General features: G+C 60.6%; 872 protein-coding genes, 20 tRNA genes, 6 pseudogenes and 1 other annotated feature (2 of these 899 cut by a window edge). Of the genes and pseudogenes, 377 read left to right on the top strand and 521 right to left on the bottom strand.

Features of this window, described 5'->3' with window-relative positions:
• The 5 genes from gcvP to IFT66_RS04730 form a co-directional block, all read left to right on the top strand.
• On the top strand, positions 1 to 1473 hold the 3' portion of the coding sequence (gene gcvP / locus IFT66_RS04750; RefSeq protein WP_192076875.1) for an aminomethyl-transferring glycine dehydrogenase. 1401 nt of this gene lie to the left of the window's left edge; 1473 of the gene's 2874 nt are visible here — the last part of the coding sequence; its start codon lies off the left edge, out of view; its stop codon occupies positions 1471 to 1473.
• A gap of 227 nt (positions 1474 to 1700) precedes the next feature.
• Complete coding sequence (locus tag IFT66_RS04745; RefSeq protein WP_062457081.1) at positions 1701 to 1910, top strand: cold-shock protein; 210 nt, start codon at positions 1701 to 1703, stop codon at positions 1908 to 1910.
• Between the two features lie 233 nt (positions 1911 to 2143).
• Positions 2144 to 2389, top strand: a complete 246-nt coding sequence (gene rpsU / locus IFT66_RS04740) for a 30S ribosomal protein S21 (protein WP_062457083.1) — start codon at positions 2144 to 2146, stop codon at positions 2387 to 2389.
• Positions 2390 to 2506: 117 nt separating this feature from the next.
• Positions 2507 to 2731: a hypothetical protein gene (locus IFT66_RS04735; RefSeq protein WP_062458069.1), complete on the top strand. Its 225-nt coding sequence runs from the start codon at positions 2507 to 2509 to the stop codon at positions 2729 to 2731.
• 196 nt (positions 2732 to 2927) lie between these two features.
• Positions 2928 to 3185 carry a hypothetical protein gene (locus IFT66_RS04730; protein WP_062457086.1) on the top strand — a complete coding sequence of 86 codons (258 nt, stop codon included), beginning with the start codon at positions 2928 to 2930 and terminating at the stop codon, positions 3183 to 3185.
• Between the two features lie 41 nt (positions 3186 to 3226).
• On the opposite strand, the gene IFT66_RS04725 is transcribed toward IFT66_RS04730, so the two are convergent.
• Complete coding sequence (locus IFT66_RS04725) at positions 3227 to 3616, bottom strand: RidA family protein (protein WP_192076874.1); 390 nt, start codon at positions 3614 to 3616, stop codon at positions 3227 to 3229.
• Between the two features lie 148 nt (positions 3617 to 3764).
• Here IFT66_RS04725 and IFT66_RS04720 point away from each other — a divergent pair, with 148 nt between their 5' ends.
• Positions 3765 to 4367 (top strand): TetR/AcrR family transcriptional regulator, encoded by a 603-nt coding sequence (locus tag IFT66_RS04720; protein ID WP_113112177.1) that lies wholly within the window; start codon positions 3765 to 3767, stop codon positions 4365 to 4367.
• Positions 4368 to 4376: 9 nt separating this feature from the next.
• Here the strand turns inward: IFT66_RS04720 and IFT66_RS04715 are convergent, their stop codons facing one another.
• Both IFT66_RS04715 and dusA read right to left on the bottom strand, forming a co-directional pair.
• Entirely contained in the window at positions 4377 to 6734 is a 2358-nt protein-coding gene (locus IFT66_RS04715; RefSeq protein WP_192076873.1) for a bifunctional diguanylate cyclase/phosphodiesterase, read from the bottom strand.
• Positions 6735 to 6884: 150 nt separating this feature from the next.
• Entirely contained in the window at positions 6885 to 7850 is a 966-nt protein-coding gene (gene dusA / locus IFT66_RS04710; protein ID WP_249406339.1) for a tRNA dihydrouridine(20/20a) synthase DusA, read from the bottom strand.
• Here dusA and IFT66_RS23815 point away from each other — a divergent pair.
• On the top strand, positions 7827 to 9035 hold the full coding sequence (locus IFT66_RS23815) for an AraC family transcriptional regulator (protein ID WP_342344746.1): 1209 nt from the start codon (positions 7827 to 7829) through the stop codon (positions 9033 to 9035). The genes dusA and IFT66_RS23815 overlap by 24 nt on opposite strands.
• A 21-nt stretch (positions 9036 to 9056) precedes the next feature.
• The gene (locus IFT66_RS04700) at positions 9057 to 11636 is read left to right on the top strand and encodes an HWE histidine kinase domain-containing protein (RefSeq protein ID WP_192076871.1); all 2580 of its coding nucleotides are present in this window, start codon (positions 9057 to 9059) and stop codon (positions 11634 to 11636) included.
• Between the two features lie 104 nt (positions 11637 to 11740).
• Here IFT66_RS04700 and IFT66_RS04695 read toward each other — a convergent pair whose 3' ends face one another.
• Entirely contained in the window at positions 11741 to 12004 is a 264-nt protein-coding gene (locus IFT66_RS04695; RefSeq protein ID WP_062457099.1) for a hypothetical protein, read from the bottom strand.
• 219 nt (positions 12005 to 12223) lie between these two features.
• Between IFT66_RS04695 and IFT66_RS04690 the strand changes: the two genes are divergently transcribed.
• Positions 12224 to 12910: a fumarylacetoacetate hydrolase family protein gene (locus IFT66_RS04690; RefSeq protein WP_192076870.1), complete on the top strand. Its 687-nt coding sequence runs from the start codon at positions 12224 to 12226 to the stop codon at positions 12908 to 12910.
• A gap of 22 nt (positions 12911 to 12932) precedes the next feature.
• Positions 12933 to 13460: a gamma carbonic anhydrase family protein gene (locus IFT66_RS04685; protein WP_062580633.1), complete on the top strand. Its 528-nt coding sequence runs from the start codon at positions 12933 to 12935 to the stop codon at positions 13458 to 13460.
• 9 nt (positions 13461 to 13469) lie between these two features.
• Here the strand turns inward: IFT66_RS04685 and IFT66_RS04680 are convergent, their stop codons facing one another.
• The 3 genes from IFT66_RS04680 to IFT66_RS04670 are packed head-to-tail and all read right to left on the bottom strand — an operon-like array spanning position 13470 to position 15659.
• A complete protein-coding gene (locus IFT66_RS04680; RefSeq protein WP_192076869.1) occupies positions 13470 to 13892 on the bottom strand; it encodes a Fur family transcriptional regulator in 423 nt (140 codons plus the stop codon).
• A complete protein-coding gene (znuB, locus tag IFT66_RS04675; RefSeq protein ID WP_113112170.1) occupies positions 13889 to 14716 on the bottom strand; it encodes a zinc ABC transporter permease subunit ZnuB in 828 nt (275 codons plus the stop codon). Before znuB ends, IFT66_RS04680 begins: the two co-directional genes overlap by 4 nt.
• Positions 14709 to 15659 (bottom strand): ATP-binding cassette domain-containing protein, encoded by a 951-nt coding sequence (locus IFT66_RS04670; protein ID WP_446737871.1) that lies wholly within the window; start codon positions 15657 to 15659, stop codon positions 14709 to 14711. The genes znuB and IFT66_RS04670 overlap by 8 nt, the downstream gene beginning before the upstream one ends.
• 115 nt (positions 15660 to 15774) lie before the next feature.
• On the opposite strand from IFT66_RS04670, the gene IFT66_RS04665 reads away from it, so the two are divergent.
• The gene (locus tag IFT66_RS04665; protein ID WP_192076867.1) at positions 15775 to 16758 is read left to right on the top strand and encodes a metal ABC transporter solute-binding protein, Zn/Mn family; all 984 of its coding nucleotides are present in this window, start codon (positions 15775 to 15777) and stop codon (positions 16756 to 16758) included.
• Positions 16759 to 16851: 93 nt separating this feature from the next.
• On the opposite strand, the gene IFT66_RS04660 is transcribed toward IFT66_RS04665, so the two are convergent.
• The 9 genes from IFT66_RS04660 to IFT66_RS04620 form a co-directional block, all read right to left on the bottom strand.
• The gene (locus IFT66_RS04660; RefSeq protein WP_062457117.1) at positions 16852 to 17193 is read right to left on the bottom strand and encodes an RcnB family protein; all 342 of its coding nucleotides are present in this window, start codon (positions 17191 to 17193) and stop codon (positions 16852 to 16854) included.
• 142 nt (positions 17194 to 17335) lie between these two features.
• Complete coding sequence (locus IFT66_RS04655; RefSeq protein ID WP_192076866.1) at positions 17336 to 18946, bottom strand: glycoside hydrolase family 43 protein; 1611 nt, start codon at positions 18944 to 18946, stop codon at positions 17336 to 17338.
• 84 nt (positions 18947 to 19030) lie between these two features.
• On the bottom strand, positions 19031 to 20077 hold the full coding sequence (gene mgrA, locus IFT66_RS04650; protein WP_192076865.1) for an L-glyceraldehyde 3-phosphate reductase: 1047 nt from the start codon (positions 20075 to 20077) through the stop codon (positions 19031 to 19033).
• A 68-nt stretch (positions 20078 to 20145) separates the two neighbouring features.
• On the bottom strand, positions 20146 to 21282 hold the full coding sequence (locus IFT66_RS04645) for a Gfo/Idh/MocA family protein (protein WP_192076864.1): 1137 nt from the start codon (positions 21280 to 21282) through the stop codon (positions 20146 to 20148).
• 26 nt (positions 21283 to 21308) lie between these two features.
• Positions 21309 to 22070 (bottom strand): sugar phosphate isomerase/epimerase family protein, encoded by a 762-nt coding sequence (locus tag IFT66_RS04640; protein WP_192076863.1) that lies wholly within the window; start codon positions 22068 to 22070, stop codon positions 21309 to 21311.
• 103 nt (positions 22071 to 22173) lie between these two features.
• A complete protein-coding gene (locus IFT66_RS04635; protein WP_192076862.1) occupies positions 22174 to 23346 on the bottom strand; it encodes an ABC transporter ATP-binding protein in 1173 nt (390 codons plus the stop codon).
• A 4-nt stretch (positions 23347 to 23350) separates the two neighbouring features.
• Positions 23351 to 24313, bottom strand: coding sequence for a carbohydrate ABC transporter permease (locus tag IFT66_RS04630; protein WP_062457132.1), 963 nt, complete (start codon positions 24311 to 24313; stop codon positions 23351 to 23353).
• On the bottom strand, positions 24306 to 25208 hold the full coding sequence (locus IFT66_RS04625) for a carbohydrate ABC transporter permease (protein ID WP_062457134.1): 903 nt from the start codon (positions 25206 to 25208) through the stop codon (positions 24306 to 24308). The genes IFT66_RS04630 and IFT66_RS04625 overlap by 8 nt, the downstream gene beginning before the upstream one ends.
• Positions 25209 to 25305: 97 nt before the next feature.
• Positions 25306 to 26535, bottom strand: a complete 1230-nt coding sequence (locus IFT66_RS04620; protein WP_192076861.1) for an ABC transporter substrate-binding protein — start codon at positions 26533 to 26535, stop codon at positions 25306 to 25308.
• Between the two features lie 353 nt (positions 26536 to 26888).
• On the opposite strand from IFT66_RS04620, the gene IFT66_RS04615 reads away from it, so the two are divergent.
• Positions 26889 to 27932 (top strand): LacI family transcriptional regulator, encoded by a 1044-nt coding sequence (locus IFT66_RS04615; RefSeq protein WP_062581404.1) that lies wholly within the window; start codon positions 26889 to 26891, stop codon positions 27930 to 27932.
• 54 nt (positions 27933 to 27986) lie between these two features.
• Here IFT66_RS04615 and gndA read toward each other — a convergent pair whose 3' ends face one another.
• Positions 27987 to 29420 carry an NADP-dependent phosphogluconate dehydrogenase gene (gene gndA / locus IFT66_RS04610; protein WP_192076860.1) on the bottom strand — a complete coding sequence of 478 codons (1434 nt, stop codon included), beginning with the start codon at positions 29418 to 29420 and terminating at the stop codon, positions 27987 to 27989.
• Between the two features lie 163 nt (positions 29421 to 29583).
• Between gndA and IFT66_RS04605 the strand changes: the two genes are divergently transcribed.
• Entirely contained in the window at positions 29584 to 29985 is a 402-nt protein-coding gene (locus tag IFT66_RS04605; RefSeq protein ID WP_192076859.1) for an SRPBCC family protein, read from the top strand.
• Between the two features lie 3 nt (positions 29986 to 29988).
• On the opposite strand, the gene IFT66_RS04600 is transcribed toward IFT66_RS04605, so the two are convergent.
• The 8 genes from IFT66_RS04600 to IFT66_RS04565 all read right to left on the bottom strand — a co-directional run bounded on the left by IFT66_RS04600 (position 29989) and on the right by IFT66_RS04565 (position 37409).
• The gene (locus IFT66_RS04600; protein ID WP_162237989.1) at positions 29989 to 30702 is read right to left on the bottom strand and encodes a PAS domain-containing protein; all 714 of its coding nucleotides are present in this window, start codon (positions 30700 to 30702) and stop codon (positions 29989 to 29991) included.
• A gap of 171 nt (positions 30703 to 30873) precedes the next feature.
• Positions 30874 to 31809 (bottom strand): lipid A biosynthesis lauroyl acyltransferase, encoded by a 936-nt coding sequence (locus IFT66_RS04595; protein ID WP_062457157.1) that lies wholly within the window; start codon positions 31807 to 31809, stop codon positions 30874 to 30876.
• Positions 31810 to 31815: 6 nt separating this feature from the next.
• Entirely contained in the window at positions 31816 to 32844 is a 1029-nt protein-coding gene (locus tag IFT66_RS04590; RefSeq protein ID WP_062457160.1) for a zinc-binding dehydrogenase, read from the bottom strand.
• 62 nt (positions 32845 to 32906) lie between these two features.
• Positions 32907 to 34193 (bottom strand): beta-ketoacyl-ACP synthase, encoded by a 1287-nt coding sequence (locus tag IFT66_RS04585; protein ID WP_062457163.1) that lies wholly within the window; start codon positions 34191 to 34193, stop codon positions 32907 to 32909.
• A gap of 11 nt (positions 34194 to 34204) precedes the next feature.
• The gene (locus IFT66_RS04580) at positions 34205 to 35401 is read right to left on the bottom strand and encodes a beta-ketoacyl-ACP synthase (protein ID WP_192076858.1); all 1197 of its coding nucleotides are present in this window, start codon (positions 35399 to 35401) and stop codon (positions 34205 to 34207) included.
• A gap of 102 nt (positions 35402 to 35503) precedes the next feature.
• Positions 35504 to 35977, bottom strand: coding sequence for a 3-hydroxyacyl-ACP dehydratase FabZ family protein (locus IFT66_RS04575; RefSeq protein WP_062457169.1), 474 nt, complete (start codon positions 35975 to 35977; stop codon positions 35504 to 35506).
• 22 nt (positions 35978 to 35999) lie between these two features.
• A complete protein-coding gene (locus IFT66_RS04570) occupies positions 36000 to 36284 on the bottom strand; it encodes an acyl carrier protein (RefSeq protein ID WP_092662234.1) in 285 nt (94 codons plus the stop codon).
• A 159-nt stretch (positions 36285 to 36443) separates the two neighbouring features.
• Positions 36444 to 37409 carry a nucleoside hydrolase gene (locus IFT66_RS04565; protein ID WP_113166483.1) on the bottom strand — a complete coding sequence of 322 codons (966 nt, stop codon included), beginning with the start codon at positions 37407 to 37409 and terminating at the stop codon, positions 36444 to 36446.
• A 199-nt stretch (positions 37410 to 37608) separates the two neighbouring features.
• Here IFT66_RS04565 and IFT66_RS04560 point away from each other — a divergent pair, with 199 nt between their 5' ends.
• The gene (locus tag IFT66_RS04560; protein WP_192076857.1) at positions 37609 to 38394 is read left to right on the top strand and encodes a TSUP family transporter; all 786 of its coding nucleotides are present in this window, start codon (positions 37609 to 37611) and stop codon (positions 38392 to 38394) included.
• A 31-nt stretch (positions 38395 to 38425) separates the two neighbouring features.
• Here IFT66_RS04560 and cobU read toward each other — a convergent pair whose 3' ends face one another.
• The gene (gene cobU, locus IFT66_RS04555; RefSeq protein WP_192076856.1) at positions 38426 to 38947 is read right to left on the bottom strand and encodes a bifunctional adenosylcobinamide kinase/adenosylcobinamide-phosphate guanylyltransferase; all 522 of its coding nucleotides are present in this window, start codon (positions 38945 to 38947) and stop codon (positions 38426 to 38428) included.
• 262 nt (positions 38948 to 39209) lie between these two features.
• On the opposite strand from cobU, the gene IFT66_RS04550 reads away from it, so the two are divergent.
• The 5 genes from IFT66_RS04550 (at position 39210) to IFT66_RS04530 (ending at position 43720) form a co-directional block, all read left to right on the top strand.
• Entirely contained in the window at positions 39210 to 39389 is a 180-nt protein-coding gene (locus tag IFT66_RS04550) for a hypothetical protein (protein ID WP_192077167.1), read from the top strand.
• A 661-nt stretch (positions 39390 to 40050) separates the two neighbouring features.
• Positions 40051 to 41046, top strand: a complete 996-nt coding sequence (locus IFT66_RS04545) for an ABC transporter substrate-binding protein (RefSeq protein ID WP_192076855.1) — start codon at positions 40051 to 40053, stop codon at positions 41044 to 41046.
• Positions 41047 to 41250: 204 nt separating this feature from the next.
• Positions 41251 to 42159 carry an ABC transporter permease gene (locus IFT66_RS04540; protein WP_062457186.1) on the top strand — a complete coding sequence of 303 codons (909 nt, stop codon included), beginning with the start codon at positions 41251 to 41253 and terminating at the stop codon, positions 42157 to 42159.
• Positions 42152 to 43204 carry a quaternary amine ABC transporter ATP-binding protein gene (locus IFT66_RS04535; RefSeq protein ID WP_192076854.1) on the top strand — a complete coding sequence of 351 codons (1053 nt, stop codon included), beginning with the start codon at positions 42152 to 42154 and terminating at the stop codon, positions 43202 to 43204. The genes IFT66_RS04540 and IFT66_RS04535 overlap by 8 nt, the downstream gene beginning before the upstream one ends.
• Before the next feature lie 165 nt (positions 43205 to 43369).
• Positions 43370 to 43720, top strand: coding sequence for a hypothetical protein (locus IFT66_RS04530; RefSeq protein WP_192077135.1), 351 nt, complete (start codon positions 43370 to 43372; stop codon positions 43718 to 43720).
• Between the two features lie 132 nt (positions 43721 to 43852).
• Here IFT66_RS04530 and IFT66_RS04525 read toward each other — a convergent pair whose 3' ends face one another.
• Positions 43853 to 44011: an entericidin domain-containing protein gene (locus tag IFT66_RS04525; RefSeq protein ID WP_062457192.1), complete on the bottom strand. Its 159-nt coding sequence runs from the start codon at positions 44009 to 44011 to the stop codon at positions 43853 to 43855.
• A 295-nt stretch (positions 44012 to 44306) separates the two neighbouring features.
• On the opposite strand from IFT66_RS04525, the gene IFT66_RS04520 reads away from it, so the two are divergent.
• Positions 44307 to 45083 (top strand): formyl transferase, encoded by a 777-nt coding sequence (locus IFT66_RS04520; protein ID WP_192076853.1) that lies wholly within the window; start codon positions 44307 to 44309, stop codon positions 45081 to 45083.
• Positions 45084 to 45104: 21 nt separating this feature from the next.
• On the opposite strand, the gene IFT66_RS04515 is transcribed toward IFT66_RS04520, so the two are convergent.
• Complete coding sequence (locus IFT66_RS04515) at positions 45105 to 45998, bottom strand: LysR family transcriptional regulator (protein ID WP_062458089.1); 894 nt, start codon at positions 45996 to 45998, stop codon at positions 45105 to 45107.
• 214 nt (positions 45999 to 46212) lie between these two features.
• On the opposite strand from IFT66_RS04515, the gene IFT66_RS04510 reads away from it, so the two are divergent.
• Both IFT66_RS04510 and IFT66_RS04505 read left to right on the top strand, forming a co-directional pair.
• Positions 46213 to 46422 carry a hypothetical protein gene (locus tag IFT66_RS04510; RefSeq protein ID WP_192076852.1) on the top strand — a complete coding sequence of 70 codons (210 nt, stop codon included), beginning with the start codon at positions 46213 to 46215 and terminating at the stop codon, positions 46420 to 46422.
• A gap of 219 nt (positions 46423 to 46641) precedes the next feature.
• Positions 46642 to 47670: a GlxA family transcriptional regulator gene (locus IFT66_RS04505; protein ID WP_062458093.1), complete on the top strand. Its 1029-nt coding sequence runs from the start codon at positions 46642 to 46644 to the stop codon at positions 47668 to 47670.
• A 71-nt stretch (positions 47671 to 47741) separates the two neighbouring features.
• On the opposite strand, the gene IFT66_RS04500 is transcribed toward IFT66_RS04505, so the two are convergent.
• A complete protein-coding gene (locus IFT66_RS04500) occupies positions 47742 to 48590 on the bottom strand; it encodes a response regulator (protein ID WP_174196706.1) in 849 nt (282 codons plus the stop codon).
• Positions 48591 to 48763: 173 nt separating this feature from the next.
• Complete coding sequence (locus tag IFT66_RS04495; RefSeq protein ID WP_342344745.1) at positions 48764 to 51412, bottom strand: mechanosensitive ion channel family protein; 2649 nt, start codon at positions 51410 to 51412, stop codon at positions 48764 to 48766.
• A 157-nt stretch (positions 51413 to 51569) separates the two neighbouring features.
• Between IFT66_RS04495 and IFT66_RS04490 the strand changes: the two genes are divergently transcribed.
• The gene (locus IFT66_RS04490; protein WP_062457205.1) at positions 51570 to 51821 is read left to right on the top strand and encodes a GlsB/YeaQ/YmgE family stress response membrane protein; all 252 of its coding nucleotides are present in this window, start codon (positions 51570 to 51572) and stop codon (positions 51819 to 51821) included.
• A gap of 22 nt (positions 51822 to 51843) precedes the next feature.
• Here the strand turns inward: IFT66_RS04490 and IFT66_RS04485 are convergent, their stop codons facing one another.
• Together IFT66_RS04485 and IFT66_RS04480 are read right to left on the bottom strand one after the other, a co-directional pair.
• Positions 51844 to 52401 carry a DUF924 family protein gene (locus IFT66_RS04485; RefSeq protein ID WP_062580598.1) on the bottom strand — a complete coding sequence of 186 codons (558 nt, stop codon included), beginning with the start codon at positions 52399 to 52401 and terminating at the stop codon, positions 51844 to 51846.
• On the bottom strand, positions 52401 to 52898 hold the full coding sequence (locus IFT66_RS04480) for a heme-degrading domain-containing protein (RefSeq protein WP_192076851.1): 498 nt from the start codon (positions 52896 to 52898) through the stop codon (positions 52401 to 52403). The genes IFT66_RS04485 and IFT66_RS04480 overlap by 1 nt, the downstream gene beginning before the upstream one ends.
• Before the next feature lie 202 nt (positions 52899 to 53100).
• On the opposite strand from IFT66_RS04480, the gene IFT66_RS04475 reads away from it, so the two are divergent.
• The 5 genes from IFT66_RS04475 to IFT66_RS04455 all read left to right on the top strand — a co-directional run bounded on the left by IFT66_RS04475 (position 53101) and on the right by IFT66_RS04455 (position 59036).
• A complete protein-coding gene (locus IFT66_RS04475) occupies positions 53101 to 53721 on the top strand; it encodes a TerC family protein (protein WP_192076850.1) in 621 nt (206 codons plus the stop codon).
• Positions 53722 to 54066: 345 nt separating this feature from the next.
• Positions 54067 to 54474 (top strand): hypothetical protein, encoded by a 408-nt coding sequence (locus IFT66_RS04470; protein ID WP_092662217.1) that lies wholly within the window; start codon positions 54067 to 54069, stop codon positions 54472 to 54474.
• 77 nt (positions 54475 to 54551) lie between these two features.
• A complete protein-coding gene (gene secD, locus IFT66_RS04465) occupies positions 54552 to 57086 on the top strand; it encodes a protein translocase subunit SecD (protein WP_192076849.1) in 2535 nt (844 codons plus the stop codon).
• A gap of 76 nt (positions 57087 to 57162) precedes the next feature.
• Positions 57163 to 57603 carry a YqaA family protein gene (locus IFT66_RS04460; RefSeq protein ID WP_062457227.1) on the top strand — a complete coding sequence of 147 codons (441 nt, stop codon included), beginning with the start codon at positions 57163 to 57165 and terminating at the stop codon, positions 57601 to 57603.
• A 74-nt stretch (positions 57604 to 57677) separates the two neighbouring features.
• A complete protein-coding gene (locus IFT66_RS04455; protein WP_192076848.1) occupies positions 57678 to 59036 on the top strand; it encodes an APC family permease in 1359 nt (452 codons plus the stop codon).
• Positions 59037 to 59064: 28 nt separating this feature from the next.
• On the opposite strand, the gene IFT66_RS04450 is transcribed toward IFT66_RS04455, so the two are convergent.
• On the bottom strand, positions 59065 to 59745 hold the full coding sequence (locus IFT66_RS04450; protein ID WP_192076847.1) for an HAD-IA family hydrolase: 681 nt from the start codon (positions 59743 to 59745) through the stop codon (positions 59065 to 59067).
• Positions 59746 to 59881: 136 nt separating this feature from the next.
• Between IFT66_RS04450 and IFT66_RS04445 the strand changes: the two genes are divergently transcribed.
• A complete protein-coding gene (locus tag IFT66_RS04445) occupies positions 59882 to 60652 on the top strand; it encodes an SDR family NAD(P)-dependent oxidoreductase (protein WP_192076846.1) in 771 nt (256 codons plus the stop codon).
• A gap of 13 nt (positions 60653 to 60665) precedes the next feature.
• On the opposite strand, the gene IFT66_RS04440 is transcribed toward IFT66_RS04445, so the two are convergent.
• The 4 genes from IFT66_RS04440 to IFT66_RS04425 all read right to left on the bottom strand — a co-directional run bounded on the left by IFT66_RS04440 (position 60666) and on the right by IFT66_RS04425 (position 66266).
• Positions 60666 to 60741, bottom strand: a tRNA-Thr gene (locus tag IFT66_RS04440).
• A 155-nt stretch (positions 60742 to 60896) separates the two neighbouring features.
• Positions 60897 to 64079 (bottom strand): efflux RND transporter permease subunit, encoded by a 3183-nt coding sequence (locus IFT66_RS04435; RefSeq protein WP_174196713.1) that lies wholly within the window; start codon positions 64077 to 64079, stop codon positions 60897 to 60899.
• A 147-nt stretch (positions 64080 to 64226) separates the two neighbouring features.
• Entirely contained in the window at positions 64227 to 65399 is a 1173-nt protein-coding gene (locus IFT66_RS04430; protein ID WP_192077133.1) for an efflux RND transporter periplasmic adaptor subunit, read from the bottom strand.
• A gap of 72 nt (positions 65400 to 65471) precedes the next feature.
• Positions 65472 to 66266: an alpha/beta hydrolase fold domain-containing protein gene (locus IFT66_RS04425; protein ID WP_192076845.1), complete on the bottom strand. Its 795-nt coding sequence runs from the start codon at positions 66264 to 66266 to the stop codon at positions 65472 to 65474.
• Positions 66267 to 66428: 162 nt separating this feature from the next.
• On the opposite strand from IFT66_RS04425, the gene IFT66_RS04420 reads away from it, so the two are divergent.
• On the top strand, positions 66429 to 67367 hold the full coding sequence (locus IFT66_RS04420) for a LysR family transcriptional regulator (RefSeq protein ID WP_192076844.1): 939 nt from the start codon (positions 66429 to 66431) through the stop codon (positions 67365 to 67367).
• An 8-nt stretch (positions 67368 to 67375) separates the two neighbouring features.
• Here the strand turns inward: IFT66_RS04420 and IFT66_RS23890 are convergent, their stop codons facing one another.
• A complete protein-coding gene (locus IFT66_RS23890; protein WP_446737870.1) occupies positions 67376 to 67495 on the bottom strand; it encodes a BA14K family protein in 120 nt (39 codons plus the stop codon).
• A 192-nt stretch (positions 67496 to 67687) separates the two neighbouring features.
• Positions 67688 to 67780 (bottom strand): annotated as a pseudogene (locus IFT66_RS23885) (BA14K family protein); the annotation flags it as partial.
• A 545-nt stretch (positions 67781 to 68325) separates the two neighbouring features.
• Between IFT66_RS23885 and IFT66_RS04410 the strand changes: the two are divergent.
• Positions 68326 to 68610 carry a hypothetical protein gene (locus tag IFT66_RS04410; RefSeq protein WP_192076842.1) on the top strand — a complete coding sequence of 95 codons (285 nt, stop codon included), beginning with the start codon at positions 68326 to 68328 and terminating at the stop codon, positions 68608 to 68610.
• Positions 68611 to 68647: 37 nt separating this feature from the next.
• Here IFT66_RS04410 and IFT66_RS04405 read toward each other — a convergent pair.
• From IFT66_RS04405 to IFT66_RS04380, 6 genes are all read right to left on the bottom strand, one after another.
• Positions 68648 to 68723: transfer RNA gene (locus tag IFT66_RS04405), tRNA-Lys, on the bottom strand.
• Between the two features lie 183 nt (positions 68724 to 68906).
• Positions 68907 to 69821, bottom strand: coding sequence for a PhzF family phenazine biosynthesis protein (locus tag IFT66_RS04400; protein ID WP_192076841.1), 915 nt, complete (start codon positions 69819 to 69821; stop codon positions 68907 to 68909).
• A gap of 252 nt (positions 69822 to 70073) precedes the next feature.
• Positions 70074 to 71318, bottom strand: a complete 1245-nt coding sequence (locus IFT66_RS04395) for an aminotransferase class I/II-fold pyridoxal phosphate-dependent enzyme (protein ID WP_113110926.1) — start codon at positions 71316 to 71318, stop codon at positions 70074 to 70076.
• Positions 71319 to 71488: 170 nt separating this feature from the next.
• A complete protein-coding gene (gene eno, locus IFT66_RS04390; protein ID WP_062457265.1) occupies positions 71489 to 72763 on the bottom strand; it encodes a phosphopyruvate hydratase in 1275 nt (424 codons plus the stop codon).
• A 128-nt stretch (positions 72764 to 72891) separates the two neighbouring features.
• Positions 72892 to 73737 (bottom strand): 3-deoxy-8-phosphooctulonate synthase, encoded by an 846-nt coding sequence (gene kdsA, locus IFT66_RS04385; protein ID WP_192076840.1) that lies wholly within the window; start codon positions 73735 to 73737, stop codon positions 72892 to 72894.
• A gap of 4 nt (positions 73738 to 73741) precedes the next feature.
• Positions 73742 to 74617 (bottom strand): VOC family protein, encoded by an 876-nt coding sequence (locus IFT66_RS04380; protein ID WP_192076839.1) that lies wholly within the window; start codon positions 74615 to 74617, stop codon positions 73742 to 73744.
• A gap of 192 nt (positions 74618 to 74809) precedes the next feature.
• Here IFT66_RS04380 and lexA point away from each other — a divergent pair, with 192 nt between their 5' ends.
• Positions 74810 to 75529, top strand: a complete 720-nt coding sequence (gene lexA, locus IFT66_RS04375) for a transcriptional repressor LexA (protein WP_062457274.1) — start codon at positions 74810 to 74812, stop codon at positions 75527 to 75529.
• On the opposite strand, the gene IFT66_RS04370 is transcribed toward lexA, so the two are convergent.
• Complete coding sequence (locus IFT66_RS04370; protein WP_192076838.1) at positions 75510 to 78059, bottom strand: ComEC/Rec2 family competence protein; 2550 nt, start codon at positions 78057 to 78059, stop codon at positions 75510 to 75512. The genes lexA and IFT66_RS04370 overlap by 20 nt on opposite strands.
• 293 nt (positions 78060 to 78352) lie before the next feature.
• On the opposite strand from IFT66_RS04370, the gene gltA reads away from it, so the two are divergent.
• Entirely contained in the window at positions 78353 to 79642 is a 1290-nt protein-coding gene (gene gltA / locus IFT66_RS04365) for a citrate synthase (protein ID WP_062457278.1), read from the top strand.
• Positions 79643 to 79677: 35 nt separating this feature from the next.
• Here the strand turns inward: gltA and lpxB are convergent, their stop codons facing one another.
• The 15 genes from lpxB to IFT66_RS04290 form a co-directional block, all read right to left on the bottom strand.
• The gene (gene lpxB, locus IFT66_RS04360) at positions 79678 to 80856 is read right to left on the bottom strand and encodes a lipid-A-disaccharide synthase (RefSeq protein WP_192076837.1); all 1179 of its coding nucleotides are present in this window, start codon (positions 80854 to 80856) and stop codon (positions 79678 to 79680) included.
• A complete protein-coding gene (locus IFT66_RS04355) occupies positions 80856 to 81743 on the bottom strand; it encodes an LpxI family protein (RefSeq protein ID WP_192076836.1) in 888 nt (295 codons plus the stop codon). The genes lpxB and IFT66_RS04355 overlap by 1 nt, the downstream gene beginning before the upstream one ends.
• Positions 81743 to 82558, bottom strand: coding sequence for an acyl-ACP--UDP-N-acetylglucosamine O-acyltransferase (lpxA, locus tag IFT66_RS04350; RefSeq protein ID WP_113110933.1), 816 nt, complete (start codon positions 82556 to 82558; stop codon positions 81743 to 81745). The genes IFT66_RS04355 and lpxA overlap by 1 nt, the downstream gene beginning before the upstream one ends.
• On the bottom strand, positions 82555 to 83019 hold the full coding sequence (fabZ, locus tag IFT66_RS04345) for a 3-hydroxyacyl-ACP dehydratase FabZ (protein ID WP_062457291.1): 465 nt from the start codon (positions 83017 to 83019) through the stop codon (positions 82555 to 82557). The genes lpxA and fabZ overlap by 4 nt, the downstream gene beginning before the upstream one ends.
• Positions 83009 to 84076 carry a UDP-3-O-(3-hydroxymyristoyl)glucosamine N-acyltransferase gene (gene lpxD, locus IFT66_RS04340; protein WP_092662185.1) on the bottom strand — a complete coding sequence of 356 codons (1068 nt, stop codon included), beginning with the start codon at positions 84074 to 84076 and terminating at the stop codon, positions 83009 to 83011. The genes fabZ and lpxD overlap by 11 nt, the downstream gene beginning before the upstream one ends.
• Before the next feature lie 51 nt (positions 84077 to 84127).
• Positions 84128 to 86491: an outer membrane protein assembly factor BamA gene (bamA, locus tag IFT66_RS04335; protein WP_062580420.1), complete on the bottom strand. Its 2364-nt coding sequence runs from the start codon at positions 86489 to 86491 to the stop codon at positions 84128 to 84130.
• Positions 86492 to 86687: 196 nt separating this feature from the next.
• Complete coding sequence (gene rseP / locus IFT66_RS04330) at positions 86688 to 87809, bottom strand: RIP metalloprotease RseP (protein WP_062457300.1); 1122 nt, start codon at positions 87807 to 87809, stop codon at positions 86688 to 86690.
• A gap of 41 nt (positions 87810 to 87850) precedes the next feature.
• Complete coding sequence (locus IFT66_RS04325) at positions 87851 to 88684, bottom strand: phosphatidate cytidylyltransferase (RefSeq protein ID WP_192076835.1); 834 nt, start codon at positions 88682 to 88684, stop codon at positions 87851 to 87853.
• Positions 88684 to 89427 carry an isoprenyl transferase gene (locus tag IFT66_RS04320; RefSeq protein ID WP_062457306.1) on the bottom strand — a complete coding sequence of 248 codons (744 nt, stop codon included), beginning with the start codon at positions 89425 to 89427 and terminating at the stop codon, positions 88684 to 88686. Before IFT66_RS04320 ends, IFT66_RS04325 begins: the two co-directional genes overlap by 1 nt.
• 51 nt (positions 89428 to 89478) lie before the next feature.
• Positions 89479 to 90036: a ribosome recycling factor gene (frr, locus tag IFT66_RS04315; protein ID WP_062457309.1), complete on the bottom strand. Its 558-nt coding sequence runs from the start codon at positions 90034 to 90036 to the stop codon at positions 89479 to 89481.
• 54 nt (positions 90037 to 90090) lie between these two features.
• Positions 90091 to 90810, bottom strand: a complete 720-nt coding sequence (gene pyrH / locus IFT66_RS04310; protein WP_062580417.1) for a UMP kinase — start codon at positions 90808 to 90810, stop codon at positions 90091 to 90093.
• 132 nt (positions 90811 to 90942) lie between these two features.
• Positions 90943 to 91869 carry a translation elongation factor Ts gene (gene tsf / locus IFT66_RS04305; RefSeq protein ID WP_062580415.1) on the bottom strand — a complete coding sequence of 309 codons (927 nt, stop codon included), beginning with the start codon at positions 91867 to 91869 and terminating at the stop codon, positions 90943 to 90945.
• Positions 91870 to 92115: 246 nt separating this feature from the next.
• Positions 92116 to 92901: a 30S ribosomal protein S2 gene (rpsB, locus tag IFT66_RS04300; protein WP_062457320.1), complete on the bottom strand. Its 786-nt coding sequence runs from the start codon at positions 92899 to 92901 to the stop codon at positions 92116 to 92118.
• A 204-nt stretch (positions 92902 to 93105) separates the two neighbouring features.
• Entirely contained in the window at positions 93106 to 93819 is a 714-nt protein-coding gene (locus IFT66_RS04295) for a pentapeptide repeat-containing protein (RefSeq protein ID WP_082476302.1), read from the bottom strand.
• A gap of 87 nt (positions 93820 to 93906) precedes the next feature.
• Positions 93907 to 94761 carry a cell envelope integrity EipB family protein gene (locus IFT66_RS04290; protein ID WP_113167532.1) on the bottom strand — a complete coding sequence of 285 codons (855 nt, stop codon included), beginning with the start codon at positions 94759 to 94761 and terminating at the stop codon, positions 93907 to 93909.
• Between the two features lie 110 nt (positions 94762 to 94871).
• Between IFT66_RS04290 and IFT66_RS04285 the strand changes: the two genes are divergently transcribed.
• The 4 genes from IFT66_RS04285 to IFT66_RS04270 are packed head-to-tail and all read left to right on the top strand — an operon-like array spanning position 94872 to position 97740.
• On the top strand, positions 94872 to 95342 hold the full coding sequence (locus IFT66_RS04285) for a RidA family protein (RefSeq protein WP_062457326.1): 471 nt from the start codon (positions 94872 to 94874) through the stop codon (positions 95340 to 95342).
• On the top strand, positions 95339 to 96067 hold the full coding sequence (locus tag IFT66_RS04280) for a glycerophosphodiester phosphodiesterase (protein ID WP_113110937.1): 729 nt from the start codon (positions 95339 to 95341) through the stop codon (positions 96065 to 96067). The genes IFT66_RS04285 and IFT66_RS04280 overlap by 4 nt, the downstream gene beginning before the upstream one ends.
• Positions 96068 to 96076: 9 nt before the next feature.
• Entirely contained in the window at positions 96077 to 97282 is a 1206-nt protein-coding gene (locus tag IFT66_RS04275; RefSeq protein ID WP_092662173.1) for a GNAT family N-acetyltransferase, read from the top strand.
• A gap of 26 nt (positions 97283 to 97308) precedes the next feature.
• A complete protein-coding gene (locus IFT66_RS04270) occupies positions 97309 to 97740 on the top strand; it encodes an HIT family protein (RefSeq protein ID WP_062580407.1) in 432 nt (143 codons plus the stop codon).
• Here IFT66_RS04270 and IFT66_RS04265 read toward each other — a convergent pair whose 3' ends face one another.
• From IFT66_RS04265 to IFT66_RS04235, 7 genes are all read right to left on the bottom strand, one after another.
• Positions 97741 to 98082 (bottom strand): AzlD domain-containing protein, encoded by a 342-nt coding sequence (locus tag IFT66_RS04265; RefSeq protein WP_062457341.1) that lies wholly within the window; start codon positions 98080 to 98082, stop codon positions 97741 to 97743.
• Entirely contained in the window at positions 98079 to 98822 is a 744-nt protein-coding gene (locus tag IFT66_RS04260; RefSeq protein WP_092662170.1) for an AzlC family ABC transporter permease, read from the bottom strand. The genes IFT66_RS04265 and IFT66_RS04260 overlap by 4 nt, the downstream gene beginning before the upstream one ends.
• Before the next feature lie 92 nt (positions 98823 to 98914).
• Complete coding sequence (clpA, locus tag IFT66_RS04255) at positions 98915 to 101452, bottom strand: ATP-dependent Clp protease ATP-binding subunit ClpA (RefSeq protein WP_062580404.1); 2538 nt, start codon at positions 101450 to 101452, stop codon at positions 98915 to 98917.
• Between the two features lie 10 nt (positions 101453 to 101462).
• Positions 101463 to 101816 (bottom strand): ATP-dependent Clp protease adapter ClpS, encoded by a 354-nt coding sequence (clpS, locus tag IFT66_RS04250; protein ID WP_062457349.1) that lies wholly within the window; start codon positions 101814 to 101816, stop codon positions 101463 to 101465.
• Between the two features lie 409 nt (positions 101817 to 102225).
• Positions 102226 to 102429 carry a DUF3126 family protein gene (locus tag IFT66_RS04245; RefSeq protein WP_062457352.1) on the bottom strand — a complete coding sequence of 68 codons (204 nt, stop codon included), beginning with the start codon at positions 102427 to 102429 and terminating at the stop codon, positions 102226 to 102228.
• Positions 102430 to 102563: 134 nt separating this feature from the next.
• Positions 102564 to 103406 (bottom strand): serine O-acetyltransferase, encoded by an 843-nt coding sequence (gene cysE, locus IFT66_RS04240; RefSeq protein ID WP_192076834.1) that lies wholly within the window; start codon positions 103404 to 103406, stop codon positions 102564 to 102566.
• Positions 103407 to 103540: 134 nt separating this feature from the next.
• Positions 103541 to 104320, bottom strand: a complete 780-nt coding sequence (locus tag IFT66_RS04235; RefSeq protein ID WP_192076833.1) for an alpha/beta fold hydrolase — start codon at positions 104318 to 104320, stop codon at positions 103541 to 103543.
• Between the two features lie 162 nt (positions 104321 to 104482).
• Here IFT66_RS04235 and IFT66_RS04230 point away from each other — a divergent pair, with 162 nt between their 5' ends.
• Both IFT66_RS04230 and IFT66_RS04225 read left to right on the top strand, forming a co-directional pair.
• Positions 104483 to 104728 carry a zinc-finger domain-containing protein gene (locus IFT66_RS04230; protein ID WP_192076832.1) on the top strand — a complete coding sequence of 82 codons (246 nt, stop codon included), beginning with the start codon at positions 104483 to 104485 and terminating at the stop codon, positions 104726 to 104728.
• A 13-nt stretch (positions 104729 to 104741) separates the two neighbouring features.
• Complete coding sequence (locus IFT66_RS04225) at positions 104742 to 105905, top strand: FAD-dependent monooxygenase (protein ID WP_062457365.1); 1164 nt, start codon at positions 104742 to 104744, stop codon at positions 105903 to 105905.
• 16 nt (positions 105906 to 105921) lie between these two features.
• On the opposite strand, the gene IFT66_RS04220 is transcribed toward IFT66_RS04225, so the two are convergent.
• Positions 105922 to 107115, bottom strand: a complete 1194-nt coding sequence (locus tag IFT66_RS04220; RefSeq protein WP_192076831.1) for a cystathionine beta-lyase — start codon at positions 107113 to 107115, stop codon at positions 105922 to 105924.
• 350 nt (positions 107116 to 107465) lie between these two features.
• Between IFT66_RS04220 and IFT66_RS04215 the strand changes: the two genes are divergently transcribed.
• The 4 genes from IFT66_RS04215 to IFT66_RS04200 all read left to right on the top strand — a co-directional run bounded on the left by IFT66_RS04215 (position 107466) and on the right by IFT66_RS04200 (position 111750).
• Positions 107466 to 108488: an amino acid ABC transporter substrate-binding protein gene (locus tag IFT66_RS04215; RefSeq protein WP_062457371.1), complete on the top strand. Its 1023-nt coding sequence runs from the start codon at positions 107466 to 107468 to the stop codon at positions 108486 to 108488.
• Positions 108489 to 108607: 119 nt separating this feature from the next.
• Positions 108608 to 109801, top strand: coding sequence for an amino acid ABC transporter permease (locus IFT66_RS04210; RefSeq protein WP_062457374.1), 1194 nt, complete (start codon positions 108608 to 108610; stop codon positions 109799 to 109801).
• 3 nt (positions 109802 to 109804) lie between these two features.
• Entirely contained in the window at positions 109805 to 110962 is a 1158-nt protein-coding gene (locus tag IFT66_RS04205; RefSeq protein WP_062580393.1) for an amino acid ABC transporter permease, read from the top strand.
• Positions 110963 to 110976: 14 nt separating this feature from the next.
• Positions 110977 to 111750, top strand: coding sequence for an amino acid ABC transporter ATP-binding protein (locus IFT66_RS04200; RefSeq protein ID WP_062457380.1), 774 nt, complete (start codon positions 110977 to 110979; stop codon positions 111748 to 111750).
• A 93-nt stretch (positions 111751 to 111843) separates the two neighbouring features.
• Here IFT66_RS04200 and IFT66_RS04195 read toward each other — a convergent pair whose 3' ends face one another.
• On the bottom strand, positions 111844 to 112512 hold the full coding sequence (locus IFT66_RS04195) for a hypothetical protein (protein WP_162728344.1): 669 nt from the start codon (positions 112510 to 112512) through the stop codon (positions 111844 to 111846).
• Positions 112513 to 113119: 607 nt separating this feature from the next.
• On the opposite strand from IFT66_RS04195, the gene IFT66_RS04190 reads away from it, so the two are divergent.
• Positions 113120 to 113305, top strand: a complete 186-nt coding sequence (locus IFT66_RS04190) for a Flp family type IVb pilin (protein WP_062457386.1) — start codon at positions 113120 to 113122, stop codon at positions 113303 to 113305.
• A gap of 681 nt (positions 113306 to 113986) precedes the next feature.
• Here the strand turns inward: IFT66_RS04190 and IFT66_RS04185 are convergent.
• The 5 genes from IFT66_RS04185 to IFT66_RS04165 form a co-directional block, all read right to left on the bottom strand.
• A tRNA-Arg gene (locus tag IFT66_RS04185) sits at positions 113987 to 114063 on the bottom strand.
• Positions 114064 to 114098: 35 nt separating this feature from the next.
• Entirely contained in the window at positions 114099 to 114404 is a 306-nt protein-coding gene (locus tag IFT66_RS04180) for an ETC complex I subunit (RefSeq protein WP_062458113.1), read from the bottom strand.
• A 72-nt stretch (positions 114405 to 114476) separates the two neighbouring features.
• Positions 114477 to 114553, bottom strand: a tRNA-Pro gene (locus tag IFT66_RS04175).
• Between the two features lie 115 nt (positions 114554 to 114668).
• A complete protein-coding gene (locus IFT66_RS04170; RefSeq protein ID WP_062457420.1) occupies positions 114669 to 115154 on the bottom strand; it encodes a DUF192 domain-containing protein in 486 nt (161 codons plus the stop codon).
• Between the two features lie 8 nt (positions 115155 to 115162).
• On the bottom strand, positions 115163 to 115741 hold the full coding sequence (locus IFT66_RS04165) for a cold-shock protein (RefSeq protein ID WP_062457423.1): 579 nt from the start codon (positions 115739 to 115741) through the stop codon (positions 115163 to 115165).
• 214 nt (positions 115742 to 115955) lie between these two features.
• On the opposite strand from IFT66_RS04165, the gene IFT66_RS04160 reads away from it, so the two are divergent.
• The 5 genes from IFT66_RS04160 (at position 115956) to IFT66_RS04140 (ending at position 117774) form a co-directional block, all read left to right on the top strand.
• Positions 115956 to 116396, top strand: a complete 441-nt coding sequence (locus IFT66_RS04160) for a VOC family protein (protein WP_092662156.1) — start codon at positions 115956 to 115958, stop codon at positions 116394 to 116396.
• Positions 116397 to 116607: 211 nt separating this feature from the next.
• A complete protein-coding gene (locus IFT66_RS04155; RefSeq protein ID WP_192076830.1) occupies positions 116608 to 117072 on the top strand; it encodes a hypothetical protein in 465 nt (154 codons plus the stop codon).
• Between the two features lie 177 nt (positions 117073 to 117249).
• Positions 117250 to 117324 (top strand) — tRNA-Glu (locus tag IFT66_RS04150).
• Between the two features lie 149 nt (positions 117325 to 117473).
• Positions 117474 to 117548: transfer RNA gene (locus tag IFT66_RS04145), tRNA-Glu, on the top strand.
• A 151-nt stretch (positions 117549 to 117699) separates the two neighbouring features.
• Positions 117700 to 117774: transfer RNA gene (locus IFT66_RS04140), tRNA-Glu, on the top strand.
• Positions 117775 to 117800: 26 nt separating this feature from the next.
• Here the strand turns inward: IFT66_RS04140 and recJ are convergent.
• From recJ to IFT66_RS04120, 4 genes are all read right to left on the bottom strand, one after another.
• Positions 117801 to 119606: a single-stranded-DNA-specific exonuclease RecJ gene (recJ, locus tag IFT66_RS04135; protein ID WP_192076829.1), complete on the bottom strand. Its 1806-nt coding sequence runs from the start codon at positions 119604 to 119606 to the stop codon at positions 117801 to 117803.
• 153 nt (positions 119607 to 119759) lie between these two features.
• The gene (locus tag IFT66_RS04130) at positions 119760 to 121079 is read right to left on the bottom strand and encodes a homoserine dehydrogenase (protein WP_062457437.1); all 1320 of its coding nucleotides are present in this window, start codon (positions 121077 to 121079) and stop codon (positions 119760 to 119762) included.
• Between the two features lie 81 nt (positions 121080 to 121160).
• Entirely contained in the window at positions 121161 to 122381 is a 1221-nt protein-coding gene (locus IFT66_RS04125) for an LL-diaminopimelate aminotransferase (protein ID WP_113110946.1), read from the bottom strand.
• A 129-nt stretch (positions 122382 to 122510) separates the two neighbouring features.
• Positions 122511 to 122915 (bottom strand): hypothetical protein, encoded by a 405-nt coding sequence (locus tag IFT66_RS04120; protein WP_092662150.1) that lies wholly within the window; start codon positions 122913 to 122915, stop codon positions 122511 to 122513.
• A 121-nt stretch (positions 122916 to 123036) separates the two neighbouring features.
• Between IFT66_RS04120 and IFT66_RS04115 the strand changes: the two genes are divergently transcribed.
• The 4 genes from IFT66_RS04115 to radC are packed head-to-tail and all read left to right on the top strand — an operon-like array spanning position 123037 to position 127324.
• On the top strand, positions 123037 to 124884 hold the full coding sequence (locus IFT66_RS04115; protein ID WP_342344744.1) for a PHA/PHB synthase family protein: 1848 nt from the start codon (positions 123037 to 123039) through the stop codon (positions 124882 to 124884).
• A gap of 27 nt (positions 124885 to 124911) precedes the next feature.
• Positions 124912 to 125631: a DNA/RNA nuclease SfsA gene (gene sfsA, locus IFT66_RS04110; protein ID WP_113110949.1), complete on the top strand. Its 720-nt coding sequence runs from the start codon at positions 124912 to 124914 to the stop codon at positions 125629 to 125631.
• A 26-nt stretch (positions 125632 to 125657) separates the two neighbouring features.
• On the top strand, positions 125658 to 126497 hold the full coding sequence (gene map, locus IFT66_RS04105; RefSeq protein ID WP_062457453.1) for a type I methionyl aminopeptidase: 840 nt from the start codon (positions 125658 to 125660) through the stop codon (positions 126495 to 126497).
• A 2-nt stretch (positions 126498 to 126499) separates the two neighbouring features.
• Positions 126500 to 127324, top strand: coding sequence for a RadC family protein (gene radC / locus IFT66_RS04100; protein WP_446737863.1), 825 nt, complete (start codon positions 126500 to 126502; stop codon positions 127322 to 127324).
• 17 nt (positions 127325 to 127341) lie between these two features.
• On the opposite strand, the gene IFT66_RS04095 is transcribed toward radC, so the two are convergent.
• From IFT66_RS04095 to IFT66_RS04065, 7 genes are all read right to left on the bottom strand, one after another.
• On the bottom strand, positions 127342 to 129168 hold the full coding sequence (locus tag IFT66_RS04095) for an ABC transporter ATP-binding protein (protein WP_192076827.1): 1827 nt from the start codon (positions 129166 to 129168) through the stop codon (positions 127342 to 127344).
• A 10-nt stretch (positions 129169 to 129178) separates the two neighbouring features.
• Positions 129179 to 129943 (bottom strand): DUF1028 domain-containing protein, encoded by a 765-nt coding sequence (locus IFT66_RS04090; RefSeq protein ID WP_192076826.1) that lies wholly within the window; start codon positions 129941 to 129943, stop codon positions 129179 to 129181.
• A gap of 3 nt (positions 129944 to 129946) precedes the next feature.
• Entirely contained in the window at positions 129947 to 131731 is a 1785-nt protein-coding gene (locus IFT66_RS04085) for a gamma-glutamyltransferase family protein (protein ID WP_192076825.1), read from the bottom strand.
• A gap of 39 nt (positions 131732 to 131770) precedes the next feature.
• Positions 131771 to 132643 (bottom strand): ABC transporter permease, encoded by an 873-nt coding sequence (locus IFT66_RS04080; protein WP_062580373.1) that lies wholly within the window; start codon positions 132641 to 132643, stop codon positions 131771 to 131773.
• Complete coding sequence (locus IFT66_RS04075) at positions 132640 to 133587, bottom strand: ABC transporter permease (protein WP_192076824.1); 948 nt, start codon at positions 133585 to 133587, stop codon at positions 132640 to 132642. The genes IFT66_RS04080 and IFT66_RS04075 overlap by 4 nt, the downstream gene beginning before the upstream one ends.
• Before the next feature lie 64 nt (positions 133588 to 133651).
• Positions 133652 to 135160 carry an ABC transporter substrate-binding protein gene (locus tag IFT66_RS04070; RefSeq protein WP_192077131.1) on the bottom strand — a complete coding sequence of 503 codons (1509 nt, stop codon included), beginning with the start codon at positions 135158 to 135160 and terminating at the stop codon, positions 133652 to 133654.
• A gap of 78 nt (positions 135161 to 135238) precedes the next feature.
• Positions 135239 to 136006 (bottom strand): FadR/GntR family transcriptional regulator, encoded by a 768-nt coding sequence (locus IFT66_RS04065; protein WP_113110955.1) that lies wholly within the window; start codon positions 136004 to 136006, stop codon positions 135239 to 135241.
• A gap of 235 nt (positions 136007 to 136241) precedes the next feature.
• Between IFT66_RS04065 and sthA the strand changes: the two genes are divergently transcribed.
• Complete coding sequence (gene sthA / locus IFT66_RS04060; protein WP_192076823.1) at positions 136242 to 137741, top strand: Si-specific NAD(P)(+) transhydrogenase; 1500 nt, start codon at positions 136242 to 136244, stop codon at positions 137739 to 137741.
• Positions 137742 to 137863: 122 nt separating this feature from the next.
• On the opposite strand, the gene rpsD is transcribed toward sthA, so the two are convergent.
• The 6 genes from rpsD to IFT66_RS04030 form a co-directional block, all read right to left on the bottom strand.
• Positions 137864 to 138481 (bottom strand): 30S ribosomal protein S4, encoded by a 618-nt coding sequence (gene rpsD, locus IFT66_RS04055; protein ID WP_062457482.1) that lies wholly within the window; start codon positions 138479 to 138481, stop codon positions 137864 to 137866.
• 223 nt (positions 138482 to 138704) lie between these two features.
• Positions 138705 to 140228 (bottom strand): ATP-binding protein, encoded by a 1524-nt coding sequence (locus IFT66_RS04050; protein ID WP_062457485.1) that lies wholly within the window; start codon positions 140226 to 140228, stop codon positions 138705 to 138707.
• Between the two features lie 111 nt (positions 140229 to 140339).
• Entirely contained in the window at positions 140340 to 140978 is a 639-nt protein-coding gene (locus tag IFT66_RS04045) for a LysE family translocator (RefSeq protein WP_113110956.1), read from the bottom strand.
• A gap of 61 nt (positions 140979 to 141039) precedes the next feature.
• Positions 141040 to 141837, bottom strand: coding sequence for a glutamate racemase (gene murI, locus IFT66_RS04040; RefSeq protein ID WP_192076822.1), 798 nt, complete (start codon positions 141835 to 141837; stop codon positions 141040 to 141042).
• The gene (locus IFT66_RS04035; RefSeq protein WP_062580361.1) at positions 141821 to 142660 is read right to left on the bottom strand and encodes an RNA methyltransferase; all 840 of its coding nucleotides are present in this window, start codon (positions 142658 to 142660) and stop codon (positions 141821 to 141823) included. The genes murI and IFT66_RS04035 overlap by 17 nt, the downstream gene beginning before the upstream one ends.
• Positions 142661 to 142741: 81 nt before the next feature.
• Positions 142742 to 143272 (bottom strand): hypothetical protein, encoded by a 531-nt coding sequence (locus tag IFT66_RS04030; RefSeq protein WP_062457497.1) that lies wholly within the window; start codon positions 143270 to 143272, stop codon positions 142742 to 142744.
• Between the two features lie 242 nt (positions 143273 to 143514).
• On the opposite strand from IFT66_RS04030, the gene IFT66_RS04025 reads away from it, so the two are divergent.
• The 3 genes from IFT66_RS04025 (at position 143515) to IFT66_RS04015 (ending at position 145815) form a co-directional block, all read left to right on the top strand.
• Positions 143515 to 144729, top strand: a complete 1215-nt coding sequence (locus IFT66_RS04025) for an NADP-dependent isocitrate dehydrogenase (protein WP_192076821.1) — start codon at positions 143515 to 143517, stop codon at positions 144727 to 144729.
• Positions 144730 to 144808: 79 nt separating this feature from the next.
• A complete protein-coding gene (locus tag IFT66_RS04020; protein ID WP_342344743.1) occupies positions 144809 to 145252 on the top strand; it encodes a GNAT family N-acetyltransferase in 444 nt (147 codons plus the stop codon).
• Between the two features lie 242 nt (positions 145253 to 145494).
• The gene (locus tag IFT66_RS04015) at positions 145495 to 145815 is read left to right on the top strand and encodes a hypothetical protein (RefSeq protein ID WP_430251944.1); all 321 of its coding nucleotides are present in this window, start codon (positions 145495 to 145497) and stop codon (positions 145813 to 145815) included.
• 76 nt (positions 145816 to 145891) lie between these two features.
• On the opposite strand, the gene IFT66_RS04010 is transcribed toward IFT66_RS04015, so the two are convergent.
• The 3 genes from IFT66_RS04010 to IFT66_RS04000 form a co-directional block, all read right to left on the bottom strand.
• Positions 145892 to 147514, bottom strand: a complete 1623-nt coding sequence (locus IFT66_RS04010; protein ID WP_192076819.1) for an ABC-F family ATP-binding cassette domain-containing protein — start codon at positions 147512 to 147514, stop codon at positions 145892 to 145894.
• A gap of 186 nt (positions 147515 to 147700) precedes the next feature.
• The gene (gene tig, locus IFT66_RS04005) at positions 147701 to 149185 is read right to left on the bottom strand and encodes a trigger factor (protein ID WP_062457509.1); all 1485 of its coding nucleotides are present in this window, start codon (positions 149183 to 149185) and stop codon (positions 147701 to 147703) included.
• 146 nt (positions 149186 to 149331) lie between these two features.
• A tRNA-Leu gene (locus tag IFT66_RS04000) sits at positions 149332 to 149416 on the bottom strand.
• 394 nt (positions 149417 to 149810) lie between these two features.
• Between IFT66_RS04000 and IFT66_RS03995 the strand changes: the two genes are divergently transcribed.
• The 3 genes from IFT66_RS03995 to trmFO all read left to right on the top strand — a co-directional run bounded on the left by IFT66_RS03995 (position 149811) and on the right by trmFO (position 151946).
• Complete coding sequence (locus tag IFT66_RS03995) at positions 149811 to 149957, top strand: DUF1127 domain-containing protein (RefSeq protein ID WP_082471897.1); 147 nt, start codon at positions 149811 to 149813, stop codon at positions 149955 to 149957.
• Positions 149958 to 150215: 258 nt separating this feature from the next.
• On the top strand, positions 150216 to 150359 hold the full coding sequence (locus IFT66_RS03990; protein ID WP_082471896.1) for a DUF1127 domain-containing protein: 144 nt from the start codon (positions 150216 to 150218) through the stop codon (positions 150357 to 150359).
• A gap of 165 nt (positions 150360 to 150524) precedes the next feature.
• Complete coding sequence (trmFO, locus tag IFT66_RS03985; protein WP_062457512.1) at positions 150525 to 151946, top strand: methylenetetrahydrofolate--tRNA-(uracil(54)-C(5))-methyltransferase (FADH(2)-oxidizing) TrmFO; 1422 nt, start codon at positions 150525 to 150527, stop codon at positions 151944 to 151946.
• A 4-nt stretch (positions 151947 to 151950) separates the two neighbouring features.
• Here trmFO and IFT66_RS03980 read toward each other — a convergent pair whose 3' ends face one another.
• The 4 genes from IFT66_RS03980 to yajC all read right to left on the bottom strand — a co-directional run bounded on the left by IFT66_RS03980 (position 151951) and on the right by yajC (position 154190).
• The gene (locus IFT66_RS03980; RefSeq protein WP_342344742.1) at positions 151951 to 152430 is read right to left on the bottom strand and encodes a hypothetical protein; all 480 of its coding nucleotides are present in this window, start codon (positions 152428 to 152430) and stop codon (positions 151951 to 151953) included.
• A gap of 90 nt (positions 152431 to 152520) precedes the next feature.
• Positions 152521 to 153387 carry a phytoene/squalene synthase family protein gene (locus IFT66_RS03975; protein ID WP_192076818.1) on the bottom strand — a complete coding sequence of 289 codons (867 nt, stop codon included), beginning with the start codon at positions 153385 to 153387 and terminating at the stop codon, positions 152521 to 152523.
• A 3-nt stretch (positions 153388 to 153390) separates the two neighbouring features.
• Positions 153391 to 153777: an Mth938-like domain-containing protein gene (locus IFT66_RS03970; RefSeq protein ID WP_062457520.1), complete on the bottom strand. Its 387-nt coding sequence runs from the start codon at positions 153775 to 153777 to the stop codon at positions 153391 to 153393.
• 59 nt (positions 153778 to 153836) lie between these two features.
• A complete protein-coding gene (gene yajC, locus IFT66_RS03965; protein WP_062457522.1) occupies positions 153837 to 154190 on the bottom strand; it encodes a preprotein translocase subunit YajC in 354 nt (117 codons plus the stop codon).
• A 212-nt stretch (positions 154191 to 154402) separates the two neighbouring features.
• Between yajC and IFT66_RS03960 the strand changes: the two genes are divergently transcribed.
• The gene (locus tag IFT66_RS03960) at positions 154403 to 155272 is read left to right on the top strand and encodes an ATP-binding protein (protein ID WP_113166275.1); all 870 of its coding nucleotides are present in this window, start codon (positions 154403 to 154405) and stop codon (positions 155270 to 155272) included.
• Between the two features lie 78 nt (positions 155273 to 155350).
• On the opposite strand, the gene IFT66_RS03955 is transcribed toward IFT66_RS03960, so the two are convergent.
• The 13 genes from IFT66_RS03955 to IFT66_RS03895 form a co-directional block, all read right to left on the bottom strand.
• Positions 155351 to 156940, bottom strand: coding sequence for a peptidoglycan DD-metalloendopeptidase family protein (locus tag IFT66_RS03955; protein ID WP_113166257.1), 1590 nt, complete (start codon positions 156938 to 156940; stop codon positions 155351 to 155353).
• Between the two features lie 156 nt (positions 156941 to 157096).
• Positions 157097 to 157750, bottom strand: a complete 654-nt coding sequence (locus IFT66_RS03950) for a protein-L-isoaspartate(D-aspartate) O-methyltransferase (protein WP_174196749.1) — start codon at positions 157748 to 157750, stop codon at positions 157097 to 157099.
• Between the two features lie 31 nt (positions 157751 to 157781).
• On the bottom strand, positions 157782 to 158537 hold the full coding sequence (gene surE / locus IFT66_RS03945) for a 5'/3'-nucleotidase SurE (protein WP_062457534.1): 756 nt from the start codon (positions 158535 to 158537) through the stop codon (positions 157782 to 157784).
• An 11-nt stretch (positions 158538 to 158548) separates the two neighbouring features.
• Positions 158549 to 159829: a serine--tRNA ligase gene (gene serS, locus IFT66_RS03940; protein ID WP_062580349.1), complete on the bottom strand. Its 1281-nt coding sequence runs from the start codon at positions 159827 to 159829 to the stop codon at positions 158549 to 158551.
• A gap of 54 nt (positions 159830 to 159883) precedes the next feature.
• Positions 159884 to 160708: a twin-arginine translocase subunit TatC gene (gene tatC / locus IFT66_RS03935; protein WP_062457539.1), complete on the bottom strand. Its 825-nt coding sequence runs from the start codon at positions 160706 to 160708 to the stop codon at positions 159884 to 159886.
• Positions 160708 to 161463, bottom strand: a complete 756-nt coding sequence (gene tatB / locus IFT66_RS03930) for a Sec-independent protein translocase protein TatB (protein ID WP_192076817.1) — start codon at positions 161461 to 161463, stop codon at positions 160708 to 160710. The genes tatC and tatB overlap by 1 nt, the downstream gene beginning before the upstream one ends.
• A 31-nt stretch (positions 161464 to 161494) precedes the next feature.
• Positions 161495 to 161725, bottom strand: a complete 231-nt coding sequence (locus IFT66_RS03925; protein WP_062457545.1) for a twin-arginine translocase TatA/TatE family subunit — start codon at positions 161723 to 161725, stop codon at positions 161495 to 161497.
• A 195-nt stretch (positions 161726 to 161920) separates the two neighbouring features.
• Positions 161921 to 162616 (bottom strand): SMC-Scp complex subunit ScpB, encoded by a 696-nt coding sequence (scpB, locus tag IFT66_RS03920; RefSeq protein WP_244631478.1) that lies wholly within the window; start codon positions 162614 to 162616, stop codon positions 161921 to 161923.
• Positions 162617 to 162633: 17 nt separating this feature from the next.
• Complete coding sequence (locus IFT66_RS03915) at positions 162634 to 163476, bottom strand: segregation and condensation protein A (protein WP_371816173.1); 843 nt, start codon at positions 163474 to 163476, stop codon at positions 162634 to 162636.
• A 31-nt stretch (positions 163477 to 163507) separates the two neighbouring features.
• Complete coding sequence (nagZ, locus tag IFT66_RS03910; RefSeq protein ID WP_192076816.1) at positions 163508 to 164524, bottom strand: beta-N-acetylhexosaminidase; 1017 nt, start codon at positions 164522 to 164524, stop codon at positions 163508 to 163510.
• 78 nt (positions 164525 to 164602) lie between these two features.
• Complete coding sequence (locus IFT66_RS03905) at positions 164603 to 167347, bottom strand: SPOR domain-containing protein (RefSeq protein ID WP_192076815.1); 2745 nt, start codon at positions 167345 to 167347, stop codon at positions 164603 to 164605.
• Positions 167348 to 167559: 212 nt separating this feature from the next.
• Positions 167560 to 169317 carry an arginine--tRNA ligase gene (gene argS, locus IFT66_RS03900; RefSeq protein ID WP_192076814.1) on the bottom strand — a complete coding sequence of 586 codons (1758 nt, stop codon included), beginning with the start codon at positions 169315 to 169317 and terminating at the stop codon, positions 167560 to 167562.
• Between the two features lie 64 nt (positions 169318 to 169381).
• Positions 169382 to 170602, bottom strand: a complete 1221-nt coding sequence (locus IFT66_RS03895) for a deoxyguanosinetriphosphate triphosphohydrolase (protein WP_192076813.1) — start codon at positions 170600 to 170602, stop codon at positions 169382 to 169384.
• Between the two features lie 186 nt (positions 170603 to 170788).
• On the opposite strand from IFT66_RS03895, the gene erpA reads away from it, so the two are divergent.
• Together erpA and xth are read left to right on the top strand one after the other, a co-directional pair.
• Positions 170789 to 171118, top strand: coding sequence for an iron-sulfur cluster insertion protein ErpA (erpA, locus tag IFT66_RS03890; protein ID WP_062457564.1), 330 nt, complete (start codon positions 170789 to 170791; stop codon positions 171116 to 171118).
• 95 nt (positions 171119 to 171213) lie between these two features.
• The gene (gene xth, locus IFT66_RS03885; protein WP_062457566.1) at positions 171214 to 172023 is read left to right on the top strand and encodes an exodeoxyribonuclease III; all 810 of its coding nucleotides are present in this window, start codon (positions 171214 to 171216) and stop codon (positions 172021 to 172023) included.
• 55 nt (positions 172024 to 172078) lie between these two features.
• Here the strand turns inward: xth and exoR are convergent, their stop codons facing one another.
• The 6 genes from exoR to IFT66_RS03855 form a co-directional block, all read right to left on the bottom strand.
• Complete coding sequence (exoR, locus tag IFT66_RS03880) at positions 172079 to 172873, bottom strand: exopolysaccharide production regulator ExoR (protein WP_062457569.1); 795 nt, start codon at positions 172871 to 172873, stop codon at positions 172079 to 172081.
• Between the two features lie 475 nt (positions 172874 to 173348).
• Positions 173349 to 174584 (bottom strand): OmpP1/FadL family transporter, encoded by a 1236-nt coding sequence (locus IFT66_RS03875; RefSeq protein WP_192076812.1) that lies wholly within the window; start codon positions 174582 to 174584, stop codon positions 173349 to 173351.
• Positions 174585 to 174960: 376 nt separating this feature from the next.
• Entirely contained in the window at positions 174961 to 177876 is a 2916-nt protein-coding gene (locus tag IFT66_RS03870) for a valine--tRNA ligase (protein WP_192076811.1), read from the bottom strand.
• A 120-nt stretch (positions 177877 to 177996) separates the two neighbouring features.
• The gene (locus tag IFT66_RS03865; protein ID WP_446737862.1) at positions 177997 to 178953 is read right to left on the bottom strand and encodes a DUF2497 domain-containing protein; all 957 of its coding nucleotides are present in this window, start codon (positions 178951 to 178953) and stop codon (positions 177997 to 177999) included.
• Positions 178954 to 179188: 235 nt separating this feature from the next.
• Positions 179189 to 179836 (bottom strand): protein-L-isoaspartate O-methyltransferase family protein, encoded by a 648-nt coding sequence (locus tag IFT66_RS03860; RefSeq protein WP_192076809.1) that lies wholly within the window; start codon positions 179834 to 179836, stop codon positions 179189 to 179191.
• A gap of 132 nt (positions 179837 to 179968) precedes the next feature.
• Positions 179969 to 180166 (bottom strand): hypothetical protein, encoded by a 198-nt coding sequence (locus tag IFT66_RS03855; RefSeq protein ID WP_062457584.1) that lies wholly within the window; start codon positions 180164 to 180166, stop codon positions 179969 to 179971.
• 308 nt (positions 180167 to 180474) lie between these two features.
• Between IFT66_RS03855 and IFT66_RS03850 the strand changes: the two genes are divergently transcribed.
• Positions 180475 to 180548 (top strand) — tRNA-Cys (locus tag IFT66_RS03850).
• A 194-nt stretch (positions 180549 to 180742) separates the two neighbouring features.
• On the opposite strand, the gene IFT66_RS03845 is transcribed toward IFT66_RS03850, so the two are convergent.
• Both IFT66_RS03845 and IFT66_RS03840 read right to left on the bottom strand, forming a co-directional pair.
• Complete coding sequence (locus tag IFT66_RS03845) at positions 180743 to 180931, bottom strand: hypothetical protein (RefSeq protein WP_062580327.1); 189 nt, start codon at positions 180929 to 180931, stop codon at positions 180743 to 180745.
• 139 nt (positions 180932 to 181070) lie between these two features.
• Positions 181071 to 181766: a hypothetical protein gene (locus tag IFT66_RS03840; RefSeq protein ID WP_192076808.1), complete on the bottom strand. Its 696-nt coding sequence runs from the start codon at positions 181764 to 181766 to the stop codon at positions 181071 to 181073.
• 308 nt (positions 181767 to 182074) lie between these two features.
• On the opposite strand from IFT66_RS03840, the gene IFT66_RS03835 reads away from it, so the two are divergent.
• Both IFT66_RS03835 and IFT66_RS03830 read left to right on the top strand, forming a co-directional pair.
• The gene (locus IFT66_RS03835) at positions 182075 to 182251 is read left to right on the top strand and encodes a hypothetical protein (RefSeq protein WP_162728347.1); all 177 of its coding nucleotides are present in this window, start codon (positions 182075 to 182077) and stop codon (positions 182249 to 182251) included.
• 788 nt (positions 182252 to 183039) lie between these two features.
• Entirely contained in the window at positions 183040 to 183681 is a 642-nt protein-coding gene (locus tag IFT66_RS03830) for an exopolysaccharide biosynthesis protein (RefSeq protein WP_062580325.1), read from the top strand.
• 63 nt (positions 183682 to 183744) lie between these two features.
• Here the strand turns inward: IFT66_RS03830 and IFT66_RS03825 are convergent, their stop codons facing one another.
• Positions 183745 to 184008: a PGPGW domain-containing protein gene (locus IFT66_RS03825; protein WP_062457597.1), complete on the bottom strand. Its 264-nt coding sequence runs from the start codon at positions 184006 to 184008 to the stop codon at positions 183745 to 183747.
• Between the two features lie 181 nt (positions 184009 to 184189).
• Here IFT66_RS03825 and IFT66_RS03820 point away from each other — a divergent pair.
• Positions 184190 to 184264 (top strand) — tRNA-Asn (locus IFT66_RS03820).
• A 230-nt stretch (positions 184265 to 184494) separates the two neighbouring features.
• Here the strand turns inward: IFT66_RS03820 and IFT66_RS03815 are convergent.
• On the bottom strand, positions 184495 to 184779 hold the full coding sequence (locus tag IFT66_RS03815; protein WP_156461830.1) for a hypothetical protein: 285 nt from the start codon (positions 184777 to 184779) through the stop codon (positions 184495 to 184497).
• A 325-nt stretch (positions 184780 to 185104) separates the two neighbouring features.
• Here IFT66_RS03815 and IFT66_RS03810 point away from each other — a divergent pair, with 325 nt between their 5' ends.
• Positions 185105 to 185347, top strand: a complete 243-nt coding sequence (locus tag IFT66_RS03810) for a DUF982 domain-containing protein (RefSeq protein ID WP_062457603.1) — start codon at positions 185105 to 185107, stop codon at positions 185345 to 185347.
• An 83-nt stretch (positions 185348 to 185430) separates the two neighbouring features.
• Here IFT66_RS03810 and IFT66_RS03805 read toward each other — a convergent pair whose 3' ends face one another.
• On the bottom strand, positions 185431 to 185982 hold the full coding sequence (locus tag IFT66_RS03805) for a cupin domain-containing protein (protein ID WP_249406335.1): 552 nt from the start codon (positions 185980 to 185982) through the stop codon (positions 185431 to 185433).
• Positions 185983 to 186383: 401 nt separating this feature from the next.
• Here IFT66_RS03805 and IFT66_RS03800 point away from each other — a divergent pair, with 401 nt between their 5' ends.
• From IFT66_RS03800 to IFT66_RS03780, 5 genes are all read left to right on the top strand, one after another.
• A complete protein-coding gene (locus tag IFT66_RS03800) occupies positions 186384 to 187421 on the top strand; it encodes a cysteine synthase A (protein ID WP_192076806.1) in 1038 nt (345 codons plus the stop codon).
• 24 nt (positions 187422 to 187445) lie between these two features.
• Positions 187446 to 188183, top strand: coding sequence for an alanyl-tRNA editing protein (locus IFT66_RS03795; RefSeq protein WP_192076805.1), 738 nt, complete (start codon positions 187446 to 187448; stop codon positions 188181 to 188183).
• Positions 188184 to 188249: 66 nt separating this feature from the next.
• Positions 188250 to 189131 carry a 3-mercaptopyruvate sulfurtransferase gene (gene sseA / locus IFT66_RS03790; protein ID WP_192076804.1) on the top strand — a complete coding sequence of 294 codons (882 nt, stop codon included), beginning with the start codon at positions 188250 to 188252 and terminating at the stop codon, positions 189129 to 189131.
• Positions 189132 to 189133: 2 nt separating this feature from the next.
• Positions 189134 to 189691 carry a GNAT family N-acetyltransferase gene (locus IFT66_RS03785; RefSeq protein ID WP_192076803.1) on the top strand — a complete coding sequence of 186 codons (558 nt, stop codon included), beginning with the start codon at positions 189134 to 189136 and terminating at the stop codon, positions 189689 to 189691.
• A 70-nt stretch (positions 189692 to 189761) separates the two neighbouring features.
• Positions 189762 to 190226 (top strand): DUF1203 domain-containing protein, encoded by a 465-nt coding sequence (locus IFT66_RS03780; protein ID WP_092662080.1) that lies wholly within the window; start codon positions 189762 to 189764, stop codon positions 190224 to 190226.
• A gap of 10 nt (positions 190227 to 190236) precedes the next feature.
• Here the strand turns inward: IFT66_RS03780 and IFT66_RS03775 are convergent, their stop codons facing one another.
• Positions 190237 to 190938, bottom strand: a complete 702-nt coding sequence (locus IFT66_RS03775; protein ID WP_192076802.1) for a PadR family transcriptional regulator — start codon at positions 190936 to 190938, stop codon at positions 190237 to 190239.
• A 272-nt stretch (positions 190939 to 191210) separates the two neighbouring features.
• On the opposite strand from IFT66_RS03775, the gene IFT66_RS03770 reads away from it, so the two are divergent.
• Positions 191211 to 193211: a bifunctional 2',3'-cyclic-nucleotide 2'-phosphodiesterase/3'-nucleotidase gene (locus IFT66_RS03770; RefSeq protein ID WP_192076801.1), complete on the top strand. Its 2001-nt coding sequence runs from the start codon at positions 191211 to 191213 to the stop codon at positions 193209 to 193211.
• A 35-nt stretch (positions 193212 to 193246) separates the two neighbouring features.
• Here IFT66_RS03770 and IFT66_RS03765 read toward each other — a convergent pair whose 3' ends face one another.
• A complete protein-coding gene (locus IFT66_RS03765) occupies positions 193247 to 194215 on the bottom strand; it encodes a LysR family transcriptional regulator (RefSeq protein WP_192076800.1) in 969 nt (322 codons plus the stop codon).
• A gap of 134 nt (positions 194216 to 194349) precedes the next feature.
• Here IFT66_RS03765 and IFT66_RS03760 point away from each other — a divergent pair, with 134 nt between their 5' ends.
• Complete coding sequence (locus tag IFT66_RS03760) at positions 194350 to 194967, top strand: FMN-dependent NADH-azoreductase (protein WP_062581389.1); 618 nt, start codon at positions 194350 to 194352, stop codon at positions 194965 to 194967.
• A 2-nt stretch (positions 194968 to 194969) separates the two neighbouring features.
• On the opposite strand, the gene IFT66_RS03755 is transcribed toward IFT66_RS03760, so the two are convergent.
• The 6 genes from IFT66_RS03755 to wrbA all read right to left on the bottom strand — a co-directional run bounded on the left by IFT66_RS03755 (position 194970) and on the right by wrbA (position 199965).
• Entirely contained in the window at positions 194970 to 196256 is a 1287-nt protein-coding gene (locus IFT66_RS03755; RefSeq protein ID WP_174196768.1) for a GGDEF domain-containing protein, read from the bottom strand.
• A 129-nt stretch (positions 196257 to 196385) separates the two neighbouring features.
• On the bottom strand, positions 196386 to 196706 hold the full coding sequence (locus IFT66_RS03750; RefSeq protein ID WP_192076799.1) for an HlyU family transcriptional regulator: 321 nt from the start codon (positions 196704 to 196706) through the stop codon (positions 196386 to 196388).
• A 68-nt stretch (positions 196707 to 196774) separates the two neighbouring features.
• A complete protein-coding gene (gene ilvA / locus IFT66_RS03745) occupies positions 196775 to 198034 on the bottom strand; it encodes a threonine ammonia-lyase (RefSeq protein WP_092662070.1) in 1260 nt (419 codons plus the stop codon).
• A 150-nt stretch (positions 198035 to 198184) separates the two neighbouring features.
• Entirely contained in the window at positions 198185 to 199084 is a 900-nt protein-coding gene (locus tag IFT66_RS03740) for an alpha/beta hydrolase (protein ID WP_192076798.1), read from the bottom strand.
• A gap of 74 nt (positions 199085 to 199158) precedes the next feature.
• Positions 199159 to 199244 (bottom strand) — tRNA-Leu (locus tag IFT66_RS03735).
• Between the two features lie 121 nt (positions 199245 to 199365).
• On the bottom strand, positions 199366 to 199965 hold the full coding sequence (wrbA, locus tag IFT66_RS03730) for an NAD(P)H:quinone oxidoreductase type IV (RefSeq protein WP_062581387.1): 600 nt from the start codon (positions 199963 to 199965) through the stop codon (positions 199366 to 199368).
• A 284-nt stretch (positions 199966 to 200249) separates the two neighbouring features.
• Here wrbA and IFT66_RS03725 point away from each other — a divergent pair, with 284 nt between their 5' ends.
• The 3 genes from IFT66_RS03725 to gpt all read left to right on the top strand — a co-directional run bounded on the left by IFT66_RS03725 (position 200250) and on the right by gpt (position 202590).
• Positions 200250 to 201038: a competence/damage-inducible protein A gene (locus IFT66_RS03725; RefSeq protein WP_192076797.1), complete on the top strand. Its 789-nt coding sequence runs from the start codon at positions 200250 to 200252 to the stop codon at positions 201036 to 201038.
• A gap of 120 nt (positions 201039 to 201158) precedes the next feature.
• On the top strand, positions 201159 to 201998 hold the full coding sequence (locus IFT66_RS03720) for a universal stress protein (protein WP_062457648.1): 840 nt from the start codon (positions 201159 to 201161) through the stop codon (positions 201996 to 201998).
• Between the two features lie 94 nt (positions 201999 to 202092).
• On the top strand, positions 202093 to 202590 hold the full coding sequence (gene gpt / locus IFT66_RS03715; protein WP_062457651.1) for a xanthine phosphoribosyltransferase: 498 nt from the start codon (positions 202093 to 202095) through the stop codon (positions 202588 to 202590).
• 59 nt (positions 202591 to 202649) lie between these two features.
• On the opposite strand, the gene IFT66_RS03710 is transcribed toward gpt, so the two are convergent.
• Both IFT66_RS03710 and IFT66_RS03705 read right to left on the bottom strand, forming a co-directional pair.
• Positions 202650 to 204290, bottom strand: coding sequence for a M10 family metallopeptidase C-terminal domain-containing protein (locus IFT66_RS03710; protein ID WP_192076796.1), 1641 nt, complete (start codon positions 204288 to 204290; stop codon positions 202650 to 202652).
• Between the two features lie 30 nt (positions 204291 to 204320).
• Positions 204321 to 204467 carry a hypothetical protein gene (locus IFT66_RS03705; RefSeq protein ID WP_162238148.1) on the bottom strand — a complete coding sequence of 49 codons (147 nt, stop codon included), beginning with the start codon at positions 204465 to 204467 and terminating at the stop codon, positions 204321 to 204323.
• Positions 204468 to 205538: 1071 nt separating this feature from the next.
• Between IFT66_RS03705 and IFT66_RS03700 the strand changes: the two genes are divergently transcribed.
• Together IFT66_RS03700 and IFT66_RS03695 are read left to right on the top strand one after the other, a co-directional pair.
• A complete protein-coding gene (locus IFT66_RS03700; RefSeq protein WP_192076795.1) occupies positions 205539 to 209363 on the top strand; it encodes a vitamin B12-dependent ribonucleotide reductase in 3825 nt (1274 codons plus the stop codon).
• A gap of 405 nt (positions 209364 to 209768) precedes the next feature.
• Entirely contained in the window at positions 209769 to 211169 is a 1401-nt protein-coding gene (locus tag IFT66_RS03695; RefSeq protein ID WP_342344741.1) for a DUF882 domain-containing protein, read from the top strand.
• A gap of 225 nt (positions 211170 to 211394) precedes the next feature.
• Here IFT66_RS03695 and IFT66_RS03690 read toward each other — a convergent pair whose 3' ends face one another.
• Positions 211395 to 212021 (bottom strand): outer membrane protein, encoded by a 627-nt coding sequence (locus IFT66_RS03690; protein ID WP_062457663.1) that lies wholly within the window; start codon positions 212019 to 212021, stop codon positions 211395 to 211397.
• Positions 212022 to 212323: 302 nt separating this feature from the next.
• Here IFT66_RS03690 and IFT66_RS03685 point away from each other — a divergent pair, with 302 nt between their 5' ends.
• From IFT66_RS03685 to IFT66_RS03675, 3 genes are all read left to right on the top strand, one after another.
• Positions 212324 to 212542, top strand: coding sequence for a hypothetical protein (locus IFT66_RS03685; RefSeq protein WP_062457666.1), 219 nt, complete (start codon positions 212324 to 212326; stop codon positions 212540 to 212542).
• Between the two features lie 82 nt (positions 212543 to 212624).
• Entirely contained in the window at positions 212625 to 213629 is a 1005-nt protein-coding gene (locus IFT66_RS03680) for a ketopantoate reductase family protein (RefSeq protein ID WP_192076794.1), read from the top strand.
• 314 nt (positions 213630 to 213943) lie between these two features.
• Complete coding sequence (locus tag IFT66_RS03675) at positions 213944 to 214264, top strand: DUF1883 domain-containing protein (protein WP_192076793.1); 321 nt, start codon at positions 213944 to 213946, stop codon at positions 214262 to 214264.
• A 3-nt stretch (positions 214265 to 214267) separates the two neighbouring features.
• On the opposite strand, the gene IFT66_RS03670 is transcribed toward IFT66_RS03675, so the two are convergent.
• Both IFT66_RS03670 and IFT66_RS03665 read right to left on the bottom strand, forming a co-directional pair.
• On the bottom strand, positions 214268 to 215584 hold the full coding sequence (locus tag IFT66_RS03670; protein WP_184655180.1) for a replication-associated recombination protein A: 1317 nt from the start codon (positions 215582 to 215584) through the stop codon (positions 214268 to 214270).
• A 13-nt stretch (positions 215585 to 215597) separates the two neighbouring features.
• Positions 215598 to 217025 (bottom strand): DegQ family serine endoprotease, encoded by a 1428-nt coding sequence (locus tag IFT66_RS03665; protein ID WP_092662054.1) that lies wholly within the window; start codon positions 217023 to 217025, stop codon positions 215598 to 215600.
• Between the two features lie 305 nt (positions 217026 to 217330).
• Between IFT66_RS03665 and IFT66_RS03660 the strand changes: the two genes are divergently transcribed.
• The gene (locus IFT66_RS03660; RefSeq protein ID WP_192076792.1) at positions 217331 to 217696 is read left to right on the top strand and encodes a lysozyme inhibitor LprI family protein; all 366 of its coding nucleotides are present in this window, start codon (positions 217331 to 217333) and stop codon (positions 217694 to 217696) included.
• A 110-nt stretch (positions 217697 to 217806) separates the two neighbouring features.
• Here IFT66_RS03660 and ilvD read toward each other — a convergent pair whose 3' ends face one another.
• Together ilvD and IFT66_RS03650 are read right to left on the bottom strand one after the other, a co-directional pair.
• Positions 217807 to 219642 carry a dihydroxy-acid dehydratase gene (gene ilvD, locus IFT66_RS03655; protein ID WP_192076791.1) on the bottom strand — a complete coding sequence of 612 codons (1836 nt, stop codon included), beginning with the start codon at positions 219640 to 219642 and terminating at the stop codon, positions 217807 to 217809.
• A gap of 269 nt (positions 219643 to 219911) precedes the next feature.
• Entirely contained in the window at positions 219912 to 220334 is a 423-nt protein-coding gene (locus tag IFT66_RS03650; RefSeq protein ID WP_192076790.1) for a DUF4112 domain-containing protein, read from the bottom strand.
• Positions 220335 to 220524: 190 nt separating this feature from the next.
• Between IFT66_RS03650 and msrP the strand changes: the two genes are divergently transcribed.
• On the top strand, positions 220525 to 221472 hold the full coding sequence (gene msrP / locus IFT66_RS03645; RefSeq protein ID WP_192076789.1) for a protein-methionine-sulfoxide reductase catalytic subunit MsrP: 948 nt from the start codon (positions 220525 to 220527) through the stop codon (positions 221470 to 221472).
• Between the two features lie 2 nt (positions 221473 to 221474).
• Positions 221475 to 222122: a protein-methionine-sulfoxide reductase heme-binding subunit MsrQ gene (gene msrQ / locus IFT66_RS03640; RefSeq protein WP_192076788.1), complete on the top strand. Its 648-nt coding sequence runs from the start codon at positions 221475 to 221477 to the stop codon at positions 222120 to 222122.
• 9 nt (positions 222123 to 222131) lie between these two features.
• On the opposite strand, the gene IFT66_RS03635 is transcribed toward msrQ, so the two are convergent.
• The 3 genes from IFT66_RS03635 to IFT66_RS03625 all read right to left on the bottom strand — a co-directional run bounded on the left by IFT66_RS03635 (position 222132) and on the right by IFT66_RS03625 (position 225187).
• Entirely contained in the window at positions 222132 to 222512 is a 381-nt protein-coding gene (locus tag IFT66_RS03635) for a DUF779 domain-containing protein (protein ID WP_192077128.1), read from the bottom strand.
• Positions 222513 to 222592: 80 nt separating this feature from the next.
• On the bottom strand, positions 222593 to 224101 hold the full coding sequence (gene adh, locus IFT66_RS03630) for an aldehyde dehydrogenase (protein WP_192076787.1): 1509 nt from the start codon (positions 224099 to 224101) through the stop codon (positions 222593 to 222595).
• 132 nt (positions 224102 to 224233) lie between these two features.
• Positions 224234 to 225187: a helix-turn-helix domain-containing protein gene (locus IFT66_RS03625; RefSeq protein WP_184655184.1), complete on the bottom strand. Its 954-nt coding sequence runs from the start codon at positions 225185 to 225187 to the stop codon at positions 224234 to 224236.
• A gap of 170 nt (positions 225188 to 225357) precedes the next feature.
• Here IFT66_RS03625 and IFT66_RS03620 point away from each other — a divergent pair, with 170 nt between their 5' ends.
• The gene (locus IFT66_RS03620) at positions 225358 to 226230 is read left to right on the top strand and encodes a DUF817 domain-containing protein (RefSeq protein WP_192076786.1); all 873 of its coding nucleotides are present in this window, start codon (positions 225358 to 225360) and stop codon (positions 226228 to 226230) included.
• Here the strand turns inward: IFT66_RS03620 and IFT66_RS03615 are convergent.
• The 31 genes from IFT66_RS03615 to IFT66_RS03465 form a co-directional block, all read right to left on the bottom strand.
• On the bottom strand, positions 226202 to 226615 hold the full coding sequence (locus IFT66_RS03615; protein ID WP_249406334.1) for a ribosomal maturation YjgA family protein: 414 nt from the start codon (positions 226613 to 226615) through the stop codon (positions 226202 to 226204). The genes IFT66_RS03620 and IFT66_RS03615 overlap by 29 nt on opposite strands.
• An 87-nt stretch (positions 226616 to 226702) precedes the next feature.
• Positions 226703 to 227128, bottom strand: a complete 426-nt coding sequence (gene rplQ, locus IFT66_RS03610; protein WP_062457711.1) for a 50S ribosomal protein L17 — start codon at positions 227126 to 227128, stop codon at positions 226703 to 226705.
• 46 nt (positions 227129 to 227174) lie between these two features.
• Complete coding sequence (locus tag IFT66_RS03605; protein ID WP_062457714.1) at positions 227175 to 228185, bottom strand: DNA-directed RNA polymerase subunit alpha; 1011 nt, start codon at positions 228183 to 228185, stop codon at positions 227175 to 227177.
• A 174-nt stretch (positions 228186 to 228359) separates the two neighbouring features.
• Positions 228360 to 228749 carry a 30S ribosomal protein S11 gene (rpsK, locus tag IFT66_RS03600; protein WP_007766864.1) on the bottom strand — a complete coding sequence of 130 codons (390 nt, stop codon included), beginning with the start codon at positions 228747 to 228749 and terminating at the stop codon, positions 228360 to 228362.
• 115 nt (positions 228750 to 228864) lie between these two features.
• Positions 228865 to 229233 carry a 30S ribosomal protein S13 gene (rpsM, locus tag IFT66_RS03595; protein WP_062457717.1) on the bottom strand — a complete coding sequence of 123 codons (369 nt, stop codon included), beginning with the start codon at positions 229231 to 229233 and terminating at the stop codon, positions 228865 to 228867.
• A gap of 243 nt (positions 229234 to 229476) precedes the next feature.
• The gene (locus IFT66_RS03590) at positions 229477 to 230127 is read right to left on the bottom strand and encodes an adenylate kinase (RefSeq protein ID WP_062580269.1); all 651 of its coding nucleotides are present in this window, start codon (positions 230125 to 230127) and stop codon (positions 229477 to 229479) included.
• Positions 230124 to 231464 carry a preprotein translocase subunit SecY gene (secY, locus tag IFT66_RS03585; RefSeq protein WP_062457722.1) on the bottom strand — a complete coding sequence of 447 codons (1341 nt, stop codon included), beginning with the start codon at positions 231462 to 231464 and terminating at the stop codon, positions 230124 to 230126. Before secY ends, IFT66_RS03590 begins: the two co-directional genes overlap by 4 nt.
• A 230-nt stretch (positions 231465 to 231694) precedes the next feature.
• Complete coding sequence (gene rplO / locus IFT66_RS03580) at positions 231695 to 232174, bottom strand: 50S ribosomal protein L15 (RefSeq protein ID WP_062457725.1); 480 nt, start codon at positions 232172 to 232174, stop codon at positions 231695 to 231697.
• 16 nt (positions 232175 to 232190) lie between these two features.
• A complete protein-coding gene (gene rpmD, locus IFT66_RS03575; protein WP_062457727.1) occupies positions 232191 to 232400 on the bottom strand; it encodes a 50S ribosomal protein L30 in 210 nt (69 codons plus the stop codon).
• A 14-nt stretch (positions 232401 to 232414) separates the two neighbouring features.
• Positions 232415 to 232984, bottom strand: coding sequence for a 30S ribosomal protein S5 (gene rpsE, locus IFT66_RS03570; protein ID WP_062457730.1), 570 nt, complete (start codon positions 232982 to 232984; stop codon positions 232415 to 232417).
• 125 nt (positions 232985 to 233109) lie between these two features.
• Positions 233110 to 233472: a 50S ribosomal protein L18 gene (gene rplR / locus IFT66_RS03565; RefSeq protein WP_062457734.1), complete on the bottom strand. Its 363-nt coding sequence runs from the start codon at positions 233470 to 233472 to the stop codon at positions 233110 to 233112.
• Between the two features lie 12 nt (positions 233473 to 233484).
• On the bottom strand, positions 233485 to 234018 hold the full coding sequence (gene rplF / locus IFT66_RS03560; protein ID WP_062457738.1) for a 50S ribosomal protein L6: 534 nt from the start codon (positions 234016 to 234018) through the stop codon (positions 233485 to 233487).
• Positions 234019 to 234060: 42 nt separating this feature from the next.
• The gene (gene rpsH / locus IFT66_RS03555) at positions 234061 to 234459 is read right to left on the bottom strand and encodes a 30S ribosomal protein S8 (RefSeq protein ID WP_062457741.1); all 399 of its coding nucleotides are present in this window, start codon (positions 234457 to 234459) and stop codon (positions 234061 to 234063) included.
• A 12-nt stretch (positions 234460 to 234471) separates the two neighbouring features.
• Positions 234472 to 234777, bottom strand: a complete 306-nt coding sequence (gene rpsN, locus IFT66_RS03550) for a 30S ribosomal protein S14 (RefSeq protein WP_062457744.1) — start codon at positions 234775 to 234777, stop codon at positions 234472 to 234474.
• Between the two features lie 33 nt (positions 234778 to 234810).
• Entirely contained in the window at positions 234811 to 235368 is a 558-nt protein-coding gene (rplE, locus tag IFT66_RS03545) for a 50S ribosomal protein L5 (protein WP_062457747.1), read from the bottom strand.
• On the bottom strand, positions 235361 to 235669 hold the full coding sequence (rplX, locus tag IFT66_RS03540) for a 50S ribosomal protein L24 (protein ID WP_062457750.1): 309 nt from the start codon (positions 235667 to 235669) through the stop codon (positions 235361 to 235363). Before rplX ends, rplE begins: the two co-directional genes overlap by 8 nt.
• Positions 235670 to 235681: 12 nt before the next feature.
• A complete protein-coding gene (gene rplN, locus IFT66_RS03535; protein WP_052638136.1) occupies positions 235682 to 236050 on the bottom strand; it encodes a 50S ribosomal protein L14 in 369 nt (122 codons plus the stop codon).
• Between the two features lie 236 nt (positions 236051 to 236286).
• Positions 236287 to 236523, bottom strand: coding sequence for a 30S ribosomal protein S17 (rpsQ, locus tag IFT66_RS03530; RefSeq protein WP_062457753.1), 237 nt, complete (start codon positions 236521 to 236523; stop codon positions 236287 to 236289).
• 12 nt (positions 236524 to 236535) lie between these two features.
• Positions 236536 to 236736, bottom strand: a complete 201-nt coding sequence (gene rpmC / locus IFT66_RS03525) for a 50S ribosomal protein L29 (protein ID WP_007770142.1) — start codon at positions 236734 to 236736, stop codon at positions 236536 to 236538.
• Between the two features lie 12 nt (positions 236737 to 236748).
• Positions 236749 to 237162, bottom strand: a complete 414-nt coding sequence (gene rplP, locus IFT66_RS03520) for a 50S ribosomal protein L16 (protein ID WP_062457756.1) — start codon at positions 237160 to 237162, stop codon at positions 236749 to 236751.
• A 38-nt stretch (positions 237163 to 237200) separates the two neighbouring features.
• On the bottom strand, positions 237201 to 237938 hold the full coding sequence (gene rpsC / locus IFT66_RS03515) for a 30S ribosomal protein S3 (protein WP_062457759.1): 738 nt from the start codon (positions 237936 to 237938) through the stop codon (positions 237201 to 237203).
• Positions 237938 to 238327 carry a 50S ribosomal protein L22 gene (rplV, locus tag IFT66_RS03510; RefSeq protein WP_062457763.1) on the bottom strand — a complete coding sequence of 130 codons (390 nt, stop codon included), beginning with the start codon at positions 238325 to 238327 and terminating at the stop codon, positions 237938 to 237940. The genes rpsC and rplV overlap by 1 nt, the downstream gene beginning before the upstream one ends.
• 2 nt (positions 238328 to 238329) lie before the next feature.
• A complete protein-coding gene (rpsS, locus tag IFT66_RS03505; RefSeq protein WP_062457765.1) occupies positions 238330 to 238608 on the bottom strand; it encodes a 30S ribosomal protein S19 in 279 nt (92 codons plus the stop codon).
• 16 nt (positions 238609 to 238624) lie between these two features.
• Entirely contained in the window at positions 238625 to 239458 is an 834-nt protein-coding gene (rplB, locus tag IFT66_RS03500; RefSeq protein WP_062457768.1) for a 50S ribosomal protein L2, read from the bottom strand.
• A gap of 11 nt (positions 239459 to 239469) precedes the next feature.
• Positions 239470 to 239763 (bottom strand): 50S ribosomal protein L23, encoded by a 294-nt coding sequence (locus IFT66_RS03495; RefSeq protein ID WP_192076784.1) that lies wholly within the window; start codon positions 239761 to 239763, stop codon positions 239470 to 239472.
• Positions 239760 to 240380 carry a 50S ribosomal protein L4 gene (gene rplD / locus IFT66_RS03490; RefSeq protein ID WP_062457774.1) on the bottom strand — a complete coding sequence of 207 codons (621 nt, stop codon included), beginning with the start codon at positions 240378 to 240380 and terminating at the stop codon, positions 239760 to 239762. The genes IFT66_RS03495 and rplD overlap by 4 nt, the downstream gene beginning before the upstream one ends.
• Before the next feature lie 14 nt (positions 240381 to 240394).
• On the bottom strand, positions 240395 to 241036 hold the full coding sequence (gene rplC / locus IFT66_RS03485; RefSeq protein ID WP_062457777.1) for a 50S ribosomal protein L3: 642 nt from the start codon (positions 241034 to 241036) through the stop codon (positions 240395 to 240397).
• A 37-nt stretch (positions 241037 to 241073) separates the two neighbouring features.
• Positions 241074 to 241382: a 30S ribosomal protein S10 gene (rpsJ, locus tag IFT66_RS03480; RefSeq protein ID WP_003547547.1), complete on the bottom strand. Its 309-nt coding sequence runs from the start codon at positions 241380 to 241382 to the stop codon at positions 241074 to 241076.
• Positions 241383 to 241694: 312 nt separating this feature from the next.
• Positions 241695 to 242870 carry an elongation factor Tu gene (gene tuf, locus IFT66_RS03475; protein ID WP_092662037.1) on the bottom strand — a complete coding sequence of 392 codons (1176 nt, stop codon included), beginning with the start codon at positions 242868 to 242870 and terminating at the stop codon, positions 241695 to 241697.
• A 342-nt stretch (positions 242871 to 243212) separates the two neighbouring features.
• Positions 243213 to 243286, bottom strand: a tRNA-Gly gene (locus tag IFT66_RS03470).
• A gap of 26 nt (positions 243287 to 243312) precedes the next feature.
• Positions 243313 to 243397 (bottom strand) — tRNA-Tyr (locus IFT66_RS03465).
• A 202-nt stretch (positions 243398 to 243599) separates the two neighbouring features.
• On the opposite strand from IFT66_RS03465, the gene IFT66_RS03460 reads away from it, so the two are divergent.
• From IFT66_RS03460 to cysQ, 3 genes are all read left to right on the top strand, one after another.
• Positions 243600 to 244487, top strand: coding sequence for a TrmH family RNA methyltransferase (locus IFT66_RS03460; protein ID WP_092662035.1), 888 nt, complete (start codon positions 243600 to 243602; stop codon positions 244485 to 244487).
• A gap of 102 nt (positions 244488 to 244589) precedes the next feature.
• Entirely contained in the window at positions 244590 to 245291 is a 702-nt protein-coding gene (locus IFT66_RS03455) for a DUF982 domain-containing protein (RefSeq protein WP_113167067.1), read from the top strand.
• Between the two features lie 62 nt (positions 245292 to 245353).
• A complete protein-coding gene (gene cysQ / locus IFT66_RS03450) occupies positions 245354 to 246151 on the top strand; it encodes a 3'(2'),5'-bisphosphate nucleotidase CysQ (protein WP_192076783.1) in 798 nt (265 codons plus the stop codon).
• A 72-nt stretch (positions 246152 to 246223) separates the two neighbouring features.
• Here cysQ and IFT66_RS03445 read toward each other — a convergent pair whose 3' ends face one another.
• Positions 246224 to 247261: a calcium-binding protein gene (locus IFT66_RS03445; RefSeq protein WP_062580084.1), complete on the bottom strand. Its 1038-nt coding sequence runs from the start codon at positions 247259 to 247261 to the stop codon at positions 246224 to 246226.
• Between the two features lie 249 nt (positions 247262 to 247510).
• On the opposite strand from IFT66_RS03445, the gene IFT66_RS03440 reads away from it, so the two are divergent.
• On the top strand, positions 247511 to 248038 hold the full coding sequence (locus tag IFT66_RS03440) for a DUF4142 domain-containing protein (RefSeq protein WP_062453178.1): 528 nt from the start codon (positions 247511 to 247513) through the stop codon (positions 248036 to 248038).
• A 192-nt stretch (positions 248039 to 248230) separates the two neighbouring features.
• On the opposite strand, the gene IFT66_RS03435 is transcribed toward IFT66_RS03440, so the two are convergent.
• Both IFT66_RS03435 and IFT66_RS03430 read right to left on the bottom strand, forming a co-directional pair.
• Complete coding sequence (locus IFT66_RS03435) at positions 248231 to 248515, bottom strand: hypothetical protein (protein ID WP_139283848.1); 285 nt, start codon at positions 248513 to 248515, stop codon at positions 248231 to 248233.
• Positions 248516 to 248683: 168 nt separating this feature from the next.
• Positions 248684 to 248759 (bottom strand) — tRNA-Thr (locus tag IFT66_RS03430).
• Between the two features lie 260 nt (positions 248760 to 249019).
• On the opposite strand from IFT66_RS03430, the gene IFT66_RS03425 reads away from it, so the two are divergent.
• Positions 249020 to 249793 (top strand): NAD kinase, encoded by a 774-nt coding sequence (locus tag IFT66_RS03425; protein WP_192076782.1) that lies wholly within the window; start codon positions 249020 to 249022, stop codon positions 249791 to 249793.
• A gap of 73 nt (positions 249794 to 249866) precedes the next feature.
• Here IFT66_RS03425 and prfB read toward each other — a convergent pair.
• From prfB to IFT66_RS03410, 3 genes are all read right to left on the bottom strand, one after another.
• Positions 249867 to 250995 (bottom strand): peptide chain release factor 2 gene (gene prfB, locus IFT66_RS03420; protein ID WP_192076781.1). Its coding sequence is split into 2 segments (ribosomal slippage): positions 249867 to 250925 and positions 250927 to 250995, totalling 1128 coding nucleotides; the frame shifts between segments, so codons are not numbered across the junction.
• Positions 250996 to 251116: 121 nt separating this feature from the next.
• Positions 251117 to 253594, bottom strand: a complete 2478-nt coding sequence (locus IFT66_RS03415) for a penicillin-binding protein 1A (RefSeq protein ID WP_062453182.1) — start codon at positions 253592 to 253594, stop codon at positions 251117 to 251119.
• Between the two features lie 266 nt (positions 253595 to 253860).
• Positions 253861 to 255024, bottom strand: a complete 1164-nt coding sequence (locus IFT66_RS03410; protein WP_192076780.1) for an N-acetylmuramoyl-L-alanine amidase — start codon at positions 255022 to 255024, stop codon at positions 253861 to 253863.
• A 760-nt stretch (positions 255025 to 255784) separates the two neighbouring features.
• Here IFT66_RS03410 and IFT66_RS03405 point away from each other — a divergent pair.
• The 6 genes from IFT66_RS03405 to aat all read left to right on the top strand — a co-directional run bounded on the left by IFT66_RS03405 (position 255785) and on the right by aat (position 263093).
• Positions 255785 to 258871 carry an Rne/Rng family ribonuclease gene (locus tag IFT66_RS03405; protein WP_192076779.1) on the top strand — a complete coding sequence of 1029 codons (3087 nt, stop codon included), beginning with the start codon at positions 255785 to 255787 and terminating at the stop codon, positions 258869 to 258871.
• Positions 258872 to 259176: 305 nt separating this feature from the next.
• A complete protein-coding gene (locus IFT66_RS03400; RefSeq protein ID WP_192076778.1) occupies positions 259177 to 259947 on the top strand; it encodes a DsbA family protein in 771 nt (256 codons plus the stop codon).
• 144 nt (positions 259948 to 260091) lie between these two features.
• Positions 260092 to 260529, top strand: a complete 438-nt coding sequence (gene aroQ, locus IFT66_RS03395) for a type II 3-dehydroquinate dehydratase (RefSeq protein ID WP_192077127.1) — start codon at positions 260092 to 260094, stop codon at positions 260527 to 260529.
• A 27-nt stretch (positions 260530 to 260556) separates the two neighbouring features.
• Positions 260557 to 261015, top strand: a complete 459-nt coding sequence (gene accB / locus IFT66_RS03390; RefSeq protein ID WP_113111008.1) for an acetyl-CoA carboxylase biotin carboxyl carrier protein — start codon at positions 260557 to 260559, stop codon at positions 261013 to 261015.
• Between the two features lie 9 nt (positions 261016 to 261024).
• Complete coding sequence (gene accC / locus IFT66_RS03385; RefSeq protein WP_062453188.1) at positions 261025 to 262371, top strand: acetyl-CoA carboxylase biotin carboxylase subunit; 1347 nt, start codon at positions 261025 to 261027, stop codon at positions 262369 to 262371.
• A 104-nt stretch (positions 262372 to 262475) separates the two neighbouring features.
• Positions 262476 to 263093 (top strand): leucyl/phenylalanyl-tRNA--protein transferase, encoded by a 618-nt coding sequence (gene aat, locus IFT66_RS03380; protein ID WP_062453189.1) that lies wholly within the window; start codon positions 262476 to 262478, stop codon positions 263091 to 263093.
• A gap of 21 nt (positions 263094 to 263114) precedes the next feature.
• Here aat and IFT66_RS03375 read toward each other — a convergent pair whose 3' ends face one another.
• From IFT66_RS03375 to gatB, 5 genes are all read right to left on the bottom strand, one after another.
• Positions 263115 to 263546 carry a DUF2155 domain-containing protein gene (locus IFT66_RS03375; protein ID WP_113111011.1) on the bottom strand — a complete coding sequence of 144 codons (432 nt, stop codon included), beginning with the start codon at positions 263544 to 263546 and terminating at the stop codon, positions 263115 to 263117.
• Positions 263547 to 263632: 86 nt separating this feature from the next.
• Positions 263633 to 264031, bottom strand: coding sequence for an NADH:ubiquinone oxidoreductase subunit NDUFA12 (locus IFT66_RS03370; protein WP_062454718.1), 399 nt, complete (start codon positions 264029 to 264031; stop codon positions 263633 to 263635).
• A gap of 102 nt (positions 264032 to 264133) precedes the next feature.
• The gene (locus IFT66_RS03365; protein WP_192076777.1) at positions 264134 to 264595 is read right to left on the bottom strand and encodes a GNAT family N-acetyltransferase; all 462 of its coding nucleotides are present in this window, start codon (positions 264593 to 264595) and stop codon (positions 264134 to 264136) included.
• 25 nt (positions 264596 to 264620) lie between these two features.
• Positions 264621 to 265127, bottom strand: coding sequence for a GNAT family N-acetyltransferase (locus tag IFT66_RS03360; RefSeq protein WP_062453192.1), 507 nt, complete (start codon positions 265125 to 265127; stop codon positions 264621 to 264623).
• A 4-nt stretch (positions 265128 to 265131) separates the two neighbouring features.
• Positions 265132 to 266634, bottom strand: a complete 1503-nt coding sequence (gene gatB / locus IFT66_RS03355) for an Asp-tRNA(Asn)/Glu-tRNA(Gln) amidotransferase subunit GatB (protein WP_062453193.1) — start codon at positions 266632 to 266634, stop codon at positions 265132 to 265134.
• 145 nt (positions 266635 to 266779) lie between these two features.
• Here gatB and IFT66_RS03350 point away from each other — a divergent pair, with 145 nt between their 5' ends.
• Positions 266780 to 267103 carry a DUF1294 domain-containing protein gene (locus IFT66_RS03350; protein WP_113111014.1) on the top strand — a complete coding sequence of 108 codons (324 nt, stop codon included), beginning with the start codon at positions 266780 to 266782 and terminating at the stop codon, positions 267101 to 267103.
• Here the strand turns inward: IFT66_RS03350 and IFT66_RS03345 are convergent.
• The 4 genes from IFT66_RS03345 to IFT66_RS03330 form a co-directional block, all read right to left on the bottom strand.
• Complete coding sequence (locus IFT66_RS03345; RefSeq protein ID WP_192076776.1) at positions 267100 to 267609, bottom strand: GNAT family N-acetyltransferase; 510 nt, start codon at positions 267607 to 267609, stop codon at positions 267100 to 267102. The genes IFT66_RS03350 and IFT66_RS03345 overlap by 4 nt on opposite strands.
• A gap of 93 nt (positions 267610 to 267702) precedes the next feature.
• Complete coding sequence (gene gatA, locus IFT66_RS03340) at positions 267703 to 269184, bottom strand: Asp-tRNA(Asn)/Glu-tRNA(Gln) amidotransferase subunit GatA (RefSeq protein ID WP_192076775.1); 1482 nt, start codon at positions 269182 to 269184, stop codon at positions 267703 to 267705.
• Between the two features lie 57 nt (positions 269185 to 269241).
• Positions 269242 to 269529, bottom strand: a complete 288-nt coding sequence (gene gatC / locus IFT66_RS03335) for an Asp-tRNA(Asn)/Glu-tRNA(Gln) amidotransferase subunit GatC (protein ID WP_062453197.1) — start codon at positions 269527 to 269529, stop codon at positions 269242 to 269244.
• Between the two features lie 105 nt (positions 269530 to 269634).
• Positions 269635 to 270339 (bottom strand): metal-dependent hydrolase, encoded by a 705-nt coding sequence (locus IFT66_RS03330; RefSeq protein ID WP_092662017.1) that lies wholly within the window; start codon positions 270337 to 270339, stop codon positions 269635 to 269637.
• Positions 270340 to 270669: 330 nt separating this feature from the next.
• Here IFT66_RS03330 and IFT66_RS03325 point away from each other — a divergent pair, with 330 nt between their 5' ends.
• Positions 270670 to 270969 (top strand): alkylphosphonate utilization protein, encoded by a 300-nt coding sequence (locus IFT66_RS03325; protein ID WP_062453199.1) that lies wholly within the window; start codon positions 270670 to 270672, stop codon positions 270967 to 270969.
• 9 nt (positions 270970 to 270978) lie between these two features.
• On the top strand, positions 270979 to 271473 hold the full coding sequence (gene ruvX / locus IFT66_RS03320; protein WP_174196000.1) for a Holliday junction resolvase RuvX: 495 nt from the start codon (positions 270979 to 270981) through the stop codon (positions 271471 to 271473).
• Here the strand turns inward: ruvX and IFT66_RS03315 are convergent.
• Complete coding sequence (locus IFT66_RS03315) at positions 271410 to 271742, bottom strand: DUF6105 family protein (protein WP_062453201.1); 333 nt, start codon at positions 271740 to 271742, stop codon at positions 271410 to 271412. The two genes, ruvX and IFT66_RS03315, sit on opposite strands and share 64 nt — an antisense overlap.
• Entirely contained in the window at positions 271739 to 271918 is a 180-nt protein-coding gene (locus IFT66_RS23690) for a hypothetical protein (protein ID WP_062453202.1), read from the bottom strand. The genes IFT66_RS03315 and IFT66_RS23690 overlap by 4 nt, the downstream gene beginning before the upstream one ends.
• Here IFT66_RS23690 and IFT66_RS03305 point away from each other — a divergent pair.
• Positions 271869 to 272006, top strand: a complete 138-nt coding sequence (locus IFT66_RS03305) for a hypothetical protein (protein WP_156461817.1) — start codon at positions 271869 to 271871, stop codon at positions 272004 to 272006. The two genes, IFT66_RS23690 and IFT66_RS03305, sit on opposite strands and share 50 nt — an antisense overlap.
• Before the next feature lie 34 nt (positions 272007 to 272040).
• Here IFT66_RS03305 and IFT66_RS03300 read toward each other — a convergent pair whose 3' ends face one another.
• Positions 272041 to 272697, bottom strand: a complete 657-nt coding sequence (locus IFT66_RS03300) for a TetR/AcrR family transcriptional regulator (RefSeq protein ID WP_192076774.1) — start codon at positions 272695 to 272697, stop codon at positions 272041 to 272043.
• 201 nt (positions 272698 to 272898) lie between these two features.
• The gene (locus IFT66_RS03295) at positions 272899 to 274551 is read right to left on the bottom strand and encodes an acyl-CoA dehydrogenase family protein (RefSeq protein WP_092662012.1); all 1653 of its coding nucleotides are present in this window, start codon (positions 274549 to 274551) and stop codon (positions 272899 to 272901) included.
• Between the two features lie 128 nt (positions 274552 to 274679).
• On the opposite strand from IFT66_RS03295, the gene IFT66_RS03290 reads away from it, so the two are divergent.
• The 6 genes from IFT66_RS03290 to dprA all read left to right on the top strand — a co-directional run bounded on the left by IFT66_RS03290 (position 274680) and on the right by dprA (position 279446).
• Positions 274680 to 274946, top strand: coding sequence for a ribbon-helix-helix domain-containing protein (locus tag IFT66_RS03290; RefSeq protein WP_062580039.1), 267 nt, complete (start codon positions 274680 to 274682; stop codon positions 274944 to 274946).
• Between the two features lie 5 nt (positions 274947 to 274951).
• Positions 274952 to 275266, top strand: coding sequence for a type II toxin-antitoxin system RelE/ParE family toxin (locus IFT66_RS03285; RefSeq protein WP_192076773.1), 315 nt, complete (start codon positions 274952 to 274954; stop codon positions 275264 to 275266).
• 74 nt (positions 275267 to 275340) lie between these two features.
• Entirely contained in the window at positions 275341 to 276279 is a 939-nt protein-coding gene (locus IFT66_RS03280; RefSeq protein ID WP_062453206.1) for an aspartate carbamoyltransferase catalytic subunit, read from the top strand.
• 8 nt (positions 276280 to 276287) lie between these two features.
• Positions 276288 to 277580 (top strand): dihydroorotase, encoded by a 1293-nt coding sequence (locus IFT66_RS03275; RefSeq protein WP_192077126.1) that lies wholly within the window; start codon positions 276288 to 276290, stop codon positions 277578 to 277580.
• A gap of 84 nt (positions 277581 to 277664) precedes the next feature.
• Entirely contained in the window at positions 277665 to 278285 is a 621-nt protein-coding gene (gene plsY, locus IFT66_RS03270; protein WP_192076772.1) for a glycerol-3-phosphate 1-O-acyltransferase PlsY, read from the top strand.
• An 18-nt stretch (positions 278286 to 278303) separates the two neighbouring features.
• Entirely contained in the window at positions 278304 to 279446 is a 1143-nt protein-coding gene (gene dprA / locus IFT66_RS03265; protein WP_062580034.1) for a DNA-processing protein DprA, read from the top strand.
• Here dprA and IFT66_RS03260 read toward each other — a convergent pair.
• Positions 279426 to 279629 carry a hypothetical protein gene (locus IFT66_RS03260; RefSeq protein WP_062453210.1) on the bottom strand — a complete coding sequence of 68 codons (204 nt, stop codon included), beginning with the start codon at positions 279627 to 279629 and terminating at the stop codon, positions 279426 to 279428. The genes dprA and IFT66_RS03260 overlap by 21 nt on opposite strands.
• Positions 279630 to 279874: 245 nt before the next feature.
• Between IFT66_RS03260 and topA the strand changes: the two genes are divergently transcribed.
• The 5 genes from topA to rpmG all read left to right on the top strand — a co-directional run bounded on the left by topA (position 279875) and on the right by rpmG (position 286950).
• A complete protein-coding gene (topA, locus tag IFT66_RS03255) occupies positions 279875 to 282604 on the top strand; it encodes a type I DNA topoisomerase (RefSeq protein ID WP_174195996.1) in 2730 nt (909 codons plus the stop codon).
• Positions 282601 to 284964, top strand: coding sequence for a ribonuclease R (gene rnr, locus IFT66_RS03250; protein WP_192076771.1), 2364 nt, complete (start codon positions 282601 to 282603; stop codon positions 284962 to 284964). The genes topA and rnr overlap by 4 nt, the downstream gene beginning before the upstream one ends.
• Before the next feature lie 2 nt (positions 284965 to 284966).
• The gene (locus IFT66_RS03245) at positions 284967 to 285422 is read left to right on the top strand and encodes a DUF983 domain-containing protein (RefSeq protein WP_192076770.1); all 456 of its coding nucleotides are present in this window, start codon (positions 284967 to 284969) and stop codon (positions 285420 to 285422) included.
• Between the two features lie 86 nt (positions 285423 to 285508).
• Positions 285509 to 286693, top strand: coding sequence for an MFS transporter (locus IFT66_RS03240; protein ID WP_062580028.1), 1185 nt, complete (start codon positions 285509 to 285511; stop codon positions 286691 to 286693).
• An 89-nt stretch (positions 286694 to 286782) separates the two neighbouring features.
• A complete protein-coding gene (gene rpmG / locus IFT66_RS03235; protein WP_007626161.1) occupies positions 286783 to 286950 on the top strand; it encodes a 50S ribosomal protein L33 in 168 nt (55 codons plus the stop codon).
• Positions 286951 to 287706: 756 nt separating this feature from the next.
• Here the strand turns inward: rpmG and IFT66_RS03230 are convergent.
• Positions 287707 to 289086, bottom strand: coding sequence for a PleD family two-component system response regulator (locus tag IFT66_RS03230; protein ID WP_062453214.1), 1380 nt, complete (start codon positions 289084 to 289086; stop codon positions 287707 to 287709).
• 14 nt (positions 289087 to 289100) lie between these two features.
• Complete coding sequence (locus tag IFT66_RS03225) at positions 289101 to 289472, bottom strand: response regulator (protein WP_062453215.1); 372 nt, start codon at positions 289470 to 289472, stop codon at positions 289101 to 289103.
• A 133-nt stretch (positions 289473 to 289605) separates the two neighbouring features.
• Here IFT66_RS03225 and IFT66_RS03220 point away from each other — a divergent pair, with 133 nt between their 5' ends.
• From IFT66_RS03220 to IFT66_RS03205, 4 genes are all read left to right on the top strand, one after another.
• A complete protein-coding gene (locus IFT66_RS03220; protein ID WP_062453216.1) occupies positions 289606 to 289914 on the top strand; it encodes a DUF3572 domain-containing protein in 309 nt (102 codons plus the stop codon).
• A 1-nt stretch (position 289915) separates the two neighbouring features.
• Complete coding sequence (locus IFT66_RS03215; protein ID WP_113111025.1) at positions 289916 to 290596, top strand: hypothetical protein; 681 nt, start codon at positions 289916 to 289918, stop codon at positions 290594 to 290596.
• An 80-nt stretch (positions 290597 to 290676) separates the two neighbouring features.
• Positions 290677 to 291969, top strand: a complete 1293-nt coding sequence (locus IFT66_RS03210) for a DNA polymerase IV (protein WP_192076769.1) — start codon at positions 290677 to 290679, stop codon at positions 291967 to 291969.
• Between the two features lie 118 nt (positions 291970 to 292087).
• Complete coding sequence (locus tag IFT66_RS03205; protein WP_192076768.1) at positions 292088 to 293452, top strand: L,D-transpeptidase family protein; 1365 nt, start codon at positions 292088 to 292090, stop codon at positions 293450 to 293452.
• A gap of 21 nt (positions 293453 to 293473) precedes the next feature.
• On the opposite strand, the gene dnaE is transcribed toward IFT66_RS03205, so the two are convergent.
• From dnaE to IFT66_RS03090, 23 genes are all read right to left on the bottom strand, one after another.
• The gene (dnaE, locus tag IFT66_RS03200) at positions 293474 to 296965 is read right to left on the bottom strand and encodes a DNA polymerase III subunit alpha (RefSeq protein ID WP_092661998.1); all 3492 of its coding nucleotides are present in this window, start codon (positions 296963 to 296965) and stop codon (positions 293474 to 293476) included.
• Positions 296966 to 297478: 513 nt separating this feature from the next.
• A complete protein-coding gene (locus tag IFT66_RS03195) occupies positions 297479 to 298168 on the bottom strand; it encodes an ABC transporter ATP-binding protein (RefSeq protein ID WP_062453220.1) in 690 nt (229 codons plus the stop codon).
• 6 nt (positions 298169 to 298174) lie between these two features.
• The gene (locus IFT66_RS03190; protein WP_062453221.1) at positions 298175 to 299482 is read right to left on the bottom strand and encodes a lipoprotein-releasing ABC transporter permease subunit; all 1308 of its coding nucleotides are present in this window, start codon (positions 299480 to 299482) and stop codon (positions 298175 to 298177) included.
• Positions 299483 to 299589: 107 nt separating this feature from the next.
• Positions 299590 to 300912 carry a proline--tRNA ligase gene (gene proS, locus IFT66_RS03185; RefSeq protein ID WP_192076767.1) on the bottom strand — a complete coding sequence of 441 codons (1323 nt, stop codon included), beginning with the start codon at positions 300910 to 300912 and terminating at the stop codon, positions 299590 to 299592.
• Between the two features lie 531 nt (positions 300913 to 301443).
• The gene (locus IFT66_RS03180) at positions 301444 to 301713 is read right to left on the bottom strand and encodes a DUF1467 family protein (RefSeq protein WP_062580018.1); all 270 of its coding nucleotides are present in this window, start codon (positions 301711 to 301713) and stop codon (positions 301444 to 301446) included.
• A 218-nt stretch (positions 301714 to 301931) separates the two neighbouring features.
• Positions 301932 to 303599: a ribonuclease J gene (locus IFT66_RS03175; protein ID WP_192076766.1), complete on the bottom strand. Its 1668-nt coding sequence runs from the start codon at positions 303597 to 303599 to the stop codon at positions 301932 to 301934.
• Positions 303600 to 303607: 8 nt separating this feature from the next.
• Positions 303608 to 304378, bottom strand: coding sequence for a biotin--[acetyl-CoA-carboxylase] ligase (locus IFT66_RS03170; protein WP_192076765.1), 771 nt, complete (start codon positions 304376 to 304378; stop codon positions 303608 to 303610).
• A 2-nt stretch (positions 304379 to 304380) separates the two neighbouring features.
• Complete coding sequence (gene nuoN / locus IFT66_RS03165; protein ID WP_192076764.1) at positions 304381 to 305823, bottom strand: NADH-quinone oxidoreductase subunit NuoN; 1443 nt, start codon at positions 305821 to 305823, stop codon at positions 304381 to 304383.
• An 18-nt stretch (positions 305824 to 305841) separates the two neighbouring features.
• Positions 305842 to 307353, bottom strand: a complete 1512-nt coding sequence (locus tag IFT66_RS03160; RefSeq protein WP_062580009.1) for an NADH-quinone oxidoreductase subunit M — start codon at positions 307351 to 307353, stop codon at positions 305842 to 305844.
• Positions 307353 to 309353 (bottom strand): NADH-quinone oxidoreductase subunit L, encoded by a 2001-nt coding sequence (gene nuoL / locus IFT66_RS03155; protein WP_192076763.1) that lies wholly within the window; start codon positions 309351 to 309353, stop codon positions 307353 to 307355. The genes IFT66_RS03160 and nuoL overlap by 1 nt, the downstream gene beginning before the upstream one ends.
• 7 nt (positions 309354 to 309360) lie before the next feature.
• On the bottom strand, positions 309361 to 309669 hold the full coding sequence (gene nuoK, locus IFT66_RS03150; protein ID WP_062453229.1) for an NADH-quinone oxidoreductase subunit NuoK: 309 nt from the start codon (positions 309667 to 309669) through the stop codon (positions 309361 to 309363).
• A 27-nt stretch (positions 309670 to 309696) separates the two neighbouring features.
• Positions 309697 to 310311: an NADH-quinone oxidoreductase subunit J gene (locus tag IFT66_RS03145; RefSeq protein WP_092661988.1), complete on the bottom strand. Its 615-nt coding sequence runs from the start codon at positions 310309 to 310311 to the stop codon at positions 309697 to 309699.
• Positions 310312 to 310450: 139 nt separating this feature from the next.
• The gene (nuoI, locus tag IFT66_RS03140) at positions 310451 to 310939 is read right to left on the bottom strand and encodes an NADH-quinone oxidoreductase subunit NuoI (protein WP_062580005.1); all 489 of its coding nucleotides are present in this window, start codon (positions 310937 to 310939) and stop codon (positions 310451 to 310453) included.
• 39 nt (positions 310940 to 310978) lie between these two features.
• Positions 310979 to 312022 (bottom strand): NADH-quinone oxidoreductase subunit NuoH, encoded by a 1044-nt coding sequence (nuoH, locus tag IFT66_RS03135; protein WP_062454722.1) that lies wholly within the window; start codon positions 312020 to 312022, stop codon positions 310979 to 310981.
• 7 nt (positions 312023 to 312029) lie between these two features.
• Positions 312030 to 314111, bottom strand: coding sequence for an NADH-quinone oxidoreductase subunit NuoG (gene nuoG / locus IFT66_RS03130; protein WP_192076762.1), 2082 nt, complete (start codon positions 314109 to 314111; stop codon positions 312030 to 312032).
• A 233-nt stretch (positions 314112 to 314344) separates the two neighbouring features.
• Positions 314345 to 315649 (bottom strand): NADH-quinone oxidoreductase subunit NuoF, encoded by a 1305-nt coding sequence (gene nuoF, locus IFT66_RS03125; protein WP_092661984.1) that lies wholly within the window; start codon positions 315647 to 315649, stop codon positions 314345 to 314347.
• A 91-nt stretch (positions 315650 to 315740) separates the two neighbouring features.
• Positions 315741 to 316673: an NADH-quinone oxidoreductase subunit NuoE gene (nuoE, locus tag IFT66_RS03120; protein ID WP_192076761.1), complete on the bottom strand. Its 933-nt coding sequence runs from the start codon at positions 316671 to 316673 to the stop codon at positions 315741 to 315743.
• Between the two features lie 15 nt (positions 316674 to 316688).
• Positions 316689 to 316937: a hypothetical protein gene (locus IFT66_RS03115; protein ID WP_192076760.1), complete on the bottom strand. Its 249-nt coding sequence runs from the start codon at positions 316935 to 316937 to the stop codon at positions 316689 to 316691.
• Positions 316937 to 318127, bottom strand: coding sequence for an NADH-quinone oxidoreductase subunit D (locus tag IFT66_RS03110; RefSeq protein ID WP_062453235.1), 1191 nt, complete (start codon positions 318125 to 318127; stop codon positions 316937 to 316939). Before IFT66_RS03110 ends, IFT66_RS03115 begins: the two co-directional genes overlap by 1 nt.
• 234 nt (positions 318128 to 318361) lie before the next feature.
• Complete coding sequence (locus IFT66_RS03105; RefSeq protein WP_062580253.1) at positions 318362 to 318964, bottom strand: NADH-quinone oxidoreductase subunit C; 603 nt, start codon at positions 318962 to 318964, stop codon at positions 318362 to 318364.
• An 18-nt stretch (positions 318965 to 318982) separates the two neighbouring features.
• On the bottom strand, positions 318983 to 319564 hold the full coding sequence (locus IFT66_RS03100) for a NuoB/complex I 20 kDa subunit family protein (protein WP_062453236.1): 582 nt from the start codon (positions 319562 to 319564) through the stop codon (positions 318983 to 318985).
• Positions 319555 to 319920, bottom strand: coding sequence for an NADH-quinone oxidoreductase subunit A (locus tag IFT66_RS03095; RefSeq protein WP_062453237.1), 366 nt, complete (start codon positions 319918 to 319920; stop codon positions 319555 to 319557). The genes IFT66_RS03100 and IFT66_RS03095 overlap by 10 nt, the downstream gene beginning before the upstream one ends.
• 375 nt (positions 319921 to 320295) lie before the next feature.
• Positions 320296 to 320372 (bottom strand) — tRNA-Asp (locus IFT66_RS03090).
• Positions 320373 to 320693: 321 nt separating this feature from the next.
• On the opposite strand from IFT66_RS03090, the gene IFT66_RS03085 reads away from it, so the two are divergent.
• Both IFT66_RS03085 and IFT66_RS03080 read left to right on the top strand, forming a co-directional pair.
• Positions 320694 to 320769 (top strand) — tRNA-Val (locus IFT66_RS03085).
• Between the two features lie 997 nt (positions 320770 to 321766).
• Positions 321767 to 322558, top strand: coding sequence for a metallophosphoesterase family protein (locus IFT66_RS03080; RefSeq protein WP_192076759.1), 792 nt, complete (start codon positions 321767 to 321769; stop codon positions 322556 to 322558).
• Here the strand turns inward: IFT66_RS03080 and IFT66_RS03075 are convergent.
• From IFT66_RS03075 to IFT66_RS03065, 3 genes are read right to left on the bottom strand one after another with little or no spacing between them, the layout of a single operon-like run.
• A complete protein-coding gene (locus tag IFT66_RS03075; protein ID WP_192076758.1) occupies positions 322555 to 323328 on the bottom strand; it encodes an SDR family oxidoreductase in 774 nt (257 codons plus the stop codon). The genes IFT66_RS03080 and IFT66_RS03075 overlap by 4 nt on opposite strands.
• A gap of 16 nt (positions 323329 to 323344) precedes the next feature.
• Positions 323345 to 324778 carry an aminotransferase class I/II-fold pyridoxal phosphate-dependent enzyme gene (locus IFT66_RS03070; RefSeq protein ID WP_062453239.1) on the bottom strand — a complete coding sequence of 478 codons (1434 nt, stop codon included), beginning with the start codon at positions 324776 to 324778 and terminating at the stop codon, positions 323345 to 323347.
• Complete coding sequence (locus IFT66_RS03065) at positions 324775 to 332211, bottom strand: type I polyketide synthase (protein ID WP_192076757.1); 7437 nt, start codon at positions 332209 to 332211, stop codon at positions 324775 to 324777. Before IFT66_RS03065 ends, IFT66_RS03070 begins: the two co-directional genes overlap by 4 nt.
• A gap of 441 nt (positions 332212 to 332652) precedes the next feature.
• Between IFT66_RS03065 and IFT66_RS03060 the strand changes: the two genes are divergently transcribed.
• Complete coding sequence (locus tag IFT66_RS03060; RefSeq protein WP_192076756.1) at positions 332653 to 333501, top strand: DUF6030 family protein; 849 nt, start codon at positions 332653 to 332655, stop codon at positions 333499 to 333501.
• Between the two features lie 26 nt (positions 333502 to 333527).
• Here IFT66_RS03060 and IFT66_RS03055 read toward each other — a convergent pair whose 3' ends face one another.
• The 7 genes from IFT66_RS03055 to clpP all read right to left on the bottom strand — a co-directional run bounded on the left by IFT66_RS03055 (position 333528) and on the right by clpP (position 346231).
• Positions 333528 to 336971, bottom strand: coding sequence for an ATP-binding protein (locus IFT66_RS03055; RefSeq protein WP_192076755.1), 3444 nt, complete (start codon positions 336969 to 336971; stop codon positions 333528 to 333530).
• Positions 336972 to 336975: 4 nt separating this feature from the next.
• Positions 336976 to 338211: a metallophosphoesterase family protein gene (locus tag IFT66_RS03050; protein WP_192076754.1), complete on the bottom strand. Its 1236-nt coding sequence runs from the start codon at positions 338209 to 338211 to the stop codon at positions 336976 to 336978.
• A gap of 106 nt (positions 338212 to 338317) precedes the next feature.
• Positions 338318 to 340507, bottom strand: coding sequence for an esterase-like activity of phytase family protein (locus tag IFT66_RS03045; RefSeq protein WP_192076753.1), 2190 nt, complete (start codon positions 340505 to 340507; stop codon positions 338318 to 338320).
• Between the two features lie 191 nt (positions 340508 to 340698).
• Entirely contained in the window at positions 340699 to 340974 is a 276-nt protein-coding gene (gene hupB / locus IFT66_RS03040; protein WP_062453245.1) for a DNA-binding protein HupB, read from the bottom strand.
• A 186-nt stretch (positions 340975 to 341160) separates the two neighbouring features.
• Positions 341161 to 343581, bottom strand: coding sequence for an endopeptidase La (gene lon / locus IFT66_RS03035; RefSeq protein ID WP_062453246.1), 2421 nt, complete (start codon positions 343579 to 343581; stop codon positions 341161 to 341163).
• A gap of 441 nt (positions 343582 to 344022) precedes the next feature.
• On the bottom strand, positions 344023 to 345300 hold the full coding sequence (gene clpX, locus IFT66_RS03030; RefSeq protein ID WP_192076752.1) for an ATP-dependent Clp protease ATP-binding subunit ClpX: 1278 nt from the start codon (positions 345298 to 345300) through the stop codon (positions 344023 to 344025).
• A gap of 298 nt (positions 345301 to 345598) precedes the next feature.
• Complete coding sequence (gene clpP, locus IFT66_RS03025) at positions 345599 to 346231, bottom strand: ATP-dependent Clp endopeptidase proteolytic subunit ClpP (protein ID WP_062453248.1); 633 nt, start codon at positions 346229 to 346231, stop codon at positions 345599 to 345601.
• Positions 346232 to 346577: 346 nt separating this feature from the next.
• Here clpP and IFT66_RS03020 point away from each other — a divergent pair, with 346 nt between their 5' ends.
• From IFT66_RS03020 to IFT66_RS03010, 3 genes are all read left to right on the top strand, one after another.
• Positions 346578 to 347837, top strand: coding sequence for a diguanylate cyclase (locus IFT66_RS03020; RefSeq protein ID WP_192076751.1), 1260 nt, complete (start codon positions 346578 to 346580; stop codon positions 347835 to 347837).
• 92 nt (positions 347838 to 347929) lie between these two features.
• Positions 347930 to 349684: a gamma-glutamyltransferase gene (gene ggt, locus IFT66_RS03015; protein ID WP_192076750.1), complete on the top strand. Its 1755-nt coding sequence runs from the start codon at positions 347930 to 347932 to the stop codon at positions 349682 to 349684.
• A gap of 40 nt (positions 349685 to 349724) precedes the next feature.
• Complete coding sequence (locus IFT66_RS03010; RefSeq protein ID WP_192077125.1) at positions 349725 to 350975, top strand: cytochrome P450; 1251 nt, start codon at positions 349725 to 349727, stop codon at positions 350973 to 350975.
• Between the two features lie 27 nt (positions 350976 to 351002).
• Here IFT66_RS03010 and IFT66_RS03005 read toward each other — a convergent pair whose 3' ends face one another.
• The 3 genes from IFT66_RS03005 to IFT66_RS02995 all read right to left on the bottom strand — a co-directional run bounded on the left by IFT66_RS03005 (position 351003) and on the right by IFT66_RS02995 (position 353221).
• Positions 351003 to 351347, bottom strand: a complete 345-nt coding sequence (locus IFT66_RS03005; RefSeq protein WP_062453252.1) for a cupin domain-containing protein — start codon at positions 351345 to 351347, stop codon at positions 351003 to 351005.
• A 7-nt stretch (positions 351348 to 351354) separates the two neighbouring features.
• A complete protein-coding gene (locus IFT66_RS03000) occupies positions 351355 to 352656 on the bottom strand; it encodes an O-acetylhomoserine aminocarboxypropyltransferase (protein ID WP_192076749.1) in 1302 nt (433 codons plus the stop codon).
• Positions 352657 to 352783: 127 nt separating this feature from the next.
• Complete coding sequence (locus IFT66_RS02995; protein ID WP_062453254.1) at positions 352784 to 353221, bottom strand: CoA-binding protein; 438 nt, start codon at positions 353219 to 353221, stop codon at positions 352784 to 352786.
• A gap of 406 nt (positions 353222 to 353627) precedes the next feature.
• Between IFT66_RS02995 and rplM the strand changes: the two genes are divergently transcribed.
• The 4 genes from rplM (at position 353628) to argC (ending at position 356664) form a co-directional block, all read left to right on the top strand.
• Positions 353628 to 354092 carry a 50S ribosomal protein L13 gene (gene rplM, locus IFT66_RS02990; protein ID WP_062453255.1) on the top strand — a complete coding sequence of 155 codons (465 nt, stop codon included), beginning with the start codon at positions 353628 to 353630 and terminating at the stop codon, positions 354090 to 354092.
• Between the two features lie 2 nt (positions 354093 to 354094).
• Complete coding sequence (gene rpsI / locus IFT66_RS02985; RefSeq protein WP_062453256.1) at positions 354095 to 354559, top strand: 30S ribosomal protein S9; 465 nt, start codon at positions 354095 to 354097, stop codon at positions 354557 to 354559.
• A gap of 129 nt (positions 354560 to 354688) precedes the next feature.
• Complete coding sequence (gene speB, locus IFT66_RS02980) at positions 354689 to 355657, top strand: agmatinase (protein WP_192076748.1); 969 nt, start codon at positions 354689 to 354691, stop codon at positions 355655 to 355657.
• Positions 355658 to 355731: 74 nt separating this feature from the next.
• Complete coding sequence (gene argC / locus IFT66_RS02975; RefSeq protein ID WP_192076747.1) at positions 355732 to 356664, top strand: N-acetyl-gamma-glutamyl-phosphate reductase; 933 nt, start codon at positions 355732 to 355734, stop codon at positions 356662 to 356664.
• Between the two features lie 35 nt (positions 356665 to 356699).
• On the opposite strand, the gene IFT66_RS02970 is transcribed toward argC, so the two are convergent.
• Positions 356700 to 357803: a COX15/CtaA family protein gene (locus IFT66_RS02970; protein ID WP_192076746.1), complete on the bottom strand. Its 1104-nt coding sequence runs from the start codon at positions 357801 to 357803 to the stop codon at positions 356700 to 356702.
• Between the two features lie 160 nt (positions 357804 to 357963).
• On the opposite strand from IFT66_RS02970, the gene IFT66_RS02965 reads away from it, so the two are divergent.
• Complete coding sequence (locus IFT66_RS02965; RefSeq protein WP_062453259.1) at positions 357964 to 358176, top strand: DUF2842 domain-containing protein; 213 nt, start codon at positions 357964 to 357966, stop codon at positions 358174 to 358176.
• A gap of 122 nt (positions 358177 to 358298) precedes the next feature.
• A complete protein-coding gene (locus IFT66_RS02960; protein WP_192076745.1) occupies positions 358299 to 359525 on the top strand; it encodes a GNAT family N-acetyltransferase in 1227 nt (408 codons plus the stop codon).
• Positions 359526 to 359561: 36 nt separating this feature from the next.
• On the opposite strand, the gene IFT66_RS02955 is transcribed toward IFT66_RS02960, so the two are convergent.
• The gene (locus IFT66_RS02955; RefSeq protein ID WP_192076744.1) at positions 359562 to 361889 is read right to left on the bottom strand and encodes an exopolysaccharide transport family protein; all 2328 of its coding nucleotides are present in this window, start codon (positions 361887 to 361889) and stop codon (positions 359562 to 359564) included.
• A 296-nt stretch (positions 361890 to 362185) separates the two neighbouring features.
• Here IFT66_RS02955 and IFT66_RS02950 point away from each other — a divergent pair, with 296 nt between their 5' ends.
• From IFT66_RS02950 to IFT66_RS02915, 8 genes are all read left to right on the top strand, one after another.
• Positions 362186 to 362707 carry a polysaccharide biosynthesis/export family protein gene (locus tag IFT66_RS02950; RefSeq protein WP_062454730.1) on the top strand — a complete coding sequence of 174 codons (522 nt, stop codon included), beginning with the start codon at positions 362186 to 362188 and terminating at the stop codon, positions 362705 to 362707.
• A gap of 7 nt (positions 362708 to 362714) precedes the next feature.
• Positions 362715 to 363878, top strand: coding sequence for a glycosyltransferase family 4 protein (locus IFT66_RS02945; protein WP_192076743.1), 1164 nt, complete (start codon positions 362715 to 362717; stop codon positions 363876 to 363878).
• 78 nt (positions 363879 to 363956) lie between these two features.
• Positions 363957 to 365495 (top strand): undecaprenyl-phosphate glucose phosphotransferase, encoded by a 1539-nt coding sequence (locus IFT66_RS02940; RefSeq protein ID WP_062453263.1) that lies wholly within the window; start codon positions 363957 to 363959, stop codon positions 365493 to 365495.
• Positions 365492 to 366745, top strand: coding sequence for an O-antigen ligase family protein (locus IFT66_RS02935; RefSeq protein ID WP_249406333.1), 1254 nt, complete (start codon positions 365492 to 365494; stop codon positions 366743 to 366745). The genes IFT66_RS02940 and IFT66_RS02935 overlap by 4 nt, the downstream gene beginning before the upstream one ends.
• Before the next feature lie 57 nt (positions 366746 to 366802).
• Complete coding sequence (locus IFT66_RS02930) at positions 366803 to 367096, top strand: hypothetical protein (RefSeq protein WP_062579963.1); 294 nt, start codon at positions 366803 to 366805, stop codon at positions 367094 to 367096.
• A gap of 76 nt (positions 367097 to 367172) precedes the next feature.
• On the top strand, positions 367173 to 367322 hold the full coding sequence (locus IFT66_RS02925; RefSeq protein WP_092661949.1) for a hypothetical protein: 150 nt from the start codon (positions 367173 to 367175) through the stop codon (positions 367320 to 367322).
• Between the two features lie 102 nt (positions 367323 to 367424).
• Positions 367425 to 367610, top strand: a complete 186-nt coding sequence (locus IFT66_RS02920; protein ID WP_062453266.1) for a hypothetical protein — start codon at positions 367425 to 367427, stop codon at positions 367608 to 367610.
• A gap of 138 nt (positions 367611 to 367748) precedes the next feature.
• Positions 367749 to 368084 (top strand): hypothetical protein, encoded by a 336-nt coding sequence (locus IFT66_RS02915; protein WP_062579960.1) that lies wholly within the window; start codon positions 367749 to 367751, stop codon positions 368082 to 368084.
• Positions 368085 to 368542: 458 nt separating this feature from the next.
• Here IFT66_RS02915 and IFT66_RS02910 read toward each other — a convergent pair.
• From IFT66_RS02910 to IFT66_RS02875, 8 genes are all read right to left on the bottom strand, one after another.
• Positions 368543 to 368619 (bottom strand) — tRNA-Pro (locus IFT66_RS02910).
• Between the two features lie 183 nt (positions 368620 to 368802).
• Positions 368803 to 369267, bottom strand: coding sequence for a BA14K family protein (locus IFT66_RS02905; protein WP_062579958.1), 465 nt, complete (start codon positions 369265 to 369267; stop codon positions 368803 to 368805).
• Between the two features lie 106 nt (positions 369268 to 369373).
• Positions 369374 to 369907: a MerR family transcriptional regulator gene (locus IFT66_RS02900; protein ID WP_192076742.1), complete on the bottom strand. Its 534-nt coding sequence runs from the start codon at positions 369905 to 369907 to the stop codon at positions 369374 to 369376.
• A 172-nt stretch (positions 369908 to 370079) separates the two neighbouring features.
• A complete protein-coding gene (locus IFT66_RS02895) occupies positions 370080 to 370418 on the bottom strand; it encodes an integration host factor subunit alpha (protein ID WP_192076741.1) in 339 nt (112 codons plus the stop codon).
• A gap of 139 nt (positions 370419 to 370557) precedes the next feature.
• On the bottom strand, positions 370558 to 371529 hold the full coding sequence (locus IFT66_RS02890) for a beta-ketoacyl-ACP synthase III (RefSeq protein ID WP_062453271.1): 972 nt from the start codon (positions 371527 to 371529) through the stop codon (positions 370558 to 370560).
• Between the two features lie 20 nt (positions 371530 to 371549).
• Positions 371550 to 372596 carry a phosphate acyltransferase PlsX gene (gene plsX, locus IFT66_RS02885; RefSeq protein WP_062453272.1) on the bottom strand — a complete coding sequence of 349 codons (1047 nt, stop codon included), beginning with the start codon at positions 372594 to 372596 and terminating at the stop codon, positions 371550 to 371552.
• A 148-nt stretch (positions 372597 to 372744) separates the two neighbouring features.
• Positions 372745 to 373323, bottom strand: a complete 579-nt coding sequence (locus IFT66_RS02880; protein WP_192076740.1) for a YceD family protein — start codon at positions 373321 to 373323, stop codon at positions 372745 to 372747.
• Positions 373320 to 373871, bottom strand: coding sequence for a ubiquinol-cytochrome C chaperone family protein (locus IFT66_RS02875; protein ID WP_113111265.1), 552 nt, complete (start codon positions 373869 to 373871; stop codon positions 373320 to 373322). The genes IFT66_RS02880 and IFT66_RS02875 overlap by 4 nt, the downstream gene beginning before the upstream one ends.
• 223 nt (positions 373872 to 374094) lie before the next feature.
• Between IFT66_RS02875 and IFT66_RS02870 the strand changes: the two genes are divergently transcribed.
• Positions 374095 to 374619, top strand: a complete 525-nt coding sequence (locus IFT66_RS02870; RefSeq protein WP_062454732.1) for an outer membrane protein assembly factor BamE — start codon at positions 374095 to 374097, stop codon at positions 374617 to 374619.
• A gap of 79 nt (positions 374620 to 374698) precedes the next feature.
• Here IFT66_RS02870 and IFT66_RS02865 read toward each other — a convergent pair whose 3' ends face one another.
• The 11 genes from IFT66_RS02865 to IFT66_RS02815 all read right to left on the bottom strand — a co-directional run bounded on the left by IFT66_RS02865 (position 374699) and on the right by IFT66_RS02815 (position 386115).
• Positions 374699 to 376840, bottom strand: a complete 2142-nt coding sequence (locus IFT66_RS02865) for a sodium-translocating pyrophosphatase (protein WP_062453275.1) — start codon at positions 376838 to 376840, stop codon at positions 374699 to 374701.
• Positions 376841 to 377004: 164 nt separating this feature from the next.
• The gene (locus IFT66_RS02860) at positions 377005 to 378234 is read right to left on the bottom strand and encodes an MFS transporter (RefSeq protein ID WP_192076739.1); all 1230 of its coding nucleotides are present in this window, start codon (positions 378232 to 378234) and stop codon (positions 377005 to 377007) included.
• A gap of 20 nt (positions 378235 to 378254) precedes the next feature.
• The gene (gene nusB, locus IFT66_RS02855) at positions 378255 to 378734 is read right to left on the bottom strand and encodes a transcription antitermination factor NusB (RefSeq protein ID WP_062453277.1); all 480 of its coding nucleotides are present in this window, start codon (positions 378732 to 378734) and stop codon (positions 378255 to 378257) included.
• Positions 378735 to 378738: 4 nt separating this feature from the next.
• Positions 378739 to 379197 (bottom strand): 6,7-dimethyl-8-ribityllumazine synthase, encoded by a 459-nt coding sequence (ribH, locus tag IFT66_RS02850; RefSeq protein ID WP_192076738.1) that lies wholly within the window; start codon positions 379195 to 379197, stop codon positions 378739 to 378741.
• A gap of 203 nt (positions 379198 to 379400) precedes the next feature.
• Positions 379401 to 380012, bottom strand: coding sequence for a riboflavin synthase (locus tag IFT66_RS02845; RefSeq protein WP_192076737.1), 612 nt, complete (start codon positions 380010 to 380012; stop codon positions 379401 to 379403).
• 9 nt (positions 380013 to 380021) lie between these two features.
• Positions 380022 to 381101, bottom strand: a complete 1080-nt coding sequence (gene ribD, locus IFT66_RS02840) for a bifunctional diaminohydroxyphosphoribosylaminopyrimidine deaminase/5-amino-6-(5-phosphoribosylamino)uracil reductase RibD (RefSeq protein ID WP_192076736.1) — start codon at positions 381099 to 381101, stop codon at positions 380022 to 380024.
• A gap of 4 nt (positions 381102 to 381105) precedes the next feature.
• Positions 381106 to 381585, bottom strand: a complete 480-nt coding sequence (gene nrdR / locus IFT66_RS02835; protein ID WP_062453281.1) for a transcriptional regulator NrdR — start codon at positions 381583 to 381585, stop codon at positions 381106 to 381108.
• Between the two features lie 9 nt (positions 381586 to 381594).
• Positions 381595 to 382884 carry a serine hydroxymethyltransferase gene (gene glyA, locus IFT66_RS02830; RefSeq protein WP_062579943.1) on the bottom strand — a complete coding sequence of 430 codons (1290 nt, stop codon included), beginning with the start codon at positions 382882 to 382884 and terminating at the stop codon, positions 381595 to 381597.
• A gap of 185 nt (positions 382885 to 383069) precedes the next feature.
• Positions 383070 to 384398 (bottom strand): L,D-transpeptidase family protein, encoded by a 1329-nt coding sequence (locus IFT66_RS02825; RefSeq protein ID WP_062454734.1) that lies wholly within the window; start codon positions 384396 to 384398, stop codon positions 383070 to 383072.
• Between the two features lie 533 nt (positions 384399 to 384931).
• A complete protein-coding gene (gene ldtR / locus IFT66_RS02820) occupies positions 384932 to 385444 on the bottom strand; it encodes a transcriptional regulator LdtR (protein WP_062454736.1) in 513 nt (170 codons plus the stop codon).
• A 233-nt stretch (positions 385445 to 385677) separates the two neighbouring features.
• Positions 385678 to 386115, bottom strand: coding sequence for a DUF6163 family protein (locus IFT66_RS02815; protein WP_062454738.1), 438 nt, complete (start codon positions 386113 to 386115; stop codon positions 385678 to 385680).
• A 194-nt stretch (positions 386116 to 386309) separates the two neighbouring features.
• Between IFT66_RS02815 and hemB the strand changes: the two genes are divergently transcribed.
• The 5 genes from hemB to IFT66_RS02790 all read left to right on the top strand — a co-directional run bounded on the left by hemB (position 386310) and on the right by IFT66_RS02790 (position 389421).
• Positions 386310 to 387320 carry a porphobilinogen synthase gene (hemB, locus tag IFT66_RS02810; RefSeq protein ID WP_244474015.1) on the top strand — a complete coding sequence of 337 codons (1011 nt, stop codon included), beginning with the start codon at positions 386310 to 386312 and terminating at the stop codon, positions 387318 to 387320.
• A 76-nt stretch (positions 387321 to 387396) separates the two neighbouring features.
• The gene (locus tag IFT66_RS02805) at positions 387397 to 387855 is read left to right on the top strand and encodes an RDD family protein (RefSeq protein ID WP_062453284.1); all 459 of its coding nucleotides are present in this window, start codon (positions 387397 to 387399) and stop codon (positions 387853 to 387855) included.
• Positions 387856 to 387976: 121 nt separating this feature from the next.
• A complete protein-coding gene (locus IFT66_RS02800; protein ID WP_192076734.1) occupies positions 387977 to 388738 on the top strand; it encodes an arginyltransferase in 762 nt (253 codons plus the stop codon).
• Positions 388739 to 388813: 75 nt separating this feature from the next.
• Entirely contained in the window at positions 388814 to 389035 is a 222-nt protein-coding gene (locus IFT66_RS02795; protein ID WP_062453286.1) for an AbrB/MazE/SpoVT family DNA-binding domain-containing protein, read from the top strand.
• On the top strand, positions 389035 to 389421 hold the full coding sequence (locus tag IFT66_RS02790; RefSeq protein ID WP_092661935.1) for a type II toxin-antitoxin system death-on-curing family toxin: 387 nt from the start codon (positions 389035 to 389037) through the stop codon (positions 389419 to 389421). The genes IFT66_RS02795 and IFT66_RS02790 overlap by 1 nt, the downstream gene beginning before the upstream one ends.
• 45 nt (positions 389422 to 389466) lie before the next feature.
• Here the strand turns inward: IFT66_RS02790 and parC are convergent, their stop codons facing one another.
• The gene (gene parC / locus IFT66_RS02785) at positions 389467 to 391734 is read right to left on the bottom strand and encodes a DNA topoisomerase IV subunit A (RefSeq protein WP_192076733.1); all 2268 of its coding nucleotides are present in this window, start codon (positions 391732 to 391734) and stop codon (positions 389467 to 389469) included.
• A gap of 232 nt (positions 391735 to 391966) precedes the next feature.
• On the opposite strand from parC, the gene IFT66_RS02780 reads away from it, so the two are divergent.
• Positions 391967 to 393157 carry a hypothetical protein gene (locus IFT66_RS02780; protein WP_062453289.1) on the top strand — a complete coding sequence of 397 codons (1191 nt, stop codon included), beginning with the start codon at positions 391967 to 391969 and terminating at the stop codon, positions 393155 to 393157.
• Positions 393158 to 393239: 82 nt separating this feature from the next.
• On the opposite strand, the gene IFT66_RS02775 is transcribed toward IFT66_RS02780, so the two are convergent.
• The 3 genes from IFT66_RS02775 to aspS all read right to left on the bottom strand — a co-directional run bounded on the left by IFT66_RS02775 (position 393240) and on the right by aspS (position 397325).
• The gene (locus tag IFT66_RS02775; protein ID WP_192076732.1) at positions 393240 to 394730 is read right to left on the bottom strand and encodes a SulP family inorganic anion transporter; all 1491 of its coding nucleotides are present in this window, start codon (positions 394728 to 394730) and stop codon (positions 393240 to 393242) included.
• Positions 394731 to 394805: 75 nt separating this feature from the next.
• Positions 394806 to 394863 (bottom strand) — a sequence feature (sul1 is cis-regulatory element that is thought to sense ions involved in sulfur or methionine metabolism; They are found in Alphaproteobacteria).
• Positions 394864 to 395038: 175 nt separating this feature from the next.
• Positions 395039 to 395359 carry a DUF1236 domain-containing protein gene (locus tag IFT66_RS02770; protein ID WP_062579936.1) on the bottom strand — a complete coding sequence of 107 codons (321 nt, stop codon included), beginning with the start codon at positions 395357 to 395359 and terminating at the stop codon, positions 395039 to 395041.
• Positions 395360 to 395534: 175 nt separating this feature from the next.
• A complete protein-coding gene (gene aspS / locus IFT66_RS02765) occupies positions 395535 to 397325 on the bottom strand; it encodes an aspartate--tRNA ligase (RefSeq protein WP_192076731.1) in 1791 nt (596 codons plus the stop codon).
• A gap of 260 nt (positions 397326 to 397585) precedes the next feature.
• On the opposite strand from aspS, the gene IFT66_RS02760 reads away from it, so the two are divergent.
• The 3 genes from IFT66_RS02760 (at position 397586) to IFT66_RS02750 (ending at position 401698) form a co-directional block, all read left to right on the top strand.
• Positions 397586 to 398854 (top strand): MFS transporter, encoded by a 1269-nt coding sequence (locus tag IFT66_RS02760; protein WP_062579933.1) that lies wholly within the window; start codon positions 397586 to 397588, stop codon positions 398852 to 398854.
• Positions 398855 to 398944: 90 nt separating this feature from the next.
• Entirely contained in the window at positions 398945 to 400090 is a 1146-nt protein-coding gene (gene rnd, locus IFT66_RS02755) for a ribonuclease D (RefSeq protein ID WP_062453294.1), read from the top strand.
• A gap of 249 nt (positions 400091 to 400339) precedes the next feature.
• On the top strand, positions 400340 to 401698 hold the full coding sequence (locus IFT66_RS02750) for an esterase-like activity of phytase family protein (protein ID WP_192076730.1): 1359 nt from the start codon (positions 400340 to 400342) through the stop codon (positions 401696 to 401698).
• Positions 401699 to 401841: 143 nt separating this feature from the next.
• On the opposite strand, the gene IFT66_RS02745 is transcribed toward IFT66_RS02750, so the two are convergent.
• The 5 genes from IFT66_RS02745 to IFT66_RS02725 form a co-directional block, all read right to left on the bottom strand.
• Positions 401842 to 403128 (bottom strand): HEAT repeat domain-containing protein, encoded by a 1287-nt coding sequence (locus IFT66_RS02745; protein WP_192076729.1) that lies wholly within the window; start codon positions 403126 to 403128, stop codon positions 401842 to 401844.
• Between the two features lie 118 nt (positions 403129 to 403246).
• Complete coding sequence (gene ppx, locus IFT66_RS02740) at positions 403247 to 404767, bottom strand: exopolyphosphatase (protein WP_113111068.1); 1521 nt, start codon at positions 404765 to 404767, stop codon at positions 403247 to 403249.
• 29 nt (positions 404768 to 404796) lie between these two features.
• Complete coding sequence (locus IFT66_RS02735) at positions 404797 to 407010, bottom strand: RNA degradosome polyphosphate kinase (protein ID WP_113111267.1); 2214 nt, start codon at positions 407008 to 407010, stop codon at positions 404797 to 404799.
• A gap of 100 nt (positions 407011 to 407110) precedes the next feature.
• Positions 407111 to 407818 carry a DnaA regulatory inactivator HdaA gene (gene hdaA / locus IFT66_RS02730; protein ID WP_192076728.1) on the bottom strand — a complete coding sequence of 236 codons (708 nt, stop codon included), beginning with the start codon at positions 407816 to 407818 and terminating at the stop codon, positions 407111 to 407113.
• Between the two features lie 7 nt (positions 407819 to 407825).
• Positions 407826 to 409004 (bottom strand): AI-2E family transporter, encoded by a 1179-nt coding sequence (locus IFT66_RS02725; protein WP_062453299.1) that lies wholly within the window; start codon positions 409002 to 409004, stop codon positions 407826 to 407828.
• A gap of 248 nt (positions 409005 to 409252) precedes the next feature.
• Here IFT66_RS02725 and purM point away from each other — a divergent pair, with 248 nt between their 5' ends.
• Together purM and purN are read left to right on the top strand one after the other, a co-directional pair.
• Positions 409253 to 410326 (top strand): phosphoribosylformylglycinamidine cyclo-ligase, encoded by a 1074-nt coding sequence (gene purM, locus IFT66_RS02720; protein WP_062453300.1) that lies wholly within the window; start codon positions 409253 to 409255, stop codon positions 410324 to 410326.
• Positions 410323 to 410961, top strand: coding sequence for a phosphoribosylglycinamide formyltransferase (gene purN / locus IFT66_RS02715; RefSeq protein ID WP_192076727.1), 639 nt, complete (start codon positions 410323 to 410325; stop codon positions 410959 to 410961). Before purM ends, purN begins: the two co-directional genes overlap by 4 nt.
• A gap of 54 nt (positions 410962 to 411015) precedes the next feature.
• On the opposite strand, the gene IFT66_RS02710 is transcribed toward purN, so the two are convergent.
• Complete coding sequence (locus IFT66_RS02710) at positions 411016 to 411843, bottom strand: alpha/beta fold hydrolase (protein WP_192076726.1); 828 nt, start codon at positions 411841 to 411843, stop codon at positions 411016 to 411018.
• Positions 411844 to 411994: 151 nt separating this feature from the next.
• On the opposite strand from IFT66_RS02710, the gene IFT66_RS02705 reads away from it, so the two are divergent.
• Positions 411995 to 412270, top strand: a complete 276-nt coding sequence (locus IFT66_RS02705) for a type II toxin-antitoxin system Phd/YefM family antitoxin (RefSeq protein WP_184654885.1) — start codon at positions 411995 to 411997, stop codon at positions 412268 to 412270.
• On the top strand, positions 412270 to 412677 hold the full coding sequence (locus tag IFT66_RS02700; RefSeq protein ID WP_192076725.1) for a PIN domain-containing protein: 408 nt from the start codon (positions 412270 to 412272) through the stop codon (positions 412675 to 412677). Before IFT66_RS02705 ends, IFT66_RS02700 begins: the two co-directional genes overlap by 1 nt.
• On the opposite strand, the gene IFT66_RS02695 is transcribed toward IFT66_RS02700, so the two are convergent.
• Both IFT66_RS02695 and IFT66_RS02690 read right to left on the bottom strand, forming a co-directional pair.
• Positions 412674 to 413261, bottom strand: coding sequence for an NUDIX domain-containing protein (locus tag IFT66_RS02695; protein ID WP_192076724.1), 588 nt, complete (start codon positions 413259 to 413261; stop codon positions 412674 to 412676). The two genes, IFT66_RS02700 and IFT66_RS02695, sit on opposite strands and share 4 nt — an antisense overlap.
• Positions 413258 to 415396: a molybdopterin-containing oxidoreductase family protein gene (locus tag IFT66_RS02690; protein ID WP_192076723.1), complete on the bottom strand. Its 2139-nt coding sequence runs from the start codon at positions 415394 to 415396 to the stop codon at positions 413258 to 413260. Before IFT66_RS02690 ends, IFT66_RS02695 begins: the two co-directional genes overlap by 4 nt.
• Before the next feature lie 83 nt (positions 415397 to 415479).
• On the opposite strand from IFT66_RS02690, the gene IFT66_RS02685 reads away from it, so the two are divergent.
• From IFT66_RS02685 to IFT66_RS02670, 4 genes are all read left to right on the top strand, one after another.
• The gene (locus IFT66_RS02685; protein WP_192076722.1) at positions 415480 to 416346 is read left to right on the top strand and encodes a 23S rRNA (adenine(2030)-N(6))-methyltransferase RlmJ; all 867 of its coding nucleotides are present in this window, start codon (positions 415480 to 415482) and stop codon (positions 416344 to 416346) included.
• 50 nt (positions 416347 to 416396) lie between these two features.
• Positions 416397 to 417083, top strand: a complete 687-nt coding sequence (locus IFT66_RS02680; protein WP_113111075.1) for a ribonuclease T2 family protein — start codon at positions 416397 to 416399, stop codon at positions 417081 to 417083.
• Positions 417084 to 417140: 57 nt separating this feature from the next.
• A complete protein-coding gene (locus IFT66_RS02675; RefSeq protein ID WP_113111076.1) occupies positions 417141 to 417737 on the top strand; it encodes a glutathione S-transferase family protein in 597 nt (198 codons plus the stop codon).
• Between the two features lie 181 nt (positions 417738 to 417918).
• A complete protein-coding gene (locus tag IFT66_RS02670; protein WP_062453310.1) occupies positions 417919 to 418929 on the top strand; it encodes a Bug family tripartite tricarboxylate transporter substrate binding protein in 1011 nt (336 codons plus the stop codon).
• Between the two features lie 101 nt (positions 418930 to 419030).
• Here IFT66_RS02670 and IFT66_RS02665 read toward each other — a convergent pair whose 3' ends face one another.
• Positions 419031 to 419669 carry an outer membrane protein gene (locus IFT66_RS02665; protein ID WP_062453311.1) on the bottom strand — a complete coding sequence of 213 codons (639 nt, stop codon included), beginning with the start codon at positions 419667 to 419669 and terminating at the stop codon, positions 419031 to 419033.
• Between the two features lie 741 nt (positions 419670 to 420410).
• Here IFT66_RS02665 and uvrC point away from each other — a divergent pair.
• From uvrC to IFT66_RS02645, 4 genes are all read left to right on the top strand, one after another.
• Positions 420411 to 422465, top strand: a complete 2055-nt coding sequence (uvrC, locus tag IFT66_RS02660) for an excinuclease ABC subunit UvrC (RefSeq protein ID WP_184654880.1) — start codon at positions 420411 to 420413, stop codon at positions 422463 to 422465.
• Positions 422466 to 422594: 129 nt separating this feature from the next.
• Positions 422595 to 423185 carry a CDP-diacylglycerol--glycerol-3-phosphate 3-phosphatidyltransferase gene (pgsA, locus tag IFT66_RS02655; RefSeq protein ID WP_062453313.1) on the top strand — a complete coding sequence of 197 codons (591 nt, stop codon included), beginning with the start codon at positions 422595 to 422597 and terminating at the stop codon, positions 423183 to 423185.
• On the top strand, positions 423182 to 423436 hold the full coding sequence (moaD, locus tag IFT66_RS02650; RefSeq protein ID WP_192076721.1) for a molybdopterin converting factor subunit 1: 255 nt from the start codon (positions 423182 to 423184) through the stop codon (positions 423434 to 423436). Before pgsA ends, moaD begins: the two co-directional genes overlap by 4 nt.
• Positions 423437 to 423451: 15 nt before the next feature.
• Positions 423452 to 423910 (top strand): molybdenum cofactor biosynthesis protein MoaE, encoded by a 459-nt coding sequence (locus IFT66_RS02645; RefSeq protein WP_192076720.1) that lies wholly within the window; start codon positions 423452 to 423454, stop codon positions 423908 to 423910.
• Between the two features lie 3 nt (positions 423911 to 423913).
• On the opposite strand, the gene IFT66_RS02640 is transcribed toward IFT66_RS02645, so the two are convergent.
• A complete protein-coding gene (locus IFT66_RS02640) occupies positions 423914 to 424810 on the bottom strand; it encodes a branched-chain amino acid ABC transporter permease (RefSeq protein WP_192076719.1) in 897 nt (298 codons plus the stop codon).
• Positions 424811 to 424876: 66 nt separating this feature from the next.
• On the opposite strand from IFT66_RS02640, the gene IFT66_RS02635 reads away from it, so the two are divergent.
• Both IFT66_RS02635 and IFT66_RS02630 read left to right on the top strand, forming a co-directional pair.
• Entirely contained in the window at positions 424877 to 425440 is a 564-nt protein-coding gene (locus tag IFT66_RS02635; protein ID WP_192076718.1) for a CGNR zinc finger domain-containing protein, read from the top strand.
• 35 nt (positions 425441 to 425475) lie between these two features.
• Entirely contained in the window at positions 425476 to 425955 is a 480-nt protein-coding gene (locus IFT66_RS02630) for a hypothetical protein (protein ID WP_249406373.1), read from the top strand.
• A gap of 74 nt (positions 425956 to 426029) precedes the next feature.
• On the opposite strand, the gene ndk is transcribed toward IFT66_RS02630, so the two are convergent.
• Both ndk and IFT66_RS02620 read right to left on the bottom strand, forming a co-directional pair.
• On the bottom strand, positions 426030 to 426452 hold the full coding sequence (ndk, locus tag IFT66_RS02625; protein ID WP_062453319.1) for a nucleoside-diphosphate kinase: 423 nt from the start codon (positions 426450 to 426452) through the stop codon (positions 426030 to 426032).
• A gap of 81 nt (positions 426453 to 426533) precedes the next feature.
• Positions 426534 to 427223: a glutathione S-transferase family protein gene (locus IFT66_RS02620; RefSeq protein WP_192076716.1), complete on the bottom strand. Its 690-nt coding sequence runs from the start codon at positions 427221 to 427223 to the stop codon at positions 426534 to 426536.
• A 153-nt stretch (positions 427224 to 427376) separates the two neighbouring features.
• On the opposite strand from IFT66_RS02620, the gene IFT66_RS02615 reads away from it, so the two are divergent.
• Both IFT66_RS02615 and IFT66_RS02610 read left to right on the top strand, forming a co-directional pair.
• On the top strand, positions 427377 to 427892 hold the full coding sequence (locus IFT66_RS02615) for a DinB family protein (protein ID WP_192076715.1): 516 nt from the start codon (positions 427377 to 427379) through the stop codon (positions 427890 to 427892).
• A 174-nt stretch (positions 427893 to 428066) separates the two neighbouring features.
• Positions 428067 to 429116 (top strand): GGDEF domain-containing protein, encoded by a 1050-nt coding sequence (locus IFT66_RS02610; RefSeq protein ID WP_192076714.1) that lies wholly within the window; start codon positions 428067 to 428069, stop codon positions 429114 to 429116.
• 91 nt (positions 429117 to 429207) lie between these two features.
• Here IFT66_RS02610 and IFT66_RS02605 read toward each other — a convergent pair whose 3' ends face one another.
• Positions 429208 to 429930: a hypothetical protein gene (locus IFT66_RS02605; protein WP_113111083.1), complete on the bottom strand. Its 723-nt coding sequence runs from the start codon at positions 429928 to 429930 to the stop codon at positions 429208 to 429210.
• A gap of 206 nt (positions 429931 to 430136) precedes the next feature.
• Here IFT66_RS02605 and IFT66_RS02600 point away from each other — a divergent pair, with 206 nt between their 5' ends.
• The gene (locus IFT66_RS02600; RefSeq protein WP_092661890.1) at positions 430137 to 430850 is read left to right on the top strand and encodes a Crp/Fnr family transcriptional regulator; all 714 of its coding nucleotides are present in this window, start codon (positions 430137 to 430139) and stop codon (positions 430848 to 430850) included.
• Between the two features lie 78 nt (positions 430851 to 430928).
• On the opposite strand, the gene IFT66_RS02595 is transcribed toward IFT66_RS02600, so the two are convergent.
• Positions 430929 to 431807 (bottom strand): trypsin-like serine peptidase, encoded by an 879-nt coding sequence (locus tag IFT66_RS02595; RefSeq protein WP_174195940.1) that lies wholly within the window; start codon positions 431805 to 431807, stop codon positions 430929 to 430931.
• Positions 431808 to 432013: 206 nt separating this feature from the next.
• Between IFT66_RS02595 and IFT66_RS02590 the strand changes: the two genes are divergently transcribed.
• The 4 genes from IFT66_RS02590 to IFT66_RS02575 all read left to right on the top strand — a co-directional run bounded on the left by IFT66_RS02590 (position 432014) and on the right by IFT66_RS02575 (position 436759).
• Positions 432014 to 433897: an ABC-F family ATP-binding cassette domain-containing protein gene (locus tag IFT66_RS02590; protein WP_192076713.1), complete on the top strand. Its 1884-nt coding sequence runs from the start codon at positions 432014 to 432016 to the stop codon at positions 433895 to 433897.
• Positions 433898 to 433967: 70 nt separating this feature from the next.
• Positions 433968 to 436010 carry a prolyl oligopeptidase family serine peptidase gene (locus IFT66_RS02585; protein WP_192076712.1) on the top strand — a complete coding sequence of 681 codons (2043 nt, stop codon included), beginning with the start codon at positions 433968 to 433970 and terminating at the stop codon, positions 436008 to 436010.
• Between the two features lie 64 nt (positions 436011 to 436074).
• Positions 436075 to 436383 (top strand): type II toxin-antitoxin system VapB family antitoxin, encoded by a 309-nt coding sequence (locus tag IFT66_RS02580; RefSeq protein WP_249406332.1) that lies wholly within the window; start codon positions 436075 to 436077, stop codon positions 436381 to 436383.
• The gene (locus tag IFT66_RS02575) at positions 436370 to 436759 is read left to right on the top strand and encodes a type II toxin-antitoxin system VapC family toxin (protein ID WP_192076711.1); all 390 of its coding nucleotides are present in this window, start codon (positions 436370 to 436372) and stop codon (positions 436757 to 436759) included. Before IFT66_RS02580 ends, IFT66_RS02575 begins: the two co-directional genes overlap by 14 nt.
• On the opposite strand, the gene IFT66_RS02570 is transcribed toward IFT66_RS02575, so the two are convergent.
• Both IFT66_RS02570 and IFT66_RS02565 read right to left on the bottom strand, forming a co-directional pair.
• Entirely contained in the window at positions 436760 to 437209 is a 450-nt protein-coding gene (locus tag IFT66_RS02570; protein WP_092661882.1) for a DNA polymerase III subunit chi, read from the bottom strand.
• Positions 437209 to 438702 carry a leucyl aminopeptidase gene (locus IFT66_RS02565; protein ID WP_192076710.1) on the bottom strand — a complete coding sequence of 498 codons (1494 nt, stop codon included), beginning with the start codon at positions 438700 to 438702 and terminating at the stop codon, positions 437209 to 437211. The genes IFT66_RS02570 and IFT66_RS02565 overlap by 1 nt, the downstream gene beginning before the upstream one ends.
• A 277-nt stretch (positions 438703 to 438979) precedes the next feature.
• Between IFT66_RS02565 and IFT66_RS02560 the strand changes: the two genes are divergently transcribed.
• The 7 genes from IFT66_RS02560 (at position 438980) to IFT66_RS02530 (ending at position 447579) form a co-directional block, all read left to right on the top strand.
• Positions 438980 to 440161: an LptF/LptG family permease gene (locus tag IFT66_RS02560; RefSeq protein ID WP_192076709.1), complete on the top strand. Its 1182-nt coding sequence runs from the start codon at positions 438980 to 438982 to the stop codon at positions 440159 to 440161.
• A complete protein-coding gene (gene lptG, locus IFT66_RS02555) occupies positions 440158 to 441246 on the top strand; it encodes an LPS export ABC transporter permease LptG (protein WP_192076708.1) in 1089 nt (362 codons plus the stop codon). Before IFT66_RS02560 ends, lptG begins: the two co-directional genes overlap by 4 nt.
• Positions 441246 to 443579 carry an LPS-assembly protein LptD gene (locus IFT66_RS02550; RefSeq protein ID WP_062453331.1) on the top strand — a complete coding sequence of 778 codons (2334 nt, stop codon included), beginning with the start codon at positions 441246 to 441248 and terminating at the stop codon, positions 443577 to 443579. The genes lptG and IFT66_RS02550 overlap by 1 nt, the downstream gene beginning before the upstream one ends.
• A 141-nt stretch (positions 443580 to 443720) precedes the next feature.
• A complete protein-coding gene (locus tag IFT66_RS02545) occupies positions 443721 to 444674 on the top strand; it encodes a SurA N-terminal domain-containing protein (RefSeq protein ID WP_062580243.1) in 954 nt (317 codons plus the stop codon).
• A gap of 27 nt (positions 444675 to 444701) precedes the next feature.
• Positions 444702 to 445733 carry a 4-hydroxythreonine-4-phosphate dehydrogenase PdxA gene (gene pdxA / locus IFT66_RS02540; protein ID WP_192076707.1) on the top strand — a complete coding sequence of 344 codons (1032 nt, stop codon included), beginning with the start codon at positions 444702 to 444704 and terminating at the stop codon, positions 445731 to 445733.
• Positions 445733 to 446578, top strand: coding sequence for a 16S rRNA (adenine(1518)-N(6)/adenine(1519)-N(6))-dimethyltransferase RsmA (rsmA, locus tag IFT66_RS02535; RefSeq protein ID WP_192076706.1), 846 nt, complete (start codon positions 445733 to 445735; stop codon positions 446576 to 446578). Before pdxA ends, rsmA begins: the two co-directional genes overlap by 1 nt.
• Before the next feature lie 227 nt (positions 446579 to 446805).
• Positions 446806 to 447579: a hypothetical protein gene (locus tag IFT66_RS02530; protein WP_192076705.1), complete on the top strand. Its 774-nt coding sequence runs from the start codon at positions 446806 to 446808 to the stop codon at positions 447577 to 447579.
• Positions 447580 to 447626: 47 nt separating this feature from the next.
• On the opposite strand, the gene gmk is transcribed toward IFT66_RS02530, so the two are convergent.
• The 8 genes from gmk to IFT66_RS02490 all read right to left on the bottom strand — a co-directional run bounded on the left by gmk (position 447627) and on the right by IFT66_RS02490 (position 455667).
• On the bottom strand, positions 447627 to 448316 hold the full coding sequence (gene gmk / locus IFT66_RS02525; RefSeq protein WP_249406331.1) for a guanylate kinase: 690 nt from the start codon (positions 448314 to 448316) through the stop codon (positions 447627 to 447629).
• 7 nt (positions 448317 to 448323) lie between these two features.
• The gene (locus IFT66_RS02520; protein WP_249406330.1) at positions 448324 to 449232 is read right to left on the bottom strand and encodes a YicC/YloC family endoribonuclease; all 909 of its coding nucleotides are present in this window, start codon (positions 449230 to 449232) and stop codon (positions 448324 to 448326) included.
• 36 nt (positions 449233 to 449268) lie between these two features.
• Positions 449269 to 450507, bottom strand: a complete 1239-nt coding sequence (gene mltG / locus IFT66_RS02515; protein ID WP_192076704.1) for an endolytic transglycosylase MltG — start codon at positions 450505 to 450507, stop codon at positions 449269 to 449271.
• 135 nt (positions 450508 to 450642) lie between these two features.
• Complete coding sequence (gene fabF / locus IFT66_RS02510) at positions 450643 to 451905, bottom strand: beta-ketoacyl-ACP synthase II (protein WP_062453337.1); 1263 nt, start codon at positions 451903 to 451905, stop codon at positions 450643 to 450645.
• A 118-nt stretch (positions 451906 to 452023) separates the two neighbouring features.
• Positions 452024 to 452260 carry an acyl carrier protein gene (locus tag IFT66_RS02505; protein ID WP_006727438.1) on the bottom strand — a complete coding sequence of 79 codons (237 nt, stop codon included), beginning with the start codon at positions 452258 to 452260 and terminating at the stop codon, positions 452024 to 452026.
• A 283-nt stretch (positions 452261 to 452543) separates the two neighbouring features.
• Positions 452544 to 453281: a 3-oxoacyl-[acyl-carrier-protein] reductase gene (fabG, locus tag IFT66_RS02500; protein ID WP_062453338.1), complete on the bottom strand. Its 738-nt coding sequence runs from the start codon at positions 453279 to 453281 to the stop codon at positions 452544 to 452546.
• 16 nt (positions 453282 to 453297) lie between these two features.
• Entirely contained in the window at positions 453298 to 454257 is a 960-nt protein-coding gene (gene fabD, locus IFT66_RS02495; RefSeq protein ID WP_192076703.1) for an ACP S-malonyltransferase, read from the bottom strand.
• Positions 454258 to 454365: 108 nt separating this feature from the next.
• Positions 454366 to 455667, bottom strand: a complete 1302-nt coding sequence (locus IFT66_RS02490) for an Nramp family divalent metal transporter (protein WP_192076702.1) — start codon at positions 455665 to 455667, stop codon at positions 454366 to 454368.
• Positions 455668 to 455879: 212 nt separating this feature from the next.
• Between IFT66_RS02490 and IFT66_RS02485 the strand changes: the two genes are divergently transcribed.
• Together IFT66_RS02485 and IFT66_RS02480 are read left to right on the top strand one after the other, a co-directional pair.
• Positions 455880 to 456923: an aldo/keto reductase gene (locus IFT66_RS02485; RefSeq protein ID WP_192076701.1), complete on the top strand. Its 1044-nt coding sequence runs from the start codon at positions 455880 to 455882 to the stop codon at positions 456921 to 456923.
• An 85-nt stretch (positions 456924 to 457008) separates the two neighbouring features.
• Positions 457009 to 457263: a hypothetical protein gene (locus IFT66_RS02480; RefSeq protein ID WP_062453342.1), complete on the top strand. Its 255-nt coding sequence runs from the start codon at positions 457009 to 457011 to the stop codon at positions 457261 to 457263.
• 77 nt (positions 457264 to 457340) lie between these two features.
• Here the strand turns inward: IFT66_RS02480 and IFT66_RS02475 are convergent, their stop codons facing one another.
• Positions 457341 to 458843, bottom strand: coding sequence for a Dyp-type peroxidase (locus IFT66_RS02475; protein WP_192076700.1), 1503 nt, complete (start codon positions 458841 to 458843; stop codon positions 457341 to 457343).
• A gap of 361 nt (positions 458844 to 459204) precedes the next feature.
• On the opposite strand from IFT66_RS02475, the gene rpsF reads away from it, so the two are divergent.
• From rpsF to IFT66_RS02450, 5 genes are all read left to right on the top strand, one after another.
• Positions 459205 to 459672, top strand: a complete 468-nt coding sequence (gene rpsF, locus IFT66_RS02470; RefSeq protein WP_062453344.1) for a 30S ribosomal protein S6 — start codon at positions 459205 to 459207, stop codon at positions 459670 to 459672.
• Between the two features lie 23 nt (positions 459673 to 459695).
• Positions 459696 to 459944 carry a 30S ribosomal protein S18 gene (rpsR, locus tag IFT66_RS02465; protein WP_062453345.1) on the top strand — a complete coding sequence of 83 codons (249 nt, stop codon included), beginning with the start codon at positions 459696 to 459698 and terminating at the stop codon, positions 459942 to 459944.
• 162 nt (positions 459945 to 460106) lie between these two features.
• Positions 460107 to 461084 (top strand): DUF2232 domain-containing protein, encoded by a 978-nt coding sequence (locus IFT66_RS02460; protein ID WP_192076699.1) that lies wholly within the window; start codon positions 460107 to 460109, stop codon positions 461082 to 461084.
• A 20-nt stretch (positions 461085 to 461104) separates the two neighbouring features.
• Positions 461105 to 461683, top strand: a complete 579-nt coding sequence (gene rplI, locus IFT66_RS02455; RefSeq protein ID WP_062579849.1) for a 50S ribosomal protein L9 — start codon at positions 461105 to 461107, stop codon at positions 461681 to 461683.
• A 268-nt stretch (positions 461684 to 461951) separates the two neighbouring features.
• Positions 461952 to 463454 (top strand): replicative DNA helicase, encoded by a 1503-nt coding sequence (locus tag IFT66_RS02450; RefSeq protein WP_062579847.1) that lies wholly within the window; start codon positions 461952 to 461954, stop codon positions 463452 to 463454.
• A 93-nt stretch (positions 463455 to 463547) separates the two neighbouring features.
• Here the strand turns inward: IFT66_RS02450 and IFT66_RS02445 are convergent, their stop codons facing one another.
• The gene (locus IFT66_RS02445; RefSeq protein ID WP_062579845.1) at positions 463548 to 463922 is read right to left on the bottom strand and encodes a tudor domain-containing protein; all 375 of its coding nucleotides are present in this window, start codon (positions 463920 to 463922) and stop codon (positions 463548 to 463550) included.
• 256 nt (positions 463923 to 464178) lie between these two features.
• Between IFT66_RS02445 and alr the strand changes: the two genes are divergently transcribed.
• From alr to IFT66_RS02405, 8 genes are all read left to right on the top strand, one after another.
• A complete protein-coding gene (alr, locus tag IFT66_RS02440; RefSeq protein ID WP_192076698.1) occupies positions 464179 to 465345 on the top strand; it encodes an alanine racemase in 1167 nt (388 codons plus the stop codon).
• Positions 465346 to 465422: 77 nt separating this feature from the next.
• Positions 465423 to 465680 carry a ribbon-helix-helix domain-containing protein gene (locus tag IFT66_RS02435; protein WP_192076697.1) on the top strand — a complete coding sequence of 86 codons (258 nt, stop codon included), beginning with the start codon at positions 465423 to 465425 and terminating at the stop codon, positions 465678 to 465680.
• Positions 465662 to 465973 (top strand): type II toxin-antitoxin system RelE/ParE family toxin, encoded by a 312-nt coding sequence (locus IFT66_RS02430; protein WP_342344754.1) that lies wholly within the window; start codon positions 465662 to 465664, stop codon positions 465971 to 465973. Before IFT66_RS02435 ends, IFT66_RS02430 begins: the two co-directional genes overlap by 19 nt.
• Positions 465974 to 465977: 4 nt before the next feature.
• Complete coding sequence (gene radA / locus IFT66_RS02425) at positions 465978 to 467381, top strand: DNA repair protein RadA (RefSeq protein WP_062453352.1); 1404 nt, start codon at positions 465978 to 465980, stop codon at positions 467379 to 467381.
• 154 nt (positions 467382 to 467535) lie between these two features.
• Positions 467536 to 468123 carry a CvpA family protein gene (locus tag IFT66_RS02420; RefSeq protein WP_062579839.1) on the top strand — a complete coding sequence of 196 codons (588 nt, stop codon included), beginning with the start codon at positions 467536 to 467538 and terminating at the stop codon, positions 468121 to 468123.
• A 135-nt stretch (positions 468124 to 468258) separates the two neighbouring features.
• Positions 468259 to 469761, top strand: coding sequence for an amidophosphoribosyltransferase (gene purF / locus IFT66_RS02415; RefSeq protein WP_192076696.1), 1503 nt, complete (start codon positions 468259 to 468261; stop codon positions 469759 to 469761).
• An 84-nt stretch (positions 469762 to 469845) separates the two neighbouring features.
• Positions 469846 to 470586 (top strand): SDR family NAD(P)-dependent oxidoreductase, encoded by a 741-nt coding sequence (locus IFT66_RS02410; RefSeq protein WP_192076695.1) that lies wholly within the window; start codon positions 469846 to 469848, stop codon positions 470584 to 470586.
• Positions 470587 to 470627: 41 nt separating this feature from the next.
• On the top strand, positions 470628 to 471209 hold the full coding sequence (locus tag IFT66_RS02405; RefSeq protein WP_192076694.1) for a DedA family protein: 582 nt from the start codon (positions 470628 to 470630) through the stop codon (positions 471207 to 471209).
• A 21-nt stretch (positions 471210 to 471230) separates the two neighbouring features.
• Here IFT66_RS02405 and IFT66_RS02400 read toward each other — a convergent pair whose 3' ends face one another.
• Positions 471231 to 471458 (bottom strand): hypothetical protein, encoded by a 228-nt coding sequence (locus IFT66_RS02400; RefSeq protein WP_062453357.1) that lies wholly within the window; start codon positions 471456 to 471458, stop codon positions 471231 to 471233.
• Between the two features lie 357 nt (positions 471459 to 471815).
• Between IFT66_RS02400 and cysS the strand changes: the two genes are divergently transcribed.
• The 7 genes from cysS to IFT66_RS02365 all read left to right on the top strand — a co-directional run bounded on the left by cysS (position 471816) and on the right by IFT66_RS02365 (position 478038).
• A complete protein-coding gene (gene cysS, locus IFT66_RS02395) occupies positions 471816 to 473213 on the top strand; it encodes a cysteine--tRNA ligase (RefSeq protein ID WP_192076693.1) in 1398 nt (465 codons plus the stop codon).
• A gap of 139 nt (positions 473214 to 473352) precedes the next feature.
• A complete protein-coding gene (locus IFT66_RS02390) occupies positions 473353 to 473865 on the top strand; it encodes a GFA family protein (protein WP_192076692.1) in 513 nt (170 codons plus the stop codon).
• Positions 473862 to 474365 carry a GFA family protein gene (locus IFT66_RS02385; RefSeq protein ID WP_113111107.1) on the top strand — a complete coding sequence of 168 codons (504 nt, stop codon included), beginning with the start codon at positions 473862 to 473864 and terminating at the stop codon, positions 474363 to 474365. Before IFT66_RS02390 ends, IFT66_RS02385 begins: the two co-directional genes overlap by 4 nt.
• Positions 474362 to 475321, top strand: coding sequence for a prolyl aminopeptidase (pip, locus tag IFT66_RS02380; RefSeq protein ID WP_192076691.1), 960 nt, complete (start codon positions 474362 to 474364; stop codon positions 475319 to 475321). The genes IFT66_RS02385 and pip overlap by 4 nt, the downstream gene beginning before the upstream one ends.
• Before the next feature lie 188 nt (positions 475322 to 475509).
• Complete coding sequence (locus IFT66_RS02375) at positions 475510 to 476625, top strand: metallophosphoesterase (RefSeq protein ID WP_192076690.1); 1116 nt, start codon at positions 475510 to 475512, stop codon at positions 476623 to 476625.
• A 133-nt stretch (positions 476626 to 476758) separates the two neighbouring features.
• The gene (rarD, locus tag IFT66_RS02370) at positions 476759 to 477685 is read left to right on the top strand and encodes an EamA family transporter RarD (protein WP_062453363.1); all 927 of its coding nucleotides are present in this window, start codon (positions 476759 to 476761) and stop codon (positions 477683 to 477685) included.
• A 23-nt stretch (positions 477686 to 477708) separates the two neighbouring features.
• Positions 477709 to 478038 (top strand): DHCW motif cupin fold protein, encoded by a 330-nt coding sequence (locus IFT66_RS02365; protein WP_062579824.1) that lies wholly within the window; start codon positions 477709 to 477711, stop codon positions 478036 to 478038.
• Between the two features lie 9 nt (positions 478039 to 478047).
• Here IFT66_RS02365 and IFT66_RS02360 read toward each other — a convergent pair whose 3' ends face one another.
• Entirely contained in the window at positions 478048 to 478680 is a 633-nt protein-coding gene (locus IFT66_RS02360; RefSeq protein WP_192076689.1) for a LysE family translocator, read from the bottom strand.
• 41 nt (positions 478681 to 478721) lie between these two features.
• Positions 478722 to 479339: an LOG family protein gene (locus IFT66_RS02355; protein WP_092661834.1), complete on the bottom strand. Its 618-nt coding sequence runs from the start codon at positions 479337 to 479339 to the stop codon at positions 478722 to 478724.
• A gap of 159 nt (positions 479340 to 479498) precedes the next feature.
• Between IFT66_RS02355 and IFT66_RS02350 the strand changes: the two genes are divergently transcribed.
• Positions 479499 to 481424: a LysM peptidoglycan-binding domain-containing protein gene (locus IFT66_RS02350; RefSeq protein ID WP_192076688.1), complete on the top strand. Its 1926-nt coding sequence runs from the start codon at positions 479499 to 479501 to the stop codon at positions 481422 to 481424.
• Positions 481425 to 481584: 160 nt separating this feature from the next.
• Here IFT66_RS02350 and IFT66_RS02345 read toward each other — a convergent pair whose 3' ends face one another.
• Positions 481585 to 481809, bottom strand: coding sequence for a hypothetical protein (locus IFT66_RS02345; RefSeq protein ID WP_192076687.1), 225 nt, complete (start codon positions 481807 to 481809; stop codon positions 481585 to 481587).
• 200 nt (positions 481810 to 482009) lie between these two features.
• On the opposite strand from IFT66_RS02345, the gene IFT66_RS02340 reads away from it, so the two are divergent.
• From IFT66_RS02340 to IFT66_RS02320, 5 genes are all read left to right on the top strand, one after another.
• On the top strand, positions 482010 to 483911 hold the full coding sequence (locus tag IFT66_RS02340; protein WP_192076686.1) for an ABCB family ABC transporter ATP-binding protein/permease: 1902 nt from the start codon (positions 482010 to 482012) through the stop codon (positions 483909 to 483911).
• Positions 483912 to 483937: 26 nt separating this feature from the next.
• Entirely contained in the window at positions 483938 to 484078 is a 141-nt protein-coding gene (locus tag IFT66_RS02335; protein ID WP_156461813.1) for a hypothetical protein, read from the top strand.
• 245 nt (positions 484079 to 484323) lie between these two features.
• Positions 484324 to 485025: a phosphatidylserine decarboxylase gene (locus IFT66_RS02330; protein ID WP_199864750.1), complete on the top strand. Its 702-nt coding sequence runs from the start codon at positions 484324 to 484326 to the stop codon at positions 485023 to 485025.
• 22 nt (positions 485026 to 485047) lie between these two features.
• Positions 485048 to 485866, top strand: coding sequence for a CDP-alcohol phosphatidyltransferase family protein (locus tag IFT66_RS02325; RefSeq protein WP_062453369.1), 819 nt, complete (start codon positions 485048 to 485050; stop codon positions 485864 to 485866).
• Between the two features lie 189 nt (positions 485867 to 486055).
• Entirely contained in the window at positions 486056 to 486193 is a 138-nt protein-coding gene (locus IFT66_RS02320) for a hypothetical protein (protein WP_192076685.1), read from the top strand.
• Between the two features lie 6 nt (positions 486194 to 486199).
• Here the strand turns inward: IFT66_RS02320 and IFT66_RS02315 are convergent, their stop codons facing one another.
• From IFT66_RS02315 to IFT66_RS02305, 3 genes are all read right to left on the bottom strand, one after another.
• Complete coding sequence (locus IFT66_RS02315) at positions 486200 to 486817, bottom strand: LysE/ArgO family amino acid transporter (RefSeq protein WP_430243880.1); 618 nt, start codon at positions 486815 to 486817, stop codon at positions 486200 to 486202.
• Positions 486818 to 486882: 65 nt separating this feature from the next.
• Positions 486883 to 487647, bottom strand: coding sequence for an SOS response-associated peptidase (locus IFT66_RS02310; protein ID WP_062579816.1), 765 nt, complete (start codon positions 487645 to 487647; stop codon positions 486883 to 486885).
• Between the two features lie 41 nt (positions 487648 to 487688).
• On the bottom strand, positions 487689 to 488015 hold the full coding sequence (locus IFT66_RS02305; protein WP_192076683.1) for a YnfA family protein: 327 nt from the start codon (positions 488013 to 488015) through the stop codon (positions 487689 to 487691).
• Positions 488016 to 488165: 150 nt separating this feature from the next.
• Here IFT66_RS02305 and IFT66_RS02300 point away from each other — a divergent pair, with 150 nt between their 5' ends.
• The 11 genes from IFT66_RS02300 to IFT66_RS02250 all read left to right on the top strand — a co-directional run bounded on the left by IFT66_RS02300 (position 488166) and on the right by IFT66_RS02250 (position 497639).
• Positions 488166 to 488591 (top strand): NUDIX hydrolase, encoded by a 426-nt coding sequence (locus tag IFT66_RS02300; RefSeq protein ID WP_062579812.1) that lies wholly within the window; start codon positions 488166 to 488168, stop codon positions 488589 to 488591.
• Positions 488592 to 488599: 8 nt separating this feature from the next.
• The gene (locus IFT66_RS02295; protein WP_249406329.1) at positions 488600 to 489070 is read left to right on the top strand and encodes a TIGR02301 family protein; all 471 of its coding nucleotides are present in this window, start codon (positions 488600 to 488602) and stop codon (positions 489068 to 489070) included.
• Between the two features lie 103 nt (positions 489071 to 489173).
• A complete protein-coding gene (locus tag IFT66_RS02290; protein WP_062453374.1) occupies positions 489174 to 489431 on the top strand; it encodes a hypothetical protein in 258 nt (85 codons plus the stop codon).
• 61 nt (positions 489432 to 489492) lie between these two features.
• The gene (locus IFT66_RS02285; protein WP_192076682.1) at positions 489493 to 490221 is read left to right on the top strand and encodes a hypothetical protein; all 729 of its coding nucleotides are present in this window, start codon (positions 489493 to 489495) and stop codon (positions 490219 to 490221) included.
• A gap of 104 nt (positions 490222 to 490325) precedes the next feature.
• Positions 490326 to 491177 (top strand): CAF17-like 4Fe-4S cluster assembly/insertion protein YgfZ, encoded by an 852-nt coding sequence (gene ygfZ, locus IFT66_RS02280; protein WP_192076681.1) that lies wholly within the window; start codon positions 490326 to 490328, stop codon positions 491175 to 491177.
• 14 nt (positions 491178 to 491191) lie between these two features.
• Positions 491192 to 491785 (top strand): YfbR-like 5'-deoxynucleotidase, encoded by a 594-nt coding sequence (locus IFT66_RS02275; RefSeq protein WP_199864772.1) that lies wholly within the window; start codon positions 491192 to 491194, stop codon positions 491783 to 491785.
• The gene (locus IFT66_RS02270; RefSeq protein WP_174195909.1) at positions 491782 to 492327 is read left to right on the top strand and encodes a tyrosine phosphatase family protein; all 546 of its coding nucleotides are present in this window, start codon (positions 491782 to 491784) and stop codon (positions 492325 to 492327) included. The genes IFT66_RS02275 and IFT66_RS02270 overlap by 4 nt, the downstream gene beginning before the upstream one ends.
• Positions 492328 to 492425: 98 nt before the next feature.
• On the top strand, positions 492426 to 493274 hold the full coding sequence (locus IFT66_RS02265; RefSeq protein WP_174195908.1) for a mechanosensitive ion channel family protein: 849 nt from the start codon (positions 492426 to 492428) through the stop codon (positions 493272 to 493274).
• An 82-nt stretch (positions 493275 to 493356) separates the two neighbouring features.
• Complete coding sequence (locus IFT66_RS02260) at positions 493357 to 496125, top strand: DUF2339 domain-containing protein (RefSeq protein ID WP_192076679.1); 2769 nt, start codon at positions 493357 to 493359, stop codon at positions 496123 to 496125.
• A gap of 8 nt (positions 496126 to 496133) precedes the next feature.
• Positions 496134 to 496784, top strand: coding sequence for an HD domain-containing protein (locus IFT66_RS02255; protein WP_184654835.1), 651 nt, complete (start codon positions 496134 to 496136; stop codon positions 496782 to 496784).
• 9 nt (positions 496785 to 496793) lie between these two features.
• On the top strand, positions 496794 to 497639 hold the full coding sequence (locus tag IFT66_RS02250; protein WP_192076678.1) for an MOSC domain-containing protein: 846 nt from the start codon (positions 496794 to 496796) through the stop codon (positions 497637 to 497639).
• Positions 497640 to 497702: 63 nt separating this feature from the next.
• Here the strand turns inward: IFT66_RS02250 and IFT66_RS02245 are convergent, their stop codons facing one another.
• Positions 497703 to 497954, bottom strand: a complete 252-nt coding sequence (locus IFT66_RS02245; RefSeq protein WP_139283842.1) for a hypothetical protein — start codon at positions 497952 to 497954, stop codon at positions 497703 to 497705.
• A 278-nt stretch (positions 497955 to 498232) separates the two neighbouring features.
• On the opposite strand from IFT66_RS02245, the gene IFT66_RS02240 reads away from it, so the two are divergent.
• Both IFT66_RS02240 and IFT66_RS02235 read left to right on the top strand, forming a co-directional pair.
• On the top strand, positions 498233 to 499132 hold the full coding sequence (locus IFT66_RS02240; protein ID WP_062453384.1) for a DMT family transporter: 900 nt from the start codon (positions 498233 to 498235) through the stop codon (positions 499130 to 499132).
• Positions 499133 to 499238: 106 nt separating this feature from the next.
• A complete protein-coding gene (locus IFT66_RS02235; protein ID WP_192076677.1) occupies positions 499239 to 500465 on the top strand; it encodes an MFS transporter in 1227 nt (408 codons plus the stop codon).
• Here the strand turns inward: IFT66_RS02235 and recO are convergent.
• The gene (gene recO, locus IFT66_RS02230) at positions 500446 to 501228 is read right to left on the bottom strand and encodes a DNA repair protein RecO (RefSeq protein WP_192076676.1); all 783 of its coding nucleotides are present in this window, start codon (positions 501226 to 501228) and stop codon (positions 500446 to 500448) included. The two genes, IFT66_RS02235 and recO, sit on opposite strands and share 20 nt — an antisense overlap.
• A 221-nt stretch (positions 501229 to 501449) precedes the next feature.
• On the opposite strand from recO, the gene IFT66_RS02225 reads away from it, so the two are divergent.
• Positions 501450 to 501842 carry a hypothetical protein gene (locus IFT66_RS02225; RefSeq protein ID WP_062453386.1) on the top strand — a complete coding sequence of 131 codons (393 nt, stop codon included), beginning with the start codon at positions 501450 to 501452 and terminating at the stop codon, positions 501840 to 501842.
• Positions 501843 to 501852: 10 nt separating this feature from the next.
• Here IFT66_RS02225 and IFT66_RS02220 read toward each other — a convergent pair whose 3' ends face one another.
• The 10 genes from IFT66_RS02220 to rpoZ form a co-directional block, all read right to left on the bottom strand.
• On the bottom strand, positions 501853 to 502368 hold the full coding sequence (locus tag IFT66_RS02220) for a PAS domain-containing protein (protein ID WP_192076675.1): 516 nt from the start codon (positions 502366 to 502368) through the stop codon (positions 501853 to 501855).
• A gap of 208 nt (positions 502369 to 502576) precedes the next feature.
• Positions 502577 to 503092: a hypothetical protein gene (locus IFT66_RS02215; RefSeq protein WP_062453388.1), complete on the bottom strand. Its 516-nt coding sequence runs from the start codon at positions 503090 to 503092 to the stop codon at positions 502577 to 502579.
• 196 nt (positions 503093 to 503288) lie between these two features.
• Positions 503289 to 504284 carry a GTPase Era gene (era, locus tag IFT66_RS02210; protein WP_199864771.1) on the bottom strand — a complete coding sequence of 332 codons (996 nt, stop codon included), beginning with the start codon at positions 504282 to 504284 and terminating at the stop codon, positions 503289 to 503291.
• 9 nt (positions 504285 to 504293) lie between these two features.
• The gene (gene rnc, locus IFT66_RS02205) at positions 504294 to 505010 is read right to left on the bottom strand and encodes a ribonuclease III (RefSeq protein ID WP_430240771.1); all 717 of its coding nucleotides are present in this window, start codon (positions 505008 to 505010) and stop codon (positions 504294 to 504296) included.
• Positions 505010 to 505765 (bottom strand): signal peptidase I, encoded by a 756-nt coding sequence (gene lepB, locus IFT66_RS02200; protein WP_062454754.1) that lies wholly within the window; start codon positions 505763 to 505765, stop codon positions 505010 to 505012. Before lepB ends, rnc begins: the two co-directional genes overlap by 1 nt.
• A gap of 200 nt (positions 505766 to 505965) precedes the next feature.
• Complete coding sequence (acpS, locus tag IFT66_RS02190) at positions 505966 to 506373, bottom strand: holo-ACP synthase (RefSeq protein WP_062453390.1); 408 nt, start codon at positions 506371 to 506373, stop codon at positions 505966 to 505968.
• A 15-nt stretch (positions 506374 to 506388) separates the two neighbouring features.
• The gene (locus IFT66_RS02185; protein ID WP_192076674.1) at positions 506389 to 507018 is read right to left on the bottom strand and encodes a DUF2062 domain-containing protein; all 630 of its coding nucleotides are present in this window, start codon (positions 507016 to 507018) and stop codon (positions 506389 to 506391) included.
• 189 nt (positions 507019 to 507207) lie between these two features.
• The gene (locus tag IFT66_RS02180; protein ID WP_082471869.1) at positions 507208 to 507360 is read right to left on the bottom strand and encodes a DUF3563 family protein; all 153 of its coding nucleotides are present in this window, start codon (positions 507358 to 507360) and stop codon (positions 507208 to 507210) included.
• 159 nt (positions 507361 to 507519) lie between these two features.
• Complete coding sequence (locus IFT66_RS02175) at positions 507520 to 509781, bottom strand: RelA/SpoT family protein (protein ID WP_062453392.1); 2262 nt, start codon at positions 509779 to 509781, stop codon at positions 507520 to 507522.
• Positions 509782 to 509917: 136 nt separating this feature from the next.
• Positions 509918 to 510325: a DNA-directed RNA polymerase subunit omega gene (gene rpoZ / locus IFT66_RS02170; protein WP_062454756.1), complete on the bottom strand. Its 408-nt coding sequence runs from the start codon at positions 510323 to 510325 to the stop codon at positions 509918 to 509920.
• 279 nt (positions 510326 to 510604) lie between these two features.
• On the opposite strand from rpoZ, the gene IFT66_RS02165 reads away from it, so the two are divergent.
• Positions 510605 to 511183, top strand: coding sequence for a LabA-like NYN domain-containing protein (locus IFT66_RS02165; protein WP_062453393.1), 579 nt, complete (start codon positions 510605 to 510607; stop codon positions 511181 to 511183).
• Between the two features lie 62 nt (positions 511184 to 511245).
• On the opposite strand, the gene IFT66_RS02160 is transcribed toward IFT66_RS02165, so the two are convergent.
• The 3 genes from IFT66_RS02160 to dapA form a co-directional block, all read right to left on the bottom strand.
• Complete coding sequence (locus IFT66_RS02160) at positions 511246 to 512214, bottom strand: lysylphosphatidylglycerol synthase transmembrane domain-containing protein (protein WP_092661804.1); 969 nt, start codon at positions 512212 to 512214, stop codon at positions 511246 to 511248.
• A 115-nt stretch (positions 512215 to 512329) separates the two neighbouring features.
• Positions 512330 to 512806: an SsrA-binding protein SmpB gene (smpB, locus tag IFT66_RS02155; RefSeq protein WP_062453395.1), complete on the bottom strand. Its 477-nt coding sequence runs from the start codon at positions 512804 to 512806 to the stop codon at positions 512330 to 512332.
• A 109-nt stretch (positions 512807 to 512915) separates the two neighbouring features.
• Positions 512916 to 513800 carry a 4-hydroxy-tetrahydrodipicolinate synthase gene (gene dapA / locus IFT66_RS02150; RefSeq protein WP_062453396.1) on the bottom strand — a complete coding sequence of 295 codons (885 nt, stop codon included), beginning with the start codon at positions 513798 to 513800 and terminating at the stop codon, positions 512916 to 512918.
• 233 nt (positions 513801 to 514033) lie between these two features.
• On the opposite strand from dapA, the gene IFT66_RS02145 reads away from it, so the two are divergent.
• On the top strand, positions 514034 to 516193 hold the full coding sequence (locus IFT66_RS02145) for a lytic transglycosylase domain-containing protein (protein WP_192076673.1): 2160 nt from the start codon (positions 514034 to 514036) through the stop codon (positions 516191 to 516193).
• Between the two features lie 90 nt (positions 516194 to 516283).
• Here the strand turns inward: IFT66_RS02145 and IFT66_RS02140 are convergent, their stop codons facing one another.
• From IFT66_RS02140 to IFT66_RS02115, 6 genes are all read right to left on the bottom strand, one after another.
• Positions 516284 to 517342, bottom strand: coding sequence for a porin (locus IFT66_RS02140; protein ID WP_192076672.1), 1059 nt, complete (start codon positions 517340 to 517342; stop codon positions 516284 to 516286).
• Positions 517343 to 517681: 339 nt separating this feature from the next.
• Positions 517682 to 518734, bottom strand: a complete 1053-nt coding sequence (locus IFT66_RS02135) for a porin (protein ID WP_092661800.1) — start codon at positions 518732 to 518734, stop codon at positions 517682 to 517684.
• Between the two features lie 419 nt (positions 518735 to 519153).
• Positions 519154 to 520221 (bottom strand): porin, encoded by a 1068-nt coding sequence (locus IFT66_RS02130; RefSeq protein WP_062453399.1) that lies wholly within the window; start codon positions 520219 to 520221, stop codon positions 519154 to 519156.
• A 359-nt stretch (positions 520222 to 520580) separates the two neighbouring features.
• Positions 520581 to 520671 (bottom strand) — tRNA-Ser (locus tag IFT66_RS02125).
• 85 nt (positions 520672 to 520756) lie between these two features.
• Entirely contained in the window at positions 520757 to 521554 is a 798-nt protein-coding gene (locus IFT66_RS02120) for an aldolase/citrate lyase family protein (RefSeq protein WP_192076671.1), read from the bottom strand.
• A gap of 30 nt (positions 521555 to 521584) precedes the next feature.
• On the bottom strand, positions 521585 to 522805 hold the full coding sequence (locus IFT66_RS02115) for an FAD-dependent oxidoreductase (RefSeq protein ID WP_192076670.1): 1221 nt from the start codon (positions 522803 to 522805) through the stop codon (positions 521585 to 521587).
• Between the two features lie 232 nt (positions 522806 to 523037).
• Here IFT66_RS02115 and IFT66_RS02110 point away from each other — a divergent pair, with 232 nt between their 5' ends.
• Together IFT66_RS02110 and IFT66_RS02105 are read left to right on the top strand one after the other, a co-directional pair.
• On the top strand, positions 523038 to 523385 hold the full coding sequence (locus tag IFT66_RS02110) for a hypothetical protein (RefSeq protein WP_062453402.1): 348 nt from the start codon (positions 523038 to 523040) through the stop codon (positions 523383 to 523385).
• Positions 523386 to 523506: 121 nt separating this feature from the next.
• Positions 523507 to 524616 (top strand): pyridoxal phosphate-dependent aminotransferase, encoded by a 1110-nt coding sequence (locus IFT66_RS02105; RefSeq protein ID WP_192076669.1) that lies wholly within the window; start codon positions 523507 to 523509, stop codon positions 524614 to 524616.
• Positions 524617 to 524806: 190 nt separating this feature from the next.
• On the opposite strand, the gene IFT66_RS02100 is transcribed toward IFT66_RS02105, so the two are convergent.
• Entirely contained in the window at positions 524807 to 525073 is a 267-nt protein-coding gene (locus tag IFT66_RS02100) for an SEL1-like repeat protein (RefSeq protein ID WP_062579770.1), read from the bottom strand.
• Between the two features lie 521 nt (positions 525074 to 525594).
• Between IFT66_RS02100 and IFT66_RS02095 the strand changes: the two genes are divergently transcribed.
• The 4 genes from IFT66_RS02095 to IFT66_RS02080 all read left to right on the top strand — a co-directional run bounded on the left by IFT66_RS02095 (position 525595) and on the right by IFT66_RS02080 (position 528365).
• Positions 525595 to 525945, top strand: a complete 351-nt coding sequence (locus IFT66_RS02095) for a DUF2147 domain-containing protein (RefSeq protein ID WP_192076668.1) — start codon at positions 525595 to 525597, stop codon at positions 525943 to 525945.
• 167 nt (positions 525946 to 526112) lie between these two features.
• Positions 526113 to 527615, top strand: a complete 1503-nt coding sequence (gene amn, locus IFT66_RS02090; protein ID WP_062453407.1) for an AMP nucleosidase — start codon at positions 526113 to 526115, stop codon at positions 527613 to 527615.
• Positions 527616 to 527661: 46 nt separating this feature from the next.
• The gene (locus IFT66_RS02085; RefSeq protein WP_192076667.1) at positions 527662 to 527940 is read left to right on the top strand and encodes a hypothetical protein; all 279 of its coding nucleotides are present in this window, start codon (positions 527662 to 527664) and stop codon (positions 527938 to 527940) included.
• Positions 527937 to 528365, top strand: a complete 429-nt coding sequence (locus IFT66_RS02080) for a type II toxin-antitoxin system VapC family toxin (protein ID WP_192076666.1) — start codon at positions 527937 to 527939, stop codon at positions 528363 to 528365. The genes IFT66_RS02085 and IFT66_RS02080 overlap by 4 nt, the downstream gene beginning before the upstream one ends.
• On the opposite strand, the gene IFT66_RS02075 is transcribed toward IFT66_RS02080, so the two are convergent.
• On the bottom strand, positions 528366 to 529340 hold the full coding sequence (locus IFT66_RS02075) for a lysylphosphatidylglycerol synthase transmembrane domain-containing protein (protein WP_192076665.1): 975 nt from the start codon (positions 529338 to 529340) through the stop codon (positions 528366 to 528368).
• 155 nt (positions 529341 to 529495) lie between these two features.
• Here IFT66_RS02075 and IFT66_RS02070 point away from each other — a divergent pair, with 155 nt between their 5' ends.
• Together IFT66_RS02070 and IFT66_RS02065 are read left to right on the top strand one after the other, a co-directional pair.
• Positions 529496 to 530521 carry a glycosyltransferase gene (locus tag IFT66_RS02070; RefSeq protein ID WP_192077119.1) on the top strand — a complete coding sequence of 342 codons (1026 nt, stop codon included), beginning with the start codon at positions 529496 to 529498 and terminating at the stop codon, positions 530519 to 530521.
• Between the two features lie 150 nt (positions 530522 to 530671).
• Complete coding sequence (locus IFT66_RS02065) at positions 530672 to 532225, top strand: ArnT family glycosyltransferase (protein WP_192076664.1); 1554 nt, start codon at positions 530672 to 530674, stop codon at positions 532223 to 532225.
• 2 nt (positions 532226 to 532227) lie between these two features.
• On the opposite strand, the gene IFT66_RS02060 is transcribed toward IFT66_RS02065, so the two are convergent.
• Positions 532228 to 533595 carry an aspartate aminotransferase family protein gene (locus IFT66_RS02060; RefSeq protein ID WP_192076663.1) on the bottom strand — a complete coding sequence of 456 codons (1368 nt, stop codon included), beginning with the start codon at positions 533593 to 533595 and terminating at the stop codon, positions 532228 to 532230.
• Between the two features lie 93 nt (positions 533596 to 533688).
• On the opposite strand from IFT66_RS02060, the gene IFT66_RS02055 reads away from it, so the two are divergent.
• On the top strand, positions 533689 to 535023 hold the full coding sequence (locus IFT66_RS02055) for a glutamine synthetase family protein (protein ID WP_192076662.1): 1335 nt from the start codon (positions 533689 to 533691) through the stop codon (positions 535021 to 535023).
• A 150-nt stretch (positions 535024 to 535173) separates the two neighbouring features.
• Positions 535174 to 537420 (top strand): mechanosensitive ion channel family protein, encoded by a 2247-nt coding sequence (locus tag IFT66_RS02050; protein WP_192076661.1) that lies wholly within the window; start codon positions 535174 to 535176, stop codon positions 537418 to 537420.
• A 29-nt stretch (positions 537421 to 537449) separates the two neighbouring features.
• Here the strand turns inward: IFT66_RS02050 and IFT66_RS02045 are convergent, their stop codons facing one another.
• On the bottom strand, positions 537450 to 538409 hold the full coding sequence (locus IFT66_RS02045) for a diacylglycerol/lipid kinase family protein (protein ID WP_192076660.1): 960 nt from the start codon (positions 538407 to 538409) through the stop codon (positions 537450 to 537452).
• Positions 538410 to 538660: 251 nt separating this feature from the next.
• Here IFT66_RS02045 and IFT66_RS02040 point away from each other — a divergent pair, with 251 nt between their 5' ends.
• From IFT66_RS02040 to IFT66_RS02030, 3 genes are all read left to right on the top strand, one after another.
• Positions 538661 to 539908: an MFS transporter gene (locus IFT66_RS02040; RefSeq protein WP_192076659.1), complete on the top strand. Its 1248-nt coding sequence runs from the start codon at positions 538661 to 538663 to the stop codon at positions 539906 to 539908.
• A 115-nt stretch (positions 539909 to 540023) separates the two neighbouring features.
• Entirely contained in the window at positions 540024 to 541040 is a 1017-nt protein-coding gene (locus IFT66_RS02035; RefSeq protein WP_192076658.1) for a zinc-binding alcohol dehydrogenase family protein, read from the top strand.
• A gap of 107 nt (positions 541041 to 541147) precedes the next feature.
• Positions 541148 to 541564, top strand: coding sequence for a DoxX family protein (locus IFT66_RS02030; protein WP_062453419.1), 417 nt, complete (start codon positions 541148 to 541150; stop codon positions 541562 to 541564).
• A 93-nt stretch (positions 541565 to 541657) separates the two neighbouring features.
• Here IFT66_RS02030 and IFT66_RS02025 read toward each other — a convergent pair whose 3' ends face one another.
• A complete protein-coding gene (locus tag IFT66_RS02025; protein ID WP_062453420.1) occupies positions 541658 to 542275 on the bottom strand; it encodes a L,D-transpeptidase in 618 nt (205 codons plus the stop codon).
• Between the two features lie 194 nt (positions 542276 to 542469).
• On the opposite strand from IFT66_RS02025, the gene IFT66_RS02020 reads away from it, so the two are divergent.
• A complete protein-coding gene (locus IFT66_RS02020; protein WP_192076657.1) occupies positions 542470 to 542667 on the top strand; it encodes a type II toxin-antitoxin system VapB family antitoxin in 198 nt (65 codons plus the stop codon).
• Positions 542668 to 543155: 488 nt separating this feature from the next.
• Here the strand turns inward: IFT66_RS02020 and IFT66_RS02015 are convergent, their stop codons facing one another.
• Positions 543156 to 544832 carry an electron transfer flavoprotein-ubiquinone oxidoreductase gene (locus tag IFT66_RS02015; RefSeq protein WP_192076656.1) on the bottom strand — a complete coding sequence of 559 codons (1677 nt, stop codon included), beginning with the start codon at positions 544830 to 544832 and terminating at the stop codon, positions 543156 to 543158.
• Positions 544833 to 545138: 306 nt separating this feature from the next.
• Here IFT66_RS02015 and IFT66_RS02010 point away from each other — a divergent pair, with 306 nt between their 5' ends.
• Both IFT66_RS02010 and IFT66_RS23880 read left to right on the top strand, forming a co-directional pair.
• Positions 545139 to 545927, top strand: a complete 789-nt coding sequence (locus IFT66_RS02010) for an SDR family oxidoreductase (RefSeq protein WP_062453424.1) — start codon at positions 545139 to 545141, stop codon at positions 545925 to 545927.
• A 182-nt stretch (positions 545928 to 546109) separates the two neighbouring features.
• Positions 546110 to 546821: pseudogene (locus tag IFT66_RS23880) on the top strand (DNA helicase).
• 5 nt (positions 546822 to 546826) lie between these two features.
• Here IFT66_RS23880 and blaOXA read toward each other — a convergent pair.
• Entirely contained in the window at positions 546827 to 547630 is an 804-nt protein-coding gene (gene blaOXA, locus IFT66_RS02000) for a class D beta-lactamase (RefSeq protein ID WP_192077118.1), read from the bottom strand.
• Between the two features lie 152 nt (positions 547631 to 547782).
• Between blaOXA and IFT66_RS01995 the strand changes: the two genes are divergently transcribed.
• The 5 genes from IFT66_RS01995 (at position 547783) to IFT66_RS23685 (ending at position 551594) form a co-directional block, all read left to right on the top strand.
• Positions 547783 to 548652 carry a hypothetical protein gene (locus IFT66_RS01995; protein ID WP_192076655.1) on the top strand — a complete coding sequence of 290 codons (870 nt, stop codon included), beginning with the start codon at positions 547783 to 547785 and terminating at the stop codon, positions 548650 to 548652.
• Positions 548653 to 548817: 165 nt separating this feature from the next.
• On the top strand, positions 548818 to 550110 hold the full coding sequence (locus IFT66_RS01990; RefSeq protein ID WP_192076654.1) for an Hsp70 family protein: 1293 nt from the start codon (positions 548818 to 548820) through the stop codon (positions 550108 to 550110).
• A gap of 76 nt (positions 550111 to 550186) precedes the next feature.
• The gene (locus IFT66_RS01985) at positions 550187 to 551083 is read left to right on the top strand and encodes a uracil-DNA glycosylase (protein ID WP_192076653.1); all 897 of its coding nucleotides are present in this window, start codon (positions 550187 to 550189) and stop codon (positions 551081 to 551083) included.
• Positions 551084 to 551254: 171 nt separating this feature from the next.
• On the top strand, positions 551255 to 551446 hold the full coding sequence (locus IFT66_RS01980) for a hypothetical protein (RefSeq protein WP_062453430.1): 192 nt from the start codon (positions 551255 to 551257) through the stop codon (positions 551444 to 551446).
• Between the two features lie 13 nt (positions 551447 to 551459).
• The gene (locus IFT66_RS23685) at positions 551460 to 551594 is read left to right on the top strand and encodes a hypothetical protein (protein ID WP_256413693.1); all 135 of its coding nucleotides are present in this window, start codon (positions 551460 to 551462) and stop codon (positions 551592 to 551594) included.
• A gap of 83 nt (positions 551595 to 551677) precedes the next feature.
• Here the strand turns inward: IFT66_RS23685 and IFT66_RS01975 are convergent, their stop codons facing one another.
• On the bottom strand, positions 551678 to 552616 hold the full coding sequence (locus IFT66_RS01975) for a DMT family transporter (protein ID WP_092662503.1): 939 nt from the start codon (positions 552614 to 552616) through the stop codon (positions 551678 to 551680).
• A 326-nt stretch (positions 552617 to 552942) separates the two neighbouring features.
• Here IFT66_RS01975 and pepN point away from each other — a divergent pair, with 326 nt between their 5' ends.
• A complete protein-coding gene (gene pepN / locus IFT66_RS01970) occupies positions 552943 to 555591 on the top strand; it encodes an aminopeptidase N (protein ID WP_192076652.1) in 2649 nt (882 codons plus the stop codon).
• A gap of 283 nt (positions 555592 to 555874) precedes the next feature.
• Positions 555875 to 558229, top strand: coding sequence for a PAS domain-containing sensor histidine kinase (locus IFT66_RS01965; protein ID WP_249406328.1), 2355 nt, complete (start codon positions 555875 to 555877; stop codon positions 558227 to 558229).
• Between the two features lie 311 nt (positions 558230 to 558540).
• Here the strand turns inward: IFT66_RS01965 and IFT66_RS01960 are convergent, their stop codons facing one another.
• The 20 genes and pseudogenes from IFT66_RS01960 to IFT66_RS01865 all read right to left on the bottom strand — a co-directional run bounded on the left by IFT66_RS01960 (position 558541) and on the right by IFT66_RS01865 (position 581207).
• Positions 558541 to 561501, bottom strand: coding sequence for a bifunctional [glutamine synthetase] adenylyltransferase/[glutamine synthetase]-adenylyl-L-tyrosine phosphorylase (locus tag IFT66_RS01960; RefSeq protein ID WP_192076651.1), 2961 nt, complete (start codon positions 561499 to 561501; stop codon positions 558541 to 558543).
• A gap of 25 nt (positions 561502 to 561526) precedes the next feature.
• Positions 561527 to 562918 (bottom strand): sensor histidine kinase, encoded by a 1392-nt coding sequence (locus IFT66_RS01955; protein WP_174196051.1) that lies wholly within the window; start codon positions 562916 to 562918, stop codon positions 561527 to 561529.
• Positions 562919 to 562957: 39 nt separating this feature from the next.
• Positions 562958 to 563716 carry a response regulator transcription factor gene (locus IFT66_RS01950; RefSeq protein WP_274604797.1) on the bottom strand — a complete coding sequence of 253 codons (759 nt, stop codon included), beginning with the start codon at positions 563714 to 563716 and terminating at the stop codon, positions 562958 to 562960.
• 100 nt (positions 563717 to 563816) lie between these two features.
• The gene (locus IFT66_RS01945) at positions 563817 to 565400 is read right to left on the bottom strand and encodes a Do family serine endopeptidase (protein WP_192076650.1); all 1584 of its coding nucleotides are present in this window, start codon (positions 565398 to 565400) and stop codon (positions 563817 to 563819) included.
• A gap of 158 nt (positions 565401 to 565558) precedes the next feature.
• Complete coding sequence (locus tag IFT66_RS01940; protein ID WP_446737861.1) at positions 565559 to 566038, bottom strand: cytochrome c-type biogenesis protein; 480 nt, start codon at positions 566036 to 566038, stop codon at positions 565559 to 565561.
• 143 nt (positions 566039 to 566181) lie between these two features.
• Positions 566182 to 568179, bottom strand: a complete 1998-nt coding sequence (locus IFT66_RS01935) for a heme lyase CcmF/NrfE family subunit (protein ID WP_192076648.1) — start codon at positions 568177 to 568179, stop codon at positions 566182 to 566184.
• Positions 568176 to 568727, bottom strand: coding sequence for a cytochrome c maturation protein CcmE (ccmE, locus tag IFT66_RS01930; RefSeq protein ID WP_062453435.1), 552 nt, complete (start codon positions 568725 to 568727; stop codon positions 568176 to 568178). The genes IFT66_RS01935 and ccmE overlap by 4 nt, the downstream gene beginning before the upstream one ends.
• Complete coding sequence (gene ccmI / locus IFT66_RS01925) at positions 568724 to 569920, bottom strand: c-type cytochrome biogenesis protein CcmI (protein WP_192077116.1); 1197 nt, start codon at positions 569918 to 569920, stop codon at positions 568724 to 568726. The genes ccmE and ccmI overlap by 4 nt, the downstream gene beginning before the upstream one ends.
• Positions 569921 to 570099: 179 nt before the next feature.
• Entirely contained in the window at positions 570100 to 570495 is a 396-nt protein-coding gene (locus IFT66_RS01920) for a hypothetical protein (RefSeq protein WP_425503213.1), read from the bottom strand.
• A gap of 317 nt (positions 570496 to 570812) precedes the next feature.
• Entirely contained in the window at positions 570813 to 572237 is a 1425-nt protein-coding gene (locus tag IFT66_RS01915) for a sensor histidine kinase (protein WP_192076647.1), read from the bottom strand.
• On the bottom strand, positions 572227 to 572898 hold the full coding sequence (locus tag IFT66_RS01910) for a response regulator transcription factor (RefSeq protein WP_062453438.1): 672 nt from the start codon (positions 572896 to 572898) through the stop codon (positions 572227 to 572229). Before IFT66_RS01910 ends, IFT66_RS01915 begins: the two co-directional genes overlap by 11 nt.
• A gap of 72 nt (positions 572899 to 572970) precedes the next feature.
• The gene (locus IFT66_RS01905; RefSeq protein WP_062579714.1) at positions 572971 to 573234 is read right to left on the bottom strand and encodes a hypothetical protein; all 264 of its coding nucleotides are present in this window, start codon (positions 573232 to 573234) and stop codon (positions 572971 to 572973) included.
• A 160-nt stretch (positions 573235 to 573394) separates the two neighbouring features.
• Positions 573395 to 573616, bottom strand: a complete 222-nt coding sequence (locus IFT66_RS01900; RefSeq protein ID WP_062453440.1) for a hypothetical protein — start codon at positions 573614 to 573616, stop codon at positions 573395 to 573397.
• Positions 573617 to 573680: 64 nt separating this feature from the next.
• Positions 573681 to 577478: a baseplate multidomain protein megatron gene (locus tag IFT66_RS01895; RefSeq protein WP_192076646.1), complete on the bottom strand. Its 3798-nt coding sequence runs from the start codon at positions 577476 to 577478 to the stop codon at positions 573681 to 573683.
• 337 nt (positions 577479 to 577815) lie between these two features.
• Positions 577816 to 578214 carry a hypothetical protein gene (locus tag IFT66_RS01890; protein ID WP_192076645.1) on the bottom strand — a complete coding sequence of 133 codons (399 nt, stop codon included), beginning with the start codon at positions 578212 to 578214 and terminating at the stop codon, positions 577816 to 577818.
• A gap of 103 nt (positions 578215 to 578317) precedes the next feature.
• Positions 578318 to 578515: pseudogene (locus IFT66_RS23875) on the bottom strand (DUF2750 domain-containing protein); the annotation flags it as partial.
• A gap of 264 nt (positions 578516 to 578779) precedes the next feature.
• Positions 578780 to 579217, bottom strand: coding sequence for an NlpC/P60 family protein (locus IFT66_RS01880; protein WP_192076644.1), 438 nt, complete (start codon positions 579215 to 579217; stop codon positions 578780 to 578782).
• Positions 579214 to 580089: a DUF2163 domain-containing protein gene (locus IFT66_RS01875; RefSeq protein WP_192076643.1), complete on the bottom strand. Its 876-nt coding sequence runs from the start codon at positions 580087 to 580089 to the stop codon at positions 579214 to 579216. The genes IFT66_RS01880 and IFT66_RS01875 overlap by 4 nt, the downstream gene beginning before the upstream one ends.
• Positions 580086 to 580724: a DUF2460 domain-containing protein gene (locus IFT66_RS01870; RefSeq protein ID WP_192076642.1), complete on the bottom strand. Its 639-nt coding sequence runs from the start codon at positions 580722 to 580724 to the stop codon at positions 580086 to 580088. Before IFT66_RS01870 ends, IFT66_RS01875 begins: the two co-directional genes overlap by 4 nt.
• A gap of 9 nt (positions 580725 to 580733) precedes the next feature.
• Complete coding sequence (locus IFT66_RS01865; protein ID WP_174196049.1) at positions 580734 to 581207, bottom strand: phage tail tape measure protein; 474 nt, start codon at positions 581205 to 581207, stop codon at positions 580734 to 580736.
• Positions 581208 to 581376: 169 nt separating this feature from the next.
• On the opposite strand from IFT66_RS01865, the gene IFT66_RS01860 reads away from it, so the two are divergent.
• On the top strand, positions 581377 to 582147 hold the full coding sequence (locus IFT66_RS01860) for a hypothetical protein (RefSeq protein ID WP_174195870.1): 771 nt from the start codon (positions 581377 to 581379) through the stop codon (positions 582145 to 582147).
• 13 nt (positions 582148 to 582160) lie between these two features.
• Here IFT66_RS01860 and IFT66_RS01855 read toward each other — a convergent pair whose 3' ends face one another.
• From IFT66_RS01855 to IFT66_RS01845, 3 genes are read right to left on the bottom strand one after another with little or no spacing between them, the layout of a single operon-like run.
• Positions 582161 to 582376, bottom strand: coding sequence for a rcc01693 family protein (locus tag IFT66_RS01855; RefSeq protein ID WP_192076641.1), 216 nt, complete (start codon positions 582374 to 582376; stop codon positions 582161 to 582163).
• Entirely contained in the window at positions 582376 to 582726 is a 351-nt protein-coding gene (locus IFT66_RS01850) for a gene transfer agent family protein (protein WP_062579697.1), read from the bottom strand. Before IFT66_RS01850 ends, IFT66_RS01855 begins: the two co-directional genes overlap by 1 nt.
• Positions 582727 to 582746: 20 nt before the next feature.
• Entirely contained in the window at positions 582747 to 583154 is a 408-nt protein-coding gene (locus tag IFT66_RS01845; RefSeq protein ID WP_192076640.1) for a phage major tail protein, TP901-1 family, read from the bottom strand.
• A gap of 107 nt (positions 583155 to 583261) precedes the next feature.
• On the opposite strand from IFT66_RS01845, the gene IFT66_RS01840 reads away from it, so the two are divergent.
• Positions 583262 to 584494 (top strand): MFS transporter, encoded by a 1233-nt coding sequence (locus tag IFT66_RS01840; RefSeq protein ID WP_446737869.1) that lies wholly within the window; start codon positions 583262 to 583264, stop codon positions 584492 to 584494.
• Here the strand turns inward: IFT66_RS01840 and IFT66_RS01835 are convergent.
• From IFT66_RS01835 to IFT66_RS01790, 10 genes are all read right to left on the bottom strand, one after another.
• Positions 584473 to 584874: a DUF3168 domain-containing protein gene (locus IFT66_RS01835; protein WP_174195867.1), complete on the bottom strand. Its 402-nt coding sequence runs from the start codon at positions 584872 to 584874 to the stop codon at positions 584473 to 584475. The two genes, IFT66_RS01840 and IFT66_RS01835, sit on opposite strands and share 22 nt — an antisense overlap.
• Positions 584871 to 585203, bottom strand: coding sequence for a phage head closure protein (locus IFT66_RS01830; RefSeq protein WP_199864748.1), 333 nt, complete (start codon positions 585201 to 585203; stop codon positions 584871 to 584873). The genes IFT66_RS01835 and IFT66_RS01830 overlap by 4 nt, the downstream gene beginning before the upstream one ends.
• Entirely contained in the window at positions 585203 to 585772 is a 570-nt protein-coding gene (locus tag IFT66_RS01825) for a head-tail connector protein (protein ID WP_192076637.1), read from the bottom strand. Before IFT66_RS01825 ends, IFT66_RS01830 begins: the two co-directional genes overlap by 1 nt.
• A 119-nt stretch (positions 585773 to 585891) precedes the next feature.
• Positions 585892 to 587175: a phage major capsid protein gene (locus tag IFT66_RS01820; protein WP_192076636.1), complete on the bottom strand. Its 1284-nt coding sequence runs from the start codon at positions 587173 to 587175 to the stop codon at positions 585892 to 585894.
• A gap of 16 nt (positions 587176 to 587191) precedes the next feature.
• Entirely contained in the window at positions 587192 to 587785 is a 594-nt protein-coding gene (locus IFT66_RS01815) for an HK97 family phage prohead protease (RefSeq protein WP_192076635.1), read from the bottom strand.
• A 77-nt stretch (positions 587786 to 587862) separates the two neighbouring features.
• Positions 587863 to 588189 (bottom strand): DUF6107 family protein, encoded by a 327-nt coding sequence (locus tag IFT66_RS01810; protein WP_062453454.1) that lies wholly within the window; start codon positions 588187 to 588189, stop codon positions 587863 to 587865.
• Between the two features lie 212 nt (positions 588190 to 588401).
• On the bottom strand, positions 588402 to 588707 hold the full coding sequence (locus IFT66_RS01805) for a type II toxin-antitoxin system RelE/ParE family toxin (RefSeq protein WP_192076634.1): 306 nt from the start codon (positions 588705 to 588707) through the stop codon (positions 588402 to 588404).
• Positions 588707 to 588982, bottom strand: coding sequence for a CopG family ribbon-helix-helix protein (locus IFT66_RS01800; RefSeq protein ID WP_192076633.1), 276 nt, complete (start codon positions 588980 to 588982; stop codon positions 588707 to 588709). Before IFT66_RS01800 ends, IFT66_RS01805 begins: the two co-directional genes overlap by 1 nt.
• Positions 588983 to 589042: 60 nt before the next feature.
• Positions 589043 to 590212, bottom strand: coding sequence for a phage portal protein (locus tag IFT66_RS01795; protein ID WP_192076632.1), 1170 nt, complete (start codon positions 590210 to 590212; stop codon positions 589043 to 589045).
• Positions 590213 to 590258: 46 nt separating this feature from the next.
• The gene (locus IFT66_RS01790) at positions 590259 to 590888 is read right to left on the bottom strand and encodes a hypothetical protein (RefSeq protein ID WP_180215423.1); all 630 of its coding nucleotides are present in this window, start codon (positions 590886 to 590888) and stop codon (positions 590259 to 590261) included.
• Between the two features lie 97 nt (positions 590889 to 590985).
• Here IFT66_RS01790 and IFT66_RS01785 point away from each other — a divergent pair, with 97 nt between their 5' ends.
• Positions 590986 to 591186 carry a hypothetical protein gene (locus IFT66_RS01785; protein ID WP_062453459.1) on the top strand — a complete coding sequence of 67 codons (201 nt, stop codon included), beginning with the start codon at positions 590986 to 590988 and terminating at the stop codon, positions 591184 to 591186.
• 109 nt (positions 591187 to 591295) lie between these two features.
• Here IFT66_RS01785 and IFT66_RS01780 read toward each other — a convergent pair whose 3' ends face one another.
• The 4 genes from IFT66_RS01780 to IFT66_RS01765 form a co-directional block, all read right to left on the bottom strand.
• Positions 591296 to 592633: a DNA-packaging protein gene (locus IFT66_RS01780; RefSeq protein ID WP_249406326.1), complete on the bottom strand. Its 1338-nt coding sequence runs from the start codon at positions 592631 to 592633 to the stop codon at positions 591296 to 591298.
• An 88-nt stretch (positions 592634 to 592721) separates the two neighbouring features.
• A complete protein-coding gene (locus tag IFT66_RS01775) occupies positions 592722 to 593360 on the bottom strand; it encodes a hypothetical protein (protein WP_192076631.1) in 639 nt (212 codons plus the stop codon).
• Positions 593361 to 593607: 247 nt separating this feature from the next.
• A complete protein-coding gene (locus IFT66_RS01770; protein WP_192076630.1) occupies positions 593608 to 595068 on the bottom strand; it encodes a protein adenylyltransferase SelO family protein in 1461 nt (486 codons plus the stop codon).
• 107 nt (positions 595069 to 595175) lie between these two features.
• Positions 595176 to 596573, bottom strand: coding sequence for an MFS transporter (locus IFT66_RS01765; protein WP_192076629.1), 1398 nt, complete (start codon positions 596571 to 596573; stop codon positions 595176 to 595178).
• A 181-nt stretch (positions 596574 to 596754) separates the two neighbouring features.
• On the opposite strand from IFT66_RS01765, the gene IFT66_RS01760 reads away from it, so the two are divergent.
• Both IFT66_RS01760 and IFT66_RS01755 read left to right on the top strand, forming a co-directional pair.
• On the top strand, positions 596755 to 597384 hold the full coding sequence (locus IFT66_RS01760) for an outer membrane protein (protein ID WP_062453463.1): 630 nt from the start codon (positions 596755 to 596757) through the stop codon (positions 597382 to 597384).
• A gap of 268 nt (positions 597385 to 597652) precedes the next feature.
• Entirely contained in the window at positions 597653 to 599572 is a 1920-nt protein-coding gene (locus tag IFT66_RS01755) for a diguanylate cyclase (RefSeq protein WP_192076628.1), read from the top strand.
• A 24-nt stretch (positions 599573 to 599596) separates the two neighbouring features.
• Here the strand turns inward: IFT66_RS01755 and IFT66_RS01750 are convergent, their stop codons facing one another.
• The 9 genes from IFT66_RS01750 to IFT66_RS01710 form a co-directional block, all read right to left on the bottom strand.
• On the bottom strand, positions 599597 to 600811 hold the full coding sequence (locus IFT66_RS01750; RefSeq protein WP_192076627.1) for a nickel/cobalt efflux transporter: 1215 nt from the start codon (positions 600809 to 600811) through the stop codon (positions 599597 to 599599).
• Positions 600812 to 600837: 26 nt separating this feature from the next.
• Positions 600838 to 601119: a metal-sensing transcriptional repressor gene (locus IFT66_RS01745; protein ID WP_062453466.1), complete on the bottom strand. Its 282-nt coding sequence runs from the start codon at positions 601117 to 601119 to the stop codon at positions 600838 to 600840.
• 113 nt (positions 601120 to 601232) lie between these two features.
• Positions 601233 to 601433: a hypothetical protein gene (locus tag IFT66_RS01740; protein ID WP_062453467.1), complete on the bottom strand. Its 201-nt coding sequence runs from the start codon at positions 601431 to 601433 to the stop codon at positions 601233 to 601235.
• A gap of 402 nt (positions 601434 to 601835) precedes the next feature.
• Positions 601836 to 602171, bottom strand: coding sequence for a hypothetical protein (locus IFT66_RS01735; protein WP_062453468.1), 336 nt, complete (start codon positions 602169 to 602171; stop codon positions 601836 to 601838).
• 88 nt (positions 602172 to 602259) lie between these two features.
• The gene (locus IFT66_RS01730; RefSeq protein ID WP_062453469.1) at positions 602260 to 602457 is read right to left on the bottom strand and encodes a hypothetical protein; all 198 of its coding nucleotides are present in this window, start codon (positions 602455 to 602457) and stop codon (positions 602260 to 602262) included.
• An 84-nt stretch (positions 602458 to 602541) separates the two neighbouring features.
• A complete protein-coding gene (locus IFT66_RS01725) occupies positions 602542 to 603507 on the bottom strand; it encodes a magnesium and cobalt transport protein CorA (protein ID WP_062453470.1) in 966 nt (321 codons plus the stop codon).
• Positions 603508 to 603551: 44 nt separating this feature from the next.
• Positions 603552 to 603752 carry a heavy-metal-associated domain-containing protein gene (locus IFT66_RS01720; RefSeq protein ID WP_062453471.1) on the bottom strand — a complete coding sequence of 67 codons (201 nt, stop codon included), beginning with the start codon at positions 603750 to 603752 and terminating at the stop codon, positions 603552 to 603554.
• Between the two features lie 15 nt (positions 603753 to 603767).
• Positions 603768 to 604178 (bottom strand): Cu(I)-responsive transcriptional regulator, encoded by a 411-nt coding sequence (cueR, locus tag IFT66_RS01715; protein WP_192076626.1) that lies wholly within the window; start codon positions 604176 to 604178, stop codon positions 603768 to 603770.
• Positions 604175 to 606649 carry a heavy metal translocating P-type ATPase gene (locus IFT66_RS01710; RefSeq protein ID WP_192076625.1) on the bottom strand — a complete coding sequence of 825 codons (2475 nt, stop codon included), beginning with the start codon at positions 606647 to 606649 and terminating at the stop codon, positions 604175 to 604177. Before IFT66_RS01710 ends, cueR begins: the two co-directional genes overlap by 4 nt.
• Before the next feature lie 135 nt (positions 606650 to 606784).
• Between IFT66_RS01710 and IFT66_RS01705 the strand changes: the two genes are divergently transcribed.
• Entirely contained in the window at positions 606785 to 607120 is a 336-nt protein-coding gene (locus IFT66_RS01705) for a hypothetical protein (protein ID WP_192076624.1), read from the top strand.
• A 1-nt stretch (position 607121) separates the two neighbouring features.
• Positions 607122 to 607928 carry a hypothetical protein gene (locus IFT66_RS01700; RefSeq protein ID WP_192076623.1) on the top strand — a complete coding sequence of 269 codons (807 nt, stop codon included), beginning with the start codon at positions 607122 to 607124 and terminating at the stop codon, positions 607926 to 607928.
• An 82-nt stretch (positions 607929 to 608010) separates the two neighbouring features.
• Here IFT66_RS01700 and IFT66_RS01695 read toward each other — a convergent pair whose 3' ends face one another.
• A complete protein-coding gene (locus IFT66_RS01695) occupies positions 608011 to 608478 on the bottom strand; it encodes a YcgN family cysteine cluster protein (RefSeq protein WP_092662467.1) in 468 nt (155 codons plus the stop codon).
• 162 nt (positions 608479 to 608640) lie between these two features.
• Between IFT66_RS01695 and IFT66_RS01690 the strand changes: the two are divergent.
• Positions 608641 to 610848 (top strand): annotated as a pseudogene (locus tag IFT66_RS01690) (transglycosylase domain-containing protein); the annotation flags it as partial.
• 163 nt (positions 610849 to 611011) lie between these two features.
• Here IFT66_RS01690 and IFT66_RS01685 read toward each other — a convergent pair.
• Both IFT66_RS01685 and IFT66_RS01680 read right to left on the bottom strand, forming a co-directional pair.
• The gene (locus IFT66_RS01685) at positions 611012 to 611365 is read right to left on the bottom strand and encodes a HigA family addiction module antitoxin (RefSeq protein WP_192076621.1); all 354 of its coding nucleotides are present in this window, start codon (positions 611363 to 611365) and stop codon (positions 611012 to 611014) included.
• The gene (locus tag IFT66_RS01680; RefSeq protein ID WP_113111216.1) at positions 611337 to 611621 is read right to left on the bottom strand and encodes a type II toxin-antitoxin system RelE/ParE family toxin; all 285 of its coding nucleotides are present in this window, start codon (positions 611619 to 611621) and stop codon (positions 611337 to 611339) included. Before IFT66_RS01680 ends, IFT66_RS01685 begins: the two co-directional genes overlap by 29 nt.
• Before the next feature lie 117 nt (positions 611622 to 611738).
• Here IFT66_RS01680 and IFT66_RS01675 point away from each other — a divergent pair, with 117 nt between their 5' ends.
• The gene (locus IFT66_RS01675; RefSeq protein WP_113111217.1) at positions 611739 to 612323 is read left to right on the top strand and encodes a DUF1214 domain-containing protein; all 585 of its coding nucleotides are present in this window, start codon (positions 611739 to 611741) and stop codon (positions 612321 to 612323) included.
• Positions 612320 to 612901, top strand: coding sequence for a DUF1254 domain-containing protein (locus IFT66_RS01670; RefSeq protein WP_092662465.1), 582 nt, complete (start codon positions 612320 to 612322; stop codon positions 612899 to 612901). The genes IFT66_RS01675 and IFT66_RS01670 overlap by 4 nt, the downstream gene beginning before the upstream one ends.
• 17 nt (positions 612902 to 612918) lie before the next feature.
• On the opposite strand, the gene IFT66_RS01665 is transcribed toward IFT66_RS01670, so the two are convergent.
• Positions 612919 to 613092 carry a hypothetical protein gene (locus IFT66_RS01665; RefSeq protein WP_156461810.1) on the bottom strand — a complete coding sequence of 58 codons (174 nt, stop codon included), beginning with the start codon at positions 613090 to 613092 and terminating at the stop codon, positions 612919 to 612921.
• A gap of 655 nt (positions 613093 to 613747) precedes the next feature.
• Between IFT66_RS01665 and IFT66_RS01660 the strand changes: the two genes are divergently transcribed.
• Positions 613748 to 614839, top strand: a complete 1092-nt coding sequence (locus tag IFT66_RS01660) for a DUF2336 domain-containing protein (protein ID WP_192076620.1) — start codon at positions 613748 to 613750, stop codon at positions 614837 to 614839.
• A 3-nt stretch (positions 614840 to 614842) separates the two neighbouring features.
• On the opposite strand, the gene IFT66_RS01655 is transcribed toward IFT66_RS01660, so the two are convergent.
• Complete coding sequence (locus tag IFT66_RS01655) at positions 614843 to 615193, bottom strand: DUF1491 family protein (RefSeq protein ID WP_092661659.1); 351 nt, start codon at positions 615191 to 615193, stop codon at positions 614843 to 614845.
• 146 nt (positions 615194 to 615339) lie between these two features.
• Between IFT66_RS01655 and IFT66_RS01650 the strand changes: the two genes are divergently transcribed.
• Positions 615340 to 615501, top strand: a complete 162-nt coding sequence (locus tag IFT66_RS01650) for a Thivi_2564 family membrane protein (protein WP_092662461.1) — start codon at positions 615340 to 615342, stop codon at positions 615499 to 615501.
• A gap of 31 nt (positions 615502 to 615532) precedes the next feature.
• Here the strand turns inward: IFT66_RS01650 and IFT66_RS01645 are convergent, their stop codons facing one another.
• Both IFT66_RS01645 and IFT66_RS01640 read right to left on the bottom strand, forming a co-directional pair.
• Positions 615533 to 616714, bottom strand: a complete 1182-nt coding sequence (locus IFT66_RS01645) for a peptidoglycan-binding domain-containing protein (RefSeq protein ID WP_192076619.1) — start codon at positions 616712 to 616714, stop codon at positions 615533 to 615535.
• Entirely contained in the window at positions 616686 to 618293 is a 1608-nt protein-coding gene (locus IFT66_RS01640; RefSeq protein ID WP_192076618.1) for a sensor histidine kinase, read from the bottom strand. Before IFT66_RS01640 ends, IFT66_RS01645 begins: the two co-directional genes overlap by 29 nt.
• 456 nt (positions 618294 to 618749) lie before the next feature.
• Between IFT66_RS01640 and IFT66_RS01635 the strand changes: the two genes are divergently transcribed.
• The 3 genes from IFT66_RS01635 (at position 618750) to IFT66_RS01625 (ending at position 620943) form a co-directional block, all read left to right on the top strand.
• Positions 618750 to 619187, top strand: coding sequence for a DUF5330 domain-containing protein (locus tag IFT66_RS01635; RefSeq protein WP_192076617.1), 438 nt, complete (start codon positions 618750 to 618752; stop codon positions 619185 to 619187).
• 182 nt (positions 619188 to 619369) lie between these two features.
• Complete coding sequence (locus tag IFT66_RS01630) at positions 619370 to 619792, top strand: SufE family protein (RefSeq protein ID WP_062453480.1); 423 nt, start codon at positions 619370 to 619372, stop codon at positions 619790 to 619792.
• A gap of 134 nt (positions 619793 to 619926) precedes the next feature.
• Positions 619927 to 620943, top strand: coding sequence for an acyltransferase family protein (locus IFT66_RS01625; protein ID WP_192076616.1), 1017 nt, complete (start codon positions 619927 to 619929; stop codon positions 620941 to 620943).
• Between the two features lie 5 nt (positions 620944 to 620948).
• On the opposite strand, the gene IFT66_RS01620 is transcribed toward IFT66_RS01625, so the two are convergent.
• The 10 genes and pseudogenes from IFT66_RS01620 to IFT66_RS01575 form a co-directional block, all read right to left on the bottom strand.
• Positions 620949 to 621716 carry a DUF6456 domain-containing protein gene (locus IFT66_RS01620; RefSeq protein WP_192076615.1) on the bottom strand — a complete coding sequence of 256 codons (768 nt, stop codon included), beginning with the start codon at positions 621714 to 621716 and terminating at the stop codon, positions 620949 to 620951.
• Positions 621717 to 621738: 22 nt separating this feature from the next.
• Positions 621739 to 622179 (bottom strand): helix-turn-helix domain-containing protein, encoded by a 441-nt coding sequence (locus IFT66_RS23445; protein ID WP_082476152.1) that lies wholly within the window; start codon positions 622177 to 622179, stop codon positions 621739 to 621741.
• A gap of 209 nt (positions 622180 to 622388) precedes the next feature.
• Positions 622389 to 622820, bottom strand: a complete 432-nt coding sequence (locus IFT66_RS01610; protein ID WP_062453483.1) for a MucR family transcriptional regulator — start codon at positions 622818 to 622820, stop codon at positions 622389 to 622391.
• Positions 622821 to 623234: 414 nt separating this feature from the next.
• Entirely contained in the window at positions 623235 to 623579 is a 345-nt protein-coding gene (gene mnhG, locus IFT66_RS01605; RefSeq protein WP_175487268.1) for a monovalent cation/H(+) antiporter subunit G, read from the bottom strand.
• On the bottom strand, positions 623576 to 623869 hold the full coding sequence (locus IFT66_RS01600; protein ID WP_425503217.1) for a cation:proton antiporter: 294 nt from the start codon (positions 623867 to 623869) through the stop codon (positions 623576 to 623578). The genes mnhG and IFT66_RS01600 overlap by 4 nt, the downstream gene beginning before the upstream one ends.
• 56 nt (positions 623870 to 623925) lie before the next feature.
• Positions 623926 to 624399, bottom strand: coding sequence for a Na+/H+ antiporter subunit E (locus IFT66_RS01595; RefSeq protein ID WP_062453485.1), 474 nt, complete (start codon positions 624397 to 624399; stop codon positions 623926 to 623928).
• Positions 624396 to 626012: a Na+/H+ antiporter subunit D gene (locus tag IFT66_RS01590; protein WP_192076614.1), complete on the bottom strand. Its 1617-nt coding sequence runs from the start codon at positions 626010 to 626012 to the stop codon at positions 624396 to 624398. Before IFT66_RS01590 ends, IFT66_RS01595 begins: the two co-directional genes overlap by 4 nt.
• Positions 626013 to 626021: 9 nt before the next feature.
• Positions 626022 to 626399: a Na+/H+ antiporter subunit C gene (locus tag IFT66_RS01585; protein WP_062453487.1), complete on the bottom strand. Its 378-nt coding sequence runs from the start codon at positions 626397 to 626399 to the stop codon at positions 626022 to 626024.
• A 134-nt stretch (positions 626400 to 626533) separates the two neighbouring features.
• Positions 626534 to 626941 (bottom strand): annotated as a pseudogene (locus tag IFT66_RS01580) (Na+/H+ antiporter subunit B); the annotation flags it as partial.
• A gap of 295 nt (positions 626942 to 627236) precedes the next feature.
• Entirely contained in the window at positions 627237 to 629684 is a 2448-nt protein-coding gene (locus IFT66_RS01575; RefSeq protein WP_192076613.1) for a putative monovalent cation/H+ antiporter subunit A, read from the bottom strand.
• A 173-nt stretch (positions 629685 to 629857) separates the two neighbouring features.
• Here IFT66_RS01575 and msrB point away from each other — a divergent pair, with 173 nt between their 5' ends.
• Entirely contained in the window at positions 629858 to 630268 is a 411-nt protein-coding gene (gene msrB / locus IFT66_RS01570; RefSeq protein ID WP_192076612.1) for a peptide-methionine (R)-S-oxide reductase MsrB, read from the top strand.
• 76 nt (positions 630269 to 630344) lie between these two features.
• Here the strand turns inward: msrB and IFT66_RS01565 are convergent, their stop codons facing one another.
• From IFT66_RS01565 to trhA, 4 genes are all read right to left on the bottom strand, one after another.
• On the bottom strand, positions 630345 to 631229 hold the full coding sequence (locus IFT66_RS01565) for an aldose 1-epimerase family protein (protein WP_192076611.1): 885 nt from the start codon (positions 631227 to 631229) through the stop codon (positions 630345 to 630347).
• A 69-nt stretch (positions 631230 to 631298) separates the two neighbouring features.
• Positions 631299 to 631709, bottom strand: a complete 411-nt coding sequence (locus IFT66_RS01560) for a (R)-mandelonitrile lyase (RefSeq protein WP_192076610.1) — start codon at positions 631707 to 631709, stop codon at positions 631299 to 631301.
• A gap of 96 nt (positions 631710 to 631805) precedes the next feature.
• Positions 631806 to 632306 carry a GNAT family N-acetyltransferase gene (locus IFT66_RS01555; protein ID WP_062453490.1) on the bottom strand — a complete coding sequence of 167 codons (501 nt, stop codon included), beginning with the start codon at positions 632304 to 632306 and terminating at the stop codon, positions 631806 to 631808.
• An 89-nt stretch (positions 632307 to 632395) separates the two neighbouring features.
• Positions 632396 to 633061 carry a PAQR family membrane homeostasis protein TrhA gene (gene trhA / locus IFT66_RS01550; RefSeq protein WP_062453491.1) on the bottom strand — a complete coding sequence of 222 codons (666 nt, stop codon included), beginning with the start codon at positions 633059 to 633061 and terminating at the stop codon, positions 632396 to 632398.
• Positions 633062 to 633383: 322 nt separating this feature from the next.
• On the opposite strand from trhA, the gene IFT66_RS01545 reads away from it, so the two are divergent.
• Together IFT66_RS01545 and IFT66_RS01540 are read left to right on the top strand one after the other, a co-directional pair.
• Positions 633384 to 634247 (top strand): VOC family protein, encoded by an 864-nt coding sequence (locus IFT66_RS01545; RefSeq protein WP_192076609.1) that lies wholly within the window; start codon positions 633384 to 633386, stop codon positions 634245 to 634247.
• A 104-nt stretch (positions 634248 to 634351) separates the two neighbouring features.
• Positions 634352 to 635524, top strand: coding sequence for an AI-2E family transporter (locus IFT66_RS01540; protein WP_174195839.1), 1173 nt, complete (start codon positions 634352 to 634354; stop codon positions 635522 to 635524).
• Between the two features lie 23 nt (positions 635525 to 635547).
• On the opposite strand, the gene IFT66_RS01535 is transcribed toward IFT66_RS01540, so the two are convergent.
• Positions 635548 to 635955, bottom strand: coding sequence for a DUF930 domain-containing protein (locus IFT66_RS01535; protein ID WP_082471859.1), 408 nt, complete (start codon positions 635953 to 635955; stop codon positions 635548 to 635550).
• Between the two features lie 145 nt (positions 635956 to 636100).
• On the opposite strand from IFT66_RS01535, the gene IFT66_RS23680 reads away from it, so the two are divergent.
• The 4 genes from IFT66_RS23680 to IFT66_RS01520 all read left to right on the top strand — a co-directional run bounded on the left by IFT66_RS23680 (position 636101) and on the right by IFT66_RS01520 (position 639568).
• Entirely contained in the window at positions 636101 to 636232 is a 132-nt protein-coding gene (locus IFT66_RS23680) for a hypothetical protein (RefSeq protein WP_274604795.1), read from the top strand.
• A 98-nt stretch (positions 636233 to 636330) separates the two neighbouring features.
• The gene (locus IFT66_RS01530; protein ID WP_192077114.1) at positions 636331 to 638421 is read left to right on the top strand and encodes a S9 family peptidase; all 2091 of its coding nucleotides are present in this window, start codon (positions 636331 to 636333) and stop codon (positions 638419 to 638421) included.
• Positions 638422 to 638719: 298 nt separating this feature from the next.
• The gene (locus IFT66_RS01525) at positions 638720 to 638995 is read left to right on the top strand and encodes a hypothetical protein (protein WP_192076608.1); all 276 of its coding nucleotides are present in this window, start codon (positions 638720 to 638722) and stop codon (positions 638993 to 638995) included.
• Positions 638996 to 639151: 156 nt separating this feature from the next.
• On the top strand, positions 639152 to 639568 hold the full coding sequence (locus tag IFT66_RS01520) for a MerR family transcriptional regulator (protein ID WP_062453496.1): 417 nt from the start codon (positions 639152 to 639154) through the stop codon (positions 639566 to 639568).
• Between the two features lie 4 nt (positions 639569 to 639572).
• On the opposite strand, the gene IFT66_RS01515 is transcribed toward IFT66_RS01520, so the two are convergent.
• Together IFT66_RS01515 and IFT66_RS01510 are read right to left on the bottom strand one after the other, a co-directional pair.
• The gene (locus tag IFT66_RS01515) at positions 639573 to 639890 is read right to left on the bottom strand and encodes a type II toxin-antitoxin system RelE/ParE family toxin (RefSeq protein WP_192076607.1); all 318 of its coding nucleotides are present in this window, start codon (positions 639888 to 639890) and stop codon (positions 639573 to 639575) included.
• Positions 639891 to 639895: 5 nt separating this feature from the next.
• Positions 639896 to 640183, bottom strand: a complete 288-nt coding sequence (locus IFT66_RS01510) for a type II toxin-antitoxin system ParD family antitoxin (RefSeq protein ID WP_192076606.1) — start codon at positions 640181 to 640183, stop codon at positions 639896 to 639898.
• A 182-nt stretch (positions 640184 to 640365) separates the two neighbouring features.
• Between IFT66_RS01510 and IFT66_RS01505 the strand changes: the two genes are divergently transcribed.
• A complete protein-coding gene (locus tag IFT66_RS01505) occupies positions 640366 to 640947 on the top strand; it encodes a GNAT family N-acetyltransferase (protein ID WP_192076605.1) in 582 nt (193 codons plus the stop codon).
• A 67-nt stretch (positions 640948 to 641014) separates the two neighbouring features.
• Here the strand turns inward: IFT66_RS01505 and IFT66_RS01500 are convergent, their stop codons facing one another.
• From IFT66_RS01500 to IFT66_RS01480, 5 genes are all read right to left on the bottom strand, one after another.
• Positions 641015 to 641383, bottom strand: a complete 369-nt coding sequence (locus tag IFT66_RS01500) for a type II toxin-antitoxin system PemK/MazF family toxin (RefSeq protein WP_249406324.1) — start codon at positions 641381 to 641383, stop codon at positions 641015 to 641017.
• Positions 641380 to 641646, bottom strand: a complete 267-nt coding sequence (locus tag IFT66_RS01495) for an AbrB/MazE/SpoVT family DNA-binding domain-containing protein (protein ID WP_092661629.1) — start codon at positions 641644 to 641646, stop codon at positions 641380 to 641382. Before IFT66_RS01495 ends, IFT66_RS01500 begins: the two co-directional genes overlap by 4 nt.
• 61 nt (positions 641647 to 641707) lie before the next feature.
• Positions 641708 to 642622: a cytochrome c gene (locus tag IFT66_RS01490; protein ID WP_192076604.1), complete on the bottom strand. Its 915-nt coding sequence runs from the start codon at positions 642620 to 642622 to the stop codon at positions 641708 to 641710.
• A gap of 77 nt (positions 642623 to 642699) precedes the next feature.
• Positions 642700 to 643137 (bottom strand): c-type cytochrome, encoded by a 438-nt coding sequence (locus IFT66_RS01485; RefSeq protein WP_062579617.1) that lies wholly within the window; start codon positions 643135 to 643137, stop codon positions 642700 to 642702.
• Between the two features lie 302 nt (positions 643138 to 643439).
• Complete coding sequence (locus tag IFT66_RS01480) at positions 643440 to 644042, bottom strand: superoxide dismutase (protein WP_192076603.1); 603 nt, start codon at positions 644040 to 644042, stop codon at positions 643440 to 643442.
• 190 nt (positions 644043 to 644232) lie between these two features.
• Between IFT66_RS01480 and IFT66_RS01475 the strand changes: the two genes are divergently transcribed.
• The 3 genes from IFT66_RS01475 (at position 644233) to IFT66_RS01465 (ending at position 646202) form a co-directional block, all read left to right on the top strand.
• Complete coding sequence (locus tag IFT66_RS01475; protein WP_092661625.1) at positions 644233 to 644556, top strand: hypothetical protein; 324 nt, start codon at positions 644233 to 644235, stop codon at positions 644554 to 644556.
• 115 nt (positions 644557 to 644671) lie between these two features.
• Entirely contained in the window at positions 644672 to 645403 is a 732-nt protein-coding gene (locus IFT66_RS01470) for a sulfite exporter TauE/SafE family protein (protein ID WP_062454788.1), read from the top strand.
• Positions 645404 to 645572: 169 nt separating this feature from the next.
• Entirely contained in the window at positions 645573 to 646202 is a 630-nt protein-coding gene (locus IFT66_RS01465) for an alpha/beta hydrolase (RefSeq protein WP_342344738.1), read from the top strand.
• Positions 646203 to 646257: 55 nt separating this feature from the next.
• Here IFT66_RS01465 and IFT66_RS01460 read toward each other — a convergent pair whose 3' ends face one another.
• Entirely contained in the window at positions 646258 to 647145 is an 888-nt protein-coding gene (locus IFT66_RS01460) for a branched-chain amino acid aminotransferase (protein ID WP_062453507.1), read from the bottom strand.
• Between the two features lie 146 nt (positions 647146 to 647291).
• Positions 647292 to 647474, bottom strand: a complete 183-nt coding sequence (locus tag IFT66_RS23400; RefSeq protein WP_062453508.1) for a hypothetical protein — start codon at positions 647472 to 647474, stop codon at positions 647292 to 647294.
• 211 nt (positions 647475 to 647685) lie between these two features.
• Here IFT66_RS23400 and IFT66_RS01455 point away from each other — a divergent pair, with 211 nt between their 5' ends.
• From IFT66_RS01455 to IFT66_RS01435, 5 genes are all read left to right on the top strand, one after another.
• A complete protein-coding gene (locus IFT66_RS01455; RefSeq protein WP_249406323.1) occupies positions 647686 to 648414 on the top strand; it encodes a gamma-glutamylcyclotransferase in 729 nt (242 codons plus the stop codon).
• A gap of 148 nt (positions 648415 to 648562) precedes the next feature.
• The gene (locus tag IFT66_RS01450) at positions 648563 to 648757 is read left to right on the top strand and encodes a hypothetical protein (RefSeq protein WP_192076601.1); all 195 of its coding nucleotides are present in this window, start codon (positions 648563 to 648565) and stop codon (positions 648755 to 648757) included.
• Positions 648758 to 648866: 109 nt separating this feature from the next.
• Positions 648867 to 650381 carry a phospholipase D-like domain-containing protein gene (locus tag IFT66_RS01445; protein WP_192076600.1) on the top strand — a complete coding sequence of 505 codons (1515 nt, stop codon included), beginning with the start codon at positions 648867 to 648869 and terminating at the stop codon, positions 650379 to 650381.
• Between the two features lie 168 nt (positions 650382 to 650549).
• The gene (locus tag IFT66_RS01440; protein ID WP_192077111.1) at positions 650550 to 651374 is read left to right on the top strand and encodes an aldo/keto reductase; all 825 of its coding nucleotides are present in this window, start codon (positions 650550 to 650552) and stop codon (positions 651372 to 651374) included.
• A gap of 193 nt (positions 651375 to 651567) precedes the next feature.
• Complete coding sequence (locus IFT66_RS01435) at positions 651568 to 652881, top strand: alpha/beta hydrolase family protein (RefSeq protein WP_192076599.1); 1314 nt, start codon at positions 651568 to 651570, stop codon at positions 652879 to 652881.
• A gap of 70 nt (positions 652882 to 652951) precedes the next feature.
• On the opposite strand, the gene IFT66_RS01430 is transcribed toward IFT66_RS01435, so the two are convergent.
• On the bottom strand, positions 652952 to 653968 hold the full coding sequence (locus IFT66_RS01430; RefSeq protein WP_062453512.1) for a magnesium transporter CorA family protein: 1017 nt from the start codon (positions 653966 to 653968) through the stop codon (positions 652952 to 652954).
• Between the two features lie 272 nt (positions 653969 to 654240).
• Here IFT66_RS01430 and IFT66_RS01425 point away from each other — a divergent pair, with 272 nt between their 5' ends.
• Entirely contained in the window at positions 654241 to 654924 is a 684-nt protein-coding gene (locus tag IFT66_RS01425; protein ID WP_192076598.1) for a spermidine synthase, read from the top strand.
• Positions 654925 to 654940: 16 nt separating this feature from the next.
• Here the strand turns inward: IFT66_RS01425 and IFT66_RS01420 are convergent, their stop codons facing one another.
• The 3 genes from IFT66_RS01420 to IFT66_RS01410 all read right to left on the bottom strand — a co-directional run bounded on the left by IFT66_RS01420 (position 654941) and on the right by IFT66_RS01410 (position 656715).
• A complete protein-coding gene (locus tag IFT66_RS01420; RefSeq protein WP_192076597.1) occupies positions 654941 to 655120 on the bottom strand; it encodes a hypothetical protein in 180 nt (59 codons plus the stop codon).
• Positions 655121 to 655198: 78 nt separating this feature from the next.
• Complete coding sequence (locus IFT66_RS01415) at positions 655199 to 655591, bottom strand: hypothetical protein (RefSeq protein WP_062454796.1); 393 nt, start codon at positions 655589 to 655591, stop codon at positions 655199 to 655201.
• 116 nt (positions 655592 to 655707) lie between these two features.
• Positions 655708 to 656715, bottom strand: a complete 1008-nt coding sequence (locus IFT66_RS01410; RefSeq protein WP_113167473.1) for a YihY/virulence factor BrkB family protein — start codon at positions 656713 to 656715, stop codon at positions 655708 to 655710.
• A gap of 132 nt (positions 656716 to 656847) precedes the next feature.
• Here IFT66_RS01410 and IFT66_RS01405 point away from each other — a divergent pair, with 132 nt between their 5' ends.
• Both IFT66_RS01405 and IFT66_RS01400 read left to right on the top strand, forming a co-directional pair.
• Positions 656848 to 658434 carry a helicase HerA-like C-terminal domain-containing protein gene (locus tag IFT66_RS01405; RefSeq protein ID WP_192076596.1) on the top strand — a complete coding sequence of 529 codons (1587 nt, stop codon included), beginning with the start codon at positions 656848 to 656850 and terminating at the stop codon, positions 658432 to 658434.
• A gap of 8 nt (positions 658435 to 658442) precedes the next feature.
• On the top strand, positions 658443 to 658832 hold the full coding sequence (locus IFT66_RS01400) for a c-type cytochrome (RefSeq protein ID WP_192076595.1): 390 nt from the start codon (positions 658443 to 658445) through the stop codon (positions 658830 to 658832).
• 16 nt (positions 658833 to 658848) lie between these two features.
• Here the strand turns inward: IFT66_RS01400 and IFT66_RS01395 are convergent, their stop codons facing one another.
• The 3 genes from IFT66_RS01395 to IFT66_RS01385 all read right to left on the bottom strand — a co-directional run bounded on the left by IFT66_RS01395 (position 658849) and on the right by IFT66_RS01385 (position 661343).
• A complete protein-coding gene (locus tag IFT66_RS01395) occupies positions 658849 to 659649 on the bottom strand; it encodes a hypothetical protein (protein WP_192076594.1) in 801 nt (266 codons plus the stop codon).
• A 71-nt stretch (positions 659650 to 659720) separates the two neighbouring features.
• A complete protein-coding gene (locus IFT66_RS01390; RefSeq protein ID WP_192076593.1) occupies positions 659721 to 660545 on the bottom strand; it encodes a VOC family protein in 825 nt (274 codons plus the stop codon).
• A gap of 45 nt (positions 660546 to 660590) precedes the next feature.
• The gene (locus IFT66_RS01385) at positions 660591 to 661343 is read right to left on the bottom strand and encodes a DUF899 domain-containing protein (protein ID WP_192076592.1); all 753 of its coding nucleotides are present in this window, start codon (positions 661341 to 661343) and stop codon (positions 660591 to 660593) included.
• Positions 661344 to 661397: 54 nt separating this feature from the next.
• Here IFT66_RS01385 and IFT66_RS01380 point away from each other — a divergent pair, with 54 nt between their 5' ends.
• Positions 661398 to 661844 carry a MarR family winged helix-turn-helix transcriptional regulator gene (locus IFT66_RS01380; RefSeq protein WP_192077110.1) on the top strand — a complete coding sequence of 149 codons (447 nt, stop codon included), beginning with the start codon at positions 661398 to 661400 and terminating at the stop codon, positions 661842 to 661844.
• A gap of 83 nt (positions 661845 to 661927) precedes the next feature.
• Here IFT66_RS01380 and IFT66_RS01375 read toward each other — a convergent pair whose 3' ends face one another.
• The gene (locus IFT66_RS01375; RefSeq protein ID WP_192076591.1) at positions 661928 to 662350 is read right to left on the bottom strand and encodes an organic hydroperoxide resistance protein; all 423 of its coding nucleotides are present in this window, start codon (positions 662348 to 662350) and stop codon (positions 661928 to 661930) included.
• Positions 662351 to 662362: 12 nt separating this feature from the next.
• On the opposite strand from IFT66_RS01375, the gene IFT66_RS01370 reads away from it, so the two are divergent.
• A complete protein-coding gene (locus IFT66_RS01370) occupies positions 662363 to 662641 on the top strand; it encodes a hypothetical protein (protein WP_192076590.1) in 279 nt (92 codons plus the stop codon).
• 265 nt (positions 662642 to 662906) lie between these two features.
• Here IFT66_RS01370 and IFT66_RS01365 read toward each other — a convergent pair whose 3' ends face one another.
• The 8 genes from IFT66_RS01365 to IFT66_RS01330 form a co-directional block, all read right to left on the bottom strand.
• A complete protein-coding gene (locus tag IFT66_RS01365; RefSeq protein ID WP_192076589.1) occupies positions 662907 to 663716 on the bottom strand; it encodes a hypothetical protein in 810 nt (269 codons plus the stop codon).
• On the bottom strand, positions 663713 to 664414 hold the full coding sequence (locus IFT66_RS01360) for a hypothetical protein (RefSeq protein WP_192076588.1): 702 nt from the start codon (positions 664412 to 664414) through the stop codon (positions 663713 to 663715). The genes IFT66_RS01365 and IFT66_RS01360 overlap by 4 nt, the downstream gene beginning before the upstream one ends.
• A 118-nt stretch (positions 664415 to 664532) precedes the next feature.
• Entirely contained in the window at positions 664533 to 665258 is a 726-nt protein-coding gene (locus IFT66_RS01355) for a L,D-transpeptidase (RefSeq protein ID WP_092661600.1), read from the bottom strand.
• Positions 665259 to 665543: 285 nt separating this feature from the next.
• Entirely contained in the window at positions 665544 to 666368 is an 825-nt protein-coding gene (locus IFT66_RS01350) for a L,D-transpeptidase (protein ID WP_113111249.1), read from the bottom strand.
• Between the two features lie 82 nt (positions 666369 to 666450).
• Positions 666451 to 667359, bottom strand: a complete 909-nt coding sequence (locus IFT66_RS01345; protein ID WP_192076587.1) for an alpha/beta hydrolase family protein — start codon at positions 667357 to 667359, stop codon at positions 666451 to 666453.
• Between the two features lie 87 nt (positions 667360 to 667446).
• Positions 667447 to 669084, bottom strand: coding sequence for a cisplatin damage response ATP-dependent DNA ligase (locus IFT66_RS01340; RefSeq protein WP_092661596.1), 1638 nt, complete (start codon positions 669082 to 669084; stop codon positions 667447 to 667449).
• Between the two features lie 500 nt (positions 669085 to 669584).
• On the bottom strand, positions 669585 to 670595 hold the full coding sequence (locus tag IFT66_RS01335; RefSeq protein ID WP_192076586.1) for a ligase-associated DNA damage response exonuclease: 1011 nt from the start codon (positions 670593 to 670595) through the stop codon (positions 669585 to 669587).
• Positions 670596 to 670635: 40 nt separating this feature from the next.
• Positions 670636 to 672174: an MDR family MFS transporter gene (locus IFT66_RS01330; RefSeq protein WP_192076585.1), complete on the bottom strand. Its 1539-nt coding sequence runs from the start codon at positions 672172 to 672174 to the stop codon at positions 670636 to 670638.
• A 122-nt stretch (positions 672175 to 672296) separates the two neighbouring features.
• Here IFT66_RS01330 and IFT66_RS01325 point away from each other — a divergent pair, with 122 nt between their 5' ends.
• Positions 672297 to 672827 (top strand): MarR family winged helix-turn-helix transcriptional regulator, encoded by a 531-nt coding sequence (locus IFT66_RS01325; protein WP_113167485.1) that lies wholly within the window; start codon positions 672297 to 672299, stop codon positions 672825 to 672827.
• 92 nt (positions 672828 to 672919) lie between these two features.
• Positions 672920 to 674299 carry a TIGR03808 family TAT-translocated repetitive protein gene (locus IFT66_RS01320; protein ID WP_192076584.1) on the top strand — a complete coding sequence of 460 codons (1380 nt, stop codon included), beginning with the start codon at positions 672920 to 672922 and terminating at the stop codon, positions 674297 to 674299.
• Here IFT66_RS01320 and IFT66_RS01315 read toward each other — a convergent pair.
• Together IFT66_RS01315 and IFT66_RS01310 are read right to left on the bottom strand one after the other, a co-directional pair.
• A complete protein-coding gene (locus IFT66_RS01315; protein WP_192076583.1) occupies positions 674296 to 674610 on the bottom strand; it encodes a type II toxin-antitoxin system RelE/ParE family toxin in 315 nt (104 codons plus the stop codon). The two genes, IFT66_RS01320 and IFT66_RS01315, sit on opposite strands and share 4 nt — an antisense overlap.
• Positions 674607 to 674888: a ribbon-helix-helix domain-containing protein gene (locus IFT66_RS01310; protein ID WP_062453529.1), complete on the bottom strand. Its 282-nt coding sequence runs from the start codon at positions 674886 to 674888 to the stop codon at positions 674607 to 674609. Before IFT66_RS01310 ends, IFT66_RS01315 begins: the two co-directional genes overlap by 4 nt.
• A gap of 146 nt (positions 674889 to 675034) precedes the next feature.
• Between IFT66_RS01310 and IFT66_RS01305 the strand changes: the two genes are divergently transcribed.
• A complete protein-coding gene (locus tag IFT66_RS01305) occupies positions 675035 to 675682 on the top strand; it encodes a glutathione S-transferase family protein (RefSeq protein ID WP_113112185.1) in 648 nt (215 codons plus the stop codon).
• A 285-nt stretch (positions 675683 to 675967) separates the two neighbouring features.
• Here IFT66_RS01305 and IFT66_RS01300 read toward each other — a convergent pair whose 3' ends face one another.
• On the bottom strand, positions 675968 to 676603 hold the full coding sequence (locus IFT66_RS01300; protein WP_192076582.1) for a glutathione S-transferase family protein: 636 nt from the start codon (positions 676601 to 676603) through the stop codon (positions 675968 to 675970).
• Positions 676604 to 676626: 23 nt separating this feature from the next.
• Positions 676627 to 677634, bottom strand: a complete 1008-nt coding sequence (locus IFT66_RS01295; RefSeq protein ID WP_192076581.1) for an asparaginase — start codon at positions 677632 to 677634, stop codon at positions 676627 to 676629.
• A 101-nt stretch (positions 677635 to 677735) separates the two neighbouring features.
• Here IFT66_RS01295 and IFT66_RS01290 point away from each other — a divergent pair, with 101 nt between their 5' ends.
• The gene (locus IFT66_RS01290) at positions 677736 to 678473 is read left to right on the top strand and encodes a DUF3750 domain-containing protein (RefSeq protein ID WP_113112188.1); all 738 of its coding nucleotides are present in this window, start codon (positions 677736 to 677738) and stop codon (positions 678471 to 678473) included.
• Positions 678474 to 678577: 104 nt separating this feature from the next.
• On the opposite strand, the gene IFT66_RS01285 is transcribed toward IFT66_RS01290, so the two are convergent.
• From IFT66_RS01285 to IFT66_RS01275, 3 genes are all read right to left on the bottom strand, one after another.
• Positions 678578 to 678724 (bottom strand): DUF1127 domain-containing protein, encoded by a 147-nt coding sequence (locus tag IFT66_RS01285; RefSeq protein ID WP_082471856.1) that lies wholly within the window; start codon positions 678722 to 678724, stop codon positions 678578 to 678580.
• Between the two features lie 583 nt (positions 678725 to 679307).
• The gene (locus IFT66_RS01280) at positions 679308 to 680309 is read right to left on the bottom strand and encodes an NAD(P)H-quinone oxidoreductase (RefSeq protein WP_174195809.1); all 1002 of its coding nucleotides are present in this window, start codon (positions 680307 to 680309) and stop codon (positions 679308 to 679310) included.
• 100 nt (positions 680310 to 680409) lie between these two features.
• A complete protein-coding gene (locus IFT66_RS01275; protein ID WP_062453535.1) occupies positions 680410 to 682218 on the bottom strand; it encodes a GGDEF domain-containing protein in 1809 nt (602 codons plus the stop codon).
• 359 nt (positions 682219 to 682577) lie between these two features.
• On the opposite strand from IFT66_RS01275, the gene betC reads away from it, so the two are divergent.
• The 3 genes from betC (at position 682578) to betA (ending at position 687376) form a co-directional block, all read left to right on the top strand.
• Positions 682578 to 684095, top strand: coding sequence for a choline-sulfatase (betC, locus tag IFT66_RS01270; RefSeq protein WP_192076580.1), 1518 nt, complete (start codon positions 682578 to 682580; stop codon positions 684093 to 684095).
• A gap of 23 nt (positions 684096 to 684118) precedes the next feature.
• Positions 684119 to 685582 (top strand): betaine-aldehyde dehydrogenase, encoded by a 1464-nt coding sequence (gene betB, locus IFT66_RS01265; protein ID WP_192076579.1) that lies wholly within the window; start codon positions 684119 to 684121, stop codon positions 685580 to 685582.
• A gap of 141 nt (positions 685583 to 685723) precedes the next feature.
• Positions 685724 to 687376 (top strand): choline dehydrogenase, encoded by a 1653-nt coding sequence (gene betA, locus IFT66_RS01260; protein ID WP_192076578.1) that lies wholly within the window; start codon positions 685724 to 685726, stop codon positions 687374 to 687376.
• 12 nt (positions 687377 to 687388) lie between these two features.
• Here the strand turns inward: betA and IFT66_RS01255 are convergent, their stop codons facing one another.
• From IFT66_RS01255 to IFT66_RS01220, 8 genes are all read right to left on the bottom strand, one after another.
• Positions 687389 to 687688 carry a type II toxin-antitoxin system RelE/ParE family toxin gene (locus tag IFT66_RS01255; protein WP_184654733.1) on the bottom strand — a complete coding sequence of 100 codons (300 nt, stop codon included), beginning with the start codon at positions 687686 to 687688 and terminating at the stop codon, positions 687389 to 687391.
• Entirely contained in the window at positions 687685 to 687960 is a 276-nt protein-coding gene (locus tag IFT66_RS01250; RefSeq protein ID WP_092661564.1) for a YlcI/YnfO family protein, read from the bottom strand. Before IFT66_RS01250 ends, IFT66_RS01255 begins: the two co-directional genes overlap by 4 nt.
• A gap of 72 nt (positions 687961 to 688032) precedes the next feature.
• Positions 688033 to 689403, bottom strand: a complete 1371-nt coding sequence (locus IFT66_RS01245; RefSeq protein WP_192076577.1) for a virulence factor family protein — start codon at positions 689401 to 689403, stop codon at positions 688033 to 688035.
• Complete coding sequence (locus IFT66_RS01240) at positions 689400 to 690719, bottom strand: phosphatidylglycerol lysyltransferase domain-containing protein (RefSeq protein ID WP_192076576.1); 1320 nt, start codon at positions 690717 to 690719, stop codon at positions 689400 to 689402. Before IFT66_RS01240 ends, IFT66_RS01245 begins: the two co-directional genes overlap by 4 nt.
• A 193-nt stretch (positions 690720 to 690912) precedes the next feature.
• Positions 690913 to 691962: a sulfate/molybdate ABC transporter ATP-binding protein gene (locus IFT66_RS01235; RefSeq protein WP_192076575.1), complete on the bottom strand. Its 1050-nt coding sequence runs from the start codon at positions 691960 to 691962 to the stop codon at positions 690913 to 690915.
• Positions 691963 to 691975: 13 nt separating this feature from the next.
• On the bottom strand, positions 691976 to 692839 hold the full coding sequence (cysW, locus tag IFT66_RS01230; protein ID WP_192076574.1) for a sulfate ABC transporter permease subunit CysW: 864 nt from the start codon (positions 692837 to 692839) through the stop codon (positions 691976 to 691978).
• Positions 692840 to 693036: 197 nt separating this feature from the next.
• A complete protein-coding gene (cysT, locus tag IFT66_RS01225) occupies positions 693037 to 693894 on the bottom strand; it encodes a sulfate ABC transporter permease subunit CysT (RefSeq protein WP_062453545.1) in 858 nt (285 codons plus the stop codon).
• Between the two features lie 12 nt (positions 693895 to 693906).
• Positions 693907 to 694941 (bottom strand): sulfate ABC transporter substrate-binding protein, encoded by a 1035-nt coding sequence (locus tag IFT66_RS01220; protein WP_192076573.1) that lies wholly within the window; start codon positions 694939 to 694941, stop codon positions 693907 to 693909.
• Between the two features lie 317 nt (positions 694942 to 695258).
• Between IFT66_RS01220 and IFT66_RS01215 the strand changes: the two genes are divergently transcribed.
• Positions 695259 to 695453: a hypothetical protein gene (locus tag IFT66_RS01215; protein ID WP_192076572.1), complete on the top strand. Its 195-nt coding sequence runs from the start codon at positions 695259 to 695261 to the stop codon at positions 695451 to 695453.
• 17 nt (positions 695454 to 695470) lie between these two features.
• Here the strand turns inward: IFT66_RS01215 and IFT66_RS01210 are convergent, their stop codons facing one another.
• Positions 695471 to 695956 (bottom strand): RrF2 family transcriptional regulator, encoded by a 486-nt coding sequence (locus IFT66_RS01210; RefSeq protein WP_062579533.1) that lies wholly within the window; start codon positions 695954 to 695956, stop codon positions 695471 to 695473.
• Positions 695957 to 696314: 358 nt separating this feature from the next.
• On the opposite strand from IFT66_RS01210, the gene IFT66_RS01205 reads away from it, so the two are divergent.
• The 5 genes from IFT66_RS01205 to IFT66_RS01185 all read left to right on the top strand — a co-directional run bounded on the left by IFT66_RS01205 (position 696315) and on the right by IFT66_RS01185 (position 703099).
• The gene (locus tag IFT66_RS01205) at positions 696315 to 697121 is read left to right on the top strand and encodes a phosphoadenylyl-sulfate reductase (RefSeq protein ID WP_062579526.1); all 807 of its coding nucleotides are present in this window, start codon (positions 696315 to 696317) and stop codon (positions 697119 to 697121) included.
• 69 nt (positions 697122 to 697190) lie between these two features.
• A complete protein-coding gene (gene cysD, locus IFT66_RS01200) occupies positions 697191 to 698144 on the top strand; it encodes a sulfate adenylyltransferase subunit CysD (RefSeq protein WP_192076571.1) in 954 nt (317 codons plus the stop codon).
• Position 698145: 1 nt separating this feature from the next.
• Entirely contained in the window at positions 698146 to 699654 is a 1509-nt protein-coding gene (gene cysN, locus IFT66_RS01195; protein WP_192076570.1) for a sulfate adenylyltransferase subunit CysN, read from the top strand.
• Between the two features lie 223 nt (positions 699655 to 699877).
• Positions 699878 to 702607, top strand: coding sequence for an ABC transporter transmembrane domain-containing protein (locus IFT66_RS01190; protein ID WP_062453552.1), 2730 nt, complete (start codon positions 699878 to 699880; stop codon positions 702605 to 702607).
• Positions 702608 to 702646: 39 nt separating this feature from the next.
• Entirely contained in the window at positions 702647 to 703099 is a 453-nt protein-coding gene (locus IFT66_RS01185; protein ID WP_062454806.1) for a cyclic nucleotide-binding domain-containing protein, read from the top strand.
• A 198-nt stretch (positions 703100 to 703297) separates the two neighbouring features.
• Here IFT66_RS01185 and IFT66_RS01180 read toward each other — a convergent pair whose 3' ends face one another.
• Both IFT66_RS01180 and IFT66_RS01175 read right to left on the bottom strand, forming a co-directional pair.
• A complete protein-coding gene (locus IFT66_RS01180) occupies positions 703298 to 703780 on the bottom strand; it encodes a class I SAM-dependent methyltransferase (protein WP_113109650.1) in 483 nt (160 codons plus the stop codon).
• 43 nt (positions 703781 to 703823) lie between these two features.
• Positions 703824 to 705101 (bottom strand): nucleotide sugar dehydrogenase, encoded by a 1278-nt coding sequence (locus IFT66_RS01175; protein ID WP_192077109.1) that lies wholly within the window; start codon positions 705099 to 705101, stop codon positions 703824 to 703826.
• A gap of 171 nt (positions 705102 to 705272) precedes the next feature.
• Here IFT66_RS01175 and IFT66_RS01170 point away from each other — a divergent pair, with 171 nt between their 5' ends.
• Entirely contained in the window at positions 705273 to 706385 is a 1113-nt protein-coding gene (locus IFT66_RS01170; RefSeq protein WP_192077108.1) for a glycosyltransferase family 4 protein, read from the top strand.
• Positions 706382 to 707113: a polysaccharide deacetylase family protein gene (locus IFT66_RS01165; protein ID WP_192076569.1), complete on the top strand. Its 732-nt coding sequence runs from the start codon at positions 706382 to 706384 to the stop codon at positions 707111 to 707113. The genes IFT66_RS01170 and IFT66_RS01165 overlap by 4 nt, the downstream gene beginning before the upstream one ends.
• A 15-nt stretch (positions 707114 to 707128) precedes the next feature.
• Here the strand turns inward: IFT66_RS01165 and IFT66_RS01160 are convergent, their stop codons facing one another.
• A complete protein-coding gene (locus IFT66_RS01160; protein WP_192076568.1) occupies positions 707129 to 708112 on the bottom strand; it encodes a glycosyltransferase in 984 nt (327 codons plus the stop codon).
• 247 nt (positions 708113 to 708359) lie between these two features.
• On the opposite strand from IFT66_RS01160, the gene IFT66_RS01155 reads away from it, so the two are divergent.
• The 12 genes from IFT66_RS01155 to IFT66_RS01100 all read left to right on the top strand — a co-directional run bounded on the left by IFT66_RS01155 (position 708360) and on the right by IFT66_RS01100 (position 723697).
• Positions 708360 to 710252 (top strand): ABC transporter ATP-binding protein, encoded by a 1893-nt coding sequence (locus tag IFT66_RS01155; RefSeq protein ID WP_192076567.1) that lies wholly within the window; start codon positions 708360 to 708362, stop codon positions 710250 to 710252.
• Positions 710249 to 712168: an ABC transporter substrate-binding protein gene (locus IFT66_RS01150; protein ID WP_249406322.1), complete on the top strand. Its 1920-nt coding sequence runs from the start codon at positions 710249 to 710251 to the stop codon at positions 712166 to 712168. Before IFT66_RS01155 ends, IFT66_RS01150 begins: the two co-directional genes overlap by 4 nt.
• Positions 712168 to 713166 carry an ABC transporter permease gene (locus tag IFT66_RS01145; RefSeq protein WP_062453560.1) on the top strand — a complete coding sequence of 333 codons (999 nt, stop codon included), beginning with the start codon at positions 712168 to 712170 and terminating at the stop codon, positions 713164 to 713166. The genes IFT66_RS01150 and IFT66_RS01145 overlap by 1 nt, the downstream gene beginning before the upstream one ends.
• Positions 713163 to 714341 (top strand): ABC transporter permease, encoded by a 1179-nt coding sequence (locus tag IFT66_RS01140; protein ID WP_192076566.1) that lies wholly within the window; start codon positions 713163 to 713165, stop codon positions 714339 to 714341. The genes IFT66_RS01145 and IFT66_RS01140 overlap by 4 nt, the downstream gene beginning before the upstream one ends.
• Positions 714342 to 714398: 57 nt before the next feature.
• Positions 714399 to 715604: a glycosyltransferase family protein gene (locus IFT66_RS01135; protein ID WP_192076565.1), complete on the top strand. Its 1206-nt coding sequence runs from the start codon at positions 714399 to 714401 to the stop codon at positions 715602 to 715604.
• Between the two features lie 86 nt (positions 715605 to 715690).
• On the top strand, positions 715691 to 716941 hold the full coding sequence (locus IFT66_RS01130) for a glycosyltransferase (RefSeq protein WP_192076564.1): 1251 nt from the start codon (positions 715691 to 715693) through the stop codon (positions 716939 to 716941).
• On the top strand, positions 716938 to 718134 hold the full coding sequence (locus IFT66_RS01125) for a glycosyltransferase family protein (RefSeq protein WP_192076563.1): 1197 nt from the start codon (positions 716938 to 716940) through the stop codon (positions 718132 to 718134). The genes IFT66_RS01130 and IFT66_RS01125 overlap by 4 nt, the downstream gene beginning before the upstream one ends.
• A 37-nt stretch (positions 718135 to 718171) precedes the next feature.
• Positions 718172 to 719029, top strand: a complete 858-nt coding sequence (locus IFT66_RS01120; RefSeq protein ID WP_062579504.1) for an ABC transporter permease — start codon at positions 718172 to 718174, stop codon at positions 719027 to 719029.
• 227 nt (positions 719030 to 719256) lie between these two features.
• Complete coding sequence (rfbF, locus tag IFT66_RS01115; RefSeq protein WP_062579502.1) at positions 719257 to 720030, top strand: glucose-1-phosphate cytidylyltransferase; 774 nt, start codon at positions 719257 to 719259, stop codon at positions 720028 to 720030.
• Complete coding sequence (rfbG, locus tag IFT66_RS01110; protein WP_156461809.1) at positions 720027 to 721115, top strand: CDP-glucose 4,6-dehydratase; 1089 nt, start codon at positions 720027 to 720029, stop codon at positions 721113 to 721115. The genes rfbF and rfbG overlap by 4 nt, the downstream gene beginning before the upstream one ends.
• A gap of 25 nt (positions 721116 to 721140) precedes the next feature.
• Positions 721141 to 722013, top strand: a complete 873-nt coding sequence (locus IFT66_RS01105) for an NAD-dependent epimerase/dehydratase family protein (protein WP_192076562.1) — start codon at positions 721141 to 721143, stop codon at positions 722011 to 722013.
• A gap of 247 nt (positions 722014 to 722260) precedes the next feature.
• Positions 722261 to 723697, top strand: coding sequence for a glycosyltransferase family 61 protein (locus IFT66_RS01100; RefSeq protein WP_162237971.1), 1437 nt, complete (start codon positions 722261 to 722263; stop codon positions 723695 to 723697).
• 53 nt (positions 723698 to 723750) lie between these two features.
• Here IFT66_RS01100 and IFT66_RS01095 read toward each other — a convergent pair whose 3' ends face one another.
• A complete protein-coding gene (locus tag IFT66_RS01095; RefSeq protein ID WP_192076561.1) occupies positions 723751 to 726012 on the bottom strand; it encodes a sulfatase-like hydrolase/transferase in 2262 nt (753 codons plus the stop codon).
• A 258-nt stretch (positions 726013 to 726270) separates the two neighbouring features.
• Positions 726271 to 726347, bottom strand: a tRNA-Pro gene (locus IFT66_RS01090).
• 251 nt (positions 726348 to 726598) lie between these two features.
• On the opposite strand from IFT66_RS01090, the gene IFT66_RS01085 reads away from it, so the two are divergent.
• The gene (locus IFT66_RS01085) at positions 726599 to 726961 is read left to right on the top strand and encodes a hypothetical protein (protein ID WP_062579496.1); all 363 of its coding nucleotides are present in this window, start codon (positions 726599 to 726601) and stop codon (positions 726959 to 726961) included.
• Positions 726962 to 727052: 91 nt separating this feature from the next.
• Here IFT66_RS01085 and IFT66_RS01080 read toward each other — a convergent pair whose 3' ends face one another.
• The 5 genes from IFT66_RS01080 to IFT66_RS01060 all read right to left on the bottom strand — a co-directional run bounded on the left by IFT66_RS01080 (position 727053) and on the right by IFT66_RS01060 (position 734455).
• Positions 727053 to 727898: a glycosyltransferase 61 family protein gene (locus IFT66_RS01080; RefSeq protein ID WP_192076560.1), complete on the bottom strand. Its 846-nt coding sequence runs from the start codon at positions 727896 to 727898 to the stop codon at positions 727053 to 727055.
• Positions 727899 to 728584: 686 nt separating this feature from the next.
• On the bottom strand, positions 728585 to 730681 hold the full coding sequence (locus IFT66_RS01075) for a polysaccharide pyruvyl transferase family protein (RefSeq protein WP_192076559.1): 2097 nt from the start codon (positions 730679 to 730681) through the stop codon (positions 728585 to 728587).
• Between the two features lie 14 nt (positions 730682 to 730695).
• Positions 730696 to 731772, bottom strand: coding sequence for a polysaccharide pyruvyl transferase family protein (locus IFT66_RS01070; RefSeq protein WP_192076558.1), 1077 nt, complete (start codon positions 731770 to 731772; stop codon positions 730696 to 730698).
• 54 nt (positions 731773 to 731826) lie between these two features.
• Positions 731827 to 733143: a glycosyltransferase family 4 protein gene (locus IFT66_RS01065; RefSeq protein WP_244474005.1), complete on the bottom strand. Its 1317-nt coding sequence runs from the start codon at positions 733141 to 733143 to the stop codon at positions 731827 to 731829.
• Positions 733144 to 733228: 85 nt separating this feature from the next.
• The gene (locus IFT66_RS01060; protein WP_192076557.1) at positions 733229 to 734455 is read right to left on the bottom strand and encodes a polysaccharide biosynthesis/export family protein; all 1227 of its coding nucleotides are present in this window, start codon (positions 734453 to 734455) and stop codon (positions 733229 to 733231) included.
• A 236-nt stretch (positions 734456 to 734691) separates the two neighbouring features.
• On the opposite strand from IFT66_RS01060, the gene IFT66_RS01055 reads away from it, so the two are divergent.
• On the top strand, positions 734692 to 735999 hold the full coding sequence (locus tag IFT66_RS01055; RefSeq protein ID WP_192076556.1) for a glycosyltransferase family 4 protein: 1308 nt from the start codon (positions 734692 to 734694) through the stop codon (positions 735997 to 735999).
• A 108-nt stretch (positions 736000 to 736107) separates the two neighbouring features.
• Here the strand turns inward: IFT66_RS01055 and IFT66_RS01050 are convergent, their stop codons facing one another.
• The 4 genes from IFT66_RS01050 to IFT66_RS01035 all read right to left on the bottom strand — a co-directional run bounded on the left by IFT66_RS01050 (position 736108) and on the right by IFT66_RS01035 (position 740047).
• Positions 736108 to 737415, bottom strand: a complete 1308-nt coding sequence (locus IFT66_RS01050) for a hypothetical protein (RefSeq protein WP_062579487.1) — start codon at positions 737413 to 737415, stop codon at positions 736108 to 736110.
• Positions 737416 to 737443: 28 nt separating this feature from the next.
• The gene (locus tag IFT66_RS01045) at positions 737444 to 738262 is read right to left on the bottom strand and encodes an ATP-binding cassette domain-containing protein (RefSeq protein ID WP_192076555.1); all 819 of its coding nucleotides are present in this window, start codon (positions 738260 to 738262) and stop codon (positions 737444 to 737446) included.
• 170 nt (positions 738263 to 738432) lie between these two features.
• Positions 738433 to 739674, bottom strand: coding sequence for a hypothetical protein (locus tag IFT66_RS01040; RefSeq protein ID WP_192076554.1), 1242 nt, complete (start codon positions 739672 to 739674; stop codon positions 738433 to 738435).
• A gap of 299 nt (positions 739675 to 739973) precedes the next feature.
• Positions 739974 to 740047 (bottom strand) — tRNA-Gln (locus IFT66_RS01035).
• A 193-nt stretch (positions 740048 to 740240) separates the two neighbouring features.
• On the opposite strand from IFT66_RS01035, the gene IFT66_RS01030 reads away from it, so the two are divergent.
• Positions 740241 to 741158: an MBL fold metallo-hydrolase gene (locus tag IFT66_RS01030; RefSeq protein WP_192076553.1), complete on the top strand. Its 918-nt coding sequence runs from the start codon at positions 740241 to 740243 to the stop codon at positions 741156 to 741158.
• A gap of 7 nt (positions 741159 to 741165) precedes the next feature.
• Here IFT66_RS01030 and IFT66_RS01025 read toward each other — a convergent pair whose 3' ends face one another.
• Positions 741166 to 742062 (bottom strand): DUF1499 domain-containing protein, encoded by an 897-nt coding sequence (locus IFT66_RS01025; protein ID WP_192076552.1) that lies wholly within the window; start codon positions 742060 to 742062, stop codon positions 741166 to 741168.
• A gap of 143 nt (positions 742063 to 742205) precedes the next feature.
• Here IFT66_RS01025 and IFT66_RS01020 point away from each other — a divergent pair, with 143 nt between their 5' ends.
• Positions 742206 to 742475, top strand: coding sequence for a hypothetical protein (locus IFT66_RS01020; RefSeq protein WP_192076551.1), 270 nt, complete (start codon positions 742206 to 742208; stop codon positions 742473 to 742475).
• A gap of 4 nt (positions 742476 to 742479) precedes the next feature.
• Here the strand turns inward: IFT66_RS01020 and ppdK are convergent, their stop codons facing one another.
• The gene (gene ppdK / locus IFT66_RS01015; protein ID WP_192076550.1) at positions 742480 to 745152 is read right to left on the bottom strand and encodes a pyruvate, phosphate dikinase; all 2673 of its coding nucleotides are present in this window, start codon (positions 745150 to 745152) and stop codon (positions 742480 to 742482) included.
• Positions 745153 to 745329: 177 nt separating this feature from the next.
• On the opposite strand from ppdK, the gene IFT66_RS01010 reads away from it, so the two are divergent.
• Entirely contained in the window at positions 745330 to 746310 is a 981-nt protein-coding gene (locus IFT66_RS01010) for a VOC family protein (protein WP_062579471.1), read from the top strand.
• 275 nt (positions 746311 to 746585) lie between these two features.
• On the opposite strand, the gene IFT66_RS01005 is transcribed toward IFT66_RS01010, so the two are convergent.
• The 3 genes from IFT66_RS01005 to IFT66_RS00995 form a co-directional block, all read right to left on the bottom strand.
• Positions 746586 to 750047: a chromosome segregation SMC family protein gene (locus IFT66_RS01005; protein WP_192076549.1), complete on the bottom strand. Its 3462-nt coding sequence runs from the start codon at positions 750045 to 750047 to the stop codon at positions 746586 to 746588.
• A 51-nt stretch (positions 750048 to 750098) separates the two neighbouring features.
• A complete protein-coding gene (locus IFT66_RS01000) occupies positions 750099 to 750803 on the bottom strand; it encodes a DsbA family protein (protein WP_113109616.1) in 705 nt (234 codons plus the stop codon).
• 289 nt (positions 750804 to 751092) lie between these two features.
• The gene (locus tag IFT66_RS00995) at positions 751093 to 751605 is read right to left on the bottom strand and encodes a DUF721 domain-containing protein (protein WP_174195767.1); all 513 of its coding nucleotides are present in this window, start codon (positions 751603 to 751605) and stop codon (positions 751093 to 751095) included.
• A 92-nt stretch (positions 751606 to 751697) separates the two neighbouring features.
• Here IFT66_RS00995 and mutY point away from each other — a divergent pair, with 92 nt between their 5' ends.
• The 3 genes from mutY to IFT66_RS00980 all read left to right on the top strand — a co-directional run bounded on the left by mutY (position 751698) and on the right by IFT66_RS00980 (position 753974).
• Positions 751698 to 752810: an A/G-specific adenine glycosylase gene (gene mutY, locus IFT66_RS00990; RefSeq protein WP_192076548.1), complete on the top strand. Its 1113-nt coding sequence runs from the start codon at positions 751698 to 751700 to the stop codon at positions 752808 to 752810.
• A gap of 21 nt (positions 752811 to 752831) precedes the next feature.
• A complete protein-coding gene (locus tag IFT66_RS00985) occupies positions 752832 to 753446 on the top strand; it encodes an HAD family hydrolase (protein WP_192076547.1) in 615 nt (204 codons plus the stop codon).
• A 93-nt stretch (positions 753447 to 753539) separates the two neighbouring features.
• On the top strand, positions 753540 to 753974 hold the full coding sequence (locus IFT66_RS00980) for a VOC family protein (protein WP_062579460.1): 435 nt from the start codon (positions 753540 to 753542) through the stop codon (positions 753972 to 753974).
• A gap of 232 nt (positions 753975 to 754206) precedes the next feature.
• On the opposite strand, the gene IFT66_RS00975 is transcribed toward IFT66_RS00980, so the two are convergent.
• Complete coding sequence (locus tag IFT66_RS00975; protein ID WP_113166743.1) at positions 754207 to 755337, bottom strand: site-specific DNA-methyltransferase; 1131 nt, start codon at positions 755335 to 755337, stop codon at positions 754207 to 754209.
• A gap of 146 nt (positions 755338 to 755483) precedes the next feature.
• Between IFT66_RS00975 and IFT66_RS00970 the strand changes: the two genes are divergently transcribed.
• The 3 genes from IFT66_RS00970 to IFT66_RS00960 all read left to right on the top strand — a co-directional run bounded on the left by IFT66_RS00970 (position 755484) and on the right by IFT66_RS00960 (position 758393).
• Positions 755484 to 755780, top strand: coding sequence for a nucleotidyltransferase family protein (locus tag IFT66_RS00970; protein ID WP_062453607.1), 297 nt, complete (start codon positions 755484 to 755486; stop codon positions 755778 to 755780).
• Positions 755781 to 755956: 176 nt separating this feature from the next.
• Positions 755957 to 757594 (top strand): Na+/H+ antiporter, encoded by a 1638-nt coding sequence (locus IFT66_RS00965; protein WP_192076546.1) that lies wholly within the window; start codon positions 755957 to 755959, stop codon positions 757592 to 757594.
• A 112-nt stretch (positions 757595 to 757706) separates the two neighbouring features.
• Positions 757707 to 758393 (top strand): HAD family hydrolase, encoded by a 687-nt coding sequence (locus tag IFT66_RS00960; RefSeq protein ID WP_192076545.1) that lies wholly within the window; start codon positions 757707 to 757709, stop codon positions 758391 to 758393.
• Between the two features lies 1 nt (position 758394).
• Here IFT66_RS00960 and IFT66_RS00955 read toward each other — a convergent pair whose 3' ends face one another.
• A complete protein-coding gene (locus IFT66_RS00955) occupies positions 758395 to 761187 on the bottom strand; it encodes an autotransporter outer membrane beta-barrel domain-containing protein (RefSeq protein WP_192076544.1) in 2793 nt (930 codons plus the stop codon).
• A 126-nt stretch (positions 761188 to 761313) separates the two neighbouring features.
• Positions 761314 to 761871, bottom strand: coding sequence for a hypothetical protein (locus tag IFT66_RS00950; RefSeq protein WP_062453611.1), 558 nt, complete (start codon positions 761869 to 761871; stop codon positions 761314 to 761316).
• Between the two features lie 149 nt (positions 761872 to 762020).
• Here IFT66_RS00950 and thrC point away from each other — a divergent pair, with 149 nt between their 5' ends.
• The 4 genes and pseudogenes from thrC to IFT66_RS00930 all read left to right on the top strand — a co-directional run.
• Positions 762021 to 763415, top strand: coding sequence for a threonine synthase (gene thrC, locus IFT66_RS00945; RefSeq protein ID WP_062453612.1), 1395 nt, complete (start codon positions 762021 to 762023; stop codon positions 763413 to 763415).
• 41 nt (positions 763416 to 763456) lie between these two features.
• Positions 763457 to 764755 (top strand): M16 family metallopeptidase, encoded by a 1299-nt coding sequence (locus tag IFT66_RS00940; RefSeq protein WP_192077106.1) that lies wholly within the window; start codon positions 763457 to 763459, stop codon positions 764753 to 764755.
• A 36-nt stretch (positions 764756 to 764791) separates the two neighbouring features.
• Positions 764792 to 765403: a GNAT family N-acetyltransferase gene (locus tag IFT66_RS00935; RefSeq protein ID WP_062453614.1), complete on the top strand. Its 612-nt coding sequence runs from the start codon at positions 764792 to 764794 to the stop codon at positions 765401 to 765403.
• Between the two features lie 95 nt (positions 765404 to 765498).
• Positions 765499 to 768312 (top strand): annotated as a pseudogene (locus IFT66_RS00930) (EAL domain-containing protein); the annotation flags it as partial.
• Between the two features lie 96 nt (positions 768313 to 768408).
• Here the strand turns inward: IFT66_RS00930 and IFT66_RS00925 are convergent.
• From IFT66_RS00925 to IFT66_RS00915, 3 genes are all read right to left on the bottom strand, one after another.
• The gene (locus IFT66_RS00925) at positions 768409 to 769560 is read right to left on the bottom strand and encodes a zinc-binding metallopeptidase family protein (protein ID WP_192076543.1); all 1152 of its coding nucleotides are present in this window, start codon (positions 769558 to 769560) and stop codon (positions 768409 to 768411) included.
• A gap of 111 nt (positions 769561 to 769671) precedes the next feature.
• Entirely contained in the window at positions 769672 to 769863 is a 192-nt protein-coding gene (locus IFT66_RS00920) for a CsbD family protein (RefSeq protein ID WP_062453615.1), read from the bottom strand.
• Between the two features lie 103 nt (positions 769864 to 769966).
• A complete protein-coding gene (locus tag IFT66_RS00915; RefSeq protein ID WP_062579450.1) occupies positions 769967 to 770596 on the bottom strand; it encodes a YqgE/AlgH family protein in 630 nt (209 codons plus the stop codon).
• A gap of 280 nt (positions 770597 to 770876) precedes the next feature.
• Here IFT66_RS00915 and IFT66_RS00910 point away from each other — a divergent pair, with 280 nt between their 5' ends.
• Together IFT66_RS00910 and IFT66_RS00905 are read left to right on the top strand one after the other, a co-directional pair.
• Positions 770877 to 771719: a protein-disulfide reductase DsbD domain-containing protein gene (locus IFT66_RS00910; RefSeq protein ID WP_249406321.1), complete on the top strand. Its 843-nt coding sequence runs from the start codon at positions 770877 to 770879 to the stop codon at positions 771717 to 771719.
• A gap of 84 nt (positions 771720 to 771803) precedes the next feature.
• Positions 771804 to 772289, top strand: coding sequence for a peroxiredoxin (locus IFT66_RS00905; RefSeq protein WP_062453618.1), 486 nt, complete (start codon positions 771804 to 771806; stop codon positions 772287 to 772289).
• Between the two features lie 96 nt (positions 772290 to 772385).
• On the opposite strand, the gene IFT66_RS00900 is transcribed toward IFT66_RS00905, so the two are convergent.
• The 13 genes from IFT66_RS00900 to coxB form a co-directional block, all read right to left on the bottom strand.
• Positions 772386 to 772694 (bottom strand): Dabb family protein, encoded by a 309-nt coding sequence (locus tag IFT66_RS00900; RefSeq protein ID WP_192076541.1) that lies wholly within the window; start codon positions 772692 to 772694, stop codon positions 772386 to 772388.
• A 121-nt stretch (positions 772695 to 772815) separates the two neighbouring features.
• Positions 772816 to 773259, bottom strand: a complete 444-nt coding sequence (gene rnhA, locus IFT66_RS00895) for a ribonuclease HI (RefSeq protein ID WP_244474026.1) — start codon at positions 773257 to 773259, stop codon at positions 772816 to 772818.
• Positions 773253 to 774218, bottom strand: a complete 966-nt coding sequence (locus IFT66_RS00890; protein WP_062579444.1) for a homoserine kinase — start codon at positions 774216 to 774218, stop codon at positions 773253 to 773255. Before IFT66_RS00890 ends, rnhA begins: the two co-directional genes overlap by 7 nt.
• Before the next feature lie 79 nt (positions 774219 to 774297).
• The gene (ispH, locus tag IFT66_RS00885) at positions 774298 to 775323 is read right to left on the bottom strand and encodes a 4-hydroxy-3-methylbut-2-enyl diphosphate reductase (protein WP_062453623.1); all 1026 of its coding nucleotides are present in this window, start codon (positions 775321 to 775323) and stop codon (positions 774298 to 774300) included.
• A gap of 71 nt (positions 775324 to 775394) precedes the next feature.
• Positions 775395 to 776162: an SURF1 family protein gene (locus IFT66_RS00880; RefSeq protein WP_249406360.1), complete on the bottom strand. Its 768-nt coding sequence runs from the start codon at positions 776160 to 776162 to the stop codon at positions 775395 to 775397.
• A 10-nt stretch (positions 776163 to 776172) separates the two neighbouring features.
• Positions 776173 to 776466: a helix-turn-helix domain-containing protein gene (locus tag IFT66_RS00875; RefSeq protein ID WP_062453624.1), complete on the bottom strand. Its 294-nt coding sequence runs from the start codon at positions 776464 to 776466 to the stop codon at positions 776173 to 776175.
• Positions 776463 to 776813: a type II toxin-antitoxin system RelE/ParE family toxin gene (locus IFT66_RS00870; protein ID WP_192076539.1), complete on the bottom strand. Its 351-nt coding sequence runs from the start codon at positions 776811 to 776813 to the stop codon at positions 776463 to 776465. The genes IFT66_RS00875 and IFT66_RS00870 overlap by 4 nt, the downstream gene beginning before the upstream one ends.
• 81 nt (positions 776814 to 776894) lie before the next feature.
• Complete coding sequence (locus IFT66_RS00865; protein WP_092661475.1) at positions 776895 to 777770, bottom strand: cytochrome c oxidase subunit 3; 876 nt, start codon at positions 777768 to 777770, stop codon at positions 776895 to 776897.
• A 62-nt stretch (positions 777771 to 777832) separates the two neighbouring features.
• Positions 777833 to 778477: a cytochrome c oxidase assembly protein gene (locus IFT66_RS00860; RefSeq protein ID WP_113109604.1), complete on the bottom strand. Its 645-nt coding sequence runs from the start codon at positions 778475 to 778477 to the stop codon at positions 777833 to 777835.
• 25 nt (positions 778478 to 778502) lie between these two features.
• Complete coding sequence (locus IFT66_RS00855) at positions 778503 to 778643, bottom strand: hypothetical protein (RefSeq protein WP_162734883.1); 141 nt, start codon at positions 778641 to 778643, stop codon at positions 778503 to 778505.
• A complete protein-coding gene (gene cyoE / locus IFT66_RS00850; protein ID WP_184653951.1) occupies positions 778640 to 779596 on the bottom strand; it encodes a heme o synthase in 957 nt (318 codons plus the stop codon). Before cyoE ends, IFT66_RS00855 begins: the two co-directional genes overlap by 4 nt.
• 73 nt (positions 779597 to 779669) lie before the next feature.
• On the bottom strand, positions 779670 to 781406 hold the full coding sequence (ctaD, locus tag IFT66_RS00845) for a cytochrome c oxidase subunit I (protein WP_192076538.1): 1737 nt from the start codon (positions 781404 to 781406) through the stop codon (positions 779670 to 779672).
• 17 nt (positions 781407 to 781423) lie between these two features.
• Positions 781424 to 782308 (bottom strand): cytochrome c oxidase subunit II, encoded by an 885-nt coding sequence (gene coxB / locus IFT66_RS00840; RefSeq protein WP_062453631.1) that lies wholly within the window; start codon positions 782306 to 782308, stop codon positions 781424 to 781426.
• A gap of 326 nt (positions 782309 to 782634) precedes the next feature.
• Between coxB and IFT66_RS23355 the strand changes: the two genes are divergently transcribed.
• The 5 genes from IFT66_RS23355 (at position 782635) to IFT66_RS00815 (ending at position 787282) form a co-directional block, all read left to right on the top strand.
• Entirely contained in the window at positions 782635 to 783306 is a 672-nt protein-coding gene (locus tag IFT66_RS23355) for an invasion associated locus B family protein (protein ID WP_180215419.1), read from the top strand.
• A gap of 122 nt (positions 783307 to 783428) precedes the next feature.
• A complete protein-coding gene (gene tldD, locus IFT66_RS00830; protein WP_192076537.1) occupies positions 783429 to 784844 on the top strand; it encodes a metalloprotease TldD in 1416 nt (471 codons plus the stop codon).
• A complete protein-coding gene (locus IFT66_RS00825; protein ID WP_062453634.1) occupies positions 784841 to 785281 on the top strand; it encodes a bleomycin resistance protein in 441 nt (146 codons plus the stop codon). Before tldD ends, IFT66_RS00825 begins: the two co-directional genes overlap by 4 nt.
• A 76-nt stretch (positions 785282 to 785357) precedes the next feature.
• The gene (locus tag IFT66_RS00820) at positions 785358 to 786149 is read left to right on the top strand and encodes a sulfite exporter TauE/SafE family protein (RefSeq protein WP_192076536.1); all 792 of its coding nucleotides are present in this window, start codon (positions 785358 to 785360) and stop codon (positions 786147 to 786149) included.
• A 92-nt stretch (positions 786150 to 786241) separates the two neighbouring features.
• Complete coding sequence (locus tag IFT66_RS00815; RefSeq protein WP_446737868.1) at positions 786242 to 787282, top strand: polysaccharide deacetylase family protein; 1041 nt, start codon at positions 786242 to 786244, stop codon at positions 787280 to 787282.
• Between the two features lie 21 nt (positions 787283 to 787303).
• Here the strand turns inward: IFT66_RS00815 and pdxH are convergent, their stop codons facing one another.
• Entirely contained in the window at positions 787304 to 787924 is a 621-nt protein-coding gene (gene pdxH, locus IFT66_RS00810; RefSeq protein ID WP_192076534.1) for a pyridoxamine 5'-phosphate oxidase, read from the bottom strand.
• A gap of 63 nt (positions 787925 to 787987) precedes the next feature.
• On the opposite strand from pdxH, the gene IFT66_RS00805 reads away from it, so the two are divergent.
• From IFT66_RS00805 to IFT66_RS00790, 4 genes are all read left to right on the top strand, one after another.
• Positions 787988 to 788440, top strand: coding sequence for an RT0821/Lpp0805 family surface protein (locus IFT66_RS00805; RefSeq protein ID WP_342344737.1), 453 nt, complete (start codon positions 787988 to 787990; stop codon positions 788438 to 788440).
• Positions 788441 to 788663: 223 nt separating this feature from the next.
• The gene (locus IFT66_RS00800; RefSeq protein ID WP_192076533.1) at positions 788664 to 789833 is read left to right on the top strand and encodes a DnaJ C-terminal domain-containing protein; all 1170 of its coding nucleotides are present in this window, start codon (positions 788664 to 788666) and stop codon (positions 789831 to 789833) included.
• Positions 789834 to 789983: 150 nt separating this feature from the next.
• Positions 789984 to 790802: an enoyl-ACP reductase FabI gene (fabI, locus tag IFT66_RS00795; RefSeq protein ID WP_062453638.1), complete on the top strand. Its 819-nt coding sequence runs from the start codon at positions 789984 to 789986 to the stop codon at positions 790800 to 790802.
• A gap of 7 nt (positions 790803 to 790809) precedes the next feature.
• The gene (locus IFT66_RS00790; protein WP_192076532.1) at positions 790810 to 791400 is read left to right on the top strand and encodes a histidine phosphatase family protein; all 591 of its coding nucleotides are present in this window, start codon (positions 790810 to 790812) and stop codon (positions 791398 to 791400) included.
• Positions 791401 to 791423: 23 nt separating this feature from the next.
• Here the strand turns inward: IFT66_RS00790 and IFT66_RS00785 are convergent, their stop codons facing one another.
• Positions 791424 to 791684: a DUF1344 domain-containing protein gene (locus IFT66_RS00785; RefSeq protein ID WP_062453640.1), complete on the bottom strand. Its 261-nt coding sequence runs from the start codon at positions 791682 to 791684 to the stop codon at positions 791424 to 791426.
• Positions 791685 to 791981: 297 nt separating this feature from the next.
• Here IFT66_RS00785 and IFT66_RS00780 point away from each other — a divergent pair, with 297 nt between their 5' ends.
• From IFT66_RS00780 to glgB, 7 genes are all read left to right on the top strand, one after another.
• Positions 791982 to 795125 (top strand): putative bifunctional diguanylate cyclase/phosphodiesterase, encoded by a 3144-nt coding sequence (locus tag IFT66_RS00780; RefSeq protein ID WP_249406320.1) that lies wholly within the window; start codon positions 791982 to 791984, stop codon positions 795123 to 795125.
• Positions 795126 to 795284: 159 nt separating this feature from the next.
• Positions 795285 to 796382, top strand: a complete 1098-nt coding sequence (aroC, locus tag IFT66_RS00775; protein ID WP_192076531.1) for a chorismate synthase — start codon at positions 795285 to 795287, stop codon at positions 796380 to 796382.
• Positions 796383 to 796392: 10 nt separating this feature from the next.
• Positions 796393 to 797493: a 3,4-dihydroxy-2-butanone-4-phosphate synthase gene (gene ribB, locus IFT66_RS00770; protein ID WP_062453643.1), complete on the top strand. Its 1101-nt coding sequence runs from the start codon at positions 796393 to 796395 to the stop codon at positions 797491 to 797493.
• A 225-nt stretch (positions 797494 to 797718) separates the two neighbouring features.
• Entirely contained in the window at positions 797719 to 798210 is a 492-nt protein-coding gene (locus IFT66_RS00765) for a cupin (RefSeq protein WP_062580184.1), read from the top strand.
• A 133-nt stretch (positions 798211 to 798343) separates the two neighbouring features.
• Complete coding sequence (locus tag IFT66_RS00760) at positions 798344 to 801598, top strand: maltotransferase domain-containing protein (RefSeq protein WP_192076530.1); 3255 nt, start codon at positions 798344 to 798346, stop codon at positions 801596 to 801598.
• A gap of 23 nt (positions 801599 to 801621) precedes the next feature.
• Positions 801622 to 804966, top strand: a complete 3345-nt coding sequence (treS, locus tag IFT66_RS00755) for a maltose alpha-D-glucosyltransferase (protein WP_192076529.1) — start codon at positions 801622 to 801624, stop codon at positions 804964 to 804966.
• Entirely contained in the window at positions 804966 to 807173 is a 2208-nt protein-coding gene (gene glgB, locus IFT66_RS00750) for a 1,4-alpha-glucan branching protein GlgB (protein WP_192077103.1), read from the top strand. Before treS ends, glgB begins: the two co-directional genes overlap by 1 nt.
• A 55-nt stretch (positions 807174 to 807228) precedes the next feature.
• On the opposite strand, the gene IFT66_RS00745 is transcribed toward glgB, so the two are convergent.
• Positions 807229 to 808419, bottom strand: a complete 1191-nt coding sequence (locus tag IFT66_RS00745) for a winged helix-turn-helix domain-containing protein (protein ID WP_192076528.1) — start codon at positions 808417 to 808419, stop codon at positions 807229 to 807231.
• A gap of 109 nt (positions 808420 to 808528) precedes the next feature.
• Between IFT66_RS00745 and IFT66_RS00740 the strand changes: the two genes are divergently transcribed.
• Genes IFT66_RS00740 through IFT66_RS00730 form a run of 3 tightly spaced genes read left to right on the top strand, consistent with a single transcriptional unit; the run spans position 808529 to position 810401 of the window.
• On the top strand, positions 808529 to 809206 hold the full coding sequence (locus tag IFT66_RS00740; protein WP_249406319.1) for an energy-coupling factor ABC transporter ATP-binding protein: 678 nt from the start codon (positions 808529 to 808531) through the stop codon (positions 809204 to 809206).
• Positions 809203 to 809808, top strand: a complete 606-nt coding sequence (locus IFT66_RS00735; RefSeq protein ID WP_192076526.1) for an energy-coupling factor transporter transmembrane component T family protein — start codon at positions 809203 to 809205, stop codon at positions 809806 to 809808. Before IFT66_RS00740 ends, IFT66_RS00735 begins: the two co-directional genes overlap by 4 nt.
• A 29-nt stretch (positions 809809 to 809837) precedes the next feature.
• Positions 809838 to 810401, top strand: coding sequence for a biotin transporter BioY (locus tag IFT66_RS00730; RefSeq protein WP_062453649.1), 564 nt, complete (start codon positions 809838 to 809840; stop codon positions 810399 to 810401).
• Positions 810402 to 810405: 4 nt separating this feature from the next.
• Here the strand turns inward: IFT66_RS00730 and IFT66_RS00725 are convergent, their stop codons facing one another.
• Complete coding sequence (locus IFT66_RS00725) at positions 810406 to 810804, bottom strand: acyl-CoA thioesterase (protein WP_062453650.1); 399 nt, start codon at positions 810802 to 810804, stop codon at positions 810406 to 810408.
• Positions 810805 to 810937: 133 nt separating this feature from the next.
• On the opposite strand from IFT66_RS00725, the gene IFT66_RS00720 reads away from it, so the two are divergent.
• The 5 genes from IFT66_RS00720 (at position 810938) to dxs (ending at position 814987) form a co-directional block, all read left to right on the top strand.
• The gene (locus IFT66_RS00720; RefSeq protein ID WP_192076525.1) at positions 810938 to 811870 is read left to right on the top strand and encodes a histone deacetylase family protein; all 933 of its coding nucleotides are present in this window, start codon (positions 810938 to 810940) and stop codon (positions 811868 to 811870) included.
• Positions 811871 to 811875: 5 nt separating this feature from the next.
• A complete protein-coding gene (locus IFT66_RS00715; RefSeq protein ID WP_192076524.1) occupies positions 811876 to 812142 on the top strand; it encodes an exodeoxyribonuclease VII small subunit in 267 nt (88 codons plus the stop codon).
• 68 nt (positions 812143 to 812210) lie between these two features.
• Positions 812211 to 812522 carry a nucleotidyltransferase family protein gene (locus IFT66_RS00710; RefSeq protein WP_192076523.1) on the top strand — a complete coding sequence of 104 codons (312 nt, stop codon included), beginning with the start codon at positions 812211 to 812213 and terminating at the stop codon, positions 812520 to 812522.
• The gene (locus IFT66_RS00705) at positions 812512 to 812874 is read left to right on the top strand and encodes a HepT-like ribonuclease domain-containing protein (RefSeq protein WP_249406318.1); all 363 of its coding nucleotides are present in this window, start codon (positions 812512 to 812514) and stop codon (positions 812872 to 812874) included. Before IFT66_RS00710 ends, IFT66_RS00705 begins: the two co-directional genes overlap by 11 nt.
• Before the next feature lie 193 nt (positions 812875 to 813067).
• Positions 813068 to 814987: a 1-deoxy-D-xylulose-5-phosphate synthase gene (gene dxs, locus IFT66_RS00700; RefSeq protein ID WP_092661447.1), complete on the top strand. Its 1920-nt coding sequence runs from the start codon at positions 813068 to 813070 to the stop codon at positions 814985 to 814987.
• 103 nt (positions 814988 to 815090) lie between these two features.
• On the opposite strand, the gene IFT66_RS00695 is transcribed toward dxs, so the two are convergent.
• Positions 815091 to 816101 carry a DUF4424 domain-containing protein gene (locus IFT66_RS00695; RefSeq protein WP_192076522.1) on the bottom strand — a complete coding sequence of 337 codons (1011 nt, stop codon included), beginning with the start codon at positions 816099 to 816101 and terminating at the stop codon, positions 815091 to 815093.
• Positions 816102 to 816233: 132 nt separating this feature from the next.
• Here IFT66_RS00695 and IFT66_RS00690 point away from each other — a divergent pair, with 132 nt between their 5' ends.
• From IFT66_RS00690 to IFT66_RS00680, 3 genes are all read left to right on the top strand, one after another.
• Positions 816234 to 816983: a TlyA family RNA methyltransferase gene (locus IFT66_RS00690; RefSeq protein ID WP_062453656.1), complete on the top strand. Its 750-nt coding sequence runs from the start codon at positions 816234 to 816236 to the stop codon at positions 816981 to 816983.
• Positions 816980 to 818227, top strand: a complete 1248-nt coding sequence (locus IFT66_RS00685; protein WP_092661441.1) for a class I SAM-dependent RNA methyltransferase — start codon at positions 816980 to 816982, stop codon at positions 818225 to 818227. The genes IFT66_RS00690 and IFT66_RS00685 overlap by 4 nt, the downstream gene beginning before the upstream one ends.
• Positions 818228 to 818360: 133 nt before the next feature.
• Positions 818361 to 819965, top strand: coding sequence for a peroxidase family protein (locus IFT66_RS00680; RefSeq protein ID WP_174195741.1), 1605 nt, complete (start codon positions 818361 to 818363; stop codon positions 819963 to 819965).
• Between the two features lie 17 nt (positions 819966 to 819982).
• On the opposite strand, the gene IFT66_RS00675 is transcribed toward IFT66_RS00680, so the two are convergent.
• From IFT66_RS00675 to IFT66_RS00665, 3 genes are all read right to left on the bottom strand, one after another.
• Positions 819983 to 820300: a hypothetical protein gene (locus tag IFT66_RS00675; RefSeq protein ID WP_062453659.1), complete on the bottom strand. Its 318-nt coding sequence runs from the start codon at positions 820298 to 820300 to the stop codon at positions 819983 to 819985.
• Between the two features lie 92 nt (positions 820301 to 820392).
• The gene (locus IFT66_RS00670; RefSeq protein WP_113166770.1) at positions 820393 to 821148 is read right to left on the bottom strand and encodes a crotonase/enoyl-CoA hydratase family protein; all 756 of its coding nucleotides are present in this window, start codon (positions 821146 to 821148) and stop codon (positions 820393 to 820395) included.
• A 31-nt stretch (positions 821149 to 821179) separates the two neighbouring features.
• Positions 821180 to 822961: an acyl-CoA dehydrogenase gene (locus IFT66_RS00665; protein ID WP_192076521.1), complete on the bottom strand. Its 1782-nt coding sequence runs from the start codon at positions 822959 to 822961 to the stop codon at positions 821180 to 821182.
• Between the two features lie 203 nt (positions 822962 to 823164).
• On the opposite strand from IFT66_RS00665, the gene IFT66_RS00660 reads away from it, so the two are divergent.
• On the top strand, positions 823165 to 824175 hold the full coding sequence (locus IFT66_RS00660) for a transporter (protein ID WP_192076520.1): 1011 nt from the start codon (positions 823165 to 823167) through the stop codon (positions 824173 to 824175).
• Between the two features lie 73 nt (positions 824176 to 824248).
• Here IFT66_RS00660 and IFT66_RS00655 read toward each other — a convergent pair whose 3' ends face one another.
• On the bottom strand, positions 824249 to 825493 hold the full coding sequence (locus IFT66_RS00655; RefSeq protein ID WP_192076519.1) for an aromatic ring-hydroxylating oxygenase subunit alpha: 1245 nt from the start codon (positions 825491 to 825493) through the stop codon (positions 824249 to 824251).
• A gap of 405 nt (positions 825494 to 825898) precedes the next feature.
• Here IFT66_RS00655 and IFT66_RS00650 point away from each other — a divergent pair, with 405 nt between their 5' ends.
• The 4 genes from IFT66_RS00650 to IFT66_RS00635 are packed head-to-tail and all read left to right on the top strand — an operon-like array spanning position 825899 to position 829387.
• Positions 825899 to 826519 (top strand): DUF6656 family protein, encoded by a 621-nt coding sequence (locus tag IFT66_RS00650; RefSeq protein WP_062453662.1) that lies wholly within the window; start codon positions 825899 to 825901, stop codon positions 826517 to 826519.
• Between the two features lie 33 nt (positions 826520 to 826552).
• Complete coding sequence (locus IFT66_RS00645) at positions 826553 to 827530, top strand: L-threonylcarbamoyladenylate synthase (RefSeq protein WP_192076518.1); 978 nt, start codon at positions 826553 to 826555, stop codon at positions 827528 to 827530.
• A gap of 22 nt (positions 827531 to 827552) precedes the next feature.
• Positions 827553 to 828998 carry an FAD-binding oxidoreductase gene (locus IFT66_RS00640; RefSeq protein ID WP_192076517.1) on the top strand — a complete coding sequence of 482 codons (1446 nt, stop codon included), beginning with the start codon at positions 827553 to 827555 and terminating at the stop codon, positions 828996 to 828998.
• Entirely contained in the window at positions 828995 to 829387 is a 393-nt protein-coding gene (locus tag IFT66_RS00635; protein WP_062453665.1) for a winged helix-turn-helix domain-containing protein, read from the top strand. Before IFT66_RS00640 ends, IFT66_RS00635 begins: the two co-directional genes overlap by 4 nt.
• Before the next feature lie 4 nt (positions 829388 to 829391).
• On the opposite strand, the gene IFT66_RS00630 is transcribed toward IFT66_RS00635, so the two are convergent.
• From IFT66_RS00630 to IFT66_RS00615, 4 genes are all read right to left on the bottom strand, one after another.
• Entirely contained in the window at positions 829392 to 831227 is a 1836-nt protein-coding gene (locus tag IFT66_RS00630) for a methyl-accepting chemotaxis protein (protein ID WP_192076516.1), read from the bottom strand.
• Between the two features lie 229 nt (positions 831228 to 831456).
• Positions 831457 to 831966 (bottom strand): plant virulence effector HPE1-like domain-containing protein, encoded by a 510-nt coding sequence (locus IFT66_RS00625; protein ID WP_192076515.1) that lies wholly within the window; start codon positions 831964 to 831966, stop codon positions 831457 to 831459.
• A 105-nt stretch (positions 831967 to 832071) separates the two neighbouring features.
• Positions 832072 to 833343: a phosphoribosylamine--glycine ligase gene (gene purD, locus IFT66_RS00620; RefSeq protein WP_192076514.1), complete on the bottom strand. Its 1272-nt coding sequence runs from the start codon at positions 833341 to 833343 to the stop codon at positions 832072 to 832074.
• Between the two features lie 81 nt (positions 833344 to 833424).
• Complete coding sequence (locus IFT66_RS00615) at positions 833425 to 833640, bottom strand: hypothetical protein (protein ID WP_062453668.1); 216 nt, start codon at positions 833638 to 833640, stop codon at positions 833425 to 833427.
• Between the two features lie 223 nt (positions 833641 to 833863).
• Between IFT66_RS00615 and IFT66_RS00610 the strand changes: the two genes are divergently transcribed.
• The 3 genes from IFT66_RS00610 (at position 833864) to ubiA (ending at position 838664) form a co-directional block, all read left to right on the top strand.
• Positions 833864 to 836164 (top strand): Tex family protein, encoded by a 2301-nt coding sequence (locus tag IFT66_RS00610; RefSeq protein WP_192076513.1) that lies wholly within the window; start codon positions 833864 to 833866, stop codon positions 836162 to 836164.
• Positions 836165 to 836318: 154 nt separating this feature from the next.
• A complete protein-coding gene (locus IFT66_RS00605; protein WP_192076512.1) occupies positions 836319 to 837575 on the top strand; it encodes an SAM-dependent methyltransferase in 1257 nt (418 codons plus the stop codon).
• A 129-nt stretch (positions 837576 to 837704) separates the two neighbouring features.
• Entirely contained in the window at positions 837705 to 838664 is a 960-nt protein-coding gene (gene ubiA, locus IFT66_RS00600; protein WP_192076511.1) for a 4-hydroxybenzoate octaprenyltransferase, read from the top strand.
• A gap of 70 nt (positions 838665 to 838734) precedes the next feature.
• Here ubiA and IFT66_RS00595 read toward each other — a convergent pair whose 3' ends face one another.
• From IFT66_RS00595 to IFT66_RS00560, 8 genes are all read right to left on the bottom strand, one after another.
• Complete coding sequence (locus tag IFT66_RS00595) at positions 838735 to 839301, bottom strand: DUF6101 family protein (protein ID WP_113166703.1); 567 nt, start codon at positions 839299 to 839301, stop codon at positions 838735 to 838737.
• A gap of 227 nt (positions 839302 to 839528) precedes the next feature.
• On the bottom strand, positions 839529 to 840014 hold the full coding sequence (locus IFT66_RS00590) for a DUF523 domain-containing protein (RefSeq protein WP_192076510.1): 486 nt from the start codon (positions 840012 to 840014) through the stop codon (positions 839529 to 839531).
• A 161-nt stretch (positions 840015 to 840175) separates the two neighbouring features.
• Positions 840176 to 842572 carry a glycine--tRNA ligase subunit beta gene (glyS, locus tag IFT66_RS00585; protein ID WP_192076509.1) on the bottom strand — a complete coding sequence of 799 codons (2397 nt, stop codon included), beginning with the start codon at positions 842570 to 842572 and terminating at the stop codon, positions 840176 to 840178.
• Between the two features lie 96 nt (positions 842573 to 842668).
• On the bottom strand, positions 842669 to 842965 hold the full coding sequence (locus IFT66_RS00580) for a HigA family addiction module antitoxin (RefSeq protein WP_062579372.1): 297 nt from the start codon (positions 842963 to 842965) through the stop codon (positions 842669 to 842671).
• Between the two features lie 30 nt (positions 842966 to 842995).
• Positions 842996 to 843259 carry a type II toxin-antitoxin system RelE/ParE family toxin gene (locus IFT66_RS00575; protein WP_192076508.1) on the bottom strand — a complete coding sequence of 88 codons (264 nt, stop codon included), beginning with the start codon at positions 843257 to 843259 and terminating at the stop codon, positions 842996 to 842998.
• A 51-nt stretch (positions 843260 to 843310) separates the two neighbouring features.
• The gene (locus IFT66_RS00570) at positions 843311 to 845224 is read right to left on the bottom strand and encodes a DUF2207 domain-containing protein (RefSeq protein WP_192076507.1); all 1914 of its coding nucleotides are present in this window, start codon (positions 845222 to 845224) and stop codon (positions 843311 to 843313) included.
• 15 nt (positions 845225 to 845239) lie between these two features.
• On the bottom strand, positions 845240 to 845791 hold the full coding sequence (locus IFT66_RS00565; RefSeq protein WP_062453675.1) for a LemA family protein: 552 nt from the start codon (positions 845789 to 845791) through the stop codon (positions 845240 to 845242).
• 94 nt (positions 845792 to 845885) lie between these two features.
• Positions 845886 to 846821, bottom strand: coding sequence for a glycine--tRNA ligase subunit alpha (locus tag IFT66_RS00560; protein ID WP_192077101.1), 936 nt, complete (start codon positions 846819 to 846821; stop codon positions 845886 to 845888).
• Positions 846822 to 847160: 339 nt separating this feature from the next.
• Here IFT66_RS00560 and IFT66_RS00555 point away from each other — a divergent pair, with 339 nt between their 5' ends.
• On the top strand, positions 847161 to 848981 hold the full coding sequence (locus IFT66_RS00555; RefSeq protein WP_192076506.1) for a methyl-accepting chemotaxis protein: 1821 nt from the start codon (positions 847161 to 847163) through the stop codon (positions 848979 to 848981).
• 253 nt (positions 848982 to 849234) lie between these two features.
• Here IFT66_RS00555 and IFT66_RS00550 read toward each other — a convergent pair whose 3' ends face one another.
• The 4 genes from IFT66_RS00550 to IFT66_RS00535 all read right to left on the bottom strand — a co-directional run bounded on the left by IFT66_RS00550 (position 849235) and on the right by IFT66_RS00535 (position 851434).
• Complete coding sequence (locus IFT66_RS00550) at positions 849235 to 849429, bottom strand: hypothetical protein (protein ID WP_184653991.1); 195 nt, start codon at positions 849427 to 849429, stop codon at positions 849235 to 849237.
• A 30-nt stretch (positions 849430 to 849459) separates the two neighbouring features.
• Positions 849460 to 850326: a S49 family peptidase gene (locus IFT66_RS00545; protein ID WP_446737860.1), complete on the bottom strand. Its 867-nt coding sequence runs from the start codon at positions 850324 to 850326 to the stop codon at positions 849460 to 849462.
• Between the two features lie 83 nt (positions 850327 to 850409).
• Complete coding sequence (locus IFT66_RS00540) at positions 850410 to 851216, bottom strand: tRNA1(Val) (adenine(37)-N6)-methyltransferase (protein ID WP_446737859.1); 807 nt, start codon at positions 851214 to 851216, stop codon at positions 850410 to 850412.
• On the bottom strand, positions 851213 to 851434 hold the full coding sequence (locus IFT66_RS00535; protein WP_062453679.1) for a putative signal transducing protein: 222 nt from the start codon (positions 851432 to 851434) through the stop codon (positions 851213 to 851215). Before IFT66_RS00535 ends, IFT66_RS00540 begins: the two co-directional genes overlap by 4 nt.
• Before the next feature lie 106 nt (positions 851435 to 851540).
• Between IFT66_RS00535 and IFT66_RS00530 the strand changes: the two genes are divergently transcribed.
• The 4 genes from IFT66_RS00530 (at position 851541) to moaB (ending at position 856069) form a co-directional block, all read left to right on the top strand.
• Positions 851541 to 852557, top strand: a complete 1017-nt coding sequence (locus IFT66_RS00530) for a polyprenyl synthetase family protein (RefSeq protein WP_062453680.1) — start codon at positions 851541 to 851543, stop codon at positions 852555 to 852557.
• Between the two features lie 192 nt (positions 852558 to 852749).
• A complete protein-coding gene (locus IFT66_RS00525; RefSeq protein ID WP_192076504.1) occupies positions 852750 to 854585 on the top strand; it encodes a tetratricopeptide repeat protein in 1836 nt (611 codons plus the stop codon).
• Between the two features lie 18 nt (positions 854586 to 854603).
• A complete protein-coding gene (locus IFT66_RS00520) occupies positions 854604 to 855521 on the top strand; it encodes a 4-(cytidine 5'-diphospho)-2-C-methyl-D-erythritol kinase (RefSeq protein ID WP_192076503.1) in 918 nt (305 codons plus the stop codon).
• Positions 855518 to 856069 (top strand): molybdenum cofactor biosynthesis protein B, encoded by a 552-nt coding sequence (gene moaB, locus IFT66_RS00515; protein ID WP_113165562.1) that lies wholly within the window; start codon positions 855518 to 855520, stop codon positions 856067 to 856069. The genes IFT66_RS00520 and moaB overlap by 4 nt, the downstream gene beginning before the upstream one ends.
• 9 nt (positions 856070 to 856078) lie before the next feature.
• Here moaB and IFT66_RS00510 read toward each other — a convergent pair whose 3' ends face one another.
• Positions 856079 to 856609, bottom strand: a complete 531-nt coding sequence (locus IFT66_RS00510; RefSeq protein ID WP_192076502.1) for a glycosyl transferase — start codon at positions 856607 to 856609, stop codon at positions 856079 to 856081.
• Positions 856610 to 856739: 130 nt separating this feature from the next.
• Here IFT66_RS00510 and IFT66_RS00505 point away from each other — a divergent pair, with 130 nt between their 5' ends.
• Positions 856740 to 857897, top strand: a complete 1158-nt coding sequence (locus tag IFT66_RS00505) for a PA0069 family radical SAM protein (protein ID WP_192076501.1) — start codon at positions 856740 to 856742, stop codon at positions 857895 to 857897.
• A 240-nt stretch (positions 857898 to 858137) separates the two neighbouring features.
• Complete coding sequence (locus IFT66_RS00500) at positions 858138 to 858848, top strand: ribonuclease HII (protein WP_192077099.1); 711 nt, start codon at positions 858138 to 858140, stop codon at positions 858846 to 858848.
• A gap of 52 nt (positions 858849 to 858900) precedes the next feature.
• Here IFT66_RS00500 and IFT66_RS00495 read toward each other — a convergent pair whose 3' ends face one another.
• From IFT66_RS00495 to IFT66_RS00455, 9 genes are all read right to left on the bottom strand, one after another.
• Positions 858901 to 859386, bottom strand: coding sequence for a F0F1 ATP synthase subunit B (locus tag IFT66_RS00495; protein WP_062453686.1), 486 nt, complete (start codon positions 859384 to 859386; stop codon positions 858901 to 858903).
• A 4-nt stretch (positions 859387 to 859390) separates the two neighbouring features.
• Positions 859391 to 860035, bottom strand: a complete 645-nt coding sequence (locus tag IFT66_RS00490) for a F0F1 ATP synthase subunit B (RefSeq protein ID WP_156466396.1) — start codon at positions 860033 to 860035, stop codon at positions 859391 to 859393.
• A gap of 80 nt (positions 860036 to 860115) precedes the next feature.
• Positions 860116 to 860343, bottom strand: a complete 228-nt coding sequence (locus IFT66_RS00485; RefSeq protein ID WP_037087706.1) for a F0F1 ATP synthase subunit C — start codon at positions 860341 to 860343, stop codon at positions 860116 to 860118.
• A gap of 67 nt (positions 860344 to 860410) precedes the next feature.
• The gene (locus tag IFT66_RS00480; RefSeq protein WP_192076500.1) at positions 860411 to 861163 is read right to left on the bottom strand and encodes a F0F1 ATP synthase subunit A; all 753 of its coding nucleotides are present in this window, start codon (positions 861161 to 861163) and stop codon (positions 860411 to 860413) included.
• Positions 861164 to 861226: 63 nt separating this feature from the next.
• Positions 861227 to 861580, bottom strand: coding sequence for an AtpZ/AtpI family protein (locus IFT66_RS00475; RefSeq protein ID WP_062579350.1), 354 nt, complete (start codon positions 861578 to 861580; stop codon positions 861227 to 861229).
• Between the two features lie 242 nt (positions 861581 to 861822).
• Positions 861823 to 862998, bottom strand: a complete 1176-nt coding sequence (locus tag IFT66_RS00470) for a cell wall hydrolase (protein ID WP_062453690.1) — start codon at positions 862996 to 862998, stop codon at positions 861823 to 861825.
• A 239-nt stretch (positions 862999 to 863237) separates the two neighbouring features.
• Positions 863238 to 865139: a potassium transporter Kup gene (locus IFT66_RS00465; RefSeq protein ID WP_174195716.1), complete on the bottom strand. Its 1902-nt coding sequence runs from the start codon at positions 865137 to 865139 to the stop codon at positions 863238 to 863240.
• A 272-nt stretch (positions 865140 to 865411) separates the two neighbouring features.
• Complete coding sequence (locus IFT66_RS00460) at positions 865412 to 866578, bottom strand: Mrp/NBP35 family ATP-binding protein (RefSeq protein ID WP_192076499.1); 1167 nt, start codon at positions 866576 to 866578, stop codon at positions 865412 to 865414.
• Between the two features lie 379 nt (positions 866579 to 866957).
• Entirely contained in the window at positions 866958 to 867692 is a 735-nt protein-coding gene (locus IFT66_RS00455; RefSeq protein WP_062453693.1) for a helix-turn-helix transcriptional regulator, read from the bottom strand.
• Positions 867693 to 867881: 189 nt separating this feature from the next.
• Here IFT66_RS00455 and IFT66_RS00450 point away from each other — a divergent pair, with 189 nt between their 5' ends.
• Entirely contained in the window at positions 867882 to 868775 is an 894-nt protein-coding gene (locus IFT66_RS00450) for an SMP-30/gluconolactonase/LRE family protein (RefSeq protein ID WP_342344736.1), read from the top strand.
• A gap of 227 nt (positions 868776 to 869002) precedes the next feature.
• Positions 869003 to 869611: a PRC-barrel domain-containing protein gene (locus tag IFT66_RS00445; protein WP_062453695.1), complete on the top strand. Its 609-nt coding sequence runs from the start codon at positions 869003 to 869005 to the stop codon at positions 869609 to 869611.
• A gap of 90 nt (positions 869612 to 869701) precedes the next feature.
• On the opposite strand, the gene IFT66_RS00440 is transcribed toward IFT66_RS00445, so the two are convergent.
• The 3 genes from IFT66_RS00440 to IFT66_RS00430 all read right to left on the bottom strand — a co-directional run bounded on the left by IFT66_RS00440 (position 869702) and on the right by IFT66_RS00430 (position 875021).
• Positions 869702 to 871747 (bottom strand): NADH:flavin oxidoreductase, encoded by a 2046-nt coding sequence (locus IFT66_RS00440; RefSeq protein WP_192076497.1) that lies wholly within the window; start codon positions 871745 to 871747, stop codon positions 869702 to 869704.
• A 124-nt stretch (positions 871748 to 871871) separates the two neighbouring features.
• Positions 871872 to 873227, bottom strand: coding sequence for a putative bifunctional diguanylate cyclase/phosphodiesterase (locus IFT66_RS00435; protein WP_062579341.1), 1356 nt, complete (start codon positions 873225 to 873227; stop codon positions 871872 to 871874).
• Positions 873228 to 873338: 111 nt separating this feature from the next.
• Entirely contained in the window at positions 873339 to 875021 is a 1683-nt protein-coding gene (locus tag IFT66_RS00430) for a response regulator (protein WP_192076496.1), read from the bottom strand.
• A gap of 326 nt (positions 875022 to 875347) precedes the next feature.
• Between IFT66_RS00430 and mutL the strand changes: the two genes are divergently transcribed.
• Positions 875348 to 877171: a DNA mismatch repair endonuclease MutL gene (mutL, locus tag IFT66_RS00425; RefSeq protein ID WP_192076495.1), complete on the top strand. Its 1824-nt coding sequence runs from the start codon at positions 875348 to 875350 to the stop codon at positions 877169 to 877171.
• A 79-nt stretch (positions 877172 to 877250) separates the two neighbouring features.
• Positions 877251 to 877484, top strand: a complete 234-nt coding sequence (locus IFT66_RS00420) for a DUF2093 domain-containing protein (protein ID WP_192076494.1) — start codon at positions 877251 to 877253, stop codon at positions 877482 to 877484.
• A gap of 26 nt (positions 877485 to 877510) precedes the next feature.
• Here IFT66_RS00420 and lpxK read toward each other — a convergent pair whose 3' ends face one another.
• The 6 genes from lpxK to IFT66_RS00390 form a co-directional block, all read right to left on the bottom strand.
• Positions 877511 to 878551, bottom strand: coding sequence for a tetraacyldisaccharide 4'-kinase (gene lpxK / locus IFT66_RS00415; protein WP_192076493.1), 1041 nt, complete (start codon positions 878549 to 878551; stop codon positions 877511 to 877513).
• A gap of 3 nt (positions 878552 to 878554) precedes the next feature.
• On the bottom strand, positions 878555 to 879313 hold the full coding sequence (locus IFT66_RS00410) for an HAD family hydrolase (RefSeq protein WP_249406316.1): 759 nt from the start codon (positions 879311 to 879313) through the stop codon (positions 878555 to 878557).
• Positions 879313 to 880641, bottom strand: coding sequence for a lipid IV(A) 3-deoxy-D-manno-octulosonic acid transferase (waaA, locus tag IFT66_RS00405; RefSeq protein ID WP_062453702.1), 1329 nt, complete (start codon positions 880639 to 880641; stop codon positions 879313 to 879315). The genes IFT66_RS00410 and waaA overlap by 1 nt, the downstream gene beginning before the upstream one ends.
• A gap of 167 nt (positions 880642 to 880808) precedes the next feature.
• The gene (locus IFT66_RS00400; RefSeq protein ID WP_062454846.1) at positions 880809 to 881045 is read right to left on the bottom strand and encodes a DUF4170 domain-containing protein; all 237 of its coding nucleotides are present in this window, start codon (positions 881043 to 881045) and stop codon (positions 880809 to 880811) included.
• 62 nt (positions 881046 to 881107) lie between these two features.
• On the bottom strand, positions 881108 to 881911 hold the full coding sequence (locus IFT66_RS00395; RefSeq protein ID WP_192076492.1) for a 3'(2'),5'-bisphosphate nucleotidase CysQ: 804 nt from the start codon (positions 881909 to 881911) through the stop codon (positions 881108 to 881110).
• Between the two features lie 3 nt (positions 881912 to 881914).
• Entirely contained in the window at positions 881915 to 883261 is a 1347-nt protein-coding gene (locus IFT66_RS00390; RefSeq protein WP_192076491.1) for a TldD/PmbA family protein, read from the bottom strand.
• 110 nt (positions 883262 to 883371) lie between these two features.
• Between IFT66_RS00390 and IFT66_RS00385 the strand changes: the two genes are divergently transcribed.
• Complete coding sequence (locus IFT66_RS00385) at positions 883372 to 885180, top strand: monovalent cation:proton antiporter-2 (CPA2) family protein (protein ID WP_062579326.1); 1809 nt, start codon at positions 883372 to 883374, stop codon at positions 885178 to 885180.
• On the opposite strand, the gene IFT66_RS00380 is transcribed toward IFT66_RS00385, so the two are convergent.
• Genes IFT66_RS00380 through IFT66_RS00370 form a run of 3 tightly spaced genes read right to left on the bottom strand, consistent with a single transcriptional unit; the run spans position 885181 to position 888896 of the window.
• The gene (locus tag IFT66_RS00380; protein ID WP_192076490.1) at positions 885181 to 886065 is read right to left on the bottom strand and encodes a patatin-like phospholipase family protein; all 885 of its coding nucleotides are present in this window, start codon (positions 886063 to 886065) and stop codon (positions 885181 to 885183) included.
• Between the two features lie 20 nt (positions 886066 to 886085).
• Positions 886086 to 886646 carry a 16S rRNA (guanine(966)-N(2))-methyltransferase RsmD gene (rsmD, locus tag IFT66_RS00375; RefSeq protein ID WP_062453705.1) on the bottom strand — a complete coding sequence of 187 codons (561 nt, stop codon included), beginning with the start codon at positions 886644 to 886646 and terminating at the stop codon, positions 886086 to 886088.
• 3 nt (positions 886647 to 886649) lie between these two features.
• Positions 886650 to 888896, bottom strand: coding sequence for a pseudouridine synthase (locus tag IFT66_RS00370; protein WP_192076489.1), 2247 nt, complete (start codon positions 888894 to 888896; stop codon positions 886650 to 886652).
• 144 nt (positions 888897 to 889040) lie between these two features.
• Here IFT66_RS00370 and IFT66_RS00365 point away from each other — a divergent pair, with 144 nt between their 5' ends.
• On the top strand, positions 889041 to 889493 hold the full coding sequence (locus IFT66_RS00365; RefSeq protein ID WP_113165577.1) for a nucleoside deaminase: 453 nt from the start codon (positions 889041 to 889043) through the stop codon (positions 889491 to 889493).
• Between the two features lie 13 nt (positions 889494 to 889506).
• On the opposite strand, the gene IFT66_RS00360 is transcribed toward IFT66_RS00365, so the two are convergent.
• Positions 889507 to 890145: a hypothetical protein gene (locus IFT66_RS00360; RefSeq protein WP_092662408.1), complete on the bottom strand. Its 639-nt coding sequence runs from the start codon at positions 890143 to 890145 to the stop codon at positions 889507 to 889509.
• Between the two features lie 135 nt (positions 890146 to 890280).
• A complete protein-coding gene (ileS, locus tag IFT66_RS00355) occupies positions 890281 to 893244 on the bottom strand; it encodes an isoleucine--tRNA ligase (RefSeq protein ID WP_192076488.1) in 2964 nt (987 codons plus the stop codon).
• A gap of 297 nt (positions 893245 to 893541) precedes the next feature.
• On the opposite strand from ileS, the gene IFT66_RS00350 reads away from it, so the two are divergent.
• Positions 893542 to 893808 carry a type II toxin-antitoxin system Phd/YefM family antitoxin gene (locus tag IFT66_RS00350; protein ID WP_062453709.1) on the top strand — a complete coding sequence of 89 codons (267 nt, stop codon included), beginning with the start codon at positions 893542 to 893544 and terminating at the stop codon, positions 893806 to 893808.
• Positions 893805 to 894263 (top strand): PIN domain-containing protein, encoded by a 459-nt coding sequence (locus IFT66_RS00345; RefSeq protein ID WP_192076487.1) that lies wholly within the window; start codon positions 893805 to 893807, stop codon positions 894261 to 894263. The genes IFT66_RS00350 and IFT66_RS00345 overlap by 4 nt, the downstream gene beginning before the upstream one ends.
• On the opposite strand, the gene IFT66_RS00340 is transcribed toward IFT66_RS00345, so the two are convergent.
• Complete coding sequence (locus tag IFT66_RS00340) at positions 894260 to 894499, bottom strand: BrnA antitoxin family protein (RefSeq protein WP_062453711.1); 240 nt, start codon at positions 894497 to 894499, stop codon at positions 894260 to 894262. The two genes, IFT66_RS00345 and IFT66_RS00340, sit on opposite strands and share 4 nt — an antisense overlap.
• A gap of 80 nt (positions 894500 to 894579) precedes the next feature.
• Here IFT66_RS00340 and IFT66_RS00335 point away from each other — a divergent pair, with 80 nt between their 5' ends.
• The gene (locus IFT66_RS00335; protein ID WP_207105877.1) at positions 894580 to 894831 is read left to right on the top strand and encodes a DUF1902 domain-containing protein; all 252 of its coding nucleotides are present in this window, start codon (positions 894580 to 894582) and stop codon (positions 894829 to 894831) included.
• A 16-nt stretch (positions 894832 to 894847) separates the two neighbouring features.
• Here the strand turns inward: IFT66_RS00335 and IFT66_RS00330 are convergent, their stop codons facing one another.
• From IFT66_RS00330 to chrA, 3 genes are all read right to left on the bottom strand, one after another.
• Positions 894848 to 895828, bottom strand: coding sequence for a bifunctional riboflavin kinase/FAD synthetase (locus IFT66_RS00330; protein WP_192076485.1), 981 nt, complete (start codon positions 895826 to 895828; stop codon positions 894848 to 894850).
• Between the two features lie 13 nt (positions 895829 to 895841).
• Positions 895842 to 896690, bottom strand: a complete 849-nt coding sequence (locus IFT66_RS00325; protein ID WP_192076484.1) for a TIGR01459 family HAD-type hydrolase — start codon at positions 896688 to 896690, stop codon at positions 895842 to 895844.
• Positions 896691 to 896835: 145 nt separating this feature from the next.
• A complete protein-coding gene (chrA, locus tag IFT66_RS00320) occupies positions 896836 to 898185 on the bottom strand; it encodes a chromate efflux transporter (protein WP_192076483.1) in 1350 nt (449 codons plus the stop codon).
• 158 nt (positions 898186 to 898343) lie between these two features.
• Here chrA and groES point away from each other — a divergent pair, with 158 nt between their 5' ends.
• The 3 genes from groES (at position 898344) to IFT66_RS00305 (ending at position 902520) form a co-directional block, all read left to right on the top strand.
• The gene (gene groES, locus IFT66_RS00315) at positions 898344 to 898640 is read left to right on the top strand and encodes a co-chaperone GroES (protein WP_062453716.1); all 297 of its coding nucleotides are present in this window, start codon (positions 898344 to 898346) and stop codon (positions 898638 to 898640) included.
• 59 nt (positions 898641 to 898699) lie between these two features.
• A complete protein-coding gene (gene groL / locus IFT66_RS00310; protein WP_192076482.1) occupies positions 898700 to 900346 on the top strand; it encodes a chaperonin GroEL in 1647 nt (548 codons plus the stop codon).
• A gap of 239 nt (positions 900347 to 900585) precedes the next feature.
• Positions 900586 to 902520 (top strand): methyl-accepting chemotaxis protein, encoded by a 1935-nt coding sequence (locus IFT66_RS00305; protein WP_062579302.1) that lies wholly within the window; start codon positions 900586 to 900588, stop codon positions 902518 to 902520.
• Between the two features lie 118 nt (positions 902521 to 902638).
• On the opposite strand, the gene IFT66_RS00300 is transcribed toward IFT66_RS00305, so the two are convergent.
• Positions 902639 to 902959, bottom strand: coding sequence for a hypothetical protein (locus IFT66_RS00300; protein ID WP_192076481.1), 321 nt, complete (start codon positions 902957 to 902959; stop codon positions 902639 to 902641).
• Between the two features lie 267 nt (positions 902960 to 903226).
• Here IFT66_RS00300 and IFT66_RS00295 point away from each other — a divergent pair, with 267 nt between their 5' ends.
• Positions 903227 to 903673, top strand: a complete 447-nt coding sequence (locus IFT66_RS00295; RefSeq protein WP_062453720.1) for a DoxX family protein — start codon at positions 903227 to 903229, stop codon at positions 903671 to 903673.
• 71 nt (positions 903674 to 903744) lie between these two features.
• On the opposite strand, the gene IFT66_RS00290 is transcribed toward IFT66_RS00295, so the two are convergent.
• The 3 genes in view from IFT66_RS00290 to IFT66_RS00280 are tightly spaced (each overlapping or abutting the next) and all read right to left on the bottom strand, a layout consistent with a single transcriptional unit that may run on beyond the window.
• Positions 903745 to 904362, bottom strand: coding sequence for a class I SAM-dependent DNA methyltransferase (locus tag IFT66_RS00290; RefSeq protein WP_062579301.1), 618 nt, complete (start codon positions 904360 to 904362; stop codon positions 903745 to 903747).
• Positions 904362 to 905057 carry an ATP phosphoribosyltransferase gene (gene hisG, locus IFT66_RS00285; RefSeq protein WP_192076480.1) on the bottom strand — a complete coding sequence of 232 codons (696 nt, stop codon included), beginning with the start codon at positions 905055 to 905057 and terminating at the stop codon, positions 904362 to 904364. The genes IFT66_RS00290 and hisG overlap by 1 nt, the downstream gene beginning before the upstream one ends.
• Positions 905057 to 906021: the 3' portion of an ATP phosphoribosyltransferase regulatory subunit gene (locus tag IFT66_RS00280; protein ID WP_192076479.1), read on the bottom strand. 151 nt of this gene lie beyond the right edge of the window; only the last 965 of its 1116 coding nucleotides appear in the window; its start codon lies beyond the right edge, outside the window; the stop codon is at positions 905057 to 905059. The genes hisG and IFT66_RS00280 overlap by 1 nt, the downstream gene beginning before the upstream one ends.

Raw genomic sequence — 906021 nt, 5'->3', positions numbered from 1 at the left:
GATTACATGACCCATCCGATCTTCCACATGAACCGCGCCGAAAGCGAGATGACCCGCTACATCCGCCGCCTGTCGGACCGCGACCTGGCGCTCGATCGTGCCATGATCCCGCTCGGCTCCTGCACGATGAAGCTGAACGCGACGGCTGAAATGCTTCCGATCACCTGGCCGGAGTTTTCCGACATCCATCCGTTCGTGCCCGTCGACCAGGCGCTCGGCTACAAGGAGATGATCGACGATCTCTCGGCAAAGCTCTGCCAGATCACCGGTTACGATGCTTTCTCGATGCAGCCGAATTCCGGTGCGCAGGGCGAGTATGCGGGCCTGCTGACGATCCGCAACTACCATATCGCCAATGGCGATACGCATCGCGACGTCTGCCTCATCCCCACTTCGGCCCATGGCACCAACCCTGCCTCGGCGCAGATGGTCGGCATGAAGGTCGTGGTGGTCAAAGTGCTCGAGAACGGCGATATCGATCTGGAAGACTTCCGCACCAAGGCGCAGCAGCATGCGGCAAATCTGTCCTGCTGCATGATCACCTATCCTTCGACACACGGCGTGTTCGAGGAGACGGTGAAGGAGATCTGCGAGATCACCCATGCCAATGGCGGCCAGGTCTATCTCGACGGTGCCAATATGAACGCCATGGTCGGATTGTCCCGCCCGGGTGACATTGGCTCCGACGTTTCGCATCTCAACCTGCACAAGACGTTCTGCATTCCGCATGGCGGCGGCGGTCCCGGCATGGGGCCGATCGGCGTCAAGGCGCACCTGGCAAGCCACCTGCCCGGTCACCCGCAATGGGCCGGAGAACTCGGCAGCGAAGGTGCGGTTTCGGCGGCGCCGTTCGGCTCTCCCTCGATCCTGCCGATCTCCTGGTCCTACTGCCTGATGATGGGCGGCGAAGGGCTCACGCAGGCGACGAAGGTTGCGATCCTCAACGCCAACTATATCGCAGCCCGGCTCAAGGGCGCCTACGATGTGCTCTACAAGTCCGCAAGCGGACGCGTCGCGCATGAGTGCATCATCGACACCCGCCCGCTCAACGCCTCGGCCGGCGTCTCTGTCGACGACGTTGCAAAACGCCTGATCGACTGCGGCTTCCACGCCCCGACCATGAGCTGGCCGGTTGCCGGTACGCTGATGATCGAACCGACGGAATCGGAAACGAAGGCCGAGATCGACCGGTTCTGCGATGCGATGCTGGCAGTCCGCGAAGAGGCTCGTGCGATCGAAGACGGTCGCATGGACAGGGTCAACAACCCGCTGAGGAACGCCCCGCACACGGTGGAAGACCTGGTCGGCGAATGGGATCGTCCTTATAGCCGCGAACAGGCCTGCTACCCGCCGGGCGCTTTCCGTGTCGACAAATACTGGTCGCCGGTCAACCGCGTCGACAATGTCTATGGCGACCGCAATCTGCTCTGCACCTGCCCGCCGCTTGAGGACTACGCGGAGGCCGCGGAGTAACACGAATAACGGAGAGGCCCGGGCTTTGGGCCTCTCCGGGATATATTTTCGCGCAGCCCTTGTTTAAGTGCAATTATTCTCTATTTTGAGTTTCATCGAACTTTGCTAGCGACTCGTCCGCAGCTCCCGGAAAACTTGGAGCTCTTTCTGATTTCCTCTCAACGTCGATCTACCCCCGACCCCGTATTTCAGGGTTGGCAACTTACTACGATTGAAAGGAAATCGTTATGGATACCGGCACTGTAAAGTGGTTTAACAGCACCAAGGGTTTTGGTTTCATTCAGCCTGACAACGGCAGCCAGGATGTGTTCGTTCACATTTCCGCTGTTGAGCGCGCTGGCATGAATGGCCTGAACGAAGGTCAGAAGATCAGCTACGAAATCGTCCAGGACAAGCGTTCTGGCAAGAGCTCCGCAGACAACCTGCGCGCTGCTTAAGGTTTTGTCATTGCCCCGCGTGACCACGGATGTACTGGCACGAAGGCGGCGATGATGGTGGAAGGTCGGGGTTCATCTCCCGGCCTTTTGTTTTTTCGTCCATTCTGAGGTTTTACTGTGCTAGACGGTTTAACTTCGAATGGGTGAAAAGAGAGCGGATGTGAGATCGCTTCCCGATCAACCCGCGTCCGACAAATTTCAAGAGATAGCGGTTCGCCGCGTAAGGAGATATTTTGCAGGTACTCGTCAGAGATAACAACGTTGATCAGGCTCTCCGCGTCCTGAAGAAGAAGATGCAGCGCGAAGGTATCTTCCGCGAAATGAAGGCTCGTAGCGCTTACGAAAAGCCTTCCGAGAAGCGTGCACGTGAAAAAGCAGATGCGATCCGTCGCGCGCGCAAGCTTGCTCGCAAGCAGATGCAGCGCGAAGGCCTGCTTCCGGCTCCGAAGAAAAAAGTCATCGTAGCTCGCGCCCGCTAGGCTCCGACATGAGCGTGGTTTTGAGCACAAGCCAGAGCCACGCAACCAATCGCAGGATGGCAGTCTATGCCATTCTCGCGGTCCACGGCAGACATCGGCCGTTTCCAGGAGGAAAGCATGACAGCGACCAAGGACCAGTTCTTCAAGCCCGCGAAAATGTCGGCACAAGCCAAATCGGAGCAGACCAACTCCGTGGTGCGTGACATCCTGGACGCCGAAGTTATTGCTCGTGAAAAGAAGACAGAAAAACTACGTGCTCTGCGGCTCCAGCAGACCGCTGATGCCCCCGCCCCTGTAAAAAAAGCGGCGACGAAGACCAAGCGCGCGGTCAAGACTTCCTAATCTTTCGTTTTACTCCCGACTGCTTTTCCCGAATTGAACCAATTCGTTGGTTCTGCGTTAACTTGCACTGCGGGACGCATGCACACTCTGGGATGCAGCGCTCAGGTGTCGCCTTTTCAAAGACGCCCCGCAGTCTTTTCTGATCATCCGGCTACGCCGATATCAGGAGAGTGCCTGTCAAGGATGCGAGGGTAGAATGTGTCAGGACAACGCCTCATCGGCGATCGTGCTAGGTTCGGATGATCTCGAACTTCTTCAGAGATTCCTGGAAGCCTGGTGCGAGGAGAGACATGTGGACGTGTCGAGCGAGGAGGCTCAGACTGTCGCATCGGGTCTTTTCAACTGGTACCAGTTTGAACTGAATGATCGCAACAACCTCAAGTCCGAACCGCCCGAGCCTTTGCCGGAATCGGTCGAACTGAAGCGATTGCTACGGCAACTCGCCGTAGCCTGATATCGGGCGCTGACCGTGCTGCAATCGCGGCCCGCTCGGGATTACGGGATACGAGCGATCACTTTGATCTCGAAGTCGAATCCCGCGAGCCAGTTTACCCCAACCGCTGTCCAATTCGGGTACGGCTTTTCCCCCATTATGCCCAAGCGAACTGCCTGAACCGTCCCGAACTGATTTTCAGGGTCGGTGTGAAACGTGGTGACGTCGATGATGTTGTCGAACCCGCAGCTTGCCGCTGCGAGAACCGCTCGCAGATTGTCGAACGCGAGTTGAACCTGTTTCTCAAAATTCGGTTCCGGCGTTCCGTCATCACGGCTGCCAACCTGTCCGGACACGAAGAGAAGATCCCCCGACCTTATCGCGGCTGAGTATTTGTTGATGTCGTAAAGGGCCTGTCGGCCTGCGGGGAAAATTGCTTCTCGTTCGATCATAGCTCGTCTCCAATCGGTTGTTGCGTCCACGGCGTTGCAGGAGCCTTCCCTGACCACGTCAATCTTGATATACGCTCCGTATGCAACTACGTATCTCAGATACGCTGCGTATGTCAACTGCTGTAAGAATCCGGTTTAGGGGTGAGCGATGGCGCCGAGCAAGCGTACAACGATGATGGAAGAAACGCGGGTCAAGCTGATCAGCGCGGCGCGCAAGTCCTTCGCCGAGAAAGGCTATGCCAGCTCGTCCATGGACGACTTCACGGCGTCCGCCGGCCTGACGCGGGGTGCGCTCTACCATAATTTCGGTGACAAGAAGGGTCTTTTACAAGCGGTGATCGATCAGATCGATTCCGAGATGCTGCGGCGGATGCGTGCTGCAGCAGACCACGCTGGCGGGACACTTTGGGACGGCTTTCTTGCCGAGGCGGTCGCCTATATCGAGATGTCGCTGGAGCCGGAAATTCAGCGCATCATGTTGCTGGATGGTCCTGCTGTCCTCGGCGACCCATCGCGTTGGCCCAATCAGAACGCCTGTCTGCGCACCACGGCGGATACGATCAGCGCTCTCATCGCCGAAGGGACGGTCAAGAGTATGGATGCGGAGGCCGCCGCACGTCTCATCAACGGTGCGGCACTCAACGCCGCACTGTGGATCGCTGCGGCCGACGATCCGCCGGCCGTGTTGGAAAAAGCCGTCGAAGCGTTCCGTCATCTTGCCAGCGGGTTGCTGACGAAACAGCCCGTATGATCGCCCACCTCAACCTCGACGGCGATAAGTCGGAAGATTGCGAATTCTTGAGAGGATCTCCACTTCGTCCTCGCTCTTCGGCTTGCCGAGGAGAAAACCCTGCAGCTGTTCGCAGCCGTCTTCGACCACCATCCGGTGCTGCCCGAAGGTCTCGATGCCTTCCGCGACGACGGGCAAGTCCAGGCTCTTTCCGAGACCGATGATGGCTTTGACGATGGCACGGGCGCTGTCGCTTTCCTCCATCTCGCTGATAAAACTGCGGTCGATCTTGATCTTGTCAAAGGGGAAGCTGTGCAGGTTGCTGAGCGACGAATAGCCGGTGCCGAAGTCATCCATCACCACATGGACTCCCAGCGCCTTCAACCGGAGCAAGGTCGCGAGCGTCGTGTCGCGATCCTTGAGCAGCGAGGTCTCTGTGATCTCGAGTTCAAGCCGGTGGGGCTCCAGGCCGCTCTCATCCAGTGCCGACGCAATCATGTCGACAAGGTTCGGGAAGCGAAACTGGATGGCCGAAACGTTGACCGCTACCGCCAGGCCGTCATCCCAGGTACTGGCGACCCTGCAGGCTTCGCGCATCGCCCATTCACCGATCGGCACGATGATGCCGGTTTCCTCGGCAACCGGAATGAAGACGCTCGGTGAGACATTGCCCCATTGCGGATGCTTCCACCGCATCAGGGCCTCATAGCCCGAGCAGAGGCCGCTTGTGGCATCAAAGAGTGGCTGGAATACCATGCTGAGTTGCGAGCGCAGTACGGCGTAGCGCAACTCGCTCTCGATCTCGCGCCGCTCGCGCAGCTCTGCGTCCATTGCCGCGGAATAGAATGCTGCCGTACCACGTCCCGAGAACTTCGCATTGTAGAGGGCCATGTCGGCCGCATTGCGCAAGTCATCAGGCGTTTCTCCGTCGTCCGGATAAACCGCGCAGCCGATGCTGACGCCCGCGGCGGTGGGATCGAGTGCAACATTCATTTCGGTGCGGAAGGTTTCGAGGATACGCTCGGCGAGCAGGTTTGCGCCCGCCGGCTGTTCGACGCCTGTCTGGAGAATGATGAACTCGTCGCCGCCGATGCGGGACGGCGTATCGGCCGGACCGACACAGCGCCGCAGGATATCGGCGACCCGGATCAGGACACGATCGCCTTCTGCATGGCCGAACACATCGTTGACGGCCTTGAAGCGGTCGAGATCAAGGGCAAGCACCGCCAGCACATCGCCGGAAAGTGCAGCCGTCCTCAAGGCACCGTCGAGCCGATCGTTGAAGAGCGTACGGTTGGGAAGGTCAGTCAAAGCGTCGTGGCGAGCCATGTGTTCGATGCGGCGCTCCGCAATGCGCTTCTCGGTCAGATCGCGGACAGCCAGAACCTGACAGGAGCGACCGCGATACTCGATCGTATGGACGGCAACCTCCAGAAAGACCTCACGGTCCGTCACTTTCGGCGTGGCAGCGACTGCGGAATTCCTTTGAGCCGTCAGCGGAAGACCGTCGGCTGCAGCCAGCAGATCGTCGGGATCGCGGCCGAGGATGTCGCGGTCGCGCAGCAACAGCAAGTCGGCAAAGCGAGCATTGGTCTCGATGACGCGGCCATCGCGAACCACCGCGAGGCCTTCGAGCGTCGCGTTGGCAAAGCCACGCAAATCCGTCAGGTACCGGTCGATGAAGCTCGCGGCAACAGTCGTCAGCACGATCACACTCATGACGATCGAAACCGCGCCAATGAGCCAGATCCGCCCGCCACCGTCGAGCGAGGCCTCTGGAAGCGTCGGATCGGGGATCAGCTCGGTCGCCGACATTGCAGTGAAATGCAGGATGCAAATGGCAGCAACACTGGCAGCGACTGCACAGATCAGGCGCAGGGTGCTTCTTCGAAGCGTCGTGGAGGCGAACGCCGCGGTGAAGAGAGAGAAAGAGACAACAGAGCCGATCAAGATGGGCGTCATTTCGTAGCGGGTCGTTGCCGCGGCACGGATCGCTTCGGTGCCGATCAAGTGCATGGCGGCGACCGTGACGGTGGCGACCATGCCGGCTGCGAGCGAAGAAACCGTCTTCGATCGATCGGCAATCTGCAGCGCCAACCAGAAGCCGGCGACGGCAGTCAGAGCCGAGACAAGGGTGAGGACGCGCTCGAATTCGATCGCTATCGTGCCCTGGTAGGCGAGCATTGCCACGAAATGCGTCGACCAGATGGAAAGCCCGCCCGTGGCGCTGGCGACAAGGAGCCAGATCCGCCGCCGACGTTCGTTGCACTCGATCGCCCGTCTATGGATCAGAAAAAATGCGAGCATGCCGACGACGCAGATGCCGGCCGCGAGAAGAACAGTGCTTCGATCATGCTGAACCACGACGCATTCGAGAACTCGAAACATGGATGCCACCACAAGAACGCACGACGAACAATTTCATCGACTTGTCAGCAAAACATTAGGTGTTAATATTTAAGGAAATAATAATATACAGTGCCGGCATGCACGTGTCCAGGAACGCGCCTTGGGTACGGGCTATCGATCCCAAAAGGCTTATCCGGCCGCCTTTTCAAGCCCGGAGCTCAAATCCACCGCCGCGAACGCAGCGGTCAGGATTTCGGTCCCAGCGCCAGGCTTCGTCGCCTCCGACGACAGGATCTGGCGGAACCGACGCGCACCGGGATAACCCTGAAACAGACCAACCATGTGACGCGTCACGTGATGCAATCTGCCACCGGAGGCGATAACCTGATCCGCATAGGCAATCATCGCGTCGCGCAGCGCCATCCAGTCAGGGTCTGGATACTCAAGTCTTCCATCCAGAAGCGCATCGACGCCCGCCAGCAAGCCGGTGTTGTGATAGGCAGCGCGGCCGAGCATGACGCCATCCATCACCTCAAGGTGTTCAGCAGCTTGCTTAAGATCGGCAATACCGCCGTTGATCCCGAGAAACACATCCGGGTTCTCACGCTTCATCCGAAGGACCAGATCGTAATCCAGTGGAGGAACCTCGCGATTTTGTTTTGGCGACAGTCCCTGCAGCCAGGCCTTGCGGGCATGGATCCAGATCGCGTCGGCACCGGCACCAATCATTCGCGCGAGAAAGTCCGGCAGGACGTCGGCCGGCACCTGATCATCAACGCCGATGCGGCATTTGACGGTCACAGGCGCCTGTGAAACCTTTTTCATGGCTGTGACGAGATCTGCAACATGCGCAGGGTCGCGCATCAGGCAGGCACCGAATGTCCCCGACTGCACCCGGTCCGAGGGGCATCCGACATTGAGGTTGATCTCGTCGTAACCGTAATCACCGGCGATCCGGATCGCCTCGGACAGCTTTTCCGCATTCGAGCCGCCGAGCTGCAAGGCAACAGGATGTTCTGCCGGCGAATAGGACAAGAGCCGCTCCCGCGGCCCATGGATGATCGCATCGGCGACGACCATCTCCGTATAAAGAAGCGCGCGCGACGACAGCTGCCGGTGCAGGAAACGGCAGTGACGATCGGTCCAGTCGATCATCGGGGCGACAGCGAAGACTTTTTTATGAGGATGCGTTGGCATTGGTTCCGAGCGACTATTCCGGTGCGTGGCGGCACGGATAACAAGATTTTGAGCCTGGCGAAAGACAAACGGCAAAAATGCGTTGTCGCCAGGTTGGTGCGGATTGGAACCGGCTGGAGCGTAGATGGGCTGTGTCTCGAGGTGAAAGCCTCTTCTACAGGGAATTCGACTTTGGACGGACGAGATGCCATCGAAGGTGAGCGGTCGCCAACCAAGGTGCAAACCCTACCCTTCAGTAGCAAATTTTGTTTAATCCGAGCAAAATGCGTGCTAGTCAGGCATATGAGTTCTTCTCGCGGTCTTGAGATAGATTTTGCAGAGCCGGCCATGGCGCATGTCACACGGGCGGCGTTCGACTTGAACGGATTTTCGGCCGAGTATGTCGAGCTGAGCGGTGCTGAACCGTATGACTTCAGAAGCCGTGGCGAGAACCACTATCTCGCGTTGCACGATATCACTCTCACTGATGGTGAGCTGCGCGTGGACGGTCTTCCGACGCTCCATAAAAAGGACTTGCGCGACACGATCACCTTCGTGCCCAAAGGCTGCGGCATCGAGGGCTGGTGCCAGCCTCAGCCACGAACCAACCGATTTGTCGCTATGTATTTCGATCCAAAGGCGATCCGCGACGATCTGGCTGGTAGATATTCCGAGTGGGATCCTGCGCCGTTCGCTTACTCGCGCGATCCACAGTTACGCGCCACACTTAAGAAGCTTGAAGCGGTTCTCAGGGCGCCTCATGTGGACGAGCTCCACGCGGAGAGCGTCTGCCTTCTGGCATCGCTTGAGGTTTTCGGGGTCATGGCCGACAGGCAGGGGCGTCTGTCGGACCGGCAGATCGCCGCGGTCACGGATTTCGTGGAGGGGCATCTGCAGGCAACAGTCGGCCTGGCGGAGCTGGCAGCTGTCGCCGGGCTCAGCCGTTTTCACTTTTCCCGCGCCTTCAAGGCAACGACCGGGGAAAATCCACACTCGTTTGTTCAACGGCGGCGCATCTCGCGAGCTGTCACGCTCCTTGCTCAGGTTGACCTGCCCATCGACGCGATTGCCGGGGCAGTCGGGTACAAGGGCACACCACAGTTTCGAAGGGCGTTTCATGAGGTGATGGGGACCTCGCCGCTGAAATATCGTCTGCAACGTTAGGCAAAATGGCGGGGGCCACCAATGGGCTATGAGTACACAGATGCCAGTCTGATCGTCTGCGATAGGGAGCCGATCACGCGACTCGAAGAGATCCAGAATTTCGCGTTCCTCGTTGCGATGTCGAACGACTGGACGATCGTTCGCGTATCCGAGAACTGCGAAACATTCTTCAACGTCAAACCGGAGAAACTCCTGGGCACGCGCTTCGACACGTGGATCAGTGAGACGGCGCTCCACGACATCCGGAACCGGATGGCGATTTTGGCGTCAACGACAGGAGAGAGAATCTTCGACGTGAAGCTGGTGCAGGGATTGCCCAACGTCGATCTGTCGATCCATTTTCAGGGCGATCTTCTGATTGTCGAAGGAGAACGGACACAGAAGACCGAACGGGTGGAGGCGGCTTCGATGGTTCGCGCAATGGCTGCGCGTCTGACCAAAGTTCCTTCAATCGAGAAATTCCACAGAGATGCGGTCCGACAGGTCCTGGCGATCACCGGCTTTGATCGAGTGATGATCTATCGGTTCGACACAGACGGTCATGGCGAAGTCATCGCGGAAGCAACACGCGCCGGGGTGGATAGCTTCCTCGGGCTTCATTATCCCGCGTCGGATATCCCACGCCAGGCGCGCGAATTGTACTTGCGCAACCCTTTCCGCATCATAGCCGACGTCGCGGCACCAACCGTGGCGTTATTGCCTCCCGCGGACGCGGTCACGCCACCGCTTGACCTGTCGATGTCGATCAGCCGCGCCGTGTCTCCCGTCCATATCGAATATCTGCGCAACATGGAGGTTGGTGCCTCCCTATCCATTTCGATCGTCGTCGAGGAAAAGCTGTGGGGGCTTATCGCATGCCATGCCAATGGACCGCGCCTGCCGAGCTTCATCATGCGGACGGCATCGGAACTGTTCGGCGCGATGTATTCGATGATGCTGGAGAGCCGTCTGCGGCGCGGCAGCGAGGAGCACGAGCATCGCGCACGTGCTTTGGCTGATCGCGTCATTACGATGATTGCTGGTGACGAATCGTTGATGGAAGATGCTCAGTGGCTGCAGGACATGACGCGCGACATGTTGGATTGCGATGGTGTCGCAATTTACCGTCGCGGCAAAGCTCATCTTCACGGGGCCACGCCGTCGGAACATAATGTCATCTCTCTGGCCCATCATCTGAACGCCGCCTCGCCGAGCCGGGTGTTCACGACCGACAACTTGGCTTCGGTCCATGCGCCGTGCAGCGAGACAGCGGACCGCGCCGCTGGCATGCTGTCGATCCCCATCTCGCGGGTTCCGCGCGACTATATCTTGCTGTTCCGCCGCGAGCGGCTGAGCGAGATCAGGTGGGGTGGCAATCCTGCAAAGCCAGCGGAAGCAGGCACCGAGAGCGAACGCATATCGCCCCGCAAAAGCTTCGCAGCATTCGCCGAACTTGTCCGCGGCAAGTCCAACCCTTTTTCCGACCGCGATCAGCGCATCGGCGAAGCGATCAGACAGGCACTGATCGAAGTCATCCTGCGCTATTCGGACGGCGCCAGCGACGAGAGACGACGTGCTTCCGAACGTCAGGAAGTGCTGATTGCCGAACTCAATCACCGCGTCCGCAACATCCTTGCGCTGATCCGCAGTCTCATGACGAAGACAAGCCACACGGCCGTTGATGTCGCGAGCTATGTCGAATCGCTCGGCGGACGGGTGCAGGCGCTCGCACGAGCCCATGACCGCGTCACGCGCCAAAGCTGGGGCCCCGCGCCGCTCGCCGGCATCTTTCAGGATGAGATCGCGGCACATGACGGCTTACGCGGTCGATTTACCTTGAAGGGACCGAACGTTCTGCTGCAGCCACAGGCGATGTCGACCATTGCGCTGGTTGTTCATGAACTCGTCACCAACAGCTGCAAGCATGGCGCGCTTTCGGCAAACGGCCGCATAGAGGTGACGGTCGACTCGGTCGACGGCGAAGGCGTTTACATCAAATGGAAGGAAATCGGCGGCCCGGCCGTGGTTGCGCCGACACGGCGAGGGTTTGGTTCTGTCATCGTCGAGAAAACGATTCCGTTCGATCTGAAGGGAACGGCAGAGGTCCGCTTCCTGCTGCCCGGGTTGGAAGCGGATTTCTTCATCCCGCTGAATTATGTGATCATTGCGCCTGAAGACCCGGCGCCGACGCAGACGATGATTGAGCCCGATACCCTGAAAGCTACCAGCGTCCCCCCAAAGCAACTACTGCACGATGCGCAGGTTCTGCTGGTCGAGGACAACATGCTCATCGCACTGGAGGCCGAGGACATGCTGTACGAGCTGGGCGCGGTTCAGGTTCACCTCGCCTCCACTATTGCCGAAGCCGAACAGTTGCTTGCCAAGCAGAGTTTCCAGTTCGCTATGCTGGACATCAATGTCGGTCGCGGCACAAGTTTCGATCTTGCGACCAAGCTCGGGCAAGCAGGAACGCCGTTTATCTTCGCGACCGGCTACGGCAACGAATTGGCGATCGCGCGCAGAAAGGAAAGTGAGGTCGTCATCCAGAAGCCCTATGAGCGTGATCATCTTGCGCGCGCCGTGCAACAGGTGCTGACGAAAGCGACTGTCGAAGATGGCTGACGAAAGCGCTCGCGCTCTCTTCATTCATCCGCTCTGAAACGACGTTCCCTGCCCCCACTGCGGTCAATGACCTCAACCTGCAGGTTGCCGGCATGACCGCCCGTTCAGTGGACCGACTGGCCGTCGTCTTCTTCAAGGAAGCTCTTGATGCCGTCGCGCTCGGCGGTGGCAAGGAATTCTTCCCAGGCGTCCTTGTCGGTCGCGAATGTCTCTTCCCAGCTGGTTACGACTTCCGTCTGGCTGATGACCTCGAGCGTCCAGTCGCCATTGGTATCGGCCGGGCGATAGATATCGACGAGCACGGTGACGCCATCGTCTTCGAACTCACCGGCGAATTCTGAATGTTCGAGTTTGGGCTGTTTCGTCATCGGTGAAGAACCTTCGTTTTCGTGCTGTCTTTAGAGAGACGCCAGCTCAACACGCCGGCCCTTGTTCGGTTGCATGGCCGGCATATTTGCCGAATGCGCTTTCCCTTATAGCAAAGCGAAAATTCACGCCAGCCGTACGGCTGTGCAGAAATCGGGCTAGGATTGTCGGCCGAATTGGTGGACAAAGGACGCATATTGATGACCGGAGGATTTTTTTCGATGCGCGCTACCGTGATCCCTGCCCCGCAGCCCGTGCTTCTTGATGTCGAGGGCGAGACCGAACAGTTTCCGGTGCGCCGGGTTTATTGCGTCGGCCGCAACTATGCCGACCACGCCATCGAAATGGGCCATGATCCGTCACGCGAGCCGCCCTTCTTCTTCCAGAAAAATGCCGACAATCTCTATCATGGCGACACCTTTCCCTACCCGCCGGTCTCTTCCGATGTTCATTTCGAAGTCGAGTTGGTGATGGCGCTTTCCGGTGGCGGCGCCGACATTCCGGTCGAGGAGGCCCTGTCCAAGGTCTATGGCTACGGGATCGGCATCGACTTCACGCGGCGCGATGTGCAGGACAAGGCGAAGAAGATGAGCCGGCCGTGGGAATCGGCAAAGGCGTTCGAACATTCAGCGCCCGTCTCCGCACTCGTCCCGGCCGCCAGGATCGGGCATCCGCAGGAAGGTGCGATCTGGCTTGAGGTCAACGGCGAACGCAAGCAGTCCGGCAACCTCAACCAGATGATCTGGAAGCTGCCGGAAATCATCGCCGAACTGTCGAAGCTCTTCGTGCTGGCACCGGGTGACGTGATCATGACCGGGACGCCGGCGGGCGTCGGCCCGGTCGTCAAGGGCGACACGATCACCTGCAGCGCCGAGGGTGTCGGCAAACTCTCTCTCACGGTGGTTTGAAGCACGAACCGGAGGTCAACAGATGCCGATCTACGCGCTTGGTGAATTCCAGCCCAAACTCCCCGCACCCGACCGCTTCTGGATCGCGCCGGATGCGAACGTAATCGGCAAGGTGGAACTGGGCGAGGATGTCGGCATCTGGTTCGGCGTGACGCTGCGCGGCGACAACGAGCCGATTACTGTCGGTGCGCGGTCGAACATTCAGGAGGGCGTGATGGTGCATACCGATCCCGCCTACCCCGTCGTGATCGGCTCGGACTGTACGATCGGCCACCATGCGATCGTGCATGGCTGCATCATTGGCGACAATTCGCTTGTTGGCATGGGTGCGACCATCCTGAACGGCGCAAGGATCGGCCGCAATTGCCTGGTGGGCGCCAATGCCCTTGTGACCGAGGGGAAGGACTTCCCCGACAATTCGCTGATCGTCGGCTCGCCCGCCAAGGCGATCCGTACGCTCGACGATGACGCCGTCGAGCGGCTGCGGCAATCTGCGGCGCGCTATGTAGAAAACTGGAAGCGGTTTTCCCGAGATCTTAGAGCGCTCTGACCAAACGGACTACGCGGCACATTTCTCGCAGATGCCGCGGATCTCGATCGTCGTCTTTGATGGCTTGAAGCCCTTGCTGGACGCCCAGTCGCTGAGGTGGTGATCGACCTCGTGATCGTGGAATTCCAGCACCTGGCTGCAGCTTTCGCAGATCGCGAAGGCAACCGTACCGTGGCCATGACCCTTGCCGCAGCACGCGCTTTCTCGGTGCGCGCAGGCCACGAATGCATTGAGGCTTTCCAGCCGGTGCACCATGCCGAATTCGGTCAGCTTGTCGAGCGCGCGGTAAACCTGAAGCGGTGCACGAAAGCCGTGGTCGCGCAGCTTGTCCAGGATCGTGTAGGCGCTGAGCGGTCCATCGGCACGGTCCAGCGCATCAAACACCAGCGACTGGTTCTTGGTCAGGGCCGGATTGACGATCGGGGCGTTCATCCGCGCACTCCTTTATTGGTTGCCCGCTCATTCGTTTTGCGGCCGAAGGCGGGAAGCAAACTCATGATGAAAAGTAGGAGTGCGGCCACCACGATGGAAGGGCCGGACGGCGTATCATAGGTCAAAGAGCCGAAAAGACCGCCGACGACAGCTGCAGCACCGATCAGCGAAGCGAATACCGCCATCCATTCCGGGCTTGCCGAAAAGCGTCTGGCGGTCGCTGCAGGTATGATCAGCAGCGAGGTGATCAGCATGATGCCGACGATCTTCATGGCGATCGCGATGACCAGGGCCATCAGAAGCATGAAGAACAGCTTTGCCTGCGCCGGCCGCATGCCTTCGGCTTCCGCCACGTCTTCGCTCACTGTCGATGCGATGAGCGGGCGCCAGAGGAATGCGAGCGCTGCGACAACGACGATACCGCCACCCCAGATGAGCGCGATATCGGATGGCGTGACCGCCAAGATATCGCCGAACAGGAAGGCGATCAGATCGATCCGAACCCAGGTCATGAAGGCAACGAGGACAAGGCCGATCGCCAGAGCCGAATGCGAGAGGATCCCCAGCAGAGCATCCGCTGAGAGCGACTGGCGACGCTGAAGGAGGAGCAGCAGGCCGGAGACGAGGACGGCGACGCCGAACACCGACAGAAGAAGATTGACCTCGAAAAACAGCGACAGCGCCACGCCGAGCAGCGCCGAATGCGCCATCGTATCGCCGAAATAGGCCATGCGGCGCCAGACGACGAAACAGCCGAGCGGTCCGGCTGTCAGCGCTACGCCGACGCCGGCGATTAGTGCGCGAGTGAAGAAGTCGTCAAGCATGAGGCTTGCCCTCGCCGTGATGGTGGTGGGCGTGGTCGCCATCGTGGCGATGGTCGTGAGCACCATCGTGATGGTGCTTGTGGTCACCATGCTCGTGGTCGTGCCCGGCGTGATGCTCGTGATGGTGGCCGTCCTCGGGGTGGCAATGATCCGTGATCGAGCCGTCGCGGTGCTGGACCCGACCATCCGGCAGATGGGTATGGTCGTGGTTGTGGCTATAGACGGCGAGCGCACGGCCATTGGCGCCAAACAGCTTGGCATAGTCAGAACTCTGGCTGACCACTTCCGGCGTGCCACGGCAGCAGATATGACCGTTGAGGCAGATCACCGTGTCGGTCCCCGCCATCACCATGTGCAGATCATGCGAAATCATCAGGATGCCGCAACCCGTCGTGGTGCGGATCTTGCGGATCAGATCGTAGAGCGCTGCCTCGCCAGCGAAATCGACGCCCTGCACCGGCTCGTCCAGCACCAGCAGGTCCGGCTTGCGTGCCAAGGCGCGGGCCAGCAGCGCGCGCTGGAATTCGCCGCCCGACAGGTGCCGGACTTCGGCGTCTGCCAGATGCGCGATGCCGGTCGCTTCGAGCGCTGCCATCGTATCCTGATCGGAAATCGAGCTTGTCAGCCGCATGAGGCGCCGCACCGAAAGCGGCATCGTCCAGTCGATCGAGAGCTTTTGCGGCACATAACCGATGCGCAGGTCGCTGCTGCGGGTAACGGTGCCTTCATCGGCCTTCAGGACGCCGATCGCCATCTTGGCGGTCGTCGACTTGCCGGCGCCGTTGGGTCCGATCAGCGTCACCACTTCGCCGCGGGCTATCGACAGATCGACGCCGCGCACCAGCCAGCGATTATCCCGGAAAATGCCGGCATTCGACAGCGATACGAGTTTCGCTGCGGCCTTTGCATGATCTCCAAGCGGCAGGTCGGCCCGGTTTCTCATCAGCATGGTCGTCTAAAAATCCTGTTGTCAGGCCTCTTGCAGACCCTCATGGCACACGTTATAGCATAACGCAATTGATGTAATAACATTACGTAATGTCACAAGGAGCTATCCGATGAAATTTGCCGCAACCCTCCTCCTCTCATGCTCGGCCCTGATGACCGCATCGAACGCATTTGCCGATGCACCCAGCGTCGTGGTCTCGATCAAGCCGATCCATTCGCTGGTCGCCTCGGTCATGAAAGGCGTGGCGGAGCCGAAGCTGATCGTCGAGGGCGCGGCCTCCCCGCATACCTACAACATGCGCCCATCCAAAGCGTCGGCCCTGCAGAAAGCCGACCTGATCTTCTGGGTCGGCCATGGAATGGAAGCGTTTCTGGAAAAGCCGCTGGAAGCGCTCGGCACCAAGGCTGCCGTGGTAAGCCTGGAAGACGCGCCGGGCCTGACCAAACTGAAGTTCCGCGAGGGCGGTGTGTTCGAGCCGGAAGCCGAAGAGGAAGGCCATGATCACGGTCATAGCCACGGCAGCGAGGATCACGCAGCCGGCGCGGAGGACGACGGCGACCACGACCATGACGGCAATGACGTGCATCTATGGCTCGACCCGATGAATGCCAAGGCGATGGTGGAGGATATTGAAAAGGCGCTTGTGCAGGCCGACCCGGAAAACGCCACGACCTACCAGGCGAACGGGGCTGATATGATGAAGCGGCTCGATGCGCTCGACACGGAACTGAAGACCACGCTCGAGCCGGTCAAGGACAAGCCTTTCATCGTATTCCACGACGCCTACCAGTATTTCGAGAACCGCTACGGCGTGAAGGTTGCGGGATCGATCACGGTGAGCCCGGAATCCATTCCCGGCGCCGAGCGCGTGAAGGAAATCCACCAGAAGGTGGAGGAGCTTGGCGCCACCTGCGTGTTCGCCGAGCCGCAGTTCGAGCCAAAGCTGGTGAAGGTGGTGACGGAAGGAAGCAAGGCGCGTTCCGGCGTTCTTGATCCGGAAGCAGGCGCACTGACCGAGGGGCCGGATCTCTACTTCGATCTGATGCGTGGTCTCGCAACGTCGTTGAAGACCTGCCTCTCGCAGGCTTCCTGATCTCCAGGACATTCGCGGTGCTGCGACCTGCAGTGCCGCGTGTTGAGAGAAACAGGTGGGGGACGTCGAACACTCGACGTCCCCCAACTCAATTTATCGGCCGGAAATGATGCTTGCGATCACGCCACTGGTGATGCCGACGAGCAGGAAGTCGTTATCCACCTTCACCCAACGCTGACCGCGCGGCGGGGCCGACAGGCGGTAGCGGCGATAATCGCGGACTTCCGCCATATGGCGGCGCTCAGCGGCCGACATGCGATGACCCCGCACCCAGCGCTTCTTGGTGACGACGACTTTCTTCTTTTCGATGACGACATGCTTGCCGGCCGGGCGGTGATGCTCCGGACCCTTGCGCCAATCCTGCGCCTGCGCTGTGGAGGCGATCGGCGCGACCAGAACGGTAGCGGCGAGCATGGCAATGATGAACTTCTTCATGGTTGTTTCCTCGTATTGAACACACGAGAGAATTAGAGCCCAACCGATGAACGCGATATGAATGCAAGATTAAACTTACGTAATGATCCTAGTGCCTTGGCGTCATATCTTATCGCAGGAAGTTAAGCGCTACGGGAGCTTCTCATACGATTGGCTCGTATACGAAGTCGTCGAAATCAGCGGCTTTCGCACGACCTGAGGTATCGAAGGCGAACACGCCCACGAATGCGCCGGTGAATGAGCCATGCTCGCCGCGACCGCCTTCGTCTGAGATGACAGAGGCATCCAGCTTCGGCCCGATCGGTTCCCAGTCATTCGCTCCACCGGCGCGCCAGAAGAACTGGAGATCATTGTCATGGACCTCGATCGCCAGATGCACCGGTCCATCCGGCACCGGCACGCCGCTTCCGGCTGGCCAGACGAGCTTTGCATGCGGGAAGTCACCGGGGCATGACAGCACCGTTACGACGCGGCCAAGCTTCTCGTGCAGCGTGACGGCAACGGCATGCAGCTTGTGGCGATTGTAGTAATGGGTAAGGCCTGCCACCTGCTGATAGGTATCGGGCGAGAAATCGACGACCGTCTCGGCGCGGAAGCGATGGTGCTCCTGCCTGCGGGCAACGAGCGCCTGCTCGAACCAGGAACCGATGCTTTCCCGGCCGATCAGGCGCAGATGTCCGGGGCGCTCCGTCAGGCTGAAGATCCGCTCCGGCTCCGGCGTGCGCAGCCACTGGAATTCGCTCGGCAGCACTGCCTTGTCGAACCCCTGCGCCACCCGACCAGCATCCTGAGCCACCTCGGTGCCGTTCGTCACGGGGACGTCGACAACGGGAACCACACCTCCATGTTCGAGATAGAGCCAGTCGTCCTTCCAGACGCATTTCTGCAGCGCCGTCTCGCGCCCGAGCGGTGAGCGGCGATGCGGTTCGATCGGTCGGCTGCAGAGGTGGGTGTGATAGACCTCGCCTTCCGGCGTCTCCACATATTGCCCGTGTCCGGACCGCTGCAGCAAAGCTTCCGGTGCATCCTTGGACGTGATGAGGTGGCTCGCGGGATGAAGCTCATAAGGGCCGCCGATCGACTTGGACCGGGCCATCGTTACGGCGTGGTTATAGCCTGTGCCGCCTTCTGCCGTCGTCAGATAGTACCAGCCATTGCGTTTGAAGAGATGCGGGCCCTCGACGAGCCCGAGCGGACTGCCCGGGAAGATGTTGATGATGGGACCCTTCAACGTCTTCGTCTCGGCGTCCCATTCCTGCATGAGGATGCCATCGAACGCGGGCGATTTCGGCGCGCCGCCAAAGCTCTCGGTCCGGTGGTTCCACTGCATGTTCAGGAACCACTTTCGCCCGTCGTCGTCGTGAAACAGCGACGGATCGAAGCCGGAGGAATTGACATAGATCGGGTCCGACCATTCACCTTCAATCGTCGGCGATGTGACAATGTAATTGTAAGCGTCCTTGAAGCTGCCGTCGAACCGTTTCACGTCGGTATAGACCAACCAAAACAATCCATCCGCATGGGAGAGGCACGGTGCCCAGACGCCGCAGCTGTCGGGATTGCCGCGCATGTCGAGCTGGCTTTTCCGCTCCAGAGGCCGCCGCACGAGCGTCCAGTTCACGAGGTCGCGGGAGTGGTGGATCTGAACGCCCGGATACCACTCGAATGTGGAGGTCGCGATATAATAGTCCTCGCCGACACGGCAGATCGATGGATCGGGATTGAAACCCGGCAGGATCGGATTGCGGATCATAGATTTCCTCCGGTGGTCGTAAAGTCTCAGGGCGCATACTGCTCTCTCCTCAGTCTGCACCCGTGTCTCCCGCTGTGGGGAGGTTCACTTGCGGGCGGGACCCTCGCGTTCGGCCGACGCTGCCCAGAGGTTGATATCGGCCTCCTTGGCGTAACCGTCGATCTCGGACAGTTCAGCTGCCGTGAATTCCGGGTTCTCAAGCGCCTTGACGCAATCCTCGACCTGTTCCGGACGGCTGGCGCCGATCAGCGCCGTGGTCACGCGGCCGCCGCGCAGAACCCACGCAAGCGCCATCTGCGCCAGCGTCTGACCTCGCCGTTCGGCGATCGCGTTCAGACCTTTGAGGTTCTCGACATTCTTGTCGTTGAGGAAGGCCGGGCGCAGCGACTTGCCCTGGGCGGCACGGCTGTCTTCTGGAATGCCGCCCAGATATTTCGATGTGAGCATGCCCTGAGCCAGCGGCGAAAACACGATCGAGCCGACGCCGAGATCATCCAGCGTGTCGAGCAGACCGTCTTCCTCGACCCAGCGATTGATCATTGAATAGCTCGGCTGGTGGATGAGAACAGGCGTGCCCAGAGCCTTCAGGATCGCCGTAGCTTCCCGCGTGCGCTGCGAATTGTAGGACGAGAGGCCGACGTAGAGCGCCCTGCCCGAGCGAACGATGTGATCCAGCGCGCCGCAGGTTTCCTCCAGCGGCGTATCCGGATCGAAGCGGTGCGAATAGAAGATATCGACATAGTCGAGACCCATGCGCTTCAGGCTCTGGTCGCAGGACGCGATCAGGTACTTGCGGCTGCCCCATTCGCCGTAAGGGCCGGGCCACATGTTGTAGCCGGCTTTCGACGAGATGATCAGTTCATCCCGCAGTCCATGAAACTCATCGCGCAGGATCTGGCCGAAGGCCGTTTCGGCGCTGCCAGCCTTCGGGCCGTAATTGTTGGCGAGATCGAAATGGGTGATGCCGAGATCGAAGGCTTTTCTGCAGATATCAACCTTGCGCTGGTGCGGCGTGTCGTCGCCGAAATTGTGCCACAGGCCGAGCGAGATCGCCGGAAGTTTGAGGCCGGACCGGCCGCAGCGATTATATTTCATTGTGTCGTAGCGGTTGTCCGCCGGGTGCCAAGCCATCTTTGAAAAATCCTCCGAATGAAAAACGGCGCCGACCTCTTCTTCGGCGCCGTGCACGTCATAGAGTATCAGACAAGAAGCGCCAGCGCTTCATCGATGCCGAGCGCGGCCGGTTGGGTGCAGGTCGTTGTGGTCGCGACGAAATTGCCCTCTTTCCCGGATTTCAGGATCGAGGTCATCACGTCGACGCCATGCAGCGCCCGGTCGATCGAGCAGCGGATGTCGCGCCCCTCGATCAGTGCCATTGCCATGTCGGCCAGACCTGCGGTGCGATAGTTTGCACGCGGACCGTTCGTCGGATGCTCCTGGTTGTTTTTGCTGAAAGGATGATCCCAGTCCTTGAGCGGCTGGATATCCTTGTCGCGGCCGCTTGCTTCCACCACGCCACCGAAGAAGTTCGGGTCGGGGACGTAGATCGAGCCTTCCGTGCCGTAGAGTTCCATATTGGCATGACGATGCGACCAGACATCCCAGCTGGCCGAGAGCGTGATCGTTGCGCCTGCCGCGAACTCGAGCAGAGCGTGGATATTGGTCGGGGTCTCGACAGGGATGCTCTGGCCCTTCAGAGGCTCGCTGGTGATCGTGCGCGTCGGATTGGCCATCGACGTCAATGCCGCGACCCGTTTGACGGGGCCGAGGAAGTTGACGAGGTTGGCGATGTAGTACGGCCCGAGATCAAGGATCGGACCTCCGCCGTTGAGAAAGAAGAAGCCGGGGTTCGGGTGCCACATTTCCATGCCCGGACTCATGACATGGCATGTACCCGACGTGATGCGTCCCACGCCGCCGTCATCGATGAATTTTCGGGCCAGCTGGTGTGCGCCGCCCAAAAAAGTGTCCGGCGCACAACCGATCGCCAGCCCCTTTTCCCGTCCAAGCGCCTGCAACTGCTTTCCCTCTTCCAGCGTGATGGTCAGTGGCTTTTCGGAATAGACGTGCTTGCCGGCATCGAGAATGGCCTTCGAGACCTCGAAATGCGCGGCCGGGATCGTCAGGTTGACGATCACGTCCAGCTCGTCATTAGCGAGCAGCTCCGGAATGGTCTGCGCCTTCACGCCGTATTCTGTTGCCCGCTGCCGCGCCGCCTCCGGATTGAGGTCGGCGCAGGCCAGAACCTTGATCCCCTTAAACAGCGGAGACAGCGCGAAATAGGTCATGGAAATGTTGCCGCATCCGATGATGCCGACGCCAAGTTCCTTGGTCATGGGAAACTCCGATCCAATATCTGAATTCAGTAGGTGTTGAAGGCGGCCATCGAACGGGATGCGAGCCGCTCGATATCCTTCGGGTTGTCGTGCTCCAGCACGAAGTGCTTGGCGGGTGTCTTCTTCAGTGCCGCCATCAGATCTTTCCACGGCACGGTGCCATGGCCGACATCGGCCCATCCGTCTTCATCCGTGTTCTCGCCCGCTGGCGCGATGTCCTTGACGTGAACCGCCGAGATCTTCTTGCCGTAGCTTTCGATCCAGGTGAACGGATCGGCGCCGCCACGGACGACCCAGGCGATATCCGCTTCCCAACTCAGATCAGGGCCGCCGGCAAAGATCTGTTCCTGGGGCGTGGAGCCATCCGGCAACTGCTTGAACTCGAAATCGTGGTTGTGCCAACCGAATGTATAGCCGGCATCCTGATAGCGTTTTCCGGCTTCCTGCAGGCGCTGACCGAAGGCGAACCAGCCTTCCGCATCCGTGGGTCTCTGATCGGCTGCGAGGTGGGGGCAATAGATGGCACTGATGCCGAGCGTCTTTGCGATCAGCAGTGCCTGGTCAGGCTCCTGTTCGAGGAGGTCGAGACCGAAATGGCCTGTGGGCATCGTGAGTTCGTTGGCATCGAGCTCTGCACGAAACTTCTGAAGACCGGCCTCGTCGAGCGTTCCGTAGAGACCGCCATAGCCCTCGACCTCACGGTAGCCGTGACTGGCCACGAGTTTCAGAACATCGGATAGCGGCGGGAAATTGCGGGCGCTGTAAAGCTGGAAACCGAGCGTCGTCATGTCATTCTCCTTGCAATGAAACTTTGGTCCGCGGAAAGCGAGAATACCGCTCCCACGGCTGGTCACCCTCCTGGGGAGAGGTGAACTGTTGAAAAGCTGCGGATCAGATCCGCTCCTCGGTCGCCGCATCGAACAGCGACGCCATGGTCATGTCGAAGCCCAGCCGGACCTTCGATCCGACAGCGTAACGACGGGCTCCGCCGACGCGAACGGACAGAGTGTGAGCGGCGAGTTTCAGCCAGATGAGATTGTCTGCACCCATCGGCTCCTCGATGTCGACGATCGCCTCATGGATTTCCTCTCCGGCGATATCGGCATCGACCTTGATATGTTCTGGACGGACGCCGAGGACGACCTTGCGCCCGGGCGTTAACGGTTCAGATGCGCTGTAACCGTCGAGCAGGAAGCTGACGCCGTTCGTCTTGAACACGGGACGGCCGCCCTCTTCCGCCAGCTCGCCATCCAGGAAATTCATCGAGGGTGAACCGATGAAGCCCGCGACGAACTTGTTCTTCGGTCGGTTGTAGATTGTGACCGGATCGGCGAGCTGCTGGATGACGCCGCTCTTCATGATGGCGATGCGGTCTGCCAGCGTCAGCGCCTCGATCTGGTCGTGGGTCACGTAGATCATCGTGTTCTTGAGCTGCTGATGCAGCCGCTTGATCTCGACGCGCAGCTCGGATCTGAGCTTTGCGTCCAGGTTGGAAAGCGGCTCATCGAACAGGAAGACGTCGACATCGCGCACCAGCGCACGGCCGATGGCGACACGCTGCCGCTGGCCGCCGGAAAGAGCTGCCGGCTTTCGCTGCAGAAGCGGTTCGATCTGCAGGATCGCCGAAGCACGCGCGACGCGTTTGGCGATGTCTTCCTTCGGCAGTCCGGCAACCCGCAGGCCGAAGGACAGGTTCTTTTCGACCGTCATCTGCGGGTAAAGCGCATAGGACTGGAACACCATGCCGATGCCGCGATCCTTGGGTTCCTCCCAGGTGACGTTGCGGCCCTTGATGAAGATCTGGCCATCGGTCGGCTCCAGCAAGCCGGCGATGCAGTTGAGGAGCGTCGATTTCCCGCAGCCGGAGGAACCGAGCAGAACAAGGAATTCACCATCGTGAATGTCGAGGTTCAGGTCTTCCAGAACCGTGACCGCCCCGAAGGACAGCGACAGGTCGCGGATCGAGACGCTGTGCTCGCCCGATTCGGCAGAGGCTTCGGGCAACGAGGTTGCCCCTGGGGGAAATGCGTTGGTGTGTGGTGTCTGGACGGAAAGAGTGGTCATGGGGTCATCCCTTCACTGCGCCAGCGGCGATGCCGCGGACGAAAAGGCGGCCGGATACGAAATAGACGATGAGAGGGACAGCACCCGTCAGAAGCGTCGCCGCCATGTTGACGTTGTATTCCTTCACCCCCTGCACGGAGTTGACGATGTTGTTGAGCTGCACCGTCATCGGGTAGCTGTCGGGCCTCGTGAAGACGACGCCGAACAGGAAGTCGTTCCAGATGCCGGTGACCTGCAGGATCATCGCCACCACGAAGATCGGGAGTGCCATGGGCAACATGATGCGCCCGTAGATCTGCCAGAAACCGGCCCCATCGATGCGCGCCGCCTTGAACAGTTCTTCCGGCAGCGAGGTGAAATAGTTGCGGAACAGAAGCGTCAGGATCGGCATGCCGAAGATGGTATGGACGATGATCAGCCCGGTCAGGGTTCCGTAGATCCCGATCTCACGCAGGATGATGACGATCGGATAGATCATGACCTGGTAGGGGATGAAGGCTCCGATGATCAGGATGGAGAAGAACAGCTCCGACCCTTTGAAGCGCCAGTTGGCGAGCGAGTAGCCGCTGACCGAGGCGATGAAGATCGAGACCACCACAGATGGCAAAAGGATGCGGACGGAGTTCCAGAAGCCGCGTGACAAGCCGTCGCAATTGAGGCCGGTGCAGGCTTCTGCCCATGCCTTTACCCAGGGCTCGAACGTGATCTCCATGGGCGGCGAGAAGACGTTGCCCATCCGTATCTCCGGCATGCCCTTTAGCGATGTCACGACCATCACGTAAAGCGGCAGAAGGTAGTAAAGCGCCGCAAGGCCGAGCGTGCCGTAGAGGATGATGTTGCGGCGTGAGAGCCTGCGCTTTGGTTTGCGACCACTCGGGCCCTCCAGTGCGCGTGACGGTGTTGTCGCCAGCACTGCGGCATCTGTGACGACGGTCGATGTGGTGTCGAAAGTGGAAACGTTAGCCACGCTTGCGCCCTCCGAATTCGAGATAAGCCCATGGGACAATGATGATGGCGACGGTCAGCAGCATCATGGTCGATGCGGCAAAGCCCTGGCCAAGGTTCTGCGCCTGAAACATGTAGTCGTAGACGTATTTCGCGGGCACTTCGGACGCGTTGCCGGGTCCGCCTGAGGTCTGCGCCACGACGAGATCGTAGAGCTTGACGATGCCGCTCGCGATGATGACCAGCGTGGTGATGAAGACCGGACGCATCATAGGGATGACGATGAAGAGGTAGGTCCGCCACATCGGAATGCCGTCGACGCGCGACGCTTTCCAGATATCCTCGTCGATGCCGCGAAGACCTGCGAGCATGAGGCACATGACGAGCCCCGTGCCCTGCCACAGCCCGGCAATCAGGATGCCGTAGATGACGATGTCGGGGTCATAGACCGGATTGAATTCGAAGGTCTCCCAACCGAGCGACCGGACGATGTGCTGGATGCCGAATTCGGGGTTCAAGATCCATTGCCAGACGAGGCCGGTGACGATGAAGGACAGCGCGAACGGATAGAGAAAGATCGTCCGGAAAACGTTTTCGAAGCGGATCTTCTGGTCCATCAGCGCGGCGAGCACAAAGCCGACAACGAGGCTGAAGATCAGCGACAGGATGCCGTAGATCGCGAGATTCTGGATGGAGATCAGCCAACGTGCCGAGCCCCACAAGCGCTCGTACTGATCAAACCCGACGAATGTTGCGCGCGGCAGAAGTCTCGAATTGGTAAATGAGTAGATGACCGTCCAGACGGAACCGCCGAGGAAAATTACCAGCGCGACGAAGATCATCGGGATGGAGGCAATTTTCGAGTTCAGGTTGCGAAAAAGCTGGTTTGGTCTGGCAGATTGATGGGTTTTCGCCATGTGTTGTCCTCGATCGGCTGCAGCGTGAAGGCCGCAGGTTTCCGGGCCGGCCCCGCGCTGATGCGGGGCCGGTCAAGGTCAGCGATTTGAAGCGGTGTCAGTCCGCAGAGCTGATGATATCGACGAAGCGCGCCTGAGCATCCTTCACGGAGATGGAGCTGCTAAAGAACTCCGACATCAGATCTTCCTTCTGTTTTTGCGTATCGGCAGAGACAAGCTGGTCGGTGCTGGTGGCGGTGTTACCCTTGGCGATGATCGCGATACCCTTTTTCATGCAGTCGTTGGCGGCTGCCATGTCGATATCGCCTCGGATCGGAACCGATCCCTTTTTCAGGTTGAACGCGACCTGTAGCTTGGGATCGACGATCGTTTCGGCGAGAACGTTCTGCGCCTCCGATTTTGCCTCGTCCTTCAGCAATGGGAAATAGATCGCATCGCCGTTGGTGGTGAGCACGTCATTGATGCCGAGCCCTGGCAGGCAGGTGTAGTCGGTGCCGGCAGTCTTTCCTGCCAGCGAGAACTCACCCTGTGCCCAGTCACCCATGACCTGGCCACCGGCCTTGCCGGTCAGCACCATGTTGGTTGCCTGGTTCCAGTCCTGTACGTTCGAACCCTTGGCGAGTTCGCGTGCCTTGTCGGCTGCTGCAAAGATCTTGGCCATTTCAGGCCCTGCAGCAACCTTTGCGTCCTTGTCCTTGTAGACCTTCTCGTAGAGGTCTTTGCCGCCCAGCGAGATCAGCAAGGTATCGAACAGGCCATTGGCCTGCCACGGCTGACCACCCAGTGCCAAAGGCTGGATACCGGCCTTCTTGAGCGCGGGCGCTGCTGCGACGAACTCGTTCCAGTCCTTCGGAACGGCAACGCCTGCCGTCTTGAAGGCTGCGTTCGAGAGCCACAGCCATTGCCACGAGTGGATGTTGATCGGAGCACAATAGATTTTGCCCTCGAACGTGCAGCTGTCGAGCAGGTTGGCTGGCTTGATAACCTCTTTCCACTTACCCTTCTCAGCCACATCGCTCAGGTCTCGCATGAGACCTGACTGAACCAGTTCTTCGGCCTGCCGGCCGTGGTTGAACTGCGTGGCACCCATCGGGTCACCACCGGTGATCCGGCTGATCATGATCGGCCGCGCGGTTCCTCCCGAACCTGCGATGGCACCATCAACCCATTTGTTGCCGGTAGCATTGAAAGCGCTTGCCAGTTCCTTGACAGCTGCAGCCTCTCCCCCCGACGTCCACCAATGGGTGACCTCAAGATCGGCTGCCTGAACAAAGCACGGCAATGCCACGGTGGCAGCCATAACGGCTGCAAAAGCACGGATGCGCATGAGTCTCCTCCCTCACTGAAACGTTGCAGTAAAAGGCTAGGACAAACATCGATGAAGGGCAACCGAAAATCGCGTGAAAGATTTGGAGCAGGTTCGCAGCGATGTCCGACAGCAGCCCGCGTGCTTCGTGTTGATGCACTTATCTCGTTACATAACAATACTTTATAGAATTATCGAATTGATCCTTCTTCGCAGCCGCAAAAGAATTGTGCGTCTGCGTTGTAACGGGTATATCGACGGCAAGTCGTTGGTTCTCAGCGAAAATAGGACTGTATCGTTGCAGTTTTTTCCCGTATGAACGGTGCTTGTGGAGAAGGTCGCAGTCGCCGGTGATCTCCAAGAAAGCTGCAGCCATGGATGAAGACAAACGTAGATCCTTCGGGACGATCGGCAATCAACGCCCGACCCTTAAGACAATTGCCTACATGACGGGGCTGGGTATCACGACGGTGTCGCGGGCCCTCAAGGATGCACCCGACATTGGGGCCGACACGAAGGAACGCGTTCGACTTGTGGCCGGCCAGCTCGGCTATCACCCGAACCGGGCGGGCGTCCGGTTGCGCACAGGCAAGACCAATGTGATCGCGCTCGTGCTCAGTATCGAACAGGAACTGATGGGCTTTTCCAGCCAGATGGTTCAGGGCATTTCCGAGGTTCTCGGGGGCACGCAATACCACCTCGTGTTGACGCCCCACTCGTTCGAGAAAGACCCGATGGTGCCGGTGCGCTATATCCTCGATACGGGATCGGCAGATGGCGTGATCATCTCGAGGATCGAGCCGGACGATCCGCGTGTGCGGCTGATGACGGAGCGCAACCTGCCTTTCGTCACCCACGGCCGAACCAGTATGGGGATCGAGCACCCCTACCACGACTTCGACAACACGGCGTTTGCCTATCAGGCGGTCGAGCGGCTCGCCAAGCGAGGCAGGCGGCATATCTGTCTGCTCGCCCCACAGAGCAGGTTTGCCTACTATACCCATAGCCGCATCGGCTTCGAACGGGCGCTAGCCGACTTTGGCCTGAGCGAGGTGCCGATGGGACGGATCACGACGGAGACGTCGCTGGAGGATATCAGAGCCTATTCGGAGAAGCTGTCGCGGCTTCCGCAACCGCCTGATGGAATCATTTCGATGAGCGGCTCTGCAACGATCGCGATCGCCTCAGGCCTTGAAGCTTCCGGTCGAAAACTCGGCCGCAATGTCGATATCGTGTCAAAGCAGTCGGCCGAATTTCTCAACTGGATCAGGCCGGAAATCCTTGCTGTAAACGAGGATATCCGTTGGGCGGGACGGGAACTTGCAAAGGCCTTGCTGGCCCGAATCGATGGGGCGGCCCCAGAGCTTTTGCAAAGCGTCAGCCAACCGGAATGGTCGATCAAGTCACCACAGGACTGATCGAATGCAAAAAGCCCGGCGCTTGGCCGGGCTTTCGGTGTTTGCAAAATAGTCTTAGGCGAAGTCGGCTAGTCCGCTGCCCCACGGGCCATGGTGCTTGTCGACGCCGTCGAGGCGATCGAAACCGTGGGCACCAAAGAAGTCGCGCTGCGCCTGGATGAGGTTCGCAGTGCCGCGTCCACGACGGTAGGCATCGAAGTAGGACAGCGCGGACGAGAGTGCCGGAACCGGCAGGCCGGACATGACGGCATAGGAGACAACGCGGCGAAGTGCGCCGTCGGTGTCTGCGACCATCTGGGCAAATGCCAGTGTCACGATCAGGTTTGCAACATCCGGGTCCTTCGAGAAGGCCGAGGTGATCTCATCGAGGAAGGCCGAACGGATGATGCAGCCATCGCGCCAGATCTTGGCGATCGTCGGCATCGGCAGGTTCCACCCGTACTCCTTGGAGGCGGCAGCCATCACTGCAAAGCCCTGCGCATAGGCGCCGATCTTGGCCGCAAGCAGCGCGTTTTCGAGATCGGCGAGGAACGCCGCGCTGTCTGCCGGCGCATCGATCGACTTCGGCAATCCGAACTGCTTTTCTGCGGCGAGGCGCTCGGTGCGCTGAGACGACAGAACACGCCCGGCGACGGCGGCCTCGATCGCGGTTGCCGCGACACCCATGTTCTGGGCTTCGATGACCGACCACTTGCCGGTGCCCTTCTGGCCGGCGGAATCAACGATCACGTCGACCATCGGCTTGCCGGAGATCGGGTCCTTTGCCTTCAGGACCTTTTCCGAAATCTCGATCAGGTACGAATTCAGGCGGCCGGTATTCCACTTGCCGAAGACGTCGCCGATTTCGGTGGCGCCCATGCCGAGACCATCGCGCAGGATGCCGTAGATTTCGGCAATCATCTGCATGTCAGCGTATTCGATGCCGTTATGGATCGTTTTCACGAAATGGCCGGCGCCGTTTTCACCGAGCCAGGCGACGCAGGGTTCATCGTGGAATTTCGCGGAGATCGAGGTCAGCACCTTTTCGACGCGCTTCCAGCTTTCCTCAGCACCGCCGACCATGATCGACGGTCCATGGCGTGCTCCTTCTTCCCCACCGGATACGCCCATGCCGATAAAGGTCAGGCCGGAACCTTCGAGGTTTTCGAAACGGCGCATCGTATCGCGGAAGTTGGCGTTGCCGGCATCGATCATGATGTCGCCCTGAGAAAGATAGGGCTTCAGGAGCTCCATCTGCTGATCGACCGGATCGCCGGCCTTGATCATGATGATGATCGGGCGTGGGGGCCGGATTGCAGCGATGAATTCTTCCAAGGTCTCGCAAGGAACGATCTGGCCTTGCAACGCGCCCGCCTCGGCGTAGAATTTCTTGGTAACTTCCGCTGTCCGGTTGAAGACGGCGATCTTGTTGCCTTTTTCCGCGATGTTGAGCGCGAGGTTTGCACCCATAACGCCAAGACCGATAAGACCGATTTCTGCCTGTTCCACGGATATGCCTCCAGTTTTAATTTGACGCTGTTTTGGCATCCTCGTTTCCAAACGGCAAGGCTAAGACGAAAGCGAGCCCGTTTATTCGCGGATGCGCCGGCTTGTGCGATCAAGAGGATTTCCGAGTGGCATGCCACTCGGCGTAGAACCCAAGGAGGCCTTCATGACGGTCATGCCCGCACGCGTAATCCACCTCTCGATCGAGCGGAACTGGAGGGATGTCTACGCATTTGCAAGGCGTCCGGAAAACATGGCAAGCTGGGCTTCAGGCCTTGCCGCAGACCTGCGCGCCGAAGGTGAAGACTGGATCGGCGATGGCGGTCCGGTTGGAACAATCCGTGTTCACTTCGCTCCCGACAACGACTTCGGCGTGATCGATCACAGGGTCACGTTGGAAAACGGGATGTCGATGGACAACGCGCTGCGTATCATACCGAACGGTGATGGAGCTGAAGTTCTGTTCACTCTTTTGCGCCAACCCGGTACCGACGATGCGGCGCACGAAGCGGATGCCGCGCATGTCCTCAAGGATCTGCAGTCGTTGAGGGCAATCATGGAACGCTGAGCGTCAGGCCGCAGGCCTCTTCCGCCGATCGGCGGTCTCTTGAATGACCAGGAGAACACCGATCATCGTTGAAGACCGCTGGAACGGCGACATGCGGCAGCGAAGCACAAGCGTCTCGCCTCCGACTTGATCTGCATAGGTGACCGACGTGCTTTCGCCTTCGAAGCAGCGGTCCAGGTTCGGCTTGAACTCGTTTCGAAATCGATGGAGACCGACAAATTCCCCGATATGCCGGCCGACGAGTTCCTCACGGGGAATGTTCAGCCGCTGCGCGTTCGTCTCGTTGGAATAGAGAATGCGATAACCGGGAGCGACGACAAGAATGCGGTCCGAAAGCTGGTTCAGGAGGGAATCGTCGAGAATGCCGCTGGAGACGGCTTGGTCGATCGGCGACGATTGGTCCTGCCCCTCACCGGGAGCTCCCGGCGCTTCCGCACAGGTCGTCTGCGGTGCAAGATACCGCTCGACCAGGGTCTGCAGGAGGTGAGCGTTGCGCCGAACGCAGCTGCGATCGTCCGCTTCCTCATTCAGGAGGTCGAGCGCAAAACGGAACTGGGCCTGAATGCTGCCGGCATCGGATTCGGCGCTGCCAAAGATCGCCAGGAGCAAAGGATCAAGTTCGCGGTCGAGACTGGCTGTCAAAGCCTCGTCTTCGCGGTCGATCGCCTGCTGTAGCTCTCCATATTTCGACCAGAAAAGATCGATCAATGCTTGCAAGACAATGCCCTCTCCACACGAGCCTCACGTCAGCCGTGGCCCTCTGAGACGACTGCGTCCAATCTCGTATAATACATCACACGTTAAATGTAGTCTCAAAAACGGCCCCTAAAAATGGCCGGTAAATACCCGTAGACGCTTGCAACCCACGAGAATTGTGGCCTCAGGAAATCAATCTGTGACCGTTTTCTTGATGTGCCAGCGGTCGTGATACCACAGCCACTGTTCAGGGTATTCCCGCACCCAGGATTCGACCTTGTCGTTCAGGACCTGAGACGTGCCCTGGATGTCGAGATTGCCGCGTTCGTCTCGCGGAAGTTCGATGCGAGGCTCTATCTCGAGGCGAAAACGATTGTTCGGGAGACGGATGCAGCGGGCCGGATAGACATCCGCATCAAACTGACGCACGAGCTTGGCAAGAAGCGGGTTCGTCTTAACAGGGCGTCCGAAGAAATTGGTCGACAAGCCTTTTCTGAACTTCTGGTCGACGAGGACACCGACCCCCCCGCCCGCGTCCAGGCGCCTTGCCAGCGAGAACGATGACCCCGCATGCGACGGCACGAGCTGCCCCATGCGGGCACTGCGGAACGAGAAGACCTTATCGGCGATGTAAGGGTTGTTCGGCGGACGGAACAACACCATGACCTCGAGACCAAAGGCCTTGCCGGCGACAGGCAGGAGCTCGAAATTGCCGGTGTGGGCGGTAAAGACGATAAACGGACGTGGGTTGTCGCGCAGGTCCAGGAAGATCGGGGTGCCCGAGACTTCCACCCTGCCCGGCTCTGCCTGTTCGGGGTCGAAATCGAACAGCCGGTCGAGGAAGACATATTCGGCGGCGAGCCTGCCCATGTGTCCCCAACTCGCGACAGCGATCTCCTGCAGCTCCGCCTCACCCTTTTCCGGAAAGGCGTTGCGCAGATTGGTCATCATCAGTTTATGACGCCAGAATTTCGGCCCGATGTAGCGTGCGAAGCGATCGGCAAACCGGATCGCCGGATCCGCCGGGAAGATCTTCAGGAAATTCAGCAGCCCGAACGTGAGCTGCGCCACCAGCCATTGGCGGAAGTGGATAAGCTTCAGAACAATCCGGGTAATGACCATCTTCATCCGTGGTCAGTCCATCCTCAGGACGATCTTGCCGAAGATCTGGCGGCTCTCCATGCGGGCAAGTGCCTTGTGGATTTCATCGAACGTGACTTCTGTGTCGATCACCGGATGAACGATGCCCTGGGCCATCTTCTGCATGGCATCGGCCATGTTCTCCATGCGGCAGCCAAACGAGCCGATGAGCTTCAGCTGCTGCTGGAACAGCATCATCAGGTTGAGGTCGGTGGAAACACCCGAGGTGGAGCCGCAAGTGACGAGGCGTCCGCCGCGCTTCATGCACAGCATGGAACCCGCCCAGGTATCCTTGCCGACATGTTCAAAGACGACATCAACGCCCTTCTTCTTGGTCAGCTTGCGCACGACGCCTTCAAACCGATCGACGCGGTAGTTGATGACATGATCGGCGCCGAGGGCCTTGGCCTTTTCGATCTTGTCGTCCGAACCGACCGTGGTAATAACCGTGCAGCCCATTTTCTTTGCCAGCTGGATGGCGGCAGATCCGATGCCCGAGCCACCGGCGTGAATGAGGATCGTCTCGCCGGGCTGGAGCTTGGCGTTGTCGAACAGCATATGCTCGACCGTGCCGAACGTGACAGGCGCGAGTGCTGCTGCAACGGCATCGACGCCCGGAGGTGCCGGAACGAGAAGACGGGCCGGAAGATTGGCCTTTTCCTGCGCGAAGCCATCGAGATGGAAGCCATGAACACCCGAGACATTTTCGCAAAGGTTGTCGCGCTTTTCGCGGCACGCCTTGCAGAGACCACAGGTACGGGCGCCGTAAATCGACACAAGCTGGCCGGGCAGAACATTCGAAACACCGGGACCGATGGCTTCCACGACGCCGGAGGCCTCGGCGCCGATCGTCAGCGGCATCTTGCGCTTGGCGAATGCCATACCGCGCCAGCCCCAGACGTCGATGTGATTGAGTGCTACGGCCTTGACACGCAACGTGACTTCGCCGGGACCCGGCGCCTCCGGCTCGGGAATGTCGACGGCTTCGAGCTTGCGGTCATCAATCAGTTGCAGCGCGCGCATAACAGGTCATCCTCCGCCCGTTTGGGCGTTCAAAAGTCTATAAAATCTCTTGGGGGCTCGCCTTACGCCGGTTCAAGCGTCATGACAAGGCTGGCGTTCTGGCCGCCGAAGCCGAAGGAATTGGACAGAACCGCCCTCGGCGCACCGTCCCGCTTCACATTCGGCACCACATCCAGCTCGATCGTCGGATCGGGATTGGTGTAGTTGATGGTCGGCGGCAGAGTGCCGGTCAGCATCGTCTGGATCGAGAACACGGCTTCGACAGCGCCGGCTGCCGTCAGCGTGTGACCGATCATCGACTTGTTCGACGACACCGGAATCCCCTTCAACCCCTCGCCGAACACCGCCAGCATGGAGCTATATTCCATCTTGTCGTTTTCCGGCGTCGATGTGCCGTGGGCGTTGATATAGCCGATGCCGCTTTCGTCCATGCCCGCATCTTCAAGCGCCGCCCGGATCGTGGCGATCGCCGGGCCGCCGTCCGGGGACGAGCGGGTGCGGTGGAAGTGATCGGCCTTTTCGCCAAGACCCTTGACGATGCCGAGCACCTTGGCGCCGCGCGCGATAGCCGACTGCAGGGACTCCAGAACGAGCGTTGCCGCGCCTTCAGCGATGACGAAGCCGTCACGATCCTTGCTGAACGGCTTGGACGCCTTTTCCGGCGGGTCGTTTTGCGTCGAAAGCGCAGACAGAAGCGAGAACCGCACGAGTGCCTCGACGCTGACAGAACCGTCGGTCGCAGCGACCAGCGCCTTGTCGGTACGACCCTGACGGATCGCTTCGACGCCGAGCTGGATCGCGGTTGCACCAGAGGCGCAGGCGGTGGAAAGCGTTACGGGCAGGCCACGGGTACCAAACTTGTCGGCCAGGCGCTCCGAAATCGAACCGAACTGGACGGCTTCGAGAAAGACAGGATCAGGACGCTCGCGCATGGCCGTCAGAAAGCGATCGTAGGCATCGCCCTGCTGCGTCGATGGCGGTGCACGGTCTGCAAGCGCGAAACGGTCGGACCATTCCGGCTCGACTGGCGGAGCGGCCAGAAACAGCGGTCCGTCGAAATCACCGGACAAGCCGGCTTGGGCCAACGCTTCCGCCGTTGTCTCGCGGGCGAAGGCAAACGAGCGCTCGACCGAGTTTTCGGCTGGAACCTTGATGAAGTCCACCGTGCCGCTGATGCGGGTCGAAAGGCCTTCGGTCGGAAAACGGGTGATCTTGTGGATGCCCGACGTGCCAGAGGTCAGCGCTGACCAGTTGTCATCAAGACCCTGTCCGAGCGAGGTGATGACGCCCATGCCGGTGACCGCGACGATGGGCCGGCCGAGATGATCCGTGAAGCGGTTGTCACTCATGACTGTCTCCTTCACGCTTCAGCAGAGAGGACAGCAATCCCCTCGCCGCGTGTATATCCAACTGTAGTGACAATCGCCTGCTTTGCCGGGGACGCCATCGGCGTCTCGTTTGCGGCGTCGAAGGCCGGGACCTTGGCAGTCGATTCGAGCGTCAGCGCTGCAAGGGCGATGCCGAGCGGGAACTGCGCTTCCATCGCGTGGCCCGTAACGCCGCCAAAGCCGCGGATCGCGGAACCCGGGAAAGCCTGCTCGAGCGCTGTCTTTTCGCGCTTCGCGAGATCGACCATGCCGCTCGCGCCGGAGAACACGACAGTTTCCGCCCCCTGCGTGCCGTGGGCGGTGAGCCGCGACATGCGCTTCTCGAGCCCGCCATCGTCGCGGTCGCCGCGATCGCCTTCGACGGCATCGATCGTTGCATAGATCCGTGCACCACGCGCCTGCGCGTAGCCGCGGGATTCGAGCACCAGGAAGGCGCCCACCGAACCGGTGATCATTCCGCCGCCATTGTCCGGCGAGCGAGACCACAATGGCTGCCAGCCGCCTGTCGCGTGGGCACGGATGCCCTCGACCAGCAGAAGAATATCAGCCCGTTCCGCCACGAAGGCGCCACCGACGAGACTGTGGCTCGACTGACCCGCCTTGATGCGGTGGAAGGCGGTTTCGATGGCCGAGATACCGGCCGATTCTTCGCCCATGAAGGTGCGGGACGAGCCGGTGACCTTGTGGACGATCGAGATATTGCCCGCCATCAGGTTCGAAAGCTGGGCAAGGAACAATGTCGGACGGAGCTCCGTCGTCAGCTTCTCGTTCAAGACCATGTCGCGATCGTTGCGCTTCAGGGCTTCGTCGACAATCAGCGAGTCGACCTTGATGTCGCGCTCACCGCCGCCGGCTGCAACGATCATGTCCATCGAGGCGCAGGCATCCGCATCCGTCTTCAGGCCGGCGTCGTCGAGAGCGAGCCCTGCGGCGAAAACGCCGAGACGCTGCCAGTTCTCCATCTGGCGCTGATCGCCGCGCTTGGCGATCTGGGCCGACCAGTCGATCTCAGGCATGGGATGGACAGGATAGGGTTTGAAACGCTCCGTTTCGACCTTGGGCTCGTCGATGGACGATCCCGTCAGAAACGCGACATGCGGCTCAATGCCGACGCCGAGCGAGGTCACGATGCCGACCCCGGTAATCACCACATCATTGTCAGACTTCATAACTGTCCTCTTTGCGCGGCCATTGACCAGCGACGACATCAGGCACGACGGCACACTTTAGAACCGGTCCGTCCGGGCCGCATTATTCCCGAAGGCTTTGCGTCAGGTGCCGGCTTGCATCGCCGCAATGAGGCCGATCTCTTCGGCGCGCTTGCGCACGATCGGCGCCAGCGGAACTTCACTGAAAGGCATGGTCCGCAGCTTGAGCTGCGCATCGCACACCTTCTTGCCGCCCGACGTAATCTTTGCCTTTGTCACCATGTAGCCGGAACCCTCATGCTCCAGAAACGCCTCGATGTCGAGCACGGCGTTCGGCTCGACAAACGCACGCATCTTGGCACTGTCCACCGACATCAGAAATGGCATCGCGGCGAAATCGGTCGCCGCAAGTACCAGCATTCCGGATGCCTGCGCCATGGTTTCGATCAAAAGCACGCCCGGCACGAGCGGCATTCCCGGAAAGTGCCCTTCGAAAACAGGGCTCTTTTCAGGAACGACCGAGCGTGCAGTCAGCGTCTTTCCCGCGAGATCAAGCGTTTCCACCCGATCAATCATCTGGAAATATTCAAGCAGCATGAACTTGCGTCGGCTTTGGGCTTTAGCCCTTTGCCGCCTTCAGTTCGTCGATCTTGGCGCAGAGGTTCTTCAGAACGAAGTATTCCTCCGTCGAGACCTTGCCCTCGTTCACTTCCTGGGTCCACTGCTCGAGCGGAATCTTGATCCCGAATTCCTTGTCGATCGCGAAAACGATGTCGAGGAAGTCCAGGCTGTCGATGCCAAGATCGTCGATCGTGTGGCTCTCCGGCGTGATCGTCTCGCGGTCGATCTCGCTGGTTTCAGCGATGATGTCGGCAACTTTGTCGAATGTAGCAGTCACGCCCATGTCCTTTTAAAAAGTCTGTATTCGGTGTTCCACATAAGGAAACCAATCGAAAATGCCAATGGGTTCCAACAAGACGGCGCCAATTTGCCGCTACATTGTTGCGTAAACATCGATTGCCGATCGGTCAGAATGCCAAACCACCCTCAAATTTGAAGAGGGCTAGGCCGGCCGACCTGCCGTCAGCGCGACACGGATAACGTCCAGGACCTTTTCGGGTTGGACACCGACCGCGACCTTCTGGCTTGGCTGATCATCCCAAGGACTATCGACGAACCGTCGGCCTGTGTCAGGCGCCTGGATCGTCTCGCCATCGGCAATGCCGCCGCAGACCACGCGGACAGGGCCGCTGCGGAGCTTGAACAGATCGGGCGCCACCAGATAGACGCAGGCACAGCTGTCGTGGATTGCCATTCCATCGAGACCCGCGCCCTGGCGGTAGAAATCGATATAGAACTGCGAAAGGTCGGACAGGAGTGTTAGCGCCTTATCGCCACCCTTGGCCAACTCAGCCATATCATCTGACGACATCATCGTCTTCATGGTGACGTCGAGGCCGAAAGCAATGACGTTCCACGGCGCGGTAAAGACGATATCGGCGGCATCCGGATCGCCGTGAATATTTGCTTCGGCTGCTGGTGTCACATTGCCATTGACGTCGAAAGCGCCGCCCATGATCACCACCTGCTTGGTCAGGCCTGCGATCTCCGGATCAGCCTGCAGCGCCAAAGCCAGGTTGGTCATGCGACCGACCGCGACAATGGTGATTTCGCCGGGATTGGCCCTGATCGTATCGATGATGAATTGCGATGCCTCGCGCGGATCGAGCGGCCAATCGATTTCGAGAGGCACGCCGATATTGCCGAGGCCGTCCTCGCCATGCACGATCGTCGGCGAGTGCTGCTCGACCCGCGACGGATCAAGCGTCTTGCCCGCCCCTTTGGCGATGGGCGCGTCGATGCCCCACTCCTTGTGCAGGAACTGCGCATTGCGCGTGGTCAGTTCGATCGAGGCATTTCCGAACACCGTCGTCACGCCGAGAAGATCGATATCCGGATGGCGATGCAGAAACAGCAGCGCCATGGCGTCGTCTACGCCGGGGTCAGTATCGAATATGACTTTTTGCATGCGAATACCTTGAAATGCTCGCCGCCTGCCAGCGGCCGTTCATCGCGCAACATAGCGCCGCAACGGTTTACTGCAATGCAGCCGCAATCTGCAACCGCTGCCAGCGCCCCTCCTATTGCCGGATCACCGATTCGGTGCCACAAGCCGGCGCGCATCCCTTCGCCATTTCCCCTCCTCTCCTTCACGCAGAGCGCCAGCCTTGAGCGACATTGCATTTCAGCTGCTTTTTCTTCTTTTCCTCGCAGCCATCTTCGCGGGGTTCGTTGATTCGATTGCGGGTGGCGGCGGGCTGATCACCATCCCCGTCTTGCTCATTGCCGGCATTCCGCCGCTGGAATCGATCGCGACGAACAAGCTGCAATCCCAGTTCGGCTCGGCATCGGCAACAATCGCCTATGCGCGCAAGGGCCATGTGAAGCTGAAAGAGCAGCTGCCGATGGCAGCCATGGCGGCGCTCGGCGGCGCCATCGGTGCGCTGCTTGCCTCCATCGTTCCAGCCGAATTCCTGACGACCGCGATCCCCTTTCTGCTCGTGGCAATCGCAATCTTCTTTGCGATCAAACCCAATCTCGGCGATCTGGAAAGTCACCGACGGGTGACGCCGTTCGTTTTCGGGCTGACCGCCGTGCCGATCGTCGGGCTCTACGATGGCGTGTTCGGGCCAGGCGCTGGATCATTCTACATGCTGGGCTTCGTTCTGCTCGCCGGCTTCGGACTGCTCAAGGCGACCGCCCACACGAAGCTCATCAATCTCGGCTCCAACTTCGGGTCGTTTCTGGTGTTTGCAGCGTCGGGATCGGTGCTCTGGAAGATCGGCCTGATGATGGGCGTTGGCCAGTTCGTCGGTGCGCAGATCGGGTCGCGACTGGCGATGCGGAACGGTGCGAAAATCATCAAGCCGCTGCTGGTGATCTCATGCATTGCGCTTGCGACCAAACTGATCGCCAATCCGGCTCATCCGGTTCGTATCTGGCTGGGGTTCTAGATTATCTCCCGACCGAAACCAGTATAGCCCGTCACCCCTTCATCTTCAGCGGTAAGCCGGCGGCCACGAAAAATACATCGTCTGCCACGGCTGCGATTGCCTGATGCAGGCGGCCGGCATGATCGCGGAAGTCTCGCGCCATGCGATTGTCCGGCACGATACCAAGACCGACTTCATTCGACACCAGGATGACGGTCGAAGCAGTATCCCTCAGATAAGACAGAAGTCCTTCAGAGGCTGAGGCAATGTCTGCCTCCGCCATCATCAGGTTCGTCACCCACAGCGTGAGGCAGTCGACGAGGATGACGACATCATCAGAGTCTACGCTGCGAAGGTTGGCTGTGAGGTTCAATGGTGTTTCGTGGGTGATCCAGCCCGTGCCACGCTCGTCTTGATGGCGCAGAATGCGTTCTTCCATCTCGGCGTCATAGGCGCGGCCTGTGGCAACATAGTGCCTGTTGAGACCGGTTTCGCCGCTAAGTTTTTCAGCGAAGGATGACTTGCCGGATCTGGCGCCGCCAAGGACAAGGACGACGCGCCCGGAGCGGGTCATGGCAGCAGTCCGATCGCAGAGAAAGGGACCGGACGATTCGTAGATGAGGAAGGCGTCCGGCCCTGCTGGTGTTTGCTCTGGATTTGCATTGCAGCGCCATGTTGACTCGTTGAAGGTCGCCCGTCAATCCCATGCGGGTTAGACATTTCGGGGCGCGATCTCACAACTTTCTCAATGGGCATTCTGTTTGCGACATCCGCTGCCGACTTGTTGCGTTGAAACGCGCTGGTTCGCCGCGTATCTGAGCGCATATGAAAACGACATGGCTTCGTTCTACGAAGCCTCTGAGGAAACACCGATGCTTTACATCTTCAAGAACAATGACGGCGTTCAGATTGCCTGGAATTCGAGCCTTCCGCGTCGTGACCGTCAGACCCGCGCCATGGAACTCGACACGCGCTTTTCGCTGCTCGGTTTTATCCGTACGTTCAGCGCTGGCTGATGTGAAATGACAACCCAAAAGTCGATATGAACGCAACCATAACGCGATCTTTCATTTCGAGATCACTTGCGTCACTGCAAAATGGTTATGGCGGCCGGTATGCACTACCTGATCCGGCGCCAAGTCGTTCGAGGACGACCATGGCGGCAACATCTACGCGTACATTCTTACCGTATGGTTATTAGCGCGTTACCAATGCCTGCAGTTTCAATTTTTTCCCCACACTGCGTGAATTTTTCTTTGCGACAGCGAGGGCGCTAATCAGCCACTAAACGTCAAATATCGGACGTGACAAAGTGCCGACTGCATGAACGGGCTGCTGCTGGTTGGAGAGTTTGCTTAGTTATTGCCGGCGATGGCGCTTTTGTCGTCACAAAAGACGCGAACACGATATCTTACAAGGGCTTGGTGATATGCCCGTTATTGTAGGGTTACTCGCGGACAGTTGATTTCTGCTTCGGAAAACGTAGGCTGATACTGCTGACACACAATTGCGCAACGCCTGTGACATCATTCGCTGGCGTATAAAAGACGCATGAGGCCAGCTGGCCGGTGCAATCACATCTACCGGTTGATCGCACAAAGCCGCAGTCATCGGGTGCCGGCTATCGGCGCCTCCAGAGTTGAACACTGTCACGAATAAGACTGGGAGGTCTTACACATGAAGAAACTCCTCACTTCCGCAGCCTTCGCCGCCGGTCTTTACGCTTTTGCCGGCACTGCCCATGCCGACTGCGGTTCGGTATCCATCGCAGAGATGAACTGGGCGTCCGCAGGGGTTGCCGCTCATATCGACAAGATCATTCTCGAAAACGGGTATGGCTGCTCGGTGGAAATGGTGACCGGCGACACGATGCCGACCTTTACATCGATGAATGAAAAAGGTCAGCCTGATCTAGCACCCGAATTCTGGGTCAACGCCGTGCGCACCCCGCTCGACGCAGCTGTCAAGGAAGGACGCCTCGTCATCGCTGCGGAAATCCTTGCCGACGGCGCTGTCGAAGGATGGTGGATCCCGAAATTCCTTGCGGACGCGCACCCGGATATCAAGACCGTTCAGCAGGCGCTTGCTCATCCCGAACTCTTCCCGGCACCGGAAGACAAATCCAAGGGCGCGGTCACCAACTGCCCGTCCGGCTGGAACTGCCAGACATCGACCGCCAACCTCTACAAGGCTCTCGGTGCAAGCGAAAAAGGCTTTGAACTGGTCGATACCGGCTCTGCTGCCGGGCTCGACGGCTCGATTGCCGGCGCATTCGAGAAGAAGACCGGCTGGCTCGGCTATTACTGGGCTCCGACCGCGATTCTCGGCAAGTACGAGATGGTGAAGCTGTCCTTCGATACGCCGCATGACAAGGCCAACTGGGATGCCTGCACGGCGGTTCCGGATTGCCCGAACCCAAAGGTCAACTCCTATCCGAGTTCGGAAGCCTTCACGGTCGTAACGAAGAAGTTCGCCGACAAGGCCGGCGTCGCGATGGATTACATCAAGGCCCGCACATGGGGCAACGCCACGATCAACAGCGTTCTCGCCTGGCAGACCGACAACCAGGGCACCAATGAAGACGCCGCCAAGCACTTCCTTACAACCAGCCCGGAAATCTGGAGCAAGTGGGTCAGTGCCGACGTCGCCGAAAAGGTAAAGGCCGCTCTCTGAGCCTAGCCTTGCCAATGAGGGAAGCCGATCTGCGGCTTCCCTCTCAAGGCGCGTGAGAAGTCGCGACAAGCCGTCCACCGCTGACGGTCGCGCGAACCCGACGCCTTATCCATTGCAGACGTGCATGAAGCTGATTTGGTCAGGAAGGCGCTCGGGCAGCCATGCCGGGTTACGCCAAAAATCCAACCTATAAAGGGGAACATCATGGCAACCTGCAACTTCCTGCCGAACGCTCTGTGTAGCTTTCCGGCGATCAGCGACGCTTCCATCCGTGAAGCACGCAAGGTCATCGATGAGGGGTTCAAGAGCCTTGTTCGCGAATATACCGGCTTTATCGATACGATCGTCCAGCCCCTGCAATGGTTCCTGAACTTCCTGGAAAGGCTGTTCACCAACTCGCCGTGGATCATCGTCCTCGCCGTCATCCTCACCATCGTCTATCTCGGCAGCCGCAGCATCCGCATCACCATCGGTACCGCGCTCGGAATGTCGTTCATCGGCTTTATCGGCCTTTGGAACGATGCGATGATCACGCTCGCGATCACCACGGTCGCAACTCTGATCTCCATCATCGTCGGCATCCCGATCGGCATCCTGATGGCGCGGTCCGACCGGGCGCAGGCAAGCGTCAACCCGGTTCTCGACGTGATGCAGACCCTGCCGAGCTTCGTCTACCTCATTCCCGTCGTGATGATTTTCGGTATCGGCAAAGTTCCGGGACTGATTGCAGTGGTCATCTATGCGGTCCCGCCAATGATCCGCCTGACCAATCTCGGCATCCGGCTTGTCGACAAGGAAGTGCTCGAAGCCGCGGATGCGTTCGGTTCGTCGCCAAGCCAGAAGCTGAAGAACGTGCAGATGCCGCTGGCCCTGCCGACAATCATGGCCGGGATCAACCAGACGATCATGATGTCGCTGGCGATGGTCGTGGTCGCATCCATGGTCGGCGTCGGCGGGCTTGGCCGCAACACGCTGCAGGCGATCAACAACCAGTTCTTTACGTTCGGCATCATGAACGGTTTCGCGCTTGTTGCGATCGCCATCATTTTCGACCGAACAAGCCAGGCATTCGGCAAGCGCCTGCAAAAACATTCGGAGGTGGTCCATGGCTAGTCACGGCATCGAGATCAAAGGTCTCTACAAAATCTTCGGCGCGAACGGTCGCCAGTATATCGACGCCATCAAGGCGGGCATGACGAAGACCGAGCTCAACAAGAACCACGGTCATGTGCTCGGCCTCAAAGACATCAACATATCCATGCCGGCGGGCGGCATCACGGTCGTCATGGGTCTGTCTGGTTCCGGCAAATCGACCCTGATCCGCCATATCAACCGGCTGATCGACCCGACCTACGGCGAAGTCGTCTATGACGGCGTCGACGTGTGCACGATGAGCGAAAACGATCTTCGGGAATTCCGTCGGCACAAGACGGCAATGGTGTTTCAGAAATTCGCGCTCCTGCCGCATCGGACCGTGATCGAGAACACGGTCTACGGACTGGATATCCAGGGCGTGCCTCGCGCGGAAAGCTTCAAGAAAGGTCAGTACTGGATCGAGCGGGTCGGCCTCTCCGGCTTCGAGAACCACTACCCGAACCAGCTTTCCGGCGGCATGCAGCAACGCGTCGGCCTCGCACGGGCGCTGACCAACGATGCCGACATCCTTTTGATGGACGAGGCCTATTCCGCGCTCGATCCGCTGATCCGCGTCGACATGCAGACCGTGCTTCTCGATCTCCAGGCGGAGCTCAAGAAGACCGTCGTATTCATCACCCATGATCTCGACGAGGCCCTGAGGCTGGGCGACAAGATCGCCATTCTGCGCGATGGTGAGGTAGTGCAGCAGGGAACCGGCCAAGATATCGTCCTGTCACCGGCTGATGACTACATCACCGCCTTCGTCAAGGAGGTGAACCGAGGGCGTGTGTTGCAGGCAAAAACCGTCATGAAACCGTTCGACGGTCTGACTGACGGCATCAGGCTTGCGGGCAACACGACGATCGAAGCCGCTGCGAGAGCGATCTGCGAGGCGAGCCTGACACGGGCAACGGTGACAGATCCGGGTGGAGCGCCTGTCGGGACGCTCGACCTGCACACCATCATTTCTGCCATGGTCAGCCCTGCATCATCCGAGGAGGCACGGATCGCTGCGGAATGACAGGGCTCGGCGTCGGACCGTTCTGACGCCAAGCCGCCATATGCCGACGTCCTTATCGACAAGGTCGACATGTTGGGCGATAAGATCGACAAAGGTCAGGACGGCGCTCCCCACGGTGTGGAGGCGTGGATCTGGCGTGAAACGATCACGGTAAAGGATGAAGACGTGAGCAACATTTCGCCAATTGGCAGCCGCGAGACCGTTGCCGAGAGTTTCGAGAACCGGTCGGCCGAACTGCAGTCCTGGCTTGTACTGTTGATGGAGAACCCGTCGAGCGATGACCTTCTACTGTCGGGTCTGCGTCTCTACCTGGATCAGGCGAGTGAAGGACGGTTTCTCAACTCTTTGAAACTGGAAAAATCTGGTGGATGGCTCGGCAATGCAGCGCCGGCGCGGCTTCAGATCCGCATTGCGGAAGCGGCGAAATCCAGCCAGCACCCGGCTTATCAGGCGTTCAAGAAGGGTCTTGATCAGTCAGGCGGCTTCGAGCGCGCCTATCCGAAGGCTCGAGTCTGATCAAGTCGAGCAAAGCGCATCGAAACTGGCGTTAGCTTGTAGGCCAAGACCGCCCTGCCCCTCGCTGCGGGGCACCTCAGCAGCCTCGCTGCCGGCACGTGATGGCCGACAGCGGAGCTGGGGAGTAACTAATTACTGTGCAGCCTTGCCAACGCGGTGGCCGGCGTCCTGGGTGGCGTTCACGGTGTTCGCCGTGTCCTGGCCTACGCCGCGGATCGTGTTGCCACACGAGCTGAGCGAAGCTGCCGTTACGAAAAGTGCGGCGATAACCGTGACTGTCTTTGCCGTCATGTTAGAAAACTCCCTGGATGAAGATCAAATCGTTCGGAAAATCAATTTCCGGCACAGGAACGTTCCAGCTCGGAAAAAGTTCACGTGATCAAATGTGATGTGTCTCTTAGCGAACGCTGTGATGCTTTTTGGCAACAGCGCAACCTCGCCCGATGACCCCACCGCCGGTCCCAGGACACTGATACAGGACAAATTGGTTGTCGCAGCGCGCGAACCGAGAGGTCGGTGTGAATTTGCCAATCTTTCCCCGTTACTGTGAGCGCGAACGCTACGCGGTCAATTACGGGGCAAGCCCATGACGGAACATTCATCTTCTCGGGTTTTGATCATGACTGCTGGCGGCATAAACCCGCAGGTGATGATCAATGCCATCCATCGGGAGTTTTCTGATCTCCACGTTATCCAGGAGGAAGCGGAACCGAAATCGGTGCTTCTGAAGCGGCGCGCGAAGCGGTTTGGATGGATGCATGCGCTTGGTCAGCTGGCTACGATGATTGCGTCACGGCTCGGCAAAGGCATCGCAGCGAGACGGTCTGAAGAGATCATTCACGAGCACGGGTTGATAGCGGCTCCCAACCCGGCAGTTCCTGTGACATCCGTATCGTCCCTGAATGACGCTTCGTGTCACGCTGCGGTAAGTGCAATCCGACCGGCAGTCGTCTTCACGATATCCTGCCGTATCCTGTCATCCAGAACGCTTGCCGCGATCCCCTGCCCCGTGATCAACTTCCACGCCGGCATCAACCCGATGTATCGTGGCCAGATGGGCGGGTACTGGGCTCTCGTGGAAGGCGATGCGCAGAATTTCGGGGCAACCGTCCATCTCGTTGACAACGGGGTCGATACCGGCGGAACGCTTTACGAGAAACGGATATCTCCGGCCCGTTCCGACACGATGGCAACCTATCCGCTCCTGATGACGGCATCCGCGACGGATATCGCAATCAAAGCAATCCAGGATGCGATCACGGGCAATCTGAAGCCGTATGAACCAGCCGGGCCATCAGCCCTGCGCTTTCCGCCGCCGATCTGGACATGGCTTTATCACGGCATCACCAAGAAGATCTGGTGATGCTAACGGAAATGCCCGAGTTCAGGCCGCCGTTGCCAGCGCGCCGAACGCTTCCCTCATGCTTTCCGCGACAGCCTTGGCCGGGGCCGAGAGATGGGGCGCGGTTAGAAGCCGAATGTCGAAGCTGATGAGTTCGGGCAGCCCTTCCTTGGCGCCCAGAACCTGCATGTCGCTCGTGACATAGGAAAGCGGGAATGGTGCGATCGCAAGGTCGGACACGACTGCTGCGCGCTGCGCCATCGTATGGGAGCTCGCATAGGCGATACGATAAGAGCGCTTGTGGCGATCGAGCTGAGAGATCGCATCCTGCCGCCACACGCACCCATCCTCCCAGACGGAGATCGGTAGCGGATCACGCAAGTAGGCATTGCCGCATTTAGCACCGGCCCAGACAAGCCGTTCGGAATGGATCACTTCACCGGTGGTCGGGAACGGCCTTGTCGCACAGTTGATCAGGGTGAGATCCAGCCGCTGCTCATCCATCCGCCGGCGTAACTGCAGGCTCTGGTCGACGGTGACATCGACCATGATCCCCGGAAAGCTCTCTCCGAAATCCTTCAGGAGCTTTGGAAGTAACCGCTCGGCGATATCATCGGGAGCGCCCAGCCTAACGACGCCCGCTAGATCGGGCATGACGAATCGCGAGACCGCTTCGTTCGATAGAGCGAGCATCCGGCGCGCATAGGACAAAAGCATTTCGCCGTTCTGCGTCAACGACACCGAGCGCGCGTCCCGCAGGAACAGCGTCGTCTTCAACTGTTCTTCGAGCTTCTTGATCTGCATGGACACGGCCGACGGTGTTCGCAGAACCGCTTCTGCGGCAGTCGAAAAATTGCCCGTCTCGGCAATGGCAACGAAGGTTCTGAGGATGTCGATATCGAGCAATGGAAGAGGCGGTCGAAACGGAACGGTCATCGTCATCACCATCAATTAAATTGAACCTAAGCACCATATCATTTCGTTTGATTGAAAGTCAAACAGGTCGCACCCTTGGAAACACGACACGCCATCTCAAAACAAAACGAATCTTGATGGGATGAATTATTTTAATTCTCTTTTTTGATGACTGACCGCAGTTCACATTGAATCGGCGTCCAGTGCTCGAACGAGAGCCCCAAGGAGAAAGTCGATGAGCAACATGACCTATCGTGAGAGTGTACAGCCACGAACATCGCAGTCGTCGTTTGCGACATACGTCGGGCTTGCCCTGAGCACCATTTCAAACCTGCGGGACGCATGGCGCCGCCGTCAAAATGAACAAGTCCTTGAGGGCCTGCCACCAGAAATCCGCAAGGATATCGGTTGGCCATCCACCGACAACGACCTCAAGCGCCATTGATGCCCAATACTCATGGCCTGCATGCGACATGCAGGCAGGTCTTGATGCTGCGTCTTTTTTGATCGCCTGTTAACGAGATTATAGTGTGTGCGACCTTTGGACGTCGCAAATTTGACATTTCGCCGTCGTCAAATGTCCTTCTCCGTCACCGCCTTCCGTGTCAATGTCGCTTTTAAAGAAACGACCGGATCAACGGCGGCCAGCGAAGGGAACAGCGACATGGATATAACAAACCGTGGGCACGCGAAGAAACGCGCGCTCGTTTTCTTTCTTGTGCCGCATTTTACGATGCTGCCCTTTGCAGCCGCCGTCGAAACCCTGCGGATCGCAAACCGCATGCTTGGCTACGCCGCCTATACCTGGCGCCTCTGTTCCGTCGATGGCGAGAAGGTCTACTCGTCCAGTGGTATCGGTCTCGAAGTCAATTCCTCTCTTGCAGACGAACGCCGTCACCTGAGCGGTGAGCATCGCCCCAGCATGGTGCTGATGTGTTCCGGCATCTATGTGGAGGAGTTCAACAACAAGTCTGTCAACGCCTGGCTGCGCGAGACCTATAACCGCGGCACGGCTGTCGGAAGTCTTTGCACCGGCGCGCATATTCTGGCGCAGGCGGGGCTCCTGAATGGCAAGCGCTGCGCGATCCACTGGGAGAACCTCCCGGGTTTCGCCGAAGCGTTTCCACAGGCGGAAGTCTATGCGGATCTCTACGAGGTCGACTCCAACCTCTATACCTGCGCTGGCGGCACCGCGTCACTCGACATGATGCTGAACCTGATCGGCCAGGATTTCGGCGACAATCTCGTCAACCGGGTCTGCGAACAGCAGCTGACAGATCGCGTCCGCAACCCGCATGACCGCCAGCGTCTTCCCTTGCGCGCGAGGCTCGGGGTCCAGAACTCCAAGGTTCTGCAGATCATTGAGCTGATGGAAAACAATCTGGCTGAGCCGCTGTCACTGGTTGAAATCGCCGACGATGTCGGCCTGTCCCGCCGCCAGATTGAGCGGCTGTTCCGGCAGGAGATGGGGCGATCCCCTGCCCGCTACTATCTCGAGATCCGCCTTGACCGCGCCCGGCATCTGCTGGTGCAGTCCTCGATGCCGGTCGTCGAGGTTGCGGTCGCCTGCGGGTTCGTGTCGGCGTCTCATTTTTCCAAGTGTTACCGCGAGGTCTACAACCGCTCACCCCAGCAGGAACGCGCAGAGCGCAAGCTTTCGCTCAACACCGCACGCACCGGGGTCGTGGTGTAAGTTTTTTAAAGAGCGGCACCCCATCGATATGAGGTGCTGCTCGCTTTGCACACTCAGCAGCTCTCAAGAAATCAGGCAACGTTCCTGACGTCGGCTGCTGGAGCCTTCGAGCGCATCGTGCGGATCTGGATCAGAGTATCCAGGTTCTGGTTGACGCGGCAGTAGAACTCCTCGTCGATGAAGGGCCGCAACATGAAGTCATTGCCGCCGGCCTTCAGGAATCGGGCGGAAAGCAGCCGGTCCGACGACGAAGACACGCCGATCACGCGCAGTTCGTGGGAACCGCGAACCGAGCGGATGCGGCGCGTCAGTTCGAAACCATCGATATCGGGCATGTTGTAGTCGGTGACGACGAGACCGATATCGGGGCTCTTCTTCAGGATCTCGAGGGCCTTGGCGCCGTTCTCGGCGACACTGACCCTAAAGTTATAGCGCTTCAGACGACTCGACAGCAATGCGCGGGCGGTCATGCTATCATCGACGATCAGGACGTGATGGCGGTGGTTGGTCAGGAACCGGCAAACCGATTCCGCCAGCATGTCGACCGCAAAGACGTTGTCCTTCAGGATATAATCCACGATATCCTTGGCCAGTAGCCTATCGCGTGTTTCCTGCTGGAAGGTGCCGGTAAAGACGATGGTCGGGATCGACAGATCGATCAGGTATTCCAGCGCCTCTCCGTTTTCAGCACCCGGGAGGTTGATGTTGGAGATCGCAAGCGTGACAGGCTCGGTGGAGCGATCGTAAGCAAGCTGCAGATCTTCGAAGTTACGGCAGATCTCAATCTCGATGCCGAACAGTTCTTTCAGTCGGGTCCCGACCATCGACGTAAATACGTTAGAATCTTCCGCAAGCAATATGCGCGCATTCGCCAAAGATTCGCCGGAATATTGCATGCCGGAAATGCCGAGAAATGTCATGGTACCCTTTTAACCCCGATCCTTGCCCCATTTGTTTAACTCTATGCGAAGCAATTTTCAGAAGCGTTAATTAGGCAGTACTTTCACATCTTGAGCGCAGCGGTCATCGAGTTACCGCTGCCTAAAGTGAATGATGTATTATTCCGGTACCTTACCATTCTCGGCGTGTGGCTTTACGCGCCACCCGCCGTATCTCCCTCATCCGGCAGGACCGGCTTTCCGCGGTGGAAGACGATCTCCTGCTGCGGGAACGGAATCTCGATGCCCTCCGCGCGGAAGCGCTGCAGAATGGCGATCCTGAGGTTGTTCCGGATGCGAAGACCATCGCCCATGTCAGCGAGATGGAAACGAAGCTCGAAATTCAGCGACGACGGCCCGAATGTCAGGAACTCGACGTGAGGCTCCGGATTCCGCAGCACTTCGGGGATCTGGTCGACGAGTTCCAGCAGAATGTCCATCACCCGTTGCGGGTCAGCGTTGTAGCTGACAGCGATCGGAATTTCCGAACGGCCGATCTTGTTGCGATGCGTCCAGTTGCCGACCGCCGCGTTGATCAGGTCGGAGTTCGGCACGATGATAGATTGTTTGCGGAAGGTCTCGATCTCGGTCGCACGTACAGAAATCCGCTTGACGATACCTTCGTTTGCACCCGTCACCACGTGGTCACCCACCTTGAACGGACGTTCCACAAGCAGAATCAGTCCCGAAACGAAGTTCGATACGATGTTCTGCAGGCCGAAACCGATACCGACCGACAGTGCAGACGCGACAAGAGCAAAGCTTGAGAGGTCAATGCCCGCAGCCGACACGCCGACGATGACGGCAAGTCCGACGCCGAGATAGCCGATGCCCGTCTTCACCGAGTTTCGGACACCGAGATCCACCTGGCTCCGGGCAAGAACGTTGTTGTCGATCCACTTCTGAACCCAGTGGGTGACGACAAAGCCCAATCCGAACAGAAGGATGCCGCCGAAAATGCCGACGATCGAGATGGAGACGTTACCAATCCGAATTTCGGTGAAGAAATTGTAGATCCATGCCTCGATATCGGTGGTCTGGAAGCCCCAGGTCAGAAGGATGAGCGGGATGCCGAGAAACAGGGCGAACGCATAGATGCCGAGGCCGGCAACAAGCCCTGTCTGGTCGAGCGCGACCTCGCCAAAATTGCGGCGCTCCGCCAGCTGCCGACCGGCGCCGGTGTTCTTGAACGCACCCTGCTTGGAGATCGCCTTGCCCGACAGGAAGCCCAGATAGACCAGGACGACAACCGCGCCGGTCAGCACGATCTGTGTCGCGACAAAACGGGCAAGACCAATATAGCCCGTCAGGACAGCAAGCAGAAGCAGCCCGCCCATGATCTTCAACAGACCGGAGAAAAACCGCGGCCACGGATGGCCGGTACTGCCGCCACGATCCTCGCCCTCGGCAACGCGCGGCCGTACAAAGGAAATGGCGATCAGGATGAGACCAACGATGACAGCGGCGAACAGGCTCTTGACGATCGTCAGAACCAGCGGCGAGTTCAATGCTTCGCTGATCGCGCCGAGAAGGTAATCCAGTCCGTTGACCACCGCCATGACGAGCACGGCCAATGTCAGCAGCCGCGCGCCCTTGTCGGTGATGCGCACCAGTCGCCATGCCGGCTCTCCCGGCGCCATTACGCCATAGGTGAGCTTCCAGACAAACGAGACGAACCAGATGAAGCCGAACAGCGAAGCAATGATCGGCGCCACATCGGGTCTGAGAACATTGAACCCATCGAGGAAGAGATAGGAGGTCACCAGAAAGGCCGCGATCGAGACCGTCTGGATCACGGTCGACCAGAAGGCGACCGAAAGACGCTTGATATAGGATGGATCTTCCTGACCGTTGCGACGAATGAAGCGGCCGAAAATGCGGTAGCCGCCCCAGAGGAATAGGGCCGCAGCACCGATGGACAGCGCGATGGCGCTCAGAAGCTGAAGCAGCTTGAAGCGGATGACAAAGCCGATCCAACTGCCAAGCGTCGCGTTGAAGTTGTGCACTTCAGTTACGAAGGCATTGCCCGCCTCGATGAATAGATCGGCGTTCAATTCCGTATGACGAAACAGCGTCTGCGCGAACAGGGCACGGCGCAGGTTGGTGATCGTGTTCGCGAGATTTGTCGCGCTGTTGGCCAGGTTGTTGGCATCATCGACGATGAGGTTCAGCTCGGAACGCTCATTGACCAGCTTGCCGCGCTCCTCGGCGACGGCCGGCGCTTCCTGCGGCTGCCCTTCGGCCGGTGGTTCTCCGAGGCTCGTCAACCTGGACTGGATCTGCGTGACACGTGCCTTCAGCGTGTCAGACGCGCTGCGCATCTGTTCGACGATCTCTTCCGCCTGCAGGCGAAGCTCGGCCAGTCGGCCGTCGTCGGTCGTATCCTGCCTGACCTGATCGTTGAACGTGGTCAGCCGGCCGCGAAGGCTGTCCAATGTCTCCTTCATCTCATGGTTTATCGAGTCGACCGTCACCATCGACTGTGGATTTTGCTGAGCAGATGCCTGCGGTTGCCCGGCCTGCCCGGGGGCTGCCTGGCCCGGCGCGGTCTGTGCTGGTGCTGCTTGGGTCGGTGCAGCCTGCGCCGGCGCAGCCGGGGTCGGTGCAGCCTGGGTCGGCGCAGCCGGGGTCGGTGCAGCCTGGGTCGGCGCAGCCGGGGTCGGTGCAGCCTGGGTTGACGTCGTACCGTTTTGCGGAGCCTGCGCATTGGCCGTGAACGCTGCTGCGGTCACAAGCAGGACGATCATGGATGCGCGGATCGTTCGCGTCATCAGTGACAAGGGATCGAAGGAGTTCACGCGCACCGGTCTCTACTCTTCTCAGGACAATCGGAATCGCAGGCACGAATAGAGGCACTTCAAGGCGAAGAAAAGGACGTCCTGCACAGCCTGAAAATTCCTTGGGAACTTTGGAACATTCTGCTGCGTTACCAATCGCAAATTCAAAACGTGAGGGTAAGACATGGAAGAAGCAGGCATCGGCTGGATCGCAGCCATCATCATCGGCGGCATTGCAGGCTGGCTGGCAGAACAGTTCATGAAGAGCAATATGGGCGTCTTCATGAACATCCTTCTCGGCATCGTCGGCGCGATCATCGCCAACGCCATTCTCGGCTTCTTCGGCGTTGTGCTGGGCGGCTGGATTGGCTACCTCATCGCCGGCTTTATCGGCGCCTGCATACTTATTGCAGTTGCGCGCGCCTTTAGACGCTAAGCGCTGATTAGATCAGATCTGATCAAAAACCCGACCCTGGCAGAGCAAGATACTCGAGCTCTTCCGGGGTCGAATTGCGTCCGAGCAAAGCATTTCGATGCGGGAAGCGGCCGAACTGACGGATCACCTCCCGGTGCTTGACCGCGTAGTCGTGATATCGTTCGTCGCCGAGGAGAGCAAAAAGCTCGACTGCGCGATCCTGGTCTTCAAGCGCTTCCGAATGTTCGAAGGGCAGATACAGGAAGCACCGCTCATGCAGACCAACGCCCGTATCGACACCTTCGTCGACTGCCAGCCTCGCCTCCCGCAACGCGATCCAATCTGTTGCGAACGCCAGCGGTGTGCCCCGATAGATATTGCGAGAAAACTGGTCGAGTACGATGATGGCCGCGAGCTGCCCCTCGCGTGAACCTCGCCACGTATCCAGATCTCCATGCGCCAGAAACAGGTGCGTCGCTGCGAAATGCTTCGAGATTGCGACGTCCAGCGCAGGGTTCTTTTCGAACCATTTCTCCGGTCCCAGTTCGACAAACCAGAAATTCAGCACGTCTTCAGGGGTACGAACCGCTTCAGAACTCATCAAGCTTGCTCCAGTTGAACACCGTCGGACGACTTGCCCATCATCACCAGCAGAGCCTCCACGACGAGCCTGTGATCGTCTCGCTGCGGGAGACCCGATACGGTGACTGCGCCGATACAGCCCGCGCCGTTCACCTTTATCGGAAAACTGCCGCCATGCGGTGCATAGTCGGCAATAGGAAGCGAGAACTTTGCCTTGAGTGTTGTCTCCTGCCTGGTCATTCTCAGACCCATCCCATAGCTCGACTGAAAGAAGCGCAGGACGACATTGCTCTTGCGCCGAACCCAGTCTTCGTTGTCAGGCATCGACCCCGGCAACGCCGTGTAAAAGAGTGGCATCGAGTGAAGCCGGATACCGATCGCGACTGGCAGCCCCTTCTCGATCGCCATGTCGCGCAGCAAAGAACCGAGTCGCCAGGCTTCATCCGGACCAAAGCGGTCGAAGATCAGGGCCGCTTCCTGCTCGGCGATCCTGGCGATATCCTGTTCAAGCGTCATGGTATTTCCCCGTTTGTAGCCTCATTGATGACGGTGGAATTGGGGAATGTAAATATCCTGCCCGCCAGCGCCGTTGCTGATCTTCCGGCAGACCATCCGTTCCACGGTTTGCGGAAAGACAATTGTAAATTGCTTGTGCGCAACCGCGAAGAAGCGGATAGAGGAAATTACCTCCAATCCTTCCCATTCAGGCCTCCCTATCATGGATCTATTTACCGCTGCTGGCTTGGCTGCCCTCGTCGAGGTCATTGCCATCAATCTCGTGCTGTCCGGCGACAACGCGATCGTTATCGGTCTTGCCGCTGCCGGCCTTCCGGCGGACATGCGCAAGAAGGCAATCCTGTTCGGCATCGCGGCCGCAACCGTGCTTCGTCTGATCTTTGCAGCGGTCACCTCATACCTTCTCGGCATCGTCGGGCTGCAGCTTGTCGGCGGCCTGTTGCTCGCCTGGGTGTGCTGGAAAATGTGGAGCGAACTGCGTGCCCACGATACGGCAGACGCCGACGCGCTCAACGCTGCGGCCGCCAACCAGCCGCAAAAGACGTTTTTTCAAGCGGCAATGCAGATCGTCGTCGCTGATGTGTCCATGTCACTGGACAACGTCCTTGCCGTTGCCGGAGCTGCTCAGGAGCATTCCGCAGTCCTGATCATCGGTCTCGTCGTGTCGATTGCGATGATGGGTATCGCTGCCAATTTTGTGGCGAACCTGCTCAACCGCTACCGCTGGATCGCCTATCTCGGCCTCGCCGTTATCGTCTATGTCGCAATCACCATGATCTATCACGGCATGATCGAAGTCTTGCCGCTGATCCAGTCTGCCTAGTCGTTTCGGCTCGTTTTGAAACAGCGGTTTAAACGCTCATTATCATACAATCGAGATTGACCGTTGAATCAGAGCGCTGCCATTGAAGCAGGCCGGCTAGCAACGTTAGGTGGTCGCAGCCGGCAATAACCGGTCAGGGGCTCGCGGACCCCCAGCTCGAAAGTGCTGGTGAGCCCCGTCCAATCGCTGACTGAGGTCAAGGCCGGTTCGCGCCCGACGCGAGGCGGGTCAAACTTCGGTTATCCCCCGCCGTGATGAGATTGACCGTACCAGCACTCTCCTTTAGAAGCGGCATTCTTCCGAAGCAGGCTCTTCGGTGTGACGAGTATTCCGGAGTTGGAACGGATGGCGGTGTTTCCGGCAGGAACACGAGAGACGGCCCGGTGCGCGCAGGACAAGCTCCCGTCGCAATGGGCAGTCTTTGTCGCGGCACTGCTGATCGCCTTCGTCGCTCTTCTGTCTGGTGGCCTTCGTGACAGCCAGGCAATTTTGCGCATTGCGCATTCCAGCGAGAAGAGCTCGGAGACACCACAAGCCAGCAAACGCGATCCTATTCGCACGCTGGCGACTGCCGACCGCAGGGAGGCTGGTCCCAGCCAGTGGAGCGGCGCAGACGGCGCTTTGGCTTTCACCGCCTCGACACTGACGATTCCGGAATTTGCTCAGGCGATTGCATCCGCGCTCACCGATGCCAATCCTATCGGCACGCATTGGCCGGTTCCGCTGCCGCGCGCACCGCCCGTCGTCTCCTGAGCGCGATAGTCGAACCTCACACGCATACGGCCCCTTGCTGCGAAACGCGCAACCGGGGCGAAGCAGGATCTTAAAACATGAGAAATTCACCCTGGCTGGTGGCGAGCTATATCCTTGTCATCGTGTTCGGCTTCCTGGTGGCGATGCCGAACATTCTGCCGCAATCGGTCCTCGACCGCGTGCCTTCCTTCCTGCCTCACAGCCGTGTGTCGCTCGGTCTCGACCTTCGCGGCGGTTCGCATCTGGTGCTGGAAGTGGACCGCGCTGATCTCATCAACGAGCGTGTCCAGGGCCTGATCCAGGATGCACGCCGCGTTCTGCGCGAAAAGAACCTCGCAACATCGGCTATCCGTCGCTCGGGCGAGGCTGTGCTTGTTACGCTTCGCGATCCAGCGCAGCGCGATCAGACCGTCACCGAGTTGCAGACGCTCGCGAACCCGATCGGGCTTGGCACGACGGTTGGTGGCAGCGACCTTTCCATCACCAGCCAGGGCGACAACACGATTTCCATCGCCCAGACGGATGCGGGGATCACCTCCCATATCAACGCTGCCGTTGAGCAAAGCCTTGAGATCATCCGCCAGCGCGTTGACCAGGTCGGCGTCGCCGAGCCGACGATCCAGCGTGTGGGTTCGGACCGCGTTCTCGTCCAGCTTCCAGGCGAACAGGACCCTTCGCGCCTGCGCCAGCTTCTCGGCTCGACCGCCAAGATGAGCTTCCACCTTCTCGGTGACCAGGGCCAGCCGGGCGTAACCATGATCGCAGACGAGAGCGGTCAGCAGTATCCGGTGCTCGACCGCGTCGAACTCTCCGGTGACCGCCTGACCGATGCCCGCGCTGCCTTCGACCAGCAGAGCCGCCAGCCGATCGTCACCTTCCGGTTCGACAGTGCCGGTGCAGCCCGCTTTGCCCAGATCACACAGGCCAATGTGGGCCGTCCGTTTGCGATCGTGCTCGACAACAAGGTGCTCAGTGCACCCGTCATCCAGACGCCGATCACCGGCGGTTCCGGTCAGATTTCGGGCAGCTTCACGCCTGAGGACGCGACCACCCTTTCCGCGCTGCTGCGCGCCGGCTCCCTGCCCGCCAAGCTCACTGTCATCGAAGAACGCACCGTCGGCGCCGACCTTGGCTCCGATGCGATCGAAATGGGCATCTTCACCGGCCTCATCGGCTTCGTCCTCGTCGTCTGCTTTATCTTCTTCCTTTACGGAAGCTGGGGCATTCTGGCCAACGCTGCGCTTCTCATCAACGTCGTCCTGACCTTTGCCGGCCTCACCTTGATCGGGTCGACGCTCACCCTGCCCGGCATCGCCGGCGTGGTGCTCGGCATTGGTCTTGCAGTCGATGCGAACGTTCTGATCAACGAGCGCATCAAGGAAGAAACCCGCAAGGGCAAGAGCGCGTTTGCGGCAATCGACTCGGGCTTTGCCCGCGCCTACTCGACCATCGTCGACAGTAACGTCACGGCGCTGATCGCGACCGTCCTTCTGTTCTGGTTCGGCTCCGGTCCTGTCCGCGGCTTCGCGGTCACCATGGGCCTCGGCATCATGATCTCGATGTTCACCGCCGTGTCGGTCGTTCGCGTCGCGATGATCTACATTGCCGCTCAGCGCAAGCTGAAGAAGATCGAGATCAAGCCGCTTCTACCGATCAATCTCGTTCCAGATGGTACGCGTATCCCGTTCATGAAGGGTCGCTTCATCGGTATCGGCGTGTCGGTTCTCCTGTCGATCGCCTCGCTCGTGCTGTTCGTAACGCCGGGCCTCAACTACGGCGTCGACTTCCGCGGCGGTATCCAGATGGAAGTCGTAACCGCCAACGAAGCGGATCTCGCGTCCTTCCGTTCGGGCCTCAACGAGCTCGGTCTCGGCGAAGTGGCACTGCAGGAATTCGGTGCCCACAACAGGCTCCTGGTCCGTGTCGAACGCCAGCCGGGCGGCGAGATTGCCCAGACGGAGGCTGTCGAGAAGCTCAAGGCCGAAGTCCTGAAGATCGACCAGACTGCCAAGGTCGAGCGTACTGAAGTCGTCGGTCCGAAGGTATCGGGCGAACTTGCAACGGCCGGCTTCCTGTCGGTCCTGCTCGCCTCGATTGCCATGATGATCTACATCTGGGTGCGGTTCGAATGGCCATTCGCCGTCGGTGCCATCGCGACCCTCGTGCTCGATGTGACAAAGACGATCGGCTTCTTCGCGATCACCGGTCTCGACTTCAACCTGACAGCGATTGCCGCGCTGCTGACGCTGGTCGGTTACTCTGTCAACGACAAGGTCGTGGTCTATGACCGCATGCGCGAGAACATGCGCCTCTACAAGAAGATGCCGTTGCGCGACGTGATCGACCTGTCGATCAACGAGACGCTGGCGCGAAGCCTCTACACCTCGGCGACAGCGTTCCTTTCGCTTCTGCCGATGGCGATCTGGGGTGGTAGCGCGGTTTCCAGCTTCGCGATCCCGATGGTGTTCGGCATTCTCGTCGCTGCCCTCTCGTCGGTGTTCATCGCGGCGCCGATCCTGCTGTTCCTTGGCGACTGGCGTACCCGCCACCAGGCTCAGAAGCCTGTTGCAGACGATACAGCCGTCGATTCCAAGCAGATCGGCAACGTCTGAGGCGTTCTACCATCCGGACAAAAGGGCGGGTCGTTTCCCGCCCTTTTTCATTTCCACGTTTTAAACCCGGTTTTCCATGGTCGATCTTGCCGCCTATGCGGGCCTGTTCTTTGCTGCATTCATCGCTGCCACGATCTTTCCGATGCAGTCGGAAGCGGTCCTTGTCGGCCTCATCCTGTCGGATCGCTATGCGCTTGCGGCCCTCGTGCTCACGGCCTCCGTCGGCAATACGCTCGGCTCGGTCGTCAACTGGCTGATGGGATTGGGCGTGGAGCGGTTCCGGGACCGACGCTGGTTCCCCGTCAAGCCTGACAAGCTCGAGAAGGCGAAGACGTGGTATCGCAAATACGGAAAGTGGTCGCTGCTCCTGAGCTGGCTACCGATCGGCGGCGATGCCATCACCGTTGTCGCGGGTGTTCTTAAAGAACCGCTGCCAACGTTTCTTGTTTTGGTCTTCATCGGCAAGACGCTTCGCTATGGCGTCGTCGCGGCTGTGACGCTTGGCGTGATTGGTTAAACCATACCAAACATGGAACAATCGTGTGATGTTCCCATTAGTGTTGCCATGTAGGACCATGTTGGGAGGCAGTCATGGCAGAGGCGTTCGGCGCGAAAGAAGAAACACCTGAACTCAAGCGCGTGATGGGCCCCGGCCTGCTGCTGCTGTTCATCGTTGGCGATATTCTCGGAACGGGGATCTACGCGCTGACCGGACAAGTGGCCGCCGAAGTTGGAGGCGTTGTCTGGCTTCCATTCCTCATCGCTTTTCTTGTCGCCCTGCTCACCGCCTGCTCCTATCTCGAACTCGTCACCAAATATCCGCAGGCAGCTGGTGCTGCGCTCTACACCCATAAAGCCTTCGGCGTCCATTTCGTCACGTTCCTCGTCGCCTTCGCCGTGATGTCATCAGGCATCACGTCTGCGGCGACGGCATCGCGGGCGTTTGCCGCTAACTTCTCGACGTCGCTCGGACTGGATCTTGGGGTCTGGGGCGTACCGCTGATCGCCGTCGGCTTCATTGCGCTGGTGGCGGCGGTCAATTTCCGCGGTGTCGGTGAAAGCGTAAAGCTCAACGTCGTACTGACCGTTGTGGAATTGACAGGCCTTCTCATCATCATCGGCATCGGCCTCTGGGCGATTGCTGGTGGCGAGGGCGATGTGTCGCGTGCCTGGACGTTCGCCACACCGGAAGGCAGCGGAACGTTCTGGCCAGTGGTCGCCGCAACCGGTCTTGCCTTCTTTGCGATGGTCGGGTTCGAGGACTCGGTCAACATGGCCGAAGAGTGCAAGGAGCCAAGCCGTCTCTTCCCGAGAGTGCTGCTGACCGGTCTCGCGATCACCGGCGTGATCTACATTCTCGTGGCAATCTCAGCGATTACTCTGGTGCCGGCGAACGAACTGGGCGAAGGGGAGACACCGCTTCTGAAAGTCATCCAGGCCGGAGCGCCCGCGTTCCCGATCAGCATCTTTGCGATCATCACGATGTTTGCCGTCGCCAATTCGGCGCTGATCAACATGATGATGGCAAGCCGGCTGATTTACGGCATGGCCCGCGAAAATGTCCTTCCCGCCATGCTCGGCAAGGTGCACGCAACACGCCGCACGCCGTATATCGCAATCGTTTTCACATCGCTTCTCGCCGTCTGTCTGATTCTCTTTGCCGGCGGCGTGCCCGCTCTTGGCGGGACGACTGCACTACTGTTGCTTTGCGTCTTTGCGATCGTCAATGTCGCCGTGCTGGTGCTGCGCAAGGACAAGGTAGATCACAAGCACTTCCGGACACCAACGATCTTGCCGGTTCTTGGTGTGATCTCCTGCGTGTTTCTTGCAGGCCCCTGGGCCGGTCGCGATCCGGTCCAGTATGCCATTGCCGCCGCCCTGCTTGGCCTCGGCGTCATACTGTGGATCGCCACCGTCCAGTTCATGAAAACATCCAGCAGGGCTGCCTGACCGGTACCAGACGACCGGCGTCAGCCTCTCACGCTCTGGACTGAAAGGTGATGACGCCGTCGTTGGCGACGCTTACGGAAACCCCGGTGTAATCCGGGATTCGGAAGTGCCCCCCTTCGACGTCGTGGGTATGGGTGGCGGTGATCACCATGACATCGGCACCCGCCGCCTCGCCTGCCTTGATGCCGGCAGGGACGTCCTCGAACACCATCACGTTGGAAGGGTCTGCGCCAAGCCGTTTCGCGCCGAGCCTGTAGCCCTGCGGGTCCGGTTTGCCGATCGTGACGTTCTCGGCAGTGACCAGCATGGACGGTATCGCAAGGCCAGCTGCGGCAAGTCTTGCCTTTGCGAGTTCCAGCGGCGACGACGTCACGACACCCCATTGGCCCGCGGGCAGGCTCGCCAGGAATTCAGCAGCGCCCGGTATCTGGACGATACCTTCGACGTCATCGATCTCGCCGCGCAGAACCTTCTCGGCTTCCGCTGCGGGATCAAGACCCGGAAGGTTGAGGCTGGTGATCGTGTCGATGCCGCGCTTGCCGTGCATGAAGGGGAGGAATTTCTCCACGTCGAGCCCCTGCTCTGCCGCCCAGCGTCCCCAGACACGTTCAGCGGAAGCAATCGAATTGAGGATCGTTCCGTCCATGTCGAAGAGAAAGCCGCGATAACCTCTGGTCGGCAGGACGATGACGTTTTGGGAGACTGACAATGCGGAATTCCTTTTGGAGAGACTGACGGGATTTGCAGGACCGGATAGGCATCCGGACTACAGATAGGAGGGAGCCGGCGCAATTGACGGCGAGGTTCGAAGCGTTAGAACTGAGAATGGGAATGGAGAAAACCCTATGAATGAGGATTTGATGGGGCACGCGGATCTGCGCGGCCGCGGCGTGCTGATTACGGGCGGCGGATCCGGCATTGGAGCGGCGCTGGTCGAGGGGTTCGCGGCCCATGGCGCGAAGGTCTCGTTTATCGACATTGCCGACGAACCCAGCACAGCACTGGCGGACCGGCTTTCCGCGATCAACGATCATCCAGTCCAGTATATAAGGGCGGACTTGCGCGATACCGACGCCATCAAACATGCGGTCGATCATGCGGCAGCAAGCCTTGGGTCACTCTCGGTGCTCGTGAACAATGCCGCCTGGGACGATCGCCGGGATCTCGACGATATCACCGAAGATTACTGGGACCTCAGCCAGGCGATCAATTTGAAGCAGGTGTTCTTCACATCGCAAGCCGCCGTGCCGCATATGCGGTTGGCGGGCGGTGGTGCGATCGTCAATTTCTCATCGATCGCCTGGATGCTCAACATGGGTGGCATGCCATCCTACACAACCGCCAAGGCCGGTATCGTCGGTCTGACCAAAAGCCTCGCCGGCAGGCTTGGGCCGGAAAATATCCGGGTCAATGCCATCCTGCCCGGCATGATCGTCACCGAGCGGCAAAAGGACCTGTGGCTGAAGGATGAGGACATCGCCGCGATGATTGGGCGCCAGTGCCTCAAACGCAGCCTGGTGGCGCAGGATGTCGTGGGCCCGTGTCTGTTTCTCGCGTCGAGCGCCGCGGCTGCCATGACCGCGCAGACCTTGGTGATCGATGGTGGCGCGATCTAGCGGGAAAGGAAGATGGTGCCCCTGCCGAGGAATCGAACCTGGATCGGCTGCAAACGAAGCAGCTGCTCTGGCTTTGAGCTACGAGGGGCGTGCGAACTGATTGCCACCGATTGGTAAGCAGCGCAATCACAGCCTTTACCAATGGTTACGGGGTAAGGTTAACCCTGGCCCATTATGGCTTGGCACAATTGAAAATGCCCTGCGGATCCTTCCAGAGGAAGAACCCGCAGGGCTTGGAGGCCAGCTACTCCGCTGGAGAGAGAGCGGGCGGCGCCTCCAAACCGTGCTGCCGCAGGGGCCGCATTCCGGTCATCAGGCGCGCCAGCATATAGAAGACCGGCGTCATGAAGATGCCGAAGAAGGTCACCCCGATCATGCCGGAGAATACCGCGATGCCCATGGCGACGCGCATTTCCGCACCGGCACCGGTGGACACGACCAGCGGCACCACGCCCATGATAAAGGCCATCGACGTCATCAGGATCGGGCGAAGGCGAAGGCGGCTGGATTCGACTGCAGCCTCGAACGGCGTTCGGCCTTCGAACTCCAGCTCGCGGGCGAATTCCACGATCAGGATCGCGTTCTTCGCCGACAGTCCGACCAGCACCACCAACCCGATCTGGGTGAAGATGTTGTTGTCGCCTCCCGTCAGCCAGACACCCGTCAGTGCCGCCAGCACGCCCATCGGCACGATCATGATGATCGCAATCGGCAGCGTCAGGCTTTCGTACTGCGCCGCCAGCACAAGATAGACCAGCAGCAGGGCGAGCGGAAACACGATGATGCTCGAATTGCCGGCCAGGATCTGCTGGTAGGTGAGATCGGTCCACTCGAAGGCAACGCCTGACGGCAGTGTTTCGTCGAGGATCTTGGTGATCGCCGCTTCCGCCTGACCGGAGGAAAAGCCAGGTGCCGGCGCTCCGTTGATATCGGCGGCGAGGAAGCCGTTGTAGCGCGTGGTGCGTTCCGGTCCCGTCTGGGCGTCCACCTTGAGGAGCGCCGATAGAGGGATCATCTGGCCCGATTGCGAGCGGACTTTCAATGCACCGATATCCTCGGGCTTTGCACGGAACTGCGCATCCGCCTGCACCCTTACGCTGTAGGTACGGCCGAAGGCGTTGAAGTCATTGACGTAGAGTGAGCCGAGATAGATCTGCAGCGTCTCGAACACGTCGGTGACGGATACGCCCAGCTGTTCGGCCTTGGCACGGTCGAGATCGGCAAACAGCTGCGGGACGTTGATCTGGAAGCTGGAGAAGATGCCCGCCAGTTCCGGAGCCTGCATGGCCTTGGCAATCACGGCCTTGGTTGCATCGTCCAGTGCCTGGTAACCGTAACCGGCACGGTCTTCGAGTTGCAGCTTGAAGCCGCCCGTGGTGCCGAGGCCGTTGACCGGCGGCGGCGGGAACATGGCGATGAAGGCATCCTGGATACCGGCAAACTTCTGGTTCAGTGCCATGGCGATGGCGCCGCCCGAAAGCTCCGGCGTCGTGCGGTTCTCGAAGTCGTCAAGCACCGCGAAGACGATGCCGGAATTCGATCCGATCGTGAAACCATTGATCGACAGGCCCGGGAATGCAATCGCATGCTCGACGCCCGGCTGCTTCAGGGCGATGTCGCTCATGCGCTTCACCACATCTTCGGTACGGTCGAGCGTTGCCCCATCCGGCAGCTGTGCAAAGCCGATCAGATACTGCTTGTCCTGCGCCGGCACAAAGCCGCCCGGCACCGCGTTGAACACGCTGTAGGTTGCACCGATCAGGGCGAGATAGATCACCATGACGATACTCTTGCGCGACAAAAGCCCGCCCACCGTGCGGCCATAACCGTTCGAAGCGGAACCGAAGACCCGGTTGAAGCCGCGGAAGAACCAGCCGAACAGCCAGTCCATGCCACGCGTCAGCCGGTCCTTCGGGGCATGATGCCCCTTGAGCAGAAGAGCTGCCAGTGCCGGCGACAGGGTCAGCGAGTTGATCGCCGAGATCACCGTCGAGATGGCGATGGTGAGCGCGAACTGGCGGTAGAACTGGCCGGACAAGCCCGAGATGAAGGCGAGCGGCACGAACACGGCGACGAGAACGAGCGCGATCGCGATGATCGGTCCGGAGACTTCGCGCATTGCCTTGTAGGTGGCGTCGCGCGGATTGAGACCGTTTTCGATATTGCGCTCGACATTCTCGACGACGACGATCGCGTCATCCACGACAATACCGATCGCCAGCACCAGGCCGAACAGCGTCAGCGCGTTGATCGAGAAGCCGAGTGCATACATCACGGCGAACGTGCCGATGATCGAGACCGGAACCGCGATCAGCGGAATGATCGAGGCACGCCAGGTCTGCAGGAAGACGATGACGACGATGACGACCAGCGCGATAGCTTCAAGCAGCGTATCGACGACCTTTTCGATCGACGAACGGACGAACTGCGTGGTGTCATATACGATCTCGTATTTCACACCTTCCGGCATCGCCAGTTGGAGCTGATCCATGGTCGCGCGGACCGTATCGGCGATCTCGATCGCATTCGAGCCCGGAGCCTGCAGGACCGGGATGGCGACTGCCGGACGTCCGTCGAGAAGCGAACGCAGCGTATAGTCGGCGGCCCCCATCTCGACCCTTGCGACGTCGCGAAGCCTGGTGATCTCGCCGTTGGAGCCGCTCTTGACGATGATGTTGGCGAACTCTTCAGGCGACTGCAGACGTCCCTGCGCGTTGACGTTGAGCTGCAGATCGGTGCCCGGCAGGTTCGGCGAGGCACCGATAATGCCGGCTGCGGCCTGGACGTTCTGCGCACGGATTGCGTCCGTCACATCGCTTGCCGCGAGATTGTGCTCGGCAGCCTTTTGCGGATCGATCCAGACACGCATGGAATAGTCGCCAGCGCCGAAGACTTGGACCTGACCGACGCCCTCGATCCGCGCCAGGCGATCCTTGACGTTCAGCGTCGCGTAGTTGCGAAGGTAGGTGAGGTCATAACGGTCGCTATCCGAGACAAGGTTGACGACCATGATGAAGTCGGGCGAACTTTTGATCGTGGTGATGCCGAGCGCCCTCACCTCGGATGGCAAGCGCGGTTCAGCCTGGCTGACGCGGTTTTGCACCAGCTGCTGCGCCTTGTCCGGATCTGTGCCGAGCTTGAAGGTCACGGTCAGCGTCATAACGCCGTCCGATGTGGCCTGGCTCGACATGTAGAGCATGTCTTCGACGCCGTTGATCTGCTCTTCTAGCGGAGTCGCAACCGTCTCGGCAATCACGACCGGATTGGCGCCGGGATAGGTCGCTTTCACCACGACCGAAGGCGGAACCACGTTCGGATATTCGGAAATCGGAAGTGCGCGCATGCCAAGCAGGCCGGCGACCACGATCAGGATCGACAGGACGCCGGCAAAAACCGGTCTGTCGATGAAAAATCTTGAAATATTCATTGTCTAAGCCCTCTCTCCAGGGTCGAACAGAAACAACAGGCTCCCCTCTCGCGGCCTGTGCAGGCCGCGAGTGCTTACCGTGTCTCGCAATTGTAGTTTTGGTTGCGGCCCGCCCCTTCCAGTTAGGAAAAAGCAGACCGCATCAAGTCACTTGGTGGCGACTTCGTCCTGCGGTGCCACGATCGCGCCCGGGCGGATGCGCTGTAGCCCGCTGACGACGACACGATCGCCGGCAGAAAGGCCCTTTTCGACGATCCGCTGACCATCGATCACCGATCCGAGCTGAACCTGCCGGTAGCCGACCTTGTCGCCCGCCTCGACAACCAGCACGAACTTCTTGTCCTGATCGGTGCCGATCGCCTTTTCGCTGACGAGAAGGCGATCTTCGGCCTTGGGTTCACCCATGCGGACCCGCACGAACTGACCGGGGATCAAGCGCCCGCCCGGATTGTCGAAGACAGCGCGGACGCGGATCGTGCCGCTCGCCGCGTTGACCTCGTTGTCGATCAGCTGCAGCTTGCCACGGACAGGCGTCGTTGACGCGAGCGTGCTGGCCTCAACCGGAACGTCGCCAATCGCCGGCACGCCGTCCTTGACGTCGACCTGGGCCAGTGTGCGGGCCACCAGTTCTTCGGCTGCATCAAAGCTTGCGTAGATCGGGCTGCTCGACACGAGCGTCGTCAGCACCGCCGAGGCAGAGCCTGCCGCCACGAGATTGCCGACGGTGACTTCAATGCGACCTGCACGCCCGGAGATCGGGGCACGGATCTGGGTATAATCCAGATTGATCTGCGCCGATTTCAGCGTTGCCCTCGCTGCCTGTACATTGGCGATCGCTTCGGCGCGGGCGCTCTGACGCTGCGAAAGATCGCTCTGCGATATGGTGTTGCGCGAGGCGAGCGTCCTGCCCCGTTCCAGCTCGGTGTCGGCATAATCAAGCCTTGCCTGGGCGGATGCCATCTGTCCCTCCGCCTGAGCGACGGCTGCCTTGTAGGGCTCGGGATCGATCGAGACCAGAAGATCGCCTTCCTTTACGAGACCGCCTTCACGGAAATGCACGGACAGGATTGCGCCGGCCACCCTTGGGCGAACCTCGACGCGATCAACAGCTTCCAGACGGCCGGAAAACTCTTGCCAGGTGGTGACGTTCTTCGGCTGCACGGCGGCAACCGTGACCGGCACCGCCGGCTGAGCCGCCGCTTCCGCGGGGGCCGCATGGGCGCCTGTCGGCGTATCGATAGAGAGCGAAGCGCCTGCAATGAGCGCAGCAACACTTATTCCGGCGCCCCACGGGGCCCAGTTTTTGATCTTCAACATAATCATGATCTCCTGACGGTCCTGCCCCAGGGAGGAGGAGAAAACCGTTGTCAAACGCTAGAAATCGACGTCTGCTTATTCACTCAACGTTTCGACGAAGCCTTTGAACTCGGCGGATAGACCCGCCATCCAGTTCCCCTGCCCGCCCTTGTAAACACCCGTCCAGCCTGCGCCTTTCGGGAATATTTTCTGCCTGACCGAGACGCCCGAGGCTTCGAGCCGGTCCGCATAGTTGACAACCTCGTCATGCAGCGGATCGTCTTCCGAGCTCACGACCAGAGCCGGCGCAAGACCGGATAGCCGCGAACACAGACAGGGCGCAGCATAGGGATGCTGGAAACCGCAGGCCGAACGCAAATAATGGCTCCAACCGTCGGACCATATTTCGCGCATGCCGATTTCGTCGGCCCGACGAAACGATTTCGAGGCCATCATCGGATCGATCATCGGCGACAGAAGGATCTGCCCCCGAAGTTCGCCCGGCAATTGATCTCGCGCCTTCAAAGCCACGCCCGCTGCCACATTTCCGCCTGCCTCGTCGCCTGCAATGAAAAGCGGAGAACGGGTGGACCCGAAGCGCTTGCGGTTGCTGCTGAGATAGGTCAACGCCGCGAAGGCGCATTCCATTGCCTGCGGAAACAAATTGCCGGAGGCGGCACCATAATCCGCCTCGACAACGATCGAACCCGCCTCCGAAAAGACTCTGCCGATCGGCGTTTCACGGTCCCGCACGCCATCTTGCTGGAATGCGGAGCCGCGCAGATAGAGTATAATCGGCGCGACCTTGGCTGCCGGCTGGCCTTCGTAACGGTGTATGCAAACGGGCAGGCCTGCCCATTCGATATCCGCGTTCTTGTTCCAGTCCGTCATCCAGTCCTCCTCGCTATGGAGCCAAAAAGCCACATTGGCGAAAGGCATCTTGCCGAATAACTTGACCCTGATATTATTGTTCCTGACAGAACTCGCAAGTCGCTGAAATCGGCAACACTGTTCCGGATAGGCGAATAATACAACTTTTCGAACGGGATAACGATGGACCAGCTTTCCTCTATGCGCGTCTTCGTGCGCGTCGTCGAAACGGGCAACTTCACGCGTGCTGCCGCGACCCTCAATATTCCCAAGACCACGGCCACCAACATGGTCCAGGGTCTGGAGGCGCATCTGCGCACGAAGCTCCTCAACCGCACGACACGTCGGGTGATGGTCACGACCGATGGAGCACTCTACTACGAGCGCGCCGTGCAGATCCTGTCGGAGCTTGAAGAACTCGACGGCACGATGTCGAAATCGCAGAACCAGCCCACCGGCCGACTGCGTGTCGAGATGGCAGGCGCGTTCGCCGACCTCGTGGTGATCCCCAACCTGTGCGAATTCTACCAGCGCTACCCGCAGATCCAGCTGGATATCGGGGTCGGCGACCGGCTGGTTGATTACATTGCTGAAAATGTCGACTGTGCTCTTCGAGGCGGCACGCCCAAGGACCAGTCGCTGATCGCGCGTAAAGTCGGCGAGCTTCGCATGCGCAATTACCTATCCCCGAAATATCTTGAGCGATTCGGTATGCCGACCCATCCGCGAGATCTGGAGACCGACCATTTCTCTGTCGGTTACCTGAACGCGACGGCCGGCCGGATCATGACCTTCGACTTTTGCAAAGAGGACGAGACGCTGGAGATCATACCGCGTTACGTTGTCTCGGTGAATGATGCGCGCTCCTACGTCAACGCGGCGGTCGCGGGGCTCGGGATCGCGCAGGCGGCGCGGTTCATGGTCCAGGACCACGTGCAAAAGGGCGAACTCATCGAGATCTTCGCCGAATGGGAGTGCGAACCGCTGCCGCTCTACATTGTCTACCCGCAAACCCGGCACCTTTCCAACAAGGTCCGGGTCTTCGTGGATTGGCTTGCCAAACTGGTTCAAGGCTTGAAGGAAGACGAACAGCCGACGGTCACATTGCTGAAAACGGGCTGAGTTAGGTCTCAGCCGTAGGGGGACTGACACGTGCGGCGCATGCCGCCGTAGGACGTGTAGCTGTTGTCATTGGGGCGGTATGAACGATAGCGCGACAGGCACCACTCTTCGTGCGCCGGGTTCCCCATGGATGTTGCGTCGTATGAGGCGTTTTGCGGCGAAGACGAGCGGTCAGTTTCACGCACAAGACGGCCGTCTTGACCACGCCCGATCATCGTGCTCGTGGCGCTGACCTGCTGAACCAGCCCCTGCTCTTCGATGCCGGTGTCTTCGTTGCCAGAAACAATGTTGTCCTGACCATGCGACATGGCGACCGGTGACTGGCAAGCCCGACGCTGGCCACCCCTGTAAGGCTGGTAGGTGTTGTCCTCGAGCCTGTAGGAACGGTAGCGCGCGAAGCACCAGTCGGCATGCGCCTGGTTAACCGATGCATCGGACACAGGATCTACCGACGCCTGGTCTGCCTCATCCAAGGAAGCCGTCTGGACGCCATCCACCGCATCCGTCGCCTGGTCCTGGGCAGCTACGGGCTGCCCCTGCGCATCCGACGCCGGCAGATCGATCTTTGCGGTCACGGCAGCAATCCGCTCGTAACGCTGATCGCCGCTGCTCACGACCACGGGTGTCGAGGTCCAGAGATCAGGATGGTCAACGTTGGAAAAGCGATGAGGCGCCGGCTCGGCAATGAGATAGGCCGTAGCCGCAACGCCACTCAAGAAGACCGTGACGGCCAAGACAAGCCCGCTCAGAAGTAGAAGGATCGCTTTCACGACGAGGATGCTCCGCAGATTTTCAACATGCGGACAAAATGCATGCGCGCGCAGAGGGTTCCGAACGAATTGCAACCTCGCCCGAGACAAATGCAGGGTGGTACAAAAAAGCCGACATTTGCTCGGCAGGAGGCCCCAGAGTTGCGCTATTCAGATTGTGATAGACTATCATACGGGAGGAGATTCCGATGAGAACCCTGATCGCTGCCTTTGCGGTCACGCTCGCCGCCTTGCCGGCTGAAGCACAGCAGTTTCGCAATACCGAAATTCAGCCGGATGGGACGGGCGGATATTACGGCACCTATGGAAACGAGAATTTTGAAGGACGGCCACAAGGCGATGGCGTCTCGGGACATATGGGTGGACGCAGACCCGGTGTCATCGAGGAACGGCCCTCACCACGCCCCGGAAGCGTCGGCGCGACGCAGCGAAACTGCGTCGTCAACGGTAACGGAAACGCCATCTGCCGGTGAAACCGGCATTTGAACATTTCGATGTAAAGGATTGATTTGGTGGGTGATGTAGGGCTCGAACCTACGACCCGCTGATTAAGAGTCAGCTGCTCTACCAACTGAGCTAATCACCCGTAACCGGTTTGGCGAAGCGTCGTTTCCGCCGGTGTGAGGGCCGTATAAAGAGGAAGTTTGGGCTTGTCCAGCACCTCCCGCGAAATTTGTTGGATCAGCGGCGTCTTTTTTGCGCCAGCGAACTGCCTTTGCGAGGACATCCGGACTTATGGTAACAAAATCAACGGGTTGAAAAATATCGCCTAGATTTCGATAATGCCTTCGGCAAGTCGGATCGCTTGTCCGCCGATCCGGGCTTTTGCAATGGCCCCTTCCTGCACATCGATATGGAGATGGATAAAGGACGGACGTCCCATCTCGACGCCTTGCTCGATCAGAAAAGGGTAATGCCCATCTGGCAGGCCGTCGAAATGATGGATCGCGCCGGACAATGCCGCTACCGCCCCACCCGTGGCTGGGTCTTCAGCGATGCCCATATCCGGCGAGAACATTCGGGCATGAAATTTCGCCTGATGATGAACGCCGCCGCGGCAATAGACATAGGCCGAAGCGAGCGCACCCTCGACGAAGGGAGCGACCTTCTCCCAAAGCGGCGCATCGAATTCCATGTCCTGGACAGTTGCAAGATTGTGCAGCGGGATCATCAGGAAGGGCACACCGGCGCTCCAGATCGACGCGACGTGGTTTTCGAACCCGATATCCGTCAGCTCGACGCCGAGCGCGTCCGCGATGCCCTGACGGTTCAAAGCTAGGTCGATCCGCTGCGACTTCTTCGGCAGATCGAACTCGGCGAACCCCACCTCCCCCTGGCGCAAACGCACGGCGCACCGAACCGGACCGACCGCCTCTTCAAGGACGCAGACCAGATCGAGATCGCTGTCGCGCCCGTTGGTGCGCTCGGCAAGGGCGATGGCCGTCCCGACCGTCGGATGTCCCGCGAACGGAAGCTCCCGGCCCGGTGTGAAGATTCGCAGCTTTGCCGAATGGGTGGTGTTTGTCGACGACTGGACGAACACCGTCTCCGAGAGGTTCATTTCCTTGGCAATGGCCTGCATCGCGCCATCGTCGAGACCATCTGCATCGAAGATGACCGCAAGCGGGTTGCCGGAAAGCTTAGCGTCGGTGAAAACGTCATAGATGCTGTAGGGACGCGCCAATGCAAACTCCTCCTCATATACCGGGCGCAAAACTGCCCGACGGCGTCCCGTGGCGCAACCCCTGATCAACGTCACCGCCTGGTGATTTGATTGGCGTCGTTTACGGTCGGACGTGCTGGGCGCCTCGGAGAAGGCCGCGTCGGCACGATAGGCGGCGCCCCAAGCCGAGCGTCACCTGCAGGTGAACAGGTCGCCAACAGTATGTGAGAAAGGCGAGCCATCGCTGGTTCGCCTTTCTCAGTACACCGATATTCAGATGATCGGGAGCGCTTCGTGCTCGCGGGTCTCGGCATTGCCGATCAGTCTTCCGAGCCGCTTGATACCCTCGTCGATCATCTCGTCGTTGGCGCAGGAGAAGCTGATGCGCAGCGTGTTGGCGTTGCTGCCGTCGGCGTAGAACGCCTTGCCGGGCACGAAGGCGACCTTTTCGGTTGCCAGCGACTTCGCCAGAAGCTCGGCACCGTCCATGCCCTCCGGCAGCGTCAGCCACACGAACATACCGCCTTCGGGCTTTGTCCATGTCGTTCCCTTCGGCATGTATTTCGCGAGTGCCGCCAGCATGGAATCGCGGCGGCCGCTATAGACCCGCTTGATCTTGGCAACCTGTTCATCGAAACCGCGCGAAGCGACATGCTCGACGGCGATCTGGTTGATCGTCGACGAATGCAGATCGGCCGCCTGCTTCAACAGCACCAGTTTGCGGATGACCGGCATCGCTCCGATGACGAAGCCGACGCGCAGACCGGGTGCAAGCGTCTTTGAGAAGCTGCCGCTGTAGATCGTGCGGGTCTTTTCGATGCCGCCGCTGCGGGCGATGTCGAGAGCGAGGATCGGCGAGACCGGTTCGCCATCGAAGCGCAGGTTCTGGTATGCGGCATCTTCGAGAATCGCGATATCGAGTTCGTCGGCCAGTGCCAGAAGCTTTTCGCGGCCTGCGAGATCGATCGTCTCGCCGGTCGGATTGGAGAAGTCGGCAGACAGATAGGCAAACTTCACCGAGCCACCGGCTTTCGACGCCGTCTCGCGATAGGCTTCCGGCGTGCGGTTGCCGTTGACCGAGAGCTGATCGTAGGTCGGCTCATAGGCGTTGAATGCGGAGAGCGCACCTAGATATGTCGGCCATGTCACCAGCGCCGTATCGTTCGGCGACAGAAACAGTTTGCCGAGGTAATCGAGCGCCTGCTGGGAGCCTGACGTGATGAAAACGTTGTCGGCGGTACAGTCGATGCCGATCTTGGCGACATCGGCGACGATCCAGTCGCGTAGCGGCTTGTAGCCTTCGCTGACCGAATACTGCAGCGCCGAGTTCACCTGAGCGCCTGAGAAGATATCCGCATAGGCCTTCTGGAATTCCTCGGCCGGAAACAGTGCCGGATCCGGAATGCCGCCGGCGAACGAAATGATGTCCGGCTGCTCCAGCAGCTTCAGCAATTCGCGGATCTCGGAGGCTTTCATGCGGCTGGAGCGCGTCGCGAAAATATGGTCCCAATCAAGCACGGGCGTTTCCTTTTATTTCAATATTCTTGGCTTCGGTTTACATAAGTTCCGACAGGTCAACAATACTGACCTATCGGTTTTTGGTACGGTGTGATCACGAATTGTAAAACGCAAAAGCCCGCGCAAGTGGCGCGGGCTCTCGAATATTTTGCCTCAGTCGACCGGAATGATCAGGCCTTGAGGATCGAGCGGCCCGCGTAGGCAGCCTGAGGACCCAGCATTTCCTCGATGCGGATGAGCTGGTTGTACTTGGCCAGACGATCCGAGCGCGACAGCGAACCGGTCTTGATCTGTCCGCAGTTGGTGGCAACTGCGAGATCGGCAATTGTCGAGTCTTCCGTCTCACCCGAACGGTGCGACATGACGGCCGTGTAGCTTGCCTTGTGCGCTGTTTCGACAGCATCGAGCGTTTCGGTGAGCGAGCCGATCTGGTTGACCTTGACGAGGATCGAGTTGGCTGTGCCCTGACGGATCCCATCGCGCAGACGGGCCGAGTTGGTCACGAACAGGTCGTCGCCGACGAGCTGAACCTTGGAACCGATCTTGTCGGTGAGATACTTCCAGCCGGCCCAGTCGTCTTCCGACATGCCGTCTTCGATCGAGATAATCGGGTACTTGCCGGCAAGTTCTGCCAGGTAATCAGCCATTGCTTCGGGCTCCAGCGAACGGCCTTCGCCTTCCAGCTCATACTTGCCGTTCTTGAAGAACTCGGTGGCTGCGCAATCGAGCGCCAGGTGGACGTCATCGCCCGGCCGGTAGCCGGCCTTTTCGACCGACTTCATGATGAAGTCGAGGGCTTCCGGCGCGCTCTTCAGGCCCGGTGCGAAACCGCCTTCGTCGCCGACATTGGTGTTGTGGCCCTGCGCTGCCAGTTCCTTCTTGAGGACGTGGAAGATTTCCGCACCCATGCGCACGGCATCCTTCAGCGTCTCGGCGCCGACAGGCATGATCATGAATTCCTGGAAATCGATCGGGTTGTCGGCGTGAGCGCCGCCGTTGATGATGTTCATCATCGGGACCGGCAGAAGATGGGCGGAGGCGCCGCCGATATAGCGATAGAGCGGCAGGCCGGACGATTCGGCTGCGGCCTTGGCAACGGCAAGCGAGACGCCGAGAATGGCGTTTGCACCCAGGCGCGACTTGTTCGGGGTGCCGTCGAGCGCGATCAGGGTCTTGTCGATGTGGATCTGGCTTTCGGCATCGAAGCCGCCGATCGCGTCGAAGATCTCGGTGTTGACGGCTTCGACAGCCTTTTCGACGCCCTTGCCACCATAGCGCTTGCCACCATCGCGAAGTTCGACGGCTTCATGCGCACCCGTGGAGGCACCGGACGGAACGGCGGCGCGGCCCATCGAGCCGTCTTCCAGATAAACATCCACCTCGACGGTCGGATTGCCACGGCTGTCCAGAATTTCGCGAGCGATGATGTCGGTAATGGCGGTCAAGGGTCTCTCCTCGGTTAATGTGCGAGCCTGAATTCGCAGGCTCAGCGAACAGGCGTGTCATCGACATTGTGCGATCGTCGATGACACGCGGATTACAGTCCAGTCAATTCGGCGGTTTTTCGACGCCGTCAGCCTTTTGCGATGGCGTCGAAGGCCAGCAGCTTTTCCAGAAGCCGCGGCATGTCCTTCAGGTAGACCATGTTCGGACCGTCAGACGGTGCGTTGTCAGGATCTTCGTGGGTTTCGATGAAGACGCCGGCAACACCGACTGCGACGGCTGCACGGGCAAGCGTTTCGACAAACTCGCGCTGGCCGCCGGAAGAGCCGCCCTGGCCGCCTGGCTGCTGGACGGAATGGGTTGCGTCAAAAATAACAGGGCTTCCGAGCGACGCCATGATCGGCAGCGAACGCATGTCGGAAACGAGAGTGTTGTAGCCGAACGACGCACCGCGCTCGCAGAGCATCACATTGGGATTGCCGCTTTCTAGGAACTTCGCCTGAACATTCTTCATGTCCCAGGGTGCCAGGAACTGCCCCTTCTTGACGTTGATCGCGCAACCCGTCTTTGCAGCCGCGACCAGCAAGTCGGTCTGGCGCGACAGGAAGGCGGGGATCTGCAGGATATCGATCGTGTCGGCCACGAGGCCGCACTGCTCTTCCGTGTGGATGTCGGTCAGAACCGGAAAGCCGTATTCCTTCTTGAGATCGGCAAAGATTGCCATCGCGTTGTCCAAGCCGATGCCGCGCTTGCCGGAGATCGACGTGCGGTTGGCTTTGTCGAAGGAGGATTTGTAGACGAGGCCGATGCCGAGCTTCTTGCAGAGTTCGACAAGCGTGCCGGCGATCATGAACGCATGATCGCGGCTTTCCATCTGACAGGGACCGGCAATCAGCGAGAGCTTTGCCGTGTTTGAGAAAACGACTTTCGAACTCCCCTCGCCCACGGACACTTCAGAATTGGCGGAGACTGTCATTTCACTATTCCTCGAAACCGAAAACCACACCTTGCCCCGGGGCTGCCGACACGATCACGCGGCCATCCCTGCGGATGAATGCGACGTCATTAGCAGCAAGGGTGATCTCTGTCACGGCGAGATCGGTGGTCTTGAAGATGATCCCGCGCGCAGCGAGGCGCGACGATAACAAGGGCTTCATCGAAGACCGGAACTCGTCGCTGAACGTGTCGTTGGATTGAATGCGGATGCTGGCATTGGCAGCTTCGATCCGCAGACCGTCTTTCCCTTGCTCGGGTTGCGTCTCGAACACGGTTTCGAGAAGCGGCAGAAACTCCAGCGGGTCATCTGCAGAAAAGACGATCTCTCGAAGGCCTGTAACGGCGTTTGCGTGCTCATCTAGACCACCGCGATCTGCCGGTAATGCGGCCATTCGCTGGCAGGAAAACAGCAAGATGTCATCGACCTCGGGGACTGCCGCGAACGCCAGACGGAATGAGACTTCGCTCTCCCCACCATCGGGCAACTGCATCGGGCGGGAGAACTGAAGCATCTCGCCCGCAGACATGTGCCCGTCCACAAAACGGCTATGATCGGCCGCTGCATCCTGCGTCCCGACGACCACCGCCGATAGACCTTCCCTTTTCCGCTGGCCGCGAAAGCGGATGTCGCGATCGGTGAACACGTTGCCTCGTTTTGCCGCAAGCGAGGCTTGCCGACGGTTCACAATGGCCAGTGGCTCGAGGTACGAGCCATCCGCGAAGAATATGCAGGCATTGGCTGTGCCGAAAGGGTGAACACCTTCAGGTGCCACAGTAAAGCCGAGAGCGGTCAACCTCCCCCGCGCTGACGCCAGATCTGCAACGGGCAGAACCAAATGATCGACTGACTTGTTACCCACTTACACCCCCAAAGTCTTATTCCGCAGAACATTGGCTATCGCGGGAAACTCGGCAAGTGCTGCGCACGAACTGAATACGTGATCGAACGCTGAAATGAGACTATTCTTGAGCAGAAATTTGGGGCTTGCGGAACACAGATAGAACATATAGCGTCCGTTCTGCATTTGTTTCCAATTCTGAGGGTCCCGTCCATGCTGACACGCAAGCAACAGGAGTTACTTCTGTTCATCCACGAGCGGATGAAAGAATCAGGCGTGCCGCCGTCGTTTGACGAAATGAAGGACGCTCTCGACCTTGCATCGAAGTCCGGCATCCATAGGCTGATCACCGCGCTCGAGGAGCGTGGCTTTATTCGCCGTCTGCCGAACAGAGCACGCGCGCTCGAAGTGATCAAGCTGCCTGACGCCTATGTGGCGAACCTTCATCCGCGACGGGGATTTTCTCCCAGTGTCATCGAGGGAAGCCTCGGCAAAACGCAACCGGTCGTCGCTCAGAAGCCGGCGCCGGTCATGGCGGACAATCCGTTCTCGACAAACATTCCGGTCATGGGTCGAATCGCTGCCGGCGTGCCGATCTCCGCGATCCAGAACAACACCCATGACATCGCCGTTCCGATCGAGATGCTGGGTTCCGGCGATCATTACGCGCTCGAAGTGAAGGGCGATTCGATGATCGATGCCGGCATCCTCGATGGCGATACCGTCATCATCAAGAATACCAGCACCGCAAGTCCAGGCGATATCATCGTTGCCCTTGTCGATGAGGAAGAAGCGACCCTGAAGCGGTTTCGCCGCAAGGGTGCCTCGATCGCACTGGAAGCTGCAAACCCGGCTTACGAGACCCGCATCTTCCCGCCCGACCGGGTGAAGGTCCAGGGCAAGCTTGTCGGCCTTATTCGCCGCTATCATTAAGAACGCTGTCATCCCGGAGATGCGCAGCAACAGCCTCCGGGATGCCAAAGTCGAGTTGTCGCGTTCGCCAGTCATAGAACCGGTGGACGGTCCACGGACGGCTTGAGGTCTGTGCGCTGTCTCGCATCGCCGCCGTAATCTTGATGTCTGGCGCTGTCGCGTTCGGAATAATGGTGATTTCCAGTGCGCCAGTCCGGCGCAACGTCCGCCCGCTGAGAAGCAAGGCGCCGGAGCGGCAAGTATCGAAGCGTGCGCCGGGCGAGACGATGATCCGACCGAAATCGCAGGCAAGACCGGTGTATCGGTTGTCTTCGATAGTGACGATCCGGATGTCCTGAGCAGTCTGCGCCGCGCACAGGATTTTCGGCAGACAGGCGAATCGTCCGGGCTTCAATGCTTGAAGAAAACCCCTGACATATTCGATTTCCCGGCGCGTCAAATCCGGTCGCGAATGTGGTCCAGATGGTCTGTCATCGCTTTTCGCAAGGCTGGCACCTCGCGCTGGTTCCGAAGAGGCAAGAACCGGCAAGGCGAGCGGTTGTTCTCCGGTCTCAAGCACCAGCGCTCGCCGCCATTGATCGTAGATAAATCCCGGCGGTCGGGTTCGATTGAGGGTGATCTTGTCATCCTGGATCACGCCGACCGATGCGCCGTCTTCGGATATGACGATATCAGGCCTCGGCGCCGAGCCTGAGCGGACCGCAAAGAGCAAAGCCACCGCCATGAACAGCGCGCCTGTCAACCTCAGCGGCGTGCGCAGCAGCGTCAGAAGCAGAAAGCCTGCCGTCGCCAGAGGCAGGAAAAGCGGGTTCTGCCGGCCGATGGCAATATCGCCGCCCCATGCGGCGACGATCTCGGCAATGCGAATGACGATCCGCAGCCCCTCGCCCATGATGAACAGAAAGGGAGCATCCAGCCCGAACGGCATCAGCAACATGCCAACAAGCCCTGCCGGCATCACCACGAAGGAAATGATCGGCATGGCCGCGAGATTGGCCGCGAGGCCGTAGGTGGTCAGATGGTGGAAATGCTCGATCGAATAGATCGACGTCGACGTACTGCCGATCAGCGACGTCACCACGATCCCGGCAATGAAATGGAACGTCGCCGCGACACCCGTTATCCAATGGTTGCTACCTTTTGTCTCCTCCTTTCCTTTCGCGAAATATCGCGTCCAGAGGGCGAACCCTGCCACCAGTGCCGCGGTTGCCGCAAACGACATCTGGAAACTCGGACCCAAAATCTCCGACGGCGAGATGGCGAGGATGATGATTGCCGAAAGGGCGACGTTGCGAAGGCTGATGGAGGGTCGATCGACGAGCACGGCGACCAGCATCACCGCCATCATGATATAGGCCCGCTCGGCGGAAACCCCGAACCCGGAAATCAGGTAATAGGCGGTCGCCATGACAAGCGCACCGAACGCGGCAAACTTCTTGATCGGATAGGCCTGCGCAAAGCCTGGAAACAGCGACAGGACGGAGCGGACGCCGACGAAGAAGATACCGGCTGCCAGCGCCATGTTCAGGCCTGAGATCGCGACGATATGGGCCAGCCCGGACAGACGAAGCGCCTCGGTCGTCTCACGGGAAATTGCACGGCGCTCGTCGGTCACGATTGCGGCAGCAAAAGCGCCCGCATCCCCCTTGACCGTATCGCGGATGCGACTGCCGATTGCGCTGCGAAGCGCAAAAAGCCCTCGCTGCATGTCCGACCATAACCCGGGTTGGTCATCGATCGCCGGTTGTACGCTAGGCGCGCCGTAAAAGAAGCCAACGGCCCCGATTTGATCGAAGTAGGAGGAGAAGGCGAAATCGTTCAATCCGGGAAGCGCCGGGCCAGAGGGTGGCGACAGACGGGCACGGCCGGAAACGCGCTCTCCGATGTCTGCAGGTTCGTGTTGGCTTCTGGCAAGAACCGAGACGCGCTGTGGCGGTCGTGAAAGCGAGGGCTCAGATGTCTGCTCGATCCTGAGGATATAGCGCCAGCGGCGCTGTGCATCGGCTTCGCGTCGTTCGACAATCCCGCTGATGGTCGTCGTGACGGGCGAATCGAGCACGACCGTCGAACACCGCCAGGTTTCGAGCGCCGCCAGTGCAGAACCGGAGAGAAGCAGGCAGATTACAAGGTTGGCACGAGACAGTGGATGCGCGCGATACCGTGTCAGCCCTGCGGTCACCATCGAGATCGCAAGCATGGTTGCGAGAATGAATGGCGATGGCGTCCAAGGAAGTGCGAACCAGAACGCAGCGCCGGCGCCCAGCAAGACAGGCAGGAAGAGGAACCCATGACCGTGGGAAACCTCCTCGCTCAACGACGTGCTCAGCCATTTGGAAACGGGCCGGTCTCTGACCACATATCCTAGGAAAACATCCTCGGAATGATGGTCGTTTCGACCATCATTCCGGACTTCCGCGGGCATTGTCTGCGATGCCGATTCGGGCGTCCAGAGTGCGATTGCGTGGGGTGTCGAAGCAAGCATCATCGGCTTGCTGCTGGCTGCCTCAAAAATCGCTCCGCCATTCGCCATGATGGTTTATCCCGCCGGCTCCGCTGCAGAGACGGTGATTGATAAACGCAACCTGCGCGTTTATATTCTCCTCGTCAACACATTCGCCAAGCTGCGGTTTTCCTTCACGTTACGGCCTCTTACACCATGAGGTTGGGCATCTTTTAAACGTGGCCTGCCTAAATTATTTTCGCGCTGCACAAAATGTCGCAGGAGCGCTTGGCATCACCTTTAGGATCATATAGCTAACTTGCGACGCTTAACTCTTATGGCGCTTTCTGGGCGCCATGCCGCCAACAGGTTGGAGGATCAGAATGACGGAACAAAGCGCAAATCTCGTACTTGGTGATAAGACAGTCGACCTCTCGGTGCGATCGGGCACCATTGGGCCGGATGTTATCGATATCGCAGCCCTGTACAAGCAAACCGGTGCCTTCACCTACGACCCCGGCTTCACGTCGACTGCATCCTGTGAATCCAAGATCACCTATATCGACGGCGACAAGGGTGTTCTCCTGCACCGCGGCTACCCGATCGAGCAGCTTGCTGAACAGGGTGACTTTCTGGAAACCTGCTATCTGCTTCTCTATGGAGAACTGCCGACGGCTGCCCAGAAGAAGGACTTCGATCATCGCGTAACCATGCACACCATGGTCCACGAGCAGATGAGCCGCTTCTTCACCGGCTTCCGCCGCGATGCGCATCCTATGGCCGTCATGTGCGGTTGCGTGGGCGCTCTCTCGGCCTTCTATCACGATTCCACCGACATCACCGATCCGCACCAGCGGATGGTTGCGTCGCTGCGCATGATCGCCAAGATGCCGACGCTCGCCGCCATGGCCTACAAGTACCATATCGGCCAGCCCTTCGTGTATCCGCAGAACGACCTGGATTACGCCTCCAACTTCCTGCGCATGTGCTTTGCTGTGCCGTGCGAAGAATACAAGGTCAACCCGGTCCTGTCGCGCGCCATGGATCGCATCTTCATCTTGCACGCGGATCACGAACAGAACGCGTCGACCTCGACGGTTCGCCTCGCAGGTTCCTCGGGTGCAAACCCGTTCGCCTGTATCGCTGCCGGCATTGCCTGCCTCTGGGGCCCCGCTCACGGCGGCGCCAACGAAGCAGCGCTCAACATGCTGACCGAGATCGGGACCGTCGACAAGATCCCGGAATACATCGCCCGTGCCAAGGACAAGAACGATCCGTTCCGTCTGATGGGCTTTGGTCACCGCGTCTACAAGAACTACGATCCGCGCGCCAAGATCATGCAGAAGACCACGCATGAAGTGCTGGCGGAACTCGGTCACAAGGACGATCCGCTTCTGCAGGTCGCCATGGAACTCGAGAAGATTGCTCTGACGGACCCCTACTTCATCGAAAAGAAGCTGTACCCGAACATCGACTTCTATTCGGGCATCACCTTGAAGGCGATGGGCTTCCCCACGACGATGTTCACCGTTCTGTTCGCGCTTGCGCGTACCGTCGGCTGGATCGCCCAGTGGGCCGAAATGATCGAAGATCCGCAGCAGCGTATCGGTCGTCCGCGCCAGCTCTATACCGGCGAAGCGCAGCGTGACTACACGCCCGTTTCGAAGCGCTAGGCGCTGAATTAGGCTTTGCGAAAAGAAAAACCCGTTCAGCGATGAACGGGTTTTTTGTTGTCTAACAGTTCGAGTACCGCACCTGCTGCGGCCTCTCCAGGCGGAACAGGGACGTCCAGTCTCTGCCAGGCAAGTGCGAACCCGTCGAGCATCGCACGGCGCTCCGGCGTGTCGGCGGACAGACGTTCCGCCCAGCGGCTGAGGCTTCCGGGTCGCACGACCTCGTTGACATACTCGGGAACGACCGGGTAGTCGGCGATCAGGTTCGGAAGCGCGCCGGTCCAGATCTTGATGCGGCCGGCCAGAAGCTTGATCAGCCAGTCCGTCTTGTAAGCCGAGACAACGGGAACCGTCGCAAGCCCCAGTTCCAGGATAACCGTCCCTGAAGCCGCCAGCGCCACGTCCGCCTCTGCGAAGGCAGCCCATTTTCCGGCTGTATCCGTGGTAATCTCGACATGAACCGGCAGATCTGCGGCCATCTCACGCACCAGTTCTTCCCGGCGCGGTACCGTCGGAAGCAGGAACCGGGTCTCACCATTGCGATCCGAAAACTCGCGCGCAGCCTCGCCGAACACGGGTAGGAGTGCCTTGATTTCGGCTGACCGGGAGCCCGGAAGCAAGAGGATCGTCTTCTTGTCGGCGGAGGTCTTGACCGGCCTCTCGGCGCGCGCAGCACGGACCCTCAGGAGATCCGCATCATTGGTCAGCCGGTGACCGACGAACACTGTCTGCGGACCCTGCAGCCGTCGCATCGCTTCCGGCTCGAAGGGAAGCACGGCAAGAACGAGGTCGACATAGGAGAGCATCGCCTTGGCACGATATTCCTTCCAAGCCCAGACACTCGGGCAGACATAATCAACGATCGGCAGATCCGGCAGGGCCGCCCTCACCTTTCTTGCCACTCGGTGGGTAAAGTCAGGGCTATCGACGATGACAAGCACATCGGGCTTTGCGGCGACGATCGCAGCCGCCGTCTGGTTGATGCGACGGATCAGGTTGGGAAGACGCGCGAGCACCTGGGTGATGCCCATGATCGATAGTTCGGAGAAATCGAACAGCGACAGAAGGCCTTGGGCCGACAGTGCATCACCGCCCACCCCGATCAGTTCGACGGGACCGCGGTAGGACGCCTTCAGTGCTGCGATGAGGTCCGCCCCTAAGAGATCGCCCGACACTTCGCCGGCGATGACGGCAACCTTCAAACCTTGGTTCATCACAATCCTCTCGACGGAAGGGCCTGATCGATTCCGCAGACGAAAATGCCGTGGGCGTCAGCAGCTTTGATTAGCTTTGCTTCTTCCAGCACCAGCGCCCTGCCCGCTTCCACGGCGATCCCCGCCAGCCCGGCCGCGACGGCATGTTCGACGGTGGATGGTCCGATGGTGGGAAGGTCCGCGCGCATATCCTGGTGGAGCTTGCAGAGCTTGACGAGCACGCCCTTGCGACGCGTGGAAATACGTCCCTCGGCGCGCAGTTCGGCAACGCGCTGCATCATCCGGTCAGTTCCCTCGACACCTTCGAGTGCCACAACGCGGCCGCCGACGCTGACAGCGCCCTGGCCGATATCGAGATTGCCGAGCGCACTCGCAGCCTCGACACCGCGTTCGATATCGCGCAGATCGTCACCGCCTGGAGACACTTGGCCAAGCGGACCGACCTTCGCCAGCAGGCCCGGCGCGATGTCGTGGGCACCCAGAACTTCGCAACCCATGGCCTCGATCAACTTGATCACCATCTGCAGCACTGCGTCATCGCCGGCTGATAGCAGTGTGCGCACGACGGAGGGCAATTTGATCAGGGTCTTGAAGGTTGGATGAATGTCGCGCCATTCAGGGCGCCTTGCGACGCCGCCCGACATCACGACGCGACAGATGCCTCTTTCGCGAAAACTCTTCTCGATCCCTGAGAGATCGCCGACGCCCAGCGACACATGGTCGAACCCGTCAAAGCGATGATCCGCCTCATCCTTCAGCTGGATGATGAACGGATCTTCGCCTGCAACACGTGCGGCATCCGCCAGGTAGGCTGGCAAAAAGCCTTTACCGGCGATAATCGCCAGCCGGCCCTCTCGCGCTTGGCCAGGGGCGCCGGCCGCGACCATCAGCCCTTCCTGCGGAAAGGCGATGAGATCGCGCGGTCACTATCGGCTGTGATGAAATCGATGATTTCCATGGCCTCCGGGCAATCGGCAAACTCGTCGCGGATCGCTGCGGCATTGGCGCGAACATTTGCCTCGCCTTCGAAGATCTTCTTGAATGCGCGACGAACGATATGGATCGTTGCGCGATCAATGCCGGCGCGGGTCATGCCGACGACGTTCAGGCCACCCAGAAGACCGGGATTGCCGTTCAGCATGCCAAACGGAATGACGTCGTAGTTGACGGCGGAAAGCCCACCGATGAAGGCTTGCCGACCAATGCGGGTAAACTGGTGAACGGCGCAGCCACCGCCCAGGATCGCACGATCGGCGACCTGCACGTGACCAGCCAGCATCACGTTGTTGGACATGATGATATGGCTGCCGAGCTGGCAATCATGCGCGACGTGCGAATTTGCAAGGAAGAGGCAATTGTCACCAACGACCGTCTTGCCACCACCGCCCGTCGTCCCGGTGTTCATCGTCACGCCTTCGCGCATCGTGCAGTTATCGCCAATGGTCAGGCTCGAATCCTCACCGGCTTCGTGAAGGCTCTGCGACACACCACCGATGACCGCCATCGGGAAGATCCGACATCCCTTGCCGATCTCGGTATTGCCACTGACGACCGCATGCGAAATGAGCTCGACATTGTCCTTCAGCACCACGCGCGGGCCGACATGGGAGAACGGTCCAACGACGACGTTCTCGCCAATCACGGCGCCATCCTCGACCACGGCCGAAGGGTGGATGCGCGCGCTGGCCGAGATCATGCTCATTCGCTTTCCTTGCGCATCATGGCGCCGATATCGGCTTCCGCAACCAGCTGACCATCGACCTTGGCGTCACAATGGAACTTCCAGATGTTGCCACGCTGCTTCTGCTTCACGACATGAAATTCCACGCGGTCACCCGGCACGACCGGCTTGCGGAAACGCGCGTTGTCGATCGTCATGAAGTAGACGAGATTGCCGGCCCCACCCTGCTTGCGCGCACAGATCGCGCCGGCAGTCTGTGCCATACCCTCGACGAGAAGAACGCCCGGCATAATCGGCTGCTCGGGAAAATGACCGGTGAAATGCGGCTCGTTTGCCGTCACGTTCTTGATGCCAACAGCCGAGCTGTCGCCATCGATCTCGATGATCTTGTCGACCAGGAGAAACGGGTAGCGATGCGGCAGAAGGCGCATGATTTCCTGAATGTCGGCCGCGCCGAGCTCCGGCTTGGTCTCATCCGTCATTTTTCTTATCTCCTCGGCGTTTCGCCCGGTCATCGGAACGCGACATGATCTCCGCCATGTCTCTCAAAAAGTCTTTTATCGGCCGCGCCGGAATTCCGCCATAGGTCTGCCCGGCCGGGATATCGGCGACCACGCCGCTCATCGCTGCGATCTGCACGCCATCACCGATCGAGATGTGACCGTTAACGCCGCTCGCACCACCGATCATTACGCCATTGCCGATACGGGTCGATCCGGCAATGCCGACGCCCGACACGATACCGCAATGGCGACCGATGCGGACGTTATGGCCGACCTGAACCTGATTGTCGATCTTGGTGCCCTCGCCGATCACAGTGTCATCCATCGTGCCGCGGTCGATCGTCGTATTGGCGCCAATCTCGACGTGATCCTGGATGATGACACGACCGACCTGCACGATCTTGAGCATGCCTTTCGGGCCGGGCGCATAGCCGAAGCCGTCCTGACCGATCCGGGCGCCATTGTGGATGATGACGTTGTTGCCGATCAATGCCGACAGCACGCTGGCGCCCGAGGCGATCGTGCAGTCGCGGCCGATCTTCACGTCAGCACCGATCACGGCGCCAGCAGCAATCCGTGTGCCGCTGCCGATTTCGACACGCGCACCGATCACCGCCATGGGCTCGATCTCGACACCAGGCTCGAGCCTCGCCGTCGGATCGACAAAGGCCGCCGGAGAAATGCCGGACTGCGATGTTACCGGAGATGGACGAAGCGCGATGGGATGCAGAAGCGCGCCGGCCTCTGCGAAAGCCGTATGCGGCTTCTTCGTCGCAAGCACCGGAATGTGATCTGGAATGATGGATTTCAGGCCCGGATCGCAAAGGATTGCCGACGCTTCGCAGGTCTCGAGATCGGCGCGGCTTTTCCTGGAGAGGATGTAGCAGATATCGCCTTTGCGCGCACGCGCAACGGGCGAGACAGACCGCACCAGTTCGTCACCGGCACGCTCGTCAAGCAGTTCAACCCCAAGATGGGCGGCCAGCTCACGCAGGCTCACGCCATCATGAGGCGGGAAAAATTCGTTATGGTCCATGAACCCTGAGCTCCAGAACAGGTTTCCGGCCGCTTTCGCGGCCGGAGACGATCAGAACTGGTTCGCCATGCTGAAGCGGAACTGCTGCTTCTCGTCGAAGTCTTCCTTGACGACCGGCTCGGCGTAATCGACGCGCAGGTTGCCGAACGGCGAAGCCCACATGACACCAACGCCGACCGAGGCGCGGATCGACATGTCGGTGCCGTTGACCTTGTCACCGAAAGTCTTGGTTTCATTGCCGAACAGCGAACCGGCGTCAGCAAAGACAGCGGCACGGAAACCGACATCTTCCGGGATGAGCGGCATCGGCATCGTCATTTCAGCCGAGGCATTGAAGTAGCTGGTGCCACCGAGAGCATCGCCGTGGTCGTCCGTGCGCGGACCGATACCGTCGTTCTTGAAGCCACGGATCTGACGACCGCCGATCGTGAACTGATCGAAGACGTTCAGATCATCACCGGTCTTGAACACATGACCACCACCGACGGCAATCGAACCAACCAGATCTGCTTCGGTCGAAAGAAGGTGGAAGTAACGGGCGCGGGCTGTGACCTTGTAGAAGTCGGAGTCGCCACCGAGGCCGGCATATTCATGCGTGAAGGATGCAAACAGACCTTCACGTGGAAGCGTCTGGCTGTCCAGCGAGTTGTAGACAAGCGACTGCGACACTGACGACTGCGTATACTTGCCTTCGTCGATCAGGTTCGCGTAGGTCTGCGACACCTTGTCATCAAGCGTAAACGGCAGGCCGTCACCACCAAAAGCACCGTCTTCTTCGTACTTGATCGTCTTGTAGGTGTAGCGGAACGTCGTCGCCAGCTCTTCAGTGATCGGCGCCGTTACGCGCAGGGTGATTCCCTGTTCGCTATAGTCGTAGTAATCGTTCGAAGAGGTCGTGCTCTTGAAGATGTCGAAGCCGGCAGCAAGACGGTAACCGAGGAAGTAAGGCTCGGTGAACGAGATGCTGTAGCTGCGCGCGTCGTCCGTACCGGCACCTGCCGCAACGCGGATGTACTGGCCACGACCGAGGAAGTTCTTTTCTTCGATGGATGCTTCGAGAAGGAAGCCGTCACCGCCAGCAGCGTAACCTGCACCGATACCGAACGAACCGGTTGGCTGATCTTCGACGTCCACGATCACGACGACACGGTCGGCAGAGCTGCCCTGCTGCGTCGTCACGTTGACGGTGGTGAAGTAGCCAAGCGCCTCAAGACGCTTCTTGGCGCGGGCAATCATCCCCTGATTGAACGCATCGCCTTCGGAGAAGTCGAACTCGCGGCGAATAACATAGTCGCGGGTGCGGGTGTTGCCGCGAACCTCGATACGCTCGACATAGGCGCGCTCGCCCTGGTCGACCATATAGGAGACGCCGATCGTGTGGTTTTCAAAGTTGCGATCGCCGCGTGGCGTGACACGCGCAAACGGATAGCCGGCAGACGAGACGCGCTTCGAAATCGCATCCATCGTCTTCTGGATTTCACGGGCATCGTAGGTGCTGCCGGAATTGGTCTCGACGAGACCCTCCAGGTCCTGACCGGAGATGCCTTCTACCGTCGATTCAACGGCAATGTTGCCGTACTGGTAGCGAGCACCTTCCTCAACCGTGAAGGTGATGTTGTACTGGTTAGTCGACTCATCAAGAACCGCCTGCGACGACACGACCCGGAAATCCGGATAGCCGTGATTGTAGTAGAACTGGCGGAGCGTGTCTTCGTCGGCGCGCAGCTTGTCTTCGCTGTAGACATCCTTGCGGGTCAGGAAAGACAGAGGACCGGATTCTTTGGTGATGATCGTCGACTTCAGACGACCGTCGCCATAGGCCTGGTTTCCAACAAAGGTGATGTTGGCAATCTTGGTGCGGTCACCTTCGTTGATGACGAAGGCAAGGTTGACGCGGCCTTGGCCGACATCGGCGGTCTGCGTCGTGACTTCAACGTCGCTACGACCAATCGCGCGATACGATTCGCGGATGCGCTCGATGTCGGCGTTGATCATGGACTGGTTGTAAGGGCCAAGTGGCTGCGTCTGAACGGCGCCAGCGAGCTTGTCGTCCTTGATCTTGCGGTTGCCGTTGAAGACGACCTGGTTGATCAGCTTGTTTTCGCTGACGGTAACGACAAGCGCGCTACCGGAAACGCTGATGCGGACATCGGAGAAAAATCCGGTCGCATAGAGACGCTTCACAGACTCGTCGATGTCGCTCGCGGCGAATGCAACGCCGGGACGGATTGTAAGGTTCGAACGGACAGCTTCTTCGCCGGCGCGCTGAGCGCCGCGGACCTGTACGCTACGAATGGTAGCTGCCTCGGCAGCGGGAGCAGAGGCAAGCACCAGCACACCGGCGCCCGACGCAACAACACTAGCAGACAGCGCAACCGCCGACACTGCGTTCAAGAACTTTGAACCAGCCTTCATTTTCACTTCTTACCTTTTCCCGTTGTCCCTTGGCGGGTGAACCCGACTCCGGCCACGTGTGTCGTTTTACCTGCTTTTGCCCTACAAGCAAGATATCGCGTTAATTTCTATTTACTTCCTTTCGATGCGTGGCCATATCGCCACGCACCACATGCAAACATGGTAAATAAAGGGTTATTTCAACGATCTCACGGGGTTAACCGATGAGATTACTAATGTCGTTGAATGTCGCAAACACCATCAGGCTGAGCACCATGGCCAGTCCGATCCGGAATGCGATCTCCTGAGCACCAGACCCCAGCGGCTTGCCTCTGATGGCCTCGATTGCATAAAATACCAGATGCCCTCCGTCCAGAACAGGAACCGGCATCAGGTTCAACAATCCAATGGAAACTGACAGTACGGCTGCCAGCTGAACAACGGCGGCAAAGCCGAGGCTCGCCATCTGGCCAGATGCCTGCGCGACCCTGACAGGACCGCCCAGCTGATCAGCCTTCATGCGACCCGTCACGAGGTTGCCGATGTAGCGGAATGTGCCGGTGACGATATTTCCGGTTTCCTTGACCCCTTCCGCCACTGCCTCGAGGGGCGAGAAGGTTTCGGTCCTGAAATTGCCCAGCTGTTCGTTGGTGACGATGCCGATCAGGCCGAGCTCGACCTTGTTGCCGAACTGGTCGGTGATCTCACTGCGCTTTGGCACCATAGGCAGGTCGATGTCCTGCCCGTTGCGTTCAACGGTGACGGTGATCGGGGTTTCCGGACGCACGCTGACATAGCGGCGGACGTCGTCGAACGTCTTGATGCGACTGCCATCGAGCGCGACCAGACGGTCCCCCGTCTGCACACCGGCTTCTGCAGCGGCGCTGTCAGGCCTCACTTCGGCGACGACGGGATCGGCGATGACCTTTCCGTAAACGCTGAACAGGACGGCGAAGATCGCGATCGCCAGAATGAAATTGGCAATCGGTCCGGCAGCCACGGTCGCCGCGCGTTTCCACAGCTTGGCCCCGGCCAGCGTGTGAGCCTTGTCCGCCTCGGTCATATGCGAGACGCTTTTGGCATCGGGCATGCTCGCGACATCGTCGTCGCCAAAGAATTTCACATACCCACCAAGCGGAATCGCAGAGATCTTCCAGCGTGTGCCGCGTTTGTCCGTAAACCCGATCAGTTCCGGTCCGAAGCCGACGGAAAACGCAGTCGAGCGGATGCCGCACCAGCGGCCGACAAGATAGTGGCCCATTTCGTGCACGAAGACGAGCAGCGACAGGACGAGGATGAAGGGGATGATGTAACCCGTAACGAAGGTCAGGATGGCCATTTCAGTTTCCGGTTTCCAGCGGTCGCAAGGACCGACATTTATCAGAGGCCGAAAAGATAGGCCGCGACGCTTGCGTCAACATGGCTTGTCCAGGCGGCGTGCGCAAGTGTGAGAAGAAACGCCGCGAAACAGGCAAAAACGAGACCGTCGACGCGATCCATCACACCACCGTGGCCGGGGATGAGATGACTGGAATCCTTCACGCCGAATCGGCGCTTGATGAAGGATTCGAAGAGATCGCCGATCTGGCTCGCGACAGACAGGATGAGCGCCATGAACGCCGTCCACAGCGAGAAGTCCGAGAACACAACACCACTCAGCGCAGATCCCGCGATGACGGCGGAAACGGTACCGCCGATCGCTCCGGACCATGTCTTGCCGGGCGAGATTCGTGGCGCGAGTTTCGGCCCCTTCAGTTTGCGGCCGATGAAATAGGCGAGAATGTCCGTGGACCAGACGACGGCGAACAGAAACAGCATCGCCATCAGGCCGATCTGGTTCTCACCCCGGATCGCGGCAATGGCGATCGTACTCAAGCCTGCGTAGAGGATGCCTGATGGCAGCCACCAGCTACGCTTTCGCAGAACGACAAACAGCATGGCTGTTATCACGCCGCCGCCAAGGAGCGGCATCGACATCTGGTCGTCACCGCCGAGAACATTCAACGCGATAAGGACGACAATCAGCCAACCGAAGGCGTTGCCCTGGAAATCCACGTCCTTCAATCGAGTGATCGTGGACCATTCGTAATAGACGAGTACGCCGATCACGGCTGCGACGGCCCGGAATGGGAGACCACCTGCCCAGGTCGCGGCCAGGACCACGATGGCAAGCACGATTGCCGACAGAAGACGCTTCTTCAATTCTCCCGACATCAGCCGACGACCGCGGTGGGAGTGGCCGACACGGCGCCGAACCGGCGGTCGCGAGAGGCGTAGACCTTGAGGGCCTGGAAGAAGAGCTGCTTGTCGAAATCCGGCCAGTATTCGGGAATGAACAGGAACTCCGAATAGGCTGCCTGCCAAAGCAGGAAGTTCGAAAGCCTTTCTTCGCCGCTGGTGCGGATGATCAGGTCCGGGTCTGGAATATCGGCGGTGTCCAGACGCCCGCAAATCATCGCCGCATCGATCGCCTCTGGATCGAGAAGGCCTGCGCGCACGTCCTTTGCCAGGCTCACCGTCGCACGGACGATCTCGTCACGCGAGCCATAATTGAACGCGATCACAAGTGTCAGCGCCGTGTTGTTGCGCGTCGTCTCCTCGGCCTCCAGAAGCAGAGGCAGAAGATCGCCGCGCAGCTTGACGCGGTCGCCAATGATGCGGATGCGAACATTGGAATGATGCAGTTCGGCGAGGTCGCGGCGGATGAAGCGGCGTAGAAGCCCCATCAGGTCGTTCACCTCGGCTTCCGGACGGCTCCAGTTCTCCGACGAAAAGGCGAACAGGGTGAGATACTCCACACCCGCCTCGCCTGCCGCCTTCACCGTTTCGCGAACGGCTTCCATCCCTTTGCTGTGGCCAACGGTACGGGGAAGCCCACGCTTGTTGGCCCACCGTCCGTTGCCATCCATGATGATGGCGACATGCCGAGGGATGATCGCAAGTTCGGGGGTCGCCATAATCGATGCCGTTCCTTTCGCAGCCGCAACGTTGCGGCGTCGCGGAGCAGGTTATACCTGCATGATTTCCTTTTCCTTGTCGGCAAGCAAGCGGTCGACTTCGGAAATCGTGTCATCCGTCATCTTCTGCACTTTTTCCGACTGGGCGCGACTTTCGTCCTGGCCGATGGAACCGTCCTTCTCAGCCTTCTTGAGCCCGTCCATGCCGTCACGACGGACATGTCGAGCCGCAACCTTGGCTTTTTCGCCGTATTCGTGGGCAAGCTTCACCAGCGACTTGCGGCGCTCTTCGTTGAGCTCCGGCAGAGGAATACGCAGGTTCTGGCCATCGACGATCGGGTTGAGGCCGAGATTCGATTCGCGGATTGCACGATCGACGGCACCCACCATTGACTTGTCCCAGATCGAGACGCCCAGCATGCGCGGCTCGGGAACCGTCACGTTTGCAACCTGGTTGAGCGGCACGCGCGAACCATAGGCTTCGACCGTGACAGGGTCGAGGATGTTTGCGGAAGCACGGCCCGTGCGCAGCGATGAGATGTCGCTCTTGAAGGCCGTGATCGCGCCGTCCATACGGCGCTTGATGTCGTTGAGATCTACTCCACTCATCAGCAGGAACTCCCTATTGTTCTTGGCGGTCGGTTCTTGGCAACGAACCGCGTGTCAGTTGTCGGATACGATGGTCTTGCGACCGCCGCCGGTCAAGATTTGTGCGAAACCGCCCTTCTCGTGGATCGAGAAGACGACGATCGGAATGGAATTTTCACGCGCCAGCGCAACGGCTGCGACGTCCATGACGGCAAGACCCTTGTCGAGCACTTCACTGTGGGTGAGCGTTTCGAACCGGGTCGCGGTCGGGTCCTTCTTCGGGTCTGCGGAATAGATGCCGTCGACCTGCGTGCCCTTGAATATCGCTTCTGCGCCGATCTCGGCAGCACGCAGCGCCGCAGCAGAATCGGTGGTGAAGAACGGGTTGCCGGTACCGCCGGCAAAGATCACCACACGGCCCTGCGCCATATGATGCAGCGTGCGACGCTGCGAGAAGCTTTCGCAGATCTCCGGCATGGCGACAGCCGACAGGACGACCGTCTCGATGTCGAGCTTGCGCAGCGAGGTTGCGAGCGCCAGTGCGTTGATGACGGTGCCGAGCATGCCCATGTGGTCGCCGGTCACCCGGTCGCCACCCTTGGAAGCTACGGCCACGCCACGAAAAATGTTGCCGCCGCCGACGACGACACCGACTTCGACGCCCATGGCGCAGGCATCCGCAATATCCGATGCGATCCGGTCTGCAACTTCAACGTCGATACCGAAGCCCTGACTTCCCATCAGTGCTTCACCGGAGGCCTTGAGCAGAACACGCTTGTAGATCGGTTGCGACATGGTGGCTCCTTGAAAGCGAAACGGACGGAGTGATCAAACGGGATGCGGATACACGAAGGGCACCGGCTTGTCACCGGTGCCCTTCAGGTTTTCAACGACTACAGCGCCTTGCGATGCGCGTGAAGGCAGCAATCAGCCCTTCGCGACTGCTGCAACTTCTGCTGCGAAATCGCTTTCTTCCTTTTCGACGCCTTCACCGAGGAGAAGACGCGCCATGCCGGTGACTTCGATCGGCGCGCCGACTTCCTTTTCGGCAGCCTTGACGGCGTCACCGACGGTGAGGTCAGGGTTGATGACGAAAGCCTGCGACAGAAGAGCAACTTCCTCGAAGAACTTGCGCATGCGGCCGTCGACCATCTTTTCGATGATGGCTTCCGGCTTGCCGGATTCGCGGGCCTGTTCGATGAAGACGTTGCGCTCGCGCTCGGCGACAGCGGCATCGACTTCTTCCGAACGGATGGCGAGCGGGTTGGTGGCTGCGATGTGCATGGCAACCTGGCGGCCAATGGCGTTCAGCGCTTCCTTGTTGCCGGTCGACTTCAGGGCAACGAGAACGCCGAGCTTGCCGAGACGGTCAGCCGCTGCGTTGTGGATGTAAGTCGCAACAACGCCGTCCTCGACGGACAGAAGCGCGGAGCGGCGCAGGTTCATGTTCTCGCCGATCGTGGCAATCGTATCCTTGATCGTGTCGGAGACCGTCTTGCCGGTAGCCGGATAGATTGCTGCGCTGACGCCGTCGACGGTACCGTCGGTGGTCAGGGCAACATCGGCAATGCCGCGAACCATGGTCTGGAACGCATCGTTGCGCGCTACGAAGTCGGTTTCGGAGTTCACTTCGACAACGACAGCGGACGTGCCGTTGGAGGCGACGCCGATCAGGCCTTCGGCTGCGGTGCGGCCGGACTTCTTGTCAGCCTTGGCGATACCCTTGGCGCGCAGCCAGTCGATCGCAGCTTCGATGTCGCCGTTGTTTTCGGCAAGCGCGCGCTTGCAATCCATCATGCCCGCGCCGGACTTTTCGCGCAGTTCCTTCACCAGTGCAGCGGTGATTTCAGCCATTTTCGTGCCTCTTGTCGGTTCAAGTTGCGTGTCGCCGGAAAACCGTCGGCGATACCAAAGATTGGGACGAATGTACCCGGAAATATGACATCGTGATGAAGCCATCACGGTTGCGACCGTCTCCACGTCCACCTGACGGTAGACGGCGACGTATCGTCTTAAACGACCAAGGCCAGGGATTGATATCTCTGGCCTTGGTCGAATTCGAAAAGACGGAGCGTCTCAGAACGCTCCAGACTCAGACAATTAAGCCTGAGCTTCCGTTTCGGCTGCGCCTTCAGCTTCGAGAGCAGGCTCTTCAGGAGCCTCCATCATCGCGCCGAGGTCACGGCCCGAAGCGCCCTGCTGACGGGCAATGCCGTCGATGGCAGCGCGTGCCATCAGGTCGCAGTAGAGAGCGATGGCGCGCGAAGCGTCGTCGTTGCCAGGGATCGGGAAGTCGATCAGGTCCGGATCGCAGTTCGAGTCGATGATGGCGACGACCGGGATGCCCAGGCGCTTTGCTTCATCGATCGCGATCTTTTCCTTGTTGGTGTCGATGATGAACATCAGGTCCGGAACGCCGCCCATGTCACGGATACCGCCAAGAGCCTTGTCCAGCTTTTCGCGTTCGCGCTCGAGGTTCAGACGCTCCTTCTTGGAGTAGCCGGAAGCTTCCGAGTTCAGGATCTCGTCGAGCTTGCGCAGACGGGCGATCGAGTTCGAAATGGTCTTCCAGTTGGTCATCATGCCGCCGAGCCAGCGGGAGTTGACGTAGTACTGCGCCGAACGCTTGGCGGAGTCAGCGATAAGCTCGGAAGCCTGACGCTTGGTGCCAACGAACAGAACGCGGCCGCCACGAGCAACGGTGTCGGACACGACCTGAAGGGCGCGCGACAGCATCGGAACGGTCTGAGCCAGATCGATGATGTGGATGTTGTTACGATCGCCGAAGATGTACGGCTTCATCTTCGGGTTCCAGCGGTGTGTCTGGTGGCCGAAGTGGGTGCCTGCTTCGAGAAGCTGGCGCATAGAGAAATCGGGCAATGCCATGCCTAGTTATCCTTTTCCGGTTGAACCTCCGCAAGACGAACAGCAACCTCGTCGAGGCTGCCACCGGGCGGAACGGACCGGATTTCTCCCGGACCATCCCATGCCTTGCGTGTGGAATGCCGGTGCCCATACTAGGCATCGGCCACAAAGGCAAGCGTTTTTCGACGCTGCCCGTCTTTGGGAAGAGCGGGACTGGCCGAAGCCCTAGTCCATTTCGCGGTCGCCGCAGGGCCAGCTTTCCGGCAGTGTCAGGCCGGCCGGCAGTTTCGTGCGCCGGTCGCCGCAGGCCACGTTCAGCTGGTGCTGATCGAGCCCGATCGAAGACGACAGGTCCACTCCTTCGATGCGCGTCAGAAAGAAGAAGGCGCTCTGGAAATTGAGGGGACCTTTGAATTCGGCCTTCGTCAGGTCGGCGCGTGCCAGGTTTGCGAAGGCGAAACTTGCGCCGGTCAGGACGGCCCCGTCGAAGTTCGACCTGCCGAGTTCGGCTTTCTCGAAGCGTGCGTTGTTCAACTCCGCTTTCGAGAAATTGGACCTCTCCAACTCCGCGCTCGTGAAATTCGCGTCGTTGGCGCGTACTTTCTGGAAGTCGGACCGATATGCTTCGACCTTTGAAAAATTCGCCCCCTCGGCGTTGCTGCCTGCCATCCAGGTGCGGATGAGCTTCGCCTTGGTGAGATTGGTACCGGCAAAATTCGAATCGCGCAGATCGGTAAAGCTTAAGTCCGCCTCCGCAAGACTACCCTTGGAGAAATCGGATCCGCTCAGCATCAGATTGCGCTTGGCGCAACTCGACCAGTTGATCCCGGGATAGGGATCGGTACGGCACTCCTGCGCCGAGACCGTCGTCGGCGCGAGTGTCAGCGCGGCGGCTCCTGTCAGGATCGCGACAGAAAGAATGGTACCAATCGAACTCATAGACACCGCTCCTCTCCACGCCTCGGTGGACGTGCATACTCAACTACCGCTTATATAGAGAAGGACGGCAGCAAATTCACCCCGTCGTCACTTGGTAACGGGTCGTTGATCTGCCTGGCAGTCGCTCTTTTGCAAAAGCTCAAGCTTGCTCAGGCTTCCGCTCAGCACGAAGTCGCCGTAGTCCATGGTCAGGTCGCGCGTGATGCCGTTCTCATAGAGCTTGAACGACATGTTGTAGACGGGCGTCGGATCGCCCGCGGCTGCCTCGTTGAAATAGGCAATGGTCACAGGCCAATACGCGGCCTTGGAGAACTCGCCGGCTTTGGCTGCATCAAGATCTTCCTTCTGCGGGTCCTGCTGCTTTCCAATGACTGTCGTGGTCAGAAGCGACTTGTCGCCATCCTCAGAACCGTCGAACACGCGTGCCTCGAAAAACCGGTTGCCATCCTTCGCATTCTTGATCACTTCAAGCATGTGATTGGTAGGGAACGCGCTGGCTGGAAGGTCGACTTCGCGCCCCTCGGGACCGGTCAGGTCCACTTTGACGCCGGTTTCGCCGGTCGTCGCGTCACCGGCGACCTCCTTGTCCAACTGTTCGTCGGTAAACGACTTGGTCTCGAAGTGAAACTGCTGCGCCGATACATCCTCGAACGTGTTGGTCTGTTGGTCGCTGACGCGGGTTTGCTCGCCAGTATCTATCTTTGTGACGAGACGGAAGTTGGTCGTGAACCCCGTGCAGGCCGAGCCGGTAAACTCGTAGACCATTCGTCCGACCATCCCTTCGATTCCGGACCGCTCGGACGCATCCTTGAGTTTCAGGTCGTAGACGGCGCGATGCGGAATGAGCAGGCGGGCCGCCGTATCGGCGCTCATCGGGGCAGCGGAGGCCGCTGGCACGCTCATCACGCCGGCAAGGAACATCCCAAGGCTCGTGCGCAGCATTCACATTCTCCTATTGGACTCAATGCATGATGTTGTAAGAACGCCATCAGCCGAGGTTATGACCTTGATGCAGGATTTTTGGGCAATTTACAATAAAACCGGAGACCGAAATGTCGAACCCGATCGAGACGCGCCTGCAGGAACTGGACATCGTTCTGCCTGAGGCAGCAGCGCCCGCCGCCAATTACGTGTCCTACGTGATCAGCGGCAACATGCTCTATATCTCCGGTCAGCTGCCCACCGAAAACGGCAAGATAGCCGTCAGCGGCCTGGTCGGTGCCGATGTCGACGTCCCGGCAGCGCAGCGTGCCGCGGAACTCTGCGCCATCAACATTCTGTCGCAGGCGAAGGCTGCTCTTGGCGGAGATCTCACCAGGATCAAGCGCGTCGTCAAGCTGTCGAGCTTCGTTGCGTCTGCACCGGGCTTCACGGAACAGCATATCGTCACCAATGGCGCTTCGAACCTCATTGCGAACGTGCTCGGGGAAGCCGGCAAGCACGCCCGCGCTGCCGTCGGCATGGCAGCACTTCCACTTAACGCCGCGGTCGAGATCGAGGCTATCATCGAGATCTCCGCATGACATCTGCAGACTGGATCAAGGACGTTCCGGTCGCGCATCGCGGCTATCACGACATGAACAAGACGGTTTGGGAAAATACGCTGTCAGCGTTTTCCCGGGCCATTGATGCGGGTTTCGCGATCGAGTGCGACATACAGCTGTCCGCAGACAGCGTCCCGGTCGTGTTCCACGACAACAAGCTGGAGCGCCTTTGCGGCATCAAGGGCGACGTTCGCGAACGGACCGCGGCAGAACTCGGAATGCTTTCGATTGGTGGCACCGCGGACAAGATACCGACGCTCAAGCAGATGCTCACGCTTGTCGCCGGTCGCGTTCCTCTTGTCATCGAGATCAAGGGTCGCCAAGCGGATGAGGACGACGGCTTCGTTGACGACGTTCTCGACGTATTGGAAGGGTATGAGGGCAAGGTTGCCCTGATGAGCTTCGACTACCACATCCTGCGTGCACTGAAGCAGGCCGAGGCGCCCTACCCGCTGGGCCTCACCGCCGAAGGCTCAAAGCCGGAGGAGTTCTTCAATCACGACGAAGCGATGCAGCTCGGCCTCGATTTCATCTCCTATCACTGGGCGCATCTGCCCAACTCATTCGTCACTGCGCAGGCTGATGCCGGAATTCCGATCATTACCTGGACGGTGAGGGATGCAAAGGCCGTCGAACATACCTATAAATATGCAAAGCAGATGACCTTCGAAGGGTTCGACCCACGGGAGAACCCTGCCGCATAATTGGATCCAATGACCGGCAACCTGACAATCCGCATCGAAAAATCCATTGCCGCGATCAGCCCACAAAGCTGGTCGCGGCTTTCCGGCGCCTCCAAGGAGGCCGATCCCTTAGGGACATCTTCCGTTCCCTACAATCCGTTCCTGTCACATGCCTTCCTGTCCGCACTGGAGGAATCCGGTTCGGCAACGGCAAAAACAGGCTGGCACGGCCAGCATCTCCTGCTGGAAGATGACAAGGGTCAACTGATCGGCGCCGTGCCGGGCTATCTCAAGAGCCATAGCCAGGGCGAATACGTGTTCGACCATGGCTGGGCCGACGCCTTCGAGCGCGCCGGCGGCCGTTACTACCCTAAACTGCAGTGTGCGGTCCCATTTACGCCCGCAACCGGTCCGCGCCTTCTCGTTGCGTCGGGCTATGATCGCGACATGGTGCAGACCACGCTCGCGGAAGGTCTCCAGGAGGTGACACGGCAGCTCGGCATATCGTCCGCGCATGTCACCTTCGTGCCGGATGATGAAGTCATCGCTTTCGAAGACGCTGAATATCTGCACCGAACCGACAAGCAGTTCCACTTCATCAACGACGGTTATGCCGATCACGATGCGTTTCTGGAAACGCTCGCGTCTCGCAAGCGCAAGGCGTTGAAGAAGGAACGGCGAGCCGCGCTCGAGAACGGTATCACGATCGACTGGCTGACAGGCAAGGACCTGACCGAGGACATCTGGGACCAGTTCTACACGTTCTACATGGATACGGGCGGGCGCAAATGGGGCCGGCCGTACCTTACCCGTGCCTTCTATTCGCTGATCGGCGAACGCATGGCGGACGACATTCTTCTGGTCATGGCGAAGCGCGAAGGGCGGTACGTCGCCGGTGCGATCAACTTCATCGGCGGTGACGCGCTTTACGGGCGCCACTGGGGCTGTATCGAAGACCATCCCTTCCTGCATTTCGAGGTGTGCTACCATCAGGCGATCGACTATGCGCTTGCGCATGGGCTGAAGCGGGTCGAGGCGGGTGCACAGGGCGAGCACAAGCTTGCGCGCGGTTACCTGCCCGTCACCACCCATTCGATGCATTACATCGCCCATCCCGGCCTTCGCAGCGCGATTGCTGACTACCTGAAGCGAGAGCGGGAGGATGTGGAATACATGAACGAGTACCTCTCCGAGCATAGCCCTTTCCGCAAGGGTGAACGGCAAGAACAAGACTGAGCAGCACCATCAGGGAGACGCCACCGATGACCGGTCACGACTACGATCCGAACAACATCTTCGCCAAGATCCTCAAAGGCGAAATTCCCTGCCACCGCGTCTACGAGGACGACGACACGCTCGCCTTCATGGATGTGATGCCGCAGACGCCGGGTCACGTTTTGGTGGTTCCGAAAGCGCCCTCACGCAATTTGCTCGATGCGGATGCGGCCGTGCTTTCGAAGGTCATTCCGGTGGTGCAGAAGCTGGCGCGGGCCGTCAAGGATGCGTTTGATGCTGATGGAATTACCATCACGCAGTTCAACGAAGCGCCGGCCGGCCAAACCGTCTTTCACCTGCATTTCCACGTCATTCCGCGCTACGAGAATCAGCCGTTGAAGCCGCATACGGGCAAGATGGAGGACAAGGAAGTCCTCGCTGCCAATGCCGAGAAGATCATCGGCGAACTTGGGTTCTGATCAGGGTTGAAGCAGGAGTAGTCCTGCGACGAGAATGGCGATCGGTGTCAGCACGCCGATCGCGACCCGCTTGCCGGTCAGGAGAAACACGGCAAAGCCGATACCAGCCGCCGCAAGCCTGAGCCAGAGGGGCGAGAGCGCCAGTGTTCCCGTCGGGAATACGATCAGCTTTGCCGTCACTGCCATGACCAATGCCGTGGCAACCGCCCTCACCCAGTAGAGCGTCTCGGAATCCTCTTTCAGCCGGTGGCCTGCGATCACACCGAGCCAGCGCCAGATATCGGTTGCGAGAAAACCCGCGACAGCGATGACGATATAGGTCCAGTACCCATCGAACATCATGCGGCACCCCGATCAGATCCGCGCTTGCGGCGATAGCGGTCGATCAGGTAGGCCACCGTGCCACCGCCGATCCCAGCCAGAAGCACGTCGAACTGCGGCGCTACCAGCGCCAGCGCCGGTCCTGAGACGATGCCGATCACGAAGGCAATCCGGACGACCGGCTGCGCTGCACTCGCCCAGATCGAGGATATGAAATAGACCGGGGTCAGCATGAACAAGGCACCCGCCACAACAGGCGGAAACTGAGACACGACACCAAAGCTGACGCCGACGATCAGCGCATTGGTGCAGGTCAGCGTGATGCCAAAACCTGCAAAGAAGGCAACCCGGCGCTCTCTCGGCACATGCCGGAGATTGAGGCTCGCAAAGACCCAGGACGTGATGGCGATGAAATGAGAGAGAAACAGGAGAACCGGCAGCGGTGTCTTCTTCGTGCGCATCTCCGGCATGATCGACGCCACCATCGGCATCATCCGGATCGACGACAGCGTCACGGCGAGGAAGGACGCGGCGATGTTGGCGCCGCCCAACATCGAACCCACCAGGATCATCTGGGCCGGCAGGGCCCAGATACCGAGCGTCATCGCGACAGCCTGCCCTCGTGTCAGGCCGGCTTCGACCGCAAAGGCGCTGAAACCGACATAGGACGTCATCAGGATCAGAGCCGGCAAGGAGAAGATGCCGCGCATGCCCTTAAGAAACCACGCAAGGCCGCTGCGCTCGGAGCTTTCGGTGGTCATTGGCATGCCCGTAAATGATTGACGTTACGGGACCTACAAAAACGACGATGCCGGGACAAGCCCGGCATCGATTTCTCGGATGGAAAAGAGCGCTACTTGCTCTTTGGGACGCGTGGCACGGTGCTACCCTTGCGGGGCGCGGACTTTGCCGGGGCTTCCTCGGCAATCACGTCGCCATCGTCGACGACATTTGCCTTCGCGGAACCGCCGTCCTTGTCCTTGGCCTTCGGCGCAGACTTCTTCGAAGGCTTTGACTTTGTCGTCTTGGCCTTGATCTCGTCGGCAGCCTCTTCCACTTCCGCTTCAGGCTTCGGCTTTACCCGGGCCGTTTCCGAAATGGACTCCAGAAGAAGACCGTCGGTGCCATCTTCCTTCTTGCCGGCCGTGACGCGGACGATGCCACCCTTGCGAAGCTTGCCAAAAAGGATCTCGTTGGCGAGCGGCTTCTTGATGTATTCCTGGATCACGCGAGACAATGGTCTTGCGCCCATCTTCTCGTCATAACCCTTTTCCGCCAGCCAGGCGATCGCGTCCTCATGCAGATCGAACGTCACGTTACGCTCCGACAGCTGGCTTTCCAGCTGCATCACGAACTTCTGGACGACCTGGTGGATAACCGTGGTCGGCAGCGGTGCGAACGGAATGATCGCATCGAGACGGTTGCGGAATTCCGGTGTGAACAGGCGATTGATCGCCTCCTCATCTTCGCCGGTGCGTCTTGATGATCCAAAGCCGATCGCAGACTTGGCCATCTCGGATGCACCCGCATTCGTCGTCATGATCAAGATGACGTTGCGGAAGTCGATTTTCTTGCCGTTGTGATCGGTCAGCGATCCATGGTCCATCACCTGCAACAGGATGTTGTAGATATCCGGATGCGCCTTCTCGATTTCGTCGAGCAGAACCACGCTGTGCGGGTGCTGATCAACGCCATCGGTCAGGAGGCCGCCTTGGTCGAAGCCGACATAGCCGGGAGGTGCGCCAAGCAGTCGCGAGACCGTGTGGCGTTCCATATATTCCGACATGTCGAAACGCAGCATCTCGACGCCGAGCGAGGCGGCAAGCTGCTTCGCGACTTCGGTCTTGCCGACGCCGGTTGGACCGGAGAAGACATAGGAGCCGATCGGCTTGTTCGGCTCGCGCAGACCTGCACGTGCCAGCTTGATCGCCGTCGACAGCGCGTCGATCGCGACGTCCTGGCCGTACACGACGGAACGCAGTTCCTTCTCGAGGTTGGCGAGAACCATCTCGTCATCCTTGGAAACCGTTTTCGCCGGGATGCGGGCCATCGTGGCGATTGTCGCCTCGATTTCCTTTTCCGTGATCAGCTTGCGACGCTTGGAAGCGGGCAGCAGCATCTGGGCTGCACCGGTCTCGTCGATCACGTCGATCGCCTTGTCCGGCAGCTTGCGGTCGGAGATATACCGTGCTGACAGTTCCACCGCCGACTTGATCGCGTCGTTGGTGTAGCGCAGCTTGTGATACTCTTCGAAATACGGCTTCAAGCCCTTCATGATTTCGATCGCATCATCGATCGACGGCTCATTGACGTCGATTTTCTGGAAGCGTCGAACCAGAGCCCGGTCCTTTTCGAAGAACTGGCGGTATTCCTTGTAGGTCGTCGAACCGATGCAGCGGATCTGGCCAGAGGACAGAGCCGGCTTCAGCAGGTTGGACGCATCCATGGCACCGCCCGACGTTGCACCCGCACCAATCACGGTGTGGATTTCGTCGATGAACAGGACAGCACCTGGAAAATCTTCCAGTTCCTTGACGACCTGCTTCAGACGTTCCTCGAAGTCGCCGCGATAGCGGGTGCCTGCAAGCAGGGTGCCCATATCGAGCGAGAAGATCGTGGCATCGGCCAGCGCTTCCGGCACCTTGCCCTCGACGATGCGCTTTGCCAGTCCCTCGGCGATCGCAGTTTTGCCAACGCCCGGATCGCCCACGTAAAGCGGGTTGTTCTTGGAGCGGCGGCACAGGACCTGGATCGTGCGGTTGACCTCGGAATGACGACCGATCAATGGATCGATACGGCCATTCTTGGCCTTTTCGTTCAGATTGACACAGTATGCCTTGAGGGCATCCTGCTGCTTCTTGCCGGGACCTTCCTCCTCGTTGCGCGAAACAGGCTTGGCGTCTGAATCGGGCTCATCAGCACCACGCGGGGTCCGGGCCTGGGAGGAACCGGGACGCTTGCCGATGCCGTGAGAGATATAGTTGACCGCGTCGTAGCGGGTCATTTCCTGCTCCTGCAGGAAGAAGGCTGCGTGGCTCTCACGTTCTGCGAAGATTGCGACGAGCACGTTTGCTCCGGTCACTTCTTCACGACCGGAGGATTGGACGTGGATCACAGCGCGCTGGATGACGCGTTGAAAGCCGGATGTCGGTTTGGAGTCCTCGTCATAGCCTGTCACCAGGTTTGCGAGTTCATTGTCGACATATTCAGACACGGTTTTGCGGAGCGTATCCAGGTTGACGCTGCATGCTCCCATGACCGCCGCCGCATCGGCGTCGTCGATCAACGCCAGAAGCAGATGTTCGAGTGTGGCATATTCGTGATGCCGCTCGTTCGCGAAGGTCAGTGCCTGGTGCAGAGCCTTTTCAAGACTAGGCGAAAATGTTGGCACGTCGGGTTCCTCACTTCTTTTCCATGACACATTGCAGCGGATGCTGGTGTTGCCGGGCGAAGTCCATGACCTGGGACACCTTGGTTTCCGCTACTTCATAGGTGAAAATTCCGCATTCTCCGACGCCATGGTTATGGACGTGGAGCATGATAATCGTTGCCGCATCGCGGTCCTTCTGGAAAAAACGCTCCAGAATATGGATGACGAACTCCATTGGCGTGTAGTCGTCATTCAGAAGGAGAACGCGGTACAGGTTAGGCCGTTTGGTTTTCGGTTTCGTTCGCGTGATGACGGAGGTTCCGCGGCCCGCGTTGTCTCCGTCGCCGTTCTTTTCATTTTCCATCAAGATCGGCAGTGCGATCATCGTCTTTCATTCCCTAGTCATCCAGCGGCGGTATAGCGAACAACCGGTCGACAGGACTTCAGTCTTGCTAAAGGTAGTTCTTTGGGAAAGGATTTTAAGCCCCCTTTCCCGCTGTGCAATCACTATTCCGCCGAGAGGGGCTCGCGACGAGCCAAAAGTACCACATTCGGCAACTCAAATTCTGCCGCCATACTGACCCAAAAGGCGGGCGGCATCATGGCCATAGCCTCAGACGCTGCAGCTTCATGCGTACGGATCCGACGCGCGAACGGCGATCGCCTGTCGCTCACAATTCCGTCGAAGAGTAGATGCTAATGAAACTTGCATGCTCGAGGCTTACGTCCAAAACAAAAGAGGCCCACGGAGGGCCTCTCGACAACTTTTCTTGAAAACCAGTCGGATCCTGCGATCAAAGATCGACGTCGAGGATCGCCATGGAGAAATTGTAGGAACGCTCTCCATCTTCGTCATCCAGATAGACGACGCCGAGAAATTCATCACCAAGATAGACTTCGGCAGAATCGTTCTTGCGGGGACGCGCCTTGACGACGATCTGGGGGTTCAGAAGGCGCTTGAAATAGTCGTCGATCTTCTTGATTTCGTCGGGGTTCACGATCTTCTCCGTCAGATTTTGCGATCAAATCGATGCGCTTTTGGCACGGGAGAAAGGCGAAAGTAAAGCCGCCGTTCTCTACACCGCACGACCCTGCCCCGAGTTTTCCTAGAACAAGTAGGTCCGGGCGCGGACTAGTCCTCGGCGCGCAGAAGCTGGTCCATCAGGCGTGCCGGCTCGGAGCAACCCGCGGTCCCGACGACCTTTGCCGGAACACCGGCGACGGTGGATTTCTCCGGAACAGCTTTGAGGACGACGGAGCCCGCCGCCACACGCGAGCAGGCACCAACCTCGATATTGCCGAGGATCTTTGCGCCTGCGCCGATCAGCACGCCGTTGCCGATCTTTGGGTGACGATCTGCGCCCTCCTTACCGGTGCCACCGAGAGTGACCCCATGCAGGATGGAGACATTGTCCCCGATGATCGCGGTTTCGCCGACGACAAGCCCGGTCGCGTGGTCGAGGAAGATCCCCTTACCGATCTGAGCCGCCGGATTGATGTCTGTCTGGAAGACACTTGAGGCGCGGCTTTGCAGATAGAGCGCGAAGTCGCGACGGCCGCGGTAAAACAGCCAGTGCGCCAAGCGATGCGTCTGGATGGCGTGAAATCCCTTGAAGTAGAGGACTGGCTCGACGAAACGCAGGCAGGCAGGGTCGCGGTCATAGACGGCCTGGATATCGACGCGCAGAATAGCACCCCAATCCGGCCATTCGTCCAGCATTTCCATGAATGTCTGCCGCAGCAGGACGGCCTGCAGATCGGGATGATCGAGCCGTTCGCAGATCCGATGAACGACGCATTCTTCCAGCGAACGGTGGTTCAGGACGGCTGAATAGAGGAAGGCGGCCAGCAACGGGTCCTGGTCGATTGCGACGCGTGCTTCCTGCCGCAGCGTGTCCCATATGGGGTCGACGCTAGCGACACTATCGGTCTGGCGAATGTCCTCGGTCTGGCGAACTTCGGTTCTCGCGGCCATGGCCGTCTCCTCTTTGGCGTAAGCCACGATATATAGATTAGATTTACGACAACACCAACGCCGGCGAAATCGCATTTCGTTGATCGTTAATTCAAGGAAACCTGAAGTCTTGCCAATCCGTGGCTGAGCCGGGCTCAGGCCTGCGCCGCGTAAAACTCCAGTACCGCTTTCTTGAAAACCCTGTCGCCGACCGCAAGCATGTGGTCACGACCGGGAATATCGAGCGCTGTCGCATTCGGCATCAGATCGGCCAGATCCTGCGGTGAGCCCGCGATATCGTCCTTCGTCCCAACGCCGATCAGCGTGGGAACGTCGATCTTGCCCATATCGCTGCGTTCGACCAGATCGCGCGAACCGCGGATACAGGCGGCGAGTGCCTGCTTGTCGCTTTTCGTCTGGTCGGCAAAGGCGCGGAACATACGGCCGCGATCATGGCTGACGCTCTCAAGCGAGGGCGCCAAGAGCGCATCCGCGATCGGATCCCAGTCACCGACCCCGTCCGTCATGCCGATTCCGAGACCGCCGAGCACCAGCGACCGGACCCTGTCCGGATCGTTGAGCGCTGCAAACACCGAGATACGCGCGCCCATCGAATAGCCGAACAGATGCGCTGCCGGGATGCGCAGGTGATCGAGCAGAGCAACCGAATCCGCTGCCATCACCCAAGGGCGATAGGCGTCCGGATCGGTCGGCTTGTCACTGCCGCCATGGCCGCGATTGTCCATGGCGATCACCCTGTAACCGGCATCGCCGAGCGTCTTTACCCATCCCGGGTGCACCCAGTTCACGGTCGCGCTGGAAGCGAAACCGTGGATGAGCAGGACAGGATCGCCCGCCGGATCCCCCTCATCCAGATAGGCGAGGCTCAGGCCGTCATGGCTGAAGGTGGAAAAGGCCGGGGCATTGAGGTTCATCTGGGATATCCTGTTTTGGCGGCGGACCATAAGATATCGGTGCTTGCGATTGAACCCTGAAAGACACCTCGCATCGCGGTTTTTGCACTACACTTTTGAATGCGGCGGCGGTAATGTCCGCGCCAAATCAGACGTGCCCTATTGTACGCATTGGAGACGACCATGGCCGGCCACAGCATTCCCCATTTCCAGAACGACGGCGGTTTCCCGTCGATCCAGATCGGCGTGAAGGAATTCATGTGCACTGGTGCATCCGTTCCTTACGATCATCCGCACATCTTTATCGACATGGGCGACGAAGTCGAAAAAGTCTGCTCCTACTGTTCCACTCTGTACAAATACAACCCTACCATGAAGGCCGAACAGACCGACCCTCCGGGCTGCGTCTTCAACGTCAAGGCCGCCTGATCGGCAGCCAGAAATGGCTGTCGAGACAGTAGCGATCGTGGGTGCGGGCATGGCGGGTCTCACCGCTGCGCTCGCGTTTGCCCGCCATGGCATCACCTGCGACATCTTCGAGCAGGCGCCTTCCCTTCAGGAAGTCGGCGCTGGGCTCCAGTTGTCGCCGAACGCTTCGCGCGTGCTGAGCAAGCTTGGCATTCTTAGCGATCTGGAACCGTTATGGACCGAGCCGGATGAAGTGCAGCTCGTGTCGGGTCGTTCGCTTCATCGGCTGGCCTATGTGCCATCCGGCCGGTTCGCCCGCGAGCGGTGGAGATCGCCCTATGGCGTCCTCCATAGGGCAACGCTGCAAGACGCGCTTCTCCACGCCGTTAACGCCAACCCGCTCTGCACGCTTCGGCTGGGCTCGAAGATTGGGAGCGCCGTTCGAGACGAACTTGCGGAGATCTCCGGACGCCACCATGACCTGATCGTCGCCGCAGATGGCGTCTGGTCTGGCATTCGCACCGCAATTCCCAAAAATCCGGAAGCCGTTTTTTCCAACAGTGTCGCCTGGCGCTTCATGGTTTCAAAGAGCGCGGCACCTTCCTGGCTGAAGCCGAATGCCGTCAGTGCATTTCTCGGACCTTCGGCACACATTGTGGCCTATCCGCTCAAGGAGAAGGATAGTTTCAACATCGTCGCCATCGCGTCCGGCGGCAACACCGGCAATTGCTGGAATACGGAAGCGAGCGCCGCCCAGAAAGACCTGCTGCTGCGTCATTTCAAGGGGTGGCATCCGAGCATAGCCGAAACACTGGCCGCATCCGACAAGCCGACCTTCTGGCCGCTCTATCAGGTGACACCGGGCCGTTGGCACAATGGCCGCGATCTTGTTCTGATCGGCGACGCCGCCCATGCGATGCTGCCCTTTGCGGCCCAAGGCGCGGCGATGGCGATCGAAGACGCGTTCATCCTGGCAAACCGCGTGGCCGCCCTGCCCTCGCTCACACAGGCGCTATCAGCCTACGAGACCGAACGGGCCGGTCGCGTCGCCAAGGTGCGAGCACGCGGGGAATTCAACCGCTTTGCCTATCATGCGCGCGGCCCGCTGAAGCTCGGTCGCAACTTTGTTCTCTCAATGCGTCCGCCGCAATCGCTCGCGGCGGATCTGGATTGGCTCTACGGTTTCGACGCCGAGTAGCGTCGAGGTTGAGCGATCAGACCGCGGCCGTCGCGGCAAACCCCGCTTCAAGATCTTTCTTGAGATCAGGCACGTCTTCGAGACCGATCTGAAGCCTGATGACTGCACCCTCGGTGGGCTGCTTGCGGATGGTGCGGTCGGAAAGATTTACGACCAGAGCAAGGCTTTCGTATCCTCCCCAGGAGTAACCGAGGCCGAAAAAGCTCAGGGCATCGAGGAAGGCGTGCGCCTTGGCCTTTGCCCTCTCAGGCTCGGCCTGCAGCACGAAGGAGAAGATCCCGCTCGATCCCTTGAAGTCACGCTTCCAGATCTCGTGGCCAGGAAAGCTTGGCAATGCTGGGTGCAGGACGCGCGCAACGCCGTCGCGGCCTTCCAGCCACTGGGCGATTTCAAGGGCGCTTTTTTGATGCTGGTCCAGCCGCAGACCCATCGTTCTCAAGCCACGCAGGATCAGGTAGGAATCTTCCGGCGCACCGCAGATGCCCATTGCAATCCGCGCCGCCTCAAGTGCCGGAAAGTGCTTCGCATTGGCCGACACCGAACCCATGACGATATCCGAATGCCCCGACGGGTACTTCGTGGTCGCATGGATCGAAACGTCGGCGCCGAAGTCGAGCGGACGAAAATAAAGCGGTGTCGCCCAGGTGTTGTCCAGCGTCACCACGACGTCTGCGGAATAGGCGTGCACAGCGTCCGTGATTGCGCGGATGTCCTGCATCTCGAACGTATTCGAGCCGGGCGCTTCCGTATGAACGAGTTTGGTGTTCGGCCTCATCAGCTTGGTGATGTCTGCCCCGATCTCCGGATCATAGTACTCGACGTCGATCCCCAGTCTCGTGAGCATCGTGTCACAGAAAGTCCGGCAGGGCGTGTAGACCGAGTCGACGATCAGCGCGTGATCGCCAGATGACAGGTAAGCCAGGAACGGGATTGAGATCGCAGCCAGTCCCGATGGAACGAGGATCGTACCCGCAGAACCCTCGAGTTGGTCGAACGCAGCGCATAGGGCGTCCGTCGTCGGGGTCGCGCGGGTTCCATAGGTGTATGGCTGGCTGCGCTTTTCCATCGCTTCGGCATTCGGGAAAAGGACCGTGGAACCTTTGACGACAGGCGGGTTGACGAAGCCATGATACGCGCGTGGATCGTTTCCGATATGCGCAAGGCGCGTGTTCTGACCCGCTTCTTCGATCAGTTTATCTTTCTGGGACATGTCCGGAATGCACTTTCGTTGACAATGGTGCCAGTTTTGCCGCCGCCCTCCAGGCTGGTCAACCCCGCTGCCCAATTCCAAGTACCGGTGCAATATTAGCATGCTCGTTCGGTATAAAAACCGCCACAACTCGCACACGACTTGAGCATTTGCCCAGCGCGTAGGCGGTAAAGTCTAATACACCGTAATTTGGACGCAATTTGAACGGGTGGCCCTTGACCCTGCCTTCGTTTCCGAATGAGATATAAACACCCGCGCCGGGAGGTCAGCGGGGGACCGGTCGTATTCATAAAATCAGGGGAACGGCCTGTGTCGAGAGATCACACAAAACAACAGATAAGGTTGGGAAAATGAAAAAGACGCTTTTGTCTGCCGCGTTTGGCGCAGCGGTCCTTGGCTTTGCCTCGGCAGCTTCCGCGGCCACGCTTGATGATGTCAAGGCGAAGGGCTTCGTTCAGTGCGGCGTCAACACCGGTCTGGCCGGCTTCGCGCAGCCGGATTCGGCCGGCGCTTGGAAAGGCTTCGACGTCGATTTCTGCAAGGCCGTCGCAGCTGCGGTTTTCGGTGATGCAACGAAGGTGAAGTACACGCCGACCACGGCCCAGAGCCGCTTCACGGCACTGCAGTCGGGTGAAGTCGACGTGCTCGCACGTAACACCACCTGGACCATCAGCCGCGATACCGCGCTCGGTTTCAACTTCCGCTACGTCAACTACTACGACGGCCAGGGCTTCATGGTTCCGAAGAGCCTGAACGTGAAGTCGGCGCTTGAACTGTCCGGCGCTGCCGTCTGCGTTCAGTCGGGCACGACAACCGAACTCAACCTCGCCGACTACTTCAAGTCCAACAACCTCCAGTACAACCCGGTCGTCTTCGAAAAGCTCGAAGAAGTAAACGCCGCCTACCAGGCCGGCCGTTGCGACGTCTACACGACGGACCAGTCGGGCCTTTATGCAACGCGTCTCGCGCTGTCGAACCCTGACGAACACGTCATTCTTCCGGAAATCATCTCCAAGGAGCCGCTTGGCCCAGCCGTTCGCCAGGGCGACGACAAGTGGTTCGATATCGTTTCGTGGACAGGCTACGCCCTGGTTCAGGCCGAAGAATTCGGCATCACCCAGGCCAATATCGACGAGATGAAGAACTCGACCAACCCGGATATCCGCCGCTTCCTCGGCACCGAGAAGGACACCAAGGTCGGTACCGATCTCGGCCTGACCAACGAATGGGCCTACAACATCGTCAAGGGCGTCGGTAACTACGGCGACGTCTTCGAGCGCAATATCGGTTCCGGCAGCCCGCTGAAGATCGCACGTGGCCTGAATGCTCTGTGGAGCAAGGGTGGCCTGCAGTTCGCACCGCCGATCCGTTAATCGACTGATAGACTGACGTCTCGCAGGGTGGCTCCGTCCGCCCTGCGAGACATTCTCCACGATCAATAAGAATCAAAAACAATAAGGGCCCACAACGGGCCACAGGGGATTGGCAAAGCATGACGGACAACTCGATCCGTGCGCCTGCGACTAAGCGCGCGTCCACGTCACTCATTTACGATCCAAAAGCGCGGAGCATCTTCTTCCAGGTGCTGACGCTGGTCATTCTCGTTGCGCTCGTCTGGTCGATCGCACACAATGTCAGTGTCAACCTTGCCCGCAGCAACACCGCCACCGGGTTTGGCTTCCTCGCCGGTCGCTCAGGCTTCGATATCGGGCAATCCCTGATCGCCTACACGAGCGATTCGACCTATGGCAGGGCGATCCTGGTCGGCTTCCTGAACACGATGATGGTCGCTGTCACCGGCATCATCACGGCAACCATCGTCGGCTTCATCATCGGTATCGGCCGTCTGTCGAAAAACTGGCTGATCGCCAAGCTCTGCACCGTCTATGTCGAGGTGTTCAGAAACATTCCGCCGCTGCTGGTCATTTTCTTCTGGTATTCTGGCGTTCTCGCCATTCTGCCGCAGCCGCGTGATGCTATCCAAGGCCCGCTCTCGACCTTCCTCAGCAACCGTGGCCTCACCTTTCCGGCGACGATTTGGGGCGAAGGCGCATGGATCCTTCCGGTTGCCATTCTCGTCGGCATCGTTGTCGCGTTCGTCTTCCGCACGTGGTCGGTCAAGCGCCAGATGGCAACCGGGCAGCAATTGCCCAACGGCTGGATCTCCGCCGCCATCATCATCGGTCTGCCGCTTCTCGGATTCATCGCCATGGGTTCGCCGCTGACCTTCGACTATCCCGTCGAAGGCCGTTTCAATCTTTCCGGCGGCGCCAATATCCGTCCGGAATTCGTGGCTCTATATCTGGCGCTTTCGCTCTACACGGCTGCGTTTATCGCGGAAATCATCCGAGCCGGCATCAAGGGCGTCGGCAAGGGACAGACGGAAGCCGCCGCTGCACTCGGCGTCCAGCCGGGCAAGATCACCAGACTGGTTGTCGTACCGCAGGCTTTCCGCATCATCATTCCGCCGCTGACAAGCCAGTATCTCAACCTGACCAAAAACTCGTCTCTCGGCGTTGCAATCGGTTTTCCCGAACTGTTTTCGACCGGGAGCACCTCGCTCAACCAGACCGGTCAGGCTGTCGAGATGATCACGATCATGCTCACCATCTATCTGAGCATCAGCATCGCGACATCGCTGTTCATGAACTGGTTCAACGCCAAGATGGCTCTGGTGGAGAGATAAGACATGTCTACACACAAGCTCTCTTACGTTCGCAATGACATGATTGCACCGGAACCGCCGCCGGTCAGCGCCAGTTCGGCAAGCGGCTGGATCCGGACCAATCTCCTGGCAACGCCAAAGGATGTGGTGCTGACCATCGTCGCCATCGCATTGCTGGCTTTCGCCCTGCCCGGCATCATCAACTGGCTGTTCATCAATGCGAGTTGGGTCGGTGCCGATCGCTCGGTCTGCGCCACCGTCGTCCAGGGCGGCACCCAGCCGGATGGCTGGAAAGGCGCATGCTGGGCGTTTGTCGGTGACCGGTTCCAGCAGTTCATGTTCGGCCGCTACCCGATCGAGGAGCGCTGGCGCGTCATGCTGGTCGGGTTCATGCTGATCGTGCTGCTCGTGCCTCTCCTCATTCCGAAACTGCCGTACAAGGCGCTGAACGCCGTTCTGCTGTTTCTCGTCTACCCGGTCGTCTCGTTCTTCCTCATGCATGGCAATGTTCTTGGCCTGCAGCGGGTCGAGACCCCGCTCTGGGGCGGCATGATGGTGACGCTGATCCTCTCCTTCGTCGGCATCGCGGTCTCCTTCCCCGTCGGCATCCTTTTGGCGCTCGGACGGCGTTCCAACATGCGCGTATTGAAGACGCTCTGCGTCGTCTTCATCGAGGTGATCCGCGGCGTACCGCTTGTCATGGTTCTCTTCATGGCAAACGTGATGCTGCCGCTGTTCCTGCCCACCGGCTGGAGCATCGACAACTTCCTGCGCGCCGTGATCGGTGTGTCGCTGTTTGCCTCCGCCTATATGGCAGAAGTCATTCGTGGCGGCCTGCAGGCTATTCCGAAAGGTCAGGGCGAAGGTGCCGATTCGCTCGGCCTCAGCTACTGGCAGAAAACCCGCCTGATCGTCCTTCCACAGGCGATCAAGCTCGTGATCCCTGGCATCGTCAACACCTTCATCGGCCTGTTCAAGGATACGTCGCTCGTTGCCATCATCGGCATGTTCGACCTCTTGAACATCATCCGGCTCAACTTTACGGATACGACCTGGATCACGCCCATGACGCCGCTTACCGGCCTCGTGTTCGCTGGTCTTATCTACTGGATTTTCTGCTTCGGCATGTCACGCTATTCCGCCTTTATGGAACGGCATCTCGATACCGGCCACAAGCGATAACAAGGGGAAAAACAATGGCTGACGCCCAACCCAAAAACCTCACCGTCTCCTCCACGGATGTCGCTGTCGAGATCATCGGCATGAACAAGTGGTATGGCGATTTTCACGTGCTGCGCGACATCAATCTCAAGGTGATGAAAGGCGAACGCATCGTCATCGCCGGGCCGTCAGGCTCCGGAAAATCGACGATGATCCGCTGTATCAACCGCCTCGAGGAACATCAGTCGGGCAGCATTGTCGTCGACAATATCGAACTTACCAACGATCTGAAAAAGATCGACGAAGTGCGGCGAGAAGTCGGCATGGTGTTCCAGCACTTCAACCTCTTCCCGCACCTGACGATTCTTGAAAACTGCACGCTTGCACCGATCTGGGTTCGCAAGATGCCGAAGAAGGAAGCCGAGGAAGTGGCGATGCACTACCTCAAGCGTGTCAAGATCCCGGAACAGGCCCATAAGTATCCGGGCCAGCTCTCCGGCGGTCAGCAGCAGCGCGTGGCGATTGCGCGCTCGCTGTGCATGAAGCCGAAGATCATGCTGTTCGACGAACCGACCTCGGCTCTCGATCCTGAAATGGTCAAGGAAGTGCTCGATACGATGGTTGGCCTTGCCGAAGAAGGCATGACCATGATGTGCGTCACCCATGAAATGGGCTTTGCCCGCCAGGTCGCCAACCGGGTGATCTTCATGGACCAGGGACAGATCGTCGAAGAGAATTCACCGGCGGAGTTCTTCGACAATCCGCAGCACGAGCGCACCAGACTGTTCCTTAGCCAGATCCTGCACTAGGCAGACTGCGCCAACGGGAATGACCTGCAAAAGAAAAGGGGCGCCACGAGCGCCCCTTTTTCGTTTCCCGTCGAAACAATCGTCAGGGCGCCATCACCATTGGAATGAATAGCGGGCATTGACGCTGGTTACTGCTGCGGTCGCGTCCGAATAGCGATCGACGGAGCCGCTGAGTGTCAGGCTGTCACCCAGTTTCTGCTCGAGTCCCAGCCCCGCGCCGCCGATACGAAACGTATCGATCGCCGTTGCGCGGACGACCACGGCTGTGCCGGTGTTTGCCCGGGACAGCCTGAGGGTCTGGTTGGCGTCGAGGCCACTCCAGTCCTGATTGAGCCCGTCGTAGCGCATGACATAGCTCGCGTTGCGCTCGACATCGATCGTCGACGTGACGATCTGCGTTTGGTGGTAGTTCATGCTGACGGCGGCCGTTTCGGCCAATCCGTCGTAATCGATCCCGATCTTGCGTTCGACCTCGTAAGCGGGCCTCTGGATCGACTTCATCTTCATGCTGCCCCACAGCCGGAGCGGCGTGTTCATCGACCCATCCTTCTTCGCATCGACACCGACGTTGAAGCCCGCCTCGGGCTCCAGCTCTGTCGGCAACCTGAAGCCGAGCTTGACGGAATAGCTTCTGTCCGAATTCTTGACGGGCTGCCAGATCAGCGGCCTGTCCGCCGCATGGGCGCTGGATGCCGAAAACGGGCCAACCGCAAAGATTGCCGCAAACAGCGCGGCGCCGCCGGCCAATAGACTTCTGTTCATTTGATCCCCACTCGAAGGCTCAAGACAATGTTGAGGCGCAAGCGACCGCGAGGTCACCTGGAAAACCCGTTTCAATGCGATGGAGGCGAGTTTGTCAGACCCAATGGTCCGTTTTCGCCACGTGCCTTCCCCTGCCGATGCAACGGAACTGACCGCCGCGAATATACGCTCGAATGAGGCAGCTTCGAATCGATTTTGCGGCTGAAATGCGATTGCGGGATCACGATCGGTTTCCCGAAGATGTGAACCCCCGCTGTTGCTGCATCGCAACATGACGTGGTTAGGCTGGGTACGCGGAGGAGTGAATGGTAGGTCCTACCCCACTGCAACGCTCTGGCACCACGAGTACCGGTGGCAGCATTCTAGGCCCGGTTTGGTCATGACCATGCGTTATCCTACAATGAAAGGATCCAATTCGACCGGGTCGCCGGCGGGCGATGAGCACAAGTCACGGAACCGCGAAAACAACTTCTTAACCATTCAGAACTCACATTAGCCAATAGGAACATATTAACCGATCCTGTTAACGCAACACTCTTTTGACGTTCGGTAAAAGAACAACACGTCGGGACGACTTGTCCCACGGCACGAATCAAGGAGGATTTGCATGTCGGTTTTTGCACGCTTTATGAAGGATGAGTCTGGCGCCACTGCCATCGAATACGGGCTTATCGCCGCTCTTATCTCTGTCGCGCTGATCGCTGGTGCACAGACGCTCGGCGGTGCACTAAGCACGCAATTCACGAACCTCAGCAAGAAGTTGAATTGCGGCGGCGCTGCTACCACTTGCTGATCGCTGGCATTGCGAGATGCAACCAAGTCGGGTCATGAGGTAACGTCGTTGCACGATTGGCCGGCAGGTAGTCTCACTCGAGTATTCGCCTGAGGTCTTCACCCCAGGTTAACATCCAGATCGTACCCAAAAGCTCGGACGCCATCTCTTGGTTCCAGCACTCAACTCGCCGAACAATGGGACCTCCATTGTTCGGTTTTTTGTTGCCGTCACGGTTGTTCGACCCGGTCGCGCGACGCAATCGAGCCGTTGACGCAGGTTGAGGATGACGTGCTCGCGAGGACCTACGCGGAATGCGAAATCCGAGTCGGACGTCTGTTGGCCTCATCGACCCTCGCGAAAGTCATACATTTGCATCATCGCATGTGCACACAACCGCGATGAAAGCCTCACGCGCCTCGATCAGTAGTTCATTCCCTCGAACACACAGGCGGGTCGCCAAGCCGATATCCGACCAACACACGACGAGTTAACTCAGGTCGTCGTCGGCTGCGGCCTTTGGAGGGTTGCGCTTTCTCTAGGGTCTGATTTCGAAAATGAAGCAATGGTTAGCCGACCTTGCCGGGCGGGGCGCAATACGCCAGCGATTCTTGATCTCTATATCCAGCTCCAAAGCAGCGCTTTGCTCAAGGCGATATCCCTTCGCTCAAGCGGCAGTCGCAATTTTTTGGGAGATGGTTTTGGCGACCCCTGCAGGATTCGAACCTGCGACCACCTGCTTAGAAGGCAGGTGCTCTATCCAGCTGAGCTAAGGGGCCTGCTAAGACGCTTCTAACAGAACGCAGACAGGATGTCAGTGCGTCCAGGGCTGCGAGCGATTGAAGCGGAAATTGTCGGTGTAGGAAGCAGCTTGACGCGCAGGTTCTTTCGGCTGAACGACGCGGTATTCGATGCCTTCGCGCTTTGCGTAGGCTTCGGCAAGTTCCTGACTTTCAAAGGTCAGGCGTACCTGCTGCTTCATGTCTCCGGAAGATGTATAGCCAAGGATCGGATCGATCCGGCGTGGCTCTTCCTGGTCGAATTCGAGGAGCCAGAGATGCGTCTTGGCTTTGCCAGATTGCATTGCAGTTTTTGCGGGACGATAGATCTTGGCCGTCATGAACTGAAACATCCGACTTTTGCTAGCGTGACGCTTCGGCAACTGCTGAGCGCGACGCTCTTTTGAAGGCAATGGTCGGAGTGGAGAGATTCGAACTCCCGACCCTCTGGTCCCAAACCAGATGCGCTACCAGACTGCGCTACACTCCGTTCCTTACAAGAATGCGAGATACACGGTTCCCTACCAGCCCGCAACTGCAAAAAGTGGATTTTCCCAATTGTTCGAACTGTCTAGCGAACTAACTGTGGGAAAGCGGCCAAACACCTATCCTGCGTTGCCGATCCGTTTGGAAACCACCTTGTCACCAACCTTGATTCCGAGCGCTTTCGTCCGACCGGCATTCAGTTCGAGGACAAATTTTACCGGTCCCCGCGAATCGATCACGTCACGAGAGTAAGGAACCGCATTTTCGCGGATATGAGAGACCGTCCCGTCGCCCTCGATAAACAGCATATCGAGCGGCAGGATGGTGTTTTCCATCCACATGGAAACACGGCGTGTCTCGCCGAAGTCGAACAGCATGCCGTGATCGTCAGGCATTTCCTTGCGGTACATCAGGCCCTGCGAGCGCTGCTGGTCCGTCAGAGCGAGCTCGATCACAAAGGCATGGGTCTTGCCCGCTGCCGTGCGGATCGACAGCTCATCTTTTGGAAAGATGACCTGCTGGGCTGCGGCAGCGTAGGCGACAAACAGAAAAAGCGCCGCAAGGGCGCCTTTTGCAAAGGGCGTGATCCGCCCGAATGACTGCATTCTCAACATCAATGTGACCGGCTTACAGGGTTGGGATTGTCGGGATGAATTTCGGCTGCCATCAAGCCCTTGTCGCCAGGTCCGAACCGGACCAGCACGGTCTGGCCGGGACGGAGCTCTGTCAGTCCGTAGCGGCGCAGCGTTTCCATGTGGACGAAGATATCTTCGGTCCCCTCACCGCGGCTCAGGAATCCGAAGCCCTTGGTGCGGTTGAACCATTTCACCAGTGCCCGTTCCAGGCCGCTCGTTGGCGTAACCTGAACATGGGTGCGAACCGGCGGCAACTGCGAGGGATGAACTGCGGTCGACTGATCCATGGAAAGAATGCGGAAGGCCTGATAGCCACGGTCGCGCTTCTGGATCATCGCGACGATACGGGTTCCTTCAAGGATGGTCTGGTATCCATCGCGCCTCAGGCAGGTCACATGCAGAAGCACATCCTGCATACCGTTGTCGGGCACAATGAAGCCGAACCCCTTCGCAACATCGAACCACTTGACCACACCCGTAATTTCGATGAGCTCGACCGGATCGCCCGCGAATTCCTCGTATTCGGCTACGCCTTTCAACGATATCCTGTCTGCCATATCCTATCGGCCCCTCGATTACGCGTTACGACATGACGGTGGAAGTGATTCTTCGCGCCTAGATTAACATCCCGTTAACCCTCCAGTGCAAGTCCCCGTCTGGACTTTATCAGCATCTTTCTACGGCTGACGGCTTGCCCCAAGCTTGCTGACCTCCTGCAATGCACCATATCCGCTCGACAGTTTGCCAACGACATCGCGGAGCTTGCGACACATGCGCTATCTACACACAATGGTTCGGGTCAAGGATCTCGACGCGTCTCTCCATTTCTACAAGACACTGATGGGTTTGGAGGAGATCCGCCGCATCGAAAATGACAAGGGCCGCTTCACGCTGGTCTTTCTGGCTGCACGCGACGACGTTTCGCAGGCTAAGGAAAATATGGCGCCGTGCATCGAGCTTACCTACAATTGGGACAGCGAGGATTACACGGGCGGACGCAATTTCGGCCACCTCGCCTATGAGGTCGACGACGTCTATGCATTCTGCCAGCACCTGCAGGACAATGGCATCGTGATCAACCGTCCGCCTCGCGAAGGTCGGATGGCCTTCGTACTTTCGCCGGACGGCATTTCTTTCGAGATCCTGCAGAAGGGCGACAACCTGCCGGTCGCCGAGCCGTGGGCATCGATGCCGAATACCGGCAGCTGGTAATTGAGGCTTGCGTCGGCCTGACCAAGGCCGACGCCCCTCTCTTGCCGAGTGAAACAGGACACGTGATGCTCATCTCCATGATTCGCGACAGAGTGTCCGCGACGCACATGAAGGGCATCACGTGCCGGTTTCGCCAGCAAGATCGATCTCAAGGCCGAGTTTTCCGCTCCTCGCAGTGGCGATAGCAGCTTTAATGATGAGCAGTTGCTCGATGACCCGCAAGGTTGCCGACGCCGAACCGGTGTCAGCAGAGGCGGTGGCCGCGGAGCAACCAGATGGCGCGGCAAAACCGCTTGCCAAAGGCGGCACGAGCGGCGCCAGCCTCTATGTCGATCCTCTCGTCTCCACACAGGCGCACCAAGCCAAATCCGCGCCAGCTGCGACGTCTGATGCGCCGGGCGCCAACGCCGCCCCCGGCGCCTTCCCTCCGGCGCCGGAGCAGCCGTCGAACTCCATCGCCGGGCTCGTCACGCAACCGACTGGCGTGCGCGCGAGCAGCTACAGCATCTTTTCGTCCAACACATCGCCATTCCCATCGGCGACGACGGCACCTGCTGCTGCCCCTGACGGGCAGACAGCCGTCGCCGCTCCGGCCGGCGGCATCAATGCAGCGCATGGCAGCGTCTTCACGCCCCGCCAGCCGCTGCCGGACCCGTCGCAGCAGGCGCAGCTCTAACCATCAGCCTCGTGCGGGAGCGAAAAGAGCGAGCTGGTCAAATCCGATAAGCTGCTGATTTCGCATGGCTTTACGCTTACTGAAGCCGCATTTTCCGCGCATCTAATTTTTCGCAAAAAACATCGTTTTTGCGCTTGCGGTAACGAAATCACGCCTCTATAAGGGCGCTCACTGTACGCGCCCTTCGTCTATCGGTTAGGACGTCAGATTTTCATTCTGAAAAGAGGGGTTCGACTCCCCTAGGGCGTACCAGTTCCTTCCTTCAAACTGTTGATTATGCACAAGAACCTCTAAGTTCTCTTGGAGCATCCAGCCGCGCAATTTTCTCTGTTTATCTTCCGAAAAATACCGTTTTTTGGCTTGTCTGTTTGAAAAAGCGTCCCTATAAGACGCTCCTGTACGCGCCCTTCGTCTATCGGTTAGGACGTCAGATTTTCATTCTGAAAAGAGGGGTTCGACTCCCCTAGGGCGTACCACTTCCCCCTTCTTCCATATCTTCAGGCTTGTTCGCTCGCGCGTTTTCCCGCTGCATGCCTTGGCTTGGATTATTTCATTTAAAAACAGAGAAATATCGATTTTCCTACTTGCCGGATCGGGCAAGCCTGACTATACGAGCGCTCACTGTACGCGCCCTTCGTCTATCGGTTAGGACGTCAGATTTTCATTCTGAAAAGAGGGGTTCGACTCCCCTAGGGCGTACCAGTTTCCCCTTTTGATTAAGCCGTAATTTATCGCGACTCGACCGCGTCGAGAAGCCTGAGCTGGATGCGCCGGTTTCCCTGCCACTGGTCGGCCGTGAGGCATCCCGCGGCATGGATCTGCTTTCCGCGGGAGTTGAGCAGCATCTGGCCGAGCGGCGTTTCGGCCGCCCTGAAGGCGATCCCCTCCAGACGCGTGCCATCGAGTGATTCCAGCGTGATCTTCACATGCGCCGTACCGACCAGCCGCACATCTCTCAGACGATGGGCGGGAATGGCAAAGACGGGCTGCGCATGGCCAGAGCCGTAGGGGCCCGCCTGTTCCAGCTGGTCGAATAGCGCGATCGTGGCTCCTGATGCCGAAAGCGCGCCATCGATCTTCAGCACATGGTTGGCAACGAGAGCCGGAACGCCCTCAGCCGCCACTTCCTCGAAATAGGCGCGCAGCTTGCCGAGGTTGGCGCGCTCGACGGTCAGTCCCGCCGCCATGGCGTGACCGCCACCTTTTAGCAGAAGCCCTGATTCGACTGCGCCGCGAACCATCCGGCCCATGTCGAAACCGTTGATCGAACGGCCGGAACCGGTGCCCTTGCCGGACGGGTCGAAAGCGATCGCGAAGGCAGGCCGCCGGAATTTCTCCTTCAGTCTTGCAGCGAGAAGACCGACGATGCCCGGATGCCATTTCTCATGCGCTGTGACGATGACGGACGCGCCCTCGGCGTCACCGTATTCGCCAAGAACTTCGGCTTCGGCTTCCGCCAGCATGGCGGCTTCCATGGCCTGCCGCTCGCGGTTCAGATCGTCCAACCGGCCGGCAATTTCCTCCGCCTTGATATCATCCTCCAATGTCAGCAAGCGGCTGCCGAGTGCTGCATCGCCGATTCGCCCGCCGGCATTGATACGTGGGCCGATCATGAAGCCGAAATGATAGGGCGTCACCGGTCCGCCAAGACCCGCCTTTCGAAACAACGCCGTGAGTCCCGGATTGACCATGTGACGGGCGGCGATCAGCCCCTTCACCACATAGGCACGGTTCAGCCCCTTTAGTGGCACGACATCGCAAACGGTTGCCAGCGCCACCAGATCCAGCAGACCGAGGAGATCGAGCGACTGGGCGCGGCTATCGCCACCTTCGCGCAGCTGCTTCAGGGTGGCGACCATGACCAGAAACACGACGCCTGCCGCGCAGAGATGCCCCTGCCCCGAGAGATCGTCCTGGCGGTTCGGATTGACGAGCGCCACACAGGGCGGCAGCACATGACCGACCTGGTGGTGGTCGATGACAACCACATCGCAGCCCTCGTCCCTGGCCGCCGTCAGCGCGTCCTGGCTCGTCGAGCCACAGTCGACCGTGACGATCAGCTGCGCGCCGTTCGCCACCAGTTGGCGGATCGCGTTCGGGTTAGGGCCGTAGCCTTCGAAGATCCGATCCGGAATATAGATCTCCGCCTCGACACCGAAATGCGTCAGGAAACGGTAGAGCAACGCGGAAGAGGCCGCGCCATCCACGTCGTAATCGCCGAAGATCGCAACCCGCTCGCGCCGGTTGATCGCCGCAACCAGTCTTGCTGCAGCCTTGCCGCAATCCGTCAGCGTCAACGGATCGGGCATCAGTGACCGGATGGTCGGATCAAGGAAGGCCGGGGCATCGTCGAGCGTCACGCCGCGGCCGGCAAGCACGCGAGCGACCAGTTCGGGAATGCCATGGATCTGGCTGATGGCAAGCGCGCGGTTCTGCGCCGCCTGGTCGAGCCGCGACACCCAGCGCTGGCCACTCACCGATTGCTCTACGTTCAGGAACGCGCGCGGTACCGGATCGACCGGTGACGTTGTCATGGAGAGGCTGCTGGCGATTGAGGTGGTCGATTGGGTGGTCATTCAGCCGTTTTAGCGCATCGGCGCATCAACAGTAATCTGTTTTCGGCAGCGGACGTGGCCTCGGCGAAAAAACACTGGGGCCAGTCTAGTGCGGCTCAACGGCTGCGTGGGTCACATGTCCTTAGGCCGTTCGATCCGGATGACCTGCGGCTCGCCAACCAGATAGCTTTCGGCCTTGATGGCGTCGACGGCCTTGCGGACCGAGTCCTCCATCGTCGCGTGCGTGACAAGGATGATCGTCTTCGACATCACGGACGAATCGGGCTTCGAGCGCTGGACGATCGATTCCAGCGAGATGGCGTTCTCGGCCATGCGGGCAGCGATCGAGGCGAAGACGCCGGTCCGGTCGGCAACGGTCAGCCGGATGAAATAACCACCTTCGTGGCTCTGCATCTGGGCGCGCTTGTAAGGTGCCAGCGAAGCCGCCGGTGTGCCGAGAACCGGAACCTGCTGCGCGCCCGGGCGGCTCTTGGCGATGTCGGCGATATCGCCGAGCACCGAGGATGCCGTTGCATTGCCACCGGCGCCTGGGCCGACCATCAGCAGTTCGCCGAGGATATCGGATTCGATCGCCACGGCATTCGTCACGCCATCGACCTGCGCGATAACCGAATCACGGGGCACCATGGTCGGGTGAACGCGCTGCTCGATCCCTGTTTCGGTGCGCTGCGCGACGCCGAGCAGCTTGATGCGGTAGCCGAGATCGGCGGCGGCGTGGATATCGTCGATCGAGATATTGGTGATCCCTTCGAGATAGATCTCGTCGGGGGCGATCTGGGTGCCGAAAGCAAGCGTCGTTAGGATTGCCAGCTTGTGTGCCGTGTCGTTGCCCTCGATATCGAAGGCCGGATCGGCTTCGGCATAGCCCAGCCGCTGCGCTTCCTTGAGGCAGTCGGCAAAGGACAGGCCCTCCTTCTCCATCCGGGTCAGGATGTAATTGCAGGTGCCGTTCATGATGCCGTAGACACGCGAAATCGTGTTGCCGGTCAGAGACTCGCGAAGGGCCTTGATGACGGGGATACCGCCGGCAACTGCTGCCTCGAAATTGAGGAGTGCGCCGTTTTCTTCGGCGATCCTTGCGAGTTCGACGCCGGATGCGGCGAGCAGCGCCTTGTTGGCTGTCACCACATGGAGACCGCGCCGCAAGGCTGCGCGCACAGAATCCGCAGCGGCGCCCTCGGCGCCGCCCATCAGCTCCACGAACACGTCGATCTCAGCGTTTGCTGCCAGTTCTTCGGCGCTGTCGAACCAGGTCACGGCAGAGAGATCGATCCCGCGGTCGCGGGTGCGGTCTCTCGCCGTCACGGCGGCAATCTCGATCGGGCGTCCGCAGGTGACCGCAAGTTCGTTGGCACGGGTCTGGATGATGCGAACGAGCGAGGCACCGACAGTGCCAAGACCCGCAATGCCGACTTTGAGGGCATCTGCCATGATAGTTTTCCTGGTATTTTGGGAGACTGGGGCGGTCAGAACGGCCGCCCCTCAAATCGTGATCGGCGGCCCGGTTCGCTGTCAGCGACGCGTGTTGAGCGTAATCACGTTGTGCATCGTATCGTCTGCCGTCGACAGAAACTTCTTGATGCTGCGGGCGGCCTGGCGAATGCGATGCTCGTTTTCGACCAGTGCGAGGCGAACGTAGTCGTCGCCCATCTCACCGAAACCGACACCGGGTGCGACGGCAACGTGCGCCTTCTCGACGAGAAGCTTGGAGAATTCCAGACTCCCGAGATGGCGGAACTTTTCCGGAATTTTCGCCCAGGCAAACATGGTCGCCGGTGGTGGCGGTACGTCGAAACCGGCCTTGCCGAAGCTCTCGACCATCACGTCACGGCGACGCTTGTAGACGCTGCGCACTTCCGCGATATCGGCACCGTCACCGTTCAGCGCGTGGGCTGCAGCCACCTGGATCGGCGTGAACGCGCCATAATCAAGGTAGGATTTGACGCGCGTCAGCGCTGCGATCAGCCGCTCGTTGCCAACGGCAAAGCCCATGCGCCAGCCGGGCATGGAGAAGGTTTTCGACATCGAGGTGAACTCGACGGCCACATCCATCGCACCGGGCACTTCGAGAACCGAAGGCGGCGGGTTGTTGTCGTCGAAATAAATCTCCGAATAGGCAAGGTCGGAGAGCACGATGATCTCGTGCTTCTTCGCGAACGCGATCACTTCCTTGTAGAAATCCAGCGAAGCGATATGCGCCGTCGGGTTGGACGGGTAATTGATGATGAGTGCCAGCGGCTTGGGGATCGAATGCTTCACCGCGCGTTCCAGCGGCGGAAAGAAGCTATCGTCCGGCTCGACAGACATGGAGCGGATCACGCCGCCCGCCATCAGGAAGCCGAAGGCGTGGATAGGGTATGTCGGATTGGGGCAGAGGATTACGTCACCGGGCGCGGTGATCGCCTGCGCCATGTTGGCGAAGCCTTCCTTGGAGCCGAGCGTTGCCACGACCTGCGTATCCGGGTTCAGCTTCACACCAAACCGGCGCGCATAGTAAGCAGCCTGCGCGCGGCGAAGACCCGGAATGCCCTTGGAGGAGGAGTAGCGGTGCGTGCGCGGATCCTGGACGACTTCGCAGAGCTTGTCGACGATCGCCTGCGGAGTGGGTAGATCGGGATTGCCCATGCCGAGATCGATAATGTCCGCGCCACCCGCTCGCGCGCTTGCTTTCAAACGGTTCACCTGTTCGAAAACGTAGGGCGGCAGACGCCGGACTTTATGAAACTCTTCCATGTTGTTCCTCAAGGATGAAATCGAAGCAGAGCTCGTCCCGCTGCTCGAGCCTCACTTTATGCCATTTTTGCTTTGCGGCCAAATGTCCTCAAACGCAATAGCAATATCCGGCCGGATCGGCTCGTCGCCCTATTGGCCGGAAATACCGGCCTGGGCATCCTTGCCGTGATCGGTGGCGAGCTTGCGGTACTCGACCACACGACGCTGATACTCCGCTTCGGAGATGGTGCCGGACTTGCGGGCTCGGGCAAGCGATGCCATGCGCGGCTCGGTCTTCTGATAGTCGGCGTCTTCGATCTGCTCGTTGGCAGCGCGAAGCGTATAGTCGAATGTGGGATATGTGCCGGTGTCGCGCTTGACGATCGGACCCGGAGGCGGTGCCGTCCTGGTCTGCGTGATGACGGCCGGTGGCGGCGTATTGGGAATACCATCATCCAGCGCAAAGCTGTTGCTGTTGCAGCCGGACACAAGAGGCATGGCGCCGATACCGATGAAAAGCGGTAACCAGCCGATGCGACGCCTCAGTTTTTCCATGTCCGTACCCATTTTCTGTCGCCGGGGCCATCTACCCGGCAGCCTAGCCGCTGGCACTTGTATTCGGTTTCAGCCACAATGTACAAATGAAATCAGACGACAGCTGACGAGGAGGGCTCGCGTGGCGCAAAACTCCGGGGATAAGGGGACAGGCAGTCCGGAATTTCCGGGCTTCGACCCCAAGGCGGTCGAGGCCTACATCGTCAAGGACCCGCACGAGATGGCGATGAATTTCGCGCGTGCCATGGAAAACCTCGGCAAGGCCGCATCGGAATGGCTCGCGCCAAGGGAGCGCGGCGATATTCCAGACCCCGCGCTCGATCCGCTCAGTGATCTCATCAAGACGCTTTCGCAGGTCACCGAGTACTGGATTTCAGAGCCGCAACGGACGCTGCAAGCACAAACCCTGCTCTTCTCAAGCTATATGGGGATCTGGACGAGATCGCTCTCGCAATTCGGAGGCGCGCCTCAAGAGAGCGAGCCAGTGCCGCTGCCGAGAGACAAGCGATTCGCCGACGAGGACTGGGTGAAGAATCCGTTCTTTGCGTTCATGCGGCAAGTCTTCACGGTTACCGCTACCTGGGCCGAGACGCTAGTTGCTGAGGCGCAGGGGCTGGACGAGCACACGCGGCACAAGGCGGCATTCTACGTGAAGCAGGTGACCGCTGCGTTGTCGCCTGCAAATTTTGCGATCACCAATCCCGAAGTCTATCGCGCGACGGTCGCCTCGCACGGAGCCAATCTCGTCACCGGTATGAAAATGCTGGCCGAGGACATCATGGCCGGCGGCGGCGAGCTGAGACTTCGCCAGACGGATGCCTCCAAGTTTGCGCTCGGCCTCAATATCGCGCTCACGCCCGGCAAGGTCGTCGCCCGCAACGACCTCTGCGAGGTTCTGCAATACGAACCGACGACGGAGACGGTCTTCAAACGGCCGCTGGTCATCGTGCCGCCCTGGATCAACAAGTTCTACATTCTCGACCTGACGCCGCAAAAGAGCTTCATCAAGTGGTGCGTTGACCGCGGGCACACCGTGTTCGTGATCTCCTGGGTCAATCCGGACAGGCGCCATGCGGCCAAGGGATGGGAAGCCTACATGCACGAGGGCATCGATTTTGCGCTCGACACGATCGAGACGTCGACCGGCGAACGCGAGGTCGATGCGATCGGCTACTGCGTCGGCGGAACGTTGCTGGCCGCCACCCTCGCCTACCACGCCAAGACAAACGTGAACAGGATCGCATCGGCGACGTTCCTCGCCACCCAGGTCGATTTCACCCATGCAGGCGACCTCAAGGTCTTCGTCGACGAGGCGCAGGTTTCGACGATCGAGACCTATATGAACGCGACCGGCTATTTCGACGGGTCGAAGATGGCGGCGGCATTCAACATGCTGCGTGCGTCCGAGCTGATCTGGCCTTACGTGGTCAACAACTACCTCAAGGGACAGGAGCCGCTTCCGTTCGACCTGCTGTATTGGAATTCGGACTCGACCCGGATGACACCTGCCAACCACGCCTACTACCTGCGCAACTGCTACCTCGATAACAAGCTCTCCAAAGGCCTGATGGAGCTTGGCGAGGAGCGCCTGTCGCTGAAGGACATCGTCATTCCCGTCTATAATCTTGCCACCAGCGAAGACCACATCGCGCCTGCGAAGTCCGTGTTTCTCGGCTCGTCGCTGTTCGGCGGCGAGGTCGATTTCGTGCTGGCGGGATCCGGCCATATCGCCGGTGTCGTCAATCCGCCGGATAGACGGAAGTACCGATACTGGACCGATGGCCAATCGAAGGACACGCTCGAGGACTGGGTTGCCGGCTCGCAGGAGCATGAAGGGTCGTGGTGGACGCATTGGCAGGATTGGATCGGCCCGAAAGCGGGCGAACAAGTGCCCGCCCGCAAGCCCGGCGGATCCGCGCTTAATGCGTTGGCCGACGCACCGGGAACCTACGTTCTCGTCCGCGACTGACACTTCCCAGCATTCCAGAAGAACCTCATGCGCTTTGATCCGCCGCTCGTCTCTGCAACGCTTGTCCAGCGCTACAAGCGCTTCCTGTTCGACGCTGTGCTGGAGGATGGCACGCCATTCACCGGGTCGTGCCCCAATACCGGTTCCATGCGGGGACTGACGGAGCCCGGATCGAAGATCTGGGTATCGGAGCATGACAGTCCGACCCGCAAATACCGTCACATGTTCGAAATGGTCGAGGCCGGCGGCGAGATGGTTGGCATCAATACCGGACTGCCCAACAGGCTGACGGAAGAAGCGATCCGTGCCGGCCTGATCCCCAGCCTTTCCGGCTACGGCACGATCCTGCGCGAGCAGAGATACGGCCGCAATTCCCGCATCGACTTTCTCCTCAAGCAGGAAAATCTGCCGGATGCCTATGTGGAAGTGAAGAACGTCCATTTCAGCCGTTCAGCGGGGCTCGCCGAATTTCCTGACACCGTGACGAAGCGTGGCGCCAAGCATCTCGAGGAGCTCGGCGATATGGTGGAGGCAGGTCACCGGGCGGTGATGATCTACCTGATCCAGCGTCACGACTGTACGCGGTTTTCGATCTGCGGCGATCTCGACCCGATGTATGCGATCGCATTCGATCGTGCCAAAGCGCGCGGCGTCGAGGCTTATGCGCTCCGCTGCCGCGTCACGCGAGAGGAAATCATAGCGTCGGGAATGGTTATGATGGACGAACCCCGCCCCTCTGTTTTATGAACTGTGGGAGTTGCGAGAGAAATATCATGGTCAATTACATCGAGGCGGTTTCCGCCCCCTCAAAAAACACGGGTGCTATCCGTCTCTACGATACGGCGCAGGATTTTGACGGCATGCGCAAGGCCTGCCAGCTGACGGCGCGCTGCCTCGACGAACTTGCGGCGATCGTTCAGCCGGGCATCACCACCAATGCGATCGACCGTTTCGTGTTCGAGTTCGGCATGGACAATGGCGCCCTTCCCGCAACGCTTGGCTATCGCGGCTACAAATACTCGGTCTGCACCTCGATCAACCATGTCGTCTGCCACGGGATGCCTGAGGACAAGCCGCTGCGCGAGGGCGATATCGTCAATATCGACGTCACCTATATCCTCGATGGCTGGCACGGCGATTCCAGCCGCATGTATCCGGTCGGACAGATCAAACGCGCTGCCGAACGGTTGATGGACGTGACCTACGAATGCCTTCTGCGGGGCATCGCAGCCGTGAAGCCCGGCGCCCGCACCGGCGCGATCGGCGAAGCGATCCAGTCCTATGCGGAGGCCGAGCGCTGCTCGGTCGTGCGCGATTTCTGCGGCCACGGCGTCGGTCGTCTGTTCCACGACTCTCCGAACATCCTCCATTACGGCCGCGCCGACGAAGGGCCGGAAATCCGGGAAGGCATGATCTTCACGATCGAGCCGATGATCAATCTCGGTAAGCCGCATGTGAAGGTTCTTTCCGATGGCTGGACCGCCGTCACCCGCGACCGGTCGCTGTCGGCACAATACGAGCATGCGGTCGGTGTCACCGCGACGGGATGCGAGGTGTTCACCCTGTCGCCCGGCGGTCTCGACCGGCCCGGCCTGCCTCCATTGCAGGCCTGACCATGACCAACCCGCCCGTCTCCTCGCATGACCCTATGGAAGCAAAAGAGGACGACGGGGCGGCCCTGTCTGTCGATGAACGACGGTTCTTTGCCGAGACGCAGTCCAAGAGGCCGACGGCCAAACTTCCGCAAATCGGATCCCCTGCCGTCACGCAAGAACATTACCACGGCCACCGTGAGCGGTTGCGGGAGAAGTACCGAGACCACGGCGACGCTTCGCTGGCAGACTACGAGATCCTCGAGCTCCTGCTTTTCCGCTCCATCCCGAGGCGCGATACCAAGCCGCTCGCGAAAGCATTGATTGCTCGCTTCGGAAACCTTGCCAGCGTGCTTGGCGCGCCGCTCGGATTGCTGCAGGAGGTCAAGGGTATCGGCGAGGCCGTCGCGCTCGACCTCAAGCTTGTCGCGACGACGGGTCAGCGGATGCTGCGAAGCGAGTTGCGGGGCAAGCAGGTGCTTTCGTCCTGGTCTTCGGTGATTGATTACTGCCATGCCGCCATGGCCTATGAGGCCCGAGAACAGTTCCGCGTGCTCTTTCTAGACAAGCGCAACGCCCTGATCTCGGATGAAATCCAGGGGCATGGAACGGTCGACCATACGCCAGTCTATCCGCGCGAAGTGGTGCGGCGAGCCCTGGAGCTTTCGGCGACTGCGCTCATCCTCGTCCACAACCATCCCAGTGGCGACCCTACCCCGTCACGCGCCGATATCGACATGACGCGGACGATCGTGGAGACGGCAAAGCCACTCGGCATCACCGTCCACGACCACATCATCATTGGCAAGGACGGTCATGCCAGCCTAAAGGGCCTGAAGCTGATCTGACCTTCAGCGACAGCCGATCACGCGACCTGCACGACATGGCCTTCTGAAACCTCGCGGTACTCGCGAACCGGTGGGCGGTAATCCATTCCCCGCACCGGGCTTTTCAGTTCGTCGTTGGAAATGCCGCGTCTGATCCCACGCCTTGCCGGATCCGGCACAGGCACGGCGGCCATGAGCTTCTTCGTATAGGGATGCTGCGGATTGTCGAACACGGCCGCCCGAGGACCGATCTCGACGATCTCTCCGAGATACATGACCGCCACCCGGTGGCTGACCCGTTCCACCACCGCCATGTCATGACTGATGAACAGGAAGGACAGGTTGAGGCTCTGCTGCAGATCGAGCAGGAGGTTGCAGACCTGCGCCTTGATCGACACGTCGAGCGCCGACACGCTTTCATCGGCAACGATCACCTTCGGATCGAGGGCAAGCGCTCTCGCGATCGCGATGCGCTGGCGCTGGCCGCCGGAAAATTCGTGCGGGTAGCGTTTTGCCATGTCGGGGGAAAGACCGACCTTTTCGAGAAGATCGGCGGTCTTGTCCCTCGCCTGTTTCACCGTACCCAACCGGTGCTTGATGAAGGGTTCGGATATGGCCGATCCTACCGTCATGCGCGGATTGAGCGATGAAAACGGATCCTGGAAGATCATCTGGACGGACTTGCGCATGTTGCGCAGGCTGACCTGGTCGAGCCGCAGGACATCGTAGCCATCTAGCGAGATATCGCCGCCGGTCGGATCGACGAGGCGCATGATCGAGCGGCCCGTGGTCGACTTGCCGCAGCCGGACTCACCGACCAGGGCCAGCGTTTCGCCCTGGAACAGATCGAAGGACACATTTTCCACCGCATGCACCGCGCCGGTCTGGCGCGACAGGAGGCCGGAGCGGATCGGGAAACGGGTCACCAGGTTCTTGACGCTAAGGACCGGTGTGCGGCCCTTTTCCACGGTGCCGGCCACTTCGATCGGCTCGACGGCCAACCCGGTTTTCATGTCGACCACGGGGAAGCGGGTGGGCCAGGCGTGGTTCTGCATCGAACCCAGCTTCGGCACCGCCGAGAGCAGTGCCCGCGTATACGGATGCTTGCCGCGATGGAAAATCTCCTCGGTCGGGCCGGTCTCGACCTCGTCGCCGCGGAACATGACGATGGTACGGTCGGCAATCTCGGCGACGACGCCCATGTCATGGGTAATGAAGAGCACTGACATGCCCTCCTCTTCCTGAAGCACCTTGATCAGGTCGAGGATCTGTCCCTGGATGGTGACGTCGAGCGCCGTGGTCGGTTCGTCTGCGATCAGAAGCTTGGGCTTCGAAGCAAGCGCCATGGCAATCATCACGCGCTGACGCATGCCGCCGGAGAACTGGTGCGGATATTCGTCGAAACGGGATTGCGCGTTGGGGATGCGCACCTTTTCGAGCAGCCTCACGGTTTCGGCGCGCGCCTCCTGCTTGGACATCCCCTTGTGACGGGTGAGAACCTCGGAAATCTGCCGGCCGATGGTGAAGATCGGATTGAGCGAGGTCATCGGCTCCTGGAAGATCATCGATGCTTCGTTGCCGCGCACCCCGCGCATGTCCTTTTCGGAAATGGACAGAAGGTCGCGTCCGTTCAGCATAACCTCCCCTTCAATGCGGCTCGTGTTGGACGCAAGCAGGCGCATGATCGACAGGGACGTCACGGATTTTCCCGAGCCGGATTCTCCGACGATGGCAACGGTTTCGCCAGGCATCACATCGAAGGAGACATTTCGGACGACGCTCTTCCAATCGCCATCGACGAGGAAAGAGGTGGTGAGGTTCTTGACGGAAAGGACAGGAACAGTCGGCGTGGAGGTCTGGCTCATCGGGTGACCCTTACTTGAGCGTCAAAGGAGTGGCGTAGGAGGCTGACGGACGTTTTTCGGCCAGCCGTTGCGCTTCGAGCGCGGCGATCTTTTCGTCGATAATGCTGCGGTCGATCATGCCGTGCGGGTTTTCCCGGGTCGGCATGGTCTCAGCGACGTGCAGGAAGCGCTCCTGCGCAACGGCATAGAGGCGGCGCAGTTCGAAAAGCGGCTCGGGGTGATCATCGGCGTTGATCCGCAGCCAGGGATAATCCTGGTCGCGGTAGATGACGAGCGCTGCCGACTGGCGGCCGCGCTTGTCGCCGCCTGCCGCCTCGCCCGCGTCCATGGCATCGAGCAGGCGTTCGGCAAGCGGTGCGCCGCGTGCAGCCGCTTCGTTGTAGACACGCATGGTCTCGGCGATCACCTGCGGTCCCGCCAGCATGTTGCCCGCAACCGAGACGTTGCGATCCACGAGATGACCGGCCCAATCGACGCAGTTTTCACCGGTGAAAGCGGCGTTGCGACCATGGGCGTCGATGAGGTGCATCTGCCGCTGGCGGTGGCCGTCGTCGCGCGCAGTTAGGCTTGCAATGACCTCATCCGGTGACCTGCCCTCCTCGAGAAGCTTCAGGCCATCGGTTCCATAAAGCGGGCTGACGAAGGCCTGGGTGGCGATAGCGCCCACCCTGCCCCTGATATGCGGCACGGCGCATCCAACCGCGAAGAAACGGCTGGCGACGGCTATGCCCAGATGTCCCGTGTCTCGATCACGCGCGACGATTGACCAGGTCATGGTTCACCGTCCAATCGCATAGGCTTGCATCAGGCGTGGCGTTGCAGCCGCCCTCAGCAGACCGTCTGCATCGCGACGCGCAGCCGTCAGGCGGCCGACCGTCCATGGATCGGCGACGGTGACCTTGTGGCCGCGACGGCGGAGGTCTTCGAGTGCGGCTTCACCGATATTGCTCTCGACCATGATCTCGCCCGGCGAGCTCGTGCGCGGATAGAACGAACCGGGGAAATGCGAGGTGTGGAACAGCGGCATGTCGATCGAGGCCTGCAGGTTCTTGCCGTGATGGGCGTAGCGCAGGAAGAACGGCAGCTGCCACTGGTCCTGCTGGTCGCCGCCGGGTGTGCCGAACACCATGGAGGGTTTGCCCTGATGAAGAGCAAGCGACGGTGTCAGCGTCGTGCGCGGGCGTTTTCCAGGCGAAAGCGAGGTCGGCAGGCCTTCCTTCAGCCAGAACATCTGGGCACGCGAGTTGAGTGCAAAACCGAGACCCGGAACGATCGGCGACGACTGCAGCCAGCCGCCCGACGGTGTGGTCGAGACCATGTTGCCCCAGCGATCGATGACGTCGATATGCACCGTGTCGCCGCGCTTTTCGGTGAGGTGCGACATGGTCGGCTCGTAAACCGTGCCGGTGCCGCTCATCTCCGCCAGCATCGCCATCGTCGCATCGACCTGGCGCTCATAGCCCGGAACCGTGCCGGGGCGCAGTTCCATCGAAGCGGTGCTGCCGATCAGCTTGCGGCGTTCGGCGTTGTAGCCTTCCGACAGCAGGTATTCGGTCGGGATCTGGCTGAATTCCGGATCGCCGTAATAGACCTCGCGGTCGGCGAATGCGAGCTTCATTGCCTCGACGACCGTATGGACGAAATCGGGACCGGTCGGGTCCATTGCCTCCAGATCGAAGCCCTTGAGGAGTGCCAGCGACTGCAGAAGCACCGGCCCCTGCCCCCAGGCCGGCGTCTTGGCGATCGTCCAGTCCTGGTAATCGAGCGTCTGGGGCGCTTCGATCGTGGCGCTCCAGTTGGCCATGTCTTCGGCGGTCAGCACGCCCTTGTGCTTGGAACCGCTCGCGTCCATCACCTCGGCAGTCTTCAGATAGGTGTCGATCGCTTCGGCCACGAAGCCGCGATAGAACGCGTCACGGGCCGCCTGGACCTGTTCCTCGCGGCCGGACTTCGCTTCCGATTCGGAGATGATCCGCTTGAGGGTTTCGGCGAGAACGGGGTTCCTGAAATTGGAGAGTGCTTCCGGCGCAACGCCACCCGGCAGCCATGTCTCATAGGATGTCGGCCATTCCTTCCGGAAGAATTCAGCCAGGCCCTTGATCGTGTTCGACACGCGCGGAAGCACCGGATGGCCATGCTCGGCGTAGTAGATCGCCGGCTCCAGAACCTCGCGAACGGTCATCGTTCCATAGTCGCGCAGCATCAGCATCCAGCCGTCGAATGCGCCTGGAATGACGGTCGAGAGAAGGCCGTCGCCGGGAATGAGCTTCAGACCTTCCGACGTATAGTGCTCGATGGTGGCACCGGCCGGCGCCGGCCCTTGAGCGCAGATGACTTCGACCTTGTCGGTCTTCTTCGAGTAGAAGACGGCCGGCATGTCGCCGCCCGGGCCGCACAGATGCGGTTCGACGATCTGCAGAACGAAGCCCGTCGCGACCGCTGCGTCGAAGGCATTGCCGCCCTTTTCGAGGATCGCCATGCCGACGGCGGAGGCAATCCAATGGGTGGAGGTGACGACACCGAAGGTTCCGAGGATTTCGGGGCGCGTGGTGAATTCGGTCATTCCAGGTATTCCTTATATAGTTCTCTTGTCCGCCGGGCGTTACGCCTCGCGCGGATCCAGTGCATCGCGCAGGCCGTCGCCCAAAAGGTTGAAGCCGATGACGACGAGGAAGATCGCAATCCCCGGCCACATCGCCATCCACGGCGCCTGGCTCAGGAAGTTCTTGGCCGTGTTCAGCATCGAACCCCAGCTTGGTGCCGGCGCCTGCTGACCGAGGCCGAGGAAGGACAGGCTGGCTTCGGCGATGATGGCGGTCGCCACCGTCAAGGTGGCCTGAACGATGATCGGGGCAAACACGTTCGGCAGGATGTAGCGGGTCATGATGTCGACGTGGTTGAGGCCAATCGACCGTGCGCCCTCGACATAATCCTCCGTCTTCACCGCAAGCACCTGGCCGCGGGTGAGACGCACGAAGACCGGCATGGCGGAGAGGCCGATGGCGATCATCGCGTTGGTGAGGCTCGGGCCGAGGAAGGCGGCAAGCGCGATCGCGGTGATCAGGAACGGCATCGCCAGCAACGCTTCCGTCACACGCTGGATGACCTGATCGACCCAGCCGCCGAAATAGCCGGACAGCAATCCAAACGGCACGCCAATGGCAACCGCGATGGCAACGGAGACGACGCCTGCCATCAGCGATGCACGCGCGCCCCAGATCATGCGCGACAGAATATCGCGGCCGAGATCGTCGGTGCCCAGCCAATGGGCGGCGGACGGCGCCTTGCGCAGTGCCGACCAGCTGGTCGCGATCGGGTCGGCGATCGGCAGGATCGGAGCGGCGATGGCAATGATCGCGAAAAAGGCGATGATCACCATTCCGACCATCGATCCGCGGTTGGCGCGCATCTTGCGCCATGCCCTGCTTTTCTGGCGCGGCTTTGCGATCGGTGCGGTCTGTTCGATAGCGGTCATAGCGTTGCCCTCAGGCGGGGGTTGAGGAGAACGTAGAGAATATCGGCAATCAGGTTCATGACGATGAAGCCGATGGCCGTGCACATGACGATGCCCTGGACGACGGCATAGTCGCGGGTGAAGACGGCATCGACGGTCAGTTTGCCAAAGCCCGGGATGGTGAAGATCTGCTCCGTGAGGACCGCACCGCCGAGCAGCTCGCCGAACAGCAGCGCCGACAGGGTGATGATCGGCAGCAGCGCATTGCGGAACGTATGGCTGAGAATGACTTCCCGCGGCGACAGACCCTTGGCGCGGGCGGTGCGGATATAATCCGAACTTAACACGCCGAGCATGGCCGAGCGGGTATGGCGCATCAGCTGCGCCGCAAGCGCCGTCGACAGGACGAAGGCCGGCATGATCATGGTTTTGAACGAGCGGACGGGATCGACGAAGATCGATTCGTAGCCGGATGCCGGCAGCCAGCCGAGATTGACCGACACCAGCAAAATCAGCATGATTCCCAGCCAGAAATTCGGGATCGAGAGGCCAGACAGCGCGACGACATTGGCGACGTAATCGAGCGTCCGGTTCTTGTAGACCGCTGCCAGAATGCCGGCCGGGATACCGATCAGCATGGCCAGGATCATGGCCATCACCGCGAGCTGGATCGTGACCGGCAGTTTCTGGCCGATCAGTTCCAGCACCGGCTGGTTGGTGCGCAGCGAGACGCCGAAGTCGCCGACCAGGATGCCGCCAACCCAGGAGAGATACTGGGTGATGATGGGATCGTTGAGGTGATACTTTTCGCGCAGGAATTCGATCGTCGCTGGATCCCGCTCTTCACCGGCCATGGCGAGGATGGGATCGCCCGGCAGAAGTTTCTGCAGCGAGAAGACGAAGATCGAGATGATCAGCAGGGTCGGGATCGCGACCAGCAGGCGCTTTCCGATATAGACAGGCATGGCATCGCCCTCGTGATTTCAGGTGACCGCGCGGAATGTCTTCCGCGCGGTATGCGATGGGAAATTACTTCTTGGAGACGCCAAGGAAGCGCATCATGCCATCCGGCGACGGCACGAAACCTTCGACCTTGTTGGAAATGGCATAGGCGTAGGGCTGATGGCCGAGGTAGATGATCGGCATGTCGTCGTTGAGGATGACGCCTGCGGCATCGTACTTTTCCTTGCGGACCGCTTCATCCGGCGATGTGCGGGCTTCATTCAGGAGCTTGTCGACTTCCGGATTGCAGTACTTCACGTCGTTGATGCCGCCCTTGCAGGTGACGAACTGGTGCAGGTTGCCATCGGGATCGATACGGCCCGACCAATCGGAGCGGCTGAGCTGGTAGTTGCCGGCCGTCTGTTCCGACAGAAGCGTCGCGAATTCGGTTGCCTTCAGCGTGACGTTGAAGCCCGCTTCCGCCACCATCGACTGGATGACCTGCATCATCTGGGTCTGGGTCGTGCTGTTGGCGTGCTGCAGCTCGATGTCGAGCGTCTCGTGGCCCGCTTCCCTCATCAGCTGCTTCGCCTTTTCGATATCACGCGCCGGCACCGGCAGGTTCTTGTTGAACCAGGGGCTGGACGACGGGAACGGCTGGTTGCCGGCAAGCGACGTGCCTTCGAAGACGATCTGGCCGATTGCTTCGCGGTCGATCGCCAGCGAGAAGGCCTGGCGAAGGCGCTTGTCCTTGCCGAGCGGGTTGTCCGCACGGGGACCGTTGGCGAGGTTGACATACATCGCCATGTAGCCCGGGCCGATGACGTCGGCATAGGTGAGGTTCGGGTCGCTTCTTACCGATTCGGCATCGGACGCCGAGATGCGCTCGGCGATATCGAGGTCACCCGACCGCAGGTTGGCGAGCTTTACGGTCGTGTCCGGGATTGGCAGATAGGTGATCTTGTCGACGAGGATCCGGTCCTTGTCCCAGTAGTCGGCGAACTTCTCGAGCACGATACGGTCCTGCTGGATGCGCTCGACAAATTTGAAAGGACCGGCGCAGACGGGCTTCGAGCCGAAATTGGCACCGAGTTCCTTGGCGGCCTTCGGCGCAACGATCATGCCGGCACGGTCGGAAAGCTGGGCAAGAAGCGTCACGTCCGGAGACTTCAGCGTGAACTTGACTTCAAGCGGGCCGCTGGCCTCGACCTTGGCGACCGAGGAAAGCTCGCTCTTGCGGCGCGACTCCGGCAGCGTCATGTTGCGCTCGATCGTTGCGACGACGGCTGCGGCATCCAGCGTTTCGCCGTCGTGGAACTTGACGCCGTCGCGGATCTTCATGGTGAGCACCGTGCCGCCTTCAGACCAGTTCCATTCGGTCGCAAGCTGCGGAATGATCTTCATATCCTGCGAGATGTCGACCAGCTTATCGCACATCGCGGTATAGACGATGCGGCCGACGAAGGTGCGCGACTGCGCCGGATCGAGAACGTCGGCATCGTCATTGAGACCGATGCGCAATTCGCTCGCCATGGCAGGCAGAGACATGATCGCGCTGGCGAGCAGTGCGGCAGTGAGCGTGGAAAATTTCTTCATCATTGTTCCTCTGGTCCATTCAGGTTTGTCGGTCATTGTTCTTGTTGGCCGGCCTTTGTGGCCGGCAGTCTGGGATGGCTAGGACGCAACGCTGAGCGTGTCGTCGTCGCGGATACCGATCTGCTCGCCTTCCGGCGAATGGTCATCGAGGGCCTCGAGCGAGGTGGCCCGGATCAGCCGCTCCTGGTGCATCAGAAGATGCTCGCGCATCGCCTCGCCTGCCCGGCCCGGATCGCGGGCGGCGATGGCGTCGACGATTGCGATATGCTGCTGGTACGACGTGCGGCCATTGGTTCCGGTCTTGCGCGCACGCTCACGAATGGATTGCCACGCGGCATCCTGACGGATGCGGTTGACCACGTCGAAGATCGACAGGAACAGCTTGTTGCCGGCGCTTTGCGCGATCTGGCGGTGCAGCGATCCATCCCAGAGTTCCTTGGAATCCGCATCCGAACTCTGGCCGGTCTTGTCTGCCAGGTAGCGCATGCGCTCGATTTCGGCGGGCTTTGCACGCATCGCTGCAAGCTGGGCGAGCTGTGGCTCCAGGCGAAGGCGAACCTCCATGATTTCCATGATGTCGGTACCGGCAACCAGCGCGTCGACGTGGTCGCTCCAGCCGTCAGGCTTTTCGCCGACAAAGGTTCCGGCACCCTGGCGGCGCCAGATCAGCCCCTCCGACTCGAGCACCTCAAGCGCCCGTCGAACAGCACGGCGCCCGACATTGAGCGTTTCAGCAAGCGCCCGCTCCGTCGGCAGCCGCCCTTCCGCTCCGAATTTCTCCGAGTGAATCAGATCGCGGAGCTTCTCCAACGCGTAGTAGGAATTGTCTTGGGGTTCGGTCTGCATTGAACGTACCATTGTCCGGACCAATTCATGATTGGTTCGAATGAAAGACATTTCCCGGCGAGGGTCAAGACGTTTTTTGTGCATCCTATTTTTCTGCACAAAACATACGCAACCCGAGACAGCCGTTCTACGCTTGCGGCCTTTCCTGCAATCAAACATTCAGAATAGATTGGTAGGAGACGACGCAGGTAGGCTATTGCAGCGTAACAGCCGGATTCGAGAAGCGGAGCAGTCCATGAACCAGTACGACCTCATTGTTGTCGGAAGCGGCCCTGCCGGTCGCCGCGCAGCCATTCAAGCCGCCAAGCTCGACCGGAAAGTGCTCGTCATCGAGCAGGGCCGACGGGTGGGCGGCGTTTCCGTGCATACCGGCACCATCCCATCAAAGACGCTGCGCGAAACCGCGCTGAACCTCTCCGGCTGGCGCGAGCGCGGGTTCTACGGCCGATCCTACCGGGTCAAGGAAGAGATCAGCGCCGAAGACCTTCGCCGCCGGTTACTGATCACGCTCGACCATGAAGTCGAGGTGCTCGAACACCAGTTCGCCCGCAACCGCGTCCAGCACCTTCGTGGCAAGGCGAGCTTTCTGTCGACCGATACGATGGAAGTGCTGAAGGACGACGGAGAGGCGGTTCAGGTCAAAGCCAAAAGCATCCTGCTTGCTGTCGGCACGCGCCCGTTCCGCCCAGACTACATGCCCTTCGACGGCAAGACGGTCATCGACAGCGACGAACTGCTCGAAATCGAAAAACTGCCGCGCTCGATGGTCGTCATCGGTGCCGGCGTTATCGGTATCGAATATGCGACGATCTTTTCCGCTCTCGACACCGCCGTCACCGTCATCGATCCAAAGGCGACGATGCTCGACTTCATCGACAAGGAGATCATCGAGGATTTCACCTACCAGCTGCGCGACCGCAACATGAAGCTGTTGCTGGGCCAGAAGGTCGAGAAGGTGGAGCACCTTGCCGACGGTAAGGTCTCGGTCACGATCGATACCGGACGCAAGATCATCACCGACATGGTGCTGTTTGCCGCCGGCCGCATGGGCGCGACCGACAGCCTCAACCTGGCAGCAGCCGGCCTCGACGCCGATAACCGCGGCCGTCTGAAGGTCAATCCGGAAACCTTCGAGACCTCCGTCCCCGGCATCTATGCCGCGGGCGATGTCATCGGCTTTCCGAGCCTTGCCTCGACATCGATGGAACAGGGCCGAATTGCCGCTCGCGTCGCCGTCGGCGCAATTGCCAAGGAGCCACCGAAGTATTTTCCTTACGGGATCTACGCCGTGCCGGAGATTTCGACCTGCGGCCTGACGGAAGAGGAAATGAAGGAGCGCGGCATTCCCTACGAATGCGGCATCGCCCGTTTCCGCGAGACTTCGCGCGGCCACATCATGGGCCTCGACCACGGCATGTTGAAGCTAATCTTCTCTCTGAAGACGCGACGTCTCCTCGGCGTGCACATCATCGGCGAGAACGCTACCGAACTCGTGCATATCGGCCAGGCGGTTCTCAACCTGAAGGGCACCGTCGAGTACTTCGTCGAGAATACCTTCAACTACCCGACGCTTGCGGAAGCCTACAAGATCGCCGGGCTTGATGCGTGGAACCGGATGGGCGAGCTGCCGAAGGGCGACGCACAACACGAGACGGTCCAGCTGACGGACACCAACACGTCGACTACCGTCGAGACGTCGGTTAAGTCGGAAAAGAAGAAAACCTCTTCCAGGTAAGAATGACCGGAAGAGACAAGCAAAAAGCCGCCCCGAAAGGAGCGGCTTTTTTGTGGGTCCGACATGACACCAGATACAAAAATGGCCCCTCTCGGGGCCATTTGTCTGAAATGGTGTCGCTATTAACGCGAGTAGAATTCGACGACCAGCGACGGTTCCATGATGACCGCGTAGGGTACATCGGCCAGGCTCGGGATGCGAGCGAAGGTGGCAACCATCTTGTTGTGATCGACTTCGATGTAGTCAGGAACGTCGCGTTCTGCGAGCGAAACGGCTTCCAGAACGGTGACCATCTGCTTCGACTTCTGGCGAACTTCGACAACGTCGCCAGCCTTGCAGCGGTACGAACCGATGTTGACCTTGACGCCATTGACCGTGACGTGGCCGTGGTTGACGAACTGACGAGCAGCGAAAACCGTCGGGACGAACTTTGCGCGGTAGACGATGGCGTCCAGACGCGATTCCAGCAGGCCGATCAAGTTTTCGCCGGTGTCGCCCTTGCGGCGGTTGGCTTCTTCATAGATCGCGCGGAACTGCTTCTCGCGGATGTCGCCGTAGTAGCCCTTCAGCTTCTGCTTGGCGCGCAGCTGCACACCGAAGTCGGAAAGCTTGCCCTTGCGGCGCTGACCGTGCTGGCCAGGACCGTATTCGCGGCGGTTAACCGGCGACTTCGGGCGGCCCCAGATGTTTTCGCCCATACGGCGATCGATTTTGTACTTAGACGATTCGCGCTTGCTCATCGTATTTCCTTTCAGAAAGTTACACCGGTTCGTTGCCGAACCGGATGAAGGAAACACGCCCTCCTCTGAACCTCGATTTAGAGGTTCTGACAGGCTTCTCACGAAAAGCGTTCGGAGAGTGCCACGGGACATGTCGTTGAAACACCCGGTGTTGCCACCCGGCGTTGGCGGGTCTTTAGGCGGCTGTCATCAAAATGTCAACAGCAGCCGGGTCGCTGCGGGCTTATTCCGCAGCAATCTTGAGATCGCCCTCGTCAGGCGCTTCGGCACTGCCGGGCGCCGTTTCCGCCTGCAGCTCCGGAAACGCGACGATGCGCTTGCCGGTGAAGTCGGAATGGACCACGACCAGCCCCTGCTCTTCGAAATAGCCCAGCAGACGGCGTGCGCGGCGCGCGGAGTGCGTGCCGTAGGCGCGGGCAATGCGTGCATCGGACGGGCATGGTTCGCCGCCGAGTGCCGCCTTTGCCATCATCAGAAACACGCCCTGAAGATCATCCGAAACACTGTTCGACATGGACAGCACCGTCGTCCAGGCTTCGCTCGATGCCATCGCAGCATCGACGCCGGAACGGGCAATCGCCGTGCGGCGACGGAAATCGCTGAGTGACAGCGGCGGGCCCGGCAGACGACGCATGCGGGCGCGAACGAGGAAGTCCTGATAGAGAACCGCATCCGTTCGATAGGCAGATTGCGGATCATCGAGGATCTCCGCCATGACCGCCATCAGCCGATCCTCACGCTCCTCGACCGTAAGCACGGGCAGCGGCGTCCGCGGCTCGGCGGCAGCCGGCTGAAGGGAAGCAGGCGTCGAGCGCGAGAGTTCCGCCAGAATATCGGTGGTCGGTCGTGGCGCCGGCGCCTGGCGGCGGTTCGCCGTCAAAGGCCGGGTGAACTCTTCTGGATCCGGCGTGAAGATGAGACCTTCGACATCCAGATGCGCGTCCGGCAGCGGCATCAGCTTCGGGCTGGACGAACGGGCCGATGTCTCGACATTGCCGATGATGATCGGCAGCGGCCGCCGCGACAGAGCTGGGCCGAGCGCGACGAAGTTGCCGCGCTTCAGATCGCGGAACATTTCCGCCTGACGCCGATCCATGCCGAGCAGGTCAGCGGCGCGGGCCATGTCAATATCGAGAAAGGTGCGGCCCATGAGGAAGTTGGAGGCCTCGGCTGCGACGTTCTTGGCAAGCTTTGCCAGGCGCTGCGTGGCAATGACGCCGGCCAGACCGCGCTTACGGCCACGGCACATCAGGTTGGTCATGGCCCCGAGCGACATCTTGCGGGCATCTTCGGAGACGTCGCCACCAACCGATGGCGCAAACATCTGGGCTTCGTCGACCACGACCAGAACCGGATACCAGTAGTCGCGATCGGCATCGAACAGGCCGTTCAAAAAGGCGGCGGCGGCGCGCATCTGCTCTTCGAGATCAAGGCCTTCGAGGGTCAGGACGCAGGACACGCGGTTCTTGCGGATACGGTTGGCAATGCCCGCGAGTTCGGCTTCGGTGCGCTCGCCATCGACGACGACATGACCGTACTTGTCGGCCAGCGTGACGAAATCACCTTCCGGATCGATCACGACCTGCTGGACCCACGGTGCGGACTGTTCCAGCAGCCGCCGCAGAAGATGCGACTTGCCCGAGCCCGAGTTGCCCTGGACGAGGAGACGCGTTGCCAGAAGCTCCTCGATATCGAGCTTGGCCGGATCACCCCCGGTCAGAGTTCCCATATCGATGCCGACCTGCAATGCCTTACCTCGTATGCCGTCTACACGCGGTCAATGACCGCCAAACATTCTCACTAACAGAGAAAGGGATTCGTTTCGCCGTGCAAGAGAGGAAATGCACAGGCTTTGCGGTCAGGCCGCTGCCCTCTTGAAGCCGAGCGACAAAAGCCCTGCCCCGATCATCAGCGAACCACCGGTCCGGTTGACGATTTTCTGTACCCGTGGCCTGCGGATCTGGTTGCGGGCCAGGGAGGCGAGAAGCCCGTAGAGCGTGGCGTTGATCGTCGCCAGAACCAGAAACGTCATCTCGAAGACAGCCATCTGAAAGAACAGCGGTTTTGACAGATCGAGAAACTGCGGCAGGAAGGCGACGAAGAACACGATGCCTTTCGGATTAAGCGCGGTGACCACGTAAGTGTGCAGCAGGATGCGCAACGGTCTGGCTTGCGGCAACTCCGCCTCGCCGGCTGCGACCTCTGGATCCATCACGGGTGCGCGCCACAGTTTGATGCCGAGATAGATGAGATAGGCGGCGCCCACCCATTTGAGGATCGTGAACAGCATCGCCGATGTGGCGAGCAAGGCGCCCAACCCCAGCATCGAGGCGGTCATTGCCGTGAAGTCCCCGAGTGCCACGCCAGCGACTGTCGCAGTCGCAACCTTTCGCCCGTGCGTCATCGCATAGGAGATCACGAGCAAAATCGTCGGTCCGGGAATGGCCAGAAGAATGGCGGATGCGGCGACGAAGGCCAGCCAGTTTTCAATCGACATCGTGTCTGCTCCTGATCCGATAGGCCGAGCAAGCCACCGAATTCAGCCGATGACAAGAGGGCTAGACCCGCAAACCAAACCCTTGCATCAGCCGCTGCGTGGCGAAATCCGGATTGCCTGAGGTGAACACCGCGAAGTCGAATTCGCCGGGGTGTTGTGCACCCTCCAGAAGCGGCACCTTGCGCCGGGCCTGTCGGGCGATCGCTTCCGCCGGATCGAGCCAGTCGACCGGCCAGGGTGCCAGGCGGCGGAACAGGTTCGCCATGAAGGGATAATGCGTACAGGCGAGAACGACGATATCGGTCTTGCGGCCGTCCTTCTCGACGAAGCAGGGCATGATTTCGGCTAGGACCGAGTCGTCCGACAGGGTCTCGCCGCGGATATAGGCTTCCGCCATGCGGGCGAGGTTTTCCGATCCGACAAGCCGGACGTGGCACTGGGTGGCGAAGGACTGGATCAGATCACGCGTATAGGCGCGCTTGACGGTGCCGGGCGTTGCGAGGACGGACACGAGGCCGGAGCGGGTTCGCTCGGCTGCAGGCTTGATCGCCGGCACGGTGCCGACGAATGTCATTTCGGGAAACCGTTCCCGAAGCGCCGCCCCTGCCAGCGTGAACGCTGTATTGCAGGCGATGATGGAGATTTCCGGCTGGTAGTCGTTCAGCAGGCGCTCGAACTGCGACAGGATCCGCGCCGTCAGCGCCTCCTCCTCCCATCCGCCGTATGGGAAGCCCGCGTCGTCGGCGACATAGATGAAACCGCGCTCTGGCATCAGCACGCGCGCCTCACGCAGCACAGTCAGTCCGCCGATGCCCGAATCGAACATCAGCACCGGCTTCAGGTCATTCGTCGCCGCCATTGCCTTCGGTCTCCTCGGTCACGTCGGCCTTCTTCTGCCTCGGCGTCGTTTTTCGTGGCCATTGACGAGGAAAGGCATCCAGCGATTTGATCACGCCGCGAAACACGCTGACTTCCTGCTCCGAAAAGCTCCGCCGCGAAAGGACCGCGCGCAGATTGTCGATCATCTTCGGCTTCTTCTCAGGCGGATGGAAGTAGCCTCGGGCATCGAGCGCTTCCTCGATCTGCTCGAACATGCCGAACACTTGGTCCTTCGTCGAGGGCCGCTGCTCGATCGGCTGGAAGCGGGTTTCCTCGATATCGTCCATGCCGGATTTCATCCAGTCATAGGACATCAGCAAAACCGCCTGGGCGATATTGAGCGAGGCGAAGGCCGGATTGACAGGGAAGGTGACGATCTCGTCGGCGAGCGCCACCTCTTCGTTGCTTAAACCCCAGCGTTCGCGGCCAAACAGAATGCCGGTCTTTTCACCCGCCTTGAATTTCTCACGCAATGTGGACGCCGCATAGACCGGTGACCGAACGGGCTTGAAGCCGTAGCGTTCGCGCGCCGTCGTGGCATAGACGAAGTTCAGGTCGCGGGTCGCGTCTTCCAGCGTCTCGAAGACGACGGCTCCATCGATGACGTGGTCGGCCTTCGACGCGGCAGACCTCGCCTTCTCGTTCGGCCAACCATCACGAGGACTGACGAGGCGCAGTTCCGCCAAGCCGAAATTGGCCATGGCGCGCGCCACCATGCCGATGTTTTCGCCCAGTTGCGGTTCCACCAGAATGATGGCCGGGCCCTCGGCAATGAGCTCGCGCTCGCTATTCGTACCTGACATCGCTTAATCCCAACAATTTCAGGCTGGGCAGATAGCCGCCGGATGGATGAAGAGCAAGGCTTTCAGAAGGTTTGCTTCCCTCTACTCGCCCTTGGCGATCGATTGCATCTCTTCGACGAGCGAATCGCTTTCATTCTCGACAACGCGGTGGATGTCCTTGATGACCGGCTTGCCGTCTTCCTCGATGACGTCGAAATGCACTTCCGAAACGCTGTCCTTCATTTCCGCATCATCGATGCAGGCCCACTGCTTGAACGTGACCTTCACATCCGACACGCCATTTGCCGCCGGTGCCGGCACGATGGTGACGTCTTTCAGCGGGCAGCCGTCCTGCGAACTCGTGACGACGTCGTAGCCGAACGGATCGCCGGGGGCATTGTTTTCGGTTTCGTAAGCGGGGTGCTTGGACGCTTCCGAGTAGGCAGTCTGGAACGACTTGCTAAAATTCTGCTGGATCGGCTCGGGATCGAACAGCGACTTCCAGTCGCTATCGACGGTATTCCAGTTGTCTTCGGTGATCTTCATCACCGCCTTTACCGGATCGGTCACATCCGCCGCCAGAACGCCGGTGGAAATTAGGGTGAAGAGAGAAAGAAGCGGGAGTATCCGCATATCATAGATCCAGTGCTGCGATGAGTTTTGGCGGACATTACGCCGCGCCCGATGTTTGGCAATGCTCAATCTTGAGGGCCAATTTCAGGCAGTATGATGATGGCGAGCGCATGTTCCAATTTTCTAACCGAATCGCGCCATATCAGACCGCACCATCTTTGCGTTCTCTTCCCCGCGATGCTATAGCGCCCCCGTTGATCATTTTTGAGGCCTAAACGGCCCATTACGGCAAGAGGAAGTCCATGCAGAAGATCAAGGTAGCGAACCCGGTCGTCGATCTCGACGGCGACGAGATGACCCGTATCATATGGCAGCTCATCAAGGACAAGCTGATCCTTCCCTATCTCGATCTCGACATCGAATATTACGACCTTTCCGTCGAGAACCGTGATGCGACGAACGACCAGGTCACGGTCGATGCTGCCCACGCGATCAAGAAGCACGGCGTCGGCATCAAGTGCGCGACGATCACGCCGGACGAAGACCGCGTGAAGGAATTCAATCTCAAGCAGATGTGGAAGAGCCCGAACGGCACGATCCGCAACATCCTCGGCGGCGTTATCTTCCGCGAGCCGATCATCTGCCAGAACGTACCGCGCCTCGTTCCCGGCTGGACCAAGCCGATCGTCGTCGGCCGTCATGCCTTCGGCGACCAGTACAAGGCGACCGATTTCAAGTTCCCCGGCAAGGGCAAGCTGACGATCAAGTTCGTCGGTGAAGACGGCCAGGTCATCGAGAAGGACGTGTTCGACGCCCCAGGCGCCGGCGTTGCCATGGCGATGTACAACCTCGACGAATCGATCCGCGAATTCGCGCGCGCTTCGATGATGTACGGCCTGATGCGCAAGTGGCCGGTCTACCTGTCGACCAAGAACACCATCCTCAAGGCCTATGACGGTCGCTTCAAGGATATCTTCGAAGAAGTCTACCAGACCGAATTCAAGGCGAAGTTCGCCGAAATCGGCATCACCTACGAACACCGCCTGATCGACGACATGGTCGCATCGGCTCTGAAGTGGTCCGGCGGTTACGTCTGGGCGTGCAAGAACTACGACGGTGACGTCCAGTCCGACACGGTTGCACAGGGCTTCGGCTCGCTCGGCCTGATGACCTCGGTTCTCTTGTCGCCGGATGGCCGCACGGTCGAAGCCGAAGCTGCGCATGGCACCGTGACGCGTCACTACCGCCAGCACCAGAAGGGCCAGGAAACCTCGACGAACTCGATCGCCTCGATTTTCGCATGGACCCGTGGCCTTGCGCACCGCGCGAAGCTGGATGACAACGCCGAATTGGCAACCTTTGCCACCACGCTCGAAACCGTCTGCGTCGACACGGTTGAACAGGGCTACATGACAAAGGATCTGGCGCTTCTGATCGGCCCGGAACAGCCTTGGCTGTCCACGACTGCCTTCCTCGACAAGATCGATGAAAACCTGAAGACGGCCATGGCTGCCTAAGCCTCATCTCTTCAGTAGAATTCAGCAAACGGCGGGGTATACTCCCCGCCGTTTCTGTTTTTTGCTCGAGGAGATGCCCGTGACGACAATCCGCCCGCTTGAGCCTGCCGACCGTGCCGCATGGGAACCCCTGTTCAGAGCCTATCTCGAGTTCTACGAGTCGGAACTGCCGAAAGAACAGTACGACATCACGTGGTCCCGCTTTCACCATGATGACGAGCCCCTGCAGGCACTTGGCGCTTTCGACGAGAACGGGAAGATGGTCGGCATCGTGCATGTCGTCTTCCACCGCTCGACCTGGTTACCCGACATGACCTGCTATCTGCAGGACCTCTACGTCGACAGCAGCCAGCGTGGACGCGGCGTGGGGGAAGCCCTGATCGAGAAGGTGGCGCTGCTCGCGCGCGACCAGAATGCCGGTCGGCTCTACTGGCTGACGCAGGAAGACAACACAGCCGCGAGGCGTCTCTATGACCGGGTCGCGGTTGCCCCTGGGTTTATCCAGTATCGCAAGCCGCTCTGAGCGGCGCTACAGCACAGCGGCTTAAACCGGACTTTCAGCAGTATTCCTGCCGGGTTTCACAGCGATACCTCGCGCTCCGCCGATGACACCGACAATGCTGCACGGCTTAATTAGTTGCGGTTTATCAATACTCTACAATTAATGATGAACCAACATGCTCGTTGTCTGCGGTTTTGGAAATGATAGATGTTCCCTACCCCAATTCTGGGTTGAGGGACACTACCGTGAGAAAAACTGTACTTATTGCGGCCGCTGCACTGGCGGCTCTTTTTGCATGCACCACTACATCCAACGCCTCGGATCTCGTCTTTACCTTGAAGAACAAGACCAGCGGCACGCTTGAGCGTTTCTATACGTCGCCCGTCGGTGTTGACGACTGGGAAGAAGATGTGTTCGGCAAGGATGTTCTGGAGCCCGGCGAAAGCATCGAGATCACCATCGCTGACGGACGCAAGGTCTGCAAATACGATCTGCGATTCGAATTCACCGAGGATTCCGGTCTCGAAGACCTCGAGGACTCGCAGGACCTCTGCAAGATGGGATCCTACACGATCCACGAATGACACCGTGCCTACATCACCACCCGGTGATGTAGGCTGCTCACTTTGACCTGGTCACGATGCGTCGGTCAGTCCAGGATCAGCTTGCGAGACCCGGCGCCTCGTAGCCGGTGCGCTCCACATACTCAGTGTAACCGCCATCGAAACGATGCACGCCGTCGGCGGTCACTTCCAACACCCGGTTGGACAGTTCGGCCAGGAAATGCCGGTCATGGCTGACGAACAGCATCGTGCCGTCATAGTCAGCCAAGGCTTTGATCAGCATCTCCTTGGTATCGAGATCCAGGTGGTTGGTGGGCTCGTCCAGCACCAGGAAATTCGGCGGATCAAACAGCATGGCCGCCATGACGAGACGGGCCTTTTCACCACCGGACAGAACCCGGCATCTCTTCTCCACATCATCGCCTGAAAAGCCGAAGCAACCGGCAAGGGTTCGAAGCGCGCCCTGCCCGGCCCGTGGGAACTCGGATTCCAGCCATTCGAACACTGTCTGCTCGCCATCCAGCACATCCATGGCATGCTGGGCGAAATAGCCCATCTTTACACTGGCGCCGATCGAGACGGATCCGACATCGGGTGCCGCCGAACCGGCGATCAGCTTTAGAAGCGTCGATTTGCCAGCGCCGTTGATGCCCATGATGCACCAGCGCTCCTTGCGGCGAATCATGAAATCCAGTCCGTCATAGATCACGCGGCTGCCATAGGCCTTGTGGACACCCTTCAGGTTTGCGACATCCTCACCGGAACGGGGTGCCTGCTGGAATTCGAAGGCGACCGTCTGGCGGCGACGCGGCGGTTCCACCCGCTCAATCTTGTCGAGCTTCTTCACACGGCTCTGCACCTGGGCTGCGTGCGACGCGCGCGCCTTGAAGCGTTCGATGAACTTGATCTCTTTCGCCAGCATCGCCTGCTGCCGCTCGAACTGCGCCAGCTGCTGCTTCTCGTTCTGCGCCCGCTGCTGTTCGTAGAAGCCGTAATCGCCGGCATAGGTGTTGAGCGATCCGGCATCGATCTCGATGATCTTGTTGACGATGCGGTTCATGAACTCGCGGTCATGCGAGGTCATCAGCAAGGCGCCGTCGTAGTTCTTGAGGAACTCCTCAAGCCAGATCAGGCTTTCGAGATCCAGGTGGTTGGACGGTTCGTCCAGCAGCATGACGTCCGGGCGCATCAAGAGGATGCGGGCAAGCGCCACGCGCATCTTCCAGCCGCCGGACAGTTTGCCCACGTCGCCGTCCATCATCTCTTCGCTGAAGGAGAGGCCTGCCAGAACCTCGCGAGCGCGGCTTTCCAGCCCATAGCCGTCCAGCTCCTCGTAACGCGCCTGTACCTCGCCATAGCGATCGATGATGGCATCCATCTCGTCCATCCGGTCGGGATCGACCATCGCGGCTTCGAGCGAGCGCAGTTCGGCGGCAACGCTGCTGACTGGCCCTGCCCCGTCCATCACCTCGGTGACGGCGCTGACGCCCGACATTTCTCCGACGTCCTGATTGAAATAGCCGATCGTCACATGCTTCTCGACCGTGACCTGTCCCTCATCGGGCAGTTCCTGGCCGGTGATCATCCGGAACAGTGTCGTCTTGCCCGCCCCGTTCGGACCAACGAGACCGATCTTTTCGCCGCGGTTGAGCGCCGCAGAGGTCTCGATGTAGAGAATGCGGGAACTGTTGGACTTGCTGATATTCTCGATGCGGATCATGGCTGCCGGAAAGTGAGGACGCGTTCGGCGAGCCTTATGTCACGGGATGGGCCGGATGTCTTGGGGTTTCAGGATGCCGCCAGCCGGATGCATTCATGTTGATTTCGCAAGCAGCGGGCTTGCAACACAACGCAAAAGGCCGAGCAGTTTCCTGCCCGGCCCTTCGTCAATTCGTATTTGAGAAGATTACTCGGCGCTGTCTTCAGCGGCCTTCTTCTTCGGTGCTGCCTTCTTCTTCGGAGCAGCGGCTTCTTCGCCTTCTGCAGCCTCTGAAGCTTCAGCCTTTGCCTTCTTCGGCGAGGCCTTCTTCTTGGCAGGCTTGTCGGCGTCTTCGCCTTCTTCTTCGGCGAGCAACTCTTCCTTCGTCACGGTCTTGTCGGTGACCTTGACCTCAGACAGGAGATGGTCGACGACCTTTTCTTCAAAGATCGGGGCACGCAGCGAAGCGGAAGCGCCTGGGGTGTTGCGGAAGAAATCAAGGATTTCCTTCTGCTGGCCCGGGAACTGCTGCAGCTGTGCGTAGAGTGCGCGCTGCATTTCTTCCTCGGTTACTTCGACGCCGGCCTTTTCGCCGATTTCGGAGAGAACCAGACCGAGACGGACGCGACGTTCGGCAAGCTTGCGATATTCTTCGCGTGCTTCTTCCTCAGTCGTTTCTTCGTCTTCGAACGTCTTGCCCGACTGCTGCAGATCGGTGTTGATCTGGCGCCAGATGTTGTCGAACTCGGCGTCAACGAGGCCCTGCGGCGCGTCGAACTTGTACATCTCGTCGAGCTGGTCGAGGATCTGACGCTTGACCTTCTGACGCGTGACGTTGCCGTACTGGCTTTCGATCTGGCCGCGGACGATTTCCTTCAGACGATCGACCGATTCGATGCCGAGCGTCGAAGCAAGTTCGTCGTTGATCTCGACGGCAGCCGGAGCAGCGATATCCTTGACGGTGATGTCGAAGGTCGCGTCCTTGCCAGCCAGGTTCGGAGCCGGATATTCGGACGGGAAGGTCACGGTGATCTGCTTTTCGTCGCCCGACTTGACGCCAACCAGCTGGTCTTCGAAGCCCGGGATGAAGCGACCGGAACCGATGACCAGTTCTGCGTCTTCAGCAGTGCCGCCATCGAAGGCTTCGCCATCGACCTTGCCGAGGTAGTTCATGGTGACGCGGTCGCCTTCAGCGGCAACGCCATCCTTTGTCTCGAACGTGCGAGCGCTTTCGGCGATCTTGAGGATCTGCTCGTTGACTTCGTCTTCAGACACTTCAACGACTTCGCGCTCAACGGTGATACCGTCAGTCGACTTCAGTTCGATCGGCGGGATCACTTCATAGGTCAGGGTGAATTCGAAATCAGCCTGTGCATTGAGGATCTTTTCGGCCTCCGCCTCGTCTTCGGTCATCGATACCGAAGGCTGCGTTGCCGACTTCTCGCCGCGCTCGGAGAGAATCTTGGTGGGGCGTTCGCGGACGATCTCGTTGACGAGATCAGCCATGATCGACTTGCCATAGGTCTTCTTGAGGTGTGAAAGCGGCACCTTGCCCGGACGGAATCCGTTGATGCGAACCTTGTCCTTGGCATCGGCCAGACGAACGTTGAGCTCGGCTTCCATATCCTGCTTAGGGATAACGACCTTGATTTCGCGCTTCAGCCCTTCAGCGAGCGTTTCGGTAACCTGCATTTTTATACCTTCTTATCGTGGCGGCGGCGCCCATACAGCCGTTCGTGTTTTTCGTGAGCACACCACCGGAACTAAAAAGTGACCAGCCGCGGCTTTCATAAGCAGCGCGTCCTGCCGTTACCGGCGAACAGCGCGTCCAGCGATCCTGGTGCGGGTAGAGAGACTTGAACTCCCACGCCTTGCGGCACCAGAACCTAAATCTGGCGTGTCTACCAATTTCACCATACCCGCGCCCCTAGGCATCGAAACTCTAGCGGCCAGAGGCCTTCCGGAGCGCGCGTCTCTATAACACCCGTTTTCCTACACGCAAAGGAAAAATGAAGGTTTGTGACGCCTGTTTGATGATGATCAGAAGCGAGACTGCGTTCGCCTCGGGTGGAGCTGGTGAGCAGGACAGAAACGGCCCGACGCACCTTCATTGTGGGTGTAATAGACGTAAAATTCAGCGCCTGATCAAATTATGGTCAGATACAGCTAGTTTCCGCACGATCCTTCTGCATGCAATGCAACAGATGCATAGGTGGCATACGAAATGCGCGCTTTTTCCTTCGCAGCGCAGCATTTAAAACGATTAGCAACGCAGCCGGAAGCAATTAGCCGGCATTGACCATCGAAGGAAACGACCATGAAAATCGCAAAGAAGCTGAACGACTGGCGCAAGTACCGCGAAACGGTTTCGGAACTCGGCCGCATGTCGGACCGCGAACTCTCTGACCTCGGTATTGGCCGCTCCGACATCCGTCGCGTTGCACGCACGGCAGTCGGCTTCTAAAATCTAAAGAACGACCAACGGTCTACCGTTTAAAAGCGCCTCCTTCGGGAGGCGTTTTTCGTTTGTGCATAGTGCTTCACGCAGCGAAACGGCTGCTGCTGCTTTTTCGTACGAAGCTGCAAAAAGCATCAACTCATTGCACAAACGCATGGCAGTCGCACATTTTTTGCACTGCACCTTTCCGCGCGTCTCACCTATATGAAGCTCATCGCCGGTGACGATAGATCACTGGGAAAAAGATGATTGAGGAAACACCAAATGAACCCGATCCGCATCGCTAAGAACTGGATCAGCTACCGCCGTACGATCAATGAACTCGGCAGCCTCTCCAACCAGGCGCTCAACGACATTGGTCTGACCCGCTACGACATCCGCGGCATCGCCGCTCGTTCCTTCCGTTAATCCATCCATTGAGATGGACCAGCGCGATATGATGTCGCGATGGCGAGAGAACGATAGTCGCAATGATCCGAAAAGATCAAAGAGACACCCAAGGAATGATCAGAGGCACCTTTTTAGGTGCCTTTTTGATTCCGGCCGTTCGAATGCCGTGATAATGAGCCGGACATGAGCACCATATCGAATTCGTCTACCCCTGCCCCAATCCACGTCGTCGGTGGCGGCCTAGCCGGCTCCGAAGCATCCTGGCAGATCGCTGAGGCCGGCATCCCCGTCATTCTCCACGAGATGCGCGGCGTGCGCGGCACCGATGCCCACCGCACGGACGGTCTCGCCGAGCTCGTCTGCTCGAACTCTTTCCGCTCCGATGATGCGACGGCCAATGCCGTCGGCGTCATCCACGCAGAAATGAGGCTGGCCGGCTCCTTGATCATGGCCTGCGCCGACAAAAATCAGGTCCCGGCCGGCGGCGCACTTGCGGTCGACCGCGACGGTTTCTCTCATGCAGTCACGCAGGCGATCGAAAACCATCCGCTGATCACCGTTGTGCGAGAGGAAATTCACGGTCTACCGCCGGCGGAATGGGACTTGGCCGTCGTCGCGACCGGTCCTCTGACGTCGCCCGATCTCGCAAAGTCGATCCAGGCCGAGACCGGCGAGGACCAGCTCGCCTTCTTCGACGCGATCGCGCCGATCGTCCACCGCGAATCGATCGATATGGATATCTGCTGGTACCAGTCGCGCTACGACAAGGTCGGGCCCGGCGGCACAGGCAAGGATTACATCAACTGCCCGCTCGACGAAGCGCAGTACAATGCCTTTCTCGATGCACTGATTGCGGGCGATACGGTCGGCTTCAAGGAATGGGAAGGCACGCCCTATTTCGATGGCTGCCTGCCGATCGAGGTCATGGCGGAGCGTGGGCGCGAAACGCTGCGCCACGGTCCGATGAAGCCGATGGGGCTTACCAATTCCCACAATCCGACCGTCAAGGCCTATGCCGTCGTCCAACTGCGGCAGGACAATGCACTTGGCACGCTCTACAATATGGTCGGGTTCCAGACCAAGCTGAAGTATGGCGCGCAGGCCGAGATCTTCCGGATGATCCCGGGGCTGCAGAACGCGGAATTCGCACGGCTCGGCGGCCTCCATCGCAACACCTATATCCAGTCACCGATGCTGCTCGATCACTCGCTGACCTTGAAGAGCCGGCCGGGCCTGCGATTCGCCGGTCAGATCACCGGCTGCGAGGGCTATGTGGAGAGTTCGGCAATCGGTCTTCTGGCTGGTCGTTTTGCGGCTGCCGAGCGCAAGGGCGAAGAAATCGTCCCGCCGCCGGCGACAACGGCCTTCGGTTCTCTGCTTGGGCATATCACCGGGGGGCATCTGGTCCACGACGAAGAGCCCGGCAAACGGTCCTTCCAGCCGATGAATGTCAATTTCGGCCTGTTCCCGGATCTTGCTCCCGGCTCGATCGTCAAACCCGAAGGCGTCAAACGCTTTCGCGGCAAGGACAAGACGATCATGAAACGGCAGTTGATGTCGGTTCGCGCGCTGAAGGACTGCCGTGAGTGGCTGGGTATCGCTTAAAGGCCTAATCGGAGCGGCCGGTGTTTGAAGCCGGCTGCGGTTCGGCCGGAAGCTGTCGATCGGCAACGCTCACGTAATTGTCGAGAAGCCAAAGCGACACTTCTGCCGCCTCGTTTTCATTCTTGAACACGAAAGTTCCGTTCTGTGTCGGGGAGTCCAGGAATTCGGCCGAAAAGCCTTTCGGTTCGGGCGTCGGCGTGACCCGCACGCGGCCGGGCCGGATTACGTGGCATGCGAAATGATTGCCACGGTTGCGCATGATGCCTGACTTATTGTCGTGCAGTCGCACAAAGATCGTGTTCGCATCGGCTGTGCTGTGCAGGCTCCTGATGGCTTCGGCAGGATAGGCGCGACCGAATTCGAGTATCGCCAGTCCCATATCGTGAAGGCTGTGCTCGTCACTGTGCTTGACCAGGCGGGTAACATAAAAGGCCAAGGCCAGCATCACGCCGATGGCGATCGACCAAACTACCAAAGGGCTCAAGACTGCTTCTCCACTGATGGCAGATGCGCACCTGCCGATAGAGGGCATTTATCCCTCAAGGCTTGCGTGAAGCGTGGCGACTGGTGATTGCTAGAAGCGTTTGAGGACGGCGGCCTTCAGCATCTGCAACTGACGACGCCATTGGGGAGACTGCATGTCTCCGTCGAGAGCATCGGCACCCCGGCGTGAAGCGCGCTTCAGAACCGGCTCGACAAGCGCTGCCGGCACGAAGGCCGGCACGAGCGCGGGCGGAAGAGCACCCGCACGTCGTGCCTTGTCGAGATGCTCGAGGCCAAGGCCGGCAAAGGCCTGAATTGCTGCGGAAATGCGAGGTTTGTCGCTGCCGGCCAGAAAGCTGTCGCGGTCAAGACCGGTGGCAGCCAGAAGATCGAGCGGGAGGTAAAGCTGGTTGCGGCGCCGATGGATCGGCAAAAGCAGGATGAAACCGGCGATCGCCTGCGCAACACCCGCATGGCCGGCCGCCTGCGTGGACCTTGCGGCATCTTCGGGCGAAAGGATGAGGCTTGCAAGCTGGATCAAAGCCGAGGCGGTTTCGCCAGCATAGCCTTCCAGCGCGTTGCGGTCAGTGAGCGGATCGTCGTAGAGATCGAAGATTCGCGCTTCCGTCATGGCGACAAGCGTCTGACGCGGCAGCCGATAGGTCTCGATCGCATCCTGCAGTCCCGCAGCGATCGGATTGCCGCCCGTGTCTCCCAGCCCGTCTGCCTGACTTCCACCCTCAAGGAAATCCCGCCACCATTGCAGGCGGATCTCTCCCGGGAGAGGATCGCGGACCATGTCCCGGACGCGCGCAATTTCGGCGTTGAAGCCGTAGAGCGCGGCCAATGCCGGGCGCTTGTCTTCCGGAGACAGGAGGCATGCGAGATAGCGATCGCGGTCCGTGTCTCGCAGCGTCGCGAGACAGAGTTCGCCATTCGTTGCACGATCGTCACTCATGGGTCAGACGGCAATCAGCGCGACGGCGACGGCACGGGATTCGGCGAGCATGATATTGTAGGTGCGCACGGCAGCACCGGTGCTCATCGGGTCGGAAGAGATGCCCTTCGCCTTCAATGCGGCTTTCACCTCTGCAGGTATCGGCTTCAGGTTCTGGCCCGTGCCGATCAGCAAGACCTCAATGCCTGAGGCTTCGTCGAGGACCTTGTAGAGGGAGGATACCGTCAGGGGCTCACCTTCGCTCAGATCCCAGCCGTGTATCCCTGAGGGAAGGCAGAGGATCGACCCGCGATGCGACATGTCGGCAAAACGGAAACCGCCATTGCCGTAGGCATCGATCTGGGCGCGACCGGGGAAATGGGCTTCGCGTATCTCGATCCCTTTTGCCATCACCGCGTCCTTGATTGATTAGAAAATGGAAAGGCCCGCCAGAGCGGGCCTGCCGGATGTCAGGACGCGGTGTCGGCCTTGACCGGCTCGCCCTTGACACGGACTTCGGCGATGTAGGCGCGCATTGCGCGGACCTTGACGCCGTCGGCGATTTCGACTTCGACTTCGTTGTCATCGACAACCTTCGAAACCCGGCCGACGAGGCCGCCGCCCAGCACAACCTGGTCGCCACGGCGAATGCTCGTCAGGGTCTCCTGGCGTTTCTTGGCCTGGGCGCGCTGCGGACGGATCAGGAAGAAATACCAGACCACCATCAGAGGTGCGAAGAGCAGCACCATCTGCAGAATCGAGTCTGTTGCGGAAGCCGCCGGCGCCGCTCCACCCGCCTGCGCGAATGCCTCAGTAATGAACATCAAGAACTCCTAAACGATAAGCGGAGGCGCCGAGCCCCCTGTCATAAGCCGCCGGAATATAGTTGTGACACGGGGGAATGCAACAGAAAGCGGTCCTCCCGCGTACTGAATCCACGGCTCTACGGCTTTTGATGCAATAACGAGCATGTTACCTGCTGAAAAAAGCGGCCGAGAGGGCGCGACCGATGACAAAAAGTCTTGAGGAATACCAGATGACCGACGAGCTCAACGCCCTGATCCTGTCTGAAGTGCGCCGGCTCGCCGACGCAGTCGAGCGGCTGGCGGGCCCTCCACCAGCGGTCAACGACTGGACTGTCGCGGATTGCTTTGTCTGGGTGCCGACAAACCAGCGCCTGCAGCCCGTGCCACGCCCCAACCGCGTCGCCCTCACCCTGATCCGTGGCGTTGACCACGTGCGCGACATCCTGCAGGAAAACACGTTGCGGTTTGCCGAAGGTTATCCGGCAAACAACGTCCTTCTCTGGGGCGCGCGCGGCATGGGCAAGTCGTCGCTGGTCAAGGCCGTGCACGAGGATATCCGCGCGTCGACCGGTGTCTCGCTGAAACTGGTCGAAGTCCACCGCGAGGATATCGCCTCGCTGCCGGCGCTACTCGACATCCTCAAGGCATCCGGCCATCGCATCATCGTGTTTTGCGACGATCTGTCCTTCGACCATGACGATACGGCCTACAAGTCTCTGAAGGCAGCGCTCGACGGTGGCATCGAAGGCCGGCCGGACAACGTCCTGTTCTACGCCACATCGAACCGGCGCCACCTTTTGCCGCGGCATATGCTGGAAAACGAGCAGTCGACGGCGATCAACCCGTCCGAAGCGGTCGAGGAGAAGGTTTCGCTCTCGGATCGTTTCGGGCTTTGGCTCGGGTTCCACAAGTGTAGTCAGGACGACTACCTGACCATGATCGACGGCTATGCCGACCATTTCGATCTCGGCCTCAACCGCGAAACCCTGCACCACGAGGCGCTCGCCTGGGCGACGACGCGCGGCGGGCGTTCCGGCCGCGTCGCGTGGCAGTATATCCAGGATCTCGCCGGGCGGATGCGCAAGACACTCACGCCGTGAGTTCTTGAAGCAGCCCCAAAACGAAAAAAGCGCAGCCGAAGCTGCGCTTTTCTCCCGTCCCCTTGAAACGCACTACAATTATTCAAGGAAAGTGATGGGGTTGACCGGTGTCGCATCCTTGCGCACCTCGAAGTGGACCTGCGGACGCTGAGCGTCGCCGCTCATGCCGGACGCCGCGACAGTCTGGCCGCGGGTGACCTTCTGGCCGCGCGTGACGTTGATGTTGCCGGCGTGGCCGTAAACGGTGACCTTGCCATCGTCGTGGCGAACCAGAACGGTGTTTCCGAGCTGCTTCAGGCCGTTGCCGGCATAGATGACGACGCCGTTTTCAGCGGCCTTGATCGGCGTGCCCTCGGGAACCGAGATGTCGATACCGTCATTGCGGCTGCCGTTGACGTTGGCCCCGTAGCCGGCGATGACCGCGCCACTGACTGGCCAGCGATATTTCGAAATGCCGGTCGACTGCGGTGCAGCGGCAGACACATCGGACTTCTTCTCGACGTCCGACAGCGATGCTGTTTCCTGTGGCGCAGGCTTTGCGGGTGCTGCTTCGGCGACAGGCGACGGTGCAGCAGGCTTCGGCTGGGCAGCCGGCTTTTCCGGGATGGATGCGGTTCTGACCGGATCGGTCGCAACCGAGCTACCACCGACCTTCAGGCTCTGGCCGACCCGCACACCGTCCGTCGTCAGACCGTTTGCGGCCTTCAGCTGATCAATCGGTGTGCCGGTTTCGCGAGCGATCTTTGCAAGGCTGTCGCCAGGCTTGACCGTGTAGGTGCCACCGAGAGGCTTGCCGCCCGGAGGTGTGATCTTGCCAGGCTCCGCCATCGCCTTGTCGCGGGTCGGCGTCGGCAGAACGGCAACCTTCTGCTCGGTCTGCTGGGTGGGCGCTGGGGCCTTGTTCTGCAGGTCGATATCGGATGCAGCCGTCTTGGCCGAATTGCGCGATGGACCGAAGGTCGGGATGACAATCGTCTGGCCCGGCTTCACAGCGCCGCCATTGGCCTTCAGGATTTCCTTTTCAGGAACGCCGTAGCGGGAAGACAGGGTCGATGCGGTCTCGCCTGCCCTGAGCGTTACCCGCGGAGCGTTGACCGAAGACCAGCCTGACATCGGCTTCGTCGAAGCCGTTGTCAGGTTGTCGCCTCGAGCGGTCGACGGTGTGGGAGCCGTCAGAGACTGCGAACCACCGCTACGACCCGGGTATGACTGGGCCATGGATTCTTGGCGAGTGCCCTGACCGCGGTCAGCCGCCATCGGTGCTCGGGACGCCATGGGAGCGGACGCCTGAGCCGAAGGCATGCCGGGAGCTGCCAACTCGTTGCGCTGGACGGCCATCGGCGCCGAAGCGGCGCGGGCCGGTGACGAATAGCCGCCGGACTGGGCCGGGTAAGGCTGGTTCATCGCGGTATTTCGCGAACCGTAATCCTGCTGGACCGGTGCCACCGCCTGGCCCGACCGCACATCGTCGCGCGGCATTGGCGCCTGGCCATAGGCCCCGCCGACCGGACGCTGGGGTATTGAAGCCGTTGTCAGCTCATCTTTGGAGAACAGCCCGGAGAAACGGCTCGAATCCGAGCTGCAGCCAGTGGCCGCACTCGCCAGCAAAGCCGCAACTGCGAGCTTAGCTACTGATTTTCCGACTTTTTGTGCACTGTTGACACGCATGGACTCGACCTACACTCACGCAACCATCGTGGGAGTCATTAAAGCGCGTTAGTCTTACTGTGGGGTTAAAGTGTCGGAAGAGATGCGATTTTTTTGATAATTCGCTAACCATGAGTTGGAAGCGCTTGGCAGGAGGGGAACCAAAGCCGAACCAGCTTAAAGCGCTGCCGCCATCTGCGGAATGATCGGCAGGAATGGCACGGTGAACAGGTCTTCCCGTTCGAATCGGCTCCCGGTCTTGGTGAGCCTAACCATCATGCAGGTCTCGTCGTCGCCGATCAGCGGCGCAACCATCGAACCGCCATGGGTCAGCTGCTCCGCATAGAATCGCGGCAGAATCGTAAATGCCGTGGTCACGAATATCCGATCGAACGTGCCCTCGCCCGGCATCCCGTTGCTGCCATCCGCCTGTCGTACGATGACGTTGCGCATTCCAAGCGCGTCAACGCGGGCCTGCGCCGCAACGGTGAGCGTCTTATAGCGATCTACGGTCAGCACCCGTTCTGCGATGCGGCCGATCACGGCGGCTGTAAAACCGCTGCCGGTACCGATTTCGAGAACACGATGACCGGGTTTCACCTGCAGAGCGGCCAGAAGGCGAACCGCAAGATCTGCTCCTTCCATAAAGGCACCGCAATCTATGGGGACCGTGCGGCTGGAATAGGCTTCCTGAGAAAGCGTGGGCGGCACGAACTGCGAACGAGGCGTCTGCTCGACGGCAGTCAGAAGGTCGATATTAGAAATGCCTGCGGACCGGAGCCGCAAGACAAGTGCAGCAAACCCTTCCTTCTCGACCATGCCCGATTTCAAGCTGTCACTCCGCCTGCCACGTTATCTGGGTTCAACCCAGCGCCTTCATCAAGCGATCCTGCACCGAATAGTCGGTCAGGTCCAGTTTCAGCGGTGTTACTGAAATGCGATTGGCCTTGATGGCGTTGATGTCGGTGCCCTCCGCCTGGCGGCCGACACGCGAGGCAAAGTACAGCCAATAGTATGGGAAGCCTCGACCATCCTGGCGTTCGTCGATCGCCACGTCGAAATCGGTCTTGCCCTGAGACGTGACTTCCGTCCCCTGGACATCGTCAGGCGCGCAGGCCGGGAAATTGACGTTGAGAAACGTGCCGGCCGGAAGGTCCGTATCCAGCAATTTGCGGATCAGGCCCGGGCCATGCGATTCGGCCGTATCCCAAGGCAGGACGCGGCCGTTCTCCTTGCGGTAGGCCTGGCTGAGCGCGATCGACCGGACGCCTTGCAGAGTGCCCTCGATGGCGCCTGCGACCGTGCCAGAATAGGTCACGTCGTCGGCAAGGTTGGCACCGACGTTGACACCCGACAGAACGAGATCCGGCTTGCCCCCCATGACGTGGCGCATCGCCATGATGACGCAGTCCGTCGGCGTGCCGCGCACGGCATAGTGCCGGTCGCTGATCTCGCGCAGGCGCAGCGGCTCCGACAGGGTCAGGGAATGCGCATAACCGCTCTGGTCGGTTTCTGGCGCAACAATCCAGACGTCATCGGAAAGCTGGCGGGCAATCCGTTCGAGAACCGCCAGGCCTTCCGCGTGGATACCGTCGTCGTTGGTGAGCAGGATGCGCATTCAGGGCTGCCTTATGCTTTTTCTATTTTGGTCAGGCCGCCCATATAGGGCAGAAGCGCGTCCGGGATCGTAACGGAGCCGTCTTCATTGAGATAATTTTCGAGGACTGCGATCAGGCAGCGGCCGACAGCGGTGCCCGAGCCGTTCAGCGTGTGAACAAATTTCAAAGCCTTGTCGTCCTTGCCGCGATAGCGCGCGTTCATCCGGCGGCCCTGGAAATCACCACAGACCGAGCAGGACGAGATTTCCCGAAACGCATCCTGTCCCGGCAACCAGACTTCGATGTCATAGGTCTTGCGGGCGCTGAAGCCCATGTCGCCGGTGCAGAGCGTCATCGTCCGGAAATGCAGGCCGAGACGCTTGAGGACGTTTTCGGCGCATTCTGTCATCCGCTCGTGCTCGGCGATCGATGATTCCTGATCCGTGATCGAGACGAGTTCGCATTTCCAGAACTGGTGCTGGCGCAACATGCCGCGCGTATCGCGACCCGCAGAACCGGCTTCCGATCGGAAGGACGGGGTAAGCGCTGTAAAGCGCAGCGGCAGCTTTTCGGCGTCCAGAACCTCGCCCGACACGAGGTTGGTCAGCGTCACCTCAGCCGTCGGGATGAGGTAGCGGCCATCCGTCGTCTTGAAGAGATCTTCCTCGAACTTCGGCAACTGGCCTGTGCCGTACATTGCCTCGGACTTTACCATCAGCGGCGACGACACTTCCGTGTACCCGTGCTCGCTGGTGTGCATGTCGATCATGAACTGACCGATTGCCCGCTCAAGACGGGCAAGCGGTCCGGTCAGCACCGTAAAGCGCGAGCCCGAGAGTTTTGCGGCTCGCTCGAAATCCATATAGCCGAGCGCTTCGCCGATCTCGAAATGCTCCTTGGCGGGATGATTCCAGCCGGGCTTCGTTCCGATCGTGCGCGTGACGACGTTCCCTGATTCGTCCGAGCCGACAGGGACATCGTCGAGAGGAATGTTTGGAAGGCGCGACAGCGCGTCATCGAGCGCTGCGACAGCTGCCCGTTCTTCCTGCTCGGCGGCCGGCATCGTGTCCTTGATGGTGGCGACTTCCGCCTTCAGCTTCTCGGCGAGTTCGGTATTCTTCTGCGCCATCGCATTGCCGATCTCCTTGGAGGCGGCGTTACGGCGCGACTGCATATCCTGAAGCGTCTGGATGACGCTGCGGCGGGTATCGTCCATCGCAAGCAGGGTGGCAGCCATCGGCTCGGCGCCGCGCTTGTTCAGCGCTGCGTCGAAAGCTTCCGGATTATCGCGGATCCACTTGATATCGAGCATGATTCTTGGCCTTCAAAGCATGAGGCCGCTGCGATATCGATCGAGAGAAAAACCTCAGGCCTTCTCCGTCTCTGCGACGTCAGACGAGGCCTCATCACTCGAAGCGTCCTCATCGCGTCTGCGCTCGACGAGTCGCGCGGCGTAGATGGAAATCTCGTAGAGAAGGATGGTCGGTATAGCAAGACCGATCTGGGACATCGGATCCGGCGGCGTCAGGACGGCGGCAACGACGAAGGCGATGACGATCGCGAACTTACGCTTCTCGCGCAGCCACTTGCTGGACAAGATGCCCACGCGAGCAAGCAGCGTCGTGACAACCGGAAGCTGGAAAACCAGTCCAAAGGACAGAACCAGCGTCATGATGAGGCTGAGATATTCCGAAACACGCGGAAGAAGCGAGATCCCCACTTCACCTTCGGTCGGCGCCTGCTGCATGGCCAGGAAGAACCACATCACCATCGGCGTGAAGAAGAAGTAGACGAGTGCCCCTCCAAGCAGGAACAGCACAGGCGAGGCAATCAGGAACGGCAGGAAGGCTGCCCGCTCGTTCTTATAGAGCCCGGGAGCCACGAACTTGTAGATCTGCGAGGCAATCACCGGAAAGGCAATGACCAGCGCGCCAAACATCGCAACCTTCACCTGGGTGAAGAAGAATTCCTGCGGCGCGGTGTAGATCAGTTCGGATTTCGCGATATCGAGCTTCGCCCAGATGACCGCCCACTTGTAGGGAATGACGAGAAGGTTGAAGAGCTGTTTTGCGAAGAAGAAGCACACGACGAAGGCGAGGAAGAAAGCGCCGATCGACCAGATGAGCCTTGTCCGCAACTCCATCAGATGCTCGATAAGCGGCTGCGGCTTATCTTCGTAATCACCGCTCATCAGGCATCGTCCTTCGGGGTATCGACAGGCTTCTTCGGGGTACGCTTGCGGGCGGCTGCAAGCTTGACGGCCGTCTCAGTCGTTTCAGGTGCGGACACCGGGACCTTGGCCACCCGAACACGTTTCGGCTGTTCGGCAGACGTCGCCACTGGGGCAGGCTTCTCCGCCCTCGTGGATCTGCGTGTCGTTGCAGGCTTATCCACAGCTGCCGGTTCACCCGTGGCCGCCAATTTCGGTGCGCGAGGCTTTCTAACGCGGCCGGGTTCGGCAGGCGTTGTCGCCTCCGCTGGTGCCGGCGTCACAGTTGAGGACGTCGGCGCAGCAACAGGAGATGCCGTGACGGGCGTCACCGGCACAGCCGCAACAACAGGCGCCGTATCGGCGACCGGAGCACCTTCGACAGCATGCTGCGCTTCGACATCCGTGCTGACCGGCGTCGGCGTCGACGGCATATGCGTCGCCTTCTGCAGATCGTTTCGGATGTCCTGCCCCATCTGGCGAAGCGGATTTATCGCGTCGCGCAGGCTGTTGGCGGGATTGAGGCTATTGGCGTCCGAAATCGTCTTCCGGACGTCATCCATGTCTGCCTCGCGAAGCGCCTCGTCGAACTGCGTCCGAAAGTCACCCGCCATCTTGCGCAGGTTTGATGTCATCTTCCCGAAAGCGCGCAGCATGGGCGGCAAGTCCTTGGGACCTACGACCACGATAAGCACAATGGCAATGACAAGTAGCTCGGTCCAACCGATATCCAACATTCAGCGAGGCTCCTGAAACCCTCCCGACCAATTAAGACCGGGTGGTTTCCTTGATCTCGTCGGGCTTGTGATCGACCGTCCTGCCGCCGTTCACAGTATCGGTAGGCTTTGCCTCAGGGGCATCCTCGTCCGCCATGCCTTTTTTGAAGCTCTTGATGCCTTTGGCAAAGTCGCCCATCAGCTCAGGAATCTTGCCGCGTCCGAACAGGACAAGCACGATGACTAGAACGATCAGCCAGTGCCACACACTAAAAGAACCCATAGTCTAACTCCATTGGAACGTGACCCCGATGTAAGCTTTTTAAGTTTGTTTTTCAAACACCAAATACGTTGCACGAAAAGCTATGAACGGATGACTTTCGCGATCTAGCGACGCTGCTGTCGGCAACGGACGATCACGCATGGTCCATATTCGGGAACACGGGAATAATAAGGGGAAAGCTGGCTGAAAGCCCTGCTAGCCATCACCGTCGCCGGTTGGCGGCAGCAAGCCAAGCTCCTCCAGATCAAGCTGGGTAATGGGGTCTTCCTCGTCCGAAAGCTCGTCCTCACCGCCCGGAACCGGCACCGAAAAGCCGGATGGAATGCGACCGGATAGAAGTCCCGCGCCCTTCAATTCTTCGAGACCAGGAAGATCGCGTAGCTCTTCCAACCCGAAATGATCGAGAAAATCTCCTGTCGTTCCGAGTGTCACCGGTCTGCCCGGCGACCGACGCCGACCGCGGAAACGAACCCAGCCGGCTTCCATCAGTACGTCAAGCGTACCTCTTGAGGTCTGGACGCCGCGAATATCCTCGATCTCGGCGCGGGTCACAGGCTGGTGGTAGGCGATGATGGCAAGCACTTCGAGGGCGGCCCTCGACAGCTTCTTCACGTCGCTGTCGTCTTTGCGAATGACGAAGGAAAGGTCTGCTGCCGTGCGGAAAGCCCAGCGATCGGCCACCTTGACCAGGTTCACTCCGCGTGAGGCATAGATGCCCGCCAGTCTCTGCATCACGGCCTGGATATCTTCTCCCCGTGGGAGACGCTCAGCCAGAAACGCTTCAGAGACAGGCTCGGCCGATGCAAACACGAGGGCTTCGGCGATCCGCTCGATCTCCTCCGACGAGTAGGGCACCGGCACAATAGTATCCACTGCCGCGTCGTCGTCCATCGCGTCCTCGATCTGGCTCATTCGGCTGTCCCTGCCTTTAGAGGCAACGTCTCGGCCTTCGGCCGTCCTGGTCCCTTTCTGAGATAGATCGTCTGGAAAGCGCCATCCTGGCGGATCTCGAGCTGTCCTTCGCGCACCAGTTCCAACGAGGCGGCAAAGGCGCTGGCAGTCGCAGTGACGCGATCCTGCGGCGGCAGATACGGCAGAAGGTACTGCTGCAGGGCCGTCCAATCGCCGATCTCGCCCAGCATGCGGTTGAGAAGGTCCCTCGCCTCGACCAGCGACCAGACCTTGCGGCGTTCGATCGTGACATGGGTGATGGCGTTGCGCTGTCTAAGATTTGCGTAGGCCGACAACAGGTCGTAGAGCGATGCGTCATAGGCCGACGGCCTGTGCTGCGGGATATGCTCCGGTGCCCCACGTGCAAAAATATCGCGACCGAGTCGGTTACGGTTGACGAGCTGGGCGGCTGCATCGCGGATTGCTTCCAGCCGTTTCAACCGGAAGGCAAGCGTTGCCGCCAGTTCCTCGCCGGTCGGGCCGTCGTCGATCTTGATCTGCTTGGGGATCAGCAACCGCGACTTCAGATAGGCGAGCCAAGCTGCCATCACGAGATAGTCGGCCGCCAGTTCGATCCGGACGCGCCGCGCGCTGTCGACGAATGTGAGATACTGCTCGGCGAGTGCCAGGACAGAGATCCGCGACAGATCCACTTTCTGGCTGCGAGCAAGATGCAGCAGAAGATCGAGCGGTCCCTCGAAGCCCGCGACGTCGATCACCAGTGAAGGATCATCGATCGCCCGCTCGGTCACGTCCTGCCACATCTTGTCCATCGGAATGGCATTTTCAGCTTTTGTCATCGCCATTCCGATCCGTCTTCACTGTCGGCGGTCAGGCGACCCCAATCAGTCCGTGGAATTCGTCGCGAAGCGTGTCTTCCTGTGCATCATCAGCAACCGGGAAACCCTGCTCCACCGCTTTGGCACGTCGAAGCGCCTCGCCGCCAAGCGGGATCGCCTCATTCACCACTGCCCTCATTTCGTCCATCAGGCCGTTGCAATGCAAGACGATATCACAACCGCCCCCAACGATTCTCGCCGCGCGCTCGCCGATCGTGCCCTTTAGGGCGTTCATCGAGCTGTCGTCGGACATCAGCAGGCCATCGAAGCCGATATGACCGCGAATGACATCCTCGATGACTTTCCGAGAAATCGTCGCCGGCTCTTCCGTGTCGATCGCGGTGAAGACGATATGCGCGCTCATCGCCATCAGCTCGTTCTTGAGCGCCACGAAGGGCAGGAAGTCATGCGCTTCGAGTTCCGCCCGCGATGCCGATACGACCGGCAGTTCGTGATGCGAGTCGGCCAAGCCGCGGCCGTGGCCCGGGATGTGCTTCATCACAGGAAGCATGCCGCCGGCCTTGAGGCCATCGGCCGCAGCCTGCCCCATCTCGGACACCGTCTTCGGATCAAAGCCATAGGCCCGGTCGCCAATGACGTTGCTGGCGCCTTCCACCGGTACGTCCAGGACCGGCAGGCAGTCGACGTTGATGCCGAGCTTCATGAGATCGAAGGCGTGCAGCCGCGACATCAGCCATGCGGCGCGCAAGCCCATTTCACGGTCATTCTTGTAGAGAGCCCCCAAGGCGGCGGCTGACGGATAACGCTCGATCATCGGCGGACGGATACGCTGAACGCGGCCACCCTCCTGGTCGATCAGGACAGGCGCATCCGGGCGGCCGACGGCGTCGCGCATGGCTGCAACCAGATCAGTGATCTGGGCCGGCTCGACACAGTTGCGGGCAAAGAGAATGAAACCCCAGGGACGCTCATCCCGGTAGAGCAGGATTTCGTCCTGGGTAAGCTGCGGGCCGCTGGAGCCCAGGATCATCGCTTTCGATTCGGTCATGTTCGATCCTAGAATGCTGGGAGCAGAATAGAAAACGGGGCGCTGTGCGCCCCGTTCGATGGTTTCTCGTCAAAGATCTCAGCGAGCGACGAGGCAGGTGCCGCCGACACCGCGATACTTTTCGCAGAGTGCTACGGCTTCCGTCTTGCTGCCGGCCGGGATCCGAACGCGATAGAAGGTACCCTTGCCGGCGATTTCAGCAGCCTTGATATCGACCCCACGCCCGCCGATCACGTTGCCGAACTTCGACGACAGGTTCTGGTAAGACCTCTGAGCGTCAGCCTGGGACGGCAGCGATGCGATCTGGATGACGTAGCCGCCCTCGCCGACCGACGCGACCTGTGCATTAGCAGCGGCAGGAGTTGCCGAAACCGGCTGAACCTGTGCTGCGGGAGCGCGAACGTTGCCCTGATCGCTGACGGATGCGACGACATTGACCGGCTGCTGCGAAGGACGAACCTTCGGGACCGGCGCCTTCGCGACAGCAGCAGGTGCCGAAGTGTCCAGTGGCGCCATAGTGGCTGCCGTCATCGGCGCAGACGCCGGGATGATTTCGGCAACCGTGCTGGCAGCAGGTGCAGATGCGGCGATCGCAGCGGCCGGAGTGACTGGCTGGGCCAGTTCCGGAGACTTCACCGAAGCCGCCGGCATCTTGCCTGTATGCGCCGCAGCAAGCGCCGGAGCCGGCACTTCCTGTTCGACGAGCTTGCCATCCGGACGCACGATCATCGTCTTTACCCGACGCGGTGTAACGGTGAGAGGATCCTGTCCGCCCGTCGAAGCAACCTGCTGGCCCTGATCGGGAAGCAGACGTGCATCCTGGGTCTCGCCGGTATCAGTCGGATCGATATCGTTTTCGCCTTCGAGCGGAAGGCTTTCCGGCATCAGCGTCTTTTGGACGACATCGACCGGCTGCTCTTCGCTGGAGATCAGCGCTTCCTGCTTCGGCGTTTCGGATGCAGCGCCGGCAACGCGGTCGTAAACAGCCTTGTCCTGATTCGGAACGGTCTTGCCACCCGGATTTTCCGGGACAACCTTTACCGGATCGGTATCGGCTGCGATGACGACCGGCTCGCCGCCCATCATCCGCGAAGGTCCGCTACCCAGCATCGTGTAGGCACCTGCGCCGGCAACGACCAGGACGCCGACAACGGCGATGGGAAGAAGCCACGTCCGGGACGCCGACCGGGGCGAACGCTGGTCGAGGTCGTTTTCGTATCCGTTGAGATCGCTGTCATGGTCGTTGGCCGGAAGCGGCGCGACAAGGCTGCGACGGAAGTCTTCTTCCAGGGCCCGCTCGAAATCGTCGAGGTCGGGGTAAGCGCTGCCCGATGTCTGCCGAGGCTGCTCTGGGAAATTGCCGGCAGCGACGGAAGCCGGGGCAGCCGCCTCCTGATGCCGCGGTGCCGGAGCAGTCTGCGACGTCGGGTTTACCAAGAGCGCCGCGAGTTCTGCATCGATATCGATATCGTACTCGGACGCGTAGGCAGGCTCTTCTTCCGGCTGCTCGACCGGCAGGTCCGGCACGTTGAGATCGGCGATAGCCTCGACATGCTCTTCCGATTCGGAAATCATCGCCGCATCGAACGGCATTTCCGCTTCGACGACGGCGACTTCTTCTTCCGGCTCAGGCGCTGCTGCAACGATGGGTGCTGCCGCAGCCGCGGGCGTCAAGACGGCGGCAGGGATTGCCGCGGCAGGCGCCACCGGCTGAACGGAGTTTTCCGCCACCACGATGTCGGCTAGATCGAGTTCGAGATCGTCAAGCGCCAGTTCAAAGTCTTCGTCGGCGAAAGGATCGAAGTCATCGGCCAGGTCGGCGACGGGTGCCGCCTCCTGAACAGTCGGCGTTGGAACCGGCGTCGGGATCACGGGCGCCGCCACAGCGGCAACGATCGGAGCGACGGCGATTGGCTGCGGCTTGGAGACCGGAGCCTGCGGCAGGTCGAGTTTCGGCTCGGCGCGAACAGTCGCAGGCGCTTCCTGGCTGACCGGGAAACGGGCAACGTCATAAACCAGCTCGTCAAGCGGCGAAAATTTCTGCGCCTCCAAAGTTGGCTGGACGACCTCTTTGACAGCGACCGGTTCAGCAGCGCGAGGCTGTTCAACCGGGGAAGCAACGGCCTTGGGCTGGACAACCGGCGGCTTTTCGACGGGGCGTTCCAGCGGCGTGACACCGGCGTTCAGACCGAAATTCGCAAGCGGCATGCGAAAGCCCGGCGTGTAACCGGTGCTCTTGCGGGGTTCAGCCCGAACAGGCTCCGGCGCCGAAACCATGGGAGCTGCAGCGACTGGCTCGGCTGCAACGGCGAACGAGCTCTCCAGCTCAGCGGCCAGATCAAAAGCGTCAACCGACGGTTCCTGCCTGGACTGAGTCGCAGGCTGATAGTCATCGGTGCCCTCTACCTCCGCACGGAGTGTCGGAAGGCCATGGAAATTTGACGGGTCAAAATTCGGCTCGGCCGGTGCACGGTGAGCATCGACGGCAGGGGAAACAGCTTCCGCCTCTGCAGGTGCTGCACCAAATGGATCGACGGAAAATTCCGGAGCATCGAAAGGGTTGAGATCTTCCTGCTTCTGCGACACCACCGGCTGGACCGGCTGTTCGAAAACCGGCTCGCGTTCGATGGGAGGCTCATAGGCAATAGAAGGCGCAGCCTGATAGCCGTGATCGACCGGCAAAGGCGCCTCCACGCGGGAAGGCTTGGCGTCGAGCGGGATATCGTTGACCGGATCGATCCGCGGAGTATCGTATTGCTCGAATTCCCGCAGCAACTCGTCTTCGAGATTGAAGGCCGGCTCGCGGCGGGCAGATGCCGCCATTGGCGCAGAACCCACGGAAGGGGCAGCCGGATTCGCGACTGTCCGTTCCTCGTAGCCTACGATGCGAGCGAGCTCTGCCAGAGGATCGCCGTCAGCAAAAAATTCCGGGGCGTCATTCCGGCTACGCGCTAGGTTGTTGTCCGCCATTCGCTCGTCCACTCACCACCATTACAACTCATCTGCCAGTGCAATGTGGGGAAATGAGGGCGTTTCTACCGCATTTCCTCAGGTGCCGCTGTACCTGTGATTGCAAGTCCCGACTTCAGGACACAGGCGACTGCGTGCACCAGTCCAAGCCTGGCAATGCTCAATTGTCGGTTTTTATCGTTAACAAACCGTAATTCCGGTTGGTCCTTGCCCTTATTCCAGTGAGCATGGAAGAAACTGGCCAGATCATAGAGGTAAAATGCGAGCCTGTGCGGCTCCTGGGCCAGAGCTGCAGCTTCGACGATTCGCGGATATTCCGCAAGCTTCGCGACCAGCTGAAGCTCGCTCTTGTCGGTGATTTCGCCAATGTTTTCAGCGAAATCCAGCGTCTCGGTATCCAGACCCGGAAACGCCTCCCTTGCCTGGCGGAAGATCGACATGCAGCGGGCGTGGGCATACTGGACATAAAAGACAGGGTTGTCTTTCGACTGCTCGGTCACCTTGGCAAAATCGAAATCGAGCGGCTCCGAGCTCTTCCGGTAGAGCATCATGAAGCGAACTGAGTCGCGACCGACCTCGTCCACGACGTCACGCAGCGTCACGAAGTCGCCGGAGCGCTTCGACATCTTGACCGGCTCGCCGTTGCGGTAAAGCTTGACGAGCTGGCAGAGAAGAACAGTGAGCTTTGCCTTGCCTTCGGAGACGGCTCGCGCCACGGCCTCGAGCCGCTTGACGTAGCCACCGTGGTCGGCACCGAGCACGTAGATCATCTCATCGTAGCCGCGGTCGAACTTGTCCTTGAAATAGGCAACGTCGGCGGCGAAATAGGTGTAGCTGCCGTCCGACTTGATCAGCGGGCGATCGATATCGTCGCCGACTTCGGTCGAGCGGAACAGCGTCTGGTCGCGGTCTTCCCAGTCTTCGGGAAGCTGGCCCTTCGGCGGCGGCAGCTTGCCCTTGTAGACATGGCCCTTGAACGTCAGATCGTTGATCGCCGCACGGATGCGCTGCGCGCCGTCCGCATGCAGCGTGCGCTCGGAATAGAACACGTCGTGATGCACGTTGAGGGCTTCGAGATCTTCGCGGATCATGGCCATCATCGCGTCGATGGCCTTCTCCTTGACGATCGGCATCCACTCGTCTTCGGGCATGGCATGCAGCCGGGGGCCGTATTCAGCGGCCAGAGCCTGCCCGACGGGGACGAGGTAGTCGCCCGGATAGAGGCCAGCCGGAATTTCGCCGACTGCTTCGCCCAACGCCTCGCGGTACCGGATGAAGACCGAGCGGGCCAAAACGTCGATCTGGCTGCCAGCGTCGTTGATGTAGTATTCCTTGGTGACGTCATAGCCGGCAAAGGCCATCAGATTGGCGAGCGCATCGCCCACGACAGCGCCGCGGCAATGACCGACATGCATCGGCCCCGTCGGATTGGCCGAGACATACTCGACGTTTGCCTTGCGACCGGCACCGACATCCGAGCGGCCGTAGTCCGTCCCTTGCGCAATCATCTTGGCGAGCATCTGCTGCCAGTATCCGGTGGAAAGCCTGATATTGATGAAGCCGGGACCGGCAACGGAGACTTCCGAAATATCCGCGTCGGCACGCAACGCTTCGGCGATGATCTCGGCGAGCGCGCGCGGGTTGGTGCCGAGAGGCTTGGCAAGCACCATCGCTGCATTGGTCGCGACGTCGCCATGGCTCTGATCGCGCGGAGGCTCGACCGTGAGGCGTCCGAAATCAACCGCACTTCGATTTTCTCGAATGATTTCGAGAGTTTCTAGCGCGTTCTTAATTCTATTGTCGAATTCGGCAAAAAGATTCATATGTCTACATCCGCTCAAAGTGTTTTTGGGCGGGCCCCTCGAAGCCATTGGTGTCGGGCAGGCCCTAGCGCAAATCAGGAGTCTGGTCAAACAACTCGGCATGGACGCGGGTTGCGTAGGTGTCAGTCATACCGGCAAGATAATCTGCAACGTGGCGCGCACGGGCCGCCTCCGGGACGCCGTTCATCTGCTTGACCCAGTAGTGGCCTTTCATCAGCGCCGGGTCGTCCATGTAGCGATGGAACAGGTCGACGACGATCTGCGAGGCACCGGCCCGGATGCGCATGATTTCGGGGTGCCGGTAGATCCGGGAGAACAGCACTCGTTTGATCTGCTTGTCGGTCTGCGCCATCTCGTTGGAGAAGGTCGAGATCACCCTTCCCGCCATGCGCACATCTTGTGCGCTCTCGGGTGCAAGCTCTCTAAGGTTCTTCTGGGAGACCGCGATAACGTCCTCGACCATGTGGGTGATCTGGCGGCGCGTCACTTCGTAGGCAAAGCGGGTCGGGTCCAGATTGGGGTATTTCGTCCTCACTTCCTGCATCAGTCCGGCGAGGAACGGCACCTCCTCCAGCATATCGAAAGTGAGCAGGCCAGAGCGAAGCCCGTCGTCGATATCGTGGGTGTTGTAGGCAATGTCGTCGGAGATCGCCGCGACCTGCGCCTCCAGGCTGGCATAGCTCGAAAGCTCGAGATCGTGCAGGAGGCAGTAGTCGCGGATCGGCTGCGGCAAAGGACCGTGGGAACCCTCGCTGCCGTCGGCCATCATCAAAGGGCCATTGTGCTTGACGAGACCCTCAAGCGTTTCCCATGTCAGGTTGAGACCGTCGAACTCCGCGTATCGCCGCTCAAGCTTGGTGACGATCCGCAGCGACTGTGCATTGTGGTCGAACCCGCCATAGGCCTTCATCAGCTCATCGAGCGCATCCTCACCCGTATGTCCGAAGGGGGTGTGGCCAAAATCGTGAACGAGCGCGACGCCTTCTGCCAGGTCTTCATCCAGCTTCAGGGCACGGGCCAACGCGCGGGCCACCTGCGCCACTTCGATCGTATGGGTCAGCCGCGTTCGGTAATGGTCGCCGTCAGGACTGATAAACACCTGTGTTTTATGCTTGAGCCTGCGAAACGCCGTCGTATGGACGATACGGTCACGATCGCGCTGAAACTCCGAGCGCGTCAGGCTGCTCGCTTCGGGAAACAGGCGGCCCCGCGAGGCCCAGGGATTGGATGCATATAACGCACGCTCGCCCCCACCGAAACCAAGTACCCCCGTATCGATCGCCATAACCGTCCTTAATGCCTCAAGCGTGCCTGCGTGTTGTCGTGTATGGGTACGCCCCATTGACGCGCCGTTCAGGTCTTCATACCTATAGTGTTGCCGTGTGCAACGGCAGTGACATCCATCTTCGAGTTATCAGGGTGCCTTTACCCAAGACTCACCGGGCCTTTACCCCGGCAGGAGACCATTGAAATGACGATGAACGTAACTCTCTCCGATGCTGCAGCCAAGCGGATCGCCCAAATCGTTGCGGCAGAATCCGAAAAGCAGTCTCTGCGTGTTTCTGTTGAAGGCGGCGGCTGCTCCGGTTTCTCCTACAAGTTCGACCTCGCGGGCGCGCCGGAAGCAGATGACGTGGTGATCGCCAACGGCGATGCCAAGGTGCTGATCGACAGCCTGTCCATCGTCTACATGGAAGGTTCAGAGATCGACTTCGTCGATAATCTGCTTGGCCAGTCATTCCAGATCAAGAATCCGAACGCGGTCGCAAGCTGCGGCTGCGGTACCAGCTTCGCCATCTAAGATCTTCCAATCGTCCCGATCAGATTGCCACTCGACCCTTCCCATCAGCTTGTCTTTCGATAAAAGGATAGGCTGAAGACGGAAGGACGACTGCAATGAAGATTGCCACCTGGAACATCAACGGCGTCAAGGCGCGGATCGATAATCTGCGTCAATGGCTCGCCGACTCGTCGCCGGACATCGCCTGCCTCCAGGAGATCAAATCCGTCGACGAAGGCTTTCCGCGGCTCGAGATCGAATCGCTCGGCTATCATGTCGAGACACACGGCCAGAAGGGCTTCAACGGGGTGGCGATCCTGTCGAAGATAAAACCCGACGAAGTGATGCGCGGTCTACCCGGTGCCGTCGGTCCCGACGGACAAATTGATGAGCAATCGCGCTACATCGAATGCGTCTTTTCCGTTCAGGGCGGCGTGATCCGCGTTGCGTCGATCTACCTGCCCAACGGCAACCCGTCCGATGACCCGGTCAAGTACCCGTACAAGCTTGCCTGGATGGAACGGCTGCGGCTGCATGCCCAGCAATGCTTGGCACTCGAAGAGCCACTGATACTCGCCGGCGACTACAACGTCATTCCCGAGCCGCATGATTGTTTCGATCCGGCCGCATGGGCGACAGATGCGCTCTTCCTGCCGAAAACGAGGGCGGCATTCCGTGCGCTCGAAAATCTCGGCCTGACGGACGCCGTTCGCGCAACCACGGATGCCACCAAGCTCTATACGTTCTGGGATTACCAGGCGGGCGCCTGGCAGAAGAACAACGGCATCCGCATCGATCATCTGATGCTGTCGCCGGAAGCTGCCGACCGGTTGAAGGCGACGGTCATCGAGAAGCATGTGCGCGGATGGGAAAAGCCGTCCGACCATGTCCCGGTCGCCGGGATTTTCGATTTCGCGCCAGTCTGAGCGATTCTTGTCCCTGATCGCCCGGATCTGACAGGAAGCAGCGAACGCCGCTTCCTCAGTCCATACCCTTGGCAAACTCATGCGAAAGCGCGATCGCACCGCGACGGTCTTCCTCGCTTGCCATGGAAAAAGCCTGCTCCTGCAAGGGCTCCATCCAGATACAGTCCTTCGTGCTGCACTTGTCGAGTGCAGCCGTCAGGAAGGCGAGACCGCGGACCGTCTGTCCCTCGTCGAACAGGATGTTGCCGAAAACGGCCATGGCGCCCGGATGGCCGCTCTTGCGGGCCTGGTTCAGCCACTTCTTCGCCTGCTGAAGGTTTGGCGATCCGCCCTCGCCTGCAAGAATCATCTTGGCAAGCTGGAACTGCGCCTCCGCGACACCGAAGGTCGAAGCGACCTGAAAATAGATCTGCCGCGCCTGGGCAAGATCGGGCTTCACCGGTGTATCGGGGATGCCGCGGCGATAGTAGGTCGCAAGCGACAGAAGCGCGTTGACAAAAAAACCGGTATCTTCCGAGCCGGGTTCGACGCCCTGCGTGGCGATCTCGTTATAGATCTTGAACGCCTCGAGATCGTTTTTCGTGACGCCATCGCCGAAGGCGTACATGTTCGCCAATGCCCAGCGGGAACCGGTATGTCCCTTCTCGGCGGCATAGCGATACGCTTCGACCGCGTCTTCCTTCTGGCCGTTCTTGTAGGCCTTGAAGCCGAACTTGAAGAGGTCGAAGGGACCCGATTCCTTGGTCACGCCGGATTGGATGTCGAACGCAGCTGCCGAGCCCACCACAGCCGAGGTGAGCGACACGCCAAGAAGCAATACTTTCATGGACACAATGCCAAACTTCGACATGTTTCAGTTTCTTCCCATACACCCGGAAGTCATAGAGCTTGCCATCTCCGACCGATTACACGGCCTGATCAGCCAACCGGCGATCAGCGAGACGCCAGCTATCGCTGCCGTTCTAGAATGGAAACTGTACGTCCCGTTTTCGGCAAGAGTAGGACCTGCCGGCAAAACGCGCCGAAGTTGTGCACGGCGATCCGATCCGCCTGCGACAACGCGGCCAAAGCCCCGTATTCTATTGAAAAACCCGCCCATGGTACTCCAATTCACACGCGCCGCCCCCGCGGTCCGTGTCCGTTATTCCTTTACCGCTGCTCCCTGTTTGTGGCGGGAAATGGACAAAATCTCCGTTGTTCGCCGACCCGCTCATCGTGGCACAAGACTGTTGCCAAATCGTCACAAATTCGGAGGGGTCGGCGAAAACGCGCCACAAACGAAAAAGCCCGGCTCGAACCGGGCTTTTGCTAATTAGTAACTGTTTTCAGAACTTTACCTTCAACGACGTAGAAAGTGCTGCAACCAGGTCGCTATCGTATTCGTAGCTCGCTTCGTCGCCGACGGGGATGCCGTCAATGGACGATGCGCTGGACTCGCCACCCGTCAGGATGCCGAGCACGCCGCCAAGGCGAATCTCGACGTGCTGGGTCGGGGCATAGGAAACGCCGGCGCTGAATAGCCAGGTATCTGTCTGCGTTCCGAATTCCTGCGATGTGCCGCGATCCCAGGTGAGGCTCAGGGCCCCACTCCACTGTTCGTTGAACTTGTGGCCGATGCCGCCGGTGATCGTCCAGCCGTCGCGATAGCCGAGATCGAGCGATGTGATCTCAACACCGTTGTTGTAGAAGGGAATGCGCTGCAACTGGCTCCAGTCGGTCCACTTGACCGAACCGAAAGCAAGCCAGTCCGGTGCGATACCCGACTGAAGCTTCAGCTCGAGAGCATCCGGCATAGCCGTCGAGCCCTCAACCGGCACGACGGTACCGGCGTAGACGCTGCCGACCGGGACCTGCGTCAGATCGACAGTACCGGTGACCTCGTCGAGCTTCACCTGGCTATAATACATCAGGCTCGCGCGGAATGCGTATTCCGGGATTTCGTAGGCCGCACCGGCGCGCCAGCCCCAACCGTCGCCTTCCAGGTCCAGACGACCAACACCGCTGAACGCGAAGCCAAGCGCTTCAGGGGCGATCAACAGCCGTTCCTTGAAGCCATCCATGCGCAGATAGTTCGCGCCGCCGATCAGGCGAAGCTGGCCTGGGCCGGCATCGAAGCGGTAGGAACAGGTGGCTGCGTAGTTGTCGCTGTCGACCTTCGTCTCGATGTTGTCGTTGGCACCCGCCCAGTTGGCGCCAGGATTGGTATGCGCACCATAGGGCTGAGAATAGTCGAACATGCAGTCGACGGAATCGCCGATACCCGCCTTGATGCCGATCCGCGGCGACCAGTAGCTCTCGCTGTCGTCAGCAGTGCTCGAATAGGAATAGCCGGGTGTTGTGCTGAGGTTGCCGTCCGGTCCGGTGATCGTGTCTTGCGCGTTCTTCAGCTTCCGCTGCGGCATGACGTAGGTTGCCGTCGCTTCGGCGGCATAGGGCGACCTGTCAAACAGAAGGTCGATATTGTATCCCCCACGTTCCAGTCCGCCCGCTAACGCCGGCGAATAAATGCTCCATCCAGCCATCAGAACAAAGGCGCCCTTGGCGATGTAATTGCTTTGCATCTCGTCTCCCACTCCCAGGCAAGTCATTGAGACAATTCTAAATACTCTGCCCAAAATAACAACTTTCGGCTGTCCCCGATCTTGCGCTGCAAAACGGTCGCTAATTTACGTAAGCGGAGGAACAATCGCCACCGAATCGGTGGTTGGGAACAAAATTACCTAATCTGGGGCCGTACCGTAGCTGGAATTAGAACACCATCCCGCATGGGCGCGGCGATGTGACAATGCGGCAACATTGCGGCTTTCTCCCGTTGTGCATGTGCACGCAAACGGAACTTCTGGATCGAAGCGCAGCAAAAAGCCGCGGTCACAGGACCGCGGCTTTCAGAGATTCGTTCGTTGGCGCCGGCCTAGAGCACGGCGGAGACCTTGGTCATCAGCCGGCTTCGATGACCCGCTGCAGAGCGATCTTGAGGCTTTCGAGCTGAACTTCCAGTTCGGCATGGCGCTCCCGGTCAGCCGCAACCACGTCCGGATCGGCATTGGCAATGAACTTCTCGTTGGAGAGCTTCTTGCCGAGACGGTCCTTTTCCTGCTCGTTCTTGACGATCGCCTTCTCGATTCGGGCCTTCTCCGTGCCGAGATCGATCAGGTTGCCGAGCGGCAGGCAGGCCGTCGCCTCGCCGACGATGATCTGTGCCGCACCCTTCGGGGCGACGTCAGCTGTCGAGATGCTCTCGACACGCGCGAGCCGGCAGATTGCCGCCTCGTGACGCGCGAGCCGCGACGAGGTGACCGCATTGGCACCAACCATGATAAGCGGTGCTGTCGCCGATGGCGGGACGTTCATTTCGGACCGCGCAGAGCGAAGACCGGATACGAGATCGACAAGCCAGTTGATCTCGTCAGCCGCGTCAGTGTCCGCAAAACCGGAGACCGGCCAGTCGCCATGAGCGAGCAATCCGTCACGCGCTGCCGTGTGAGCCCAGAGTTCCTCAGTCATGAACGGCATGAACGGGTGGAGAAGCGCGTAGCTCTGCTCCAGGACATAGGCCATGCAGGCCTGCGCCTCGGCCTTGGCGGCTTCATCCTCGCCCATGAAGATCGGCTTCAACAGCTCGACATACCAATCGCAAACCTGGTTCCAGACGAAGCGATAGAGCGAAGCGGCAGCCTCGTTGAAGCGCTGCGTCTCGATCGCGGTGGTGACGTCGGCCACGGTCTTCGAGAGTTCCGTGAGGATCCAGCGATTGACGGTCAGCTTCGCATTCTCAGGATCAAAGCCCGCATCACGCTTGACGCCGTTCATCTCCCCGAAGCGCGTTGCGTTCCAGACCTTGGTGCCAAAGTTGCGGTAGCCGGCGATACGGGCGGGGTCGAGTTTAACGTCGCGTCCCTGAGCTGCCATGATGGCGAGCGTGAAGCGCAGGGCATCGGCACCGTATTCGTCGATCAGGCCGAGCGGATCGATGACGTTGCCCTTCGACTTCGACATCTTCTGGCCGTTCTTGTCGCGGACCAGCGCGTGAACGTAGATGGTGTGGAACGGCTCGACAGGCTCGCCTTCCCCGTCCTTCATGAAATGCATGCCCATCATCATCATCCGGGCAACCCAGAAGAAGATGATGTCAAAACCGGTGACGAGAACGCTGGTCGGATAATAGCGCTCCAGTTCCGGTGTCTTGTCCGGCCAGCCCAGCGTCGAGAAGGGCCAGAGTGCCGACGAGAACCAGGTGTCGAGCACGTCCTCGTCGCGGATCAGGATCTCGCCAGGCTTGAAGTTCTCGAGCTTCTCCTGAACCCAGGCCTTCCATGGGCCTTCGTGTGCGAGATAATGCTGGATGGCCGCGTCGAGTGCTTCTTCCTCGGACTTTTCGACGAAGCACTGACCATCAGGACCGTACCACGCCGGGATCTGGTGTCCCCACCAGAGCTGGCGCGAAATGCACCAGGGCTCGATATTTTCCATCCAGTCGAAATAGGTCTTTTCCCAGTTCTTCGGGACGAAGTTGGTACGGCCTTCGCGAACCGAAGCAATCGCCGGTTCGGCCAGCGTCTTGGCGTCGGCGAACCACTGATCCGTCAGCATCGGCTCGATGACGACGCCGGAGCGGTCGCCGAACGGCTGCATGATCTTCTTTGCCTCGACATACGGAATGTCGTTGCCCTCGCTGTCCTTGACGGTAACGGCAAGGCCTTCGGCATTGATCGTCTCGATGATCTTCTTGCGGGCGACCATGCGGTCGAGGCCGCGATACTCTTCCGGAACCAGATTGATCTCGTCGATATCGGCTTCGCCCGGCAGTTCGCCGGACTTGGCTATCTCCAGTGCCTTCGCCGCATAGACAGAATAAGCGTCGCCATCGTCGCGCATCGAGGCGGTGGTATCCATCAGGCGATAGAGCGGGATCTTGTTGCGCTTGGCGACCTGATAGTCGTTGAAGTCGTGCGCGCCAGTGATCTTGACCGCGCCCGAGCCGAAATCCGGTTCCGGATATTCGTCCGCAATGATCGGGATCAGGCGGCGATGTTCCTTTGGCCCAACAGGGATTTCGCACAGCTTGCCGATGATCGGTGCATACCGCTCGTCCGACGGATGGACGGCAACGGCGCCATCGCCCAGCATGGTTTCCGGACGCGTCGTGGCGATCGAGATATAATTGCGCTCTTCGGAAAGGACGATATTCCCGTCCGCATCCTTCTCGACATAGGTATAGGTCTCGCCGCCGGCCAGCGGGTATTTGAAGTGCCACATATGGCCTTCGACTTCCCGCGACTCGACTTCAAGATCGGAGATCGCCGTTTCGAACTTCGGATCCCAGTTGACCAGCCGCTTGCCGCGGTAGATCAGGCCTTCCTTGTAGAGCGTGACGAAGACTTCGAGAACGGCCTTGGACAGACCCTCGTCCATCGTAAACCGTTCGCGTGACCAGTCGCAGGATGCGCCGAGGCGCTTCAACTGGTTGAAGATCAGGCCACCCGACTCTTCCTTCCATTCCCAGACGCGTTCGACAAAGGCCTCGCGGCCCATCTCGCGTCGGCCGGGAAGCTTCCGCTCTGCCAGCTGGCGCTCGACGACCATCTGCGTGGCAATGCCCGCATGGTCCATGCCCGGCTGCCACAGCACGTCCTTGCCGCGCATGCGCTCGAAGCGGACCATGATATCCTGCAGCGTGTTGTTGAGCGCGTGCCCCATGTGCAGCGACCCGGTCACATTCGGCGGCGGGATGACGATGGTGAAGCTTTCCGCACCAGCCTTTGCGTTGGCACCGGCACGGAAGGCGTCCGCATCGTCCCAGGCTTTGGCGATCTTCGGTTCGACGGCGGCGGAATCGTAGGTCTTTTCGAGCATTTCCTGACCCGTTTTTCTTTTTGAATGAGATGGTGCGGTGTTAAAGACGTGGAGGCCGTGAAGTCAATAAAAAAGCCGCCCCGTGTGGAGCGGCCCTTGATGACAGGCATTGGAGGCGATTTAGCGACGCGGGCCGCGGGCAACGCGCTCGATTTCCTCGCGCACGAGACGCTCCACCAGTGTCGGCAGGTTGTCGTCCAGCCATTCCTGCAGCATCGGACGCAGCATTTCCTGCGCCATATCCTCGACAGAGCGACGCTCGAGACCATCGAAGACGGCTGCAAGTTCGTTGAACGATTTTGTCACCTGCGCGCCCGCTTCGACCGAAAGGAGCGTTGCAGCGGCCTCCTCGATCATCGCAGGAAGATTTTCCTGTTGAGCCGGTTGCGCCTTCGGTGCCGGCTGTTCGACCGGCTCGGACATCTCCGGCTGCTGCGCGACTGCCGGTTGCGGCTTCAGCGCTGGAATGGGCGATGGTCCTGCAGGCTCGACGTCTTTCGCCATAGGGGTCTCGATCGGCTTGGATACCATTGCCGCAGGCCTGGTTTCGAGAGGGGCGATGGTGTCACGCAGCGCGACGCCGGCAAAGGCCGAGATTGCAGCGGATGCCTTCTCGGCTGCGGGCATCGACAGGCGCGGCGCCGGTGCCGGGCGGCTCATCGCATTTTCCTGCTGGCGGGCCGAAGCGGCGCGGACGCGGGCCGCAACGTCGGCAAGCGAGAGCGAGCGCTCACCCGATGATGAAATCTCAGGGTCGACTGTCGATGCGGAAACAGGCTTGGGTGCGTCGTTTGCGGATGCGGGGGCGTAGGGTTCCGACTGGAACGGCATCGGGGCCGGTGAATGGGCACGAAGAGGAAGGCCCGGGTCGTTTGCAGCGATGCCAGCGGCAAGATCGGACGCAAAGTCCGTATCGTCGATATCGTCGATCAGATCGTCATCCGCATAGGGCGAACGCGATGCCTGATCTGGTGAACCCTCGCCGACCGGCTCGTTGCTTTCGATGATCCGGCGGATCGAAGCCAGGATCTCTTCCATTGACGGTTCACGCGCTACACTTGGCTGAGCCATTTTCATCCCCGTTCTCGCCGACTGGGTGCCAGGTCGGCAGACGACCTCTTTTCAAAGGTCTGATTCGTTTTCACTTTACGAACCTCGTCTCGCGATACAACGACGGGCGCATCAACGACTCTAGCGATACACAGATTTGTTGCCGACGTGAATCCCCGCTGCCGATTTGTATCGCGCTGGAAAAACAAAAAGGAGGCCAAGGCCCCCTTTCTAAACTTCGCAAACCGTCAGCAAGCCGAATTTAGAATACGAAATCCTTCGCGCGGCGGAATCCCGGCAACGGTTTGATCGAAGCGTTGAAGTGGGCGCTTTTTGACAGTGCACCCTGCTCTTTGACGAAGAGCGTCGCCTGCGCGGCATTTCCGTATCCGAGAACAGCGACCAGACGCCCGCCATCCTTCAACTGCGCACTTAGTTCAGCCGGCACGTCTTCGATCGAGCCAGCAATGAAGATGACATCGTAAGGGCCCTGATCCGAAACGCCTCTTTCCATGTCGCCCGTGACGACAGTCACGTTATGGGCGCCCGCGAGGTTGGCGATTGCCTGCTCGGCGAGCGCTTCATCGGATTCGATCGACACGACCGATTTCGCAAGAAGCGACAAAAGCGCAGAAATGTATCCGCTGCCTGTGCCGACCTCGAGCACCGTATCCGACTTGGTAATTGCAGCCAGCTGCAAAAGTTTGGCCAGAGGCGAGGCTTCCATCAGGAAGCGACCGGGACAGATTTCAACATCGTTGTCGATATAGGCCAGTGACTTCGACTTGGCCGGAACAAAGTTTTCGCGCTGTACCGTGAGAAACGCCTGAAGCACGGAATGTGCCGTCACGTCTGTCGTGCGGATCTGGTTCTCGACCATCTTCACACGGGCTGCTTCGAAATCAATCATGTCATCTGCCTCACAGCGCCGGCGTACCGGCCAATCCTTCAGCCGTGTTACTTGCCTCTTGCTGCGCTTTCAAGATAGCGCGCGCATCGATTGGAAAAAACACGGTGATGCAGGCGCTCGTGCAACTCTTGCTTAGTGCAGGATAAGGGTCGGAAGCTCGCGCTTCTTGGCGAGGACGACATCGTGTCCGTAGGATTTGCGCAGGCTATGGCTGCGATCGAATGCCAGCTGCTCGGCAGCACTCAGATGAAAGGCTCCATCTGCAAACGTGCCAGTCGCATCATCTTCGGTGACGGGTCTGTAGAGTGCGGTGATCAATCGGTTCAGCATTTTTCACTCCCTGGGCTTCGCTCACTAAAGTCGGAAGAGCTCGGTTCCGTTCCCCTGACCGCGAGGAATATTCGTGAAATATTTACCATAGGATCAACACAGCCAGATGACGCGAACACGCTGCATACAGCCTCCCCCGCAGGGGTATCTTCCGAGGACGCCGCGTTTTGCAGGCGCCCTTCATCACCGGTACAGACAGGCGCCGCTGACGAAGTGGATAAAAACGTCGAGGATTGAACAGAAGGGTATTGCACCCATCGGAGATTCGTTCTAATTCGGCGCCACCACTCGCTTTTTTAGCATCGGATGGCCTCGTGGCGGAGTGGTGACGCAGAGGACTGCAAATCCTCGTACCCCGGTTCAATTCCGGGCGAGGCCTCCATCCCTTTCTTGATATATCGCAATAGGTTAGCATCGGCTTCAGCCGATAGACACGATATATCCGATCGCAACCGGTCGCGCACATTCCTCGATATTATTTAGGTATTGCGACTGGCGCACGAGAACGCCAGCGGATCGTCTTTCACGCCCGCCAGCTTTCCGCCAATTCGCGATTGGAGCTGTCGCCTGCCCGGATCAGCCCACCGGCCGCACCAGTTCTTCGACCAAGCCACGATACGCCTCTGCGGCCAGTTCCAACTCCGCGATGAGGGTCTCGTTCGATGTCGTCTGCGTCCTGAACCCGCTCGTGGTCAGCCACTCGATGTCCGCACGAAGGATTTGGATAGTGTCTTTATAGCGTTGGACGCGATTTTCCGGCTGCATGTTCGGCTCCTGTGAACCGGAACAACTACCGCGCTTTGCGTTCGAGGCAATAAGCGGGATGCCAGAGACCGGACGTTTATCGGCACCGGTCGCTGGTTTGTGTCAAGAATTCAAGGATTGGGCGCGAAGCGTGATGATGTCAGAGAGCAGACGCCGCGGCCGGCTTGCGTCCCCTGGCTGCCGCGGAAAGATCGATCGAGCTTATGGTCGCCACCAGGAACATGACCGGAATGCCGAATTCCAGCACTTCTTCGACGATACCCAACAGAAGATTGGTGTGATCGCTGACAATGACGCCAAAAGGCGCAAGCTTGCGATCCAGCCCATCGATCGACTTGGACACAATGGCAAGACCGATCGCCGCGATGATGTTCCAAGCCCAGGACGCGCGATACCTGACGCCGGAGAGAAGCTCAGGGCCGTTGCGAACGATCAGCCGGAACGCGACGGTCGCCACGAACAGGATCACCAGGACGCCAAAGACGCGCTCGACAGGTTGCGCCATGTTCGTCAGGTAAAGGTTGCTCTTGAGCATGCCGACACTGGTCAGCCGCTTGTCGAGGTCGAGTTCTCGCCCCATCATCAACAGCATGATGGCCGCAACCTGCCAGTCCCGCCGCCATATGTCGCCGGTGCGGGTCCACAGCCACACCATTGCGGTATAGGCGTAAAGAAGGGCCGTCGAAATCTCGAGCGCGCCGGTTTCCTTCGTCAGTGCTGTCGTAAAACCGTTACTCGAAAGGTCTATAGCGAACAGAACGGCAGCCCCGACCAATGCCAGTGTCAAAAGATACCAAGGACGGGAAGTAACAGCGTAGGCGTGGGGTGGGAGCATTTCGATTCTCAAAATTCATGTCGACGAGTGTGGATTGAGGGTGTGGACCGCTTAGCGGCCCGCTGACCGGTGCCGTGCGCGCCGATTCTGGATGAAAACGGTCTACTACTGGAGAAGCCGGTAGTCCATGTCTTTGACGGCGGACAGATTCTGCTCTGCCCCTGTTTCCAAGGAAACCGGCAAACCCGAAAAACTGTAGAGCAGTCCTTTACGCCGTTGATTTGTTGCTTCTATTAGCAAATTTCCTTTACATTTCTGCAGGCGCGACTATTTCCGGCCCCTCACGGAATGATCGCAGCGAGGCCGATTTGAAGGATGATCCCGCCACACAACTCGCAGATATTGCGCGGCAACTCGCACTGCTTGCGGAGGCAGCCAAGGCATTGTCGCAGACGCCGCTGGTGGAACTGTCCGGTCAGCTTCTGCCGGCCGGCCGCGAGAAGCCGGACGAGCCCAAAACCCCTCTCCCAAACAGCGTCAATTAGATTTGAACGGCTCGTATCGGACAAGCTTGCCGTGATCACGTGGTCGCGCAGCGATATGGGGTCTGCGGGGGTGCCCTGCCCATATCAGCGACACGAGCCGCAACATTTCACGATCGGTTCGTAACCAGATATTAACGTTCCTCCATAGGGCTGCGTTAAACTATTTGTCCTAGAAATAGGCAGACGGCGATGTTGCCGCCATACCCTTGTCAGAGGATCGCCATGACGGCGATGGTTCGATATGAAGCTCTCATCTTCCGACGCCGTCATGGCGTTCACGACTATTATATCCCTCGTCAGCATCATTTATGTGGGGCATCTTTTCGTTGCCCTGTTTTGACGGTCTCACCGAGACACGCTGACTGACGGCCTCTCCTCGTCCCCCACAAGCCGCACGCTCGCCCTGATCAACATTCTCGCTCACGGATCAAAATCGTGTTAGAGTGTCTGAAGTCAGGTGTGGGAGACATCTGGCGGCTTGGCTAACGGGAAGAGGAGACCGTTATGCAGTATCTCGATTTTGTAGCCGCATTGAATCCATTCGTCTTGTGCACTCTTGGTGTCGTGGTAGCCTGCGGCCTCTATGATCGCTGGGCGCAACCGAAATAGTGGATTGCATGCGCAGCCGGGAAACCGCGAGGCGTTGCTCGTGTTCGAAAACCGGTACATCTGGAGGCGGCTTGATGGTCGACTGACGCGCCGCGCGTCGCGCGAGTTCGTTTTGTTGCCTTTGAGTTGCTTGTTTCTGCTGTTATTCAGACTGCATTTCTCATGACAGAGGTGCAGCTTTGCAGGATAACGCGGAATTCGAAGATACATCGGCAGGTCTCAGCGAAACGCTGAGGAAATTGATCGGTCGGATTGACGGCGGCACCGTGACGCTGCGTCAGTTGATGGATGGCGTCGGTGAACAGGGTCTGCTGCTGATCTGCGCGGTCACTTCCCTCCCCTTTCTGCTGCCCGTTTCGATCCCGGGTGTTAGCACCGTGTTCGGCGCGGCCATCATAATGATCAGCATTGCTGTGGTGCTCAACCGGATGCCGTGGCTTCCTCGTGCGATTCTCGATCGGGAACTCGACAGCGCAAAGCTGGTGCCGACCCTTGAGAAAGGCGTGAAAATCGTCTCTAGGCTCGACAAATATCTGAAGCACCGCATGGCCGGCATCACGACCGGGCCCATTGCCAACAGGGTCAATGGCCTCGCAATCACGTTCGCCGGTGTGCTCCTGATGTTTCCGCTCGGCCTCATCCCCCTGTCCAACACGCTGCCCGGCATTGCTATTCTGCTTCTGTCGACAGGCATGGTTCAGCGGGATGGTCTCGTCGTTCTCGGCGGTTATTTCTTCAACCTTGCAACGATCGTCTATTTCGGGGCGCTTGCTTATGGCGCGTTCGCCGCCGGCCAGGGCCTGGCGTCACTCGCCGGATAAGCCTCATTCCGGAAGAAGCTCTCGCACCAGGCGACAGCTTCTCCCGGTATGGTTGACATCATGTCATTTCCGAAGCGAAGCCGCTTGTTTCTCGCGGCGCCTGCGACCCCACCAGACTTCCAGACGACGACGTCGTCGTCTGACGAAAGCGAGATCCTGCGACAGGATCAAGATACCCAGCGGCACCATCCAGAAGCCCAGAATCGGCAGGAATCCCAGAATGCCGCCGACGATAAGAACGGTTCCGATGCAGAGCCGCGCCACGCGCGAGCGCGGCATCGGAATGGACCGCCCTGCGATGAAGAGACGACCCTGCCCCGGATCCATTCCAAACCGCCTGCCTTGAGGTTTTTCCACCACGTATACGGCTCCAACTAAACGCTTTTTTGTAGGGGCGAGATGGGGATGCATGGGGATAAAACAAGCCGGACCTAATTTTTTTGAAAAAACCGCTTGGCAAATGCGTGAAGCATTTGTATTACCCCGCTCACACCGCAAGCGCGGTTGTTCCCTGGTAGCTCAGCGGTAGAGCATTCGACTGTTAATCGACAGGTCGCCGGTTCGAATCCGGCCCGGGGAGCCAAATTCTGCGATGAGCGCCTGTTTTTGTTGATCCGTATCCGAAGACAGGCGCTTTTCCACTTCCCGAATTTTGACAAAGCGAAAAAGCAACTTGATATCGCGAGCGGTTTCGCGTTCGGGAATGTGTAACGCTGTTGCGTGCAGTTCCACAGCTAAAGAAGCAAGCCGGTCGCGATCCGCCAAGTTGCAACGTGAGTCTTCTGTTTGCTCGCGCTCATCTCAAAGTCGTCTTCACTTCTGATCCGAGGGTGCGGGCGTGCCGGGAAGCGCGTTTTCGCGGGATGGGGCAGCCGGCGTATCGTAATGCGTGCCCTGCGGATCGGGCGGCACACTGTTGGCGGTCGGAGCCTGCGTGACGCCGATGCTAACCGCGACGCCGACGGCGATCGCAACGGCCAAGCCGGCCAACGGAATCAGAGAGCGATGTCGGCTCTCCTTGTAGGAACCGTACGCAAGTGCGAGCCCAAGCATTGCTGCTCCGCCTGCGACGACGATAAACCACATGTAATTAGCCATTATTTTTCCTCCTGAAACCAGAACATGCGTATCTGGCCGAAGTTCCGCGTCCAGCGGAGACGCCTGAACCGGCGCGACTGTTGCCGGCAGATGCCGCGGACGTCGCGAGTGGCGACAGTTGTTCTCGTGCCTTGAAATGAGCAGACAGGCTAATTCGATCGCGTTCCTTGAGGCGGTGTCACGACGACCCGTCCCTGGGCACAGTGCCCGGCGATGCCGGCCCTTAAATGCCCCCACACATCCGAACCCGGAAAATCCGCTTGTCCTAATGGAACATTGCGCTAGGCTGGAGGTAGAGGACAGTTGACTTAGGGAGGAGACAACTATGCCGCAGCCGAACTGGCAAAAACCGGTCAAAGTCGCGTTTGGGAATCTTGGGACCGAGGTAATCAATGGGCCATCCGAGGCCCTCATCCTGCTACTGGACCACTGGCCGGATCTTCGGGGTCCGCATTTCGTGCGGGCGCGCAGTGCCTGCCGGGCTGCCCTCGACGGCCGTCGTTCGCCGGAGGACGCGCGACAGTTTTTCGAGCAGGCCGTGAGCGAAGCGCAAATGCACGTAAACTGATTGGTCTGACTGCTGCGTCTTCAGTTCTGGCCGATTGACGAATGGTTGGCAGCGGACCAACCATTCGATGACAGTGTTCGGCTTTAAAGTCCGATCATATCGCCCATGAGCTGGATCGGCGATCCGCTGAGAGCGATCGGTGCAAACAGGACGGAAAAGCAGACGCACGGCCCCGAATCACCAACGATCGGCCGGTGATCGAGCGTCTCGTCAGCGACCGATATGTCGCCCTGCGTGAAGTTTCCGCGGTGATCGTGGAATTCGCCTTCGATCACCAGCGTGAGTTCAAGACCGTTGTGGCCATGGTTTGGAAGTGCCCTCCCAGGACGGGCCCAGAGGAGACTTGCTTCCACGTCGGGCGACCGTTCGATAACATGCTCGCGCAGTCCCGGCAGCTTGCGCCGCCACGGAATAGAGGTCAGGTCTTTCCCCGTATAATCCCGCAACAGGGCCGGCAACTGGGAACCTTGCTCCCGTGGCAACACGCTCCATTCCGGCGGGTCCGATCTGACAATATCGCTGATGGCCCTGTCTCGAAATTCACGGGACAACGTCTCATCGCAGGTCATGTCTTCCAACCCATCGCCGGCCAGTCGCTGAAGGGCATCGACAAGCTGGGCATTGGGTTTCTGCATCTGCAGATGGGAACCTAACAAGACGTGGGCTGCCTTTGGCAGAGAGCCGGCTACGTATTGCGAGATCAGAAAATCGACTCTCTCAATATTCAGATGCATAAACTAAGCCACAATCGTTGGCGTGAACGAAATTCAGTTCTCAAAATCAATGCCATCAGGTCGAATCGTCTGAAACCAAAACCGAGCGCTCCACTCTGCGTAGTGCAGGGCGAAGGATGTATTATACAGTTGCATCCGAGCCATGTCGATAAACCTGCCGGTATTGTCCGGTAGATGACAGTCCTCGGTATGCGGGGGCGATCACATCGCGCGCGATGCGCGGAAAGGATTTTCTTGGCGCGGATGCCTTGCCCGCCGAATGCAGCCTGATTACATGATCCTTGAAAAAGAAGGCATTTCCCATGGCAATACAATCTTCTGTTCTCGACCTCATCGGCAATACGCCGCTCATCAGGCTGGCGGCTGCATCCGTTGCAACCGGATGCGAGATTCTCGGCAAGGCCGAATTTCTCAATCCCGGTCAGTCGGTCAAGGATCGCGCAGCGCTCTATATCATTAGAGATGCCGAGAAGAAGGGGCTTCTGAAGCCGGGCGGAGTGATCGTCGAAGGGACCGCCGGCAATACCGGTATTGGTCTGACCCTGGTCGCAAAGGCATTGGGGTATCGAACCGTCATCGTCATTCCGGAGACCCAGAGCCAGGAGAAGAAGGACGCGCTGAGACTGATGGGCGCCGAGCTCGTGGAAGTACCAGCCGTTCCCTACAAGAACCCGAACAACTATGTGAAGGTTTCCGGTCGCCTTGCCGAGCAGCTTGCCAAGACGGAACCTGCGGGCGCGATCTGGGCAAACCAGTTCGACAATGTTGCCAACCGGCAGGCCCATATCGAGATGACGGGCCCCGAGATCTTCGAACAGACGGGCGGCAAGGTGGACGGCTTCGTCTGCGCAGTCGGCTCCGGCGGTACGCTGGTCGGTACAGCCATGGCGTTGCGGGCGCTTAAGCCCGGCGTCAAGATCGGCATAGCGGATCCGGAAGGCGCCGCACTCTACGAATTTTATGCGCACGGCGAGATGAAATCCGAGGGAAGTTCGATCACCGAGGGCATCGGTCAGGGACGTATCACCGCCAATCTCGAAGGGTTTGCGCCTGACTTTTCCTATCGCATTTCGGACGCTGAAGCGCTGCCGATCGTGTTCGATCTGATCGAGAACGAGGGGCTTTGCCTTGGCGGCTCTTCCGGCATCAACATCGCTGGCGCGATGCGCCTCGCGAAGGATCTCGGTCCCGGCCATACGATCGTGACGATCCTTTGCGACTACGGCAACCGCTATCAGTCCAAACTTTTCAACCCGGATTTTCTGCAGTCCAAGGGCCTGCCGGTTCCGGGCTGGCTCACGAAGAAGACCAAGATCGATATTCCGTTCGAAACCGTCTGAAACCGACCGCAGAGAACAGAACCGATGGCAACCGAACTCCTCTATCGCGACGACTTCTATCTCTCGACACTGGAGGCGGTTGTTACCGCGATCCATGAGGATGGCGGCATCGAATTCGACCGCACCTGCTTCTATGCGACATCTGGGGGGCAACCTGGTGATACCGGCAGTCTGGAGCGCGCCGACGGAACCAGGATCAAGCTTGGCCAGACACGGCACGGCGAGACGAAGGACATCGTCGTCCACGTTCCACTCGAAGGCGAGCCGCGGCCGACGGTCGGCGAAACTGTTGTCATGCATGTCGACTGGGACAGACGGCACAAGCTGATGCGAATGCATACGGCCTGCCATCTGCTGTCGGTCGTCTGCTCCTACCCGATCACCGGTGCCGCAGTCGGCGAAGACGAATCGCGTGTCGATTTCGACATGACGGCCGTGATCGACAAGGACGAGGTGACCGCCGGCTTGATGGATCTCGTCACGCAGAACCATCCGGTCTACCTGCAATGGATCACCGACGCGGAACTGGCGGCCAACCCTGGCATCGTCAAATCGAAGAACGTCCGGCCGCCGGTCGGGCTCGGGCGCGTCAGCCTTGTCTGCATCGGCGAGGATTCGAGCGTTGACAGCCAGCCGTGCGGCGGCACACATGTTGCAAACACCGGGGAAGTGGGCGCTATCCACATTTCCAAAATCGAGAAAAAGGGCAAGGAAAACCGTCGCTTCCGGATCCGGTTCGGCGATATCGCCGCGGATGCCTGAAGACACTCGTTTGTCCGAACCGGTTTCTCACCGAATACCGCGTTTTATCAAGGTAGGAGTTTTGACATGAGCGACACCAGCCGTTTCGTCGTTTCGTCCGAGTGGCTCGAAAACGAGCTCGGAAGCCCGGATTTGAGAATCGTCGACGCCTCCTTCTACTTGCCTGCCCACAACCGCGATGCAGATGCCGAATATGCGGCAGGGCATATTCCCGGTGCCGTGCGTTTCGATCACGACAAAGTCGCGGATCATTCCACCGGCCTCCCACATATGGTGCCCTCGCCCGATGTGTTTGCCGATGCTGTCGGCAAGCTCGGCATCAGCGAGAATGACCGCATCGTCATCTATGACGGTCCGGGCATCTTTTCTTCGCCGCGTGGCTGGTGGCTGTTCCGCATCATGGGTGCGAAACAGGTGTTTATCCTGGACGGTGGCCTCGATGGCTGGAAGGCGGAAGGGCGCGCGCTCGAAACCGAAATCCCCTCGCCGGTTGCGTCCAATTTCGATTCGGAGCTTCGCCTCGACAAGGTCATCGACTACCATCAGATGATGTCGTTCGTCAGCGATCGTACAAGCCAGATCGCCGATGCACGGCCGGCCGGACGCTTTACCGGCACAGAGCCGGAACCCCGCGCTGGCATGCGCTCCGGTCACATGCCGGGTGCCGTCAACGCTCCCTCCAGCAGCTTTTCGACAAACGGCAAGCTGAAGACGATACCCGAACTGCGCCAGGCTATTGAAGCCGCGGGAATCGATTTGGGGCGCCCGGTCGTGACGAGCTGCGGTTCGGGCATTACCGCTGCGATCATCACGCTTGCGCTGGAATCGCTCGGGCATGAGGACAACGCGCTTTATGACGGGTCTTGGACGGAATGGGGCGGACGCTCGGACACGCCGATCGAGACAGGACCGGCTAAGCCTACCCCTGCAATCTCGTCGCAGGCGTAACGATGGCGAAAAAGCCCGTACCGCTGAAGGCGCGCGTCACCGTTCTGGAAATGACGGCCGCGCCCAAGACAAGCATATCGATTCCGGCCAACATTCAAACCGCCATCATACGCGCTACCGAAGTGCCGTTGCATTTCTACCGGTACCTATACCGGCAAGTCGGCAAACGCTGGCACTGGTACGATAGGCTGCGGCTGTCCGACGCCGAGCTTGCGGCCGCGATCCACAACCCGCGCTGTTCGATCACGATCCTTCTAGTCGACGGATCGCCAGCCGGCTTCTACGAGCTGAACTCTACTGACGACAACGTCGTAGAGCTGTCCTATTTCGGCCTGTTCGAACGGGCCCTCGGGCTCGGCATCGGCAAGTGGTTCCTGACGCAGGCTCTTTATTCTGCGTGGCAGAACAACCCGGAGAAGGTCACCGTCACCACCAATTCGCTCGACCATCCCCGAGCGCTGCAGCTCTACCAGATGATGGGTTTTTCGCCCGTCTCGACATACGAGGCCGAGATCGTGCCGATGACCAGCGCGGAACTGGTAAAGGTGCTGGACAGCTAGCTCGCGCAAGGATCGGGTGGCGCTTCAAAGCCCGACGGGTCATCTCCTATATATAGAAAAGGAGACGACCATGCCAATCTTCAACGCGATCCCGGGTGACCACGCAGAGCATCTATGGAACGGAGGCAGCGATTCCTACGGACACCAGCCGGAGACCATGATCTCGGATGGTCCCGGATATCCCTGCCGCCATTGTCTCAGGAATATCGACGCGGGCGAAAGCCTGTTCGTTCTTGCCTATCGACCGTTTCCGACAACGCAGCCCTATGCCGAAACCGGTCCCATCTTCCTGCATAAGACGCCCTGCCCACGGTTTATCGCGGAAGAGGTTCTACCGCCAATTCTGGTCAGTCCCGATTACATCGTCCGGGGTTATGCAGAAGATAACAGGATCGTCTATGGCACGGGTGCGGTGACCCCGACGTCCGAAATCATGCGGCGCGCCGAAGACCTGCTTCAACGCGCCGATATCGCCTATGTCCACGTTCGTTCGGCCCGCAACAACTGTTTCCAGTGCCGGATTGACGCGGCTTAGCAGGAGCCCCTTATGCCTGCGGGTCTCCGCCGTCCCGCTCCAGCTTTTCGGCAAAATCGAGGAGCTGCCGCACGAGATCGCCCGCAGCCTTGTCGTTTTGTTCGATCCTGCGAGCCGACACTTCTCTCAGGTTGAGAAGCGCCGCTTCCACACTGCGCGGCAGAGCCGGGCCGCGGTCATGATGTGGCCCCCTGTCGTGATCGCGGTGGTGTTCGTGCCGTTCCTGCTTCTGCTTGATCTTTTCAGCCAGCTCGGACAAGCGCTCGAGGATGGTCGTTGCGAAACTGCGGTTCTCATCGAGGTGCGCACGGCCCTCGTCAGTGATGGTGTAACGCTTCTTGTTGCCATCCGCTTCAGCCGTCACGTAACCGGCTTCTTCAAGATAGGTCAGCGTCGGATAGATGACGCCGGGGCTGGGTGCGTAGAAACCATACGTCATATCTTCGATATGTTTTATGATCTCGTAGCCGTGGCGGGCTTCTTTCTCGATCAAGGCCAGGACGACCAGTCTGAGATCGCCCTGCATCAGAAAGCGACCGATACGACCCTCGCCATCATCGCCGAAGCCACGACCACCGCCCGGCCCGCCTTTTCCGCCAAAGCCCCTACCCGCAAAGCCTTTGCTGAACGGACCGCCCCGTATGGTGAACAGTCCCTCGAAGCCCGAGCGATCGGCGTTGCAGCTTCTGTGGGCTTCAAATCGTTGAAACATCTTACTCTCCTTTAGAGTATCTTTCGATATATCTAAAACTAGCACATTTTCGCAACGCTGCAAGCTGCCAGATATATCTAAGTCATATCCTTTTGGTTTTTGTGGCGGATTTTTTTCGAGCTATCTGCGGCGCGCGGTGCGGCCGATCCGGATTGACCGTCGCGTCATTACCCGGCAGTCACCGAACTTTCGCCGACCGTCATTTAAGGGATGCGTCCTTGGGCTATTGTGCCTAAGCTCGCCTCCATCAGTGATCCGGAGGGAGATATTAGATGTCGCTTTTTACCAAAGACCTTTTCGAAAATCATGCGGTCTCGCGCCGATCCCTTCTCGGTGGCATTGCGGCCACATCGGCGCTGGTCATGCTCCACCCGTTTGCGGCACGCGCGGCCGCCAACCAGGCGCATCTGCGGCTGATGGAGACGACAGACATCCACGTGCATGTCTTCCCTTATGATTATTATGCCGACAAGCCGAACGACACACTTGGACTGGCCCGTACCGCCTCGATCATCGATTCGATTCGAGCCGAAGCCGGAAATTCGATGCTGATCGACAACGGTGACTTCCTGCAGGGTAATCCGCTCGGGGACTACATCGCCTATGAGCGTGGCATGAAGGAGGGCGACAAGCATCCTGTGATCACTGCGATGAACGTGCTGGGATATGACGTCGGCACGCTTGGAAACCACGAATTCAACTACGGCCTCGATTTCCTGTTCAAGGTTCTTGCAGGATCCGGCTTTCCGCATGTCTGCGCCAACCTGACCAAGGGCCAGCTTGCCTCCAACGCCAAAGACGACGATCTCTTCTTCAAACCCTACGTGATCATCGAAAAGCAGATCCGCGACGGTTCCGGCCAGTCGACCCCGATCAAGGTCGGCTTCATCGGCTTCGTGCCGCCACAGATCATGACCTGGGATAGCAAGAATCTTGAGGGCAAGGCGCAGACGCGCGATATCGTCGATGCTGCCAAGGCCTGGGTGCCCGTCATGAAGGAGGAAGGCGCCGACATCGTCATCGCCCTCTCCCATTCCGGCATCGATGGTTCCGGCCAGAGCGATCGGATGGAAAACGCGTCTCTTTATCTCGCAGGGATCGAGGGTATCGATGCGATCTTCACCGGCCACCAGCATCTGGTCTTCCCGGGTCCAAAGGATTTCGAGGGCATTGCCGGCGCTGATGCCAAGAAAGGCACGCTGATGGGCAAGCCCGCCGTCATGGCCGGGTTCTGGGGCTCCCATATGGGTCTGATCGACCTGTTGATCGAAAAGGATGGCAGCGGCTGGAAGATCGTCGATTCCACCTCGGAAGTCAGACCGATCTATCACCGCGACGAAAATCGCAAGATCGTTGCCGACGTCAAGGACAAGCCTGAGGTCACCGCGGCCATCAAGCCGGAACACGAGGCGACGCTTGCCTATATTCGCCGTCCGGTCGGCAAGACATCCGCGCCGCTCTATTCCTACTTCGCGCTGGTCGCGGATGATCCATCGGTGCAGATCGTTTCGAATGCGCAGACCTGGTACATCAAGGACATGCTGAAGGATGGCGAGTACAAGGACCTCCCGGTGCTGTCCGCCGCTGCTCCCTTCAAGGCCGGCGGTCGCGGCGGTGCGGATTACTTCACCGACGTCCCGACCGGCGACATCGCCATCAAGAATGTCGCGGATCTCTATCTCTATCCCAACACGGTTCAGGCCGTGCTGATATCGGGCGCGCAGGTCAAGAACTGGCTGGAAATGTCGGCTGGCATGTTCAACCAGGTCAAGCCGGGATCAAAGGATGTTCCGCTGCTCAACGCCGGTTTCCCGTCCTACAATTTCGACGTGATCGATGGCGTGACCTACCAGATCGACCTGTCCCAGCCGTCGCGCTTCGACAAGGACGGAAAGGTACTGGACGAGAATGCTCACCGTATCGTCGACCTGATGTTTGACGGCAAGCCGATCGATCCTGCACAGAAGTTTGTCGTCGTCACCAATAACTACCGTGCCGGCGGTGGCGGCAAGTTTCCGGAGATCGCCAGCGACAAGGTCATTTTCGTCGCACCCGACACCAACCGCGACGTCGTTGTTCGCTACATCATCGATCAAGGGACGATCAATCCTTCGGCCGACGACAACTGGTCGTTCAAGGCGCAGCCCGGATCCACGGCCCTGTTCGAGACCGGACCCAAGGCGCGCCAGTTTGCCGGCAGTCTGAAGGGGACGAAGATCGAGGATGCAGGCGACGGCGAGAACGGTTTCGCGAAGTTCAGACTGGTTCTCTGAGGCGTCCCATCCAGTCGTCCGGCCGAGGACCCGCGTTATTCGGCAGCCTGCCAATACGTCCTTTCCGGCTCCTGCTTCAGGAGTTCGGGAAGGTCATCATGGTTTGGACATGAGGACAGCTTGGCTGCAAACGATTCGATCAACCACTGTCCCGCGGGTCCGGGCGGATTGGATGCCTTTCGCAAGGCGTAGATCGGATATTGCCCCTGCTCGTACGCGTCGATATCCAACGCGACCAGATCGCCGTTGCGGATGTCATCGAGCACCAGGGAGGCTGGAAGCCCACCCCAACCAAGCCCACCCTTGATCAGCTGATACTTGGTGGCGATGTCGCTGATGCGCCAGATCTTGTAGGACAAGACATTGAAGTTACGCCCTGCGGTAAGCCCTGACGCGTCGGTCACGACCAGTTGCGTCTCGTCGCGCACATCGGCAAGGGTGAGTGTGCGGTTGAGCTCCACCAATGGATGATCCGGCGCTGCGACCGGCAAGAGGTAGGAATGACCGATCCTTTCGGCAACCAGCGAATCGTCCTGCTTCAGGAGAGCGCCACCGATGCCGATACCGGCCCGCCCACTGATGACCTGGCCCATCACCATGCCGAGTTCCCCGACGCTGAGGTTGAGGGCGACACTTGGAAATTTCTCTCGGAATTCGCGTAGCTGGCTTACCACCGCGTCGGCCGGCACCATCACGCTGACGGCCAGCGTGATCTCGGCTTCCAATCCCTGAGTGATGCTCTTTGCCCGAGACCGCATGATCTGCAGGTCGGCAACAATTCGCCGCGCATCCATCAGCATCGCCCGTCCGGCCTCGGTCAGTTTTGGCTGACGCGCCCCGGCCCGGTCGAACAACTGAATTTCGAGCTGCGTCTCGAGGTTGGCAATCGTGTAGCTGACAACCGACTGAGCCCGGTTCAGCAGACGTGAGGCTGCCGAAAAACTGCCGCTTTCGGCAACTGCGATGAAGACCTGCAGCTGATCGAGGGTGGGATTCGCGTCCATGTGACCTATCCAGATTTTAGATGGAAAGCTTCGACATTATCCCCATTCCATCGATTGCCGTCTACTCCTATTTGTCTTCTCAGACAGGCGACCTCCAGTCTCCCACCGTCGAGAAATTCATAGGAAACAAAGCAATGCCATCCATCCTTCTCGTGACATCCAGCCCTCGCGGCAACGAATCGCTGTCGACAAAGATTGCTACGGAATTTGTCGACAAGCTGAAGGTCCAGCATCCAGGCGCGACCGTTGTGACCCGTGATTTGGGTCAGAACCCGATCGCCCATCTCGACACCGTGACCACATCTGCGATCCGCAAGCCCGCAGACGCTCGCAATTCCGAGGAAGCGGCAGCAGCGAAACTGTCCGACGAACTCGTCGCCGAGTTGCTCGCCGCCGATACGGTCGTGCTTGCCACGGGCCTGATCAATTTCAATATCTATTCGACGCTGAAAAGCTGGATCGACAACGTTGCCCGCGCCGGCATGACGTTCCGCTACACAGCCGAAGGTCCGCAGGGACTTGCGACCGGCAAGAAGGTCTATGTGGTTCTGTCGGCCGCCGGCATCTATTCGGAAGGCCCGGCCATGGCGATGAACCACGCCGTTCCTTACCTCAAGACGGTTCTTGGCTTCATGGGCATGACGGATGTCGAAGTGATCTACATTGAAGGTACCGCATTCGGTCCGGAAGCGTACGAGAAGGCGATTGCCGCCGCACAGGATCGCACGCAGCAGCTTGCACTGGCCGCCTGATCCTAGACGTCCACACCGGTTGGTGAGACGAGACGCCCCTGACGGCCGTGGACATTGTCCCGGCCGTCTTTCTTTGCGTGATAGAGGCGTTGGTCCGCAACGCCGAACAGCGTGGCGAATGTGTCGCCATCGTCAGACGTGGTCGCCACTCCGATCGATACGGTGATGCACTTGCCGTCCGGCCTGATGACAGACGCGCAGATATCCTGGCGAAGCCGTTCGGAGAGCGCCAAGGCTCCTTCGTGGTTCGTGTTCGGCAGGATCAGCACGAACTCCTCGCCGCCGAACCGCGAGAGATGATCGCGCGGCCGCGTTCGGGCCTTGAGCTGTGCTGCCACGTCCTTGAGCACCTCGTCCCCCTTCATGTGACCGAAGAGATCGTTCACGTCCTTGAACCGGTCTGCGTCGATGATCACGAGACTGAGCTGCTGCCGCATGTCGATACTTTGCTTGATCATCGCCGGCGCATCGGCTTCCAGCCGGTTGCGATCGAAAACGCCGGTCAACCGATCGACGCCGCTTGTGGCAAGCAGCGCCTGATACCGCTCGCGAAACGTCAGATCGTGAAAAATGTCGGCAATTTCGCGCCGCGACAAGGCAAGCCTCGGGATCTGTTCGACCTTGAGATAGGCGAGCAGCAGCACGGAATAGATGATCACCGCGAGCATTTTGGCGTACCAACCGCCGAACAGGACCGATAGCGGCGCGTCGAACAGCAATCGCAGTCCGGAATAGAAGGCAAGCTGGTCAAAGCTTAGAACGATCGCACCGCTGACGGCAAAGCGCAGGATGATATGGCGCCTGAAGATCCGGCCGAAACGCTCATAGAGAAGAATGATGGCGATGGCGTCGATATAGAGCAGCGCCGTGCCCCATACCATGAGTGAGCCCATCTCGTTGAGAAAGACCATGTCGGCAGGCCGTCCCGCAGGAAGGGTGACGACCGGATGCGCCTGCAGGATCTGCGCGATGAGAACCGTCAGGAGATTGCCGAGAAACAGTCCGTAGATGGGCTGGCGCACCGTCGAGGCATCCTCTTTCAAGTACAAGAGGAGGATCATCATCAGCTTGCCCGCGAAGAAGACGGACGATCCGGGCGATACCAGCCCGAACGGCAGCTCGACATAGAAGACCGCCGCGAGGTAGGTCTCCATGAAGTGCATCACACCGAGCGCAGCCAAGAACACGCCAAGGCCAAGCTGGCGCCTGAAATGCAGGAAGGCGGCCATGATCGTGAAATAGACGATCGCTTCTGCAACGAACAGAAAGAGGTTCAAAACCTGCATCATCACGCCTTTTAAGCCTGGCGGACCTCGCGTTCACATCCCAAAGCCATGACTTTGTTAGATAATCGCAACGCCAGTTATGCCGGTAAATTGCTGCGGCGCAATAGAGGATCTCACGGGACGGACGAACAATCAGGCAGAGCGCGAAACGGCGCCATCCGAGAACAGCGAGGCGCCGTTCTGATCAATGATCTGCTGTGCCTTGCGAACGGCATATTCGGATGCGTCCTCCGCAGAGGTGAACATGTCTGCCCGCACGAAAGTGCGGATGAGTGTTTCGCCAGCGACATCTTTTTCGATGCGGCCGGCAAGCCGGAACTGGCTGCCTTCCTTGATCGGTGCAGGATAGATGCGGCATTCGGCATGCATCTGCGGCTCGGCTTCCCGTGCGGGCGCGGTTTCGGATTTCGGGCCGGAAAACATCGAAAGAAGAGAGGAAAGAAACGAAGCCATGGATGAGTGCTACCCTTTGCTCGGCACCGGCGGAATCCGAAGACCATTCCGGTGCGATTTCGACAAAATCAGATGATCAGGTTGGCAAGGATCTCGTTTTCGGTGATGTCCTCGTAACCAAGCCCCGCCGCCTCGAAGCGCTCGTGCAGACCGGCAAAGTTTCCGGACTCGGTTGTTTCAATGCCGATGAGGATCGAGCCAAAGTTGCGGGCCGACTTCTTCAGGTATTCGAAACGAGCGATATCGTCTTCCGGACCGAGAAGATTGAGAAAGTCTCGCAGGGCGCCCGGACGCTGCGGAAGGCGCAGGATGAAGTATTTCTTCAACCCCGCATAGCGCATCGCCCGTTCCTTGACGTCCGGAAGGCGTTCGAAATCGAAGTTGCCGCCGGAAACGATGCAGACTACCCGCTTTCCGGCCAGCTTCTCGCGGCCGAGCATCTCGAGCGCGGTGATCGACAGAGCACCGGCGGGCTCCAGCACAAAGCCTTCGAGGTTGAGCATCTCCGTGAGCGTCACGCAGATCGCGTTTTCGGGAACGAGCAGAACCTGATCGGGAGAAAATCCCTTCAGCATCTCGAAATTCAGTTCGCCGATCCGCGCAACCGCAGCGCCATCCACGAAGTTGTCGACCTTCGGGAGTGTGACGAGCGACCCGGTCTGGAGGCTGGTTTTCAGGCTCGGGGCACCTGTCGGCTCGGTGAAAATAAAGTTTTCCTTCGCCACCACGTCGGAAAGATAGCCGCTCAGTCCTGACGCAAGCCCACCACCGCCGACCGGCATGATGACGAGATCAGGCGTTGCGCCTTCCGGCAGTTGCTCGAGGATTTCAGCAGCGACTGTCGCCTGCCCCTCGATGATATGAGCCGCATCGAACGGTGGCACCATCATGCCACCGGTCTCCTCCACATGGGCGCGTGCCGCGGCATAGCACTGGTCAAAGATGTCGCCGACGAGCTTGATGGTGATGTACTGGCCGCCGAAGATCCGCGTCTTGTCGATCTTCTGCTGCGGCGTCGTTACCGGCATGAAGACGACGCCCGGCACTTCGAAATGCCGGCACACGAAGGCAAATCCCTGCGCGTGATTGCCGGCTGAGGCACAGACGAAGGTGCGATCCTTTGCCCCGTCGGCGATCGCCTTGCGAAGAAAGTTGAAGGCGCCGCGGATTTTGTAGGAGCGGACCGGAGACAGGTCCTCGCGCTTCAGCCAGATCTCTGCGCCGTATTTACGGCTCAGATGTTCGTTGAGCTGAAGCGGCGTCTCCGGAAAGATCGTCCGCATTGCGGCTTTTGCTTCGTCGACACCGAGCTTCGTCACGCTAAACATCCCAATTCTTCACGATTTCATCCGCTATGCCACACGTGCCGTAACAAGACCAAGGCCGTTTTGCAGACTTTCCGTTCTGTGCGCGTTTTTGGGAACAAAAACATCGATGCCCCAGAATCTTCGTGCAATGGCGACGCGCTCTGCGCGGCACTATTGATGCAGGAGTTTGCCGATGAACCGGGTCGCTTCCGGCAGACCCGATCGCCAATAGGTCCAGTCGTGGCCACCTTCACGCGCCATGAAGCGGTGCGGCACGCCGAGCTTCTGCAGCTTGACCGTCAGTTCCGCATTGCCCACGAAGAAGCTGTCGGACGATCCGCAATCGATGAAGAGTTCCGTTTTGCGGATTGCGTCTGGAGGCGTCTTGTCGACGAGATCGAGAACGCTGTTGGCGTAGTAAGGCTGGTTCAGCCGATCCGTGCCACTCAACCCCTCACCCCATGCCTTGCCGTACCGACGGTCATAGCCTGCCTGATCCATCGTCACAATCTGCTGATCGGTTCTGAACGCAGCACTCAGCGCCGCAGCACCGGCAAACAGATCCGGATATTTCAGCGCGTAGGCCATGGCTGCATAACCACCCATGGAAAGGCCCAGAATGCCGCGCGACTTCTTGCCTGCGATCACCGGGAACGAGCCCTCAACGTGCGGAATGAATTCCTTCACGAACATATCCTGCCACAGATATTTTCCGTCGGCATCGTTCATATAATAGGTGTTGAACTTGTTTTCCTCGTCCCGCCGACCCTCAGGCGTCACGGCGATGAAGGGCGGTACTTCGCCGCTTTCGATCAGTTTGTCGAAGATCAGGTTGGCGTTCCCATACCGGTACCAGTCCTGATTCTTTCCATCGCCACCACCGTGCATCAGATAGATGACCGGGTATCGCCGTTCGTCGGATCCGTAGCCTGGAGGAAGATAGAGAGTAAACTCGACATTCTTGCCGAGGATCCGGCTCGCCATCACCTGGCCTTCCTTCACGACGCCAGCCGCGAATGCATTCGCGCTGACGAATAGACCGGCCACAACGATCAAAATTGCCCTGAGCATACGTTTTTCTCCTACCGCTCCTGATGGAAGTAGAGAGCAAGGAGATCAATTCAATTTGGAAAGGTTAAGAATGATGGTGCGGACGACGGGGGTCGAACCCGTAAGACCTGAGGTCGGCAGATTTTAAGTCTGCTGCGTCTACCAATTTCGCCACGTCCGCCTGGGTTCCTGTTTCGTGAAGTTCGCCTTCGACGTCAAGGACGGAAATTGCAGGCGGCGGCAGGCGCGCAACAAAAAAGCGCGGAGCCGAGGCCCCGCGCTTTTCACTTGAAGTGGGCAGATCAGGCGCAGAGCTTGGCTGCAGTCTTTGCAACATGGGCGCCCTGGAAGCGTGCGCCTTCGAGTTCAATCTCGGAAGGCTGGCGCGAGCCGTCGCCGTTGGTGATGGTCGTGGCGCCGTAAGGGGAGCCACCCATGACTTCTTCCGTGCCCATCTGGCCCTGGAAGGAGTAAGGCAAACCAACCACGGCCATGCCCTGGTGAAGGAAGGTCGGGATGAAGCCGAGAATCGTCGATTCCTGGCCGCCATGCTGGGTGGCCGACGAGGTGAACACAGAGCCGACCTTGCCGATCAGCTTGCCGGCGAACCACAGGCCACCGGTCTGATCCCAGAAATTGCGCATCTGCGAGGCAACCGAACCGTAGCGGGTGCCGGCACCGACGATGATCGCATCGTATTCAGCGAGCTCGTCCGGTGTGGCGATCGGAGCCTTCTGATCAAGCTTGAAGTGCGATGCCTTGGCAACCTCTTCAGGAACCAGTTCCGGAACGCGCTTGACGGTCACTTCGGCACCGGCCGAGCGCGCGCCTTCGGCGACAGCATACGCCATCGTCTCGATATGGCCGTACGAGGAATAGTAGAGAACCAGTACTTTTGTCATTGTTTTCAATTCCTTTGCAGGTGCTGGAATGATGATCGCAAGGCGGCGACGGACCACGTCACGATCATGGCAAGCAGGACGCTTTCCGTTAACAGGCCTCAAGGCTTAGCTAGCGCAGTGTCACGGCACCGGCCAGAGGGCGATCTCTGCACGGACTGTCCACAATTGCTGAACGCGATCGAATGTCTGTCGTTTCATTCGCACGTCAGTTTTTGGATTGAACGATTGCAATCGTTTCCCGGCGCGCGCTAACGTTCCCGTGCAATGAGAAAGCGAGCGCCTCCATGTCCGATACCCTGTCATCCTCACCTACCCTCGTCAGCGCGGCGATGCTCGCCATCGGCGACGAGCTTCTTTCCGGCCGGACCAAGGACAAGAATATCGGCCACCTCGCCGACCTGCTGACGCTTTCAGGCATCGACCTGAAGGAAGTGCGCATCGTTGCGGACGAAGAAGACGCGATCGTTGAGGCTCTGAACGCTTTGCGTGCCCGCTACGATTACGTCTTCACATCCGGCGGCATCGGCCCGACCCATGACGACATCACAGCGGATGCAGTCTCAAAAGCATTCGAAGTGCCCTGCATTCACGACCCGGAAGCGATGCGGTTGCTCGCCGAGATGTACGAGCGCCGCGAAATGGAATTCACCGAGGCCCGCCAGCGTATGGCGCGGATGCCGCAGGGTGCCACGCATATCGCCAATCCGGTTTCAACGGCACCCGGCTTCGTCATCGGCAATGTCCACGTGATGGCCGGTGTACCGCAGGTGTTCCAGGCGATGATGGACAATGTTCTGCCGACGCTCAAATCGGGCTCGAAAGTGCTGTCGCGGGCAATTGCCTGCCCTTATGGCGAGGGCGATATCGGAACCCCGCTTGCGGCTGTGCAGAAGGCGCATCCGGAGACCAGCATCGGCTCTTATCCAAAATACGACGGCAAGCGCTTTTCAACCGAGCTGGTGGTCCGCGCCCGCGATCCGCAGGTTCTGGACGGGGCCGCGCAGGCTGTCGCGGACATGATTGCCAATATCGACGGCACCCGGATTGCCGACAACCCGACGGCGGACGCCTGAGAGAGACCTGCGCGAGCTGGCCTTCCCCAAGTCGATCGACCAAGCCCGATCTGGGCATCACGTAACAATTAGAGACCGGATTTCGGCTCCCCGGCGCCGGTCAACAAGGGAGATGACGCCATGGCTTACAAAACCATTCTTGCTGTCCTCGACATTCCGCAGAACGCCCGGCAAATGGCGGATTTCGGCGCGGCCCTGGCTGAAACGTTCTCCGCCCACCTGATTGGCGTGCATGCCGAGACGCTTGCCGCCGTGCCGTTGATCGCGCCGATGGAGATCCCCGATCCCGCAGCGGTCCAGGTCCTGCAGGAGGTTGCCCAGAAGGAAACGGCCATGGTCGCCGACATCTTCAACACGGTGTCCACGCGTGAGGGACTGTCGCGCGAATGGCGCAGTTTCGTCTCCTCTGCCGGATATGGCGCGAGTTCGGTGATGGAGACTGCCCGGACCGCGGACCTCATCATTGCAAGCCAGAGCGACCCTTCGCATTCGGATCACCGGGCCGATCTCGAAACATTCCTGTTCGAGAGCGGTCGCCCGATGTTGCTCGTTCCCCACCGGATGACCGCCTTCAAGCCGATCGAGCGTGTTCTGATCGGTTGGAACGGTTCCAAGGAAGCGGCCCGCGCGACCTTCGACGCCCTGCCCTTCCTCAAGACCGCCGCAAGTGTGGAAGTGCTCGTCGTCGACCCGCCGGAGCGCGGCGACCAGACGGCCGAGTTTGCGGGAACCGAGATTGCCACAAGTCTTGCGCGACATGGCGTCAACGTCACTGTCACCACGCGGATCGGTAGCCGCGAGACGCCAGCCAAGGCCATCGAAAACCGGCTTTTGGACGACAGTATCGATCTGCTGGTCATGGGTGGCTACGGCCATTCCCGCTGGTGGGAAATGCTGTTCGGAGGGACGACACGCAGCGTTCTGGATTCAATGACCGCGCTGACGCTTCTGTCGCGATGAAGGGTCGGACCGAAGTCGTCCTACCCACCTTGCCAGAAACATCCGTTTCCCGCTATTAGCGAGAGCCAAAGCAGATCTAAGCCAAGGCTCTCCAATGTCTCTTCCCGAAAAAGCTTTCCCCGTCTCCTGGGACCAGTTCCACCGTGATGCGCGCGCGCTGGCGTGGCGTCTCGCCGGTTTGGGTCAGGATTTCAGAGCCATCGTCTGCATCACGCGCGGCGGCCTTGTGCCGGCGGCGATTATTTCGCGCGAGCTGAACATCCGCCTGATCGAGACCGTCTGCATCGCGTCCTACCACGACTACGTCAACCAGGGCGAGATGAACCTTCTGAAAGGGATTTCGCCCGAGCTCTGCGAAGACGGTGGGCTTGGCATCCTCGTGATCGACGACCTGACCGACACCGGCAAGACAGCCTCCGAGGTGCGTGCCATGCTGCCAAAGGCGCATTTCGGCTGCGTCTATGCAAAGCCGTCGGGCGTGCCGATGATCGATACGTTCGTGACCGAGGTCAGCCAGGATACGTGGATCTATTTCCCCTGGGATATGGGCTTCACCTACCAGGAGCCGATCGCCAAGGGCCACAAGGGCTGAACTGCCATACGACATCCAGACCGGCCCACCCGTGCCGGTCTGTCTTCGCGCAACCGGTTTCAGACGATCAGGAAATCCTGATAGCTCAGCGCCAGGCTCTTATCGAGATGCGCGATCATGATCGAGCCGCCGGACTTGCTGCCGTTGGCATCGTAGAACAGATTTCCGGTATCGGTTTCGTAGACCAGAAAATCGTTGCTGTCCTTCGCCGTTGGCGACGTGCTTTTCAGGAAATTGCCGCTGGAAATCGCTCCGTTCTTGGTGAAGGCGGTAAAGATCGCGTTCTCCAGATGGATCAGATCGTCCACGACCGAGAAGTCGGTGATCGTATCGACATTCGTTGAGCTGTTCAGCGCCGAACTGAAGACGAACGTGTCCTTGCCGCTGCCACCGGTCAGGGTATCGTTTCCGGTACCACCGATCAGCTTGTCGTTGCCGCCGTTGCCGATCAGCTTGTCTTGTCCAGCCCGACCTTCGAGGATGTTGGCGACCGCGTTGCCGACGATGACATCCACGCCCTTGCCGCCAATCGCGTTCTCGATCACCGTGCCCCGCGACAGCGAGAGATTGTTGATCCCGCCCGAGACGCTCGAGAATTTTTCGGCATTGAGATCGATCCGCTGGTTTCCCGACGCCCAGCTGAAATTCACCGTATCGCTGCCGCCGGTATCGACCAGATTCATCGCGACATCCTTGCCGAGGAAGTCGGACTTGAGGTCGTAGGTCGTGTTGCCCGGACTGATCGCCGTGGTCCCGTAGAGGTTGCGGATGGCGAGGACGTCCACCATCATCAGCGTGATGGAGGTGGTGCCGGAGCCACCGGCCCAGACACTGACCTGATCGTCGAAATAGGACATCACCGTCAGTTGTGAGGAATCGTTTTCGAACCGGTTGTCTATGCCCCAGGTGGCGTTGCCGTCATAGTTGCCCGCATGGCCGAGCCCCAGCGCATGACCGATCTCGTGCACATAGGTGGACATCGTGTAGCTGTCTGCGCCCGCACCGTAGTCGGTGATCCAGCTTGCCGAAACATTGACGAAAGACGCCGTGGTGAAACCGCCGATGATCGACGTCGATCCGCCGTAAGCGCCGCCCTCCTTGTCGTCGAAGGAGATCTGTGCCGAACCGGTCACGAACTTGAACTTGATGCCGGAGGCTTCCGTCCAGGCAGTGAGAGCCCACTTGGCCAGCTGCTGGCCCTGGGCGGTCAGCGCACCGACGTTGACGGTCAACGTGCCGCCGGCCGCGATATTGAACTTGAAGGGTGTGCCGCCGTCGCTGGTCCAGAAATCAGTGGTCAACTGCTTGGCGATCGTATCGTAGCTTGCGAATTTCGGGGCGGTAACAACCGTCGTCTTCAGCGCATAGTCGCCTGACCATTCGTCGTCGTGACTGCCGACGCGGATATAGTAGGTGCCACTCTTTTCGGCAAAGACGCTGAGCGTCGACTTCTCGAAGTCCGTGTCGAGACTGTTCTCGTCGATATCAATCGCGATGCCGTCCGCGTCCATGACCTGCAGACCGGCCCAGCCGACCGTCCCCGACATGTCGAACTGATAGGCTTTGCCTGCCGTAAGCGATACCTTGATCCAATCGGCTTCTCCGGTCGCCAGCGCGCCGGTGAACGTGTCGCCGGCAGCGATCTTGTAGGCCGTGGAACGGCTAGCCGCTGCGTCAGTCTCTTCCGTGTAAGTCGCCATTCAAGTCTCCCCCGGCCTTCCTGTGGCCATTCAAAATCCTGATGCCTCGACAAGCTGCCGGGCAAATGCCTTCAGAATATCGTCATTCAAAGCCGCGTCCGAGACGACGGTCGTCACGACCGGTCCGGAACGCCAGCCAGCAGCTCCGTCTGCCTTCCAGCGCAATCTCGCAGACACGCTGTTTGTGCGAGCGCGCGTCACCTCGAAGACGAACTGTCCATAACCAGGTCCTCGACCCGTCATCTGCTCGACTGTGGAGCGGACAGCATTACAGGCGGATCTCGAAACTGCAGTATCCATGGTATGCGCAAATTCGCAACGATACGAAGGTCGTTGCGTCGCATCGGCAAACGCGGGGAGCGAGCCGGAGGTACAGATCAGCGCGAGCCCGAGTGTGCGAAAGATTGCCTGACGACTATGCCGCGCAACGACGTCGCCGAACATCACGGGCTCCCTCTTTTGAACTCGCTTTTTGCGAAACCTACTTCCATCCCGGTTAGATATACGAAAACCGTTTACGGTACATTTGCGGAATACGAGGGATGAGAAATCGGAGCGATGGACTTACCCCTGCAAGACGTGCCGTTTGGAAACATTTCCGGCTGTCAACAGAGCGAACCGCATTTTCCCAACCTCGAAAATAATCCGAAATTGTCGCCAGTGTCACACAGATGCTTCAGAGCATAGGCAAAGTCCCTGCTTTACAGGCGTCGCACTGTCGAAGCAGTCCTGATCGCGAACGCCGTCCAATTGCGTGAACTTCGCGCAGTCCGGTACTTGACGTCGTAAATCACTGAGATTCCTCAACGTTTTTTCTTCCCCGTTATCCACAGCCAAACCTACAATATCTTGTGGTTACGAAACCACTAACAACTACGGCTTGACGAATCTCCCCTGGAGGTCGACATTGCCATCAGGTTGCGGCGGCGACTGGACCGGGAGTAACGAGGCCGGTTCTTTTTCGAGTCAAAATGGGTTTCCTGCAGGTCGTGGCGGTTCTTGAGGATCGCCTGGTGACGGATTTCCATGGCCGCTCGATGGTCTGCTGAAACGGTGCTGGCGCTGGCGGAAAGAAACTGTTAATACTATATTTAGTGTTTGCAGCCACCATCCATCACAAGATACAGACATGCCATCCATGATGTTTCACTGGGTGATAAAATTTTGACCGGCTGCCCATGATGGCGAGCAGCCGGCATGAACACGTGCGCCCCATCGAGTGGCGCCTCACTGACGAGGGATTAGGCAATGCGCATCGAACGTCGTTTCACCAAGCCGGAAACGGGCGCCTACGGAGAGATCGAATTCCGCAAGGCAACCAGCGAGATCCGTAATCCGGATGGCTCGATCGTCTTCCGGCTTGCGGATATCGACGTGCCCACGCAGTTCTCGCAGGTTGCGACGGACGTTCTGGCGCAGAAGTATTTCCGCAAGGCCGGCGTGCCTGCGCGCCTGAAGAAAGTCGAAGAAAACGACGTTCCGTCGTTCCTCTGGCGTTCGGTTGCCGATGAAAAGGCGCTGCGCGATCTTCCCGAAGGCGAGCGTTACGGTTCGGAAATCGATGCGCGCCAGGTATTTTCGCGTCTTGCCGGTACCTGGACCTACTGGGGCTGGAAGGGCGGCTATTTCACGTCGGAAGACGACGCGTCCGCGTTTATGGACGAGCTTGCCTATATGCTTGCCACCCAGCGCGTTGCGCCGAACAGCCCGCAGTGGTTCAACACCGGCCTGCATTGGGCCTATGGCATCGACGGTCCCGGCCAGGGCCATTTCTATATCGACCCGTTCACCGGCAAGCTGACCAAGTCGAAGTCGTCCTACGAGCATCCGCAGCCGCATGCCTGCTTCATCCAGTCGGTCGGCGATGATCTCGTCAACGAAGGTGGCATCATGGACCTGTGGGTTCGCGAAGCCCGCCTGTTCAAATACGGCTCCGGCACCGGCTCCAACTTCAGCCATCTGCGCGGCGAAGGCGAAAAGCTTTCGGGCGGCGGTCGCTCCAGCGGCCTGATGAGCTTCCTTAAGATCGGTGACCGTGCAGCCGGCGCCATCAAGTCGGGCGGCACGACGCGTCGCGCGGCCAAGATGGTCGTGGTCGATATCGACCATCCGGATATCGAGGAATACATCAACTGGAAGGTCAAGGAAGAGCAGAAGGTTGCGGCCCTCGTCACCGGCTCCAAGATCGTCAGCCGTCACCTTAAGGCGATCATGAAGGCTTGCGTCAACTGCGAGGCCGATGGCGACGAGTGCTATGACCCGCTGAAGAACCCTGCCCTGAAGCGCGAGATCAAGGCCGCCAAGAAGGACCAGGTTCCGGAAAACTACGTCAAGCGCGTCATCCAGTTCGCCCGTCAGGGCTACAAGGATCTCGAGTTCAAGACCTACGACACCGACTGGGATTCGGAAGCATACCTCACGGTCTCCGGCCAGAACTCCAACAATTCCGTTTCGCTGAAGGACGACTTCCTCAAGGCGGTCGAGAATGACGGCGACTGGAACCTGACCGCACGCAAGGACGGCAAGGTCATGAAGACGCTGAAGGCCAAGGACCTGTGGGAACAGATTTCCTATGCCGCATGGGCGTCTGCCGATCCGGGCATCCACTTCAACACGACGATGAACGACTGGCACACGTCGCCGGCCGGTGGACCGATCCGCGGCTCGAACCCGTGTTCGGAATACATGTTCCTCGACGACACGGCCTGCAACCTTGCCTCGCTGAACCTTCTGCAGTTCAAGAACCCGGCGACGAAGAACATCAACATTGCCGATTACGAGCATTCGGTCCGCCTGTGGACCGTCGTTCTCGAAGTCTCGGTCATGATGGCGCAGTTCCCGTCGAAGGAAATTGCCGAGCTCTCCTACCAGTACCGCACGCTCGGCCTCGGCTATGCGAACATTGGTGGCTTCCTGATGTCGTCGGGCATTCCGTATGACTCGAAGGAAGGCCGCGCCATTGCCGGCTCGCTGACCGCGATCATGACCGGCGTTGCCTATGCGACGTCTGCCGAAATGGCCGGCGAACTCGGACCGTTCGCGAATTTCGCACCGAACCGCGAAAGCATGCTGCGGGTCATCCGCAACCACCGCCGCGCAGCTTACGGCGAAACCTCCGGCTACGAGCAGCTGTCGGTCGATCCGGTTGCGCTGATCCACTCGGAAAACCCGGACCAGGATCTCGTCATCCATGCAAAGGCTGCCTGGGACAAGGCGCTGCAGCTGGGTGAAAAGCACGGCTATCGCAATGCCCAGACGACCGTGATTGCGCCGACAGGCACGATCGGTCTCGTCATGGACTGCGATACGACTGGCATCGAGCCCGACTTTGCGCTCGTCAAGTTCAAGAAGCTCGCCGGTGGCGGCTACTTCAAGATCATCAACGGTGCCGTTCCGGAAGCGCTTCGCAGCCTCGGCTATACCGAGAGCCAGCTTGCGGAAATCGAGGCCTATGCGGTTGGTCACGGCAACATCAACCAGGCTCCCGGCGTCAACCCCGGTTCGCTGAAGGCAAAGGGCTTCTCCGACGAGAAGATCGCTGCCATCAACGGCGCAACCAAGGCTGCCTTCGACATCAAGTTCGTGTTCAACCAGTGGACGCTCGGCACCGACTTCCTCAAGGAAACCCTCAAGGTTTCCGACGAGCAGCTGGCCGACATGAGCTTCAACCTGCTCGAGCATATCGGTTTCTCGAAGAAGGACATTGAAGCTGCCAACATCCACGTCTGCGGTGCGATGACGCTGGAAGGCGCACCGTTCCTCAAGGACGAGCATCTGCCGGTGTTCGATTGCGCCAACCCGTGCGGCAAGATCGGCAAGCGCTACCTGTCGGTTGAAAGCCACATCCGCATGATGGCGGCGGCCCAGCCGTTCATCTCCGGCGCGATCTCCAAGACGATCAACATGCCGAACGAGGCGACCGTCGAAGATTGCGGCGCAGCTTACATGCTGTCCTGGAAGCTGGCTCTGAAGGCCAACGCCCTCTACCGCGATGGTTCGAAGCTGTCGCAGCCGCTCAACGCCTCGCTGATCGACGAAGACGATGCAGAGGACGCGATTGAGGAGCTGATCGCAGCGCCGAGTGCCGCGCAGGCCGTGACGATCACCGAAAAGATAGTCGAGCGGATTGTCGAACGCGTCACCCGCGAACGGGAAAAGCTGCCGAACCGCCGCCAGGGTTACACCCAGAAGGCCAATGTCGGCGGACACAAGGTGTATCTGCGCACAGGTGAATTCGGTGACGGCCGCATCGGCGAAATCTTCATCGACATGCACAAGGAAGGCGCCGCCTTCCGCGCGATGATGAACAACTTCGCTATCGCCATCTCGCTCGGTCTCCAGTACGGCGTGCCGCTCGAGGAATATGTGGAGGCCTTCACCTTCACCAAGTTCGAGCCGGCCGGCATCGTGACAGGCAATGACGCGATCAAGAACGCCACGTCGATCCTCGACTACGTGTTCCGCGAACTGGCCGTGTCCTATCTCGGCCGTCACGATCTGGCGCATGTGGATACGTCGGACTTCTCGCAGACGGCACTTGGCAAGGGTATCGAGGAAGGCAAGACCAACCTTCTCTCCACCGGCTGGACGCGCGGCTACAAGCCGACCCTCGTCTCGGGTGGTTCCGACCGGTTGGCTGGCAACGAGCCGAAGGGTTCGGCAGGGGGCTCCGCGGCAAAGGCCTCGGTCGGCAGCGGCGGCGGCAACGTCACATCGTTTGCCGGCTCGGCTGCCCGCAAGCTCGAGACCACGCTTGCGATCTCCACATCGGAAGTCGTGTCCTTCAAACGCGACTACGAAGAGCGGCCTCGCGAAGTGGCAGATGACATCGCCGACGAGCAGCTTGCCGACGAAGGCCAGCAGGTCGCAACCGCCCTCTTCTCGGACAAGGCTGAGGCAGACGCTGCCGCTGCCAAGGCGGAAGCCAAGAAGAAGGAAGCCGATCGCCGCATGACGTCGATCATGCAGGGCTACACCGGCAACATGTGCACCGAGTGCCAGAACTTCACCATGGTCCGCAACGGAACATGCGAAAAGTGCGACACCTGCGGCGCAACGAGCGGCTGCAGCTGAGTTGAGACGGGATTGGTGAGTGAGCGGCTAGCCCTCAACTGAGCCAAATTAGTCTAACCTGATCCCCGCACTGATGATGTTCAGTGCGGGGATTTTTCTTGCGGCCTTTTCCTCAAACACTGAATAAACGCTGTTCGTAGCTGTTCCCTCGAAACAGTCTTTCCCGTGTATGCCAAAAGCGAGGAACCGAGCTTAGAGCGCTGGCGACCCACGGCCAGCAACGGCATGACCTGCAATCCGGTTTGGTGCGAGCGTGGCCCACCCCACTTCACAAAGCCGTGTCACCGCACTTCGCCTTGCGGCCATCAACCTCCCGTTAGCTTTTCGTTGACCATAATGGTCCCGTATTCGCCGGGCTGCGGTTTTCGCATCCCGCTGTCACAGTTTGCGTAAAGCGGGTTTGTCGTGTCCCAGTCTCTGTCGATTAAGTCTGTACCCGGTGCTGCACGCGCACTTGTGAACCTCGCCTCGGAAGCGGCCGGCAAGGCTGCACGGTCTGCGGGCGCAGCCGGGCTTGCGGTAGCGGCTCTGTTGGGATCGGCGTCGTTTGCCTTTGCCGAGGATCGGTCTCTCAAGCTCTATTTTACCCATACGGGCGAAAAGGCGACGATTACCTACAAGCGGGACGGCAGGCTGGATCAGAAGGGTCTTGCCCAGATGAACCGGTTCCTGCGCGACTGGCGCCGCAACGAGACGGCGCGAATGGATCCGAACCTGCTCGATCTCGTCTGGGAGATCTACGAGCGTTCCGGCACCAACAATTACATCCACGTCGTATCGGCCTATCGTTCGCCTGCCACCAACAACATGCTGCGCGGTCGCTCACGCTCCACCGGGGTTGCGCGCAAGAGCCAGCATATGCTTGGCAAGGCGATCGATCTCTACATTCCCGGCGTCAAGCTTTCGACGCTGCGGGCCATCGCTGTTCAGATACAGGGCGGCGGCGTCGGTTATTACCCGACATCCGGCTCGCCCTTCCTGCATGTGGATGTCGGCAATGTCCGAGCCTGGCCACGTCTGTCGCGGCAGGAGCTGGCGCGTATCTTCCCGAACGGCAGAACCATCCATGTTCCCGCCGACGGAAGACCGCTCCAGGGCTATAGCGTCGCGATGGCCGATCTCAAACGCCGTGGCAGCGGCAAGTCGATCGCTATTGCGCGTGCGACCATAGATATCGAGGCCGACGATGATGCAGGTGCCGGAAAACGGGTCGGCAGCGGCCTGATCACCGCGATGCTGCCAACACCACGCAGCCGCGCGCTTGCAGCACTCGACGAGCAGACGACGCCACGGCCATCGGCGCGTGCGACGGTTGCCGTGGCGCCGGTACCCGCCTTTGCCGATCTGGCATCTCTCGCAATCCCGGCCCCGGGCCTGCGTCCGGCGGCTGAAACCGCGTCATCGGCTCCTGCCGCCGTCATCGAAACCGCCTCGCTTGGTCCGGCACCGACGGCTGCATCGGCGTCCGCGCTCGGAAACAGCATGCCGATGCTGCCTCGCCCTGCACCGGGCTTCGTACCCGCCCTCGCCCTTGCTGCGCCGGCGAAAGGACTTCCAGAACCAAGACACTCGCTGGCATCGCTGCCGATCACCGGGCCGCAGATCGATCCGGAAGACGAGTTTGATGGCGAAGACGTTTTGATCTCCTGGGCGATCTCGCCCCCCGGCGCATCGACCGGAATGACCGCGCCGCTCGTCGTCGGCCGCACGCTGACGGATCTGACTGCCAAGCCGGACAGTGCCGAGCCTCTGCCGCTCGGTATTGCCGAAGAGTTCGATCACAGCCGGTTCTGGTCGGACGGCTGATCGGCCACCGGTTCAGACCCATCGTTTTCATAGCGATCATGAAAAAGGCCCGCGATTGCGGGCCTTTCGAGTTTATGTAGTGAGCGATGGGGCAGAAGTTGTGGCTCGCAGCGTTTCCCGACAGACATCGATAGGCAAACCGTTGAGGCGGCTCAGCCCAAGTCTCCAACGAAAAAAGGCCCGCGTGTGAGCGAGCCTTTTCCGTTCCGGGTGTGACCGGATTAATCAGAACCTGTAGTTCACGCCAGCGGTAACCGAGTGGTCATGAACGTCCTTACGGGTTTCGACGCCCTGGTAGGAGCTCTTGACGTTGTCGGTCATGACATAGTTGTACTCGACGCGGGCCGAGATGTTGCCGGTCAGCTTCTGCTCGATGCCGGCACCCAGCAGGAGGCCAGGCTTCCAGCCGTCCGGGCCGGTAACATTGTCGCCATCGCGATACTTCGTCATGGCAAGACCGGTCGTGCCGTAAAGCAGCGTCTGGTCGAGCGGAACACCAGCCTTGACCTTGGCGGCCATGCGATGACGCTCGGACAGCTTGCCGCCGCGGGCCTTCACATCGGCATCGCCGAGATAGGAGTAATCGAGTTCGCCACCAACGATAGCGCCGCCCAGGTCGTGGTTGTAGCCGCCGTGAACGCCGAGGTTGAGGCCCTTGCCGCTGGCAAACGGGTTGATCCTCGGCGACGTTACACCGCCGTGTCCACCGACATAAGCACCTGACCAACCGGCCGGTTCGCTCGCAGGTTCGCTGTAGGCGGGCGCCTCATAGGCGCTGGTGAGATCCGCAGCCATAACGGGGCTGGCGGCAAAGGCGGCGACGAGCGCCAGGGCAAGTGTCTTCTGGGTCATTGCGTTTACTCCATACAAAGCCTGCAAGTGGCGGATGCGCAGGCGATACAACCGGCTGAAAGCCGCGGGACGATCCAGGCAACCCAGCCCAGATAGCGAGGACAATCCCGCACCGTATTGCGATTTATTTTCACGAATTCATAAACGCATCGTTAACTGCGTCCGTCCGGAACGACCTTTGTGCGATATCTTCAGATCACGATATTGGGATGCCAGAAAGCCCGCAAAATCGACGTTTTTTGGGAACCTTTTCGGGGGTCGTTAAATTGGATAGATTCGACCATCACAGAGGAGAACCGCACATGCTGACGAATACCGCACGGCAGTCCGTCCCGTCGCCGGAGGAGAATGTCCTGACCGTCCAGGAAGCGCTCGAGCCGCTGTTTCTTGCGCTTGAGGAAGAGGCGGAAGTAAGGATGATTGCAGCGGCCCTGAAGGCCGGCTGGACCGCGGAAGAGGCTGTCACAGCAATCGACGAACTGCGAATGAACGAACTGCTGCCGAACAACCCCTCGCACTAGGACCGGCCGAAATTATCGGTCGCCTCGCTTCTACCGCTCCCCTACACTGCTTCCGACTTACGTCGGAATGCAGCGAGGACAGATGACGTTCAGAAGAATTTGCGTATATGGCGCGGGCGCGCTCGGAAGTGCATTTGCCGCAAAGATAGCGGCTGGATCAGGAGCCGACACGGAGCTGTCGGTTGTGGCGCGAGGCGCACAGCTTAAGGCAATCCGAGAGAACGGGTTAAATGTCGTCTATGAAGACACGGGCATCGATCCGGTCCGCGTACGGATTGCCGCGACGGATGATCCGTTCAGTCTGCCTCCACAGGATCTTATAATTACCGGTTTGAAGGGCCATCAGCTCGCAGCCGCAACAGATGGTCTGGCAGCACTGATTGGCGAAAGCACGCGCGTCGTGATGATCCTGAACGGGATTCCCTGGTGGTATTTCCATGGGGACATGGAGAGCGGCTTTGGAGGCCGGCAGATCCCCGAGCTCGACGCAGACAGTTGCATCTGGAACGCCATCGGTCCGGAACGCGTGATCGGTTGCGTCGCGTATCAGGGTGCGGAAATCATCGAGCCCGGCAAGACCCGCCTGAACGGCAAAGGCCACTTCTTTCTCGGAGAACCCAGCGGCGAGATGTCCGGCGAACTGTCGTCGATCGTGGACCTTTTCCAGCGCTGCGATCTCGATGCCAAGGCAACGCCGCGGATCAGAGACGAGATCTGGGCGAAGCTTCGTGGCAACGCCGCCTTCAATCCCATCAGCGCCCTCACCCGCGCCTTGATGATCGACATGATGTCAAACCCGGATATCGCCGAAATCGTTCGGAAAATCATCAACGAGGTTCAGGCCGTCGGCACCGCCTTTGGTGCGAGGTTCAGCCAGACCGCCGATGAAATGTTTGCGAGAGCGCAAGGTTTCGGGCCAGTAAAAACCTCGATGCTCCAGGATCTACTTGCGGGCAAGGCGCTGGAGATCGTGCCGTTGACGGGCATGGTCGTGTCGCTCGGAAAACTGGCCGGCGTGCCGACGCCCGTGTGCGAAACCATCTTTGCGCTGACCGCCCAACTGGACCGCCAGCACCTCACAAACTGAATCAAATCGCTCTCGACCTGAGTCCGGAAATTGCTTCAAGTCTTTGTAGAGACAGCTTTTTACGAAACCGAAAAAAGAAAAGTCCCGCTGCGGGGAACAGCGGGACCAGGTAGATTGGAGGTCAAATATTTTGTCGTTTTTGGGCGACGCGGGGGGAAACATCGCCTTGCTTTATCTGTCTTGCCAGCGGGCTGGTGGCTCAGCGCGTCGGCATCATGCTTAAATAACACCCAGGAACGCAGTAGGTTCCATAGATCTTTAACCGGGTGTCTGTAGGATTGTTGTACCCATATACTGGCATGAATGAGGCAAGCATGGCAGGTCCGAATTTTCGCTACACGCATTATGATCTCAAACCGCAGCGCGCCGGCACGATCATCGAAGTCACGCTCAATGGCGTGAACAACGTCCGCCTGATGACCGCTTCGAACTACCAGCGGTTTACGGAACAACTCGATTTCAAGTTCGTCGGCGGCGTTGCGAAGAAATCGCCGCTGCGGATCGCCGTTCCGGAAAACGGCCACTGGCATCTGGTGGTGGATATGGAAGGGCATCACGCTCTGGCCGAGTCTTCGGTGAGGCTCGTCGCGGCACCGGGTCAGGCGCAGAAACCAGGCATCGCCAGGGCTTCCTGAGGCTTAGCTGCCGCCGCGCTCCTTGCGCAGCTTCGACCACCAGTCGAGACGCTTTCTGATGTCACGCTCGAAGCCACGCTCCGGCGGATCGTAATAGGTCTGGCGGCCCATTTTTTCCGGGAAGTAGTTCTGGCCCGAAAACGCGTCGGGCTCGTCGTGGTCGTAACGATACCCGTCATTATAGCCCTCTGCCTTCATCAGCTTGGTCGGGGCATTGAGGATATGCTTGGGTGGCAGAAGCGAGCCGTTTTCCTTGGCAGCGCGGGTGGCCGCCTTGAAGGCCATATAGACCGCATTCGATTTCGGAGCGGTCGCCAGGTAGACGCAGGCCTGCGCCAGCGCCAGCTCCCCTTCAGGCGAGCCTAGATAGTCGTAGGCATCCTTGGCGGCGTTGCACACGACAAGCGCCTGCGGGTCGGCAAGGCCGATATCCTCCACGGCCATCCGGACCAGACGTCGGCCGAGATAGAGCGGGTCCTCGCCGGCATCGAACATCCGCGCGAGGTAATACAGTGCTGCATCGGGATCCGAGCCACGCACCGACTTGTGGAGCGCGGAGATGAGATTGTAGTGGCCGTCCTGCGCCTTGTCGTAGACGGGGGCACGACGCTGGACGATCTCGGTCAGACCAACCGTGTCGAAGACCTCGCCCGTCCTTGCCGCACGCCAGATTTCCTCGGCCAGCGTCAGAACCGCACGGCCGTCTCCGTCCGCCATCCGGATCAGGCTTGCGCGCGCGCCGTCGTCGAGCGGCAGCGGCTTTGCCTCCACTTGCTCAGCGCGTTCCAAAAGTTCGCTGAGGCTGTCCTCGTCGTGACTGCGGAAGGTCAGAACGCGCGCGCGAGAGAGAAGAGCGGCGTTGAGTTCGAAACTGGGGTTCTCGGTGGTAGCGCCCACGAGGATCACCGTTCCGTCTTCCATGACGGGCAGGAAACTGTCCTGCTGGGCACGGTTGAAGCGATGGATCTCGTCGACGAAGAGAAGCGTCTGGCGGCCCTGCATGCGTCTCAGCCGGGCCGATTCGAACACCTTCTTCAGATCCGCGACGCCGGAAAAGATCGCCGAAATCTGCTCAAAAGCGAGACCCGCCTCACCCGACAGCAGCCGGGCGACGGTCGTCTTGCCGGTACCGGGCGGACCCCAGAAGATCATCGATCCAAGTGAGCCAGAATCGATCATGCGACGAAGCACACCATCGTCACCCGTTAGGTGGGCCTGACCTGTCACCTCCGAAAGCGTCTTAGGCCGCAACCGGTCGGCAAGCGGCCGCCTGCTGGCGACCTCTTCTGGGACTTTCGGTGCAAACAGGTCGTCGCTCATCAGCCCTTACCGTTCATCGGAAGAACTGCCGGATACGCTGGCCCTTGCGTTCGATCTCGACCCGCCAGAACCCCGGATCGGTGCGGAGCATCTTTTCCATGACAGTCGTCGAAGCGACCGCCTCGCCGTTCAGCGAGACGACGATGTCCTGTGGCTGGAAGCCAAGACGACCGGCAGGCGAGCCGCGCGAGACGTCGGTGACGACGACGCCGCTCTTGTCTGTGGGCATGCGCAGTTCCGTGGCGAGTTTCGGTGACAGGTTGGCAATCCGAAGACCGGCGAAGGGATTGCGGCCTTCCAGCACCCGCTCGTCGCGCGGCGTGCTTTCCGGCGCGGAATTGAGTGCTAGCTGAAGGTCGCGCATGCCGTCGGGCGTCTGGACGCTCAATTTCGCTCCCTTGCCGAGGCCAGCCGTCGTCAGCCGGTAGCCGAGCGCATCGGGATGCTCGACTGGAATGCCATTGACGGCCGTCACGACCTCGCCGGGCTTCAATCCTGCCTTGTCGGCCGGACCGCCTTCGACGACACGCGAGACCAGAGCGCCGCGGGCGGCCTTCAAGCCGAGCGCTTCGGCGACGTCAGAGGTCACGGCATCGAAGGTCGCGCCGACATAGGGACGGTCGAAGACCGACTTGCCTTCGGAGGCAGCCGCCAGGAAGACCTTGACAAGATTTGCCGGAATGGCGAAGCCGATCCCGTTCGATCCGCCACCGCGCGAGAAGATCGCGGTGTTGATGCCGATCAGTTCGCCATTCATGTTCATCAGCGCGCCGCCGGAGTTACCGGGATTGATCGACGCGTCGGTCTGGATGAAGAAGCCGAAATCTCCCGACGACACCTGGTTGCGGGCAAGCGCCGACACGATGCCGCTGGTGACTGTCTGGCCGACACCAAACGGATTGCCGATCGCGAGCACCAGATCACCGACCTCTGTGCGGTCCGAATCGGCCAGCGGCAGGACCGGGAAATTTTCCTTTGCCTTAATCCGCAACACGGCCAGATCGACGCTCTCGTCCTTCAGGACGAGTTCGCAGGGAAACTCCCGGCCGTCCGCCAAGGCGATCTTGATATCATCAGCGCCTTCGATGACGTGATTGTTGGTAACGACAAGACCGTCGCCGGAGAGAATGACACCGGAACCGAGCGAAGACTGCTTTTCCGAACGGTTCGGCATGCGCTGGCCGAAGAACTGCTCGAAGAAGGGGTCGCCGGAAAACAGGTTCGGGCGCTGAACGACGCGCTCGGCATAGACGTTGACGACGGCACCGGAGGTTTGCTTGACCAGCGGCGAGAACGAAAGCTGCATTTCCTGCCGGCTTTGCGGCACCGTCTTCTGGTCCTGCGCATAGGCGCCAGCGGGGGCCAATGCCGCGAGCAGGACGACGCTGAGCAAGAGCTGCCTGAGATGCCGTTCGAACGGTCGCTTGAGCGTGCTGGACATGTGATTCCTCTTACAAATTGCTGGATGACGTTGTAGCGCCGCAAGCGGCAAAAGAAAGGTGCCCGGAACCCGATGACGCGTCCTTGCGACCGGGTATCTGGCACAGGCAGGGAAAGACGGTACCCGACAAAGCCCGCGGGCGGGTGTTGCTGCTTCCAGCTGATCCGCAAAAAGCATCGGCTTTTCAGCACGATCCTAGCCTCCATCATCCTTGCTATCTCGCGCATGTGCATCATGTTTGTCCTTGGGAGTTTACGATGCCGTTTGGGATCGGCTCCAGAGACTGCACACAGGAGCGTTCCAGCATGAAAACCTTATTCGCGGCCACCGGCGTGGCTGCACTTGTCCTGAGCGCCGGCCTTTCCCTTGCACCTCGCCCGGCAGCGGCGGCGAGCTTCGATTGCGAGAAGACCGATCTGGTCGCCGACGAGAAGGTGATCTGCGACACACGCACGCTGAACGATGCCGACGTGAAGATGGTCACCACATTCGACATCCTGACCAGCCTGCTCGCCATGGGCAATCGCGACCAGCTGCGCCAGGAACAAAGCGACTGGTTGAAGAAGCGTCGGGCTTGCGAGGCAGACGTCCAATGCCTGACGACGGCCTATGCGGAGCGGATGAAGCAGTTGCAGGAAGCGTTTAGCGGACTGAGCAAAGAGCCGCTTTAGTCCTTAATCGACGTTCACTGGAAACGATCAAAGACAAAGGCCTCGGTGTTGTGCACCGAGGCCTTTGAAGTTTTTAGATCTCTGTCTGCGGGGTTGGTTCGACCCGAGACTTACTCGGGCAGGATCCGGACCGCGCCCTTGTCAGCACTCGACGCAAATGCCGCATAGGCTTTGAGGGCCGTCGTGACGTTGCGCTTGCGGGGCGCTGACGGCTTCCAGCCGAGTGCATCCTGCTCGTGGCGACGCGCCGAGAGTTCAGCGTCCGACACCGCCAGATGGATTGTCCGGTTCGGAATATCGATCTCGATCATGTCACCCTGGCGGACCAGTCCGATCGCGCCACCCTGGGCTGCTTCCGGGGAAGCGTGACCGATGGAAAGGCCGGATGTACCGCCGGAGAAGCGGCCGTCGGTGATCAGCGCGCAGGCCTTGCCGAGGCCCTTCGACTTCAGATAGCTGGTCGGATAGAGCATTTCCTGCATGCCCGGGCCGCCCTTTGGACCTTCATAGCGGATAACGACGACATCGCCGGCCTTGACCTCGTTGCTGAGGATCGCCTTGACGGACGCATCCTGGCTTTCGAAGACGACAGCGGGACCGCTGAACTTCAGGATCGACTCATCGACGCCCGCGGTCTTCACGATGCAGCCGTCGGCCGCGATGTTGCCGTAGAGAACCGCCAGGCCGCCATCCTTGGAGAAGGGATTTTCAACCGAGCGGATGATGCCCGTGTCGCTATCCGTATCGAGCTCGTCCCAGCGCGAAGACTGGCTGAACGCGACCTGAGTAGGAACGCCGCCGGGTGCTGCCTTGAAGAAGTTGCGGACGCTCTCGGAATTGGTGCGGGTGATGTCCCACCGGTCGATCGCATCGCCGAGCGTTGCTTCGTGCACGGTGTAGCAGTCCCGGTTGATCAGACCGCCGCGCTCCAACTCGCCCAGGATACGCATGATGCCGCCGGCGCGGTGAACGTCTTCCATGTGGACATCGCTCTTGGCAGGCGCGACCTTGGACAGGCACGGCACCTTGCGCGACAGCTTATCGATATCCTCCATGCCGAAATCGACGCCGCCCTCGTAGGCAGCAGCCAGGATGTGGAGAACCGTATTGGTCGAGCCGCCCATCGCGATATCGAGCGACATGGCGTTTTCGAACGCCTGCTTGGTGGCGATATTGCGCGGCAGGACCCGTTCGTCATCCTGCTCGTAGTAACGGCGGGCGATATCAACGATCAGGTGACCGGCTTCGACGAACAGGCGACGGCGGTCCGAATGGGTGGCGAGCGTCGAGCCATTACCGGGCAGCGACAGGCCGAGCGCTTCGGTCAGGCAGTTCATCGAGTTGGCGGTGAACATGCCGGAGCACGAGCCGCAGGTCGGACAGGCAGCCTTTTCGATGGCGGTGACGTCCTCGTCCGACATCTTGTCGTCGGCGGCGGCAACCATGGCATCGACGAGGTCGAGCGCAACGGTCTTGCCGTGGAGGACGACCTTGCCGGCCTCCATTGGGCCACCGGAGACGAAGACGGCCGGGATGTTCAGGCGCATGGCGGCATTCAGCATGCCAGGCGTGATCTTGTCGCAGTTGGAGATGCAGACCATGGCGTCGGCGCAGTGGGCGTTGACCATATACTCGACCGAATCGGCGATGATCTCGCGCGATGGCAGCGAGTACAGCATGCCGTCGTGGCCCATGGCGATGCCGTCATCGACGGCGATCGTGTTGAACTCCTTGGCGACACCGCCGGCGGCCTCGATCTCGCGGGCAACCAGCTGGCCGAGATCCTTGAGGTGGACGTGGCCCGGCACGAACTGCGTGAAGGAATTGACCACCGCGATGATCGGCTTGCCGAAATCGCCGTCCTTCATGCCGGTGGCGCGCCAAAGGCCGCGCGCGCCAGCCATGTTGCGGCCGTGGGTCGTGGTTCTTGAACGATAGACTGGCATGATGTTTCCTCGATCGCGTTCAGCCATTGCTATTTACCGCGTCGGATCACGCGGCGCAAAGGACCTTGTTTTCTCCGTCCTACTGCAGGCTAAAGCCAGTGTCACTACCAATGGGGCGAAAAACAGTACGGTACGGTACGGTTCTCACCAGCGCACTAGAAATCGGCCCGGCGATGTAGGCGCGGTCGGAGTTTCATAGCGGTTCTGCTCCGGCGTGGCGTTTGGGGAGCGAGGCAACGTCACCGTCCCTCACCCTCTCCTCGTGTCCGCTATCGCTTCGCGCGGAGCTCGTCCGCCGTCACACCGAAATGGTCGAGAACGATGTTGAGGTTGCGGCGGTGCGACTTGAAGAAGACGTCGAACAGATCACCGGCCAGCGGCACGCTGCCGACGACAGAATCGACCGCAAGGTTGCCGATCATCTTTGCAAGCTTGTCGTTCGGCATACCCATGCGGCGGGCCTCGTTGACGATATAGAGGCCAATCAATGCGCCCCCGGCATCGCCCACGAGCGGAACAAGGCCCATGATGGAATCGGCACCAAACCGAAACCGGGTGCCGGGAATACCGATCGCCGTATCCATCATACGGGCGACGCCGTGGATACGCCGCAAACGCCGCAGTCGATCGATCCGGCCCGCATCGGTTTCCGTGAAGCGTTCGCTGGCAGCATCCCAGGTTTTCGTCGCCATACTCACTATCCTTGATTAATGTCAAAGCTGAAATGAGCATGCGATTTCCCGGTTCAAGGCTTAGCGTATGTTTCAACGCTAATTCTTTCACGCAAACGTGGTTTAATGCCTTTCCTCCGCCTCTGTGAAACCAAACCTGTCGGCGGTACGTATAAGCACAGGATAGGCTTTTGCCTGAAGGAGATCCGCCATGCCCGCATTTCGCCCACCCCGCATTTCGCCGACTGAGATCACGCCGCGCGACATCTATCTGTCGCGCCGGAATTTCGTGGGCACCGTCGCCGCGGGCGCCGGCCTTTCAGTCCTTGGAGGCTCAAGCGCATTCGCTGCGGCTCTCAGCGCATCGCCCGGCCCCTACAAGCTGGACGAAAAGCTGACGCCTAAAGAAGCCGTCACCACCTACAACAATTTCTACGAGTTCGGCGTCGGCAAGGAAGATCCCTCGCAGAATTCCAGCGCGTTCAAACCGACACCCTGGACCGTCAAGGTCGAGGGCATGGTGGGCAAGCCGAAGGAATTCGGTCTCGACGAGATCCTCAAGATGAAGCTCGAGGAGCGGACATACCGCATGCGCTGCGTCGAGGGATGGTCCATGGTGATCCCGTGGATCGGTTTTCCGCTGGCATCGATCCTTGACCAGGTCGAGCCGCTCGGCAGCGCCAAGTATGTGGCGTTCGAGACCGTCGTTCGTCCTGAGGAAATGCCCGGCCAAGGCGGCCTCTTTCAGGCCCTACCCTGGCCTTATGTCGAAGGCCTGCGCCTTGACGAAGCGCGCCATCCGCTGACCATTCTTGCCGTCGGTCTCTACGGCGAAACGCTGCCCAACCAGAACGGCGCGCCGATCCGGCTCGTGGTGCCGTGGAAATACGGTTTCAAAGGCATCAAATCGATCGTCAAGATCAAGCTGGTCGAAGAGCAGCCGCAGACCACCTGGAAGAATTCGAACGCCCGGGAATACGGTTTCTATTCCAACGTCAATCCGGCAGTGGACCATCCACGCTGGAGCCAGTCGACCGAACAGCGGATCGGCGAAGGCGGGTTCTTCGGAACCAAGCGCGTCGATACGCTGCCGTTCAACGGCTATGCTAACGAAGTGGCGAGCCTCTATAGCGGCATGGACCTGAAAGCGAACTACTGACCATGCTCTCGATCCCAGCCCTGCCCCGCCGATATCATGCCGCCAGCATCTGGGCACTTTACGTCGTGGGGCTTTGTCCCGCGGCGTGGTACTTCTATCAGGCCGCGACGGGCGGGCTGGGTTTCAATCCGGTCAAGACGTTCGAGCATCTGATCGGCATCTGGGCGTTGCGTTTCATCATCCTGACGCTCGCCGTCACGCCCCTACGCGATATTCTCGGGATCAACTGGATCCGCTATCGCCGTGCGCTAGGGCTGCTCGCCTTCTATTACGTCGTGTTCCATTTCAGCGTCTATCTTCTGCTCGATCTGCAGCTGAACTTTGGCGCTGTTGGCAGCGATATCGTGCGGCGCCCCTATATCACGATCGGCTTTGCCTGCCTGCTGCTGCTGATCCCGCTTGCGGTGACATCCAACAACTGGTCGATCCGCAAGCTCGGACAGACCTGGGTGAAAATGCACAAGCTGATCTATCTCGTGGCACTGGGCGGCGCGCTCCACTATGTGCTCGCGGTGAAGTCGGTGACGCTCGTTCCGTTTATCCATATCGCAGCGATCGGGCTGCTGCTCGCCTACCGGCCGCTCCGAAAGCCGTTCCTCAACTGGAAGCGCGGCAAGAGCCGTCCGGCACGTCCCGCCACCACGACATAGTGGGCGGCGTCAACGTATGGCAGGTATCGGGCAGGCCTCACCGCCGCCGAATAGTCGCGACCGGGTGAGGAAGCGCTTTTCACGCCCATTGTCGAGCGAGAACATGCCGCCCCTTCCGGGCACGACATCGATAATCAGCTGCGTGTGCTTCCAGGCCTCGAACTGGCTGCCGCTGATATAGACCGGCACGCCGCCGATTTCGCCAAGCTTCACGTCGTGGTCGGCGAGCATGAAATCGCCCTTTGGATAGCACATCGGAGACGACCCGTCGCAGCAGCCGCCGGATTGGTGGAACAGGATGTCTGGGTGGTCCGCCTGGATCTCGGCAATGAGGGTCAGCGCGGAATCCGTGGCCGTGACGCGCGGTTCGCCGTTGATTGTTGCATCCATCATGTCATTCCTGTTCGCATCGAGACATTGAAAAGGCTCCCGACCCTGCAGCCGGGAGCCCATGCTTCGGTTGAGATCGATCAGAAGAACCCGAGCTTCTTCGGGCTGTAGCTCACCAGCATGTTCTTGGTCTGCTGGTAGTGGTCGAGCATCATCTTGTGGTTTTCGCGACCAATCCCAGACTGCTTGTACCCGCCGAATGCCGCATGCGCGGGATAGGCGTGATAGCAATTTGTCCAGACGCGGCCGGCCTGGATCTCCCGGCCGAAGCGGTAGGCGCGGTTGCCGTCGCGCGTCCACACGCCGGCGCCGAGCCCGTACAGCGTATCGTTGGCGATCTCCAGCGCCTCTTTTTCGTCCTTGAAGGTCGTCACCGACACTACCGGTCCGAAGATCTCCTCCTGGAAGATCCGCATCTTGTTGTGGCCCTTGAAGATCGTCGGCTTGATGTAGTAGCCGTTCGCCAATTCCCCGCCGAGATCGTTCTTGACGCCGCCAGTCAGCACTTCCGCGCCTTCCTGCTTGCCGATGTCGAGATAGGACAGAATCTTCTCCATCTGCTCGGAGGATGCCTGCGCGCCAATCATGGTCGAGCTATCGAGCGGGTTGCCCTGCGTGATTGCTTCGACGCGTTTGACCGCCCGCTCCATGAAACGATCGTAAACCGATTCCTGGATCAGTGCGCGGCTGGGGCATGTGCAGACTTCGCCCTGGTTCAGCGCGAACATCGCAAAGCCTTCCAGCGCCTTGTCGAGGAAATCGTCGTCTTTACTCATCACATCGGCGAAGAAGATGTTCGGCGACTTGCCGCCAAGTTCGAGCGTGACAGGGATAAGGTTTTGGCTGGCATATTGCATAATCAGCCGGCCTGTTGTGGTCTCCCCGGTAAAGGCGATCTTGGCGATCCGGTTGCTGGTGGCAAGCGGTTTCCCGGCTTCGAGACCGAAACCATTGACGATATTCAGCACGCCGGGTGGCAGGAGGTCACCGACGAGTTCCGCCCAGACCAGAAGCGAGGCCGGCGTCTGCTCGGCCGGCTTGATGACAACGCAGTTGCCGGCGGCAAGCGCCGGTGCAAGCTTCCAGGCGGCCATCAGAATCGGGAAATTCCACGGAATGATCTGGCCGACAACGCCAAGCGGTTCGTGGAAGTGATAGGCGACCGTATCGTGGTCGATTTCACTGATCGAACCTTCCTGGGCACGGATGCAGGATGCGAAATAGCGGAAGTGATCGATGGCGAGCGGGATGTCGGCTGCCATTGTCTCGCGGATCGGCTTGCCGTTGTCCCAGGTTTCGGCCTGCGCCAGAACTTCCAGCTTGTCTTCCATCCGCTGGGCGATCTTCATCAGGATGTTCGAGCGGTCAGCCGGCGCCATGCGGCCCCATTTTTCCTTGGCGGCGTGGGCAGCGTCGAGCGCCGCATTGACATCCTTTTCGTCAGACCGCGGGATCTCGCAGATCTTGCCGCCGGTGATCGGCGTGACGTTGTCGAAATACTTGCCGCTGATCGGTTCTTTCCACTCACCGCCGATATAGTTGCCGTATTTCAGCTTGAACGGTGACTCAACGATTTTCTGATGCAGCATGTCATCCTCCCATGATGAACAGGTTCAAAGCGAACCCGATGGAACAGAATCTGCGCTTCTGGCGTGGTGAAAACAGGCCTCACCCGCGATACCGCGATGCACTCTGTCGCAAGTCTGCGACAAAACTCCCCGTCATTGAATGCCAAATCGCTTCATCTTGCGATGCAGAGTGGAACGGCTGACGCCGAGCACCTGCGCTGCCAGCGAGACGTTGCCGTGGACACGAGACAACGCCCGAAGAAGCGCCGAGCGCTCGGCATCGCCCAGGAGTTCTCGCGCATCCCGGCTCGATTCGTGAAGCAGATCGGAGGCCGGGATCCCTTCCGCAATCCGATCGTCGTCCAGACGCAGCGCCGATCGTGCAGCCCGCGTGGCACCGATCACAAGGTCGTCGCGATCTACAGCCAGGAGCGCCATTGGAGATCCCGTCTCACTCGGCACCATCACGAAGCGGGCACCTTGAAACGCGTTTCGGAACAGGTTCAGCTCGATCCGGGATGCCGCCTCACGCACCGTCTGCGACAGGATGGCGATCGTGCCTTCGTTTGCGTCACTTCGGCACGTCGAGACATCGAGCGCGCCGGCCAGAACTCCACGGTGATCACGAATGGGCGCAGTCGTGCAGCTCAGATCGATATTGGATGCAAAGAAGTGCTGGTCGCGGATGATCGATATCGGCCGGTCGTCGGCGATTGCGGTGCCGATCCCGTTGGTGCCGATACTCTCCTCGGTCCAGACCGAGCCGGTCCAGAGGCCCAGCGCACGAAAATCCTTGTCGTCGCCCGCTGCGCCGCGACGGTCAAGCGCGATACCTTTGCTGTCGGTCATCAGGATGCAGCAGCCGGCGCGACCGACGACCATGAACAGCCGGTCGAGCTCGTCCCTCGCTTGCCCGATAAGACGCTCCGACTGTTTTCGGGCGACGTCCAGTTCCTGCTCTGTCACCCGCTCCGGCATCCGCCGGTCCTCTGGCGCCAAGTGATGCATGGTCATGCAGCGGCGCCATGACGCGACTACAGCCGAACTCGCGACAGGGGAATTGGCCGACGCGTAGACTTGGTCGGCGTGGGAAACAGGGTCATGCATCGGGCTCCTCCCACCAAATGCGTCACGGCTCGATTGTCGCTAAAAAAACGGGATGTGGCAACAGCGATATAGGGAGCTTCAGTCATTCGGCAGGCCGGTCAGCCTGCCGGCCCCCGGACTTGACAGTCACAGTCCCCACGGGCTTCAGTCCGCGCAATGGAGATGTTTTGATGACACCAGAATCGACTGCGGACGGCGGACGACTATCCTTGCTGGATGTCTATCTTTGCAACCATCGGCCGTTCGGAGAGATCCACGGTATCACGCGTTTCGTCATCGAGTTTCTATACTTCGGCATCAAAGAAGCGCGGGCCTGCCTGTTCGCCGGCCTGTTTTTTGTGTCGATCTTCATCGTTCCGCGAACGGGCGTGTTCGGCATCCCGCGCTACGACGTTCTGCTAATCATCGCGCTGGCAATCCAGTCCCTGATGATCTGGAGCAAGCTAGAAACCTGGGATGAGGCAAAAGCGATCGGCCTTTTCCACGTGGTTGGCTTTGCGCTCGAAGTGTTCAAGACCTCCGGCAGCATCCAGTCATGGTCATACCCTGACTTCGCCTATACGAAAGTGCTGGGCGTGCCGCTGTTTTCCGGCTTCATGTATGCCGCCGTGGGGAGCTACATCATCCAGGCCTGGCGGCTTTTCGATCTGCGGATCCACCACCACCCCAGCTACTGGATGGCTGGCCTGGTCGCAATCGCGATCTACGCGAACTTCTTCACCCACCATTTCATCGGCGATTACCGCTGGTATATCGCCGCATGCGCGCTCGGCCTTTACGCCCGCACGACCGTCACCTACCGACCCTATGATCGTGACAGACGGATGCCGCTTCTGGTCGCCTTCGTGCTGATCGGCTTCTTCATCTGGCTGGCGGAGAACATCTCGACCTTTTTCGGGATCTGGCAATATCCGAACCAGATCGGGGCGTGGTCGGTCGTGCATCTTGGCAAATGGAGTTCGTGGTCTCTGCTGGTGGTGATGACATTCACGATCGTCGCCAACCTCAAGCATATCAAACAGAAGATCTACGTCCCCGTTTGAGGCCCCACGCCTCGACAAATGCGGCAGTCCCGATACCGAAAGCGTAAGCTGCGATATTCCACAGGGAAAACACCCGTCCGAGCAACAGTTTGCCGGCCGTCGTCAGTCGAAACGCATCCAACTCGGGCGGGTGATAGAGCCTTGAGAATTCGACGATAAGGGCGATGAGGAATGCCGCAAAGGCGAGCCTGCCGATGTTCACCGATGCGGTCAGCGTGGCCAACGCAAGAAACACCATCGCACCCCAGAGAACTGACCCACCGTATTTCACGACAAAGAAGGAAAGACCGAGATCGTAACCGAAGCGGCGCAGCAGAAGCCCCGCGGAGATCACAAGCAGCGTGGCGAGGCATCGCTGAACGCGTATGGATCGTGGTGCAGTCATGCTCGAGCCCGCCCCCCTCATTTCCCAAAAGAAAAAGGCCGGGCGTTTCCACCCGGCCTTTTCGAAAAGTGCGATCCTCGGATCGAATTATGCGGCTTCGGCAGTTTCTGCTTCAGCAGCAACGCGAGCCTTGTCGGCTGCGCCCTTGGCATCGACGTCGCGTTCGACGAATTCGATGACCGCCATCGGAGCGTTGTCGCCCTGACGATAGCCGGCCTTCATGATGCGCAGGTAGCCGCCGTTGCGGGTTGCGTAACGCGAAGCGATGGCATCGAACAGCTTGCGAACAGCGTCCTGATCCTGGATCTGCGAGATCGCCTGACGACGAGCGTGCAGGTCGCCGCGCTTGCCGAGGGTGACAAGCTTTTCGACGATCGGGCGAATTTCCTTCGCCTTCGGCAGGGTTGTTACAATCTGCTCATGGGTGATGAGCGAAGCCGCCATGTTGGCAAACATGGCCTTGCGGTGGCTTGCGGTGCGGTTGAGCTTACGGCCCGAATTTCCGTGACGCATGGTGTGTCTCCTTCACTTGCAGGCATTCGCCTGCAGTCTGATCCTGTTAGTATTGGTCTTCGTAACGCTTGGCGAGATCTTCAATGTTTTCCGGCGGCCATGCAGGAACTTCCATACCAAGATGGAGGCCCATGGATGCCAGAACTTCCTTGATCTCGTTCAGCGACTTGCGACCGAAATTCGGAGTGCGGAGCATCTCGGCTTCGGTCTTCTGGATGAGGTCGCCGATATAGACGATGTTGTCGTTCTTCAGGCAGTTGGCCGAACGGACGGAAAGTTCCAGTTCGTCGACCTTCTTGAGGAGTGCCGGGTTGAACGCGAGTTCAGTGACGGCTTCCTCTTCTGCTTCCTTCTGCGGCTCGTCGAAGTTGACGAAGACCGACAGCTGGTCCTGAAGGATACGAGCGGCGAAGGCTACGGCGTCTTCACCCGAGACCGAACCATCGGTTTCGATGGTCATGGTCAGCTTGTCATAGTCGAGAACCTGGCCTTCACGGGTGTTTTCCACCTTGTAGGACACTTTCTTGACCGGGGAATACAGGCTGTCGACCGGGATGAGACCGATCGGAGCGTCTTCCGCACGGTTACGATCAGCAGGGACGTAGCCCTTGCCGTTGTTGACCGTGAATTCCATACGGATCTCAGCACCCTCGTCGAGCGTGCAGATCACGTGGTCGGGGTTGAGGATCTCGATATCGCCAACCGTCTGGATGTCACCAGCGGTAACCGAACCCGGACCCTGCTTGCGCACGACCATGCGCTTGGAATCGTCACCATCCATCTTGATGGCGATTTCCTTGATGTTCAGCACGATGTCCGTCACATCTTCCCGAACGCCGGGGATGGAGGAGAATTCGTGCAGAACGCCGTCGATCTGCACTGCGGTAACAGCAGCACCGCGCAGCGACGACAAAAGTACGCGACGAAGCGCGTTGCCGAGCGTCAGGCCGAAGCCGCGCTCGAGAGGCTCAGCAACGAGCGTTGCCTTTGTACGGCCGGAAGAGGAAAACTCCACCTTGTTCGGCTTAATCAGTTCCTGCCAGTTCTTCTGGATCATGACCTACTACCTTCCGTTCGTTACCACCATCCAATCGTGGTAACCGAGCACGAGGAACACCGGAAATACCCTTCCGGCTATACGGTGAAAGCCGCCTCGACTCTTTCAGGAGACGGAGCGGCTATTACCGGGTTCAGATGAAGATCGCTGCGAAGCGAGCTCCAAAAACGTCCATTAGACGCGGCGCTTCTTGCGCGGGCGGCAACCGTTGTGCGGGATCGGGGTCACGTCGCGGATCGAGGTGATCATGAAGCCGGCAGCCTGGAGAGCGCGCAGAGCCGATTCACGACCGGAACCCGGACCGCAAACTTCGACTTCGAGCGACTTCATGCCGTGCTCCTGGGCCTTCTTGGCGCAGTCTTCGGCAGCGATCTGAGCGGCGAACGGGGTCGACTTGCGCGAACCCTTGAAGCCCTTGGCACCAGCAGACGACCAGGCAATTGCATTGCCCTGTGCATCGGTGATGGTGATCATCGTGTTGTTGAACGTCGAGTTGACGTGGGCAACGCCCGACGTAATATTTTTGCGTTCGCGGCGGCGTACGCGTGTGGCTTCCTTGGCCATGGTATTCCTTTCGTTGATCTCTGCACCGCCGTAATGCCAGCGGCTCCACCTCAGATCGGACAGTCACGAAAAAGCGGACAGGAGCCCTGCCCGCTTTGCGACTATCGATCCAAAATTACTTCTTCTTACCAGCAATCGCCTTTGCCGGACCCTTGCGGGTGCGGGCATTGGTGTGCGTGCGCTGACCGCGGACCGGAAGGCCACGACGGTGACGCAGGCCGCGATAGCAGCCGAGGTCCATGAGGCGCTTGATGTTCATCGCGGTTTCGCGACGAAGATCACCTTCGACGCGATAATCGCGGTCGATGGTTTCGCGGATCTGAAGGACTTCCGAGTCGGTCAGCTGATGGACGCGCTTTTCAGCGGCAAGACCAACCTTCTCCATGATTTCCTGTGCGAATTTCGGGCCGATCCCGTGAATGTAGGTCAGCGCGATGACAACGCGCTTCGCAGTCGGGATGTTGACGCCAGCGATACGTGCCACGTCTATTCTCCTTGCGTTCCGGTTGCCATCCGGCAAGCGGTACTTCTTCCATGAAAGCGACCTTTGGATACGGTCGCCAGTTCAAACTTCATACGAGACAGGCAAAATGATCGCCCCGGATGTCCTTGCGGGAATCCGCGCCGATCGCTGTAAAACTGTCGCGAGTTGGCGCGGTGTGTAGCGGAATCAGTGCTTGAATGCAACTGCTCCACCCCAAGATTCTTTAACCCATCCAAGACAGTCTCAGAGACTGGCGAGGATCTTTTCGATATCGGCCGTGACAGTATCCATCTCGGCCATGCCATCGACAACCTTGAGCTTGCCTTTGGCATAGTAGTAACCAATGAGCGGCGAGGTTTCCTTGTAGTAAACCTCGAGACGCTTGGTCATGGTCTCAGCGTTGTCGTCCGGCCGACGCTTGAAGTGGGTCGAGCCACACTTGTCGCACGTGCCCTCCGACGAAGGCTTCTTATCCGAGTCGTGGTAGACCGTCCCGCACTGGGCGCAGGAATAGCGACCGGAGACGCGACGGACAAGCTCCTTATCGTCGACGCGAAGTTCAATCACGACGGAAAGATCGAGCCCCTTGGCAGACAGCATCGCCTCAGTGGCGTCCGCCTGCACGAGCGTGCGGGGAAAACCGTCAAGGATGAAACCGTTCGCGCAGTCAGGCGCGTCTATGCGCTCTGAGACGATCGCGTTGACGATCTCGTCAGAGACGAGATTGCCCGCATCCATGACTGCCTTGGCGCGCTTGCCGACTTCGGTCTCAGCTGCCACGGCTGCCCGCAGCATATCACCAGTGGAGAGCTGCGGAATGCCATGCTTCTCCACGATCCGCTGGGCTTGGGTCCCCTTGCCCGCGCCCGGCGGTCCTAAAAGAATCAGTCTCATCGTCCCCTCTTTCCACCGCGTAGTTTCGACTTCTTGATCAATCCCTCATACTGCTGCGCGATGAGGTGTCCCTGGATCTGCGCAACCGTATCAAGGGTTACACTGACCACGATCAAAAGCGAAGTACCACCAAGGGCTAACGGAACGCCCGTTCTGGCCACCAGGAATTCGGGAAGAATGCAGACCACGACGAGATAGATAGCGCCGACGACCGTGATTCGGGTCAGGACGTAATCGATATATTCCGCGGTACGCTCGCCGGGACGGATGCCGGGAATGAAGCCGCCGTGCTTCTTCAGGTTATCAGCCGTATCCTTCGGGTTGAAGACGATGGCCGTGTAGAAGAAGGCGAAGAACGCGATCAGCATGGCGTAGAACAGCATAAACAGCGGCTGGCCGTGGCCAAGAGCTGCAATGATCCCCGTCGCCCAGTCTGGCAGCTGTGAATTGCCGGCAAAGCCTGCAGCCGTTGCCGGCAGAAGCAGAAGCGAGGATGCAAAGATTGCCGGAATAACGCCCGCTGTATTGAGCTTCAGCGGAAGGTGCGAGGTATCGCCCTGGAACATGCGGTTGCCGACCTGACGCTTCGGATACTGGATCAGGAGCCGGCGCTGGGCGCGTTCAACAAACACGATCAGCGCAATGACGGCGATCGCGACGATGATAACGGTGAGAATCAGAGCCGTCGGCAGAGCGCCGGTACGACCGAGTTCCATTGTGTTGGCGAGCGCGCCAGGAAGACCTGCGGCAATACCGGCAAAGATGATCAGCGAAATACCGTTGCCGATACCGCGCGAGGTGATCTGCTCACCAAGCCACATCAGGAACATCGTGCCGCCAAGCAGCGTGACGACCGTTGAGAGCGTGAAGAACCAGCCCGGGTTGGACACGATGCCCTGACCGCTCGAAAGGCCGGCAGCGATGCCGTAGGCCTGAAGCGCGCCGAGAATCACAGTGCCGTAGCGAGTGTACTGGTTGATGATCTTGCGACCCGCCTCGCCTTCCTTCTTCAGGTTCTCGAGCGACGGGACGACCGAAGTCATCAGCTGCACGATAATCGAAGCGGAAATGTAAGGCATGATGCCGAGGGCGAAGATCGCCATGCGCTCGACAGCACCGCCGGAGAACATGTTGAAGAGGCCGAGAATGCCACCCGACTGACCGCTAAAGGCCTGCGCATAGGCTTCAGGGTTGAGGCCTGGCAGCGGAATATGCGTGCCCAAGCGATAGACAAGAAGCGCTGCCAGCGTGAACCACAGGCGTTTCTTGAGATCTTCCGCCTTGGCGAAAGTTTTGAAATTCAGATTTGAGGCCAGTTGTTCAGCTGCAGAAGCCATGCAATTCTCCGCCCGACCCATCCCCCGGCGGCATGTGCCTTCCGGAACGCAGTCTTGATTCTGTTTTCAGAAAGCTGGGGGCGCGAGATGCTGTCGCAATCGCCTGCCTCACCCATTTTTCCGTCTGATCCCGGTAGCTGACCGGCCGGACTGCCTTGGGGATCGTGAGGCTCACATATGGACATAAAATCACCCGGTGTGAAGCTCACACCGGGTGATTTTCAAACGATTTATTCAGCGGCTGTTTCAGCAACCACGAGCAGCTTGATCGAGCCGCCCGACTTTTCGATCTTTTCGACGGCAGCCTTGGAGGCACCGGCGACTTCGATCGAAACCTTGGTTGTCAGTTCGCCGCCGGACAGGACGCGAACGCCGTCCTTGAGGCGACGGATGACGCCGGCAGCCTTGAGAGCTGCTGCGTCGACAGTCGCGTTTGCGTCGAGTTTGCCAGCATCGATCGCAGTCTGGATACGGCCGAGCGATACGGTTGCGTATTCAGATGCGAAGATGTTGTTGAAGCCGCGCTTCGGAAGACGACGGTAGATTGGCATCTGACCGCCTTCGAAGCCGTTGATCGAGACGCCTGAACGGGCCTTCTGACCCTTGACGCCACGTCCACCGGTCTTGCCCTTGCCGGAACCGATACCGCGACCAACGCGGATACGGTCCTTCGAAGAGCCTTCGTTGTCCTTGATCTCATTCAGTTTCATGGTCAATTCCTCCGTCTCACTTCTCTTCGACGACGCGAACGAGATGCTGGACAGCACGGATCATGCCACGAACGGAAGGAGTATCTTCCAGAGTGCTGGTCCGATGCATCTTGTTGAGGCCAAGACCGATCAGCGTCGCGCGCTGTTCGGCCGGGCGGCGGATTGGGCTGCCGATCTGCTGAACGGTAACCGTCTTTGCTTCAGTCTTCTGCGTAGCCTTAGCCATGGTTCAGACTCCTCTTATTCTTCCGACGCATTGCCGGAAGCGGCGCGGCGCGACTGCAGGGTGGCATACTTGAGGCCACGCTGAGCTGCTACGTCCTTCGGATGCACCTGGTGCTTCAGAGCGTCGAACGTTGCGCGAACCATGTTGTATGGGTTCGACGAACCAGTCGACTTCGCAACAACGTCATGGACGCCGAGCGTTTCGAATACAGCGCGCATCGGGCCGCCGGCGATGATACCGGTACCAGCCTTGGCCGAGCGCAGCAGAACCTTGCCGGCGCCGTGACGACCATTGACGTCGTGATGCAGCGTACGGCCGTCACGCAGCGGTACGAAGATCAGATCGCGCTTTGCAGATTCGGTTGCCTTGCGGATGGCTTCCGGCACTTCGCGTGCCTTGCCATGACCGAAGCCAACGCGACCCTTCTGGTCGCCGACGACGACGAGAGCAGCAAAACCGAAACGACGGCCGCCCTTGACGACCTTGGCGACGCGGTTGATCGCGACCAGCTTGTCGACGAATTCGCTATCGCGTTCTTCGCGGTTCTGGCGATCGTTGCCCGAACCTCTTCTTTCCTGTGCCATTGTCCTTTTCCTTTTTCTTTTGCGGGTGGAACGGCAGGTTGAGATTGTCCGGCGTACCGGACGTGATGCGGTAAAACCGCAAATCGCCCGGCCTCCCCTTCTTCAGGCAGACCGGGCGAAATTTCTTAGAAGCTCAGGCCGCCTTCGCGGGCAGCTTCAGCAAGAGCCTTGATGCGGCCGTGGTAGATGAAGGCGCCGCGGTCGAACACGACTTCCGTCACGCCAGCCTTGGCAGCGCGCTCTGCAACCAACTTGCCGACGGCAGCAGCTGCTGCAACGTCCGCACCGGTCTTCAGCGACTTGCGCAGATCGACGTCGAGCGTGGAAGCGGCTGCAAGCGTGCGGCCGGCCACGTCGTCGATGACCTGAACGTAGATGTTTTTCGAGGAGCGGTGAACCGACAGACGCGGACGGCCATTTGCGACCTTCTTGATCTGACGGCGAACACGGCTCGCACGCTTTGTGAGTGCTTCTTTTCTGGTAGCCATGATCCCGCGTCCTTACTTCTTCTTGCCTTCCTTGCGGACGATCCGTTCCTCAGCGTACTTGACGCCTTTGCCCTTGTAGGGCTCTGGACCGCGGTATTCGCGGATTTCCGCTGCTACCTGACCGACCTGCTGTTTATTAATGCCGGAGACGATGATTTCCGTCGGCTTCGGCACGGCAATGGTGATGCCTTCCGGGGTCTGATAGACCACGTCGTGGCTGAAACCGAGAGCCAGCTGCAGGTTCTTGCCCTGCAGCGACGCGCGGTAACCAACGCCGTTGATTTCAAGCTTGCGCTCGAAACCGTCCTTCACACCCTTCAGGATGTTTTCGATCATCGTGCGGGACATGCCCCACTTCGAACGAGCATCCTTGGAATCGTTGACCGGAGTCACCGAAATGGCATTGTCTTTGATTTCAAGCTTGATTTCGTCGTTAGCGACGAAGAAAAGCTCGCCCTTCGGGCCCTTGGCAGTGACTTTCTGGCCATCAACCGAGGCCGTGATCCCTGCAGGAACCTGAACGGGCTTTTTACCGATACGAGACATTATTCAATCCTGTCTGTTCGCTAGGGAGATCCTTGCGCAGTCTTAGAAGACCGAGCAAAGAACCTCGCCGCCTACGTTCTGTTCGCGAGCCTGGTGATCGGCCATCACGCCCTTCGGAGTCGAAAGGATGGTGATGCCGAGGCCGTTCGCGACCTGAGGGATGGACTTGACCGAGACATAAACTCGGCGGCCCGGCTTGGACACGCGGCCGATCTCACGGATCACCGACGCGCCTTCGTAGTACTTCAGTTCGATTTCGATCTCGGCCTTGCCGTTGCCGAAATCGGTTTCAGTGTAACCGCGGATGTAGCCTTCAGCCTGCAGCACGTCGAGAACGCGAACGCGCAGCCTGGAGGCTGGCGTCGAAACGGTCGACTTGCGGCGGGAAGCGCCGTTGCGGATACGTGTGAGCATATCGCCCAAGGGATCAGTCATGGTCATCTAACGATCTCCTTACCAGCTCGACTTGACGATGCCCGGCACTTTGCCGAGGCTGCCGAGTTCGCGAAGTGCAATACGCGACATCTTAAGCTTGCGATAGAAAGCGCGTGGGCGACCGGTGACTTCGCAACGGTTGCGGATACGCGTCTTCGAGCCATCGCGCGGCAGAGAAGCGAGCTTGATAGTTGCCTTGAACCGCTCTTCGATCGGAAGTTCCTGGTTCATGATGGTCGCCTTCAATACAGCACGCTTGGCTGCATGGTCCGCGACGGTCTTGCGGCGGCGCTTGTTCTTTTCAACTGCGCTGGTTTTCGCCATATCGGAGTTCCTTTTAAACGCTCGTCGTTACGGTTACTGGCGGAACGGGAAGTTGAACTCTTTCAGGAGAGCCCGTGCTTCGTCGTCGTTGGTAGCCGTCGTGCAAACGATGATGTCCATGCCCCACATCTGATCAACCTTGTCGTAGTTGATCTCCGGGAACACAATGTGTTCCTTGATGCCCATGGCGAAGTTGCCACGGCCGTCAAAGGACTTCGGGTTCAGGCCGCGAAAGTCGCGAACGCGCGGAAGCGCGATGTTGACCAGTCGATCCATGAATTCGTACATGCGGGCGCCGCGAAGCGTAACCTTGGCACCGATCGGCATGAATTCGCGAACCTTGAAGCCCGCGATGGAATTCCGTGCCTTTGTGATGACCGGCTTCTGGCCGGCGATCGCTGCGAGGTCGGCTGCTGCAACCGTTGGCTTCTTGCTGTCGGCAGTTGCTTCGCCCACACCCATGTTGATGACGATCTTGTCCAGCTTGGGGATCATCATGTCGTTGGAGTAGGAAAACTGCTCCTTTAGCGCGGCGCGGATGCGGGAAACGTATTCCGCCTTGAGCCGCGGCTCATACTTGGACTCAGCCATCGATCACATCTCCCGTACGCTTGGCGACACGCACCTTCTTACCGTCGACGACCGAGAAACCAACGCGAGTTGGCTTACCGTCTTTCGCGGCAACCGCGATGTTCGACAGATGGATGGACGCTTCCTTGTTGATGATGCCAGCTTCCTGCGTCTGCGACTGACGCTGGTGGCGCTTCACCATGTTGATGCCGCGAACGACCGCACGGTCTTCCTTCGGCATAACCTGGATTACTTCACCGGTGCGGCCCTTGTCCTTGCCGGTCAGTACGACGACGTTGTCGCCCTTCTTGATCTTCTGCATATCTCTCGCTCCTTACAGAACTTCAGGAGCCAGCGAGATGATCTTCATATGGTTCTTAGCGCGAAGTTCGCGCGGAACCGGTCCGAAGATACGGGTGCCGATCGGCTCTTTCTTGTTGTCGATGAGGACCGCTGCGTTGTTGTCGAAGCGGATGACGCTGCCGTCGGCGCGACGGATGTCCTTGGCGGTACGCACAACCACCGCCTTCATCACGTCACCCTTCTTCACGCGGCCGCGCGGAATAGCTTCCTTGATCGAAACGACGATAACGTCGCCGATCGAAGCGTACTTGCGCTTGGAGCCGCCCAGCACCTTGATGCACATGACACGACGTGCGCCGGAATTATCCGCCACGTCGAGGTTTGTTTGCATCTGAATCATGTCAGGTCGCCTTTTTCTAATGACCAACTATCCGCGCGCATGAATACGAACGGAGCTGGCTATGAACACATTTTCAGTATGCGCGGGATCGGTCTTGCCAAGGTGGTTTCCCTAAGTGGGACCTTCCGTGCGCTGAAAGCAAAAGAACGCTCGTTTCCGAGCGTTCTACGCCAGTGGCGTGCTTCTTACAGGATTCTGTGTCCGACGCAAGGGCCTGACGCAAAATCCTGAAGTCTTTAAGCCTGGGCGTTGATAACCGTCCAGGTCTTGTCTTTGGAGATCGGGGCGCATTCCTGAATGGAAACTACGTCACCAACCTTGAACTGGTTGTTTTCGTCATGGGCCTTGTACTTCTTGGACCGGCGAACGGTCTTCTGAAGCAAAGGGTGAGCGAAGCGGCGCTCGACGCGGACAACAACGGTCTTCTCGTTCTTGTCGGAAACGACTACGCCCTGCAGAATGCGTTTCGGCATATTATTCTTCCTTTAGGCCTTGGCTTCTGCCGCCTTCTGGCGGGCAATGGTTTTCACGCGAGCGATATCCTTGCGGACCTCGGTGATGCGCGAGGATTTCTCGAGCTGGCCGGTGGCCTTCTGGAAGCGCAGGTTGAACTGCTCCTTCTTCAGGTCAGCAAGCTTGTCCTTGAGCTGGTCGGCGGTCAGGCCGCGTACGTCTTCGGCTTTCATCGTGCCTTCTCCTTAATCTGCGATGCGCTGTACGAAGCGCGTCGTGACCGAGAGCTTGGCAGACCCGAGGCGAAGTGCCTCGCGCGCGATCTCTTCCGAAACGCCGTCGATCTCGAACATGATACGACCAGGCTTGACCTTGCAAGCCCAGTATTCGACAGAACCCTTACCCTTACCCATGCGCACTTCGGTCGGCTTTGCCGTGACCGGTACGTCTGGGAATACGCGGATCCATACACGACCCGCACGCTTCATGTAACGTGTGATCGCGCGGCGAGCCGCTTCGATCTCACGTGCGTTGACGCGGTTAGGTTCCTGAGCCTTCAGACCGAATTCGCCGAATGCGAGGTCGAAGCCACCCTTGGCAACGCCCTTGATGCGGCCCTTGAACTGCTTGCGGAACTTGGTACGCTTTGGCTGCAACATTTTATTACTTCTCCGAGCTTATCTTTCGCCAGCGCTAATCAAGCGTTTTCACGTTCGCGGCGACGGTCGCCACGATCGCCACGCTCACGGCTTGCCGGACCCTGCGCATCGCCTTCCAGCGCGCGACGTTCCGACGCCATCGGATCGTGCTCAAGGATTTCACCCTTGAAGATCCAGACCTTGATGCCGCAGATACCGAATGCGGTTTCGGCTTCAGCCGTACCGTAGTCGATGTCGGCGCGCAGTGTGTGCAACGGCACGCGGCCTTCGCGGTACCATTCGGTACGAGCGATTTCCGCGCCACCGAGACGGCCGGCGCAAGTGATCTTGATGCCTTCGGCGCCAAGACGCATAGCGGACTGAACAGCACGCTTCATCGCACGGCGGAAAGCCACGCGGCGTTCGAGCTGCTGGGCGATCGACTGGGCAACGAGCGTTGCGTCGACTTCCGGCTTGCGCACTTCAACGATGTTGAGGTGCGTTTCGGAGTTGGTCATCGTGGAGATCTTCTTGCGAAGCTTCTCGATGTCCGCACCCTTCTTGCCGATGATCAGACCCGGGCGAGCCGAGTGGATCGTGACGCGGCACTTCTTGTGCGGACGCTCGATAACCACCTTGGCGATGCCGGCCTGCTTCAGCTCGGACATCAGGTATGCGCGGATCTTCAGGTCTTCATGAAGCAGCTGGCCGTATTCGGCGTTGTCGGCGAACCAACGGCTGTCCCATGTACGGTTGATGCCGAGGCGAAAACCGATAGGATTGATTTTCTGACCCATTATGCGGCCTCCCCTTTTTCCTCGACTTCGCGAACGACGATCGTCAGATGCGCGAACGGCTTTTCGATCCGCGATGCACGGCCACGGCCGCGAGCGTGGAAACGCTTCATCGTGATCGACTTGCCGACGTAGGCTTCCGCTACGATCAGCGTGTCGACGTCGAGGTCATGGTTGTTTTCGGCGTTGGCGATAGCAGACTCGAGAGTCTTCTTCACCGTGCCTGCGATGCGCTTGCGGGAGAACTCGAGTTCTGCCAGAGCGCGTTCAACCTTCTTGCCGCGGATCATGGCGGCAACGAGGTTTAGCTTCTGCGGGCTGACGCGAAGCGTACGGGCGACTGCCTGTGCTTCGTTGTCCTTCAGCCGGCGTTCGGTCTTTGCCTTCGCCATGATTACTTCCTCTTCGCCTTCTTGTCCGCGCCGTGACCGTAATAGGTCCGGGTGGGAGCGAATTCACCGAACTTGTGTCCGACCATGTCTTCGTTGACGCTGACGGGCACGTGCTTGTTGCCGTTGTAGACGCCGAACGTCAAACCGACGAACTGCGGCAAGATCGTGGACCGACGGGTCCACATCTTGATTACTTCACTGCGTCCGCCTTCGCGCACCTTCTCAGCCTTCTTGAGAAGATAGCCGTCAACAAACGGACCTTTCCAAACTGAACGAGCCATTTAACGACTTCCTCTCTTACTTCTTGACGTGGCGCGAGCGCATGATGAACTTGTCCGTGGACTTGTTCGAACGCGTGCGCTTGCCCTTGGTGGGCTTGCCCCACGGGGACACCGGATGGCGTCCACCAGAGGTACGGCCTTCACCACCGCCGTGCGGGTGGTCGACCGGGTTCATGACAACGCCGCGGTTATGCGGACGCTTGCCACGCCATACGGTACGACCGGCCTTGCCGTCGTTGATGTTGCCGTGATCGGGGTTGGAGACAGCACCGATCGACGCCAGGCAGGAGCCCGGGACGAGACGCTGTTCACCAGAGTTGAGGCGCAGGATCGCCATGCCGGCATCGCGGCCGACGAGCTGCACGTAGGTGCCGGCGGAGCGAGCAATCTGACCGCCCTTGCCTGGCTTCATTTCGACGTTGTGAACGATCGAACCAACCGGGATGAACTGCAGCGGCATGGTGTTGCCGGGCTTCACGTCGACAGCCTTCGAGGAAGCGATGACCTTGTCGCCTGCAGCAAGACGCTGCGGAGCGATGATGTAGGCCTGTTCGCCGTCCGTGTAGGTGACGAGCGCGATGAACGCGGTACGGTTAGGGTCGTATTCCAGACGCTCAACCGTGCCTTCAATGTCGAACTTGCGACGCTTGAAGTCGACCAGGCGATAGGTACGCTTGTGACCGCCGCCGATGAAGCGGGCAGTGATACGACCGTTGTTGTTGCGACCACCGCTCTTGGACAGACCTTCAGTCAGCGACTTGAGGGGCTTGCCCTTCCAGAGGCCCGAACGGTCGACGATAACCAGCTGACGCTGGCTCGGGGTCGTCGGATTATAGCTTTTCAGTGCCATTTTTCTTTACCTCAGAGACCGGTGGTGATGTCGATCGTCTGACCTTCGGCCAGGGTTACGACAGCCTTCTTGACGTCCTTCTGCTTGCCGATGAAGCCCTTGAAGCGCTTCACCTTGCCCTTGCGGACCAGCGTATTGACGGCAGTGACCTTCACACCGAAGAGAGCTTCTACGGCAGCCTTGATTTCCGGCTTCGAAGCAGTCTTGGCAACGTTGAAGACGATCTGGTTATACTCGGAAACCAGTGTCGACTTTTCGGTGATCGAAGGAGATACGATCACATCATAGTGGCGAATGTCGGTCACTTGAAACGCTCCTCGAGGGCTTCAACCGCAGCCTTGGAAAGCACGAGCTTACCGCGACGCAGGATGTCGTAAACATTGATGCCCTGGACCGGCAGAACGTCCACATTCGGGATGTTCTGGGCTGCGAGCTTGAAGTTGCTGTCGAGCTCAGCACCGCCGATGAACAGCACGTTGGTGAGGCCGAGCGATGCGAACGTACCGACGAGAGCCTTGGTCTTTGCTTCAGAAGCAACCAGGTTGTCGATGACGATCAGATCTTCAGACTTCAGCTTTGCAGACAGAGCGTGACGCAGAGCAAGAGCGCGAACCTTCTTAGGAAGATCATGCTCGTGGCTGCGAACGACCGGGCCGTGTGCACGACCACCACCACGGAACTGCGGAGCGCGAGCCGAATGGTGACGAGCGCGGCCCGTACCCTTCTGCTTGAACATCTTCGCACCGGTGCGAGCAATCTCGGAACGGCTCTTGGTCTTGTGCGTGCCCTGCTGCTTCTTAGCGAGCTGGTAACGCACCATGCGTGCGAGGATATCCTCGCGTGGGTCGAGGCCGAAAATCGCGTCCGACAGGGAAACCTGGCCGGCGTCTTTTCCCTCGAGGGTCTTGACGTTGAATTCCATAATAGCTGGCTCCCTTACTTCGCGGCCGACTTGACGGCGTCGCGAACTTCAATCCAGGCGCCCTTGGAGCCGGGAACGGCACCCTTGACGAGGATCAGTCCGCGGTCTTCATCCGTCGAGACGATTTCGAGGTTTTGCGTGGTGATACGCGTCTGGCCCATGTGACCAGCCATGCGCTTGCCCTTCCAGACCTTGCCCGGATCCTGGTTGTTACCAGTCGAACCGTGCGAACGGTGCGACACGGAAACACCGTGGGTCGCCCGCAGACCACCGAAGTTATGGCGCTTCATAGCACCGGCAAAACCCTTACCGATCGAAGTGCCGGTGACATCCACCAGCTGACCAGCAGCAAAATGACCAGCCTTCAGCTCAGTGCCGACGTCGATCAAATTTTCTTCGGAAACGCGAAACTCAACGAGCTTCGACTTCGGCTCGACATTAGCGATGGCGAAGTTGCCACGCATAGCCTTGGAGGTGTTCTTTACCTTGGCGACGCCAGCACCGAGCTGAACGGCAACATAGCCATTCTTCTCAACAGTGCGCTGTGCGACAACCTGGCAGCTCTCCAGCCGCAAAACGGTAACCGGGATGTGCTCACCAGCGTCGTTATAGACGCGGGTCATTCCCACTTTCTGTGCAATTACACCCGAACGCATCGGTTCAATCCTTCTCACTCAGCTCGAGACATAAGCCTCAGAGCTTGATCTCAACATCGACACCTGCGGCGAGGTCGAGCTTCATCAGCGCGTCCACGGTCTGTGGTGTCGGGTCTACGATATCGAGAAGGCGCTTGTGTGTGCGCATCTCGAACTGCTCGCGGCTTTTCTTGTCGATGTGGGGGGACCGGTTAACCGTAAACTTCTCGATGCGAGTCGGAAGCGGAACGGGGCCCCGGACGCTTGCGCCGGTGCGCTTCGCCGTCGACACGATCTCACGCGTCGAAGCGTCGAGAATGCGGTGATCGAACGCCTTCAGGCGAATGCGGATATTTTGGCCGTTCATTCGACGTTATCCTTGTTTCTTGTTTCCACGTGCCAACGTTACAGCACGAGTTGTTCGTTATCCTAAGGCGGGACCACCAGTGTCAAAGATCGAACGGGTGCGCCAACAGCGGCAGTCCGTTCTCGTCTCCAGGCCGAAGGCCCACCTTAATGTCTTTGGCAATTGCCTGCCTCGATAAAACGAAGCAAGGCGCAAATAGCGCTCGCGCGCCATTTGCTACATTTTCATGTCATAAGCAAGTCAGCAGGGCCAACTTGCTTAAAAAAAGTGAACCGGGCGGGCCCCGAAGAACCCGCCCTGCCCTCTGATTTGTTACTCGATGATCGAGGCAACGATGCCGGCGCCGACAGTACGACCGCCTTCGCGGATCGCGAAGCGCAGCTTTTCTTCCATCGCGATCGGAACGATCAGCTCGACTTCAACGGTGACGTTGTCGCCTGGCATAACCATTTCCGTGCCTTCTGGAAGCGAAACGATACCGGTCACGTCCGTTGTACGGAAGTAGAACTGAGGACGGTAGTTCGTGAAGAACGGCGTATGACGGCCGCCTTCTTCCTTCGTCAGGATGTAGGCTTCTGCCATGAACTTCTTGTGCGGCTTGACCGAACCCGGCTTGCACAGGATCTGGCCACGCTCGACGCCGTCACGCTGTACGCCACGGATCAGAGCGCCGATGTTGTCGCCGGCCTGGCCCTGGTCGAGCAGCTTGCGGAACATTTCGACGCCGGTAACCGTCGTCTTGGTCGTGGCGCGGATGCCGACGATTTCGACTTCTTCACCAACCTTGACGATGCCACGCTCGACGCGACCGGTCACGACCGTACCACGGCCCGAGATCGAGAAAACGTCTTCGATCGGCAGCAGGAACGGCTGGTCGATCGGACGCTCAGGCGTCGGGATGTAGGCGTCGACAGCTGCCATCAGTTCGCGAACGGCGTCTTCGCCGATCTTCTTGTTCGAATCTTCGAGAGCGGCCAGAGCCGAACCCTTGACGATCGGAATGTCGTCGCCCGGGAAGTCGTAGGACGACAGAAGTTCGCGGACTTCCAGTTCGACGAGCTCGAGGAGCTCTTCGTCGTCGACCTGGTCAACCTTGTTGAGGAACACGACGATCGCGGGAACGCCAACCTGACGAGCAAGCAGGATGTGCTCGCGGGTCTGTGGCATCGGGCCGTCGGCAGCCGAGCAAACCAGGATCGCGCCGTCCATCTGCGCTGCACCGGTGATCATGTTCTTAACGTAGTCGGCGTGGCCGGGGCAGTCGACGTGTGCGTAGTGGCGGTTTGGCGTTTCGTATTCGACGTGTGCCGTCGAAATGGTGATGCCGCGGGCCTTCTCTTCAGGAGCAGCGTCGATCTGGTCGTAGGCCTTGAATTCGCCGAAGTACTTCGTGATCGCCGCAGTCAGCGACGTCTTGCCGTGGTCGACGTGACCGATCGTGCCAATGTTGACGTGAGGCTTATTGCGCTCAAACTTGCTCTTTGCCATTGAATGCTTCCTGTGAACATATGAGGTTGACCCGGCGACCGGGTTTGGTGTCGCCGTTTAAGGCTTTCCCAAGGATTGCGCAAGACATAATTACGCCGCCGCCCCGTACAAGGGGCAGGCCGAAAGATGGCGCTCTATCTGCCTGTATTTCAAGGCCTCGGCGTGTCGCCCTCCCCGTCTGCCGGAAGTATGGTCGCCGCAGAGATGGTGATGGCCTGATACGTAATCCTGACGTCCGATCCGGTTTTTGCGCGTGCCGCACGTGATCGACAAGAGCACAAATCGACGCGATGTTTGAATGGATCAAACCGGTCGAAAATAGAAATCATTTGTCCGGGATATTGGAGCGGGTAGCGGGAATCGAACCCGCGTATTCAGCTTGGAAGGCTGCTGCTCTACCATTGAGCTATACCCGCGGGGGTGGTCCGATCTCGAAGACGAATGGTGGAGAGAGTTGGATTTGAACCAACGTAGGCGTAGCCAACGGATTTACAGTCCGTCCCCTTTAACCACTCGGGCATCTCTCCATTCGTCTGGATCGTTAGACCAAGTCTGCTGACCGTCAGGCTTGCCGCCCCTCGGTCTGCGCCGCGTATATGACGGCCTCATGTCCGTCTGTCAACACGACCTCTTTGAAAAAAGGAGGAAAAAATTGGATATCGTCATGCCATCCGACGAAGGCTCGAGCGGAGGGCTTTGCCGAAACCGCGCTCCTCGATATAAGGCAGCATGAGCACAAAAGATCCTAAAGACAAAACCGCCCGCGACACCCATTACGCGACGCTTCGCCGGAATGTTCGCGATACCAAGCGCGAACGCGGCGAGATCCCGACGCCGCAGCAGGGCCGCGTCAAATCCAACAAGGGCGCCAAGGATTGGACGCCACCACAGCTGCAGCCGGAACAGGTGCTGCTCTATGGTCTCCATACGGTTCGGGCTGCGATCCAGAACCCGGAGCGCAAGCTGATCAAGCTTTCGGTGACACAGAACGCCTTTATGCGACTGGAGATCGGCGAATCGAGCGAGCTGTCTTTTCCTGTCGAGTTCGTCTCGCCGCAGGATATCGACAAGGTGCTGGGTCCCGAGGCGATCCACCAGGGCGTGATGCTGGAAACGCGGCCCCTGCCCGTACGCCGGCTTGAAGCCCTTAAAGAGAGCCCGCTTCTCCTGGTACTCGACCAGGTAACGGATCCCCATAACGTCGGTGCCGTCATGCGATCGGCCGTAGCGTTCGGTGCAGGCGCTCTCATCACCACCCAGAGACATAGCCCGACCGAGTCAGGCGTGCTGGCAAAATCCGCGTCCGGTGCACTGGAACTCATTCCCTATATCCAGATCACCAACCTCGCCGACGCGCTGGAATCGATCCACAAGCTTGGTTTCCAGACGATCGGGCTTGATTCGGAAGGTCCTGCCCCGCTGGAAGGCACGTTCTCCGGTGAGCGGATTGCTTTGGTCCTCGGATCCGAGGGCAAGGGCCTTCGCCAGAAGACCCGCGAAACGGTGAATGCGTTGGCCCGGCTCGACATGCCCGGCGAGATCAAGTCGCTCAACGTCTCGAATGCCGCAGCGATTGCGCTTTACGCGACAAGGCAGCATCTCCTGAAGATCTCCTGAACTCACATCAGCGGCTTGACGAAAACCGTCGGGCCGCCGCACTCCATCCTGGCGCAAGCTTTATATGAGTATTTCCTAATTATCTTAAATGGGAGAGCTTGGATGGATCGCGGGACCTGGAAGCAACCTGTCATCCTGGAAATCTTCGGCCAACCGGGGCCGATCATCGTGCAAGGCACGCTGGATGCAGCTCTTATGCTGCTCAGCGGATGGCCGGCCGCACGAACAGAAGCGCATATGGCGGCGGTGATGGCGTGCCGCGACGTGCTGACGGGCCGAAGCGTAGCGGCCCTTGCCCGCGCCGATTTCATTGAGGCCGCACTAGAGGCCGGCTTTCATGTTCAACCGCAAACCTTTCTTGCCGATATCGATGCCGAACCAATCAAAGACGTCCCGGCCTCACTTGCGACCCTGCCGATCTCGCCGGACCGCCTCGCCCCCCTCGCACCGTTCCGGCGTCGCCTCAGTAAGTCGCCCCGCTTACGCGGGCTTACCCTTGCTTATACCGAGCCCGATGCTGGCGGATCCGATTCACTCCCGTCATATCACCACCCGGTGATTAGCTGGAGCGAGCCGCATTCCGCGGCATCGGGGGCTGGGCCGGCCAGCCCACACACACCCTGCATGCGCGAATTATTGGCAGAGCTCTCGCGGACGATCGGCATGATTGCACGGCTCGGCGCCCGACGCGCCGCGGGCGTGCTGCGGCCCCAGCTTCGCCACGGAGCATCGGATCTTCCGGCCGCGGCGGATGCGCACCTTGGCAATTCCTGGGCCGTCGGTCGTCAGCAACCAATGGCATAGGCACGGTGATGTAGAGGCGAGACGAGCTTGCGCTGCTGAAGGCAAGGCAGTAGATCGTCTTCATGATGAGTATGCTTTCCATATTCGAGACGATCGCGCTCGATGCAGGCCGCACGATTCTTGAGATCCGTGGCCGTGGCGCTCATACCCACTACAAGCCGGACTACTCGCCGGTGACGGAGGCCGACGAAGCCGCGGAAGCGATCATTCTCGAAGCGCTTGCGCAGCATTGGCCGGCGATCCCCGCGGTTGCAGAAGAAGCCGTCGCCGCCGGGCAGATCCCGGATATTTCCGGTGGTCGTTTCTTCCTGATCGACCCGCTCGACGGCACACGTGAATTCATCAACGGCCGCGATGACTTCACCGTCAATATTGCGCTGATCGAAAACGCCCTTCCGACTGTCGGTATCGTGTATGCTCCGGCGCTCAACGTCGGCTATGGCGGCGCACAGAACCAAGCGTCCAAGCTTTCGATCGCCCCCGATTTCATCATCGAAAACCGTCAGGCGATCCGCGCCCGCGTCATGCCACGGCGACCCATCGCCTGTGCCAGCCGGTCCCACCGAACTGTCGAAACGGATGATTTCCTGGCGCAATACGGCGACCTCGAAACCCTTTCCGTCGGTTCATCGCTGAAATTCGGTCTGCTGGCGGAAGGTGCCGCCGACATCTATCCGCGGTTCGGCCGGACGATGGAATGGGACACGGCAGCAGGAGATGCGGTCTTGCGCGCCGCCGGTGGCAAGACCTGCGCTATCGACGGACAGCCGCTCCGGTACGGCAAGGTCGGTCGATCGGATGAGACTGATTTCGCCAATTGCGACTTCATCGCGACCGGCGCATCGGTTGAAGTCCTGTAGTTTTCCGAATTCTCTCGACCACGAAAAAAGGCGCCTCCTTTCAGAAGCGCCTTCCTAAGACAGCTCGATATCTCAGAGGAAGAAATCGCTGTCGTACATTTTGGTCTGGCCCGCGATCTTGATCTGGAAGTCGGCATAACCGTCGCCGTTCACATCGCCTGAGACGATGCCGCCGCTAAAGCGCAACTCGCCCGCCTCGCCCGAAAAGCCTTTCGAACCGATGAAATCGAAAGACTGATTGCCGCCGAAGGTCGTATCCGCATCGATCGACCGGAGATCGATATAATCGTCTTCGGCGCGACTGAAGTCCTGGATGATGTCGCGGCTGCTGTTTGCCTTGGAGTCTGCGATCGAGGTGAACACGAACGTATCGGCGCCGGATCCACCATAGAGATGGTCGTTGCCGGATCCGCCGTACAGCTTGTCGTTGCCGCTTCCACCGTAGAGGTCGTCGTTACCGGCGCCGCCGTAGAGCGTGTCATTACCGCCCTTGCCGTCGATCAAGTCGTTTCCATCATCGCCCCAAAGCTTGTTTGCGCCTGATGAGCCGTAGATCTTGTCGCTCGCACCGGTCCCGATGGCATTCTCGATGCTGACGAGCGTCTCTTTGTAACTGGTTCCGAGCGTCTGCGCCGAGCCCTTGCCGAGATCGATGGCGACGCCGAGACCGGCCAGATCATCATCCTCGTCCTGCGTCTCATAGCTGATCGTATCGGTCCCCGAGCCACCGTTGAAATAGTTGCGATAGCCGACCGAGAAGAAGGCGTCATTGCCCGTCTCGCCGTAATAGTCGCTGTGATAGGTGGAGACTTCGAAAGAGTCATTGCCGCTGCCGGCATAGACGACATCATAGAGCTTGCTCGACGTCGAGAACCCTGTTGCGACGTAGCTGTCGTTGCCGGAGCCGAGATCGATCTTGTTGCCGCCTTCGAAGGAATTTTGCACCAAATCGTCGTCAGCGCCTGCATAGACCGTGTTGAAACCACCGTATTTGCCGACGAGGTTGAGGAAGATCCGGTCGTCGCCACCATAGGTGTAGACGGTGAGATCAGAATCGTAATCATCCTGGTAGACGGTGTTGTCGTAATCGTTGCCGTAGAATGTGGGCATCCGTTTCCTCCGGTCCGCTCCTGGCATGAGAATCGCCGCGGATTGCTGTGCTTATGCTAGACTACGAATCCTGACGGAATCCGTAATATCCCGTTGTCTGCCATTCAGGTTCGTTAACGCGCAATGGCCGCCTTCGTCATCCCCTCGCTTCGACGCTTTATCTCAATCAGATGAAGTACCACGTTGAAAAATCTTTGCGGAACCTCTTTGATTTCCATGGGTTGGTAGGGCTCACAGGAGATACCGACCATGAAAAAAACAATTCTCACCGCAGCATTTCTCATGACCGCAACGGCAGCTTTCGCGCAGTCGGCTGCAGAAAGCACCGGCGCAAACTCGGTTCTGGGTCGCGCTCCGACCACCGCAGACTTTATCATGCAGGCGTCTGCGAGCGGTATGTACGAGATCGAGTCGAGCAAGCTCGCGCTGACCAAGGGCGACGACGCCACCAAGAAATTTGCGCAGCAGATGATTACAGACCATGAAAAGGCTTCTGCCGAACTCAAGGCGCTGATCGACAGCGGCAAGGTCCAGGGCAATCCTGTCACGGCATTGACCGAGGATGACAAGGAAGATGTCGACGAGCTGGCAAAGCTTGAAGGCGCCGATTTCATCGAGGAATATTTCGACGATCAGGTCGAAGCACATGAAGACGCGGTAGACCTCTTCAAGCGCTACGCTGAAGAAGGTGAAAATGCCGATCTGAAGGCCTTTGCCGCGAAGACACTTCCGGCCCTCGAGCATCACTACAAGATGGCACAGGACATGGATAAGTAAGAACTACCCTTCCACAACTGCCATACTCTAAAGAGACAGCCGCCCGATTCGTCGAGGCGGCTTTTTCTGTTGCTTCGCCCTCATACCCGACGCCCCGGAGGTTCGTTGGAAGCTTACTGAGCAGCGAACCGTCAAACGGATGGTTTTGAAAACGCGAGATAGCGACGCACGAAGGATGCATTGACGTTTCCGTCAGGCCTCAACCGCTGCGTCACGCTTCTTCTTGCCGTCCAATAACTGAGCGAAGAGTTCGGCCTGTCTCTCGGTTGCTGCTCGGATCGCATTGAGCTGCAAAAGCATGCTGCCAAACGCTGCGACGAGCACAGAGCCGATGAAGGCGGGTGCCGCCCAAGGCAGTGCTGCCAAGAGCGCGAGCAGGGCATAGGACCCCTGCCCGGCGCTGGCCATCAGCGCCACGAGGGCGCAGACCACCAGAACGATCCCGATCCAGCCAATCCACATCAAGACTTTTCCCATCAGTCTCCCCTTAAATTTAAGAGATCCTGACAGAGCGCATTCCATGTTGCAAGGATTGGCCGGCACGAGAAGAGATGCCGGAAAGACAACGGAGCGACGTGCGTCACACCCTGCTCTCCTCAGCCCGAGAAAAGCATGATCAACCGATCGAAAAGATTGAGATAGAAGTGGTGCCCCCGACAAGGTTCGAACTCGTGACCCCCTGATTACAAATCAGGTGCTCTACCAACTGAGCTACAAGGGCACTTCTGGGGGTGGAATTACCAGATTCTGATTTCGTGTAAAGCGAAAATTCCGTTGATCGCGATAAACACTTTCGAGAAACGAGATACTCGTGGTCTATCCGCAGCCGGAATGGCTAACGAAGTACCGACGCTCCACGGAAGCGGCTTGTTCGTCCTGTCGTTTCTCCTATAGCTACCTGCTGGAAGCCGTATGTTGACGATGCGGTGTTTCAGACCTGTATCCCTGGGCGCATGTCCGCGTCACACCAAAGGCCTTCCCATGTCGATCGCGACCGAAAAGCTCGCATTCATCGCCTCAACGGCACCCGATGCCGAGGCAGCGTTTGACGAGCTGACCCGGCTTTACGGAAACGTTCCCCTGGTGGAGGCCGACGTGGTCGTGGCCTTGGGTGGTGACGGGCTCATGCTGCAAACGCTGCACGAGACCATGCATATCGGGAAAAGGGTCTACGGCATGAACCGTGGCTCGGTCGGCTTTCTGATGAACGATTTCGAAACGGTCGATCTTCCCGACCGAATCGCGCGTGCCGTCGAAAACGAGTTTCACCCGCTAAAGATGACGGCGACCGGTGCTTGGGGTGCGATATCCCACTCGCTCGCGATCAACGAGGTCTACCTGTTCCGCCAATCCTATCAGGCCGCGAAGCTGAAGGTGGTGGTCGATGGGCACACAAGGCTGGAGGAACTGATCTGCGACGGCCTGATGGTCGCGACGCCCGCCGGCTCCACCGCCTACAATCTGTCGGCGCACGGGCCGATCCTGCCGCTGGAGGCGCCGCTTCTGGCGATGACTCCCGTCAGCGCGTTTCGTCCGCGGCGCTGGCGCGGGGCGCTTCTGCCGAACCGGGTCTGCGTCGATATCGAAATTCTTGAGCCGGAAAAGCGGCCGGTCAACGCGGTCGCCGACAATACCGAGGTGAAATCCGTCATCCATATCCGCATCGCGCAATCGACTGAACTGACGGCACGGCTTCTATCGGATCCCGACCATTCCTGGTCTGACCGGATCTTGGCCGAGCAGTTCAACGACTGACAACGACCCCCAAGAAACGAAAACGGCCGGATCGCGAGATCCGGCCGTTTGTGATTCGTGATGCGTCCAAACCTTACTCGGCGTCGGCGCCAAGATCGGGCTTGCCGCTGATGCGGTGTGCAAGGGCTGCTTCCATGAACTCGTTGAGTTCGCCGTCGAGAACGTCGCTGGGTGCCGTGCTTTCGACACCGGTACGCAGGTCCTTCACCAGCTGGTATGGCTGCAGAACGTAGGAGCGGATCTGGTGGCCCCAGCCGATGTCGCTCTTCGAAGCGGCTTCCGCATTGGCGGCCGCTTCGCGCTTCATCAGTTCCGCTTCATACATACGGGCGCGCAGCATGTCCCACGCCTTGGCGCGGTTCTTGTGCTGCGAGCGTTCCTGCTGGCAGGCGACGACGATACCGGACGGAATGTGCGTGATACGCACGGCCGAGTCGGTGGTGTTGACGTGCTGCCCGCCGGCACCCGACGAACGATAGGTGTCGATGCGGCAATCGCTCTCGTTGATCTCGATGTTGATCGAGTCGTCGACCACAGGATAGACCCAGATCGACGAGAACGACGTGTGGCGGCGTGCCGCGCTGTCGTAGGGCGAAATGCGCACCAGGCGATGGACGCCCGACTCGGTCTTCAACCAGCCGAACGCATTGTGTCCCTTGACGAGTATAGTCGCGGACTTGATGCCGGCCTCTTCGCCATCGTGCACTTCCAAGAGCTCGACCTTGTAGCCCTGGCGCTCGGCCCAGCGGGTGTACATGCGCAGAAGAATGTTCGCCCAGTCCTGGCTTTCCGTGCCACCGGCACCGGAATGCACTTCGACATAGGTATCGTTGCTGTCTGCCTCGCCCGAAAGCATCGCCTCCACCTGCCGGCGGTTGGCTTCGGTGCGCAACGTCTTCAGCGCTTCCTCGGCCTCCTTGACGATCGATTCGTCGCCCTCGTCTTCACCCATCGCGATGAGCTCGATATTGTCGTTGAGCTGCTGATCGAGTGCTTTCACGCCGCTGATGCTGTCATCCAGATGCTGGCGCTCGCGCATCAGCTTCTGCGCTTCGGAGGCGTCGTTCCAGAGGTTTGGATCCTCTGCCTTGTTGTTCAACCAGTCCAGTCGTCTTACCGCCTGGTCCCAGTCAAAGATGCCTCCTCAGCAGGCTTATGGCCTGCTTGATTTCGTCGGTTACGTTGATGATTTCCGCGCGCATGGCGTAATGCTTCTCTCGTCTTTTCGTTGTTGACCGAAGTTGCGGTGGACATAGTTGCGCCGGCCCCGGAAGTAAACCCCGGGCCGGCGCGACGATGTCCCAGAGGACGGCAGTATGAGGATCAAAACAGGCCGGAGGCACCGGACGTGATGGCCTGCTGTGCCTGTGGCGAGGAGTCCAGGATCTGGTCCTGCGTCATGTATTCGCCGCCACCGATGACCTGGAAGACATCGGCCGGGCCGGTGCCGGGCTTGAAGGCTTCGGTGATCGTATCCGGCTCGCCTTCCATGGCCATCATGCCCGTCTTGCGGTTGACAGCGACGAACTGCATGCCTTCCGGCACCAGGAATTTTTCAGCCGGCATATGCTTTGCCGCCGCTTCGATGAACTGACCGAAGATGGGCGCTGCAAGTCCGCCCCCCGTGCTGCCGCGTCCGAGCGGAGCCGGTGTGTCGAAGCCGATATAAAGGCCGGCCACGATGTTCGGCGTGAAGCCGACGAACCAGGCGTCCTTCTCGTCATTGGTCGTTCCGGTCTTTCCGGCGACCGGGCGGTCGGTCAGATGGATCTTGCCGGCCGCGCTGCCGCGCTGCACGACGCCTTCCATCATCGAGGTGATCTGGTAGGCGGTCATCGGATCGAGAACCTGCTCGCGGTTGTCGGCCAGAACCGGCTCTTCCTGGTTCGCCCAACTGTTGGCATTGCAGCCTTCGCAGGTGCGCTCTTCATGGCGGAAAATGGTCTTGCCGTAACGATCCTGGATGCGGTCGATCACGGTCGGCTTGATCTGCTTGCCGCCGTTGGCGATGACCGCATAGGCGGATACCATCCGCATCACGGTCGTTTCGCCGGAACCGAGCGACATGGCCAGAACAGGCAGCATCTTGTCGTAGATGCCGAAGCGTTCGGCATATTCGGCGACCAGTTCCATGCCCATGTCCTGCGCCAGACGGACAGTCATCTGGTTGCGCGACTTTTCGATGCCGGTGCGCAGCGTTGCCGGGCCGTTGCCGTCCTTGTCGCCGTAGTTCGACGGGCGCCAGACCTGGCCTCCGGTGACGATCTCGATCGGCGCGTCAAGCACAACCGATGCCGGGGTGTAGCCGTTGTCGAGCGCTGCAGAATAGACGAAGGGCTTGAATGACGAACCTGGCTGACGCATCGCCTGGGTGGCGCGGTTGAACTCAGACTGTGCGTAGGAGAAGCCGCCGACCATGGCGAGAACGCGGCCGGTATTCGGGTCCATCGCGACAAAGCCGCCCTGGACCTTCGGAGGCTGACGCAGCCGGAAGGTCTTGGCTTCTTCATTGATCGGCTCGACATAGACGACGTCGCCCGGGCTCAGCACGCCATCGGGACCTTTCGCCGTCCTGCGAGAACCCTTTGCGTCGCGATAGGCCCATTTCATGGCGTCCGCGGGGATTGTTCCCGTCACGCGCTCTTCGGTCACCTTGCCGCCACCATCGGCAGCGGGGCGCAAACCGATCTCGGCGGACTTGGCGGACGCGCTGATCACGACGGCAAGCTGCCATTCCGGGACATCGCGCAGGTCAGGCGCCTTGCCGTCGGTGATCGCCTTGGCAAGCGAGACACCCCAATCGGGTGAAATGTCGACCGTGGTCACCGGGCCCTGAAAACCGCGGCGTTCGTCGTAATCAAGAAGCCCGTTCTGCAGCGCGGCGCGCGCAGCAAGCTGAAGCTCGGGATTGATCGAGGTGCGGACGGACAGGCCACCTTCATAGAGCGACTTGTCGCCATAACGGCCAATGATCTGGCGACGCACCTCTTCGGAGAAATAGTCGGACGCGAACAGGTGCGTACCACTCCGGCGCTGCTTGACACCAAGCGGCTGGGTCTTGGCATCGTCGGCGTCCATCTGGGTAATGTAGCCGTTTTCGGCCATGCGATCGACAACCCAGTTGCGGCGATCAAGCGCTGCCTGCTGATGGCGGAACGGATGATAGTTGTTGGGGCCCTTCGGCAGCGCCGCGAGATAGGCTGCTTCCGCCGTCGTCAGTTCCGTCACCGACTTGTCGAAATAGGTCAGCGCCGCACCGGCGATGCCATAGGAGTTAAGGCCGAAGAAGATCTCGTTGAGGTAGAGCTCGAGGATCTTGTCCTTCGAGTAGGCCTGTTCGATGCGGAACGACAGGATCGCTTCCTTGACCTTGCGGTCCATCGTCTGGTCTGCCGACAGAAGGAAGTTCTTTGCCACCTGCTGGGTGATCGTAGACGCACCTTCCGGACGACGGCCTGAACCGAAGTTCTGGAGATTGTTCACAACCGCGCGGCCAAGGCCGAAGATATCGACGCCGGGGTGGTTGTAGAAATTCTTGTCTTCAGCAGACAGGAAGGCCGCCTTGACCCGGTCGGGGATAGCCTGGATGGGGAGGAACAAGCGACGCTCGCGCGCATATTCCGTGACCAGTGCACCGTTGCCGGCGTGGACACGCGTGGCAACCGGAGGCTCATAGGCAGCAAGGACCGCATAATCGGGCAAATCCTTGGATACACCATTCAAATAGATGGCAACCGCTGCAGCAACGCCCAGAAAAAGGACGCAGGCCATTCCAAAGAAGTATCCAATCAATCTGATCATGTCGAAGCTACCGTTCGGCTTTCGGGTTGCTGCGCAAGGCGCAACATCGCATGGTTCTCGGCGTTTTGCACGGTGATTACGCCAGCGCAAGGCGTCGAGGATAAAAGGCGCGTTATCCGCCCTGCCTCGTGCAGCAGGGTGTAACCGTCTGAATGTGCGTAAAATAGGGCTTCAACCAAGGTATTTCCGCAACTTAGCTTGTATACGGGGATATTCCCGGGCCGTTGTTGCACGTCAGCCACGCCGCATGCGACGCAGCACTCCCCTCACCCGCCGTTGGCGACAGAGTGACCGCGATACCGATCGACGGCTGCGGCAATGAGGTCTGCAATCCGGTGGCGCCAGTTCTGATCGAGCAGAAGTTTTTCGTCTTCCTGATTGGACAGAAAACCCAGCTCGAGCAGGACGGAGGGAATATCCGGCGCCCGCAGCACCTGGAAGCTTGCCTGCCGATGCGGGTTGTTGATGAGCCCGATCTGGCCCTCGAACGACTTGACGACATTGTCCGCCATGGCGATCGAGAAGGCCTGGGTCTCGCGCCTCGTCAGGTCGAGAAGGATATCCGCCACGTCCGACGGTCCGTTCTGAATGCTGTAGCCGGCGAGCTGGTCAGAAAAGTTTTCGCGCGCCGCAAGGTTTTCCGCCATCCGGTCGGATGCCTTGTCGGAGAGGGTATAGACGGTGGCACCGCGGATATCCTTTTGCGTCAGCGTATCGGCGTGAAGGGATATGAAAAGGTCGGCGCGATGTTCACGGGCGGTCGCCACCCGCTCGGACAGCGAAAGAAACGTGTCGTCGTCACGCGTCAGAAATGCCTTCACGCCGGATAGCCGGTTCAGGCGCTCGGCAAGCGTCTTTGCGAAATCGAGGGTGATGACCTTTTCCTGCGTCTTCGTCGTCAGCGCAGTCGCACCGGCATCAATCCCGCCATGACCTGCATCAACCGCAACGGTGAAAACGCCGTCGTCGGCCATCAGTGGCGTCGGCTCCGAGTCAGTTTGCGTCGTGGCGCGCCAGTCCTGGCCTTTCAGGAGAACGGCAAATTCTTCCTTCGAGACGACCTCGGCATCGAGGACGAGGCGCCAGACGCCGTTCTCCCCCGGCCGAACATCCGCCGTCGAGAGCTTCACTGGCCGGTTGGTGGTCAGCACGATCCGGGCGCTCTGTTCATCCATGGTGCCGAAGCGGATATCCTTGAACAGACCGCGCGGCGATAGATCTTCGGGTGGAAAACCGAAGGCGGTCGCCGAGAGGTCGACAATCACGCGTTCGGGGCCGCCGACATAGTGCACTGAAAACTCAGGCTTCGATTCGAAGTCGATGACAATGCGGCTGCGTGCCGCGTCGCCGGCAATGCGGGCTCCGAATGCGAGGATCGGCTTCGTGGTTGCCGCCATCGCAGGCGCCAACGCTGCCCCAGCCAACAACATGACCAAACCAAAAGCGATTCGCCTTACGACACCGGTTGCACCGGTCGCGAAATCGTATCTGGACGTCTCATGTGATACACGCAACGCACCCGTCGGTTTGCCCACCCTCACATAAGTCCCCTAACCTGACTTCGCACATTCGGAATGCAGCAACGGCAGCCGCTGCAGCCGCATGTTTTTAACATAGCAATTTCATGCAGATCGGATGCGAATCATCTCGTCCGCCCGTTGTTTTTGCATAGAATGGCAATTCGATCGACAATATGGCAAAGGCGGCTTTTCCCTTGCTATTGTGACAGATAAACCATACAACGCGAGCGAAGGTTGAAGTGTTGACGGGATAGTCTGCCGATAGGCTGCCAGCTGATAATGATCTGGCGCCATGGACCGACAGACATCCGCCGTCGCTACGCTTCATCCTGATACACGATCCGCCCGGCGGTGGCCGGAAACATATCGGGTGGCATGCCACCCACCGCTCCATCGAGCAAATCTCATTGGAGCAAATTCATCGGGCCCCGTTTGGGGCCTATGGTAAAGTCATTCTCGTTTGGTTTTTGATGGCGCGGCACAATTTTCAGAACCGGGAGAGATCAGGGACGCCTTTGGCTCCGTCTTCTTTCCGGTTGCCCGCACAATCCCACCCGACGGGATCCTTTTTATCCGGCGGAACGACCATTTCGCATGACAAGCCTGTTGTCGGGGAAATCCTCGCGGCAGGCTTTTGTGCATTTGCTCGGCGCCGAGGAGCAGAATTTACATGGCAGACAAAATGCTTATCGACGCGTCTCACGAAGAGGAGACGCGGGTAGTCGTTGTACGCGGCAACCGTATCGAAGAATTCGATTTTGAATCGGAACACAAGAAACAGATCCGGGGCAATATCTATCTGGCCAAAGTGACGCGCGTTGAGCCGTCGCTGCAGGCCGCGTTCGTCGATTACGGTGGCAACCGCCACGGCTTCCTGGCTTTTGCGGAAATCCACCCCGACTACTACCAGATCCCGCTGGCCGACCGGCAGGCGCTGATGCAGCAGGAAGCTGAAGACCAGCGCCGCATTGCGGAAGCCGATTCGGCGGATCCTGGCGATCCGGTGGTCGATCTCTCCCAGCAGGACCAGCCGGATGTCGGCATCGTCCCTGTCAACGCCGTAGAAGAACCGGTTGAAGCTGCAGTTGAAGACGCCCCGGCTGCCGAGGACGCACCGGTTGCAGACGTGGTCGAGAAGAAGGCCAAGCCGAAGCGCACCCGCTCGCGCAAGAAGGTTGTCGAGCCGACTGCCGAAGATGCGCCAGCTACTGAAACTGTCTCCGAAGAAGAAGCGCCCTCCTCCGACGAAAACCCGTCTTCCGACGACGAGGGTTCAAAGCCCGGCGAGATGGCCGCAATGGTCGACACCGATTCGATTTCCGAGGATGCCGGTGGGCGTGGCGGTAACGAAGATGACGATGATGGTGACGACGACGATCACCACGAGAAGGAAGAGATCGAATCCGTTGGCGCCGAAGACGCCATGGAAGAGGTTCCGGATCGCATCCAGCGCAAGCCGCGCAAGCAGTATCGCATCCAGGAAGTCATCAAGCGTCGCCAGATCCTGCTCGTGCAGGTCGCCAAGGAAGAGCGCGGCAACAAGGGCGCAGCTCTCACGACCTATCTGTCGCTCGCAGGCCGCTACTCGGTTCTGATGCCGAACACGGCACGTGGCGGCGGCATTTCCCGCAAGATCACCCAGCCGACGGACCGCAAGCGTCTGAAGGAAGTCGCTCGCGAGCTCGACGTGCCGCAGGGCATGGGCGTGATCCTGCGCACCGCCGGTGCCAACCGCACCCGCGTCGAAATCAAGCGCGACTTCGAGTATCTGATGCGCCTCTGGGAGAACGTCCGTACGCTGACGCTCGCCTCGACCGCACCTTGCCTCGTTTACGAGGAAGGTTCGCTGATCAAGCGCTCGATCCGCGACCTCTATAATAAAGACATCAACGAGGTCATCGTCTCCGGCGAAGAAGGCTATCGTGAAGCGAAAGACTTCATGAAGATGCTGATGCCGAGCCATGCCAAGGTGGTTCAGCCCTACCGCGACCTTCACCCGATCTTTTCCCGTTCGGGCATCGAGGCACAGCTCGACCGCATGCTGCAGCCGCAGGTGACGCTGAAGTCCGGTGGCTATCTCATCATCAACCAGACCGAAGCTTTGGTTGCAGTCGACGTGAACTCCGGTCGTTCGACACGCGAACATTCGATCGAAGACACAGCACTCCAGACGAACCTTGAAGCTGCCGAAGAAGTTGCCCGCCAGCTCCGCCTGCGCGACCTTGCCGGTCTGATCGTCATCGACTTCATCGACATGGAAGAAAAGCGCAACAACCGCGCTGTCGAGAAGAAGCTGAAGGATTGCCTCAAGAACGACCGCGCCCGCATCCAGGTCGGCCGTATCTCGCATTTCGGCCTGCTCGAAATGTCGCGCCAGCGTATCCGCGCATCGGTTCTCGAATCGACCACGCAGATCTGCTCGCATTGCGGCGGCACAGGTCATGTGCGCTCGCAGTCGTCGGTTGCGCTTCATGTTCTGCGCGGCGTCGAGGAATACCTGCTTAAGAACACCACGCATGACATCACCGTGCGGACCACGCCTGACATCGCGCTGTTCCTGCTGAACCACAAGCGCGGCAGCGTGGTGGATTACGAGAACCGCTTCGGTGTGTCGATCTTCATCGAATCCGACGTCACCATCGGTTCGAACCACTTTGCAATCGATCGCGGCGAAGCCGTCGAGAACCCGGTCAAGATCGAAAGCCTGATGCAGTTTGCCGCGATCCCCGTTGAGGACGAGGACGACGACATCATCATCGAGGTTGATGAAGAGGAAGAAGACGAGGAGATCGTCGCTGCCGCGCCTGCCGCCAAGCAGGACCGCGAGCGGACCGAAGGCGATGATCAGAACGGCCGCAAGCGCAAGCGTCGCCGGCGTCGTCGCAACCGCAACGGCGAGAAGAATGGCGAAGGCCAGACGCTCGACGCGGCAAGCGATGCCGAATCGGGTGCCGATGACGAAGAAGATGAAGACGGCGACGAGAACGAAGCAGTTGCTGCCGACGGAACTGCGCCTGTCGCAGACGGCGACGACTCGGATGAGAACTCGCGCCGCAAGCGCCGTCGTCGCGGCAAGCGTGGCGGACGTCGCAACCGGACCGAAGACGGTCAGGAGCTGAACGCGTCCGACGACGAGACCGAAACCGCAGACGCTGGTGACGGTTCCGAAGCCGGTCCGGCCGAGACGGTCGCTGCTGACGCGGGTGCTGATGTCGGTTCTGAAACCGAAGCTGCGCCAGTTGACGTTGCTGCAGCGCCGGTCGAGCCTGCGCCCAAGCCACGCCGTTCGCGCCGTGGCAAGGCGTCTTCCAAGACGGAAGAGGTTTCGTCCGAAGTTGAGGCTGTTGCCGAACCTGATGCCGTCGTCGAGACTGCTGCAGAAGCTCCGGCTCCTGCCCCGGTCGAACTTCCGGTGGAAGCTCCGGTCGCAGCGATCGTGGAACAGGTCGATGCAGCCCTTGGTGAACAGACACCTGCCGAGGCCCCTGAAGCTACGCCGGCCGCTGAAGCCTCACCTGTCGCAGAAGCCCCGCAGGCCGAAGAAGCCGCGCCGGTCGCAGAGCCTGCTCCACAGGCTGTCGCTGCCGACGATTCGGACGACTCGAAGCCTGCCCGCGCGAACCGCGCCTCCAACATCTCTTCGTCCAGCGAAGCGGTGGTGAAGAGCTCCGATCCTGCCAAGGCAGCGACCGAGAGCGACGGCGATTCGGCCAAGCCCAAAAAGGGCGGCTGGTGGCAGAAGCGCGGCTTCTTTTGAGCCGTAACCCATCCTAGAAATCGAAACGGCCGCGTTTAACGCGGCCGTTTTTTTGTCTGCGGCATGTCCTCAGAAAATGATTCAAGTCGCTTGCTGATTGATTCCGGAAACGGATCTAAGGCTTTGATTGCAAGTGCTTTTTGTACCGCCTGCCCTGCGGAGTCGGCCACTGTTGCGCAGTCCCGGGCACCCCTGCCGTTTTTACTCTATCGCCTCGCGCCACGCTGGCTTAGTTTTGGCGCAAACAGACATGATGGTGCGGCGTTTCGCGCGAAGCCACGCCCAACAGACCGACGAGGAAACGAATGACCCGCCTTCTCAACCCGATACTGAAGACGCTTGCTGCCGGTTCGATGCTGGCCGCAACGGCGTTTGCCGTTCCGGCCTTTGCCATGGATGACCAGCAGAAGAAGGAGATGGGCGAATTCATCCGGGAATATCTTATCCAGAACCCGGAAGTGATGATCGAGGTCCAGAACGCGCTGGAGGCCAAGCAGCAGAACCAGCGCGTCGACCAGTCCACCAAGGCGGTCGCGGCCAACAAGGAGGCGATCTTTGCCTCCCCCACCGACATCACGCTTGGCAATCCGAAGGGCGACGTCACGGTCGTTGAATTCTTCGATTACAATTGCGGCTACTGCAAGCATGCGCTGGCCGACATGGACACCATTCTCAAGAAGGACAAGAACGTCCGCTTCGTGCTGAAGGAATTCCCGATCCTCGGCCCGGACTCGATTGCCGCGCACAAGGTTGCCAATGCGGTGCGTCTGGTCGCCCCGACAAAGTATGCCGAGTTCCACCGCACGCTGCTCGGCAGCCGCGAGCACGCGTCCGAAGAGACCGCGCTCTCTGTCGCCACCGCGCTTGGGATCGACGGAGCAGCACTGCGGAAGTCGATGAAGGACAATCCCAACGACGATCTCGTACGACAGGCCTATCAGTTGGCCACCGCGATCGGCATCACCGGCACGCCGACCTATGTCGTCGGAGACGAGGCCGTGTTCGGTGCTGTTGGCCTCGATACGATTGAGGAAAAGGTCGCCAATGTGCGCGCTTGCGGAAAGGCCAGCTGCTGACGGCCGAGATTTCGAGCAGGATGCTGCATTCTTGCCCGTTCGCCGGTGGATGCATGGCGTTTAGGTGCGTCAGGGGCTTTCCCTTGCCGTCCCAGCGGTTTATACGTGGCCGCTGAATTCTGGGTGGAACAAATAGTTATCTCGATGAGCAAACCGATTTTCGTCCTCAACGGTCCCAACCTCAACATGTTGGGAAAACGCGAACCTGGCATCTATGGCGGCAAAACCTTGGCCGATGTGGAGCAGGAATGTGCGGCCGTTGCTGCCGAACTCGGACTGACTGTCGAGTTTCGCCAGAGCAATCACGAGGGCGTCCTCATTGATTGGATACATGAAGCCGGCGAGCGGGCTTCTGGTGTCGCCATCAATGCCGGCGCCTTCACCCATACCTCGATCGCCCTTCATGATGCGATCAAGGCCATTTCCGTACCGGTGGTGGAACTTCATATCTCGAATGTGCATGCGCGGGAGGAATTCCGCCACCATTCCATGATTGCACCGGCCTGCAAGGGCATCATCTGCGGGTTCGGCACGCAGAGTTACGCGCTCGCGCTGCACGCCTTGAAGTCCACCATCGCCTGACAACATAACAAAACAGTAGGGTTTGCCATGTCTGAGAAGAAAGCCGGTATCGACAAGGGACTGATCCGCGATCTCGCGAACATCCTCAACGACACCGATCTCACCGAGATCGAAGTCGAACAGGACGACCTGCGCATCCGTGTTTCGCGCGCAGGCACCCCCCAGTACGTTCAGGCTCCGATTGCAGCCGCTCCGGCGCTTGCCGCCGCTCCTGCCGCAGCAGCACCCGTTGCCGCCGCCGGCCCGGACCTCAAGAACGCGCTCACCGCTCCGATGGTTGGCACCGTCTACCTTGCACCTGCTCCCGGTTCGCGCAATTTCGTCGAAGTCGGCGCGACCGTGAAGGAAGGCCAGACCCTCGTCATCATCGAAGCCATGAAGACGATGAACCAGATCCCCTCGCCGAAGTCCGGCAAGGTTACGGAAATCCTGGTCACAGACGGGCAGCCTGTCGAATATGGCCAGCCGCTCGTCATCATCGAGTAAGGCGATCTCATGATCTCGAAAATCCTCATAGCCAACCGCGGCGAGATTGCACTTCGCGTCCTGCGCGCCTGCAAGGAACTCGGCATCGCGACCGTCGCCGTTCACTCGACGGCCGATTCGGATGCGATGCATGTTCGCCTCGCCGACGAGAGCGTCTGCATCGGGCCGCCGCCTTCGCGTGACAGCTATCTGAACATCCACCAGATTGTTGCCGCCTGCGAGATCACCGGTGCCGACGCCGTTCATCCCGGTTACGGCTTCCTGTCCGAGAACGCGAAGTTCGCAGACATTCTGGAAGCACACGGCATCACCTTCATCGGACCGACCGCCGAGCATATCCGGCTGATGGGCGACAAGATCACTGCCAAGAAGACAGCAGTTGAGCTTGGCATTCCTGTCGTTCCGGGTTCGCCCGGCGAAGTTCTGCCTGAGAACGCGCTCGAAATTGCCCGCGAAATCGGTTTCCCGGTTCTGATCAAGGCGACCGCCGGCGGCGGTGGCCGCGGCATGAAGGTGGCAAAAACCGAGGCCGAGCTCGAGGAGGCCGTGTCCACGGCCCGTTCCGAAGCGCTCGCAGCTTTCGGCAACGATGCCGTCTACATGGAAAAGTATCTCGGCAAGCCGCGGCATATCGAGATCCAGGTCGTCGGTGATGGCGAAGGCAATGCCATTCATCTGGGTGAACGCGACTGCTCGCTGCAGCGCCGCCACCAGAAGGTCTGGGAAGAAGCCAATTCGCCGGCCCTCGATGTCGAACAGCGCATGAAGATCGGCCAGATCTGCGCCGACGCCATGAAGAAGATGAAGTATCGCGGCGCCGGTACGGTCGAGTTCCTCTACGAAAACGGCGAGTTCTATTTCATCGAAATGAACACCCGTCTTCAGGTCGAGCATCCGATCACCGAAGCGATCACCAATATCGACCTGGTGCACGAGCAGATCCGTGTTGCCTCCGGAAACGGCCTGTCCGTGACCCAGGACGAGATCCAGTTCCAGGGCCATGCGATCGAGTGCCGCATCAATGCCGAGGATCCAAGGACCTTCGTTCCGTCGCCTGGCACGATCACGCATTTCCATGCTCCCGGCGGTCTCGGCGTTCGCGTCGATTCGGGTGCCTATGCCGGCTACAAGATCCCGCCTTACTATGACAGCCTTATCGGCAAGCTCATCGTGCATGGACGCACCCGCGCCGAATGCATGATGCGCCTTCGCCGCGTGCTGGACGAGTTCGTCGTGGATGGTATCAAGACCACGCTTCCCCTCTTCCAGGAACTGGTGGACAATCCGGATATCTTGAGCGGCAACTACGATATTCACTGGCTGGAGAACCATCTGGCCGGCGACAAGTCTCACTAGATGCACCTACCGGATCCACACGATCCGTTAGCGGTTCATAAGATGCTGTCGACCATTCCGCGCCAGATGAGGCGCGGAATGCGATGGCCGGATCAAGGAGACCGATGGCAGGGCGTCGTGGCAAATATTACCCGGCAATAACCCCGGAAATTCTGTTGCGAGCCTATTCCATCGGGCTTTTCCCGATGGCGGAAGCCGCCGATGATCCGGAGATATTCTGGGTCGATCCCGAGATGCGGGGTATCCTGCCGCTCGACGCTTTTCACGTCTCCAAGAGCCTGCAGAAAACGGTCCGCAAAAAACCCTTCGACATCCGTTTCGACACCGACTTTGAGGGCGTCATCGCGCTTTGCGCGCAACCGGCCGATGACCGGCCGAGCACCTGGATCAACGAGACGATCCGCAAGCTCTATCGCGAACTCCACCACATGGGCCATGCCCATAGCGTCGAGGCTTATGACGGCGATGAACTCGTCGGCGGGCTTTACGGCGTTTCGCTTGGCGCTGCTTTCTTCGGCGAGAGCATGTTTTCGCGCCGAACCGACGCGTCCAAGATCTGCCTCGTGCATCTGGTGGAACGGATGAAGGCCAAGGGGTTCGAGCTGCTCGATACGCAGTTCACGACAGAACACCTGAAGACCTTCGGGGCGATCGACGTTCCGAAGGATGACTATCTCAAGCTGCTGCACGCGGCAGTCAACTCGCCGCATCTCGAATTTTGATCTGTCCGGAAATCGTTGATTTCAATTGGTCGCGCGGGCGGGTGCCGGCACGTCGGAAGTCTGCTTGCAGCCTGTCAGCCAGACGTCATAGATTGGGTGCTCGACGGCGTTGAGGCCGGGGCTGTCCGCAAACATCCAACCGGTGAAGATGCGGCGGATCTTGCGGTCGAGTGTGATCTCGTCGACTTCGATAAACCCGTCGATCTTTTGGGCTTCCGTTTCGTCTCGGGAATAGCAGACCTTCGGCGTCACCTGAAGCGCGCCATACTGCACCGTCTCGTTGAGATAGACGTCGAATGTGGTGATGCGGCCGGTGATCTTGTCGATGCCGTTGAATACGGCGACGGGATTTTCGATCCGTGCAGCCGAGGCACTTCCCCCTGCCAGAACCGAGACGACGGCAAGAACGGCGCCAATCGATCGTGTGCGGGGAGAAAGCTTCGTACGTGTCATTATTGGTCCCGTCTCGAAAAGGCGTCCTGGGAATGCCCGATCGAGGACTAGTTGTGGAATATGGCTAAAACAGGTGCCAGTCAGGCTCAGTTGCCGGGCGTCCAGGCGTCATAGTCGCCGGTGACGCGAGGACGTTCACCATTGGCCGACAGAGAACCCTGAGGCCGGTATGCAAGCGGCGATCCGGTGAGGTTCGGCTTGTGCGACTTCTGCCATTCGCGCGCCTTGTAATCCTCCTGCGACGGAGGCGTATCGGTGCGGTAATGCATCCAGCCGTGCCAGCCTGGCGGGATAGCAGAGGCTTCGGCGTAATCCTTGTAGATCACCCAGCGCTTCGGCTTACCCCAGGAGGTCATCGGACCTTCGAAATAGACGTTGCCCAATTCATCGTCGCCCACCTTCTTGCCATGGCGCCAGGTAAAGAAACGCGTGCCCATGGTTTGGCCGTTCCACCAGGTGAAGATCTGCAGCAGGAGATTTTTCATGGGCTTGTCCATAGGATTGGCAAACAGGTGACCAGTCGAACTGGCTCCACCGCTTATGCCGCCAGACAGCGATGATGTCCAGCATTTCCGAGATTTCGAGGTCTATTTGAACTTCATCTTGAAGCCCGCGTGGCTCTTTGCAAAACCCAGCCGCTCGTAGAAGCGATGGGCATCCGTGCGAGCTGCGTTGGACGTCAGTTGCACGAGGCGGCAGTCGCGCCGCTTTGCCTCTTCGATCGCGTAACCGATCATCTGCGCGCCGATGCCCTGCCCGCGCATGTCGGGTCTTGTCTGCACGGCTTCGATGATCATCGACAGCGAGCCGCGGCCGGTCAGCGTTCGGTTGAAGAGAATCTGGAACGTGCCGACCACGTATCCGTCCCGCTCGGCGACGAAGAGCTGCTCGTTCTGGGAAGCGTCGATCATGTTGAAAGCACGCAGGTAATCGTCGTAGGCGTCCGCATCGGTCGTATCGCCGTGACCACCGACATCGTCAGCGGCAAACATTGCGATCAGTTGGGAGAGGTCCGATTCGCGAGCCCTGCGAATGATGATGCCGTCCATGTCACCCTCCCCTGATCTGAGCCGTCTAAAGTGACTGGAGCCGCTTTTCCATGATGATCGCCGGCAGGCCGGAGTTCGGCGCGCCCCATTCCTCCATGCGGTCGACTTCGGCAAAGCCAAGCCGTTGGTAGAAGGAGGCGGCACGCACATTCGGCAGCGACACCTCGACCCGCATGATTTCCGCATCCGGGAAGCAGGTCTCGATTTCGGCAAACAGATCCCGACCGATGCCGTCATTCTGGCAGGCCGGCGCGACATAGAGCTGGTGCAGCATCACCGTCTTTGCCATCTTGGGGTAGACGGCGGCGTAGGCGATGCCGCCGATCTTGCTTCCATCGTCGGCGACGAGAAACTCGCCATCCTTTTTGATCAGCCTAGTGCGGATCGCGACCGGCGAATGCCAGTTGCGCACCATCTTCTCGACGGCGTCTGCACCGTAGAACGGGTCGTAGGACTGATGAAACGTCTCGGCGAGAAGGACCCGGATCTTCTCCACGTCCTCGTCGCCTGCTGTGCGAATGAAGTAGACCAACAGGTTAGTCCTCGATGCCCAGCTTGGCCTTGACCAGAGCCTGTACGGCCTGCGGGTTTGCCTTGCCGCCGGTCGACTTCATGACCTGTCCCACGAACCAGCCGGCAAGCGTCGGCTTGGCCAGCACCTTGGCGACCTGATCGGGATTGGCGGCGATGATGTCGTCCACCGCTTTTTCAATGGCGCCGGTATCGGTGACCTGCTTCATACCGCGGCTCTCGACGATGTCCGCTGGGTCACCGCCTTCGGAAAAGACGATCTCGAACAGATCCTTGGCGATCTTGCCGGAGATGACTTCCGACTTGATCAGATCGATGATGCCACCAAGCTGGGCGGGAGAAACCGGAGTCTCTTCAATGCCTTTGCCCGCTTTGTTCAAGGCGCCCAGCAAGTCGTTGATGACCCAGTTGGCCGCCATCTTGCCGTCGCGGCCTTCAGCCACGGCTTCGTAATAGTCGGCGATGGCCTTCTCGGAAACCAGAACCGAGGCGTCATAGATCGAAAGGCCAAGTTCAGCCACGAAGCGGGCCTTCTTGTCGTCAGGCAGTTCCGGCAGGTCCTTGGCGAGCTCTGCGACGAACGCGTCGTCGAAGACGAGCGGCAGCAGGTCCGGATCCGGGAAATAGCGATAGTCGTGCGCGTCTTCCTTGGAGCGCATCGACCGCGTTTCGCCCTTGCCCGGATCAAACAGGCGGGTCTCCTGATCGATCGAGCCGCCGTCCTCAAGGATGGCGATCTGGCGACGGGCTTCGTATTCGATCGACTGGCCGATGAAGCGGATCGAGTTGACGTTCTTGATTTCGCAGCGCGTGCCGAAACCTTCGCCCGGACGACGCACGGAGACATTGACGTCGGCGCGCATCGAGCCCTCGTCCATGTTGCCGTCGCACGTGCCGAGATAGCGCACGATCGAGCGCAGCTTGGTCATGTAGGCCTTCGCCTCGTCGGACGAGCGCATGTCCGGCTTCGAGACGATTTCCATCAGAGCGACGCCGGACCGGTTGAGGTCGACATAGGACATGGTCGGATGCTGGTCATGCATCGACTTGCCGGCATCCTGTTCCAGATGCAGGCGTTCGATGCCGATCTCGATATCCTCAAACTGACCCTGACGGTCGGGGCCGAGCGAGATGACGATCTGGCCTTCGCCGACGATCGGATCCTTGAACTGCGAGATCTGGTAGCCTTGCGGAAGATCCGGATAGAAATAGTTCTTTCGGTCGAAGATCGAACGGTTGTTGATCTGCGCCTTCAGGCCAAGCCCGGTGCGGACAGCCTGGCGGACGCATTCCTCGTTGATCACGGGCAGCATGCCGGGCATGGCCGCATCGACCAGCGAGACGTTGGCATTGGCAGGCTTGCCGAACTCGGTCGAAGCGCCGGAGAACAGTTTTGAATTGGAGAGAACCTGGGCGTGCACCTCCATGCCGATGATCACTTCCCAATCGCCAGTGGCGCCGGGAATGAAGCGTTTCGGATCGGGCGTGCGGACGTCAACTAGGGTCATCTTATGCTCGTTCGGGCTTAGTTTCGAAGTGATTTGTGGGTAGAGCAAATGTTGGCGAGGTGCAAGCGTAGGCCAAGGCTTGCCGGGTGAAACATCTGATACCGCCGAGGATGAATCTTAACCGGAGCGCGGTTAGCTGGGGTTCATGACCCTCAACCTTGCGCTGACACTTCTCGTTCTCTGCATCCTCTTCAACGCAGTCGTCTTTTCCATCTACTGGATCGACAAGCGGGCCGCCAGGAATGGACGCTGGCGGGTCAGCGAAACCACGCTCCTCCTGCTTGCATTTGCCGGCGGAAGTCTGGGCGCCGTGGCGGCTCAGCGCATGTTGCGTCACAAGACGCACAAGGAGCCGTTCAGGACCATCCTTGCCGCCATCGTCACGCTACATGTCTGCGTGAGTATCGTGCTGATCCTTGCGGTGTCCGGAATGCTCGCATCGATCTGGACGCTGCTCGTCGGCGTTTAAAAATTCGGCCCGTAGGTGCCCGGATCGTCGGATACGAGTTGCTTGGACAGTCCCATGGACTGGATGTCGCGATCGATCTTCGGCTGGTAGGCGCTCGAAAGCCAATGGACGCTGTATCCCTGCTTTTCGAAGAAACCGACTGCCCCGTCGTTCTGCGCATGGGTCTCGACCCGCGCCTTATCGAACCCGCGACGAACGATATCGGCCTCGATATCGGCGAGCAGCGCCTTTCCGAGCCCCTGCCCCTCAAACTGCGGATCGATCCAGAAGTCGGTGATCAGGTCGTCGCGATTCTCACAGGCCGCCCAACCCGCAACCGTGCCGTGGGCCTCGATTACGAAAATCGTCAGCCAGGACGAGGAAACGAAGTCGCGGAATGCGGCAAGCGCACTTTCGCGCATGCTTGTCGGATCGCCAACGGCGCCCATCGCTTTTTCCCAGCTGAGCAAGCCGATCTGAACTAGCGCGGCTTCGTCGTCCTGGCGTGCGTTGCGAATGACTGCCATGGCGTCCCCTGTCTCAGGAACAGTAGATCATCGGCGTGCGATTCGGGCTAGAACCCCATTTGGTGGGGCAGAGGCCGGACAGCCGACCTGCCACTACCACCATTTCGAAGGCGTGAACTTGCCTGCCGCCTGTTCGATCACATGCGCCGTGCGGAACAGGGTTTCCTCATCGAACGGCTTGCCGATCAGCTGCAGGCCAAGCGGCAGGCCCTTCTTGTCGAGACCGGCCGGTACGGCGATGCCTGGAAGGCCGGCCATGTTGACCGTCACAGTGAAGATGTCGTTCAGGTACATCGCGACTGGATCGGCAGCGAGGGCCTCATCGGCAATGCCGAACGCAGACGACGGTGTCGCTGGTGTCAGGATCGCATCGACACCCGCATGGAAGCAGAGTTCGAAATCGCGCTTGATCAGCGTGCGGACCTTTTGCGCCTGCAGGTAATAGGCGTCGTAGTAACCGGCCGAAAGAACGTAGGTGCCGATCATGATACGGCGCTTGACCTCCGTGCCGAAGCCGGCAGCACGGGTCTTCTCGTACATGTCGGAAATGTCCTTGCCATCGACGCGCAGGCCGTAGCGAACGCCGTCATAGCGGGCAAGGTTGGACGAGGCTTCAGCAGGCGCCACGATGTAATAGGCAGGCAGCGCGTATTTCGTGTGCGGCAGCGAGATATCGACGATCTCGGCACCGGCATCCTTCAGGAAGGCAATGCCCTTCTGCCACAGGGCCTCGATGTCTTCAGGCATGCCGTCGACGCGGTATTCCTTCGGAATGCCGATCTTCATGCCCTTGACCGACTGGCCGAGCGCCTTCTCGTAATCCGGAATGGGCAGATCGACTGATGTCGTGTCCTTGCGGTCGACGCTTGCCATCGACTTCAGCATGATCGCGGCATCACGCACGTCGCGTGCAATGGGGCCGGCCTGATCGAGCGAGGATGCAAACGCGACAGTGCCCCAGCGCGAGCAGCGGCCATAGGTGGGCTTGATGCCGACGGTGCCGGTAAAGGCGGCCGGCTGGCGGATCGAGCCGCCGGTATCGGTCGCGGTCGCACCGGCGCAGAGATGCGCGGCGACGGCAGCGGCTGAACCGCCCGAGGAGCCGCCCGGAACCAGCTGAGTGTTCGAGCCTTCGGCTTTCCAGGGATTGACCACCGGTCCGTAATGCGAGGTCTCGTTGGAGGAGCCCATGGCGAACTCGTCCATGTTGAGCTTGCCGAGCATGACGGCGCCGTCATCCCACAGGTTCTGAGTGACGGTCGATTCGTATTCGGGCTTGAACCCGTCGAGTATATGGCTGCAGGCCTGGGTGTGGACGCCCTTGGTGGCAAACAGATCCTTGATGCCGAGCGGAATACCTTCGAGCGCCCCAACTTGACCCGAAGCGCGACGGGCATCGGAGGCCTTCGCCATCTCCAGCGCCATCTCGGGCGTAACGGTGATGTAGGCGTTAAGGACGGAATTTGCAGCGTCGATGGCGCCGAGATAGGCGTTCGTCAGATCGACGGAAGTGAATTCCTTCGATGCCAGTTTGTCGCGGGCTTCGGCAATGGTCAGGCTGGTCAGGTCGGTCATGATTTTTCGTGCTCTCGAAAGGCTAAAACGGGTCGGCGGCGCTTGGGCTAAAGCGGCTTATTCGACGACCTTCGGCACCATGAAGAAATTGCGGTCGGTTGCGGGCGCATTGGCGACGATATCGTCTGCCTTGTTGCCGTCGGTGACGACGTCGGCGCGCAACCGCATTTCCATCGGCATCACCGAGGTCATAGGCTCGACGCCTGTAACGTCGACTTCCGAGAGTTGTTCGACGAAATCGATGATCCCGTTCAATTCGCCAACCATGCGATTGGCCTCATCCTCCGTAACCGCAATACGGGCGAGGCGCGCGACGCGCTTGACGGTGGCGAGATCGACGGACATGGCAGGGCTCCGGTGGTAAAATTCACCTTCGCTATAATGGCCATGTCCGTCCATCGCAACAGGCAGGGCGCCGGTTTCCTGGCGCGCTGCAACTGAAATGCCCGTTCAGCAGGTCAGCGTTACACCGACGCCCGGCACCTCGACGGCGGTGCGGCTGCCTTCCATGCCCTTGACGAACTTGTCGGGTGTCTGCTCGATGATCGGGAACGTGCCGTAGTGGCAGGGAATGGCGTGCTTGAAATCGAAGAAGCGCTGGCAGGCAACGGCTGCGACAGCACCGCCCATGGTGAAGCGGTCGCCGATCGGCACGATGCCGATATCCGGCTGGTGCAACTCGTTGATCAGTCCCATGTCGGTAAAGATATCCGTATCACCCATGTGCAGAACCGACATCTCGTCGTCGAAATGCAGCATCAGTCCGTTCGCGGAACCGAGCGAGTGGGACACGCCGAGCTCGTCGATCTGGCCGGACGAATGGAGCGCCTGTGTGAAGGTCGCGGTGAAGCCCTCGAAGCCGACTGTGCCGCCGGTATTGCCCATCTCGAGCTTCTCGACGCCTTTTCCACCCAGCCAGGAAGCAAGATCGGCGTTGGCCAGAACGATGGCGCCCTTTTCCTTGGCGATCGCGACCGTATCACCGACATGATCACCATGACCGTGGGTGAGAAGGATATGCGTGACACCTTCGGTCACGTCTTTCAGATCCTGGCCGGCAAAGGTCGGGCTATGAGTCAGGAACGGGTCGATCAGGATCTTTGCCTTTGCCGTTTCGATGCGGAAGGCGGCATGGCCGAGCCAGGTAATTTTCATGGGGAAGTGTCCTTGAGGATGGCAAAAAGAGAGGTGATGACACCAAATCAAAATTCATAGATGGAACTTCGAAAGGGAGGTTTCGAAGCACCGAAAGCGGATGAGACTCTGAACTCAGTTGTCTCACCTCACACCTCATCAAATAACGCGGCGCTTTCACATTTCAAAGGTCTAGGACGATGATTGCGCGAGCAGCGCCCGTATCGGAATTGACACACAGGCGGCGCCACGTTGCCACGGACTTGCCACTGGGTTAAGCGGTCGCATCCCGATATGATCGTTGCATGCTCGCTGCGATTGCGTCACATCCGAACCTCTGAGGAAACCGACATGGCCGACGACGATTATATCTACGACGAGGCTACAGGCGAATGGCTGTCTGCAGCCGATGCGGCTGCGAAGGCTTCCGCTGCATCCGAGGTGCGTGACTCAGCCGGCAATATTCTTGCCGATGGCGATGCAGTCACTCTCATCAAGGATCTCAAGGTGAAGGGAGCCGGTCAGACGCTGAAACAGGGCACCGTCATCCGCTCGATCCGGCTCACCGACAATCCGGAAGAGATCGATTGCCGCCACGATGCGATCAAGGGCCTGGTGCTGCGCACCGAATTCGTGCGCAAGAAAACCTAAGGCCGGCATATGGCAATCCTCACCATCGCAGAACTCGCCGCGACACTTGCGCCCGGCAAGGCTGTTGCAGGGCTCGATCTCGGTACCAAAACCATCGGGCTTGCGATGTCCGATCTCGGCCGGCGGTTTGCCACGCCCCGCACCGTCATCAAGCGCGTCAAATTCACCAAGGATGCCGAGGTTCTGCTGGCGTTTGCGGAGAAGGAGAAGGTCTCGGCCTTCATTCTGGGCATGCCTATGAACATGGATGGTTCGGCCGGGCCACGCGCCCAGGCAACCCGCGCCTTTGTGCGGGCGATGTCGGACAAGACTGCCATTCCTTTCGTCTTCTGGGACGAGAGACTATCGACGGTCGCGGCCGAACGGGCACTTCTGGAGATGGACGTGTCGCGGGCCAAGCGCGCCGAACGCATCGATTCGGCGGCCGCGAGCTTTATTCTTCAGGGTGCCTTGGACAGGCTTTCGTCCCTTGCCAGAGAAACCGGCAACGACGTCCCCACCTGACGGCTACGCCACCAGGCTGCAATCTGCTTGCGCTTGCGGAAGGCGATGATGGCGAAAACGACAAGACTGTCGAATGCGATTGCGCGGGCAACCAGGGGCGGGATGGTTTCGGGCGGAATTCCGAGGACGTCGCCATAGACCTGAAAGACCAGATCATGGGTCTGACGGGTCAGCATGAAGAAGCCGAAGCTCATGTCGTAATAGGAAAGCCCGTACCAGCTGCCCAGCAAAAGCACGGGCCCTGCCCACAAGATCAAGAGCAACTTCATGCGGTTTCGCCTTCTGGTTCCGCTGGAGACAGGTCCAGCGTTACGACCCATCTCGACAGCGCCATCAGGCTGAGGACCAGAGCAGGAATGGCAATGTCGAGCGCCAGCACTGCAAAGATCGTCGTCATGACGATCAGCAATGCGATGCTCGTTGTGGAAGTTGCATTCTTGCCCATGGACGGCCGCGATTTGGTTAAGAAATCATTAACCAGAGATTTAGGCCGCATGGCGAAAGCTGCAATTCAAAACGCCAAACATGGTTAATTTCCAGAGCGTCGCTGTGGAGAACGTCTGCTGCTCAGCCGTAGATGGCGCGAACCAGGCGGCGGACGGAAGACGCTACCTTTTCCCAGTCTTTCTCGGACTTTAACGGTATGCCGGCGAACTGGCCGCTGACGGCAGACGAGACGACCAGATGCTGGATGGCGGCAAACAGGATGGCGTTCGTGGTCGCGACATCGACACCCTTCGGGGGTGTGAGCGAGCCGCGCATCTTGTCCAGCCACTTTGCGAGAGCCTTGGTGCGTGATTCGGTCAGACGCCGGACCTGCGGCGTATCCTGCGACACTTCCCAGGCGACGATCTTGCAGACGAGCGGGTCCTCGCGCAGCGCATCCATGAAATAGATGGCGAGCTTTTCCATCAGGTCGCCGTAGGTCAGAAGAAACATGCCGCCGGTATCTTCGGGAATGCGATCCTTGACCCAGTTGCCGAGATCGGCGCCGATCGCGTCGATGAGGCCGTTCAGCCCGCCGTAATAGCGATAGATCAGTTGCTTGTCGCAGCCGGCGCGCCGCGCTACCGCATTGACGCCGAAGCCTTGGAAACCTTCCTCGGCCAGCAGCGTGCGGGCAGCAATGAAGATCGCGCGCTCCGTGCCGGCGCGGTTGCGGGGTCGCACGACTTGAGCGGATGCAGAACCGGTCTCGGTATTCGTCTCGGCTATCTGAAGCATCGCCCGCCTGTCTCGCAACTCTTTGTTAACTGTTGCGATACCCCGTCGTTTCCCATCATCGCAAGCGCCACACGGACGCCGTGCACAGGATAGAAGACCGAAACTGGCGCATGCTGCGTTACACAAGAGATAAGTGGGGACGCGGCTGTGCACGCCCTGGCCCCACAGGCAGTCTTCGTCTCGCCTGGCGGTGACTTCCTCTTACGCCGCCGGCGGGTAGAGAAGATCGACGATGTAGCGGGCGTCGAAGCGGGCATCGAGCATGCCATAGGTCGAGCGCCAGCCGCCGGCGAGACGGGTTTCGAGGAAGGCATCGGCGATCTTGCCGGCACCGAGGCGCGCAAGCTCTGCTGCACCGGCCGCCAGCGCCAGCTGTTCGATCAGAAGCCTCGCAGCACCCTCGTCGCGCTCGCACAGCGCCATCGCGGCACGCAGAACTTCCACGGTCTTCTTGCCCGATGCGCCGAGATCCCGCTCAAAACCGGCCAGAACCGTATCGAACAGATCGCGGCCTCGCGACAGCACGCGCAGAACGTCGAGCGCCATGACACTGCCCGAGCCTTCCCAGATCGCATTCACCGGCGCCTCGCGGTAATGCCGGGCAATCGGACGCTCCTCGACATAGCCATTGCCGCCCAGGCATTCCATTGCCTCGGCGATAAGCGATGGCGCGATCTTGCAGTTCCAGTATTTGATGACTGGCGTCATGACGCGCGCATAGGCCGCATCGCCGGGGTTGCCGCGGGCGCGATCGAACGCGTCGGCCAGCCGGAACGACAGCGCCGTTGCAGCCGCGACATCCAGCGCCATATCGGCGAGCACGCGCGTCATCAGCGGCTGATCGATCAGGTTCTTGCCGAACACGGCACGACCGCGGGTATGATGGACCGCTTCGGCCAGCGACGCGCGCATCATGCCGGCAGACGCGACAGCACAATCGAGACGGGTCAGCGTCACCATATCGAGAATGGTGCGGATGCCGCCGCCAGACTCTCCGAGCAGATAGCCGAAGGCGTCGGTGAACTCGACTTCGGACGATGCATTGGAGCGGTTGCCGAGCTTGTCCTTCAGCCGCTGGAAGTTCAAGCCATTGGCCGAACCGTCCTCAAGAAGTCGCGGCACGAGGAAACAGCCGATTCCCTCATTTGTCTTTGCCAGCATGATAAAGCCGTCGCTCATCGGCGCCGACATGAACCACTTGTGACCGGAGAGACGATAGATCCCCTCGCCCACACGCTCGGCGGTCGACCGGTTGGCGCGCACGTCGGTGCCGCCCTGCTTTTCGGTCATGCCCATGCCGACCGTGATGGCGGACTTCTGCATGGCCGGCCGATTTGTCGAATCGTATTTGCGCGACAGAACTTTCGGCGCCCATTCCTTGTGGACGCGTGGGGAAGCCATCATCGCCGCAATCGAAGCGCTCGTCATCGTCAGCGGGCAGAGATGGCCGCATTCCAGCTGGGCGGACAGATAGAAGCGGGTGGCGCGAACCTTGTGTTCGTGTGCACGCTGCTCCGGAATCGTCTCCCAGATCGACGAATGCAGGCCGCTTTGCATCGAGCGGCGCATCAGGGCATGCCAGGCAGGATGGAACTCGACCGTGTCCTGCCGCTCGCCGCGCGGACCGTGGGTGCGCAGTTTGGGCGGATTTTCGTTCGCCATCCGCGCCAGTTCCTGGGCTTCCGGAGAGGTCACGTAATTGCCGAGCTGGTCGTATTCGTCGCGGATCGCGCGGTTCAGATCGCCGGTCAGGTCGACCACAAGGGGATCGGAGCGGTAGGCATTGATTCCCGACCAGGGCTTCGGCTGGTTCAGTTCGCCAAATTTTTCTTCATCGCGCGACATGTCGTTCATGGGCCGGTTCTAGCGGAAGTTAAAGGGCGTGGGAACGGTAGCGCAGAAGGAATTCGACGGTTCTTCACAAAAGCTGACAACCGGCGCATAGTCCATACTGGCACAGAGCGAAGACGAAGGTTGCAATCATGAGTTTGCGAAAATTCAGCGTCACGCTACCGCAAGATCTGGCAGATGCAATCGTGAGCCGTGTCGAAACCGGCCAGTACGCCTCGACCGATGAGGCAATGCAGGCCGCGGTCGATGCACTCCTGCGGGAAGACGCCGAACAGGACGAGCGTCTCGTGGCGATCCGCAACCGCGTCAAAAGATCGCTGGACGATCCGAGACCCAGTATCAGCGGTGCTGAGGCGCGAGCGCACATGGACAGGCTTTACGCGTCACAGAAGGGATGACGTCGATGAAGCGTTTGCCGGTTCAATACAGACCGGACGCTCTCGACGATATCGATGCAATCTTTTTCTACATCCTTGAGGCAAGCCAGAGTTTTCAGACCGCTCGACAATTTACCGAACGGCTCATCGCGCGCTGCGATCGAATCGGCAACGCACCTTCGGGCGGCGCGGCTAGGCCAGACCTCGGTCCCGGCATTCGCATGGTCCCCTTCGAGCATCATGCCGTCATCCTCTACCGCGAGGTAGAAACAGCCGTCGACATCGTCAATGTCTTCTATCGCGGCCGGGATTACCGGGCGATCATGACGAACAAGCCGTAGATAACCTCCCATCCCGCTTGCGGCCTTTCCCCCCAGACCTTATAGACCGCCGAACGCAAGCGGAGACGCCCCCTATGGTCTTCTTTCCCCACCGCCATCTCCTTGGCATCAAGGGTCTCACCCGGCAGGACATTACGACGCTTCTCGACAAGGCCGACGAGGCCGTGCAGATTTCCCGGCAGCGGGAAAAGAAGACGTCCACGCTTCGGGGCCTCACCCAGATCAATCTCTTCTTCGAAGCCTCGACACGCACGCAGTCCTCGTTCGAGCTCGCCGGCAAACGGCTCGGCGCCGACGTGATGAACATGTCCGTCAGCAATTCTTCCGTGAAGAAGGGCGAAACGCTGATCGATACGGCGATGACGCTGAACGCCATGCACCCGGACGTGCTGGTTCTGCGTCATTCGTCGGCCGGTGCCGCGGCCCTGCTTGCCCAGAAGGTGACCTGCTCGGTGGTCAATGCCGGCGATGGTCAGCATGAACATCCGACACAGGCGCTGCTCGACGCTTTGACCATCCGCCGCGCCAAGGGCAAGCTGTCGGGCATCATCGTCGCCATCTGCGGCGACGTTTTGCATTCGCGGGTCGCCCGCTCCAACATCATCCTCTTGAATGCCATGGGCGCCCGCGTCCGGGTCGTCGCGCCATCGACGCTTCTTCCCTCAGGCATCCGCGACATGAGCGTCGAGGTCTTCCACTCGATGGAAGAAGGTTTGCGGGATGCGGATGTGGTGATGATGCTGCGCCTGCAGCGCGAGCGCATGGCCGGCTCCTTCGTGCCGTCGGTGCGCGAATACTTCCACTTCTACGGTCTCGATGCGGAAAAGCTCAAAGTCGCCAAGGGTGATGCGCTGGTCATGCATCCGGGTCCGATGAACCGCGGCGTCGAGATCGCTTCCGATGTCGCCGACGGTCCGCAGAGCGTCATCGAGCAGCAGGTCGAAATGGGCGTCGCCGTCCGCATGGCGGTCATGGAAACGCTCCTGACCTCCAATCAGGGAGAGCGCGCATGAGCACGACCATGTCCAACGGCACCGTTCTCAGGAACCTGCGCATCATCGATCCATCGCGCAATCTCGATGAAACCGGCACGATCATCATCGGCGCAGACGGCCGCATCCTCGCGGCCGGAAAGGATGCCCAGAACCAGGGCACACCCGACGGCGCCACGGTGCGCGATTGCCAGGGTCTTGTCGCCACGCCAGGACTTGTCGATGCGCGCGTCTATGTCGGCGAGCCGGGTGCGGAACATCGCGAGACGATCTCATCGGCCAGCCGCGCCGCTGCTGCCGGTGGCGTCACCTCGTTCATCATGATGCCGGATACCGATCCTGTTCTCGACGATATTGCGCTCGTTGAATTCGTGCAGAAGACGGCGCGTGACAAGGCGATCGTCAATGTCCACACTGCCGCAGCGCTCACCAAAGGGCTTGCCGGCAAGGAGATGACCGAGTTCGGCCTGCTGCAGCAAGCCGGTGCCGTGGCCTTTACCAATGGCCGTCACGGCCTGTCCGATTCGCTGCTGCTGCGCCGCGCGATGACCTATGCGCGCGAGTTCGATGCGGTCATCTCGCTCGAACTGCGCGAGAAATATCTTGGCAACGGCGTCATGAACGAGGGCTTGTTCGCCTCCTGGCTCGGCCTGTCGGGCGTGCCGAAGGAAGCGGAGATCATTCCGCTTGAACGCGATCTGCGCATCGCCGGCCTCACCCGCGCCAAATATCACGCGGCAAAAATCTCGGTGGCGGAATCGGCCGAAGCCATGCGGGCTGCCCGCGCACGCGGTGCCAACGTCACCTGCGGCGTGTCGATCAACCATCTGTCGCTCAATGAAAACGACATCGGCGAATATCGTAGCTTCTTCAAGCTGTCGCCGCCGCTGCGGTCCGAAGACGACCGGATCGCCATGGTTGAGGCGCTCGCCGACGGCAGCATCGATATCATCGTCTCCTCGCATGATCCGCAGGACGTCGACACCAAACGTCTTCCCTTCGCCGATGCCGCCGATGGTGCAATCGGGCTCGAAACCATGCTGTCGGCTGCGCTTCGCCTGCATCATGACGGGCGCGTGCCGCTGATGCGGCTGGTCTCTGCAATGTCGACCCGCCCGGCCGAAATCTTCGGTCTCGATGCGGGCACACTGAGACCCGGCGCAAAGGCCGATATCACGCTGATCGATCTCGACGAGCCTTGGATCGTCGCCAAGGATATGCTTCTGTCGCGCTCGAAAAACACGCCGTTCGAGGACGCGCGCTTTTCCGGCCGGGCCGTCGCGACCTATGTCGGCGGGAAATGCGTCTATAAACTGGGATAGAGATGGGGCGGGCCGACCCATCGCGCGCTTGCGCGAAAGGGTTGGAACGGGGGCAAACCCGACTAGGGGCTTTGGGGGAAACACATGATAACCGACCTTCTTACCTGGCAGATCTCGCTGCCGATCGCAGCCGGCGCGCTTGTTCTCGGCTATCTCCTGGGCTCGATCCCGTTCGGCCTGCTTCTCACCCGCGCCGCCGGTCTCGGCGACATCCGCTCGATCGGTTCCGGCAATATCGGGGCGACCAACGTTCTTCGCACCGGAAATAAGAAGCTCGCCGCCGGCACGCTTCTGCTCGACGCATTGAAGGCGACGGTCGCAGCTCTGATCGGTTGGTACGCCTTCGGTCCGGAAGCGGGGTTGCTTGCGGGATTTACCGCCTTCATGGGTCACCTCTATCCGGTCTGGCTCGGCTTCAAGGGTGGCAAGGGTGTCGCGACCTATATCGGCACGCTGCTGGGGGTCGCACCGCTCATGGTTCTGGTGTTTGCCGCGGTCTGGCTTTCGGTTGCCAAGCTCAGCAAGTACTCATCGCTGTCCGCCCTGGTTGCAACCCTTGTCATTCCGGTTGTGCTGTGGTTCATACAGGAACCAAAGATTGCTGCCGTCATGGCTCTCATGACGATCATCTCCTTTATCAAGCACAAGACCAATATCGAGCGGTTGATTGCCGGCACCGAAAGCAAGATCGGCCAAAAGGGCTAGTCCCTTAAAGGACGGATCATGCCGGATAGCAGCGCAAGACGGATAGGAATTGCGCTCACCGAACGGCAGAAGATCGCCTGGCTGCGGTTGATCCGCTCCGACAATGTCGGCCCGGCGACATTCCGGGATCTCATCAATCATTGCGGCTCGGCGGAAAATGCGCTGGCCATGTTGCCGGAACTGTCAGCGCGCGGCGGATCGACACGGGCAATCCGCATCGCCAGTGCCAGTGAGGCCGAACGCGAGCTGGAGATCGCACGCCGCCAGGGCGCACAGTTCATCGGCATCGGTGAACCCGACTACCCTCCCGCGTTGCGACAGATCGAGGCAGCGCCGCCGCTCGTTGCGGCAAAGGGCGATCTCTCCACCGCCACCCGCCCCTCGGTCGGCATTGTCGGCTCGCGCAACGCCTCAATCGCCGGGGCGAAGTTTGCGGCGGTGATTGCCAGGGATTGCGGCCGCGCCGGTTATGCGATCACTTCAGGACTTGCTCGCGGCATCGATGCGGCGGCGCACCGCGCCAGTCTCGATACCGGCACGATCGCGGTTCTGGCCGGCGGCATCGACCGTCCCTATCCGCCGGAAAACTTCTCCCTGCTCGATGAGATCACGGCCGGCAGCGGCCTTGCCGTCTCCGAAATGCCATTCGGCTGGGAGCCACGCGCTCGGGATTTTCCCCGTCGCAACCGGCTGATTTCAGGCATTTCGCTCGGGCTGGTTGTCGTTGAAGCGGCTGAGCGGTCAGGCTCGCTGATCACCGCAAGGCTTGCCGCCGATTTCGGACGGCTGGTGTTTGCCGTCCCCGGCTCGCCACTCGATCCGCGCTGCCACGGTACAAACGGACTTCTCAAGCAGGGCGCCATCGTCACGACCGGCGCTTCGGATGTGCTGGATGCGTTGGCGCCGCTGTCCGATCTCGATAGATTTCAAAATACCGTCATCGAAGAGCCCGGCAGAGGCAGCACACTCCTGCCGCCCGATGACGACGACAGGACGCGCATCATTTCGGCGCTTAGTCCGACACCGGTCGATATCGACGATATCATCCGGCATACGGGTGTTGCCGCGGCCAGTGTCTATCTTATTCTGCTGGAACTCGATCTTGCCGGTCGGCTGCACCGGCACCCGGGCGGCATGGTCTCACTTGCTATGGAAGACTGATCGCGGTCGTCGCCCGGCCTGCACGTCGCCAGCCTCGACATAGGCCATCTCGATGAGGTAGCACAGCATATCAGCCCCCTCGCTGAGCGCGACCTGCCGCAACTCTGCCAGCATCTGCCGGATGTAGGCGATGTTGCGTGAATTCTCGTCGCCCCGTCCGTCCTTGTCACCGTGAGAGACCATTTCACATCCTGTCAAATAGGGCGCGACACCGCCTAATATAACTATTCGTCACCTTATCAGCGCAGCTTAGAGATGTTTATTTAAGATTGCAACTAATTGCACATCACTCTCAGGTTGCACTTCGTTGTATCCTACTAATTAACGATGACCTCTTGACCCCGGGACAAACGCCCGCCATGTCGGGAGACCAGATTTCCGCCTGGATCGTTACGAGACCGGGCAAAGCTCTATTGCAGAGAAACAAGATGAATGTAGTCATTGTAGAATCTCCAGCCAAAGCCAAGACCATCAACAAGTATCTTGGCTCGGGTTACAAGGTTCTCGCGTCTTTCGGCCACGTCCGCGACCTTCCTGCCAAGGACGGGTCGGTTTTGCCTGACCAGGACTTCGAGATGCTCTGGGAAGTCGACAGCGCATCCCAGAAGCGGATGAAGGATATTGCCGACGCCGTGAAGGGTTCGGACGCCGTTTATCTCGCGACCGACCCGGATCGCGAGGGTGAAGCGATTTCCTGGCATGTCCTCGACCTTTTGAAGAAGAAGAAGGTGATCGGCGATAAGCTGGTGAAGCGCGTCGTATTCAACGCCATCACCAAGAAGGCGGTTCTCGATGCGATGGCCAACCCGCGCGATATCGACGTGCCGCTGGTCGACGCGTATCTCGCCCGCCGCGCTCTCGACTATCTCGTCGGCTTCAACCTGTCTCCGGTCCTGTGGCGCAAGCTGCCGGGCGCCCGTTCTGCCGGCCGTGTGCAGTCGGTTGCGCTTCGCCTGGTCTGCGACCGCGAAACCGAGATCGAGCGCTTCGTCTCGGAAGAATACTGGAACATTTCCGCGCTCCTGAAGACACCGCGTGGCGACGAGTTCCTGGCCAAGCTGGTGCAGGCCGACGGCAAGCGTCTGCAGAGCAAATCCATCACTAACGGCGAAGAAGCCGGCCGCCTGAAGACGCTGCTCGATGGTGCCGCCTATAGCGTCGAGACCGTCGAAGCAAAGCCGGTCAAGCGCAATCCCGGCCCGCCGTTCACCACCTCGAGCCTGCAGCAGGCCGCGTCCTCGAACATCGGCTTCGGCGCGTCGCGCACGATGCAGGTCGCGCAAAAGCTCTATGAAGGTATCGATATCGGTGGCGAGACTGTCGGTCTCATTACCTACATGCGTACCGATGGCGTTCAGATGGCACCCGAAGCGATCGACCAGGCGCGCCGTGCCATCGTCGACCAGTTCGGCGAACGTTACATGCCGGAAAAGCCGCGCTTCTACTCCACCAAGGCGAAGAATGCGCAGGAAGCCCACGAAGCGATCCGCCCGACCGATTTCAACCGCACGCCAGACAAGGTTCGCCAGTATCTCGATGCAGATCAGGCGCGGCTTTACGAGCTGATCTGGAAGCGCGGCATTGCCAGCCAGATGGCATCTGCCGAGATGGAACGCACAACCGTGGAGATCTCGGCGACAAACGGCGCCGAGAAGGCTGGCCTTCGGGCCGTCGGTTCGGTCGTGCGCTTCGACGGCTTCCTCGGCGCCTATGTGGACCGCCGCGAAGAGGATGACAAAAGCGAGGACGACGACGAAGACGGTCGTCTGCCCGAGATCAACGCTCGCGAAAAGCTCGACAAGAACAAGGTCAACTCGAGCCAGCATTTCACCGAGCCACCGCCGCGCTATTCGGAAGCATCGCTGATCAAGAAGATGGAAGAACTCGGCATCGGCCGTCCTTCCACCTATGCCGCGACGCTGAAGACGCTGTCCGATCGCGAATACGTGATCATGGATAAGCGCAAGCTGATCCCGCATTCCAAGGGACGGCTGGTGACGGCGTTCCTCGAGAACTTCTTCACGAAATACGTCGAATACGATTTCACGGCGGATCTCGAAGAGAAGCTCGACAGGATCTCGGCTGGCGAACTGGACTGGAAGCAGGTTCTGCGGGAGTTCTGGCAGGACTTCTTCGGCCAGATCGAAGACACCAAGGAACTGCGCGTCACCAACGTGCTCGATGCCTTGAACGAAGCGCTTGCACCGCTGGTCTTCCCGAAGCGGGAAGACGGTTCGGATCCGCGCATCTGTCAGGTCTGCGGCACCGGCAACCTGTCGCTGAAGCTCGGCAAATACGGCGCATTCGTCGGCTGCTCGAACTATCCGGAGTGCAACTTCACCCGTCAGTTGTCGTCCGAAGGCGGCGCGGATGCGGAAGCTTCCGGCCTCAACGAACCGAAGGAACTTGGGACCGATCCGATGACCGGCGAGCAGCTGACGCTGCGGTCGGGTCGTTTCGGACCTTATATCCAGCGCGGCGACGGCAAGGAAGCCAAGCGTTCCTCGCTGCCCAAGGGCTGGCTGCCTGACGATATCGACCACGAAAAGGCGCTGGCACTGATCAACCTGCCGCGCGACGTGGGCAAGCATCCGGAATCGGGCAAGATGATTTCGGCAGGTCTTGGCCGTTACGGGCCGTTCCTGCTGCATGACGGTGGCTATGCGAACCTGGAAACGATCGAGGACGTGTTCTCGATCGGTCTCAACCGCGCCGTCACCGTGATTGCCGAGAAAAAGGAAAAAGGCCCCGGCGGACGCGGTCGTGGCACACCGGCAGCGCTCAAGGACCTTGGCGCGCATCCGGACGGCGGCGCGATCACCGTGCGCGACGGCAAATACGGGCCTTACGTCAACTGGGCCAAGGTCAATGCCACGCTGCCGAAGGGCATGGACCCGCAGTCGGTAACGATGGAACAGGCGATGGCGCTGATCATCGAAAAGGGCGGCAAGGCATCGTCGGGCAAGGCCAAGGCGAAAGCGCCTGCCAAGAAGGCCACAGCAAAAAAGGCTGCTGCCAAGACAGAGGCGGACGCAACGACCGAGACCGCCACAAAGAAGTCGCCTGCCAAGGCTAAGACCGCAGCCAAGAAGGCGCCTGCCAAGAAGGCACCGGCCAAAAAGACAACCGCATCGAAGGCGAAGAAGACGGACACGTGAGAGAACCGAACGAGCGATCCAATCGCCAGCAGAAACGCGCCGCGAAGGCTGACCGTGGCGACAGCCAGTCGGCGAGCAGACCGGTTATTGTCCAGGGTGCAGTTCCTCCGCGCGATGTGCTGCTCCAGTTCATCGCTGATAATCCGGACAAGGGCTCCAAACGCGAGATCGCCAAGGCTTTCGGGCTGAAAGGCGATACGCGGATCGAGCTCAAGGATCTGCTGCATTCGCTCGAGGAAGACGGTCTTCTCACCAAGAACCGCAAGTCGCTCTCGCGTCCGGGTGCCCTGCCCCCGGTCACCGTTCTCGACATCACCACCCGCGACAAGGATGGCGAACTGATCGGCCGGCCGACGGAGTGGCCGGACGATATGGGCGCGGCCCCTGCCGTGCTTATTCGCCAGTCGCATGACAGCCGCGGGAAGGGCAAGGCGCCGGCCGCCGGCCTCAACGACCGCATCCTTGCAAAGATCTTCCCGAACAAGGACCGCTCAGGCCCGGCCTATACGGCCCGCGTCATCAAGGTCATCGACAAGCGCCGCGGCGCAGCACTCGGCGTCGTCCAGAGATTGGCCGACGGCGAGATGCGTCTTCTGCCGACCGACCGGCGCGGCGAGGAAATGGTGATCGAACCCGAGGACATCGGAGACGCCAAGGACGGCGATCTGGTCGAGTCGGAAGTCGTTCGCAACGGCCGTTTCGGCCTGCCGCGCGCCCGCGTCCTCAACATTGTCGGCTCCGTCGGTTCGGAAAAGGCGATCTCGATGATCGCCATCTATTCGCACGGCATTCCGCACATCTTCCCGAACGAGGTGATGGAAGAAGCGCAGGCTGCAAAGCCGGCCAGCATGTCGAAGCGCGAAGACTGGCGCGACGTGCCGCTCCTGACAATCGATCCCGCCGACGCCAAGGATCACGACGACGCTGTTTATGCCGAGCCGGACACCTCGCCCGACAATCCGGGCGGCGTCATCGTCACCGTCGCGATCGCCGATGTCTCCTGGTATGTCCGCACCGGCAAGCCATTGGACCGCGAGGCGCAGAAGCGCGGCAATTCCGTCTACTTCCCCGACCGCGTCGTACCGATGCTGCCGGAACGCATTTCCAACGATCTCTGCTCGCTGCGCGAGGGCGAAGACCGGCCGGCGCTTGCCGTGCGAATGGTCTTTTCCAAGGAAGGCCGCAAGGCCGGCCATACGTTCCACCGCATCATGATGAAAAGCGCGGCCAAGCTCTCCTACCAGCAGGCTCAGGCCGCCATCAACGGCGAGACCGACGACAAGACCGGTCCGTTGCTGGAGCCTGTCCTGAAGCCGCTGTGGGACGCCTACCGGATCATGACGATCGGCCGCGACCGTCGACAGCCGCTCGAACTCGATATGCCCGAGCGCAAGATCATGCTGAAGCCGGATGGCACGGTGGATCGTGTGATCGTGCCAGAGAGGCTCGACGCGCATCGGCTCATCGAAGAGATGATGATCCAGGCAAACGTCTGCGCCGCCGAAACGCTCGAGAAGAAGAAGCAGTCGCTGATCTACCGTATCCATGATGGCCCCTCGCTTGCCAAGCAGGAGACGCTGCGCGAGTTCCTGAACACGCTCGGCATTTCGATGGCTCGCGGCGGCCAGATGCGCTCCAACTCGTTCAACGGCATCCTGTCGCAGGCACAGGGCACGCCGCACCAGATCATGGTCAACGAGATGGTGCTGCGCTCGCAGAGCCAGGCGGTCTACAGCCCTGACAATATAGGCCATTTCGGCCTCAACCTGATGAAATACGCGCATTTCACCTCGCCGATCCGGCGCTATGCGGATTTGATCGTGCATCGCGCGCTGGTTGGGTCGCTCGGCCTCGGCGAAGGTGGAATCACGCCGGGCGAAGAAGCCCAGCTCGAAGACATCGCGGCAGAGATCTCCACCTTCGAGCGCCGCGCCATGGCGGCCGAACGCGACACGGTAAACCGTCTTGTGGCGCACCACCTTTCGACGAAGATCGGCGAGGAGTTCCAGGGCCGCGTGTCCGGCGTGACCAAGGCAGGCCTGTTCGTGGCCCTGCCGACCTATGGCGCCGATGGTTTCGTGCCGGTGTCAACGATCGGCGACGATTACTATATCTATGACGAGGCGCATCAGGCGCTAACAGGCGAACGTTCCGGGCTCGGCTACCAGATCGGCGATACCGTCGATGTGAAGCTGAAGGCGGCAGTTCCGCTTGCCGGTGCGCTTCAGTTTGAAATGCTGAGCGAAGGCAAGAAGCTGCCGGGCGGCGCCCGCTCGTTCCACAAGTCTGCGCGACGAGACAAATCTGGCGGACGGCCCAAAAAGCCAGGTACGCGCCCCTTCCGTGGCGGCAGGAGATAGCAATGCAGTCAGATGGCGAACAGACGGTCCGCTTCGGCGGGTCGGACCCGGTCGATCGACCTCTTGGCCGCTCCATCAAACGGGGCCTCGCCTGTCGCTGTCCTGCCTGTGGAGAGGGCCGGCTTTTCCGTGCCTTCCTGAAGCCAGTCGATCATTGTTCCGTCTGCGGTGAAGATATCTCCCACCATCGTGCAGACGACCTTCCGGCCTATCTCGTCATCGTCGTGGTTGGTCACGTGCTGATGACCGGCTACATGCTGACCGATATGATCCTGCGGGTCTCTCCTTGGGTCCACCTCGCCATCTGGGCACCGCTTGCGGTGCTTGCCGCCATCGCGACGATCCAGCCCATCAAGGGCGGTGTCATCGGCCTGCAATGGGCAAACCGCATGCATGGGTTCGGCGGCGGCGAGGACGGGGCCGATTCGACCAGCGGTCCGAGCAACAGACCGAACTGATCATGGACCACCGTTCGTTACCACCTTCCCGTCCTATTTCATGCGTACGGACGTCCAGTCCGAAGCCGACTTGTAAGGAAGTCTGAATGCCTCAGCCGACGACCGACGAAAACGGCCATGTCGCGGAGATCCACTGGCCATCCCTGATCGCAGCTACCGCCGCCGTCAGCGCCGTGGGAATAGCCATGGGGCTCGGCCTGCCGCTGCTGAGCATCATCCTTGAAAAACGTGGCATCTCATCGACGCTGATCGGGCTAAACGCTGCCATGGCAGGCGTTGCAGCCATGGTTGCCGCCCCGATCACGACGAAATGTGCTCATGACTTTGGTGTGGCGCGCAGCATGATGATCGCCGTGGTGATCGCCGCCGTCAGCGCCATCTGTTTCTACTACGCCGACCAATTCTGGATGTGGTTTCCGCTACGCTTTACCTTCCATGGCGCGACCACGGCCCTGTTCATCCTGTCCGAATTCTGGATCAATGAAGCCGCGCCACCCAGACGACGCGGATTGGTCCTCGGCATATACGCAACGGTGCTGGCGGTCGGGTTTGCGATCGGGCCGATGCTGTTTTCGCTTCTCGGCAGCGATGGCGTGCTTCCGTTCATCGTTGGCGCACTCATCATCATGACGGCCATCATACCGATCTTTCTCGCCCGTCACGAAAGTCCGAAGCTAGACAGCAAGCCCGAGCGGCACTTCTTCCACTATATATTCCTCGTTCCCAGTGCGACGGCAGCCGTCTTCGCCTTTGGTGCCGTCTCGGTCGGCGGACTGTCGCTGTTTCCGATCTATGCGTTGCGCGAACAGATGACCGAATCGCATGCGGCCATCCTCTTGACGGTGATGGGACTGGGCAACATGGCCTTCCAGATCCCGCTGGGGATGATTTCGGACCGCATGCGTGACCGCAGGCCGCTTCTGACCGGCCTCGCCGTGCTGGGCGTTCTCGGCTCGCTGACGATCCCCTTCCTGATCGGCAACTGGATGATGACCGCGGTTCTCCTATTCATGTGGGGCGGCTGTATCTCCGGCCTCTATACCGTTGGCCTCGCGCATCTGGGAGCTCGCCTTCGAGGTGCCGATCTGGTCGCTGCCAATGCCGCCTTCATCTTCTGCTATGCCGTCGGCACGGTTGCAGGACCGCAGGGCATCGGCGCTGCCATGGATGTCGCGGGCAATGACGGCTTTGCCTGGGCGCTGGCCGGTTTCTTCGGCTTTTACGTGGTTGTTTCGGGGGCTCGATGGTTTTTACCAACGAAACAAGGTTGACATTCTGACCGCGATTTGTAATTTCGCCCCAGATTTCGCCGTCGACCGTCTGCGTCCGCGGCTCCACTTTTCTTAAAGGCGCTAAGACCATGGCAAAAGCTACGACCATCAAGATCAAGCTGCTGTCGACGGCTGATACCGGTTTCTTCTACGTAACCACGAAGAACAGCCGTACGATGACAGACAAGATGACCAAGACGAAGTACGATCCGGTTGCCCGGAAGCACGTCGAATTCAAGGAAACCAAGATCAAGTAAGATCTGGTCACTTAAAGGCATGAAAGAAGGCGCAGGCTGATCAGCCGGGCGCCTTTTTCTTTGCCTGCTGTTTTCACGCGTGAGTACCAAAACGCAAAAAGCGCCACCGTCATTTCTGACAGCGGCGCTTTGATTGGGGGTCGACCGGCTTGCAATCGCGGCACGAGGAGCCGTTGAAATTGCTTGCCAGTCGACCGACCCCACGACCCAGGAGATGCGGCGGACCTGAGCATCATGGGGTATCTCGACGTAAGCTGAAGGAACCCTTCGCCCCGTTGAAACCAAAATTGCGCAAAATCAATGGAAAATCAACACATACTTAGATCAGTACGAAACTGTTTGGATATGATGGTTAAAATCCACACGCGTCTTTGTAGAAAGACGCTATTCCGGCTCTTCAATTGTTAGGTTTATTCTGAGCCAAAGCGTTTTTAGCTTTATCCACCCTACGGTGTTTGGTGCGAGCTCGAAGATTAGCCCGGCCTCGAGACGGAAGTAAAAGGCGATTATAAATCGTCAGCGAGAGGCAGGACTTTCTCGCTTCTGTGTAGATGCTACCGTATCGTTCGGCAATGCTCAAACAAAGCACCGGTCTTCCATTCCCGTATGCGTTTTATTTGGCTCGAAGCCGCGTACGAATCGTCAAATTTAATTGAGGAAACTGGGGGACGAGCGCTTCTTTATCAAAAAGCCTCGCTGCAAGACGAAAGATATTATATTAGCGTATTTTAATATACGACGATTCTCGTGCAAATCTTAAGCGGCGGCTGCAACGACTCGGTTGCGCCCGCTGTTCTTGGCGTCGTAAAGCGCACGGTCGGCTTGTTTCAACAACTGCTCCGGCGTTTCCGCTCCACTGCGGCTGCAGGCAATCCCAAGCGAAGCTGTGATGTTCAGGCTGGCGCCAGTGCTTTTCAGCACGAACGGCGTCTGCTCGATGATGTTGCGCAATCGTTCGGCAATCAAAGCCGCGGCGGCGCTATCCGTATCGGGCATAACCACCACGAATTCCTCGCCACCGAACCGGCAGGCGAGATCCGCGCCGCGTACCGTGGACCGGATACGGGCCGCAACTTCCTTCAGCACCTCGTCACCGGCGTCGTGGCCGTGCGTGTCGTTGACCGATTTGAATCGATCGATGTCGGTGATGCAGACGGACAGCGGCCGCCCACGGGCTGTTGCGCGGGCAAACAGCACCTTCATGTGATTGTCGAGATAACGGCGATTGTGCAGACCGGTCAGGGCATCTGTCACAGCCAGTTCGATCGTATGGCGCACGCTCAGCCGCAGGCGGTCGTTGTAACGCTTACGCTTGATCTGCGTCAGGGTCCGGGCCACGAGTTCATTCGGATCGATCGGCCGGATGATGTAGTCGTTGACGCCGAGATCGAGCGCCCGGACGATGACCTGGTCGTCGCCGTGTTCCGTCACCAGCAGCAGCGGCAGGAATCGGGTCCGCTCCAGCGATCGCAGTTGTGAACAGAGCCTCAGCGGATCGTAGTCATCGAAATTCGTATTGACGATCACCAGATCGAACGGGTTTTCAGCCGCTTCGAAAAGGGCTGCCTGCGGATCGGAGATGGCAGTGATATCCGCGACCGGTTTCAGCGCCCTGACGATGCGTTCCTGCGAGCTTCCGCGGCCATCAACCAGTAGGACCTGCGCGACGTCGTCCTGAGCGTCCTGCCCCGCTGCACTCTTCATCATGTCCTGCAGCGTGAGATCCTGCGCGGTGTCGGACCGGATGCGCAGCTCGTCACTCAGCGTCTTCAGCCGCACGAGGCTTTTGACACGGGAAATCAGCTGCAGGTCGTTGACCGGCTTGGTCAGAAAATCGTCGGCACCGGCTTTCAGGCCGCGCACGCGGTCGGAGGGCTGGTCCAGCGCGGTGACCATGACAACAGGGATATGGGATGTCCGCGGATTGGCTTTCAGCCGCTCGCAGACTTCGAACCCGTCAATGCCCGGCATCATGATGTCGAGCAGGATGACATCGACATGGGCCTGTTCACAGATCGCCAGCGCCTTGTAGCCGTCGTCGGCAGTCAACACATCGAAATATTCCGCAAGCAGTCGTGCCTCGAGCAGCTTTACGTTTGCGGGAATGTCGTCGACTACCAGGATCCGTGCCGTCATGTCATTCTCCGACCTTACGCGTCGCCAAGATACGTCTTGATGGTCTCGATGAACTTCGGCACCGAGATGGGCTTCGAAACATAGGCTTCGCACCCGCCCTGTCGGATTCGTTCCTCGTCGCCCTTCATCGCGAATGCGGTGACGGCGATGACCGGTATGACGTGCAGTTCGTCGTCTTCCTTCAGCCACTTGGTCACTTCCAGACCCGATACTTCGGGCAGCTGGATATCCATCAGGATCAGATCCGGACGGTGACGGCGGGCAAGATCCAACGCCTCCATGCCATTGCGCGTCTGGATCGTCTCGTAGCCGGACGCTTCGATCAAATCGCGGAAGAGCTTCATGTTCAGCTCGTTGTCTTCGACAATCATGACCCGTTTGGGCATGTCGATCCGTTCCTTAAATCGCGCCTTGCAAGCGTGCTTTCAGTCTATAAGCTTTCCGAACACGAGATTCTTTAAGCCACTAGCGGCACACGTTAAGGGCATTTGGTTGAGAAATAGGTAACTTGAGCAGGCGATGAGGTTCGATCCGTTGAATAACAAGGCACCCGCCGCAGCCCCCGAAGAGACGGCCGGCGCAATCCTCAGCTGGCTTGCGGACGAGCCTGACATGTTCTCCCGGTTTCTGGCGCTTTCCGGTCTCCAGCCCGGCCAACTTCGTTCTGTGATCGACGATCCGGGCTTTCTCGGCGGCATGATCGATTTTCTGATGAGCCACGAGCCAACGCTGATGGCATTTTGCGAAGCGACGAACACGAGACCGGAAACGGTTGCCGCAGCGTCACACTATTATTCCAAGCCTGCACTCGATTCGGGCGACTATTGAGATGGAGAACTCTTCCGGCGTTGCCCTCGATTTCTCCCATGTCCAACTGGGCGACCGCCCGCTGGTCGTATGCGACGTCGATGACGTCGTTCTGGACTTCGCGGCACCTTTCACCGAGTTCATCAAGGCAGAGGGGCTGGAGCTGCTGCCGCGCTCCTTCCGCCTCACCGGGAATATCGTTTCGGTCGAAACGCAGGTCCCTATCGAGGAAGCGGACGTCAAACGCCTGATCGGCGCGTTCTTCGACCGCCAAGAAGACTGGCAGACGCCCTCTGCGCTTTCGATCGAGACCCTTAAGGCGATCGGTAAGGCTGCAGACGTCATCTTCCTCACTGCCATGCCGCCACGCTATCAGGAACAGCGTCGCCGGCTTCTCGACCGGCTCGACCTCACCTTCCCTCTCGTCGCGACGGAGGAGAAGAAAGGCCCTGTCATGCAGATGATCCATGCCGCGCGCCCCCTTCCCTCGGTCTTTATCGATGACATGGCCCACAACCTGCATTCGGTCCGCGACCACGTCGAGAACTGCCTGCTGATTCACATGATGCCGGACAGTCCTCTGCACCAGCTTGCTCCGAAGCCTGATCAACCGATCATCCGGGCCACAGACTGGCCGCATGCCGCAGAGATGATCGACGCCTACATCCTGTCCCACATCCCGCATCATCGAACCGCAAAATAGTGGTTGAAGGATGTGCGTTCTACTCTTGAGAGGTTGCAGCTTACGGCCTATTGTCGGAATGTTCAACCTTTGTTCCGCCGATGACAGTCGTACCAAATCACAAGCCCGGCTTCTGTCGAGACTGCTTTACCGAGCAGAAGGCAGAGGTGCGACGGTGTCGCGCCTGCGGCAGTCCACGGCTGGTGTATCACCGCGAACTTCATGACCTGACGCTTGCGCATATCGACTGCGATGCCTTTTACGCCACCATCGAGAAACGCGACGACCCGAGCCTTGTGGACAAGCCGGTGATCATTGGCGGCGGCAAGCGCGGCGTGGTGTCGACCGCCTGCTACATCGCCCGCATCAGCGGCGTCCGGTCGGCAATGCCGATGTTCAAGGCGCTCGAACTCTGCCCGGATGCGGTCGTCATCAAGCCGAACATGGGAAAATACGTCACTGCCGGCCGACAGGTGCGGCAGATGATGATGGATCTGACGCCGCTGGTGCAGCCGATCTCGATCGACGAGGCGTTTCTGGAACTGGCAGGCACCCAGCGTCTGCACCACGATCAGCCCAGCCGCATTCTCGCAAAGCTCGCAAAACGCGTCGAATCCGAGATTGGCATCAGTATTTCCGTCGGGCTCTCCTACTGCAAGTTCCTCGCCAAGGTCGCTTCCGACTTCGAAAAGCCGCGGGGTTTTTCGGTGATCGGTCGCGCTGAGGCCGTGGAGTTTCTGGCGATCCGACCGGTCACGACGATCTGGGGCGTCGGCCGGGCTTTTGATGCGACGCTGGAGGCGGACGGCATCCGCACCATCGGGCAGTTGCAAGCCATGAACGAGGCCGACCTGATGCGCCGCTACGGCACGATGGGCCAGCGCCTCTATCGTTTGTCTCGCGGTATCGACGACCGAGAGGTGCATCTCAACGACCCGGCGAAAAGCGTGTCGGCCGAGACCACGTTCTTCGACGACATCTCCCGCCACGACGACCTGGTCCCGATCATGCGCCGGCTTTCGGAGAAGGTGTCTAAACGACTGAAGAGCGAGGACCTTGCAGGCCAGACGGTGGTGTTGAAATTGAAGACCGCGGATTTCAAGAGCCGTACCCGCAACAAGCGGCTGGAAGATCCGACCCAGCTTGCCGACCGGATCTTCCGCACCGGTATCTCAATGCTGGAGCGGGAGACGGACGGTACAAAATTTCGCCTGCTCGGGATCGGCGTCACCGATCTGACCGACCCTGCCCGTGCAGATCCGCCCGATCTCGTGGATGTGCAGGCCGGACGCCGGGCTGCGGCGGAAGCGGCCATGGACAAGCTGCGTGAGAAGTTCGGAGCTGCGGCCGTCGAGACCGGCTATACGTTTGGCGACAAGCGCCGCGACCGATAGTTTCAATCAAACGTGATTAAATTTTTCCTGCTAAACGTGACGAGATCAGCGCGGATGCAAACCTTCGTTAAACCTCGCTCGGTAAAATGCAGCTCAAGTTTTGCGTATGAGGTTTAGCATGATGCGTCGCCTGGTTTTGGGGTTCTGTCTGATGTCCGCGACGATGCTGTCGCCTCCAGCGTTTGCAGCGGACAGTGTTCCCCTGCAGATCATCGTTTCCAAGGACAGGCAGTCGCTGACCGTCTACGAGGGCGAGACCGTGGTCGCCAGGTCGCGGATATCGAGCGGCAAGGCCGGGCACGATACGCCGACCGGCATCTTCTCCATCCTTGAGAAGCGGAAATACCACGAGTCGAACATCTATTCGAATGCACCGATGCCGTTCATGCAGCGAATCACCTGGTCAGGTATCGCGCTGCACGAGGGCAACGTTCCGAACTATCCGGCGTCGCACGGCTGCGTGCGCCTGCCGAGCGGTTTTGCGACCAAGCTTTACGGCCTGACCGAGCGCGGTGCGCATGTGATCGTGACCGACGCGGACGTGGTGCCGCAGCGCATCGAGGATGTCGTGCTGTTTTCGCCGCGCAAGCCTTTGCCTGCCGGCGCGCTGATGACCGATGTCGATCTTCGCACCGCATCGATCAAGGCCTCGCCGAAGAAGCCGGTGGAAGTGGCGATGAATGTCGCGCCGGCCAATCCGAACCGCGCCACGGATGCTCTTCCGACGCAGCCTGATGATCTCGAGGAAGCGCAGACGCACGCGCTGCGCATCCTGATCACGCGGCGTACCGACCGCGAGACGCTGATGGACGCCCAGAAGTTGCTGGAAGAAATGGGTTTTGAGACCGGCGGCTCCGACGGTTATGTCGGACCGCTGACCCGCAGCGCCGTTGCCGGCTTCAAGCGCTGGAAAGGCCTGAAGCAGACGGGCCCGATGATAAGCGGCGAGTTCATCGACGCGCTTTACGCCTCTGCCGGCCAGCCGAAGCCACCTGCCGGCCAGATCATGGTGCGGCAGAATTTCGAACCGCTGTTTGAGGCCCCTGTCGGCATCAAGGCGCCGGAAGTGGCCCTCGGCACGCATCTCTTCACTGTCGACAAGATCGATCGCTCGATCGAATCAGCCGATTGGCACGCGGTGACGCTGCCGAACGTGCTGTCCGATGCGACGATGAAGCGGCTGGGGATCACCGTGGCGGCCGATGCGAAACTGCCGGGTGCCGCAAAAGCCGCACTCGACCGGATCGAGATTTCGCAGGACGTTCGCGACCGGATCGAGACGCTAATGGCGGATGGGACGTCGGTCACGATCAACGACGAATCGCTTGGACCGGAGACCGGCAAGGGCACCGATTTCGTCACGCTGACCAAGTCGTCGAAAAGCGAGATGGTGGCAGTTCAGGATATCGGCTCAACGCCTGCCGCCGAGCCGCGCGCCAAGCGCAGTGTCATCCGTTACCAAGGCGGCGTCGGCCTCTACTGAGGCCAACGCCACCGCGGTCGGTTAGACCAGTTCCACATCCAGCACACCGGGCGCCGCCTTCAGAGCTGCGGCGATTTCCGGCGAGATACGATACCGTTCCGTCAGTTCCACCTCGATCTCGCGCTTGCCATCATCCTTGATGACGATAAACGAGACGAGGCCATCGCCGCGGGCATTAAGATGCCGGGCGACCGTCTTCAGCGGCCCTGAGTCGCGCACGAAGACCCGCAGCGCCTTCTGCATGCGGACCGACTGTTCCTCCAACGACTGCACCGTCTGGATCCGCAGGCCAATGCCTTCCGGACGCTCGTCGGCCTGAACGGTGATGACAAGCGATTTTCCGGGCTCAAGCAGATCGCGGTACTGAGCAAGCGCTTCGGAAAACAGCACCGCCTCGAACTGACCGGTGGAATCGGAAAACATGACGATGCCCATCTTGTTGCCGGTGCGCGTCTTGCGTTCCTGCCGACCGGTGACGGTCCCGGCAAGACGGCCGGCGGTGGCGCCTGCCCTCACCGCCGTCGAGAAGTCGGCGAAGGTCTGGACGCGCATCTTGTCGAGCACCGCACCGTAGGTATCGAGCGGATGGGCCGACAGGTAGAAGCCGAGCACCTGATACTCGCGCATCAGCATTTCCGACGGCATCCACGGATTGAAGGTTGGAAGCACGAGTTTTTCCGGACCGCTGGCCGCGCCCGAGCCGAAGAAATCGGACTGGCCGGAGACCTTCTCCTCCTGGGCGCGCTGGGCATAGCCGATGACGCGGTCCATGCCGGCGCTGAGTTGGGCGCGGTCGAAGCCGAAGCAATCGAAGGCACCCGCAGCATTCAGGCTTTCAAAGACGCGGCGGTTGATCTGCTTCGGGTCGATGCGCAGGCAGAAATCCTCGATCGACGCAAAGGGCGTGTCGCCTCGGACCTCGACGATGTGATCGACGGCGTTTTCGCCGACGCCCTTGATGGCAGCGAGCGCGTAATAGATGCGGTTGTCGCCCGTCTCGAAGCGGCGGAACGAGGTCTGGACCGATGGCGGAATGACCTTGATGCCGAGCCGTCCCGCGTCTTCGCGGAAATCGTTCAGCTTTTCGGTGTTCGCCATATCGTAGGTCATCGACGCGGCGAGGAACTCGACCGGGTAATGCGCCTTCATATAGGCCGTCTGGTAGGAGACGATGGCGTAGGCGGCGGCATGCGACTTGTTGAAGCCGTAGTTGGCGAACTTCGCCAGCAGTTCGAAGATGTTCTTCGCCTGTGGCTTCGACACGCCGTTCTTGATGGCGCCACTGACAAAGCGCTCGCTCTGCTGGTCCATCTCGGCCTTGATCTTCTTGCCCATGGCGCGCCGCAGAAGGTCGGCTTCGCCGAGCGAATAGCCCGACAGGACCTGGGCGATCTGCATCACCTGTTCCTGGTAAACGATAACGCCCTGGGTTTCCTTGAGCAGATAATCGATCGACGGATGGACCGATTCGATTTCTTCCTCGCCGTGCTTGCGGGCATTGTAGGTCGGGATGTTTTCCATCGGACCCGGGCGATAGAGCGCCACCAGCGCAATAATGTCCTCGATACAGTCCGGTTTCATGCCGATCAGCGCCTTGCGCATGCCGGCGCTTTCTACCTGGAACACGCCGACGGTCTCGCCGCGCGACAGCATCTGGTAGGTCAGTTCGTCATCGAGCGGGATCTTGGCGAGATCCACGACGATATCGCGCTTCTTGCAGAATTCGACCGCGGTCTTCAGAACCGTCAGCGTCTTCAGGCCGAGAAAGTCGAACTTGACCAGACCGGCCTGCTCGACCCATTTCATGTTGAACTGGGTGACCGGCATGTCGGAGCGCGGGTCGCGGTACATCGGCACCAGCTTCGACAGCGGGCGATCGCCGATGACGATACCGGCGGCGTGGGTCGAGGCGTGGCGGTAGAGACCTTCGATCTTCTGGGCGATATCGAGAAGACGGCCGACGACCGGCTCCTTGTCGACCTCTTCCTGGAACTTCGGCTCTTCCTCGATCGCCTTTGCCAGGGTGGTCGGATTGGCCGGGTTGTTGGGCACCAGTTTGCAGATGCGATCGACCTGGCCATAGGGCATTTCGAGAACGCGGCCGACGTCGCGCAGTGCTGCGCGGGCCTGCAGCGAACCGAAGGTGATGATCTGCGCCACCTGCTCGCGGCCATATTTGCGCTGCACGTAGCGGATCACCTCTTCGCGGCGATCCTGGCAGAAGTCGATGTCGAAGTCGGGCATCGAGACGCGGTCGGGATTGAGGAAGCGTTCGAACAGCAGCGAGAAGCGCAGCGGATCGACGTCGGTGATCGTGAGCGCATAGGCGACCAGCGAGCCTGCACCGGAACCACGGCCCGGACCAACCGGGATGTTTTGCAGCTTTGCCCATTTGATGAAGTCGGCAACGATCAGGAAGTAGCCCGGGAACTTCATCTTCTCGATGACGCCGAGCTCGAAATCGAGCCGTTCGCGATAATCCTGCTCGGTGAAGCCGGCCGTGATACCGAGTTCGGCCATCCGGTTCTCGAGGCCTTCGACCGACTGACGGCGCAGCTCCGCCGTTTCGGCGCGCTCCGCTTCTGCCGGATCATCGGTGGCGCCGGTGAAGCGCGGCAGGATCGGGCTGCGGGTCTTCAGGATGAACGAGCAGCGTTTGGCGATCTCGACCGTGTTTTCGAGCGCTTCCGGCAGATCGGCGAACAGCTTTGCCATTTCGGCACGGCTCTTCAGGTAATGGTCGGGCGTCAAACGGAAACGGGTATCGTCGGATACGATCGCATTGTGCGCGACGGCCATCAGGGCATCATGAGCGTCGTAATCGGACTTGCCCGGGAAGAAGGCCTCATTGGTCGCGACCAGCGGCACATCCTGGTCGTAGGCAAGATCGATCATCCGCTGCTCATGACGGCGGTCGTAAGTGCCGTGACGCTGCAGTTCAATATACAGACGATCGCCAAAGGCCTGCTTCAATGACAGGAGGCGCGCCTTTGCGAGTACGGTGTTGCCATCCTTCATTGCCATGTCGACAGGGCCACCGGCAGCACCTGTCAGCGCGATCAGTCCTTCGGTGCCGCCATCTTCGAGCCAGGCGCGGCAGATATGCGTTGCCGCCTGCCCTTCTCCATCGAGATAGGCACGGCTGACGAGATCCACCAGCCGCTCGTATCCCTTGGCATTGGCGGCAAGCACAACGATTGCCGGCAGCTTCGCCAAATGGCCGTTGCGGCGCTCGTCTGGCTGATCCTCCATGTCAATCGACAGCTGGCAACCGATGATCGGCTGAATGCCATCACCGATGGATTTCTGGGCGAATTCCAGCGCGACGAAGAGATTGTTGGTATCGGTGACGGCGATCGCGGGCTGATTGTCCGCGATGGCCTTGGAGAGGATTTTCTTAAGCGGCAGCGCACCTTCCAGAAGCGAATAGGCGGAATGGACGCGCAGATGCACGAACTGTGGCGTCGCTCCCAAATCCTCCGATTCCGATTGTAAAGTCGCTGCGTCCGCCATCTGATACCCATTCCTTGAATCGGGTCATTGTCCGGCGCGGGGGCTTCAGAGTCGAGTCAAGAATGGTCTTCTCAACCTCTTTCCGCTTGCGCCCTCCGGCTGGGCGAGCACGGACCGGTTCACATCACCAGCATGATCATCGACAAGCTGGCAACGAAAGTTGCAATGGAGGCGAATGCGGCAATATCACGAAGAAGGTCAGTCATCGTCGTCTCCCGTGTTCGTTTATGTTGGCACTTTGTTCTCTTTTCGTGCCAACGTCAATAGTAGAACAAAACGGGAATAGAAGATTCTGAACGATGTTAATGCTGCTGCTGGCTGGAGGTAACCAGCGCTCCATAGGACCAAGCCGTTGCCGGGGAACGCAAGCGGTCGGCAACCAAACGCCAGCCATCGCTGCGGATCGCTGACGTGACGTCATTCCATGGCAGCAGTGTCCATCGCACGCCCCTTCGAGGATGTGACGATGGACACTATCGGATCAGGGGCACGCTATGGGGATCAGTGCGTTCGCTAGAACTCGACGACTTTGCCGCCTTCGATCGTGACGCGACGATCCATGCGGGCAGCAAGATCATGATTGTGAGTGGCAATCAGTGCAGCAAGCCCTGACTGGCGCACCAGCGCCTCCAGCGCTTCGAACACGTAGGATGCCGTCTTCGGGTCGAGATTGCCGGTCGGTTCGTCGGCCAGCAAAAGGCGGGGCGCGTTGGCCACCGCACGGGCAATCGCCACGCGCTGCTGTTCACCACCCGACAGTTCCGACGGGCGGTGTTCGCCGCGATGACCGATTCGCATGTAATCGAGAAGCTGGCCCGCGCGTTCGCGCGCTTCCCCCTTCGAAAGGCCGCCAATCAACTGCGGCATCATGATGTTTTCGATCGCCGTGAATTCCGGCAGGAGATGGTGAAACTGGTAGACGAAGCCGATGTCGGAGCGACGGATCGAGGTGCGCTCTTCATCCGACAAACCGTTGCAGGCCCGACCGCCGATCGTCACATCGCCAGCGTCCGGATGTTCAAGCAGGCCTGCCAGATGCAAGAGCGTCGATTTGCCGGTACCGGACGGGGCGACGAGCGCCACGATCTCGCCGCTCACGAGCGAGAAGTCTGCCCCGTTGAGGATCGACAGGCTCGTCTCCCCCTGGCCGTAGTGACGTTCGACGCCTGAGAGATTGAGGACGGTTTTACGCGGGACAGCCATGGAGACCTATTCGTATCGGAGGGCCTGGACAGGATCGAGCTTCGAGGCTCTCCATGCCGGGAAAATGGTGGCGAAGAAGGACAGGACCAGCGCCATGATGACGACCGAGAAGGTCTCGCCAAAACTCATTTCGGCCGGAAGCTGGCTGAGGAAATAGAGCTCCGGATCAAAGAGGATGGTGCCCGAGACCCAGGAGAAGAACTGTCGGATCGATTCGATGTTGAGGCAGACGATAACGCCGAGCGCGACGCCGGCAAACGTGCCAACGATGCCGATAGCAGCACCCGTCATGAAGAAGATCCGCATGATGGCGCCGGAACTCGCGCCCATCGTGCGCAGGATTGCGATATCGGAGCCCTTGTCCTTCACCAGCATGATCAGGCCCGAGATGATGTTGAGTGCCGCGACCAGCACGATCAGGGTCAGGATCATGAACATCACGTTGCGTTCAACCTGAAGCGCCGAGAAGAACGTCTGGTTGCGTTGGCGCCAGTCGGTAATGAAAATCTGGCGACCAGCAGCCTGCTCCACCAGCGGACGCATGTCCTCGACATTGTCGGGGTGATCGATGAACAGTTCGATCGACTGCACCAGCCCTTCGGCATTGAAATAGAGCTGCGATTCCTCAAGCGGCATGTAGATGATCGTCGCGTCGTATTCCGACATGCCGATCTCGAAAACGCCGGACACGGGATAGGATTTAACGCGCGGATTGACACCCATCGGTGTCACGTCGCCTTCGGGCGAAATCAGCGTGATCTGGTCGCCGGCCGAAATGCCGAGCTGCGAGGCAAGCCTGGAGCCGACAAGAACGCCCTGCCCCGACGCGAAGCCGACGATATCGCCCTGCTTGATATTACCAGCAACTTCCGTGACCTTCTCAAGGTCTTCCGGCCGTACGCCGCGCACAAGAGCGCCGGAACCGGCGCCACCCTTGCCGGATGCCAGCGTCTGCCCCTCGACAAGCGGCAGGGCCATCTTGACGCCGGGAACGGCAGCGAATTTCTTGGTCAGTTCGGCGTAATCGGTGAACGGCTGGTCGATCGGCTGGATCACCATGTGGCCGTTGATGCCGAGAATGCGGGAAATGAGCTCGGTGCGAAAGCCGTTCATGACCGCCATCACGATGATCAGTGTCGCGACGCCAAGCATGATGCCGACGAAAGAGAAGCCCGCGATGACCGAGATGAAGGCTTCCTTGCGGCGCGAGCGCAGGTAGCGCCAGGCGACCATTCGCTCGAACGACGAGAAAGCGCCAGCCCGCGGAGACTTGTCGACCTTCTCTGGTTCACCACTCGTCGCGATGCTCGCCATTCACGCTTCCTTACACATGGAGCGCGCGGGAGGCTTCCCGCGCTGCTGTATCAGATATGCCTGCCTAGCCTGTCGTCAGACTGGCCCGGCAAGACGTCGGTGTCCGATCATCCGGCGACGCGGTTGAGCGCCGCTTCGAGCGTCATGACGTCACGGGCTGCGGACTTGCGGTCCTTGACCTCGACCTCGCCGTTGGCGGCGGAGCGCGGACCGACGATTATCTGTACCGGAACACCGATCAGATCCGCTGTCGCGAACTTGGTGCCGGCGCGTTCGTCGGTATCGTCAAGCAGCACGTCCTTGCCGGCCTTGTTGAGCTTTGCGTAGAGATCTTCCGACAGACGATCGCATGCCTCGTCACCGGGCTTCATGTTGATCACCACGACATCGAACGGCGCAACGGATGCCGGCCAGATGATTCCGTTATCGTCATGCGATGCTTCGATGATGGCGGGAACAAGGCGTGTCGGCCCGATGCCGTAGGATCCCATGTGGACAAGATGTTCCTTGCCATCAGGGCCCTGCACCTTTGCGCCCATCGGCTCGGAATATTTCGTGCCGAAATAGAAGATATGGCCGACTTCGATGCCGCGGGCCGACAGGCGATCGCTATCCGGGATCTGATCGAAGGCCTGCTCGTCGTGCATTTCGGACGTGGCGGCATAGACCGATGTCCACTTGTCGAAGATTGCCTGCATGCCGGCGACATCGTCGAAATCCGTGTCTTCGCCTGGAATGTCGAAATTGACGAAATCGCGGTGCGAGAACACTTCCGACTCACCGGTGTCGGCGAGAATGATGAATTCGTGGCTGTGGTTGCCGCCGATCGGGCCGGTATCGGCGCGCATAGGGATAGCGCGCAGGCCCAGCCGATGGAAGGTGCGCAGATAGGCTGCGAACATCTTGTTGTAGGAATGGACGGCGTCTTCCTTGTTCAAATCGAAGGAATAGGCATCCTTCATCAGGAATTCGCGCGAACGCATGGTGCCGAAACGCGGACGGATCTCGTCGCGGAACTTCAGCTGGATATGGTAGAGGTTGAGCGGCAAGCTCTTGTAGGACTTGACGTAGGACCGGAAGATATCCGTGATCATTTCCTCGTTGGTCGGTCCGTAGAGCATCGGCCGCTCCTGGCGGTCCTTGATGCGCAGCATTTCCTTGCCGTAGGCGTCGTAGCGACCGCTTTCCTGCCACAGCTCGGCCGACTGCAGCGTCGGCATCATCAGTTCGACGGCGCCAGCCCGGTTCTGTTCCTCGCGGACGATCTTGTTGACCTTGTCCAGAACGCGCTTGCCGAGCGGCAGCCAGGAATAGATGCCCTGGCTCTGCTGACGGATCATGCCCGCACGCAGCATCAGCCGGTGCGAGACGATTTCCGCTTCCTTGGGGTTTTCCTTCAGGATGGGCATAAAATAGCGGGACAGACGCATGGACGTTTCCGGTTTCCGAGGCGTTCCCCAGATAACAAGGGAATCGGCCGTTTCTTGGTTTAAACTTTGACGGCGTACATAGCCGTTCGAGGGCGCAAATGGAACCCATAGCGCACGCTGCGGAACAGCAGATTGCGCTTGCAAGGGCTGGAGCTCAACGGTTTGATGACAAGCCCTGCGACAAATTCGTCCACGGGAAATTTTTGCCAAACTGTGTCAAAAATGCAAAAAAATCGAGTGACAAAGCACATTCGTTGGGCTAGGTTCAGCTCACAAAAGAGGCAAGGAGTTCAAATTCTTGCCAGTTCGCGGTCAAGTCTTGGGAGGATCAGATCTCTGGCGCGCTCGTCGCAGCCCCGGCAACGGAATGAGTATCACGCGAAACTGAAAAACAAGGCTTAACCGCCTTGTTTTTTTTTGGCCTGCTCACAGGCCGGGCCGCTTCTGCAGAAATCCAGAACGAAAGCTGCAGTTCGTCGCTGCTATGCCTGAAGAAAATGACAGCCGGATGACACGTCCGCCAGCAGCGCCCTACTCAAATGTCGGCATCAAGTTGGGAATGCTGTCGATCCCGAAGCCAAAATAGGTGGAGGCGAGATGGTAGGTGAGGTAGAGCGCCGCCGAGATCACGGTCGTCAACAAGATGACCCTGCCTCCGCGGAATCGAACGGGCGCACTTTCAACCGTCCCGATCATCACTTCCCCATCATCCTGCTGACTGCGATAGCCAAGCGGCAGGACGGCGAACAGAACCGTCCACCAGAGAATGAAATAGATCGCAGCGACGGTCAGCAATGGCATGATGTGTCTCCTCCGCACTACCTATAGAACAGGGGATGCCGGGCGCAAAGGACGAGGTTCGATATTTCCCGTCCGGCCAAGCTCTGCGAGATTGATTCCGCAGACGCAGCCAACATGCTGAAATGCTAACACATCTGCCCGGCCCCGAACCCTCTTGACGCTTACAGCGAGGAGAAGGTGTCGGAGGCCGTGAGCAGACTTGGTTTGGCGACGGCGCCTTAGACTTTGGAGACGAACACCGTCACGACCGGCTTCTTGCCCCAGGCCAGGTTGGCCGCGGAGCGGACGGAGCGACGCACGGCTTCGCGCAGCATGTCGAGATCCTTGCGGCGGGCGCGCGGGATGCTTTCGATCGCATTGAGAACCGCGTCATAAAGCGTGTCCTCCATGTCCTCGCCCTCATAGTCGACCTCCGGCATGCCGAAGGCAACGACGTCGGGATCGCTCAGGAAGTCGAAGCGGCTGTCGAGCAGCACGTTGACCGAGACGTGACCGGCAAAGGAGAGCTTGCGGCGGTCGCCGATGCCCATTTCCTCGAAGTCGCCGATCAGCTTGCCGTCCTTGAAGACGCGGCCATGCGGCGCATCGTCGATGACCTGAGCCGGGCCCGGTGCGAGACGAAGGATATTGCCGTTGCGAACACGCGGTATGTTTTTGATGCCGGCGGAGGCGCCAAGCGCTGCCTGGGCGGTAAGATGGGCTGCCTCGCCGTGAACAGGCACGAGGATCTCCGGTCTCGTCCACTCGTACATCTTCAGAAGTTCATTGCGGCGCGGGTGGCCCGATACGTGCACCAGCGCATCCGAGTCGGTGATGATCTTGATGCCCTGTTCGATCAGCGCGTTCTTGATCTCGATGATCGGCTTTTCGTTGCCCGGAATGGTGCGCGAGGAGAATACGACCGTATCGCCCGCCGCAAACGCGACGTTGCGCATCTCGTCGCGGGAGATCTTGGCAAGCGCTGCGCGCGATTCGCCCTGGCTTCCCGTCAGGATCACGACGACCTTGTCGCGCGGGATATAACCGAACTCGTCTTCGGAGATGAAGGGCTTGATGCCTTCCATGATGCCGAGGTCGCGGGCCACGGCGACGACTCGCTTCAGCGACGAACCGAGCAGCAGAACTTCGCGGCCGGCGGCGTCGGCTGCTTCGGCGATCGAGCGGATGCGGCCGACATTCGACGAGAAGGTGGTGATTGCCACCCTGCCCGCAGCATTTTGGATGACCTGCCGCAGGCCTTCCGACACTTCTTCTTCGGAGGGGGAAACGCCTTCGCGCAGCGCATTGGTGCTGTCGCACATCAGTGCGAGAACGCCCTCGTCGCCGATCACGCGGAAACGGTTCTCGTCGGTCAGTGGCCCGAGCGACGGCGCATGGTCGATCTTCCAGTCGCCGGTATGGACGACATTTCCGAGCGGCGTGCGGATGACCAGCGACATCGGCTCTGGGATCGAGTGGTTGACGCCGACGGCTTCGATCTCGAACGGGCCGACATTGATGCGGTCGCCAGCCTTGAAGATGGTGATCGGGATTTCGGCGCGCGTGCCTTCGTAATTCCGCTTTGCTTCCAGCATGCCCGCGGTAAACGGCGAGGCGTAGACCGGCACGTTGAGGCCGGGCCACAGATCATTCATGGCGCCGTAATGATCCTCATGCGCGTGCGTGATGATCATCGCCTTGATGTTTTTCTTCTGGGCCGTCAGAAACCGGATATCGGGTAGGACAAGATCCACGCCCGGCAGGTCCGGACCTGGAAAAGTGACGCCGCAATCGACCATGATCCACTGCCGCTTGTCCGGCGTTCCGTAGCCGTAGAGAGCGAGGTTCATGCCGATCTCACCCACGCCGCCAAGCGGCAGGAACACCAGTTCGTCCTGTTTAGCCATTTTTATTGTTATTCCGTTCTTGCAAAAAATACATCGCCTGCTGCGATCGGCATCAAAGAGCCATGGCCGGTATCAAGCAGCAGAAATCCAGTGTCATCGATACCTGCGAATGTGCCGTTTAGCGAGCGCTCAGGTAGATTTACCGTAATTTTCTCACCAATTCCGCATGCGACGCGGCGCCATCGGTCGACGACTGTAGTAATACCCCGACCCTCGTCCCATTCCTCCAGAACTGTCGCCATCTCCCTGAAAAGATGTGCGAATACATCCTCTGGCGACGCAGAAGACCCTTGGTCGTGGAGACGTGTGACACCGTAGGGTGCGCTATCGGGCATGTGGCGAATATTGATGCCGATGCCAATCACGAGCGCACGGTGGCCGCCCGGAAGCGCTTCGCTTTCAATGAGGATACCGCAGGTTTTCTTGCGGCCGATCAGGATATCGTTCGGCCATTTGACCTCGAGCGGCTCTCCACCGGTGGGAAGAACGGCCCGCAGGGCGGCGTGAACAGCGACAGCGACAGCAAGCGGGAGCGACGAGAGGCGCTCTGGTGGCGCCGGATCGATCAGCAGCAGCGAGGCATAGAGATTGCCGGGCTCTGACGTCCAGGCGCGGCCGCGGCGGCCACGGCCGTCTGTCTGGCGGGTAGCTGTCAACCACAACAAACCGGCTTCGCCCGCACGGGCGCGGGCGAGGCATTCTGTGTTGGTGGAGCCGACCTCGTTCAGCGCTTCATGACGAAACGCATTGAGCGATAGGCTTCGGCTCCTCAACGTCATCCTCAGAAGAACGACTTCGCAGCAGCGCTGGCGGCTGAGCCGATCGGTCCACCGATCAGCACATAGGCGACGACGAACAGGCCGGACAGGCCGAAGATCAGACGCAGTTCGCCGGAGACACGGGCGAACTGACCCTTCGGCTCATCAAACCACATCAGCTTGACGATGCGCAGGTAGTAGTAGGCGCCGACGACGGAAGAGAGCACGCCGATGATTGCCAGCGCATAGAGCTTAGCCTCGATCGCCGCCACGAACACGAAGTATTTGGCGAAGAAGCCTGCGAGCGGCGGAATGCCGGCCATCGAGAACATCAGCGCCGTCAGCACCAGCGCCATGAAGGGCTTGGTCGAGGAAAGACCTGCGAGATCTTCCACGGTTTCGACATAGGTACCGTCTTCGCGGCGCATCGCCATGATGCAGGCAAAGGTGCCGAGCGTCATCACCATGTAGATGGTCATGTAGAGCACGACGCCGGAGACGCCGGTCTCTGTGCCGGCAGAAAGGCCGACCAGTGCGTAGCCCATATGGCCGATCGAGGAATAGGCCATCAGGCGCTTGATGTTCTTCTGACCGATAGCCGCGAAGGAACCGAGCAGCATCGACGCGATCGCCACGAAGACGACGATCTGGCGCCAGTCGGAAAGGATCGGCAGAAAGGCTTCCGAGACGACACGAACCAGGATTGCCATGGCCGCAACCTTAGGCGCCGACGCGAAGAAGGCCGTCACCGGTGTCGGTGCACCTTCGTAAACGTCCGGCGTCCACATGTGGAACGGCACGGCGGAGATCTTGAAGCAGGCGCCGGCGAGGATGAAGACCATGCCGAAGATGAGGCCGAGGCCGCGCTCTTCAGACGACAGAACGGTCGCGATTTCGTCGAAGCCGGTATTGCCGGTGAAGCCGTAGACCAGCGACATGCCGTACAGCATCATGCCCGACGAAAGCGCGCCGAGGACGAAGTACTTGAGGCCGGCTTCGGTCGAGCGAAGGTTGTCGCGGCTGAAGGCGGCGACGACATAGAGCGCCAGCGACATCAGCTCGAGGCCGAGATAGAAGGCGAGCAGATCGTTGGCCGAGATCAGCACCATCATGCCGAGCGTCGCCAGAACCAGAAGGACCGGGAATTCGAACTTGTCGAGTTCCAGCGCCTTGGCCTGTCCCATCGACATAACCATGGCGGTGATCGATCCGATCAGTGCCAGGATCTTCATGAAGCGGGCGAACGTATCCGATACGAAGGCGCCGCCGAAGGCCTGACCGTCGCCGGTCATGAAGATCAGCATGGCGCCTACGACCGCCAGAAGGGCGATCGCAAGACCGGTGACCAGCGGAGCGGATTTCTCGCCGGAGAAGACGCCAATCATCAGAAGGGCGAGCGCGCCTACGGCCAGGATGACTTCCGGCAGGGCCAGACGCAGGCTTTGGCTCAAGAGTTCAGCGGTCATGTCCAGTTTCGTCCCGTCTCAGTGCACGTTGAGTGCAAGGTTCTTTGCTGCGGCCAAGGCTGCGGAGTAATTGTTCACCACGAGATCCACCGAGGCTGCGGTCGCGTTAAGGACCGGCATTGGATAGAAACCGTAGAAAATCGTGAGCGCGACCAGTGGGTAGAGCAGGAACTTCTCTCGCGTCGAAAGGTCGAGAAGTGCCTTCAGCTTTTCCTTTTCCAGTGCCCCGAAAATGACCCGGCGATAAAGCCAGAGCGCATAGGACGCGGAAAGGATGACGCCGGTGGCGGCAAACAGTGCCACCCAGGTGTTGACCCGGAAGACGCCCATGATCGTCAGGAATTCGCCGACAAAGCCGGATGTGCCCGGCAGGCCGACATTCGCCATGGTGAGGATCATGAAGGCGACGGCATATTTCGGCATGTTGTTGACGAGACCACCGTAAGCCGAGATCTCGCGGGTATGGAGGCGGTCATAGACAACGCCGACGCAGAGGAAGAGCGCGCCGGAGACGATACCATGCGACAGCATCTGGAAGATCGCACCCTGCACGCCCTGCTGGTTTGCCGCAAAGATGCCCATCGTAACGTAGCCCATGTGGGCAACCGACGAGTAAGCGATCAGCTTCTTGATGTCGTCCTGCATCATCGCCACCAGCGAGGTGTAGATGATGGCAATGACGGACAGCGCAAACACCATCGGCGCGAAGTACTCGGATGCCAGCGGGAACATCTGCAAGAGGATGCGGATCATGCCGTAGCCGCCGAGCTTCAGCATGACGCCAGCCAGGATGACCGAACCTGCGGTCGGGGCCTGAACGTGCGCATCCGGAAGCCAGGTGTGGACCGGCCACATCGGCATTTTCACCGCGAAGGCTGCAAAGCAGGCGAGCCAGAGCCAGGTCTGGACGCCGGCCGGGAAGCCGAACTTCAGAAGCTCGGTCATATCGGTCGTGCCGGCCTGCCAGTACATGGCCATCACGGCCAGCATCATCAGAACCGAACCAAGCAGCGTATAGAGGAACAGCTTGTAGGATGCGTAGACGCGATCCTTGCCGCCCCAGACGCCGATGATGATGAACATCGGGATCAGCGTCGCTTCGAAGAAGATGTAGAAAAGCACGATATCGAGGCCGACGAAGACGCCGGTCATGGCCACCTGCAGGAGCAGGAAGGAAATCATGTATTCCTTGACGCGCTTCTCGATCGCTTCCCAGCTGGCAAGCACGCAGAACGGCATCAGGAATGTCGTCAGGATGACGAACAACATGGAAATGCCGTCGACGCCGAGATGATAGGAAATCCCCGTGCTCAGCCACTCATGCTTTTCGACCATCTGGAAGCCCGGGTTCGAATTGTCGAAACCGATCCAGATGAACAGAGAGACGATAAAGGTGACGACCGTCGTCAGGAGCGCGATGTTGAGCACGTTGCGGCGACCGTTCGCCCCCTCGCCGTTTGTCAGCAAGAGGAGGAGAACGCCGACCAGCGGCAGGAAGGTGACCGTCGAGAGAATTGGCCAGTCGGTCATTACATTGAGCTCCCGAGCATCATCCATGTGACGAGGGCGGCGACGCCGATCAGCATCGCGAACGCGTAGTGATAAAGGTAACCGGACTGCAGCTTGACCACCCGGTCGGTGATATCGACCACGCGGGCGGCGACGCCGTTGGGGCCGTAGTTATCGATAACGGCGACGTCACCCTTCTTCCACAGGAAGCGGCCGAGAGCCTTGGCCGAGCGGACGAAGAGGAAGTCGTAGAGTTCGTCGAAATACCACTTGTTCAGCAGGAACTGGTAGAGGCCCTGCTGCGAAGCGGCGAGACGCTTCGGGGTTTCCGGCGACTTGATGTAGAAGTACCAGGCGGTGACAAGTCCGATCAGCATGGCCATGAATGGCGACAGCGCCACCAGTGCCGGCACGTGGTGGAACTCGTGCAGCAGTTCGTTCTGCTCCGACGTGAACAGCGCGCCCTTCCAGAAGGCGTCGTAGTCGTGGCCGTAGAAGAATTCCTTGAACACGACACCAGCGAGCACTGCGCCGGCTGCCAGGATGTAGAGCGGCACCAGCATGACGTTGGGGCTCTCATGGACGTGATGCATCACTTCATGGCTCGCACGCGGCTTGCCGAAGAAGGTGAGGAAGATCAGGCGCCACGAATAGAAGCTCGTGAACATCGCGGCAATGACCAGCAGAGTGAAGGCAAAGCCTGCAACTGGCGAGGACGAGGCATAGGTTGCCTCGATGATGAAGTCCTTCGAGAAGAAGCCTGCAAAACCGATCGGCGTGAACGGAATGCCGACGCCGGTGATGGCAAGCGTGCCGATCAGCATCATGGCGAAGGTCAGCTTGATGTGGCTGCGCAGGCCGCCCATGTGTCGCATGTCCTGTTCGCCATCGACGGCATGGATGACCGAGCCGGCGCATAGAAACAGGAGTGCCTTGAAGAAGGCGTGCGTGAACAGGTGGAATACGGCGGCACCATAGGCGCCGACGCCGAGTGCCACGAACATGTAGCCGAGCTGCGAACAGGTCGAATAGGCGATGACGCGCTTGATGTCGTTCTGCACGAGGCCGACGGTTGCCGCGAAGAAGGCCGTGATCGCACCGATAATGGTGACAATGGTCAGCGCATCCGGCGACAGCTCGAACACCGGCGACATGCGGGCGACGAGGAACACACCGGCGGTGACCATGGTCGCGGCGTGAATGAGGGCCGAGACCGGGGTCGGGCCTTCCATCGCGTCCGGCAGCCAGGTGTGCAGCAGGAACTGCGCCGACTTGCCCATGGCGCCCATGAACAGAAGCAGGCAGACGACGGTGAGTGCGGTTGCCCGTGTCAGTTCCATGCCGAAGATGTTGGCAACGACCTGCGTCGCTTCCGGAGCACCTTCAGCCGGCAGGTAGTTGGCCGCAGCGGCAAAAATGGTTTCAAAGCTGATCGAGCCGAACAGCACGAACAGGCCGGCAATGCCGAGGATGAAGCCGAAGTCGCCGACGCGGTTGACAATGAATGCCTTCATGGCCGCAGCCGAAGCGGACGGCTTCTTGTACCAGAAGCCGATCAGCAGATAGGACGCGAGACCCACGCCCTCCCAGCCGAAGAACATCTGCGCCAGGTTGTCGGACGTGATCAGCATCAACATCGCGAAGGTGAACAGCGACAGGTAGGCGAAGAACCGCGGGCGATGCGGATCGTGGTGCATGTAGCCGATCGAGTAGATATGCACGAGCGTCGACACGGAGTTGACGACGACGAACATGATCGCGCTCAGCGTATCGATGCGGAACGACCACTCGACGTCGATGCCGCCCGACTGCATCCACTGCATCACCGGAACCTTGATAACTTCGCCGGCTTCGCCGTGGTGAAGGGCCACGTTGAAGAAGACGATCCAGGACAGGATCGCCGCGATGATCATCAGACCACTGGTGACGTATTCGGATGCCTTGGCACCGATCTGGCGGCCGAACAGGCCGGCGATCAGAAAGCCGATCAGGGGAAGAAAGACGATTGCCTTGTAGATCATGACCCGATCAGCCCTTCATCATATTGACGTCTTCGACCGCGATCGAGCCGCGGTTGCGGTAGAAGACGACGAGAATTGCAAGACCGATGGCAGCTTCCGCAGCAGCGACGGTCAGAATGAACAGTGCGAAGACCTGGCCGACGATGTCGTTCAGGAAGGACGAGAAGGCCACCATGTTGAGGTTGACCGCGAGCAGGATAAGCTCGACCGACATCAGGATGATGATGACGTTCTTGCGGTTCAGGAAGATGCCGAACACGCCAAGCGTGAACAGGATGGCGCTGACCGTGAGATAGTGGGAAAGACCGATTTCCATAATTGTTGTTCCTTGTTCCCGCTACCTTCAGAGACCCTGACCGGACTTGACCTTGACCACCTCGACGGCGGTTTCCGGCGTGCGTGCGACCTGCCTCGAAATATCCTGACGCTTGACGTTGGTGCGATGGCGCAGCGTCAGCACGATGGCGCCGATCATTGCGACCAGAAGCACCATGCCGGCGAGCTGGAAGAAATAGACGTAATTCGTATAGAGCACATCGCCGAGAGCGGCCGTGTTGGTGCGCACGGCAGGGTTCGGGATCGGCATGGTGATGGAACTCGCCGCCTCAGGCGCCAGAACCGAGCCGCCGATCACGACGATCAGTTCAGCCGCGAGGATCAGCCCGATGACGATGCCGATCGGCGCGTACTGGAGAATACCGGAGCGCAGTTCCGCAAAGTCGATGTCGAGCATCATCACGACGAACAGGAAGAGAACCGCGACCGCGCCGATATAGACGACGAGCAGGATCATCGCCAGGAACTCGGCCCCGGTCAGCAGGAACAGGCCCGCCGAATTGAAGAAGGTGAGGATGAGGAAGAGCACCGAATGGACCGGGTTCTTGGCCGAGATGACCATGAACGCCGACGCCACCGCGATGAACGCGAAGATGTAGAAAAAGATAGCCTGCAGACCCATCGTGGTGCCTTTTCGTTCCTCATCGGGCGGCGCTTCCAAAAAGCCCCCTGCCCGTCAGAACCCGGCGCTTCGAACGCACCGAGATTAAATGACCAATGCTTGCCCGGCGCCCGATCAGAGCGACGGCATGCTCGCCCCGTTACCGGTAGGGCGAGTCGATCCCGATGTTGCGCGCGATTTCACGCTCCCAACGATCGCCGTTTTCGAGAAGACGTGCCTTGTCGAAATACAGTTCTTCGCGGGTTTCCGTCGAGAATTCGAAATTAGGACCTTCAACGATCGCATCGACCGGGCAGGCTTCCTGGCAGAAGCCGCAGTAGATGCACTTCACCATGTCGATATCGTAACGCACCGTGCGGCGGGTGCCGTCGTTACGGCGCGGGCCGGCTTCGATCGTGATCGCTTGGGCGGGACAGATCGCCTCGCACAGCTTGCAGGCGATGCAACGCTCTTCGCCGTTCGGATAGCGGCGCAGTGCATGTTCGCCACGGAAGCGCGGCGAGACCGGGCCCTTTTCGAACGGGTAGTTGATCGTCGCCTTCTGCTTGAAGAAATACCTCATCGACAGGAAGAAGGCGCCGACGAATTCCTTCAGGAACAGCGAGTTGATAGCCTGGGCAATAGCCATCTTATTCTCCAATTATGCCGAGTGACGAACGGGCCATGATCATGCCCATCCCATCAGTTTCAGCACGAATGCAACGATCACGACCATGGCGAGCGACAGAGGCAGAAACACCTTCCAGCCGAGACGCATGAGTTGGTCGTAGCGATAGCGCGGTACGAAGGCCTTCACCATAGCGAACATGAAGAAGACCATGGAGCCTTTCAGCATGAACCAGATGATGCCGGGAACCCAGTTGAGGAACCAGACGTCTACCGGCGGCAGCCAGCCTCCGAGGAAAAGAATAGTGGTCAGCGAGCACATCATCAGGATGGCGGCATATTCGCCAAGCATCAGCATCATGTATGGCGCTGACGAATACTCGACCATGTAACCGGCGACAAGTTCGGATTCCGCTTCCGGCAAATCGAACGGGGGACGGTTGGTTTCTGCGAGCGCCGAGATGAAGAAGATCACGAACATCGGGAACAGCGCCAGCCAGTGCCAGTCGAGGAACGAAGCCGGCAGACCCATCATCGTGCCGAGACCGTCATGCTGTGCATTGACAATGTCGGTCAGGTTGAGCGAGCCGACGCAGAGCAGGACCGAGACGATGACGAAGCCGATCGAGACTTCATAAGACACCATCTGCGCCGCCGAGCGAAGTGCACCGAGGAACGGGTATTTCGAGTTCGATGCCCAGCCGGCCATGATGATGCCGTAGACTTCGAGCGACGAGATCGCGAAGACGTAGAGGATACCGACATTGATGTTGGCGATAACCCAGTTCTGGCTGAACGGAATGACCGCCCAGGTGGCGAGTGCCAGCGTCACCGAAATCAGTGGAGCCAGAAGGAAGACGCCTTTGTTGGCGCCAGCCGGAATGATCGGCTCCTTCAGGATGAACTTCAAAAGGTCGGCGAAGGACTGGAACAGACCGAACGGGCCAACGACGTTGGGACCCCGGCGCAGCTGAACGGCCGCCCAGATCTTGCGGTCGGCGAGAAGGATATAGGCAATGAAGACCAGAAGGCAGACCAGGAGCAGAAGAGACTGCCCAACCATGATCAGTGCCGGCCAAACGTAGGTCCAGAAGAACGAATCCATGTTCATATTACTCCGCCGCAACCTGGAAATTGTTGCGGGCCAGTGCCGAGCATTCCGCCATGACGGCAGATGCGCGGGCGATCGGGTTGGTCAGATAGAAATCCTTGATCGGCGTCGTGAAGCCGCCCTTGGAAAGCTCACCGGATTTCAGGCCGAGGGTGGCGATGTCGTTGACCGAGCCGGTCGCGATCTCATCGAGATCCGCAAAATGCGGGTGATCCGCATAGAGCTTCGCACGCAGAGCATAAAGCGAATCGAACGGCAGCTTCTTGCCGAGCACGTCTGACAGGGCGCGGATGATTGCCCAATCCTCGCGGGCTTCGCCCGGCGCGAAGCCGGCACGGTTGCCCATCTGGACGCGGCCTTCGGTGTTGACCCAGGTTCCGGACTTTTCCGTGTAGGTTGCGGCCGGCAGGATGACGTCGGCGGTATGCGCGCCGTTATCGCCGTGGCTGCCGATATAGACGGTGAACTTGGCGTATTTCGTCGAGAACTCCATCTCGTCGGCGCCAAGCAGGAAGAGAACGTCCATCGACTTCAGCATGGTTGCGGCATTGGCACCCTTGGCACCCGGCACGAAGCCGAGATCGAGGCCACCTACGCGCGATGCTGCGGTGTGCAGGACGCCGAGACCGTTCCACTCGTCGGTCAGCGCGCCAACGGAACCGGCAAGCTTTGCCGCTGCCTGGAGAATCGCGAGACCATCCGGACGCGAGAGAGCCCCCTGCCCTACGATGATCATCGGGTTCTTCACGCCGCGCAGCTTTTCGGCAAAGCTGTTGCTGCCCGACGAAAGCTCGGCAAGCGAGTCCGGGCCGGCGCCGAGATAATCATAGGCGTAGCGGAGTTCGCTTACTTCGCCGATCACGCCGATCGGGAAGTTGCCGCGACGGAAACGCTTGCGAATGCGGGCGTTTAGAACCGAAGCTTCATAGCGCGGGTTGGCGCCGATCAGGAGCAAGCCACCGGCCTGTTCGATGCCTTCGATGGTCGGGTTGAAGATGTAGCTGCCGCGACCAAGCGACGGATCGAGCGCCGTCCCGTCCTGGCGACAATCGAGGTTTTCCGAACCGAGCGAGTTCATCAGCGACTTCAGCGCGTACATTTCCTCGACCGAAGCCAGATCGCCGGCAATTGCGCCGATCTTGTCCCCTGATGTCGCGGAAACAGCGGTCTTGATCGCTGCGAAGGCTTCGGCCCAGCTTGCAGCCTGCAGACGGCCGTCCTTGCGGACATAAGGGCGATCGAGGCGCTGGGTTTTCAGACCGTCCCAGATGAAGCGGGTCTTGTCCGAGATCCACTCTTCGTTCACCTGCTCGTTGACGCGCGGCATGATGCGCATCACTTCGCGGCCGCGGGTGTCGACGCGGATTGCGGAGCCGACGGCATCCATGACGTCGATCGATTCGGTCTTGTTCAGTTCCCAAGGACGGGCCGTGAAGGCGAACGGCTTGGAGGTGAGCGCACCGACGGGGCAGAGATCGACAACGTTGCCCTGAAGCTCCGAGGTCATCGCGTGCTCGAGATAGGTCGTGATTTCGGCATCTTCACCGCGGCCGATAAGACCAAGCTCAGAAATGCCGCCGACTTCGGTCGTGAAGCGGACGCAGCGCGTGCAGTGAATGCAGCGGTTCATCACGGTCTTGACGAGCGGGCCGATATACTTGTCTTCGACGGCGCGCTTGTTTTCGGTGTAGCGCGAGCTATCGATGCCGAAGGCCATCGCCTGATCCTGCAGGTCGCATTCGCCACCCTGGTCGCAGATCGGGCAATCCAGCGGATGGTTGATCAGCAGGAATTCCATCACGCCTTCGCGGGCCTTCTTGACCATCGGCGTGTTGGTGAAGACTTCCGGCAGTTCGCCATTCGGGCCGCCGCGAATATCGCGCACGCCCATCGCGCAGGATGCCGCCGGCTTTGGCGGGCCACCCTTTACCTCGATCAGGCACATGCGACAGTTGCCTGCCACGGACAGACGCTCGTGGAAACAAAAGCGCGGGATTTCGGCGCCGGCTTCCTCACACGCTTGAAGCAGCGTGAAATGATCCGGGACTTCGATTTCCTTGCCGTCTACCTTCAGCTTCGTCATCGTCTTAACTACGTCCTCAGTTCATCCATCAGCCGTCTCGCCGAGGGACACATTCCTTACTTCAACAGCGCCCTCGCCTGGCCGACCCAGTCGCCCCGCGAAATGCGCCCATCGAAACCCAAGTCGTCTTCGAACCGGGCAATATCTGTTTCGGACCAAGCGGCGATCGCGGCAAGCCCGCCAACACCTTTGTCCTTCGAATTCTTTCCAACCTTCGGGCTGATGCCGTCCGGTTACTCCGCTGCTTCCAGAACTGCGCCGTGCGAGGTCGAGTCCTTCGTGTACTGGTCGATACGCGCCTCGATTTCAGGGCGGAAATTGCGGATCAGGCCTTGGACCGGCCAAGCGGCCGCATCACCCAGCGCACAGATCGTGTGACCCTCGATCTGCTTCGAGACCTGAAATAGCATGTCGATTTCGCGCTTCTGCGCGTTGCCGCGCACCATGCGCTCGAGAACGCGCATCATCCAGCCCGTGCCTTCGCGGCAAGGTGTACACTGGCCGCAGCTCTCGTGCTTGAAGAAGGCTGCGATGCGCCAGATCGCCTTGATGACGTCGGTCGACTTGTCCATGACGATCATGCCGCCCGTGCCGAACGACGATTTCACGTCGCGCATGCCGTCAAAGTCCATGATGGCATCGGCCATGTCTTCGCCGCGAACGATCGGGCAGGACGCGCCGCCGGGAATGACGCCGAGAAGGTTATCCCAACCGCCGCGGATACCGCCGCAATGATGCTCGATGATCTCGCGGAACGACAGACCCATCGCCTCTTCAAAGGTGCAGGGCTTGTTGACGTGACCAGACACCATGAACAGCTTGGTGCCGACATTGTTCGGACGACCGATCGACGAGAACCACGAGGCTCCGCGGCGCAGAATGGTCGGCGCAACAGCGATCGATTCGACGTTGTTGACGGTCGTCGGGCAGCCGTAGAGACCCATATTGGCCGGAAACGGAGGCTTCAGGCGCGGCTGGCCCTTCTTGCCTTCGAGGCTTTCGAGGAGCGCCGTCTCTTCGCCGCAGATATAGGCACCGGCGCCGTGATGGACGTAGATATCGAAATCCCAGCCGTTCTTGTTGTTCACGCCAAGCAGACCGGCAGCATAGCATTCATCGATCGCCGCCTGCAGGTCTTCACGCTCGCGCATGTATTCGCCGCGGACATAGATGTAGGCGGTATGCGCGTTCATGGCGAAACCGGCGATCACGCAGCCTTCGATCAGCGTATGCGGATCGTTGCGCATGATTTCACGGTCCTTGCAGGTGCCAGGCTCCGATTCGTCGGCGTTGACGACGAGATAGTGCGGGCGACCATCCGATTCCTTCGGCATGAAGGACCACTTGAGACCGGTCGGGAAGCCTGCGCCACCACGACCGCGAAGACCGGAAGCCTTCATCTCGTTGATGATCCAGTCGCGGCCCTTTTCGATGATGATCTTCGTACCATCCCAGTGGCCACGGCTCATCGCGCCCTTCAAGGACTTGTCCTTGAGACCGTAGATATTGGTGAAAATGCGATCCTGGTCTTGCAACATGATCTATCTACCTACTCGACCGACTTTATCACATCGGATGTCATCATCAGCATGCCCGTCGTGACGGACCGAAACTTTGCCGCGCCCTTCATCAGGAGCTTTCCCCTTCAGGCTTCGGCTTGCGGCTGCGCTTCGGCTTCGTCTCGCCCGAGGGAACACCGAGCTCTGCCGGAGCGCCTTCGGCCTTGCTGCCGGTCGCTGCTGGCGCCGTCTCGGTTGTCGTCGGCGAACCTTCGCCCTTTTCAGCAACCTTGACGTTCTCGGCAGCAGCCTTCGGTGCCGTGACCGGCGTCTTCAGCGACTTGTCTGTCTCAGGCGCCGTATCCTTCGGACGACCGGCATTTGCTGGCGGCACGGATGCGCCTTCGGTCACAGCCTGTGGCTGCGGCTCGAGATTGGTGCGAACAGGCTTGATATCGTCGACCAGCGTGATCGGAGCACCGATCGGTGCCGACTCATGACGGTCGATCTGCGGACCGGTCTTGACCTCTGAGCCCTTGCCTGCCTCGAACGTGTCGATGATTTCTTCAAGACGCTCGGGGGTCAGGTCCTCGTAGGCATCCTTGAAGATGATCACCATCGGCGCGTTGACGCAGGCGCCCTGACACTCGACCTCTTCCCAGGACAACGTGCCGGTTGCATTGAGATGCAGCGGATCGTGGTGGATCTTCTTCTGACAGACCTTGATCAGGTCTTCCGAACCGCGAAGCATACAAGGCGTCGTGCCGCAGACCTGGATATGGGCGCGCGTGCCGATCGGCTTCAGCTGGAACTGGGTGTAGAAGGTCGCGACTTCGAGGACGCGGATGTAAGCCATGTCAAGCTTGGCGGCGATATGCTCGATCGCCGAGCGGGTGACCCAGCCATCCTGCTCCTGCGCACGCATCAACAACGGAATGACGGCCGACTGCTGCCGGCCTTCCGGGTATTTCCTGATCGTTGCCTCTGCCCAGACCGCATTCTCCTCGTTGAAGGAGAAGTTTGCCGGCTGGAACTGTTCTTCGGCTAGTCGACGAACGGACATGCTTTCAACGCCTTATCAGTTTATGACCCCGCACCGCGATCTCGTGAGTGTCACGAATTCGCAGGCATAGGCCGTCTTGTCTTTCTGCATGAACACGATCAGCTTCGTGCCGTTGAGTACGGATGTCTTGATCTCGTAGCCATCGGACAGGAGCGTAGCCATCGACGCCGAACCGCCGCTGACACTCGACAGCGCCTCCTGCGCCTGCGAGACCGCAGGAGCAGAGAGCACGAGAGCAGCGGCTGCGACGGCGCGAAGCTTCATCAGCGGTCAACCTCACCGAACACGATGTCCAGAGAACCCAACACCGCAGACACGTCCGCCAGCTGGTGTCCGCGACAGATGAAGTCCATCGCCTGGAGATGTGCATAACCCGGAGCGCGGATCTTGCAGCGGTAGGGCTTGTTGGTGCCATCGGCGACCAGGAACACGCCGAACTCGCCCTTGGGCGCTTCGACGGCCGCGTAAACTTCGCCGGCCGGAACGTGGTAGCCTTCGGTGTAGAGCTTGAAGTGGTGGATCAGCGCTTCCATCGACCGCTTCATCTCGCCACGCTTCGGCGGCACGACCTTGCCGTCGGTCGAAGACACCGGGCCGGTCTTTGCGTCGCTGAGCAGACGATTGACGCACTGCTTCATGATCTTGCAGGATTCGCGCATCTCGATCATGCGGATCAGGTAGCGGTCGTAGCAATCGCCGTTCTTGCCGATCGGAATATCGAAGTCGAGGTCGGCGTAGCATTCGTAAGGCTGCGACTTGCGCAGATCCCAAGCCGCGCCCGAACCGCGGACCATGACGCCGGAGAAGCCCCAGGCCCATGCATCGTCGAGGCTCACGACGCCGATATCGACGTTGCGCTGCTTGAAAATGCGGTTGCCTGTCAGAAGGTCGTCGATATCGTCGAGCTTTGCCGGGAATTCGTCGCACCACTGGCCGATGTCTTCGACCAGTTCCACCGGCAGGTCCTGATGAACGCCACCCGGACGGAAATAGGCGGCATGCATGCGGGCGCCGCAGGCGCGCTCATAGAACACCATCAGCTTTTCGCGTTCTTCGAAGCCCCAAAGCGGCGGGGTCAGAGCGCCGACGTCCATGGCCTGCGTCGTGACGTTCAGAAGATGCGAGAGGATACGGCCGATTTCCGAATAGAGAACGCGGATCAGCTGACCGCGGATCGGGATCTCGAGGCCGAGCAGCTTTTCGACCGCGAGCGAGTAGGCATGCTCCTGGTTCATCGGCGCGACGTAATCGAGCCGGTCGAAATAGGGCAAGGCCTGCAGATAGGTCTTGGTCTCGATCAGCTTTTCGGTGCCGCGATGCAGGAGACCGATATGCGGATCGACACGCTCGACGATCTCGCCATCCAGTTCCAGCACCAGACGCAGAACGCCATGAGCAGCCGGATGCTGCGGACCGAAGTTGATATTGAAGTTCCGGACGTTGTGTTCCGTCATTTCAGCGCTCCGCGCTTTGGAAAATGGGCAACCGCCCGAAATTCTGCTTCATCGTCATGTCAATCAATTCAGACGAACGCCGACCCAGTAGGAACCGATCTTTCAGGGAGTGCAACCATGTTGCTGTCCTCTCCTGATATTTTCGACCGATATCACATTACCACGTCTAATCGACCCGCCTGCCCGCTCCCTCAACCAAGTCCACCCAACCCGGCAATCACCAAATCAACCGCGTCAGGTCTTCGCCTTCTCGTCACCGGGAAGAACGTAATCCGTCCCCTCCCAAGGTGAAAGGAAATCGAAGTTGCGGAATTCCTGCCGAAGTTCGACCGGTTCGTAGACGACGCGCTTGACGCTGTCGTCGTAACGAACCTCGACGAAGCCGGTCGTCGGGAAGTCCTTGCGGAGCGGATGCCCCTCGAAACCGTAATCGGTGAGAATCCGGCGAAGATCCGGGTGACCGGTAAACAGGATGCCGTAGAGATCCCAGGCCTCACGTTCGAACCAGTCGGCGCCCGGGTAGACCGAGAATGCCGAAGGAACCGGTTCGTCCTCGCCCGTTGCAACCTTGATCCGGATACGCAGGTTCCGGTGCGGCGACAGCAGGTGATAGACCACATCAAAACGCTTCGCACGGGCCGGATAATCGACGCCGCAGATATCGATGAAGCTGATGAAACGGCATTTCGGATCATCGCGGAGGAAGGTCAGAAGCTCGATGATGTTGTCGCTGGTGGCGATCAGGTTCAGTTCGCCATAGGACATCACCGCGTCTTCGACCAGCGTCGAGCGCGATTCGCGAATGTAGGTCGAAAGCTCGCTCAGGGTCTCGGTCATCATATCCTCCTCAAGCCCTCAACGCTCGATCGTTCCGGTGCGCCGGATCTTCTTCTGCAGCAGGAGCACGCCGTAAAGCAGCGCCTCTGCCGTGGGGGGACAGCCCGGCACGTAGATGTCGATCGGCACGATGCGGTCGCAACCGCGAACGACGGAGTAGGAATAGTGATAATACCCACCGCCGTTTGCACATGATCCCATCGAGATGACGTAACGTGGCTCCGGCATCTGGTCATAGACCTTGCGAAGCGCAGGCGCCATCTTGTTGGTCAGCGTTCCCGCCACGATCATCACGTCCGACTGGCGCGGCGAAGCGCGTGGCGCAAAGCCGAAACGCTCGACGTCATAACGCGGCATGGAAAGCTGCATCATTTCGACGGCGCAGCAGGCCAGACCGAACGTCATCCACATCAGCGAGCCGGTACGGGCCCAGTTGATCAGTTCGTCGGTCGACGTGACAAGAAAGCCCTTGTCGGCGAGCTCATTGTTGATCTCGCCAAAGAACGCGTCGTCGCTGCCAATCGGCTTGCCGGTATTCGGGTCGATAATACCCTTGGACTTCGGCGCGACGAGAGTTGTGCCGCTATCGACTACTCCCATTCCAGCGCTCCTTTTTTCCATTCGTAGATAAAGCCGATCGTGAGGACACCCAGGAACACCATCATGGACCAGAAGCCGAACCAGCCGATTTCACCGAAGGACACAGCCCAAGGGAACAGGAAGGCAACTTCGAGGTCAAAAATGATGAACAGAATCGACACGAGATAGAAGCGGATGTCGAACTTCATGCGGGCATCGTCGAAGGCATTGAAGCCGCATTCGTAGGCGGAAAGCTTTTCCGAATCAGGCGCCTTGTAGGCAACGGCGAAAGGCGCGATGAGAAGCGCCAGACCGATCACCAAGGATATACCGATGAAGATCGCGATCGGGACGTAGGAAGTGAGGAGTTCACTCATGATATTCGATCCCTGCTTGCCTTTAGCGCCGGGCGACGCTCGAACATGAATTCGACAAGCGTACGTGCATTGCAACAAGGCGTGACTAGCGCAGCGTGAGGAAAGGCGCAAGCCCTTTGAGTCCCCCTCACCTACCAATAATACTCCACTGGAAAACACCAGTTCGTTCGCCAACAAATCAGTACCCGACATGTTCCCGGCCAAGGGTCTGCCGACGGTCTTCTAACGATCGAGTTTCATTCAGGAGTAGCGATTCGAGAGGCGTGGCGGAGGGACGTTGCAACTCTCAGCGCGACAGGTGGGTTCGACGACCCGATCATTCCCCATCCCGGTGAGGATAGAGACGCTTGATCAGTTGGGAGGAAAGAAAGTAAATGGCGCGAGTGACGGGGCTCGAACCCGCGACCTCCGGCGTGACAGGCCGGCACTCTAACCAACTGAGCTACACCCGCGCATATNCAGGCCGGCACTCTAACCAACTGAGCTACACCCGCACATTTCTTCAGAAACTTTCGTCTCTCACCAGGCAGCCTCGACTGCTCGGTTGGCCGCTTCCTAAGAGGTTCGACGGGAGGTGTCAAGCAAGTTTGAAGACAAAATAATGACGCCACTCACTTTCCCACATCGAGGCCCGTGGTTTGTCGTTAAGAACCCTTATCTGCCACGGATTTTGTCGAAAATTCAAAAAAATGTCGTCAAAGCTCTTGCGGTTTTCGCGCGATCCGCATAGATCACGGCCACCGAAGCGGCAGACGAAACGGTCTGCAGTTTAGGGGCGATTAGCTCAGTTGGTAGAGCGCCTCGTTTACACCGAGGATGTCGGCGGTTCGAGTCCGTCATCGCCCACCATTCTTCGGCCTTCCCTACCAGATAATTTCCGTAGAATGCTCTCTCGCTGATAATGGCACATGTTTGCCCATCACTGCCTTTTGGACGATTGCGTTGACCCGAAGTAGTCGGCGGCTCTAAGCGGCTCATCCGCTCCGACAGAATACTGCGCGACATCAACGCCAGGTTCCAACCGATTCGTTATCCAGTCTCAATCATTCGATCACGGGCAAATGACGTTGGCGAGCTACACAATTGTGGTTTGCATCGCTGAGGGGCTACGTTGCAAAAGACTGTCGGCCTGCACGACTATACGCGTTGTAGCATTTGGACGGCCGGCGAACACTCTCCGGTCTCCTGTTTTGTAACCCTGTCCGGCAGCACTTCAACCGTCACTGGCGCAGAGGCGAGCGGCATGCCATTGTCCCGCCATGAAAGCTGCCGCTGTCGCCTTTATTCTGCTCTCCTGCTGCGCCGTCTTCGTCGGCGGCATAGAGCTGCTCAAATATCGCCAAGGGGTCAAGCAACTCGCGGCGACCTACGCGCAGAGGCAGCCTTAGCGACAGCGCAGAAGCTCTCGTGCACTCGAAGCGCTTACCCGTTCAATCAAAGATGCTGAGTCGTTTGCTGATGTTCAGGTTCGGCATCACGCCGTAAGCCTGGCCCGTCCTGTAGGTGGTCTGCAGACAATAGTATGCGAAAATCCACAGGAAAAGGCTTGCCATAATCGAGATGGCAACGATCTGTATCCGCATTTATTTCCCTCCCCCAGCTCCTCCCCTCGATAGTGTTTCAAAATAAAACAACTGTCTATAGCAGCACGAGGACTTGGTGCAGTGCAGCATTATATTTTGCGGAGCGCCGGTTTATACTTTCTCATACTGCAGCGGAGGTGCAGCAGCATAGGGATCGTTGAACGGTTTGCAACGAGATCCGAAAGGGCTTGTTAAACGTCCATTAGGGGCACATTTCCCATTGTGTCCTCACGTTCTCTCTCATTCTCGAAACGAACTGTATCATGCGCAAGGTCATCGGGTGGCTCACCCAGAAACGTTCCAGCCAGGGGAGCGTCCCGCGTCCCCGTCGGCGTATCGACCTTGGCGTAGACGCGCCGACCTATCCGATCTACGCGATCGGCGACGTGCATGGCTGCCTGGAGCTCCTCAAGGAAGCCGAGGCGAAGATCGCCCGGGACATCGAAGAAACGCGCCGTGCGGGCGTGGTGGTTCTTCTTGGCGATTATGTGGACCGCGGCCCGGCATCCTCGGGTGTTCTCGACTATCTGATCAAGCCGAGCGAATACGGTCTGCGCCGAATGCCGCTATGCGGAAACCATGACGATGTGTTCCGCCTCTTCCTCGATGATCCGGAGACGCATGGCGAATGGCTGAGCCTCGGCGGAGAGCAGACGCTGGCGTCCTACGGGCTCGACGTGCATGACCAGAACTTTCGCCAGCGCAGCCGCAATGGCACGCTGAAGCAGCTGCTGGCTGAAGTCGTGCCCGACGCGCATCGCCAGTTCCTCACCGATTTGCCGATCAGCATGAAGGTCGGACAACTCCTGTTCGTCCACGCCGGCATTCGGCCGGGTGTCGCGTTGAAAGACCAGGAGGAGGCCGACCTGATGTGGATCCGCGATCCATTCCTTGCAAAAGGACCAAACCTGCCATGTACCTTCGTGATCCACGGCCACACGCCGCAGACTGAGCCCTCGCTCGGACCGAACAGAATCGGCATCGATACCGGGGCATTCTATTCGGGCAAGCTGACAATCTTGAGGATTGCGGGCGAAGAGACGCGGTTTATCTAGCGACGTCTGGAAAACCAGGCCGCCACAAACGGCTTTACCAGCGGACCGAACAGGCCAAGGCCAGTGATGGAAAAGCCGAAATAGACTTTCTTCGACCGCCGATCGATGCCGCGAACGATCTTTTCGGCAACGGCATTCGCCTTCCACGGCGGCGCGGCACCCATCAGAGCCCGTGCCTGCGCCGGGCGTTTGGCGAGTTCCCTCTCGAACTGCGGCGTTTCGGTATCCGGCGGGAAGCACAGCGCTATGGTGACGCCATATCCAACCGACTCAGCCTGGAGGGCCTCGGCGAAACCCGTGAGCGCCGACTTGGAGGCACAATAAGCTGTGTAGCCGGGTATGCCGATCAGTGCCGCACCCGAGGACACGATCATGATTGCGCCCTGCCCGCGGCTTTTCATGCCCGCGTAGACTGCGCGTACGGCATTCGCCGTACCGAGCAGGTTGACGTCTATCTGGCGGGAAAAGTCGCCCTGCGATTGCTGGTCGAAAAATGCCGGCTCTACCATCCCGGCCGAGGCTACAAGAACGTCGCACGGTCCGAATGCGGCCTCGCAGGCATCAACAGCACGCGAGATCTCGCTATCGTTTGCGACATCCGCGTTTTCGCATCTGATGTCAGCCTTGCCGGTACTGCGGAGGTCGACGACAGCGCTTTCAAGCATTGCCGCCGTGCGCGCGATGATCGATACGCGCGCACCCCGGCATGCGTAGATCCGCGCCACTTCCAGTCCGATGCCGCTCGATCCACCTGTTACGATCACGTGCATCGTCGTCGCCACAGCCTCAGGTGTTGTCAGGCGACTGGAGAAGCGGCGCAAGCTGCATCAGTTTTTCCGGGCTGAGAGAGGCAAGACCGAAATTCCTGTCCTGCAGGTCCTTCAGGCGTCTTGCTGTCGATTCCACCGCATGGCGAATCTGCTCTTCCGTATGGTCGCTGGTGATAAAGAATCGCAACCGGGCCATGCCTTCCGGGACGGCGGGATGAATGATCGGCAAAGCGTTGACGCCATCTTCCAGCAATTCGTTCGACAGCTGGATGGAGCGAAGCGAATCACCGACGAGGATCGGCACGACGGAGAAGCCGAGGCTCAATCCTGTGTCGAGACCGGCTTCCCGGGCGAGCTTCAAAAACAGCGAACCGTTCCGGTGCAACTGCTCGGCCCGATCCGGTTCCTCGCGCAGAATATCGAGGGCCGTGGCTGCAGCCGTTGCCAGAACAGGCGCAAGCCCGACGCTGTAGACGAAACCGCCCGCTTCTGCCTTGAGGATGTCAGCCAGCGCCCGGCTACCGGCGATATATCCGCCGCAGCTCGATGTCGTCTTTGACAGGGTGCCCATCCAGATATCGACGCTCTTCGGGTCGATATCAAAATGTTCAAACGAGCCGCGACCGGTCTTGCCGAGAACGCCGAGCGAATGGGCCTCGTCGACCATCAGCCAGAAGCCGTACCGATTGCGCAGCTCGATCAGGCGCGGCAGGTCGGCGATGTCGCCATCCATCGAATAGACGCCCTCGACAATCACGAGCACGCGCCGGAAATCGCCGGCGAGCGTGTTGAGCACCGTCTCGAGATTATCGACGTCATTGTGCTTGAACAGGCGCCGCGTGGCGCCGGAAAGCTTGATGCCGGCCAGCGCGCTGTTGTGGATGAATTCGTCGTGGATGACGAGGTCCTTGGGGCCGACGACACAGCTGATTGCCGCAACGTTGGTAAGGTAGCCGCTGACGAAACAGACTGCAGCATCAACGCCGTAGACGCTGGCAAGCTTTTCTTCGAGTTCCGCATGCACCGGGCGCTCGCCTGCGACCAGACGGCTGGCGGAGGCGGAAATGCCGAAACGATCGATCGCAGCCTTGGCGGCTTCGGTCACCCTCGGGTCCGTGTTGGTACCGAGATAGTCGTAGGAAGCAAAATTCGCATAGACTTCCCCGTCCATGGTCGTCGTCGCGCCGGCGGCTTCGTCGTGCGAGCGATAGAACGGGTTGTCGACGCCGATGATTTCGCTCGCCTTGCGCTGCACCATGACCCGTTGATATTCGGGCAAGGCGTCAAAACCGACCGGAGGGCGGGCCGGCTGCTGCGGCTGAGCATTGAGCCGCGTCGTGCGATTGCGCCCGACGTTTTCATTCGCCTTGCGCATCTGGTCGATAAAATTGCCCTTCCCTCCAAGGCTCAGCTTGGAGGGCCGGGTTTCATCCGAACTGCTGTCTGTCACTGCGTTGCGGCTTTCTGCTGCGTCGAATGGCTCTTGACCAGCCGGTCGATCACTTCGTTCTGGACGGTGTCGTCCTCGCCGTTGCGCTTGGCGACACGCTCTCTCAGACGGCTTACCACGTCGCTGACGGACGTGTCTTCCCCTACTCCGCTCAGCGGAATATCAAAGCCCGTCTTCTGCTGGAAGCTCATACCGAGCTCCATCGCCATCAGACTGTCGAGACCGATATCCTTCAAGACCTTTTCCGGCGTGATACTGTCTTCCGTGACACGCAGGATCGTGGCGATTTCAGACGCGACGAGGTTGTGAAGAAGCTGCTGCGCTTCATCCGCCGACTTGCCACGGATCAGATCCTCAAGATCGATCCGGTCGCCATCGGAGGCCGATTGCTGATTGCCAGCCGAACGGATCGCCGTCTCGAAGATCGAGGCGTTGGAAATCGGCAGCATCCGCACTGCCTGCCAGTCGACTTCGGCAATCATCACGGCTGCCGCATCAGTGGTGCCGGTGTCTGACGCCATGTAGCGTTCGACCTGCTCCAGCGCATCGCGCGCCTTCATCGCCGTCTTGCCGATTCGCTTGGACAGGATTTCGTTGACCTCGGCATTGCGTGCAAGGAAACCGGTATCGGCAATGGCGCCAAAGCCGACGGCGAGACCCGGCTTGCCGGCCGCGCGGCGTGCACGGGCAAGACCTTCGAGATAGCCGTTGGCAATGACGTAGTTTGCCTGGCCCGGGTTGCCGAGCATGGTCGTGGCCGAGGAGAAGACGAGGAAGAGATCGAGATCGTCGCCCGCCGTCAGCTTGTCGAGGAGAGCCGCACCGCGAACCTTGACCTCGACAACCGGTCGGTTGCGCTCGGGCGTCAGGTTGGACAGAAGCGCGTCGTCGAGCACCATGGCCGCGTGAACGATGCCCTTGATCGGAGCCTGCTTGCGCAGGCTGTCGAGGAGTCCGGAAAGAGCCGGCTCGCTGGTGATATCGCAGGCATGGACAGATGCTTTGACGCCCTTCGCCTTCCATTTGGCGATCGCCGCCTCGGTTTCAGTGTCGGCGACACCCTTGCGCGAGCAAAGTGCAATCTGCTTGGCACCGCGTGCGGCAAGCCAGTCTGCCGCAACGAGGCCGAAGCCGCCAATGCCGCCGGCAACCAAATAGATGCCATCCGGATCGAAGGCGACCGGCTTTTCGTTTGAAATCACCACCTTGTCCTTGCCGGCAACCGGAGGACGGATGACGATCTTGCCGATCTGGCCGGCATTCTGCATCAGACGGAAGGCACTGCCGATCTCGTCATAGCCGAAGGCGCGATAGGGCAGCGGAGACAGGTCGCCCCGTTCGAACAGGACACCGATCTCGGTAAAGATCTTCTTCGTGATCGCCGGCAGCTTCACCAGCAACTGGTCGGCGTCGATGCCGAAGTAGCTGATGTTGCGACGGAACGGACGAAGGCCGATCTTGCGGTCGGAATAGTAGTCGCGCTTGCCGAGTTCGAGGAAGCGACCGAATGGCTTCACCAGTTCCAGGCTGCGTTCCATCGCTTCCGAGAACAGCGAGTTGAGCACCAGGTCGACACCTTCGCCGCCAGTGACGCCGCGCACGCGGGCCACGAAATCCAGCGAGCGGCTGTCGAACACATGGTCTGCACCAAGCGCTTCCAGGAAGCGGCGTTTTTCCACCGTACCGGCCGTCGCGATGACAACTGCACCCTTCAGCTTGGCGATCTGCAAGGCTGCAAGACCCACACCACCGGCCGCCCCATGGATGAGGATGGTTTCACCAGGTTCGATATGGCCGAGCTGGACCATGGCGTAATAGGCCGTGAGGAATGCCACCGGAACGGTTGCAGCAGCCTCAAAGTCGAGGCGGGCCGGGAACTTCGTAACGCCGTCGCGTCGAACCTTGACGTGGGTGGAGAAGGCGGCCGGGCCGATGCCCATGACACGGTCTCCGGCAACGAGATCCGTCACCGACGCACCGACCGAGATGACGCGGCCGGACATTTCCATGCCGATGGTTGCGCCGGCAAAGCCGTCTTCGAGCGCTTCTTCCGGAAGCAGGCCCATGGCCCACATGACGTCACGGAAGTTGAGGCCGGCCGCTTCCACGGCGAGAACGATCTCGTCGGCATCCGGCACCGGCTCGGAAGCGCTTTCCCAGATGATGCTGTCGACGCGTCCATTCACGGTTTGCCGGATCGTGGCTGCAGTGAAATCGGTGCTTTCTGTATCCTTCGGCCCGAACGGACCGCTCGATGCGCGGATTTCCGACAGCGAACCATCGCGCAGAATCCACTCACGGTTGGCACTGGCGGATGCAAGGATCTCGCCGACATACAGGCCGAGTTCCGCACTGTCCGTCTCGAGATCGAGAAGGTGCGTGGCGACCGCATCGTATTCGTTCTGAAGAACGCGGGCGAAGGTCCAGAGACCGGCGTTGACGTCATCAGTCGCCTCACCGGCAAGCGGCGAGCCGCCGGGTGCGACGATCACGAGACGGGACTGGTCGCCCGACGCGAGGCTGGCGCTATGGCGGGTGAACGCTTCAACGATACGCTTCAGGTTTTCGAGACGTGCCAGAGCGACATCGGAGGCTTCGCGATCACCCAGACGTTCGGCTAAGAAGATGGCTTGCACGGGTTTGCCATCGAATCCGGCAAGCGACTGCGAAATCGCAGTCTCGTCCGCATCCGCGCTGAGCAGGACGACGGTGTCGCCGTCACCAAACGCTGCAGCACGGGCAACATCTTCAGCGAAGACGAGCGCCGACGGGATCGACGGCAGTGCCTGCAGCTGGTCGGCCGCGGCCGAGGAGGCGCCTGCAACGATCAGCAGCCCTTCGGCCACATCTTTCTCTTCGACAAGCGGGGCGGCAAAGCCGAGACCTGTCAGAAGGTCGGTTACCTGTTCGGTTGTCGCGAGACGCCCGACCGGAAATTCCAGCGACTGACTTGCGGCAAACCAGTCATCCGATAGGCCGAAGGCAAAGTCGTTGAACGCTGACGGTGCACGGTCGACGAACAGGAATGCAGCGCCTCTCGCGGCGGCGCCTCGTACAGCGGAACGAAGGCTATCGTCGGTGACCAGAACCGCCTGGCTTTCAAGTCCGGCGGCAATGATCACATCGATGCCGCGGAGATCGGCCAGCGCCTTCGGCTCGATCACCGAGACATGTGCATGCTGTTCGAAGGCAAGTTCGAGTGTACGGCGAACGCTTTCGCGCGGCTCGACGATCGCGAGCGTCGCCGAGTGATCGACGGCAAGCGACGCAAGCTTGCTGCTGACGGATACGGATGTGGAGCCGAGCTCGACAATGACCCGGGTCCGGCCGCCATTGGCCCGACAGGCTTGCTCGACAAGATGCAGCGCCAGATCGGAGCGCTTGCGCCCAAGTGGCGAGTGAACAAGCACGTGTTCGAGCGTTGCTTCGCTGGTGTGGCGCGCTTCGGAGAAGTCTTCGCCGCTATGGAGGCCGGCAAGCGACAGGTGCTCCAGAGCATCGCGATAGGCATTGTGCAGCAGCACGGCCTCGGCGATACGCCCGGAATCCTCACGGTAGATTTCCTGCAGAAGGTCCGCCACAGGCGGCACGGTAAATTCGGATGGCACGCGCCAGCCGGATTCCTCGGACGAGGCTATCCCCACATCCTCCAGAATAAACAGACAGCTTGACAGAAATGCCCGGAAATTGGCTTCACCAGGGAATTCGGTGACAGAGACAAACCCATCTTGCGACGCGAGCGTGAGCGCGATTTCGTGGCATGCACGGTAGATCATCGCGTCCAGCATCAGCGAAGCAGTGTCCTTGGCTTCTGCATCGGTCGGTGCGGCAAGCAGGCTGTCGGCAAACTGGATCCGAGCAAAATCGCCAGACATCGTCGAGGGAACGACTTCGTAATGGAACGCCACCGAGGCCAGGGTGTGATGACGGCGCAACGAGGTGCGGCGGAACCGGCAGTCGTCGAAAGAGGCGACGATTTCGCCATCTTCCCCGAACATGCGGAAGTTGACCTTGATCGAGAAGCCGCTGAACCGTTCGATCTCAATCACTGCACGGGTAATAGGCTTGGCACGTGCCCCGACCCGAACCGAACCGAACCGAACGGGAATATAGGGAGAGCCGGCATCGCTGCCCGACAACTGATCGAACATTGCAACAAGGCCATGGAAGACGGCATCAACCGAGAAAGGGTTAAGGTTATAGGTGAGATAGGGGTGCGCCGGAGCCTTGGCAGACTTCAGATCGACCTCGACCGTGTTACGACCAAAGACGCGCGCTTCGCGCAGCAGCTGAAAGTGCGGGCCGTATTGGAGGCCGAACCGTTCGGCAGTGCTATAGACGTCCAGCGTGGAGAGCTTTGCGCTCTCGCCTTCGCTGGCACGCCAGATCTGGCGGTCAGATGCATGCTCTACCGGCTTGCGGCAGCGGGCTACTGCATGCACGGTCCAGTCGTCGCTGCTCAGTCGTTCGCGCGAACGGATTTCGATATCACCTGTCTCGGGCGACAGGATCGTCGATAGCTCAAGCAGCCGGTCGGTGCGAAGTTCGAGCGGACGCACGATCTCCATATTGGTCAGTTCGACGTCGTCGGACCCAAAATGCACCTGAGCGGCGGTGATGGCGATCTCGACAAATCCGCTCCCCGGAAGGATCGCACGCGAATCGACGACGTGCTCAGCCAAATCCGGGAAGAGCTGCGCGTCGACATGGTTCTTCCAGTGGGCGCTGTTGGGATCCGTGCGCCATCCGAGCAGCGAGTAGCTGCCGTGGTGTTGGCGGCCGAAGATATCGACCTCATCGGTCGTATTCGCCATCTTCAGCACAGACGGCTCAAGCGGCAAGACCGGAAGGCCGGCAAACGCATCACGCTTGCCGCTTTGACGCGACACGCTCGGTGCGATGCCGTGGGCGATGGCGCGGGCAAACGACTGCGCGACCGGGTCACGTCCCTCGATCGGGGTCTCTCGCTGCAGGGTGCCGATCACGACAGCCGAATGCGACGCATGCTTGGCGATTTCACTGACATAGTTCGACAGAATCGAACGTGGCGAAATCTCGATGAAGAGGTTGCAGCCGAGGTCCAGTGCTGTTTCGGCCGCGGACTTGAAGAGAACCGGATCGCGGACATTCCGCCACCAGTAATCGGCATCCAGGCCGCGGCAGTCGTAGATGCCGCCGGTGACCGTCGAAACATAGGTGCAAGCGCCACTCTTCGGCTCGATCGTCGGCAGGTCCGCGAGAAAAAGATCGCGCGCGCTGTCGATGATCGGGTGATGGAACGGGTAGTTGATGTCGAGAACATGGACGACGGTCTGCGCCTTGCGTGCCGCATCGCGAAACGCCTGGATCTCGTCAGTCGGACCGGAAATCGTGACCGAGTTCGGTGCATTGATGGCGGCGACGCCGATCTCGTTCAGACCATGGGTCTTTGCGAAGGCAAGCGCCGTCTCCTCGTTCATCACAGCGGCAGCCATCTTGCCCTTGCCGGCAAACAGATCCTGCGACTTGGAGCGCTTGGCAACGATCGCAACGGCTTCCGCAGCGGTCAGGGCCTTGGCGCCATAGGCAGCTGCAATTTCGCCCACGGAGTGACCGAACACGACATCCGGGCGGACGCCGAGATTGGCGAGGCAATCCGAGATGGAAGCCTGGATCGCAAACAGCATCGGCTGGGCGATCTTGGTATCGGCAAGCCTAGTGCCGATATCCTCGGCAAACAGGAGATCCGACAGCTTTTCGCCCAGGTGATACTCGAACAGCGCGCTGAAGGACTGGAAGCACTGGCGGAAATGGCGGCTTTCACGATAGGCCTCAACACCCATTCCAGCCCACTGCGCACCATTGCCGGAAAACACGAAAGCTGTCTTGCCGGCATGGGACGGCGCTTCTCCGCGCTCCCCCTGCGAAGCCGTTCCGGCCAAATGCGTTTCGATCGCCCTGAGAACCCTGCCCTCGTCCTTGGCTTCGACGGCGAAGCGATAGCGCATCGGGTCGCGATTGGCGCTGGAGGCGGCGATCATCCGACGTGCCTTGACAGCATCGGAGCGTTCGAGGGCCGAATGGTAGTTTTCCAGAAGCGACTTCAGGGCGGTGGCGCTATGGGCGCTGGCAAAGAAGAACTGGCTGTCGGCCTTGGTGGGCAGCGCCGGCGTGTCGACCGGATCGGGATCGCCGATCACGACGTGGGCGTTGGTGCCGCCGAAGCCGAACGAGTTGATGCCGGCGAGCCGAGCGCCCTTGGCAGGCATCAGCTTCATCGCGGACATGTTGACCCGCACGTTGAGCGAGGCGAAGTCGATATCCTCGTTGGCTTTTTCGATATGAAGCGTCGCGGGCAGGAAATCGTTTTCCAGCGCAATCATCGCCTTGATCAGGCCGAACAGACCAGACACCGGTTCGGTATGACCGATATTCGACTTGATCGAACCGATCGGTAGCGGGGCCGGACGGTTCTGGCCGATTACAGTGCCAATGGCCCAGACTTCCGCCGGGTCGCCCACACGCGTTCCCGTGCCGTGGCCTTCGATAAAGGCGACGCGGTTCACGTCGATGCCGTTACCCTGGTAGATGGAGCGCAGAAGATCGGCCTGCGCCTCACGCGATGGCAGACTGATGCCGTTGGTGCGGCCCGAAGAATTCACGCCTGTTGCGTGGATCTTGGCGTAGCTGCGGTCATTTTCCCGCTTCGCGCGATCGCTGCGACGAAGGACGATCGCCACCCCGCCTTCGGCGCGGACATAGCCATGGCCGTTGGTGTCATAAGCACGGCAAAGCCCTTCGGGCGACAGCATGCGCGCCTGCGCGAAGCCGACGAAGGAGAGCGGGTTGACCAGGATATTGACGCCGCCGACGATTGCGGTGTCGATATCACCGCGCTCGAGCGAGCGCACCGCCTGATCCAGCGCCACCAACGACGACGAGCAGGCGGTGTCGATGGTCATGCTCGGCCCATTGAGGCCGAAGACGTGCGAAATGCGGTTCGAGACGATCGAGAGCGTGTTGCCCGTCATGAAATACGGGCTACCGGATGCCGGATCCTCCGACGACAGCGTACTGTTTTCGAGACTGGACGCGCCGATATAAACGCCGACCTTTTCCTTGGCGAGCGTGCTTGCCGGAAGATTGGCGTCTTCCAGCGCCTGCCAGACCAGTGTCAGAAGTACGCGCTGCTGCGGGTCCATCTGCATGGCCTCGCGCTGCGAAATGCCGAAAACGGCAGGATCGAAGTCATACAGCCTGTCGATAACGCCTGCGGCAAACGTATAGGTCTTTCCAGCGACACCCTGTGCCGGATGCCAGAAACGTGCCAAGTCCCATCGATCTCCAGGGATCTCCGAAACGGTGCAACGGCCGCCGCTCAGGATCGTCTTGAGTTCCTTGACGGAGCTTGCACCCGGCGCCACACAGGCTCTACCAATAATTTCGATCGTCATTGTCACTCTGTTTTCACAGCTAAAATGGCGGATGCGGAATGCCCGCATCGGACAACTTTAACAACATACTTATTAGCGGATGTCACGAGAAAAGCTAATACACATATGGCCCAAGGCGGGTTCAGGGGTTCGCAAAAAGCACAAAGTTATTGCATAAACAAGCCATTACATAACCTGCCTCCTGTTTATACTAGCATGGGTTGGATCGCCAGATACCTTACAGCAACAATCAACCATACAGTGAACAGAAAGCGGCACCACGCCTGCAAATGGAGTTGAGAAGGCGAGACAGCTTACAGCTCCGACCAGCGTAAACTCGTCCGCCAAGCGCTGATGACCGCCGGTCGAATCGAAAATATGGCGAAGCTCTAGATTTGAAGCCTGTTAGTAATGTGGTAAGCGCAGGCATCATCGCAGGCATTCCTCGATCGGAACAAGACTATGCCGCAAGAGGAGAGGCCCGCAATTTCGACCCCTGCCGAACAGCGTCGCCGACGCGGCGGCCGGTTGTTCGTTCTTGCGGTATTCCTTCTCGTTGTCTTCAGCGGGCTTGCGGCGACCGTCCTTTTCGTCAACGAAGGGCGCAACTATAAGCGTCTGGTGCGCCAGTTCGGCCTGCAAACCTATCTGCTTCCTCCTCCTCCCGCACCGGCTGTTCGCATCGGGCGCCAGCGACGGCTTGCGGCGAGTAGCAAGCAGCTGCCCAGACTGGTCCGGCCGCTGGCGCACGACACGTCGCGTCTCATCCCACCCGTTACGACATCAACCGAGGAACGCTGCCAGGCACTGGCGGGCATAGGCAGCGAACCGCCGAACTTCTTGGCGGGCGCCAATGTCTGGGAGTGCACGTTCTTCCTGCCGCTGGGCCCGGGTGAAGATCCCGCGTCTCTGTTCATCCAGGCGAAAGGGGTTGGAGAGGATGACCTGCGCACCTTCCGGATCAAGCTCAGTTTCACGGATGAGCGCCACGACGGTGCGCTGTTGCAGACTGCACTGACCACGCTCGACGGTTACGGCCTGTCGCTGACACCGCAGAGCCGGTCATATCTCGAGGCAAGGCTTTCCGCCCGCAAGGCGTTTAAATCCGATCTCGAAAACTACCGCGCCACCTTTGTCCCCGAAATGATGGACCAGAGACGGTTCAACCTGCTCCTCGTTGCCCATCCCGTTACCACGGCATGCCCGGTACCGACGCCGGAACCTGCCAGGGCGTCACAGCGAGCGATCGTCAGCACGCGGATCGGCTGCCTGACGCTCCCAGTGGGGCAAGTTTTTTCGCCGCAAGGCTAGCCACGCTACGCAACCGTCAGATTGCGTTAAAGCCTGATCAAGTCCAGCCGCTCTCCGAGTTCGCGCTGCGCCGTTTCCACCAGGCTCAGCTGGTGGGTGAACAGCACCGTCTGGAACTTGTCGCCGGCAGCAGCCAGTGTGCGGATGCCAGCGGCGGTGCGTTCGTCGTCGAATGTCTGGAAGATGTCGTCGAGGATCAGCGGTGCCGGTTCGTTGCGGCTGCAGTAATCCTCGAGGAACGCCAGACGCAGTGCCAGATAGAGCTGGTCGCCGGTCCCTTCGCTGAGGCCCGATAGCGGAACCTGCTCACCGGTGTTTCGCTCGACGGCAAGCTGGAGCTCGTCCTTCTCGTCATAGAGCTGCACCAGCTTCGCAAACCGTTCGCCGGTGAGATCAGCAAAAACCTTTCCCGCCCGCTGCATGACAGGATCGGCCTGTTGCTCGCGATAGGTTTCCATCGACGACGACAGGAGGCTGGCGGCAAGCTTCAGGACCACCCACCGACGCGCAAGGTCCCTCGCCTCGGTTTCGGCCGCATGCTTCTGGAACACAGCGCGCTCGGCGCCGATGCCGCTTTCCAGTTCGCGGCGGCGGCGGGCATTGTCTGCCTCAGCGGTCCGCAGGGAAGAAATCCGGTCGATCTGCCTGCTATCGGCGCTTTCCAGCTGCTCGATCTCAAGACCTGCGGTCACCTTGTCGAAATCTACCAGCGCTGAGCGCACTGCCGCTTCGTCGTCACCATCGGCGTGTTCGTTGAAGCGGGAGCGGCACTGCAGCAGCTGTCCGTTCAGCCGGCTTCGCTGGCGCAGTTCCTCCAGAACCTGTTCGAGGTCGGCGACGTCTCGCGAGGCGGAAGTGGCAAGGGAAGCCAGCTCGTCCTGCAGGTTTTTTTCGCGAGTGGCATAGCGCTCCAGGGCGAGCGTCGCGCGTTCGAGGTCAGCCGACATCGCGGCCTTGTGCTTGGCGGCGGCATTGGCATCCATCGCCCGATCGTTAAGGAGACCGGCCGCGACATCTGCCGGCACCGAGATCAGGTCTGGCGCGACCTTGGTGCAGAGGCTGCGGATCTCTTCGTCGAAGGTTTCCATGTCGCGCTGCATGCCGCGCACCCGGCGCCTGCGGTTCTCGCGCTCGGCCAGAAGATCCGGCACGCTGCGCCAGACATCGAGCGCTGCGGCTGCCATTTCGACCGTCGCCTCATCCGGCAGGCCGGCCATGGTCGCAGTGTTGGAGAATGCGGCTCGCCACGTGTCGACTTCACGGCGCAGAACGGTCTCGCGCTCTTCGAGACGTTGCAGCGCATCGACGGCGGAATGGCGCTTGCCCTCCAGCGAGCGGCTTTCCGTCCAGCGTTCCGCGATCTCCGCCAGTCTGCGATCGAGAGCGCGCGCCAGGGCCGCCGGCGGCAAGGCGGTTGCGGCAAGACCAATCGCGTCGGCAAGGCCGACCAGCACCGGCTTCAACCGCTCTTCCTTCAGCCGCGCGGTCTGCAGCGCGTCACGTGCATCCTTTAGCGCATCGACCTGATGCGACAGGGCTTCGACGCCGCGGCGCCATTCGAGCATGCGTTCGGGCGACAGCGGGGAGACGGGCACCGAGCGGAACAGGTCCTCGAATTCGGTGATCGCATCCGACAGCGCGATATCGCTTTCGCGCGCTTCGGCGCGGGCGTTTGTCAACTGATGCTCGATCTCGTGCTGACGCAAGCTGAGTTGTGCGTGCCGGGACACGCGCTCGGCGTCGGTCAGGGCGGCGTCGGCCAGTTCGTCGGCATTCTGAACGGCCTTGTGCACATCGGCGAGCTTATCCGCTGATGGCTTTGCTCCGAATGCGGCAAGACCCGCATCGCGCAGCTGGCGGGCTTCCATGATGTCAGCACGCGAAACGATGCGGCCCTGCCCTTCCAGCGCCGCCATCTGATCGGCCACGGTCTTGGCGTCGGCCTTCACCGTCGTCAGCGTCTGGGTGATCCTCGCATGCACCGCGCGTGCGTCGTCGATCAGCTTGCGGTGGCTGCTGAGCGCTGCGAGATCCGGCAGCGGGCTTGCAAGCAGGGCGTCGATGTCCTTGACCGGCGGATCGAGCCTTGCAACGGCGGCGGCGAGATCGCTTTCTGCCCGTGTGGCGCGGACCTGCAGGTTTTCGATCCCGGAAAGATCGCTGAGTTCGGGGCGCAGCGCCGTGAGCTGCTCGGCCCATGGTTTCGGATCGATCAGTCGGCTGTCCGGATTGGCCTCATCCAGACGCCGCAGCGCCTCGCGCTCTTCTTCCAGACGGAGATGCAGCTGTTTGAGGCTGCGGTCGAGTTCGCTGCCTTCGTCGAGCAGTGTTTTCAGCCGCACCAGATCGGCATCGGCAGGCTGGTGGCGTTCCAGGTCGTCGGTCCTGACGAGACCCAACCTGCGCCCCAGCTGCACCAGCCGGGTGTCGAAATCCTCGACCTCGCCGCGAACCCTTGCGATATCCTCGCGCGCTTTCAGATAGACGCCCTTGTCCGCGTGGCGGGCGAGGATGCTTCCTGCAGCGGCGATCAGCGCGTCGTCGACATGGAGAGCCGCGATCTCATCGCCGAGGCGCGAGACTTCGGTTTCCGCCCCCCGATGAGCGTCGTCATTGCGCCGCGCCTCGTCCAGAGCCCGCGCCAACGCATCCTCGAAGCCCGCCGGCAGAGAGCCCAGCGACTGATACTGCGCCAGCTGGTCCTGCTCGCGATCGATTTCGCGCAGCACCGGCTCCAGCCGCATCAGCTTTCGCAGCCGTTCCAGCGTCTGCTTGGTGGTTTCGCGTTCGGTCTTGATGGTGGCGAGTTCCGCTTCCAGCTCGGCCTGTTCGGCGAGCAGCTTCTTCCAGTCACCGGACTTCAACTCGTTGTCGCGCTCTGCCTTGCGCGCCTCGTCATGGCTATCGAGGACCTGGTAGAACAACCGGTCCTTGGAGCGGCGCGACGCGTAGATGGTGTCGGCCTCGCTATCGAAGCTTTTGCGCAGGTCGGAGAGGCCGGTAAGGCCCGAGGCTGCGGAAAACAGCAGACTGCCGATCTCGCCGCCGCTTTTCAGCATGCTCTGGCCGCCGGCACGCAGCGACGCCGAATCAAGACCGAAGGCGCGTTGAAACACGTCGCGGTTCAGCGTGCCGAGAAAGGGTGCCAGCGCATCCTCGGGCAGCGCCTCTTCCGCTTCGCTTGCCGCGAGCAGTGTGTTCTTGCGGCCGCGACGACGGCGAAAGCCGAGCCTATTGCCATCGCGCGTCTCGATCTCGGCGCCAACCCTAAGGGCAGTCGCATCGTGGCGAAAACTGTATTCGGCAGCCGTCGGAAAGCCGAACAGCAGATCCGAGATTGCCGACAGTGCCGAAGACTTTCCGGCTTCGTTCGGACCATAGATGACATGCAGCTGCGCATCCGGGCGAAACGAAAGCGCGCGGTCGGTAAGCGCGCCGTAGCGCAGGATGTCGAGACGGGTGAAACGCATGTAACTACCCTACCCTTGCCGCGCGCGACAGAAGCAGCTCGCGCGCCTCCGCCAACAGCGCTGCCGCATCATCGCCAAGCGCCAGGTCGCCGGCACCGATACCGCCCGGCAGACGTGCGGCGATCTCGGCAATCCGGGCCTCGGCCTCGCTGACCAGCAATGATGAAAACTCCGCCGTCGGCAGGAGGGCTTCGAGCCCGAGGAGATCGGTCGATTTCCCCGTCGAGGCGACCTCGGCTTCGAGTTTAACCTCAAGCTTTTCCAGCCAGATATCCTCATGGCCGCGATGGCAGGCGGCCTGTACCTCATCCCGGAAATCGGCCGCTCTCGCCAGGATCTCGTTGCGGAAGCGACTGCGCCCGCTTATGCGGATGCGCAGCGCCAGCGGGCGGCTTTCCATCGCATCGATCACAGAACCAAGCAGTTCTTCCAGCCGCCGCAGGATCGCCGCCGGTGTTTCATCCGGCTCAACGAGAACGGCGAGTTCGGCAAACCTTGCGCTGTCGGTCACGATGCGCTCATAGGCGATGCGCCCGTCCTCGACGGTCACGAGCACGGCGCCCTTTGCGCCCTGCTCGCGGATCGATCGTCCCTGAAGGTTGCCGGGGAAAACCACCAGCGGGTCTTCGGCGACGATTTCGAAATCGTGGACATGGCCGAGCGCCCAGTAATCGTAGCCACGCGACCGCAGATCTTCGACGGAACAGGGCGCATAGGCTGCGTGCGGCTCGCGGCCGGTCAGCGAGGTGTGCAGCACGCCGATGTTGAACCAGCCGGCCTCCGGCTTCGGATAGGCAAGCGCCAGGTTTTCATTGGCCGAGCGCTCGGCAAAACCCTGGCCATGCAGCGCGACCCTCAGGTGATCCAGCTTGAACGTGCCGGGCTTTGCAGTCGGGAATTCGCTGACATTCTTCGGCAGTGTGATTGTCTTGGTGATGACGCTTTCGGCGTCGTGATTGCCCTTCAGCAGAAAGACCGGAATGCCGGCGCGCTCCAGCCGGGCGATCTCGCGGTTGAAGAACAGGCCGATCTTGTTGTCCTTCCAGTCGCCGTCATAGACATCGCCGGCGACGATAAAGAAGTCGACCTTGCGCTCCACCGCCTCGTCCACCAAGCCCGAGAACGCCTTGCGGCTTGCCTCGATGAAGATATCGGCGAGTTCGGCATCCTTCAGCGCCAGGCCCTGAAAGGGACTGCCTAGATGCAGATCGGCGGCATGGATGAAGCGGAATGAGGTCATCGACTCGGCTGCTGGAACACATCGGGAACGACAGACTTAAGTCACGCATCGACAATAAAAAAGGCCGGGTGCGAAAACACCCGGCCTTTTCCTGTTGATGAACGGTTTAGTTGGTCGCCTTGATCTCAACCGGGAAGAACAGCGTCTCACCAGAACTGTCATCGACGCCGTCATTGTCGGTGATGGCGAAGGCCTTGCCGGACTTGTCGAAGGCGAAACCTTCGAGCTTGTCGACCACGTATCCGTTGGTGGCGTTCTTCAGGTCGGGCAGGAAGTCGTGAACCTCCTGCTTGGTGACGAGCGGCAGCTCTCCTCCAAGCTTTGCCGGCTTCAGATCGGCGATTGCCACACGGTAGAGCTTCTTGAGCTTTGCCTTGTCGCCGATCAGGTTGTCGCGCTCGATGATGTAGAGGTAGTCACCGCGGGCCGTAATTTCCGACAGGCCGACCCAGCCTTTTTCGGTCTTTTCGAGCGGGTAGCGAACGGCGGCCCATTCCTTGGACTTCGGCTTGTAGGACAGAAGCTTCACCTGGCCCTTCGGATCGTCCTTCCATTCGCGCTGGATTGCCATCCAAAGTGTCAGGTCGTCGCCGGAACCGGTTGTGGTGATGCCTTCGAGGCCGAAGCGGGTTTCGCCTGCCAGAAGTTCTGCAGGCAGCGCGATCTCGGACTTGATCTCGCCCTTTGCGCTGACGTTGTAGATGCCGTGACCAACGAACTTGGCACTGTCGCCTTCGGAAGCCAGCCAGAAGCCACCCTTGCCGTCGAGTGCGATACCTTCGATATCGAGCTTCTGGGCCGGCTGACCGTTGCGGGTCACACGTACCACGCTGGTGATTTCGGCCGGCTTCTTCGTAGCGTCGATGGTGAAGATCGAGGGCTGCATGGCATAGACGCTATCGCTGACTGCATAGAGAATGCCGTCCTTTTCCGCATCACCGACGAGGCCCGACATGGCACCCCAGCCGAGCGGCTTGCCGTCGACATCCTTGGAGACGAGCATCGGATAGGCCTTTGCGCCTTCGCCAAGCTCGTAGATCATGACATGCGAGCGGGCACCGCCGTCTTCGCCGAGATCGGCTTCGTTGGCGGAGGCGAGCAGGTTGCGGCCGGGAATGGCGACAGCGCCTTCAGGCGAGATGCCTGAGGGCAGAAGCTGCACCAGTTCCGGTTCCGCACCGGTATCCTTGTAGACCGCGATCATCGAACCGCGTTCCGACAGGACGAAGAAATATTTCTGACCGTTGAAAGTCGCAGCTTCCAGGCCTTCCGGCTCGATGCCCTTGTTCTTGGCACGCTTTTCCGGGAAGTGTCCGACGCGGGCGACAGCATATTCGAGCGACGTGCCGGCGTCATAGAGAACCTTGCCGGTACGATCGAAAATGGTGAAACCGCGCGAGCCGCCCTTGTAATCACCTTCGTTGGCGACAACGAAACGATCGGTACCGAGCCACTTTACCGCATCCGGTTCGCGCGGAATGGCCGTGAGCTTGCCGGAGAAGGTCAGTGCGCCGTCGGTCTTGATGTCAACGCCATCGAGATCAACCGTGCCGGCCGGGAAATGGGCGGTAACCTTTGCGGTCTTGCTGTCGACGATGACGATGTGGTTATTTTCCTGCAGCGTCACGACGATTTCGCCGTTGGCGTTGATATTGACGAATTCAGGCTCGGGATCCTCAGGAGCGACGGTGGACAGTCCCGTCAGATCGACGTGACGGATGCTGTCGCAGACCGGCACGCCATTGTTCAGGGTGACAATCTGCAATTCACCGGCCGGCAGCTGCGGAAGAGCGCCGTCGTTGAGCTTTTCGTCGCGCTGGTTCTCGATGGCAATGGCCGCAAACGTGCCATCCGGCGAGATGACGACCGAGTCCGGCTGGCCGCCGAGATCACAGGTGTTCTCGAGTTTCCGGGAGGCGATATCGACCACACCGAGCTGGCCTGCGGGCTTGGTGAGGTCCTTGGTCCGATCGATGGTGACGAGAACCTTCGCACCGACTGCGGCGACCGAGTTCGGCTCGCCGTCGATCTTGACCGAGCCGCCTGCCTTCGGCGCTTTTGCGTCGGTGATGTCGATAAAGCCAATCGTGCCGCCCGGCGCATCGGAATAGATGAGCGTGTTGCCGTCGGCGGTGGCCGTGATGATTTCCGACGAGGTCGCCTTGTCCTCGCCCTTGGGCAGGTTCTGGGCGACCGGGAAGGATGCAATGCGGTTGAAGACTTGCTCGGCGCCGGCAGGAGCTGCAACGGAGCCGAGGAGGAGCGCGGTCAAAGCGGCGCGTGTCGAGAATGTCATGGGAAGCCTCCGTGAAACTACACTCGGCTTGTGCTGCACTGTCATGACAGGCGGATGACAGTTTTGGACGCAGAAAGAACGGACCTGCGGATAAGGCTCGAACACGCTTTCCGTTCAACGAAAAAGGCCCGGTTCTCACCGGGCCTTCTCAACGCTTTGCATCACGGCGGCAGGCCGCCAGATGCTTTCGATCAGCTGTTAACAGCTTCCTTGAGACCCTTGCCGGCCGAGAACTTCGGAACGTTGCGAGCCGGGATATCGACTTCAGCGCCCGTGGACGGGTTGCGGCCCTTGGATGCTTCGCGACGCGAAACGGAGAAGCTGCCGAAGCCAGCGAGGCGAATGTCGCCACCATTCTTCAGTTCGGCCTGGACAGTCTCGAAAACGGCATCGACTGCAGAGGCGGCATCAGCCTTGGAGAGGCCGGCTTTTTCGGCCACTGCGGACACCAGTTCGGTCTTGTTCATATTTCCACCCTTTCAACGGTTTTGGAACGACTCATTTGGTCGGCGCCGACAATAGTTTTGCGTCGGCACTTGGCAACCCAAAGGCTCCGAAAAAGCCTGAAAAACAAGGGGTCTTGGGCATTTTTCACAAAAAAAGCCGGCTTTCGCCGGCTTTTTTATCAGTTCGTGGCGGCTTCAAGGCACCGCTTAGTGAGCGATCGTTGTCGACGAGTCGTCGGCACCGTCAACTGTCGCAATGACCGGAGTCTCCACCGTGCCATCCCACTCGATCGGTTCGGGAAGGCGAACCAACGCGTGCTTGATCACCTCGCCCATACGCGACACCGGGATGATCTCCATGCCGTTTTTCACGTTGTCCGGAATGTCCGCGAGGTCCTTCGCGTTCTCTTCCGGGATCAGCACAACCTTGATGTTGCCTCGCAGAGCCGCAAGGAGTTTTTCCTTGAGACCACCGATCGGCAGCACCCGGCCGCGCAACGTGATTTCGCCGGTCATGGCGACATCCTTGCGAACAGGAATGCCCGTCATGATCGAAACGATCGCGGTTGCCATGCCGACACCGGCCGACGGACCGTCCTTCGGCGTCGCACCTTCCGGCACGTGCACGTGGATGTCCGACTTGTCAAAGCGCGGCGGCTCGATGCCGAAATCGACGGCACGGGAGCGGACATAGGATGCCGCAGCCGAAATCGATTCCTTCATCACGTCCTTGAGGTTGCCGGTGACGGTCATGCGACCCTTGCCCGGCATCATGACGCCTTCGATGGTGAGGAGCTCACCGCCGACTTCTGTCCAGGCAAGACCCGTAACGACGCCGACCTGATCCTCACCTTCGGCTTCGCCGTGACGGAAACGCGGAACGCCAAGGTAATCCGAAATGTTGGCAGCGGTAACCGCAACCGACTTCGTCTTGCCCTTGATGATCTCGGTCACGGCCTTGCGGGCGAGCTTCATCAGCTCGCGCTCGAAGGAGCGAACGCCGGCTTCGCGCGTGTACTGCTGGCTGATCGCCATCAGGGCATCGTCCGACACCGAGAATTCCTTCGGCTGCAGCGCATGGTCCCGGATCGCCTTCGGCAGAAGGTGACGCTTGGCAATCTCGCGCTTCTCATCCTCGGTGTACCCGGCGATGCGGATCACTTCCATGCGGTCCATCAGGGGACCTGGGATGTTCAGCGTGTTCGCCGTGGTGATGAACATCACGTCGGACAGATCGTATTCGACCTCGAGGTAGTGGTCCATGAAGGTCGAGTTCTGCGCTGGATCGAGCACTTCGAGCAGGGCCGACGACGGATCGCCGCGGAAATCCGAACCCATCTTGTCGATTTCATCGAGCAGGAAGAGCGGGTTGGATTTCTTCGCCTTCTTCATCGACTGGATGACCTTGCCGGGCATCGAACCGATATAGGTGCGGCGGTGACCACGGATTTCAGCTTCGTCACGAACGCCACCGAGGGCCATGCGCACATACTCGCGGCCGGTCGCCTTGGCGATCGACTGGGCAAGAGACGTCTTGCCGACGCCCGGAGGACCGACGAGGCAAAGGATCGGGCCCTTGAGCTTGGTGGCGCGGGCCTGCACGGCGAGATACTCAACGATGCGTTCCTTGACCTTGTCGAGACCGAAGTGATCCAGTTCGAGGACCTTTTCAGCCGCGTTAAGATCGGTCTTGATCTTCGACTTCTTGGACCACGGAATACCGAGCAGCCAGTCGAGATAGTTGCGCACGACGGTGGCTTCCGCCGACATCGGGCTCATCTGCTTCAGCTTCTTCAGCTCGGCGTCGGCCTTTTCCTTGGCTTCCTTCGAAAGCTTGGTCTTGCCGATACGCTCTTCCAGTTCGGCCATCTCGTCACGGCCTTCGTCGCCGTCACCGAGTTCCTTCTGGATCGCCTTCATCTGCTCGTTGAGGTAATACTCGCGCTGGGTCTTTTCCATCTGGCGCTTGACGCGCGAGCGGATGCGCTTCTCGACCTGGAGGACGGAGATTTCGCCTTCCATGAAGCCGAGGGCCTTTTCAAGCCGCAGCTTGATCGAGACCGTTTCGAGCATTTCCTGCTTTTCGGTGATCTTGATCGACAGGTGCGAGGCAACCGTGTCTGCCAGTTTCGAGTAATCCTCGATCTGGCTCGCGGCACCAACGACTTCCGGCGAGATCTTCTTGTTGAGCTTCACGTAGTTTTCGAATTCGGAAACCACGGAGCGCGAAAGCGCTTCCACCTCGACGGCGTCCTCATCGGGCTCGGCCAGAATCTCGGCCTTGGCTTCGTAGAACTCTTCGCGGTCACTGTATTCGGAGATCTGGGCGCGTGCCTTGCCTTCGACCAGAACCTTGACGGTTCCGTCCGGGAGTTTCAGGAGCTGCAGCACATTGGCCACCGTGCCGACCTTGTAGATCTGCTCGGGCTCAGGATCGTCGTCGCTGGCATTGATCTGGGTGACGAGCATGATCTGCTTGTCGGAACCCATGACCTCTTCAAGCGCCCGGATGGACTTTTCCCGTCCGACGAACAGCGGCACGATCATGTGCGGGAAGACCACAATGTCGCGCAGTGGCAGGACCGGATAGGTCTCAGCGCCGGATGCCGCAGACGTTGAATTCGTCATGTCATTTCCTTTCCATCGTCCCGTTGCCGGGATGGCTTGAGAAATTACCCAAGCACTTCACTCCCGCTAAAAGTGGAGTTTTCACAGATCGTTTTCAAGCCTTGCAAGGTCGCTGCACTGCACCTTGTGCAACCAGCCGTCAGACAAAGCGCCCACGCATAACGCCTTACGCAAAATGTCAGCTCTTCAGCACGGACGCGCCACCGTCCTTGCCGACAAACCTTTTCGAGACGAGGTCCGAAATCAACGGCACACGCACAAAAGGTGCGAAGCAGCCGGAACGGAAAGGTTCATCCCTGACCCTGTCTAAATCAAGCGGATTATCTTGCAACTCTTTGCAGTGCAAAAATCGTGTAATACGGCCTAAAACAATAGCCGAGGCTAAAACGAAAAAGAGGCCCCAATGGGGCCCCTTCTCAATGTTGCTATGACCGCTGAGGATCAGGCCGAAACGTTGGCCTTTTCTTCCTGCCTGTCGGCGTAGATGTAGAGCGGACGTGCATTGCCCCGCACCACATCGTCGGAAATGACCACTTCGCGAACGCCTTCCAGCGCCGGCAGCTCGAACATCGTGTCGAGCAGGATCTTTTCCATGATCGAGCGAAGACCACGAGCACCGGTCTTGCGGATGATGGCGCGCTTGGCGATCTCGCGCAGCGCGTCCTCGTGGAACGTCAGTTCGACGTCTTCCATCTCGAACAGGCGCTGGTACTGCTTGATCAGCGCGTTCTTCGGCTCCGACAGGATCTGGATCAGCGCATCCTCATCGAGATCCTCGAGCGTTGCCAGAACCGGCAGACGACCGATGAATTCCGGAATGAGACCGAACTTGACCAGATCTTCCGGCTCCAGTTCGCGCAGCACTTCGCCAACGCGACGATCGTCCGGAGACTGGACGGATGCACCGAAACCGATCGAGGTCTTCTCGCCACGGGCAGAGATGATCTTGTCGAGACCGGCAAAGGCGCCGCCGCAGATGAACAGGATGTTCGTCGTGTCGACCTGCAGGAATTCCTGCTGCGGATGCTTGCGGCCTCCCTGTGGGGGTACGGATGCGACCGTGCCTTCCATGATCTTCAGAAGCGCCTGCTGGACGCCCTCGCCCGACACGTCGCGGGTGATCGAAGGGTTGTCCGACTTGCGGGAGATCTTGTCGACTTCGTCGATGTAGACGATGCCGCGCTGGGCGCGCTCGACATTGTAATCCGCAGACTGAAGCAGCTTCAGAATGATGTTTTCCACGTCTTCACCGACATAGCCGGCTTCCGTGAGTGTCGTCGCGTCGGCCATCGTGAAGGGCACGTCGATGATGCGCGCGAGCGTCTGGGCAAGATAGGTCTTGCCGCAACCCGTCGGACCGACGAGCATGATGTTCGACTTCGCAAGCTCGACATCGCCGCCCTTTGAGGCATGCGCGAGACGCTTGTAATGATTGTGGACTGCGACCGACAGAATACGCTTGGCCTGCTTCTGGCCGATGACGTACTCGTCGAGGACCTTGATGATGTCCTGCGGCGTGGGAACGCCTTCACGGGACTTCACCATCGAAGACTTGTTCTCTTCGCGAATGATGTCCATGCACAATTCGACGCATTCATCGCAGATGAATACGGTCGGGCCGGCAATCAGCTTGCGGACCTCGTGCTGGCTCTTTCCGCAGAAGGAGCAATACAGGGTATTCTTAGAGTCGCTGCCGTTGCCGCCGCTGACTTTGCTCATATCACTTTCCTTCCAGCACTCCGCCTATCCGCCTGTCCAGACGGTCGCGGTCAACTTTGTCGCTGTCGACACGCGCGGACGCCATGCCGCGCCTGTCTTCGCTCAAGGGGTACTCTACCGGCCTTAAACTCGCTTTCGCAGGTCCAGAATGACCGGCTGCAACGAAACCCCTAAGACGCCAATGCTATGTCATAAACACTCAACACAGCCTTAATAGGTACTAATAGCGCGTTCCGTGCGACTTGAAACCCCCGAAATCACTCAAATCCGGGTGAGCAGCACGGATGCCACTATTGCCTCAAGACGCCGAAACGCCTTCCATTTCCTGACGCGTGGTCAGGATCTTGTCGACGACGCCCCAGTCCTGAGCTTCGTCGGCGGTCATGAAGTGGTCACGATCGAGGGTTTTTTCAACTTCTTCAAGCGTACGGCCGGTGTGCTTCACGTAAACGTCGTTCAAACGGCGCTTCATCTTCAGAATGTCGCGAGCGTGACGTTCGATGTCCGAGGCCTGACCGGTAAAGCCGCCGGAGGGCTGGTGAACCATGATACGCGAGTTCGGCATTGCAAAACGCATGCCCTTCTCGCCGGCGCACAGCAGCAGCGAGCCCATCGACGCGGCCTGACCGATGCAAAGCGTCGATACGGCCGGCTTGATGAACTGCATCGTGTCGTAGATCGACATGCCGGCGGTGACGACACCACCTGGCGAATTGATGTAGAGCGCGATTTCCTTCTTCGGATTTTCAGCCTCGAGGAAAAGCAGCTGGGCGCAAACGAGCGACGCCATGTAATCTTCCACCGGACCGGTGACGAAGATGATGCGCTCCTTCAGGAGGCGCGAGTAGATATCGTAGGAGCGTTCACCGCGATTGGTCTGCTCAACGACCATCGGCACCAAGGCCATTGCGGTATCAACTGGATTTCTCATGTCCGTCCTTTGTCAAATGCATCGCCGAAGGCGGCGATGCGCTCCGGAATCATTGGAATGGGTTATCTCCTACATAGAGTGTCACCGCCGGGTACTTCAAGACGGAGAGCCCGATATCCTTAATCGGCTTGGGATGCGCGAGGCTGACCGATAATGCAACAACTCTCATATACCAGAGGCAAAAGAGAAGTATCGACAGCCATCCAAGCATTTTTGATCGAGCAGGGTAAAGCAGATATGAATAAATGACAGCATTCTAATCAAAATAACCGACGCAAAACAGCAACGCAGCCTTAAAGACTTGGCTGCATACTGAAGCGGCCGGGAATGAATGACGGAGCTGGACGTGGATATCTTGACGGGTCTGTTGATCTGGGCCGCTGAAGCGGTGACGCTCGCCGTCCTGCTCTTTTCACGCTGGTACTATGAGCGCGAACCACTTTATCTCAGCTGGGGCAGCGGCTTCGCTGTGCACGGGATTGGCGCAGCTCTGGTCGCAATGCGCGGCGACATTCCGGACTTCGTTTCGATCGAGATCGCCAATACCATGGTTCTTGCGGGTATCGGCCTGTGGGCTGCGGGCCTGATGCAGCTCGACCGCCGGCCAGTGGAACCCTACGTTGGCATTCCGGCCCTGATCTGGATTGCCGGGATGTTTCTAGACCCCGTCCGCGGCGACTTCGCCAGTCGCGCCATCCTTCACCACGTCGCGGCCATGGTCGGTCACGCCATGATCATCGGCATTCTGCTTTACCATCGCGGTCCGCCCAGTATCACCCGCCGCGTGTTTGCCAGCGTCATCGGGATACAGTTCTTCTCCTGTGCGCTGATTGTCCTGATGGTGTTCATCGGTAGACCGGATGCGCTTGTCGCTGCGTCGCATTCGCCGTGGCTCTATCTCCCGACGGCTTTCGTCTTTGTCGGCAGCATCGTCTGCGGGGCGCGACTCCTGACCGAGCGGTCGGAGCTCAGCCTGAAGGAGCTGGCGCGGACCGACCCGCTGACCGGCGTGCTCAACCGCCGCGGTCTGCTGGAAGAGTTTTACCGGTCGAAGGGCGTTGATGCGTTGGATGGCAGCATGATTGCTTTCATCCAGTTCGATCTCGACGGGTTCAAGCAGATCAACGACGTCTACGGTCATCAGGCCGGCGATGACGTGCTCTCCGCCTTTGCACGGATTGGTGCGGCGGCTCAGCGCGGCCGCGGCTCGTTCGGACGCATGGGCGGCGAGGAATTCGCGTCTATCATCCGCGTCTCCGATATGGTCGAAGCAGCCAGTATCGCAGAGGCAATCCGCTCGACGCTCAGACGCCATCCAATCAGTGTCGGCGAACACAGGATAGCCGTGACGGTCAGCGCCGGCATCTCGCTGTGCTCCACGAAGGACGCTGATATCGACGCGTTGCTAACCGCTGCCGACAAGGCTCTTTACGTGTCGAAGACCAGCGGCCGCGACCGCACCGCCGTTCATACGGATCAGGAAATCATGATCGTACCGTCAACGGATTTTGCGTCCCCAACCCCATTTGCCGCAGATCCTTTCGAAGACATCAGCGTGTCCCAACAGGTGGCGTCGCTGAAACGCATCGTCGTCCTCAGCCAATAGTGCCGTTGCCCACGACCGCCTAAAGTCTTGCAATGGCGCGACAATGCTCCACACTCTCTCCGAGCAAAATCAAAAATGCGGAGAGACATGCCATGCTGAAGCAAATTTCCGGAACTGTTCTCGCCGGTTTCCTGACGATCTCGGTTTCCTCGGCGCAGCAGGCATCGGACACGACCGCGCCGGAAAAGGCATCGGCAGTCACGTCGGCCAAGCGGGTCGAGACGAAGCGCTACATGGTCGCCGCCGCCAATCCGCTCGCCGCGGAAGCGGGTCGTGCAGTGATCGAGAAAGGCGGCAGTGCTGCCGATGCGCTGGTTGCCGTGCAGACCGTGCTCGGCCTCGTGGAACCGCAGAGTTCCGGCCTCGGCGGCGGCTCCTTCCTGGTCTATTACGACGCAGCCTCGCAGAAACTGACAACGTTCGACGGCCGCGAGACGGCGCCGATGGAAGCCACGCCGAAGCTCTTTCTCGACGATCAGGGTCAGCCGTTGAAGTTCATGGCAGCCGTGGTCGGCGGCCGGTCGGTCGGCACGCCGGGCACGGTGCGGCTTCTCGAAACCGTCCACCGCAAATACGGTAAGGCGAACTGGGCGGGATTGTTTACTGCCGCCGAGCGCCTCGCCACTGACGGCTTTGAGGTATCACCCCGGCTCGGCACTCTGCTTGCGGCCGAAGGTGACAAGCTGAAGACCGATGACGCTACGATCCGCTATTTCTTCGACGATGGCGGCGCACCGCTGAAAATCGGCACTCTCCTCAAGAACCCCGCCTATGCAGAAACGCTGCGAACGATCGCATCTGGCGGCGCCGATGCCTTCTATTCCGGCCCGATTGCGCAGGCGATCGTCAAGGCCGTGCGCGAGGCAAAGGGCAATCCCGGCGTTCTCTCGCTATCCGATTTCGCCAATTACAGGGTCAAGGAGCGGGAACCGGTCTGCCTTGCCTATCGCGCTCTCGATATATGCGGCATGGGCCCACCCTCCTCCGGTGGCGTTGCCGTCGGCCAGATGCTGGGCATTCTCGAAAACTTCGATCTGAAGGGGCTCGGGCCGGACAATGTTGAAAGCTGGAGGCTGATCGGCGATGCGCAGCGCCTGGCGTTTGCGGACCGCGAAAGATATCTGGCCGATCCAGATTTCGTGCCGGCACCGATCAAGGGTCTCCTCAAAAAGGAATATCTCGGCGAACGGGCAAGACTGCTCGACACGGACAAGGCACTTGCCAAGGATGCCGTGACGGCTGGCGAGCCGACCTGGGATCACGCGCTCCTGTTTGGCCGCGGCGAGGCGATCGAACTTCCCTCCACCAGCCATATCTCCATCGTCGACAGGGACGGCAACGTCGCCAGCATGACGACGACGATCGAGAACGGCTTCGGCTCGCGGCTGATGGTCAACGGCTTTCTGCTCAACAACGAACTGACCGACTTTTCCTTCAAGACGCATGATGGAAGCCTGCCGGTCGCCAACCGCGTCGAGCCGGGCAAACGTCCCCGCTCCTCGATGGCGCCGACGATCGTGATGAAGGACGGCAAGCCGCTGATGGCCATCGGGTCGCCCGGCGGCAGCCAGATCATCGGATATGTGGCGCAGGCTTTGGTCGCCTATATCGACTGGGGCATGCCGGTGGAGCAGATCGTCGCCCAGCCGCATCTGATCAACCGTTTCGGGACATACGATATCGAAGCCGGAACGCGGGCCGAGACGCTGATGGAGCCGCTGAAGTCACTCGGCTACGAGGTGAAGGCCGGTGAAATGACGTCTGGCCTGCAGGCAATCGAGATCACCGACCGAGGACTTGCGGGAAGTGCCGATCCGCGGCGCGAGGGTATCGCGATAGGCGAATGACGGGCTTTCGTGGGACCGCGGATTGAGTTACCCATTCGGCATGACCGCGATCCCCGATTTTCTCCGCATCGATCCAGAAACCCGCCGCGTCTCGCTGGATGGCCGCAACCCGGCCTTCTACAGCGATCCGAACCGTGTTTACGGGCTTTTGCATCAGCACTGTCCGACGTTCTTCTGGGAGGAGCAGCGGCAGTGGTTCTTCACCGGCTACGACCATGTGAACCTTCTCCTGCGCGACCGCCGATTCGGCCGGCAGATCCTGCATGTCGCCAGCCGCGAGGAGCTGGGCCTCCCCGAGCCGGAAGCGCATCTTGCGAATTTCGACCTCGCCGAACGATACTCGCTGCTGGAGATCGAACCGCCGGAACATACGCGGCTCCGGACGATGGTAAACCGCGCCTTCGTCTCCCGCCATATCGAGAAGCTGAGGCCGGAGATTACCGAGCTTGCGGAGCGTCTGATCGACGCGTTTGACGGCGAAGGCCGGGTGGAGCTGCTCTCGGCCTTTGCCGACATCATTCCCGTGACGATGATCGCACGGATGATCGGCATTCCGGACGACATGGGGCCGCAGTTGCTGAAATGGAGCCATGCCTATGTCGGCATGTACATGTTCAAGCGCTCGCGGGAAGACGAACATGCGGCGGACCGCGCCGCTGCGGAATTCGCAGCCTATGTGAAGATGCTGATCTCCGAGCGCCGGCGTGAACCGCGCGAAGACCTGCTCACCCACATGATCCATACGGAGCACAAGGGCCAGTATCTGACCGACGACGAACTCGTCTCGACCACGATCGTTCTCTTGAACGCCGGTCACGAGGCGACCGTGCACCAGATCGGCAATTCGGTTCGCGTGATCCTCGAAAGCGGTCTCTCGCCGGCCGAGCTCTTCCGCGGCGAGGCCGCGACGGAGCGGACGGTGGAAGAGACGCTGCGGCTGTGCGCGCCCGTCCATATCTTCCAGCGCTGGGCGCTCGAGGACGCGGAAATCGACGGCGTTTCCCTGAAGCGTGGCGACAAGGTGAGCCTGATCCTCGCCGCCGCCAATCTCGACCACAAGAAATTTTCAGATCCTCTGGTGTTCAAGCCGGATCGTCAGGAAGGCCAAAACCTGTCCTTCGGCGCCGGTATTCACTTCTGCATCGGCGCACCGCTGGCGCGGCTGGAACTGAATACCGTTCTGCCCATCCTGTTTCGCCGCCTGCCCGGCCTCAAACTGGCCGGGGTGCCGACGGTGAAGGATGTCTACCATTTCCACGGGCTGGAGCGGCTCAATCTCACCTGGGGGTAGGAGCAGCCGGAGGACCCGCCGTCAGGCTTACAGCCTGATGACGTAATCCTTGCGGGTCGTCTCCACCACTTCCCAGGTGGCAACCAGACCTGGCCGCAGAACCATGCTGTCGCCGGCCTTCAGATGCAGCGGTTCTGCGCCTTCTTCGGTGATGATCGAGTAGCCGAACTGGATGTGGAAATATTCCCACTCGTCATAGACGATCTTCCACTTGCCCGGTGTCGCTTCCCAGACGCCGGCATAGATCCCGCCTTCGGCCTCCTCGAAATTCCAGGTCAGGAATTTCGGATCGCCGAAGATGACGCGGTCGGGAGCCGGAGCGCCCTCCTCCGGTTCGATTGCGGTCAGATCGAATGTCAGCCAGTTCTTCATGAGTGTCTCAAGTCCTTGCTAATGCTTGGTCGAGGTCGGAGATCAGGTCTGCCACATCCTCGATGCCAACAGAGAGGCGAACCACGTCCGGTCCGGCACCGGCGGCGATCTGCTGGTCCTCGGTGAGTTGCCGGTGGGTGGTCGATGCCGGGTGGATGACCAGCGAGCGGGTATCGCCGATATTGGCAAGGTGCGAAAAGAGCTTGAGGCTCTCCACGAAGATCTTGCCGGCCTCGTAGCCGTTCTTCAGGCCAAAGGTGAAGACAGCGCCGGCACCATTCGGCGAATAGCGCTGCTGCAGAGCATTGTTCGGGTCGTCAGGAAGGCCGGCGTAGTTCACCCATCCAACCTTCGGATGGCGGCTCAGCCACTCGGCAACCGCAAGCGCATTATCGCAATGCCGCTGCATGCGCAGCGAGAGCGTCTCGATCCCCGTCTGGATCTGGAAGGCGTTGAAGGGCGAGATGGCCGGCCCGAGGTCGCGAAGGCCGAGCACGCGCGCGGCGATCGCAAAGGCGATGTTCCCGAAGGTTTCATGCAGGACCATGCCCGAATATTCCGGCCGCGGTTCGGACAGGACCGGGTAGTTGCCGGAGCGCGACCAGTCGAACGTGCCGCCGTCGACGATGATGCCGCCCATGGAATTGCCGTGGCCGCCGAGAAATTTGGTGAGCGAGTGTACGACGATATCGGCGCCGTGTTCGAGTGGCCGGACGAGATAGGGGCTCGCCATCGTGTTGTCGACGATCAGCGGGATTCCGAAACGCTGGGCCACCTCCGAAATCGCCGCGATATCGACGAAGGTGCCGCCGGGGTTTGCCAGGCTTTCGACGAAAATCGCCTTGGTGCGATCGTCGATCTCGTTTTCAAAACTTTCCGGAACGACGCTATCGGCCCAGCGCACCTGCCAGCCGAAATTCTGAAACGCGTTGCCGAACTGATTGATCGAACCGCCATAAAGCTTGCGCGCCGCGACAAAGTTGTCACCGGGCTGCATGATCGTGTGAAAGACCAGCAGCTGCGCCGCATGGCCGGAGGCGACGGCAAGGGCTGCCGTGCCGCCTTCGAGCGCCGCCACCTTCTCCTCAAGCGCCGCCTGCGTCGGGTTCATGATGCGGGTGTAGATATTGCCGAATTCCTTCAGCCCGAACAGAGCGGCTGCATGTTCGGTATCCTTGAAGACGAAGGACGTGGTCTGGTAGATCGGCACCGCCCGGGCGCCGGTCGTCGGATCGGGCTCGGCGCCGGCATGAACAGCGAGCGTTGAAAATCCGGGATTGCCGGAACTGCGTGAATTCGGGTTGGCCATGCCGGTCTCCTCTAGGGTCGTTTCATCACAGCAGAGCCTGCGGGCCGACGGCGATCAAGAAATATCGTTGCAGCATTCGCAGCGTTTGCGAAAAGAGTCCGCGAATTACCTGCCCCGCTCCCTTACCCTATCCGAGAAGACGGGCAAGCCTTGGGTACTCGATCGCCGGGCAGCGATCCATGATTACCTGGATACCGGCAGCCTCCGCCTTGACTGCGGCCTGATCGTCGCGGACGCCAAGCTGCGCCCATATGACCTTGGGCAGCTGATCGAGCGCCAGCGCTTCGTCCACCACACTATCCAGATATTCCGAAGCGCGGAACACATCGACCATATCGACGGGTTCGGGCACATCCGCGAGGCTCGCATAGACCTCCTGACCTAGGATCTGCTTGCCGGCCTGGCCGGGATTGACCGGAAACACCCGGTAGCCGCGCTGCAACAGAAATCCCATGACGCGGTTGCTGGGCCGGTCGGGATTGGGCGATGCGCCGACCAGCGCAATCGTCTTCGTGCTTTTCAAGACGCCAGCGATGACGTCGTCGTCATACCGATCGTGAGCCATGGTTCTAACCTCCTCATGCAGTCACCTGGACATAGGAAAGCAATGGAAATCTTCCAACTCGGTTCCGGAATCACATTTTCCCACCAGCCAGGCGTCCGGCCTGCTGCGGCTCAAACCAAGGTATCCCTTCTCGATAAGTCGTGTAAGAGACGAAACACCGGCCGAATATTTGTGAGGTATTATTTTACCTCATCAGTAAGTCATTCTAAACGTTGAGCTATTTTTCCGACCGTTCCGGGCCGGCTGCTTGACGCTTTTTAGGCTCCGTCGTATAAGCCGCGCAGATCGCGGACCTCTCGAAGGCCCGCTTTCTTTTTTGTCGGCATAGCCGAGCAAATCAAGCAACAAAAAACGCCCTTACGGCCGGTCTTCCGGTGGTCTTGGGTTCAGATGAGAGAGAAAAACAATGTCAACCTTCGTTCAGAAGCCTGCAGAGGTGGAGAAGAAGTGGATCATCATCGATGCCGAAGGCCTCGTTGTCGGTCGCCTCGCCACCCTCGTTGCCAATCGCCTTCGCGGCAAGCACAAGGTCACCTACACACCTCACGTCGACGACGGTGACAATGTCATCATCATCAACGCTGAAAAGGTTGTCCTGACCGGCAAGAAATACACAGACAAGAAGTACTACTGGCACACCGGTTACCCGGGTGGCATCAAGGAGCGTACTGCACGCGCCATCATCGAAGGCCGCTTTCCTGAGCGCGTCGTCGAAAAGGCGATCGAGCGTATGATCCCGCGCGGCCCGCTCGGCCGTCGCCAGTTGAAGAACCTGCGTGTATACGCCGGCTCCAACCATCCCCATGAAGCACAGCAGCCGGTCGCTCTCGACGTGGCATCGCTGAACAGCAAGAACGTAAGGAGCGCCTGATCATGGCCGATCTTTCCTCTTTGAAGGACCTCGCTCCGGCTGAAAGCCAGGCACCGGTTCACGTCCGCAAGGTCGATGCACAGGGCCGTTCCTATGCAACCGGCAAGCGCAAGAACGCGATTGCCCGCGTTTGGGTCAAGCCGGGCTCCGGCAAGATCATCATCAACGGTCGCGACTTCTCGGCGTACTTCGCCCGTCCGGTTCTGCAGATGATCCTTCAGCAGCCGCTGGTTGCCGCTGCCCGCACAGGTCAGTTCGACATCATTGCCACCGTCACCGGTGGTGGTCTTTCCGGTCAGGCCGGTGCCGTTCGTCACGGCGTCTCCAAGGCCCTCACCTACTTCGAACCAGGCCTGCGCCCGGTTCTGAAGAAGGGTGGCTTCCTGACCCGCGACAGCCGCGTCGTCGAGCGTAAGAAGTACGGTAAGGCGAAGGCCCGCCGGTCCTTCCAGTTCTCGAAGCGCTAATCGCTTCAAGACTTTGCATTTCGAAAGGCGGGGCTTCGGCTCCGCCTTTTTCGTTTCGGGCTTTCTTAGGTCCGGGTCTTGTCTTCCAGACACTCCCACTGCACTTTCTCTGCGATCCGGGAGAATGCAATGGCTTCAAAATCCATCGACAACGCCTTTACCGCCAAGTCCCTGCGCGATGCCGCCACCGACCCGACCTATGCGGGCGCGCTGTCCTTCATGCGGCGGCGCTATAGCAAGGACCTGATCGGCGCCGATGCGGTCGTCCTCGGCATACCCTTCGACGCTGCGGTCTCCAACCGGCCGGGCGCGCGGTTCGGGCCACAGGCCATTCGCCGGGCCTCGGCGATCTTCGACAACGACCCGCAATATCCGTTCTCGCGTGATCTCTTCGAGGCCATGTCTGTCATCGACTATGGTGACGTCATGCTCGACTACGGTCATCACTGGAAGACGCCGCGCCTGATCGAGGCGGAAGCGACGAAGATCATCGAGTCGGGCGCGTTTCTGCTGTCGCTCGGCGGCGATCACTTCGTCACCTGGCCATTGCTGAAGGCACATGCGGCCCGCCACGGCCCGCTTGCCCTCGTGCATTTCGATGCCCATCAGGATACCTGGAGCGACGATGTGGACGAGGCCGGCGAGATCGAGCGGATCGACCACGGCTCGTTCGTGGCGCGCGCCGTGCGACAGGGCGTGATCGAACCTGAGCATTCGATCCAGATCGGCATCCGCACCCATGCGCCCGATGATTTCGGTATCCGGATCATGCCGGGCCATGAGGTGGAGGACCTGAGCGCCCAGGCGATTGCCGAGGCGATCCTTGCCCATGTCGGCGACCGCCCGTGTTACCTCACCTTCGACATCGACTGCCTGGACCCCGCCTACGCGCCCGGTACAGGAACGCCCGTTGCCGGTGGTCCGTCGAGTGCGAAAATCCTGTCGGTGCTGCGCAAACTCGGCGCCCTCGATATCTGCGGCGCCGATGTGGTGGAGGTGGCGCCTGCCTATGACCACGCCGATATCACCGCCATTGCCGGGGCAACGGTTGCAATGTATATGCTTGGCCTGCGCGCGGAGCGACTTTTCGCCCGTTGACACTTTGAATCAAGCAGCTGGCAAACTGATTCCGGCTCTCACCCCAAGGCACTGACATTTCAGGGATAAAGACCATGACGGCAAAGATCTTCATCGACGGCGAACACGGCACGACAGGGCTGCAGATCCGCACCCGCATGGCCGACCGCCGCGACGTCGAGCTCTTGTCGATCCCGGAAGCCGAGCGGCGCAATGCCGCGATGCGCGAGGACCTGCTCAACAGCGCCGATATCGCGATCCTCTGCCTGCCGGACGAGGCTTCGAAAGAGGCCGTGACCATGCTTGCCGGCAACAACAACGTGCGGGTGATCGACACCTCGACCGCCTACCGCGTCGATCCGAACTGGGCCTATGGTTTCGCCGAGCTGGACAAGGCACAGGCCGACAAGATCAAGGCTGCCCGCAACGTCGCCAATCCCGGCTGCTATCCGACCGGCGCAATCGCGCTTCTGCGTCCGCTTCGCGCTGCCGGTCTGCTGCCCGATGGCTACCCGGTCTCGGTCAATGCGGTCTCAGGTTATACCGGCGGCGGCAAGCAGCTGATCGGCCAGATGGAAGACGCGTCACGGGATGACGCCATCTCGTCCAACAATTTTCTCTACGGCCTGACGCTGAAGCACAAGCACGTGCCCGAGATGAAGGAACACGGCCTGCTCGATCGCTCGCCGCTGTTTTCGCCATCCGTCGGACGTTTCGCTCAGGGCATGATCGTACAGGTGCCGCTGTTTCTTGAGGACCTCAAGGACGGCGCAACGATCGAGAGCATTCACAGCGCCCTCGTCGCACATTACGCGGATCAGGATATCGTCACCGTGGTTCCGCTCGAGGAAAGCGCGACGCTTGCGCGCGTCGATGCAGAGGAACTGGTCAACACCGATAGAATGAAGCTGTTCGTGTTCGGCGCTGCCGGTAGCCCGCATGTCAATCTGGTCGCGCTGCTCGACAATCTCGGCAAGGGTGCCTCCGGTGCCGCCGTCCAGAACATGGACCTGATGCTGTCAGCCTAAAGCCATCCGGATTTGAAATCAGAGCCGCGGTGAACTCAGTTCGCCGCGGCTTTTCTGTCTTCAAGCGGGTATTCGCCGATGTAGCCGCGCCAGTGGGTAATGGTATAGCCGAGGACAACAAGGGCGCCGCCCTGATGCGCGAGTGCCAGATCCAGCGGCACCTGATAGACCAGCGTCAGGATGCCGATCACCGCCTGCAGACAGACCAGCAGGAACAGGATGACGGCGCGGCCCGTATGGACCGAGCCCGGTGCCTTGGTCAGTGACACGATCATATGGACCAGCGCTGCCGCCAGAAGCACATAGGCGCCACAGCGGTGGACGAACTGCACGGTCTTCGGGTTCTCGAACAGATTGATCCACCAGGGATCGCGCAGGAAGAGGTCGGCCGGAACGAAGGCGCCATCCATCATCGGCCAGGTATTGTAGCTGAGGCCGGCATCGAGGCCTGCAACGAGTGCGCCGAGATAGATCTGGAACAGCGCTAGAAACGCGAGGCCTCCAGCCGCGATATAGGAGTGACGCGTCGGGGCCGCCCCCTGCTTCTGGGGCGTGAGGCCGCGCATGATCCAGACGCAGGCGGAAAAGATCAGACAGGCGATGACCAGATGTGTGGCGAGGCGGTATTGCGACACGCTGACGAGCTTAGTGAGGCCCGACGACACCATCCACCAGCCGACGAAGCCCTGAAATCCGCCAAGTGCCAGCGTGCCGACCAGCGGCCAGCGCAGACGTTTCTCAATGCGACCGGTCACCCAGAAGAAGATCAGCGGCACAGCGAAGACCAGGCCGATCGAGCGCGCCAGGAACCGGTGCGCCCATTCCCACCAGAAGATCGTCTTGAATTCGTCCACCGTCATGCCGGCATTGACCAGCTGGTATTGCGGAATGCGCTGATAGAGCTCGAACTCCTCCTGCCATTCGGCCGCATTGAGAGGCGGAATGACGCCGTGGATCGGTTTCCACTCGGTGATCGAAAGGCCCGAATCGGTCAACCGGGTCGCGCCGCCCACAAGGACGAGACAGAAGAGCACGAAGACGACGAAGCCGAGCCAGATGCGCACCGATTTGCGGTCGCGCTCGCGGCGTTTTACTGCGGGGTGGATGACATCGATGATGAGGCTATCAGTCGCCGACATGCGGAAACTCCTGTCGCTCGAAGAAAGATCAGCCTCGCATGAGCTCGAGAGCGCCCTGCACGCGGTGATCTTTCCGCTTCTTGCCGTTGATTTGCCCCAAGGACACGTGCAAAACAAGCCCCGATGCTTTGCGGCATCGCGTCGCGGGAGGAGAAACGCGTTGGTCCCACGCCTGAGAAGTTTCATCGGCACGATCATGATCATCGTGCTCGTCATCGTTTACGCGCTGGCGGCAACCACGGTCGCGACGCTGTTGCTCGCGACATCGCCGTGGTGGGTGCATTTCCTCTACTTCCTGCTGTCGGGGCTTTTGTGGATCCTGCCGGCCATGCTGATCATCAAGTGGATGGCGGGCGCACGGCCCAAGGTCTAGGTTTCCCTCGGGTTCACCCGGCATTAACCAGCCGCGATAGTATTGGCAGCCGGCAGCCGAGCGATAACCGATTGTTTGTGCGGACTGCCTATCGTCCGCGCTGAAAGACAGCGGAGCGCGTCATGCAAACCTCGAGACTGATTGAAGAGCTTGCGCCGACAGAGACGTCGGGGTCGCCTCCGCGTGCCCATGCCCCGTTGCAGTTCGCGCAGATCAAGATGTCAGTCGCGACGGACATGGCGGAAGTAAAGTCCGACTGGCACCGTCTACAGGCAATCAAGCTCAATTCGCTGCATCAGGGTTTCGACTGGTGCGAGGCCTGGGCGAAATCCCACGGCCGCGCGATTGCGGTCGTCGTCGGTCGTATCGACGGTCGCGCCGTGTTCATTCTTCCGCTGGATATCGTCCGTGAAAAAGGCATTCGCGTCGCCCGCCTCCCGGGCAATCACTACAACAACCTCAATACCGGCCTGTTCGACCCGGCACTCGAGGTCGCTTCCGCTGCCGAGCTGAAACGGTTCCTGCGCATGCTGCGAACGGCTCTTGCCGTCCATGCGGATCTCGTGGTGCTCGACTGCGTGCCGCTCTCGTGGCGAGGTAGCCGGCATCCGCTGAGTGCTCTCGCAACGACCGAGAACCAGAATCATTCGTTCCAGCTACCCCTATTCCCGAACTTCGAGACGACGCTCGCACAGCTCAATGCCAAGACCCGGCGCAAGAAATTCCGCTCACAGAGCCGCAAGATCGAAGTCGCCGGCGGCTATGACCATATGATTGCGCTGGACGCGGACGAAAAGCACGCGCTGCTCGATACGTTCTTTCGCCAGAAGGCGGCGCGGCTGAAGATGTTCGGCCTGCCCGATGTCTTCCACGCGTCCGAGATCCGCGAGTTCTTCCATCGTCTGGTGGACGCGCCGACTGATGGGACAGACACGTCTCTCACCCTCCACGCGATCCGGATGCATGGCGAGCACGAGGGCCATGTCGTGGCCATCGCTGGCGTTTCGCGCAAGGGCGACCATGTGATCTGCCAGTTCAGCTCCATCGACGACAGCATCTGCCCGGAGGCAAGCCCCGGCGAATTGCTGTTCTGGCTGATGATCGAGAAGAGCTGCCGCGAAGGCGCGGCGCTGTTCGACTTCGGCGTTGGCGACCAGCCCTACAAGCGCAGCTGGTGCAGCCAGGAAACCGTGCTGCACGATATTCTCATCGCCATCACGCCGAAGGGTTCCGTCTTCAAACCGCTGATGGTTCTGGCGACGAGGGCGAAGGCTGCGGTCAAGCACAACCCGCGCCTCTATGCGCTGCTTCAGAAACTGCGGGCCGCCAAAACGAACAAGGCGGCCTGAAAGCCGCCTTGTAGATCGTGGTTCATGCGGAGTGGCTCACGCCACCTGTCGTCCAGCCTTGCGCGACGAACTGCGGTCATTGGCGTCAGACATTACCAGCAGGTTGCGAATTCCCTCGCCTTGGAAGTCCTGGACGATCTTTGCGACATCCTCTTCCTTGAACTCAGGCACGGAGAGAATGACCTCCGCCTTTTCGTTGCGGGTCAGTCGCGACAACATCGGCGCTTCCGCCGGGCCGCATTCGATCAGCACTAGATCATAGGCGTCTGCGAGTGCGTCGACGACCATCGGCAGCCGGTCTGCGCCCCGCATGGCGCGAACCGGATCGGCAGAACCGAACGGGATGATATGCGCATCCGAGAGACGGTCCGGATGGATGGCTTCCCCGAACGCAACCTCGCCGCACAGCAGATCGGTGATGCCGGCAAGCTTGACGTCCTGCGCCATCAGCCGTGTCGGGCAAGCCGAGCCGGTCATGTCGATCAGGGCGACGGTGCGACCGCGCTCCGAAATTTCACGGGCCAACATCACGGTCGCCGTCGAGCCTGCATCGCCACCGGGCGACACGACCAGGCCGATCGGCACCGCACGGCGCTGGAGGTAGCGGGCAACGGACGCGATCGTGAAGGATTCCTCCTCCCCGTCGTTCGCCGGCGGCGCCACGGCAATTTCTTCGACCGGTGGCTCGGCAGCGATCGAAGCCTCCTGCTTCTGATCAACTTCCGCGCCCTTCGCGGCAGCGGCATCCTTGCGGGAGGCAGCCAGCATTTCCTTTGCCGCCGCGAACAGTCTGTGTTCGCGCTTTGGCCGATCTGCAACAGTTTCTGCCGCAACCGGAGCTGCGGCGGGTGTTGTTGCAACCAAAGCGCCGGCAGGGGTCGGTTCGGGCTCGGCCGGGGCCGGTTCGACTGCAGGCGTTGCGACCTCATGTGGTGTCAGCAGGAAATCGTCCTCGCGACGGCGATTGAGAGGGCGGAGCGCCCGGCCGCTGAACAGTTCGGCGATGATGACGACCAGGCAGCTGACGATCAGTGTCGCAAGCGTCGACACGATGACGATCGGAATGACCTTCGGAAAGAAGGGTTCCGACGGTTCGACCGCGCTCGATACGATGCGGGCATCCGCAGGGCTTGAATTGGCGTCGCGGCGCGACGTCGCCTCGCGGTAGCGCACGAGATAGGTTTCGAGCAGCTGGCGCTGGGCGGACGCTTCGCGTTCCAGGGCCCGCAGCCCGACTTCCTCTTCACCGGCCTTGGCCGAATCAGCCTTCAAGCCGTTCATCTGCTGCGTCAGCTGACGCTCGCGGAGCCTTGCAATCTCTCTCTCGTTGTCGAGGCTTGCCAGGATCTTCTGGGTTTCACGCTCGATCTGCTGATTGATGCCGCTGAGCTGCGCGCGAAGTCCCCGAAGACGCGGATGGTTGTCGAGCAGGGATGTCGAGAGATCATTGATCTGCGCCTGCAAATTGGTCTGGGTTTCCTTCAGACGCTGGATGACCTGCGATCCCGCGACGTCCGCCAGGGTGTCCGAAGCGCGGCCGGCTCTCAAACCAGCGCGGACATTTTCCGAACGGGCCTCGGCATTGGCGAGATCGGCGCGAACGCGGGCAAGTTCGGTCGAGATATCGTTCAACTGCTTGCTGGAAAAGCTGTTGGCTTCGCTGGTCTGGAAAAGTCCGTTCGAGGAGCGGTAGTCCGCCACCTTCTTTTCGGCATCGTTGACGCGGGTCGTCAGGTTGGCGATTTCCGGCTCCAGCCAGCGGGCGGTTTCGGCATGGGTGTCCACCTTCGAGCCACTCTGGATCTGAAGATAGGCTTCGGCCATCCGGTTCGGGACATCCGCCGCGAGCTTCGGATCATGCGATGCAAATTCGACGGCGATGACGCGCGAGCCCTCGACCGGATAGACCGACAGCTTTTCGCGGAACTTCTGGATGACCCGGTCTTCCGGATCTATCGCCATCGGATCCTGCTTCAGGCCGACCATCGCCAGAAGGTCCGGCAGTGCCGACTGTCCAGCCGGGTCGAATTCCGGGCGATCGGAAAGCTTCAGATCGTGCGCAACCCGCTTGATGAGGTCGCTCGATTGCAGCAGCTGGGCCTGGCTGGTGATGTTGAGCGTGTCCAGAACCGGATCGTTGGAACTGCCTGCCCCTTCCCCGCCGGAGAGGTTCGGCGATCGCGATTCGATCAGCAGCCTGGTTTCGGCCTTGTAGCTGGGTTTAATCAGCGAGGCGCCGACCAGCGCCAGCGCGCCCGCCGCGATCGTGACGGCGAGGATCTTCGCCTTGCGTTCCCAGACGGCCGCGATGACCTGCCTGAGGTCGATATCCACATCCTGATGGCCGCCGTTTACGCCAGACATTGCCCGCTCCAAACTGGTCTATTTGGGCGGACAGTAAATTATCATGGTAACGCTACAGTTAATGAGCCGCGGCTTCGAAGAAAAACCGGACTCTGATCTTGCAGGCATTATTTCCGGTGGTCGTCGCGCCTCTCTTTACCGGGCATTAACCCTAATGGATCGATAACAGGCTCGAAATCGTCGAACCACCACCCCGAGCCTGGGACGCGAACATGCTATTCGCCCAAGACAAGAAAAATCCGACGCGCAACCAGCGCGCCAAAACCGTTCTGGCTCTTGCGGCGGCAGCCGTTGCGATGACGCTGTCGGGCTGCGCCTCCTACAAACCGGCTCCCAAAAGCTTTCAGGAAGCGACGATCCAGCCTTACCGGCTGGACAGCGGCGATCGGCTACGTGTCAGCGTCTTCGAACAGCCGAGCCTTTCCAACACCTATACCGTCGATCAGGCCGGTTATATCGCCTTCCCGCTGATCGGTCAGATCACGGCCCGGGGCCAGACCATGCCGACGCTTGAGGGTGCAATCGCCGCCAAGCTCAAGCAGGGCTATCTGCGCGATCCCGACGTGACGATCGAAATGGATCGCTACCGCCCGGTTTTCGTCATGGGCGAAGTCGGACGACCCGGACAGTATTCCTATGTGCCCGGCATGACGGCACAGAACGCCATCGCAATCGCCGGAGGCTTTACCTCTCGCGGAAACCAGCGCGATGTCGACGTCACACGCAAGATCAACGGCGAGGTCATCACGGGCCGTACGACGATTTCCTCACAGGTCCTCGCTGGCGACACGGTCTACGTCCGCGAGCGGCTGTTCTGACATCATCATGTCGGCTGAGGCCCCTCCCTTGCGCATCCTCCATTGTTTCAGGTCGCCCGTCGGCGGGATCTTCCGCCATGTGCGCGACCTGGTGGAAGAACATCGGGCTGCCGGCCACGAGGTCGGCATCCTCTGCGACAGCTCGACCGGTGGCGAGCACGAGGACAGGTTGTTCGACACGATCCGGCCGCAGCTTTCGCTTGGCCTGACACGAATTCCGATGCGCCGTTCGATCGCTCCTTCCGATCTTGCGGCACTCTACAGAAGCTACAAGCATATCAAGAGCTTGCGGCCGGACATATTGCACGGACACGGCGCCAAGGGCGGCGTTCTGGCGCGATTGATCGGCTCAGCCTTGCGGGTTAACAGGTATTGCGTGGCCCGCCTCTATTCGCCGCACGGCGGCAGTCTGCATTTCGACCGGTCCAGTCTTTCGGGCAAGGTCGTGCTGCAGCTCGAACGGTTCCAGGAACGCTTCGGCGATGCCCTGGTCTTTGTCTGCGATTACGAGCGCCGCACCTACGAGGAAAAGGTCGGAAAACCGCTCAAGACTGCGCGCGTGATCTATAACGGCATTGGCGAGGCCGAGTTCGAGCCGGTCCCGGCGGTCATTTCCGCGGTCGACTTTCTCTATATCGGCATGCTGCGCGACCTGAAGGGGCCGGATGTCTTCATCGACGCCTTTGCCCGAACGGAACGCGCGGTCGGTCGGCCGCTCTCGGCGCTGATGGTCGGCGACGGTCCGGACCGTGAGCGCTATGAAGCCATGATTTCCGAACGTGGCCTTGGCCGCCGGCTGACGATGATGCCGGCCATGCCCGCCCGCAAGGCGTTTGCCCTTACAAATTTCGTCGTCGTTCCGTCGCGGGCGGAAGCGATGCCCTATATCGTGCTGGAAGCGCTCGCCGCCGGGAAGCCTGTCATCGCATCGCGTGTCGGCGGCATTCCCGAAGTGCTGGGTGTGAAAAGTGCGGCCCTTGCCGTCCCCGGCGACGCCACAAGCCTTTCCGACGTGATGACGCAGGCACTGCAGACACCGGAGTGGCATGACCGCGTCATGCCGAAGCCGTCCGATTTCAAGGCGGTGTTTTCCGCCTCCGTTATGGCGGACGACACGCTTCACTTGTACCAAGATCTACTCGGCCAAATCCCGGACCGCAGGTACAGCTAAAGGCTTCTTTAGCTTCTTTTTGCTACTGGACTGAGACTACTTCTGCGCCTTCGCGGCAGCTGAGTCGAGGATCCTGGCATGAGCCCGCTGAACAAGCCCGATGAATTCGACGTCGAAAGCCTTCGCCGCAAGGTCTCCGAGATGCGTGCGAGCGAGGAGAAGGAAGCGGGCGCGGTCCTCAATCCCTTCGCACGCCAGATCGCCCAGCAGTTCCGCGAAACCAGCTATTCGCCATCCCTGCTGGTCGGACTGATCCGGCTTACCGAATTTGCCGCGATCCTGATTGTCGGCCTCATCGTCGACCTGATCTACGGCGCGACCGAGATGTCGCTTTCCCGCCTGGTCATCATCACCTTCGGTTCTGCCATCACGCTTCTGCTTCTGCAGATTGCCGACACCTATCAGATCCCCTCCCTGAGGTCCGCCAACAGGACCTTGAAGCGGGTCCTCATCACATGGGCCTTCGGTTTTGTCCTGACCAATCTCGCGCTCAGCTTTGCCGCGGGCGGTTGGGTGCCCGTGACCGGTCTCATCGTCTGGTTCTCCGTCAGCTGCGTCGTCCTTGCCGCCGAGCGGCAGGCGATCGCGCTTGGCATCCGCCACTGGGCGCGCAACGGCGTGATGGAACGCCGCGCCGTAATTGTCGGCGGCGGCGAACCTGCCAAGCAACTGGTGCGCGCTTTGGAACGCCAGTCGGATAACGACATCCGCATCTGCGGCATCTTCGACGACCGCAACAGCGACCGCTCGCCGACCGTCGTTGCCGGCTACCCGAAGCTCGGTACCTTTGCCGAGCTTGTGGAATTCTCGCGCCTTGCCCGTATCGACATGCTCATCATCGCGCTTCCTGCCAGCGCCGAGCAGCGTATCCTGCAGCTTCTGCGCAAACTCTGGGTTCTGCCGGTCGATATCCGGCTCGCGGCGCATGCGAACCGCCTGCGCTTCCGCCCACGGGCCTATAGTCACGTCGGCACCGTTCCGATGTTCGATATTTTCGACAAGCCGATCCGCGACTGGGATTCGGTCGCAAAGCGCATCTTCGATATCGTCTTTGCCGTGTTCGCGATCGCCTGCCTCTGGCCCGTCATGCTGGCTGCCGGCATTGCCGTGAAGCTCAGCTCGAAAGGGCCGATGCTGTTTCGCCAAAAGCGCCACGGCTTCAACAATGAGATCATCAACGTTCTCAAATTCCGCTCGATGTACACGAGCATGAGCGACCAGACCGCGATCAGGGCCGTGACCAAGGGCGATCCGCGGGTCACGCCCGTCGGCCGGTTTCTGCGCAAGTCCTCGATCGACGAGCTACCGCAGCTGTTCAACGTGCTGAAAGGAGAGCTGTCTCTCGTTGGTCCCCGTCCGCATGCGGTCAGTGCCCAGACTGGCGAACGCAGATATGTGGACGTCGTCGAAGGCTACTTCGCCCGCCACCGCGTGAAACCCGGCGTGACTGGCTGGGCGCAGATCAACGGACTGCGCGGCGAGTTGGACAGCGACGAGAAGATCCGTGCCCGCACCGCCCACGATCTCGACTATATCGAGAACTGGTCGATCCTGTTCGATCTCAAGATCCTGTTCCTGACGCCGATCCGGCTTCTCAACACGGACAATGCATATTGACGACGCTGGGCGCACATGAGACCCGGCCGTTCAACGTCCAGCTGGCCGTGTTCGCTCTCGTGGCAAACGGCATGCTGGCCTTTGGCGTCTTTCTGTCCGGCTTCGTCATGTCGGAGCCTGCCCCTTACGAACTGATGATGGTGGCCCAGATCGGCCTCTGGTTCCTGTTTGGGCTCAGGATCTCCCGGACGGTCGCGATGCTCATGGCGATGCTGCTGATCTTCAACATCAGCGGCTTGTTTTCCATCTTCGTAATGAAGGATTCGTCCGGCGCCGGTATGTATTATGCGGTCTCGATCTTTCTCGCGCTCACCGCCGTGTTCTTTGCAGCGGTCATAGAGAACGACCATCGGCGGCTGAAGATCATCTTTCATGCCTGGGTGGCGGCCGCCATCATCACGGCCACTCTCGGCATCCTCGGCTATTTCGACGCGTTTCCCGGGGCCCATGTCTTTACCCGCTATAACCGCGCCATGGGCGCCTTTCAGGACCCCAACGTGTTCGGCCCCTATCTGGTCGGCCCGCTCCTCTATCTGCTTTACCGCATGCTGACCGGCCCGGTCATCCGTACCCCCCTTCTCATCCTCGGCATGCTGGTGCTGGCGATCGGCATCTTCCTGTCGTTTTCACGCGCGGCCTGGGGCCTCCTGCTGTTCGGTGCCATCGCGCTGATCGTCCTCATGCTCCTCAAGGAGCGCACGACGGCATTCCGCCTGAAGATCCTGGTCATCTCGATTTGTGCCGGCGTGGCTCTCGTGCTCGCCCTTGCGATCGCTTTGCAGATCCCGCAGATCGCCGACCTGTTTTCCAACCGTGCGAAACTGGTGCAGGATTACGACGGCGCGCGGCTTGGTCGCTTCGAGCGGCATAAGATCGGCTTTCTGATGGCAATGGAGCGACCGCTCGGCATGGGACCGATGGCGCTTGGAAAAATCTTCGGCGAAGACGAGCACAATATTTGGCTGAAGACGCTCACGACCTATGGCTGGGTGGGTGCGGTGACGTATCAGATCATGATCTGGTCCAGCCTGTGGATGGGTTTCCGCTATATGCTGCGCGAACGGCCGTGGCAGCCTTTTCTGATGATCGCATGGGTCCTGATCCTGGGACATGCGATGATCGGAAACGTCATCGACACGGACCACTGGCGGCACTTCTATCTCTCGCTCGGCATTCTCTGGGCGTGCGTCGCCCTGGAAAACCGCTATCAGCGAAACACCACTGCCGCGATGCCGCCGTTACAGGCCTGAGTTGTTGCCTCAAGCGCAAGTCCTTGACATTGGGTCCCCTTGCGCCAGATTTCTCGTATGTTGACCTCATCACAAATTCGCGCAGCGCGCGCACTCACCGGCATCTCGAAAGAGGCGCTTTGCGCCGCTTCGGGCCTGTCCGCCGTCGAATTCGACAACGCGGAGGCCCATGACGCCCTGCCCGACCCAACCATCAGTGAGAGACTGAGGGCATTCTTCGAGACAAGGGGCGTTATATTCCTGGCAGCCGGCGACGGCGGATCCGGAATGGGACCGGGTGTGAGACTGAAGCAAGACGGTCAGGAAGAGGGCATGCGCCCCGAAGATCTCAACGCCGCAAACGACGATTGAAAAAAACCTGAAACTCGCTGGAACATATTGAGCTCATAGGCGTTTCCCGGCCAGAATTGCATAGTCGGGGAAATTCATGACGCGTTCCAATAATCTGTACTTCATCATCGGCGCTCTCGTTGTTCTGGTCGTCGGTCTGGGGTTCTATGTCTACCGCGAAGAAACCAAGCCAAAGGGCGTAGAATTCAGCATCGGCCAGGATGGCGTCAAGGTCGAGGAAAAGTAGTTTCTCCGCGCAAACCGAGCTTAAGAAGTTTCTCTATTTAACGTCGTTTTTATGCACTGGATATTGGAGGATACCATCCTCCAATATCTGTGAGGGGGCACAATGTCGCATATTACACCCGTCGATCTTCAGCAGTCCGGAATGAAGAAGGTGTGGAGCGTAACTGACTTTGCGCGCCGTTACCGTCTCGACAAGGACGAGGAAAACCGTCTTCTGCAGCTCCTGGGGTCGTTTGCTTCCGAGCAGGAGCTTCTGATGAATGCGAGCCGGACAGCGCGTTTTCGCTAACGCGAACTACTATCACGTCTGCTACGCCTATACTTGCTGATTGATCGCAGGCGGAACTTTACCACTCACAAATCAGTTACATCCCCGTGAATATCTTGCGCCGCAGGCCCTGCCACGGCTCCATACACGGAGGATACAATGATCAATGTTTTCGCAAAGGCAGGCCTGGCCTTGGCCTTGTCCGTCTGCACCCTTGGTGCGGCCACTGCCCCGGCATCGGCCCAGGACGTACAGCTGCGCATCGGACCTGACGGCGTGCGCCCGGTGATCCGCGACAGGGATCGCGATTACGACAGACGCGATCGCCGCATGGGCTGCAGCCCTGGCGAAGCACGCGCCGCCGCTCGCGACGAAGGCTTCCGTCAGACGGAGATCGTCCGCGCAACTCGCCGCAGCATCACCGTCCAGGGCATGACCCGTCGGGGCCCCGACCGGATCACCTTCGCCAATCGCCCTGGTTGCCCGGAAATCTGAGACTCACCGAAAAGGCCCCGCGAGTGCGGGGCCTTTTTTTGCCTAGAGCTATATCTCGACAACAGCCGCCAAAATGAAAAAGGGTCAGCTCGTGTCTCGGAGCTGACCCTTTTAGATCGAAATGCGCTGGCCGTTACCGCCAGAGATCCAGAACTTTAGAATACGAATGCGTAGAGCAGCACGATTACAAGGATCGGAACGCCCATCGCCCAAAGTACAACACCCTTCAACATCACATTCTCCTTTGTTTTCCTATCTGACAACGCGTCGGGAACACTGACGTTCCAGCCAAATGCAAATTGTAGTCAGATAAGTCGAACGCGGTTCGGGATGATCCATCATTCGTTCACAGGTTCTGGTGAGTGACGTCGCAACAGGTTGGCGTGACGAGAGACGAGTTCGCCCATGGCGAGCTCAGGTCAAAGCGGCTCTGGGGGAGCCTGTCGCCGAAGGAAGAATGGTCGGAATGGCCGGATTCGAACCGACGACCCCTTGACCCCCAGTCAAGTGCGCTACCGGGCTGCGCTACATTCCGCCACATCGCTTCGAGCCGGCGGACCGGCGTCGCGTGAAGCATGCATTCCATACTGACATGATCTTCACCACGCAAGGAAAAAATCGGCTTTCAATGGATCTCGGATCGACGGTCTTGCTTCAACGAGAAAGCCGGCCCCATTGTCTGGAGCCGGCCTATCAGGACGCCTTGGCGACTGCCCTATCAGTAGGGCGAGTAGCACAACTGGCGCGGGCCGTTATAGGGCTGGAACGTATTGTCATAAGCCCTGTAGGACCGGTAGCGGTTGGCGCACCAGTTGACGTGCGCGCTATTGGCGTTCACGTAACGACGTGGCTGCACGTAACGCGGTTCGGCGTAGCGCGGCTGGGATGCAATGGCACCGCCAATCAGAGCGCCGGCAGCAAGACCGCCGATGATCGCACCTGAATTGTGGCCACGGTAGTGGCGACCGCGGTAATAGTCGCCGCGGCGGTAGTCGCGATGGTGACGATAGTAGCGACGACCTTCCCAACGATCACGATGCCGCCACTGAACCTGCTGGACCTGATCAACGCTCTGCGGCGCTTCGATGGTCTTCGGTGCGTTTACGACAGGGAAGGCGTGTGCCGGTACCATGCTCGTCAGTGCCGTCATGGCCGAGACGACAATGATTGCGAGTTTTTTCACGTTTGCATCTCCTCTAGTGTTTCCTCGTAGGTAAATGTTGTACCTTCGCGTTTGAACCAGAGGTGAACGGTAAATTTACAGTGAGTTCATGTAAGCAGGTATCGGATCAACGAACCTGGTCCAGCAGGCGCTTGCATTCCAGAAGGTCAAACAGTGCCTCCTGTAGCAGGGCACGGTCTTCCTTCCCGACACTCGATCTTCCAACCGAGACTTCCAACTGGTCCTCCCCGGCCCCGCCGAAACCGAAGAACCGGCCGCTCGGCTTTACCTTCGGGCGCCCGACGACCTGATCTTCTTCCTGGGTGGAAATCTTCGGCTCGGCATTCTTCTCGCTGTTGGCCGCCATGATGGCTTCCATTGTGGCGATATCACCCGATGCGATTGCTGAGACGAACTTGTTGCCATTCGTCTTCAGGAGCTTCTGAACGCCCTTGATCGTGTATCCGTGGTCGTAGAGAAGGTGACGTATCCCCTTCAACAGATCCACGTCCTCCGGGCGGTAGTAGCGACGGCCGCCTCCCCGCTTCATCGGCTTGATTTGCGGAAACCGCGTTTCCCAGAAGCGCAGCACGTGTTGCGGCAGGTCGAGATCGTCAGCGACTTCGCTGATGGTGCGGAATGCGTCCGGGCTCTTGTCCAAGTGTCAATCTCCAGGGATCGAACGGCCGTGCGGCGCGAAAGGGGTCAGCACGAAAGGCTGGACGAGGATTATGCGTCGAATCGCACATTTCTCAACGGCTTGCACCGAAAGATTCAAGTGTGTTCACAAGATTGGTGTTTTGGCAGGGGTGCCAGCGTGCAAAACGGGCGTGTCAGCTCGCAGGGCTTGCCGGCCTCTGCTTGACCTTGCGCAATGTGTGCGCCTTGAGGATGCGTTGCTTCAAAACATTGGATGCCTTGAAGGTCATCACCCGGCGGGGTGAGATCGGTACTTCCTCGCCTGTCTTCGGATTGCGACCGATGCGCTCGTTCTTGGCGCGCACCTGAAATGTCGCAAACGACGAAAGCTTGACCATTTCGCCGCGAACGATGGCGTTGCAGATTTCGTCGATTACCGTTTCGACGAGTTCCGCCGATTCCGTGCGAGAGAGGCCAACCTTGCGAAAAACCGATTCCGCCAGATCCGCGCGTGTGACTGTCTTGCCGGCCATGGTCCCCCGCCTGATTTAATGTGATATTATCAAAGCCCGCAAACAGTATTTTGGTTGCGCCCCACGGTCAAGCGCCCCCGGGCCAAGCATCTGTTCGGCATTGATTATTTCATAATATGGCTCAGGTTCTCAGCCGGCATCACCAGCGGATCAGGACGGCCCCCCAGGTGAAGCCGCCACCCATGGCTTCCAGCATCACAAGATCGCCCTTCTTGATGCGACCGTCGGCACAGGCAACTGAAAGCGCAAGCGGGATCGATGCCGCAGACGTGTTGCCGTGAATGTCGACGGTGACGACGACTTTCTCGGTGGGAATGTTGAGCTTCTTGGCAGATCCATCAATGATACGACGGTTGGCCTGGTGCGGTACCAGCCAGTCGATATCCTCGGCAGTCGTGCCGGTCGCCTCGAATGCGTCCTCGATCACGTCGGTGATCATAGCCACCGCATGCTTGAAGACCTCACGGCCTTCCATCTTCAGGTGCCCGACCGTGCCGGTCGTCGATGGGCCGCCATCGACGTAGAGCTTGTCCTTGTGGGATCCGTCCGAGCGCAGATGCGCCGTCAGGATACCGCGGTCGGCAATCGTGCCCTCGCCTTCCTGAGCCTCCAGCACAACGGCGCCGGCCCCATCGCCGAACAGCACGCAGGTGGTGCGGTCGTTCCAGTCCAGAATGCGGGAAAAGGTTTCGGCGCCGATCACCAGCGCGCGCTTCGCAAGCCCGCCACGCAGGTGGAGGTCTGCCGTCGTCATCGCGTAAACGAAGCCGCTGCAGACCGCCTGCATGTCGAAAGCGTAGCCATGCTTCATGCCGAGCCGGTTCTGGATCTCGACGGCGGTCGCGGGAAAGGTGTTGTTCGGCGTCGAAGTCGCCAGAAGGACCAGATCGATGTCATCAGGTGTCAGGCCGGCATTATCGAGCGCTGCCCGCGCTGCCTTCTCACCGAGCGATGCCGTCGTTTCGTCGTCGCCGGCGATGTAGCGCTGGGTGATGCCGGTGCGCTGGACGATCCACTCGTCCGACGTGTCGACCATCGTCTCCAGCTCGCGATTGGTGACGACCCGTTTCGGGAGCGCTGCCCCGTAACCGCGAACAACTGATCGAATCATAGTCAAATCACATCCTAACGTCATGCGGCTTCAGGGCCGGCCGGCGGCAGGCGTCTGGCATGATAAATCTTCAAATCCTGCGAAATTTTGGCGTTGAGGTCGTTTCGCGCCATGTCGTAGCCGACTGCGATCGCGGCTGCGATGCCTTCGGCGTTGGCGCTACCGTGGCTCTTGATCACAATACCGTTGAGGCCGAGAAAGACGCCACCATTGACCTTGTTCGGGTCCATCTTCTCGCGCAGTCGATCGAATGCAGGCTTGGCCAGCAGATAGCCGATCCGGGCAAGCAGCGTGCGCGACATGGATTCGCGCAAAAGCGTGGCGATCTGGCGCGCAGTTCCCTCAGCGGTCTTCAGAGCGATATTGCCGGTAAAGCCTTCGGTCACCACAACGTCGACAGTGCCCCTGCCGATGTCGTCGCCCTCGACGAAGCCGTGATAGGAGAGATGCGGCAGGTTGGCTTCGCGGATAAGCCGACCGGCTTCCTTCACCTCTTCCTGCCCCTTGACCTCTTCGACACCCACATTGAGAAGCCCGACGGTGGGGCAATCCACTTCAAACAGGGCCCGCGCCATGGCACCACCCATCAGCGCGAAATCGAGCAGCTGCTGGCTGTCAGCGCCGATCGTCGCGCCGATATCGAGAACGATGCTTTCGCCCTTCAGCGTCGGCCAGATGCCTGCAATTGCGGGGCGTTCGATACTCGCCAACGTGCGAAGACAGAATTTCGACATTGCCATCAGCGCACCGGTATTGCCGGCGGACACAACGACATCAGCTTCGCCAAGCTTCACGGCTTCGATGGAACGCCACATGGTCGACACATAGCGACCACGGCGTAGCGCCGCACTCGGCTTCTCGTCCATGGCAACGGCCAGTTCACACGCATGGAACACGGACCGCTCGCGCAATTTCGGATAGCGCGCAAGCCACGGCTCGCATTCGGCTTTCAGTCCGTAGAGGAGGAAACTGACGTCGGGATGGCGTTCGAGCGCCTTCGCGGCGCCCGCCATGACAACCTCGGGGCCAAAGTCGCCACCCATGGCGTCAATCGAAATTCTGATCACGCGTCCCTGATCCTTGTTTTAACCGGCCGCACGCGCCTGCAACGAATGCCTGCGCCGACTTTTGCTTCTTCAGTGGGCACGCTCATGCGCCGCCCTGCCGGCGAAATCGTGGCCAAAATATAGGTTTTGTTTCTGCTTACAACCGGTCTCAGTCTTTTTTCCAATCCTTGAGCGCTGCAAAAGGATTGGGTTTGGTCGCCGGATCGTTCGGGTCGCTCTCGATATGGTCCTTGAAATCGATGCCCTGCCTGCGCGGATAAGGGTCTATCGCCAGTGCCACGAACTCGGCAACGACCTCGCCCGCATCGATCGTATCGCCGACAAACATTTCCGGCAGGTCCGGACCATCAGGATCGACCACCATCTCGGCGCTTTCGGCAGTGACGACGCGCGCAAGCTTGGATCCCTCAGGCACGAAGACCTGATCGAAATCTTCTGAAATGGTCGACGACACAGGATCAAGCGTCACCACGCAAGCCTGGGTGACAGCGGCCTTGACGTGGCCCTTGAGGCGCACGCCGTCCTTCTTCCAGCGGGCAATGTAGATTTCCGCCTTCAACGAATTGACCGATACGACGTCCCAGAGAACGGCCAAGCCCTTCAGCTCGTTTTGATCGGCTTCAACAGTGACAGTGACGGGATTGGCCGAAATGTTTCCGACCTTCACAGGATAGGAGAACGGAGGCTTGCCGCCTTTGGCCTTGCTGGGTTCTTGATCGCGTTTCATTGTTCCTCGCCTTCCCGGACCGGCTCCGGCACGACCAGCAGCCCACGGGAAATCGTATCTTCCGAGACCGCTGACATAGCGGTTTCGGTGGTTGTCATCCAGTGCGCAAGTGCGCTCATGTCTTGTATATCGGTGGCTTTAGGATGGATATTACGGTGCAGCGCTGCGGCAAGCGCGGTTTCATCGCCGCTGTCGAGAGCTGCGGCATAGGTTTCTAGCCGACCGTAGAACATGCCCGCGAGCTTCTTCATCCGCTTCGGAACCCCCTGGTCGCCGATGCCGAGCTCGCGAATCGAATGGTCGATATCCTGAAAGAAGGCATCGACGATCTCCTGCGCCAGTTCCTGCCCGCTCGGCCCCGACTTCGCGGTCCGGCGAAAAAACAGGATCATCACGATGGACAGCATTTCAAACCGGCCCATCACGGTGTCGGGTACGCCGAAATCCTCGTAGAACACGGGGATGCGCGCTGCCGACGTCAGGGCGTAGTATTGCCGGTTGACGATGGTCTGATTGCTGTTTTTCTTTTTGAACAGGCCGAATATCATCGTGTTTCCTGCATTTGCCTTCATGTTTGCGTCATGGTCGAAGCTGGCGATGTTGCATGCAAACGAAAGCTGGTTTACCGAAGCAGGCACGAATTGCAATGCATTCGCCATCGGCGGGCTTCGGTTCGGCTATCCGGAAGCGGCAGTCAGCTGTCCCCGGAATAGCCACAATGGTATGAGCAGCAGAGTAACCGGCTTCCGCCGGCACATCGACATGTGGGGGATACCGTTGAAGAAGCGGGTTTTCGGATACGAAATGAAAGCGTTGAGCAAAACGGCGGCGGCCCTTGTCGTTGCATCGATTGCAGTTTCCGGCTGCACATCCATGGAAATCGGCGACACGATGTACAACGGCTATGTCGTTGACCAGCAGTCGCTGAACCTGATCCCTGTCGGTTCAAGCCGCGAGCAGGTGATCCTGACCATGGGTACACCGTCGACGACCGCGACCTTCGATACGGAAGTGTTCTATTACATTTCCCAGAAGCGCCACCGTCGGGCAGCCTTCATGAAGCCGCAGATCGTCGAGCAGAGCGTGCTTGCCATCTATTTCGACAAGAACGGCGTGGTCGCACAGCGCGCCAACTACGCACTTCAGGACGGCAAGGTGTTCGACACGATCTCGCGCACGACGCCAACCGGCGGCCGCGACCTTACCTTCCTGCAGCAGCTTCTGTCGGGTGGTTCCGGAGCAGCAAGCGGCGGTGCCGGCCAGATCCGCAACATGCTGCAGAGCATGGGCAACTAACAAGCGCATTTCCGAATATCAAAAAGCCCGCGATACCAATGGTACCGCGGGCTTTCTTTTGTCTGTGTGAGACCTGGTTCTAGTGGGCGAGAACCGCCAGCAGCAGAAGGGCGACGATGTTGGTGATCTTGATCGCCGGATTGACGGCAGGGCCTGCCGTATCCTTGTAGGGATCGCCGACCGTATCGCCTGTCACCGAAGCCTTGTGGGCATCGGATCCCTTCATGTGGCGGGTGCCGTCCTTATCGACGAAACCGTCCTCGAAGCTTTTCTTGGCATTGTCCCAGGCGCCGCCGCCCGAGGTCATCGAGATCGCGACGAACAGGCCGTTGATGATGACGCCGAGAAGCGAGGCACCGAGCGCTGCAAAGGCGGACGCCTTGTCACCGCCGGAGACGAGAAGCACACCGAAATAGACGAAGATCGGTGCCAGCACCGGTAGCAGCGAGGGCACGATCATTTCGCGAATCGCGGCCTTGGTCAGGATATCGACCGCGCGGCCGTAGTCGGGCTTTTCCGTTCCCTGCATGATGCCGGGCTTTTCGCGGAACTGCCGGCGAACTTCCTCGACGATCGAGCTTGCCGCCTTGCCGACCGCCGTCATGGCGATGCCGCCGAACAGATACGGGATGAGACCGCCAAACAGCAGGCCCGCCACCACATACGGATTGGACAGGCTGAACGAGATCTGGCCTACCCCCTGGAAGTACGGATATTTATCGGCGTTTGCCACGAAGTACTGGAGATCGTTGGCATAGGCCGCAAACAGCACCAGTGCGCCGAGACCGGCCGAGCCGATCGCGTAGCCCTTGGTGACGGCCTTGGTCGTATTGCCGACGGCATCCAGAGCATCCGTGGCTTTGCGAACATCCGGCGGCAGATGCGCCATTTCGGCAATGCCGCCGGCATTGTCGGTGACAGGGCCGAAGGCATCGAGTGCCACGATCATTCCGGCAAGGCCGAGCATGGCGGTGACGGCGATGCCTGTGCCGAACAGTCCGGCGAGCTGATAGGTGGAGATGATGCCACCAACGATGACGAGTGCCGGCAGTGCGGTCGATTCCAGCGAGACGGCCAGTCCCTGGATGACGTTGGTGCCGTGGCCCGTGACGGAAGCCTGGGCGATGGAATTGACCGGCCGCTTGTTGGTGCCGGTATAGTATTCGGTGATGACAACGATCAGTGCCGTCACCACGAGCCCGACAAGGCCACAGGCAAACAGTCTGGCGCCGGTGATGTCCATGCCGGCAACCGTGCCGATCGTTCCCCAGCCGATGGTGATCGAGGTCGCGATCGCAAGTCCGACAATGGACAGCAGCCCCGTCACGATCAGGCCCTTGTAGAGGGCGCCCATGATCGAGCCGTTGGTGCCGAGCTTGACGAAGAACGTGCCGACGATCGAGGTGATGATGCAGGTGCCGCAGATCGCCAGCGGATAGAGCATCGCCTGGTCGATGACGGCGCTGCCGGCAAAGAAGATTGCCGCGAGCACCATGGTCGCAACGACCGAGACTGCGTAGGTCTCGAACAGGTCGGCCGCCATGCCGGCGCAGTCACCGACATTGTCGCCCACATTGTCGGCGATCGTTGCCGGGTTGCGTGGATCGTCTTCCGGAATACCGGCTTCCACCTTGCCGACGAGATCGCCGCCGACATCGGCGCCTTTGGTGAAGATGCCGCCGCCGAGGCGCGCGAAGATCGAGATCAGCGAGGCGCCGAAGCCGAGTGCCACAAGGGCATCGATCACTTCGCGTGAACCGACCGCATGGCCAAGCACGGTTGTCAGGATGAAAAAGTAGATGGACACGCCGAGCAGTGCGAGGCCCGCGACCAGCATGCCGGTGATGGCGCCAGACTTGAAGGCAATGTCGAGACCTGCCGCCAGACTATGGGATGCCGCCTGCGCCGTGCGCACATTGGCCCGCACCGATACGTGCATGCCGATGAAGCCGGCAGCGCCCGAGAGAACGGCGCCGATGATGAAGCCGATGGCTGCCGTGCCAGACAGAAGAAACCATGTGAGACCCGCAACCAGCACCCCGACGATGGCAATCGTCATATACTGGCGCGACAGGTACGCCTGTGCGCCTTCCCGGATATAACCGGCGATCTCCTGCATCCGCTGATTGCCTTGATCGGCGGCAAGTACGGAACGCGTGGCCCATGCAGCATAAATGATCGACAGCAGACCGCAGACGATCACACCTAGAATTACAGTCATGCGAATTTTCCTCTCCCTGACCGGCTGCGGCCGATGCCGCCCCGGCATTCTGCACCCTCCAGCAACGGCTTTCCCCTCCCAAGGAACGCAGCTGTTGCCATGCGCGGGTGAGATTGCGGTGAGGAACAACCGCCGTCAAGCGCTACGACGGTAATAGAACCGGGTCAGTTGGCTTTTGCGACGGGCCTGCGCAGCATCAGCGCCAGAATGAGAAGAAGGCAGAAGATCGCGACCGGCCAGATCACCAGGTTGATGAATGACCAGCCCCAGGTGACGAACACCTTGCCCGAGGAGAAGGAGGACAGTGCCACCGTGCCGAAGAGGGCGATGTCGTGAAACCCCTGCACCTTGTCGGCCTCCTGCGGTCGATAGCTGGAGGCGACGATCGTGGTCGAGCCGATGAAACCGAAATTCCAACCTATCCCGAGCAGGACCAGCGCCAGCCAGAAATTCCACAATTCCACGCCCATATGGGCAACGATCGCGCAGCCCATCAGCGTGACGAGGCCGGCGGCGACCACTTTTTCCGCGCCGAAGCGGGTGATCAGCATGCCGGTGAAAAAGCTCGGTCCGAACATGGCGAGCACATGCCACTGGATGCCGAGCGCCGCCAGTTCCGTCGGAAAGCCGCAGCCGATCACCATGGCGAGCGGCGCACCAGTCATCACGAAGGTCATCAGCGCGTAGGTGCAGATACCGCAGACCATGCCGGTCATGAACCGCTGCGTCACGACGATTTCCCGCAGTGACCTTGCGGGCGGCTGCTGGGTTGAGAACGACGCATCCACCTTCGTCGGTAGACGCAGGAAGGTCATGATGCAGATACCTGCAAGACAAAGCGGGATCAGCATCAGGAACGCACCGGCAAAGGTCACCGGCGCCAGCCAATCCTTTGCGGCGATGGAGAGCTGCGGTCCGACGATCGCCGAGACGATACCGGCCCCGAGGATCCAGGAGATGGCTCGCGGCTTATAGGCTTTGGGAGAAATATCGGCAGCGGCGAAGCGGATCTTCTGGGTGAAACCGGCGCAGGACCCGACCAGCAGCAGCGCGAAGGCAAACAGCCAGAAATCACCGCGAAACAGCGCAATTGCCGCAAGCCCGCCGCCGATCGCGCCGAGCATGCCGCCCGACATGAAGGCCGCCTTGCGACCGAGAAATTTTGACGCGATGGCAATCAGCACCGCACCGACGGCCGTGCCGAGGTTGAACGCGGTGATCGGCGCTGTCGCAAGCGACTTGTCGTCGCCAAGAAGCTGATAGCCGGCAAGAGCGCCGATCGACACGGTGAGAGGTGTGGCAGACCCCAGGATGGCCTGGGTGCCTGCGAGCAGAAAGACGCTGCGGCGGGCGGTGCTCAAGTCAATTCTTTGACGCTCGACCGCTTCGTCCATCTGATGCTCTTTCCGGGATGTTACTTCTTCGCGTCGCCGCGGATTTGCTTGGCAATCCGGTCGAGAACCGCATTGACGACCTTCGGCTCGTCTTCCTCGAAGAACGCGCGAGCAATTTCGACATACTCGGTGACGATGACGGCCACCGGGACATCCTTGCGCTCGACGATCTCGAACGTTCCGGCACGCAGGATGGCGCGCAGGGTCGAATCGATCCGCGACAGCAGCCAGTCCTCCTGGAGCGCCGAGCGGATCAGCGGGTCGATCTTGTCCTGATCGCGCACGACGCCGGCAACGATAGAGCGGAACCAGGAGGCGTCCGCCTTGAGATAGGTATCGCCATCGAGTTCCTGGCCGAGGCGATGGGCCTCATATTCGGCCACGACCTCGAGAACGCCGGTGCCGCCGACATCCATCTGATACAGAGCCTGGACGGCTGCCAAACGCGCCGCGCCACGCTGATTTGCCGGCTTGACCGGATGCTCGCCTTCTTTGGACATTCTATCAACCACCATTCAGCTTTTCGCGCAGCGCGATCATGGTGAGGCAGGCACGGGCCGCAAAGCCGCCCTTGTCCTTTTCGGACCGCTTGATGCGCACCCAGGCCTGCTCGTCGTTCTCGACGGTCATGATGCCGTTGCCGATCGCCAGCGATTCGGAGACCGCGAGATCCATCAGCGCGCGCGAGGATTCGTTCGAGACGATGTCGAAATGATATGTTTCGCCGCGGATGACCATGCCGAGCGCGACAAAACCGTCATAGGTCGTGCCGTCCTGATCGCCGGCGTCGAGCGCCATGGCGATCGCCGGCGGAATTTCGAGCGCGCCGGGAACCGTCACCACGTCGTAGGTCGCACCCGCATCCTTGAGAGCGGTCGTTGCGCCATCGAGCAGCGCGTCCGCCATGTCGTCATAAAACCGTGCTTCCACGATCAGGATGTGAGGTGCGTTTTCTTGCGGCATGATTTCACCTTGGTTACATCGGCGCGTTGGGCGACAAGCCGAATAGTCGGCGGTCAAAACATGCCCGGCCGGGATTGGCAAGTGGTTTTCGCTGAACGCTGCGTTGCAGGGCGCGAATACCTATTCTGCAACGTCATCGGGGCGGAACAGGAGGAGCGCAGCTTGCACGCTGCCGCCTGTTTCCGCATGTCGTCGGGTCAGCCTCAGCCTGTCGGGAACTGGGCCAGCCTTGCTGCGTAACGAGCCATCGTGTCCACTTCGAAATTGACGAAATCGCCGGCCTGGCGATCGCCCCATGTGGTCACGCCCAGCGTATGCCTGATCAGCAGCACATCGAAATCGGTGCCATCGACCGAGTTGACGGTCAGCGATGTGCCATCGAGCGCAACCGATCCCTTCGGCGCGACGAAGCGGGCGAGGCTTTCCGGCGCCCGAAGGCGAATGCGGACTGCTTCGCCTTCGGAGGTCACGGACAGGATCTCCGCCTTGCCGTCGACATGGCCGGAGACGATATGGCCGCCCAGTTCGTCGCCGATCTTCAGCGCCCGCTCCAGATTGACGCGGGTACCGGATGTCCAGCCAGCGATCGTTGTCAGCCGCAGCGCTTCTTCCCAGGCTTCCACCTCGAACCAGCGCTCATTGCTGCCGTCCTCAGGCAAGTTGGTCACGGTCAGGCAAACGCCGCCATGGGCGATCGAGGCACCCATCGCGATCGTCTTCGGATCGTAGCTGGTGGCGATACGGAGCTTGACGCCCTCGTCCATCGGGGTAGTCGCCGCTACGGTTCCGACATCGGTGACAATTCCGGTAAACATCGACGACCTCTATGACTGCTCGATTTTCTGGAAATCGTAGGAACGGTCGGGACCGAACGTATCCTCACGAACCAGCTGGAAACCCTCCGGCATATCGGATGGCGACAGAGGCGATTCAAGACCGCCCTCGCCCACCATCGTCGGCCCCTGCGACAGCACGATCCGATCGACGAGGCCGACATCCAGAAAGGCCTTGCCAACCGTCGCGCCGCCTTCAACGAATAGAAGGGAAATTCCGCGTGTCGCCAACTGGTCGAGAAGTGCTGCGAGATCGCCTGCCTCGATCACATCGACACCTGCGGCCAGAAGTTTCTCGCGCTTTTCGGACTCTTGCGAGACCGGCACGCAGGCGACGATCACAGGCACGTCGCGGGCAGACTTCACCAGAAGGCTGTCGAGCGGCAGTTCGAGACGGCGGTCTAGAATAACGCGGACGGGCGATCTGTCGCTCATCTCGGGAAGCCGGACCGTTAGTTGCGGATCGTCGGAACGGACGGTTCCCATACCAACCAGGATCGCATCGCTTTCGGCGCGCATGACATGCACCTGGGCACGGGCGAGCGGCCCGGTGATCAGCACTTCCTCGCCACGGCGTCCCAGCATTCCATCGGCCGAGACGGCAAGCTTGAGCGTGACGTAAGGGCGGTGGCGGATCTGGCGGGAGAGATAACCGGCGAGCGCGCGCTTGCCGTCATCTTCCATGAGGCCAAGCTCGGTCGCGATGCCCGCATCGTGCAGGATCTTCAATCCCTGACCGGAGACGCGCGGATCGGGATCGGCGACGCTGACGACAACGCGGGAAACACCGGCCGCCACGAGCGCATTGGCGCAGGGCGGGGTCTTGCCGTGATGGGCGCAAGGTTCGAGCGTCACATAGGCGGTCGCCCCCCTCGCCTTCTCGCCGGCAACGGCGAGCGCGCGGGCTTCCGCATGTGGTCGGCCATCGCGGGCCGTAACCGCTGCACCAACAATGGCACCATCCCTGACGAGCACGCAGCCGACCGATGGATTGGTCATGGTCTGGCCTTCATGCCAGCGCGACAGCCTCAGCGCTGCGGCCATGAACCGCTGGTCGTCGGCCTCCGACATGGCGTCAGGACTCCAGCCCGGGATCGCGGGCAATCTTGGCGTTGATCTCGGAAATCACTTTCTCGAAGTCCTCCGCATGGGAGAAGTCGCGATAAACGGATGCGTAGCGCACGAAGGCGACGTCATCGAGGCTTTTCAGCGATTCGAGCACCTGCAGGCCGATCTCTTCGGAGGAGATTTCGCTCTCGCCCGAGCTTTCGAGGCGCCGGACGATGCCGGAGACGGCGCGCTCGATGCGGTCGGGATCGACGGGCCGCTTGCGCAGCGCGATCTGGAACGACCGCACCAGCTTGTTGCGGTCGAAAGGTACCTTGCGGCCGGTCTTCTTCGACACCAGCAGCTCGCGCAACTGCACGCGCTCGAATGTCGTGAAGCGACCGCCGCAGTCAGGGCAAATGCGCCGCCGCCTTATGGAGGTGAAATCCTCGGCCGGACGCGAGTCCTTGACCTGGGTATCTTCCGAACCGCAATAGGGGCAGCGCATCATGTTTCCTTAGAGGTACGGGTACATCGGGAAGCGATTGGTGAGCGTCATCACCTTTTCGCGGACACCCGCTTCCACCACCGCATTGCCCTCGTCCGAATTGGCCGTCTTCAGGCCGTCAAGCAGTTCGACGATCAGATTACCGATTTCGGTGAACTCGGCTTCCTTGAAGCCGCGCGTCGTTCCGGCCGGCGTGCCGAGACGGATACCGGACGTGACGAAGGGCTTTTCAGGGTCGAACGGAATGCCGTTCTTGTTGCAGGTGATATAGCCGCGGCCAAGCGCTGCTTCGGCCCGCTTTCCGGTCGCGTTCTTCTTGCGCAGATCGACCAGCATCAGGTGGTTGTCGGTACCGCCGGAGACGATGTCGAGACCGCCTGCCACCAGTGTTTCCGACAGGGCCTTGGCGTTCTTGACGATCTGAGCTGCATAATCCTGGAATTCAGGCTGCAGCGCTTCGCCGAAGGCCACCGCCTTGGCGGCGATGACATGCATCAGCGGGCCGCCCTGCAGGCCGGGGAAGACAGCCGAGTTGAATTTCTTCGCCAGATCCTCGTCATTGGTGAGGATCATGCCGCCGCGCGGTCCGCGCAGCGACTTGTGGGTCGTGGTGGTCGCGACATGGCAGTGCGGGAACGGCGACGGATGCTGGTTGCCGGCAACAAGACCGGCGATATGCGCCATGTCGACCATGAGCCAGGCACCGACTTCGTCGGCGATCTCGCGGAAACGTTTCCAGTCCCAGGTGCGGGAATAGGCCGTGCCGCCGGCGATGATCAGCTTCGGCTTGGTCGTGCGGGCCTTCTCGGCCACGGCATCCATATCGAGAAGGTTGTCGCCTTCACGAACGCCGTAGGACACAACGTTGAACCACTTGCCGGACATGTTGACCGGCGAACCATGGGTCAGGTGACCGCCCGAGTTGAGATCGAGGCCCATGAACGTGTCGCCCGGCTGCAGCAGCGCCAGGAACACGGCCTGGTTCATCTGCGAACCGGAATTGGGCTGGACGTTGGCGAAGTTCACACCGAACAGCTTCTTAGCGCGTTCGATGGCAAGTTCTTCGGCGATGTCGACGAACTGGCAGCCGCCGTAGTAGCGCTTGCCCGGATAGCCCTCGGCATACTTGTTGGTCATGATCGAGCCCTGGGCTTCGAGCACGGCACGCGACACGATGTTTTCCGAGGCGATCAGTTCGATCTCATGGCGTTGACGGCCAAGTTCCTTCTCGATCGCGCCAAAAATATCCGGATCGGATTCGGCCAGCGGGCGGGAGAAGAATGCTTCGGTATTGGACATGTGCGAGGCTCCTCGAAGGGTGGCAGGCGATGTGACGCGTCTTAGCCTTCCCTTCCGATCAGGGCAATACACGGAGCGACATTTGCGCGTCCAACTCCGTTTCGAGACAACGGCAAAAGGCCGCACCACCCTTTTGGGCGATGCGGCCTTTCAATCGAATTGGTCGTTCGTCAGCGACGTCCTGCTTATTGCGGCAGGAGATCCTGTTCGGTGATCGCACCGGAGGCACGCTCCACGCCGGTCGTGGTCTGCAGAGCCAGTTCCTGGTTGCCGTCGCGCTGGTAGATGTCGTCGCGGAACTGGACGACCTGGTCCTTTGCCGACCATGCCGTGACATAGACGATATAGACCGGAACTTCCTGGCTGAGCTTGATCGGGTTGTTCTGGCGAGCAGCGATAACCCGTTCGATTTCCTGACGCGACCAGCCGGGCGTGTCACGCAGCAGCCAGGTCACGAGATCGCGCACGTTCTGGATACGCATGCAGCCCGAGGACTCAAAGCGCATCAGCTTGTTGAACAGGCCCTGCTGGGGCGTGTCGTGCATGTATTCGTTGTTCGGGTTGTGGAAGTTGATCTTCGTCGAGGACATCGCGTTGATCTTGCCCGGATCCTGGCGGAACATGAAGTTCGGCGCCTTGGGGGCATTCCAATCCACGGTTTCCGGCGACACTTCCTGGCCACGACCGTCGATCAGACGGATGTTGTTGCGTGTTAGGTAAGTCGGGTCCTTGCGCATCAACGGCACGATGTCTTTTTCGACGATCGAGCGCGGTGCGGTCCAGTAAGGATTGAGGATGACTTCGTAGATTTTCGAATTGATCGCATGGGTCGGGCGGTCGATACGGCCGACGACCGCATTGGTGCGCAGCGCCACGCGATCGTTCTCGACCGCTTCAACATAGGCCGCCGGGATGTTGACCATGACGTAACGCGAACCGAGATCACCCGACATCGACTGCAGGCGAACCCGGTTGGTTTCGAGCTGCATCAGACGTGTCTGGGCCGGAACGTTCATCGCCTTGACGCTGAATTCGCCAAGCACGCCATCTGCCGGCAGGCCGTGACGGGCCTGGAAGCGCTTGACCGCACCGTCGACATTGCTGTCGAACGAGCTGGACATGCCTGCGGACTGATCGAGATCGCCGGCGATCATCAGGCGACGGCGCAGGTTCTGCACCGACGGATCAACGACGCCGAGCTGCAGGCGCACGGACGAATTGACATCTGGCCAGCCACCTGCAGAAACGATCTGCTGATAGAAGGCAATTGCCTGCTGGATGTTTGCCGGGCCTTCGGAACCAAGGATCGGATTGTTGGAGACGACACCGACGGCCGAGCGCGAACCACGCGCATCGAACTGGTCATCCCAGTTGCCACGACGAGGCGCGGTCATGATGCCATCGAGCGTCGACTGCGCCAAAGCCGGCGCGGCCAGAACGGCGGCACCCACGGAGACGGCCGAACGCAACATGGCGCGGCGGGAAAGCAATTCCGATCCGATCTTTTTCGACATCATCCTGTCCATCTGGTCCCAGAGGCTTCAAAACAAAAGCGCTACAGGGATATGGTTAATAAACGCGCAAAATTCCGCGGCTGGGCTGCTGGAAATGCTCGGGGGGCCATCTGGAGTAGCACGAGTTTCCCGAACCTGTTCAAGCATGGCGGTCCCATAGCAATATGGCCAATTCGTGTCAGTTGCTGCAGCGTCACAAAGCCGTGTGAAAGCGTGACTTTTCGGCCTCCTTCGAGATACTCAACGGGAAATGTGGCAGGCGCGAACTCGAAGGCATTTCGGGAGGTTGGGAGTGCGCTGTGGAGCGAGAGAACGCTGCGTTCCGGTGTTCTTAAAGAGCCTGCATCAGGCGACCATGACAGAGGACATCTGGAGCTCTGAAACGGGATCGGCGGAGCGTATTGCGACGCTCCGCCCGATATGTGTGTCGTGCCACTGCATGACTGGAGGAAATGCAGGCGCCGACAGTTGTCTTTGCCGTGCCGCCGTCGCGCCTCCGGTGGTTCAGGAGCGCGGCGCGGCGATGGCAGATATTACATGCGGTAAGCGATGCTGTCGTTCCAGAAACGGTCGAGGCGCTGCAGCAGCTTGTTCATCTGCGAGAACTCGCCCTCGCCGATGCCGCCGACCTTTTCGATCGAGCCGACGTGGCGATCATAGAGCTTGGCGACGGTTTCTGCGACTTCCTGGCCTTCCTTGGTCAGGCTGATGCGGACCGAGCGGCGGTCGATGCGCGAACGCTGGTGGTTGATGAAACCGAGGTCGACCAGCTTCTTGACGTTGTAGGAAACGTTGGAGCCGAGATAGTAACCGCGCGAGCGCAGTTCACCGGCAGTGAGTTCCGAGTTGCCGATGTTGAAGAGGAGAAGTGCCTGGATGGCGTTGACGTCGTCGCGACCCTGGCGGTCGAACTCGTCCTTGATGACGTCGAGCAGGCGGCGGTGAAGACGCTCGACCAGGTGGAGCGATTCCATATAAAGCGAACGGATCGGATCTTCGTTGATGTCTGCTGCGACCGGTGCCTGCGGCTTCATTTTCGTGTTCATCATGACTGCCTCACTGTTTTGCTTGGCGGTGTGTTTGTTTATTCCCGCCTTGAGACAGACACTAACGAAAGCGCATAAAATTCGACTTAAAACAAAGGGTTAACAAAATCTTGCAGAAGTTTTTCCAATCGTCGGCAGTCTAGCTGCCTCCCCCTCACCCTTATTTCCGCCCTATTGAAATCAATGGGTTAGGTCGAAATTTCAGGCCAAATAAAGGCGCCAAAGCTTTAGGGTCAAGGTGAATCAATCCTTACCCGCTCCGCCTTGCGCCGCTCTTCCAGCCATAAAGAGAGCCGAAACACGCCGTAAATGGCGGCCACGAGGCCGTGCAGGATGGGCACAAGAGTGTTCCGTCCGAAGATTTCTGGCCAGACGAGATACATCAGCACCTGCGAGAACGCTGCGATAGTCCAGAGCACCGCGCCCCAGGACACGGTGAGCCACAAACCGAGCGAGGCAACCGGAAACAGAACGGCAAGCGAGGCCGCCGCCACTTTCCATGGCGGCGCCAGAAGATCGAAGCGCGCCATGCCGTGCAGCGAATAGCCGACCAGCATCGCCCAGTACTGGATGCCGAACCATAGGCAGGCAACCGCGATAATCCTGAGGAAGACGACGAAAAGGATTTCCGTCAGCGTGCGCTTGGGTACCGTGGGTGAATCAGATTCCATGCCTTCGATCATATCGGGAGACGTCGCGAGCCGCCAGCATGCCGCATGGCAGCAATGCGCAGTAAGCCCCATTCATAAACAGTTTCTCGCGTGTTAGAGCGTTTGACCTGACACAAGCCCGCTCCGGCAGAATGTTTCAATCCAGCCAGGAAACGCTCTCGTCAGCAGCGAGCATTAAGAACGGAGTATCCGTCATGGACAAGACCCACCTCGTCGACCACGTCACCGGTCATCGCCGCATGCGGCGCAACCGCAAGGCCGACTGGACGCGACGAATGGTGCAGGAGAACCGGCTGACCGTGGACGACCTGATCTGGCCGATCTTCATCGTGCCCGGCACCGGCATCGTCGATCCGATCAAGTCGATGCCCGGGGTCAACCGGATGAGCGTCGACAAGGCGGTGGAAGCCATACGGGAAGCGGCCGATCTCGGCATTCCAGCTGTTGCGCCCTTCCCCGACATCGAGATGAACCTGCGCGATGAGACGGGATCAGCGATCCTCGATCCGAACAACCTCATCAACCAGTTCACCATCGCCGCGAAGAAAGCGGTGCCCAATATCGGCGTCATCACCGACGTGGCGCTCGATCCATTCACCAGCCATGGCCATGACGGCATCCTGCGTGAGGGCATCATCGTCAACGACGAGACGGTTGATCAGGTGATCAAGGCGGCGGTCCTGCAGGCGGATGCAGGTGCCGACATCATCGCGCCGTCCGAGATGATGGACGGTCGCATCGGCGCCATCCGCCGCGGGCTCGACGCTGCCGGTCACCAGGATGTCGGCATCATGTCCTATGCGACAAAGTTCTCCTCGGGATTTTACGGTCCGTACCGTGAGGCGATCAATACGAGCGGGCTCCTGAAGGGCGACAAGAACGCCTATTACATCTCGCCCGCCAACGGCACCGAAGCGATGCGCGACGCGGCACTCGACGTGGAAGAAGGCGCCGACATGCTGATGGTCAAGCCGGGTATCGCCTATCTCGATATCTGTTGGCGCGTGAAGGAAGCTTTCGGCCTGCCGACCTACGCCTATCAGGTCTCCGGCGAATATTCGCAGATCAAGGCGGCGGCGATGAACGGCTGGATCGACGGCGACCGGATCATGATGGAGACGCTGCTCTGCTTCAAGCGCGCCGGCTGCGACGGCATCTTGACCTACTTTGCGATCGAGGCCGCGAAGAAACTCGGCCGGGTTTAAAGCCTATGGTGGCAAACCTTGCTGTTGGGCTTGCCACCTCTTATATCGGGTTTGGTACAACTGGAGAACCACGCGAATGAGCTTCGAACCGAACCCGACCTATGCCGCACCGGACAATTGGCGCGCCTATAGCGGCGTTCTGTCACGCCGGATCTTCGCCTTTGTCATCGATTACCTGTTCGTTCTTCTGCTGTGCATCCCTGCAGCGGTGATCGTGTTCTTCTTGGGAATTCTGACGCTCGGGCTTGGCTTCATGCTCTATCCCGCGTTGTTCTTCATCGTCGCCCTCCTCTATTTCGGCCTGACGCTCGGTGGCGCCAGCCAGGGATCTCCGGGCATGCGCGCCATGGGGCTTGCCATGACACGGGTCGACGGGCGCCGGATGGATTTCCTGACTGCCATGGTTCACACGGTACTGTTCTGGGTGATCAATTCGGTACTGACGCCGCTGGTGCTCCTGGCCGGGCTGTTTATCGAGCGCTCGCGGCTGGTTCACGATCTCCTCCTCGGCACCGTCGTCGTCCGCAGGTCGTAAGACCGCAACAGTGATCCAGGGATGCGTCAACCGGCAAATGCGCCAGTTGACGTTTCCGCGTTATGCGCCATGCTAGGATCAGTAGCGCCACGAGCAAGACGACGGACCGGGCTGCACCTCCATGAACACACAGACAACGCCATCACCTCAGTTCTACCTGACGGCACCGGCGATTTGTCCGTATCTATCGGGTGAAATGGAACGCAAGGTGTTCACGCATCTCGTCGGTCCTCGCGCGGCGGAGATGAACGACCTATTGACCCAAGGCGGGTTTCGACGGTCCCAGAACATCGCCTACCGGCCAGCCTGCGAAGCGTGCCGTGCCTGCGTTTCTGTTCGAATCCTTGCAGGCGACTTCCAGCCGGCGAAGTCCATGAGGCGCGTTCTCGCGACCAACAGCGACATCGTTGCGACCCTTGGTCCAGCGCAGCCGTCCACCGAACAGTTCTCCCTGTTCCGACGGTATCTCGACAGCCGTCACCAGCGCGGCGGGATGTCGGACATGTCCGCCCTCGACTACGCGATCATGGTCGAGGATTCGCACGTCAACACCCGCGTCATCGAATACCGCCGCCGCGAGCCGGGAGACGGTATCGCCGGCACGCCGAGGGGCGAATTGATCGCCGTGGCGCTGACCGACATGATGAGCGACGGGCTGTCGATGGTCTATTCCTTCTTCAATCCCGATCTCGAAAAGCGCTCTCTCGGCACCTTCATGATCCTCGACCATATCAACCGCACGAAGACGCTCGGCCTGCCGCATGTCTATCTCGGCTACTGGGTGAAGGGGTCGCCCAAGATGGGCTACAAGACCCGCTACCAGCCTCAGGAACACCTGACGGCCCGCGGATGGGAACTTGCCGATCCGGCGCGCGACGTCTGACGCCCCCTCTCCCGACGGCATTGCAAATCGGCCATCCTCATGTTGTAACTCGCGTTGCAACACGAGGATACGCGCATGAAGACCACCATCCGCAAGATCGGCAATTCCGAAGGCATCATCATCCCGAAGGAGATTCTGGAGCGGATGGGGTTGCGCGCGGGAGATAATATCGATCTTAGCGAAGAAGCAGGGAAGCTGGTCTTGAAGCCGCTCGATGACGATTTCAACCGTCAGCTAGAGCATGCGGAGCGCTTCATGGACAGATACAAGGTTGCCCTCAAGAAGCTGGCCGAGTGATGGCCATCCAATTTCTTTCACGAGCGCTGGTTGAACGCCTCCACCTGCGCCAGATCGAAAGATTCGGTGGGGCTTATGGTTTGCGCGATGAGGGCGCGCTGGAATCTGCGCTGATGCTTGCCGTCAACAAGGTTGCATATGGATCGACAGACCTCATCGAGCTGGCGGTAGCGTATCTTTACGTTCTTGCAATGAACAATGCTTTTATCGACGGAAACAAGCGGATCGCGATCGTCTCAGCCGGTGTCTTCCTGATGGACAACGGGTATGCCATCGATACCGATGACGCCACGCTCTACCAATTCATCCTCTCCGTCGCAGCCGGCGAGATCGACGAGGATGGTGCAGCGCGGTTCCTTCGCGATCACACGGTCCCCTACCCCTGAACCGGTCCGCCCATCAGGGCGAACCGTCTCAATCCAAAGGCCTGATCAGCCGGCGAATTTGCCGCTGCGCGGAAAGCCCTTCGGAACGGTGCGGCCGGCGGAGGCGCGGTCACCCATCCATTCGAGAAGCTCATCCTTGCTGCGGTTGAAGGCGCGTCCGGCACTGTCTTCCCAGGCAAGCCCGGTATCGATTGCGAAACACCTGATGTCGGAGATGCCGCCGTCCTTGTAGCGCTGCAGGCGCACGCCCTTGCCGCGTGTCATTTCCGGCAACTGGTCGAGCGGAAAGACCAGCATCTTGCGGTTCTCGCCGACAATCGCGACGTGATCGCCCTTGACCTGAACGACCAGCTTTGCCTCGTCCGGCATCGAGACGTTCATGACTTGCTTGCCCTTGCGGGTGTTGGCCACCATCTCGCTTTCGGCAATGACAAAGCCATAGCCGGCTGTCGAGGCGATCACCATCTTGCGGCTGGCGTCGTGGACGAAGGCGGTCAGGATGTCCTGGTCGTTCTCCATGTCGACGATGATGCGGATCGGCTCGCCATGGCCGCGGCCGCCCGGCAGCTTGTCGGCGCCGAGCGTGTAGGCCTTGCCGCCGGTCGTTACCAGCAGCAGCTTGTCGGTCGTCTGCGCCGTGAACGCGATCTTCGGTCCGTCTCCTTCCTTGAAGACGAGACCCGACGTATCGGTCACGTGCCCCTTCAAGGCGCGGATCCAGCCCTTCTGCGAGATCACGACGGTGATCGGTTCCTTTTCGATCATCGCCTGCTGGATTGCTTCCAGATTGGCTTCCGGCGCATTGGCGAATTGGGTGCGGCGGCGGCCAAGTTCGGTCGCCTTGGCATACTGTTTCTTGACCTCCTGGATCTCCCAGGCAACGGTCTTCCACTGCTGTTCGTCGGAGGCGAGAAGCGCTTCGATCTCGCCCTTTTCCTTGGTCAGATTATCGTGCTCGGTGCGGATCTCGAACTCTTCGAGCTTGCGCAAATTGCGCAGCCGCATGTTGAGGATCGATTCCACCTGCAGGTCGGTCAGAGACCAGCGCGCCACCATGACAGGCTTCGGCTCGTCCTCCTCGCGGATGATGCGGATCACCTCGTCGATGTTGAGGTAGGCGATCAGCAGGCCGCCGAGGATTTCCAGCCGCCGGTCGATTGCTGCCAGACGGTAGCGGGAGCGGCGAACCAGCACGTCCTTGCGATGCGCCAGCCATTCGAGCAGCACCTCGTTCAGCGCCATCACCCGCGGCACGCGCCCCATCGAGAGCAAGTTCATGTTGAGCGGAATGCGGTTTTCAAGCTCGGTCAGCTTGAACATCGATTCCATCAGCAGCGTCGCATCGACCGTGCGGTTCTTCGGCACGATGATGATGCGGACGTCTTCGGCGGATTCGTCGCGGATGTCGTCGAGCAGCGGCAGCCTGCGGGCAATCAGCAGTTCGGCGATCTTTTCGATCAGGCGCGACTTCTGCACCTGGTAGGGAATTTCCGTGACGACGATCTGATAGCCGCCGCGGCCGAGATCCTCGATCTCCCACTTGGCGCGGACGCGGAAGCCGCCGCGACCTGTCTTGTAGCTCTCGAGGATCGACTCGCGGTTATCGATGATGATGCCGCCGGTCGGAAGATCCGGACCCGGCATGAACTCGAGCAGCTTTTCGACGCTGGCATCCGGATGGGCGATGAGATGCAGCGCCGCGTCGCAGACTTCATGGGCATTGTGCGACGGGATCGACGTCGCCATGCCGACCGCGATCCCGGAGGCGCCGTTGGCCAGCAGGTTCGGGAAGGCACCGGGCAGAACCGTCGGTTCGGAGTTGCTCTCGTCATAGGTATCGCGAAAGTCGACCGCATCCTCGCCGATTCCCTGCAGCAGCAGTTCGGCAACGGCAGTCATCTTCGATTCGGTGTAACGCATCGCGGCGGGGCTATCGCCGTCGATATTGCCGAAATTGCCCTGGCCGTTGACCAGCGGATAGCGCTGCGAGAAATCCTGCGCGAGACGGGCAAGCGCATCGTAGATCGATTGGTCGCCGTGCGGATGGTAGTTACCCATCACTTCACCGACGATCTTTGCGCATTTGCGGAAGGCCGAGTTGGGACGAAGGCCCATCTCGTTCATCGCGTAGACGATACGGCGATGGACGGGTTTCAGACCGTCGCGCACATCAGGCAGAGCACGGTGCATGATCGTGGAAAGAGCGTAGGCAAGATAGCGCTCTTCGAGCGCTGCCTTCAGGTCAACCGCCTGAATGTGGTCGCCGCCGCCGTCTCCCGAGCCGTCGCCAGGTGGAGTTACAATTTTTCCCATGGCACTTGACTATAGAAATCCCTGATTCCCGGCAAGAAACCTATCCAAACGCCCTGTGGATGATCGGGCCGATGACACAAGTTTTCACTGTTTGGCGACAAACATTTACGCTGCCGCAATTATGCCGAAGCGAATGGACACTACGGCATGGACGTTTTGCACCGTCCGCCTTAACTCTTGCCTCAGCCAGACTGTAATTGATCCCGGGCCGTGCCGCCCGCCAGGAGGACCTATGACCCACTTTTCCACCACGGCGCGCCTGCTTGCCGCCGCCACAGCGCTGTCGGTGTTTGCCGGGCCGGCCTTGGCTCTCGATGGCAACGATCTTCTGAAGAAGATCAACGCCGCGCTCGTCATCCAGGGCGGCGCGCTCGAAGCCCAGTCGGTTGCCGTCGACGGGTCGAAGGTGACGCTGACAGGCGCAACCTACAATCCCTCAGGGGCTCCGCAGAAGATGCCGATCGGCACTGTGACGATGGATGGCGTCGAAGAAGCCGAGGGCGGCTACACGATCGACAAGGTGACCTTCCCCAACATCAACGTTTCGCATGAAGCCACCACGATCAGCGCGTCCGACATCACGATGAGCGGCGTCACGGTACCGGCGGACGCCACGAAGAACACAATCGAGTCGCTCCTGCTCTACGAGGAAGCCAAGACCGGCGCCACGACCGTCGCAGTCGGCGGCAAGACCGTTCTCACAGTCGGCCCGAGCAGCGTCACGACGGAGGTTGCGGACGACAATTCCGGTATCGACTTCGATATGGCGCTGAACGAAATCAAGGCGGATCTCAGCATCATCGACGACCCGCAGTCGCGCGAGGCAATCCAGGCGCTTGGCGTCAACACTCTGGATGGCAGCATCAACCTCAACGGCACATGGACGCAGAACGACGGTACTGTCGCCGTCGAGGAATATGCCATCGACTTCGACAAGGTCGGCCGTCTCGATTTGTCCTTCAGCTTTTCCGGCTATACGATCGACTTCCTGAAGTCCGCGCAGGAAACCGCAAAGGCGCTGGAAGCCAACCCGAACAAGCAGGAAGCGCAGCAGGCGGCAAACCTTGCCATGCTCGGCCTGATGCAGCGGCTCACGTTCAACGCCGCCCAGATCCGCTTCGAGGATGACGGCGTGACGGCGAAGGCGCTGGATTATGCCGGCAAGAAGCAGGGTTCGAACGGCCCGCAGATGGCACAGATGATCAAGGCGATGACGCCGATCGTGCTTTCGCAGTACAACATTCCGGAACTGCAGAACATGCTGAGCCAGGCCGTCAACACCTATCTCGACAAGCCCGAGAACCTGACGATCACGGCAGAGCCGGCAAACCCTGTTCCGTTCCCGATGATCATGGGCGCGGCAATGGGCGCACCGAACACGCTGCCGAACGTGCTGGGCGTCAAGGTCTCCGCGAACGACTGATCGCTTCCCTCTAGGGGATGAATGAAAAAGCCCCGGCAAGCGATTGCCGGGGCTTTGTTTTGTTCAGTATAGGTGCGCCGCTTCAGTGTCCGGGGGTTGCCGAAAGGGCTGCGTGTTCCTTGTCGTGCAGCGCGAACCGGTCGATCATCGAGGCGCTTGCCTCGTTGGCACCGATCACCTCGACGGCGATGCCGCGGCTACGGAATTTCATCACTGCACGGTCGAGTGCGCCGACGGCCGAGATATCCCAGAGGTGCGCACGGCGAACGTCGATCGTGACGCGTTCCAGGCTTTCGGCGAAATCGAAGGCGTCAACGAGAGCGTCTGCCGAGGCGAAGAAGACCTGTCCTTCAACCGCATAGGTTCTTGCCTTGCCGTCTTCGGAAAAGCTGGAGGACACGCGCACCATCTTGGCCACCTTGCCCGCAAAGAACACACCCGACAGAAGCACGCCGACGATGACGCCCTTCGAAAGATCGTGCGTTGCCAGAACAACCGCGACGGTCGAGAGCATGACGATCGAGGATGTACCGGGATGCCGCTTGAGATCGATGACCGACTTCCAAGAGAACGTGCCGATCGCCACCATGATCATGACGGCCACGAGTGCTGCAACCGGCACAATGCGCAGGATATCATCCAGCACCAGAAGCAGGATCAGCAGGTATATGCCGGAGGCAAAGGTCGAAAGCCGGCCTCGCCCGCCTGACGTGACGTTGATCACCGATTGGCCGATCATGGCGCAGCCGCCCATGCCGCCGAACAGGGCTGCAACGATGTTGCCGCTGCCCTGACCGAAACATTCTTTTGTCTTGCTGCTGGTCGTGTCTGTCATTTCGTCGACGATCTGTGCGGTCAGCAGCGATTCCAGAAGACCGACGGCTGCGAGTGCCAGCGAATACGGAAAGATGATCCGCAGCGTCTCGAAGGTCAGTGGTACGTCCGGCAACAGGAAGTCCGGAAGCGCCGTCGGCATCGCGCCGAGATCGGCAACGGTCGGAACCTCGATGCCGAAGGAGAGCGCCAGAATGGTAACGGCAGCGATCGCCACAAGGGGTGACGGAATGGCTTTTGTTACATAGGGAAACAGATAGATGATGCCGAGCGCCAATGCGATGAGCAGGTAGGTTACTTCGGGAACGTTGATGAGCTGCGGAAGCTGAGCCAAAAAAATCAGGATCGCCAGTGAGTTGACGAAGCCGGTCATGACCGATTTCGACACGAACCGCATCAGGCGACCGAGTTTCAGCATGCCGGCGAAGATCTGCAGGATGCCCATCAGGATGGTTGCGGCAAACAGGTACTGGATGCCGTGATCGCGTACAAGGGGCCCCATCAGCACCGCAGTGGCAGCTGTGGCGGCCGAAATCATGGCCGGGCGGCCACCGGTGATCGCGGTGGTGCAGGCAATGGCGACCGAGGCGAACAGGCCGACCTTTGGATCAACGCCGGCAATGATGGAAAAACCGACAGCTTCGGGGATGAGCGCGAGCGCAACGACGATGCCGGCAAGGAGATCGCCGCGAATGTTCGAAAACCATTCGCGCCGATAGGCGGAAATTGACTGTGTCATGTATTGGAAACTTCGCAAATAAAGCGCATCCGCCGGGAGGTATCCTCCAGGGTGAGAAAGAAGGCTGATGCTTTGCGTTGTCCGGCGGATCGGCGGCCGGAAGAGCCACTCGGGAGTTTCACCTGAGTCCTTGTGATGGGCGACCTATAGCGGAGAGAATTGCAGATGCCAAGCGTGGTACGGTAATATCTGCGAGACGGCGACGGTAGCGGCTCCGAAGCGATACGGACTAAAAGCTCCGACGCAAAAAGACCGGAGCTGCGGTGGCAGCCCCGGTCTCTCAAATACTATCCGAAATCGGACAGGTCCTATTCCAGGACCTGAATAACCGTGCGCGTCTGCGGGTCGACGATGACGCGGCGATCGTTCACGACCGTGTAACCGTAGGAGTCATATCCCTGCACAGGACGAACCTGGACAGCTTCCGGCAGCACGCGGCCGACCAGAACGTCGCCTTCGTACGGCACGGATTCAACCGGCTGCTCCATCACGTAGGTGCGGACTTCGCCTGGCATGACAACCGTTGCGGGTGCCATTGCTGGTTCCTGCGTGATGATCGTCGTCTGGGCGAAGGCTGCACTCGAAAGCGCCATGAATGCCGCCGAAGCGGTCAGTACGATCTTGCGCATAGTCTTACTCCATTTGTTTATTCTGCCTCTACAACTCGAAGTACGCGGCGATGGTTCCGTCCGACCAAGGTCTGATCGCTGCACTGCCACCAAGCCCTGCCCTGCTGAAACGGGAAAGCCCGGCGTCTTTCGAGCGCCGGGCTTTCCAATCTCGTCACAGAAATAGAACCGAAGATCAGTCCTTCTTGACCGCCGGGATCGGGCGGATCGCCAGTTCGCGCAGCTGCGCGGGGCTCGCTTCCGAAGGCGCTCCCATCAGAAGGTCCTGAGCCTGCTGGTTCATCGGGAACAGCGTGATCTCGCGCAGGTTCTTGGCACCGGTCAGAAGCATGACGACGCGGTCGACGCCGGCTGCCATGCCGCCATGCGGCGGTGCGCCGTACTGGAATGCGCGGTAGAGGCCGCCGAAGCGGTCTTCCACGTCCTGCTGCGAAAGGCCGACCATTTCGAAGGCCTTGACCATCACTTCCGGCAGCTGGTTACGGATCGAGCCAGACGCGATTTCGAAACCGTTGCAGACCATGTCGTACTGGTAGGCCTTGATCGTCAGCGGATCCTGGTTTTCCAGCGCGTCTAGGCCGCCCTGCGGCATCGAGAACGGGTTGTGGGCGAAGTCGATCTTCTTGTCTTCCTCGTTGTATTCGAAGAACGGGAAGTCGACGATCCAGCACAGAGCGAACTGGTTCTTGTCGGAAAGGTTCAGTTCGTCGGCAGCGCGGTTACGGGCTTCGCCGGCAAACTTGTAGAACTTGTCCGGATCGCCAGCGACGAAGAAGCAGGCATCGCCCGCCTCGAGGCCAAGCTGGGTGCGAACGGCTTCGGTGCGCTCCTCGCCGATGTTCTTGGCGAGCGGACCGGAGCCCGCGATCTTGCCGTCTTCTTCCTTCCAGAAGATGTAGCCGAGACCCGGCTGGCCCTGGCCCTGCGCCCAGGCGTTCATACGGTCGCAGAACGCTCTCGAACCACCAGTCTTCGCCGGGATCGCCCAGACTTCGACCTTCGGGTTCGACGCGATCATGTTTGCGAACACTTTGAAGCCGGAGCCGGCGAAATGCTCGGTGACGGCTTCCATCTCGATCGGGTTGCGCAGGTCCGGCTTGTCGGAGCCGTATTTGCGCAGCGCGACGTCGTAAGGGATCCGCGGAAACTCCTTGGTAACCGGCTTGCCTTCGGCAAACTCTTCGAAGATGCCGCGCATGACCGGCTCCATCGTCTCCCAGACTTCTTCCTGGGTAACGAAGCTCATTTCCAGGTCGAGCTGGTAGAATTCGCCTGGCAGGCGGTCGGCACGCGGGTCTTCGTCGCGGAAACACGGTGCGATCTGGAAGTAGCGGTCAAAGCCCGCCACCATCATCAGCTGCTTGTACTGCTGCGGCGCCTGCGGCAGCGCGAAGAACTTGCCGGGATGGATACGGCTTGGAACCAGGAAGTCGCGCGCGCCTTCGGGCGACGATGCGGTCAGGATCGGCGTCGAATATTCGGTAAAGCCACAGGTAGCCATTTCGCGGCGCATGGCAGCGATGATCTGCGTGCGCTTGACGATGTTCTTGTGCAGCGTTTCGCGGCGAAGATCGAGAAAGCGGTACTTGAGGCGCACGTCTTCCGGATATTCCGGCTCGCCGAACACCGGCAGCGGCAGTTCCTTGGCAGCGGACAGGACTTCGATCTCCTGTGCGTAGAGTTCGATCTCGCCGGTCGCCATCGTCTTGTTGACGGTCTCGTCGGAACGCGCCTTGACGGTGCCGTCGATGCGGATGACCCACTCGCCACGCACGACTTCGGCCGACTTGAAGGCCGGGCTGTCCGGGTCGGCAACGACCTGGGTCATGCCATAATGGTCGCGAAGGTCGATGAACAGAACGCCGCCATGGTCACGGACGCGATGAACCCAGCCGGAGATACGGACATTGGAGCCGACATCCGACTTGCGGAGGGCTGCACAGGTGTGGCTGCGGTAACGATGCATTGTCTTTTATCCTGGACTGATGCTGAAAGCGGCTTCATCGGCGCGCGAAGCACAGCCGTACGAACCCATGAAAATCGGCCGGAAAAGCGCATGGTGGGCCTGCTTTGTCAAGACTTGTCACAGTCTCCCGCGGCGCTCGAGCCCTTTCCCCCGCTTTTACGGCTAGAGTTGCATAGGAGGATGTCATAACCAGAATGGGTCGATACGGCCAGCGCGCTGGCTGAGTCTCTGCGCCTGCCGACCATGCCCGAAAGCATCCGATGAACCAGATCCGCCCGCTGATACCGCTTCTGATCACCGCAGGGATCCTGATCGGCGGCAACGGGCTCCAGGGCACTTATATCGCGCTGCGCGGTTCGGCCGAGGGTTTTTCGCCGTCGGTCATCGGCCTGATCGGTGCCGGCTACAGTGTCGGCTTTGCGATCGGCTGCATCTATGTGGCAAGGCTGCTGCGCTCGATCGGCCATATCCGCACCTTTGCGGCCATGGCGGCAATCGCTGCGTCCGCCTCGATCGCCCTATCAATGGTCATCGACCCCGTCTTCTGGTTCGCCATGCGTTTCCTGATCGGCATCACTATCGCCAGCCTGTTTGCCACCGTCGAGAGCTGGATTAACTCGCAGGTGACCAACGAGAACCGCGCGCGGACGCTGTCGATCTACCGTTTCGTCGATCTCGGCTCGGTCACGATCGCGCAATACCTGATCCCGACCTTCGGCATCGACGGACCTGTCATCTTCAACATCATCGCCATTGCGCTGACGCTTTCGCTTGTGCCGATATCCATCGCCGACAAGTCGGGGCCGACGCCACCGGCCTCCATCTCATTCGATCTGAGAACCGTGTGGCGCATTTCGCCGCTCGCTGTGGTCGGCGTCGTGGCGGTCGGTCTGTCGATGGCGGCCTTTCGCAATATCGGGCCGATCTACGCCAAGGAGATCGGCATGAGTATCACGTCGATCGCGACCTTCATGAGTGCCGGCATCATCGGCGGCGTGGTACTGCAATATCCGCTCGGCGTCTATTCGGACAAGCTCGACCGGCGGCGCGTCATCCTGTGGACGACGATCGGGTCCGTCATCACCGGCGCCTATCTGTCGTTCGGCGCGGGCAGCAACGAGACGGCCAATATCATCAGCGTCTTCCTGTTCGGCGCCTTTTCGATGCCGCTCTATTCGCTCTGCTCGGCGCATGGCAACGACCACGCGAAACCAGGCGAGCACGCGGTGATCGCGGCAGGCTTGCTGTTCTTCTGGTCGGTCGGCGCCACGTTCGGACCGCTGCTTGCCGCGGCGCTTCTCGAATTCTACGGCCCGCGCGCATTCTTCCTCTACACGTCCTTCATCTTCGCCGGGTTCGCGATCTACACGCTGCGCCGGATGCAGGTGCGGGCACCGGTGCCGCCGCAGCAGCGGAGTTCGCGCTTCCGGGCCCTCCTGCGCACGTCGGCCTATTTCAACCGGCTTGCAGACCCTGCGGACCGTGGTGGCGACAAGGACAGGGACGCTGACGGCAACAACAGGAAATAGCCGCCCGCTTCCGGGAAAGGCTGGCCGTTTGTCTTGACATCTGCGGCGGGAAGGGAAAGGAAGGTTGACCACCTGCACGTGAATGAGACGATGATCGAAACAACAATTGCCCTTCAGGAAGCCTGCGAAAAGCTGGCTCAGTCAGACTTCATCACCATCGATACGGAGTTCTTGAGAGAGACGACCTTCTGGCCGGAACTCTGCCTGATCCAGATGGCGAGCCCGACAGTCGAAGTTCTCGTCGATCCGCTGGCAAAAGGGCTCGACCTCAAGCCCTTCTTCGAGCTGATGGCGAACACGGCGGTCACCAAGGTGTTTCATGCCGCGCGCCAGGATATCGAGATCATCCACCATCTCGGCAATCTCGTGCCGCACCCGATCTTCGATACGCAGGTCGCCGCCATGGTGTGCGGCTTCGGCGACAGCGTCTCCTACGACCAGCTGGTCAACCGCATCAAGGGCGTGCAGATCGACAAGTCGTCGCGCTTTACCGATTGGAGCCGCCGGCCGCTTTCCGAAAAGCAGCTCGACTATGCGCTGGCTGACGTCACCCATCTGCGCGACGTCTATCTGTCTCTGAAAGAACAACTGGAACGTGAAGGCCGTGCCCTCTGGCTGACGGAGGAAATGGCGGTTCTCGAGAGCGCGTCGACCTATGATCTGCATCCCGACGATGCCTGGCTTCGTCTGAAGTCGCGGCTGAGGAAGCCAAGCGAACTGGCGATCCTGAAATTCGTCGCCGCATGGCGCGAACGTGAGGCGCGCAGCCGCAACGTGCCGCGCTCGCGCGTGTTGAAGGACGATGCGATCTACGAGATTGCCCAGCAGCAGCCGAAGGATACCGAAGCTCTCGGACGTCTTCGCACCGTGCCGAAGGGCTGGGAACGCTCATCCTCAGGCGCCGCGATCGTCGAGGCTGTCAATACGGCGCTGGCGCTGCCGAAGACCGAGATGCCGCATGCGCCGAAGCATGTTCACCTGCCGGAAGGCACGGGCGCTGCCGTCGAACTCTTGAAGGTTCTGCTGAAGCTCATTTCCGACAAGCAGGGCGTTGCCGCCAAGGTGCTTGCCAATACCGACGATCTGGAAAAGATTGCTGCCGAAGGCGAGTTGGCCGAAGTGGCCGCCCTTTCCGGCTGGCGTCGCGAACTGTTCGGCGACACGGCGCTCAAGCTGATCCAAGGCGGCGTGGCGTTGCGCTTCGTCAACAAGAAGGTCGAGGCGGTCGAGCTGTAAGGCTCGTCCTCACCGTCTTTCATAATACAAGGGATCGGCAACCGGAGCTCCGGAGCGCGATCCCTTTTCGTTTAAATCCCAGTTATTTGCAGCGTTCCAGGCCGGCTCCGCGACGCTTGAACTACCTGCTCTGGCACCGTCAAGAAACCGACGTAAAACCTTCATCCAAGCGTCAACCGATCATCACCCTACCGTCATGCGTCCCGCCTATCGACGTCGCGTGTTCTTCTCATTCGAACAGGTGATTTGATGACCAAAACCTTTTTAGCCTCCGTTTTCGTAAGTACCCTCCTCGCCGGCACGGCATTGGCCGACGACAAGGAGTTTCCCGCAAAGCTCGCGGGCCAGGCAATCCTGCCGGCCAATACGGTGACTGCTGCTCCAACCGATGCGCCTGAATTTCTCAAGACATCGGGCAAGTTCACCACGCCGGACCGCAAGCGCACGGAAAAGCTCGGATCGATCGACGGCAAGGACGGTGTTCGCGTCACCGACGTCAAGCTGCCATTCAACGGTCAGCCGATCCAGGGCTTTTCCGGGATCAAGGCGATGGCTGACGGCACGTTCTGGACGCTCTCCGACAACGGTTTCGGCTCCAAGGCCAATTCCTCCGACGCGATGCTGTTCCTGCACCAGGTGAAGTTCGACTGGGCGACCAACAAGGTCGATGTCGTCAAGAACATCTTCCTGTCGGACCCGAACAAGATCGCCCCCTTCCCGATCGCCATGGAAGGCAGCGACAAGCGCTACCTGACCGGCGCCGATTTCGATATCGAATCGATCCAGCCCGTCGCGGACGGTTTTTGGCTCGGCGAGGAATTCGGGCCTTACCTCATCAAGGTCGACATGCTCGGCCAGCTGACTGACGTCGTTGCCACCACCGTCGACGGCAAGAAGGTCACCTCGCCTGACAACCCGACCCTTTCGATGCCGGCCAACCCCGCCGCCAAGATGCCGGTCTTCAACCTGAAGCGTTCGGGTGGCTATGAAGGCATGGCACTATCGAAGGATGGGCAGAAGCTTTACGGCCTGCTGGAAGGCCCGATCTTCCTCGACGACGGCAAGGTCGAACAGGCCGATGGGCGCACCGCGCTGCGCGTCATCGAATTCGACATCGCTTCGAAAAGCTGGACCGGTCGTTCCTGGCTCTATCCGCTGTCTGAAAAGGGTGTCGCGATCGGCGATTTCAACATGCTGGATGCCACCACCGCGCTCGTCATCGAACGCGACAACGGCGCCGGCACCAAGGACAAGGCCTGCGCCGATCCGAAGCAGCCGAAACCGGATTGCTTTGATGCGCCGGCCGAACTGAAGCGCGTCTACAAGATCGAGATGACCGACGCCAATGTCGGCGCGGCCGTCCGCAAGATCGGCTATATCGACCTTCTGAACATCAAGGACCCCGACAGCAAGAAGATGGCTGGCTCGAAGGACGGCATCTACGACATGCCGTTCGTGACGATCGAGAATGTCGACCAGATCGACGCGACACACCTGATCATCGGCAATGACAACAACCTGCCCTTCTCGGCCGGTCGCGCCGTCAACAAGGCTGATGACAACGAGTTCAGCCTGATCGAAGCCGCCGAGTTCCTCAACGCGAAGTAAAGCAGTGAGGCGGTGATCGGCAGGCCTCTAGAGCCCGGACATCACCACGACGAAACAGAAAAGGGCATCTGCATCAGCAGGTACCCTTTTCGACTCCATGACACCTCGAACCTGGACGTATTAAAGCTCAGGTATCGCCAGGATTACCATTTCAGGACGTCGTTAAGCGATGATGGCGCTTTCAAGCTTCTGTTCAAGTTCGTCGAAGGATCATTGAGCTGACGGACGATGTCGCTCTTTTGCGACGAGGAAAGATTGCTCCCCGACTGCCGCAGGATCAGGATCTGGTTATTGGCCACACCCTGATCTGTCGTATCCTTGGCAGCGTTTACGCTCAGCTCCACGGCCCGCGGATCCTGCAGGCGGTACAGAAAATCTGCTGCCTGGTAGCGAATGGTCTTGTCCGGATCTGCGGCCGCCTGAATCAGCAACGGAAAATCCTCAGCGGCCAGCTTTTGCGACAGAGACGACGCCAGGTTGGGGTCGGAGCGGATCATTTCTGCCAGGGCATAGACCACGCCGAGCTTGACGCGGTAATCGTCCGGCGATGCGTGCAGCGCAGACAGCATCATGGGCACTGCGACAACTCCGGCAGAGACCAGAAGGTCGCGGGAATTGCGCCTCAGGAACGTATCCTCGTTCCGCAGGCCGGCAAGCGCCTTCTGAATTTGGTCGACCGATGCCTCCGGCCGAACCGCCGCCTGAGCGAACGCGCTCAGATCCCACCATGCACCCGTCGTGCTGCCGCTAACCTCCGCTGTCGGCCCAGGTGAAAGCGTATCCAGTTCGGACAGGAGAACCAGCGAGCCGTTCTTGACCTGCCGCGCATTGTAGTCGAAGCGCCACTGAACCGGCCGTCCTTCGGCGAAAATTGCCCGGATTTTCTGGGCATCGCCGATAAGCTCGAAATACTCTTTGCCAGCTTCCTTTTCGATTGTATCGACCTGCATCCGCATCTGCGTGCTCTGCAGCGATGTACCGAGGCCAAGAAACTTGATCCGTCGGACCATGGCATCCTTGTAGATGTAGAGCGGCTCGTCATCGATTATGCGGATATCGGCGACATGCGAGAAGTCGCCGCTGATCTCGCCTTTAAACAGCGCCGGCGTGCCAGGCGGCGTAAATTGCTGGAGCATCAGAAACAGAACGACTGCCATGGCGCCGGCCCCGGTCACCGACCAGCCGGCCCAGTTACCTGCAACCTTTGCGCCGAATGCCGCAAGCACCAGCCCGAAGCCGACGCAGATGGTCAGCGAGGAGGCGGTCTGGCTGCGTCCCAAGAGAAGGATCGCAGTACCCAGCAGCACGAGAAAGAGCCCGACGGCGACGCCGGCAACAAAGTATCTTTCCGGAAAATTGTTCTCGGGCGCCAGCGCGTTATTGGCCCCACGGTCCGCATGATTGTTCGCGCCTTGATCTGCCACTGCCATGTTCGAGCCCCCCTCGAAGCCAACACCAACATAAGGCATGCCTGTTCAACCGAAGATAAGCCGAAGCCCGCTCGGTTGCAACCGTCTAGATCTGATGCGTCTGTTCTTGCGACAGCTGCTATTCGAACACGAAGGCGAGCTTCTTGCCGGTCAGCTTGGCAAGCTGCTGCAGCCGACCTTCCAGCCGCTCGCCAGCGAAGTTGCGGTAAGCGTGCGGCACGACGAATTCCATGTCGAGATCGGGCGAACTCGACTGGCGGAAAGTCAGGTTATTGACGATGCCGGGCATCGAGGCCGAGAACAGATAGACGACCCGCAAAAGCCCGCCGAGCAGTTTGGCGAGCTCCAGCAGCCGCGGTGTCGCAATCGTCGAGAGCGGGCCGGTGGCACCGTCGTCGCTCAAACCCTCGAACCGGTAGTAGTTGGCGAGCGCCAGGTAGGCGCGGCCCGCATGGGTAATGCCGACGAAGGACGAGTGGGCGATGACGTTAAGTGCCTGGGCGCCGCGGTAATCGGGATGCGCACGCCAGCTGATATCGGCCAGCAGGCAGGCAGCCCTGCGATAGCGGCTTTCTTCCTCGGTCTCGGTAATGCCGAAGAACGGCACCATGCGGCCGGTCCAATCGGCAAGCTCGCGCGCATGTTCCGGCGAACGCGCGCGCAGGATGGCGAGTTGATCGGCAGCCACGACCAGCGGATCGGCCTGCTTTTCCTCATCCGGCATCAGATGATAGAGATAGCCTTCCCGCACGCCCTGCGCCGAAAAGCTGACGACCGACGGCTTCATGACGGAGAGCACTTCCTGCAGGGCCACGGCGCCGAAGGGCAGAAGCGAACGACGGCTTTTCGAGACGGCCTGCCAGGCAGGATCCTTGGAATCCTTGGCATCAATCACGTCCTCGAGGAATTTCTGGATTTCCTCGAAGGTCAGTTCATACCCCTGCATCATGTGCAGCGGATATTTGGTGATTTCCATGTGCAGCTTGGCGATGTTGCGCCAGGTACCGCCAACGGCGTAGAAGGTGCGGCCCTCGCCCTTTTCCAGGAAGCGGGCGGTATTGACCTGCTTGCGGGCAAAGGTGCGCGCCTTGGAAATGGAGCCACCTGATGATTCCGACAGGCGCAGGCCGCCGAGAGGCAGGGTGATCCCCTTGCCGAACTCATGTCCCTTGATGTCGATCAGTTCAAGCGAACCGCCGCCAAGATCGCCGGCAACTCCGTCGACCTCGTGGAAGCCGCTGATCACGCCGAGAGCCGAATACTTGGCTTCTTCCTCGCCGGACAGGAGCTGGATTTCCTGGCCGAGGATTTCCTCCGCCTTGGCAATGAAATCAGGGCCGTTGGAGGCTTCGCGGGCGGCGGCCGTTGCAAGGACGTAGATTTGCGTCGCCTGCGCCTGGTCGGACAGCGCCTTGAACCGTCTGAGAGCGGCGAGCGCGCGCAACACGCCCTCGTCGTCCATCCGGCCGTTCGAGCCGAGACCCTTGCCAAGACCGCACAGAACCTTCTCGTTGAAGAGAACGGTCGGTGCCCTGGTCAGGCCTTCGTAAATCACCACGCGAACCGAGTTCGAGCCAATGTCGATGACGGAAACAGGGGCGATGCCAGGCAGGCGCCCTTGAGCTTCAGATCGTACCATGCTGCCTATTTCTTGACTGTTCTTGCCGGCTACTTTTTGCGTCCGGACATGACGCCGGCAATCAGTTTCGGAGCGCTGGATTTCAGGGCTTCACCACGCCCCGAGAGGCTAGGATTGGTCATGAAATAATGCTGCGCGTTGAACGGTTCTTCACCCTTGCGCACTTCCATGCGCCTTGACGTACCGTCCGCCAATATCTCGTAGCTCTGTTGATTGTCAATGAGATTGCCCAGCATGATCTGTGAAAGAACCTGCTCGTGCACGGTCGGATTGAGCAGCGGTACCAGCGTTTCGACGCGGCGGTCGAGGTTTCGGGGCATCATGTCGGCGGACCCGATGTAGAGCAGAGCCTTGTCCGAAGGCAGGCCGTAACCGTTGCCGAAGCAGAAGATGCGGCTGTGTTCGAGGAAGCGCCCGACGATCGATTTGACGCGGATGTTGTCGGAAAGACCGGATACCTGCGGGCGCAGGCAGCAGATGCCGCGGATGACCAGATCGATTTCGACACCGGCGCGGCTGGCGCGATAGAGCGCGTCGATAATCTCGGGATCGACCAGTGAATTCATCTTCATCCAGATCGCGGCCGGAGCTCCCGCCTTCGCGTGCGCGATCTCTTCCTCGATGTGTTTGAGAATGCGCGGTCGCAGCGTGTAGGGCGACATGGCGATCTTGGTGCTTTCCTTCGGCTCGCCGTAACCGGTGATAAAGTTGAAGATATTCGCCATGTCGTGGGCGATCTTCGGGTTGCAGGTGAAGAAGGAAAGGTCCGTGTAGATCTTTGCGGTGATGGGATGGTAGTTGCCGGTACCAAGGTGGCAGTAGGTTCTCAGCTTGCCGTCCTCACGGCGCACCACCATCGACATTTTCGAATGTGTCTTGAGCTCGATAAAGCCGAACACGACCTGCACGCCAGCGCGCTCCAGGTCTCGCGCCCAGCGGATGTTGGCCTCTTCGTCGAAGCGTGCCTTCAACTCGACCAGCGCCGTCACCGACTTGCCGGCCTCTGCCGCATCGATCAGGGCTCGGACGATGGGGCTGTCGTTGGAGGTTCTGTAGAGGGTCTGCTTGATGGCGAGGACGTCGGGGTCACGGGCTGCCTGAAGAAGAAACTGCACCACAACGTCGAAACTCTCGTACGGGTGGTGGACCACCATGTCCTTTTCGCGGATGGCGGCGAGGCAGTCTCCGGCGTGTTCGCGGACGCGTTCGGGAAATCGGGCGTTGTAGCTTTCGAACCGCAGATCGTCGCGCGGCGCCTTGGTGATTTCCGACAGCGTGTTAAGTGCCAGAAGACCCGGCAAGACCGCGACGCGGTTGTCCGGAACCCCGAGTTCCTGCACCACGAACTGGCGCAGTTCCGCCGGCATTTCCGAATCGGTCTCGATGCGGATGACCTTGCCGCGACGGCGGCGCTTGAGCGCCGTCTCGAAGAAGCGGACCAAATCCTCGGCTTCTTCCTCGACTTCGAGATCGCTGTCGCGGATGATGCGGAACGTACCGCCGCCCTTGACCTCGTAACCGGGGAAAAGCCGGTCGGTAAACATGGCGACCGCATCTTCGAGCGTGATGTAGCGGATCGTGTTTGCGTCGTCGGGCAGACGGATGAAGCGGTCAAGCGTCGTCGGCAGGCGCAGAAGCCCCGTCATCGGCTCCTTGCCGTTCAGGCTGTGCAATTGCAGCCCCATCGAGAAGCCAAGATTGGGGATGAACGGGAACGGATGCGCCGGATCGATCGAAAGCGGTGTCAGGATCGGGAACAGTTCGTCATCGAACGTCCCGGACAGCCAGTTACGGTCTTCGTCCGAAAGTGCTGCCGGACGGACGATCAGAATCTCTTCCTGCGCCAGATACTGCTGTAACACGGCGAGCGAGGCCTGCTGCTCCATCTGCAGATTGTCGATTTCCTGCAGGATCGCATCCAGCTGTTCTGCCGGCGTCTTGCCATCGGGGCTCTTGATGACGATGCCCTGGCGGACCTGCCCCTCGAGACCGGCAACGCGCACCATGAAGAATTCGTCGAGGTTTGCAGCCGAGATCGACAGGAAGCGGATGCGCTCCAGAAGCGGATGCGACGCGTTCAGCGTTTCCTCGAGAACGCGGCGGTTGAACTGCAGCCAGGAAAACTCGCGGTTGATGAACCGCTCGGGGCTGGAAAGCAGCGCCTCACCCATATCCACCGCTTCGTCCCTGCTGGCTGCCTCGCCCTTTTTGGGCTGCTCAATCTCGGTCGTCATCGATTCCATCTTCATCCATCCCAGAGCCAGCCCCATAACCGGTATGCGTGGGGCCGTGCGATACGTTTGACGACGCGACCGTCATAGTCAATTGCCGGCGCAGACGTTGCTAATCATTCGGTCCGGCACTGCCGAAATCCTTGAGGACTTCGGTTGCCAGAGGACGGGTGATCCGGGTCCCGCGCGCCAATGCCAACCGGTCAAGCCGGTCGACGATGGTCTGCGCAGCGCCCAGGGATCGCTCCATCCTGGTGACGATGTAACTGAGAAGTTTGTCATCAATATAAAGCTGACGATCGGCAAACAGTTTTACCATCACCTGGGCCAGCAATTCCTCATCGGGCTCGCCGATTTCCACCACGGTCGCAGCCTTCAGCCGTGATTTGAGGTCGGGCAGCGTCACGGACCAGGACATGGGCCACAGCCGCGATGTCATCAACAAAGTGCGGCCATGCTGGCGCACGGCATTGATGACGTGGAAAAGCGTGGTCTCGTCGAAGTCGCGCCGATCGGCGTCCTCAAACAGCACCGGCCCATCCGCTGCGACAGTTGCTGCATTCGAACCCGAGATCGGATGGATCTCGGCAGCCCCTGCCCGCTCCCGCCAGATCTGGGCGAGATGCGATTTTCCCGAACCGACGGGACCCGCAAGGATCACGACCGGCGATGGCCAGGCCGGCCACTCGTCGACGATAGAGACGGCGGCTGCCAGCCGTTCGGAGACCAGGAGATCATCCCGGCTCTGCGCGGAATCATGGGTGAATTGCAGCGGAAGCTGTTCGCTTCTGCGCTGGTCGCGTTCGCTCGATCCGGTCATTCGCTTTTCAGATGTCTTTCTGGTCGCTCTTGGGAGCATCGAGACGCTGCATGCCGGTATTTTCATTGACCACGGCCTGTGGCGCCCCTTCCCACGGCAGATCTACCGATCGGCCGTAATAGAGATCGCTGTCAAGATACCGTGAGATCGCGAAGCGGACAAGCACGCCGACGACTGCCGCCGCCGGCACGGCCAGAAGAAGACCGACAAAGCCGAACATGGCACCGAAGGCAAACAGCGCAAACATCAGCCAGACCGGATGCAGACCGACGCTTTCGCCGACCAGCTTCGGCTGCAGGATATTGCCTTCCAGGAACTGGCCGGAGAAGAACACGGCAGCGACTGCCATGATCCACAGATAGTCCGGCCAGAACTGTACGAGCGCCACACCGATCGCCATGATCAGCCCGATCATCGAACCGATATAGGGAATAAACGAGATCATGCCGGCGACGAAGCCGATCAGCAGGCCGAAATTCAGGCCCACCAGCGACAGACCGACGGCATAGTAGATGCCGAGGATGAGGCAGAGCGATCCCTGCCCGCGAATAAAGCCGGCGACGGATCCATCCATGTCGCGGGCGATATCGCGCACGGTCTGGACCTGATCGCGCGGGATCCAGCTATCGACTTTCGACACCATGCGGTCCCAGTCCAGCAGCAGATAGAAGGCGACGACCGGGGTAACGATCAGGAGCGACACGACGTCGACGATCGCCTTGCCGGAGTTCCAGATCTGCGCAAACAGGGTACCGATGAAGCCGGCGCCCTGGCTCAGCACTTCGGAGAAATTCTGTTTGACGGTCTCGATCTGGCTGGAGACCCAGCTCGGCAGGAACGAGTTCTCCGGGTTGGAAATGATCTGCTGCAACTGGGTGATGTAACCGGGCAAAGCGGCGGCGAACTGGGTGAACTGGGTGACGATGATCGGGATGACCAGCATCAGCGACAGCGCGAACACCGTGACGAACGAGACCAGGATTAGCACGGAAGCCATCATCCGGCTTAGTCCGCGGCGCTGCAGCCAGTCTGCGACAGGATCGAGGAAATAGGCGAGCGCCATGCCTGCGACGAAGGGAAGAAGGATGGAGCTGAAAAACCACAGAAACAGCGCGAAGATGAAAAGAACGGCTGCCCAGAAGAAGACATGGCGGCGAAGGCTCGCTCCGCTGATATGATAGGGCATCTTTACGTCCTTTTTTGCACTGCATTCCCGGTATCACGCATATGAGCCCGGACCGGGTAAGGTCAAGATCGGCATCGACTTCGCCGCGTCGCCAGAGGCCGGGCCTGTGAAAAGCCTTGAAAGCCCACGCTTCTGCTTGCATCCTCCGCCTTGTCATGCAATGGCGGGCCGGAGATTTTTGCGCAGCCGCACCACGCCGAAAGGTCTCGATCTTCGGTTCGCGCGGCATGTCCCAACGGAGAATTACGATGAGCGAGACGGGCAAGAACGGTCTCACCTATAGCGATGCCGGCGTCGATATCGACGCGGGCAACCTGATGGTCGAGAAGATCAAGCCGGCGGTACGCTCAACCCGCCGTCCCGGCGCAGACGGCGAAATCGGTGGCTTCGGCGGCCTGTTCGACCTGAAAGCTGCAGGCTTTACCGATCCGATCCTGGTGGCTGCCAATGACGGCGTCGGCACCAAGCTGAAAATCGCGATCGATGCCAATTTCCACGACACTGTCGGCATCGATCTCGTCGCCATGTGCGTCAACGACCTCGTCGTGCAGGGCGCAGAGCCGCTGCTGTTTCTTGACTACTTTGCCACCGGCAAGCTTGATCCGGACCAGGGCGCTGCCATCGTCAAGGGCATCGCTGCGGGCTGCGTGGATGCAGGCTGCGCGCTGATCGGCGGCGAGACGGCGGAAATGCCGGGCATGTATTCCGATGGCGACTACGACCTTGCCGGCTTTGCCGTGGGTGCAGCCGAACGTGGCCAGCTTCTACCGGTCGGCGACCTGGCCGCCGGCGACGTCATTCTCGGCCTGACCTCCTCGGGCGTGCATTCCAACGGTTTCTCGCTGGTGCGCAAGATCGTCTCGATCTCCGGCCTCGGCTGGGACGCGCCTGCGCCGTTCTTCGACGGCAAGTCGCTCGGCGAAGCGCTTTTGACGCCGACCCGCATCTATGTGAAGCCGCTGCTGAAGGCGATCCGCGAAACCGGGGCCCTGAAGGCACTTGCCCACATTACCGGCGGCGGCTTTCCGGAAAACATTCCGCGCGTGCTGCCGAAGAACCTGGCGGCCGAAGTCGATCTCGACTCGATCCCTGTTCCGCCCGTGTTCTCGTGGCTGGCAAAGACCGGCGGTGTCGAGCCGAAGGAAATGCTGCGCACGTTCAACTGCGGCATCGGGATGATCGTCGTCGTTTCGGCTGAGAATGCGCAGACGGTGACGGATGTGCTCACCCGCGAAGGCGAAATCGTCGTCCCGCTCGGCCGCATGATCGACCGTGCGGAAGGCGAAGCAGGTGTCGTCTACAAGGGCACGCTCGGTCTATGAGCGGAGCACTCGCCAGCGTGCAGAAGAAGCGCGTCGTCGTGTTTATTTCCGGCGGCGGCTCCAACATGCTGTCGCTGGCGGACGCTTGCGAAAGCCCCGACTTCCCAGCCGAGATCGTTGCCGTCATCTCCGACAAACCGCAAGCCGGCGGGCTTGCGAAGGCTGAGGCGCGCGGCATCCAGACACTCGCCTTCGAGCGCAAGTCCTATGCCGGCAAGGCTGAGCACGAGGCGGCGATCCTGGCGGCTCTATCGGGTATTCAGCCGGATATTATCTGTCTTGCGGGTTATATGCGGCTGATTTCGGGAGAGTTCATTTCCCGCTACGAGGGCCGGATGCTTAACATCCACCCGTCGATCCTGCCGTTGTTTCCGGGTCTGCACACGCATCAGCGCGCGCTCGCTGCCGGGATGAGGGTCGCCGGTTGTACGGTGCATTTCGTGACCGAAGGCATGGACGAAGGCCCGATTGTCGCGCAGGACTGCGTGCCCGTTCATATCGACGACACGCCTGATACGCTCGCCGCACGGGTACTGACCGTAGAACACCGGCTTTACCCGGAAGCGCTTGCGCTTCTGGCAACGGGAGGCGTCAGCCTCAAGGCCGGTAGGGCAAAATTCGACCCAGAGGGTTAGTACACTTCCGCGCCGCACGCCGGCGATAACCATCCGGCGTGCAGCGTTCATCACTTAGCTGCGCAGGAACGCCATCAGGTCGTCCGTCAGCTGCTGCTTGTTCGAGGCAAACAGCCCGTGGGGCGCGCCGTCGTATTCGATCAGCGTCGCGCCAGGGATCGCGGCAGCGGCGGCACGGCCGGACGTCTCGATCGGCACGGTCTGGTCACCTGTTCCGTGGATGATCAGCGTCGGCACCTTGAAGCTCGGCAGGTCCGGACGGAAATCCGTCGAGGAGAAGGCCTTGGCGCAAGCAAGCGTTGGCCGAAGACCCGCCATCATCGTCTGCTGGAACGACCAGTCGAGCACGGCTTCGCTCACCGAACCGGTGAACACGCCGACGCCGTAGAAGCTTTTCAAAAAGCCGTGGAAGAAATGAGCCCGGTCTTCCTTCATGCCGGCCGTCATCTCGTCGAACACCGACTGCGGCACACCATCAGGGTTGTCGGGCGTCTGCGCCATATAGGGAACGACCGACGCAATCAGCGCGGCCTTGGAAACGCCCTTGCCGCCGTGGCGCGACATATAGCGGGCAACCTCGCCACCGCCCATGGAAAAGCCGAACAGTGCTGCATCCTGCGCGCCGGTCGCCTCGATGACATCGGCAAGATCGTCGGCCAGCGTATCGTACTCATAACCGTCCCACGGCTGCTCGGAGCGGCCGAACCCGCGTCGGTCATAGGAAATGGCGCGGAACCCGGCGTCTGCTGCCACCACCGCGAAGTCGTCCCAGGTGTCCGACGTCAGCGGCCAACCGTGCATCATGATAACGGGACGGCCGGTCTTCGGACCCCAGTCCTTGACATAAAGCTGCGTTCCGTCGCGGGTGGTGATCATGGTCATCTTTGCATCCCTTCTTCTGGCAATGGAACCAGTCTAACGGGAGGTCTCTGGCAATTGTTCCCCGACATGGAAGCGATGCATCCCTCCCAACGACCAGCCATTTGACGACCGGCTTGGCGCGGACTACCTTGGATTGAACCGGAGGTGTGAGATGACGATCACGGTCAAGCTGGGTGATGCGAAAACCGAACTTTCCGAGCTCCTGCCCCTCGTCGAAGCCGGCCAGGAGGTGGTGATTGCGCGTGGCGAAACACCGGTCGCGCGGCTCAGCCCGATCGCGGCCACGCCCGGTATGAATGCTGAGTTCACCGAAGAACAACTCGCGCGCCGGCGGGCAGTGATCGAAGACATCATCGCTTTCCGCGACAGGATGCCGTCGGCAACTGCCGAGGAAATCGATGAGTGGAAAAAGGAAGGTCGCCGATAGTGACGGCATTCGTTGCAGACGCATCCGTGGTTTGCAGCTGGATCCTTCCAGACGAACGTCATCCAATCGCAGATGCAGCCTTTGCTCGCCTGCAGACTTCCGAGGCAATCGCGCCACAACTGCTCTGGTACGAAGTGCGGAACGTGCTGATGGTCGCATACAGGCGTAAGCGCATCTCGTTCGACCTTGTCCTCGAAGGCTTGGCGAAGCTGCGCAAGCTCAACATATCGACGGTCGCTGTCGAGGATGACGGCGTTATTCTCGACCTTGCGACACGTTACCAGCTATCCGCCTACGACGCCGCCTATCTTGCGCTGTCGCTCGAGGAAAACCTCGAACTCGCAACGCTCGACAAGCAGTTGATCGCGGCAGCCCCGTCGGCCGGGTGCAGCCTCGTGCGGGCCTAAAGCGCCGCCCGGTTAAGCACGGCCCACTGCAGCAGCATGATTGTCTTGGCATCGATGATCTCGCCGTCGGCGATCATCGTGACGGCCTTGTCGAGCGGAAGCTCCAGCACTTCTATATCCTCGTGCTCGTCGGCGAGCCCGCCACCCTCGTTGATCCGGTCGGAAAGATCGATCGAGGCGTGGAAGAAGTGGATGACCTCGGTCACGGAGCCCGGCGACGTCAGTGCCTTGAAGACGAAACGCACGTCGCGGATCCGGTAGCCGGTCTCCTCCATCGCCTCGCGGCGGATCGCGTCTTCGGCGTCTTCGCCATCAAGAAGGCCGGCCGGGACCTCGATCATGAAGGACGGCTCGCCGATGAGATGCGCGGGCAGCCGGAACTGTTTGACGAGGACGACGATATCGCGTTCGCGGTCATGTAGCAGGATGCAGGCGGCCGGCGTGCGATGGAAAACCTCGCGCTTGATCCGCTTCGTCTCGCCGTTGCGATCGGTATAGTCGAGTTGATAATCGGAAAGCCGCGTCCAGCCCTGCGACAGCGTCGTATCGCTGACGATCTTCACCCGGTCATTCACGTCGCTCATGCGATTTCCCTGCGTAGCCACACCTTGTTGTCGTGCACGGCAGCACCTCCGAAAGGCGCCACCGGATCGGCGCCGGTGAGGACGTTGATGCCCTCGCCGTCGAGATGCGCGTCGTTGGGCCACAGTCCTTCGGCGATCAGCACGCCCGGTTTCGCGCCGGCCACGAGTCTCGCATGCAGACGGATCTTGCCCCGACTGTTGCCGAGCGTGACTATATCGCCGTCAACGATGCCGAGACGTGCGGCGTCCGTCGGATCGATCATCACGTCCGGCCGCCCTTCCTTCTCCACCGAGCTTTTGGTCTCGGCAAAGGATGAATTGAGGAAGCTGCGCGATGGCGAGGTCGCGAGCCGGAACGGATGCTCGGCGTCCGCCGTCTCGATTACGTCCACCTGGTCCGGAAAACGTGGCAACTGCCCATGCGGCCCGAGCGGACCGACGCTGTCGGGCGTCCGGTCCGGCGATGGGCCGTTGATCCAGTCGGGACTGAAGCGGAATTTGCCGTCCGGATAGCCGAAGCCGTTGATGTAATGCGCAGTGTCGAAATCCGGTTGCGCATCGATCCACTTGTCGGCCTTCAGCGCGTCATAGGAGCCCCAGCCGCTGGCACTCAGGATGCGGTCGATATGGGTGCGCTCATCCATGCCGAAGCCGGCAAACCCGTCAACGCCCAGCCGCTTTGCCAGTTCCTCGATGACGAAGAGGTTGGTGCGCACCGTTGCCGGCGGTTCGACCAGTTTCGGGCCGAGCAGAATATGCTGATGCCCGCCGCCGCGATAAAGGTCGTCATGCTCGAGGAACATCGTCGCGGGCAGAACGATATCGGCGACCTTGGCCGTATCGGTCATGAACTGCTCGTGGACGGCGGTGAAAAGATCGTCGCGCAGAAAGCCTTCGCGCACGAGGCGCTGTTCCGGCGCAACGTTCATCGGGTTGGTGTTCTGGATCAGCAGCGCCGTTACCGGTCCGCGATGACGCAGCGCTTCCGCGTCCCCGGTCAGAACGCGGCCGATCTGCGACTGGTCGAGCATGCGGATGTCCGGATCCTTGTAGGCCGTGCCCATCAGCTCGGCTTTGTTGAACCGGTAGATCTCGCCGTTGTTGTGGAAGGCGCCGCCGCCTTCGTGTCGCCAAGAGCCGAGCACGGTCGAGATCGACAGCGCCGCGTGCATCGCCGCCGTACCGTTGCGCTGACGGGAAAACCCATAGCCCAAACGGAAGAAACTCTTCGCAGTGGTGCCGACAAGCCTGGCGAATCCTTCGATTTCCTCGACGGTGAGGCCCGTGATCGCCGACGCCCATTCCGGCGTGCGGCTTCTCAGATGCGCTTCGAGGCCTGCCGGATCATCGGCATATTTCGCCATATAGGCGCGGTCGGCATAGCCGTCGCGGAAGGCGACATGCATCACGGCGCAGGCGAGTGCTGCATCGGTGCCGGGGCGCAGCACCAGCTTGACGTCGGCCTGTTTCATTGTCGGATTGTCGTAGATGTCGATGACGACGATCTTGGCGCCGCGCTGTTTGCGGGCCTTGATCGCATGGGTCATCACATTGACCTGGGTGGAGACCGCATTGGTTCCCCAGATCACGACGCAATCGGATTTTGCGATCTCGCGCGGATCGGGGCCGCGCAGGGCGCCGGTGCCCATCACATAACCGGTCCAGGCCATGTTGGTGCAGATCGTCCCCATGAAGCCGGAATATTTCTTGGCATGGCGAAGGCGCTCGATCGAATCGCGCTGCACCTGCCCCATCGTTCCAGCGTAGAAATAGGGCCACACCGCTTCGGACCCGTGCTTCGCTTCGGCCTTGACGAAAGCGTCGGCGATCTCGTCGAGCGCGGCTTCCCAGGAGATCTCCTGCCAGAGCCCTTCGCCCTTGGCACCCATGCGGCGCTGTGGCACCATCAAGCGGCCGGGATGATAGATGCGCTCGGTATAGCGCGCGACCTTGGCGCAGATGACGCCGGCCGTGTAGCTGTTGTCGGACGAGCCGCGGACACGACCGATCCTGCCATCCGCAGTCAGATCGACATCCAGCGCACAGGCGCTCGGACAGTCATGCGGACATACGGTATGGCCGACGGAATTGTGACCGACGACGGGGCTTTCGGGAATGGGGGTCGCAACGTTCATGGCTTTTCTATATGGCATGGCGACGGATGCAAAAAGCGCCATTTGCAGTGCATCAATTTTATTCAAGCGAGACACAAGCTGAGATGAACTATCGGCACATCTACCACGCAGGCAATTTCGCCGACGTCCTCAAGCACGTCGTTCTTTCGCGGCTTGTTCTCTATGCGCAGAACAAGGACAAGGCGTTCCGCTTCCTCGATACGCATGCGGGCATCGGGCTTTACGACTTATCCTCCGAAGAAGCGCAGAAGACCGGCGAATGGCTCGACGGCATCGGCAAGCTGGTCGATGCGGAGTTTTCTCCCGAAGTGGCCGAAATCCTTGCGCCCTATCTGGGCGCCGTGAAGGAACTGAACCCGAAGGGTGGCGTCAAGTTCTATCCCGGCTCGCCGAAACTTGCGCGCATGCTGTTTCGCCCGCAGGACCGTCTCTCGGCAATGGAGCTGCATCCGGAAGACTTTGCCCGCCTGTCGCGCCTTTTCGAAGGCGACTACCAGGCACGCGTGACCGAACTCGACGGCTGGCTGGCGCTCGGTGCGCATCTGCCGCCGAAGGAAAAGCGCGGCATCGTGCTGATCGATCCGCCCTTCGAGGAAGAAGGCGAGTACGACCGGATGGTCAGGGGTCTCGCCAATGCCTATCGCAAGTTTTCAGGCGGTACCTATTGCCTCTGGTACCCGATGAAGAAGGGCGCGCCGATCAAGGACTTCCACGAGCAGCTGAACGCGCTGGATATCCCCAAAATGCTCTGCGTCGAGCTGACCGTGAAAAGCGACCGCGATCTTGTCGGCCTGAACGGCTCGGGCCTCGTCATCGTCAACCCGCCTTTCACGCTCAAGGATGAGCTGCATACGATCCTGCCCCCGATAAAGACGGCGCTGGCACAGGATCGTTACGCCTCGCAGCGATGCTTCTGGATAAGAGGTGAACACACCGACGCCGAGGCTTGACCCGTCGGCGCATCCCTTTCATGGTGCGGCGCGACTGGAGGCCGCTCACCATGAAACGCTTGTTCGCCGCCCTTGCAGGCCTCGTCGTCCTTCTCGCCTTCACTACTGCGTCGACGGCGCAGGAGCGGCAGCGCAACCGGAGCCAGCAAGGCTCCGAGGACCGTGCGGGCGCTTTCGATTTCTACGTCCTCTCCCTGTCCTGGTCGCCGACCTTCTGCGCGTCCGATGACGGAGGCCGCAACCGGCAGCAATGCGGCACCGACAAACGTTTCCGCTTCGTCGTACACGGGCTCTGGCCGCAATACGAAGCCGGCTTCCCGGATTTCTGCCGCTCGTCGGAACCCGATCGCGTACCGCGCCAGCTTGGTGAAAAGCTGTTCGACATCATGCCGTCGATGGGCCTGATCGGTCACCAGTGGCGCAAGCATGGAAGCTGCACCGGGCTCGACCAGGCAACCTATTTCGACACTGTCCGCAAGGCTTTTGAGCACGTCAAACTTCCGGCGGACCTTGCTGGCGGGCAAAGCTCGCTCAAGCTTTCCCCTGATGCCATCGAGCAGGCCTTCATGTCCGCCAACCCGGGTCTTTCCCGCCGGGGTATCGCTGCGAGCTGCGAAGGTGAAAAGCTCGATGAAATTCGTATCTGCCTTAGCAAGGATCTACAGTTTCGCGATTGCGCGGAGGTCGACCGCCGCGGCTGCCGGATTGGCCAGGTTACGCTTCCTCCGGCCCGCTGACATCCGCTTGCTCAAGATGACACCAGCGGCCCTCGATATCAGAACAAGGACATACCGATGAAGATCCTCCACTCCCCGGCCTCGCCCTACTCCGTCAAGGTTCGCATGGCCGCCCGCCATCTCGGTCTCGACGTGACCGAAGAAAAGACCGACACGAATGCGGCGCCTCCCGAACTCATCGACAACAATCCGCTCGGGAAGATCCCGGTTCTGATCCGCAAGAACGAGCCGCCGGTCTATGACAGCGTCGCGATCATGCACTTCCTCGATCGTCACTCCGGCGGCAAGCTTTACCCGAAGAAGGACGTGAAGCGGACCGAGGCGGAAGTGCTCGAAGCGCTCTGCGACGGCATTACCGATAGCCTTCTCGCGATCGTCTACGAGCGTCGCTCGCGCGAGGAGGAAAAGGTCCACCAGCCCTGGATCGACAAGCAGTGGGGCAAGGTCGTGCGCGGCCTGGACTATCTGGAAAAGAACCTGCCGAAGACCGGCAAGAAGCTGCATGGTGGCCATTTCGCGCTTGCCGCTATGATCGGTTATCTCGACCTGCGCTTTAACGGCCAGTGGGCCGAAGGTCGTCCGGAACTCGCCTCCTGGCCTGACACGTTCTCCAAGCGCTTTCCGGCCTATATGGAAATGAAGCCCTACGCCTGAACCGAATGAGATCCGCGGCCGCCCTAGAACTCTTGGGTTGCCGCGGATCCTGGCACAACCTGCCGGTCGTTCGAGACCTTCTCCCATTTGCACAAGCAATTGAAACGCTTGCCCTCCGGTTTTCCTCCGCTACTATGACGAGAACGGCGGGAGGCCGTTTGAAGCAATTCGGAGGAATTTCATGAAGCGATCAGCGTTGACGCGGCGAACCGCCCTGCGCCTTTCCGTAGCCCTTGCAGGCTCGGCTCTGTCCCTGATGTCACTAGCACTTTCAGCCACCGGGGCTGCGGCCCAGTCGTTTCCCGACCAGACGATCACCCTCGTCGTGCCGTTTGCAGCCGGCGGATCGACGGATGTTGTCGGTCGAGTCGTGGCGCAGAAGATGGGCGATATCCTCGGCCAGCAGATCGTGGTTGAAAACGTCGCCGGAGCCGGCGGCAATCTCGGCGCCGACCGCGTCGCGCGTGCGGAGCCGGACGGTTACACGATCCTGATGGGCACGGTTGCGACCCACGCGCTCAACCCGCTGATCCTCAAGCAGAAGCCCTACGACCCCGAGAAGGATTTTGCGCCTGTCTCGCTACTGGTCATCGTGCCGAACGTTCTGGTCATCAATCCGAAACTGCCGGTCAACACGGTGGCGGAACTGGTGGAGCTCCTCAAGAAGGAGCCGGAGAAGTATTCTTACGCGTCGTCGGGCAACGGCACGCCCCTGCATCTCTCGGGCGAATTGTTCAAGGCGATGACCGGCGTCAAGATGGAGCATGTTCCTTACAAGGGCGCGGGTCCTGCCCTCAACGACCTGATCGGCAACCAGATCTCGATCATGTTCGACAACCTGCCCTCCTCGTCTCCGCATATCAAGGCGGGAACTCTGAAGGCACTGGGCGTCACCACTGCCGAGCGGGCAGCTTCGTTCCCGGACGTGCCGACGATTGCCGAGACGGTACCGGGTTACGAGACCTACACCTGGAACGCCCTGTTCGCACCGGCCGGCACGCCGCCTGAAGTGGTCGCAAAACTGAACGACGCCGCCAACAAGGCGCTACAGGACCCGGCAGTTGTCGCGAGGATGAAGGATTTCAGCGCCAAGATCGTCGGTTCCACCCCGGAGGAACTCGGCAAACACGTGACAGCCGAACTCGCAAAATGGACCCCGGTCGTCAAGAACGCCAATATCCAGATGGACTGACCGTTATACCGACCGAAAACCACGCATGAAAAAAGCCCGTTGGTGACAACGGGCTTTTAGATGAGAAGCCGGGAAACGCTCCCGGCTTTTTATTGTTCTTATTAGAACTTTACGCCGATACCGACCTTAACGCTGTGGTCGTCGAAGCCCTTGGAGACGTTGCCGCTGTCGAGGCTGTAGTCCTTGGCTGCGAAGTCCGTGTAGCGATATTCGATACGGGTCGTGATGTTGCTGGTGACGAATGCTTCAGCACCGACGCCGACCGTGTAACCAACGGATGTCTTGTCGTCAGACGACGTTGCATCCTTGAGTTCGTTGTTCTGCAGCGCGACACCAGCCGTACCGTAGATCAGGAAGGGGTTGAGGTCGTAACCGACGCGGCCGCGGACCGAACCGTCCCAGCCAGCTTCGCCACGATAACCGCCGGACGTTCTGCCGTCCTGGCCGTTGTAGCCGACGTCAGCTTCGATACCGTACACAACCTGGCCGCTCTGCCAGTTGTAACCGGTGTAAGCACCGCCGCCTGCACCCTTGGCATTGTAGTCGCCACCGCCGAAACGGCCCCAGTCGTAGGAACCGGTGGCGCCGAGGTAGAAGCCCTGCCACGTAGCGGCCGGTGCGACTTCTTCAACAGCCATAGGAGCTGCAGGGATCTGGTCGACGGCGTCAGCAGCGCTGGCCGAGGAAATTGCAATAAAGCTGGCAGCCGAGGCCATCAGAGTCGCGACGAGAATACGCATACCTTTTTCTCCGTTTGGCGCATCGGCTCAAAAACCACTTCAGGTTTCGGAAGGTCCGACACGAGTATTCCTAATTGCTACAACGTCCCTGCGCACCCTTTCGGGTATCGGCGCTGTAGGCTGCCGGGCAAGTGTCACATCAACAGAGTTGACGACAGCTTTGTTCCCTGCTGGCTGAGGACGAATTTGGGGGGCAATTGAGGAATTGAAAGAGCCGAAATGTGAATTGTTTGTGGCAGCTAGACGGCTAAATTTCGATGTTGCTTCATCGCCACAGGTATATCGTTAAGGATAATGAGACGTTAATCGCACTATAGAGCATTTTACATTTCTTGATCGTTTCTTAACATTGCGAACAAACGCTGTCAAACAGCCTCGATACATATCACGACTCCGAGAGGCGCGAGATTTAGCCTCCTGTATTCGAGTTTAACTCAAATTTAGCCGAGCAACGCATCAACGCCATCACAGCATCCTGCAGAACTCCTACTTGCAAATCGTCATTTCCGGTCGAAACGAGGCCGAATTCCTGCCGTATTCGCTTCCAGGACCCCGCGAGCACGTTTGCTGAGAGAGAAATGCAGGCGTGGTGGCACGCTTCCAAAGCTGCCGGCAAAACACTATCTGTTGGCGAACAGCTTCAGCCCCGAGTCGCCGATTTCTTCGGGTTGGATGATCACAAAGACGAGATGAGCCCGCAGAAATAGTCGTCTGAACTGATTCTGCCGGCGGAGACATGCGATGAACGCGAAGAATGTGCCCGATGGCGGCGTTCTTTATGACGGAAACGAAGAAGACGACGACGATGCCCTGGCACCGGAAGCGGTCGCTGCGGCTATCACCACGTCCATCGACTGGAACGAGGCTGTCCGCCACGACACGGGCCTCAAGGGCGCCGACCTGATCGCCGAGTTCGTCAAGCACCTTCCGAACGCGCCGGGCGTCTACCGGATGTTCAACGAGGCCGGCGACGTGATGTATGTCGGCAAGGCGAAGAGCCTCAAGAAACGCGTCAGCAATTATGCGCAGGGCCGACTGCATTCCAACCGCCTCACCCGCATGGTGCGCGAAACCACGCATATGGAATTCGTCACGACGCGGACGGAGACCGAGGCGCTGCTGCTTGAAGCGAACCTCATCAAGCGGTTACGTCCGCGGTTCAACGTTCTGCTGCGCGACGACAAGTCGTTTCCGTATATTCTCATCAGCGGCGATCACCGTGCCCCTGCCCTGATGAAACACAGAGGCGCCCGCGCCCGCAAAGGCCAGTATTTCGGACCGTTCGCATCGGCCTCTGCCGTCGGCCGAACGATCAACTCGCTACAGCGTGCGTTCCTGCTGCGCACCTGCACAGACAGCGTGTTCGAGAGCCGCACGCGTCCCTGTCTTCTTTATCAGATCAAACGCTGTTCCGGCCCCTGCACCCATGAAGTCAGCGACGAGGGCTATGCCGAGCTCGTCAAGGAAGCCTCGGACTTTCTTTCGGGCCAGAGCCAGAACGTGAAGACCGTCATCGCCAGGCAGATGTCGGAAGCCTCCGAAGACATGGATTTCGAGCGCGCCGCGATCTATCGCGATCGGCTTGCAGCGCTCAGCCACGTCCAGAGCCACCAGGGCATCAATCCGGCCGGCGTCGAGGAAGCCGATATCTTCGCCATCCAACACGAAGGCGGGCTTACCTGCATCCAGGTGTTCTTCTTCCGCACCGGCCAGAACTGGGGCAACCGCGCCTATTTCCCGAAGGCCGATCCTCAGATGGCAGGAGCCGAGGTCCTCAACGCGTTTCTCGCGCAGTTCTATGACGACAAGCCCGTGCCGAAGCAGATCCTGCTGTCGGAAACGGTTGAGGAGCAGGAACTGCTGGCGCTCGCGTTTTCCGAAAAGGCGGGACACAAGGTCTCGATCCTGGTGCCGCAGCGTGGAGAAAAGCGCGATCTCGTCGATCACGTCGCTGCCAATGCGCGCGAAGCACATGGCCGCAAGCTGGCCGAAACATCGTCGCAGGCGCGCCTTCTCAAGGGTCTCGCCGAAACTTTCAGCCTGCCCTACCAGCCCCGGCGCATCGAGATCTACGATAACTCGCATATGATGGGCACCAATGCCGTCGGCGGCATGGTCGTCGCGGGTCCGGAAGGATTCGTGAAGGGCCAATACCGCAAGTTCAACATCAAATCGACCGACATTACCCCCGGCGACGACTTCGGCATGATGCGCGAGGTCATGACCCGGCGCTTCTCGCGACTGATCAAGGAAGAAGGCATTCCTGATCGCAGCATCTCGGCGCCGAAACCCGTCGAGGCGACCAGCGATGACATCAACGATGCCGCGTTTCCGGCCTGGCCCGATGTCATCCTGATCGATGGCGGCCAGGGCCAGATGACGGCTGTGCGCACCATCCTCGACGAACTTGGTATCCGAGACGTGGTGACGGCGATCGGGGTGGCCAAAGGTGTCGACCGCGATGCCGGCCGCGAACGCTTCTTTGCCGATGGCCGCAGCGATTTTTCTCTGCCGCCACGCGATCCCGTCCTCTACTTCGTCCAGCGCATGCGCGACGAAGCGCACCGGTTCGCGATCGGCTCGCACCGGGCCCGGCGCAAAAAGGAGATGATCAAGAACCCGCTCGACGAAATCGCCGGCATCGGGCCGGGCCGAAAGCGCAAGCTGCTGCAGCATTTCGGCACCGCAAAGGCCGTGTCCCGCGCAGGTCTCAACGATCTGATGGCGGTCGAAGGAATTTCCGAAGCGGTGGCCAAACAGGTCTATAATCACTTCCACGAGAGCCGAAGTGGATGACGATGATCGACATGCATGGGTCATCAAAACAGCGTATGCATCTCAACCAACTGTAAAAAAGCCGCGAAAACTGTTGACGCTGGCGTCTCGAAACCTCAACTAGAGGCAACCCTCAAGCACAGGTCCATCATGGCTTCCCGCGCGTACAACATTCCCAATCTTCTGACCTATGCGCGCATCCTTGCCGTACCGGTGATCGTTCTGTGCTTCTTCATCGAAGGAAAGCTGGAAAGCTCGGATTTTGCCCGCTGGGCCGGATTCTGGATCTTCGTCGTGGCGTCGCTGACCGACTATCTGGATGGCTATCTGGCCCGTATCTGGAACCAGACGTCAAATATCGGCCGCATGCTGGATCCGATCGCCGACAAGCTTCTGGTCGCCGCCGTGCTGCTGCTGCTTGCCGCCGATCAGACGATTGCCGGCTGGTCGCTGTGGGCTGCAATCACGATTCTCTGCCGCGAAATTCTCGTCTCGGGCCTGCGTGAATATCTGGCGGCGCTCAAGGTATCGGTGCCGGTGACCCGCATCGCCAAGTGGAAGACGACGATCCAGATGGTGTCGATCGCCTTCCTGCTGGCCGGACCTGCCGGCGACAAGTTCCTGCCGTTCACGACGCAGATCGGCATCGGCCTTCTCTGGGTCGCCGCGGCCCTCACCTTCTACAGCGGCTACGACTATTTCCGCGCCGGTCTCAAGCATCTCGTGGATGACGAGGGATGACGAAACTCGTCTATTTCGCCTGGGTGCGCGAGAGAATCGGCAAAGCCGAGGAAGATCTCGACCTGCCGCCTGAGGTCGTTACCGCGCGTGATCTCCTCAATCACCTGAAGACGCTCGGCGAGGAATACGAGAACGCGCTGCAATATCCCGAGGTCATTCGCGTCGCGATCGACCAGGAGCATGTGGAGCATTTTGAAAAGATCGCCGGAGCACGCGAGATCGGCATTTTCCCCCCGATGACAGGCGGGTAAACGGAAGACAATCTGATGACGATGCCCACGATCCGCGTCCAGACCGACGATTTCGATCTGCAATCGGAGATCGATCTCCTCACTGCCGGCCGCATGGATATCGGCGCGGTGGTCAGCTTTAGCGGTCTTTGCCGCGACGAGCAGGGAGCGCTCTCGGCGCTGGAGCTCGAGCATTATCCGGGCATGGCAGAAGCCGAGATGAACCGCATCGCCCTCCTTGCCATCGACCGCTTTTCGCTTCTCGGACTGACCGCCATCCACCGCCACGGCAAGATTTCCCCGGGCGCCAACATCGTTCTCGTCATCGCCGCAGCCTCGCACCGCCAGGCCGCCTTCGACGGCGCCAATTTCATGATGGATTTTCTGAAGACATCCGCGCCGTTCTGGAAGAAGGAACACGCGGCTGACGGTTCGCCCCGGTCCTGGGTCGATGCGAAAGACGCCGACGATACCGCCCGCGATAGGTGGCGCTGAGGTTTACGGGACCGCCCTTTCCCGCCGGCTCATGACGAGAACCGCAACCAGCACAAGGCCGATGGCGAAGTCCCGCCACAGAATCGGACCGTAACCGCTCCACAGTGTTTCGGCGAAACCGACAGCGGCGGCACCGGCTGCCGACCGCAGCGGATGCGAATGTCCGCCGGCTGCGGCAATCAGGACGATCTTGATGCTGATGAGCAACCCGGCGCCGAAGTCCATCGTTCCGTAATACGAGGTCGCCAAGACGCCTGCGACGGAGGCGTAAAGCGACGCTGCCACGTAGGCGAGGACGAATACCAGACGGGAACTGACGCCGCAGAGTTCGGCCGCAATCTTGTCATCGGCAACCGCCCGCCAGAAGCGCCCGAGGCTTGTATGGTCGATCACCAGCCAGCCGGCGGCGATCATTGTCAGCATCAGGCCTGAATTGAGCACCTGGATCAGCGTCAGGGTTACTGCGAAGCCATCACCCGCCCAGAGCGGGACGGGACGGTTCAGAAACGGCGACAGCCAGATCTCCCGGGAACCGGAGGCAAGCCGAGCGCCCTCCATCAGCACCAGCAGCACGCCCAGCGCGGCGACGATCGGCGCGTTGCGTGCATGCCTTTCGATCAGCCGCAGGGTCAGTCCGCCGACCACGATCCCGGTCGCGACGCCGCCGACGATCGCGGCGCCCGCCCCCATCGCCAGTGCCGCCGGCACAACGAGCCAGAACTCGTCCCAGCCGAGCCGCGCGAACAACACGTAGAGATGGCCGGAAAAAGCAAAGATGGCGCCGTAGGCGATGTCGGCGCGCTTCGTCACCGCAAAGCCGATCACGTATCCGAAGGCAAGCGTTGCGTAGAGCACCGACAGCGGCACAGCATTCGCCAATTGCTGGAGCAGATAGGCCATCGGCAACCCCAAACGGATGACGTGAATATAACTGGTAAACCGCATTACACCAGTTATAATTATCGGATGGATTTCACTTCGACCCCGCATCGTTTCGTCGGTGGCGCGTTGGCGCTCGATGTCGCCAATAGCGTCATCCTGCGCATCGATCCGTCACGCCGCGTTGATCGCTTCGCCTCTCCGCAGCAGATGGATGCCTTTCCCCAGGCGGCCGCAGAATTTTCGGCGGACAGGGCGCTTTTCGGAGAAGTGACGCCAGTCGCCGTGGAAAGACGCGGCGATTTTCTCGTCCTCAGGGAAGCCATCGACGGGTATTTCCGTGCTCGCGCGGATGGCGAGGATGACCCGCACAAACTGGCGGATCTGCTTGGCGCGGCGGCTTTGGCGTTGCGCGGAACCGGCACCGGCTCGCTCGAGGCTGCCACCGCGCGCTCGGCGCTGCGGCTTCTTGGCGACGATCAGATTTCCCGCCTGAAGAGCTGCGGCAATTGCGGCTGGCTGTTTATCGACCGAAGCCGCAACCGTAGCAGAAGCTGGTGCGACATGACGGTCTGCGGCAACCGCGTGAAGGCGAACCGCCACTATCGCCGCAGCCGCGATGGAGGACCTTCGGCTGGAGACGCACCATGAGGTGGAGGGCGGCAGTATCAGCCGGACTCTGCGTGATGGGCCTGATTGTGACGGGCTGCCAGAGACCGTCGGAAGGCGTGTATTTCGAACTGTCCGGGCGGATTTTCGTGTTCAATTACCGGGTGGCTACCGCCAACTACTTGGTCACGCTGCGAAAGGTCTCCGCCACGCCTAAGGAAAGCCGCGCCAGAGCGGAATTCGAAAACCCGCGAGGCGGACCGCCGCTCGTCACTGAAGAGAGAGTGCTTGATGTCGACGATGCGCTTACGCTTGCCAGCCCGTTCGTCCAATGCGTCCGGAAGGACAGGCCCTACCGCGTGACCATCACGCTGACAGGGACGTCCGGCGAGGTGCTGCAGGTGATCGAAACCACCGTCACGTCGGATGTCGATCAGTCTGTAATACCCGCGGCACCACTGGTCGTCGGCCCGGTCTACAGCCCAAACCCCGACGTCTTCAAGGCCGATGGCTCGTCCGACTTCTCAGGGCGAACCGGCTGCCCGGTGACACCATGACCTTGCCGCAGACAGCAAAAAAGGCCGGAGCGAATGCCCCGGCCTTTTGAAGATCGAACCGATCCGTGCAGCAATTAGCCGACGATTTCGGTTTCGGCGAACCAGTAAGCGATTTCCTGGGCAGCGGTTTCCGGAGCGTCCGAACCGTGAACCGAATTTTCGCCGATCGACAGGGCGAACTGCTTGCGGATCGTGCCTTCGTCGGCGTTGGCCGGGTTGGTCGCGCCCATGATTTCGCGGTTCTTCAGGATGGCGCCTTCGCCTTCGAGAACCTGAACGATGGTCGGGCCAGACGTCATGCCGTCGACGAGTTCGCCGAAGAAAGGACGTTCCTTGTGAACGGCGTAGAAGCCTTCAGCTTCGCGCTTGCTCATCCAGACGCGCTTGGATGCGATGATGCGCAGGCCGTTGTCTTCAAATACCTTGGTGATGGCGCCGGTCAGGTTGCGCTTCGTTGCGTCCGGCTTGATCATCGAAAACGTGCGTTCAATCGCCATTGGTCTCATCCTTTGTTTCCACGGAAAGTGGGCGGTGTTTAACCGCCCCTTTCGCCGGAAACAAGGGGGATGGGCCTAATTTCACGCAGCCGTCACAACGCGTCCTGCGCTGTCATGAAGGTCGAGCAGACGCTCGAACCACGAAGCCAGCAAGCCGTCCTTGCCCAGCACGTCGGCACCATCCGTCACCCGCAGCCACTGCAGCGCGCCGAACAGAATGTAGTCGGCAAACAGCGGCGCCTCGCCGCCAAGGAAAGGCTGGAATTTCAGCGTGTGCGTAACCGGCTTCAGTTTCTCGGCGAAGGTGTCGATTTCCCTCTGCCGGTCGGCGGCGACCTCTTCCAGCGACCGGCCGAATATGGCCTCGCGGCTGCTGCGGAAATAGGCCTGGTCGGCCGGCCCCAGCGTATCGTGTACGCTCTTGATCGCGATCCGCGCGATTGCCCCATGTACCACCGTCTGCGAAAAACCCTCGACGAACCGGGAGAGTGCCTTGCCGCCCTCGCCGCCGAACAGGGTCGGACGGTCGGGATAGCGCTCTTCCAGATAGACCGCGATATCGAAACTGTCGCGGATCAGTTCGTTACCGTCCCGCAGGATCGGAACTGTCTTCGAAAACCCGTTCTCGATGCTCGGTATCTGCGTGAACGGCATCGGCTGCTCGGTATATTCGAGCCCCTTGTGCTTCAGTGCCATCACCACTTTCCACGCATGCGGCGAAAACGGCCGCCCGGCGTCGGCACCGCAGAGGGAATAAAGAATGCGTGTCATGATGGGCTCCTGATCTGTCCTTGGCTGCGCAAGATGGGATGGGAAGCCCGACAAATCCAGTCAGGAAATTTCATCGATGGCATCAACGCCTGCCCCTCGGTTTGGCCGGCAAATCCGGTATCATCTCTTCTTGAACAACCGGAGACGTTTTCGATGCTGCGCCACTTTCAGATGCTTGCCGATTACAATAGCTGGGCCAATGCAGAGGTCTACGCTGCCTGCGCGACGCTGACGGACGCCGAATACCGGGCCGATCGTGGGGCCTTCTTCGGTTCGGTCCATCGCACGCTGAACCACATTCTCGTTGCCGACTGCATCTGGATGCGCCGCCTGACCGGAGAAGGCACGGCGCCGACGGATCTGGGGGCCGTTCTGTTCGAGGATTTCTCTGACCTGCGCACGGCGCGTGACGCTGAAGATGTCCGCATCACGAACTATCTCGGGTCTCTGACCGATAACGCGCTCAGCACCACCGTCACCTATACGCCGGTGACCGTTCCGACGGAGGTCACCGAACCAGTGGCGCCTGTTCTCGCCCATCTCTTCAACCACCAGACCCACCACCGGGGGCAGGTGCACGCCATCCTCACCTCGCTCGGCAAGCCCTCCGTAGTGCTCGATATGATCGCCTTCCTACGCGGGCATGGAAAACAGTGGATGCAGGTTTAACGTAATACGGCTTTAGGACAAACAGGGGTTGTGAACTCAGCCTTAACCGTATTCGCAACGAGACTTCTTCAAACGCCTGACAAAAGCCAACGTTTCAGGCGTTCTTAACCCTCGATCTCGCGTAGTGTCTTCCTGAAACGAGACAGTAACGAGACCCTGAGGAATAGGTGGATCATGTCGGCGGACAATGCACGGCAATCGCGTGACAGGAGCCTGGCTGTCGTAGCGCAGCAGATGGCAAAGCAGGACGTTGCCGGTCTTCCTCGCAATTACACGCTGTTCCACGAAGCGCTGTCGGGGTCCGATCCGGCGCTTACCCGCGACGTCGCCACGCTTCCGGCCGGCGCTACCCAGGCCCAGATCGACGAGATCGGCCTGCGCTACCAGCTTCCCGGCTTCGTGGTTCTATCGATCGCCAACCGGGACGAGGAAACGAGACGCGTTCTCGATCTCGTCGGCACGATTGCCCAGGCCACGCTGAAGAAGCAGAATTTCGTGCGTGCGCTAGAGACGGCGGCCGAAAGCCTTCGGAGCGGAAGTGCCAGCGGTCTCGCCGACATCCAGGCCGAGCTCGATCATCTTCAGGCGAACCTAAGCGAAACGCTCTCCGCCGAGATCGGTCTCACCAAATCTTTGGAGCTTGCCGCCGACCGGCTGCTGATGTCGAGCAATCTGGCGGAAGCGGCCCGAACCAATTCTCTGTCCGACCGGCTGACCGGGCTTCCCAACCATGTGGCGCTGGCGGAAAAGCTGGGTCTCCTCTACGCCCCTTCCGCCGAGCACCGCCCGGCCGCGCTGTTTGTCGTCCGCCTCGTCGATCTCGGCGAGATGGCGCAGACATATGGCCAGGTAACTGCCGGCCGGATCGTCAAGCGCGCCGCCGCGATTTTCCGCAAGGCGATCAAGAAGAACGACTTTCTGGCCCGGACCGCGACCGACAGCTTTGCGTTTCTGTTCGAGGATGTCGATCGGAGCGGTGCAAAAGCGATCGCCGATCGGCTCGTGGCTTCAATCGCCGACAGCCTCGTGTTTGCAGGTTCCGGTGAAGGGCATTACCCCCACATGCGGCTGTCGATCGGCGTGGCGCTGTCAACCGAGGCTTTCTCGCCGCAGCAGATCAAGCTGCATGCGGCAACGGCACTCGAAAGTCTTCGTGCCCAGGGTTCAGGCGCCGGAACCGACACCGTGGCGATCTTCGGCGATCCAAGCCGTCGCGTTTCCTGAGCACGCTCTCCGATCACCCATTCGACAGTGACGCGGCGGCCCGTCCGGGCGCCGCGTCCTGCATTTCAGCAAAAAGTCGATCGGGTCGGCGTCAGGCGGGAACGAACTGGTTTTCCTGCGTGAAGCGGATCGTCTTTCTGGTCACGCCCTGCGCGAACTGGACCGGAAACGCTGCAGACGAGATGGCAGTATCGATCACCTGCCCCTCGATGAACGAGCCGGCGATGATGAAATAGCTTGGCTTCGGTGTGAACGTGTAGTCGAGGTTTGGCTCGAGCTGTACGGCGACGGCCGGTTTGCCGCCCATCGCAAGACCCACATTCAGCGACATCCGGACACTGGCCTGCTGCAGAACCGACGGGATCAGGTTGTTCGCCCGCACGAGAAAGACACCTGCGGGGCCGCTGGTCGGATTTGTCGGGAACGCCGGAGCACCGTTCGGGAACGCGCCCTGATAGGTTACGGCGACGTTGTTCAGGCCATCGAGAACCACGTCACATTTGCTGGCGGTAGCAAATGCCCGCGGGTTGAGTGTCGAACCCAGTTCCTGGATGTAACCGGCGCTGATCGAGTAGTCGATCGTCCAGCTGAATACCGACGTGCTCGGGTTTTCCGGGCTGCCCGAGGCCGCGTTGCCGATCATCCATGCCAGAGACAACGGGCTCTGAGACGCGCCGACCACGTCCGGTATCGTCTGGAACAACGCATAACTCTGGAACTTCGGGTTCTCGTTCATGACCGTAAGCGTGTAGGGCGTCCCCAGATCCTGTTTCTCGAAGATCTCGATCGCTTCCCTTCCCATCATAACACGCATGCTGACCTCTCCTCTTTCACATTCTTGCCGCCGCGACATGCGGACCGGACCGAGCGGTCCGTTCGGCTACCAACGGCAACTCCTGCCGTGAGCACAACCTAGAATGATTTATTGCTGGAGAATGTCACGCATGTAACAACTTTTGATTGCATTTATTCGTATCACGGCTCAGACGGCAAGCGACACCTCAGCGTCCGAGTGGGTTTATGACATCGAACCTTATCTCCAAGATCAACAACGATATCCGACATTCCGCGTGGTTCGACGATCTCGACGACGACACGTACTCGCGTCTCGTGTCGGGGTCGGCGAGCCGGCTCTATAGGGACGGCCAGACGCTGTTTTTCAGCGGTCAGGCCTGCGACGCGCTGTCGATCATCGTGTCCGGTTGCGTGCACCTCTACTTCATCTCGGAGGATGGGCATGAGGTGATCTTCGCCGAGCTCGGAGCCGGCGACGTTCTGGGAGATGTCGAACTCACCCTCGGCTGCACCCACTTCGCGAACGCGGTCGCCGCCGGCGAGACCCGCGTGATGGTGGTCCGGCGCAGCGCTTTCAGCGAAATCACCCGCATGCCCCAGATGTCGGCTTTTCTGATGAAGACGTTCGCACGCAAGCTCAGAAAGACGATGGCCTTTGCCGAAGGCATGGCACTGCATACGCTGCAGACCAGGCTCGCGCGTCTTCTGGTGGATCTCGCCCGCCTGCACGGCCGCAGCACAGCGGAGGGTCTGCTGATCGACAGAGCGATATCGCAGGAGAAAATGGGGCAACTGATCAATGCCAGCCGCCCACGAGTGAACGCGCAGCTTCAGGCTTGGAAGGGCGACGGCGTGCTCGGCATGCGGCGCGGCCGCCTGATCATCCTCGACTACCGATCGCTGAAGATCATGTCGCGCGAGGGGGCGACCGACAATTGACAGGGTGGTCCAAGCCGCGACGCCGAGCGCGACGGATTTTAAGGTCCGTCGCGCAGGTCGCCTGCCCTTTTGCGATCGCTACTTGCAGCCACCCTTGACGTACTCGATCATTTCCTCGGTCTCATGCGTGAAATGTGGCCCCTTGACGTTACTAGGGCTGCCATTCGACACGACGCTGAAGATTTCGAACGCCTTATTCTCAGCCGGCAGGAACCACGCTCCGCCACTGGCACCGCCGCCGTACATCGGATGCGGCTTTGCCTCGTAAGCCGTCGCATCGCTGACGCTGATCGACGGGTCCTCCATGAACATGTACTCGCCACCATCCAGCCGTCCGGGATATCCCATCAGGGTGAGTTCGGTTTTCTCAGGCACCTTAGCGAGACGCAGCTGGAATTTTCCAGACGTCGATGCCTTGGTACTGCGCATGACCGCGTAATCGACTGCGGCCGCGGCAAGGCCCGGGACTTGCGGTATCTTCGTCCACGCCGTCAGGACGGACGCCATTTCGATAGGATAAGCCTCGCCCGGCGCTCCGTCATAACCCGGATAGAACACCACGTTGCTGGCCTGGTCTCCATTCAGCCACATGGCGTGTGCCGCCCCGATAATGATCTTGTCGTCGGAGACGAACTGGGCGCTGGCCGCTTGATCGATTCCGCCCAGGCTAAAGAACAGCTTGCCACCGAACTTGAACGGAGCCTCTTTGATCGGTGCCAGCTTGACCTCGGTCCCTTCGAGGGAATGTACGTCGCCACCTGGCATGCCGCTCTCCGGCAGTAGGCCGGGAGCGGGGATTGCATTGCGACGGCGCTCGTCCGTCCAGTAGTCTGCGGTAAAGGCCGCCTGCGCCGCGGTCGGCGCCCAGCAGGTGAACCGGTCATCGGCGAATGCGCCTGTCGGTGCAAAGGAAACCGACACCAAAAGTGTCAGGCATGACGCTTTCCAGAACTTCATCTCTCAACCCTCCTTGTTCGAACATCCGTCAGGGATGCTTCGGCCGAGTGGCCAGGGACGAACCTAGATGGGCGCGGTCTGGAGGGCTGTTCCCGGAGGAACAGGGGGAGATCCCTGAAAGATTGTCCCTTCGCAGCGCACAATGCCCGCAAATCGCGACGGCCGCCGTCTTGCCTTCACGCCCGGTTTCGGCCAAAACCGCGGCCATGATTACCATTACCGACCTTTCCGCCCGTATTGCCGGGCGCCTTCTCCTCGACCATGCCAGCGTGACGCTGCCCGCCGGCACCAAAGCCGGGCTTGTGGGCCGCAACGGTGCGGGCAAATCGACGCTGTTCAAGCTGATTACCGGCGAGCTCAGCTCGGAGACCGGCTCGGTCTCCTATCCGAAGAGCGCCAAGCTCGGACAGGTGGCTCAGGAAGCGCCCGGCACCGAGGATTCGCTGCTGGAAATCGTGCTCGCCGCCGACAAGGAACGCGCAGCGCTGATGGCCGAGTCGGAGACGGCCACCGATCCGGACAGGATTGCCGACATCCAGATGCGCCTCGTCGACATCGACGCCCATTCGGCGGAAGCGCGCGCCGCCAGCATTCTCGCGGGCCTTGGCTTTTCGCAGGAAGCTCAGCTTCGGCCTGCCTCGTCATTTTCCGGCGGCTGGCGAATGCGTGTGGCGCTTGCTTCGGTTCTGTTTGCCGAGCCGGACCTGCTTCTTCTCGACGAGCCGACCAACTATCTCGATCTTGAAGGCACGCTCTGGCTGGAAGATTACGTGCGCCGCTATCCGCACACCGTCATCGTCATCAGCCATGACCGCGACATGCTCAACAATGCGGTCACGTCGATTGTCCATCTCGACCAGAAGAAGCTTACCTTCTATCGCGGCGGCTATGACCAGTTCGAACGCCAGAAGGCGGAAAACGACGAGCTGCAGACCAAGGCCAAGGTGAAGAACGATGCGGCCCGCAAGCATTTGCAGACCTTCATCGACCGCTTCAAGGCCAAGGCCTCCAAGGCCAAGCAGGCGCAGAGCCGCGTCAAGGCGCTGGAGCGGATGGGAACGGTCGCCTCTGTTATCGAGGATCATGTCCAGCCGATCACCTTCCCCGAGCCCGAAAAGCAACCCGCCTCGCCGATCATCTCTGTGCAGAACGGTGCCGTCGGGTACGAGCCGGGCAAGCCGATCCTCAAGAACATCACGCTCCGGATCGACCATGACGACCGCATCGCCCTGCTTGGCTCGAACGGCAACGGCAAGTCGACCTTCGCCAAGTTCATCGCCGGCCGGCTTGCCGCCGAAAGCGGCGAACTGAAGCTCGCGCCAAGCCTGAAGATCGGCTTCTTCGCACAGCACCAGCTCGACGACCTCGTCCCGGGTGATTCTCCCGTGGAGCACGTGCGCCGCCTGATGCCGTCAGTCCCGGAAGGCAAGGTACGCGCCCGCGTCGCCCAGATGGGGCTTGCGACGGAAAAGATGTCGACGCCCGCCAAGGATCTGTCGGGCGGCGAAAAGGCGCGCCTGCTGATGGGGCTTGCCGCCTTCCACGCGCCCAACCTCCTCATCCTCGACGAGCCTACCAACCATCTGGACATCGACAGCCGAAGAGCCCTGATCGAGGCACTCAACGACTATCAGGGCGCGGTCATTCTTATCTCCCATGATCGGCATCTGATCGAGGCGACGGTCGATCGTCTCTGGCTCGTCAACAACGGCACGGTGCAAACCTTCGAGGGAGATCTCGAAGAATACCGCGACCTGATTGTCAGTTCCGGTAAAAAAAAAGAAGAAAAACCGCAGCTGATTGACGATTCGGCATCGAAGGTCGAACAGCGTAAGGCGAGTGCGGAAAGGCGTGCCTCGCTCGCCCCCTTGCGCAAAAAGATCAACGATGCCGAGGCCTTGACGGCCAAGCTTGAGAAGCTGATTCAGGCGCTTGATAAAGAGCTTGCGGACCCGGCACTCTATGAAAAGACGCCGGCAAAGGCCGCGACCAAGGCCAAGGAACGGGGCGAAGCCGCGGCCAAGCTCTCGGCCGCCGAAGAGCAATGGCTGATGCTGTCTTCCGAATACGAGGAGGCGATGGCCGGCTGAGTTTCGAAATCCGGTTGCCCCTACCCCGCTGCATGCCTAGCTAAGTGGCTGCAGACACAGGAGGCCTTCGATGGATCTTTATCTCGAAACCGACGACGACGCCCGCACGCTCGCGTTTATCGCCGAGCAGAACGCAATCTCGGCCGAGGCGCTCGAAACACCCCAATTCGAAGCGGACCGCGACACGCTGAAGGCGATGTTTGAGCGCGAGGACCGGCTGATCGTGCCGGCGCGGCGCGGACGCTGGCAGTTCGACTTTCATCGCACCAAGGACAATCCCCTCGGTCTCTGGCGCCGACTACCGGCAGCAGACGAGCCGCGCCACGACGCGGCCTGGGAAACTATTTTCGATTTCGACGCCTTTTGCGTTACCGAAGGCAAGCGCTGGATCTATAGTGGCGCCGTCACCTCCCCTTACGAGCCGACCCGTGTTCTCGTCATCCTGTCCGACGGCGGATCCGACCAGATGCGGCTGCTGGAGTTCGACACGGAGGCGAAGGCGGTCGTCGAGGGCGGTTTCGACACGCCGGTGGCGCGGGCCCATGCGAGCTGGATCGGCCCGGACGAGATCGCCTATTTCGGATCGATCGACGACTTTTCCGCCACCCGCTCTGGCTGGCCCCGCGTCGGCCGCCGGCTGAAGCGCGGCATGGATCCGAAAGATGCACCGATCCTGTTCGAGGCGGGCCCCGACGACGTTCAGGCGACCGGCGGGATCATCGATCCACTGTTTTGGAACGGCGGTTCGGACAAGCAGCCGATCGAGTTCTTTACCGTCATCCACGAGATCGACCGGATGAGCGTCCATGTCCGCGATGGACAAGGTGCGCTCCGGCGTCTCGATCTGCCCGACAGGATCGATGTCACCGCCAACCATCGCCATCTGCTCTGGCGCGCCAAGAGTGACGAGCGCTATCCGACCGGCAGCCTGATCCTGCAGGATTTTATCTCGTATTCGGATGAGCCGCTGGGTGCTGCCCGTGTTCTCTTTAGCCCTGAACACGGGCAGACCGTCACTCAGTTCACGCTGTTCAAGACCTGGGGCGCATTCATCGTCAGCGACGTGATGGTGCCGCGGTTATTCCTGATCGACCTCACGAAACCGGATGCGCAGCCGCAAGAACTGCCGCTGCCTTCGGCGCTGCAGACGGTTGGCTTCCGCACGCTCGATGCCGACCTCACGCGCGGCGAGGAAATCCTGACCGTCATCGGCCAGGGGTTCCTGCAGCCTTACGGGACATGGCGTCTCGACCTGACGGATCGCGCCCACACGCCCGAACTGGTTCCAACCGGCGTCTCTCCCGCCTATTTCGATGCGCAAGGGATGCAGTCCGAGCTTCTGCAGGCGACATCGGAAGACGGGACGAAAATCCCCTATCACATCGTCTATCCGAAGACGTGGGAGAAGGGCGAACTGCCGGTCCTGATGTATGGCTATGGTGGTTTCGGCTGGCCGCTTGCTCCCTACTACTCGGGCAATACCGGCGTCTGGCTCGAGCATGGCGGCGCCTATGTACAGGCCTATATCCGCGGCGGCGCGGAATTCGGCCCCGACTGGCACACGGTCGCCAAGGGCAAGGGCCGTCACAAGGCGTTCGAGGATTTCGTCGCAGTCTCCCGCGATCTTGTCGCACGTGGCATCACAAAACCGTCGCGCATCGCCTGCCATGGCGGCAGCAATGGCGGTCTTCTGACCGCTGTCATGGCAACGCGCTATCCACAAGATTTCGGCGCAATCTGGACCTCGGTCCCCGTCATCGACATGTCGCGTTTCCACGTCTTCCCAGCCGGCAAGGCCTGGATGGACGAATACGGCAACCCTGACGTCGCGGAAGAGCTTGCCGCGATGCTGACCTATTCGCCGCTCCACAATATAGACCCCGCGGCTGAGGTGACCTATCCGCCGATCTACATCGAAAGCTCGACCAACGACGACCGCGTGCATCCATCGCATGCCCGCCGTTTCGCCAAGCGACTGATCGACGCCGGGCATCGTCCTCTGTTTCACGAATACGGCTCGGGCGGTCACGGCGGCGCCGGCGATACGCTTGAACAGGCCGCGCGATTGGCGATGGGCTACAGTTTCCTGCGCGAAACGATCGTGAAGGCGTGAGCGGAAGCCATCGGTTGTGCCAAATCCGCGGATACACTACCGTCCGTTCGCAACCCTGTGAGGCATGACCATGACGCTTCATATCACCGACCCGGTTCTCGATGCGCTTGCCGAACAGGCGCAGAAAATCCTTAATGCTCCGAGCAAGGAGGATGCGGTTCGCCAGGCGCTGGAGCGCGTGGTGGGAGAGGTTCATCAACGAACTGAACCTGTCTCCGACAACACGACACGAAGCGAACGACTCCAGGCTTTGCGAGACCGGTTGGAGTTGCTGAGGCGAGATTTCAACATGCCGCCCAATGAGTCACTGCCCGCGTTTGATGAAAAGGCTTATCTCGACGACATGTGGGGCGAGAACGATGTTCATCGATAGCTCTGTCATCGTCGAGATCCTGATCGACGGCGACAAGGCGAACGAGCTTCTGAGCCGCATGGCAGATAGCCGGTCGATTTGCACGGGTCCAACCGTGATCTACGAATCGGCGACTGTCTTGGCGACCCGGCTTGGGAGGCACCCCGACGAAACGAAGCTGCTGATACAGTGCTTCGTCGAACGTTTCGAGATTTCTGTCCTGCCAGCATCCTACGAAGTCGCGTCTGCCGCCATAGACGCCTTCGCCCGCTACGGCAAGGGCCGCCATCCGGCAAAGCTCAATTTCGGGGATTGCTTTTCCTATGCCGGTGCGCGCCAGTCCGGACTGCCGCTTCTCTACGTCGGCGGAGATTTTGCGCGGACCGACCTTGCCTGATCAGGCCTTCTTCACCCAACGTCCCTCGGGTGATTGCTGCCAGTAGGTCAGCGCATGTCCATCGCCCTTCAGCTTCTTCCACTGAGCGCGCGCGCCTTCCAGCTGGAGCTGGTCGTAGCCGTCGAACATGAAGACGACGCGCTCATAGGGGTCGAGCGGCGGCGGCTCGGCGCCGTCGACGACGAAGCGCACGGTTGCGGAATTCTGGTTCTCCGGGGTCGCCGTCAGCAGGACCGGTTGTTCCTGCGGCATCGGCGCTGCATCGGTGCCGTGCGGCAAAAAACTGTCATCGCGAAACGTCCACAAATGTGCGTCGAGAAAATCCCGACGCACGTCTTCGGCTGTCTGAACGACCACCTTCCAGCCGCGCTCGACGCTCTTTTCGAGAAGCGCCGGCAGCGCATCCTCAAGCTTCGATTCGGTCAGGTGATAGAACAGAACTTCGGTCATCAGTTCTCGTAGTTCTTGCGGACGAGTTCGTCCAGCAGGCGCACGCCGTAGCCGGATGCCCAGGACTGGTTGATCTCGTTCTGCGGCGAGTTGAGCGCCGTTGCCGCGATGTCGAGATGCGCCCAGGGCGTATCGCCGACGAAACGCTTGAGGAACTGCGCCGCGGTGATCGAGCCGGCCTGCCTGCCGCCGCTGTTCTTCATGTCGGCAAAGCGGCTGTCGATCATCTTGTCGTAGTCCTTGGAAAGCGGCATGCGCCAAAGCTTCTCGCCGCTTGTCTCGCCCGCCTGTGTCAGTTCGTCCGCCAGCGCGTCATCGTTGGAAAACAGTCCGGCATGGAGGTTGCCGAGTGCGACAACGATGGCGCCGGTCAGCGTCGCGAGATCGATCATGAAGCGCGGCTTGAAGCGTTCCTTGCAGTACCAGAGCGCATCGCCCAGCACGAGACGGCCTTCCGCATCGGTATTGACGATCTCGATCGTCTGGCCGGACATCGAGGTGACGATATCGCCGGGTCTCTGGGCGTTGCCGTCAGGCATGTTTTCGACCAGGCCGATAATGCCGATGACGTTCGCCTTGGCCTTGCGGGCGGCGAGCGTGTGCATCAGGCCGGTCACGGCGGCAGCTCCGCCCATGTCGCCCTTCATGTCTTCCATGCCGAGGCTCGGCTTGATCGAGATGCCGCCCGTATCGAACACGACGCCCTTGCCGACAAATGCGACCGGCTGATCTCCCGGCGTGCCGCCGTTCCAGGTCATGATCGCCAGCCGCGGCGGCCGGGAAGAGCCCTGGGCGACGCCGAGCAGAGCGCCCATGCCAAGTTCCGTCATCTCGGTTTCGGTCAGGATCTCCACGTCAACGCCGAGCGATTCCAGATCCTTCGCCTTCTGCGCAAACTCGATCGGTCCGAGCACGTTGGGCGGCAGATTGACGAGGTCGCGGGCGAGAATCACACCCTCGGCAATGGCCTTCGCCGAGACGAATTGCTCAGTCGCCGCATCCGCTTTTGCGGTGACGATGGTGACGGTCACCGTCTTCGGCGACTTGTCCTCGTCGTCGTCCTTCTTCTTCGTCTTGTAGGTATCGAACTTGTAGGCGCGCAGCAGCATGCCGGTTGCGAAATCCGCAGCTTCGGCCGCGCCGACGTCGGCACCGGGTGCATCGAGGAACACCGTCACCTTCTCCATCGTCTTGACCGCAGCGGCCGCGACGCCACCCGCCTTCAGCCAGTCGTAGGCTGTCAGCTTGTCGGCCTTGCCGAGACCCAGCACGATAAGCCGATCGGCCTTCGATCCGGCCGGGGCCAGAATATCAAGCGTCGACAACGCCTTGCCTTTGAACTTGGCGATGCCCGCCGCCCTTACCGCAACAGCCTGCGGATCGACTTCGGCGACACTGGCGGCTACGGCATCTCCCGAAAGCTTGAGCTGAATCGCAAGTCCTCCATCGATGACGGCGGAGGCGGAAAAGGCGATATCGAATTTCATGGACATTACAGCTCCAGGCATTGTGGTGCGGAAGAAAGGCCCGATCTTCACCCTTTCGGTCGCGAACGCAAGCGCGCAGGATCGAACTTCGTGCCTTCCTAAAGCCCGTATTGATGTCCAATCCACTGTTTCGAAATGTCACAACGCCGAAGAAAACCGGGGTTGCCAACATTTTGTGACAGGGGCCCTGTCGCAATGCCGTTCCCAATCGCTTAGATAGGCGCGGCGACCATCGATCGAATGCGGGACGAAAGCCCCTTAGGACCTGAGGCATAATGCGGGAATGAAGCTTCTCGAACTCTACATATTGCGCCGAATCCTGCAGATGTTCCTGGTGGCACTCGTTCCGGTGCTCACGATCATCTGGACGATCCAGGTGCTCGGCCGCATCAACCTGGTCACCGACACCGGCCAGTCGATGGGCTCGTTCATGCAGCTCGCAAGCTATATCCTGCCGACCATCATTCCGGTTGTCCTGCCCTTCGCCTTTGTCATCGGCATCACCCAGACGCTGACGGCGATGAACAACGATTCGGAACTGCCTGTGATCGACGCGGCCGGTGCGGCCCGCAGCATCATCTACAAGCCGGTGATCCTGCTCGCGGTCGCGCTCAGCCTCGTCTCCTTCACCATCACCAATTTCATCGAACCCAAATCACGGCTCGGCGCGCGCGAGATGGTCGCAGCTGCCTATGCTGACCTTCTATCTTCCGTGATTGAGGAAAAGACCTTTCGCAGCATCGAGGACGGGCTTTACGTCCAGATCTCCGAGCGCCATTCAGGCCGGGTGCTGAAAGGCCTGTTCATCGTCGATTACCGCGATCCGAATTTCGGCCTGATCTATTATGCCCGCGAAGGATCGGTCGATCTTGGCGGCACATCGCTTACCATGCGCGACGGCGAAGTGCATCGCAAAGGCCCGGACGGCCGGATCTCGATCGTCAAGTTCGCGTCCTATGCGTTCGATCTGTCAGCGATGACCCAATCGGATGAGGGCGGCCTGCCGCTTTACTCCGGTGACCGGCCGCTAAGCTTCCTGCTCAACCCCGACAAGACCGATCCCGCCTATCAGAAAAAGCCCGAGAGCTTCCGCAGCGAGCTGCATCGCCGCCTGTCCGACTGGCTGTTCCCGATCACCTTCGCGCTGGTGTCTCTGCTTGTGGCCGGCAACACGCGGTCGCACCGGTCGGCGCGGCTGCATCCAATGATCTATGTGCTGCTTTTCGCCTTCCTGCTGCGCTGGCTGGGCTTCTCGGCCACCAATCTGACGGAACGCAACGCCGCCTACGTGCCGCTGGTTTACGCGATTCCGCTGGTGACCTGCCTGGTGACGGGCTTCATGCTGGCCACCAACCGGCAGATCCAGATGCCGCGCCTGTTCAGCCGCAGCATCACGAATGCGACAACCGTCGTGCAGAAGCGCCTTTCGCCGACGGGACGGGGAACCACGGGAGAGGCGAAATGATCTTCTCCACACTCGGCCGCTATTTCTTCAAGCGCTATATCAGCACCGCATTCTGGTTCCTGCTCGGTGTCAGCGCCATTATCTTTCTCGCCGATTTCAGCGAGACGAGCCGTCGCCTCTCGGGCCTCAACGGCTACAGCCTCTACGGCGCGCTGGCGATGACGGCATTGCGCGTGCCGCAGATCCTGCAGCAGGCCATCCCGACGCTGAGCCTGTTTATCGGCATGACGGTGCTGATCGCGCTCAACCGTCGCTACGAACTGGTCGTCACCCGTGCAGCCGGAATTTCCGTCTGGCAGTTCGTCGCACCTTTCATTGTCGGATCGTTTCTGCTCGGTCTGTTCACGCTGTTCGTCGTCAACCCGATCGGCGCCTGGGGCCAGCGCGAATCAATCTCGCTCGAGACCACGTGGCGGCAGGCCAGCAACAAGTCCAAGTCGTCCAAGTTCGTGCCGTGGATCCGCCAGCTGTCCGGCGACGAAGACGTGATCATCGGCGCCAAGACCTATCGCGAGAGCGGTACCGAGCTCCTCGACGTGGTGGTTTTCCACTTCGACAAGGACGACGTCATCACCATGCGGCAGGACGCCAAGACCGCTAAGTTGGAAGATGGTTACTGGCTTCTTAACGACGTTCTGGAGAATCGGCCGGGCGAAATTCCGACCCGTCTCGAGACGGCACAGGTCAAAACCAATTTGAGACGCGAGTATCTCCAGGAGAGCCTTGCTCAGCCGGAAACCGTTGCGTTTCTTGGTCTTTCCCGAAAGATCGAGATCGGCAAATCCTTTGGAATCTCGACGAAGGCGCTGGAAACCCAGTTTCACTCCCTGCTTTCACTGCCGCTGCTGCTCGTCGCCATGACGATGATTGCGGCAACAGTGTCGTTAAAATTCAGTCGCTTCGCACAGTCCAAGTCGATGATTCTGGGTGGAATAGTTTCGGGCTTCGTGCTTTATGTCGTCTCGGTGCTTGTGAAGGCATTCGGGAGCAGCGGGGCGATTCCTCCTTTCGTGGCGGTCTGGATTCCAGTCGTCGTCGCGACTGCCCTGGGCGCTACGATCTTGCTTCATCAGGAGGATGGCTAGTGGCGGTAAGTAACCGCGGAAATATCAGTCGGCTCGCCGCCGCCCTGCTGACCGGTGTGTCTGTATGTGTCTCTGGCGTCGCTGCATTGACGGGCGGCGCGTATGCGCAGGGCCTCGTGCCGGCTGCTGAAGACGGTGCGAAGATGCTTCTGCGCGCCAACGAACTGACCTACAATCAGGACAACAAGCGCGTCACCGCGACCGGTGGCGTCCAGATCTATTACAACCGTTACCGCATGGTCGCGCAGCGCGTTGAATATGATCAGAACACCGGCCGCGTCATGGCGACCGGCAATATCGAGTTCATCGAACCGTCGGGCAGCCGCGTCTACGCGGAAGAGCTCGACGTGACCGACGATTTCGGCCAGGGCTTCATCAATGCCCTGCGCGTGGAAACCACTGACAATACCCGCCTTGCGGCTGAAAGCGCCGAGCGCCAGACCGGCGATATCATGGTGCTCAACAACACCGTGTACACCGCCTGCCTTCCATGCGCCGCCACACCCGGCAAGGCGCCTCTCTGGCAAGTCAAGGCGCAGCGCGTCATTCGCAACGGACAGAAGCATACGATTCGCCTCGAGAATGCACAGTTCGAGTTGTTCGGCTTTTCGCTTGGAAAACTGCCCTTCCCGATCGAGGTTCCCGACGAGACTGTCGAGCGCAAGTCCGGCGTGCTGTTTCCGAAGTTCATCGTCAGCGACAACCTCGGGTTCGGCGTCACCGTCCCCTATTACCATGTCTTCTCGCCAAGCATGGATGCGACGATCAGCCCGACCTACTATTCGAGCCAGGGACTTCTGGTCGAAGGCGAAGTGCGCAACCGGTTCGACAACGGCGACCACACGTTCCGTTTTGCCGGCATCGATCAGCGCGATCCCGGCTCGTTCGACGCTGGCACAAGCGACCGCGAGCAGAACAGCCGCTTCATGGCCGCCTCCAAGGGCGAGTTCCAGATCAACCCGCGCTGGGCCTTCGGCTGGAACGTCATGGCCCAGACGGACGCGAACTTCTCGCGGACCTACAGCCTGACCGATGTCAGCCAGGATACGTTCACCAACGACGTCTACCTGACCGGCCTTGGCAAGCGTAACTATTTCGACCTGCACGCCTACTATTTCGACGTCCAGGACAATGGCACGTCGAACACGCTCGAGCGCCAGCAGGCGATCGCCTATCCGTCGTTGGACTACCAGTATATCGCGCCCGAATCGGTGTACGGCGGTGAGCTTTCGTTCAACGCCAACCTGACCAACCTGTCGCGTCGCGAAGAGGATTCCTACTTCGAGGGCACCACATACCGCTTCCCTGGTCTCGAAGGCGATTACGCCCGCGTGACGACCGAAGCCGAATGGAAGCGCACCTACACGACATCGGGCGGCCTGCTGCTGACGCCGCTGTTTGCAGCACGCGCCGATGGCATCCGCCACGATGTGTCCAATCCGAACTTTGCCTATGACGGCAATCTGGAGCCGAACGGTACGAACGGCCGATACATGCTGACGGCTGGCCTCGAGGCCCGCTATCCGTTCCTGATCACCAGCGAAAACAGCAGCCACATCATCGAGCCGATCGCGCAGATCTATGCGCGTCCGGACGAACAGATGTCCGGCGGCCTTCCCAACGAAGATGCGCAGAGCTTCGTGTTCGATGCCACTTCGCTGTTCGAACGGGACAAGTTCTCCGGCTACGACCGTGTCGAAGGCGGCACCCGTGCCAATGTCGGCTTCCGCTATACCGGCTCGTTCAACAACGGCATCGGCGTGCGCGGCATCTTCGGCCAATCCTACCAGATTGCCGGCGAGAATTCCTTCGCCAGCGACGATTTGGTTCAGGCCGGCGCCAATTCGGGCCTCGAGACATCGCGATCCGATTACGTCGCCATGGCGGCGATCGACCTGCCGCAGGGCTTCTCGCTTTCCAACAACGTGCGGCTCGATGAAAAGTCGCTCGATATCCGTCGCACCGATACGGCGTTCAGCTATTCCACACCGCGGGTCAGCGGCAAGCTGATCTACACCAAGGTCGATGCGCAGGACGAGTACGGCGACAGCGACGCGACGGACGTGCTGAAGAACAGCATGTCGCTCCGGGTCAACGAAAACTGGTCGCTGGCCGGTTCCGCCACGTGGGACCTGACCGACAGTTCGCTCATCCGGCGTGGCGTCGGTATCAGCTACGCCGACGAGTGCACGATCTTCACGCTCGCCTATACCGACAAGCCTTCGGAAGCCGATGCGAACGACTGGACGATCAGTGCGCGCCTGAGTTTCCGCACGCTTGGCGACGTCAATATCGGCACGACCAAGGATTACGATCAAACCTTCCGTTACTGAGACCGGTAACGGAAGAATCGTCATGGTTTTGCCGCAACGATTGTGCAATCGGACGCCAATCGGCTAGTATGGCGGCCGAAAGCGCGCAAAGTCGCGCGACAAGTGCCCGGGCGGAAAAAAGGGATTGGTTTCATGTTTGCAATGACCGCGACACGCAAGATCGTGCTGGCAGTCTCCGTGCTCGCCGCGACCACGGTCGCCACGCCGGTGATGACACCAATCGTGGCAATGGCACAGTCGACGAGCGGCGTCGCAGCCGTCGTCAACCGGTCGGCGATCACCACCGCCGACGTTGCTCGCCGTTCGGCCTTCATGCGCCTTCAGCGTCAGAAGCCGAGCAACAAGGTAGCTCTCGATCAGCTGATCGACGAAACGCTGAAGCGCCAGGAAATCTCGCGCGTCAAGATGTCCGTCAGCACCGAGGACGTCGATCGTTCGTTTGCCCGCTTCGCGCAGGGCAACAAGATGACGCCCGAGCAGTTGAGCAGCGTGCTCAATCAGGCCGGCGTCACACCGGACCATTTCAAGGCCTATATCGCTGTGCAGATGAGCTGGCCGCGCCTGGTCAACGCCCGTTACGGCGGCGGTCGTCAGCGCATGTCGACCGACCAGCTTGTCACCCGCATGATGGAAAACAAGCAAAAGCCCGTCACCACCGAATATTTCCTGAAACAGGTAATCTTCGTTGTTCCCGCGGCAAAGCGGAACGCCATCCTCAACAAGCGCAAGGCGGAAGCCGACGCGTCGCGGTCGCGGTTCCCAGGCTGCGCCGAAGCTAAAACCTTTGCAGCGACGATGCTGGACGTTTCCATCCGTGATCTGGGCCGCGTGCTTGCGCCGGATTTGCCGGAAGACTGGAAGCCTCTGATCGAGAAGTCCTCCGGCAACACGACCGGCACCCGCGTTACCGAGCGTGGCGTCGAGTTCCTGGCGATCTGCGAGCAGCGTCAGGTTTCGGACGACGTGGCGGCCGAAGCCGTGTTCCGCGCCGAGGATCTCGGCAAGGCTGAAAAGTCCGGTGAAGACCCGAACAGCAAGAAGTACATGGACGATCTGCGCGCCAAGGCCCAGATCGATTACATCCAGAAGTCGTAAAGCCCAAAGGGCCTGAACGGAGACCGCATGCCTTTTGATCGTCCGCTCGCGCTGACCCAGGGCGATCCTGCCGGCATTGGTCCAGACATCACGCTCGCCGCATGGACGGCGAGACGGAAGCACGGCATTGCGCCGTTTCTCTTCCTCGGCGACCCGGCGGTGCTTGCATCGCGCGCGGCCCTGCTTGGCCTCGACGTTGCGATCCGTGAAACCGACGCGGACGGCGCCGTTTCGATCTTCGAAAACTCGCTTCCCGTTCTGCCGATCCCGGCCGGAGCCGAAGTCGCTGCCGGCGAGCCGCATGTCGCCACCGCCCGTGGGACGATCGAGGCGATCGAGACCGCCGTGTCGCTGTCGTTTGCGGGCAAGACGCTCGGCGTCGTCACCAATCCGATTGCCAAGTCCGTTCTATACCAGGCAGGCTTCGGCTTTCCCGGCCATACGGAATTCCTGGCGGACCTTGCGCACAAGCATACGGGCACCCCCGTGCGCCCCGTCATGCTGCTGGCCGGACCGAAGCTGCGGGCCATCCCCGTCACGATCCACATTCCGCTCAAGGACATTCCAGCGGCGCTCACCGAAACGCTGATCCTTGAAACCTGCCGCGTGACCCATCACGACCTGAAAGTCCGGTTCGGCATCGACCAGCCGCGCATCGCGATTGCCGGTCTCAATCCGCATGCGGGCGAAGACGGCACGATGGGCACCGAAGAACGCGACATCATCCATCCGGCCATCGTCAAGCTGCGCGCAGAGGGCATCAACGCCTTCGGGCCACTCCCGGCCGATACGATGTTTCATGACGAAGCCCGCAGCCGTTACGACGTGGCAATCTGCATGTATCACGATCAGGCGCTGATCCCGGCCAAGGCGCTGGGTTTTGACACATCCGTCAACGTCACGCTCGGCTTGCCCTTCATCCGGACGTCTCCCGACCACGGCACCGCCTTCGGCATCGCCGGCAAGGGTGTCGCCCGCGAGACGAGCCTGGTCGAGGCAATCCGGCTTGCAGGCGCCATGGCCGGAACAATGACACCGAGCCTTGCGGGGCGCATCTGATGGCGACGCTCGATGGGCTGCCGCCGCTGCGTGACGTCGTCCAGCGTCATGGACTGGACGCCAAGAAATCGCTTGGCCAGAACTTTCTGTTCGATCTCAACCTCACCCAGAAGATCGCCCGCGCGGCCGGACCGCTGGAAGACGTGACCGTATTCGAGGTTGGGCCGGGTCCCGGCGGCCTTACCCGTGCCATCCTGTCGCTCGGCGCCAAGAAGGTGATCGCCATCGAGCGCGACGCCCGCGCGCTTCCTGTGCTTGCAGAAATCGCGGACCACTATCCGGGACGGCTTGAGGTCATCGAGGGCGACGCGCTGCAGATCGATTTTGCCGCGCTCGCGGCCGAGAAGGCTGCCGGTGGACCGGTCAAGATCATCGCCAACCTGCCCTACAATATCGGCACGCAACTGCTGCTGAACTGGCTTCTGCCTGAGGACAAGACCTGGCCGCCATTCTGGCAGAGCCTGACGCTGATGTTCCAGAGGGAAGTGGGTCTGCGCATCGTTGCCGACCAGGAAGACGACCACTACGGCCGCCTCGGTGTCCTCGCGGGCTGGCGCACCGATCCCCACATGATGTTCGACGTGCCGCCTCAGGCCTTTTCGCCACCACCCAAGGTGACATCGACCGTCGTACATATGATCCCGCGGGCCAATCCCCTGCCCTGCGATGTCTCCAAGCTCGAACGCATCACCCACGCCGCCTTCGGTCAACGCCGCAAGATGCTGCGCCAGAGCCTGAAACCTGTCGGTGGGGAAGTCCTGCTCGCCAAAGCCGGCATCGACCCGCAACGCCGCGCGGAAACGCTATCGGTGGAAGAGTTCGTGAGACTCGCGAACTTGCTTTAAGGGGTCACGGCCTCGTCCCAGTCGGGTAGGCCGCGTCAAATTCAGAATACCGCACGATTGAGTTCGGATCCCCACAACGGTCTCCGGCCCGCATGATGCCGCCTTCGGCGTGATCGTGCGGCTTTCAGGGAAACTCTGCTTCTCCGCTTTGATTTTCATTGGACACGTGCCCTGCTCATGAGACGCTGCGTCCGCACTCCAAGCAATCGAACAGGAACACAACCTCGGTGCGCAACACCCTCTTCGTCCTCATCTGCCTATTCTATCTTGGTGTGAGTGCCCACGCATGGTCCGCTCCTTCGAAGGAGGTCTTGCCCGATTCGCTTGTGCACCTTTTCTTGCCGCTTCAGGAATTCAGATTTGGCATGAGTGCTAAGGATCTGGAGCAGGTTGCCCAAGAACGCTTGCCGGGCTGGCCTCTGGTCCGAAGAGAAACGCTTATCAATGTTCGGCGAGACGTGGCATTGCCGTCGGGCTCGAAAATCCCCTATCTCCAAAGCGTGCTGATTGCCGATAGAACAGCAAAGCGCGCCTTCAACCGCACCTATTCTCTCTTTCTCACTTCACCTCTCACTAGTTCCGAACTCTATGCGATTAGGTTCGACATCAAGCCAAAAGAAGAAAACGCACGCCTTCCTTCACTGCAGGAGTGGCTGGGAGAGCTTGCTTCGGTATGGGGCACGCCACATGCAGTGGGTCGGGGCGAGAATCTGATTGGGGTGATCTACTATCTCAATGACGCTCTTCAGCCGATGCCAAAGGATGGCGGCACGGCTTGCGTGCCAGATCGTACCAATCTGGAAATGCTTCTCCTCACATCTCCCGAGACGGTCGCCGAGGTGGCAGGCCAGATCGAAAGATCAGGTTGCCGCTATAAATTTGACAGCCTGATATATCTCGGCCCGGACGGGAACCCCGTGCGATCGGTCACATCCATCGTCGACACCATCCAGCAGGCACGCGATGCAGTAAAGCGCGTCACATATGGCTTGGAAAGGTAGAGCAATTCCGGGGAGCACCTAACCGCAGCGCCCCGTACCACTAAAACCTACAGCGCGGGCTCTTCGGTCAGCAAGTTGCTCACGAACTCGAACAGGCCGTGTCTGCGGTCGCGGCGGACGCGTTCGGCGTTGACGATGCAGCTGACGTTGTGGAAGGCTTCGTCGAGATCGTCGTTGACGATGACGTAGTCGTATTCGCGCCAGCGCTCGATTTCCGAGCGGGAATTGGCAAGCCGGGTGCGGATCACGTCTTCGCTGTCTTCGGCGCGGCGGTGCAGGCGTGACTGCAGCTCGGTCATGGTTGGCGGCAGCACGAAGATCGAGACGACGTCCGCCTTCATCTTTTCCTGCAGCTGAAGTGCGCCTTGCCAGTCGATGTCGAACAGCATGTCGCGTCCCTCGGCCATCGCCTTTTCGACCGGCTCGCGCGGCGTGCCGTAGAAATTGCCATGCACCTCGGCCCATTCCAGGAGGTCGTCGGCATCGCGCATGCGCTCGAACTGCGGCACGGTGATAAAGTGGTAATGGGTGTCGGCGATCTCGCTCGGGCGCTTGGCGCGGGTGGTGACACTGACCGAAATCTCGAGGCTGTGGTCGCCGCGCAAGAGATTGCCGGCGATGGTGGACTTGCCGGCGCCTGACGGCGACGACAGGACCAGCATCAATCCCCGGCGCGCGATCGTCGTCTTCATCTTCGAGGGCGACGAGGTTTTCGGTGTCGAGGGGGCCGGGCTCATGGTCGTGTCACTCCAGATTCTGAACCTGTTCGCGGAACTGGTCGATCACGACTTTCAGTTCCAGTCCTGCTGCCGTTACAGCAGCGGCGTTGGATTTGGAACAGATCGTATTCGATTCCCGGTTAAATTCCTGTGCAAGGAAGTCGAGACGGCGCCCGGCAGGCCCGCCCGTCTGCAGAAGCTCGCGGGCTGCGACGACATGGGCCTTCAGCCGGTCGATCTCTTCGCGCAGATCGGCGCGGGTCGCAAGCAGTGCTGCCTCGCCATAAAGCCTGTCGCGGTCGAGGGTCGGCGCCTCCGCCATCAAGGCGGCGAGCTGCGTGGAAAGCTTCTTGGCAATCTCTTCCGGCGAGCGGGACGGGTCCTTCTCCACCAGCGTCGTCAGTTCGGCGATGCGGTCCACATGGCGGGTGAGAATGTCCCGCAGTGCCGACCCTTCGTGCTCGCGCATCTCTTCAAGTTTGAAAAGCGCGTCGCCGAGACAGTTCAGGATGGCGGCGTCGCGCGCCGTCACCGCCTGTTCGTCATCCTCGGCCTCGCGGATCTCGACGAGACCACGGATGCCAAGCAACGTGTCGAGACGCAGCGGTGCCGAATCGACCAGATCGCCCAGTTCAGCACGGAGCGCCATCACGGCGGCCAGTGCATCGCGGTTCAGCACCGCTTCCACCTTTGCGTCGTCGGTCGAGAGCGACAGCGCCACCTGCAGATTGCCGCGCGAAAACTGTTCGGAAATCCGCTTGCGGACATCCTGCTCAAGACGATCAACGCCGGAGGGCAGCCGCAATCGCATGTCGAGCCCCTTGCCGTTGACCGAGCGCAGTTCCCAGGCAAAGCGATTGCGGCCGCTTGTTCCTTCGCTGCGGGCAAAGCCGGTCATCGACTGCAGGGATTTCGGGTTAGACGGCAGGCTCATACGCTTCTCCGGACTGCCTTCCCCAGAGGCAAGGCGTCAGTTGCTTTTCGGTGGCTTTTCGGCGTCGTCGCCATCCGGCTGGCCATCGACCACTTCTTCACCGCGGGCTGCCGCATTGCCGGTTGACCGTTCGGCCTCGATCCGGCGCCAGCGACGTACGTTGGCATTGTGCTCTTCCAGTGTGGCTGCAAACACGTGCCCGCCGGTACCGTCTGCCACGAAATAGAGATCGTTGGTGCGCCACGGATTGGCAACCGCCTCGAGTGCGGCGCGGCCGGGGTTGGAGATCGGCGTCGGCGGCAGGCCCTTGATCTGATAGGTATTGTAGGGCGTCTGCTTGGTCAGATCGGACTTGTAGATCGGCCGATCGGACGGTTTGCCCTCACCGCCGAAGATGCCGTAGACAATGGTCGGGTCAGACTGCAGCCGCATCCCCTTGTTCAGCCGGTTGATGAAGACCGAGGCGACATGGGCGCGCTCGTCGTCCTTGCCGGTTTCCTTCTCGACGATCGAGGCCAGCACCACGAACTCTGCCTTGGTCTTGACCGGCAGGTCGGGGTCGCGCTTTTCCCAGATCTGGTCGATCGTCTTCTGCTGAGCGGCATGCATCTGCGAGAGGATTTCCGACCTCTTGGTGCCGCGCGAGAACTTGTAGGTATCGGGCCGCAGGCTGCCTTCGGCGGGAAGCTCAGCCGGCATGTCGCCTTCCAAAACCGCATCCTCGTTCAGACGCAGCATCATCTGGCGCACGGTCAGGCCTTCCGGGAAGACGACGGAATAGAGGATGGACTTGCCGGAGATCAGCGTCTCCATCACGTCCTTCATCGAAGCCTTCGCCTTGATGTCGTATTCGCCGGCCTTCAGCGTCTCGCCGCCGCGCAGATAGGTCGCGGTCACGTAGCGGAACACGCGCGCGTCGGACACGACGCCGTTGCGCTCGAGATTGTTGGCAATCTCCGCCAGGCCGTTGCCGGGACGGACCATGAAGTGGGCGTTCGTCTCCAGCGGGCCCGGATCCTGAAACGTTCGGATCATGTAATACAGGCCGCCGATCACCACGATGCAGACGAGCACGACCATCGTCATAACGAAGTTCAGGAAGATCACCAGCTGGCTGCGCGCCTTCTTGGAGCGACGCGGCGGTTCCGGCACCCGTTCGGGCTTCAGGGCCTCGTTCGGCGATTTCGGAATGATCGGACCACGGCTCGTACCGTTGCCATTGCCGCCATGGCCGTTTCCACTGCCATAACCCGGCTGATCATTCGATGAATTCATGTCGCTCAACCGTTTCCCCTCGACTCTGGACTTTCAACCGGCTGTTTGGCCAAGCAATACGGCAAAAAGCAGGTTCGGAAAATGATATCGGCCGGACTGTCGAAGTCCAGCCGAGAAGCGAAGGCCGAATGCGCGTCAGGCTTCGTAGCGCTTGAGCACCAGAGACGCGTTGGTACCGCCGAAACCAAAGGAGTTCGACAGAGCCACGTTGATTTCGCGCTTGCGCGCGGTATGCGGAACAAGATCGATCACAGTGTCGACATCAGGGTTGTCGAGGTTCAGCGTCGGCGGCGCGATATTGTCACGGATCGCCAGTGCGGAGAAGATGGCTTCGACAGCGCCGGCTGCACCGAGAAGGTGACCGATTGCCGACTTGGTCGACGACATGGAGACCTTGGAGGCCGCATCGCCAACCAGGCGTTCGACAGCACCGAGTTCGATCGTGTCGGCCATGGTCGATGTGCCATGCGCGTTGATGTAGTCGATGTCGGATGCGCCAAGACCAGCGCGCTTCAGGGCCGACGTCATGCAACGGAAAGCACCATCGCCGTCTTCGGAAGGAGCGGTGATGTGGAAGGCATCGCCGGACATGCCGTAACCGACGACTTCGGCGTAAATCTTGGCACCGCGCGCCTTGGCGTGTTCGAGCTCTTCCAGCACGACGATTCCGGCGCCCTCGCCCATCACGAAACCGTCACGGTCGCGGTCGTAGGGGCGCGAGGCGCTTTGCGGGTCGTCGTTGCGAAGGGTCGACAGCGCCTTGCAGGCAGCAAAGCCGGCCAGCGCGATCCGGCAGATGGGTGATTCGGCACCACCGGCCACCATGACCTCCGCGTCGCCCAGCATGATCAGCCGGGCGGCATCGCCAATCGCGTGTGCGCCGGTGGAACAGGCGGTGACGACCGAATGGTTCGGGCCGCGCAGCTTGTGCTTGATCGAGACCTGTCCGGAGACAAGGTTGATCAGGCGGCCGGGAATGAAGAACGGCGAGATGCGGCGTGGGCCTTTGTCTCGCAAAGTGTAGCCAGCCTCGACGATACCCTCGAGACCACCGATGCCGGAGCCGATCAGGACACCGGTCTCGATCTGGTCCTGGTCGGTCTGCGGGTGCCAGCCGGCGTCGGCCAGCGCCATGTCGGCGGCGGCAACACCATAAAGAATAAATGGATCGATCTTGCGCTGTTCTTTCGGCTCCATCCAGTTGTCGGCATTGAATGTGCCGTTGGAACCGTCGCCGACCGGAATGCGGCAGGCGATTTTGGCCGGAAGATCTTCGACTTCAAATTCGGTCACGACCCGGGCGGCGTTGTCGCCGGCCAGCAGACGTTGCCAGCTGACTTCCGTTCCGCATCCCAGAGGAGATACCATGCCGGTACCGGTGATAACGACACGCCTCATCGCCAGTGCCCCACCCTGTAGTAGTATTGTCAGTTAGTTGCTGAAACGGCCCGAACAAGCGGGCCGTCATGAGAGATCGCGGCCTCGCAACGAGGCGCGCGTCCCGAATATGGTTCGATCAGGCCTGAGCCTTTTCGATGAACTTTACAGCGTCGCCGACCGTCAGGATCGAGTCAGCTGCATCGTCCGGAATTTCCACGCCGAATTCTTCTTCGAACGCCATGACCAGTTCGACCGTATCGAGCGAGTCCGCGCCGAGGTCGTCGATGAAGCTAGCGCCTTCGACAACCTTTTCGGCGTCGACGCCGAGATGATCAACAACAATTTTCTTAACGCGTTCTGCGATATCGCTCATGTCGGTTTCCTCGACCTTTTGTCTTCTCGAATGCCTGAATGGCATCCGTATCCTGTTAATACCTGCCGCCGGCACTTCATGGTGCCGATGCGGGCAAACCCCTTCGCCCCTCTTCAGGTTCCAGTCACATGCTCACGCATTATGACGCCCTGAATTTCGGGGTGACTTCGTGTAGTCAAGGCCCGCTTAACACGGTTTCCGTGCTACGCAAAGCCAGAATCTGTTCCGCCGCACAGCCGCCAACAGCCGATTTTACTCGGATTTGCTGCGCCCGTGCCCCGGATCAGATCATCGCCATACCGCCATTGATATGCAAGGTCTGTCCAGTCACATATCCCGCTTCATTCGAAGCGAGGTAAAGAACAGCGGCGGCAATGTCGGATCCGGCGCCCATCCGCTTCATCGGAATGGCACCCATGATGGCGTCTTTCTGCTTGTCGTTCAGCTTGCCGGTCATGGCGCTCTCGATAAAGCCTGGCGCGACGCAGTTGACCGTCACGTTGCGCGTGGCGATTTCCTGCGCCAGCGACTTCGAGAAGCCGATCATGCCGGCCTTGGAGGCGCAATAGTTGGCCTGGCCCGGATTGCCGGTGACGCCGACGATCGAGGTGATGTTGATAATGCGGCCGAAGCGACGGCGCATCATCGGATGGGTCAGCTCGCGGGTCAGGCGGAACACGGAGGTCAGGTTGACTTCAAGGACTGCGTCCCAGTCCTCGTCGCTCATGCGCACGAACAGTCCGTCCTTGGTGATGCCCGCATTGTTGACGAGAATGTCAACGCCGCCGAGTTCCGCTTCCGCCTTTTCACCGAGCGCCTTGACCGCGGCGCGGTCGGAAAGATTGGCCGGAAAGATGTGGACGCGATCGCCGAGTTCGGCAGCGAGTGCTTCCAGCTTCTCGACGCGAGTGCCGTGCAGGCCGACGGTTGCGCCCTGCGCATGCAGCATGCGGGCGATTTCTTCGCCGAGGCCGCCGGTGGCGCCGGTGACGAGGGCCTTGCGGCCGGTCAGGTCAAACATGTTGAATTCCTTCTCTTCAGCCGAGGATGGCAGCCAGCGCCGCGTCAATATCGGCCGGGGTGTTGAGGGCTATGCCAGAGATATTCTTGTCGATGCGGCGGGCAAGACCCGTGAGCACCTTGCCGGAACCAATTTCGTAGAGCGTCGTCACGCCACTGGCGCCGAACCACTCGACGGTTTCGCGCCAGCGCACCTGTCCGGTCACCTGCGCCACCAGCAGTGTTGCGATTTCATTCGCATCGGTGACCGGCGCTGCGCGCACATTGGCGATGACAGGCACGACCGGATCAATTTTCTGCACCGCGTCCAGCGCGTGGCGCATGGCGTCAGCCGCCGGCGCCATCAGGTCGCTATGGAAGGGCGCAGAGACCGGCAGCATGATCGCGCGCTTGGCACCCTTTTCGGTTGCCAGAGCCGCTGCCTTTTCGACAGCAAGCTTGGAGCCGGAAATCACCAGCTGGCCGCCGCCATTGTCGTTGGCGATCTGACACACGCCTTCCGACTTCGCCTCCACGCAGATCGCTTCGACATCGGCGTGGTCGAGGCCGATGATCGCAGCCATCGCGCCCTGACCGACCGGAACGGCGGACTGCATCGCGTCACCGCGAATGCGCAGGAGCCTTGCCGTATCGGACAGAGAGAACGTGCCGGCTGCACAGAGAGCCGAATATTCGCCGAGCGAATGGCCGGCGACGAAACCGACCTTGTCGGCGAGAACGAGTCCGCGAGCTTCGAGAACGCGCATCGTCGCGATGGAAACGGCCATGAGGGCCGGCTGCGCGTTGGCGGTCAGCGTCAACGTTTCTTCCGGCCCGTTCCACATTGTTTCGGACAGTTTCTGGCCGAGCGCCTCGTCGACTTCATCGAACACGGCACGGGCTTCGGGAAAGGCCTCGGCCAGTTCCTTGCCCATGCCGACGGCCTGGCTTCCCTGACCCGGGAATGTGAATGCGATACTGCTCGCCGGACTACTCATAAGGTCGTTTCCTTTCCCTATTTTTGCCCTTTCCATTCACATTCCCGCCTTGCAAGTCAAGGGTTTCGGGCATTTACCCCGATTTTGGCCGGTGCTTACCCCCTGTTATCAGCCCGAAATCAGGCTGATGATCTCGTTGACGCAAAGGACGACGAACAGGAGTGCTGCTGAGCCGAGCAGACCGTTGGACAGCCAGCCATTGCGCCATTCCTTCGGGACGCGGGCTGAGTTCAGCAGCCAGATCAACGTGACCGCCAGGAAAGGCATGAAGAAGGCTCCGAGCGCGCCATAGATGATGACGAGCGTGAACGGGCGGCCGAACCACAACAGCGTCATCGGCGGGATCGTCAGCCAGAACAGGTAGAACTTGAAGGCCGGCGTCTTTTCCAGTCCCTGCCGCGAGCCACTGGTTTCGCCACGCACGGTGCGGACAAAATCCGCAAACAGCAGCGACACGCCATGCCAGACGCCGAGGATAGAGGAGATCGTGGTGGCAAAGAAACCCACCAGGAAGGCCTTTGCGACAAACGGACCAAACCGTTCCTGGAGCACCGCATCGAGATCGAGCAGCCCGCGGTCGCCGGTCGAGAGCGCGATCTGCGCGGTGTAGAGAAGCTCGGCACCGACGATCAGCATGGCGATCACGAAAATGCCGGTCATGATGTAGGCAACACGGTTGTCGAGACGCATGACGCCCATCCAGGACGGTGTGCGCCATCCCTTGGCGTTCACCCAGTAGCCGTAGGACGCCATAGTGATGGTTCCGCCGACGCCACCGATCAGGCCGAGCGTATAGATGGCCGAGCCCTCGGGGATGGTCGGGATCAGACCGGTCAGCGCATTGCCGACATCAGGCACAACAAGAATCGCGATACCGACGACGATGGTGAACATGATGGCGATGAAGACCTTCATCACGGTCTCGAAGACTTCGTAGTTGTTGAAGGCAACGAAGGCCGCGCAGACGAGGCCTGAGATCATGGCCCAGGCCCAGAGCGGCAGGAACGGGAAGAGAGCCGCCAGCGGCAGTGCCGTCGCGCTCATGGCGGTAGCGCCGTACACGAAGCCCCAGATCATGATGTAGATGCCAAAGTACCAGCTCGTCCATTTGCCGAGCGACCGCCAGCCGTCGAGCATGGTCGAACCGGTAGCGAGGTGATAGCGGGCCGATCCCTCGGCAAGCGCAATCTTGACGATACAGCCAATGACCGCTGCCCAGAGTAGCGCATAGCCGAAACGCGAGCCGGCAATCAGCGTGGCGATCAGATCGCCTGCGCCGACGCCGGTAACGGCAACCACGATACCGGGACCGATCAGTTTCCATCGACCCGTCTTCGGCGGTTCGCCGGCGTCAGGAAACCCCTTGTCGTCGTATTGTGTCGTCTTATGCTGCGTCGCGTTATCGACCATTCAACATGCCCTCCAAAAATTTGTTCTGCGCCAGACGCAAATCCGGCCGCAAAATTGCCGTATCGGGAACAAGTTGGAAAAAATTCTCTCCCGTCCAGCAAACTCTTGATAAATTTTACGCTACCGACGCGCGAAACCGGCACCGATCTGCTCTTGCACTGCGTCAAATCCGATCTAAAGTCCGGCCACTTTTTCAGACGGGATCGATCTTTATGAAATACAATAAACTGGGCCGCACCGACCTCTCCGTTTCGGAGATTTGCCTGGGCACGATGACCTGGGGAACGCAGAATTCCGAGGCCGAAGCCCATGAACAGATGGACTATGCCTTCGACAACGGCATCAACTTCTTTGATACGGCCGAACTCTACCCGACGACGCCTCCGGGTGCCGAAACCTACGGTGACACGGAAACGATCATCGGCACCTGGCTGCAAAAGAGCGGCAAGAGACAGGACCTGATCCTCGCCTCCAAGATCGCCGGCAGCGGTCGCTCCTACATTCGCGACGGCCGCCCGATTACACGCGAGACGATCCGTGAAGCACTCGACGCAAGCCTCTTGCGCCTCAAGACGGATTACCTCGACCTCTACCAGATCCACTGGCCGAACCGCGGCACGTTCCACTTCCGCAATTCCTGGAAGTTCGATGCGTCGAAACAGGATCGCGAACAGGCACGCACGAGTTTTCTGGAAAAACTCGAAACGCTCGGCGAACTGGTGAAGGAGGGCAAGATCCGCGCGATCGGGCTTTCGAACGAAAGCACCTGGGGCACGATGCGCTATCTCGATGTGGCGGAGGAGAAGGGCCTGCCCCGCGTCGCGACGCTGCAGAACGAATACAATCTTCTCTACCGCCAGTTCGATCTGGATCTTGCAGAAATGTCCCATCACGAGGATGTCGGCCTGCTCGCCTATTCACCGCTCGCAGCCGGGCTGCTTTCCGGCAAATATCAGGGCGGTGCACGACCTGAAGGCTCGCGCGGCTCGATCAACCAGGATCTCGGCGGTCGCCTTCAGCCGCGGCAGGAGCCGGCGGTCAAGGCCTATCTCGACATCGCCAAGAAACACGGCCTCGACCCGTCTCAGATGGCGCTCGCCTTCTGCCTGACGCGCCCCTTTATGGCCTCCGTCATCATCGGTGCAACGACGATGGACCAATTGAAAACGGACATTGCAGCTGCTGACGTGACGCTGTCGGATGAGGTTCTGAGAGAGATCGCCGCGGTCTATCGCGACTATCCGATGCCGATCTGAGGTCGCTAACGATTGCGGATGACCGGCTGAAACACGCTGTCGTCATCCGCAAACTTGCGCTATTTCTTCCGGCGGAGGACAAGCCATGATCGACATTCCAAGGCCCGGAAGCCCGTTCCACGAGGCCTATCTGGTCGCAGCCGCGCAATGCGGTCAGCTGCCGATTACCGAGATATCCGACACGAACGAGAACTGCATCGTCAGCTCGATCGCCTGGATCGCCATGCGCGACCAGGTCAGGGCGGACCGGACCTTCGTGGCGGAGGCTGGATTTCCGCTCGCCGTTCTGCTCGCCGTGATTGCAGTGGTGCGATACTGGAAAAGCCGGGCGGCGCGGTAGGTCAGCATAAAGGTGGCCGGAACGATAAGTCCCGGCCGCCGGATATATCTCTGTCGCCGCTCAATCGCTCGGCTATTTTACGACAACTCAGCCGGCGGGTTTGCGATCAAGGATGGTGCCGACTGAAGGAAGCTGATCGATGGAGCGAAGAAGTACTCGCCGCCCATCAAGGTCACCGTCTGCACGAAATCCATCACGCCGACCTTTTGTGGCTGACTATGGCCATCGATCCATTCCTTTTCGGACGGATCGCCACTGTTTGCGACCTGGCTGATGATGAAATCGACACCTTTCTTCGCCGGAACCGCCGGCTGGAATGGAAACGACGTATTGTTCGCCCAGGCACTCTGGGTGAACTCGAACTGCTGATTGACGTCGGCCATGTAAGCCATGAAAATAAGACCGACTCCCTTGTCTGGCTCATCTGAAAAATCGGGTGCCCGATCGCCATAGGTTATGCCTCGGCGCGCCATGATATGCGAGCGCTCGAATTCGTCGCCCGGCGTGCGCGGATTGGTCTTCCTGACATGCGCTCGAACGGGACATTTCAGCCCGACCGGGTCGAGTGTGTAGTCGAAGTCATTGGTTGGCGCGCCCGCCACTGGACCGCTCTGCAGTGCCGGTGTTCCGTCCTCGAAGCGACCGACAACCATCGCACCCGCGCGGTCCTCATCGGGGTTCTGTGGATCCACCGACTGCGCAAGCAGACGTTCCCTCTGCTTGGACAGCTTCACGTTCTGCTCGAGCTTGCGGTAGACGAAATAGCTGCCGCATGAGAATGTCGTGGGATTGCCCGGATCCGATACGACAAACTGGGAGGCCTTGAACTCCTCGTCCCATTTGCCACGAGGTTTGGGCATTCCATTGTTGTCGAGGAAGTCTTCGGTCAGAAACAATGGCTGGCTGATGCCATCGACATAGCCGAAATGCTCGATGCCTTCGCCTCGAACATCGCCGCCCGCCTGCTTGCGCCTCTGCGCCAGGCCGATGTCCGAACCCAGAACCGTTGCGCCGTGCTTTGCGAAAACCTTCTGCAACGCGCTGTAGGAATTGCCCACAAGTGAGGCCTGTTCGTCTGCAATCAGAACCATGGCGTCGGGGTCGTCCTTGGCGCTGTCCCAAGCCTCACCCTTTTCCCAGTGCTCCTTTTCCGGATCATTGATTGGAGGACCGGCAAACGGAAGCGGCATCGGATTGAGCCGTCCGCGGTTCCGCATCCCGGCCCTGAATGAGGCATCGGCGGGAATGTTGGCATCCGGCAAGCCAAGGGCTGCATACCCTTTTGCGCTGAGGAAGACGCTGACGACTGTTCCGCCGCCGAGTTTCGTTGCCTTGAATGCTTCTGCCTCGCGCAGTTGCGTCAGCGCGGATGTCGTCACGAACGAAAGATCCCGCAGCAGGCCCGCGACCGCATCAGACTTCATGCCAGCGAAACTGAGAAAGACATTCTTGGTATGATCTCTGCCGTGCCCCTTCAGGATGTTGGCCTGCAGGTCCGACAAAAGCGAAAGAAGATCCGCATCCGACGTCCAATTTTTCCAGGTGATGGTAGTATTCAAAATAGTATCGAGCTTAGCCATGCCTCCTGCTCCTCTTGGCAAAGGGTCGAATTGACCCGAACCCAAATTACAACCCAAGGTGACATGAAGTCCATTTAACTATTTTTGCGAGCGTCGAACCCCTCCCCCTTGCCTTATCGTCAAAAATCCGTATAAGCCGCCTTGTTCGAAACACCCGGTCTTCTGGCTGGTGGCTGAACGGAGGGTAGGTCGCGTGAGCGGCCGTAGGAACGAAAAGCGTTCCGGCCTCCCGTGTCTCCGCTCTCGACCGTCTCGATACAACAGCTTTTCTTGCCTGGGCTCGTCCCATTCCAAGAGCAGTCGTTGAGGCTTAGCCGCCGAACCCGGGTGACAAAACAACCGCAAGAAAGGCAAAGCTTACATGGCTCTTTATGAACACGTATTCCTTGCTCGACAGGATATGTCCGCACAGCAGGTTGATGCCCTCGTAGAACAGTACAAGGGTGTCCTCGAAGCAAATGGCGGCAAAGTCGGGCGCGTAGAAAACTGGGGCCTCAAGTCCCTCACATACCGCATCAAGAAGAACCGCAAGGCGCATTACGCCCTTATGGACATCGACGCACCGGCAGCTGCCGTGCACGAGATGGAACGCCAGATGCGCATCAACGAAGACGTTCTTCGCTACATGACGCTTGCCGTCGAGAAGCACGAAGAAGGTGCGTCTGCAATGATGCAGAAGCGCGATCGTGACGACCGTCCGCGCCGTGATGGTGACGACCGTGGTCCTCGCCGCGACTTCGGCGATCGTGGCCCGCGCCGCGATTTCGGCGATCGTCCCCCGCGTGAAGGTGGTTTCGAGCGCGCACCGCGCCCGCCACGTGACGCTTAATCGGTTCGAAGGAGAAAACACCAATGGCTGACTCATCCTCCTCCGCGGCACGCCGTCCGTTCCACCGCCGTCGCAAGACCTGCCCGTTCTCGGGCGCGAATGCACCGCGGATCGACTACAAGGACGTTCGTCTTCTGCAGCGCTACATTTCCGAGCGCGGCAAGATCGTACCTTCGCGTATCACGGCCGTTTCCCAGAAGAAGCAGCGCGAACTGGCCCAGGCCATCAAGCGCGCCCGCTTCCTCGGCCTGCTGCCTTACGTTCTGTCGTAATCTGATATCGGACCTGCCGGCTCTAATGCCGGCGGGTCCAGCTCCCCTTCCGCGTTGGGCGCGGATCGGCAAAACCAAAACCCATGTTGGGGATCAAGGCCATTGCGACATCCGTCCCGGCCTATCCCCTAACTGCTTGATGTGGCAGGACAGCGAGACAAAGTGACGAACAAGTTCCAGACAGTGCTGCCGACCGGTATCCTTGCCGGTGTTATCGCCACCGTGCTTGTCATGGGTGCGAGCGCACAGTCGTCGTTTGCCTCCATTCTCTATGCCGCCTCCGCTCTTCCCATCCTGATTGCCGGCCTTGGCTGGGGCAATCGCGCCGCCATCGTCGGTGTCGTCACCGCAGGCGTACTTGGTGCACTTCTCGTGTCGCCGATGTTTGCGCTTGCCATGGCAGTGTTCACGCTGATCCCCGCCGGCTGGTTGTCGCATCTTGCCAATCTTGCCCGTCCCGCCTCCGAACTCGGCGGCCCGGACAATCTGATGGCCTGGTACCCGATTTCCGACATTCTGCTGCATCTCTGCGGCCTCGTCACGATCGCCGTGATCGCGCTCGGCTTTGCGATCGGCTACGGTCCTGAACTGATCGATCAGATGGTCGATGCGATGACGACAGCGCTTCAGGCGCAGGAGCCCACCCTCGCCCCCGATGTCGCGAGCCTTTCCCAGACCAAGTCGCTGCTGGTGCTGATGCTGCCGATGTTTCAGGGCGGCATCTGGGTGACGCTGCTGTTTGCGGCCTTCTATATCGCGGTACGCGTCGTGTCCCGCTCCGGCCGTGCGGTTCGCCCGCGTGAGGACATGCCGTCGGCGCTGCGCATGAACCGCAATGCCATCTTCATCTTTCTCGCTGGCACCGTGATGACTTTCTTCGGCGGCGCTCCGGCGATGATCGGCGCGGTCGTCTGCGGCACATTCGGCGCCGGCTTTCTCATGGCGGGCTATGCCTCGCTTCACTTTCGGACACGCGACAAGGACTGGCGCCTGCCGGTTCTCGTCCTCTGCTACCTGTCGTCGATGCTTATCCTGCCGGCGATCGCCATTGTCGTGCTGGGTCTTTCCGACACACGGCGCACCATTGCCCTGACGCCTGCAAAATCCGCAGACGGCAGTGACGAACCACCTACGAATTGAAACTTGAAAGGAACCACAACATGCAAGTCATTCTGCTTGAACGCGTGGCCAAGCTTGGCCAGATGGGCGAAACGGTAAAGGTCAAGGACGGCTTTGCCCGTAACTTCCTTCTGCCGCAGGGCAAGGCGCTGCGCGCCAACGAAGCCAACAAGAAGCGCTTCGAATCCGAGCGTGCAACGCTCGAAGCCCGTAACCTGGAGCGCAAGGGCGAAGCCCAGACCGTTGCCGACGCGCTCGACGGCAAGACCTTCGTGATCGTCCGCTCGGCTGGCGAAACCGGCCAGCTCTACGGTTCGGTTGCTGCCCGCGACATCCTTGAGGCACTGGCTGCCGAAGGCTTCAACGTCGGCCGCAACCAGGTCGATCTCAACACCCCGATCAAGGCAATCGGCCTCCACAAGGTCGTTCTGCACCTGCATTCGGAAGTTGAAACCGAAATCGCTGTCAACGTTGCCCGTTCCGCTGAAGAAGCCGAGCGCCAGGCCAAGGGCGAAAGCCTCACCTCGGCTGACGCCATCTACGGCGTCGACGAAGACGCGCTTCGTCCGGAAGACTTCTTCGATCCGGACGCAGACGGCAACGCCGAAGACGACGAATAGGCCGTCATCGTCTAACCAGTTCGAGAAACGCCCGGGTCATCAGCCTGGGCGTTTTTTTTGTCTCCTTGGGGCTATACTGATGCGACCAGTGACTGAGTCGCAGCGAAACACAGTCAACCGGATTCATCGTTTCACTGCGTTCTTTCTGGCACCGGCAAAATGGCGCTGTGGATAGCTGTGGAAAAGCCGCTGGGGCAAAAGGCCGGTTTCAGCACGGCGCATTTACCAGTAGAACCGGCAGCTTCGACGGACAGGACGGACAGAGATCATGAACGAAGTCGCGCGCAACATCGCATCGCTGAGCAACAAGGATGCAGCGCCGCACTACCGTGAGGCTCCCAACAACATCGAAGCCGAGCAGGCGCTGCTGGGTGCGATCCTCGTCAACAACGACGCCTATTACCGCGTCTCCGACTTCCTAAAGCCGACCCATCTCTACGAGCCGCTGCACCGCAAGATCTTCGAAGTGGCGGGCGACATCATCCGCATGGGCAAGACCGCCAACCCGGTCACCATCAAGAATTTCGTGCCCGCGGACGAGAAGGTCGGCGACATGACGGTGGCGCAGTATCTCGCCCGTCTCGCTGCCGAAGCCGTGTCAATCATCAATGCCGAGGACTACGGCCGGGCGATCTACGATCTGGCGCTGCGCCGGGCGCTAATCACCATCGGCGAGGACGTCGTCAACATCGCCTATGACGCGCCGCTCGACATGCCGCCGCAGAGCCAGATCGAAGATACCGAGCGTCGCCTGTTCGAGCTTGCCGAAAACGGCCGCTACGACGGTGGCTTCCAGTCGTTCAACGACGCGGTGGCGCTGGCGATCGACATGGCCGGCCAGGCCTTCGAGCGCGACGGCCATCTGTCGGGCATTTCCACCGGCATCATGTCGCTGGACGGCAAGATGGGCGGGTTGCAGCGGTCCGACTTGATCGTGCTTGCCGGTCGTCCCGGCATGGGCAAGACCTCTCTTGCCACCAACATCGCCTACAATATCGCCGCATCGTACGAGCCGGAGGTCCAGCCGGACGGATCGATGAAAGCCAAGAATGGCGGCGTCGTCGGTTTCTATTCGCTCGAAATGTCGTCCGAGCAGCTGGCGACCCGTATCATCTCCGAACAGACCGAAGTGTCCTCGTCAAAAATTCGCCGCGGCGATATCACCGAGGCCGATTTCGAAAAGCTCGTCGCCTGCTCACAGATGATGCAGAAAGTGCCGCTGTTCATCGACCAGACCGGTGGTATCTCGATTGCGCAGCTGTCTGCCCGCGCCCGCCGCCTCAAGCGCCAACGTGGCCTCGACTGCCTCGTGGTCGACTATATCCAGCTGATGACGGGTTCAGGTAAATCCGGCGAGAACCGCGTTCAGGAAATCACCCAGATCACCACGGGCCTGAAGGCGCTCGGCAAGGAGCTCAACGTTCCCATCATCGCGCTGTCGCAGCTTTCGCGCCAGGTGGAAAGCCGCGAGGACAAGCGCCCGCAGCTTTCCGACCTTCGCGAATCGGGCTCGATCGAGCAGGACGCCGACGTGGTTCTTTTCGTGTTCCGCGAGGAATATTACGTCAAGAACTCAGAGCCGCGCGATATGGCCGATCCGAAATACCCGGAATGGGAACAGCTGATGGACAAGGTGAAGGGGACGGCCGACGTCATCATCGCCAAGCAGCGCCACGGACCAACCGGCACCGTCAAGCTCGCCTTCCAGGCGGAATTCACGCGGTTTGCAGATCTGGCCGAACCAAGCTTCACGCAATACGAAGAGCATTGATGAGCTCATTGCGGCACAAGTCTCTGTGATAAGATGGTCAATGCCCGCCGCCGCAAAGCGGCCGGCATTGACCAGTTTAGGGTCGCTGATCGACTACTGGGTCCGGCAGCGTCCGGTCCGGGTGCTTTCCTTGTCGCCGTCATCATAGGCGATCCCGATTTTCTCGCCTGCCAGCGCGGTGATCTTGCCCGGGTACCAGTCGCCGGCGCCCTTGTAGTTGCATTCGACCTTCATGCCGATCATCCAGTCGTACGGCCGCACCGCGCTTGAAGCCACCGTTTCCCGGTCACCGTCATCGTAGCGGATGGTAACGCTGCCGCCGCCGATCTTTTCGATGACACCCGGAAACCAGTAACCAGCGCCCTTATAGTTGCCTAGAACCCAGTCGCCCTTCGTCTGCGCCAAGGCTGCAGACGCGCCGGAAGCAAGAAAGCTTGCTGCCAATATGATTGAAAGTACATTTTTCACATTAGTCTCCCGAAATATATTTCCACCCTCCCCCTGCCCAATGACGCGGGGAAATTCAATTAATTGAACAGTAAATCTGATACACAATACAATCTGAACACTGAATTAATACGTTGTGGATGTGTCTTTTTTTATCGGATTGCTTGGAATGTTTGAAAAAAAGCGTGCAGCGCGCAAAATCTCGCCCGTACGTCTTTTTCCGGCCGTGGAAACGGGTAAGGATTGGCGTCGATCCGATCCATTCTGCTGAGCGCTCATGACAGATTTCGACGACGACGCCCTGCCTTTCGACGAATTCGATATCGCCCCTGCCCGGCTGACCATCGATCTCGTAGCGCTTGCCGACAACTGGCGGGAGATGGCTGATCTCTCCGGCAATGCCTCGACTGCGGCCGTGGTCAAGGCGGATGCCTATGGGCTGGGTCTCGAGGATTGCGGTACGGCGCTTTACGAGGCCGGCGCGCGCGATTTTTTCGTGGCCGTGGTTCAGGAAGGTGTGACGCTTCGAACCTATGCGCCCGATGCCCGGATCTATGTGCTGTCAGGCGTCTGGCCCGGCCAGGAAGCGACGTTCTACGAACATGGACTGGTTCCGGTTCTCGTCTCCGAAGAACAGCTCAGCTTCTGGATGGCGGTGACCGCAGAACACGGCGATCATCCTTGCGCGCTGCATATCGATACCGGCTTCAACCGGCTCGGCATTCCGCTCGAGGACGCGCTCGCTTTTGCCGACGACGTGTCGCGGCCTGCGAGTTTCTCGCCCGTCCTCGTGCTGTCGCATCTGCACAGCGCCGATACGCCCTCCTCGTCCTTCAACCGCCAGCAGCTTGAATCATTCCAGAAGGTTGCGGCGGCTTATGAAGGCATTCCTGCAAGTCTTGCGGCGTCTTCCGGTATCATGCTCGGCTCCGAATACCATTTCGACCTCACGCGCCCAGGAATTGCCGTCTATGGCGGCGAGGCTGTCGGTGGCGTCAGCAATCCGATGCGGCCGGTCGCCAAGGCCGAGGCGCGCATCATCCAGATCCGCAGCGCCAAGACCGGCGAAACCGTCAGCTATGGCGGCACACACCGCCTGACCCGCAACAGCCGGCTGGCGATCGTCGCGGCGGGCTATGCGGATGGCTACAAGCGGTCGCTGTCCGGCTCCGGCGTTCCGATCCGCGACAGCATTCACGAAGGCGGTTTGGGCTTCATCGCCGGCCACCGCGTGCCGGTCGTCGGCCGCGTCACCATGGACCTGACGATCTTCGACATTACCGATGTGCCGGAACGCGATATCCGCACTGGCGACTATATCGAGCTGTTCGGTCCCAACATGCCGCTCGACGACGTCGCGCGCGCGGCCGGCACGATCGGCTACGAACTCCTCACCAGCCTTGGCCTGCGATACGAGCGGCGGTATCTTTACGCCGACGAGTGAGAGCGGAAGCGCATGCGGAGATCCCCCTCTTTCGCGGGCGATATCTTCGTGCTAAATGAGAACAAAAGGAGATCGAAATGACCGAGATCCATCTCAATGACGAGGCTCTGGCGTTTATCGAAGAGCAGGTGAAGACGGGCGCTTATGAAAGCGCTGAGGATGTCGTCGCGGCGGGACTAAGCCGTCTTGGAAGCGAAGACGAGCTCTTGAGGACGATGATCGCCGAGGCGGATGCCCAGCTGGAGAGAGGCGAGTTCGTGCGTTTCGACAATGCCGACACACACGCGGATTCGATCATCGAACGGGGGACGCGGATATTGAACCGAAAGAGCTGATTTACTTCCCGCTGGCCGATCATGATCTCCTCGACATATTCCTGTACATCGCCATCGACGATCCGGTCGCGGCCGGCCACTTCGTCCGAGATCTTACTCGAAAAGCTGCGTGGATTGCCTTCACCGGTTTTCCAGGTTCGCCGCGCGATAATCTCTCACCCGGTCTCAAAGCACTCCCATACCGCAAGCGCTGGATCTACTTCCGCCGAACGGAAACGGCTGTCCGCATCGTCCGGGTCCTGCACGGCCACCAAAACCTTCATCCCGACCTCTTCAAGACTGACGAAACCTGATCTCATGGCAAAACCTAAAACTCAATTCGTGTGCCAGAACTGCGGCACGGTGCATAGCCGCTGGGCGGGCAAGTGCGAAGGCTGCGGCGAGTGGAATACGATCGTCGAGGAAGATCCGATGGGCGGCATCGGCTCCGGGCCTGGCAAGGTGCCGAAAAAGGGCCGCGCCGTGACGCTGACGGCTCTTTCCGGTGAAACCGAGGAAGCACCGCGCATCCATACCGGCATTTCCGAACTCGACCGTGCCACCGGCGGCGGCTTTGTGCGCGGGTCGGCGGTGCTGATCGGCGGCGATCCGGGCATCGGCAAGTCGACGCTTCTGATGCAGGCGGCAGCCGCCCTTTCGCGTCGCGGTCATCGCATCATCTATGTATCCGGCGAAGAAGCCGTCGCTCAGGTTCGCCTTCGGGCCCAGCGGCTGGGTGCTGCCGATACGGAAGTGCTTCTGGCGGCCGAAACCAATGTCGAGGACATTCTCGCCACGGTGTCGGAAGGCAAGCGGCCGGATCTCGTGATCATCGATTCGATCCAGACGCTGTGGAGCGATACGGCCGATTCGGCGCCAGGAACCGTCACCCAGGTGCGCACCGGCGTGCAGGCGATGATCCGCTTTGCCAAGCAGACGGGTGCCGCCATGGTTCTGGTCGGCCACGTCACCAAGGAAGGCCAGATTGCCGGTCCGCGGGTGGTCGAGCACATGGTCGATGCCGTGCTTTATTTCGAGGGTGACCGGGGCCATCATTACCGCATCCTGCGCACGGTGAAAAACCGCTTTGGCCCGACCGACGAGATCGGCGTGTTCGAAATGTCCGACAAGGGTCTGCGCGAGGTCACCAACCCGTCGGAACTGTTTCTCGGCGAACGCAATGCCAAATCTCCGGGGGCCGCGGTCTTTGCCGGTATGGAAGGCACACGGCCGGTTCTGGTCGAGGTTCAGGCGCTGGTGGCTGCCACCTCGCTCGGCACGCCGCGCCGCGCGGTGGTCGGCTGGGATTCTTCGCGTCTCGCGATGATCCTTGCGGTTCTCGAAGCCCATTGCGGCGTGCGGCTCGGACAGCACGACGTCTATTTGAACGTTGCCGGCGGCTACCGCATTTCGGAGCCGGCCGCCGATATGGCGATTGCCTCCGCGCTCGTTTCTTCACTTGCCGGCATCGCTCTTCCGGCCGACCATGTGTTCTTCGGAGAGATCAGTCTTTCCGGCGCGGTGCGTCCCGTCTCGCAGACGGCGCAGCGCCTGAAGGAAGCGGAAAAGCTCGGCTTTTCCGGTGCCATGCTGCCCGCCACATCCGCCGAGCTGCCGAAGGGTTCCAGCGCCCGCTGGACGATGATCGAGGACCTGCCGGATTTGGTGTCGCGCATCGCCGGTTCGGTCAAAAAACTGGGGAAGCAGGAGGAAGATGATTGATCTTCCGTTAACGCCACGGCTGATGTAAGACACGCGCTCGACGCTCTGGATCAGGCTGGAAACTCCGCCCTCATCTAGGCACGAAAACGGCTGGCCCACATTGGCTTCACCAAGACGGCAGGCATGCAACGGCAGGTTCTGGAGTAGAGTTTACATGCCCATCACCATCTTTGACGGTATTGTCATCGGCGTCACCCTGTTTTCGGCCGTGCTTGCTATGGTTCGCGGTTTCTCCCGCGAAGTCCTGTCGATCGCAAGCTGGGCCGGCGCCATTGCCGCCGCCTACTATCTCTACCCGCTGCTTGTCCCTTACGCGGAAAAGTACACATCCGATCACCGCATCGCCATTGCCGGTTCGGCGGGCGTCATCTTCCTCGTGGCGCTGATCATCATCTCCTTCATCACATCCAGAATTGCCGACTTCATCATCGACAGCCGCATCGGTGCGCTCGACCGCACGCTCGGCTTCCTGTTCGGAGCTGCCCGCGGCATCCTGCTTCTCGTCGTGGCCGTTGCCTTCTGGAACTGGCTGGTCGCTGAAAGTGCCCAGCCGACCTGGGTCACCAACGCCAAGTCGAAGCCGTTCCTCGATACGCTGGTCGGACGCCTCGAAGCCGTGCTGCCAGCCGATATCGAGCCGCAGATCCGGGCCCGTATCCTCGGCAAGGAAGAAGCACCTGTGGATGGCGCTGTTGGTACCGACCAGACGCCGGCCGAAGATGCACCGGTTACAAATAATTGACGCTGTGTTGCGCTTGATGCAGCGCACACCATCACCATTTGTGGTAACATTCGAAATCTGATGATAGACGGGCTGGTCTCCGGGGGAAATCTCCCCCGGCCAGCCTTTCCATTTTTCCTGAAAGGGTACGGCCAGATGCAGCAGCCGGGATCGCAAACATTCGATGTCAACCGCTCCAACGTATGGGACGAAGACACCCTTCATGAAGAATGCGGCGTCTTTGGCGTCCTCGGCCACCCGGATGCGGCAACGCTGACGGCGCTCGGCCTGCATGCCCTGCAGCATCGCGGTCAGGAAGCCGCCGGTATCGTCTCGTTCGACGGTTTGCGCTTCCATTCGGAGCGCCGGATGGGCCTGGTCGGCGATCACTATACCGACCCGGTCACGCTCGCGAAGCTTCCCGGCAATATCTCGATCGGCCACAACCGCTATTCAACAACCGGCGAAGTCGCTCTTCGCAACGTCCAGCCGCTGTTTGCGGAACTGGAAGTCGGCGGTATCGCGATTGCCCACAACGGCAATTTCACCAACGGTCTCACGCTGCGCCGGCAATTGATCGCCGGCGGCGCCATCTGTCAGTCGACATCCGACACGGAAGTCGTCCTTCACCTCATCGCGCGCTCGCGCTACTCCTCCACCGCAGACCGCTTCATCGATGCCATCAGGCAGATGGAAGGCGGTTATTCGATGCTTGCCATCACCCGCACCAAGCTGATCGCGGCGCGTGATCCGACCGGCATTCGTCCCCTCGTGATGGGCGAACTCGACGGCAAGCCTGTGTTTGCCTCTGAAACCTGCGCGCTCGACATCATCGGTGCAAAATTCATCCGCGACGTCGAAAACGGCGAAGTGATCATCTGCGAGATCCAGTCAGACGGCTCGATCTCGATCGATGCCCGCAAGGCCGGCAATGGCCAGCCGGAACGGCTCTGCCTGTTCGAATACGTCTATTTCGCTCGTCCCGATTCCGTTGTCGGCGGTCGCTCGGTCTATGTGGCGCGCAAGAACATGGGCATCAACCTCGCCAAGGAAGCGCCTGTCGAAGCTGATGTCGTCGTGCCGGTTCCCGATGGCGGCACGCCGGCAGCTCTTGGGTACGCCCAGGAGAGCGGCATTCCGTTCGAATACGGCATCATCCGCAACCATTATGTCGGTCGCACCTTCATCGAGCCCACTCAGCAGATCCGCGCTTTCGGTGTGAAGCTGAAGCATTCGGCCAACCGGGCGATGATCGAGGGCAAGCGCGTCGTGCTGGTCGACGATTCGGTCGTGCGCGGCACCACGTCTCTGAAGATCGTCCAGATGATCCGCGATGCCGGCGCCAAGGAAGTTCACCTGCGCGTCGCAAGCCCGATGATCTACTATCCCGATTTCTACGGCATCGACACGCCGGACCGTGAAAAGCTGCTGGCCAACCAGTACGACAGCCTCGAAGCGATGTGCAAATATATCGGCGCGGACTCGCTCGAATTCCTGTCGATCAACGGGCTTTACCGCGCTGTCGGCGGCGAAGACCGCAACGGTGCACGGCCGCAGTTCACCGACCATTATTTCACCGGCGACTACCCGACGCGTCTACTCGACAAGGACGGTGAAGCGGTCGGCCGCAAGGTGTCGCTTCTGGCCAGCAACGGCTGAATGGTTTTCAATCGATCATGAACGTTTTAGAAGGCTGCGGGAACGCGGCCTTCTTTTTTGGTCGCGACTGGCAGGGATGGAACAATGACGATCGACTTGAAGGGTAGGATTGCGCTGGTGACCGGCGCCTCGCGCGGCATCGGTTACTTCACGGCACTGGAGCTGGCAAAGGCCGGCGCGCATGTGATTGCCACCGCTCGCACCGTCGGCGGGCTGGAAGAGCTGGACGACGCGATCAAGGCCGTCGGTGGTTCGGCAACGCTCGTGCCGTTTGATCTGACCGACATGGAGGCGATCGACCGCCTCGGTGCCTCGATCTTCGAACGGTGGGGCAAGCTCGACATCCTTGTCGCCAATGCCGGCATCCTTGGTACAATTTCGCCGCTCGGGCATATCGAGGCGAAAGTGTTCGAAAAGGTGATGCTGACCAATGTCACCTCGATGTGGCGGCTGATCCGATCGGTGGAGCCGCTGCTTGTGCGCTCCGATGCCGGTCGTGCCCTGCTCTTCTCGTCGGGCGCTGCTGCCAAGGCGCCGGCCTTCTGGGGTGCCTACGCGATCTCGAAATCGGCTGTGGAAACCATGGGCCGCATCTGGGCTGCGGAAAACACCCACACGACGCTCAAGGTCAACATGGTCAACCCGGGCGCCACGAGGACCGCGATGCGGGCGCAGGCCGTGCCTGGCGAAGATCCGGAGACACTGCCGCATCCTTCAGAGGTGGCGCAGAAGATCCTCTTCCTCGCCTCGCCAGAGCTTACCGACAGCGGCCGCATGTTCGTGGTGCGCGAAAACCGGTTCGTCGATTTCAGATTGCCGGAATAACCGAATAGACCGACAGCCCGGATGTTTGGGGGAATCTAGTCATGAGCCTGGAACAGTTGATCGGTGAGTATGGACCGGTGGCCGTCTTTCTGGGAGCGGCTGTCGAGGGCGAGACGGCAGCGTTTCTCGGCGGCGTGATTTCCCACCGCGGCCTCATGCCCTACTGGCAGGCCGCGGCGGGTGCGTTCTTGGGATCGCTGATCGCTGACCAGGCGCTGTTTTTTGCGGGCCGCCACGCCAACCGCTTGGCAATCGTCCAGCGGATGATGCGGGTAAAGGCTGCAGAACGCGTCCGCACCCTGCTTGCTGCGCATCCGACGGGCTTCATCCTCTCGTTCCGTTTCATCTACGGCATCCGCACCGTCAGTCCCTTGATGATCGGACTTTCCGGCATCTCGCCTCTTCGCTTTTTCTTTCTCAATCTCATCGCCGCATTCGTCTGGGGCGTCGGGATAACGGCGATCGGGTACCTGTTCGGCAACGCGGTCGAAGCGCTGTTTGGACGTTTGAGACTGCATGTCCACATGCTCGCAGCCCTCGGCGTAATCCTTGTTGCGGTTGCCGTCACCGCATTCCTGGCGCGCAAGACGTTGTCACGCGTGTGGGCGGGAACCCGAAATTAGGGCGCACGCCGTTCGGACATCTCAGTTGCTCGTGAGAGCCGAATGGGTGCTCAGCACCTTTTCGAGAAGAACATCGTCGTCGCGCACGCCGAGCTGGTAGAAGCGGATTGCCATGGCCGCCAGCCTTGCGGCGGACGGATCGTGCCTGGAGCGACCGGTCATCCAGCGCGCGACGTTGTATATTCGCGCCAGCCGTTCCAGCTCACCCGGATCAAGCGGCTTTCCCACGAAGGTCGTTCTTACGTCCATGACCCTGCCTCCCACTCTTCATCAGTGATTTCTAATATTAGGCAGAATGGACAAAACGCAAAACACAGGTTTTGGTTAAGATTAACCGGTAACTAAACGCGGGCGGTGAAAACCTCTTTTCAACAGCTTTTTCGATGGGATTTCGGACCGGGAACGCACCAGCAAATCTCTTGACCAAACAGTGGCCTCGCGCCATAAACGACGGATGAACACGGCGATTTCCATCTGCGGGATCATTATTCGCTCAGCGTAAAGCGCTGGCCTGGCCGTTTTCGTCTCTCGAAAAGCTTTGAAGACAAACGCTCTGGTCCGCTCGCCATAGATGCATGCGACGTCAGGATGTTGGGAGATTTTTTGATGAGCGTCACGCTCAAACTATACAATACCTTGATCCGCCAGAAGACGGCGTTCGAGCCCATCGATGCCGACAACGTCCGCATGTATGTCTGCGGCCCGACGGTCTATGATTTCGCCCATATCGGTAACGCCCGGCCGGTGATCGTGTTCGATGTGCTATTCCGGCTGCTGCGGCACGTGTATGGCGACGCCCACGTGACCTATGCGCGCAACATTACCGACGTGGATGACAAGATCAACGCCCGGGCGCTGCGCGATTTTCCGCATCTTGCGCTCAACGATGCAATCCATGCGGTGACCGAAAAGACGGCGAAGCAGTTTCACGACGACGTCGCGGCCCTTGGCTGCCTTGAACCCACCGTCGAGCCGCGCGCCACCGACAATATTGCGCAGATGATCGCCATCATCGAAAAGCTCGTCGGCAACGGCAACGCCTATGTCGCTGAGGGCGAAGTGCTGTTCGACACCAAGTCGATGGCCGATTACGGCCAGCTTTCCAAGCGTCCGCTGGATGAGCAGCAGGCGGGTGCGCGCGTCGCTGTTGATGCGCACAAGAAGAACCCGGGCGATTTCGTGCTGTGGAAGCTTTCCTCCCACAACGAACCCGGCTGGGACAGCCCCTGGGGACGCGGTCGCCCCGGCTGGCATATCGAATGCTCGGCGATGAGCGGCCGCTATCTCGGCGAAGTCTTCGACATCCATGGCGGCGGGCTGGACCTGATCTTTCCGCACCATGAGAATGAGATTGCCCAGTCGCGCTGCGCCCACGGCACCGACGTGATGGCAAATGTCTGGATGCATAACGGCTTCGTGCAGGTCGAAGGCCGAAAGATGTCGAAGTCCGACGGCAATTTCATTACCATCAACCAGTTGCTGGATACCGATACTTTCGGCGGCCGCAAGTGGCCGGGCCAGGTGCTGCGTCTCGCCATGCTCATGACGCATTACCGCGAACCGATCGACTTCTCGATCAAGCGCATCGAGGAGGCCGAGCGGCTTCTTGCCAAATGGCCGGCCGTCGACGTCGCCGACATTCCTTCGAGCACGCAGCCCTGCCCGATCGTCCTCGACGCGCTCGCCGACGACCTCAACACGGTTGCCGCGATCCAGCGCATCCACGCACTGGCGCAGGAAGCCAATGCCGACAGCACGCTGCTGCCGATGTTTGCCGCCAGTGCCGCCCTTCTCGGCGTCGCGCCGGAAAAGACGGAAGTGGACGGGGCGCTTGCCGAAGCGGTGGATGCGCTCGTCGCGCTGCGGCTCGAAATGCTCAAAGCGAAGAACTTCGCCGAAGCCGACCGCATCCGTGACGAATTGTCAACCAAGGGTATCCAGCTGAAGGATGGCAAGAACGCCGAGACCGGCGAACGGGTGACCACCTGGGAGGTAAAGCGCTAACGCTTGCCGCGTGGGCGGGGTGGTCCTATGCTTTTCGCACGGGACCACCCAAAGGATGAGGGGAGGATGACATGAGTGCAGAGCGCCAACCAAACCCTGTGGGCAGTCGCGGCCGTCAGACCTCGCTACGGGGCAATGCATGACGAGCCATGACATTTACACCGGCGGCTGTCAGTGCGGCGCCCTGCGTTTTCGCCTCGACGGCAAGCCCGACCATGTCTCGATCTGCCATTGCCGCATGTGTCAGAAGGCGTTCGGTGCCTATTATGCGCCCCTCGTCTCCACCCGCGGCACCGGCTTTTCATGGACGCGCGGACAGCCGAAATATTTTCACTCTTCGAACCATGTGCGGCGCGGCTTCTGCGACAATTGCGGCACGCCGCTGACCTATGAGGCGGCGGACGGTATCGCGGTTTCGGCCGGTGCTTTCGACGATCCGTCGGTGCTGCCGCCGTCGGTCCAGTATGGCACCGAAGGCAAGGTGGCGTTCGTGGATCATCTGCACACCCTGCCCGGGCACGATACGATGGATGATATCGACGAGGCGCCATTCCTTTCCGATATCGTTTCCAACCAGCACCCGGATCACGATACACAGACGTGGCAACCAGTTCCCGCCGATCGCGGAATGACGAAGGAGGACGACGCATGAGTGAAACGGAAAAAGCCGGTCAGCCGAGAACCGGCGGGTGCCAGTGCGGCGCCGTGCGTTTCAGGATCAACGGACAGCTCGGTCGTGCCTCCATCTGCCATTGCCGGATGTGCCAGAAGGCGTTCGGCGGTTTCTTCGGGCCGCTTGTCGCAGCGCCGCAGGACGGTGCTGAGAGTGGGGTCGAGTGGACCCGCGGGGAGCCGAAATACTTCCAGTCCTCGATTAATATCGACCGCGGCTTTTGCGCGGAATGCGGCACGCCGCTCACCTATCGTACGCCGACCAGCCTCGATATCGCCATCGGTGCCTTCGACGAGCGCGACGACCTGATGCCGCAGGTGCAGGTCAACCACGCTTTCCGGCTGCCCTGGGTGGAAACGATCTTCGACGCTCCCGTGCATGGCGATACAGACTACTATTCGAAGCAGGAGCAGATCATCTCCTTCCAGCACCCCGATCACGATACGGAAAACTGGCCCGCGAAAGGTCTGCATCTATGACGGAAGTGCTGCGCACGCTCTACCCGGCAACGACTGCCTTTGAGACCGGTACGCTCGATGTTGGCGACGGTCACTCGATCTATTTCGAACGGCATGGCACGAAGGGGGCAAAACCCATCGTCTTCCTGCATGGCGGCCCGGGCGGCGGCATCACGCCGATCCAGTCGCGGCTGTTTGATCCTGAACTCTACGACATCCTTCTGTTCGACCAGCGCGGCTGCGGCAAGTCGACGCCGCATGCGAGCCTTGAGGCCAACACGACCTGGCATCTGGTCGCCGATATCGAGCGGCTGCGCGAGATGGTCGGCGTCGACAAGTGGCAGGTGTTTGGTGGATCCTGGGGTTCGACGCTCGGCCTCGCCTATGCAGAGACACATCCCGAGCGGGTAAGCGAGCTGCTGCTGCGCGGCATCTATACGCTCACCAGAGCCGAACTCGACTGGTACTACCAGTTCGGCGTCTCGGAGATGTTTCCCGACAAATACGAGGCGTTTGTCGCACCGATCCCCGAGGATGAGCGCCACGAGATGATGGCCGCCTATCATCGTCGTCTGACAGGATCAGACACGGCGGCGCAGCTTGAGGCGGCCAAGGCCTGGAGCATCTGGGAGGGATCGACGATCACGCTTCTCCCCGATCCGGCGCTGACCGAAGGCTTTGGCGAGGACCAATTTGCCATCGCCTTTGCCCGCATCGAAAACCACTTCTTCATGAATGCCGGCTGGCTTGAGGAAGGCCAGCTCTTGCGCGATGCGACGAAGCTCAAGGGCATTCCGGGCATCATCGTGCATGGCCGTTACGACATGCCCTGCCCGCTCAAATACGCCTACCAGTTGTCGAAAGTCTGGACCGACGCAGATTTCCACATCATCGAAGGCGCTGGACATGCCGTATCGGAACCGGGGATTACGGATCAGTTGATCCGCGCGACGGATCGGTTTGCGGGGAAGGCATAAATGCGAAAGCTTGCGGGGCGTCTCGCCCCGCATTCGGCTCCCGCCAACTTCTCCCTACGGGCGGGGAGAAGCGATATGCCTCACCCCTCCCGATCAACATCCCGTTATGCCGGTTGAGATTAACCGCCGGCCGGCACAGTTAGGGCTCCCTGCCTTATCGCATCCTCCTGAAGCCGAGCCTCATCGACGTGTTTCATCTCGCCAAAGCCCTTCTGTGCCTCTACGTCGTCCTCCGCTTCCTTCTGCCGCTGCCTTGGCCCCGCTGGGTAAAGGGAATGATCGCGGTCGTGCTGATGGTGGTGTTCCAGCACAGTCTGATCAGCCGGATCGTGTTCGGCACGATGTTTTCGCCTGAAGTGCCGCGGATGACGATGATCGTCGTCAACTGGATGGCGGGCACGATCCTGCTGCTTAGCATATTTCAGCTTGTGCTCGATCTGGTCTCCCTCGCCACGGCAGCACTTCGCCGTCGCCGGATCCGGATACCGGTCGGGCTGCGCTACGGGATCGGTGCACTCGCCATGTCGCTTGCGGCTTTTGCCGTCAATCAGGCAATCCGGGTGCCGCCGGTCAAGGAAGTCGAGATCCGGATCCCCGACCTGCCGACGCAGTTTGATGGCTACCGGTTGATCCAGCTGACGGATCTTCACATCAGCCGGCTGTTTCAGGCGCCATGGGTGGAAGAGACCGTTGCCAAGGCCAATGCCCAGAATGCCGACCTCATCGTCATCACCGGCGATCTGATCGATGGCGATCTGCAGGCGCGCAATCTGGATGTTGCCCCGCTTGCCAAGCTGCGCGCTCCGGACGGCGTCTTCACCATTCCGGGCAATCACGAATATTACTTCGGCCATGACGACTGGATGCGGCAATACGAGACGCTTGGCCTTCGCACCATTTCCAACGGCCACGTGGTGCTGTCGCGCGGCGGTGCGCAGATGGTGCTGGCCGGCGTCAACGATCTCAACGCCACCCGGTTCGGCCTGGAAGGCCCTGACGTCGGCAAGGCGCTATCAGGTGCGCCGGCCGACGTGCCGGTCATCCTCCTCAACCACCAGCCACGCGATGCGAAGCTTTCGGCAGAGGCCGGGGCCGATCTGCAGCTGTCCGGCCATACCCATGGCGGCATGATCTGGGGGTTCGATCGCCTTATCGCCCGCTTCAACAACGGCTTCGTGTCAGGTCTCTACGACGTCGATCAGATGTCGCTCTATGTCAATAACGGTACAGCCCTGTGGATCGGTTTTGCGCTGAGGCTCGGTGTGCCCTCGGAACTGACCGTGATCACGCTGAGGCCGAAGTGAGTTGCGGCATCCGGTGAGCGGGTCGGTCGGAGCGGTCGCGCCGCTGATCCATGCTTCACAGAAATGAATTGGCCGGGGGCTCTGCCTTGGTGTATCCCCCAGCCAACGATAACAAATTGCCGGAAACGCCCTGATGGCCACCGATACCGTTCCCGTCGCCGCACAACCCGCGGGAGCGAAGAACGAGGACACGCCGCGCGGCTTTGCCTTCGGCATCACCGCCTATCTCCTGTGGGGCGTCCTTCCCTTCTACCTGAAAGCGGTCGCGCATCTTCCGGCGCTGGAAGTGCTGGCGCACCGCGCCATCTGGTCGGTGCCGATCGCCGGCCTCGTGCTGATCATTCTCGGACGCACCGGGGATGTGAAGACAGCGATCCGGACGCCGCGCATGCTCGGCATGGCCTGCGTCACCGCCGCCTTCATCACCGCCAACTGGGGTATCTATGTCTGGGCGGTCTCGAACGGTCATGCGATCGATGCCGCGCTCGGCTATTTCATCAATCCGCTGTTCAGTATCCTGATGGCAGCGCTGGTGCTGAAGGAAAAGCTTTTGCCGATGCAGAAAGCAGCGATCGGGCTTGCCGTGGTCGGCGTCGCAATCCTCACCTGGGGTTCGGGCGGTCTACCGTGGGTGTCGCTGGCGCTGACATTTACCTGGGGCTTCTATGCCCTGTTCCGCAAGACGCTGCCGATCGGTCCGAACCAGGGGTTTTTCCTCGAAGTGCTTCTGATCAGCATTCCGATGCTGCCCTACCTCATCTGGCTGGAAGCGACGGGCCAGGGCCACTTCCTGAACGGGGTCGGCTATGATGCGGCCCTGCTTGCCTTTGCCGGTATAGCGACAGCCGTGCCGCTGATGATCTATGCCAATGCCACCAAGCTGCTGAAGCTTTCGACCATCGGCATCATGCAGTATATCGCACCAACAATGATCTTTCTGACCGCCGTGTTTATCTTCAAAGAGCCGTTGAGCGGCATCAAGCTCACAGCCTTCGTGTTCATCTGGTCGGCACTTGCCGTCTATACGCTGGCGATGCTGCGGGACCTTCGCAGCCGCTGACCGCCCATCAGGAGATTTCGTTCATGCAGATGTCAGATATCCCCTTCGGCACGACCGACTGGTCGCAGATCGAGCCGACCGTCCACAAGGGTGACACCGGACACTCGACCTGGCGCACCCGCCATTTCGGACCAATCCGGGTGCGGATGGTGGAGCATTCGCCGGGCTATCTCGCCGACCACTGGTGCGAGAAGGGCCATATCCTGCTGTGCCTCGAAGGCGAGATGACGACCGAACTTGCCGACGGACGCGTCTTTGTGCTGAAACCCGGCATGAGCTATCAGGTGGCCGACAGCGCCGAACCGCACCGGTCCTCGACGACACTGGGCGCCAAGCTCTTCATCGTCGACTGACGCTCGTCTCTAGCTCCTCTGCAGCGCGAGATGCGCGCCGAGACCGACCAGGATGGTCCCGCCTGCCCGCTGGGCAAGCTTCTGCGCCGTGCTCGATCGGTTGAGCCGTGCCATCACCAACCCGGCAAGAGCAACGGCGAAAACATCGGCGATCGTGAAGATCACGCTGACGGCCAGTCCCAGAACCACGAATTGAACCCAGACCGGAAAGCTGGCTGCGCTGTCGATGAACTGCGGCAGGAAGGCGAGGAAGAAGATCGCCGTCTTCGGGTTGAGAACCTCGACGACGATGCTTTCGGCAAATGCCTTTCGGGCAGATCTCGGTGTCTCCGCCTGCAGATCGCCGGCACCCGCAGCCTTCGCGCGAAACAGGGAAATGCCAAGCCAGATCAGGTAGATCGCGCCTGCAAGCTTCACCAGCGCATAAACTACTGGGACGGCGTGAAAGAGAACCGAGAGCCCGGCAGCTGCCGCAACGATATGGGCGTAGGATCCGAGATGGACGCCGAGCACCGCCATCATGCCGGCGGTGCGGCCGGCCGCGATCGTGCGGGCTGCCACGTAAAGCATCGCGGGTCCCGGAATGAAGGCGAAGACCGACGTCGTCACGAGGAAGGCGAACAGGATATTCCAGTCTGGCATGCGGTGCTCCTGTTCCCTACCCTTGGCGTGAGCCTGAAACCCTAGAGTTTCGAGATGACGGCGGCTTCGCCCTTTGACGCGGCCTGCTGTTCGTCTCGGTCGAGAATTGCCGGCACGATGTCATCAACTTCAGCGATGACTAGCGGCTGTACCAGATGCGCCCGGTGGATAAAGCCTTCCTCGCGCATGTGGGTGACGAGCGACAGCATCGGATCCCAGAACCCGCCGATATTGGCAAACACCATCGGCTTCTCGTGGCGGCCGAGCTGGCCCCAGGTCATGATCTCGACGATCTCTTCCAGAGTGCCGATGCCGCCAGGCAGGGTGACGAAGGCATCGGAGCGTTCGAACATCTTGTGCTTGCGCTCATGCATGTCCTTGGTGACGATCAGTTCATCGAGCTGGCCGAGCGAATGGCGGGTTGCCTCCATATCGACAAGAAAGTCCGGAATGATGCCCGTGACCTTGCCGCCATGCGCCAGAACGCCTGCGGCAACCGCACCCATGATGCCCTTGGTGCCGCCGCCATAGACCAGCCTGAGATCGTGGGCTGCAATGGATTTTCCGAGCGCACGGCCGGCCTGGATATAGGCGGGATCGCGCCCCGGCTGCGAGCCGCAGTAAACGCATATGGATCGTATTGGCACAGTTTTCTCCATCAGGCACTTCAAAGGGTTGGCACGCGACGCACCAACCACGAGATTTGGCTGGAAATACTGCGCAGAGCAAGGCTGAAACACTGGAAAAGCTTGTTATGACTAGAGGAAACGGATAATCCGGAAAGACGATGGAGGGTCCATCGGGAAAAGGCTTTGCTCATGAAAAACCGCGCCGGTTGGCTCGCTCTGGTCGTACTCGCCATCGCATCGCTGCTGATGGTCTTTTTCGTGCTGCCGCGGATCAATCATGATGCCAAACCGCTCGGCGATGCGATCAACGCTGCCGGCGATGCGGTCAAGGACGCGGTCGAGAGCACGAAGCAGGCGGTGAAGCCGACAGACGCACCGAATTCTCCGGACGCGCCGAAGCCGCAGGAGCAGGCATCCGTGCCCGCGACGACGCCGGCCGCTCCCGTATCTCCCCCGGCAACCCCTTCCGCTCCGGCAGCGCCCTCCGCTCCGGCAGCGCCCTCCGCTCCGGCCGCACCCGCAGTAACAGCTGCACCGAGCGCGACAAGCCCGGTCACCGCCCAGCCGAACGCTGCCCAAACGCCAGCCAAGCCCGCCTTTGACGTGCTGCGCGTCGAGCCCGACGGTTCGGCCGTGATTGCCGGCCGCGCGCTGCCCAATTCGACACTCGAAATCTCCAGTGGCAACTCGGTCGTCGCCAAGATCGACGTCGGCCCGAGCGGCGATTTTGCAGCCGTTCTCGACAAGCCTTTGCCGCCGGGCGATCACCAGCTGGTTCTCAAAGCCACCGGCAAGGACGGCAAGACGGTCGTCTCGGACGAGACCGCGACGGTCTCCGTACCCAGCGATCCGAAGACCGGCAAGCTGCTTGCCATGGTGACGACGCCGGGCAAAGCGAGCCGGGTCATCGCGACGCCGAACGCGTCTGCGCCTGCCGCACCGAATGTCGCGACATCACCAACACCCCCTGCCCCTGCTCCTGACGCTGCGCCGTCCCCTCCAGGCCAGACGGCTGCGGGTCAGTCTCAGACGCCAGCCGTCACTCCGGCCTTGCCGCAGGCATCGTCGCAGATCGCATCCAGCGCGCCAAACGTCTCTGCTCCGTCCTCGACCGCGGCTCCCGACGCGACGCCTGCTCCGGCTGGAACACCGGATCTGCAGATCACCGCCGTCGAGCTTGAAGGCTCGAAAATCTTTATCGCCGGCATCGCCCGCTCGGGTGTCACGGTGCGCGGTCTTGTCGACGGCGAGCCCGTCGGCCAGTCGCGCGCAGGCGGCAACGGCCATTTCGTCATCGAGGGCAACACGCAGCTTTCGGTCGGCGATCACCGGATCAGCGTCGAGGCACTGAACGGTGCCGGCCAGCGCACCGTCATGGTCGAGGTTCCGTTCAACCGTCCGGCCGGCGAACAGGTGGCGGCAGTCGCAGCCCCCGCAGTTTCAAGCCCGATGTCGACGATCGATGGCGGCGCCTTCGAGAAGCTTCGCAACGAAGTGGTACGCGCCTTCAACCTGCTCCAGAACCTCTACGCCGACGGCAAGATGCCGAGCGGCGAACAGATGGCGGCGGCACGTTCGTCCACATCGATTACGCTCAAGTCTTTGACCGAATACCGCCTGCCGGCCGACGCTTCCGTTTCCGCCCGCTCCGTTGCCGACAATGCCGCCAAGGATGCAGCGTCAGCACTTGCCGCACTCGACAAGGTTCCAAACGACGTTGCGGCCGTTGGCGCAGCCCTCAAGGACCTCGGTGCCATGATCGCCCGCGCCGTCGGGCCCGCCATGGCACGGCAGATGGATGGTGGCAACGAACAGGAGATGGCCGGCACGCCGGCTGCTCCCGCCACAGGCGTCGACGGCACAAAGACGTTCCAGCAGGCGCCACTGACGCAAAGCGAACGCAACTCGGTGATCATCCGACGTGGCGATACGCTGTGGCAGATTTCGCGCCGGATGTATGGCCAGGGCGTCCGCTACACGACGATCTACCTCGCCAACGAGGATCAGATCCGCAACCCCGACATCATCCAGCCCGGCCAGATCTTCGGCGTGCCGGAGGAGTTCCGGCCGGATTCGGAAGAGCTGCACCGCGAACGGATCCAGCATCGCAAATGATGACGCGGCTCCAAGGCATCTGAAAAACGACTTAAAGCCGCAGGGCCAATGCTTCGGGTTCCCCAATCTCCACATTCCTGTGCTCGTCACGGGAATGCGGGAGGTTGAGCCTCACGTCGCGGCGGCGGCTATCGGTGCAACACTCTGCAGGAAAACAGACTTACGACCGATCGCCGATCATCAGTTGCGACGGCGTGACTGCCAGTGAATGGGCGGCAACGTGCAGTGATAGACTGTTGCGCTCGACAAGTGCTGTGACCGTTTCCAGTATATCCAGATGCGGTACATGCTTGACCACCGTATAGGCAGTGAAAGCCGCGCCGGCCGAAGCTCCCCACAGAAGAGTGCTCAGGGCAGTCGCAACGGCAATCGTCTTGAAGCGCATGATATTCCTCCCAATGCGAGCTTCCCTCGAATAGCCAGACCTCCTCCGCCTCGCAATTCGGACTTATACACTCCGTAGTCATACCTACTTTCGACCGATGAGGCCAGATGAGGTTTCATGCGAGTTTCATTTGCAACATGGCCCTGCGCAGCCTATTTGCCGGGAAGGCGTTTCTTCGCCCTCAGATTCAGGTAAAATCCATGGCAGCAAAAAAGAAGACCGTATCTGCGGATAGCGGCAATCCCTTCAGCACACTCGTCAACCTGTGGCCCTATATGTGGCCGGTCGGACGCGCGGATCTGAAAGCGCGCGTCATCTGGGCGACGGTGTTTCTGCTGCTGGCAAAGCTGGTGCTGATCTCTGTCCCCTATTTCTTCAAGTGGGCGACGGATGCGCTAAACGGCAAGCTCGACATGGCGGGCATCCTGCCGGTCTTTCTGCTGGGCGCCGTCGTGCTGGTCGTCGCCTACAACTTTACCCGTATCCTGCAGGTGGGTCTGAACCAGCTGCGTGACGCGCTGTTTGCCTCGGTCGGCCAGCACGCGGTGCGCCAGCTTGCCTACAAGACCTTCGTGCACATGCATCAGCTTTCGCTGCGCTTCCACCTGGAACGCAAGACCGGCGGCCTGTCGCGCATCATCGAACGCGGCACGAAGGGCATCGAAACGATCGTTCGTTTCACCATCCTCAATTCGGTGCCGACGGTGATCGAATTCCTGCTGACGGCGATCATATTCTGGGCCGCCTACGGGTTCGCCTACCTCGCCGTCACGGCTGTTACGGTTGCCGCCTATATCTGGTTCACGATCAAGGCCAGCGACTGGCGCATCTCCATCCGCCGGACGATGAACGACAACGATACCGAGGCGAACACAAAAGCCATCGATTCGCTTCTGAACTTCGAGACCGTGAAATATTTCGGCAACGAGGACATGGAAGCAAAGCGCTTCGATTCCTCCATGGAGCGCTATGAAAAGGCGGCGACCGACGTCTGGACCTCGCTCGGATGGCTGAACTTCGGCCAGGGCGTGGTCTTCGGGCTGGGACAGGCCGTGATCATGATCATGTCGGCGCTTGCAGTGCAGCGCGGCGACCAGACGATTGGCGATTTCGTGTTCGTCAACGCGCTGCTGATGCAGCTCGCGGTTCCGCTTAACTTCATCGGCTTCGTCTACCGCGAAATCCGCCAGGGGCTGACCGATATCGAGCAGATGTTCGACCTTCTTGAAGTCGAAGCAGAAGTCGTGGACCGGCCAGACGCGAAGGATCTTGTCATAGGACAGGGACCTGAAAAAGGCGCCATCGCCTTTCGCGACGTGCAGTTCTCCTATGATCCGGCACGACCGATCCTCAAAGGCATCTCCTTCGACGTGCCAGCTGGAAAGACGGTGGCGATCGTCGGCCCATCGGGTGCCGGCAAATCCACCATCTCGCGCCTGCTCTATCGCTTCTACGATATCCAGGGCGGATCGATCACCATCGACGGCCAGGATGTGCGCAACGTGACGCAGAAGTCGCTTCGCTCGGCCATCGGCATGGTGCCGCAGGATACGGTGCTGTTCAACGACACGGTCGTCTACAACATCCGCTACGGCCGGCCGGGTGCCTCGGATACCGAAGTCCAGGCGGCTGCCGAGATCGCTCAGATCGACCGGTTCATCAAGGCTCTGCCGGATGGCTACGAGACAAAGGTCGGCGAACGCGGGCTGAAACTCTCGGGCGGCGAAAAGCAGCGCGTGGCGATTGCCCGCACGGTTTTGAAGAGCCCGCCGATCCTCATTCTCGACGAGGCGACCTCGGCGCTCGATACGACGACCGAGCACGAGATCCAGTCCGCACTCGATCTCGTTTCGAAGAACCGGACGACGCTTGTCATCGCCCACCGCCTCTCGACGGTTATCAATGCCGACGAGATCATCGTTCTGCGCGACGGCCAGATTGCCGAGCGCGGCACCCATTCGGGGCTGCTGCAGCAGGAAGGCCTCTACGCCTCGATGTGGAACCGTCAGCGCGAGGCGACGGAAGCGGAAGAGCAGTTGAAGAAGGTGCGCGAGAACGACGATCTCGGCATCGTCCGTCGCGGCGCACCTGCTGCAGAGTAACGGCAGCAGAATAACAGGAGAACAGCATGAGACGATATACGAACAGGCGGATGCTGGTACTCGGCGGTATCGCCATCATCTATATGCTGGTGCTGGTCTTCTACGGCTCGCCTCTGCTCGCCTTCTCGACCTGGATGGGCTGGGTAGACCCTGAGGCGGTTCGCTGAGGCGAAGACATCTGCGGCAATGCACCGCGTCGGCGAGTGTCAGAAGACGAGGCTCGGCCTTTGGGAAACTGACGCGTCAGGGATAAACCGCGTTCAAGCAGAGGTCGCTGGGCGCTTCAAACGGTGTATTCCGTCAATTATACCGGGAAGTTGTATGACGTCACGGGCGCATCGACGGAACCGGATTGCCGCAAATAGGGTTTTTCTATAGGCAGGCAGCACAGACCATTGAGGAGAACCAAGGGTTGATCAATCTTTTCGACACCATCCGCAACACGCTCGTGCCGATCCACAAGGAAGGCTACGTTTTCGTCGTCATCTTTTTCGTCGTCTCGCTGATCCTCGGCTACTTCGCCGAGCCGCTGTTCTGGATCGGACTGGTACTGACGCTCTGGTGCGCCTACTTCTTCCGCGATCCGGAACGGGTCGTACCGCAGGATGACGATCTCGTCATCAGCCCTGCCGACGGCCGCGTCAGCCATGTTGCTCTGGTCGTGCCGCCGGCCGAACTGGATCTCGGCATCGAGCCGATGCTGCGCATCTCGGTCTTCATGAACGTGTTCGACTGCCACATCAACCGCGCCCCTGTTCGGGGCCAGGTGACACGCATCGAGTACCGCGAAGGGCAGTTCGTCAACGCGGAACTCGACAAGGCGTCCAGCGACAACGAGCGCAACGGGCTTGTCATCGACACCCCACACGGCCGCGTCGGCGTTGTACAGATCGCCGGTCTTGTGGCACGCCGCATCGTCTGCTGGGTCAAGCCCAACGAGCCGGTCAGCGCCGGTGAGCGCTTCGGCCTGATCCGCTTCGGTTCGCGCCTTGACGTCTTCGTTCCGGCCGGTGGCCAGGCGCGCGTCGTGGTTGGCCAGAGAGCGGTCGGCGGCGAAACCGTATTGGCCGAATTCGGCTCCACCAAGGGACCGACCATCGGCCGTCGTGCCTAACTAAACGCAAGGAGATCATCTGATGGAGACGCCCGTCTCGCCGCCGGAACAGAACCATACGACCGACGAGGCCCGTGGTCCGCGCCTGCGCGAGATCCCGGTCCGCCTGATGATCCCCAACCTGATCACGGTACTGGCGATCTGCGCCGGCCTCACCGGGATCAGACTTGCCTTCGAGGGACGGTTCGAGCTAGCTGTCGCGATGGTGCTGCTGGCAGCCTTCCTCGACGGGATCGATGGTCGGATCGCACGGCTTCTGAAGGCAACGTCGAAATTCGGCGTGCAGATGGATTCGCTCGCCGACATCATCAATTTCGGCGTTGCGCCCGTCCTCGTCTCCTATGCGTTTCTGCTGGACGGAGCGAAATCCTTTGGCTGGATAGCTGCACTTCTCTATGCAATCGCGGCTGGCCTGCGGCTTGCCCGGTTCAACGTGATGGAAGACCGCGGCATCAAGGCGCCCTGGCAGTCTGAGTTCTTTGTAGGCGTTCCGGCGCCCATGGGTGCGCTTCTGGTGCTTCTGCCGGTCTATCTCGGTTTTCTCGGCGTCGAACAGACGAAGTTCTTCGTGTATGCCAGCGTTCTCTACACGCTGTTGATCGGCTTCTTGTTGGTCTCGCGTCTGCCGGTCTGGTCCGGCAAGTCGGGCCGCATCCGCCGTGACCTGATGCTGCCGATCATGCTTGTGGCCGTTCTCTATGTCGGCCTCTTGATGAGCTACACCTGGGAAATCCTGGCAATCACCGCGATTGCCTATCTCTGTGTTCTGCCGTTTTCTGCCCGTGCGTGGAAAAAGCGTTATGGCACGATCACCATCGAGGACGAGCGCACGCACGTCTGATCGTCCTGCCCTTGCGACTGATGCTGCGGCGCACACGAATTGTTGCGTCGCAGCCCCAGCTTGCGGCAAGTTGGCGCGTCCATTCTTTCTCTATCGCATCGTCAAGCCGCAGCCATGATTCCGCCCGGATTGGCGGCGAAATGCGCCGGCCCGCCCTTGAGCGGAACAGAGATTCGTGAGGAGACAGACGTGAGCAGCGAAACCAACAAAACCAACATCGAGACCAAACCGGACCTCTCCAGCCACTACCGTCCGCTCGGCCTCAAAGCCGTTGCTGCTGCGGCGATGATGCTGAAGCGCAAGCCAGCGCTCAGCCCGGCTCGCTGATCCGTCTCAGGCGCCGCGCAGGAAGCTTATGAGAAGCCCGAGCGCGAGCAAGCCCATGACAACGCCGATCAGGCCATCCAGCACCCGCCACGCGGCGGGTCTGGCAAATAGCGGCGCCAAATAGCGGGCGCCGTAGCCGAGGCCGAAGAACCAGGCGAAGGATGCGAGCACCGCGCCCGCGCCATAGGCTACCCTTTCCGGGCCCTGATAGGCCGCAGACAGGCTGCCGAGCAGCACGACCGTATCGAGATAGACATGCGGGTTTAGAAATGTGAAGGCGAGACAGGTCATCACCGCCGCCTTGAGTGCCATGCCCTCAGGCGCGCCGGCGACCATCGCACCGGGCTTTACCGCCCGCCGGAATGCCATGGCCGAATAGGTGGCAAGGAACAGCGCGCCGCCGAGCGTCACCACCGAGATCAGCAGAGGCGACTGCGACACGATCGTTCCCAGCCCGCCGACGCCCGCGGCAATCAGCAAGGCGTCGGATGCCGCACAGATCAGGCACAGCACGAAGACATGGCTGCGGATCAGCCCCTGGCGCAGGATAAACGCATTCTGAGCGCCGATCGCCACGATCAGCGAGCCGCCCAGCGCAAAGCCGGAAAAACCGGCGGATATCAGGTTCATAGGGAGATCCGTTCAGGACGTGATTCGAAGGCTGGATGGTGTGACGCGGTCGGAACGGATCAAAACAGCGACATCTGGCCGCTGCTGCCGGATGCCTTTGGCGGCTTCTCCTGCGGCTGTGCCACCGCGACCGGTTTCTGCAGATCCTTGCCCATGTTGGACACCTTGTTGACCAGATCTGATACCGGAAACGCCTCGAAGAAATCGTCCTGTACCGGCCGCATGAGATCCGCCACGTGGCGTGGCTCACCGTTCTTGCAATCCAGCCAGCGCTCGAAATCCTCCGGCGCGATGACGACGGGCATGCGGTCGTGGATCGGCCGCAGGGCGTGGTTGGCAGCCGTCGTCAGGATCGCCGCGGTATCGACTTCCGAGCCATCGGCAGATGCGTAGGTTTCCATCAACCCGGCAAAGGCGATGACGCCCCCATTCTTCGGGCGGATCCAGAAGGGCTGTGAGGGCAGTCCCGTCTCCTTCGGGGGCCGGCGCCATTCGTAGAAACCGGAGGCCGGAATGAGAACGCGGCGGTGACGCATGGCGGCCCGGAACGACGCCTTTTCGGCCGCCGTCTCGGAGCGGGCGTTGATCATCAGGGGAAAGTCCTTGATATCCTTGACCCAGCCCGGAATCAGGCCCCACCGGGCAAGTACGGCGCGACGCGGCGGAAGATTGCTGCCGGGCTTCACATGCTCGTTCTGCATGACGATCAGGATCGGCTGCGTCGGGGCAATATTGTAGCGGGCCGGGAAACCTTCCTCCCCCAGCGCCTGCATGACCTCCAGAATTTCCTCAGAAGTCGCCGTCAGGGCGTAGCGTCCGCACATGCGAGATTAGATGGCACCGGGGTAGGCAGACGTCAAGCGGATCAGGCGCTGCGGGGACCGAAGAGGATGATCGCGCCGCCGAGGAGGCACACGGTCGTGCCGATCAAGTCCCAGCGGTCGGGCATCCGGTTCTCGACACCAGCAAGCCAGAGGATGGAAGCCAGAATGTAGATCGATCCATAGGCGGCGTAGGTCCGCCCGGCCGCGTCGCTTGGCACGAAGCTCAGCACCCAGGCAAACAGCGCGAGCGACACCATACCCGGCACCAGCCACAGAGCCGGCTTTTCCAGCCGCCACCAGGCCCAGAAGGCAAAGCAGCCGGCAATCTCGAAAAAGGCGGCGAGGCAATAGAGGAGATAGGTTTTCATGCTGTCCAGCCGTTGAGGTTCACCGGCATGGTTCGGGCCGTGTCATGCCGTGAGAGAGGGTTTTTGCGCGCGACATGATATGTCCTTGATGGGCGGCTATTCCCGCCTACACTATCCTGACCTTATCGCTCTTCAAAGCTTCAGCAGTCCATGACAACAGCCACGCCCTCCCCGCAAGCCGCGTCGTCGGCCATTCTCGAACGTGACGGCAAATTTCTGCTGATCCGGCGATTGAACCCGCCCTCGGCCAATCTGTTTGCCTTTCCAGGGGGTCGGGCCGAGCCCGGCGAGACGCCATCGGAGACGGCGGTGCGGGAATTCTTCGAAGAGACCGGCATCGCTGTGCGCAATCCGACCCTGTTTGCCACCTACGACCTTAAGAAGGACAAGGACGACAACCGCCATTTCTCGCTCTCGGTGTTCCGTGTCGAAGCGGACCCCGAAGGAGAAGCGATTGCCGCCGACGATGCGGCCGATCCGGGATGGTATTCGGTTGAGGAGATCCGCAATCTTCCCGTGCCTGCGAGCGTGCTGGAGTGCGCCGAAAGGCTGGCGGCGGAACTGAAACGCGGTTAGGAGTTCGTATGCACCGCCTGATGTCTTTCCTCACGTCTTCCCACCGATTCGCGATCGTTGCTGCGATCGCGCTGAGTTGTGCCGCCGCGCCGGCTGGCGCCCAGTCGCAGAAAGCATCGTCGAAGCAGGCGACGTCTGCGACAACGGCCGCGCCACAGGCGGAAACCGAATCAAAACCGGCTCCGTATGATTCGCAGATGATGCGGCTTGCGGAAGTGCTGGGATCGGTCACTTATTTGCGGTCGCTTTGCGGTGCAACCAGTGACGATTGGCGCGGATCCATGCAGAAATTGCTGGATTCTGACACCGCCAGCGAGCCTAAACGGCGGGAACGCTTGACCGCCGCCTACAACCGCGGCTACCGCTCGTTTGCCGCGGTTCACACATCCTGCAATGAACCCGCACGCATGGCTGAGGAACTCTACCGTGCCGAAGGCGCAACACTTGCCGCCGAAATAGCCAGTCGCTACGGAAATTAGCGGTTTATTTACCTCTTTTGACCTCAAGCCGTGTCGTTTTGATAAAAGGCTGATAAAGTTCTTAATGGGTCAGTAATTAATACGGGTACCGAGGATCAAGAGTATGCAGACAGGCCGCAACGAAATCGATGACATGATCGTCCACGAGAAGATGCAGGCTGCGTTGGAATATCAGAATGAAGCCTGGGCCGATGGCCGTGCCGATGGCATCGAGGCTGAAATCATTGCTGATGTCGCGATGGCCTGCGCCATTCGCGAGACGATCCGCCTGCTGGGCGAAACCGGCGCCGAAGCGCTGCTGGATTCGCTGAAGAACCGCATGCTGGCCGGAGAGTTTTCGCCGGAACGGATCGTTCAGTAATCTCGCACATCCTTATCAGGCACAAGAAAAGCCGAGAATTCCCCTTCGGAAGGCGGCCGGAATGCATATCATGACAAACTTCAACGGTCTGCGTCTGGCGCTTGCCGCAACATGTTTTTGCGGCTTGCAGGTTATGGCACCGGCTTCCGCGCTGGCGCTGAGCACCACAGCGCAGAGTGAAACAGGCGGCAGCAAGCCATCGTCCGGCGTCATACAGGCTTTCGAGGGCCCGCAAGTGCCGGCGACCGGGTCAGCCCAGGCGCCCGTAGCAGCGCCCGCTGCACCCGCCGCCGGCCAGCCAACGGCTGCGGCGACCGACACGATCCAAGCCGACATCATCCGCGACATGACCACGCTGCCTGAGCCTGTCAAGAAAATGCGCGCCGCCTTGATCGAGGCCGCAGCCTCCGGCGATATCGAACGGCTGAAGCCGCTGACCAATCCCGGCCCGAACCAGACCCAGGTTATGGATTATCAGGGCGACGATCCGGTCGGCGCGCTGAAGAACTTTTCCGGCGATCCAGACGGCCAGGAAATTCTGGCGATTGTCATGGACCTTCTCTCCGCCAGCGCCGTGAGGCTTGAGGCGGGGCAGCCGGAAGAGGTTTACGTCTGGCCGTATTTCGCCGGCAAGTCGATCTCTGCCCTCACCCCACCCGAGCGCGTCGAGCTGCTGCGGATCGTCACGGCCGGCGATATGATCGGCATGGAAGAAAACGACGCCTATAATTTCTACCGCATCGGCCTGTCGCCCGACGGCCAGTGGAAGTTCTTCACCGGCGGCGACTGACTCCTGCCGATCCGCTTGCGGCACCGCGACTGCACTTGTTCGCGCGGTCGGGAGGGCTTACCTGTCGGGTTCGACCTTCCGGCTCAACAATCGGACCTTCCGCCATGCCCGCCGTCCATCTTTCCTCGCGCCAGCTGATCCGGGTTTCCGGTGTCGATGCACGCGATTTTCTCCACAGCCTGATCACGACAGATATCGAATCCCTGCCTGAACGGACGGCCCGTCCCGGCGCGCTTTTGACGCCGCAGGGTAAGATCCTGTTCGACTTCATGATCTCCCGTGACGGCGACGATTTCCTGATCGAGACCGATGCCGCCCAGCGTGACGCGCTGATGCGCCGTCTCACCATGTACAAGCTGCGGGCGGCCGTGACGATTGCAGCCGACGATGCCGATGGCGTGACGGTAACCTGGGGCGACGGTTCGGTTACTGGTGCTGCGGATGCGGCGTTTGCCAAAGCCGGCGTGACTTTGTCGCGATATCCGGGAAAGCCCGAGGGCATCGCGATCGACGCGTCGGAAGCCGAGTACGAGACGCTGCGGGTCGCGTCCGGCATTCCGGCCTCCGGATTCGACTATGCCCTGCAGGATGCCTTTCCGCACGACGTTCTCCTCGACAAGACCGACGGGCTGTCGTTCCGCAAGGGTTGCTATGTCGGGCAGGAAGTCGTCTCTCGCATGCAGCACCGTGGCACCGCACGGCGGCGTGTCGCGCTCGTCACAAGCGAGACTGCCCTGCCCGTCTCAGGCACGGACATCATGGCCGGTGGCAAGCCGGTCGGCACGCTCGGATCCGTCTTGGGTAACAAGGGGCTTGCAATCGTGCGGATCGACCGGGTCGGCGATGCGATCGCCAATGGTATTCCCCTGACGGCGGGCGATGTGACCGTCCTTCTCTCGCTGCCGGAATGGACCGACCTGTCGTTCCCGACAGCGACGCAAGAGGCCGAGCCGTGAGCGGATCGAAATCCATGCGGGCCTGGCAGCGGATGCTTTCCGGCCGCCGGCTCGACCTGCTGGACCCCTCTCCGCTCGATGTCGAGATTGCTGATATCGCCCACGGGCTTGCCCGCGTTGCGCGCTGGAACGGCCAGACCAAAGGCGACCACGCGTTTTCGGTGGCGCAGCACAGCCTGATCGTTGAGCAGATCTTTTGTCGCACCAATCCCGATGCCTCCAGCGAGGCGATGGCGCTGGCGCTGTTGCATGACGCACCCGAATACGTCATCGGCGACATGATCTCGCCCTTTAAGTCGGTAGTCGGCGGCGGTTACAAGGCGGTCGAATTGCGGCTCGAGGCTGCGATCCATATCCGCTTCGGTCTGCCGCCGCATCCGACCAAGGAGCTGAAGGTGATGATCAAGAAGGCCGACACCGTTGCCGCGTTTTTCGAAGCGACCGAGCTTGCCGGGTTTTCCGTCGCCGAAGCCCAGAAATTCTTCGGCGTGCCGCGTGGCATAACCCGAGACATGCTGGAACTGAAGCCGATGCCGGCGCTCGATGCTCAGGCGCGCTTTCTCGAGCGCTTTCATGCGCTTGAAGCCGATCGCGGTGTGACGGCATGAGCCGGATCATCGTCTGTCCGCTCGACAAGATCGCCGAACTCTCGGTCCGCCACGGCGCCCGTGAAATGGTGAGCCTGATTGCCGAAAAGCAGGATTTCCACCGGCCTGCCGTGATTGCCGCCGCGCGCCACCTGAAGCTCAAGATGAACGATATCGGCTTTGCCGGCACCGGCACTCTGATTGCGCCGAGCGAGGCACATGTGGAGCAGCTGATCGCCTTCGCCAAAGACTGGGATCAGTCCGCGCCGCTCGTCGTGCATTGCTGGATGGGCGTGTCGCGGTCTCCGGCAGCGGCCGTCATTGCGTCGCTTTCACTTTATCCCGATCAGGACGAGGTCGAGCTCGCGACAAGGCTGCGCAAGGTCGCGCCGCATGCGACGCCGAATACAAGGCTGATTGAGATCGGCGACCGTCTTTTGCAGCGTGACGGACGGCTTGTGCAGGCGATCAAGCGGATCGGGCGCGGCGCTGAAACGGATGGTCGGGCCTCGTTCGTGCTGCCTGTTACGGCACAGGCCGAAATCGAAAACCGCGCGTCCTGATCCCCTGCGGCGGGTGAGAAACGTTGCTCCGTTTGCCTTGACCTGACAGTCACCCGCGCCAATTAGCCTCCTCTTTACAGCAAAGGATCAGGCCCCGAATGGAACAGGCATCGGCTTTCGTCGTCGCAACTCGTACGGCACTCTCACAGCTCACAGCCCTCGGCATCCAGTATTCATTCTCGGTCATCGGCGCCATTCTTCTTCTGATCGTCGGATGGGCCGCCGCCCGCCTGCTCAGTCGCTGGGCGCACAACGGTCTGTCGCGGGTGAACGGCATCGACGCAACGCTGGCGCAGTTCTTCTCCAACATCATCCGTTACGCGGTGCTGATCATCGTCGTGGTGATGGTGCTCGGCCAGTTCGGCGTCCAGACGGCATCGGTCCTTGCGGCACTGGGCGCGATCGGCCTCGCGGTCGGTCTTGCCCTGCAGGGCACGCTGCAGAATATCGCAGCCGGCATCATGCTTCTGGTTCTGCGCCCGTTCCGCGTCGGCGAATCGATCGAGACTGGCAATGTCAGCGGCACGATCGTCGATGTCGGCCTGTTTGCAACCGAGCTTCGCACCGCCGAAGGCGTTTATCGCCTGGCGCCGAATTCGACGCTTTGGAACGTGCCGATCACCAACTATTCGCGCCTGCACACGCGCCGGCACGAGATCTCGGTGACGCTGTCGGCCGACCAGAGCCTCGACGAGGCCGAAGCCAAGCTCAAGTCGATCGCCAAGTCGGAAACGCGGGTGGAGAGCAACCCGGCACCGACCACCTATCTTGCGGATTTCGATGCCGGCAGCGCCAAGCTGACACTGCGCTACTGGATCAAGAGCGCCCAGTGGTGGGCGGTCAGCCGCGACATGACCAAGGCCGTCAAGCTTGCCTTCGACAAGGTGGTCGAGGAAGAGGTGCCGGCCGATGCGCAGGACGACGGTCCGGCTTCATACACCCCATAACGGTATCGACGGGGAGATCGGCTTTTCTTTGCGGACCAATGGTATAACGTCCGCTGACCTTCTCAACCGAGCCCGCTAGCATATGATCCTCCAGCTTCTGCTGATCGTTCTCATTCTCTCCCTCGTCGTCTCGCAGCGAAAGCTGACGGGCCGGGTCGCTTCGCTGGAGAAAGAACTTTCGGATGTCCGGGCGCGCCTGCTGACCGGCGTTCCCATCACTTCCGAGGTGGTCGTGTCGCCCGAGACGGCGCTTGCCGAGATCCGCACCGAAGCCGCGGCTGACATGGTCGAAGACACGGGCTTTGCAAAGGCTGCAGCAGAACCATCGAAGACCGAAGTTCTGGCAGAGATCACGGCGCCCGAGGAGAGGACGTCCGATCAGGCAGCCGAAACACCACCGCTCCCCGCGCCCGCTCCGCGCTTCCGCCGTGAAAATCTGGAAAGCTATCTTGGTGCTCGCTGGCCGGTCTGGGTGGGTGGCGTGGCACTCGCCTTTGGCGGCATCTTCCTTGTCCGCTATTCGATCGAAGCCGGCCTGCTCGGCCCCGGTGCTCGTCTGTCGCTGGCAGCGATATTCGGCTTGGTGCTGATCGCCGCCGGCGAGCTGGTGCGCCGCCGGGCAATGCCCAAGATGTCGGAGCTCTACGCCAATGCGATGATCCCCGGTGCGCTGACGGCCGCCGGTAGCATCACGCTGCTGGGCGCGTCCTTCGCGGCCTACGCCTTTTACGATTTCATCGGCTCCGGCACCGCCTTCATGCTGATGGCCCTGATTTCGTTTGCAACAATCGGGCTGTCGCTGCTGCACGGGCAGACGCTGGCCGGGCTTGGCCTGCTCGGCTCGCTGATCACACCGCTTCTGGTGACGACCGACGACCCGGACGTCAACGCGTTGTTCCTATTTCTCGGCGTGAGCTGGCTGGCGTTGAACGCCGCCTCGCGCATCCGCCGCTGGACCGTGGTGCCGATGATCGCCAATTTCGGGATCGGCCTCTGGGTTCTCGCCTACACGTCACAATCGCTGCCGATCGACATGATGCCGCCTTCGCTGGTGCTGCTGATGATGATTGCCGGAACGATCCTCATCTGGCCCGGCCGCGTTTATACGCGCGGCTTGACAGGGAGCGGCGGCTGGCGGGCGCTGCTGAAGAGGCCACCGCTGCGGATCACCCTCTCGTTATCAGTCACGGTCGCGATTTCGGCACTTGCCATGCTGGTCGCCACGCCTGGGGGCTCTCTTCATCCGCTGTTTGTCTTCGTCGCCCTGATCGGCGCGCTGGCCGCCGTCGGCAGCAGTCGCAGCTACGGGGTGTGGACGGTCGTGGTTGCAGCGCTCGCCGCGCTTGCAGGTTTCGCGACCGTTGCGTCCACATTGCTCGCCTATGTGATGCCCGAACCGGTGACCGGCACAACCGCGCCTGTCGTTGCCGCTTTCGGCCACGAGATTGCAGGCTTCCTGCTCCTCGGCGGCATATTCACGCTGCTCGGGGCCGGGTTCCTCAGGCGCTTCCGGCATGAGGAACCAAAGTTTTCGGTACTCTGGTCCTTTATGATGGGGGCAATGCCGGTCACGATCGGGTTCATCTCGTTTCTGAACTTCGGCAATTTTTTCCGCGACTGGACGCACGGCCTCTATGGCATCGGCATCGGACTTGTGATGCTCGCGGTGGCGGAGTGGCTGTTTCGCGGACGTGACGAAAGCGATGGCGACGGCATCGATTGGCCGGCGAATATCGCAGTGCTCGGCTCCTTCGCGGGCTTCACGCTGGCGCTGCATGCACTCACCAACGGCATCGTCACGACGATCCATCTCTCCGTCCTCGGCTTTGCCTACCTGTTGGCGATGCGAGTGCGGACATGGGCTGCCCTGCCCTGGATGATGGCGGCGGCAATCGCGATCGTGTTCGGTCGCATCGCCTGGCAGCCGACGCTGGTCGGGCCGGACAGTCTCGGCACGACGCCGTTCTTCAATGCGCTGCTGCCGGGCTACGGTATTCCGACCCTGCTCGCGATTGTAGCAGCCTGGATGCTGCGAAATTCACCCGATGTCCGTGTCCGCAACGTTTTGCAGGGACTGGCATCGCTTGCAGCCCTGCTGACACTTGCCGTGCTGATACGCCACGCGATGAATGGCGGCGTGCTCGATGCCAGTACGCCGACGCTTGGCGAGCAGTCGATCTACACGCTCTTGACGATCGGCTTCTCCGGCATTCTGATGACGCTCGACCTGAAAAGCCCGAGCCCGGTCTTCCGCTACGGCTCGATGATCGCCGGCGCGATCGCGACGGTGAACGTGCTCTCGGCGCATGTGTTTGCGCTCAATCCGTTCTTCTCCGGCGAAAGCACCGGCTCCTGGCCCGTCCTCAACCTTCTGCTGCTCGGTTATCTTCTCCCGGCGCTCGCCTATGGACTGACCTCGTACTTGGCGCGCGGCCGGCGGCCAGCGCCCTATGTGGCGATGCTCGCCGTCTCGGGCGCCCTGCTCGGCTTTCTCTGGGCGACGCTTTCGGTTCGACGCTTTTTCCAGGGCCAGAATATTGCCCAGTGGAAGGGATTTCTCGCTTCCGAAACCTATGCCTATTCTGTGGTCTGGCTCCTGATCGGCATCGGCCTTCTGGTAGCGGGCTCGAAATGGAACGCCAAGAGCCTGCGGCTTGCTTCTGCAGTGCTGGTGCTGGTGTCCGTGGCGAAGGTCTTCCTGATCGACATGGCCAATCTCGAAGGCATTATGCGGGCCCTGTCCTTCATCGGGCTGGGGGCAGTTCTGATCGGAATCGGGCTTTTCTATCAACGGATTCTGGTCAACAAGAGCGAAACATCTAATACAGACGATTCTCACGAACCTTCGTAGAAACCAGCATGACCGCGTCACTCGCAGAATCCTTTTCGCCCCACCAGGATCTGGCCAGAAGCCTCATTCCGCATGCCAGTGCTGGCGACGATGGAAGCCACGATCTGGCTCACATCGCCCGCGTCTTCAAGAATGCGATGCGCATTCATCAACACGAAGGCGGCGACGGGCGGGTGCTGGCAGCCGCGGTGCTGCTGCATGACTGCGTTGCGGTGGAAAAGAACTCCCCGCTGCGCAACCAGGCGTCTCGTCTTGCTGCGGAGAAGGCGGCGGGCATTCTGGGCGAGATGGGCTGGAGCGATACAGAGATCGATGCGGTCTCCCATGCGATACTCACCCACAGTTTTTCGGCAAATCTCGAGCCGCAGACGATCGAGGCGAAGATCCTGCAGGATGCGGACCGGCTCGATGCAATCGGCATGATCGGTGCGGCACGCTGTTTCTACATTGCCGGGCGGATGGGTTCGGCGCTTTACGATCCGGCCGATCCGCTCGCCAAGCATCGACCGCTGGACGACAGGACGTTTGCAATTGATCATTTCGAGACGAAGCTGTTCAAGCTCGCCGACGGCTTCAAGACGCAGGCCGGCCGGCAGGCGGCAAACGAACGACACCAGCGTCTGAAAAGTGTTCTCGACCTCTTTCTCGATGAAATTTGAGGAAAACCCATGCATGTCAGCGAGATCAACTACTACCCCTTGAAGAGCGGCCGCGGCATTTCGCTCACTGAGACGCAGATGACGTCCACGGGCATACCCGGCGATCGCAGCTTGATGCTGGTCGATACCAGGGGGCATTTCGTCAACCAGCGCGATCTTCCAGAAATGGCGCAGCTGCAGGTCCTGCCCGACACGGACGGGTTCAGGTTTTCGATGGAGAGCAAGGGCGGGATCACCGTCACCCGGCCGCCGGGCTACCGGCGTACCGATGTGGTCGTTTGGAATTCGATCGTCAGCGCCGCGCTGGCCGACAAGGATATCAACTCGACCCTTTGCGACTGGCTGGGCTGCGACGTGCGGCTTGTTTTCTTCGATGAACGTTCGAAGCGGATCGCAAGCGACGACTGGGCAGGACCCGATACGCCGGTCACATTTGCCGACGGATACCAGGTCCTGGTCACGACCACCGGCTCGCTCGAGGCGATCAATGCCGACATGGAGAAGCATGGAGAAGGCGCCGTCGGGATGGACCGGTTCCGCGCCAACATCGTCATCGACGACGGGGACGCCTTTGGCGATGACCATTGGGAGGCTATCGATATCGGTGGCGTTCGTCTCGATCTCGTCAAACCCTGCGCCCGCTGCATCATGATCACCCAGGATCAGGTGACCGGTTCACGGGATGTCGCCAACCCGATGCCGGCACTCGGTCGCCTGCGCATGTCGGCCGACCGGCGTGTTCCCGGCCCGCTGTTCGGATGGAACGCCGTGCCGCGCGGCAGCGGCATGATCGCAATTGGTGACGACGTGAAAGTGGTCTCAACACGCGGCGCGTGGGCCATCAAGCAGCGGTAAAGAACAGCGGCCATGTTGTTGTCTGGCCGCGTCCCCTTACCGGACTTGAGAACTGTCGTGAGCTTACCGCGCCAGGCGCATTGCCTGGCCCTGGCAATCCAGCACCTCGTCGATGGCGTGACCAATCTTTTCGATCAGTTCCTGCAGGTTCGGGTTTTCCGGATCGAGAAAATCGCCAACGAAGGCGACAACATTATCCGCCGTCAAAGGAAAACCGCTGATGCTACACTTCAGGATTGCCTGGTTTGCAATCGTGGTCGCGGTGATGCGCTCCAGAAATTCGTTTCGCTGGTCTTCCGTCATCCCAGTGAGCATCGTTTCTCCTGATTTGCTTGCCCAAGTCTAACTCAACCTTGAGAACATATGTTCCAGTCGCCAGTACGGGGAAGACCTCAAGTGGAGGTCTCCAGAACTATTTGCAGTTTCTCATATACCTTTTTCGGGTCTGAAGGTTCCCTCTGACGGCACCGCATGGCAGACATATCCAATCGGCGTTTGTTGACAAAGGTCAAAACCGGTCAAGAACACCAATCTCACAAACGTAGGGCGTCACGGCGGCGCTTGCGCGCTCCGCACTGGAATCGATCACCATCATGACATCTCGGTCTACGGGACTTCTCTTCGCGTTGACTGCTGTCATTATCTTCGCGGTTCAGGACGGCATCTCGAAACACCTGGGCGGCGCCTATCCTCCCATTTTCGTGGCGATGATCCGCTACTGGGCCTTCGCAGGTTTCGTGCTCATCGTGGCCGGTCGCTCGTCCGGCGGTGTCAAAGGTGCAGCGTCCGCGAACAGGTTGTGGCTGCAGATTGCCCGCGGCGTAATTCTGGTTTTCCAGATCGCGCTGTCGATCTTCTCGTTTGCCGAGGTCGGTCTTGCGGCCACCCATACGATCTTTGCTGCGACGCCGCTGCTTGTTGCCTGCCTTTCGGTGCCCCTGCTCGGCGAGAAGGTCGGCTGGCGGCGGTGGACCGCGATCGGCGTCGGCTTTGCCGGCATCCTGATGATCATCAATCCGCTGCATGCGACATTCGATTTCCGGATCGTCATCCCGCTGATCGGCACCACGATGTTTGCGCTCTACTCGGTGCTGACCCGGCTCGCGAGCCGCACCGACACGGCCGATACCGCGTTTTTCTACACGGGTATTGCCGGTGCTGCGGCGATCACGCTGGTCGGTCCGTTCTACTGGTCGCACATCACGCTTTCCGACTGGTTCTGGATGTTGACGCTTTGCGTTACCGGCATGACCGGGCACTATCTGCTGATCCGCGCCTACTCGCTCGTCGATGCCGTCGCGGTACAGCCGATGTTCTACGTACAGTCGGTGCTCGTCTGCCTGATCGGTGTGATGCTGTTCGGCGAGATGATGACCATCAACATGGTGGCCGGGTGTGCGATCGTCATCAGCGCCGGAGCCTTCACGCTCTGGCGCGAATCGCGGCTTGGCAAAGTCCCACCGCCCCCGATCGAGCCGCCCGGCGCGCTGTAGAGAAGGCTTTGTCGCATCAGCTGTTGTGATGCATCGCGTCAGGAAAAGTCGTTTCCCATTTCACACCTGCGCGGCTATGGATAATGCCTGATTTCAGGAGGCAAGCATGTCCAACCCCGCGCGCTCATCGATGCCCTGGCTGATCATCACGGCCGGTGCCTTGGTTGCGATGCTGACCTTCGGCCCGCGTTCGGCAATGGGCTTCTTCCAGTTGCCGATGTTGTCCGATCGTGGCTGGGATCGCACCACGTTCGGGCTCGCGATGGCGATCCAGAACCTCGCCTGGGGCCTTGGCCAGCCGATCTTCGGAGCGATAGCGGACAAATACGGTACAGGCCGCGTGCTCGCCCTGTCCGGTCTCCTCTATGCGGGCGGACTGTTCCTGATGTCGTCCGCGCAATCAATTCCGATGCTGCACCTGTCCGGCGGTCTGATGGTGGGGCTTGCCGTCGGCGCCGGTTCGTTCGGCACGATCCTGTCAGCCTTTGCCCGCAACGTAACGCCCGAACAGCGCTCCTTAGCGTTCGGGATCGGCACTGCCGCCGGATCCGCCGGGATGTTTCTGTTTGCGCCGCTCAGCCAGGCGCTGATCACGGCCTACGGCTGGTCGGACAGTCTGATGATCATGTCGGCGATGATGCTTGCTGTTCCGCTGCTTGCCATCCCGCTCCGTGGCAACGCGAGCTCCGGCACGCAGAACCAGACGGAGTTCAAGCAGACCGCGGCGCAGGCACTGCGGGAAGCCTTCGGGCACAAGTCGTACCTGTTGCTGACCTCGGGCTTTTTCGTCTGCGGTTTTCAGGTAGCTTTCATCACCGCGCATTTTCCGGCCTATCTTCGCGATATCGGCATCGAGGCTCGGTATGCGGTGATCGCCATGGCCCTGATCGGTTTCTTCAACATCATCGGCTCGCTTGGCGCCGGCGTGATCGGGCAGCGCTACTCGAAACCCTATCTGCTCGCCTATATCTATATCGGCCGCTCGATCGCCGTCACGGCCTTCCTGCTTCTGCCGCAGTCTCCGACCTCGGTCATCATCTTTGCCGCCGTGATGGGTCTCTTGTGGCTGTCCACGGTGCCGCCGACCAACGGACTGGTGGCGATCATGTTCGGCACGCGGCATCTGGGCCTGCTCGGCGGTTTCGTGTTCCTGTCGCACCAAGTAGGGTCGTTCCTCGGCGTCTGGATGGGCGGCGCGCTTTACGACAGGCTCGGTTCCTATGACATGGTCTGGTGGTTCGGCGTTGTGTTCGGCCTGTTTGCCGCGGCCGTACACTGGCCCATTCGCGAAAAGACGGTGAACCGCCAACCGGTCATGCAGCCGGCGGAATGATACCTGATCCTTGCGGCGTCTGATCGTCAGGGGCTTTCGACAGCGCCTTCAGCGCCGCCTGAACGAACCCGTCGCGGGCGGTACTCTGGGTCATTCCGCGCGGTTCATAGACATGCCGGGATAGGAAATGGCCGGTCAGACGGAAGGCCGCGGCCATGCCGTCGCGGTCAGCAGTCCTGGATGCCCCCTCTCCCAGAAAATCCGGCAGGGCCAGCATGCGGTCCGCATAGGGAGCGCCGGCATCGCGGCTCACGGCGCGACCGGACTTCGGCGACACATAGACAAGATCGCTGCGTGTGCCGGTCGCCGCACATTCCGAAAGATCCAGTCCGAAACCAAGATCGTTCAGCACCGCGAGTTCGAACCGGACGAAGAGTTCGCCCGCATCGCACGGATCATCCATCGCATCGAGAATGATATCGAGGGCCTCGAACAGGTGCGGATGCGGATCACGCTCGGGAAGCAGCCGAAGCAAAGCCCCCATCGCCTGGACACCGTAGACCGCCGTTGCGGTTTCCATCAGCTTTGCTGCACGCAGTTGCAGCGGTTCGAGCTTGAATTCGCCGAGATGCTCGTCGAGACGCGCGCGCCAGACCACCTCCACGCGGTTTCCCGGCTGCAGCACCGGTTGCATCGCGCGCGAGCGGCCGGAACGGACGATGCCGAGATGGCGGCCGCGTTCGCGCGTCATCAGTTCGGCGATGACACTCGTCTCGCCGTGGCGTTTCACGCCGATGATGATTGCCTCGTCCTGCCACTGCATCGATAGGTGAACTTCCTGTCTGCGTTGATCAGTTCTACCGTATAACCTCTTGGGACTGAATCGGTTTCTGCGTCTTTCCGGCACCGTTTGCGGGCTCTGTCGGTGTCTAGGTGTGGCTGTCGCGCCTCCCTTGATTTATCTCTCGATCGGGCTGGAACAAATTGCCTTCGCCGCGGATTTCTCCGCCGAACAGCCAAGAGCAATACGCTGCCGGAGATCACATGAAAAACGCCCTGCTCGCTACCGCTATCATTGCCGCGATGCCCTTTGGCCTCGCCTTGCCAACGCCTGCGGCCGCACAGTCGCCGCAGCTTGAACAGGCCTGCGTCGCGGTTGCCAAGAACTTCCTGCTCATTCCAGACGTCAAGACCGGCATTGTGCAGTCCTTCCCGGAACTCGATCCGCCGGGCGCACGTCTGACCTATTCGACCCGCCAGGACGCCAAGCCGACCGATTTCACCAACGAGATCGATTGCGAGTTCGGCAAGGGTGGACCTCCATTCACGCTGCTGCGCTTCTGCATCTCGAAGACATGCTACGGCCCGGGTGAGCAGGAACCCGAAAATCGTCGTCGCTTCGAAGAGGTCAAGGCGCTGATGGAGCGCAAGAAGTAAGATCTCCGTCTCAGCCGAGATCCGGCGTCAGCATGTTCAGTGCTGAAGACAGATATCGCGCGGCCAGAGCATGGCCGCGCGCTGAAGCGAGATCCAGCGCTGCCCGGCAGTGGCTCTCGAGCGGATCACTGATCTGGATCGGTTCGGCGAGCGCTGGCTGCACGATGACAGTGCCGCTGTAGATCGAAGGCAGCCCATCGACATCGCGCAGACAGCGCCCGTTCGCGCGAACGCTAACCTTATGGCCATCCGGATGGGTCAGGCTGTATTCGGCATTGTAGGCTGCACCATCGACGATCGCCATGTGGATAGCCCTGGCCACACGCTGCTTGTCGCCTTCGTCGATGTAGCGCACCAGGACGTCGATCGGCATTCCGATCGACAGGTCCTCGATCGAGAGACCAAACACATGGGCGATGACGTCGTCACCATAGACGCGGTTTTCTGCAACATTCCAGCTGTAGAACCCCACCGCGTTGATGAAATCCTGATCCGCTTCGTCAGAAGCGATCGTTCCGCGTGCCATGTACGCTCCCTATGCCAATACGACGCGTAGTTGTACCATCACCATCGCGTTAGCAATCGCGTACATTGATAGATGACAAGTTGCTACGGGACTCTACGTAACGAATCACGAGCGACCTTTGGCTGACAGGAATGTCCAAGGGAGCGATTCTGCAGCCATCGTGCACGACCGGAGGATGCAGACGCAATTTGCCCGAACCATGGATGCTTTACGCTTTTTTGCCGCCATCCAGCACGTTGAGTGCGGAGGACAGGTAGCGGGCCGCAAGCGCGTGGCGGCGGCTGTTGGCGATTTTCAAAGCCTCGAGACAATGGGTCTTGAGTGGATCGCCAGAATGAGCACCACTGCCCACTTCGACAGCGGTAACGGAACCTGTGTAGATCGACGGCAGGCCGAGCTTGTCGCGAAGGCATCGTCCCTGCCCTGTCACCGTGACGCGGCGACCGTCCACATGGGTGATCCCATAACTCTGGTGGCACTTTTTGCCAGAAATGATGGACTCGTGCAGGGCTTTTGCGACGCGCTGCTTGTCGCCATCGTCGACGTTGACGATGACCTGTTCGATCGGCGCGCCGCTCTCGAGGTCCCTGTAGGGGACCCCGTAGATGAATGCGAAGACCTGATCGCCGTAGACCTTGTTCTCCTGAACGTTCCAGCTGAAGAACCCAACCGCATCGCTGAGATCCATACCACTGAAGGCATCAAAACGTCTTATATCGCTCATGCCTGGCACCACCTCCACGATTTGCCGAGATCGCCTCAGTCCTTCAATACAACCAGCGTAACCCGTCGGCGTATTTTAGGAAATAACAATTAAGCATTTCCGAATTTACTAACATTCGAAATTACACAGCAGTTCCTTCTCCCGATATCAAGCTAACGCATCGGAAGGAGTCGGCAAGCCAAAAACGGTCAATCATTCAGTTTTTCGGGAATTCCAGGCCCATTTCGCGGAAACGTTGTGGATCGTCTCCCCAATTTTCCCTGACCTTCACAAAAAGGAACAGGTGAACGGGCTGTTCAAGGATCTCGGTCAGTTCCTTGCGCGACGCTGTCGAAATTGCCTTGATGGCGTCGCCGTTCTTGCCGAGAGCGATCTTCTTCTGGCTTTCGCGCTCGACATAGATGACCTGTTCGATCCTGACGGAGCCATCCTTGCGCTCTTCCCACTTCTCCGTCTCGACATGCGAGGCGTAGGGAAGCTCTTGGTGGAGCCTTAGAAAGAGCTTCTCGCGGGTGATTTCGGCCGCAAGCTGGCGCATCGGCAGGTCGGAAATCTGGTCCTCCGGGTAGTACCAGGGACCTTCCGGCAGGGTCGTGGAGAAATAGTCCATCAGATCGTCGCAACCGGAACCGGTCGTCGCCGAGATCATGAAGGTGCGCACGAAGTCGATCTTTTCGTTGGCCGCGGCAGCAAGCGCCAGAAGATCCTCTCGCTTGACCTGATCGATCTTGTTCAGAAGCAGCAGTTTCGGCTGATGCACATCCTTCAGACCCTCGAGGATCGCGTCGGCATCGCCGCGCAGGCCGCGTTCGCTGTCGATCAGGAGCGCGATCATGTCGGCATCCTTGGCGCCGCCCCAGGCGGTGGTCACCATGGCGCGGTCCAGCCTGCGGCGCGGCTTGAAGATGCCGGGCGTATCCATGAAGACGATCTGGGCGTTGTTGTGGATTGCGATGCCACGAACGATGGCGCGGGTCGTCTGCACCTTGTGGCTGACGATCGACACCTTGGCGCCGACGAGACGGTTGACCAACGTCGACTTGCCGGCATTGGTCGCGCCGATCAGCGCCACGAAACCGGAATGGGTCGGACCGGCTTCAGCCTGTTCCGCCGCCGCCTTGTCGGACGAGGTTTCCGGCTGAACGGCGTTTACGTCTTCGTCTCTGCCTTCGGTGGTGTTGTCTTCGATCATGATGTCCAATCAGTCTTCAGCAGAGGTCTTCTGCCAGACGCCTTCGCGTTCGAGTATCCTGGTGGCAGCCACCTGTTCGGCTGCACGTTTCGACCGGTCGGCGCCCGTTTCGGGCGAAACACCGGGAATCTCGACCGTCACGGTAAAGCGCGGGTCGTGATCCGGGCCGGAGCGGTCGTCAATGCGATAGGAAGGCGTCACGCCGAATTTGGCATGCGCCCATTCCTGCAATTCGGTCTTGGCGTCGCGGCGGGCGCCATCAGCGCGGGTCGCACGCGCCTTCCAATGACGCAGAATGAAACCGCGGGCAGCTTCCAGTCCGCCATCCAGATAAAGGGCGGCAATCAAGCTCTCCACCACATCGGCGCGGACGTTCATCATCCGCTTCCCGGTGATCTTCTTCACGTCGGCGCCGGTCCGGATGAAACGGTGCAGTTCCATCTCGTCTGCAACAATGGCACAGCTTTCGGCGCTGACCAACTGATTAAGGCGCACAGACAGCTCTCCTTCCGGTGCGGACCGGAAGGTGGTGAACAGAAGTTCGGCAACGCAGAGCCCGAGCACACGGTCGCCCAGAAACTCCAGACGCTCGTAATTGGCATCCTTGGCAAGACCGACGCTGGCATGGGTCAGCGCCCGGTCAAGCCACTGCTTCTCGGAAAAGACATGGCCGATTATCGTCTCGAGACGGCCGCGTTCTTCTTCCGAGAGTGAGAGCGGTTTCATCAATGAACGCCCTTGAAGAGACGGTCCCAACGCATGTTGGACGGCCATTTCCAGATCTCGCGGAAGGACGTGTCGTTGCCGAGCGAGAAGAAGATGACGCTGGCGCGACCGACGAGGTTTTCGGCCGGAACCATGCCCGGACCTTCGTCAAAGCGGCTGTCGAGCGAGTTGTCGCGGTTGTCGCCCATGAAGAAATAGTGTTCCGCCGGCACGACGAACTCGCGGGTGTTGTCGCCGCGCGAGCTTGGGGACTGGTCGAGCGTGTCAAAGGTCACGCCGTTGTCGAGCGTCTCGCGGAAGACTGGAACGTTGGTGCCTGGATCGGAGCGGTAGTCGGATGTGAAAGCGCCGTCGCCCTGCTTGGGTACAGCGGTTCCGTTGACGAAGAGCACGCCGTCGCGAACCTGGATGCGGTCACCGGGAAGGCCGATCAGGCGCTTGATGTAATCGATCTCGGGCTGCTGCGGCAGGCGGAACACGATCACGTCGCCGCGCTTCGGCTCGCTGAACTGAAGGACACGGCCTTCAAACAGGTCCGGCGAAAACGGCATCGAATACTTCGAGAACCCGTAGGCGAACTTGTTGACGAATATATAGTCGCCGACCAGGAGCGTCGGCATCATCGAGCCGGACGGAATCGTGAAGGGCTGGAACAGGACGGTGCGGATCACCATAGCCAGCAGCAAGGCCTGGATGATGACCTTGATGTTTTCCCAAAGGGCATTCTGCGGCTTCGTCTCGGCGTTATCGGACACGTATTTCAATCTCTCTCTTCACGGCGGATGGCTACCTGTGTGAAACGTGCCGCAATCTTCGAGAGATCACGCCCGCCGTTCAGGTCATTCCTGCGTGGCACCTTGTAGCTACAAAACCGCTGCGCGCTTTTGCGGGACATGCTTTAGCGTCTTCACAGAGCGGCGGCAATGGGCCACCGCTTCGCCAAATTCGGGTACGCTCACGGAGCGGCCACCGGTCGCGCCTCAATGATCACGAAGGCCTGCGCATAGGGATACTCGTCGGTGATCGTGACGTGGATGAAAGGCTCCTGACCGGCGGGCATCAGTTCCGCCAGCCGCTCGCCCGCGCCACCCGTCAACACCATGGTCGGCTTGCCGCCCGGCAGGTTGACAACGCCCATGTCTTTCCAGAACACGCCGTTTGCAAGGCCGGTGCCGAGAGCCTTGGAGCAGGCTTCCTTGGCGGCGAACCGCTTAGCATAGGATTCGGCGCGGTTCTTCCGACGATCGGACTTTGCGCGCTCGATATCGGTGAAACAACGATGGGTGAACCGTTCCCCGAAACGTTCGATGGATTTTTCAACTCGACGGATGTCGATGAGGTCACTGCCCATGCCGATAATCATCAAAGTCCCTCTTTCTCAAGCATCGACTGACTTGCGGTCTGCCGGCTGCGCCGTCAAGTTCCCCGGCTGATATTCCCGCTCATAGGCCTGCTGATATTCGCTGCGGCGGGCAAGGCGACGCTCCGTCTGGCTGTTGCGAAAACTGCGGATTCCGAAATAGGTCGCGACATAGACAAGCAGTCCGCAGAACAGTCCGGGAGGCAGCGAGCCGATCAGCATCGGCTCCAGGATCGGGTCCCAGAGTTCCGATAGCTTGAGCTGGGAAAACAGCGCCGCTAGATCGACCGGCCGCGCTTCGCCGCCGCCAGCGCGGCCAAGGATGAACTGGCCGATTTCCCACGTAAGCGGCCAGATGATGGGACAAGTAACGGGATTGGCGAAGGCCGTGCCAAGCGCCGCAGCGACCATGCTGCCGCCCAGCACCCAGGCAAAAGGAATCGCAAAAAGGATGTGGAAGCCGAGAAAGGGTGTCCAGGCGCTGACCATGCCGATGGCAAGACCGGCAGCAACCGCATGCGGCGAACCGCCGATGCGCAAGATCTTGAGCCGGTAATATCCGAGCACACGGCGGAACCCCTTCGGGGGGAATATTGCGCGATACAGCTTTTCTCGGAAGGTCGGGGCTTTGCGGCGCCGAAAGGGCATGAAGCAGCTTCTTTCTGGTTCGGTCCGGTCAAGGATCCGAGAACCATCATCTCAGTTCGGAAACGGTCTTCGTAGCGGAAGCCCAAGATGATGGCGAAAATTGGCCGCTGGCATCGGGCCGCTTCGCGCACGGCCCCCGGATAGATCTACTGCACGACAGACGGCCGAGCCGCTGTCATGTCATTGAATTCAGATGGACTTGCGGAACATGCCACGGTCGATCTGTCGAACGCGGTGCTCGAGATCGAAGCGATCGCAGGCTTCGTTGAGGTATGCCATTTCGCGTTCCTGGACGGAAGGGCCGCGCAGGACGCGGGCGAACTTGCGGACGGAGGTAAACATCTGACGTCTCTTTCGGTAAATGTTGCGGTGCAGCAGATATAGGCTGAACCAGCGGGCTTTACCAACGCAAGGGTTACCTCCCAGCCCTGCATTGAATGCATACCCTCCCAAATGGAGCGCACTCAAAACAGGCAGTCCGCGTCGACGGTCGGCTGGGGTCTAGTCGTAGACACGCTTCAGGTTGGAAACGCAGTCCAGTTCCTTCAGCTGCGTCAGGAGCTGATTGAGCTGGCGCACGTCCCAGACTTCGACTTCCATAGCGATCTCGGAGAAATCGGCGGCGCGATTGCTGGCCATCGACAAGGATCGGATGTTGATGTCGAGACCGCCGATTGTCTTCGCGACCGTCGCAAGGGTGCCTGGCTCGTTGATCGTGTTGACGTCGATACGGGCCAGAAAACGCGACTTGTTGGCCTCGTCGAGATCCCAGCGCACATCGATCCAGCGCTCCGGTTCCTCATCGAAGTGCTGCAGGATCGGGGCCTGGATCGGATAGATGGTGATCGCCTCGCCCTTGTCCATGATCCCGACGATACGGTCTCCGGGCACGGCGCCGCTCGGTGCGAAACGCACCTGCATATTGCCGGCAAGACCGCGGATCGGAACCGGTTCCGGGCTCAACGCCACGACATCGCCGGCATTGACGGCCGCCTGGGAGTCCTCCAGCGGTGCCTTTGGCTGGTTCGGCAGCTTGAACATCATGCCGGACGCGCTGCGCATGTTGAACCAGCCGTCATCGGCCGATGGCTTCACGGTAACGCGTTCGTCCTTGAAATCAGGGAAGACGGCGCGCAGCACGTCGAGCGACGACAGCTCCCCTCGCCCGACGGCAGCGATCGCATCCTCGACATCCTTGTGGGCAAGCCGATGCAGAGCAGGCTTCAGCGCCTCGCGGGTAAAGGTCTTTGCGGCGCGATCGAAGGTGCGCTCCAGAATGCGATAGCCGAGGCCGGCATACTGTTTGCGGATCGCCATGCGGGTAGCGCGGCGGATGGCCGAGCGGGCCTTGCCGGTGACGACGATTTCTTCCCAGGCGGCCGGCGGAACCTGCACGCCCGAGCGGATGATCTCCACCTCGTCACCGTTGTTCAGCCGGGTGACAAGCGGCATGATACGGCCGTTGATCTTGGCGCCAACCGTGGTGTCGCCGATATTGGTATGAACCGCGTAGGCAAAGTCGATCGGCGTGGCACCGCGCGGCAGCGCGATCAGCTTGCCCTTGGGCGTGAAGCAGAAGACCTGATCCTGGAACAGTTCGAGCTTGGTATGCTCCAGAAATTCTTCCGGATTGTCGCCTTCGGCAAGCGACTCGATCGTATGGCGCAGCCAGGAATAGGCGCTCGATTCCTTGGGCAGAAGATCGTCGCCCTTGGCACCACCCGACTGGCCGTCCTTATAGAGCGCATGCGCGGCGATCCCGTATTCGGCAATCTCCTGCATCATCTCGGTACGGATCTGCAATTCGATACGCTGCCTGGACGGGCCGACGATCGTCGAGTGGATCGAGCGATAGTCGTTCTGCTTCGGGTTGGAGATGTAGTCCTTGAAGCGGCCCGGCACGACGCGCCAGCGGGTATGAACGATGCCGAGCGCCTTGTAGCAGCAGGCGACGTCGTCGACGACGATGCGGAATCCGTAGAGGTCGGAAAGCTGCTCGAAGGACAGCGACTTCGACTGCATCTTGCGGAAGATGGAATAGGGCTTCTTCTGGCGCCCCTTGACGGCGGCGTCCGGCAGGCCGTTGGCGACGAGAAGATCGCGCAACTCGTCCTCGATCTTCTTGATCAGCCCTTCGTTGCGGGCCGAAAGATCGGCCAGCCGCTGGGTGACCGTCGCATAGGCTTCCGGGTTGATGTAGCGGAAAGACAGGTCCTCGAGTTCGTCGCGCATGTCCTGCATGCCCATGCGGCCGGCAAGCGGCGCATAGATATCCATCGTCTCTTCGGAAATGCGGGCCTTCTGCTCGGCCTTCATATGGTCGAGCGTGCGCATGTTGTGCAGCCGGTCGGCAAGCTTGACCAGCAGGACGCGCACGTCGTCGGAGATCGCCAGCAGCAGCTTGCGCAGGTTCTCGGCCTGCTTGGCCTTTTTCGAGACGAGATCGAGACGCTTGAGCTTGGTCAGACCTTCGACGAGACGACCGATATCCTCGCCGAACAGTTCATCGATCTCGGCGCGGGTCGCTGTCGTATCCTCAATCGTATCGTGCAGCAACGCGACGGCGATCGTCGACTCGTCGAGATGCATGTCGGTGAGGATGGCAGCCACTTCGAGCGGATGCGAGATATAGGGATCGCCAGAGGCGCGTTTTTGCTGGCCATGCTTTTGCATGGCGTAGACATAGGCCTTGTTGAGAAGAGCTTCGTTGGCCTCGGGCTTGTACTTCTGTACCCGCTCAACAAGCTCGTACTGCCTCATCATCCCGTGAAATGCCCTCGATACCGGGTCCAACAAAATAAAAATGGCGCGCCAACCATCAGATCAGCGCGGCCATCATAGATATCAAGCCAGATTAGGGCGAGAGAATGAACGGTCCCTTGCCCAAACAATGCATCAATCAGTAATCGTCGCTCTTTTCTGGCGGCACGAGGCCTTCGATACCGGCGAGAAGGTCTTCTTCCGACATCTGGTCGAAATTGACGGTTTCCGCAGCGCCGTCTTCCTCGTCGTTGCCAGAGGCTGTCGACGTGCTGCCGGCAGCAATCAGGGTTGCCGGATCGGGCTCGGGCTCGTCGATCTCGACATGCTTCTGCAGCGAATGGATCAGGTCTTCCTTCAGGTCGTCGGGAGACAGCGTTTCGTCGGCGATTTCTCGTAGTGCGACGACCGGGTTCTTGTCATTGTCGCGATCGATGGTGATCGCTGCGCCCTGCGAGATCTGGCGGGCACGGTGGCTGGCGAGAAGCACCAGCTCAAAACGATTATCGACTTTGTCAATGCAATCTTCTACTGTGACACGGGCCATTGCCTGTCCTTTGCGGTCGTTATTTTCGGAATTGCTACGCCCGATACAGCCATTGCCGGCGAAATTCAAGTTTATTCATGCCGACTGCCGCATGCCGCCGACCGTGGTGGCGATGACTCTGGCCAGATTCAACGAAAGGTTGCTTGGATAAAAGCGAATCCTACCATAAATGACATTTATATGATTAGCTGGTAATTTAACCGATAAATACCTAAGCGATCGGCTCAACTTTTCATTTGACGGGTCCTTGGTCAAGCAGCTTGAAGGGGATGGAGACATATGTTTGACCCAAGAGAGAAGATAGCTCTCTTTATCGACGGTGCTAATCTTTACGCGGCCTCGAAAAGCCTTGGTTTCGATATTGATTACCGTAAGCTTCTGAAGGCTTTTCAGAAGCGCGGCTATCTGTTGCGTGCCTATTACTATACGGCGCTGATCGAGGATCAGGAATATTCGTCGATCAGGCCGCTGATCGACTGGCTGGATTACAACGGCTACAAGGTTGTGACAAAGCCCGCCAAGGAGTTCACGGATTCGCTTGGCCGCCGCAAAATCAAGGGCAACATGGATATCGAGCTCGCGATCGATGCGATGGAACAGGCCGAGACCGTTGATCATCTCGTGCTGTTTTCGGGCGATGGCGACTTCACCAATCTTGTCGAAGCGCTGCAGCGCCGCGGTCGCAAGGTCTCGGTCGTTTCGACGATGCAGACGCAGCCGCCGATGATCGCCGACGACCTGCGCCGGCAGGCCGATCATTTCATCGATCTGATGACACTGAAAGCCGAAGTGGGCCGCGATCCATCGGAACGCGCACCACGGCCGACGGAGCCTGCTCCCGAACCGGCCGAAGGCTGAGATCATCCCCGGAAAGAAAAAAGGCGCCGTTCGACGGCGCCTTTTTTTGTTGGGGAAAACGACTAGGCCGAATGCGGCTCCGGCGTCACCGAAGATGACGCCCCCTGCCCGGCGCTGCGCTTTCGTGCACGAAACACGCCCTCGACGATCAGGGCCAGGGGAAGCCCGATAAAGAACGGAATGAAGAAGTAGATCACTCGGAACGCGACAAGCGAACCGATCGACGCCTGATCGCCCATCACGTGGCGAACGGTTGCCTCGAGGACTCCAAGGCCACCCGGCGCATGGGTAATGAGGATTGCCAGATTGGCGAGCACGAACGCGGTCGCGGCCTTCAGGTAGCTGACATCGGCGCTCGCTGCCATGACTTCGCGCAGACAGGCGGATACGAGCGCGAAATTAATCGTGCCGATCACCACCTGTGCGATGGCGATCCTGAGCGTCGGCATCTCAAAGCTCCAGGAGCGGATCTTCAAAGGCGCGCGCACCGTTGCCGCGAGGATGAGATATACACCCGTCACGGCGAGGCAGGCAAAACCGATCCCCATGACCATCGCCTCCGACAGCCGCAGGACTGTTGCGGCATCCTTCGGATTGATGATCATCACGATACCCGACAGAACGGCCATGCCGATGCCGACAGTGACACCGGAAAACAGGACGATCTTGGCAACGTCCTCGGTGCTCATGCCCCAGTGATGATAGTAGCGATAGCGCAGCGCGCCACTGCTGAGACCCGACAGGCCGACACTCTGACCGATCGACAGCGCGATGAAGGAGGCAAGGCCGATCTTGGGATAGGAGAGGTCGTTCTTCACGTAGCGCACGCCGGCCCAATCGAAGCCAGACAGGCAGACATAGGACCCGGCGGCAAACAGGCCCGCCATGACGAGATTATAGGTCGGGATATCCCGGACGGACTGGACAATGTCGCTGAGCGAGTATTCGCGGAACGTATGGTACAGAAGGTAGCCGGCGGCGCCGAAGCCGATGACAATCGTGATGTAGGTAAAGATCTGCTTTTTCGTCATCGCCCACTTGCCCCAAAATAACGAGCTGAAACGGGCGATGTGTGGTTTTGTTCCGCCGTGAGGGTTCTCCAGCTCGCTCGAGCACGCGCTTAACGCGACGCCCGACGGGTCAGCCTCAACCGGCCTTGAAAAGCCGCGACTTCTCGCGGTTCCAGTCGCGTTCCTTCTCGGTCTCGCGCTTGTCGTGCAGCTTCTTGCCCTTGGCGAGCGCCAGTTCGAGTTTCGCGCGACCCTTTTCATTGAAGTAGATCTTCAACGGCACCAGCGTCATGCCTTCGCGGTTGATACCGACACGCAGGCGGGAAATCTCGCGCTTCGACAAAAGCAGCTTCCGGCGACGGCGCGGCTCATGGTTGAAGCGGTTGGCCTGCAGATATTCCGGAAGATGGCTGTTGATCAGCCAGATTTCATTGCCTTCGTCGGAGGCGTAGGACTCGGCGATATTTGCCTTGCCGTCACGCAGCGACTTGACCTCGGTGCCGGTCAGCATGATGCCGGCTTCGTAGGTATCGAGGATCTCGTAATTGAAGCGGGCCTTGCGGTTTTCCGCGACAATCTTGTTCACCGTGCGCTGGCTGCCTTTGGGGGCCATTGAAATCTTCCGTCGCCCTTCATCTGAAACACAATCCCCGCCCATGGGCGATGAGCGGGGTTCGATTTCTATGTAATGCGCCAGGCAGCAAAAGTGAAGCGCTGCGGCTTCAGTTCAGGATACCCGCATGACGCAGTGCTGCATCAATGGCAGCTTCCGTCGCCGGTTCCAGCGTCGACATCAGCGGAGAGCGGACAGCGCGGTTCAGGCCGCGGACCTTGTAAAGTCCGTATTTCGAACCGCAGACGCCGGGCTCCATGAAGATCGCCTTGTGGAGCGGCATCAGGCGATCCTGATACTCGAGTGCCTTGGCATAATCGCCGGCAAGCGTGGCGGCCTGGAACTCGGCACAAAGCCGCGGCGCGACATTGGCCGTCACCGAGATGCAGCCAACGCCACCATGGGCGTTGAAGCCAAGTGCCGTCGCATCCTCGCCGGACAGCTGCACAAATTCCGACCCGCAGGTGATGCGCTGTTCGGAGACGCGCTCGATCTTGCCGGTCGCATCCTTGACGCCGACGATGTTCTTGTAGGCCTTGGTAAGGAAACCCATCGTTTCCGGGGTCATGTCGATGACCGACCGGCCGGGAATGTTGTAGATGATGATCGGCAGATCGGTTGCTTCGGCGACCGCGGAAAAATGCGCGATCAGGCCCTTCTGGGTCGGCTTGTTGTAATAGGGTGTGACCACCAGAAGCGCATCGGCACCCGCGGTCTGCGCATGCTGGGCAAGCTCGATCGCTTCGCGGGTGTTGTTGGACCCGGCGCCGGCGATGACAGGGACGCGGCCGCGGGCGGCCTCGACGCACAGTTCAACGACCCGCTTGTGTTCGTCGTGCGAGAGCGTCGGAGATTCGCCGGTCGTACCGACCGGGACCAGACCGGAACTGCCTTCCGAGATCGTCCACTCCACATGCGCGGCGAAAGCATCCTCGTCCACCGCGCCGTCGGTGGTGAAGGGGGTGACGAGAGCGGGGATCGATCCCTTGAACATGCAAAACTCCCAAAGGCCGAAGGGCATGGTACAATCCATGCTTCGGCCGTAATCCGCGACTATAAGGCTGGGCACCATAAATCGGCGACCGGGCGGCGACAAGCGGAAGTACATGGGTTTTCAGCGTAAATCCCACTTAAGAATTCGCGCGATCGTGACCGCTGTGGTAAGGTTTTGTTAAGCTTGTCAGCAGCTAATAAGGGGTCTGAAACATCGTCGTCGCGAGTTGCCGGATGAGCAAACCCGTTGTAATCCTCAAGACGCTCTGGGCAGCGCTGTCAATCAGCGTCGCGGTCCTGCCGGCTTACGCTGCACCTCCAGGTTCCAATGCAGGCGTCGCACCGCTCCCATTCGTGAGGCCGGACGCTCCCGCTGCAATCCAGGGCTTCACCACCGTTCCGACGCCCGTCCCTGCGCCACCGACAACACCACCGGCCACTCCGGCGCTGGTTCCCGTGCCTGACATTACCGGCGCAATCCCCAGGATGAACCGGCCGCTTGCGACGCCCGCTCCCGCCCCTGCTCTCAAGGCCGGTCTCGATGCACTCTCCGACAACGATGCCTCACAGGCGATCGCCATGCGCGACAGCCTGCCGGAAGGCTCGCTCGACGAAAAGATCCTGACCTGGGCGATTGCCACCTCGGGCGCCCGCGGTATTCCTTCGAGCGAAATTGCCGCTGCGCAGCGCAGGCTCGTCGGATGGCCGGGGCTTTCCACCCTGCGGGCGCAGTCCGAACGCGCGCTCTACCGCGAAAACCCGACGCCGGCCCAGGTGCTTGCCGCTTTCGGCACGACGAAACCGGAAACGCCGGAAGGTGCCGTCATTCTATCGAGGGCGTTGGTGGCAAGCGGCAAACATGCCGATGCCGGGCGCATCCTGAAAAACATCTGGGCATCCGAGCCGCTGGACAAGCCGATGGAAGACCGGATCCTTGCCGAGTTTTCTGCGCTTCTTTCGCCTGCGGATCACCGGGCGCGGATGGATTACCTGATGTACCGCAGCCGCGGCGCGCAGGCGAAGCGCTTTGCCGAGCTCGGCGGTTCGCAATCGCTCTACAAGGCGTGGAACGCCGTCATCGTCAACGCAAAGACGGCAGGACCGGCGATCGAGGCAATTGACCGTTCGCTGGCAAGCGATCCGGCTACCCTGTTCGTGCGGATCGAATATCTGCGCCGCCAGGACAAGTACCAGGAGGCCGCAGCGCTTCTTGCAAAGGCTCCGCGCGAAGCGGGCCGTCTGATCAACACCAGCGAATGGTGGAACGAGCAGCGAATCGTTGCCCGCGGGCTCGCCGATCTCGGCGATGTCAGGCTGGCCTACCGGACGGTGTCCGACCCAATGGCGGCTCTCTCCACCGACAAGGTGGATGCGGAATTCCATGCGGGCTGGTACGCGCTGCGGGCGCTCAACGATCCGGCCACAGCCGAAAAGCATTTCTCGAGGATTCTTGCCGCCTCGAGCCGTCCGCTCTCGGCATCGCGCGCGCTCTACTGGCTCGGACGCGCCGCGGAAGCTGGCGGACCGGGTTCCTCATCGGAATTCTACAGCCGCGCTGCCCGGTTCCCCGGCACATTCTATGGCCAGCTCGCCGCCGCAAGGCTGGGCACGCGGACGCTCGATGTCAGTTATCCGACGCCATCGGCAGCCGACCGGCAGATGTTCGAAAACCGCGAGGCCGTTCGGGCTATAGCAAGACTGGACGCCGCCGGCCACGATCGCCGGTCGGCAGCGCTTTACAAGGCACTTGGCGAAGAGCTGACAAGCCCCGGTGAACTCGCGCTGCTTTCGTCACGCGCCGAAGCGCAGGGCGACCATGCGCTGTCGCTCTCGATCGGCAAGAGTGCCTTTTCGCGGGGCATCGACGTTGCAGCGCTTGCCTATCCGCTCGGCGTCATTCCGACGGCTGCCAATATCGAGGGGTCCGGCAAGGCGCTTGCCTACGCGATCGCCCGTCAGGAAAGCGCGTTCAATCCGACAGCCGTGTCACCGGCCAACGCCCGCGGGCTGCTGCAAATCCTGCCGACGACCGCCCAGGGCGTGGCGAGGCGCCACGGGCTGGCCTTCAAGGCCGACCGATTGACCAGCGATGCCGGCTATAACGCGACGCTCGGCGCCCATTATCTGGGAGAGCAGATCGAGACGTTCGGCGGCTCCTACATCATGACATTCATCGCCTACAATGCGGGGCCGAAACGGGTGAACGAGTGGATTGCCCGCTACGGCGACCCTCGCGGCAAGCCGATCGACGAAGTCGTCGACTGGATCGAGCGCATCCCCTTCCCCGAAACGCGCAACTATGTGCAGCGGGTAATGGAGAACTACCAGGTATACAAAGTCAGGCTCGGACAGACGTCGGATATCGTGACAGACCTGCGGTTGGGGCGCCGATAATCTTATCTTCCAACGCCCGGTTCGTCTGATCACACCCCAAAATGCAAAAAGGCCCGGCAATGCCGGGCCTTTCGCGTTTGATCGCAGAAATCAGAATGTGCGCTGGAAGCGCAAGAGACCCGACCATGCTTCGTCGTCGAGCGTGGCGTTGTTCCACTTGGTGTAGGCAATTTCCGGCTGGATCAGGAAGCCCTGGATCGGCGTCCACTGCAGGTTGGCGACAGCCGAAAGGACGTCGCTATCAGAGTAGGAAACCTGCATGTTGGCAGCAAGGTCTTCGTTGAACTCGTAACCGGCACCACCCCAGACGGCCCAGTCACCCCAGCCGAAGCCATCAATGATTTCGGGTGCATAGGAGTTGAAGCTGTCGCCGTCGCTGTTCCAGCCACCCATGAGGAAGGCGGTGAAAGCGCCGAACTTGCCGCCGACACGTGCCTTGACGGCACCTTCTTCAGCCGATTCGTCGTAACCACCGGTTACGCCAACCATGAAATTGCCTGTGTCGTATTTCAGACCAGCGGCAACATTCGGCCAGTCGCTGGCGCCACCGGCGGTGTCGTTGTCGTTCTGGCCGTCGTCTTCGAGAGCGGCGAATGCCGAGAAGCCGTTGCCACCCTTGTAGGTGTAGGCAACCATGTTGACTTCGCTCGGGCCGTAATTGATGACGTCGTCGCTGTCGACGTTACCGGCGTAATCGATGAAGGATTCATAGAGCGAATCCTGCAGGCCGACCGCAAAGCCGCCGAGTTCGATCGTCGCAACCATCAGGCGCGTACGGGTATTTTCTTCGTAGCCGTAAGACGGGTTATGCGGATCGTAGTCGAAGCGCGCCGTGAGGTTGGTCTTCAGCGTGCCCATTTCGGTGTCCGAAGCGGTGCTGAGATAGAGCTCTGCGCGGCTGTTGGTGTAGAGACCATCGGCTTCCGGGCTGTAAGCGCTGCCATAAGCGGCATCAAAACGGACGCGACCGCCGACCTTGAGGCAGGTTTCGGTGCCTGGAATGTAGAAGTAGCCGGTGCCGAACGCGTCGCAGACGCGGACGTATTCCATGGGTTCCGGTTCGGCGGCGACGATGGCGTCGGCGGCCTGAGCGCCGGAGACTGCTGCGAGGGCAGCAGCGGAGCCAAGAAGAAGGCTCTTGATGTTCATTTTGTAATCTCCAAACAAACGCAGATGAAACAATGCATGTCGTAAAACAAGGTCGTCCATGGAAGCAGGAATCACCCCGAGTCGCGTGGTCGGCTGCCGAGACGCTAGTCGTCGATCAACTTTGCGGCAACGAAATCGGCACTGTTGTGTCCATTAGCGCCTCAATCGAACCGGTCGGTGTTGCAAGCATTCATCAGTTTGTTCGTGTGTTCTAAATCGCTGAAGAGCGGACGATGCTGCGTTGCAGCGAATCATCAAGCGACCGCCCGAATCAAACGCCGAAACGCAAAAGGCCCGGCAGAAGCCGGGCCTTTCGTAAAACCAAATCCTTTTAAAGGATCAGAACGTGCGCTGAAGGCGAACCATACCAGCGAACTGGTCTTCGTCGATTGCATCCCAGCTGGTGTAGGAGATTTCTGGCTGGATCAGGAGGCCGGAAACCGGGGTCCACTGAACGTTACCAGTTGCTGCGAAGGTTTCGTTGTCCGTGTAGGAAAGCTGTACGTTTGCAGCAACCTTGTCGGTGAACTTGTAGCCTGCGCCACCCCAAACAGCCCAGTCACCCCAGCTCGTGCCGACGCTGTCGCCAGGCGCGTACTTGTTGGTGGTGTCGCCGTCTGTGTTCCAGCCACCGAGAAGGAAGGCCGAGAATGCGCCGAAGGTGCCGGAGATGCGCGCCTTGATTGCGCCTTCTTCCTGCGACTCGTCGTAACCACCGACGAGCGAAGCAGCGAACGTGCCGCTGTCGTACTTGATACCGGCAACTGCATCCGGCCAATCGCTTGCGCCGCCTGGGATGTCGTTGTCGTTGGTGCCGTCGTCTTCGAGCGAGACTACAGCCTTGAAGCCGTTGCCACCGTCAAAGGTGTAGGTAACCTGGTTCAGTTCGAACGGGCCGTAGGAGATCACGTCATCGTTGATGACGTCGCCAGCGTAGCCAGAGAACGACGAATACTGCGAGTCAGCAAGACCAACCAGGAAGCCACCCCAAGTGATGTTGGCTTCGATCAGACGCGTGCGCGTGTTTTCTTCGAAACCAGCGGCCGAGTTGTGCGGGTTGTAGTCGAAACGAGCGACGATACGGGTCTTCAGTGCACCCCATTCGGTGTCGGAAGCTGTGTCGAGCGAGATGTGCGCGCGGCTGTTGGTGTACAGGCCATCGCTGTTTGGCGTGTAGGCATCAGCATAGCCTGCGTCGAAACGAACGTAACCACCGATCTTGAGGCAGGTTTCCGTGCCTGGGATGTAGAAGTAACCCGTGCCGAAAGCGTCGCAAACGCGAACGTATTCCATTGGCTCCGGCTCAGCAGCGACGATAGCGTCAGCGGCCTGGGCACCGGAAACTGCTGCGAGAGCTGCAGCGGAGCCGAGAAGAAGGCTCTTGATGTTCATATTTGACCTCCAGTCAAAGTTTCAAAAGGGGTGAGTAGCTTGCTGGAGCCAGCACATCTGCCCCTCCCCGCGACTCAAGAAACGGCGACGAACCGACGCGCTTCATGTCCCGAAGCTACGAGACCTTCCCAATTGTGACAAGTAAATCACAAGCTTCGATGCGCGTTTTTGGTGTTTATTTGCAAAAGTGTTGCAACGTTTCATCGCATTGGTTTCGAGCGTTAACCAACACTTAATAAACGGGCCGGGAATCAGCGTTCCGCGACGCGTCGAGGAACTGGTGACCACCTCAGTTGCGGGAGAGAATCACCAGACGGCCGCGACCGATGGCGACAGAAACAGCCGGCAGTTTCGTCGCCCCAAACGACAAAAGGCCCGGCGTGAGCCGGGCCTTCCGTCAAACAATCCTTGGGTAAGGATTAGAACGTGCGCTGAAGGCGAACCATACCGGTCCACTGATCGTCGTCCATCTGCGCGTTGTCGACGCTCGTGTACGAAACTTCTGGCTGGATCAGGAGGCCCGAAACTGGGGTCCACTTGACGTTTGCCGTAGCAGCAAGAACTTCGGAGTCGGTGTAGCCAACCTGTACGTTAGCAGCAACCTTGTCGGTGAACTTGTAGCCAGCGCCACCCCAAACAGCCCAGTCACCCCAACCAACGACTGCGTCGCCGTAGTTCGTGCCTGGTGCGTACTTGTTGGTGCCGTCGCCGTCCGAGTTCCAGCCGCCCATGAGGAAGGCCGAGAATGCGCCGAACTTGCCGGAGATACGGCCCTTTACAGCGCCTTCTTCCTGCGATTCGTCGTAACCGCCGACGAGCGAAGCAGCGAACGTGCCGTTGTCGTACTTAGCGCCGAGAACTGCATCCGGCCAGTCGCTTGCGCCGCCTGGGATGTCGTTGTCGTTGGTGCCGTCGTCTTCAAGCGAAGCAACAACCTTGAAGCCGTTGCCAGCGTCGAAGGTGTAGGAAACCTGGTTGAGTTCGAAAGGACCGTAGGAGATCACGTCATCGTTGATGACGTCGCCAGCGTAACCCGAGAACTGCGAGTACTGCGAGTCAGCGAGACCGACCAGGAAGCCGCCCCAGGTGATGTAAGCCTGGTTCAGACGTGTACGAGTGTTTTCTTCGTAGCCGAACTGCGGATGATGCGGGTTGTAGTCGAAACGAGCTACGATCTTGGTCTTCAGAGCGCCCCATTCGGTGTCCGAAGCGGTGTCGAGCGAGATGTGAGCGCGAGTGTTGGTGTACGAACCTTCGCGGTCGAGGCGGTATGCGTCGTTGTACTTAGCGTCGAAACGAACGTAACCACCAACCTTGAGGCAGGTTTCCGTGCCCGGGATGTAGAAGTAACCTGTGCCGAAAGCGTCGCAAACGCGAACGTATTCCATTGGCTCCGGCTCAGCAGCGACGATCGCGTCAGCAGCCTGGGCGCCGGAAACTGCTGCGAGAGCTGCAGCGGAGCCGAGAAGAAGGCTCTTGATGTTCATATTTGACCTCCAGTCAAAGTTTCATATGGGGATGGGTCTTTTGCTAAAGGCCAGCGTTCCCTGCCCGTCCCCGGGACTTTGAAAACGGACGAACCACCGCCGCGCTTCCGTGGTTCAAATTACAAATGCAGGCCGCGCATGCAATCGCGAACTGGCCATCCGCACCTTCTACCCACCTGCTTCACAAACCCGTGTTGCCGAAAGAGCACAAAAGCACCTCGGGCGACCGTTAAAAGTTTACACATCGTTAAGAAACACATTGGAAAGCAGCCACTTAGGCTTCGCGCAAGGTTCAGCGAACTACGCGCGCAACAGCGATTCTAGGATCGCAAATCGATTTGGATTTTGAAGTTTGGGAATGGCGGAGAGGATGGGATTCGAACCCACGATACGGTTTTGCCGTATACTCCCTTAGCAGGGGAGCGCCTTCGACCACTCGGCCACCTCTCCGGTCCGGCCTGATTATTTCGGAACGTTGCCGATTGCAAGGTCTTTCGCGGTCCTATCCCGATTCGAGACCGGAATAGGCGTGGAATCAGTAGCTGGCAGGCCCTGCTCCGCCCGAACCGCGTCCATAGCGACCGGCGAGCGTCTTCAGCGCAGAGGTATAGAGAGCGACATCGGCACCGACGGCCACGAACGTAGCGCCGAGATCGAGATAGCGGCGGTTGAGTTCTTCGTCGAAGGTCAAGATGCCGGCCGGTTTGCCGGCGGCGACGATTCGGCGAATCGCGTTCTCGATCACGTCCTGCACTTGCGGTGCACCGATCTGGCCACGAAACCCCATGTCGGCAGAGAGATCGGCCGGACCGATGAAGATGCCGTCGACGCCTTCGACGTCCGCGATTCGCTCGATATCATCGATCGCCGCCATGGTTTCGGCCTGCACCAGAAGGCAGATCTCGTCTGCAGCCGTGTCTGTATAGTCTGCGATCGCGTTGAAGGCGGAGGCGCGGGCAACGGCTGCACCGACGCCGCGCTTTCCCTCCGGCGGATAGCGGACGGCATCAACCAGTGCTTTCGCCTGTTCGGCGGAATCGACCATCGGCACCAGAAGCGTGCGGGCGCCGATGTCGAGCAGTTGCTTGATCATCCAGGTCTCGCCCATCGGCGGGCGAACGACGGCTTCCGATGAGGAGAAGGACAGGGCCTGCAGCTGCGCCATGATGCTGCGGAGATCGTTGGGGCCGTGTTCGCCGTCGATGACCAGCCAGTCGAAACCCGCATGGCCGGCAATTTCCGCTGGCAGCGGCTCGGCCATGTTGAGCCAGAGGCCGATCTGCGGCAGGCCGGCTTGCAAACGAGCCTTGAAGGCGTTTTTCGGTGCCTGCATGGTATCTCCTTTTAAAACATGCTGTCTTTATTACGCGAGCAACTGCTTGAGGTCGGTCGCCGGATCGGCGATCAGCGCCTTGTCGGCCGTCAGGCCGTTGTCCAGCAGCTTCTTGCCGGTCACATAGGCCTTGGCGTCGTTGATCGCATCCACCGCGATCAGGCGGCCCTCGCGGAAATACCAGATCGAGACGCTGCCTTCCCGGCTGCCCGGCCGCATCACTGTCTCGTCGTAGCCGAGGTTGAACCCGGCGATCTGCAGCTTCACGTCATACTGGTCGGACCAGAACCACGGCTTTGCCTCGTAGGGCTCGGCTGACCCGGTCAGGGTCGCGGCAACCGATTCGGCCTGGTCGACTGCGTTCTGCACCGACTCGAGACGGATATTGGTGCCCTTCCAGGGCAGCATGGCGCAATCGCCCATGGCAAAGATTGCCGGATCGGACGTGCGAGCATAGTCGTCGACGAGGATGCCATTGCCAACGTCGAGGCCGCATTGCTGCGCCAGCCGGTCGTTCGGCGTGACGCCGATACCGACGATGACGAAATCGATATCGATGACCGTGCCATCGGACAACTCGGCCCCGCGAACCCGGCCGTCCTCGCCGATCAGGCGGGTGAGGCCTGTCTTTTCCCGGATGACGACACCATGCTCGGCGTGAATGGCCCGCATCACGTCGGCGGTTTCCTTCGACGCGACTCGCTGGAGAATGCGGTCAGCCATCTCGATGAGCGTCACTTCAAGCCCTAGATGGCGGGCGACAGCTGCGGCTTCGAGGCCGATATAGCCACCGCCGATGATCAGAAGCCGGCGACCTGCCTTCATCTCGTCGGCGAGGAGATCGGCGTTGCGCTTGTCACGGACGGTAAAGACACCCGTGAGATCACCGCCGATGCTGGCTGGAAGGGTGCGCGGCGTCGAGCCGGTAGTCAGCGCCAGATGTTCATATTCAAGGACAGACCCGTCCTGCATCCTCACCGTCTTCGCGTCCCGGTCGATCTCTTCGACAAAGGTGGAGAGACGAATCTCGACATCGTGTTCCGCAAACCAGGTTTCCGGGCGAAACGTCAGGCGGTCGAAACTCATCTCGCCCATCAGGTACTTCTTGGACAGTGGCGGCCGCTGATAGGGAATGACATCTTCGGAGCCAATCATCGTGATCGGCCGCTCATCCTTCAGCGCTCTCAGCTTGGCGGCGAGCGCGAACCCGGCCTGCCCTGCCCCGACGATCACCAATCTACCTGCTGCCACGCCCTGCTCCCATCGCGAAAAACTCGCGGCTGAAGGGGTAGCGCCGCCCCGGCGACCCGTCAACAGCCCGATTTCGGCACACTAACGGTGCAACTTGCGCAACGCGTGATCATGACGCGACGAAAACGCGCAGATCAGCGGCATTTTACCCATCTGTTTCAGAATGATTCATAAAAAGAGGAATAAAGTCATAGTCGAGGACGAGAACAAGGGAGGCGATCTGCCGGGTACGATGATGAAGGATACCGCACACGACCATGCTCATACGGGCGATCGGGCATTTGAAAAGTTTACGATAGACCGGCCTGGCCGGATCATCTTTGTCGGACACCATCTCTCGACCAATACCGCCTTCCGATGCCTGATCCGGACAATCTCTCTTTATGGCGCCGAACTGGACGTCAGTCCCAGCCTGCCGGTACCGGCCAACTTCTTCCTGGAAATCCTCGGCATTCACGACGAAATCGGCTGCACCGTGATGCGTCGCGAAGAGGAGAAGGTCACGGTCGCCTTCAACATGCTGATCGATGCGGAATTCCTGCATCACGTCATCCGGCTTTCGTTCGAAACGAGCCACTAAGCCGGGTCGTCGTCAGGGGCATAGTTTTGCTTCATGCGCGCCATCAGCGGCCTTGTCCGCCCTTGCACGCCGTTCAAAGCCCCCTATTGTGTGCGGACTTTTTGAACCGGATCCTGATATCATGTCTTCATTCTCGCGCTTCACGCCTCTCGTCGGCGCTCTTCCCGCGACCGTTCCCTTTGTCGGCCCCGAGGCCATTGAGCGCGCCAGAGGGCGTGCCGTGCAAGCCCGAATTGGCGCCAACGAGAACGGGTTCGGCCCTGCCCCGTCAGTCATCGAAGCCATGAAGTCCGCAGCCGCAGACAGCTGGAAATATTCGGACCCGGAGAATTACCAGCTGAAGCAGGCGCTTGCCGCGCATCTTGGCTGCAACGCCGAAAACCTTGCGATCGGCGAAGGCGTGGACGGTCTGCTCGGCCAGATCGTGCGGATGGTGATCGAGCCCGGAATGCCTGTCGTCTCCTCCTACGGCGCCTACCCGACCTTCAACTTTCATGTGGCCGGCCATGGCGGTAAGCTGGTAACAGTGCCCTACCGCGACGATCGTGAAGATCTCGACGCCCTGATGGACGCCGTCATCCGCGAAAACGCGCCGCTCGTCTATTTCGCCAATCCCGACAATCCGATGGGCAGCTGGAATGACGCGGAAAAGATCGTGTCCTTCGCGCGGGGCCTGCCGGAAAGCTGCCTGATGGTGCTGGACGAGGCCTATTGCGAAACGGCGCCCGATGGAGCGACACCGGAACTCGCAGCGATGATCGACCTGCCGAACATCATCCGCACCCGGACCTTCTCCAAGGCATATGGTCTGGCGGGTGCTCGCGTTGGCTACACCATCTCGACGCCCGACAACGCCACCGCGTTCGACAAGATCCGCAACCATTTCGGCATGAACCGGGTCGGCGTGGCAGCAGCACTGGCGGCACTGAAAGACCAGGATTATCTGGCTGAGGTGATCGACAAGATCAAAGCCTCTCGCGACCGGATCTCGGCGATCGCCCGGGCCAACGGGCTCGAGCCGCTGCCATCGGCAACCAATTTCGTGGCGATCGACTGCGGCCGCGATGGTACCCATGCGCGGGCGATCGTCGACGGTCTGATGGAGCACGGCGTCTTCATTCGTATGCCGGGCGTGGCACCTCTCAACCGCTGCATCCGCATCAGCGCAGGACCGGAGCAGGATATGGCATTGCTGGAAGAGGTGCTGCCGAAAGTTCTGAAGGGTCTCTAGAACAGAAAAAGACCGCGCCGGCCTTGTTTCTGCCGGTCGCGGTCTTTTGATCTTCAGCGGCTGCGGTTTGTTGCCGGGAACAGCTCCGGTTCGCGCCGCGTCTCCATCCCGTCTTCTCTCTGGTAGGCCCGTGTTCTTGATCGCCGGCCTTCTTCTGGGCCGGTCGCATGACTGAATATGCGCTTGCGCGTTAGTGGATGGTCATCCATTCGCGGGCTGCGCGCAGCGCTTCTGCAAGCTGCATCTTGGTCATCGTCGCGGCGAGATCGGCGCGCAATTCGGCGGCGCGGTCGCAGCCCTTGATCGCGGCGATGTTCAACCACTTGTGGGCAGAGACCAGATCGACCGGGCAACCCCGTCCGGTCGCATACATCAGACCCATGTCGCAGAGAACGTCTGCGCGAGCCTCGCCACCCATGGTGGCCATTTCGGAAGCATTCATTTCAAAGCGTGCCATCGGTTCGTATCCCTGTTTCGAGAACGTTGTTCTTGTCGTCTGCCCTGTTTTCCGTCGGGACCGTCGCTGTCTTGTGCAGCTTGTTATCGGCCCTTCCGGGGTGGCGGTTTGTGCCGCTCTTTGATGATTTGAGTATCGGCCAAAGCTTGCAAAAAGCGCCTAAAAAGCATGATTAATTTGCTGAAAACAAAGTGCAAACACTTGGTAAACTTGGTTTTTTGTTAAACATCGCGCCCCTTGGCTATTAAGGGTTTTGCGGACATTTTTACGAAAAATTCAGATCTGGATTTCAACCCTTTCTTCACCACGAATTCGGGTCGCGTTTTCATCGCGTCGAAATAAACGCGCGTCGCTCGGCGAAAACGGCGGGAGATTCGGCTGATATTCCGCCCCATGCGCAGGCTCAGGATATTTACCTTTACGTGTGCGTAAGCTAGATTTTCCGCTGTTCGCGCGAGGAGGTGCGAACGCTCAGACATATGACCGGTGCGGAAGCGCCGGCTCCGGGAGGGAAAACCATCATGAAGCGCATTTCAATACTCGCAGCTGCTTTCTCATTCTTCGCCTTCGGCATAGCCGGCACCGGCCATGCGGCAGAAGCGATCGAGGGCAACTGGAAGACCGCAAGCGGCGAGACGGCAGAGATCGACAAATGCGGCGGCGCCTTCTGCGTGACGCTGAAAACCGGCAAGCATGCGGGACGGCAGATCGGCAAGCTTTCGCGCAAGGGCAGTGACTATACCGGCGAGATCACCGATCCCGAGGCGGACAAGACCTATAGCGGCTCCGGCTCGGTCAGCGGCAATTCGCTCAAGATGAAGGGCTGCGTGATGAAGATCCTGTGCAAGTCGCAGACCTGGACGCGTCTCTGACGCTATCGTCGCGAAAGCCGCAGCAGCGTCTGCGATCCCGGCAGTCACCTCTGTAACGGGTGGGCCTGGATAGCAGTGCAGGTCTCGCCGGCGATTGGGGATGAGATCAGGCTATTATCCCCGTCAGGTGTCGTTTGATTGTCGAAAACTTCCCATTATAATAGCGCATGAACACACGAATCTCTTCACTCCCCGCCCTTGCTTTCATCAGCCCGAGCCCTGTCGCGGCGCAGGCTTTCGACAATGCGGAAGCAGCCGTCGATGCGCTGACAGCGCTTTACGAGCGCAACACGTCCTTCCTGATCGATGCCTTCGGCGCACTTGCGAAGGGTGCGGCCGTGACTGGTCGATACCGCGCCTGCTATCCGCAGGTGATGATCGAGACCACGTCGTTCGGCCATGCGGATTCGCGTCTCTCCTATGGCCACGTGACGTCCCCCGGCGTCTACACGACAACGGTGACCCGGCCGAAACTGTTTCGCCATTACCTGATCGAGCAGCTCGATCTGCTCATTCGCAACCACGGCGTTCCCGTGATCGTGTCAGAATCGACGACGCCGATCCCGCTGCATTTCGCATTCGGCGAAGGCGCGCATATCGAGTCGTCCGTCAGCAACGCGATGGCCGACATCCCGATGCGCGACCTGTTCGACACGCCGGATCTCAACAATACCGACGATCTCATCGCCAATGGCGAATACGAGGCCCCGTTCGGCGAGCCTGCGCCGCTCGCGCCGTTTACCGCGCAGCGCATCGATTATTCGCTGGCAAGGCTCAGCCATTATACCGCGACCGGGGCAGAGCACTTCCAGAATTACGTGCTGTTCACGAACTACCAGTTCTACATCGACGAATTCGCCGCCTGGGCGCGCAAGCTGATGGCGGAAGGTGGCGACGGGTATACGGAGTTCGTGGAGCCGGGCAACATCCTCACCACCGCCGGCAACGACCGGCCGGAGAACCCGGGCACGATCCGGATGCCGCAGATGCCGGCCTATCACCTCAAGAAGGGCGATCATTCCGGCATTACTCTCGTGAATATCGGCGTCGGGCCTTCCAACGCCAAGACGATCACCGACCACGTCGCCGTGCTGCGTCCGCATGCGTGGCTGATGGTGGGACATTGCGCGGGCCTGCGCAACAGCCAGCGGCTGGGTGATTACGTGCTGGCCCACGCCTATGTTCGCGAAGACCATGTGCTCGATGACGACCTGCCCGTCTGGATCCCGATCCCGGCGCTTGCCGAAGTGCAGCAGGCGCTGGAAAGCGCCGTCGAGGAAGTGACCGGTTACGAGGGTTTCGAGCTGAAGCGGATCATGCGCACCGGCACAGTGGCGACGATCGACAACCGCAACTGGGAACTGCGCGACCAGCGCGGGCCGGTAAAGCGGCTTTCGCAGTCGAGAGCGATCGCGCTCGACATGGAATCGGCAACGATTGCCGCAAACGGCTTCCGGTTCCGTGTGCCCTATGGAACGCTGCTCTGCGTCTCCGACCGGCCGCTGCATGGCGAACTGAAGCTGCCCGGCATGGCGACGGCGTTCTACCGGACCCAGGTCAGCCAGCATCTGCAGATCGGCATCCGTGCCGTGCAGAAACTGGCGGCGATGCCCACTGAGACGCTGCATTCGCGCAAGCTTCGAAGCTTTTACGAGACGGCTTTCCAGTGACAGCGGGTCAAATCGCGTATACACTTGTGCGTGCATGGAGGCTGCAATGCGCGCGACATCGACAGTCAACGATGACCTACTGATTGAGGCGAAGGAGATCAGCGGGCTGCCGGAAACGGCAACAGTCGAGGACGTGCTTCGCCACTTCGTGGAAGGTGAGCGGAGGCGGCGTGCCCTGAACGCGCTGGAGGGCACGGGATGGGACGGGCCCCGCCACAGCCGTCCAACATTCGAGACGCTGGCGGAAGAATTCCGCAGGCTGACGGCAGACCGTGACCACACACTATCGGAAGTGCTGCAGCGCGAGGGGCGCAACGAGCGATGACCCTTTACGTGGTCGATGCGAGCGTTGTAGTCAAATGGGTCGTCGAAGAACCCGGCACACCGCAGGCGATGACCCTTTTGAACCGACACGAGTTGGCGGCGCCCGATCTCATCCTGGCGGAGTGCGCCAACATTTTCTGGAAAAAGGTGCGGCGCCGGGAGTTGTCACTGCCGGAGGCAAGGTTTGCCGCTCTGATGATCGAGGGATCGGATCTCCAGCTTCGGGAGATGCTGCCGATCTGGCTGGCGGCCATAGAGCTCGCCGCGCGGATAGACCATCCTGCCTACGATTGCCTGTATCTGGCCATTGCCCAACGTGAAGGGCTGCAATTCGTGACGGCCGATGAAAGCCTTGTGCGCAAGCTGGGTCAGAGTGCGCATCCCGCGGTCCGGAACCTCGCGGTTCCGCTTTCGTCATTCGCCTGATCAATCCACCCGCTTCGGCCGTGCCGCCAGCAGCGACAATGCGGTGCCGATCAGTGACGAGACGATGACGAGGATGTGGGTGTTGACTGCCGCCTGGCCGAGTTCCTCCAGTGCCATGCCACCCGCATCCGCTCCGAAGGCAAGCGCGCCGGCGGTGATGCCGGCTGGATAGGTGCCGACGCCGGCCGGTGCGTGGACCGGTAGCACCGATGACAGCTCGCCGCCGAGCGCGCCACCGAAGCCAGGCCCGATGGAGAGCCCGCCGAGCAAGCCGAGAACCCAGGCGAGAACCGCGATCTTGGTGAACCAGTTGACGAGCGTTGCGCCCCAGGCCCGCGCAAAGGCGTTTGCATCGAGCGGCAGTCCAGCCTTGATTTCGTCGAGCAGCTTCTTCCCCTTCGCGCGCAGCAGCTTTTCCGCGAGCTTGAAGGCATGGCCGCGCAGTGTGAAGGTGATCGCCGGCAGGACGAGAAACGCTGCCCACAGCGCCCAGGCCCAGATTGCACCCGTCGTCCCGCCCGTCTCGAGCACGAGCCCGACGCCGGCGGCGGCCAGCAGGGCGTGCAGATCGAACAGCCGCATGACGAGAAGCGCTGCCGTTGCGCGGGTGAGAGAGACGCCGAACTCGCGCCGCATCAGAAGCGGGAAGCTTGCTTCGCCCGAGCGGAAGGGCAGCATGATGTTGAGAAGGTTGTGGACCTGCACGAGCCGCAGCAACGTGCCGAAACGACCGCCGGTTTCGTGCGGGAAATAATCGTAGATCCGCCAGGTGCGCAGCACATAGGTCGCAAGCAATAACACGAGCGCTAAAGCAGCCGTTCCCCACCCGGCCGCGCTCCATAACGAAACGACCCTGCCCCAGCCCCAGACATAGTGGATGAAGGCGGCGTAGAGGGCCACGATCGCAACTGTGCCAAGCGTCATGGCGTGGCGAATTATCCACGGTCTGCGGCTGGAAACCGGAGAATTCTTCATATATCAGGGGGCCCAATACGAGGTTTCGGGTCAAGCATTAAGACCAAGGCGCAGAGACTGCGGCCGCCATGACGGCGGATCGTCACGCCCGAGGTTTCCCGAGTTTCTAGGAGAAACACAAGGTGCGTACAACAGCAAGTTCGGCGGCCGGCACGATCGATGGCACGCTTGAAGGTACGATCGGCACCGTTTCACCGGTCGAACTCTCCCTCGTCGTGCCGCTCTTCAACGAAGAGGAAAGCGTCGGCCCGCTGATCGAGCGGATCTGCGCCGCCATGGCCACCTACCCCTCGGCCTGGGAACTGATCCTGGTCGACGACGGAAGCACCGACGCGACCATCGCCAATGCGAAGCTTTCGCTGTCGCGTTCGGGTCTCATCCTGCGGATCATCGAGCTGCAGCGCAATTTCGGCCAGACGGCGGCCATGCAGGCCGGCATTACGGAAGCGCGCGGCAGGCTGATCGCGACGCTCGACGGCGACCTGCAGAACGACCCCAAAGACATTCCTTCGATGGTCGCCGAACTCGAGCGACGCGAACTCGACCTCCTGGTCGGCTGGCGCAAGAACCGCCAGGATGGGCTGTTCCTGCGCAAGGTGCCTTCCTTTATCGCCAACCGGCTGATCGGGCGCATCACCGGCGTCCGCCTGCATGACTACGGCTGCTCGCTGAAGATCTATCGCTCGGCTGTCATCAAGCAGGTCCAGTTGATGGGCGAGATGCACCGCTTTATCCCGGCCTGGGTTGCGGGCGTCGTGCCGAGCTCGCGGATCGGCGAAATGCCTGTCACCCATCACGCCCGCCAGCACGGCGTTTCGAAATACGGGATCTCGCGCACCTTCCGCGTCATTCTCGATCTTCTGTCGGTGATGTTCTTCATGCGCTTCAAGGCGCGGCCGGGGCATTTCTTTGGATCGCTCGGCCTTGGCCTCGGTGCGCTTTCGGCGCTGATCCTGTTTTACCTGTTCATCGACAAGTTCATTCTGGGCAACGATATCGGTACGCGTCCGCTCTTCATGATCGGCGTGATGCTGTTCCTGTCCTCGGTGCAGATGATCACCACCGGCATCCTCGCCGAAATGATCGCCCGCATCTACTACCGTGACGGTGCGTCCCTCTCCTATATCGTCAGGGCAGTGCATGAGGGTGGCGATTCGAGTGACGCTACGCCGCAGCCGTGACAGACTCAGCGATATTCTGAGAAAACACGTCGAAAGGGCCGCCGGCACGCTGGCTTGCCGCTTGATCTGCGGGCACGGCATGATACGCCTGACAGATAATCGCGCCTGAATTATTCAGTCTTCGTCACCGGCGGACCTGGAGAAAACCTTTTGCATAGCCTTGAGGGTTCACATTTCTCCACTGTCAGGGTCTCCGCGGACCGGCTTTCCCGCGGCCGCACGTTTTTCACGGTCCTGGCGGTCTATTTTCTGGTGAATATTGGGTTGCGTCTGGTTCTGCCGCATGCGCTGGAGCTTGACGAAGGCGAACAGGCCTATCTGTCGCAATGGCTGCTGGCCGGATACGGCACCCAGCCGCCGATCTACAACTGGCTGCAATACCTCGCGGTTCATCTCTTTGGCATGTCGATGCCGACCTTGTCGGGACTGAAGAACCTGCTTCTGTTCGGCGCTTACGGCTTCTATTTCCTCGCTGCCCGACAGGTCTTGAAGGACAGGCGCCTCGCAGTGGTGGCGGTGCTCGGTCTTTTGACCATCCCGCAGGTCTCGTTCGAGGCGCAACGGGACCTCAGCCACACCGTGGCGGCGATCTTCGGCAGTTCGCTCTTCCTGTTTGCGCTGTTCAGGCTTTTATCCGTTCCGACGCTTGCCTCGTTCCTTCTGTTCGGGCTCGCCACGGGAATTGGGGGAATGACCAAGTACAACTTTGTCCTTCTTCCGCTCTGCGCGATGCTTGCAGTGCTGATGGAAAGCCGGTTTCGAGACCGGGTGCTGGACTGGCGCATCCTTTTGAGCGGCCTGGTGGCGCTGCTTGTCGTTGCCCCGCACGCCGTCTGGCTGCTCGACAATTTCGAGGCGGCCAGCAGCCGGTCGGTGGACAAACTCATCAGCGCTGACGCCGGTACGCTCGCAGCGATCTCCCGCGGACTGCGATCTCTGCTCCTGTCATCGACCGGGTTCATGGCCCTCACCGCAGCGGTGTTCGCCATCTCGCTGCGTGAAAAGCTTTCGACGGTCTTCAAGGCCGAGGACGACTGGAGCCGGCTTGCCGGTCGCATCCTGGCATTCGTGATGGCCGTCCTTTTGGGCATGGTCCTGTTCGGCGGCGTGGATGACGTGCGCGACCGCTGGCTCACGCCGCTGCTATTGATTCTGCCGCTTTACCTGACGCTGAAGATCGACGCAGCCGGGATCGACATATCGATGCCGCTCAAGCGCCTCTGGGTGACTGCTGCGGCGATCATGGTGATTGTTCCCCTGATCCTGTTTGGGAGAGTGGCGATCGACCCCTTCACGCGCAACTACGGTTACGTCAACATTCCCTTCGACAAGTTGGCGAAGCAGATCGAGCCGGAACTCGCAAGCGACGGTTCCGACCCGCGCCCGGTGCTGATCATTGCCGCCGATGGGCATCTGGCCGGAAATATGCGTTTCAACCTGCCCGATACGACCGTTGTCGTCTCGCACCAGCCGGCCGGCATGGTGACCACGGCAATCTCAGCCTATCGCAAGGCAGTGTTTGTCTGGCGCCGCTCGGATGGCACAATGCCGGACGGGTTTCAGGCCGTCTTTAGCCGCTATTTGAAGACGCAGGGGCTCGAAGGGCTTTCGGCTAACCCGGTCATCCTGCGCTTTCCCTACTCCTGGGGACACGAAGGCGACCAGTACCCATTCGCCATGGCAGTTGTCGATCTGCCGGACTGACCCTATTCCGTCACGGTTTCTGCGAGGTGATCCAGAGCCTTTGACAACGTCACTACCATTTCGTCGACTTCCCCCCGGGTGATGGTGAAGGCCGGCGATGCCAGCATGCGGTCTGCCGTGGCGCGCATGATCAGCCCGTTTTCGAGGCAGTGGTTGCGCACGAGCGAGCCGATATCGTCGGGTTTGGCATAGCGCCGCCGGGTCGCCTTGTCGGCTGCAAGCTGAAGGCCGCCGATCAAGCCTACGCAATCGGCCTGTCCGACGACCGGATGCGCCTCAAGGCTTTTCCAGCCTTTCGCAAAATAGGGTCCGATATCGTCGCGGATCCGTTCGACCAGACCTTCGTCTTCGATGATTCGCAGGTTTTCGAGCGCGGCTGCTGCGGCCACTGGGTGGCCCGAATAGGTATAGCCGTGGAAGAAGTCGCCGACCTCGTTGACCATCACATCCGCGACCCGGTCGGAGACCAGCACGCCGCCGATCGGTAGATAGCCGGAGGACAGGCCTTTCGCGATCGGCGCGAGATCGGGCTCAAAGCCGTAATGCTGGTAGCCGAACCAGGAGCCGAGCCGGCCGAAGCCGCAGATGACTTCATCGGACACGAGCAGAATGTTGCGGGACTTGCAGATGCGCGAGATCTCCGGCCAGTAGGTATCCGGCGGAATGATCACGCCGCCGGCGCCCTGGATCGGCTCGGCAACGAAGGCGGCAACCTTGTCTTCGCCCAGTTCATCAATCTTGGCTTCAAGCTCGCGCGCTGCTTGCAGGCCGAATTCCTCCGGCGAAAGATCGCCACCCTCAGCATACCAGTAGGGCTGGCCGATATGGTCGATGCCGTCGATCGGCAGGTTGCCCTGTTCATGCATCAGCTTCATGCCACCCAGCGAGGCGCCGGCGACCGTCGAGCCGTGGTAGCCGTTTCGCCGCGCGATCACGAGCGTCTTTTCCGGCATGCCGAGCGCTTTCCAGTAGACGCGAGCCATGCGGAACCAGGTGTCGGTGGCCTCTGATCCGGAATTGGTGAAGAACACGCGGTTCATGTGCGGCCCCGCATGCGACGCGATCTTCTGGGCAAGCAGAATGGCGGGCGGCGTCGTGGTGCCGAAGAAGCTGTTGTAATAGGGCAATTCCTGCATCTGACGGTAGGCAGCGTCCGCGATGGACTTTCGGCCATAGCCGACATTGACGCACCAGAGGCCCGCAAAGCCGTCCAGATACTTCTTGCCGGTCGAATCCCAGATATGGCGCCCCTCGGCCCGTTCGATGATGCGGGTGCCCTTGGCGTTCAGCTCTTTCATGTCCGAAAACGGATGAATGTGGTGGGCGGCATCGATCGCGGCGAGATTGGAGATCGTCGGCTTCTCGTTCATGCGGTTTCCCTCGGGGCTTGGACGCGGCTCAGATTGTGCGACCAATTCTTATCGGCTACCAACGAGGCAGCGCAACCATCGAGATGATGCTTCATGACCGAGACCGCAGCCGAGCCCCATATCGAAATCATGCTGGTCGGCATGAACGGCGACCTGCGCGGCAAACGCATTCCGATGACGGCCGAAAAGAAGATCTGGGACGGAACGGTACGGCTGCCCTCCTCCACCCAGTCGCTCGATATCTGGGGCTGCGACAATGACGAGCTGACCGGGCTTTCGATCTCGATCGGCGATCCCGATGGGCTCTGCATTCCCGACCGCCGCACCCTTGCGCCGATGCCCTGGGGCCCGTCGGGCTCGAAGCAGGTGCTTGCGACCATGCACGAGATGGACGGGCAGCCGAGCTTCATGGATCCGCGCGCGATTCTGGCCGGTGTGCTTGAGCGCTTTTCGAAGCTTGGGCTTACGCCGGTCGTGGCGACCGAGCTCGAATTCTATGTGGTCGAAGATGACTGGCGCGAAACCGGACGTCCGCGGCCGCCGGCAAAACTTGCCTATCGCGGCGAGCCGAACGGTTTCCAGCTCTACGACATGGGCGCAGTCGATGCGCTCGACGGTTTCCTGCAGACAGTGCGCACATGGGCGCATGCTCAGGACCTGCCGGCGGATGCGACAACGGCCGAATTCGGGCCCGGCCAGTTCGAGATCAATCTTCTGCACCGCGCGGATGCGCTGGCGGCGGCCGACGACTGCATCTGCCTGAAACGCATCGTCGAACAGGCAGCTAGAAAGCACGGATTGAAATCCACCTGCATGGCAAAGCCCTATTCGGATCATGCCGGTTCCGGCCTGCATGTGCATGCCAGCATCATCGATGCCGACGGCAACAACATTCTCGACGCCAAGGGCGGCGACCCTGCGAAACTGCGATCCGTCACCGCCGGCCTGCTCAACACAATGCGTGATGCGCAGCTCGTGTTTGCGCCCTTTGCAAACTCCTACAGGCGTTTTCAGCCCGATTCGTTTGCGCCCGTCGATATCGACTGGGGCTTCGGCCATCGCGGAACGGCAGTCCGCATTCCGGACGCGAACGGTCCCGCCGCCCGCATCGAGCACCGCGTCGCCGGTGCCGACGCCAATCCATACCTGCTGCTGACCGCCATTCTCGGCGGTATGCTCCTAGGGCTCGAAGCGGATCTCGATCCCGGTCCGGCAACGGAGCCCGGCCAAAAAACCCCAGCTGACGTGAAACGCCTCACCCATGATTTCCTCACCGCGGTCGAGGATTTTGCTGCCTCGCCTTTCATCCGGGACGTGTTCGGAAAGCGATACCAGACGCTCTTCGGCGACACGAAGCGCAAGGAGGCGATCACCTTCCTGCGGACCGTCAGCGACTTCGACTACCAGACCTATCTGCCTCGAATCTAGGATCCAGCATCCATCGGCGGGCGGCTGGCGGAACGACGATCTTCGCCATATGATGGGAACCTGCCTGCGAGCCTGCAGGGGTTGCAAAAGGACGTCAGGCGCCACGCGCGGCGCGGACGGGCAAGGGCCGCTTGGCCGATGGAGACGCTGATGCCGTTCTGCCGAGCTGCCGCAGCAGCCTTTCTCGGCCTTTTCCTGACCGCATCTCCGATGTGGTCGCAAGACGCGCCGCTGACCGTCGTCCTGAAGCCCGGTCAGACCGCCGCCGACGTGCAGCAGGTGCTGGATCTTGCGGCCCGCACGGGCCGACCGCTGACGGTGCAGGTGGAGACCGCGACCACAACCACCGGCGCCGCTGCACACCCCGCGACCTCCGCATCGGACACGACCTCTGGCACTGCCACCGCAACCAGCGCCGACACGATGCAGATGACGCCGGAAATGGAAGCGGCCAACATGGGCATGGCCAGCTGGGAACGGTTCTCGGATGCCTCGTCCCACGGTTTCACGACGGCGATTGCGGGGCTGCAGGCCCTGTCCACCATGGTGGGCATGACGACCACGCATCTGGATGCCGAGGGCATTGCGAACGGCCGGATCGCGATGGTGGCGCTGCTTTCGCTTTTGGCGGGCGGCGCCGCGGCGCTCAGCGTGCGGCTCCTGTTTGCGCAGTTGCTGCGACACAGCCATTTGCGGGCCCGTCACATCGCCGGCAAGTTCCGCCGCTTCTTCAAGCGCCTGGTCGGCGATCTGCTGTCGATCGCGATTTTTCTCGGTGTCGCCCGGTGGGTCCTGCTGACGATGCTCGCGGATACCACGGCTGCCTTCCAGGTCTGCCAGGCCGCCATTGCCTTCGCCCTGATCCTGCTTGTCTACATGGCGGTGGGACGGTTTCTGTTTCGGCCCGATGAGAGCGGCGAAACACTGTTCGCGATCAGCAATCCGCAATGGCATTTCCATATGCTCACCGCCTATGGCGTGATCACCGCCCTGTTTGGTGAGACCATGCGGCTGTGGAACTGGCTGGGCCTGGACCGGGCCTCGCTCGACGGGTGGTTCCTGATCGGCGGCACCCTGCTGACGCTGCTCAAGCTAACCTGGTTCTGGGGCGGCCGCGCCGGCATCCGCGCTGCGTTCAAGGGCTCAAGCCCGGGCACTGTCCGGCGCGTCATCGGCAACCTGCTTCCGGATTTCTATGTCGTTTCGGCCATCTTCATCTGGTTCTTCGGGTCGGTCATCATCGGCTCGCCGGACAGTGCCCGCTGGAGTTTCGCGGCCGGCTCGACTCAGGTCATCCTGCTGCTCCTCCCGGTGTTCGCACTCGGTGCCCACCACGTGGTGGACGAGTTCGCGCGGCACTGGGAAACCACCCATGGGGCGGGCCTTTGGTCATCCGTGCTCGCCAGCCTTCGCGTGGTGTGCTCGGGCGCTGTGTGGATCGGCGGCCTGCACCTGATCACCGCGCTCTGGTGGCCGCTGATGACCAGCGGCGGCGACATTGCGACCGGCTGGATCCTCTGGCTGGAGCGGCTGAGCTTTGCCGTGGTCGCAAGCTGGGCCGTCTACACGCTGGTGTGGAAATACGCCGAGACGATCGCCCCACCGCAGACCGTGATGCTGCCCGGCCAGGAAGACGAGCAAGCGGACAAGAAGCAGACAAGCCGTCTGACGACGGCGCTGCCGGTGATCCGCAACCTGGTTCTCGGTGCGGTTCTCGCGGTCGGCTCGCTGATCGTCCTCAGTTCGCTTGGCATCAACGTGGCGCCGCTGCTGGCCGGGTTCGGAGTGCTCGGGCTTGCGCTTTCGTTCGGGTCTCAGGCGTTGGTGAAGGACGTCGTTTCCGGCATCTTCTTTATTGTCGACGATGCCTTCCGGATTGGCGAGTACATCGATACGGGCAAGCTGCAGGGGACCGTGGAGCAGATCACCGTGCGCTCCGTGCGGCTGCGCCATCACAACGGACCCATCCACACCATCCCCTTCGGGCAGATCAGCTCCGTCACCAATTTCAGCCGCGACTGGGGAACGATCAAGTTCCAGCTTCGCTTCGAGCGCGACAGCGATGCCGAGATCATCCGCCGTGCCGCCAAGAAGGTGGGGCTGGGCATGCTGGAGGATCCGGAATTCGGGCCGCAGTTCCTCATTCCGCTGAAGATGCAGGGTATCCAGGACATCACCGAAACGGCGATGATCGTGCGCTTCAAGTTTACCTGCCTGCCCGGCAATCCGGGCATCCTGAAGCGCGAAGCGATGACGCGGCTGCTGGCCGCCTGCAAGGCCGCCGGCGTGCAGCTCGCATCCAATGCGGTGACGGTGCGCTCGAACGGAGCCAATTCCGTCGATATCGAAGCCGCCGCCGCCGGCACGCCGCCACCGCTGACGTCGATCGCTGTCTGAGCGTTCGACATTGCCGCGTTCAGCGCCGATCAGACCGTAGACGGTTCCGGCGACATATTCGCAGCGGCATTTTCGCGTCCTGCAGCCGTATTCTGTCCGGGAACCAGAACCTTCAGTTCGCCGGCATGGATCCTCAGCGTCACGTCCCGCTTCATCGGCAGGAGTTCGCCATCGATGACACAGCTGACGTCGCGGCGGTGGCGAGGAAAGTGCAGTTCGAGTTCTGTTGCCGTCATCGCCGTGACCGCGGCGTTTTCCTTGAGCTTGCCGCGCAGGATGTCGAAGGTGAGTTTTGCGACCCCGGACGGCTTCATCGGTTCGGCGAGGTAGAACCCAAGATGGCCGCTGGTCAGGTCATCGGCAAACATCAGAGGATCGGTGCCAAACTCGTTGTTTGAGACCGAGATGGCCGACACCTTGCGCGAAGTGCGCTTGCCATCGACGACATATTCCATCTCGAATTCCGGCGGGTTGAACATGACGCCGATTGCAGCCCTTGCGCTTGCCCGCATCTTGCCGAGCCTCGAGGCAAAATTCATCGAGTTGCGGTAGCGCACCATCCGGGCATGCAGGCCTGCGGAAAACTGGTGCACGAAGCTTTTTCCGTTGGCGCTGGCGATATCGATCGCTTCGGGCGTACCCTCTGCCAACGTGTCGAGGACTTCCCAGATGTCGAGCGGCAGTTTCAGCGAACGGGCAAACAGGTTCATCGTGCCGGCCGGCACCACGCCGAGAACGATACCGCTTTTCCAGGCAATGCCCGCCGCCGCGGAAATCGTGCCGTCGCCACCGCCGGCGATCAGTCCTTCGACGCCGGGCATCGAGGCTGCCTTTTCCATCGTCTCGACGACCTTGTCGCCGGCAACAACTTCGCACTCGATCTCGTGGCCGGCATCCCGGAAGGTCTTCAGGGCGTGGTCGCAGTAAGCGTCCATATCCGTGGTTCGGAAAGTCCCGCCATCGCGGTTGAAAACGGCATGTAGTTTCATCGACAAGGGACCAGGTGCTCGAGGGCGGCGGATAACGACACGGTGGAAAATGGTGAGGCCGCGGCAGATATCAACGGCACCGAATGGCGATTGCACGATTGTGGTACAGTTGGTTTTTGTCAAAAGCCTACCGCGCTGCACAATCACGTGCTAATCTGCCGTCAATTCAACTGCCTCAAAGCCCCATCATTTGCTCCCGGACGCGCTCGCTTCGAGCCGTACCCGTCCGCTTTTTCAACAGATGCGATACCATGACAGACACCGCAGTCCGACACGTGCCCGATGCCAAGGCCAACACCAGACCTGACGACAGCATCCCGAAAACCAGCCTTTCCCCCCTCGCCGTCCTTCCGATCGAATTCGCGCTTGCCGTCGGCGGCTTCGGGATCGGTACCGGCGAGTTCGTCATCATGGGCCTGCTGCCGAATGTGGCGGAGACGTATCAGGTCAGCATCCCAACGGCGGGCTATGTGATCAGCGCCTATGCGCTGGGTGTGGTGATCGGCGCGCCGATCATCGCAATTCTATCGGCCCGGCTGCCGCGCCGCACGCTGCTTCTGGCTCTGATGGGTGTCTTTGCGGTCGGCAACATCCTGTCGGCGATGGCGCCAAGCTTCTGGAGCTTTACCGCGCTGCGCTTCGTCACCGGCCTGCCGCACGGGGCCTATTTCGGGGTCGCCTCGCTGGTGGCCGCCTCCATGGTGCCGCCCAACAAGCGCGCCCGCGCCGTCGGCCGCGTCATGCTGGGTCTGACGATCGCGACGCTGCTCGGCACGCCGCTTGCCACCTTCATGGGCCAGATGCTGTCCTGGCGCTCCGCCTTCTACCTTGTCGGCTTCATCGGTCTCCTGACCGTGGCACTCGTCTGGTTTTTCCAGCCGAGGGACAAGGTGCAAGAAGGCGCCAGCATTCGCCGCGAACTCAGCGCATTCGGCAAGACACAGGTCTGGCTGACGCTCGGCATTGCCTCGGTCGGTTTCGGCGGCATGTTTTCGGTGTTCAGCTACATCGCCTCCACCACGACGCAAACGGCCGGGCTTCCGGTCACCATGGTGTCGATCGTCATCGCCCTGTTCGGCATCGGCATGAATGTCGGCAATATTGTCGGCTCGAGGCTTGCCGACATTTCGCTGAAGGGCACGATCGGCGGAACGATGGTGTTCTACGTGGCCGTGATGCTGGCCTTTGCGACCTTCGCCCATATCCCTGTTATGCTCTATATCACCGTCTTCCTGGTCGGCTGCGGCTTCGCCTGCGGCCCGGCGCTGCAGACGCGGCTGATGGATGTGGCCGCCGACGCCCAGACGCTGGCGGCCGCTTCCAACCATTCGGCCTTCAACATCGCCAACGCACTCGGTGCCTGGCTCGGCGGGCTCGTCATCGCCTGGGGCTGGGGTTTTCAGGCAACCGGTTATGTCGGTGCGGTGCTTTCGCTGATCGGGCTCTGCGTCTTCGGCGTGTCGGTCGCTCTGCAACGTGAGGCAAAGCCCTCAGCCTGAGCCAGAAAGCGCCGTCTCGGTAAAGCGTACCGGCGCTCGCCTGCGCCGCCTTGCCGTTGCCGTCGTTACGCGCGATGTATCGTCCTCACTGCCCTGAGCTTGACGAGGAGATTCCATGCGCGCTGTCGGTTTTAGCGAAAACCTGCCGATCACATCCGAAAACGCCCTTCTCGACATCGAGCTGCCGGAGCCCGAGGCCAAGGGGCGCGACCTGCTGGTCGAGATCAAGGCCGTGTCGGTCAATCCTGTCGATACCAAGCAGCGCCGGTTGCAGCCTGTCGAAGCTGGCCAGTACCGGATCCTCGGCTTCGATGCGGCGGGCGTGGTCAGAGCGGTCGGGCCGGATGTGAAACTCTTCAAGCCGGGTGACGAGGTGTTTTACGCGGGCGCGGTCAACCGTCCCGGCACCAATGCGGAACTGCATCTGGTCGACGAGCGGATCGTCGGCAAGAAGCCTTCCAGCCTCTCCTTTGAGGAGGCCGCCGCCCTTCCGTTGACCGCCATCACTGCCTACGAGACGCTGTTTCACCGGATGAAGGTGCAGGACAAGGTGGCGAGCGCCTGGAATGCGGTTCTGGTCATCGGCGGCGCCGGTGGTGTCGGCTCGATCGCCATCCAGTTGCTGCGAGAACTGACCGACGCGACGGTGATCGGCACCGGCTCGCGGCCGGAAACACAGGACTGGATCCGCACGCTCGGCGCTCACCATGTTCTCGACCATTCCAAGCCGCTGGCAAAACAGATCGCCGGGATGGCGATCGGCAACCCCGCCTTCGTGTTCTCGACGACGGAAACCTCCGATCACATCAACGACATCCTCGAGATGATCGCGCCGCAGGGACGACTGGGGCTGATCGACGACCCGAAGGAGCCGATCGATATCCGCCAGTTCAAGCGCAAGGCTTTGTCGATCCATTGGGAGACGATGTTCGTTCGGCCGGTGTTCCAGACCGCCGACATGATCGAACAGTACAAGCTGCTCAATCATGTGTCCGAACTGGTTGATGCCGGCAAGATCCGCACGACGCTGTCCGACGTGATCGGCCCGATCAATGCTGCAAACCTCAAGAAGGCCCACGCCAGGATCGAAAGCGGCACGACGCGAGGCAAGCTGGTTCTGTCCGGCTTCTGACCACGCAGCAACACACACCCCATAAGGTGTATCGATAAAAACTTACATCTTATCACGTTTGCCGTTTGGAGCTATGGTCCAGGCGGGTACGCGCAAAGGGGGTTCTTATGGCGACATCGCAGTCCAATACATTCGGAAATCCGCTGGATATCGTGACCGGGTCCACATGGTTCGGGTATCTGGCCCGAGCCGTCCTGACGTTCATGTTCTGGGGAAGCGGGCTTTCCAAGCTCATCGATTTTCCGGCCGGCGTCGCGGAGATGACGCAGTTCGGGCTGGAACCGGCATTCGCCTTCAACGTGGCCGTCATCATCACCCAGCTGGTGGGTTCGGCGCTTATCATCCTCAACCGCTGGACCTGGCTCGGTGCCGGCGCGCTCGGCGTGTTCACGGCGCTGACGATTCCGATCGTCCACCATTTCTGGACGATGGAAGAGCCGTTCAAGACGCTCGAGTTCTACGTGGTGATGGAGCATATCACCGTGATCGGCGGCCTGATGGTCGTCGCCTGGAAATCACGCTGAAGGGTGTTCAAGTCCACCCATAACATCCACATGCGAAAAGGCCCGCCGCCACGACAGTGACGGCAGGCTTCTTACGGATGGCTGCGGCTTGGATCAGGCACTCGCCTGGATGACGACGACCTTTGCGCCGACCTGGACGCGCTGGAAAAGATCGATGACGTCGTGGTTCATCATGCGGATGCAACCGCTCGACATCGCGTGACCGATCGAATCCGGCTGGTTGGTGCCGTGGATGCGGAAATGCGTATCGTTGCCGCCGCGGTAAAGATACATCGCACGGGCGCCGAGCGGGTTGTTGGGTCCACCAGGCATGCCGCCTGCGAGCGCCCGGTAGCGCGGTTCGCGGCGCTGCATGTTGGCCGTCGGCGTCCAGGTCGGCCATTCGGCCTTGCGGCCCACATAGGCGTTTCCGGAGAGTGCAAGACCGGCGCGGCCGACACCGACGCCGTAACGGATCGCCCGGCCGCCGCCGAGGATGTAGTAGGCCCGGCGCGCAGGCGTATCAACGACGACGGTACCTGCCTCGTAGGAGCTGACATAGTCGACTTCGGTCCGGCGCAGTTCAGGCCTGATCCGATCGATTGGCACCGGCGACAAGGGGAAAGCCTCGCCTGGGAGCGCTGCATAATTGCGCTGTTCTGGATACGTGGATGCGCAGCCGGCCAGCAGAAGCGGCAAACCGACCAGCAGGCCGCGACGGGAAATCGACATGAATGTGTCCTTGGCGAGTCGAGAAGATGACCAAGAATTACGGATATTATGGTTAATGAAGTGATAAGGCGGGTGCGGATCGAGCGAGTTCCATGGCGTATTTGCACCGACAACACCGTGCACGCCCACAGGCGCACGCGACGTTGTTAAGCGCATCATCTGGATGTTATTTTTCATGCGAAGGGAGACTGACCATGCGAACGACGATCACCATCGATGATGAACTGATTATCGATGCAAAGGAAATGACCGGTCTTCAGGAGACATCGGCGATCGTCAAGAAGGCGCTTACGCTTCTCGTTCAAAATGAAGCTGCACGGCGCCTTGCTCTTCTGGGCGGAACGGAACCAGACTTCAGATCAGCGCCCCGCTGGCGGCCGGACGAGCAGTGATTCTGGTCGATACAGTCATCTGGGCCGACCATCTCGGCAAACCAGACCCGAGGCTGATTGCTCTGCTGGAGAATGGACAGGTCTGCACTCATCCGCATGTGATCGGGGAACTGGCGCTGGGGAACATGCGCTAATACGATGTAATCATCGGCTATCTGCATCGGCTGCCGAAATCCGTAACAGCGTCAGATGCGGAGGTTCTGGCAATGATACGGACACAGAAACTGTCCGGCTCAGGCATCGGCTATTGTGACTCGCATCTCGTGGCGTCTATGTTGTTGACGCCGGATCTGTTGCTTTGGACACGGGACAAGCGGCTGAACGCTGTCGCCCACCGGTTCGGCCGTGGCTGGACCTCAGTCTGAAGCGCTCCCAGCAAACCAGTGCAGCGATTTGCATCCGGGACTGTGCGGAGGCGCCTCTCTAGATCGCTGTGCGTCCAATCGAACGCACAGCGGTTGCTCTGGTCTCCCTCGGCACCTCAAGGATCACATATTCTGATACACCGGCCCCTCGCCGCCCTGTGGCGGGACCCACACGATGTTCTGGTTGGGGTCCTTGATGTCGCAGGTCTTGCAGTGGACGCAGTTCTGGGCGTTGATGACGAAGACTTCTTCGCCGTCCTTCTCCACCCATTCATAGACCCCGGCGGGACAGTAGCGGGTCGAGGGGCCCGCATAGACTTTGAGCTCGGAGCGCTTCTGCAGGTCCATGTCCTTGACCTTGAGATGGACCGGCTGGTCTTCCTCGTGGTTGGTGTTGGAGAGAAACACCGAGGACAAACGGTCGAAGGTCAGCACGCCATCGGGCTTGGGATAGTCGATCTTTTTGTGCTGTGCCGCCGGCTCCAGGCTTTGCGCATCGGTCTTGCCGTGCTTCAGCGTGCCGAAGAACGAGAAGCCGAACAGCTGGTTGGTCCACATGTCGAGACCGCCGAGCGCGACGCCGAGACCGGTTCCGAGCTTCGACCAGAGCGGCTTGACGTTGCGCACGCGCCTGAGATCGGTGCCGATCGCCGTCTGGCGCCATTCGTTCTCGATCTCGACCGGCTCGTCATTGGCGCGGCCGGCAGCGATCGCGGCGGCCAGCTTGTCGGCGGCGAGCATGCCGGAGATGACCGCGTTGTGCGATCCCTTGATGCGGGGCACGTTGACGAAGCCGGCGGAACAGCCGATCAGCGCGCCACCCGGGAAGGACAGTTTCGGCACCGACTGGTAGCCACCCTCGGTGATCGCGCGCGCGCCGTAGGACAGGCGCTTGCCGCCTTCGAACGTGCCCCGGATGGCCGGATGCGTCTTGAAGCGCTGGAATTCCTCGAACGGATAGAGATAGGGGTTCTTGTAGTTGAGGTGGACGACGAAGCCGACTGCGACCGTGTTATCCTCCAGGTGGTAGAGGAAGGAACCGCCGCCGGTCTTCATGCCGAGCGGCCAGCCGAACGAGTGCTGCACGAGGCCCTGTCTGTGGTTCTCCGGCTTGACCTGCCACAGTTCCTTGATGCCGATGCCGTATTTCTGCGGCTCGCGATCCTTGGCGAGATCGAATTTCGCGATCAGCTGCTTGGCGAGCGAGCCCCGAACACCTTCGCCGATCAGCGTGTACTTGCCGAGCAGTTCCATGCCGCGGGTATAGGCAGGACCCGGTTCGCCGTTCTTCTCAATCCCCATGTCGCCGGTTGCGACACCGATTACGGCACCCTGGTCATTGTAGAGCACTTCGGCGGCAGCAAAGCCGGGATAGATCTCGACGCCCAGCGCTTCGGCCTTTTCGGCGAGCCAGCGACAGACGTTGCCGAGCGAGACGATGTAATTTCCGTGATTGTTCATCAGCGGCGGCATGGCGAAGTTCGGCAGGCGGATCGAGCCGGCAGGACCGAGCAGCAGGAACTGGTCGTCGGTCACTTCGGTCTTGAAGGGATGGCCCTCTTCCTCACGCCAGCCAGGCAGGAGCGCATCAATGCCCGAGGGATCGACCACGGCGCCTGAAAGAATATGCGCACCGACTTCGGCGCCTTTTTCCAGAACGACCACCGTCAGATCCGGATTGACCTGCTTCAACCGGATCGCAGCCGACAGGCCGGCCGGGCCAGCGCCAACGATCACGACGTCGAACTCCATGCTTTCACGTTCGGGAAGCGGGTTGGCGGAAAGGTCTTGGGCGTCCATTGCAAACTCCGATGCCGGCCCCTCGCCGGCGCAGTAGGTCTGTTTCTGTCTTGTCAAAAGCGATCCCGCTTGTCGAGGCGCGAAAGCGTCTTCCGGCTTGTCATTCGCGCAAAGCACGCTTCCGTTTTCTCAACTTACGTTGACGTACACGTAAATAACGGTTCTGGCGCCAAAGGCAAGTTCTGGCTTTCGCCATGGGTGGACCAAAGCTATAAAGCCCCGGCATTCAAATGACCGGTCCCGCGTCGCAACCTGTCGTCGCGCCCGAAGACCCGTCATGAACCTCGTGCAGAGAAGGAAAGCTTCATGGATCTCGGTATTGCCGGCAAACGCGCTCTCGTACTCGCCTCCTCCCGCGGCCTTGGGCTGGGGATAGCCAAGGCTCTGGCGGCGGAAGGCGCAAACGTCCTTCTCGTCGGTCGGTCGGGCGATCAGCTGGCGGAAAACTGCAAGGCGATCAATGCGCTCGGCAAAGGCAAGGCTGACTGGGTCCGCGGCGATCTCGGCGAAGAGAATTTCGTCGCTTCGATGGTGACGGCCGTTGAGGAAAAGCTCGGCGGCATCGACATTCTCGTCAACAATACCGGCGGCCCGACGCCCGGCACGACTGAGGACATGAGCGCCGACAAGCTCGACACGTTCTTCCAGTCCATGGTGCTGCGCGTCATCACGCTCACCAACACGTTGCTGCCGCAGATGAAGGCGCAAGGTTGGGGTCGCGTGCTGACGGTTGCCTCCTCCGGCGTGGTTGAGCCCATCGCCAACCTCGCGCTGTCGAATACGCTGCGTGGCGCGCTGGTCGGCTGGAACAAGACACTTGCGACCGAAGTAGCAGGCTCCGGCATCACCGCGAACATGCTGCTGCCTGGCCGCATCCTCACCGACCGGATCGAGGAGCTTGATACGGCCAATGCGAAGAAGCAGGGCAAGACGATGGACGAAGTCCGTGCCGCATCGGTCAAGACGATCCCCGCCGGCCGGCTCGGCACGGTCGAGGAATTCGGCGCTGCCGGTGCCTTCCTCTGCTCGGAGGCCGCAAGCTACATCACCGGATCGATGCTGCGCGTCGATGGCGGCGCCGCCCGCTCGTTCTAACCTGACGAGACCACTTTGAAGACGACACGGATCGCGCTAGACTTTGATTCTGGCGCGGTCCACGCCTCCCCCCTCCGACCGGGAAAGTAAACCTCATACCGGACCTCTGATCATCGAACCGACTGTTCGAGCATCCGCACAAGGAGGGATTGCGAAACACGCTCGCAATAGGAGGTTTGACCATGAAAACGACAGTTCCGATCTATCAGCTTAAACGCAAGGCGAAGCTTCTCGCCCGGCAGACATCCACTCCCCTTCACGCCGCGCTCGACCGCATCGCCATCGAGCAAGGGTACCGGAGCTGGAGCCTGCTATCGGCCAAACATGCCGAAACATCGCCCGCCGAAATCTTGTACCGAAGCCTGAAACAGGGCGACATGCTGCTGGTCGGTGCACGACCGCGACAGGGCAAGACGCTGATGGCGCTCAGCCTTGCCATCGAGGCCATGAAAGCCGGCAACAGCGCCTTTTTCTTCAGCCTCGATTATACGCCTGCCGACATTCTCGGGCGCTTTCGCGCGCTTGAGGTCGAGCCTCAGCTTTGGAGACCAGTTTTCGTTCGACTGCTCCGATGCGATCAATGCCGGTTACATGATCGAGGCGCTGGAAACCGCTGCAGCCGGTACGCTGGTCGTGGTGGACTATCTTCAACTGCTCGACCAGAGGCGCGAAAACCCGCCGCTGGCCGACCAGGTTTCCACACTCGAGTCTTTCGCCCGTAAGCGCGGTCTGATCATCGTCTTCGTGTCGCAGATCGACCGCGCTTACGACGCGGCCGCGAAGCCCCTCCCCGACATCGCGGATGTCAGGCTTCCCAACCCGCTCGACCTGTCCAAGTTCAGCCGGACCTGCTTCCTTCAGGGCGGCAGCGTAGCGTTCCGGCCGAACGGGTAAGCCGGTCAAAGATCGGCGGCGAGCTTGGGCAGGTCGGCGATCAGGCTGTCGCGCACAACATAGCTTATCGGCGTGCCGGGATAGCGCTTCACGTCGACCAGCAACCTTGCAAAGATCACGCGGCGGTCGTTCTGCTCGGCCCAGCCGACGAACCAGCCGATCGGGCGGGCATAGTCGGGCTTGCCGTCCTTGCCGCGCAGCCAGCCGGCGCCGGTCTTGCCCTGCACGTCCCAGCCGTCGCCGGCTGCAAAATGGGGCAGGATCGCCTGCGTCATGTCGGAAGCCTTTTCCGAGATCGGCAGCTTGCCGGTGAGGAAGCGGCGAATGAACGCCACCTGCTGGTCCGGCGAAATCTTCAGCGACGACATCAGCCAAGCTTCCGTCAGCCCGTCCGTGCCGGCGGGTCCGCCGGAGACATCGCGGTTGCCGTAACCGAAGGCCTTCACATAGGCCGCGAACCGTTCTTTGCCGAGCTTGCGCGCGATCTCCTGCGAATACCAGACGATCGAATCGCGTTCCCAGATGGTCGGATCGACATCCTTTTGCTCACGCTTGGAGCGGTTGAATTTCGGCTGGTATTTCCACAGCGGTGTCGTCTCGTCGGTTAGGATGCCGGCGTCGTAGCCCATCATCGCGAGCGGCAGCTTGAAGGTGGATTGCGGATAGAAAGCCTGATCGCAGGCGCCTTCCCGGTAAATCGGCTCGCCAGTCTTTTCCTCGATTACGACGGTGCAGGCGATGGGTTCGGCAGCATGGGAGGCCACGCCGGAAAACACGCACGCAACCGCGATCAACGACAGAAACTTCATTTTCTTCAACACTCTAGCAGTCCTCCTGTGCGACGCCGGGAAGATCCTCCATGAATGTGTAAACATTGAGTTAACTTGTCGTGCCGGTTTTGACCCCTCGTCAAGGCGGCACTGTTAAAGGCCTCGCTTGATTAGAATCCAAGGGGCATACCGTGTTAATTGACAGAATTTTCAAAGGCGGATCGAGTTCATCCTCGCCGAGCCAGACGTCCAGCCCAAGCACTCAACCGGCAAGCACCACATCCGGCAGTTCGTCCACAGCCAAGCCTGCCAGCAACGAGCCGGTTTCCGCCGAACCGGTGAAAAGCGACGAGCCCGACACGCAGGTCGACAACAGCGATGACGGGATCTACGGCCCGACACCGGTCGCTTCTAACGACGATCCCGCGACGTCCGAGCCGACAGCGGCCGACAACGACGAAGCGGACGGTCGCGTAGAAAAGGAAGACGCGGCCGGGACACCGGTATGGACTGCGCCGGAGACAGCGGAAACCGATCAGGCCGAACCAAGCGACGTTGAGGCTGGAGAAGCAGGAAGCACCGACAGCACCTCCACAGTAACGGACGACGATGCGGCGGCTGAGACGGGTTCGACCGACATGGCTGGCGCTTCGCCATCGGGCAGCGCAAGTTCCGCCACCGCGCCTGGCCCCTCGTCGGCGGGCCCCGTCCAGGCTGGCACGGCATCCACGGCACCGGCGACTGGCGCAAGTGTGGGAACGACCGCGTCGGCTTCCAACGCTCCTACAACGGCGTCGACCTCTGTCTCGAAAACAGCCTCTGCCGATCACGTCGCCAACTTCCTTGACCAGATCGCAAGGATTCAGACGCGTTTCGGAACGACCGGCTCCGACGAGGAACAGCAGGTCCGCGAACGGGCTTCGGAAGTCGTCCAGAGCCTGATGGTCAGCCAGTTGCTGGACAATATCGTCTCCAAGCAGAGCCAGACGATTGGCACCCTGTTCGGCTCCCGAGACGAGGCCGACACGCTGGAAACGGAGAAAATCTACAGCGCGGCATAAACGCTATCGGCATGGGGTTCAGTCCCTTTCCGCTCTTGCCTTCGCCTGCACCTTGTGCCATCACGCGCCCTCTTGAAAAACGGGGCGCGTTTTCGCGTTCTGTTGCCCTCGGAAGCGGCGCTTCCGGTTCATCATTTTCGACGTAGATCTTTAAGGAGCACGGCCATGGCACGGGCGCTCGGGCTTGATTTCGGCACGACCAATACGGTTCTGGCATTGGCGGACAGTGGCGCCACCACGCATTCGCTGGAGTTCTCCAGCAGCGCCGGCACCACGGATTCGATGCGCACGGCGCTGTCCTTCATGAAGGATGCGAAGCTTGGCGCGCAGGCGCTGAAGATCGAGGCCGGTCAGGCCGCGATCCGGCAGTTCATCGACAATCCCGGTGATGTTCGCTTCCTGCAGTCGATCAAGACCTTTGCCGCGAGCCCACTGTTTCAGGGTACGCTGGTGTTTGCCCGCCGGCACATGTTCGAAGACCTGATGGAAATCTTTCTGAAGCGGCTGCAGGCCTATGCGGAAGGCAACTGGCCGGGCGAAGTCTCGCGTCTTGTTGCGGGACGTCCGGTGCATTTTGCCGGCGCCAGCCCGGACGAGAAGCTCGCCACCGATCGCTACAACGAAGCGCTGACGCGGCTGGGCTTTCCGGAAATCCACTATGTCTACGAGCCTGTCGCAGCCGCCTATTACTTCGCGCAGAGCCTGAAGAGCGATGCCACCGTTCTGGTGGCCGACTTTGGCGGCGGCACGACGGACTACTCGCTCATCCGCTTCGAGCGTGTCGCCGGCAAGCTCGTCGCAACTCCGATCGGCCATTCCGGCGTCGGCATCGCCGGCGATCACTTCGATGCGCGGATGGTGGAGCATCTGGTGGCGCCAGAGATCGGCAAGGGCACGCATTTCAAGAGCTTCGACAAGCTCCTCGAAGTGCCGTCGAGCTATTACGCCAATTTCTCGCGCTGGAACCAGTTGTCTATCTTCAAGACGACCCGCGAGTTCACCGATCTGAAATCGCTGGTGCGCTCGGCGACCGATCCCGACAAGCTGGAACTCTTCATCGATCTCGTCGATCACGACGAAGGCTATCCGCTCTATCAGTCGATCTCGGCCACCAAGATGGCGCTGTCTGCGTCCGACGAGGCGGAGTTCAATTTCTCGCCGCTCGGCCGGGGTGGCAAGAAGATGGTGAAGCGGACCGATTTCGAAACCTGGATCGCCGACGACCTTGGCCGCATCGAAGGTGCGCTGGACGACGTGCTGACCAAGACCAACACGGCACCTGATGAGGTCGACAAGGTGTTCTTGACCGGCGGCACGTCCTTCGTGCCGGCGGTGCGGCAGATCTTCAACCGGCGCTTCGATGCCGGCAAGATCGAGAGCGGCGGCGAACTGTTGTCGATCGCCCACGGTCTGGCCCTGATCGGCGAAAGCGGCGATGTGGAGCAATGGGCGGCGTAAGCACTCCACGAGGTTCTCCACAGCCGCGGACGGAATCCCATTCCAACCCGAGCCCGACATGCTATAGGGTGCGCATATGAGCCCCACCGCCTCCGAACTCGATCCTGCCGAACTTGCAGCGCTGCTGCATTTCTATGCGGATTCGGGTGTCGACTGGCTGGTCGAGGACGCACCGGTTGATCGCTTCGCGCAGTTTGCCGAGCAGAAGGCAGCGAAGTCGCAAGGGCGAGCGGCACCGAACGTGTCGTCACCGCCGCAGGGCGAGCGTGAGGCCTATGCTGTCGGTGGCGATACACCACAGCCGCAGCGTCCCGCGCCACCAGCTCCGCGTCTTACCCCCTCCTCCATGCAGCAGGTCGCCATTCCCGATGGCGGCGCGGTCAATGCCGCGCGTCTTGCGGCAGACGGTGCCGGCACGCTTTCCGAACTGAAGACGGCGCTGGAAACCTTCGGCGGCTGCAACCTGAAACACGGCGCCCGCTCAACGGTGTTCATGACCGGCGATCCGCAATCGCGCATCATGGTAATCGGTCCGATGCCAAATGCCGAAGACGATCGCGACGGCATACCCTTTTCCGGGCGGCAGGGCCAATTGCTCGACCGAATGCTGGCGGCGATCGGCCTGTCGCGCGAAACGGTGCTGCTCACCAACATCATTCCCTGGCGCCCGCCGGGAAGCCGGATGCCGTCAGACGCCGAACTTGAAATCTGCAGACCGTTCCTCGACCGTCAGATCGCGCTTGCCGAGCCACGGCATCTGCTGCTGCTCGGCAACTTCCCCGCGCGTCTGTTCCTCGGCGATACCGGGACAATCCATTCGATGCGTGGCGAGTGGCGTGAGGTCACGGCGGCAGGTCTCGCAGTATCCGCTCTCGCGACGCTTCACCCGCAGGATCTGCTTGCGGCACCGGCCAACAAGGCTCTCGCTTGGCAGGATATGTTGCTGTTCAAAAGCCGCATTTCCGGCACCTGATTGCCCACCTTTCGGGCATTCTCCGACCGATTCGCGTTAATATTACCAAAATATGAATATCGCTATGCGTGCGCTGCATGTCAGCGCCGCGTTTGTCGGTATTGATGAATCAATGCTGCGCTGCAATATATCATCCTGTCTTGGGAGGACACGGTTTAAGGAACCAAGGCAATGACCACACGCTTTCGTCCGATCCATTCGGGCTTTGAAACCCTCCGCGTTGCCGGCCTCGCGCCGCGCTCCTCGAACGGGTACCACCACTTCGGATCTGCCACGCACGAGCAGATCACGTCGCGCTCGATGAGCCGTCCGGTCGGGATAACCCGTCCGTCCGCCGTCTTCGCAGACTTCCGTGAACGCTGAGGGTATGACGACAATGAAAACCGTTCTGCACCCGATCCGTACGATCCGCGACAGCATTCTCCAGATCAGCTGCGCGGTATCTGCATCCGTCGAGTTTTCTCGCTCAGCGGTGAAGCGCTCCGACGCGGAAACTGCAATTCCGCTGTAAAGCGTCATCCATGTTGGATTGAACTGTCGAGGGCTGCGTCATGCGGCCCTTTTGCGTTTGGGGCATGTTCCTGCAGCACAGGTTCAGTTGGCGGTGCTTGACGCCCGGCGTGCCGCCTTGCGCTCGAGACCCAACCGATGCTCGCGGTAGATGATGAAGATACCGGCGGAAACCGTAATCGCGGTACCGATCAGCGTCGTTGCCGTCGGCACGTCCGCAAACAGCAGATATGACACGGCAATGCCCAGAATGATCGACGTATAGTCGAAGGGTGCGACTGTCGAGACATCGGCAAATCGATAGCTTTCGGTCAGGAAGATCTGCGCTACGCCACCGCACAGCCCGGCCGCGATCAGAAGCAGAAAACTGCTCCAGGGCAGCGACACCCAGCCGAACGGCAGGCTGGCCAGCGACAGAAGCGCGCCGGTCAGCGAAAAATACAGCACGATCGTCGCCGTCTTTTCGGTCTGCACCAGCTGGCGCACCTGCACCATGGCAAGACCGGCCAGCACGGCGGCACAGAGAACCGCGATCGCCCCGAGCGCCTGTTCGGAGGCAAACCCGCCGTCGCGGAGCAGTGTCAGCTTTGGCCAGGAGACGACGAGAACGCCAACGATTCCGATCAACACCGCCGTCCAGCGATAGACGCGCACTGTTTCCTTGAGGATGAGCGCTGCAAACACGACGGCCATCAGCGGTCCCGCGTAGCCGATGGCGATCGCTTCTGGCAGCGGCAGGTGGATCAGGCCGTAAAAGCCGAAGGCCATCGACATGATGCCCAGCACACCGCGCTTGAAATGTCCAAAAATGCTCGACGTGTGGAATGCCGGCCATAACTGTCCAAGAACCGACAGGTAGAGCACGATCGGCACGATCCCGAAAGCGGAGCGGTAAAAGGTGATCTGCCCTGCAGGGATCCCCGTTCCGGCGGACTTGATGCAGACCTGCATGGCCACGAAGATGACGACGGAGATGACCTTGAAAAGAATGCCCCGCAAGGGGTTCTGCGCGTCGGCCACCATCATGCACTCTGCAAAAATCACGGTGACGGGACCGTAATCGCAGCACCACCAAAGAAAAGGATTCGAATACAAATCACAATAACCACATTTCCCGGGGCCGCGACAGGAAATTGACAAAGCACAATCACGAAGCATGATGGCAAGTCAGCTTCCGCGAGGCTGCTCAAGACTGGAACAAAATCGCGTTATCTTAAAGGTGGCTTCAACAATCATTTAGTATTGCGTGCAATGATCCGCGGCGGCGATGGGGATTGTCGAAAGCTCAATGCGCGCAACCGCGCAGATCCTCGACGCGTTCAATTTGAAGAGCCGGTTCAGGAAAAGTCATGCGAACAGATACGGGCCAGATCGTACATCTGGCAGATTACCGCCCCACTGATTTCGTTCTGGAACGTGTCGACCTCACCTTCGAGCTCGACCCGACGAACACGAAAGTGGATGCCCGGCTGATCTTCCATCGCCGCGAAGGCGTGGATCCGTCCGCTCCTCTGGTGCTCGATGGCGACGAGCTTGCTCTCTCCGGCCTGCTGTTTGACCAAAAGGACGTGCCGGCCAGTCAGTACGATGCCACGCCGGAAAGCCTCATCATCCGTGATCTGCCGGCCGAGGCGCCGTTTGAGATCACCATCACGACCCATATCAATCCGGAAGCCAATACGCAGCTGATGGGGCTTTACCGCACCAACGGCATCTATTGCACGCAGTGCGAGGCCGAAGGCTTCCGCCGGATCACATACTTCCCTGACCGTCCCGACGTTCTGGCGCCCTACACGATCACCATCATCGGTGACAAGGCCGCCAACCCGGTCATGCTGTCGAACGGCAATTTCCTGGGCGGTGCCGGATATGACGAAGGCCGCGCCTTTGCCGCCTGGTTCGATCCGCATCCGAAGCCATCCTACCTGTTTGCTCTCGTCGCCGGCGATCTTGCGGTCGTCGAAGACACGTTCGTGACGATGTCCGAGCGTGAAGTGACGCTGAAGATCTATGTCGAGCACGGCAACGAGTCGCGCACCGCCTATGCCATGGACGCTCTGAAGCGTTCGATGAAGTGGGACGAGGAGCGGTTCGGCCGCGAATACGATCTCGACATCTTCATGATCGTCGCCGTCTCAGACTTCAACATGGGCGCCATGGAGAACAAGGGGCTCAACGTCTTCAACGACAAGTACGTGCTGGCCGATCCAGAGACTGCAACGGATCAGGACTACGCCAATATCGAGGCGATCATCGCCCACGAATACTTCCACAACTGGACCGGAAACCGCATCACCTGCCGCGACTGGTTCCAGCTGTGCCTGAAGGAAGGCCTCACGGTCTATCGCGACCACAAATTCTCGGCCGACCAGCGCTCGCGCCCGGTCAAGCGCATCGCCGAAGTGCGCCATCTGCGCTCGGACCAGTTCCCGGAGGATGGCGGCCCGCTCGCCCACCCGGTGCGCCCGACGACCTATCGCGAGATCAACAATTTCTACACGACGACGGTCTACCAGAAGGGGTCCGAAGTCACCGGCATGATCGCCACGCTGCTCGGCATGGACGATTTCAAGGCCGGCATGGATCTCTATTTCGAACGGCATGACGGCCAGGCCGTCACCGTCGAGGACTATGTGAAATGCTTCGAGGACGTGAGCGGCCGCGATCTCGCCCAGTTCTCGCTCTGGTATTCGCAGGCCGGCACGCCGCTCGTCAACGTCTCGACCGAATACGACCAGGCATCCGCCACGTTCAAGCTGTCGCTCGAACAGATGGTGCCAGCAACGCCGGGCCAGCCGGACAAGCAGCCGATGCACATTCCGTTGTCCTTCGCGCTGATCCTCGACAATGGCACCATTGCCGACGCGACATCCGTCAAGGGCGGTGAAGTGACCGGTGACGTGCTGCATCTGACCGATCGCCGCCAGACCTTCACCTTCACCGGAATCGCGTCGCGGCCGGTCCTGTCGCTCAACCGTTCGTTCTCGGCGCCGGTCAACATCGCCTTTACCCAGACGCCGGCCGATCTTGCGCATATCGCGCGTCACGACACGGATCTGTTTTCACGCTGGCAGTCCCTGACGGATCTCGCCATCCCCAACCTCACCAAGGCGGCCCGCGACGCGCGGGAAGGTCATGAGGTCACCTGCGACCCGGCGCTGATTGCGGCACTTCTGGAAGCGGCCGGCGACGACACGCTGGAGCCGGCCTTCCGCGCGCAGGTTCTGGCACTTCCGAGCGAAGCCGACATCGGTCGCGAGCTTGGTGGCAACAACGATCCGGAAGCCATTCACACGGGCCGCAATGCGGTCTTGAAGCTCATTGCAGATGCTGGCGAAGACCTGTTCAAGCGTCTGTTCAGTGACATGAAGGCAGATAGTGCCTATTCGCCGGATGCCGAAAGCGCCGGCAAGCGGGCTCTCAAGGCTGCGGCACTGACCTACCTCGCCTATGCCGAGAACAGCCCGCAGCGCGCGGCCGAAGCCTTCGGTGCAGCCGACAACATGACGGAACTGTCGCAGGCGCTCACCCTGCTTGCCCATCGCTTCCCGGAAGCGTCGGAAACAACAGGTGCGCTCGCAAGCTTCCTGACACGGTTCGGCGAAAACCCGCTCGTCATCGACAAGTGGTTCTCGCTGCAGGCGACCATGCCCGGCGAAGATGCACTGGCGCGGGTCAAAGCGTTGATCGACCATCCGCGCTACAATGCCGGCAATCCGAACCGTGTTCGCGCACTGGTCGGCATGTATGCCTTCTCGAACCCGACCGGCTTCAACCGCCGCGACGGCGAAGGCTACCGGTTCCTCGCCGGACAAATCCTCGAGATCGATCCGAAGAACCCGCAACTGGCCGCCCGCATCCTCACCTCGATGCGCTCATGGCGCTCGCTGGAGCCGACCCGCGCCGACCAGGCCCGCGACGCTTTGATGACGATCGAACGCAGCCCGTCCCTTTCGACTGACGTGCGCGACATCGTTGAGCGTATGCTGAAGGGCTGAGACAATCTTCGTGCAAAATGACATCCGCGTCGGCTGCCTGCCGACGCGGATATTTTTTGCGCCGATTTGGCACATTTTGGTACATCTTGCTTGACGAGGCTTGATAACTCGCATCCTGAAAAGCGTTACCCAGACACCTGATTTGCGGTTCCTCTCAGGCGTAAATGCGTCGACTATCATATGGTTAACGAAATGTTACCAACCCTCTGGACACAGAGAATCACTCTGTGATTCATTAGGTCAGATTCGAGCGGCGGCGCAGCGAATCACGACGAGGGATCGGATGACGATGATATCGGGCGTGCAGCGGGAAACCGAGGCCGGGGGATGGTTGCGCTTCAAGTTTCCAGGCTTCAGCAGCCTTGGACGGACGGCTCCGGAGGAAGCTCAGCTTTCCGTCCGGCCGATCGCACAGCAGACGCCGCGCGTCGAGCTGGTGCTGAAGCGTTCCATTCCAATTCTGATCCTTATCTTTCTTGCCGTCGTTGCCGCATCGCGCATTATGGGGATCGTGGGCGAGCATGGCCGGATGGAAGATGCCGCGCGCCAGTCCGCGTCGCTGATGTCCGCGACCGCATTCGCCGCTTTCTCCGGACAGGAATCGCTGTTTGCTGCAGCCGACCGCCAGACTGCCCAAGCGCGTCTCTCGACATTCCTCGGCCAGGACAAGCTGGAGCGCGGCGCTGTCGTGCTCTTTACCGATACGACCGGCCGGATCTTCGGCGGCATCGGCGATGCCGGCAGCTATCTCGGCAAGCGTCTTTCCTCGGTTCTTCCCGAAACCGCAGCCATGCGCCGCGTCGGCGGGTCGGGCACGGTCATCGAGACCTTTTTCGGTGATGTCCCCTACTATGCGTCGATCAAGCCAATCGGCAACGACGGTGCGCTGATCGTAGCGGCCCATTCGCTGGAGACGACGAACGAATTCGTACGTGGCGAAGTCTCGCTCAGCGTCACGATCTTTGCCGGCATTTCGGCCATCCTGCTCGTCATCCTCTATGCCTATTACGCTCAGGTGAAGCGCGCCCGCGATGCCGACGAGACGTTCGTGCAATCGAACCTGCGCATCGAGACGGCGCTGTCGCGCGGTCGCTGCGGCCTGTGGGATTTCGACGTTACTAACCGGCGCCTGTTCTGGTCGGGCTCGATGTACGAGATGCTCGGCTTCCCCCCGGTCGGCAACGTCGTGTCCTTTACCGATGCGGCGCGGATGATGCACCCGACCGACGGCAACCTCTACGCACTCGCCCGCGCCATCAGCCGCGGCAATGCCAAGCAGGTGGACCAGGTCTTCCGCATGCGCCACGCCGCCGGCCACTATGTGTGGATGCGCGCCCGCGCCCAGGTCGTGCGGATGGCAAACGGTCGCACCCATGTGATCGGCATCGCCATGGATGTGACCGAGCAGCACCGGCTTGCCGAACGCTATGCAGAAGCCGACCAGCGCCTTGCAGACGCCATCGAGTGCACGTCGGAAGCCTTCGTTCTCTGGGACAAGAACGACCGCCTGGTAATGTGCAATACCCATTTCCAGCAGGCCCACGGTCTTCCGGACTCAGTCCTCGTCCCTGGCACCGAACGCAGCACCGTGCTTGGCGCCTCTGCCCGTCCGGTGATCGAACGCCGCGTCGCCGATCCCGATCGCAGCGGCCTGTCGCGCACCACCGAAGTGCAGCTTGCCGATGAACGCTGGTTGCAGATCAACGAACGCCGCACGCGCGATGGCGGCACGGTGTCCGTCGGCACCGACATCACCCTGCTCAAGCGTCACCAGGAACGCCTGCGCGATTCGGAACGCCGCCTGATGGCGACGATCGGCGATCTCTCCGCCTCGCAGAGGAAGCTCGAGCGCCAGAAGGAAGAGCTTTCGACCGCCAACGCCAATTACCAGGCGGAAAAGGAACGCGCCGAGGCCGCCAACAAGGCGAAATCGGAATTCCTCGCAAACATGTCCCACGAACTCAGAACGCCGCTCAACGCCATTCTCGGCTTTTCCGAGATCCTCGTGAACGGCATGTTCGGCCCGCTCGGTTCCGCCAAATACAGCGAATACTCCCGCGATATCCACGACAGCGGCAAGCATCTCCTCAACGTCATCAACGATATCCTCGACATGTCGAAGATCGAGGCGGGCCACATGCTGATCCAGTCGGAGCCCGTCAACCTGACGCCGCTGATCGAGGAAAGCCTGAGGCTGACGGCGGTGGTCGCGCAGGAAAAGCAGATCGCCATCCGCCAATGCCTGTCGCCTTCCCTCGACATGATCGGCGATCGCCGGGCGCTGAAACAGGTGATGCTGAACCTCCTCTCCAACGCCGTGAAATTCACCGACGAAGGCGGCCGCATCGAACTGCGCGCAAAGCCGATCAGCGGCGGCATCGTGCTCACCATCGCCGACACCGGCATCGGCATCCCCAAGGCATCGCTGTCGAAGATCGGCCAGCCCTTCGAACAGGTGCAGAGCCAGTATGCCAAGAGCAAAGGCGGCTCCGGCCTCGGCCTCGCCATCTCCCGCTCGCTGATCACCCTGCACGGCGGCACGATGCGGATCCGGTCCGTCATGGGCAAGGGAACCGTGGTGTCGATCCACATCCCTCAAAGCGATGTGGTCCAGTTTACGGCAAAGAAGGTGGCTTGAGGAACACCACACGATCAATCCCAGATTGCAATTGGCTCGCCCATACACATTTGCCGCCTTCTCATCTGTTGAAGGAGATCACCTGTAAGCAGCGCTGCAGACGCCCGTATTCCCAAGCTCTGCGAAATTGCTGACGACACGCGAGCAGCGCTTGCGATGATCAACGTCAAACTGGATTCGAAGCCGGATCAGGGTTGGATCATCAATATTATCTGTGTGATCTTCGGGCTGGTGCTTGCAGCAATCGCTGGGACAGCCGGGATATTCACTCTGATCAGATGATCATCTCGGTCAGAACCGGAAGACGGGGCTCAGGCTCTCACCACCTTCTCGAAAACCTTCCGCACCGCCTTGGATAGCCGCTTTACCTCGCCCTCGAGCGTTGACAGATCCGGGCAGTCTCCAGCCCGACAGATGCGCTCAACGAGACCGGATGGCGCATCCTTCGGCTCGAACGGGCCGTCGACACAGAGCCTGATGATCTGCGACAGTTCGCTGAACAACCTGATTGCCTCAAGGCAGGTATCGAGGTCACCGGGCGTCATCAGGTCGTGGCCTAACAGTTCCAGCAACTCGCCGGTCGTCGAGCCGTAGGTGGGGACGGTGATGTCCTTCACGGGTGCGACAAGCCGCAGGTACTGGGCCAGAAACTCGATATCGATCAATCCACCCGGGATCAGCTTCAAGTCCCAGCTATCGCGCGGCGGCTTTTCCTTGCCGATCAGGACCCGCATCTCTGAGACGTCCTTGGCGATCTGGCCGACATCACGGCTTGCCGACAGAACGTCGTCGATCACGTCCCTCACCTCGTCCTGAAGGCTTGTGTCACCGCAGACAAGCCGCGCCCGCGTCAGCGCCATATGCTCCCAGGTCCAGGCTTCCTCGCGCTGGTATTTGCCAAAGGCACCGATGCGGGTGGCGACCGGTCCCTTGTTGCCGGAGGGACGCAACCGCAGATCCACCTCGAAGATGACACCTTCCGCCATCGGCGCCGAAAGCGCTGCGACCAGCCGCTGGGTCAGGCGCGTGAAATAGCGTTGCGCATCAAGCGGCCGCGGGCCATCGCTTTCCGCGACCGCGCTGTCATAGTCGTAGAGAAGGATGAGATCGACATCAGAGCCGGCGGTCAGTTCGAATGAGCCGAGCTTGCCCATGCCGAGCACGGCCAGCCGACCGCCCGGATAGGCGCCATGCGCCGCCTTGATTTCGGCTGTCACGGCAATCAGCGCCGCCTCGATCAGGAGATCGGCGAGATGGGTAAAGGCGCGACCCGCCTCCTCTCCGGAAATCGACCCGGTCAGCAACCGGATCCCGATCAGGAACCGGTGCTCGGCGGCAAAGATCCGCAGCCGGTCCAGCCGGTCCTCGTAGTGCCGCGAGCTTGCCAGAAACGCCGTCAGCCGCGAGGCGAGAAAGTCGCGGGTGGGGATCTCCGCCATCAGCCCGGGGTCGAGCATGCCGTCGAACACATGCGGCTTGGAGGCGACGATATCGGCGAGCCGCGGCGCAGAGGCCATGATCGTCACGATCAGCGACAGAAGCAGTGGATTGTTGCCGATCAGCGAAAACAGCTGGATGCCGGCCGGCAGGCCTTTGAGAAAGCTGTCGAACCGCAGCAGGGCCTCGTCGGCGCGGCGGCTCTCGCCGATCGCCTTCAAGAGCGCCGGCATCATCTCCGTCAGCCGCTCGCGGGCTTCCGATGACTGCGTTGCCCGGTAGCGACCGGAATGCCAGGTCCGGATCACCCGGCTCATGTCGGCCGGACGCTCGAAACCGAGCCGGCCGAGCGTCTCCAACGTATCGGGATCGTCCTTCTGGCCGGTGAAGACGAGATTGCCTTCGTAGTTTCCGCCCTGCGAAGAAAGCTTTTCCTCTTGCTCGAACAACCGCGAATATCGCTTCTCGACCGTCCTTAGAATGGCTTCAAGCTTGGTCGAAAAGGCCGCAACGCTGTCGAAACCGAGCATGAAGGCAATGCGCTTCAGTTCCGCCTCGGTGGTCGGCAGCCTGTGCGTCTGCTCGTCATGCACCATCTGGATGCGGTGCTCCACATCGCGCAGAAACCAGTAGGCATCGGTCAGCGCGGCTGCGATTTCAGGCCTGATCCATTTCGCCTCGGCCAGCGCCTTCAGCGCCGCTTCGGTCTCCCTCGTGCGCAAGGCCGGCATACGGCCGCCGGCGATCAGTTGCTGGGTCTGCGCAAAGAACTCGATCTCGCGAATGCCGCCCCGGCCGAGCTTGATGTCATGGCCTTTGACGGCGATCGCACCGTGGCCCTTGTGCACATGGATCTGCCGCTTTATCGAATGGATATCGGCAATCGCCGCATAGTCGAGATATTTGCGAAACACGAACGGCGTCAGCAGCTTCAGAAAGCCCTCGCCCGCCACGATATCGCCAGCCACGGGTCTGGCCTTGATGAAAGCTGCCCGTTCCCAGTTCTGGCCCCTGCCTTCGTAATATATCAGTGCCGCATCCATCGACACGGCAAGCGGCGTCGAGCCCGGATCGGGCCTCAGCCGCAGATCGGTGCGGAACACATAGCCGTCTGCCGTGCGCTCCTGCAGAATTCGGATCAGCCGCCGCATCATCCGCCCGTAGGTCTCCGATGCATCGAGCGGGTCGGAGAGAATGCCGGCGTCGGGATCATAGAAGACGACGATGTCGATATCGGAAGAGTAGTTCAGCTCGCGGCCACCCAGCTTGCCCATCCCGAGCACGATCAGGCCCGATCCGCGGCTCGGCTCCGCTGGATCGACGAGCCGGAGCTTGCCACTCTCATGGGCTGCCAGAAGCAGATGATCGATCGCCGCCGCCGTAGAAGCCTGCGCAAACTCGCTCAGCCAGCGCGTCGTATCCCGTGCCGAGAAGATGCGGGCAAGATCTGCGAGCGCCAGCAGAAACCCGAATGCCCGCTTGGCGTTGCGCAGCGCCGTCATCACCTCGTTCTCGGACGGGACCCTTGCATCCACCGGTCGCCACGCCTCTCGGGCTGCGTCAACCAGCGCGGCCAGCGCATCCTCAACCGTCCCGTCGATCGCATCGGCCAGAAGCTTCGGCCTGATCGAGGCCACATCGCGCAGAAACGGAGACAGCGAAAAGGCGGCGATAAGAAAGGCCTTAAGCGGCCCATCGGCCTTGACCAGTTCAGCCACGGAAGGCTCGGTCTTGCCGATCTCCTTCAACAGGGAAAGCGAAAGCTTGGCCTCCGCCTGGTTCAGCGGCCGGATCACACCAGCCGCTACGTCGTCGAGCCGGTTTCCGGTCTCCATTCTTTTCCTCCCGCGCTCCGCCAGCCTAGCCCTTCACCACCGGAAACACCATGGTCACCGTCAAGCCGGGAGCCTCAGTGCTCGCCTCGTCGGTCGCGGAGAGCTCCAGCCTTCCGCCATGCAGCCCCATCACTGCCTCGACCAGAGACAGGCCGAGACCGGTTCCGGGCTTGGAACGGCTTGCATCCAGCCGGAAGAACCGCTTCGTCACCTCTTCGCGTTTGTCCGCTGGCACGCCTGGACCGTTGTCGCACACGGACAGCCGGATCAGCCCGCCCACCGAGGACAGTTTCACCTTGATCTCGGGAACACCGCCGGCTTCAGCGGCATATTTGATCGCGTTGTCCAGCAGGTTGAAGATCGCCTGGCCGATCAATTCGCGGTTGCCGTTCACGGAAAGGCCGGGCTCGATCTCCGTGACCAGCGCCAGTCCCACCTCGTCGGCCACCGGTTCGTAAAGCTCGGCACAGTCGGCAGAGGCGGCAGAGAGATCGACATCAGACATTTCCGCCGCCATCGAACCCGCCTCGACCCGCGAGATCATCAACAGCGCGTTGAAGGTCCGGATCAGCTGGTCGCTTTCGCCGATGATCCCTTCCAGCGCGTGACGACGCACATCCTCGCGGTCTTCGGAAAGCGCATCGGCCGCCTTGTTGCGCAGCCGTGTCAGCGGCGTCTTCAGATCGTGGGCGATGTTATCGGAAACCTGCCGCAGTCCCTCGTTGAGTTTCTCGATGCGGCCGAGCATGGCGTTGAGCGATTCCGACAGCCTGTCGAACTCGTCGCCGGAGCGGCCAACCGGCAGCCGCTGCGACAGGTCGCCCGCCATGATCTTCTGGCTTGCGGCCGACATCCGGTCGATCCGTTTCAGCGCATTGCGGCCGATGCCGAACCAGATCACGAGAGCACCGAGCCCCATGATCGCCAGCGCCACCATCAGCGCCTGGCGCACGATATAGCGGAAACGGCTGGGATCTCCGAGATCGCGGCCGATCATGATCCGAAGACCGTTGTCGAAGCGCAGCACGTTGGCGATCGCAAGATGCCGCCGCGCGCCCTGGTTCTCGGAGTATGGGGTGTAGCCGAACGGCATGTCCGTCCAGCCTTCCTTGTCGAGAACGCCAGGCTGCACGGAGGCGACATTGCCGGCCAAAATATCGCCGCTTGGGCCTGCAATCACATAGAGATTGGCACCCGGCTGGCGGGCGCGACGCTCCATGATGCGCAGCAGAAGGTTAATCCCGCCGCGATCATAGGCGCGCTGAATGTCCTGGATTTCCTCCTGAATCGTCTGGCGCGTCTGCTGCACCAGCGTCTTTTCGGAAAGTGCCGTAACGTAGAACACAAGAAAAGCGGCGCAGAGCGCAAACAGCAGGATGTAGAGCGCCGAAAGCCTCACCGCCGTGGAGCGGAACATCAGCCTTGCGCGGTTTACGATACGGGCAAACACGAAGGCTTACCCCTCGTCCTTGATCATGTAGCCTGCGCCGCGAATGGTCTTCAGCAACGGCTTGTCGAAATCCTTCTCGATCTTCGAGCGCAGCCGCGACACATGCACGTCGATCACATTGGTCTGCGGGTCGAAATGGTAGTCCCAGACGTTTTCGAGAAGCATCGTGCGGGTCACCACCTGGCCGGCATTCTTCATCAGGTATTCGAGAAGACGGAATTCGCGCGGCTGCAACAGGATCTCCTTGCCGGCGCGCTTCACCTCGTGGGACAGCCGGTCGAGTTCCAGATCACCGACACGGTAGGCCATGTCCTGTTCAGGCGTACCCTTTCGCCGGCCGAGAACCTCGACACGCGCCAGAAGCTCGGAGAATGCATAGGGTTTCGGCAGATAGTCGTCGCCGCCGGCGCGCAACCCGGTCACCCGGTCGTCCACCTGGCCGAGCGCCGAGAGGATCAACACCGGCGCATTCACACCGCGCTTGCGCAGTTCCGAAATCACCGACAAGCCGTCGCGCCGCGGCAGCATGCGGTCGATCACCATCACGTCGTAGGAATTCTCGGTGCCCATAAACAAGCCGCTTTCGCCGTCGCTTGCATGGTCGGCAACAATCCCTGCCTCGCGAAAGGCCTTCGTCATATAGGCCGCAGCCTCGAGATCGTCTTCAATCACCAGAATCTTCATGTGCGGGACAATAGCGTCGCTTGCGATTTTTGCACCAGCGGAATCATCGGCACTGCCGGAATGTGGGATTATCGTCTGCATCTTGAAACTCCATGAACGGTGAAGGGCGCCGACCGTTGCCGGTGGCGCCCTTCATGAGGTCGTCTGGGAGGACCAACCTATTGGGAACCGGAGGCTTAAATCAGCCTTCGTCGATCGGCAGCGCCACGAAGCGGCTCGTGCCACCGGCTTCGACCTGGAACAGCGCACGGGTGCGGCCGTCCTTGCGGGCCTGCTCGATCACCTTGCCGATGTCATCGGCGGTAGCGACCTTGCGGTTGTTGACCGACAAGATCTTCTCGCCGTTCTTCAGACCACGGGCCGCTGCTTCGCTGTCCGGATCGACTTCGGTCACGGCAAGGCCGGAACCGTCTTCGGCGGGAGCAACGGTGATGCCGAGTGCGGCAAGCGCCTTGCTGGTCGACGGAACCGGTGCATCCGGCTGCTTCGGTTCGGCAGATGCCGCCTCGTCGCTTGCCATGTTGCCGAGCGTCACGGTGACGTCTTGCATCTTGCCTTCACGCCACAGATCGATCTTCACCTTGGCATCAGGGCCAAAGCCTGCGATGCGGCGCGACAGTTCGCGGGCATCCTTGATGGCCTGGCCGTTGACGGCGGTGATGATGTCACCTTCCTTGATGCCGGCCTTCTGGCCTGGAGAACCTTCCTGCGGAGCAACGACAAGCGCGCCGGCCGCTTCCTTGAGGCCAAGCGAGTCGGCGATATCCTGCGTCACCGGCTGGATCTGCACGCCAAGCCAGCCGCGGGCAACCTTGCCGTCCTTCATCAGGTCGTTGATCACGTCCTTGGCGGTCGAGGCCGGGATCGCGAAGGCAATGCCGACATTGCCGCCCGACGGCGAGAAGATCGCCGTGTTGATGCCGACAACCTGGCCGGAAAGGTCAAAGGTCGGGCCGCCGGAATTGCCGCGGTTCACGGCCGCATCCACCTGGATGTAGTCGTCGTAAGGACCGGAGCCGATGTCGCGGCCACGGGCCGAAACGATGCCGGCAGTCACGGTGCCGCCAAGGCCGAACGGGTTGCCGACCGCCACGACCCAGTCGCCGACGCGGGTCTTGGTGTCGTCGGCAAAGGACACGTAGGTGAACTTGCGGCTGGTGGCATCGACCTTCAGCAGCGCCAGATCGGTGCGGCTGTCGCGGCCGACCAGCTTGGCTTCGAGCTCGGTGCCGTCGTTGAGGACGACCGTGTAGGCCTGACCGTCCGAAACGACGTGGTTGTTGGTGACGACATAGCCGTCTTCGGAGATGAAGAAGCCGGAGCCCTGTGCGGTCGGACGCAGGTGATGCGGACGGTTCGCGCCCGGGCCACCACGCTCGGCGCGGTCACGCGGACCGGCACCGGGGCCGCCGGGAGCATCGGGGCCGCCCTGACCGCCGAATTCCTTGAAGAAGCGCTTCAGAGGATGGTCGTCGGGCAGCTGGTCAAAGCCGCGGCCGCCGAAGTTGAAGGAAAAGTTGTTGCCGCCTTCATCGGCAGTCTCCTGCGGCTCGTCCGACTGAACGCGAACGGACACGACGGCGGGCGATACGGCGGAGACCACGTCGGCAAAGCTCGGCGCCTGGGGCGCGGTCACGCTGACGGGGGCCGCGAAGGATGCGGTCACCTGGGCCGGAATGCCGGTCGACAGCATGACGGCCGCAAGGCCGGCTACGGTGGAAGTCTTGAGAACCGTCTTCAGGGAGGGACGTTTAATGGTGCGCATCTGAGCTACCTTCTTCTTCTCGTCAGTCTTGGTGTTGCCGGAGGTCCGGCGGCGGTGGTTGAGAAGAGATATAGGAGCCTGCACCTTAACTGCACGTGTCGGCGGCATGAATTGTTGGTAATGTTCGAGATTCTTGCAGCCTTGAGAAACGGCAGGCCTTACCGCTTCAACAGCTCGTCGATCCGCTTCTTTTCGGCATCTGTCAGAGCCGCGATGGAGCGTGTGTTTGGCCGGGTGCGGATAAAGACGAACAGCGCGACGATGCCGATCACCAGCGCTCCGATCGGCAGCGCCCAGAGAATGATTGTCCTTGCGCTCACACGCGGATTGAGCAGAACGAACTCGCCGTAGCGGGAGACGACATAATCAATCACCTGCCCGTCTGTATCCCCATCCGTCAGCCGCTCGCGCACCAGCACGCGAAGATCGCGAGCCAGCTCGGCATTGCTGTCGTCGATCGACTGGTTCTGGCAGACCATGCAGCGCAACTGCGTCGAAATCTGCCGCGCCCGCTGTTCGAGGCCCGGATCCTTGAGGATCTCATCCGGATTGACGGCAAATGCAGGAAGTGGCGCGAGTAGAAGGAAGAGCGCAAGCAGAGCCTGGCATGATCTGCGCAAACCCCATCCTCCCCTCATTCCTGTGCTCGACACTGGAATCCAGCCACGGCGCGTCCGCGCCGTGAAAGAACCTGCTGTTTCAATTGCGTCTTCCGCGCCCAAAGACTTGGGCGCACTGGATTCCTGTGACAAGCACAGGAATGAGGGAAGCCGTGAATGTATCATTCCGCCGGCTCCAAACCACCCTTGGGCGCCACCACAACCTTCGGCCGCTTGGCCGGCGCGCCGACCCTCAGCCTGCGATCGGACAGCGACACAAACCCACCCACCATCATGATCAGACATCCGCCCCAGATGCACAGGATGAACGGCTTCCACCAGATGCGCACGACGATCCCGCCGCTATCCATGGGGTCGCCGAGCGACACATAGAGCTGGCTGAGACCGAAGGTGAGGATCCCGGCCTCCGTCGTCGGCATGCGCCGCGCCGTGTAGAGCCGCTTCGAGGACCAGACGTCGGCGACTGCAGCCCCGCCCTTGCGGGCCGTGAAATGCCCGCGGCTTTCGGTGAAGTTCGGGCCGACGGCATCGCGGAACCCGTCAAAGGTCAGCGAATAGCCACCAGCCTCTGCCGTCTGCCCCTGCTTCATCTCGACCACCGTCTCGGTGCCGAATGTCGTTGCCGCAAAAATCCCGAGCACGGTGACGCCCATCCCGAAATGCGCGAGTGCCGTTCCGAACGCCGAACGCGGCAGGCCCCTCACGCGTCGAAGGCCTGTCGCGAAGCCGACCTTGCCGAAATTGCCGCGATACCAGAGATCGGCGATCGCGCCGAACATGCCCCAGAAACCGAGCGCCAGCCCGAAGATCGACAGGACCGGCCCTCCGCCCTGGAAATAAGCGAATGCGAGACCGGCAGCCAGCGACAGTCCGGCAAACACGTAGAGCCGCTGCAGAGCGCCCAGCAGATCGCCGCGCTTCCACGCGAGAACAGGGCCGAACGGTACCGCGATCAGAAGCGGCAGCATCAGCAAGCCGAAGGTCATGTTGAAGAACGGCGCGCCGACGGAGATCTTTTCGCCGGTCAGCGTCTCCAGCACCAGCGGGTAGAGCGTGCCGGTCAGAACAGTGGCAGTTGCCACGGTCAGGATCAGGTTGTTCAGCACCAGCGCGCCCTCGCGCGAGATCGGCGCAAACAGTCCGCCCGCCTTCAGGCTCGGCGCCCGCCAGGCAAACAGCGAAAACGCACCACCGATGAAGACGGCAAGGATGCAGAGAATGAAGATGCCGCGGGTCGGGTCGGACGCAAACGAATGCACCGAGGTCAGCACGCCCGACCGCACCAGGAAGGTTCCAAGCAGCGACAGCGAAAAGGTCATGATCGCCAGAAGCACCGTCCAGATCTTCAGCGCCTCACGCTTTTCCATCACCAGTGCCGAATGCAGCATTGCGGTGCCCGCAAGCCACGGCATGAAGGAAGCGTTCTCGACCGGATCCCAGAACCACCAGCCGCCCCAGCCGAGTTCGTAATAAGCCCAGTAGGAGCCCATCGCGATGCCGGCGGTGAGGAATGTCCAGGCCGCCAGCGTCCACGGCCGCACCCAGCGCGCCCAGGCGGCATCGATACGCCCCTCGATCAGCGCCGCGACGGCAAACGAAAAGCAGACGGAAAAGCCGACATAGCCGAGGTAAAGCAGCGGCGGATGGATGGCGAGGCCGAGATCCTGCAAAACCGGGTTGAGGTCCTGCCCTTCCGCAGGTGCGGGGTCGAGCCTCAGAAACGGGTTGGACGAGAGCAGGATGAACAATAGGAAGGCCGAAGAGATCCAGGCCTGCACGGCCAGAACATTGGCCTTCAGCGTATCCGGCAGATTGCCGCCGAACCCTGCCACCAGCGCCGAAAACAAGGCGAGGATCAGCAGCCAGAGCAGCATCGATCCTTCGTGATTGCCCCAGACGCCGGAGAATTTGTAGAGCATCGGCATCATCGAATGGGAGTTTTCCCAGACGTTCTTGACCGAAAAATCCGACACCATGTAGGCCCAGGTCAGTGCCGCAAACGAGATGACCACCAGAGCGAACAGCGTCAGCGACCCGGTCGTTGCCAGCGCCATCATCGCGGGGTCGCGACGCCTGGCACCGATCATCGGCAGGGTGGACACGATCAGCGCGGTGGCAAGCGCCAGAACCAGCGCGTAATGGCCGATCTCGACGATCATTGTCTGGTCACTCCCTCGCCGGACGTTCCCGGCATCTGCAGCATCACCTGCGGCTTGCCGTCGATTTTGGCTTCAGGCTGAGCCGCATCCTTTTTCGGCGCCATGCCCTTGCCGGTCCCGTCTTCCCAGACACCGTCCTTCTTCAGACGGTCGGCCACTTCCTTCGGCATGTAGTTCTCGTCATGCTTGGCCAGCACGCTGTCGGCGGTAAACCGGGTGCCGCCGTCGAACACGCCTTCGGTCACCACGCCCTGCCCCTCGCGAAACAGGTCGGGCAGAATGCCGGTATAGCTGACATCGACCTTGCCATTACCATCAGTCACGGTAAAGCTCACCGTCGATCCCTGGCCGCGCTTGACCGATCCCTCTTCCACCAGCCCGCCGAGCCGGATGCGCGTTCCCGGCTGGATATCGGTCTTGGCCAGATCGCCCGGCATGAAGAAATACGCGACCGACTGCGAGAAGGCGAACATGACCAGCAGCACTGCGATCGTGACGAAGCTCATGCCGCCCAGAATCACCGCCATGCGTTTCTGCTTGCGAGTCATGGTCTTGCTCCTCCCGGCGCCGGCGATGCATCCGCATCGAGCCCGATATCCTTGCCAAGCGCCAGCAGACGCTTGCCATCATTGCCGTCAGGCGGAAACTGCGCCAGTCCGGTCGAAAGTGCGTCGCGGGCCTTCGCCTCGTCGCCCAGCACCGCATAGGAGCGCACCAGCCGCAGCCAGCCCTCGATATTGTCGGGCTCGTCCTTGAGCTTTGCGGCGAGACTGTCGACCATGCCGGCAATCATCACTTTACGATCACCCTGCGACAAGTCCTGCGCTGCCGCAACATCTTCCTGTGTCGGTCCTCCGAGCGAAGGGGCCGCAGGCTTTGCCGCCAAAGGCGTCCCGCCGTTCTTGACGATATGTTCGTCGAGCAGATCCTTCCACGGCGCATCGGCAGGCGTTGCGCTTGCAAGCTCCTCGAAGGCCGCGCGTGCCTCGTCCTTCCTCCCGCCCTGCTCAAACCCCAGCGCCGCATAAAAGCGAGAGCGCGGATCGGCCGGATCGAGTTTCACCGCCTGCTCGAACGCCTGGCGCGCCGCTTCCGTGACGATCCCGTCATTGGCAACAACAAGCGTTTCGCCGAGGCCCGAATAGCGGGCATTGCTCGGACCGATGAACCGGATCGCATTGCGATAGGCCAGTTCGGCATCGCCCGCACGGTTCAGCCGCAGATAGATCGGCGCCAGAATATCCCATCCCGAACCATCGGTCGGATTCTCCGCCAGATGCCGCTCCACCTTGGTGACGAGCAGCGCGATATTGTTGCCGGGGTTTTCAAGACGGGCCTGTAGCGGCTGGTCCGGGATGCCGGGATTTCCGAGGCTCAAGTAAAGACAGAGCCCCAATGCCGGCGGCACGACGGTGACAAGTGCCGTGGCGATCCGGTGCTTGCCCGCACCGGCCCCGCCGTTCTTGTCCTGATCGTTTTCGGCCGCAGCGGCAATCAGCCGGCGTCCAACCTCGGCACGGGCGTTCTCCGCCTCCTCAGTGCTGATCAACCCGCCTTCGCGGTCGCGGTCGATTTCCCGCAGCTGGTCGCGATAGACTTCGACCTCTCCGGCCCTCGTGGAATTGCCCCGAAGAGCATTCGATACGCCGGAAGCAGCCGCCGAAGCGCTGCGCGCAAACGGCAGGAGAAGGGCGGCTGCGACGGCAGCCGTCAGCAGCGCGAGAACGATCCACAAATACATCATCGCCCATTACCGCAATCGGTGACGCTTTCCAATGGCCGGCCAGTGGTCTAGCGCGCGTTGACGCGAATTTGACGGGTATTGGCGCAGCCGGCAAGCGTTCCCTTAGCAGCAAAGATCGAGACCGCCCCCGACAGCATCGGCAACGTTTTTTTATTTTCCGCGTCTTATCGGGATTGTCAGGTCAACGGCGTCCATGTGCCGCTGGCGTTGCGGCAGGCTGCCCCCCGCGACATCAGTTCCTTGCCGGCGGCCGTGACGGTGTGGCGATACTGGCGGCAGTTCTGCGAGCCGACCTGGAACGGCGCGTTGGCGATCACTTCGCCGCTCGCATCGTCACCCTTCCACTTGATCGTCTGGCCGACGGCACTGCCTTCAAGCGCGCGGTATTCCGCCTCAAGCGCCCGCGTCCGATCGCTGCTGGAGAGCTCGGCGCCGGTCCGCCCGACGATCCCGCCCTGCAGCGCCGTGATATAGGCAGCCGAACTTGACGGCCGTTGCGACAGCAGGCCTTTCGGGGCACCCGCCGCGGTGGAACTGGTGTTGCACCCTGCCAGCAGGCCGGCAATCGTCATGAATGTTGCTGCAGTGAGGAGATGTGACAACCGCATCGTGTCGGGAACCGCGCTCGTTTCGTTTTCGGGATCGGAACCGGCATCATTCGGTTTCCGGCTTGGCGCCATTATGACGCTATTGGGTCGGAACTGAAATGCTGCGATTGTCGCCTCTCCTTTTTGTGCGCAGTTCTTGTTGTCGCCGTATCGTCACGGCATGATGTTGCATTGGCTGTAGACAAGATATAGCAGGCGATCCGTCCGTCCAGAACCGTCGGAAGCAAGTGCGGCGTCGTTGCCCATCGGCCACAGTTTTCTTCCCTCAACCGGCCTTGTGCTCAGCCGGCGACTTCCTTGATCATGCCCGGCAGCAGCAACTGGGTCCGAAGGCCACCGCGCACCCCGCGCGTCATCTTCAGCTCGCCCTGATATTCGCTGACGATCTCGCTTACAATCGACAGTCCCAGCCCGGCCCCCGGCTTGCTCTCGTCCAGCCGCCTGCCGCGCTTGACCGCTTCGGTGATCTGGTCGGGATTGAGACCCGGCCCGTCGTCTTCGACGGCCATCTCGATCCAGGGACGCTTGGCCGCCTCTCCTTCTGCCTTTTCCGGTGGCGCTGTTGCAAGCGCTGCCGTCACCCAAACGCCGGTGCGACAGAACCGTGCGGAGTTTTCCAACAGGTTTCCGATCGTCTCCTCGACATCCTGCTGCTCCAGCGCAAGCGCTGCGCCCGGCGGATAGACGGAAAGGTGGAATTCCTTGTCGGGGTTGAGGCGGCGCATCACGCGCACCAGCCGCTCCAGCACCGGCTCGATATCCGTGCGCGCCAGAAGCGAGTTGCGCTGTGCCGCGATCCGGGCCCGGTTCAGATAGGATTGCACCTGCGCCTGCATCGTCTCGGCCTGCGAGCGGACGAGATCGGACTGGACCTTGTCGAGCATGCGCGATTCGTTGAGCAGAACCGCGATCGGCGTCTTCAGCGAATGCGCGAGATTGCCGACCTGCATGCGGGCCCGCTCGACGATGCGGCGGTTGCTTTCGATCAAAGCATTGATGTCGTTTGCCAAGGGCATGATTTCACGCGGAAATTCTCCCTCCAGATGCTCCGCCTCACTGCGCCTCACCCGCTCCAGCGAGCGGCGCGCCGCATCAAGCGGCTGCAATCCGTAGAGGATGGCGAGGCCGTTGACGATCAGGCTGCCGATCCCGAACACGCCGAGCGCGATATAGAGGCTGCGCGAAAAGCTGCGGATATCGTCTTCCACGGCATCGAGATTGCCCGAGACGCGAAACCGCGCCGCGCGTCCCTCGCCGTCCAGAACCACCTCGGTTTCCGCGACCAGGACATGGTTCCCGAAGGCGTCGCGGGTCGGATAGAAGCGTTCGTAGCGATTGTTGAACGGCGCCTGCAGGATCGACGGCACCGTGATGTTGGAGGTCCCGAGCGACGAGGACGAGATCGCCGTCGCGGCAAACGTGCCGAGCGGTTCGATGATCCAGTACCATCCGGTCTCCGGCTGCGAGAAACGCAGGTCGCCCAGTTGGGGGTTGCCGATCAGCTTGTTGTCCTCGCCGATCGTCACGGAATTGATGACGTTATAGAGCTGCGCTCGCAAAAGGTCGGTAAACGAGCGTTCGGCGGACTGGCGGTAGAGCTGCGAAATGACGATCGAGATCACCACCAGCGCCACGGCAGACCAGGTGGTCGCGAGAAGCAGAACGCGAGCGGTGAGCGAGCGAGGCCCTATCCGCTTAATGCGCATCGTTGGGCGCTTGCATGCGGTAGCCGAGGCCCCGCACGGTTTCGATCAGGTCGACACCGATCTTCTTGCGCAGGCGCCCGACAAACACTTCGATCGTGTTGGAATCGCGATCGAAATCCTGGTCGTACATGTGTTCCACAAGCTCGGTGCGCGACACGACCTGGCCCATGTGATGCATCAGGTAGGAGAGAAGCCGGAACTCGTGCGAGGTCAGCTTCAGCTGGATACCATCGACGCTGGCCTTCGATGCCTTGGTATCGAGACGAACCGGACCGCAGATGATCTCGGACGACGAATGCCCCGCAGCACGCCGGATAAGCGCACGCACGCGCGCAAGCACTTCTTCGACATGGAAGGGTTTTGCCACATAATCGTCGGCGCCGGCATCGATACCCGACACCTTGTCGCTCCACCGGTCACGCGCCGTCAGCATCAGCACCGGCATGCCCTTGCCCGCCTCACGCCACTTCTCGACAACGGTGATGCCGTCCATCTGCGGCAGTCCGATGTCGAGGATCACGGCGTCGTAGGGCTCGGTCTCGCCGAGATAGTGCCCTTCTTCGCCGTCGAAGGCCTGATCGACCACATAGCCGGATTCCTTCAACGCGTCGGAAAGCTGGCGGTTGAGGTTGACGTCGTCTTCGACCACGAGAATACGCATGAAACTGTCCTGAAAATCGCTGCGGCCACCGCCGCGGTATGAAGCTTGTCAGCCGGTTTACAGGCAACCGGCCTACATGGGAACCCGGACCGTCACCTTGCGCGGACGTTCGCCATTGCCCTGCACCAGCACGGTGACAATGCAGGTCTGTCCGTCCGAGGATGGCTGGGCGGACAAAAGCTGACCTCCCGTGTCGCGCAATACCTTGTTTGCCGCCGTGCCGCAGTCGCCTGCAACCAGGATCAGATAGTCGCGCGCCGGCGCGTTTGCCGGCACAAAGGCCGCCAATCCCGCTATTGTCGCGGCGATGATCGCAATGATCGGCAGTCGCGCCATGGCTTTCGGTTTCCACTCATAAGACGACAGGTGTCACGCCCCGGGATCACGGTCTTGAATCACGTCCCCGAAATCATGTCCAAAGCATTCGATGGAGTATGTATCCAATACCAACTGAATGGCAAATGAATGGTCTGTAATGCTGACCCTCGTGGCGCCGTCATCCCTTGCCCGTCGGATGGATCGGCGCGCTCGCGACGATCCGCCCGTAGAGCGCCAGCAACCCGCCGAAAGCACCGGCAAAGGTGACCAGAATGTCGGCAAGCTCCCCTTGCGCATCAGCGTTAATCTCCACTCCCGCCACATGCGCAAGCGGGGCGGCAACGGCAATCAGCGCGCCCCAGATCGTCTTCGATTGATACCAGGCTTTTGTCCCGTCCATAGCTGTCTCCCATCACGATATTGTCAGAAATCGGCACACAAAAATCGGCACTCAAACTCGGCTGTCAGAACGCGATCGTCGCAAGCGCCGCAATGCCCAGCGGCACGGCTTGCCCGATCTGGCGGATGCGCAGGGTGAGGCTCGGCTGCTGAGAGCCGAAATCGGCAAGCTCGTCGCTCGCCGGATAAAGGAACAGCGGAGCCTCGACATCCACCCGCCGCACCACGACGTCACTGGTCCCGAGGATCTCGACGCGGTAGCCTTCGTCCGGCTCGTCTCGCGGAATATCGCGCCCGTCCCAGCCGTCGGCATCGACGCGCCCGCGCCGGATCCAGTGGAACTGGGCAGCGCCATCGGCCAACCGGACGCCGCGGATATGCACCGGCGAAAGCGGCGTCTGCGCCCTTTCTCCACCGGCAAACACATGCGGTCCGGATCGGCCTCCGACGGCGCCCAGGCTTTCGGCCAGGAAATTCAGCCTCCGTCCCTGCTCGTCACCGGTCAGCCCGAGCGGCTTCACGGCATCGTCCAGCACCACGCAGGCCCCACCGACAGCGCTCCCGGCCGCCATCGCATCCTCGGTTCCCGCCAGTCCCCGCAGCAATCCGGACAGCCGCCATCGCCCCGCCGCGATTTCCTGCGCCTCGGCAAACCCGACGATCTCCCAGATGCCGTTTGACGCGCGGATGGCTAGCCGGTTGTCGCCGCTCAACACCGCCAGCGTCTGCGCCGACGAGAGACCGCCGAAATAAAGGTCGAGATCGAGCACCTTTGAGCGGTCGAACCGTCCCGTTACACCGGGATCGAGCGCCGAAACCAGCAAGCCGAGCCTTGCTGGGCGATCGACCATCACCCGCCTGCGATATCCATCGGTCGTTGCCGAGGACGAAACGGCGATCCGCCGCCAGGGCCTGCAATAGGCCGCGACCACCGCAAACCCTTCATCATCGGACGAGGTCAGCCGCGGCAGGTCGAGAAAATGGAGGACCGGCGCAAAGGCGTCGCTCGCCGAACGCCCGCTGTCGCGCCGCGTCGTCACTGCGTCATAGCGACCAGGGGGAAGCGGCGCATGGTTCTGTGCCTCGATCCGCCGCACCGTCCCGTCCTCGACCCGCTGGACGACGAAGATACCGTCGGGGCCATCGGTGAGGTGCACCGCATCGCCGGGCTCGAGCGCCAGATCCTGCGGCGGCAGTGTGAAGGAGATCGACCGCCGTGCCACGCGCTGCGCCCGCAGCACCGATTCCACTGCAGAGAGCGCCGCCTCCTCGCACAGCGTCGCCGGCAGGTCGTAGCTTGCCACCCGCTCGCTTTCGGCCTTCGCGCGGCGCGACCGTGCGCTCGCCTGCTCGTAGTCCAGAACCGGATTGTAGAAGCCGAGCACCGCTTCTGCCGGAAAATCGCTGTCGTGCCCGCGGCTTTCCGACCACAGCGGTTCGCCCTCGGCCTCCGCCACAACCCGGACCTCGCGCGAGGCAAGGCTCGCACCCTGCCTTGAGCGGAACCGCAACAGCCCCGCATCCTCGCTCACGTCGATCTGAAACACGCTGAACAGGGGCTCCAGCAGCGCGCGCGCCGAGGTCACGTCGGCCTGCACATAGCCGGTCAGATCGCCGGTCACGCCGGACACGTCGAAATCGTCAAAACCGTGATCGGAGAGGATCGCCGCGATCGCGTCGGCAAGTGTCGTTCCTCCCAGCCTGCCGTTCAGCCAATGCCCCGTGCGCCAGTTCTCGCCGTCGCTCCAGATCGTCAGGTCGTCGGGAAACGCCGGAGACGGCCGCGCATCCCACGTCCAGACGAACACATGATCCGGATCGACCATGCCGGCGGGTGCCGCCTCGCCCTGCCACCAGCCATGATGCGCTTCGAGAAACCGTCGCTGCTGGCTGTCGGACCGCCCGCCGGACGAGAAATACGGCAGGCTGCTTTCCACCGATTTCGGATCGACAAACACATTCGGCTGGTTGGCCCCCTTGTCGACAGCCGGGCAACCCAGTTCGGTAAACCAGATCGGCTTCATCCCGGGCAACCAGGCCGTCGCGGTGCCAGCCTCCGCGCCGCCCACCCGGTTATAGTGACGGTTGCCCCACCATCCCTGGAGATCCTTGGCCCGAAACACCCAGGGCTTGCCCGCCAGCCCGTCGGTGATCGGCGAGCGCAACCGGTTCGCCCGGTCGGCCTCGCTTGCGTAATACCAGTCGAACCCCTCGCCCGCCGCAATCTGCGCCGCCATCGCCGCACGGTCGTCGCAGGACCGGAACCCATCCGGATTTGCCGCTGCCAGATCCTCGTCGCGCCAGTCGGAGAGCGGCATGTAATTGTCGATCCCGACCGCATCGATATGAGGCGACGCCCAGAGCGGATCGAGATGAAACAGCACGTCGCCGGAACCGTCCTGCGGATGGTAGCCGAAATATTCGCTCCAGTCGGCGCCATAGGTCAGCGCCGTCGCCGGTCCGACAAGCGCCCGCACATCCGATGCCAGCGTCACCAGCGCCTCGACGAACGGAAACGCACCGGTCTGATCGCGGATCTGCGTCAGCCCCCTAAGTTCCGATCCGATCACCAGCCCCTCGACGCCACCGGCCGTATTGGCGAGACCCGCATAATGCAGCACCATCCGCCGATAGCCGTCCGCCCCGCCGGCAAAGGCCTCGACCTGCGTGCGCGCAACCGCCGTCCTGTCAGCACTCCCCGCCAGTCCCGCTCCCGGATGACAGGTAATCCGCCCGCGCCACGGGTTGCTTGCCTGTTCCGCCTGACCATAGGGATCGGCCAGACCATTGCCCGGCGCGATGTCCATCATCACGAACGGATAGAGAAACACCTTCAGCCCGCGCGCCTTGAGATCCGCGATCGCCGCGAGCACGCTCGCATCCCCAGGCGTGCCGCCATAGGCCGGACCGCCTCCCGACGAACTGACGCGGTGCGCCGCGCTCCTGACCACCCCGGCAACCGACCATACGGTGCTTTCGTCGCGCCGTGTCTCGACCTCGACACCCGGCAGAATGCGGCATTGCCCCGCGCGCAGATCCGTCCCGAACCAGGCGACGACCAGCGCCACACTCTCGATATTGGGGCAAAGCGCCTGCAATTCGTCGAGCGAAGCCTGCCAGTCCGTCTCAGCCACCATCGTGTTGCGGTTGAGAATGCGGGCGCTGCCCTCCGCCGTCTTCTCGGTCACCTGGACCGTGTGATAGCCATGCTCGGTCGCGCCGGGAATGATCGTCACCGCCCGGATCTGCCTCTCCAGCGTCCCGACCGGCCGCACCACCTCGAACTGCAGCAGCGGAATGCGGTTGCCAAACGCTTCGAGCGGCAACCGGTCGAACACGACATAGGCAAGCCCGCGATAGGCCGGCGCCTTCCCTTCGCCCTGCTTTGCCTCGATCAGCGGATCCGGCAACTGTGTCTCGTCGCCGGCATGAACGCGCATCTCGATCGCCGTCAGGTCCAATTCCTGGCCATCGGCCCAGACGCGCCGCACGCAGGCGATCGGACCCTCGCAGAGCCCGACGGCAAAGTTGGCGAAATACTGAAACGTTTCCGTCTGAGACCCGCCCGTCGCCTTGGCGCCGCTCCGCTCCCGCGTCGCCTCCTCCTCGAACCGCGTCGCCCAGATCAGCGTGCCCCCGATCCTCGCGGTCCCATAAACCCGGCTGACCGCCGCCCCTTCGTCCGCCCCAGGAATACGCGCCGTCGCGAGCCTCGCACCCGAGACGGTCGAGGAGCCGCCGAGCAGTGCCCGATCAACAACGCTCCCCGCCAACGCCCCCGCCGCCCGCCCAAGGATCGCCCCGACAGGACCGAACACACCGCCAAGTGCCGCACCCGCCGCCTGAAACAGGATCGTCGCCATGGAATCCCCTCACGCCGACCCAGTCGTGAACTGGATGCGCGCTAAAATAGTGAAACTATCGGATTGTCGGATGGAGGTGGCTGCCCTCACTACTCCTAGGTGGCTGCCCCTCACTTGCTCGTTGGAGGCTGCCCCTCACCCTAACCCCGCCTGCGGGGAGAGAGGACGTGCCTCGATTGGGGCAGGAGCAAGCTGCTACCCTTCATAAGGCGGCGTCGAGAGTTTTCCCGGCCCGTGGATAAGCTAGGAGCCAGCGATGTTTTGATCGCACTAAGCTCAATCGTCTCGGCCGCGATGCGATCAATGTCATCACGCCGGTGAACGAATGATCCCCACTTTAAGACGACCGAGAAAATTGACCTGGAACGTATAAAAGAAAAAAAATAAACGTATAAATCGCCAAGAACACCATTATACCATCCAATGCAGTTCCTTTTTCGACTACCAACATCCCGGGGCGGATGCCTGTAGCGTATATAAACAGAGATAATATTACTGCCTCACTGATTATACCTGCTGCAATCGCATTGCAGGCCCCTCGTATGTCGTCGAGAAACCGAGGAATAAAAGCTAGCGAAACAACAATAGCGCCTAAAATAGTGCCCAGAGGAAAAAGATGGGTTTTAAAAAGATCCTCACTGAGGAAAAACAACAGAAAGAGAGAGAACAGCATCGTGGATGCATTCGTGGCGAATATTCCAATATAATTTATCTTCGAACGCTGATTTTCGATCATTAAATCCTATCCGTCCCAACTATTCCGCTTTGGGTATGATCATCAGGTGTCAGGCGCAAATAGCGACGGCGACCCAGCTTTCCCGATCCTCATTTTATGGAGTTCACGACCTAGTAAGCAATCGAACGAGGACATCGGAAGGTGCAAAGTCGTACCCCGTCGCATCTCGTCGTGACCAGTTCAGTCCGCATGTCACTCCGTCTGCAGTGAGGCTTGGCAACCAGCGCTTAATAACCTCTACCAACGGAATTGGCACTGGCTTGAAGCCTCGGTACGCCGAGACCCTCTCGACGACTGCTCGGGCTCTGGTTTCAGCTGACTAAAATGGCATAGCGGTTTCGCCATACGCGTTAGTCGAGTTTGGGTAAACGCTGGCGCCCCGTATAGACAACCATGGAGGTGATGTCATGAGGCTTTGGCCAATTGGCATGACGCTTATCTTGAGGGTGACCCGGACGGGCTGGTCATTGTCCGACCGGATCTCATCCGTAATATAAGCATACCGATGGATGGGGTTCCAGCCCCATCCATTACTCCATGACTATACGCCGGTCCTTGCCAACTTTCAACTATCCCTTGCCCGCGGAAACCTATGCACCGCAGCGATTTTGCGGCGCCAGGAGGGCACCAGAACCGAGCGCGTCACCGCCATCTGCTCGTAGGCATGAATGAAATGAGACGGCCCGACGAATATACCGGCATGCTTTACCATCGTGTCCGGTCGCCAGCGAAACAGCAGCAGATCGCTCGGCTGCATCTGCCCGAGGCCAAGTGCCGGGCCAAACAGCCGGATGCCGGCCTCCAGCAGCCTGTCCTCGCCGCCCCGTTCCGCCCAGTCGGGCGCATAGGGACCCACCGGTTCCGGCTCCTCGCCATAAAGATCCCGCCAGATGCCGCGGATCAGGCCGATGCAATCGCAGCCGATGCCGCGCGTTGCGCCCTGATGCCGATAGGGCGTGCCGATCCAGCTTTGCGCAATCGCAACGATCTGCTCGGCGCTCATTCGAACAGCGCTCCGCCATCATGCAGCCGCTCGCCATCCACATAGGAATAGGCAAAATCGGAGCCCGGCACATGCGGAAAGCCGCGGAAATTGAGAAGGTTCGCAAACCGCCCGCCGCACGTCGAAACTGTCTTGTCGCAACCGGCCGTCAGCGTCACTGCCTGCCCGGGAACGACCGCCTGCTCCAGCGGCAACCAGAATGTCAGCGCAGCCTTGCCGTCGGCGCGTCGCTCGTGAACCTCGATATCCACCTGCGCCCCTCCCGCAAATTGTGCGACGCCACGGCCGAAAAATCCCTCCGCAAAACCGGACAGACCCGACACGACGATGCGGCTTTTATCGATCACCGCATCCACCAAGCCATTCCCGCGCCAGGCCGAGAGGTCGACCCGGCAGCGCGCATCACCAAGGCTCGCGTCGCAGCGCCTGCCATAGACCCGCCCCTGTGGCTGGCCCAGCCGATGCGCAAGGCTGCGCAGCTCTGCCTTGAAGGCGCCGCCCGATCGCGAAACCTCGCCGATCTCGCGGATATTGAGCAGCATGTGCTGAGCCGGATCCGCCCAGTTGACCACGAACAGCTCGACCCGCGCACCGTCATAGCGCCCGCTTGCAAGATCCGCCTCGTCGATCGCAGCGCTGGCGAGCCCGCCTTCCACCTCTTCCACGCTGGCAGCCATGCCGAGCGCCTGTTCCGCCTCGCTCGCCGCAAAACCGCTCGCCGCCAGAAATGTCGTGCCGTCGAATACCAGATCGCGGTCATGCTCGGTAAACCCAAGCACCACCGCGTCGCGTCGCGTCACGCGCCAGCAATAGCAGATCGTCGTTGCCTCGCCGCTCAGATGGCCCGCCAGACCCGCCGGGATCGCCCTCATGCCAGCACCTCCGTCAATGGAATGGCCGGGATCCGCCCGGCGTCGAAATGCGCCAGATTGATCTCGATCCGGTCCGTATCGAAGCGCACGGCCACGTCGAATTCGAACCCGGCCCGCACGATCTGGCCGGCCGTAGGCACCTGCCCTGCCGCAAAGGTCACGATGCCGGTCGTCGTATCGACAGCGAACGAGGTGGCTGCCTTCGCAACGCCGCCAACCGACAGGACCACCATTCCCGCCACCGGCTTGGTGATCCGTCGCTCCCAGCCGCCGGCCGCATCCGCATAGGTCTTCGTCAGGAAGAACGCAGATGTCGCCCCATCGCCGACCCCGATCTGCTGGTCACTTGCCGAGATCGCCTGGCCCGGACCGCAGGATTTCCAGTCGACCGGATCGCGAAACCGAAAACCGTAGAGCTGGCCGCCGCGTGCCTCGAAGAACTCCAGAACCGCATAGAGATCGGCAACCGATTTCACCCCGGATCCAGCCTCATAGCTTCGCCGCGAATCGCGCCAGCGCTGGTTGCGGGCCTCCCGTCCATTGGACAGATTGACGATATCGGTCCGCCGCATAGGCCCGCCGGAGGCGCCAAGCGCCACCCGCAGGGGAAAGCGCACTTCATGAAATCCGCTCATCGCTGCTCCTCACAATCCTCTGTTTCCGCGCGAAACGCTGCGTGCCAGCATGGCCGAAATCTGGCCCTCGCTTTTGCGGAAGCTTGCCGCATCGGTCGCCGTCACGTTGAACACCACCTGCGCTCCCCCGCCACCGCCAGCTGACGCCACACCGAGCGCCCCGTCCGCGCCGCGCCGAAGCGGCAGGATCGCCTCGGCACCCGCCTCGCCCATCAGCCCGGTGCCGCCGCCCATCGAAAAGAAAGTCGGCGCCCGCACGACACCGCCATCGGCAAACGGCGTCACCGAACCGATCAGCCCGCTCACTGCATTGCCGAGCAGGCTTTCGAGCGGCTTCAGCCCTGCCGATAGCGAAATATCCGCCAGCCGGTTGCCGAGCCCTTTCAGCACATCGTCCAGCCCCTTGCCCCCGGTCGTCGCCGTGCTCAGCGCACTGGTCAAAGCCCGGCCGAACCGGTCCGAACGCGCCTCAAGATCCGCCATCACGCCGGACAAGGCTTCAGCCCCCGTCACGGCCGCACCAAACGTCTCGTCATCTGGATCCACAGCCTCAGCTCCCGTTCAAATTTCGCCGACCAGCCACCTTGCGGCGGGCAGGAACAATGCTAGATTGCAATTAATACTATTTGCACCTTAAGATGGAGGAGGCCGAATGCTGATCGATCGAACATGGTTCCGCAAAAATCTCGGATGGATCATTCTGTTTCTAGCTGTCTTACCGGCTGCAGCCTGGGTCATGGTTTACGGCAGCATCCACCTTCCGGTACTCACTTTCGCCCTGTGCGAGCAGACCAGATGCACCGCTCAGGACTGGGCAAGCGCGACCAGCGGTTGGGCAGCTCTGGTGGCTGCCATCATCGGAACCTTTCTGGCACATGGCCAGCTTTCGCAACAGCGCCGGCAGACTGCCTTTATGCTGGGCGATGCGCCTCCGACGATCGAGCGCGTCGTCATGCGTGACGACCAACAGTATGACTGGATCAGAGTCATCAACTGGAACAGACGAAACTTCAACATCGTCGAGGTGCAGGCGACGGTCGGGTTTCGCAACATGCCGATGGGCAGCGTGAAATTCGTTCGCAAGAACGGGGATGGCTCAATCAGGGAGCTCACACCCAGCGTCGAAGCGGGCAAACTGCAGTATTTCGTTGCCATCCCTGGCTGGATAGATCGTCAGACAACGCCCGGCGCGGTCGAGTTCCGATGCGCCTTCGATCTCAAGTCGGCTCCGCGCGCCCTGGCGAGAAAGCGCGGAAACTACATCACCTTCAAGGTAGCGATCTTCTCCGGCGAGGATCTGACCGAAAGAACCCTGAAGATCAGGCTACCTGCCGGGACGGTCGTGAACTACGTCGATCAAAGTATTGATCCAGTCAACGATCAAGGACTGCACCCGGTCGCCTCGGTTGGTCACATGTCATGAGGCGCGGGGCGAACTAGCCATCCGGAAAAGCCAGCATCAGCGTCTCCAGCCCGGCTCGCTCGATCGACGTTGTGCGTTTGATCAGACCACCGGTCGCAGCAAACAGCTCTCTTGGCGTCAGCGCCCAGAATTGCGGTGCGGAAAGCCGCAGCAGGCAGAGACCGGCATGCATCGCCGCGTCCCATGGAAAAGGCTCAAACTCCTGCGCCTTCCCGCCCGCTGCGGCCATCAGGGGTTTGCCGGTGACGGTCCCTCATCCGTGCCGAAGGCAGCACTCAGCAACTCGCCGACGATCCGCGCGCAGGAGAGGATCCCGCCATCGACGCTCATCGCCGCCGCCTCGTCGTCGGTAATCAGGTTGCCGCCGCCGCGCAGGCCGGCCCCGATGATGCGGATCATGTCGGCTGCCTTCATCCGCCCGGAGGAAAACCGCCCCGCGAGCTCCGTCAGATCGCTCGCCGCAAAAGCCGTTTCCAGTTCCGCCAGCGCGCCGAGCGTCAGGCACAGGATCCGCCGCTCGCCGTCCATTTCAGCCTCCACCTCGCCGCGGCGGCGGTTGGCCCGTCCATGCATGCCCATGAAATCCCCCTTTCATGCTCCTACAATGCTGTGAAACTCACGACGCCGGCGGATTCGAGTGCAATCTCGAACCGCACCTCGCCATTGTGCTCGCCGGAATATTCGAGCGCCGTCACCTGGAACGCCCCCGCGAGCGTCGCGAAACTGGGGATGATGATCTGCCAGGAGAGGATCGTGCCGCCAAAGAATATGCTGCGCACCAGCGCGTCGCTTGTGCCGTCCTTGAAGATGCCCGAACCGCTCAGCGATGCCCGCTGCACCCCCGCCCCGCCCATAAGCTCGCGCCAGCGCCCGGTACTTTCGGCATCGGTAATGTCGACCGTTTCGGCGTTGAAGGCGATCCGCCTGGAGCGCAGCCCCGCCACGGTCAGAAACGTCCCGCTATTGTCCACCTTCAGGAGAAGGTCCTTGCCCTTCTGTGCCACCATGTCCCGATCCTTTTTTTCCAACCGCTTTGAAGTATTGATGCTTTCGGGTTGCGTGCCGACCTGCTAAAGCCGCGGGGCACATCCCCTTGCCCGCTTCCCATCGCGATATCGCATTGACCAAGTCCCCCCTCCGGTCCGCCCGGACCATTGGCGTTCTCGCCATCACGCAACTCATCGGCTGGGGCACCACGTTCGAAAGCCTCGGCGTTCTCGGTCGCTCCATCGCGCCCGATCTCGGCCTTGCCAACGAAATGGTGTTTGCCGGACTGTCGGTGATGATGCTCGCCAGCGCCTTTTGCGGTCCGCTCGTGGGACGGCTGCTCGGCCGCCACGGGGCGGCCAAGGTTCTCGCCGCCGGTTCCGTATTCTTCTGCGTCGGGTTGCTCGTGCTGTCGCTTGCGAACGGCCTGCCGCTTTATGCGGTCGCCTGGATCCTGCTCGGTGCCGGCGGCGCCTTCTGCCTGTCAGCGCCGGCCTATGCCGCGGTGGTCGAGCGTGAAGGCACGAAGGGCCGTCGCAGCATCACCATCCTGATGCTGTTTACCGGCCTCTCCGCCACCATCTTCTGGCCGCTGCTCAGTCTCGGCAACGATCTCATCGGCTGGCGCACCACGCTGATGGTCTGCGCTTTCCTGCATCTGTTCGTCTGCGTTCCGCTCTATCTCTTCGCCCTGCCGAAGCCGATCGCCTGGGACACCGCCGATGCCGGCGTCGATGCGCCCCCGGTTGCCTTTACCGCCCGGCAAGGCAAGCTCGCCTTCCTGCTGGTCGCCACCGCCACCACCATTGCCTCCTTCGCATCCTACGGCGTGTCGCCGTCGCTGCTGGAACTGTTGCGGCAATCCGGTGCGACGCCTGAATTTGCCCTGCAGCTTGCCGCTGCCCGTGGCGTCATCGGCATTTCGGCGCGTGCCTTCGATATGCTGCTCGGCAAGCGCGGCAATCCGTTCATCACGGCAGTGACCGGCAATAGCTTCATGATCCTCGGCTTTCTCAGCCTCATCGTCCTGCCGTCGTCGACCGCAACGCTCTGGATCTTCATCGGGCTTTACGGCATCGGCTCGGCAGTCCTGCAGGTCGCAAAGGCGCTGCTGCCGCTCGCCCTGTTTTCACCGCGCGACTATGGCCGCCAGGCCGCACGGCTGTCCATGCCGCAAAACCTTGCCAATGCGCTCGCCCCCGTCGTGTTCACAGCACTTCTCGATCGTTCGGGCGCGCTGACGGTTCTCGTCGTCACCGTGCTTCTCGCCGGCTCCGCGCTTACCGGCATCCTCTTCCTCATGCATCTCGTCCGGCAAAGTAACCGCATGGCGGCCTCTCACTCGGTCACCGCGCGATAACGCAGCTCGACCTGAAGATATCGCGTGTTCGGCTCGCGCCTGGTGCGCGATCCCGTTCGCAACAGGCTCACCAGCACAAACCCTTCCAGCGTCAGCGCCGCATCGTGCAGCAGCGTATCCACCCGGCTTGCGATCTCCTGCGCCTGCCGACGTCCCTCGGCCTGCGACCAAACGGTGATGGTCAGGCTATGCGCCTCGCCCGGTTCCGTGCCGGTCGAATAGTCGCGCGTCTCCCACTCTCCGAAGGCGATCGCCGGCAGTTTCGGCTTCGGCATCAGCCGGTCGTGAACACCGCCTTGACCGACCAGCGCCGTCAGCGCCGCATCGCCCGTCAGCCGCGCATGGACCGCCTTCATCAGCGCGTTGGAAGCTGAGGTCATGGTGCCTGCTCCTCGCATTGGCAGACCAGATAGCGACCGGTCTCGTCAGGGTCGCGCACCAGTTTCAGCAGGAAGATCCGTGCGCCCTTGGTCAACCTCTGCCCGGCCGCGACATCGGCTCGAAACCTTATCCAGATCCGGTGACTGACCGTGCCCACCTCGGCACTTGCCGCCTCCGTCACCACAAAGGAAACCGGCTCGATCTTTGCCCAAACGGCCGCCACCGATTGCCAGGTCACGGTCGCGCCGCCCTGACCGTCGGACACGGAAACTGGTGCCTCCAGCTCCAGCCGGGCAGTCATCTGGCCCGGATCGAGAAACACCACCATCACAGCCTCCGCATGCGGAAGGGCGCGATCAGCCGCTCGTAGCCATCGGGAATTCCGGCCGGCTGCTGGTCGGGCGACAGCACGCCGCGGAAGGCGAACATGTGGCCGATATGGATCAGCATCGCCCGCTTCAGCGTATCCGGCACATCGGTCCCGGCCTCGCCATAGCCGGCGGAAAAGTCGATCTCGATCCCGTTCAACGCCTGGCCGGGAGCGATCGTCTTGCGCAGCCAAAGCCGCGCCGGTCGTCCCCTGCCGTCGAGCAGATGGTCTTCAAGCGACACATTAACCGCAGTGCCTGCAGAATCGTAAATCGTAACGCTCTGAATCGCTTGCACTTGAGACTTCAGGATGCGGATCACGCCATCGACTGGCCAGAAGTCGAGATACAGTCGCCAGGACTGCGCCATCAGGCAGAGGCCCGTCTCGCGCTCCAGATGCTCGCGGGCGGTCGCAATCAGCGATCCGATCAGCGCGTCCTCATCGGCACCGTCAAGGCGCAGATGCGCCTTCGCCTCGGCAAGCGTCAGCGGTTCCGCGAGAGGCGGAGTGGTCTGGGCATAGGTCATGGGGATCCTCGTCGAAGATGATATCCGCCTATGCCCCACCCTCTCCCCGTTGACGCGGGAAGACGGTGGGAATGGCCGGATGACGGGTAGTTCCGGCAAACGTCAGTCCGCCTGGCCGATCAGCTCACGGCGAACCGCACCAGCTTGATCGCCTCGAAATTCTGCACCCCGCCGCCGACCCGCTTGGTGGTGTAGAACAGCACATAGGGCTTGGCGGAATACGGATCGCGCAGGATGCGCACCCCGGCCCGGTCGACCACGAGATAGCCAGAGCGGAAGTCACCGAAGGCAAGCGAGGTCGAGCTTGCGGCGATGTCGGGCATCTCCTCGGCTTCTGCGATCGGAAAGCCCATCAGCGAGGCGGCCTGGCCTGCACTTGCCGGCGGCCGCCACAGGTAGTTGCCGTCGACATCCTTGAACTTGCGGATATCGGCCTGCACCTTGCGGTTCATCATGAACGTGCCGTTCTGACGATGGCCGGCCTTGAGCGCGTAGATCACCTCGATCAGCGTGTCGGAGGGATTGGTCGCCTTCCAGCCGCCGGCAACACCGGTTGCGATATAGCCGAGACTGCCCCAGGCCCAGCTCGCATCGGCGACAGCCGTATAGGCGAGAAAACCCTTCGGCTTGTTTGTCCCGTCACCGCGCACGAAGGCATCGCCCTCCTGCTCGGCAAAGACGATATCCACCTCGCCGGCAATCCAGGCCTCCATGTCGACAGCCGCGTCGTCGAGCAGCGCCTGCGTGGCGGCCGGCATGGCGTAGAGTTCCATCGTCGGGAAGGCGAGTTCGGCCAGAAGCGGAGTGTTGGTCTGCGGCCGCGCCGCCGTTTCCGCCACCCAGCCGGTGGTCAGCCCCGTCGTCGAGAACGGTTTCTTCAGAACCGAGGTCGAGACGGTGCGCACGGTCGACAGCGCCCGCATTGGCGATACGACGGACACGCGGCGGCCGATTTCCGTGTCGGTCTCCGGCGGCACGAGATAGCCGCCATCGGCGCCGACTCCGACGGAGAACGCCTTCGCCTCCAGCTCGCGCAGTCCATTGTCCTCGCCGCGACGGATATAGGCGTCGAACCCCGCCTTGTGCTCCATCGCCTCAGGCGAAAGATCGGCACTCTGGCCATACCCACCCCGGCCACCGAGCGGCAGCCGCGCCTTCTTCAGCGCCAGCTGGTCCAGCACCCGTTTCTGGTCGTCCATGGCGCGGTTGATGCGATCCACCTTGTCGCGGGTCACCACGTCGGCAGTCAGCTTCTGCTCGATCTCGCCGAGCCTTCGGTCGTTGACGTCCTTGAAGGCCTCGAACGCCTCCATGAATTCGTCGAGCGCGGCCGTCACCGTTTCCGGCACGGCTTTCACTTCCGGCGCCACGGCGCCACTTCCCTGCACATGTCCCGTCATCATGTCCTGTCCTTCTCCATTAAACCTTGTTCTGCCTGAACGACGATCTCCACATCATCTTCGCCGCCCGCCGCATCTGGCGAACCAGCTCCGTGTCGCGGTCGCGAAAGAACCGCTGATGCTTGACGTCGGACACCCGTGCCGATGGCAGCATCGGAAAGGTCACGACGGAGATTTCCCAAAGATCCGCCTCGAGAATGCGCCGCACCCCCGTCTTTGCGTCGGTGCGCGCCCGCACCGTTCGAAAGCCGATCGAAAGCCCGTCCAGCGCACCGGATTTCATCAGCGCCAGCACTTCCCGCGATCGTGCGACGCCGGGCGAAAGCACGCCCTCGACGTAAAGCCCGCGACCATCCTCGCGGATCGTCTTCCAGGCGCCGATCGGCTCATTCGGGTCGTGCTGGTAAAGCATGCGCACCCCCGGCGCGCCGCGTTCGACAAGCGAGGAGAGAAACGCCCCCCGTTCGATTCGGTCACGACCGAGATCGACCTCGCCGAACACGCTGGCATAACCGGAAAACGTGCCGTCACCGGCAATGCCGGCCAGTTCCAGATTGGCGAATTTGCGCACATTCGGGCGCATGGGCGGGCATTGCCCGCGGTCAGCGTGCATCGGGATCTCCTGCAATGTCATTGAACCTGTCGAACCCCATCCGCCCGCGGCGGCGGGAGTTCGTCGTCGGGAGCGCCTTACTCCCTGCGGCGCCCGTATCGCTCGGCTAAGCGCGACAGCGCGCCCAGCACCCACCAGGCCGAAAGGCTGGCGGCAGCCGATCCCGCCAGCAAAGTCTCCGGCTCGGGAAGCTCACCGCTGATCCCCAGCCTCGCCATCAGCCAAAGCCCGGCCGGCCCGCCGAAGATCAGCCCGCAGGCCACCCCGGTCAGAAACCGGCTCGCCGCCTCGTGCCCGCTTTTCGGCAGGAGATAGACCAGCGAAACGCCCGCACCCGCCACCGCACCTGCGGTCCGCGCAGCCCACACGCCAAGCGTTCCCGGATCGTGCCCAAGGTCAGCCATCGTTAAACTTTCTGGGTTATGTTGAGAGTGTCAGCCGGAAAGCGGATCTCCATCCGCAACCGCCCAGGCCTCGCGCGCATCTTCACGCGCCACATGAGGCCTTCAGGTTTTCATCAATCCCCTGAATCGCTTGAGAGACAGCGTTGACGAGTTGAGTCAGGGGTTTGAGAAGTTGAGTCGAGCAGGCTCAAGCGCCGACAACTCGGAAAAGCTCAGTCGAAACCGTCATCGTCATCATGGTCAAGCGCGGACGAGGCCTGTCTCGCATGCATGACAGAGACGACCAGGACCCGGTCGGATTGGATGACATAGTCGAAGTGGTAGGGCGTTGCGACGAACCGCCTGATGCCCTCGACCGGAGCAACCATCGTGCCGACACGCGGCTGCTCTGAAATGAGCCGGATCGTTCGCTTGATCTGATCCGAAAACGCGACGGCTGTCCGCCGCCCGAACTGGGCCAAGTAAGCCCGTTCCCTCTGGACGTAGCGTATCGCCTCTTCCGAGAGGGTGACCTTCATCAGGCAGCATCCTCGCGGTTGAGACGGTCGAGCTCTTCGAAGAACTCCTCCGCATCCACGGTCCGCCCTGCCTCGATATCCGCCAGTCCGCGACGGATGCTGAGTATTTCATTCCCCTCCGCCATCAGATAATATTTCAGCGCCCGGACGATCACCCAGCTTCTGCTGCGATCGGATGTCTCGGCAATCTTCTCGATATCGTCGAGAATGTCCTGCGGCACACGCAGCGTGATCGGGTCCGAGAGAGCGGGCTTTTCGGATTTGGCGTCTATCATGACGATCTCCATCTGTAATACACCGTATTACAAATTACACCTTGGGCCGCGATCGCGCAATCACGCCGAATAACCCACCGCCTCGCGCTTCTCGTCCTCCGTCAGGAAGCCTGCAGCGCCGATCCGCGCCCACAGCGCCTCGCGCTCGGCCGAGAGACCTGCCACCCGGTCGAGATCCGGCTCCAGCCGCAACCCCTCGCCGAAAGCGTCCGAAAGCCAGGCGGAAAAGCTTGCGGCGGTGCGGGCAATCAGCGGCAACACCGTCAGGCGGTAGAAGGCGCGGTTCGCCTCCTGATAGTTGGCATAGGTATTGTCACCGGGAATGCCGATCAGCATCGGCGGCACGCCGAGCGCCAGCGCGATGTCGCGGGCAGCACCGTTCTTTGCCTCGATGAAATCCATGTCCTTCGGCGAAAGCCCCATCGCCTTCCAGTCCAGCCCGCCTTCCAGAAGCAGCGGCCGCCCGGCATTGACCGCGCCCGAATAGCCAGCCTCCAGTTCGTCCTTCAGCCGCTGATACTGATCCGCGGAAAGATTGCCGCCGTCCTTCGGCTGGTAGACCAGCGCGCCCGAAGGCCGGGCGGAATTGTCGAGCAGCGCCTTGTTCCAGCCCGCCGCCGCATTGGAAAGATCGAGCGCCGCCCCTGCTGCGACCAGCGGCGACATGCCACAATGGTCGTCGAGCGGGTGAAACAGCTTCAGGTGCAGCAGCCCCGGCCCGTCACGATCGACGGCAAGCCGCCGTGTCACCTGCCCGGCGCGATAATCATAGGCCGCAATCCAGCCGTCGCGCCCCTCGACGACGCTCACCCGGTCCGGCCGCAGCAAATGCAGTTCCCGCAGGTCGCCGCCAAGCGCCAGCGGCTCCACATAGGCATTGCCGGACAAAAGCAGATGCCCGTACAGCGCCTCGAAGAAATCCGGCCCGCTCTGGCGGCCGTTCGGACGTGCCAGAAGCGCCAGCGCCGGATGATCGGCTGCCTCCCTCGAACCCCGATAGGCGAGCCACGGCACGGCGGCGGCAGCTTCGGCCACCATCCGCATGGCCCGATAGGCGATCGGGTTCTTCATGAACCCGGCCTTTGCCAGAGCCGCATAGGACCGCCCGGACCAGTGCGCCGCGCCATCGCCAGATACGATCGCAAAGCCCGACGATAGCCCCGACGTCGCCTTGGTTTCCTGAGGCGGCGCGATGCGGGAAAGCCCAGGAAGCCGGAATGGAAATCTCATCGTTTCATCCTTCACTCGATCCGGGATCAATTCTCTCTGAAGACGTTCAGGCCGCCATCGCCGCATCGTCCCGCAGCGCTGCCGCGAACGCTTTCGCGTACCCCGCCACCTGCGCCGCCCGGTCATTGCCATTGATGATTTTTCGCGCCCCGACCCAGTCCGATTTCCCAGGGCCGAAATAATCGCCGAGCTTGCGGCCGGTGAAACTGCCGGCCCGCATGCCCTCGATCAGGATTTTTACTGCCACATCCATCTCCATGGCGCGATGAGGTGCCGTGACCAGATCGATCCCTGTCAGCGCCGACATTTTCTGGTAGTTGCGCCTGTGGGTCAGTTGCACGAGCCCGCGCCCCAGCCACGTGCGGCCATCGGCATCGTAACGCCAGTACGGCGTCTTCACCGTCCGCAGCCGGCCGGCGCTGTAAGCGCTTTCCAGCCGCACCACCGCAAGCTGATCGGTCTTGGCCAGCGTTTCGCGCACCGGCTGCATCGTCGCTGCCGTCTCGTGAAACGCGGTCGCCAGCGCATAGGCAAGCGCCGCGGGGCCTTCGATGGGGTTGCGCGCCTCCCATGCCTCCAAAACAGCAGCCAACCCGGCCACCTGACCACTTGCCAACCGCCCGCTGAACGGGTTCCTGCGCACGTGATCGAAGAAAAAACTGCGCTCGTATCCCATGTTAATCCTACCCCTTTACCGCGTTCGAAGGTTTCAATCGGTTTAGAAAAAACTAAATCGTTTTAGTCTGTTAGTGACGATTTACTTCGGAGTAAGGATGTGGAACCAATCCAACCATGCGACGTTCATAGGGGCGCACCACCATGATGGTGCAGCGCACAATCCGGAGATCATGATGATGCAGCAGACCGCCCAGACAGCCGCCACGAAATCGGTGCCGCAGCACGTCCTCGAGCGCATGGAATCCGAATGGAAGCAGATGCGCGACAGCGCTCCGGCTGTGCCGGCTAAAAGCTGAATTGCAACTGTTGGCAGTAGCCAACTGTCAGATATAGAACGCTTGAGCGGCCCTGTCCGGGCCGCTTTTCGTTGCGCGGTTCACCAGAAGCGCCACACCGGGCCTAGGCTCAAATCCCCCTGACGCGCGGCTCGCCCAAGCCGTCCAAAACAAGCGCCGTCAGCGCCCAGACCAGCGCATCCAGCCGGTCCGGCGAGCGTCCCGATGACAGTCCGTTGGGACCGAAATCGCACATCTGGTCCTCCAGCTCCGCAAACCGTCCCGCATGCACCACCCGTCCCTGCTCGTAGAGGGCTGCGACCGGTTCTGCGCGGGCAAACTTTCCGCGGGATGCATGCACCACCGTTACCGGCAGGTTGGCGTCGATGCTTTTGAGCATCGCCGGCACCATGTCGCCGCCCTGGTTGCCCTCGGCCACGACGCGGTCGGCCGAAAACCGCGCATAGGCCTTCACCACGGCCTTCGCCCAGCCGCCCGGCGTATGGCCGGTCACCGAACAGTCGGCCAGCACCACCGCCCGGCCAGGCGAACCTTCGCTTGCCTCGACACCTGCCACGACGATGCCGCAGCAGGAGTTCTCGCCGGATCCCGAGGGCGGATCCACCGCCACCACGATGCGCCGCAGAACCCCGGTAAAGCGCGTCACGCAGGCCTCGAGGTCGGTGCGCTTCCACAGCGCGTCGTCGCGATCCTCGATCAGCTCGCCGCCAAGTTCCTGGCGCCCGAGCCGCGTCCCGCCATAGCGTCGCTCCAGCGCCGCGATAAAGCCCGGTGCCAGATTGCCGGCGTTACCGGCTGTGGAGATCTTGATCAGCCGCGTGCCGGGGTCGGCAATCAGTTGCTTCAGCACCGGCACCGGTCGCGGCGTGGTCGTCACCAGTTGGCGCGGATCGAGTCCCAGCCGCAGGCCGAACTGCAGCATGTCGAACGTTTCCTGCGCATGCTTCCATTTGCCGATCTCGTCGCACCAGGCGTAATGAAACTGCGGCCCTCGCAGGGCTTCCGGATCCTCGGAGGAAAAGATCTGCGCCACCGTGCCGTTCGGCCAGACCAGCCGTTTGCGTGAAATCTCGAATTCGGGCCAGTGCCGTGCCGCAATCCGGCAGATGCCGGACACACCGTCCACCATCACCTCGCGGGCATCGCCCAGCGTTTCCGCCACGAGCGCGATGCGAAGATCGGACCGCTCTCCAGCCGCACACGCCAGCGCATGCACCCATTCGGCGCCCGCCCGCGTCTTGCCGGATCCGCGCCCGCCCATGATCAGCCACGTCCGCCAGTCGCCCTCTGGCGGCCTCTGTCCGGGAAGCGCCGTAAACGCCCAATCCCGGTCGAGACCGGCCACAAACCCGTCAAACGCGCTCTCTCCCGGACCAGGCTCGTCACAGCTCTCCGCCGGCACCGAGTCCGGAGCGCGGGGCACGCCCATCGCACCGGCCAAAACCATTCCGGCCTCCAGATCCCGTGCACTCTTCTCCCTGACATCAGCGATGCCAGACATGCCCGCCCTGAATGACCCGGATGCCTTTACCGCCTCACCCGTGATCTTCTCTTCGGCCCGCCGCATCTTGCGCTGGCTGGGTTCCTCTCGTTGGAAGCCTTTGCGCCACCCATCCCGGTGGGCCATCGCGTTTCCAGGCTTCGAAATACCCAAAGGCTGTTTCATTGGCGCGATCCTCGATCATCCGGACGAAGCGGGCCTTCGCCTCTTCGTATCCGCCGGCATCGGCCAGCCTGTCGGCCTCCACCTGCCGGTCGCGGGACAGCTGACGCTGCAGCGCATCGACCTTTTCCAGCGTGCGCACGATCAGGCTCATCGCATCGGTCGCCGCCTTCACATCGGCCCGCGCCAGTTTTTGCGCCGCCTCGTTGCCGTCAGCTGACACCGCGTCGTCGGCCTCGCCGGACAACAGCCCGGACGCCGCTTCCCGCATCGTCCGGAACGTGGCGAACTGCTGGCGCATCTCCGCCGTCATCTCGTTCAAAAGCTGCCGCAGTTCATCTGCGGGCTTCAGCTCGGTTTCCGCAGACTTGAGCTCCAGCAGAACGTTTCGAACCGTCTCTCCCAGTTCGGCATCCTGCGTCACGTCGTCATCCGCGTCGTAAAGCGGTTCGTCCGTCCACAGGCCGAACAGGTCTGGATCAAAACCGGCGAGAGCATCGGAACGGTTCATGGCAGATCTCCACAGCCGAAAACCCGCCGCGCCGGCTTGCCGTCGCACGTTCGGTTTCGATATCGATGTCCTGGAAAAAAAAGGGCCCGGAGGTCAATCCGAGCCCTGACTGGAAGCCTTGCAGCGGTCGGGGCGTGAAGCCTCTCCCGACGCAACTCTTCGACTATGCCTAAACACTACCCGACAACCGTCACGCCGTCAAGGATTAAATTCCTATCTCGAAAATTTTACCGGAGCCGCTTCTCCCTCACGTCCCGCAGAAGGTGCGCGCAACCTTCTGTTCCGCCGTCGGCGCAATCGCGTAGTCGGCAAATTCCGGCCGCTCTTCGAACGGTTTTTCGAGCGCCTCCACCAGCTTTTCAAAGAAGCTGAAATCACCGTAATTGGCAGCCGCGATTGCTTCCTCGATCCGGTGGTTGCGGGCGATCAGCCACGGATTGACGCCGCGCATCTCTGTTGCCACGTCCGCCGGGCTGCGGCCTTCCTCGGCCAGGCGCTCGTTCCATTTCGGCAACCATTCCCGCAGCTTGGATGGATCTGTGAATCCGGCAACCAGCGCGTCATCGCGGCCTTCCGCAGCGTTGCACAGCGCCCGGAATGTCTGCGTGAAGTCCGCTTCGTTCTCCTGCATCGCAGTGAGAAGTCCCTGCACCAGATCGCCGTCGCCTTCGCGCGCGGTGACCAGACCGAGCTTTGCGCGGAACACCTCGATCCAGTGCGCCTGGAACGTCTCGCCGAACGAGGTCAGCACAGAATTGGCCGCTTCCACCGCCTTCTCCTCGTCGGCATCGATCAGCGGCACCAGCGCCTCGGCAAGCCGTGCGATGTTCCACTGGCCGATGCCCGGCTGGTTGCGATAGGCGTAGCGTCCCTGCCGATCAATCGAGGAAAACACCTTCATCGGGTTGTATTCGTCGAGAAAGGCGCAAGGACCGAAATCGATCGTCTCGCCCGAAATCGTCATGTTGTCGGTGTTCATCACGCCATGGATAAAGCCGACGCCGAGCCAGCGGGCAATCAGCTCCGCCTGCCGGTCCGCCACCGCCTGCAACAGCGCCAGATACGGGTTCTGCGCCCCCATCAGGTCAGGGTAATGCCGCTCGATCACGTAGTTCGCCAGCGTCCGCACACCCTCGGTATCGCCGCGGGCGGCAAAGAACTGGAACGTCCCCACCCGCACATGGCTTGCCGCGACCCGCACGAACACTGCGCCCTGCTGCTCCTGCTCGCGCTGGACAAGCTCGCCGGTCGAAACCGCCGCCAGGGCCCGCGTCGCCGGGATGCCAAGCGCATGCATGGCCTCGGACACGACATATTCGCGGATGACAGGCCCAAGCGCTGCCCGCCCGTCGCCACGGCGCGAAAACGGCGTCGGCCCCGCGCCCTTCCACTGGATGTCGCGGCGCTGTCCGGCACGGTCCATGACTTCGCCGATCAGGATCGCCCGCCCGTCGCCAAGCTGCGGCACGAAATTGCCGAACTGGTGCCCGGCATAGGCCATGGCGAGAGGCGATGCCCCCTGCGGCACGACATTGCCGGAAAGCACCGCTGCCAGCCGGTCGGGATCCGAAAGATCCGCCTCGACGCCCAGTTCCGCTGCCAGCTTCTGGTTGAACCTCAGAAGCTTCGGCCCCTCCACCGGCTCCGGGTAGACGGAAGCGAAGAACCGATCCGGCAGGCGGGCATAGGAATTGTCGAACTGGAACACGGGATCTCTCCTTCGGCCCTTTCAAGGGCTTGGTCTCGGGTATGTGCTTGAGTCTGGTCTGTGGCGTATCCCCAATATGGGGTCTCGCGCCTGCGGAACAAGCAAGATCAGCCCTTATTGCCCGCCGTCAAACGCACCCCGAACCCGAGCAGAAACGTCACCAGGGCCGCGGCTGCGGACGTCCCGTAAAGCCAGTAGGCGACCTGCCCGGGATCGCCTTGCGACAACTGCCGTGTCAGCCCGGTCGCTGCCGCGATCATGCCGGCCAGCGCCGATCCGACGGCGTAGCCGGCCGTCGACATGGTCGGCAAAAGAGCGCTCGCCCGGTCGCGCTCCTCGTCGCCGGCGGCCTCCATCGAGGCCTGGTTGATCGCCGCCCACGACAGACCGAAACCGGTGCCGATCGCCATCTGGCTCAGGACCACGAGCAGGATCTCCCGGACGTCGATCGATACCGCGATCATCAGGAAGCCCGCGAGCTGGAACAGCGGCCCGGCCCGCATCGCAAAGTGTCGTCCTTTTAGAGACTTGATCCGGCTGGAGGCCATCGCGACCGCGCTCCAGGTCAGCGCCATCGCCACCACGATATAGCCGACCGCCGCCGGTCCGATGCCCCACACGTCGCGGATGATCAGAGCCAGATAGGTGGCACCAGAGGCATGGCCCGCCGACATCAGGAACAGCATCCAGAACCCGTGGCCAAGCACCGATCCCAGCCTGAAAGCGCCAGCCGGAAACAACCGCGGCCCGAGCTTTCCATCCGTCGTCACGGTCAGCGCCAGCGCCAGTGATCCCAGCACCAGACAGGCGACCTGCCAGCCGATCACCCCCGTTGCGGACGACAGTGCGAAAATGAAGGACGCAGTCACGCAGAGCGCCACGGCCAGAGGCGCAAACGCGGCCTTTGCCGCGCTGCCGGTCTCGGGCGTCGTCAACAGCGTGAAAAGACCAAGCAGGATGAGAAACGGCGTCACCGCCAGAAACGCGGCATGCCACGAAAACGCCTCTGCGAGCAGCCCCCCGATCAGCGGCCCGAGCAGAGCCGCGACCGCCCAGACGGTTGCCTCCACCGCAAATACCTTCGCCGTCACCGCGGACGAGAAATTGGCCGGGATGAGGCTGTAGCAGATTGCCACGATCAGACCGTCGGCAATCCCCTGCAACAGTCTGCCCGCAACGATGAAGAAAAAGCTCGGCGCCAGAACCGCCATCAGACCGCCCAGCGAAAACAGCGCCATGGACCAGAACAGGCTGGATTTCACACCCAACCGATCGCGGAGATAGGCAGCACTGGTGCCGCCGGCGATCGAACCTATGAAATAGAGGCTGTAGACCCAGCTGAACCAGTCGCGCCCGCCAAGTTCGGCGGCGGCCAGCGGCATGGCGGCAACAATCGCGAACTGGTTGAAGGCATGCAACCCGATCCCGGCGGAGATCAGCCCCAGCATCAGGCCGTTCCGGCCGGACAAAAGCGTTTTCCATCCGGTGTCTGTTCTTGTCAGCACGGCATGCTCCCCGGTTCATCCGCAAGGCTTTCCCGCCCGCAGCAGTGGCGGCGCAAAGTCCCCCGGTCAACGGTCAAGGATCGATTTTGGCGCGCGTGACATTTTAGCTACAGCTTTCCAAGCCGAACGCACTACATTGATCCTCATAACAAGCAGTCGTTGAAAACACGGAGAAATCATCATGAGGAACACACTCGTTCTCGCCGCAGCTCTTGCAGCCGGCCTCTCGTCCGCAGCTCTCGCCGCCGATGCGGTTGAGACCATTCCGAGCGCGCCAGTCGCCTACGAAACAGCTCCGGCATTTTCCTGGTCCGGTCCTTACCTCGGTATCCACGGCGGATACGGCTGGGGCGATGCTGATATCGAAGGCGCTGGTTCCCAGAACTTCGACGGCGCCCGCATGGGTGGCTTCGTCGGCTACAACTGGCAGTTCTCCAACGGTTTCGTTGCCGGTGTTGAAGGCGACGTCAACTACGACTGGAACAACGACGATGTCGCCGCTGGCGTCGATGCCGAAAGCGGCTTCTCCGGTTCGGCCCGTGCGCGTCTCGGTTACGCCATGGACCGCACCCTGATCTACGCAGCAGGCGGCTGGACAGCCACCAATGTTGAAGTCGACACGCCGGTTGGCGACGACGACGACACGCTGCACGGCTGGACCATCGGCGCTGGCGTCGATCACGCCTTCACCGACAACCTGTTCGGCCGCGTCGAGTATCGCTACAACGACTACGGCAACGGCAACCTCGCCGGCGCTGATGTCGACTTCAACCAGCACGTCGTGCAGGTTGGCCTCGGCGTGAAGTTCTGATCGCGTCAAGCATCTGATTGTATGAGGAGAAGGCTGCCGCTCGCGCGGTGGCCTTTTTCTTTGGAACTTGCTCTTCAGGGATTTCGACCACTGTCCCGGCCATCATCACGGCAGGATCAGGCTCCCGTTGCGAGAGGTTCGCTTAACTTTCCTGTATTAGACGGGACTTGTCGGCTCTTTGCCCGTCGTCATGCCGATGACGTCGGGCTCGACGTGAATCAGCCGGGTTGCAGTTTCGTGTTTTGACTATTTTCGGAAGTTTCTGCGCATGCCGTTTTCCCCATCGTCTCGCGGGGCAGACCCCGAGAACCGCAAAGGGCTAGGCCGCCGCACCAGACACGGCCTTGGCCCAGCTCTGGCGACACCTGCGGCGGTATTGGGCTTCGGTGCGTTTCTGGCACTTTTCGGCTGGGCGGAATATTCCAACTGGAAGACACAGGTCGCACGGGTCGAAGCGGCACTGGAACAGACGGCCGAAGCAATTACCCAGCATGCCGACGACGTGGTGGAAATGTCGCGGCTGCCGCTCGCAAGCCTGATCTCCAAGATCGAGGAGAAAGACGGCGAGGCCGATCTCGCCCAGGCGATCGACGCGCTGATGAAGCGCCAGCTCAGTGCGTCGCCCACACTCGATACGCTCTCCTATCTCAATGCCGATGGCCAGATGGTTGCGACCTCGTCGGCAACACGCCCCGCCGGGGTCTCCTACCAGGACCGCGACTATTTCAAATTCCACAAGGCCAGCCCCTTCCCGCTCCCGGTCCTTGGCAAGCCCATCCTCAGCCGGCTGACCCAGACCTGGGTCCTGCCGATCTCGCAGAAGGTGATTTTGCCGGACGGCACGTTCGGCGGGGTTGTGGTCTCCACCATCAAGGTCAACCATTTCGTCAATTTCTTCAGCCGCTACGATATCGGGTCCGATGCCTCCTTCCTGCTCGTTCGCGGAGATGGCGTGGTTCTCGCCCGCGCGCCGATGGCCGACAGCATTCTCGGTCAGGACATGTCCAAGAGCGATCTGTTTGCCCATGTCCGCCAGACCCGCGTCGGCGCCTTTCATTACCAGTCACCGATCGACCAGACGGCGCGGGCGGGTGGCTTTCACCAGAGCCAGCTGACCGGCCTGGTGGCGCTCGCGGCCGCATCGGAATGGCAGGTGCTGATCTCCTGGGCGTCGACCGCGAGGACGCGCTGGATCTATGCGGCGATCCTTCTCATCGCGGCCGGGTTCGCCACGGTCTACTGGCGCCGCCAGATGCAGTTGCGCCAGGAGCGCGAAGCGCTGGTCGCCGCGCGCGAGGCGGAGTTCCGCCTGCTCGCAGAATCCTCCAGCGACCTCATCACCCGGTTCGATGAACACGGCATCCGCGAATATGTCTCGCCCTCCTCGATCGGCATCCTCGGGCTCGAGCCAGAGGACCTGATCGGTCGCAGCATCTTTGCCGGCATGGCCGAAGATACCGAAGTCCTGGTCCGCCAGGCAACGGAGCGGCTCGGCAGCGGGCCTGGTCATGAGAAATTCCTGATCCGCCACGTCAAGCCCGACGGCGAGGAAGTATGGCTGGAAACGGCGATGAGCCGTCTGCCGGCTTCGCATCCGGCCCAGGCGCCGCGGGTGGTTGCGATCACCCGCGATGTCAGCCGCCACAAGCGCGCACAGGACGAGCTCGATCTTCTCGCCAATACCGACGACCTGACAAGGCTTGCCAACCGGCGCTTCTTCAACGCGCGGTTCGAAGCGATGGTCACTGCGGCGAACCGTTCGATGACGCCGCTGTCGCTGCTGATGATCGACGCCGACCGTTTCAAGCTTTTCAACGACACCTATGGCCACGCGGCCGGCGACGAATGCCTGCGCGCGATCGCACAGGTGGTACGGTCAACCGTCATCCGCCCCGGCGATGTCTGCGCCCGCTATGGCGGCGAGGAAGTGGCGGTGCTGCTCGCCGCAACCGACGCGAAGGCCGCGCATGCCATCGCCGAAAGCATCCGCGTGGGCGTCGAAGAGATCGGTCTGGAACACGGCAGAAACCCACCCTCCAACCGCGCCACGATCAGCGTCGGCCTCGCCACGCTCACCCCCGGCCAGGACCTCGTGACGACCTCGCAAGCCCTCTTCAAGCGCGCCGACGAAGCCCTCTACAACGCCAAGGCCGCAGGCCGAAACCGGGTGGAGACGGCGGGGAGCTAAGCCCCGCCCAATCCGCGACGCCCCTTACGCCGGCAGTCCCTGCCAGCCGTGGATGCCGACATAGAGGCCGACGGTGATGATGAGGAGGCTGGAGACGTAGGGAGCGCGACGGGCAACCGTCGAAAACCAGCTCCAGCGCGACGTGGCGTGACGCACGCTCAGCGCAGCAACGGCCCCGACGGTCACCAGCGTGATTGCAAGGCCGATGGAAAAGCACATGACCAGAACGAAGCCGAGCGTGAACTCCTTGAGCTGCAGGCAGAGAAGCAGAACCGTGATGGCGGCCGGGCACGGGATGAGACCTCCGGTCAGACCGAACAGAACGATCTGCCATGTGGTCACCTTGCGGTCGGCGAACCGGCGACGAATGTCGTTGGCATGCGCCATTTCATGGGCATCCTGATACCCGTCCGTCGCCACGTCTAGCCCCTGCATCTCGGCGTGGTCATGGTCGTGGCCTTCCGTGAAGGACAGGTCGTAATCATGGGTATGGTTGCCGTGGCCAAGGCTCAGGCTTGCGACGAACGCATGCGGCTCGGGAATGTCCGTGGTCGACTGCAGATATCCGCCCTGATCGGCAAAGACGAAGGCCTGCCGCGATCCATCCGGGCGCTGCGTCGTGACGACGACATCGGACGCCGTCCAGCCGTGGCCGCGCTCGGTGCGAAAACGCCAGACAGGCGCAACGCCCTCTTCGAAAATTTCAAGCGTGACGATGCCGTGCCCGGTATCGACCCGCCTGATGTCACCGTGGCCTGCGGCATGCCCCTGTGCTGAACCGTGGTCATGGGCGCCGTGATGGCCGTCGTGGCCATGGCCACCGTGGTGGCCGTGATGACCGTCATGCCCATGCGAGCCATCATGCCCGTGGGCGGCAGCGGCCTTTCCCATCTGCTGATCCTGCCATGTTCGCCACAGCATCCAGAGTGCGATCGCAATGATGACCGCCGCGGAAACAAGCTGGAAATAGGGTTCGGAAGCTTCGGCATCCATGCCCTGCCAGAGATACATGCCCGCAAAGGCGATGCCCCAGACGACGATCGTGTGCGAGATCGTCGCGGCAAGACCCAGCAGCACGGCCTGCGTGACCGTCCCCCTCACCGCAACGATCAAGGCTGCCATCATCGTCTTCGAATGGCCCGGCTCCAAGCCGTGCAAGGCCCCAAGCAGGATGGCGCTTGGAACAAACAGCCAGGCATGGGCAGATCCCTGCTGCAGGAGGTCGGCAAAATCAGGCATGGAAATATCTCACGGGTATTTAGGTCTCAAAGGTATTTGGTGATCGACTTGAACTCGTCGATGGAGTGGCGCTTCTCCCGATCGAGCGCGCCGATCGTGTCTTCGAGACAGTGGTCCAGATGGTCCTGGATCAGGGTGCGCTTGGCATTGGTGATCGCCTTTTCCACCGCATGCAGCTGCTGGGCGATGTCGAGACACGGCCTGCCGCCCTCGATCATGGCGATCACACTTTTGAGATGTCCCTCAGCCCTTTTCAGCCGCTTGACGATTTCGGGATGACTTTCGTGGACGTGATCGTGTTCTGTCATGCGATAATCCTATCCCCCTGGAGGGGATAAGGCAAATATCTTCAGAACTGCTTTCATACGAGTTCCTCCAGCTCTCTGGGTGGAGGCTGCGAACGTTGTGCCGTTAGCCTGGCTTACGACCGCCGGGCTTCCAGACGTCTTTTGTCACGCTGGATATATTCGAAACCCATCTCTGTCAGTCGGAACTGGCGTTTCTGGAACTCGCCGCGGATGGTGATGAAGCCCTGCTCTTCGGCTTCGCTCAGCGTCTTCAAGCTGGTGCCCTTGGGCGGAGACTGCCATTCGAGGCCGTTGGCGCTGTGAAGCAATACCATGATCTTGATGATTGTCGTGTCTCCCGGCCAATGCGTTCAGGCCAGACGAATAGCTTTTCGCACGATCCCCTGCAATGACCGATGTTCATGCAGGAATGTCGGGCCCGTGTTGCCAAATTTGCAATGGACTTGACGGCTGCGGTCTGCCAAAAGCGCGAAAGGACGCGACTGCCGTTATCTTTAGAACGGGGTCGGGTGGCCGATTGACGTCACGTCGCTGCCGCGAGATCACGCTGGCCGTCCTTTTGATTTCCCAGTTTTCCCAGCATTCAATCTACGACCTTGGTTGTGACTGCGAACCTTTTGTCATGAAAAAAGGTCCTGCGGCTTTCACCGAGGACCTCTGATCAGGCTCGATCAGATGGGGGTAAGACCCGTCCAACCGCTACCGTTACTGTGTGATCAGCAACCGGTACCCTGGGCAGTTTCGCCCGTCAGGTTCGGCAGGTTGCCGGAGTTTGCAGCATCGCCTGGCTCACCGCCCGGTGCGCAGCCTGCACGGCTACCATAGGCGCCGGTCGAACCGACTGCCGAGCCCGGGGTAACGCTGCCTGTCGAATAGGGGTCTACAGTACCCGATGCGGCTGGCTTCGGCGGGATGTTGCCGCCGGCACCGCTCATGTTCTGCTGGACGTCCGCGCGGTTGGCCGAACCGTTCATGTCATAGCTCGTCTGCGCAAATGCTGCAGAGGATAGGCCAAACGAAAGCGCGGCAACAACTGTCAATGTCTTGATCATTTTTGAATTCCTTTTCGTATCCCTACAGGGTGTTAACCGGCCGGGCACAAATTGGTTTCATCTCAAATTCCCGTGAGGAACCGCGCTTTTATGGAACCCGTTTGTCGATGAGCGACTGCGCATTGCGCGCTTCGCGTCGCAGCCAGCGCCGGTTGGCGACCTCGGGCAGATCGTGCGCTTTGGGGATGCGCTTGGTCTTCCAGCGGCGCAGGATCAAAAATCCGAGCGTGCCAATACCGGCAAGCAAGACAACGGCCAGCAGGATCATCGGGGTCTGGTCGACCATGGCGGGGTTCTCCGTAGCAAGGGTTTCATCTTTCTGACCGAACCAACTCGACGCCGGCTCGAGAGTTCCCTTGCTTGGTTGCAACTACAACCAGCCGGACTTCCGGAACCGGTAGAAAAGGATGCTGCAGAGAAGGACGATCGCAACCAGCACGGCGGGATAGCCGTATTCGGTCTTCAGTTCCGGCATGTTCTCGAAATTCATGCCGTAGATGCCGGCGATGGCCGTCGGTACCGCAAGAATGGCGGCCCAGGCGGCCAGCTGCCTGGTGATGACGCCTTGGCGCTGCTGTTCCAGAAGGTTCGAGGCTTCAAAGACCGAAGTGATGACTTCGCGAAGCCCGCCCACCATGCCTTCGACCCTTCGGATATGATCGAGCACGTCGCGGAAGAACGGCTTGGCGTCCCGGTCGAGGCAGGGAAGGTCGAGATTGACGAGCTTGCCCGCCACTTCCGACATCGGGCCCAGGATACGACCGAACAGGATCAGCTGACGGCGCAGGCGGAAGAGACGGCGGATCTGTTCGCGTTCGAGAAAGTTCGCGAGCATCTTCTGCTCCATTTCCAGAACCTTGTCCTCGATCGTCTGCACCAGCGGCAGATAGCCGTCGGCGATGAAATCGATGATCCCGTGCAGGACGTAGTCCGGCCCCTTGGAGAGAAGCTGCGGCGAGGCTTCGAGCTGTGCCCGGATGGCGGCATGGTTGCGGGCCGAGCCGTGCCGGACGGTGATGATGTGGCGCCTTCCGACGAAGATCGCCGTCTCGCCATACTTGAATTTCTCGCCTTCCAGATGGGCGGTCTTTGCCACCACGAACAGCTGTTCGCCATAGGCTTCCACCTTGGGCACCTGATGGGCGTTGATGGCGTCTTCGACCGCAAGAGGGTGCAGCTCATAGGTTTCGGCCAGCGCATGCAGCTCGTCCGGTGACGGCTCGTGCAGGCCGATCCAGACGAAATCCTGACCGGACAGTCTCGGCGCCGGCCCATCGACAGGCACCGCCTCGGCACGTTTTCCGTTGCGGTACACATAGGAGGCGACAACTGTCATGGTATGCTCTGCGATGGAGTATGGTCTGCGATGCCGATAACGTACTAGGCCTTGGCCCGTTCCGGCGAATAACCCGCGTCACGGATCGCTTGCGCGGCCTTTGCCTCGTCGCCACCCACCATCACCGTATGCGTGACAAGATCGATCGACACGGGTGCATCCGGCAGCGCTTCGGCGAGAGCGTTTCGCAGGGTCTTTTCGCAGTGGCCGCATGTCATGTCTGGCACGGTGAAGATCACGGTCATCTCAGGTCTCCTTCTTCAATCTGTATGCGCCGGTGACGCGGAACCGGCAAGGTCGTCGAGGATCGGGCAGTCGGGACGGTCGTTTCCGCCGCAGCAATGGGCAAGGTGCTTCAATGTCTTGACCATGCCCTGCATCTCCGCGATGCGCCGCTCCAGATCGTCGATATGGGTGGTGGCGATGTCCTTGACGGCGGCGCTCTCGCGGCTGCGGTCCTGCCACAGTTTCAAGAGCGCCTGCGTTTCCTCCAGCGAAAAACCCAGCGAGCGGGCGCGCTTGATGAAGCGCAGCACATGCACCTGATCGCCGCCATAGGTCCGGTAATTGTTGCCGGTGCGGGCGGCCGGCGTAATCAGGCCGATCTCCTCGTAATATCGGATCATCTTGGCCGAAACGCCGGATGCCAATGCGGCCTCGCCGATATTCACGCTTTCTCTCCCAGTGCGACGGTTTTCAATCGCAGCGCATTGCCGAGAACGAACGTGCTCGACAGCGCCATGGCGGCAGCGCCCAGCATCGGCGAAAGCGTCAATCCGAGCAAGGGATAGAACAGACCGGCGGCGAGCGGGATCAGCGCCACGTTATAGCCGAACGCCCAGAACAGGTTCTGCCTGATATTGCGCATCGTTTCCCGGCTGATGGCAATCGCCGACACCACGCCGGTCAGATCGCCGCCGACCAGCACCACATCGGCGCTCTCGATCGCCACATCCGTACCGGTGCCGATGGCAATGCCGACATCCGCATGCGCCAGCGCCGGCGCATCGTTGATGCCGTCGCCGACAAAGGCGATCCGGCGTGCCAGGGGTGAAGTCGCCTGTGGCGAGGACACGGCGGCGGAACCGCTCCCCTTCCGCAGGTCATCCAGCGCCTTCACCTTGCCCTCGGGCAGAACCTCGGCAACGACCGTCTCGATCCCCACCTGGGCTGCAATCGCTTGTGCCGTGCGACGGTTGTCGCCGGTCACCATGGCAACCTCGATGCCCATCGCCCGCAGCGCCTTGATGGCCTGAACGCTCGACGGCTTCAGCGGATCGGCAACGGCAATCACCGCCGCCAGACGACCGTCGATCGCCGTATAGAGCGGCGACTTGCCCTCGCCGGCCAACCGGGCGGCCGTCTGTTCCAGGGGTGCGACCGAAACGCCGAGCTTGTCCATGAACCTGTCGGCGCCGACCGAAACGTCCCGGCCATCGACGCGGGCACTGATGCCGTAGCCGGTGACGGAGCGGAAATCCTCGGTCTCGGCCAAGACCAGACCCTTCGCCTCCGCCGCCTTGACGATCGCATCCGCAATCGGGTGTTCGGAGCGACGCTCGACGGCTGCGGTGAGGCGCAGAACCTCGTCTTGCGATAACCCGTCCACGACATCCAGATCCGTCAGCTGCGGCCGTCCCATCGTGACCGTGCCGGTCTTGTCGAACACGACGAGATCCACATCCGACAGCGCCTGCAGCGCATCGCCCTTGCGGAAGAGCACGCCGATGCCCGCCGCCCTGCCCGCCCCGACGACGATCGAGACCGGGACGGCGAGACCCATGGCGCAGGGGCAGGCAATGATCAGCACCGCCACCGCCGCCGCCAGCGCATGCGACAGCCGCGGCTCCGGTCCCACCAGGAACCAGACGACGAATGTAACGACCGCCAGAAGCATCACGGCCGGCACGAACCACGCAGTCACCTTGTCCACCAGCGTCTGGATCGGCAGTTTGGCGCCCTGCGCCTGTTCCACCAGCCGGATGATGCCGGCAAGCGCCGTATCGCGGCCGACCTTTTCGGCGCGGAAACGGAAGGAGCCGGTGCGGTTGACCGTTCCGGCGGTGACGGACGCGCCCGCCATCTTCTCGACCGGCAGCGGCTCACCTGTGATCATCGATTCATCAACATTCGATTGCCCGTCGATCACGGTGCCATCGACCGGCAGACGTTCGCCGGGACGGATCCCGACGATATCGCCGACCACGACCTCGGACGAGGGAATATCGACGACCGCCCCGCTCCTTTCGACCCGCGCGGTTTTCGCCTGCAGACCGGCCAGTTTCTCGATTGCCTCGCCGGTGCGGCCTGTGGCACGCGCCTCCAGCAGGCGGCCGAACAGGATCAGCGTCACGATGACGGCGGCGGCTTCATAATAGACAAAGCGCGCGCTTTCCGGCAGCAGGCCGGGTGCGAAGGTCGCAAACACCGAATAACCGTAGGCGGCAAGAACGCCCACTGCAACCAGCGAATTCATCTCCGGATGACCCCGCAACAGGGCCGGCAGACCAAGCTTCAGGAACCGAAGACCCGGTCCGAAAATCACCACCGTTGCCAGCACGAAGTAGAGGTAGTGGAGGTTCTGCGTGTCGATGACTCCCATCAGCCAGTGATGGAACGGCGCGTAGACGTGGCCCGTCATCTCCAGCACGAACAGCGGCAACGTCAGCACTGCCGCAATGGCGAGATCACGCTTCAGGACACCCGCTTCTCCGCGATGCATGTGGGCATGGTCGTGAGCGGCGTTTTCATGCGTCGGATGCGGATCCTCGGCTTGGGAATGGGCGGCCCCGGTATGATCAGCATGGGTATGATCAGCCTGCGCGCTCGTCTCCGCATGCTTCAACGCCGGGTGACGATCAGAGCCCGCGTCAAAACCCGCTTCCCGCAGCGCAAGAGCCATCGCGCCGTCGGGGATCTCGTAGCCCATCTTGCGGACAGCCGCCTCCAGCGTCTCCGGATCAAACCCCACACCCGTCTCGACCGTGAGCTTCTTCGTTGCAAAGTTGACAGCGCTTTTCTCGACGCCCGCCACTTTGGCCGCCGCGGTTTCCACCCGGCGCACGCAGGAGGCACAGGTCATGCCCTCGACGGGCACGGTGATCGGTTCGGAGCGATGGATGGGGCGAATAATCTGGTTCATGGGTCGCGATCCTCTTCGCATCACCATGTAGGGCTTCCCATCATGGGAAGGTCAAGGGCCAGCCGGGTATTTAGCTCTGGCGGATGCTTGTACCGTATCCGGGATACGCCTATTCTACGATGAAGGGAGTTCGCTATGCCGGTGCGCGACAGAATGAAGCGATATCGCGAAAGCGGAGGTGCAGCGCATCTTGTCCGGGTCGAAGTGCTGGTCCCAGCGTCGCAACGGCAGGATATACTCGCAAGCGCTGCAGCGATGCGTGATGCGCACCGAGATAAAAGAGGCAGGATACAGGCGCTCTGCGATCAGGCCGTCACGCTTTACCGGTTGCGCATCCTCGACAACATCGACCTCGACCGGCTGCACACCCTCACGGACCGAGCCCGTGTCATTGCCAACGCCTTGATGGAACGCGGCGACGCCCGCGCCTTTGCCCTCGGGCGAAAGCTAATTGCTGAACTGGACGAGTGACGTGGCTCCCACCGACCTGCAGAAAGCCATCCTCGCGGTCATTGCCGGCAATCGATCCGAAACCAGCTATCTGGCCGGTGGCCTGCTGCTTAACCGCAACTGGCCGCGTCAGTCGGACGACATCGACATCTTCAACGATACGGACGAGGAAATCGGCGAAATCGCCACGCGCGACATCGAGGCGCTGCGGTGCCATGGCTTCCATGTGGCAATCGACGTGTTCATCTATGGCTGCGTCGAGGCAACCGTCAGCCGTGCCGGCGAGGCAACCCTGATCCAGTGGATGAGCGAGACGCGACAGCGCTTTTTCCCCCTTGTGGACGACCCCGAATGGGGGATGCGACTGCATCAGGCCGATCTTGCCGTTAACAAGGTTCTAGCGGCCTCCACCCGACGCAAGGCCCGCGACTACGTGGATCTCATTCTGATCGCTGAACGCTTCTGCGCGCTCGGTCCGCTCGTCATGGCAGCAGCGGGAAAACCGCCACACTATTCGCCGGTTCGCATCACGGACGAGATCCGCCACAAGGGATTGTCGGTTGCTTCGACCGACTACCAGTCCGTCAAGGGAATCTCCGGCGCTCTTGGCGCTGACGTTATTCGCGAACTCCTGCAACAGGCCATTGATAGAGCCGAGATCTATGTCCGCAGCGCACCGGCCGATCTCGTCGGGCTGCTGGCGGTCGATGCGGCCGGGACTCCGGTGGAAGTGGGTGGGGATCGCCCCTACACGATCCGAAAGGCAACGACGGAACCCGAAATTCCGCTAGGTTTTCCGGGCGAGGACTTTCCCTGGCGAAAGACCTGATCAACGCATCTGCCGCCCGGTGCATTCTGTCCCGACCACAAAAGAACCAGTTGCGCTTGGGGAGATCCCGAGGCTCTCCTACCTAGCCCCGCTGTGCCTCTCCGACATGCAGTGGCCAGTCGATCAGATAGTCCTCGAAATCCTCGACATCGACCTCTTCTTCGCTGATCGTGCGGCCGCGGGCCGAGATGCCGGCCTGGTGAACCGTTTCCGGATCGCCTGAGATCAGCGGGTGCCACCAGTAAAGATCATGGCCGTCGCGCACCAGCCGGTAGCCGCAGGTCGGCGGCAGCCAGGGGATTTCGTCCACCTGGGCCGGCGTCAGCTGGATGCATTCCGGAACGGTCGCCTGGCGGTTGGGATAGTCCTTGCACTGGCAGCTCGTGCCGTCGAGAAGCCGGCAGGCAACCGAGGTGAAAGCCACCTCGCCCGTGTCGTAATCCTCGAGCTTGTTGAGACAGCAGAGCCCGCAGCCATCGCACAGGCTTTCCCACTCCTGCTGGGACAGATCCTCAAGCGTCTTGGTTTTCCAGAATGCGTCTTCCATCATCATATCTGTCGCGGATGGGGACCAATTTTCCCCTGCCGCCTTTACCCTGTTGCGGATTCTCTATCGCGCATAAACCTTTTGTCAGCTAATGCTGAATAACGGTGAGACGCTCATGCCTTTGATCCCTCCGGGGGGTCGGCGTCAAGCGTTTCTCATCGGGCGATGGGGGAAATGGGGCAGGAACTTCCAGTGCAGGACCATCCGAAATCACCGGTTAAGCAAGAGCGCTCCGGCTCCTCGCGCAAGAAGCGCCACATCCTCCTGCGGATCGACAGCTGGATCGATTCCACTGTCTGGAACCTCGGTTTCCGGGCCGGCGAAGTCTGGGAAGAGATCACCATCTTCTTCCGGCGGTTCCGCGTTACAGGCTTGAAAAAGCTTGGTTTCGAGCTTGCCGGCGAGGCTATGACGCTCGGCACGGTCGGTTGCGTTGCGCTTCTGGCGCTGGCCCAGCCAGCCTTTGAAGAAACCAAGGAAGACTGGCGCAACCGGGGCGATTTCGCCGTTACCTTTCTCGACCGCTACGGCAACGTCATCGGCCATCGCGGCATCATCCATGAAGGCTCGGTTCCGATCGAGCAACTGCCCGACCACCTGATCAAGGCGGTGCTGGCGACCGAGGACCGCCGCTTCTTCGATCACTACGGGATCGACTTCATCGGCCTCGGCCGCGCGCTTTCCGAAAACGCCAAGGCCGGCGGCGTCGTCCAGGGCGGATCGACGCTGACCCAGCAGCTGGCGAAGAACCTGTTCCTCACCAACGAACGGTCGATCGAGCGCAAAATCAAGGAAGCGTTTCTGGCCATGTGGCTGGAGGCGAACCTTTCGAAGAAAGAGATCCTGTCGCTCTATCTCGACCGCGCCTATATGGGCGGCGGCACGTTCGGGGCAGCCGCGGCAAGCCAGTTCTATTTCGGCAAGAACATCACCGAAGTCAGCCTTGCGGAAAGCGCGATGCTGGCCGGCCTGTTCAAGGCACCGGCGAAATATGCGCCGCATGTGAACCTGCCGGCTGCGCGTGCCCGCGCCAATGACGTTCTGTCCAACCTTGTACAGTCAGGCCTGATGTCGGAGGGCCAGGTGATCGCGGCCCGCCGCACGCCGGCAACCGCGATCGACCGCGCCGAGGTCAAGTCGCCAGACTATTTCCTCGACTGGGCCTTCGACGAGGTGCAGCGGCTGGCCAAGGCCGGCAAGATCCGCGAGCATTCGATGGTGGTCAGGACCACGATCGACATGGGCCTGCAGCAGGCAGCCGATGCCGCGATGGAAACCAGCCTTCGCGAATACGGCGACAGCTTCAAGGTGAAGCAGGGCGCCATGGTGATGATCGAAAACGGCGGCGGCGTGCGCGCCATGGTCGGCGGCCGCGACTATGGCGAGAGCCAGTTCAACCGTGCCACCAAGGCGCTGAGACAACCGGGCTCGTCGTTCAAGCTCTATACCTACTCCGCCGCGATGGAGCACGGATACAAGCCGGAGTCGGTGATCTCCGACGCTCCGATCACCTGGCGGGGCTGGTCGCCGCAGAATTACGGTCGCTCCTACAAGGGCAAGGTGACCCTGATGAGCGCCATGCAGCAATCGCTCAATACGGTGCCTGTCCGGCTTGCCAAGGATGTGCTCGGCACCGACGTCATCGTCAACACCGCAAAGGCTTTTGGTGTCGAGACGCCGCTCAGAAGCGACAAGACGATCCCGCTCGGCACGTCCGAGGTAACGGTACTCGACCAGGCCACCGCCTATGCGGTGATGCCGGCCGGCGGCGTGCAATCGCATCGCCACGGGATCGAGCAGGTTCTGGGCTACGGCGGCAACATTCTCTACGATTTCGGCCGCGACGAGGCGCCGGCAAAGCGGGTTCTGTCCGAACAGGCGACCTCATCGATGAACCGCATCCTGACGACGATCCCCTATCAGGGCACGGCGCGGCGCGCGGCACTCGATGGCGGCATCGTCACCGGCGGCAAGACCGGCACGTCGCAGAGCTATCGCGACGCCTGGTTTATCGGCTTTACCGGCAATTACACGACGGCGGTGTGGTTCGGAAACGACGACTTCACCTCGATGAACAACATGACCGGCGGCTCGCTTCCGGCGATGACCTTCAAGGTGCTGATGGACTACGCCCATCAGGGGATCGAGCTGAAACCCATTCCCGGCATCGAAAACCCGCTGCCGAGCGGCGACCACAAGAGCGACAAGAAGAGCCAGGAAATTGCGAAAGCGAAGGAAGGCGACAATGCCCTGCCGCCGCTGCAAAGGCCGCGCTCGCTCTCGGCTGAAGCTACCCGAACGCTCAAGCAGATCGGCAAGGCGCTGTCCGAGGCTCCACCGCTTACAGCGGGCGGCCCCAAGGTCGCCGATGCCGGCAAGCCAGCTGTCGACGGACAGGCAACCTCTATTCAGGGTGACAAGGTCCAGGGCGCCGCTACCCAAAGCGACAAGGCGTCGGTGCCGGAAGCCGGTCCCGTGACGGGCTCGATATCGACCCGGCATCAGCCGAAACAGTCGACGGCGAAGGTGACGCCGATCAATCTGGAAGTGCGGCGCTAGGTGGGTTGAGCGTCAGGCAGCGCGGGGTGATCCGCTCGAGCTCATCTCCGAGTTCGCGGCGGCGGCGAAGAAGCTCGTAATCAGCCTGCAGGCCGAGAAAGACGCCTTCCGACATGCCGAAATAGCGTGCCAGACGGAGATCCGTATCGGCTGTGATCGAGCGCTTGCCAAGCACGATCTCGTTGATGCGCCGGGGTGGAACGCCGACGGCACGGGCAAGCCCGTTCTGGCTAAGCTGCATCGGCTTCAAGAAATCCTCCAGAAGAATCTCGCCGGGATGCGGGTTCGGCAGCCATTCAGCATCAGCTGTGGTAGTCGACGATTTCAACATGTTCGGGGCCTCCGTCAGTCCAAATGAAACATATGCGCCACTGATCGTTGATGCGTATCGAATGTTGCCCTGCTCGGTTCCCGCGCAGCGCCTCGAGACGATTTCCAGGCGGCACGTTGAGATCCAACAGCACACGCGCCTGGTTGAGCAGACGCAGTTTCCGCAATGCGGGTGACTGAATATCTCCCGGTAGCCTGCGGCTTCGCAGGCCGTCCCAGATCCGTTCGGTCTCACGATCTGCAAAATCTTTGATCATGCGGAACCATAACGTATGCCGTCATAGCAATCAATATGCCGCGCGAGGCCCTTCCCCCTTCCCGCCAAACAATGCTAACCCTTCGCGAACGCTCCAAAAAGACACAAAGCCAATCCCGTGTTCCGTATTCCCTTCCTCATCGCCGTTGCACTTGCCATCGCATTCGGCGGCGGGATCTGGTCGACCCGGCTGGCGCTTGATGCGACGACCGGGTTCGGGGCGCTCCGGATCGGGCCTTGGGAGGCGTTTCCGCAGGCGCAGACGGCCGATGCAGACCCTTATGCCAAATCGCACCGGGCCAATGCCGGCAAGCTTCTCTATGCCAGCGCCGAAGGCCTGACCTTTACCGCGACGACCGACATGACAGGCGAGCGGCTTGTGGCAAGTTGCTCCTACAGGATCCGGGGTCATACGCCGCAGGCACGGTTCTGGACGCTGTTTGCGCAGGCGCCCGGGGCTGCTGCACCCTCGCTGTCGTCGGATTTGCCGCAGGCGCTCAATTCGCGCATCACGCTGCGCCAGCCGAATGGCGAGTTCGAAATCACCGCATCGCCGACGGCCAAGTCCGGCAACTGGCTGGCTCTCACACAAAGCGGGGACTTCAGGCTCGTCCTCACCCTGTTCGACACGCCGACCGCGGGCAGTTCCGGACTGATCGACCTTGCCATGCCGCTCATTGAAAAGATCGGATGCGGCCCATGATCCGGCGGTTTTTCACAGGTCTGGCGTTTGCTGTCGCGGCAGGACTGGTCGGGGCAGCACTGCTGCATTTGATCATCGTGCTGGCACTGCCGCATTTTTCGGAAAACGATGCCTATACGCGGGTGCTGAAGGAAGGCGAAACGCAACGGTTCTACCGACTGACCGAAACGGCGGACCGGGCCGGTCTTTCCAAGGACGATCCCTTCGTGGAGACCGCGGTCTGCGGTTTTGACGTATCGGAAGGCCCGGTCAGGCTGACGGCTGAAAATACCGGCCTGCCGTTCTGGTCGCTCGGGATCTATGACGGGGCGTCCAACGAGGTGTTCAGCATCAACGACCGAACGTCGCCGGGCGGCATGCTGGATGTGGTGATCGCGACGCCGACGCAGATGACGATGCTGCGCAAAAGCCTGCCCACCGGGATCAGCCAGTCGATCCTTGTCGAGAGCCAGTCGGGCGAAGGCTATGCAGTGCTGCGGGCGCTGACGCCGCAGGCGAGTTTTTCTGAGGCAGCCACACAGTTTCTGAAGGACGCGGATTGTGGCGCGTTCCAGTGGCGCGGCAGAAGCCGCTTCTAGGTCCGTTTCGTACCGGCCTACTCGGCGCGGACGGCGTGGTTTTCGGCCTTGCGGTCCATCCGGTCGTCGAAACGCTCGTAGCGCACGCCGGTAAACAGCACCACTTCGCCGGGATCGGCTTCGCCGATGCGGATCTGCGGCTTGCGGCCATGCTGGTCACGCCATTTGTTCAGTATCACGATCTCTGCCATGCTCGTCTCCGTGACTTTACGAATTCGAGACGGATGAAGACGAAGATATCTCACCCTGCCCTTTCGGGGCTGACGCGACCTGCCTGATACGGCAGGAACATCCGCGTCCTTCTCGTCAGAGCGCCCAATCGCGGCGCAGCGACATTACCTTAGAAAAGCGACCTCACGGTCGTTATGCGAGCCTTCGGGCCATCTACCCAGTCTTACGGGCTTTCAGGGTGCCCCGACGCTTATAAAACCGGATGCTACGGCCCGGTTACAGACCAATACAGCCAGACGTGGATTAACAGTGAGTTAATTCTAATATGGCAGTTGATATCGACGTATGCTGGTATCAGGCTGATGAACGCCAAAACGGCATCTTTGTTCACCGCGTCATTCAAACTTCACAGTCTTCGAACGGCACGATTTTGTCGTTTTCGAGCGGTCATCGGTGCGCCAAAACGAGCCGCTTTCACTGACCGTTAACCCTCAAAGCGTTAGCATCTGGTAAACCAAGGCGAAACCGACGGGCGCGGCGCGAGAGACAGCTGCATCCGGCGGAATATGCTCCGGGGAGTTCCCCAGGCACAGGTAGATGAGATGCACCGGGGCGCGTGTTTACCCCGGCGGCATCACGCGTTTCGGACATGTATTGCGTAGATGAGAGTTGCCCGTGACCAACGAGTTTCGAGACCTTGAGAGGCCACAAGCCATGCGAAAAAAGGATGTGGTGTTGATGGCCACCGTCACGAGCTTCGAAAGCCTGTCGCGTCCTTCCCGCTCCGAACTGAGACAGTTCGCCGAGCTGTTCGCACCGCTGTTTGCCGCCTCTTCGGAAGAAGCCCGCCGCGATGCGGTGGCAGCCCTTTCGCAATCACCCGCCATTCCGCCGGCCGTCGCCTTTTTCATCGGAAGCCAGCCGATCGCGGTCGCCGCACCCTTCCTGATTGCCTCGCCCTGCCTTTCCAACGATGCGCTGATCACCATCGCCCGCAGCCAGGGCGTCAACCACGCCCGCGCGATCGCCAAGCGCGAAAGCCTGTCGCCGATCGTCATCGATGCGCTGGTCGGCATGCGCTATGATACGATCGCAAGGCCGATCACCGAACGGCGCGAGCTTGCCGCTGCGGCAATCGACGCGATGTCGGCCGTGGTCGAGAAGCCGTCGGACACACCGATCGAAACTGCAAAGAGCGACGACGACTTTCTGCTGCCCGAGGAAGCCCGGGCTGCCCGCGAGGAGGAGCTGCGCCGCCGCATCAAGCTTCTTGCCGGCCATATGGAACGCCAGAGCGACGACCGGCAGGGTCTGCGGCAGCTCAGCGAAACGCATGCCGCCCTTCTCGTCCGATTTGCCCGTGCCCGCGAGGCGACGTTGTTTGCCGGCGTTCTGGCAGACGCGCTGTCGGCCAGCCGCTGGCTCGCACAACGGATCATGCTCGATATCTCCGGCCAGCAACTGGCGACGACGCTCAAGGGTCTGTTCATGGACGAAGCGGAAGCCGTCTTCGTGCTGGAAAGGTTCTACGGTCACCTCGCACACGAACAGCTTGACGGTGCAAGCCGGGCGACGGCCATGTGGCTGGTTCTCGATATCGACGAATGCGGACGAAGGCTCGAAGCCTGGCGCCGCGCCGACGGCTATACCTATGCGGAGCGACCGGTTGCGCAACCCGTCGAGGCCCCTGCCCCCCACGCGACCGAAGAGGCCGAGCGGCCATTCCGTACATCGGCCAGCATGAGACGCGCCGGCCGCGGCCGGTAAGGCCTATCGAGCATCGGCGCTGACGACCTCGATCAGGTCGCCGATCTCGTCAACCTCGATCTCGACCACCCAGAGATCCGGATCGAAGCGCTTTTCGCGATCGATCGTCTCGCGCACCGTATCGGGCTCTGCCCGCACCAGACGCCGTTCGAACTTGCGCCCGCCATCGTCCTCGTCGTCAAAGAAGTTTTGCGGTGCCGGCGCATAAAGCGTTTCGGTGCCATCGCGAAAGCGTTGGCGGATGAAGATGGCACCAGCCTCCTCGGCACCCTTTTTCTCAACCGCTGCGTAGTCGCCCATGGCAAAGACGCGGCGGGTCAGGGCGGAGACAAATATGTGGGTTTTAAGGCGCATTGCAGCGTCATAGCGGCTGCGGACGGTATCGTTAAGCGAAAATAATCAAAAGAAAGTGAGGGTAAAGGCTTGGCAACCCTTTCCTTTTGGCACCGCTGTCATATTTCCCACCCCACTACCGCATTTTTGCCAAAAAGGAGTGGGCCTTGAGCGTTCTTATCAGCATTCTGATCACCTTCCTCGTGATCGTCCTCGTACTTTATCTTGTCGCGCGCCTGCCGCTCGAAGCACGGATCAAGCAGATCATCCAGGTTATCGTTCTGATCATCGGCATCATCGCGCTGCTGAAGTATCTGGCCGTATTCTAACAACCGACCCGGCGCGCTTGCGGCTTCAGGCTTAGAGCGCGCCGATCGCCTTCAGTTTCTTCAAGACCGCTTCGCTTGGTTCACCGGTCTCCGGCAAGCGGTAATGCTTTTCGAAACGGCGTATCGCCGCCTTCGTCTGTGCACCGGCAACCCCATCCACTTCGACATCCGAATAGGCAATGTTCTGCAGCCCGCGCTGGATCTGCAGCACGAGCTTCGGCGCCGGGATATCCGCCGTCATGACGGCGTTCGACTTCGCGACCGCGGGCGACGGACGCAATCCGCCAGTCGGAATATCCGCGGGCGGGATGCGGATCTGGCCCGACCGCGAACCTGCGGTTTCGGACGAGCGGATCGCCGCCGCCACCGGGTCTTCACTCTTCAGACTGATATTTTCGGCCGGCCGGTTCGCAGGCACCGTCTTCGGCTGCGCCATCGGCTTTGGCTGCACGCGGGCCGTCTCGTCAGCCGCGGGTTTTGCAACGACCGATGGCTGGGGTACGGGGACATGCACGGCAGCGCTCGAGGGCGAGCCGGTCGAGGGCTTGCGTTCCGCCTTCAGCGCCGCCAGCAGATCGCTGCCGGCCTCGCCGGATTGCGGCAGCCCCATGCGCTGCTGATACAGCACGATGGCCGACTGGGTGCGCGGACCCGTAACGCCGTCATCGGCCCCGTCATAGAGACCGCGCTTCGTCAGCTCACGCTGGATTTCGGCAACCAGCTCACGATCCTCGTCGGAACCGGGGACCGGCGGTGCTGCGGTGATGAGCGTCGTGATCGGATCGACAGCGGGAGCCTGCATGGGTGCCGGCATTGGTGCCGCTTGGACAGCGGTCTGCTCGGCAGGCTGTTCGACCGGTTCGATAACGGGCTTGGCATCGCCGGACCGTTCGATGCGGAACGTGGTGACGTCTTCTGCTGGCATGCGCTTGTAGGGCCGGTAGCCGGCGATGGCATTTGGGTCTTTCGGATCGCGTGTGGCAAGCAAGGGCGACGGATGTCCGCCCGGCTGATACCAGAGCGCATTGGCGGCGACGAAACTGAACAGAACGACAAAGCCTGCCGCGCCCAACACAGGACGCGGATGGCGTGTCAGGACGCCGCCCACGACGCCACGAACAAGCCCCCCCGTCGCGCTCACCGCGCGAAGGGCAAGCGCCGGCCGTTTTGCCGGTTTGCGCCTCTCAGGCGATTTTCGCTTTCGCGGGGCCATCGGTAAAATCCTCTTCGTCCATCATGGTCGTAAGTATTTCGGGGGCGATGTGGGCTTGCTGCTTATTCGTGCCTGGCTTGTTGGATATCATGAGGCGCGGCGGAAATTCCACCCTCTCCTCACCGTCATCCACGGCTGCGCCTTCGATGCCGGACCCATCGGCTGGCAGGGCGATCGTGACGACGGTACCCTCGCCGAGACGGCTTTCGATCGTGAAGCGGCCGCCGTGCAGGGCGATCAGGCCCTTGACCAGCGACAGGCCGAGGCCTGTGCCTTCATACTGGCGGCTCAAATCGTTTTCGATCTGCGTAAACGGCTGGCCAATCGTCGCAAGCTTGTCTGCGGCGATGCCGATACCGGTATCGCTGACCGTGATCACCAGCTTGCCGGCCACAACGGTGGCATCGATCGAGACGACGCCGCCAGCCGGCGTGAACTTGATGGCGTTGCCGGCAAGGTTGATCAGGACCTGCTGCAGCGCGCGACGGTCGGCCACCACTTCGGCAAGGTTGCGGTTGGTGCGCGCCGTCAGCGTGACGCCCTTTTCGCGAGCCGAGTGATCGAGCATCGCACGGCAGGCTTCGACCGCTTCGCTGATATGGAAGGGTTCGGCGAGCAGCTCGTAACGGCCGGCCTCGATCTTCGACATGTCGAGCATGGTGGTGACGACCGACAGGAGGTGGCCGCCCGACTGGCGGATGAGGCCGACATATTCACGCTGGCGGTCATTGGCGAGCTTGCCGAAATATTCGCCGGCCAGAACATCGGAAAAGCCGAGGATCGCATTGAGCGGGGTTCGCAGCTCGTGGCTGACGGCGGCGAGGAAGCGCGACTTCGCCTCATGGGCCGACTGCGCCTCGATCGTGCGATTTTCGGCTTCGACCCGCAGGCGCTCTTCGGCACTGCGATCGAGCGCCTGGACGAAGATCTGGACCAGATCGCCTTCGCCGTCGCGGATGGCCGACATGTCGAACGACATATGCAGGAACTGCCGGCCGCCGACGGCGCTGAAGGGACGTTCGACACGGATGTCGACGATTGCGTTGCGGCCACCCTGGCGCAGCGTATCGACGGCCTGAAGAAGCGCCAGACGATCGGACACATGGACGATTTCGGCCAGCATTTCGCCAAGGCCGGCTTTCAGCTTGTCCGGGAATGCGGCGTGGTCGCGACCGCCGAGCTTGACCACCCGTCCCTGCGGATCGACGACGAGGGCGAGGCCGGGGCAGGCATGAAAGGCGATATCATCGACGGCTGGCGCGTTGGCGACCGGCCGGACGACATTGCGGGGCCATGCAAAGGCAAGCGCTGCGAGAATCAGGAAGAGCGCCGAAACGACGGTTGCGCCAAGCGGCAGAGCCAGTGCCGGCTTCATAAAGAAGGAGAGAAGAGCCGGCACGGCAACGAAGGCGACGCCACCGCAAAAGGCAAGCCGGCGCAGCGACGCGACGGCCGCGGCAGAGACGGTTTCGCCCTCGCCGATGCGTCGCAGCCAACGGGATGCAGCCCCGTCAACCAGCAGAACCGCCCTCTCGGCAATGTCACTCAATACGCGCACGCAAAACCTACTCAGTCTCATATTCGAGGCTTCACAATAGGGCTCGTGCGCTTAAGGAAACTATAAAGACAGGCTTCCGCAGCCCCGTCCAGGGCCCCGTTTTCCGGCTTTGGCACACATCCACGGCTTGTTTTCTGATTGTGGTTAACAGGGCGTAAGCGTCGGAATTGGTTTGATTTTTCCTGATACATTAACCATTGGGGCATATCGGCGGACCGACAACCCTTGGCGCGTGGGCGGGCCGCCCCATTTATGCTTAATCCGGTTTGTTAAAATTGTCCGGAAGCATCCGTCCACCCCGCCGCCCGAGCAAGGAAAGGTCGCATTTTAATCGAATTTGCCGAAAACCCGAGCGAACCCGTCAAAGCGATGTTCGCTCCCCGCGGCTAGATTGACGCCAAGACCGGAACAGGCAAGCCAGACGACTGGAGCTTAGCCGGCACGCCCGAAAACGGGCAAAACAGGTGGACCAAGACGATGTGGTTTCTGATCAAGGGAAGTGTGTTCTTCGCAGCCGTGCTGGTGGTGCTGTCCTATTTAAGTGCCGAACCGGCCTCCGATGACGCCAACATTTCGCCGCTCCAGGTGGCCGATGCGGTGTCTGCCGCAAGCGGCGCCTATCAGTATATCAGTGCGATCTGCAGCGAACGTCCCGAAGTCTGCGAAAAGGGCGCCGACACGCTTGCCGTGCTTGGTGTCCGCGCCAAGGAAGGTGCCCGTGTCGCCTACGAGCTTCTCGACAAGCAGTTCGGCGACGGCCAGCCGAAGCTTGCCATGAAGGCCGACCCAGAAGCCACCCCGATGCCATCAGGTTCGCTTTCCGACATCAGCATCGAGCCCCCCCGCGGCGAGCAGGTTGCGACCGGCACGATCCCCCGCAACATTCCGGTGCCGCTCAAGCGCCCGACGCTCTGAGCGCTTCTCCAACGAAATTCAAAGCTTGCACCGGGTCTCGTGCCACGGTTCCCGGTGCCGGACTGCCTTAACTCTCATCAGCCTGTTGCTGACGCCGTGAGGACCAACATCCTCACGGCGATTTTTTTGCTTTAATCGAGGCTGTGACCGCCTATATGAAGGCGCAAACGGGACCGCACGCCATGGCCAGCATCGAACAGATCATCGACGATTTTGCCTATCTCGAAGAGTGGGAGGACCGCTATCGCTATGTGATCGAACTCGGCAAGGCCATGCCCGACCTTTCCGACGACAAGAAGACTGCGGAAAACAAGGTACAGGGCTGCGCCAGCCAGGTCTGGGTCGTCAGCCACGGCAGCGATGACAGCGCCGACCCCGTGATGACGTTCGAGGGCGACAGCGATGCGCATATCGTGCGCGGGCTCGTCGCAATCGTGCTGTCGGTCTATTCCGGCAAGCATGCGTCTGAAATCGCCTCCACGGATGCGATCGAGGTGTTCGACAAGATTGGCCTTGTGGAGCATCTTTCGGCACAGCGCGCGAATGGCCTGCGCTCGATGGTCAAGCGCATCCGTCAGGAAGCGGTGATCATGCAGGCCGCCTGATCAAGACACGGATTTCCGGTATTAACCCTGTCGCACGATAGTAGTCCCGCTCACCCGGACGTGAAGGACTGCCGATCCTCGTTGTTATACTGATGCTCTACTCGCTTGTTTAAAAGCAACCACAGGGCAGCAGGATGCAGGACCAGGCAAACCGTATCGCATACCTGGACGGATGGCGCGGCATCGCGATCCTGTTCGTGATCGCCGACCATTTCTCAGGCGGGCTTCTGCCCTTCGGTTCACTCGGCGTCGAACTCTTCTTCGTCTTGAGCGGACGGCTGATGGCCGATATTCTGCTCGTCCGCAAGATCGACATTCCGACCTTCTTCCAGCGTCGGTTCTCCCGCATCTATCCGGCGCTCCTGGTGTTTGCCACGGCGATGCTCGCCGTGTCCGTCGTCGGCGGGCTTGCTGGCGCGCCGCTGCATCTCCTGCTGGAGCCTTCCGCCTATCTTGCGGCGATCACCTTCACCACGAACTATTACGAGGCCTGGACCCACACGTCGTCGGTGCTGGGGCATGTCTGGTCGCTGTCGGTCGAGGAACACAGTTATGTTCTGCTCGCCCTTCTCGTCGTCATCGTCATCCGCAATGCGAGGGCTGCGGCTTTCGTCAGCCTGGCAATTGCCATCGCCGCAATGGCAAACGGTGCGATCCGCACCAGTCTTGCCGAACCGGGCGCCATGAGCGTGTACTGGCTGAGCGATGTGCGGATGGCCTCGATCTTTGCGTCGGTGGCGCTGTTTGTGCTAATCGACAAGGTTCGCGTCCCGGCTGCAGCTCCCATTGTCGCCGCCATCCTGGGTCTGTCGCTGTGGATCCTGCCGGCGCCGGATATGGCCCGCTATACGGTCGGGACGCTGCTTCTCGCCTTTGCCATCAACACGATCGATTTGGCGCCAAAGGCAGCGCTCGGCGCCCTGTCGTTCCAGCCGCTCGCCATGATCGGCATCTGGTCCTATTCGCTCTATCTGTGGAAGCAGCCCTTTTACAAGGTGGCAGAGATCGCTCCCTGGTGGGCGACGCCTATCCTCGTCGCCGCGATGTTTGTGGCAACGCTTGTGAGCTTCTACGGGGTGGAGCAGCCGGCCCGGAAATACATCAACGGCCTCAACCTGTTTCGCAGGCGCCAGGCCATAGCTGCGGTCTGACGTTGTCAGAGGATCGGCCGGTAATCGTCTGCTCCCCAACTGTGGCTGCGGCGGCGGGGATCCGGCCGCGGCGGATCGTAGTGCCGGCCGAGTGCGAGAAGCGCGGTGCGCAGCATCAGCTTGGCGGAGCGTGCCGGCCATTGCCGCTCCCGTTCGACCAGTTCGAGCCCTTTCGAAAAGCAGCAGACGTCGACTGCGACGCCCGACAGTTCCGGTCCCATCGCCTCCACGGCCGCACCAAACCGGCGTCGTGCGTCAAGGGCGCTGCCGGCCACATCCGCCTGTCCGCCGCGGCCGCCATCGGCACGGCTGGACAGGCGCGGCTCCCACGAGGCGGTGATCTTCGGCTGCAGCTGGCCGCGGGTGAAATCGGCAAGCAGCCGCTCGCCCGCCTCGACGGCGGCTGATGGCAGGAAGGCCGACCCGTCCCTGTCCTTCAGCCTTGCGACAGTGCCGAGCGGCGATTCGGCGAGATTGCGGCGGACCGTCTGGCGTGTGCCCTCCACCACCAGCCCGACCCGTTCGATCTCGCCATGCTGAGCGGCAAACCCCTCCTCCTCCCGTTCCACCATCGCCCGGCGCAGATAGGACATGGCCTCAGCCGACGCCGAAAGCCGGCCATCCTGCTGGACAGCAAGGCCGAGCGACACGGCCTGGTGCACGAGGTCGCGACCATGCGCCGTCTCGACATCCGAGATCGCGCCGTCGTTTTTCAAAAGCTGGCGCAGCAAGCGCACAAGACGCAGACGCTCTTTGCTCTTTTCATCCTTCATCGACCCGTCTCCTCTTTCAGCCTCAGCCCTCATCCGCTTCACCGAAGACGGAGGTGACCATCCGTTCGACGGCGGAAACGAAATCGTCAAAGGCCGGGTTGTCGCGACGGTCCTCGACCAGATGGCAGGCATGGGCGACGGTCGAGCGCTCCCGGCCGAAGCTTGCGGCGATGTCATCGACCGAGATCGACAGCGCCACGTGGCAGACATACATGGCGATCTGGCGGGAATGGGCGGCAAGCCTTCGGCGGTCGCGCCGGACCATGACCCGGTCTCCGAAGAGGAACACCATTTCCGAGACGAGCTGAAACACGATCAGGCATGTGGGTTTCGGCTTTCGACCGATTCGAAGCGTTACCCCGGAAGGCGTGGATGCGCCGGCGGCCATCCGTGCGGTGGAACGGCCGGAAACGCTGAGGCTGGGCGAAACGGGTATTGCCCCGGCGGACGGTTCGGCAGGCATGACAGCTCCTCCACTTCTAGGAATTAATTCACATACGGTAGCGGAGGAAGAGACGGATGGAAATACGAAATGCACCCTAGCGGTCGCCATCCGAGCTAAGCATCAGGAATCTAATTATGATTTTTTTCCTATCTCTAGACAACAAAAACCGGGCATGCGCCCGGTTCTCTTGATTGGAAGTGTTACTGCTGCCGTCTGTTAAAGGCTGATCAAGCCTTGGCGCGCTTGCGGCGCTGGCCGAGGCCCATTTCCTTTGCAAGACGCGAGCGGGCTTCCGCATAGGCGGGAGCGACCATCGGATAGTCGGACGGCAGGCCCCACTTTTCGCGGTATTCTTCCGGCGTCATGTTGTAATGGGTCATGAGGTGTCGCTTCAGCGACTTGAACTTCATGCCGTCTTCCAGGCAGATCAGGTAATCGTCCTCGATGGACTTCTTGATCGGGACCGGAGGCTTCGGCTTTTCAACCACGGCCACGACGGGCGTCGGCGATGCCGTGCCACTCAGTGCCGTATGAACGTCGGCAATCAGTCCTGAAAGGTCGCCGACCGGAACGACGTGGTTGCTCACATAGGCAGCCACGATATCTGCTGTCAGTTCCACCAGCAGGTCCGGGCCTTTGCCCAATGCGATTTCTGTCATTTTCGTCTCCTGTTCGTAATTCGCGGACGGTTGCGAGAGCCGACCAACACCCGCATCCTGCAGAACCACGATGGCATCCCACTGCCCGCACACTGTCCGAAGACTGAAACCTACCCCTAAGTTTCGCGTGCGAAGCCGATCATAAATACCACCGGACATTGTTTACTTCGGACAATTCCCGCATAGGCACACAATTCTGAGACATATTGTGCGTTTTACACGAGAAATAATCCGCAAGAGAACAATTTCAGGGTTCTACTGCACCTGAATTAGCATCCGGACCCCCAAAATCCAACTGCGAAATCTAGTAATGCCGATCGAATTCTGATGGTAAAGCCGGGGGAAGACCTGATAACTGATAGTGTATCGAAAAAAGACGCCTTTATGACGGGCTTATAGCTCGAATTGCGGCCTCTATATTGATTCTTCGTGCGCTTTCATCTCATCGTGGAGCGAATGTTCGCTCATCGGATAGCCGGCGCGGCGGGCAGCGACGGCCAGAAGATGCGCCGAAACCGGGGCCGTCAGGACGAAGAACAGAAAGCCTGCAATTGCGCGGGCAAGGACCGGCAGATCCCCGGCATAGACCCCGACAGCGAGCAGCAGCAGACCCGAACCGACCGTGCCGGCCTTCGAGGCTGCGTGCATGCGGGTATAGAGATCCGGCAGCCGGTTGATGCCGATTGCGGCAATCAGCGAAAAGCAGGCGCCGGCGAGGACGAGGACGGAGACGACAAGCGCGACGACGAGATCCATCAGCGTTTCCTCCTTTGCACGCGTGTCTTGCCGGATGTCGCTGGATCTTTCGCGGCATCGGTGACGCGCGGCATGATGAAGCGGGCAAAGGCGACGGTCGACAGGAAGCCGACGAGGCCGAGCGCGATGGCAATATCGATATAGAGGTTGAAGCCGGTTCGGATGGCAATCAGCGCGATAAAGCCGATGACGATGCCGACCAGCATGTCGAGCGCAAGCACACGGTCCGGCAGCGTCGGTCCCGCCACCACCCGCCGGATGGTCAACAGGAACGCGACCGACAGGACCGCCATGGCAATCCAGGTGGAGACAGACAGGATCGTCGCGGCCAGCGACGGATCGGACACGGTCATTCGAATGCCTCCAGGATCTTGCGCTCGAAGCCATCCGCGATTTCCCGCTTGGTCGCGTCGATATCGGAGGCGTCAAGCGCGTGCACGAAGAGGAACTTGCGGTCGGCCGAGACATCCACCGACAGCGTGCCCGGCGTGAGCGTGATGAGGTTGGCAAGCAGCGTGATCTCGAAATCGCGGCTGACCGTCAACGGAAAGGCGAAAATTCCGGGTTTGACGTCGAGCCTCGGTCTCGTGACAAGGACCGCAACCTTCCAGGCCGACATCGCCAGTTCCCTGATAAACAGGACGAGGAGCGAGAGCATCCGGCCTATCCGCATCTTACGGCTGGCGCGGTCGATCTCGCCACGCACGACCCAGAGCGCGAGCGCTGCGACGGCAAAGCCGAACACAAGGTTGAGGATGGTGGCGCTGCCCGTGATCGCCACCCAGATGACGGCAAAGACGCAAGCGCGGATGAATGACGTCATCTTATGCCTCCCGACGGCAGGGCGTCCGGAAAGACCGAACGGATATAGGCGGACGGGCCGGCAAGTCCCTCGGCGGCCGATTGCGTCAGCGACAGAAGATGTTCCGGAAACAGACCGAAACCGGCGAGCAGCAGAACAAGCGCGCCAAGCGGTAGCGAAAGACGCCAGTCGCCGCGAACTGCGGTCTGTCGCTCAAGGCCGGCTTCCGGACCGAGCCCCTGCCGCCAGTAGGCGAGAAGCACGATCCGGCCAAGCGTGAGGGTGACGAGAAAGGAAGAGACGAGAATGGCGGCGGCAAGCCACCATGCGTTGATGTCCATCGCGGCTTTCAGAAGCATGATCTTCGGCCACAGACCCGACAGCGGCGGCAGGCCGGCGACGGCGAGGAACACGAGAAGCGACACCGCCGTGAAACCCGGCGACGACCGGTAGAGCCCGCCGAGCGTATGCAGCGACCAGCGGTTTGCTTGGTTTTCGTCCCCGGAAAGCAGGCTTGCGCGGCGGGCCGCCTCGCCGACCACGAGATAGAGCGCCGTCATCGCCACCATCGAATGCAGCGCATAAAAGATAGCGCCGGAAATGGCGGCCGGAGACCCGATCGCCACGCCCGCCAGCATGTTGCCGATGCCGGCGATGACAAGGTAGCCGGCAAGTTTGCGGATATCGCTCTGCGCCAGCGCACCCAGGGCACCCGTTATCAGTGTCAGAATGGCGAGTGTGGCGATGGCGGGGCTCAGCACCTCTCGCTCCACCGGCAGAAGCATGACCGTGACGCGGATCAGCGCGTAGATGCCAACCTTGGTGAGGAGCGCGCCGAACAGCGCCGACACGACGATGCGCGGCGTGTGATAGGAGGCGGGCAGCCAGAAGTTGAGCGGAAAGGCTGCCGCCTTCATGGCAAAGGCAAAGGTAAACAGCGCCGTCAGCGTGACGAGCGGTGCCGTGCCCGAGAGGTCGCCGGCCTTCAGCGCAATATCGGCCATGTTGAGCGTGCCGAACAGCGAATAAAGATACCCGACCGAGATCAGGAACAGCGTCGTGGCGATCAGGTTCAGAACCGCGTATTTGAGCGCGCCATCGATCTGTCCGGGTCGTGATCCCAGGATCAGAAGGCCGAACGAGGAAATCAGCAGGACCTCGAACCAGACATAGAGGTTGAAGATGTCGCCGGTGAGGAAGGCACCCGAGACGCCCGCCATCAGCAGCATCAGGAAGGGATAAAAACCGTAGCGCCGTCCGGAGCCATCGATATCCCTGAGCGCGAAGATGCCGGCGGCGAGTGCCACGAGCGAGGCCGTCAGTGCCATCGTGGCACCGAACAGATCGGCCGTGAAGGCGATGCCGAACGGTGGCAGCCAGCGGCCCATGACCATCGTCACCGGGCCGTTCTCGATCACCCGCAAAAGAAGGCTTCCATCGACGAGGACGAGCAGAAGCAGCGCTGCAATGGCGATCGCGCCGTGGAGGCGGACGGACTTGCGCACCATCAGGAGAATTGCGCCGGCGCCGATCATCAGCACGACGGGCAGGATCACCAGCCAGTCGCCGAGCGGCGGCGGGGTGAGGACCAGGGCGGCTGCGAGATCAACGGGGGATGTTGCGGGGGATGCCATCAAACGTCCTCAATATCCCATCGGCGGCGATGGTTCGTCGCGGGGTTCCGCCAGTCGCATCTCGTCGGAATTGTCGCTGCCGAGATCCTGAAAAGCGCGGTAGGTGAGCACGAGGAGAAAAGCGAAGAACGAAAACGAAATCACGATAGCCGTCAGGATCAGCGCCTGCGGCAGCGGGTTGGCGGCGGTATGGGACAGCGTGTCTGCGCCCGCCGGAATGATCGCCGGGACCGAACGCGTCAGGCCGCCGGCGGTAAACAGCAGCAGGTTGACGCCATTGCCGAGCAGCACGACGCCAAGGAGAATACGGACGGTGAATTTCGACAGCATGAGATAGATCGCGGCCGAAAAGAACAGGCCGATCAGGATCGCGAGCGGCGTTTCCATCAGCGTTTTCCTCCCGATTTGCGGCGCTTCTTCTTCGTTACCGGATCTGGCGCGCCCTCTCTTGCGGAGGCAGCCGTTTCGGCGCGCCGCGACGTCGTGCCGCGCAATGCCGGAGCGGGAAACTCAGGACCGGGTTCCTGTTCCAGCGCCAGCACGATCGAGGTGATGGCGCCGAGCACGACGAGGTAAACGCCGAGATCGAAGGATATGACCGTCGACAGCGGAATGTCCGTGCCGAACAGGCTCGGCGTGATCCACAGCCCGGTCATGAAGGGCACGCCGGCAAAGATCGACACGAGGCCCGACAGCATGGCGATCAGTAGTCCTGCCCCGGCGATTGCCATCGGATGAAAGCGCAAGGCCCGGCGCACCGCACCGGTGCCGAACGCAATCCCGTAGATCGCCAGACCCGACACCGCGATCAGACCGCCGATAAATCCGCCGCCCGGCTCGTTATGGCCGCGCAACAGAACAAAGACCGAAAAGAGCAGCGTCAGTGCAGTGACGACCGGGGCGACGGTGCGAAGAATGATGGTGTTCATGGCAGGGCCACCTGTTCGAAGCTTTCTGTCACCCGCCGCTCGTTCCTGTGGTTCAGCCTTGCCGTATTCCCGTGGCCCAGCCGTCCAGCACGACTGCGCTCCGCCCTGCCAGCGCGACGTTGCTCCACACTCCCCTCATTCCTGTGCCTGTCACAGAAATCCAGCGCACCCAAGTCCTTGGGTGCGGGAGAGGTGGTCGCGCGAGACGCGTCATTCACGGCGCAGACGCGCCGGGGCTGGGTTCCTGTGACAAGCACAGGAATGAGGGACGTTGGGGGAAGTGTCCGGGCTTTGATCATCGGCCTGGTCTCCCGGTCGATGGTTTGGCCTGCGGGGCTTTGGTGGTCGGGGCTTTGGCCGCTGTCTTTCCGTTCGGGATAGCGGTCGCCGTCCGTTTCGCGCCCCCTGCCCCAAGTTCCGTCTTCGTCCCGGCCCGGACCCGGACGAGCGCCAGAACCGCGAGGCCGGTGATCATGACGACGGCGATTTCGCCCAGCGTGTCGACGCCGCGGAAGTCGACGATGATGACGTTCACGACGTTGGCGCCGTGGGCGATGACCTTGGAATAGGCGTTGAAGAAATCCGTCAGCGCGTTGTCGAACGGCGTCTCCACGGATTTGAGCAGCAGCAGCGTAAAGCCGGTGCCGCAGGCGAGCGCTATCGTGCCGTCGAACAGGCGCTGGAGGAGCGGCCGGTGATCGGACGGCGTCAGACGGAGGCGCGTCATGACCAGCGCCAGGATGACGACCGAGAGCGTTTCGACCATGAACTGGGTGAACGACAGATCCGGCGCGCCAAACAGGAGGAAGAGAACGGCGATGGCAAAGCCCTGGATGCCGAGCGCGACGATTGCCGTCAGCCGGTCGGCCGCGCGCAGGACCGCCGCAACACCGATCACGGCAATGCCGAGAAACACCCATTCGTGCAGGGCAACGGTCTGCGGGAACGCCGGCATGGCCGGGAATTCATTGAACAGGAAGGGTGGTACCAGCAGGGTAAGCGCCAAAAGGATGAAGGTGGCGGTGACATAGATTTCCAGCCGGCCGGGCTGGAGAATGCGGGTCAAGACGACTGACAGGCGTATCAGGCCTTGAACCGCATGGTCGAAACCGCGATCGGGCCCGGGACCGAGCGCATCGAACAGTCTTCGCATCAACCCGCGTGCCGTCTCCAACTGCCACAGGACCAGACCCGCAAGAATCAGGGTGAGGACCGAGAGGAGAAGCGGCAGACCGAGATGCGGCACGGTGGAGATGTCGATGACCGTGTTTTCATGCAGCACGGCGCTTGCCATGGGTGTTGAAAAATACTGGTGCGCGGTGCCCGAGAAAACGCCCGCGAAAAGTCCGAGCAGCGCGAGAACGACGGGGCCGAGCCACAGGCCCCATGGCCCTTCATGGACGGGCCCAAGATCCGGGCGGTTTGGACCGAGAAAAGGTTTGAAACCGATCGCCAGCGCCAGCGCTCCCATCAGCGCGTTGCCGATGACGGCGAGGCAGAGAAAGAAGATCGCTCGCGGATTGCCGTCGACGAGCGCCAGATAGATCTCTTCCTTGGCGAGAAATCCGAAGAACAGCGGCAGGCCGGCCATGGAGAGGGCCGCAAGCGCTGCCGCTGCAAAGGTAACGGGCATCGCCTTGCGCAGGCCGCCGAGTTTCGAGATCTCGCGCGTGCCCGTCTCGTGGTCGATGGCGCCGGCCACCATGAACAGCGCGCCTTTGAACAGCGAATGGGCGATGAGATAAAGCACCGCAGCCTCGATCGCATGGTCGGAGCCGAACCCGGTCAGCATCACCATGAGGCCGAGCGAGGCCATCGTCGTGTAGGCGAGCATCATCTTGAGGTCGGTCTGCCTCAACCCGAGAAGCGCGCCGGAGATCAGCGTGATGCCGCCGAAGAAGGGAAGCAGGATTTCCCAGGCGGGCGTATCGCCGAGAACCGGCTGCAGCCGCATCAGGAGATAGACGCCGGCCTTCACCATGGTTGCGGAATGCAGGTAGGCCGAGACGGGCGTCGGCGCCTGCATGGCGTTGGGCAGCCAGAAATGGAACGGAAACTGAGCCGATTTGGTAAAGCAGCCGGCGAGAACCAGAAGAAGAATGGCGAAATACTGGGGGCTGGCGCTGAGCGGTAGACCCGAATGCAGAAGAAGCGACAGCTGGGTGATGCCGGTGACGTTCCAGAGGAGAACAAGGCCGGCCAGAAGCGCCAACCCGCCGCCGCCGGTGACGACCAGCGCCTGCAGCGCAGCCCTTCGTGCCTCTGCCCGGTCGTGATCGAAGCCGATCAGCAGAAAGGAGGCGATCGAGGTCAGTTCCCAATAGACGAACAGCATGAGAAAACTGTCGGAGACGACCAATCCCAGCATGGCACCCATGAAGAACAGGATGAAGGCGAGGAAGCGGCCCTGCTGTTGGTGGCCCTTCATGTAGGCGCCGGAATACAGCACGATCAGCGTGCCGATGCCGGTGATCAGCAGCGCGAAGGTGAGCGACAGGCCGTCGAGAAACCAGGAGAAGGACAGGTTGAAACTCGGCACCCAGACATAGCCGCCCGTGGCAGATTCTCCGGCGGCAATTTCCGGAAGGAAGCTCAGGAAATGCAGGCATGCCAAGGCGGGTGCGAGTGCGAGAACAAGCGCTGCGCGATGGCCCATCAGGCGCGAGAGCATGGGGGCAAGAAGTGCTGCAAGAAACGGCAGCATGAGTGCCGCGAAGGTCAATGCCGGCGTGGTGGCGGCCATGGTCCCCTCCCGTTGAGTATCCTCGCAAATCCCTGCCGAGCGGCAGCGCCCCACGGTTTCTAAGGGAAACCCGTCTGTCCCTCAAGCATTGACGGGCAAGAAACACGCCACCGTGACCTTTATCGACAGGCTGAACGCACCTATCTAAGTCTTACAATGAAAGGATGGATCCGATGTCCGACGTGATCACCAACAAAGTTCAGAAGACAGATGCAGAATGGCGCGAAGAGCTGACGCCCGAGCAGTATCAGATCCTGCGCCAGGCGGGCACGGAGCGTCCCTTTACCGGGCCGTACTGGAACGCCAAGGATAAAGGCATATACAGCTGCGCCGGTTGCGGCACGGATCTGTTCGTGTCGGATACGAAGTTCGACGCCGGCTGCGGCTGGCCGAGCTATTTCGAGGCCGTCAGCCCGGATGCGGTCACCGAACTGCGCGACACCACGCATGGCATGGTGCGCACCGAAGTCCGCTGCGCCACCTGCAACGGCCATCTCGGCCACGTCTTCCCCGACGGCCCGCCACCGACCGGCCTGCGCTACTGCATCAACGGCCACTCCATGAATTTCCGCCCGGCGGATTAGTCAGCGGGACGGATGTCACCAAAGTACCGACTTGAAATTGACAGCGGCCCCATCCGGGCCGCTGTTTTCGTTTGGCTTACCCCGGCAACTCGACCGTAAACGCAAATTGCGCGGTTTGCCCGGCGGGCAGCGTGACGGTGTAGGGACGCGATTCGAGATCGGCACTGGTCCCGTTCTGGGCAGCCGTTCCGTGCCAGGGCTCGATGCAGAGGAAAGGGCCGTTGAGCTTTTGCCAGAGCGCGAGGTTTGGCAGGTTGTCGAACGAAAATTTCAGCTCCGGGCCGCCTTCCGCCGCATAGGTCAGGCCCGTTCCGGCGCCCTCTGCAAAGATCATCGCGTCTTCATCGAACATGTCGTGCGACAGCGTCAGCTTGCCGGACGTGAACGGCGAGGCAAGTGGTGTGGGGTCGATCAGCCCCCCGGACAGGCGCGTCATCGCCGGTTCGCCACCGTTGTCGAGCGTGATCGTATGGGCGTGGCCTTCTCCACCCGGCAGCGGCCAGATGAACGCGGTGTGGAAACCGAGGCCGAAGGGCATGGGCCGGTCGCTGCGATTTTCCACCTCCGCCGAAATCGTGAGTTTCGAACCGTCGACCGAATGGGTGACGGCGAGGCGGAAATCGAACGGGTAGACGCTGCGGGTAATATCGGATGATGCAAGCTCGAAGCGGCAGCTCGTATCGTCGGAGGCGGCGAGCGTGAAGGTCGAGCGGCGGGCAAAACCGTGCTGCGCCATCGGATAGGGTTTGCCTTCGATCATCACGGTATCGGAGGGCGCCTTGCCGACGATCGGGAAGAGGATCGGCGAGCGGCCGGCCCAGAAGGCGGGATCGCCGTTCCAGAGAAAGTTGCGGCCATCCGCCGTCTTCAGCGACTGCATTTCCGCACCGAGGGGGGAGATTTCAACGGAGATACGATCGTTGGCGATGCGGGTCACGGTATCATCTGATGCAGCGGACATGCGGCTCTCCTGGCAAATTTTAGGCTTGAGGCGCAGGATTGCCTGCCCTGCGCGTCGGTTAGATGACGATCAGACCGTTTCCGGGGGAATCGCATATTGATCGTCGCTAACAGCCTCCATCCAGTCGGCGGTCTTGCCGTCGAGCGCTTCCCCGATGGCAATATGGGTCATGGCCGTCTGCGACGATGCGCCGTGCCAGTGCTTTTCGCCCGGCGGAAACCAGACGACGTCACCGGCGCGCATTACCCGGACCGGGCCGCCCCAGGTCTGGGTGAGGCCGGAACCCGAGGTAACAACCAGCGTCTGGCCGAGCGGATGGGTGTGCCAGTTGGTGCGGGCGCCGGGTTCGAACGTGACCGATGCTGCAACGACGCGGGCCGGCGCTGGCGCCGTATTCAGCGGATCGAGGCGGACTGTGCCGGTGAAATACTCTGCCGGCTGCTTCTTGGAGGCCTGCGAGCCAACACGCTTGATATCCATGGAAAAGATCCTTCGTCGTCATGCGATTGATGCGAATGCGATGTCAGCCAGCATATAGGCCGTTCGGACGGAAGTGCCATGAGAAAGCGAAGGACGTCAGCCCGCGACCCTGAGCTCCATGCAGGCAAGATCGAGCCAGCGGCCGAACTTGATGCCGACTTCGGAAAACGTGCCGGTCAGGCGGAAACCGAGCCTTTCATGCAGACGGATGGAGGCGGCGTTGCCCGCTTCGACGCAGGCGATCATCACATGAATGCCATTCGACGCGGCGCGGGTTATCAGCTCGCGCATCAGAAGACGGCCGATGCCCTCGCCGCGGGCCTCGCGGTGCACATAGACGGAATGTTCCACCGTATGCCTGAATCCCTCGAAGGCGCGCCAGTCGCCGTAGGATGCGTAGCCTTTGACGACCCCGTCCTCGTCGGCGACCAGAACAGGAAAGCCCCTTGCCCGGCGTGCAGCAAACCAGTCGCGACGGTTGGCGAGATCGACCAGCGTCTCGTTCCAGATCGCCGTCGTATTGGCGACGGCGTCGTTATAGATCTCGAGGATCGCCGGCAGGTCGGCTTCGGTGGCATCGCGGATCAAAGGGGGCACTGGCTATCGTCCATTATAGTGATTGCCCGTCCACTTTATCAGACGGCCGCAGTGTGTAAAGCGGGCTGGCGTCTTGTGGACACGATCGGTCAGGCGCTGGCCGACAGGCTGAAGCAGGTCATGACTGCACTGTAGTGGACGGCAGCCGCCGCGACGACGAAAGAGTGCCAGATGGCATTCTGGAAGCGCAGTCTTTCCCACACGTGGAAGATGACGCCGAGCGAATAGATCAGGCCGCCGATAACAATCAGCAATGCGGAGATCGGCGGCAGATAGGCCGAGACAGGTTCGGCAACCATCAACCCGCTCCAGCCCATGGCCAGATAGAGAAGGATGGTCAGCCGGTCGAACCGGCCGGGGAAAAAGCATTTGATCAGGATACCGAAAATCGCTGTGGCCCAGATCGCGATCAGCATCCCGAAGATCCACGGGTCGGAGGCGCCGCGCTGGAGGAATGGCGTATAGGTGGCGGCGATCAGGATGAAGATCGCCGAGTGATCAAACCGCCTCAGCAGCCACTTGGTTGGCGAGTGCGGCCATATGTTGTAGGTAAACGAGATCGACAGGCAAAGGATCAGCCCGATCCCGTAAATCCAGGCGGCAACGATCTCGCCATGGCTCGACCACATGGTAGCGTAAAAGATCAGGGCCGTGGCACCGATCAGGGCGAAGACCAGTCCGATGCCATGGACAATCCCATCCGCGACGATCTCGTGAAAATCGTAGTTTCTGCCAAATTTGAAGAGATCGCTCATTACCCACCTTCCATACCGGTCCCAAGAATGGGGCCGAGCGGAAAGCTTGGCAAGACTGCGCGATTCACAATAAATTTCCGATGGTTTCAACTCTTGGTCATGAGCCTAAAACTGTGGCCGCACGAGCCGGTTCCGGATGGTGCGGGAACGGCGGCAATCAAGCCTGTACGGCTAGAGGCCGCCGCCCGAGCGTCAATAAATCGAGAACAATCTATCGCCGAACCACTCACTAGCGTGAACGATCGACGGCGCGCATAACATGTGGAAAGATTGCGCATGGCGCGTCGTCATTTCGATCCCGTTGAAAGCTGGAGGACAGATCATGACAGAACAGCAGCAGCCGTTTGCACTCAGCCGCCCGCTGCATGTCGGGCGGGCGCATCTGGTGGTCAACGATCTTGCTCGCGTCTCCGGTTTCTACCAGACAATCATCGGGCTTTCGGTGCTTGAAAAGACGCCGAGCGGTGAGGTTCTGGGCGTCGCCGGCGTGCCGCTTCTGACGCTGACGACGGGCGGCAACGTGGCCCGCGCGCCGCGCAATGCGGCCGGCCTCTTCCACACGGCCTTTCTGGTGCCGGGCCGCCTTGAGCTTGCCCAATGGCTGGCCCATGCAGCGCATAACAATATCCAGCTCGAAGGCGCATCGGATCATCTGGTTAGCGAGGCGCTCTATCTTTCCGATCCCGAAGGCAACGGCATCGAGATCTACCGCGACCGCACGCCCACGGAATGGACCTACCATCAGGACGGCACCGTGGCGATGGCGACCGACCGGCTGAACCTTCAGGAGCTTTATAACAGCGCGCCCCAGGCGGCATTTGCCGGAATGGCTGAGGGAACAGCGCTCGGTCATATCCATCTTCAGGTCGGCGACATTCCGCAGGCGGACGCCTTTTACCGCGACGTGCTGGGCCTGAAGATCATGGCGCGGTATCCCGGTGCGAGCTTTTTCGCGACCGGCGACTACCATCACCATATCGCTGCCAACGTTTGGAACAGCCGCGGCGCGACGACCCGGCTTGAAAACATGACCGGGCTTTCCGATTACACCGTGAAGTTCAACGATCAGTCGGCCTTGGCGAACGCGCTTTCCGCACTGGAAAAGCACGAAATCGCGACAACCAAAACCGTCGAGGGCTGGGCTCTCAGAGACCCGTGGGGCATCGGCCTGACGCTTGCTGCGTAACGCGCGCTGAATTCCTGATCGTTGCTATCGTAAACCTGAGCAGTATTCCGGAACCGGAACACTGTTTTTGCGTTGATCGCGACAACGAGGACATCAGACAATTCATGGCCATGACGAGCACGCGCGCAGCCAATCCTAAAAAACGGCTGATCGACTTTGCCGCCAACCGGTCTGCGCATCGCAAGGATGCCGTCATTTCCGGCCTGGAGAGCGAAGACGCCGATGAGAGCCTCGTGCTGGGGCGCGAGGCGCTGGAAGTCGCCAAGGCCTGGGCCGTGATCGGCATCTTTGCGATCGTGTTCTTCGCCATCGTCCACATGATGTCGCTGGTGCTTATCCCTGTTACGCTTGCCGTCGTCGTCGGACTGATTCTCGGTCTGGTCGCGGATAAGCTTGGCCGCCTGGGCGTACCCAAATTCGGCATTGCGATCATCCTCTCCAGCGCTGTGTTCGCCGCGGTCTTTCTGGTCGTCAACGCGCTGGCCGAACCGTTTGCGATGATGATCCAGGAAGGTCCGAGCTTTCTGCAACGCATGATCGACCGGATGATGCCATTTCTGCAGCGCCAGGAATGGCTGAACATCTCGCCGGCCACGTTCGAAACCGGGCCGATGTCGATGCAGGCGCTGTTGGAGAATTCCGGCAACATCCTCAGCGTCGTTACCGCCAATCTGACGCCGGCCGTCGTGCAGGGCATGATCTTCTTTGCGGCGCTGCTTCTGTTTCTCTACGGCAGGCTCCGACTTCGCCGTACCCTCATCCTCGCCTTCCCGCGGCGTCACCAGAGGCTGATTGCGATCCGTGTGCTGAACGCAATCGATCAGGTTCTCGGCTATTATTTTGCGACTGCGAGCGTGCTCTATCTCGGTCTCGGCGTCGTGATGATCGCAATCGCCTATTTCGGCGGCCTCAGCATGCCGCTTCTCTGGGGTCTATTCGCATTCCTGTCGAGCTTCATCCCGTTTCTCGGGATCACGATCATGACCCTCGCGGTTGCAGCAGGTGGCATCATCACGCATGACACCCTTCTCCTTGGACTGCTGCCCGCGATCGTGTTCTTCTCGGTGCACTTGCTGATGGAAAACCTGATCTTCCCCGCGATCATGGGCCGGCAGTGGGAGATCAATCCCTTTGTCGTGTTCGTCGCCATCCTGTTCTGGACATGGATGTGGGGTGCCGTCGGCGCCATGCTGGCGCTGCCCCTGTCGCTGATCATGATGACCGTACTGTCGGAACTGTTTCCAGAAAAGAAGACCGTTCCGCATCTGCCGGGCTAAAGCCCGGCGATGTCAGCGACCCGTCAGTCGTAAAGGTAGTACTTGTCCCATTCCTCGCGCGGGATCTTGGACCCGACCTTGTAGTCGAATGCGGTGACGCTGAGCCCTTCAGCGTTGGTCTCGCACTTGAATTTCAGCTTGAACCAGTCACCGCCGCTGCGGAACGCTGCGCCGGTTGCCTTGAGGCCGTTGTCGTTCCCGACCGGGTCTGAAAACGTGTAGGCGATCACCTTGTCGGGGCGGAAATCGCCTTCCTTGCGCAGGCGATCCATCGCCTCGAGATCGCAACGCTGTTCGACTCTTTCTTCCGGTGCAAGGGCGTTCAGCTGGCGAACAATGCGGCCGTCAAGCGCGTGGGCAGGCAGGGTGGAGGCGGCGCAAATCAAGAGAGCGCCTGTCATGGATGCCCGGGCGGGCAGCAGTATCGTCATGGAATCCTATCCAAAGTGACTCGGACGGGGCGGAAACTAAAAGACGGATTCGTCGTTGACCACCTACCAGAGCGGGAATTATCCTGGCGCGTATTCTTTAGGTGGTCGGGACCGGAATCGGCATCATGCAAAGCGGACTGAACAGATGACAGCCGAACTGGCGATGGTATTCCTGATGAGTGGCATTGGGCTATCATTGGTCGTCGCCTTCATATTCTGGCAGCAGCACCGTGACCTCACACCTCTCGCCAAGTCCCGCGAGCGCGAGAAGAAGTAGGCTCACGCGGCTCGCCCGCTTGCCTCACGGTCCGGCCGCCACTATCTCTGGCACTCCTTTCATGACTTCGGAGTGCTTCCTTGGCCCCCTCCCCGAAAATGCCGTTCGAAAATCTGCCCACGCCTCCGGTCGCGGCGAAGAAGCCGGTGACGGATACCCGTCACGGCATTACACGCACCGACGACTATGCCTGGTTCCGGGCCGACAACTGGCAGCAGATGTTCAAGGATCCGTCGATCCTCGATCCAGAGATCCGCACCCATCTGGAGGGTGAGAACGCCTATATGGAAGCGGCGATGGGCGACACGGCCGCGTTGCAGAAGACGCTGTTTGCCGAAATGCGCGGTCGCATCAAGGAAGACGATTCCTCCGTGCCGATGAAGGACGGACCGTTTGCCTACGGATCGCTGTTCGTGACCGGCGGCGAGCAGCCAAAGTATTTCCGCACCCCGCGCGACGGCGGCGATCAGACGATCCTGCTCGACGGCGACAAGGAAGCGACGGGCAAGGATTATTTCCGTCTGGCCGGCATCGACCATGCGACGGACCATTCCAAGGGCATCTGGGGTTACGACGACAAGGGTTCGGAATATTTTACCCTGCGCGTGCGCGATCTTTCGACCGGCGAAGACATGTCGGACGTGCTGGAAAACACTGCCGGCGGCGGCGTCTGGGCGCCTGATGGCAAGAGCTTCTTCTATACGCTGCAGGACGAGAACCACCGTCCGTCAAAGGTCTTCCACCACATTCTCGGCACGCCGCAGTCGGACGACCGGCTGGTGTTTGAGGAAAAGGATCCGGGCTTCTTCATGGGGGTCGGCGGATCGCTGCTGGACGACGTGATCTATCTCGATATCCACGACCACGAAACCTCGGAATACCGCCTCATCCCGACCTCCGACCTCACCGCGGAACCAAAGCTGGTGGCGGCGCGCGAAGAGGGCATCGAGTATTCGATGACCGAAGGCGGCGATGTCTTTTATATCCTCACCAATGACGGCGATGCCAAGGACTTCAAGATCGTCGAGGCGCCGTTTGCGGCACCGGGCAAGGAGAACTGGAAAGAGATCGTACCGCACGAGCCCGGCCGGCTGATCATTTCGCACATGGCCTATGAGCAGCACCTGATCTGGCTGCAGCGCAACCAGGGTCTGCCGGAGATCATCATCCGCGACCGCCGGACCGGCGAGGAACATTCGATCGCCTTTGCCGAGGAAGCCTATTCGCTGGGGCTTTCCGGCGCTGCCGAATATGACAGCACCGTCATCCGCTTTTCCTATTCGTCGATGACGACGCCGACCCAGCTCTACGACTACGATATGGTGAGCCGGACGCGCACGCTTTTGAAGACGCAGGAGATCCCCTCCGGCCACAATGCCGCAGATTACGTGACCCGCCGCGTGATGGCTCCGTCCCATGACGGCGAGCTGGTGCCGGTGTCGCTGCTTTACCGCAAGGACACGCCGCTTGATGGCACGGCGCCTTGCCTGCTCTACGGCTACGGCGCCTATGGGATGACCATCCCCGCATCGTTCTCCACCAACAACCTGTCTCTCGCAGATCGCGGCTTCATCTATGCCATCGCCCATATCCGCGGCGGCAAGGACAAGGGGTTTGCCTGGTACGAAGACGGCAAGATGGAAGCCAAGGAAAACACGTTCAAGGATTTCATCGCCGCTGCCGACCACCTCGTGGCCGAGGGCTTCACGTCCTATGAGAACATCATTGCCGAAGGCGGCTCGGCCGGCGGTATGCTGATGGGCGCGATCGCCAACATGGCGCCGGAAAAGTTCGCGGGCATTATCGCGGCCGTTCCGTTCGTCGACGTGCTCAACACGATGCTCGACGATACGCTGCCGCTGACGCCGCCGGAATGGCCGGAATGGGGCAACCCGATCGAGAGCCTGGAAGAGTACCAGTGGATTGCCGCCTATTCGCCTTATGACAACGTGGGTGCAAAACCCTACCCGCCGATCCTTGCCATTTCGGGCCTTACCGATCCGCGCGTGACCTATTGGGAACCGACCAAGTGGGTGGCGAAGCTTCGCGAATTCTCGACCGGCTCGGCGCCGATCCTGCTCAAGACCAACATGGCTGCCGGCCATGGCGGAAAGTCGGGGCGTTTCCAGCGTCTGGAAGAGATCGCCTTCGAATATGCATTCGCGATCAAGGTGGCCGGGAAAGCCTGACCGGGCGGATCGCCGCAGAATCGGTCACCTCGAATGACAATCGCCGCAGTGCCTCGATCGGGTGCTGCGGCTTTTTTTGTGGGAAAAATCGTTTTGGATATGCGGAAACGCGCATATGCCCTGGCGGCGTTCGGTTTTCCCGTCAGATCGCTGATTTTCCGACAGAAATGGCGGCGGCGCGAATAAGTCCAAGGCGCGCTGTCAAGCCCCAAAACCGGCCGGATATCTCCCGGCGCAAGCTTCGCGCAAGCTTCAGGCGTTAACTCTTACTTAACCCAAGCGAGATCGAGGCGGTGCCATGAAGATCGATAGTGGCCTCAGCGGCTACAACTACCCCCAGCGGGCGGTCGACATCGATCGCAAGCAGGACGAAACCCAGCAGCGCGACACACCTGCGTCTACCCGTTCCAGCGGTTCGCTGACCGGCAGCAGCACACTGTTTGCAAGCTCGCTGGTGAGCGCCCTGTGGGCCCTCGATGCCGGCGACGACAGCGCTTCGACCTTTGCCACAAGCGGCGCGACCGCTCCCGTGCAGCAGGACTGGGTTCAGGACATCTACCAGGAATTCTCCTGATCAACGTCTGATCGATCATGGCCCGTCACCGCGGTGACAATCCCCGTTCAGGGTTAACATTCCCTGAAGCCGCCCTTCAAGCCAACACGCTGATCCTTGTCCCTGTGGTGAATGCGTCCTATCTCAACCTCCAGACATTAGAGGTTTGAGCCTGCCATGCTATCGATCGGCGATCTTTCCAAACGAACCGGCGTCAAGGTGCCGACCATCCGCTATTACGAGCAGATGGGCCTGCTTGCCGCCGCCACGCGATCTGAAGGGAACCAGCGGCGCTACGAGCGCAGCGATCTGGACCGGCTGGCCTTCATCCGCCACGCCCGCGATCTCGGCCTCGACATTTCCGCGATCCGCGAGCTGATCGCGCTCGGTTCGCATCCGCAACAGCCCTGCGGCGATATCGACCGGATCGCAGCGGAGCATCTTTCCGGCGTGCGCGAGAAGATCGCCAAGCTGAAGAAGCTCGAAGAGGAACTCGAGCGCATCGTGTCCCACTGCGACGGCAACCACGCGATCAAGGACTGTTACGTGATCCGCTCACTCTCGGATCACGGGCTTTGCGAGGGGGAGCATTGAGGGGTTAGAGGCGGTTGCGCAGTATGTCATCGCTCACCAGACGGCCACTGAAGAAGAGGCCAAGGATGATCACCTCGGGAGAGCGGACCACAAAGGCGATGCTGACACTGCGCCGATAGCCGATAATGCGAATGCCCGAGACCTCGCTTTCGCGCACCGTTCCCCTCTCAGGGAAATCAGCGAGCCCACTGAGAAAGACACGAAGCTTCGTTATGTAGTTCCAGGCGACGGCCGAACCGGCGCGGTCGGCGACGTATTCATAGAATTCTGTGAGTTCACGCTCGGCTTCCGGATGCAAGACGACCGCATACCGGTTCTGCATGGACCTTATCGGCCTTCATCGGCGGATTTTGCTTCGCCGGCAAGGCGGGCGCGGTGCCTTGTTTCCAGACGCGAGAACGCATCATCGATCGAAACGGCTTCGGTCCTGCCGCCGATCAGTTCATCATACCGGCTTGGAATTTCGTTCCGAAGCCAATCCTCCAAGGGCTGCTCGTTGCTTTCAAGCATCTGGAGGCCGGCATCGATGACCTCACCGGCATTCTGGTAGCGGCCGGACTCGATCTGTTTTCTGATGAAACGCTCTGCGTCCTTGCTCAACGCGATGTTCTTCATCACGGCCCTCGCTTTCAAGACAGCACTGACTGTAGCACTCCTCACGCCACCCAGACAGTCATCAACACCCGCTTGACAAGCAATTTATTCCGGCGCAAAAAGTTGTCATGATGATTACGTGCACCACCACCGCCGCAACGTATTTTTGGGCCTACCTGTAAAGGGCGGCTCGACATTTCATCATGTCAACAAGCCGCCGTCAGGCGGCTTGGTTGTTTCTAACGGCACCTGACGGCACGACGAGACCGAAAAGGAATGCCGGAATGCCCCCGATTTCGATCGAAGACAGCGAGATCTCACTGCCGCGCCCGGCCGTGGTGACGATCCGCGCTGCCAAACGCCATGATCTGCCGCAGCTGAAAGAGATGATCGCAGCCCTTGCCGCGCATCACAACGATCTGGCCGACATTACCCCGGAAATGCTGGAACGCGACCTGTTCGGCGACCTGCCCTGGATCACCGCGCTGGTTGCGGATGCGGGCGACGCCCTGATCGGCTACGCCATTCTGGTGCCGCTCTACCGCGCCCAGGAGGGGAGCCGCGGCATGGACCTGCACCACCTGTTCGTGCGCGACGGTCACCGTGGCCACGGCATCGGCCAGTATCTCGTCTCGCGCGCCCGCGACATGGCCCGCAATGCAGGCTGCGGCTATCTCTCGGTCAGCGCCGCCACCGGCAACTTCGCCGCCCACAAATTCTACGAACAGATGGATTTCAAGCCACGCCCGGTGACGGGCATGCGGTATATGCAGACGTTGGTGTGAGGCTGGGACACGGCAATACCGTCCGAATGAGCGGGACAGACCATACTGTCAGTGCAGCGCAACCACGTTATTCCGACGCGGGATCGATCGCGCTGACCACACGAGCGACGATGTCATCCATCGCCGCCTCGTCCAATGTCTCGATGTATTTCGCGGTCTTGGCCAGTATTCTGGCCGGTATATCGAAGCTGCGAACCTGATTACAGACGGCGATCCCCGTCGTATCGTGGCCGGTGACAACGACGGCCAGACCGACGTCCCGGGTCAAGGCGCCACCGGTGGTGATCGGCACCGTCATGCTGACTCCCAATGCGTTGATCGCCCGCGGGGTGATCACGACGAACCGATGCCTGTTCTTCATCTCCCGGCCCGCGACAGGGTTGGGATCGATCCAGAAAACATCGCCGCGATTGGGGACGTTGCTGCGGACCATCATGAAATTTCGTGCCCGACGGGGTCTCCCTCCATCACCCAAGCCATGTCCGCATTCAGGCTGGAGACGACCTCGCCGCCTTCGAGCAACTCGCTAAGCTTATAGCGCCGCTGGGTCTTTCTGATCGGCTTGACGACGAGTTCACCGTCGTGCATTTCCAGCGACAGCTGATCGCCGACCTGCAGTTCCATCGTCTTGAGAATGGCAGGCGGAATTGTCACGACGGCTGCCCCGCCCTGCCGCCTGATCTTGGTAATGATGGTCATGTCTCACCTCGTATGTGCTATAAATATAGCACAACAACGTCGTGCGGCAAGCACGCCAGCCTCACCTTGCCGGCACCGCCTTGAGATAGGCGGCGATGGCCTGCAGGTCGCCTTTCGGCAGATGCGCGATGTTCTTCTGAACCTCGACCATGGATCCGCCGACGCTGTCGAAATCGGGGGTGAAGCCGGTCGAGAGGTACTCGGTTATTTCCTCCTCGCTCCAGGCGCCGATGTCCTTGGAGCCGGGGGTGATGTTGGGAATGCTGCCCTGCCCTTCCGGGTTGGGACCGCCGGCCAGCCACTGGCCTTTTTCGAAGCCGCCGAGCGCGTTGCGGGGCGTGTGGCACTCGCCGCAGTGGCCGGGGCCTTCGACGAGGAACTGGCCGCGTTTGACCTTATCGTCGGCGGAAGCGAGTTCGACGCGTGGGCCGTCGTCGAAATAGAGGAGTTTCCAGCCGCCGACCGCGAGCCGCTGGTTGAACGGAAAGCCCAATTCGTGCGGCGGCGCGACATTGCTGCTGGGCGGCAGGGTCTTCATGTAGCCGTAGAGGTCGTTGACGTCGGCTGCCGACAGGCGCGCGTAGGAGCCGTAGGGAAAGGACGGGTAGAGATGCTCGCCGTTCGGGCCGACGCCTCTCGTCATCGCATCGCCGAATTGGGCAAGCGTCCAGGAACCGATGCCGGCTTTGGGATCCGGCGAGATGTTGGGGACGTGGAAGGTGCCGAACGGGCTTTTGAGCGCCAGTCCGCCGGACAGGATCTTTGCGGCGTCGCCTTCTGCACCTTCTGCGGCGTGACAGCCAGCGCAGCCGCCCGCCCAGAACAATTGTTCGCCCTTGGCAAGATCGGGCTGACCGACGCTCGACCAGTAGCCTGCCTCATGCGGCTGCGGCTTTGTCAGTGCCCAGCCGGCAACGGCACCGGCGGCGATAATGACCACGCCGATGCCCAACACTTTTGCCCATCTTGCGGCCATCGCCCGATCCTTCTCCGACATCAACGCGGAACGGAACGGCTGCCTTTGCGACAGCCGTTCAAGCATGCAGGCATGCGCTACTTCTTCAGGCGGTAGGTCTCGTGGCAGGAGCCGCAATTGGCGCCGAGCGTCCCAACGGCCTTCTGGACGCCTGCGGCATCCGTCGGCATCGAAGCGAGGATCATGTCGGCATCGGAGGCGAGCTTGTTCGCTTTGGCGCGGAAATCGGCTTCGTTCTTCCAGATCGCCGGCGATGCTTCCGAATTGGCTTCGGATCCGACAGGGAACTGGTCCGGGAAGGCCTTCATATTGGTGCTGATCGTGGTCAGCGCTGTCTTGATGGCATCGGCGTCGTAGGGTTTGTCGCCTTTGGCGATGTTGCGCATGGCTGCCGTGGAGGCGGCCACCTGCTTCATCATCTGTTCGCGCTTCTCGACCACCGCATCCTGCGCAAGGACAGCGGTGAAGCCGAGACAGAGTGCCGCGGTCGTCATGGCGATAGTTCTGAATTTCATTTCCGGCTCCGATCCCTAAAACGATGTGATGTCTGCGTCTCACATCATCAACGCATTCGCGTGATGATGATGGCAAGCTTACATGACCGAAAGAAGTCACGATTTCGTAATTTAGCGCTCGATTCTAGAAGCCGTCAAACCCAATGCAAAGTCATGTTTTTCAAGCGCTTCAGATCGACCGCGCGTGGGCGGACAGCGGCGCCTGACGATAGCCAGGCTTGATCAGACATCGGGTGATCAGAAACGCAAACACCCGGCGCCTTGCGGCACCGGGTGTCTGGCAAATCAGCAATTGATTGCGCTTACTTGGAAGCCGCCTCGTAGCGTTCCAGCACGTAATCCCAGTTGATCAGGCTATCGACGAACGCCTCGAGATACTTCGGGCGGGCGTTGCGATAGTCGATGTAATAGGAATGTTCCCAGACGTCGACGCCGAGGATCGGCTCTGCGCCGTGAACCAGCGGGTTTTCGCCGTTCGGGGTCTTGGAGATGACGAGCTTGCCATCCTTGACCGAAAGCCAGGCCCAGCCGGAGCCGAACTGCGTGGTGCCGGCTGCAATGAAATCAGCCTTGAACTTGTCGTAGCCGCCGAGATCGGATGCGATCGCGGTTTCGAGCTTGCCCGGCAGCTTGTTTCCGCCGCCGTCCTTCTTCATCCACTTCCAGAAATGGACGTGGTTGTAATGCTGGGCAGCATTGTTAAAGAGGCCCTGATTGGTGCCAAAGGACTTCTTGACGACATCCTCGACCGTCAGGTCAGCCATGCCGGCTTCTGCCGCCAGCTTGTTGCCGTTGTCGACATAGGCCTTGTGGTGCTTGTCGTGGTGGTATTCCAGTGTTTCCTTCGACATGAAGGGTGCAAGGGCTTCGTAATCGTATGGAAGTTCGGGAAGTTCGAAAGCCATTGGTATACTCCTTTTGGCAAACACCGTGGGTGAACGTCGTGCTGGAACATAGGAGCGCGATGGGGAAGAGGCAACGGTGAACCTTCCAAAAACAACCGCTCAATCGACAAGAAATTGCTGAATTTTCCAAGCATTAGCGAGAGGAATCAATCGCTTTCGCACCGAATGCAGAAACCGGAGAAAATTGACGATGAAAAACTTTGTGGCACTGATCCTCCTCGTTTGCGCAACCAGCGCCGTGACGGCCCAGGCCGCTTCCGACGATGCGTGGACGACGTTTCAGGCTGACGTCGGCAAGGCTTGCGTGGCGGCTTCGAAAGACCTGATCGAGAACGGAAGGGCCGTGGTCGATCCGTTCGGAAGCCAGTCCTATGGGCTTGCGGTCGTCACCGGCAAAGCCAAAGGCGCCAAGGTCAGGATCAGCACGATCTGCGCCTACGACAAGAAGACCAAAAAGGCCGAAGTGGGTGGCGAGATCTCCGCCGACATGCTGAGGGCAAAACCTGGCAAGTAACATCCGCGACCGCGCGGGCGGCAGCGTTTGGGAACTTTTCCACCACGGCAGACTTTTCCGGGCATGAAACACTGCCGGGAGGGCTGCCGTGTTTGATTTCTTGACCTTCGACTTTCTGACGTCCGATTTCGTGATCTTCGTGGCAATCGGCTTTTTCGCGCAGATCATCGATGGCGCGCTCGGCATGGCTTTCGGCGTTCTCACCACCACTAGTCTGCTTGCTTTCGGCGTGCCGCCGGCAGTCGCCAGCGCCATGACGCATGTGACCGAGTGTTTCACGACGGCTGCATCCGGCGCCTCGCATCTCTACCATCGCAATGTAGACTGGCGGCTGGTCAAGCGGCTGGCGCCGGCCGGCATGATCGGCGGCGCGATCGGCGCCTATCTCCTGTCCAGTATCGACGGCAAGGCGATCGAGCCGTTCGTCTCGGTCTATCTGATGCTGGTCGGATGTTACATTCTTTACAAGGCCTTCCGCCCGGCCTTCAGGCGCGACATCCATGACCGGATCGTGCCCTATGTGGGCGGTGCGGGCGGCGTGCTCGATGCGATGGGCGGCGGCGGATGGGGGCCGATCGTCACCAGCTCGCTTCTCGGCCGCGGCCATGAACCAAAGAAGGTGATCGGCTCCACGAACCTCACCGAATTTGCGGTAACGACGGTGATCTCGGCGACCTTCATCGCCACGCTCGGCTGGTCAGAACTGTCGTCGGCGCTCGGCCTCATCCTCGGCGGCGTGCTGGCGGCCCCGTTCGGAGCGCTGATCGTCAAGCGACTGCCGACCAAACCGCTGATGGTCGCCGTCTCCCTGATCATCATCGGTACGGCTGCGGTGCGGATCATCTGAGGGCTGATGCTCTCTAACCTTCCAGCCCATCGCAACATCCCACATCCGCTGCCCTGCACCTGTCCCTTTGGCGGCTGGCGCGCTAGATAACAGGTATCGCGGTTTCCTCCGGGGGCCGTAGCGGAGTGTTCTCCGACGTCCGATCCTCATCTGCAAAGGTATGTCTTCCATGGCTGAAACCAACCGCCCGAACCTTCTCGTCATCCTCTTGCACGGCGTCGGCTCCAGTGGCGACAATCTGGCGCCGCTTGGGGAGGAATGGCCGGGGACGCTTGGCGATGCCGTCTTCGTTTCGCCCGATGCGCCGGAGCCTTCAAGCTTTGGTGCCGGCTACCAGTGGTTCAGTGTTGCGGGCGTCACGCCGGAAAATCGCGGCGCGCGGATTGCGGCGGCACGGCCGGGGTTCGATGCCTTGATCAACGGTATCATCGCGGACAACGGCTTTGCCGGCAGGCTTGATCGCGTGGCGCTGGTGGGTTTCTCGCAAGGAACGATCATGGCGCTCGACGCGATCGCAAACGGACGGTTTGGCGTGGGTGCGGTGGTCGGTTTTTCCGGCCGGCTGTCTTCGCCCGAGCCGCTGTCGCGCTCCACGAAGATGCCGGTGTTTCTGGTGCATGGCACCGCCGACGACGTCATCCCGTCCTGGGAAAGCGAACAGGCGGCCGATACGCTGGCGAAGCATGGTTTCGACGTGGAGACATCGATCGAGCCTGGGCTCGGCCACACGATTTCCGGCGCCGGTGCCGGCCGCGCCGTGGAATTTCTGGCGAAAGTGTTCGGATACGAAGCGCTTTAACGCGGCAGAACAAGGTTGAGGGACGGGGCCCGGACCGGGTGCCGTCCCTCGTCGATCAGACGTCTTCGCCCTTGGTCGAGCGTGCCCAGTCCATGTAGAGTTCGAGCGCCTTGCGGGCGACAGGACCTTCCTGCAGGGAGCGGTCCTCGAACCGGTTCACCGGGGCGATCTTGGAATAGTTGCCGGACGTGAAGATTTCGTCGGCATTGGCGAAATCGGCAGCAGTCAGCGTGACTTCGCGCACGTCGAAGCCGGCGCCGCGCAACAGGGTCAGCACGCGCGACCGGGTGATGCCGGCCAGGAACGTGCCGTTGGCGATCGGCGTCATGACCACGCCGTCCTTGACCATGAAGATGTTCGAGGATGCGGTTTCGGCGACATTGCCGTTCATGTCGAGCGCGAGCGCATTGTCGAAGCCGCGGCTCTGCGCCTCGACAATCATGCGGCCGCTGTTGGGATAAAGGCTACCGGTCTTGGCGGCCGTCATGGCGACTTCGGCGCTCGGGCGGCGGAAGGGCGATACGGTCAGCGACGAAGCCTTTGCCGTGTGCATCGGAGCTTCGAACAGGCAGAGCGCAAAGCGAGTCGATTCCGGATCGGCGGCAACGACGCTGGTGGGAAGACCGTGCTCGGCCCAGTACATCGGCTTGATGTAGATCGCCGTCTTGCCGTCGAACTTCTTGACGCCTTCGAGCGCCAGCCGCTCGATCTCCTCGGCTGCCATGACCGGCTTCATGCCCATATTGATGGCCGAGCGGTTGACGCGCTGGCAGTGCATGTTGAGATCCGGCGAGATGCCTTCGAACCAGCGGGCGCCGTCGAACACGGTCGTGCCCAGCCACATGGCGTGCGAGGTGGGTCCGATCAGCTTCGGATTTCCTTCCACCCACTCACCATCCACGTAAGTCCAGGTGGTGGAGCGAGGGGATGTGTCGACGGCCATGATATTCTCCTTCGGGTCTTCAAAGCTTGGCGGGGGTCGCTAAAATTTGGCGTGAATGAAATCCCCGAAGCCCTCAAGGTCAAGCGACAATCCGAGATGATTCATCACAAATATTGATGGCACGCCGAATTGCCGCCGTCCGATGGTCAGGGCGCTCGCTGCGGTGCGGGTGCCGGAAGAAGCGGCGAGTCCGATGGCTGGCGCGGACTGCCCGGCGCTCCCTGCAACAGGTTATCGCTACCCAGCTGACGACTGTCGTTCTGCATCAGGGTGATTGACAAAATGACGGCCACCAGCAGGCCAAGGACAATGAGAAACAACCAGCGCATGTATCGAAAACTCCCTCTCACGCAGAATAACGCGAACATTTCCGTCTGAAACGTTGCGTGATCCCTTCGACCAGAACAGTGGGGCCACTCTGCGGCAACGCAGCAAATCCTTCACAAACGCGGCCCAAAAACGTTGACAGCAGCCGTTCAGGCTTGCAGTCTTGCGCCTCACCTCCCGTTTACGCACTCATTTTTTTACAACGCAGAGGCCATGTCCGGATCCGGCGCCCTCACCTCAACGTCTCTCAAATCGTCGTCCATGGCGTTGACGCAGGACCTCGTCGACCTGTGTTTTCGTGACGAGACCGATCCCGGCGCTCCGCCAACCTGGGAGCCGCTGACGGATGCCGACTATGCCGAGATTACCGAGCGGCTGGTGGCGGATATCGGCGATGAGCCTTTGTGGATCTTCGCCTATGGCTCGCTGATCTGGAAGCCGGGCTTTGATTCGATCGCCTGCCAGCGGGCGACGGCCTATGGCTGGCATCGGTCGTTTTCGCTCCATATCGAACGGGGCCGCGGTTCGCCCGACCAGCCGGGGCTGATGATGATGCTGTCGCGCGGCGGTCGTTGCGACGGCGTGATCTACCGGGTGGCCGATACGGAAAAGCGCGAGCAGATCGACAAGGCGCTGCGCCGCGAGGTGAGCCACAAGGACAGTCTCTCGACCTTCCGTTTTCTCCCCGTGCGGACGCAAGGCGGCGAGACGATCCGGGCACTGACTTTCTGGGCTGGCGGAAAGAGCCCGCGGATCATCAGGCCGCTTCCGCCGCTTCAGGATGTGGCGCCGGTTCTGGCGCGCGCCTGCGGCCACCGCGGTTCCTGCGCCGAATATCTCTATAATACCGTCGTACATCTGGCCGAATTCGGCATCCGCGACCGCAATCTCTGGCGGCTGCAGGAGATGGTGGCACGCGAAATCGAAGCGATTCACGCTTAAAAGCGTGATGCCGCCGGTCGGGGCCGGCAGTGCGAAATCTGGCACTCTCTCATAAAAGTTGAGGACGGCGGGCTCGATCCGTGTTTGAACGCTTTCGGGGGCGCGTGCGACCCCCATCGCGATGACCGGTACCGTGCCAGCGAGACCCATGACGACTCTAGCCACCATAGTGTACCTGACGGTAGCGACCGCGTTCTTCGGGATGACGTTGGCCGAGGGTGTGACACGACGGCTTCCCTGGAGCTTCGACAGGATCATGGGACTTTTGCTGTCGTGCCTGTGGCCGCTGATCCTGATTGCGATCGCGGTCAGCAGTCAGCGCGATCGCAGAAATGCAGGATGACGCTGCTGCGCATTACTCCACCGATCCTTGTATATTTCCCGTAGAAGCAGCGCGGCGCTGCCCTATATCCTCGATAACCGAAAAGACGAAGACTGGGGCGACTGGATCGATGCAAAGCATCCTCAACGAAGGCGACACGTGCTGGCGGATTGCCAAGGCGGACAGACTTTCCATCATCATCGATGCAGCCGATTTCTTTCGCTTCGCCAAGCGGACGATGACGAAGGCGAAAAAGTCGATCTACCTGATCGGCTGGGATTTCGACACGCGCATCCAGCTGGAGCCGGGCAAGAAGGATGGCAAGGCTGACAAGGCCGCGAAGGAAGAATGGCCCGACGAGCTTGGCAAGTTTCTGAACGCGCTTGCAGAGCGAAACAGCGATCTGGATATCCGCATTCTCAAATGGGATATCGGGCTGATCAATTCGATCACTCGCGGTGAAACCCCGTTTTATATTCTCAAATGGATGTTCGACAAGCGCATCCATCTGAAGCTCGACGGCGCGCATCCGGCGCTGTCGGCACATCACATGAAGCTTCTCGTCATCGACGACGAAGTGGCGTTCTGCGGCGGGATCGACATGACCGTTGGGCGCTGGGACAGTCGCGATCATTCGGAAGACGAGCCGTTGCGCAAGTCGCCGATGGGGTTTGCGCAAGGGCCCTGGCACGATGCCACCACCTGCCTTTCCGGCGAGGCCGCACGGGCGCTCGGCGAGGTCGCACGGCGGCGCTGGAAACTGGCAACCGACGAGACGCTCGATCCGCCCGACGAGAATACCGCCACGGAGAACGATCCCTGGCCGGACGAGCTGGAGGTCGGGTTTCGCGACATCTCGATCGGCATCGCCCGCACCGCGCCTGAATACGAGGGGCGCAGCCAGATCGTCGAGATCGAGACGGCCAAGCTTGCGATCATCGGTTCGGTGAAAAAGACGCTCTATGTCGAGAGCCAGTATTACGCCTCGCGCCGTATTGCAGAGGCCATGGCGGAACGGCTGAAGGAGCCCGACGGACCGGAAATCGTGCTGATCAATCCGGAGGGCTGCGAAGGCTGGCTGGAAGCCAAGGCGATGGACAGCGCCCGCATTCGGCTGATGAAGATGGTGAAGGACGCCGATGTTCATGATCGCTTCCGGATCTACTACCCTGTCAACGAGGCCCGCACGTCGATCTATGTGCATGCCAAGATGATGTTTGCCGACGACCGGATCGTGAAAATCGGCTCGGCCAATCTTAACAACCGCTCGATGGGCTACGATACGGAATGCGACCTCATCCTCGAGGCGCAGCCGGGTGAGGACACGCTGAGCGAAAAGATCGTCAGCACCCGCGACGATCTCATCGCCGAACATCTTGGGCGCGAACCGCAGGAAGTGCGTGACGCGGTTGCAGCGCATGACGGGTCGATCATCGCGGCCATCGAGGCGTTGAACCGACAGAGCGGCCGAGGTCTGCTGCCGGTCAAGATGCGGGAGCTGAGTGCCGACGAGGAATTGCTGGCGGAATCCGATATTGCCGATCCCGAGCGGCCAAGCGGCGTGCGCTACCGGACATCAAACTTTCTGAAACAGCGGTTCGGTCGAGTCGCGAGACGGGCGAAACGGGCGCGCAAAGAGACCTGACGAGGCGGATTGCGCGGCCTCCAGGGCCTTCTTTCGAGCCGATTTGTCGCATCCGGTCGGGTGATCCTGGGCCGGTCTCTGCTTGATCGCCGGATTTCACGGCCCATCTAGAGTGTGCCTCTTCTTTGCCCGGCTCCCCGGCGGGCCCCCTTTTCCAAGGAGCACATGATGCAAACCGTCAACGCCAACGGCGCCCATATCCCAGCTCTCGGTTTCGGCACGTTCCGCATGCCCGATGCGGATGTTCATCGCATTCTGCCGCAAGCCCTCAAACTCGGCTTCCGCCATGTGGACACTGCGCAGATCTACAAGAACGAGCAGGCCGTCGGCGAGGTTATTCGCCAGTCGGGCATTCCGCGCGACGATATCTTTCTGACCACGAAAGTCTGGGTCGACCGCGTCGGTCACGATGCCTTTATCGCTTCGGTGGACGAAAGCCTTTCCAAGCTGCAGACCGACCATGTCGACCTTCTGCTGCTGCACTGGCCGCAGAGCGAAATGCCGCTGGCCGACCGGATCGGCGCGCTGAACGAGCTGAGAACCGCAGGCAAGGTCAAGAATATCGGCGTTTCCAACTTTTCGACCGCGCTGATGGCTGAAGCGGTGAAGTTGTCCGATGCGCCGATCGTCAACAACCAGGTGGAATATCACCCCTATCTCGACCAGACCAAGGTGCTGATGGAAGCGCGCAAGACCGGCATGTCGGTGACCGCCTATTACCTGATGGCCGATGGCGCGGTGCCGAAGGACGAGGTGTTGAAGGAGATCGGCGCGAAGTACAAAAAGACCGCCGCTCAGGTCGTGCTGCGCTGGGCCGTGCAGCAGGAGGGCGTGATCGCGCTGTCGAAGACCGCGACGGAAAGCCGGCTGCCGGAGAATTACGACATCTTCGACTTCTCGCTCTCGCCGCAGGAAATGGAAGCGGTGTTTGCGCTGTCGCGGACAGACGGACGCATCGTATCGCCGGTGCATCTCGCGCCCGAGTGGGACTGATCCGGCTTTAAGGCATCCGTCCGGACCACAGGTCTGTTGGGTCGCTTCCCACACACTCCCGCCGTGGTTTGTGTGGGATCCCGCCCAATTGCCCGGCGAGCCTGCGCCATGCCGCGGTCGAGGCCACGTCTTCTCTTGCCTCTCCCAGCCAGAACCATAGGTCTTGTCACGGGCTGGAAGAGGAGGAGTTTTCATGCATTTCAAAACGATATTGATGTCCGCGGCGGCGGTGGTTGTTACCGCCCTGCCCGCCAGCGCGCAGCAAAAGCCTGCGGACCCGGCGCCGAAGGACTGCCCGAGTTCGATGCCGGCCGGGACCGAGTGCTTCGCGGGCGAGGATCTGCACGGCGCCTATTACTGGATCGCCAAGCCGAAGGACTGGAACGGCACCATTGTCGTTCATGCCCATGGCGGGCCGCGCACCGCAAAGCCTACGCCGGACGATCCGGTCGAAGATCTCGAGCGTTTCGCGGTCACCGTTCAGGAGGGCTATGCCTGGGCCGGTTCCAACTATCGCCGCGAAGGCTATGGCGTGCGGATGGCGGCGTCCGATACCGACACTCTGCGCCAGATCGCGATCGCGCTTCTCGGTGAGCCGAAGCATGTCCTGCTGCACGGCCAGTCCTGGGGCGGCAATGTGGCGGCGAAGACGGCCGAACTCTACGCACTCGACTGGCGCGGCCAGAAGAATTACGACGGCGTGGTGCTGACCAGCGGCTTGCTCGCCGGCGGCGGCCATGGCTATGACTTCCGCGCCGATCTGCGGGCCGTCTACCAATATTACTGCAAGAACCATCCGCGCGCCGACGAAGTGCAGTATCCGGTCTGGCAGGGCCTGCCCAAGGGCGCGAAGATGTCGCGCGACGAGCTGCAGCAGCGGGTCGACGAATGCACCGGCATCTCGCTTGCGAAGGACAAGCGCTCGCCAGAGCAAGCAAAGAACCTCGCCAATATCCTCGCCGTCACCAAGGTGCCGGAAAAGACGCTGGTGGCGCATTTGAGCTGGGCGACCGGATTGTTTTCCGACATCGTCTGGCGGCGCATGGACGGAAAGAATCCGTTCGACAATTCCAACGTTCAGTACAAGGGATCGGACGACGACGCGGCGCTGAACAAGGGTGTCGAGCGGTTCAAGGCGGACCCGCAAGCGGCTCGGCTGATGGCCTATGATGCCGATCTGACCGGCCAGATCGTCGCGCCGACCATCACCCTGCACGCAAAGAACGATCCTACCGTGTTTGTCGATCACGAGGCGATCTATCGCCAAACGGTGGACAAGGCCGGCAATGGCGAGCTGCTGGTGCAGAACTTTTCGGACGCGGCGGAGCATTCCAAGCTCTCGACGCCGCAATATGCAGCGCTGTTTTCCGCCATGCTGAGCTGGATCGACAAGGGCGAGAAACCGACGCCGCAGACGGTGGCAGCCCTGTGTGAAAAGAAAGCCGAGATCTACAAGGAGCCCTGCAAGCTTCTGCCGGATTTCATGCCACAGATCCAGGAACGCTAGAGCGCGTCTTGCCGCCTAGATCAGACAAGGACGGGCGGAGCAGCCGTGCTCCGCCCGTCTTGGTTTGTGATTACAGCCAGCCCTTGCGGCGGAAGTAGAGATACGGCAGCGCCATCGAGACGATCATCAGGCAGAGTGCCAGCTGATAGCCGTAATGCCACTGCAGTTCCGGCTGGTTGGCGAAGTTCATGCCGTAGACCGATGCGACCAGCGTCGGCGGCAGAAACACGACTGACGCAACCGAGAAGATCTTGATGATCTGGTTCTGCTCCAGATTGATCAGGCCCAGCGTCGCATCGAGCAGGAAGTTGATCTTGCCGGACATGAAGGCCGAGTGATCGCCAAGCGAGGTGGCATCGCGCTGCAGCAGTTTCAGGCGCTGGCGCATTTCCTTGGGCAGCTTGCGATCGACACCGTCGAGGGCCGCATAATAGGCGACGACGCGCGAGACGCTGACGAGGCTTTCGCGCACGACGGTGATGAACTCGCCCTTCTGGCCGATCGCCCGGATCAGTTCCTGCAGGTCGCGCGTCTTCTTGTTGACCTTGGAGGCCTTGGCCGCAAAAATATCGCGCGAGATCTGGTCGATATCGTTGCCGAGCCGCTCCAGCGTATCCGCCATGCGGTCGATGATCGCCTCGACCAGACCGGTCATGATCAGTTCGCCGGTTGCCGAATGAAGGCCGAGCCCGTTGCCCTTGCGGGCACGCGCCATGAAGGCATCGAAGGGACGCGGCTCGGAATAGCGCACGGTGACGAGAACCTGGCCCTTGACGATAAAGGTGACGGGAACCTTGTGCGGCGTGCCGGCATCCGGGCGTGTCAGCACGGTCATGGTCATGAACTCGGCGCCGTCTTCCTGGTAGAGCCGGGAGGAGAGTTCGATATCCTCCATCTCGTCCTGGGTGGGAATGGTAACCCCGAGGCGGGAGCCGACATCGCGCTCTTCCTTGGCCGTCGGGTTGATCAGGTCGTACCAGATCACAGGCGGCTGCGGAGCAACAGACGTCGCATCGGCGGCTGCACTGGCGATTACGGCGTCGGCCGCGACAAGGCGGTCGTGATCATAGGCATGGATACGCAGCATGACGGCTCCTATTCCGGACCATTGAGGTCCCCGGAGCGCATCACCGATATGAACGGTTCAGAGCCCCGAAGCGGCAGGTCTATCTGTTGACGTCGAACTTCGACTGTCGGGGTTCATCTCGGTTTGTCCTTTGAAAGAGCGGCACCCGAACGGGTAGCGCTTTGCGCGTGAAATGGAGCGAATACGGTGGAAAGTCAACTCCCCGGCACGCAGGATTGACCCGTCCTTTGCGCTTCTGTAGCAAAGCCGCTCCGACCAAGAGGTATCCCCCCATGCTGCCCTGGATCCAGCTCGACCGCGCAACCATTCCCGGCGCCCTGCCCGGCGAGGAAGGCGAGCTGCGTCTGAAGCAGCGCGGCCAGGAATTCTCGATCATGCTCGGCACCAACGAGCTGATGAACAGCCGTCTCAGCGGCTCGGAAGAAGCGCTGGCGACACTGGCACACGAGAAGATCGGCAAGAGGGCGAAGCCGTCGATGCTGATCGGCGGGCTCGGCATGGGGTTCACGCTGCGGGCAGCGCTTTCAGTTCTGCCCGAGGATGCGCAGGTGACCGTGGCCGAGCTGGTGCCGGCCGTGGTCGGCTGGGCGCGCGGGCCGATGGCGCCGGTCTTCAAGGGCTGCCTCGACGATCCGCGCGTGACGATTTTCGAGGGCGATGTCAGCGAGTTGATCCGCTCCTCGACCGGTGCCTTCGATGCGATCCTGCTCGATGTCGACAATGGGCCGGACGGGTTGACGCGGGCCTCGAACGACCGGCTCTACAATATGGGTGGCCTCTATGCGGCACGATCGGCGCTGCGGCCCGGCGGCGTTCTCGCCGTCTGGTCGTCAGGGCCCGATGCGGGCTTTACCCGGCGGCTAAAAGAAGTGGGCTTTGAGGCGGACGTGGTGAACACGCGCGCCAATGGCAAACGCGGCGCAAAGCACGTGATCTGGCTGGCAGCCAAGGGCTGACGTTCGGCCGGTATGCTCAGACGCCCGGAGGGGCGCTGCCGGCGAACTGGAAATAGAGGAATGCCAGGACCAGGCCCGCGATAATGGCGATCCAGAACACCATGCGCTTCACACCGGGCGCCATGTTCTTGAACGGCGACTTGCGTGGCGGCTTGACCGGTTTCGGACGCTGGAACTTGATGATGTTGTCGCTCATCGCCGACCTATAGCATAGCTGATGATTTAGAAAAGCCGCCGGCAGTTGTGCCAGCGGCTTTCGGATTGCGTTTCGAAATCAGACGAACTGGCTGAGGCCGGGCACCGATGCGATGACCGTATCGACGGTTTCGTCGCCGGCGTGTTCGCGTGCGACAGCCATGGTCTCCTTGGCGAGTGCTGTGATCTCTCCCATGCCGAGGCCCTGCGACATCAGCTGCTGGCCAAGCGTCATGATGCCGCCGCCGCCGAAGCTCGACATCAGGCCGCCGAGCAGACCGCCGCCACCGGCACCTTCGCCGTTGAATTTGCCGACCAGTTCCGGCGCGCCGGGAATGGCTTCGATCATCCGCGCCACGGCAGCGTCATCCGCCTCGCGCTGCAGGAAGCCCAGCATCATGCCGATCGCCTTTTCGGCGGCATCAGGTGCAAGACCGACGCGGTCGGCAACGCGGGTAACCATCTCGTTCATCAATATCTCCTCAGTTTTGACGTTCACGTCAAGGTCATACATAGACTCGTGCCGGATGCCAACAGGCGTGTTCCAACTGGTGCCACGCAGCCCGGTTTGGCGCAACCGGCGGCTTATCAATCCTCGGCGGCGACACCGACCGTATCGGCCATTTCAGCGCCGCGCGCCCCCATCGGCTTCGGATGGCCGGTGGTGGAATCGACCGCGGTCTGGTGCTCAAGCTCGGCGTTGATCTCGGCTCCGACAACCACGATGATGACGGATACCCATGTCCAGACCATGAAGCCGATCAGCGCGCCGAGCGTGCCATAGGTGGCATTGTAATCGGCGACGTTGGCCAGATAGTAGGACACGCCGAGCGAGGCGAGAAGCCAGAAAATGGTGGAAAAGGCAGCACCCCAGGTCAGCCACTGGATCTTCGCCGGCTCGCGGCTGGGGCCGAACCGGTAGAGCGCCATTATGCCGAGCGTGACGAAGACCATCATCAACGGCCAGCGGGCGATGCGGATGATCATTTCCGACCACTGGTCGAGCCAGAAATATTTGAGCAATGCCGGCACCACGCCCATGGCAAACAGGATGACGATGGCAATCAGCATCGCGCCGAGCGTGAAGAGCAGCGACATCAGGTTGAGCTTGACGATGCCGCGCTTTTCCTGCTCGCCATAGGCAACATTCATGGCCTCGAACAGGGCCTTCATGCCGTTGTTGGCGCTCCAGAGCGCCAGCGCCAGACCGGCAATCAGGCCGATCGACAGTGTAGCGCCGCGTTCGCTTGAAAGCGCCCGGACCTGATCGAGAAAGATGTTCAGCCCTTCGGCGGGCATGATTGTGCTCAAAAACGCGATGCGGTCGGCTATCGTCACGGGATCGGCGACGAAACCGTAGATCGACACGAGCGCGCTTGCGGCAGGAAACAGCGCCAGCAGAAGGTAATAGGTGACGCCGGCGGCGATCAGCGTGATGCGATCTTCGGTTACGCCGGCATAGACGCGCCAGAACACGTCTTTTAGGCCGCGGGCCGGAATGCCCATCGGGCCATCCGCATGGCGACCCCTCTGCGCATCGCGCACGCCTTGCGCATCGAGTGTCCGAGTTCCCGCCGGTCCGGCTGTGTCCGTCATCGTCACGTATTCACCCCTCTTCTGCCGCCTCTCGCGCCAGTTTTCACTTGGCCGATTTTCAGCCGTTGCCCGGCTCTTCAGCGCATCCTATAAAAGCCGAGGATTGAACGCGTTTAGGGAGCGCATAGTTGCATGGCGAATATTGATGCGGACGATCAGGCGAAACTCTTTATCGGCGGCAGTCGCAACCCTGACGACACGTTGAACAAGGCCGAATTCCTCGACATGAAGTTCGGCAACCGCCACGGGCTGGTGACCGGTGCGACCGGCACCGGCAAGACCGTGACGCTACAGGTTCTGGCCGAGGGCTTTTCGCGGGCCGGCGTTCCCGTTTTTGCATCCGACATCAAGGGCGATCTCTCCGGCGTTGCCGCCAAGGGCGAGCCCAAGGATTTCCTCGCCAAACGCGCCGAGCAGATCGGCTTTGCCGATTACGAGTTCGAGCAGTTCCCAGTGATCTTCTGGGATCTCTACGGCACCAAAGGGCACCGGGTTCGCACCACTATCGCCGAGATGGGGCCGCTTTTGCTGGCCCGTCTGATGGATGCCTCCGAACCGCAGGAAGGTGTTCTCAACATCGCCTTCAAGCTGGCCGACAAGGCCGGGCTGCCGCTGCTCGACCTCAAGGACCTGACCTCGCTTCTGAATTACATGGCCGAGAATACCTCGGAACTATCCAAGGAATTCGGCCTCATTTCCAAGGCTTCGGTCGGCTCGATCCAGCGGGCGCTGCTGGTGCTGGAACAGCAGGGTGCCGAGCATTTCTTCGGCGAGCCGGCGCTGAAGATCACCGACATCATGCGGGTGAACCCGAATTCCGGTTACGGCCAGATCTCGATCCTTGCCGCCGACAAGCTGATGATGAACCCGAGGCTCTACGCGACCTTCCTTCTGTGGCTTCTCTCGGAACTGTTCGAGGAACTGCCCGAGGTGGGCGATCCGGACAAGCCGAAACTGGTGTTCTTCTTCGACGAGGCGCATCTTTTGTTCGACGAAGCGCCGAAGGTTCTGCTCGACCGCGTCGAGCAGGTGGTGCGGCTGATCCGCTCCAAGGGCGTCGGCGTCTATTTCGTCACCCAGAACCCGCTCGACGTGCCGGAAAGCGTGCTGGCCCAGCTCGGCAACCGGGTGCAGCATGCGCTGCGCGCCTATACACCGCGCGAGCAGAAGGCGGTGAAGACGGCCGCCGATACGTTCCGCCCGAACCCGGCCTTCGACTGCGCGACAGCGATCACCCAGCTCGGTACCGGCGAGGCGCTGGTCTCGACGCTTGAGGGCAAGGGTGCACCATCGATGGTGGAACGGACACTGATCCGCCCGCCATCCGGCCGGATCGGTCCGCTGACCGATGCGGAGCGGCAATCGGTGATGGACCGTAGCCCGGTTCTCGGGATCTACGACGAGGATCTCGACCGCGAAAGCGCCTTCGAAATGCTGGGCGCACGGGCAAAGCAGGCTGCCGATGCGGCCGCTGCCCGAAAGGCAGAGGACGAACTCGAGCCCGCCCCGCCTGCCGGCTCCGGCGAAACCACCGGCTGGACCCTGCCCGGCTTCGGCAACAAGGAAGAAGACGAGCCGAAGAGCCGCAGAACCGTTGGCCGCTCGGGCTACCAGCGCGAGACGATCATCGAAGCTGCCATGAAAAGCGTGACGCGCACCGTCGCCACCCAAGTGGGACGGGCAATCGTGCGCGGCATTCTGGGCAGCCTGAAACGGTGACCGGGCGGATGCACAAGGCGGCAAGGACAGGGCTCTGCGCCCTAGCCCTTGTCGCGCTCGCCTCTTCGGCGCAGGCGGCGGATGCCGGCAAAGGCAAGCGCGTGTACCAGAAATGCGTCGCCTGTCATGTGGCCGACCGGGAGACCAACCGGTTCGGCCCGCATCTCAAAGGCGTCGTCGGGCGACCCGCAGCGCAAGTTCCCGACTACAAGTATTCGCAGGCGATGAAGGATGCGGCCGCTGGCGGTCTCGTCTGGGACGACGCGGCACTGTCCGCCTTTCTCTCGAGCCCCAAGAAGAAAGTGCCGGGAACCAGCATGCGCTTCTTCGGCCTTTGGACCCAGGCCGAGATCGACGATGTCATCGCTTACCTGAAGACGACCGCGCAAGAAGAGTGACGGCCGGGAACGGTCGTCAGCCGTTCGGGTAAGCAGCCGAGACGGGCACGAATTCGTCGTCGCGGACGGGTGCAGCAGGGGCTGCTTGCGAGCCCGCGAGTGCCTTTTCGCGCCAGGTTTCGAGGAGCCAGGCAAGCTGTGTATAATCGAGCCCGTAGGCATCGTGCAGGCCGGAATTGCGGCCGGTCGCATCGCGGCTCATGCGGATCAGGGCGGTTTCCGGAAGCGTGACATCGTCGAACACGACCATCTTCATCTCCAGCTTGGGCAGAAAGCGAACGGAGATCGGCGTCATCGCGCCGGCCTTGAAGCCCTCGACATCCTGCCAGCGCCAGAATTTGCGACGCCCGAGCGTGACCATGGTCAAGCCCTCGCCATCCAGTTCCAGCCGCTGACCGACAAGGACGCCCGCCATCATGACGGAGGCGCAGAGCGACAGGAAACCGACGCCCAGCCAGAGAATGACCTGTCGCAACGCCGGCATTGGCGGATCGGTGGGGTCGGCATCCAAAAGCAGAAACAGAAGCAGGACGGCGAAGGCTGCGCAGCCGACGGCCAGCGAAAAATAGCGGACGCGGCTGGAATAGAGGGTGACCGGACCGGGAAAGCGCGAAATCAGCGTTGCGGCATCCACCCGCCTTCGGTGGAAGGTTTGCGGCCAGAGCATATGCGCAAAAACGAAGGCGCCTGCCCCGAACAAGGCGAGCACCGGCCAGCCGCCCCGGAAACCCGTCAGGACCATGATGATGCCGGACAGGGCCAGGAATGTGCTGATGCTAAAGAAAACAAGGCTCAGCGGACGGGGCAATGGATGCATGAGTGGGTCCTCCGGCCTTATGCTTGAAGGTGCAATTAGGCCTGACGAGGACAGGTTCAAGGTTTCGGGGGTCAAGAGCGCTTCGGAGCGACGAGGCAGAAGAAGGCGCCCTGCGGATCGGTGGCCTGGACGATCCAGCTTCCGCCGGGCACTTCCATCGGCCCGAACAGGACACTGCCGCCGCCGGCCGTGATCCGCTCGATGGCCGCGTCAATCGCCTCGACGTTGAAGTAATAGGACCAGCACGGCGCAGGCACCGTGTCCGGTTTCGTCATCATGCCACCGATCGCCTGGCCGGGATGGCCGTCATAGGCAAAGATGCGGTAGACGCCCATCTCGCCCATGTCCATGTCATGGTCCTTCGCCCAACCGAACACGCTTCCATAGAATTCGAAAGCCTCCTCGCCGTTGCCCGCCATCAGTTCGCGCCAGCCGAGATTGCCGGGATCGGCGGGGCCGAGCTGGCGGGGCGGGTTTGCCGGCGGGATCGGCGTCATGATGCAGAGAACGGCCCCATGCGGATCGGCCACAACAGCAAACCGGCCGACGCCCGGAATATCCTCGGGTTCGCGCTGGATGCGTCCGCCAAGGGAAACGAAATCCCTCGCCGTTTCATCGACATCGTCGACGGCGACATAGCCGGTCCAGTTCGGCGGCATCTTGCCTTCAAGCTCCGGCGGAAAATGCATCATGCCGCCGATGCCGGGGCAATTGTCGCCCTCGCCCATTTCGAAGAGGAAATAGGACGGCATGTCGGCCATGCCGAGTTCGCGGACATTCCAGCCGATGACAGAGGCGTAGAACTTGCCCGCAGCTGACGTGTCTGACGTGATCAGCTCGCACCAGATGAATTTTCCATGCGTGTCCGAACGGGATTTCGAAACGGTCTGCAGCATGCCCATCTCCTCCTGTGTATGTTGAACGGACCCGGCGACATGCGCTCAATGGCAGCAGGATGACGCCGGTTGCTCGGGCTTTTCCGCATACTCGTCGTGGCGCTTGAGGAAGCTCATCGTCTTGTCCTCGTTGCGGCCGAGCGGCGCGCGGTCGAGCAGCATCAGCGTGCCGATCACCTCCTCCGGGCCGCGGGCATAGGTGGAATAGGTATGGAAGATCTCGCCGGGCTCATTCTTGTAGAAGGCGGACAGGCCGGGAAGCTCCTCGAAGCCTTCGCTCGCGGGCATGTCGCGGAAATTGTAGTTGATCGTCTCGCCCTGCATCTCTTCTTGCGTGAAGGAAACGCGATAGTCGTGGTTGAAATCCGTGGCGTAGGACGAGACCCAGGGAAACTGCCAGTTCATGCGGGCCTTGTAGGCTTCGATTTGCCCCAACGTGCCGCGTGAGACGGCGACCAGGGTGACGTCGTGATGGTTGAGATGGACAAGGGTTCCGTCGAAATGGTCGGCCATGAAGGAGCAGCCGACACAGCCTTCGCTCCAGTCGGGACCGAACATGAAGTGATAGATCAGCAGCTGGCTGCGACCGGCGAAGAGATCGGACAAGGTCTTGCCGCCCTCCGGCGTGTCGAAGACGTAGTCCTTGTCCACCCGCACCCAGGGCAAGGCGCGGCGGGCGGCGCGGACCTTGTCACGCAACCGCGTCTCCTCCTTCTCGAGCGCCAGAAGCTCGAGCCGCGCCTTCAGCCACTCGTCTTTCGACAGGACGGCATTGGTCGGGAATGCGCTGACATCCATAAGAACCTCCCCTTTCTTGACAGAATAGGTTGATATCAACATAATATGCCCATGCTGTCAAATGTCGATTCGGTTCCGTTTTCCGCCACGCTTCATGTGCGCGACACCTGTCTTTGCCTGCATGTGCAACGGGCAGCGCGAGCCCTGGCGCGAACCTTCGATACGGCGCTGAAGCCGGTTGGATTGAACAATGGCCAGTTCTCACTGATGATGTCGCTCAACCGACCACAGCCGGCGACGATGAAATCCGTCTGCGACCTGCTTGCCATGGACCGCACGACGCTGACTGCGGCCCTGAAAGTTTTGCACGCTCGTGGCTGGATCGGCAGCGCCGTTGACCCGAAGGACAAGCGCGGACGGCTTTTGACGCTGACGCAGGATGGCCGCGCGGTTCTGGCGAAAGCCCTGCCGATCTGGGAAGAGACGCATGCAGAGCTTGATGCCGCGCTGCCCGGCGGCAATGCTGACCAGCTGCGAGATTCGTTGAAGGCTGTGAGCTGAACGCGGCCCGCTGAAATCCGGGCAAACAAAAAGCGGCCGAAGCCGCTTTTTGCCGTCCCTTGGCGGGACAAAGTCGCGTCGTGTTACTCGACGGTAACCTGAACTTCTGTCGAAGTCCGCATCGCGTGGCTGTAAGGGCAAACGATATGGGCCTTGGCGACAAGGTCTTCGAGCTGGGCCCGTTCGATGCCAGGGGCGTTGACCGACAGCGAGACTTCGATGCCGAAGCCGCCGCCATCTTCGCGCGGGCCGATGCCGACCGTTGCGGTGACCTTGGCGTCGTCAGGGATCTTCACCTTTTCCTTGGCAGCGACGGCCTTCAGCGCGCCGAGGAAGCAGGCCGAATAGCCGACTGCAAACAGCTGTTCCGGATTGGTGCCGGTGGCGCCATCGCCGCCGAGTTCCTTCGGAACCGTCAGCGTGACGTCAAGCACGCCGTTGTCGGAAGCACCGTGGCCGGAGCGGCCACCGGTTGCGGAACCCTTGGTCGTGTAAAGAATGGGCATGGAGTAACTCCCTTGGTGATTGGTATTGCCGGATCAACGCGCACGCATTCGATGGCACGAAACCTGAACCGGCATCAGTCCAGCGACATGGTCGCTAGGCAGGAGATAGGGCATCAGGCCGTGACGTCACCATCAAGCCCCCCAGAAAAGATGGCGACGAAGGATGCGGATTCGATTCCGCGGCTGGATACGCAGCGTACTTTGCGGTTCATGGCATCGCACATGCCTCTGAAGGGACGTGAAAGTCTGATGTTGCAGCCGCTCGGCTTACCTATCCAGAATATCTGGTGATCATGAACCCCGGGGAAGGCGAAGCGTAGACGGTTAAGCCGCTCAGGGAGCGGCTGGCGCAATCCGACCCTGTTGCCTGGAAGCGAAACCGCGACGAGCGGCAGGTCAATGCACCGGAGGATTGTCTCGACATGAAGGCGCAGTCGGCGAAAGTGATGGCGGCCATTAGTCAGGCGCTCGGCTGCAGCTGTGACGGGGAAACCGCCCCGCGCGAAGATGTCGACGCGAAGGGACCGGCTCGACCTGTCAGGGGAATAGCGCTGCGTCAACCGCCTACAGCAGATCCTGGAACATACGCACGCAACTGGACAGCGTCACCACCCGGCATGCATGACATCGTCTTCCATCCGATACGGCCTTTGTCAGTCTCTGCGCCGCAGCTGGTTTGGAATTCAAGAAGCTTGCTTTTTGCGACCGGGGAAAGCTCCAGCCTGCCCTGCCATTTAATAAGACCTTGGCCCAGATCCTGGTCGTCAGGAGGCGCGGTATCCGGGCTCAACGAATACACAAAGTCACTTGTTGTCGCGATTGTCAGGTCGCGGAAGGCGGCGGCCTTAGCCGTATCTCCGGACGTCGCAAACGCCGTGCTTAGTTCCGACGAAAGCTTGACGACCTTGCCAACATCTCCTGAAGAATAGGCACTCTTAACTTCCGAAATCGCTGACTGAAGGGCTGGACTAACGTTAGGCACGTTCTCCTCGCCAGGATTCAAGTATAACATATAGTTAGTGCTTGTTACCCTCCGCATGGTAAACCTGAAGGAGATTTCGGCGCCGTCTTTGCATTGATGCATATCTGTGGGGTTGGACTGATACAGAGCTGCCAATGCCGGTCGCGCCGAGTAAATCGTCGATGGCGTACAGGTGCTTTCCGACACACTGACAAGCTCATCATTTCCAACCATCGTGACAAAGGTTTTTGGCTCGCCAGGGCCTCCCTTGTAGATGTAGGCTTTGAAGCTGGAAGGCGTGGCTCCCTCTGCGGAGACTTTGAACTTTACTTCAGCCGCGTCCGCAACTGGCAAGCTGATCACGTAGGCAATGACGCAAATAGACGCCTCAATCCAACGGGTCATGGCGCATTCCTCTCCTTTGGCTTGAGAAGTAATTCGAACGTCGCGGGCTTGCCGTCCGGCAGCACGACGCTAAGGCCGGGGCGCGGCTGGTCTTCTGACGGCCTCTTCTTACCGCCAAACACCATGCGCCCGATCCAGAGTAGGAGAGCAAGTGCAGCGCTGATGAGTACGACCATTGTTACTGTTGCGTACCACTGCACCAAGAACGCATAGAGCCTGTTCTCATTCGCGAAGAGGACAGGGGTGTTCTGCGGCGAGTCATGCTTGTAGCCGAAACCAAACACAGGTCGATCCGCCCGGCTAGCGAGAGACATCTCAAGAGATGCAGACGCGTTTGGCGGCAGTGTCAGATCAAATGAGACTAGGCGGTCTGACGACGAGGGATCCAGCCTTATACTCCACGGTGAGCCCGGCCTGTCACGTGCTATCTCGTCTCCCGTCCGTGAGCTCTTAGCGAAGCAAACAGAAAGATTAGGGCAAATCATATCGACGGTGCCACCGTTTAGCGTCGTCTTGTTTGAAAGGTTGGTGAGCGTCAATACTTCAATGATGCCGCCGTCTTCTTCGAAGACCCGAGCTTCATAACTCAGGATGGCTATTTCAGACAGATCTTTACGGATCTCGAGAAACAGCCAGGAAAAGACCGAGACAAGAAGTGTCAATAGATAAGGTGCGGCAGCACCGCGCAGAATGTCCATTCCGGCCCCCCAGCCTTAAGTGACGCCTTCGACTATAGGAGGTGCTCCGCTAAAATGCAACCAAAACAAAAAAGGCCGCATCGCTGCGGCCTTTTTGATCGAACGTTGCGGTGGCTGCTTACTGCCAGACGACGACGCGGGCCTTGTTGGGGACGCGCTCATAGAGGTCGATGATGTCCTGGTTCATCAGGCGGACGCAGCCTGAGGAGACGGCTTTGCCGATCGAGTTCCATTCCGGCGAACCGTGCAGGCGGTAGAGCGTGTCCTGGCCGTTCTGGAAGATGTAAAGCGCGCGGGCGCCGAGCGGGTTTGTGAGGCCCGGAGGCATGCCGCCGTTTGCGATCGAATACTTGACCAGTTGCGGCTGGCGCGCGACCATTTCGTCCGGCGGGGTCCATTTCGGCCATTTCTGACGCCACTGGATGACACCTTCGCCGCTCCAGGCAAAGCCATCGCGACCGATGCCGACGCCGTAGCGCATGGCCGAACCGCCGGGCTCGACCAGATAGAGGAAGCGCGACGGGGTGTCGACGACGATCGTGCCCGGGCGTTCGCCTGTCGGATCGACAACGCGCTGGCGATAGTAGCGCGGATTGATCCGCTCATAGGGGATGGCCGGGATGAGATAGCCACCATCTTCGACGGCGCCGTACATCATTGCGGCTTCGGGATCACCGCCAACCGGCGGAAGGCCGTCGTTGCGGAGGGCGACGCCGTCACGGTAGGTGACGATGTTGCCGGAAGGGCCCGGCGCAGTGGAAGCGCAGCTCGCGAGCGTCGAGGCAGCGCCGACACCCAGCATGGACAGGAAGCCCCGTCGGGAGAAAGAAGAGTTGGAAATCATGTTCGGAAAGTCACCCTAGAGGAACGCGTCACTGCAAAAGCAAATTTTAACGGCAATCGAACCGATTGGTTCCCTGCCTGATGTTTTGCTCCACTATCACATAACGCGGCCAGCTTCATCGACCATTCACGAGGTTGACACACACCATCACAGGGATGCGACACAGCCTGTGTCCCCTGCGCAACAGCGTGATCACTTCACTGTGTGTGGCGGCAGATACGAGGCCCGGGGGATTGACGCGCGAGATGCAAGCTTGCCGTGGGCAGTTTCACCACGCGCTAGCCGTCAGAGAACGAGGATCGGGGTGCCGTTGGGCACGCGGTCGAACAGGTCGATGACATCCTGATTGAGCATGCGCACGCAGCCGGATGAGGTTGCCCTTCCGACGGACTGCCAGTCCGGCGTGCCGTGAACGCGATAGAGCGTATCCTTGCCGTCCTTGTAGATATAGAGCGCGCGGGCACCGAGCGGGTTGTTGAGGCCGGGATCGGCGCCGCCGGCTGCTGCCGCGAACTGGCGCAGTTCCGGCTGGCGTGAGACCATTTCGCCCGAAGGCGTCCAGCGCGGCCACTTCGCCTTGCGCTGGATGACGCCGCGGCCGGACCAGGCAAAGCCCGCCTTGCCGAGACCGACGCCGTAGCGGATCGCCTTGCCGCCGGGCTGCACGAGATAGAGGAAGTTGGCGCGGGTATCGACCACCAGCGTGCCGGGCGCCTCATTGGTCTGGTAGGACACGTCCTGACGCAGGAAGCGGTTGTCGATGCGCGAATAGGGAATGGCCGGCAGCGTGTGGCCGTCGTCGCGGATCACCTCATACATGACCCGGTGCACGGGGTTGGAGACCGGCATGCCGTAGGTCTGGTGGAACTGCGTCTGGTAAAGCTGGCGCTTTTGCGGGATCGCCTCCTTCTGGGGAAGAGGCTGCGGCTGGACCGGCTCGTTATAGGCCGGCTGATAGAAGACCGGCGTGGTTTCGCGGGCAAACACGGCCGGGTCCATGCGGGTCGTATCGGTGACGAACGGCACCTGGCAACCGCTGAGCGCCGTCGTCGCCACAAGAACGGCCGCAAGACCGGAGGTCCGGCTGAGCGATAAGGCTTTGTTTTGCATGGCAGTCCCGCTTCGGCATTGATGACGTCGGCGGCAATCTGTCAGTTAGCGCTTTCGCGAGGCTGGAGCGGTGGCGACTGGATCACGTGAACTGATTGAAGAAGCGGATGCTTTCGACCACGGCTCCCGGCACCACGCCGCTGTGATTGCCCGGCAGAAGCTTCTTGTCGATCGCAACGCCAGCAGACCGCGCACGATCGATCAGCAGCTGGTGGTCGGCATCAAAAGGGCGCTCTTCCGACCCGCGCAGAAGCAGCGTCGGGCATTTGAGGCTCGGCCCAAAACAGGCCGACGACCGCATCACGAACTCTTTCGGATCGGCCGCATCGAAGGGCACTTCGTTCGAGTATCGGGTAAAGAAGCGCCAGGAATTGACGCCGGCGGAAATTGGAACTGCGGCCCTGAACCGGCGCGTCATGCCAGATAGAAGCGACAGCGTGCCGCCATTGCTGTGGCCGGCGATGAAGATCCGGCTGCGATCGATGCCGGGCAGGTTTTCCAGATAGGTGGCGGCTGCCAGCGCATCGGCGGTTTCGTCATAGAAGCCGGAGAAATTGCCGGCCTGGCCGTTTTCGCCGCGAAAGGATGGATGCAGGACCACGAAGCCCGCTTCCCAATAAGCTTTCATCAGTTCCCAGTGGCCGTCGCCGGTGGCATTGCCGCCGTGCAGGAAAAGCACGGCCGGTTTCGGCTTGCCCGAGGCTTCGTAATGGGAAAGCCAGGCGATCAGTTCGAGCGAGCCATCCGGACCGCCGCGATAGAGGACCTTTTGCGCACCCGGCGGGGTCCCAAGCGGTGGCGAGGCTTCGGGTGCCGGACCATGCTTCAGAAGATGGGTGCGGAAGCGGCGCCTGGCTTCGGCATAATCTTCCTTTTCCAGCGGCAGGGTTTCGGGGACGGGAAAGGGCGCGGCCAGGGCCTGGGGTGCAGCAAGGGAACCAAGTGCACCGAGTGCCAGACCGGTCATCAGCATGCGGCGGGTGATTGACATGGAACGACCGTCTAAAAGGATATGAGTAATCTCAGATATCGGGATTGAGCGTAACCCCGACGGTTCAGAACGCAAGCGGGCCAGCGGTCACATCTTCGCGTCCGCCGTTTTGGCATCGATCATCGCGGTCAGCGTTTCCAGCCGGTCGGCATCGCGCGGCAGCTTGTCCATCCGCAGCCGCGCAATGCGGGGAAAGCGCATGGCGACGCCGGACTTGTGGCGCGTCGAGCGGTTGATGCCCTCGAAGGCAACTTCCAGCACGAAGCCGAAATCCTTGTCGGCGCGCACCGCCCTTACCGGACCGAAACGCTCCACCGTGTTGTCGCGCACGAACTTGTCGAGCACTTCCAGTTCCGCATCGGTAAAGCCGAAATAGGCCTTGCCGACGGGCACGAGATGATCGCCATCCGGGCCATCCGTCCACACGCCGAAGGTGAAATCGGAGTAGTAGCTGGAGCGCTTGCCATGGCCGCGCTGGGCATAGAGCATGACCGCATCGACATTATAGGGATCGCGTTTCCACTTGAACCATGGGCCTTTTAGCCGGCCGGCCTGATAGACGCTGTCGCGGCGCTTGATCATGACGCCTTCGATGACCGGGTCCGGCGGATCGCGGCGCAGGGCTTCGAGCTCATCCCAGGTGGTGAACGGCACGAGATCGGACAGGTCGAACCGGTCATGCGGGGCGTGGCCGATCACCTCGGACAGGCGTTCGCGGCGCTCGAGGAATCCTTTTGCACGCACATCCGCCTCGCCGTCGAACAGGATATCGTAGGCGCGTACGAAGGCGGGGTAATCCTCCAGCATCTTCGCGTTCACAGTCTTGCGGTTGAGGCGCTGCTGCAGGTCGGAAAAGGTGCGGGTGGGATTGTTGGATCGCATCGTGCCGCCGACGAGAAGCTCGCCGTCGATGACGCCATCGAAATTGATCTGCTCGACGATATCGGGAAAGGCACCGGTGATATCATCGCCGGAGCGGGAATAGAGTTTCTTCGTGCCGCCATGGGCCGACATCTGGACGCGGATGCCATCCCATTTCCATTCGGCGGCGTAATCGGCGGGATCGAGCTTTTCGAGATCGCCGCTCTCGACCGGATTGGCGAGCATGACCGAATGAAAGATCGCCGGCGTCGCCAGAACCGGCTTGTCGGCATGGCCTTCCAGCCAGGCAAACAGCGACACATAGGGCGGCTCCAGCCCGTGCCAGAGCGTTTCGATCTCGGTCACGTCCTTGCCCGACATTTCCGACAGCGCCTGCTTTGCAAGCCGCGCCGAAACGCCGATCCGCAGCGACCCGGTGACGAGTTTGAGGAAGGCGAAACGGCCGGAGGGATCGAGATGATCGAGCAGATCGCGGACGGCTGCTCGCACTTCGGTGCGGCCGAGCGAATTCATCCGGGCGACGACTTCGGACAGAAGCGGCTGCTCGGCGTCGGTCGTGTCGTCCTTTTCGAGGCCATCCCAGACGAGCGCAATGGTTTCGGCGAGATCGCCGACATAGTCGTAGGAATACTGAAACAGAACCGCATCCATGCGCTCCAGCACCAGCTCGCGCAGCATGGCGGGCTTGACGCTTTTGAGATCGAGCGCGCTCGCCAGCGCTGCCAGCCCATAGCCGCGATCGGGATCGGGCGTGGTGCGGAAGTAATCGACCAGCAGGGTGATCTTGCCGTTGCGCGAGGGGGTGAGAACGAGGCGATCGAGGAGTGTGGCGAAGGGTTTCATGGGCGCAGCACTCTTCGAAAAACCCCCTCTGGCCTGCCGGCCATCTCCCCCACAAGGGGGGAGAAAACCAGCGGCACGGAACTGGTCCTGTTGTGCGACAGCGGCGCGACGAGCTCTAGCCCTCCCCCTTGTGGGGAGGGTGGGGAGGGTTGGGAGGGGCCTTTTTTCAGCAGCAAATGCATCATCGATCCCCCTCTGGCCTGCCGGCCATCTCCCCCGCAAGGGGGGAGAAAACCAGCGGCACGGAACTGGCCCTGTTGTGCGACAGCGGCGCGACGGGCTCTAGCCCTCCCCCTTGTGGGGAGGGTTGGGAGGGGTCTTTCTTCAACAATCCACGCATCATTCATTCCCCTCTGGCCTGCCGGCCATCTCCCCCGCAAGGGGGGAGAAGATCTGGGGCACGGCACAGCCCCTGGTGTGCGACAGGGGCGCGACGGGCTCTAGCCCTCCCCCTTGTGGGGAGGGTTGGGAGGGGTCTTTTTGCAGCAATCCACGCATCATCAATCCCCCTCGTCTTCGTACCCGACCAGATGCAGCGGCCGCGCTGGAATGCTCTTCAGTTCACACCAGCGCACCAGCGCTTCCTCGCGGCCGTGGGTGACCCAGACTTCGGAGGGGGCAACCTCGTTGATGGTTTCCAGGAGTTCGGGCCAGTCGCAGTGGTCGGAAATCACCAGCGGCAGCTCAACGCCGCTTTGTTTGGCGCGTTGGCGCACCATCATCCAGCCGGAGGCAAAGGCGATCAGGGGTTCGTTGAAGCGGCGGGCCCAGCGATCCTGGAAGGCCGAGGGCGGGCCGACGACGACGGCGCCCTTGAACAGGTCGGGGCTGCTCTTGTCGATCGTGGCGGGGCGGATTTCGCCGAGCGCGATGCCCTGGCTTTCGTAATAGTCGCAGAGTTTTGCGAGCGCGCCGTGGATATAGATCGGTTCGTCATAGCCGCTGTCGCGGATCAGGCGGATGACCCGCTGCGCCTTTCCAAGCGCGTAGGCGCCGACCATGTGGCTGCGGTCGGGAAATTGCTTGAGCGAGGTCAAGAGCTTGCCGATTTCCTCGCGCGGGTGGGGATGGTGGAAGACCGGCAGGCCGAAGGTTGCCTCGGTGATGAAGACATCGCAGGAGACGGGCACGAAGGGTGCGCAGGTCGGGTCGACGCCACGCTTGTAATCGCCTGAGACGACGATGCGCAGATCCTTATGCTCGAGCGCGATCTGGGCGGAGCCGAGCACGTGGCCGGCCGGATGGAAGCTGACATTGACGCCGCCGACATCGATCACCTCGCCCCATGCAGCCTCCTGTTCGGAGGTGCAGAAGTCGTCGCCGTAGCGGATCTTCATGATATCGAGCGTCTGGCGGGTGGCGAGCACATGGGTGTGGCCGGCGCGGGCATGGTCGGAATGGCCATGGGTGATCAGCGCCCGCTCGACGGGTCGCACCGGATCGACATGGAAGCCGCCGACGGGGCAGAACAGGCCTGCCGGTGTGGGATGAAGCAGTGCCTCGGGTTTCATACGACGAGAAATAGGCGGGGAAAGCCCGCTTGGAAGAGCCTTAAGGGGTGGGCAGCTTGTTTTGTTGTGCGGCGGCCGAGACTTGCGCTGTCGGCAGGCGTTTCGGCTTGAGGAAAAGGGCCGCGATCAGGCCGATGGCGGCGATCACGGCGGCGGCGAAGAAGAGCGGCGTGAAGGCGGAGAAGTAGACGGAGGCCACCGCCTCGCGCGAGGCCTGCGGCAGCTGATCGAGCACTTTCGGGGTGAGTGCGCCGATATCGGCAACGCCCGGAATGACCACCCCGCTGCCCTTGACCGACGAGCCGATGATGGCGCCGTAGAGCGAGATGGCGATCGAGGCGCCGCCCATCCGCATCAGCGTCACGGCACCGGTGGCAGCTCCCATATCTTCCCGCGGTGCGGAATTCTGGACGCCGATGATCGGGGCCTGCTGGCCGAAGCCGACGGCAAGTCCCTGCAACATGAGAAGTATGGCGACGAGCCAGAGCGGCGTAGCCGACGTCACCTGCGACAGAAGCAGAAGAGCGCCGATGCTCATGACCAGTCCCAGGACCGCGAACGGCTTGTAGCGGCCGGTGATGGAAATCAGCCTTCCCGCCGACATGGAACCGACGACGATGCCGCCGGTGAGGCCGATGAAGAACAGGCCGGCCTGCGACGGCGACAGGCCCGTCGTCGTCTGCAGGAACAGCGCGTAATAGTTGACCATGCCGATGCCGACCGCACCCGAGCAAAGCGTGATGATGAGAAACAGCGAGAAGGTGCTGTCCCTGAACAGTTTGAGCGGCACGATCGGTTCCGGCACCCGGCTTTCGACGAACACCCAAAGGCCGGCGCAGGCCATGCCGAAGCCGAGAAGGACCAGCGATTCGATTGCCATCAGCGAGCCGAACAGCTGGTGGCTGTCGGCGAAGGTGACGAGGCTCGCGATCGTCAGCGCCAGCACGACGGCGCCGGCATAATCGATCTTCGGCTTGCGCTGCGGGCGGCGATAGGGAAGCAGCAGGGCAAGGCCGGTCACGACGATGACGCCGAGCGGCAGGTTGATCAGGAAGATGGAGCGCCAGCCGAACAGATCGCTGAGCGTGCCGCCGAGAACCGGGCCGATGCTTCCGGCAGCCATGATCATCAGGCTGGAATAGCTTTGATACTTTGCCCGCTCGCGCGGCTCGAACAGATCGGCATTGATCGAGAAGATCGACACCATGATGCCGCCGCCGCCAAGCCCCTGGAAGACGCGCGCCGCAATCAGCGAATTCATCGACCAGGCAAAGCCGCACAGAACCGAGCCGAGCGTGAAGAGAACGATGGCAAACAGCATCACATATTTGCGGCCGAACAGATCTCCCAGCTTGCCATAGATCGGCATGACCGAGCTCATGGCCAGAAGAAAGGCCGAGGACACCCAGCCGAAACTCTCCATCTGGCCGAACTCGCCGACGATGGTGGGAAGAGCTGTGGAAACGATGTGATTGTCGAGCGCCGCCATGAACAGCGCCGCCATCAGGAACCAGAAAACGAACAGACGCTGCCGTTTGTCGGCAACAAGCGGGGTCTGGGCCGGGCGTGACATATCCATGGCATACTTCCTGAGAGGTCGGCGAATTTATGTGACTTCAGCATATATTTGTCAACAGCAGGCAGATGCGCCCAGCAACAATTTCGTTGAAACAACCCGGCACCTGCTGATAAGTTGCAGCGATGACGACCACGATTTCTGCATCAGACCCACAGCCCTCGACCGAAACCGCCGCATTTGCGGAGGGTCTTTCGCGTGTCAGCGACAACCTGACCCGGATGCGGCATCTGATGGGGCGACGGATGATCGCGCGCACCGCGATCGCCAACACGGTTCCGGGGCTGGAAACGGCGCATCTCGACGTGCTTGACGTGATGGGCAGGATCGAGGGCGAAATCACTGTCGGGGCGATTGCCGAGACGATGCGGATCGACCCGTCGCGCGGCAGCCGTCTGGTGACCGATCTTGTGTCGCGCGGCGTACTGAGGCGCGACGCTTCGCAGGAGGACGGGCGGCGCTCGCTGCTGGTCAGGACCGAACTCGGCGATGCGTTGCTGACCGAGCTACAGGCGGTCAAGCGTTCGCTGCTGGTGAATGTGCTGGGCGACTGGCCGGAGGAAGAGCTTTCGGCGTTTTCGCATCTGTTCGAGAAGTTCATTTCCGGCTTCGAAGCGGTCTATCCCGGCGGCGCAGGCCGTCCCTCTCCGACCTAACCGGGCCTGACCGCTTTCGCATCCGTCCCGAAACCACACACTTCCGCTGGCACGGAAAATGCGTGTCCAAAGGGGATGATGGAGACGGCTGAATGATTTCGAGACGCAAAATGCTGGGCTGGGGCATGACGGGCGCGGCAGTTGCGGTGCTGCCGCTGCCAGCGCTTTCAGCGCCCGCAAGCGTTTCGACCGTTGACCTCCGCGGCTCGATCGACGCGCGCGACCATGGCGTGGCGCCTGACGGCAGCGACGTTTCCAGCCGCAAGCTGCTGGCGCTGATCGAACAGGCGGCGCGGCAGAACAAGCCGGTCTATCTGCCGCCCGGCGACTACCGCGTCTCGGGCCTCGATCTTCCCGACAATACAAGGCTGGTCGGCGTATCAGGCGCTTCCAGGCTCGTCTATTCCGGCGACGGATCGTTTATCCGCGCTAACGCGGCACGGCGGATCGAGCTTTCCAATCTGGTGATCGACGGCGGCAATCGCTGGCTGGATGATCAGACCCCTGCCCTCGTGCATTTCTCCGGCATTCCCGACGTTTCCATCGACAATTGCGAGATCCTCGGCGCGCGAAAATCCGCCATCCAGCTGGAGCGGTGCGGCGGACGCATCGAGCGCTCGAAAATATCAGGCGCTGCCGATTACGCGCTCTACGCGGTGGAAAGCACCGGCCTGTCGGTGACCGGCAACAACGTGTTCGATTGCGGCAATGGCGGCATTCTCATCCATCGCTGGGAAAAGGGCGTCGATGGCAGCATCGTCACGGCGAACCGCATATTCCGGATCGGCGCCAGAAATGGTGGCACCGGGCAATATGGCAACGCGATCAACCTGTTTCGCGCAGCCAACGTGATGGTGAGCGGCAACCACATCACCGACTCTGCCTTTTCGGCGATCCGCGCCAACAGCTCCTCCAACGCGCAGATTTCCGGCAACCAGTGTTTTGGATCCGGCGAGACGGCGATCTATGCGGAATTCTCGTTCGAGGGCGCTGTTATCTCGGGCAATACGGTGGATGGCGCGGCAAACGGAATTTCCGTTGTCAATTTCAACGAAGGCGGCAGGCTTTCGACCATTTCAGGTAATATCGTCCGCAACCTTTCGGCAACCGGCCCCTACAAACTCGACGGCGCAATCTTCGGCGTCGGCATCAGCGCCGAGGCCGACACGGCGATCACAGGCAACGTGGTGGAAAACGCCGCCCTCTGGGGCCTGGCCCTCGGCTTCGGCCCCTACCTGCGCAACGTCGTCGCCGCCAACAATATCGTGCGCGGCGCCAACGTGGGTTGCGCCGTCAGTGTAGCCGAGGGCGCCGGTTCGACTGTGATCACCGGCAACGTCTTCCAGGACGTGAACGATGGCGGCGTGATCGGCTATCGCTGGACGCAGGCGGCGACGGAAGAGTTGGGCGGGTCGGGCGATGCGGCGGCGGCGTTTCCGCATTTGACGGTTATGGGGAACCGGGTGGGTTAGGTTTCGGGGTCGGGAGCGTCGGGGTCGAAGTCTATGTTGCGGCCGTGGTGGAAGATGCGCAGGATGATGACGGTGTCGCCCTTGATCATGAAAGCGATCGTCGCCTTCTTGCGGTAGCCGACAAGGCGCACGCCGAGTTTGCTTTCCAGGCGAGATCCCCGTTCCGGAAAGAGCTCGAACGAGTGGCAGTGGTCGACGATTTGGTCGACATAGCGCCGGGCAACCCGTTCTCCGGCACGTGGCAAGAGATAGGTCAAAAGTTCGATCACATCGTCTTCGGCCGCGTCAGAAAAGCGAACCGTGTAGTTCATTTTCCGTCGCCAACCATCCGGTCGATCCTGGCGTGCAAACGCTTGCGTGTCTCCTCCAGCGGACGGGTTTTAATGGTTCCCGCGTCGATGGCCTGAAGCGTCGGCACCACCTCGTCCCTCAGCCACTTCTCGATCGCCGCATCGTGTGCTGCCATCGGGCGCAGGCCCTCGGCGATCACGTCGCTTTCCGAGGCGTATTCGCCGGAGGCGACCTTGGCTTCGACCATATCGGCGATCTCGACCGGCAGGGTGATGCTGAGCGAACGGGTGGCGCGCATGGGGTTGGCCCTTGGAAAGATCAGAATGTGGGTGACTATACCGAAAACGAACGCTGACGTCCAACCGGTCGATTTGAGGGGGCGGCATCTTTCGTTCTGCGGCGAAGCACTCTAGCGTCGCCCGCGAAACACAATGGGAGATACGCATGCTGAAAATCTATGGCGTCTATCGTTCGCGCGCGACGCGGCCGCTCTGGTTGATCGAGGAACTGGGATTGCCGTTCGAGCATATTCCTGTCATCCAGGCCTATCGGCTGGATGACGCTTCGGTTGATGGCGCGCCTGTCAACACGCGGTCGCCGGAGTTTTTGAGCGTCAATCCGATGGGCTCGATCCCGTCGATGGACGATGACGGGTTCGTGCTGCACGAGTCGCTCGCCATCACGCTCTACCTTGCCCGCAAGCATGGCGGCGAGATTGCTCCGAAGACGATCGAGGAAGAAGCGCAGATGGTGCAGTGGTCGCTGTTTGCGGCAACCAGCGTCGAGACCCCTGCCCTGACGATCCAGTCGTCCAGTGCGTCCACCGACGAAGGCAAGGCGGCGATCGAGGCAGCTGCACGCACGCTTTCGCGGCCGTTCGACGTGCTTGAAAAGCATCTTTCCGAAGACGGTTTCATGGTGGGCAAGCGGTTTACGGTGGCCGATATCAACGTGACGGAAATCGTGCGTTACGCGCGCAGCCATGCCGCCCTGTTCGACGGCCGCCCGGCGCTGAAAGCCTGGTATGACGGCTGCGTCGCCCGGCCCGCCTATCAGGCGATGTGGGCAAAGCGCAACGCCGAGCCGGCCTAACGATCAATTGGCGGGTTTCGCTGCTGCTTCAGATTGCCAACAGAGGTATTGCCGAACAAATCTTTGAGGTCACTCAAGACATTGAGCCGGTTGCCTCAACTCCCCTAAATCCTCGCCCTCGTGGCGAGGATCCAGTCAGCTCAAGTCCTTGAGCTGAAGGAGTCTCTGACCCGGCAGACGTCGGGTCGCTGGATCCTCGCCACAAGGGCGAGGATGAGGGAGACTGGGTATCGCTCTCGCCAAATGAGCTTCTTCAGAGTTTGCCAGCAGTCTGCGGCCTGACGATCAGGCGGCGGGCTTTGCTGCCGCTTCTTCCGCCAGCACCCTTTGCACAGCCGGGCGCATCTCGATGCGCCGGTAGTGGGCGGCGACCTTCGGGAATTCGGCCATGTCGACATGGTCGCTTTCCAGCCAGCCGGTCATAACGAAGAGATAAGCGTCGGCGACCGAAAACGTTTCGCCGAGCACGAATTGGCCTTCGACAAGATCGTTCTCGATCAGAGCGAAGCTGTCGCGCATGGTCTGCGGCACCTTGGCGATCATGTCCGCATGCGAGGCGGCATTATCGGCCCAGCGCGAGCCGCGGCGGCCATGGGCGTGGTTGATGTGGACGGTGGAGGAGAGATAGGCGTTGAAGGCCTGCATTTTTGCAAACAGGAAGGGATCGTCCAGCGGCGCAAGGCTCTTTTCCGGCACGAGCTGGGCGATGTAGGGAAGCAGTGCGACGGTTTCCGTCAGCACGCCCTTGTCCGTGACCAGTGCCGGCACCCGGCCCTTCGGGTTGACCTTCAGATAGGCTGGCGATCGCTGCTCGCCCTCGGCAAAGCGGATGAGCGAGACCTGATAATCGAGGCCCGACTCGGCCAGCGCGATATGGCTGGCGCGTGAGCAGGTGCCGGGCGTGATGTAGAGCGTCAGCATCGATCCGTATCCCTTCGTCGGTATCAGGCAAACAGCGCGTCGGTGACCCGCACTTCGCCGACGGTGAGGCCGTTCCAGTTCTTCATCGTGCGGTTGGCCATTGCCATCAGCTTTTCCTCCGTCTCGCCGCCCTTTTCGAAATAGCGGGCGATGAGCGCGAAGATCATCGCTTCGGCGGCGCGGGTCGTACCGTCCTCGCATTTGACCGCCATGGCAATGCCCTGATCGGGAAGTGCCGCGACGAAAACGCCTTCGGCACCGGTCTTGGCAAAGATCTTGCCCGGCGCCAGTTCCATCAGCTTGGTGCAGGCGCGGCCGGTGCCGGCGACATAGAACGGTTCGGCCATGCAGGCATCCATCAGCCGGCGCGATGCTTTCGCCCGTTCGTTGGACAGGCCGGTGCCGGTCAGCATTTTCGCAAAGCCGTGGGCGAGGCCCTTGAGCGGCACGGCATAGGTCGGGATCGAGCAACCGTCGATGCCGCAATTGTCTTCAGCCAGAACCGCACCGGTGAGGCTACCCATCACGTCGCGGATTTCCTTCTGCAGCGGATGGTCGTAATCGACATAGCCCTTCAGCTGCGTGCCGGAATGGACGCAGGTGCAGACGAAGCCGGAGTGCTTGCCCGAGCAGTTGTTATGCAGCGCCGTCGGATATTCTATGGTGCGGGCCTGGTGGATGAGCGAGGCCTGTTCGGATGCCCAGTGGGCGCCGCATTCCATGTCGTCGACACTCTTGCCGGCCTTGGCCAGCATCGAGGCCGCCATGGCCACATGCGCATCTTCGCCGGAATGGGAGGCGCAGGAAAATGCCAGCTCCTTGTTGCCGAAGCCATAGGCATCGGCTGCACCGCTTTCGATCAGCGGCAGCGCCTGCATGGCCTTGCAGGAGGACCGCGGAAACACGCCGGCTTCGGCATCACCGAAGGAAAACAGCGTCTTGCCTTCGCCATCCACGACAACGCCGAGGCCGCGATGGCGGCTTTCGACGAGAGAGCCGCGGGTCACTTCAACGGTCACGGGATTTTGCATCGGTCAGTCCTGAATTTGCCGGCTTCTATTGCTCATTCGGCTTAAACGCCATTTCGGCGGCGTTGATAGCCGTTTCGGCGATTTGTTGCACGGGAATGTTTATGAAATCGGTAAAGCGGTTGCTGCTCCTTATCTTCGTCGTATACCTTCTTCCCACCTTCGCTTCCGCCGGCCTTTGGGCGATGCGCGAACACCCGTCCGGCTGGAGCGCCGCGCGCTGGTCGTCGGCCGGCATCCTGCCCAAGGCGAACGAAAGCAACGATGCGGCGATCTATATCTTCTCGGCGATGACGGGTGGGCTGAAAGGTTCGGTGGCAAGCCATGCCTGGATCGTTACCAAGGCAAAGGGTGCGGCCACCTATACCCGGTATGACAAGGTGGGCTGGGGCAACCCGATCCGCCGCAACCACCGTGATCCGGACGCCTTCTGGTATTCAAACCCGCCGCAACTGGTGGCATCGGTGACGGGATCGAAGGCGGAACTGCTGATCCCCAAGATCGAAGGCGCGATTGCCGCCTACCCCTACGCCGAGCCCGGCGGCTACACGATCTGGCCGGGACCGAATTCCAATACATTCGTGGCCTATGTGCTGCGCACCGTGCCCGAGATCGGCGCGGTTCTCCCGCCGCATGCGGTGGGCCGCGACTATCTGCCGGATGGGGAATTCGTGCATCTGGACGAGGACAGCCGCGACCTGCATGTGACTCTGCGCGGACTGTTAGGCTTTTCGGTGGGTGTGCGGAGCGGCATCGAGGTCCATTTCCTCGGTCTCGTCGCGGGCCTGGATCTGGCCCGTCCCGGCATCAAGGTACCGGCGCTCGGACGGATCGGCATCTAGCCGAGAGAACAGTGCCGCGATGCATGGGAGCCATGCATGAAACGCAAAACGCTCGCAGACTTGCGAGCGTTTGCAAACATTCGGATTATACGATCAGAAACCGATCAGAAGCCGACGGCAGTGCGTGCGACGCGACGGATATCGCTACGGTCGATACCGAGGTCGTGGAGTTCGCGCGAGGTCATACGGTCCAGTTCGGTGACCGTCTGACGATACTTGCGCCAGTTGTTGATGGTGCGTGCTACGTTCATGATGATCCCCTTTCCTGAGGCTTTCGAAGCTTCAGCTGCCAGATGCTGGCGCTTTCTCTTGCTTCGATGACCTCTTTATACGCTGCCCAAGGATGAAGCAGAAGCACTGAAGCGTCAGGCCACCCATGCGCGCCATGCATGTCTTTCCAGGGTGCATGTCAGGGAATTGGTCATCATTGCCAGGCAGGATGGAAGACCATCGAAATTTGCGACCGGCAGACATGGAAAAGGGCCGCTTGAGCGGCCCTTCCATGAGTTTGGTCCGGTTGAACGAACCCGGGCTGCAATCATGCAGTCCGAAGGAAGATGTCATTCAGGCCGAGGGCTGCCCCGTCAAGACCAACAACTTTCCATTGCCCGCTACACAGACCGAAATCTCATTAGACATTGGACCACCTTCCTTTCATTACGTTGATGATGATCAGAAGGTAGGTGCGATCTGCGGCGCTTGCAAGGCAAGTTATGTAAACAATCGAAGATATTATTGAGTTGCGGATCGGCGGCGGTTCGACCACTATTCGCGCAGCCGGTGGCGGGGTGCCTTCCGGGCGATGCCCAAGGCCACCCCTGCCCCCAGGTTTCATCACCCCAGCTGCATCACGATCTTGCCGATATGGCTGCTGGTTTCCATCAGCCGGTGCGCCTCGACCACGTCGTCAAACGGCACCACGGAATGGATGACGGGTGAGACCTTGCCGGCTTCGAGAAGCGGCCAGACCTCGCTCAGCAGTTCGTCGCGGATCGCCCGCTTTTCGTCGGCGGTGCGGGGCCGCATGGTCGATCCTGTCACCGTCAGGCGCTTGACCATGATCGGTGAGAGATTGACCTTTTCCGCCATGTTGCCGCCGAGGAAGGCGATGATCGACAGGCAGCCGTCCTTGGCAAGGACCGACAGGTTCTTTTCGAAATAGGAAGCGCCGATCATGTCGAGCACCACATCGACGCCCTTGCCGTCGGTCTCGGCCTTGATAACCTCGGCAAAGTCCTCGGTCTTGTAATTGATCGCCTTGGTCGCCCCGAGCTTTTCGCAGGCGTCGCATTTGTCCTTCGAGCCGGCGGTCGCATAGGCCGTCGCGCCGAATGCCTTGGCGAGCTGGATCGCGGTCGTGCCGATGCCGCTCGAGCCGCCATGGATCAGCACGCTCTCGCCTTCGGTCAGGCCCGCCATCTGGAACAGGTTGGCCCAGACGGTGAAAAAGGTTTCCGGCACGGCTGCGGCCTTCACCGCATCATAGCCTTTCGGCCATGGCAGCGCCTGGCCTGCCGGCACGACACAGTATTCCGCATAACCGCCGCCGTTCGACAGGCCGCATACCTTGTCGCCGATTGCAAATTCGGTGACGCCCTCGCCGAGCGCCACCACTTCACCGGCGACTTCGAGGCCAAGGATCGGGCTTGCATCCTTCGGCGCCGGGTAGTTCCCCTGGCGCTGGGCGACGTCGGGCCGGTTGACGCCGGCGGCTTCCACCTTGATCAGTATTTCGCCTGATCGGGCCGACGGGCACGGGCCGGTGGCATGGGTCATTACATCGGGCGCGCCGAAGGACGGCAGGTCGACGAAACGCATCTGGGACGGCATGGACATGGGTCTACTCCTGTCAGTATCTGACGACTGACTTAGGACAGTGCCCCTTGCTTGGAAAGGCGGAGGTTGGATGCATGCGTCCGGTTGAGCCGGTGTGGCGCTACTCTGCCGCGTCACCGTAGCTTGCAAAAACAAGGCCACGGTCGCTCTCCTTGGCGGCAACCTTGACCGTTGCGATCTCCGTTCCGATCCGGGCGATATCGTCGAGGATCAGGCCCTGCGGCAGATGGACAACGCCGATCGAGCAGCGCAGCAAAGGGAAATCGCGCTCCACGCCGGTGCGGTCATGGCCACGGATCCGGCCTGCCGCCCGCTCCTCTTCCGAATAGAGCGCAACGGCGTCATCGTGGAAATCCGATAGAAGGCGCTCGAGGATTTCCTCCAACTCGTCGCGGGACCAGTCGCGAATGCCGATAAAGAAATCGTCGCCGCCGACATGGCCCAGAAAATGTTCGTCGGAGAAGAAGTAGCGCTTCATCAGCGCCGCAAACAGCGAGATTGCGTGGTCGCCCATCTGGAAGCCGTAATGATCGTTGAACGGCTTGAAATGGTCGAAGTCGCAATAGCAGAAGAAGCGCTGCTCGTCGTCATCGCGGCCGGCCTGGTACATGAAGTCGCGGATGGCCCGGTTGCCGGGAAGACCCGTCAGCGGGTTCTGGTCCTGGGCGATCTTGAGCTGCTTTTCGTTGACCACCTTGATCAGCGATGCCGCCGAGACGACGCCGGCATAACGCATGTTTTCGGTAAGGATGACGCAGGCGCTGTTTTCCATGTTGGCAAACAGGCTCATCAGCTCTTCCGCCTCGGCATCCAGACCGATGATCGGCGCGCGCTCGACGAAATGGGCGATGGTGCGCTCATAGACCTTGTTCTTTAGGAGATCGCGGCCGAAGGGCTGATAGATAAATTCCTTGAGGTGATATTCGTTGATGACGCCGCGCGGTTCGCCATTGGCGTTCAGCACCGGAAAGAAGGCCTGGCGCGGATTGCGGCGAAACAGTTCAAAGACGCTGTCGATGCTCTCGTTCTCGAACACGGTCGGCAGTTTTTCGATCTGCTTGCGGATGAGGATTTCGTCGAGAGACTGGCTGGAGCGGCGCGACAGACCGATTGCGGCCAGATGCGGATAGGCCGGCTGCAACTCCGTGACGAAGCTGGTGGGTCTTGCGATGAAATAGCCCTGTACCAGATCGACGCCGTATTCACGGCAGGCCAGAAATTCGGCCTCGGTCTCGATGCCTTCGGCAATCACGCGTATGCCGAGCACATGGGCAATGTTGACGATGTTCTTGACGAGATGCCGTTTGCGCGGATTGACATCGATATCCGAAATGAAGTGCCGGTCGATCTTCAGGTAGTCGACCGGGTAGTCGCAGAGCAGCTTCATCTCACCATGGCCGACGCCGAAATCGTCAATCGCCAGCTTGAAGCCTGCCTTGCGCATCTCGCTCATCAACTCGGCAAATTCCGGCACCGAGGTGTTGTCGAACCGCTCGGACAGCTCGAAGCAGACCGAGGACGGCGCGACGCCTGCCTGGCGCAGATGCTGGACGATCTTTTCGAGGAAAAGCTGGCCGTCGCGGATCATCCGGACATCGAGATTGAGAAACAGCGTCTGGCTGGAGAAATCCGGAAGGCCAGCGAATTTGGCAAGGGCCCGGTGGGCGACCATCTGTTCGAGCGCCAGAAGCTGGCCGCCGTCATGGGCCTGGTCGATCAGTTCGAGCGGCGAGGCAAAGCCGAGACGGTCATGGCCGCGCAGCAGCGATTCATAGCCGAACACGGACCCGGTGGCGACCTCCACGATCGGCTGGAAGGCGTTCTCGATGACGAGCTTGGCCAGAGGCAAAAGCTGATCGCTGGCATAGCGACGGAAAACGCCCGGTTCCAGAACGGCCGCAGACGACATGCAATTCACCCCATTTACTGCGTGGGCACGATCCGCCCGGCGCCTTATTCACGGGCGCCACCTTTGCCTCCATTGGTCAAAAATACCTTTCCCGCAAATGACAGTTCGATGAAACTTCCATGACAGTAATTTATGTTTCTAATACAATGAGTTGTAAATACTACATCGTCTGGCTTGGGCAGGTGCGGTCCCGCGTCAACGCCACGAGCCAAGCTTAAGCTTCCACAGGGATTTCCCCCACAGTCCCCGGCCTTGCGCTTTTGAGACAGCGCTGTTCGCAATCCCTGCTTGATTGCGCGGCCAATCGAAAATAACTCATTCTGGCGGTCTTCCTCATCTCCAAGAAAAGCAGCCCGGTCATGTCCCGTCCGAACATTCTCATCATCATGGTCGACCAGATGAACGGCACGCTGTTTCCGGATGGGCCGGCGGACTGGCTGCATGTGCCGCATCTGAAGGCGCTGGCCGCACGCTCGGCGCGGTTTGAGAACAACTACACCTCGTCGCCCCTTTGCGCGCCGGCCCGCGCCTCGTTCATGGCGGGGCAGCTGCCGAGCAGAACCGGGGTCTATGACAATGCCGCCGAATATGTTTCGTCGATCCCGACCTATGCGCATCACCTGCGCCGCGCCGGCTATTACACAGCGCTGTCGGGCAAGATGCATTTCGTCGGACCGGACCAGATGCACGGGTTCGAGGAGCGACTGACCACCGACATCTACCCGGCCGATTTCGGCTGGACGCCGGATTACCGCAAGCCGGGCGAGCGGATCGACTGGTGGTATCACAACATGGGTTCCGTCACCGGTGCAGGCGTTGCCGAGATTTCCAACCAGATGGAATATGACGACGAGGTGGCCTTCCTCGCCAACCAGAAGCTCTACCATCTGAGCCGCGACAACGACGATGCGGACCGCCGGCCCTGGGCTTTGACGGTGTCGTTCACGCATCCGCACGACCCTTACGTGGCACGCCGGAAGTTCTGGGATCTCTATAACGACTGCGAGCACCTGATGCCCGAGATCGGCATGCTCGCAGAGCAGGATCCGCATTCGGCCCGCATTCTCAAATCCTGCGACTATCCGGCCTTCGAGATCACCGACCAGCATGTGCGGCGGGCGCGCCAGGGCTATTTCGCCAACATCTCCTATATCGACGAGAAAGTCGGCGAGCTGGTCGACACGCTGACCCGGACACGGATGCTGGATAACACGTTCATCCTGTTCTGCTCCGACCATGGCGACATGCTGGGTGAGCGCGGATTGTGGTTCAAGATGAACTTCTTCGAGGGGTCGTCGCGAGTACCGCTGATGATCGCCGGTCCTCAGATCACGCCGTCGCTAAACTCCGCGCCGGTTTCCAATCTCGACATCACGCCAACGCTTTGCGATCTTGCCGGTATTTCGATGGACGAGATCATGCCCTGGACCGACGGCGAAAGCCTGAAGCCGGTGATCGACGGCGGCACCCGCACCGCGCCGGTGCTGATGGAATATGCCGCCGAAGCCTCGCATGCGCCGCTGGTCGGCATTCGCGAGGGCAAGTGGAAATACGTTCACTGCGAGCTCGATCCCGAACAGCTTTACGATCTCGACGCCGATCCGAACGAGCTGACCAACCTTGCGCAGGACCCGGCCCATTCATCGGTCATGGACGGGTTTCGCGCCAAGCGGGCGGAAAAGTGGGACATGGCGAAATTCGATGCGGCCGTGCGCGAAAGCCAGGCGCGGCGCTGGGTGGTCTATGAAGCGCTGCGCAACGGTGCCTATTACCCCTGGGACCACCAGCCCCTGCAGAAAGCCTCGGAGCGCTACATGCGCAATCATATGAACCTCGACAATCTGGAAGAGTCCAAGCGCTATCCCCGCGGGGAATAGTCGCCAAGGAACGGAGAAGACCCATGAAAGCACAACCAGTCGCCAGCCACTTCATCGACGGCGAATATGTCGAGGATACCGACGGCAGCGTCATCGAAAGCCTTTACCCGGCGACGGGCGAAGTGATCGCAAGGCTGTATGCGGCAACGCCTGCGATCGTCGAAAAGGCGATTGCGGCCGCCAAGCGCGCCCAGCCGGAATGGGCGGCAATGAGCCCGACCGCACGCGGCCGGATCCTGAAGCGCGCGGCCGAGATCATGCGGACCCGCAACCGCGAGCTTTCCGAGCTGGAGACGCTCGATACCGGCAAGCCGATCCAGGAGACGATCGTCGCCGACCCGACATCGGGCGCCGACAGTTTCGAGTTCTTCGGCGGCGTCATCGCAGCCGGTATGAACGGCCAGTACATTCCGCTCGGCGGCGATTTTGCCTATACGAAGCGGGTGCCGCTCGGCGTCTGCGTCGGCATCGGCGCCTGGAACTATCCGCAGCAGATCGCATGCTGGAAGGGTGCGCCGGCGCTCGCCGCCGGCAATGCGATGGTGTTCAAGCCGTCGGAAAACACGCCGCTCGGCGCGCTCAAGATCGCCGAGATCCTGATCGAGGCCGGCCTGCCCAAGGGCCTCTTCAACGTTATCCAGGGCGACCGCACGACCGGGCCGCTTCTGGTCGAACATCCTGATGTCGCCAAGGTGTCGCTGACCGGCTCGGTGCCGACTGGCCGCAAGGTGGCGGCGAGCGCTGCCGGCAACCTCAAGCATGTGACGATGGAACTCGGCGGCAAGTCGCCGCTGATCGTGTTCGACGATGCGGATATCGATTCCGCCATCGGCGGGGCGATGCTCGGCAATTTCTATTCGACCGGACAGGTCTGCTCCAACGGTACCCGTGTGTTCGTGCAGAAGGCGATCCGGGACGAATTCCTGTCGCGGCTGAAAGCCCGCACCGAAAAGATGGTGATCGGCGATCCGATGGACGAGGCAACCCAGGTGGGGCCGATGGTCTCCTACGATCAGCGCCAGAAGGTGATGTCCTATATCGAGAAGGGCATCTCGGCAGGGGCGACGCTCGTCACCGGTGGCGGCATTCCCAACAATGTCTCGGGCGAAGGCTATTACATCCAGCCGACGGTGTTTGCCGATGTCACCGACGACATGACAATCGCCCGTGAAGAGATCTTCGGACCCGTCATGTGCGTGCTCGACTTCGATAACGAGGAAGAGGTGATCGCGCGCGCCAACGCCACGGAATTCGGCCTCTCCGCCGGGGTCTTCACCGCCGATCTGACACGCGGGCATCGCGTCGCGGATCTTCTGGAAGCAGGCACGCTGTGGATCAACACCTACAATCTCTGCCCGGTGGAAATCCCTTTCGGCGGGTCAAAGCAGTCCGGTTTCGGCCGTGAAAACTCGCTTGCGGCACTGGAGCATTATTCGGAGCTGAAGACGGTGTATGTGGGAATGGGCAAGGTAGAGGCGCCGTATTGAACTTCACCTCCCCCTTGAGGGGGAGATCGCAGCAAAGCTGCGGGTGGGGGTGATCTTTCTACCCCACCCAATTCACCCCACCCCCCCCTCAAGGGGAGGGTAAGGTTGCCATGGGCTTCTGCTCAACATGAAAGCTCGGATATGAAAAGTGCAGATTTCGTCATCATCGGCTCGGGTTCGGCGGGTTCGGCCATGGCCTATCGGCTGTCCGAGGACGGGAAGCATTCTGTCATCGTGATCGAGGCGGGCGGTACCGATTATGGTCCGTTTATCCAGATGCCGGCGGCACTTGCCTGGCCGATGAGCATGAAGCGCTACAACTGGGGATATTATTCGGAGCCGGAACTGAACCTCGGCAACCGGCGGATTACCGCGCCGCGGGGCAAGGTGCTGGGTGGGTCTTCGTCGATCAATGGTCTCGTCTATGTGCGCGGCCATGCGGAAGACTACAACCGCTGGGAGGATCTCGGCGCGAGCGGCTGGTCCTATGCGGATGTGCTGCCCTATTTCAAGCGGATGGAAACGGCCCACGGCGGCGAAGCGGGTTGGCGCGGCACGGACGGGCCGATGCATGTGCAGCGCGGGCCGATGACCAATCCGCTGTTCCACGCCTTCATCCGGGCAGGTGCGGAGGCCGGTTTCGAGACGACCGACGATTACAACGGCTCGAAGCAGGAAGGCTTCGGGCTGATGGAGCAGACGATCCATGACGGTCGCCGCTGGTCCGCCGCCAACGCCTATCTGCGGCCGGCGATGAAGCGGAAGAATGTCGAGGTCGTCTATGGCCTCGCGCAGAAGGTCGTGATCGAAAACGGCCGTGCGATCGGCGTCGAAGTTCTGCGGCGGGGCGTGCCGGAAGTGGTCAAGGCAAACCGCGAGGTGATCATTGCCGCCTCGTCGTTCAACTCGCCGAAACTCTTGATGCTGTCTGGCATCGGGCCGGCGGCGCATCTGAGGGAGATGGGGATCGAGGTCGTGGCCGACCGGCCGGGCGTCGGTGCCAACCTGCAGGATCACATGGAGTTCTACTTCCAGCAGATCTCCACCAAGCCTGTCTCGCTCTATTCCTGGCTGCCCTGGTTCTGGCAGGGCGTGGCGGGTGCCCAGTGGCTGATGACCAAGGGTGGCCTGGGCGCCTCCAACCAGTTCGAGGCCTGCGCGTTCCTCCGCTCGGAACCGGGACTGAAGCAGCCGGATATCCAGTATCATTTTCTGCCTGTCGCGATTTCATACGACGGCAAGGCGGCGGCGAAGAGCCACGGGTTCCAGGTGCATGTGGGCTACAACCTGTCGAAATCGCGCGGCGCGGTGACGCTGCGCTCGTCCGATCCGAAGGACGATCCTGTCATCCGCTTCAACTACATGAGCCACGAGGAAGACTGGATCAAGTTCCGCCACTGCGTGCGGTTGACGCGCGAGATCTTCAGCCAAAAGGCGTTCGACGATTATCGCGGGCCGGAGATACAGCCGGGCGAACAGGTTGAGAGCGACGAGGAGATCGATGCCTTCCTGCGCGAGCATCTGGAAAGCGCCTATCACCCCTGCGGCACCTGCCGGATGGGCCGGGCCGACGATCTGATGGCGGTGGTCGATCCGGAATGCCGGGTGATCGGCGTCGAGGGGTTGCGGGTGGCCGACAGTTCGATCTTCCCGCATGTGACCTATGGCAATCTCAACGGCCCATCGATCATGACCGGCGAGAAGGCGGCGGATCATATTCTGGGCAAACAGCCCCTGCCCCGCAGCAATCAGGAGCCCTGGGTCAATCCGAGAGCGACGATGAGCGACCGCTAGGGTCGTGCGGTGTCAGTGGTAGTCGTCCTCGCGCTGGTGCCGGATGGCGAGAACGGTGACCGACGTCTCGCTGTCTATTCTGAACAGCACGACATAGCCAGACGAACCGAATGGAACGAGCATTTCCCGAAGGAGTGCATTGCCGCCTAAGGCCTTGCGGCAACTGAATGGGAAGTCTTCGAGCAATACCACCGACTGTGCAATGAGTTCCAGCACACGGGCCGCGGCGTCCTCGTCGCGATCCAGCAGATATGCATAGAGCCGTTTGAGATCAACTCGCGCGCGCTCCGTCCACTTCACGAGATAGCTCATTTGGAGCGCTTTTCGGCCCGCTTGGCTTCAAGCATGCCTTTCAGTTCTCCAAAAATCTCTTCAGATGAGTAGTAAACCCCGGTGCGCTCAGCTTCGGCCAGACCTGCCAGCCCCCTGGCGATAAACTCCGCCTGGGTCTTTCGGTAATCGATCTGCTTTTTCAGCGAGTCCTCGACGAAGGCGGAGAGCGTTTCGCCTTCTTTCAGCACGCTTTCGGCAGCCGCGCGGAGTTCCGGGTCGACGCGCAGCGACGGGATGGTTGCGGTTTTCATTAGCATCACCTCATGCGTTGCAAGTGCGATGCATGATGCGCCTGGAAGCGTATTCTGGCAAGTGGATCCGGATCACATCGCGGGTGGAGACAAAGCCCTGATGCGGTCCACGATCAGCCGGTTGAGGGCGCGGTAATCGCCATCGAAATGGTGGCCGCCGGGGCGTGAATGGATGAGCGTGCCGGGGATGTCCTCAACAGCAGGACAGGCGGTATCTTCCTCCTCCGTGCCGTAGATGCACTGGACCTTGTGCGGCTCGATCTTAGCGATGTCGTCGACGGGATCGCCCTGCTTGGCGGCCCCTGCCCAGCCGAGCCAGCCGGTGACGGCGATCTCGAAATCGGCCTGATGCGAGAGCGCCAGAAGCGAGAGCAACGAGACGGCCTGTCTGTCTGCCTCGGGCAGCAGTCGATAGGTGGCGGGCAGGATGTTGGCGCCGAAGGAATAGCCGATCAGGACGACGTTTTTGACGTTCCAGCGCTGGAGGTAGGTGGTGATGATGCGGGAGAGATCGTCGGCCGTCTCCTGCGGTGATTTCTCGGTCCAGAAATAGCGCAGAGCATCGACGCCGACGACCGGGATGCCGTCTTCCACGAGATAGGCGGCGAGCTTCTGGTCGATATCGCGCCAGCCGCCATCGCCCGAATAGATGATCGCCAGCGTATCATGCAGCGGCACGACCGAGGTCGGAACGATCGGCAGGCCGAGCGGCGACGATGACTGGCGAAGGCGGGCAAGCGTTGTGGAAACGGTTTGCAGCAGCAGGGTTTCCGCAGTTTCGTCCCAGGCGGTGATCTCGATTGCCGGATGAGTCTGCTTCAGTGCATCCGAGTGGGCTTCACCTGCCGGATCTGCCTGCGGCGTCAACAGAATGCGCACCGGTTCCGGAAGCGGGCCTGGCGTGAGCCCGTAGGCGACGCCGCCGTCGACCACCGTCTTTGGTGCCGGGGTGCAGAGGATCTTTTCGACGGGAATGGAGGCCAGCGGATCGATGGCGATCGTTTCTGCGATCGTGGAGGCCGGGGTCTGGGCGGCAATCGCGAGCGCCAGGGCGCCACCGCCGCCGATGCCGGCGATGACCGGCGGGAGGTAGGCGGCGATTTCCTGTTCGCGGTGGATCTGGCGGCTCAGTTCCTCGATATCGGAGACGAGATAAAGGCAGGTGCGCTCTTCTTCGCGCTCCAGCGCCTCGTAGTAGTCGGGAAGATCGACGCCGACGACCACGGCGCCGTCCGCAGTCAACGCATCGGAGACCGTCTGTTCGCGGTCCGACCAGCCTTCGGTGCCGGACAAGAGGAGAACGATGCCGGATGCCTTTGCGTCGGGATAGGCGATGCGGTCGGTCGGCAGGCTTCTGATGCCGGGGCCGGCCCACCATTCAAACGCATTCACCGCGGCGGCGACCACGGTGATGCCGGCAACGATTGCTGGCAGAAGCTTCATCGGCGAAGGATGCCTCTCAGGCCGCCGGCAATCAGCTTGGTCACGTCGAACAGGGCAACGAGCGGCATGCCGCGTCCCGAAACGGCGAGATAGCGAGGCTGCCATTCCGGATCGAATTTCGACTTGAACGCATGAACGCCACGGAAATTGTAAAAGCGTTCGCCGTTTTCGAAAATACGGTTGCCGATATGGTTCCAGAGCGGCGCGCGGCGGTGGGTGGCAAGGCCGGAAAGCGGCGCCATGCCGAGATTGAGCGTGCGATAGCCTTCCGACTTGAAGTGCTCCATGATGCGCACGAAGAGCAGATCCATCATGCCGCGATGGGTGTTGGGCACATGCCGCATCAGGTCGATAAAGGCATCGCCGTTCGAACTTGTCGCATGGATATTGGCGAAGGCGACGATGCGGCCTTCGAGACGGATGACGGCGACAGGTCCGGCTGCCACGTAGGCCGGCTGGAAAGTGCCGAGCGAAAAGCCCTTTTCGGCGGCGTTATGGGCGGCAAGCCAGGCGCGGGAGACGGCAATAAGCTCGTCCATCACGCCGGGCACCGCTTCGGCCGGCAGCAGCGAGAATTCCAGCCCGTCGCGTTCGGCACGGTTGATCGAGCGGCGCAGTTTCAGCCAGGCGCCGCCCTTCAGATCGAAATCGGTGAGATGAACCACCGCCTGTTCGCCGAGCTTGTAGGGTTTCAGACCCGCCTCGACTGCGCAGGGCAGAAACTCGGGCGAGACCTGGTAGAACACGGCGCGGCAGCCATCGCGGCGCGCGGCGTTCATGAACTTGACGATCAGGCCCGGCCAGGCCTTGCGGCAGCCGACCGGATCAAACAGCGCCGCCCAGGACCGGCCGGAGCGGGCATACATGACGAAGGCATTGCCGCAATCGGAAAACAGCACCTTCTTGTCGCCGAGCCGTACGAGGCCGGCGCTGGCATTGGGCTGGAGCGCCAGGATATCGAGCGCTCTCTGCAGGTCTTCGCCGGATGGAATACGGGAGACAGGCCGCGGAATGCGCAAGTGCCGGCTGGCGGCGAGCGAGCCGACGAAGGCGACGGTGACGAAGCCGGCCGAGACGCGGGTCGCGACATCACCGACAATCAGACGCCACGCCACGGCAAGCAGGTTCTCCTCCAGAAACACGTAGAGTGACAGCGCCACGGTGAAGGCGATCAGCGCGAAATAGAAGGCAAGGCCGCGATTGCCGAGGACGTCCAGCAGTCGCTCGGCAAGAAATTTGCCGAACTGACCCACAGCGGAGACCGCTTCGCCCTCCGCAACGGCGGGGGCCATCGTTTCATGCGCAATATCTGCCATAGGAGACCTGTCGGACTATCGAACTGCGAGCTTCATAGAGCACTTTGATTTACCGAAGCTTACGCGCGCAGGCTGCATATCAGCTTCCGATGCGCCCGGAATTGATAGGGATCAATTTAAAGTCGAAACTCGTGCCTTACGCTTCGTCGCGGGCAACTGGAAGGCTGGTACGCGGTCGGTACCAGCCACAATGTCATCGGCCGAATATCTTCCAGCGGGTCGGACGGAACCGTGCTTCGGAGCCGAGCTCGATCGGTGCGTGCAACGGCACTTCGATCTCCACATGGAAGGGCTCGTGGTCGTTACTTCCACCAGGGTTGGAGATATCGATCTCGGCGATACGGGTGCCGGCCAGACGCCGCGAGGCCGTGACCTTGCCGAACAGCGCATCCCGCTCCTGCGTCAGTTCCACATCTTCGGGACGGAAGTAGAGGTCGCCAGAACTGTTGGCTTCCCCGGACACACCGATCGGCTCGCCCTGGAACAGGACCGTGCCGTCCTTTACCTCGACCGGCAGATGCGAGGATTCACCGATGAAGGAGAACACGAAGGGCGACCCCGGCCGGTCATAGACGTCGTCGGCCGAGCCGACTTGTTCGATCTTGCCCTGGCTCATGACGACGACGCGGTCGGCCAGTTCCAGCGCTTCTTCCTGGTCGTGGGTGACGAAGACGGTGGTGTGGCCGGTGCGATCGTGAAACTCGCGCAGCCAGCGGCGCAGTTCCTTGCGGACCTTGGCATCGAGCGCGCCGAAGGGTTCGTCGAGCAGCAGGATGCGCGGCTCGATCGCCATGGCGCGGGCGAGCGCCACACGCTGGCGCTGGCCGCCGGAAAGCTGGTTCGGATAGCGGCTCTCAAGCCCCGATAGCTGGACCATATCGAGCAGGTCGGAGACGCGCTTTCTGATTTCGGTCTTGGACGGGCGGCTGGCGGAGGGGCGAACCTTCAGGCCGAATCCGATGTTTTCCGCCACCGTCATATGCCGGAACAGCGCGTAATGCTGGAATACGAAGCCGACATTGCGATCCTGCACGGAATGATGCGAGGCATCTTCGGCACCGAAGAAGATCTGGCCGTCGGTTGGAAAATCCAGCCCGGCGATCAGCCGCAGCAGCGTCGTCTTGCCGGAACCGGACGGACCAAGCAGCGCGATCAGTTCGCCGGACGCGATTTTCAGCGACACGTCGTTCAGCGCGGCGAAGCGGTCGAATTCCTTGCGGATATTGTTGATGCTAACTTCCATAGAGCGGGAGCCTTTAATGTCTGCCGCCGGCTGAGCCGGCACCGAACCGAAGTTCGAGAAGGGTTTTGAGAGCGAGCGTGACGAGCGCCAGAAGTGCGAGCAGCGAGGCCACCGCGAAGGCTGCAACCATGTTGTACTCATTGTAGAGTATCTCAACATGCAGCGGCATCGTGTTGGTGAGCCCGCGGATGCGGCCTGATACGACCGAGACGGCACCGAATTCGCCCATGGCGCGGGCATTGCAGAGAAGCACGCCGTAAAGCAGGCCCCACTTTATATTGGGCAGAGTCACATACCAGAAGGTCTGCCAGCCGGTTGCGCCAAGAGACAGCGCTGCCTCCTCGTCGCCGGTGCCCTGGTCCTGCATCAACGGGATGAGTTCGCGGGCGATGAAGGGGAAGGTGACGAACACGGTGGCCAGCACTATGCCGGGCACGGCAAACAGGATCTCGATGCCATAGCTCTTCAGCCAGGGTCCAAGCACGCTGGCACTGCCGAACAGCAGCACATAGACGAGACCCGAGATGACCGGCGAGATCGAGAACGGCAGGTCGATCAGAGTGATCAGAAAGGCCTTGCCCTTGAATTCGAACTTGGCGATGGCCCATGCCGCCGCAAGCCCGAAGACAAGGTTGAGCGGCACGGCGATGGCGGCGACCGTGAGCGTCAACCCGATCGCGGCCCAGGCGTCGGGTTCGACCAGCGCTTCCTCGTAAGCATCCCAGCCATCGCGAAACGCCTCGACGAAAACAGAGACGAGCGGCAGGAACAGGAAGAAGCCGAGGAAGACGAGCGACACCCCGACCAGGACCAGCTTGGTGGTGAGGCTTTCATCGGCGGGGCTGCGGAAACGTGTGATGCGGGTGGACTTAGACATGAGACAAGACCCTCTCTCCCCTGCCGGGCGACCGGGGTCGAGCCACGGGTCTCGCCCCGTCCTTCGGACCGCCCACGGGGAGGGAGAACCGACGTGGCAAGCGCTGCGTTCCTGCATCAGAGGGTGAGGCTGGGTTAAGCCCTCCCCCTTGTGGGGAGGGTTGGGAGGGGTTCTTTTTCAAGGCAACTCTGAAAATATCACACATAACCATACCTCCTGCGGCTCCAGGCCTGGATGAGGTTGATCACCAGCAGCATGGCGAACGAGATCAGCAGCATGATCGTGGCGATTGCGGTGGCGCCGGCGTAGTTGAACTCTTCCAGCCGGATGACGATCAGGAGCGGTGCGATTTCGGACACATAGGGGATGTTGCCGGCGATGAAGATGACCGAGCCGTATTCGCCGACACCGCGGGCAAAGGCGAGTGCGAAGCCGGTGAGGATGGCGGGTGCCAAGCCGGGCAGCAGAACCTGGAATATGGTCTGGAACCGGTTGGCGCCGAGCGTTGCTGCCGCCTCCTCTACTTCGCGATCGATCTCTTCCATGATCGGCTGCACGGTGCGCACGACGAAGGGAAGACCGATGAAGATCAGCGCGATGACGATGCCGTAGGGCGTAAACGCGATGCGGAACGGCATGAACAGCGAACCGATCCAGCCATTCGGCGCATAGAGCGAGGCGAATGCGATGCCGGCGACCGCCGTCGGGAGGGCAAACGGCAGGTCCACCATCGCATCGATCAACCGGCGACCGGGAAACCGGTAGCGGGTCAGCACCCAGGCGAGCAGCGTGCCGAACACGACGTTGATGAGCGCGGCCGCAAAGGCCGTACCGAAGGAAACGGTGAGAGCCCGGATCGTTCTTTGATCCGAGAGGATGGCGAAGAAGCCTGACCAGCCGAGCTCGGCCGTGCGCCAGAGCAGGCCTGCGATCGGAATGAGGATGATAAGCGACAGGTAGGCGAGCGAAAAGCCGAGCGTCAACCCGAAACCCGGGATGATGCTCGGCTGTTTTACCCGCCACCGTGCCGACGTGGCAGCGGTGGATGAGGTCATTCTGGTTCCGACTTATTTGCCCGGCTTGTAGATCTGGTCGAAGATGCCGCCATCGCCGAAGTGTTCCGGCTGCGCCTTTTTCCAACCGCCGAAGATCGGGTCGTCGATGGTGACCAGCTTGATATCCGGCAACTGTTTCAGCAATTCAGGCTTTACCACATCGCGCCTCGACGGACGATAGAAGTGCTTGGCCGCGATGTTCTGGCCTTCGTCGGAATAGAGATACTGAAGATAGGCTTCGGCGACCTTGCGGGTGCCCTTCTCATCGACTGTCGCGTCGACCACCGCAACCGGCGGCTCTGCGAGGATCGAGATCGGCGGCACGACGATGTCGAAAGCGTCCTTGCCGAATTCCTCGCCGGCCAGATAGGCCTCGTTTTCCCAGGCAAGCAGCACGTCGCCGATCTGGCGCTGCGCAAACGTCACGGTGGAGCCGCGGGCGCCGGTATCGAGGACAGGCGCGCGCTTGTAGAGATCGGCGATATAAGCCTTGATCTTGTCCTGGTCGCCCTTGAATTCTTCATTGGCCCAGGCCCAGGCCGCCAGATAGTTCCAGCGGGCGCCACCTGAGGTCTTCGGGTTCGGGGTGACGATCGAAACGTCGCCCTTGACCAGGTCTCCCCAGTTCTTGATGCCCTTTGGATTGCCCTTGCGCACCAAAAAGACGATCGTCGACGTGTAGGGCGAGGAATTGTTCGGCAGGCGGGAACGCCAGTTTTCCTTGATCTTCCCGGCCTTCTGGATGGCGTTGATATCGCTTTCCAGCGCCAGCGTCACGACATCGGCACCCAGACCATCGATGACGGAGCGGGCCTGCGCGCCGGAGCCGCCATGCGACTGGCGGATGGCGACATCATCGCCACCTTCTGCCTTCCAGTGCTTGGCAAAGGCTGCGTTGAAATCCTTGTAGAGCTCGCGCGTCGGGTCATAGGACACGTTGAGGAGCTTGGTGGCTGAAAAAGCCGGCGCCACGCTGCCGGCGGCAAGCGTTACGCCGAGCGCCAGTGCCAGAAGCCGCTTCGATATCCCATCGGTAAAATTCAGCATGAATGCCTCCCCTGTGATCTGCCCAAACTCTACCGAGCCGGTCGTCTTAGTCAATCGACGGCGAAACCAAGGCAAAACTGTTTCCCTTTGGTGGGCTGCGGCGACAAAGGCGCGCTCCTTCAGGGCCAAGCGGCGAAACGGCAGCGTTGGGAAAAGCGGAGGACGGGGTAAGGCAATCCGGGAAGTTGGTCGGGTTTGGCGCGTGAGAGGTAAGGCAATATTCGTTTGATTACGTCCTGAGAGCAGGAGATGATGGCTTGTCAGATGTTCGCAAAGGCCGATGCCCGGTTTGACGCGTGGCTGCAGGGAGGAATCCGATGAGCGTTGACTGGCGAGACCTGCGCGGTGAGCTTCCGGATGACGTCCGCGCAAGGCTCGATGACAGACGGGACGAACGCCGGCTGGGTCGGGCTTCTTGCGGCGATGGGGAACTGGTTCTCAAATCGCCGGACGGAAAGACGCAAGGCGTGCATTTCGATCCCCTTGTCGACGTGAAGACCCCAGGCGATTAGCAGGGCGAAAACTAGGCTCAGGCCGACAGCAGTTCGCGTACCTGTCCGGCGTCGGCAGCGTCAGTGTCCGCTGCGGCCACTTCGACCCCTGCCCCTTCCACCGCATCGGCGATGGTAGTGCTGAACAGCACGTCGCGGGTGGCGTCAGCAACGCGGGCGAAGACGTGGCGGATTTCGCAGAGGTGTTCGCCATCGCAATCATCGCATTTGCGGTAGGCGGTCTGGGACAGGCACGGCAGAGGCGCGATCGGTCCGTCAACCAGACGCAGCACTTCGCCGAAGGTGATGGCGTCGGCGGGCCGCAGGAGAAGATAGCCGCCCTGCTTGCCGCGCCGCGACACGACGATCCCCGAACGTTTGAGGTCGAGCAGGATCTGCTCCAGAAACTTCTTCGGAATGCTCTGCTGAACCGCGATCTCGGAGATCAGCATCGGTTCTTCAGGATCCGCCTGCGCCAAGGCCGTCAGGGCTCTCAACGCATATTTCGCCTTCTGGGATATCATACCGCGACCACTAACAGCAGCGCCGCCGCAAGGCCGAAATCGGTCTCACGTCGCCGCTAATTTTCCTCTGGGCATCCACGATGAAGCCGCAACCGGCATTCGCGAGGAGCAGGCCGGCACGCGGCGATGCCGCAATGCAAAACCTGGTCCTGGGATAGCGCAAATGGCAAGAAATTACAAACCAATGGCCGCATTGGCGGGCAAATAAGGCTCACATTTAGTTAAGGCGTCGGGTTTTCTGTGTAGGCGGAGCTTTGGAGAGATATTTGCTCCCGCAGTCCGAAGGTTGAAACGGCTTTTCCTGTCTTTCCGCAACGGGTCCGACAATAATCTTGCCATTGCTTACGGAAGATGACCGATGACCTTTCAGGACGTGGCAAGACTTGACCATCAGGCACTTGCAGCAAATCTCGATACTCGCCTTGCAGGCCTCGACCTTGCCGGTCGTTTGTCGCTTGCATCCGAACTTGGCCGCGCCGTTTTCACCACGTCGCTCGGGATCGAGGATCAGGTGATTACCGCTGCGATCGGCATGCATCGTATGCCGATCGAGGTATCGACGCTGGAGACCGGCCGGCTGTTTCGCGAAACCGTCGATCTGATCGCCGAGACCGAAGCGCGCTACGACCTCGAGATCATCAGGTTCTACCCTGATAAGGACGATGTCGATGCGTTTGTCGAGACCTACGGCATCAATGGTTTCTATGACAGCGTCGAAGCCCGCCACGCCTGCTGTCGTGTGAGGAAGCTGGTGCCGCTCGCGCAAGCGCTGTCCGGCGCCGAGATCTGGATCACCGGCCTTCGCCGCGGCCAGTCCGGCAACCGGGCGACGACGCCGTTTGCCGAATTCGACGCCGAGCGCAACCTGATCAAGATCAATCCGCTGGCGGACTGGGACATCGACCGCATCAACGCGCATGTCGCGGCCGAGCATATCCCGATCAATCCGCTGCACGCCCGCGGCTATCCGTCGATCGGTTGCGAGCCCTGTACCCGCGCCATCAAGCCGGGCGAGCCCGAACGGGCCGGCCGCTGGTGGTGGGAAAACGACGAAAAGCGCGAATGCGGTCTGCATGTTTCGGAAAGTCACGCGTCTGACGCGCAGGCCTCCGAAGACCCCGCGGCCCGCTCCTCGGTCATCCAAGGGGCAAGCGCCATCGGATGATCCGTCCGGATCGCAGCGCCTGCCGCCCTTGCCATCTATGTTGTGTCTTTAAGAATACCGGAGACTGAAATGCCCCTGTCAGTACAGGAAACGGAAATCAAGAACCCGCCCGTTTCCCGCCCGCCGCTCGATCCTCATCTGAAGGCCCTCGAAAACGAAGCGATCCACATCTTCCGGGAGGTGGCGGCCGAATTCGAAAACCCGGTCATGCTCTATTCGATCGGCAAGGATTCCTCCGTTCTGCTGCATCTCGCCCGCAAGGCCTTCTTCCCGGGTCGCGTGCCCTTCCCGCTTCTGCATGTGGACACGACGTGGAAGTTCAAGGAGATGATCGAGTTCCGCGACAAGATCGCAGAGGAGTACGATCTCGACCTCGTGGTCCACAGCAATGTCCGCGGCAGGCAAGAAAACATCACGCCGTTCACCCATGGTTCGTCCTTCTATACCGACGTGATGAAGACCGAGGCGCTGAGGCAGGCGCTGGATGCCGGCGGTTACGACGCAGCCTTCGGCGGCGCGCGACGCGACGAGGAAGCAAGCCGCGCCAAGGAACGGATCTATTCGTTCCGCACGCCTGACCACAAATGGGATCCGCGCAACCAGCGGCCGGAACTGTGGAACGTCTATAACGGCATGATCCGCAAGGGTGAAAGCGTGCGCGCCTTCCCGCTGTCGAACTGGACCGAAGTGGATATCTGGCGCTACATCCAGGCGGAAAACATTCCGCTGGTGCCGCTCTACTACGCTGCCGAGCGCCCTTACGTGGAGCGCGACGGAATGATGATCCTTGCCGAAGACGAGCGGCTGGAACTGCTTCCCGGCGAAGAGATCAAGCATGGCTCGATCCGGTTTCGCACGCTCGGCTGCTTCCCGCTGACAGGCGCGATCCGCTCGACGGCGTCGAACCTCGAAGAGGTCATCGCCGAACTGGAAATTGCCACCGTTTCCGAACGCCAGGGCCGCGCCATCGACCGCGATCAGTCGGGTTCGATGGAAAAGAAGAAGCGTGAAGGATATTTCTGAGATGAGCGTGACAGCAACATCCACCGCCGCTTCGGCCACCATTCTGCCTTTTGCCGAATCCGCTGCCAAGATCACCCGTGACGTGCGGCCGCTGCGGCTGATCACCTGCGGTTCCGTCGATGACGGCAAGTCGACCCTGATCGGCCGGCTTCTCTGGGATACCAAGGCCGTCAAGGAAGACCAGGCGGTGACGCTTGCCCGCGATAGCGGCGGCCAGAACGATCTCGGCCTGCCGGATTTCGCGCTGCTTCTCGATGGTCTCCAGGCCGAGCGCGAACAAGGCATCACGATCGACGTCGCCTATCGCTATTTCTCGACCGAGAAGCGTTCGTTCATCGTGGCCGACACGCCCGGCCATGAGCAGTATACCCGCAACATGGCAACCGGCGCCTCGACGGCCGATCTCGCCATTCTGCTCGCGGACGCCCGCGTCGGGCTTCTGGAACAGACCCGCCGGCATGCGACGATCGCATCCTTGATGGGCATCCGGCAATTCGTTCTCGCGGTCAACAAGTTCGACCTCGTGAATTACGACCGCGAGATCTTCGACCGGATCAGCCATGAATTCCGCGAATTCGCGCTGTCGCTCGGCGTTCGCCAGATCACCGCGATCCCGATGTCGGCGCTGAAGGGCGAAAACGTCGTCTATCCCGCCACGTCCACGATGCCGTGGTATGAAGGCCCGACGCTGGTCGAGGCGCTGGAACTTGCGACGACCCGCTCCACCCAGACCGGTGGCTTCCGCCTTCCCGTCCAGCGCGTCTCACGTCCCGGCGAAAGCTTTCGCGGCTATCAGGGCACGGTTGCGGGCGGCTCGATCAAGCCGGGCGACAGCGTCGTCATCCTGCCATCGGGCACGATTGCCAACGTCAAGCAGATCGTCACCTTCGACCTCGTGCGGAACGCTGCCGTCGCCGGCGACGCGATCACGCTGGTGCTCGACCGACAGGTGGATGTGGCGCGCGGCGACGTGATCGCCTCGCTCGACGGCCAGCCGATGAGCGGCGTCAGCTTCGAAGCGCAGATGGTGGCGTTGCAGCCTGGCGGCATCGAGCCGGGCAAGCGCTACTGGCTGAAAAGCGGTTCGCGCCGCCAGCGCGTGACGGTGGAGCCGATCTTGCAGCTCGACCTGCAGTCGGGCAGCTGGGCTCCGCATGCGTCCAGCCTCGACATGAACGCGATCGGCAAGGTGCGCCTGTCTTTCGAAGAGCAGGCGGTGTTCGACACCTATGAGCAGAACCGCTCGACCGGCGCCTTCATCCTGATCGACCCGGATACGCTGAATACGGTCGCCGGCGGTATGATCACGGCCAAGCGCGGCGAACTCGGCGGCATTCGCCGTGGCGAGCCAGTGCAGGGCGACCGCGTGATTCTCTCCCTGCCGGCCGATCTTGCCGAACTGCTGATGGCAACCGACGCGTTTGCCGCCCGCCGCGACGACGTTGAGATCCGCAGGGTGAGCGGCGCGGAAGCTGCCGAAATCCTGACATCGGGCGACAAAGACCGTTGATTTAAAACAGGAATTTTTAAACACTGATGGGCCGGGGTGCATAACCCGGCCCTTAGCCATCCCGGCAGGTTTGCCACACTTGGCGGCGAACCAATCGCCTAATCAAGCAGCATCGTGCACGAGACGTTTGCACAAGCGGCGGATCCACCTATATCATGCCTCCCTTCACCCTTCCGGGAGGCGCGCTGTGCAATCCAGCCTCGGGAACTGAGATCCGTTGCCGATGGAAAAACATCTACTTCGTTATATCTGGAATCATACGCGACCGCAGCAGTTATGGGTTCTCGCGATCGTTCTGATTTCGATGATTCCGTACTTCCTTGCGTTCGACCTTCCCAAGCAGATCATCAACGGGCCGATCCAGGGTGAAGGGTTCGAGATGGCGGCCGCAACCCGGCCCTTCCTCGCATTCCAGTTCACCATTCCTTTGACGCAGTGGTCCTTCGGTTTCGAAGGCTTCGAGCTCAACCGGCTGGCGACGCTGATGGCGCTTTCGGGCGTGTTCCTGCTGCTCGTCATCGTCAACGGGTTGTTCAAGTTCTACATCAACACCTACAAGGGACGCCTGGGCGAACGGCTGCTGCGCCGTATCCGCTACGAACTGGTGGACCGTCTTCTGCGGTTTCCGCCAAGCACGATGCGGCAGATCCGCGGTGCGGAAGTCTCCAGCATGGTCAAGGACGAGGTGGAGCCTTTCGGCGGCTTTACCGGTGACGCTTTCGTGCAGCCGGCCATGCTGGGTGGACAGGCGATCGCCGCCCTCACCTTCATTCTTTTGCAGAACCTGTGGCTCGGGCTGATCGCAGCCTTCATGGTGGCGATCCAGGTCGGCATCATTCCGAAGATGCGCCGTCGCCTGATCGATCTTGGCCGTCAGCGGCAGATCACCGCCCGGCATCTGGCCGGCAAGGTGGGCGAGATCGTCGAGGGCATGGACACGATCCACAGCTACGACACCAGCAATTACGAGCGTGCCGACATTTCAGACCGGCTGGGGCAGATCTTCCAGATCCGCTACGACCTCTACCGGTGGAAATTCATCGTCAAGTTCGTCAACAATTTCCTGTCGCAGCTGACGCCGTTTCTCTTCTATTCGATCGGCGGTTATTTTGCCTTGCGCGGCACGCTCGACGTCGGCCAGCTGGTGGCCGTCATCAACGCCTACAAGGACCTGCCGGGCCCGCTCAAGGAACTGATCGACTGGGACCAGGCACGCCAAGACGTTCAGGTGAAATACGAACAGGTGCGCGAACAGTTTGAGCCGGGCGTGCTGATCGCGCCGACGCTGCATGCGCTCGCCCACGATGTGCCTGACCATACGCCGTCTCCCCTCGCCGCGCTCAACCTCACCATCGTCGATGGCAGCGGCGCCCATATCGCCGAAAACGTGACACTCAAGATCGAGCCCGGCGAGTTGGTGGCGATGATCGACAATGCCGGCATCGGCGCCGAAGCGACGGCGGAAGCTTTCGGCCGCATCACTTGGCCGGCCTCGGGCCGCGTGATGCTGGGCGAGGTCGACCTTCTGGAACTGCCGGAAGCGGTGACCGGGCGTCAGGTCTCCTACGCGTCGGCCGACAGCTACTTTTTCCACGGGACGCTCAAGGACAATCTTCTCTACGGTCTCAAGCACGCGCCCGCCGTGCAGGAGAAGTCCGCAGACGAGCCCAAACACAAGAAGCTGCGGCGGCGCTGGAAAATGAGCGAAGCCGAACGCGCCGGAAACACGACGCACGATCCGTCCGTCGACTGGATCGACCGTCGATCCACCTCCGTATCGGAAGGCGGCGAAGACGATGTCAAGCAGTCGGTCTTGAGGGCCCTTGATGCGGTACAGCTGACAGCCGACGTGATGGAACTGGCCTTGCATTCCTATCTCGACCCGGCCGAACACGAGGAACTGACCGGTCGTGTCGTCGAGATGCGGTTTGCCCTGCGCGAGGAACTCGCCAGTCAGGGGCTTGGCAATCTCGTCTCCTATTTCGACTTCAGCGCCTACAACACCGAAGCGACGGTGCGCGAAAACCTGCTGTTTGCGGCGACGCGCCAGTCGGCGGAACTGGATATGGAACTGGCCGAGGGAGAGTATGTCTTCGAAGTGTTGAAGACGGCTAATCTGTTCGACCTGTTCTACGACATGGGACTTTCGATCGCCGAAAACCTGTCGGAAATCTTCCAGGGCCTGCCGCCGGAACATCCGCTGTTCCAGCAGCTCGAGCATATCACCACCGACGATATCGCGTTCTACGAGCAGCTTTTGAAGCGCAAGCGCAGCCGACGGGACTTCAAGCCCAGCGAGGACGACCGGCGCGCGGTGGTCAAGCTCAGCCTCTACTATATCGAGCCACGCTACCGCTTCGGCGTCCTGACCGCCGAGATCATGAACCAGATCGTTGCCACGCGCGACATCTTCTATGCCAACCTGCCGGCATCGCTGCGCAGCCGGATCGAGCGCTACGATCCGCACAAATACATGGGCTCGGCGACGCTTCGCGAAAACATCCTGTTCGGCAAGCTGTCGCAACGCAACGCCGACGCGCCGACCAAGATCCGCAACGTGGCAGGCAAGCTGCTGCGCGAAATGGGTCTCTATGAAAGCTTTATCGGCATCGGGCTGGACTACGACATGGGCGCCAGCGGCCGGCGACTGACACTGGTCCAGCGCCACAAGCTGAGCCTTGCCCGAGCGCTGGTGCGGCGCTCCAATTATTACATCTTCAACAAGCCCCTTCCGGGCCTCGATCGGAGGGCTCAGGAAGAAATTGTTAAGAATGTGCTTCACTTCCTCGCTCAGCAGGACAATAATCCTTCTGTGGCGTGGGTTTTGTCGAATACTGCCCTGTCACGATTGTTTCATCGTGTTATCGTATTCGACAAGGGATCCGTGGCCGAAGACGACTCTTTTGAGGCTCTGGATACAAAGAGTGGTATTTTTAAATCGTTGGTGGCATAATATCGCAGCCGCCAACAAGATGACCAAATGGTGGAAACCATGTTGCTCAACGATGAAGTGCAGTTGCTGAAGAAAGTTCCTTATTTTTGCCGGGTCGATCCGTGCAAACTTAAGCTGCTTGCCTTTACCTCCGACCGCGTTCTCTACGAACCGGGGCAGGATATTTTCTCACAGGGCGACAGCAGCGATGCTGCCTACGTGATCCTGTGCGGAAAGGTCGACATGATCAGCGGTTCGGCGAATTCCGAGACCAAGATCGGTGAGGCCGGGTGCAATTCCATTATCGGCGAGATGTGCCTTCTCTCCAATTGCTCGCAGGCCGTGACAGCACGGGCCGTGACTGAGGTCGATGTTCTGCGCATTACCAAGGATGCCTTCTTCAAGGTGATCTCCGACAATCCGCGCATGAGCATGGAAATCAGCCGGACGCTGGCCGAAACGATCCGTGGTGCCCGCATGGACGACATGCGCCGGGACCGTCAGCACGCCTGATTGCCCGTCATCGGCCGTTATCCACAGATTATCCACAGCCTTTCCCTCGGCTCATCCGCGGGTCTTTGAGCGCGCAAACGATGCCATTTGCGCGCGTTGGACACTCGGTCAGCGATGCTGACGACAGGTTTTCTCTGACCTGAATTTGTGGCGGAACACGGGCGTGGCGCTGGTCCTCACGCCCGTTTCACGGCCTGTTTATCGCTTGCGATAATAGAAATAGCGGCCCTCCTCCACACTGGGCAGGCGCGGCAGTTCTTCAAGATCGGGGTGGTCGAGCGGCAGGCCGCTGACGGCATAGGCGCCCGACGCGAGCATGCCAGCCGCCATTTGCGGCAACCACTGCAAGGTTCTCGCATCCGCATCCGGATAGCCGGTGCCGATGTCCGCATGCACGAGGGCAGCGTTCTTGCCGACATATTCCTGGCCGGTATCCTTGATCTCTCCCAGCACGACGTCGTTTTCGGACGGTGCTTCGGTACGGTGGGCGCCGTTGGAGCGGTCGAAGGCGAGGATGCGGCGGTCGGCGAACAGCTCGCGCAGATGGCTATAGGTGCGGCCGTTGCCGATGCCGACCTCGTAGACATCACCCGAAGCCGGCAGGCCGAGATCGTTCTTGATGTGATTGAGGATGTCGCGCTGCGCGGTCATCCGGTTGATGAAGCTGTCCAGTCTGCTCATTGCTTTCCCTTTTCCGGCGATCAAGCGTTGAGATAGGGCACGGTTACGCCTTGACGATGGTTTGCGACGTGATGCCGCGATTGGCCATCGCATTGCGGGTATCAACGACCAGCGGCGCACCATCGGCAATCGCCTGGTAGTCGAAACTGTCGTGGTCCGTGGCGATAACGACGGCATCGAAATCCGCGAGCTGATCGAGCGGGACCGACTTGCGACCCATCAGGTGACCGTATTCCCGGGTGCGTGGCACTTCGGAGACGTAAGGATCGTGATAGGCCACGTCGGCGCCGCGTTCCAGAAGCAGTTCCATCAGCCTAAGCGACGGGCTTTCGCGGATATCCGGCACGTTCTTCTTGTACGCCAGACCGAGGATGAGAACCCGCGAACGGCTAAGCGCCTTGCCGAGCATGCGGTCGAGCGCTTCGGCCAACCGGTCGACGACATAGCGCGGCATCGCCGTGTTGATCTCGCCGGCAAGTTCGATGAAGCGGGTCGGCTGGTCGTATTCGCGTGATTTCCAGGTGAGGTAGAACGGGTCGATCGGGATGCAGTGACCGCCGAGGCCCGGGCCCGGATAGAAGGGCATGTAGCCGAATGGCTTGGTCTTGGCGGCGGCAATCACTTCCCAGACGTCGATGCCCATCCGCGCGTAGACGATCTTCAACTCGTTCACGAGCGCGATATTGACGGCGCGGAAGACGTTTTCCGTGAGCTTGACCGCTTCCGCGGTGCGGGTGCCGGAGACCGGAACGATGGTTTCGACGACGGCGCCGTAAAAGGCTGACACCATGGCAGACGCCGCCTCGCCATCGCCGGCAACGACCTTCGGGATGGTCGAGGTCTGGAAATCGCGGTTGCCGGGGTCTTCGCGTTCCGGCGAATAGCCGAGGAAGAAATCCTCGCCCGCAACCAGCCCGGTCTTTTCGAGGATCGGCTTCATCACCTCTTCGGTCGTGCCGGGATAGGTGGTGGATTCGAGCACGACGAGCTGGCCCTTGCGCAGGGTGCTGGCGATCTGTTCGCAGGTTTTCGCGACATAGGAGAGGTCCGGTTCGCGGTGGCGGGTGAGCGGCGTCGGCACGCAGATGGTGATCACGTCGCATTCGGCAAGGCGTGCGAAATCCGTCGTCGCTGCAAAACGGCCGGCATCGCGCTCGGCGGAAAGCACGTCGTCGGGCACGGCCTCGATATAGCTCTTGCCCGCTTCGATCGCGGTCATCTTGGACGGATCGATGTCGAAACCGGTGACCTTGAAGCCGGCGCGGGCGACCGTCATGGCGAGCGGCAGGCCGACATAGCCGAGGCCGATGACGCCGATCATTGCGCGCTTGTCTTCGATGGCGGACAAAAGATCCGTCGCCTGTGGCGATTGCTGGTTCAAGGATGGCACTCCGGAGGCATTCGAACTGGGAAGCCATCAGGTGAGCCCAACGACTGGCTCTGTCAAGAGATCGGGCTTTTCACGCTGGCGTGACGGATGCTATCCCACAGCATGGACATCGCTTTCTACGCGCCGCTGAAATCGCCGAACCACCCCGTTCCCTCAGGCGACCGGCTGATGGCGCGCCAGTTGATCGAGATCCTTGGGGTCAAAGGACACAAGGTCGATCTGGTTTCGGAGTTCCGCGCGTTTCTGCCCGAGCAGACCTCGTCGACTGGGGAACGCGATGCGCAGGCGGCGCACGAGGTCGAGCGGATTTCGACTGAGTGGGAAAGACGACTGGCACTCGGCGAGAGGCTGCCGGACCTGTGGTTTACCTACCACCTTTATTACAAGGCGCCGGACCTGATCGGCCCTGCCCTCTGCCGCCGTTTCGACATTCCCTATGTGACTGCGGAAGCCTCCTATTCGCATCGGCGCAATTTGGAGCAGTGGGCGGAAGCGCAGGAGATTGTGGTCGATGCGGTCGCACTGGCGGCGACCAATATCTGTTTCACCGGACGCGACGGCCGAGGCCTTGCAGAAGTGGTGCCGGATGCGAAGCTTTCGCGGCTGTTTCCGTTTATCGATCCGACGCCCTATCTGGCCCGCGAGCCATCGCCCAAACCGGGGCGGCTGGTGGCTGTCGGGATGATGCGGCCGGGCAACAAGTTTGCCTGTTATGCAGCGCTTGCCGATGCTCTGAAAACGATTTCGCATCGTGACGACTGGCACCTCATAGCAATCGGCGACGGGCCGATGCGGGCTGAGGTGGAGGCTCTCTTTGAGGGGGCGCTTGCCGGGCGGGTGGAGTGGATGGGCTTGCAAAGCGCCGAGGAGGTTGCAGCGCTGCTGTCAACCGCAGCGGTCCTGACATGGCCGGGGGTTTCGGAGGCCTACGGGCTTTCCTATCTGGAGGCACAGGCATCCGGCGTGCCTGTCGTGGCGGAAAACGGCGCCGGCGTGCCTGAAGTGGTGACGGACGGGATCGGGGGTATCCTGACGCCGCCGAGAGATGCGGTTGCCTATGCGGCGGCCATCGAGCGGTTGCTGGACGACGAGACGGAAAGGTGGCGACTTGGCCACGGGGCGCGCGATTTCGTCGTGTCGCAACGATCGATCATGGCTGCGGCTGATCGGCTTGACCAGATCATCACCGCCATAGGCGCAAAGGAAAAAGCATGACCGAAAACGACCTGAGGCTGGCGCTCGACAGGCTTGCAGACGACGGACGGCGGGTCGATTTCTGGCTGCGCGACGATGACGCTGTGGAACCGACGGAACAGCTGGCAAAGCTTGCGACCATGACCGATGCGTTTTCTGTGCCGGCGACGCTTGCCGTCATACCGGAAAAGACGGGTGCCGATCTCGCATCCTATCTCGACACCCAGCCGCATCTCGACGTCGCGGTGCATGGCTGGTCGCATCGCAGCTATGCGGGTGCGGGAGAAAAGAAGCAGGAACTGGGGAGCCATCGCCCCCTGCCCGATATGGTGTCCGAGCTGAAACGCGGGTTCGACAAGCTGGCGGCGCTGCACGCTTCGCGCTTCGTGCCGATGCTGGTGCCGCCGTGGAACCGGATCGCGCCCGAACTGATCGAGGCGCTGCCGGGGCTCGGTTTCAAGGCGCTTTCCACCTTCGGGCCGGAACAGGCGGCGCCGGTTGCGATGCTCAACAGCCATGTGGATATCATGGACTGGCACGGCACGCGCGGCGGACGCCCGGCTGCCGATCTCATCACGGAAACGATCGCGCTGATCGAGGCACCGGACCGGGCGCCCGTGATCGGCGTGCTCGGGCATCACCTCGTGCATGACGACAGTGCCTGGCACTTTCTCGATATGCTGTTTGGCGTGACGGCAGATCACCCCGTCTGCCGATGGCGTTCGGCCCGCGACCTGCTCAAGCTCTGATCAGCGCTCGTCCGGCTACCAGCTCTTCCAGGCGACCAGCAGGCCTTCTCCTGACGCAAACGCGTCCGCGCAGGCTTTCTCGACTTCTGCAATCGGTGCGCCGCGCTTTAGCGAGGCGGCGACGAGGCCGAAGGGGGCGAGAAACACATTGGTCTGGCGAAACAGCATGGTCATGATCAGCGGACCCGTCGACCACCAGGCGGGCGCCTGCGGCAGAGCCGCCATCACGTCCGGAAACACCTCGAGCATCTTTGCAAATGCGGGATGGCCGGGCGGTGTGGCGATGAAGGAATTGGCAAGAAGAAGGCTCCCCGCCCCGACATCGCGCGCCACATCCTCGGCGATGGCACCGAGACCGATCAGCGGCAGGAGATCGCCAAAACCGATATCCTCGCGGGTCGGATACCAGTCGCAGTCGAGATAGATGCCGCCATGCTCCAGCAGAATGGCATAACGCGCGACATCGACGGCACCGGGATAATCGCCGTCTGCGAGCATCGCGAGATAGGCGGGATGGCTTGCGATACCAAGCTGTTCGAGATCCGCCTCGCGCCACAGCCGGTATTCGAAGCCGGTCGCCTTTGCATGGCTTTCCCAGCGCGCGACGGCTGGCGGCAGCGGCAGCGTGCCGATCCAGATCTGGTGAATGATGCGCGGCACCGGCTTTCGCCCAAGCTCTGCCATCAACCGTTTCTCGTCTGCATCGAAGGTGATGAACGGCGCCATCACGGCGGGATCGGGGACGAGGCCGTGCTGCAGACCGACGCGGCCGATTGCGTCGCCCTCCGCTTTGGCAAGCTTCAGCCATGCGGAGTGAAGCTTGCGCGGCATTCCGAGAGCCGTGCGCTCGCCAAGAACGTCTGTCGTCATCACCGTTTCGTCGGCGGAAAGTGATGTCAGCGCCGCCTGCGCCTCCTCCAGTTTTCCGGCCTCGATCAGGGCACGGGCATCGGTGATCTTGCGCTTATAGGTTTTCTGGTCAGACTTTTCGGCTGTCACGTGTAATTTCACCTCGCTGTCACGCAACGCTCCTAGGGGATATGCGTTTAACACTCGAATTTCTCGATCTCCGCCAAGAGGTCAGGCTTATTGGCGCAGATGTCAACCGACATGCAGGGGGGCGCATGATAGGGACGATCGGCAGCGGGGTTGCTGCAATGGACAGGTGCACGAGCGTGCGCTACCGTGTTTTGCAATCGATCAATCTTACCTCTCTGCTCCAATCTCCGGGAGCCGGACTTCATTGATGAACCCACCGAAGGAAGTTCTCCGCATCGAAGGATTGAACGTGTCGTTCCCCGTCTGGGGCGGGGCGATCCAGGCGGTTCGAAATCTCAACATGCGGATACGCCCGGGCCAGGTCACGGCACTGGTGGGCGAAAGCGGTTCCGGCAAGTCGGCTCTCGGCCGCGCGATCATGGGGATCGAGACCGACGTCGCCAAGATTTCCGGGCGCGCGGTGTTCGACGATCCAGCGACCGGCCAGTCCGTCGATCTGATTGCGCTGCCCCGCGACGGGCGGCAGATCCGCGCGATCCGCGGCAGCCGCATCGGCATGATCTTTCAGGAACCGATGACCTCGTTCTCGCCGATCCACACGGTCGGCAACCAGATCGAGGAAAGCCTGAAAATCCATACGGCGATGTCGCCTGCCGAGCGGCGCGAGGCGAGTGAGGAGACGCTGTCTCTCGTCGGTTTCGACAATCCTGCCCGCGTGTTCGACATGTATCCGTTCGAGCTTTCCGGCGGCATGCGCCAGCGTGCGATGATCGCGATGGCTCTGGTCTGTCGCCCGGCGCTTCTGATCGCCGACGAGCCGACGACGGCGCTCGATGTGACGATCCAGGCGCAGATCCTCAAGCTGCTGCAGGAGTTGCAGGCCAAGCTCGGCATGGCGATGCTCCTGATCACCCACGATCTCGGTGTCGTTGCATCGATGGCCGATGAAGTGGTGGTGGTCTATCGCGGCGAGGTCATGGAGGCTGGCTCCGCCTCGGACATTTTCCGCAATCCGCAGCATCCCTACACGAAGGGGCTGATGGCAGCGGTGCCGGATTTCGACAGGCCACGCGAGGAACGCCTGAAGCCGCTGCGGGAAATCAAGGTGGATACGGTCGGCCTGATGGGACGGCGCAAAAGCGAGAAGGTCCTCCCCGAGATACTGCTGTCGGTCAACCACGTCACCAAGAGCTTCGTCACCAAGAAGGGTGCAGGCTTCGGTTTCGGGGCAAAGCCCGAGCGCACGGTGGCGGTCAACGATGTCAGCTTCGAGATCCGCCGCGGCGAGACGCTCGGGCTCGTGGGCGAAAGCGGCTGCGGCAAGACCACGCTCAGCAAGATCCTGATGCGCGGACTGTCGGTCGATCATGGCAGTGTCGTCTATAACGGCGAAAACGGTCCGGTCGACGTGCTCAACTGCGAAGGCGAAGTGCTGGACGATCTGCGCACCCGTCTGCAGATGGTGTTCCAGGATCCGGTCTCATCACTTTCGCCGCGCATGCCGGTTCGCAGCATCATTCGCGAACCGCTCGACATCCATGACCGCGGCCCGCTCGCCAAGCGGCAGGAAGCGGTGCGCCGGCTGATCCATGCGGTGGGCATGCCCGAAAGCGCGTTGATGCGCTATCCGCATTCGTTTTCCGGTGGCCAGCGCCAGCGCATTGGGATCGCGCGGGCGCTTGCTCTCGGGCCGGATCTGGTGATCTGCGACGAACCGGTTTCGGCGCTCGACGTGTCGATCCAGGCGCAGGTGCTGAACCTGATGAAGGACCTGAAGTCCGAACTCGGGCTGACCTATCTGTTCATCTCGCACAATCTGGCTGTCGTGAACTACATGGCAGACCGGGTGGCGGTGATGTATGCGGGGCGGATCGTGGAGATCGGCCCCTGCGAAACGATCATGCGGGCACCTGTTCATCCCTATACGAAGAAACTGCTGGCCGCCGTGCCTCTGCCGAGCCTCGACCACAAACTGGATTTCGAGACGATCGGCACGCCGACGGCATCGGCCATGAAGATCTGGGGCAAGCAGTTCCTCGACGAGAAGGATAGCGACCAGCTGACCCATGTGGATCTCGGCGGCGGGCATCTGGTTCTTGCCCGCACCAATGTCGATGCGCGGGAGCTTGTGGCAGGATGACGATTTCCAGACGGCATATGCTGGCCCTGTTGGGCTCGGTCGCGGGTGCAACCGCAATCCCGGCGCGGGTGTTTGCGGCCTTTAGCCAGTCCGACTATCTGGCGCAGATCCCGACCGAGACGCCGCTGCCTCCCATCGAGGAGCGTCTGCCGAAGACGCCGCGCGTCCTCAACCTTGCAGAGCGCGGGCTCAAGCCCGGACGTTACGGCGGTTCGATGCGGATGCTGATCGGCGGCCAGCGCGACATCCGCTTCATGCCGATCAACTGTTACGCCCGGCTGGTGGGATATAATTCCGACCTGAAGCTGGAAGCCGATATTCTGGAAGCCTACGAGGTCGAGAACGACCGCGTCTTCACCTTCCGCTTACGCGAAGGCCATAAATGGTCGGACGGGAGCCCGTTCACGGCCGATGATTTCCGCTATGTCTGGGATGATGTCTTTCACGAGAAGAAGCTCGCCAAGGGCGGACCGCCGGCCGGGCTGATGATCAACGGCAAGCCCCCGCGGTTCGAGGTGATCGATGCGCGCACCGTGCGCTACAGCTGGGACGATCCGAACCCCGATTTCCTCGCCGACCAGGCCTCGCCTTCGCCGATCCGGCTGATGTTCCCTGCTGCCTACATGAAGCAGTTCCATATGCGCTACCAGACGAAGGAGCTGCTGGCACAGCATATCGCCCGCGAACGGGTGGACGACTGGGCGGCGCTGCACCAGAAGATGTCGCGCGTGGTGCGGCCGGAAAACCCGAACCTGCCGACGCTGGATGCCTGGCGCAACCGCACGGCGCCGCCGGCCGAGCGCTTCGTGTTCGAGCGCAACCCCTATTACTACCGCGTCGACGAAAACGGCCTGCAGCTTCCCTATATCGACAAGGTGATGCTGGACGTCTCCTCCGCGGACCTGATCGCCGCCAAGACCGGCACCGGCGAGAGCGACCTGCAGGTGACCAACCTCGATTTTGCCGATTACACGTTCCTGAAGAATGCCGAGCAGCGCTACCCGTTGAAGGTGGATCTGTGGAAGCGGACGCAAGGATCGCGCATGGCGCTGTTTCCCAACCTCAACTGCAAGGATGAAGGCTGGCGCAACCTCTTCCGCGACGTGCGCTTCCGGCGTGCGATGTCTCTTGCGATCAATCGCGGCGAGATCAACAAGGCGGTGTTCTATGGTCTTGCGACCGAGAGCTCCAATTCGATCCTACCCGACAGCCCGCTGTTCAAGCCGGAATACCAGAAGGCTTGGGCGGCGTTCGATCCTGATCAGGCGAACCGGCTGCTCGACGAGATCGGTCTTGCCATGGATGATAGTGAGGGCATGCGCCGCCTGCCCGATGGCAGGCTGGCGAAGATCATCATCGAGATCACCGGCGAAAGCACGTTCGAGACCGATGCCTTGGAACTGATCGGCGACCAGCTGCTGCAGGTCGGCATCAAGATCTACCCGCATGTGGCCCAGCGTGAGCTTCTGCGCCGGCGGGTGAAGGGTGGCGATGCGATCATGTCGGTCGGCGGCGGCCTCGACAATGGCGTTCCGACAGCCGACATGGCGCCGAAGGAACTGGCACCGACCAGCGACGACCAGCTGCAATGGTCGATCTGGGGCCTGCATGCGCTTTCCGGCGGCAGCGATGGCAAGGCGCCTGATCTTCCCGAGGCAAAGGCGCTACTGGACCTTTACAGTGAATGGCGCAAGGCCGAGGGTTTCGACCAGCGGACGGATGTCTGGCACAAGATGCTGACGCTGTTTACCGACCAGGTCTTTACGATCGGCATCGTCAACGCCACGCTGCAGCCCGTCGTGCAATCGTCCAAGCTGCAAAACGTGCCGTCGAAGGCGCTCTATGGTTTCGACCCCACATCCTATCTCGGCGTCTATCTGCCGGATGCATTCTGGTATGACGAGGAAACTGCCTGATGTTCCGCTACATTATCTGGCGCATCCTCGTGATGATCCCGACGCTGGTCCTGATCTCGATGCTGATCTTCACGATCATCGAGCTGCCGCCGGGCGACTATTTCGAAAGCTATGTCGAACAGCTGAAGGCGATGGGCGAAAAGGCCGATCTTCAGGAGATCGAAGACCTGCGTGCCCGTTACGGTTTCGATCAGCCCGAGCCGATCCGCTACCTCAACTGGGTCGCCGGCATGATGACCGGTGATTTCGGCTATTCGTTCGAATACCGTATGCCTGTCACGGACGTGGTCGGTGACCGGGTGTGGCTGACGATCCTGGTGTCTACCCTGACCATCATCATCACCTGGGTTCTTGCCTTCCCGATCGGTGTCTATTCGGCCACGCACCAGTATAGCTGGGGTGATTACGGGCTGACGCTTCTTGGCCTGATCGGTCTTGCGGTTCCGAATTTCGTGCTGGCCCTCGTTCTCATGTATCTCGCCAACATCTATTTCGGCACGTCGATCGGCCATCTGATGGACGCGCAGTACATGTCGGAATCGATGAGCTGGGCGAAGTTCAAGTCGATCCTCGAGCATATCTGGATCCCCGTACTGATCATCGGCACCGCCGGGACGGCCGGCATGGTACGCCGGCTGCGGGCCAACCTTCTGGATGAACTGCACAAGCAGTATGTGATGACGGCGCGTGCCAAGGGCCTGCATCCGTTCAAGGTTCTGACCAAGTATCCGCTGCGGATGTCGCTCAACTTCTTCATCTCCGATATCGGCTCGATTCTCCCCTCGATCATTTCAGGGGCTGAAATCACCGCGGTGGTGCTTTCGCTCGAGACCACCGGCCCGATGCTGATCCGCGCCCTTCAGAGCCAGGACATGTATCTTGCCGGCTCGTTCCTGATGTTCCTCAGCTTCCTCACTGTTATCGGCGTGCTGATTTCAGACATTGCGCTTGCGATGTTCGACCCGCGAATCAGGCTTCGCGGCGGGAGAACCAAATGACGGTGATCGACAGCAGCGATGCGGGCAAGCTGCCGCATTACGTCCGCGAGGGGGCGTTCGACCCTTACGAGATCGAGCGCGATGCCGATGGCGGCGCGCTGAAGGTTCACGAGGCATCGCAGCTGCAGCTGATGTGGTGGCGCTTCAAGCGGCATCGGCTGGCGCTGATCTCCGGCATCCTTCTCCTCATCGCCTATCTGATGATCGTGGTCGTCGAGTTCCTGGCGCCCTACAAGGTGCATACCCGCAATATCGATTTCATCTACGCGCCGCCGCAATCGGTGTATCTGTTCCACGAGGGCAACTTCGTCGGTCCTTTCGTCTATGGCCAGAAGATGGACCTGGACATGACGACGCTGCGGCGGAACTATTCCGACGACACGGCCGATGTGCAAAAGCTGCGCTTTCTCTGCCAGGGCGATCCCTACCGGTTCTGGGGCGTGGTGGAGATGAGCACGCATCTGGTTTGCCCGGCTGAAGGCGGCCAGTTCCACCTGCTCGGCACCGACCGTCTCGGCCGCGACATGCTGTCGCGCATTCTCTACGGCGCACGGATTTCGCTGACGATCGGCCTGCTTGGCGTCGCCACAAGCTTCATCCTCGGTATCGTTATCGGCGGCATCGCCGGCTATTGGGGCGGCTGGTTCGACACGGTGACCCAGCGCATCATCGAGGTGCTGCAGTCGATCCCCAGCATTCCGCTGTGGCTGGCGCTTGCCGCCGTCATGCCGGCCGACTGGAGCCCGCTCGTCATCTATCTCGGCATCACCTTCATCCTCGGTCTGCTCGACTGGACAGGGCTTGCGCGCGCGGTGCGCTCAAAACTCCTGTCGCTGCGCGAAGAGGATTACGTGCTTGCCGCACAGCTGATGGGCGCCGGCAGCACGCGCATCATCGGACGGCACCTCATCCCTGGTTTCATGTCGCATCTGATCGCCAGCGCGACGCTGACAATTCCGGGCATGATCCTTGGCGAGACGACGCTGAGCTTCCTCGGCCTCGGTCTTCGCCCGCCGATCACAAGCTGGGGCGTTCTTCTCACAGAAGCGCGAAGCGTCAGCGCTATCGCACTTTATCCTTGGCTGCTGCTGCCGGTCGTGCCAGTGATATTCGTCATACTTGCCTTCAATTTCCTCGGTGATGGTCTTAGAGATGCGGCAGATCCATATAAATAGTGACTGCTGCGGCACGCCGCGTTGTCAGACACATCGTTGCCGGTAGGAGTTTCGGGCATGCCGCGACATCTGAATAATGCCCGCATTCTCATGTACAGCCATGACACGTTCGGGCTTGGCCACCTGCGCCGTTGCCGCACCATCGCTCATTCGCTGGTGGAGAATTACCGCGGCGTGCAGGTGCTGATCATTTCCGGTGCGACGATTGCCGGTGCCTTCGATTATCGCGCCCGGGTGGATTTCGTGAAGATCCCCAGCGTGATCAAGCTGCACAACGGCGATTACACGTCGATGGACCAGCATATCGACCTGGCCGAGACGCTGAAGATGCGCCATTCCAGCATTCGCCATACCGCCGAAAGCTTCGAGCCCGATATTTTTATCGTCGACAAGGAGCCGCTTGGCCTTCGCGGCGAAGTGGAGGACACGCTGGTTTATCTGAAGACCAAAGGCACACGGCTGGTGCTCGGTCTTCGCGATGTGATGGACGCGCCGCATCTGCTGAAAGCCGAATGGGAGCGCCACGATACGCTGCGCAAGATCGGCCAGCTCTATGACGACGTGTGGGTCTATGGCCCGCCGGAGTTTCATGATCCGCTCGAAGGGCTGGATGCGCCGGCATCCGTGCGCAAGAAGATGCATTTCGTCGGCTTCCTGCAGCGCAAGGTGACCTCCGGTGCCGTGCCGGAAACCGATGCGGACGAGGACTACCTGCTGGTGACGACCGGTGGCGGCGGCGATGGCGCAGACCTGGTGCGCGACGTGATCGCAGCCTATCAGGCCGATCCGGCGCTGACCTACAAGACGGTGATCGTGCTTGGGCCCTACATGCCGGCCGAGCAGCGCGCCGTCTTTACCGAAGCCTGCAAGGACGATCCGCGCCTTGAGGTGATCGAGTTCGACAACCGCATGGAAGACCGGATCGCCGGCGCCAAGGCGGTAATCGCCATGGGCGGCTACAACACCTATTGCGAGATCCTGTCGTTCGACAAGCCGGCGCTGATCGTGCCGCGCACGCAGCCGCGCGAGGAACAGCTGATCCGTGCAACACGCGGCGCGGAACTCGGTCTCGTCGACATGCTGTCTGCCGACGACAGTGCCGATGCCACGAAATTTGCAGCCGCGATCAAGGCGCTGTGGGAGCGCGACCCGCCCTCGGTGACGGCACCCGGCCTGCAGATGGAAGGCCTGCCGCATATCGGCGAGATTGTCGAAGGCTGGATGAAGAACAAGGGACGCCACCTTGCGATTGCGCAAGGGTAAGACGCCCTCTCTCGACCTGACGCAGTGCCGCCGCCAAACGGCCCGGGTGCAGACCCGCTGCGCATTTCTGCTGGAACTGCTTTGACATGACCAACAAGACCATCGTCGTGCTGCTGAAAGGTTATCCGCGGCTATCGGAAACGTTTATCGCCCAGGAACTGCTGGGGCTGGAACGCGCAGGCTTTACCCTGAAGCTGGTGGCCATGCGCCGCCCGACCGACAAGAAGCGGCATCCCGTGCATGACGAGATCAAGGCGCCGGTCAGCTACCTGCCGGAATACCTGCATGAGGAGCCGGTGCGGGTGGCTAAGGCGCTCATGAAGGTCGTGACGCTGCCGGGTTTCGGCTCGGCGCTCAAGGCGTTTTTCCGCGACCTGCCGCGGGACTTTTCCCGCAACCGTTTCCGGCGTTTCGGCCAGGCTACGGTTCTGGTTGCCGAATGGCCTGATGATGCCGGCTGGCTGCATGTGCATTTCATCCACACGCCGGCAGCCGTTGCCCGCTACGCAAGCCGCATGAGCGGCATTCCCTTTACCGTTTCGGCACATGCCAAGGATATCTGGACCTCCGAACCCTGGGATCTCTCCGACAAGCTTGATGAGGCCGACTGGACGGTAACCTGCACCAAGGCGGGCCATGAGCGGCTGCAGAGCCTTTCCTCCCGCGACAACGTGCATCTGAGCTATCATGGGCTGGATCTCGACCGGTTCCCGCATTTTGCAGGTACCCGCCCTGCCCGCGACGGGCGCGATCCGGATGATCCCGTCCGGATCGTCAGCGTCGGCCGGGCGGTGAAGAAGAAGGGCTATGATACGCTTCTGAGGGCACTGGCGCTGCTTCCCAAAGAGCTTGCCTGGCGCTTTACCCATATCGGCGGCGGCGATGAGCTTTCTCCCCTGAAGGCACTTGCCGAAGACCTTTCGATCGCATCCCGCATCACCTGGAAGGGTGCGCTGGACCAGCGCGAGGTGCTCGACCATTACCGCGACAGCGACCTTTTCTCGCTCGCCTGCCGGATCACCGCCGACGGCGATCGCGACGGCCTGCCCAACGTGATGGTGGAGGCCGCAAGCCAGAACCTTGCCGTGGTGGCGACCAATATTTCAGGCATTACCGAACTTTTCGTCGATGGCGAAAACGGACTGCTGGTTGCGCCGGAAGATCCCGTGGCACTGGCGGCAGCGCTTGAAAAAGCGATCCGCGAGCCTGCACTTCGCCAACGCCTGGGTCAGGCTGCCGAGGCAAAGGTGCGCCACGACTTCGACCACCATGCCAGCATTGCCGACCTCAAGCGGCTATTCACGCAAAGTTTTGCGAGCCGGGAGGCCCATCGATGAACAACGATCCCTCAATCGGCAAAGGTAGGCGCGTCCTCTTCTACGTGCAGCATCTACTGGGCATCGGTCACATCGTTCGGGCCAGCCGCGTGGCATCGGCCCTGCAGAGCGCCGGGTTCGATGTGACGCTGGTGACGGGCGGCACGCCGGTGAAGGGCTTTCCGCCTGAAGGCATGGCGCATGTGCAACTGCCGCCCGTGGTCGCCTCCAACAGTGGATTTTCGGCACTTGCGGATGCGGTGACCGGCGAGCCTGTCGACGAGGCTTTCCAGGCCCGCCGCACCGGCCTGCTGCTCGATCTTTTTCACGACCTGAAGCCTGACGTGGTTATCACCGAAGCGTTTCCCTTCGGTCGCCGGCAGATGCGGTTCGAACTGCTGCCGCTGCTGGACGCGATCAGGTCTGCTGAAACAAAGCCGCTGCTTCTCGCCTCCGTGCGCGACATTCTGCAGGAAAACCGCAAGTCCGGCCGCGACGACGAGACGATTGCCCTGATGCGCGACCATTTCGACGGCGTGCTGGTGCATGGCGATACGGGCTTCGTGAAGCTTGAGGAGACGTTTCGCAGGGCGTCGGAATTTGCGGGCAAGATCCATTATACCGGCCTCGTCGCACCCAACACGCCCACCCCCTCGCCCGACCGGTTCGACGTGCTGGTATCCGCCGGCGGCGGCGCCGTCGGTGCGGGGCTGATCGGCGCGGCCCTGGAAGCCGAGCGCATTCTCAACGACGGCCGCAGCTGGTGCGTCATCACCGGGCCCAATCTTCCCGCGGAGGATTTCGACCGTATTTCGGCAGAGGCCGGCTCCCGCGTGACGGTCATCCGTTTCCGCCCCGACTTCCCGTCGCTTCTGGCAAATGCCCAAATCTCTGTCTCGCAGGCCGGCTACAACACCGTCTGCGACCTCTTCCGAACCACCTGCCGGCCAGTCCTCATCCCGTTCGCGACCGGCGGCGAGACTGAGCAGACTGTGCGCGCCGAAAAGCTCAAAGCGCTCGGACTTGCGCAAGTGGTGGACGAGGCATCGCTGACCGGCCAACCACTGGCAGAGGCCATCCAAAAGGCGAGCGAGGTCACGGGCTTTCGGGAACTGCCGTTTTCTCTGGATGGTGCGGAGAGGTCGGCGGAGATTGTGGCGGGGATGCTGGATGGGCGTGGCGAATTAGACAAGCGTCCGGAAACGATGACCTGATTGCATTTTCATGCGAAATGTGGTTTGAGGCGAGCCAATGTCGGCGGTCGAGAGGTATGCGATGCAGGCACAGACCGAAGATCGATTTCTTTTTGCTCTAAAAAACCAGATCAATGCGATCGGTTCACTGATCCTACTCGAAGCTCATTTGCGGTTCGGCCGCAGGTCGCTTGGGTTTTACGAGGATCTGGCTAGTATCGCTATTCACGTTGCTGGCTTCACGCTCCTTCGCTACATCTCCGGCATGGGCAGCCACTACGGCATGGCTGCAATCCCGTTCATGACGGTCGGAATCTTCGTCTTTTGGATGTTGCGTACCAATCTCAATCTGGCATCAGCTTTCAAGTCTGCCAAAGGCCGATACCGCGTCAATGCCCGCGTAACCCAATTAGACGTGCTGATTGCAAGGACCGTCATCAGCACGATTTTGTACCTATGCATCGGCTTTGCCACCTTCTACATCTACGTGTATCTCGGCATCGGTCCTATGCTCGCAAGGCCTTGGATGGTTGCGCTTATTCTGGCGATTTCTGCATTATGGGGCTTTGGATGCGGCCTTATACTGGGTGGCGTTTTTCTTTATTTTCCCGTTCTCCGGACCATCTGGGGCGGGATGATGCGCGTTTTGATGTATACGAGCGGCCTGATGTTCATCTGGGCTGAAGTGCCCTACTCATTCCGGTTCGTCGTCGAATACAACCCGCTTTTCCATATGGCCGAACTCTCGCGACAGTTCTACTTCGGCACCTACATTTCCCCGGTTGCGAGCTGGCGCTTCATATTCTTCACAGTCATCGTCACGCTGGCACTTGGCCTGGCAATGGAACGGATTTGCCGCGAAAAGGCTCTAAATGCTCCCAACCGGAACGAGACTGCGGACGAGGAGCTGTTTTAACGTGCTTCGAGTTCCGATTTACATATGGGTGTAGCAAATCAATGGCTTGACTCCGAAGCGGTCCCATTGGAATCAAGCTGGGTCTGGTTTCCCGGAGAAAGAATGCCAAGCGTTGAAACTTTAGGATCGCGCATCGGCTTACCAGTCGCCGCACCATTGCCGTATGCGCCGCTTGATGGCTTTGACTGAATCGGTCTAGAAAGACCGCTTGTTATAGAGGAACGAATATGAAGGCCATAATCCTTGCAGGGGGACTCGGTACTCGCCTGAGTGAAGAGACCTCGTTGAAGCCCAAGCCGATGGTGGAAATCGGTGGGCGGCCGATACTTTGGCACGTGATGAAAATCTATGCGGCACACGGCGTGACGGATTTCGTCATCTGCTGCGGCTACAAAGGCTACGTCATCAAGGAATACTTTGCCAACTACGCCCTTCATAACTCCGACATGACCATCGATCTTTCAAGCGGAGAGATGACATTCCATCGTCGCTGGGCAGAGCCTTGGCGTGTGACGCTGGTCGATACCGGCGAGGAATCAATGACCGGCGGTCGGCTTCTGCGCGTAGCCGAACATGTACGGGACGAAGAGGCTTTCTTCTTCACGTACGGCGACGGTTTGGGCGATGTCGACATCACTGCGAGTCTCGCATTCCATAAGCAGCATGGGCGACTTGCTACTCTTACCTCATCGTATCCGCCCGGTCGGTTCGGTGCGCTTGGCATCCACGACGGCGTGATCACAAACTTCGAGGAAAAGCCACGCGGCGACGGTTCAATGATCAACGGCGGTTTTTTCGTGCTATCGCCCAAGGTCATAGATCGCATCGTTGACGACAGCACAACCTGGGAGCAGGAGCCACTGCGCGGTCTTGCCAGAGACGGCGAGTTGATGGCGTTTGAACATCGGGGCTTCTGGCAGCCAATGGACACGCTTCGCGACAAGCATCTGCTCGAAGGTCTCTGGGCCTCTGGCAAGGCACCATGGAAGGTATGGGCATGACAGTTCCAGCGGAACACGAGCGCGCAGAATGGTGGCGCGGCAAGCGGGTTTTCGTAACTGGACATACCGGTTTCAAGGGTGCTTGGCTTTCATTGTGGCTTAGTCGTTGGGGTGCAGAAGTGACTGGGATGTCGCTCGCACCACCGACAGAGCCCAGCCTTTTCTACGAGGCGAATATCGGCGAACGGATTACCTCGCATATCGGCGACATACGCGATGCCGAACTGGTCAAGCGGCTGATGGCGGAAGCGCAGCCGGAAATCGTGTTGCATCTGGCCGCGCAAGCGCTTGTGCGGCAGTCCTACAGCAACCCGGCGGAAACCTACGCAACCAACGTGATGGGTACGGTCCACGTGCTTGAAGCCGTACGCGCGACACCGTCGGTCAAGTCGGTCGTCGCGGTAACCAGCGACAAGTGCTACGAAAATCGCGAGTGGCCTTGGGGATATCGCGAAAACGACCCAATGGGCGGCCACGATCCGTATAGCAGCAGTAAAGGCGCCTGCGAGCTCGTAATCGCGTCATGGCGGAACTCGTTCTTCAATCGGCCAGAATCTCCGCGGGTCGCGTCCGTTCGTGCCGGCAATGTTATCGGCGGTGGCGACTGGGCAGATGACCGATTGATCCCCGACATTCTCCGTGCATTCGAGGAGAGCCGGCCGGTCGTCATCCGTAATCCTAGCGCGACCCGGCCTTGGCAACATGTGCTCGAGCCGATAGGAGCCTATCTTCGCATTGCCGAGCACCTGTACGAGGATGGCAGCGACTGGGCAGAAGGCTGGAATTTCGCTTGCGACGCCGACGACATCCGTCCGGTAGGATACATCGTTGATCGCATGGTCTCGCTTTACGGAGGAGACGCGCGTTGGGAGCTGGACAAGAACGCACAGGTGCACGAAGCACATGCACTGTCGTTGGATTGTTCAAAAGCTCGCCAGCGTCTCGGCTGGCGACCGACATGGCGACTGGACCGCACGCTTGAGCGGATCGTGGACTGGTCGCAGCGCCGGCTCGCCGGAGAACATGTCGGCTCGCTCAGCGAAGCCGAGATCGATCTGTTCCTCTCCGACATGGCCGCCCGTTGATGATTTGCTGCAGGAGGAAGTTCAGGTGCGGGTAGTGGTCACCGGAGCTTCTGGCTTCCTTGGCAAACGTGTAGCAGCATCACTGACGGAGCGCGGAGAAGACGTTACCCTTCTCGCGAGAAGCACGTCGGTGTTGCCCTCCGGCGCGGGCCAAGTGGTTCGTTTCGAGCACGCCGTCGAGGCAGGGGAATTGGTAGCGGCCATGGCGCCCGACGTGCTGATCCACATGGCGGCCGCGCAAGGTCGTCGGGGTGAGAGCGCGGCCACCATGGTCGATGCAAACGTGACGCTGAGCGCCGCCCTATTGGGTGCGATGGGTCCCGGATCACTGTTCATAAATACTGGCACGACCCTGCCGCCGCATATGAACCTTTACGCACTGACGAAAAGCCAGTTCGTCGAACTTGCACGGCATCTCGTCACGCAAGGACGCACCGACGCGCATGTCGTCAACACGCAGTTCCAAATGATCTACGGGCCTGCAGACGATCCCGCAAAATTTGTTCCGAAGCTTGCCCTGCAGCTTGTCGAGAACGCCGGACCGCTGGTTACAACACCCGGAACCCAGCGGCGCGATCTCATTTATGTCGATGATGCAGTTGCCGCAATACTTGCAATTGTGGATGCCCGAACGCAGCTTCCCACTTGGCAAGAAGTGCCGATTGGGACGGGTATCGCAGTCCCTCTTTGCGATTTCATCGAACGCGCGATCACGGTGAGCGGCTTCAATCAGCCTTGGCAAAAATCCCTGTCGCCACGCGCTGGCGAACCGGAAGAGATGGTTGCGGATATCACGATCCTGCAGTCCCTGGGGTGGGCCTCGCGCACATCGCTGGACGACGGGATAGGTCGTCTGATTGACGATGCTCGCGCAACCGTCAGCTCCGGTCGAACATAATTGCTCAAGAGACACCGTCTCCGTCACGGGCAAGGAAGACCAGCCGGGGTCGTTCGATGATTTCCGACGCCCGAGCCAGGACTTATGTAAGTTGAAACATGCGTATTGTCGGATCCGTAACACGCGACCCGTGATTTTATTTGGTACGGAGGCGGACATCCCTCCCGGTTGGTCTCCCAGCCTTGCACTTTTCTGTTTTTGAAGCATAACACCATACAACAAGATGCCTGCATGTTGCGGAGATGAAATGCCGAAACCCATACTCAAAGATGTTCTGACACTGGCTTCAAAATCACTATGGCAAGACGTCATATCTGCAACAGATAACGTGTCGGACCTTGTCAAACAGCCTCGATTGTTCGGCTTGAGGCTCGAGGCGTCGATCGCATTGGCGGATGAGGAAAAACTCCGCTCCACTTGTGCGGACGCGGCAGCAACGAGCATGCCGCCACAGATCCGATATGCGACACTTCGTCCTTTGATGAAGGTTGGCCGGGGCTCCGATGCCTGGCAGATCCTGATGGGTGACAGTTCCATCGTGTCGGATCCTGGTTTTCTTCCTCAAGCCCACCGCGTGGCCAAGGGCGCGAAGGCGGACCGGGGTTTGAAGACGAAGATTACCTCAACCCTCAGAAATCTACATCCGCGTACTGTTCGTCCTCACAGAAGCAAGCTGCAGTTTGCAAATAACAAGTCGTCCAGCGGCAGACCGTTAGGAAGCGTTACCTGCCTTGCATCGACCGCGACGGATCAGAAGCATCTCGTCGCACTCAACCAGTCTTACAACGACCTTCTGCACCGGATTGCACAGCCTCGTCCGCCGCGGGTAAGGGAGTTTCATGACGTCTTCGTGGATCGCTACGGGCAGATTTGGGCGGAGGACGGCGCGATCGTAAGATCGTACGGAAAGCCGATGCCCTCCCTCAAGCGCTCCGACTGCCAAGTCGTTGATTACGCGGTGAACGGTCTCATGGCGACGAGAGGCATCTACCATTGGCTTATCGACCGGATGCCACATTTCGGCATCGTATCGCCGGGAGACACAACCGGCGTCAAGATCATAATGTGGGAAGGCGGGCCGCGGTTCGAACGCGAAAGCCTCGATATGGCTGGCTTCGAACACGATCAGATTGTGACAATCTCCGAGTTCGCGTTCATCAAGCGTCTGGTGGTTCCTGACGTTGGTTTCGCCGGGCTGAGACACTGGGCCGTCAGTGGCGAAATGTTCGAGCGGATGTCCGAAAGAGCGTTTGCAATCGCTGAGAGAGAAGGGTTCCGAGGGTCCAAACGCATCTACGTCTCGCGGCGCGACAGCGTCCGTCGGCCGCTCGACAACGAACTGGAACTGGAAGCATTGCTTGAGCAGAGGGGGTTCTCGAACCTGCTGTTTGCCGAGATGCCTATGTGGCAAAAGATCGTTGTCTGCTCGACCGCAACGCATGTTATCGGACCGCATGGCGCAGGCTTGGCGCACCTCATCTACAGCAAGCCGGGAACGAAAGTTCTGGAAGTTCTTCCCATCATGGACGGGTCTTATGCGCTGCGCTTCATCTACTCGCGCCTATCTACAGTTCTGGGACTGGACTACCAGGCGTGGCTGGAACCCCAGCTGCCCCAAACGGACCGCTGGCGAGTCGATCTGGCCGAGTTTACGCCGGTACTGGATCGCTGGCTCGCCGAGTAACCGCAAGTCATCTGGATGGGTGTGATGCGCCTATCCAGATGACGCTACCCATCCTAAATCTCTTTGATCATCACCAGCTTCAGTCCGGTGCAGAAGCCGAATGAGTCGGCAAAGTTGAAGAGCCTGACTTCGATGCGGCTTTGGCGCGAGTTGAGTTCGAAGCAGACCTCTGCCTCAAGGTTGTCGTCCAGCTGGCTGATCTTAACGACAGATAATATTTGCGTGTCGCCATCAACGACATCGACACCGATACTTCCGAGCAGGGTACCGGGCTTGAAGACGAAAGCTGCCCGATACCTGCCGGGTTCGAGCGTAATGTAAGGCCCATGCAGGACGATCCCGGTAGATTTCGGATCCAGCCCAAAGCCCTCACTGGTGTGATCGTTTCCCTGATAGTGAAGCCGACCTTCAGGCTGATCGGATGCTAGGACATTGTGGCCATAGAACCTTGAGAATGGTCCGATCTCTGTTTCTCTGGATATGACGAGAAGCTTCTTTGCGATAGGCGAGACGAAGGCGCTGGAAACCGACAACTTGTCTCGGAAGACCCTTGAGATGGATTTCTGAACAATCGGTTCCGAGAGCGAGCCTTTCAAGAGCGTTTCCTTTAACCTGAGCACCTCGCCGTGCAGTGGCTTGCCGTGCGTGTCGGTGCAAAGAATGTCGGAGTTCTGATAATCGATACATATGCAGTTGTTGCCCTGCGCCAGCATAACTGCGGCACGGGGCCAGGAGCGCCATTCGTTGACGGTCAGCGTGTAATGAACACGATCCGCGGGGACGGGCTCGAAGAGATTGAAGCCAGCGTATGATAGCGTTTCTGGGAGAGTGAGGTTGAGCAAGCCTGCTACCGTCGGCGCGATATCGATCGTCGAAATCAGACTATCCATATTCGCTCTCAGCACGCCTAGTTCACGTTCGGGAAGACCTCGCGGTGGCTTGATCGCGTAAAGCGGACGGACCACGGGCTCAGACAGGTTCGTCAGACGTGAGAATCGGCTCGTTTCGTCAGAGCCGTCGACACCCATGGTTTCGCCATGGTCGCCAACCGAAACAATCAGGCTGTCATCGTATCTACCCGTTTTCTTCAGCGCATCGAAAATGAGACCGTGCGACGCCTCTATCACATAAGACGCGCGTTTGCGCCGATCTTTAATCCCGTCAGGTATTGCGCATGCACTTTGGTTCTGGAACGGAATGTGGAGCGCATTCTGGTAGACCACGATGCAGAGCGGCTCATCAGTTTCCAGGATCGCAGTATGAAGCTGCTTAGCGACAAGATAATCATCGCCGCACATGTCGTTGACAAATTCCATGCCATCCGTATCCGCCGAATACAGCGTATCGATCGACTGTGAATTGAAGAAGCTTTCGAAGCCTCCCCATCTCAGGCTGGACGACGTAAACATCAAGGTCCGCAAGCCGCGCGCTTTCGCTAAGTCAAAAACCATCGGCAGACGATGCAGTTGATCCATACTTTCATGCGGACCACACCCCGTCAGGATGCACGGGATGCTGATATCCGTGCAGGAGCTTGCAGTCAGAGCGTTGTTCGGGTGGAACCACTCGGATGCGTTTCCGCTCAACTCCGAAATCTGCCGAGCCAAGCTGTGTGTAGGAGAGAGCGCGGCCGGGACGTCGGCACCAGCCGATTCATTGATGATGAGCACGATATGCTTTCCCGACGAGGCAATCTGGGAACCATTTACAGCAATCGCTGCTCGGTCAGACCCGTAGAGGCGTTCGGCCGCCAACTCGTCCTCGATCTTAAGGTAGGCGGTTTCTATGGATGTTGGCTCAGCACTTCCCCTGCCCAGCGAACTCCCCGAGTATACAAGCATGGCAATTGCAGCAGAGCAGATCGACGAGACGGCGACAAAATCCGCCGGCAGAGCATCCTTCAGAACCACGGCAGAAAAAATCGCCGCACATGAGAGGGTCAATACGAATTTCGTCGGAACGTACTGCTTGAAATAAGCGGCTGCTGCAGCACCGCTTCCCTTATCGCTCATCTTCACCGGAAGGTGCATGAATATGCGATATAACGACAAACCAAAGTAAAGTTGGGCGACAAAATCAACGACCATGTAGAGCGCCCAGACGACGATCACGGGGATACAGGTCGCTATGAACACCAGGTTGTTATCAAAGCGGATCAGCCCGAAGCAAATCGCGTAGAGAACGCAAAGTTTTGCTGAAACAAGAGCCGCCTGTTGCAGGTGTTTGCGAACCCCTAACCTCTCTCGTACGACCCATAGGCGAGTTTGATAGCAGAAAAGGCTGCTGGAGAGGAGAACGTACAGATAGAGGGTCATAGCACCGGCATCGCTGAGATATTGTCGAGACGCCGATATGCGTAGTGAAATCCGGACTAGATCAAACAATGCAGCTTGCGCGTCGTCACAAATATTTCACACGGCTGCATCACGCACAACCACTTCGACAGCGGGAGTCAGATTGCAAGCCACTGCCCTATCCGAGTGTCAGTACGATCCTCAACCGACAACTGCCGGCGAACACGAATGACGTCGGCCTGGACCTATTGGAAATCTCAAATCGGAGAAGCGTCGATCTGGTCGGAGTGAGAGGATTCGAACCTCCGACCCCCACGTCCCGAACGTGGTGCGCTACCAGACTGCGCTACACTCCGTGACCAGTGGCGCCTCTATAGACCGCCGTATTCAGTTACACAAGCATCATTCAAGAAAAAATGGACCGGATTACAGCAGCGATTCCGGCTCTCATAAAGCACCAAATTTGACGGCGTTGCAAAAAAGCGGCTTGCGGAAAAATTGATGCACTAACCTCAAGATGGTGTCGCGGAACACGATACAAACCTGCTACCTGAACTTCGAAAGCCCCCCAGTGTGGGTATCAGCATATAAAGGATTCCAAAGGATCATGAGCCGTCGCCTGATCGTATCGACCACTCTTGTTGCGCTTGCGCTTTCCGCCTGCACCACCGTCAGCGAAGTCAGCAGCCCGATTAACAACTACTGGGTTGGCCGCTCAGCTGGCGAATTCTTCGCCAAGTTCAGCCCACCACTGAGCGATGTGGATAGCGGACCCACGACGATCTACAATTGGCGTGGTGGCTACAAGCGGATCAAGCTTGCAAATGGGAAATCGGCCAGCGTCAGTTGCTCAGCAAAGATCACCGTCTCGCAGAGCTACACAATTCGCGACATCAGCGTAACGGCCGACCGCCCGGGCACCACCGGCTCAAGCTACTGCGAAGAACTACTGGTCACGCAAGCTCAGTAGAGCAAGCCGACTTCGATCCCGAGTTTGGCTTTCAAACAGTCATGGCATCGAGTTATTCTGTCCGGACCACGAGATCGGACCGGACAGTTTCTCATCCCAGAGAATGCATCATGTTCTCGACGTGCCTGAGCAGCGGTGGCGTCGAGACTGTCCACTTGTTGATCGCCTCATCAATCGGCTCCAACCATAGTCTGTGGTCATGCCCTCTCGCATAGGACAGGCGAGCGAAGTTGAACCTTAGAGAGTGTGAGCCCATTTGGCATGGGACAAGTTCGACTACCTTGAGACCACTGGCCGCTGCGGCGATGTGGCTGAGACCTGCCCCGTGGGGAGCAATCACCAGCCGGGCATTGCGAATTAGATTGATCTGGTCCGCTAGAGACATCTCACCGAATATGACGACCTTCACTCCAAGAGATGACAAACCGGCTTCCAGTTCGTGCTCGTTGACCATGACGCGTCGTTGCGTATCACGCCGAGAAATGTATATCGCATCGGCAGTGTTGATCGTCGACAGCCTGGCCGCCCTTTCGCCTATGGCTTGGTAAAGATCTCCGAAGTACTCCCACTGGGCAAGGGTACTGGCTGCCGAATGCGCGATATAACATTCCTCACACCAAGCCACCTGATCTATACGCTCGAATTGCGGCGCTGGGTGGTCAATCAGCTCGATTGTCTTGTCCTGGAATTGCTGGGCGTGCTGGCCAAACAATATGGTGCCATCAAAGTCCGGGTTTTGAAGCGACCAGTTTAAGGCAGGCAGCCGTTCCGCGAACCAGTGGTAGAACCCGCGCGTTGAATTCGTCGAAAGCACCGCCGTGCCATAACTCCGGCTGGATGACACCCCGATTGTCTCGATAGCCCGGTTACCGTGGTGTATGACCTCGTTCTCGTTGCGCCATATCTGACCTGCACTGTTAACGAAGACATTTTCCACACGCCTCACGACGGGTTTGACATTTCGCCGACCTTGGATCTCAAGTTTTTGCAGCAGCCGCCTATTCTCGTGAACGTGAATGTCGTTCAGCCTATCACTTCCGGATATCGTGATTGTTCCGGGTGAGGGCCTGAGGTGAGCATCTGAGGCAACAAATTGGAAGGGTGAAATTTCGTAACGACCCGACCGGGCAACAACCTGAGGGCCTGCCAGCGGGGGAACTATAGCTCTCCACCGTGCACGGGCAGCGGCACGTAACTCTTCCTGGGTACCGGGATGCGCTGATATTCGGCGACAAAGCTCCGAATATCGGTGTGGATTTGTATCGGACGGGATGCTCCCTAGCAATCTCCATGCAGGTTCGGTTTTCCCCCAGGCAATGAGCTTCGTCGCGATTGCCATCTTGGAACTGGGCGCCATAGACGCCGCGACAGTCCGATCGACAATCGTTTCGACCAATGCCTGATTGTCCTGCTCCAATGCAGCGCTCAGGCTTGCAAGGATCCGTTGTTTCCGGTTCAAGAAAAACGGAGATTGGCGTCTGACGTTTAGTTGCCGAGCAGCGAGCGCGGATGCTAGTCGCGCGAAACTTCTAAAGAACCTGGCAATCAAAACCACACCTCCAAAGCGGAACGACCGATCACCAAAGCGATCGGCCGTTCCGCCTTTCTGGGAACGCAACAAGCCTAGAATTTGAAACTACGCTTGAGGGCGTCGCTGATTACCCAAAGACCCTCGGAATTTTTGGCAGCAACTGGAAGCGGAAATGCTTCGACAAGCGCGTCCCCGGAATATGTAAGGGGTGTCCATTTCGCTCTTACATAAGACGCGGCACCTTCCCAGTCCGTCTTTCGTGAACGGTCGAGGCAATAGGCGAGAACACTTTCAGTTCCGGCTCCAAGGTAGAAATCCTTGAGACGGTGATCGACGCGTACGTTCGGATCCTTGAGATCAAGACGCGCCCCAGTTCCGTCGCCATAGGTTGCGAACCACGCACAGGGGATCCCGTAAGTTTCAGCAATGACCAATCCATGGAGACTGGTCGACAGAATGAGGTCGCAGGACAGAATCTCGCGGACCTTCTCCTCCAGCGCCTCTACCGTTTTCTCGGTCAGGGTGTTGATCAGATGGACTGAGGATCCGTCACCGGTGTGCGGCAACTGGTAGCGGGAAAGCTCCGCTTTTGCCGTACCGTTTGGGGTCTGCTCGTCAAGTTCCGTCAGATGCAGGATCACACCGATCCGGTACTTCTTTTCCACATCGCGCATCGGCCAGATCTGAGGGAGCAACCAGACAGGGTCGCCGTATACCCCCGACACTTCGATCCCGGTCGCCGCAAGCGTGCTGGCAGTCTGTGGGCCACGCGTCGCATGGATCTGATACGTGGTATCGGGAGCCTTCACGAAATTCGGGATGGTCCGATCCACCGCATTCCGCGTTGCATCCATCCCGGTGCCCCAAAAATGGAGCACACCATTGCGCTGGGCGTGACCGATAGTCCCGACGCCGACGACCCTCTCGCCAGGCGCATCGAACCCCGCGTGGCGGATCGGAAGGCCAGACACCGCGCTGACTACAACCGCGCTCAACGCGTCGCCAAGGTTGGCATATGGAACCCCTGTCGTGCTTGCGGCCCACGACAAGGGGATTTCGGTCCAGGTGGACGGCGCACTGCGGAGCCCTTCTTGCCGATTTACGACGGGCTCAGGGCTTTTTTTTTTAATTTCTGCGGTAGCCAGCTTATCCGCACGACGCAGTTCGGCAACATCGTGTTGCAACTTCAATCCGGTCAGGATCGGGCTCTGCCATATCGTTTCCCCTGCGGCTGGTTCGATCGGCCGATAGGGCAGCGGAAACGCATCGATCAACGCTTGTGCATCGATATCGACCGGTTGCCATGCGCGGTCTATCGACGAGATGACATCCGCCCAATCGGTGACGGCGGGACGTGGTTGGATATAAGCCGGAATGGCCTTCTTGTGCATGCCGGTGTAGAGATCAACGATCCGCAGATCGACAGGTCCGTTGGGATCAAGATCGATGGTCTGCAGCCCTAGACCTGTCTGCGCGCCCGGTGAGAAGTAAAGGCACGGAATGCCGTAGCTTTCAGCGATAACCATACCGTGCAGACTTGTTGAGACGATACGTTCACACGCCAGGATCTCGTCGAACTTATACTGCAGGTGTTCCATACCGATCGGTGTAACCGTGGTAATCAGGTGGACGTCGTCTTTGAACTCGGCCGGAATGTCGAAACGCTTCAGCCCCTGCTTTGCAACAGCCTCGTAAGTTCGGTCGGCCAGTTCCGAAAGGTGGAGAATGACTCCCAGCTTCCACTTCTTTTTGACTTCGGGGCGATAGAAGCGCGGCATCAGCCAAACGGGGTCGCCGTAAACGCCGGGCTTGTTGCCGGTCGGGCCTGCAAGCAGGGATTCCGAAACCGGACCCCGGGTCGCTGCGATATGGAAGTTCGAGTCCGGCGGGATCGTAAAGGGAACGCGCTCGTCCAGACTAGCTGACGGATTAGCCCAGCTTGAGCAGCCCGTACCCCAGAACCAGACTTCGCCCTGCCCAAAGCCGTGCCCTATTGTCCCGACGGCGCCCATACGGGTGGAAAGAGATTTCGTGGGTACGCGGTGCACCGACTTGCTGCTCAGCAACGACACCATTACCGGGCTCAGCGCGTCACCGAAATTCAGATAATTCATCTCGGAGGTCGATCCAGCCCATGCAAGCGGTACCGAGGGGCTATCCTTAAAACGTTCTGCAAACGATACCGTCATCTTGATTTCCTGTTCTAAGATCGAGTGAACAACCGCTGGATCGCGGACCGAACACGCTGCATTCCACTAGAGCGACCGCCTTCGCCATTACGCATCGGCGTGGTTTTTATGAGTCGATGTCCAAACACGTCGCCGTCTTTTGCTTGGACGAATTTTACATCTAGCGGCAGACGGTCAATCAAGGCGTCTGTATCCAACGTCACAGGCGACCAAGAGGAGTCAATTGCCTTAGTCACATCCTCCCAGTTCGTCAGCTTGCGCCTATCCTGCACGTAAACCGGGATCTTGCTTTTACCTAGCCCCTGATAGAGGTCAATGATTCTCAAGTCCAGCGAGCCATCGTCGATGAGATCAGCTTCGGAGAGACCTACGTTTCTACCTCTCGGTGCGAAGTAAAGGCATGGAATTCCGTAGCTCTCTGCAAAAACCATCCCATGGAGGCTGGTTGAGACCAACCGTTCGCAGGATAGGATGAGATCGAGCCGCTCCCGCAGTGCCTCGGTCGTCACTTCCGTCACCGTATTGATCAGCACAACGTCGGAAGCTTCCGCATCCGCCACATTGTAGCGGATATACTCCGGCTTCGGATGCGCTTCGTAGGCCCTATCTGACAAATCCGCCAGATGAATGATGACGCCAAGCTTATAGCGCTTCTTCACCTTCGCAGGGTAAAATTGGGGCAGCAGCCAGACAGGATCGCCGTAGACCGGCGTCAGCGAAGACTTTCCGTCAGTCAAGATTTTCCACGAAACCGGACCACGCGTAGCGGACACATGAAAGTTCGTACGACCGTCGTAACGGAAAAGCTCACGCTCCGCAGCCGGTGCCCCGGCGTTCCGATATTTCGACGATCCCGTGCCCCAGATCCAGACATCGCCGCCGGAAAATCCATGCCCGATCGTACCGACAGCACCAAGCCTTGGGCCGGTGGAGTTTTGAGCCACATGCCGCGTCGGAAGGCTTGTTACCAGGCTGACCATTATTGGACTGAGGGCGTCGCCAAGGTTTGCGTATTCTCCCTTGGCAGAGGTCGCCACGAATGAAAGCGGAATCGCTCCCTCATCCCGGGCGACTTCACGTAGGTGTTTCATTCCGTAGTTTCCCTGAATTCCCGCACCATCCGAAGAGCAGATGGCGCCATAGTTTTACAGAACGCGGTCGTAGACCTGCTGCAAGCGCTCGCGATATCGCTCGGACGAGAACAATGCGGCCTGCTTCGGCCCAGCTTCACTCAACCGGGCGCGTAGTTCCGCATTGGTATCAATCTCGATGATTGCATCTGTAATCTGCTTCGTGTCGTACGGATCTACCATCAGAGCAGCCTGACCGGCAACCTCGGGTATAGACCCCCCAGAAGACGTGATCACGGGGGTACCGAGCGACATCGCCTCCAGAACCGGCAGACCGAAGCCCTCATAGAGCGACGGGAAGACAAGCGCTTTCGCGCCTTTGATGAGGCTTACCAACAGAGGGAAAGGCGCGTAGTCGAACAGGCGAATGCGATCACGATAGAACGTGACGTTATCGACAGTCTCCATGTACCGGTTGGTCGCCTCCTTGATCATACGGAGCTCTTGCTCCGACTTCCAAGCCTGCGCGCCAACGATGACCAACGGTCCCTTTACCTTGCTCGCAAGGTACGCCTCGATGATGCGACCGATATTCTTCTTGGGCTCGATAGAACCGTAGAACAGGTAGTAGTCCTTATAAGGAAGACCGAAAGCCCCCTCGACCTCGCGCTGCACGGCATCGTCAGACTTCAACGCGTATTTGTCGGGAATGTCCACAGACTGGAAGGTGTTCGTAATTTTGTCTTCGGGGCAACCTAGAAGATCGATGATGTCTCTTCTGGATGTCTCTGAGACGGTTACGATATGGTCGGCGGTGCGCACGATCTTTCGCATCAAATTGAAGTAATAGCGCTTCTTATCGAGGGTCGTGAACGGCAGCCTGAGTGGTACCAAGTCGTGGAGCGTATATATATTTTTTGCACCGGGAACGTAGATCGGCAGCGGGTAAGTCCAGTGCATGATGTCCGCATGCGAGATGCCGCGAACTTTCATCAACGCCTTATGAGCCTTGAAGTGGTTTTCCGCTGCAGTGAAGATCGAAGGGCCGTTCCAGATCTTATCGAAATAGGGCATCTTCGAGCGAAACTGCGTTGCGATGACCGCACCCGAGATGGGAACTTCCTTGGCGTAGATACCAAACGGCGCTCCAGTCACCGACTGGATTTCGCGCTTAAACTTCGTCCACCAAGTCGGATTTCCAACATTCGCGTCGAAGAAGGCAATTTCCTGGATCAAAGGATTTCGGCTGGGGGCACCGCGGGTGCCGTAGAGCACCTCGACGTTGTGGCCTAAGCTATGCACTTCGTAGCTAAGATTTCGGGCATAAGTTGCAATGCCTGTTCCCTTCTCGAGATCGAGATTAAAGCCATCGATGACAATAGTACGTGCCAATGCGCGCCTCATTTTTTTCAATACAATACGGACCAGAGCTCGTCGTTGACGGGCACAACTGCAGACTTTCAGACAAACTTCAGAACTAGTTGTTGAGCAACCTGTTCACACTCGATGCCTGCGCAATAGGCGATGCCGTGGTGCTGACCAGCGTTGCGAACTTTCGCACCTCAGCCAGAGACGAGTTCGCGATGTAGATAAGGTCATCCCTGTATATCTCAAATTCCTTGAGAAGGAAGAACCCACTAGGGTCTTGTAGATCAAACTGATAGATCACATTGACCTTGGTATCCGCAGGCACAGAAAGCGGCACGCCCGTCAGCCTTGCGACGAGCCCCGCGGGTTCCGTACGGTAGACGAACACACCTTTGGCGTTCGCGCGCTGGTCGTCCAAGCCACCGACCTTCGCCAGAGCCTGATTCAAACGCAGCCGCGACTCGTCAAACTGGACAGAGGCATTCGCATTGGTCGCACCGAAAACCGTAAAGCTCCGCGGCTGACGAATGAGGGTGATCACGTCATTCGGTTGTACGTAGATATTCTCACGCGCGTCTGACACGAGCTGTTCCATCGCAATACTTTCGGTACGCGATCCGCGCGTAACCTGAACAGCAAGCTGATGAGCTTCCATTCTTGGGCCGCCCGATATGGAAATAATGTCAAGCAAACGCTCTCCGCGAGGAGAGAGCGGAACCCTACCGCTGGTCGCAACTTCACCCGTCACCGTTACGGTGTTCGATAGGTTCTTTGTGACACTCACGAGCACTTGTGGCTCAATGGCCTTACCTCGAAGTGCGCCTTCAATTCTCAGACGGACTTGGTCAGGGGTCATCCCGACAACACGTACAGTTCCCGCATAAGGTACAGTAATCGTGCCGGCCACCGAGACAGGCTGCTCAGGAATTTCAGCACTCGATCCGCCACCGCCGGAAAAAAGTCCGCCTTGAGCCGATTCCCATATGTGAATCACGACCGTATCACCAACCCCGATAGCGGACGAGTTGGCCTTGCGCGCCTGCCCGAAAATCGTCGAGAGGTTATCCAACGGACGGCTTTTCAAGATAGCCAACGTGCGGGTGGTTACATTCACGAGCGAATATGGGGCGTACTGCTCGGAGGCTTCACGCGAAATAGCACCGGCACTTGGTCCCGAACCTGGGATCATCGTGCATGCTGTAAGCGAGGAAGCGACAAGTAGGATACCGAAGGATCGAACCACTATCTTCGAAAGCATGCAACCTTCACTCACCGATTTACCTGCGAAAGCTATCAACCATTCATTGGCGTCAAACTCAAAGGCTTTATTACTCATTACACGCAGCCTAACTGTGGTTTGCATATGTCAGTTGACCCCACAATACAAATGAAAACGGTTTCCAATTCCCTACCGAAAACGGAAGCACACAGCTGAAGTGGCAGGAATGACACTTCGATGAAATGCGCACCCTGCGAGCTCGCAGCGAAGAACGCCACCACCAGTTGACGCATACGAAAGAGGAGGAGTATTCAGCGGGGCCCTGCCCTCCAGATCTGGAGACTAAGAGCTCGATGCGGCTTCTACTCGACGTTACCCGAACGATTGATCACATCTACAACTCCACTCCGACAGGTATCGACCGCGTCGAGCATGCATTTCTAGACTGGCTTCTCGGCGACGAGAAACCGGCGTCAATCGAGCCTCATTTTGTCATCACCGCCGCAAATATGCATTCGGCACTGAATGCCGACCAAATGCGCGATACACTTTCCAAGGCTCGCCGCCTTACGATGTCGACAGAGCATCGTGAATCTCAATTCGAGGCGTTGCTGGACTTTCTAAGACAGCCAGTTGCCATTAGTAATGAGAACTTCGGCGCAGCCCGGTTCCATGGGGGCACCGTGCGCCAGAAACCGACAAAGACCAGAATATATGCTACCTTCGCGAAAGCTCTGGCCAGGGGGCGGGCTAATTTCAAACGACTAGTTCGCGAAGCAAGCAACCACCAGACCGTTTATTTTCATACGTCGCATACGCAGCTCGAGCACGGCCACATGTATCGGTGGCTGGAAGCTCCGAACATCCGGTCAATGTTTTTCATTCACGACGTCATTCCTCTGGACTATCCCGAGTTCTGCAGCCCGCCGGCGCGCAAGAACCATATTGGCAGAATGCAAACTGTTGCCGACCGGGCGGACTGCATCATCGTCAATTCGGAATACACACGTCAGCGAGTGCTGCATTATCTGACACCCGATCGCTGGACTGCACAAAACATCTTCGTCTCCCAGTTGGGCGTCGATCTTCCTCAGATCGCATCGACGGAGGATGTTTTTACACCTGATACTCCCTACTTCGTCTGCCTTGGGACGATGGAAGGACGCAAGAACCTGGTTCATCTGCTCAATGTCTGGCGAAGGATTTTTGAAACAGCCGGGCCAGACCGAACGCCAAGACTGGTTTTCGTCGGAAAACGAGGCTGGGAGTGCGAAAATGTTTTCGACGTACTCGATCGTACCGCCGAACTTTCTCCGTATCTTGCAGAGGTTACCGGACTAAATGATGTCGAGCTGGTCAGACTGCTCAACGGTGCGTCAGGGATGGTGACGCCGTCATGGGTGGAAGGCTACAGCCTGCCGCCAGTCGAGGCGATCTGCCATGGGGTGCCGGTTATTGCATCCGACATTGATGCACACCGCGAGCTCATTGCGGGCTGCGCTCAGCTACTAGACCCGTCAGACGGCATCGCGTGGAAAGACGCAATTCTGGATGTCGCCTGGAGACCAGAAAAACGCGATGCCCTGAAGTTGAAAACAAAGGACTTCGTTCCTCGGTCATGGACAACATTCGTCGCGGACTGCGTACACTACGGAACCTGAGGAAGGCACTTCGATGCGTAAAACGAGCCAGTGGGTTCGGGTCACGCTTTTTGTCGTGTTAAGACCTTCCGCTACGGCAGCGGAAGGTCTGGTTTAAAGAACCCCGCATCAGATCCGGTGATCCCGAATTGACGCGAACACCATCCTTAGTATCCACCAACCAAGGATACTGAGAAGAATGATCTCAAACATCCTCATTGGCCGGTCAGGAAGCACCGGCTGCGGCGGCCTCTCCGGATTGACGACGTTGACGATGTAAAGCTTCTGATGCTCTGCCTGTAGCCGGGCATTCTGGAGCATTGAAACCGCGGCAGAATACTTCTGCTGCGCCAGTTGCTGATCAACCGACAACAGCTTGTACCTGTTGATCAAGGGCGCCAGCGCATTTGTCTTGCCGGTTAGGTTTCCCTGCTCGGCCTCGATCTGGCTTTTCAGAGCCTTGATGAGATTGATGCTTTCAGTAGCTCGCGGTCCATTTTTGATTGCGTCGTCGCCCAACGAGTTTCGCTTCGCCTGCTCGGAGGCCGCCTCACCGCGCAACTGCGTGATGATGCCACTCAAAGAAGCGACGTCGAGCGAGGGATCGATCGTCCCATTCTGCAACTGGAAATTCGTGATCGAGTCATTCGTACTGCGCATCTCAGCAGCCGCAGTCTGCACTTGCTCTTCAGCAAGTGTGATCATGTCTGTACGCGCACGGTTGTTGAACTCGTTCACCAGCTTTTCGCTGATTTCGGCGAGACCCTTGGCAATAATAATGACGGTATCGGCGTCATAGGCATAAGTCGTTAGGGTGATCTGACCCTGAATATCGTCGTAATAGACTTGAACGTGATCACGGTAATACTTGTATCGCTGTTCATAGGTCGCGTTCTTTGATAACCCGCCTAGAAAGTCTGCGCTACCCGACTGGAAACGAAAGCTGATATTTACATTCCGCTCGAGTTCGTCGAACGCGGCGCGAGAACGGATAAAGTTAACAACCGCGTAAGACTCGTCGATCGCGCGTTCAGCCGTTGTCGATGTCGAGGACCCCAAGCTCATCGCAGCAGAACCAGCCATTGCGGGCGTTGGATTGCGAATGGAGAAAATAGTGTCGACCTGATAGGAGTCCGCCGCAAATCCCCATAGGTAAATCGCACCGGCTATCACTGGCAGCGGAACAGCAATCAGATTTAAAATCTGAGATCTGCGTTTCCAGATCGTCGAAGGAAATTGCGGAAGCTGGTATACCCTAGCCTTTGGCTTGGGTTTCGGGAGGTCGGCAGGCCTCAAAAAAGGCCCATCCATGACTACTCTCTCAGCCCCCGCCATATTCAACTTCGACAACAATGCGTCGTCCCGTTGAACCGCGTCAACAGCCTCGTCGCTCTGGCCTTTTTTGATTTTCTTGTCCTCTCGGAACGATCCTTGCATCGGAATTCCTATTGGCTAACGACGGGAGTTAGTAGTCAGAGTTGGTTTCATTCGAGCGATCATCATCTTCGTCATCGTCAGCGGTCGCCTTCACCTTGAATGCCCTGATAGCATCGCCTCTATTCTTATAATCGACTAATGTGCCGTTGGACAGCACCATGCAGTCATCGCAAAGCTCCCGCACCACGCTGACATTTCGCGTTATTGCCACAAGTCCGCGCGATCCTCGCAAATCTTTCAGCCGCTGCATCGCCTTCAAACGAAAGGAAGCATTCCCGAGCATGATCGTATCATCCGCAACGAGAATGTCGAATGGCATGAAAAGGACCAGTGCCGTCGCCGCTCGATTCCCGATTTCGGAAGAAATTTCCGATAATGAACGATCAATCATCGTGGCCGGGATACTTGCGAAATCACGAGTCTCTTCCAACAGGTACCGAAAATCGCATTGATAAACCTGCGACAAAAACCGGATGTTTGCGCGTAGCGAAGCGGCATTGCTCAGGATCTGACGGGCGCCGATCGGCCAAGAGACGCGGAGCCCATGATGTATGTCGCCGACGTCGGGCCGCAAATTCCCGGTCAGCAGATTGGCGAAGGTCGTCTTCCCTGCTCCACGATCTGCGAGAATGCCGACATATCTGCCTTTTTCGAAAGTTGCGTTGATATCCTTCAGAACAAGCGTTTTCCGCGCACCCATACCAACATATTGAGAAACACCTGATAAAACGATCTGCGATCCGGATCGTGAGGCGTCGCTGTCATGGACGAGCCTAACGTTTCCGCGCCCCACCACGGCGGGAGTTGGGATCTCATCCTTGCGTGCAAACAGATTTTTAAAAAGCAAATCTGAATTCCAATCTAATATGGGTAACGACGCAAAAACAGGATTAGAGGTTCCTGTCCCTGTGAATTGCCGATCCATCGAAACCTGTCAGCCGCTGCACACCGTGTTTGCTCAGACATCCTCGCATGTGCGGAACATTTCAGCCTCTCTTCGCCAGCCAATCCGCCAGATCAATCCTGCCAGAATTCCCAGAATCGATCCGGCATATTCGCTACGTCGGGATAGTCGTCGCCATCAGCGTTCTGGGGCGGAACCACCTTGGTAATATCCTGGCACCCTGCCATGTACCACCGATGAGTTTCTCCGGTTTTAAGATCTGTCAGGACCTGACTGTACGCGCCATCAGTTTCAATATTTCCAAGCTTTATATTCGGCGTGGGCTGCGATGGCATAGAAAACGGTGCGTCGCAATATCCCATCTCGAAAGTGCGCTTGGCTAGTCCCGAGGCAGTGCCGCCGGTCTTCTTGTTCACGTAGTCGTCGCGCTTCCAGTTCTCCCATCGGGTCTGGCCAAACTCCCGAGTCCAGTAGGTGCGCTCCATCTGACGCCCCTTGCCTGGCGTTGTTCCGCTTTCGTCCGCTTGTGAATAGGGATGCGAGACGATCGTCTCAAGTGTCTGCCCCGAGCGATAACGGTATTCGCCCTTTGACCAAACGGCAAGCACGCGTGCTGGATAGCGATCTGGGCAAGGTGCCGACAGTGGAGGCAATCCATGGATATGGCTCGCTTTCTCAAGCAAGGTATAACCTGTTTGACCCAATGTACCGGAGGTGTTCCCGAAGAGCATCCAATTGTGGAAATAGCGTCGTGACGAATGCGGGTTTGCATCGCATTCAGGTGTTATACCACCCCGGACTGTGCCGCCGTTCTTGCCGCGGCTCCAGGCCCCCATGATAAATGTGTACTTGTCATCAAACCAGCGCACAGAGTAATAGGCCGGTATAGGATCCCGCTTCATATCTGGACATAGCGAATACGCCACCCGGACAGTTTTCATGATCCGCGTTACACCTGCATGGGTCAGGGGAATATTGTCGTTGACGACGAAGCGACCCGGACAACGCTTTATGTCCTGGTTCCAGGATGTTAGATGATAGGGAATCCGATCCGATTGACGTATGTTTCTGTGACTGGTGCACTGCGGAGAGCCTGGCGCAACATTCGGCAGGGCCTTGTCTCCAGCATCGACACACACGTCCATTACCATGAAATCGTACATGTCGGAGTCGGCAGCAGGTTCGGCCTTGGCGGCGCTAATGGTCGACCCGCATAGCACGAAACACAATGCAGCAGCCGCCAGTCTTTTGCGCAACGAAATCAGTGCCCCGAAATCGGCTGGCACTTGATAATACCGCATTAGAACCCCCGTTCCTTTCATGACCATGTCGATCTTGCGGCTCTGCTCGCCCATCGCTAGGCCAACGACTGTTGAACGTCACAAGCGTCCAAAAGCGCGATCCTCAAATCTTTTCTCAGACATGCGAGGCGACTTGGACCTTTTGAAGACCGACGAAGTCTGGATCGGCATCAAACAGCACTTTTCCGGCGTGAGCGAGGCAGATACGTAACACATTCTCCTCCGGCAGTCGCGCATATCACGATTGAGATTCTCAAATGAGATACGGATGCTCAGCAGTTCACTGTGCAGACACGGAGCCGTTCCGGACCCAGAAAAAACGATACGATACTGCAAACGCACTGAGTATAAACTGGCTGGGGCGCCAGGATTCGAACCTGGGATGCCGGTACCAAAAACCGGAGCCTTACCGCTTGGCGACGCCCCAACAGGTCGGGGGCAAATCATTGCTGGCCCGGACCGGAAGTGGCCTTGCTCTAGCAAAGCTTTGCCGCCCTCTCAACGGCAAAATTCGGGATTGTCACGAATAAACGCGGGGTTTCGGGTTTACGGGCGTTGATCGGGTGCTAAACCTCGGGAGATGACAACAAGCGCCCTTGGCGGCAGGACAGTTTTTGAGCATGCCGGAAGACCTTGATTTCGATCTGACCTTTTCGCCCTCCTATGGCGTGCCCGTGACGATCGCGGCAGGGGTGCAGCGGTTGACGGTGAACAATCCCTCGCCGTTTACCTTTCATGGCACCAACAGCTATATCGTCGGGACATCGTCGGTGGCCGTGATTGATCCGGGGCCGGAGGACGAGGCGCATTTTAAAGCCTTGATGGCGGCGCTTGAGGGGCGGCGTGTCAGCCATATCCTTGTCAGCCATACGCATCGCGACCACTCGCCGCTGGCACGGCGGCTGAGCCAAGCGACCGGGGCGTTGACGGTGGCGCAGGGGCCGCACCGGGCGTCCCGTTCCCTGCACGCGGGCGAGATCAATCCGCTCGCTGAAAGCGCTGATACCGATTTCGTGCCCGATATCGCGGCCGGTGATGGTGAGAGGATCGAGGGTGACGGGTGGGCGCTGACCGTCCTCCATACACCCGGCCATACCGCCAACCACTGCGCCTTCGCGCTGGAAAATTCCGGCATCCTGTTTTCTGCCGACCACGTGATGGCCTGGGCGACGACGATCGTTGCGCCGCCGGATGGATCCATGGCGGATTTCATGGCGTCGGTTGAAAAGCTTCTGGCCCGCGGTCATGAAGACCGGATCTTCTTTCCCGGACATGGCGGACCGGTGACCGAGCCCGCCTCTTTTCTGCGCGGCCTGCGGACCCATCGGCGGATGCGCGAGCGCGCGGTGCTGGAGCGCATCCGCGCCGGCGACCGGTTGATCCCGGATATGGTGACGGCGATCTATGCGCGTACGGATCCGCGTCTGCATGGTGCTGCCGCCCTTTCGGTGCTGGCGCATCTGGAAGACCTGATCGGCAAGGGACAGGTCGCAACCGACGGACCGCCATCGCTTTCTGGCATCTATACCCTCGCCTGAAAAACGGTCAGCCGCCGGTGATGCCGAGCAGTTCCGTATCGAGACGATCGAGGAAATCCTGGGCGATTTCAGCGCCGAGGCCGAGATCATGCGGCCCGAAGCGCGAGACGACGCGTAGATCGACGGAGGTCGTCTCGGCATCTTCACGCAACCGGATCACGATATCGAAGCGCAGGCCGAGCACCAGCGTGCGGGTCTCGCCCTGAAGCAGCACATCGCCGGCGGTGCCGATCGTCGGCTCGAGCGTGAGTTCAGGCCGGCGCAGCGGCACCGGCGCCACATCCGGCACCGGCGCCTGCTCGTCGCGGGGCGCTGCACGGGTGAGGATGTCGGGCTCCACCAGCTCCAGCCCCTCTGTCTTGACGATGCCGATCCGGGCGGACCGTAGCGCCTTCTGGACGCCTTCGTAGACGCGGTCGACGGCCCCTTCGTAACGTCGTCCGGTGAGGCGCGGATAGGCGGCAAACTGCGCGCGGCGCTCAGTGGGCGTGACCATCGGCGGGCGCTGCGGCAGGAAGCGCTGGTCGGCTGTCGGTTCGAAGACGAAGGCAGGCGGATCGGCAATATCGGTGGAGATGTCGTAAAGCGGCGGCAGCGTGAGATAGGACAAGGTTCCCATCACCACGACGGCAAGCGGGACGGCTGCAAACACCAGCCCGTGTGCAGCAGCAACGCCTCCTCTTGCACCGACACTCCACAGCCGCGCGAGACCCAGCAGCGACAGCGGTACCGAGGCAGCCGCAATGGTTGCGGAACACAGAACAAGTGCCACGAAATCCGGCTCGTTCAGCGGCCCGAACCGATGCGCGACGGCTGAAACCACGAATAGAAGAAAAGCGCAGAAGCCGAGCCTGCGCCCGAAATAGGCGGCGCGGGAAACGGGCCGGACAAAGCGGACGGTCATTGTGTGAAAGCGGCTCCATGCAAACTCTGTTCCCTTGTGTAGAACAGCGCGGCGGGGAATGGAATCCTTGGTTTGCGCTCGCCATCCAACGGGGTTATTCGGGAGCACCGTTGTGCTGCCGCAGCCATCATCTGGAGCCTGTCATGCGTCTTGCCCTTCTCGCCACACTGGCCGTCATCGGAACGGCACTGACTTCCTGCCAGACAATCACACCGGAGGAGCGGCGGGCGGCGGATCAGCAGTCCTGCGCGCGCTTTGGGTTCCGTCCCGGGACCGATGCCATGGCGCGCTGCCTGCTCGACCTCGAGCTCGACCGCCGCGCCGAGCGACGCGCATGGCGGGCGGAAAGCGATGCGATGATGGGACGCCCGCCGATCGTGGTGACGCGGCCGGTTTATATTCACCGCCACTGACCGGTCAGCTCTTCGTCCGCTCGATCGCTGCCTGGGCGGCGGCGAGCCTTGCGATGGGGACGCGAAACGGCGAGCAGGAGACGTAGTCGAGATCGGCGTTTTCGCAGAAGCGGATCGAGGCCGGGTCGCCGCCGTGTTCGCCGCAAATGCCGAGCTTCAGGTCTGCCCGCGTCTTGCGGCCGCGCTCGGCTGCGAGCTGGATCAGTTCGCCGACGCCATCGAAATCGAGCGAGATGAACGGGTCGTTCTCGATAATTCCCTTGCGCTGATAGGTGGGAATGAAGGCCGCCGCGTCGTCGCGCGACATGCCGAAAGTGGTCTGGGTGAGGTCGTTGGTGCCGAAGGAGAAGAACTCGGCGGTTTCCGCGATCACATGGGCGCGCAGTGCGGCGCGCGGCAATTCGATCATCGTGCCCGCCAGATAGGCGATCGGCACGCCGGTTTCGCGGGCGACGTCTTTCGCCACCGCATCGATGACGCCCTTCACGTAATCCAGTTCCTTGCGCAGGCTGACGAGCGGCACGAGGATTTCGAGTTCGACCGGCTCTCCGGTGGTCTTTCCGGCCTCGACTGCCGCCACAAAGATCGCCCTCGCCTGCATTTCGGCAATTTCCGGGTAGGAGATCGCAAGCCGGCAACCGCGATGGCCGAGCATCGGGTTGAACTCGTGCAGCGCATCGATGCGTCTGGCGAGGAAAGCCGGCGGCATGCCCATGGCGCGGGCGACGTCGTCGATCTCGGCCTCGGTCTTGGGCAGGAATTCATGCAGCGGCGGATCGAGCAGGCGGATCGTTACCGGCAGGCCGTGCATGATTTCGAACAATTCGGTGAAATCCGACCGCTGCATCGGCAGAAGTTTGCTAAGCGCTGCGCGCCGCGCCTTCTCGGTTTCGGCCAGGATCATCTCGCGCATGATGTGGATGCGGTCGCCTTCGAAGAACATGTGCTCGGTGCGGCAGAGACCGATGCCCTCCGCCCCGAACGAGCGGGCGGCGCGGGCATCCTGCGGCGTATCGGCATTGGTGCGCACGGTCATGCGGCGGGTCTTGTCGGCCCAGGCCATCAGCTTGCCGAAATCGCCAGACAGCGCGGGCTGGGTCATCGGCACGGAACCCTTCAGCACCTGGCCGGAGGATCCGTCGATGGTGATGACTTCACCGCGCCTTAGGCTGACGCCGTTTGCGGCAAGAAGCACCTCGTTGCGCAGATCGACGCGCATGGAGCCGGCACCGACGACGCAAGGAATGCCCATGCCGCGGGCAACGACGGCCGCATGGCTGGTCATGCCGCCGCGGGTGGTGAGGATCGCTTCGGCGGCGTTCATGCCGTGGATGTCTTCCGGGCTGGTCTCGATGCGCACGAGGATGACCTTGCGGCCTTCCTTGTCGGCTTCGACCGCCTCCTCGGCGGTAAACACGATCTCGCCGGTCGCAGCGCCCGGCGATGCAGGCAGGCCGGAGCCGATGACATGGCGTTCGACGCGCGGATCGATGGTCGGGTGCAGCAGCTGGTCGAGCGACGGGGGATCAATGCGGCAGACGGCCTGGCTCTCGGTGATGACGCCTTCCTCGACCATGTCGACGGCGACCTTCATGGCAGCACGGGTGGTGCGTTTGGCGTTGCGTGTCTGCAGCATCCATAATTTGCCGCGTTCGATGGTGAATTCCACATCCTGCATGTCGCAGTAATGGGCTTCCAGCCGGTCGCAGATCGTGCGGAACTCGGCGAATGCCTGCGGCATCAGCTTTTCCATCGACGGCTTGTCGGAACCGGAGGCAAGCCTGCCCTCCTCGGTGATCGATTGCGGTGTGCGGATGCCGGCGACGACGTCTTCGCCCTGCGCATTGACGAGGAACTCGCCGTACAAGGCTTTCTCACCGGTCGACGGATTGCGGGTGAAGGCAACGCCTGTGGCCGATGTCGAGCCGAGGTTGCCGAACACCATGGCCTGGACATTGACCGCGGTTCCCCATTCCTCGGGGATACGGTGCAGCATGCGAAAGGTTTGTGCGCGCGGGTTCATCCAGCTTGCAAATACCGCGGCGATCGCCTTCCAGAGTTGCTCGTGCGGATCCTGCGGGAAACCCGTTTCCAGTTCCTCCCCGATCAGTTGCTTGTAGAGCGAGACGAGGTGCTGCCAGTCGGCGGCGCAAAGTTCGGTATCGTATTCGTGGCCCAGCCGCGCCTTCTCGTCTTCGAGGATCTCCTCGAAGATTTCGTGGTCGAGGCCCATCACCACGTCGGCATACATCTGGATAAAGCGGCGGTAACTGTCCCAGGCGAAGCGGGCATCGCCAGAATCTTCAGCCAGCGCCTGCACCGTCTGGTCGTTGAGGCCGAGATTAAGCACCGTGTCCATCATGCCGGGCATGGAGGCCCTGGCGCCCGAGCGGACGGAAAGAAGCAGCGGCTGCACGCCGGCGCCGAAACGGCGGCCGGTGATCGCTTCCATGGCGGCGATGCCATCAAGGACTTCGGCCTTCAGACCGTCGGGCAGCATGCGGGCGTTTTCGAAATAATGGGTACAGGCATCGCAGACGATCGTCAGTCCGGGCGGCACCGGCAGGCCGAGGCTTGCCATTTCCGCGAGGTTTGCGCCCTTGCCTCCAAGACGGATGCTGTCACCAGCGCCTCCTTCCGCCTTGCCATCGCCGAAGCGATAGACCCATTTCGCCATTTCGCATCTCCACCCAGTCTTCTCAAGCATTTACAGCGTTTATGATCGTTTGGGAATTATGCGTCAGGATTATGTTGCAGCGCAGCAAAATCGGTGAGTTGTCATGCCTGACAGGAAAGTGACGTGCGCATGGGCTAGCGCGTCTCTATAACGCCGCCGGAACCTGCAGGGCCTTCGATGACCATCACGAGACGGAATGCTTTGAAACTGGCGGGTGTCGTGTCTGCGACGGCCGCCCTTAACGGCGCGCTGCTGGCGGAAGGAACGAGCGCGGCGATGGCTGCACCTGCCCTGCCCTTTGCCGTGACGACGCCTGTCCATGTGGATCAGGCGGCGCTTCGGGTGCGGGACCTCAAATCCATGACCGCGTACTACCAGGGCATGCTCGGGCTCGAGATCATCGAGCAGGATGATGTTTCCGGCGATCGCGTCGTGCTGGGTGCGGGGGGATCGCCGCTTCTGCATCTCGTCCGTTCGGCAGAGGCCGCCTTCGAGACGCCGGGTTCTGCCGGTCTGTTTCACATTGCCTACCTGATGCCGGACCGCGGCGATCTCGCCCGCTGGCTGGTGCATGTGGCGCAGCGGCAATTTCCGATCACAGGATTTGCCGATCACAGCGTCAGCGAGGCTGTCTATCTGACCGATCCCGAAGGAAACGGCGTCGAGGTGTACTGGGATCGGCCGCACGAAATGTGGACATGGGAGGGCGAGGTGGTGACGATGGGCACCAATGCGCTCGACGTGGACGATATCGTCGCCACTACCGACATCAACCGCGACACCTACACAAAAGCGCCCGCCAACCTCAGGATCGGTCATATCCATCTGCGGGTCGGCGAGATCGACAAGGCGCGGGCCTTCTATGGCGATCTGATCGGCCTGTCATCGACACGCGGCAACCGGGACGACTCGGGCTTCTTCTCGTCCGGCCATTACCATCACCACCTCGCCTTCAACACCTGGCAGAGCGCCGGTGCGGGAATGCGGGAAGAGACGCAAACCGGGCTCGACTGGTTCTCGCTGGAATTTGCAGAAAAGAGCGACCTGCTGGCGCTGAAGGACAAGCTGAAACAGGCGTCGGTCAGCTTCACGAGGGCTGTCGATCATATCGACATTCTCGACCCCTGGGGGACGAATGTGCGGCTGACGGGGCTGTAAAGACGCCTGCGGCGCGGATGTCGGAAAGAGATGAAAACGCTTTGCGGGGCCGGATCACATCGGCCCCGCAAAGCCTTCCGCACAGGACAGGAAAACCCGTGCGGGGGGTCTCTATATCGGCGGTACTTCGATGCTGAACTTGCGGCATCGAGGCACCACACGTCAATATGATTTTAGTTAAATTACACTACGCCGAGAAGCTGATGTCCCATATGAGTAAATTGACGTAGGTAGAAATACGGAGGCCGCGACCGGTTGACCGGGAAAGCGCTGGCTCAGCTGGCTTCGCGCAGCAGTTCCGCCGTCTGCAGATCGACCGAGACCAGCTGCGACACACCCTGCTCCGCCATGGTCACACCGAACAGACGGTTCATGCGGGCCATGGTGATGGGGTTGTGGGTGATGATGATAAATCGCGTCTCAGTCGACGCGGCCATCTCGTCCATCAGGTTGCAGTAGCGCTCGACATTGTGGTCGTCGAGCGGTGCATCCACCTCGTCCAGCACGCAGATCGGTGCGGGGTTGGTAAGGAAGACGGCGAAGATCAGCGCCATCGCCGTCAGTGCCTGCTCGCCACCTGACAGAAGCGTCATCGTCTGCGGCTTCTTGCCCGGCGGGCGGGCGAGGATTTCGAGGCCGGCTTCGAGCGGATCGTCGCTCTCGATCAGCTGCAGCTCTGCCGTGCCGCCATTGAAGAGATGCGTGAACAGCCGCTGGAACTGCTTGTTGACCACATCGAAGGCGGCCAGCATGCGCTCGCGTCCTTCGCGATTGAGGCTCTGGATCGCACCGCGCAGTTTGCGGATGGCGTCGATGATGTCGTCGCGCTCGTGGATCAGCGCGGCGAGCTTGTCGGAAAGCTCCTTCTGCTCTTCCTCGGCACGCAGGTTGACGGCTCCCAGCCGCTCGCGCTCCATCTTGAGCCGGTCGACCTCGCGTTCGATCTCGCGGATATCGGGAAGCGTGGCGCCGGGCGCGATGCCCGCGATGCGCATCACGTCATGCGGCTCCACGTTGAGTGCCTCGCGGATGCGCAGCTCGCCCTCGTGGCGCTTTTCGGCGGCCGAGACCAGACGCTCTTCGGCACGGCCGCGCTTTTCGCGGGCTTCGGCGAGTTCGGACAAGGCGGTGGCGGCGATACGGTCAGTCTCGCGCTGGCGGGTTTCCGCCTCGACCAGCCGATCGGAAGCGGACTTGCGGGCAGCTTCCGCCTTTTGCAATTCGTTGATCAGTGCCCGGCGGCGCTCGTCGAATTCTTCAGGTGCTGCTTCGAGATCGACGATCTCGTCGCGCGCCTCTTCCTCGCGCTGGCGCAGGCTGCCGATATGATCGGCGGCGCTGGCGATGCGGGAGACCCAGGCGGCGCGTTCCTGGGCGATGGCGGCGATGCGGCGCTTGCGCACCTCGATCTCGCGGCTCTGGCCCTCATAGGCGGCGCGCGCTTCGGCGAGACGGCCCCGATCGGTGGCGACAACGCTTTGCTGGTTCAACAGCTTGGCATCAATGGCGGAGAGATCCGGTGCGTCCTCGAGCTCGATGCGCGCATCTTCTTCCTGGACACCGAGATCCTCGATCTGGCCGGTCAGCTGGCTGACCGCTTCCGCAACCACATCGCGGCGACGGGTGAGATCGCCGGCTGCCCGTTCGGCAGCGGCAAGCGCATCGCGGGCATCGCTCAACTGGCGGGCGGCAAAACGGCTGCGGTCGCGCGCTTCGGCGAGCCGTTTTTCCTCAATCGAGATGGCGGAGCCGGCTTGCGCCAGCGCATCCTCGGTTTCAGACAGGATATCGCGCGCCTCGTCGATCTCGCCTTCCAGCTCCGACAGACGGTTTTTCTGGGACAGGCGAAGGGCAGCCGCACCCGGCGCTTCGGAGCCCGAGATATGGCCATCCCAGCGATAGACGGCACCCTCTCGGGTCACGAGGCGCTGGCCAGGGCGCAGCAGCGGCATCAGCCCCTCGGCGTCGTCTTGCGAGATCACGCCGATCTGCCCGAGCCGGCGCGCCAGTTCCGGCGGCGCCGTGACATAGGACGACAAGGGCAGCGCACCCTCGGGCAGGCTGGGATCAGCGGCACCATCTCCATTGATCGACCAGTGGGCGGAGGCAGAGGCATCGACAGGTGTTTCGAGATCATCGCCGAGGGCTGCACCAAGCGCTGCCTCATAGCCACGATCGACGCGGATCATTTCGGCAACGGGAACGAAGCCACCGGACAGGGCGCCGGCCGCCAGCATGCGCGAAATCGTGCGCTTTTCGGTTTCGAGCGCGTTCAGCGCCGATCGGGCAGATTCCACCGGGCCGCGGGCCATCAGTTCGTTCGAGCGCGCATGGGCGAGCGCCGACTCGACTTCTTCGGCCGCGATCGTCGCATCTTCGACGGCAATTTCGGCGGCTTCCACCGCGTCCTGCCGCTCGGCCGGGTTGTCGAGGCCGGAGAGCTTTTGTCCGATCGCGTCGAGTTCGCCCGTCGCATCGGCCATCTGCCGGTCGAGGCGCTGGCGTCGTTCTGCAAGATCGCGGATCAGCCGATCGAGCGCATTGCGTCCGGCGGAAGCTTCGGCGCGCTCGGCGGTGACTGCAGCAAACAGCGTCTCGCTATCGGCAAGCGTTGCAGCGGCTGACTCGAAGGCCTCTCGCAGGTCGTCGGCTTCCGCACCAGACTCCGCCAGCGTTTCGGTCAGCTCGGCCTCTTCGCCATCCAGCTTTTCGAGGAAAGCGGTGTTATCGGCGGCAAGCTGTTCCTCGCGGCTTATGTCTTCGGCAAGCTGCGACAGTCTTCGCGTCAGTTCGTCGCGACGCCGCAGCAGGCGGCCGGCTTCTTCTTCCAGCTGGCCGCGGGCGATCTGCAGGCGCTGCAGGGCGGCACCGGCTTTCGCCTCGTCCTCGCGCAATTCCGGCAGTCTGAGGCTGGCGATCGCCTGCGCCTTTGCCGCTTCCATCTGCCCTTGCGCCTTTTCGGCGACGATGTTGGTGGCCTGGTTGAGCGCGGTTTCGGCCTCCGCCTCCGCCTCGCGGGCCTGAACGAAGCGGATATGCAGAAGCATCGCCTCGCGGGCGCGGATATCGGCCGACAGCATGCGGAAACGGTTAGCCTGGCGTGCCTGGCGCTTCAGGCTTTCGATCTGGCTTTCCAGCTGGGCGACGACATCTTCCAGCCGCTCCAGATTGGTTTCGGCGGCGCGCAGGCGAAGTTCGGCCTCATGGCGGCGCGAATGCAGCCCGGAAATGCCGGCCGCTTCTTCCAAAAGCTGGCGACGGGCCTGGGGCTTCGCATTGATCAGCTCGCCGATCCGCCCCTGCCCAACCATGGAGGGCGAGCGAGCGCCGGTCGAGGCATCCGCAAACAGCAGCTGCACATCCTTGGCGCGGGCTTCCTTGCCGTTGATGCGGTAGAGCGAGCCGTTCTCACGCTCGATACGGCGCGACACCTGGATTTCGTCGGCATCGTTGAAGGCGGCGGGTGCCGTATGATCGGAATTGTCGAGATAGAGGCCGACTTCGGCGCTGTTTCGGGCCGGACGGTTGCCCGAGCCCGAAAAGATGACGTCGTCCATGCCGGACGCGCGCATGTTCTTGTAGGAGTTTTCGCCCATCACCCAGCGCAGCGCTTCGACAAGGTTGGACTTGCCGCAGCCATTGGGGCCGACCACGCCGGTCAGCCCTCGCTCGATGATGAATTCCGTCGGCTCGACAAAGGACTTGAAGCCAACGACGCGCAGCTTGTTGAATTTCATGCTGCGCCCTTTCTCCCGCCGACGGGTCCCCTACCCGCCGGGGTGGCGATCTTACAGAAGGCTGTCGAAAAGCTTCGACATGGAGTCAACCGTCATATCTCCGGAGTATTTCTTGCCGTTGATCAGGAAGGTCGGTGTGGAATTGACGCCGAATTCCTCGTTGCCCCGCTTAACGACGGTATTAATGTCGTCGAGAAGCTTCTGGTTCGTCAAGCAGGCTTCGAAACTCTGCTGTGAGTAACCTGCAAGCTTGACCGACTGCAGGAGGGCGCCGCGCACATCCTTGTCGGCAGGTGCCGCCCAGGCGCGCTGCTGCTTGAACAGCATCGAGACCATCGGGTAATACTGCGCGGACGTTGCGAGTTCGGCCGGGTTCTGCGGGTTGCAGCGGGCCAGCATGAAGGCAGCGGTCGCGACCGGATCGAACGGGAATTCGCGGATGATGAAGCGAACCTTGCCGGTATCGATGTAGTTCTTCTTGATCGTCTCGAACGTGGTGTTGTGGAAGTGGGCGCAATGCGGGCAGGTCATCGACATGTATTCGATGACGGTGACCTTGGCGTTTTCTTCGCCGAGAGCCATCTCCGGCAGGGTGCCCGGCTTCAGCGCCGCCGCCATATCCACATCGCCCTGCGATTCGGGAAGTGCCTGGGCAAAGGCGTCGGAGATGCCGAGCGGCAGCGACAGGCAAAGCGCCGTGACCGCCACTCCGCCGAGAAGCGCGCGTCTGGTGATGGTCTTATCGTTCAACTGCATGGAACACCCGTGTTCGAGATTTGAAAAAGTTTGATATTCCGTATCGTGGCGCCTTGGCCCCGACAAGCGGTGGAGTATTAAATCCCTTCAAAGAATTGTGACGAAATGGCGGTGCGAGGGATAGTTCGGTGTATTCCTCGGCCTTTTCCGCTCTGTTGCGTCACGATGCGTATGCTAGTCGGAGGGAACCTGGCCTTGCGATGAAAAGAGTTATTTCAGCCCAAGGACTTGGGCTGGCTGGATTCCTGTGACGAGCACAGGAATGAGAGTGGCGGGGGCCCTGGAACTCTCATTTGCGCTTCTGCTGGAGAACGGCGGTGCCGAGCCTGGCGACGGCTTTCTTGAGCGCTTCGCTTTCGATCCCTTCCATCATGCCCTCCAGCCGTTTCGCCGCTTCGCCTTTGAGCGGCTGCAGCTTGCGCGGATGCTTGAAGGTCTGCGAAACCGGTTTCTGCACGATGCGGATCTGGCGCACAGCGGGAAAGCCGAAGAAGCCGTTGATGCGGGCGATCAGTTCGCCCTGGGCATGACCGAGGAACAGCGCGCGGGACCCTTCGCAGGCGATGGTGAGGACACCCGGCTGGTGGCCGCCCTCGCTATAGCCGTCGTTATAGCGCGACCAGGCGATTTTTTCGGGGCGGGTACAGTCGGCGAAATCCTCGCCGGCGATCTCATCCCAGGAGCCGAGCAGCGCGGTGGATATGCCGGCGCGGCGGGCCAGCACCGGATCGATGATGCCGTTCGCCACTTCGGAGATCTGCAGCGCGCCTTTGCGGCGGAACGGAGGTTTCGGAGCATTCATCGCTGGATAACTGGCCGCCTGAGGTTGTGCCGTCCTTGATGCCGGCGCATTGACGCATACCTATAGGCCATTCCAGCGGCAAACGGCAAACGATGCTCCAGACGCTTCCCAAGACGACGAATTCGGCCGATGGCCCGACCCATGCGGAAAGGCTTCTCGCCTGGTACGACCGACACCACCGCGAGCTGCCCTGGCGGATCAGCCCGACGGCTGCCAAAGCCGGGATCCGGCCCGACCCCTATCGCATATGGCTGTCGGAAGTGATGTTGCAGCAGACGACAGTGCAGGCGGTCAAACCGTATTTCGCAAAGTTTCTCGAGCGCTGGCCGAAGGTGACCGATCTTGCCGCAGCCCCTTCCGACGACGTGATGGCGGCCTGGGCGGGGCTTGGCTACTATGCCCGCGCCCGCAACCTGAAGAAATGCGCCGAAGCGGTAGCAGCCGATCATGGGGGCATCTTTCCCGATTCGGAAGATGGCCTGCGCGCCCTGCCCGGCATCGGCGATTATACATCGGCCGCCGTTGCCGCGATCGCCTTCAACCGGCAATCGGCTGTGATGGACGGCAATGTCGAGCGGGTGATCTCGCGTCTCTATGCGATCGATGCACCGCTGCCGGGGTCCAAGCCCGCCATGAAGGCCAAGGTCGTCGAACTGACGCCATCAGACCGGCCGGGCGATTTTGCCCAGGCGATGATGGATCTCGGCGCGACGATTTGCACCCCGAAACGTCCCGCCTGCGCACTCTGTCCGTTCCGCGACGACTGTCTGGCGTTGGCCGGCGACGACCCTGAGCGGTTTCCGGTCAAGGCCGCAAAGAAGGAAAAGCCGGTGCGGCAAGGCGCTGCCTTCGTGGCGGTGACGCCTGATGGCGAGGTGCTGCTTCGAAAGCGCATCGAGACCGGTCTTCTCGGCGGCATGACGGAAGTGCCGACGACCGCATGGACGGCGCGGCTCGATGGCGGCACGACGATCGATCATGCGCCGATCCCGTCTGCCGACTGGCAGGCCTGCGGCACTGTCATTCACGTCTTCACCCATTTCGAACTGCGGCTTTCGATTTTTCGCGCGAAGGTGACCAAGGTGGCCGTGGACAATGGCTGGTGGGAGCCGGTGGAAAGCCTCGAAAACCAGGCCTTGCCGACCGTCATGAAAAAAGCAATCGTCCAGGCTATACCCCTCGCCTTCGCAAAAGCTCCAAACTGACAGAAGCAGGAAACATCGTTTATGGCGGCCAAGATTGATCACATCGTTTTCGACATCGGCAAGGTTTTGATCCACTACGATCCCAACCTTCCCTATAGCCGGATCATTCCCGACGAGACCGAACGCAAGTGGTTCTTCGAAAACGTCTGCACCCACGAATGGAACCTGGAACAGGACCGCGGCCGCAGCTGGAGCGAGGCCGAAGCGCTGCTGCTTGAACAGCATCCGCAACAGGAAGCCAATATCCGGGCCTTTCGCCAGCACTGGCACGAAATGGTGCCGCATGCCTATGACGGCTCGGTTGCCATCTTCGAGAGCCTGATCGAGAACGGCCGCGACGTGACCATGCTCACCAACTTCGCCGCCGACACGTTTGTTGAAGCCCGCCGGAAATTCCCGTTTCTCGACAAGCCGCGCGGCGTCACGGTGTCGGGCGAGATCGGCCTGATCAAGCCGGATGTGGCAATCTACGAAAAGCACGCCCGCGATTTCAGCCTCACCCCCGAAGCCTCGATCTTCATCGACGACAGCTATCCCAACGTCGAAGGCGCGCGGGCAGCGGGCTGGCACGCTGTGCATTTCACGGATCCGGAAACGCTGCGGAAGGCTTTGAGGGATCACGGTATCGAGGTGTGAGCGTTGGGGGTGGTAGCCGGTATGCTGACGATATAAGTTCCCGGCCCACCCACCTCGTTTTGCAATCGACCTCACGTTAACCCGGCACCCCTCATGGCAATTCCATTCGCTCCCGTCGGCATTGATCACATCGTTCTTCTGATCGACGACATGAAACGTGCGCTTACGTTCTACACGGATGTCCTGGGGTGCCGGCCTGGCTATTCCTATCCGGCACTGGGGATGGAGCAGGTCTGGTTCGGCTCGTCATTGATCGTCTTGTGGGATGTAACTCACCCGGGCGGAACGAAAGCAGCGCCTCCGGTGACCGGTGGGCGCAATGTCGATCATGTCTGTCTTGCGACCAGCCCTTTCGACCATGACGAACTGCGTACGCATCTCGATAAGCACGGGGTAGAGATCGTCCAGGAAGCGTTTCATGGCGGCGCCCGGGGCATGGGGCACTCGTTCTACATCCATGACCCGTTTGGCAATAAGATCGAGATCAAGGGGCCTGCAGAATACCCGGATGGACGGCAGGCAACCTAGCCGGGTGATCGGCGGACGGGCCGAAACATTCTAATTCGGAGGTGTTCAGGGTTACTCTGGTCAGAGCCTGCGTCGTTGCGGCCCCGAAATCAGTGCATTTGCCCCATAAAAAAGATGACGCCCGGAGCCTTCACACTCCGGGCGTCACATGATCCTCTTCCGGGACTAGAGGTACAAAACCGGAAGAGGAAGCTCGCGAGCTGACATGGGATCTGGTCCCGGGACTGGTGGCTCAGTCCGCTTTTGGCAGGCCGTTGCGAATGATGGTGCGAAGGTCGTCGATCGGTTTCAGGACGCCGGCCTCCTCGTAGTGCCAGAAGGTCCAGCCATTGCAGGCATCAAACCCCTGAACCTTGGCGCCGAGCCGGTGGATCGATCCGGCGTCGCCGTTCGAGGTCAGCGTGCCGTCGGCGCGGATGATGGCGCTGTGGCGGCGGCGGGCGTCGGTGAGGATCTGGCCGGGCTTGACGAGACCGCTTTCGACGAGCGCATTGAAGGCGACGCGCGGTTCGGCGCGCTTGCCGGTCATGACCGTCAGTTCCGTCTTGCCGAGCGGCTCGACCGAAGCGATGCGGGCGGATGCGGCGTCGATATAATCCTGCTCACGTTCGATGCCGACGAAGTTGCGGCCGAGACGCTTGGCGACTGCACCCGTGGTGCCGGAACCGAAGAACGGGTCGAGCACGACATCGCCGGGCTTGGTGCAGGACATGATGATGCGGGCGAGCAGCGCTTCCGGCTTCTGGGTCGGATGAACCTTCTTGCCGTCGTCACCCTTCAGGCGTTCGCCGCCCGAGCAGATCGGGAACAGCCAGTCGGAGCGCATCTGCACGTCGTCGTTGGAGGCCTTCAAGGCTTCGTAGTTGAACGTGTAGCCCTTGGCCTTGGCATCGCGGCTGGCCCAGATCATCGTCTCGTGGGCGTTCTGGAACCTTCGGCCCTTGAAGTTCGGCATCGGGTTGGTCTTGCGCCAGACGATATCGTTGAGGAGCCAGAAGTTCAGGTCCTGCATGATCGCGCCGACGCGGAAGATGTTGTGGTAGGAACCGATCACCCAGATCGTGCCGTTCGGCTTGAGCACGCGGCGGCAGGCAAGCAGCCAGGCGCGGGTGAAGGCATCGTAGACCTGGAAGGACGCGAACTGGTCCCAGTCGTCATCGACGGCATCGACCAGGCTCTGGTCGGGGCGATGCAGGGCGCCGCCGAGCTGCAGGTTGTATGGCGGATCGGCAAAGATCGCATCCACCGATTTATCCGGCAGCGCCTCGAGGGCTGCCACGCAATCGCCCTTGATGATGGAGTTCATCCAGGCGTGAGGACGGGCCTGTTTCTGGAGGTCGATCAAAGGAAGGACTGCGGCCATGAGACACTCGCTACGCTGTACTGGATACGAATTTACTGACTGTTATGGTTACTCATTTTGGTTACCAAAGACTGAAGCCGGTGGCCTGTTTCTGGAAAAAAGCAAAATGATGGGAAGCGGCGCGAAGAAGCGCTAGGCTACAACTCATGAAAAAAGCAGAGGCGATCGAGAAGCTGAGACGGCAGGCCGACGCGATCAGGGCGCTCGGCGCGACCTCGCTTTATCTGTTCGGCTCGGTTGCCCGCGACGAAGCCGGACCCGACAGCGATCTCGATCTGTTTATCGATTATGACGAGAGCAAGAAGTTCTCTCTGCTCGATCTTGTCGGGATCAAGCTGTTTCTCGAGGATGAACTTGTCGTGCCTGTAGACGTCACGACGCGGGACAGCCTTCATCCGATCCTGAAAGATCGGATAGAACTTTCTGCAACGCAGGTGTTCTGATGGACGAATTTATCTGGGACGTCATTGCGCATGACCTGCCGCCGCTCAAAGCCGCGATGCTGGGCCTACAAGAACGACTGAGCCGGTCTTAAAGGTCGCACCCCCCTTCCCGGCCCTTGCCTCATCCATTCCCATTTCTTATTCAGGCCGGAACCGGAACGGATAGGAGCGCCACCATGGAAAGCATCACCATTGCCCTGGTCCTGCTTCTCGCCGTGGTTCTGAGCGGTACGCTTGCGAGGCTTTCGCCGGTCGGCATTCCGCTGCCGCTGGTGCAGATCGCGCTTGGTGCCGCAATCGCCGGCGTGACGGGGTCTGCGGTGCAGCTCGATCCGGATTTCTTCTTTCTGCTGTTTCTGCCGCCGCTGCTGTTTCTCGATGGCTGGCGCATTCCTAAGGAAGGGCTGTTTCGCGACAAGGCGGTGATCCTGGAGCTGGCGCTCGGGCTTGTCGTGTTCACCGTGATCCTGATCGGTTTTCTGGTCCACTGGATGATCCCGGCGATACCGCTCGCAGTCGCCTTCGCGCTCGCCGCCATCCTCTCGCCGACCGATCCGATCGCCGTCTCGGCAATTGCCGCGCGGGTGCCGATCCCTGGCCGGCTGATGCATATTCTGGAGGGCGAATCGCTCCTCAACGATGCTTCGGGCCTTGTCTGCATGCAGTTTGCGGTGGCCGCCGTGCTGACCGGCGTGTTCTCGCTGGCGGATGCGGTCGGCACCTTCCTCTGGGTCGCGATCGGCGGCATCCTGATCGGCTTTGGCACCACATTCGTGGTCATGAAGGCGAAATATTACGTGTCGCGCAAGCTGGGCGAGGAACCCGGTGCGCAGATCCTGATCAGCCTGCTCATTCCGTTCGGCGCCTATCTTCTGGCCGAACACCTGCATTGCTCCGGCATTCTGGCAGCGGTTTCGGCGGGCATCACCATGAGCTTTGCCGAATTGCGCGGCCAGACGATGGCTGCCACCCGCATGCGGCGCTACGCGGTGTGGGATACGGTGCAGTTTGCGCTGAACGGCATCATCTTCGTGCTGCTGGGCGAACAGATGCCGGGGATCGTCTCCGGCGCCGCCAGGATCGTCACCGAGACCGGCCACCTCCACCCGATCTGGCTGATCGCCTATGTGGCGGTGATTACCACCGCACTCGCGGCCCTGCGGTTTGCCTGGGTGTGGGTCTCCTTGCGCTTTACCCTCTATCGCGCCGCGCGTCGCGGGGAGGCGATCCGCAAGCCGCACTGGCGGCTGCTGGCGGCCATGTCGCTTGCCGGCGTGCGCGGTGCGATCACGCTTGCGGGTATCCTTACCCTGCCGCTTGCCATGAACGACGGCACATCGTTTCCGGCCCGCGATCTGGTGATATTCCTGGCAGCCGGCGTGATCATCCTGTCGCTGACGGCGGCCAGCATCGGCCTTCCCTATCTTCTCCAGAACCTCGAACTGCCGCCGGAGGATGATCACCACCAGGAAGAGGATACTGCCCGGATTGCGGCGGCAGAGGCTGCGATCCGGATGATCGAGAAATTGCAGCATGCGATGAGCGAAGGCCGCACCGATGCCGATCTTTACGGCGAGGTCGGCACGCGGCTGATGGAACTCTACCGGCAGCGGATCGAGGGCCGCTCCAAGCTTGGGGACGAGGCAGAGCTGTTGCGCAAGATGGAGGAGGTCGACAAGCGGTTCAGGCTGGCCGCCCTGCGTGCCGAACGCGACGAGCTGTTCAGGCTCGGCCGCCGGCGCAAGATCTCCGAGGAAATCGCGCGAAAGCTGGTTCGCGAGATCGATCTTGCCGAGGCGCGCTACGGTTTCTGAGGCGCGCCGTGTTGTTGCCGCTTTGCCGGTAGAGGAAATCGGCCTCCGCATTGTTTCCGGCGCTTCCCTCGTGTAGATCGCCCTCACCTTCTTTCATCAAAGAGTATCCATCATGAGCGGCTTCGACCTCATCATCTTCGATTGCGACGGCGTGCTCGTCGATTCCGAAATCATCGCGGCGCAGGTCGAATCCCGGCTGCTGACGGAAGCGGGCTATCCGATCAGCGTCGAGGAAATGGGCGAGCGCTTTGCCGGCATGACCTGGAAGAACATTCTTCTGCAGGTGGAACAGGAAGCGGATATTCCGCTGTCGGCTTCGCTGCTCGACAAATCGGAAAAGCTGCTCGACCAGCGGCTGGAGCGCAGCGTCAAGATCATCGAGGGCGTCAAGTTCGCGCTGGCGCGGCTGACCACGCAGCGCTGCATCTGCTCGAACTCCTCGAGCCAGCGGCTGGACATGATGCTGACCAAGGTGGGGCTGAAGCCCTATTTCGAAAACCATATCTATTCCGCCAAGGACCTCGGTCCCGACCGCGTGAAGCCGAAGCCGGACATCTTCCTGCATGGGGCAAAGCAGTTCGGCGTTGAGCCTGACAGGTGCCTGGTGATCGAGGATTCCACCCATGGCGTCCATGGCGCACGCACGGCCGGCATGCGGGTGGTGGGCTTTACCGGCGCATCGCATACCTATCCGAGCCATGCCGACCGGCTGACGGATGCCGGTGCCGAAACGGTGATTTCGCGCATGAGCGACCTGCCGGCGGTGATTGCAGCCCTCGGTGAATGGGGCGGGATCTAATCTAGAACTGCACCGCGAGGCTGGCCTTCGCGGTATGGCTCGTCAGCGAATGGGCAAATTCGCCGGAATAGCTGAGCCTCAGCCGCGCGGATTTCGACACCTGCGCCGTGACGGAGGCTTCGACGACGGCCGTGTCGCGCGGCAAAGCCACGCCTTCCAGCATGAACGGACTGCCGCCGCTGGCAAAGGCGAGCCGGGATGCGGGCGTCAGGTCGCCCATTACATGACGCCAGCCGAGCATGCCTGACACGGTGAGCGGCAGGTCCTCGACGGGCATTTGCGCCGACCAGCGAAGGCCGAATGTGGAAAGGGCGATATTGTCGGTTTCGCCATTGCCGGTCAGAGCGGCCGCCCCGCCCTTTTCGCGAAAACCATCCGTGTCGAGATTGATATAGGCGAGGCTCGCGAAGGGTTGCAGCGTGACCGGACCTGCCGTCATCTTCCAGGACAGGTCGGTAAACAGCTGGCGGGTGGCGCCTCTGTAATCGGCTTGAAGATCATCCGTGAACGTGCCGAAGTCGACGCTGCGCGACGTGGAGATCCGGTTTTCCGAATAGACCGCGCCGGATGTGAGGGCAACGTCACCCCATTCTGCGGCGGCGTAGAGCCCGGCATCATAGCTCTCCCAGTCCGCCTCGCTAGCCGCAGAGGCATTGCTGTAGCCGAACAATCCGCCGAGCCGCCAGTGATCGGAGGCCTGCCCGTCGAAGCCCGCGATCAATCCCGCCGCGTGGCTGTCGATGGCGGACGCGTTGCCGTCGCTGCGCAATTGCCCTGATGCCGCGATGCCGGTCGCCCAGAAGCTGGTCGCACCATCGGCCGATGAGCGGATCGGGACGGCACCGTTCACCCGGTCGACGATTGCGTCCCGGACGAGCCGGCTGTCGCTCAAAAGCTGGGTTTTCAACGAGGCGTGGATCTCGCCGCCAAGCTGCGAGAAGGCATCGCGTGCGCCATCGGCGTTTTGCTGGAGAACGCCGAGGAAGACGTCGTTTTCGGTGCCGAGCGACTGGACCGCTGTAGCTGTTGCGCGCGTGTTGGCGGTGTTCGCGACATCGGCGAAATCGACATCATTGCGGTAGAGGCTGAGCGTCACATCGTCGGCGCCATAGGCAAGGATGGGCGACAGGAAGGCGAGATCGGTGGTGACGTCGTCGAAGGCACCGGCGACGCTTTCGCCTGTGATGATCGTGTAGGTCGTAGCAGGTGAATAGGGGCCGCTGCCTGCGAGAACCTCGACCGTGCCGCCTTCGATCGTGACGGACCCGGTGGCGGCTAGGCTGTCGGACGTGCCGTCCGCTTGCGTTTCCACCTGATAGGTCGAGCCTGCCTCGAAGGTGACGTCGCCGTTGACGGCAAGCGTTGCGATACCGGGGCCAGGCGACAGAGTGCCGCCGTCGCTGACGGTAAGGCCACCGATCTCGCCTGTGCCTGACAGCATGCCATCCGTGCCGATATCGATCGCGCCGCCGATCGTGCCGTCGTTGACGAGCGTTCCTCCTGTGACCGTCGCATCGCCGCTGATCTCGCCGGTGTTGGAAAAGCTGCCACCGGTGTTGGTCAGCGAAGCGATGGTGCCGTCGTTGGATGAGGTGCCGGCGTTCGAGACATCGCCGGCGACCGCGCCGGAATTGTTGACGAAGCTGGCGGAAGCCGCGACATCCACGTCGGTGACGACGAAATTGTTGGTGACCGTGCCGCCTGTCACGGTGGTGCTTCCGGTGATTTCGCCGCCGTCGTTGTTGGTGAAGGTGCCGCCGGTATTGGTGAGTGAGGAGATCGTTCCGGCGTTCGAGGCGTTGCCGGCATTGGAGACGTCGCCGGCCGTCGCACCTGAATTGTTGACGAAGATCGCAGCCGCCGCGACATCGACCGTCGTCACCACGAAATTGTTGGTGAGCGTGCCGCCCTCGAGTGACGTTGCGCCTGAAATGGTGCCGTTGTTGGTAAAGCTGCCGCCGGTATTGGCAAGCGATTCGACAGTGCCGGCATTGGACGCCGTGCCCGCGTTGGTGACGGCTGCCGCCGAAGCGCCGGAATTGTTGACGAAACTGGCTGTTTCAGCGACATCGACGTCTGTGACGACGAAGTTGTTGGTGACGGTGCCGCCCGAGACCACCGTATCGCCGGTGACCGTGCCGCCATCGTTGTTGGTGAAGGATCCGCCGGTATTGGTGAGCGACGCGATCGTTCCGGCGTTGGAGGTGGTGCCCGCATTGGTGACGGCACCGGCCGTTGCGCCGGAATTGTTGACGAACCGGGCCGTCGCTTCGACATCGACATCGGTGACGACGAAATTGTTGGTCATCTGCGCATCACCGGACAGCTTCGTTTTGCCGTCGATCGTGCCGTCGTTGACGATCTCGCCACCCGAAGATGCAAGGTCGCCGGAGAGCGTTCCCGAGTTACTGATGGAGCCGCCGGACATCGTGACGTCTGATGACAGCGTGCCGCTTTCCGAGATCTCCATGCGGCCCATGTCGAACAGGGTCGTGCCGCTCGTCGCTGTCAGATCTGCATCGACGTGGAGCGTGCCGCCGGACACCGCGAGCGTGTCGACGGTGGCATCGGTTGCGACGGTCGGGGCGCCGGAGCCGATCGAGGCTGCGTCCGATGCGCCGGGGGCATCCGGTGCCGTTGTCCAGTTCGCGCCGTTTGCGAAATCGTTGTCGGAGGCTCCGATCCAGACCGATTGCGCCGATGCGCCACCGGGCGCAAGCGCTGCCAGCGTGACGATAGCGGTGCAAAGCCGCAGACGCCGCTTCGCGTCCGCCACGATAGCTGGAGCAATCATCCCAAACCCTGTCTCGAATGGTCGTGGGCGACGCGCCCTTGACGATCTTCACATACTGGGTACGGATTTATGGTTAACCGAAGATTAAACGGGCGCCGTCAGCGCCCGACCGGAGTGGCCGCAGGCTTAGCTGCGGCGTGCGGGCTTCTTGCCGGGTGCGCCATTGTCGAAACCGACGCGGACGCGGGTGAAGCGCGATGCGCCGCCCTGCGCGTTCGGGATCTGCACATCCGCCTTCTGGAAGATGAACTGCGTGCCGCCGGCCGGAAGATCGACCGGATAGGCGACCTTTTGCGAGTAGATCGTGTTGTCGCCATCGACGACCTCGACCAGGATTGGCAGGGTCACGCGGCCCGGCGCGCCAACAGGTCCGTCGACGAGGCGGCCCTGGACGACGACATTGATGGTCATCGTCGTTTCGTTTGCCGTGCACTGACGCGTCGCGTCGGCCAGCGATGCCTGGTAGACAAGCTTCTGCGGATCATCCTGACCGCCGCGTGCGTATTCCTGGCGTATCGCCGTCTGTTCGCGCAGAACGACCTGCGGGCAATAGGCCTGCACCACCGCCGGGGTTTCAGCCTGTGCCGTCGGCGCAAGGCCACCCGCCGGAGAGGACGAGTTGCAGCCGGCGAGCGCCGTCAGGAGGGATACCGTTACGAGACCATGGGAAATCTTGCCAAACACAATACTCAACCTTGTTCCATCCCTTTTGACCGGCTTGCCGCGCCAAACATGCTCATGGCGTAACGCAGCGCCGTTTTCCAGTCTTTCACCGCAGATTTCAATCGTCTATACCAGCGGCGCGAATAAAAATCGATTGGGGATTATCGGTCGTGGACTACATTTCTACCCGGGGCGAAGCGCCCGCTCTCGGCTTTCGTGATGCACTGCTGGCCGGCCTTGCCCGCGACGGTGGTCTTTACCTGCCGCGCCACTGGCCGCAGCTGTCCAAGCGGGACATCCGCAATCTGCGCGGAAAGTCCTATGCGGAAGTGGCTTTCGAGATCCTCAAGCATTTTGTCGACGGGGAAATTCCGGACGACAAGCTGAAGACCATGATCAACGAGGCCTATGCGACCTTCCGTCATCCGGCGGTCGTACCGCTCGTGCAGACCGGCCCGAACGATTTCGTTCTCGAGCTTTTCCACGGCACGACGCTTGCCTTCAAGGATGTGGCGATGCAGCTGCTGGCGCGGCTGATGGATCATGTTCTGGCCGAGCGCGGCGAGCGCGCGACGATCGTCGGCGCGACATCGGGCGATACGGGCGGTGCGGCAATCGATGCCTTTGCCGGGCGCGACCGGACCGACATCTTCATCCTCTTTCCCGAAGGCAAGGTATCGCCGGTGCAGCAGCGCCAGATGACCTCGTCGACCGCATCCAACGTGCATGCGGTGGCGCTCAAGGGCAATTTCGACGACTGCCAGAACATCGTGAAAGAGATGTTCAACGATGTCGCCTTCCGCGACCGGGTGAAGCTTTCGGGCGTCAACTCGATCAACTGGGCCCGCATCATGGCGCAGGTCGTGTATTATTTCACCGCCGCTGTTTCGCTCGGTGGACCGGATCGCAAGGTATCGTTCACGGTGCCAACCGGCAATTTCGGCGATATTTTCGCGGGCTACGTGGCCAAGAAAATGGGCCTGCCGATCGACCGGCTGGTGATCGCCACCAATGACAACGACATTCTTGCCCGCACGCTGAAGACCGGGCGCTACGAGATGCAGGGCGTGATGGCGACCACGTCGCCGTCGATGGATATCCAGATCTCGTCGAATTTCGAGCGGCTTCTGTTTGAAGCCTATGGCCGCGATCCGAGCGCCGTGCGCTCATCCATGGCGAGCCTGAAGCAATCGGGTGCGTTCGAGATCAAGCCGGAAGCGCTGAAGGCGATCAAGCGCGAATTCCGCGCCGGCCGCGCCACGCAGGAGCAGGTTGCCGAGACAATCCGTGAGACGCTGGAAGCCACCGGATACCTGCTCGACCCGCATACGGCGACCGGTGTTTTCGTGGCTCAGAAGAACGCGCGACCCGGCAGCCCGATGGTGACATTGGCCACGGCGCACCCCGCCAAATTCCCGGCGGCGGTAAAATCCGCTTGCGGAATTGATCCGGCACTTCCATCATGGCTCGCTGATCTGATGCACAGGGAGGAGCGCTTCGATACGCTGGACGCCGAGCTGAAGGCCGTTGAAACATTCATCGGCGACCACGCACGGGCAAACTGAGCCAGTTATCGGCAGTGCCGGAAAGACGCGAAGACGTGAATATGAATGTTGAAATCACCCGGCTCCCCTCCGGGCTCACAGTCGTGACCGAGACCATGCCACACCTGGAGAGCGTCGCGCTCGGTGTGTGGATCAAGTCCGGAGCCCGCAACGAGACCGAGAACGAGCACGGCATCGCGCATCTTCTCGAGCACATGGCGTTCAAGGGTACGGCGAGGCGGACCGCCCGCGATATCGCCGAGCAGATCGAGGATGTCGGCGGCGAACTCAATGCCGCGACCTCGACCGAAACCACATCCTATTACGCAAGGGTTCTGAAGGACCACGTGCCGCTCGCGGTCGATATCCTTGCCGATATCCTGACGGAATCGGAATTCGACGAGGAAGAGCTGCGCCGCGAAAAGCACGTCATCCTGCAGGAAATCGGCGCGGCCAACGACACGCCCGACGACGTGGTGTTCGACCGCTTTTCCGAAGTCGCCTATCGCGGCCAGACGATCGGGCGCGCCATTCTCGGCACGCCGGAGACGGTAAAAGGGTTCACGCCGCCGCAGATCCGCGGCTATCTTTCGCGCAATTATACGACCGACCGGATGTTCATCGTCGCGGCCGGCGCTGTAGATCACCAGGTGTTTTGCAAGCAGGTCGAGGAGCGGTTCGCAAGCCTGCCGACCATGCCGAGTGCGACGCCCGTCCTCGAGCCCGCCCATTATATCGGCGGCGACACCCGCGAAGACCGCGACCTGATGGATGCCCAGCTGCTGATCGGCTTCGAGGGCAAGGCCTATCACCAGCGGGACTTCTACTGCTCGCAGATCCTTGCCAACATTCTCGGCGGCGGCATGTCCTCGCGGCTGTTCCAGGAAGTGCGCGAGCGCCGGGGCCTCTGTTACTCCGTCTACGCATTCCATTGGGGCTTTTCCGATACGGGCATTTTCGGCGTCCATGCGGCGACCAACGGCGACGAGCTGCCGAACCTCGTGCCTGTCGTCGTCGAAGAGCTGCGCAAGGCGTCCGAGACGATCCATCAGGCGGAAATCGACCGGGCACGTGCGCAGATCCGTGCCCAGCTTCTGATGGGCCAGGAAAGCCCTGCCGCCCGCGCCGGCCAGATCGCCCGCCAGATGATGCTCTACGGCAAGCCGATCCCCAATGACGAGATGATGGAACGGCTGGAGGGGATCACCACCCAGCGGCTGACCGATCTTGCCGGACGTCTGTTCTTCGACACGGTGCCTACGCTTTCGGCGGTTGGGCCGATCGCACAACTGCCGTCGATGGAAGAGATCGCGGCGTCGCTTTCCTCACCAGGCGTGACAACCAAAAAGGCGGCCGGCTGATCAAGCCGCCTGCCCTGCCCGGAGCACACAAGCACCATGGCCAAGTCCGTGTTTCGGTTCCTATCGCGACATCCGGACACACCGGAGATCTCAGGCGAGCGCCACATCATGCGCCTGCCGCTTTATGCCGACTACAAGGCCTGGATGACGCTGCGGTCGCAAAGCCGGGCGTTCCTGCAGCCGTGGGAGCCGACCTGGCGCCCTGACGAGCTGACGGAATCGGCGTTTCGCGCTCGCGTGGTGCGCGCCACCCAGGAACATGCGTCAGGCGTTGCCATGCCGATGCTGCTTTTCCGCCGCGACACGATGGAGCTTTTGGGGGGCCTGACGATCGGCCATATCCGCCGCGGCGCGTCGCAAAGCTGCATGGTCGGCTACTGGATGGGCGAGAAACATTCGGGCCAAGGCCATATGTTGGCCGCATTGGAGATGGCTATCCCCTACATCTACGGCGGACTTCAGTTGCACCGGATCGAGGCAGCCTGTATTCCGGACAATTGGAAAAGCATCCGGCTTCTCGAAAAGGCCGGATTCGAGCGGGAAGGTCTTTTGCGGAAATATCTCAAGATCAATGGCGAGTGGCGCGACCACGTGATTTTCTCCCGACTGCCAGAAGATGGTGAATTTGCGAAAATGCTGAACACATGATGCTGCGTCACATGAGTTTCTCGGCCATGCCGCACCTGCCGTCGCTCTTGCGTATTGTTTCCGCTGTGCTGATGTTTGTTGCGGCGGCGACGTTTGCGCATGCAGCCGAGCCCGTGAAAATCTCGCGCGACGATACCGCGCTCGATCTCACCCGCACCACCGACATCTACGCCAACCAGGGCGAGGCCTTTCAGGTGTCCACGGCCGCTGCTGCCGACGGCATCCGTCGCCGCATCGAGGTGCGCGCGTCTTCGCCGTCGCACCAAGGCGACTGGGCCGTTTTCGCGCTCTCCAACGTTTCGGAAGAGCAGCTGGAGCGGGTGATCGTCGCGCCGCACTTCCGGCTCGTGAATTCCAAGGTTTTCTGGCCGGATCTCGGCTCGCAGCGCATCATCTCGATCACGCCATCGGAAGGGTTTGCGCTCGACCGCATTGCCAGCCCCGATGCCGACGTGTTCCGCATCACGCTCAATCCGGGCGCCACGATCACCTTCGTCGCCGAGCTTTCGACGCCGGCGCTGCCGCAGATCTATCTCTGGCAGCCGGATGCCTACAAAGATTCGGTCAACTCGTTCACGCTCTACAAGGGCATCGTGCTCGGCATTGCCGGTCTGCTTGCGGTGTTCCTGACCATCCTGTTCGTGGTCAAGGGAACATCCATGCTGCCGGCGGCGGCAGCCCTTGCCTGGGCGGTGCTTGCCTATATCTGCGTCGACTTCGGGTTTCTCGATAAGCTCATCAGCGTGACATCGTCCGACGAGCGAATATGGCGTGCCGCAGCCGAAGTGGCGCTTGCCTCGTCGCTCGTCATCTTTCTGTTTACCTATCTCAACCTCAATCGCTGGCACGTGCATCTGGGCTATGCGACGCTTGCCTGGGTGGCCGGCCTCGTGCTCCTCGGCGGTGTGGCGATCTACGACCCATCCGTTGCATCCGGTATCGCGCGGCTTTCGTTTGCGCTGACCGGCACTGTCGGCATCCTCCTGATCGTCTATCTCGGCTTCAACCGCTATGACCGCGCCATTCTTCTGGTTCCGACCTGGGCGCTGCTGCTGGTCTGGCTGTTCGGGGGATGGCTGACTGTCACCGGCCAGCTCGACAACGACATCGTGCAGCCGGCGCTTGGCGGCGGACTGGTTCTGATCGTGCTTCTGATCGGCTTTACCGTGATGCAGCACGCCTTTGCCGGCGGCGCCTACCAGCAGGGTCTGTTTTCCGATCTGGAGCGGCAGTCGCTGGCGCTGACCGGTTCGGGCGACACCGTGTGGGACTGGGATGTGGCGCGCGACCGCGTGGTGACTACGCCCGACATCTCGACGCGGCTTGGCCTCGAGCAAGGCTCCATGCACGGGCCGGTGCGCAACTGGCTGCCGCGGCTTCATCCCGATGACCGCGACCGGTTCCGCGCCACGCTGGACGTGCTTCTGGAACATCGCCGCGGCCGGTTGAACCACGAATTCCGGATTCGCGCAGAAGACGGGCATTTCCACTGGCTGCAGATCCGCGCACGGCCGGTGCTCGGCTCAAACGGCGAAATCATCCGCTGCGTCGGCACCGTCATCGATGTGACCGAGCAGAAGAACTCGATCGAGCGTCTGCTGCAGGACGCGATGCATGACAACCTGACCGGGTTGCCGAACCGCCAGGTATTCCTCGACCGTCTGCAATCGGTACTGACGCTGGCACCCGGCGACGGGCATCTGCGCCCAACCGTCATGGCGATCGATATCGACCGCTACAAGCAGGTCAACGACTCGCTTGGAATTGCCGCAGGCGACAACATTCTGATCGCGCTGACGCGGCGCCTGCGTCGTCTCTTGAAGCCACAGGATACGCTGGCACGGCTTGCCGGCGACCAGTTCGGCCTCATCCTTGTGTCCGAGCGGGACCCGGGCAAGGTCGCGGATTTCGCCGATGCGGTGTCCAAGGCAATCATGGTGCCGATCAACTTCGCCAATCGCGAGATCGTCCTCACCGCCTCGATCGGCCTAGCCTCCTGGGTAGATCAGCAGGAAAGCGCCCCGGGACTTCTCGCCGATGCGGAACTGGCGATGTACCGGGCCAAGCGCGCCGGCGGCAATCGCGTCGAACCGTTCCGTCCGGCATTCCGCTCGACCGGTACCGATCGTCTGCAGATCGAAACCGACCTTCGCCGCGCCATCGAGCGACGCGAACTGACACTCGCATACCAGCCGATCATCCGGCTTGTGGATGGCGAGATTGCCGGCTTCGAAGCGCTGATGCGTTGGGAACATCCCAAACGCGGCAGCATTCCGCCCTCCGAATTCATTCCGATCGCCGAAATGTCGGACCTGATCGGCCCTCTCGGCCTCTTTGCGATGGAACGGGCGGCCTCAGACCTCACGTCCTGGCAGGCACAAACCGGTTCGCTGCCGATCTTCGTATCCGTCAACGTCTCGAGTGCGCAGCTCCTGAACGCCGATCTCTACAATGACGTCCGGGCGCTGTTGCAGCGGACGCAGGTGGCGCCGGGCCAGCTCAAGCTGGAGCTGACGGAGTCTCTGATGATGGAGAACCCGGAACAGGCACGTCTTGTTCTGGCCAAGCTCAAAGAGACCGGCCTCAGCCTCGCGCTCGACGACTTCGGTACCGGATACTCTTCGCTCGGCTATCTCACGCAGTTCCCGTTCGACACGATCAAGCTCGACCAGTCGCTGGTGCGCGATGCAACCGACAAGCGCGCAGTGCTGCTGCGCTCGGTCATCGCCATGGCGCGGGCGCTCGAGATGGACGTGGTGGCTGAGGGTATTCAGACCGACGAAGACGCGGCGGAACTTGCCAAGATGGGCTGCCATTTCGGCCAGAGCTACCTGTTCGGCCCGCCGGCGACGACGGATGCGATTGGCCGACTGCTGAAAGAACGGTTTCCGCTGACGAAACGGGCTTGAGTTCCGACTTTCTCATCCTGCCCTTGTGGCGGGGATGAGGGAGACGAGCAGCCCGACAGGCCTGATGTCAGGCCCGTCCGCTTGCATAGAGCCTGATCACACAGCCGTTGCCATCGCGGCGCCGCTCATGGCTTCCCAAGTCGCGCCCGGATGCTGACGGCGGTTTTCCTGGATCATGTCGTGGATGAACTGCAGCTTGGTGGTGACCGCCGGGGCGAGGATGAACGGATAGAGATCCGGCACACCCATGGCGCGGTGGATGCTGTTCAATGCCATGCTGAACGGAATCCACGCCCGAACGAGCTGCTCGGCGCTCGCTGCCTCGTAGGGCTGGAAAGCAACTTCTGCCGCCAGTTCGCCGTGGCGTCTCGGATCGATCGACAGGCCGTAGGCGCGTGCCATTTCCAGCGTATCGACGATATGGATGTAGTGGGCGAAGGTTTCGGCAAAATCCTCCCACGGATGCGAGCTCGCATAGGTGCTGATATAGGACTGTTGCCAGCCAACCGGCGGGCCTTCTTCGTAGTTGCGGCGCAACGCGTCGGCATAATCCATCGTCTCGTCGCCGAACACGGCGCGGAATGCATCGGTCCTGCCGCCGTCGCGGATAAGATTGTCCCAGATGTAGTGGCCGGTCTCGTGGCGGAAATGGCCAAGCATCGTGCGATAAGGCTCGTTCATGGATATTCGGATCTGCTCGCGCGTCGCGTCGTCGGCTTCGGCAGCGCGGATGGCGATGAGGCCGTCTTCGTGGCCGGTCATGGCGGGCTTCACCGTTCCATCCGGCTGGATCTCGTCGATCAGGAAATCGAAGACGAGGCCGCCCTGCGGATCTTCTTCGCGGTTGGTGCGCGGCAGGTTCCATTTCATCAGCGAATAGAACAGATGGCGCTGCGCCTGGCTGATGCGACGCCACTGGTCGAGCCCCTCCTCGGTCGAGGCGTCAGGCACCAGGCGGTTGTGCCGGCAAGCCGGGCAAAACGGGTTCGGGTCCTCGGCAACGACCGTCCAGTTGCAGATATCCAGGCTGCTGTTGGCACAGAGCCTCACCTTGCTGTCGAGGTCACCGAACAGGTGCCAGGTCGGGTCCGCCACGGGGGCGTCGGGACCCGAAACCATCTCGTCCTGCTCCAGAGCCATGATGGCAAGCTTTTCCGGAACGAAAGCCAGTTTGTAACCGCAGTGGACGCAGTTGCGATTGTCGAAATAAACCGGTTGGCCGCAGTGATCGCAGTCGAAGAGGCGCATGGACAGATCCGCTAGACGAAGTGGAAGTTGGGGTGAACTGAATTCTGGATGATAAAAAACCTGCCCCGGTAGGACCGGAACAGGTTTCTGGATTTGGCGGATTCGGATCGCTTAGGCGCGATCAACGATGTCCTTGCCGGCTTCCTTGATCTTACCCTTGGCCTGCTGGGCTTCGCCCTTGGCTTCCTGGGCAGCGCCCTTGGCTTCCAGCTCGTGGTTGTCGGTCATGTCGCCGACAGCCTGCTTGACCTTACCGGAGACTTCATTGCCCATTCCGGAAATTTTATCGCTGGTGCTACCCATAGTGTTTCTCCTTGAGCTTAGCGGCATCGTTTTCGATGTCTTGCGCTAGGAGAACTCCGAGCCTTGGCAGTTCGTTCCGGCATCGCTCAAGAATTTCAGAAATTCAGGCGTGGCCGGCGTCGGAGGACAGCATTGCGGGCGTCACGCCCATCGAGGCGAGCGCGCGCTCGTACTTGTCTTCCAGCGTCGTACCGAAGATCAGATCTTCGCTGGCCGGGCAGTTCAGCCAGCCGTTGCTGGAAATCTCCCGCTCCAGCTGTCCTGCACCCCAGCCTGCGTAACCGAGCAGCATGGTGGCGCGTGATGGCCCCCTGCCGTCACAGATGGCGCGGATGATATCGAGCGTGGCGGTGAGCGAGATATCGTCGCTGACGGGAATGGAGGATTCGCTCGAGAAGTCGTCGGAATGCAGCACGAAGCCGCGACCGGTTTCCACCGGACCTCCAGACAGGATCGGGAACTCACGGCATTCGTGCGGGAGAGCGATGATCTCGTGCTCGTCCAAGAGCTTGAGGTGCCGCAACACTTCCGTGAAGGAAATTTCCTGGGCGCGGTTGATGATAAACCCCATGGCGCCGGCCGGAGAATGGGCGCAGACATAGATGACCGTGCGGGAGAAATTGGTATCCTGCATGCTCGGCATCGCAATCAGGAACTGTCCGTCAAGAAAGCCGCGTTCGCGACCGCCCTTGCCGCCGTCGTCCTGAGCACCCGAGAGAAGCGAAAAAGCCATCATGCCTCCACCTGCAGCGCTTTGAAACCTATTCTAGCAAAACTGCGGCCGTTTGAAATGTCTGTACTGACTGTCTTTGAAGGCCGGGCTCGCCTGGTTGTGAGAGCGTGCCGTGGCTGCTGCTTCACAGCAGCGTTCCTGAAACATGGGGCACGAACCGCGGCGATCAACGGAAAATGATCCTGTTTTTCGAAAGCGCTGCTGGTTCGTTCAACATTTAACGGTTAATCCCTGAGCGATGAGGAGCCTGACCCCAATTCGAACCACAACCGCAAACCTGTTGCTTGGTGCTGCCATCTGCCTTGGATTGCAGACGGCGGCGGCCGATGCTCTGGCGGAAATGACGCCCTGGGCCACCAACGAGGGCGGCCGCATGCGGATCGTCACCATGCCTCCAGAGCCCGATGGAACCGTGCGCGGGGCTCTGCAGATCGAGCCGAAGGATGGCTGGATCACCTATTGGAAAGAGCCGGGTGAAGCGGGCATTCCGCCGCAACTGACATTTTCGCGCGAAAGCGGGATCACCTCCCAGACGATGTCCTATCCGGTTCCAAAGCTGATCACCAACGGTGACGTGACCGACATCGGCTATGATCGCGCCGTGGCATTTCCGTTTGCGCTGAAGCTCGACAAGCCGACCAAGGCGGGGCAAGCCTCACAGGTCTTGCCGTTGGGGGCAGCAAGCATCGACGTTTCCGCGTTTATCGGCATTTGCCGTAATATCTGCATACCCTTCCAGGCCGAATTCTCTCTGCCGATGAAAGCGGTCCGGGGCACGCCGGTGGAAGAGGCAATGATCCTCAACGCCGCCAGTGCCGCACTCCCCTCGCCTCCGGCCAACGATTTTGCCGTGACTGATTATGCGATGGTGAAGGGCGGAAAGGTTCTACGGCTGACGCTGCGGCTGCCGGACAGTGCGACCGCGCCGCCGCAGGTGGTGGTGACCGGTCCCGAGGGGCATGTCCTGTTCGAAAGCGTCGATGCGAAGCGGCAGGGTCATGCCTATACGCTGGATATGCCGGTGGGCAAATTGCCTGACAATCACGACATCAGCGGCAAACGGTGGGGCATTCTGGCGACCAGCGGCAGTCGGTCCATGGAGACGTCCATCGTTTTCGACTGAGACCCCTCCCGTCTTCGCTTGCCTCTTGCCGACCGCGACCTATAGTTCCGCCGAACGGCAAACTTCAAGCAAACAGGAGATCCCATGACCATCGCCATCGGTGAAAAACTACCCAGCGCCACCTTCAAGGAAAAGACTGCTGACGGCCCGGTCGAGATCTCGACGGACGCGCTGTTTGCCGGCAAGAAGGTCGTGCTGTTTGCGGTACCTGGCGCCTTCACGCCCACCTGCACGCTGAACCACCTGCCCGGCTATCTCGACAATCGCGACGCGCTGCTTGCCAAGGGCGTCGACGACATCGCCGTCGTTGCCGTCAACGACTGGCATGTAATGGGCGCCTGGGCACAGCAGACCGGCGGCATGGACAAGATCCATTTTCTGGCCGACTGGGACGGTGCCTTTACCAAGGCGATGGGCCTTGATGCCGATCTTTCCGCCGGCGGGCTTGGCGTGCGCTCCAAGCGCTACGCGATGCTGGTCGAGGACGGTGTGGTGAAGTCACTCGACATCGAGGAAAGCCCTGGCCAGGCCACCGTCTCGGGTGCCGACGCGATGCTGGAACGCCTCTAAGTCAATTAGTATTCCATGAGATCGTTTGAGGGGCTCATGCCCCTCATTCCCATTGCGCATGAGACGATGCGAGGGGCTAGAGCCCGCCTCGAACCATTACACTGCCATATCGAAAACCATCAGGCCCGACACGCCGCCATCGGATGCGGCGACAATTCGTTCGGCGACGGTAATATGGTCGGGATGGACGAGATAGGCGTCACGGCTTTCCAGCGTGTCGAAGGTGACGATGAAGCCGTCGAGGAAGCCGCCGTTCAGGCCTTCCGATGAGGCGTTCGGGCCGGACTTGACATCGACAATGCCGGGAATGAGCGTTTTGAGGCCGTGAACGGCGTCGTAGATTTCCTGCTTCTCTGCCAGCTGCAATGCAGTCTTGAAGCGCATGAAGACGCAATGAAGGATCATCGGTGGGTCCACCCTATGGCTGTTCTGTATGGCGCGAAATCGTCGTGGAGCCTGCTTCAACGCTATGCCCGACGGGAAACCGCTTCGCACCTTTGCTGCAAACCACCCCCAAGAGCAACCGCTACTTTCTCTTGAAAGGCGCCATGCCGGTGCGGGCCAGTTCGTCGGCGCGTTCGTTTTCCGGATGGCCTGCATGGCCCTTGACCCAGTGCCATTTGACCTTGTGGCGCTGGTTGGCGACATCGAGCTGCTGCCACAGCTCACCGTTCTTGACGGGCTTCTTGTCGGCCGTCTTCCAGCCGTTCTTCTTCCAGCCGAAGATCCACTTGGAAATGCCGTCCATCACGTATTTGCTGTCGGTGTGAAGATCGACCTCGCACGTGTCCTTGAGCGCGTTGAGGGCGCTGATGGCCGCCATGAGTTCCATGCGGTTGTTGGTCGTTTCGGCCTCGCCGCCAGACAGTTCCTTGGTGGTTTCGCCGTAACGCAGGATGGCGCCCCAGCCACCCGGGCCGGGATTGCCGGAACAAGCGCCGTCGGTGAAAATGTCGACCTGTTTCATGATGTCAGTCCATAATCTGCAGCAGAGGAAATGCCGCGGTGGAACCGCAGCTTGCGGAGGTATTCGAGCGGATCCTTCTTGACCACCAGCGCGCCCTCGGGCGTCGTCAGCCAATCATAGAGGCGGGTCAGAAAGAAGCGCAGGGCCGAGCCGCGGGCAAGCACCGGCAATGCGGCGATCTCCGCATCAGACAGTGGCCGGACGCTGCGATATCCTTCCAGCATCGCCATACCCTTCTCAACGTTATAGCTGCCGTCCGCTTCGAAGCACCAGGCATTGAGGCAGATGGATACGTCGTAGGCTAAGAGATCGTTGCAGGCGAAGTAGAAGTCGATGAGGCCGGAAAGTTCGTCGCCGAGGAAGAAGACGTTGTCCTGAAACAGATCCGCATGGATGACACCCGCCGGCAGATCCTTCGGCCAATGGGCGGCGAGAAATTCCAGTTCCGAGGTGATCTCGTCCTGCAGCCCCGTTTCGACCTCGTCGGCGCGGTCCGCGGATTTCTCCCACAGGACCTTCCAGCCATCGAGCGACAGCGCATTGGGGCGCTTGATCTTAAACCCTTCGCCGGCGAGATGCATCTGCGCCAGCGCCTTGCCGACCTCGCGGCAGTGCCTCGCCTCCGGCCGTCTCAGCCACATGCCCTCGAGAAACGAGATGAGGGCCGCCGGCCGGGTCGAGAGTTCGCCTAGCAACTGCCCGTCGCGGCGTGGCAAAGGCAGCGGGCAGGACAGACCCCGATCGGCCAGGTGCTGCATCAGGCCCAGAAAGAACGGCAGGTCGGATTTCTCGACGCGTTTTTCATACAGCGTCAGGATCAGCGGATCACGTGTGGTGTGGAGCAGGAAATTCGAGTTCTCGACGCCCTCGGCAATGCCCTTGTAGGACGTGAGCTCCCCGACATCATATTCGGCCAGGAACCGGTTCAGGTCGATTTCGGTGATATCGGTATAGACGGCCAAGATTTCGTCCCGCTGATGATCGTTGCGCTGGATCTCTTCCTAGCGGCTTGGCCGATGCTTCGCTAGGGGCGAAGGCGGTTCATCCAGCGGAGAGAGGGCGCTCGCCGTTGACCCAGGCCATGTCTTCGATGGTGAGGGGGACGGAGCGGAGTTCGCGGTTGACGAGGAAGTTTTCGGTTTCCTCGGCGGTGATCGCAAGCTCGATTTCGGCCGAAAACCTCTGCTTGAAGGCTTCGATGATTTCGTCGACGATGACTTCCGGGGCAGAGGCGCCGGCGGATAGGCCGAGCGTCTGGATCTGGCCGATCTCATCCCAGTTCAGCTCGGAGGCGCGCTGCACCAGGATCGAGCGTCTGGCGCCGGCCCGCAGAGCGACTTCGACGAGACGCTTGGAGTTCGACGAGTTCGGTGCGCCGACCACGATGAAGAGATCGCAGCCGGGTGCTGCTTCCTTGACGGCTTCCTGGCGGTTGGTGGTGGCGTAGCAGATGCTGTCGGCTGCGGGTGCCGTCAGGTTCGGGAAGCGTTCCTGCAGCTTGGCGATGACACCGGCCGTATCATCCACTGACAGCGTCGTCTGGGTAACGTAACCGAGATTGTCAGGATCGGCGGGGATATAGGCTTCGGCATCGGCGATCGTGTCGACGAGCGAGACCGTGCCTTCCGGCAACTGGCCCATTGTGCCGATCACTTCCGGATGTCCAGCATGGCCGATCAGGACCACATGGCGGCCCAGCCGCTGGTGGCGCATCGCCTGCTTGTGGACTTTTGAGACGAGCGGGCATGTGGCATCGAGATAGAAAAGATTGCGGGCCTGGGCATCCTCGGGCACCGATTTCGGCACGCCATGAGCGGAAAATACCACCGGCTGTTGGCGATGCTCCGCCGGGATCTCGTCCAGCTCCTCGACGAAGACGGCGCCCTTGGCTTCCAGTCCCTCGACGACATAGCGGTTGTGGACGATCTCGTGGCGGACATAGACCGGCGCGCCATAGGCTTTCAGCGCCAGCACGACGATCTGGATTGCCCGATCGACGCCGGCGCAAAAGCCGCGCGGACCGCAGAGGCGGATCGTGAGAGCCGGTTTTGTGACCTGGATGTTCATGTCGCTTCCGTGAGCCGTTGCAGCCCCCATATAGGCGAGCCGGCTCCGCCTCGCCAAGAAAAAAGTGACGGCTATGGCGTCGCAGGCTTGGCACGGCGCCACCAGGCGCCGATGACGACCGCCACGAGTGCTGCTGCCAGCCCGTACCAGGTGAAGGCATATTGGAGGTGGCTGTTGGGGAGATCGAACTGGGTGACGCCGCCCTTCGGCCAGCCGCCGGGATTTTGAACCAGATCATCCACATCGACAAAGAACGGCAGGGTTTTGGCCGGATCGAGACCTGATGACGACGCCATGACGTCGAGATCCTTCCAGAAGAAGATGTTCTTGGCGATATCGTTGTCGGGCACGATGGAGGATGGCTTTTGCGCCAGACGGCTGCGGGCATAACCGGTCAGCCGCTGCTCGCCAGCAACTTCGCCGGCGGTGCGCGTCGAAACCTCCTTCATCTCGTAGGGAATGAAACCGCGATTGACGAGGATTGCGCGGCCATCGGAAAGGATCAGCGGCGTGTAGACGTAGAAACCAGTCTGGCCTTGGAACGTGGCGAAGAAATGCCGTTCTTTCGTGTGGTCGGACGTGCCTGAAAGCGCGACGCGGCGGTATTCGATATCGCCGCCATCCGCCGCGATCCGCTCGATGTCTGCCAGCGGTACGGGATCTGCGCTGCGCCGCTCGGCGATATCGGCGAGCAGGCCTTCCTTCCAGTGCAGCCGTTCCATCTGCCAGGTGCCGAGAGCAAGGAGGATGGCGAGCGAGGCCAGGATGAGGGTGATTGTGGCGATGGTGCGCACAAGACTGCGGGAGCGCCTTGAAGAGGCCGGCTGTCGCTCGGTCAACTGATGCATGCTAGACCAGCTCGATACGGAGATTGCGGCCGACAGCTGTCGCAGCACGGCGCAACGTCAGAAGGGTAACCGAGGGATTGTTCGGGTCGAGCAATCGATCAAGCTGCTGACGGCTGGAATTCATCCGCTCGGCCATAGCAGTCTTCGTGAGGCCTTCCTGTTGCATGGCCGCCCGTAACTGGTCGGCAATCACCTGTTTCAGGGCAATCGTCTCGGTTTCCTCCAGCAGGCCATCGGCTTCAAGGAAATCGTCGAAAGTCTCTGTCCTGTCGATATAGCCCTTTTGCTCCGTCATAGTTCCACATCCCGTTTTCGTGCCAGCGCGAGGTCAAGATCCTGAGCCGGTGTCTTCTGGGTCTTCTTTTCAAAGCCGTGGAGAAGGATCATCTCACCCTCTTGAATGAAAAAGATCACCCGTGCGATGCGCCCGCCGGAGAGGTTGGTCCGAACTTCCCACAGTCCATTTCCGAGAGAGCGGCAATAGGGCATGCCCAACGGCCAGCCAAACTCGACCCTTTGGATATCGATACCGATCTGCCGCCTGTCTTCTCTCGTGAGATCCATCAGCCAATCGCGCACCGGCCTGCGCCCGTGTGCGGTCGCGTAGAACCTTCCGACGATCTTTTTCGGCAAATCCGTCATCACGGCGCATTGTACCAATTTTGGTACACTTTCGCAACAAAAAAGGGCGGCATCGGCCGCCCTTCGAAGTGTCGTTTGTTCTCAATGCGCCAGCGGTGCGCCCCAGCCGCCCCAGATGTAGATGGAGAAGAACAGGAACAGCCAGACGACGTCGACGAAGTGCCAGTACCAGGCGGCTGCTTCGAAGCCGAAGTGTTTTTCCGAGGTGAAGCCGCCGTTCATGGCTCTGATGAGGCAGACCAGCAGGAAGATGGTGCCGACCAGAACGTGGAAACCGTGGAAGCCGGTGGCCATGAAGAACGTGGCGCCATAGATCGAATTGGCGAATTCGAACGGGGCGTGGGCATATTCGTAGGCCTGCACGAACGAGAACAGCACGCCGAGTGCGACTGTCAGTGACAGGCCGGTGACGAGGCCCTTCCGATCGTTGTGCAACAGCGCGTGGTGAGCCCAGGTGACGCAGGTGCCTGACAGCAGCAGGATGATCGTGTTATAGAGCGGCAGATGCCATGGATCGAGAACCTCGATGCCCTTTGGCGGCCATTGTCCGCCGAGAACCTGTGTTCTGGACGCCTGGATCGCCTCGTTGGCATAAAGGCTTGCGTCGAAGAAGGCCCAGAACCAGGCGACGAAGAACATCACCTCCGACGCGATGAACATGATCATGCCATAGCGCAGATGCAGCGACACGACGCGCGTATGGGCGCCCGCATTGCCTTCCTTGATTGTATCCGACCACCAACCGATCATCACATAGATGACGATCGCCAGACCTATGTAGAAGACCCACGGTGTCGCGAGGTTCATTCCGAATATGTGGAATTCCGAACCCTTCAGGTAGCGCATGTATCCGACGCCGCCGAACGCCATGACGAAGGCGCCGATCGAGGCGAGAAGCGGCCAAGGGCTGGGGTCGATAATGTGATAATCGTGGTTCTTCTGGTGCGCTTCTGCCATGCCTGCCCCTCCCAAGGGTGCTTACCGCAAGTGTTCCACCCGCCAAAAACGACGGGCCATTTCTAGAGCTTACTGCCCTTATCCTGCACTTCATTCCGCAAGGCCGCAACCGGCTTCGGTGGCGGCTCTTTCCCCGGATAGAAGGTGTAGGACAGGGTAATGGTCTTGATGTTCTTCGTCTCGTTCGCCTTGACGATCTCCGGATCGACGAAGAAGACGACCGGCATATCGATCGTCTGGCCCGGCTGCAGCGTCTGCTCGGTGAAGCAGAAGCACTGGACCTTGTTGAAATAGACCGCCGCCTCCATGGGGGTGACGTTGAAGACCGCGGTTCCAGTCGTCGCCACCGGCGAACGGTTCTTGGCGGTAAACGACACCTGGCCGGTTTCGCCGATCTTCAGTTCCACCGGTTTCGACGGCTTGAAATCCCAGTTCAGGCCGGGCGACACATTGGCGTCGAACGTGACCTTGATGGTCTTCTCGAGGATCGTATCGGAATATTGCTCGCTGCGCTGGGTGGTGCCGTTATAGCCGGTGACCTGACAGAAGAGGCGGTAGAGCGGTACGGACGCATAGGCGGCGCCCACCATGCAGGTGACGAACACAGCGCAGCCGGCAAAGATCGCGGCATTGCTGACCCGCTTTGCCTGACCATGGCCCGGCCGTTGGGCGTTGCCCTGACCATTCCCGTGAACCTCTCCTCCCATGTGCCTCCTCCTCAAGCTTTCTGGGTCAGTTGCCGACGCCGCCGACTTTGACCAGCGTCATCACGTAGAAAAGGACGACCAGCCCTGCGAGGACCAGTCCCAGCGCCACATTTCTGTTGCGGCGGGACTTTCTCTGGGCGTCGTTGAGCTTGACGGTGTCAATCATAGAAGGCTTCCGATCAGGGTCGCCACACCGGCTGCCGCGTGGTCGGCAAGCAGCGCGGAAAAGATGATGAAGAGATAGAAGATCGAGTAGCCGAACATCTTGCGCGCCGGCACCATCCGCTCGTCGCCTTCAGGCATGCGCAGGACAGAGATGGAACAGGCAATGAAGATCAGCCCCAGCACGCCGGCAAAGATGCCGTAGCCGATGCTGGCAAGGCCGGTGAAGCTGGGGGCAACGCCGAGAACAGCGGTCAGAACCGCATAGGCGAGCATCTGGATCTTCGTGGAACGCTCGCCGGCAACGTTCGGCATCATCGGCACGCCGACCGAGCCGTAATCGCGCATCTTGTAGAGCGCCAGCGCCCAGAAATGGGCCGGCGTCCAGAGGAAGATGATGAGGAACAGGATGACGCTGTCGAGCGAGATTCCGCCGGTGACGCAGGCCCAGCCGATCATGGGCGGGAAGGCGCCGGAAGCACCGCCGATGACGATGTTCTGCGGCGTCGAGCGCTTCAGCCACATCGTATAGACGACGGCGTAGAAGAAGATGGTGAAGGCGAGCAGGCCGGCGGCCAGCCAGTTGACGGCAAGGCCAAGGATCGCCACGGAAAAGACCGACAGCGTGAGGCCGAAGGCAAGCGCTTCGCTTGGCCGCACGCGACCGTCAGGAATGGGGCGCTTGGCGGTGCGGGTCATGACGGCATCGATATCGGCGTCGTACCACATGTTGAGCGCGCCGGACGCACCGGCGCCAACGGCGATACAGAGGACCGAGATTGCAGCGAGAACCGGATTGAGCGTGCCGGGCGCCAGAACGAGACCTGCGAACGCCGTGAAGACGACGAGCGACATGACCCGCGGCTTCAGAAGTTCGAAGAAATCGCGCGCGCCCGCTTCAGACAGGAACAGGCCTGCGTCATTGCCGAGAGCGTCGCGATCATCGATAACTGTCATGAGACCTAAAAACCTTGCATTTTCGGGGGACAGCGCGTGTCACACGCGATGTCCCTTGTTCGGAACGCTGCCTTTAGCGGATGCGCGGCAGCTGTTCCCACTGGTGGTAAGGCGGCGGCGAAGACAGCTGCCACTCGAGCGTCGTTGCACCTTCACCCCATGGATTGTCGCCGGCAACACGCTTCTTGGCGAAGGCTTCCCAGACGCCGAAGAGGAAGACCAGAACGCCAGCGAAGGAGATGTAGGAACCAATCGAGGAGATGTAGTTCCAGCCCACGAAGGCATCCGGATAGTCGATATAGCGGCGCGGCATGCCGGCGAGGCCGAGGAAATGCTGCGGGAAGAACACGAGGTTCACGCCCACGAACATCACCCAGAAATGCAGGTGTGCCACCTTCTCGCTATACATGTAGCCGAACATTTTCGGGAACCAGTAATACCAGCCGGCAAAGATTGCAAATACGGCGCCGAGCGACAGCACGTAGTGGAAGTGAGCCACCACGTAATAGGTGTCGTGCAGCGACCGGTCGAGGCCGGCATTGGCGAGCTGGACGCCGGTGACGCCGCCCACGGTAAACAGGAAGATGAAGCCGATTGCCCAGACCATCGGCGCCTTGAAGGTGATCGAGCCACCCCACATCGTCGCGATCCAGGAGAAGATCTTGATGCCGGTCGGCACCGCGATGACCATGGTTGCGAAGACGAAGTAGCGCTGCGCGTCGAGCGACAGACCGACCGTGTACATGTGGTGGGCCCAGACGATGAAGCCGACTGCGCCGATCGCCACCATTGCATAGGCCATGCCGAGATAGCCGAAGACCGGCTTTTTCGAGAAGGTCGAGATGATGTGGCTGACGATACCGAAGCCGGGCAGGATCAGGATGTAGACTTCCGGGTGACCGAAGAACCAGAACAGGTGCTGGTAAAGGATCGGATCGCCGCCGCCTTCAGGCGAGAAGAACGTGGTTCCGAAGTTGCGGTCGGTCAGCGCCATGGTGATGGCACCGGCAAGAACCGGCAGCGACAGAAGCAGCAGGAAGGCAGTAACCAGAACGGCCCAGGCAAACAGCGGCATTTTGTGCAGCGTCATGCCCGGGGCGCGCATGTTGAGAATGGTGGTGATGAAGTTGATCGCACCGAGGATCGACGAGGCACCTGCAACGTGGAGCGCAAGGATCGCCAGATCGACGGCCGGACCCGGATGACCCGAGGTCGACAGCGGCGGATACATGGTCCAGCCGCCGCCCGCGCCATAGGCACCGGACGGTCCTTCGACGAACATCGACAGCATCAGAAGCAGGAAGGCCGGGATGATCAGCCAGAAGGAGATGTTGTTCAGACGCGGGAAGGCCATATCAGGCGCGCCGATCATGATCGGCACCATCCAGTTGGCAAAACCGCCGATCATCGCCGGCATGACCATGAAGAAGATCATGATCAGCGCGTGCGCGGTGGTGAACACATTGTACATGTGCTTGCCGCCATCGATCGCGGCATCGCCCTCGAAACCATAGACCATGGACGCCAGGCCGTGGAAGATCTGGATGCCCGGTTCCTGCAGCTCCATGCGCATCGCAACCGACAGGAGGCCGCCGAGGACGCCCGCCATGATCGCGAAGATCAGGTAGAGCGTACCGATATCCTTGTGGTTGGTCGAAAACAGCCAGCGGGCGGCAAAGCCCGGTGTGTGGGAATGATGATCGCCATGCGCATGCGCATCGTCGTGAGACGCGCGAGCATGGGCATCATGAGCATGGTCGTCATGGACGTGAGCGCCATGCGGATCCGTGTGAGTGGTATGTCCGGCCATTATCGTCAGCCTCCTGATTACTTCGCAGCGACGGCAAGGCCGTCGGCGGGCTTGGCCGTGCCGGCATCGGCGACCAGTGCTTTATAAGCACCGGGAAGGTCGCTGGCGGCCTGGGCAAGCCAGGTGTTGTACTTTTCCTCGGAGACGACGTGGATGGCGATCGGCATATAGGCGTGATCCTTGCCGCAAAGCTCGGAACACTGGCCGTAATACATCCCCTCGCGATCGGCCTTGAACCAGGTCTCGTTGAGACGGCCGGGAACGGCATCGATCTTGACGCCGAAGGCCGGCATGGCGAAGGCGTGGATCACGTCGGACGGCGCTGCCGTCACCAGCATGCGTACCGTCTTGCCGACCGGAATGATCATTTCGTTGTCGACGGCGAGCAGCCGCGGATAGCGATCGATATCGGTCTTGCCGGCGGCAGCGCGATCCGGATCCTTCAGCATGTAGCTGTCGAAGGCGACGGGCGTCTCGCCGGAACCCTCATATTCGTAGTTCCACTGCCACTGGGTAGCGGTGGCCTTGACCGTCATGTCCGCATCCGGAATTTCCAGCTGTGCGTTCAGAAGGTTGAAGGACGGGATGGCGAGGAAGAACAGGATCAGCACCGGCGCCACGGTCCAGACGATCTCGATGACCGTGTTGTGGCTGGTGCGCGAGGCAACCGGATTGCGGCTGGCGCGGAACTTGACCGCAACCATGATCAGCAGCACCAGAACGAGCAATGTCACCGGCACGATGAACCAGAGCGTATAGTGCTCGAACCAGCGAATTTGGTGCATGATCGGTGACGCGGGCGCCTGCAAATCCATCTGCCATGGCCTCGGCTGGTCCGCATGAGCCAGCGAAGCCGTGAAAAGACAGATAAGCGACGCCATTGCGGCGTAAGCTCTCAACATAACGATAAACCCTCTCTCCCATGCGCCCGAGTCCCGCGATCGAACGGCATGCGGAATTCAAGCGCCTGGTTTGGTTCAATCACAGTTTGCGGGTCGTCGCAATATCTGCGCGGCATTGCTCATGCGGCATTTTGAACCTATCGGCATGCGGCCGAGTGCCTGCGCCGTCAGGAACATGCGGCATTGCTTGACCAGATGGCGCCGCACAGTCGCAAACCCCTCAAGTCCCATTTTCGCCGTACTCGGCTGAAAAGAGAGCGAGGCCTTTCATTTCGGCGTAGGACCGCCAAGAATAGTCACACTGATTCGTCCGTTTAGAGGTCTACATGGGTCGTCCCTACCGCCTTCGCGCCTGCCTTGCCTTGATGCTTGCGGGGGCCGTCGCATTACCCGCACTCGCGCAGCAGCCGGGACCTCGGCCGACTCCCAATACCCCATCGGCACCGGCTCCTTCCGCGCCGGCTCCTGCCCCATCGGCCCCTGCCCCATCGACTGGTGCCGCACCGAAGACCGGGCAGAATGCACAGCAGGCGCCACAGAGCCCTGCCCCCGGTTCTCCGGCACAGCCCGGCAACGTGAAGGAAAACCACGGCGCCTGGTCGATCATCTGCGACAAGCCGGCCGGTGCCTCCGTCGAGCAGTGCGCGATGATGCAGAACGTGATCGCCGAAGATCGCCCGGAAGTCGGCCTGTCCGTCGTCGTCCTCAAGACCGCTGACCGCAAGGCGCGCATCCTGCGCATTCTTGCCCCGCTTGGCGTTCTTCTGAAGGACGGCATGGAACTCTATGTCGACAGCAACAATATCGGCCGCGCCTATTTCACCCGCTGCTTCTCGGAAGGCTGCTATGTGGAAGTGGAAATCGACGACGAGCTGATGCGCATCCTTCGCGCCGGCAAGAACGCCGTGTTCGCGCTACGCGAATCCGCTGACCAGGACCGCGTCGGCATTCCGATCGAGCTCAACGGTTTCGGCCCCGGCTACGACGCGCTTCCGTAAAGACGCTTGTTTCGGCGGATTGCCGGAACTACATCGGGCTCCAGATATCTCGACTTGGGCGCGTATGCATTCGCGCCCCTCGGTCCCGAATGCACTGATGTGCGCAAGCGGAGCATAGAACAATGAACACCGACCTGATCTCCCTCTTCGATTGCGACGAGACGAAGCTGCGTTCTATCCTGAGCCAGGCGCTCTCAGGCGCTGACGATGGCGAGCTCTATCTCGAGCATGCCCAAGCGGAATCGCTTTCGTTGGACAATGGCCGCCTGAAGGGTGGTTCGTTCAACACCGACCAGGGTTTTGGCCTGCGCGCCGTCGCCGGCGAGGCTGTCGGGTATGCGCATGCGGGCGAGCTTTCGGCGTCCGCGCTTTCGCGCGCGTCGGATGCGGTTCGCGCCGTCACCGCCAACCATTCCGGCTCCTATGCCGCCGCACCCCAGCGCACAAATAAGAAATACTATGGCGACGAGAACCCGATCGGCTCTCCGAGCTTTGAGGCCAAGGCCAAGCTTCTGACCGAGATCGACGCTTATCTGCGCGCCAAGGATCCGAAGGTGCGCCAGGTTTCGGCAAGCCTTGCTGCCAGCTGGCAGGTGGTCGACATTCTGCGCGCCGATGGGCACCGGGTGCAGGACATCCGGCCGATGACGCGCATCAACATTTCCGTCGTCGTGGGTGATGGCGACCGCCAGGAGTCGGGTTCGTTCGGCACCGGCGGCCGGATCGGGTTTGGCGATTTCGTCGCGACCGGCAACTGGCAGGCAGGCGCCGACGAGGCGCTGCGCCAGGCACTGGTCAATCTCGAGGCGATCGACGCGCCGGCTGGCACCATGGACGTGGTGCTCGGCAATGGCTGGCCGGGCGTGATGCTGCACGAGGCCGTCGGCCACGGTCTGGAAGGCGATTTCAACCGCAAGAAGACATCGGCCTTTGCCGGTCTGATGGGCGAGATGGTGGCAGCCCCGGGCGTCACCGTCGTGGATGACGGCACGATCGACAACCGCCGTGGATCGCTGACCGTCGACGACGAAGGCACGCCTTCGGCCTATAACGTGCTGATCGAAGACGGAAAGCTGGTTGGTTACATGCAGGACCGCCAGAATGCGCGGTTGATGGGTGTGGCACCCACCGGCAACGGCCGCCGCCAGGGCTATGCGCACATACCCATGCCGCGCATGACCAACACATTCATGCTGGGCGGCGACAAGTCCCCGCAAGAGATCATCGCATCGGTCAAGAAGGGCATCTATGCCGTCTCCTTCGGCGGCGGACAGGTGGATATCACCTCCGGCAAGTTCGTGTTCGGCTGCACCGAGGCCTACATGATCGAGAACGGCAAGATTGGCGCACCGGTCAAGGGTGCGATGCTGATCGGAAACGGTCCGGACGCGATGAAACGCATCTCGATGGTCGGCAACGACCTGAAGCTCGATACCGGTATCGGCAATTGCGGCAAGGGCGGCCAGTGGGTGCCAGTTGGCGTCGGCCAGCCGCATCTGCGGATGGATCAGGTCACGGTGGGCGGCACCAAGGTGTGACGCGGCACCGGTCCAACGCGCTGGTTCCCGAGCTCTCCGTCAGCGATTGGCGCAAAAGCTGCGATTTCTACTGCGAGCTGATCGGTTTCGATATCGTCTATGACCGTCCGGACGAAGGGTTTGCATTCCTGGCGCTTGGCCAGGCGCAACTGATGATCGACCAGATCGGTATCGGCCGAGATTTTGCTCTGCCCGACGGGGCGTCCCCCGCCTATCCGTTCGGTCGCGGCTTGAACCTGCAGATCGAGGTTCCGTCGTCGGGAGCGATCCTGACGCGGCTGCAGGCAGCGGGCGTGCCCCTTCAGCTCGAACCGGAAGACAAGTGGTATCGCCGCGGCGATCATGAGGTCGGCAATCGGCAGTTCATCGTTGCCGACCCGGATGGCTATCTGCTGCGGCTGTTCGAACATCTGGGAGAGCGGCCCCTGCCGCTCTGAACCCGTCGGCGTGACGGCTTGACACTTTCGGCCAAATCCCTGCAGTTGCCGGCTTTGTAACAGTGCAAGCCGATCCATGCCCTCCTCCACCCCCATTGCCGACATGTTCAGCCTCTGGCTTCCCGGCCATTCGCCGGGTGAACTCGCCTTCGTGTTCTCAGCCGCCATGATCGCCGGCCTTGCCCGCGGGTTCTCGGGATTTGGTGGCGCCCTGATCTTCGTCCCGCTGGCAGGTACGGCGATCGGTCCGAAACTCGCGGCGGCGCTGCTGCTGGTTATCGATGGCGTGATGACGCTCGGGATGGTGCCGGACGGCTGGCGAAGGGCAAACCGGCGCGAGGTGTTCACGATGATGATGGGTGCCGTCGTCGGCGTGCCCGTCGGTGCGGCGGCGCTGGCGCTGCTTCCCTCCGTCACCCTGCGCTGGATCATCTCGGTCGTCGTGTTGTGCCTTCTCGTGTTCCTGATCTCGGGCTGGCGCTACCACGGACGGCCTAAGGCGCCGCTGACCATCGGCGTCGGGGCGCTTGCCGGCCTGTTCGGCGGTGCGGCGCAGATGTCGGGACCACCGATCGTTGCCTACTGGCTTGGCGGCGCGACGGCACCGGGAGTCGTCAGGGCAAACCTCGTCCTCTATTTTGCGCTCGCCAGCGTCATCTCGTCCGTGTCGTATCTGATCGGCGGCATCCTGACGTTCGAGGTGCTGCTCATCGCGCTGATCGCAGGACCGGGCTACGGGATCGGGCTTTACGCGGGTTCACGGCTGTTCGGGCGTGCGAGCGAGGTGACGTTCCGGCGTATCTGCTTTTGCCTGATCGCATCCGCCGCCCTGATCGGCCTGCCGCTGTTTGACGGCATGATTCGCTAAAACAGGTCTTCAGCAACGCTTAACGGCTGACACGGTAGGTTGTATCTCGGGGTTGAACGGGCGTGGCGACGATGGTGAATTTGAAAGCAAAGTTGCCGGCGGCATGGATCCGTGGCCTGAAACGTCAGGTCACGACGACAGGTCTAGAGGCGTCGGCAGCACTCGCGCGGGCCGGCATGCTGGCAGGTGCGCGCGGTCGTGGTTCTATCTTCACGCTTCATCACGTGCGCCCCAAACAATCGCTCGCGTTCCAGCCGAGCGGTCATCTGGAGGTTACCCCGGAATTCCTGGCCGATGCGATCGAGCGCCTCTCGGCGGATGGATATGGGTTCGTGCCGCTGGACGAAGTGCCGGAGCGGCTTGCCAATCCGGCCGGCCAGCCGTTCGCCGCCTTTACGCTTGATGATGGCTATCGCAACAACGCCGAACATGCGCTGCCGGTATTCGAGAAATACGGCGTGCCCTTCACCGTTTTCGTCGCCCGCGGCTTTGCGGAGCGGACCCATTCGATGTGGTGGGAGACAATGGCGGACCTGATCGGTCGCGAGCGGGAGCTGAGTTTCGATTTCGGCAATGGACCCGAGCGGATCGAGCTCGGCTGTGAAGAGCAGAAGTTCGACGCCTTCGACCGGTTTGCCGATCTCGTGTTTCGCGATGACGAGGCAAGTGCCGTTTCCAGGATGGATGCGCTTGTGCGGTGTTACGGTATCGACCCGTTGCAGATGACCGCCGACCTGACGATGGATCCGGCCGAGCTCCGCGAACTTTCGCGGCACAAGCTCGCAACACTTGGCGCCCACACAATCAGTCATCGCGCCGTCGGGCGGCTGTCGGAAGCGCAGGCGCGGGCCGAGATGGCGAGTTCTGCCGACTATGTGGAAGAACTGACCGGGATACGGCCGACCACGATCGCCTATCCCTACGGCACGCGGAAGGCGGTGGGCGAGCGCGACTACCGCATCGCCCGCGACCTCGGCTTTTCGGTCGCCGTCACGACCCAGCCGGGCACGATCTGCGGGAAATGGCTGACCCGGCTGACGGGTCTGCCGCGGATTTCGCTGAACGGCCATTACCAGCGGGCGCGCTATGTGTCGGCGCTCGCCTCGGGCATTCCCTTCAAGCTTGCGCGCTAGGCGCAAGCTCTCATCGGTCGCTCACGGATACATCCGCACCTTTTCCCAGGCACCGTCTGGCGTATCGCGGCGGAATTCGATCCGGTCATGCAGGCGGAACGGTCGATCGTGCCAGAACTCGATCGACACGGGACGGATGCGGAAACCGGACCAGTGCGGTGGCCGCGGTATCTCGCCGATCGCAAATTTCGCGGTGTATTCGGCCACGGATTTTTCCAGCGCGAAACGGCCTTCGAGCGGCCGTGACTGTTTCGAGGCCCAGGCGCCGATTCGGCTTCCGCGTGGCCGCGTCGCATAATAGGCATCCGCGTCGGCATCGCTGACGATCTCGGCAGGGCCGCGCAGACGCACCTGACGTCTCTGCGACTTCCAGTGAAAGACCATCGCAGCCTTTTTCTGGCCGAGAATTTCCTCGCCCTTCTGGCTTTCGAAATTCGTATAGAATACAAACCCGTCCTCGTCGTAGCCCTTCAGCAGGACCATTCGCACATTGGGAAGCCCATGTTCATCGACGGTCGCAAGCGCGACGGCGTTCGGATCGTTGATCTCGCTGGATTCGGCATCCTTCAACCACGACCCAAATAAGGTGAAGGGTTCACTTTCCTGCGTGAAGTCACCGCTTGTTAACCCGTTTTCCGACATATTGACTAAAGTGCTCCCGATCTGATGAACATGCCCGAGACACTTGGCCGGACAGGATGCAAGGTGATTGTGATAGCAAATTCGATGTGCCGTACAAAGAGCCTGAATGGCGCCAGCCTGCGAATCATCGCGATCGTCGCACTGTGCGGTTCGCTTGGCAGCTGCACCAGCATGGATGTGTTCGGCGGCTCGGACAAGGTCGATCGTAGTATCTCGACGAGCAGCATTCCCAGCAAGCCAAAAGCGGGTGATCCGCAATCGGACGAAGCCACCGTGCGCAATGCCGTGACCTCGGCCGATCTCGCCAAGGTGGGTGCGAACCCCCTTCCCTGGGCAAATTCGGCGACCGGCAGTGCCGGTGTCGTCTCCTCGATCCACGAGGACCGGAGCGCCGGCCTACTCTGCCGCGCCTTCACCACCAGCCGCCATTCCTATGAGGGAATATCGCTGTTTTCCGGTCAGGCATGCCGGACCGAAACGGGCGACTGGTCGCTCACGGCATTTGATCGCCAGTAATGTTAAGGCCAGCACTGTGCGGTAAACGTTTTGTTTACCGTAACATGCATCGACCTTCTCTCCGTAACCTCTGATTCAGCAATTCCTCCATACGGTTACTGCCTGTGATCCGGCCAGCCTCGGGGCATGAGGAACCGAAGGCTGCCGCGAGAGTTGTTGAGTTACGGGGGGTCCGGGATTGGATACGCGACCCGCCGCCCCAAGCTTTACGGGTGGTTTCAAAATGCGCGATCCCTACTCTATTCTCGGCGTCAATCGGAGCGCCAACGCTGACGAGATCAAATCGGCGTGGCGTTCGAAGGCAAAGACCATACATCCCGATCAGAACCAGGACGACCCCGATGCCGGCGAGCGATTCGCCGAAATGGGTCAGGCCTATGAGGTGCTGAAGGATCCCGAGCGGCGCAAGCGCTACGACCGCGCATCCGCTCTTCAACAGACATTCATGCAGCAGCGCCAGGCAGCCCGCGAAGCGGAAATGCGTGCCAAGGCTTCCCGCGAGCGCGCGGCGAAAGTGATGGAAGAGCTTGCCCGTGCCAGCGCCAAGCGGGCGCAGGCCGAAGTGCTTCAATCCCAGGCGCAGCAGCAACAGCAAAACGGCAAGGCCCGCGGCGATGCTCCGCCGGAACCGGCCGAAGACATGGTCGAGCGTATCTTCGGCGTCTCGCCAGACGGCCAGACCGCCGACTCCGGACACAAGAAAACCGCAGACGAGGCGTCGACCGCGCAGGCCGCTCGTCCATCGTCGAAAAGCGACGCGACAGGAGCCGATGCAGCGGACGAGGGACCCGGCAGCCGCCCGGCCCCGCCGACCACCGGCATGGGTTCCGGTCTTCTCAACACGCTGCTGCGGCGCATCCGCGGTGAAACCGTGACCGTTCTCGAAACGGCGCCGGATCTTCTGGCCGAAGCCGTCGTGACGATCGAAGACCTTCTCAACAGGGGTTCGGTCATCGTGCATTCCAGCGACGATCGTGACGTGCGCGTTTCGCTTTCCGCGGGCATGACCGAGGGTCATGTTGTGCGGCTGAAGGGCCAGGGGCTGAAGCTTCCCGGGATGAAGCAGGGCGATCTCGTGGTGACCCTGAAAGTGGCCAAGCATGCGGATTTCCGGGTGAGCGGTTTCGATATCCACACCATTTTGCCGATCTCTCTCGAAGACGCCGTTCTCGGCGCCGAGCCGATGCTGAAGACGCCTGAAGGCGAGCAGACGATCGCGGTTCCCGCATGGTCGGGGTCCGATCAGGCAATCCGGCTGGAAGGCATGGGGCTCTACAACGATGCAGGCGGCCGCGGCGATCTGGTGGCGGAACTGCGCATTGTGCTTCTCGAAAAGCCCGACCCGAAGGTGACCGATCTGATGCGCCACATGCGCCACGGGCTGTATCTGTAAGACATCGATCCCCAACCGGCTCCGGCGACAGCTGAAACGTTGGCCTCCCCTTTCGCCAAAGAGTGGGCGTATGAGTTGGTATCCGCAAGCTTGAACCCTTGCCCTGCCTATGTCATAGGCAAGGCCAAATCGAGTTTCCAGGGGATATTCATGGTTCAGGCTTCCGGCCTCATGTCAGGCAAACGCGGCGTCGTCATGGGTGTCGCCAACAATCGCTCCATTGCATGGGGCATTGCCAAGGCCATTCACGATCAGGGTGGCGAAGTTGCTCTGACCTACCAGGGCGACGCCCTGAAGAAGCGGGTCGAACCGCTCGCTGCCGAAATCAACGCTTTCATGGCCGGCCACTGCGATGTGAGCGACGAGTCGACCATCGATGAGGTGTTCGCCAATATCGAGAAGAAGTGGGGCAAGATCGACTTCTTCGTGCATGCGATCGGCTTCTCCGACAAGGATGAGCTGACCGGCCGTTATGTCGATACGACGCCTGACAACTTCGCCAAGACGATGCAGATCTCGGTCTACTCCTTCACGTCGGCCGCACGCCGCGCCGAAAAGCTGATGACCGACGGCGGCGCCATGCTGACGCTGACCTATTACGGCGCCGAAAAGGTGATGCCGAACTATAACGTCATGGGCGTTGCCAAGGCTGCACTTGAAGCCAGCGTCAAATACCTGGCCGTTGACCTCGGACCGAAGAATATCCGCGTCAACGCGATCTCGGCCGGCCCGATCAAGACGCTTGCCGCGTCCGGTATCGGCGACTTCCGCTATATCCTCAAATGGAACGAGTATAACGCACCGCTTCGCCGCACGGTCACGATCGAGGAAGTGGGCGATGTCGGCCTTTATCTTCTGTCGAACCTGTCGCGCTCCGTCACCGGTGAAATCCACCATGCGGATAGCGGCTATCACGCCATCGGAATGAAGGCCGTCGACGCGCCTGACATTTCCGTCGTGAAGGACTGAGCGCCCCGTGCTTCTCTACGTCATCCGTCACGGCCAGACGGACTGGAACGCTGAAGGCCGGCTTCAGGGTCAGAAGGATATTCCTCTGAACGATACGGGCCGCCTTCAGGCTACCGGCAATGGCGAAGCGCTGAAAGAACTGCTCGGCGACGATGTCGCCGGTTTCGACTTCGTGGCAAGCCCGCTCTCTCGCACCCGCGAGACGATGGAGCGGCTGCGCACAGCGATAGGGCTCGATCCCCTCGCCTACCGGACCGACGACCGGCTGGTGGAAGTTTCGTTCGGCGACTGGGAAGGCCAGACGCTGGCCGAAGTCAAAAAACTCGAGCCCGAGCTGCTGAAGGAAAGAAAGCGACAGAAATGGAGCTTCATTCCGCCGGGCCAAACTGCCGAGAGCTACGAAATCCTGTCATGGCGCATCGGCGCCTGGATGCAGTCTCTGACCGGTCCGACCGTGGCGGTTGCCCATGGCGGCGTCATCAGGTCGATCTTTCGCCTGATCGGCGGCGTTGGAGAAGAAGAAGCATCGTCCATCGCCATCCATCAGGACCGTATCCTGAAAGTGGAGCCGCTCGCCGGCCGGATGGAATGGCTCTGAGCCGCTGAGGCCGGTTCCGGCCCTTACTGTACGATTTCGAGATCGTCCACGACCCGGTTGCCGTCAACGACCGTGTAGAACACCAGAACCTTGACGCCTGCCTTCAGGCCTTCGAAGTTGAACTCCTCCGGCACCTTGTAGGTCTTGCCGTCGTCCAGCGTCAGGCTGAGCGACTTGGCGTCGATCGTCTTGATCGTCGCCTCGACGTCCACGCTCTGCGCCCAAGTGCTCAGCGGCGAGAAAACACCGGCGGTCGCAAGCAAGGCAGCAATGAGGATACGCATGATGAAGATCCCTGGAACAAACGGTCTGTACTAATTCGGTGCAAGATAGCCTGCCGATTGTGGCGAAAATTGCTCGCCAGCATGACATTTTCGCTACAAACAACAGTTTGATTATTAACCATATTCTTCCGAATTCAAGACGTCTCAAGACCAAATCGAACGTTTAGTGACCGCGTTTACCAACTATTTGCAATAAAACGCGGCTTCACAGCTCTAAGGCGGATGTGGAATGGGAAATTAACTGCGCCACAATACAGTTATACCCGGTCACAAGAGTTAACGAGAAGGTGTTCAGTTTTGGCGCTCTGGCGTTCCTCCATTACCGAAAGGTTTCGCCCTTTCAGCAGTGCATGCGCGCCTGCCGTCGCAGCCTTCCTCGTTTCGCTGACAGTTATCGTCACCGCGGTGGTCCTCGATCACCGATTCGTGCAGAAACATCGCGACGATATTCACGCCGCCACGACACGCGCGGCCGGCACGGCGGCCCGTCAGATCGCTTCGCGGCTGGAGCTTGATTTCGCGGTCGCCGATAGCCTGCGCAATGCGTTGATCGGTCAGGCAGGATACAAGCCCAACGATATGCAGACCTCCGCTCGTCAGGCACTCGCCGACCTGCCGCACCTTTCCGCAGTGATCGCGGCACCGGGATTCACACCAACGACCTTCTTCCGCCGCGACAGCTTGGCCGGTGAGACCGGTATCGATCTTGCTGGTCTGAAGGCGGATCTCGACCGGGCCGGCAACAAGGCGCGCCCAAGCGTGCTGACCGGATCGCAGACGGGCAGGCTTACCCTCATCATGCCGGTGCCTTCCGCCAGCGGACAGGAAGCCGGGGTCTGGGGCGCTCTGGTTCTCGTCCTCGATGTCGCCGATCTGCTTGATCCCGCGACACGCCCTCAGGTTGGCGACGCGGCACAAACGTCCGAGACGGTCTTCGACTGGCTCGATCTCGCGCTCGTCGACAACAGTCGAGCCGACCAGGCCGTGTTTTACGGCATCGAAGCGGTAAAGGGCGGCGATCCGGTCCGGTGGTCGATCACCGTCAAGGGTACGGACTGGCAGATCCTTGCGGCGCCGCGCGTCGGCTGGAATGCTTCGCCCGCCGGTCAGATGCGGTTCCGGTTGATCCTGGCGCTGGCATCGCTTGCGATCGTCTTGCCGGTGCTCATTGCGACCTCGCTGATTTCGGAACGCAACCGGCATATCGAGACGCTGCGGCTGCGCGAAAACAAGCTGTTTGCACTGTCGCGACGGTTCGGGCTTGCCATGGAAGCGTCGATGATGGGCATCTGGGAAGTGACTGATGAGGGTGTGCAGCTCTCCTGGGACGATCGCTCCGCCGCTCTCCACGCCAATCCGTCAGCCACCACCGGCAACCGGTTCGATGACTGGATGGCATCGATCGCGCCTGAGGACAGGGCTGTCGCGGAAGCGCATCTCTTTACAGTTCTCTGCACCGACAGCCCATCGACCGAGACCTATCGCCTGATCCTGCCCGGCGGCGACATCCGGCATCTTCGCTCCGCCGGCGCGAGGGTTCAGAACGAGCGCGGCATCCAAGCGACCGGCATCGTCTGGGACGTCACCGCCGACGTGACGATGGCACAGACCCTGCGCGACGCGAAAGACAATAGCGAGGTCAAGAATGCCGAGCTCGAACTGGCACTCGACGAATTGTCGGACCGGGAGCAGGAACTGGAAGGTCTGTCGCGCAAGCTCGACCTCGCACTCGGTTCCTACGGATGCGGCGTCTGGGAATATGATCCGGCAACCGGCAGCGAGATATGGGACGCTCGCATGTGCCAGCTTTATGGCGTTGCCCCGATTGCCGGCCCCCTTCCCCACGACTTCTGGCTGTCTCTGCTGGTTCCGGAGGATCGCCAGAGTGCTCTTGACGCGGCAATGCGTTACCTTTCCGGCGACGTCGAGGAGGCTCTGATCGTTCGCGTGCCGCAATCTGACGGCAGCCTCCGCTATATCCGGTCCGTCGGTCAGCTGGTGATCGGTCGCGACGGTTCACGCAAGCTTATCGGGCTCGCCTTCGACGTGACCAAAGATGCGGTGATGACGACCGAGCTCAAGTCTGCGAAAGCGGAATCGGATGCTCGCAATGTCGAGCTTCAGATGGCCAAGACCCGCATCGAGCACAATGCGCTGCACGACCCGCTGACGATGCTTGGGAATCGCCGCAAACTGGACATGGAACTCGACCACCTCTCGCGTGCAAGCCAGGTGGAGCGGCAGAAGTTCTTCATCCTTCATCTCGACCTCGACCGGTTCAAGCAGATCAACGACACGATGGGCCATGCCGCCGGTGACGCGATGCTGGTGCATTCATCCCGGATCCTGTCGCGCAACGTGCGTGACGAGGATATCGTTGCGCGGATCGGCGGCGACGAGTTCGTCATCCTGATGAACAATTCCGCATCCATCGAGGACGTGGCCGAGCTTTCGCAGCGGATCATCGCCGAGTTTCGTCAGCCCTTCGACTTCGACGGCTTTTCCTGCCGGTGCGGCGTTTCGATCGGCATTGCGCAGGCAACCGGTCTCAATGTCGATGCACGACGCACGCTGGTCAACGCCGACATCGCGCTCTACCGGGCCAAGGGCCTCGGCCGCAACCGTTTCGAATTCTTCACGCTCGACCTGCAGGAAGAGATCGTCAGCCACAAACGGACCGCCGACGAAGTGCTCTCGGCGATCGACAACGGCGAGTTCGTGACCTGGTACCAGCCGCAGTTTTGCGCCAGAACCGGTGAACTGACCGGGGCCGAGGCGCTGCTGCGCTGGAACCATCCGCATCACGGCATCCTGGCGCCGGCGCGGTTCCTGAGGATCGCCGAAGACCTCAACGTGTCGGCGGTGCTCGACCAGATCGTGCTTGAGACGGTGCTGAAGGACAAGATGCGGTGGACCGCGCTCGGCCTCAAGGTGCCGAAGGTCTCCGTGAACGTCTCGTCGAAGCGGCTGCATGACGAAAACCTGATCGCCAACCTCGAGTCGCTGTCCATCACACCCGGCGAAATCTGTTTCGAGCTGGTGGAGTCGATTTTCCTCGACGACGGCGACGTGTCGGTATCGGGCAATATCGAACGCATAAAGGGAATGGGCATCGACATCGAGATCGACGATTTCGGGACCGGCCATACCTCGATCGTCTCGCTGCTGAAGCTGAAACCGAAGCGGCTTAAGATCGACCGGCAGCTGGTGATGCCGATCCTCGAAGCGCCGCAGGAGCGGACCATGGTTCGCTCGATCGTCGACATTGCCCGCTCGCTCGGCATCGACACGGTGGCGGAAGGTGTGGAGACGATGCAGCATGCGGAATTGCTGCGCGAACTCGGCTGCGACCTTCTGCAGGGCTATGCCTTTGCCAAGGCCCTGCCCTTTGACGAATTCGTTGAGGCGGCCAGAGCCGACTGGCTCAAACAGGCGGCATGAATGGCACCGAATGGCCGGCCGTGCATCCATGTCCGGGATCGACAGCCCGATATGGGGCAAGAAGGGCTTGTCGCCCGCCGACCTTTTCCATAAGACATCCGCGTCAAAGTTTGACGTCCAAGATTGACGGAGGCGGCCCCTCCGAAGCCGGTTAGTGAAATGTCGCACAATACTTTCGGTCATCTTTTCCGTGTCACGACCTGGGGCGAAAGCCACGGGCCGGCGCTCGGCTGTGTCGTGGACGGATGCCCTCCCGGCCTGCGCTTCACGCTTGCCGAAATCCAGGCCTGGATGGACAAGCGCAAGCCCGGACAGTCGCGTTTCGTGACCCAGAGGCGCGAGGACGATATCGTCAAGATCCTCTCCGGCGTGATGATGGATGCCGACGGCGAGACGATGATCTCGACCGGCACCCCGATCTCCATGCTGATCGAGAATACCGACCAGCGCTCCAAGGACTACGGCGAGATCGCCCGCAGCTATCGCCCCGGCCATGCGGATTTTGCCTACGATCTCAAATACGGAATTCGAGATTACCGCGGTGGCGGCCGCTCATCGGCCCGCGAGACGGCAGCGCGTGTGGCGGCCGGCGCGATTGCCCGCAAGGTCGTGCCGGGAATGACCGTGCGCGCAGCCCTGTTGCAGATCGGCAAGCACAAGATCAACCGGGACAACTGGGACTGGGGCCAGGTCAACGAGAACCCGTTCTTCTGCCCCGATCCTGAGATGGTGCCTGTCTGGGAAACCTATCTCGACGGCATCCGCAAGGCCGGATCGTCGATCGGCGCGATCGTCGAGGTGGTGGCGGAGGGCGTTCCCGCAGGGCTTGGCGCACCGATCTATGCCAAGCTCGACCAGGAAATTGCTTCCGGCCTGATGTCGATCAATGCCGTGAAGGCCGTCGAGATCGGCGATGGTTTTGCCGCCGCCGAGCTTTCCGGCGAGGACAATGCCGACCAGATGCGGATGGGCAACGATGGCCAGCCTATCTTCCTCTCCAATCATTCCGGCGGCATCCTCGGGGGCATTTCGACCGGCCAGCCGATCGTTGCCCGCTTCGCCATCAAGCCGACCTCGTCGATCCTGAGCGAGCGCCAGTCGATCGACGCTGATGGCAACAATGTGGATGTGCGCACCAAGGGTCGCCACGATCCTTGCGTCGGCATCCGCGCCGTGCCGATCGGGGAGGCGATGATGGCCTGCACGATCGCCGACCATTTTCTCCGTGACCGGGGTCAGACCGGTAAAACCCGCTAGGAATCATCACATGCCCTACGATCAGAAGCGCGTCGTCGACGCCATCCGCGCCTTCGAAGCCGGCGAAATCGTCGTTGTTACCGATGACGACGGACGCGAAAACGAAGGCGATCTGATCGTCGCTGCGGTTCACTGCACGCCGGAAAAGATGGCCTTCATCGTGCGCCACACATCCGGTATCGTCTGCACGCCGATGCCGCGCAGCGAAGCCAAGCGCCTGAACCTCAACGCCATGGTGGCGGAAAACGACAGCGCGCATACGACCGCCTTCACCGTAACGGTGGATTTCAAGCACGGCACGACGACCGGCATCTCCGCCGACGACCGGACGCTGACGGTGCGCAACCTTGCCAACCCGAATGTCGGCCCGGCCGACTTCGTGCGTCCCGGCCACATCTTCCCGCTGATTGCCCGCGAAGGCGGCGTTCTGATGCGGTCCGGCCATACGGAAGCGGCCGTCGACCTGTGCAAGCTCGCCAACCTGCCGCCGATCGGCGTGATCTGCGAACTCGTCAACGATGACGGCACGGTGACGCGCGGTCCGCAGGTGACGGAGTTTGCGATCACCCATGGCCTGAAGCAGGTGTCCGTTGCCGATCTCATCGCCTATCGCCAGCGCAAGGAAACGTTGATCGAGCTGCACGGCACGTTCGACATCGAGACCCCGAAGGGCAAGGCCAAGGCACACGCCTACTCCCTGCCCTGGGAGACGATGCAGCACGTCGCCATCGTGTTTGGAGATATCAGGGACGGCGTCGACATTCCGGTCCGCCTTCATCTGGAAGACGTGGCGCGCGATGTGTTCGGCGCGGCGCGCTCCGTGGACCGTTACATGGCAAAGATCGCCGACGAGGGTCGCGGCGTCATCATCTATCTGCGCGAGGGTTCGGTTGGCGTCGGTGCCAGCACGACGTCGCGCAAGGTCCGCTTCGGCGAGGAATCGCACGCGGAGGCCAAGGTCCGCGACAGCGAGTGGCTGGAAATCGGCCTCGGCGCCCAGATCCTGCGCGATCTCGGCGTGTCTTCGATCAAGCTTCTGACCAGAAGCGAACGTCATTACGTCGGCCTCGAAGGGTTCGGCATCCAGATCGCCGAGACCGTGATCTGCTGAACGGCCACTGAGCGGAGCGTGTTTCCGTGCTGACCTTTTGAAATAGAGGTTGTCGCGGGAACATCGCATTTGCGCACGGGTTCAGTCTCAGGACGTTGCTGGAAAATGCCGGCGACGTCCGACAGACGCAACCGTGCAAGGATCAAGTCCGTGACCCGAAGCCTGAACATCGTTCCGCCAGCCCTCGATCCCGCCGTCTCCGCTGAAAGGACGACCGTCGAGAGCATGACGTTTCCGCCGAGCGGCTTCGTGCCCAACCACCCTCACCTTCCGGCTCTGATCTACCGCAACGCCCTTGCCATCGACCCTCTGGTCGGCGACCCCGCCAGCCTGTTCGAAGACCTTTTTGCGAAAAACGGCTGGCAGGGCATCTGGCGCGATGGCGTATTCGATTACCAGCACTACCACACGGGCGCCCACGAGGTCCTCGGCATCGCAAATGGTCGCGGCCTGCTGCTGATCGGCGGTCCGGATGGCACCGAAATCTCAGTCCATGGCGGCGATTGCATCGTGTTGCCGGCCGGCACCGGGCACATGCGGCTGGAGGCCAGCCGCGACTTCGTGGTTGTCGGCGCCTACCCGCCAGGACAGCGTGCGGATCTCCAGACCGGACCCGCGGATTCTGAGGGTCTCAGCCGAATTTCGAGCCTTCCCGTGCCGCAGACCGATCCGCTCCGTGGCCGCGACGGCCCCCTCCTTCGGCACTGGGTCCGTTAGGGTTCATTCATGTACATCTAATGCGTGCGCAAAAATCCGATAGGCACAATTTTATCGGAACAAGCACAGCAGCCTTGCAGTTACCCCGCTGATCGCCACCCGCTCTACGGCTCGGCAACCCAAGGCTATAAAGATGAACACGCGTCCTCAATTCGCCTCGTCCACCCCGCTGTCAAAGCTCCCGCCGCAAATCTACTACGTGCATCCTCTCATGCTCAAAGGCTTGCAGGATTGGCGCCAGGTTTTTGCCCATGCGAAGGATCTCGGCTTCGATACGGTCCTCAGCGCGCCGCTGTTTGCACGCGGCGCGGACACGAGCATTTTCGTCAGCGGAGACCTGGACAGGCTTGATCCGGCGCTGGGACTTGGGGAAAGCGTCGACGACGGCGTGAAGGCACTGACAGGTGCCGCTAAAGAGCATGGCATCAAGCTGATGCTCGACATTGCCATCGATCGTATCGCCGATGCCTCGAACCAAGGCAGCGCCGTCGTATTCGACCCGCGTCGCTCGCCACAGGAAAGCGGCAGCCGCACGATCGATATCACTCATGAAACGCAGCTGCTCGATGACTGGCGCCGCCGACTGGCGCGGCTGGCCGGGCTTGGCATCGCCGGCTTCCGCTGCATCGGCATTGGCAAGGTCGCGCCTGACGTCTGGAAGGGCCTGATCACTGCGGCCCGCAGTGCCGTCTCCGACACCATCTTCCTTGCCTGGACGCCAGGCACCAGTTTTGAAGATCGCAAGGCGCTCAAGGGCGTTGGCTTCGACGGCAGCTTTTCGTCCTTTGCCTGGTGGAACATGGAGGAACGCTGGATCCTCGACGAATACGAGGTGCAGCGCGAACTCGGCTACCAGATCACCTTTCCGGAAGCCCCGTTCGGCAAGCGCATGGCGCATGGCATTGACGGAACCGAAGTGTCGGAGCGCCGAGCGGTCCGGGCCCTGAAGCTCGCGTCGACCTTCGCCAGCGGCCTCATGGTGCCGATGGGCTTCGAATACGGCTCATCCATCCCGCTCGACCCGCTGACCGGTGACGGAATGGGTCTGCGTGGACTCAAGGACCAGGGCGTGTTCGACCTGTCGAGCGACATCCGTGCCATCAATGCCGCGCCGAACAAGACATCGGCCGGGTTTGGCCGCCAGCCGCTGAGGCTGATTTCCACCAGCCAGACCCAGGCTGTGGCGCTCTTGCAGACCGACCATGAGGATATCCGTGCATCTTCGAAGATCCGCGTCGTCATGCTGAACCGCGATTTGCGCAGGGTCACCAAGGCTCCGTTCAACGTGCTACGTGAAGCAGCATCCCCTTTCCTGCCGCTGACGGCGCCGGGGAATGACGCCGACATTTTTGCGCCCGATCTCATGCTGAAGCCGGGCGAACTTCGCGTTTTCGAAGGCCATGCCTCGCAGCCGATCATCGAAGCTGTTGCGGTTTCCACCGCAGCAGAGGCCGCAGCCACGCCGCGGCTGGCGATCGAGAAGATCACGCCGTCGGTGGATGACGGCCGTTTCGTGGTGAAGCGGGTTGTTGGCGAGACGGTCAAGGTCGAAGCCGACGTGTTCGGCGACGGGCACGATCCGCTGTCGGCATCGGTGATGTGGCGTGCGGCCGACGAGGACCAGTGGACCGAAGTGCCGATGACGCTCGTCGTCAACGACCGCTGGGCGGCGGAGTTTCCGCTAAAGCGGATGGGTCGCCACGAGTTTGCGATCGAGGCCTGGAAGAACCCCTTTCAGATCTTCCGCTACGAATTCACCAAGAAGCACGAGGCGCGGCTCGATCTGCGGCTGGAGATCCAGGAAGGCATCAATCTGGTGCTTGATGCGCTGGATCATGCCACGGGTGACCTCAAGACCGAACTGAAGGTGCTGTTCGACAAGCTGACGGCGCAGGACGATCCGAAGCGGACCGAAACGCTACTGCTGGCCGACACGGCCGAGCTGATGGTGGAAGCCGACCGCCGCCCGCATCGGGTTCGCTCGACCTCGATCCCGGTCGATGCCGAACGGACGGCTGCGGCATTTGCCAGCTGGTTCCAGGTGTTCCCTCGCTCCCAGAGCGGCGATGCGAACCGTCACGGCACGTTCGACGACGTGATCGCACGTTTGCCGGCCATACGGGAGATGGGCTTTGATGTCCTCTACTTCCCGCCGGTGCATCCGATCGGTTCGACCAACCGCAAGGGAAAGAACAACACGCTGACGCCGGCCCCTGAAGATCCAGGCAGCCCATACGCGATCGGCTCGGAAGATGGCGGACATGACGCGATCCATCCGGAGCTCGGCACGTTCGAGGATTTCCGCCGGCTGGTGGATGCGGCCAAGGACCACGGGCTGGAGCTCGCTCTCGACCTCGCGATCCAGGCCTCGCCCGACCATCCGTGGCTCAAGTCCAATCCCGGCTGGTTCGACTGGCGGCCTGACGGCACGATCCGCTACGCCGAAAACCCACCGAAGAAATACGAAGACATCGTCAACGTCGATTTCTACGCCAAGGACGCGGTGCCTTCGCTTTGGATCGAGCTGCGCGACGTCGTCCAGAAGTGGGTCGATAACGGCGTCAAGCTGTTCCGCGTCGACAATCCGCATACGAAGCCGTTTCCATTCTGGGAATGGATGATCGCCGACATCCGCTCGCGCCATCCGGACGTCGCCTTCCTGTCGGAAGCCTTTACCAAGCCGAAGGTGATGTACCGTCTCGCCAAGGTCGGGTTCTCGCAGTCCTACACATACTTCACCTGGCGCAATGCCAAGTGGGAGCTCGAGCAGTATATGCGCGAGATCACGACTGAAGAGCCGAAGGAATTCTTTCGTCCGCACTTCTTCGTCAACACGCACGATATCAACCCGGATTTCCTGCAGAACGCACCGCGTCCGGCCTATCTGATCCGTGCAGCGCTGGCTGCAACGCTCTCGGGCCTCTGGGGAGTCTATAACGGCTTCGAGCTTTGCGAAGGCCGTCCGGACGCCAAGCGCAAGGAATATGCGGACTCCGAGAAATACGAGATCCGCGCCTGGGATTACGACCGTCCCGGTAACATCAAGGGCGAGATCGCGCTTCTCAACCGTATCCGCCGCGAAAATCCGGCGCTGCATTCGCATCTCGGCCTGCAGCTTCTGCCCGCCTGGAACGACAACATCATGTTCTTCGAAAAGGCCAGTGCCGGCCGCGAGAACGTGCTGCTGATCGCCGTCAATCTCGATCCGCATCAGGCGCAGGAAGCGGATATCGAACTGCCGCTGTGGTCGTTCGGCATTCCGGATCACGGAACTCTCGACCTCGAAGACGTCATCGGCGGCGATCGCTTCTCATTGACCGGCAAGGTGCAACGCATCCGCCTCGACCCTCACTCCGGCCTGCCATTCTCCATCTGGCGCGTCCGTTAAAGACAAGAATGGGAGGAGACATCATGGACATCACGAGCGGCCGAAACCAGGGCCAGGACCAGAATCAAGCGATGAACGACGATCCACTATGGTACAAGGATGCAGTTATCTATCAGCTGCATATCAAGTCGTTCTACGACGCCAATGGCGACGGTATCGGCGACTTTCAGGGGCTGCATGAGAAGCTGGATCACGTCGCTTCGCTTGGCGCCAACACGATCTGGCTGCTGCCGTTCTTTCCATCGCCGCGTCGTGACGATGGATACGATATTGCGGATTATACCAGCGTCAGTCCGGACTATGGCACGGTGGACGAATTCAAGGCGTTCGTGGCTGCCGCCCATGCGCGCAATCTGCGTGTGCTGATCGAGCTCGTCATCAACCACACGTCCGACCAGCATCCGTGGTTCCAGCGGGCACGTCATGCGCCTCCCGGTTCGCCGGAGCGGGATTTCTACGTGTGGTCGGATACGGACCAGAAATTCCCGGAAACGCGGATCATCTTTCTGGATACGGAAAAGTCCAACTGGACCTGGGATCCGGTTGCCGGCGCCTATTACTGGCACCGCTTCTATTCGCACCAGCCCGACCTTAACTTCGACAACCCAGCCGTTCTGGAAGAGCTGTTCGAAGTCATGCGTTTCTGGGCCGATACGGGCATCGACGGTTTCCGCCTCGACGCCATCCCGTATCTGATCGAGCGCGAAGGCACGATCAACGAGAACCTGCCGGAAACCCACGACATCCTGAAGAAGATCCGCGCGGCGCTCGACAGCACCCATCCCGGCAAGATGCTGCTGGCGGAAGCCAACCAGTGGCCGGAAGATACGCGCGAATATTTCGGCGATGGCGACGAGTGCAACATGGCGTTCCACTTTCCGCTGATGCCACGCATGTATATGGCGATCGCCAAGGAAGACCGCTTCCCGATCACCGATATCATGCGCCAGACGCCTGCAATTCCTGACAATTGCCAGTGGGCGATCTTCCTGCGCAACCATGACGAGCTGACGCTTGAGATGGTGACCGACGAAGAGCGCGACTACCTCTGGAACATCTATGCCGCCGACCGGCGCGCCCGCATCAATCTCGGCATCCGCCGCCGTCTTGCGCCCCTGATGGAGCGCGACCGCCGCAGGATCGAGCTGATGAACGGCCTCTTGCTCTCCATGCCCGGAACGCCTGTCATCTACTACGGTGACGAGATCGGCATGGGCGACAACATCTACCTCGGCGACCGCGACGGCGTTCGCACGCCGATGCAGTGGTCTCCGGACCGCAATGGCGGTTTCTCCAAGGCCGATCCAGCGCGTCTCGTGCTGCCGCCGGTCATGGATCCGCAGTATGGCTATGAGGCGGTGAATGTCGAAGCGCAGGGTGCCGACGCGCATTCGCTGCTGAACTGGATGCGCCGCATGCTGGCGCTGCGCAACAAGCATGCTGCATTCGGCCGCGGCACGCAGCGGTTCCTGACGCCCGGAAACCGCAAGATCCTTGCTTATCTTCGCGAATACGAGGGTGAGACGATCCTGTGCGTCGCGAACCTGTCGCGCCTGCCGCAGGCGGTCGAGCTGGATCTGTCGCAGTTTGCCGGCTGGGTGCCGATCGAGATGTCCGGCATGTCGCCGTTCCCGCCGATCGGTCAGCTGACCTATCTGCTGACGCTGCCGCCCTACGGCTTCTTCTGGTTCCAGCTGGTGGAAACTTCCGATGGCCCCGTCTGGCGCAAGGAGCCGCCGGAGCAGATGCAGGACATGGTGACCATGGTCGTTCGCCGTGACCTGCAGGAACTCGGCGAAGACTCGCCGCTGTCGCAGATGTTTGCCAAGGATATCCTGCCGCCATACCTCTCGAAACGCCGCTGGTTCGGCTCCAAGGGCTCGATCCTCAATTCGGCGCGCCTTGCCAACGTGACGCCGATCGCGTTTGCCAACAACATCCTGCTCGGCGAGCTAGAGGTCGATGTTGCCGGCAAGCTGGATACCTATCTCCTGCCGCTTGCCGTCGCCTGGGATGAAACCCAGCCTTCGGCGCTTGCCCAGCAGCTGGCGCTTGCCCGCATTCGTCAGGGTCGCCGGGTCGGCTTCCTGACCGACGGCTTTGCGATGGAAGGGCTGGCGCGCGGCGTTATCCGCGGACTGTCCGAACGGGCCGTGATCTCGGGCGTTTCAGGCGCCCTTGAATTCGTCGGCACCGACACTCTCGACCAGCTCAACTTCAACGACGACATGCCTGTGACCTGGCTTTCGGCCGAACAGTCGAACAGCTCGCTGATCATCGGTGATCTCGCCATGGTAAAGCTGATCCGTCACATCTTCCCGGGCATCCACCCGGAAGTGGAGATGACGCGATATCTCACCAATGTCGGCTACCAGAATACGGGACAGCTGCTCGGCGAAGTCGCCCGCACTTCGCCGGAGGGCAACCGCTACACGATGATCATCGTGCAGCGCGCGATCCGCAATCAGGGCGATGCCTGGAACTGGATGCTCGGCAACCTGCGCCGCGCAATCGACGAGATCGTGGTGACCGGGCTCGAGGGCGAAGGGATCGACGAGCACTTCAAGCCGCTCGTCAATCTTTCGGCCACCATCGGAACACGGCTTGGTGAGCTGCATGTCGCACTGGCCCAGCCGACCGATGACGAGGCATTCAGCCCGATCTGGGCTGGCGATGCCGATATCTCGAGATGGCGCGCGGGCGTAACGGCTCAGATCGACCAGAGCCTGACCATGCTCGAACTGAACAGCGAGGGACTGGAAGGTCGCGCCGCAGAGGACGCACGCATGATCCTCAGCCGTCGCGAAGACCTGTTCGGCCTTGTCGAGACGCTGTCCGGCTTTGCCATTTCGACGCTGATGACCCGTACCCACGGTGACTTCCACCTGGGCCAGATCCTGGTGGCAGAAGGCGACGCCTATATCATCGACTTCGAGGGCGAACCTGCCCGCGATCTCGAGGAACGTCGTGCAAAGTCCAACCCGCTGCGCGATGTGGCCGGCCTCTTGCGGTCGCTCAGCTATCTCGCAGCCTCGGCCGATCTCGATCGGGAGGTCGTCAGCGAAGTAGACGACGCCCGTCATCCGGAGCTCGTCAGCCGCTTCATCGACAAGGCGGAACCGGCCTTCCTGCAGGCCTATTTCGATGCTGTGGAAAAGTCCGACTCGCTCAACATCCCGCACGAGAAGCGGTCGAAAATCCTCGACCTCTTCCTGCTGGAAAAGGCCGCCTACGAGATCGCCTACGAAGTGCGCAGCCGGCCGAAGTGGCTGCCCCTGCCGCTCGCAGGTTTTGCGACCATCGCGGCGCGGCTTCTCGACACCGACAGCAATTCCACCCCTGATGCACCCAAGGGAGAGACAGAGTGATGCGATACGAGCGCACGGACCTCATCATCGGAACCGTTGAGGAGGGCCTCCAGGCCCTCGTCGACGGCCGTCATGGTGATCCCTTTTCCATTCTCGGCCGCCATCAGTACGGCGACCTCACCGTGGTGCGGGTGCTGCTTCCCGGGGCGCTTTCGGTTGAGGTCGTCGAGCGCGATACGGCCAAGGTCGTCGCGGAGCTGGACAGCATCCACCCCGGCGGTCTGTTTGCCGGCGTGACCAATTCGACTGCGCCCTATTTCCTGCGCATCGAATGGCCGGAAGCGATCCAGGAAACCGAGGATTCCTATTCCTTTGCGCCACTGCTGGGCGATCTCGATCTGCACCTGATCGGCCAGGGCACCCATTACGATCTCGGCCGTACGCTCGGCGCAATCCCGATGGAAGTGGATGGGGTTTCCGGCGTTCGTTTTGCCGTCTGGGCACCGAACGCCACCCGTCTCTCGGTCGTGGGCGACTTCAACGCCTGGGACGGTCGCCGGCACCCGATGCGGCTTCGGCCGCAGGCCGGCGTCTGGGAACTGTTTGTTCCTCGACTGACCCATGGCGAGCGATACAAGTTCGAAATCCTCGACGCTCACGGCAATATGCTGGCGCAGAAGGCCGACCCGATCGCACGTGCCTCCGAAGCGGCACCGTCGACTGCCTCCGTCATCGCCTCGTCCAAGCCGTTCCGCTGGACGGATGGCGACTGGATGGCGGCACAGGCCAAGGACCGTGCCCGCGAAGGCGCGATGTCCGTCTACGAGGTGCATCTCGGTTCCTGGGTGCGGATTGCCGAGGAAGGCAACCGGACGCTCGACTGGGTGGAACTCAGCCAGCGCCTCGTGCCCTACGTCAAGAAGCTCGGCTTTACCCATATCGAGATGCTGCCGATCATGGAGCATCCGTTTGGCGGATCATGGGGCTACCAGCCGCTTGGGCTGTTTGCGCCGACCGGCCGCTACGGCACGCCTGAAGACTTCGCCTACTTCGTCGATCGCTGCCATGCCGCCGGTATCGGCGTCATCCTCGACTGGGTGCCGGCGCATTTCCCGACCGACGTCTGGGGTCTGGCGCAGTTCGACGGAACGGCGCTCTACGAGCATGCCGATCCGCGCGAAGGGTTCCACAAGGACTGGAACACGCTGATCTACAATCTCGGTCGCAACGAGGTGAAGGGCTTCCTGATCGCGTCGGCGCTGGAATGGCTTGATCATTTCCACATCGATGCTCTGCGCGTCGATGCGGTGGCCTCCATGCTCTACCGCGACTACAGCCGCGAGCAGGGAGAGTGGATCCCCAACAAGTATGGCGGCCGGGAAAACCTCGAATCCGTCGAGTTCTTCAAGCATTTAAACAGCATCATCCATGAGCGCTGCCCGCATGCCTTCACGGTGGCCGAGGAATCGACCGCCTGGCCGGGTGTGACGGAAAGCGTCGAGCACGGCGGGTTGGGCTTCGATTTCAAGTGGAACATGGGCTGGATGCACGACACGTTGCATTACATGGAGGAGGATCCGGTCTATCGCAAATACCAGCACGGAAGCCTGACCTTCGGCATGGTCTATGCCTATTCCGAACGCTTCATGCTGCCGCTGTCCCATGACGAAGTGGTGCACGGCAAGGGCTCGCTGTTCGGGAAGATGCCGGGCGATCACTGGCAGAAGATGGCCAATCTGCGTGCCTATTACGGTTTCATGTGGGGACATCCCGGCAAGAAGCTGATGTTCATGGGCGGCGAAGTCGCTCAGGTGACCGAGTGGAACCACGACGCGTCCGTTGTCTGGGATCTGCTGGACAGCCCCGATCATGCGGGCATGCAGCGGCTGATCGCCGATCTCAATGCGATCTATTCGGCCGAGCAAGCGCTTCAGTATGGCGATCTCCATCCTGAAGGGTTCGAATGGGCCGTGTCCGACGATGCGGAAAACTCCGTCACCGCGATGCTGCGCCTGTCGCAGGATCGGCATTCGGCAATCATCGTCGCTTCCAACATGACGCCTGTGCCGCGGCATGGCTACCGGATCGGCGTGCCGTTCGAGGGACGCTGGGAAGTGGTGCTGAATACCGATGCCGCGATCTACGGCGGCACCAATTTTGGCCAGACCGAAGCCTGGACGGAAAACCAGTCGGCGCATGGCAAGACGGCATCCATCGCTCTCGACATTCCGCCACTTGCGACGGTGTATTTGCGGTGGCGGGGTTAAGTCCCCGGCATCGCCCGGATTGAGCGCTTCCAAGAGATGAAACGGCTGACGGGACCTAGTCCCGCCAGCCGTCCCGATAGACGACCTTGTCCACACCGGCAAACCGCCCCACCCGCTGCAGCTCGGCATCGAGCTTGTCCAGCCTGCCCGCGGATGCCCGGACACCCTTTTCCAGCCACAGCCGCCTGACATCCAGCACACCCGTTTTGCGCTCCGCCTTCATGTCGATGCGACCGATCATGCGGTCGCCTTCCAGAAGCGGAAAGACGTAATAGCCGTATTGCCGCTTCGGCTCGGGCACAAAGACCTCTATGCGGTAGAAGAAATCGAACAGCCGCACCGCCCGGTCACGGTTGCGCAGTAGCGGATCGAACGGGCTGAGCACCCTCACCCGTGCCGGCGGTTCTGGAATATCGCCGAGGTTTTGGGGAAAGCCTGAGAACGCGAAGGAAGCGCGCGGGCGGCTGTCGTCGGCGGTTTCGATCAGGACTTCGACGAGTTCATCGCGATGCGCTTTCACCCAGTCCCTCGCCTCTTCCGGCGTGACGATATCCCAGAAGGCAGCGAGTTCTCCCGATGTGGCAAAGCCGAGCTTTTCCATCGCGCTGCGGCAGGCCCAGTCGATGAAGTCCTCGTGGCTGACATCCGGTTCGTGATGGTGGGCGGCAATGACGCGCTCGGTCAGATCGTAGATCTTCTGGAAATTCACCCGGCCTGCAATCGAAAGCTTGCCGGTGTGCCAGTAATATTCGAGCGCCGTCTTGTTCGGGTGCCAGTTCCACCAGCCGCCGGACTTGTGATCCTCCATCTTCATGTCGCGCGACATGATCGCGCCGTTTTCCGAAATGTGCCGGAACGTGTCCTCGAAGGCGGAATCGAAACTCTCGCCATGCCATTTGCGCCAGCGCTCGGCGAGGATCGGTTCGCGGCGGCGGAAGCGGTGCTTCCAGTAGCGGAACAGACGCGCCGGAATGATCGAGGCGTCGTGGGTCCAGTGTTCGAACAGCTCGCCGTCTTTTTCCAAGAGCGACGTCAGGTGTTCGCGCCGATAGGTCTGGTTGCGCGAAAACAGGATCATGTGATGGGCGCGCTCTACGGTGGCGATACTATCCACCTGGACGAAGCCCAGATCATCGATCAGTTGCAGAAGACCGGCCTTGTTGAGCGCACGGGTCGGCGGTGCGGAAAGCTGCTGCCGTTCGATGAAAATCCATCTTGCGCGGGCATTGTTGATCAGAATCGCCATGGCAACGAGACTAGGGCGACAGTGGACCGGATGCAATGTTCACTTTTCATTCCGCCTTCCCGCTCTGCTCCCGCCGCGATATAGACCGTTCAGCAACCGAGGACCGGCATTGGACATCCATTTCGACAAGGCCGAAGCCCGCTTCGACGGGCGTGTCACGCTGCATCCGCTGACGGTGCGGCTGACCGAGCGCCGCATCGGCGTGATCGGCCTCAACGGCTCCGGCAAGACAACGTTTGCGCGGATGATCAATGGTCTGGTTTCTCCCGCGAGCGGCAATGTTGTGGTCAACGGCTTCGATACCAAGGCCGACACCGACCGCGCCCGCGCGCAGGTTGGTTTCATCTTCCAGAACCCGCAGAACCAGATCATCCTGCCGATCCTGAAGGAAGACATCGCGCTCGGCCTGATGTCGCGCAAGCTTTCGAAAGGCGAAATCGAGGCCCGCACGACGGCGATCCTCAAGCGCTTCGGCATCGGACATCTTGCCGACCGTCGCTCGCACGAGCTTTCCGGCGGCGAATTGCAGCTTGCGGCCTTTGCCTCGGTTCTGGTGACGGAACCGGACATTTTGATCATGGACGAGCCGACCAACCAGCTGGACCTGAAGAACCGCAACCTGGTGGCTCGAACGATCAGCGAGCTCCCCGAAAACGTCATAGTGCTCACCCACGATCTCGATCTCATCGCGGGCTTCGAGCGGGTTCTGTTGTTTGACAACAGCCGGCTTGCCGGCGACGGAAACGCTGCCGAGATCATTGCCCGTTACCGCGAGCTTGCCGCATGAAGACGCTTTACGTGGACGGTAGCGGCTTTCTGCACCGGCTTTCCGCCCGGGCGAAGCTTGTGCTGCTGGCTGCCGCAAGCCTTGCTCTGTTCCTCATCCAGTCGCCGTTAGTACTTGGCGTCGGTGCGGTCGCCAGCGGCCTGCTTTTCGCTTCGCTGCGAATCGGATGGCGGCAAACATGGCTGCGGCTGCGGGTTCTTTTCCTCACCATCGCAGCCGTTGCGCTGTTCACGCTGGTTTTCAACAGCCCAGTCGAGGCCGTCAGCGTGTTTTTCCGGCTCTCGGCGCTGGCGCTTCTTGCGTCCGCGGTGACGGCCACGACTACTACCGGCGATTTTATTACGGAAGTGACATTTGCGGCCACGCCGCTGGAAAAGCTCGGGCTTGTAAAAGCTGCGGATATCGGCTTGTCGATCGGGCTTGTGCTGCGCTTCATTCCGGAAATCCTGCTGCGTCACCAGGCCATCCGCGATGCGCATATCGCGCGAGGGTTGCGCCCTCGAACCCTCTCCATCATCGTCCCGCTGATCATCCTCACATTGAAGAATGCCGACGAGATTGCCAGCGCAATTGACGCCCGGGCAATCCGTGCGCAGAAGTGATACAGATTCAGTCGTCAAGGAATAGCTATTTGCCTACTCGTGATCTCGTTCTGGCCGCCCTGTTTGCCGCTATCATCATCGTGCTGGGACTGGTGCCGCCGGTCATGCTCGGTTTCATTCCCGTCCCCATCACGGCGCAATCGCTCGGCGTGATGCTGGCCGGCGTCGTGCTCGGCGCCAAGCGCGGCACGATCGCGGTCCTCCTGGTCCTGGTGCTTGCAGCGATCGGTCTGCCGGTTCTGTCCGGCGGCCGCGGCGGCCTTGCCGTCTTCATGGCGCCGACGACCGGTTATCTGATCGGCTGGGTGTTTGCCGCGATGGTAACCGGATATCTGTCGCAGATCATGGTGGGTCGCGACCAGGCGGGGCTGGTGCAGGGCGTGAACTTCTTTATCGCAGCCCTGATGGGCGGCGTGATCGTGCTTTACGGGATCGGCATCACCTATCTGGCGCTGATCACCGGCATGGGCTTCGTCAAAGCGTTTCTCGGCTCGCTCGCTTTCATTCCGGGCGACGTCCTGAAGGCTGTGATTGCGGCGCTCGCCGGTCGGGCCGTGATGGCAGGCTATCCGCTGCTGCCGCAGCGCGCGTAAGCGGTCAGTCGAGGAACTGATACAGCCAGTCGCGCAGGTCTTCGGGCAGCGCGGCCGGCGTCCGGGTTTCCGGATCGCATGCGGACCAGACGATTTCGGCTTCGGCCACCTCATCGCTGCCGCGCGTGAAGCGGACGATAAAGCCTGCGGACTTGCCGCCGATCTTGCTCACTCCGACATGGGTATGGACGAGATCGCCGAGCTTCAGCGGCATGTGATAGGTGCAGGAGATCTTGCCGACCGCAAAGAACGGGTCATCCGTTGCCGGCTTGCGGCGGTGCCAGAATTCCGTGACCGCCTGTTCCGCAAGGCCGATATAGGCAGCGCGAAACATTTCGCCGTTAAGATCCACATCGCGATAGGCAACGCGAAAATCATGGGTCTTGCCGATATCCTTCGCCATTCCTGCCCGCACTCCAAAAAACGCCTAATGCGCCTACTTCACGGCAAATCCGGTGAAGAGCAAGGGGTATGCGCTTGAAAACATCGCCGTTCTGCGCCATGTCCGAGCTCAACATATCTCACGAGGCCGCCCAATGACCACGCGCCTTTACGAAAACTCCATATTTCTCGAGCATGCGACGCCGGAAGGCCATCCTGAACGGGCAGACCGGCTGCGTTCGCTCAACATCGCGCTCGAACATCCCAATTTCGACAAGCTCGACCGCAAACAGGCGCCGCAGGCCAATGAAGACACGGTGCTTCTGGCGCATCCGGAAGAACACCTGCGCTGGGTGATGCGCAAGATCCCCGAGGAAGACACGATCCTGCAGATCGAGGCCGATACGCATGTGGGGCCGAAAAGTTTTCAGGCGGCGCTGACCGGTATCGGCGGCGCGATCGCGGCCGTCGACGACGTGATGACCGGCAAGGTGGACAACGCATTCGTTGCCTCGCGTCCGCCTGGACATCACGCGGAAAAGACCAAGGCGATGGGCTTTTGCCTGTTCAACAACATCGCCATTGCCGCCCGCCATGCGCAGCAGGTCTATGGCGTGGAACGGGTCGCGATCGTCGACTGGGATGTGCATCACGGCAACGGCACGCAGGACATCTTCTGGGACGATCCGTCCGTTTTGTTTTGCTCCACGCACCAGATGCCGCTTTATCCCGGCACAGGCGCCAGAGACGAGACGGGCACGAAAAACACGATCGTCAATGCGCCGCTTTCGGCCAATGACGGCAGCGACCATTTTCGCGATGCCTTCAAGAGCCGCGTCTTGCCGGCGCTCGAAAACTTCCGGCCGGATCTGGTGCTGATCTCGGCAGGCTTTGATGCGCATCATCGCGATCCGCTGGCGCAGATCAATCTTGTCGGTGACGATTTCGACTGGGCGACCGGCCGGTTGATGGAAATTGCGGGGAAATACGCCGGCAACAGGGTCGTCAGCCTGCTCGAGGGTGGCTATGATCTGGAAGGGCTGGCGGAATCGGCCGGCCTGCATATCTGCAGACTGATGAGAGGATGAAGGACATGACCGAAGCCCCAGGCGAGCCGAACGCGCCGATCGACGTCAGTGGTTATTCCTTCGAAAAGGCCGTTGCCGAGCTGGAAAGCATCGTTGCGCGGCTGGAACGCGGCGACGTGGCGCTCGACGAATCCATCGCCATCTACGAGCGCGGCGAAGCGCTGAAGAAGCATTGCGAAAAGCTGCTGAACGCCGCCGAAAGCCGGATCGAAAAGATCCGCCTCGACCGCAGCGGCAAGCCGCAGGGCGTGGAGCCGCTCGACGGCGAGTGAGGCCTTCACTCGCATGAAGCCCTGAGTTGCATCTCGACTGAAATCCCGACCTGCGCTATAGTCTCCCCATGGACAAGGACCAGGTCATCGCCAAGCTTCGGGAGCACGAGGCCGAACTGCGCGCCGCAGGCGCGGAGCAGATGTCGATATTTGGCTCGGTAGCGCGTGGCGAGGCGACGGACGAGTCAGATCTTGATGTTCTGGTGAAGCTGACCGACCCCGTCGCAAAATCGGGCTGGGGCTATTTCAGCGCGCTTGCAATGCTGCAGGAGCGCATCATCAATATTACAGGTTTCGACAAGGTCGATGTCATTGCAGAGCCGATCGAGAAAGAACGCGTTCGGCAATCGGTAGAGAAGGACCGCAAGTTTGCCTTCTAAGCGCCCTTTGACGCGGATGCGCGACATCGTCGAGAACGCGCGATCCATTGTTGATTACACGCACGGGTTTGACCTGCAAACTTACGGCGAAAACAAGCTCGTCCGCGATGCGACGGAGCGATGCTTCGCGCGGATATCGGAAGCCGCTGTCAAGATCGGACCTTTGGCAGAAGAACTGTTTCCAAGCCACGACTGGATCGCGATACGCCATCTCGGAAACATTCTACGACACGACTACCATGGCGTGCTGAACTCAAGCCTTTGGACGATCCGCACCACCAGTCTTCCGCCCCTCCTCACCGAACTCGAAACCTTCCTCGCGGGCTACCCCGAAGATCAGGAAACGCTGTAGGCTCGATATCATCCCCGGCGACGCGGAACCGTTCGTGCCGTTGCCGACGCCCTCCCTTCCCCCTTGCCCGTCAGCTGAAATCGATTAAAACCGCGGCAAGGTTGTCTCCGTGGACAACTTGAAAAAGCCGGTTTCATCCTCATGTTGGGGTGATAGTTGCTTTTGAGAACAAAAGAAGAGAAAGCCAGCCTCCGTGACACCCCTGCCCGAGACGCCGCTGCTCGACACCGTCAAGCTTCCCGCCGACCTTCGCAAGATCGATGACCGCGACCTGCCGAAGCTTGCCCGCGAATTGCGTGACGAGATGATCGACGCCGTCTCCAGGACCGGCGGACATCTGGGTGCCGGCCTCGGCGTCACGGAACTGACGATCGCCATCCACAAGGTGTTCAACACGCCGGACGATCGGCTTATCTTCGATGTGGGCCACCAGTGCTACCCGCACAAGATCCTCACCGGTCGCCGCGACCGCATCCGCACCCTGCGCCAGGAAGACGGTCTCTCGGGCTTCACCCGCCGCGCGGAAAGCGAATACGATCCCTTCGGGGCAGCGCATTCCTCGACCTCGATTTCAGCCGGCCTCGGCATGGCAGTGGGTTCGGATCTCGCCGGTTCGAAGCGCAACGTGATTGCCGTGATCGGTGACGGCGCGATGTCGGCCGGCATGGCCTATGAAGCGATGAACAATGCGGGTGCGCTCGACGCGCGGCTGATCGTCATCCTCAACGACAACGACATGTCGATCGCGCCGCCGACCGGCGCCATGAGCGCCTATCTCGCCCGCCTTGCTTCCGGCCGCACCTATATGGGCATGCGCGAAGTGGGCAAGAAGCTGACCGGGTATCTGGGCAAGAATATCGACCGGGCGATCACCCGTGCCGTCGAACACGCCCGCGGTTATGTGACGGGCGGCACGATGTTCGAGGAGATGGGCTTCTATCATATCGGCCCGATCGACGGCCATTCGTTCGAGCATCTTCTGCCGGTGCTGCGCAATGTGCGCGACAATGCCAAGGGTCCGGTTCTGATCCATGTCGTGACGCAGAAGGGCAAGGGTTATCCGCCTGCCGAAGCTGCGGCCGACAAGTATCACGGCGTCAACAAGTTCGACGTCATCACCGGCGCGCAGGCCAAGGCCAAGCCGAATGCGCCGTCCTATACCAGCGTGTTCGGCGACGCCCTCGTTCAGGAAGCCGGCTTCGACGACAAGATCGTCGGCGTCACTGCCGCGATGCCGAACGGCACGGGGCTGGACAAGCTGCAGCTTGCCTTTCCCAACCGCACATTCGATGTGGGCATTGCCGAGCAGCATGCCGTTACCTTTGCGGCAGGCCTTGCCACGGAAGGCTTCAAGCCGTTCTGCGCGCTCTATTCCACCTTCCTGCAGCGCGGCTACGACCAGGTTGTGCACGACGTGGCGATCCAGGGTCTGCCTGTGCGCTTTCCGATCGACCGCGCCGGTTTCGTCGGCGCCGACGGACCGACCCATGCCGGTTCGTTCGACACGACCTTTCTTGCCACGCTCCCCGGTATGGTGGTCATGGCCGCCAGCGACGAGGCTGAACTGAAGCATATGGTGCGCACTGCCGCAGCCTATGACGAAGGCCCGATCTCGTTCCGCTATCCGCGCGGCGAAGGCGTCGGTATCGAACTGCCGGAACGCGGCCAGATCCTGGAGATCGGCAAGGGCCGCGTTGTCAAGCAGGGCGCGAAAGTGGCGCTTCTCTCGTTCGGCACGCGCCTCAAGGACTGTCTGCTGGCAGCCGAAGATCTCGATGCCGCCGGTCTTTCGACGACGGTTGCAGACGCTCGCTTCGCCAAGCCGCTGGACCACGACCTCATCCGCCAGCTTGCCCGCCATCACGAAGTGCTTGTCACCATCGAGGAAGGCGCCGTCGGCGGCTTCGGCAGCCATGTGCTGCAATTCCTCAGCACGGAAGGTTTGCTCGACCACGGTGTGAAAGTTCGCTCGCTGGTGCTGCCCGATGTCTGGATGGAACAGGCAAGCCCCGACGTGATGTACGCCAAAGCCGGCCTCGACCGCGCCGGCATCGTCAAGACGGTGTTCAATGCGCTGGGCAAGACCCAGGTTGGTGTTGGCGCTGCGGGGTAAAGGCCTCAGCCTCGCTCTCCTTGCCCGTCCGTCTCGTGACTCAGATGTCGTGCTAGCACTCGGCACGGCGAGATGAAGATGTTCGTCCGGGCGAGTTTGTTCGCTACTCCCCCGCCGTCAGAAACAGCACGTGGAGGTCCTTCTCCGGGGTGAAATCCTCGGCGGTCATCTCGAAGGTTGTTGGGCCGGTTTTCTTGATGTTGTCGGCGCAGAGGCTGACGTAGTCACGGGCGTTGCCCTTGTCGATTGTCAGGCGGAACTTGCCGATCGGGCCGGACCAGTTGGCACCTGTGGTCAGCACGTAGGATAACCATTGCTCGGTATAGTTGGGGCCGCCCTTGGTAGCTGCGGCTTGGAGCTTTGCAGCTGTCTTCATGAAGCTGTCGTCGATGCAGTAGCGTTCGACATAGCGGGCGTGCTCATAGGCCGGCTTGCCGTTTTCGATGAAAGTCATGGCTACAGTGCCGCCGACGCTGGGCTTGTAGCGGTGGCTGACCTTGACCGGCTTTTGCGCGGGGAACGTCGTCTTCCACCAATAGGCGGAGCGGAGCGTCCATGCCGGCGTGATGTCCTCTTGCCAGCCCTTTCCGGCATCGTAGCGATCGATCCGGATCAGGCCCTTGGCAAGAAAGTCGGCCTTCACGTCATCGGGCAGGGTCTTGAGGGCCTCGGTGGTTCTGTCGCTATAGGGGAGAAGCGGTACCTTGTGGGCGACGAGGTCTTCGGTGCGGTCAATGCCGGTGGCAATGATGCGTTGCTGGAGCTGCGGCTTGATCTCGCGGCCGTCCTGCAGGACCGTGAAGCCGAGGAAGTTGTCGGCTTCCGGGTCGCCATAGGCTATGTCGCTCTGGGCGCCGCCAGTTATGTCCGGCATCGGGAAGGCGATGACGCTTTCGACATCCTTGTCGGTGTCGTTCCTGAAGATGTAGTCGACCCGGACTTCCTCTCGTGAGAGGTGAAGATGCTCTTCGGTCATCGTGATATCGGCGATCTGGACATAGACGAGGCCGCCGGTCGTCAGTTCCACCGTCGTATCATTGGCGAAAAGCGGCGGTGCAGCCAAAAGCAGGCCGGCCGTCAGCGTGGCCCCGAAGGCGATTGTCCAGCGTCTCATCCATTCCCCTCCCGGCTTGAGCGGCAACAATAGGCAGAAGAAGCGAACTATAAAAGGCCGGCGGAGGCTTGTCCGGCAGGTCGAAACGCGTTTTTGTCTTGCGTGCGGGGCTCGCCCGCGTCATGGGAAGGCATGTCATCCATTCAGCAAAGACTTGACCAGCTTCTGGTCACCCTCAACCTCGTCGACAGCCGCTCGCGCGCGCGCGACGCGATTGCCCGCGGCACCGTCAAGGTCGACGGTCGCACCATTACCAAATCCGGACAGATCGTGTCCTCGACAGCGCAGATCGAGATGGACGATCCCGCGAGCGCCTATGTGTCGCGCGCGGCGCTGAAACTGGTTGCCGCACTCGATCACTTCAAGCTCGATCCGACCGGCTGCGAATGTCTTGACGTCGGCGCCTCGACCGGCGGGTTTACCGAAATCCTGCTCGCCCGCGGCGCAGCGCATGTGACCGCACTCGATGTCGGCCATGCGCAGATGCATCCGCGGATTGCCGATGATCCGCGCGTCAGCAATATCGAGGGGGTCAACGCCCGCTATCTCGAGGCCGACGATATCGACGACCGGCCGATCGATTTCGTCGTGTCGGACGTGTCCTTCATCTCCATCAAGCTGGCCCTGCCGCCGGCGCTGGAACTGGCGCTGCCGGGCAGCTATTGCGCGCTGCTGGTCAAGCCGCAGTTCGAGGCCGGCCGCGATGCGATCGGAAAGCGCGGCCTTTTGAAGGAGCCGGACACGGCGCCGGCGGTGGCAGCAGAACTGGAACGCTGGCTGGTGGAGGACATGGGCTGGGAAAGCCTTGGCCTGATCCCCTCGCCGATTGCCGGCGGTGATGGCAACGAAGAGTTTCTTCTGGCAGGACGGAAGCCGGAATGAGCACGGTTCACGTCACCATCAACCGTCTCGGCGCACAGGGCGACGGTGTCGCCAATGGCGAGGACGGGCCGGTCTATGTTCCCTATGCTCTTCCGGGCGAAACGCTGGCGATCGCCCGCAATGGCGACCACGGCACGGTCATGTCGACGGGCAACCTTTCGCCGGACCGGATCGAACCGGTCTGTCGCCACTTCGGACCCGATGGCGATGCCTGTGGCGGCTGTTCGCTGCAGCATCTCGCCAAGGCGCCGTATAATGACTTCAAGCGCCAGCTCGTCATCGACGCGCTGAAATCCAAGGGCCTGACGCCCGACGTCAAGGAGACGGTCGAGTGTCATCCGGGCGAGCGGCGGCGCACGGTGTTTTCCGCGCGCAAGACGGAGAAGGAGCTTCTGCTGGGCTACAACCGGGCAGAAACGAACCATATCATCTCCATCGTCGAATGTCCGATCGCCGCGCCCGGCATCGTGGCGCGGCTTGATGCGATCCGCGCGATCGGCATGGCGCTCGCAACCGGCTCGGAGACGTTCCGCATCTCGGTGCTGGAAAGCCTCTCCGGTCTCGATATCGCGGCCGAGGGGTTGAAGCCGCTCTCGGACAAGCAGCGCCGCAAGGTGACCGAGACGGTTCTGGCGCTGAAGGGCATCGCCCGTGTTTCGGCCAATGGCGAAATCGTGCTGGAGCCGCAAAAGCCGGTGATCGATTTCGGTGGCGTCAAAGTTTCTCCTCCGCCCGGTAGCTTCACGCAGGCGACGAAAGAGGCAGAGGAAGCCATGGCGACGCTGGTGCATGGCCATATGGGCAAGGCCAAGCGGGTGCTGGACCTGTTTGCCGGCTCGGGCACATTTGCGCTGCGACTGGCGCGAACGGCACGCGTGCACGCGGTGGAAAGCGACGACAAGGCGCTGAAGGCGCTGGACCACGCCGCCCGCAACAGCCAGGGGCTGAAGCCGGTCAGCATAGAGAAGCGCGATCTCTTCCGCCGGCCGCTGATCCCGATGGACCTGAAGCACTTCGATGCGGTCGTCTTTGACCCGCCGCGGGCGGGTGCCGAAGTGCAGGTCAAGGAACTGGCGCGCTCGAACATCAAGACGATTGCTGCGGTCAGCTGCAATCCCCTGACGCTCGCACGCGACCTGAGGATCCTGGTCGATGCGGGATACCGGATTGTCTCGGTCACCCCGGTTGACCAGTTTCTCTGGTCGCCGCACGTCGAGGCCGTCGCTCTGCTCAGCAAAGTTTGACGCTAGTCTTGACAGAACGCAATTCGGTTGTGCAACCTTGGTTTACAACCTGGCCATAGAGGCGTAGCTTTCCCGTGTCGCATCCAAGGCGGCAAATGACTTGCCGCCAGTGCGATCTCCAAGGGGGGAAAGCATGGCACAGATCGCAATGCATGGGCATGGCGTGCGCGGCATGAAGCCGGAAACGCTGCATTCTTTCGACGGCATCGGTGATCCCGGGAAATTCGGGATCATGTTTCCCAATCTCTTACCGTTTTCGGCAAGCGACGATGCGCTTGCCGCCCTGGCCAAGTCTATGGCGGATAAACTGCTCGACGACGGCAATCCGGAACCGGGCAAGGACAACCCGAATATCCCGGCCGGCTACACCTATCTTGGCCAGTTCATCGACCATGATATCACGCTCGACACGACGCCTCTCGACCAGCAGCATGCCGACCCGAAGGCGACCACCAACTTCCGGACACCGGCGCTCGATCTCGATTCTCTCTACGGCGATGGGCCGGGTATCCATCCCTATCTTTACCAACGCGACGTCGAAACGCTGCAAACTTCCGGCAAACTGTTGATCGGACGGGCAGCGGCGTCATCGGATCAGCAAGGCGCTGCGATCCCGGATCTTCCCAACGACCTTCCGCGCAACCAGGAGGGCCACGCGCTCATCTTCGACGAACGCAACGATGAGAACCTGCTGGTGGCACAGACGCATCTGCTGATGCTGAAGTTTCACAACAAGGTGTTCGACAAGGTCGCATCGGAAAGGCCTGACCTCAAGGGCACCGCGCTCTTCAAAGAGGCTCGGCGGATCGTCACCTGGCACTACCAGTGGATTGTGCTGTTCGATTTCGTGGAACGTCTGACCGAGCCTGGCTTGATCCAGAAGATCAAGAAGGAGGGTCGGCGGTTCTACCGGTTCAAGCAGCGGCCCTATATGCCCGCCGAATTCGGCGCCGCGTGCTACCGGCTCGGCCATTCGATGGTACGGGAAAGCTATAGCCACAACCGGGTGTTCAACCCTACAGCCGATAGTCTTGCGAACGCGACGCTCGACCTTCTGTTCCTGTTCACCGGAAAGTCCGGGAACATTACCGGCGAGCTCGCCAACGACCCGGGCGTCGGGTTTGCCGCGCTCCCGTCGAACTGGGTGGTCGACTGGCGGCGGTTCTACGATCTGGATACGCCCGAAGGCGAGAAGGAGACCAATTTCGCCATCAACCACAGCCGGCGACTGGACCCGTTCATCACACCCGCCCTGCACACCCTGCCCGGCGGACCTGGTGATGGCTCGGTTGCATCGCGGGAATTCGACCTTGCCTTCCGCAACCTGCGTCGCGGCGTACAGATCGGACTTCCCTCCGGGCAAGCAATCTGTCGCGCCATGGGTCTTCAGCCACTGACGCCCGAGCAGATTGCCACGGGCCCGGACGGCAAGGCGGCCAAGCAGCACAAGATGCTCGAGGAAACACCGCTGTGGTATTACGTTCTCAAGGAAGCGGAGGTCTTCAACAAGGGAAGACGGCTCGGGCCGATGGCATCCACCATCATCGCCGAGACATTCCTCGGCATGGTGCATGGCGACCACGAGTCGTTCCTGTGGCTGCGCTCCGACTGGAAGCCGGAACTGCCGAGCGACACGCCCGGCCACTTTACAATGGCCGATCTCGTCAAGTTCGTCGGTGACGTCAATCCTCTCGGTGCGGCTGTGCCGCAACCCGCAGAAGAGAAGGTCGACGGCTGACGGGTGGAGGACATGCTCTAGTCGTCGAGGTCGAGCCTGCCGGTGCCTGTGACGCCGGAGCAGCGGCAGGTACCGCCGACCCGACCTTCATCGGCCCGGCAGACATAGGGACGGTCGCGGTCGTCGCTCTGGCGCGGCTGCACCACGCAGACATAGCGCTGACGGCGTCGGTCGCGCCGGTCCGTCTGCTCGGAAAGACTTTGCTGGCTCTGTATCAGGGTGATCGGCGCGTTCGCTGCATTGGCGGACGCGGCAAATGCCGGCCCAGCAGCGGCGGGCAGGCAGGAGAGGCCAAGAGTTGCAAGAGAAAGCAGGCCGGTCAGGGCTGTACGCATGATGTCCTCCTCGTTTGAGGAGTATCTAGCCACGCTTGCCTTGCGAATGAAGGCGCAGCGCGGCGTGGATGGAACTTTGATGCAACTCAGCGTTAACGCCGCATGAAGGCCTCGAAAGCGGCGCGAGCTTCGGCGCTTTTCAACCGGGCAGAGAAATGCGTCAGTTCCTCGTCCATCCGGGCGAGCACGTCGTCGCGGGGGCCTCGCACCAGATCGCGGGCGATTTTTAAGGCCTGCGGTGGTTTTGCCGAAAGTTTAGCGGCGAGCGCCAGTGTTTCCGCCTCGACGGCCTGCGGCTCGACCACCTTCCACACAAGGCCGGCCTCGTGGGCGGCATCGGCAGAGAACCCCTCGCCGGCAACCAGCATCGCAAAGGCGCGCTGGTGGCCCATCACCCTTGGCGCCAGAAGGCTGGAGGCTGCTTCCGGCACAAGCGCCAGATCGACGAAGGGTGTCTTGAACAGGCTGCGGGACGAGGCGATCGTCAGGTCGCAGTGAAGGTTGAGCGTGGTGCCGATACCGATCGCCAGGCCATCGACGCCTGATACCATCGGCTTTTGCGCGAGCGCCAGCGCCCGGATGAAGAGGGCTGCGGCCGGCGGTTCGTCCGTGCCCGACACTGCGTGGGCGAGAAAATCCGCCATGTCGTTGCCGGCGGAAAAGCAGCCTTCGGTGCCGAGAAACACGACGGCGCGGATGGTGTCGTCGGTATTGGCATCCGCAAGCGCCGCCGTCATGCGGTGATACATGGACGAGGTGATGGCGTTCTTCTTTTCCGGCCGGTTGAAGCGGATCGTGAGCACGCCCTCGTAGTCGGCAGGGCGTTCGATCAGGACGTGGTTGTCGATTGATAGAGGGGCGTGGCTCACGGCATTCTCCTCAGGCAAGCACGATGCGTGCGGCTTCCAGGCTCTCGGCACCGCCGATGACGCGGTCCTTCAAGGCTGCGGTCTCCGACAGCATGTTTTCGGCCGTAAACCGGCAGAGCGACACGCGCTTGTCGCCCGATCCGTCTTCGGATGCGACGAGCGCGCCCTTGGCGAGATAGGCCCCGGTCAGGACAAGGCCGAACAGACGCTGGTAGGGTGTCGCGCCCGCAAGTGCTTCCGCCACGCGGCCAGCGGCCTGCGCCTCCAGCAGCCAGTCGGTCGACGCCTGGAGATCGTCGATCGATGCGCTTAGCCGTTCAGCCGTGCCGCCGAAGCCTGATGCGTTGAGGCTTTCCACCCGCGCTGCAATCTCGCGCAGTTCACCGATGAAGGTCCGCACCTGCGCGCCCTTGGAAAGCGGGAGTTTGCGCAGCACGAGATCGATTGCCTGGATGCCGTTAGTGCCCTCATAGATCGGGGCGATGCGGGCATCGCGGAGGTAACGTGCGGCGCCGGTTTCCTCGATATAGCCCATGCCGCCATGCACCTGGATGCCGAGCGAGGCGACATCGACGCCGCAATCGGTGGCGAAGGATTTGGCGATCGGCGTCAGGAGTGCGGCGCGCTCGACCCAATGGGTGGCCTGATCGCCTTCGAGGTGATGCGACATGTCGATTGCGTGGGCGCAGGCAAAGCAGATGGCGCGCGACCCTTGCGTCAAAGCCTTCATGGTCAAAAGGGTGCGGATGATATCGGGATGCTGGATGATCGGGCTCATTTGCGGACCAATCGAGCCCGGAGCCCTGCCCTGGGTTCGGTCAGACGCATAGGCGACCGCCTTCTGGGTCGCGGCTTCGGCGATCGCGACACCCTGCATGCCGACGGCGAGACGGGCGTTGTTCATCATCGTGAACATGCAGGCGAGGCCCTGGTTTTCTTCGCCGATGAGATAGCCGATCGCGCCGGTGCCATCGCCGAACTTGCCGTCGCCATAGATCATCGTGCAGGTGGGCGAGCCGTGGATGCCGAGCTTGTGCTCGATCGAATGACAGAACACGTCGTTGCGCGAACCCAGCGATCCATCCTCACCGACCAGGAATTTCGGCACCAGAAACAGCGAAATGCCGCGCGTGCCGGCCGGCGCATCGGGGAGACGTGCGAGGACTAGGTGGATGATATTGTCGGCGGCGTCGTGTTCGCCCCAGGTGATATAGATCTTCTGCCCGAACACGCGGTAGCTGCCATCGGCGTGGCGTTCGGCGCGGCTCTTCAGCGCGCCGACATCGGAGCCCGCGTGCGGCTCCGTCAGGTTCATCGTGCCGGTCCATTCGCCCGAGACCATCTTTTCGAGATAGGTGGCTTTCAACGTGTCGCTGCCATGGGCAACGAGCGCCTCGATCGCACCCATCGTGAGCGTCGGCGCGAGCGCGAAGGCCATCGAGGCGGAATTCCACATTTCCAGCGTCGCGACGTTGAGCATATGCGGCAGTGCCTGACCGCCAAACGCTTCCGGCGCCGTCAGGCCATTCCAGCCGCCTTCGCGCCAGTGGCGATAGAGCTGCGGCCAGCCATCTGGCGTCTTCACCACGCCGTTCTCAAGCCGCGCGCCCTGGCGATCACCGATATCGCCGAGCGGCGCCATTTCGTCGCTGGCAAAGCGACCGGCTTCCGCCAGGATGGCATCGACGAGATCGGGGGAGAGGTCGCCGAACCGGCCGATCTCCAGCGCGCCTGAGAGACCCGCCACATGGTTCAAGGTGAAGGCAATCTCCTCCACGGGTGCCTTGTACATGTCGCTTCTCCCAAATTGACAATTCTTCCAGACGATGCCGCAGCTGCGACCACCGAACTCCCCCTGGCTTTTTACGTAAACGTAAACGAGGTTGTCAATCGGTGCACCCGGCTTGTTCGATCAGGATACGGATAAATCTGCGTTGCAACAGGTGTCACACATGGCGCCTAATGAGGAGCGTCATGCTTGCAGGTCTTAAGTCCATGCCTCCGATAAACTCTCCGATTATTCCCGCCACGCCAGGTCTAGTCTGGGCCTATCATTTCAGGCCGGGCGAGGCTGGCACCTGCTCTAGGCTTTCGCTGGAGGCGACGCCGTCGGAGCTGGCGATCGACACCGGTTTCCTGTGGCTGCATCTCAACCTGGCCGATCTGCGGGTCGGCGCATTTCTGGAGAATTTTCCAGGCCTGCCGGCGGCCGCAGCGGTCGCGCTGACCACCCATGAAACCCACGCGTCGATCACGCTGGACGAGCAGGCCATCTATGGCACTCTGATCGATTTCCAGCGGGAGTTCGACAGCGACACGCGCGATATCGGCTGGCTGCATTTCTTCGCCTCTGACAAGGTGATCATCACCACGCGGCTGCAGCCACTGCGTTCGGTCGATCGGGTGCGGGCCGCGATCGAGAAGAATGCCGGTCGCTACAAAAGGCCGCTCGACCTGTTCGAGACGCTGGTGGCCGAATTCCAGCGCACGATGATCGCGATGGTGATGGAATTTACCGAAGAGCTGAACCTGATCGAGGATTTCGTCTATGACAACGTGCCGCGCGACGAACGCCGGCGGCTTGCTCCCGTGCGACGTATGGTGGTGCGTTTGCACCGGCACCTGCGCACGACCCTGTCGCTGATGCGGCGTGCGGCGGCGGCCGATGACGAGGATATGCCGCCCGGGTTCGACGATATCGCCTCAAGGCTGATCGGCCGGCTCGAGGCCGTCGATCACGATGTCTATGCGCTGCAGGACCGGGCCCGGCTGCTGCACGAGGAAATCGATTCCAAACAGGCATCGGAAACCAACCGGCACCTCTACATCCTCTCGATCATGACCGCCTTCCTGCTGCCGCCATCACTGGTGACCGGCTTTTTCGGCATGAACACGTCGTCGCTGCCGTTTGCCGAGGGTCTGCACGGCACGGCCTTCGCACTGGGTTTCATGGTGCTTTCGGCGGCAATCGCCTGGTGGCTTCTGAAGCGGACGGGAATTTTTTGAACGATTGGCAAAACGAACTCAGCCCGCCCTGATATGCCGGACGGGCTGTCTTGTCGTGCACGGTTTCGCCGGATCAGGCGACGGCGTGAAGCTTGGTCTGATCGCCCTTGAGACGATCGGTCATGAAGTTCGCGTACCATTCCACGAACTGCATGACGCCGCCTTCATGCGCTTGCGAATAGGGACCCGGCTCGTAGGCGGGCGAGCGGATGCCGAAGGCATTTTCCTCGACGATCTGGCGGTCCTGGTCGTTGGTCATGTTCCAGACGTGGGTCAGTTCCTCGACTGTGTAGTCGACGCCTTCAACCGCATCCTTGTTGACGAGCCATGTGGTGGTGACGGCCGTTTCTTCCGGCCCGATCGGAATGACGCGGAAGGAGATCGCGTGGTCGACCAGCATGTGGTTCCAGGTGGTCGGATAGTGGAACATCAGCATGGTGCCGATATGGGAGATCTTCACGTCTTCCGACAGCGCCTTGGCAACCGCCGGCCGGCCGTTCATCGTGTAGCTTTCGGCATCCTCGATCAGCGGCATGCGGGCGACGCGGTACTGGCCGTCCGTCGACATGTTGAACGTGCTCGGCAGGTTTGCCGCCTCGCAGCGCTGCCAGTGCTCGGAAATGAACGGATCGTCGCCGGCACCCTGCACGCCGGTCGCAGTCGGCGCTTCCGGATAGGTGCGGCAGAGTTCCGGATGATTGGCGGCGCAGTGGTAGCACTCGCGATTGTTTTCCCAGACGAGCTTCCAGTTGCCCTTTTCGATGATCGTGTTCTTGGCCGCAACCTTCGTTTCGGCCAGCCGATGCGGCGCCATATAGGGCTGGATCGTCGCGCGGACGGGCGCGAAATCGGGTGCCTCGTTGGCAAGGCAGACGAAGATATAGCCTGCGACGGATTCGCAGTGGACAGGCTTCAGGCCGAACTGCTTCTTGTCGAAATCATCGCCCATATGGCGCGCCGACATCAGCGTGCCGTCATGCTGGTAGGTCCACTGGTGGTAGGGACAGACGAGACGGGTCGCAGAACCACTATCCTTGGTGCAAACGCGGTGGCCGCGGTGACGACAGGTGTTGTGGAAGGCGCGGATTTCGCCTTCGCGGGTGCGCAACACGAGGACCGGATAATCGCCGATCTGCAGCGTCACGTAATTGCCGGCCTTCGGGATTTCGCAATCATGGCCGACGAAAAGCCAGTCGCGATACCAGATCATTTCCAGATCGAGCTTGTAATAGTCCGGATCGATGTAAAAGGGCTGTTCGAGGCTGAAGCCTTCGCGGCGATTGTTGAGCTGCCGCAGAACCTGGCTGTGAATGTCCATCGTGTCTTCCTCGTCAATTCCACTAGCGAAAGACTTGGGGGGTCATGCGGACAGACCTCCTGCCCCCAATCCTACCCCGAACGTCCACCGCGATCGGTCGTCAATCACGTCCCCAGACTGGCACCGGATCGGCCGAGGGTTCTCGTCACGCCTGCCGGCTTCCCAATTTAACGCCGTCCCTAGCCGAGGCGACTCCATGAGTTTTGCCGATTTAAGCACTCGCGCTGCCTGTCGCACAGGCGACATTGCGACATCGGAAAACGCATTGACGACGATGGCTCACATGACGGCTTCGGTTTTCCGCTGACAAGTGGGGGACAGGGTGCTTCTCGCGGTGCGTTGAGACGTAAACCGGCTGTTAAACCGCTCCGGCTAGACTTCTTTTTGCGCGAAGGGGCCAGCCGCATGCAGACGACCGGAAAACTACGCTACTACGACGCGAACCGGCCGCCACCGCCGGTCTCGGCGCAGGCACCGACGAGCGCGATCGGGCATTCCGAGTTCCTGCGCACAGGCCGTATCTCCAGGACACAACCGCTGTGGCTGCCCAAGGAGCGCCGTTATCTCACCTATGACGAAGTGGCGGAGCGGACCGGGTTCAAGCTGGAGTCCGCCGGCGAGCGCACGCATCAGCGGATCAACGGCTTCCATCACTCGATCCAGTTCCCGAAAATGGTGTTCCACCGCACGCTGGAGCAAACCCCGCATCTCGGCTATTGCCATGTCACCGCCGCAAGCACCCTGTTTTCGCCGAAGGCGAAGGTGAAATGGTCTTTCTACATCGCCAATTTCCTGGCCGAGATCGGCGATGAGGACGAGTTCTTCAAGAGGGTGAACACCCAGTATTCCCGCATGTATTTCGCGGTGGCGACCGAAAGTGATCCGGATCAGTCGATGAAGATCGACCGCAGCATCCGCAAGAACGGTCTTCTGTTCCGGACCACCGACCCGAAGGAAGCGCTGAAAAACGTTCTGATGCTGGGCGCGCCCGACCAGGCGGTGCGGGCGATCATCAAATCGCTTTAACGCGGTCTCAGTCCGCGCTATGCACAGCGGGACATGACGGCAGAGATCATCGACATCAGGACGGACAGGAACGGCGCGCTTGACCAAGCGTGCGCCGTGCTGTCGCGAGGCTTCCCGGTCGCCATTCCGACGGAGACGGTGTACGGGCTTGCAGCCGACGCCACCAATCCATCCGCGATTACGCGCATCTATGAAACCAAGGGGCGGCCGCGCTTCAACCCGCTGATCTGCCATATGGCCGATGTCGCGATGGCGGAGCGGTATGCATCGTTCGATCCGATCTCGCGTCGGTTGGCGGAGGCCTTCTGGCCGGGACCGCTGACGCTGATCCTGCCGCTCATTCCAGAAAGCGGCATCCATCCGCTCGCAACCGCAGGGCTCGATACGGTCGGCATCCGCCTGCCATTCGGCTTTGCCGCCGATCTCATCCGCTCCTTCGGCAAGCCGCTGGCAGCACCGAGCGCCAACACGTCCGGCAAGGTCAGCCCGACCAGTGCCGGCCATGTCGCTGGTGATCTCGGGAGCAAGCTGAAACTGATCCTCGATGGCGGCGCGTCGTCGGTCGGCGTCGAATCGACCATCATCCGCGTCGAGCTCGAAACAGTCCGGCTGCTGCGTCCCGGTGGCGTTGCCGCTGAAGAGATCGAGGCGCTGATTGGTCGTGCGGTCATTCGTCCGGAAGGACCGGCGGCGATCATCGAAGCGCCTGGCATGCTCGCCTCGCATTATGCGCCATCGGCAGCCGTGCGGTTGAATGCGACCCATGTGGCGCCGGGCGAGGCGTTGATCCGGCTGGGATCGGATCCGATCGAGGGCATCGAGCAGGCGAAGGCAGTGTTCGACCTCAGCCCCTCCGGCGATCTTGCCGAGGCAGCCGCCAATCTGTTCGATTATCTGAAGAAAGCCGATGCGGTGGGGGCGACGCGCATTGCAGTCACAGCCATTCCCTATACCGGGCTTGGAGAAGCCATCAACGACCGGCTGGTCCGAGCGGCCGCGCCGCGGGAATAAAACAAGCCCAGGAGAAGACGCCATGGACATGCCCCTCCCTTCCCCGGATCTACTCGCCCGGTTTACGGCGATCGTCGGCGCTGCGCATGCGGTCAGCGATCCGGTGGAGCTTGCGCCGCATCTCGTCGAAAACCGCGGGCTCTATAAGGGCGCGTCCCCTCTCCTTCTCAAGCCCGGTTCGACGCAGGAAGTGTCGGCGATCCTGAAGCTTGCCAGCGAGACCGGGACGGCCGTCGTGCCGCAGACCGGCAATACGGGTCTTGTCGGTGGCCAGACGCCACGCAGCGGCGAATCCGACATCATCATCTCGCTGGAACGGATGAACCGCATCCGCGAGATCGACCAGATGGCAAACGTGATCGTTGTCGATGGCGGCGTCATCCTTGCCGAAGTGCAGAAGGCGGCGGAGGAGGTCAACCGGCTGTTTCCGCTGTCGCTCGGGTCGGAAGGCTCATGCCGGATCGGCGGCAACCTTTCCACCAATGCCGGCGGCACGGCGGTGCTTGCCTATGGCAACATGCGCCAGCTCTGCCTGGGGCTGGAAGTGGTGCTTCCGACCGGCGAGATCTGGGACGGGCTGCGCAAGCTGAAAAAGGACAATACCGGCTACGACCTGCGCGACCTGTTCATCGGCGCCGAAGGCACGCTCGGGATCATCACCGGCGCGGTGCTGAAACTCTATCCGCGGCCCGTCGGGCACCAGGTGGCGCTTGCCGGCCTCGCCTCGCCGGCCGATGCGCTCTTGCTGTTTCAAAAGGCATCGAACCTCTGCGGCACGGCGCTGACCGGGTTCGAGCTGATGCCGCGGATCGGCATCGAGTTCACGACGCGGCATATCGACGGCGTGCGCGACCCGCTGTCTCAGCCCTACCCATGGTATGCGCTGATCGACATCTCGACATCGGACGCTGCCGAAACCGCTGATACGATGGTGCAGGCGCTGCTCGAACAGGGGTTCGAGGCCGGACTGGTCATCGACGCGGTGATCGCCTCGTCGGTCGCGCAGCAGAAGGCGCTGTGGCATATGCGCGAAAGCATGTCGGATGCGCAGAAGCCCGAGGGCGGATCGATCAAGCACGACGTTTCGGTGCCGATCTCGAAGATCCCGCATTTCATGGAGGAAGCCGAGCAGGCTGTTCTCGCCGCCGTTCCCGGTGCCCGCATCTGCGCCTTCGGCCATCTCGGCGACGGCAACATCCATTACAACATCTCCCAGCCTCTCAGCAACGACATGGGAGGCAACAAGGCCGCCTTCATCGATCGCTGGCGGGAGGTGAACGCGATCGTCCACGGGATCGTGCTGGATGCCGGCGGCTCGATTTCCGCTGAACACGGGATCGGCCAGCTGAAGCGCGACGAGCTTGCGCAGATCCGCCCGCCGATCGAGATGGAGCTGATGCGGCGCATCAAACACGCCTTCGATCCGGCCGGGATCATGAACCCCGGCAAGGTCGTATCATTGCCATGAGCAAGCCGGCACCGGACCGGCCGACCATGACGATCCGCGTCGATCTGGAAAACGGCGTCCGGCTGGGGCCCGGCAAGGCGCAGCTTCTGGAACTGATCGCCGAACATGGTTCGATCCGGGCCGGCGGCGCTGCGATCGGCATGTCCTACCGGCGTGCCTGGCTGCTGGCAGACGAGATCAACCGGATGTTTCTGGAGCCCTCGATCTCGACCCGGCATGGCGGCAAGTCGGGCGGCGGTGCGGGGCTGACCGAATTCGGCCAGCAGCTTCTTGGCCGCTACAGGGATATGGAAGCAAAAAGTCGGGCTGCAGTGCAACCCGACCTCGATTGGCTTGATAGTGTGACGGACCCGCAATTCCGGGCCGCCGGTAGCGACAAGGCCGACTGAGCGATCAGCCCGCCCGGCGCATCCGTTCACCCATGCCCTGCAGAGCGCCCGGCTGACGCCCGGTGCCGCTGACGCGGAAGCTGCGGATGAGGTTGAGCAGTTCTTCCGTATCGGCAGACAGCGCCTCGGCGGAAGCCGTGGTCTCTTCGGCCATCGCGGCATTGTGCTGGGTGGCCTGGTCGAGCATGTTGAGCGACGAGGAGATCGAGCGCAGCGTCGTATCCTGTTCGGCTGCCGAATGGGCGATGCGGCCGACGATGTCGCTTGCCGACTTCACCTGATCGGAAATCCGCTTCAGGGCCTGGCCGGCCTCGCCGACGAGGCGGACGCCGTTTGCGACCTGGCCGGACGAGCGGGAGATCTGTTCCTTGATCTCCTTGGCGGCGGCGGCCGAACGCTGGGCCAGTTCGCGCACTTCCTGGGCGACGACGGCGAAGCCCTTGCCGCTTTCGCCGGCGCGGGCCGCTTCGACGCCGGCATTGAGGGCCAGAAGGTTGGTCTGGAAGGCGATCTCGTCGATGACGCCGATGATCTTGGTGATTTCTGCCGAAGACTGTTCGATGCCGCTCATGGCGCCGATGGCTTCCTCGACGACGGCGTCGCTGCGATTGGCTTCGGTGCTGACAGCCGTGACGCGCTGGGCCGCGTCGCGCGCACCGTCGGCGGTCTGGCGAACAGCGACGGTCAGTTCGTCGAGTGCGGCGGATGTTTCCTCGAGGTTGGCCGCCTGGCGTTCGGTCCGCTGCGACAGTTCGTTGGAAGCACGGCGGATTTCCTCTTTCGAGCCGCCGATATCGATACCCTTGTCGTTGACCTTGGACATCGCAGCTTCCAGATGGCCGAGCGCTTCGTCGAAGTTGTCGCGCAGGCCGGCGTAACGGGTACCGAGATCGCCGCAGCGAACCGTCAGATCACCCTTGGCGAGCTGTTCGAGCGCCGAGCCGATCGTCGAGACGACGCGGGCCTGAAGCGCTGCTTCATCGCGCTGCATGTCGAGGTTCTGCTGGCGTTCGCCGTCGAGCTCCTCCTGCTGGCGCTGCTGGCTTTCCTGCATGGCATGGCGCTCGCGCACCTTTTGCTGCAGCGCCTGGGTGGCGCGTGCCATCAGGCCGACTTCGTTTTTCATGTCCGTATGCGGGATCTGCATCGTCACGTCTTCGTCGGCCACGGCGTTCAGCGCCTGACGGATCGCACCGAGCGGACCGGAGATGTTGCGGATCACGACGAAGGCCAGCAGCGAGCCAAGGACCAGGATGACGAAGCCGAAGGACAGCGCCTTGAAGACTTCGCTGCGGATCTGCGCCTGGAGATCGTCGACGTAGACGCCGGTGACGAGAACCAGCTGCCAGGGCTCGAAGGCGAGCGCGTAGGAGCTCTTCAGGAAGCTATCGCCTTCCTGACCAGGCTTGGGACCGAGAAAATCGACGGTGCCGCCACCGGCGCGGCCGATCTTGACCAGTTCGTCACGGTACATGAAGCCCTGGCTGTCCGGCTTGCCCTTGAAACTCTGGCCGAGTCGCTTGGGATCCGGATGGACACGCATGTTCACATCGTAGTCATAGGCAAAGAGGTAGCCGTCCGGGGTGAAGGTCATGGCCGACACGGCTTCGAACGCCCGCTTCTGCGCCTCTTCGCGACCCATCGCACCGGAGGCCTCGAGAGCCTGGAAACGCTTGAAGATACCGATGCCGGATTCCACCTGCGTGCGCAGCATGCCGTAACGTTCGGCGTAGATCGCCTGGGTGGACGTGCGCAGCTGCATGTATGTGGCAGCGGCAAAGCCGGCGATCAGCAAAAGCACGAGCAGCAGCAGCTGGTGGGAGATTTTGAGATTCTTCATGGTCCGCTCACCTGTGACCGGCAGCGACCGCGCAGGCCGCACCTTGGGAAAAATGATGTTTGTGGGAGGCGGCACATTCTGCACCATGTCGTCTGCAATGATTGCAGTGCAACGACCATATGAGCGATGCATAAATAATTATTTAATCACACAATAACGCAGAAAAACGTATGGCCGCACAGTAACTGCGCGACCTTTTCTTGACTGCCTGCAACGACTTGCTGACTGTTTATTCAGCCCGTTTCAGCCTGAGGCTGAAGTCTTCGAAAGTGATCGGTTTCGCCGAGGTTTCCGCAACTTGAGGGGCTGGCGCAACAGCGCTCGTGGTGGCCTCCAGATCGATGCCATCGCGCGGCGGTGGCGCATTCTCGATCATCTCTTCGAACGAGGTGGAGGTCGGCGCTGGCACATTCGCAATGGTTTTTCCGGCATCCATCCAGGCCGGGACTTTTCCGACGAAGACGACGGGCGATCCACCGAACCATGCTTCGGTGCGGACAAGACGCTTTTCGCCGTTGATTTCGATGATCTCGGTCTTCTGTGTGCCGGGCTCGAGGACGGGAACCTTGTAGTTGGACAGATCGGGCTTTGCGGCCGGAGGCTCGCAGTCGCTGCAATGCCACGATACGATGCTCGAGGATTTCTGACTGCCATTGGTGGCGGTGACGGACGACGCCTGGGCGCCGCCGGCCAGCAGTGCTGCGGCTACCGTTGCTGCCGTGATCAGAACGCGATGCATCGCCGGACTCCCGAGTTTGGTCCGACAATCTATAGCAATGCTTCGTTTCCAACCCGTCAGGAGAATTGGTAAATTTTGAACGAAACCGCGGCTGCTGAACCGTCTCTAGCGGGTTTCGCGCTCGATGGCGCGCCAGCCGATGTCGCGACGGCAGAAGCCGTTTTCCCAGTCCACCGCGTCGACCAGCCGGTAGGCGTTTGCCTGGGCTTCCGCAACCGTTCTGCCTGTCGCGGTGACGTTGAGTACGCGGCCGCCGGTTGCGACCAGCGCGCCATCCTTCATCGCCGTGCCGGCATGGAAGATCTTCTCGCCCTCGCCTGCTGATGGCAGCGAGGCGATCGGCGTTCCCTTGTCATAGGCGGCCGGATAACCTTTCGAGGCCATGACGACGGTGAGCGCCACATCGTCGCTCCATTCCGCCTTCACCTCGTCGAGCGTGCCGGTGGCGGCGGCGTAAAGGATCTCCAGGAGATCGCTCTTCAGCCGCATCATCAGAACCTGGGTTTCCGGATCGCCAAAGCGGACATTGTATTCGATCAGTTCCGGCCCCTTGGCCGTGATCATCAGGCCTGCGAAGAACACGCCGGTGAACGGATAGCCGCTTTCCGCCATGCCGCGAATGGTCGGCTCGATGATCTCCTTCATCGTCCGCTCGACCATATCTTGCGTCATCACCGGGGCCGGCGAATAGGCGCCCATGCCGCCGGTGTTGGGGCCGGTGTCGCCATCGCCGACCCGCTTGTGATCCTGTGCGGTTGCCAATGCCAGCGCCGTCTTGCCGTCGGAGAGGCAGAAGAAGCTTGCTTCCTCGCCATCGAGATAGGCTTCGACCACGACCTCGGCACCGGCCGCACCGAAGGCGCCATCGAAACAGTCATCGATCGCGGCCAATGCTTCGTCCACGGTCATGGCGACGGTGACACCCTTGCCGGCCGCCAGACCATCGGCCTTGACGACGATCGGCGCACCCTGCGCCTCGACATAGGCCTTGGCGGCTGCGCCGTCCGTAAAGCGCTGGTAGGCGCCGGTCGGGATATTGTAGCGGGCGCAGATATCCTTGGTGAAGCCCTTGGACCCCTCGAGCTGGGCAGCCGCTGCGGATGGCCCGAAGACGGCGATGCCCTCCTGCCGGATGCGATCGGCAATGCCGGCGACCAGCGGCGCTTCCGGGCCGACGACCACGAAATCGATCGCCTCGCTGCGGCAAAATGCAATGACCGCCTCATGGTCGTCGACATCGAGCGCGACCAGTTCGGCATTTTCGGCCATGCCGGGATTGCCGGGAGCGGCAAAGAGTTTCGTCAGTTTCGGTGATTGGGCAAGCTTCCATGCCAGCGCATGTTCGCGACCGCCCGTGCCGATAAGAAGAACCTTCATCTGCCGCCCTCGATTTATCATCTGTGCTGGCGGTTAAGGCGAGGGACGGAAAAGGTCAAGTCTCGCCGGCAAAAGCGGCATTCAAGACGGCCGGTCCGGTTGCTGACGAAAACTGTCGCTGCGCAATCTCAACGTTGCTTTGAATATCACTTTGTTACGAAAGGCCAGAAATGGGACAGGCTCGTTGCGCCGCGCCGCGTCCTGCAGTTTTTCGTCGAGATAGATGATCGCCGCCTCCAGTTCTTCGGAGCCAACGGCATCGTCGGACGCCAGTATATGGGCTATTTTGCTAGGCATTCATACCTCCTTACACGCCAAATCATGTGGCAGGAGCAACTATAGGATTCTGGCACAATGCGAGAAGGTGTCATCTCTTTTTCCACCGGTTCGCGGTTACCGACCGGTAAATGACGCCCCATTCCGAGACGACTGCCTGGGTAACCTGTGAACCGTTCCGATGGTCGGTTGTCTTGCCGCAAAGTTTGACTATGGTCTCGCCTCCTATCCAACGAGGACTTGCATGGCCGTCGAAAACCGCCTTCTCGCCGCCGTGATCGCCGCGGAAATCAACGCCCGCCCGGACCAGGCCATTGCCGCAATCGGGCTTCTGGACGAAGGCGCAACCGTGCCCTTCATCGCGCGCTACCGAAAGGAAGTGACCGGCGGACTGGATGACACCCAGTTGCGCAACCTTGCCGAACGGCTGATCTATCTTCGCGAACTGGAAGCACGCCGCGCATCGATCGTCGATTCGATCAAAGGCCAGGACAAGCTGACCGACGAGCTTGCGGCCAAGATCGGCAAGGCGGTGACCAAGGCCGAACTCGAAGACCTCTATCTTCCCTTCAAGCCCAAACGCCGCACCCGCGCCGAAATCGCCCGCGAGCGCGGTCTTGGTCCGCTGGCCGATGCGATCTGGGCCGACCGCAAGCTCGATCCGGCCAAGCTGGCCGAGACATTCGTCAAGGGTGAAGTGACCGACGTGAAGGTTGCGCTGGATGGCGCGCGCGATATCGTCGCCGAAGCATTCTCGGAAAATGCCGACCTGTTGAAGCGGCTGCGCCAGCACATGCGCGACGGTGCTGTGCTGAAAGCCCGCGTGGTTGCCGGCAAGCAGGAGGCCGGCGCCAAGTTCTCCGACTATTTCGAGCATACGGAGCGCTGGGCCACCACGCCGGGACACCGTGCGCTTGCCATGCTGCGCGGCTGGAACGAGGAATTCCTGACGCTGACGATCGAGGTGGATGCAGACGACACCTCCCCGATCAAGCCGGCGCAGCGGATTATCGCGCTCGCCTTCCACATCAGCGACAAGGGTGCCGCCGACCGCTGGCTGATGGAGGTTGCCGGCTGGACGTGGCGGGTGAAGCTCTCCGTCTCGCTCTCGCTCGACCTGATGCGGGAAATGCGCGAACGCGCCGAGCAAGAGGCGATCCATGTGTTTGCCCGCAATCTGAAGGATCTGCTGCTGGCCGCTCCCGCCGGTTCGCGCGCGACGATGGGCCTCGATCCGGGCATCCGCACCGGCGTCAAGGTGGCGATCGTCGATGCCACGGGCAAGCTTCTCGAAACCACCACCGTCTACCCCTTCCCGCCCCGCAACGATGTGCGCGGCACTCAGGCGGAACTCGCAAGCCTGATCGCCAAGCACAGAATTGAGCTCATCTCGATCGGCAACGGCACCGGCAGCCGCGAGACGGAAAAGCTGGTGGCCGACATGCTGGCCAACCTGCCGGGAGCCAAACCGACCAAGGTGATCGTGTCGGAGGCCGGCGCTTCGATCTATTCGGCATCCCAGGCGGCAGCAGACGAGTTCCCCGGCCTCGACGTGTCGCTGCGCGGTGCCGTGTCGATTGCCCGCAGGCTGCAGGATCCGTTGGCGGAACTCGTCAAGATCGAGCCGAAATCGATCGGCGTCGGCCAGTACCAGCACGATGTCGATCAGAACAAGCTGTCGCGTTCGCTTGAGGCCGTGGTCGAAGACGCCGTGAATGCCGTCGGCGTCGATCTCAACATGGCATCGGCACCGCTTCTGTCACGCGTGTCGGGCCTCAGCAAATCGATTGCCGAGGCGATCGTCGCCCATCGCGACCAGAACGGTGCCTTTACCACGCGCCGGGAGCTCCTGAAGGTCGCAAGGCTTGGCAACCGCACGTTCGAACAGGCGGCCGGGTTCCTGCGCATCGTCAACGGCAAGGAGCCGCTCGATGCGTCTTCCGTGCATCCGGAAGCCTATGGGGTCGCAAAGAAGATCGTTGCCGCCTGCGGCCGCGACCTGCGTTCCCTGATGGGTGACAGCGCAGCACTCAAATCTGTCGATCCGCACCAGTTCATCGACGACACGTTCGGTCTGCCGACGATCAAGGACATTATCGCGGAACTGGAAAAGCCCGGTCGCGATCCGCGTCCGAGCTTCAAGACCGCGACCTTTGCGGACGGGATCGACGAGATCACCGATCTCAAGCCCGGCATGCAGCTGGAAGGCACTGTGACCAACGTGGCGGCGTTCGGCGCCTTCGTCGATATCGGCGTGCATCAGGACGGGCTGGTTCATGTCTCGCAGCTGGCGGACAAGTTCGTGAAAGACCCGCACGAGGTAGTGAAGGCCGGCGACGTGGTGAAGGTACGCGTCGTCGAGGTGGATGTGAAGCGCAAACGCATCGCGCTCAGCATGCGCAAGGACGGCGGCGAAGCCCCGCCTCCGGGCCCCCGCGGCGGTGATCGCGACAAGCCCGTCAATCCGAAGTTTGCAAAGACCGACAGCAAGCCATCTCAGGGCGCGTTCGGTGCAGCGCTTGCCGAAGCTATGAAGCGCCGCTGAGCCTGCGACGCCCTGGATAACCTCGAAAGCACTCCGTTGAGCACTGGCTCGACGGAGCTACTTCCAGTTGCGTTTTTTTGCGCTTGCAGTTGACTTGAAAGACGGTAGATTTTGATGATCAGCAAGGCATCCATCGTGTTCAGGAAGTGGGTCCATGACCTTGTCCCTTCACAGACTGCTTTCCAAGATCATCAGAAATGGCACTCTCATCGTCCGCGGATCTGGCGGGGAAACCTATTACGGCAGCGGCGGCGGACGGACCGTTGCAATCCGCTTTACCGATGAAGCGGCTGAAAAGGCGCTGGTTTCCGACCCGCAACTGCAGCTCGGCGAACTCTATATGGACGGCCGGATCATCGTCGAACAGGGCGACATCTACGAGTTCCTGGCGCTCATCAAGGACAACACGCTGAAGGAAGGACTGACCTTCCAGATTCTCATGCGCAGCCTTGGCAGAATAATCGCATCGCAGTTTCGCAATCGTGTCCCGATCAACCACAACCGCCGCAACGTCGCCCACCATTACGATCTCGACGAACGGTTGTTCGCGCTGTTTCTGGACGAGGACTGGCAATATTCCTGCGCCTATTTCAACCCGCCCGGTATTTCGCTGGATGAGGCCCAGATCGCCAAGAAACGTCATATCGTGGCAAAGCTTCTGGCAGAACCCGGGCACAAAGCCCTGGAGATCGGCTCCGGATGGGGCGGCATGGCGATGTATCTGGCGGAATCGTCCGGCGTCGACGTAACCGGCATCACGCTTTCCACCGAACAGCTGAAGATTTCCAAAGACCGTGCGGCACGACGCGGGCTTGCGGGCAGTGTACGCTTCGAGCTGCAGGACTATTATCACCTTCCCGCCGACCAGCGCTACAACCGGATCGTCTCGGTGGGCATGTTCGAGCATGTGGGACGGCTGAACTACCGAAAGTTCTTCAACAAGGTCACCGACGTGCTGTCCGACGACGGCGTGATGGTGCTGCACTCGATCGGCCAGCCCTACCCGGCGGTCTATAACAATCCCTGGATGGACAAATACATCTTTCCGGGTGGCTACATTCCCTCACTTTCAGAAGTTCTGCCGGCGATCGAGAAAGCGGGACTTCTGGTTTCCGACATCGAGATCCTGCCGATGCACTACGCTTATACGCTGCGGCACTGGCGCGAGTGCTTCATGGCGAACCGGGACAAGGCAATCGCGCTCTATGACGAACGCTTCGCGAGAATGTGGGAGTTCTATCTGGCCGCGTCGGAAATGGCCTTCACCCATGAGGCCTTTCACATTTTCCAGATCCAGATCGTCAAGAAGCGGACGGCCGTGCCGGACAATCGCGACTATATCTATGAGCGGGAGGCCGAGCTCCACGCATTCGAACAGGGCCGCATGCCGCTCGAGCAGATTGCAGGGTAAGGCAGGACGCGCTGAGCGGGGTCGATGCGAAAGATCATCGGCTGGCGGCGACGGCTCGCGGCGGGTCGCACCACCCTGTCCGGATCCTCCCGCTTGACGATTTCCACCGCTGCGGGCATGACTTCAAGCATGACCGACAAACCAAATTCCGATGCTTTCGGCGGCCGCGTCTCAGACGCTCCATCCGACAATTTCGTCTATCAGGTTCTGCCGCGCGCCGCTTGGCCCTACGCGCAACTGGCGCGCTGGGACCGGCCGATCGGCTGGCAGTTGCTGATGTGGCCGTGTTTCTGGTCGGCAGCGCTTGCCGCCAATGCGGCGATGGACGAGGGCATGTTCCAGCCCTGGCAGCTGATCTCGCATCTGGTGCTGTTTTTCGTCGGCGCCGTGGCGATGCGCGGCGCCGGTTGCACCTATAACGATCTGGTCGATCACGGAATCGACAATGAGGTGGCGCGCACCCGCTCGCGGCCACTGCCCTCCGGCCGGGTGTCCCGCTTCGAGGCAAAGGTCTTTCTGGCGGTTCAGGCGCTGGTCGGCCTGATCGTGCTGTTGCAGTTCAATACGTTCTCCATCCTGCTCGGCATTGCGTCGCTTCTGGTCGTCGCGATCTATCCGTTTGCCAAGCGGTTTACCGACTGGCCGCAGTTCTTTCTGGGACTGGCGTTTTCCTGGGGTGCGCTGATGGGCTGGGCCAGTGTTTTCGGCAGTCTCTCCTGGGCACCGATCTGGCTTTACGCGGCAGCCGTTGCCTGGACGATCGGTTACGACACGATCTATGCCCATCAGGACAAGGAGGACGACGCTCTGGTCGGCGTGCGCTCCACGGCAAGACTGTTCGGGGACAATACCAAGGCCTGGCTGATCGGGCTTTACGGTCTGACGCTCGTGTTTCTGCTGTTTGCCTATATCGCCGGCGACGCGGGCTTCTTCGCCTATGTCGGACTGATCGCCGCGACCGTGATGCTTGCCTGGCAGATCCTGATCATCAATATCGACAATCCCGACCAGTGCCTCAAACTGTTCAAGTTCAATACACAAGTCGGCGCCGTTCTATTCGGCGGACTGATTTTGGGCCTCATATTGTAACTAAGGAAAAGCCCGGCTGTTCGGCCGGGCTTCGCACTTTCGCGGGCGGTGGTTCTTTAGAGTACGTCTCTTAACGCCGCGCGATGATTTCCTTGCCTTCGATCTTCATGATGACACCGAGGCTGCCGGTTGCGCGGCGGACCAGGAAACGCGGGCGGCGCTCTGCGAAATAGGAGTGGCGGCGGCGCGGCTTGGTCGTGGCGGTGCGAAGATCGCCGAGGTGGTTTTCCAGCGGACGGGCAATGCCATCGGCTTCGACCATCAGCATCGGAATGCGGAACGCATCCGACCAGGTGCGCCAGTCTGCTGCGATATCGCAGAGATCGTGGGCAACGAGAAGCGGGATGCAGAGATCCGGATCGTCGTGATGCAGTTCAAGCGTGACAGTGACGTCGCCATCACCATGATCGATGGCGCGGGCAGCCACACCCTTGAAGGCGCGGGCCGGGAGAGCGAAGGAAAGCGGCAGACCGCTTTCCGGAAGGATCTTGCGCAGAACAGCTCCGCGCTCGTCGATGGTGATTGTTACATCTCCTGACGTCTCGTTCATCGCATAGGTGACCTGCTGCGGAAAACGTGACGGATCGATCCTCAATGTCGACCCTGCCCAGACGGGCTTCAGAACGGTATTCGTCATCGGTTGTGCTACCCTTGTTTTACCTGAGAGCCGTTTCCGGTGTTTCCGGCTGCGTTTCTCTGCGGGACTTATGTCCTCTGATAGGCTCACAATAAGCGGGCGCTGTTCGAGACTGCTTAAAAATCGCGGTTAAGGAAAACCTGCCGTTTTGAATGGTTAGCGAAACCGCATATGCTTTAAGTTTCTGAAGGATGAACGGGATCAAGTGTGTGCACCATCGGGACGGATCAGACCCGCGCGGTGAGACGGTCGATCTCGGTATGGGGAAACACCTCTATTCCCGCGGAGATAAGCAGCGCCGCGGTGACGCCGTTGCCGGCGTGCTTTCTCCCGGAAAACGACCCGTCATAGATCAGGCCCGAGCCGCAGGACGGGCTGCCGTCGATCAGCAGTGCATGGGTGCAACCGTTTTCCCTGGCAAAATCCAGCGCCCGGCGGGCACCGGCCACAAACTCTGCCGTCACGTCGCCGCCGGTGATTTCGAGCACGCGGGCGCGACCGGCGAGCACGTCATCTCCCGTCATGCCATTCTCGATTTCAGCTGGCGGACGCGGCACGCTCATGCCGCCGGCAAGCTCGGGACAAATCGTCACCAGCCGCCCCTCCTCCCGCCAGCGCTCGATCGCCGGATGGACGAGCGGCTTGCCCGTGCCATCGTAACGGACAGCGTGGCCGAGAAGGCAGGCGCTGATGAGGATCATCGGCTGCTTCATGCGGATGGATCGAGATGGCGGAGGGCGTCGGTCATTTCGTGCAGCATTGGGACGAAGTCTGCGAAGGGTTCGCCAAGGGTGATCTGCACGGGCTTATTCATGGGCGTTGTCCTATCGGCTCCACGCTATGAGGATAGCACGGAGCCGATGGAGAACAAAGGTTAGGACACGATGCGCGAGAAGTCCGCCACGGTGGCTGTCGCCTCCCGGATCGCCTTCAGGAGAGCAAGGCGGTTGGCGCGGATTGCGGCATCCTCGTCATTGACGAGCACGTCCCCGAAGAACGTATCGACCGGAACGCGGAGCTTCGACAGGGCTTCCATGGCAGAGCGGAAATCTTCCTTGGCAACCGCGTCGGACGCTTCCTTCGAGGCTTGCGAAATCGCTGCCCAGAGCGCCTTTTCGGCATCGAGCGTCAGGAGAGATTCGGAGACGCCATCGGCAACGACGGTGCCCTTCTTCTCCTCGGCGGCCAGCAGCTGGGTTGCGCGCTTGGTGCCTGCGAGCAGATTTTTGCCGTCCTCGGAGGTGATGAAGGCGGTCAGCGCTTCCGCACGACGGGCCACGAGCAGCAGATCGTCAGCGTCCGGCGTCAGCACCGCATCGATGATGTCATGACGGGCGCCGAGATCGCGCAGATAGACTTTCAGGCGGTCGTGGAAGAAGGAGAGGAGGTCGGCTACAATTACAGGTGAGGCCGACACAACTGTGTATTTCGTATAATCGCCCTGATCGTAAGCAAACCGCCCTTCTGCCAAAGCTGGCTGAAGCAGATCCCGATCGAACTGTTTCTTCCCGTAAAATTCAGAGAGTGTTTCCAGGTCACGCTTACGCGTTATTGTGCGAGAGCCATCATTATTCTCTGTTATTACAGAGCCACGCCCAGAGTCTGCTATCTGTATCGCAGTTGCAATTAACTGAGCAGCGAAACTCTCGCTCAAATTAATTCTTACCTTCCGCTCCAGCAAAATCCGCACGACACCCAGCGCTGCACGGCGCAGCGCATAGGGGTCCTTGGAGCCGGTCGGCTTTTCGTCGATGGCCCAGAAGCCGACGAGCGTATCCAGCTTGTCGGCGAGTGCGAGCGTCAGGCCGACCTTGTCTTCCGGCAGGCGGTCGGAGGGGCCGTTCGGCTTCCAGTGGTCTTCGATGGCGGCGGCAACCGATGCGTCTTCGCCCTGCAGCAGCGCATAGCGGCGGCCCATCAGGCCCTGCAGTTCCGGGAATTCGCCGACGGCTTCGGTGCGCAGGTCCGCCTTGGCGAGCACGGCGGCACGATCGACCAGAACCGGATCGGCACCGGTGATCGGTGCCAGTTCCTTTGCCAGTGCGCGGATGCGGGTGACGCGTTCACCCTGGCTGCCGAGCTTGGCGTGGAAGGTGACGTTGAGCGCATCGAGCTTGGCCATGCGCTGGTCGAGCGACTTCTTGAGATCGAGTCCGAATTTTTGGGCCGAGGCTTCCAACGTCGCGAGATCAGGCAGGTCGCCCTGGTCGCGGGTCCAGAAATGGCGAGCGTCGGAAAGGCGTGCGCGCACGACCTTGCCGTTGCCGTGGACGATTTCCTTGCCGCCATCCTTCGCCTCGATATTCGAGATGAGGATGAAGTGGTTGGACAGGCTGCCATCGTCAGTGCCCTGGCGACGGGTGACGAAGCATTTCTGGTTGGTCTTGATGGTAAGGCGGATGATCTCGGCCGGGATTTCCAGATAGTCTTCCTCGAACGTGCCGAGCAGGACATGCGGCCATTCCACGAGGCCGGAGACTTCCTCGAGCAGGCCTTCGTCCTCGACGAGGTCGAGACCGTTGGCAAACGCGATGTCGCGGGCATCGTGCAGGATCATGTCCTTGCGGCGATCCGCATCGAGCATGACCTTCGCCTTTTCGAGGTTCGACACATAGTCGTCGAAGCGGCGCACGGTTATGGCCTCAGGCGCATGGAAGCGGTGGCCATAGGTGACATTGCCTGCGGTGATGCCGTCGATCTGGAACGGAATGACCTTGGTTTCTTCATGCTCGGTGCCGAACATGCAGACGATCGACTGCAGCGGGCGCACCCACCGCAGGCTTTCAGGCCCCTTGCCCTCGATGCCGGCAAAGCTCAAACCCTTCGGCATGGAGGCGGCACCCCAGCGCATGGATTTCGGCCAGGGGAAGGAGCGAATGATGCCGGGCATAACAGCTTCGATGATCTCTTCCGCCGCACGGCCGGACTTGGAGACGACGGCCACGTAGAAATCGCCCTTTTTCGGATCGCTGGCGACCTGGGCTTGCGCAATATCGGTGAGGCCGGCCTTGCGCAGGAAGCCGGCGATTGCCTGTTCCGGTGCCTTGGTGGATGGGCCCTTGATCTCCTCGCGCTGATCGGCCGAGCGTGCATTGAGGCCGCGGATATCCAGCGTGAGGCGCCGCGGCGTCCAGTATTCGCGAACGCCCTCATAGGTAAGGCCCGCATCCACCAGCGCATCGGTAACGAGTTTCCTCAGATCGCCGGCAGCCTTGCGCTGCATGCGGGCCGGAATTTCCTCGGAGCGGAGTTCTAGGAGCAGATCGGGCATGGTTTCATGTCTTTGCGCTGGAAAATAACGTCGCGGCGGACTTAGCAAGCCCGCCGGCAAAAGTCATCACTTGGGTTGGTGAAAGTCTGTCGATGCTTAGGCAGCACTCATGACGGGGATCGCCGCGATCTCATCCTTCTTTGCCGCAATCTCGATCTTCAGGTCGTAGCTGATCTGCAGGTTCATCCAGAATTCGGGCGTCGTATTGAAGAAGCGCGCGAGCCTGAGGGCCGTATCTGGCGTCACTGCCGTCTGCTCTGCGGCCAGTCGCTCAATCCGTGTGCGGGGAACGTTGAGTTTCTTAGACAGCGCACTGGCGCTCATCCGCAAGGGAACGAGATATTCCTCGCGGAGGATTTCACCCGGATGCACCGGTGGAAGGACACTTGCCATGACTGTTCTCCCTCAATGATAATCGACGATCTAGACCTGTTCGGCGCCGCCATCCGACCACGTAAAGCACACGCGCCACTGATCGTTGATGCGGATCGAATGCTGGCCCGAGCGATCTCCCCTCAAGGCTTCCAGGTGATTACCCGGTGGCGAGCGAAGGTCGATGAGTTCCACGGCGTTCTCGATCATGGTCAGCTTTCGAACAGCGCGCCGCGCGATATCCGACGGAAATCCTTTCGGCAGTTTGCCATTGGCAACCGCTTCGGTCATCGCATTGCCGAAGGATCGTATCACGTCGCAGACCTTTCTGTATCATGTCATGATACAATCATCAACGGGCCGTGCTTACCAGCCGCCTCCCCCGCCTCCACCGCCGCCGCCGCCCGAGGAGCCGCCGGTGGAGAAGCCTGAGGATGAGGAGGATGTGGGTTGTGGCAGGGTCGAGGCGATGGTCGAGGCCATGGAGGAGGAGAAGCCGCCGATGCGGTCGCCGAAACTGTTGAAGCCGCCGCCGTGATACCAGGCGGCGGTGTAGGCGGCGCCGAGACCGGCGGCTGCGAGCCAGGTGTCGAATGCCTGGCTCCACGGCTTCTCGACGCCGAGCGCTACTGCATAGGGCAGAAGCTTTTCGAAATGCTGCGGCGACATTTCCGGTGCGCCGGCCATGTTCATGCGGTCCTTCTCGGCCACGGTGAGATAGAGGCGCAGGCCTTCGATCCCGTCCATCAGCTTGGCGCCGATCGGCGTCGGCGCCCCCATCAGGAAGAAGAACATGACGTTGGCGAGCACGATGCCGCCGACCGAGACGAGAAGCGGCCAGTGATCGGTACCGGTGAGTTCGGAAACGAGCGCCACCAGAACGGAGGTGACGATCGAGAGCGCGACGAGGCCGATAAAGCCGAGCACGACCACGGTCATGATGCGGCCAAACAGCGACGAGCCACGCCGCAGCTTCTTGCCGAAGCCGACCGCGATGAAGCCGAAGAAGACGGCCACGAAGACCGGCACGATCAGCACGGCGATCATGTCCGGTTCCAGATTGCCGAACACAAGCAGGGCTATGAGGAAGATGACGCTGAGGCCGATGCCGCCGAGCACATAGCCCCAGTTGGCGTTGTAATATTTGCCGCGATGTTCGCGTTCGATCGCCTGCCGGAAATTCTTGCCGACATTCTTGACGGCGGTGCCGTTGTTCTTGTCGATGACGAAGCTTTCACCCTTGCCGCCGACTGCCGAGAGAATCACGGACTGACCGGCGGGCAGATCGCGGCCGCTGCTCTTATCGGTGCGCCTGATGACGATCTGCCTCGAGAGATCGTCGAGCACGACATAGCCCTTGACGGCGAGATCGATGGCGCTCGCGGCAAAGGCGGTCCAGCCGCCACCGGAAAAGCCCTTGTTGTCGATATAGTTGACCAGCGCCGGGGACAGGCCTTCCGGCGCATCCCAGCGCGGAACGACGATGCCGCGCGCCGGATCGCGGCCGACGCGTTTCCAGACGGCAAAATAGTAGGCCAGCACGATCAGGAGGCCGGCGCCGGCGATCAGCGTGCCCATATGGTCGCGCAGCCACCAGCTGCGTTCCTGATCCTTGGAGGGTACGGCCACGACACCTTTCGGAAAGCCGGCAACAATCGTCAGCCCTTCCTGCGGGCCGAGCGGTCGCGTCGTCGAGAAGACAGCATTGTCACCGTTTGCCTGCATGCGGGCATTGCGGGCGGTCGAGCCGAGCGGGCCGGTGAAGGCGGTCGTCTGCTGCACCTGCCCGCCATCCGGCAGCGTGACCCTGGCCGAGGCCTGGGTGATGCGGAAATCCCAGCCGTTGCCGGTGACGTTCCAGTAGAGTTCGTCGTGATCGTCAAAGTAGCGGATCTGCCGGTCGGTCCTGTAGGTAAGCACGAATGTATGCTCGCCATCGCGAAGGAAAACGTCCTGGTCTCCGGAATAGATGCGGATGCCGCCAGCGATCGTCTCGGCCCGGTAGGGTTCATCGCGGCCATCGCGGGTGACGGATACGATATCGAAGCCGACGCGAACCGTGCGTCCCGCGGCATCCACCATGGTCAGCGGGAAATCGCGGAAGATGCCGCGGCGAATGCGGTTGCCTTCCGACTTGGCGACGATCGTTTCAGTCACCGTGAGCTCGCCATCCGGCGCGACTGCGATTTCGGAATGGTAGCTGCGGATATACTCCTCGGCAGCGGCCGGAAGACATGCCGCGCAGAACAGCACAACAGCAAGAACAAGGCGCCGAACCATCAGCGGGCTCCCCACTCAGAATTTAACGGTGGGTACAGCGCGATCGGCCTCGTTGGTGATCTCGAAATACTCGCGTTTGGAAAAGCCGAACTGTCCCGCCACCAAGTTGTTGGGGAAGGTTTCCACCTTGACGTTCAGTTCGCGCGCAGCACCGTTGTAATAGCGGCGCGACATCTGGATCTCGCTTTCGATGGTTTCGAGCGATGCCTGCAGTTCGGAGAAATTCTGGTTGGCCTTGAGATCTGGATAGGCTTCCGCCAGCGCAAACAGTTTTCCGAGCGCCTGGGAAAGCATGCCTTCGGCCTGGGCACGGCCCGCGACATCGCCGGCCGGCACCGCCTGCGCCTGGTTGCGCAGCCGCACGACCTCTTCGAACGTGCCCTTTTCGTGGGCCGCGTAGCCCTTGACGGTCTCGATCAGGTTGGGGATCAGATCGGCGCGACGCTTCAGCTGCACGTCGATCCCGGACCAGGCTTCCTCGGCCATCTGTCGCGCCTTGACGAGGCCGTTATAGATGACGACGAGATAGACAGCCACGAGGGCAAGAATGCCGAGCGCGATATACATGACGAGAACTCCCCCGGATAATAATAGCCGGGCGGAGACTAAGTCGGGTTCAATGAATTGTCACTGGAAATCGGTGGGTTAGCCCGGAAACGCTCTAGGCAGCTTCCCGGCCGAGTTTGGCACCACCGGCATCCGTCAGCAGGAAGGCTTCGCCGCAGGCCTTGGCCAGTGTGCGCACCCGCAGGATATAGCTCTGGCGTTCGGTGACCGAAATCACGCCGCGGGCATCCAGCAGGTTGAACACGTGGGATGCCTTGATGCACTGGTCATAGGCCGGGAAGACGCATTTGTGCAGCATCTGGTTCGCCTGATCGCCCGGCGCGCCGAAGGCGAGAAGTGCCATGCATTCCTTTTCGGCATCGATGAAGTGCCGATGCAGCATTTCGGTGTTGGCAAATTCGAAGTTGTGGCGGGAATATTCCTGCTCTGCCTGCAGGAAGACATCGCCATAGGAGATCTTCTCTTCGCCTTCGCGGCCGTTGAAGTTCAGATCATAGACGTTGTCGACGCCCTGGACATACATGGCCAGTCGTTCGAGACCATAGGTCAGTTCGCCGGCGACCGGCGAGCATTCGATGCCGCAGACCTGCTGGAAGTATGTGAACTGCGACACTTCCATGCCGTCGCACCAGCATTCCCAGCCGAGACCCCAGGCGCCGAGCGTCGGGCTTTCCCAGTCGTCCTCGACAAAGCGCACATCGTGCAGAAGCGGATCAAGACCGATCGCGGCCAGCGAGCCGAGATAGAGTTCCTGCAGGTTGGAAGGGTTCGGCTTCAGGATGACCTGATACTGGTAATAGTGCTGCAACCGGTTGGGATTTTCGCCGTAGCGACCATCGGACGGGCGGCGCGACGGCTGCACATAGGCGGCCTTCCACGGCTTCGGGCCGAGCGCGCGCAACGTGGTGGCCGGATGGAACGTGCCGGCACCGACTTCCATGTCGTAGGGCTGCAGGACCGCACATCCCTTGTCGGCCCAATAGGCATGCAAGGTCAGGATCAGCGCCTGGAACGAGCGCTTCGGGTTCATGTGATCTGGCAGGGTCGTGGCGGTCATGGGACTGGTCGCTATTTGCTTATTTCCGGTGGCGTCAGGTGCCACGGGCGGGACTGGGGGTCAAGAGTTTTGCGGCATTCGACCGGCTGCGGCCGCCGTTGCGAACCGCGACTCTGCCGGGCCAAACGTCACTTGATCAATCGCAATTCAAGCAGGGGCAGGTCACCTATGGTTCAAAGCACCGTTCGGATAAATCTCTGATTTTATTGCCAAGTATAGAACTACCCAGACCGGGCCGGGCGTCGGAACGTTTCATTTTTCTTAAGTAAACTATGCTAAATTTCAACAAATCCGCACAATAGGACGATTGAAATGGTAACAATTCGTACCAAGATGATCTTTACGAGCCTTGCGATGTTCGTGCTTGCGGGCGGTGCTGCCGGAGCCGGGATTTGGGGTTCGACGACGCTGACGAACAATGTCGATACCGTCGCGCGCACCGCCGAGATCTTGCGCAATCACATGCAGGCCGACATGATGCACGACGCCCTGCGCGCCGATGTTCTTTCGGCACTGATGGCACGCAATGCCCAAGGCGAGATCTCCACCGCTGACGTCACCTCGGATCTGAAAGAGCATGTCGAGTCGTTCCGCAAGGCAATCGACGACAACAAGGCTCTGGTAACCGATCCCGAGATACAGGCTGTTCTCAAAAACCTGGATACGCCTTTGCGCGGCTACATCGACAATGCCAGCGCCATTGTCGCGCAGGCAGCGAGCAACCCGGATCAAGCACTGTTGTCGCTGCCTGCATTCCAGCAGCAATTCTCGATCCTCGAAACCGCCATGGAAAAAGCAGGCGATAGCATCTCGTCGCTGTCCGACGGCGTCAAGCTCAACAGCGACCGGCTGGCGGTTCTGATCGACACGATCCTCAAGACTGTGCTGGCCGCAACGGCCGTATCTGCGCTTGTCCTGCTGTTCGTATCGCGAAAGACCATCATTCAGCCGATCCGCTTTCTTGCAGGCGACATGCAGAAGCTGGTCGGAGGCAACACGGCGCTGTCCATCACGGGGATCAATCGCACCGACGAAATCGGCGAGATGGCGACGGCTGTCGAGGTGTTCCGGCAGGCAGCGATCACCAACAAGCGACTGGAAGCGGAGGCGATTGCCGCGCGTGAGCGCAACGAAGCCGATCGCATCCGGGTGACCAGGGAAGCAGAAGCGGCAGCCCGCGTGATGCTGCACGAGGCAACCTCCAGCCTGGCGGGCGGGCTGCGAAAGCTCGCGGCAGGCGAGCTCAGCTTTCATCTCTCGGACGCTTTCGCACCTGATTTCGAAGCGCTGCGGCACGACCTGAACACAGCCGTACACCAACTTGACCAGACGCTGACCACCGTCGCACAGGCGGCAGGCTCGATCGACACCGGCACCCGCGAAATCAGCATCAGTTCAGACGACCTGTCGAAACGCACGGAACAGCAGGCCGCCTCGCTGGAAGAAACTGCTGCGGCGCTCGACCAGATCACCATCAATGTCGCCAACGCCTCCAAGCGCGCCGACGAAGCCCGCGCGATCGCGATCCAGGCCAATGCCAGCGCCACCCAGTCCGGCATCGTCGTTGCCAGTGCGGTCGATGCGATGCAGCGGATTGAGGAGTCCTCGGGACAGATCTCCAGCATCATCGGCGTCATCGACGAGATCGCCTTCCAGACCAACCTTTTGGCGCTCAATGCGGGCGTCGAGGCCGCACGCGCCGGTGAGGCCGGCAAGGGCTTTGCGGTGGTCGCACAGGAAGTCCGCGAGCTGGCGCAGCGCTCTGCTCGGGCCGCCAAGGAGATCAAGGAACTGATCCGGAATTCGACGACAGAGGTCGAGAGCGGTGTGAAACTGGTGCGGGAAACCGGCGGCTCCCTGAAGGTGATCGGCGACTACATCATCACCATCAACCAGCATATGGACGCGATCGCAACGTCGTCGCGCGAGCAGTCGGTCGGTCTTGCCGAGGTCAATACAGCCGTCAACCAGATGGACCAGGTGACGCAGCGCAATGCAGCGATGGTGGAGGAAACCAGTGCCGCCAGCGCCTCATTGGCCACCGAAAGCCACCGCCTGCACGAGCTGATCTCACAGTTCACACTCGGCCGGCCCTCTGCCACAAAGCATGACAAGACACGCCGGGCTGCCTGATCATCGGAGCCAGGAACTACCAACGCAAAAGCAGCGCCCGGGAACGGACGCTGCTTTTTTTCTATGTGGAGCGCCAACCTCCCTCATTCCTGTGCTTGTCAGGGAAGAGACGGAGGGGTGGGCGGAGGAAGGAACGAGAGCGCGAGTAGAGGATGGAGCAACGTGGCAAGCGGGTGACGCGGCCATGAGCGCGATATCAAAGTGTATGTCTTCAAACCGTATCGACAGCGACTATCCGCCGGCGACAGCCTGATCAGACGTCGTCGTCGCGCTTGACCCGGTATTCGCCCGTCACCGGATCCTTTTCCAGCGTTCCCATGGCGCCGGTGCGTTGCTGCTCTTCCTCACGGCGCGTGCGGGCCGTCAGTTTTTCGGCGTCCTTGATGAAGCGCTTGTAGAGCATCCATCCGCCGCCGATCAGCAGGGCCAGAAGTATGAGCTGAGCCATTTCCCGTCGAAACCTTATAAGGCGGGCATATCAGAGCCCGAAGCGGCTCCACATTGCCCGTTCTTCCAGGCCTTCGGCAAGACCTGCCGTGGCGCCTGAGGCGATTTCCCCCAGATTGGCGGATCCTAGCGCAACGCCCGGCACCCGGCGACCGAACAGGGTCCGCGTGCCGCCGATCAGCTCCAGCTTGGCATCCTTGCCGAAACGGCGCTTGATCACATCGCGCATCTCGCCCAGCCCATCGATGAGGCCGAGTTCGAGGCCACGGCTGCCAGTCCAGAAGAGCCCGGAGAAAATCGTGCTATCTTCGCCAAGCCGCGACCCGCGGCGCGATTTCACCATGTCGATGAAGACCTGGTGGATCTCGAGCTGAAGCGTCTTCAGGTACTCGATGTCGCCTTCATTTTCCGGCTGGAAAGGATCGAGAATCACCTTGTTCTCGCCGGCCGTATAGACGCGGCGTTCGACGCCGATCTTCTTCAGCATTTCCGGGAAGCCGAAACCACCCGACACGACGCCGATCGAGCCGACGATCGAGGTCGGATCGGCAAAGATTTCGTCGCCGGCAAGGGCAATCATGTAGCCGCCGGACGCTGCCACATCTTCCACGAAGATCAGAACCTTCTTGTCCTTTTCCTCGGCGAGCGCCCGGATGCGTTGGTAGATCAGGCGCGACTGGACAGGCGAGCCGCCCGGCGAATTGATGGAGATGGCAACGACCGGCGCATCCTTCTTTGCGAAGGCCTTTTCCAGCATCGGCGCCACGGTTGCGATGTTGAGCGTTTGCTTGAACTGGCTGCCGCCCGCCATGATCGTGCCATGCAGTCGGACCACCGGGATCGACAAACCGGTCTTGCGGAAACGTTTTGGCAGCAGGCGATTCAAGAAGCTCATCATCCATCCTGTTCAAGCATATATCGGAAGCCTGGATGTATGTTCTCGAAGGGCGAACACAATGGCTGAGCCTCTAAAAACGGGGTTTATCGCCGTCGTCGGTGATAGGCGGTGCGGCCGTTGTTCAAATCATCCGCCTGCGACATGAAGGAATTGCCATCCGCTCCATGCACGATCAGCGGCGCGCGGAACACCAGCCGCGCTCTCGATCCCTTGACGCCGGTTACCAGGATGCGGGTCGCATCCTCGCCCGGGCGGGGGTGGACCGGGGTTATTTCAAGCCCGCCGAAGCGCTTGCCGCAGGCCTCGATGATATCGACGATGGAATCCGGACGGGCGATCAGCGACAATTGCCCGCCGGGTTTCATGATGGCGGCGGCCGTGCGCAGCCAGTTTTCGAACAGGCCAGCGGTCATTGCATGCGCTTCGGCTTTCAAGGCATCCGGCGTTGTGCGGTCGTCGGCGTGGTTGAAGGGCGGGTTCATGATCACATGGTCGTGCACGCCGTCGTGCAATCCCGCGTCGACCCGGGCCTTGCCCGTGAGCGTCACATCGGCGCCGAGAACCGTGATACGGTCAGACAGGAAAGCATTTTCCGGCAAAGCCAGCGTTCGCCGCGCATACTCCGCCATCAACGGCAATTTCTCGACCAGAACGATGCGGGCGTTTTCGAGCCGGCTCGCGACCGCTAGTCCTGCGGCACCGGCGCCGGATCCGAGATCGGCAACCGAAACGGACCGTTCGTCCGCCACAAGCGAGGCGAGCAGCATCGCATCCACGCCGGACCGGTGGCCGCCGCCCTTCGGCTGCACCAGATGGAAGCGGCCGCGGTGAAACGCATCGATGGTGAAGTCCGACGAAAGATCCTGCGGGATGCCGGCGGACGTGGTCACGGGCGAAGCTCCGCCTCCAGGCCCGCATCGATCAGGATGCGGCGGGCTTCATCTCCCCTCTCCTCCTCGACAAGGAAGCGCTTCGACAGCATGCCGAGCGAGCCTTCGAGCACGCTCATGGACTGGTCCGCAACCATAAAATGAATGCCGGCATCCTTCATCAGGCTGCTCGCAACCGAGAGAAGCACCGGGTCGTTGGCGCGAATGAGTTCCCGCATGCGGCAAAAATCCCCCTCAAAAACGGCAGGTCAGCGAATTGTCACTTGCCGCATCCTGCCACGCTTTCTATTGTCCAAGCCGGAACTTAATTTAGGAGTCCGGTCGTTGGGCGTCGTAATACCGCTTGAAGAAGGCAAAAACAAATCTGCTTCCGTGAAGCCCCTGGTGGACCTCACGAGAGGAGACATGGAGCGGGTCAACCAGCTGATCCTGTCGAAGGCAGGCTCCGACGTGCAAATGATCCCGGAAGTTGCCAACCACCTGATCTCGTCGGGCGGCAAGCGGCTTCGGCCGATGCTGACGCTCGCTTCTGCGGTGCTGTTCGGCTACAAGGGCGAAGGCCATGTGAAGCTCGCGACCAGCGTCGAATTCATGCATACGGCAACGCTGCTGCATGACGATGTGGTGGACGAAAGCGATCTGCGCCGCGGCAAATCCACCGCACGGATGATCTGGGGCAACCAGGCCAGTGTTCTCGTCGGCGACTTTCTGCTCGGCCAGTCCTTCAAGATGATGGTCGAAGTCGGATCGCTTGAAGCGCTGGACGTTCTGGCAACCGCGGCTTCCGTGATTGCGGAAGGCGAAGTGCTTCAGCTTTCCGTCGCCAAGAACATGGAAACCACCGAGGACGACTATCTCTCCGTCATTCGCGCCAAGACGGCGGCGTTGTTTGCGGCGGCGGCGGAAGTCGGCCCGATCATCGCCAATGCCGACAAGGCCGGGCGTTCCGCAATGCGCTCCTACGGCATGAACCTTGGCTACGCCTTCCAGCTGGTCGACGACGCGCTCGATTACGGCGGCACCGCTGCCGATCTCGGCAAGAATGTCGGCGACGATTTCCGCGAGGGCAAGATCACGCTTCCGGTCATCCTTGCCTACCGGCGTGGCACCGAAACGGAGCGGGCATTCTGGAAGACGGCGATCGAACAGGGCGAAAGCAGCGAGGAAAATCTTGAAAAGGCGCTGGGCCTGATCAAGAAATACGACGCGCTGAACGACACGATCGGTCGGGCCCTGCATTACGGCACGATTGCCCGCGATGCGCTGGCGCCGCTGCCGGCATCGCCGCTCAAATCCGCGATGCTCGAGGTGATCGACTTCTCCATCCAGCGCGTGAACTGACGCTCCCTCGGTCGCGTTGACGAAGGTGTGACCGTTCCTGCCCGGCATCCGCTCTCTGCGATGCCGGAGAATTCCTTGCGGACATGCTTCAAAAAAGCCATTCTGTCATGACTCAATTGGCGCGGGATGGTGGCGATTTGCCACCGTCAAAGCGTCGCCTGCTCAAGGCCCACCACGAAAGGCATTCTTTTTATGCGGCAGAAATACAGCCTCCGTCTGCTTTCCAGCGCAGCGCTCGCAGCCGTTCTCATGCTCGCCGGTGCAGCGCAAGCGGCGACGCCAGAGGCGAAGCCGGCCGCCGCGGAGAGCGTGAAATTTGATGCCAGCGACGCGCAGTCGTTTTCGGGCGCGTTCCTCGCTGCCCGCACCGCCGATGTCGACCATGATTACGCGAACGCGATTGCGCTCTATCGCAAGGCGCTGTCCTTTGATGCGGCCAACCTTGAAATCCGCGAACGGCTGATGATTTCGCTGTTTCTGAGCGGCGATTTCGAAGGCGGCTTGAGCGAAGCGGAGAGGCTGAAGGACGATGCCGGCGTCGAGCGCATCACCCGCATCGTGCGGGGGCTGGATGCGATCCGCGACAAGCGCTTCGATGCCGCCAAGAAGACGCTTGCCTATACCGGCCCGAACGATCTTGACCGGCTGACCCACCAGATGATGATGGCGTGGGCGGATGTCGGCGCAGGCCGCGGCCGTCAGGCGATCTCGACTATTGCCGGCCTCAAGGGGCCCGACTGGTTCAAGGTGTTTACGGACTATCATCTTGGCGCCATGGCGCTGGTTTCCGGCGACACGGCCAGTGCACGCAAATATCTGACCACCGCCATTACCAACCAGGAAGCGGTTGCGACAGCGCCCGATACGTTCATGCGCGCCATCATGGCGCTTGCCCGTCTTGAAGCCGCTGCCGGCAACAAGCAGAAGGCGCTCGACGCGATTTCGGTCGGCGACCAGATGATAAGCAACTATGCGCCACTGAAGGCGCTTCGCCAGAGCATTGAAAAGGGCGAGAAGCCCGAGCAGCAGATCACCAACGCTGCCGAAGGCGCGGCCGGCGTGCTGTTTTCGATCGGCGGCGCGCTGAACCGCCAGGGCGCCGAGGATATGGTCGGTCTCTACCTGCAGATCTCCCATGCAATGGACCCGAAGAGCGCCGACACGCTAATCCTGCTCGGCGGCATTGCCGAGAAGATGGAACAGCCGCAACGCGCCATCGAGCTTTATGCAAAGGTGCCGGCCGACAGCCCGATGCGCCGGATTTCCGAACTGCAGCTGGGCATCACCCTGTCCGATACCGGCAAGGTCGACGAGGCAAAGAGCCATCTGAAGGCGCTGATCGATTCGGATCCGGCCGACATCCGCAGCTATATCGCCTATGGCAGCGTGCTCTCCGAAGCCAAGGACTACAAGGCGATGGCCGCCAATTACGACAAGGCTGTCGAAATGATCGGCTCCGTGCCGAAGCCGGGCGACTGGACCGTGTTCTTCCAGCGCGGCATTTCCTATGAACGCCTGAAGCAGTTCGACAAGGCCGAGCCGAATTTCCGTCGGGCCCTGGAGCTCAACCCCGAGCAGCCGCAGGTTCTGAATTATCTCGGCTATTCGCTTGTCGACCTCAACCTCAACCTTGCCGAAGGCCTCGACATGATCCGCAAGGCAGTCGATGCGCGGCCGGACGATGGCTATATCGTCGATTCGCTGGGATGGGCCTATTTCCGCCTCGGCAAGTTCGACGAAGCCGTGACCGAACTGGAACGCGCAGTGCAGCTGCGCGCCGGCGATGCGACGATCAACGACCATCTGGGCGATGCCTACTGGCGTGTCGGCCGCAAGCTGGAAGCGGTCTACCAGTGGAACCGGACGCTGATCTCCGAAGGCGAGGACGTCAACAAGGAAATGGTCAAGGAAAAGATCGCCAACGGCCTGCCGCCGCTCGATCCGAACGCGACGACGGCCGATCGCGGCCAGGCAGCACCAGTGCCGCCTGCCCCGCCGGCACCTGCCAATCCCGACAAGAAATCCTGATAAAGCGGGCTTTCCAGCATGACCATATCCGATACGCAAGACGCCGCCGCAGAGGTGGCCCTGACGGAACTTGCGCCTGCGAAGATCAATCTTGGCCTGCATGTCGTGGGGCTTCGCTATGACGGGTTCCACCTGCTGGAAAGCGTCGTCACCTTCGCCGATCTGGGTGACGAGCTGACCTTCACGCTCTCGGAAGCGGATGAGTTTTCCGTTTCCGGCCGCTTTGCGTCCGAGCTTTCAAATGACGATGCGGGTCAGGCTGGCAATCTCGTGATCAAGGCGCGCGATCTCTTTCGCCAGCAGCTGGTTTCCAACGGCTTTCCGGCGCCTCCCGTTTCAATCCACCTCGAGAAGAAACTACCGATCGCGGCCGGGATCGGAGGCGGGTCGGCCGATGCGGCGGCCACGCTTCGCGGCCTGTTCCGGCTGTGGAATGCGGAGATACCGGAAGCAGCCCTTTTGGCGCTTGGCCTTTCGCTGGGGGCCGACGTGCCCATGTGCCTGACGGGGGCTGCCGTTCTGGCCGAGGGGATCGGCGAAAGGCTTGAAACGCTGCCGACCATGCCGTCCCTTTCCCTCGTGCTCGCCAACCCGCTGATCAGCGTCTCGACGCCTGAGATTTTCAAGCTACTGGTGGACAAGGAAAACGAGGCCTTGCCGCCGACGCCGACCGATGCAGGCGGCTGGCTGCCTTACCTGAAAACGCTTCGCAACGACCTGGAGCCGCCGGCTTGCGCGCTCATCCCTGAGATCGAGGAACTCTCCGCGATGATCGCAGCGCAAGGTGCCGAGCTGGTGCGCATGTCCGGATCCGGAGCGACCTGTTTCGGTGTGTTCCCTTCGAAGACAGACGCGGAAGCCGCAGCGCAGGCGCTGACCGCCCTGAAGCCGGACTGGTATTTCGAAGCGGTCGAAACCGTCGGAGCAAAGCCATGAGCAAGATCGCCGAAACGCGCGAGTTCATTCCTATTTCGATCGCGGTACTGACCGTGTCGGATACCCGGACTATAGCGGACGACAAATCCGGCGATACGCTGGTTGCCCGTATCGCGGAGGCCGGTCACAGGCTTGGGGCACGCGCCATCGTGCCCGACGACAAGGACCGTATTGCGGGCCAGGTGCGCGAATGGACGCTCGACCCTGAGGTCGACGTGGTCATCACCACCGGAGGAACCGGCTTTACCGGCCGCGACGTGACGCCGGAAGCGCTGGAGCCGCTGTTCGACAAGAAGATGGACGGGTTTTCCGAGGTGTTTCACCGGATTTCCTACGACAAGATCGGCACCTCGACGATCCAGTCGCGGGCAACCGGCGGCGTTGCCAATGCAACCTTCATCTTCGTGCTGCCAGGCTCTCCCGGTGCCTGCAAGGATGCCTGGGACGGCATCCTGAAAGCGCAGCTGGACTACCGCCACATGCCCTGCAACTTCATCGAGATCATGCCGCGGCTGGACGAGCATCTGCGGCGCGGATCGGGCAAGTAACGGTCTGATTTATCGCGCGGACGCGGCAACCCACGCTGGGATCATCTCGCTCACTAGTCTCGACGGCTTTGCGGCTGACGTCACAGCCTTGGCGACATCCACGAGACCCATGCCGGACTTTGCGAGCGCGACGGCTTCGCGCTTCGGCAGGATCAGCCCCTGCTCGAGCGGCGGGACTGAACGGACGATCCTTGTAAGGAACGGCTTGCGGTAGGTTCGCGAAGGCGAGAACCGCACGGGCTGACGGTTGAGCGCCAGATATTCCATCACCTCGTCGATCCAGCCGGCCTGGAGACGCGCTCCGGGCTCCAGCAGAAGCAGCCATTCGGCGCGCGCCTTGTGCAGGATATCGACGATATCCCAGGAGCTGTGGAAACGACAGCCGGCGGCATCCGCGACACGGGAGGACCCGTCGCGCGAGTTGTGATCGAGCACCACGACATCGCTGACCAACCCCTCCACCGCGGCGGAAACAAGGACGGACAACGTCTGCGCGAGCTCGGCTTCCTGATCCCGGCATTCCAACAAAACAGTCAGCATTTTCAATGTCTAGCGCATTGTACAACGGATTGCCACAAATCCTTTGCGAGTTTGTTCTTGCATTGTTCTCAATGTCGCGATAGGAATCTTGTCATTCGAGAACGGGAATTTTTCCCGTCAGGAGTGCCCCATGAACGAGCTGTCCCATTTGCGGCAGGACGCATTCGCGCCTGCTCATACGGCTGATATTGCCGATGCATTGGTGAAGACCTCCGGCCTCCGGATCGAGGGGGATCGCCGGCGCGGTCGTGGCGCCGGCTTGAACCCTTCCGGGCGCTTCGAGGGGGAGCGTCGCGAGGCTTTCGACGATGGCTGGCAGACGATCGAGGAGCTCGAACCGTTCAGGACCGAGGTGCAGGTGGAAAAGCCGCGCACGGCGATTACCCGCAACGATTCTCCCGATATTCCCTTCGACCGCTCGATCAACCCCTACCGCGGCTGCGAGCATGGCTGCATCTACTGCTTCGCGCGGCCGAGCCACAGTTTCATGGGGCTTTCGCCCGGGCTGGATTTCGAATCGAAACTGTTTGCCAAGCCTGACGTGCCGAAGCTTCTGGAGCGCGAACTGAGCCGGTCCGATTACAAGGTCCGGGCGATTGCGATCGGCACCAATACCGATCCCTACCAGCCGATCGAACGGGAATGGCGCGTCATGCGCCAGATCCTTGAAGTCCTGCAGAAGGCCAACCATCCCGTAACAATCGTCACCAAATCGTCGCTGGTCACCCGCGACATCGACATTCTTTCCGACATGGCGTCGAAGGGCCTCGCCAAGGTCGCGATATCGCTAACCACCCTCGACCGCAAGCTTGCCCGCAGCATGGAGCCGCGCGCGTCGACGCCCGCCAAACGGCTCGAGGCGATCAAAGCGTTCTCGGACGCTGGCATACCGACAGCTGTGTTCACCTCGCCGATCATTCCGGCGCTGAACGACCACGAGATCGAGCGGCTTCTGGAAGCGGGGCACGCTGCTGGCGCAACGGAGGCGAGTTACGTGCTCTTACGTCTGCCGCTGGAAGTGGCGCCGCTGTTCCGCGACTGGCTGCTGCAGCATTACCCGAACCGCTACCGGCATGTGATGTCGCTCGTTCGTTCGATGCGGGACGGCAAGGATTACGACGCCGAGTTCGGCAAGCGGATGAAGGGCACCGGTCCTTACGCCTGGCAGATCGGGCGACGCTTCGAGATGGCAACGAAGCGGCTCGGCATGACGCGTCGGGGCATGCCGCTCAGGGACGATCTGTTTGTTCGTCCGAATGGCGCGGGCATTCAGCTTTCGCTGCTTTGAGTTTGGCCTGCAGGGGCACCCGTCGTCCCTGCGAAACGGCCTGATGACGTCGCCATAGTTACAGCGGCTTTCATTCAGGTCGATTAATTTCGAATTTCGGCACGGTTCCCGCATATCACCTGCCGAAAGACCCCCGGTTCCCACCATCATCCCGAAAGGGCGCCCCCGATGGTGGGCAACGACGCCGCACTCGTTGTCCGGGGGTTGCCGGAGGTCGGGCGGGCGTGCGAAACTGCCGCCATGTTGCTTCGCACGCCGCCCGATTCTCCGACATTGTTTGACGATACGCCATTCGTTCCGGATTTCAGCCTAGAGCTGATGGCGCGGAATGCCGGTCATTGGCCGGTGGCTGGCACCGACGAGGCAGGCCGCGGGCCGCTGGCGGGTCCGGTTGTGGCCGCCGCCGTGATTCTCGATCCCGACAACATTCCGCCCGGTCTCAACGATTCCAAGAAGCTCAGCCTGAAGCAGCGCGAGGCGCTGTTTGCGATGATCATGGCGACGGCGCATGTGTCGATTGCATCGTCTGGTCCGCGCCTCATCGACGAGCGCAACATCCTGCGCGCCAGTCTCGACGCCATGCGGCGTGCGGTGATCGGACTGAATATCAAGCCGGCCTATATCCTCACCGACGGCCGCGACATGCCGCCAGGCCTTTCATGCCCCGGCAAGGCGGTGATCAAGGGTGACAGCCGTTCGGTCTCCATCGCCGCGGCCTCGATCGTGGCGAAAGTCACCCGCGACCGGATGATGGGTCGCGCATGCACCGTTTTTCCGGCCTATGGCTTTGCCAAGCATGTCGGATACGCCACCAAGCAGCACCGCGACGGCATTACGAGCCACGGCCCCTGCCCGCTCCACCGGATGAGCTTTCGTCCGATGCGGAAAGATCCGCTGCCGGAAGACGATCTCGCCGATCTCCAGGCCTCGGACATTACCCTCACCCCATAACGCAAAAGGCCGAGCTTTCGCCCGGCCTTTTCTTAATTCATTTATCTGAAGCTTAGTTCAGGCGCGTTTGAACCGTACCGACGGCGTCTCTGAACAGGGCTTCCTGCGTTGCTGCATCGGCCTTGCGGGCGATGACGCTTTCGGCGGCAGCGATGGCGAGGTCGACGGCGGCGGCGCGAACGGCGCTCACGGCATCGGCTTCCGCCTGCTTGATCTTCTGCTCGGAGACCGCATTGCGGCGGGCGACGAATTCTTCCGTCTTCTGGCGGGCTTCTTCCGTCAGGGCAGCGGCTTCGCGTTCGGCGGAAGCCACAATGCTGGCAGCGTCGGCTTCGGCCTGCTTGCGCTTCTTCTGGTATTCAGCCAGCAGCGCCTGGGCTTCTTCGCGAAGCTTCTTGGCTTCGTCGAGTTCGCTGCGGATGTTGGCGGCGCGTTCGTCGAGCGACTTTGCCATCATGCCCGGCACCTTGATGTAGATCAGGATGCCGAGGAAAATGACGAGACCAACGAGTGCGAAAAATGTTGCGTCGAATGCCATGCGATCAGGCCCCCGTCTTGGCGGCCGCGACGGCAGCCTTGATGTCATCGCCGCTTGCCTTGCCGCCGATCATGAGATCGACGATGGCGGATGCGGTCTCTTCGGCGATCTGGCCGACTTCAGCAAAAGCCTTGTCCTTGATCTCGCCGATGCGGGTTTCTGCTGCACTGAGCTTTGCGGCCAGTTCTGCTTCGATGGCGCTGCGGTCGGCAGCAGCCTTGGTCTTGGCGGCTTCGCGGGCCGCTTCGGCAATGCCGTGCGACTTGGCGCGGGCGGCAGCCAGTTCCTTTTCATAGGTCTCGACGGCAGCGTCGGCTTCCGCCTTGGCGCGGCCGGCTTCCTCGAGATCCTTGGCGATACGATCGTGGCGATCCTCGATGATCCCGCCAACGCGCGGCACGATCACATTCTTCATCAGAAGATAGAAAAGGCCGAACGTGATGACGAGCCAGAGAAGCTGCGACGCGAAATGGGATGAGTCGAGCGGCGGAAACGCGCCACTGTGCTCCGTGTCGTGGGCGACACCGGTTTCGGTATGCACTTCGCCAGCCGGAGCAGCATGCGGTTCGGCCGCCGGTGCGGCGCCCGGTGCTGCAGGCGTTTCAGGAGCGGCCGGCGCGGTCTGCGCATATGCCGAAGTCACGAACATCATCACCTCCGGGTGAATTCCAAATGCGAAGGATCACGGTGCGCTTTGAAACGACCGTGATCCGAAGTCCAGGTCTGGTATTAGACCACGAACAGGAGAAGGAGAGCTACGAGCAGCGAAAAGATGCCCAGAGCTTCCGTAACGGCGAAACCGAATACCAGACGGCCGAACTGGCTGTCAGCGGCAGACGGGTTGCGCAGGGCGCCCGACAGGTAGCTGCCGAAGATGTTGCCGAGGCCGAGGGCCGTGCCGGCCATGCCAAAGCAAGCCAGACCTGCGCCGATGAACTTTGCTGCTTCCGCTTCCATGATGAACTCCTTGAATGGGTTTGCGGCTGATGACTGACGCCTCAGGACGCCAATTTGGTAGTTATTCTTAGTGCCCGCCGGGATGGACCGCGTCGTTCAGGTACATGCATGTGAGTACCGCGAAGACATAGGCCTGGAGGAAGGCAACGAGGAATTCGAGACCGGTCAGGGCGACCGTCATGGCGAGCGGCAGCATGGCGCCGCCGATGCCGAGTGCGCCGAGTGCTCCAAGCGAGCTGACAAAGCCCGCGAACACTTTCAGCGTGATGTGGCCGGCCAGCATGTTCGCGAAAAGACGAACGGAGAGCGAGATCGGCCGGGACAGGAAGGAGATGACTTCGATGACGACGACCAGCGGCAGAAGCGCGCCGGGTACACCGCTTGGCACGAACAGCTGAAGGAAGCCGAGGCCATGCTTGTAGAAGCCGTAGACGATGACCGTGCCGACCACCAGCAGAGCCAGTGCGAAGGTGACGATGATCTGGCTGGTGACGGTAAAGAAGTACGGGAACATCCCGAGCAGGTTCGCGGTCAAGACGAACATGAACAGCGAGAAGACCAGCGGGAAGAACTTCATGCCATGGCTGCCGGCGCCTTCGCGCAGCATGTTGGCAATGAACTGGTAGGACATTTCGGCGACCGACTGCGCGCGGCCCGGGATCAGGCTGCGGGCGGACGATGCGAAATACAGGAAGCCGGCTGCGCAGGCGACCGTAGCAGTCATGAACAGCGATGCATTGGTAAAGGATAGGTCGATACCGCCGATCTCGATCGGGACGATCTTGCTGATCTGGAACTGATGGATCGGATCGTTTGCCACCGCTTACCCTCTTTCATATGCCGCCATGCCGGCGGCTCAATTCGTGTTGCGAAACCGAGCCTGTTAGTGCCCTGCCCCGTCCCCGCTGCCTTTTTTCCGCAAGGGCGGCGGCTCGGCCACCTTGCCCACGGATCGAAGCACGTTCAGAACACCGGCGCAGAAACCAAGAAGGAGAAGAATGATCATCCCCCACGGCGACGTGCCGGCATAGTAATCCAGTCCATAGCCCAGAATGGCGCCGACTGCGACAGCCGAGATGAATTCGGAGGAAATCTTGAAGCCGAGGGCCATGCCCTTTCGACTTTCTTCAGATTGCGCTTCCCGCTTCGCCTCTACCGCGTCACCAGCCTTCCGATCCGCCAATTGTGCGGACAGACGCTTTCGGCGTTCTTCCAGACCATCCTCGCGGTTGTCCATCCTCACGTCCTCCCATCCGCCCTTGTTCGGAGCGGACCAACCGCAACAGCAGCCAGCGGGGTTTCGCGCCTTCCGGCCCGCTTCTAAGTCGCGCGCAACATAGTTTTGAGAGGACTTATAGTCAAGGCGGTGCCGGGCCTTGATTCAGGGGAAATTAACGCTTCGATTTCAAGCGGTTATCGCTGAATTCCCGGCAACATGGCAAAACCTTCGCGGGAATATTCACAGATCGGCCGGGTTTATCAGCTCCAACCACCACCATAGGTACGGTAAAACACGTGCAGACCGATGCGTCCGACCTTTTTCATGGTCTTTGCCCAGTTCGGACGCACGTAGACCGCGTGGTAGTGAGTGGCCGAGCCGACTTCCGGCAACCAGATCTTGCCGGCGGTCACCGCCATCGCAACTTCCTGGGCTGTTTCGAAATGATCCGGCGCGCGGATTCGGTCCGGAATGTTGTCGCAGGCGAAGGAGAACTGGCAGCGGTTGCGCCAGTCTTCGTTCTGATAGACGACGTCGCAGATGCTTTTCGGATAGTGCGGATTGCGGACGCGGTTGAGAATAACCTGTGCGACCGCTGCCTGGCCACGCACTTCTTCTCCGCGCGCTTCAAAATAGATTCCGGCGGCCAGGCATTGCTGCTGCTTGGGCGAAAACGATTCTTCCGGCAGCGCCGTTGCTGCCCAGGCGTGGTCTTCCGGGCCGATCGGCGGAATGAAGCGGCCGGTTTCGGGCTTTGCGCCGAGGATCGCATCGAAGGGTGACTTACGCGAGAAGTCGGGCTTGGCCGGTGCATAGGCGGTTGCCAGCACATCTGCCTTTTCGTTGGTGATGAGGTCGGCGAGCATCGAAGGAAGACCGGGCTCCTTTACCTCGTCCTTGCGGAAATAGAATTCGGCGAGCTCGACCGGCTGGTCGTCGGCTTCGGCTTTGACGAAGGCGGTCATTTCATCGCTGGCATCCACAGGCGTGGTCAGCGAGCTGGAACGCTCGAGGATCGACCCGGCCGAAAAGGCCTTCGGCGGCTGCATCTGTTCGACGGCTACGATCCGGCTCTTCTTTTCCGCGCGGTTGACGCGGTCTTCGTCCGGCGTGTCCTCACCTGACTTCTCGTTGCCGGTGAATGCAACGCGGCGACCGTCGGGCAGCGTCATGCCGGCATCGCCGCCGAGCACGGAACCGCCACCCGGAAAGGCAAGCGATGCGTTATGAATAGAACCGGCCGGCGAGTTGGTCATGACCATGCGCCACTGGTCGCGGCCGCGATCGATGCCGGAGAGGAGATCGGTGAGATCGCCTTGTGCGGGAACGGCTGGAAACACCAGCCAGGCAGCAAGTCCAAGGACGCCAGGCGCCAGCCAGATATCGCGGCGCGACAGGGCGCGGTGCAAAAGAGACTTCGTCCGAGCCGCCGGCATGGCCACTTTAGAGGACTTTCGACGCTGTACGGTCTTCGAACGCAAAACCGGCTACTCCACAAGGCAGGTCAACCAGGGACCTCAATGACTGATCGATGGGTCAAACATCAATCATTAACCTTGATGAGCAGTTAACGCTTATAGACAGAATCCCTTGTAACGCTGGGATTTGGGCATTTTCACTTAAACGTCAGAGGCTCGTGTCCGAAATGCCACGCGGGTTTTGGGCGACCTTTCCGTCAGATGATGACGTGCGAACCCAGTTCGACGACGCGGTTGGCCGGCAGGTGGAAATAGTCGGACGGATCGGTTGCGGCATTGGCGAGCGCGATAAACAACCGGTCCTGCCACATGGGCATGCCGGAGGCTGCGTCCGGTACCAGCTTGCGTCGGCCGAGATAGAACGACGTCGACATGATATCGAACTTGAAGCCGGTCTTTCTCAGATAGGCAAGCGACTGCGAGACATTGTGCGATTGCATGAAGCCGAAGCGCAGTTCGATGACCGTGAACCGATCCGACAGCTTCTCGACCCGGTAGCGATCCTCGATCGATACGCGCGGCTTGTTGACCGTGATGATGGTCAGGATGACGTTCTTCGCATGCAGGACGTGATTGTGCTTGATGTTGTGCAGCAAGGCCGCCGGTGCTGTCTGCGGATCACCGGTCAGGAAGATGGCGACGCCTGGCACGGACACCGGAGCATGATCGCTTTTCTTTTCCACCATGGGAATAAAGGTCTGCAGCGGCACATCGATGCGGCGGGTCTTTTCAAACAGGATCGCAGCACCCCGCTTCCAGGTCCACATGACGACGGTAAAGCCGATCGCCATCATGACCGGCACCCAGCCGCCATCATGGATCTTCAAGAGATTGGCGCCCAGGAAAACGAATTCGAGCAGCAGAAGCGGCGCTAGCACAAGGGTTGCCAGCACACGCGGCCAGCGCCATCTCAGCCGAACGAACTCGAACGCCATCAGCGTCGTCACCACCATGGCGCCGGTCACCGAGATGCCGTAGGCGGTGGCCAGAGCATCGGAGCTCTCGAAACCAAGAACCAGCGCGATGACGCCGACCAGAAGCAGCGTGTTGACGCCCGGCAGGAAGATCTGGCCGGTATTGGTTTCCGAGGTGAACAGGATCTGCATGCGCGGCAGATAGCCGAGATGGATCGCCTGGCGCACCAGCGAGAAGGCGCCGGTAATGACAGCCTGGCTTGCGATGATGGTGGCGCAGGTGGCGAGAATGATGACCGGAACGAGCGCCCATTGCGGGAACATCAGATAGAACGGATCGCTCATCGCTTCGGGGTGGCTCAGCACCATGGCGCCCTGACCGAGATAATTCAGCGTCAGCGCCGGAAAGACCAAAACGAACCAAGCCCACTGGATGGGACGGCGACCGAAATGGCCGAGATCGGCGTAAAGTGCTTCCGCGCCGGTCACCGTCAGGAAGACGGCGCCGAGAACGACGACGCCGGCAAAGCCTTCTTCGCTCATGAACTGGAAGGCATGCAATGGATTGAAGGCGGCAAGAATACTAAGGTCGTCGAAAATATGCACCAGGCCGATGCCGCCCATCACGAGAAACCAGACGGCGGTGATCGGTCCGAAGAACTTCGCCACCATGCCGGTGCCCTTCGACTGGATGGCAAACAGCGCAACCAGGATGGCAATCGAAATCGGCAGAACGGCGCTTTCGAAATGCGGTGATACGTATTTCAGGCCTTCCACCGCAGACAGGACCGACAGCGCCGGCGTGATCATCGCATCGCCTAGAAACAGCGCGGCGCCGATCAGCCCGAGCAGCATCAGGACAGCCCGATGGCCGCACGCTCCTTTGGTCATGAGCGCCAGAAGCGACAGCGTGCCACCCTCTCCATCGTTATCGGCGCGCAGCAGGAAGAGAACGTATTTGAAGGTGACAATGATGGTCAGCGTCCAGATCATCAGCGAGATGAGGCTGATGATTTCCATCTGCGTGACGCCGTCATGGGCGACGGGCTTCAACGCCTCGCGAAAGGCATAGAGCGGGCTCGTGCCGATATCGCCATAGACGACACCGACAGAGCCGAGCGCAAGCGCGAACAGCCCATGTCCTTTGGTTTTCTCGGCGGCACTATGTTCTGCTGGGTGGCCCATTCGGCATCTGGCGTTCGAGCCAGCCTTTCAACGGAAAAATGCGGATACTTCGCTCCGCCCGCGAAGAGCAAGGAAGCGCCCTCCGGCGGGAGGCGCCTATAAAGACAGCAATTGCACAAGGCAAGGGCTGCAACTGCATGCTTTCACTATCGCCGCAGACGTCTAGCGGCGATGTTTAACAATTTCGAAACAAAAAGAGAGGCGATTTCAGAGTATTGACCGCCACTGACCGTGTATTCCTGCCCGGGAGACCGTCCAAACTCGAATAGGTTCTATTCGAAAACGATGGCAGGCGCCTTGCGCAGCGGCTTGCCCTTAATCTCTGCCCAGGCCTTGGATGCGATCTCCCGATAAACGGCGGCGGATGCACTGTCCGGATCGGAAACGACGACCGGCGTGCCCGCGTCGGAGCGTTTGCGGATGTCCATCGTCAAAGGGATTTCGCCGAGGAAGGGAACGCCGATGCGCTCGGCTTCCGACTTTGCGCCACCATGGCCGAAGATGTCGTAGCGGGTGCCCGTATCGGGAGCGAGGAAGTAGCTCATGTTCTCGATGATGCCGAGGATGGGTATCTCGACCTTGCCGAACATGGCGATGGCCTTGCGGGCGTCGATCAGGGCGAGATCCTGCGGGGTCGAGACGATCACGGCACCGGCGAGCGGCACCTGCTGGGCGAGCGTGAGTTGCACGTCGCCGGTTCCAGGCGGCATGTCGATCACGAGAATATCGAGCTCGCCCCAGCCGACTTCGCGCAGCATCTGCAGCAGTGCCGACTGGATCATCGGGCCGCGCCAGATCATCGCGGTGCCCTCCTCGACCAAGAAGCCGATCGACATCGCCTTCAGACCATAGTTCTGCATCGGGGCGATCTTCCGGTCTTCAAGCTGCTGCGGCTTGCCGGAGATGTTGAGGAGACGCGGGATGGACGGGCCGTAGATATCCGCATCGAGAATGCCGACCTTGAGACCGTTGGCTTGGAAACCCAGCGCCAGATTGACTGCTGTCGTCGATTTGCCAACGCCACCCTTGCCGGACGCCACCGCGATAATGGCACCCACGCCCGGAACGCCGGCTTTCGGTGCGGGCTGTCTCGGCCCGGGTGTGGCGGGGGGGTGCGGATGGGCGTGACCGGCGGCAGGCGCTTGCGGCTTTGGCGGAGGTGCCGTCTTGGCAGGTGCCGTTCCAGCTCTGCGATCGGCCGTCAGCGTAACCAGCGCGCCGTTGACGCCCTGCATCGCGGCGACCGTCCGTTCGGCGGCCATGCGCAGCGGCTCGAGTTCGGTTGCGCGATCGGCCGGCACCGTAATCGAGAAATAGACCTTCTTGTCGGAGATAAAGACGTCGGAGACCATTCCGCGAGAGACGATATCACCCTCGAGGTCGGGTCCGCGAACCTTCGCGAGAACCGCCAGAACCTGTTCCTTGGTGACGTCGGACATTGCCTGCTCCTGATAGCGATCTCGACACAAACTGCCCGCGCCGGATCCAAGGCTTATATAGGAAGTGTCACCGGTCTCGAGCAAGACGCTTCGTTGAAACGCCCCACGTCAGAAAAAAGAAAGCCGCTACCCGGATGGCAGCCAGACGGCGCCCCGGATAGCGGCTTGTTTTTATCGCGCCTCTTGGGACGCTTTCAGCCCCCTCTGGACCTGCCCGTAAACAAGCACGAACCATGCCAGACCGTAATGCGGATGTTTACGTAGTCGAAACAGGGTGTTAGGGACAGGCAACTCGAGAGCGTTGGGAATTTGCCCAGTGAACGATCAATTGACCGCGTAGAAAACAGAGGAGTTGATCAAATAATGATCGCCCGCATCGTTACTTGATGATGCCGGATCTCAACGCCTTGGCAACCGCCTGGGTGCGGTTGACGGTGTCGAGCTTGCGGGCCGTGCGGTTGAGATAATGGTTTACGGTGTGCTCGGAGAGTCCAAGGATTTCGGCAATTTCCGCGCTGGTCTTACCCGCAGCCGTCCAGTTCAGGCAATCGACTTCGCGTTCGGTCAGGACATCGTTGGTCTTGACGTCGAGGCTGCGGATCTGCGCCAGCTGTTCATAGACGTGAACCGAGAGATAATGCAGTTCCATCATCTGCTGCTGGTCAAATGTCTTGCCCGTACCGCCGAAGCAAACGGCGCCGCGATTGCCGAGCCGGTCATGGACGGGGAAACAGGCGCCGCGCTGGATGCCGAACCCGGAAAAGATCTGCGTGACCTCGTCGCTCGAATTGATCACGCCGCGATCGCTCGAGAGATCGAAGACGAAGGGCGTCGTGAACTTGCGCAGATGTGCAAGGCCGGAGCTGGTCTGCATCAGACCGCTTTTGTCGAACTGCGACATCAGCTCCGCCGGCCAATTGGTAACGACGGTATTTTCGGACAGTTCGCGAGACGTGATCGACGGAAGGTTGAGAACCATGAAGGTGCGACAGTTATAATACTGCGTCACTCGCTTCAGGAACCGGATGACATCAAACTGGGTCTGCAGGGTGGCGATTTCGGCGACACTGCCGTCGAGAAAGGACATCTCTTCGGCTTTTTCGGTCTTAGACATGTACTGCTTCTTGCTCCGACCAGACCTTACGCACGCAAACGTCACCAGGTGATGGTGATAGGTTCTCGCATTTGCGAATCTTGTCGCATGGTTTCAGGAATTTGTCAGGGAAAATCTGATGACGCGGCTAGCCATCGCGGCGGTTCGCGTTAATTCTGCAACGAACAGAAGCTTCTGCGGAGGATGCCCGTGACCACAGCCGATTTTGTCTCTCACCCGTTCCAGGGTAGCGTATTGTCCTCGACGCCTTGTGAACTTGGCGAAGGAGCCAGCTTTGATGCGGACACCGGGACGATCTGGTGGTTCAGCATTCTCGAAAAGCAGCTTCGCTCGCTCGACATCAACACCGGCAAAGAATCTGTGCAGATCCTCCCCATAATGGGAAGCGTTCTCGTCCCGATCGACGCCGAGCGGCAGCTGATCGCCTCCGATCAAGGGCTCTTCATACGGGATCGCGCCACCGGCGAACTGACCCTGCACTGCGACCTCGAGAAGGACAAGCCGGACAACCGCTCCAACGACGGCCGGCTGCACCCTTCCGGTGCGCTGTGGATCGGCACGATGGGGCGCACCGCTGCGGAAGGCGCGGGTGCGATCTATCATGTCGTGGGCGGCAAGGTCACGACGCTGTTTGACAAGATGAGCATTCCGAATGCGATCTGCTTTTCGCCGGACGGAAGCACCGGCTATTATGTCGACACGCGCATCAACCACCTCATGCGTGTCGACCTTGATCCATTGACCGGACTCCCGACGTCAAAACCCACCCTCTTCATCGATGGCAGCGGCAGCCCCGGTGGAATGGATGGCGCGATCTGCGATCAGGACGGCACGATCTGGAACGCCCGCTGGGGTGAAGGTGCGGTCGACCATTATGGTCTGGACGGTGTCCTTCTCGCGCGTTTCGAAGTGCCCGCCAAGAGAACGACCTGCCCTGTCGTGATCGGAAATGGGCGCTTGGCTGTCACATCAGCCTGGGAGGGAATGGACCAGGACGCCCGAACCTCCGATCCGCTGGCAGGAGCGTTGTTCGAACTCGCCGTTCCAGTCACGCTTGGTCGGGAACCCCGATACTCGGCCTAACTTTAAGGATCTATATTCTCGCTGATGAGGCCCCAAACCCGCCAAGTGCTGAAATGTTCCGCAGTTTCTGCCTAATAAAACGGCATCGAAATGCGGAACCAAACCGGCGTTTCGGCCATTTCCCTACCGAAGCCAAGCAGAACGAACGCGTCCTTCTTGGTCGAGACGGCCCTTCAATCCGAGAAGCCGTCCTTCATGACGAATTAGATGGAAAAGGTAGGAACACGATGAAAAAGACTCTCAGCACGATCGCCGCAGCAGCCGTTCTCATGGCGTCCACCACACTTGCACCGGCTTTTGCCCAGACGGCACAGCCTGCTCCGGCGACACCGGCAGCACCTTCGGCACCGGCCGATACCACGACAACGACCCCGGCTGCACCAGCAGGTGGCATGGCTACCACTGCAGACGGCAATTACCTGACCGAACAGGCGACCACCCAGGTCAGCGCCAACGATTACATCGGCAAGTCGATCTACAATTCGGCTAACGAAAGCATCGGTGACGTCAACGACCTCCTGTTTGAAGAAAACGGCGGACTCGTTGCAGCAGTTGTCGGCGTCGGCGGCTTCCTCGGCATCGGCGAAAAGGATGTAGCTCTTCCGATCAGCAAGCTGACGCTCACCCGCGACGCACAGAACAACAACGAAGTGCGTCTGTCGACCACCGAAACGGCCGAAGCGCTGAAGTCTGCTCCAGAGTTCAAGACACTGGACGACAAGCAGGCAGCATCCGACACATCGACCACGTCGTCCACGATGAACCCGGCTCCGGGCACCCCGGCAGCACCGGCTGAAAATGGCGCCACAACTCCGTCGACGGCTCCTAAGAACTAATCTTAGGGACCTGGAACGGGCTACACGCCACGTGACAGACGATTGAATGGAAGAGGCGGCATTGATAATGCTGCCTTTTTCGTGCGCGGTTTACAAAAGCGAGCAGTATCGCAGCGCATCGTAGATTGCTGCATGGACATTGCGGCTTGCCACAGCGTCGCCGATCCTCACGAGATCGAAAGCGGCATTAGGGTTCTTCGGCAGCAGCGGTGCTTTTCTGTTAATCAGCATCGCGTAATCCACGGCGCCAAGATTGCGCGAGAGCGGCTTCAGCTCGAAATAGAGATCCGCGTTCGCGGCCGTGCCATGCTCGACCACGACCTGTGCGACACGCCTTTCCTCGACCACATCCCTTGCGTAATCGGATCCGAGGCTTGCCACCAATGCATTGCCGTCACGCCGCACCGACTTCAACCGCGTGTTGATCGTCACGCGGACACCCTTCTCGGCAAAAATCCGTGCGTAGGGGACATGGTTCATGCCCCCCATCTCAGGTGCGAAGAAGCGTTCGGGGGAGACAAGCTCGAGATCCGCGCCTGATGTGGCGATGACTTCGGCGGCACTCATACCCGGATGGCCGCCATTGTCATCGAACAGCAGAACCGGGCCTGCGGGTTTGGCAGATCCGGCGAGAATATCCCAGCTGGAGGTCAGAAGCTCTTCGCCCGCCTCAAGTTGCGGCGACTGCGGTATGCCGCCGGTTGCGACGACGACGAGGTCGGGCTCGAGTTCGAGGACATCGTCGGCGCCGGCAAACACGTCGTAGCGGATCTCGACACCCAACCGCTCAAGCTCCGCCAGCCGCCAGTCGATGATGCCGATCATTTCGCGGCGGCGCGGATTGCGAACAAGAAGATTGATCTGACCACCCGCCTCCCCCGTTGCCTCGAGCACGGTGACTGCGTGGCCGCGCTCTGCCAGCACGCGGGCCGCCTCGAGCCCGGCAGGACCGGCACCGATCACGACGGCCCTTCGGACAGCTGCCGCCTTTTCGATCACATGCGGCAGCAAGGCTTCGCGCCCCGTCGCCGCATTGTGGATACAGAGAGCCTCTCCTCCCTCGTAGATGCGATCCAGACAGTAGGTCGCACCGACGCAGGGGCGAATGGTCGCCTCCTTGCCGCTTGATACCTTGTTCGCGATATGCGGATCGGCAATGTGGGCACGGGTCATGCCGACCATGTCGAGCTTGCCTTCGGCGACCGCATGCCGGGCCGTTGCAACATCGGCGATACGGGCCGCATGAAAGACCGGGAATTTCGTCGCCTTCCTGACATCGCCGACAAAGTCGAGATGCGGCGAGGATCGCATGCCCTGGATCGGGATCACCTCGTTCAGGTCCGCATCGTGATCGATATGGCCGCGGATGACGTTGAGGAAGTCGATACCGCCAGATGCCACCAGCCGCCGGGAGATCTCGATCCCCTCTTCGCGGGAAAACCCCTTGTCCCAGTTCTCGTCGGCAACCAGGCGGATGCCGACGATGAAATCCGGACCGACGGATTTTCGCACCGCATCGATCACCATGGTCGAAAACCGCATGCGGTTTTCGAGCGACCCGCCGAACGCATCGTCGCGGTGGTTGGTGGCGGGCGACCAGAACTGGTCGATCAGGTGGCCGTAGGCTTCGATCTCGATGCCATCGAGACCCGCCGCCTGCATGCGGCTGGCGGCATCGGCATAGTCTGCAACGATGCGCTCGATATCCCAGTCCTCGATCTCCTTCGGGAAGGCGCGGTGGGCGGGTTCGCGAATGGGAGATGGCGCCAGCACAGGAAGCCAGCCGCCTTTGTTCCATCCGGTCCGGCGCCCGAGATGGGTGAGCTGGATCATCACCGCCGTGCCGTATTCATGACAGTCATCGGTGAGCTTCTTCAGCCACGGCACGATGTCGTCGCGATAGGCGTGCAGGTTGCCGAATGCGGGTGGACTGTCCTGCGAGACGATCGCGGAACCTGCGGTCATGGTGAGCGCGATGCCGCCCTTTGCCTTTTCGAGATGGTAGAGCCTGTAACGATCCTTCGGCATGCCGTCTTCGGAATAGGCCGGTTCGTGCGCCGTCGACATGAAGCGGTTCTTGAGGGTGAGATGCTTCAGCTGAAACGGCTGCAGAAGGGGATCGTTCGAAACGGACATGGTGATCTCGCAATGCGGCTTGCAAAACCACATCATCGCGCAGCGGACAGCCCCGTGCGAGCATCAGACGCGGCGCGGACTGTCCACTCCGCGCCCTCTCCTCAACGGTGGTGGAGGCGGAAGATCAGTCCCGTTCGGGGGTCATGAAGTCGCGGTGATGGGTGCTCAGATAGCGCAGCGTCGAGGCCGTATCGGCGGGTCTGCCGTGGTAATAGCCCTGCCCCATGGCACAGCCCAGCGATCGCAGCATTTCCGCTTCTTCCGGCTGCTCGATGCCCTCGGCGACCACTTCCAGTTCCAGACCGTCGCACATGGCGATGATCGCCCTGACGATGTGTCCAGAGGCACGGTCCGAGGTGATGCGGGAGACGAAGGCGCGATCGATCTTGACCTTGTCGAAGGTGAAGTCGCGCAGACGTCCGAGACTGGACTGGCCGGTGCCGAAATCATCGAGCGAGATGCGCGCGCCTGCCTTGCGAAGATCCGTGATGATGCGCTCTGCCGTATCGGCCGAGGTCATCACGGCGGTTTCGGTGATCTCGAATTCCAGCCGATGCGGATCGAGCCCGACGCGGGCGAGCGTCGAAAGGATGCTTTCCGTGGTCGTCGGGTCCATCAGCTGGGCGGAGGACAGATTGAAGGACAGGAACAGATCCCGCGGCCAGGACAGCGCTGCCTCGGCTGCCTTGCGCAGCAGGGTTTCCGACAGCGCATCGATGAAACCGCGCTCTTCGGCAAGCGGCACGAAGACGGCGGGCGATACGAAACCGAGATCCTTGTCGTTCCATCTCGCGAGTGCCTCGAACCCGACGACCGATCCATCGTCCAGGCGCACGATAGGCTGGAAATGGACATCCACGGCATCGCTGATGATCGCATGGCGCAGCGCCTGTTCAAGCTGCGTCGCGCGCATCATCTCCTGCGCGATTTCCTGGGAATAGACCGTGATCTGGCCGCGACCGCGGCGTTTGGACCGGTAAAGCGCGGTTTCAGCGCTCTTCAGCAGTTCCTCGAAATGCTCGCCGGCGAAGGGGTAGATGGCAAAGCCGAAGGACGCCGAGAGACGCACATTGCGATCCCCCAGATCATAGGGTGCGGAAAGAACATCCCGGATCATCTGGCCGATCCGTTCGGCACCGGTGCGCTCGAAGACGAGCGGCAGCACGAAGGCAAACTCGTCGCCGTCGTGACGAGTGACCGTTGCGCCATCCGGAATGCAGGCCTTGAGGCGATGCGCCACCTGGCAGAGGATCTCGTCGCCCGCTTCCATACCGAACAGGTCGTTGATCGGCTTGAAACCATCGAGATTGGCAATGCAAACAGTAAACGGGGCGGGATCGGCTGCACGCTCTGCGGCGAGAAGGTGAACCTTGTCGCGCATACGGTGTCGGTTTCCAAGACCCGTAAGCGGGTCGCTATAAGCCTTGGCCTGCAGCTCATGCTGACGGAGCTGCGGCAACGGGTTTTCCGCCAACGTCATAAGTTTATCCGCTTGCACCACATTTGATAGGCGACGATGCGGGACAAAGCTTAACATTTCATAGCGGAACCGTAGCGTTTCGGGATAGCCGTCCGCGCTTCCGATCCATGCTCAAGACAGCATCTGCTGCGAACCGGCAACGACGAGAAACTTCGCGAACAGGGTTTCCAGCACATCGGGACTGATCGGCTTCAGGATCACGTCGTCCATTCCCGATGCAAAGCATTCCTCGCGGTCGCGGTCGAATGCCTGGGCGAGGACGCCGACGATCGGTGTCGACGCCTGCCCTTCTTCCTCGAGCGTGCGGATCGCCCGCGCTGCCTCGAAGCCGTTCAGGGTCGGCAGAGTGACATCCATCAGCACCAGCGACGGACGAAGCTCGTGCCACATCCTGACCACCTCTTCTCCATCGACCGCAATCGCATAGCGGTACCCGAGGCTTTCGAGGATCTGCGAGAACACAATCTGGTTCACCTCGTTATCTTCAGCAACAAGGATATCGACGCAGGGCTGAGGGTCATCGGGCAGGATCTGCCAGTTGTCTTCTTCGTCCTGTTCGACAGGTCCACGCAACTTGGTCAGTTCGCGGCTGAGGGTCGGAACGAGATGCTCTTCGAGAGCCGCAGCATCGAAGGCCACGACCTGTTTGTCGTAATTTGAGCCGATGGCGCGGCAGGCGGACGCCAGATCGCGATCCGCGACGATGAGATCGACCCTGACCGCGGCGTTGGACACGAGTTCGAGGCAAAGCGCCAGTTCGTGTTCATCAACGACCGAGGATGCCTCGACCTGAAAATCCGCAAGGATCGCCTTCGCGGTTCCGGTGAAAAGCGGGTCGCTTGAAACGATCAGGATCTGGCTTCCGGCGATATCGGGATCCGCGCCCTGCAAAGCGTCCCGCATCTTGCTCTTGCGATGCAGCTTGGCGGAAAACAGATTGGGGTCGTCGAACAGGCGGATAAAGCCACGCCCGTCCTCTTCCACCTCCACCATCCGGGAAATGTCCTGCATGGCGGTGACGAGATAGTACCGGCCCGGTTTGCCGATCCGGTACTTGTTGGCGACGATTACCATCTGCGAGCCATCCGGACGCGTCAGACGCTCCGGCAGCTGGATCTCCTCGCCGTCTTCCACCACCCGGCGGTTGATACCGTCGAGCCGCTGGGCCAAGGCGGGAGCATGGATGTCGGTCCCCGTGCAGCCGAGCAGCGCTTCGGCCGGGAGATCATGAAACCGGCAGGCAGCCTTGTTGACGGCGACGAAGGCGAGATTGGTGTCCTTGACCATGACCGGGAACGGCAGGTTGTCGAGGATATCCTCGGTCAACTGCACACGCTCCATGTCGGCGCGCCACTGCTCTTCGCGCTTGCGCTGTTCGGAAACGTCCCGGAGGATGCAGACGCCGTAGCCTGACGGCAGGCGCCGTTTGGCAAGACTGATCCAGCGATCGGCACCACGGCGCATCAGCGCCTCGTGCCGCTCCTTCCAGAGCGCGGCAATGTTGTCGGAAATCCAGTCGTCGCGGCTGAGCAATCGTTTTGTGCCGCCGGTCTCGGACATGAACCGTCCGCCGCCGTCATAGATGGCACCAAGGAGATCGCGCAGCCGTGTACCGGGTGCAAGGACGCTGTCAGGAATGCCGAGAAGGATGGTCAGTTGTTGACCGGCAAAGATCAACAGGTCGTTCTTGTCGTAGACGACAAGGCCGCCTGAGTGCCCACCCGAGATCGCCTCGGAAATCACTTCCATCATCGCAGTCTGAATGTCCGCGTCCGCCGACGCCAAATCATTCATGTGACAAAACCCCCTGTGTGTTCACAGACTCGGCCAATCGCCGGCACCATGCGGTGCAATCCGTCTCAATTAATCAAGTCGGGTAAGACACATGCTGGCTTCAAGTCCTCGAACAAAGGGCCGATCCTCGTGTACGGGTGCCCAGCCGGCCCATACATCGGTTCCTCTGCGGAGAGCTGGCGCTCTCCCGGGTTCATCCTGTTCAACTCAGATTGAATATCGGTTTTCGGTTAAGGCCGAATTAAGATAGGCTTGCTGCAGGGCTTGCAGGGGACAAACCATCCGGCAGCCTTTCCTTCCCGCCGGAAATCCTTGAAAATAGCGCCATGTTCATCAAGCAGCTTTCCGAAACGCTCATCAACCAGATCGCTGCCGGCGAGGTCATCGAGCGACCCGCAAGCGCTGTCAAAGAACTGGTCGAAAACGCCATCGATGCGGGTGCGACGCGCATCGAGATCGCCACGGCGGGCGGTGGCAAGTCTCTTCTGCGCGTCACGGACAATGGATCGGGCATGGAGCCCGCCGATCTCGACCTCGCGATCCGCCGCCACTGCACCTCGAAGATCGCGACGACGCTCGACGATATCAGAACGCTCGGCTTTCGCGGCGAGGCACTGCCGTCGATCGGGTCGGTCGCGAAACTCACGATCACCAGCCGGCGCCAAGGTAGCGACAGCGGCTCGCAGGTGTCGGTGACCGGCGGCAAGACGACCGCGGCGCGGCCGGCACCGGCCAATCCCGGCACGGTGGTGGAAGTTCGCGACATCTTCTTTGCAACGCCGGCACGCCTGAAATTCCTGAAGACCGAACGCGCGGAAGCCGGTGCGATCACCGAAATCGTCAAGCGCATGGCGATCGCTTTTCCGCATGTGCGTTTCGTTCTGTCGGGCTCCGACCGCACGACGCTGGACCTGCCGGCGACCGGCGAGGACCATCTGGCGCGCATGGCGCAGGTTCTCGGGGCCGAGTTTCGCGACAATGCGATCGAGATCGACGCGATGCGCGAGGATGTGGGCCTCACAGGCTTTATCGGGCTGCCGACATTCCACCGGGGCAATTCGGGACATCAATACGCCTTCGTCAACGGACGGCCGGTGCAGGACAAGCTCATCCTGTCGGCCATCCGCGGCGCCTATGCGGAGCGGATGCCGTCCGGTCGCTATCCGGTGGCGGTTCTGTCCATCACGCTCGATCCGGCGCTGGTGGATGTCAACGTTCACCCGGCCAAGGCAGACGTCCGGTTTCGCGATCCGGGGCTGGTGCGCGGGTTGATCGTCGGCGCCATCCGCGAGGCGTTGCACCGCGAGGGCGACCGGGCGAACACGACCGGCGCATCCGGCATGATGCAGGCGTTCCGCCCTGGATTCTCGGCAGGGTTTTCGGCTTCGCCCGCCTATCGGTCTCCGACGCCCGCTCCCTGGAGCCCGGCGGCCTCTCCGTCGCGGCCGCTGCAGGCACCGTTCGGGTTCGGGGAACGGGCGCAGCAGGATTTCGACGGTCTAACCATGCCGGCGGCCCGCACGGACGATGCCATATCGGAAACCGTGCACGTTTCCGAAGACAGGCAGCGCCACCGGCTGGGTGCGGCGCGCGCGCAGGTGCACGAGAACTATATCGTCGCCCAGACGGAAAACGGCCTTGTCATCGTCGACCAGCATGCGGCCCATGAAAGGCTGGTCTACGAGGCACTGCGCCAGGCTTTGAACGACAAGCGGCTGGCGTCTCAGGTTCTGCTCATTCCGGAGATCGTCGATCTGCCGGAAGAGGAGTGCGACCGGCTGATGCTGCATGCGGAGGAACTCGACCGGCTGGGGCTGGCGGTCGAGCGGTTCGGTCCCGGCGCGGTTGCCGTGCGCGAGACGCCGGCGATGCTGGGCGAAGTGGATGCATCCTCGCTGATCCGCGACCTCGCCGACGAAGTGGCCGAATGGGGCACGGCCGGTGCCCTGCGCGGCAAGCTGGAATATGTCGCGGCCACCATGGCCTGCCATGGCTCGGTGCGCTCAGGGCGCCGGCTTCGGCCCGACGAGATGAATGCGCTTTTGCGCCAGATGGAGGCAACGCCCGGTTCCGGCACCTGCAACCACGGCCGCCCGACCTATATTGAACTCAAGCTCTCCGACATCGAACGCCTGTTCGGACGGACTTGAAGGCGCGCCACACGCGGTGTAGGGAATGACGGCCAAAGGCGCGAGCAATCCGATGTTTTTTCGCAGGAGACGCAGACAGATGAACCGGTTCGAAGGCGGCAGCTTCCGCGAAGCGAAAATCCGGTACCTGGATGGCGACTACCAGATCGTCAGCAGCGGTTCATACGTGATCTGCGCGATGACGGGGGCACAGATCCCGGTCGACGAGCTCAAATACTGGAGCGTGGCGCGGCAGGAAGCCTATGCCGATTGCGTGTCCTCGCTGGAAGCCGACAAGCGCGCCGGCATGCTGCCGAACCAGAGCCGGGCTTAATCAACAGTCGCGCGTTTGCGCCGTGATCAGGGTTTTACGCCGCTCTTCAGCCGACGCTCGCGAAACCTTGCGAAAGCCGCGTCGATGATCTGGCCGGGCGCCTTTGGATTGTCGAACCGCATCTCCACATCCAACACCTGCACGCGATTGAGCAGCGTTTCGGCCGGACCGTGATGACCGACGAGACGCACGGCGTCCTTGGCCGTCGTCACCAGATGGAGGCCGTTCCTGTCGGCCTCCTCCAGCAGGCTTTCGATTTCATCCGTCGTGAAGAAATGGTGATCGGGGAACGACCGGCGCGATGAAATGAGCCCGCCGACGCTGTTGACCGTGCGGTAGAATTTGTCCGGATCGGCGATGCCGGTAAAGGCGAGAATGTTCTTGCCCGCCACTGACTGGCCGGGGCTTGGATCAAGGGTCGCTACATGGATCGGCTTGCCGGCACGCGAGGCCTGGCGCACGATCCTGTCGGCCGCGTCGCCATTGCCGACCTTGAGGATGGCGGAAGATTGCCGCATCTGCTCGGCAAGCGGCGCCCGCACGGGTCCGCCCGGCACGAGATGGCCGTTGCCGATGCCGCGGACGGAATCGATCACGACCAACGCGAAATCGATCGAGAGACGGGCGCTCTGGAACCCGTCATCCATGATGATGAGATCGGCGCCGTTTTCCGCCAGCATCCTCGCACCATCAACGCGGCGGCGGGAGATGACGGTCATCGCCTCACGCTCGAGGAGCAGCGCTTCGTCGCCGACGGCCTCGGCCCTGTGCTTGGAACGATCGACAACAGTCGTGACGTCTAGCGATCCGCCATAGCCCCGGGTGAGGAAGCCGGGGGTGAGGCCCTTCGCCTTGGCGGCACGGGCAAGCGTGATCGCCGTCGGTGTCTTGCCGGCACCGCCGACGGTGAAGTTTCCGACGCAAATGACCGGCAGCGGCGCCTGCGCCCGCTTCGACTTCGCCATGCGGCGACCGGAGACGGCACCGTAGATAAAGGAAACCGGCGACAGCGCCCAGACGCGCCAGTCGGCCTTGGTCCACCAGAATGGCGGTGCTTCGGATACCACCGTTCAGCCCGCCGCAGCCGGTGCCGAGACCGGCAGGAGGGCGGCAAAGGCGGTGATGTCGTCAAGGCAGAGATCGGCGGCGGCCGACAGCGTCTGGCGCGAACCGGTCCCGGTCAAGACCGCGACCTTGATGCCGGCGCCAGCCGCCTCGCCCATATGCATGTCGTGATTGTTGTCGCCGACCATCGCCACCTGGGCGGGTTGGAGACCGACAACCTCGCAGAATTTCAGGAACATGCCGGGTTTGGGCTTCACACCAAAACCGCTGTCATAGCCGCAGATGAAATCGACATGATCGATAAAGCCGAAACGGATCGCCGTCTGGCGGATGGCTTCCTCGTTGTCGCTGGAGGCGATGCCGAGCTTCAGGCCGCGTGCCTTCAGCGCGCCGAAGAAGGCGGAGAGATCAGTGACCGGAACCGAGTATTCGGCCGAGCGCACGAAAAGTGCGTCGAGCTGACCGGTGAGATCTGCGACATTCATGGCGGAGCCTGCTGACACGAAACCTGCTGCGATTTCGGCGGCATTGCCGGCCGCAAGCAGGCTGTCGGCGCGGGTGTGGCCGGACATGGGATCCATCCCGCCGGCTTGCAGGAGGCGCGTTTCGAGATCCGTATCGCCGCCGGACGCGATGCGGGCCGCCTCGCGGTTCACCGGTCCCCAGCTCGCATCATAGTGCAAAAGCGTGCCGTCCTTGTCGAACAGGATGCCGGCGATATGCGAGAAGTCCATATCTGCCCCGTCGCTTGTCGCCCCGGCCATCAGCGTGCAGCACCGGCAGCGGCTGTCTTCGGCTGAAGTCTGGCGCTGACGGTCAGCGGATTGACGTAAGGTTCGAGCGCCTTGACAGTCTTTGCCAGCGCACCGCGCATTTCGTCCATCGCATCATGGCCGGCTTCGACCATCTTGCGGCGGGCAAGGTCGTTGATCATCAGGTAATGCACGGCCTTGGCCAGCATTTCGACATCGCGCACCATCCGGGCGCCGCCCTTCTTGACCAGATGCTGGTAGGCGTCGCGGAAATTGTCGATGTTCGGGCCCGACAGGACGGCGGAACCGAGCATTGCCGGCTCGAGCGGGTTCTGGCCGCCCTCGTTGGTCAACGACTTGCCGACAAAGGAGATTTCGGTCAGCCGCAGATAGAGACCCATTTCGCCGATGGAATCGCCGAGGAAAATATCGGTTTCCGGCGTGATCGTGTCGTTGCGCGAGCGGCGGGCGACGGTGAGCCCCTCCGCCTTCAGCATCTCCTCGATCGCATCTGCGCGATCCGGATGACGGGGCACGAGGATGGTCAACAGGTTGCTTTTCGGCTTCAGCGCCCGATGCACGGTGGCGGCGGCCTTTTCCTCGCCATCGAACGTGGAGATCGCAGCCCAGGTCTTGCGCTCGCCGATTTCGGCCTTGTAGCGGGCCAGAAGCTCCTCGTCGCATGGCGGCGGGTCGGTGTCGGTCTTGAGGTTGCCCGACACGATGACCGGCCAGGCGCCGAGATCACGGAAACGCTCGGCATCAAGATCGGACTGGGCCACCACGAGCGCCAGCTTTTCGAACAGCGCTTCGGCGATGGTATTATGATTGTGCCAGCGCGTGAACGAGCGATCGGAGAGGCGTGCATTGACGCGGATCTGCGGGATGCGACGCCGCGCCAGCTCGGCCACCGTCGTCGGCCAGATTTCGGACTCGGCCGTAATGCACGCATCCGGCTTCCAGTAGGAGACAAAGCGCTTGATGGAGAATTTTAGATCGAACGGCACATATTGATGAATGACTTCATCGCCGAGCCTGGCATCGACCAGCGCTGCGGATGTAACGGTCCCTGTCGTCAGCAGGACATGGATCTCGCGACGACGAAGCTCGCGGATCAGCGGCATGATCGACATGGTTTCGCCGACGCTTGCGGCATGAACCCAGACCAGCGGTCCGCGCGGGCGCGGGAGGCTGGCATAGCCGAGCCTTTCGAGACGGCGCGAGGAATCTTCCTTGCCCTTCATCGATCGGTACGTGAGGTACGGCCCGGCAAAGGGATAAAGCGCGATGCCGGCCAGACGGTATCCCGCCAGGGCCATGCGAGCCATACTGCCGCTCATCGCTTTTGCCCCCACTGCATGATGGCCGTCATCAATCCCGGTCGTCCTTCTGATATCGTATCAGTCGCCGAATTTCTGTCATGCACAAATGCGTCAAAAAGGGGTCCCGGACCCTATGTTCCAGACCTTGGCATTTCGAAACCTGGCAGATCAGGCTTGCTTCAGCGTTACTTGGGGCCTGGCTCGAGCAGGCGATGCATGTGAACGATGAAATAGCGCATCTGGGCGTTGTCGACCGTCTGCTGTGCCTTGCTGCGCCAGGCCGTCAGGGCCGTTGCATAATCGGGATAGATGCCGACGATATCCAGCGCCGCAAGATCCTTGAACTGAACCTCTTCGAGGCTCGAAAGTTCGCCACCGAAAACCAGATGCAGAAGCTGTTTCTTGTCAGTCGTCGCGGTCATGTCCATCCTGTCCCGTTTATCCTCTCCGCCCGATCCTCATCTGCGGCATTACGCCACAAAGGTCAAGCGGCCGGAAATCGCTGGATCTGCGGCAATAGCCGTTCCAGTGCATGCTCTGCGCCAGCCACCAGCATCTCGTGGCGGACCTGCCGCCGGTTGTAGGTGAGCGGGCTTCCCGCAATGTCGGTCAACCGGCCGCCTGCGCATTCCAGGATAAGGTCGGCGGCGGCGAGATCCCAGTCATGCGAGTTGCGCTTGACGACGGTGCCATCGAGGCGTCCGTCCGCGACCATCGCCAGCCGGTAGGCGAGCGACGGGATATGCCGATGGCGTTCGACATGGCTGCGGAACGGCAGATCAAATTTCTTCACAAGGTTTTCATCGGCAGCGATCACAAGCTTATCATGATCATCCTTGGTAACAGAGATCGGCGCACCGTTGCGGATCGCCTGACCGCCCTTGACGGCAAAGAACTCCTCGCCGAGCGCCGGCGCTACCAGAACGCCCGCCACGGGTCGGCCGTGATGGACGACGGCGACCGAGACGCACCAGGTCTTTTCGCCATTGATGAAGGCGCGGGTGCCGTCGATCGGATCCACCACGAACAGCGTGTCGAGTGAAAGCCTGGCGTCGTCGTCATCCGTTTCTTCCGAGAGCCAGCCGTAATTGGGACGGGCGGTCAGAAGCAGGCTCTGGAGAATGTCGTTTGCCGCAAAGTCTGCGGCACTGACGGGCGACGAGCCCTCGTTTTTCCACCAGACTTCCGGCGACTGGCCGAAATAGCCATGCGCGATCTCGCCGGCCTGACGGGCGGCATCGCGGATCAGGTCCAGATCTTCAAGCCATTGCCCTTCCGCGCCAGCCATCGGTCAGCGTCCCGCCAGCGTCATGCCTTCGATGGCGATCGTCGGAGAGGCAGTGCCGAACTTGCGGTCGATGTCGTTGGCCGGCGTCATCCGCATGAACATGTCCTTCAGATTGGAGGCGATCGTGACTTCGGAGACCGGATAGGCAAGCTCGCCATTCTCGATCCAGAAGCCGGTCGCGCCGCGCGAATACTCGCCGGTGATCATGTTGACGCCCTGGCCGATCAGTTCGGTGATGTAGAAACCGGTGCCGATCTGGCGGATCAGGTCTTCAGGCGAAATGTTGCCCGGTTCCAGCGCGAGGTTCGTGGAGGCCGGGGTGACCGACGTGCCGCCGCGCACGCCGCGGCCATTGGTCGGGAACCCGATCTCGCGTCCTGTCGAGGTGGAGAGGAACCAGTGGTTCAGCACGCCGTCCTCGATCATCACCAGACGCTCGCCCTTCACACCCTCGCCATCGAAGGGGCGCGAGGAGGAACCGCGCACGATCAAAGGATCGTCGGTGATGTTGAGACCTGACTTCAGCACCTGCTGGCCCATCTTGTCGCGCAGGAACGATGTCTTGCGGGCAACCGATCCGCCATTGATGGCGCCGGCGATGTGGCTGACAAAGCCGCGCGCAATGCGCGGATCGAAGACGACGGTGACATTGCTGCCGGTATCGACCTGGCGCGGATTGATGCGCTTGACCACCCGCTCGCCGGCCCGCCGGCCGATCAGCTTCGGATCGTCGAGATCGGCTGCAAACAGACGGCTGTCGAAATCGTAGTCGCGCTCCATCTTCGTGCCCTCGCCGGCGATGACGCTGACGGAGCGGCCGAAGCGGCTGGCCATATAGGCGCCGGAAAATCCGTGCGACGTGACGAGAACCATTCCGCCCATGCCGGCAGAGGCGCCGGATCCCGACGAATTGGTGACGCCTGCGACATCGAGGGCCGCCTGTTCCATCTCGAGCGCGACCTCGCGCATCGTATCGGCGGTGACTTCGGTCGGGTCGAACAGGTCGAGATCCGGGTAATCCCTGGCCAGGTCCTTTTCATCCGCCAGGCAGGCGAAGGGATCCTCGGGCGAGACCTTCGCCATCGCCACTGCGCGTTCGGCCAAGACCTTGAGATCGAAACCCGGATTGGCGGAAACGCTTGCAACCTTGTTGCCGACGAAGACACGCAGCGAGAAATCGTCGCTTTCCGAGGATTCGGTTCCCTCCACCTTCCCGAGCCGGACGCTGACGGAACTGGAGCGGGAACGGACGACCACCGCATCCGCCTTGTCGGCGCCCGCCGCCTTGGCCAGATCGATCAGTTCGCCGGCACGCGCCAGAAGGGAGGCGGAATCGATTTGCGAGGTCATGTTTGCAAGCCTTTCGTTTGCACCCCATTTATTGTGCACCGACCAAAGCATCAAGGGCAGCGCTCCGATTCCCCGGTTGACCTTCCGCATTCCCGACCCGAAAGTGCCCCATGACTGCAAACGGCTCCCACTTTACCGAAATGTTGATGCTGCTTGCCGGTGCGGTGATCGCCGCCCCGCTGTTTCGCAGGCTCGGTCTTGGCACCGTGCTTGGATATCTCGCGGCCGGCATCCTGATCGGTCCGGTGCTGCAACAGGTGACCGATACGCAGGAAGTGCTGCATGTCGCCGAATTCGGCGTCGTGTTCCTGCTCTTCGTCATCGGGCTGGAGCTGAAACCCTCGCGTCTGTGGCAGATGCGGGCCGATGTGTTCGGGCTTGGGCCGGCGCAGGTGGCGATATCGGGTGGCATCCTGAGCGGTTTCGCCTACCTGTCGGCGATGGCGGACTGGCGCGGCAGCCTGATGATCGGCTTCGGGCTTGCCCTGTCGTCCACCGCCTTTGCGCTGCAGATCCTCAATGACACAGGTGAGATGAACAGCCGCTACGGCCAGCGCTCCTTCTCCGTTCTCTTGTTCCAGGATCTCGCGATCGTGCCGCTTCTGGCGTTGATCACAATCCTGGCACCCGGCACGAGCGAGGCTGCCGCCACCCCGATGCTGGACTTTGCAATCGCTGTCGCTGCCGTGGGCGCCATGGTGATTGCCGGCAAGTACCTGCTGACACCGATGTTCCAGATCATTGCCAGCAGCGGTGCCCGCGAGGTGATGATTGCCGCCGCCCTTCTCGTCGTGCTCGGTTCGGCGGCTGCGATGCAGGCCGTCGGTCTGTCGATGGCGATGGGTGCTTTCCTCTCCGGCGTCATGCTGGCGGAATCCTCCTATCGGCACGAGCTGGAAGCGGATATCGAACCCTTCCGCGGCCTGCTTCTGGCGCTGTTCTTCGTCGCTGTCGGGCTTTCGCTCGAAGTCCAGGTGATCTTCGAAAACCTTGCCTTCCTGATCCCGGCCGTTGCCGTGTTCATGGGTGTGAAGGCGGCCGTGGTCTACGCTCTCTCGCGCCTGTGGGGTTCGCCGCCCAATGACGCCCTGAAGATCGCGTTCCTGTTGCCGCAGGGTGGCGAATTCGGCTTCGTGCTGTTTACCACCGCAACCGCCGCGGGCCTCCTCTCTTCCGCCACCGCTTCGCTTCTGATTGCCGGCGTGACGCTGTCGATGGCGCTGACGCCGCTTGGCTCTGCGCTTGCTAGGCGCCTGCAGAAGAGCGAGACGCGCGAACATCTGGAGGAGGATTTCGAAGGCGCCGGAGCCGATGTGCTGATGATCGGCTTTTCCCGTTTCGGCCAGATCGCGGCGCAGATCCTGCTTGCCGGCGGCAGTTCCGTGACTGTCATCGACGACAGTCCCGAGCGTATCCGGCAGGCGGCCAATTTCGGCTTCCGGATCTATTTCGGCGACGGTGCCCGCAAGGACGTTCTGATCGCGTCCGGTATCGAGAAGACGAAGATCGTTGTGGTCGCGACGCAGAAACGGGAAACGACGGACCGGATCGTCGACCTGATTGCGTCGGAATTTCCCGATGTGCGCCTGTTCGTGCGGTCCTACGACCGGGTTCATTCGCTGGCGCTGCGCGAAAAGAACGTCGAATACGAGTTGCGCGAAACGCTGGAGTCCGGGCTGCTGTTCGGGCGACGGACGCTGGAAGCGCTCGGCATGAGCGAGGCTGCCGCCTCCGAGATCGGCGACGATATCCGCCGTCGCGACGAGGAACGGCTGCAGGTTCAGGCCGTGCAGGGTTTGGGCGCCGGCCGCGAGATGCTCTTCAACAGTCCCGTTCGCCCCGAGCCACTGATCAAGCCGAAACGCACCGGCAAAAGCCCGGAGGAAAAGGCTTCCGGTGTTTCGATCGGCAAGTGGTGATCAGGCGGCCCTTTCCAGAGCCTCGATCGCCCGCTTCAACTCGTCTCTTGTGCCTTCTGAGGCTTCGAGGATGTCGCGCGCCTTGTAGAAATCCATCACGCCGAAGCGATTGACGCTGGGACGCAGGAAGATGTGCGGCGGGTTGAGTTTCAGCTTGAGGGCAATGCTGGCCTGCATGGTGAGCTGGCTTGCGCCGAACAGGCTGTCGAAGCGGTTTGGCGGATGCAGGCCATCGCCTTCCGGCGCGCCGACCACATCGATGCCGATCACCACGTCGGCGAGATCCATCAACTGCTCGTAAGGGACGGGATTGAAGACGCCGCCGTCGATCATGATGCGGTTGTTGACCCTGACCGGCATGAACAGGCCGGGAATGGCGGCAGAGGCGGCAATCGCCTTGCGCAGATTGCCCGTCTCGAGGATCACCTCCGCCTGGCCATAATAATCGGTGGCGGAGATCTTCAAGGGTATGACGAGATCGGCGAAATCCTGGGGGATCTGGTTCGGCAGGAAGGCCTCGAGGATCGGCTCCAGATTGAAGTGACCGAAGCGAAATCCGCCGAGTGCATCCCGCATCGTCGACGGGCCGAGACCCCAGAGCCGGTTCACCAGCGAGCCGCGGTTGCCGACGGTCTCGACGGTATAGTCGCGGATCTCGCGGCCCGACATGCCCGATGCCATGGCGGCACCCATGATCGCGCCGATCGAGGAGCCGGAAATTGCTACCGGCCGGATGCCGAGTTCGTCCAGCGCTTCGATGACATGGATATGGGAAATGCCGCGGGCTCCGCCGCCGCCGAAGGCGACCGCGTACCGGAGATCGCCCTTCTTCCGGCCAACGCGATCCGCTGTCTCATGATCAGCAAGGGTCAGCCTCGTGCTCATGATCGGCCTCTCCCGCTCGCTCAGGCCGGTTCGTAGCGGAAGAAATCCATCCGCGTATCGCCGAAGGTTCGGCTTTCGAGCAGTTTGAAGGCCGGATCGACGGCAACTGTGACATCGGCGCGTTCTTCCAGGATCGCGAGTGCGCCGGGCACCAGCCAGCCGCCGACATGGGCTGCAAACAGAGCCCCCTCGCCCAGCTTCTGGCCATAGGGCGGATCGGCGAAGAGGAAGTTGTAGGGTTCCAGCGTACCGACCGGGCCGAGCTTGGTGGCATCGCGGCGCAGGATGCGGGCGCGGCCATGCAGGCCGAAACTGTCGATGTTCTCCCACAGGAGACCGCGACCTTCGACACCGTTTTCGACGAACAGCGCATGACGGCAGCCGCGCGAGACGGCTTCCAGTCCGACGGCACCGGTGCCGGCGAAAAGATCGATCACCCGCGTGCCATCCAGCGCCTGCGGATAGACATGGCCGATGATGTTGAACAGGCTTTCGCGCGTCCGGTCGATGGTCGGCCGGATCGCGCTGGTTTTCGGCGTGGCGAGCGTGCGGCCGCGGAATTCACCCCCTACGATGCGCACGGATCAGCCTCTCGGGGTCCGCGGTTTTCCACCCGGGCCGCCTGAGCGTGCGCCAGCCGGACGTCCGCCGGGCTTGCCACCCGAAGGACGGCCACCCGAAGGCTTTCCGCCTGAAGGTTTGCCGCCAAAGCTTGGCTTACCACCGCTCGGCTTGCCACCGAAGGATTTGCCGGCAGGCCGTGCACCTCTGGGCTTATCGCCGAACGCGGGCTTGTCACCGAACGGACGATCCGAGCGCGGACGATCGGGACGACCTTCTCCAGCACTGAACGAGCGTGCGGGACGATCACCATCCTCGCGCGGGCGACGGTCGCCCGTTGGCCGGTCACGTGTTGGGCGGTCACCCGTCGGGCGGTCACCACGCGCAGGCCTGTCACCATAAGGGCGATCCGAGCGCGGACGATCGGAGCGGCCTTCTCCGGCGTTGAACGCACGGGCGGGACGGTCACCATCCTGACGCGGGCGACGGTCGCCGCTTGGGCGGTCACCTGTCGGACGATCTCCACGGGAGGGACGATCACCGAACGAACGCTCGCCACGGGGCTTGTCGCCATAGGCACGATCGCCGCTTTCGCGCGGCTTGCGGTCGCCGAAGGAGCGCTCGCCTCTCGGGCTGTCACCGCGGGGGCTATCGCTGCGGGGTCTGTCGCTTCTCGGCTTGTCGCCACGGGGTTTGTCACCGCGGGGCTTGTCGCCGCGCGGCTTGTCACCGAACGAACGCTTGGCGCCGAATTCGCCCTTTTCCGGCTCCGGCGGAGAATCCGCACGGATCCAGTCGGCGTCGTCATCGGCGCGCTTCACGATCACGCGGCGGTCATTTTCCGGCACCTGTTTCCTGAACAGCTGCTCTGCCTGGGCACGAGCGGAAACCGCCCGGACGCTGCCGTCGGCGTTTGGACGCGCACCCGGCGCCATCCAGACATTGGCGGTGCGGCTGGTGCCCATCGGCGGACGCTTCTTCGGCTTTTCGTCGCCGAGATCACGGTCATTGGACTTGAAGCCCGGCTTTGCACCGAACTTGCCCTCGGGCTTGCCGGCGAATTTGCCGGCCGGCTTTTCGGAGAACTTGCGTTCGGTCGCCTTGGTATCGAGACGGCCGAGCGAGCGTTCGCGTCTGTCCTCGTCGCGAGGACGTGCCGGGCGGTCCGCCGGGCTCGACCATTCGGAGCGGGAGGAGCGCGCCGGCTTCTCGTCTTCAGCAGCGGCAGGCGTTTCGTTGTAGATCGGCGCGTCGAAATTCGCCTTCGCTTCTTCGATCAGGCGCGGACCGAGCTGGTCGCGCAGCGTGCGGCCGCGCACTTCCATGACCTCGCCTTCCGGCAGGTCACCGAGCTGGAACGGGCCGTAGGAGATACGGATCAGGCGGTTGACTTCAAGCCCGAGCGCGCCGAGGACGTTCTTGATCTCGCGGTTCTTGCCTTCGCGAAGACCCATGGTGATCCAGACGTTGCGGCCCTGCGAACGGTCGAGCGTGGCTTCGATCGAGCCATAGAGAACGCCATCGACGGCAATGCCGTCCTTCAGCTTGTCGAGCGATTCCTGATCCACCTCGCCATGGGCGCGGACGCGATAGCGGCGCAGCCAGCCGGTGGTCGGAAGTTCCAGCACGCGCGACAGACCGCCATCGTTGGTGAGAAGCAGCAGGCCTTCAGTATTGATGTCGAGGCGACCGATGGAGAGCACCCGCGGCAGTTCGCCGGGCAGGTTTTCAAACACGGTCTGACGTCCTTCCGGATCGGAATTCGTCGTCACCAGGCCGCCGGGCTTATGGTAGAGCCACAGGCGCGTGCGCTCGACACCGCGGATCGGCACGCCATCCACCTCGATCGCATCGTCGAAGGTGACGTTGACGACAGGCGTATCGAGAACCTTGCCGTTGAGCGACACACGGCCATCCATGATCATCCGCTCGATATCGCGGCGGGACGCCACGCCGACGCGGGCGAGGATCTTGGAAATGCGCTCGGGCTTGCCATCCGACGCTGCCGTTTCGGCAGAGGCTGCCTGACGGCGCATCGGCTTTGCCGGCTTGTCGGCGGCAGCGTTTTCGCCACGGGGCCTTTCAGCACGCGGCGCAACGGAGCGCGGACGTTCGGAGCGGGGCGCATCGGAACCGGGCTTTGCGGGGGCCCGTTTCTTGAAGCCCGTCCCCGTCTTTGTCTTGCCGGCTGCAGCATCTGCAGATTTCGGCTTGATCTCGCGGATGAAGGTTTTGGCTTCGCCGCGCTTCGGCTTGTCTTTTGAAGTCATTTGTTGTTTGCCTGAAGCATGATGTCTACGGAAACGAACCGGACATTCGTGTTCGTGGATGGTGATGAAACACGCGCACAGCGCGCTTCGTGTTGAATGCTTCCTACCAGTTCATGCGAGCCGGGTTAAGAGGAAATCGCGGAAATGCCCAAGAGCGACGGTTTCATGGATGCCGCACTCACAGAAGCCAGGCTTGCAGCGGCACAGGGCGAAGTTCCCGTGGGTGCCGTGCTGGTCATGGACGGCGAGATTATCGCCAGATCCGGCAACCTGACCCGCACCAAGAACGACGTGACGGCGCATGCCGAGATTGCGGTTATGCGGGCTGCGGCCGGGGTTCTCGGCCAGGAACGGCTTAGTGGTGCCGATCTTTACGTGACGCTGGAACCATGCACCATGTGTGCGGCGGCGATTTCGTTCGCGCGAATTCGCCGGCTGTATTACGGCGCGGGAGATCCGAAGGGTGGCGCTGTCGAAAATGGCGTGCGCTTCTTTGCGCAGCCGAGCTGCCATCATGCGCCGGATGTCTATTCCGGGCTCGGAGAGCGGGAAGCCGCCGACATTCTGACAGGCTTCTTTCGCTCACGCCGGGATTAGGCAAGACAAGCTCTTACTGGAAGGGCTTCCACCAGCTGCTGTTCGACGCCTGGGTTGCGCTCTGCGCTTCCTTCTTGCGACGGCGCTCCTTCTCGTTCTCGGGTTCTCCGAGATCCTGAAGCGTTGCGGCATCGGCGGCACGGAATTCAGCCGGCGGCTCGGACAGCGAACGGCGGCGCGAGCCCATGTTGACCGTTTCGACATCCTGCTTGGCCTTGCGGAAGGCTTCCCATTTTTCCGTTTCGGTCATCTGACCACCCTGGCCACGACCGGCCATCAGCGGCGAACGGTAATTGTTGTTGCCTTCGTTTTCCTTGGCTTCCAGACGCAGGCGCGCACGGGTCTCTTCCGGAGATTCAACCCAGTTCGGGTTGCTTTCGCGGTTGGCGAGCGACTGCTGGGGTGCAGGAAGACTGCTCTGACCCTTGCCGGCAACGACCAGCGTCGGGCGGGGATTGTAGCGCAGCTTTTCTTTTTCTTCATCGCGGGCGCTGCCGAGAGCCACGGCTGCTCCAAGATCGTCGCCGAGCTGGGCCATTGCCGTCTTGTCGGTGCCATAGGTCGGGCCGCCCATGCAGCCGGAAAGAGACACGGTTGCAGCCAGCATGCCAACCGCACCGATCGCGGCACGAAACGCATAAGTCGTTTTCATCAAACCCCTACCATCGGCGCCCGTCCTGACGCCTTCAAAACCGGAAGTCATCTCGTGCCGGAACATTCCGGCCAATTTCAGGCAGGAATACCGGATGACGCGGCCAAGCGCAATCATCCGGTAATCTGCAAGCCATCAGAGCCGGCCAAGCTTGGCCAGTTCTGTCAATGCAGCCGCATCGCGGGCCGAAACATCCGGCCAGGCGGGATCTGACCCGACATCCGTCGTCACCCGCCACGAGCGGGCGCATTTGACGCCGTCAGCAGGCTTCGGCTCAACCGACACGCCGGACACTTCCGCCAGACGGAACGCCGTCTGCGGGCCTTCGTCTGCCACGATCGTGATCGCGGACGTGATGCAGGTCTCTTCGAAATCGAGCCCTTCCAGCGCCTTCAAGAGCTCTGCATCGGCGACGTGGACGACGGGAGCAGCTTCCAGCGACGAACCGATGCGCTTGTCCTTGCGCTCGATTTCCAGCGCGCCTGTGACGACCGAGCGAACCTTGCGGATCTTTGCCCATTTCTCGGCAACCGCATCGTTCTTCCATTCGGAGAGCACATCCGGGAACTGTTCCAGATGCACGGAGACGGCATCGGGCTTCAGGGACAGCCATGCCTCTTCCGTGGTGAAGGGCAGCATCGGTGCGAGCCAGGTGACCGTGCATTCGAAGATCTTGCGGATGACGGCAAGCGAGGCGCGACGTCGCAGCGACGACGGGGCGTCGCAATAGAGCGCGTCCTTGCGGATGTCGAAGTAGAAGGCGGACAGTTCAATATTGCTAAAGTCGATCAGCGCGCGGGCGATCTTCTTGAACTCGAACGCGTCATAGCCTTCCCGCACCAGCTTATCCAGCTCGGACAGACGGTGCAGCATGAGCTTTTCGAGTTCCGGCAGCTCGGCGTAAGCGATCTCTTCGCCGTCGTCGTGCGCCAGCGTGCCGAGCATCCAGCGGATGGTGTTGCGCAGCTTGCGATAGGCATCGACGTTGGTCTGGATGATCGTCTTGCCGAGGCGCTGGTCTTCCCAGTAATCCGTGGTCATGACCCAGAGGCGCAGGATATCGGCGCCGGCATCCTTCATGACATCCTGAGGTGCCACGACATTGCCGAGCGACTTCGACATTTTCTGGCCCTTCTCATCCATGGTGAAACCATGGGTGACGACCGTGTCATAGGGCGCGCGGCCGCGGGTAGCGGCCGATTCCAGAAGCGAGGAATGGAACCAGCCGCGATGCTGGTCCGACCCTTCGAGATAGACGTCGGCCGGCCATTTCAGATCCGGACGATCTTCGAGGGTAAAGGTATGGGTCGAGCCTGAATCGAACCAGACATCGAGGATATCCATGACCTGTGTCCACTTGGCGCCGTCATGGGCATTGCCGAGGAAGCGTTCCTTGGCGCCTTCGGCAAACCAGGCATCGGCCCCTTCGGCATCGAAGGCTTCCAGGATGCGGGCATTGACCTCTTCATCCTGCAGGACATTGCCTTCCTCATCTGCAAACACGCAGATCGGGACGCCCCAGGCGCGCTGGCGCGACAGGACCCAATCCGGGCGCTGCTCGATCATGGCGCGCAGACGGTTCTGGCCGGCGGCGGGCACGAAGCGGGTATCGTCGATGGCGGTTAGCGCACGGGTGCGCAGCGTCGTTCCGTCTGCGAGGTCCTTGTCCATATAGACGAACCACTGCGGCGTGTTGCGGAAGATGATCGGCTTCTTCGAGCGCCAGGAATGTGGATAGGAATGCTTGAGGCGGCCGCGGGCAAACAGCGCTTCGCGTTCGATCAGCGCCTTGATGACGCGGTCGTTGGCATCGCCCTTCTTGCCGTTGTCATCCATGACGCGAGCGCCCTCGAAACCGGGGGCGTCGGTGGTGTAGGTGCCCGAGTCATCGACCGGGAACGGGATGCGCGGATCGATACCGCGGGCTTCAAGTTCCTTGACGCTGGACATCCAGGCCTCAAAGTCCTCGCGGCCGTGGGATGGGGCGGTGTGGACAAAACCGGTACCGGCATCATCGGTGACGTGGTCGCCGGCGAGGAGTGGGACGGCGAAGTCGTAGCCGAGATCCTTGAGGGGATGGGCGCAGGTGATATTTGCCAACATGTCCGCGGAAACGTCGGCAAGCCTATCGAACTTCAGCTTCGCTTTCTCTGCACAGGATGTCGCAAGAGAGTCCGCAAAGATAAGATGCTCACCCGGCTGCGGACCAAAGTCGTTCTCAGCAGCCACAACCTCATAGAGGCCGTAGGCGACCTTCGGCGAATAGGCGATGGCGCGGTTGCCCGGGATCGTCCAGGGCGTGGTCGTCCAGATCACGACGCTTGCGCCGTGCAGATCCGGATGAAAATAGACGCCGCTGCCTTCCGTATCGGCCGGGATGCTCGACGGCTCGTCCAGCGGAGACACAACCGGGAACTTCACCCAGATCGTGTCGCTCTCGTAATCGTGGTATTCAACCTCGGCTTCCGCCAGCGCCGTGCGCTCGACCACCGACCACATGATCGGCTTCGAGCCGCGATAGAGCTGGCCGCTCATGGCGATCTTCAGAAGTTCGCCGGCGATCCGGCTTTCGGCGTGAAAATTCATCGTCAGATACGGATTGTCGAAATCGCCGACGATGCCGAGGCGCTTGAATTCTTCGGCCTGGATCGCGATCCACTTCTGCGCATAGGCGCGGCATTCCTTGCGGAATTCGATCATCGCGTCCGGCTGTTTCAGGTCGGGCTTGGCCTTGCCCTTGGCGCGGTAATTCTCTTCCTCGATCTTCCACTCGATCGGCAGACCGTGGCAATCCCAGCCGGGAACGTAGTTCGCATCATAGCCGCGCATCTGGAACGAGCGGGTGATGACGTCCTTGAGGATCTTGTTGAGCGCATGGCCGATATGGATGTTGCCGTTGGCGTAAGGAGGGCCATCGTGCAGCACGAATTTTTCGCGACCGGCGGCGGAGGTGCGCAGCTTCTTGTAGAGATCCATCTCGCGCCAGCGGGCAACGGTTTCCGGCTCTTTCTGCGGCAGGCCTGCCCGCATCGGAAACTCGGTCTCGGGCAGATAGAGGGTCTTCGAGTAATCGAGCTTTTCAGTCACTGTATCGGTCATATTGGCTATCGTCTCTGGCGCCGGGACAGGGGCGCATGCGGATGAATTCGGTGGCAGAAGCGCTCCTGGAAGCGCCGAAAACCCGGACCCTCCGGCCGACTGTTCAAGCCGCGCGGAAGGCCGGGCCGATAATTCGTATGATCATCGCGGCCATGATCCTGGCCCGCCGGAAATCTGTCATGGGGGCGGTTATTACGGTGTTTTTCGGGTGAAAGGAAGGGGCAAAACCGAGATGGTTCGTGGACTCCCTGCCCGCCCTTGGATTACAACTGACTATCTGACCAGTTGGAGGACGACATGCCGGAAAGACGTCAGGAAAACATCTGGAAGCTGGAAGATGCCAAGGCACGGTTTTCCGAGGTCGTGCGGCGCGCCCGCAACGAAGGCCCGCAGCATGTGACTGTGCGCGGAAAGGACAGCGTCGTGGTCATCAGCAGCGAAGAGCTGGAGCGGTTGAGCAGGCCGGCGCCCAAGACATCGCTGATCGATTTCATGGAAGGGTTGGGACTGGAAGATCTCAATCTCGACCGGGATGCCGACCGCGGACGGGACGTGGAACTGTGATCGGCTGGCTTCTCGACACCAACGTCATTTCCGCCCTGATCAACCCGCACGGCGCGCCTTCCGTCAAGCGCTGGGCGGCGGACTGTGACGAAGATCGGCTGTTCATCAGCGTTCTGACGCTCGCCGAATACGACAAGGGAATAGCGAACCTGCCCGACGACGATGCCAATCGCTACCGCTACAAGGCCGCCACCGACGCGCTTGAAGCCCGGTTCAGTGGCCGTACGCTGTCCGCGACCGACCCTATCGTGCGCCGCTGGGGCGAGATTTCGGGACGCGTGAAGCGTTCCACCGGTCACGCGCCGCCTGTCATCGATACGCTGTTTGCGGCGACCGCCATCGAGCACGATCTCTATCTCGTCACCCGCAACGTCAAGGACTTCCGCATGTCGGGCGCGGCGATCTTCGATCCCTGGCAGGACGATGTCGCGCTGTTTCCGTTGAGCGGCCGCTAAGCCTTCGGGTTGGCCAGCATCGTTGCCCGCAGAGCATCGTTGATGCGGTCCTGCCAGCCGGGGCCGTCGTCCTGGAAGTATTCGATGACGGCGCTGTCGAGCTTCAGGGACACGAGTTCCTTTGCCTGGGGAGCTGCGCGTCTTTCGACTGCCGGAGCAGCGGGTTTCTTGACCGGCTTGAACAGCGCTTCGGCCGCTTCCATCGGGTTTACGGGCCTGCGGGGTGGGGTTGCCATGGGATATCATTCCTGCGTTGCGGACTACTGATGACAGATATATGGTTTTCGGGAAACCGCAGACCTTCAGAGTAGACACCGTGAAGAGAACATTCTTTATCAAAGCTGTCTGGGATGAAGAAGCCAGGCTCTTCTATTCGGAGAGCGATATCGAGGGCCTTCATATCGAGGCGCCCGACGTGGATTCTTTTGAAGACGTCATCTTCGATGTCGCCATCGATCTGATCGTCGCCAATCATATTTCCGCAGAGGATCTGGCGCACAAGCCGGTGAAGTACCTGATCCCGGCAATTCTCTGGCAACGGCCCGCCGAGATGACGGCGGCCGCCTGATATACGCCTCTAAAGCCTAAAACGCGATCTTCATGTCCAGCTCGCCGAGCGGCTTTACGCCTGACAGCAGTGCCCTCGCCTCTGCCTCGTCGTTTTTCATCTGGGCGACCAGGGGGTCGAGGCCGTCGAATTTGAGTTCGGGGCGCAGGTAGCCGAAGAAGGAGACCGAGCTGATCTCGCCGTAGAGGTTTCCCGAGAAATCGAACAGAAAGGTTTCGAGAAGAGGTGCGCCGTCGTCAGTCACGGTCGGGCGGCGGCCGTAGCTTGCGACGCCGTCGTGCAGCGTGCCGTCGGCTCGTCTGAAGCGCACGGCATAGATGCCGGGCTTCAGTTCCGTTTCAGGGGCAAGCTTCATGTTCGCGGTGGGATAGCCCAGCTGGCGGCCAAGCTGTTCGCCGCCGATCACTTCCGCCTCGACCGTGTAGCGATAGCCGAGCAGGCCTGCCGCAGCGACAACGTCTCCTTCGGCGATCAGATCGCGGATGCGGCTCGACGACACGACTTCCGCGTTTTCATCGCGAAACGCATCCACCAGCGACACGGTGAAGTCGTGACGATCGCCGGCGGTCATCAGGAAGGCCGGTCCGCCTTCGCGGCCCTTGCCGAAATGGAAGTCGAAGCCCGTGACGACGGCGCTTGCGCCCAGCCAGTCGGTCAGGATCGTCTTCACGAAATCCTCGGCCGAACGGGTCGCGAAGTCGCGGTCGAACGGATACTCGATCACGGAGCGGAACCCCATCGCTTCCAAGAGCCGTGCCTTGAGTGGCGCCGGCGTCAGCCGGAAGACAGGCTGGTCGGGCTTGAAGACGGTGCGCGGATGCGGCTCGAAGGTCAACACTTGAGCGGGCACGCCGCGTTCACTGGCAAGTTCCAGCGCACGATCCAGCACACTGCGATGGCCGCGGTGGACGCCATCGAAATTGCCGATCGCGACGACGCCGCCCTTGAGGCTCTCGGGCAGCGGCTCCTTCATTTCGTTGCGGTGAAATACGGTCATGTCAGGTTCCGGATCAGGCGAGGCGCGGCATCCAGAATTTCGGGGCTGCGTTCTCGCCTTTCAGCCATTCCTGCATGATTGCCTCGTCGGTCTCGCCATCGACGGAATATTCCGCGATGTGAATGCCGGCACTGATATAAAGCAGGTCGAGGCCTTGCGAAAGCGCGCCGCGAACATCGGTCGGCATGCCGTCGCCGATTGCGAGAACCCTCGCCTTGTCGACATCACCGCGCTCCTGGCGGGCAAGCGAGATCGCCTCGTCGTAGATCGGCTTGTGCGGCTTGCCGGCAACGCGGACCTGGCCGCCGAGTTGTTCGTAATAGGCGGCGACCGCACCGGCGCAGGGAATGATCCGGTGACCGCGTTCGACCACCAGATCCGGGTTCGCGCAGATCATCGGCACGTCGCGCGCAATGAAGGTGGTCAGCATCTGGGTATAGTTTTCGGGCACTTCCTTCTCGTCGTCGAAGAAGCCGGTGCAGACGACGCAATCGGCGTCGGCTTCAGAAACGATCTCGATACCCAGTCCATCGAAGAAATTGAGGTCGCGTTCAGGCCCCAGCAGAAACACCTTCTTCGGACCTTCGGCGACCAGATGGCGGGTGACATCGCCAGACGTGACGATCCGGTCATAGGTTCCATCGGGAACGCCGAGATGCTTCATCTGTTCGATGACGCCAGGTGCTGGACGCGGAGAGTTGGTGATCAGGACGACAGTGGCGCCGGCTTTTCTCGCGGCGGCCAAGGCTGTGCAGGAATGCTGGAAGGCTTCGACGCCGTTATGGACCACGCCCCAGACATCCGAAAGCACGACATCGTAGCTCTCGATCACGTCGTTCAAATTCTGGATGCGCTTTGCCATATCAAAAGTTCCTGCCGGTTTTGCCTGCTCGATTAGGAGGCTGACATCGCAAACCGTTGGCGAGATTACAAGGGAGAAGGCAGTGAAAGCGGGCCGCGCGACGCAGATCGCGGCAAAACTTCATATTTTTGCAATGGTCCGATCCTCACCGGATCAGGACGATCTGGGCGACAAAACCCGCCGCCGCGCTGATGGCGAGCACCGGCACCATGCCGAGCTTCAGGACGAACAGCATGACGGCGGAGGCTGCGAAAAGCACGAGCGCGACAGGATCGAGGCTGGACCAGACCGGGACGGAGAGGCCAAATCCTGCTGGCGCGAAGAGATCGACGTGGCGAACTTCCTTGAACAGAACGTGCAGGCCGAACCAGATTGCGAGGTTGAGGATGACGCCGACGACCGCGGCGGTGATGGCAGACAGCGCGCCCGATAAAAGGGCGTTGCCGCGCAAGCGCTCGATCAAGGGGGCGCCCGCAAAGATGAAGACGAAGCTCGGCACGAAGGTTGCCCAGGCGACAAGCAGGCCGCCGACAATCCCGCCCGTGACGGGGCCGAGACCGGAGGCTTCGCGGAAACCGACGAGAAAGCCGACGAAGGACAGAACCAGCACGAGCGGGCCCGGCGTGGTTTCGGCAAGTGCCAGACCGTCGAGCATCTCGCCCGGCTTCAGCCAGCCGTAATCGGCCACTGCGACCTGCGCCACATAGGCCAGAACCGCATAGGCGCCGCCGAAGGTGACCAGTGCCATCTTGGAGAAGAAGCCGAACAGGCTGGACAGGCTTTCCGGCGCACCGAAGGCCCAGAGCACCAGGACAGGCGACTGCCAGACGAGGATCCAGAATGAAAGCGTCGCGATCGTGCGGGCGATACCAGGTGTTTTCGCGCAGGGAGGACTGTCCTCTTTGGCGACGCTGTCTTGCGGTTGCTGCCCCCCTGCCCGCGTCATCAGATAGCCTGCGAGACCGGCCGCAAACACGACGAGCGGAAACGGCAGACTGAAGAAGAACAGGGCGATGAAGGCGGCGGCCGCGACACCACGCAGAAAAGTGGTTTTTAGCGTGCGGCGCCCGAGGCGGATCACGGCTTCCACCACGATCGCAAGGACGGCGGCTTTCAGGCCGAAGAACAGGCCGGCCAGCCACGTCGCATCCTGATAGAGGACATAAGCTGCCGAAAGCCCCAGAATGATTGCAAGGCCGGGAAGCACGAAAAGCAGGCCCGAAACGATACCGCCGCGCACGCCGAACAGCAGCCAGCCGATATAGGTTGCCAGTTGCTGCGCTTCCGGACCGGGCAGCAGCATGCAGTAGTTGAGGGCGTGCAGAAACCGCTCTTCCGAGAGCCAGCGTCTTTCTTCCACCAAAGTCTTGTGCATCATGCCGATCTGTCCGGCAGGCCCTCCGAAACTGAGGGCTCCGATCCGGGCAAACACGCCTATGAGCTCACGAAAGCTCGGCGCCGGGCCCGGGTTTTTGTCGTTAAGCGTATTCTGCATGGCCGCTCCCTGAGCCCTGAATTTTTCAAGCCCGTTCTTGACTCAGCTCGCAGCCATCCTTATCTCGGGTCTCGTTAGCACTCTCGATAGATGAGTGCTAAACGTCACTCCGCGGGTCCTTGAGACCCGTCCATGTCATTTGATCGAGGGATTAGACAATGACAAGCACCAATTTTCGCCCCCTGCACGACCGCGTTGTAGTCAAGCGCGTCGAGTCTGAAGAAAAGACCAAGGGCGGCATCATCATTCCCGATACCGCCAAGGAAAAGCCAGCTGAAGGCGAAATCATCGCCGTTGGTCCTGGCGCCCGCGACGAAAGCGGCAAGCAGGTTGCACTCGACGTCAAGGTCGGCGACCGCGTTCTGTTCGGCAAGTGGTCGGGCACCGAAGTCAAGCTCGATGGCGTCGACCTTCTGATCATGAAGGAAGCCGACATCATGGGCATCATCGGCTGATTTTAGCCGACTGCTCTTCTTCCAATATTTGCTGACACCCCTTTTCAGGAGTTCCCAACATGGCAGCTAAAGAAATCAAGTTTGGCCGCACCGCGCGCGAAAAGATGCTTCACGGCGTCGATATCCTCGCTGACGCAGTGAAGGTCACGCTCGGCCCAAAGGGTCGTAACGTCATCATCGACAAGTCCTTCGGCGCTCCGCGCATCACCAAGGACGGTGTTTCGGTCGCCAAGGAAATCGAACTTGAAGACAAGTTCGAAAACATGGGCGCCCAGATGGTCCGCGAAGTTGCTTCGAAGACCAACGACATCGCCGGCGACGGCACCACGACTGCTACCGTTCTTGCACAGGCCATCGTTCGCGAAGGCAACAAGGCCGTTGCAGCCGGCATGAACCCGATGGACCTGAAGCGCGGCATCGATCTCGCCGTTGCAGAAGTCGTCAAGGATCTCCAGGCCAACGCCAAGAAGATCTCGACTTCGGAAGAAGTTGCACAGGTCGGCACGATTTCGGCAAACGGCGACGCACAGGTCGGCCGTGACATTGCTGAAGCCATGCAGAAGGTCGGCAACGAAGGTGTTATCACCGTCGAAGAAGCCAAGACCGCTGAAACCGAACTCGAAGTCGTCGAAGGCATGCAGTTCGACCGCGGCTACCTGTCGCCTTACTTCGTGACCAACCCGGAAAAGATGGTCGCCGATCTCGACGACGCTTACATCCTTCTGCACGAAAAGAAGCTTTCGAACCTTCAGGCCATGCTGCCTGTTCTCGAAGCTGTCGTTCAGACCGGCAAGCCGCTCCTCATCATCGCTGAAGACGTCGAAGGCGAAGCTCTTGCAACGCTCGTCGTCAACAAGCTGCGTGGCGGCCTGAAGATTGCTGCCGTCAAGGCTCCTGGCTTCGGCGATCGCCGCAAGGCCATGCTGGAAGACATCGCCATCCTAACGGGCGGCACTGTCATCTCCGAAGACCTCGGCATCAAGCTCGAAACCGTAACGCTCGACATGCTCGGCCGTTCGAAGAAGGTTTCGATCACCAAGGAAAATACGACGATCGTCGACGGCGCCGGTCAGAAGACCGACATCGAAGGCCGCGTTGCACAGATCAAGGCACAGATCGAAGAAACATCTTCGGACTATGACCGCGAAAAGCTGCAGGAACGTCTTGCCAAGCTCGCTGGCGGCGTTGCCGTTATCCGCGTCGGCGGCTCCACGGAAATCGAAGTCAAGGAACGCAAGGACCGCATCGACGACGCGCTCAACGCGACGCGCGCTGCCGTTCAGGAAGGCATCGTCCCAGGCGGCGGTACCGCACTCCTGCGCGCTTCGACCAAGATCACGTCCAAGGGCGCGAACGACGACCAGGAAGCCGGCATCAACATCGTCCGCAAGGCGCTGCAGTCGCTGGTTCGCCAGATCGCAACCAACGCTGGTGACGAAGCTTCGATCGTTGTCGGCAAGATCCTCGACGGCAACAGCGACAACTTCGGCTACAACGCCCAGACGTCGGAATATGGCGACATGATCGCCATGGGTATCGTCGATCCGGTCAAGGTCGTTCGCACGGCTCTGCAGAACGCAGCTTCGGTTGCTTCGCTGCTGATCACCACCGAAGCCATGATTGCCGAACTTCCTAAGAAGGAATCGGCTGGCGGCGGCATGGGCGGCGGCGGAATGGGCGGCATGGGCGGAATGGACATGATGTGATCAGGCCGTAAGGTCTGCACATCTGATCCTTCAGGTTCAGTGTTTCGGAAAGGGCGTCGGGCAACCGGCGCCCTTTCTGCTATTGAGGCATACAGCATGCATAGCATTTCCCCCTCTGAACTTACCGAACGACAAGGACTGATAATTTTTATTCGTATAAAATAGTAATTCGGCAGTGACGCTCTTCTAAGCAACTTCACATTAACTGCGCTTAATCAAACACCAACGCGCAGGTTGCCATGAAGCACGTATCTTTGATCGGTAAATTTCTGACGCTCATGTCGTTCTTCGGCATATTCGTCGTCGCAACTGCCTTCTACAGCAGCAACAGCATTCGAACGCTGGATAGCGAGTATGGCGGGCTTCTCCAGCAGGAAAGTCTGGCAACTTTGGCAATTGCACGCGCCAATCGCTACATGCAGACCGGGCACGCTGCCGTTGGCGACCTGCTTGTGTCGCGCACTGACGCAGAGAACGCGAGCAATCTTGCGGCGTTTGAAAAAGCCAAATCCTCTTTTGGTGGCTGGATGGACAAGGCGATGGCGGCCCTTCCCGCTAATGCCAAGCTGGCGCCGATCAAGGCGGAAGGTTTGAGCGTTCTCAATGACGCTTGCGGCCCTGTGGTTCAGGCCGCAGCTCAGGCCACGGACGAGGCTGCCGTGCTGGCGTCTCAGGAAGCCTTCATGAGGGACTGCAAGCCGAAGTTTGCGGCCGTTACCGAAAAACTCACGGTGGTGACCGACGAAGTGATGACAGCTGCAAATCAGGAAAGCGAAAATCTCAGCGCCAGTGCGAAGACAACCATCTACGCCACTTTCGGGGCTGTTATCGGAGGTCTCGCCCTCGTGCTCGTCGCAGGCTTCTTCCTGATCCGTGCCTGGCTTGCACGACCCATCCAGCACTTGCAGCGCACGATGCTGACCCTTGCAAACGGGGATCTGTCGGCGCTGGTGGCCGGCGCGGACCGCCGCGACGAGGTCGGCAGCATGGCCAAGGCCTTGCAGGTGTTCAAGGACAATGCTCTGCGCAGCAAGGAAATGGAGCATGAAGCCGAGCTGAACCGTACGACCCAGGAAGCGGACCGTGTCCGCAACGCGGAGAGCGAACGCCAACGCAGCGAGGCGATGGCCGAGGCGACCAATGGTCTGGCGGAAGGCCTCAAGCGGCTCTCGGCCGGAGACCTGACCTTCCAATTGGACCGGGCTTTCGCCGCAGACTTCGAAGGCTTGCGAGCGGATTTCAACGACTCGGTCGCCAAGCTGCGCGACACGCTCCACTCCGTCGCCAACGCCACCAACGCGATCGACGGCGGATCCCGCGAACTCAGCCAGAGCGCCGGCGACCTGTCGAAACGTACCGAACAGCAGGCCGCCTCGCTCGAAGAGACAGCTGCAGCGCTCGACCAGATCACGGCCAATGTCAGCACCTCCACCAGCCGCACGGAGGAAGCCCGGTCGATGGCGATCGAAGCCAATCAATCGGCTGCCCAGTCCGGCGCCGTCGTTGCAAAAGCGGTCGATGCGATGCAGCGGATCGAACAGTCGTCCTCGCAGATCTCCAACATCATCGGCGTGATCGACGAAATCGCCTTCCAGACCAACCTTCTCGCCCTCAATGCGGGCGTTGAGGCGGCGCGCGCCGGTGAAGCCGGCAAGGGCTTTGCGGTGGTTGCCCAGGAAGTACGCGAGCTCGCGCAGCGCTCAGCGCAGGCGGCAAAGGAGATCAAGGACCTGATCCGGAACTCGGCGTCCGAAGTCAAGAATGGCGTCGAACTGGTGAGCGCCACAGGCACTGCGCTTCAGGTGATCCAGAATCATGTGGTGGCGATCAATTCGCAGCTCGATGCGATTGCCACGTCCGCAAAGGAACAGTCGGTCGGCCTGTCGGAAGTCAATGTTGCCGTCAACCAGATGGACCAGGTAACCCAGCAGAACGCCGCGATGGTGGAAGAAGCAACGGCGGCAAGCGCTGCGCTTGCCCAGGAAGCCCAGCGCCTGCGCGAGCTCGTCGGCCGGTTCAACACCGAAGGCGACCGCGGGATGTCCGCATCGGTGCGCGTTGCCGATCACGCAACCGCCCGCGCCACCCCCTCGCCGGCACGCACCCTCGCCAAGAAGGTTGCGTCGGCCTTCGGTTCGCTAGCGCCAGCCGCCTCTAACTGGGAAGAGTTCTGATTGACCACATTGACGAACCGAAAGGGCGGTCTTCGGGCCGCCTTTTTTTGTTTCGCGCCCATAAAAAAACCGCCCGGCAGAGCCGGACGGTGAAGGGTCATTTCAAGTGCCGCTCGGCTTAGTACAGCGTGCGGCCGTTGTTGTTCTTGCGGTAGATGTTGCGCGACGCGTTGTTCTGGCGGCGCTCGATCTCGCGGCGCTCGCGCGGGGTGATCACGCCATCGCGGGCTGCGCGGTTCTGGGCGCGATCGATGCGGTTCTGCTGGCGAGCGATGTTGCGAAGCTCCTGCGGCGTCAGTTTGCCGGTGACGGCACCGCGGTAGATCCGGTTTTCCTGCCGGTTTTCGCGGCTTTCGCTGCGGTATGTCTGCGCAAAGCTCGGCACTGCAAATGCAGACGCCATGACGAGTGCGAGCGTGGTGATGGCGATCTTCTTCATATCTTCCTCCTAGTTCGAGGTCGAACTCAATGTGAGAACGACACGATGGTAGGTGCCAAACGGTGAACCCCGGCTGAAGGTTGCGTTCACCTTCGCTTGCATATGCGGTTTTTTGCACATTCTAAAATGGCCGTGATCGTTCACTTTTATGAGACAAACAGTCTCCGATCGTTCATCTTTCGCGTTTGGCAGAAAGGGGTAATGTCCGGTTCAAGAATTCACACGCGGCGGGGAGAAAGATCCAGCGCCGCAACCCGGAGACTTCCCATGTCCAGCACCAACAACATCATCATTCTCGTCGCACGCATTCTTCTGTCGTTCATGTTCATCTTTGCCGGCTTCGGCAAGCTGGCCGATCCTGCAGGCACTGCCGGCATGATCGCAGGCGCCGGCATGCCGGCTGCAACCGCCCTTGCCTATCTCGCCGGCCTGTTCGAATTCGTTGCCGGCCTTGCCGTTCTCGTCGGCTTCCAGACCAAGATCGCCGGCTGGGCCATCGCCCTGTTCTGCATCTTCACCGGCGTGATGTTCCATTCGGGCACCGTTGCCGTTCCCGGCTGGCCGGATGCCGCTCTCGGCTGGATCAACACGCTCAACGGCATCATGCTGATGAAGAACGTGACCCTTGCCGGCGCCTACATCCTGCTCGCTACCTACGGCCCCGGTCTCTACTCGGTCGACGCTCGCCGCGGTAAGGTCGCAATCGCTGCCTAACCTTTGAGCGTTCCCTGCCATGAAGGCCCGCCAGTCAACTGACTGGTGGGCATTTTTTTATTCTGGAATTGCTATGATGTCCGGCGGCGGATGTTCTTTGCCAGCCAGACGGTTGCGCCACCGCATTGCGGATCCTGGGCGACGCTTGCCAGCACCTCGAAGCCGTTTTTTGTAAGGAGCGCTTCGTATTCCTCCGGTGACAGGCTGGCGTGGTAAAGCGGTTCACCGCCGAACTCCCCCATCGCCTCTCCTTCGAAATGGCCGGCGGTAAACATCAGCGCCGCACCGGGGCCAGCGAGTGCTGCAAAGCGCGGGAACATGGCGCGCTGGTCCTGCGGGTTGAGGTGGAAGAAGCTGTGCCAGGCGATGATGCCATCGAACTTGGTCGGCTGGTAGAACTTGCGCATGTCGGCAACGATCCAGGCGCGGCCCGGAAACCGTTCGCGGGCAAGCCCGATCAGCGTTTCCGATGTATCGACGCCGGTGAGGCGAAGATTGCGGCGGATGAGGTCGGCCGCGATCGGTTCCGCTGCACCGCAGCCGAGATCGAGCACGTGACCGCGCGGCGGCATGGTGGCCGCGAACCTGTCGAGCCATGGTCGTTCGAACAGGGTCTTGCCGCGCAGCTTGTCGAAGGCAGCTGCGTGGCGTTCGTAAAGCCCGATGATATTGGCGTCTTCGCCGGCCATCAGAGCGCGTTGCGCACGGCGTCGACGATATGCGCGATGCGCGGATCGCCCTCATGCGCGGATTTGCGCGCTCTCACCAAACAGGCCTGCGACTTGAGGATGACGCCATCCGACAGGATCTTCAGGTGGTTGGCGCGCAGTGTCGAGCCGGTCGAGGTAATATCGACGATGATATCCGCCTGGCCCGCTGCTGGTGCGCCTTCCGTGGCGCCGAGGCTTTCGACAATACGGTAAAGCTGAATGCCGTGCTGCGACGAGAAATGCTGCTGGGTGAGCCGCCAGTATTTCGTGGCGATCTGCAACCGCCGACCGTGACGCGCGCGAAAATCTGCGGCGACATCGCCGAGATCGGCCATGGTATCGACGTCGAGCCAGATCTCCGGAACGGCGACGACCACATCCGCATGGCCGAAACCGAGGCGGGCGACGATCTCGACCTGCCTGTCTGCATCGACCAGGCCTTCGCGCACGAGATCCTCGCCGGTGACGCCGAAATCGACGGCGCCGGCGCCGAGTTCACGGGCGATCTCGGAGGCCGAGAGAAAGGCGATCTCGATATCCTCATGGCCTTCGACGCGGCCGCGATAGGAGCGATCATTGCCGACGGCGACGATGGGAAGGCCGGCGCGCTCGAAGATCGCCGAAGCGTCGTCCTTCATGCGGCCCTTGGAGGGCAAAGCGATGGTAATGGTCATCAGCGCGCCCTCGCCTGTTCGATCCGGTCGAGCCACAGCGAAAAGCCGACGGCCGGAATATCGTCCACGGCGCCGAGCAGCGTCAGCAGCCGATCGAAGCGACCGCCGCCGACGAGAACCGCGTCCGACCCCTTTTGCGTGACCTCGAAGACGAGGCCGGTGTAATAATCGAGCGGACGACCGAAGGCGGCACGGTATGTGATGCGCGACGGGTCCATGCCGAGATCCTGAAGTGCTGCAACGCGGGCTTCGAATTCGCCAAGCGCATGGCCGAACGACAGGCCTGCGGCATCGGCAAAACCGGCAAGGGCAGCGGCCGCTTCGGAAAGCGGCAGTTCCAGCGACAGGAACTCGCTCAGCAGAAGAAGTGCCGCGCCATCCAGCCGGGTTTCGGCGAGCGCCAGCTTTTCCGTCAACCGTGCGGCAATCTCGCGCGGCGAGCGGCTGGCATTGGTGGAATAGCCGGTGTCCTGCATGGTCCGGTCAATATGGTCGATCAGCGCCGCCTCGTCCTTGCGCAAGAGATCGGCAAGTTCCGGCGACAGGCCTGCGACCGGCTGCGGGGTGGCGAGAGTCAGCAGCAGTTGCTTCAGAAGCGCCGTGTTGCCAAATGCCTGGATCAGCCGCTTCTGCCAGCCGAGCGGCAGGCCGAGCGAGCGCACGACCGCTTCGAACACGGTCTGGTCTCCGAGCGTGATCGTGAGCGCGCGACCGGGAAGCAGGCTCGCGATGATTTCGACCGCATCGGTGACGGCCCGGGCATCGGCGCTTGCGACGTTCTTTTCGCCGAGATCCTCGATGCCGGCCTGATAGAACTCGTTGTCGCCGTCACGCCGCTGGCGAAACACTTCGCCGAGATAGCAATAGCGCCGCGGCGTGCCGGTGGCGGTCTCGATATGGCGCAGGCAGACGGGAATGGTGAATTCCGGCCGCAGACACAGGCTTTCGCCTCGCTCGCTTTCGG

The organism is Rhizobium sp. CFBP 13726 (assembly GCF_014841925.1).
GTDB classification, from domain to species: Bacteria; Pseudomonadota; Alphaproteobacteria; order Rhizobiales; family Rhizobiaceae; genus Neorhizobium; species Neorhizobium soli.
The sequence above is the reverse complement of the archived record's forward strand: the minus strand, read 5'-3'. Positions and strand labels throughout refer to the sequence as shown.

What these genes read in the sequence shown, in the direction of transcription:
- IFT66_RS04745 (WP_062457081.1), top strand. Translation starts at nt 1,701, where the DNA reads ATGGATACCGGCACTGTAAAGTGGTTTAACAGCACCAAGGGTTTTGGT.
- IFT66_RS04735 (WP_062458069.1), top strand. Translation starts at nt 2,507, where the DNA reads ATGACAGCGACCAAGGACCAGTTCTTCAAGCCCGCGAAAATGTCGGCA.
- IFT66_RS04730 (WP_062457086.1), top strand. Translation starts at nt 2,928, where the DNA reads ATGTGTCAGGACAACGCCTCATCGGCGATCGTGCTAGGTTCGGATGAT.
- IFT66_RS04725 (WP_192076874.1), bottom strand. Translation starts at nt 3,616, where the DNA reads ATGATCGAACGAGAAGCAATTTTCCCCGCAGGCCGACAGGCCCTTTAC.
- IFT66_RS04720 (WP_113112177.1), top strand. Translation starts at nt 3,765, where the DNA reads ATGGCGCCGAGCAAGCGTACAACGATGATGGAAGAAACGCGGGTCAAG.
- IFT66_RS04715 (WP_192076873.1), bottom strand. Translation starts at nt 6,734, where the DNA reads ATGTTTCGAGTTCTCGAATGCGTCGTGGTTCAGCATGATCGAAGCACT.
- dusA (WP_249406339.1), bottom strand. Translation starts at nt 7,850, where the DNA reads ATGATCGACTGGACCGATCGTCACTGCCGTTTCCTGCACCGGCAGCTG.
- IFT66_RS04700 (WP_192076871.1), top strand. Translation starts at nt 9,057, where the DNA reads ATGGGCTATGAGTACACAGATGCCAGTCTGATCGTCTGCGATAGGGAG.
- IFT66_RS04695 (WP_062457099.1), bottom strand. Translation starts at nt 12,004, where the DNA reads ATGACGAAACAGCCCAAACTCGAACATTCAGAATTCGCCGGTGAGTTC.
- IFT66_RS04690 (WP_192076870.1), top strand. Translation starts at nt 12,224, where the DNA reads ATGCGCGCTACCGTGATCCCTGCCCCGCAGCCCGTGCTTCTTGATGTC.
- IFT66_RS04685 (WP_062580633.1), top strand. Translation starts at nt 12,933, where the DNA reads ATGCCGATCTACGCGCTTGGTGAATTCCAGCCCAAACTCCCCGCACCC.
- IFT66_RS04680 (WP_192076869.1), bottom strand. Translation starts at nt 13,892, where the DNA reads ATGAACGCCCCGATCGTCAATCCGGCCCTGACCAAGAACCAGTCGCTG.
- znuB (WP_113112170.1), bottom strand. Translation starts at nt 14,716, where the DNA reads ATGCTTGACGACTTCTTCACTCGCGCACTAATCGCCGGCGTCGGCGTA.
- IFT66_RS04670 (WP_446737871.1), bottom strand. Translation starts at nt 15,659, where the DNA reads ATGAGAAACCGGGCCGACCTGCCGCTTGGAGATCATGCAAAGGCCGCA.
- IFT66_RS04665 (WP_192076867.1), top strand. Translation starts at nt 15,775, where the DNA reads ATGAAATTTGCCGCAACCCTCCTCCTCTCATGCTCGGCCCTGATGACC.
- IFT66_RS04660 (WP_062457117.1), bottom strand. Translation starts at nt 17,193, where the DNA reads ATGAAGAAGTTCATCATTGCCATGCTCGCCGCTACCGTTCTGGTCGCG.
- IFT66_RS04655 (WP_192076866.1), bottom strand. Translation starts at nt 18,946, where the DNA reads ATGATCCGCAATCCGATCCTGCCGGGTTTCAATCCCGATCCATCGATC.
- mgrA (WP_192076865.1), bottom strand. Translation starts at nt 20,077, where the DNA reads ATGGCTTGGCACCCGGCGGACAACCGCTACGACACAATGAAATATAAT.
- IFT66_RS04645 (WP_192076864.1), bottom strand. Translation starts at nt 21,282, where the DNA reads ATGACCAAGGAACTTGGCGTCGGCATCATCGGATGCGGCAACATTTCC.
- IFT66_RS04640 (WP_192076863.1), bottom strand. Translation starts at nt 22,070, where the DNA reads ATGACGACGCTCGGTTTCCAGCTTTACAGCGCCCGCAATTTCCCGCCG.
- IFT66_RS04635 (WP_192076862.1), bottom strand. Translation starts at nt 23,346, where the DNA reads ATGACCACTCTTTCCGTCCAGACACCACACACCAACGCATTTCCCCCA.
- IFT66_RS04625 (WP_062457134.1), bottom strand. Translation starts at nt 25,208, where the DNA reads ATGGCGAAAACCCATCAATCTGCCAGACCAAACCAGCTTTTTCGCAAC.
- IFT66_RS04620 (WP_192076861.1), bottom strand. Translation starts at nt 26,535, where the DNA reads ATGCGCATCCGTGCTTTTGCAGCCGTTATGGCTGCCACCGTGGCATTG.
- IFT66_RS04615 (WP_062581404.1), top strand. Translation starts at nt 26,889, where the DNA reads ATGGATGAAGACAAACGTAGATCCTTCGGGACGATCGGCAATCAACGC.
- IFT66_RS04605 (WP_192076859.1), top strand. Translation starts at nt 29,584, where the DNA reads ATGACGGTCATGCCCGCACGCGTAATCCACCTCTCGATCGAGCGGAAC.
- IFT66_RS04595 (WP_062457157.1), bottom strand. Translation starts at nt 31,809, where the DNA reads ATGAAGATGGTCATTACCCGGATTGTTCTGAAGCTTATCCACTTCCGC.
- IFT66_RS04590 (WP_062457160.1), bottom strand. Translation starts at nt 32,844, where the DNA reads ATGCGCGCGCTGCAACTGATTGATGACCGCAAGCTCGAAGCCGTCGAC.
- IFT66_RS04585 (WP_062457163.1), bottom strand. Translation starts at nt 34,193, where the DNA reads ATGAGTGACAACCGCTTCACGGATCATCTCGGCCGGCCCATCGTCGCG.
- IFT66_RS04580 (WP_192076858.1), bottom strand. Translation starts at nt 35,401, where the DNA reads ATGAAGTCTGACAATGATGTGGTGATTACCGGGGTCGGCATCGTGACC.
- IFT66_RS04575 (WP_062457169.1), bottom strand. Translation starts at nt 35,977, where the DNA reads ATGCTGCTTGAATATTTCCAGATGATTGATCGGGTGGAAACGCTTGAT.
- IFT66_RS04570 (WP_092662234.1), bottom strand. Translation starts at nt 36,284, where the DNA reads ATGGGCGTGACTGCTACATTCGACAAAGTTGCCGACATCATCGCTGAA.
- IFT66_RS04565 (WP_113166483.1), bottom strand. Translation starts at nt 37,409, where the DNA reads ATGCAAAAAGTCATATTCGATACTGACCCCGGCGTAGACGACGCCATG.
- cobU (WP_192076856.1), bottom strand. Translation starts at nt 38,947, where the DNA reads ATGACCCGCTCCGGGCGCGTCGTCCTTGTCCTTGGCGGCGCCAGATCC.
- IFT66_RS04550 (WP_192077167.1), top strand. Translation starts at nt 39,210, where the DNA reads ATGGCTTCGTTCTACGAAGCCTCTGAGGAAACACCGATGCTTTACATC.
- IFT66_RS04545 (WP_192076855.1), top strand. Translation starts at nt 40,051, where the DNA reads ATGAAGAAACTCCTCACTTCCGCAGCCTTCGCCGCCGGTCTTTACGCT.
- IFT66_RS04540 (WP_062457186.1), top strand. Translation starts at nt 41,251, where the DNA reads ATGGCAACCTGCAACTTCCTGCCGAACGCTCTGTGTAGCTTTCCGGCG.
- IFT66_RS04535 (WP_192076854.1), top strand. Translation starts at nt 42,152, where the DNA reads ATGGCTAGTCACGGCATCGAGATCAAAGGTCTCTACAAAATCTTCGGC.
- IFT66_RS04525 (WP_062457192.1), bottom strand. Translation starts at nt 44,011, where the DNA reads ATGACGGCAAAGACAGTCACGGTTATCGCCGCACTTTTCGTAACGGCA.
- IFT66_RS04520 (WP_192076853.1), top strand. Translation starts at nt 44,307, where the DNA reads ATGACGGAACATTCATCTTCTCGGGTTTTGATCATGACTGCTGGCGGC.
- IFT66_RS04515 (WP_062458089.1), bottom strand. Translation starts at nt 45,998, where the DNA reads ATGACCGTTCCGTTTCGACCGCCTCTTCCATTGCTCGATATCGACATC.
- IFT66_RS04510 (WP_192076852.1), top strand. Translation starts at nt 46,213, where the DNA reads ATGAGCAACATGACCTATCGTGAGAGTGTACAGCCACGAACATCGCAG.
- IFT66_RS04505 (WP_062458093.1), top strand. Translation starts at nt 46,642, where the DNA reads ATGGATATAACAAACCGTGGGCACGCGAAGAAACGCGCGCTCGTTTTC.
- IFT66_RS04500 (WP_174196706.1), bottom strand. Translation starts at nt 48,590, where the DNA reads ATGACATTTCTCGGCATTTCCGGCATGCAATATTCCGGCGAATCTTTG.
- IFT66_RS04490 (WP_062457205.1), top strand. Translation starts at nt 51,570, where the DNA reads ATGGAAGAAGCAGGCATCGGCTGGATCGCAGCCATCATCATCGGCGGC.
- IFT66_RS04485 (WP_062580598.1), bottom strand. Translation starts at nt 52,401, where the DNA reads ATGAGTTCTGAAGCGGTTCGTACCCCTGAAGACGTGCTGAATTTCTGG.
- IFT66_RS04480 (WP_192076851.1), bottom strand. Translation starts at nt 52,898, where the DNA reads ATGACGCTTGAACAGGATATCGCCAGGATCGCCGAGCAGGAAGCGGCC.
- IFT66_RS04475 (WP_192076850.1), top strand. Translation starts at nt 53,101, where the DNA reads ATGGATCTATTTACCGCTGCTGGCTTGGCTGCCCTCGTCGAGGTCATT.
- IFT66_RS04470 (WP_092662217.1), top strand. Translation starts at nt 54,067, where the DNA reads ATGGCGGTGTTTCCGGCAGGAACACGAGAGACGGCCCGGTGCGCGCAG.
- secD (WP_192076849.1), top strand. Translation starts at nt 54,552, where the DNA reads ATGAGAAATTCACCCTGGCTGGTGGCGAGCTATATCCTTGTCATCGTG.
- IFT66_RS04460 (WP_062457227.1), top strand. Translation starts at nt 57,163, where the DNA reads ATGGTCGATCTTGCCGCCTATGCGGGCCTGTTCTTTGCTGCATTCATC.
- IFT66_RS04455 (WP_192076848.1), top strand. Translation starts at nt 57,678, where the DNA reads ATGGCAGAGGCGTTCGGCGCGAAAGAAGAAACACCTGAACTCAAGCGC.
- IFT66_RS04445 (WP_192076846.1), top strand. Translation starts at nt 59,882, where the DNA reads ATGAATGAGGATTTGATGGGGCACGCGGATCTGCGCGGCCGCGGCGTG.
- IFT66_RS04435 (WP_174196713.1), bottom strand. Translation starts at nt 64,079, where the DNA reads ATGAATATTTCAAGATTTTTCATCGACAGACCGGTTTTTGCCGGCGTC.
- IFT66_RS04425 (WP_192076845.1), bottom strand. Translation starts at nt 66,266, where the DNA reads ATGACGGACTGGAACAAGAACGCGGATATCGAATGGGCAGGCCTGCCC.
- IFT66_RS04420 (WP_192076844.1), top strand. Translation starts at nt 66,429, where the DNA reads ATGGACCAGCTTTCCTCTATGCGCGTCTTCGTGCGCGTCGTCGAAACG.
- IFT66_RS23890 (WP_446737870.1), bottom strand. Translation starts at nt 67,495, where the DNA reads ATGGGGAACCCGGCGCACGAAGAGTGGTGCCTGTCGCGCTATCGTTCA.
- IFT66_RS04410 (WP_192076842.1), top strand. Translation starts at nt 68,326, where the DNA reads ATGAGAACCCTGATCGCTGCCTTTGCGGTCACGCTCGCCGCCTTGCCG.
- kdsA (WP_192076840.1), bottom strand. Translation starts at nt 73,737, where the DNA reads ATGACAGTCTCCGCCAATTCTGAAGTGTCCGTGGGCGAGGGGAGTTCG.
- lexA (WP_062457274.1), top strand. Translation starts at nt 74,810, where the DNA reads ATGCTGACACGCAAGCAACAGGAGTTACTTCTGTTCATCCACGAGCGG.
- IFT66_RS04370 (WP_192076838.1), bottom strand. Translation starts at nt 78,059, where the DNA reads ATGGCGAATGGCGGAGCGATTTTTGAGGCAGCCAGCAGCAAGCCGATG.
- gltA (WP_062457278.1), top strand. Translation starts at nt 78,353, where the DNA reads ATGACGGAACAAAGCGCAAATCTCGTACTTGGTGATAAGACAGTCGAC.
- lpxB (WP_192076837.1), bottom strand. Translation starts at nt 80,856, where the DNA reads ATGAACCAAGGTTTGAAGGTTGCCGTCATCGCCGGCGAAGTGTCGGGC.
- IFT66_RS04355 (WP_192076836.1), bottom strand. Translation starts at nt 81,743, where the DNA reads ATGGTCGCGGCCGGCGCCCCTGGCCAAGCGCGAGAGGGCCGGCTGGCG.
- lpxA (WP_113110933.1), bottom strand. Translation starts at nt 82,558, where the DNA reads ATGAGCATGATCTCGGCCAGCGCGCGCATCCACCCTTCGGCCGTGGTC.
- fabZ (WP_062457291.1), bottom strand. Translation starts at nt 83,019, where the DNA reads ATGACGGATGAGACCAAGCCGGAGCTCGGCGCGGCCGACATTCAGGAA.
- lpxD (WP_092662185.1), bottom strand. Translation starts at nt 84,076, where the DNA reads ATGGACCATAACGAATTTTTCCCGCCTCATGATGGCGTGAGCCTGCGT.
- bamA (WP_062580420.1), bottom strand. Translation starts at nt 86,491, where the DNA reads ATGAAGGCTGGTTCAAAGTTCTTGAACGCAGTGTCGGCGGTTGCGCTG.
- rseP (WP_062457300.1), bottom strand. Translation starts at nt 87,809, where the DNA reads ATGGCCATCCTGACCTTCGTTACGGGTTACATCATCCCCTTCATCCTC.
- IFT66_RS04325 (WP_192076835.1), bottom strand. Translation starts at nt 88,684, where the DNA reads ATGTCGGGAGAATTGAAGAAGCGTCTTCTGTCGGCAATCGTGCTTGCC.
- IFT66_RS04320 (WP_062457306.1), bottom strand. Translation starts at nt 89,427, where the DNA reads ATGGCGACCCCCGAACTTGCGATCATCCCTCGGCATGTCGCCATCATC.
- frr (WP_062457309.1), bottom strand. Translation starts at nt 90,036, where the DNA reads ATGAGTGGAGTAGATCTCAACGACATCAAGCGCCGTATGGACGGCGCG.
- pyrH (WP_062580417.1), bottom strand. Translation starts at nt 90,810, where the DNA reads ATGTCGCAACCGATCTACAAGCGTGTTCTGCTCAAGGCCTCCGGTGAA.
- tsf (WP_062580415.1), bottom strand. Translation starts at nt 91,869, where the DNA reads ATGGCTGAAATCACCGCTGCACTGGTGAAGGAACTGCGCGAAAAGTCC.
- rpsB (WP_062457320.1), bottom strand. Translation starts at nt 92,901, where the DNA reads ATGGCATTGCCCGATTTCTCTATGCGCCAGCTTCTCGAAGCAGGCACC.
- IFT66_RS04295 (WP_082476302.1), bottom strand. Translation starts at nt 93,819, where the DNA reads ATGAGTTCGATTGGTACCATTCTTTCTGTCGCGATCCTGACAGGAGCC.
- IFT66_RS04290 (WP_113167532.1), bottom strand. Translation starts at nt 94,761, where the DNA reads ATGCTGCGCACGAGCCTTGGGATGTTCCTTGCCGGCGTGATGAGCGTG.
- IFT66_RS04285 (WP_062457326.1), top strand. Translation starts at nt 94,872, where the DNA reads ATGTCGAACCCGATCGAGACGCGCCTGCAGGAACTGGACATCGTTCTG.
- IFT66_RS04280 (WP_113110937.1), top strand. Translation starts at nt 95,339, where the DNA reads ATGACATCTGCAGACTGGATCAAGGACGTTCCGGTCGCGCATCGCGGC.
- IFT66_RS04275 (WP_092662173.1), top strand. Translation starts at nt 96,077, where the DNA reads ATGACCGGCAACCTGACAATCCGCATCGAAAAATCCATTGCCGCGATC.
- IFT66_RS04270 (WP_062580407.1), top strand. Translation starts at nt 97,309, where the DNA reads ATGACCGGTCACGACTACGATCCGAACAACATCTTCGCCAAGATCCTC.
- IFT66_RS04265 (WP_062457341.1), bottom strand. Translation starts at nt 98,082, where the DNA reads ATGATGTTCGATGGGTACTGGACCTATATCGTCATCGCTGTCGCGGGT.
- IFT66_RS04260 (WP_092662170.1), bottom strand. Translation starts at nt 98,822, where the DNA reads ATGACCACCGAAAGCTCCGAGCGCAGCGGCCTTGCGTGGTTTCTTAAG.
- clpS (WP_062457349.1), bottom strand. Translation starts at nt 101,816, where the DNA reads ATGATCGCACTGCCGATCTTGATGGAAAATGAAAAGAACGGCGACGGA.
- cysE (WP_192076834.1), bottom strand. Translation starts at nt 103,406, where the DNA reads ATGGCCGCGAGAACCGAAGTTCGCCAGACCGAGGACATTCGCCAGACC.
- IFT66_RS04235 (WP_192076833.1), bottom strand. Translation starts at nt 104,320, where the DNA reads ATGAACCTCAATGCCCCGGCCTTTTCCACCTTCAGCCATGACGGCCTG.
- IFT66_RS04230 (WP_192076832.1), top strand. Translation starts at nt 104,483, where the DNA reads ATGGCCGGCCACAGCATTCCCCATTTCCAGAACGACGGCGGTTTCCCG.
- IFT66_RS04225 (WP_062457365.1), top strand. Translation starts at nt 104,742, where the DNA reads ATGGCTGTCGAGACAGTAGCGATCGTGGGTGCGGGCATGGCGGGTCTC.
- IFT66_RS04220 (WP_192076831.1), bottom strand. Translation starts at nt 107,115, where the DNA reads ATGTCCCAGAAAGATAAACTGATCGAAGAAGCGGGTCAGAACACGCGC.
- IFT66_RS04215 (WP_062457371.1), top strand. Translation starts at nt 107,466, where the DNA reads ATGAAAAAGACGCTTTTGTCTGCCGCGTTTGGCGCAGCGGTCCTTGGC.
- IFT66_RS04210 (WP_062457374.1), top strand. Translation starts at nt 108,608, where the DNA reads ATGACGGACAACTCGATCCGTGCGCCTGCGACTAAGCGCGCGTCCACG.
- IFT66_RS04205 (WP_062580393.1), top strand. Translation starts at nt 109,805, where the DNA reads ATGTCTACACACAAGCTCTCTTACGTTCGCAATGACATGATTGCACCG.
- IFT66_RS04200 (WP_062457380.1), top strand. Translation starts at nt 110,977, where the DNA reads ATGGCTGACGCCCAACCCAAAAACCTCACCGTCTCCTCCACGGATGTC.
- IFT66_RS04195 (WP_162728344.1), bottom strand. Translation starts at nt 112,512, where the DNA reads ATGAACAGAAGTCTATTGGCCGGCGGCGCCGCGCTGTTTGCGGCAATC.
- IFT66_RS04190 (WP_062457386.1), top strand. Translation starts at nt 113,120, where the DNA reads ATGTCGGTTTTTGCACGCTTTATGAAGGATGAGTCTGGCGCCACTGCC.
- IFT66_RS04180 (WP_062458113.1), bottom strand. Translation starts at nt 114,404, where the DNA reads ATGACGGCCAAGATCTATCGTCCCGCAAAAACTGCAATGCAATCTGGC.
- IFT66_RS04170 (WP_062457420.1), bottom strand. Translation starts at nt 115,154, where the DNA reads ATGCAGTCATTCGGGCGGATCACGCCCTTTGCAAAAGGCGCCCTTGCG.
- IFT66_RS04165 (WP_062457423.1), bottom strand. Translation starts at nt 115,741, where the DNA reads ATGGCAGACAGGATATCGTTGAAAGGCGTAGCCGAATACGAGGAATTC.
- IFT66_RS04160 (WP_092662156.1), top strand. Translation starts at nt 115,956, where the DNA reads ATGCGCTATCTACACACAATGGTTCGGGTCAAGGATCTCGACGCGTCT.
- IFT66_RS04155 (WP_192076830.1), top strand. Translation starts at nt 116,608, where the DNA reads ATGACCCGCAAGGTTGCCGACGCCGAACCGGTGTCAGCAGAGGCGGTG.
- recJ (WP_192076829.1), bottom strand. Translation starts at nt 119,606, where the DNA reads ATGACAACGTCACCGGTCGATCCGGTACCGCGCGCGTTCCTGAACGTA.
- IFT66_RS04130 (WP_062457437.1), bottom strand. Translation starts at nt 121,079, where the DNA reads ATGGCAGATGCCCTCAAAGTCGGCATTGCGGGTCTTGGCACTGTCGGT.
- IFT66_RS04125 (WP_113110946.1), bottom strand. Translation starts at nt 122,381, where the DNA reads ATGGAAGAGTTTCATAAAGTCCGGCGTCTGCCGCCCTACGTTTTCGAA.
- IFT66_RS04120 (WP_092662150.1), bottom strand. Translation starts at nt 122,915, where the DNA reads ATGGAAAAACTGAGGCGTCGCATCGGCTGGTTACCGCTTTTCATCGGT.
- sfsA (WP_113110949.1), top strand. Translation starts at nt 124,912, where the DNA reads ATGCGCTTTGATCCGCCGCTCGTCTCTGCAACGCTTGTCCAGCGCTAC.
- map (WP_062457453.1), top strand. Translation starts at nt 125,658, where the DNA reads ATGGTCAATTACATCGAGGCGGTTTCCGCCCCCTCAAAAAACACGGGT.
- radC (WP_446737863.1), top strand. Translation starts at nt 126,500, where the DNA reads ATGACCAACCCGCCCGTCTCCTCGCATGACCCTATGGAAGCAAAAGAG.
- IFT66_RS04095 (WP_192076827.1), bottom strand. Translation starts at nt 129,168, where the DNA reads ATGAGCCAGACCTCCACGCCGACTGTTCCTGTCCTTTCCGTCAAGAAC.
- IFT66_RS04090 (WP_192076826.1), bottom strand. Translation starts at nt 129,943, where the DNA reads ATGACCTGGTCAATCGTCGCGCGTGATCGAGACACGGGACATCTGGGC.
- IFT66_RS04085 (WP_192076825.1), bottom strand. Translation starts at nt 131,731, where the DNA reads ATGACCGAATTCACCACGCGCCCCGAAATCCTCGGAACCTTCGGTGTC.
- IFT66_RS04080 (WP_062580373.1), bottom strand. Translation starts at nt 132,643, where the DNA reads ATGACCGCTATCGAACAGACCGCACCGATCGCAAAGCCGCGCCAGAAA.
- IFT66_RS04075 (WP_192076824.1), bottom strand. Translation starts at nt 133,587, where the DNA reads ATGCCTGTCTATATCGGAAAGCGCCTGCTGGTCGCGATCCCGACCCTG.
- IFT66_RS04070 (WP_192077131.1), bottom strand. Translation starts at nt 135,160, where the DNA reads ATGAAGAAATTTTCCACGCTCACTGCCGCACTGCTCGCCAGCGCGATC.
- IFT66_RS04065 (WP_113110955.1), bottom strand. Translation starts at nt 136,006, where the DNA reads ATGCAGACCGAACCCCAAGACAATTCCTACTACGCGTTGGAGAAGCTC.
- sthA (WP_192076823.1), top strand. Translation starts at nt 136,242, where the DNA reads ATGAACCAGTACGACCTCATTGTTGTCGGAAGCGGCCCTGCCGGTCGC.
- rpsD (WP_062457482.1), bottom strand. Translation starts at nt 138,481, where the DNA reads ATGAGCAAGCGCGAATCGTCTAAGTACAAAATCGATCGCCGTATGGGC.
- IFT66_RS04045 (WP_113110956.1), bottom strand. Translation starts at nt 140,978, where the DNA reads ATGTCGATTGAAAACTGGCTGGCCTTCGTCGCCGCATCCGCCATTCTT.
- murI (WP_192076822.1), bottom strand. Translation starts at nt 141,837, where the DNA reads ATGGCGGCGACGAATGACCTGAAGCCGGTGCTGATGTTCGATTCGGGC.
- IFT66_RS04035 (WP_062580361.1), bottom strand. Translation starts at nt 142,660, where the DNA reads ATGTCAGGTACGAATAGCGAGCGCGAGCTCATTGCCGAGGGCCCGGCC.
- IFT66_RS04030 (WP_062457497.1), bottom strand. Translation starts at nt 143,272, where the DNA reads ATGCGGATACTCCCGCTTCTTTCTCTCTTCACCCTAATTTCCACCGGC.
- IFT66_RS04025 (WP_192076821.1), top strand. Translation starts at nt 143,515, where the DNA reads ATGCAGAAGATCAAGGTAGCGAACCCGGTCGTCGATCTCGACGGCGAC.
- IFT66_RS04010 (WP_192076819.1), bottom strand. Translation starts at nt 147,514, where the DNA reads ATGATCCGCATCGAGAATATCAGCAAGTCCAACAGTTCCCGCATTCTC.
- tig (WP_062457509.1), bottom strand. Translation starts at nt 149,185, where the DNA reads ATGCAGGTTACCGAAACGCTCGCTGAAGGGCTGAAGCGCGAAATCAAG.
- IFT66_RS03995 (WP_082471897.1), top strand. Translation starts at nt 149,811, where the DNA reads ATGAAAATCGCAAAGAAGCTGAACGACTGGCGCAAGTACCGCGAAACG.
- IFT66_RS03990 (WP_082471896.1), top strand. Translation starts at nt 150,216, where the DNA reads ATGAACCCGATCCGCATCGCTAAGAACTGGATCAGCTACCGCCGTACG.
- trmFO (WP_062457512.1), top strand. Translation starts at nt 150,525, where the DNA reads ATGAGCACCATATCGAATTCGTCTACCCCTGCCCCAATCCACGTCGTC.
- IFT66_RS03975 (WP_192076818.1), bottom strand. Translation starts at nt 153,387, where the DNA reads ATGAGTGACGATCGTGCAACGAATGGCGAACTCTGTCTCGCGACGCTG.
- IFT66_RS03970 (WP_062457520.1), bottom strand. Translation starts at nt 153,777, where the DNA reads ATGGCAAAAGGGATCGAGATACGCGAAGCCCATTTCCCCGGTCGCGCC.
- yajC (WP_062457522.1), bottom strand. Translation starts at nt 154,190, where the DNA reads ATGTTCATTACTGAGGCATTCGCGCAGGCGGGTGGAGCGGCGCCGGCG.
- IFT66_RS03960 (WP_113166275.1), top strand. Translation starts at nt 154,403, where the DNA reads ATGACCGACGAGCTCAACGCCCTGATCCTGTCTGAAGTGCGCCGGCTC.
- IFT66_RS03955 (WP_113166257.1), bottom strand. Translation starts at nt 156,940, where the DNA reads ATGCGTGTCAACAGTGCACAAAAAGTCGGAAAATCAGTAGCTAAGCTC.
- surE (WP_062457534.1), bottom strand. Translation starts at nt 158,537, where the DNA reads ATGCGCATCCTGCTCACCAACGACGACGGTATCCACGCGGAAGGCCTG.
- serS (WP_062580349.1), bottom strand. Translation starts at nt 159,829, where the DNA reads ATGCTCGATATCAAGTGGATCCGCGATAATCCGGAAGCTTTCGACGCA.
- tatC (WP_062457539.1), bottom strand. Translation starts at nt 160,708, where the DNA reads ATGAGCGGTGATTACGAAGATAAGCCGCAGCCGCTTATCGAGCATCTG.
- tatB (WP_192076817.1), bottom strand. Translation starts at nt 161,463, where the DNA reads ATGTTGGATATCGGTTGGACCGAGCTACTTGTCATTGCCATTGTGCTT.
- IFT66_RS03925 (WP_062457545.1), bottom strand. Translation starts at nt 161,725, where the DNA reads ATGGGTTCTTTTAGTGTGTGGCACTGGCTGATCGTTCTAGTCATCGTG.
- scpB (WP_244631478.1), bottom strand. Translation starts at nt 162,616, where the DNA reads ATGGACGACGACGCGGCAGTGGATACTATTGTGCCGGTGCCCTACTCG.
- IFT66_RS03915 (WP_371816173.1), bottom strand. Translation starts at nt 163,476, where the DNA reads ATGACAAAAGCTGAAAATGCCATTCCGATGGACAAGATGTGGCAGGAC.
- nagZ (WP_192076816.1), bottom strand. Translation starts at nt 164,524, where the DNA reads ATGACCGAATCGAAAGCGATGATCCTGGGCTCCAGCGGCCCGCAGCTT.
- IFT66_RS03905 (WP_192076815.1), bottom strand. Translation starts at nt 167,347, where the DNA reads ATGGCGGCATCTGCCCGCCGCGAGCCGGCCTTCAATCTCGAAGACGAG.
- argS (WP_192076814.1), bottom strand. Translation starts at nt 169,317, where the DNA reads ATGAATCTTTTTGCCGAATTCGACAATAGAATTAAGAACGCGCTAGAA.
- IFT66_RS03895 (WP_192076813.1), bottom strand. Translation starts at nt 170,602, where the DNA reads ATGGCGATCGATACGGGGGTACTTGGTTTCGGTGGGGGCGAGCGTGCG.
- erpA (WP_062457564.1), top strand. Translation starts at nt 170,789, where the DNA reads ATGACGATGAACGTAACTCTCTCCGATGCTGCAGCCAAGCGGATCGCC.
- xth (WP_062457566.1), top strand. Translation starts at nt 171,214, where the DNA reads ATGAAGATTGCCACCTGGAACATCAACGGCGTCAAGGCGCGGATCGAT.
- exoR (WP_062457569.1), bottom strand. Translation starts at nt 172,873, where the DNA reads ATGTCGAAGTTTGGCATTGTGTCCATGAAAGTATTGCTTCTTGGCGTG.
- IFT66_RS03875 (WP_192076812.1), bottom strand. Translation starts at nt 174,584, where the DNA reads ATGCAAAGCAATTACATCGCCAAGGGCGCCTTTGTTCTGATGGCTGGA.
- IFT66_RS03870 (WP_192076811.1), bottom strand. Translation starts at nt 177,876, where the DNA reads ATGCTCGAAAAGACCTACGATTCCGCCGCCGTCGAACCGAAGATCGCC.
- IFT66_RS03865 (WP_446737862.1), bottom strand. Translation starts at nt 178,953, where the DNA reads ATGAAAATGGCTCAGCCAAGTGTAGCGCGTGAACCGTCAATGGAAGAG.
- IFT66_RS03860 (WP_192076809.1), bottom strand. Translation starts at nt 179,836, where the DNA reads ATGATTGATTTCGAAGCAGCCCGTGTGAAGATGGTCGAGAACCAGATC.
- IFT66_RS03855 (WP_062457584.1), bottom strand. Translation starts at nt 180,166, where the DNA reads ATGCTGAACCGATTGATCACCGCACTCTACAGACCCGTCACCGAAGAT.
- IFT66_RS03845 (WP_062580327.1), bottom strand. Translation starts at nt 180,931, where the DNA reads ATGCAGCCGGAAAATCGCGTCCAACGCTATAAAGACACTATCCAAATC.
- IFT66_RS03840 (WP_192076808.1), bottom strand. Translation starts at nt 181,766, where the DNA reads ATGCTCCCACCCCACGCCTACGCTGTTACTTCCCGTCCTTGGTATCTT.
- IFT66_RS03825 (WP_062457597.1), bottom strand. Translation starts at nt 184,008, where the DNA reads ATGGATCCGGGGCAGGGTCGTCTCTTCATCGCAGGGCGGTCCATTCCG.
- IFT66_RS03815 (WP_156461830.1), bottom strand. Translation starts at nt 184,779, where the DNA reads ATGGCTAATTACATGTGGTTTATCGTCGTCGCAGGCGGAGCAGCAATG.
- IFT66_RS03810 (WP_062457603.1), top strand. Translation starts at nt 185,105, where the DNA reads ATGCCGCAGCCGAACTGGCAAAAACCGGTCAAAGTCGCGTTTGGGAAT.
- IFT66_RS03805 (WP_249406335.1), bottom strand. Translation starts at nt 185,982, where the DNA reads ATGCAGAAACCCAATGCCCAGCTTGTCGATGCCCTTCAGCGACTGGCC.
- IFT66_RS03800 (WP_192076806.1), top strand. Translation starts at nt 186,384, where the DNA reads ATGGCAATACAATCTTCTGTTCTCGACCTCATCGGCAATACGCCGCTC.
- IFT66_RS03795 (WP_192076805.1), top strand. Translation starts at nt 187,446, where the DNA reads ATGGCAACCGAACTCCTCTATCGCGACGACTTCTATCTCTCGACACTG.
- sseA (WP_192076804.1), top strand. Translation starts at nt 188,250, where the DNA reads ATGAGCGACACCAGCCGTTTCGTCGTTTCGTCCGAGTGGCTCGAAAAC.
- IFT66_RS03785 (WP_192076803.1), top strand. Translation starts at nt 189,134, where the DNA reads ATGGCGAAAAAGCCCGTACCGCTGAAGGCGCGCGTCACCGTTCTGGAA.
- IFT66_RS03780 (WP_092662080.1), top strand. Translation starts at nt 189,762, where the DNA reads ATGCCAATCTTCAACGCGATCCCGGGTGACCACGCAGAGCATCTATGG.
- IFT66_RS03775 (WP_192076802.1), bottom strand. Translation starts at nt 190,938, where the DNA reads ATGTTTCAACGATTTGAAGCCCACAGAAGCTGCAACGCCGATCGCTCG.
- IFT66_RS03770 (WP_192076801.1), top strand. Translation starts at nt 191,211, where the DNA reads ATGTCGCTTTTTACCAAAGACCTTTTCGAAAATCATGCGGTCTCGCGC.
- IFT66_RS03765 (WP_192076800.1), bottom strand. Translation starts at nt 194,215, where the DNA reads ATGGACGCGAATCCCACCCTCGATCAGCTGCAGGTCTTCATCGCAGTT.
- IFT66_RS03760 (WP_062581389.1), top strand. Translation starts at nt 194,350, where the DNA reads ATGCCATCCATCCTTCTCGTGACATCCAGCCCTCGCGGCAACGAATCG.
- IFT66_RS03755 (WP_174196768.1), bottom strand. Translation starts at nt 196,256, where the DNA reads ATGATGCAGGTTTTGAACCTCTTTCTGTTCGTTGCAGAAGCGATCGTC.
- IFT66_RS03750 (WP_192076799.1), bottom strand. Translation starts at nt 196,706, where the DNA reads ATGGCTTCGTTTCTTTCCTCTCTTCTTTCGATGTTTTCCGGCCCGAAA.
- ilvA (WP_092662070.1), bottom strand. Translation starts at nt 198,034, where the DNA reads ATGTTTAGCGTGACGAAGCTCGGTGTCGACGAAGCAAAAGCCGCAATG.
- IFT66_RS03740 (WP_192076798.1), bottom strand. Translation starts at nt 199,084, where the DNA reads ATGCTCAGGGCAATTTTGATCGTTGTGGCCGGTCTATTCGTCAGCGCG.
- wrbA (WP_062581387.1), bottom strand. Translation starts at nt 199,965, where the DNA reads ATGACAAAAGTACTGGTTCTCTACTATTCCTCGTACGGCCATATCGAG.
- IFT66_RS03725 (WP_192076797.1), top strand. Translation starts at nt 200,250, where the DNA reads ATGTCCGATACCCTGTCATCCTCACCTACCCTCGTCAGCGCGGCGATG.
- IFT66_RS03720 (WP_062457648.1), top strand. Translation starts at nt 201,159, where the DNA reads ATGGCTTACAAAACCATTCTTGCTGTCCTCGACATTCCGCAGAACGCC.
- gpt (WP_062457651.1), top strand. Translation starts at nt 202,093, where the DNA reads ATGTCTCTTCCCGAAAAAGCTTTCCCCGTCTCCTGGGACCAGTTCCAC.
- IFT66_RS03710 (WP_192076796.1), bottom strand. Translation starts at nt 204,290, where the DNA reads ATGGCGACTTACACGGAAGAGACTGACGCAGCGGCTAGCCGTTCCACG.
- IFT66_RS03700 (WP_192076795.1), top strand. Translation starts at nt 205,539, where the DNA reads ATGCGCATCGAACGTCGTTTCACCAAGCCGGAAACGGGCGCCTACGGA.
- IFT66_RS03690 (WP_062457663.1), bottom strand. Translation starts at nt 212,021, where the DNA reads ATGACCCAGAAGACACTTGCCCTGGCGCTCGTCGCCGCCTTTGCCGCC.
- IFT66_RS03685 (WP_062457666.1), top strand. Translation starts at nt 212,324, where the DNA reads ATGCTGACGAATACCGCACGGCAGTCCGTCCCGTCGCCGGAGGAGAAT.
- IFT66_RS03680 (WP_192076794.1), top strand. Translation starts at nt 212,625, where the DNA reads ATGACGTTCAGAAGAATTTGCGTATATGGCGCGGGCGCGCTCGGAAGT.
- IFT66_RS03675 (WP_192076793.1), top strand. Translation starts at nt 213,944, where the DNA reads ATGGCAGGTCCGAATTTTCGCTACACGCATTATGATCTCAAACCGCAG.
- IFT66_RS03670 (WP_184655180.1), bottom strand. Translation starts at nt 215,584, where the DNA reads ATGAGCGACGACCTGTTTGCACCGAAAGTCCCAGAAGAGGTCGCCAGC.
- IFT66_RS03665 (WP_092662054.1), bottom strand. Translation starts at nt 217,025, where the DNA reads ATGTCCAGCACGCTCAAGCGACCGTTCGAACGGCATCTCAGGCAGCTC.
- IFT66_RS03660 (WP_192076792.1), top strand. Translation starts at nt 217,331, where the DNA reads ATGAAAACCTTATTCGCGGCCACCGGCGTGGCTGCACTTGTCCTGAGC.
- ilvD (WP_192076791.1), bottom strand. Translation starts at nt 219,642, where the DNA reads ATGCCAGTCTATCGTTCAAGAACCACGACCCACGGCCGCAACATGGCT.
- IFT66_RS03650 (WP_192076790.1), bottom strand. Translation starts at nt 220,334, where the DNA reads ATGGCGACGAAAACCTGGGATGCTGCCAGCGAACGCTTCACGGAAACC.
- msrP (WP_192076789.1), top strand. Translation starts at nt 220,525, where the DNA reads ATGCCCGCATTTCGCCCACCCCGCATTTCGCCGACTGAGATCACGCCG.
- msrQ (WP_192076788.1), top strand. Translation starts at nt 221,475, where the DNA reads ATGCTCTCGATCCCAGCCCTGCCCCGCCGATATCATGCCGCCAGCATC.
- IFT66_RS03635 (WP_192077128.1), bottom strand. Translation starts at nt 222,512, where the DNA reads ATGGATGCAACAATCAACGGCGAACCGCGCGTCACGGCCACGGATTCC.
- adh (WP_192076787.1), bottom strand. Translation starts at nt 224,101, where the DNA reads ATGCTGCATCAGAAAATCGTTGAGTCACCGTTCAAGCTGAAATACGGC.
- IFT66_RS03625 (WP_184655184.1), bottom strand. Translation starts at nt 225,187, where the DNA reads ATGCATGACCCTGTTTCCCACGCCGACCAAGTCTACGCGTCGGCCAAT.
- IFT66_RS03620 (WP_192076786.1), top strand. Translation starts at nt 225,358, where the DNA reads ATGACACCAGAATCGACTGCGGACGGCGGACGACTATCCTTGCTGGAT.
- IFT66_RS03615 (WP_249406334.1), bottom strand. Translation starts at nt 226,615, where the DNA reads ATGACTGCACCACGATCCATACGCGTTCAGCGATGCCTCGCCACGCTG.
- rplQ (WP_062457711.1), bottom strand. Translation starts at nt 227,128, where the DNA reads ATGCGTCACGGAAATTCGGGCCGTAAGCTCAACCGCACCGCAAGCCAC.
- IFT66_RS03605 (WP_062457714.1), bottom strand. Translation starts at nt 228,185, where the DNA reads ATGATCCAGAAGAACTGGCAGGAACTGATTAAGCCGAACAAGGTGGAG.
- rpsK (WP_007766864.1), bottom strand. Translation starts at nt 228,749, where the DNA reads ATGGCCAAGGAAGCCACACGCGTACGCCGCCGCGAACGCAAAAATATT.
- IFT66_RS03590 (WP_062580269.1), bottom strand. Translation starts at nt 230,127, where the DNA reads ATGAGACTGATTCTTTTAGGACCGCCGGGCGCGGGCAAGGGGACCCAA.
- secY (WP_062457722.1), bottom strand. Translation starts at nt 231,464, where the DNA reads ATGGCTTCTGCAGCTGAACAACTGGCCTCAAATCTGAATTTCAAAACT.
- rplO (WP_062457725.1), bottom strand. Translation starts at nt 232,174, where the DNA reads ATGAAACTGAATGAGATCAAGGACAACGAAGGCTCTTCGAAGGACCGT.
- rpmD (WP_062457727.1), bottom strand. Translation starts at nt 232,400, where the DNA reads ATGGCTAAGGCTACGCAGAAGACTGAAGCAAAGACGGTTACCGTTCAG.
- rpsE (WP_062457730.1), bottom strand. Translation starts at nt 232,984, where the DNA reads ATGGCACAGGAAAGAAGAGGTTCGGGCAACGATCGCCAGAACCGCGAA.
- rplR (WP_062457734.1), bottom strand. Translation starts at nt 233,472, where the DNA reads ATGGCTACCAGAAAAGAAGCACTCACAAAGCGTGCGAGCCGTGTTCGC.
- rplF (WP_062457738.1), bottom strand. Translation starts at nt 234,018, where the DNA reads ATGTCTCGTATCGGTAAAAAGCCCGTTCAGGTTCCTGCAGGGATCACG.
- rpsH (WP_062457741.1), bottom strand. Translation starts at nt 234,459, where the DNA reads ATGACCATGACTGATCCCTTGGGCGATATGCTCACACGTATCCGCAAC.
- rpsN (WP_062457744.1), bottom strand. Translation starts at nt 234,777, where the DNA reads ATGGCGAAAACCAGCGCAGTTGAAAAGAACAAGCGCCGCCGCAAGACC.
- rplE (WP_062457747.1), bottom strand. Translation starts at nt 235,368, where the DNA reads ATGGCTGAGTCCAAGTATGAGCCGCGGCTCAAGGCGGAATACGTTTCC.
- rplX (WP_062457750.1), bottom strand. Translation starts at nt 235,669, where the DNA reads ATGCAGAAGATCAAGAAGGGCGACAACGTCGTCGTACTGACCGGCAAG.
- rplN (WP_052638136.1), bottom strand. Translation starts at nt 236,050, where the DNA reads ATGATTCAGATGCAAACAAACCTCGACGTGGCGGATAATTCCGGCGCA.
- rpsQ (WP_062457753.1), bottom strand. Translation starts at nt 236,523, where the DNA reads ATGCCGAAACGCATTCTGCAGGGCGTAGTCGTTTCCGACAAGAACGAG.
- rpmC (WP_007770142.1), bottom strand. Translation starts at nt 236,736, where the DNA reads ATGAAAGCCGAAGACGTACGCGGCCTGACCGCCGACCAGCTCAAGGAC.
- rplP (WP_062457756.1), bottom strand. Translation starts at nt 237,162, where the DNA reads ATGTTGCAGCCAAAGCGTACCAAGTTCCGCAAGCAGTTCAAGGGCCGC.
- rpsC (WP_062457759.1), bottom strand. Translation starts at nt 237,938, where the DNA reads ATGGGTCAGAAAATCAATCCTATCGGTTTTCGCCTCGGCATCAACCGT.
- rplV (WP_062457763.1), bottom strand. Translation starts at nt 238,327, where the DNA reads ATGGCGAAGGCAAAGACCGAACGCCGGCTGAAGGACAACGAAGCACAG.
- rpsS (WP_062457765.1), bottom strand. Translation starts at nt 238,608, where the DNA reads ATGGCTCGTTCAGTTTGGAAAGGTCCGTTTGTTGACGGCTATCTTCTC.
- rplB (WP_062457768.1), bottom strand. Translation starts at nt 239,458, where the DNA reads ATGGCACTGAAAAGCTATAATCCGACGACCCCGAGCCAGCGTCAGCTG.
- rplD (WP_062457774.1), bottom strand. Translation starts at nt 240,380, where the DNA reads ATGGAATTCAACGTCAAGACCCTCGAGGGAAAAGACGCCGGCCAGGTT.
- rplC (WP_062457777.1), bottom strand. Translation starts at nt 241,036, where the DNA reads ATGCGTTCGGGTGTAATTGCACAGAAAGTGGGAATGACCCGCGTCTAT.
- rpsJ (WP_003547547.1), bottom strand. Translation starts at nt 241,382, where the DNA reads ATGAACGGCCAAAATATCCGCATTCGCCTGAAGGCGTTCGATCACCGC.
- tuf (WP_092662037.1), bottom strand. Translation starts at nt 242,870, where the DNA reads ATGGCAAAGAGCAAGTTTGAGCGCAATAAGCCTCACGTCAACATTGGC.
- IFT66_RS03460 (WP_092662035.1), top strand. Translation starts at nt 243,600, where the DNA reads ATGAGCACAAAAGATCCTAAAGACAAAACCGCCCGCGACACCCATTAC.
- IFT66_RS03455 (WP_113167067.1), top strand. Translation starts at nt 244,590, where the DNA reads ATGGATCGCGGGACCTGGAAGCAACCTGTCATCCTGGAAATCTTCGGC.
- cysQ (WP_192076783.1), top strand. Translation starts at nt 245,354, where the DNA reads ATGATGAGTATGCTTTCCATATTCGAGACGATCGCGCTCGATGCAGGC.
- IFT66_RS03445 (WP_062580084.1), bottom strand. Translation starts at nt 247,261, where the DNA reads ATGCCCACATTCTACGGCAACGATTACGACAACACCGTCTACCAGGAT.
- IFT66_RS03440 (WP_062453178.1), top strand. Translation starts at nt 247,511, where the DNA reads ATGAAAAAAACAATTCTCACCGCAGCATTTCTCATGACCGCAACGGCA.
- IFT66_RS03435 (WP_139283848.1), bottom strand. Translation starts at nt 248,515, where the DNA reads ATGGGAAAAGTCTTGATGTGGATTGGCTGGATCGGGATCGTTCTGGTG.
- IFT66_RS03425 (WP_192076782.1), top strand. Translation starts at nt 249,020, where the DNA reads ATGTCGATCGCGACCGAAAAGCTCGCATTCATCGCCTCAACGGCACCC.
- IFT66_RS03415 (WP_062453182.1), bottom strand. Translation starts at nt 253,594, where the DNA reads ATGATCAGATTGATTGGATACTTCTTTGGAATGGCCTGCGTCCTTTTT.
- IFT66_RS03410 (WP_192076780.1), bottom strand. Translation starts at nt 255,024, where the DNA reads ATGTTGTTGGCTGGGGCAGCGTTGGCGCCTGCGATGGCGGCAACCACG.
- IFT66_RS03405 (WP_192076779.1), top strand. Translation starts at nt 255,785, where the DNA reads ATGGCAGACAAAATGCTTATCGACGCGTCTCACGAAGAGGAGACGCGG.
- IFT66_RS03400 (WP_192076778.1), top strand. Translation starts at nt 259,177, where the DNA reads ATGACCCGCCTTCTCAACCCGATACTGAAGACGCTTGCTGCCGGTTCG.
- aroQ (WP_192077127.1), top strand. Translation starts at nt 260,092, where the DNA reads ATGAGCAAACCGATTTTCGTCCTCAACGGTCCCAACCTCAACATGTTG.
- accB (WP_113111008.1), top strand. Translation starts at nt 260,557, where the DNA reads ATGTCTGAGAAGAAAGCCGGTATCGACAAGGGACTGATCCGCGATCTC.
- accC (WP_062453188.1), top strand. Translation starts at nt 261,025, where the DNA reads ATGATCTCGAAAATCCTCATAGCCAACCGCGGCGAGATTGCACTTCGC.
- aat (WP_062453189.1), top strand. Translation starts at nt 262,476, where the DNA reads ATGGCAGGGCGTCGTGGCAAATATTACCCGGCAATAACCCCGGAAATT.
- IFT66_RS03375 (WP_113111011.1), bottom strand. Translation starts at nt 263,546, where the DNA reads ATGACACGTACGAAGCTTTCTCCCCGCACACGATCGATTGGCGCCGTT.
- IFT66_RS03370 (WP_062454718.1), bottom strand. Translation starts at nt 264,031, where the DNA reads ATGAAAAATCTCCTGCTGCAGATCTTCACCTGGTGGAACGGCCAAACC.
- IFT66_RS03365 (WP_192076777.1), bottom strand. Translation starts at nt 264,595, where the DNA reads ATGGACGGCATCATCATTCGCAGGGCTCGCGAATCGGACCTCTCCCAA.
- gatB (WP_062453193.1), bottom strand. Translation starts at nt 266,634, where the DNA reads ATGACCCTAGTTGACGTCCGCACGCCCGATCCGAAACGCTTCATTCCC.
- IFT66_RS03350 (WP_113111014.1), top strand. Translation starts at nt 266,780, where the DNA reads ATGACCCTCAACCTTGCGCTGACACTTCTCGTTCTCTGCATCCTCTTC.
- IFT66_RS03345 (WP_192076776.1), bottom strand. Translation starts at nt 267,609, where the DNA reads ATGGCAGTCATTCGCAACGCACGCCAGGACGACGAAGCCGCGCTAGTT.
- gatA (WP_192076775.1), bottom strand. Translation starts at nt 269,184, where the DNA reads ATGACCGACCTGACCAGCCTGACCATTGCCGAAGCCCGCGACAAACTG.
- gatC (WP_062453197.1), bottom strand. Translation starts at nt 269,529, where the DNA reads ATGTCCGTCGATCTCGCCACCGTCAAGCGCGTCGCGCGCCTCGCCCGT.
- IFT66_RS03330 (WP_092662017.1), bottom strand. Translation starts at nt 270,339, where the DNA reads ATGAAAATTACCTGGCTCGGCCATGCCGCCTTCCGCATCGAAACGGCA.
- IFT66_RS03325 (WP_062453199.1), top strand. Translation starts at nt 270,670, where the DNA reads ATGGCCGACGACGATTATATCTACGACGAGGCTACAGGCGAATGGCTG.
- ruvX (WP_174196000.1), top strand. Translation starts at nt 270,979, where the DNA reads ATGGCAATCCTCACCATCGCAGAACTCGCCGCGACACTTGCGCCCGGC.
- IFT66_RS03315 (WP_062453201.1), bottom strand. Translation starts at nt 271,742, where the DNA reads ATGAAGTTGCTCTTGATCTTGTGGGCAGGGCCCGTGCTTTTGCTGGGC.
- IFT66_RS03305 (WP_156461817.1), top strand. Translation starts at nt 271,869, where the DNA reads ATGACGATCAGCAATGCGATGCTCGTTGTGGAAGTTGCATTCTTGCCC.
- IFT66_RS23690 (WP_062453202.1), bottom strand. Translation starts at nt 271,918, where the DNA reads ATGGGCAAGAATGCAACTTCCACAACGAGCATCGCATTGCTGATCGTC.
- IFT66_RS03300 (WP_192076774.1), bottom strand. Translation starts at nt 272,697, where the DNA reads ATGCTTCAGATAGCCGAGACGAATACCGAGACCGGTTCTGCATCCGCT.
- IFT66_RS03295 (WP_092662012.1), bottom strand. Translation starts at nt 274,551, where the DNA reads ATGAACGACATGTCGCGCGATGAAGAAAAATTTGGCGAACTGAACCAG.
- IFT66_RS03290 (WP_062580039.1), top strand. Translation starts at nt 274,680, where the DNA reads ATGAGTTTGCGAAAATTCAGCGTCACGCTACCGCAAGATCTGGCAGAT.
- IFT66_RS03285 (WP_192076773.1), top strand. Translation starts at nt 274,952, where the DNA reads ATGAAGCGTTTGCCGGTTCAATACAGACCGGACGCTCTCGACGATATC.
- IFT66_RS03280 (WP_062453206.1), top strand. Translation starts at nt 275,341, where the DNA reads ATGGTCTTCTTTCCCCACCGCCATCTCCTTGGCATCAAGGGTCTCACC.
- IFT66_RS03275 (WP_192077126.1), top strand. Translation starts at nt 276,288, where the DNA reads ATGTCCAACGGCACCGTTCTCAGGAACCTGCGCATCATCGATCCATCG.
- plsY (WP_192076772.1), top strand. Translation starts at nt 277,665, where the DNA reads ATGATAACCGACCTTCTTACCTGGCAGATCTCGCTGCCGATCGCAGCC.
- dprA (WP_062580034.1), top strand. Translation starts at nt 278,304, where the DNA reads ATGCCGGATAGCAGCGCAAGACGGATAGGAATTGCGCTCACCGAACGG.
- IFT66_RS03260 (WP_062453210.1), bottom strand. Translation starts at nt 279,629, where the DNA reads ATGGTCTCTCACGGTGACAAGGACGGACGGGGCGACGAGAATTCACGC.
- topA (WP_174195996.1), top strand. Translation starts at nt 279,875, where the DNA reads ATGAATGTAGTCATTGTAGAATCTCCAGCCAAAGCCAAGACCATCAAC.
- IFT66_RS03245 (WP_192076770.1), top strand. Translation starts at nt 284,967, where the DNA reads ATGCAGTCAGATGGCGAACAGACGGTCCGCTTCGGCGGGTCGGACCCG.
- IFT66_RS03240 (WP_062580028.1), top strand. Translation starts at nt 285,509, where the DNA reads ATGCCTCAGCCGACGACCGACGAAAACGGCCATGTCGCGGAGATCCAC.
- rpmG (WP_007626161.1), top strand. Translation starts at nt 286,783, where the DNA reads ATGGCAAAAGCTACGACCATCAAGATCAAGCTGCTGTCGACGGCTGAT.
- IFT66_RS03230 (WP_062453214.1), bottom strand. Translation starts at nt 289,086, where the DNA reads ATGACGGCACGGATCCTGGTAGTCGACGACATTCCCGCAAACGTAAAG.
- IFT66_RS03225 (WP_062453215.1), bottom strand. Translation starts at nt 289,472, where the DNA reads ATGCCCAAACGGGTCATGATTGTCGAAGACAACGAGCTGAACATGAAG.
- IFT66_RS03220 (WP_062453216.1), top strand. Translation starts at nt 289,606, where the DNA reads ATGAGGTTCGATCCGTTGAATAACAAGGCACCCGCCGCAGCCCCCGAA.
- IFT66_RS03215 (WP_113111025.1), top strand. Translation starts at nt 289,916, where the DNA reads ATGGAGAACTCTTCCGGCGTTGCCCTCGATTTCTCCCATGTCCAACTG.
- IFT66_RS03210 (WP_192076769.1), top strand. Translation starts at nt 290,677, where the DNA reads ATGACAGTCGTACCAAATCACAAGCCCGGCTTCTGTCGAGACTGCTTT.
- IFT66_RS03205 (WP_192076768.1), top strand. Translation starts at nt 292,088, where the DNA reads ATGATGCGTCGCCTGGTTTTGGGGTTCTGTCTGATGTCCGCGACGATG.
- dnaE (WP_092661998.1), bottom strand. Translation starts at nt 296,965, where the DNA reads ATGGCGGACGCAGCGACTTTACAATCGGAATCGGAGGATTTGGGAGCG.
- IFT66_RS03195 (WP_062453220.1), bottom strand. Translation starts at nt 298,168, where the DNA reads ATGGCTGTCCCGCGTAAAACCGTCCTCAATCTCTCAGGCGTCGAACGT.
- IFT66_RS03190 (WP_062453221.1), bottom strand. Translation starts at nt 299,482, where the DNA reads ATGGCGAGCATCGCGACGAGTGGTGAACCAGAGAAGGTCGACAAGTCT.
- proS (WP_192076767.1), bottom strand. Translation starts at nt 300,912, where the DNA reads ATGCGTCTGTCCCGCTATTTTATGCCCATCCTGAAGGAAAACCCCAAG.
- IFT66_RS03180 (WP_062580018.1), bottom strand. Translation starts at nt 301,713, where the DNA reads ATGCCATTGCTGACCGTCGCTGCGATCTATTTCATTCTCTGGTGGACG.
- IFT66_RS03175 (WP_192076766.1), bottom strand. Translation starts at nt 303,599, where the DNA reads ATGGCTAAACAGGACGAACTGGTGTTCCTGCCGCTTGGCGGCGTGGGT.
- IFT66_RS03170 (WP_192076765.1), bottom strand. Translation starts at nt 304,378, where the DNA reads ATGACGTTGAGGAGCCGAAGCCTATCGCTCAATGCGTTTCGTCATGAA.
- nuoN (WP_192076764.1), bottom strand. Translation starts at nt 305,823, where the DNA reads ATGACCGCTGAACTCTTGAGCCAAAGCCTGCGTCTGGCCCTGCCGGAA.
- IFT66_RS03160 (WP_062580009.1), bottom strand. Translation starts at nt 307,353, where the DNA reads ATGACCGACTGGCCAATTCTCTCGACGGTCACCTTCCTGCCGCTGGTC.
- nuoL (WP_192076763.1), bottom strand. Translation starts at nt 309,353, where the DNA reads ATGATCTACAAGGCAATCGTCTTTCTTCCCCTGATCGGCTTTCTGATC.
- nuoK (WP_062453229.1), bottom strand. Translation starts at nt 309,669, where the DNA reads ATGGAAATCGGTCTTTCCCACTATCTCACGGTCAGCGCCATCCTGTTC.
- IFT66_RS03145 (WP_092661988.1), bottom strand. Translation starts at nt 310,311, where the DNA reads ATGGGTCTGCAGGCTATCTTTTTCTACATCTTCGCGTTCATCGCGGTG.
- nuoI (WP_062580005.1), bottom strand. Translation starts at nt 310,939, where the DNA reads ATGGCTATTGCCCAGGCTATCAACTCGCTGTTCCTGAAGGAATTCGTC.
- nuoH (WP_062454722.1), bottom strand. Translation starts at nt 312,022, where the DNA reads ATGGATTCGTTCTTCTGGACCTACGTTTGGCCGGCACTGATCATGGTT.
- nuoG (WP_192076762.1), bottom strand. Translation starts at nt 314,111, where the DNA reads ATGACGAAGCTGAAGGTAGACGGCAAGGAAATCGAAGTCCCGGATCAT.
- nuoF (WP_092661984.1), bottom strand. Translation starts at nt 315,649, where the DNA reads ATGTTGCAAGACCAGGATCGCATTTTCACCAATATCTACGGTCTCAAG.
- nuoE (WP_192076761.1), bottom strand. Translation starts at nt 316,673, where the DNA reads ATGTCCGTTCGTCGACTAGCCGAAGAACAGTTCCAGCCGGCAAACTTC.
- IFT66_RS03115 (WP_192076760.1), bottom strand. Translation starts at nt 316,937, where the DNA reads ATGAAGCTTCGCGCCGTCGCAGCCGCTGCTCTCGTGCTCTCTGCTCCT.
- IFT66_RS03110 (WP_062453235.1), bottom strand. Translation starts at nt 318,127, where the DNA reads ATGACGGAACACAACGTCCGGAACTTCAATATCAACTTCGGTCCGCAG.
- IFT66_RS03105 (WP_062580253.1), bottom strand. Translation starts at nt 318,964, where the DNA reads ATGACCGAGACCCTGAGCGAGCTTTCGACCTACATTCGCGAATCGCGC.
- IFT66_RS03100 (WP_062453236.1), bottom strand. Translation starts at nt 319,564, where the DNA reads ATGGGAGTAGTCGATAGCGGCACAACTCTCGTCGCGCCGAAGTCCAAG.
- IFT66_RS03095 (WP_062453237.1), bottom strand. Translation starts at nt 319,920, where the DNA reads ATGAGTGAACTCCTCACTTCCTACGTCCCGATCGCGATCTTCATCGGT.
- IFT66_RS03080 (WP_192076759.1), top strand. Translation starts at nt 321,767, where the DNA reads ATGCGCAAGGTCATCGGGTGGCTCACCCAGAAACGTTCCAGCCAGGGG.
- IFT66_RS03075 (WP_192076758.1), bottom strand. Translation starts at nt 323,328, where the DNA reads ATGCACGTGATCGTAACAGGTGGATCGAGCGGCATCGGACTGGAAGTG.
- IFT66_RS03065 (WP_192076757.1), bottom strand. Translation starts at nt 332,211, where the DNA reads ATGACGATCGAAATTATTGGTAGAGCCTGTGTGGCGCCGGGTGCAAGC.
- IFT66_RS03060 (WP_192076756.1), top strand. Translation starts at nt 332,653, where the DNA reads ATGCCGCAAGAGGAGAGGCCCGCAATTTCGACCCCTGCCGAACAGCGT.
- IFT66_RS03055 (WP_192076755.1), bottom strand. Translation starts at nt 336,971, where the DNA reads ATGCGTTTCACCCGTCTCGACATCCTGCGCTACGGCGCGCTTACCGAC.
- IFT66_RS03050 (WP_192076754.1), bottom strand. Translation starts at nt 338,211, where the DNA reads ATGACCTCATTCCGCTTCATCCATGCCGCCGATCTGCATCTAGGCAGT.
- IFT66_RS03045 (WP_192076753.1), bottom strand. Translation starts at nt 340,507, where the DNA reads ATGACATTCTCGACACGCGCCGCTTTGACCGCGCTCCTCCTCGGCTCC.
- hupB (WP_062453245.1), bottom strand. Translation starts at nt 340,974, where the DNA reads ATGAACAAGACCGAACTGGTGTCCGCAGTGGCCGAAAAAGCCGGCCTC.
- lon (WP_062453246.1), bottom strand. Translation starts at nt 343,581, where the DNA reads ATGACGAATTCAACGTCTGCGGCATCCGGCGCTGAGACCTATCCGGTC.
- clpX (WP_192076752.1), bottom strand. Translation starts at nt 345,300, where the DNA reads ATGAGCAAAGTCAGCGGCGGCAACGGCAGCGACTCTAAGAATACCCTG.
- clpP (WP_062453248.1), bottom strand. Translation starts at nt 346,231, where the DNA reads ATGAGAAATCCAGTTGATACCGCAATGGCCTTGGTGCCGATGGTCGTT.
- ggt (WP_192076750.1), top strand. Translation starts at nt 347,930, where the DNA reads ATGCTGAAGCAAATTTCCGGAACTGTTCTCGCCGGTTTCCTGACGATC.
- IFT66_RS03010 (WP_192077125.1), top strand. Translation starts at nt 349,725, where the DNA reads ATGACCGCGATCCCCGATTTTCTCCGCATCGATCCAGAAACCCGCCGC.
- IFT66_RS03005 (WP_062453252.1), bottom strand. Translation starts at nt 351,347, where the DNA reads ATGAAGAACTGGCTGACATTCGATCTGACCGCAATCGAACCGGAGGAG.
- IFT66_RS03000 (WP_192076749.1), bottom strand. Translation starts at nt 352,656, where the DNA reads ATGGCCAACCCGAATTCACGCAGTTCCGGCAATCCCGGATTTTCAACG.
- IFT66_RS02995 (WP_062453254.1), bottom strand. Translation starts at nt 353,221, where the DNA reads ATGGCTCACGATCGGTATGACGACGACGTCATCGCTGGCGTCTTGAAA.
- rplM (WP_062453255.1), top strand. Translation starts at nt 353,628, where the DNA reads ATGTCAACCTTCGTTCAGAAGCCTGCAGAGGTGGAGAAGAAGTGGATC.
- rpsI (WP_062453256.1), top strand. Translation starts at nt 354,095, where the DNA reads ATGGCCGATCTTTCCTCTTTGAAGGACCTCGCTCCGGCTGAAAGCCAG.
- speB (WP_192076748.1), top strand. Translation starts at nt 354,689, where the DNA reads ATGGCTTCAAAATCCATCGACAACGCCTTTACCGCCAAGTCCCTGCGC.
- argC (WP_192076747.1), top strand. Translation starts at nt 355,732, where the DNA reads ATGACGGCAAAGATCTTCATCGACGGCGAACACGGCACGACAGGGCTG.
- IFT66_RS02970 (WP_192076746.1), bottom strand. Translation starts at nt 357,803, where the DNA reads ATGTCGGCGACTGATAGCCTCATCATCGATGTCATCCACCCCGCAGTA.
- IFT66_RS02960 (WP_192076745.1), top strand. Translation starts at nt 358,299, where the DNA reads ATGCAAACCTCGAGACTGATTGAAGAGCTTGCGCCGACAGAGACGTCG.
- IFT66_RS02955 (WP_192076744.1), bottom strand. Translation starts at nt 361,889, where the DNA reads ATGTCTGGCGTAAACGGCGGCCATCAGGATGTGGATATCGACCTCAGG.
- IFT66_RS02950 (WP_062454730.1), top strand. Translation starts at nt 362,186, where the DNA reads ATGACGCTGTCGGGCTGCGCCTCCTACAAACCGGCTCCCAAAAGCTTT.
- IFT66_RS02945 (WP_192076743.1), top strand. Translation starts at nt 362,715, where the DNA reads ATGTCGGCTGAGGCCCCTCCCTTGCGCATCCTCCATTGTTTCAGGTCG.
- IFT66_RS02940 (WP_062453263.1), top strand. Translation starts at nt 363,957, where the DNA reads ATGAGCCCGCTGAACAAGCCCGATGAATTCGACGTCGAAAGCCTTCGC.
- IFT66_RS02930 (WP_062579963.1), top strand. Translation starts at nt 366,803, where the DNA reads ATGTTGACCTCATCACAAATTCGCGCAGCGCGCGCACTCACCGGCATC.
- IFT66_RS02925 (WP_092661949.1), top strand. Translation starts at nt 367,173, where the DNA reads ATGACGCGTTCCAATAATCTGTACTTCATCATCGGCGCTCTCGTTGTT.
- IFT66_RS02920 (WP_062453266.1), top strand. Translation starts at nt 367,425, where the DNA reads ATGTCGCATATTACACCCGTCGATCTTCAGCAGTCCGGAATGAAGAAG.
- IFT66_RS02915 (WP_062579960.1), top strand. Translation starts at nt 367,749, where the DNA reads ATGATCAATGTTTTCGCAAAGGCAGGCCTGGCCTTGGCCTTGTCCGTC.
- IFT66_RS02895 (WP_192076741.1), bottom strand. Translation starts at nt 370,418, where the DNA reads ATGGCCGGCAAGACAGTCACACGCGCGGATCTGGCGGAATCGGTTTTT.
- IFT66_RS02890 (WP_062453271.1), bottom strand. Translation starts at nt 371,529, where the DNA reads ATGATTCGATCAGTTGTTCGCGGTTACGGGGCAGCGCTCCCGAAACGG.
- IFT66_RS02880 (WP_192076740.1), bottom strand. Translation starts at nt 373,323, where the DNA reads ATGAAACGCGATCAAGAACCCAGCAAGGCCAAAGGCGGCAAGCCTCCG.
- IFT66_RS02875 (WP_113111265.1), bottom strand. Translation starts at nt 373,871, where the DNA reads ATGATATTCGGCCTGTTCAAAAAGAAAAACAGCAATCAGACCATCGTC.
- IFT66_RS02865 (WP_062453275.1), bottom strand. Translation starts at nt 376,840, where the DNA reads ATGACTGTAATTCTAGGTGTGATCGTCTGCGGTCTGCTGTCGATCATT.
- IFT66_RS02860 (WP_192076739.1), bottom strand. Translation starts at nt 378,234, where the DNA reads ATGGACGAAGCGGTCGAGCGTCAAAGAATTGACTTGAGCACCGCCCGC.
- nusB (WP_062453277.1), bottom strand. Translation starts at nt 378,734, where the DNA reads ATGTCCAAAGAAGGCGAGCATCCGGTCAAGCCGGCAAATCAGCGTGGC.
- ribH (WP_192076738.1), bottom strand. Translation starts at nt 379,197, where the DNA reads ATGCCGCAAGAAAACGCACCTCACATCCTGATCGTGGAAGCACGGTTT.
- IFT66_RS02845 (WP_192076737.1), bottom strand. Translation starts at nt 380,012, where the DNA reads ATGTTTACCGGAATTGTCACCGATGTCGGAACCGTAGCGGCGACTACC.
- ribD (WP_192076736.1), bottom strand. Translation starts at nt 381,101, where the DNA reads ATGTCGGAGGCCGACGACCAGCGGTTCATGGCCGCAGCGCTGAGGCTG.
- nrdR (WP_062453281.1), bottom strand. Translation starts at nt 381,585, where the DNA reads ATGCGCTGCCCCTATTGCGGTTCGGAAGATACCCAGGTCAAGGACTCG.
- glyA (WP_062579943.1), bottom strand. Translation starts at nt 382,884, where the DNA reads ATGTCCAATACCGAAGCATTCTTCTCCCGCCCGCTGGCCGAATCCGAT.
- IFT66_RS02825 (WP_062454734.1), bottom strand. Translation starts at nt 384,398, where the DNA reads ATGTCGAAAAAGATCGGATCGGAATTGCTTTCCCGCCGCGCCATGTTG.
- ldtR (WP_062454736.1), bottom strand. Translation starts at nt 385,444, where the DNA reads ATGAACACGAAAATGAAGCCGCAGGCACCGGTCGCAGCAGACATCAAC.
- IFT66_RS02815 (WP_062454738.1), bottom strand. Translation starts at nt 386,115, where the DNA reads ATGGAATCTGATTCACCCACGGTACCCAAGCGCACGCTGACGGAAATC.
- hemB (WP_244474015.1), top strand. Translation starts at nt 386,310, where the DNA reads ATGGACAAGACCCACCTCGTCGACCACGTCACCGGTCATCGCCGCATG.
- IFT66_RS02805 (WP_062453284.1), top strand. Translation starts at nt 387,397, where the DNA reads ATGAGCTTCGAACCGAACCCGACCTATGCCGCACCGGACAATTGGCGC.
- IFT66_RS02800 (WP_192076734.1), top strand. Translation starts at nt 387,977, where the DNA reads ATGAACACACAGACAACGCCATCACCTCAGTTCTACCTGACGGCACCG.
- IFT66_RS02795 (WP_062453286.1), top strand. Translation starts at nt 388,814, where the DNA reads ATGAAGACCACCATCCGCAAGATCGGCAATTCCGAAGGCATCATCATC.
- IFT66_RS02790 (WP_092661935.1), top strand. Translation starts at nt 389,035, where the DNA reads ATGGCCATCCAATTTCTTTCACGAGCGCTGGTTGAACGCCTCCACCTG.
- parC (WP_192076733.1), bottom strand. Translation starts at nt 391,734, where the DNA reads ATGGGAAAAATTGTAACTCCACCTGGCGACGGCTCGGGAGACGGCGGC.
- IFT66_RS02780 (WP_062453289.1), top strand. Translation starts at nt 391,967, where the DNA reads ATGACCCACTTTTCCACCACGGCGCGCCTGCTTGCCGCCGCCACAGCG.
- IFT66_RS02775 (WP_192076732.1), bottom strand. Translation starts at nt 394,730, where the DNA reads ATGACACAGTCAATTTCCGCCTATCGGCGCGAATGGTTTTCGAACATT.
- IFT66_RS02770 (WP_062579936.1), bottom strand. Translation starts at nt 395,359, where the DNA reads ATGCGCAAGATCGTACTGACCGCTTCGGCGGCATTCATGGCGCTTTCG.
- aspS (WP_192076731.1), bottom strand. Translation starts at nt 397,325, where the DNA reads ATGCATCGTTACCGCAGCCACACCTGTGCAGCCCTCCGCAAGTCGGAT.
- IFT66_RS02760 (WP_062579933.1), top strand. Translation starts at nt 397,586, where the DNA reads ATGAACCAGATCCGCCCGCTGATACCGCTTCTGATCACCGCAGGGATC.
- rnd (WP_062453294.1), top strand. Translation starts at nt 398,945, where the DNA reads ATGATCGAAACAACAATTGCCCTTCAGGAAGCCTGCGAAAAGCTGGCT.
- IFT66_RS02750 (WP_192076730.1), top strand. Translation starts at nt 400,340, where the DNA reads ATGACCAAAACCTTTTTAGCCTCCGTTTTCGTAAGTACCCTCCTCGCC.
- IFT66_RS02745 (WP_192076729.1), bottom strand. Translation starts at nt 403,128, where the DNA reads ATGGCAGTGGCAGATCAAGGCGCGAACAATCATGCGGACCGTGGGGCC.
- ppx (WP_113111068.1), bottom strand. Translation starts at nt 404,767, where the DNA reads ATGGTACGATCTGAAGCTCAAGGGCGCCTGCCTGGCATCGCCCCTGTT.
- IFT66_RS02735 (WP_113111267.1), bottom strand. Translation starts at nt 407,010, where the DNA reads ATGGAATCGATGACGACCGAGATTGAGCAGCCCAAAAAGGGCGAGGCA.
- hdaA (WP_192076728.1), bottom strand. Translation starts at nt 407,818, where the DNA reads ATGACCGGATCGAGCGAACGCGACCAGCGCAGAAGCGAACAGCTTCCG.
- IFT66_RS02725 (WP_062453299.1), bottom strand. Translation starts at nt 409,004, where the DNA reads ATGCCCTATCATATCAGCGGAGCGAGCCTTCGCCGCCATGTCTTCTTC.
- purM (WP_062453300.1), top strand. Translation starts at nt 409,253, where the DNA reads ATGAGCGAGACGGGCAAGAACGGTCTCACCTATAGCGATGCCGGCGTC.
- purN (WP_192076727.1), top strand. Translation starts at nt 410,323, where the DNA reads ATGAGCGGAGCACTCGCCAGCGTGCAGAAGAAGCGCGTCGTCGTGTTT.
- IFT66_RS02710 (WP_192076726.1), bottom strand. Translation starts at nt 411,843, where the DNA reads ATGACCATGATCACCACCCGCGACGGAACGCAGCTTTATGTCAAGGAC.
- IFT66_RS02705 (WP_184654885.1), top strand. Translation starts at nt 411,995, where the DNA reads ATGACGATCACGGTCAAGCTGGGTGATGCGAAAACCGAACTTTCCGAG.
- IFT66_RS02695 (WP_192076724.1), bottom strand. Translation starts at nt 413,261, where the DNA reads ATGAGCGACGTGAATGACCGGGTGAAGATCGTCAGCGATACGACGCTG.
- IFT66_RS02690 (WP_192076723.1), bottom strand. Translation starts at nt 415,396, where the DNA reads ATGAACGTTGCGACCCCCATTCCCGAAAGCCCCGTCGTCGGTCACAAT.
- IFT66_RS02685 (WP_192076722.1), top strand. Translation starts at nt 415,480, where the DNA reads ATGAACTATCGGCACATCTACCACGCAGGCAATTTCGCCGACGTCCTC.
- IFT66_RS02680 (WP_113111075.1), top strand. Translation starts at nt 416,397, where the DNA reads ATGAAACGCTTGTTCGCCGCCCTTGCAGGCCTCGTCGTCCTTCTCGCC.
- IFT66_RS02675 (WP_113111076.1), top strand. Translation starts at nt 417,141, where the DNA reads ATGAAGATCCTCCACTCCCCGGCCTCGCCCTACTCCGTCAAGGTTCGC.
- IFT66_RS02670 (WP_062453310.1), top strand. Translation starts at nt 417,919, where the DNA reads ATGAAGCGATCAGCGTTGACGCGGCGAACCGCCCTGCGCCTTTCCGTA.
- IFT66_RS02665 (WP_062453311.1), bottom strand. Translation starts at nt 419,669, where the DNA reads ATGCGTATTCTCGTCGCGACTCTGATGGCCTCGGCTGCCAGCTTTATT.
- uvrC (WP_184654880.1), top strand. Translation starts at nt 420,411, where the DNA reads ATGAACGCGAAGAATGTGCCCGATGGCGGCGTTCTTTATGACGGAAAC.
- pgsA (WP_062453313.1), top strand. Translation starts at nt 422,595, where the DNA reads ATGGCTTCCCGCGCGTACAACATTCCCAATCTTCTGACCTATGCGCGC.
- moaD (WP_192076721.1), top strand. Translation starts at nt 423,182, where the DNA reads ATGACGAAACTCGTCTATTTCGCCTGGGTGCGCGAGAGAATCGGCAAA.
- IFT66_RS02645 (WP_192076720.1), top strand. Translation starts at nt 423,452, where the DNA reads ATGACGATGCCCACGATCCGCGTCCAGACCGACGATTTCGATCTGCAA.
- IFT66_RS02640 (WP_192076719.1), bottom strand. Translation starts at nt 424,810, where the DNA reads ATGGCCTATCTGCTCCAGCAATTGGCGAATGCTGTGCCGCTGTCGGTG.
- IFT66_RS02635 (WP_192076718.1), top strand. Translation starts at nt 424,877, where the DNA reads ATGGATTTCACTTCGACCCCGCATCGTTTCGTCGGTGGCGCGTTGGCG.
- IFT66_RS02630 (WP_249406373.1), top strand. Translation starts at nt 425,476, where the DNA reads ATGGGCCTGATTGTGACGGGCTGCCAGAGACCGTCGGAAGGCGTGTAT.
- ndk (WP_062453319.1), bottom strand. Translation starts at nt 426,452, where the DNA reads ATGGCGATTGAACGCACGTTTTCGATGATCAAGCCGGACGCAACGAAG.
- IFT66_RS02620 (WP_192076716.1), bottom strand. Translation starts at nt 427,223, where the DNA reads ATGACACGCATTCTTTATTCCCTCTGCGGTGCCGACGCCGGGCGGCCG.
- IFT66_RS02615 (WP_192076715.1), top strand. Translation starts at nt 427,377, where the DNA reads ATGCTGCGCCACTTTCAGATGCTTGCCGATTACAATAGCTGGGCCAAT.
- IFT66_RS02610 (WP_192076714.1), top strand. Translation starts at nt 428,067, where the DNA reads ATGTCGGCGGACAATGCACGGCAATCGCGTGACAGGAGCCTGGCTGTC.
- IFT66_RS02605 (WP_113111083.1), bottom strand. Translation starts at nt 429,930, where the DNA reads ATGCGTGTTATGATGGGAAGGGAAGCGATCGAGATCTTCGAGAAACAG.
- IFT66_RS02600 (WP_092661890.1), top strand. Translation starts at nt 430,137, where the DNA reads ATGACATCGAACCTTATCTCCAAGATCAACAACGATATCCGACATTCC.
- IFT66_RS02595 (WP_174195940.1), bottom strand. Translation starts at nt 431,807, where the DNA reads ATGAAGTTCTGGAAAGCGTCATGCCTGACACTTTTGGTGTCGGTTTCC.
- IFT66_RS02590 (WP_192076713.1), top strand. Translation starts at nt 432,014, where the DNA reads ATGATTACCATTACCGACCTTTCCGCCCGTATTGCCGGGCGCCTTCTC.
- IFT66_RS02585 (WP_192076712.1), top strand. Translation starts at nt 433,968, where the DNA reads ATGGATCTTTATCTCGAAACCGACGACGACGCCCGCACGCTCGCGTTT.
- IFT66_RS02580 (WP_249406332.1), top strand. Translation starts at nt 436,075, where the DNA reads ATGACCATGACGCTTCATATCACCGACCCGGTTCTCGATGCGCTTGCC.
- IFT66_RS02575 (WP_192076711.1), top strand. Translation starts at nt 436,370, where the DNA reads ATGTTCATCGATAGCTCTGTCATCGTCGAGATCCTGATCGACGGCGAC.
- IFT66_RS02570 (WP_092661882.1), bottom strand. Translation starts at nt 437,209, where the DNA reads ATGACCGAAGTTCTGTTCTATCACCTGACCGAATCGAAGCTTGAGGAT.
- IFT66_RS02565 (WP_192076710.1), bottom strand. Translation starts at nt 438,702, where the DNA reads ATGTCCATGAAATTCGATATCGCCTTTTCCGCCTCCGCCGTCATCGAT.
- IFT66_RS02560 (WP_192076709.1), top strand. Translation starts at nt 438,980, where the DNA reads ATGAAGCTTCTCGAACTCTACATATTGCGCCGAATCCTGCAGATGTTC.
- lptG (WP_192076708.1), top strand. Translation starts at nt 440,158, where the DNA reads ATGATCTTCTCCACACTCGGCCGCTATTTCTTCAAGCGCTATATCAGC.
- IFT66_RS02545 (WP_062580243.1), top strand. Translation starts at nt 443,721, where the DNA reads ATGACCGCGACACGCAAGATCGTGCTGGCAGTCTCCGTGCTCGCCGCG.
- pdxA (WP_192076707.1), top strand. Translation starts at nt 444,702, where the DNA reads ATGCCTTTTGATCGTCCGCTCGCGCTGACCCAGGGCGATCCTGCCGGC.
- rsmA (WP_192076706.1), top strand. Translation starts at nt 445,733, where the DNA reads ATGGCGACGCTCGATGGGCTGCCGCCGCTGCGTGACGTCGTCCAGCGT.
- gmk (WP_249406331.1), bottom strand. Translation starts at nt 448,316, where the DNA reads ATGAGCCCGGCCCCCTCGACACCGAAAACCTCGTCGCCCTCGAAGATG.
- IFT66_RS02520 (WP_249406330.1), bottom strand. Translation starts at nt 449,232, where the DNA reads ATGAGCCTGCCGTCTAACCCGAAATCCCTGCAGTCGATGACCGGCTTT.
- mltG (WP_192076704.1), bottom strand. Translation starts at nt 450,507, where the DNA reads ATGAATTCATCGAATGATCAGCCGGGTTATGGCAGTGGAAACGGCCAT.
- fabF (WP_062453337.1), bottom strand. Translation starts at nt 451,905, where the DNA reads ATGAGGCGTGTCGTTATCACCGGTACCGGCATGGTATCTCCTCTGGGA.
- IFT66_RS02505 (WP_006727438.1), bottom strand. Translation starts at nt 452,260, where the DNA reads ATGAGCGATATCGCAGAACGCGTTAAGAAAATTGTTGTTGATCATCTC.
- fabG (WP_062453338.1), bottom strand. Translation starts at nt 453,281, where the DNA reads ATGTTTGACCTGACCGGCCGCAAGGCCCTCGTCACCGGCGCCACCGGC.
- fabD (WP_192076703.1), bottom strand. Translation starts at nt 454,257, where the DNA reads ATGAGTAGTCCGGCGAGCAGTATCGCATTCACATTCCCGGGTCAGGGA.
- IFT66_RS02490 (WP_192076702.1), bottom strand. Translation starts at nt 455,667, where the DNA reads ATGGTCGATAACGCGACGCAGCATAAGACGACACAATACGACGACAAG.
- IFT66_RS02485 (WP_192076701.1), top strand. Translation starts at nt 455,880, where the DNA reads ATGAAATACAATAAACTGGGCCGCACCGACCTCTCCGTTTCGGAGATT.
- IFT66_RS02480 (WP_062453342.1), top strand. Translation starts at nt 457,009, where the DNA reads ATGATCGACATTCCAAGGCCCGGAAGCCCGTTCCACGAGGCCTATCTG.
- IFT66_RS02475 (WP_192076700.1), bottom strand. Translation starts at nt 458,843, where the DNA reads ATGGCTAAGCTCGATACTATTTTGAATACTACCATCACCTGGAAAAAT.
- rpsF (WP_062453344.1), top strand. Translation starts at nt 459,205, where the DNA reads ATGGCTCTTTATGAACACGTATTCCTTGCTCGACAGGATATGTCCGCA.
- rpsR (WP_062453345.1), top strand. Translation starts at nt 459,696, where the DNA reads ATGGCTGACTCATCCTCCTCCGCGGCACGCCGTCCGTTCCACCGCCGT.
- rplI (WP_062579849.1), top strand. Translation starts at nt 461,105, where the DNA reads ATGCAAGTCATTCTGCTTGAACGCGTGGCCAAGCTTGGCCAGATGGGC.
- IFT66_RS02450 (WP_062579847.1), top strand. Translation starts at nt 461,952, where the DNA reads ATGAACGAAGTCGCGCGCAACATCGCATCGCTGAGCAACAAGGATGCA.
- alr (WP_192076698.1), top strand. Translation starts at nt 464,179, where the DNA reads ATGACAGATTTCGACGACGACGCCCTGCCTTTCGACGAATTCGATATC.
- IFT66_RS02435 (WP_192076697.1), top strand. Translation starts at nt 465,423, where the DNA reads ATGACCGAGATCCATCTCAATGACGAGGCTCTGGCGTTTATCGAAGAG.
- radA (WP_062453352.1), top strand. Translation starts at nt 465,978, where the DNA reads ATGGCAAAACCTAAAACTCAATTCGTGTGCCAGAACTGCGGCACGGTG.
- IFT66_RS02420 (WP_062579839.1), top strand. Translation starts at nt 467,536, where the DNA reads ATGCCCATCACCATCTTTGACGGTATTGTCATCGGCGTCACCCTGTTT.
- purF (WP_192076696.1), top strand. Translation starts at nt 468,259, where the DNA reads ATGCAGCAGCCGGGATCGCAAACATTCGATGTCAACCGCTCCAACGTA.
- IFT66_RS02410 (WP_192076695.1), top strand. Translation starts at nt 469,846, where the DNA reads ATGACGATCGACTTGAAGGGTAGGATTGCGCTGGTGACCGGCGCCTCG.
- IFT66_RS02405 (WP_192076694.1), top strand. Translation starts at nt 470,628, where the DNA reads ATGAGCCTGGAACAGTTGATCGGTGAGTATGGACCGGTGGCCGTCTTT.
- IFT66_RS02400 (WP_062453357.1), bottom strand. Translation starts at nt 471,458, where the DNA reads ATGGACGTAAGAACGACCTTCGTGGGAAAGCCGCTTGATCCGGGTGAG.
- cysS (WP_192076693.1), top strand. Translation starts at nt 471,816, where the DNA reads ATGAGCGTCACGCTCAAACTATACAATACCTTGATCCGCCAGAAGACG.
- IFT66_RS02390 (WP_192076692.1), top strand. Translation starts at nt 473,353, where the DNA reads ATGACGAGCCATGACATTTACACCGGCGGCTGTCAGTGCGGCGCCCTG.
- IFT66_RS02385 (WP_113111107.1), top strand. Translation starts at nt 473,862, where the DNA reads ATGAGTGAAACGGAAAAAGCCGGTCAGCCGAGAACCGGCGGGTGCCAG.
- pip (WP_192076691.1), top strand. Translation starts at nt 474,362, where the DNA reads ATGACGGAAGTGCTGCGCACGCTCTACCCGGCAACGACTGCCTTTGAG.
- rarD (WP_062453363.1), top strand. Translation starts at nt 476,759, where the DNA reads ATGGCCACCGATACCGTTCCCGTCGCCGCACAACCCGCGGGAGCGAAG.
- IFT66_RS02365 (WP_062579824.1), top strand. Translation starts at nt 477,709, where the DNA reads ATGCAGATGTCAGATATCCCCTTCGGCACGACCGACTGGTCGCAGATC.
- IFT66_RS02360 (WP_192076689.1), bottom strand. Translation starts at nt 478,680, where the DNA reads ATGCCAGACTGGAATATCCTGTTCGCCTTCCTCGTGACGACGTCGGTC.
- IFT66_RS02355 (WP_092661834.1), bottom strand. Translation starts at nt 479,339, where the DNA reads ATGGAGAAAACTGTGCCAATACGATCCATATGCGTTTACTGCGGCTCG.
- IFT66_RS02350 (WP_192076688.1), top strand. Translation starts at nt 479,499, where the DNA reads ATGAAAAACCGCGCCGGTTGGCTCGCTCTGGTCGTACTCGCCATCGCA.
- IFT66_RS02345 (WP_192076687.1), bottom strand. Translation starts at nt 481,809, where the DNA reads ATGCGCTTCAAGACGATTGCCGTTGCGACTGCCCTGAGCACTCTTCTG.
- IFT66_RS02340 (WP_192076686.1), top strand. Translation starts at nt 482,010, where the DNA reads ATGGCAGCAAAAAAGAAGACCGTATCTGCGGATAGCGGCAATCCCTTC.
- IFT66_RS02335 (WP_156461813.1), top strand. Translation starts at nt 483,938, where the DNA reads ATGAGACGATATACGAACAGGCGGATGCTGGTACTCGGCGGTATCGCC.
- IFT66_RS02325 (WP_062453369.1), top strand. Translation starts at nt 485,048, where the DNA reads ATGGAGACGCCCGTCTCGCCGCCGGAACAGAACCATACGACCGACGAG.
- IFT66_RS02310 (WP_062579816.1), bottom strand. Translation starts at nt 487,647, where the DNA reads ATGTGCGGACGCTACGCCCTGACGGCGACTTCTGAGGAAATTCTGGAG.
- IFT66_RS02305 (WP_192076683.1), bottom strand. Translation starts at nt 488,015, where the DNA reads ATGAAAACCTATCTCCTCTATTGCCTCGCCGCCTTTTTCGAGATTGCC.
- IFT66_RS02300 (WP_062579812.1), top strand. Translation starts at nt 488,166, where the DNA reads ATGACAACAGCCACGCCCTCCCCGCAAGCCGCGTCGTCGGCCATTCTC.
- IFT66_RS02295 (WP_249406329.1), top strand. Translation starts at nt 488,600, where the DNA reads ATGCACCGCCTGATGTCTTTCCTCACGTCTTCCCACCGATTCGCGATC.
- IFT66_RS02290 (WP_062453374.1), top strand. Translation starts at nt 489,174, where the DNA reads ATGCAGACAGGCCGCAACGAAATCGATGACATGATCGTCCACGAGAAG.
- IFT66_RS02285 (WP_192076682.1), top strand. Translation starts at nt 489,493, where the DNA reads ATGCATATCATGACAAACTTCAACGGTCTGCGTCTGGCGCTTGCCGCA.
- ygfZ (WP_192076681.1), top strand. Translation starts at nt 490,326, where the DNA reads ATGCCCGCCGTCCATCTTTCCTCGCGCCAGCTGATCCGGGTTTCCGGT.
- IFT66_RS02275 (WP_199864772.1), top strand. Translation starts at nt 491,192, where the DNA reads ATGCGGGCCTGGCAGCGGATGCTTTCCGGCCGCCGGCTCGACCTGCTG.
- IFT66_RS02270 (WP_174195909.1), top strand. Translation starts at nt 491,782, where the DNA reads ATGAGCCGGATCATCGTCTGTCCGCTCGACAAGATCGCCGAACTCTCG.
- IFT66_RS02265 (WP_174195908.1), top strand. Translation starts at nt 492,426, where the DNA reads ATGGAACAGGCATCGGCTTTCGTCGTCGCAACTCGTACGGCACTCTCA.
- IFT66_RS02260 (WP_192076679.1), top strand. Translation starts at nt 493,357, where the DNA reads ATGATCCTCCAGCTTCTGCTGATCGTTCTCATTCTCTCCCTCGTCGTC.
- IFT66_RS02255 (WP_184654835.1), top strand. Translation starts at nt 496,134, where the DNA reads ATGACCGCGTCACTCGCAGAATCCTTTTCGCCCCACCAGGATCTGGCC.
- IFT66_RS02250 (WP_192076678.1), top strand. Translation starts at nt 496,794, where the DNA reads ATGCATGTCAGCGAGATCAACTACTACCCCTTGAAGAGCGGCCGCGGC.
- IFT66_RS02245 (WP_139283842.1), bottom strand. Translation starts at nt 497,954, where the DNA reads ATGCTCACTGGGATGACGGAAGACCAGCGAAACGAATTTCTGGAGCGC.
- IFT66_RS02240 (WP_062453384.1), top strand. Translation starts at nt 498,233, where the DNA reads ATGACATCTCGGTCTACGGGACTTCTCTTCGCGTTGACTGCTGTCATT.
- IFT66_RS02235 (WP_192076677.1), top strand. Translation starts at nt 499,239, where the DNA reads ATGTCCAACCCCGCGCGCTCATCGATGCCCTGGCTGATCATCACGGCC.
- recO (WP_192076676.1), bottom strand. Translation starts at nt 501,228, where the DNA reads ATGCAGTGGCAGGACGAGGCAATCATCATCGGCGTGAAACGCCACGGC.
- IFT66_RS02225 (WP_062453386.1), top strand. Translation starts at nt 501,450, where the DNA reads ATGAAAAACGCCCTGCTCGCTACCGCTATCATTGCCGCGATGCCCTTT.
- IFT66_RS02220 (WP_192076675.1), bottom strand. Translation starts at nt 502,368, where the DNA reads ATGGCACGCGGAACGATCGCTTCTGACGAAGCGGATCAGGATTTCATC.
- IFT66_RS02215 (WP_062453388.1), bottom strand. Translation starts at nt 503,092, where the DNA reads ATGAGCGATATAAGACGTTTTGATGCCTTCAGTGGTATGGATCTCAGC.
- era (WP_199864771.1), bottom strand. Translation starts at nt 504,284, where the DNA reads ATGATCGAAGACAACACCACCGAAGGCAGAGACGAAGACGTAAACGCC.
- rnc (WP_430240771.1), bottom strand. Translation starts at nt 505,010, where the DNA reads ATGAAACCGCTCTCACTCTCGGAAGAAGAACGCGGCCGTCTCGAGACG.
- acpS (WP_062453390.1), bottom strand. Translation starts at nt 506,373, where the DNA reads ATGATTATCGGCATGGGCAGTGACCTCATCGACATCCGTCGAGTTGAA.
- IFT66_RS02185 (WP_192076674.1), bottom strand. Translation starts at nt 507,018, where the DNA reads ATGCCCTTTCGGCGCCGCAAAGCCCCGACCTTCCGAGAAAAGCTGTAT.
- IFT66_RS02180 (WP_082471869.1), bottom strand. Translation starts at nt 507,360, where the DNA reads ATGTTTACCTCCGTCCGCAAGTTCGCCCGCGTCCTGCGCGGCCCTTCC.
- IFT66_RS02175 (WP_062453392.1), bottom strand. Translation starts at nt 509,781, where the DNA reads ATGATGAGGCAGTACGAGCTTGTTGAGCGGGTACAGAAGTACAAGCCC.
- rpoZ (WP_062454756.1), bottom strand. Translation starts at nt 510,325, where the DNA reads ATGGCCCGTGTCACAGTAGAAGATTGCATTGACAAAGTCGATAATCGT.
- IFT66_RS02165 (WP_062453393.1), top strand. Translation starts at nt 510,605, where the DNA reads ATGTTTGACCCAAGAGAGAAGATAGCTCTCTTTATCGACGGTGCTAAT.
- IFT66_RS02160 (WP_092661804.1), bottom strand. Translation starts at nt 512,214, where the DNA reads ATGACGAAAAAGCAGATCTTTACCTACATCACGATTGTCATCGGCTTC.
- smpB (WP_062453395.1), bottom strand. Translation starts at nt 512,806, where the DNA reads ATGGCCCCCAAAGGCAGCCAGCGCACGGTGAACAAGATTGTCGCGGAA.
- dapA (WP_062453396.1), bottom strand. Translation starts at nt 513,800, where the DNA reads ATGTTCAAGGGATCGATCCCCGCTCTCGTCACCCCCTTCACCACCGAC.
- IFT66_RS02145 (WP_192076673.1), top strand. Translation starts at nt 514,034, where the DNA reads ATGAGCAAACCCGTTGTAATCCTCAAGACGCTCTGGGCAGCGCTGTCA.
- IFT66_RS02140 (WP_192076672.1), bottom strand. Translation starts at nt 517,342, where the DNA reads ATGAACATCAAGAGCCTTCTTCTTGGCTCCGCTGCTGCCCTCGCAGCA.
- IFT66_RS02135 (WP_092661800.1), bottom strand. Translation starts at nt 518,734, where the DNA reads ATGAACATCAAGAGCCTTCTTCTCGGCTCCGCTGCAGCTCTCGCAGCA.
- IFT66_RS02130 (WP_062453399.1), bottom strand. Translation starts at nt 520,221, where the DNA reads ATGAACATCAAGAGCCTTCTTCTCGGCTCCGCTGCAGCTCTCGCAGCA.
- IFT66_RS02120 (WP_192076671.1), bottom strand. Translation starts at nt 521,554, where the DNA reads ATGCAGGCACCGAAAAACGCCTTCAAGGCTCGTTTGCAAGCCGGCCTG.
- IFT66_RS02110 (WP_062453402.1), top strand. Translation starts at nt 523,038, where the DNA reads ATGATGAAGGATACCGCACACGACCATGCTCATACGGGCGATCGGGCA.
- IFT66_RS02105 (WP_192076669.1), top strand. Translation starts at nt 523,507, where the DNA reads ATGTCTTCATTCTCGCGCTTCACGCCTCTCGTCGGCGCTCTTCCCGCG.
- IFT66_RS02100 (WP_062579770.1), bottom strand. Translation starts at nt 525,073, where the DNA reads ATGGCACGCTTTGAAATGAATGCTTCCGAAATGGCCACCATGGGTGGC.
- IFT66_RS02095 (WP_192076668.1), top strand. Translation starts at nt 525,595, where the DNA reads ATGAAGCGCATTTCAATACTCGCAGCTGCTTTCTCATTCTTCGCCTTC.
- amn (WP_062453407.1), top strand. Translation starts at nt 526,113, where the DNA reads ATGAACACACGAATCTCTTCACTCCCCGCCCTTGCTTTCATCAGCCCG.
- IFT66_RS02085 (WP_192076667.1), top strand. Translation starts at nt 527,662, where the DNA reads ATGCGCGCGACATCGACAGTCAACGATGACCTACTGATTGAGGCGAAG.
- IFT66_RS02080 (WP_192076666.1), top strand. Translation starts at nt 527,937, where the DNA reads ATGACCCTTTACGTGGTCGATGCGAGCGTTGTAGTCAAATGGGTCGTC.
- IFT66_RS02075 (WP_192076665.1), bottom strand. Translation starts at nt 529,340, where the DNA reads ATGAAGAATTCTCCGGTTTCCAGCCGCAGACCGTGGATAATTCGCCAC.
- IFT66_RS02060 (WP_192076663.1), bottom strand. Translation starts at nt 533,595, where the DNA reads ATGAACGAGAAGCCGACGATCTCCAATCTCGCCGCGATCGATGCCGCC.
- IFT66_RS02055 (WP_192076662.1), top strand. Translation starts at nt 533,689, where the DNA reads ATGACCGAGACCGCAGCCGAGCCCCATATCGAAATCATGCTGGTCGGC.
- IFT66_RS02050 (WP_192076661.1), top strand. Translation starts at nt 535,174, where the DNA reads ATGCCGTTCTGCCGAGCTGCCGCAGCAGCCTTTCTCGGCCTTTTCCTG.
- IFT66_RS02045 (WP_192076660.1), bottom strand. Translation starts at nt 538,409, where the DNA reads ATGAAACTACATGCCGTTTTCAACCGCGATGGCGGGACTTTCCGAACC.
- IFT66_RS02040 (WP_192076659.1), top strand. Translation starts at nt 538,661, where the DNA reads ATGACAGACACCGCAGTCCGACACGTGCCCGATGCCAAGGCCAACACC.
- IFT66_RS02035 (WP_192076658.1), top strand. Translation starts at nt 540,024, where the DNA reads ATGCGCGCTGTCGGTTTTAGCGAAAACCTGCCGATCACATCCGAAAAC.
- IFT66_RS02030 (WP_062453419.1), top strand. Translation starts at nt 541,148, where the DNA reads ATGGCGACATCGCAGTCCAATACATTCGGAAATCCGCTGGATATCGTG.
- IFT66_RS02025 (WP_062453420.1), bottom strand. Translation starts at nt 542,275, where the DNA reads ATGTCGATTTCCCGTCGCGGCCTGCTGGTCGGTTTGCCGCTTCTGCTG.
- IFT66_RS02020 (WP_192076657.1), top strand. Translation starts at nt 542,470, where the DNA reads ATGCGAACGACGATCACCATCGATGATGAACTGATTATCGATGCAAAG.
- IFT66_RS02015 (WP_192076656.1), bottom strand. Translation starts at nt 544,832, where the DNA reads ATGGACGCCCAAGACCTTTCCGCCAACCCGCTTCCCGAACGTGAAAGC.
- IFT66_RS02010 (WP_062453424.1), top strand. Translation starts at nt 545,139, where the DNA reads ATGGATCTCGGTATTGCCGGCAAACGCGCTCTCGTACTCGCCTCCTCC.
- blaOXA (WP_192077118.1), bottom strand. Translation starts at nt 547,630, where the DNA reads ATGAAGTTTCTGTCGTTGATCGCGGTTGCGTGCGTGTTTTCCGGCGTG.
- IFT66_RS01990 (WP_192076654.1), top strand. Translation starts at nt 548,818, where the DNA reads ATGGCACGGGCGCTCGGGCTTGATTTCGGCACGACCAATACGGTTCTG.
- IFT66_RS01985 (WP_192076653.1), top strand. Translation starts at nt 550,187, where the DNA reads ATGAGCCCCACCGCCTCCGAACTCGATCCTGCCGAACTTGCAGCGCTG.
- IFT66_RS01980 (WP_062453430.1), top strand. Translation starts at nt 551,255, where the DNA reads ATGACCACACGCTTTCGTCCGATCCATTCGGGCTTTGAAACCCTCCGC.
- IFT66_RS23685 (WP_256413693.1), top strand. Translation starts at nt 551,460, where the DNA reads ATGAAAACCGTTCTGCACCCGATCCGTACGATCCGCGACAGCATTCTC.
- IFT66_RS01975 (WP_092662503.1), bottom strand. Translation starts at nt 552,616, where the DNA reads ATGGTGGCCGACGCGCAGAACCCCTTGCGGGGCATTCTTTTCAAGGTC.
- pepN (WP_192076652.1), top strand. Translation starts at nt 552,943, where the DNA reads ATGCGAACAGATACGGGCCAGATCGTACATCTGGCAGATTACCGCCCC.
- IFT66_RS01965 (WP_249406328.1), top strand. Translation starts at nt 555,875, where the DNA reads ATGACGATGATATCGGGCGTGCAGCGGGAAACCGAGGCCGGGGGATGG.
- IFT66_RS01960 (WP_192076651.1), bottom strand. Translation starts at nt 561,501, where the DNA reads ATGGAGACCGGAAACCGGCTCGACGACGTAGCGGCTGGTGTGATCCGG.
- IFT66_RS01955 (WP_174196051.1), bottom strand. Translation starts at nt 562,918, where the DNA reads ATGTTCCGCTCCACGGCGGTGAGGCTTTCGGCGCTCTACATCCTGCTG.
- IFT66_RS01950 (WP_274604797.1), bottom strand. Translation starts at nt 563,716, where the DNA reads ATGCAGACGATAATCCCACATTCCGGCAGTGCCGATGATTCCGCTGGT.
- IFT66_RS01945 (WP_192076650.1), bottom strand. Translation starts at nt 565,400, where the DNA reads ATGCGCACCATTAAACGTCCCTCCCTGAAGACGGTTCTCAAGACTTCC.
- IFT66_RS01940 (WP_446737861.1), bottom strand. Translation starts at nt 566,038, where the DNA reads ATGAGGGGAGGATGGGGTTTGCGCAGATCATGCCAGGCTCTGCTTGCG.
- IFT66_RS01935 (WP_192076648.1), bottom strand. Translation starts at nt 568,179, where the DNA reads ATGATCGTCGAGATCGGCCATTACGCGCTGGTTCTGGCGCTTGCCACC.
- ccmE (WP_062453435.1), bottom strand. Translation starts at nt 568,727, where the DNA reads ATGACTCGCAAGCAGAAACGCATGGCGGTGATTCTGGGCGGCATGAGC.
- ccmI (WP_192077116.1), bottom strand. Translation starts at nt 569,920, where the DNA reads ATGTATTTGTGGATCGTTCTCGCGCTGCTGACGGCTGCCGTCGCAGCC.
- IFT66_RS01920 (WP_425503213.1), bottom strand. Translation starts at nt 570,495, where the DNA reads ATGACGATTGCCGGCCTGCTGGCAGGGTGCAACACCAGTTCCACCGCG.
- IFT66_RS01915 (WP_192076647.1), bottom strand. Translation starts at nt 572,237, where the DNA reads ATGCGCATTAAGCGGATAGGGCCTCGCTCGCTCACCGCTCGCGTTCTG.
- IFT66_RS01910 (WP_062453438.1), bottom strand. Translation starts at nt 572,898, where the DNA reads ATGCGTATTCTCGTGGTCGAAGACGACGTCAACCTCAACCGCCAGCTT.
- IFT66_RS01905 (WP_062579714.1), bottom strand. Translation starts at nt 573,234, where the DNA reads ATGGCGCGACTGCCGATCATTGCGATCATCGCCGCGACAATAGCGGGA.
- IFT66_RS01900 (WP_062453440.1), bottom strand. Translation starts at nt 573,616, where the DNA reads ATGGACGGGACAAAAGCCTGGTATCAATCGAAGACGATCTGGGGCGCG.
- IFT66_RS01895 (WP_192076646.1), bottom strand. Translation starts at nt 577,478, where the DNA reads ATGGCGACGATCCTGTTTCAGGCGGCGGGTGCGGCACTTGGCGGTGTG.
- IFT66_RS01890 (WP_192076645.1), bottom strand. Translation starts at nt 578,214, where the DNA reads ATGATCGAAAATCAGCGTTCGAAGATAAATTATATTGGAATATTCGCC.
- IFT66_RS01880 (WP_192076644.1), bottom strand. Translation starts at nt 579,217, where the DNA reads ATGAGCGCCGAGCAGATCGTTGCGATTGCGCAAAGCTGGATCGGCACG.
- IFT66_RS01875 (WP_192076643.1), bottom strand. Translation starts at nt 580,089, where the DNA reads ATGAGGGCGATCCCGGCGGGTCTGGCGGGCCATCTGAGCGGCGAGGCA.
- IFT66_RS01870 (WP_192076642.1), bottom strand. Translation starts at nt 580,724, where the DNA reads ATGAGCGGATTTCATGAAGTGCGCTTTCCCCTGCGGGTGGCGCTTGGC.
- IFT66_RS01865 (WP_174196049.1), bottom strand. Translation starts at nt 581,207, where the DNA reads ATGGCGGATCTTGAGGCGCGTTCGGACCGGTTCGGCCGGGCTTTGACC.
- IFT66_RS01860 (WP_174195870.1), top strand. Translation starts at nt 581,377, where the DNA reads ATGCTGATCGATCGAACATGGTTCCGCAAAAATCTCGGATGGATCATT.
- IFT66_RS01855 (WP_192076641.1), bottom strand. Translation starts at nt 582,376, where the DNA reads ATGGCCGCAGCGGGCGGGAAGGCGCAGGAGTTTGAGCCTTTTCCATGG.
- IFT66_RS01850 (WP_062579697.1), bottom strand. Translation starts at nt 582,726, where the DNA reads ATGGGCATGCATGGACGGGCCAACCGCCGCCGCGGCGAGGTGGAGGCT.
- IFT66_RS01845 (WP_192076640.1), bottom strand. Translation starts at nt 583,154, where the DNA reads ATGGTGGCACAGAAGGGCAAGGACCTTCTCCTGAAGGTGGACAATAGC.
- IFT66_RS01835 (WP_174195867.1), bottom strand. Translation starts at nt 584,874, where the DNA reads ATGACCTCAGCTTCCAACGCGCTGATGAAGGCGGTCCATGCGCGGCTG.
- IFT66_RS01830 (WP_199864748.1), bottom strand. Translation starts at nt 585,203, where the DNA reads ATGGTGGTGTTTCTCGATCCGGGCCAGATGACTGCCCGGCTGGAGCTG.
- IFT66_RS01825 (WP_192076637.1), bottom strand. Translation starts at nt 585,772, where the DNA reads ATGACCTATGCCCAGACCACTCCGCCTCTCGCGGAACCGCTGACGCTT.
- IFT66_RS01820 (WP_192076636.1), bottom strand. Translation starts at nt 587,175, where the DNA reads ATGATGACGGGACATGTGCAGGGAAGTGGCGCCGTGGCGCCGGAAGTG.
- IFT66_RS01815 (WP_192076635.1), bottom strand. Translation starts at nt 587,785, where the DNA reads ATGCACGCTGACCGCGGGCAATGCCCGCCCATGCGCCCGAATGTGCGC.
- IFT66_RS01810 (WP_062453454.1), bottom strand. Translation starts at nt 588,189, where the DNA reads ATGGCTGACCTTGGGCACGATCCGGGAACGCTTGGCGTGTGGGCTGCG.
- IFT66_RS01805 (WP_192076634.1), bottom strand. Translation starts at nt 588,707, where the DNA reads ATGAAGGTCACCCTCTCGGAAGAGGCGATACGCTACGTCCAGAGGGAA.
- IFT66_RS01800 (WP_192076633.1), bottom strand. Translation starts at nt 588,982, where the DNA reads ATGATAGACGCCAAATCCGAAAAGCCCGCTCTCTCGGACCCGATCACG.
- IFT66_RS01795 (WP_192076632.1), bottom strand. Translation starts at nt 590,212, where the DNA reads ATGAGATTTCCATTCCGGCTTCCTGGGCTTTCCCGCATCGCGCCGCCT.
- IFT66_RS01790 (WP_180215423.1), bottom strand. Translation starts at nt 590,888, where the DNA reads ATGGGATACGAGCGCAGTTTTTTCTTCGATCACGTGCGCAGGAACCCG.
- IFT66_RS01785 (WP_062453459.1), top strand. Translation starts at nt 590,986, where the DNA reads ATGTGGAACCAATCCAACCATGCGACGTTCATAGGGGCGCACCACCAT.
- IFT66_RS01780 (WP_249406326.1), bottom strand. Translation starts at nt 592,633, where the DNA reads ATGGTTTTGGCCGGTGCGATGGGCGTGCCCCGCGCTCCGGACTCGGTG.
- IFT66_RS01775 (WP_192076631.1), bottom strand. Translation starts at nt 593,360, where the DNA reads ATGAACCGTTCCGATGCTCTCGCCGGTTTTGATCCAGACCTGTTCGGC.
- IFT66_RS01760 (WP_062453463.1), top strand. Translation starts at nt 596,755, where the DNA reads ATGAGGAACACACTCGTTCTCGCCGCAGCTCTTGCAGCCGGCCTCTCG.
- IFT66_RS01755 (WP_192076628.1), top strand. Translation starts at nt 597,653, where the DNA reads ATGCCGTTTTCCCCATCGTCTCGCGGGGCAGACCCCGAGAACCGCAAA.
- IFT66_RS01750 (WP_192076627.1), bottom strand. Translation starts at nt 600,811, where the DNA reads ATGCCTGATTTTGCCGACCTCCTGCAGCAGGGATCTGCCCATGCCTGG.
- IFT66_RS01745 (WP_062453466.1), bottom strand. Translation starts at nt 601,119, where the DNA reads ATGACAGAACACGATCACGTCCACGAAAGTCATCCCGAAATCGTCAAG.
- IFT66_RS01740 (WP_062453467.1), bottom strand. Translation starts at nt 601,433, where the DNA reads ATGGTATTGCTTCACAGCGCCAACGGCCTCGAATGGCAGTCTCCGCCC.
- IFT66_RS01735 (WP_062453468.1), bottom strand. Translation starts at nt 602,171, where the DNA reads ATGATCAAGACATTGACAGTTGTTGCCGCGCTTTCGTTTGGCCTATCC.
- IFT66_RS01730 (WP_062453469.1), bottom strand. Translation starts at nt 602,457, where the DNA reads ATGGTCGACCAGACCCCGATGATCCTGCTGGCCGTTGTCTTGCTTGCC.
- IFT66_RS01725 (WP_062453470.1), bottom strand. Translation starts at nt 603,507, where the DNA reads ATGACAGTTGTCGCCTCCTATGTGTACCGCAACGGAAAACGTGCCGAG.
- IFT66_RS01720 (WP_062453471.1), bottom strand. Translation starts at nt 603,752, where the DNA reads ATGACCGTGATCTTCACCGTGCCAGACATGACATGCGGCCACTGCGAA.
- IFT66_RS01710 (WP_192076625.1), bottom strand. Translation starts at nt 606,649, where the DNA reads ATGAACCAGATTATTCGCCCCATCCATCGCTCCGAACCGATCACCGTG.
- IFT66_RS01705 (WP_192076624.1), top strand. Translation starts at nt 606,785, where the DNA reads ATGCCGGTGCGCGACAGAATGAAGCGATATCGCGAAAGCGGAGGTGCA.
- IFT66_RS01695 (WP_092662467.1), bottom strand. Translation starts at nt 608,478, where the DNA reads ATGATGGAAGACGCATTCTGGAAAACCAAGACGCTTGAGGATCTGTCC.
- IFT66_RS01685 (WP_192076621.1), bottom strand. Translation starts at nt 611,365, where the DNA reads ATGTTGAAATCGTCGACTACCACAGCTGATGCTGAATGGCTGCCGAAC.
- IFT66_RS01680 (WP_113111216.1), bottom strand. Translation starts at nt 611,621, where the DNA reads ATGATCAAAGATTTTGCAGATCGTGAGACCGAACGGATCTGGGACGGC.
- IFT66_RS01670 (WP_092662465.1), top strand. Translation starts at nt 612,320, where the DNA reads ATGATCCGGCGGTTTTTCACAGGTCTGGCGTTTGCTGTCGCGGCAGGA.
- IFT66_RS01665 (WP_156461810.1), bottom strand. Translation starts at nt 613,092, where the DNA reads ATGGCAGAGATCGTGATACTGAACAAATGGCGTGACCAGCATGGCCGC.
- IFT66_RS01655 (WP_092661659.1), bottom strand. Translation starts at nt 615,193, where the DNA reads ATGCGCCTTAAAACCCACATATTTGTCTCCGCCCTGACCCGCCGCGTC.
- IFT66_RS01645 (WP_192076619.1), bottom strand. Translation starts at nt 616,714, where the DNA reads ATGGCCCCGCGAAAGCGAAAATCGCCTGAGAGGCGCAAACCGGCAAAA.
- IFT66_RS01640 (WP_192076618.1), bottom strand. Translation starts at nt 618,293, where the DNA reads ATGAGACTGAGTAGGTTTTGCGTGCGCGTATTGAGTGACATTGCCGAG.
- IFT66_RS01635 (WP_192076617.1), top strand. Translation starts at nt 618,750, where the DNA reads ATGTGGTTTCTGATCAAGGGAAGTGTGTTCTTCGCAGCCGTGCTGGTG.
- IFT66_RS01630 (WP_062453480.1), top strand. Translation starts at nt 619,370, where the DNA reads ATGGCCAGCATCGAACAGATCATCGACGATTTTGCCTATCTCGAAGAG.
- IFT66_RS01625 (WP_192076616.1), top strand. Translation starts at nt 619,927, where the DNA reads ATGCAGGACCAGGCAAACCGTATCGCATACCTGGACGGATGGCGCGGC.
- IFT66_RS01620 (WP_192076615.1), bottom strand. Translation starts at nt 621,716, where the DNA reads ATGAAGGATGAAAAGAGCAAAGAGCGTCTGCGTCTTGTGCGCTTGCTG.
- IFT66_RS23445 (WP_082476152.1), bottom strand. Translation starts at nt 622,179, where the DNA reads ATGCCTGCCGAACCGTCCGCCGGGGCAATACCCGTTTCGCCCAGCCTC.
- IFT66_RS01610 (WP_062453483.1), bottom strand. Translation starts at nt 622,820, where the DNA reads ATGACAGAAATCGCATTGGGCAAAGGCCCGGACCTGCTGGTGGAACTG.
- IFT66_RS01600 (WP_425503217.1), bottom strand. Translation starts at nt 623,869, where the DNA reads ATGGCGGTCCTGTCGGTCGCGTTCCTGTTGACCATCCGGCGGGTGGTG.
- IFT66_RS01595 (WP_062453485.1), bottom strand. Translation starts at nt 624,399, where the DNA reads ATGACGTCATTCATCCGCGCTTGCGTCTTTGCCGTCATCTGGGTGGCG.
- IFT66_RS01590 (WP_192076614.1), bottom strand. Translation starts at nt 626,012, where the DNA reads ATGGCATCCCCCGCAACATCCCCCGTTGATCTCGCAGCCGCCCTGGTC.
- IFT66_RS01585 (WP_062453487.1), bottom strand. Translation starts at nt 626,399, where the DNA reads ATGGAAACGCCGCTCGCGATCCTGATCGGCCTGTTCTTTTCGGCCGCG.
- IFT66_RS01575 (WP_192076613.1), bottom strand. Translation starts at nt 629,684, where the DNA reads ATGGCCGCCACCACGCCGGCATTGACCTTCGCGGCACTCATGCTGCCG.
- msrB (WP_192076612.1), top strand. Translation starts at nt 629,858, where the DNA reads ATGTCCGACGTGATCACCAACAAAGTTCAGAAGACAGATGCAGAATGG.
- IFT66_RS01565 (WP_192076611.1), bottom strand. Translation starts at nt 631,229, where the DNA reads ATGTCCGCTGCATCAGATGATACCGTGACCCGCATCGCCAACGATCGT.
- IFT66_RS01560 (WP_192076610.1), bottom strand. Translation starts at nt 631,709, where the DNA reads ATGGATATCAAGCGTGTTGGCTCGCAGGCCTCCAAGAAGCAGCCGGCA.
- trhA (WP_062453491.1), bottom strand. Translation starts at nt 633,061, where the DNA reads ATGAGCGATCTCTTCAAATTTGGCAGAAACTACGATTTTCACGAGATC.
- IFT66_RS01545 (WP_192076609.1), top strand. Translation starts at nt 633,384, where the DNA reads ATGACAGAACAGCAGCAGCCGTTTGCACTCAGCCGCCCGCTGCATGTC.
- IFT66_RS01540 (WP_174195839.1), top strand. Translation starts at nt 634,352, where the DNA reads ATGGCCATGACGAGCACGCGCGCAGCCAATCCTAAAAAACGGCTGATC.
- IFT66_RS01535 (WP_082471859.1), bottom strand. Translation starts at nt 635,955, where the DNA reads ATGACGATACTGCTGCCCGCCCGGGCATCCATGACAGGCGCTCTCTTG.
- IFT66_RS23680 (WP_274604795.1), top strand. Translation starts at nt 636,101, where the DNA reads ATGACAGCCGAACTGGCGATGGTATTCCTGATGAGTGGCATTGGGCTA.
- IFT66_RS01530 (WP_192077114.1), top strand. Translation starts at nt 636,331, where the DNA reads ATGCCGTTCGAAAATCTGCCCACGCCTCCGGTCGCGGCGAAGAAGCCG.
- IFT66_RS01525 (WP_192076608.1), top strand. Translation starts at nt 638,720, where the DNA reads ATGAAGATCGATAGTGGCCTCAGCGGCTACAACTACCCCCAGCGGGCG.
- IFT66_RS01520 (WP_062453496.1), top strand. Translation starts at nt 639,152, where the DNA reads ATGCTATCGATCGGCGATCTTTCCAAACGAACCGGCGTCAAGGTGCCG.
- IFT66_RS01515 (WP_192076607.1), bottom strand. Translation starts at nt 639,890, where the DNA reads ATGCAGAACCGGTATGCGGTCGTCTTGCATCCGGAAGCCGAGCGTGAA.
- IFT66_RS01510 (WP_192076606.1), bottom strand. Translation starts at nt 640,183, where the DNA reads ATGAAGAACATCGCGTTGAGCAAGGACGCAGAGCGTTTCATCAGAAAA.
- IFT66_RS01505 (WP_192076605.1), top strand. Translation starts at nt 640,366, where the DNA reads ATGTCAACAAGCCGCCGTCAGGCGGCTTGGTTGTTTCTAACGGCACCT.
- IFT66_RS01500 (WP_249406324.1), bottom strand. Translation starts at nt 641,383, where the DNA reads ATGATGGTCCGCAGCAACGTCCCCAATCGCGGCGATGTTTTCTGGATC.
- IFT66_RS01495 (WP_092661629.1), bottom strand. Translation starts at nt 641,646, where the DNA reads ATGACCATCATTACCAAGATCAGGCGGCAGGGCGGGGCAGCCGTCGTG.
- IFT66_RS01490 (WP_192076604.1), bottom strand. Translation starts at nt 642,622, where the DNA reads ATGGCCGCAAGATGGGCAAAAGTGTTGGGCATCGGCGTGGTCATTATC.
- IFT66_RS01485 (WP_062579617.1), bottom strand. Translation starts at nt 643,137, where the DNA reads ATGAAATTCAGAACTATCGCCATGACGACCGCGGCACTCTGTCTCGGC.
- IFT66_RS01480 (WP_192076603.1), bottom strand. Translation starts at nt 644,042, where the DNA reads ATGGCTTTCGAACTTCCCGAACTTCCATACGATTACGAAGCCCTTGCA.
- IFT66_RS01475 (WP_092661625.1), top strand. Translation starts at nt 644,233, where the DNA reads ATGAAAAACTTTGTGGCACTGATCCTCCTCGTTTGCGCAACCAGCGCC.
- IFT66_RS01465 (WP_342344738.1), top strand. Translation starts at nt 645,573, where the DNA reads ATGGCTGAAACCAACCGCCCGAACCTTCTCGTCATCCTCTTGCACGGC.
- IFT66_RS01460 (WP_062453507.1), bottom strand. Translation starts at nt 647,145, where the DNA reads ATGGCCGTCGACACATCCCCTCGCTCCACCACCTGGACTTACGTGGAT.
- IFT66_RS23400 (WP_062453508.1), bottom strand. Translation starts at nt 647,474, where the DNA reads ATGCGCTGGTTGTTTCTCATTGTCCTTGGCCTGCTGGTGGCCGTCATT.
- IFT66_RS01455 (WP_249406323.1), top strand. Translation starts at nt 647,686, where the DNA reads ATGTCCGGATCCGGCGCCCTCACCTCAACGTCTCTCAAATCGTCGTCC.
- IFT66_RS01450 (WP_192076601.1), top strand. Translation starts at nt 648,563, where the DNA reads ATGACGACTCTAGCCACCATAGTGTACCTGACGGTAGCGACCGCGTTC.
- IFT66_RS01445 (WP_192076600.1), top strand. Translation starts at nt 648,867, where the DNA reads ATGCAAAGCATCCTCAACGAAGGCGACACGTGCTGGCGGATTGCCAAG.
- IFT66_RS01440 (WP_192077111.1), top strand. Translation starts at nt 650,550, where the DNA reads ATGCAAACCGTCAACGCCAACGGCGCCCATATCCCAGCTCTCGGTTTC.
- IFT66_RS01435 (WP_192076599.1), top strand. Translation starts at nt 651,568, where the DNA reads ATGCATTTCAAAACGATATTGATGTCCGCGGCGGCGGTGGTTGTTACC.
- IFT66_RS01430 (WP_062453512.1), bottom strand. Translation starts at nt 653,968, where the DNA reads ATGCTGCGTATCCATGCCTATGATCACGACCGCCTTGTCGCGGCCGAC.
- IFT66_RS01425 (WP_192076598.1), top strand. Translation starts at nt 654,241, where the DNA reads ATGCTGCCCTGGATCCAGCTCGACCGCGCAACCATTCCCGGCGCCCTG.
- IFT66_RS01420 (WP_192076597.1), bottom strand. Translation starts at nt 655,120, where the DNA reads ATGAGCGACAACATCATCAAGTTCCAGCGTCCGAAACCGGTCAAGCCG.
- IFT66_RS01415 (WP_062454796.1), bottom strand. Translation starts at nt 655,591, where the DNA reads ATGAACGAGATGGTTACCCGCGTTGCCGACCGCGTCGGTCTTGCACCT.
- IFT66_RS01410 (WP_113167473.1), bottom strand. Translation starts at nt 656,715, where the DNA reads ATGACGGACACAGCCGGACCGGCGGGAACTCGGACACTCGATGCGCAA.
- IFT66_RS01405 (WP_192076596.1), top strand. Translation starts at nt 656,848, where the DNA reads ATGGCGAATATTGATGCGGACGATCAGGCGAAACTCTTTATCGGCGGC.
- IFT66_RS01400 (WP_192076595.1), top strand. Translation starts at nt 658,443, where the DNA reads ATGCACAAGGCGGCAAGGACAGGGCTCTGCGCCCTAGCCCTTGTCGCG.
- IFT66_RS01395 (WP_192076594.1), bottom strand. Translation starts at nt 659,649, where the DNA reads ATGCATCCATTGCCCCGTCCGCTGAGCCTTGTTTTCTTTAGCATCAGC.
- IFT66_RS01390 (WP_192076593.1), bottom strand. Translation starts at nt 660,545, where the DNA reads ATGCTGCAGACCGTTTCGAAATCCCGTTCGGACACGCATGGAAAATTC.
- IFT66_RS01385 (WP_192076592.1), bottom strand. Translation starts at nt 661,343, where the DNA reads ATGGATGTCAGCGCATTCCCGACCAATGCCGTCCTGTCGAAAGACGAG.
- IFT66_RS01375 (WP_192076591.1), bottom strand. Translation starts at nt 662,350, where the DNA reads ATGCCCATTCTTTACACGACCAAGGGTTCCGCAACCGGTGGCCGCTCC.
- IFT66_RS01365 (WP_192076589.1), bottom strand. Translation starts at nt 663,716, where the DNA reads ATGACCCGTTGGATTGAGGCGTCTATTTGCGTCATTGCCTACGTGATC.
- IFT66_RS01360 (WP_192076588.1), bottom strand. Translation starts at nt 664,414, where the DNA reads ATGGACATTCTGCGCGGTGCTGCCGCACCTTATCTATTGACACTTCTT.
- IFT66_RS01355 (WP_092661600.1), bottom strand. Translation starts at nt 665,258, where the DNA reads ATGATTTCCAACTCTTCTTTCTCCCGACGGGGCTTCCTGTCCATGCTG.
- IFT66_RS01350 (WP_113111249.1), bottom strand. Translation starts at nt 666,368, where the DNA reads ATGCAAAACAAAGCCTTATCGCTCAGCCGGACCTCCGGTCTTGCGGCC.
- IFT66_RS01345 (WP_192076587.1), bottom strand. Translation starts at nt 667,359, where the DNA reads ATGTCAATCACCCGCCGCATGCTGATGACCGGTCTGGCACTCGGTGCA.
- IFT66_RS01340 (WP_092661596.1), bottom strand. Translation starts at nt 669,084, where the DNA reads ATGAAACCCTTCGCCACACTCCTCGATCGCCTCGTTCTCACCCCCTCG.
- IFT66_RS01335 (WP_192076586.1), bottom strand. Translation starts at nt 670,595, where the DNA reads ATGAAACCCGAGGCACTGCTTCATCCCACACCGGCAGGCCTGTTCTGC.
- IFT66_RS01330 (WP_192076585.1), bottom strand. Translation starts at nt 672,174, where the DNA reads ATGGATATGTCACGCCCGGCCCAGACCCCGCTTGTTGCCGACAAACGG.
- IFT66_RS01325 (WP_113167485.1), top strand. Translation starts at nt 672,297, where the DNA reads ATGACGACCACGATTTCTGCATCAGACCCACAGCCCTCGACCGAAACC.
- IFT66_RS01320 (WP_192076584.1), top strand. Translation starts at nt 672,920, where the DNA reads ATGATTTCGAGACGCAAAATGCTGGGCTGGGGCATGACGGGCGCGGCA.
- IFT66_RS01315 (WP_192076583.1), bottom strand. Translation starts at nt 674,610, where the DNA reads ATGAACTACACGGTTCGCTTTTCTGACGCGGCCGAAGACGATGTGATC.
- IFT66_RS01310 (WP_062453529.1), bottom strand. Translation starts at nt 674,888, where the DNA reads ATGCGCGCCACCCGTTCGCTCAGCATCACCCTGCCGGTCGAGATCGCC.
- IFT66_RS01305 (WP_113112185.1), top strand. Translation starts at nt 675,035, where the DNA reads ATGCTGAAAATCTATGGCGTCTATCGTTCGCGCGCGACGCGGCCGCTC.
- IFT66_RS01300 (WP_192076582.1), bottom strand. Translation starts at nt 676,603, where the DNA reads ATGCTGACGCTCTACATCACGCCCGGCACCTGCTCACGCGCCAGCCAT.
- IFT66_RS01295 (WP_192076581.1), bottom strand. Translation starts at nt 677,634, where the DNA reads ATGCAAAATCCCGTGACCGTTGAAGTGACCCGCGGCTCTCTCGTCGAA.
- IFT66_RS01290 (WP_113112188.1), top strand. Translation starts at nt 677,736, where the DNA reads ATGAAATCGGTAAAGCGGTTGCTGCTCCTTATCTTCGTCGTATACCTT.
- IFT66_RS01285 (WP_082471856.1), bottom strand. Translation starts at nt 678,724, where the DNA reads ATGAACGTAGCACGCACCATCAACAACTGGCGCAAGTATCGTCAGACG.
- IFT66_RS01280 (WP_174195809.1), bottom strand. Translation starts at nt 680,309, where the DNA reads ATGTCCATGCCGTCCCAGATGCGTTTCGTCGACCTGCCGTCCTTCGGC.
- IFT66_RS01275 (WP_062453535.1), bottom strand. Translation starts at nt 682,218, where the DNA reads ATGTCGTCTGCGGCCGTTCTGGAACCGGGCGTTTTCCGTCGCTATGCC.
- betC (WP_192076580.1), top strand. Translation starts at nt 682,578, where the DNA reads ATGTCCCGTCCGAACATTCTCATCATCATGGTCGACCAGATGAACGGC.
- betB (WP_192076579.1), top strand. Translation starts at nt 684,119, where the DNA reads ATGAAAGCACAACCAGTCGCCAGCCACTTCATCGACGGCGAATATGTC.
- betA (WP_192076578.1), top strand. Translation starts at nt 685,724, where the DNA reads ATGAAAAGTGCAGATTTCGTCATCATCGGCTCGGGTTCGGCGGGTTCG.
- IFT66_RS01255 (WP_184654733.1), bottom strand. Translation starts at nt 687,688, where the DNA reads ATGAGCTATCTCGTGAAGTGGACGGAGCGCGCGCGAGTTGATCTCAAA.
- IFT66_RS01250 (WP_092661564.1), bottom strand. Translation starts at nt 687,960, where the DNA reads ATGAAAACCGCAACCATCCCGTCGCTGCGCGTCGACCCGGAACTCCGC.
- IFT66_RS01245 (WP_192076577.1), bottom strand. Translation starts at nt 689,403, where the DNA reads ATGAAGCTTCTGCCAGCAATCGTTGCCGGCATCACCGTGGTCGCCGCC.
- IFT66_RS01240 (WP_192076576.1), bottom strand. Translation starts at nt 690,719, where the DNA reads ATGGCAGATATTGCGCATGAAACGATGGCCCCCGCCGTTGCGGAGGGC.
- IFT66_RS01235 (WP_192076575.1), bottom strand. Translation starts at nt 691,962, where the DNA reads ATGGAAGTTAGCATCAACAATATCCGCAAGGAATTCGACCGCTTCGCC.
- cysW (WP_192076574.1), bottom strand. Translation starts at nt 692,839, where the DNA reads ATGTCTAAGTCCACCCGCATCACACGTTTCCGCAGCCCCGCCGATGAA.
- cysT (WP_062453545.1), bottom strand. Translation starts at nt 693,894, where the DNA reads ATGACCTCATCCACCGCTGCCACGTCGGCACGGTGGCGGGTAAAACAG.
- IFT66_RS01220 (WP_192076573.1), bottom strand. Translation starts at nt 694,941, where the DNA reads ATGCTGAATTTTACCGATGGGATATCGAAGCGGCTTCTGGCACTGGCG.
- IFT66_RS01215 (WP_192076572.1), top strand. Translation starts at nt 695,259, where the DNA reads ATGAGCGTTGACTGGCGAGACCTGCGCGGTGAGCTTCCGGATGACGTC.
- IFT66_RS01210 (WP_062579533.1), bottom strand. Translation starts at nt 695,956, where the DNA reads ATGATATCCCAGAAGGCGAAATATGCGTTGAGAGCCCTGACGGCCTTG.
- IFT66_RS01205 (WP_062579526.1), top strand. Translation starts at nt 696,315, where the DNA reads ATGACCTTTCAGGACGTGGCAAGACTTGACCATCAGGCACTTGCAGCA.
- cysD (WP_192076571.1), top strand. Translation starts at nt 697,191, where the DNA reads ATGCCCCTGTCAGTACAGGAAACGGAAATCAAGAACCCGCCCGTTTCC.
- cysN (WP_192076570.1), top strand. Translation starts at nt 698,146, where the DNA reads ATGAGCGTGACAGCAACATCCACCGCCGCTTCGGCCACCATTCTGCCT.
- IFT66_RS01190 (WP_062453552.1), top strand. Translation starts at nt 699,878, where the DNA reads ATGGAAAAACATCTACTTCGTTATATCTGGAATCATACGCGACCGCAG.
- IFT66_RS01185 (WP_062454806.1), top strand. Translation starts at nt 702,647, where the DNA reads ATGTTGCTCAACGATGAAGTGCAGTTGCTGAAGAAAGTTCCTTATTTT.
- IFT66_RS01180 (WP_113109650.1), bottom strand. Translation starts at nt 703,780, where the DNA reads ATGAGCAGACTGGACAGCTTCATCAACCGGATGACCGCGCAGCGCGAC.
- IFT66_RS01175 (WP_192077109.1), bottom strand. Translation starts at nt 705,101, where the DNA reads ATGATCGGCGTCATCGGCCTCGGCTATGTCGGCCTGCCGCTCGCCATG.
- IFT66_RS01170 (WP_192077108.1), top strand. Translation starts at nt 705,273, where the DNA reads ATGGACATCGCTTTCTACGCGCCGCTGAAATCGCCGAACCACCCCGTT.
- IFT66_RS01165 (WP_192076569.1), top strand. Translation starts at nt 706,382, where the DNA reads ATGACCGAAAACGACCTGAGGCTGGCGCTCGACAGGCTTGCAGACGAC.
- IFT66_RS01155 (WP_192076567.1), top strand. Translation starts at nt 708,360, where the DNA reads ATGAACCCACCGAAGGAAGTTCTCCGCATCGAAGGATTGAACGTGTCG.
- IFT66_RS01150 (WP_249406322.1), top strand. Translation starts at nt 710,249, where the DNA reads ATGACGATTTCCAGACGGCATATGCTGGCCCTGTTGGGCTCGGTCGCG.
- IFT66_RS01145 (WP_062453560.1), top strand. Translation starts at nt 712,168, where the DNA reads ATGTTCCGCTACATTATCTGGCGCATCCTCGTGATGATCCCGACGCTG.
- IFT66_RS01140 (WP_192076566.1), top strand. Translation starts at nt 713,163, where the DNA reads ATGACGGTGATCGACAGCAGCGATGCGGGCAAGCTGCCGCATTACGTC.
- IFT66_RS01135 (WP_192076565.1), top strand. Translation starts at nt 714,399, where the DNA reads ATGCCGCGACATCTGAATAATGCCCGCATTCTCATGTACAGCCATGAC.
- IFT66_RS01130 (WP_192076564.1), top strand. Translation starts at nt 715,691, where the DNA reads ATGACCAACAAGACCATCGTCGTGCTGCTGAAAGGTTATCCGCGGCTA.
- IFT66_RS01125 (WP_192076563.1), top strand. Translation starts at nt 716,938, where the DNA reads ATGAACAACGATCCCTCAATCGGCAAAGGTAGGCGCGTCCTCTTCTAC.
- IFT66_RS01120 (WP_062579504.1), top strand. Translation starts at nt 718,172, where the DNA reads ATGTCGGCGGTCGAGAGGTATGCGATGCAGGCACAGACCGAAGATCGA.
- rfbF (WP_062579502.1), top strand. Translation starts at nt 719,257, where the DNA reads ATGAAGGCCATAATCCTTGCAGGGGGACTCGGTACTCGCCTGAGTGAA.
- rfbG (WP_156461809.1), top strand. Translation starts at nt 720,027, where the DNA reads ATGACAGTTCCAGCGGAACACGAGCGCGCAGAATGGTGGCGCGGCAAG.
- IFT66_RS01100 (WP_162237971.1), top strand. Translation starts at nt 722,261, where the DNA reads ATGCCGAAACCCATACTCAAAGATGTTCTGACACTGGCTTCAAAATCA.
- IFT66_RS01095 (WP_192076561.1), bottom strand. Translation starts at nt 726,012, where the DNA reads ATGACCCTCTATCTGTACGTTCTCCTCTCCAGCAGCCTTTTCTGCTAT.
- IFT66_RS01085 (WP_062579496.1), top strand. Translation starts at nt 726,599, where the DNA reads ATGAGCCGTCGCCTGATCGTATCGACCACTCTTGTTGCGCTTGCGCTT.
- IFT66_RS01075 (WP_192076559.1), bottom strand. Translation starts at nt 730,681, where the DNA reads ATGACGGTATCGTTTGCAGAACGTTTTAAGGATAGCCCCTCGGTACCG.
- IFT66_RS01070 (WP_192076558.1), bottom strand. Translation starts at nt 731,772, where the DNA reads ATGAAACACCTACGTGAAGTCGCCCGGGATGAGGGAGCGATTCCGCTT.
- IFT66_RS01060 (WP_192076557.1), bottom strand. Translation starts at nt 734,455, where the DNA reads ATGAGTAATAAAGCCTTTGAGTTTGACGCCAATGAATGGTTGATAGCT.
- IFT66_RS01055 (WP_192076556.1), top strand. Translation starts at nt 734,692, where the DNA reads ATGCGGCTTCTACTCGACGTTACCCGAACGATTGATCACATCTACAAC.
- IFT66_RS01050 (WP_062579487.1), bottom strand. Translation starts at nt 737,415, where the DNA reads ATGCAAGGATCGTTCCGAGAGGACAAGAAAATCAAAAAAGGCCAGAGC.
- IFT66_RS01040 (WP_192076554.1), bottom strand. Translation starts at nt 739,674, where the DNA reads ATGGGCGAGCAGAGCCGCAAGATCGACATGGTCATGAAAGGAACGGGG.
- IFT66_RS01030 (WP_192076553.1), top strand. Translation starts at nt 740,241, where the DNA reads ATGCCGGAAGACCTTGATTTCGATCTGACCTTTTCGCCCTCCTATGGC.
- IFT66_RS01025 (WP_192076552.1), bottom strand. Translation starts at nt 742,062, where the DNA reads ATGACCGTCCGCTTTGTCCGGCCCGTTTCCCGCGCCGCCTATTTCGGG.
- IFT66_RS01020 (WP_192076551.1), top strand. Translation starts at nt 742,206, where the DNA reads ATGCGTCTTGCCCTTCTCGCCACACTGGCCGTCATCGGAACGGCACTG.
- ppdK (WP_192076550.1), bottom strand. Translation starts at nt 745,152, where the DNA reads ATGGCGAAATGGGTCTATCGCTTCGGCGATGGCAAGGCGGAAGGAGGC.
- IFT66_RS01010 (WP_062579471.1), top strand. Translation starts at nt 745,330, where the DNA reads ATGACCATCACGAGACGGAATGCTTTGAAACTGGCGGGTGTCGTGTCT.
- IFT66_RS01005 (WP_192076549.1), bottom strand. Translation starts at nt 750,047, where the DNA reads ATGAAATTCAACAAGCTGCGCGTCGTTGGCTTCAAGTCCTTTGTCGAG.
- IFT66_RS01000 (WP_113109616.1), bottom strand. Translation starts at nt 750,803, where the DNA reads ATGCAGTTGAACGATAAGACCATCACCAGACGCGCGCTTCTCGGCGGA.
- IFT66_RS00995 (WP_174195767.1), bottom strand. Translation starts at nt 751,605, where the DNA reads ATGAATGCTCCGAAACCTCCGTTCCGCCGCAAAGGCGCGCTGCAGATC.
- mutY (WP_192076548.1), top strand. Translation starts at nt 751,698, where the DNA reads ATGCTCCAGACGCTTCCCAAGACGACGAATTCGGCCGATGGCCCGACC.
- IFT66_RS00985 (WP_192076547.1), top strand. Translation starts at nt 752,832, where the DNA reads ATGGCGGCCAAGATTGATCACATCGTTTTCGACATCGGCAAGGTTTTG.
- IFT66_RS00980 (WP_062579460.1), top strand. Translation starts at nt 753,540, where the DNA reads ATGGCAATTCCATTCGCTCCCGTCGGCATTGATCACATCGTTCTTCTG.
- IFT66_RS00975 (WP_113166743.1), bottom strand. Translation starts at nt 755,337, where the DNA reads ATGGCCGCAGTCCTTCCTTTGATCGACCTCCAGAAACAGGCCCGTCCT.
- IFT66_RS00970 (WP_062453607.1), top strand. Translation starts at nt 755,484, where the DNA reads ATGAAAAAAGCAGAGGCGATCGAGAAGCTGAGACGGCAGGCCGACGCG.
- IFT66_RS00965 (WP_192076546.1), top strand. Translation starts at nt 755,957, where the DNA reads ATGGAAAGCATCACCATTGCCCTGGTCCTGCTTCTCGCCGTGGTTCTG.
- IFT66_RS00960 (WP_192076545.1), top strand. Translation starts at nt 757,707, where the DNA reads ATGAGCGGCTTCGACCTCATCATCTTCGATTGCGACGGCGTGCTCGTC.
- IFT66_RS00955 (WP_192076544.1), bottom strand. Translation starts at nt 761,187, where the DNA reads ATGATTGCTCCAGCTATCGTGGCGGACGCGAAGCGGCGTCTGCGGCTT.
- IFT66_RS00940 (WP_192077106.1), top strand. Translation starts at nt 763,457, where the DNA reads ATGAATGTTGAAATCACCCGGCTCCCCTCCGGGCTCACAGTCGTGACC.
- IFT66_RS00935 (WP_062453614.1), top strand. Translation starts at nt 764,792, where the DNA reads ATGGCCAAGTCCGTGTTTCGGTTCCTATCGCGACATCCGGACACACCG.
- IFT66_RS00925 (WP_192076543.1), bottom strand. Translation starts at nt 769,560, where the DNA reads ATGCGCCTCTTCGACTGCGATCACTGCGGCCAACCGGTTTATTTCGAC.
- IFT66_RS00920 (WP_062453615.1), bottom strand. Translation starts at nt 769,863, where the DNA reads ATGGGTAGCACCAGCGATAAAATTTCCGGAATGGGCAATGAAGTCTCC.
- IFT66_RS00915 (WP_062579450.1), bottom strand. Translation starts at nt 770,596, where the DNA reads ATGGCTTTTTCGCTTCTCTCGGGTGCTCAGGACGACGGCGGCAAGGGC.
- IFT66_RS00905 (WP_062453618.1), top strand. Translation starts at nt 771,804, where the DNA reads ATGACCATCGCCATCGGTGAAAAACTACCCAGCGCCACCTTCAAGGAA.
- IFT66_RS00900 (WP_192076541.1), bottom strand. Translation starts at nt 772,694, where the DNA reads ATGATCCTTCATTGCGTCTTCATGCGCTTCAAGACTGCATTGCAGCTG.
- ispH (WP_062453623.1), bottom strand. Translation starts at nt 775,323, where the DNA reads ATGAACATCCAGGTCACAAAACCGGCTCTCACGATCCGCCTCTGCGGT.
- IFT66_RS00875 (WP_062453624.1), bottom strand. Translation starts at nt 776,466, where the DNA reads ATGACGGAGCAAAAGGGCTATATCGACAGGACAGAGACTTTCGACGAT.
- IFT66_RS00870 (WP_192076539.1), bottom strand. Translation starts at nt 776,813, where the DNA reads ATGACGGATTTGCCGAAAAAGATCGTCGGAAGGTTCTACGCGACCGCA.
- IFT66_RS00865 (WP_092661475.1), bottom strand. Translation starts at nt 777,770, where the DNA reads ATGGCAGAAGCGCACCAGAAGAACCACGATTATCACATTATCGACCCC.
- IFT66_RS00860 (WP_113109604.1), bottom strand. Translation starts at nt 778,477, where the DNA reads ATGGGAGGAGAGGTTCACGGGAATGGTCAGGGCAACGCCCAACGGCCG.
- IFT66_RS00855 (WP_162734883.1), bottom strand. Translation starts at nt 778,643, where the DNA reads ATGATTGACACCGTCAAGCTCAACGACGCCCAGAGAAAGTCCCGCCGC.
- cyoE (WP_184653951.1), bottom strand. Translation starts at nt 779,596, where the DNA reads ATGACAGTTATCGATGATCGCGACGCTCTCGGCAATGACGCAGGCCTG.
- ctaD (WP_192076538.1), bottom strand. Translation starts at nt 781,406, where the DNA reads ATGGCCGGACATACCACTCACACGGATCCGCATGGCGCTCACGTCCAT.
- coxB (WP_062453631.1), bottom strand. Translation starts at nt 782,308, where the DNA reads ATGTTGAGAGCTTACGCCGCAATGGCGTCGCTTATCTGTCTTTTCACG.
- IFT66_RS23355 (WP_180215419.1), top strand. Translation starts at nt 782,635, where the DNA reads ATGGGTCGTCCCTACCGCCTTCGCGCCTGCCTTGCCTTGATGCTTGCG.
- tldD (WP_192076537.1), top strand. Translation starts at nt 783,429, where the DNA reads ATGAACACCGACCTGATCTCCCTCTTCGATTGCGACGAGACGAAGCTG.
- IFT66_RS00820 (WP_192076536.1), top strand. Translation starts at nt 785,358, where the DNA reads ATGCCCTCCTCCACCCCCATTGCCGACATGTTCAGCCTCTGGCTTCCC.
- pdxH (WP_192076534.1), bottom strand. Translation starts at nt 787,924, where the DNA reads ATGTCGGAAAACGGGTTAACAAGCGGTGACTTCACGCAGGAAAGTGAA.
- IFT66_RS00800 (WP_192076533.1), top strand. Translation starts at nt 788,664, where the DNA reads ATGCGCGATCCCTACTCTATTCTCGGCGTCAATCGGAGCGCCAACGCT.
- fabI (WP_062453638.1), top strand. Translation starts at nt 789,984, where the DNA reads ATGGTTCAGGCTTCCGGCCTCATGTCAGGCAAACGCGGCGTCGTCATG.
- IFT66_RS00785 (WP_062453640.1), bottom strand. Translation starts at nt 791,684, where the DNA reads ATGCGTATCCTCATTGCTGCCTTGCTTGCGACCGCCGGTGTTTTCTCG.
- aroC (WP_192076531.1), top strand. Translation starts at nt 795,285, where the DNA reads ATGTCGCACAATACTTTCGGTCATCTTTTCCGTGTCACGACCTGGGGC.
- ribB (WP_062453643.1), top strand. Translation starts at nt 796,393, where the DNA reads ATGCCCTACGATCAGAAGCGCGTCGTCGACGCCATCCGCGCCTTCGAA.
- IFT66_RS00765 (WP_062580184.1), top strand. Translation starts at nt 797,719, where the DNA reads ATGACGTTTCCGCCGAGCGGCTTCGTGCCCAACCACCCTCACCTTCCG.
- IFT66_RS00760 (WP_192076530.1), top strand. Translation starts at nt 798,344, where the DNA reads ATGAACACGCGTCCTCAATTCGCCTCGTCCACCCCGCTGTCAAAGCTC.
- treS (WP_192076529.1), top strand. Translation starts at nt 801,622, where the DNA reads ATGGACATCACGAGCGGCCGAAACCAGGGCCAGGACCAGAATCAAGCG.
- glgB (WP_192077103.1), top strand. Translation starts at nt 804,966, where the DNA reads ATGCGATACGAGCGCACGGACCTCATCATCGGAACCGTTGAGGAGGGC.
- IFT66_RS00745 (WP_192076528.1), bottom strand. Translation starts at nt 808,419, where the DNA reads ATGGCGATTCTGATCAACAATGCCCGCGCAAGATGGATTTTCATCGAA.
- IFT66_RS00735 (WP_192076526.1), top strand. Translation starts at nt 809,203, where the DNA reads ATGAAGACGCTTTACGTGGACGGTAGCGGCTTTCTGCACCGGCTTTCC.
- IFT66_RS00725 (WP_062453650.1), bottom strand. Translation starts at nt 810,804, where the DNA reads ATGGCGAAGGATATCGGCAAGACCCATGATTTTCGCGTTGCCTATCGC.
- IFT66_RS00720 (WP_192076525.1), top strand. Translation starts at nt 810,938, where the DNA reads ATGACCACGCGCCTTTACGAAAACTCCATATTTCTCGAGCATGCGACG.
- IFT66_RS00715 (WP_192076524.1), top strand. Translation starts at nt 811,876, where the DNA reads ATGACCGAAGCCCCAGGCGAGCCGAACGCGCCGATCGACGTCAGTGGT.
- IFT66_RS00710 (WP_192076523.1), top strand. Translation starts at nt 812,211, where the DNA reads ATGGACAAGGACCAGGTCATCGCCAAGCTTCGGGAGCACGAGGCCGAA.
- IFT66_RS00695 (WP_192076522.1), bottom strand. Translation starts at nt 816,101, where the DNA reads ATGAGACGCTGGACAATCGCCTTCGGGGCCACGCTGACGGCCGGCCTG.
- IFT66_RS00690 (WP_062453656.1), top strand. Translation starts at nt 816,234, where the DNA reads ATGTCATCCATTCAGCAAAGACTTGACCAGCTTCTGGTCACCCTCAAC.
- IFT66_RS00685 (WP_092661441.1), top strand. Translation starts at nt 816,980, where the DNA reads ATGAGCACGGTTCACGTCACCATCAACCGTCTCGGCGCACAGGGCGAC.
- IFT66_RS00680 (WP_174195741.1), top strand. Translation starts at nt 818,361, where the DNA reads ATGGCACAGATCGCAATGCATGGGCATGGCGTGCGCGGCATGAAGCCG.
- IFT66_RS00675 (WP_062453659.1), bottom strand. Translation starts at nt 820,300, where the DNA reads ATGCGTACAGCCCTGACCGGCCTGCTTTCTCTTGCAACTCTTGGCCTC.
- IFT66_RS00665 (WP_192076521.1), bottom strand. Translation starts at nt 822,961, where the DNA reads ATGTACAAGGCACCCGTGGAGGAGATTGCCTTCACCTTGAACCATGTG.
- IFT66_RS00660 (WP_192076520.1), top strand. Translation starts at nt 823,165, where the DNA reads ATGCCTCCGATAAACTCTCCGATTATTCCCGCCACGCCAGGTCTAGTC.
- IFT66_RS00655 (WP_192076519.1), bottom strand. Translation starts at nt 825,493, where the DNA reads ATGGACATTCACAGCCAGGTTCTGCGGCAGCTCAACAATCGCCGCGAA.
- IFT66_RS00650 (WP_062453662.1), top strand. Translation starts at nt 825,899, where the DNA reads ATGCAGACGACCGGAAAACTACGCTACTACGACGCGAACCGGCCGCCA.
- IFT66_RS00645 (WP_192076518.1), top strand. Translation starts at nt 826,553, where the DNA reads ATGACGGCAGAGATCATCGACATCAGGACGGACAGGAACGGCGCGCTT.
- IFT66_RS00640 (WP_192076517.1), top strand. Translation starts at nt 827,553, where the DNA reads ATGGACATGCCCCTCCCTTCCCCGGATCTACTCGCCCGGTTTACGGCG.
- IFT66_RS00635 (WP_062453665.1), top strand. Translation starts at nt 828,995, where the DNA reads ATGAGCAAGCCGGCACCGGACCGGCCGACCATGACGATCCGCGTCGAT.
- IFT66_RS00630 (WP_192076516.1), bottom strand. Translation starts at nt 831,227, where the DNA reads ATGAAGAATCTCAAAATCTCCCACCAGCTGCTGCTGCTCGTGCTTTTG.
- IFT66_RS00625 (WP_192076515.1), bottom strand. Translation starts at nt 831,966, where the DNA reads ATGCATCGCGTTCTGATCACGGCAGCAACGGTAGCCGCAGCACTGCTG.
- purD (WP_192076514.1), bottom strand. Translation starts at nt 833,343, where the DNA reads ATGAAGGTTCTTCTTATCGGCACGGGCGGTCGCGAACATGCGCTGGCA.
- IFT66_RS00615 (WP_062453668.1), bottom strand. Translation starts at nt 833,640, where the DNA reads ATGCCTAGCAAAATAGCCCATATACTGGCGTCCGACGATGCCGTTGGC.
- IFT66_RS00610 (WP_192076513.1), top strand. Translation starts at nt 833,864, where the DNA reads ATGGCCGTCGAAAACCGCCTTCTCGCCGCCGTGATCGCCGCGGAAATC.
- IFT66_RS00605 (WP_192076512.1), top strand. Translation starts at nt 836,319, where the DNA reads ATGACCTTGTCCCTTCACAGACTGCTTTCCAAGATCATCAGAAATGGC.
- ubiA (WP_192076511.1), top strand. Translation starts at nt 837,705, where the DNA reads ATGACCGACAAACCAAATTCCGATGCTTTCGGCGGCCGCGTCTCAGAC.
- IFT66_RS00595 (WP_113166703.1), bottom strand. Translation starts at nt 839,301, where the DNA reads ATGACGAATACCGTTCTGAAGCCCGTCTGGGCAGGGTCGACATTGAGG.
- IFT66_RS00590 (WP_192076510.1), bottom strand. Translation starts at nt 840,014, where the DNA reads ATGAAGCAGCCGATGATCCTCATCAGCGCCTGCCTTCTCGGCCACGCT.
- glyS (WP_192076509.1), bottom strand. Translation starts at nt 842,572, where the DNA reads ATGCCCGATCTGCTCCTAGAACTCCGCTCCGAGGAAATTCCGGCCCGC.
- IFT66_RS00580 (WP_062579372.1), bottom strand. Translation starts at nt 842,965, where the DNA reads ATGGCAAGTGTCCTTCCACCGGTGCATCCGGGTGAAATCCTCCGCGAG.
- IFT66_RS00570 (WP_192076507.1), bottom strand. Translation starts at nt 845,224, where the DNA reads ATGGTTCGGCGCCTTGTTCTTGCTGTTGTGCTGTTCTGCGCGGCATGT.
- IFT66_RS00565 (WP_062453675.1), bottom strand. Translation starts at nt 845,791, where the DNA reads ATGTATATCGCGCTCGGCATTCTTGCCCTCGTGGCTGTCTATCTCGTC.
- IFT66_RS00560 (WP_192077101.1), bottom strand. Translation starts at nt 846,821, where the DNA reads ATGAACCCGAAGCGCTCGTTCCAGGCGCTGATCCTGACCTTGCATGCC.
- IFT66_RS00555 (WP_192076506.1), top strand. Translation starts at nt 847,161, where the DNA reads ATGGTAACAATTCGTACCAAGATGATCTTTACGAGCCTTGCGATGTTC.
- IFT66_RS00550 (WP_184653991.1), bottom strand. Translation starts at nt 849,429, where the DNA reads ATGGCTCAGCTCATACTTCTGGCCCTGCTGATCGGCGGCGGATGGATG.
- IFT66_RS00545 (WP_446737860.1), bottom strand. Translation starts at nt 850,326, where the DNA reads ATGATGAGCTTCTTGAATCGCCTGCTGCCAAAACGTTTCCGCAAGACC.
- IFT66_RS00535 (WP_062453679.1), bottom strand. Translation starts at nt 851,434, where the DNA reads ATGCGGGAACTCATTCGCGCCAACGACCCGGTGCTTCTCTCGGTTGCG.
- IFT66_RS00525 (WP_192076504.1), top strand. Translation starts at nt 852,750, where the DNA reads ATGCGGCAGAAATACAGCCTCCGTCTGCTTTCCAGCGCAGCGCTCGCA.
- IFT66_RS00520 (WP_192076503.1), top strand. Translation starts at nt 854,604, where the DNA reads ATGACCATATCCGATACGCAAGACGCCGCCGCAGAGGTGGCCCTGACG.
- moaB (WP_113165562.1), top strand. Translation starts at nt 855,518, where the DNA reads ATGAGCAAGATCGCCGAAACGCGCGAGTTCATTCCTATTTCGATCGCG.
- IFT66_RS00510 (WP_192076502.1), bottom strand. Translation starts at nt 856,609, where the DNA reads ATGCTGACTGTTTTGTTGGAATGCCGGGATCAGGAAGCCGAGCTCGCG.
- IFT66_RS00505 (WP_192076501.1), top strand. Translation starts at nt 856,740, where the DNA reads ATGAACGAGCTGTCCCATTTGCGGCAGGACGCATTCGCGCCTGCTCAT.
- IFT66_RS00500 (WP_192077099.1), top strand. Translation starts at nt 858,138, where the DNA reads ATGTTGCTTCGCACGCCGCCCGATTCTCCGACATTGTTTGACGATACG.
- IFT66_RS00495 (WP_062453686.1), bottom strand. Translation starts at nt 859,386, where the DNA reads ATGGCATTCGACGCAACATTTTTCGCACTCGTTGGTCTCGTCATTTTC.
- IFT66_RS00490 (WP_156466396.1), bottom strand. Translation starts at nt 860,035, where the DNA reads ATGTTCGTGACTTCGGCATATGCGCAGACCGCGCCGGCCGCTCCTGAA.
- IFT66_RS00485 (WP_037087706.1), bottom strand. Translation starts at nt 860,343, where the DNA reads ATGGAAGCGGAAGCAGCAAAGTTCATCGGCGCAGGTCTGGCTTGCTTT.
- IFT66_RS00475 (WP_062579350.1), bottom strand. Translation starts at nt 861,580, where the DNA reads ATGGACAACCGCGAGGATGGTCTGGAAGAACGCCGAAAGCGTCTGTCC.
- IFT66_RS00470 (WP_062453690.1), bottom strand. Translation starts at nt 862,998, where the DNA reads ATGCCGGCGGCTCGGACGAAGTCTCTTTTGCACCGCGCCCTGTCGCGC.
- IFT66_RS00465 (WP_174195716.1), bottom strand. Translation starts at nt 865,139, where the DNA reads ATGGGCCACCCAGCAGAACATAGTGCCGCCGAGAAAACCAAAGGACAT.
- IFT66_RS00460 (WP_192076499.1), bottom strand. Translation starts at nt 866,578, where the DNA reads ATGTCCGACGTCACCAAGGAACAGGTTCTGGCGGTTCTCGCGAAGGTT.
- IFT66_RS00455 (WP_062453693.1), bottom strand. Translation starts at nt 867,692, where the DNA reads ATGTCTAAGACCGAAAAAGCCGAAGAGATGTCCTTTCTCGACGGCAGT.
- IFT66_RS00445 (WP_062453695.1), top strand. Translation starts at nt 869,003, where the DNA reads ATGAAAAAGACTCTCAGCACGATCGCCGCAGCAGCCGTTCTCATGGCG.
- IFT66_RS00440 (WP_192076497.1), bottom strand. Translation starts at nt 871,747, where the DNA reads ATGTCCGTTTCGAACGATCCCCTTCTGCAGCCGTTTCAGCTGAAGCAT.
- IFT66_RS00435 (WP_062579341.1), bottom strand. Translation starts at nt 873,227, where the DNA reads ATGACGTTGGCGGAAAACCCGTTGCCGCAGCTCCGTCAGCATGAGCTG.
- IFT66_RS00430 (WP_192076496.1), bottom strand. Translation starts at nt 875,021, where the DNA reads ATGAATGATTTGGCGTCGGCGGACGCGGACATTCAGACTGCGATGATG.
- mutL (WP_192076495.1), top strand. Translation starts at nt 875,348, where the DNA reads ATGTTCATCAAGCAGCTTTCCGAAACGCTCATCAACCAGATCGCTGCC.
- IFT66_RS00420 (WP_192076494.1), top strand. Translation starts at nt 877,251, where the DNA reads ATGAACCGGTTCGAAGGCGGCAGCTTCCGCGAAGCGAAAATCCGGTAC.
- IFT66_RS00410 (WP_249406316.1), bottom strand. Translation starts at nt 879,313, where the DNA reads ATGGCCGGGGCGACAAGCGACGGGGCAGATATGGACTTCTCGCATATC.
- waaA (WP_062453702.1), bottom strand. Translation starts at nt 880,641, where the DNA reads ATGAGCGGCAGTATGGCTCGCATGGCCCTGGCGGGATACCGTCTGGCC.
- IFT66_RS00400 (WP_062454846.1), bottom strand. Translation starts at nt 881,045, where the DNA reads ATGACCGCGACGACTGACAAGAAACAGCTTCTGCATCTGGTTTTCGGT.
- IFT66_RS00395 (WP_192076492.1), bottom strand. Translation starts at nt 881,911, where the DNA reads ATGGCTGGCGCGGAAGGGCAATGGCTTGAAGATCTGGACCTGATCCGC.
- IFT66_RS00390 (WP_192076491.1), bottom strand. Translation starts at nt 883,261, where the DNA reads ATGACCTCGCAAATCGATTCCGCCTCCCTTCTGGCGCGTGCCGGCGAA.
- IFT66_RS00385 (WP_062579326.1), top strand. Translation starts at nt 883,372, where the DNA reads ATGACTGCAAACGGCTCCCACTTTACCGAAATGTTGATGCTGCTTGCC.
- IFT66_RS00380 (WP_192076490.1), bottom strand. Translation starts at nt 886,065, where the DNA reads ATGAGCACGAGGCTGACCCTTGCTGATCATGAGACAGCGGATCGCGTT.
- IFT66_RS00370 (WP_192076489.1), bottom strand. Translation starts at nt 888,896, where the DNA reads ATGACTTCAAAAGACAAGCCGAAGCGCGGCGAAGCCAAAACCTTCATC.
- IFT66_RS00365 (WP_113165577.1), top strand. Translation starts at nt 889,041, where the DNA reads ATGCCCAAGAGCGACGGTTTCATGGATGCCGCACTCACAGAAGCCAGG.
- IFT66_RS00360 (WP_092662408.1), bottom strand. Translation starts at nt 890,145, where the DNA reads ATGAAAACGACTTATGCGTTTCGTGCCGCGATCGGTGCGGTTGGCATG.
- ileS (WP_192076488.1), bottom strand. Translation starts at nt 893,244, where the DNA reads ATGACCGATACAGTGACTGAAAAGCTCGATTACTCGAAGACCCTCTAT.
- IFT66_RS00350 (WP_062453709.1), top strand. Translation starts at nt 893,542, where the DNA reads ATGCCGGAAAGACGTCAGGAAAACATCTGGAAGCTGGAAGATGCCAAG.
- IFT66_RS00340 (WP_062453711.1), bottom strand. Translation starts at nt 894,499, where the DNA reads ATGGCAACCCCACCCCGCAGGCCCGTAAACCCGATGGAAGCGGCCGAA.
- IFT66_RS00330 (WP_192076485.1), bottom strand. Translation starts at nt 895,828, where the DNA reads ATGACCGTATTTCACCGCAACGAAATGAAGGAGCCGCTGCCCGAGAGC.
- IFT66_RS00325 (WP_192076484.1), bottom strand. Translation starts at nt 896,690, where the DNA reads ATGGCAAAGCGCATCCAGAATTTGAACGACGTGATCGAGAGCTACGAT.
- chrA (WP_192076483.1), bottom strand. Translation starts at nt 898,185, where the DNA reads ATGCAGAATACGCTTAACGACAAAAACCCGGGCCCGGCGCCGAGCTTT.
- groES (WP_062453716.1), top strand. Translation starts at nt 898,344, where the DNA reads ATGACAAGCACCAATTTTCGCCCCCTGCACGACCGCGTTGTAGTCAAG.
- groL (WP_192076482.1), top strand. Translation starts at nt 898,700, where the DNA reads ATGGCAGCTAAAGAAATCAAGTTTGGCCGCACCGCGCGCGAAAAGATG.
- IFT66_RS00305 (WP_062579302.1), top strand. Translation starts at nt 900,586, where the DNA reads ATGAAGCACGTATCTTTGATCGGTAAATTTCTGACGCTCATGTCGTTC.
- IFT66_RS00300 (WP_192076481.1), bottom strand. Translation starts at nt 902,959, where the DNA reads ATGAAGAAGATCGCCATCACCACGCTCGCACTCGTCATGGCGTCTGCA.
- IFT66_RS00295 (WP_062453720.1), top strand. Translation starts at nt 903,227, where the DNA reads ATGTCCAGCACCAACAACATCATCATTCTCGTCGCACGCATTCTTCTG.
- IFT66_RS00290 (WP_062579301.1), bottom strand. Translation starts at nt 904,362, where the DNA reads ATGGCCGGCGAAGACGCCAATATCATCGGGCTTTACGAACGCCACGCA.
- hisG (WP_192076480.1), bottom strand. Translation starts at nt 905,057, where the DNA reads ATGACCATTACCATCGCTTTGCCCTCCAAGGGCCGCATGAAGGACGAC.